This window comes from Thalassotalea fonticola (assembly GCF_032911225.1).
Taxonomy (GTDB): domain Bacteria; phylum Pseudomonadota; class Gammaproteobacteria; order Enterobacterales; family Alteromonadaceae; genus Thalassotalea_A; species Thalassotalea_A fonticola.
Genome location: NZ_CP136600.1, coordinates 1,845,486 through 2,768,231 on the forward strand (window position 1 = coordinate 1,845,486; position 922,746 = coordinate 2,768,231).

At 38.9% G+C, this 922,746-nt stretch carries 744 protein-coding genes, 2 tRNA genes, 3 rRNA genes, 2 other RNA genes, 2 pseudogenes and 1 riboswitch (2 of these 754 running past the window's edge); of the genes and pseudogenes, 314 read left to right on the top strand and 439 right to left on the bottom strand.

Going from position 1 to position 922,746, the window contains the following annotated elements; genetic code table 11:
* The 8 genes in view from RI844_RS07455 to RI844_RS07490 are tightly spaced (at most 9 nt apart) and all read right to left on the bottom strand, a layout consistent with a single transcriptional unit that may run on beyond the window.
* Positions 1 to 31: the 5' end (the start) of a 4'-phosphopantetheinyl transferase family protein gene (locus tag RI844_RS07455; protein WP_348397816.1), read on the bottom strand. Its footprint begins 587 nt before the window's first position; the window shows 31 of its 618 coding nt (coding positions 1-31); it begins with the start codon at positions 29 to 31; the stop codon falls past the left edge of the window.
* Entirely contained in the window at positions 24 to 1,157 is a 1,134-nt protein-coding gene (locus RI844_RS07460) for an SDR family oxidoreductase (RefSeq protein ID WP_348397817.1), read from the bottom strand. Before RI844_RS07460 ends, RI844_RS07455 begins: the two co-directional genes overlap by 8 nt.
* Positions 1,154 to 2,080, bottom strand: coding sequence for an aminoacyl--tRNA ligase-related protein (locus RI844_RS07465; protein WP_348397818.1), 927 nt, complete (start codon positions 2,078 to 2,080; stop codon positions 1,154 to 1,156). Before RI844_RS07465 ends, RI844_RS07460 begins: the two co-directional genes overlap by 4 nt.
* Positions 2,061 to 2,333 (bottom strand): hypothetical protein, encoded by a 273-nt coding sequence (locus RI844_RS07470; RefSeq protein WP_348397819.1) that lies wholly within the window; start codon positions 2,331 to 2,333, stop codon positions 2,061 to 2,063. The genes RI844_RS07465 and RI844_RS07470 overlap by 20 nt, the downstream gene beginning before the upstream one ends.
* Positions 2,330 to 3,187: a diiron oxygenase gene (locus RI844_RS07475; protein WP_348397820.1), complete on the bottom strand. Its 858-nt coding sequence runs from the start codon at positions 3,185 to 3,187 to the stop codon at positions 2,330 to 2,332. The genes RI844_RS07470 and RI844_RS07475 overlap by 4 nt, the downstream gene beginning before the upstream one ends.
* Entirely contained in the window at positions 3,184 to 4,134 is a 951-nt protein-coding gene (locus RI844_RS07480; protein ID WP_348397821.1) for a 3-oxoacyl-[acyl-carrier-protein] synthase III C-terminal domain-containing protein, read from the bottom strand. Before RI844_RS07480 ends, RI844_RS07475 begins: the two co-directional genes overlap by 4 nt.
* Positions 4,135 to 4,143: 9 nt before the next feature.
* Positions 4,144 to 4,710, bottom strand: coding sequence for a methyltransferase family protein (locus tag RI844_RS07485; RefSeq protein WP_348397822.1), 567 nt, complete (start codon positions 4,708 to 4,710; stop codon positions 4,144 to 4,146).
* 2 nt (positions 4,711 to 4,712) lie between these two features.
* On the bottom strand, positions 4,713 to 6,548 hold the full coding sequence (locus RI844_RS07490; protein ID WP_348397823.1) for an AMP-dependent synthetase/ligase: 1,836 nt from the start codon (positions 6,546 to 6,548) through the stop codon (positions 4,713 to 4,715).
* A 527-nt stretch (positions 6,549 to 7,075) separates the two neighbouring features.
* On the opposite strand from RI844_RS07490, the gene RI844_RS07495 reads away from it, so the two are divergent.
* A complete protein-coding gene (locus tag RI844_RS07495) occupies positions 7,076 to 8,398 on the top strand; it encodes a hypothetical protein (RefSeq protein WP_348397824.1) in 1,323 nt (440 codons plus the stop codon).
* A gap of 72 nt (positions 8,399 to 8,470) precedes the next feature.
* On the opposite strand, the gene RI844_RS07500 is transcribed toward RI844_RS07495, so the two are convergent.
* Positions 8,471 to 12,307, bottom strand: coding sequence for a M36 family metallopeptidase (locus tag RI844_RS07500; protein WP_348397825.1), 3,837 nt, complete (start codon positions 12,305 to 12,307; stop codon positions 8,471 to 8,473).
* Positions 12,308 to 12,324: 17 nt separating this feature from the next.
* Positions 12,325 to 12,423: riboswitch (cyclic di-GMP riboswitch) on the bottom strand.
* Between the two features lie 45 nt (positions 12,424 to 12,468).
* On the bottom strand, positions 12,469 to 13,119 hold the full coding sequence (locus tag RI844_RS07505; RefSeq protein ID WP_348397826.1) for a cupin domain-containing protein: 651 nt from the start codon (positions 13,117 to 13,119) through the stop codon (positions 12,469 to 12,471).
* 225 nt (positions 13,120 to 13,344) lie between these two features.
* On the opposite strand from RI844_RS07505, the gene RI844_RS07510 reads away from it, so the two are divergent.
* The 3 genes from RI844_RS07510 (at position 13,345) to RI844_RS07520 (ending at position 19,000) form a co-directional block, all read left to right on the top strand.
* Entirely contained in the window at positions 13,345 to 15,504 is a 2,160-nt protein-coding gene (locus tag RI844_RS07510; protein WP_348397827.1) for a M3 family metallopeptidase, read from the top strand.
* 193 nt (positions 15,505 to 15,697) lie between these two features.
* Entirely contained in the window at positions 15,698 to 17,059 is a 1,362-nt protein-coding gene (locus RI844_RS07515; protein WP_348397828.1) for a sigma-54 dependent transcriptional regulator, read from the top strand.
* 300 nt (positions 17,060 to 17,359) lie between these two features.
* Positions 17,360 to 19,000, top strand: a complete 1,641-nt coding sequence (locus RI844_RS07520; RefSeq protein WP_348397829.1) for a DUF11 domain-containing protein — start codon at positions 17,360 to 17,362, stop codon at positions 18,998 to 19,000.
* A gap of 89 nt (positions 19,001 to 19,089) precedes the next feature.
* Here RI844_RS07520 and RI844_RS07525 read toward each other — a convergent pair whose 3' ends face one another.
* Both RI844_RS07525 and RI844_RS07530 read right to left on the bottom strand, forming a co-directional pair.
* Positions 19,090 to 20,826, bottom strand: coding sequence for an Ig-like domain-containing protein (locus tag RI844_RS07525; protein ID WP_348397830.1), 1,737 nt, complete (start codon positions 20,824 to 20,826; stop codon positions 19,090 to 19,092).
* A 356-nt stretch (positions 20,827 to 21,182) separates the two neighbouring features.
* On the bottom strand, positions 21,183 to 21,935 hold the full coding sequence (locus RI844_RS07530) for a hypothetical protein (RefSeq protein WP_348397831.1): 753 nt from the start codon (positions 21,933 to 21,935) through the stop codon (positions 21,183 to 21,185).
* 205 nt (positions 21,936 to 22,140) lie between these two features.
* Between RI844_RS07530 and RI844_RS07535 the strand changes: the two genes are divergently transcribed.
* Positions 22,141 to 23,613 (top strand): sigma-54-dependent transcriptional regulator, encoded by a 1,473-nt coding sequence (locus tag RI844_RS07535; RefSeq protein WP_348397832.1) that lies wholly within the window; start codon positions 22,141 to 22,143, stop codon positions 23,611 to 23,613.
* Positions 23,614 to 23,717: 104 nt separating this feature from the next.
* On the opposite strand, the gene RI844_RS07540 is transcribed toward RI844_RS07535, so the two are convergent.
* The 6 genes from RI844_RS07540 to RI844_RS07565 form a co-directional block, all read right to left on the bottom strand.
* Entirely contained in the window at positions 23,718 to 25,511 is a 1,794-nt protein-coding gene (locus RI844_RS07540) for a thiamine pyrophosphate-dependent enzyme (RefSeq protein ID WP_348397833.1), read from the bottom strand.
* A 221-nt stretch (positions 25,512 to 25,732) separates the two neighbouring features.
* Positions 25,733 to 26,338: a phosphatase PAP2 family protein gene (locus RI844_RS07545; RefSeq protein ID WP_348397834.1), complete on the bottom strand. Its 606-nt coding sequence runs from the start codon at positions 26,336 to 26,338 to the stop codon at positions 25,733 to 25,735.
* Between the two features lie 408 nt (positions 26,339 to 26,746).
* Entirely contained in the window at positions 26,747 to 29,068 is a 2,322-nt protein-coding gene (locus tag RI844_RS07550) for a hypothetical protein (protein ID WP_348397835.1), read from the bottom strand.
* Positions 29,069 to 29,325: 257 nt separating this feature from the next.
* Complete coding sequence (locus RI844_RS07555; RefSeq protein ID WP_348397836.1) at positions 29,326 to 32,037, bottom strand: ATP-binding protein; 2,712 nt, start codon at positions 32,035 to 32,037, stop codon at positions 29,326 to 29,328.
* 268 nt (positions 32,038 to 32,305) lie between these two features.
* Positions 32,306 to 33,175, bottom strand: coding sequence for a PA2778 family cysteine peptidase (locus RI844_RS07560; protein ID WP_348397837.1), 870 nt, complete (start codon positions 33,173 to 33,175; stop codon positions 32,306 to 32,308).
* A gap of 141 nt (positions 33,176 to 33,316) precedes the next feature.
* Positions 33,317 to 33,715 (bottom strand): DUF6627 family protein, encoded by a 399-nt coding sequence (locus RI844_RS07565; protein ID WP_348397838.1) that lies wholly within the window; start codon positions 33,713 to 33,715, stop codon positions 33,317 to 33,319.
* A gap of 190 nt (positions 33,716 to 33,905) precedes the next feature.
* Between RI844_RS07565 and RI844_RS07570 the strand changes: the two genes are divergently transcribed.
* On the top strand, positions 33,906 to 34,772 hold the full coding sequence (locus RI844_RS07570; protein WP_348397839.1) for a prohibitin family protein: 867 nt from the start codon (positions 33,906 to 33,908) through the stop codon (positions 34,770 to 34,772).
* Positions 34,773 to 34,846: 74 nt separating this feature from the next.
* Here RI844_RS07570 and RI844_RS07575 read toward each other — a convergent pair whose 3' ends face one another.
* Entirely contained in the window at positions 34,847 to 35,875 is a 1,029-nt protein-coding gene (locus RI844_RS07575) for a hypothetical protein (protein WP_348397840.1), read from the bottom strand.
* 366 nt (positions 35,876 to 36,241) lie between these two features.
* Here RI844_RS07575 and RI844_RS07580 point away from each other — a divergent pair, with 366 nt between their 5' ends.
* Positions 36,242 to 38,200, top strand: coding sequence for an alpha/beta hydrolase family protein (locus RI844_RS07580; RefSeq protein ID WP_348397841.1), 1,959 nt, complete (start codon positions 36,242 to 36,244; stop codon positions 38,198 to 38,200).
* 105 nt (positions 38,201 to 38,305) lie between these two features.
* On the opposite strand, the gene RI844_RS07585 is transcribed toward RI844_RS07580, so the two are convergent.
* Positions 38,306 to 40,633: a peptidase U32 family protein gene (locus RI844_RS07585; RefSeq protein WP_348397842.1), complete on the bottom strand. Its 2,328-nt coding sequence runs from the start codon at positions 40,631 to 40,633 to the stop codon at positions 38,306 to 38,308.
* A 180-nt stretch (positions 40,634 to 40,813) separates the two neighbouring features.
* On the opposite strand from RI844_RS07585, the gene RI844_RS07590 reads away from it, so the two are divergent.
* Positions 40,814 to 41,458 (top strand): glutathione S-transferase, encoded by a 645-nt coding sequence (locus tag RI844_RS07590; RefSeq protein WP_348397843.1) that lies wholly within the window; start codon positions 40,814 to 40,816, stop codon positions 41,456 to 41,458.
* Positions 41,459 to 41,472: 14 nt separating this feature from the next.
* Here the strand turns inward: RI844_RS07590 and RI844_RS07595 are convergent, their stop codons facing one another.
* Positions 41,473 to 42,888 (bottom strand): arylsulfatase, encoded by a 1,416-nt coding sequence (locus tag RI844_RS07595; protein ID WP_348397844.1) that lies wholly within the window; start codon positions 42,886 to 42,888, stop codon positions 41,473 to 41,475.
* Positions 42,889 to 43,258: 370 nt separating this feature from the next.
* Here RI844_RS07595 and ettA point away from each other — a divergent pair, with 370 nt between their 5' ends.
* On the top strand, positions 43,259 to 44,941 hold the full coding sequence (gene ettA, locus RI844_RS07600) for an energy-dependent translational throttle protein EttA (RefSeq protein WP_348397845.1): 1,683 nt from the start codon (positions 43,259 to 43,261) through the stop codon (positions 44,939 to 44,941).
* Positions 44,942 to 45,038: 97 nt separating this feature from the next.
* On the opposite strand, the gene RI844_RS07605 is transcribed toward ettA, so the two are convergent.
* From RI844_RS07605 to rdgC, 5 genes are all read right to left on the bottom strand, one after another.
* On the bottom strand, positions 45,039 to 45,836 hold the full coding sequence (locus tag RI844_RS07605; protein WP_348397846.1) for an enoyl-CoA hydratase-related protein: 798 nt from the start codon (positions 45,834 to 45,836) through the stop codon (positions 45,039 to 45,041).
* Between the two features lie 83 nt (positions 45,837 to 45,919).
* Positions 45,920 to 46,291 (bottom strand): ribosome recycling factor family protein, encoded by a 372-nt coding sequence (locus tag RI844_RS07610; protein ID WP_348397847.1) that lies wholly within the window; start codon positions 46,289 to 46,291, stop codon positions 45,920 to 45,922.
* A 103-nt stretch (positions 46,292 to 46,394) separates the two neighbouring features.
* The gene (locus tag RI844_RS07615) at positions 46,395 to 46,649 is read right to left on the bottom strand and encodes a YfhL family 4Fe-4S dicluster ferredoxin (protein WP_348397848.1); all 255 of its coding nucleotides are present in this window, start codon (positions 46,647 to 46,649) and stop codon (positions 46,395 to 46,397) included.
* 25 nt (positions 46,650 to 46,674) lie between these two features.
* Positions 46,675 to 48,084, bottom strand: a complete 1,410-nt coding sequence (trhP, locus tag RI844_RS07620) for a prephenate-dependent tRNA uridine(34) hydroxylase TrhP (RefSeq protein WP_348397849.1) — start codon at positions 48,082 to 48,084, stop codon at positions 46,675 to 46,677.
* Between the two features lie 413 nt (positions 48,085 to 48,497).
* On the bottom strand, positions 48,498 to 49,424 hold the full coding sequence (gene rdgC / locus RI844_RS07625) for a recombination-associated protein RdgC (protein WP_348397850.1): 927 nt from the start codon (positions 49,422 to 49,424) through the stop codon (positions 48,498 to 48,500).
* Between the two features lie 71 nt (positions 49,425 to 49,495).
* On the opposite strand from rdgC, the gene RI844_RS07630 reads away from it, so the two are divergent.
* A complete protein-coding gene (locus RI844_RS07630; protein ID WP_348397851.1) occupies positions 49,496 to 49,822 on the top strand; it encodes a phage holin family protein in 327 nt (108 codons plus the stop codon).
* Between the two features lie 174 nt (positions 49,823 to 49,996).
* Here RI844_RS07630 and phoR read toward each other — a convergent pair whose 3' ends face one another.
* The 3 genes from phoR to RI844_RS07645 form a co-directional block, all read right to left on the bottom strand.
* Positions 49,997 to 51,301 carry a phosphate regulon sensor histidine kinase PhoR gene (gene phoR, locus RI844_RS07635; protein WP_348397852.1) on the bottom strand — a complete coding sequence of 435 codons (1,305 nt, stop codon included), beginning with the start codon at positions 51,299 to 51,301 and terminating at the stop codon, positions 49,997 to 49,999.
* Positions 51,302 to 51,333: 32 nt separating this feature from the next.
* Complete coding sequence (phoB, locus tag RI844_RS07640; protein WP_348397853.1) at positions 51,334 to 52,020, bottom strand: phosphate regulon transcriptional regulator PhoB; 687 nt, start codon at positions 52,018 to 52,020, stop codon at positions 51,334 to 51,336.
* A gap of 430 nt (positions 52,021 to 52,450) precedes the next feature.
* The gene (locus RI844_RS07645) at positions 52,451 to 53,419 is read right to left on the bottom strand and encodes a porin (RefSeq protein WP_348397854.1); all 969 of its coding nucleotides are present in this window, start codon (positions 53,417 to 53,419) and stop codon (positions 52,451 to 52,453) included.
* A 203-nt stretch (positions 53,420 to 53,622) separates the two neighbouring features.
* Between RI844_RS07645 and RI844_RS07650 the strand changes: the two genes are divergently transcribed.
* Positions 53,623 to 54,594, top strand: a complete 972-nt coding sequence (locus tag RI844_RS07650) for a PstS family phosphate ABC transporter substrate-binding protein (protein ID WP_348397855.1) — start codon at positions 53,623 to 53,625, stop codon at positions 54,592 to 54,594.
* Positions 54,595 to 54,672: 78 nt separating this feature from the next.
* On the opposite strand, the gene RI844_RS07655 is transcribed toward RI844_RS07650, so the two are convergent.
* A complete protein-coding gene (locus RI844_RS07655) occupies positions 54,673 to 55,170 on the bottom strand; it encodes a glycine cleavage system protein R (protein WP_348397856.1) in 498 nt (165 codons plus the stop codon).
* A gap of 482 nt (positions 55,171 to 55,652) precedes the next feature.
* On the opposite strand from RI844_RS07655, the gene RI844_RS07660 reads away from it, so the two are divergent.
* Complete coding sequence (locus RI844_RS07660) at positions 55,653 to 57,317, top strand: dipeptidyl-peptidase 3 family protein (RefSeq protein WP_348397857.1); 1,665 nt, start codon at positions 55,653 to 55,655, stop codon at positions 57,315 to 57,317.
* A gap of 71 nt (positions 57,318 to 57,388) precedes the next feature.
* Here RI844_RS07660 and RI844_RS07665 read toward each other — a convergent pair whose 3' ends face one another.
* On the bottom strand, positions 57,389 to 58,483 hold the full coding sequence (locus RI844_RS07665; RefSeq protein WP_348397858.1) for a DUF4382 domain-containing protein: 1,095 nt from the start codon (positions 58,481 to 58,483) through the stop codon (positions 57,389 to 57,391).
* Positions 58,484 to 58,637: 154 nt separating this feature from the next.
* Positions 58,638 to 60,101, bottom strand: coding sequence for a tRNA uracil 4-sulfurtransferase ThiI (gene thiI / locus RI844_RS07670; RefSeq protein WP_348397859.1), 1,464 nt, complete (start codon positions 60,099 to 60,101; stop codon positions 58,638 to 58,640).
* 188 nt (positions 60,102 to 60,289) lie between these two features.
* Between thiI and xseB the strand changes: the two genes are divergently transcribed.
* The 3 genes from xseB to dxs are packed head-to-tail and all read left to right on the top strand — an operon-like array spanning position 60,290 to position 63,301.
* Positions 60,290 to 60,532 carry an exodeoxyribonuclease VII small subunit gene (xseB, locus tag RI844_RS07675; RefSeq protein WP_348397860.1) on the top strand — a complete coding sequence of 81 codons (243 nt, stop codon included), beginning with the start codon at positions 60,290 to 60,292 and terminating at the stop codon, positions 60,530 to 60,532.
* Entirely contained in the window at positions 60,532 to 61,422 is an 891-nt protein-coding gene (gene ispA / locus RI844_RS07680; protein WP_348397861.1) for a (2E,6E)-farnesyl diphosphate synthase, read from the top strand. The genes xseB and ispA overlap by 1 nt, the downstream gene beginning before the upstream one ends.
* A gap of 16 nt (positions 61,423 to 61,438) precedes the next feature.
* Positions 61,439 to 63,301, top strand: a complete 1,863-nt coding sequence (dxs, locus tag RI844_RS07685; RefSeq protein WP_348397862.1) for a 1-deoxy-D-xylulose-5-phosphate synthase — start codon at positions 61,439 to 61,441, stop codon at positions 63,299 to 63,301.
* Between the two features lie 662 nt (positions 63,302 to 63,963).
* Here dxs and gshA read toward each other — a convergent pair.
* Entirely contained in the window at positions 63,964 to 65,538 is a 1,575-nt protein-coding gene (gshA, locus tag RI844_RS07690) for a glutamate--cysteine ligase (protein ID WP_405054479.1), read from the bottom strand.
* Between the two features lie 320 nt (positions 65,539 to 65,858).
* On the opposite strand from gshA, the gene RI844_RS07695 reads away from it, so the two are divergent.
* Together RI844_RS07695 and RI844_RS07700 are read left to right on the top strand one after the other, a co-directional pair.
* Positions 65,859 to 67,223 (top strand): Na+/H+ antiporter NhaC family protein, encoded by a 1,365-nt coding sequence (locus RI844_RS07695; RefSeq protein ID WP_348397864.1) that lies wholly within the window; start codon positions 65,859 to 65,861, stop codon positions 67,221 to 67,223.
* Positions 67,220 to 67,909, top strand: a complete 690-nt coding sequence (locus RI844_RS07700; RefSeq protein WP_348397865.1) for a TIGR01621 family pseudouridine synthase — start codon at positions 67,220 to 67,222, stop codon at positions 67,907 to 67,909. Before RI844_RS07695 ends, RI844_RS07700 begins: the two co-directional genes overlap by 4 nt.
* 18 nt (positions 67,910 to 67,927) lie before the next feature.
* Here RI844_RS07700 and RI844_RS07705 read toward each other — a convergent pair whose 3' ends face one another.
* Entirely contained in the window at positions 67,928 to 68,470 is a 543-nt protein-coding gene (locus RI844_RS07705; protein WP_348397866.1) for an outer membrane beta-barrel protein, read from the bottom strand.
* Between the two features lie 218 nt (positions 68,471 to 68,688).
* On the opposite strand from RI844_RS07705, the gene RI844_RS07710 reads away from it, so the two are divergent.
* The 5 genes from RI844_RS07710 (at position 68,689) to RI844_RS20325 (ending at position 74,871) form a co-directional block, all read left to right on the top strand.
* Positions 68,689 to 69,153 carry a hypothetical protein gene (locus tag RI844_RS07710; protein WP_348397867.1) on the top strand — a complete coding sequence of 155 codons (465 nt, stop codon included), beginning with the start codon at positions 68,689 to 68,691 and terminating at the stop codon, positions 69,151 to 69,153.
* A gap of 30 nt (positions 69,154 to 69,183) precedes the next feature.
* The gene (rimI, locus tag RI844_RS07715; RefSeq protein ID WP_348397868.1) at positions 69,184 to 69,630 is read left to right on the top strand and encodes a ribosomal protein S18-alanine N-acetyltransferase; all 447 of its coding nucleotides are present in this window, start codon (positions 69,184 to 69,186) and stop codon (positions 69,628 to 69,630) included.
* 227 nt (positions 69,631 to 69,857) lie between these two features.
* Positions 69,858 to 71,438 carry a peptide chain release factor 3 gene (gene prfC, locus RI844_RS07720; protein ID WP_348397869.1) on the top strand — a complete coding sequence of 527 codons (1,581 nt, stop codon included), beginning with the start codon at positions 69,858 to 69,860 and terminating at the stop codon, positions 71,436 to 71,438.
* Between the two features lie 39 nt (positions 71,439 to 71,477).
* Positions 71,478 to 73,217, top strand: a complete 1,740-nt coding sequence (gene argS / locus RI844_RS07725; RefSeq protein ID WP_348397870.1) for an arginine--tRNA ligase — start codon at positions 71,478 to 71,480, stop codon at positions 73,215 to 73,217.
* 547 nt (positions 73,218 to 73,764) lie between these two features.
* Entirely contained in the window at positions 73,765 to 74,871 is a 1,107-nt protein-coding gene (locus RI844_RS20325) for a Flp family type IVb pilin (protein WP_348397871.1), read from the top strand.
* Positions 74,872 to 74,878: 7 nt separating this feature from the next.
* Here RI844_RS20325 and RI844_RS07735 read toward each other — a convergent pair whose 3' ends face one another.
* The 3 genes from RI844_RS07735 to mrcB (RI844_RS07745) form a co-directional block, all read right to left on the bottom strand.
* Entirely contained in the window at positions 74,879 to 75,202 is a 324-nt protein-coding gene (locus RI844_RS07735; RefSeq protein WP_348397872.1) for a hypothetical protein, read from the bottom strand.
* Between the two features lie 188 nt (positions 75,203 to 75,390).
* Positions 75,391 to 75,798, bottom strand: coding sequence for a hypothetical protein (locus tag RI844_RS07740; RefSeq protein ID WP_348397873.1), 408 nt, complete (start codon positions 75,796 to 75,798; stop codon positions 75,391 to 75,393).
* Positions 75,799 to 75,815: 17 nt separating this feature from the next.
* The gene (gene mrcB, locus RI844_RS07745) at positions 75,816 to 78,086 is read right to left on the bottom strand and encodes a penicillin-binding protein 1B (RefSeq protein ID WP_348397874.1); all 2,271 of its coding nucleotides are present in this window, start codon (positions 78,084 to 78,086) and stop codon (positions 75,816 to 75,818) included.
* Between the two features lie 327 nt (positions 78,087 to 78,413).
* On the opposite strand from mrcB (RI844_RS07745), the gene RI844_RS07750 reads away from it, so the two are divergent.
* From RI844_RS07750 to RI844_RS07775, 6 genes are all read left to right on the top strand, one after another.
* On the top strand, positions 78,414 to 80,516 hold the full coding sequence (locus RI844_RS07750) for a TonB-dependent receptor (RefSeq protein ID WP_348397875.1): 2,103 nt from the start codon (positions 78,414 to 78,416) through the stop codon (positions 80,514 to 80,516).
* A 13-nt stretch (positions 80,517 to 80,529) separates the two neighbouring features.
* On the top strand, positions 80,530 to 81,777 hold the full coding sequence (locus tag RI844_RS07755; RefSeq protein WP_348397876.1) for an exo-alpha-sialidase: 1,248 nt from the start codon (positions 80,530 to 80,532) through the stop codon (positions 81,775 to 81,777).
* The gene (locus tag RI844_RS07760; RefSeq protein ID WP_348397877.1) at positions 81,774 to 82,304 is read left to right on the top strand and encodes a TlpA family protein disulfide reductase; all 531 of its coding nucleotides are present in this window, start codon (positions 81,774 to 81,776) and stop codon (positions 82,302 to 82,304) included. Before RI844_RS07755 ends, RI844_RS07760 begins: the two co-directional genes overlap by 4 nt.
* Positions 82,305 to 82,449: 145 nt before the next feature.
* Positions 82,450 to 83,709, top strand: coding sequence for a sensor histidine kinase (locus tag RI844_RS07765; protein ID WP_348397878.1), 1,260 nt, complete (start codon positions 82,450 to 82,452; stop codon positions 83,707 to 83,709).
* Positions 83,706 to 84,239: a response regulator transcription factor gene (locus RI844_RS07770; protein WP_348397879.1), complete on the top strand. Its 534-nt coding sequence runs from the start codon at positions 83,706 to 83,708 to the stop codon at positions 84,237 to 84,239. The genes RI844_RS07765 and RI844_RS07770 overlap by 4 nt, the downstream gene beginning before the upstream one ends.
* A gap of 17 nt (positions 84,240 to 84,256) precedes the next feature.
* The gene (locus RI844_RS07775) at positions 84,257 to 85,024 is read left to right on the top strand and encodes a TatD family hydrolase (protein WP_348397880.1); all 768 of its coding nucleotides are present in this window, start codon (positions 84,257 to 84,259) and stop codon (positions 85,022 to 85,024) included.
* On the opposite strand, the gene blaDIM is transcribed toward RI844_RS07775, so the two are convergent.
* From blaDIM to RI844_RS07825, 10 genes are all read right to left on the bottom strand, one after another.
* Positions 85,025 to 85,768, bottom strand: coding sequence for a DIM/SIM/IMP family subclass B1 metallo-beta-lactamase (gene blaDIM, locus RI844_RS07780; RefSeq protein ID WP_405054467.1), 744 nt, complete (start codon positions 85,766 to 85,768; stop codon positions 85,025 to 85,027).
* A 35-nt stretch (positions 85,769 to 85,803) separates the two neighbouring features.
* The gene (locus tag RI844_RS07785; protein WP_348397881.1) at positions 85,804 to 86,001 is read right to left on the bottom strand and encodes a hypothetical protein; all 198 of its coding nucleotides are present in this window, start codon (positions 85,999 to 86,001) and stop codon (positions 85,804 to 85,806) included.
* Positions 86,002 to 86,096: 95 nt separating this feature from the next.
* On the bottom strand, positions 86,097 to 86,444 hold the full coding sequence (locus RI844_RS07790; protein WP_348397882.1) for a cupin domain-containing protein: 348 nt from the start codon (positions 86,442 to 86,444) through the stop codon (positions 86,097 to 86,099).
* A 361-nt stretch (positions 86,445 to 86,805) separates the two neighbouring features.
* Positions 86,806 to 87,831: a S41 family peptidase gene (locus tag RI844_RS07795; protein WP_348397883.1), complete on the bottom strand. Its 1,026-nt coding sequence runs from the start codon at positions 87,829 to 87,831 to the stop codon at positions 86,806 to 86,808.
* Between the two features lie 273 nt (positions 87,832 to 88,104).
* Positions 88,105 to 89,247 carry a serine hydrolase domain-containing protein gene (locus RI844_RS07800; RefSeq protein ID WP_348397884.1) on the bottom strand — a complete coding sequence of 381 codons (1,143 nt, stop codon included), beginning with the start codon at positions 89,245 to 89,247 and terminating at the stop codon, positions 88,105 to 88,107.
* Positions 89,248 to 89,370: 123 nt separating this feature from the next.
* On the bottom strand, positions 89,371 to 89,811 hold the full coding sequence (locus tag RI844_RS07805; protein WP_348397885.1) for an SRPBCC family protein: 441 nt from the start codon (positions 89,809 to 89,811) through the stop codon (positions 89,371 to 89,373).
* Positions 89,812 to 89,928: 117 nt separating this feature from the next.
* Entirely contained in the window at positions 89,929 to 90,288 is a 360-nt protein-coding gene (locus RI844_RS07810; protein WP_348397886.1) for a VOC family protein, read from the bottom strand.
* Positions 90,289 to 90,472: 184 nt separating this feature from the next.
* A complete protein-coding gene (locus tag RI844_RS07815; RefSeq protein ID WP_348397887.1) occupies positions 90,473 to 91,162 on the bottom strand; it encodes an aspartate/glutamate racemase family protein in 690 nt (229 codons plus the stop codon).
* 61 nt (positions 91,163 to 91,223) lie between these two features.
* On the bottom strand, positions 91,224 to 91,706 hold the full coding sequence (locus RI844_RS07820; protein WP_348397888.1) for a YybH family protein: 483 nt from the start codon (positions 91,704 to 91,706) through the stop codon (positions 91,224 to 91,226).
* Between the two features lie 43 nt (positions 91,707 to 91,749).
* A complete protein-coding gene (locus RI844_RS07825) occupies positions 91,750 to 92,364 on the bottom strand; it encodes an AhpA/YtjB family protein (RefSeq protein ID WP_348397889.1) in 615 nt (204 codons plus the stop codon).
* Positions 92,365 to 92,631: 267 nt separating this feature from the next.
* On the opposite strand from RI844_RS07825, the gene serB reads away from it, so the two are divergent.
* The 3 genes from serB (at position 92,632) to RI844_RS07840 (ending at position 97,638) form a co-directional block, all read left to right on the top strand.
* Entirely contained in the window at positions 92,632 to 93,642 is a 1,011-nt protein-coding gene (gene serB, locus RI844_RS07830) for a phosphoserine phosphatase SerB (RefSeq protein WP_348397890.1), read from the top strand.
* Between the two features lie 129 nt (positions 93,643 to 93,771).
* Positions 93,772 to 95,169 (top strand): DNA repair protein RadA, encoded by a 1,398-nt coding sequence (radA, locus tag RI844_RS07835; RefSeq protein ID WP_348398329.1) that lies wholly within the window; start codon positions 93,772 to 93,774, stop codon positions 95,167 to 95,169.
* Between the two features lie 228 nt (positions 95,170 to 95,397).
* Positions 95,398 to 97,638, top strand: a complete 2,241-nt coding sequence (locus RI844_RS07840) for a S9 family peptidase (protein WP_348397891.1) — start codon at positions 95,398 to 95,400, stop codon at positions 97,636 to 97,638.
* 193 nt (positions 97,639 to 97,831) lie between these two features.
* Here the strand turns inward: RI844_RS07840 and RI844_RS07845 are convergent, their stop codons facing one another.
* Together RI844_RS07845 and dinB are read right to left on the bottom strand one after the other, a co-directional pair.
* Positions 97,832 to 98,692: an MBL fold metallo-hydrolase gene (locus RI844_RS07845; RefSeq protein ID WP_348397892.1), complete on the bottom strand. Its 861-nt coding sequence runs from the start codon at positions 98,690 to 98,692 to the stop codon at positions 97,832 to 97,834.
* Positions 98,693 to 98,791: 99 nt separating this feature from the next.
* Complete coding sequence (gene dinB / locus RI844_RS07850) at positions 98,792 to 99,850, bottom strand: DNA polymerase IV (RefSeq protein WP_348397893.1); 1,059 nt, start codon at positions 99,848 to 99,850, stop codon at positions 98,792 to 98,794.
* A 111-nt stretch (positions 99,851 to 99,961) separates the two neighbouring features.
* Here dinB and RI844_RS07855 point away from each other — a divergent pair, with 111 nt between their 5' ends.
* Positions 99,962 to 100,732: a MaoC/PaaZ C-terminal domain-containing protein gene (locus tag RI844_RS07855; RefSeq protein WP_348397894.1), complete on the top strand. Its 771-nt coding sequence runs from the start codon at positions 99,962 to 99,964 to the stop codon at positions 100,730 to 100,732.
* Between the two features lie 7 nt (positions 100,733 to 100,739).
* On the opposite strand, the gene RI844_RS07860 is transcribed toward RI844_RS07855, so the two are convergent.
* The gene (locus RI844_RS07860; protein WP_348397895.1) at positions 100,740 to 101,474 is read right to left on the bottom strand and encodes a Crp/Fnr family transcriptional regulator; all 735 of its coding nucleotides are present in this window, start codon (positions 101,472 to 101,474) and stop codon (positions 100,740 to 100,742) included.
* Between the two features lie 189 nt (positions 101,475 to 101,663).
* Between RI844_RS07860 and RI844_RS07865 the strand changes: the two genes are divergently transcribed.
* The 3 genes from RI844_RS07865 (at position 101,664) to RI844_RS07875 (ending at position 104,384) form a co-directional block, all read left to right on the top strand.
* A complete protein-coding gene (locus RI844_RS07865; RefSeq protein WP_348397896.1) occupies positions 101,664 to 103,118 on the top strand; it encodes a metal-dependent hydrolase family protein in 1,455 nt (484 codons plus the stop codon).
* Between the two features lie 130 nt (positions 103,119 to 103,248).
* The gene (locus RI844_RS07870; RefSeq protein WP_348397897.1) at positions 103,249 to 103,812 is read left to right on the top strand and encodes a DUF4136 domain-containing protein; all 564 of its coding nucleotides are present in this window, start codon (positions 103,249 to 103,251) and stop codon (positions 103,810 to 103,812) included.
* Between the two features lie 308 nt (positions 103,813 to 104,120).
* A complete protein-coding gene (locus RI844_RS07875; protein ID WP_348397898.1) occupies positions 104,121 to 104,384 on the top strand; it encodes a hypothetical protein in 264 nt (87 codons plus the stop codon).
* Between the two features lie 112 nt (positions 104,385 to 104,496).
* On the opposite strand, the gene nqrM is transcribed toward RI844_RS07875, so the two are convergent.
* From nqrM to RI844_RS07945, 14 genes are all read right to left on the bottom strand, one after another.
* A complete protein-coding gene (nqrM, locus tag RI844_RS07880) occupies positions 104,497 to 104,718 on the bottom strand; it encodes a (Na+)-NQR maturation NqrM (protein WP_348397899.1) in 222 nt (73 codons plus the stop codon).
* Positions 104,719 to 104,781: 63 nt separating this feature from the next.
* Entirely contained in the window at positions 104,782 to 105,822 is a 1,041-nt protein-coding gene (locus RI844_RS07885; protein WP_348397900.1) for an FAD:protein FMN transferase, read from the bottom strand.
* Positions 105,823 to 106,144: 322 nt separating this feature from the next.
* Positions 106,145 to 107,371, bottom strand: coding sequence for an NADH:ubiquinone reductase (Na(+)-transporting) subunit F (gene nqrF / locus RI844_RS07890; protein WP_348397901.1), 1,227 nt, complete (start codon positions 107,369 to 107,371; stop codon positions 106,145 to 106,147).
* Between the two features lie 61 nt (positions 107,372 to 107,432).
* The gene (nqrE, locus tag RI844_RS07895; RefSeq protein WP_348397902.1) at positions 107,433 to 108,056 is read right to left on the bottom strand and encodes an NADH:ubiquinone reductase (Na(+)-transporting) subunit E; all 624 of its coding nucleotides are present in this window, start codon (positions 108,054 to 108,056) and stop codon (positions 107,433 to 107,435) included.
* Positions 108,057 to 108,060: 4 nt separating this feature from the next.
* Positions 108,061 to 108,687, bottom strand: a complete 627-nt coding sequence (locus tag RI844_RS07900; RefSeq protein ID WP_348397903.1) for an NADH:ubiquinone reductase (Na(+)-transporting) subunit D — start codon at positions 108,685 to 108,687, stop codon at positions 108,061 to 108,063.
* Positions 108,687 to 109,460, bottom strand: a complete 774-nt coding sequence (locus RI844_RS07905; protein ID WP_348397904.1) for a Na(+)-translocating NADH-quinone reductase subunit C — start codon at positions 109,458 to 109,460, stop codon at positions 108,687 to 108,689. Before RI844_RS07905 ends, RI844_RS07900 begins: the two co-directional genes overlap by 1 nt.
* Entirely contained in the window at positions 109,453 to 110,655 is a 1,203-nt protein-coding gene (locus RI844_RS07910; RefSeq protein ID WP_348397905.1) for an NADH:ubiquinone reductase (Na(+)-transporting) subunit B, read from the bottom strand. Before RI844_RS07910 ends, RI844_RS07905 begins: the two co-directional genes overlap by 8 nt.
* A gap of 2 nt (positions 110,656 to 110,657) precedes the next feature.
* Positions 110,658 to 111,992 carry a Na(+)-translocating NADH-quinone reductase subunit A gene (locus RI844_RS07915; RefSeq protein WP_348397906.1) on the bottom strand — a complete coding sequence of 445 codons (1,335 nt, stop codon included), beginning with the start codon at positions 111,990 to 111,992 and terminating at the stop codon, positions 110,658 to 110,660.
* A gap of 436 nt (positions 111,993 to 112,428) precedes the next feature.
* Positions 112,429 to 113,619, bottom strand: coding sequence for an enoyl-ACP reductase FabV (gene fabV, locus RI844_RS07920; RefSeq protein ID WP_348397907.1), 1,191 nt, complete (start codon positions 113,617 to 113,619; stop codon positions 112,429 to 112,431).
* Positions 113,620 to 113,807: 188 nt separating this feature from the next.
* Positions 113,808 to 114,902 (bottom strand): TRAP transporter substrate-binding protein, encoded by a 1,095-nt coding sequence (locus RI844_RS07925; RefSeq protein WP_348397908.1) that lies wholly within the window; start codon positions 114,900 to 114,902, stop codon positions 113,808 to 113,810.
* A 46-nt stretch (positions 114,903 to 114,948) separates the two neighbouring features.
* Positions 114,949 to 116,319, bottom strand: a complete 1,371-nt coding sequence (locus RI844_RS07930; protein WP_348397909.1) for a TRAP transporter large permease — start codon at positions 116,317 to 116,319, stop codon at positions 114,949 to 114,951.
* Complete coding sequence (locus RI844_RS07935; RefSeq protein ID WP_348397910.1) at positions 116,319 to 116,855, bottom strand: TRAP transporter small permease subunit; 537 nt, start codon at positions 116,853 to 116,855, stop codon at positions 116,319 to 116,321. Before RI844_RS07935 ends, RI844_RS07930 begins: the two co-directional genes overlap by 1 nt.
* A gap of 259 nt (positions 116,856 to 117,114) precedes the next feature.
* Complete coding sequence (gene bolA / locus RI844_RS07940) at positions 117,115 to 117,429, bottom strand: transcriptional regulator BolA (RefSeq protein WP_348397911.1); 315 nt, start codon at positions 117,427 to 117,429, stop codon at positions 117,115 to 117,117.
* The gene (locus RI844_RS07945) at positions 117,426 to 118,040 is read right to left on the bottom strand and encodes an alpha-ketoglutarate-dependent dioxygenase AlkB family protein (protein WP_348397912.1); all 615 of its coding nucleotides are present in this window, start codon (positions 118,038 to 118,040) and stop codon (positions 117,426 to 117,428) included. Before RI844_RS07945 ends, bolA begins: the two co-directional genes overlap by 4 nt.
* Positions 118,041 to 118,118: 78 nt before the next feature.
* Here RI844_RS07945 and RI844_RS07950 point away from each other — a divergent pair, with 78 nt between their 5' ends.
* The 6 genes from RI844_RS07950 (at position 118,119) to RI844_RS07975 (ending at position 124,065) form a co-directional block, all read left to right on the top strand.
* Positions 118,119 to 119,255 (top strand): methyltransferase, encoded by a 1,137-nt coding sequence (locus RI844_RS07950; protein ID WP_348397913.1) that lies wholly within the window; start codon positions 118,119 to 118,121, stop codon positions 119,253 to 119,255.
* Positions 119,256 to 119,261: 6 nt separating this feature from the next.
* Positions 119,262 to 119,822 (top strand): YajG family lipoprotein, encoded by a 561-nt coding sequence (locus RI844_RS07955; protein WP_348397914.1) that lies wholly within the window; start codon positions 119,262 to 119,264, stop codon positions 119,820 to 119,822.
* A gap of 5 nt (positions 119,823 to 119,827) precedes the next feature.
* Entirely contained in the window at positions 119,828 to 120,439 is a 612-nt protein-coding gene (locus RI844_RS07960; protein ID WP_348397915.1) for a peptidylprolyl isomerase, read from the top strand.
* 170 nt (positions 120,440 to 120,609) lie between these two features.
* Positions 120,610 to 120,939, top strand: coding sequence for a hypothetical protein (locus RI844_RS07965; protein ID WP_348397916.1), 330 nt, complete (start codon positions 120,610 to 120,612; stop codon positions 120,937 to 120,939).
* Between the two features lie 99 nt (positions 120,940 to 121,038).
* Complete coding sequence (locus tag RI844_RS07970) at positions 121,039 to 122,295, top strand: AmpG family muropeptide MFS transporter (RefSeq protein ID WP_348397917.1); 1,257 nt, start codon at positions 121,039 to 121,041, stop codon at positions 122,293 to 122,295.
* A 369-nt stretch (positions 122,296 to 122,664) separates the two neighbouring features.
* A complete protein-coding gene (locus tag RI844_RS07975) occupies positions 122,665 to 124,065 on the top strand; it encodes a DEAD/DEAH box helicase (RefSeq protein ID WP_348397918.1) in 1,401 nt (466 codons plus the stop codon).
* A 67-nt stretch (positions 124,066 to 124,132) separates the two neighbouring features.
* On the opposite strand, the gene RI844_RS07980 is transcribed toward RI844_RS07975, so the two are convergent.
* The 8 genes from RI844_RS07980 to RI844_RS08015 all read right to left on the bottom strand — a co-directional run bounded on the left by RI844_RS07980 (position 124,133) and on the right by RI844_RS08015 (position 134,926).
* Positions 124,133 to 124,486 carry a VOC family protein gene (locus RI844_RS07980; protein WP_348397919.1) on the bottom strand — a complete coding sequence of 118 codons (354 nt, stop codon included), beginning with the start codon at positions 124,484 to 124,486 and terminating at the stop codon, positions 124,133 to 124,135.
* 31 nt (positions 124,487 to 124,517) lie between these two features.
* Positions 124,518 to 125,444, bottom strand: coding sequence for a peptidylprolyl isomerase (locus tag RI844_RS07985; protein ID WP_348397920.1), 927 nt, complete (start codon positions 125,442 to 125,444; stop codon positions 124,518 to 124,520).
* A 103-nt stretch (positions 125,445 to 125,547) separates the two neighbouring features.
* The gene (locus tag RI844_RS07990; protein WP_348397921.1) at positions 125,548 to 126,678 is read right to left on the bottom strand and encodes a sodium ion-translocating decarboxylase subunit beta; all 1,131 of its coding nucleotides are present in this window, start codon (positions 126,676 to 126,678) and stop codon (positions 125,548 to 125,550) included.
* Positions 126,679 to 126,689: 11 nt separating this feature from the next.
* Positions 126,690 to 128,456 carry a sodium-extruding oxaloacetate decarboxylase subunit alpha gene (gene oadA / locus RI844_RS07995; RefSeq protein WP_348397922.1) on the bottom strand — a complete coding sequence of 589 codons (1,767 nt, stop codon included), beginning with the start codon at positions 128,454 to 128,456 and terminating at the stop codon, positions 126,690 to 126,692.
* A 9-nt stretch (positions 128,457 to 128,465) separates the two neighbouring features.
* Positions 128,466 to 128,723, bottom strand: a complete 258-nt coding sequence (locus RI844_RS08000) for an OadG family protein (RefSeq protein WP_348397923.1) — start codon at positions 128,721 to 128,723, stop codon at positions 128,466 to 128,468.
* Positions 128,724 to 129,603: 880 nt separating this feature from the next.
* Positions 129,604 to 129,718 (bottom strand): 5S ribosomal RNA (gene rrf / locus RI844_RS08005).
* A 215-nt stretch (positions 129,719 to 129,933) separates the two neighbouring features.
* Positions 129,934 to 132,822 (bottom strand): 23S ribosomal RNA (locus RI844_RS08010).
* A 561-nt stretch (positions 132,823 to 133,383) separates the two neighbouring features.
* Positions 133,384 to 134,926, bottom strand: a 16S ribosomal RNA gene (locus RI844_RS08015).
* The 16S, 23S and 5S rRNA genes sit together here, the layout of an rRNA operon.
* A gap of 854 nt (positions 134,927 to 135,780) precedes the next feature.
* Between RI844_RS08015 and RI844_RS08020 the strand changes: the two genes are divergently transcribed.
* On the top strand, positions 135,781 to 136,209 hold the full coding sequence (locus tag RI844_RS08020; protein ID WP_348397924.1) for a DUF4124 domain-containing protein: 429 nt from the start codon (positions 135,781 to 135,783) through the stop codon (positions 136,207 to 136,209).
* Positions 136,210 to 136,263: 54 nt separating this feature from the next.
* On the opposite strand, the gene clpB is transcribed toward RI844_RS08020, so the two are convergent.
* The 3 genes from clpB to rluD all read right to left on the bottom strand — a co-directional run bounded on the left by clpB (position 136,264) and on the right by rluD (position 140,729).
* Positions 136,264 to 138,837, bottom strand: a complete 2,574-nt coding sequence (gene clpB, locus RI844_RS08025; protein ID WP_348397925.1) for an ATP-dependent chaperone ClpB — start codon at positions 138,835 to 138,837, stop codon at positions 136,264 to 136,266.
* A 137-nt stretch (positions 138,838 to 138,974) separates the two neighbouring features.
* Entirely contained in the window at positions 138,975 to 139,742 is a 768-nt protein-coding gene (pgeF, locus tag RI844_RS08030) for a peptidoglycan editing factor PgeF (RefSeq protein ID WP_348398330.1), read from the bottom strand.
* A gap of 12 nt (positions 139,743 to 139,754) precedes the next feature.
* Positions 139,755 to 140,729 carry a 23S rRNA pseudouridine(1911/1915/1917) synthase RluD gene (gene rluD / locus RI844_RS08035; RefSeq protein ID WP_348397926.1) on the bottom strand — a complete coding sequence of 325 codons (975 nt, stop codon included), beginning with the start codon at positions 140,727 to 140,729 and terminating at the stop codon, positions 139,755 to 139,757.
* 176 nt (positions 140,730 to 140,905) lie between these two features.
* On the opposite strand from rluD, the gene RI844_RS08040 reads away from it, so the two are divergent.
* Positions 140,906 to 141,670: an outer membrane protein assembly factor BamD gene (locus RI844_RS08040; protein WP_348397927.1), complete on the top strand. Its 765-nt coding sequence runs from the start codon at positions 140,906 to 140,908 to the stop codon at positions 141,668 to 141,670.
* An 88-nt stretch (positions 141,671 to 141,758) separates the two neighbouring features.
* Here RI844_RS08040 and glnB read toward each other — a convergent pair whose 3' ends face one another.
* The gene (gene glnB, locus RI844_RS08045) at positions 141,759 to 142,097 is read right to left on the bottom strand and encodes a nitrogen regulatory protein P-II (RefSeq protein ID WP_348397928.1); all 339 of its coding nucleotides are present in this window, start codon (positions 142,095 to 142,097) and stop codon (positions 141,759 to 141,761) included.
* 194 nt (positions 142,098 to 142,291) lie between these two features.
* Here glnB and nadE point away from each other — a divergent pair, with 194 nt between their 5' ends.
* Positions 142,292 to 143,122, top strand: coding sequence for an ammonia-dependent NAD(+) synthetase (gene nadE, locus RI844_RS08050; RefSeq protein ID WP_348397929.1), 831 nt, complete (start codon positions 142,292 to 142,294; stop codon positions 143,120 to 143,122).
* Between the two features lie 150 nt (positions 143,123 to 143,272).
* On the opposite strand, the gene RI844_RS08055 is transcribed toward nadE, so the two are convergent.
* Genes RI844_RS08055 through RI844_RS08075 form a run of 5 tightly spaced genes read right to left on the bottom strand, consistent with a single transcriptional unit; the run spans position 143,273 to position 148,340 of the window.
* A complete protein-coding gene (locus RI844_RS08055; protein WP_348397930.1) occupies positions 143,273 to 143,707 on the bottom strand; it encodes a type IV pilin protein in 435 nt (144 codons plus the stop codon).
* Positions 143,694 to 145,775 carry a prepilin-type N-terminal cleavage/methylation domain-containing protein gene (locus RI844_RS08060; protein ID WP_348397931.1) on the bottom strand — a complete coding sequence of 694 codons (2,082 nt, stop codon included), beginning with the start codon at positions 145,773 to 145,775 and terminating at the stop codon, positions 143,694 to 143,696. The genes RI844_RS08055 and RI844_RS08060 overlap by 14 nt, the downstream gene beginning before the upstream one ends.
* Before the next feature lie 5 nt (positions 145,776 to 145,780).
* Positions 145,781 to 146,956 carry a PilX N-terminal domain-containing pilus assembly protein gene (locus RI844_RS08065; protein ID WP_348397932.1) on the bottom strand — a complete coding sequence of 392 codons (1,176 nt, stop codon included), beginning with the start codon at positions 146,954 to 146,956 and terminating at the stop codon, positions 145,781 to 145,783.
* Positions 146,956 to 147,756, bottom strand: a complete 801-nt coding sequence (locus RI844_RS08070; RefSeq protein WP_348397933.1) for a PilW family protein — start codon at positions 147,754 to 147,756, stop codon at positions 146,956 to 146,958. Before RI844_RS08070 ends, RI844_RS08065 begins: the two co-directional genes overlap by 1 nt.
* Complete coding sequence (locus RI844_RS08075; protein ID WP_348397934.1) at positions 147,756 to 148,340, bottom strand: GspH/FimT family protein; 585 nt, start codon at positions 148,338 to 148,340, stop codon at positions 147,756 to 147,758. Before RI844_RS08075 ends, RI844_RS08070 begins: the two co-directional genes overlap by 1 nt.
* 355 nt (positions 148,341 to 148,695) lie before the next feature.
* Here RI844_RS08075 and pilV point away from each other — a divergent pair, with 355 nt between their 5' ends.
* The 5 genes and pseudogenes from pilV to RI844_RS08095 all read left to right on the top strand — a co-directional run bounded on the left by pilV (position 148,696) and on the right by RI844_RS08095 (position 151,165).
* Complete coding sequence (pilV, locus tag RI844_RS08080) at positions 148,696 to 149,238, top strand: type IV pilus modification protein PilV (RefSeq protein ID WP_348397935.1); 543 nt, start codon at positions 148,696 to 148,698, stop codon at positions 149,236 to 149,238.
* Between the two features lie 3 nt (positions 149,239 to 149,241).
* Positions 149,242 to 149,328 (top strand): annotated as a pseudogene (locus RI844_RS20270) (prepilin-type N-terminal cleavage/methylation domain-containing protein); the annotation flags it as partial.
* Positions 149,329 to 149,391: 63 nt separating this feature from the next.
* A complete protein-coding gene (locus RI844_RS08085; protein ID WP_348397936.1) occupies positions 149,392 to 150,165 on the top strand; it encodes a PilW family protein in 774 nt (257 codons plus the stop codon).
* A gap of 47 nt (positions 150,166 to 150,212) precedes the next feature.
* The gene (locus tag RI844_RS08090) at positions 150,213 to 150,701 is read left to right on the top strand and encodes a pilus assembly PilX family protein (protein ID WP_348397937.1); all 489 of its coding nucleotides are present in this window, start codon (positions 150,213 to 150,215) and stop codon (positions 150,699 to 150,701) included.
* Positions 150,702 to 150,721: 20 nt separating this feature from the next.
* The gene (locus tag RI844_RS08095) at positions 150,722 to 151,165 is read left to right on the top strand and encodes a type IV pilin protein (RefSeq protein ID WP_348397938.1); all 444 of its coding nucleotides are present in this window, start codon (positions 150,722 to 150,724) and stop codon (positions 151,163 to 151,165) included.
* 52 nt (positions 151,166 to 151,217) lie between these two features.
* Here RI844_RS08095 and RI844_RS08100 read toward each other — a convergent pair whose 3' ends face one another.
* The 7 genes from RI844_RS08100 to murJ all read right to left on the bottom strand — a co-directional run bounded on the left by RI844_RS08100 (position 151,218) and on the right by murJ (position 159,770).
* Positions 151,218 to 151,787: a GspH/FimT family pseudopilin gene (locus RI844_RS08100; protein ID WP_348397939.1), complete on the bottom strand. Its 570-nt coding sequence runs from the start codon at positions 151,785 to 151,787 to the stop codon at positions 151,218 to 151,220.
* Positions 151,788 to 151,908: 121 nt separating this feature from the next.
* Positions 151,909 to 152,838: a 4-hydroxy-3-methylbut-2-enyl diphosphate reductase gene (gene ispH / locus RI844_RS08105; RefSeq protein ID WP_348397940.1), complete on the bottom strand. Its 930-nt coding sequence runs from the start codon at positions 152,836 to 152,838 to the stop codon at positions 151,909 to 151,911.
* An 18-nt stretch (positions 152,839 to 152,856) separates the two neighbouring features.
* Positions 152,857 to 153,285 (bottom strand): FKBP-type peptidyl-prolyl cis-trans isomerase, encoded by a 429-nt coding sequence (gene fkpB, locus RI844_RS08110; protein WP_348397941.1) that lies wholly within the window; start codon positions 153,283 to 153,285, stop codon positions 152,857 to 152,859.
* A 22-nt stretch (positions 153,286 to 153,307) separates the two neighbouring features.
* Entirely contained in the window at positions 153,308 to 153,856 is a 549-nt protein-coding gene (gene lspA / locus RI844_RS08115; RefSeq protein WP_348397942.1) for a signal peptidase II, read from the bottom strand.
* An 83-nt stretch (positions 153,857 to 153,939) separates the two neighbouring features.
* Positions 153,940 to 156,762: an isoleucine--tRNA ligase gene (gene ileS / locus RI844_RS08120; protein ID WP_348397943.1), complete on the bottom strand. Its 2,823-nt coding sequence runs from the start codon at positions 156,760 to 156,762 to the stop codon at positions 153,940 to 153,942.
* A gap of 21 nt (positions 156,763 to 156,783) precedes the next feature.
* Entirely contained in the window at positions 156,784 to 157,716 is a 933-nt protein-coding gene (gene ribF, locus RI844_RS08125; RefSeq protein WP_348397944.1) for a bifunctional riboflavin kinase/FAD synthetase, read from the bottom strand.
* A gap of 482 nt (positions 157,717 to 158,198) precedes the next feature.
* On the bottom strand, positions 158,199 to 159,770 hold the full coding sequence (murJ, locus tag RI844_RS08130; protein ID WP_348397945.1) for a murein biosynthesis integral membrane protein MurJ: 1,572 nt from the start codon (positions 159,768 to 159,770) through the stop codon (positions 158,199 to 158,201).
* A 239-nt stretch (positions 159,771 to 160,009) separates the two neighbouring features.
* Between murJ and rpsT the strand changes: the two genes are divergently transcribed.
* Positions 160,010 to 160,270, top strand: coding sequence for a 30S ribosomal protein S20 (rpsT, locus tag RI844_RS08135; protein WP_348397946.1), 261 nt, complete (start codon positions 160,010 to 160,012; stop codon positions 160,268 to 160,270).
* A 199-nt stretch (positions 160,271 to 160,469) separates the two neighbouring features.
* Here the strand turns inward: rpsT and RI844_RS08140 are convergent, their stop codons facing one another.
* The 5 genes from RI844_RS08140 to rppH form a co-directional block, all read right to left on the bottom strand.
* Positions 160,470 to 161,321, bottom strand: coding sequence for a thymidylate synthase (locus tag RI844_RS08140; protein ID WP_348397947.1), 852 nt, complete (start codon positions 161,319 to 161,321; stop codon positions 160,470 to 160,472).
* Positions 161,318 to 162,157 carry a prolipoprotein diacylglyceryl transferase gene (lgt, locus tag RI844_RS08145; RefSeq protein WP_348397948.1) on the bottom strand — a complete coding sequence of 280 codons (840 nt, stop codon included), beginning with the start codon at positions 162,155 to 162,157 and terminating at the stop codon, positions 161,318 to 161,320. The genes RI844_RS08140 and lgt overlap by 4 nt, the downstream gene beginning before the upstream one ends.
* Before the next feature lie 13 nt (positions 162,158 to 162,170).
* Positions 162,171 to 162,962: a sulfite exporter TauE/SafE family protein gene (locus RI844_RS08150; protein WP_348397949.1), complete on the bottom strand. Its 792-nt coding sequence runs from the start codon at positions 162,960 to 162,962 to the stop codon at positions 162,171 to 162,173.
* A gap of 92 nt (positions 162,963 to 163,054) precedes the next feature.
* Complete coding sequence (ptsP, locus tag RI844_RS08155; RefSeq protein WP_348397950.1) at positions 163,055 to 165,316, bottom strand: phosphoenolpyruvate--protein phosphotransferase; 2,262 nt, start codon at positions 165,314 to 165,316, stop codon at positions 163,055 to 163,057.
* A gap of 261 nt (positions 165,317 to 165,577) precedes the next feature.
* Positions 165,578 to 166,138, bottom strand: coding sequence for an RNA pyrophosphohydrolase (gene rppH, locus RI844_RS08160; RefSeq protein WP_348397951.1), 561 nt, complete (start codon positions 166,136 to 166,138; stop codon positions 165,578 to 165,580).
* A 107-nt stretch (positions 166,139 to 166,245) separates the two neighbouring features.
* On the opposite strand from rppH, the gene mutH reads away from it, so the two are divergent.
* Positions 166,246 to 166,953, top strand: coding sequence for a DNA mismatch repair endonuclease MutH (gene mutH, locus RI844_RS08165; protein WP_405054481.1), 708 nt, complete (start codon positions 166,246 to 166,248; stop codon positions 166,951 to 166,953).
* A gap of 152 nt (positions 166,954 to 167,105) precedes the next feature.
* Here the strand turns inward: mutH and RI844_RS08170 are convergent, their stop codons facing one another.
* The 17 genes from RI844_RS08170 to RI844_RS08250 form a co-directional block, all read right to left on the bottom strand.
* Complete coding sequence (locus RI844_RS08170) at positions 167,106 to 168,014, bottom strand: D-hexose-6-phosphate mutarotase (RefSeq protein ID WP_348397952.1); 909 nt, start codon at positions 168,012 to 168,014, stop codon at positions 167,106 to 167,108.
* Positions 168,015 to 168,071: 57 nt separating this feature from the next.
* Positions 168,072 to 170,309 (bottom strand): tetratricopeptide repeat protein, encoded by a 2,238-nt coding sequence (locus RI844_RS08175; RefSeq protein WP_348397953.1) that lies wholly within the window; start codon positions 170,307 to 170,309, stop codon positions 168,072 to 168,074.
* A gap of 9 nt (positions 170,310 to 170,318) precedes the next feature.
* Positions 170,319 to 171,287: a type II secretion system F family protein gene (locus RI844_RS08180; protein ID WP_348397954.1), complete on the bottom strand. Its 969-nt coding sequence runs from the start codon at positions 171,285 to 171,287 to the stop codon at positions 170,319 to 170,321.
* A 2-nt stretch (positions 171,288 to 171,289) separates the two neighbouring features.
* Positions 171,290 to 172,255: a type II secretion system F family protein gene (locus RI844_RS08185; protein WP_348397955.1), complete on the bottom strand. Its 966-nt coding sequence runs from the start codon at positions 172,253 to 172,255 to the stop codon at positions 171,290 to 171,292.
* An 8-nt stretch (positions 172,256 to 172,263) separates the two neighbouring features.
* Positions 172,264 to 173,589 (bottom strand): CpaF family protein, encoded by a 1,326-nt coding sequence (locus RI844_RS08190; RefSeq protein ID WP_348397956.1) that lies wholly within the window; start codon positions 173,587 to 173,589, stop codon positions 172,264 to 172,266.
* Complete coding sequence (locus RI844_RS08195; protein ID WP_348397957.1) at positions 173,589 to 174,839, bottom strand: AAA family ATPase; 1,251 nt, start codon at positions 174,837 to 174,839, stop codon at positions 173,589 to 173,591. Before RI844_RS08195 ends, RI844_RS08190 begins: the two co-directional genes overlap by 1 nt.
* Positions 174,840 to 174,868: 29 nt before the next feature.
* Complete coding sequence (locus RI844_RS08200; RefSeq protein ID WP_348397958.1) at positions 174,869 to 175,354, bottom strand: TadE/TadG family type IV pilus assembly protein; 486 nt, start codon at positions 175,352 to 175,354, stop codon at positions 174,869 to 174,871.
* Positions 175,351 to 175,824: a TadE/TadG family type IV pilus assembly protein gene (locus RI844_RS08205; RefSeq protein ID WP_348397959.1), complete on the bottom strand. Its 474-nt coding sequence runs from the start codon at positions 175,822 to 175,824 to the stop codon at positions 175,351 to 175,353. The genes RI844_RS08200 and RI844_RS08205 overlap by 4 nt, the downstream gene beginning before the upstream one ends.
* Positions 175,825 to 175,833: 9 nt before the next feature.
* Complete coding sequence (locus RI844_RS08210) at positions 175,834 to 177,225, bottom strand: pilus assembly protein TadG-related protein (RefSeq protein ID WP_348397960.1); 1,392 nt, start codon at positions 177,223 to 177,225, stop codon at positions 175,834 to 175,836.
* Positions 177,226 to 177,240: 15 nt separating this feature from the next.
* A complete protein-coding gene (locus tag RI844_RS08215) occupies positions 177,241 to 177,516 on the bottom strand; it encodes a hypothetical protein (RefSeq protein ID WP_348397961.1) in 276 nt (91 codons plus the stop codon).
* The gene (locus RI844_RS08220; RefSeq protein ID WP_348397962.1) at positions 177,517 to 178,998 is read right to left on the bottom strand and encodes a type II and III secretion system protein family protein; all 1,482 of its coding nucleotides are present in this window, start codon (positions 178,996 to 178,998) and stop codon (positions 177,517 to 177,519) included.
* Between the two features lie 18 nt (positions 178,999 to 179,016).
* Positions 179,017 to 179,823 (bottom strand): Flp pilus assembly protein CpaB, encoded by an 807-nt coding sequence (gene cpaB / locus RI844_RS08225; RefSeq protein ID WP_348397963.1) that lies wholly within the window; start codon positions 179,821 to 179,823, stop codon positions 179,017 to 179,019.
* 39 nt (positions 179,824 to 179,862) lie between these two features.
* Positions 179,863 to 181,329, bottom strand: coding sequence for an AAA family ATPase (locus RI844_RS08230; RefSeq protein WP_348397964.1), 1,467 nt, complete (start codon positions 181,327 to 181,329; stop codon positions 179,863 to 179,865).
* A gap of 35 nt (positions 181,330 to 181,364) precedes the next feature.
* Complete coding sequence (locus tag RI844_RS08235; protein WP_348397965.1) at positions 181,365 to 181,979, bottom strand: A24 family peptidase; 615 nt, start codon at positions 181,977 to 181,979, stop codon at positions 181,365 to 181,367.
* Positions 181,963 to 182,166, bottom strand: coding sequence for a Flp family type IVb pilin (locus tag RI844_RS08240; protein WP_348397966.1), 204 nt, complete (start codon positions 182,164 to 182,166; stop codon positions 181,963 to 181,965). Before RI844_RS08240 ends, RI844_RS08235 begins: the two co-directional genes overlap by 17 nt.
* Before the next feature lie 144 nt (positions 182,167 to 182,310).
* Positions 182,311 to 183,846: a L,D-transpeptidase family protein gene (locus RI844_RS08245; protein WP_348397967.1), complete on the bottom strand. Its 1,536-nt coding sequence runs from the start codon at positions 183,844 to 183,846 to the stop codon at positions 182,311 to 182,313.
* A 58-nt stretch (positions 183,847 to 183,904) separates the two neighbouring features.
* Complete coding sequence (locus RI844_RS08250) at positions 183,905 to 184,783, bottom strand: helix-turn-helix transcriptional regulator (RefSeq protein ID WP_348397968.1); 879 nt, start codon at positions 184,781 to 184,783, stop codon at positions 183,905 to 183,907.
* A gap of 215 nt (positions 184,784 to 184,998) precedes the next feature.
* Here RI844_RS08250 and RI844_RS08255 point away from each other — a divergent pair, with 215 nt between their 5' ends.
* Complete coding sequence (locus tag RI844_RS08255) at positions 184,999 to 185,730, top strand: lipoprotein intramolecular transacylase Lit (RefSeq protein ID WP_348397969.1); 732 nt, start codon at positions 184,999 to 185,001, stop codon at positions 185,728 to 185,730.
* Between the two features lie 102 nt (positions 185,731 to 185,832).
* Here RI844_RS08255 and RI844_RS08260 read toward each other — a convergent pair whose 3' ends face one another.
* Positions 185,833 to 187,053: a glycosyltransferase family 87 protein gene (locus RI844_RS08260; RefSeq protein WP_348397970.1), complete on the bottom strand. Its 1,221-nt coding sequence runs from the start codon at positions 187,051 to 187,053 to the stop codon at positions 185,833 to 185,835.
* A 616-nt stretch (positions 187,054 to 187,669) separates the two neighbouring features.
* Between RI844_RS08260 and RI844_RS08265 the strand changes: the two genes are divergently transcribed.
* The 11 genes from RI844_RS08265 to RI844_RS08310 all read left to right on the top strand — a co-directional run bounded on the left by RI844_RS08265 (position 187,670) and on the right by RI844_RS08310 (position 199,607).
* Entirely contained in the window at positions 187,670 to 188,584 is a 915-nt protein-coding gene (locus RI844_RS08265; RefSeq protein ID WP_348397971.1) for a glycosyltransferase family 2 protein, read from the top strand.
* 7 nt (positions 188,585 to 188,591) lie between these two features.
* Entirely contained in the window at positions 188,592 to 189,323 is a 732-nt protein-coding gene (locus RI844_RS08270; protein ID WP_348397972.1) for a class I SAM-dependent methyltransferase, read from the top strand.
* On the top strand, positions 189,316 to 189,705 hold the full coding sequence (locus RI844_RS20275) for a GtrA family protein (RefSeq protein WP_405054468.1): 390 nt from the start codon (positions 189,316 to 189,318) through the stop codon (positions 189,703 to 189,705). The genes RI844_RS08270 and RI844_RS20275 overlap by 8 nt, the downstream gene beginning before the upstream one ends.
* A gap of 419 nt (positions 189,706 to 190,124) precedes the next feature.
* The gene (locus RI844_RS08275) at positions 190,125 to 190,412 is read left to right on the top strand and encodes a hypothetical protein (protein WP_348397973.1); all 288 of its coding nucleotides are present in this window, start codon (positions 190,125 to 190,127) and stop codon (positions 190,410 to 190,412) included.
* Positions 190,405 to 192,423, top strand: coding sequence for a sulfatase-like hydrolase/transferase (locus RI844_RS08280; protein WP_348397974.1), 2,019 nt, complete (start codon positions 190,405 to 190,407; stop codon positions 192,421 to 192,423). Before RI844_RS08275 ends, RI844_RS08280 begins: the two co-directional genes overlap by 8 nt.
* Positions 192,424 to 192,731: 308 nt before the next feature.
* Positions 192,732 to 194,390 (top strand): hypothetical protein, encoded by a 1,659-nt coding sequence (locus tag RI844_RS08285; protein ID WP_348397975.1) that lies wholly within the window; start codon positions 192,732 to 192,734, stop codon positions 194,388 to 194,390.
* 85 nt (positions 194,391 to 194,475) lie between these two features.
* Positions 194,476 to 194,751 carry a glycosyltransferase gene (locus RI844_RS08290; RefSeq protein WP_348397976.1) on the top strand — a complete coding sequence of 92 codons (276 nt, stop codon included), beginning with the start codon at positions 194,476 to 194,478 and terminating at the stop codon, positions 194,749 to 194,751.
* A 1,773-nt stretch (positions 194,752 to 196,524) separates the two neighbouring features.
* A complete protein-coding gene (locus tag RI844_RS08295) occupies positions 196,525 to 197,859 on the top strand; it encodes an arylsulfotransferase family protein (protein WP_348397977.1) in 1,335 nt (444 codons plus the stop codon).
* A 35-nt stretch (positions 197,860 to 197,894) separates the two neighbouring features.
* The gene (locus RI844_RS08300; RefSeq protein ID WP_348397978.1) at positions 197,895 to 198,125 is read left to right on the top strand and encodes a hypothetical protein; all 231 of its coding nucleotides are present in this window, start codon (positions 197,895 to 197,897) and stop codon (positions 198,123 to 198,125) included.
* A gap of 10 nt (positions 198,126 to 198,135) precedes the next feature.
* Positions 198,136 to 198,522: a hypothetical protein gene (locus RI844_RS08305; RefSeq protein ID WP_348397979.1), complete on the top strand. Its 387-nt coding sequence runs from the start codon at positions 198,136 to 198,138 to the stop codon at positions 198,520 to 198,522.
* A gap of 2 nt (positions 198,523 to 198,524) precedes the next feature.
* Positions 198,525 to 199,607 (top strand): sulfotransferase, encoded by a 1,083-nt coding sequence (locus RI844_RS08310; RefSeq protein ID WP_348397980.1) that lies wholly within the window; start codon positions 198,525 to 198,527, stop codon positions 199,605 to 199,607.
* 40 nt (positions 199,608 to 199,647) lie between these two features.
* Here RI844_RS08310 and RI844_RS08315 read toward each other — a convergent pair whose 3' ends face one another.
* The 6 genes from RI844_RS08315 to zapE (RI844_RS08340) form a co-directional block, all read right to left on the bottom strand.
* Positions 199,648 to 200,040 carry a hypothetical protein gene (locus RI844_RS08315; protein ID WP_348397981.1) on the bottom strand — a complete coding sequence of 131 codons (393 nt, stop codon included), beginning with the start codon at positions 200,038 to 200,040 and terminating at the stop codon, positions 199,648 to 199,650.
* Between the two features lie 28 nt (positions 200,041 to 200,068).
* On the bottom strand, positions 200,069 to 200,578 hold the full coding sequence (locus RI844_RS08320; RefSeq protein ID WP_348397982.1) for a GNAT family N-acetyltransferase: 510 nt from the start codon (positions 200,576 to 200,578) through the stop codon (positions 200,069 to 200,071).
* 26 nt (positions 200,579 to 200,604) lie between these two features.
* Entirely contained in the window at positions 200,605 to 201,282 is a 678-nt protein-coding gene (locus tag RI844_RS08325) for a DUF3299 domain-containing protein (protein ID WP_348397983.1), read from the bottom strand.
* A gap of 26 nt (positions 201,283 to 201,308) precedes the next feature.
* Positions 201,309 to 202,751 carry an FtsX-like permease family protein gene (locus RI844_RS08330; protein WP_348397984.1) on the bottom strand — a complete coding sequence of 481 codons (1,443 nt, stop codon included), beginning with the start codon at positions 202,749 to 202,751 and terminating at the stop codon, positions 201,309 to 201,311.
* Positions 202,751 to 203,476 carry an ABC transporter ATP-binding protein gene (locus tag RI844_RS08335; RefSeq protein ID WP_405054482.1) on the bottom strand — a complete coding sequence of 242 codons (726 nt, stop codon included), beginning with the start codon at positions 203,474 to 203,476 and terminating at the stop codon, positions 202,751 to 202,753. The genes RI844_RS08330 and RI844_RS08335 overlap by 1 nt, the downstream gene beginning before the upstream one ends.
* A gap of 144 nt (positions 203,477 to 203,620) precedes the next feature.
* Entirely contained in the window at positions 203,621 to 204,778 is a 1,158-nt protein-coding gene (gene zapE, locus RI844_RS08340) for a cell division protein ZapE (RefSeq protein ID WP_348397986.1), read from the bottom strand.
* Positions 204,779 to 205,050: 272 nt separating this feature from the next.
* Between zapE (RI844_RS08340) and RI844_RS08345 the strand changes: the two genes are divergently transcribed.
* From RI844_RS08345 to RI844_RS08355, 3 genes are all read left to right on the top strand, one after another.
* Positions 205,051 to 207,507: a M1 family metallopeptidase gene (locus RI844_RS08345; RefSeq protein WP_348397987.1), complete on the top strand. Its 2,457-nt coding sequence runs from the start codon at positions 205,051 to 205,053 to the stop codon at positions 207,505 to 207,507.
* Positions 207,508 to 207,544: 37 nt separating this feature from the next.
* Complete coding sequence (locus RI844_RS08350; RefSeq protein WP_348397988.1) at positions 207,545 to 208,081, top strand: DUF6702 family protein; 537 nt, start codon at positions 207,545 to 207,547, stop codon at positions 208,079 to 208,081.
* Between the two features lie 217 nt (positions 208,082 to 208,298).
* Positions 208,299 to 209,468 carry a hypothetical protein gene (locus tag RI844_RS08355; RefSeq protein ID WP_348397989.1) on the top strand — a complete coding sequence of 390 codons (1,170 nt, stop codon included), beginning with the start codon at positions 208,299 to 208,301 and terminating at the stop codon, positions 209,466 to 209,468.
* Between the two features lie 71 nt (positions 209,469 to 209,539).
* Here RI844_RS08355 and RI844_RS08360 read toward each other — a convergent pair whose 3' ends face one another.
* Complete coding sequence (locus RI844_RS08360) at positions 209,540 to 210,244, bottom strand: pseudouridine synthase (protein WP_348397990.1); 705 nt, start codon at positions 210,242 to 210,244, stop codon at positions 209,540 to 209,542.
* A gap of 72 nt (positions 210,245 to 210,316) precedes the next feature.
* On the opposite strand from RI844_RS08360, the gene RI844_RS08365 reads away from it, so the two are divergent.
* Complete coding sequence (locus tag RI844_RS08365) at positions 210,317 to 210,823, top strand: M48 family metallopeptidase (RefSeq protein WP_348397991.1); 507 nt, start codon at positions 210,317 to 210,319, stop codon at positions 210,821 to 210,823.
* 13 nt (positions 210,824 to 210,836) lie between these two features.
* Here RI844_RS08365 and fdxA read toward each other — a convergent pair whose 3' ends face one another.
* Positions 210,837 to 211,166, bottom strand: coding sequence for a ferredoxin FdxA (fdxA, locus tag RI844_RS08370; RefSeq protein ID WP_348397992.1), 330 nt, complete (start codon positions 211,164 to 211,166; stop codon positions 210,837 to 210,839).
* A 169-nt stretch (positions 211,167 to 211,335) separates the two neighbouring features.
* Between fdxA and RI844_RS08375 the strand changes: the two genes are divergently transcribed.
* The gene (locus RI844_RS08375; protein WP_348397993.1) at positions 211,336 to 212,949 is read left to right on the top strand and encodes an NAD(P)/FAD-dependent oxidoreductase; all 1,614 of its coding nucleotides are present in this window, start codon (positions 211,336 to 211,338) and stop codon (positions 212,947 to 212,949) included.
* A 74-nt stretch (positions 212,950 to 213,023) separates the two neighbouring features.
* Here the strand turns inward: RI844_RS08375 and RI844_RS08380 are convergent, their stop codons facing one another.
* A complete protein-coding gene (locus RI844_RS08380; RefSeq protein WP_348397994.1) occupies positions 213,024 to 213,641 on the bottom strand; it encodes a DUF3622 domain-containing protein in 618 nt (205 codons plus the stop codon).
* Positions 213,642 to 213,663: 22 nt separating this feature from the next.
* Positions 213,664 to 214,023, bottom strand: coding sequence for a DUF3622 domain-containing protein (locus RI844_RS08385; RefSeq protein ID WP_348397995.1), 360 nt, complete (start codon positions 214,021 to 214,023; stop codon positions 213,664 to 213,666).
* Between the two features lie 208 nt (positions 214,024 to 214,231).
* Here RI844_RS08385 and RI844_RS08390 point away from each other — a divergent pair, with 208 nt between their 5' ends.
* A complete protein-coding gene (locus tag RI844_RS08390; RefSeq protein ID WP_348397996.1) occupies positions 214,232 to 214,750 on the top strand; it encodes an NUDIX hydrolase in 519 nt (172 codons plus the stop codon).
* A gap of 78 nt (positions 214,751 to 214,828) precedes the next feature.
* Here the strand turns inward: RI844_RS08390 and RI844_RS08395 are convergent, their stop codons facing one another.
* Both RI844_RS08395 and RI844_RS08400 read right to left on the bottom strand, forming a co-directional pair.
* The gene (locus RI844_RS08395) at positions 214,829 to 215,161 is read right to left on the bottom strand and encodes a PBPRA1643 family SWIM/SEC-C metal-binding motif protein (protein WP_348397997.1); all 333 of its coding nucleotides are present in this window, start codon (positions 215,159 to 215,161) and stop codon (positions 214,829 to 214,831) included.
* A 159-nt stretch (positions 215,162 to 215,320) separates the two neighbouring features.
* Complete coding sequence (locus RI844_RS08400) at positions 215,321 to 215,665, bottom strand: YajD family HNH nuclease (protein ID WP_348397998.1); 345 nt, start codon at positions 215,663 to 215,665, stop codon at positions 215,321 to 215,323.
* 89 nt (positions 215,666 to 215,754) lie between these two features.
* Here RI844_RS08400 and RI844_RS08405 point away from each other — a divergent pair, with 89 nt between their 5' ends.
* Entirely contained in the window at positions 215,755 to 216,225 is a 471-nt protein-coding gene (locus RI844_RS08405) for a DUF2947 domain-containing protein (protein WP_348397999.1), read from the top strand.
* On the top strand, positions 216,212 to 217,162 hold the full coding sequence (rlmF, locus tag RI844_RS08410; RefSeq protein ID WP_348398000.1) for a 23S rRNA (adenine(1618)-N(6))-methyltransferase RlmF: 951 nt from the start codon (positions 216,212 to 216,214) through the stop codon (positions 217,160 to 217,162). The genes RI844_RS08405 and rlmF overlap by 14 nt, the downstream gene beginning before the upstream one ends.
* A 14-nt stretch (positions 217,163 to 217,176) precedes the next feature.
* On the opposite strand, the gene RI844_RS08415 is transcribed toward rlmF, so the two are convergent.
* The 3 genes from RI844_RS08415 to RI844_RS08425 all read right to left on the bottom strand — a co-directional run bounded on the left by RI844_RS08415 (position 217,177) and on the right by RI844_RS08425 (position 219,383).
* Positions 217,177 to 218,061: an alpha/beta fold hydrolase gene (locus tag RI844_RS08415; RefSeq protein WP_348398001.1), complete on the bottom strand. Its 885-nt coding sequence runs from the start codon at positions 218,059 to 218,061 to the stop codon at positions 217,177 to 217,179.
* An 84-nt stretch (positions 218,062 to 218,145) separates the two neighbouring features.
* Positions 218,146 to 219,006, bottom strand: coding sequence for a MipA/OmpV family protein (locus tag RI844_RS08420; RefSeq protein WP_348398002.1), 861 nt, complete (start codon positions 219,004 to 219,006; stop codon positions 218,146 to 218,148).
* 32 nt (positions 219,007 to 219,038) lie between these two features.
* Entirely contained in the window at positions 219,039 to 219,383 is a 345-nt protein-coding gene (locus RI844_RS08425) for a HopJ type III effector protein (RefSeq protein ID WP_348398003.1), read from the bottom strand.
* Between the two features lie 178 nt (positions 219,384 to 219,561).
* Here RI844_RS08425 and RI844_RS08430 point away from each other — a divergent pair, with 178 nt between their 5' ends.
* The gene (locus tag RI844_RS08430; protein ID WP_348398004.1) at positions 219,562 to 220,083 is read left to right on the top strand and encodes an NADPH-dependent FMN reductase; all 522 of its coding nucleotides are present in this window, start codon (positions 219,562 to 219,564) and stop codon (positions 220,081 to 220,083) included.
* Positions 220,084 to 220,143: 60 nt separating this feature from the next.
* Here the strand turns inward: RI844_RS08430 and RI844_RS08435 are convergent, their stop codons facing one another.
* From RI844_RS08435 to RI844_RS08445, 3 genes are all read right to left on the bottom strand, one after another.
* Positions 220,144 to 221,034, bottom strand: coding sequence for a mechanosensitive ion channel family protein (locus RI844_RS08435; protein ID WP_348398005.1), 891 nt, complete (start codon positions 221,032 to 221,034; stop codon positions 220,144 to 220,146).
* Positions 221,035 to 221,110: 76 nt separating this feature from the next.
* Positions 221,111 to 221,533 (bottom strand): acyl-CoA thioesterase, encoded by a 423-nt coding sequence (locus tag RI844_RS08440; RefSeq protein WP_348398006.1) that lies wholly within the window; start codon positions 221,531 to 221,533, stop codon positions 221,111 to 221,113.
* A 77-nt stretch (positions 221,534 to 221,610) separates the two neighbouring features.
* Positions 221,611 to 222,231: a LysE/ArgO family amino acid transporter gene (locus tag RI844_RS08445; RefSeq protein ID WP_348398007.1), complete on the bottom strand. Its 621-nt coding sequence runs from the start codon at positions 222,229 to 222,231 to the stop codon at positions 221,611 to 221,613.
* A 142-nt stretch (positions 222,232 to 222,373) separates the two neighbouring features.
* Here RI844_RS08445 and RI844_RS08450 point away from each other — a divergent pair, with 142 nt between their 5' ends.
* The 3 genes from RI844_RS08450 to RI844_RS08460 are packed head-to-tail and all read left to right on the top strand — an operon-like array spanning position 222,374 to position 224,321.
* Positions 222,374 to 223,288 carry a LysR family transcriptional regulator ArgP gene (locus RI844_RS08450; RefSeq protein ID WP_348398008.1) on the top strand — a complete coding sequence of 305 codons (915 nt, stop codon included), beginning with the start codon at positions 222,374 to 222,376 and terminating at the stop codon, positions 223,286 to 223,288.
* Between the two features lie 17 nt (positions 223,289 to 223,305).
* Positions 223,306 to 223,998 carry a tRNA (adenine(22)-N(1))-methyltransferase gene (locus tag RI844_RS08455; protein ID WP_348398009.1) on the top strand — a complete coding sequence of 231 codons (693 nt, stop codon included), beginning with the start codon at positions 223,306 to 223,308 and terminating at the stop codon, positions 223,996 to 223,998.
* Positions 223,995 to 224,321: a hypothetical protein gene (locus RI844_RS08460; protein WP_348398010.1), complete on the top strand. Its 327-nt coding sequence runs from the start codon at positions 223,995 to 223,997 to the stop codon at positions 224,319 to 224,321. The genes RI844_RS08455 and RI844_RS08460 overlap by 4 nt, the downstream gene beginning before the upstream one ends.
* Positions 224,322 to 224,357: 36 nt before the next feature.
* Here RI844_RS08460 and RI844_RS08465 read toward each other — a convergent pair whose 3' ends face one another.
* The 17 genes from RI844_RS08465 to RI844_RS08545 all read right to left on the bottom strand — a co-directional run bounded on the left by RI844_RS08465 (position 224,358) and on the right by RI844_RS08545 (position 244,648).
* Positions 224,358 to 225,275, bottom strand: coding sequence for a M14 family metallopeptidase (locus RI844_RS08465; RefSeq protein ID WP_348398011.1), 918 nt, complete (start codon positions 225,273 to 225,275; stop codon positions 224,358 to 224,360).
* Positions 225,272 to 226,690 (bottom strand): hypothetical protein, encoded by a 1,419-nt coding sequence (locus RI844_RS08470; protein ID WP_348398012.1) that lies wholly within the window; start codon positions 226,688 to 226,690, stop codon positions 225,272 to 225,274. The genes RI844_RS08465 and RI844_RS08470 overlap by 4 nt, the downstream gene beginning before the upstream one ends.
* A 100-nt stretch (positions 226,691 to 226,790) precedes the next feature.
* Complete coding sequence (locus tag RI844_RS08475) at positions 226,791 to 227,246, bottom strand: YehS family protein (protein ID WP_348398013.1); 456 nt, start codon at positions 227,244 to 227,246, stop codon at positions 226,791 to 226,793.
* A gap of 99 nt (positions 227,247 to 227,345) precedes the next feature.
* On the bottom strand, positions 227,346 to 228,533 hold the full coding sequence (locus tag RI844_RS08480) for a DEAD/DEAH box helicase (RefSeq protein WP_348398014.1): 1,188 nt from the start codon (positions 228,531 to 228,533) through the stop codon (positions 227,346 to 227,348).
* 156 nt (positions 228,534 to 228,689) lie between these two features.
* Positions 228,690 to 229,478: a DNA-binding domain-containing protein gene (locus RI844_RS08485; protein ID WP_348398015.1), complete on the bottom strand. Its 789-nt coding sequence runs from the start codon at positions 229,476 to 229,478 to the stop codon at positions 228,690 to 228,692.
* Positions 229,479 to 229,485: 7 nt separating this feature from the next.
* The gene (gene bufB, locus RI844_RS08490) at positions 229,486 to 230,331 is read right to left on the bottom strand and encodes an MNIO family bufferin maturase (RefSeq protein ID WP_405054483.1); all 846 of its coding nucleotides are present in this window, start codon (positions 230,329 to 230,331) and stop codon (positions 229,486 to 229,488) included.
* Positions 230,332 to 230,377: 46 nt separating this feature from the next.
* The gene (gene bufA2 / locus RI844_RS08495) at positions 230,378 to 230,845 is read right to left on the bottom strand and encodes a BufA2 family periplasmic bufferin-type metallophore (RefSeq protein ID WP_348398016.1); all 468 of its coding nucleotides are present in this window, start codon (positions 230,843 to 230,845) and stop codon (positions 230,378 to 230,380) included.
* Positions 230,846 to 231,316: 471 nt separating this feature from the next.
* Complete coding sequence (locus RI844_RS08500; protein ID WP_348398017.1) at positions 231,317 to 231,640, bottom strand: hypothetical protein; 324 nt, start codon at positions 231,638 to 231,640, stop codon at positions 231,317 to 231,319.
* Between the two features lie 144 nt (positions 231,641 to 231,784).
* Positions 231,785 to 234,181, bottom strand: a complete 2,397-nt coding sequence (locus RI844_RS08505; protein WP_348398018.1) for an Ig-like domain-containing protein — start codon at positions 234,179 to 234,181, stop codon at positions 231,785 to 231,787.
* 265 nt (positions 234,182 to 234,446) lie between these two features.
* Positions 234,447 to 234,698 (bottom strand): DUF2999 family protein, encoded by a 252-nt coding sequence (locus tag RI844_RS08510; protein ID WP_348398019.1) that lies wholly within the window; start codon positions 234,696 to 234,698, stop codon positions 234,447 to 234,449.
* Positions 234,699 to 234,823: 125 nt separating this feature from the next.
* Entirely contained in the window at positions 234,824 to 237,712 is a 2,889-nt protein-coding gene (gene gcvP / locus RI844_RS08515; protein ID WP_348398020.1) for an aminomethyl-transferring glycine dehydrogenase, read from the bottom strand.
* A gap of 146 nt (positions 237,713 to 237,858) precedes the next feature.
* Positions 237,859 to 238,248, bottom strand: a complete 390-nt coding sequence (gene gcvH / locus RI844_RS08520) for a glycine cleavage system protein GcvH (protein WP_348398021.1) — start codon at positions 238,246 to 238,248, stop codon at positions 237,859 to 237,861.
* Between the two features lie 186 nt (positions 238,249 to 238,434).
* Entirely contained in the window at positions 238,435 to 239,523 is a 1,089-nt protein-coding gene (gene gcvT / locus RI844_RS08525; protein WP_348398022.1) for a glycine cleavage system aminomethyltransferase GcvT, read from the bottom strand.
* Between the two features lie 327 nt (positions 239,524 to 239,850).
* A complete protein-coding gene (locus tag RI844_RS08530; RefSeq protein WP_348398023.1) occupies positions 239,851 to 241,080 on the bottom strand; it encodes an FAD-dependent monooxygenase in 1,230 nt (409 codons plus the stop codon).
* 262 nt (positions 241,081 to 241,342) lie between these two features.
* Entirely contained in the window at positions 241,343 to 242,545 is a 1,203-nt protein-coding gene (ubiH, locus tag RI844_RS08535) for a 2-octaprenyl-6-methoxyphenyl hydroxylase (RefSeq protein WP_348398024.1), read from the bottom strand.
* Positions 242,546 to 242,734: 189 nt separating this feature from the next.
* Entirely contained in the window at positions 242,735 to 244,060 is a 1,326-nt protein-coding gene (pepP, locus tag RI844_RS08540) for a Xaa-Pro aminopeptidase (RefSeq protein ID WP_348398025.1), read from the bottom strand.
* An 18-nt stretch (positions 244,061 to 244,078) separates the two neighbouring features.
* On the bottom strand, positions 244,079 to 244,648 hold the full coding sequence (locus RI844_RS08545) for a UPF0149 family protein (protein ID WP_348398026.1): 570 nt from the start codon (positions 244,646 to 244,648) through the stop codon (positions 244,079 to 244,081).
* 188 nt (positions 244,649 to 244,836) lie between these two features.
* Here RI844_RS08545 and ssrS point away from each other — a divergent pair.
* The 10 genes from ssrS (at position 244,837) to RI844_RS08595 (ending at position 255,788) form a co-directional block, all read left to right on the top strand.
* Positions 244,837 to 245,019: non-coding RNA, 6S RNA (gene ssrS, locus RI844_RS08550), on the top strand.
* Positions 245,020 to 245,122: 103 nt separating this feature from the next.
* Positions 245,123 to 245,761 (top strand): 5-formyltetrahydrofolate cyclo-ligase, encoded by a 639-nt coding sequence (locus tag RI844_RS08555; RefSeq protein ID WP_348398027.1) that lies wholly within the window; start codon positions 245,123 to 245,125, stop codon positions 245,759 to 245,761.
* A 111-nt stretch (positions 245,762 to 245,872) separates the two neighbouring features.
* Positions 245,873 to 246,529 carry a ribose-5-phosphate isomerase RpiA gene (gene rpiA / locus RI844_RS08560; RefSeq protein ID WP_348398028.1) on the top strand — a complete coding sequence of 219 codons (657 nt, stop codon included), beginning with the start codon at positions 245,873 to 245,875 and terminating at the stop codon, positions 246,527 to 246,529.
* 433 nt (positions 246,530 to 246,962) lie between these two features.
* Positions 246,963 to 248,192 (top strand): phosphoglycerate dehydrogenase, encoded by a 1,230-nt coding sequence (serA, locus tag RI844_RS08565; RefSeq protein ID WP_348398029.1) that lies wholly within the window; start codon positions 246,963 to 246,965, stop codon positions 248,190 to 248,192.
* A 52-nt stretch (positions 248,193 to 248,244) separates the two neighbouring features.
* The gene (locus RI844_RS08570) at positions 248,245 to 248,805 is read left to right on the top strand and encodes a GNAT family N-acetyltransferase (protein ID WP_348398030.1); all 561 of its coding nucleotides are present in this window, start codon (positions 248,245 to 248,247) and stop codon (positions 248,803 to 248,805) included.
* A gap of 24 nt (positions 248,806 to 248,829) precedes the next feature.
* Positions 248,830 to 249,654: an SAM-dependent methyltransferase gene (locus tag RI844_RS08575; protein WP_348398031.1), complete on the top strand. Its 825-nt coding sequence runs from the start codon at positions 248,830 to 248,832 to the stop codon at positions 249,652 to 249,654.
* A gap of 97 nt (positions 249,655 to 249,751) precedes the next feature.
* The gene (locus RI844_RS08580) at positions 249,752 to 250,009 is read left to right on the top strand and encodes a hypothetical protein (protein ID WP_348398032.1); all 258 of its coding nucleotides are present in this window, start codon (positions 249,752 to 249,754) and stop codon (positions 250,007 to 250,009) included.
* 41 nt (positions 250,010 to 250,050) lie between these two features.
* Positions 250,051 to 251,964, top strand: a complete 1,914-nt coding sequence (locus tag RI844_RS08585; RefSeq protein WP_348398033.1) for a GGDEF domain-containing protein — start codon at positions 250,051 to 250,053, stop codon at positions 251,962 to 251,964.
* A 125-nt stretch (positions 251,965 to 252,089) separates the two neighbouring features.
* Positions 252,090 to 253,925, top strand: a complete 1,836-nt coding sequence (locus tag RI844_RS08590; protein ID WP_348398034.1) for a GGDEF domain-containing protein — start codon at positions 252,090 to 252,092, stop codon at positions 253,923 to 253,925.
* A 15-nt stretch (positions 253,926 to 253,940) separates the two neighbouring features.
* Positions 253,941 to 255,788, top strand: coding sequence for a GGDEF domain-containing protein (locus RI844_RS08595; protein WP_348398035.1), 1,848 nt, complete (start codon positions 253,941 to 253,943; stop codon positions 255,786 to 255,788).
* 8 nt (positions 255,789 to 255,796) lie between these two features.
* Here RI844_RS08595 and ruvX read toward each other — a convergent pair whose 3' ends face one another.
* The 8 genes from ruvX to RI844_RS08635 all read right to left on the bottom strand — a co-directional run bounded on the left by ruvX (position 255,797) and on the right by RI844_RS08635 (position 267,909).
* Positions 255,797 to 256,234: a Holliday junction resolvase RuvX gene (ruvX, locus tag RI844_RS08600; RefSeq protein WP_348398333.1), complete on the bottom strand. Its 438-nt coding sequence runs from the start codon at positions 256,232 to 256,234 to the stop codon at positions 255,797 to 255,799.
* Between the two features lie 468 nt (positions 256,235 to 256,702).
* Positions 256,703 to 257,257 (bottom strand): YqgE/AlgH family protein, encoded by a 555-nt coding sequence (locus RI844_RS08605; RefSeq protein WP_348398036.1) that lies wholly within the window; start codon positions 257,255 to 257,257, stop codon positions 256,703 to 256,705.
* A gap of 71 nt (positions 257,258 to 257,328) precedes the next feature.
* Positions 257,329 to 258,288: a glutathione synthase gene (gene gshB / locus RI844_RS08610; RefSeq protein ID WP_348398037.1), complete on the bottom strand. Its 960-nt coding sequence runs from the start codon at positions 258,286 to 258,288 to the stop codon at positions 257,329 to 257,331.
* A gap of 48 nt (positions 258,289 to 258,336) precedes the next feature.
* Positions 258,337 to 259,068, bottom strand: a complete 732-nt coding sequence (gene rsmE, locus RI844_RS08615) for a 16S rRNA (uracil(1498)-N(3))-methyltransferase (RefSeq protein ID WP_348398038.1) — start codon at positions 259,066 to 259,068, stop codon at positions 258,337 to 258,339.
* A gap of 259 nt (positions 259,069 to 259,327) precedes the next feature.
* Positions 259,328 to 260,515: a methionine adenosyltransferase gene (metK, locus tag RI844_RS08620; RefSeq protein ID WP_348398039.1), complete on the bottom strand. Its 1,188-nt coding sequence runs from the start codon at positions 260,513 to 260,515 to the stop codon at positions 259,328 to 259,330.
* Between the two features lie 278 nt (positions 260,516 to 260,793).
* On the bottom strand, positions 260,794 to 262,326 hold the full coding sequence (gene amaB / locus RI844_RS08625) for an L-piperidine-6-carboxylate dehydrogenase (RefSeq protein ID WP_348398040.1): 1,533 nt from the start codon (positions 262,324 to 262,326) through the stop codon (positions 260,794 to 260,796).
* A 31-nt stretch (positions 262,327 to 262,357) separates the two neighbouring features.
* Positions 262,358 to 264,688, bottom strand: coding sequence for an aminotransferase class III-fold pyridoxal phosphate-dependent enzyme (locus tag RI844_RS08630; RefSeq protein WP_348398041.1), 2,331 nt, complete (start codon positions 264,686 to 264,688; stop codon positions 262,358 to 262,360).
* Between the two features lie 2 nt (positions 264,689 to 264,690).
* Complete coding sequence (locus RI844_RS08635; RefSeq protein WP_348398042.1) at positions 264,691 to 267,909, bottom strand: glycoside hydrolase family 2 TIM barrel-domain containing protein; 3,219 nt, start codon at positions 267,907 to 267,909, stop codon at positions 264,691 to 264,693.
* Positions 267,910 to 268,118: 209 nt separating this feature from the next.
* Here RI844_RS08635 and RI844_RS08640 point away from each other — a divergent pair, with 209 nt between their 5' ends.
* Positions 268,119 to 268,832, top strand: a complete 714-nt coding sequence (locus RI844_RS08640; RefSeq protein WP_348398043.1) for a FadR/GntR family transcriptional regulator — start codon at positions 268,119 to 268,121, stop codon at positions 268,830 to 268,832.
* Positions 268,833 to 268,927: 95 nt separating this feature from the next.
* Here the strand turns inward: RI844_RS08640 and RI844_RS08645 are convergent, their stop codons facing one another.
* The 4 genes from RI844_RS08645 to RI844_RS08660 all read right to left on the bottom strand — a co-directional run bounded on the left by RI844_RS08645 (position 268,928) and on the right by RI844_RS08660 (position 274,018).
* Positions 268,928 to 269,404, bottom strand: a complete 477-nt coding sequence (locus tag RI844_RS08645; RefSeq protein ID WP_348398044.1) for an arginine repressor — start codon at positions 269,402 to 269,404, stop codon at positions 268,928 to 268,930.
* Between the two features lie 23 nt (positions 269,405 to 269,427).
* Complete coding sequence (locus RI844_RS08650) at positions 269,428 to 270,489, bottom strand: ACP S-malonyltransferase (RefSeq protein ID WP_348398045.1); 1,062 nt, start codon at positions 270,487 to 270,489, stop codon at positions 269,428 to 269,430.
* Positions 270,490 to 270,497: 8 nt separating this feature from the next.
* Positions 270,498 to 272,723 (bottom strand): dehydrogenase E1 component subunit alpha/beta, encoded by a 2,226-nt coding sequence (locus tag RI844_RS08655; protein WP_348398046.1) that lies wholly within the window; start codon positions 272,721 to 272,723, stop codon positions 270,498 to 270,500.
* A 107-nt stretch (positions 272,724 to 272,830) separates the two neighbouring features.
* Entirely contained in the window at positions 272,831 to 274,018 is a 1,188-nt protein-coding gene (locus RI844_RS08660; protein WP_348398047.1) for an acyl-CoA dehydrogenase, read from the bottom strand.
* Positions 274,019 to 274,209: 191 nt separating this feature from the next.
* Here RI844_RS08660 and RI844_RS08665 point away from each other — a divergent pair, with 191 nt between their 5' ends.
* Complete coding sequence (locus RI844_RS08665) at positions 274,210 to 275,046, top strand: LysR family transcriptional regulator (protein ID WP_348398048.1); 837 nt, start codon at positions 274,210 to 274,212, stop codon at positions 275,044 to 275,046.
* On the opposite strand, the gene ygjK is transcribed toward RI844_RS08665, so the two are convergent.
* A complete protein-coding gene (ygjK, locus tag RI844_RS08670) occupies positions 275,039 to 277,576 on the bottom strand; it encodes an alpha-glucosidase (RefSeq protein ID WP_348398049.1) in 2,538 nt (845 codons plus the stop codon). The genes RI844_RS08665 and ygjK overlap by 8 nt on opposite strands.
* A gap of 316 nt (positions 277,577 to 277,892) precedes the next feature.
* Here ygjK and RI844_RS08675 point away from each other — a divergent pair, with 316 nt between their 5' ends.
* The 6 genes from RI844_RS08675 to RI844_RS08700 all read left to right on the top strand — a co-directional run bounded on the left by RI844_RS08675 (position 277,893) and on the right by RI844_RS08700 (position 287,020).
* Positions 277,893 to 280,613, top strand: a complete 2,721-nt coding sequence (locus tag RI844_RS08675; protein ID WP_348398050.1) for a TonB-dependent receptor — start codon at positions 277,893 to 277,895, stop codon at positions 280,611 to 280,613.
* A gap of 197 nt (positions 280,614 to 280,810) precedes the next feature.
* Positions 280,811 to 281,881 (top strand): saccharopine dehydrogenase, encoded by a 1,071-nt coding sequence (locus tag RI844_RS08680; RefSeq protein ID WP_348398051.1) that lies wholly within the window; start codon positions 280,811 to 280,813, stop codon positions 281,879 to 281,881.
* A 9-nt stretch (positions 281,882 to 281,890) separates the two neighbouring features.
* A complete protein-coding gene (locus RI844_RS08685) occupies positions 281,891 to 283,060 on the top strand; it encodes a saccharopine dehydrogenase family protein (protein ID WP_348398052.1) in 1,170 nt (389 codons plus the stop codon).
* 143 nt (positions 283,061 to 283,203) lie between these two features.
* The gene (gene nhaC, locus RI844_RS08690) at positions 283,204 to 284,715 is read left to right on the top strand and encodes a Na+/H+ antiporter NhaC (protein WP_348398053.1); all 1,512 of its coding nucleotides are present in this window, start codon (positions 283,204 to 283,206) and stop codon (positions 284,713 to 284,715) included.
* The gene (locus tag RI844_RS08695) at positions 284,712 to 286,268 is read left to right on the top strand and encodes a tryptophan halogenase family protein (RefSeq protein ID WP_348398054.1); all 1,557 of its coding nucleotides are present in this window, start codon (positions 284,712 to 284,714) and stop codon (positions 286,266 to 286,268) included. Before nhaC ends, RI844_RS08695 begins: the two co-directional genes overlap by 4 nt.
* Before the next feature lie 23 nt (positions 286,269 to 286,291).
* On the top strand, positions 286,292 to 287,020 hold the full coding sequence (locus RI844_RS08700) for a SapC family protein (protein ID WP_348398055.1): 729 nt from the start codon (positions 286,292 to 286,294) through the stop codon (positions 287,018 to 287,020).
* A gap of 78 nt (positions 287,021 to 287,098) precedes the next feature.
* Here RI844_RS08700 and RI844_RS08705 read toward each other — a convergent pair whose 3' ends face one another.
* Positions 287,099 to 288,211: a PilT/PilU family type 4a pilus ATPase gene (locus RI844_RS08705; protein WP_348398056.1), complete on the bottom strand. Its 1,113-nt coding sequence runs from the start codon at positions 288,209 to 288,211 to the stop codon at positions 287,099 to 287,101.
* 13 nt (positions 288,212 to 288,224) lie between these two features.
* The gene (locus tag RI844_RS08710; RefSeq protein WP_348398057.1) at positions 288,225 to 289,268 is read right to left on the bottom strand and encodes a type IV pilus twitching motility protein PilT; all 1,044 of its coding nucleotides are present in this window, start codon (positions 289,266 to 289,268) and stop codon (positions 288,225 to 288,227) included.
* A gap of 36 nt (positions 289,269 to 289,304) precedes the next feature.
* Between RI844_RS08710 and RI844_RS08715 the strand changes: the two genes are divergently transcribed.
* The 7 genes from RI844_RS08715 to tadA all read left to right on the top strand — a co-directional run bounded on the left by RI844_RS08715 (position 289,305) and on the right by tadA (position 294,476).
* Positions 289,305 to 289,988, top strand: coding sequence for a YggS family pyridoxal phosphate-dependent enzyme (locus RI844_RS08715; protein WP_348398058.1), 684 nt, complete (start codon positions 289,305 to 289,307; stop codon positions 289,986 to 289,988).
* Between the two features lie 83 nt (positions 289,989 to 290,071).
* A complete protein-coding gene (proC, locus tag RI844_RS08720; RefSeq protein ID WP_348398059.1) occupies positions 290,072 to 290,887 on the top strand; it encodes a pyrroline-5-carboxylate reductase in 816 nt (271 codons plus the stop codon).
* A gap of 75 nt (positions 290,888 to 290,962) precedes the next feature.
* On the top strand, positions 290,963 to 291,511 hold the full coding sequence (locus tag RI844_RS08725; RefSeq protein ID WP_348398060.1) for a YggT family protein: 549 nt from the start codon (positions 290,963 to 290,965) through the stop codon (positions 291,509 to 291,511).
* 100 nt (positions 291,512 to 291,611) lie between these two features.
* The gene (locus RI844_RS08730; protein ID WP_348398061.1) at positions 291,612 to 292,055 is read left to right on the top strand and encodes a DUF4426 domain-containing protein; all 444 of its coding nucleotides are present in this window, start codon (positions 291,612 to 291,614) and stop codon (positions 292,053 to 292,055) included.
* A 109-nt stretch (positions 292,056 to 292,164) separates the two neighbouring features.
* Positions 292,165 to 292,755 (top strand): XTP/dITP diphosphatase, encoded by a 591-nt coding sequence (locus RI844_RS08735; RefSeq protein WP_348398062.1) that lies wholly within the window; start codon positions 292,165 to 292,167, stop codon positions 292,753 to 292,755.
* 30 nt (positions 292,756 to 292,785) lie between these two features.
* Positions 292,786 to 293,943, top strand: coding sequence for a radical SAM family heme chaperone HemW (gene hemW / locus RI844_RS08740; RefSeq protein ID WP_348398063.1), 1,158 nt, complete (start codon positions 292,786 to 292,788; stop codon positions 293,941 to 293,943).
* Between the two features lie 17 nt (positions 293,944 to 293,960).
* Positions 293,961 to 294,476: a tRNA adenosine(34) deaminase TadA gene (tadA, locus tag RI844_RS08745; protein ID WP_348398064.1), complete on the top strand. Its 516-nt coding sequence runs from the start codon at positions 293,961 to 293,963 to the stop codon at positions 294,474 to 294,476.
* A 249-nt stretch (positions 294,477 to 294,725) separates the two neighbouring features.
* Here tadA and mltF read toward each other — a convergent pair whose 3' ends face one another.
* The gene (gene mltF / locus RI844_RS08750; RefSeq protein ID WP_348398065.1) at positions 294,726 to 296,156 is read right to left on the bottom strand and encodes a membrane-bound lytic murein transglycosylase MltF; all 1,431 of its coding nucleotides are present in this window, start codon (positions 296,154 to 296,156) and stop codon (positions 294,726 to 294,728) included.
* 218 nt (positions 296,157 to 296,374) lie between these two features.
* Between mltF and purL the strand changes: the two genes are divergently transcribed.
* On the top strand, positions 296,375 to 300,280 hold the full coding sequence (gene purL / locus RI844_RS08755; RefSeq protein ID WP_348398066.1) for a phosphoribosylformylglycinamidine synthase: 3,906 nt from the start codon (positions 296,375 to 296,377) through the stop codon (positions 300,278 to 300,280).
* 76 nt (positions 300,281 to 300,356) lie between these two features.
* Here the strand turns inward: purL and RI844_RS08760 are convergent, their stop codons facing one another.
* Together RI844_RS08760 and RI844_RS08765 are read right to left on the bottom strand one after the other, a co-directional pair.
* The gene (locus tag RI844_RS08760) at positions 300,357 to 301,259 is read right to left on the bottom strand and encodes a class I SAM-dependent methyltransferase (RefSeq protein WP_348398067.1); all 903 of its coding nucleotides are present in this window, start codon (positions 301,257 to 301,259) and stop codon (positions 300,357 to 300,359) included.
* Positions 301,260 to 301,438: 179 nt separating this feature from the next.
* Positions 301,439 to 302,263, bottom strand: coding sequence for a sterol desaturase family protein (locus RI844_RS08765; protein ID WP_348398068.1), 825 nt, complete (start codon positions 302,261 to 302,263; stop codon positions 301,439 to 301,441).
* Between the two features lie 175 nt (positions 302,264 to 302,438).
* On the opposite strand from RI844_RS08765, the gene RI844_RS08770 reads away from it, so the two are divergent.
* Positions 302,439 to 303,449 (top strand): AraC family transcriptional regulator, encoded by a 1,011-nt coding sequence (locus tag RI844_RS08770; RefSeq protein ID WP_348398069.1) that lies wholly within the window; start codon positions 302,439 to 302,441, stop codon positions 303,447 to 303,449.
* Between the two features lie 73 nt (positions 303,450 to 303,522).
* Here the strand turns inward: RI844_RS08770 and RI844_RS08775 are convergent, their stop codons facing one another.
* Positions 303,523 to 304,701, bottom strand: a complete 1,179-nt coding sequence (locus tag RI844_RS08775; protein ID WP_348398070.1) for an MFS transporter — start codon at positions 304,699 to 304,701, stop codon at positions 303,523 to 303,525.
* 121 nt (positions 304,702 to 304,822) lie between these two features.
* Between RI844_RS08775 and RI844_RS08780 the strand changes: the two genes are divergently transcribed.
* The gene (locus RI844_RS08780) at positions 304,823 to 305,497 is read left to right on the top strand and encodes a nitroreductase family protein (protein ID WP_348398071.1); all 675 of its coding nucleotides are present in this window, start codon (positions 304,823 to 304,825) and stop codon (positions 305,495 to 305,497) included.
* A 174-nt stretch (positions 305,498 to 305,671) separates the two neighbouring features.
* Here the strand turns inward: RI844_RS08780 and RI844_RS08785 are convergent, their stop codons facing one another.
* From RI844_RS08785 to RI844_RS08815, 7 genes are all read right to left on the bottom strand, one after another.
* On the bottom strand, positions 305,672 to 306,331 hold the full coding sequence (locus RI844_RS08785; RefSeq protein ID WP_348398072.1) for a peptidylprolyl isomerase: 660 nt from the start codon (positions 306,329 to 306,331) through the stop codon (positions 305,672 to 305,674).
* Positions 306,332 to 306,430: 99 nt separating this feature from the next.
* The gene (locus RI844_RS08790) at positions 306,431 to 306,961 is read right to left on the bottom strand and encodes a hypothetical protein (RefSeq protein WP_348398073.1); all 531 of its coding nucleotides are present in this window, start codon (positions 306,959 to 306,961) and stop codon (positions 306,431 to 306,433) included.
* 112 nt (positions 306,962 to 307,073) lie between these two features.
* Complete coding sequence (locus RI844_RS08795) at positions 307,074 to 307,655, bottom strand: acyl carrier protein phosphodiesterase (protein WP_451923624.1); 582 nt, start codon at positions 307,653 to 307,655, stop codon at positions 307,074 to 307,076.
* A gap of 2 nt (positions 307,656 to 307,657) precedes the next feature.
* Positions 307,658 to 308,299, bottom strand: a complete 642-nt coding sequence (locus tag RI844_RS08800; protein WP_348398075.1) for a GNAT family N-acetyltransferase — start codon at positions 308,297 to 308,299, stop codon at positions 307,658 to 307,660.
* The gene (locus RI844_RS08805; protein WP_348398076.1) at positions 308,265 to 308,495 is read right to left on the bottom strand and encodes a hypothetical protein; all 231 of its coding nucleotides are present in this window, start codon (positions 308,493 to 308,495) and stop codon (positions 308,265 to 308,267) included. The genes RI844_RS08800 and RI844_RS08805 overlap by 35 nt, the downstream gene beginning before the upstream one ends.
* Positions 308,496 to 308,555: 60 nt before the next feature.
* Entirely contained in the window at positions 308,556 to 308,942 is a 387-nt protein-coding gene (locus tag RI844_RS08810; RefSeq protein WP_348398077.1) for a ribonuclease E inhibitor RraB, read from the bottom strand.
* Between the two features lie 79 nt (positions 308,943 to 309,021).
* The gene (locus RI844_RS08815) at positions 309,022 to 309,390 is read right to left on the bottom strand and encodes a hypothetical protein (RefSeq protein WP_348398078.1); all 369 of its coding nucleotides are present in this window, start codon (positions 309,388 to 309,390) and stop codon (positions 309,022 to 309,024) included.
* Between the two features lie 156 nt (positions 309,391 to 309,546).
* Between RI844_RS08815 and RI844_RS08820 the strand changes: the two genes are divergently transcribed.
* Both RI844_RS08820 and RI844_RS08825 read left to right on the top strand, forming a co-directional pair.
* Positions 309,547 to 312,381 (top strand): S9 family peptidase, encoded by a 2,835-nt coding sequence (locus tag RI844_RS08820; protein ID WP_348398079.1) that lies wholly within the window; start codon positions 309,547 to 309,549, stop codon positions 312,379 to 312,381.
* On the top strand, positions 312,382 to 312,924 hold the full coding sequence (locus RI844_RS08825; protein WP_348398080.1) for a GNAT family N-acetyltransferase: 543 nt from the start codon (positions 312,382 to 312,384) through the stop codon (positions 312,922 to 312,924).
* Between the two features lie 51 nt (positions 312,925 to 312,975).
* On the opposite strand, the gene RI844_RS08830 is transcribed toward RI844_RS08825, so the two are convergent.
* The 3 genes from RI844_RS08830 to RI844_RS08840 all read right to left on the bottom strand — a co-directional run bounded on the left by RI844_RS08830 (position 312,976) and on the right by RI844_RS08840 (position 314,848).
* Positions 312,976 to 313,224, bottom strand: coding sequence for a DUF2960 domain-containing protein (locus RI844_RS08830; RefSeq protein WP_348398081.1), 249 nt, complete (start codon positions 313,222 to 313,224; stop codon positions 312,976 to 312,978).
* Positions 313,225 to 313,237: 13 nt separating this feature from the next.
* Positions 313,238 to 313,897, bottom strand: coding sequence for an alpha/beta hydrolase (locus RI844_RS08835; protein WP_348398082.1), 660 nt, complete (start codon positions 313,895 to 313,897; stop codon positions 313,238 to 313,240).
* A 186-nt stretch (positions 313,898 to 314,083) separates the two neighbouring features.
* Positions 314,084 to 314,848 carry a DUF4097 family beta strand repeat-containing protein gene (locus RI844_RS08840; RefSeq protein WP_348398083.1) on the bottom strand — a complete coding sequence of 255 codons (765 nt, stop codon included), beginning with the start codon at positions 314,846 to 314,848 and terminating at the stop codon, positions 314,084 to 314,086.
* Positions 314,849 to 315,044: 196 nt separating this feature from the next.
* On the opposite strand from RI844_RS08840, the gene RI844_RS08845 reads away from it, so the two are divergent.
* Entirely contained in the window at positions 315,045 to 316,331 is a 1,287-nt protein-coding gene (locus RI844_RS08845; RefSeq protein ID WP_348398084.1) for a CinA family nicotinamide mononucleotide deamidase-related protein, read from the top strand.
* 230 nt (positions 316,332 to 316,561) lie between these two features.
* The gene (locus tag RI844_RS08850; protein ID WP_348398085.1) at positions 316,562 to 317,407 is read left to right on the top strand and encodes a DUF2884 family protein; all 846 of its coding nucleotides are present in this window, start codon (positions 316,562 to 316,564) and stop codon (positions 317,405 to 317,407) included.
* Positions 317,408 to 317,463: 56 nt separating this feature from the next.
* On the opposite strand, the gene RI844_RS08855 is transcribed toward RI844_RS08850, so the two are convergent.
* The 3 genes from RI844_RS08855 to RI844_RS08865 all read right to left on the bottom strand — a co-directional run bounded on the left by RI844_RS08855 (position 317,464) and on the right by RI844_RS08865 (position 322,064).
* A complete protein-coding gene (locus RI844_RS08855; RefSeq protein ID WP_348398086.1) occupies positions 317,464 to 319,161 on the bottom strand; it encodes an NAD-dependent malic enzyme in 1,698 nt (565 codons plus the stop codon).
* A gap of 175 nt (positions 319,162 to 319,336) precedes the next feature.
* Complete coding sequence (gene iscX / locus RI844_RS08860) at positions 319,337 to 319,537, bottom strand: Fe-S cluster assembly protein IscX (protein ID WP_348398087.1); 201 nt, start codon at positions 319,535 to 319,537, stop codon at positions 319,337 to 319,339.
* A gap of 214 nt (positions 319,538 to 319,751) precedes the next feature.
* Entirely contained in the window at positions 319,752 to 322,064 is a 2,313-nt protein-coding gene (locus tag RI844_RS08865; RefSeq protein ID WP_348398088.1) for an aminotransferase class V-fold PLP-dependent enzyme, read from the bottom strand.
* A 261-nt stretch (positions 322,065 to 322,325) separates the two neighbouring features.
* Here RI844_RS08865 and RI844_RS08870 point away from each other — a divergent pair, with 261 nt between their 5' ends.
* A complete protein-coding gene (locus tag RI844_RS08870) occupies positions 322,326 to 323,438 on the top strand; it encodes a porin (protein WP_348398089.1) in 1,113 nt (370 codons plus the stop codon).
* 108 nt (positions 323,439 to 323,546) lie between these two features.
* On the opposite strand, the gene RI844_RS08875 is transcribed toward RI844_RS08870, so the two are convergent.
* Entirely contained in the window at positions 323,547 to 324,671 is a 1,125-nt protein-coding gene (locus RI844_RS08875; protein WP_348398090.1) for a porin, read from the bottom strand.
* A gap of 299 nt (positions 324,672 to 324,970) precedes the next feature.
* Between RI844_RS08875 and RI844_RS08880 the strand changes: the two genes are divergently transcribed.
* Together RI844_RS08880 and RI844_RS08885 are read left to right on the top strand one after the other, a co-directional pair.
* Complete coding sequence (locus RI844_RS08880; RefSeq protein ID WP_348398091.1) at positions 324,971 to 326,173, top strand: NnrS family protein; 1,203 nt, start codon at positions 324,971 to 324,973, stop codon at positions 326,171 to 326,173.
* A 46-nt stretch (positions 326,174 to 326,219) separates the two neighbouring features.
* A complete protein-coding gene (locus RI844_RS08885; protein WP_348398092.1) occupies positions 326,220 to 327,173 on the top strand; it encodes a D-2-hydroxyacid dehydrogenase in 954 nt (317 codons plus the stop codon).
* A gap of 74 nt (positions 327,174 to 327,247) precedes the next feature.
* Here RI844_RS08885 and RI844_RS08890 read toward each other — a convergent pair whose 3' ends face one another.
* Positions 327,248 to 327,685 (bottom strand): DUF2375 family protein, encoded by a 438-nt coding sequence (locus RI844_RS08890; RefSeq protein ID WP_348398093.1) that lies wholly within the window; start codon positions 327,683 to 327,685, stop codon positions 327,248 to 327,250.
* Positions 327,686 to 327,863: 178 nt separating this feature from the next.
* On the bottom strand, positions 327,864 to 329,204 hold the full coding sequence (locus tag RI844_RS08895) for an NAD(P)/FAD-dependent oxidoreductase (protein ID WP_348398094.1): 1,341 nt from the start codon (positions 329,202 to 329,204) through the stop codon (positions 327,864 to 327,866).
* A gap of 104 nt (positions 329,205 to 329,308) precedes the next feature.
* Between RI844_RS08895 and RI844_RS08900 the strand changes: the two genes are divergently transcribed.
* Entirely contained in the window at positions 329,309 to 329,881 is a 573-nt protein-coding gene (locus RI844_RS08900; protein WP_348398095.1) for a GNAT family N-acetyltransferase, read from the top strand.
* A gap of 122 nt (positions 329,882 to 330,003) precedes the next feature.
* Here the strand turns inward: RI844_RS08900 and RI844_RS08905 are convergent, their stop codons facing one another.
* The 7 genes from RI844_RS08905 to RI844_RS08935 all read right to left on the bottom strand — a co-directional run bounded on the left by RI844_RS08905 (position 330,004) and on the right by RI844_RS08935 (position 337,695).
* Positions 330,004 to 330,738 (bottom strand): class I SAM-dependent methyltransferase, encoded by a 735-nt coding sequence (locus RI844_RS08905; protein WP_348398096.1) that lies wholly within the window; start codon positions 330,736 to 330,738, stop codon positions 330,004 to 330,006.
* Positions 330,739 to 330,805: 67 nt separating this feature from the next.
* Positions 330,806 to 331,498, bottom strand: a complete 693-nt coding sequence (ung, locus tag RI844_RS08910) for a uracil-DNA glycosylase (protein ID WP_348398097.1) — start codon at positions 331,496 to 331,498, stop codon at positions 330,806 to 330,808.
* 84 nt (positions 331,499 to 331,582) lie between these two features.
* A complete protein-coding gene (gene thrC / locus RI844_RS08915; RefSeq protein WP_348398098.1) occupies positions 331,583 to 332,878 on the bottom strand; it encodes a threonine synthase in 1,296 nt (431 codons plus the stop codon).
* Positions 332,879 to 332,902: 24 nt separating this feature from the next.
* Positions 332,903 to 333,850, bottom strand: a complete 948-nt coding sequence (gene thrB / locus RI844_RS08920; protein ID WP_348398099.1) for a homoserine kinase — start codon at positions 333,848 to 333,850, stop codon at positions 332,903 to 332,905.
* Positions 333,850 to 336,306 (bottom strand): bifunctional aspartate kinase/homoserine dehydrogenase I, encoded by a 2,457-nt coding sequence (gene thrA, locus RI844_RS08925; RefSeq protein WP_348398100.1) that lies wholly within the window; start codon positions 336,304 to 336,306, stop codon positions 333,850 to 333,852. The genes thrB and thrA overlap by 1 nt, the downstream gene beginning before the upstream one ends.
* A gap of 322 nt (positions 336,307 to 336,628) precedes the next feature.
* On the bottom strand, positions 336,629 to 337,285 hold the full coding sequence (locus RI844_RS08930) for a M48 family metallopeptidase (RefSeq protein ID WP_348398101.1): 657 nt from the start codon (positions 337,283 to 337,285) through the stop codon (positions 336,629 to 336,631).
* Positions 337,286 to 337,341: 56 nt separating this feature from the next.
* Entirely contained in the window at positions 337,342 to 337,695 is a 354-nt protein-coding gene (locus RI844_RS08935; RefSeq protein WP_348398102.1) for a YebG family protein, read from the bottom strand.
* A gap of 462 nt (positions 337,696 to 338,157) precedes the next feature.
* Between RI844_RS08935 and RI844_RS08940 the strand changes: the two genes are divergently transcribed.
* Positions 338,158 to 338,496 (top strand): DUF3718 domain-containing protein, encoded by a 339-nt coding sequence (locus RI844_RS08940; RefSeq protein ID WP_348398103.1) that lies wholly within the window; start codon positions 338,158 to 338,160, stop codon positions 338,494 to 338,496.
* A 141-nt stretch (positions 338,497 to 338,637) separates the two neighbouring features.
* On the opposite strand, the gene RI844_RS08945 is transcribed toward RI844_RS08940, so the two are convergent.
* Positions 338,638 to 339,387, bottom strand: coding sequence for an SDR family oxidoreductase (locus RI844_RS08945; protein WP_348398104.1), 750 nt, complete (start codon positions 339,385 to 339,387; stop codon positions 338,638 to 338,640).
* Between the two features lie 261 nt (positions 339,388 to 339,648).
* Here RI844_RS08945 and RI844_RS08950 point away from each other — a divergent pair, with 261 nt between their 5' ends.
* The gene (locus RI844_RS08950; protein WP_348398105.1) at positions 339,649 to 339,840 is read left to right on the top strand and encodes a PA3496 family putative envelope integrity protein; all 192 of its coding nucleotides are present in this window, start codon (positions 339,649 to 339,651) and stop codon (positions 339,838 to 339,840) included.
* Positions 339,841 to 339,949: 109 nt separating this feature from the next.
* On the top strand, positions 339,950 to 341,233 hold the full coding sequence (locus tag RI844_RS08955; RefSeq protein ID WP_348398106.1) for an amidohydrolase: 1,284 nt from the start codon (positions 339,950 to 339,952) through the stop codon (positions 341,231 to 341,233).
* A 47-nt stretch (positions 341,234 to 341,280) separates the two neighbouring features.
* On the opposite strand, the gene RI844_RS08960 is transcribed toward RI844_RS08955, so the two are convergent.
* Both RI844_RS08960 and RI844_RS08965 read right to left on the bottom strand, forming a co-directional pair.
* Positions 341,281 to 342,741 (bottom strand): tetratricopeptide repeat-containing sulfotransferase family protein, encoded by a 1,461-nt coding sequence (locus RI844_RS08960; RefSeq protein ID WP_348398107.1) that lies wholly within the window; start codon positions 342,739 to 342,741, stop codon positions 341,281 to 341,283.
* Between the two features lie 269 nt (positions 342,742 to 343,010).
* Positions 343,011 to 345,611 carry a TonB-dependent receptor plug domain-containing protein gene (locus tag RI844_RS08965; protein ID WP_348398108.1) on the bottom strand — a complete coding sequence of 867 codons (2,601 nt, stop codon included), beginning with the start codon at positions 345,609 to 345,611 and terminating at the stop codon, positions 343,011 to 343,013.
* 305 nt (positions 345,612 to 345,916) lie between these two features.
* Here RI844_RS08965 and RI844_RS08970 point away from each other — a divergent pair, with 305 nt between their 5' ends.
* Complete coding sequence (locus RI844_RS08970) at positions 345,917 to 346,756, top strand: mechanosensitive ion channel family protein (protein ID WP_348398109.1); 840 nt, start codon at positions 345,917 to 345,919, stop codon at positions 346,754 to 346,756.
* Between the two features lie 137 nt (positions 346,757 to 346,893).
* Here the strand turns inward: RI844_RS08970 and RI844_RS08975 are convergent, their stop codons facing one another.
* Positions 346,894 to 350,031 carry a TonB-dependent receptor domain-containing protein gene (locus tag RI844_RS08975; protein WP_348398110.1) on the bottom strand — a complete coding sequence of 1,046 codons (3,138 nt, stop codon included), beginning with the start codon at positions 350,029 to 350,031 and terminating at the stop codon, positions 346,894 to 346,896.
* Between the two features lie 602 nt (positions 350,032 to 350,633).
* Between RI844_RS08975 and RI844_RS08980 the strand changes: the two genes are divergently transcribed.
* Positions 350,634 to 352,259: a S8 family serine peptidase gene (locus tag RI844_RS08980; protein WP_348398111.1), complete on the top strand. Its 1,626-nt coding sequence runs from the start codon at positions 350,634 to 350,636 to the stop codon at positions 352,257 to 352,259.
* A gap of 81 nt (positions 352,260 to 352,340) precedes the next feature.
* Here RI844_RS08980 and RI844_RS08985 read toward each other — a convergent pair whose 3' ends face one another.
* Positions 352,341 to 353,237 carry a LysR family transcriptional regulator gene (locus RI844_RS08985; RefSeq protein WP_348398112.1) on the bottom strand — a complete coding sequence of 299 codons (897 nt, stop codon included), beginning with the start codon at positions 353,235 to 353,237 and terminating at the stop codon, positions 352,341 to 352,343.
* 166 nt (positions 353,238 to 353,403) lie between these two features.
* Between RI844_RS08985 and RI844_RS08990 the strand changes: the two genes are divergently transcribed.
* On the top strand, positions 353,404 to 354,903 hold the full coding sequence (locus RI844_RS08990) for a CoA-acylating methylmalonate-semialdehyde dehydrogenase (RefSeq protein WP_348398113.1): 1,500 nt from the start codon (positions 353,404 to 353,406) through the stop codon (positions 354,901 to 354,903).
* A gap of 174 nt (positions 354,904 to 355,077) precedes the next feature.
* On the opposite strand, the gene folD is transcribed toward RI844_RS08990, so the two are convergent.
* Both folD and RI844_RS09000 read right to left on the bottom strand, forming a co-directional pair.
* Positions 355,078 to 355,938 carry a bifunctional methylenetetrahydrofolate dehydrogenase/methenyltetrahydrofolate cyclohydrolase FolD gene (gene folD / locus RI844_RS08995; RefSeq protein WP_348398114.1) on the bottom strand — a complete coding sequence of 287 codons (861 nt, stop codon included), beginning with the start codon at positions 355,936 to 355,938 and terminating at the stop codon, positions 355,078 to 355,080.
* Positions 355,939 to 356,081: 143 nt separating this feature from the next.
* Positions 356,082 to 357,929 carry a GGDEF domain-containing protein gene (locus RI844_RS09000; RefSeq protein WP_348398115.1) on the bottom strand — a complete coding sequence of 616 codons (1,848 nt, stop codon included), beginning with the start codon at positions 357,927 to 357,929 and terminating at the stop codon, positions 356,082 to 356,084.
* A 198-nt stretch (positions 357,930 to 358,127) separates the two neighbouring features.
* Between RI844_RS09000 and RI844_RS09005 the strand changes: the two genes are divergently transcribed.
* Together RI844_RS09005 and RI844_RS09010 are read left to right on the top strand one after the other, a co-directional pair.
* Entirely contained in the window at positions 358,128 to 360,227 is a 2,100-nt protein-coding gene (locus tag RI844_RS09005; RefSeq protein WP_348398116.1) for a cation:dicarboxylate symporter family transporter, read from the top strand.
* 117 nt (positions 360,228 to 360,344) lie between these two features.
* Positions 360,345 to 360,563, top strand: coding sequence for an EF-hand domain-containing protein (locus tag RI844_RS09010; RefSeq protein WP_348392273.1), 219 nt, complete (start codon positions 360,345 to 360,347; stop codon positions 360,561 to 360,563).
* Between the two features lie 763 nt (positions 360,564 to 361,326).
* On the opposite strand, the gene RI844_RS09015 is transcribed toward RI844_RS09010, so the two are convergent.
* The 9 genes from RI844_RS09015 to RI844_RS09055 form a co-directional block, all read right to left on the bottom strand.
* A tRNA-Phe gene (locus RI844_RS09015) sits at positions 361,327 to 361,402 on the bottom strand.
* A gap of 156 nt (positions 361,403 to 361,558) precedes the next feature.
* Positions 361,559 to 361,876 carry a DUF1289 domain-containing protein gene (locus RI844_RS09020; protein WP_348398117.1) on the bottom strand — a complete coding sequence of 106 codons (318 nt, stop codon included), beginning with the start codon at positions 361,874 to 361,876 and terminating at the stop codon, positions 361,559 to 361,561.
* Positions 361,877 to 362,352: 476 nt separating this feature from the next.
* A complete protein-coding gene (locus tag RI844_RS09025; RefSeq protein WP_348398118.1) occupies positions 362,353 to 363,909 on the bottom strand; it encodes a SulP family inorganic anion transporter in 1,557 nt (518 codons plus the stop codon).
* 245 nt (positions 363,910 to 364,154) lie between these two features.
* A complete protein-coding gene (gene hemH, locus RI844_RS09030; protein ID WP_348398119.1) occupies positions 364,155 to 365,198 on the bottom strand; it encodes a ferrochelatase in 1,044 nt (347 codons plus the stop codon).
* 11 nt (positions 365,199 to 365,209) lie between these two features.
* Complete coding sequence (locus tag RI844_RS09035; RefSeq protein ID WP_348398120.1) at positions 365,210 to 365,821, bottom strand: glutathione peroxidase; 612 nt, start codon at positions 365,819 to 365,821, stop codon at positions 365,210 to 365,212.
* A 54-nt stretch (positions 365,822 to 365,875) separates the two neighbouring features.
* Positions 365,876 to 367,162, bottom strand: a complete 1,287-nt coding sequence (ccmI, locus tag RI844_RS09040) for a c-type cytochrome biogenesis protein CcmI (RefSeq protein WP_348398121.1) — start codon at positions 367,160 to 367,162, stop codon at positions 365,876 to 365,878.
* Between the two features lie 42 nt (positions 367,163 to 367,204).
* Positions 367,205 to 367,666 carry a cytochrome c-type biogenesis protein gene (locus RI844_RS09045; protein WP_348398122.1) on the bottom strand — a complete coding sequence of 154 codons (462 nt, stop codon included), beginning with the start codon at positions 367,664 to 367,666 and terminating at the stop codon, positions 367,205 to 367,207.
* 1 nt (position 367,667) lies between these two features.
* Positions 367,668 to 368,216, bottom strand: coding sequence for a DsbE family thiol:disulfide interchange protein (locus tag RI844_RS09050; protein ID WP_348398123.1), 549 nt, complete (start codon positions 368,214 to 368,216; stop codon positions 367,668 to 367,670).
* A 3-nt stretch (positions 368,217 to 368,219) separates the two neighbouring features.
* Positions 368,220 to 370,220, bottom strand: coding sequence for a heme lyase CcmF/NrfE family subunit (locus RI844_RS09055; RefSeq protein WP_348398124.1), 2,001 nt, complete (start codon positions 370,218 to 370,220; stop codon positions 368,220 to 368,222).
* Positions 370,221 to 370,448: 228 nt separating this feature from the next.
* On the opposite strand from RI844_RS09055, the gene ccmA reads away from it, so the two are divergent.
* From ccmA to RI844_RS09090, 7 genes are all read left to right on the top strand, one after another.
* Complete coding sequence (gene ccmA, locus RI844_RS09060) at positions 370,449 to 371,090, top strand: cytochrome c biogenesis heme-transporting ATPase CcmA (RefSeq protein WP_348398125.1); 642 nt, start codon at positions 370,449 to 370,451, stop codon at positions 371,088 to 371,090.
* Positions 371,091 to 371,105: 15 nt separating this feature from the next.
* Positions 371,106 to 371,786 carry a heme exporter protein CcmB gene (gene ccmB, locus RI844_RS09065; protein WP_405054470.1) on the top strand — a complete coding sequence of 227 codons (681 nt, stop codon included), beginning with the start codon at positions 371,106 to 371,108 and terminating at the stop codon, positions 371,784 to 371,786.
* 1 nt (position 371,787) lies between these two features.
* Complete coding sequence (locus tag RI844_RS09070) at positions 371,788 to 372,531, top strand: heme ABC transporter permease (RefSeq protein WP_348398126.1); 744 nt, start codon at positions 371,788 to 371,790, stop codon at positions 372,529 to 372,531.
* On the top strand, positions 372,531 to 372,740 hold the full coding sequence (gene ccmD, locus RI844_RS09075; RefSeq protein WP_348398127.1) for a heme exporter protein CcmD: 210 nt from the start codon (positions 372,531 to 372,533) through the stop codon (positions 372,738 to 372,740). The genes RI844_RS09070 and ccmD overlap by 1 nt, the downstream gene beginning before the upstream one ends.
* A 1-nt stretch (position 372,741) precedes the next feature.
* Positions 372,742 to 373,209 (top strand): cytochrome c maturation protein CcmE, encoded by a 468-nt coding sequence (ccmE, locus tag RI844_RS09080; RefSeq protein ID WP_348398128.1) that lies wholly within the window; start codon positions 372,742 to 372,744, stop codon positions 373,207 to 373,209.
* 516 nt (positions 373,210 to 373,725) lie between these two features.
* The gene (locus RI844_RS09085) at positions 373,726 to 376,206 is read left to right on the top strand and encodes a TonB-dependent receptor plug domain-containing protein (protein WP_348398129.1); all 2,481 of its coding nucleotides are present in this window, start codon (positions 373,726 to 373,728) and stop codon (positions 376,204 to 376,206) included.
* Positions 376,207 to 376,274: 68 nt separating this feature from the next.
* The gene (locus tag RI844_RS09090; protein WP_348398130.1) at positions 376,275 to 376,514 is read left to right on the top strand and encodes a hypothetical protein; all 240 of its coding nucleotides are present in this window, start codon (positions 376,275 to 376,277) and stop codon (positions 376,512 to 376,514) included.
* 19 nt (positions 376,515 to 376,533) lie between these two features.
* Here RI844_RS09090 and RI844_RS09095 read toward each other — a convergent pair whose 3' ends face one another.
* The 4 genes from RI844_RS09095 to RI844_RS09110 all read right to left on the bottom strand — a co-directional run bounded on the left by RI844_RS09095 (position 376,534) and on the right by RI844_RS09110 (position 382,744).
* A complete protein-coding gene (locus RI844_RS09095; protein ID WP_348398131.1) occupies positions 376,534 to 377,253 on the bottom strand; it encodes a response regulator transcription factor in 720 nt (239 codons plus the stop codon).
* Between the two features lie 300 nt (positions 377,254 to 377,553).
* Entirely contained in the window at positions 377,554 to 379,332 is a 1,779-nt protein-coding gene (locus RI844_RS09100) for an acyl-CoA dehydrogenase C-terminal domain-containing protein (protein WP_348398132.1), read from the bottom strand.
* A gap of 262 nt (positions 379,333 to 379,594) precedes the next feature.
* Positions 379,595 to 381,244, bottom strand: coding sequence for an FMN-binding glutamate synthase family protein (locus RI844_RS09105; RefSeq protein WP_348398133.1), 1,650 nt, complete (start codon positions 381,242 to 381,244; stop codon positions 379,595 to 379,597).
* A gap of 117 nt (positions 381,245 to 381,361) precedes the next feature.
* On the bottom strand, positions 381,362 to 382,744 hold the full coding sequence (locus tag RI844_RS09110; RefSeq protein ID WP_348398134.1) for a PhoH family protein: 1,383 nt from the start codon (positions 382,742 to 382,744) through the stop codon (positions 381,362 to 381,364).
* Positions 382,745 to 383,135: 391 nt separating this feature from the next.
* Here RI844_RS09110 and rapA point away from each other — a divergent pair, with 391 nt between their 5' ends.
* Positions 383,136 to 386,045 (top strand): RNA polymerase-associated protein RapA, encoded by a 2,910-nt coding sequence (gene rapA / locus RI844_RS09115; RefSeq protein WP_348398135.1) that lies wholly within the window; start codon positions 383,136 to 383,138, stop codon positions 386,043 to 386,045.
* A 34-nt stretch (positions 386,046 to 386,079) separates the two neighbouring features.
* Positions 386,080 to 386,748: a pseudouridine synthase gene (locus tag RI844_RS09120; RefSeq protein WP_348398136.1), complete on the top strand. Its 669-nt coding sequence runs from the start codon at positions 386,080 to 386,082 to the stop codon at positions 386,746 to 386,748.
* Between the two features lie 95 nt (positions 386,749 to 386,843).
* Here RI844_RS09120 and glnE read toward each other — a convergent pair whose 3' ends face one another.
* On the bottom strand, positions 386,844 to 389,705 hold the full coding sequence (gene glnE, locus RI844_RS09125; RefSeq protein ID WP_348398137.1) for a bifunctional [glutamate--ammonia ligase]-adenylyl-L-tyrosine phosphorylase/[glutamate--ammonia-ligase] adenylyltransferase: 2,862 nt from the start codon (positions 389,703 to 389,705) through the stop codon (positions 386,844 to 386,846).
* Positions 389,706 to 389,856: 151 nt separating this feature from the next.
* Between glnE and RI844_RS09130 the strand changes: the two genes are divergently transcribed.
* The 7 genes from RI844_RS09130 (at position 389,857) to RI844_RS09160 (ending at position 394,740) form a co-directional block, all read left to right on the top strand.
* A complete protein-coding gene (locus RI844_RS09130; RefSeq protein WP_348398138.1) occupies positions 389,857 to 390,837 on the top strand; it encodes a hypothetical protein in 981 nt (326 codons plus the stop codon).
* Between the two features lie 11 nt (positions 390,838 to 390,848).
* Positions 390,849 to 391,751: a DUF350 domain-containing protein gene (locus RI844_RS09135; RefSeq protein ID WP_348398139.1), complete on the top strand. Its 903-nt coding sequence runs from the start codon at positions 390,849 to 390,851 to the stop codon at positions 391,749 to 391,751.
* 144 nt (positions 391,752 to 391,895) lie between these two features.
* Positions 391,896 to 392,309 carry a YjfI family protein gene (locus RI844_RS09140; RefSeq protein ID WP_348398140.1) on the top strand — a complete coding sequence of 138 codons (414 nt, stop codon included), beginning with the start codon at positions 391,896 to 391,898 and terminating at the stop codon, positions 392,307 to 392,309.
* Between the two features lie 60 nt (positions 392,310 to 392,369).
* Entirely contained in the window at positions 392,370 to 393,059 is a 690-nt protein-coding gene (locus RI844_RS09145) for a PspA/IM30 family protein (protein ID WP_348398141.1), read from the top strand.
* A 151-nt stretch (positions 393,060 to 393,210) separates the two neighbouring features.
* Entirely contained in the window at positions 393,211 to 393,852 is a 642-nt protein-coding gene (locus RI844_RS09150; protein WP_348398142.1) for a hypothetical protein, read from the top strand.
* A gap of 1 nt (position 393,853) precedes the next feature.
* Positions 393,854 to 394,177, top strand: a complete 324-nt coding sequence (locus RI844_RS09155; protein ID WP_348398143.1) for a hypothetical protein — start codon at positions 393,854 to 393,856, stop codon at positions 394,175 to 394,177.
* A 98-nt stretch (positions 394,178 to 394,275) separates the two neighbouring features.
* A complete protein-coding gene (locus tag RI844_RS09160; RefSeq protein WP_348398144.1) occupies positions 394,276 to 394,740 on the top strand; it encodes an ion channel in 465 nt (154 codons plus the stop codon).
* A gap of 39 nt (positions 394,741 to 394,779) precedes the next feature.
* Here the strand turns inward: RI844_RS09160 and RI844_RS09165 are convergent, their stop codons facing one another.
* Positions 394,780 to 396,285 (bottom strand): CYTH domain-containing protein, encoded by a 1,506-nt coding sequence (locus tag RI844_RS09165; RefSeq protein ID WP_348398145.1) that lies wholly within the window; start codon positions 396,283 to 396,285, stop codon positions 394,780 to 394,782.
* A gap of 218 nt (positions 396,286 to 396,503) precedes the next feature.
* Here RI844_RS09165 and RI844_RS09170 point away from each other — a divergent pair, with 218 nt between their 5' ends.
* From RI844_RS09170 to RI844_RS09185, 4 genes are all read left to right on the top strand, one after another.
* Positions 396,504 to 397,097 (top strand): TIGR04211 family SH3 domain-containing protein, encoded by a 594-nt coding sequence (locus tag RI844_RS09170; protein ID WP_348398146.1) that lies wholly within the window; start codon positions 396,504 to 396,506, stop codon positions 397,095 to 397,097.
* Positions 397,098 to 397,109: 12 nt separating this feature from the next.
* Positions 397,110 to 398,174, top strand: a complete 1,065-nt coding sequence (locus RI844_RS09175; RefSeq protein WP_348398147.1) for a CDP-glycerol glycerophosphotransferase family protein — start codon at positions 397,110 to 397,112, stop codon at positions 398,172 to 398,174.
* A gap of 121 nt (positions 398,175 to 398,295) precedes the next feature.
* On the top strand, positions 398,296 to 398,709 hold the full coding sequence (locus RI844_RS09180) for an adenylyltransferase/cytidyltransferase family protein (protein WP_348398148.1): 414 nt from the start codon (positions 398,296 to 398,298) through the stop codon (positions 398,707 to 398,709).
* Positions 398,710 to 398,813: 104 nt separating this feature from the next.
* Positions 398,814 to 400,340: a capsule assembly Wzi family protein gene (locus RI844_RS09185; RefSeq protein WP_348398149.1), complete on the top strand. Its 1,527-nt coding sequence runs from the start codon at positions 398,814 to 398,816 to the stop codon at positions 400,338 to 400,340.
* 91 nt (positions 400,341 to 400,431) lie between these two features.
* Here RI844_RS09185 and RI844_RS09190 read toward each other — a convergent pair whose 3' ends face one another.
* Positions 400,432 to 401,619 (bottom strand): CDP-glycerol glycerophosphotransferase family protein, encoded by a 1,188-nt coding sequence (locus tag RI844_RS09190; RefSeq protein ID WP_348398150.1) that lies wholly within the window; start codon positions 401,617 to 401,619, stop codon positions 400,432 to 400,434.
* A gap of 13 nt (positions 401,620 to 401,632) precedes the next feature.
* Positions 401,633 to 402,664, bottom strand: coding sequence for a CDP-glycerol glycerophosphotransferase family protein (locus RI844_RS09195; protein ID WP_348398151.1), 1,032 nt, complete (start codon positions 402,662 to 402,664; stop codon positions 401,633 to 401,635).
* A 544-nt stretch (positions 402,665 to 403,208) separates the two neighbouring features.
* Between RI844_RS09195 and leuA the strand changes: the two genes are divergently transcribed.
* Genes leuA through leuD form a run of 4 tightly spaced genes read left to right on the top strand, consistent with a single transcriptional unit; the run spans position 403,209 to position 407,891 of the window.
* Positions 403,209 to 404,795, top strand: a complete 1,587-nt coding sequence (gene leuA, locus RI844_RS09200; RefSeq protein WP_348398152.1) for a 2-isopropylmalate synthase — start codon at positions 403,209 to 403,211, stop codon at positions 404,793 to 404,795.
* A 4-nt stretch (positions 404,796 to 404,799) separates the two neighbouring features.
* On the top strand, positions 404,800 to 405,888 hold the full coding sequence (gene leuB / locus RI844_RS09205) for a 3-isopropylmalate dehydrogenase (RefSeq protein ID WP_348398153.1): 1,089 nt from the start codon (positions 404,800 to 404,802) through the stop codon (positions 405,886 to 405,888).
* A 1-nt stretch (position 405,889) separates the two neighbouring features.
* Positions 405,890 to 407,284, top strand: a complete 1,395-nt coding sequence (gene leuC / locus RI844_RS09210) for a 3-isopropylmalate dehydratase large subunit (protein WP_348398154.1) — start codon at positions 405,890 to 405,892, stop codon at positions 407,282 to 407,284.
* Positions 407,285 to 407,294: 10 nt separating this feature from the next.
* Entirely contained in the window at positions 407,295 to 407,891 is a 597-nt protein-coding gene (leuD, locus tag RI844_RS09215) for a 3-isopropylmalate dehydratase small subunit (protein WP_348398155.1), read from the top strand.
* A 90-nt stretch (positions 407,892 to 407,981) separates the two neighbouring features.
* On the opposite strand, the gene RI844_RS09220 is transcribed toward leuD, so the two are convergent.
* Entirely contained in the window at positions 407,982 to 408,962 is a 981-nt protein-coding gene (locus RI844_RS09220) for a general secretion pathway protein GspB (protein ID WP_348398156.1), read from the bottom strand.
* A complete protein-coding gene (locus tag RI844_RS09225; protein WP_348398157.1) occupies positions 408,962 to 410,599 on the bottom strand; it encodes an ExeA family protein in 1,638 nt (545 codons plus the stop codon). Before RI844_RS09225 ends, RI844_RS09220 begins: the two co-directional genes overlap by 1 nt.
* A gap of 147 nt (positions 410,600 to 410,746) precedes the next feature.
* Between RI844_RS09225 and RI844_RS09230 the strand changes: the two genes are divergently transcribed.
* Positions 410,747 to 412,015: a multifunctional CCA addition/repair protein gene (locus RI844_RS09230; protein WP_348398158.1), complete on the top strand. Its 1,269-nt coding sequence runs from the start codon at positions 410,747 to 410,749 to the stop codon at positions 412,013 to 412,015.
* Positions 412,016 to 412,165: 150 nt separating this feature from the next.
* The gene (locus RI844_RS09235; RefSeq protein WP_348398159.1) at positions 412,166 to 412,528 is read left to right on the top strand and encodes a hypothetical protein; all 363 of its coding nucleotides are present in this window, start codon (positions 412,166 to 412,168) and stop codon (positions 412,526 to 412,528) included.
* A gap of 181 nt (positions 412,529 to 412,709) precedes the next feature.
* Here the strand turns inward: RI844_RS09235 and RI844_RS09240 are convergent, their stop codons facing one another.
* From RI844_RS09240 to folB, 3 genes are read right to left on the bottom strand one after another with little or no spacing between them, the layout of a single operon-like run.
* Positions 412,710 to 413,504, bottom strand: a complete 795-nt coding sequence (locus tag RI844_RS09240) for an undecaprenyl-diphosphate phosphatase (protein WP_348398160.1) — start codon at positions 413,502 to 413,504, stop codon at positions 412,710 to 412,712.
* 54 nt (positions 413,505 to 413,558) lie between these two features.
* The gene (gene folK, locus RI844_RS09245; RefSeq protein ID WP_348398161.1) at positions 413,559 to 414,050 is read right to left on the bottom strand and encodes a 2-amino-4-hydroxy-6-hydroxymethyldihydropteridine diphosphokinase; all 492 of its coding nucleotides are present in this window, start codon (positions 414,048 to 414,050) and stop codon (positions 413,559 to 413,561) included.
* The gene (gene folB, locus RI844_RS09250) at positions 414,050 to 414,433 is read right to left on the bottom strand and encodes a dihydroneopterin aldolase (RefSeq protein WP_348398162.1); all 384 of its coding nucleotides are present in this window, start codon (positions 414,431 to 414,433) and stop codon (positions 414,050 to 414,052) included. Before folB ends, folK begins: the two co-directional genes overlap by 1 nt.
* A gap of 155 nt (positions 414,434 to 414,588) precedes the next feature.
* Here folB and plsY point away from each other — a divergent pair, with 155 nt between their 5' ends.
* Positions 414,589 to 415,173, top strand: coding sequence for a glycerol-3-phosphate 1-O-acyltransferase PlsY (gene plsY / locus RI844_RS09255; RefSeq protein WP_348398335.1), 585 nt, complete (start codon positions 414,589 to 414,591; stop codon positions 415,171 to 415,173).
* 175 nt (positions 415,174 to 415,348) lie between these two features.
* Here plsY and tsaD read toward each other — a convergent pair whose 3' ends face one another.
* Positions 415,349 to 416,362 (bottom strand): tRNA (adenosine(37)-N6)-threonylcarbamoyltransferase complex transferase subunit TsaD, encoded by a 1,014-nt coding sequence (gene tsaD, locus RI844_RS09260; RefSeq protein ID WP_348398163.1) that lies wholly within the window; start codon positions 416,360 to 416,362, stop codon positions 415,349 to 415,351.
* A gap of 202 nt (positions 416,363 to 416,564) precedes the next feature.
* Between tsaD and rpsU the strand changes: the two genes are divergently transcribed.
* From rpsU to rpoD, 4 genes are all read left to right on the top strand, one after another.
* Positions 416,565 to 416,780 (top strand): 30S ribosomal protein S21, encoded by a 216-nt coding sequence (gene rpsU / locus RI844_RS09265; RefSeq protein WP_068544693.1) that lies wholly within the window; start codon positions 416,565 to 416,567, stop codon positions 416,778 to 416,780.
* A 24-nt stretch (positions 416,781 to 416,804) separates the two neighbouring features.
* Positions 416,805 to 417,251 (top strand): GatB/YqeY domain-containing protein, encoded by a 447-nt coding sequence (locus RI844_RS09270; RefSeq protein WP_348398164.1) that lies wholly within the window; start codon positions 416,805 to 416,807, stop codon positions 417,249 to 417,251.
* A 129-nt stretch (positions 417,252 to 417,380) separates the two neighbouring features.
* On the top strand, positions 417,381 to 419,141 hold the full coding sequence (dnaG, locus tag RI844_RS09275) for a DNA primase (protein ID WP_348398165.1): 1,761 nt from the start codon (positions 417,381 to 417,383) through the stop codon (positions 419,139 to 419,141).
* 126 nt (positions 419,142 to 419,267) lie between these two features.
* Positions 419,268 to 421,109 carry an RNA polymerase sigma factor RpoD gene (gene rpoD / locus RI844_RS09280; protein WP_348398166.1) on the top strand — a complete coding sequence of 614 codons (1,842 nt, stop codon included), beginning with the start codon at positions 419,268 to 419,270 and terminating at the stop codon, positions 421,107 to 421,109.
* Positions 421,110 to 421,342: 233 nt separating this feature from the next.
* Here the strand turns inward: rpoD and RI844_RS09285 are convergent, their stop codons facing one another.
* Complete coding sequence (locus tag RI844_RS09285) at positions 421,343 to 422,818, bottom strand: M28 family peptidase (RefSeq protein WP_348398167.1); 1,476 nt, start codon at positions 422,816 to 422,818, stop codon at positions 421,343 to 421,345.
* Between the two features lie 317 nt (positions 422,819 to 423,135).
* Between RI844_RS09285 and RI844_RS09290 the strand changes: the two genes are divergently transcribed.
* The 3 genes from RI844_RS09290 to RI844_RS09300 all read left to right on the top strand — a co-directional run bounded on the left by RI844_RS09290 (position 423,136) and on the right by RI844_RS09300 (position 426,446).
* Positions 423,136 to 423,768, top strand: a complete 633-nt coding sequence (locus RI844_RS09290; RefSeq protein WP_348398168.1) for an outer membrane protein — start codon at positions 423,136 to 423,138, stop codon at positions 423,766 to 423,768.
* Between the two features lie 59 nt (positions 423,769 to 423,827).
* Positions 423,828 to 426,242, top strand: a complete 2,415-nt coding sequence (locus RI844_RS09295) for a choice-of-anchor B family protein (RefSeq protein WP_348398169.1) — start codon at positions 423,828 to 423,830, stop codon at positions 426,240 to 426,242.
* A 127-nt stretch (positions 426,243 to 426,369) separates the two neighbouring features.
* Positions 426,370 to 426,446: transfer RNA gene (locus RI844_RS09300), tRNA-Ile, on the top strand.
* Positions 426,447 to 426,840: 394 nt separating this feature from the next.
* On the opposite strand, the gene avs2 is transcribed toward RI844_RS09300, so the two are convergent.
* From avs2 to RI844_RS09320, 4 genes are all read right to left on the bottom strand, one after another.
* On the bottom strand, positions 426,841 to 431,322 hold the full coding sequence (gene avs2, locus RI844_RS09305; RefSeq protein WP_348398170.1) for an AVAST type 2 anti-phage system protein Avs2: 4,482 nt from the start codon (positions 431,320 to 431,322) through the stop codon (positions 426,841 to 426,843).
* 239 nt (positions 431,323 to 431,561) lie between these two features.
* Positions 431,562 to 433,019: a primase-helicase family protein gene (locus tag RI844_RS09310; RefSeq protein WP_348398171.1), complete on the bottom strand. Its 1,458-nt coding sequence runs from the start codon at positions 433,017 to 433,019 to the stop codon at positions 431,562 to 431,564.
* Positions 433,012 to 433,242 (bottom strand): helix-turn-helix transcriptional regulator, encoded by a 231-nt coding sequence (locus tag RI844_RS09315; protein WP_348398172.1) that lies wholly within the window; start codon positions 433,240 to 433,242, stop codon positions 433,012 to 433,014. Before RI844_RS09315 ends, RI844_RS09310 begins: the two co-directional genes overlap by 8 nt.
* Before the next feature lie 269 nt (positions 433,243 to 433,511).
* Entirely contained in the window at positions 433,512 to 434,324 is an 813-nt protein-coding gene (locus RI844_RS09320) for a restriction endonuclease (protein WP_348398173.1), read from the bottom strand.
* 343 nt (positions 434,325 to 434,667) lie between these two features.
* On the opposite strand from RI844_RS09320, the gene RI844_RS09325 reads away from it, so the two are divergent.
* Positions 434,668 to 435,297 (top strand): hypothetical protein, encoded by a 630-nt coding sequence (locus tag RI844_RS09325; protein WP_348398174.1) that lies wholly within the window; start codon positions 434,668 to 434,670, stop codon positions 435,295 to 435,297.
* A gap of 21 nt (positions 435,298 to 435,318) precedes the next feature.
* On the opposite strand, the gene RI844_RS09330 is transcribed toward RI844_RS09325, so the two are convergent.
* From RI844_RS09330 to RI844_RS09340, 3 genes are all read right to left on the bottom strand, one after another.
* Complete coding sequence (locus RI844_RS09330) at positions 435,319 to 436,554, bottom strand: site-specific integrase (protein ID WP_348398175.1); 1,236 nt, start codon at positions 436,552 to 436,554, stop codon at positions 435,319 to 435,321.
* Positions 436,555 to 436,979: 425 nt separating this feature from the next.
* Positions 436,980 to 437,480: a DUF3016 domain-containing protein gene (locus RI844_RS09335; RefSeq protein WP_348398176.1), complete on the bottom strand. Its 501-nt coding sequence runs from the start codon at positions 437,478 to 437,480 to the stop codon at positions 436,980 to 436,982.
* Positions 437,481 to 437,877: 397 nt separating this feature from the next.
* Positions 437,878 to 438,654 carry a S1 family peptidase gene (locus RI844_RS09340; RefSeq protein WP_348398177.1) on the bottom strand — a complete coding sequence of 259 codons (777 nt, stop codon included), beginning with the start codon at positions 438,652 to 438,654 and terminating at the stop codon, positions 437,878 to 437,880.
* A gap of 903 nt (positions 438,655 to 439,557) precedes the next feature.
* On the opposite strand from RI844_RS09340, the gene RI844_RS09345 reads away from it, so the two are divergent.
* The 3 genes from RI844_RS09345 to RI844_RS09355 are packed head-to-tail and all read left to right on the top strand — an operon-like array spanning position 439,558 to position 442,818.
* Positions 439,558 to 440,919, top strand: a complete 1,362-nt coding sequence (locus RI844_RS09345; RefSeq protein ID WP_348398178.1) for a hypothetical protein — start codon at positions 439,558 to 439,560, stop codon at positions 440,917 to 440,919.
* Positions 440,920 to 440,927: 8 nt separating this feature from the next.
* Positions 440,928 to 442,064: a cytochrome-c peroxidase gene (locus RI844_RS09350; protein WP_348398179.1), complete on the top strand. Its 1,137-nt coding sequence runs from the start codon at positions 440,928 to 440,930 to the stop codon at positions 442,062 to 442,064.
* Positions 442,057 to 442,818: an MbnP family protein gene (locus RI844_RS09355; RefSeq protein WP_348398180.1), complete on the top strand. Its 762-nt coding sequence runs from the start codon at positions 442,057 to 442,059 to the stop codon at positions 442,816 to 442,818. Before RI844_RS09350 ends, RI844_RS09355 begins: the two co-directional genes overlap by 8 nt.
* 198 nt (positions 442,819 to 443,016) lie before the next feature.
* Here RI844_RS09355 and RI844_RS09360 read toward each other — a convergent pair whose 3' ends face one another.
* Together RI844_RS09360 and RI844_RS09365 are read right to left on the bottom strand one after the other, a co-directional pair.
* The gene (locus RI844_RS09360; RefSeq protein WP_348398181.1) at positions 443,017 to 444,684 is read right to left on the bottom strand and encodes a formate--tetrahydrofolate ligase; all 1,668 of its coding nucleotides are present in this window, start codon (positions 444,682 to 444,684) and stop codon (positions 443,017 to 443,019) included.
* Positions 444,685 to 444,870: 186 nt separating this feature from the next.
* Positions 444,871 to 445,437 (bottom strand): methyltransferase domain-containing protein, encoded by a 567-nt coding sequence (locus tag RI844_RS09365; RefSeq protein ID WP_348398182.1) that lies wholly within the window; start codon positions 445,435 to 445,437, stop codon positions 444,871 to 444,873.
* A gap of 357 nt (positions 445,438 to 445,794) precedes the next feature.
* On the opposite strand from RI844_RS09365, the gene RI844_RS09370 reads away from it, so the two are divergent.
* The 3 genes from RI844_RS09370 to RI844_RS09380 all read left to right on the top strand — a co-directional run bounded on the left by RI844_RS09370 (position 445,795) and on the right by RI844_RS09380 (position 449,859).
* Positions 445,795 to 447,843, top strand: coding sequence for a beta-propeller domain-containing protein (locus RI844_RS09370; protein ID WP_348398183.1), 2,049 nt, complete (start codon positions 445,795 to 445,797; stop codon positions 447,841 to 447,843).
* A 154-nt stretch (positions 447,844 to 447,997) separates the two neighbouring features.
* The gene (locus RI844_RS09375; protein ID WP_348398184.1) at positions 447,998 to 449,620 is read left to right on the top strand and encodes a putative Ig domain-containing protein; all 1,623 of its coding nucleotides are present in this window, start codon (positions 447,998 to 448,000) and stop codon (positions 449,618 to 449,620) included.
* A 95-nt stretch (positions 449,621 to 449,715) separates the two neighbouring features.
* Positions 449,716 to 449,859: a hypothetical protein gene (locus tag RI844_RS09380; protein ID WP_348398185.1), complete on the top strand. Its 144-nt coding sequence runs from the start codon at positions 449,716 to 449,718 to the stop codon at positions 449,857 to 449,859.
* Between the two features lie 9 nt (positions 449,860 to 449,868).
* Here the strand turns inward: RI844_RS09380 and RI844_RS09385 are convergent, their stop codons facing one another.
* Both RI844_RS09385 and RI844_RS09390 read right to left on the bottom strand, forming a co-directional pair.
* Positions 449,869 to 451,056, bottom strand: a complete 1,188-nt coding sequence (locus tag RI844_RS09385; RefSeq protein WP_348398186.1) for a GGDEF domain-containing protein — start codon at positions 451,054 to 451,056, stop codon at positions 449,869 to 449,871.
* A gap of 107 nt (positions 451,057 to 451,163) precedes the next feature.
* Positions 451,164 to 451,574 (bottom strand): VF530 family protein, encoded by a 411-nt coding sequence (locus RI844_RS09390; protein ID WP_348398187.1) that lies wholly within the window; start codon positions 451,572 to 451,574, stop codon positions 451,164 to 451,166.
* Between the two features lie 182 nt (positions 451,575 to 451,756).
* Between RI844_RS09390 and RI844_RS09395 the strand changes: the two genes are divergently transcribed.
* Complete coding sequence (locus RI844_RS09395; RefSeq protein ID WP_348398188.1) at positions 451,757 to 452,542, top strand: ribonuclease H family protein; 786 nt, start codon at positions 451,757 to 451,759, stop codon at positions 452,540 to 452,542.
* Between the two features lie 46 nt (positions 452,543 to 452,588).
* Here the strand turns inward: RI844_RS09395 and RI844_RS09400 are convergent, their stop codons facing one another.
* Together RI844_RS09400 and fucP (RI844_RS09405) are read right to left on the bottom strand one after the other, a co-directional pair.
* Entirely contained in the window at positions 452,589 to 453,767 is a 1,179-nt protein-coding gene (locus RI844_RS09400) for an endo-1,4-beta-xylanase (RefSeq protein ID WP_348398189.1), read from the bottom strand.
* A gap of 5 nt (positions 453,768 to 453,772) precedes the next feature.
* Positions 453,773 to 455,074 carry an L-fucose:H+ symporter permease gene (gene fucP, locus RI844_RS09405; protein ID WP_348398190.1) on the bottom strand — a complete coding sequence of 434 codons (1,302 nt, stop codon included), beginning with the start codon at positions 455,072 to 455,074 and terminating at the stop codon, positions 453,773 to 453,775.
* 284 nt (positions 455,075 to 455,358) lie between these two features.
* Here fucP (RI844_RS09405) and RI844_RS09410 point away from each other — a divergent pair, with 284 nt between their 5' ends.
* The 6 genes from RI844_RS09410 (at position 455,359) to RI844_RS09435 (ending at position 466,654) form a co-directional block, all read left to right on the top strand.
* Entirely contained in the window at positions 455,359 to 456,387 is a 1,029-nt protein-coding gene (locus RI844_RS09410) for a LacI family DNA-binding transcriptional regulator (protein WP_348398191.1), read from the top strand.
* Between the two features lie 12 nt (positions 456,388 to 456,399).
* The gene (locus tag RI844_RS09415; RefSeq protein ID WP_348398192.1) at positions 456,400 to 458,034 is read left to right on the top strand and encodes a sulfatase family protein; all 1,635 of its coding nucleotides are present in this window, start codon (positions 456,400 to 456,402) and stop codon (positions 458,032 to 458,034) included.
* A 10-nt stretch (positions 458,035 to 458,044) separates the two neighbouring features.
* Entirely contained in the window at positions 458,045 to 459,124 is a 1,080-nt protein-coding gene (locus RI844_RS09420; protein WP_348398193.1) for an SGNH/GDSL hydrolase family protein, read from the top strand.
* Between the two features lie 112 nt (positions 459,125 to 459,236).
* Positions 459,237 to 460,706: a sulfatase gene (locus RI844_RS09425; protein WP_348398194.1), complete on the top strand. Its 1,470-nt coding sequence runs from the start codon at positions 459,237 to 459,239 to the stop codon at positions 460,704 to 460,706.
* Between the two features lie 32 nt (positions 460,707 to 460,738).
* The gene (locus tag RI844_RS09430) at positions 460,739 to 463,303 is read left to right on the top strand and encodes a beta-glucosidase (RefSeq protein WP_348398195.1); all 2,565 of its coding nucleotides are present in this window, start codon (positions 460,739 to 460,741) and stop codon (positions 463,301 to 463,303) included.
* A gap of 213 nt (positions 463,304 to 463,516) precedes the next feature.
* Positions 463,517 to 466,654 carry a hypothetical protein gene (locus tag RI844_RS09435; RefSeq protein WP_348398196.1) on the top strand — a complete coding sequence of 1,046 codons (3,138 nt, stop codon included), beginning with the start codon at positions 463,517 to 463,519 and terminating at the stop codon, positions 466,652 to 466,654.
* A gap of 351 nt (positions 466,655 to 467,005) precedes the next feature.
* On the opposite strand, the gene RI844_RS09440 is transcribed toward RI844_RS09435, so the two are convergent.
* The 8 genes from RI844_RS09440 to RI844_RS09475 all read right to left on the bottom strand — a co-directional run bounded on the left by RI844_RS09440 (position 467,006) and on the right by RI844_RS09475 (position 480,329).
* Positions 467,006 to 468,703: a TolB family protein gene (locus RI844_RS09440; protein ID WP_348398197.1), complete on the bottom strand. Its 1,698-nt coding sequence runs from the start codon at positions 468,701 to 468,703 to the stop codon at positions 467,006 to 467,008.
* A 330-nt stretch (positions 468,704 to 469,033) separates the two neighbouring features.
* Positions 469,034 to 469,258, bottom strand: a complete 225-nt coding sequence (locus RI844_RS09445) for a hypothetical protein (protein WP_348398198.1) — start codon at positions 469,256 to 469,258, stop codon at positions 469,034 to 469,036.
* Positions 469,259 to 469,824: 566 nt separating this feature from the next.
* The gene (locus RI844_RS09450; RefSeq protein WP_348398199.1) at positions 469,825 to 471,441 is read right to left on the bottom strand and encodes a leucine-rich repeat domain-containing protein; all 1,617 of its coding nucleotides are present in this window, start codon (positions 471,439 to 471,441) and stop codon (positions 469,825 to 469,827) included.
* A gap of 164 nt (positions 471,442 to 471,605) precedes the next feature.
* Entirely contained in the window at positions 471,606 to 474,452 is a 2,847-nt protein-coding gene (locus tag RI844_RS09455) for a TonB-dependent receptor (protein WP_348398200.1), read from the bottom strand.
* 366 nt (positions 474,453 to 474,818) lie between these two features.
* Positions 474,819 to 475,097 carry an EF-hand domain-containing protein gene (locus RI844_RS09460; protein WP_348398201.1) on the bottom strand — a complete coding sequence of 93 codons (279 nt, stop codon included), beginning with the start codon at positions 475,095 to 475,097 and terminating at the stop codon, positions 474,819 to 474,821.
* Between the two features lie 41 nt (positions 475,098 to 475,138).
* Entirely contained in the window at positions 475,139 to 476,431 is a 1,293-nt protein-coding gene (locus RI844_RS09465; RefSeq protein WP_348398202.1) for a sugar MFS transporter, read from the bottom strand.
* Positions 476,432 to 476,573: 142 nt separating this feature from the next.
* On the bottom strand, positions 476,574 to 478,004 hold the full coding sequence (locus tag RI844_RS09470) for a sulfatase (protein WP_348398203.1): 1,431 nt from the start codon (positions 478,002 to 478,004) through the stop codon (positions 476,574 to 476,576).
* Between the two features lie 9 nt (positions 478,005 to 478,013).
* Positions 478,014 to 480,329, bottom strand: coding sequence for a glycoside hydrolase family 3 N-terminal domain-containing protein (locus tag RI844_RS09475; protein WP_348398204.1), 2,316 nt, complete (start codon positions 480,327 to 480,329; stop codon positions 478,014 to 478,016).
* Positions 480,330 to 480,474: 145 nt separating this feature from the next.
* Here RI844_RS09475 and RI844_RS09480 point away from each other — a divergent pair, with 145 nt between their 5' ends.
* From RI844_RS09480 to RI844_RS09490, 3 genes are all read left to right on the top strand, one after another.
* The gene (locus tag RI844_RS09480; RefSeq protein ID WP_348398205.1) at positions 480,475 to 482,091 is read left to right on the top strand and encodes a sulfatase family protein; all 1,617 of its coding nucleotides are present in this window, start codon (positions 480,475 to 480,477) and stop codon (positions 482,089 to 482,091) included.
* A gap of 237 nt (positions 482,092 to 482,328) precedes the next feature.
* A complete protein-coding gene (locus RI844_RS09485; protein ID WP_348398206.1) occupies positions 482,329 to 483,339 on the top strand; it encodes a LacI family DNA-binding transcriptional regulator in 1,011 nt (336 codons plus the stop codon).
* A gap of 106 nt (positions 483,340 to 483,445) precedes the next feature.
* The gene (locus RI844_RS09490; protein ID WP_348398207.1) at positions 483,446 to 485,395 is read left to right on the top strand and encodes a DNA topoisomerase III; all 1,950 of its coding nucleotides are present in this window, start codon (positions 483,446 to 483,448) and stop codon (positions 485,393 to 485,395) included.
* On the opposite strand, the gene RI844_RS09495 is transcribed toward RI844_RS09490, so the two are convergent.
* Positions 485,382 to 485,846 carry an Lrp/AsnC family transcriptional regulator gene (locus RI844_RS09495; RefSeq protein ID WP_348398336.1) on the bottom strand — a complete coding sequence of 155 codons (465 nt, stop codon included), beginning with the start codon at positions 485,844 to 485,846 and terminating at the stop codon, positions 485,382 to 485,384. The genes RI844_RS09490 and RI844_RS09495 overlap by 14 nt on opposite strands.
* A 161-nt stretch (positions 485,847 to 486,007) precedes the next feature.
* Here RI844_RS09495 and RI844_RS09500 point away from each other — a divergent pair, with 161 nt between their 5' ends.
* Both RI844_RS09500 and RI844_RS09505 read left to right on the top strand, forming a co-directional pair.
* A complete protein-coding gene (locus RI844_RS09500; protein ID WP_348398208.1) occupies positions 486,008 to 487,186 on the top strand; it encodes a PrnB family protein in 1,179 nt (392 codons plus the stop codon).
* Positions 487,183 to 488,301 (top strand): aminotransferase class V-fold PLP-dependent enzyme, encoded by a 1,119-nt coding sequence (locus tag RI844_RS09505; RefSeq protein WP_348398209.1) that lies wholly within the window; start codon positions 487,183 to 487,185, stop codon positions 488,299 to 488,301. Before RI844_RS09500 ends, RI844_RS09505 begins: the two co-directional genes overlap by 4 nt.
* Before the next feature lie 54 nt (positions 488,302 to 488,355).
* On the opposite strand, the gene RI844_RS09510 is transcribed toward RI844_RS09505, so the two are convergent.
* Genes RI844_RS09510 through RI844_RS09540 form a run of 7 tightly spaced genes read right to left on the bottom strand, consistent with a single transcriptional unit; the run spans position 488,356 to position 495,690 of the window.
* Positions 488,356 to 488,520, bottom strand: a complete 165-nt coding sequence (locus tag RI844_RS09510; RefSeq protein ID WP_348398210.1) for a DUF2986 domain-containing protein — start codon at positions 488,518 to 488,520, stop codon at positions 488,356 to 488,358.
* Positions 488,521 to 488,535: 15 nt separating this feature from the next.
* On the bottom strand, positions 488,536 to 489,636 hold the full coding sequence (locus tag RI844_RS09515) for a DUF3541 domain-containing protein (protein ID WP_348398211.1): 1,101 nt from the start codon (positions 489,634 to 489,636) through the stop codon (positions 488,536 to 488,538).
* A 14-nt stretch (positions 489,637 to 489,650) separates the two neighbouring features.
* Positions 489,651 to 490,763, bottom strand: a complete 1,113-nt coding sequence (locus tag RI844_RS09520) for a DUF3541 domain-containing protein (protein ID WP_348398212.1) — start codon at positions 490,761 to 490,763, stop codon at positions 489,651 to 489,653.
* Entirely contained in the window at positions 490,747 to 492,558 is a 1,812-nt protein-coding gene (locus RI844_RS09525) for a M3 family metallopeptidase (RefSeq protein WP_348398213.1), read from the bottom strand. The genes RI844_RS09520 and RI844_RS09525 overlap by 17 nt, the downstream gene beginning before the upstream one ends.
* Entirely contained in the window at positions 492,533 to 493,483 is a 951-nt protein-coding gene (locus RI844_RS09530) for an alpha-L-glutamate ligase-like protein (protein ID WP_348398214.1), read from the bottom strand. Before RI844_RS09530 ends, RI844_RS09525 begins: the two co-directional genes overlap by 26 nt.
* A gap of 9 nt (positions 493,484 to 493,492) precedes the next feature.
* A complete protein-coding gene (locus tag RI844_RS09535; RefSeq protein WP_348398215.1) occupies positions 493,493 to 494,989 on the bottom strand; it encodes an inactive transglutaminase family protein in 1,497 nt (498 codons plus the stop codon).
* Between the two features lie 2 nt (positions 494,990 to 494,991).
* Positions 494,992 to 495,690, bottom strand: a complete 699-nt coding sequence (locus RI844_RS09540) for an ATP-dependent zinc protease family protein (protein WP_348398216.1) — start codon at positions 495,688 to 495,690, stop codon at positions 494,992 to 494,994.
* Between the two features lie 518 nt (positions 495,691 to 496,208).
* Between RI844_RS09540 and RI844_RS09545 the strand changes: the two genes are divergently transcribed.
* Together RI844_RS09545 and RI844_RS09550 are read left to right on the top strand one after the other, a co-directional pair.
* A complete protein-coding gene (locus tag RI844_RS09545; protein WP_348398217.1) occupies positions 496,209 to 496,382 on the top strand; it encodes a DUF2496 domain-containing protein in 174 nt (57 codons plus the stop codon).
* Positions 496,383 to 496,441: 59 nt separating this feature from the next.
* Positions 496,442 to 497,074, top strand: coding sequence for a lytic transglycosylase domain-containing protein (locus tag RI844_RS09550; protein ID WP_348398218.1), 633 nt, complete (start codon positions 496,442 to 496,444; stop codon positions 497,072 to 497,074).
* Positions 497,075 to 497,079: 5 nt separating this feature from the next.
* On the opposite strand, the gene RI844_RS09555 is transcribed toward RI844_RS09550, so the two are convergent.
* The 3 genes from RI844_RS09555 to RI844_RS09565 all read right to left on the bottom strand — a co-directional run bounded on the left by RI844_RS09555 (position 497,080) and on the right by RI844_RS09565 (position 501,893).
* Complete coding sequence (locus RI844_RS09555; protein ID WP_348398219.1) at positions 497,080 to 499,230, bottom strand: multiheme c-type cytochrome; 2,151 nt, start codon at positions 499,228 to 499,230, stop codon at positions 497,080 to 497,082.
* A gap of 130 nt (positions 499,231 to 499,360) precedes the next feature.
* Positions 499,361 to 500,506, bottom strand: coding sequence for a DUF1501 domain-containing protein (locus RI844_RS09560; protein ID WP_348398220.1), 1,146 nt, complete (start codon positions 500,504 to 500,506; stop codon positions 499,361 to 499,363).
* A gap of 10 nt (positions 500,507 to 500,516) precedes the next feature.
* Positions 500,517 to 501,893 carry a DUF1800 domain-containing protein gene (locus RI844_RS09565; protein WP_348398221.1) on the bottom strand — a complete coding sequence of 459 codons (1,377 nt, stop codon included), beginning with the start codon at positions 501,891 to 501,893 and terminating at the stop codon, positions 500,517 to 500,519.
* Between the two features lie 205 nt (positions 501,894 to 502,098).
* On the opposite strand from RI844_RS09565, the gene RI844_RS09570 reads away from it, so the two are divergent.
* The 5 genes from RI844_RS09570 (at position 502,099) to RI844_RS09590 (ending at position 509,853) form a co-directional block, all read left to right on the top strand.
* Positions 502,099 to 503,595 carry a sulfatase gene (locus RI844_RS09570; RefSeq protein WP_348398222.1) on the top strand — a complete coding sequence of 499 codons (1,497 nt, stop codon included), beginning with the start codon at positions 502,099 to 502,101 and terminating at the stop codon, positions 503,593 to 503,595.
* Positions 503,596 to 503,604: 9 nt separating this feature from the next.
* Entirely contained in the window at positions 503,605 to 505,362 is a 1,758-nt protein-coding gene (locus RI844_RS09575) for an endo-1,4-beta-xylanase (protein ID WP_348398223.1), read from the top strand.
* A gap of 82 nt (positions 505,363 to 505,444) precedes the next feature.
* Entirely contained in the window at positions 505,445 to 506,533 is a 1,089-nt protein-coding gene (locus tag RI844_RS09580; protein WP_348398224.1) for an SGNH/GDSL hydrolase family protein, read from the top strand.
* 93 nt (positions 506,534 to 506,626) lie between these two features.
* Positions 506,627 to 508,456, top strand: coding sequence for an alpha-L-fucosidase (locus RI844_RS09585; protein ID WP_348398225.1), 1,830 nt, complete (start codon positions 506,627 to 506,629; stop codon positions 508,454 to 508,456).
* A gap of 8 nt (positions 508,457 to 508,464) precedes the next feature.
* On the top strand, positions 508,465 to 509,853 hold the full coding sequence (locus RI844_RS09590) for a sulfatase (RefSeq protein WP_348398226.1): 1,389 nt from the start codon (positions 508,465 to 508,467) through the stop codon (positions 509,851 to 509,853).
* Between the two features lie 107 nt (positions 509,854 to 509,960).
* On the opposite strand, the gene RI844_RS09595 is transcribed toward RI844_RS09590, so the two are convergent.
* Genes RI844_RS09595 through RI844_RS09610 form a run of 4 tightly spaced genes read right to left on the bottom strand, consistent with a single transcriptional unit; the run spans position 509,961 to position 515,269 of the window.
* Complete coding sequence (locus RI844_RS09595; RefSeq protein WP_348398227.1) at positions 509,961 to 510,878, bottom strand: alpha/beta hydrolase; 918 nt, start codon at positions 510,876 to 510,878, stop codon at positions 509,961 to 509,963.
* Positions 510,879 to 510,937: 59 nt separating this feature from the next.
* Positions 510,938 to 511,663 carry a polysaccharide deacetylase family protein gene (locus tag RI844_RS09600; protein ID WP_348398228.1) on the bottom strand — a complete coding sequence of 242 codons (726 nt, stop codon included), beginning with the start codon at positions 511,661 to 511,663 and terminating at the stop codon, positions 510,938 to 510,940.
* A gap of 32 nt (positions 511,664 to 511,695) precedes the next feature.
* Positions 511,696 to 513,525 (bottom strand): endo-1,4-beta-xylanase, encoded by a 1,830-nt coding sequence (locus tag RI844_RS09605; protein ID WP_348398229.1) that lies wholly within the window; start codon positions 513,523 to 513,525, stop codon positions 511,696 to 511,698.
* Positions 513,526 to 513,559: 34 nt separating this feature from the next.
* The gene (locus RI844_RS09610) at positions 513,560 to 515,269 is read right to left on the bottom strand and encodes a sulfatase (protein ID WP_348398230.1); all 1,710 of its coding nucleotides are present in this window, start codon (positions 515,267 to 515,269) and stop codon (positions 513,560 to 513,562) included.
* Positions 515,270 to 515,474: 205 nt separating this feature from the next.
* On the opposite strand from RI844_RS09610, the gene RI844_RS09615 reads away from it, so the two are divergent.
* From RI844_RS09615 to RI844_RS09625, 3 genes are all read left to right on the top strand, one after another.
* Positions 515,475 to 515,927, top strand: coding sequence for a DUF6491 family protein (locus tag RI844_RS09615; RefSeq protein WP_348398231.1), 453 nt, complete (start codon positions 515,475 to 515,477; stop codon positions 515,925 to 515,927).
* A 256-nt stretch (positions 515,928 to 516,183) separates the two neighbouring features.
* Positions 516,184 to 517,605 (top strand): sodium-dependent transporter, encoded by a 1,422-nt coding sequence (locus RI844_RS09620; RefSeq protein WP_348398232.1) that lies wholly within the window; start codon positions 516,184 to 516,186, stop codon positions 517,603 to 517,605.
* A gap of 113 nt (positions 517,606 to 517,718) precedes the next feature.
* A complete protein-coding gene (locus tag RI844_RS09625; protein ID WP_348398233.1) occupies positions 517,719 to 518,612 on the top strand; it encodes a class I SAM-dependent methyltransferase in 894 nt (297 codons plus the stop codon).
* A 5-nt stretch (positions 518,613 to 518,617) separates the two neighbouring features.
* Here the strand turns inward: RI844_RS09625 and RI844_RS09630 are convergent, their stop codons facing one another.
* Positions 518,618 to 519,229 (bottom strand): LysE family translocator, encoded by a 612-nt coding sequence (locus RI844_RS09630; protein ID WP_348398234.1) that lies wholly within the window; start codon positions 519,227 to 519,229, stop codon positions 518,618 to 518,620.
* Between the two features lie 59 nt (positions 519,230 to 519,288).
* On the bottom strand, positions 519,289 to 520,164 hold the full coding sequence (locus tag RI844_RS09635; RefSeq protein WP_348398235.1) for a DNA ligase: 876 nt from the start codon (positions 520,162 to 520,164) through the stop codon (positions 519,289 to 519,291).
* Positions 520,165 to 520,258: 94 nt separating this feature from the next.
* Here RI844_RS09635 and RI844_RS09640 point away from each other — a divergent pair, with 94 nt between their 5' ends.
* From RI844_RS09640 to RI844_RS09690, 11 genes are all read left to right on the top strand, one after another.
* Positions 520,259 to 520,522 (top strand): hypothetical protein, encoded by a 264-nt coding sequence (locus RI844_RS09640; protein WP_348398236.1) that lies wholly within the window; start codon positions 520,259 to 520,261, stop codon positions 520,520 to 520,522.
* 315 nt (positions 520,523 to 520,837) lie between these two features.
* Positions 520,838 to 522,220, top strand: a complete 1,383-nt coding sequence (gene fucP / locus RI844_RS09645) for an L-fucose:H+ symporter permease (protein WP_348398337.1) — start codon at positions 520,838 to 520,840, stop codon at positions 522,218 to 522,220.
* A gap of 225 nt (positions 522,221 to 522,445) precedes the next feature.
* On the top strand, positions 522,446 to 523,963 hold the full coding sequence (locus RI844_RS09650; protein ID WP_348398237.1) for a sulfatase-like hydrolase/transferase: 1,518 nt from the start codon (positions 522,446 to 522,448) through the stop codon (positions 523,961 to 523,963).
* A gap of 180 nt (positions 523,964 to 524,143) precedes the next feature.
* A complete protein-coding gene (locus RI844_RS09655; RefSeq protein ID WP_348398238.1) occupies positions 524,144 to 525,406 on the top strand; it encodes a malic enzyme-like NAD(P)-binding protein in 1,263 nt (420 codons plus the stop codon).
* A gap of 360 nt (positions 525,407 to 525,766) precedes the next feature.
* Positions 525,767 to 526,783 carry a zinc-binding alcohol dehydrogenase family protein gene (locus tag RI844_RS09660; RefSeq protein WP_348398239.1) on the top strand — a complete coding sequence of 339 codons (1,017 nt, stop codon included), beginning with the start codon at positions 525,767 to 525,769 and terminating at the stop codon, positions 526,781 to 526,783.
* A gap of 32 nt (positions 526,784 to 526,815) precedes the next feature.
* On the top strand, positions 526,816 to 527,646 hold the full coding sequence (locus RI844_RS09665; RefSeq protein ID WP_348398240.1) for an amidohydrolase family protein: 831 nt from the start codon (positions 526,816 to 526,818) through the stop codon (positions 527,644 to 527,646).
* A gap of 75 nt (positions 527,647 to 527,721) precedes the next feature.
* Positions 527,722 to 529,236, top strand: coding sequence for a UxaA family hydrolase (locus RI844_RS09670; protein WP_348398241.1), 1,515 nt, complete (start codon positions 527,722 to 527,724; stop codon positions 529,234 to 529,236).
* 22 nt (positions 529,237 to 529,258) lie between these two features.
* Positions 529,259 to 530,731 (top strand): mannitol dehydrogenase family protein, encoded by a 1,473-nt coding sequence (locus RI844_RS09675; protein WP_348398242.1) that lies wholly within the window; start codon positions 529,259 to 529,261, stop codon positions 530,729 to 530,731.
* Positions 530,725 to 531,375, top strand: a complete 651-nt coding sequence (eda, locus tag RI844_RS09680) for a bifunctional 4-hydroxy-2-oxoglutarate aldolase/2-dehydro-3-deoxy-phosphogluconate aldolase (protein ID WP_348398243.1) — start codon at positions 530,725 to 530,727, stop codon at positions 531,373 to 531,375. Before RI844_RS09675 ends, eda begins: the two co-directional genes overlap by 7 nt.
* Positions 531,372 to 532,313 carry a sugar kinase gene (locus RI844_RS09685; RefSeq protein ID WP_348398244.1) on the top strand — a complete coding sequence of 314 codons (942 nt, stop codon included), beginning with the start codon at positions 531,372 to 531,374 and terminating at the stop codon, positions 532,311 to 532,313. The genes eda and RI844_RS09685 overlap by 4 nt, the downstream gene beginning before the upstream one ends.
* 21 nt (positions 532,314 to 532,334) lie before the next feature.
* Complete coding sequence (locus RI844_RS09690; protein WP_348398245.1) at positions 532,335 to 532,688, top strand: L-rhamnose mutarotase; 354 nt, start codon at positions 532,335 to 532,337, stop codon at positions 532,686 to 532,688.
* Between the two features lie 99 nt (positions 532,689 to 532,787).
* On the opposite strand, the gene RI844_RS09695 is transcribed toward RI844_RS09690, so the two are convergent.
* Positions 532,788 to 533,699: a GntR family transcriptional regulator gene (locus RI844_RS09695; protein WP_348398246.1), complete on the bottom strand. Its 912-nt coding sequence runs from the start codon at positions 533,697 to 533,699 to the stop codon at positions 532,788 to 532,790.
* Between the two features lie 238 nt (positions 533,700 to 533,937).
* Complete coding sequence (locus tag RI844_RS09700; RefSeq protein WP_348398247.1) at positions 533,938 to 535,773, bottom strand: alpha-L-fucosidase; 1,836 nt, start codon at positions 535,771 to 535,773, stop codon at positions 533,938 to 533,940.
* A 220-nt stretch (positions 535,774 to 535,993) separates the two neighbouring features.
* Between RI844_RS09700 and RI844_RS09705 the strand changes: the two genes are divergently transcribed.
* Positions 535,994 to 538,780: a hypothetical protein gene (locus RI844_RS09705; protein WP_348398248.1), complete on the top strand. Its 2,787-nt coding sequence runs from the start codon at positions 535,994 to 535,996 to the stop codon at positions 538,778 to 538,780.
* Positions 538,781 to 539,281: 501 nt separating this feature from the next.
* Positions 539,282 to 542,101 carry an Ig-like domain-containing protein gene (locus RI844_RS09710; protein WP_348398249.1) on the top strand — a complete coding sequence of 940 codons (2,820 nt, stop codon included), beginning with the start codon at positions 539,282 to 539,284 and terminating at the stop codon, positions 542,099 to 542,101.
* A 627-nt stretch (positions 542,102 to 542,728) separates the two neighbouring features.
* Here RI844_RS09710 and RI844_RS09715 read toward each other — a convergent pair.
* From RI844_RS09715 to RI844_RS09725, 3 genes are all read right to left on the bottom strand, one after another.
* The gene (locus RI844_RS09715) at positions 542,729 to 543,736 is read right to left on the bottom strand and encodes an aldo/keto reductase (RefSeq protein WP_348398250.1); all 1,008 of its coding nucleotides are present in this window, start codon (positions 543,734 to 543,736) and stop codon (positions 542,729 to 542,731) included.
* Between the two features lie 106 nt (positions 543,737 to 543,842).
* Positions 543,843 to 544,967 carry a DUF3083 family protein gene (locus tag RI844_RS09720; RefSeq protein ID WP_348398251.1) on the bottom strand — a complete coding sequence of 375 codons (1,125 nt, stop codon included), beginning with the start codon at positions 544,965 to 544,967 and terminating at the stop codon, positions 543,843 to 543,845.
* A gap of 66 nt (positions 544,968 to 545,033) precedes the next feature.
* Positions 545,034 to 546,491, bottom strand: a complete 1,458-nt coding sequence (locus RI844_RS09725; RefSeq protein WP_348398252.1) for a sulfatase-like hydrolase/transferase — start codon at positions 546,489 to 546,491, stop codon at positions 545,034 to 545,036.
* A 328-nt stretch (positions 546,492 to 546,819) separates the two neighbouring features.
* On the opposite strand from RI844_RS09725, the gene RI844_RS09730 reads away from it, so the two are divergent.
* The 4 genes from RI844_RS09730 to RI844_RS09745 all read left to right on the top strand — a co-directional run bounded on the left by RI844_RS09730 (position 546,820) and on the right by RI844_RS09745 (position 552,812).
* On the top strand, positions 546,820 to 547,212 hold the full coding sequence (locus RI844_RS09730; protein ID WP_348398253.1) for a DUF6979 family protein: 393 nt from the start codon (positions 546,820 to 546,822) through the stop codon (positions 547,210 to 547,212).
* Between the two features lie 58 nt (positions 547,213 to 547,270).
* On the top strand, positions 547,271 to 548,848 hold the full coding sequence (locus tag RI844_RS09735) for an alpha-L-fucosidase (RefSeq protein WP_348398254.1): 1,578 nt from the start codon (positions 547,271 to 547,273) through the stop codon (positions 548,846 to 548,848).
* A 282-nt stretch (positions 548,849 to 549,130) separates the two neighbouring features.
* Positions 549,131 to 550,924: an arylsulfatase gene (locus RI844_RS09740; RefSeq protein WP_348398255.1), complete on the top strand. Its 1,794-nt coding sequence runs from the start codon at positions 549,131 to 549,133 to the stop codon at positions 550,922 to 550,924.
* A gap of 238 nt (positions 550,925 to 551,162) precedes the next feature.
* The gene (locus RI844_RS09745; protein WP_348398256.1) at positions 551,163 to 552,812 is read left to right on the top strand and encodes an alpha-L-fucosidase; all 1,650 of its coding nucleotides are present in this window, start codon (positions 551,163 to 551,165) and stop codon (positions 552,810 to 552,812) included.
* 103 nt (positions 552,813 to 552,915) lie between these two features.
* Here the strand turns inward: RI844_RS09745 and RI844_RS09750 are convergent, their stop codons facing one another.
* From RI844_RS09750 to RI844_RS09805, 12 genes are all read right to left on the bottom strand, one after another.
* Positions 552,916 to 554,442 carry a sulfatase family protein gene (locus RI844_RS09750; protein WP_348398257.1) on the bottom strand — a complete coding sequence of 509 codons (1,527 nt, stop codon included), beginning with the start codon at positions 554,440 to 554,442 and terminating at the stop codon, positions 552,916 to 552,918.
* A gap of 96 nt (positions 554,443 to 554,538) precedes the next feature.
* Positions 554,539 to 554,886, bottom strand: a complete 348-nt coding sequence (locus tag RI844_RS09755; protein ID WP_348398258.1) for a hypothetical protein — start codon at positions 554,884 to 554,886, stop codon at positions 554,539 to 554,541.
* A 310-nt stretch (positions 554,887 to 555,196) separates the two neighbouring features.
* Positions 555,197 to 555,406 carry a hypothetical protein gene (locus RI844_RS09760; RefSeq protein WP_348398259.1) on the bottom strand — a complete coding sequence of 70 codons (210 nt, stop codon included), beginning with the start codon at positions 555,404 to 555,406 and terminating at the stop codon, positions 555,197 to 555,199.
* A gap of 14 nt (positions 555,407 to 555,420) precedes the next feature.
* Positions 555,421 to 555,954: a fibronectin type III domain-containing protein gene (locus RI844_RS09765; protein ID WP_348398260.1), complete on the bottom strand. Its 534-nt coding sequence runs from the start codon at positions 555,952 to 555,954 to the stop codon at positions 555,421 to 555,423.
* A 9-nt stretch (positions 555,955 to 555,963) separates the two neighbouring features.
* On the bottom strand, positions 555,964 to 556,917 hold the full coding sequence (locus tag RI844_RS09770) for a hypothetical protein (protein WP_348398261.1): 954 nt from the start codon (positions 556,915 to 556,917) through the stop codon (positions 555,964 to 555,966).
* A gap of 12 nt (positions 556,918 to 556,929) precedes the next feature.
* Positions 556,930 to 558,420, bottom strand: coding sequence for a CBM96 family carbohydrate-binding protein (locus tag RI844_RS09775; RefSeq protein WP_348398262.1), 1,491 nt, complete (start codon positions 558,418 to 558,420; stop codon positions 556,930 to 556,932).
* Between the two features lie 348 nt (positions 558,421 to 558,768).
* A complete protein-coding gene (locus RI844_RS09780; protein ID WP_348398263.1) occupies positions 558,769 to 560,268 on the bottom strand; it encodes a sulfatase family protein in 1,500 nt (499 codons plus the stop codon).
* Positions 560,269 to 560,305: 37 nt separating this feature from the next.
* Positions 560,306 to 561,919, bottom strand: coding sequence for a sulfatase family protein (locus tag RI844_RS09785; protein ID WP_348398264.1), 1,614 nt, complete (start codon positions 561,917 to 561,919; stop codon positions 560,306 to 560,308).
* A 259-nt stretch (positions 561,920 to 562,178) separates the two neighbouring features.
* Entirely contained in the window at positions 562,179 to 563,774 is a 1,596-nt protein-coding gene (locus RI844_RS09790) for a sulfatase family protein (protein WP_348398265.1), read from the bottom strand.
* A gap of 181 nt (positions 563,775 to 563,955) precedes the next feature.
* Positions 563,956 to 565,260 carry an ATP-binding protein gene (locus RI844_RS09795; RefSeq protein ID WP_348398266.1) on the bottom strand — a complete coding sequence of 435 codons (1,305 nt, stop codon included), beginning with the start codon at positions 565,258 to 565,260 and terminating at the stop codon, positions 563,956 to 563,958.
* Positions 565,261 to 565,359: 99 nt separating this feature from the next.
* On the bottom strand, positions 565,360 to 566,055 hold the full coding sequence (locus RI844_RS09800) for a response regulator transcription factor (RefSeq protein ID WP_348398267.1): 696 nt from the start codon (positions 566,053 to 566,055) through the stop codon (positions 565,360 to 565,362).
* Between the two features lie 211 nt (positions 566,056 to 566,266).
* Positions 566,267 to 569,206 carry a TonB-dependent receptor gene (locus RI844_RS09805; RefSeq protein ID WP_348398268.1) on the bottom strand — a complete coding sequence of 980 codons (2,940 nt, stop codon included), beginning with the start codon at positions 569,204 to 569,206 and terminating at the stop codon, positions 566,267 to 566,269.
* Positions 569,207 to 569,466: 260 nt separating this feature from the next.
* Here RI844_RS09805 and RI844_RS09810 point away from each other — a divergent pair, with 260 nt between their 5' ends.
* Both RI844_RS09810 and RI844_RS09815 read left to right on the top strand, forming a co-directional pair.
* A complete protein-coding gene (locus RI844_RS09810) occupies positions 569,467 to 570,177 on the top strand; it encodes a response regulator (RefSeq protein WP_348398269.1) in 711 nt (236 codons plus the stop codon).
* Entirely contained in the window at positions 570,174 to 571,565 is a 1,392-nt protein-coding gene (locus RI844_RS09815) for an ATP-binding protein (protein WP_348398270.1), read from the top strand. Before RI844_RS09810 ends, RI844_RS09815 begins: the two co-directional genes overlap by 4 nt.
* Positions 571,566 to 571,601: 36 nt before the next feature.
* Here the strand turns inward: RI844_RS09815 and RI844_RS09820 are convergent, their stop codons facing one another.
* Positions 571,602 to 572,264 carry a winged helix-turn-helix domain-containing protein gene (locus tag RI844_RS09820; RefSeq protein ID WP_348398271.1) on the bottom strand — a complete coding sequence of 221 codons (663 nt, stop codon included), beginning with the start codon at positions 572,262 to 572,264 and terminating at the stop codon, positions 571,602 to 571,604.
* A gap of 232 nt (positions 572,265 to 572,496) precedes the next feature.
* Between RI844_RS09820 and RI844_RS09825 the strand changes: the two genes are divergently transcribed.
* From RI844_RS09825 to RI844_RS09840, 4 genes are read left to right on the top strand one after another with little or no spacing between them, the layout of a single operon-like run.
* Positions 572,497 to 574,032 (top strand): alpha-L-fucosidase, encoded by a 1,536-nt coding sequence (locus RI844_RS09825; protein WP_348398272.1) that lies wholly within the window; start codon positions 572,497 to 572,499, stop codon positions 574,030 to 574,032.
* A gap of 9 nt (positions 574,033 to 574,041) precedes the next feature.
* Entirely contained in the window at positions 574,042 to 574,836 is a 795-nt protein-coding gene (locus RI844_RS09830; protein ID WP_348398273.1) for a ThuA domain-containing protein, read from the top strand.
* An 18-nt stretch (positions 574,837 to 574,854) separates the two neighbouring features.
* The gene (locus RI844_RS09835) at positions 574,855 to 575,403 is read left to right on the top strand and encodes a gluconate 2-dehydrogenase subunit 3 family protein (RefSeq protein ID WP_348398274.1); all 549 of its coding nucleotides are present in this window, start codon (positions 574,855 to 574,857) and stop codon (positions 575,401 to 575,403) included.
* A gap of 33 nt (positions 575,404 to 575,436) precedes the next feature.
* Positions 575,437 to 577,143 carry a GMC family oxidoreductase gene (locus tag RI844_RS09840; protein ID WP_348398275.1) on the top strand — a complete coding sequence of 569 codons (1,707 nt, stop codon included), beginning with the start codon at positions 575,437 to 575,439 and terminating at the stop codon, positions 577,141 to 577,143.
* 90 nt (positions 577,144 to 577,233) lie between these two features.
* On the opposite strand, the gene RI844_RS09845 is transcribed toward RI844_RS09840, so the two are convergent.
* Positions 577,234 to 578,718: a sulfatase-like hydrolase/transferase gene (locus RI844_RS09845; RefSeq protein WP_348398276.1), complete on the bottom strand. Its 1,485-nt coding sequence runs from the start codon at positions 578,716 to 578,718 to the stop codon at positions 577,234 to 577,236.
* A gap of 373 nt (positions 578,719 to 579,091) precedes the next feature.
* On the opposite strand from RI844_RS09845, the gene RI844_RS09850 reads away from it, so the two are divergent.
* From RI844_RS09850 to RI844_RS09875, 6 genes are read left to right on the top strand one after another with little or no spacing between them, the layout of a single operon-like run.
* Positions 579,092 to 580,090 carry an AAA family ATPase gene (locus RI844_RS09850; RefSeq protein ID WP_348398277.1) on the top strand — a complete coding sequence of 333 codons (999 nt, stop codon included), beginning with the start codon at positions 579,092 to 579,094 and terminating at the stop codon, positions 580,088 to 580,090.
* Positions 580,091 to 580,116: 26 nt separating this feature from the next.
* Positions 580,117 to 581,010: a DUF58 domain-containing protein gene (locus tag RI844_RS09855; RefSeq protein ID WP_348398278.1), complete on the top strand. Its 894-nt coding sequence runs from the start codon at positions 580,117 to 580,119 to the stop codon at positions 581,008 to 581,010.
* Complete coding sequence (locus RI844_RS09860; protein WP_348398279.1) at positions 581,003 to 581,971, top strand: hypothetical protein; 969 nt, start codon at positions 581,003 to 581,005, stop codon at positions 581,969 to 581,971. Before RI844_RS09855 ends, RI844_RS09860 begins: the two co-directional genes overlap by 8 nt.
* Positions 581,971 to 583,014 (top strand): vWA domain-containing protein, encoded by a 1,044-nt coding sequence (locus RI844_RS09865; RefSeq protein WP_348398280.1) that lies wholly within the window; start codon positions 581,971 to 581,973, stop codon positions 583,012 to 583,014. Before RI844_RS09860 ends, RI844_RS09865 begins: the two co-directional genes overlap by 1 nt.
* Positions 583,011 to 584,834, top strand: coding sequence for a vWA domain-containing protein (locus RI844_RS09870; protein WP_348398281.1), 1,824 nt, complete (start codon positions 583,011 to 583,013; stop codon positions 584,832 to 584,834). The genes RI844_RS09865 and RI844_RS09870 overlap by 4 nt, the downstream gene beginning before the upstream one ends.
* Before the next feature lie 13 nt (positions 584,835 to 584,847).
* Entirely contained in the window at positions 584,848 to 587,646 is a 2,799-nt protein-coding gene (locus RI844_RS09875) for an SH3 domain-containing protein (RefSeq protein WP_348398282.1), read from the top strand.
* A 264-nt stretch (positions 587,647 to 587,910) separates the two neighbouring features.
* On the opposite strand, the gene RI844_RS09880 is transcribed toward RI844_RS09875, so the two are convergent.
* The 12 genes from RI844_RS09880 to RI844_RS09935 form a co-directional block, all read right to left on the bottom strand.
* Complete coding sequence (locus RI844_RS09880) at positions 587,911 to 589,407, bottom strand: sulfatase-like hydrolase/transferase (RefSeq protein ID WP_348398283.1); 1,497 nt, start codon at positions 589,405 to 589,407, stop codon at positions 587,911 to 587,913.
* Positions 589,408 to 589,432: 25 nt separating this feature from the next.
* A complete protein-coding gene (locus RI844_RS09885; RefSeq protein WP_348398284.1) occupies positions 589,433 to 591,058 on the bottom strand; it encodes a sulfatase family protein in 1,626 nt (541 codons plus the stop codon).
* 32 nt (positions 591,059 to 591,090) lie between these two features.
* Positions 591,091 to 592,602, bottom strand: coding sequence for a sulfatase-like hydrolase/transferase (locus tag RI844_RS09890; protein WP_348398285.1), 1,512 nt, complete (start codon positions 592,600 to 592,602; stop codon positions 591,091 to 591,093).
* Between the two features lie 87 nt (positions 592,603 to 592,689).
* Positions 592,690 to 595,566: a TonB-dependent receptor gene (locus tag RI844_RS09895; protein ID WP_348398286.1), complete on the bottom strand. Its 2,877-nt coding sequence runs from the start codon at positions 595,564 to 595,566 to the stop codon at positions 592,690 to 592,692.
* Between the two features lie 164 nt (positions 595,567 to 595,730).
* Entirely contained in the window at positions 595,731 to 597,224 is a 1,494-nt protein-coding gene (locus RI844_RS09900; protein WP_348398287.1) for a sulfatase family protein, read from the bottom strand.
* 447 nt (positions 597,225 to 597,671) lie between these two features.
* Complete coding sequence (locus RI844_RS09905) at positions 597,672 to 600,650, bottom strand: cadherin repeat domain-containing protein (RefSeq protein WP_348398288.1); 2,979 nt, start codon at positions 600,648 to 600,650, stop codon at positions 597,672 to 597,674.
* A gap of 312 nt (positions 600,651 to 600,962) precedes the next feature.
* Entirely contained in the window at positions 600,963 to 602,561 is a 1,599-nt protein-coding gene (locus tag RI844_RS09910; RefSeq protein ID WP_348398289.1) for a sulfatase-like hydrolase/transferase, read from the bottom strand.
* 125 nt (positions 602,562 to 602,686) lie between these two features.
* A complete protein-coding gene (locus RI844_RS09915; RefSeq protein ID WP_348398290.1) occupies positions 602,687 to 604,318 on the bottom strand; it encodes an alpha-L-fucosidase in 1,632 nt (543 codons plus the stop codon).
* A gap of 129 nt (positions 604,319 to 604,447) precedes the next feature.
* Complete coding sequence (locus RI844_RS09920) at positions 604,448 to 605,941, bottom strand: arylsulfatase (protein ID WP_348398291.1); 1,494 nt, start codon at positions 605,939 to 605,941, stop codon at positions 604,448 to 604,450.
* 48 nt (positions 605,942 to 605,989) lie between these two features.
* Entirely contained in the window at positions 605,990 to 607,204 is a 1,215-nt protein-coding gene (locus RI844_RS09925) for a glycoside hydrolase family 117 protein (RefSeq protein ID WP_348394515.1), read from the bottom strand.
* A gap of 77 nt (positions 607,205 to 607,281) precedes the next feature.
* Positions 607,282 to 608,937, bottom strand: a complete 1,656-nt coding sequence (locus RI844_RS09930) for a sulfatase family protein (protein WP_348394516.1) — start codon at positions 608,935 to 608,937, stop codon at positions 607,282 to 607,284.
* A 123-nt stretch (positions 608,938 to 609,060) separates the two neighbouring features.
* A complete protein-coding gene (locus tag RI844_RS09935; RefSeq protein ID WP_348394517.1) occupies positions 609,061 to 612,072 on the bottom strand; it encodes a carbohydrate binding domain-containing protein in 3,012 nt (1,003 codons plus the stop codon).
* A 616-nt stretch (positions 612,073 to 612,688) separates the two neighbouring features.
* Between RI844_RS09935 and RI844_RS09940 the strand changes: the two genes are divergently transcribed.
* The 3 genes from RI844_RS09940 to RI844_RS09950 all read left to right on the top strand — a co-directional run bounded on the left by RI844_RS09940 (position 612,689) and on the right by RI844_RS09950 (position 618,341).
* The gene (locus tag RI844_RS09940; protein WP_348394518.1) at positions 612,689 to 614,374 is read left to right on the top strand and encodes a sulfatase family protein; all 1,686 of its coding nucleotides are present in this window, start codon (positions 612,689 to 612,691) and stop codon (positions 614,372 to 614,374) included.
* 10 nt (positions 614,375 to 614,384) lie between these two features.
* Positions 614,385 to 616,025 (top strand): alpha-L-fucosidase, encoded by a 1,641-nt coding sequence (locus RI844_RS09945; RefSeq protein WP_348394519.1) that lies wholly within the window; start codon positions 614,385 to 614,387, stop codon positions 616,023 to 616,025.
* Between the two features lie 81 nt (positions 616,026 to 616,106).
* A complete protein-coding gene (locus RI844_RS09950; RefSeq protein ID WP_348394520.1) occupies positions 616,107 to 618,341 on the top strand; it encodes a right-handed parallel beta-helix repeat-containing protein in 2,235 nt (744 codons plus the stop codon).
* Between the two features lie 195 nt (positions 618,342 to 618,536).
* Here RI844_RS09950 and RI844_RS09955 read toward each other — a convergent pair whose 3' ends face one another.
* From RI844_RS09955 to fucP (RI844_RS09970), 4 genes are all read right to left on the bottom strand, one after another.
* Positions 618,537 to 619,538, bottom strand: coding sequence for a glycerophosphodiester phosphodiesterase family protein (locus RI844_RS09955; RefSeq protein ID WP_348394521.1), 1,002 nt, complete (start codon positions 619,536 to 619,538; stop codon positions 618,537 to 618,539).
* A 65-nt stretch (positions 619,539 to 619,603) separates the two neighbouring features.
* Positions 619,604 to 620,962: a DUF1552 domain-containing protein gene (locus tag RI844_RS09960; protein ID WP_348394522.1), complete on the bottom strand. Its 1,359-nt coding sequence runs from the start codon at positions 620,960 to 620,962 to the stop codon at positions 619,604 to 619,606.
* Positions 620,963 to 620,973: 11 nt separating this feature from the next.
* The gene (locus tag RI844_RS09965; protein WP_348394523.1) at positions 620,974 to 624,648 is read right to left on the bottom strand and encodes a DUF1592 domain-containing protein; all 3,675 of its coding nucleotides are present in this window, start codon (positions 624,646 to 624,648) and stop codon (positions 620,974 to 620,976) included.
* Positions 624,649 to 624,749: 101 nt separating this feature from the next.
* Positions 624,750 to 626,102 (bottom strand): L-fucose:H+ symporter permease, encoded by a 1,353-nt coding sequence (fucP, locus tag RI844_RS09970; RefSeq protein ID WP_348394524.1) that lies wholly within the window; start codon positions 626,100 to 626,102, stop codon positions 624,750 to 624,752.
* Positions 626,103 to 626,475: 373 nt separating this feature from the next.
* Here fucP (RI844_RS09970) and RI844_RS09975 point away from each other — a divergent pair, with 373 nt between their 5' ends.
* Positions 626,476 to 628,392, top strand: coding sequence for an outer membrane protein assembly factor BamB family protein (locus RI844_RS09975; protein ID WP_348394525.1), 1,917 nt, complete (start codon positions 626,476 to 626,478; stop codon positions 628,390 to 628,392).
* A 46-nt stretch (positions 628,393 to 628,438) separates the two neighbouring features.
* On the opposite strand, the gene RI844_RS09980 is transcribed toward RI844_RS09975, so the two are convergent.
* The 3 genes from RI844_RS09980 to RI844_RS09990 form a co-directional block, all read right to left on the bottom strand.
* Positions 628,439 to 629,089 carry a c-type cytochrome gene (locus RI844_RS09980; protein WP_348394526.1) on the bottom strand — a complete coding sequence of 217 codons (651 nt, stop codon included), beginning with the start codon at positions 629,087 to 629,089 and terminating at the stop codon, positions 628,439 to 628,441.
* A gap of 74 nt (positions 629,090 to 629,163) precedes the next feature.
* Entirely contained in the window at positions 629,164 to 630,744 is a 1,581-nt protein-coding gene (locus tag RI844_RS09985; protein ID WP_348394527.1) for an alpha-L-fucosidase, read from the bottom strand.
* Between the two features lie 116 nt (positions 630,745 to 630,860).
* Entirely contained in the window at positions 630,861 to 634,208 is a 3,348-nt protein-coding gene (locus RI844_RS09990) for a CBM96 family carbohydrate-binding protein (RefSeq protein ID WP_348394528.1), read from the bottom strand.
* A 312-nt stretch (positions 634,209 to 634,520) separates the two neighbouring features.
* Between RI844_RS09990 and RI844_RS09995 the strand changes: the two genes are divergently transcribed.
* Complete coding sequence (locus tag RI844_RS09995) at positions 634,521 to 636,350, top strand: arylsulfatase (protein WP_348394529.1); 1,830 nt, start codon at positions 634,521 to 634,523, stop codon at positions 636,348 to 636,350.
* Entirely contained in the window at positions 636,347 to 637,387 is a 1,041-nt protein-coding gene (locus RI844_RS10000; protein WP_348394530.1) for a glycoside hydrolase family 18 protein, read from the top strand. Before RI844_RS09995 ends, RI844_RS10000 begins: the two co-directional genes overlap by 4 nt.
* A 34-nt stretch (positions 637,388 to 637,421) precedes the next feature.
* Here the strand turns inward: RI844_RS10000 and RI844_RS10005 are convergent, their stop codons facing one another.
* The 6 genes from RI844_RS10005 to RI844_RS10030 all read right to left on the bottom strand — a co-directional run bounded on the left by RI844_RS10005 (position 637,422) and on the right by RI844_RS10030 (position 649,306).
* A complete protein-coding gene (locus RI844_RS10005; RefSeq protein WP_348394531.1) occupies positions 637,422 to 637,937 on the bottom strand; it encodes a sulfatase family protein in 516 nt (171 codons plus the stop codon).
* A 195-nt stretch (positions 637,938 to 638,132) separates the two neighbouring features.
* A complete protein-coding gene (locus tag RI844_RS10010) occupies positions 638,133 to 640,484 on the bottom strand; it encodes a right-handed parallel beta-helix repeat-containing protein (protein ID WP_348394532.1) in 2,352 nt (783 codons plus the stop codon).
* A gap of 97 nt (positions 640,485 to 640,581) precedes the next feature.
* A complete protein-coding gene (locus RI844_RS10015) occupies positions 640,582 to 642,765 on the bottom strand; it encodes a right-handed parallel beta-helix repeat-containing protein (protein ID WP_348394533.1) in 2,184 nt (727 codons plus the stop codon).
* A gap of 95 nt (positions 642,766 to 642,860) precedes the next feature.
* Entirely contained in the window at positions 642,861 to 644,492 is a 1,632-nt protein-coding gene (locus tag RI844_RS10020; RefSeq protein ID WP_348394534.1) for a sulfatase family protein, read from the bottom strand.
* 12 nt (positions 644,493 to 644,504) lie between these two features.
* Positions 644,505 to 646,007: a sulfatase-like hydrolase/transferase gene (locus RI844_RS10025; protein ID WP_348394535.1), complete on the bottom strand. Its 1,503-nt coding sequence runs from the start codon at positions 646,005 to 646,007 to the stop codon at positions 644,505 to 644,507.
* A 383-nt stretch (positions 646,008 to 646,390) separates the two neighbouring features.
* A complete protein-coding gene (locus RI844_RS10030; protein WP_348394536.1) occupies positions 646,391 to 649,306 on the bottom strand; it encodes a TonB-dependent receptor in 2,916 nt (971 codons plus the stop codon).
* Positions 649,307 to 649,949: 643 nt separating this feature from the next.
* Here RI844_RS10030 and RI844_RS10035 point away from each other — a divergent pair.
* Positions 649,950 to 650,222: a PGPGW domain-containing protein gene (locus tag RI844_RS10035; RefSeq protein ID WP_348394537.1), complete on the top strand. Its 273-nt coding sequence runs from the start codon at positions 649,950 to 649,952 to the stop codon at positions 650,220 to 650,222.
* Between the two features lie 153 nt (positions 650,223 to 650,375).
* Here RI844_RS10035 and RI844_RS10040 read toward each other — a convergent pair whose 3' ends face one another.
* Both RI844_RS10040 and RI844_RS10045 read right to left on the bottom strand, forming a co-directional pair.
* A complete protein-coding gene (locus tag RI844_RS10040) occupies positions 650,376 to 651,095 on the bottom strand; it encodes a DUF3581 family protein (RefSeq protein WP_348394538.1) in 720 nt (239 codons plus the stop codon).
* A 141-nt stretch (positions 651,096 to 651,236) separates the two neighbouring features.
* The gene (locus RI844_RS10045) at positions 651,237 to 651,494 is read right to left on the bottom strand and encodes a GIY-YIG nuclease family protein (protein WP_348394539.1); all 258 of its coding nucleotides are present in this window, start codon (positions 651,492 to 651,494) and stop codon (positions 651,237 to 651,239) included.
* A 173-nt stretch (positions 651,495 to 651,667) separates the two neighbouring features.
* On the opposite strand from RI844_RS10045, the gene arfB reads away from it, so the two are divergent.
* On the top strand, positions 651,668 to 652,081 hold the full coding sequence (arfB, locus tag RI844_RS10050; RefSeq protein WP_348394540.1) for an alternative ribosome rescue aminoacyl-tRNA hydrolase ArfB: 414 nt from the start codon (positions 651,668 to 651,670) through the stop codon (positions 652,079 to 652,081).
* Between the two features lie 56 nt (positions 652,082 to 652,137).
* Positions 652,138 to 652,992: a DUF2797 domain-containing protein gene (locus tag RI844_RS10055; protein WP_348394541.1), complete on the top strand. Its 855-nt coding sequence runs from the start codon at positions 652,138 to 652,140 to the stop codon at positions 652,990 to 652,992.
* Positions 652,993 to 653,158: 166 nt separating this feature from the next.
* Here the strand turns inward: RI844_RS10055 and RI844_RS10060 are convergent, their stop codons facing one another.
* The 13 genes from RI844_RS10060 to RI844_RS10120 form a co-directional block, all read right to left on the bottom strand.
* Complete coding sequence (locus RI844_RS10060; RefSeq protein ID WP_348394542.1) at positions 653,159 to 654,526, bottom strand: NAD(P)(+) transhydrogenase (Re/Si-specific) subunit beta; 1,368 nt, start codon at positions 654,524 to 654,526, stop codon at positions 653,159 to 653,161.
* Positions 654,527 to 654,558: 32 nt separating this feature from the next.
* The gene (locus RI844_RS10065) at positions 654,559 to 654,834 is read right to left on the bottom strand and encodes an NAD(P) transhydrogenase subunit alpha (RefSeq protein WP_348394543.1); all 276 of its coding nucleotides are present in this window, start codon (positions 654,832 to 654,834) and stop codon (positions 654,559 to 654,561) included.
* Positions 654,834 to 655,985 (bottom strand): NAD(P) transhydrogenase subunit alpha, encoded by a 1,152-nt coding sequence (locus RI844_RS10070; protein WP_348394544.1) that lies wholly within the window; start codon positions 655,983 to 655,985, stop codon positions 654,834 to 654,836. The genes RI844_RS10065 and RI844_RS10070 overlap by 1 nt, the downstream gene beginning before the upstream one ends.
* A gap of 472 nt (positions 655,986 to 656,457) precedes the next feature.
* A complete protein-coding gene (locus tag RI844_RS10075; protein ID WP_348394545.1) occupies positions 656,458 to 657,258 on the bottom strand; it encodes a hypothetical protein in 801 nt (266 codons plus the stop codon).
* A 151-nt stretch (positions 657,259 to 657,409) separates the two neighbouring features.
* Positions 657,410 to 659,059 (bottom strand): family 20 glycosylhydrolase, encoded by a 1,650-nt coding sequence (locus tag RI844_RS10080; RefSeq protein WP_348394546.1) that lies wholly within the window; start codon positions 659,057 to 659,059, stop codon positions 657,410 to 657,412.
* 424 nt (positions 659,060 to 659,483) lie between these two features.
* Positions 659,484 to 660,716, bottom strand: coding sequence for a DUF4861 family protein (locus tag RI844_RS10085; protein WP_348394547.1), 1,233 nt, complete (start codon positions 660,714 to 660,716; stop codon positions 659,484 to 659,486).
* A gap of 8 nt (positions 660,717 to 660,724) precedes the next feature.
* Positions 660,725 to 661,894 carry a sulfatase-like hydrolase/transferase gene (locus tag RI844_RS10090; RefSeq protein WP_348394548.1) on the bottom strand — a complete coding sequence of 390 codons (1,170 nt, stop codon included), beginning with the start codon at positions 661,892 to 661,894 and terminating at the stop codon, positions 660,725 to 660,727.
* A gap of 55 nt (positions 661,895 to 661,949) precedes the next feature.
* Entirely contained in the window at positions 661,950 to 663,092 is a 1,143-nt protein-coding gene (locus tag RI844_RS10095; protein WP_348394549.1) for a glycoside hydrolase family 88/105 protein, read from the bottom strand.
* A 72-nt stretch (positions 663,093 to 663,164) separates the two neighbouring features.
* On the bottom strand, positions 663,165 to 664,346 hold the full coding sequence (gene uxuA, locus RI844_RS10100; protein ID WP_348394550.1) for a mannonate dehydratase: 1,182 nt from the start codon (positions 664,344 to 664,346) through the stop codon (positions 663,165 to 663,167).
* 150 nt (positions 664,347 to 664,496) lie between these two features.
* Positions 664,497 to 665,021, bottom strand: coding sequence for a TRAP transporter substrate-binding protein DctP (dctP, locus tag RI844_RS10105; RefSeq protein WP_348394551.1), 525 nt, complete (start codon positions 665,019 to 665,021; stop codon positions 664,497 to 664,499).
* Between the two features lie 19 nt (positions 665,022 to 665,040).
* Entirely contained in the window at positions 665,041 to 665,991 is a 951-nt protein-coding gene (locus RI844_RS10110) for a sugar kinase (RefSeq protein WP_348394552.1), read from the bottom strand.
* Positions 665,992 to 667,467 carry a mannitol dehydrogenase family protein gene (locus tag RI844_RS10115; protein WP_348394553.1) on the bottom strand — a complete coding sequence of 492 codons (1,476 nt, stop codon included), beginning with the start codon at positions 667,465 to 667,467 and terminating at the stop codon, positions 665,992 to 665,994. It abuts the gene before it with no gap.
* A 50-nt stretch (positions 667,468 to 667,517) separates the two neighbouring features.
* Positions 667,518 to 668,267, bottom strand: coding sequence for a glucosamine-6-phosphate deaminase (locus tag RI844_RS10120; RefSeq protein WP_348394554.1), 750 nt, complete (start codon positions 668,265 to 668,267; stop codon positions 667,518 to 667,520).
* 501 nt (positions 668,268 to 668,768) lie between these two features.
* Between RI844_RS10120 and RI844_RS10125 the strand changes: the two genes are divergently transcribed.
* Positions 668,769 to 669,728 carry a LacI family DNA-binding transcriptional regulator gene (locus tag RI844_RS10125; RefSeq protein WP_348394555.1) on the top strand — a complete coding sequence of 320 codons (960 nt, stop codon included), beginning with the start codon at positions 668,769 to 668,771 and terminating at the stop codon, positions 669,726 to 669,728.
* Positions 669,729 to 669,787: 59 nt separating this feature from the next.
* Here the strand turns inward: RI844_RS10125 and RI844_RS10130 are convergent, their stop codons facing one another.
* Positions 669,788 to 670,912, bottom strand: coding sequence for a DSD1 family PLP-dependent enzyme (locus RI844_RS10130; RefSeq protein WP_348394556.1), 1,125 nt, complete (start codon positions 670,910 to 670,912; stop codon positions 669,788 to 669,790).
* Positions 670,913 to 670,922: 10 nt separating this feature from the next.
* A complete protein-coding gene (locus RI844_RS10135; protein ID WP_348394557.1) occupies positions 670,923 to 672,083 on the bottom strand; it encodes an amidohydrolase/deacetylase family metallohydrolase in 1,161 nt (386 codons plus the stop codon).
* A 222-nt stretch (positions 672,084 to 672,305) separates the two neighbouring features.
* Between RI844_RS10135 and RI844_RS10140 the strand changes: the two genes are divergently transcribed.
* From RI844_RS10140 to RI844_RS10150, 3 genes are all read left to right on the top strand, one after another.
* On the top strand, positions 672,306 to 673,757 hold the full coding sequence (locus tag RI844_RS10140) for an NAD-dependent succinate-semialdehyde dehydrogenase (protein WP_348394558.1): 1,452 nt from the start codon (positions 672,306 to 672,308) through the stop codon (positions 673,755 to 673,757).
* 101 nt (positions 673,758 to 673,858) lie between these two features.
* Positions 673,859 to 674,929 (top strand): tartrate dehydrogenase, encoded by a 1,071-nt coding sequence (locus RI844_RS10145; protein WP_348394559.1) that lies wholly within the window; start codon positions 673,859 to 673,861, stop codon positions 674,927 to 674,929.
* A 75-nt stretch (positions 674,930 to 675,004) separates the two neighbouring features.
* Positions 675,005 to 676,333 carry an MFS transporter gene (locus tag RI844_RS10150; protein WP_348394560.1) on the top strand — a complete coding sequence of 443 codons (1,329 nt, stop codon included), beginning with the start codon at positions 675,005 to 675,007 and terminating at the stop codon, positions 676,331 to 676,333.
* A gap of 71 nt (positions 676,334 to 676,404) precedes the next feature.
* On the opposite strand, the gene RI844_RS10155 is transcribed toward RI844_RS10150, so the two are convergent.
* The 3 genes from RI844_RS10155 to RI844_RS10165 form a co-directional block, all read right to left on the bottom strand.
* A complete protein-coding gene (locus RI844_RS10155; protein ID WP_348394561.1) occupies positions 676,405 to 677,331 on the bottom strand; it encodes a LysR family transcriptional regulator in 927 nt (308 codons plus the stop codon).
* A gap of 120 nt (positions 677,332 to 677,451) precedes the next feature.
* Complete coding sequence (locus RI844_RS10160; RefSeq protein WP_348394562.1) at positions 677,452 to 679,059, bottom strand: PKD domain-containing protein; 1,608 nt, start codon at positions 679,057 to 679,059, stop codon at positions 677,452 to 677,454.
* Positions 679,060 to 679,702: 643 nt separating this feature from the next.
* Positions 679,703 to 682,669, bottom strand: coding sequence for a TonB-dependent receptor (locus RI844_RS10165; RefSeq protein ID WP_348394563.1), 2,967 nt, complete (start codon positions 682,667 to 682,669; stop codon positions 679,703 to 679,705).
* A gap of 888 nt (positions 682,670 to 683,557) precedes the next feature.
* Between RI844_RS10165 and RI844_RS10170 the strand changes: the two genes are divergently transcribed.
* The 3 genes from RI844_RS10170 (at position 683,558) to RI844_RS10180 (ending at position 687,519) form a co-directional block, all read left to right on the top strand.
* Entirely contained in the window at positions 683,558 to 685,267 is a 1,710-nt protein-coding gene (locus tag RI844_RS10170) for a PKD domain-containing protein (protein WP_348394564.1), read from the top strand.
* Between the two features lie 145 nt (positions 685,268 to 685,412).
* The gene (locus RI844_RS10175; protein ID WP_348394565.1) at positions 685,413 to 686,948 is read left to right on the top strand and encodes a sodium:solute symporter family protein; all 1,536 of its coding nucleotides are present in this window, start codon (positions 685,413 to 685,415) and stop codon (positions 686,946 to 686,948) included.
* A gap of 169 nt (positions 686,949 to 687,117) precedes the next feature.
* Positions 687,118 to 687,519 (top strand): hypothetical protein, encoded by a 402-nt coding sequence (locus RI844_RS10180; RefSeq protein WP_348394566.1) that lies wholly within the window; start codon positions 687,118 to 687,120, stop codon positions 687,517 to 687,519.
* A gap of 555 nt (positions 687,520 to 688,074) precedes the next feature.
* On the opposite strand, the gene RI844_RS10185 is transcribed toward RI844_RS10180, so the two are convergent.
* The 4 genes from RI844_RS10185 to RI844_RS10200 form a co-directional block, all read right to left on the bottom strand.
* The gene (locus RI844_RS10185; protein ID WP_348394567.1) at positions 688,075 to 689,181 is read right to left on the bottom strand and encodes an acyltransferase family protein; all 1,107 of its coding nucleotides are present in this window, start codon (positions 689,179 to 689,181) and stop codon (positions 688,075 to 688,077) included.
* A gap of 29 nt (positions 689,182 to 689,210) precedes the next feature.
* Positions 689,211 to 690,431, bottom strand: coding sequence for a heparan-alpha-glucosaminide N-acetyltransferase domain-containing protein (locus RI844_RS10190; protein ID WP_348394568.1), 1,221 nt, complete (start codon positions 690,429 to 690,431; stop codon positions 689,211 to 689,213).
* 417 nt (positions 690,432 to 690,848) lie between these two features.
* Positions 690,849 to 693,098 carry a PKD domain-containing protein gene (locus RI844_RS10195; RefSeq protein WP_348394569.1) on the bottom strand — a complete coding sequence of 750 codons (2,250 nt, stop codon included), beginning with the start codon at positions 693,096 to 693,098 and terminating at the stop codon, positions 690,849 to 690,851.
* Between the two features lie 131 nt (positions 693,099 to 693,229).
* Positions 693,230 to 693,760 (bottom strand): hypothetical protein, encoded by a 531-nt coding sequence (locus RI844_RS10200; protein WP_348394570.1) that lies wholly within the window; start codon positions 693,758 to 693,760, stop codon positions 693,230 to 693,232.
* 739 nt (positions 693,761 to 694,499) lie between these two features.
* Between RI844_RS10200 and RI844_RS10205 the strand changes: the two genes are divergently transcribed.
* Both RI844_RS10205 and RI844_RS10210 read left to right on the top strand, forming a co-directional pair.
* Positions 694,500 to 696,308: a DUF885 domain-containing protein gene (locus RI844_RS10205; RefSeq protein WP_348394571.1), complete on the top strand. Its 1,809-nt coding sequence runs from the start codon at positions 694,500 to 694,502 to the stop codon at positions 696,306 to 696,308.
* Positions 696,309 to 696,482: 174 nt separating this feature from the next.
* Positions 696,483 to 697,823: a hypothetical protein gene (locus tag RI844_RS10210; RefSeq protein WP_348394572.1), complete on the top strand. Its 1,341-nt coding sequence runs from the start codon at positions 696,483 to 696,485 to the stop codon at positions 697,821 to 697,823.
* A 79-nt stretch (positions 697,824 to 697,902) separates the two neighbouring features.
* Here the strand turns inward: RI844_RS10210 and RI844_RS10215 are convergent, their stop codons facing one another.
* Complete coding sequence (locus RI844_RS10215) at positions 697,903 to 698,325, bottom strand: DUF3010 family protein (RefSeq protein WP_348394573.1); 423 nt, start codon at positions 698,323 to 698,325, stop codon at positions 697,903 to 697,905.
* Between the two features lie 134 nt (positions 698,326 to 698,459).
* Here RI844_RS10215 and RI844_RS10220 point away from each other — a divergent pair, with 134 nt between their 5' ends.
* The 5 genes from RI844_RS10220 to RI844_RS10240 all read left to right on the top strand — a co-directional run bounded on the left by RI844_RS10220 (position 698,460) and on the right by RI844_RS10240 (position 704,051).
* The gene (locus RI844_RS10220) at positions 698,460 to 700,277 is read left to right on the top strand and encodes a DUF885 domain-containing protein (RefSeq protein ID WP_348394574.1); all 1,818 of its coding nucleotides are present in this window, start codon (positions 698,460 to 698,462) and stop codon (positions 700,275 to 700,277) included.
* 145 nt (positions 700,278 to 700,422) lie between these two features.
* Positions 700,423 to 701,646, top strand: a complete 1,224-nt coding sequence (locus tag RI844_RS10225) for a threonine/serine exporter family protein (protein WP_348394575.1) — start codon at positions 700,423 to 700,425, stop codon at positions 701,644 to 701,646.
* Positions 701,647 to 701,662: 16 nt separating this feature from the next.
* Positions 701,663 to 702,424 (top strand): NRDE family protein, encoded by a 762-nt coding sequence (locus tag RI844_RS10230; protein ID WP_348394576.1) that lies wholly within the window; start codon positions 701,663 to 701,665, stop codon positions 702,422 to 702,424.
* Between the two features lie 11 nt (positions 702,425 to 702,435).
* Positions 702,436 to 703,164: an SDR family NAD(P)-dependent oxidoreductase gene (locus RI844_RS10235; protein WP_348394577.1), complete on the top strand. Its 729-nt coding sequence runs from the start codon at positions 702,436 to 702,438 to the stop codon at positions 703,162 to 703,164.
* A 17-nt stretch (positions 703,165 to 703,181) separates the two neighbouring features.
* Positions 703,182 to 704,051, top strand: a complete 870-nt coding sequence (locus tag RI844_RS10240) for an amidohydrolase family protein (protein ID WP_348394578.1) — start codon at positions 703,182 to 703,184, stop codon at positions 704,049 to 704,051.
* A 25-nt stretch (positions 704,052 to 704,076) separates the two neighbouring features.
* Here RI844_RS10240 and RI844_RS10245 read toward each other — a convergent pair whose 3' ends face one another.
* Complete coding sequence (locus tag RI844_RS10245) at positions 704,077 to 705,252, bottom strand: mandelate racemase/muconate lactonizing enzyme family protein (RefSeq protein ID WP_348394579.1); 1,176 nt, start codon at positions 705,250 to 705,252, stop codon at positions 704,077 to 704,079.
* A gap of 238 nt (positions 705,253 to 705,490) precedes the next feature.
* The gene (locus tag RI844_RS10250) at positions 705,491 to 706,258 is read right to left on the bottom strand and encodes a class II aldolase/adducin family protein (protein WP_348398338.1); all 768 of its coding nucleotides are present in this window, start codon (positions 706,256 to 706,258) and stop codon (positions 705,491 to 705,493) included.
* 138 nt (positions 706,259 to 706,396) lie between these two features.
* Here RI844_RS10250 and RI844_RS10255 point away from each other — a divergent pair, with 138 nt between their 5' ends.
* Positions 706,397 to 707,299: a L,D-transpeptidase family protein gene (locus RI844_RS10255; RefSeq protein ID WP_348394580.1), complete on the top strand. Its 903-nt coding sequence runs from the start codon at positions 706,397 to 706,399 to the stop codon at positions 707,297 to 707,299.
* 191 nt (positions 707,300 to 707,490) lie between these two features.
* Here RI844_RS10255 and RI844_RS10260 read toward each other — a convergent pair whose 3' ends face one another.
* Positions 707,491 to 707,778, bottom strand: a complete 288-nt coding sequence (locus RI844_RS10260; protein WP_348394581.1) for an Lpp/OprI family alanine-zipper lipoprotein — start codon at positions 707,776 to 707,778, stop codon at positions 707,491 to 707,493.
* 137 nt (positions 707,779 to 707,915) lie between these two features.
* Entirely contained in the window at positions 707,916 to 708,395 is a 480-nt protein-coding gene (locus RI844_RS10265) for an Lrp/AsnC ligand binding domain-containing protein (RefSeq protein WP_348394582.1), read from the bottom strand.
* A 422-nt stretch (positions 708,396 to 708,817) separates the two neighbouring features.
* Here RI844_RS10265 and putA point away from each other — a divergent pair, with 422 nt between their 5' ends.
* A complete protein-coding gene (gene putA / locus RI844_RS10270) occupies positions 708,818 to 712,615 on the top strand; it encodes a bifunctional proline dehydrogenase/L-glutamate gamma-semialdehyde dehydrogenase PutA (protein ID WP_348394583.1) in 3,798 nt (1,265 codons plus the stop codon).
* A gap of 317 nt (positions 712,616 to 712,932) precedes the next feature.
* Here the strand turns inward: putA and RI844_RS10275 are convergent, their stop codons facing one another.
* On the bottom strand, positions 712,933 to 713,427 hold the full coding sequence (locus RI844_RS10275) for a TlpA disulfide reductase family protein (RefSeq protein WP_348394584.1): 495 nt from the start codon (positions 713,425 to 713,427) through the stop codon (positions 712,933 to 712,935).
* Positions 713,428 to 713,431: 4 nt separating this feature from the next.
* Positions 713,432 to 713,824, bottom strand: coding sequence for a hypothetical protein (locus tag RI844_RS10280; RefSeq protein ID WP_348394585.1), 393 nt, complete (start codon positions 713,822 to 713,824; stop codon positions 713,432 to 713,434).
* Positions 713,825 to 713,965: 141 nt separating this feature from the next.
* Here RI844_RS10280 and RI844_RS10285 point away from each other — a divergent pair, with 141 nt between their 5' ends.
* Positions 713,966 to 714,799 (top strand): 2OG-Fe(II) oxygenase family protein, encoded by an 834-nt coding sequence (locus RI844_RS10285; RefSeq protein ID WP_348394586.1) that lies wholly within the window; start codon positions 713,966 to 713,968, stop codon positions 714,797 to 714,799.
* A 277-nt stretch (positions 714,800 to 715,076) separates the two neighbouring features.
* On the opposite strand, the gene RI844_RS10290 is transcribed toward RI844_RS10285, so the two are convergent.
* From RI844_RS10290 to RI844_RS10315, 6 genes are all read right to left on the bottom strand, one after another.
* Positions 715,077 to 716,321 carry an ammonium transporter gene (locus RI844_RS10290; protein ID WP_348394587.1) on the bottom strand — a complete coding sequence of 415 codons (1,245 nt, stop codon included), beginning with the start codon at positions 716,319 to 716,321 and terminating at the stop codon, positions 715,077 to 715,079.
* 14 nt (positions 716,322 to 716,335) lie between these two features.
* The gene (locus tag RI844_RS10295; RefSeq protein ID WP_348394588.1) at positions 716,336 to 716,674 is read right to left on the bottom strand and encodes a P-II family nitrogen regulator; all 339 of its coding nucleotides are present in this window, start codon (positions 716,672 to 716,674) and stop codon (positions 716,336 to 716,338) included.
* Between the two features lie 246 nt (positions 716,675 to 716,920).
* Positions 716,921 to 718,039 (bottom strand): SGNH/GDSL hydrolase family protein, encoded by a 1,119-nt coding sequence (locus RI844_RS10300; protein ID WP_348394589.1) that lies wholly within the window; start codon positions 718,037 to 718,039, stop codon positions 716,921 to 716,923.
* A 215-nt stretch (positions 718,040 to 718,254) separates the two neighbouring features.
* Positions 718,255 to 718,932 (bottom strand): DUF2913 family protein, encoded by a 678-nt coding sequence (locus RI844_RS10305; RefSeq protein ID WP_348394590.1) that lies wholly within the window; start codon positions 718,930 to 718,932, stop codon positions 718,255 to 718,257.
* A 175-nt stretch (positions 718,933 to 719,107) separates the two neighbouring features.
* Entirely contained in the window at positions 719,108 to 720,109 is a 1,002-nt protein-coding gene (locus tag RI844_RS10310) for a cupin domain-containing protein (protein WP_405054484.1), read from the bottom strand.
* A gap of 51 nt (positions 720,110 to 720,160) precedes the next feature.
* Complete coding sequence (locus tag RI844_RS10315) at positions 720,161 to 720,901, bottom strand: SDR family NAD(P)-dependent oxidoreductase (protein WP_348394592.1); 741 nt, start codon at positions 720,899 to 720,901, stop codon at positions 720,161 to 720,163.
* A gap of 118 nt (positions 720,902 to 721,019) precedes the next feature.
* Here RI844_RS10315 and hisD point away from each other — a divergent pair, with 118 nt between their 5' ends.
* From hisD to RI844_RS10335, 4 genes are read left to right on the top strand one after another with little or no spacing between them, the layout of a single operon-like run.
* Complete coding sequence (hisD, locus tag RI844_RS10320) at positions 721,020 to 722,294, top strand: histidinol dehydrogenase (RefSeq protein WP_348394593.1); 1,275 nt, start codon at positions 721,020 to 721,022, stop codon at positions 722,292 to 722,294.
* A 3-nt stretch (positions 722,295 to 722,297) separates the two neighbouring features.
* Positions 722,298 to 723,305 carry a LacI family DNA-binding transcriptional regulator gene (locus RI844_RS10325; RefSeq protein WP_348394594.1) on the top strand — a complete coding sequence of 336 codons (1,008 nt, stop codon included), beginning with the start codon at positions 722,298 to 722,300 and terminating at the stop codon, positions 723,303 to 723,305.
* A 17-nt stretch (positions 723,306 to 723,322) separates the two neighbouring features.
* On the top strand, positions 723,323 to 724,030 hold the full coding sequence (locus tag RI844_RS10330) for an alpha/beta fold hydrolase (RefSeq protein ID WP_348394595.1): 708 nt from the start codon (positions 723,323 to 723,325) through the stop codon (positions 724,028 to 724,030).
* Positions 724,031 to 724,061: 31 nt separating this feature from the next.
* A complete protein-coding gene (locus RI844_RS10335) occupies positions 724,062 to 724,829 on the top strand; it encodes an HpcH/HpaI aldolase family protein (RefSeq protein ID WP_348394596.1) in 768 nt (255 codons plus the stop codon).
* A 407-nt stretch (positions 724,830 to 725,236) separates the two neighbouring features.
* Here RI844_RS10335 and RI844_RS10340 read toward each other — a convergent pair whose 3' ends face one another.
* Positions 725,237 to 726,250 carry an ester cyclase gene (locus RI844_RS10340; RefSeq protein WP_348394597.1) on the bottom strand — a complete coding sequence of 338 codons (1,014 nt, stop codon included), beginning with the start codon at positions 726,248 to 726,250 and terminating at the stop codon, positions 725,237 to 725,239.
* A 170-nt stretch (positions 726,251 to 726,420) separates the two neighbouring features.
* Between RI844_RS10340 and RI844_RS10345 the strand changes: the two genes are divergently transcribed.
* A complete protein-coding gene (locus RI844_RS10345) occupies positions 726,421 to 727,389 on the top strand; it encodes an ester cyclase (protein WP_348394598.1) in 969 nt (322 codons plus the stop codon).
* 77 nt (positions 727,390 to 727,466) lie between these two features.
* Here the strand turns inward: RI844_RS10345 and RI844_RS10350 are convergent, their stop codons facing one another.
* On the bottom strand, positions 727,467 to 728,477 hold the full coding sequence (locus RI844_RS10350) for a nuclear transport factor 2 family protein (RefSeq protein WP_348398339.1): 1,011 nt from the start codon (positions 728,475 to 728,477) through the stop codon (positions 727,467 to 727,469).
* A 259-nt stretch (positions 728,478 to 728,736) separates the two neighbouring features.
* Here RI844_RS10350 and RI844_RS10355 point away from each other — a divergent pair, with 259 nt between their 5' ends.
* The 4 genes from RI844_RS10355 to RI844_RS10370 are packed head-to-tail and all read left to right on the top strand — an operon-like array spanning position 728,737 to position 733,266.
* Entirely contained in the window at positions 728,737 to 730,347 is a 1,611-nt protein-coding gene (locus tag RI844_RS10355) for a sodium:solute symporter (RefSeq protein WP_348394599.1), read from the top strand.
* Positions 730,348 to 730,364: 17 nt separating this feature from the next.
* Positions 730,365 to 731,483 (top strand): nuclear transport factor 2 family protein, encoded by a 1,119-nt coding sequence (locus RI844_RS10360; RefSeq protein ID WP_348394600.1) that lies wholly within the window; start codon positions 730,365 to 730,367, stop codon positions 731,481 to 731,483.
* Complete coding sequence (locus RI844_RS10365; protein WP_348394601.1) at positions 731,476 to 732,339, top strand: nuclear transport factor 2 family protein; 864 nt, start codon at positions 731,476 to 731,478, stop codon at positions 732,337 to 732,339. Before RI844_RS10360 ends, RI844_RS10365 begins: the two co-directional genes overlap by 8 nt.
* Positions 732,340 to 732,345: 6 nt before the next feature.
* Complete coding sequence (locus tag RI844_RS10370; protein WP_348394602.1) at positions 732,346 to 733,266, top strand: amidohydrolase family protein; 921 nt, start codon at positions 732,346 to 732,348, stop codon at positions 733,264 to 733,266.
* A gap of 90 nt (positions 733,267 to 733,356) precedes the next feature.
* Here RI844_RS10370 and RI844_RS10375 read toward each other — a convergent pair whose 3' ends face one another.
* From RI844_RS10375 to RI844_RS20280, 3 genes and pseudogenes are all read right to left on the bottom strand, one after another.
* Positions 733,357 to 733,653, bottom strand: coding sequence for an ester cyclase (locus RI844_RS10375; protein ID WP_348394603.1), 297 nt, complete (start codon positions 733,651 to 733,653; stop codon positions 733,357 to 733,359).
* 327 nt (positions 733,654 to 733,980) lie between these two features.
* Entirely contained in the window at positions 733,981 to 735,849 is a 1,869-nt protein-coding gene (locus RI844_RS10380) for a TonB-dependent receptor (RefSeq protein WP_405054485.1), read from the bottom strand.
* A 42-nt stretch (positions 735,850 to 735,891) separates the two neighbouring features.
* Positions 735,892 to 736,371 (bottom strand): annotated as a pseudogene (locus tag RI844_RS20280) (TonB-dependent receptor plug domain-containing protein); the annotation flags it as partial.
* A 421-nt stretch (positions 736,372 to 736,792) separates the two neighbouring features.
* Between RI844_RS20280 and RI844_RS10385 the strand changes: the two are divergent.
* Positions 736,793 to 737,980: an MFS transporter gene (locus tag RI844_RS10385; RefSeq protein WP_348394605.1), complete on the top strand. Its 1,188-nt coding sequence runs from the start codon at positions 736,793 to 736,795 to the stop codon at positions 737,978 to 737,980.
* A gap of 259 nt (positions 737,981 to 738,239) precedes the next feature.
* On the opposite strand, the gene RI844_RS10390 is transcribed toward RI844_RS10385, so the two are convergent.
* From RI844_RS10390 to RI844_RS10410, 5 genes are all read right to left on the bottom strand, one after another.
* Positions 738,240 to 738,602: a hypothetical protein gene (locus tag RI844_RS10390; RefSeq protein ID WP_348394606.1), complete on the bottom strand. Its 363-nt coding sequence runs from the start codon at positions 738,600 to 738,602 to the stop codon at positions 738,240 to 738,242.
* 142 nt (positions 738,603 to 738,744) lie between these two features.
* Complete coding sequence (locus tag RI844_RS10395) at positions 738,745 to 739,338, bottom strand: lipase family alpha/beta hydrolase (protein WP_348394607.1); 594 nt, start codon at positions 739,336 to 739,338, stop codon at positions 738,745 to 738,747.
* A 48-nt stretch (positions 739,339 to 739,386) separates the two neighbouring features.
* The gene (locus tag RI844_RS10400) at positions 739,387 to 742,524 is read right to left on the bottom strand and encodes an efflux RND transporter permease subunit (RefSeq protein WP_348394608.1); all 3,138 of its coding nucleotides are present in this window, start codon (positions 742,522 to 742,524) and stop codon (positions 739,387 to 739,389) included.
* Positions 742,525 to 742,529: 5 nt separating this feature from the next.
* Positions 742,530 to 743,777, bottom strand: coding sequence for an efflux RND transporter periplasmic adaptor subunit (locus tag RI844_RS10405; protein ID WP_348394609.1), 1,248 nt, complete (start codon positions 743,775 to 743,777; stop codon positions 742,530 to 742,532).
* Positions 743,778 to 743,940: 163 nt separating this feature from the next.
* Positions 743,941 to 744,303 (bottom strand): YacL family protein, encoded by a 363-nt coding sequence (locus RI844_RS10410; RefSeq protein WP_348394610.1) that lies wholly within the window; start codon positions 744,301 to 744,303, stop codon positions 743,941 to 743,943.
* Between the two features lie 144 nt (positions 744,304 to 744,447).
* Between RI844_RS10410 and RI844_RS10415 the strand changes: the two genes are divergently transcribed.
* Complete coding sequence (locus RI844_RS10415; protein WP_348394611.1) at positions 744,448 to 745,164, top strand: hypothetical protein; 717 nt, start codon at positions 744,448 to 744,450, stop codon at positions 745,162 to 745,164.
* Between the two features lie 276 nt (positions 745,165 to 745,440).
* Here the strand turns inward: RI844_RS10415 and acnB are convergent, their stop codons facing one another.
* A complete protein-coding gene (gene acnB / locus RI844_RS10420; protein ID WP_348394612.1) occupies positions 745,441 to 748,038 on the bottom strand; it encodes a bifunctional aconitate hydratase 2/2-methylisocitrate dehydratase in 2,598 nt (865 codons plus the stop codon).
* A gap of 363 nt (positions 748,039 to 748,401) precedes the next feature.
* Here acnB and RI844_RS10425 point away from each other — a divergent pair, with 363 nt between their 5' ends.
* The 5 genes from RI844_RS10425 to RI844_RS10445 are packed head-to-tail and all read left to right on the top strand — an operon-like array spanning position 748,402 to position 753,487.
* The gene (locus RI844_RS10425; protein ID WP_348394613.1) at positions 748,402 to 749,100 is read left to right on the top strand and encodes a potassium channel family protein; all 699 of its coding nucleotides are present in this window, start codon (positions 748,402 to 748,404) and stop codon (positions 749,098 to 749,100) included.
* Positions 749,093 to 750,199, top strand: coding sequence for an AI-2E family transporter (locus tag RI844_RS10430; protein WP_348394614.1), 1,107 nt, complete (start codon positions 749,093 to 749,095; stop codon positions 750,197 to 750,199). The genes RI844_RS10425 and RI844_RS10430 overlap by 8 nt, the downstream gene beginning before the upstream one ends.
* 18 nt (positions 750,200 to 750,217) lie before the next feature.
* A complete protein-coding gene (locus RI844_RS10435; RefSeq protein ID WP_348394615.1) occupies positions 750,218 to 751,375 on the top strand; it encodes an HlyD family secretion protein in 1,158 nt (385 codons plus the stop codon).
* 3 nt (positions 751,376 to 751,378) lie between these two features.
* Positions 751,379 to 752,431: a DUF2955 domain-containing protein gene (locus tag RI844_RS10440; RefSeq protein WP_348394616.1), complete on the top strand. Its 1,053-nt coding sequence runs from the start codon at positions 751,379 to 751,381 to the stop codon at positions 752,429 to 752,431.
* Between the two features lie 36 nt (positions 752,432 to 752,467).
* Positions 752,468 to 753,487 (top strand): metallophosphoesterase family protein, encoded by a 1,020-nt coding sequence (locus RI844_RS10445; protein WP_348394617.1) that lies wholly within the window; start codon positions 752,468 to 752,470, stop codon positions 753,485 to 753,487.
* 216 nt (positions 753,488 to 753,703) lie between these two features.
* Here the strand turns inward: RI844_RS10445 and RI844_RS10450 are convergent, their stop codons facing one another.
* From RI844_RS10450 to ampD, 7 genes are all read right to left on the bottom strand, one after another.
* Positions 753,704 to 761,788: an outer membrane protein assembly factor BamB family protein gene (locus tag RI844_RS10450; RefSeq protein ID WP_348394618.1), complete on the bottom strand. Its 8,085-nt coding sequence runs from the start codon at positions 761,786 to 761,788 to the stop codon at positions 753,704 to 753,706.
* Positions 761,789 to 762,077: 289 nt separating this feature from the next.
* On the bottom strand, positions 762,078 to 763,511 hold the full coding sequence (gene lpdA / locus RI844_RS10455; RefSeq protein ID WP_348394619.1) for a dihydrolipoyl dehydrogenase: 1,434 nt from the start codon (positions 763,509 to 763,511) through the stop codon (positions 762,078 to 762,080).
* Between the two features lie 479 nt (positions 763,512 to 763,990).
* Entirely contained in the window at positions 763,991 to 765,652 is a 1,662-nt protein-coding gene (gene aceF / locus RI844_RS10460; RefSeq protein ID WP_348394620.1) for a dihydrolipoyllysine-residue acetyltransferase, read from the bottom strand.
* A 23-nt stretch (positions 765,653 to 765,675) separates the two neighbouring features.
* Positions 765,676 to 768,348 carry a pyruvate dehydrogenase (acetyl-transferring), homodimeric type gene (gene aceE / locus RI844_RS10465; RefSeq protein ID WP_348394621.1) on the bottom strand — a complete coding sequence of 891 codons (2,673 nt, stop codon included), beginning with the start codon at positions 768,346 to 768,348 and terminating at the stop codon, positions 765,676 to 765,678.
* Positions 768,349 to 768,506: 158 nt separating this feature from the next.
* Positions 768,507 to 769,280, bottom strand: coding sequence for a pyruvate dehydrogenase complex transcriptional repressor PdhR (gene pdhR, locus RI844_RS10470; RefSeq protein ID WP_348394622.1), 774 nt, complete (start codon positions 769,278 to 769,280; stop codon positions 768,507 to 768,509).
* A gap of 266 nt (positions 769,281 to 769,546) precedes the next feature.
* Positions 769,547 to 770,392 (bottom strand): regulatory signaling modulator protein AmpE, encoded by an 846-nt coding sequence (gene ampE, locus RI844_RS10475; protein ID WP_348394623.1) that lies wholly within the window; start codon positions 770,390 to 770,392, stop codon positions 769,547 to 769,549.
* Between the two features lie 107 nt (positions 770,393 to 770,499).
* Positions 770,500 to 771,075: a 1,6-anhydro-N-acetylmuramyl-L-alanine amidase AmpD gene (gene ampD, locus RI844_RS10480; protein ID WP_348394624.1), complete on the bottom strand. Its 576-nt coding sequence runs from the start codon at positions 771,073 to 771,075 to the stop codon at positions 770,500 to 770,502.
* Positions 771,076 to 771,183: 108 nt separating this feature from the next.
* Here ampD and RI844_RS10485 point away from each other — a divergent pair, with 108 nt between their 5' ends.
* The 9 genes from RI844_RS10485 to yacG all read left to right on the top strand — a co-directional run bounded on the left by RI844_RS10485 (position 771,184) and on the right by yacG (position 779,617).
* Positions 771,184 to 771,711, top strand: a complete 528-nt coding sequence (locus tag RI844_RS10485) for a retropepsin-like aspartic protease family protein (protein WP_348394625.1) — start codon at positions 771,184 to 771,186, stop codon at positions 771,709 to 771,711.
* Positions 771,711 to 772,604, top strand: coding sequence for a carboxylating nicotinate-nucleotide diphosphorylase (gene nadC, locus RI844_RS10490; RefSeq protein WP_348394626.1), 894 nt, complete (start codon positions 771,711 to 771,713; stop codon positions 772,602 to 772,604). Before RI844_RS10485 ends, nadC begins: the two co-directional genes overlap by 1 nt.
* A 286-nt stretch (positions 772,605 to 772,890) precedes the next feature.
* The gene (locus RI844_RS10495) at positions 772,891 to 773,280 is read left to right on the top strand and encodes a pilin (protein ID WP_348394627.1); all 390 of its coding nucleotides are present in this window, start codon (positions 772,891 to 772,893) and stop codon (positions 773,278 to 773,280) included.
* A gap of 117 nt (positions 773,281 to 773,397) precedes the next feature.
* Entirely contained in the window at positions 773,398 to 775,095 is a 1,698-nt protein-coding gene (gene pilB, locus RI844_RS10500; RefSeq protein WP_348394628.1) for a type IV-A pilus assembly ATPase PilB, read from the top strand.
* A gap of 40 nt (positions 775,096 to 775,135) precedes the next feature.
* Positions 775,136 to 776,383 (top strand): type II secretion system F family protein, encoded by a 1,248-nt coding sequence (locus tag RI844_RS10505; protein ID WP_348394629.1) that lies wholly within the window; start codon positions 775,136 to 775,138, stop codon positions 776,381 to 776,383.
* A 164-nt stretch (positions 776,384 to 776,547) separates the two neighbouring features.
* Positions 776,548 to 777,438 carry a prepilin peptidase gene (locus RI844_RS10510; protein ID WP_348394630.1) on the top strand — a complete coding sequence of 297 codons (891 nt, stop codon included), beginning with the start codon at positions 776,548 to 776,550 and terminating at the stop codon, positions 777,436 to 777,438.
* A gap of 350 nt (positions 777,439 to 777,788) precedes the next feature.
* A complete protein-coding gene (gene coaE, locus RI844_RS10515) occupies positions 777,789 to 778,394 on the top strand; it encodes a dephospho-CoA kinase (protein WP_348394631.1) in 606 nt (201 codons plus the stop codon).
* Between the two features lie 171 nt (positions 778,395 to 778,565).
* A complete protein-coding gene (zapD, locus tag RI844_RS10520; protein ID WP_348394632.1) occupies positions 778,566 to 779,312 on the top strand; it encodes a cell division protein ZapD in 747 nt (248 codons plus the stop codon).
* 68 nt (positions 779,313 to 779,380) lie between these two features.
* On the top strand, positions 779,381 to 779,617 hold the full coding sequence (yacG, locus tag RI844_RS10525; protein ID WP_348394633.1) for a DNA gyrase inhibitor YacG: 237 nt from the start codon (positions 779,381 to 779,383) through the stop codon (positions 779,615 to 779,617).
* A gap of 60 nt (positions 779,618 to 779,677) precedes the next feature.
* Here yacG and RI844_RS10530 read toward each other — a convergent pair whose 3' ends face one another.
* Positions 779,678 to 780,229 carry a hypothetical protein gene (locus RI844_RS10530; RefSeq protein WP_348394634.1) on the bottom strand — a complete coding sequence of 184 codons (552 nt, stop codon included), beginning with the start codon at positions 780,227 to 780,229 and terminating at the stop codon, positions 779,678 to 779,680.
* 239 nt (positions 780,230 to 780,468) lie between these two features.
* Between RI844_RS10530 and RI844_RS10535 the strand changes: the two genes are divergently transcribed.
* On the top strand, positions 780,469 to 781,002 hold the full coding sequence (locus tag RI844_RS10535; RefSeq protein ID WP_348394635.1) for a DUF3465 domain-containing protein: 534 nt from the start codon (positions 780,469 to 780,471) through the stop codon (positions 781,000 to 781,002).
* Positions 781,003 to 781,166: 164 nt separating this feature from the next.
* Here the strand turns inward: RI844_RS10535 and mutT are convergent, their stop codons facing one another.
* The 19 genes from mutT to mraZ all read right to left on the bottom strand — a co-directional run bounded on the left by mutT (position 781,167) and on the right by mraZ (position 804,348).
* Positions 781,167 to 781,571, bottom strand: a complete 405-nt coding sequence (mutT, locus tag RI844_RS10540) for an 8-oxo-dGTP diphosphatase MutT (RefSeq protein WP_348394636.1) — start codon at positions 781,569 to 781,571, stop codon at positions 781,167 to 781,169.
* Between the two features lie 454 nt (positions 781,572 to 782,025).
* On the bottom strand, positions 782,026 to 784,707 hold the full coding sequence (gene secA / locus RI844_RS10545; RefSeq protein ID WP_348394637.1) for a preprotein translocase subunit SecA: 2,682 nt from the start codon (positions 784,705 to 784,707) through the stop codon (positions 782,026 to 782,028).
* Positions 784,708 to 784,797: 90 nt separating this feature from the next.
* Positions 784,798 to 785,694 (bottom strand): M23 family metallopeptidase, encoded by an 897-nt coding sequence (locus RI844_RS10550; protein WP_348394638.1) that lies wholly within the window; start codon positions 785,692 to 785,694, stop codon positions 784,798 to 784,800.
* A gap of 549 nt (positions 785,695 to 786,243) precedes the next feature.
* Positions 786,244 to 787,155, bottom strand: coding sequence for a UDP-3-O-acyl-N-acetylglucosamine deacetylase (gene lpxC, locus RI844_RS10555; protein ID WP_348394639.1), 912 nt, complete (start codon positions 787,153 to 787,155; stop codon positions 786,244 to 786,246).
* 291 nt (positions 787,156 to 787,446) lie between these two features.
* Positions 787,447 to 788,601, bottom strand: coding sequence for a cell division protein FtsZ (gene ftsZ, locus RI844_RS10560; protein WP_348394640.1), 1,155 nt, complete (start codon positions 788,599 to 788,601; stop codon positions 787,447 to 787,449).
* Positions 788,602 to 788,676: 75 nt separating this feature from the next.
* Positions 788,677 to 789,912 carry a cell division protein FtsA gene (ftsA, locus tag RI844_RS10565; RefSeq protein ID WP_348394641.1) on the bottom strand — a complete coding sequence of 412 codons (1,236 nt, stop codon included), beginning with the start codon at positions 789,910 to 789,912 and terminating at the stop codon, positions 788,677 to 788,679.
* A complete protein-coding gene (locus tag RI844_RS10570) occupies positions 789,905 to 790,693 on the bottom strand; it encodes a cell division protein FtsQ/DivIB (protein ID WP_348394642.1) in 789 nt (262 codons plus the stop codon). The genes ftsA and RI844_RS10570 overlap by 8 nt, the downstream gene beginning before the upstream one ends.
* Positions 790,694 to 790,707: 14 nt before the next feature.
* Positions 790,708 to 791,661 (bottom strand): D-alanine--D-alanine ligase, encoded by a 954-nt coding sequence (locus RI844_RS10575; RefSeq protein WP_348394643.1) that lies wholly within the window; start codon positions 791,659 to 791,661, stop codon positions 790,708 to 790,710.
* The gene (gene murC / locus RI844_RS10580) at positions 791,662 to 793,098 is read right to left on the bottom strand and encodes a UDP-N-acetylmuramate--L-alanine ligase (protein ID WP_348394644.1); all 1,437 of its coding nucleotides are present in this window, start codon (positions 793,096 to 793,098) and stop codon (positions 791,662 to 791,664) included.
* Entirely contained in the window at positions 793,098 to 794,174 is a 1,077-nt protein-coding gene (gene murG / locus RI844_RS10585) for an undecaprenyldiphospho-muramoylpentapeptide beta-N-acetylglucosaminyltransferase (protein ID WP_348394645.1), read from the bottom strand. The genes murC and murG overlap by 1 nt, the downstream gene beginning before the upstream one ends.
* 112 nt (positions 794,175 to 794,286) lie before the next feature.
* The gene (gene ftsW, locus RI844_RS10590; protein WP_348394646.1) at positions 794,287 to 795,489 is read right to left on the bottom strand and encodes a cell division protein FtsW; all 1,203 of its coding nucleotides are present in this window, start codon (positions 795,487 to 795,489) and stop codon (positions 794,287 to 794,289) included.
* A complete protein-coding gene (gene murD, locus RI844_RS10595; protein WP_348394647.1) occupies positions 795,489 to 796,823 on the bottom strand; it encodes a UDP-N-acetylmuramoyl-L-alanine--D-glutamate ligase in 1,335 nt (444 codons plus the stop codon). The genes ftsW and murD overlap by 1 nt, the downstream gene beginning before the upstream one ends.
* A gap of 30 nt (positions 796,824 to 796,853) precedes the next feature.
* A complete protein-coding gene (gene mraY, locus RI844_RS10600) occupies positions 796,854 to 797,933 on the bottom strand; it encodes a phospho-N-acetylmuramoyl-pentapeptide-transferase (RefSeq protein WP_348394648.1) in 1,080 nt (359 codons plus the stop codon).
* Positions 797,927 to 799,324 carry a UDP-N-acetylmuramoyl-tripeptide--D-alanyl-D-alanine ligase gene (locus tag RI844_RS10605; protein WP_348394649.1) on the bottom strand — a complete coding sequence of 466 codons (1,398 nt, stop codon included), beginning with the start codon at positions 799,322 to 799,324 and terminating at the stop codon, positions 797,927 to 797,929. The genes mraY and RI844_RS10605 overlap by 7 nt, the downstream gene beginning before the upstream one ends.
* Positions 799,321 to 800,862, bottom strand: a complete 1,542-nt coding sequence (locus RI844_RS10610) for a UDP-N-acetylmuramoyl-L-alanyl-D-glutamate--2,6-diaminopimelate ligase (protein ID WP_348394650.1) — start codon at positions 800,860 to 800,862, stop codon at positions 799,321 to 799,323. Before RI844_RS10610 ends, RI844_RS10605 begins: the two co-directional genes overlap by 4 nt.
* Positions 800,855 to 802,624: a peptidoglycan D,D-transpeptidase FtsI family protein gene (locus tag RI844_RS10615; RefSeq protein WP_348394651.1), complete on the bottom strand. Its 1,770-nt coding sequence runs from the start codon at positions 802,622 to 802,624 to the stop codon at positions 800,855 to 800,857. Before RI844_RS10615 ends, RI844_RS10610 begins: the two co-directional genes overlap by 8 nt.
* Positions 802,621 to 802,935, bottom strand: coding sequence for a cell division protein FtsL (ftsL, locus tag RI844_RS10620; RefSeq protein ID WP_348392076.1), 315 nt, complete (start codon positions 802,933 to 802,935; stop codon positions 802,621 to 802,623). The genes RI844_RS10615 and ftsL overlap by 4 nt, the downstream gene beginning before the upstream one ends.
* A gap of 2 nt (positions 802,936 to 802,937) precedes the next feature.
* A complete protein-coding gene (gene rsmH, locus RI844_RS10625) occupies positions 802,938 to 803,882 on the bottom strand; it encodes a 16S rRNA (cytosine(1402)-N(4))-methyltransferase RsmH (RefSeq protein ID WP_348394652.1) in 945 nt (314 codons plus the stop codon).
* 7 nt (positions 803,883 to 803,889) lie between these two features.
* The gene (gene mraZ, locus RI844_RS10630; RefSeq protein ID WP_348394653.1) at positions 803,890 to 804,348 is read right to left on the bottom strand and encodes a division/cell wall cluster transcriptional repressor MraZ; all 459 of its coding nucleotides are present in this window, start codon (positions 804,346 to 804,348) and stop codon (positions 803,890 to 803,892) included.
* Positions 804,349 to 804,795: 447 nt separating this feature from the next.
* Here mraZ and tkt point away from each other — a divergent pair, with 447 nt between their 5' ends.
* From tkt to RI844_RS10655, 5 genes are all read left to right on the top strand, one after another.
* The gene (gene tkt / locus RI844_RS10635; RefSeq protein ID WP_348394654.1) at positions 804,796 to 806,802 is read left to right on the top strand and encodes a transketolase; all 2,007 of its coding nucleotides are present in this window, start codon (positions 804,796 to 804,798) and stop codon (positions 806,800 to 806,802) included.
* Between the two features lie 11 nt (positions 806,803 to 806,813).
* On the top strand, positions 806,814 to 808,463 hold the full coding sequence (pgi, locus tag RI844_RS10640) for a glucose-6-phosphate isomerase (RefSeq protein ID WP_348394655.1): 1,650 nt from the start codon (positions 806,814 to 806,816) through the stop codon (positions 808,461 to 808,463).
* 145 nt (positions 808,464 to 808,608) lie between these two features.
* Complete coding sequence (locus RI844_RS10645; RefSeq protein WP_348394656.1) at positions 808,609 to 813,675, top strand: PAS domain S-box protein; 5,067 nt, start codon at positions 808,609 to 808,611, stop codon at positions 813,673 to 813,675.
* A gap of 178 nt (positions 813,676 to 813,853) precedes the next feature.
* Positions 813,854 to 815,167, top strand: a complete 1,314-nt coding sequence (locus RI844_RS10650; RefSeq protein ID WP_348394657.1) for a malic enzyme-like NAD(P)-binding protein — start codon at positions 813,854 to 813,856, stop codon at positions 815,165 to 815,167.
* A 405-nt stretch (positions 815,168 to 815,572) separates the two neighbouring features.
* Positions 815,573 to 817,741: a DUF6351 family protein gene (locus RI844_RS10655; RefSeq protein WP_348394658.1), complete on the top strand. Its 2,169-nt coding sequence runs from the start codon at positions 815,573 to 815,575 to the stop codon at positions 817,739 to 817,741.
* 669 nt (positions 817,742 to 818,410) lie between these two features.
* Here the strand turns inward: RI844_RS10655 and rnpB are convergent.
* An RNA gene (gene rnpB / locus RI844_RS10660) (RNase P RNA component class A) lies at positions 818,411 to 818,804 on the bottom strand.
* Between the two features lie 78 nt (positions 818,805 to 818,882).
* Positions 818,883 to 819,731: a 16S rRNA (cytidine(1402)-2'-O)-methyltransferase gene (gene rsmI / locus RI844_RS10665; protein ID WP_348394659.1), complete on the bottom strand. Its 849-nt coding sequence runs from the start codon at positions 819,729 to 819,731 to the stop codon at positions 818,883 to 818,885.
* 94 nt (positions 819,732 to 819,825) lie between these two features.
* On the opposite strand from rsmI, the gene RI844_RS10670 reads away from it, so the two are divergent.
* The 4 genes from RI844_RS10670 to RI844_RS10685 are packed head-to-tail and all read left to right on the top strand — an operon-like array spanning position 819,826 to position 823,330.
* Positions 819,826 to 821,781: a penicillin-binding protein activator gene (locus RI844_RS10670; protein ID WP_348394660.1), complete on the top strand. Its 1,956-nt coding sequence runs from the start codon at positions 819,826 to 819,828 to the stop codon at positions 821,779 to 821,781.
* Entirely contained in the window at positions 821,765 to 822,148 is a 384-nt protein-coding gene (locus tag RI844_RS10675; protein WP_348394661.1) for a YraN family protein, read from the top strand. The genes RI844_RS10670 and RI844_RS10675 overlap by 17 nt, the downstream gene beginning before the upstream one ends.
* A 2-nt stretch (positions 822,149 to 822,150) precedes the next feature.
* Positions 822,151 to 822,741 carry a phosphoheptose isomerase gene (locus RI844_RS10680; protein ID WP_348394662.1) on the top strand — a complete coding sequence of 197 codons (591 nt, stop codon included), beginning with the start codon at positions 822,151 to 822,153 and terminating at the stop codon, positions 822,739 to 822,741.
* 25 nt (positions 822,742 to 822,766) lie between these two features.
* Positions 822,767 to 823,330, top strand: coding sequence for a BON domain-containing protein (locus tag RI844_RS10685; protein WP_348394663.1), 564 nt, complete (start codon positions 822,767 to 822,769; stop codon positions 823,328 to 823,330).
* A gap of 451 nt (positions 823,331 to 823,781) precedes the next feature.
* On the opposite strand, the gene RI844_RS10690 is transcribed toward RI844_RS10685, so the two are convergent.
* The 8 genes from RI844_RS10690 to zapE (RI844_RS10725) all read right to left on the bottom strand — a co-directional run bounded on the left by RI844_RS10690 (position 823,782) and on the right by zapE (RI844_RS10725) (position 830,458).
* On the bottom strand, positions 823,782 to 824,177 hold the full coding sequence (locus RI844_RS10690) for a ClpXP protease specificity-enhancing factor (protein ID WP_348394664.1): 396 nt from the start codon (positions 824,175 to 824,177) through the stop codon (positions 823,782 to 823,784).
* Positions 824,178 to 824,195: 18 nt separating this feature from the next.
* Positions 824,196 to 824,837 carry a stringent starvation protein SspA gene (sspA, locus tag RI844_RS10695; protein ID WP_348394665.1) on the bottom strand — a complete coding sequence of 214 codons (642 nt, stop codon included), beginning with the start codon at positions 824,835 to 824,837 and terminating at the stop codon, positions 824,196 to 824,198.
* A gap of 168 nt (positions 824,838 to 825,005) precedes the next feature.
* Entirely contained in the window at positions 825,006 to 825,755 is a 750-nt protein-coding gene (locus RI844_RS10700) for a cytochrome c1 (RefSeq protein WP_348394666.1), read from the bottom strand.
* Positions 825,755 to 827,020: a cytochrome b gene (locus RI844_RS10705; protein ID WP_348394667.1), complete on the bottom strand. Its 1,266-nt coding sequence runs from the start codon at positions 827,018 to 827,020 to the stop codon at positions 825,755 to 825,757. The genes RI844_RS10700 and RI844_RS10705 overlap by 1 nt, the downstream gene beginning before the upstream one ends.
* Complete coding sequence (gene petA / locus RI844_RS10710; RefSeq protein ID WP_348394668.1) at positions 827,020 to 827,610, bottom strand: ubiquinol-cytochrome c reductase iron-sulfur subunit; 591 nt, start codon at positions 827,608 to 827,610, stop codon at positions 827,020 to 827,022. Before petA ends, RI844_RS10705 begins: the two co-directional genes overlap by 1 nt.
* A 464-nt stretch (positions 827,611 to 828,074) precedes the next feature.
* Positions 828,075 to 828,467 carry a 30S ribosomal protein S9 gene (gene rpsI / locus RI844_RS10715; protein ID WP_348394669.1) on the bottom strand — a complete coding sequence of 131 codons (393 nt, stop codon included), beginning with the start codon at positions 828,465 to 828,467 and terminating at the stop codon, positions 828,075 to 828,077.
* A 3-nt stretch (positions 828,468 to 828,470) separates the two neighbouring features.
* Positions 828,471 to 828,899 carry a 50S ribosomal protein L13 gene (rplM, locus tag RI844_RS10720; RefSeq protein ID WP_348394670.1) on the bottom strand — a complete coding sequence of 143 codons (429 nt, stop codon included), beginning with the start codon at positions 828,897 to 828,899 and terminating at the stop codon, positions 828,471 to 828,473.
* Between the two features lie 443 nt (positions 828,900 to 829,342).
* The gene (gene zapE / locus RI844_RS10725; RefSeq protein ID WP_348394671.1) at positions 829,343 to 830,458 is read right to left on the bottom strand and encodes a cell division protein ZapE; all 1,116 of its coding nucleotides are present in this window, start codon (positions 830,456 to 830,458) and stop codon (positions 829,343 to 829,345) included.
* A gap of 162 nt (positions 830,459 to 830,620) precedes the next feature.
* Here zapE (RI844_RS10725) and RI844_RS10730 point away from each other — a divergent pair, with 162 nt between their 5' ends.
* The 3 genes from RI844_RS10730 (at position 830,621) to RI844_RS10740 (ending at position 833,832) form a co-directional block, all read left to right on the top strand.
* Positions 830,621 to 831,073 (top strand): YhcB family protein, encoded by a 453-nt coding sequence (locus tag RI844_RS10730; protein WP_348394672.1) that lies wholly within the window; start codon positions 830,621 to 830,623, stop codon positions 831,071 to 831,073.
* Between the two features lie 129 nt (positions 831,074 to 831,202).
* Positions 831,203 to 832,552 carry a Do family serine endopeptidase gene (locus RI844_RS10735; RefSeq protein ID WP_348394673.1) on the top strand — a complete coding sequence of 450 codons (1,350 nt, stop codon included), beginning with the start codon at positions 831,203 to 831,205 and terminating at the stop codon, positions 832,550 to 832,552.
* A gap of 209 nt (positions 832,553 to 832,761) precedes the next feature.
* Positions 832,762 to 833,832, top strand: a complete 1,071-nt coding sequence (locus RI844_RS10740; RefSeq protein WP_348394674.1) for a trypsin-like peptidase domain-containing protein — start codon at positions 832,762 to 832,764, stop codon at positions 833,830 to 833,832.
* Between the two features lie 131 nt (positions 833,833 to 833,963).
* On the opposite strand, the gene murA is transcribed toward RI844_RS10740, so the two are convergent.
* From murA to mlaF, 8 genes are all read right to left on the bottom strand, one after another.
* Positions 833,964 to 835,229, bottom strand: coding sequence for a UDP-N-acetylglucosamine 1-carboxyvinyltransferase (murA, locus tag RI844_RS10745; protein ID WP_348394675.1), 1,266 nt, complete (start codon positions 835,227 to 835,229; stop codon positions 833,964 to 833,966).
* Between the two features lie 22 nt (positions 835,230 to 835,251).
* A complete protein-coding gene (locus RI844_RS10750; protein ID WP_348394676.1) occupies positions 835,252 to 835,509 on the bottom strand; it encodes a BolA family protein in 258 nt (85 codons plus the stop codon).
* A 30-nt stretch (positions 835,510 to 835,539) separates the two neighbouring features.
* Positions 835,540 to 835,848: an STAS domain-containing protein gene (locus RI844_RS10755; protein ID WP_348394677.1), complete on the bottom strand. Its 309-nt coding sequence runs from the start codon at positions 835,846 to 835,848 to the stop codon at positions 835,540 to 835,542.
* 2 nt (positions 835,849 to 835,850) lie between these two features.
* Complete coding sequence (locus tag RI844_RS10760; RefSeq protein ID WP_348394678.1) at positions 835,851 to 836,561, bottom strand: ABC transporter substrate-binding protein; 711 nt, start codon at positions 836,559 to 836,561, stop codon at positions 835,851 to 835,853.
* A 120-nt stretch (positions 836,562 to 836,681) separates the two neighbouring features.
* Positions 836,682 to 837,410, bottom strand: a complete 729-nt coding sequence (locus RI844_RS10765; RefSeq protein WP_348394679.1) for an ABC transporter substrate-binding protein — start codon at positions 837,408 to 837,410, stop codon at positions 836,682 to 836,684.
* A 14-nt stretch (positions 837,411 to 837,424) separates the two neighbouring features.
* Positions 837,425 to 837,901, bottom strand: coding sequence for an outer membrane lipid asymmetry maintenance protein MlaD (gene mlaD, locus RI844_RS10770; RefSeq protein WP_348394680.1), 477 nt, complete (start codon positions 837,899 to 837,901; stop codon positions 837,425 to 837,427).
* 33 nt (positions 837,902 to 837,934) lie between these two features.
* Positions 837,935 to 838,714: a lipid asymmetry maintenance ABC transporter permease subunit MlaE gene (mlaE, locus tag RI844_RS10775; RefSeq protein WP_348394681.1), complete on the bottom strand. Its 780-nt coding sequence runs from the start codon at positions 838,712 to 838,714 to the stop codon at positions 837,935 to 837,937.
* On the bottom strand, positions 838,714 to 839,517 hold the full coding sequence (gene mlaF / locus RI844_RS10780; RefSeq protein WP_348394682.1) for a phospholipid ABC transporter ATP-binding protein MlaF: 804 nt from the start codon (positions 839,515 to 839,517) through the stop codon (positions 838,714 to 838,716). Before mlaF ends, mlaE begins: the two co-directional genes overlap by 1 nt.
* 477 nt (positions 839,518 to 839,994) lie before the next feature.
* On the opposite strand from mlaF, the gene RI844_RS10785 reads away from it, so the two are divergent.
* The 12 genes from RI844_RS10785 to mgtE all read left to right on the top strand — a co-directional run bounded on the left by RI844_RS10785 (position 839,995) and on the right by mgtE (position 849,367).
* Positions 839,995 to 840,972: a calcium/sodium antiporter gene (locus tag RI844_RS10785; protein ID WP_348394683.1), complete on the top strand. Its 978-nt coding sequence runs from the start codon at positions 839,995 to 839,997 to the stop codon at positions 840,970 to 840,972.
* 11 nt (positions 840,973 to 840,983) lie between these two features.
* Positions 840,984 to 841,958, top strand: coding sequence for a KpsF/GutQ family sugar-phosphate isomerase (locus RI844_RS10790; protein WP_348394684.1), 975 nt, complete (start codon positions 840,984 to 840,986; stop codon positions 841,956 to 841,958).
* Between the two features lie 4 nt (positions 841,959 to 841,962).
* Positions 841,963 to 842,529 (top strand): 3-deoxy-manno-octulosonate-8-phosphatase KdsC, encoded by a 567-nt coding sequence (gene kdsC / locus RI844_RS10795; RefSeq protein ID WP_348394685.1) that lies wholly within the window; start codon positions 841,963 to 841,965, stop codon positions 842,527 to 842,529.
* On the top strand, positions 842,526 to 843,092 hold the full coding sequence (gene lptC / locus RI844_RS10800; RefSeq protein ID WP_348394686.1) for an LPS export ABC transporter periplasmic protein LptC: 567 nt from the start codon (positions 842,526 to 842,528) through the stop codon (positions 843,090 to 843,092). The genes kdsC and lptC overlap by 4 nt, the downstream gene beginning before the upstream one ends.
* Positions 843,052 to 843,621 (top strand): lipopolysaccharide transport periplasmic protein LptA, encoded by a 570-nt coding sequence (gene lptA / locus RI844_RS10805; RefSeq protein ID WP_348394687.1) that lies wholly within the window; start codon positions 843,052 to 843,054, stop codon positions 843,619 to 843,621. The genes lptC and lptA overlap by 41 nt, the downstream gene beginning before the upstream one ends.
* 1 nt (position 843,622) lies before the next feature.
* Positions 843,623 to 844,351 (top strand): LPS export ABC transporter ATP-binding protein, encoded by a 729-nt coding sequence (lptB, locus tag RI844_RS10810; protein ID WP_348394688.1) that lies wholly within the window; start codon positions 843,623 to 843,625, stop codon positions 844,349 to 844,351.
* Between the two features lie 100 nt (positions 844,352 to 844,451).
* A complete protein-coding gene (locus RI844_RS10815) occupies positions 844,452 to 845,948 on the top strand; it encodes an RNA polymerase factor sigma-54 (protein ID WP_348394689.1) in 1,497 nt (498 codons plus the stop codon).
* Positions 845,949 to 845,971: 23 nt separating this feature from the next.
* Entirely contained in the window at positions 845,972 to 846,259 is a 288-nt protein-coding gene (gene hpf / locus RI844_RS10820) for a ribosome hibernation promoting factor (RefSeq protein WP_348394690.1), read from the top strand.
* 2 nt (positions 846,260 to 846,261) lie between these two features.
* The gene (gene ptsN / locus RI844_RS10825; protein ID WP_348394691.1) at positions 846,262 to 846,711 is read left to right on the top strand and encodes a PTS IIA-like nitrogen regulatory protein PtsN; all 450 of its coding nucleotides are present in this window, start codon (positions 846,262 to 846,264) and stop codon (positions 846,709 to 846,711) included.
* 45 nt (positions 846,712 to 846,756) lie between these two features.
* Positions 846,757 to 847,602: an RNase adapter RapZ gene (gene rapZ / locus RI844_RS10830; protein WP_348394692.1), complete on the top strand. Its 846-nt coding sequence runs from the start codon at positions 846,757 to 846,759 to the stop codon at positions 847,600 to 847,602.
* 45 nt (positions 847,603 to 847,647) lie between these two features.
* On the top strand, positions 847,648 to 847,926 hold the full coding sequence (locus RI844_RS10835) for an HPr family phosphocarrier protein (protein WP_348394693.1): 279 nt from the start codon (positions 847,648 to 847,650) through the stop codon (positions 847,924 to 847,926).
* 79 nt (positions 847,927 to 848,005) lie between these two features.
* Positions 848,006 to 849,367, top strand: a complete 1,362-nt coding sequence (gene mgtE / locus RI844_RS10840) for a magnesium transporter (RefSeq protein WP_348394694.1) — start codon at positions 848,006 to 848,008, stop codon at positions 849,365 to 849,367.
* A gap of 105 nt (positions 849,368 to 849,472) precedes the next feature.
* On the opposite strand, the gene pmbA is transcribed toward mgtE, so the two are convergent.
* Entirely contained in the window at positions 849,473 to 850,816 is a 1,344-nt protein-coding gene (gene pmbA / locus RI844_RS10845) for a metalloprotease PmbA (RefSeq protein ID WP_348394695.1), read from the bottom strand.
* A 151-nt stretch (positions 850,817 to 850,967) separates the two neighbouring features.
* Here pmbA and yjgA point away from each other — a divergent pair, with 151 nt between their 5' ends.
* Entirely contained in the window at positions 850,968 to 851,486 is a 519-nt protein-coding gene (gene yjgA / locus RI844_RS10850) for a ribosome biogenesis factor YjgA (RefSeq protein ID WP_348394696.1), read from the top strand.
* A 64-nt stretch (positions 851,487 to 851,550) separates the two neighbouring features.
* Here the strand turns inward: yjgA and tldD are convergent, their stop codons facing one another.
* The 25 genes from tldD to RI844_RS10975 all read right to left on the bottom strand — a co-directional run bounded on the left by tldD (position 851,551) and on the right by RI844_RS10975 (position 878,990).
* Positions 851,551 to 852,990 carry a metalloprotease TldD gene (gene tldD, locus RI844_RS10855; protein WP_348394697.1) on the bottom strand — a complete coding sequence of 480 codons (1,440 nt, stop codon included), beginning with the start codon at positions 852,988 to 852,990 and terminating at the stop codon, positions 851,551 to 851,553.
* Between the two features lie 24 nt (positions 852,991 to 853,014).
* Positions 853,015 to 853,839: a carbon-nitrogen hydrolase family protein gene (locus RI844_RS10860; RefSeq protein WP_348394698.1), complete on the bottom strand. Its 825-nt coding sequence runs from the start codon at positions 853,837 to 853,839 to the stop codon at positions 853,015 to 853,017.
* Entirely contained in the window at positions 853,832 to 857,794 is a 3,963-nt protein-coding gene (locus tag RI844_RS10865) for a YhdP family protein (RefSeq protein ID WP_348394699.1), read from the bottom strand. The genes RI844_RS10860 and RI844_RS10865 overlap by 8 nt, the downstream gene beginning before the upstream one ends.
* Positions 857,794 to 859,257 (bottom strand): ribonuclease G, encoded by a 1,464-nt coding sequence (gene rng, locus RI844_RS10870; RefSeq protein ID WP_348394700.1) that lies wholly within the window; start codon positions 859,255 to 859,257, stop codon positions 857,794 to 857,796. The genes RI844_RS10865 and rng overlap by 1 nt, the downstream gene beginning before the upstream one ends.
* Positions 859,254 to 859,853, bottom strand: a complete 600-nt coding sequence (locus tag RI844_RS10875; RefSeq protein WP_348394701.1) for a Maf family protein — start codon at positions 859,851 to 859,853, stop codon at positions 859,254 to 859,256. The genes rng and RI844_RS10875 overlap by 4 nt, the downstream gene beginning before the upstream one ends.
* On the bottom strand, positions 859,854 to 860,336 hold the full coding sequence (gene mreD, locus RI844_RS10880; protein ID WP_348394702.1) for a rod shape-determining protein MreD: 483 nt from the start codon (positions 860,334 to 860,336) through the stop codon (positions 859,854 to 859,856).
* Positions 860,326 to 861,204 carry a rod shape-determining protein MreC gene (mreC, locus tag RI844_RS10885; protein ID WP_348394703.1) on the bottom strand — a complete coding sequence of 293 codons (879 nt, stop codon included), beginning with the start codon at positions 861,202 to 861,204 and terminating at the stop codon, positions 860,326 to 860,328. Before mreC ends, mreD begins: the two co-directional genes overlap by 11 nt.
* A 64-nt stretch (positions 861,205 to 861,268) precedes the next feature.
* Positions 861,269 to 862,312 carry a rod shape-determining protein gene (locus tag RI844_RS10890; protein WP_348394704.1) on the bottom strand — a complete coding sequence of 348 codons (1,044 nt, stop codon included), beginning with the start codon at positions 862,310 to 862,312 and terminating at the stop codon, positions 861,269 to 861,271.
* Positions 862,313 to 862,559: 247 nt separating this feature from the next.
* Positions 862,560 to 865,580, bottom strand: coding sequence for a DUF6701 domain-containing protein (locus RI844_RS10895; RefSeq protein WP_348394705.1), 3,021 nt, complete (start codon positions 865,578 to 865,580; stop codon positions 862,560 to 862,562).
* A 2-nt stretch (positions 865,581 to 865,582) separates the two neighbouring features.
* Complete coding sequence (locus RI844_RS10900; protein WP_348394706.1) at positions 865,583 to 866,011, bottom strand: type II secretory pathway component; 429 nt, start codon at positions 866,009 to 866,011, stop codon at positions 865,583 to 865,585.
* Positions 866,001 to 866,789, bottom strand: coding sequence for a PilW family protein (locus RI844_RS10905; protein WP_348394707.1), 789 nt, complete (start codon positions 866,787 to 866,789; stop codon positions 866,001 to 866,003). The genes RI844_RS10900 and RI844_RS10905 overlap by 11 nt, the downstream gene beginning before the upstream one ends.
* On the bottom strand, positions 866,786 to 867,361 hold the full coding sequence (locus RI844_RS10910; RefSeq protein ID WP_348394708.1) for a prepilin-type N-terminal cleavage/methylation domain-containing protein: 576 nt from the start codon (positions 867,359 to 867,361) through the stop codon (positions 866,786 to 866,788). Before RI844_RS10910 ends, RI844_RS10905 begins: the two co-directional genes overlap by 4 nt.
* On the bottom strand, positions 867,351 to 867,818 hold the full coding sequence (locus RI844_RS10915; protein ID WP_348394709.1) for a prepilin-type N-terminal cleavage/methylation domain-containing protein: 468 nt from the start codon (positions 867,816 to 867,818) through the stop codon (positions 867,351 to 867,353). Before RI844_RS10915 ends, RI844_RS10910 begins: the two co-directional genes overlap by 11 nt.
* 183 nt (positions 867,819 to 868,001) lie before the next feature.
* A complete protein-coding gene (locus tag RI844_RS10920; protein ID WP_348394710.1) occupies positions 868,002 to 868,490 on the bottom strand; it encodes a type II secretion system protein in 489 nt (162 codons plus the stop codon).
* A 125-nt stretch (positions 868,491 to 868,615) separates the two neighbouring features.
* The gene (locus RI844_RS10925) at positions 868,616 to 869,230 is read right to left on the bottom strand and encodes a prepilin-type N-terminal cleavage/methylation domain-containing protein (RefSeq protein WP_348394711.1); all 615 of its coding nucleotides are present in this window, start codon (positions 869,228 to 869,230) and stop codon (positions 868,616 to 868,618) included.
* Between the two features lie 76 nt (positions 869,231 to 869,306).
* Positions 869,307 to 869,792, bottom strand: a complete 486-nt coding sequence (locus tag RI844_RS10930) for a hypothetical protein (RefSeq protein ID WP_348394712.1) — start codon at positions 869,790 to 869,792, stop codon at positions 869,307 to 869,309.
* 36 nt (positions 869,793 to 869,828) lie between these two features.
* On the bottom strand, positions 869,829 to 871,055 hold the full coding sequence (locus RI844_RS10935) for a type II secretion system F family protein (RefSeq protein WP_348394713.1): 1,227 nt from the start codon (positions 871,053 to 871,055) through the stop codon (positions 869,829 to 869,831).
* 20 nt (positions 871,056 to 871,075) lie between these two features.
* Positions 871,076 to 872,791 carry a GspE/PulE family protein gene (locus RI844_RS10940; RefSeq protein ID WP_348394714.1) on the bottom strand — a complete coding sequence of 572 codons (1,716 nt, stop codon included), beginning with the start codon at positions 872,789 to 872,791 and terminating at the stop codon, positions 871,076 to 871,078.
* A 2-nt stretch (positions 872,792 to 872,793) separates the two neighbouring features.
* Positions 872,794 to 873,900, bottom strand: coding sequence for a tetratricopeptide repeat protein (locus tag RI844_RS10945; RefSeq protein WP_348394715.1), 1,107 nt, complete (start codon positions 873,898 to 873,900; stop codon positions 872,794 to 872,796).
* Complete coding sequence (locus RI844_RS10950; RefSeq protein WP_348394716.1) at positions 873,897 to 874,796, bottom strand: ExeA family protein; 900 nt, start codon at positions 874,794 to 874,796, stop codon at positions 873,897 to 873,899. The genes RI844_RS10945 and RI844_RS10950 overlap by 4 nt, the downstream gene beginning before the upstream one ends.
* 3 nt (positions 874,797 to 874,799) lie before the next feature.
* Positions 874,800 to 876,491: a pilus (MSHA type) biogenesis protein MshL gene (mshL, locus tag RI844_RS10955; protein WP_348394717.1), complete on the bottom strand. Its 1,692-nt coding sequence runs from the start codon at positions 876,489 to 876,491 to the stop codon at positions 874,800 to 874,802.
* 11 nt (positions 876,492 to 876,502) lie between these two features.
* Positions 876,503 to 876,811, bottom strand: a complete 309-nt coding sequence (locus RI844_RS10960) for an MSHA biogenesis protein MshK (protein ID WP_348394718.1) — start codon at positions 876,809 to 876,811, stop codon at positions 876,503 to 876,505.
* Positions 876,804 to 877,481, bottom strand: coding sequence for a hypothetical protein (locus RI844_RS10965; RefSeq protein ID WP_348394719.1), 678 nt, complete (start codon positions 877,479 to 877,481; stop codon positions 876,804 to 876,806). The genes RI844_RS10960 and RI844_RS10965 overlap by 8 nt, the downstream gene beginning before the upstream one ends.
* On the bottom strand, positions 877,481 to 878,086 hold the full coding sequence (locus RI844_RS10970) for a PilN domain-containing protein (RefSeq protein WP_348394720.1): 606 nt from the start codon (positions 878,084 to 878,086) through the stop codon (positions 877,481 to 877,483). The genes RI844_RS10965 and RI844_RS10970 overlap by 1 nt, the downstream gene beginning before the upstream one ends.
* Positions 878,079 to 878,990: a hypothetical protein gene (locus RI844_RS10975; protein ID WP_348394721.1), complete on the bottom strand. Its 912-nt coding sequence runs from the start codon at positions 878,988 to 878,990 to the stop codon at positions 878,079 to 878,081. The genes RI844_RS10970 and RI844_RS10975 overlap by 8 nt, the downstream gene beginning before the upstream one ends.
* A 163-nt stretch (positions 878,991 to 879,153) precedes the next feature.
* Between RI844_RS10975 and RI844_RS10980 the strand changes: the two genes are divergently transcribed.
* Positions 879,154 to 880,101, top strand: coding sequence for a 1-aminocyclopropane-1-carboxylate deaminase/D-cysteine desulfhydrase (locus tag RI844_RS10980; protein WP_348394722.1), 948 nt, complete (start codon positions 879,154 to 879,156; stop codon positions 880,099 to 880,101).
* Positions 880,102 to 880,228: 127 nt separating this feature from the next.
* On the opposite strand, the gene RI844_RS10985 is transcribed toward RI844_RS10980, so the two are convergent.
* Both RI844_RS10985 and RI844_RS10990 read right to left on the bottom strand, forming a co-directional pair.
* Positions 880,229 to 880,957, bottom strand: coding sequence for a complement resistance protein TraT (locus RI844_RS10985; RefSeq protein ID WP_348394723.1), 729 nt, complete (start codon positions 880,955 to 880,957; stop codon positions 880,229 to 880,231).
* A 36-nt stretch (positions 880,958 to 880,993) separates the two neighbouring features.
* Positions 880,994 to 881,725, bottom strand: coding sequence for a complement resistance protein TraT (locus RI844_RS10990; RefSeq protein ID WP_348394724.1), 732 nt, complete (start codon positions 881,723 to 881,725; stop codon positions 880,994 to 880,996).
* 238 nt (positions 881,726 to 881,963) lie between these two features.
* Here RI844_RS10990 and dapA point away from each other — a divergent pair, with 238 nt between their 5' ends.
* Positions 881,964 to 882,872: a 4-hydroxy-tetrahydrodipicolinate synthase gene (dapA, locus tag RI844_RS10995; protein ID WP_348394725.1), complete on the top strand. Its 909-nt coding sequence runs from the start codon at positions 881,964 to 881,966 to the stop codon at positions 882,870 to 882,872.
* A gap of 176 nt (positions 882,873 to 883,048) precedes the next feature.
* Here dapA and rplI read toward each other — a convergent pair whose 3' ends face one another.
* The 6 genes from rplI to rnr form a co-directional block, all read right to left on the bottom strand.
* Entirely contained in the window at positions 883,049 to 883,501 is a 453-nt protein-coding gene (gene rplI, locus RI844_RS11000) for a 50S ribosomal protein L9 (protein ID WP_348394726.1), read from the bottom strand.
* A gap of 18 nt (positions 883,502 to 883,519) precedes the next feature.
* Positions 883,520 to 883,747: a 30S ribosomal protein S18 gene (gene rpsR / locus RI844_RS11005; protein WP_348392001.1), complete on the bottom strand. Its 228-nt coding sequence runs from the start codon at positions 883,745 to 883,747 to the stop codon at positions 883,520 to 883,522.
* Between the two features lie 63 nt (positions 883,748 to 883,810).
* Positions 883,811 to 884,119, bottom strand: coding sequence for a primosomal replication protein N (priB, locus tag RI844_RS11010; RefSeq protein ID WP_348394727.1), 309 nt, complete (start codon positions 884,117 to 884,119; stop codon positions 883,811 to 883,813).
* 8 nt (positions 884,120 to 884,127) lie between these two features.
* The gene (gene rpsF / locus RI844_RS11015) at positions 884,128 to 884,544 is read right to left on the bottom strand and encodes a 30S ribosomal protein S6 (protein ID WP_348394728.1); all 417 of its coding nucleotides are present in this window, start codon (positions 884,542 to 884,544) and stop codon (positions 884,128 to 884,130) included.
* A 248-nt stretch (positions 884,545 to 884,792) separates the two neighbouring features.
* Entirely contained in the window at positions 884,793 to 885,551 is a 759-nt protein-coding gene (gene rlmB / locus RI844_RS11020; protein ID WP_348394729.1) for a 23S rRNA (guanosine(2251)-2'-O)-methyltransferase RlmB, read from the bottom strand.
* A 123-nt stretch (positions 885,552 to 885,674) separates the two neighbouring features.
* Positions 885,675 to 888,059: a ribonuclease R gene (gene rnr / locus RI844_RS11025; RefSeq protein WP_348394730.1), complete on the bottom strand. Its 2,385-nt coding sequence runs from the start codon at positions 888,057 to 888,059 to the stop codon at positions 885,675 to 885,677.
* A 181-nt stretch (positions 888,060 to 888,240) separates the two neighbouring features.
* On the opposite strand from rnr, the gene RI844_RS11030 reads away from it, so the two are divergent.
* Together RI844_RS11030 and RI844_RS11035 are read left to right on the top strand one after the other, a co-directional pair.
* The gene (locus RI844_RS11030; RefSeq protein WP_348394731.1) at positions 888,241 to 888,669 is read left to right on the top strand and encodes a cytochrome b562; all 429 of its coding nucleotides are present in this window, start codon (positions 888,241 to 888,243) and stop codon (positions 888,667 to 888,669) included.
* A gap of 5 nt (positions 888,670 to 888,674) precedes the next feature.
* Positions 888,675 to 889,340, top strand: a complete 666-nt coding sequence (locus RI844_RS11035) for a cytochrome b/b6 domain-containing protein (protein ID WP_348394732.1) — start codon at positions 888,675 to 888,677, stop codon at positions 889,338 to 889,340.
* Positions 889,341 to 889,498: 158 nt separating this feature from the next.
* Here RI844_RS11035 and RI844_RS11040 read toward each other — a convergent pair whose 3' ends face one another.
* From RI844_RS11040 to RI844_RS11065, 6 genes are all read right to left on the bottom strand, one after another.
* Complete coding sequence (locus RI844_RS11040; RefSeq protein WP_348394733.1) at positions 889,499 to 890,365, bottom strand: TraB/GumN family protein; 867 nt, start codon at positions 890,363 to 890,365, stop codon at positions 889,499 to 889,501.
* 154 nt (positions 890,366 to 890,519) lie between these two features.
* Positions 890,520 to 891,920, bottom strand: a complete 1,401-nt coding sequence (locus tag RI844_RS11045; protein WP_348394734.1) for a M20/M25/M40 family metallo-hydrolase — start codon at positions 891,918 to 891,920, stop codon at positions 890,520 to 890,522.
* A 43-nt stretch (positions 891,921 to 891,963) separates the two neighbouring features.
* Complete coding sequence (locus RI844_RS11050) at positions 891,964 to 895,092, bottom strand: efflux RND transporter permease subunit (protein ID WP_348394735.1); 3,129 nt, start codon at positions 895,090 to 895,092, stop codon at positions 891,964 to 891,966.
* Between the two features lie 6 nt (positions 895,093 to 895,098).
* A complete protein-coding gene (locus RI844_RS11055; protein ID WP_348394736.1) occupies positions 895,099 to 896,175 on the bottom strand; it encodes an efflux RND transporter periplasmic adaptor subunit in 1,077 nt (358 codons plus the stop codon).
* 372 nt (positions 896,176 to 896,547) lie between these two features.
* Entirely contained in the window at positions 896,548 to 896,889 is a 342-nt protein-coding gene (gene erpA, locus RI844_RS11060; RefSeq protein WP_348394737.1) for an iron-sulfur cluster insertion protein ErpA, read from the bottom strand.
* A 107-nt stretch (positions 896,890 to 896,996) separates the two neighbouring features.
* Positions 896,997 to 897,722 (bottom strand): DUF6776 family protein, encoded by a 726-nt coding sequence (locus RI844_RS11065; protein ID WP_348394738.1) that lies wholly within the window; start codon positions 897,720 to 897,722, stop codon positions 896,997 to 896,999.
* An 85-nt stretch (positions 897,723 to 897,807) separates the two neighbouring features.
* Between RI844_RS11065 and RI844_RS11070 the strand changes: the two genes are divergently transcribed.
* The 21 genes from RI844_RS11070 to RI844_RS11170 all read left to right on the top strand — a co-directional run bounded on the left by RI844_RS11070 (position 897,808) and on the right by RI844_RS11170 (position 911,402).
* Entirely contained in the window at positions 897,808 to 899,493 is a 1,686-nt protein-coding gene (locus RI844_RS11070; RefSeq protein WP_348394739.1) for a chloride channel protein, read from the top strand.
* Entirely contained in the window at positions 899,494 to 899,931 is a 438-nt protein-coding gene (gene hemJ / locus RI844_RS11075; protein WP_348394740.1) for a protoporphyrinogen oxidase HemJ, read from the top strand. It abuts the gene before it with no gap.
* A 124-nt stretch (positions 899,932 to 900,055) separates the two neighbouring features.
* Complete coding sequence (locus RI844_RS11080) at positions 900,056 to 901,063, top strand: aspartate carbamoyltransferase (RefSeq protein WP_348398340.1); 1,008 nt, start codon at positions 900,056 to 900,058, stop codon at positions 901,061 to 901,063.
* Between the two features lie 31 nt (positions 901,064 to 901,094).
* Positions 901,095 to 902,375, top strand: coding sequence for a glutamate-1-semialdehyde 2,1-aminomutase (gene hemL / locus RI844_RS11085; protein ID WP_348394741.1), 1,281 nt, complete (start codon positions 901,095 to 901,097; stop codon positions 902,373 to 902,375).
* A 505-nt stretch (positions 902,376 to 902,880) separates the two neighbouring features.
* Positions 902,881 to 903,267: a VOC family protein gene (locus tag RI844_RS11090; protein WP_348394742.1), complete on the top strand. Its 387-nt coding sequence runs from the start codon at positions 902,881 to 902,883 to the stop codon at positions 903,265 to 903,267.
* On the top strand, positions 903,267 to 903,605 hold the full coding sequence (locus RI844_RS11095) for a hypothetical protein (RefSeq protein ID WP_348394743.1): 339 nt from the start codon (positions 903,267 to 903,269) through the stop codon (positions 903,603 to 903,605). The genes RI844_RS11090 and RI844_RS11095 overlap by 1 nt, the downstream gene beginning before the upstream one ends.
* Before the next feature lie 45 nt (positions 903,606 to 903,650).
* Positions 903,651 to 904,139 carry a P-loop NTPase family protein gene (locus tag RI844_RS11100; RefSeq protein ID WP_348394744.1) on the top strand — a complete coding sequence of 163 codons (489 nt, stop codon included), beginning with the start codon at positions 903,651 to 903,653 and terminating at the stop codon, positions 904,137 to 904,139.
* A 127-nt stretch (positions 904,140 to 904,266) separates the two neighbouring features.
* Positions 904,267 to 904,665, top strand: a complete 399-nt coding sequence (locus RI844_RS11105; RefSeq protein WP_348394745.1) for a VOC family protein — start codon at positions 904,267 to 904,269, stop codon at positions 904,663 to 904,665.
* Positions 904,666 to 904,778: 113 nt separating this feature from the next.
* Positions 904,779 to 905,513, top strand: a complete 735-nt coding sequence (locus RI844_RS11110) for a hypothetical protein (protein WP_348394746.1) — start codon at positions 904,779 to 904,781, stop codon at positions 905,511 to 905,513.
* Positions 905,514 to 905,712: 199 nt separating this feature from the next.
* Entirely contained in the window at positions 905,713 to 906,015 is a 303-nt protein-coding gene (locus RI844_RS11115) for a YciI-like protein (RefSeq protein ID WP_348394747.1), read from the top strand.
* 111 nt (positions 906,016 to 906,126) lie between these two features.
* Positions 906,127 to 906,429: a putative quinol monooxygenase gene (locus RI844_RS11120; RefSeq protein ID WP_348394748.1), complete on the top strand. Its 303-nt coding sequence runs from the start codon at positions 906,127 to 906,129 to the stop codon at positions 906,427 to 906,429.
* Between the two features lie 102 nt (positions 906,430 to 906,531).
* The gene (locus RI844_RS11125) at positions 906,532 to 907,023 is read left to right on the top strand and encodes a hypothetical protein (protein WP_348394749.1); all 492 of its coding nucleotides are present in this window, start codon (positions 906,532 to 906,534) and stop codon (positions 907,021 to 907,023) included.
* Between the two features lie 101 nt (positions 907,024 to 907,124).
* Positions 907,125 to 907,586 carry a nuclear transport factor 2 family protein gene (locus tag RI844_RS11130; RefSeq protein ID WP_348394750.1) on the top strand — a complete coding sequence of 154 codons (462 nt, stop codon included), beginning with the start codon at positions 907,125 to 907,127 and terminating at the stop codon, positions 907,584 to 907,586.
* A gap of 21 nt (positions 907,587 to 907,607) precedes the next feature.
* A complete protein-coding gene (locus tag RI844_RS11135) occupies positions 907,608 to 907,904 on the top strand; it encodes a hypothetical protein (protein ID WP_348394751.1) in 297 nt (98 codons plus the stop codon).
* 286 nt (positions 907,905 to 908,190) lie between these two features.
* On the top strand, positions 908,191 to 908,616 hold the full coding sequence (locus RI844_RS11140) for a GFA family protein (protein ID WP_348394752.1): 426 nt from the start codon (positions 908,191 to 908,193) through the stop codon (positions 908,614 to 908,616).
* 111 nt (positions 908,617 to 908,727) lie between these two features.
* The gene (locus RI844_RS11145) at positions 908,728 to 909,015 is read left to right on the top strand and encodes a hypothetical protein (RefSeq protein ID WP_348394753.1); all 288 of its coding nucleotides are present in this window, start codon (positions 908,728 to 908,730) and stop codon (positions 909,013 to 909,015) included.
* Positions 909,016 to 909,064: 49 nt separating this feature from the next.
* Entirely contained in the window at positions 909,065 to 909,409 is a 345-nt protein-coding gene (locus tag RI844_RS11150) for a DUF6176 family protein (RefSeq protein WP_348394754.1), read from the top strand.
* A gap of 40 nt (positions 909,410 to 909,449) precedes the next feature.
* Complete coding sequence (locus RI844_RS11155; RefSeq protein WP_348394755.1) at positions 909,450 to 909,959, top strand: hypothetical protein; 510 nt, start codon at positions 909,450 to 909,452, stop codon at positions 909,957 to 909,959.
* 38 nt (positions 909,960 to 909,997) lie between these two features.
* On the top strand, positions 909,998 to 910,363 hold the full coding sequence (locus RI844_RS11160; protein ID WP_348398341.1) for a cupin domain-containing protein: 366 nt from the start codon (positions 909,998 to 910,000) through the stop codon (positions 910,361 to 910,363).
* 8 nt (positions 910,364 to 910,371) lie between these two features.
* Positions 910,372 to 910,911 carry a VOC family protein gene (locus RI844_RS11165; RefSeq protein WP_348394756.1) on the top strand — a complete coding sequence of 180 codons (540 nt, stop codon included), beginning with the start codon at positions 910,372 to 910,374 and terminating at the stop codon, positions 910,909 to 910,911.
* A 101-nt stretch (positions 910,912 to 911,012) separates the two neighbouring features.
* On the top strand, positions 911,013 to 911,402 hold the full coding sequence (locus RI844_RS11170; protein ID WP_348394757.1) for a GFA family protein: 390 nt from the start codon (positions 911,013 to 911,015) through the stop codon (positions 911,400 to 911,402).
* Between the two features lie 38 nt (positions 911,403 to 911,440).
* Here RI844_RS11170 and mrcB (RI844_RS11175) read toward each other — a convergent pair whose 3' ends face one another.
* The 5 genes from mrcB (RI844_RS11175) to RI844_RS11195 form a co-directional block, all read right to left on the bottom strand.
* Positions 911,441 to 913,789 carry a penicillin-binding protein 1B gene (gene mrcB, locus RI844_RS11175; RefSeq protein ID WP_348394758.1) on the bottom strand — a complete coding sequence of 783 codons (2,349 nt, stop codon included), beginning with the start codon at positions 913,787 to 913,789 and terminating at the stop codon, positions 911,441 to 911,443.
* Positions 913,790 to 913,812: 23 nt separating this feature from the next.
* On the bottom strand, positions 913,813 to 916,377 hold the full coding sequence (hrpB, locus tag RI844_RS11180) for an ATP-dependent helicase HrpB (RefSeq protein ID WP_348394759.1): 2,565 nt from the start codon (positions 916,375 to 916,377) through the stop codon (positions 913,813 to 913,815).
* Positions 916,378 to 916,444: 67 nt separating this feature from the next.
* On the bottom strand, positions 916,445 to 919,567 hold the full coding sequence (locus tag RI844_RS11185) for an efflux RND transporter permease subunit (RefSeq protein ID WP_348394760.1): 3,123 nt from the start codon (positions 919,565 to 919,567) through the stop codon (positions 916,445 to 916,447).
* Positions 919,567 to 920,829 (bottom strand): efflux RND transporter periplasmic adaptor subunit, encoded by a 1,263-nt coding sequence (locus RI844_RS11190; RefSeq protein ID WP_348394761.1) that lies wholly within the window; start codon positions 920,827 to 920,829, stop codon positions 919,567 to 919,569. The genes RI844_RS11185 and RI844_RS11190 overlap by 1 nt, the downstream gene beginning before the upstream one ends.
* Positions 920,829 to 922,253, bottom strand: a complete 1,425-nt coding sequence (locus RI844_RS11195; RefSeq protein ID WP_348394762.1) for a TolC family protein — start codon at positions 922,251 to 922,253, stop codon at positions 920,829 to 920,831. Before RI844_RS11195 ends, RI844_RS11190 begins: the two co-directional genes overlap by 1 nt.
* A gap of 173 nt (positions 922,254 to 922,426) precedes the next feature.
* Between RI844_RS11195 and RI844_RS11200 the strand changes: the two genes are divergently transcribed.
* On the top strand, positions 922,427 to 922,746 hold the 5' end (the start) of the coding sequence (locus RI844_RS11200) for a YHYH protein (protein ID WP_348394763.1). The gene runs 1,183 nt beyond the window's last position; only the first 320 of its 1,503 coding nucleotides appear in the window; its start codon is at positions 922,427 to 922,429; the stop codon falls past the right edge of the window.

The window sequence follows — 922,746 nt, forward strand, 5'->3', positions numbered from 1 at the left end:
TACCTGACCATTGGCTGAGAATTTTATCCATTAACTTTTACCCCTTGCGTAACTGTGAAAGAAGTTTGTTTGTTATCCGTTAGTCGGCCCCATTTATTTGCAATTAAATAACAACACACTTTCGGCAGCAGTGTATTCACATCAAAATTTAGTTCTACATTCGAACAATCTCTGGCACGTTTATTATCAACCGCTTTATTAACGTATAACTGCTGACTAAACGGCGACATAACCTCTAGTGCCTGCCCTAATATACTGCCTAACGATTGAGTACCATCAATTAGTACCTTAAATGCCGGCCAACTGGCAAAGCGCGGTTTCAAAATGCGTTTCTGCACAAATTCATCATGCAAATTAAATTGCAGATACACTTCATCAATAAGCTTACCCAACGCCAAAGAATGTTGCTCATCAATTGATGAATGAAAAAAACCACGGCTTTCATTAAGTAATAATTGGCCACATAAATCGGCCGATTGATCTCTAGTGGTTAAATAAATTTTTGTTGACTCATTGCCGGGCATTACGGCCAACAAGCCATAAAAAAGTAACCGTAAGGTTTGATGAAACACATTGTATTGATGTACTTCACCTAAATCATTATCAGCAACTATGGTGGCCACGCGCACAATTTGCCATGGCAAATCAGCAAATTCTTCAATCAATATTTTTTCAGCATTAAATTTTGACCACTCATAATAATTGGCAAATTCCGGTGTTGGATGAATAGCGGTTTCATTTAACGCTTTGTTATCTAAACCTGCTGCATATAATGTGCTGATTAATGAAATACATTTTAGCTTTTGGCATTTTTCGGCGAACAACAATAACTTGCGTGTACCTAATACGTTTACTTGATAGGCATCATCTTTTTCAACGGCAAAGTTGGTAATGGCTGCACAATGCACAATATGAGTGATTTCTGTGGCGTTTATATCAGCAAATACCGCTTCATCCGCCAGTTCACCAAAGGCTATTTTACAACGAGGGTCGGTTAACAATGAGGCTAACCGTTGTTTTTTAATTGCTTTAGATTGTTCACTGCTTGCTTTAACCCACAAACATATTTGCAAATTACTATTGCTTAACAAATAGCTAGCAATTGCATAGCCAAGATAGCCATCAGCGCCGGTAATTAAAACAACACCTTTACTCATAATGTCTCTCCTAATGGCCACTTATCAAAATTATTACCATGTTGACTCAACAAGGCAAACAACCACCGCTCGAGTCCAAACGCAACACAAGCAGTTCTCGCTGGCTTACCATTTAAGCTAATGTTGTAGCAATCACTAAAGAAACTGCGATGATTATTGGTTGATGCTATCGCCAAACCATTTTTCAGGCATAACTCCTGTTTTACCGGCTCAACAAGTTGACTGATAGCTTTGCTGTCATTAGAGGGGTCAAAAAATGGATCACTCGCTTGTTGCCATGATGCGTTCAGCCCAAGCTCGTTAGCAAAAGTGCTGATAAACGCCTGCGCTGTTTCGATAAACTTGTCTATCCCGTTCGGATCGGACAAACATACGACTTCACGCATGGTAAAATTCCATTGTCGTTGTAATGGCGCATAAAATTCTTCGCGGCGATGACAGGTGCATTTGGTGGTTAAGTACCTTGTCTCATCAAGGCTATGGTTTTTAAAGCGATGATAAAAGTGATAGCACGAGGCTGGCGTTAATACTTGCTTCGTTGCTTGCCAGTCGACATTTTCATTTACAGAACTTGGGGTTGTTGCATTTGAATTGATTGCACTTTGCTTAAACTTATTTAAATTGTCGCTTTCAGGCTCTGGCGTATAGGCAAAGGTTGCAAGGTGAGGGAACGAATCACAATAACCGGTTGGCGCTAAATCTGCTATTGAGATAAAATTTGGGAACAAATATTGAACTGCATTTAACTGCTCTGCCCATTGCTCAATCCGTGCATCAAGCAAGTTTAAATATTTCAATAAGTCACCAGACAACGCAGCATAGCCATCGCTATGCCATTGTAGATCGTGCCATTGCAGATCCCCCCCGTGTAAATCGTCTAATTGTTCTGCTTTATACTTGCTTTTATTCTCGACAAAACACATCTTCGGCCTCCAACGTAAAAAAGCTATTTACAATCACCGCGATATTTTTAAAACAACCTGGTAGCAACTGCTGGGCGGTAATTCTATTACCACTGCTTTGTTCAAGTAATAGTAATAAATCAAGTACTTGAAAAGAGGTAATGAATCGATTTTCAAGCAAAGACGTTTCATTACTCACAGTATTGAAGTCAGTATTTGGATTAACTCGCTGTAAGCATTCGCGTACTAATGTTTCGGCGTCTGATTTATTCATCCTACATCCCCTAAAAGTTGCTGTTGGTAAAGCCAGCCAAGCCTTTTTTGTTGCAAGGCATCTCGATGCAGCTTGGCACGTTCACTATTAAATACAGCCATGCTTAAACCGGCACAATCGGTTAAACCAGCGTCGAAATAGGCGTCAGGGCAATAAAACTGTTTCCAGGTAGTGAGTAAAAAACCATTTAGGTGCTGATTTATTTTGAGTAGTTGCTGTTCATCAATATTATTTTTCTGTTCATTAAACCAATATTTTAAAAAGCCTAAGCCAAAAGCTAAATGTCGAGACTCTTCTAGATGATGCAAACGGTTAATATCGGCAACAATAGCAACTACATTTTTATCATTCGCAATACGGCGGTTATATTCATCGACAACAGTTTCAAAAATATAAATTCGAGCAAACAGCAATAACAGCTCTATGTCACCATGGGGTTCAGCAGCAATATCCAAAGCACGTAATGGGTAAACTTTATTAGCATACTGGATACAAAACCGTGAAAAATACATCATGTGCTTGGCTTCTTCTTCAATAAAATGCAACAAATACTCAGACATTGCTATTGATGGAAAATTAAATAAGTGACTGCTAACAGCGTTAATCAAGTATTTTTCACCATGTACGTTTAAGCTAAAAAAGTTTACTGCTTCATAAAAGCTTAACCGTATTTGCTGTTGCTCAGTTAATTCATGCCATTGCTTGCTGCCAAATATTGAGATTAATTCAGCAGAAAAAAACCACTGATTCTCAGGCAAGTGTTCAGGCCAAGTAATCGCGTCAGGCGTTAAAAATTGTTGCTCAGACATGTGCGTTAATTTTTTTAATTGCGTGGTAAACGTTGCAATATTCATACTTTTTCTACCACCATACATTGCCAATTACTGCCAAATCCGGCCATAAAAAGTAACACCAGCTCACCTTTTTTCATTTTCCCGCTGTTATCAAGACGAGACAGGTTAATGATATTGTCGCTGCTGATCACATGACCCACATGCGCTAAGGAATCAAACCACGCCTTCTGCTCATCAATCCCTAACAGGCTGGCAAGAATAGCCCAGGCTTTGGCATTGGTATTTTGCGGAACCACCCAATCGATATCGGTCACCGCCAGATTTATTTGTTGCAGGGTAGCGCTTATTAACTGATGCAAATAAGAGAAGTAACTGCCGACGGTTTCATCATCACTGGCACTGACCTGGGCACCATTAGTAAGATGCCGAACCGTTAAAATGCGAAAACCTCGCGGCTTTCGTGACACTAAACAGGCGGCGCCACCATCTGAAATTAAATTATACGCTTGCTCGTAATAAGCGTTTCTGGGAAAGTTATCAGCGCTGATACACAAAATATTATTGATATTATCTTCTGCCGTTAAGAAGTTGTTAGCGATACGTATACTGCCGAGCATGCAAGTACATGCTTGCTGAGTTAAGCCAATAACAAAAGCGTTATCCATACCAAATTCAACTTGTAATTTACTGGCAGGAAACACCATTAAATCTTTTACGTCTCGGCTGCTTTCAAATTCTTCGCTTTGATGACTATTGGCATTTTGCGGTAAACAATTTGCGTAAATAATACAATCAATTTCAGCAGTATCGATTTGACTGTCAACAAGCGCCTGACACGCCAGTTGATAAGCAGTTTCACCTTTCGAACAAACAAAATGCTGTTCAAAACCTGACTCTTTAAGTGCTTGCATAGTTGAGAGCAAAACACCGGCTTGTTCAGCTTGTTTTAACGAACGACATTCACTGCCTAATGAATACCCCAATTGTTGTAAATAGCTATCAGTCATAATTAACTCCTACAGCAAACCGGCAGGAATAAAACGACCCGTTGTGCTCATATAACACTGATAGCTCCCGCCAAACACCTGTGTTAAGCGAGTTTCTTCACGTTTGGCTGTTACAGTTAAAACAATGATGCCATAAGCCAAGCAGCCAAAGAGCAAGTAATGCGGAAATAGCATTACACTTGCGCAAAATGCTAAAAGAAACGCCGAATAAAATGGGTGCCTAATGCTTTTATATGGACCCCAGGTAACTAACTCCTGTGGTTGGTCATTGACTTGATGCCATAACGCCGGCTTAAATTCATGTGCATGAATAGTGCAGGCAATCAGCCCAATTGAGGCAATGCTAAATATTGCCGCACTGATTTGAGCAAGCTCGAATAATAGTGCTGAATACATCTGTAGAGAGATTAACTGCTCAACATAGCCCATAATCAACACCACAACGACCACCAAGAAAGGTAATGCGGTAATACACCACTTCAGATTAAATGAGCCATCTCGGCGAAATATTATCAAAGGTAACACGGCAATTACGATAAAGTTACTCATCACCATCACAAAAGATACGGTATTCATAATTAGCTCTCCTGTTGTTGATGGGGCTGATTTGCATACTGTTCAATAAGTTGCTCCACCTGCAAACGCTTAATTTTGCGAGTGGTGGAACGGGGCAAATCTTGAGCAAGCACAATGACTTTAGTCGGCCGTTTCCAGCGCACCAATTTTTCACTGCGCTGCTCGATGATCTGCTGCAGTTTTTGTTGTAAGGCGTATTGATCTTGCTTAAATTCTTCGCTGAGTTGTTCACTGGCAACCAGTACTGCACATACTTGTAATCTACCTTGATATAGCCCTTCATTTGCTTTTAACGCAACAACGCAGCCTTCTTTAATGTCTGGGTGCGAAAATAACTGCGGCTCAATTTGCTCTGGTTGTAAATTTTGGCCATCGGCTAACACTATGGTGTTTTTCTTCCTGCCGGTTACATAAAGAAAACCTTTTTTGTCGATATAACCAAGATCGCCAGTATGCAACCAACCTTGTTGATCAATCGTTTTTGCCGTTAAAGTTTCATCGCCATAATACCCTGCCATTACATGATGGCCACGGGTAAGGATTTCACCTACAGCGTAGGTGTCTAATTGATTTTTTTTGTCTATTTTAACTTGGCAACCTGGTAAGGGTTTGCCAACTGAGCCATAACGGTTTTTATAAGGTGTATTGGCGCTAATAACCGGACTGGTTTCAGTCATGCCATAACCTTGATATACGGTAAAGCCAAGATCAGTAAAAAACCTTAAGGTGGTTTTATCCAGTGGTGCGCCACCACACACAAAGTGCTTAAACTTGTTACCAAACTTTTTATGAACCTGGTGAAATATTGTTTTCCTAAGGGCTACTGGTAGGTATTTACTGATATGTAAAAACGAGTTAAACAGTAGCTGTTTAGCTTTAGACTCTTTGGCGACTTGCTGTAAAATAGACTTTTTCATCAATGATAAAAACAATGGTACGGCAATTAGAAACGTTGCGTTTTGAGCTCGCATGGTTTTTAACAGATCGTCGGGAATTAAGCTGTTTAAATAACAAACCTGCCCACCTCCCCATAACACGCCTAACAATCCGGCTGACAGCTCTAATAAATGATGCAATGGCAAAATAGATACACATACTTCAGCGCCATCAGTTTTCATCAATCGATTTAAGTTTTCAACTTGGCCGACAATGTTTCTAAAGGTGATCTCTACGCCTTTGAACTTACCGGTAGTGCCCGAGGTGTAACAGATCACGGCTTTACTGTTTAATTTAACACGTTGATGATATTTGCTTAACGAGTTAATAGAAGATTCGAGTGCTGTTAACTGGCTTTTATAACATTCAAGTTCAACAACAAAATTAATACTAGTCATTTGTTTTTGCAGGGTTAAACCTGTGGCTAGCATTTTACTAGAAGCAATAAGCGCTTTCGGTTTGGCATCTGTTAAAATGAGCAGCAGCTCTACTTCAGTTAACTGTGGATCAACGGGGACCACAATTGCGCCGCAAGATAGAATGGCTAAAAATGCGATGGCCCAATGTGGGCGCGCTTCACTTAACAACGCGACCCGATCAGCTCTGCGTATACCTTTAGCAAGTAATAATTTAGAAAACTGCTTTACCTCATCAGCCAGTTCCGCATAGGTAAATTGATCATCAACGTTAAGCTCACCACCTAACAAATGTCCAGACAAAGCGATTTGCGAAGCAAATTCATTCGCCTTAGCTCGTAGCGTCGCCGCAACATCAACTTTAAACTCCGATTGCGAGTACTGCTCTAATTTATCTACCAATAATGCTGTATTCATGATTTCACCTTCTCCTAACAAGCCCATGCTCATTTTGAAAGTTCGATAGAGATCAAATTTTTTAGTCAAAATTCAATCTCCTTTAACCAATATTCAGTTTTAATTTGCAGATTTTGTGCCACATAATCATAATTCAGTAAGTTGTTGTTTTTACAGCATTGTTAAAAATTGAGCTTCACACACCAGACAAATCTGGCATACATAAGTGTGTTTTCATGCACATAAATGTACTTTCATTATCAGTAATCGTTATTGCAGTTACCTAGCCATTAGTACTGCTGTGCGTATCAGTTAGTTTAATCACCTTACCTCGTACAAATTTGCATAACCATTTAGCAATTATGTACACCAACAATTCTTCACTTAACAATCAATCAAATATTAATACCTATATAAAACAATCTATTAAGCGTATTTATAAAATCGGTTCAGTTCTTGCTCTTAGGTATTACGAGTGAAAGTGTATTTTGTACACCTTACAAAATACATGTAGCGAAGAAGGTAATTTGATCAATAAAGAATAGTTGAAAATTTGATGTTTTGCTTTCTAACAATTCCGGCAATAAACGCCGGGTAACTAACTGGAGACAACACTGATGAAAACCTTAATGTTATTAATTTCAATAGCTTTTATGAGCTTTACTGCAACAACTAATGCCGCTTCTAGCTATTTTATTGATCAAACTAAACTGCCCTTCACAGCATTGCCGGGGGCAACAGCCTATTGGGGGGTACACACCAATGCGGGTTATCATATTGAAGTACCCGATGACTGGAATGGTGAGCTGGTAGTATGGGCACACGGGTTTAGAGGTTTTGGTAAAACAGAGCTTACTGTTGATGACCATCCAATGCGTCACTTTTTGATTGCCCAAGGTTATGCCTGGGCAGCATCATCTTACAGTAGAAATGACTACGATGTGACCACGGGAGTGCAAGACACCTTGGCTTTGCTAAAAAGGTTCAATGGTATTGCTGCAAAGCCGGATAAAATTTATATGACTGGCTTATCGATGGGTGGCCATATTACTGCGGTAATTATTGAGCAGTTCCCGAAATTATTTGCCGGAGCCATGCCTATTTGTGGCGCCGTAGGTGACTATGAAACCTTTGATTTTGTATTGGATTTCAACTTAGCCGCGCAGCAGTTAGGTACCGATACTTCTATTTTCCCAGTAGAACCATTTACTTATGTCACCGCAACGGTACCAAGTATCAAGGCCAATTTAGAATCTGCACCTAATACGTGGCCTGTGGGATTAAATCAACAAGGCGAAAACTTGAAAAATTTAGTGATGTTGCATTCAGGTGGCGATCGTCCAAATTTTGACAGTGCTTGGTTTTTCTGGAATAACTTTGCTGAAGTTGAGTCAGGGACAGGGCCAGGAAACTTTCTATTTGATTTAGGCTTAAGCGATGGCGTAATGCCAAGAAATCCTGGGAATACAGCTGAAAATATCGATGTGGTGTATCAGTTTGATACTAACCCTGAGCTAAGCCCTGAAGAACAAGCGTTTAATGACTCAATATTTAGAGTGGCACTAGCACCACAAAGCAAAAATCCAAACGGCTTATCGCAAGTACCCGTGATCAACGGCAACCTGCCTATCCCGGTACTGACTATGCACAACATCGGCGATTTATTCGTACCAATTAAGAATGAAATTGCCTATGCCACAAAAGTTAAACAACAGGGTAAACAAGACTTGCTAGTAACTAGGGCTTACAGAGGTGTAATGCACTGTGATTTCACTGCAAATGAAATGGTATCGTCATTCTTAGACTTGGTTGACTGGGTTGAAAATGGCAATAAACCAGCTGGTGATGATTTCCTGGATGCTAACAATGTTGCGGCTGATGACTTTGGTTGTCAATTTACTTATGGTAACCACCCCTTTGACACTGCATGCCCAGGGTAAAGTAAATATTACCGAGTAAGCTAAACCAGCCTGACCTAGTCAGGCTGGTTTTATTTGAATTATGATCTTTTATTATTGATTAACCTCTACCGGGTTATCCAATACAGTTGTTACAAAGGTATTTCCCTCCCGTTCAATACTACCAAAAGTGAAAGTTACACTTGAAACATTCTGCTTTAAGTTAGCCTTTTTAATGGTACATGTGCCGTCAGCTTCAGTTGTGCAGCTGCCACTGCCGCTAGTACCATTACTCCAGTTACCACTAATCACCGCACTTTCAACAGCATTTTCGGATCCATTATTTTCCATCACAGAAACCGTTATGATTGCATCCCACCTAGATGGCTTATTTCTAATTTCAGAACTTCCTGATAGGTCTATATCGACTGCAACCTCTGTAGGTTGTGGCGGTTCCGGTGGTTCAGGAGGTTCAGTGACACTGCCTTCATAGATTGCAAGGTAATCAACAAATAGACTGGCATTATTATTATTGCCTTTTGTTCTGTCTGTATCTTCAACGCGCAAGTAAAATGCGCCTGCACTGTGATCAGGTATTGGCACTGTGAGTGTATTTGAGCTGCTAGTGGAGCTCAGTGTATAAAAAGGAATATAGTTGCTATTATCACTTGAATAGGAAAATTGAATGGTTTCTCCATCGCCGCCGTCATTTCGCATCCAAGCGTTAGCATTAATTTCCAAGCCAGTACCATTATCTAATTGAAAACTCCACGTATGTAGCAGTTTATCTCGATTACCACCAACACGAACTTCAGTTATTTCTTCTGACGCACCATCATCTACATGGGTATCAACAAAGGTGCCAGTAATTACTCCTTTGTTCGCAATTTCAGCCGTTGCCTGTTGCTCTGTTGTGGCGCTAGGATCGTATACGGTCAAAGTTAGAGGTACTGTTAAAGGCGAGTTAACACTGTCATTACTATAAATACAAAGTACTCCATTGTACTCATTTAGCGCCAAACCAGTTGAATTGAAAGTTACAGTAACATCATTAGGGAGCGTTCCATCGGTACTGTCAGCAATAGGAGAGACGCTAGCCCAAGATAAGCTAATATTATCAGGCGCTAAGCAATTATCAGCAGTGTCGGTTTCAATACTCCAAGTCAATAGTTCACTACCAGTATTAGCTATGATTAAAGCTTGGAACGTTTCAACATCGACACCTTGCTCTGATGATAGACTCGCTGGGTTAACTGCAATGTGAGGAGCAGGAATACTAGTGACAGTATTATGTACAGTATCGCAATCGTTATCGCCTTCAATAGCCGTTACACACGCTTGATTGGAAAGTAACGCATCATCAATAATTTCCACATCGTCTATGTACCATCCCACACCGCCTACTAAGCCATCGGTAGCCATTCTAAATCGAATTTGTACAGTTTCACCTGCGTAGCTACTAAGATCAACATTGGTTTGAATGTAACCTCCGCTGTTTCCAGAGAATGCTTTACGTCCACTAATAGCACTAGCCGGATTTGAAGTGATAGTACTGTTATAAGGTCCCTTATACATATGTTGACCTGCATCGTCCCAATCAACTCCATTTATAGAAATTTCAACAACACCACCATCCCAATTGGCCTCAGTGTCATAATGATGCCAGAATTTTAAAATTGCATCACCGGTTAGTTCTACAGGACTGTTCAAAGTTAGGTACTGATCGGTACTTGTGGCGATATCTTCTGCAAAAGCAGCATAAACAGGGCTATGAGCACTTTCAGTGGAAAGCGACCAATCATCTGTACCACTACCGTGGTTAATAATCCATTGGCTGCTACCACTTTCCATATCGTCTAAAACAATTGGTGTTGCTGCAGAGGAGTCTACTATTACTTCGAATGAACAGTTTTGACTTCCAGCAATTGCCATATCCCCAATCGGGAAGGTAACAATTTCACTTACCAATGAACCGCCACAAGTAGCAGAACCATTAATGTAGCTTGTATGATTGGGGACCGGGTTTGTTACTGTAACACCACTTAATGAACCAGGAGTGTTATTTTCAATTTGCAAATAATAAGTTAATGTTGCCCCTGCCTCCACAGACTCAGAACTGGAAGTAGTTGTAATTTTTAATATCTCTTGGCAAAAAAGCGGCACATCAAATGCTTCTATTCCATCGCTACGATTTGATGCACTGCCTTGTTCAGCACTAAAGCCCAGACCTCGTTCGGCAAAGGCTTCCCAGATAATACATTGATTAGCACCCGCATTGTTATTTTGGTCAGCTAAGAGTATGGCGTTTCTGGCATCGACAAAGCCCGGTGAACAGGGCTGCATTTTCAAGCCATCAATCACCAGTTGTAATGCAATATTATTACCGCCGCTACCGGTATATAAATCAAGTTCAAATCCATGCTCATTAATTAAAGCCCAGGTCATTTGCCAAAGCATGGCTGCCCAGGTTGAGCCCACACCATGAGGGACAGCTGCAGTTTTAATCGAGTCGTAAGTACGAGGGTCAATCGACATATCTGTGCTGTATGGATAATCTCGAATACCATCACCCTCTATCGACTCGCCAAGAACATAAGTACCTATCCCTCGACTATCACTACCTTCATCGCCAGCTTCAATAGTCATAATCAAGGCAAAGTAATCGCTCCATCCTTCCCCTGCTTGTTCGGTATTATTCAAGCAAGTAGCAGCAGATGGTCCGCCGGTAAGACGGTTTGAAATACCATGGCCATATTCATGGACAATAATACCGTTATCCAGATCGCCATCACGCATAGGGCTGGTTTGGTTCCACAAGTACATTTGCATACGTGGAGCTTGACCATCTGGCGGGGTTGCAAAATTGGCATTGTTTGTACCTCCGCCATCCTGAGCCTCGGCATTTACTGCGTCATTGCCTAATCCACCATTATCACTGTTATCATTTTGAAAATTACCACTATTTTCATCAAAACCATATTGGTAGAAAACGTCATGAATAATGTTATTCCAATAGAATAGATTAGTAACGGCTGCATCCTGATATTGATTAGGCTCTTGAAAAAGTTCCAAAGAAAAAGAAAAATCTAGGCCAGAATTACAAGCTCGCGCATTATTTCCTCCCGTAGGGGAATTGCTGTTATCTGTATCAAGATAGGCATCTACATTGTTACCTGATGTACATTGGTCACTTACCCAGGTAGTAGATGTGCCAATAGGCATGCTCAAATAATCACGAACTCCATGATTAGGACTTTCTAAGGGCACCGGATAGATTTCATATACCTCATGGGCAACGTAATTCTTTCGATCCAAAACCGCACCATTGATAGCATCAACTCTCATGCTCCACCAGTTTTTGGCATCAAGCTCATAAATCTCCATATCCCATGCCAAGCGCAGCATGTTTTTAGCAACTGGCTGATAAACCAGTTTGGTTTGTATTGGATTACGAGATATAGGACCTAAGTTAGGGTCTATCCCTAAACTTTTGGCCGCGGCAGAAATCGCTTGCCCACGAGGCACTAACGCCAATGTTGAATTTACCGCAGTATCTATACTCGCCATAAAGCGATTACCAAGGTTAATAACACTGCCATCAGCAGCAATATTTATATTAATGCTGGCATTATGTACTCCAATACCCTGGTAATGTTGCTGAAAATAAATATGAGTAACGCCATTATGCGATGAAGTGTACTGATTAGTTACTACCATACCGGCAATATCAATATTTGAGAGGCCTAATTCACCTTTGTTTTGATCTATATACCTACGTGCTATCGCCAGCGGTTTTCCTGCATTAGGGCCGGTTAGAAATGTTGCAGGATTCCCTTTAGCTGCGGAGTTCGAGGATACGGCTTGGACATATGAGGAAGTAATGCTTAGTACTGCAACTAACACAAAACCAAACAAAGTATTAACAGAAATTAATTTCTTACATTCAGGCATAGGGCGACCACTCAGGTATATGCAGCCTGGCTATCTTGTTTCCTTACCGCTTACATAGGACACGAGGACCCGTGGCTTTCCGTCCTCGCCTTTCGACGAGTTTGGCTTTGTCGTTAAACTCTATAAAGCATAGTACAACGTTAACCATTTTGTAGCTGGTTTTACATATATCCGGTTTTCACTAAAATAATGCAGCCTTGTTTGCTAAAGGGGTTATGCTTTGAATAATTTGGTGAACGCAGCCATGTGCCTTTCGGGTACTTGCCATACTCATCTTCAAATACCCCATCCAATACAAATATCTCCTCTCCTCCTGCATGAACATGAGGTTTAAAATGCGTTTCAGGTTGCCAACGAACCAGAGCTGTATGCTCGGTGCCAAAAGAATGCAATGGCATTACCGATAAACCATTAACCAAGCCAGGTAACCATTCTTGTTTTGTGGTTTCTATTTTCACAAACTCTTTATCAATAGGTTGAAATTGATTAAGCTTAACAAATAACTCGCAACCTTCAGGGCTTTTCGGTGAGTGAGAACTCCCCGGAGGATTACGAAAATAGGTACCCTTTGGAAACTTGCCATGTTCATCTTCAAACACACCTTCGAGTACAAAGATTTCTTCGCCGCCGGGGTGCGAATGCGCTGAAAAGCCAGTGCCTACATCATATTTAACCACGCTAGTCGTTAAACCAGATTCCGCGCCTTCACGTTCCAGTTTTTTGCGATAGACACCTTTACTAGGAGATTCCTCCCATGCCATCTCAGTGGTGTTTATTGCCAAAGCAACACTACGATCTAAATTTAAATTCATTACATCTACCTAGGTGTTTTTCTTATTATGGCTTAGATAATTTATTAACTGTAATTATTTCGTAACAGGCGCGTATTATTTCGTTACAAATTTAGTATTATTCTTATAGCTAAAAGTTTTACAACGCTACGATTTTGTTATAAAAACAATGTCGAATAATAATTTTTAGCCTAAGTAGATCATATCTAACTTAGGTAATAGTAAGCATTACGGGGAATACCTTAAATGAAAGCACGCATTTTAACGCCAATTGCGCTGGCAATTGCACTTGCAGGTTGTAACTCTGCAACAACTGAAACAGCAAACAAAGAAGTGACACAACAAACAGTAAACGTTGAAGCATCAAATCCATTTTATCAACAATGGGACACACCATTTGGCATGCCTCCTTTTGATAAAATCAAAATTGAGCATTATAAGCCGGCAATGGAAAAAGGTATCGCTGAGCAAATTGCCCAAATTGATGCTATTACTAACAATCCTGATGCACCTACTTTTGAAAATACTATTGAAGCCATGGAAAAAAGTGGTGACTTATTAGATAACACGACTAATGTTTTCTATGGTTTAATCGGTTCAATGTCGACACCTGAAATGCAAGCCATTTCAAAAGAAATGTCACCTAAATTCTCGGCAATGAGCGATGACATCAACTTAAACGCAAAATTATTTGTTCGCGTTAAAGCAGTATTTGATGCAAAAGATTCATTAACGCTTAACACTGAACAAAAAACATTATTAGAAAAAACATATAAAGGTTTTGTTCGCGCCGGTGCAAATTTAAACGAAGCGGATAAAGAAACTTTACGTGGTTTGAATCAACAAATTTCGGCATTAAGCATTCAATTTGGTGAAAATTTATTAAACGAAACCAATGGTTTTGAATTAGTGATTGATGATGTAAAAGACTTAGACGGTTTACCAGAATCAATTATTGCAGCAGCAGTAGCAACAGCAGCTGAAAGAGGCCATGAGGGCAAGTGGGTATTCACCACACATCGTCCAAGTTTCTACCCGTTTTTAACATATTCGACAAACCGTAAATTACGTGAGCAACTATTTTACGCCTACACGCATCGTGGGGATAACGACAATGCCAACGATAACAAAGCAATTGCCTCAGAAATGGCATCGCTTCGTTACCAACGCGCACAAGTTCTAGGTTATAAAACTCACGCTCATTACGTGCTTGAAAACAACATGGCTAAAACACCAGAAAATGCTTACGGATTATTAAATAAAGTTTGGCCGGCATCACTAGAGCGTGCCAAGCAAGAAGTTGCTGATATGCAAGACTTCGCCAACACTCAAGGTGCAGACTTTGAATTAGAAGCCTGGGATTGGTGGTACTACTCTGAAAAAGTTAAAAAGATGAAATACGCTTTAGACGAGTCTATTACAAAGCCATACTTTGAATTAAACAACACCATGCAAGGCGTATTTTACACCGCTAATCAATTATGGGGCGTTGAGTTTAAACAGCGTGATGACTTACCTAAGTATCACCCTGATGTAACGACTTATGAAGTGTTTGATAAAGACGGCTCTTCAATTGGTATTTACATGACCGATTTCTACGTACGTGAATCTAAACGCGGCGGAGCTTGGATGAGCTCATTTCGTAAACAATTCAAAATGTACGGCGAAAACGTTCAGCCTATTATTTATAACGTGTTGAACTACCCTGCGCCTGTAAATGGTGAGCCGGTACTATTAACATTTGATCAAGCATCAACGTTATTCCACGAATTTGGCCATGCAATTCAAGGCTTATTATCTGATGGTTACTATCGTTCATTAACTGGTACATCTTTACCTCGTGATTATGTTGAATACCCATCACAAGTGATGGAAAACTGGATGACCGAGCCACAAGTATTAAACAACTTTGCAAAACACTATAAAACTGGTGAAGTTATTCCTGCCGAGTTAGTTGAGAAAATCCAAGCTTCAGGTAAATTTAACCAAGGCTTTGCTACAACTGAGTACATGGCAGCCGCACTACTTGACTTAAAATGGCACACGCTTGAAACTGCCGAGTTACAAGATGCTGATAAGTTTGAAGCTGATACCTTAGCTGAATTAGGCTTAATTAACGAAATCGCGCCGCGCTATCGTTCAACTTACTTCTCGCATATATTCGCTGGTGGTTATTCTTCAGGTTACTACGGCTACATTTGGTCAAACATTTTTGATGCCGACACGTGGGAGGTATTTAAAGACAAAGGTATTTTCAACCAAGATGCTGCTACAGGATATCGTGTAAACGTATTGCAAAGTGGTGGTACTGAAGATCCGATGACTATGTACAAACGCTTCCGTGGTAAAGAGCCAAACCCTCAATATTTATTAGAGCGTCGTGGTTTAGTTTCAGAAAGCAAATAAGTAAATAAGAAAACTTTCGCAAAATCAAAAGCCAGCATGAGAATGCTGGCTTTTTTATTGAAATAAACGCACAAAACTTTATATTTTTATTTAGCTTTTCTTGCCCGAAAGCCAATAGTTTCCTATGCTTTATGCTACGACGTTATTAATAAGAGGGAGCAGTACTTATTAAATAATAAGCTCAAGGAATAACATGGAAAAGCCAGATAAGTTAAACAGAGCAAAAGAACGCACAGTTCTGTGTTTTAACTTTGAACATGCCAAAATGAACTGGCAGAGGAAGTTGAGTCCGTTTAAATGGAAAGTTCATAATGTAACAACTCTTTCCCAGGCAGTTAACCTCCTAAAAGGAAATACAATACTTGTCGCGATAGCCATTTTAACGGCCAGTACGCAAAAACAGGCCATTTCGATAATCGCTAATTTAGTTAGCTCATTCCCACAGATAAAATGGATCGCTTACTCTCTAGATGATAATTTAAAGAACTCAGCTGTTTCGGCAAAATTCTCTGAATATTGTATCGATTATTTTCATTACCCTATTTGTATAGAAAGACTTGCCCATACATTAGGGCATGCTTATGGCATGGCCCAATTGCAGCCGCAAATAAAGGCAAAAAACATAGCTTCTTACGATACGGCAACTCTTATTGGCAAATCAAATGAGTTACGGCAATTAAATAATCACATAAAAAAAATAGCCAAGGTTGACAGTTCGTTACTAATTACTGGCGAAACAGGCACTGGCAAAGACTTGTGTGCTCAGTTAATTCATCAACAATCGGCTAGAGCTAATAGCCCGCTAATTAACATTAACTGCGGTGCATTACCTGAAAGCCTGATCCACAGCGAATTGTTTGGCCACGAAAAAGGCGCATTCACTGGCGCCATAGACAAATACATTGGCCATATTGAACGAGCCCACCAAGGTACATTATTTCTCGATGAAATAGGTGACTTACCGTTAGAGTTGCAAGTTAACCTATTACACTTTTTAGAAAATCACACTATTGAACGACTCGGCGGCGCTAAGCCAATAACGGTAGATTGCCGAATAATAGCCGCCACCCACATTGATTTAGAAACAGCGGTTGTAGAAGGCCGTTTTCGCAAAGATTTATTTCACCGGTTAAACATTTTACGCCTACGCGTACCGGGCCTGAGGGAGCACAGAGAAGACATTGAAGCCATTGCCATTAGTTTTTTAAAGCCCTTTCAACAAGCAAATCCTAAGCTGAAGTTTTCCAACTCGGCGATAGAATGCATGCTTAGCTACGAGTGGCCAGGCAATGTTAGAGAACTTAAAAACCGTGTAGAAAGAGCTGTGGTAATGCAAGATGGCAATACCATCTCCAATAAAGATTTGGGCCATCATTTTGCGAAAATAAAAATGCCAACAAAAAACCTGAATCAGCAGCGTGAAGATATTGATACTGAAATACTGCTCGATGCTATAACTCGCAACAATCACAATATTTCAGCAGCCGCCAGGGATTTAAAAATATCTAGAACCACGTTTTATCGATTGATTAAAAAATGTAATATTAAGCTATAAAATCTCCCCTTTCATTTTTAAACAACTTTAATTATATTAACGACATAAACTCCCCCTGTAGCTGTAACACCGCATTGTTACAGCTATGAAACACCTTTATTCAAATTTCGACAAAATTTAAACCTTGTTCCCATACTATTTCAAACAATTCAACCACTTAGAAAGTAGGCCCAACTATTGCTTTAAAAGTTTTACTTATAAGCGGTTAAACCGATGTGCTTATTGAGTTAATGAATAAACAAGCCCGGTTTTCAAACAATAAACTGGACGTTATCAGGTAATAGTAATGGAGATATGATTATGAAGTTTAAAATATTTAAAAAACTGCTCGTCATGTGCTTTGCAATTTTCTTTTCTGTTGGAACTGCGTTTGCGACACATGATCTAAACCTTTTTGAATTAGAAGGTAACGCACTACAAGATGGTGTTGCTCCTCCTGTCGATTGGGAAACCCTATGGAATAATGGCGGTAACGATGGCGGTTCACCGTTAAGGTTTACCAATATACTTCATGATGAACCAGATGCTATGGGCAGTGATGATTCTATTTTCACCGGTGGACGCAAAGACATTCAAGATCTTAATCAATGGGGTCATAAGTCGGGTAGCTCTCCAGATAAAGATGAAATCATGAATGCTTATGCAGCTGCATACAAACATGGCGAAGATCTAATCATTTACTTTGGCGCCGATAGGATCTCCAATAAAGGTGATGCCTTTATGGGTTTTTGGTTTTTCAAGCAAAAAGTAGAAGCTGCTCCAGATGGTAGTTTTACCGGAGCACACACTAACGGCGATATTTTAGTGCTTACAAACTTTCCACAAGCATCTAATGCTAAGCCCGAAATCAGAGTAGATGTTTGGGATGATACTTGTAACAAGGCTGCAAGCAATGACCCTGAAGAGGATGAATGTGATGCAAAAAACCTCAGACTAGTTAAAAAAACGAGTGCATTATGTGGACAAGAAGATAGTGACGATGCCTGTGCTGTTACCAACGCTGAAGATGGTCCCTATGACAACACCGATTCACCATGGCCATTTCAATCTAAAAACTCTGACGATGCAGATGTATTTCCATATGAATCCTTTTTCGAGGGTGGTATTAATGTGAGCAAACTATTTCCAAATTCTGAAACTTGTTTTAGCAGCTTCATGGCTGAAACTCGCTCATCCAGTGAGTTTACCGCCACTTTAAAAGACTTTGTAATTGGCGGTTTCGAGTTGTGTAGTGTTGATATCACAAAAACTTGTGATCAAGCCAAAGTTAATGCAGCAGAAGATGGTTATGATTACGACTTCAACGGCGTGGTTGAAAATGATGGTGCAGGAACTATCTACAACGTTCTAGTTACAGATAACGTAAATGGTCAAACATTCAATTTGGGTACTTTAGCTGCCGGGGCTACAGCGTCCTATAGTGGTACCTTAAGTAGTTCTATGAACGGACTTGACAATACCGTAACAGTAACGGCATCAGCCACTCAATCAGGTTCTTCAACGATTACTGACAATGGTGGAGATAGATGTGAGAAGATAGATCTTAACCCTGAAATTGAAGTTACGAAAGATTGTACAACTAGCTTTGTTGCTACCGATGATGGAGTTATTGCAAAAGTTAATTACTCAGGAATGGTATGTAATACAACACTTAAGGCTTTGACTTTGGTTAAGGTAAGCGTTGTCGATGATTCTGGTACTCCAAGTGACCCTGCAGATGATGTTACTGTACTCAGTGGCGTTACACTCGATCCTCCTGGTAGTGGCACTGAATGTAAGTCATATAGTGGTAGCTATATACCAAAAGACTTCACAATTAAAGCCGATCAGACATTCGGGGATACTGTATCCGCAGTTGGCGAATTAAAAATAGATGGTAAGCAGGCTTTTGATACTGGCTCTGCATCTTGTCCTATATGTCCAAGTACAGACGGTGAGTAAACTTTCACTTTGACAAAGAAGGTACTTGTCCCGCCCTAGAATAAAAAAGCCTAGCATGCTAGGCTTTTTTTAACACATAGTCCCTAAATTTAGTTAGGTTTGCCTTTCCCACCACCGTTGCCGTTGCCAGAAGACTCCAATTGTATCCTTACTGTAGCTGTAGACTGACTCATGCCATTTGAAATGGTGTAAGTAAAGCTGTCATTGTTTTTAAACTTGTTCGCAGGTGAGTAACGTATACTACCATCATTCAGCACTACTGCGCTGCCTTTTGCCGGTTTTGAGACACTGATAGTTACTGTACTAGGATCAGCCAACTCATCATTCGCCATCACAGCAATAGTTATATCCTGTTTGCTCAGCAAAATAACTGAATCATCATTAGCCTGTAGTGGTGAAGTACTTTCGTTTTCAATCTGATATTCTACATCCGCACTGGCGCTGTATGATGGTGCAGTGACATGAGTTGCTACCATAGGTAGAATATAACTACCAGCTTCACTATCAATGGGAGAATATACTGTTATTATCGATTCGCCAGTTTCACCAGAAGCCAGGGTTAACACCTCCATATTTGCTTGCCAGCCAATGTCTAAATCGGCTTTAACTTGATATTCAGCATTACTACAATTACTTGAATTACGATTTTCAACTTTGACTCTGTACTGTAACGCTGCACCTGGTTGTGCTAATTTACCATTTACTGCTGAGGCAGTAATGATAGGCTTAGCCATTTGACATTGACTACTACCAAATTGAACGCTGATTTCAGCACTATTTCCATTAGCAGATAATAACGCAAAACTTACCCCTGACTCAGGGTCGGTAAAGCTATCACCCACAGGCATAGCGGGGTCCATCCAGTCATTAGAGCCAAAAACCTCTTTAAAATGAGAATTTGGTTTCATATGTATAACTCGACTGCTAGATTCTATACCTTCTGTGGCGATACGCACAACAACACCATCAGTCACATCACCACGATAAAAACTATAAGAACGTTCTGCTAAGAAATCATCATGATTAAGTGATTGACGATACTCTATATAGAACCAGCGCATGTTACCGGTAATCGGATCGACTCCCCTAGGTATTTTAATCGCTATAGGTAACCCATTGGTTAATTCATAAGGCCCTATAGTAAATATTCCATCAAAATCTGCTGTAATCACATTAGGGCCTGATGATAAATTCATCCAGCCAAGGCGCTCTTTTTGAAAGGCATTAAAATAGCCCATATCATCACTACCCATAGCATCATAGCTATCCCCATAATTAATAACTTCGCAGTTTTCTCCCAAAGTTACTCCATCACATTCCAAAGCGCCTGAATGGTCTAGGCCAAAATTATGACCTAACTCATGAGCTATAACTCGAGGTACAAAATTACCATTAATTGATGCTCTTGATGGTAGTCCTGAGACTGTGGCAGAACCATTGGAGTTACAACCTGTATCAGTTGTTAGATATATATGACGATCATATTGTCCAATTGGAACACCAGCCTCAACAGCAAGGGTATTTACCGCATCTGCCACAGTCCTATCGTTACAAATCTGATTAGAAAGGGGGACAGTAAACAAACCAGCCACATCACCAGTTAACCATAATTGACCGTAGGAATTGGCCCGATAATAATCGTCAATGGTACCGAACACCAACTCGTTCGCTTCTTCATTGGTTATTGGTACTTCGTTAGGGTTCTCCTGAAAGTTGACGATAAATACCAATGTTTTTTGCTCACCAGTAATAGCTGCAGCTTTGGCCGAAAAAAGAGTCAAACACAGACTCGCAGACATAAAAATGCCCATCAGAAAATGATTCATTAAAACCTCAAAAAATATTGTGATGTACTTCAAATAATGGAGAGTATTACAGGGAGGACTGTTTACTACTTATTATTATTTTTATGTATATCGTGTATTGCTTTGTTTAAATTTCGCACAAATATTAACAGGATTGTAAAAAGCTTGTACAGTGCGTAAATGTTATTTTTTGTACAAATAACATACAAAAATTAACTTAGCGAACTTCTACGAAAAATTTCTTATATGAATCAGTGATTAAAAAATGAACTTGAAAATAAAAATAATTTGAAAAAAGGTTAATAAATTTTAGAAATTACTTAATTTTACAGTTCTACATGACAAGATAGTAACTAAATAGGCTGAGATGTTGATAGTCATTCCAGTTTAATTTTCCTGTTTTTCAGCAACCAATACACCCAATAACCTGACAGCGCTGAGAGCAAGTGCTTAATTGTATGACCACTTAAGCCATTCGTTAATTCCATAATAGGCTGATCATAAACCTCTGTAATTTTTGCCAATGCATAAAACAGCAGAATAAATATGCATGAAGATTGGTGGCTGTATTGCCATTTATATTTAATTAGCATGATAGGCAGTAATATTAATGGCAGGTACTGGGTTAATAAATAAAAGCGCATGTCGCCATAAGATAAATGTTCGCTAATTCCCCAGTATATAACTCCTGCTATGCCTAATAACTCTAATGGCAAAAGCATTTTATTGGCGAGTTTTAAAGACACCAGTTCACCAAATAGCGCAGTGAATAACGCCATAAAACTAATCGCAATACTTAGCCTGTCGAACACCAGAGTAAAATTATTAGGCTCTAGATGATAATAACTAGAGCCGATAAACGTCAGCATAAGGCCGATAAAAAACAATTGATAACTTGGCAAAACATTTTGATCGCAGTATTTGTTTGGTTGATTTAACAATGCTATTAGACCAATTAAACCTACTATGAAGAACGCTACGTTAGAAACTACATTAAGAGCGTTTGGAATAGACAGCATAGTTTGTTGATCTGCAAATTGATGGTACTGCTGATCTTGTGCCAACGGTGGCACCAGCAATAAAAAAGTGACTAACGCCAAGCTGCCCAAGATTAAATATTTTTTATTCATAACCGACCTTAAACTAGTGATTCATTAATAATACTTTTCTTCCTCTATAGGAGCATTATTCATGCCACTTAACTTTGCGCTGTAAGTGTTTGAATTTTAATTGTTAAACCAACTTTTAAATATTTAAATTTAGACAAACATACAAAATTGTACATATAAACTACACTTTTACCAGTTAGTCTAATTTTAGTGCTTGGTTGAAACTATGCAAAATTTAACATCTGAAGAATATACGTTTTTTTCAAAATTCATCCGGGCGGTGTTATCAAACCCATTTACCGATGAACGCAAAATTTTAAGCGATCTTATTTCTAAAAATTACTTTCCTGAAAAAGATGTCAATGTTCACTTTTTTAAGAGATTGCAGCCACTTCTTAATGAAAATATCGACAAACTTGATAAACGCGGTTTTAAACGGTTAAGTGACTTCAATGGCATGGAAAATAGATTGATCTATTTTTCATACATAGTTGCTATTTATTTAAATTTTGTTGATGACTTTGATGAGTTTATAAATCATCAAACCGATAATAAAAATGCCAGCCTTGCGTTTCCCAAAGGCCAAGAGATATTAGTGCAATTAGAGCGACGTGGCTTTTCAGCAAAAGAATCGTTACGTTTGCTTGAGCTTTATTATCAATTCAGGCGAGCGTATTTATTCATTAATAATGGTTTGGTTGGACAAAGCCCAAGTATGGCCAAACTACGAGTAGAGTTATGGAATAACTTGTTTACTTTTGATGTGCCCAATTATCACCAAAGTTTGTGGAATCAAATGGAAGACTTTTCACTGTTCTTACTCGGCGAAACAGGTACAGGTAAAGGCGCCGCTGCAAGAGCTATTGGCTTATCAGGACATATTTTATATGACAAACAAACCGGTTGCTTTAGAGATAACTTTCAAGACATTTATGTTGAAGCAAACCTGTCGCAGTATTCAGAAAATTTAATTGAATCGGAACTCTTTGGTCATAAAAAAGGGGCATTTACCGGCGCTTTTGAACAATACCAAGGACTATTTAACCAATGTAAGCTTAACGGCTTGCTGTTTCTTGATGAAATAGGCGACATTAGTGAGAATATTCAAATAAAACTATTAAAGGTTCTACAAGAGCGTGTGTTTACACCAGTGGGTAGCCACAAAGCAGAAGCGTTTCATGGTCGGATAATTGCGGCAGCAAACCAACCATTACAAGAGCTCCGTCAGAACAAAAAATTAAGAGACGATTTTTATTATCGCTTGTGTTCAGACATTATTGAAATCCCCACCTTAAGGCAACGCTTGTCAGAATCCCCTGGAGAGCTGGTGATCTTAACCCGTGAGTTAGTAAAACGAATTTGCCATCAGGAAGATGAAAATATTGTCTCATTGGTTATTGAGTCATTAAACAAACACGTCAGTCGTGATTACCACTGGCCAGGCAATGTACGCGAGCTTGAACAAGCCATTCGCAGAATTATTCTCAGGGGCAGTTATCACGGCGATACGCTGCGAGTTCAACCCAATAACCAAGTAGATAATATCATGCAACTGATGGCTGATTCGAATATCGATTTAAAGGAATTAACCAGACGCTATTGCCAAAATTTATATGAACAACTTAATACCTACGAAGCCGTCGCCTTAAAAACTAATTTAGACCGAAGAACGGTTAAAAAGCACGTCACGGGTGAATAGATAAACACCAGATCAAAGGAGGAATTTAACAATATAACCAAACCTAATCTGGTTATATTGTTAACATAAGAATATTGCTTTTAAGGCTGATGAATATATCCTAATTATCGTTTAATTTTCTGCCATTGCTGCATAGCTTCAGGGTTGCCATTTTTGGCCTGAATATACAAATTCAACATTTTAATTTCATGGCATTGATATTGAGGATCTGTATCGGCAGGCACTTCAATTAAAGTTATGCCGTTGTTTTCAATAACCGCTTGCTCAAACGTTTGGCTAAACTCCCCTACAGTTTCACAGTGATAGCCTTTTCCGCCATAGGCACTTACAAGCTTAAGTACATCAAAGTCAGGCGTTGAACAATGATAGATATCACCTTCACCACTTTTACCGAGGTGATAAATATCATTTCTCATGTAAATAATTATTAGCTTTGACTGATCTTTTTGCAGATGGATTAATTCATTCAGTTGAAAATGAAAACCACCATCACCGGTGATCAACACTGCAACATCATCTGATGCTTGCTGCTTTATTTCATTACAAATCGCTCTCGCGTAAGGCAAGCTAGTGCCCATAGCTGCATACCAAGGATTTGTAACCCAACTTCTGCCGATGTTTGCTTGTTTGGTGATTAATCCATAAGAAGCAAAGTATGAGTTGCCAATTTCAGGAATATAAACAAATGGCTTGTCTGTTTTTGCTTGAATGTTATTTAGCACTGCGGAAAGATTATGGAAATCAAACTTTTCTTGATCAGCAAATTTATGTATTGTTTTCGCCGGCAGAGTTATATCAAACGTTTTAATGTTTGCCGTTAATAAATGAGCAAAAATATTAATGATTTCCTGCTGGTTTTGGACCGTACCTTTAATGGTGGTTTTATTTTCAAAAGAGTCAATTTGATGGGTGCCAGTATTAAATGCAGAGTTTGTATCTTGAGCATGAATGCTGGTATCTACTTCAATAATATAATCAGCCTGATGTTCAATGTAATGCCGGTTTTCAGGCAAGCTGAATACTCCATTATAGGTGCCAAGCGATAGCGGTTCGAATTCGTCGAATAGACCTTTTGCTAACCAGGTAGTCGCGTAAGGAATATTATATTTATGACAAAATTCCATTAATTGCGAGCGCAGTTGTTTATTGAGTTTTACATTTTCACCAATAAAGACTAATGGATATTTAGCCGCATCTAATTTTTCTAATATATGGCTAGCAATAAGTGTTTCACCATGCAAGACGAAATTATTACGGTTTAGCTGCGTTAAACTTTCTGGCAATGTAATAGCTTGAGTTTTTTGAGAAACCAAGTCTCTTGGAATTTCTATAAACACAGGTTCTTTATTTAAATAAGCGTGTGCCACTAGCTGAAAAAAACGCTCTGCCGCCATATTTGGTTGGCTCGTTGATCGAGAGCCTTGCAAACGTTCTGCTTTCATTCCCAGCGCTCGAAATGATTCTAATGCACAATCATAATTTGCCCGCCAGGTAGAAGAAGAAGCTACGGTGTGATGTATGGTATGGGTCGATATTTCACTTTCGCCCGGTGCCCCTGAAATAAATATGACTGGCAACTTTTCAGTTATCGCCAAAGCCGCTGCGCTGGTACATGGTAAGCTCCCCACTGTATAGGTAGTGAGGGCTACACCAATACCATTAACTTCGGCATGTCCACAGGCATTGAAGCCAGCATGCATCTCATTACTTGATGGCGAAAGCGTAATTCCAGAGTCTATAGCGGCAATTAAGTTTGCGGCAAAATCACCACCAACACCATATAATTGATCGCAGCCAAAAAACTGTAATACTTCAACAAGCGCATCCCCCAACTTTGGTAATGTATTTGCGTATTGCTCACCAAAATTATTTTGAAAATGTGTATTTATTTCTGTCATGCTACCCCCTAGCTAGTGATACTTTATTGTTATTATGTTGTAAATAAGTAGGGATTATTTTCGTCGATAGTAAATTTGTAACGTTGCGCTGTATCAATAATTTAGACAATAGCGTTTAGACACTTTTCAATTCACTTAGCTATTTGGAAAGAATATTTTACACAGTGTTCTCGCAAGCCCTGTTACCTGCAGAGATAAACGTTGTGCATAAATGACCACTTCTAACTCGCTTGTACTAGCAGGTATAAAGAAAATGCTACTTTACCTGTAACTGCGCCTCCTAGGGTATCTAATATGTAATGTTGCTTGGTAAATAAACAACTTAACGTGATCAACAGTGGAATTGAATAAAAGTATATTCCGTACTGGGGCAATAAATAAGTTAAATGTGCGGCCGATAGTGTTGCAATGGCAACGTGCATGCTGGGAAAACAATTTGATGCTTTATCATACCCTTGAACAAAATTTAAAAACTTAGTACTTAAATTCTTATCTTTGTCGTAGTTTCGCCAATTTGTTGGCGTGCTTACCGGAAATAAAAAGAAAAAGATCACATGCACAAAAATTAGAATTAGAAAGCTGATACTGACATACACAAATTCACTTACACTGTTCACTGCTAGTACAATAGAAACGATAAATGGATAATAAATAAAAGAGTAAATCCAAATAAAATGCGGTTTAAATGGAATTAGATCATCAAACCTATTTGGATAAACAAGTGCTTTTCTAATTGGGTGATTTTGTGGAAAAAAATATACTTGATAACCACCAAGAATAATTATTACCGCTAAAGTCAGTAGCATTAAAACATTTATAATGTTCATGGGCACAGCCTCCTTCATACAAAGATTACAATGGTATATTTGATTCACCACTGTGGTCTTTGTATAAAAGCAAAATCTATTCCAAATCTACCAAAATAACTAACACGTTGATTTAAAATTACTTATTAAACTCATGAAACCAAAATTTTTATTAAATGTACAAATTAGCTCTAACAACAAACATAAATGTAGGTGAGTGTGGATTTTTCTTATCGGATATAAAAATCGCTAGGAATAACTAGAGGGCTACAAATTTGACAAGATATTTAATCTTGAAGCTGAATTGACCGTTCATTAACTGCACCAGACGGTGCGGTCACTTTCACTATTAATGAAACAAATTAATTTTTCAATATAAGTAAAGCCAAGCTAGTAGCTTGGCGTTTACCGCTTGGTTTAAACTCTAAACTAATCTGTTAATAGAATCGATTGTTTAGTTACCGCGCCGGCCGGAGATTTGACGGTAACGGTTAATGGACCTGAATCTGGCTCACCTATATCAACAGATCGTTTGATTACAACCGAGCAACCTTCAAAACCAAGCATACTAGAATTTAATACGGTACAACTACTTGGACCGACAATTTCGCCTATCCCTGCAGAATAACTAATCGTTGTGCCTGAAGGCATACGGCCGTTATGTAAGTCGGTAACATAACTGACAATGGTTTTCGCGCCAGTACTTATATCAACGGTATTAAAGTAATTCGTCGCTTCTTCTCTATCTAAGCCACTTTCAATCATACTAATATGTGCCCATGAGCCTGATTGTAAAATAGTAATGCTCCTACTAATCGGTAATAAATCACTTGTACAACCTGCGCTTTGCTCATTACATAACACGCTGTTTAGCATATTATTACCAAGGCCATCATAAGTGCCGTCATTATTAAAATCGACATACTCTTCATTATCGCCACCAAGCTGCTCACAGACAACGCCAGTAGAAGATGAACAAGCATCAATGGCCGCTTGAGCACCACTTTCTAAGGTACCATCACTATAACGACCAGCATACAAGCCATCTTCATTATCATCTCTAAAGCCTTCCGCGGGAATATCTGTATATGCTTCACCGTCATCAAAAATACCGTTGCCATTGGTATCAGCAAAGCTTTCTTCCCCGATTAAATGGGCAAAGATAGTGACACGATTACCATACACTTGACCTAAGCCACCAGGCATAGCTGCACTAACTGCGGTTGCCTGTTCGGCATTTGAATAAAAACAAGGATAAGCATATAAAGGATTATTTAACATTGATGCACTACCATCTGCTTTCAAACATACATTACCATCACCTAACATTTTAGTTTCGGTACCAGCATCTCTAAATGGGGGAATTGGCGTTCTTGGATTTGAACTGGTCCAATCAACCACGCAACTGCCATTAGTAGTCGTGCAAGAAGGTTCTACTTGGCCAAATTCAGTATTAAATGAGATTGCGGTTCCATCGGGTACTGGATTATTAAAATGATCTGATACATGCGCAACAACTTGTACTTTAATGCCATCGATTAACCAAGCTTCAGGATTAAAATTAGAAACAGATAAACTAAAGCTGTTGTAATCAGCAACACCTGTAGAGATAACCAGTAAATCTGAAATTGTCGATAAGTCAGGGTTAGAAACCAGTGTTGCTATAACTCTTATCGTTGAGGCTACATGCCCTGATTGCACAATTATATCAACAAAGCCATCGGCATTGGTTTGTGCGTTTGCATAGTTTAAAGAAATATTGCCCACTTGCGATGACAATTCAAACATAACTTCTTCATAAGCGGCAGGATTGCCCGTTACATCGAGTACTTGAAAAGTTAATACCGACGTTTCACTGCGTGTTACTTCTCCGCCGCTTCCTCCTGTACCTTGTAAGGCAATAAATTCATTCGAAGCGCCAATAAAGTTAATGCTGCCGGCAGTGGCATCTTGCACATCAATAACCACGCTACTGCTGAGCAGCTGACTACCTACTTTCGCATTTACTTCTATGGTATCGGCTTGTCCACAGGCAATATCTTTATAAGTAGATTGCACGGTACCATTAACGCTGACAACTGATGACTCTATTGTCGCTAAACCGGCCTCAACACATACTGATGAAAAATTCACCACTACAGGTTCGTTATAAGAAGTGTCATTATCAACATCATTGATTGCTACACTAACCGTTGAGGTACCTGTAGCGCTAATCGATGCAGGTGAAGCCACCGCTGCAGACATTGATACATTAGTGGTTTCTGCGCTGACTGAAAAGTTCATATTTGCTGTCAAACCACCACCTGACGCGGTGATGGTGTCAGCGCCCGCTTGCTCGCCGGCACTCAAAATTATAGACGCGATGCCATTTTCATCAGTTAACACTGTGCCTATAGCAGGGTCTAATACACCAAGGTTGTATTGCATTGAAAAAGCGACTAATACTCCAGCTTGTGGCTGCTCATCAATGAGTAAGGTGGCACTTACAACAACTGGGCTACCAGTAACAACATTTAAGGTTTCAACACCCGAGCTGTCAGCTATCGCTACTGAAAAACTAATGATTTCTTCTACCGTTGTTGCCGTCGGATCATCAGTGGTAGAGGTGTCGGTTGTAGTTGCATCAGAAGGGGTGTCAGTACCATTAAGGTGAGCAGCTATGTTTTCAGCAGATGGTTCATCGCCGTCACAGCCAGCCAACAGAAACAAGATCACAAATAAAGAAGTTAACACTTTGATGGTGTATTTCATTAAGTTATTCCTTAATATCATTCTGTAAGCTACAGCCCTTTGCTACAGATATTTTTTTTGTAGTTATTTAGCTTAGTTGAATTAAAGGTTAACTTTTAAAAATCAGTTAAAAACGCAATCTGATGATATATTTTGCAATTTTATGAAGTAATTAGTTGAATACCGGGGATAGCTGAAGTTGTCAACAGCAGCTATTTTTACATTAAAAAGGAAGGTTAATGAAGTATACCAATACCAATAGATTATCGGTATTGGTATTATGCAACTTGCTCTATTTCAACAATAATTTGCGTCAGTAGCGCATCTATTCGGGCAGTATTGTTTGCTACGATTTCTGATTCTAATTCAACTGCTATGTCTGATACTTTTTGAAAACCAAACATTGCCGCTGCTCCTGCAAGCCTATGTACTAAATGTAAAAATTGTTTAATATCATGTTCTTGATGATATTTAACCAGTGACATTTTGTCTTTGCTCAAGTCAGTTTTAAACGCTGCAACCAAATCGGAAATATCAACCTCATTAAAGGTGCTTTCAAATTCTAGGGCATTTATATTAGTGCTAAAATAATGACTAATGGTACTAATAAACACATTACGCTCTATCGGTTTTTTAAGGTGGCCATCAAAACCTTGCTGTAAATATTCTCTTATTTCATGTGCCAGAGCATTTGCCGTTAATGCAAGGATTGGTACTTCACAGCCTTGTTGGCGTAGCTTATTTAACGCTTCTATGCCATCCATTTCGGGCATTTGAATATCTAATAATATAAGCTCAGGTTGATGAATAAAGTATTGTTCAATAGCTTGAACACCATTTTCTGCAGTGACAACATCTAACCCAAGGTGAGATAATAAGCGCGTAATTAACTTTCGATTATCAGCATGATCTTCCGCTAATAAAATTTTCCCTTTAAGCTTAGTATTTACGCTTGTTAATGCAGATCGCGTTGCTTGTCTTATAAAGGCCATATCGGCAGGCGAATATGGCAGTGTAAAGGTGAACGTACTGCCTTTTTTAAAAGCGCTCTGCACACTAATTTCACCATTCATCATGGATGCTAGTTGGCCAGACAAAAATAAGCCTAAACCCGTACCGCCAAACCGCCGATTAATACTGTTATCGCCTTGTACAAAGCTATCAAACACTTTACTTAATTGTTGCTTGTTCATGCCAATACCAGTGTCAGAAACGGTAAACACTAGGTTGTTATTTGCCAAACTAATATCAACAATAATTTCACCTTGTTGAGTAAATTTAATTGAATTAGAGCAAAGGTTTATTAATATTTGATTCAAACGCAAATAATCAATATTAACCGCACATGGCATAGGTAGATTATTGTTAACTTTAAACGCTAAGTTTTTCTTTTTCGCTTGCTCTGTAAACATATTCGTTAAGCCAACACAAAGCTCGCTAATATCATGGGCGCTAACATCTAATTCCAATTTATCAGCTTCTATTTTACTGATATCAAGTATGTCATTTACTATTTGTAAAAGATGCTGGCTATTAGATTGAATGACTTTTATTTCTTGGCCTAAATCAACCGGCTCAACTTCACCATTGATGATAGCTTCAGATTGGCCGAGGACAGCAGTTAAAGGAGTACGAATTTCATGACTCATATTCGCCAAGAACTGACTTTTGATTTTATTCGCTTGTTGTAACTGTTTAGTGGTTTGCTCAAGTTCAAAGGTTCGTTCTCTAACTTGTGTAGCTAACAGACTTTTAGTGATTAATTCTTTTTTGCGACGATAAAAGAAAAACACGACACCTAACATTAATAGAAAAGCGACAATTATAAAATTACGGGTTAATTCATCCTGAGAGCTTTGCAATAATTGTAATTCTTTAGCTTGCTGAAGCTGTTTAACTTGATGAACAAGTTGTTTAGACTCAAATATGGCCAACTCTTCATTAAGCGCTTGGTTAGCATCTTTATCTTTTTCATGTTGAAACAGTTGATAAGTATCAATCGCTTCTCGAGGTTTATCTTGAGCGGCTTTAAGTAACGCATACAACGCCAAATTACCATTCAATAAAGCCTTATATTGACTAGAAACAGCGATATAATTTGATAAGTCAGTAAAGACTAGGGATTGAGCATAGTCACCTTTATAAAAATACCCCATTGCTAATTCATAATAACAATTACCTAAGGCAATTTGATGGTCAAACTCTTCACTTAACTGCACGCAAGACTTTCCGAATTCAATCGCTTTATCAACACGGCCAGTCTCATTATACAAAGCAGAAAGGTTATTATGCTGTGAAGCTATGTGATAGCCTTCATTTTTACTCTCATAATATGCCAACGCTTTTAGTGTATTTTTCTCGGCCAGTTCAAATTGTCCTGCACTTTTATAAGCCAACCCCAAATCACTATAGGCAAGCGCTAAGCCTGCTTTATCATCAATCTCCGTTCGATCACTTATAATTTGTGGCAATATTTGAATCGCTTTATCAAAGCGTTTTAAGGTTATATATAATCCAGAAATATTAAAGCGAATATCTATCTTGTCTAGTCTGCTGCCATGTTCTTGATAGATAGCGTCTGCTAATTGATATGATGTTAATGCGCCGCGAGTATCACCAGTATTAATTTGCACTAATCCAATGTTGTTGTATAAATGCGCCTGCTTAACTAACTCATTCGTGGTTAAATAAAACTCTAAAGATTGTTGATAGGCAAACAGTGCTTGCGGGAAGTCACCTTTGTAATAATTAAATACGCCAACAAGTTTAGTTGCCTCAGCTTTGGCTTGTAGTAATTTATTTTCAATAGCCATAGCCTCTGCAGCTTTAATTGTGGAAATTGCGCTATTTAAATCGCCCAGAGAAAAATGGTTTAACGCTATTTTTGTTAAAAGAGTTATCGTTTGTGTCGGTGACGCATCGGTGGAAGACAGCAGTTTTTTTAGCTTTATATTTGCGCTATTTTTATCTTCAATTTTTTCAATATCCAATAAAACTCTTTCAAAATTTTCTATTTGCGCATAGGTTGCATTGAGAGGATGTAAAAATATTACAGCTATAATGAATAACTTAACAAACCTGAACATAAGTCTACCTACAACGCCTTATTATTATTTTAATGAACTGTTTATTAAAGAGATAACGACTAACAGTTATTTATGCTGGCTTATCATATGAAAAATAACAATCAGAAACAAACTTTTGGCTAATAAACATCCGTTTCTATTAAAGTTTTTATTTTGATCCGTAATCCACTTGCTATAACGGCAAGGCTGGGCAGTCAATTTTAGGACAACGGTTGTGATCTGTTTGTTTTTCCTTAGCTGATGTTAACTGCAAAATTTCCTTCATGCTAGTAGCATAAAAAGTCTGTTGTGGAGCAAGTTCTACGGCACACTCAACAGCTTGCTGTGCGGCAGTTATACAGCCATATTTTTCTAAACTGAAGGCGAGATTATTCCAGCCAATTGCGGGATCAGAGCCTTGTTTAATAAAATGGCCAAAATATTGACTGGCGAGTTGGAAATTGCCTAGAGCAAAATGAGTATTACCCATGCCAATTAAAGCGGAATTATTGTTGTCCCATTTTAATAGCGCACTATTATAGGCTTGCTGTGCGGCTAATGCATGACCCACTTGCTCTAATTCATTTGCCGCTTTCAAATAGGGTTTAGGAGTTGCCGTTGCGGGCATTTGGTCTGCTGGCATAACCACCATTGCCCATTGATTAGCTCGTTGCCATGTTTTTATAAATAAACCCAAGCTGGCTTCATATAAGCGAGAGTCAGCTGATCTTAGTCGAATTTGTTCATGCTCAAGATCATAGCCAACAGCTACGGCAAAGTGCCATTTTGGCATCCATTCGAAACCAAGGTTTTGCATAACAATTACTGGATTGCCGGCATTTAATTCGCTAAGCAAGGAAAATATGTCAGGTTCAATCACATAAGCCAACAGTTCATACTGTCTGGCTTGCGCCTTTAATTCTATAGCTAAAGACCCGCCTTTAGCTGGTATGTATAACTGTTGATTTAACTGCTCAACATTAACATCAATACCGCGATGAACTAATAAAGTTGCTAAAGCTGCAGGGCCACATTGATTTTCTTGCTGCGTAAAGTAAGGCACATGCTTAAGATGGACATCCCTAGTTAACAATTGCAGGTTATCAGATTGGGGTAATTCTGCCCGATTAGTACAACCAGTAATCAAGCTGCACAGTAGCAGTATTGAAAATGTCAGCTTACTGAATACGAGCAATGCCTGGCCTTAGTTAACACATTTTACAAAGGTGAAGAAGTCGGTTGCGCAAACGGCATCAGTGATCACAAAAACAATAAATACGGTAACTAATAATCCTGCTACGCCAGCACCCGCAGGTTGATTTTTTATCTCATTATTTAGTACCGAAATTTCTTCACTGGTTAAGCTCGCAATCCTCTGTTCAAGGGCATCAGTATCGACGCCCATAGCAACTAATTGTTGCTTAAGTTGTTCAGTGTTTAAGGAAGTTAGTAAATCGTTGGTTGAGAAACTTTGCGAATCTAATTCAATTACTGCGTTAGTGCTTACCATGCCAGCTTGCACTGCCGTACTTTGAAAGTTAAACAACAGAACGAGATAAATCATCAGCTTAGCGAGTTTTTGTGAATGTATAAAATTTACCATTTGCTCATTTCCAAATTGTTATTATTGATAAGAAATAACTTAATAGACTTGGTATAAGCTTAATTGATATTTGCAAATTTGCTAGAAAGTTTAAGTAATTGGTTACCTGTTTGTGAATTACTTCATTCAACATGTTAAGCTAATTCGGAAAAATAACATTGGAAAGTTAATAACTAAAAAAAGGTAAAAGATGAACGAAGTTAAAAAACTTAAGGTCCCTGTAAAAAGTATTGCTGGTGCAGTTGTTACTGCCATTGCTCTTTTCGGTTCCGTATATACAGTAAATGAAGGTCACATTGGTATAGTAAAGCGTTTCAGTGAGGCAAAAGAGCAAGTGAATCCTGGATTACACTTTAAAATGCCATTCATAGACAGCGTTGAAGAAATAGAAGTTAGAACACGTAAAAATGAAGAAAAAATGGCATCGAGTACTAAAGAGCAGATGCCAGTAACCGTGATCGTTTCAGTAAACTGGACTGTAGATAAATCTGCCGCGTTAGATTTATTCCGTCAATATGGTGGTTTAAGTCAATTTGAATCAAGAATTCTTGATCCCAGATTTAGATCAGCAACAAAAGATGTTATTCCAAAATATGATGCCGAGCAGCTAATACAAGACAGAGCAAGTGCAATACAAGCTATAGAAGTAAATTTCATTGAAGAAATGAAAGATTTCCCAGTTAGTGTTGATAACATTCAAATTGAAAATATTCAACTTCCGTCAAAGTACCTAACATCGATTGAAACAAAACAAACAGAGAAAAACTTAGCCGCAGCTGAAAAACACAAATTAGCTCGACAAAACCTTGAAGCTCAGCGTGCAGTTAATACGGCTAAAGCACAAGCAGACGGTATAGAGCTGGTTGCAATTGCAGAGGCAAAAGCAATTAAACTCAAAGGTTTAGCGGAAGCCGAAGCCATAACAGCAAAAGCTAAAGCCCTTGGTGATAACCCTTTAATTGTTAAATTAACAGAAGCTCAAAATTGGGATGGAAAACTACCTGCGACAATGCTTGGTGGGCAAAATATGCCAATTTTAGATATGCGTAACAAGTAACTAGAAACGCTAATATGCTAGAGGTAGTAGGATATTAGCGTTTAATCTTCTTTAAATGATATATGCAGATGATATTAACTATTTCCTTCCAGTTCACTCCAAGTAATATAGGTAGTTTCATCAATCACTTTATCACCATCGTAATCCGCATCAATTTGAATATTTTCGGCATCAATGACTATCAGCTTTAAACTCGCGCCATCTGCGCCAGTTACAAGTAGCTCTCCTGAATGAGGATAGCTCCCTCCTGTCCCCATAAGTGTTAGTGTTGTTTCATAATTAACTGTGCCGATAAATTCACTGCTAGTTAGGCTGCCCTTTGCACTCTGCTCCCAAGCTATTGGAAACGTGCTCGTATCAACAATAAAAGTATCTAAAAAATTGCTCATAGTTACAGCTTTATCATCGAAATTAATTGAAAAGCTGTTGCCTGAAACCTCAAGCTTTTCTAGAGGCGGAGCAAGGGTATCAATTACCATACTAATATCGCCATCAAAGCTTATGCTTTCACTGTCAGTAGTTGTCATTAAGTCTGCAAATTTCACCTCAACTTCCAGCAAAAATTCTAATGAATTTATATCACCATCAATGTTGACAATTGTCATTTCTAATAAGCCATCGATAACCTCACCGTAACCGTCATCGCACATATTAGACTCTATATTTAAAACATCTCCTGCCGTTAATGTGTTTACATCATTAAGATCTCCCCAGATCTTCTGTGTACCACTAACATAACAATCGACGGTTTCAGGGCCTATTGGTGTGTAATTTATAATAATACCAGCTAACGCTTTTTGACTTGTCACACTGGCACCATGCATGGCGGTAGGGTTACTCATATTCATTTCTACTGTCACATTTGAATTAGAGAAGTCTACAGAATTAGTTAAGTTGTCGGTGCCTAAAACAGCTGCGCTTACTTCTGCTAATATTTGCATAGCATTACCGCTGTCAATGCTAGTTGTTGATGCTTGGTTATTAACTTTTGGAGTGTCCCCCCCGCCACCGCCTCCACCACATGCAGAAACGCATAAGGTTAAAAGCAATGTAATGCACACATTAAGAAGTTGACGTTGATTATGAGGTGATGATTTTGACATTTTGAATCCCTACAAATAAACACTGGCCAAAAAGACTGTTAACTACTTAAATTTTAAGGATAAAGTCTTATTATTGTATATACTCATCTAGTATATAAGTTATAGCTTAAGACTAAAACAAATCAACTTTTATCTATATCCTTTTGGTAAAAATTTAACTTTTCATTCAGTTTTTAACGTTGCTTAATATAGATTGCAGATAGATGTTAAAAATACATATCTAGAGATTACAAGTGCTGTATATACGTGGTAAAAATATTCACTTCCTTCCTATAACGATTTAAAGTAAAGTCATTGTAGACACATGTAAATAAAAGAATTTATTTTTAAAACACAACAAAACTGCAAATTTTAAAAGGGATTTTAATGATTATTAAAGCGAAACTAAATACCTGTTTTATACTCTTTTGTAGCGTGTTACTTTTCACGTTACCAAGCCAAGCAAATCAATGGGGTAAACTTTTTGATTATGGTCAATATCAAAATGCAAAAATTTCTCCCGATGGAAAACACTTAGCAGTATCAGTACTCAGCAAAAATAAACAATCATTAGTATTTTTTGAAATGAAAACGTTCACTATCGTGGGAGGAGCAAAATTTTCAGGAAAATATGAGGTTGGAGATTACCAATGGGTTAACAATGAACGGGTTGTAATTAATATGGTGAAACGTAGAGGTTGGCTTGAAAAACCTGTTTTCTATGGTGAGTTATATGCCGTTAATTATGACGGTTCAAGAGGCGAGATGATTTATGGCTATCAATCAGGAGAGATGCAAACGGGTTCAGCAATAAAAAAGAAGAAAAGCACAATGGGCTGGGCTGACATCATTGATATTTTACCTGAAGATGAAAAACACATTTTAATTAGCTCTACTCCTATGAGTAAAACTGGTGAACGCACACCTTCGGTATTCAAGCTTAATATTTATTCAGGAGTAACAAGAAAAAAATTAGCAACCTCTCCGGTACCATTCGCTAGGTTTTTGACAGATACTTCAGGGAAGTTACGAGCTGTTGTAGGTACCGATAAAAATGATCAGGAAAAACTATACATTAGAAATGAAGATGAGTGGCACCTAATCGACAGCGATATAGTCGGTACCAATATAAACCCACTAGCGATAAGTGCATCAGGTAAATATTTGTATAGTCTCGATAATCATCAGCAAGATTTGAGGGGTGTCTTTAAACTTGATTTGGAAGATTATTCATATAAAAACTTTTTCACCGATCAGGAAGTCAATATTACAAGCGTTGAGATGACCACAGATGGTCGCTCGGTGTATGCGGTTAAGCTCGATGATGGTTACCCTTCCTATGTAATATTAAATAGTAAACTTGAAGAAGCAAAAGTCTATAAAGACTTAATCAAATCTTTTCCGTACAGCGAAATCAGCATAACCAGTAAGACTAAAGATGGTAACTTTTATGTGGTTTATGTTTCATCTGACGTTGACCCTGGCCAAATCTTTCTATTTGATAAAAAACAGAATAAATTAATGTTTTTATTTAAATATAAACCAGAGATAAAAACGTCCGAGTTTGTTCAAGTTGAACCAATAGAATTCAAAGCCGCAGACGGCCAAAAAATCGATGGTTATTTCACCCAAGGTAAAGCCACAACAAAAGACAAAATAGCGCCAGTCGTCGTATTAGTACATGGTGGACCTCATGGTGTTCGTGATTACTGGAATTTCTCAAGTCAAGTTCAATACCTGGCGCTCAATGGTTATTCCGTTTTGCAAATTAACTATCGCGGTTCAGGTGGTTATGGCCATGACTTTGAAAGTGCAGGACATCAAGCTTGGGGAAGTATTACACAGCAAGATATTCATGATGGCTATCAATGGCTAGTTAAACAAAATAAAGCGATTGCCAACAATGTATGCATTATGGGGGCTAGCTTTGGCGCTTATTCAGCAATTCAAAGTACGACGTTATATCCTGACACATATAAATGTGCAATTGCTAATGCTGGCATTTATGATTTAGAACTGATGTTTGATAAAGGAGACATACAAGAACGTCGCTCTGGTTTGAGCTATTTAAACCAGGTTTTAGGTTCTGATCAGCAACAACTTAAAAGCATGTCACCAGTAAATTATGTCGACAGAATTGATGTACCTTTATTGTTGGCTCATGGCAAAGAAGATGAAAGAGCTCCTTTAGAGCATGCTGAGCGCTTAAGAGAAGCTTTAGACAAGGCTAATAAACCCTATGAATGGTTTATTCTAGATAAAGAAGGGCATGGTTTCTTCAACCCTGAAAACCAAAAAGCTTATATGAAAAAGGTTGTTAGCTTTTTAGATAAGCACTTAATTTAGCTCTGTATCATCGTGTAGACCTAGTTCATAACAACACAATAAAAAGCCCCCAGTAATTGGATATTCCAACTATTGGGGTCACTTCAGTATTTAGGCGCTCCTAAGCTACAAACCATTGTAATACTGAATATTGGTAAACTCTGGCACCATAGACTTTAGTGTTTCTTTTGCAGGTAAGTTTCCGCAGGAGTCACCACTGAGCAATTGTTCAAATTGTTTAATCAGTTGTGGCTTGTCTGGTGATTCTTTATCACCTGCACCGATATTCGTTAAATCAATCATAAAGCCGTCAAATAAGTCGGCAAGATCATCAATGATCTCAGGATTTAAAAACTGATCTTGATTATAAATACTTGGGTAACCGGCTTTTTGCTTATCAATGGCAAATGATGCACCTTTAAGATTTGTGATGCTGGTTGATTTGTCACAAGACAACATACAGCCATTATCAATTCTTGGTTTTTCACAGCCGACACTTTGCTGGAAGAAACACTGTCTGCTGGCCATCAATAAAATAGGATGATAAATGCTATACATCATTTTAAAATTATTAGGACGAGCAATGGTTTGAATTTGCTGTTTATTAATTTCATTCGAAATAAACGCGCCGCTACAATCGAACTCCTCTTGCATCGCTAAAAGTACATAAGAATTTGTTGTATTTAAAAATGGACCAGCAATCCACTTAATGCCTAACTCATAAGCTCGATACGCGATTCCGGTGTTATTGGTAACGATAAGTTCAGGCTTAACTTGTTCTAAAATATTTAGCGCAACATCATAATCTTTACCAATTAATACCGCTGGGAACCAGGGAATCAAACGAGGGTTTTGTTGTAAAAAGGTAACATACTTTGTACAACCGCGTTTATATGCGTCAGGTAATTTAAAGTAAATATCAGCATCAGTAACATCAGCTAACGCTAAGTCGGCTTCATCACAAATGAGAATGGAGAGTTTTGCACGTTTTTCTTGTTCGTCCGATGCTTTCGCAACTGTGCTTGTGATTTTAGCTTTGGCGTGTCTTGCAAGTTTTGGCAGTTGAACTTCTGGTATTGCTTTTTGATTATGAAGTAATGAATAAATTTCATTTTTAAGAGCCGTAAGCGCTTTAAATGGAACGCTTACATTGCTAGCTAAGTCTTCAATATTCAATGCGATTAAATCAAACTCTGCGTTGCCTAAACTTTTAAAACGCTTTTCAATAGTCGCTTGCTCAATACCGGCTTGTTCACTTTGTCTTAATAGTGCCTCAGAACTCACAACAAAAGTGTTTTTAGTTCGTTCATCAGACAAACTAAGCATTGCACTTTGATCAGTGGTAACGGTAACCGTTAATGGTTGCCCTACTTCACCAGAAAACACTAAACTTAGTAATATTTTATCAATATTAAGATACTTTATTTTGTCGAACACTGTTGCTGATATTTGATCTTTTTCTTTATTAAGACTTTGTTCTACTTCTTGAATTTGCACGACAGAAATAGCATTGCTGGCGTCTATCGCATAATTTTTTGAATTATCACGTGGGTTTTCAATAAACATGGACTGGTTTAAATCACCACGCAAAAAGGCATTGGTTAAATCACGATTAAACACTTTATATAGGCGCTCACCATCTTGAGTTAATTCACCGGTTTCAATAATGCCATCTATTTGTTTTCTAAAACTATCAACCACAGTATGCACATAACTTGCACCCTTAATACGACCTTCAATTTTGAACGAATGAACACCCGCATCGATTAACGCTGGTAAATCAAAAAATGCTGAGTTGTCTTTGATATTTAATGGAAAGTTATTACCAGCAGGTGTGGTTTCATATTCTTCACGACACGCTTGACTGCAACGACCTCGGTTACCTGAATTACCAACACTTGCAGACGTTGAATAACAGAGTCCTGAAAATGCCACACAAAGTGAGCCATGCACAAATACTTCAGTTAAAACATCGTGCTCGCGACCCGCGGTTGCCATTGTGGTTATTTCACGTAAATTTAATTCTCTTGATAAATTAACCCGTGATGCACCTAATTTTTTTAAGAATGCTATTTGGCCAATATTATGGGTGGTCATTTGCGTAGATGCATGAATATCTAATGTAGGGAAATGTTTTTTAAGAATGTAAAACATACCTATATCTTGCACAATAACACCGTCGAGAGAGGTATTTACTAGCTTGCTTAATAATTTAGCTAGCGATTTAAATTCGCGTTCTAAAATAACAATATTAAGTGTTAAGAATATTTGGCATTGATACTGATGTGCTAAACGAATTAAGCCGACAAGTTCATCAAAATATATATTAGACGCACGGTTACGAGCATTAAACATATCTAAACCACAATATACGGCATCAGCTCCGGCAATAATGGCTGCTTTAATGGCGTCAACATCGCCACCGGGTGCTAATAATTCAATTTTAGGATTCATTTATACAACTTATAATCGTTACTTAGCCAACAACTTTGCTAATAATAGTGTGAGTTTATTTCGATGCGGGGATTTTACCCGTATATTTCATGGCTGAATAGCGATAAAGTAAGCTTATTCGTTAAAGAGCTAATTATCTAAGCTAGATATACAAGCAACTTTCATTAACAAGAAGCACACATGACATTACCCGTTTTATATTCTTTAAGAAATTGCCCTTATGCAATGCGTGCCCGGTTAGCAATATACAAATCAAAACAGCCCATCGAATTACGCGATGTTGTTTTGACCAATAAGCCAAAAGCAATGATCAGCGCATCAGCAAAAGGCACGGTGCCAATTTTAGTATTAACGTCAGAGCACGTAATTGATGAAAGTTTAGATGTGATGTTATGGGCACTTAATGAAAGTGATCCAGATGACTTACTGCACGGTGAAAACTCATTAACTGATATTTTGAACTTAATTCACCAATTTGATGATGAATTTAAAACATGTTTAGAGCAATATAAATGCGCGAAACGATATCACGAAAGTAACCTAAGTGAATGTCGACAAGCATGCGAAGTATATTTAAAAGACTTAGAGCTGCGCTTAACCGATCATGACTATATTATTGATGAAAAAGAAAGCTTAGCCGATATCGCCCTGCTGCCCTTTATTCGTCAATTTGCCAAAATAGAACGTCAATGGTATCTGCAATCACCATACCCCAATGTAAAGCGATGGCTTAATCGATACTTGCAAAGCGCAATGTTTACCAAGGTGATGGCTAAATACCCTTTGTGGTCAGAAAATAGCGAAATCACAGTCTTTACTGGTTAACAATGAAATAGAAGCTAAGGATTCGGCGTGCCAGTATCCTTTTTAATCGATGCTAGATGATCTTCGATCACCTGCCATAAGGGAGTGTCTGCCCAAGTATCATCGAGATAAAAAGCTTCAGGTTCTTCTTCTTTTGGATCTACCAGCAGGTTGTAGATTGATGGATAAGCCATGTTTAGGATCGCATAACTCTTTTCATCTATTTCCTTGATAAGCATCTTCCAATTGCGCCACTTCACGCCAAAAAGTTCATTACCGATATATATGACCATTGACTCTCTAGCGGACTTCGAAGACTTTGCCATAAAAAAATCAGATTGATCAACACCATCGAGTATCCTATCTTGTGGGATATCACCGCCGGTAAATTTAGCTAAAGTGGGAAATACATCGATCAGATGGACAATGTCATTTGATACTTGCTTGGCAGGAATTTTCATCGGATAGCGGATCAAAAAAGGAACCCGTAAGGAGCCTTCATAGGGAGAAAACATGGCGCCTCGCCAAGGTCCGGTGAATCCAAAAGATCTTTTTATACCTTCACGACCATTGTCCGAAGTAAAGATAAAGATAGTGTTATCTTTAAGTCCTAGCTTATCAATGGTATCGAGGACTTCACCGACATAGGTATCAGTTTGTGCCAAAACATCGGCAAAACTTCCATTTCCCGTTTTCCCCTTAAAGTCAGGGTGGGCATCGACCGGTTCATGGGTTTGCGTGTAGGGCAGATAGGCGAAAAAAGGCTTTTCAGCTTTAGCCTTACGCTTGATAAAATCTATGGCCTGATCTGTGATTTCTCGATCGATAGTCGCACGTTTGGCTCGGCCATAAACTTCAAGTTTTTTCGGGTTTTGACCTTTTGTTGCCGTCATAATGTGGGTAAATTTAACGCCAGCGTCCTTTTGAAAGCTAGCACTATCAGGCCAGAAGGCTTGATCCGAAGAGTTGGGGATACCATACCATTCATCAAACCCTTGATCTGTAGGATAACGCCCTTCGGCATCGCCCAAATGCCATTTGCCGAACATCCCCGTTACGTAATCAGCCTCTGACAACATTTCAGCTAAGGTGATCTCCCACTTCGTTATCCCGTACCATATCCCCCTGGGAGCACCATCTCGAGTTTGTCGAGTGCGAATACCATAGCGACCAGTCATCAATGCGGCTCTCGATGGCGTGCACTCTGCTTCAACATTAAAGTTGGTGAGTTGTAAACCTTGTGCGGCAATACTATCAATATTGGGCGTTGGGGCTCCGCGCAGTACTCCGCCGCCATATACACCAATTTCCCCATAGCCAAAATTATCCATAAGCACTAAAACAATATTGGGCTTACTCTCATTCTTTGGCGCTGCAATTGTCTGAGGAATTAATACAATAAGGATTAATAGAAATGTCAGAATCTTCATTTCTCGAATGTACTTGGACATCACCGTCTCCTTTAAGGGAATATAGGCCTATGTTGCAAGTAACCGCTTTCTGTGACTTTGCAATTTCAATAGGGTTATAGTGCTATTTTTTACTTTATATCCAATAAGGTATAGGCAAAAAACTCTAAACTGTATACCCAATTTGGGTAGTGTTTATTGGGTTCTAACTTATCAAAGCTCAACATTCTGATATTTTCTCGTTTGGATTTACTTAGATTTATCCGCTGTCACTAAGCAGCAAACGTTTACATTAGTTATAGCTGTAAAATGGTAAGCCAAACATTAAAAACAAAAACCCATTTGCTTAATATCCCCTTAATAACTTAAAATAACCGCAATTAATTTTGCTTTAAAATAAAAAGGTTTTCCCATGGCTCAGCCGTTACCAGATAAGTTCATCATGTCGATGAACCGCGTTTCAAAAGTTGTAGCACCTAAACGTACAATTTTAAAAGATATATCACTTTCATTTTTTCCAGGTGCTAAAATTGGTGTTTTAGGTTTAAATGGCTCTGGTAAATCAACGCTTTTACGTATTATGGCCGGTGTTGACACCGAATTTGAAGGTGAAGCACAAGCACTTTCAGGAACTAAAATTGGTTACTTAGAACAAGAACCAAAACTTGATGAAGAAGCAACAGTACGTGAATGTGTAGAACAAGCAGTTAGTGAAGTAAAAAATGCTTTAGCTCGTTTAGATGCGGTTTATATGGAGTACGCAGAAGAAGGCGCTGACTTTGATGCCCTTGCCAAAGAGCAAGGCGAGTTAGAAGCAATCATTGAAACTCATGACGGTCACAATATTGATAACGTATTAGAACGTGCTGCCGATGCCCTGCGTTTACCTGAATGGGATCAACAAATTAAAGTACTTTCAGGTGGTGAGCGTCGCCGCGTAGCACTTTGTCGCTTGCTTCTTGAGAAGCCAGATATGTTATTACTTGATGAACCAACTAACCATTTAGATGCTGAATCGGTTGCCTGGTTAGAGCGTTTCTTACATGACTACTCTGGTACCGTTGTGGCCATCACCCATGATAGATATTTCTTAGATAATGTTGCTGGCTGGATTTTAGAGCTAGACCGTGGTCATGGTATTCCATATGAAGGTAACTATACCAATTGGCTTGAACAAAAGGATGCCCGTTTAGAACAAGAAAAACGTACCGAAAATGCACTAGCAAAAACCATTAAGCACGAGCTTGACTGGGTACGTTCAAATCCTAAGGGGCGCCAAGCTAAATCGAAAGCCCGTATGGCACGTTTTGAAGAGTTATCGAGTAACGAAAACCAAAAACGTAATGAAACAAATGAATTATATATTCCACCTGGACCACGTTTAGGTGACAAAGTTATCGATGTTGAAAACATTACTAAAGCATACGGCGAGCGTGTATTAATTGACGATTTAAGCTTTTCTATACCTAAAGGCGCGATCGTTGGTATTATTGGTCCAAACGGCGCGGGTAAATCAACATTATTTAAAATGCTTTCGGGGGCTGAAACACCAGATTCTGGTTCTGTTGCCGTTGGTGATACAGTACAACTTGCCTCTGTTGATCAATTCCGTGACGATATGGATGATAGTAAAACGGTTTACCAAGAAATTTCTGAAGGTGCTGAAATCATTCAAATCGGTACTTATGAAACTCCTGCCCGTGCTTATGTAAGCCGTTTTAACTTTAAAGGTACCGATCAACAAAAAGTAATTGGCCAGTTATCTGGAGGTGAACGTAACCGCGTACATTTAGCCAAACTGGTTAAAACAGGTGGTAATGTATTGCTACTGGATGAGCCAACCAATGACTTGGATATTGAAACCTTACGTGCCCTTGAAGAAGCTATTTTAGAGTTCCCTGGCTGTGCCATGGTGATTTCTCATGACCGATGGTTTTTAGACAGAATTGCTACTCATATCATCGATTATCGCGATGAAGGGCAAGTGAATTTCTACGAAGGTAACTTTACTGATTACGAAGAATGGTTGAAGAAAACTCTGGGTCCAGCGGCCACAGAGCCACATCGTATTAAGTACAAGCGTATTGCGAAGTAAGTAAAAAACGAGAGACTAGAAACCGACCAATGGTCGTCCTGAACTTGTTTCAGGATCTAAAAAATATGCCCTTGCTATTCACTTAGCAAGGACATTTTTATTTCGCCAACTTTTCCATTAACTCATTAACAGCATCAAGATGTTCAGGGTTGTTATGGCACATGCCTTGAAATACTGCGCAAATATCTAAAAAGTCAGGTAATTCGGTGCGCTGCGCCATTTTCATTAACCGTTTAGTCATTCTCAGTGCTGCGGTAGGTTTACTAGCAATTTCAGCGGCCAGCTCATTGGCGGCAATCATCAACTGCTCAGGCTCTACTACTTTTAGCACTAAGCCCATATCCAGTGCATCATTGGCATCAATCACTTTTCCGGTAAACGTTAATTCTGCCGCTTTTTGATAACCAATAACTCTTTGCATAAACCAGGCACCACCATCACCTGGAATTATGCCCAAATTTACGAAAGTTTCGCCAAACTTAGCTTTGCTCGAGGCAATACGTAAATCGCACATATTACAAATATCAAAACCAGCACCAATTGCCGGGCCATTAATAGCGGCAATTACTGGCACTTCACATTTTTGAATGGCAAGTGGGATACGTTGGATACCTTGGCGATATCTATTTTCAAGTTCGCTCACATCCCCTGCAAAGTCGCCACTGCGGTTAGCCATATCTTTAATATTGCCACCCGATGAAAACGCCGAACCGGCACCAGTGATTATCAACACAGCTATGTCTTTAGTCTTATTAATCCAAGTAACGGTATCAACAATGTCGTCAGCGATTTGGGTACTGGTTAGCGCATTTCTTAAATCGTGGCGATTAAAAGTTAGAGTTACAATTTTATTATTTAACGATAGGATACTGTCGGTTAATTGAGGTAATGACATTTTACTTTCTTATGTAATGAATAATGAATTCATAATACCTGTTGTAAAATTCAATTTGTAATTTTTATTAATAGCATAAAAAATTATTCATCTGACCATTCATATTCATCAATTGCGGTTCTTGCTTCGGCAATAGTGCAATTTGCCAGAATAACTAATTCAGTAACACTTATACCAGGATTGCGTTTTACTAGATTTAGTATTTCAGCGTGAGTAAAACTCCCCCGCTCTTTTTCAATCAATTTAACTAACCATTGCCACGTTTCTTCTTCAGAATTTCGTACAAGTTCAATGATTGCAGTCATCTGCTCTCGGTCAGCCGTTAAGCGCCAGTTGCGAGAACGGCCAATACGATTGAGTTCACAGCCGGATGTGCGCACCAAAGCCTTCAACTCGAACGCGCGCATTGCCCGGCGTAAAAACGAAGGTAGTAATATATGGTGTGTAGCTGGCAAAGACTTAGTCTCTTAATTAAAGTTTAGAGTGAGTATATCAAGCTATGATAAAACAACAAACCCACCTATAAACAGTGGGTTTGAATTTTTAGCTCTCAATTGATTATTCTGGAATACCATGCATTTCATAGCATTTTACTAGTAAGTCTTCTTCAGATTCAACATGATTAGGATCAGGTTTAATACAGTCAATTGGGCAAGCAATTACACATTGCGCTTTTTCGTAATGACCAACACACTCGGTGCATTTATTTGGATCTATTTCATAAATCTCATCACCTAAGGTGATAGCTTCATTCGGACATTCCGGATCGCACATATCGCAATTAATGCAGGTATCTAAAATCTTTAAAGCCATGTTTATTCGCAGCCTTACCTATTAACTAAACCGAAGCCGACGCTTGGTTTTGCGCAAACGGGTGGCGAGTATTTTCACCGTCATTTAAATAGCGCATGATAATAGCAAATTCTAAATCAAAATCTGTATCGAGTTTAATTTGCACGAAGTGACCCGAGCCTTTCGCATCGGTAACGATTTCACCTTTACGGTTTTGCATGTATTCCAAAACAAAACTTATATTGCCTTGTGGCGTCATTAATTCAATAGAGTCGCCAGTTAAAAACTTATTCTTAACGTCAATTTCAATTAAACCATCATCAGTTCTACCTAGTACTTCACCAACAAATTGCTGACTGTCAGACTTTGAATAACCATATTCATAATTTTGCAAATGATCATGACGGTGGCGCGCCAAGAAACCTTCGGTGTAGCCGCGGCTGGCTAAATGCTCCAGGTTGCCCTTTAAGTCTTCATTGAAACTTTTACCCGCTACTGCGTCGTTCATTGCTTGCTTATAAATTTGCGCAGTACGAGCACAGTAATAAAATGACTTAGTTCGGCCTTCTATTTTTAGTGAATGCACGCCCATTTTTACTAAGCGCTCAACGTGTTCAATAGCCCGTAAATCTTTTGAGTTCATGATGTAAGTGCCATGCTCATCTTCAAACGCCGGCATATACTCGCCAGGACGACCTTGCTCTTGCAATAAAAACACTTCATCGGTAGGCTTTTGCTCTTCTTTGGCCATATCTGGGGTCCAGATTTCTGGTTCTTCAGCACCAATAATATTTTGTTGTGGCGCTACGGCAATAATTTCACCATGCTCGTCTTCTTTCGCATCATGGGCATTGTAAGACCAACGACAAGAGTTAGTACACGTTCCTTGGTTAGGATCACGCTTATTGATATAACCAGACAGTAAACATCGACCCGAATAAGCCATACACAATGCGCCATGAACAAACACTTCAATTTCCATTTCAGGCACTTTCATACGAATTTCTTCAATTTCATCAAGAGATAATTCACGTGATAAAATGACTCGCTCAACACCTTGTTGATACCAAAACTTAACCGTTGCCCAATTCACAGCATTTGCTTGCACTGACAAATGAATCGGCATATCTGGATAGGTTTCACGGACCATCATAATTAAACCAGGATCACTCATAATAAGTGCATCTGGTTTCATGGCAATAACCGGGGCAATATCTTTTAAATAGGTTTTTAATTTTGAATTATGCGGAGAGATGTTGCTCACCACATATAATTTTTTACCAAGCGCATGTGCTTCGTTTATACCAATTTCAAGGTTGGCTAAATTAAATTCATTATTACGAACACGTAAGCTATAACGAGGTTGGCCAGCGTAAACTGCATCGGCGCCATAGGCGAATGCGTAACGCATGTTTTTAAGACTGCCAGCAGGAGATAATAATTCTGGTGTGAACATGGTAATACCAACCCTATTAATTGTAAGGAACTATACCAATTTGATTAAATAATTAGGCTATTTAGAGCGTGTAAGTGAAGGTAGAACAAGTAAAGTTTGTGATAATATAGTCATTCTATATATTACAAACTTTACGCAGTTATCGCTTCTCTTACGCGCTCCCGAAGGGCGAGTTTAAAAGACTTATCTACTGCGTTATTGATTTTGACAAGGGAAAAACCATTCTCTTCAATCAAAGCCTTGTACCTAAGCCTTTTAATTCTCGCTAAATGCGTAATTATTTAATCAACTTGGTATTTAAAAAGAGCGGTATTTTAGTCGCTGAAGACAAAAGGTTCAATACACATTCAGTTAACAACTGTTATTAAATGTACGAACCTTATTCTAAATCAATTAAATTAAGGGCTTAACGGTTAATCTTCTAGATAAGAATTAGTTGCTAATTCAAACTGTGCCAGCATATCTTCAATAAAACGATTCACTTCGCCAGTCATCAGGGTAAAGTCGGCATCAATTTTAACCATCATGTCGTCGTTTGGAATGTCTTCATTTTGCTCATAAACACTGTCATGGAACTTAACGCGTTTAACACTTAGATCATCAGCTAATACACAAGACAAGGTTTGATCCCAGTCGAAAGCAATTTTAACAACTTGCTTTTCGCCCTTCTCACCTAAGTGCGCTAAAATTTCATCGGAGAGTAAGTCTTGGTTTTTACAACGAAGTACAGCGCCATCGTCCCCCATTGCTTTTAATTCACCTTCAAAACCTATGGTAAAACGCTCAGGTAATGTTTGTTCTAATAACCAGCTTGTCATAGTAGTTTCAGCGCCAGCATCTGGTACAAAACTGGTTACCGGCAGTGACCCTAAACATTTGCGCAGTAGTGCTAAAAAATCTTCGGCTTTGCCGCGAGAGCTGGTATTAACCACAATAATATTTTTTTCAGGGCAAATGTAGCCTTGTGTATCGCTAATACGTGAAAAAGCACGTGGCAATAATGCAAAGGTGATGTCTTCTTTAAATTGCTCTTTTTCTTTTTTAGTGGCTTTACGGCTATGCTCTTGCTCTAGTTGTTCAACCTTCTCTTCTAGTGCTTCTTTAACAACTGACGCTGGCAGGATTTTTTCTTCTTTGCGAGCCGATAATAAGTAACAACCATTAGCGTGATGCAATAATCTATTACCATGTTTACCGATGGCACTTGCCCAGCCAAAGCGAGCTAACTCAGTTTTACCACAAGGTGCAAATACATGTTCTTGCAAGGCGGTTTCCAGCTCTTCTTCAGTTTGAGTAAATGGGCGAGTGAATGCGAAAATGTATAAATTTTTAAACCACATGGATATATTTCCTTTCCCGAAAGCAGTACGATGGGATTAATTTTATTGATAATTTTAATTCTTGGACAGGCATGATAACTAAACTATTACTACTAAGTATATCTATTTTTTTAGTTTCTAAATTAATGAGTGGCATCCGTTTGAAAAGCTTCTTTACCGCTATTGTTGTGGCGGTGGTTTACTCGGTTGCCGACCTGCTTTTATGGTGGTTAATGGTGTTTTTCGCTATGCCATTGATTATCATCACCTTCGGTTTATTTGTGTTCGTGTTAAACGCGTTTTTATTGTGGCTCACCGATCAAATTATTGACGATTTTGAGATCAAAGACTTCACCACAACCTTTATTGCCTCATTGATTATTTCAGCAATTAATTTAGTGTTGAATTTTCTGTTTTAGTTATTGAGCCAAGGAGATCCTGAAACGAGTTCAGGAAGTAGTTGATTGTTTCAGGAATTAGTTGATTGTTTCAGGGAGTAGTTGATTGTTTCAGGGAGTAGTTGATTGTTTCAGGAAGTAGTTGGTTGTTGCAGTTTTAAGTCATAAACAATTTTTTTCATTTTGAATACTTACTCATGCACGAATAGTAAAACTGTCTTCTGCCTTGAACTTAATGGTGAATGTGCTGCCTTTATTGATCTCACTTTCGATAATAAATCGGGCGTTATGATTATTGGCAACATGCTTCACAATAGCTAAGCCAAGTCCTGTGCCGCCGGTATCGCGCGAACGGGATTTATCTACTCGGTAAAAACGTTCGCTCAAGCGGCTAATATCTTTACTCTCAATGCCACAACCGTTATCTGCGACACTAAATAAACAAGCATCGCCATCAATAGTCCAACTCACTTTAATGTTACCGCCCTCAGGGGTATAGTTCATCGCATTTACCATAAGGTTAGAGCAGGCACTTTTTAACTCTGACTCTATCCCTAAAATTCCAAGTCTTGGATCTATTTCTATATTGATTGAGTGATGCTTTTTCTTATTTAACCAATTTATGTCTTCAACTAACTGTTCGATAAGCTTTGGCATATTCACTTGGCCGCGAATATCTTCATCAGTATGTACTTCCACTCGTGAAAGTAGCAACAGCTGCTGCACTAGCCTATCCATACGAGTAACTTGTTGTTCAATAGTGGCAAATGACTTTCCCCAGTGGGCAGGAATATCTTTATCTTCTTGTACCATTTCTACATAGCCACGCATCACAGTTAATGGTGTTTTAAGCTCATGTGAAACATTAGCAACAAAATCTCGTCGCATCATCTCTAAGCGTTTTAACTGGCTAACATCACGAGCAAGTAATAAGTATTGATCGTCACCATAAGTCATAAACCGCAGTTCTAATTGTTGATTATCATCATCGGGCGATAAAATACTGCAAGGTTCACTAAAGTCTGATTTTTTTAAGTATTTAGTCAATATTGGTGAGCGAACCAGATTATTTATTCGCTGGCCGGAATCAGCAGGCCACTTTATACCCAGTAAACGAGTAGCTTTTTTGTTAGCCCAGCGAATGGAATAATCTAAACCTAAAACAATGGCAGCATCAGGAAGCGCTTCAGCGCCATCACGAAATTGTCTAATGCGTGCATTTAACTGCTTTTGCTTTTGTCGATAATTCTTTATGCGTCGATAGATGCCATCATAGACATGGCCCCAAATCCCTTTGGATTCAGGCGGATGAAGTAAATTTTTTTGCCATAGCCAATCGATAATATTGACTAAGTGCTGGTAATTCCACAGTAATGAAACTGCGGTATAAATCCATAAGCACAACCAAATACTATTAAGCCAGTAACCGATAAAGATACTGGCGAAAATGTATAGAACTTGCTTAAAAATAAATTGCTTTGAGGAAAAGCGATAGATCATAAAAGTGAATTACCTAATTATATTACTTGGTATTACTTACTCGAAAACCGATAACCAGCACCACGAACAGTTTGCACAAACTCCTCATGACCTTGACCTGAAATTGATTTTCTAAGACGTCTAATATGAACATCAACAGTTCTGTCTTCGACGTAAACATTTGTGCCCCATACATTATCAAGTAATTGTTCTCTAGAATAGACTCTTTCAGGGTGGGTCATAAAAAAATGTAACATCTTAAATTCGGTTGGCCCTAAATCTATCGGGTTATCATTAATTTTTACTCGATAAGATACCGGATCTAAAGTTAAACCTTTAAATTCGATAATTTCTTCTAATGAAGTAGGTGCAACACGGCGGATAACCGCTTTGATACGAGCAATTAGCTCTTTCGGTGAAAAAGGCTTGGTAACATAATCATCTACGCCTACTTCAAAACCTCTGACTTTATCATCTTCATCAGAGCGCGCCGTTAACATGATAATTGGTATTTTTGAGGTATAATCATTTTGCTTAATTTCTTTCGCAATTTTAATACCACTAACACCTGGCAGCATCCAATCTAATAGAACTAGATCGGGTAAAGGATCTACCAACAATGCTTTAGCTTGTTCGAAATCTGCTGCTTCAATGGCATTAAAACCATTTTGCTCAAGTACAAACGTGATCATTTCCCGAATTGGGGCTTCATCTTCTACTACCAAAATTTGTCGGCTCATAGCGTTTCCTGACAAATGTTAATTACCTTGTTAACCATCATGCCTGTAAAATATGACAGTTTTATGACAATGGTTAATATAACCTACTTTATACCAAACGGATTAAATATCTGACCATTTAGCGAAAATTAAAAGGTTTAAATACAAGGCATTGATTGAAGAGAATGGTTATTCCCTTGTCAAAATCAATAACGCAGTAGTTAAGCCTTTTAAATTCGCCCTTCGGGTGCTTGAAATAGACGAGATAACTGCCCTAAATTCATATAAATGTAGAATAACTATATCAATATAAATTTTGATTGTTCTCCCACCCATTTCAATGCTCTAAATGACCAGATATTTAATCCGTTTGGTATTATACGAGTGTATAAAAAATTAACTTACAAAAAAGCCGCTATCAAGCGGCTCTTTATAAAATATAGTTAAACTATTAGAATTTGTATTCAATACCTGTTGAAAGGTAGCTCTCGTCTTCATCACCTGTTACATCTTCATCTAAATCAAATGCAGTGTAGAAGGCAAATATTTTAGCATTTTTAGCGAGTGAGTAATCGACACCGGCAGTAAAGGCAGTCTTTTCTGCTTCATCACCAAAATCGTCTTCTGACGTTTGTACTTGACCTTTTAAGGTAAAGTCGTTGATTTTATAAGCGGCTGAAACTAAGAAGCCTGTTGTTTCATCGCCAGTTTCTACAACCTCTTGAGAGTGTGCAATAAAGCCTAATTTAAATCCGGCTAATTTAGTTGCTACATTCAAGCGCATTGCATCTTCGCCATCAACTTCACTATCTAATGCTACAGAAGCGTACCAAGCAGATTTCTTAAGTTTAGAGTCACCGTAAAATATTGCCGTGGAAACACCAGCATCACCACCTTGGTCATCATCGCCTTCAGCTACGTAACTAACGCCAGCATAAAAGTCACCAAATTTAGGTGAAATATAGGTTACCGTTTCACCCATGCGGTTTTCACCTTTCCAAAGGTTTTTAATGTCGGCTTCATAATCACTAAATAAATCAATTTTTCCTTGTGATTGCTTCAACATAGTATCGTTACGACCTAATAGCACAGCACCAAAATTTCCCTTTAAGCCGATATACTGGTTACGACCTTTAATATTATCTTTATCATCAGAATCATCAGCCATTTCAAGCTGAACTTCTGCTTTATAGACAACAGACAGGCTATCATTGACTTTTAAATCACCAGTAACACCTAAACGTGAAGCATTTGATTTCACTTCTGTTTCAGATTCACCGCCTTCATCAGACATTTGTAAGCCAACATTTGCTTTACCGTAAAAATTAATTTCATCTCCAGCCATTACAGGTGCTGCAAATGTAACGGCTAATGCTAAAGCCATTGAAGTTTTAACTAAGTTTGTGTTCGTTAAGTTCATGGGGTTACCCTGTTTAAATATTATTAAGTTTTAAAATTGTGGCTATAATGGCAGGTGAATATTACACTTTTATTACACATTGTAATATTTTTACTAATTTAATTTTTTTCAATATGTCATAAAAGCGTCACATTTCTCTCTTAAGATGGCTTCAACAAATTTAAAACTTAACATTAATTATTAAAAACTCTTTGGAGAGATGAATGAAACTTAAAAGCTTATTAACAGGTGTTAGCATGGCAGTGGCAACATTGGCTAGCCAAAATGCGATGGCAATAGACAGTGACCTGCCTGAATACACAAAAACTAGTGGAGTATCAGGTAACTTATCTTCAGTTGGCTCAGACACATTAGCAAATATGATGACGTTTTGGGCAGAAGAATTTAAACGCACTTACCCAAGTGTAAATATTCAAATTCAAGCTGCTGGCTCTTCTACTGCGCCGCCAGCACTAACTGAATCAACTTCAAGCTTAGGGCCTATGAGCCGTAAAATGAAGTCCAAAGAAATCCAATCTTTTGAGAAAAAATTTGGTTACAAACCTACGCCAGTACGTGTTGCTATAGATGCTTTAGCAGTTTTCGTACACAAAGATAACCCAATTCAAGGTTTAAGCATTGCGCAAGTTGATGCTATTTTTTCCAGCAACCGTAAATGTAAAGGAGAAACCGATGTTGATCGTTGGGGCGCTTTAGGTTTGTCTGGCGACTGGACAGGTAAAGATATTCAATTATATGGTCGTAACTCAGTATCAGGTACTTATGGTTACTTTAAAGGCAAAGCACTTTGTAAAGGTGACTTTAAAAATACGGTAAATGAGCAACCGGGTTCTGCCTCTGTAGTACAGTCTGTATCAGCATCACTTAATGGTATTGGTTATTCAGGAATTGGTTATAAAACATCTGGGGTTCGGGCATTACCTTTAAGTAAAAAAGGCAGCACATTTGTAGAAGCGAACATGGATAACGCAATATCAGGTGACTACCCTCTTTCACGTTACTTATATGTTTATGTTAATAAGCACCCAAACAAAGCATTAGCCCCTAAAGAAGCTGAGTTTCTTAAAATGGTATTATCTAAATCTGGACAAAAGATTGTAGAGAAAGATGGCTATATTCCACTTCCTTCTTCAGTAGTTAACAAGGAGCTTAAGAAATTAGGCATCAGTTTGTAAAAACGGTTTACTAAGTCATAAATAAGAGCCTCAACTGTTAGTATTTCAGTTGAGGCTCTTTTCTTTGTGATGATAAAGCTAGACGTTGATATCAACCATTAAATCGTCAGAAATCCCCTCTAAAGCCTCGACTAAGTTATCAATGTTATCTTCACCGTTAATAGAGATAATTGCAGATGCTTTAAAGATGGTATGGCCAAAGTCTGGTGCACTGCCCTGGCTACTCGCCAATTTAATCAGGTTGCCATGTTGTTTGTGGATCACCGCCGAAATTTCGCCAACAATACCTTGCCGGTCGTTAGCCGTAAGCTCTAGAGAAATAGTGCGGTCATCGTATTTAATTGGATGTGTAACTTCAACATTAACCTTTAAGCCTTCGATATCTTGAATTTCACTGGCTAATTTTTCAGCGTTATCTTCTGTAACTAATATTTCTAATATGCCGGCAAAAAAGCCAGATAAATGGCGTAAGTTACTGGTTTGCCAGTTACCACCATTTTTTTTAATAATTGATGCTAAATTCTCAACAATACCGGGGCGATCATTCCCTAAAAACGAAATTACTACATGTCTCATAAATCATCCCCTTAATGACAATTAGGTCGTAAAACTATTTAATACTTTTTAATGAATTCAACTAATTAATAACAGAGCAGATTTGTTTACGCAAAGAATTTTAACTATTTTTTCCATAAGGTTGCTATCAGCACTATTATTTTTTAGTCTGGAACTACAATACCAATTCTAGTAAGTTTGTTCACAGCTCAGAGCTTTGTCAGTGGCCTAATAATAAACTAAATTTTATAGGTATAGTTATTCTATACCCATGAAATCTTGTGAAATTATTAGGCCACTGAAAAGCTCCCAAGGGCGAGTTTAAAAGACTTATAAGCTGCGTTATTGATTTTGACAAGGGAACAACCATTCTCTTCAATCAATGTCTTGCCTATAAGCCTTTTAAATCTCGCTGAGTGGGAAAAAACTTACTAGACTTGGTATAACTACAGCTTAATAAGTTCAATTAAGCAAGTTATAGCAAATATAAAAATGAGAATAAGATGAAACTTAACAAAATAGCGGCAACTTTATTATTAAGTTGTGGATTAACGACTGGTTTATTGTCGGGTTGCTCTGATAATGATAACCAAAGCGCAACTGAATATACTTTATTAGCTGATGCACAATCTAGATTAAACATCTATAAAGAAGTTACCTTAAATGCCGACTTAAGTCACTTAAGCAGCAACCAAAAACAGCTGATTTCACTTTTAATTGATGCATCTAAAATAATCGATAATTTATTTTGGCAACAAGCGTTTGGTGATAATAAGAAACAATTTTTAGCCAGTATAAAAGACCCTGCCACCCGCCGTTTTGTTGAAATTAACTATGGTCCTTGGGATAGACTAAATGGTGACAAACCGTTATTAACAGGCACTAACGATAAGCCCGCAGGTGCACAATTTTACCCTGAAGATATGACTAAAGAGGAATTTGAAAACAGCGATTTTGAAGGAAATAAGTCGTTATATTCAATAGTCAAAAGAAACGAAAAAGGTCAGTTATTTTCTATCCCTTACTCTGAAGTTTATAGTAAACAGTTAGAGCGTGCTGCGGCGATACTAGAAAAAGCAGCAAGCTTTGCCGATGATAAGGAGTTTGCTAACTATTTAACCATGCGTGCTGAAGCCTTTAGAACCGACCAATACCAAGCCTCTGATTTTGCTTGGATGGATATGAAAAACAATCCTATTGATGTAGTTATTGGCCCTATCGAAACTTATGAAGATTTACTTTATGGTTATCGCGCAGGTTTTGAATCATATGTATTGATCAAAGATTTAAGCTGGAGTGAGCGGTTAGCAAAATATGCTGCGTTTTTGCCTGAATTACAAAAAGGCCTGCCGGTAAGTAAAAAATATAAAGCCGAAGTTCCCGGCTCGGATGCCGATTTAAATGCTTATGATGTGGTTTATTACGCCGGCCATTCGAATGCAGGTTCGAAAACCATTGCCATTAACTTACCAAATGATGAGCAAGTACAACTTGAAAAAGGTACACGCCGCTTACAACTTAAAAATGCTATGCGTGCTAAATTTGACGCCATAATGCTACCTATTGCAGACCAGCTAGTGAGCGAGGAAGATCGCAAACACGTTACTTTTACTGCATTTTTTGCCAATACCATGTTTCATGAAGTTGCTCATGGTTTAGGTATCAAAAATACCATTAATAATAAAGGCACTGTTCGCCAAGCATTAAAAGAGCATTCTTCTGCGTTGGAAGAAGGGAAAGCTGATATTCTTGGTTTATATATGGTTCGCCAATTATTAGCCAAGGGCGCAATAACTGAAGGTGAATTAAAAGATTATTACACCACCTTTATGGCCGGTATTTTCCGTTCTGTTCGTTTTGGCGCATCAAGTGCTCATGGTAAAGCCAATATGGTGCGCTTCAACTACTTTAGTGACAATGGCGCATTCGCCAAAGACGACTTGGGGTTTTACACCGTTGATATGGACAAAATGACTAAAGCTATAGACTCATTATCTGAATTGATTTTAAAACTGCAAGGTGATGGTGACTATGATGGTGTTGGTAAATTGGTAGCTGATATGGGACTTATTCGTGAAGATTTAGCGGCAGACTTAGCTAAACTTGAAGCGGCTAGTATCCCGGTCGACATTGTCTTTAAACAAGGTAAGATGGTGTTAGATTTATAAATCTGAACTTATAATAGAAAAATAAAAACAGCGCTATGCGCTGTTTTTTTAATTCAAATCAAAAATTGACTTTAGTCATCATCACCGTCGTCATCTCCTTTATAACCTAAAGGAAAGTTTAATTCAGCTTCTTCACCTGCAGAAACAGTAACCAGACTTTTTTGCCCCTTAGGTTTAGGTATTACAATGCCTTTATCATCGAATGTATCATCACATGCAAACACTAACGTGTAGTCTTTGTCAGAGCCTTCGCCGGTGGGGACAAAGCCGAATTCATATTCGTATTCGTCAACATCGATACTTACTTCGTCATCATCTTCATCTTCGTCTAACTTAACGAGCGTACTTGCAAAAGCTTGCACCGCTCCCTCAGGAACATCTTCAGGATTGTCAAAATCTACCAATTCAATTCCATCTGCGGTTTGGTCACCTTCGAACAAATAAACAACATGATCAGGGCCTGTGCACTCAGCATCTAATGCCACGATTCCTTGCTCTTCAAATAGGTTGACGTCACCTTCAATATGACCGCTATTGGTATTAACAACCACTCGGACCCCATGTGGTCTTAGGATAAAACCATTTTTTTCTGGATCCTTGCCCCTCATCACTAGTGACTTTCTTAAATCGAATTCAACGGTATATGCCGGACCAACAGGGGTTTCCGTAGCTTCGAGTAACATTTCGAACGATCCTACTTTCAACTTCGAACTAGGAACCTTAAGGTCATACTCTGCTTCATTGTTTTCGTAAGAAACGTACGACATATCATTAATCACTACAAGTGTCATTTTATAGTGGCCTATGGGCACTTCAATATCATCACTCTCATTTACAATTGCCAGTTGTTCATTGCCTGTATAGTCCACTAAATTAACACTAATGGTGCCTTCACCGTCGAAATCATCAATAACTATGGTTTCTCTCTTATCATCGTCGTCATCGTCATCGTCATCGTCATCATCGTCTTCGTCGTCAATTGGAGTTAATATAATCTGGTCGATGGTAATTACCACCTCATCGGTTTTATCTACGGGAGCATCCGATATTCCTAAAGAAAATGGTACAGATATTGTTGGTTCGTCGCTTGAATCACCGCCACAACTGTTAACACCGAGTGCAACAGACACCATGAGAGCAGCGTAACTAAGTTTTACTTTTAACATAAGTTACCCTTACTTTTTTGAAAAGTATCCTTTATTCTAGTTGAATATTTAAGAGTTTCTTCTTTAAAGCTTGCCAGCTCGCTACAAACAATCAAAAAAAAGCCCTAAGCAATTGTTTACTCAGGGCTTTTAAACTTAGAATATTTTGTTTAATTTATGGACGATAAACTTTTACATTCATAAAGCCATTATCGTGAAGGTATAAGGCTTGCAGCTTACTCATCACGCCACGATCGCAATATAAAAGATAGGTTTTATCTTTTGGTAAGTCACCAAATTGAGTCGCCAATTTATAAAATGGAATGTGTTTCACATCTATTTCATCAAATTCAAGTGGATTAGCTTCTTCTTCTTCAGGGCTGCGAATATCAACAATCACATTATCATGACCAGCACTGTCTACGGTTTCAACTTGAGAAACGGTATTTACTTCCGCTTCTGTTTCTGTGGCAATGTCACGAATGTCTTGCATGCGTGTTTCTTCAACCACTTTATCAAGTATGCTCATATCAAAATTAGCTTCTTCAGCTTCAATTTTTGACATTACCGCTTTTACGGTTGGCTTTTGTGAAATAACACCACAATATTCAGGAATAGTCTTGGCAAAATCTTCGGTGCCAATTTTACGAGCTATATTGATGATATCTTGCTTATCATAAGCCGCTAAAGGGCGAAGAATAAGAGTTTCAGTAACTCTATCAATCACATTTAAATTAGTTAATGTTTGGCTAGAAACCTGACCTAAAGCTTCACCAGTAATTAATGCTTGAATACCACGTTTCTCAGCAATTTGAGCAGCAGCGCGCATCATCATCCGTTTTAAAATAACGCCCATTTGGCCGTTTTCAACTTTCTCTAGAATTTCGGCAACTACCGGTTCAAAATCGACGGCAAAAAACTTAATGCGATGTGATGAGCCGAATTTGTTCCATAAATAATAACTTACTTGTTTAACACCTACCTCATGAGCAGAGCCGCCTAAGTTAAAGAAACAAAAATGGGTACGTGCCCCCTTTTTGATCATTTGATAACTTGCAACACCTGAATCAAAACCACCAGACATTAATGACAACACATCTTCTTGAGTAGCTATTGGAAAACCACCCAGCCCTTCATGGCGCTCGGTTACGATAAGTAATTTATCATTTTTCACTTCAATGCGCACAGTAACATCAGGCTTTTTAAGTTGTACACGGGCTGACTCAACATTTTGATTTAAACCGCCACCAACATATTGTTCTAACTCTAAAGATGAGAAATCATGTTCACCTATACGCTTGGCGCGGACACAGAAACTTTTGTTTTCAATTTTTTTACCATGAACAGCAAGAGTCTTTTCAAAAATATCGTGTTTGTCGGTAAACTCAAATTGTTGAACTTCCAAAAAGTGCGCAATACCTGGAATACATTGTAGTGCTTCAATTAACTTTAAACGGTTTTCAGGCGTAACGTTTTTACTGGTAACTTCGATATTGTCCCAGTTCATTTTAGTGCGTACCTCTTCATCGACACGACGAAGTACATTTTTGATGTTGCCATCTAAAATTTTAGTGAAACGCTTACGTACAGGGCGTGACTTAATGGCAATTTCTGCCTGTAATTTAACGATAAACTTCATTATCAAAACCAATTAATTAAAAACGGGCGCATTATACACCAACAAAAGTATGAAGTAATGTAATTTGCGGCCTTTAAGTTTATACCAATTAAGTAAAATACAGGGTAAAATGCTTACAATAATTATAATTGTTTTTATCTTTGCCGGTTAATGAGCATAGATATCAACATGAGTGTAGGTAGGCGAACGTGAAAAAACCTGAAAATCAAAGCTTTGAAGAGTCTATGAGTGAACTTGAAACTATTGTCGATGACCTTGAACAAGGTGATTTATCTTTAGAAGATTCAATGAAATTATTTGAACGAGGTTTATCTTTAAGCCAAGCCAGCCAAAGTAAATTAAGCCAAGCCGAACAAAAAATTCAAATTTTGTTAAACAACAATGGTGAAGAGCAACTTCAGCCATTTACGGATAACGAGAGTCAAGATTAGTGTCCCAATTAGAAAATTTAGCATTATTTCAACACAGAATAGATAACTTTTTAAAGCAAAAGCTTGCTGAAATTAGTATTAATGATCCTCGCCTGTTCGATGCGATGAACTATGGCTTACTTATTGGTGGCAAACGTATGCGCCCATACTTAGCCTATGTTACCGCCGAAATGCTTGATTTAGATTTAGATGACATTGATCCTATTGCCGCCGCTTTAGAATGCATTCACGCTTATTCATTATTGCATGATGATTTACCGGCCATGGATGATGACGACTTACGTCGCGGTCAACCAACCTGCCATGTAAAGTTTGATGAAGCAACAGCAATACTTGCCGGCGACAGCTTACAAACTATGGCTTTTGAGATCATTGCCAACCACCAATTTAAAAATGTTAATGCGCGCACTCAAATAAAGCTAATTCAAATGATCAGTTCAGCCGCGGGTTATCAAGGTATGTGTGGCGGCCAAGCGATGGATTTAGCGGCTACTGACAAAAAAGTAGCACTTGAACATTTGCAAAAAATCCACCGTTTAAAAACAGGTGCATTGTTACAAGCGGCCATTTTAATGCCAGCGAGTTGCCGTGAAGATTTACCCGAACAGACGTTTATTGGATTACAGGAATTTGCTGAGCAAATTGGCTTATGCTATCAAGTACATGACGATATTATTGATATCACCAGCACTGAAGAAACCCTTGGCAAACCAGCGGGGTCTGACTTAGATTCTAATAAATCTACCTATCCTGCGTTATTAGGTTTAGAAGGTGCTATTGAAAAAGAACAACTGTTATTTCAGCAAGCACTTTCAGCTTTAGAAGCTTTACCCTACAATACACGCAACTTATCTAATTTTTCGACGTTTATTATTAAACGTGCACATTAAGAAATACTGATTTTATATGACTACAGACTTGTCTAATTACCCACTACTAAAGCAAATTGATAAGCCAGAGCAGCTGCGTGATTTTTCGCAGGAGCAGCTTAAACAAATTAGCGATGAATTACGCAGTTATTTACTGAATTCTGTCAGTAAAAGTAGTGGTCATTTTGCCTCTGGCCTAGGTGCAATTGAATTAACCGTTGCCCTGCATTATGTTTATAACACGCCTTTTGACAATTTAATTTGGGACGTCGGTCATCAAGCCTACCCTCATAAAATACTAACTGGCCGTCGCGATCAATTGCACTCCATTCGTCAAAAAGAAGGATTACACCCATTTCCTTGGCGCGAAGAAAGTGAATATGATGTATTAAGTGTTGGCCATTCCAGTACCTCAATTTCGGCAGCGTTAGGCATGGCCGTTGCCGCTGAGAAAGAAAACAAGAATCGTAAAACCGTTGCTGTAATTGGTGACGGTGCGATGACTGCTGGCATGGCTTTTGAAGCGTTAAATCATGGCGGCGATATACACAAAGATATGCTCATTGTATTAAACGATAATGAAATGAGCATTTCAGAAAATGTAGGTGCATTGAATAACCACTTAGCTAAGTTATTATCTGGTAGTCTTTATACCGGCCTTAGAGAAAGCTCGAAACGTATCTTAGGTTCAATTCCACCGATTAAAGAGTTAGCGTCTAAAGCGGAAGAGCATTTAAAAGGTATGGTGGTACCCTCTACATTTTTTGAAGAGTTAGGCTTTAATTACATTGGCCCAATTGATGGTCACGATGTAAATGGCATGGTTGACACCATTCGTAATATGAAGTGCTTAAAAGGTCCACAAATATTGCATGTAATCACTACCAAAGGTAAAGGTTACGAGCAAGCAGAGCAAGATCCGATAAAGTATCACGCGGTACCTAAATTTGATCCAACAAGTGAAAGCTTGCCTAAAAGTGCGCCTAGCCTGCCAAGTTACTCTAAAATATTTGGTGATTGGCTGTGTGAAACGGCGGAGCTTGATAATAAACTTGTTGCTGTAACTCCTGCCATGCGCGAAGGCTCTGGTATGGTTGAATTTAGTCAACGTTTTCCGGATAAATATTTTGATGTTGCTATTGCCGAGCAACATGCAGTTACTTTTGCCGCAGGTTTAGCAATTGGTGGAAACACCCCGGTTGTGGCGATATATTCAAGTTTTTTACAACGCGCATACGATCAGCTTATTCACGATGTAGCCATTCAAAATCTACCGGTTTTATTTGCCATAGACCGGGCCGGTATTGTCGGCGCAGATGGCGCAACTCATCAAGGTGCGTTCGATTTATCTTTTATGCGCTGCATACCAAATTTGGTAATTATGTGCCCAGCGAATGAAGCTGAGTGTCGTTTAATGCTAAGTACCGGTCATAAGCATAATGGCCCTGCAGCGGTTCGATACCCGCGTGGCAACGCCATTGGTGTTGAATTACCAGAAATAAATAGCACAATTGAAATAGGTAAAGGCTTAGTACTACGTGAAGGTAAAAATCTGGCGGTTTTATCATTTGGTACTATGTTAGCTGCAGCACAAAAAACTGCCGATGAACTTGATGCAACTCTTGTTGATATGCGTTTCGTTAAACCACTTGATCAAGCATTAATATCTACCTTGGCAAGTACTCACAGCCATTTCATTACTGTAGAAGATAACGCTATTGCTGGCGGCGCCGGCTCTGCAGTTAATGAATATGTTCTGGCAAATCAGTTAGGTACTAAACTACTGAATATTGGTATACCTGATGAGTTTGTTAAACATGGTACACAAGATGAGATACATAAAGAGCTGGAACTAGACGCTAACGGTATATTAGCTAAAGCGAAAGTTTTTATTCAATAACGCTTCTTTCCTCATCTATAAAGCTCTAATATCACGGATATTAGAGCTTTTTTTTACTTCATGGATGAAGGAATGCAAATTGCCATGGACGGCTTTAAATTTGTACTTCATGGATGAAGGAATGCAAATTGCTTTTGGACCATTACTTCACATCCTTGTGATCATGGCATACACAACTTCCCTGTTGAAATCGGCTTTAAATTTGTACTTCAAGGATGAGGAGATGCAAGCCGGTTGAGATAGGGTTAGTTTGTTAACAAAAGGCTCAGTATAAAAAGAAATTCTACATAAAAAAAAGCGCGTTACTTCAGGTACGCGCTTATAGAGTCAAAAGCAGTCCAGGGAAAAATTGCTTTCAATAAGTAGGACGATGCTTTGCCGATATAGTTCAAATTAATTCACATTTTTTTTAATTAACTTTAAACTCCCTTCTCAGCCCCGCCATTAAGGCTTTATAGCGTCCGAATAAATTCGGACCAACCAAGTTAAAGTCAACTAAATGCTATACTGTTCATTTGTGCGTTATAGATAAATAGCGCAAAAAAAAACGCATAATATTATGCGTTTAAAATGTCATTCATAAGGAAATAAAATGTCTTACCCTTTGTATGAGTGGTAGTTTTAAATTTAGTTCAAAAAAATTTAAAGTTTTTCTAAAAAATTTATTTCTCAAAATAATCAGCTAAGAATTCATCGAAAGCCAAGGTGTCTGCAGCCTCAATCTCTTGCTGTTTCACTAATGATGTTTTGGCGAGTTCGACCAACAAATCTTTATTAAACACTTGATAATCATGTTCTTTTGCTTCTTGATTATATTGGTTCACGTAATCCATTGACCAAGTAACAATGCCCTTGCCTGTTGTTAATAACTCATCGATGATTCGAGCCGATGGCGTTAATGTTGGGTCATTAATCTTCGCTAACTCGGCCTTAACTACATTGCTATATTCGCCTGTCTGATAGGCTTTGTCATACAACTTGGCAATCAACTCCATTTCAACAAAAATTTCATTCCCCCATTGCGGTATAGTCTTTTCTGCTCCGCAATCGTTTAAAGTTAATAAAGGCTTACGACCTTCTAAAATAACTTTATTGGTATTGTTATTAAATATCTGCTTTTGCTCGGCAGTTACCGTTGGACTATCTTTGAGCATGCAAAGGGTAATAAAGACATCTAAAAAGTACATTTGCTCTTTACTAATGCCGGTACTTACAAACGGGTTAACATCCATTGCGCGTACTTCTATGTACTCAACACCGCCTTCTTTTAATGCTTCAGAAGGTTTTTGTCCAGATTTAGCAACGCGTTTTGGTCTAATAGGCGCGTACAATTCATTTTCAATTTGCAAAATATTGCTATTTAATTGCTGATATTGACCATCAACTTTTACGCCAATTTTAGCAAACTCTGCGGAAGGCAAGTTAATCGCTTTTTGCACGCCAGCAACATAACTATCGATATGATTATTACAAATTTGAAGGTTAGACTGTGACGTATTAGTATACCCCAAATCACTCATTCTAAGTGATGTTGCATGTTCTAGGTACAAACAACCTGCAGGGGCTTTTTTAAACGGTAAACTTTGCGGTTTGCCTTGCAAAAATGACGGGCATAATGCAGGAGAACTGCCAAATAAATAAGGGATTAACCAACCAAAGCGTTTGTAGTTTCTAATTAATGAAAAGTAACGCTCTGAAATAAAATCTTGCTTGTCTTGAGTGTCGCCGGTAATTTCTTGCAAGCTTTCAAAAAAGTCATTTGAAAATGAAAAATTAAAATGTATACCAGCAATAACCTGCATCATACTACCGTAGCGGTTCTTTAACCCTTGACGATAAACGGTTTTCATTTTTCCTATATTTGAAGTGCCGTATTGTGCAAGTTGTACTTCGTCTTGATCGACTACCATACATGGCATACTCATCGGCCAAAAATAATCACCCTCTACGTTTTCTAGAGTGAATTTTTGAATATCTTTTAATTGATTCAAGGTTTCATCAATTGAAGGTGATACCGGGGTTATGAATTCTAATAAACTTTCAGAATAGTCGGTAGTGATATACTCATGGGTTAACGCTGAACCCAAAGCTTTATTATGACCTTGGTCAGATAACTTACCGTCGGGCTTTATTCTTAGCGTTTCACGTTCGATACCACGTTGAACGCCGGCAATGGCAGATAAATGCTTTTCTGAAAAAGTCTTGGTTAAATCTAAAATAGAAAAAGTCAAAGTCACCCCTGAATACAAATAGGTTTTCTAATGAATTGTATTGAAAATACACCAATTTGCTTATTATAGTCATTAAGTTATAAATGTGGGGCAAGGATATTATTTTTCAATACCTGCCAAGCGTTTTTTCTGTAGAATCAGACAAATAATTTATATCAAATAACCATTAATTATTACCGATTCACATATATTCAACGCCTATTGTACAGTAATTACACAAGCGTTTTTAAGTGTAACTAACGGCCTGAAATTGCGAACATTTCTTTGAACTCGTTAACATTGCCATGTAGAGTAAGGGCTGTTTAATTTTTTAAGTATCTATGTTTATGCAAGAATCCGCTTTTACCTTACTCCCCCCGGCTCTAGCTATTGTTATTGCCATTTGGCGAAAAAATGCCATTTTAGCGTTAATTAGCGGTCTGTTTTTATGCTTTTTGCTATTAGAAAGCTGGAACCCAATAACCGCAGGTATAGACACATTAGCTGGTGTTGGGAATGTGTTCGGCTCTACAGGTAATGCACAAATAATTGCTTTTAGTTTATTGATTGGCGCATTAGTTGAATTAATGAATCGCTCTGGCGCTGTACAAGGCTTCATCGACAACTTGGCAAACTTAAGTCTGGTAAAAACCAAACGGCAAGCGACCTTGCTACCAACCATAGTAGGGACAACTATATTCACCGATACGAATTTAAGTATGTTTTCAGGGGGGATGGCGTCGCAAAAACTGTTTGATCAACACGGCATTAGCAGAGCCAAATTAGCCTACCTTCTTGACTCTACCTGCTCGCCAATTAGTGTTCTATTTCTTATCAATGGCTGGGGCGCATACTTATTAGGTTTATTAGATGGTTATAACCTGGCAGATCCTGTAAGCGTTTTACTGGGCACTCTAACCTATAACTTCTATGCGATAATTGCGGTACTGCTTGCTTATTATACAGCCTACAGCGGTAAGGTTTACGGACCTATGGCCAAGTGTGACCAATTAATGCAATCGCCATCTGATGTTGACTATATTAAGCCGGCTAAAGCTCGTGTAATGTGGCTACCAATGATCAGCTTATTAGTGCTAACCTTGGTGCTTTTATGGGTAACGGGTGATGGAGATATTCGTCGTGGCTCTGGTTCATTTTCAGTCTTTGTTGCCATAGTTTCAGCATTAGCGTTATTGATTGTAATGATTTTCGCTTATAAATTACTTACCCTAAAAGAACTTACCGACGGCTTTATTAAAGGCCTTAAAAATATGCTGCCTGCAGTGACTATTCTAGTGTTATCGTTTGCCTTTGGCGATGCCATTAAAGCGCTCGGCACTGGTACTTACGTTAGTAGTTTGATAAGTAGCGACTTTCCTTTAATTTTAATTGCACCACTAATATTTTTAGCCGCCGGGATCATGGCATTTTCAACGGGTACATCTTGGGGTACTTTTGCTTTACTCATACCTATTGCGGTTCCTATCGCATTAGATACTGGTTTACCGGTGCCATTTCTAGTTGCTGCAGTGTTAAGTGGCGGTGTATTTGGTGATCACGCATCACCAATTTCAGACTCTACCGTTGTCGCCTCTATTGCTAGTGGTTGTGATCATTTTGAACATGTTAAAACACAACTGCCGTATTCATTGTTTGCTGCCACATTAACAATCATTGGTTTCTTAATTGTCGGTGCATCTGTTCAGATATGAGTAAACAGCCCTTTGCAATTGTTTTTGAAAACACCGACTTTGTTGTCGTCAATAAAGCTGAAAACGTTAATTTTCACGATGAAGACGAATTAGGAGCCGGCCTGTTTAATGTAGTTAAACAGGCACAAAACTACGAAGAGTTATATCCGGTTCATCGGCTTGATAAAATGACTTCTGGTCTAGTCTTATTTGCAAAAAATAAAGCAGTTGCTGCGCAATTAGGTAAGTTATTTGAACAACACAAAATACAGAAATTCTATCTCGCCATCAGTAAAGATAAGCCGAAGAAAAAGCAGGGTTGGATAAAAGGCGACATGGAAAAAAGTAGGCGCAGTAGTTGGCGTTTAGCCCGAACCATGTTGAATCCAGCGATAACCCAGTTTTTTTCTTATGCGTTACTGCCTAAAGTAAGGTTATTTATTGTTCGACCATTAAGCGGCAAAACTCATCAAATTAGAGTGGCGTTAAACAGTATTGGTAGCAACATTGCTGGCGATCCTATTTACAATCCCAGTGACAATTCTGATCGAGGTTACCTGCATGCATATGCGTTAAAGTTTGAATTAAATGATGAGCAGTTTGAATTTATACAGCTCCCCAGCACAGGTGAATATTTTCAAATTCAACAGTTTAAACAGATACTAGAAAACATAGGCCAGCCATGGTTATTAAACTGGCCTAAATAGTCACTTTAAGCCAACATTCTAAAACGCTAAGCGCACACCGACACCGGCAATTTCTGATTCAATTTCATTGTCAAATACTAAATACTCGGCATAAATGTCTAACGTATCAAGAATATCAATAGACATTCCTATCCCGCCAAAAGCTTCTTCACCATCATCACTATGCTTGTCACCATTAATTACTGTTTCGCCTTCAACAAAAGCAACACCGGCTTTAGCGTAAACTTCTAGAAATGGTCCTACCGGAAGGTAGGCAACGCCAGCGACAGTATAGGCTTCAGCTTCAGACTTATAATTACTACCATAGGCTTCACCTGAGAAGCTGCCTAAATCATAATAACCACCTTCAACTGAGAACATGAAGATATTGGTATCAATAAAGTTGTAACCAAGAAAAAACGCGCTTACTTCGTCATCATCATTGGTGGGAACACCTTCGGTTTCAGATTGATAAGCACCAGCGCCGATATAGATATCAGCAATAGCTTGATTTGATATTCCCATAAGAGCAAGGGCAGCTATAGGCGTAAGGAACGTTTTTTTGACTGAAGTTTTTAACATTTTATTATCCTAAACTTTTATTATTTCCCTTTAAGTATGAATGTCGATAATTAATTATTTAAGCCAAACAATGTAATGAATCGCAACTTTTTGTATCAATAGCATAATAAATAGGCTTAATGGTTTATTTTGCCAGCTTAGCAATCTTTTATTGTGCGATATTATCGATTCTGTCATCATTAACTCAGTTTAAAAGGTTAGTTGTTAAGCAAGAAATTATGAATATCAGTGAACGACAATTTCAATATTTGCATACTATGGGTGTGAGCCTATGGCAAAGTCGGGCTGAGTTTTTTCCAAAAGATAACTTACCTCAAACAGAAGTTGAAAAAGTTTCATCAGAGCCTAAGGTTGCCGATACCAATAATACAATTAAGGCGGCTAAAAATGTTGAACAAGAAAGCGAGATTAAACATAACTTTGACAACATAGAGCAATTTCTTACTCATCCTTTGAGCGCCGACATATTACTTGCTTTAAACTGCGATAAATCGAAAGCATCGTTAACTACAACAGGCGTTCAACTAGATGGTTTGTTATGGCAATTTAACAGTGATGACAAATGCGACTACTATCAGCAAACTCTTAATACGCCTAATTTAGACCAGTTAACAAAAGATAATAATTTAAAAGTTGCACTTTGGGCCTGTCTTTGCAGCCATTTAAACGATGGTAATAATTAAATTTATTCACTTTAGAGCACTCTATTCACCATGACTAAGTCAGTAATTAACAACTTCAATAAAAACCATGTTGACGTAATATATGCTATCGAAACCGCCAGTAACCCATTTCCGTGGACTAGAAAAACGCTGTTAAGCTGTATTGGTGGCAGGTATGTTACCAAGCAATTAATCGTTAATAATAAAGCTGTAGGGTTTTATGTTGGCGACTTGGTTATCGATGAATTTACCTTGATGGAAATTTGCGTTCATCCAGATTTTCAAGGTAAAGGCTACGGTCAATTACTGCTATCTGACTTTCTTAATATAGCCAAGGAAAAACAGGTAGTGAAGTGCCATTTAGAAGTCCGCGCTAAAAATATTGCCGCGCAAATGCTTTATATGAACAATGGTTTTATGCAAGTCCACCGCCGTACGGGTTACTACCCTGCAGCCATAGGGTATGAAGATGCATTAGTTATGAGTTTATCGCTGTAAATATCCACTTCAAATCAATAATTTTAACTGGTTAATCCCCCAACAATATACGTTTTTGATTTTTATTCACAGCTAATACAAATTTTCGCAGTAAAATCAGTCATAATTACTGCTTAAGCGTTTCTATTTCTGTATAATACTGCGCTTTTATGCCGGTATACTTTTAAAGCACGAGCATAAACATCCAGATAACACCAAATTTATTAAGCAGCGAGTAATTGTAAAACATGACAATTCAACAGCAGGAAGTGAGCAAGCGCAGAACTTTCGCCATCATCAGTCACCCGGATGCGGGTAAGACAACTATTACTGAAAAAGTATTACTCTTTGGTCAAGCGTTACAAAAAGCCGGCACGGTAAAAGGTAAGAAGTCTGGCCAACATGCCAAGTCTGACTGGATGGAAATGGAAAAAGACCGTGGTATTTCAATTACCACCTCTGTTATGCAGTTTCCTTATCAAGATTGCTTAGTAAACTTACTAGATACTCCTGGTCATGAAGATTTCTCCGAAGATACTTATCGTACGCTGACTGCGGTTGATTCTTGTTTAATGGTAATTGACACCGCTAAAGGTGTAGAGGACCGTACCGTTAAATTAATGGAAGTCACCCGATTGCGTGATACCCCAATCATTACATTTATGAATAAAATGGACCGTGATGTACGTGATCCAGTAGAAGTAATGGATGAAGTTGAAGAAGTTTTAAAAATAAAATGTGCACCTATTACCTGGCCAATTGGCATGGGGAAAGAGTTTAAAGGCGTATATAACCTGTTAACTGACGAAGCTATTTTATACAAAACGGGGCAAGGCCATACCATTCAAGAAAAAGTAGTGATCAAAGGCTTGGATAATCCTGAACTTGATGTGGCGGTTGGCGCTTTTGCGGAAGACTTACGTGAAGAATTAGAATTAGTAATAGGTGCTTGTCATGAGTTTAACCTAGAAGAATTCTTAGCTGGCGAGTTAACACCGGTATATTTTGGTACTGCACTAGGCAACTTTGGTGTTGATCACATGCTTGACGGTTTAACTGAATGGGCTCCTACACCACAACCTCGAGTTACAGACAAGCGCGAAGTTACAGCTACAGAAGAGAAGTTCTCAGGATTTGTATTTAAAATACAGGCCAACATGGACCCAAAACATCGTGACCGCATTGCCTTTATGCGTATTTGCTCAGGTAGCTATACCAAAGGCATGAAAATGCGCCAAGTACGTATTGGCAAAGACGTTAAAATTGCTGACGCGGTAACCTTTATGGCTGGCGATCGCTCTAATGTTGAAGAAGCTTATGCTGGTGACATTATTGGTTTGCATAACCATGGTTCAATTCAAATTGGCGATACCTTTACCGCTGGTGAAGAGATGAAGTTTAGTGGCATTCCAAACTTTGCTCCTGAAATGTTCCGTCGTATACGTTTGCGTGATCCATTAAAAGCGAAACAATTACAAAAAGGTCTTATTCAACTTTCAGAAGAAGGTGCCGTGCAAGTGTTCAGACCTATGAGTAACAACGATATGATCGTTGGCGCCGTTGGTGTGTTGCAGTTTGAAGTTGTTGTACATCGCCTGAAAAATGAATATAACGTTGATGCGTTGTACGAACCAATTTCAGTGGCAACTGCCCGCTGGGTGAGCTGTGAAGATGTAAAAGTAATGACTACATTTGAGAAAAAAGCTTACGACCATTTAGCTTTAGATGGCGGTGATAACTTAACGTATATTGCCCCTACAATGGTTAATTTAAACCTAACTCAGGAACGTTACCCTGAAGTAAGTTTCAATAAGACCCGTGAACATTAATACCAATTGTAATAATTAGAGATTTAGACAGAAGATACTATGAATATTCGTCAACTTTTAAATGAAAAAGTAAAAGCTGCCATGGTTGCAGCCGGCCTACCAGAAGATACTAACCCAGCAGTAAGTGCTTCATCTCGACCACAATTTGGTGATTATCAAGCAAACGGGGTAATGGGCGCAGCGAAAAAATTAAAAACTAATCCAAGAGAGTTAGCGCAAAAGGTACTGGATAACCTAGATATTAGCGATATTGCTGAAAAACTAGAACTTGCTGGCCCAGGTTTTATCAACATTCATTTGAACAAAGCTTGGCTAGCCGAACAGTTAGCTATTGCGGCAAATGACGAGCACTTGAATGTTAGCCAAAATCCAACACCTAAAACTGTTGTTGTAGACTACTCTGCCCCCAACCTCGCAAAAGAAATGCACGTAGGTCATTTACGTTCAACCATTATTGGTGATGCTGTAGTTCGTGCCTTAGAATTTCGTGGTGAAAAAGTTATCCGTCAAAACCATATGGGTGACTGGGGTACACAGTTTGGTATGTTGCTCGCCCACTTAAGCGATAAACTTAATAGCAACGAAGTGGCTGAAACTGCCCTTGCTGATTTAGAAAATTTCTATCGAGAAGCAAAAATTCGTTTTGACGAAGAAGAAGGTTTTGCTGACCGTGCTCGTGATTTCGTGGTGAAATTACAAGGCGGCGATACTGATTGCTTAGTGTTATGGAAACAGTTCATCGATATTTCTATTCATCACTCAGAAGAGATTTATGATGCATTAAATGTAACGCTGACGCGTGACGATATCATGGGTGAAAGTGCTTACAATCCAGACTTACCTAACGTTATTAACGAGCTAATGGAAAAAGGCATTGCTGTTGAAGACCAAGGCGCTAAAGTTGTTTTCATTAAAGAAATGGCTAACAAAGACGGTGAGCCGTCAGTATTTATCGTGCAAAAATCTGGTGGCGGCTACTTGTACGCAACAACAGATTTATCAGCATGTAGATATCGTAGTGACGATTTAGCTGCAGATAGAATTATTATTTTTACTGATGCACGCCAAGCTCACCATTTTAAACAAGTAGAAGTTACTGCACGTAACGCAGGCTTCCTACCTGAAACTACTGGTTACGATCATTGCCCGTTTGGCATGATGATGGGTGATGATGGCAAGCCATTTAAAACGCGTACCGGTGGTACGATTAAACTTGCTGAGTTGCTGGAAGAAGCCGTAACTCGTGCAACCGAGTTAATGGCTGATAAAATTGCTGATTTTTCAGTTGAAGAACGTAGCGAAATAGCTCGTAAAGTAGGTATTGGCGCAGTTAAATACGCTGATTTATCGAAAAATCGTACGTCAGATTACATCTTTAACTGGAAAACCATGCTCAGCTTTGAAGGGGCCACGGCACCTTACTTACAATACGCATTTACTCGAGTGCAAAGTATTTTCAGAAAAGCAGGTGTAGAAGCAAACTCTATCACCGCTGATATGATAATTTCTGAGCCACAAGAAAAAGCCTTGGCGGTTAAGTTAATGCAGTTTGAAGAAGTATTAGACGCAGTGATCAGCGAATGTACGCCTAACCTGTTGTGTAACTACTTATACGAGTTAGCAAGTTTGTACATGAGCTTTTACGAAGCTTGTCCAATTCTTAAAGATGATGTTACTGAAGAAGTTAAGCTATCCCGTTTACGCTTATGTAATGTTATTGCCCGTACTCTGGAGCAAGGCTTAGATCTTCTGGGTATTGAAGTAATGGAAAGAATGTAAATTCTTTATAACGGGACACAACTTTATTTAACAAAGGTCTGCAATTGCAGGCCTTTTTTGACTTCAGTGACGAAGTAATACCAGTTCGCGTAATGATGTGATCAATTGATAATGATATAGAAAGCTTTAAAACAATTGAAAGTTTGAATAGATAGTTATTCCCGGCAATTGCTCCTGCATTGCTCTTATCTCCTACATCCATGTAGGGAATATCTTTTTGAAATTGACTTCAGACATCCCTGCCTTCAGCCCAAATGGCTACAAAGCAGAGATAAATTGTTCCCGACAATTTGTTCAGGAAGTTATCAAGCTTTATATACATTCCCGAAGGGGAACTCATGTGTTGTTTATATGAATTACTCAATGACCAGATCATTATACGGATTGGTATAAAGCAAATTGCAACTGGCAGCTTTAAACTTGTTACTTCAGGGAGAAAGAATGAAAACTGCCATGGATGGTCATAAGTTTGTGAAAAAATTAGGCTAAACTCTTCGACTTGTACTACTTTTAAAAGTATATAAAAATATTAACAAATGAGTAACTAGTGAAAATTCCAGCCATTACAAGAAAGCAATCAGGCCTTACAGCTATTGAGTATGCTATTATTTCTGGCTTAATTTCTATTGGTGTTGTCGGCAGTTTTTCCTCCCTCGGCGACGATGCAGGTAATTCCATAATAGAGTTGGCTCAAGGTGTTGAATCTGGTGGTTCAAGCGGTTCAGGTGGCTCTGACTCAGGTGGCTCTGACTCAGGTGGCTCTGGTTCAAGTGGTTCTGGCTCAGGAGGTTCTGGCTCAGGAGGTTCTGGCTCAGGTGGCTCTGGCTCAGGTGGCTCTGGCTCAGGTGGCTCTGGCTCAGGTGGTTCTGGCTCAGGAGACTCTGGCTCAGGAGACTCTGGCTCAGGAGGTTCTGGCTCAGGTGGCTCTGGCTCAGGTGGCTCTGGCTTAGGCGACTCTGGCTTAGGCGACTCTGGTTCAGCTGGTTCTGGCTCGGCTGGTTCTGATTCAGGAAGTTCTGGCTCAGATAGTTCTGGCTCAGATAGTTCTGGCTCAGATAGTTCTGGCTCAGGTGACTCTGACTCAGGTGGCTCTAGCGGTTCTAGTTCAAGTGGCTCAGGCTCAAGTGGCTCTAACGGTTCTAGTTCAAGTGGCTCAGGCTCAAGTGGCTCTGGCTCAAGTGGCTCTGGCTCAAGTGGCTCTGGCTCAAGTGGCTCTGGCTCAGGTGGCTCTGGCTCAGGTGGCTCTGGCTCAGGTGGCTCTGGCTCAAGTGGTTCTGGCTCAGGAGGTTCTGACTCAGGAGGTTCTGGCTCAGGAGGTTCTGGCTCAGAAGGTTCAGGCTCTGAAGACTCAGGGGCAGGAGGCTCTGACCCAGGTGGTTCTGGTGCAGGTGGTACTGGTTTAGATAACTCTGCTTCAGGTGGCTCTGGCTTGAATGGGTCTGATCCAGATGGTTCTGGCTCAGACAGTTCAGCTTCTGATGGAATGGATTCAAATGTAGTGTCAGGCACTGAAAACGATGCTGTTTCAAATAAAATAACAACAGATCAATCTAAGTTGACATGGCTATTGCTATTGCTGCTCCTTTTAATTGCAGCATTCATTGCAAGTCGAAAGTTTTCAAACAGCAAAGCTAAGAAGAAAGCAGTTAAATAATTTATAATTAACTTGCCTTTGCGAAGCAAGTCTTAGTTTTATCTATTGATATATAAGCACAAATAAAAAACAACATGCACATCGAAAATGTAACTAAAAAATTTTCATCGTAAGTTAAAATATCAAAATAATACAAACCATTTTCAATTAAGCCCGCGCCTGCGCCAAAAGCAAATAGAAAATATTTATTTAAGGTTCCATTCGCTTTTAATAGTTTCGCCAAAAGATAGCCTAACACCGGAACAAATGACCAAAGTAAAAATACTACAACAGAGAAAAACATCGCTAAAATTGAAATATTTGAAAAAAATAGTCTCTCAATTAAAGGCACAAACTGAACAACAAAATAACCAAAGTATAAATACAGCATATAAACAAATTACCATTATCCATTTTTTATTAAATTGATAATACTCGATAAAATTGCTCATTTTCTTGATCTAAATGTAGTTTTCAATAATTACCTAATCAAAAATTACACTCCTTGGGATTTGAAATGATGTCAGTATTTGTTAAATGCTAATGCTGGTTAGATGATTCCACTAATTTTTCTGCTTGCCAACGAAGCCAACCACTGGCACCAAGACTAATCGCTTTTTGAGCAAGTGCGCGAGCTTGCTCAAAACGAGATTGAGCAAAGCGTAGTTTCCCCAAACGATAATAACTTTCTGGGTAGCGAGGAGCTATTCGAATTGCTCTCTCTAAAGATAATGACGCCGCAGAATCATCACCATCATGGAGTTGTTGCTCGGCTTTTTCAAACAGCTCAACAACGGCCGTAGGAGCTTCTGCAGTATCATCTACCGGGGCGGGTTTAGCCTTAACGGTAGGTATTGGTTGAGTTTTTTCTTCGGTCACTGGCGTAGTTGAACATGCGGTTAAAACCCATGATAAACACAGCAAAGCTAATTTTTTATGCAATTTCAATACTTCTCTCAATACTCTTAATTATCTATTAAATCACGAAACCAATCGATAACTCTTTCTAGCCCCTGGCGACACCGTATTTCTTCACTAGGTTCATAGCCTGCGACAAAGGGCAACGCAATGGCATTAGAGCAAGACTCTTGACTGCCTTGGCCAGTATCATTATCAACCCATACTATTTCAATGTTTTCTGGCGGTAAATTCTGAATAGGTAACACGGAGCGCTCACTGAATATATCAGCCCACACCCTTAATGCGCCACTTGCCCCGGTTAACCCCGTACTGGCATTATCGTCTCGGCCAAGCCAAACTACCGCCATCATATCACCTGAAAATCCGGCAAACCAGCTATCGCGTAAGTCATTCGTTGTGCCAGTTTTTCCTGCCACAGGAAATTTGGGTAACAGCCAATCAAGCGCTTTGCCGGTGCCTTCATGGGTTGCAGCTTGTAAGGCATGACGTAGGATATAGATAGATGCAGGATCAAACCTCTGTTCAACCGCCAAAGGGTAGCTATTTAATAGTGTTCCGCTCGGCTCTATAACCGCATTTATCGCCAGCAGCGGCGTATAAAACCCGTCAGCCGACATGGTTTGAAACATCTGCCCTACTTCAATTGGTGCCATTCCAACGGCGCCCAGCGTAATAGAAGGCAATGCAGCCAGGGGCTGTTCGATCCCTAAACGATTAATCGTTTTAATAATAGTTTCTAAGCCAATTTGGTTACCTAAGCGCGCAGTTGCTTGATTGTATGAATTAGCTAATGCCCTATATAAAAGAACATCACCATGACTCAGTTGATCATAATTTTTAGGGTTCCATTGGTTGCCATTCGGTAACTGCTGCGAATATTCTTCATCATTAAGAAGAGAAGCAAGGTTGTATATTTCAGGTTGTTCAATAGCAGTTAAATACACAGCAGGTTTAAGCAGTGACCCTACCTGTCTGCGAGCATCTATGGCACGGTTAAACCCCGCATAACGTGCATCTCGGCCACCAACAATTGCTATCACTGCACCGGTATTTGGCCTGGTTATAACTACCGCGCCTTCAAGCGCGGTACTTTGACCACTGGCCTCATGTTTGGCAATGGCTGTATTTAAACTCTCTTCAGCACTGGATTGTACTAATGGATCAAAATGGGTAAATATTGATAAACCATTAGAGCTAAGATCTTCGGCTTTATAATCTCGTTGCAGTTGTCGCCTTACTAAATCAAGGTATGCAGGGTAGCGCTTAATATTAGAGTCGCCTCTTTCCCCCATGGTTAAGGGTTGTTTTTTCGCACGTTCAGCGGTTGTTTCATCAAGATATTGTTCACGAACGGCAATATCTAACACCAAGTTTCTACGACTTAATGCCCGTTTAGGGTTGCGCCATGGATTATAATAATTAGCACCTCGTACCAAAGCCACCAACATGGCTTGTTGCTCAATAGACAACTCCGCCAAGGGCCGCCTGAAATAATACTGGCTGGCTAAACCAAAACCGTGTATCTCCCTGGGACCATCTTGACCAAGATATACTTCATTGATGTAACCTTCTAAAATCTCGCTTTTACTAAAGTGAAGCTCAAGCAACAAGGCCATTAATGCTTCTTTCGCTTTACGTGAAAAAGTACGTTCTGAACTTAAATAGAAGTTTTTAATTAACTGCTGAGTTAGTGTCGACGCGCCTTGAGAAATAACGCCTCCCTTAATGTTAGCAAGCGCCGCGCGAGCAATACCGCGCGGAGAAATACCAAAGTGCTGATAAAAGTTATCATCTTCAACGGCCACTAGCATGTTTTGCAATGGCATTGGCACCTCAGACAGTTCAACTAACAATCGGTCTTCATTGTGGGCGGGATATATTCCACCAATAACTACGGGCTCTAACCGCACTAATTCAGCGCCGTCGCTGGTAATTAAATGCGTAACAGCGTTATTTTTCAGGGTCATTTCAATTTGACGTTCAGGCTCAAGGTAGTCACTAAACTGAAACCCTGGGGTATATAAATGAACTAGCCCCCCTTCGATCATTACTTGCCCGGGCTGACTGATGTTATTTACAAATTGATAGCCCAATTGCTTTAACTCAATGGTTAAATCATCAATACTTAAACTCGCACCGTTATATAGTTCTAGAGGACGCGCATAAACGGTAGAAGGAACAGACCATTTTTTATCGGTAAATGTTGTACGAATGGCAAAATCGAGATAAACCACAACTACTGAAAAACCAACAGCTGTAATAAACAGTAATTTCAACCATAATCGTTGAGTGAACCTTTTCTTTTGTTGCGCCAAATTAACCTCTATTTATCTGTTCAAATTGAGTTAATTAACATTAAAGTTAGTAAAACTCCTACCTCATCTTATACCAATGAGAATAGTATTATATGCTTGTTCATAATGTCGTAATAGATATCTTGCCAATAATCGAGAAATTAATTACTTTTGATAATACTCAAGGTTTTTACTTTGCGCTAAATCACCTATCTCGCATTGAATTGACCTAAATCAAGTAAATATCGCAACTAACTTGCCAAGTGCGACATTCTGTCACACTGCAACAGCACAAATATTCGATACCATAAATACATATTCAAACATTTAATTTCAAAAAGTAACATTATGAACAGTACGATTCGATTTTATTTACTTCTACCTTTGATCACGAATTCTTTTTACACATTAGCCGAAGACTCTATTGCTCCAAACGAACAATTTGACAATGTCGAAAGAATTACCGTTACAGCAAGCCGCAAAGCAACACTCGATACAGATTTAGCCATGTCGGTGCATGGTATTAGTGAAGATGAACTTAAATTGGATAATGGCCAGCATGTCGCAGAATCACTGAACAGCATTTCTGGGGTTTTAATTGATCAATTATCTGGTGGCCAAGGACATAAAACGGCTATACGAATGCCCATCAACACTAGTGGTTACTACTTGTATTTGCAGGATAATATTCCGCTACAATCTCCTGCATTTTTTAACCACAATGCTTTGTGGTGGTCTAGCTTTAATTCAAATGTTGCTCGCATGGAAGTACTAAAAGGAGCCGGCACCGCACTTTATGGCTCAGGAGCTGTTGCCGCTACAATTAATATTCTCTCTAAAGAAGTTACCGAATTGCCAGAAACTGAACTATCTCTCATGGCAGGCGAAGATAATTACAATAAAATTCAAGCAAGCCACAGTAACAGTATTTCGAGTAACCAAGGATTTAGAGTATCACTCTCTTTTCTAGATAATGAAGGCTGGCGTGAGCATACCGGCTCTCAAAAAGCAGAAATAACCTTACGTCATGAAGCTGAAATATCAGCCGCTCAAAAACTGACTACATCACTGGTAGTTTCAGATTTAGAACAAGAAATGGCCGCAGGCTTAACTGAAGAACTGTATAAAAATGATAAAACTAACTCTGGTCTGTCAGATATTGTATTAGCAAATGATCCATTGCGAAAAACTAAATATATGCGCTTGTCGACCCAGTGGGACATCAATAATGACGATAACTTGTACTCGTTGATCCCATATTTACGCATGCGTACCAATGATTACACCGCTACATGGAATCAAAACATGCCAAAAGTTGAGTCTGAAGTAACAACATTTGGACTGCTAGCCTTAGCCAACTTTGAGTATAACGACAGCAGTGAAACAACGATTGGTGTTGATATTGAATTTACCGAAGGTGACCAATTATCGTACCAACCGCTCGACTTTACCACTTCCGGTTGGGGTGCAGATACTTACACTAAGGGGGAAAAATTCTACGATGATACAACCGAATATACTGGCATTTCGCCCTATTTTCAGCACCAACAACCACTGTCCGACAGCTTAACACTGACCTTAGGTGCGCGTTATGATTATGCAAAATATAAATTTGATAATCATTTAGGCAGTTATGGTGATATAGGGCATGGTAAGTTAAGTTTAGCAAACCGCTCGGACAGCTTTAACCATCTCAGTCCGAAAGCAAGTTTAAACTATCATTTAAACGAAATCAGCAGTATTTATCTGCGTTACGCAAACAGTTTTCGTATTCCTACAGCGGGCAGTTTATATCACTTAAGCACCAAAGACAGTGAAGACATAAAAGCCGTAGACCCGGAAGTATCTGACACTTATGAAGTGGGCTATAAAGCAAATTTCAACAACATTACTTTTGATGCTGCCATATATTACATGGATGTTGATGATGGCATAGTGCATGCTTACAACGAACAAAACCAACGTTATTTAACCAATGCCAGCCGGGTTATTCATAAAGGAATTGAGTTTGCGACAGACTGGCAAGTGAGCAACCAATTTAATATCAATTTAGCGTTCAGCAAAGCAAAACATGAATTTGATCAACATGAAGATTTTTCTGGTAATGAAATGAAAATGGCCCCTGATTACATTGGCAATATTCGATTTCGTTATACGCCAAATTTCGTGCAAGGTTTAACTACTATGCTGGAGATACAATCAATTGGTGAATACTGGCTTGACGATGCAAACAGTAATGATGATTCAGGCAAAGACCGAATTTACGATGGCTATACCGTAGCAAATTTGAAAGCACGTTATCAGCTAACAGCGAAACTGGCTTTGCATGGTCGAGTATTAAATATTGCCGATGAAGAATACGCTCAGGAAGTTGAGTACCGCTATGGCAACACAGTTTATTCTCCCGGTGCGCCAAGAACAATTTATGCTGGCTTAAACTATCAATTCTAACGGGGGCAGAACTATGAATTTAGAAAATATTATTACCCGCTTAATTCAGCTAACAATTGCTGCCTCCTTCCTGCTGACAAATACTGTCAACGCAAGTGAAGAGCATCAACATATGAAGCACAAAGAAAGTGTCCAAAATCAATCTCAACAATGTGACACTGCTGAAATTCGTTGTGCAAAAACAGTCACATCAGCCTTTGCCCCAAATGGTGATTTATGGCGATTATGGAGCCATGAACAACGCTTGTACTACCAAGTATCAACCGATAAAGGATTGAGCTTTTCTGCTACCCGACAAGTTAGTAATATAAAAGAAAAAATCTCAGCTCGTAATGAAAATCGCCCAAAAATTGCTTTTGATAATGCCAATGGAGTGTATCTATCGTGGGCAACCCCGAAACAGAAAAAATATACTGCCGATATAAGGTTTAGCTATTCAAGTGATTATGGTGAACATTTCTCTACTGTACTGACAGTGAACAATGACAACTTATTAACTGGGCACAGTTTTAATGAACTGCATGTAAGTGCAAATGGTGAGGTTAGCATTGTTTGGTTAGATGGCCGTTTAGCCTATGAATTACGTAAACAAGGCAAAACAGCTAATGGCTCGGCCTTATTTATTGGCCAGGCAAACCCAAGTAAAAATAAGACAGAATTTAGCAACCAACAGTTGGCAAATGGTACTTGCGTATGTTGCCGCATTGCCTTAGATGCCAACCCAAATGGTGACTTAGCAATTTTTTGGCGCCATATTTTTGGTGATAATATTAGAGAGTTTGCCTTGTTAACGTTAGGTGGCCAGCAAAAACCAGCTCTAACACAAATTAGTCATGATCACTGGCAAATTAACGGTTGCCCACATCAAGGAGGTGGCCTAAGTATCGATAAAAACAACCGTTACCATATGGTATGGTTTAATCAAGGTGATAAAGGCAAAGGGATATTTTATGCCTCTTCCATTGATGCCGGGAAAAGCTTAACAACACCATTGCATATCGGAGAGTTGTCTGGCCAAGCATCCCACCCACATGTAATTCAAAACCAGAATAAAGTTGATATTGTCTGGACTCAATTCAATGGCATTGAGCATCAGTTATGGCTACAAAGCTCTACAGATAATGGCAAAACGTTTGCACCAGCGAAGCAATTGGCTCAGTCAAAATTTGGTGCCGACCGGCCTTTTCTTATTAAACATGGCAATATTAACTATGTGTCATGGCAGCGACCTAAACAAGGTCATTGGATAAGCGCGATATGATTACTTTTAGCAATAAGAAACTCATCTTGGTTATGTTATTTTTGTTCATAAGTACACTAAATAGCAAAGCAGTATGGGCCAACGAAACAGCTTTTAACGCTGATGAACTTGCTCAAATAAAACAACAACATATGGGGAAGAAGTGGTTAATGTTACTGTGGTCTGTTGATTGCCCTCCTTGCTTCAAAGAACTAAAATTGCTCAAAAACATGAGCCAAAAACATGAAAATTTAGCCATTGTAATTGTTAATATCGATGAGCAAGTAACAGCAGCTGAACGCCAACAAATTATTAATGAATATCAATTGCAAAGCTTGCAGCATTTCTATTTTTTAGACGGACAAAGCGATATCAACAGGTATGTAATAGATCCTGACTGGTATGGCGAATTACCCAGAAGTTACTTTGTTGATGCAACAGGGAAATTTTACGGTAAAAGCGGCTTAGTCGGGGAGGAATTATTAAACAAGTGGTTAATTTACAGCAATAACAAGATGTTAATTACACAACATAACAGTAGACATTAGCATTCGCTGCACCGAATGCTAAAACCCTAAGTGTTACTTAGGGTTTATTGATTTAAAACAGTTACAATTTTGTAAACTCAGGTATGATAATCCTTAACACCACATTTAAAACTTTTAACTTGTTTAGCAGATAAATATCAACAAAATGTTATATAACCCAGCAAAACTGTCATTAATTAATACCGTTATTCTGTTACGTAGTTGCTCTATCATTATCCAGATAGTATTAGTGGCTTTTGTACACCTTTTTCTCGAGTATGATTTACCCTGGCTGCCAATATTTTTTATTATCGCTCTTGAAGCATTATTTAATATCGGTTGTTATTTATATTGCAAAGTTAATATTGATAAACAAAAATTAAATCTTTTCATTCAACTACTGGCAGACATCTGTTTTCTGGGTTGTTTACTGTATTTTAGTGGTGGAGCAACCAATTCGTTTGTATCTTTGTTGTTGATACCAATTGCCATTGCGGCGGTAACATTACCAACATTACAACTGACTTTAATCACCACGTATGCATTGCTAACCTACAGTTTGTTACTTTGGCTTATGCCGATGCATGTTATGCACGGTAATATGCAAGGTCATTTTATTGGTATGTGGATCAACTTTATATTTTCGGCGGCGGTGGTTTCTCTAGTGATTTCAAGAATGGCTAAAGCTATTATCTCGAACGAAATAACCATTGCCAAGTACCGAGAAAAACAATTAAAGCAGGAGAAGATTATCGCTCTGGGTTTAGCTTCAGCACAAGTTACCCATGATCTGGCTACCCCGCTTGCAACCATTAGATTATTAACGGATGAGCTGATGGAAGAAACTCATAATCCTTCCATACTGGCAGAATTGAATGTACAAGTAGAGCGCTGCAGTAATAACCTACATTCTTTTAGAGAAATGTCATTAGAGATCAAGAATAACGTAAAACAGTTAATAAATATTGATAGCCTATTTGAACAAATTAAAAACCATTCCAACTTAAATTATCCAAATGTAGATGTTGAATATGATCTACCAGACACTACATCGAAAGGGCTATTTCTGACTTCCGACAGTTCCCTGCTGCCGGCAATTTTAAATGTGCTCAATAATGCTATTAAGGCATCAGCCAAAAAACAGCTACAAAAAGTATCATTTGCGAGTAAAGTGATGAATGAGCAGTTACATTTGTCTATTAGAGATTTTGGCAAAGGATTTTCAGCAGAGCACTTTAATCAAATCGGCCATAACCCAATACACAGTGAGCAAGGTTTAGGCATGGCAATGTTTTTAAGTAATGCTAGCTTTGAACGCCTAGGAGGCAGATTAACATTAAGCAATCACCCACAAGGTGGTGCGCTGGTAATGATTAGCTTGCCATTGCAACCTCCAGCTCAAATATGCAGTAAGGCAGTAAAATGAGAACGTTAATTATTGAAGACGATCAGGCATTAGCATCAGTGTTAATGAGAAGGTTAACTAAACATGGTCATCAATGTCGTCACTTTGACAATGGCACACAAGGGCTGATTGAATGTGAGGAGTTTTCGCCGGAAGTGATATTATTGGATATGAAGCTGCATGACGATAGTGGCTTGAAGTACATTAGCGCATTAAGAAAATTACAACCACAAGCGCGCATAATATTAATGACTGGCTATGCGAGTATAGCAACAGCAGTTGATGCGATAAAATTAGGTGCTGACGATTACTTAGCAAAACCGGTTGATTCTCAAACCTTACTCTCTGCAATGCATGGCAAAAAAATAGATATTGCCGAAGAAGTAGAAACAGATACTTTAACCTCTGAGCAGTATGAGTGGGAGCATATCAACCAAGCATTAAAATTCAACGACGGTAATATTTCGGCAACAGCGAGGCAATTATCTATGCACAGAAGAACTCTGCAACGTAAGTTACAGCGGCGCCCCAGCTTTGCGGTGAAGGACTGAGGTAGTACAGCAAAAACATGTTTACCGACAGCCACTGCCATTTAGATTTCACCGAGTTTGACGCCGACCGCAATGAACTTATTAAGCGCTGCGCCAAACTAAACATAAATCGTTTTATCGTTCCTGGTATTACTGCTAAGCGTTGGCCACGAGTACTACAGCTTTGTCTAAAATATCCTTCCGCTTGGCCATGTTTAGGCTTACATCCATGGTGGATAGCAAAAGCAAGCGAAGATGATTTGATGTTGCTTGAACAATTGCTCGGCAAACATGACTTAATTGCTGTAGGCGAAATTGGTATAGATGGCGCGATTGAAGATATTGATAAACAAACTGAATATTTTGTTAAACAGCTGCATATTGCTAAAAAACATGACTTACCGGTTGTTGTTCATCATCGTAAAAGCCATCAATTAATAGTGCCTGAACTTAAACACGTGAACTTAACCAAAGGTGGTATTATTCACGCATTTTCAGGCAGTTACCAACAAGCAAAAGCCTATATCGATTTAGGTTTTAAGTTAGGTATAGGTGGCACTATTACCTACCCTAGAGCCATTAAAACCATTAAAGCGGTGAAGAAATTGCCGTTAGATAGCATAGTTCTAGAAACTGACGCGCCGGCAATGCCACTAGAAGGGTTTCAAGGAGAGATCAATTCGCCTGAAAAAATAGTGAATGTATTTAGTCACCTTTGCAATCTTAGAGATGAAAGCCCGGAAGTATTACAAGAAAGTATCGAAAACAACCTAAAGCAAATGTTCAATTTTAAGGTACAAAATTAATCAAGGCGTCTGCGCATCCCTAGATTTATTAACCGCTGCATCTGCCAAATTAATAGTATGCTCCAATATTTGTTTATTGCCGATTTTACCATGTCCTGGAACAACCATTTTAATGTCTGCATATTTGGACTTAATACTAGCAATAGAGTTGGACCAACTGTCTACCGACGCATCACCAATATAACCAAGACTACTCCAGTCAAGACTTCTGACTAAACAACCTCCAAACAAAATCCCTGTTTTTGGTAACCATACCACTAAGTTATCTTCTGTATGACCAGCGCCCGGATAAAATACCTCTATATGGCCTTTCTTCAATGAGAACTCATCTTTATCAAATATATTAGTTGCTGTCGGCTTACTGTCTTTAACAAGAAATTCATGGGTTAACTTGGATGTAAACGTAGGAATAGATTTTGAATTGAGTATACCAATTCCAGCCGAACGGTCATCGTGAGAATGGGTCGAAATACTGGCTTTTAGTTCATAACCTTGCTTTTCGATCCAGTTTATCAACACCTTAGTATCATGTTTAGACCAAGGAGTGTCGATGATAAACGCCTGATTTTCGTCAATCACAATTAAACCATTTGAATCGACTAAACCATAGCCCTCTACTTGTTTAAAGGAAGTATGTAGGTAAACGTCTTTATCAATTTCTTTAATTTTCAATTTTGCCGGCTGATTTTTGGCAAATACGCTAAATGCTAGAGATGAGAGTAAAAGTGTAAATATTATTTTCATTATTATCTGTTTCGTTTTAACTGTTGAAATGTGAATTAACGCTGCACTTGCTTTTCTATGGATTTATTGAGTTCTCTTGCTTCGACTCGACACTGTTTATTTTCTTTTGCTGAACCACCAGCACATGCTGCTTTAGCATCGTTACCAATCTCATGTGTAGTACCATAATAAACACAAGATGATAAAAGGAATATACAAAGTAAACTAACAATTACTTTAATACTGTTCTCCATTAGTTATATTTTTATTACGCCCCTTAATGAGGCTAAAATAGTGAAGCACTAACAATGGCAATTGTTTTGTCCGTTTAATTGCCTTGAAATGCACATTACTCAAGGCTCAGTTGGATTATTAACAAGTCAATATTAAAAGCTGAGTCATTTACTAATCCATGCTCACCATAAGGTGGGTTTTTAATCATGTCACCTTTCTTAATTTTTATTTGTTGATTAGCAATAGTCATTGTTCCTGTACCTTCGAGAATAATATACATTTCTTCGTTATTGCCGTGTGTATGATAACCAACAGTAGAGTTAGGAGGTATCACTTGTCGATCAATAAAATCACAATTACTTAAGAAGTCTGATTTACCCCAAATTTCATATAACTCTGTAACTCCTTCTCCATCGTGTGCTGGTTGAATTTGCTTTTTTGTTTCAAGAAAGTTTCTGATCATCAATGAGTTTCTCTGTTCAATGCCTTATTAATGGGTGGTTACATGGTGGGCTTTTTGCGTATTTAACAAAAAACGTGACCGTAGTAATTTACCGATTGAGCAATTTGTTAACTGCTCACCCCACTGATGTTAAAGCAGTTTTAGTGTAACAGCTAAGTTTAATTTTGTGAGTGACAGGTTTAATGATCGGGCACCGCTATTATTTTATGCACATAACAAAAAATATTTGAGTTATGCACGGACCTCTCTGAAGCGAAATACCAACCAATTACAACACTTCGAATATATTTACTATCCGCATAGAGTACGCCAGCATATCGAGCTAGTCCAATAACAGGATTATGTTGTGGCTTCGCACAACCTATCCTTGTTTGTCACGCGACAATTCCACAAGTTTGTCATTAATTTCTTTTACTTGGTATTCATCACTTGCTGACTTTTTAACTTGATCAAGCGCCATTTTATACGCCACATCTAAGGCATTCTCGCGTGATACTTCAATCTGTGGCTTAACACCAACTGACTCCCAATTTGTTTTTGTTGTCGGATTAACTGCCTTAGCGATAGGGATGCTAGCCCTAAAACCACTTCCTAACTCAAAAAACTGCCAGGGGTTTGCTCCACCTTTGGTAGTTTCACCCACTAACGTGGCTCGCTTAAGGTGCTTTAAGTTATAAGCGAATTCTTCAGCCGCAGAAAACGTATCACCGCTAGTTAGTATGTATATGGGTGTAGTTAAATTGACTGAGCCATTAACTTTTTCAAAGGTACGAAATTCACGAGTGGTGTCGGTCGTTCGCCAATAAATACTGTTTAAATGGGTATTCGGTTTTAAAAAATAACTACTAATTAACTGCACCATTTCAGCACTGCCGCCACCGTTTTTACGAAGGTCAAATACCAGAGCGTCTACATTAGACACAAAACCCATTACACCTTCTGCGATTTTTCTTGAATTTTCTGACAATGCATCAAACCCCCAAAAATCTACATAACCTATATTACCATCGAGTATTTCAACTCGATTAAACCCTGAGTTTTTTCGACTTAATTTGGTAAACCAAGGTTCATGCTTTATTTGCTGATTTTGGCTTTCATTTGGATTTCGCCATTGCACTGCAAAGTGCTTGTCTATATTTTGTAATTCTGCGGTTAATAAAGAGGCAAATTGTTCTTCTGTCTGGCTATGACTAAATGCAGGGCTGACTTTAAACCTTGCAAGAGCGCTTGAAATTTTATCTATCTTTTTTATTTCAACATATTGTTGCTTAATGTTGCTGGTAAGCGCATTCAATATACTATTTTTATCAATAGAACTGATCTCAGCATGGGCCAACGAGGACAAAATAACCAAGCAGCTTCCTATAATTCCATTTCTAACTTTCATTGTATTTCCTCTATGAATATTGTCGCGTAACAAGTTTAAATGACTTGCCAGCGCTTTTATTTTTATGCACATAACAAAACTGTTTGAGGTCTGCACTTTACCTGAATTTAACTTTAAATTGCAGACTGATTTTTATTTTAAACACCAAACCAAAAAACTTTATTTTTACACCTACCTCTCAGCAAGCGAAAAATTTGAAGTGCAAGTTAACGGCTCATTAAGAGGCTAAAAATAGTTGGTCAAAATAAACGACGCAGGAGCAAAAACCAACTGTTATTTGTCCTGATTAATTTGCTTGTTGGGTAATTTAAGTACACTAGCCCCCTTTAAAAGAATTGGTACTATATGATTTTTATTCAGTTTTTGGTGAGTTGCATTATCATACTTATCACCATAGGCATTTAACATCAATATTATATTAATATCGTATTCTGGTAAATTTAGCATTGCTGCTGTGTAACCATAGGCTGTGCTACCACCTACATATAAAATATCCGCTCCCCAAGATTTAAAGTGTCGTAAATTCCCAAGCTTCCATTTATTATTAACGGTCAATAATGTTAAGTTATTAAAGCCAGAAGGAAAAAGCTCTCCATCCAAAAGAGCTAAGAACCATAGGTTTAAATCTTCTGTTGAAGAAACCATTCCTCCAGCTCCTGTTAAAGCCCAAGTAAGTCCTTTTTCAAAAGTTGTTGAGCCACTGTCTTCACCGCCATATCCCCTCGTTAGCCTTGCGTTCAATATACGTTTATCGCCATAAAACCCCGTACTCGAAAGAGACAATGGTGTTAGTATATTTTGTTCAATATATGTCAGGAACGATTGATTAGTTCTTTTCTCAACAATTGCTGCTAATAGGGTATATGCTGCATTTGAGTATGCAACTTTTTCATTAGGAGCGGCAATTAAAGGCATAGTTAGAATTATTCGGATAGCCTCATCTTTACTCATAACGTCAAAATCAGAGTCATTGTGGAAGTTATCCATTCCACTTGAGTGTGACAAAAGTTGTTTTATTGTTATATGTTGTTTATCTATTGGCACTTTACTGAAAAAAAGACCAATTGTGTCATCTAGTTTAATTTTGTCTCTGGCAACTAATTGCAGTATCGCTGCGGCTGTAAAACTTTTGGCTATAGACCCCATATCTGATATTGAAGTACTGGTATTCTTTAAGTTTCGATTTCTATCAGCTTGCCCATAAGACTCTTTTAGCAAAATTGAACCTCTATGGGTAATCAAAACACTCCCCTCAAAGGTTCCACTTTGATACTCTTGCAGCAATTCTTGAGATAGAGATTTACTCACCTCTTGAATATTTTTAAAAGGATGAGTAGGTGTATCTTCACGTTTATTGCTATTACAGCCAATTAATATAAATAATAAGAAAAATATAACAGAGCTTTGAAGTTTCATTAATTACCTAACGCCCATTTAACGGGCAAATAATAGTTGGTTAAAATAAGCGACGCAGGAGCAAAACCAACTGTTATTTGTCCGTTTTGAAAGCCCTTGTTAGGTGCTCTTTCGCGTATAATTTTATGAATGATCTATATGAATATCATTTGGAAAAGGTTTACCAGTTCCACTTTCAAGGGCCTCTTTAAGGCTAAGTAAAAATACTGCCCATTTAGTACTGCAATGAGCCATAAAATCAGAAGATTCTTTCCAGTTAGAATGTTTAAAGCGGACAAACGTTTGAGTTTCCTCAACTCTTAATTGAAATTCAATCTCCGTATCCATCCATGCATCAGGCACAGCGCCTGAATGTTCCCACTTCACAAGTTTATTGGGAATTAGTTTAGTTACTGAAAAATCAGGGCCTCCTCCATTGAAACGAAACTGAATAATTGAACCGACTTCGCCTGCTCCTGAAATGTCATTTGTCCACCATTGAGATAGACCTAAATCAGTAGTAAGTAACTCATATATTTTTTCGGGCGATGCTTTAATACCAACTTGATGATTTATTTCTGCCATGATTGCCTCCGTACTTGATTGACACCTAACGCCCTAATAATGGGCAAATATCAGTTGGTTAAAATAAGCGACGAAGGAGCAAGAACCAACTGTTATTTGTCCTAATTTATTTGCTTGTTAGGTGAAAAACTCCATTAATTCATTTACGATCCCTGAAGGGTCTTTAAAAGCGGCATAGCGACCCCACCTATTTTCATTAGGTGATTTATGGATAAAAACTACACCTTTAGATTTTAACTCATTAATTTTTTCATCCAAGTTACTGACAGTAAGCACCAATGATGAATTTGAGTTATATCCGTGCTCATAGCTTATTGCTTCCATTGTACCTTGAAACATAAACACATTATGCGAACCACTTTTAAGCTTTAAACTGTCCTCATGTTCTTCAACAAGTGTTAGACCGAGAATACCAACGTAGAAATCTCTCGAAACAAGGAGATCATGAACGACTAATAAAGTTGATGGATTATCCATAGAGGCTAAGTCTCCTTTCACCTAACAGTATTATTAAGAAAAAAACTACACTTTATAATTTAAAATGTTACCTTTTCCATTTAAGTTGTTAATTTAACGTTAAAAAAAATTTAAAGCAACGAAATGCATTTGGTTTGGTGAAATTAAGATTTTGGCTACATTTGTATATACAAATGTAGGTGTTTTAAATAGCCTGTTCGACGGCTTTTTGTGCGTGGATATAGGTGGTATCTAGCAGTGTTACGTTAGTATCAGTTTGTTGAACTAACATACCAATTTCAGTGCAGCCAAGAATTACCGCCTCAGCGCCTTGTTCAGCTAATGAATTAATAATTCTTAAATATTCCGCTTTAGAAGCAGGCAGTGTTTTACCTAAAACAAGTTCTTTATAAATCACATTGTGAATAATGGCTCTATCTTCTTGGTTTGGTGTGAGAACAGTTAAACCATAATATTCACTCAACCGGCCCTTATAAAAGTCTTGCTCCATAGTAAAAGCAGTACCAAGCAAACCAACCGTTTTAATTCCTTTTTTGACTAGGACGTCTGCTGTAGCATCAGCGATATGAAGTACCGGAATATCAATGGCGGCTTCAATTTGTGGCGCTACTTTATGCATGGTATTTGTGCATATAAGCAAAAAGTCAGCACCTGCCGATTGTACACTTTTAGCTGCTTGGCTAAGTATTTTTGCAGTACCTTGCCAGTCGCCTTCATGTTGTAATTTTTCTATCGGCTCGAAGTCGACGCTACACATTACTATTTTTGCCGAATGTAGGCCGCCAAGCGCCGTTTTAACACCTTCATTAATTGTTCGATAGTAACCAACTGAACTTTCCCAGCTCATACCGCCTAACAGGCCGATTGTTTTCATATTACCTCAGTAGGGTTAGTTGTGTTTAAGTGATGTTAATTATTAGGTTGGGTTAGTAAACTTACTTTAACGCAAGCCACTGTGCCTCAGTTGCTTTTGATTTTTGATATTCCATCATCATTAACCACTTACCTGATTTTTTCACTAACAGAGCACTCATGTGGGCAATAAAAACATCTTCTTTGCCATTTTCGTCAGTAGTTGCATAGCGAAACATTCCAGTTTCGTGGGCAGTTGTATCATCATGAAAGCGTTTTGAAAGTTTAAACTGTAGTGCTACCGTCACCTTTCCAGCTTTAGTGTCATCAAAACCTTGTTGCCAACGCTTCATTGCAGTGGCAATTGGGTAGCTGGTATTTGAAAAACCACTTACCAGTACAGCATCATCATGATATGCCGCTTGATAAGCATCAAAATCGCCGGCCATAACAGCACGTTCCATTTCAGCCCAGGCAGAATCTAGTTCAGCTAGAGTGTTTTCATTGGCAAAGGCTGATGTTGTTAAACAAAATACAAACAGCAAAGCTCGGATAATAAATGTCATTGTTGTTCCTAAAAGCACGTTTTAAATTTATTTATCGAATAGGTTATTTTTGGCTTTGTTTTACTAATCGTAAGCCTTGCCTTGAAAAGCGGCTAAACCCCCTAGTTAATAAAAACCCAGCAAATACAGCAACAATTAACATAACGCGGAAGAGTTCAAATTGTGAGTATATCTGTCCCTGCATGGTATCTATAACTTGGTCTTTTACTAGGTTTAGACGAATATAACCAATAAGTTTGTCAGTACGAATCTCTTTGATGAATGGCACATATAATTCGCTCTTATCAATACTACTTTGCTCATTACCTACTAAGGTATTGATGGACGAACTATGTTCAGATTCAGCAATAGTTTGTCCTTGTGCGTCATATAACCTTGCTTCGGTAACTAAGTCTGAATCAGCAAGTGATTGCACAAATGCTTGTAATTGTTTTTTATTTTTTGTTGCTAACAGCACTTCGCTAGTATTTACTGCTTGCTCAAGATATTGCTTGGCAACAGTATTAAAATGACTCTCAAGTAACTCTTCAGAATCATCTACGCCCATTACCGATAAATTTAAGATCATCAGTAAAAGAATGATTGCCACGCCAATTTGCAGTAGCTTGTTATATATGGATGTTACTTTTGGATATATTATTTCGTTTAGGTCTGTCATCTTTAAAAAAGGTCTAAGAAATAGTAGAAATCTATATACACTATAGTGGGTTATTTGCGATTATAGAATCAATTTTTAAGCACTAATACCAATTTCATTAATAAAGTGTTCTACTTTTTCATGAGATAAAATGGATAAATACAAGGCATGAAATTTAATATGTAGTTATTCTACTTATAAATTTTATAACGCAGTAGTTATTCATTTTAGCCATTAAAAATGAGCAGTTAATTAGTGAACTTGGTATATATATTAAGTAGTAACAACATGACTTTGCCAACTTCAATCGAATTAACAACTTGCACTCTTGCACAACATTTATCTGACAAAATTACCAGCGTATCAGCCCAGTTACCAATTCAGTTTCAGCTGAAAAATTCAGAGCTATTAATTGGTAATAATGAAAGTTTATCAAGCGATGTCGTAGAGTTAGTCGTTTTTGGCGATCTTGCACTTGCACATTTTACTGAGATATTAAGTTTAACCAATCAAATAGACTGTACATTAACAGCAATCAATACCCGAGCGGATAAAACCAGCTATCGCTTTAACTTAAGCAAGGAAAGTTTAAACGCCAAAGCATCAATAGATGAATACGCCTTAGCAAACAACTTTGAGTTCGCTTTATTTACCAATGCGCCAAGTTTATCAGAGCCTGGTCTATTAGTTATGGATATGGACTCAACCACAATTAAAATTGAGTGTATAGATGAAATAGCGAAACTTGCTGGTGTTGGTGAACACGTAAGTGCGGTAACAGAACGTGCCATGTTGGGTGAGTTAGACTTTGCCGAAAGTTTACGTGAACGCGTTGGTACGTTAGCTGGTGCCCCTGAAAGTATTTTGGCCGAAGTAGGAAAAAATTTACCTTTAATGCATGGCCTTGAGGTATTAATCAAAGAGCTGCATAAACATAATTGGAAAGTAGCGGTAGCTTCTGGCGGTTTTACCTACTTTACTGAAATATTAAAAAGCCAGTTAAACCTTGATGCTACCCAAGCAAACGTTTTAGAAATAATAGACGGCAAGCTAACGGGTAAAGTTATTGGTGGTATCACCGATGCACAAGTTAAAGCAGACACCCTAAATCGTCTCGCACAAGAATATAATATTTCTAATCAGCAAACGGTAGCAATGGGAGACGGCGCTAATGATTTAGTGATGATGAGCGCGGCAAATTTAGGTGTAGCATTTGAAGCTAAACCAGTTGTACTTCAACAAGCTAAAACGAGTATTAACTTTTCAGGCTTAGACTGTTTACTGCACTGGTTAAAATAAAGCGGTAAAAATAAAAAAATTCGCAATATTTAAATTCTGGTTGGTAACAAGTTACATAATTTACTTGCCAGAATTTTTTCTTACCAATATACTGTATATTCATACATACCTACAAGTCGGTTAAATTAAATCGTGGCGACAACTAAAATAAAAACAGCATTTGTTTGTAACGACTGCGGCGCTGACTTTCATCGTTGGATGGGCCAATGTTCAGAATGTAAAGCATGGAACACCCTAGCTGAAATCAAAATTTCGGCCAGTAAAGCCAAAAGTGCAAGCAGTAATCGCTCTGCTGTTTCAGGTTATGCAGGGGTAAGTGGTGGTGGTTCAAAGAAAATAAATGAAGTTGAAGCTACAGAAGCCGAGAAACAACTCACCGGCATTGGTGAACTCGACCGCGTTTTATGCGGTGGTGTCACAACCGGCTCAGTTAATATTATCTCAGGCGATCCAGGCGCGGGTAAAACTACATTATTATCAGATTTAGTTGCTCGTATGTCACAAACAACAGCTTCACTTTACTGTACTGCAGAAGAGTCATTGTCGCAGTTTAAAAACAGAGTAGATCGCCTAAAACTTGATTATAACGAAGATAATCTTTATTTGCTGTCTGAAACCAGTGTTGAGGCGATCATTGAAGAGCTGGAAGCAAAACAAATAAAATTTGCGGTTATTGACTCTATTCAAGCTGTTGTTACCGACAATGCGAATGGCAGCCCAGGCTCACCGTCACAAGTGAAAAGCGCCGCACAGGCGTTAACGCAATACTGTAAACAAAACAACGTAACCATGTTTCTTATTGCCCATGTAAACAAAAACAATGAAATAGCCGGCCCGCAAACCTTAGTACACATTGTGGACGCTTTACTGCATATCGATACCAATGATGGGCAAATACGTACTTTACGAGCTAATAAAAATCGTTTTGGTGATATAGATACCGTCGGAATTTTTAAAATGTGTGAACGCGGTATGCTCAGTGTTGATAACCCAAGTGAAATCTTTTTATCTGGTTCAAGTACTGAGTCACCTGGTTCAACCATTACCTGTATTCGCAAAGGTAACCGCAACCTGCTATTAGAGATCCAGTGTCTCACCACAGAGACCGAAGCAGAGTTTCCACAACGCGTTTGCGTTGGCCTGAATATGAATCGTATTAAAATGTTGACCGGCATTTTACGCAAACACACTAAAACAAAAATCTATCATGATACATTTTTTAATATCGTTGGCGGCTTAAAAATAGACGAGTCTGAAACTTGCATAGACTTAGCTTTAGTTACCGCCTTGTTAAGCAGTCTTAACGAGTTTGTGGTACCAAGAAAAACCTGCATTATGGGAGAACTTAGTTTAAATGGCGATGTTCGCCCGATAGACAGTGGTGTACCTCGTGTTAAGGAAGCCGCACAGCATGGCTTTACTGAGATATTTATCCCTTATCGTAATTACCATAAATCGATGGAGGGATTAGGTGCAAAAGTTACTGCGGTTAAAACTATTCATGAACTAATTGAGTTAATAAAGTAAACCGACTTGGATAGCTAACTCATTGATTTAAAAATAGTATCAAGCACTCATTATTCAGTGTTCAGGTTAAGTAAAATATAGGCTTACAAATTAACTGCCTATTAAATGTATAAATGTAGAATATAACTTCGACACAGCAGGGCTATACAGTTACACTACTCGACAATTTTTTATCGTTACTCCCTAGTGAACATGTATATATTTTCAGCTTTAAAACACTCTTGTCTTATGGTTTGCACCATTGCCTTATCTTCTGTATTTTCGGTGTCAGCGCAAGTACCATTTACCGTTGATTCTTCCTCAAAATTGACCATTGAGCGAATTTATTCAGCGCCATCTTTAAATGGCCCGACATCGAAACAGCTAAAATATTCTCCCGATGGCAGCAATGTTACGTATTTAAAAGCAAAAGAAACGGATAATAACCGCTTCGACCTTTGGCAATATAATATTGCCGCTAATACTCATGAGTTGTTAGTAGACTCCGATAGCATATTTTCTGGCAAGGAAGAGTTAAGCGATGAAGAAAAAGCCCGCCGTGAACGCCAAAGAGTCTATGGCAGCGGTATCATAGAATACGTTTTATCTAATGATGGCAAAAATATACTATTCCCAATAAATGGCGATCTTTATTTATTCTCATTAGCAACAAAAAAATCTCGTCGTTTAACGTTAGATCAAGCTTATGAAACAGATATAAAATTCTCGCCTAAAGATCGTTATGTTTCGTTTATTAAAGAGCAAAACATTCACATTATCGATTTAAAGAATAATACTCAAATTCAACTCACTGAAGATGGAGGCGGTACCATTAAAAATGGTATGGCCGAATTTGTTGCTCAAGAAGAAATGGACCGAATGACCGGTTATTGGTGGTCACCCAATGAAAAACATATCGCATTTTTACAAATAGATGAAAAAACTGTAAAAACGGCGATTCGCAATGAAATTTATGCCGAAGAAGTAAAGCTTTTTGAACAACGCTACCCGGCAACAGGCACTAATAACGTTGAAGTTTCTTTGCGTAGTATAAAGTTAAATAATGAAAAAATTACGACTTATAACCTAGGTAAAAACAAAGATATATATATTGCTCGAGTTAATTGGCTACCGGATTCAAAAACGATCAGCTATCAATTACAAGATAGAGCTCAGCAATCGCTAAAACTGAATTTTCAGGGCCTAACGGCTCGTCGAGCTCGCACTATCATTGAAGAAAAGTCTGCTAACTGGATTAACCTTAATGACGATTTACGCTTTCTTAAAAACTCAAATCAGTTTATTTGGGCTTCGGAGAGAGACGGTTATAAGCACCTATATTTATATAACTATCAGGGCGAGTTAGTGTACCAGTTAACTAAAGGTGATTGGGTAGTTGATAGGTTAGTAACTGTAGATGAACAAAAAAACTGGTTATATTTTACTGGCCGTGCCGATACGCCTATTGAAAAGCATTTATATAAAGTAACGCTTGATGGTAAGTCACCAGAGCATGTAACTCGTATTTCCAAACGTAGCGGTTTTCATAAAGTTGCATTCGCAAATGACAAACAAACTTATTTAGATGATTTTTCTAATATAGCTACCCCACCACAATTAAGTTTGCATAAAGCTAATGGACAAAGAGTAACCTATTTAATGGAAAATAAACTCGATGCTACTCATCCTGTTTTTCCATTTCAACCTACCTTGGTACAACCTAAGTTCGGTTCGATTAAAGCTGAAGACGGTCAAATCGACTTATATTACAAATTATATACACCGAAAAATTTAGCGCCGGGTAAACGCTACCCAGTTATTGTTAATGTTTATGGCGGTCCACACGCACAAAAGGTGACTAATACTTGGGAAGGCGCAAGCATGACCCAATATATGGTAGATAATGGTTATGTGGTTTTTCAACTCGATAATCGCGGTTCAAACTATCGTGGTACAGCGTTTGAGTTTGCTATTTATAAGGAGCTTGGCAAGGTTGAATTAGATGACCAAATAAGTGGCGTAAACTACCTGCATACTTTACCGTATGTCGATAAGGAGCGTATTGGCATTTTTGGTCATAGCTACGGCGGCTATATGGCGTTAATGGCACTATTTAAAGCGGGTGATTACTTTACTGCAGGTGTTAGTGGCGCACCGGTTACAGACTGGATGTTGTATGACACTCATTATACTGAGCGCTATTTAAGTCACCCTGAAACAAATAAAGTGGGTTATGAAGCAAGCTCAGTATTTCCATACGTACAGCAGTTTGATGACAAGAATAATTCATTGTTTTTATACCACGGTATGGCCGACGACAATGTATTGTTCACCAATACCACCAAGCTTATCAAAACATTACAAGATGAGAATAAAATTTTTGAGTTAATGACCTACCCTGGCAGCAAACACAGTATGCGTGGTAAAAAAGTTAAAACGCATCTGAATTATTCAATAATGAATTTCTTTGATCGTAAGTTGAAACAGTAAAAACAAACGGCAAGAAACGAGAGGCGAGAAACGAAGAACAATGAGTCCCCTCTTTCCATTACCTGCGCTCGTTTCAGGATCTGCACATTAAAAGCAGATCCTGACCTCCGTCAGGTAGGAATTTAGAAAATCAGGAAGGAAACAAGAAAGTCAGAAAGCTAGAAACAGTAGTTTTGCTCTTCGTCTCTCGTTTCTATTCGCCCTTCAAATCAGTAATCAAGGTTTTAAGCCAGCGCTCTTCTGAGATAAATTGCCAAGCCCAATCTTTATATTTATCGCCAATGCCATTGGCGATTATCTCGCCGCTGTCAGCACCTTCTTGTACAGCGGCATCTACTTTATTTACTGAATATTCAACCATTTCGATAAAATCCATTAACCCTTTCATATCAGTTAAAGAGCCATGTCCCGGAATAATTTTTACATCTGGTGGGAATTTATTGCTTAAACTCTTAATGTTGGCTAAATATCCCTTTACTGAGCCACCAGCATTTAAATCAATATACGGAAAACGCCCTTGAAAGAGTAGATCGCCCATATGCAAAACATTTGCCTTTTTAAAATACACCACAGAATCACCATCGGTATGGCCATTTGGCAAATGCATCACTTGAATCTCTTCACCGCCTAAATAGATGGTTACGCCGTGTTCATATGTAACAACAGGTAAATCTACACCTGACTTTTTATTATCCTCGTTCACTCGTTTACGTACATTACTATGAGCGAATATTGGTGCTTCTTTACCAAAGTGGCCATTAGAGCCAGTATGGTCACCATGATAGTGAGTATTAACTATGTATTTTAACGGCGCTGATTTAATACTTTTCATGGCCGCTTCAATCTTAGCCGCTAACGGGGCAAATTGATCATCAATCAGTACTAGACCTTCGTTTGTTGCTAACACGCCAATATTACCACCAGAGCCAGTAAGCATGTAAACACCGCCAGCGACAGGTTGAGCTTTAATTTCAACGGTTGAAAAGTCTCTGGCTGCATGCGAAGGTAAAGCCAAGCTAAAAAGTAAGGCAATTAACAAGGATATTTTTTTCATAGTGTGATCTTATTTAATATTGAATGACAGCTCTAAATATGGTCATAAAACATAAAAAAATCAAAAATAAGCTGTTATTTATATAATAAAAATAACATCTTACAACGGTAAGCTTAATTGTGGAGAGTAAACAACGGCTTGCTTTTCTGGCGCAAAACCAACAGTTAAACCTATCAGCCGTATTTTTTTACCATTTCCTCTGGCAACAGCCTCTTCAAGTAAGGGTTTAAATAGCTCAACATCCAAACTACTTTGGCTTTGCTCTACCGTTGTTTGGCTAAAGTCAGCAAATTTAACTTTGATCCCTTGTTTAACAATATCCAAATTCTCAACTTTGGCGAGTCGTATTAAAAACTTAGGTAGTAAGCCTTCAACAACTTCCAGGCAGCCATTAACTTGTTGAATATCTTCATTAAGCGTTGTTTCAATCGCCAATGACTTTCTAATTCTACTGGTCTCTACTTCTCGAGTATCGATACCAAAAGCGCGTTTAAATATAACAGGGCCAAATTTTCCCATTAATTTTTCCATTGTAGCTGTATCAGTTTTTCTAACATCGGCGCAGGTATATAAACCATAGGCATTTAATTTTTCTAGTGTTTTTGGTCCGACTCCGGGTATTTTTTTTAAATCTAATGTTTCAACAAATTCATTTACTTTATCTGGGGGCACTACGCATTGACCGTTGGGCTTGTTTTCATCAGAGGCAATTTTGGCGATAAATTTATTTGGCGCAACACCAGCTGAGGCAGTCAAGTTAAGCTCTTGATAAATTTCGATTCTAATTTTTTCAGCAATCAAAGTTGCACTACCATTACACTCAGTGCAATCGGTTACATCAAGGTATGCTTCATCTAATGACAGCGGCTCAATTTTATCAGTATAACGAGAAAAAATTTCTCTAATATGGCTTGATGCTTCTTTATAAGCTGACATGCGACCGGGCACAAGTTCAAGATGGGGACATAATTGTAATGCCCGCCCTACAGGCATAGCTGAACGTACACCATAATCACGGGCAAGATAATTACAGGTTGCAGTTACGCTACGCGGGCCTTTACCAGCAATTGCAATTGGAATATTAGCCAAGGCAGGATTATCACGCATTTCAACGGCAGCAAAAAAACAATCCATGTCTATATGAATAATTTTACGCATACCTTCTCCTTAAACGAAACACTGTATATAAATACAGTTTACGTAAAGTTACGTACCGATGCAATAAATATTCTGTTAAGCTTCATACCTTAATCAAAAGTGTAGATAAAGATGTATCAATATATAAAGCTGCTCGCCAAACGGCCACAAAGAACCTTTTTTAACGAATTCAGTGTTGAATTTGAACAAAAAGCTATTCGTGCTAAACAGATAACTCAGTTCAGAGCGCTTTACCATCTCGAGCAAACAATAGACCTCCCCATCAGTTTTGCATTTATTGCCGGTTTTAATGCGCTGTTAAAAACATTTTCACATAAACACTTTGCCTTTTCACCGCTGGGGTTAATACATTTAAAAAGTGAATTTGATAAAACACTTGAGATAGACTTTCAACAAAGTTTTAAAATTATCAATAAAGTCAGGCAAGATCGTCGCCACCCCATGGGGAAGATAATCGTCATAGAAACACTGTTTTATCAAAATGAACGTTGCTGTTTGATCAACAAGAATACTTTTTTGAAAAAGCTTAAATCTGATAAAAGAGAACGAATGAGTAAACAGCAATCGTTTGTTGGTGATACTAATTTCATCTTGAACCACGCTAAGGCACTTGCATACGCTAAAGTGAGTAATGATTTTAATCCCATTCATATTAATAACAAATTAGCCAAACTTTTCGGTTTGCCTAATGCCATTATGCATGGTGTTTATTTAGCACACTTGGTTCTAATTGAAAAAAACATTGAAACCAACAAAGTAAAATTCGACTTTAAGAAGCCCTGTGTTTTGCCTTGTGCCATTGGAATATTTTCAGAGGGTAATGAACATCAAGTATTTTCTGGCAACGAACAATTGCATTTAAGCATCAAAGTATTTGACTAAAATATACTTACTGTTCAGTGATGGATGGTGAGTAGAAGGTCAAATTCGCATTAATTAATAGATCATTAATGCCCTGTACATTGAGCAAATAAATTTTTCTTCGTACTATTTCAACCAACCCTTGATTAGCAAATTCATTTAATACCACATTTACTCTAGGCCTGGTTACATCAGCCAGATTTGCAAGTTGCTGCTGGGTGATGGTGAGCATAGGTGTTACGCCATTAATATCGACTTGTTTCGATGCAACATCTAATAATGCAAAAGCAACTTTTATTGGGATTGAAAATTTTTGGTTTAAAATACCTTTTTGAACAAGTGGCAATGTATTCTGTTTCAAGATAGAAAACATTAATTTATATATCTCAGGTTGAGTACTCGCTAATTCGAGCATATGGGTATCGGTTACTTTTAAAAACGTGGTGTCTTGTAAAAAATCTGCATTTATCGATTCTTGCAAACGATAATCCATCAACTTGCCATAATAAAGAAAATCGCCCTTGCCAAGTAATTTATAGGTGAAATGATCAAAATCAGAGGTGCGAATAGAAATAATCACACTGCCCTCTAATAAATAAAATAGTCCGTCATTAGTTAAATCAGAAGTTAAGTGATAGTAACCTTGCTGACGCTTTACTATCATCCCTGCTTGCACAATAGTTTGTTTAAATTCGTCACTTAAATCGCATGGCCAACACACTTCATTTAATAACTCTGCGATTTTTAAATTTGATATAGACAATTAATTACACTCTCAAACAATAAACATTAAGTTAACACCTACAAATGTCCCCATGGGAACAAAACTAGATCGTAACCTGTTTAATAATAGCTGCATCAAAACACAACTCAATGTTTTTAAACAGCTACTTTCAATTGCCTTGTACAACATTGAGCTACTTTATAAAATTAGTTTTAAAAGGAACTAGCGATGAAAGTAAGAAATGTAAGTAAATTAGCCGCTTTAGTATCTGCAGCATTATTATCAACAACAGCAATTACCCCTGCAGTAATGGCCGCCGGCGGTGGTAGTGCAGCACCAGCTATCAGTTTAATAGCAGAAGCGGGTAATACTTTATTTACCAATGTTAATGTTTTTAATGGTACCGAAAACAAACTATATAAAAACTTAAATGTTCTAGTTGAAGGTAACAAGGTTGTTGCTATCACCGAAAAAGATATTAAGTCCGGTAAAGACACTATAGTAATTGATGGTAAAGGCAAAACATTAATGCCAGGCCTAATCGATGGCCATGCCCATATTATGATCAATGCTCACTTTGACACTGTTGAAAAGAACATGGACCTTACTGACATGGCTCTTCGTGCAACGTTAGTTACTGAGCGTTTCTTAATGGATGGTTTCACCACAGTTCGTGATATGGGTGGTCCAGCATTTGGTTTAATGCGTAACATCAATGATGGCCATGTTGTTGGTCCTCGCATTTATCCATCTGGAACATTTATTTCGCAAACATCTGGCCATGGTGATTTTCGTGACCGTAACGATGCGGGATTTTCACCATCAACAACTGGTGATTTGTCAAACTTCGAAAGAATGGGCATTGGCGCTGTAGCAGATGGTAAAACCGAAGTATTAAAAGCGACACGTACTAATTTACGAAACGGCGCCACCCAAATTAAGATGATGGCTGGCGGTGGTGGTTCATCACGCTTTGATCCTATGGATACCACACAATTTTCTAAAGAAGAAACCTGCGCCATTGTTGAAACAGCAAAAGATTGGAACACTTACGTTGCTGCGCACGTATTCACCGATCGTGCGATGAATCGTTTAATGGATTGTGGGGTAAAATCATTTGAACATGGTTTCTTTATGAACGATGAGACTATGAAACGTATTTCAAAAGAAGGCGTTTATGTAGTACCACAAATGTGGGGCTTATCACCAGACCTAGCGAAAAACCCACTAATGCCAAAAGATAAACTGCCTATGGTTGCAGCTCTTCAAGCAAAATTTGGTGACTTCGGCGAACGCTTAATTGAAAACGATGTAAAAGTTGTATTCGCATCTGATTACGTAGGCGTTCATGAAGATGCAGAACGTGCTCGCCGTTACGAAATTTACTGGCGCGGTCAAGCTTTCAACAATAACTTTGAAGTGTTAAAACAAATGACTTCAACGGCTGGTGAGCTAATGGCACTATCAGGACCCCGTAACCCTTATGCCGACGCTGGAAAACTAGGTGTTGTTGAAGTAGGCGCCGCTGCTGATTTAATCTTGGTAGACGGTAACCCGTTAAAAGACTTAGGCGTTATTGGTGCAACTGATAAGTGGTTTGACGCTGATCCCGAGTACAAGCAGATTGATACCTTAAACGTTATTATGAAAGATGGTGTTATTTATAAAAATACTATCAAGTAACTCTAAAGTTACTTCTTACATTAAAACAGCGACTTAGGTCGCTGTTTTTTTGATTAAAATTTATAGCGGTATGAAAATTTAGTATTATTGGTCTATATATAGTAGTAACTAATCAAAATTTGGTATAAAAATGCACCAACTAACATTTGTTAAAAGCCTTCTAGTTTATACATTTACCTTAATACTACTTTTTGGCTGTGCCAGTACGCCATCAACAGTAGACTATGATACTGACACTAATTTTAGCCAATTCAGCTTTTATCAATTAGCTGATACTACGACAGATACATCCGGACCTAGCGATCAAATAACCAGTGATCGTATTAAAGAAGCCATTAATGCACAGCTAACACTTAAGTCTTTATCTTTAGTTGAAAAGGATGGGGACTTACAGGTTAATTATTTTACTACATTAGAGCAACGTGAGAAGAAATCATCTTTTAGCATAGGTATAGGTGGTTCAAATCACAGTAGTAACTCTTCTACTGGTGTTGGAGTAGGAACAACCATACCTCTGGATTCAAAGTTCAATACTTATATTCAAATTACTATTGATATGCATCATCAAGGAAATCTTGTATGGCGAGGGTTTGATGGCTTTGAAGCTGAGCAAGATATCAGCCCTGAAGATAAACAAAAAGGCATTAATGAGGTTGTCGCTAAGGTATTAGCAAATTACCCACCGAAAAAATAAGGCAGAGCAATACAAAGTCACTTAAACATATCACTACATTAGAAGTTAAGTTATTTAGTAAAATCATATAACCAATTGATATAACCTAATAACCAAATAAGGTTTATCATTATAAGTCTTAACATTGTTTATATCAATTCCACTGATTTAGTGCTCTACTTTTTAATGAGGAAAAAAGGATAAATACAAGGCATAAAATTTTATAAGTAGTTTTTCTACTTAAAAATTTTATAACGCAGTAGTTATTCATTTTAACCAGTAAAAATGAGCAGATAATTAATGGACTTCGTATCACTTATTGGTAATTTATGACTGTGGCAAATATTGACATTAATCTAGCATTAATTAAAAGTTCGGCTCTTTGGGCAAGAATAGTATTTTCATCACTATTTGTCGCGTCTTTGCTCGCGGCATTAATTTGTGCGTATCTAGGTGAATCAAACATCATTGTTATTGCTATCTGTTTATTACTAGGCTCGGTTCATGGGATATACTCAGCTGAAAAAATCCGTAAAGGCATAGGCTTTACCAAATACAGCCAACAAGTAGAAACATTACATAGAGACAGATAGTCTCATCTACAAAGAGTATATACCCGTTCCACCTCAAGAGGTGGAACGGGTATAAATACACAAACGGGAGCTAAATAAGCTCCCGTTTGTATATAAGTTTGTATTGAACTGTTTAAATGTTTTTCACATCTATGGTATTTTCATTCAATGCAGCTACGCGCTCACGCTCTTTGCGTTTTTCACAAGGGTTATCGCAGTTACAGGCTTTATCTATACCAACGCTGCCTAAACCACCACAGCTCCCTGCTAGTGTTTTTTGCTGGATAATATAACCAACAGCCATCGCTAAAAACATCACAATGAAAAAACCAAAGGTTAATAAAAATATACTCATTTAAAATCTCTTTTATATGGATCCCCGCCTCCGCGAGGACGACAATAGTCGCTTTCTGCTTAATTATTTAGCAACTAACAGCGTAAATTGCTCAGTAGCTTGCTCGGCAAAACCATCTTCTGTCTTGCTAATTAAATACACTGCCAAGTTATTTGCCTTTGCAAATTTAAAGCCTTTTTCAGGTCCCATTACTTCAATCGCCGTTGCTAAGCCATCGGCTGTCATTGATGATGGGTGGACTACAGTAACCGATACCAGTTTATGGTTAATGGGCCAACCAGTATCAGGATCTATAGTGTGAGAATAACGGATACCATTATCTTCAAAATAGTTTCGATAATCTCCAGATGTCGCCACGGCGTTATCGCCGGGCATTATAACCTGTTGTACCGCTCTTGTCCCAGAAATCGGCTTTTCAACTGCAATTCGCCAAGCTTGTTTATTGGCTTTTATACCTTTAACTCGCATTTCACCACCAATATCAACAAGATAATTGTTAATATCATGCTGCTCCAGCAATTCGGCAACTTTATCTACGGCAAAACCTTTGGCTATAGCAGACAGATCAACATAAACGTTAGCATCACTTTTTGATAATAATCGTTTGTCTAGATTTAATTTATCAATACCAATATGCTGCTTGGTTGCAGCAATCAATTCTTGTGAAGGGACCTTCTCAGCGCGCTTTTCAGGGCCAAAACTCCATAAGTTAACCAATGGCCCTACAGTTACGTCGAGAGTGTTATCGGTTAGGTGTGCTAAGCGAATTGATTCTGCTAACACTTGATTTAATTCGACTGAAATTTGACGCGCGTCATTGCCTCGATACTGATTAAATTTAGACAGTTCAGAATTTTTATCATAAGTAGACATTTGTGCGTTGATTTTTTTTAATAAGTTATCAACCTGCTCTGCTAGCTGAATTTTTTCAACCTGATGTTTTTCACCAACTAACTTAACGCTATAAACGATAGGCCCCATGGTATAACCGGTTAATTGTAACTCTTGCAGATCAGTTTCTATATCTTTAACCGGTTCAGAACAACCTGTAATGAACAGCACTGACATAATGATAAGAACATTAGATATTTTTGATAAAAACATAGGTGATAACAGCCTAAATTAAGATAGCAAGTACATTTGCGCGAATTATAAACTAATGGGTTCTGGATTAATATTTTTATATTAACGCTTGAATAGGTTCAACCTAGCTCAGAAAATGGCTACGCCATAACGCGCGAATAAATTCACGCCAACCTAAAAACAAAAAAGACGACCTAAGTCGTCTTTTCATTTTATAACCATAAATTTGAATGGTTAACACTGAGTATTGTCACTAGTTCAAGGCGCTAGCGCGGAGCTTACTTTAGTAAGTGAGCATTACCAACGCTGAAATAGTGTTAATAATCAAGTTAAGCTACAAATTTTAGCCACCAAAGTCATCTAGAAGTATATTTTCATCTTCTACGCCTAAATCCTTAAGCATACCGACAACTGCCGCGTTCATCATTGGTGGACCACACATGTAGTACTCACAATCTTCTGGCGCTTCGTGGTCCTTCAGGTAGTTTTCATAAAGTACATTATGAATGAAACCTGTCATACCATCCCAGTTATCTTCTGGTTGTGGATCAGAAAGTGCCACATGCCAGTCGAAATTATCATTATCAGCGGCTAAGCCGTTGTAATCATCTTCATAGAACATTTCACGCTTAGAACGCGCACCGTACCAGAAGCTCATTTTACGTTTTGATTTAAGACGCTTAAGTTGGTCAAAAATGTGTGAACGCATTGGCGCCATACCAGCACCACCACCGATAAATACCATTTCGTTTTCAGTTTCTTTCGCGAAGAACTCACCAAATGGACCTGAAATAGTTACTTTATCGCCAGCTTTTAAGCTAAAGATGTATGAAGACATTTTACCAGCAGGTAAATGTAAACGTCCTGGAGGCGGCGTAGCAATACGCACGTTAAGCATAATAATGCCTTCTTCTTCCGGGTAGTTCGCCATTGAGTAGGCACGTAATGTGTCTTCTTCAACTTTTGATTCTACATCGAAGAAACCAAAGTGGTTCCAGTCGCCACGATACTGTTCATCAATATCGAAATCTGAGTATTTAACGTGATGCGCAGGCGCTTCAATTTGAATGTAACCACCAGCACGGAACGGTACAGATTCACCATTAGGGATTTGCAGCTTAAGTTCTTTGATGAACGTTGCTTTGTTATCGTTAGAGATAACTTCACATTCCCATTGTTGAACACCGAAGATTTCATCTTCAAGTTCAATCTCCATGTCTTGTTTTACAGCAACTTGACATGCTAAGCGACAGCCTTCTTTCGCTTCACGCTTGGTAATGTGACCTTCTTCAGTAGGAAGGATATCACCACCACCTGAATGCACGTCAACACGACACTGGCCACATGTACCACCGCCACCACAGGCAGACGGTACAAAAATACCTTGGTCAGCTAATGCACCAAGAAGTTTGCCACCCGCAGCAGTGGTAACTGCTTTTTCAGGGTCGCCATTAATCGAAATAGTTACATCACCTTCGGCTACTAATTTAGATTTAGCAAATAAAATCACTAACACTAAAGCAACAACGATAGCGGTAAACATGCCTACGCCGAGAATTATTTCTTGCATAGTATTTTCCTTTGTACTTCGAGTTTAAAAGGCTGAAACAGCCTTTTAAACAACATTAACTTTATAACGAGATACCACCGAAAGATAGAAAGCCAAATGCCATCAATCCTGCGGTAATAAACGTAATACCTAAACCTTTCAAACCTTCTGGTACGTCAGAATATTTCATTTTCTCACGGATACCCGCAAGTAAAACAATCGCTAACGCCCAACCAACTCCTGAGCCAATACCGTAAACAACTGACTCACCTAGTGTTAGGTTTTTCGCTACCATGAAAGATACGGCACCAAAAATTGCACAGTTAACAGTAATAAGCGGTAAGAAAATACCTAAGGCTTGATATAAAGCTGGGAAGAATTTATCAAGAACCATTTCTAAAATTTGAACCAATGCAGCAATTACACCGATAAACGTAATGAAAGAAAGGAAACTTAAATCAATAGATTCTTTTGGATCTGTAATACCCATCATGCTGTCTAATGCACCTGGTGCTAAGATCGCTTGATAGATAATTTGGTTAGCTGGTACCGCAATACCTAGAACCACAATTACCGCAACACCAAGACCCATTGCCGTGCTAACTTTCTTTGAAACCGCCAGGAATGTACACATACCTAGGAAGAAACTTAAGGCGATGTTCTCAATGAAAATAGTTTTAATAAATAAACTTAAATAATGTTCCATCAGATTAATCCTTCTCTACTTGCTCTGGTTTCCACTGGCGAATCGCCCAGATGACTAAACCAATGATGAAGAACGAACTAAATGGTAATACCAACAGACCGTTGGCTTGATACCAACCATCGTTTTGTACTAGTGGTAAAACTTCGATCCCGAAGAAAGTACCAAAACCAAATAACTCACGGAAGAAAGCAACAACCATTAAGATTGCACCGTAACCTAAACCGTTACCGATACCATCCATAAAGCTTACTACTGGCTTTTCTTTCATCGCAAATGCTTCTGCACGGCCCATTACAATACAGTTAGTAATGATTAGACCAACGAATACCGAAAGTTCTTTAGATAACTGGTATGAAAAAGCCTTTAACACTTGGTCAACCACGATAACTAAAGACGCGATAATCGCCATTTGCACGATAATACGTACACTTGAAGGTATATGATTACGAATAATCGAAATAAATAAATTTGAAAACGCTGTTACGATAACAACTGCTAAAGTCATTACTAAAGCGTTTGCCATTGAACTGGTTACCGCTAACGCAGAACAAATACCAAGTACCTGTAATGCAATAGGGTTGTTGTCAACAATTGGTTGCGTTAATACTTTTTTAGTACTTACATCGCTCATTAGTTAAGCCCCTTTTCACGAATGTTAGAGATATAAGGACCGTAGCCTTCTTCACCTAACCAAAAGTGGATTGTTTTCTCAACACCAACACTGGTAAGCGTTGCACCAGATAATGCATCTACGCCGTGCATATCACCTGACTTAGCGCCACCTTTAACGATGCGAATAGCAATATCACCATTGTCGTCATACATTTTTTTGCCTGGCCATAAGGCTTTCCACTTAGGGTTCATTACTTCTGCGCCTAAGCCCGGAGTTTCCTTATGATCTGAGTAAACAACACTTTTAACAGTATTCATATCGGCTTCTAAACCGATGAAACCGTACATAAGATCCCAAAGACCTGAACCAACAATTGGTAAAATTACCGTGTTAACTGAACCAGAGCCATCTGTTACTAAGTATACAACTTGTGTATCTGCACGACGGCTGATACCAGCTATATCATTGTTAGGCTTACTAGATTTTTCTGCATCACGAGCATCACGACGCTCTTCAAACAAATCAGCGTTGCCGTCAATGTAATCACCCGTTGCAACGTCAATCATTTTCGCTGTTACGAACTGATTGTAAGTAGGCACGATACCCTTTTCTTGACCAAGCTCTAACAAGCCAGAGGCTTCTAAAATTTTAGTTTGCTTATCAAGTAATTTGTTCGCTGTTTGTAAAGGCTTTAATTGTACTGCTGAAACAGATACTAAGGCCGCACATACTAAACAAACTACCATTACGAAACCAACGGTTCCGATGAAGCTTTCTTTTTTACTAGACATTACGTGCAAGCCTCCGTTTGATGTTTGACTGAACTACGAAGTAGTCAAATAATGGTGCAAACAAGTTAGCGAATAAAATAGCTAACATCATGCCTTCTGGGAATGCTGGATTAACAACACGTACAAGTACAACCATTACACCAACTAACGCGCCGAAGAAGTACTTACCTGTGTTAGTAAATGACATAGTTACCGGATCGGTTGCCATGAACATCATACCAAAGGCGAAACCACCAACAACTAAGTGCCAGTACCAAGGCATAGCAAACATTGCATTAGTGTCTGAACCGATTGCATTAAATAGGAACGCTGTCGCTACCATGCCTCCGAATACACTAATTACAATACGCCATGAAGCAATACCTTTATAAAGGATATATGCACCACCGAGTAAACAAGCAAATGTTGAAACTTCACCAACTGAGCCTGGGATGAAACCCCAGAAAGCATCCCACCAATCAGCATTGATTGAGTAATCTACAGTGCCAGCTAAAGCAGCGCTTAGAGGCGTAGCACCAGAGAAACCATCGATAGCAACCCATACTGCATCACCTGAAATCTCTGCAGGGTATGCGAAGAATAAGAATGCACGACCCGCTAATGCCGGGTTTAAGAAGTTTTTACCAGTTCCACCAAAGATTTCTTTGGCAATAACTACACCGAAAGTAACACCTAAAGCAGCCTGCCATAAAGGGATAGTTGCCGGTAAAATAAGAGCAAATAGAATTGAAGTTACGAAGAAACCTTCGTTTACTTCGTGCTTGCGCACTGCGGCAAATAATACTTCCCAGAAACCACCAACAATAAATACTGTGGCGTAAATAGGTAGGAAGAAAAATGCACCGTAAAACATCATGCTAAACCAGCCAGAATCAGCAGTTAATTGACCGCCAACCATATGGAATAGACCAACCTGCCAAGAATCAGCTAAAGCATAACCCGCAGATAAAGCATCAACGGCTTGGTAACCGATGTTGTACATACCAAAAAACATAGCAGGGAATACTGCTAACCAAACAGTGATCATAATACGTTTAAGATCAATACTGTCACGGATATGAGTTTTACCCTTGGTTACATAACCAGGAGTAAATAAGCCCGTTGCAACGGCTTCGTATAATGCGAACCATTTCTCGTGCTTACCGCCTTTTTCAAAATGCGGCTCGATATCTTCAATAAACTTTTTCAAGCCCATGTCTAACCTTCCTTTTCAATAGTGGCTAGGCAATCACGAAGGATAACGCCATAATCGGTTTTACCAGGACATACGAATGTACAAAGTGCTAAATCTTCTTCGTCTAGCTCTAATGCACCTAGTTGCTGAGCACCATCGGTGTCACCAGCACACAAGTCACGTAGTAACAAGGTAGGTAAAATATCTAATGGCATTACTCGCTCATAGTTTCCAATAGGAACCATGGCACGAGCTGAACCGTTAGTTGTAGTTGTCATGTTAAATACTTTGCTACGGAAGAAGTGCGAAAGGTATGCACGAGTAACAGAGAACTTATTAGCACCAGGCATCATGTAACCAATGAATTCTTTTTCACGGCCTTCATTCAAGGCAGTTACTTGTACTTGATAACGACCAAGATAAGCATGAACACCTTGTGCTGTAGAGCCTTGTAAAGGAGAGCCAGCAATAACACGTACATCACCACTTGCTAATTCGCCAGCAGTTAATTCAGTTGTACTTGCACCAAGTACAGTACGAACTAAACGAGGGTTGTTCACTGCAGGACCTGCAACTGATACAACACGCTGAGTATCTAACTTACCAGAGGTAAATAAGGTACCAAAAGCGATTACGTCTTGGTAACCAAGGTGCCATACCACTTTATCTGCAGAAACAGGAGATAAGAAATGGATATGTGTACCCACAAGACCTGCAGGATGCTTACCAGCAAATTCATTTACAGTCGCTTTACCGGCAGGAATGTTTGCACCAGGCGCTTTAGAAACAAATACTTTACCTGAAGTTAATTGAGCTAATACAGCTAAACCGTTTTCAAACGCTTCACTTTGCTCATTAATGATAACTTCTGGGTTAGCAGCTAATGGATTAGTATCCATGGCACTAACAAATATGTTTGCCGCAATGCTACCTAAGGCAGGAACCTTGCTATATGGGCGAGTACGTAATGCTGTCCACAAACCAGAATTAACTAGGTTAGCTTCTATATCTTCACGAGATAAAGATGATATTTGATCAGCTGAATATGCGTTGAATGTTTCTTCTTCGCTGCCATTTACTTCAATAACAACAGATTGTAAAACACGCTTTTCACCACGGTTGATTTCTTTTACAACACCGGCTGCTGAGGCTGTGAATTTAACGCCTGGGTTCTTTTTATCTTCAAAAAGAACCTGACCTTTTTTAACGCTGTCACCTGCTTTTACAAACATGGTTGGGCGCATACCCACAAACTCTTCACCTAATGTTGCAACAGTATTGATGGTCGAACCATCATGGATTACTTGCTGGGGAACACCTTTAACAGGAATATCCAGACCTTTTTTTATTGTAATCATAAACACATGCACTACTTTTTGACGGGAGTATTTAAAATTAATAGCCCTAATTATGAGCGGTTATTAATTCAGTGTTTCTTGAATGATAAGCAGCTAATACCAATTTGATTAAATTCACTCCCTTAGAGAGGGAAATTACTTAATCAACCTGATATAAACATCAGCCGTTTACAAACAAGAGCTCTAAGTTAAAATTTCTGGCGCGGATTTTAACATAAATAGCCCTATGATTTCTATGGACAGGTACACATTTAATAACAATTTAACTCAAAATAGTTAAAATTAGCGGTGCAGGTTTATAATAATCAATAAAAACAACGACTAAATCATTCGAAATTGCGACAAAAAATCGCTTACAGGAGGGATAAAAGGGAAAAAACAACCCCTGCAAATGCAGGGGCTCGACTAAAGTTTAATAAATGTAGTTTAATTAAAATTAAACTAAATTATTTATCTCGGCTAATGGGCTAACATCTGCATCGTAATCTACGCCATCAACCTCAAAACCGAAAAGCTTTAAAAACTCGTGATTGTAACCAGTGTAATCAGTAAGCTCATCTATGGTATCAGTATCAACACTGTCCCAGATTGTTTGCACTCTGTCTTGAACATCATCTTCTAGTTCTTTCAGGTTTTGCATTAAACGGTTATGTTCACCAATTGAACGCTCTGTGCTGTAAAGGTTATCGCGGAATAAGCCTTGTATTTGGTGAATAGGATTTTCCTGAGTACCATCTTCTTTCATCACTTTAAACAAGCTTGAAATATATAAAGGCATAATTGGAATGGCTGAGCTTGCTTGCGTAACCACCGCATTAAGTGAGGTTACAAACGCTTCACCATTTAAATGGTTGGTTACTTTGCGAATTTCAGTAGCTGCACGGTCTAAGTCTTCCTTAGCACGACCAATTGTCGCTTTACCGTATAATGGCCAAGTTAATTGCTTACCAATGTAGGTGTAAGCAACGGTTTTAACATTGTCACTCAATACGCCAGCTTCATTAAGAGCATTCATCCAAAGCTCCCAATCTTCGCCGCCCATAACCTTGATAGTTCCAGCGATTTCTTCTTCAGAAGCAGGCTCTACCGCCACTTCTTCAATAACACGCTTAGACGTGTTTAAGCTTTTCGTGGTAAAACCACTACCAATAGGCTTAAGAGCAGATGAATAAACTTCACCAGTATTTGGATCAGTACGACGTGGAGATGCTAATGAATAAACAACTAAGTCAATTTTGCCTAAATCGGCTTTAATAGTCTCAATGGTTTGTGCTTTGATCTCATTAGAAAATGCATCACCATTGATATTTTTAGAGTAAATCCCTGCTTCATCAGCAGCTTTTTGAAATGCGGCAGTGTTATACCAACCAGCTGAACCCGTACGTTTTTCTGAAGGTTCTTTTTCAAAAAACACACCTAATGTGCTTGCACCGTTACCAAAAGTAGCAGTAATTCGAGAGGCAAGACCGTAACCAGTAGATGCACCAATTACCAATACGTTTTTCGGCTTGGTATCGGCTTGAGGCTGCGATTGCACGTAAGCAATTTGTTCATTAACGTGTTGCGCACAACCAACAGGATGAGCATTTGTACAAATAAAACCACGTACTTTTGGCTTGATAACCATAATAAAACCTTAATTATTGTTAATTTATGTTTAGCGACTCAGCTATAGCAAGTTGATTGTTATAACAAATCGCTTTAGAAAAAGTTAATTGACGCTATTGTAGCAACTTTTAGCTGTAATGAGGTCAGAGCAGCCAATTATTTCAATATTTTTTACGCTTTTATAAAACCAAGCTTGAACAGCACTATTTATTGTCTATTTTCAAGATAAGCTTGTTCTGTGATTTTATGATAAGCACTTATATCATCATAAAATGCTTTATATGATGTCCAAACTTCAGCAACTGATGGTTCATTAGCAGCCATTTCTTCAATAACCAGTGCGGTGGTTGCCTTTAATTTTTGCATTACTTCAGGCGGGAATGTTCGAACCTGAACACCGTGCTTTTCTTTTAATGTTTTCAATGCAGAGCTGTTTCTTGCGGTATATTCACTTAACATATCATCATTTACAGCACGTGTTGCTACTGTGACGATTTCTTGTAAATCTAGTGGCAGCTTAGCAAATGCTTTTTCATTAATTAAAAACTCTAGCGTTGCCGTTGGTTCTTGCCAACCCGATGAGTAGTAATACTTTGCTGCTTTATAAAAACCAAATGATAAATCATTATAAGGCCCTACCCACTCAGATGCATCTAGTGCGCCGCTTTGTAATGATGAAAATATTTCACCACCAGGCATATTAATGGGTACAGCTCCTGCTCGGCTCATTACTTCGCCGCCAATCCCACCAATGCGCATTTTAAGGCCACTTAAGTCGTCAATAGAATTAATTTCTTTGTTAAACCAACCGGCAAATTGTAAACCTGAATTACCGCCAACCATAGGGATAATGCCAAATGGCTTATACAGTTTTTGCCAAAGCTCTAAGCCACCACCGTATTGGAGCCAAGCATTGGTTTCTGTAGCATTCATGCCAAACGGTACAGCGGCAAAAAATGATGCTGCTGGTATTTTACCTTTCCAGTAATATGCACCACTATGCCCCATTTCTGCAGTACCCGCAGAAACAGTATCGAACACTTCAAAGCCAGGAACTAACTCACCTGCGCCGTATACTTTTATTTTTAAGCGCCCGCCACTCATTTTTTCAACATACTTAGCAAATGTTTCAGGACCTCGACCTAAACCGGGAAAATTTTTCGGCCATGAGGTTACCAACTTCCATTCAAAGGTTTGCTGCTTAACTATTTGAGCATTGTCTGAGTTTTGCTGCTTTTCACCACAAGCTGTTAATAACAGTGAAGTTAGTAAAATTGAGCTTAGTTTAATAATTGATTTCATTATGAGTTATTAATCCATTTATATTTTTTTGTTTTTAAGTTAATAGTTAACCATATATTTTATGCGGTAGCCAAGTAACTAATTCTGGCCAAACTGCTAAGGCGACTAACAGTATAATTTGCATAAAGATAAAAGGAATAACCCCTTTATAAATTTTTATCGTTTGAATCGATTTATCAGCTACGCCGCGTAGATAAAACAACGCAAAGCCAAATGGCGGCGTTAAAAATGATGTTTGTAAATTTACTGCGATCATAATACCAAGCCAAATCGGATTAATGTCCATCATAAACAGAATTGGTGCAATAATTGGTACTACAACAAAGGTGATCTCAATAAAATCAAGTATAAAACCAAGTAGGAAAATCACCAACATTACCAACAATGTCGCTGTTATTGCGCCACCAGGTAATTGACTAAAGAAATCTTGGATCAATTCTTCGCCACCAAGTCCCCTAAATACTAATGAAAATAAACTTGCACCAATTAAAATCAAAAACACCATAGAAGTCACTTTAACAGTACTATCCATGACTATTTTCAGGTTGGTTAAATTTAATTGACCATTAAGCGCAGCAAGAATTAGTGCGCCGAAAGCACCAACACCAGCAGCCTCAGTAGGTGTAGCAAAACCGGCTAAAATAGAGCCTAAAACTACCACCATCAAGGTTAGTGGCGGGAACAGTGACTTAAACAGCATAGCAATACTGATTGAGGGGTGGTCATCATAATTTACCGGAGGCACTTTGTCAGGGTTCATTACCGCCATATAAATCGAATAGCTGATGTACAAAGCAACTAAGATCAAGCCTGGAATTACAGCGCCAGCAAATAAATCCCCGACACTAATCGTATCCGGATTGTAATTGCCTAACTTCAATTGCGCTAACTGATAAGAGTTTGACAATACATCACCGAGTAACACTAAGGCGATTGAAGGCGGAATAATTTGCCCTAGCGTACCAGTGGCACAAATGATCCCTGTGGCAAAGGATTGATCGTAACCACGCTTGATCATAGTAGGTAAAGATAACAGGCCCATAGTGACTACAGTTGCACCAACAATACCGGTACTCGCGGCAAGAAGCATTCCTACAATAGTCACCGAGATGGCCAAGCCACCACGAAATCGTCCAAACAACTGTGCCATGGTTGATAATAAATCTTCGGCTATTTTTGCCCGCTCTAATACACAGCCCATAAACACAAACAGGGGCACGGCAAGTAATGTTTGATTACTTAAAATTCCATAATAGCGTGATGGCAAAGCGGATAAAAATGAGCTGTCAAAATACCCCATAAGGTTAGCAATACCGGCAAAAACAAGCGCGGTACCCGCCAAAGAGAAAGCAACCGGGTAGCCCAGTAATAATACCAAACATATGCAAACAAACATTAATAAAGATAAATATTCCATTATTTATCTCCTGCTAACTTCTGGTTTTCACCTTTAAGTAACAGAATATTACGAGCTATTTCGCTTAAGCCTTGGAAGGTTAACGTGATAACCAACAATAAGATCAGGCTCTTATTAAGATAAACGGCGGGAATGCCGCCAGGCTCTTTTGATTTTTCTAAAATATCCCATGACATTAAAACGTAATCGATACTGATATAAAAAATAAAAATACAAACCGGCATTAATAGCAATAAGGTACCAAAGAGATTAACCAGGGCTTTTTGTTTAATAGAAAATTTGTTGTAAAAAATATCGACCCTTACATGACCATCGTGTTTTAAGGTATAAGCAGCACCTAACATAAACACCGCACCATGGGCATAAAGAACAGCTTCTTGCATTGCGATCCAGCCGATATTGAAACCATAACGCAATAACACAATGGTAAAAGTTAACACTACAATCAATAGAGTTAACCAAGCGATGGTCTTGCCAAGAGTTTCGGAAACAGCGTCAGCTATTGAAATAAACCGACGTAAAAAGGAGGTGAACATTAATTCCTCAAAATTCATATTTTTATTATTGTTTATAAATAACAGAAAATGAATACCAACTCCATTATTTTGTGTCTATTTTTGAGTGAGGAAAAACGGATAAATACAAGGCATAAAATTTCATAAGTAGTTATTATACTTAAGTATTTTATAACGCAGTAGTTATTTGTTTTAACCAGTCAAAATAATCAGACAATTGATGGATATGGTATAATCACCTAGGTAATATCAAATAGCGTTAAATTAAACTTAGTTGCTGTTATTTACCACCGCCCATACAATTTGGCGACTTGGGAATTTCACCGTTATTCATAGTTTGCCATTGTTCAGAAGTATAAGTATGCATTGCTAAAGCATGGATATGGTTTTCTAATTCTTCAGCTAATGCTGCATTTACTTGTCGATGACGTCCAATTAACCGTTGACCATCAAATTTATCACTTACGATCACTACCTTAAAGTGAGATTCACTGCCTTCTGGCACATTATGCATAAAACTTTCATTATTTACTTCAAGGTATATCGGGTTAAATGCGGCTAATAATTTTTGTTCTATGATAGCGGCTATGGTCATGATGATTCCAAATTGTGTATGTTACGAAAAGTAAGGTTCACTCGCCCTTGTAATGGTTTGGTTGATTTAGGCAAGGCATGCTGCCAGTTTTGTTGTAAATCACCTTGCATCACTAACAAGCTTCCCGATTGTAGAGTTAAATTAATTTTTTCGCCACTGCATTTATGTTTTACACAAAACTTTCGCTCTTGGCCAAACGATAGTGACGCAATAGTTGGCTGCAAGCCTAGCTGTTTTTCATTATCACTATGCCAGCCCATAGAATCGTTATTGTCACGATAATAGTTTGCCAAAACAGAATTAAAGTGAGTATTTAATTGTTTTTGGCAGTGTTCTTTAATTGTTAACAGTGTTTCATGCCAAGGTAAGGGAGTTAATGGTAGTCCAGAATATTTGTATTTGGCATCGGCATCACCATACCAAGCCTGTAACCTTGGAATAGTTACCTGTTTACCAAACATTTTTATTTGCTCTTGGCGCCACTCTAGTTGTTCAACACACGCGCTATAGAACTCATTAGCCTGTTGGTTTGAATAAAAACCGGGCCAATATAATAGGTCTCCCTGACAGTAACTTTCTGGCGGTGTGTCATTTTTGTGAAACAATTTCATCAACCTTTTACAAACTTTCTCTATGATCACTAAATTTATAGGTATAATAGCGCCACTTATTACTATTGAAAATAATTTATGTTAAGCCCTTTCTTTAAAAACGACCAGCCTATTCACTTGGAGCGTTTTCCTGTTGCGCAAGTTAATCGAAGCTTACAAGCATGGGATTCTGCAGATGAATATATCATTGATTATTTGCAAGAAAACAATTTATTAAACGAGAATAAAAATATTGTCATTTTTAATGATAGTTTTGGTGCATTAACGGTTAATTTATTTCAGCATAACCTGCAACTTATACACGACTCTTATATTTCCCAGCAAGGCATAAAATATAATCTTGATAGCAATTATATTGACCTGGATAACATCAGCTTTGTTGACAGTTTAACAAGAATCGACACTCCTGTAGATATTGTTATTTTAAAACTACCAAAAAGTAAGGCGTATTTAGAATATCAATTACAACAAATACAACAATGTGCAAATAACGATACATTAATAATTGCCGCAGCTCGTGCTAAAGACATTCACACTTCAACACTAAACCTTTTTGAAAAACATCTTGGTGAAACTAAAACATCATTGGCAGTAAAAAAATCTCGATTAATTTTTTCAAAATTAGATAAATCTAAAAAAACAGCATTACCCAAACCTAAAGTTTGGCCGTTAGAGAAAACTGACTTTACCATATCCAATTTAGCCAATGTATTTTCTCGCGACAGTTTGGATATAGGTGGCCGCAATTTAATTGAAAATCTACCAACCGTAAATGGTGCTATTAACGTTGCCGATTTAGGTTGTGGTAATGGGGTAATTGGGCTTGCTATGCTGGCTAAAAACCCAGAAATAAATCTGCATTTTTATGATGAATCATTCATGGCTATACAATCTACTAAAGACAATATTATCAACAACTTACCAAACAAAGAAAGTCAATGCCACTTTTACGTCAATGATTGTTTAACTGATGTTGAATCAAGCAGTTTTAATTTAGTGTTATGCAACCCGCCTTTTCATCAACAAGCAGCTGTTACTGACCATATCGCCTGGCAAATGTTTAAACAGAGCTATAATGCTTTGAAAAAAGGCGGGGAATTAAGGATAATAGGCAACAGGCAACTTGCATATCACATTAAATTACAACGTTTATTTGGAAATTGTGAGACAATTGCTAGTAATTCCAAGTTTGTCATTTTATCAGCGAAGAAGTAATAAAAATTGAAATTTATCCCTGTTGTTTTATCACTATTATTAGTTATAAGTTGTGCCAATGAGCCAACGGCTATTACATTAAACCCTACTGTGACCAATAAGACAGGTCAAATTTATAAAAACTTAACCGCCCAAATTTCGGTAAACGATTTGCGTTCTGCCGCACATATTGTTGAGTTATTGAGCGCAGAAGATCCATCAACATTAATTGGTACAACAAGCTCATTGAAAGATGTATTGGTCGCAAAGTTTACTAGCGAGATGACGTCACAAGGTTTAAATGTTGCTGATAACTCTGACCTTCAAGTCGAATTTAATGTTGAACGAGCGCGTACATATGTAAATCAAGATGTTTTAGATTACCGCGCAAACACCATCATAAAATTAAAAGTAAAAGTTGAAAACCCAGTACAGACTTTATCGAAAACATTCACTCTTAGAGCTACGACTCGCGGTGCATTAACCGCTGACATTGACGAATTACAGCGTGATTTCAATGTTCAACTTGCTAAACTTATTTTGCAAGTTTTGGAAGATCAACAATTACAAAACTTTATTAAGGGATAACCCAAATGCGTTTATTAGCCAGCTTGTTTTTATGTTTAATTACCTTGTCTAGCCATGCAGCAAAAAAACAAAAAATAATTGATGCTAATAACTTATATCCGCAAATTAAAATGGAAACTTCTCATGGTTTGATAATTGTTGAACTTGATCGAGTAAAAGCGCCAATCGCGGTGAACAATTTCCTCTTTTATGTAATTTCAGGGGAATATAACAATACAATTTTCCATCGAGTAATAAGTGATTTTGTTGTACAAGGCGGTGGCTATGACGCGAACTTTATTCCCAAAAGAGAACATGACACTATATTTAATGAATCGGGTAATGGTTTGAAAAATACTTTTGGCTCTATTGCTATGGCGCGCCAACATGATCCACACAGCTCTATCAGACAGTTTTATTTTAATGTAGGTGAAAATACTAGCCTAGATCCTGGCCGTTCTTGGGGTTATACTGTGTTTGGCTCGGTAACATTTGGCGAAGAAGTGTTAGAGAAAATGGCGGCGAGTGAAACTGATTTTCATGAAGGGCAAGGTTGGCCAGACGTTCCTCTAAAGCCAATAATATTAATCAAAGCGACATTGCTACCTGAAGATTACCTTCATCTAGAAATGCCATAAATTCAACTAAATCTGCCGAACCAACTAGCTTTTTTAGTAATTGTCAGATTGTGGATGATTAATTAAACGACTTTTAACATTAATATATTCGCAATATAAAAACTTCTCATCTAGGCTTTAGGGTAACTCGCAAATTTGAGTTGTGTAGATGTTTAACTTAGGTGAGTAATTTGCATATCGAAATTTTCATAAATGACAAAATATCACAGTTAATGTATTTTCTTGAGGCCCTCCTCAAGAGCTCTGTTCATCATACTGAAGTAGAAAGTTTTATCTGGGACTGCTTTGAAGAGTGGGGACAATTAAATGTTACCGACGAAACGCCTGGCAGTACAAGAGAAAGAGTATTTTGGCATCTCATTCATGAGTTAAAGTTAGGTTCTATTAACAATTTAGAAGACGATGACGCATTAACCGAAGAAATCACTACCTGTTTAGAATTTCTAAAAGGCCATGGCGCTTATCCAATTCACTGTGTTGGCTGGCGACCTGTCGATTAATTAACTAATCAGACTCCCCTTCTATTATTTGCTTCTTTTTTTATCGAGCATTTGTTAGCCTTAAGTCTGTAATAAATAAAAATATTTAGGCTTTTTCCAATGTCTTCCCTTACGCCTGCAACTCAAACACCGACAATTAAAGACGCTATTTTAAATAAGCGCATGCTTATTTGTATATTTACCGGCTTTAGTTCTGGTTTGCCGCTGTTTTTCCTCTATCAATTAGTACCAGGCTGGCTACGTAGCGAAGGGGTGAGCCTTGCTGAAATTGGTTTATTTTCATTAATTGGCATTCCTTATGTATGGAAATTTTTATGGTCTCCAGCAATGGACCGGTATTCCTTTCCTTTTTTGGGTCGCCGTCGTGGCTGGATGCTGTTTACGCAGGTATGTTTATTAATATCTATTGCTAGTTTTGGTTACGTTAACCCAACAATGTCTATTTGGACTGTTGCTTATTTAGCCGCTGCTGTAGCATTTTTCAGTGCCAGCCAAGATATTGTACTCGATGCTTACCGACGTGAATTATTGCCAGATCATGAATTAGGCATAGGCAATTCGATTCACGTACAAGCATACCGATTATCAGGATTAGTGCCTGGTTCGTTAGGATTCATTTTAGCTGATCATATACCTTGGCAAATGGTTTTCTTTATCGTTTCGGCATTTATGCTGGCAGGTATTATCATGACTCTTTGTGTCAGTGAAGCAAGACGAGAAGCTAACGCACCACAAACGCTAAAACAAGCGGTTGTTTTGCCATTTAAAGACTTTATCAATAGAGAAGGAATTAAGTCTGCGTTAATGATTTTGTCATTCTTATTTTTATATAAGCTTGGTGACAACATGGCAACGGCCCTGCAAACCCCGTTTTTCATTGATTTAGGATTTAGCAATACTGAAATTGGCGTAGTTGCCAAAACAGCTTCTTTAATTGCCATGACCATAGGCTTAGCTGTTGGCGGCATTATTATGATCAAACTCAGCATAAACCGAGCTCTATGGCTGTTTGGTTTTGTACAAATCATTTCAATACTCGGCTTTGCCGCATTAGCCGAAATAGGTCACAATACTTACGCTTTAGCTTTTGCTATGGGCTTTGAATATTTAGGTGTAGGTTTAGGCACCGCAGCATTTACCGCGTTTATCGCTAAAACAACTAATCCAACATTTGCTGCAACTCAATTTGCATTGTTTACCGCACTTACAGCTTTACCAAGGACATTTGCCAATGCATCTACCGGCTTTATTGTTGAACAGATGGGATGGACATCATTTTTCTTTTTATGTACTGCTCTGGCAATCCCTGGAATGTTAATGCTTTTTAAAGTAGCACCATGGAACCCAAAAGATTAAATGAATAAATCAAGCTGTGCTATGCTATTTACATATAATAAATTAAAACAACTACTTAAGGCTTTTTAAAATATGATCCGTTTGTTTTTCTTAATCCCGATAATCATGAGCTTAGTATGGTTATGGTACCTAAAAAAGCATAATTACACATTAAAGCAAGGCCTAATAGGTTTTGGCTATATCATTGCATTTAATTTGATCATTGTCGGTTTCTTTACCTTAATGATTTACCTCACCCAATAATCTCTTCAGTTTACCAAAGCATAAAACGCCTCTGTTTGCATCAACAATGACTATACTGTAAGCTGCGCCGGCTTACAGGCTGAACTTACTGTGAACACACATTCTATTTAACCAAGAGATTTTTCTATGAGCTTTGACTCTTTGGGCTTATCAGCCCCAATTTTATCTGCAGTTGCCAAACAAGGTTACGACACTCCATCTCCAATTCAAGAACAAGCAATCCCAGCGGTGCTTGCCGGTAAAGATGTAATGGCTGCGGCGCAAACGGGTACAGGTAAAACAGCAGGGTTTACGTTGCCTATTTTAGAAAGGTTGTCGAAGGGTGAAAAGGTAAAGCCGAATCATATTAGAACCTTGATACTAACACCAACACGTGAACTTGCCGCTCAAGTCGGTGATAGTGTTGCAACCTATGGTAAGAACTTAGGATTAAGCTCTTATATTATTTTTGGTGGTGTAAAGGCAAACCCACAAATGATGCGTCTACGCGGCGGCATTGATATTTTAGTCGCCACCCCCGGGCGTTTAATGGACTTGTATCAACAAAATGCTGTTAAGTTTAATCAAGTAGAAATTTTAGTGTTAGATGAAGCCGATAGAATGCTTGATATGGGCTTTATTCGCGACATCAAAAAAATTATTGCCCTGTTGCCGAAAAAGCGACAAAACCTATTATTCTCCGCAACCTTCTCTGATGAAATTCGCGAATTGGCCAAAGGTTTAGTAAATAGCCCGGTTGAAATCTCAGTTACGCCGCGCAATGCAACAGCGGCAACAGTTGAGCAGCTTGTTTATACAACAGATAAAAACAAAAAAGCACGCTTGCTATCTTATTTAATAGGCCATAATCGTTGGGAACAAGTGTTAGTGTTTACAAAAACCAAACACGGAGCCAATAAACTTACCAAACACCTTGAAGCAGATGGCATTAAAGCATTGGCAATTCATGGCAATAAAAGCCAAGGCGCAAGAACAAAAGCACTGGCGCAATTTAAAGAAGGTGCAATAAGAGTTTTAGTTGCAACCGATATAGCCGCTCGTGGTATAGATATTGATCAATTACCACAAGTTGTTAATTTTGAATTGCCACATGTCGCTGAAGATTATGTGCACCGCATCGGTCGTACAGGTAGAGCAGGCAGTACAGGCCATGCTATTTCATTAGTCTGTGCTGACGAGTTTAAATTACTCGTTGCCATTGAACGCTTAACACAAAAGTTGTTAGAGCGTAATGAAGTTGATGGGTTTCAAGCAGCTAACCCAGTGCCAGCTTCAAAAGATGTTCGTCCATTTAAAGCGAAAAAACCGAAAAAGCCAAGAACTGAACATCAAGATGGGCAACGTAGCGGCGATAACGCCAGAGGGCACAAGCCAACAGGAAAAAACAAACGACACACTAGCCAAGACAATCCTTATGCTAAAAACACCAGCGGTGGTAACGGTAAACCAACAGGAAATCGCAGACCTAAACCAGCAGGTGGCTCTAAACCAAGTGGTGGTAACAGAGGCAGAAGAACAGCAGGTTGATAAAAAGTAGGGTCAGAGTCAGGTTATTTAAAAATAACCTGACACTGACCCTACTTTTTTGGCTTCATTATTTATCGGACCAAACGGCTAGTTCATTGCCATTTGGGTCGGTAAAATGAAAACGGCGGCCACCAGGAAATGCAAAAATAGGTTTAACAATAATACCTTGGTTATTTAAAACTTTCGCAGCACTCTCTTCTAAGTACTTACTGTAAAGTACAATTAACGCCCCGCCCTGCTCATAACTACTATGATTATCCGCTTGATAAAAGCCGCCATTAATCACCCCGTCATTGAAGGCACAATACTCGTCGCCGTAATCAACAAATTTCCAGTTAAAGGTGTCTTGATAAAAACGTTTAATGGCATTTAAATTTTTTGCAGGAAGCTCTAAATAATTAATCTTTTCATGACCATCCATAATATTCTCTCTTGTAACTAAAAGTAAACGCCTACTTGAACTTAATTTTAACCGGAAAATAGCATACGTCCATATTGCCATTACCTTTGTACTGATAAAAGTCATTGTCCAACTTGCGCCGCTTCTCTATTCTTTGTTTAAATGCCGGTGTTGCGGTGTTTTCAATAAAGACGCTTTGCTGTTTTTCTAAATCGAGGCTTGAGCCTAAATAAGCTTTTACAATGTGACTTGCTTTATTGGTATCTTTGAACACTCCACCTGCATCTTTAGGGCCACGTTTGACTTGATAAAAGTGCTCCCAACCGACAATAATACGGCCAAATACACTCATATTGCGATCCAGATGTCTTGGTGGAGTACCAAACATAATGGCAAAATCGGTTGTACCTGAATTAGGGTGAAGTCCTCTGGCTAAGTTAATTGCGCCTGGGCAATGGATCAACCATTCCTTACCTTCGGTAACTGAACGGCCCACGGCAAAACCATTAATAAAGCCCGTTTGCTCCGCAAATAAATCATTTTGCTGTACTAAACTAAAGGGCGTTTGTGTATGTATATCTCGTTCAAACTCTGCTTTTATGCTTCGTTTTACATTACTTGCCTTTTGATTACTTTTATCTCCACCTTGCACCACAAAGTTCTCAATTACACGATATAACGGCAAACCATCATAAAAGCCTTCATTAACTAAATCCTGAATGTATTTAGTGTGCTTTGGCGCAAAAAAATCAGCAAGTAAGATAGTTACAGTGCCGGTATCCAACTCAAGATAGATTAAATTTTGTTGTTCTACTTGCTTCCAAGGTTTATTGCTTGCTTGTTCATTAGGAATACTTTCAGCCACATCTGGTTTGTTGCCATTATTTGTTTGTTCATCGTTATTACAAGCAGAGACATTTAACCAAAGGCAGCTAATGACAGCGAGTTTGTAATATTTTCTTATTGTTTTAAATCGCATAATTAAGAGTTGTCCATAAAAAAGCCGGAGTAAATTATTGAAATAATTTACTCCGGCCTAGTCTTGATAGCAACAGCTAGCAAGTTATCTTTTTTTGTAGTAATTAACCAACCAATGCCAATAATACACCTGCAGCAACTGCAGATCCAAGTACACCGGCAACGTTTGGCCCCATTGCATGCATTAACAGGAAGTTATGCGGGTTAGCTTCAAGCCCTACCTTATTAACCACACGAGCAGCCATAGGAACGGCAGAAACACCTGCTGCGCCAACTAATGGGTTAATAGGGTCTTTAGATAGCTTGCCTAATAGTTTAGCCATTAAAACTCCTGCTGCCGTGCCGATAGAGAATGCAACAGCACCAAGTGCCAATATACCTAAGGTTTCAACATTTAAGAACGCTTCTGCGCTCAACTTTGAGCCAACACCTAAACCAAGGAAAATGGTTACAATGTTGATTAATTCATTTTGTGCTGTTGAGCTTAATCGATCAACCACACCACATTCACGCATCAAGTTACCTAAACAGAACATACCAACCAGTGGCGTTGCTGCGGGTAAGAAGAATATGGTCGCCAACAATACCGCTAGTGGGAAGATCATTTTTTCAATCTTAGTCACATGGCGTAATTGTTTCATTTCAATTTTGCGTTCTTCTTCATTTGTTAACGCTTTCATAATTGGCGGCTGGATAATTGGCACCAGTGCCATATATGAATATGCAGCAACAGCAATTGCACCTAGCAACTCAGGCGCTAGCTTAGAGGCTAAGAAAATAGCAGTAGGACCATCTGCACCGCCGATTATAGCAATAGCAGATGCATCTTTAAGACTAAAATCAAAGCCAGGTATTGCGTTTAAAGCAATCGCACCAAACAAAGTAGCGAAAATACCAAACTGGGCTGCAGCGCCTAAAAACAACATTCTTGGGTTAGCAATCAACGCACCAAAGTCAGTCATTGCTCCTACGCCCATAAAAATCAATAACGGGAAGATCCCGGTATCAATACCAGCGTAGTAGATGTAATGTAACAAACCGCCAACTTCACTAAAACCGGCAACTGGAATGTTTGTTAAAATGGCACCAAATCCAATTGGTAATAATAATAGTGGTTCAAAACCTTTAGCAATTGCTAAATATAATAAACCTAAACCTACCAACATCATGATCACTTGGCCAAATTCAAAATTTGCCAGACCGGTAGATAACCAAAGGGTGTATAGAGACTCCATGAGTTATCCTTTTATAGCGTTAGCAATGCGTCACCAACTGCGACAGCATCACCTTCTTTAACGTTAACCATACTCACTGTACCTGAAGCTGTTGCGCGTATTTCAGTTTCCATTTTCATCGCTTCCATTACGATAACAACGTCACCTTCATTTACTGCATCACCTTCTTTGGCCAGTATTTTAAATATATTACCGGCTAATGGTGCATTTAAACTTTCACCACTTGGAGCTGCTGCTGGTGCTGCAGCAATTGGTGCTGCCTGCCCTGCAGGTGAAATATTTTCAATACTTCCGCCTGGTGCGACAACTACATCGTAAACTTTACCGTCAACTTGCACAGCATAGCTTTCCGGCTTGCCATCATTCGCAGCAGCAAGCTTAACATCGTCTTTACTTGGCACAGGTTCAAATGCATCAGGATTGTTACGATTTTCTAAGAACTTCAAGCCAATTTGTGGGAATAATGCGTAAGTTAACACGTCGTCAATGACTTCTTCAGCAAGTTCGATATTCTTCTCTTTTGCTAATTCGGTAAGCTCATCTGATAACTTGTCCATTTCTGGTGTTAATAAATCAGCTGGACGACAAGTAATCGCGTCACCACCATCTAATACTTTCTGTTGTAAAGCATTATCAACCTCAGCAGGTGTTGCACCATATTCGCCTTTTAATACACCAGCAGTTTCTTTAGTAATTGATTTATATCGTTCACCTGTTAAAACATTTAATACTGATTGAGTACCAACAATTTGTGATGTTGGTGTTACTAAAGGAATGTAACCCAGCTCTTTACGAACACGTGGTATTTCTTGCAATACTTCATCAAATTTATCAGAAGCACCTTGCTCTTTTAACTGATTTTCCATGTTAGTTAACATGCCACCAGGAACTTGAGCGAGTAATATTCTTGAATCTACACCTTTAAGGCTTCCTTCAAACTTACCGTATTTCTCTCTAACATCACGGAAATAAGCTGCAACTTCCGCAAGCTTAGTTAAATCCAATCCAGTGTCACGATCACGGCCTTGAACAGTTGAAACTATAGCTTCTGTTGGTGAGTGGCCATAAGTCATACTCATTGATGATATTGACGTATCAATAACGTCAACACCTGCATCTATAGATTTCATATGTGTTGCCATACTCAAACCTGTCGTAGCATGACAATGAAGAGCAAGCGGTAGTTCAACTGTTTCTTTCAATTTAGTGATTAACTCTTCTGCATCATATGGGTTTAATAAACCTGACATATCTTTAATACATAAAGAGTGTGCGCCCATATCTTCAAGTTGTTTGGCCATATCTAACCAACCTTGTAAGCTATGAACAGGGCTTTCAGTATAAGAAAGAGTACCTTGAGCGTGAGCGCCAACCTTAACAGCCGCTTTAATTGCAGTTTCTAGGTTACGAGGATCATTCATCGCATCAAAAATACGGAAAACATCAATACCATTTACATGAGCACGTTCAACAAATTTTTCTACAACATCGTCAGCATAATGGCGGTAACCAAGAATGTTTTGACCACGAAATAGCATTTGCTGCTTAGTCTTTGGCATTGCCGCTTTTAATTTACGGATGCGCTCCCATGGATCTTCACCTAAATAACGGATACAAGAATCAAAGGTGGCACCACCCCATGACTCAATTGACCAATAGCCAATATCATCTAACTTACTTGCGATTGGTAACATGTCTTCTAAACGAAAACGAGTGGCCAATAATGATTGATGACCATCTCTTAGTACAACTTCAGTAATTCCTAATGGACTTGACATACCTTGCTCCTAATTCTTTACATTATTCTTGCGATATTGAGTAACTGCAGTAGTTATTGCAGCAACAACACCGGCTGGGATTTCATTATTTGCAGCCCTACCAGTGCTTATCTTATTGGTAGCTGGAGCAGTTTCAGGAAATTGGCTGGCAAACTTTGCTAATAAACCAATAGCAATAATTAACAAACCAAGAAAAGCAAAGACAAACCCCATGCCGACAAGCATAAGAATCGCTGCTTCAGTAAATGTTTCAGATAAATTTTCCATAACCTAACTCTTCAGTTAAAAGAAATAGAATAATCACTCCAATTTCTTTTAGCAATGATCAATTGTCAATTGCTTGTAAATAATTTTTGTCAATAGTCAAAAAAAGCAAAATGTTGGTATATTTTAGACTTTTTTGAGTATTTATTCTAATTTAGTTATAAAAAATAATTATTTTGGGCAATTGGTCTTACCATGGCCATTTTATAAATTTAAAATTTTAATGTTCATAAACTAACAATTTACCAATTTACTTGCTAGATATTAGACAAATAATAAGTTTTTAATGATCTATACCGACAGGAAGCTCCGCACAAAAGCATTGTGAAATGACGTTCAGGAAGTACTAATGCCGACAGGTTCAGGGATGAACGCATTATGTCGGTGACGGTGAACTTTTTCTAAACATGTTTGAGGATCCACTATGTTTGTTAACTTAAACAACGTCATCCCTAAGGACATTTAGCGAGTTCCAGGACCTCCTTCAGTGTATTGTGGTTTTAAAGTATAAATGTTCAAAGCACGATACTTGGCAGGAGGTTCCACACAAAAGCATTGCGGAATAACGTACAGGAAGTGCTAACGTCGACAGGTTCAGGGATGAACGCATTATGTCGGTGACAGTGTACTTTTTCGAATATACTTGAGTATCCGCAGAGCTAATTAACTTAAACCACGTCATCCCGGAAGAGCTTTAGCGATGTCCGGGACCTCATTGAGCGAGCTGTGGTTCTAAAAACTCATATTTTGAAAGCACGATATGCGTCAGGAGGTTCAGCACAAAAGCATTGCGGAATGACGGTGTACTTTTTCGAAGAATATTTTAAATCTCGCTAACGTAAAAAAGCCCCTAGCGTTAGCTAGGGGCTTTTCGTAATTAGGAGCCTGGCGATGACCTACTCTCACATGGGAACTCCCACACTACCATCGGCGCAACTGCGTTTCACTTCTGAGTTCGGCATGGGATCAGGTGGTTCCACAGTGCTATTGTCGCCAGACAAAAAACGTTTCGCAAAAGAAGCTCTTTTGCTTGCTAGAAGTTTTTTGTCCTGAATTCATTTCAGGACCTACTGACGCTTACCGAGCATCAGTCTTCTAACTAATTTGGAAAAAACAATATTAAACCGTACTTACTCTATTCTTTAATGCGTGATGTGTTTCCACATTTCTTTGTCAGACCATACAGCCTCAAACAAAACTGCTTGGGTGTTGTATGGTTAAGCCTCACGGGCAATTAGTATCAGTTAGCTCAATGCCTCACAGCACTTACACACCTGACCTATCAACGTTGTAGTCTCCAACGACCCTTTAGGGGACTTAAAGTCCCAGTGAGAACTCATCTCAAAGCCTGCTTCCCGCTTAGATGCTTTCAGCGGTTATCAGTTCCGAACATAGCTACCGGGCAATGCCACTGGCGTGACAACCCGAACACCAGAGGTTCGTCCACTCCGGTCCTCTCGTACTAGGAGCAGCCCTCTTCAATTCTCAAACGCCCACGGCAGATAGGGACCGAACTGTCTCACGACGTTCTAAACCCAGCTCGCGTACCACTTTAAATGGCGAACAGCCATACCCTTGGGACCGACTTCAGCCCCAGGATGTGATGAGCCGACATCGAGGTGCCAAACACCGCCGTCGATATGAACTCTTGGGCGGTATCAGCCTGTTATCCCCGGAGTACCTTTTATCCGTTGAGCGATGGCCCTTCCATACAGAACCACCGGATCACTATGACCTACTTTCGTACCTGCTCGACGTGTCTGTCTCGCAGTTAAGCTAGCTTATGCCATTGCACTAACCGTACGATGTCCGACCGTACTTAGCTAACCTTCGTGCTCCTCCGTTACTCTTTGGGAGGAGACCGCCCCAGTCAAACTACCCACCAGACAGTGTCCCCAAGCCCGATAAGGGCCCTAGGTTAGAACATCACGCATACAAGGGTGGTATTTCAAGATTGGCTCCACCACATCTAGCGACGCGGTTTCAATGCCTCCCACCTATCCTACACATGTAGGAGCAATGTTCACTGTCAAGCTATAGTAAAGGTTCACGGGGTCTTTCCGTCTAGCCGCGGGTATACGGCATCTTAACCGCAAATTCAATTTCACTGAGTCTCGGGTGGAGACAGTGTGGCCATGATTACGCCATTCGTGCAGGTCGGAACTTACCCGACAAGGAATTTCGCTACCTTAGGACCGTTATAGTTACGGCCGCCGTTTACCGGGGCTTCGATCATGAGCTTCGCAGAGCTAACCCAATCAATTAACCTTCCGGCACCGGGCAGGCGTCACACCGTATACGTCATCTTTCGATTTTGCACAGTGCTGTGTTTTTAATAAACAGTTCCAGCCACCTGGTTACTTCGACTCTCCTGTGCTTACTCCGCAAGGGATTCACACTAGAGAGCGTACCTTCTCCCGAAGTTACGGTACTATTTTGCCTAGTTCCTTCACCCGAGTTCTCTCAAGCGCCTTAGTATTCTCTACCTAACCACCTGTGTCGGTTTGGGGTACGGTTCCTATATATCTGAAGCTTAGAAGCTTTTCCTGGAAGTATGGCATCAACAACTTCAACTCCGTAGAGTCTCGTCTCGTATCTCAGTCTCAGTGAATCCGGATTTACCTAAACTCACAACCTACATACTTTCACATGGACAACCAGCGCCATGCTTGCTTAGCCTTCTCCGTCCCTCCTTCGCAATATATAGAAGTACAGAAATATTAATCTGTTTCCCATCGACTACGCGTTTCCGCCTCGCCTTAGGGGCCGACTTACCCTGCCCTGATTAACATGGGACAGGAAACCTTGGTCTTTCGGCGGGGGAGTTTTTCACTCCCCTTATCGTTACTCATGTCAGCATTCGCACTTCTGATACCTCCAGCAAACCTTACGATTCACCTTCAACGGCTTACAGAACGCTCCCCTACCACTTAATCCTAAGATTAAATCCGCAGCTTCGGTGCATAGTTTAGCCCCGTTACATCTTCCGCGCAGACCGACTCGACTAGTGAGCTATTACGCTTTCTTTAAAGGATGGCTGCTTCTAAGCCAACCTCCTAGCTGTCTATGCCTTTCCACATCGTTTCCCACTTAACTATGACTTTGGGACCTTAGCTGGCGGTCTGGGTTGTTTCCCTTTCCACAACGGACGTTAGCACCCGTAGTGTGTCTCCCGCATATCACTCATTGGTATTCGGAGTTTGCAAAGGGTTGGTAAGTCGGGATGACCCCCTAGCCTTAACAGTGCTCTACCCCCAATGGTGTTCGTGCGAGGCTCTACCTAAATAGATTTCGGGGAGAACCAGCTATCTCCCGGCTTGATTAGCCTTTCACTCCGACCCACAAGTCATCACCGCATTTTTCAACATACGTGTGTTCGGTCCTCCAGTTGATGTTACTCAACCTTCAACCTGCCCATGGGTAGATCGCCGGGTTTCGGGTCTATGCCCTGCAACTAAACGCGCAGTTAACACTCGCTTTCGCTACGGCTCCCCTATTCGGTTAACCTTGCTACAGAACATAAGTCGCTGACCCATTATACAAAAGGTACGCAGGCACCGGACTAAATCCGGCTTCCACTGCTTGTACGTATGCGGTTTCAGGTTCTATTTCACTCCCCTCACAGGGGTTCTTTTCGCCTTTCCCTCACGGTACTGGTTCACTATCGGTCAGTTAGGAGTATTTAGCCTTGGAGGATGGTCCCCCCATATTCAGTCAAGATTTCTCGTGTCCCGACCTACTCGATTTCACTATTAGGTTGTTTTTGTGTACGGGGCTATCACCCTGTATCGCTGTCCTTTCCAGAACATTCCACTAACGCCCAAATAGCTTAAGGGCTGATTCGCGTTCGCTCGCCGCTACTAACGAAATCTCGGTTGATTTCTTTTCCTCGGGGTACTTAGATGTTTCAGTTCTCCCGGTTCGCCTCATAATGCTATGTATTCACATTACGATACCCGCCTGATGACGGGTGGGTTTCCCCATTCGGACATCTGTGCCTATAACGCCTTTTATCGGCTTAACACAGCTTTTCGCAGATTAACACGTCCTTCATCGCCTCTAACTGCCAAGGCATCCACCACATACGCTTAGTCACTTAACCATACAACCCCAAAAAGTTTCCTTTAAGACTGTTCGGTGACTAAACCGAACTAAGTTGCAAGTCTGACATTTTCACGCATTCATAAGAATGTTGACATCCCAATTTAACTTAGGTGTCAAACTCACAAACAACTGTGAGCCTTGAGTAAGAACAACTAACAACACGATAAGAGTTGCTAGTTATAATGTTGAGTTGTTGTATAAAACAACTCAGTGACAACTAACAAGTTAGTTGTCGTGATAATTTGCACTCTTAATAAAAAGAGCAAGTTATGATTGGAGGTCATAACCACAAATTATCGGGTTTAATATCAGCTTTCCAAATTGTTAAAGAAATAATCAATGCACGCACTCGGCATTAATTTGAGTTAAAAACTCAAAACTAAATATCTACTTCCTGAACTTGTTTCAGGTTCTATTTAATTTTGAATTCTCAGTGGGCTAATGGAGATCCTGAAATAAATTCAGGAGACATTCTGCCTCACTCATTCTTCAATCGTTATCATGCCATTTGTGTGAACACTCGCAGAGCTTGCGCTCTCATTAAGTTGTCTACTTAAGGTAAGGAGGTGATCCAACCCCAGGTTCCCCTAGGGTTACCTTGTTACGACTTCACCCCAGTCATAAATCACAAAGTGGTAACCGTTCTCCCGAAGGTTAAACTAGCTACTTCTTTTGCAACCTACTCCCATGGTGTGACGGGCGGTGTGTACAAGGCCCGGGAACGTATTCACCGTGGCATTCTGATCCACGATTACTAGCGATTCCGACTTCACGGAGTCGAGTTGCAGACTCCGATCCGGACTACGACAGACTTTCTGGGATTCGCTCCACCTCGCGGTCTCGCTGCCCTCTGTATCTGCCATTGTAGCACGTGTGTAGCCCATCCCGTAAGGGCCATGATGACTTGACGTCGTCCCCACCTTCCTCCGGTTTATCACCGGCAGTCTCCTTAGAGTTCCCGACACTACTCGCTGGCAAATAAGGATAGGGGTTGCGCTCGTTGCGGGACTTAACCCAACATTTCACAACACGAGCTGACGACAGCCATGCAGCACCTGTCTCAGAGTTCCCGAAGGCACTAATCTATCTCTAGAAAATTCTCTGGATGTCAAGGGATGGTAAGGTTCTTCGCGTTGCATCGAATTAAACCACATGCTCCACCGCTTGTGCGGGCCCCCGTCAATTCATTTGAGTTTTAACCTTGCGGCCGTACTCCCCAGGCGGTCAACTTATCGCGTTAGCTGCGCTACCCACAGATCAAGTCTACAGACAGCTAGTTGACATCGTTTACGGCGTGGACTACCAGGGTATCTAATCCTGTTTGCTCCCCACGCTTTCGTGCCTCAGCGTCAGTATTTGTCCAGGTGGCCGCCTTCGCCACTGATGTTCCTTCCAATCTCTACGCATTTCACCGCTACACTGGAAATTCCACCACCCTCTACAATACTCTAGCTTGCCAGTTCAAAATGCAGTTCCAAGGTTGAGCCCTGGGCTTTCACATCTTGCTTAACAAACCGCCTACGCACGCTTTACGCCCAGTAATTCCGATTAACGCTCGCACCCTCCGTATTACCGCGGCTGCTGGCACGGAGTTAGCCGGTGCTTCTTCTGTTGCTAACGTCACAGCTAGCAGTTATTAACTACTAACCTTTCCTCACAACTGAAAGTGCTTTACAACCCGAAGGCCTTCTTCACACACGCGGCATGGCTGCATCAGGGTTTCCCCCATTGTGCAATATTCCCCACTGCTGCCTCCCGTAGGAGTCTGGGCCGTGTCTCAGTCCCAGTGTGGCTGATCATCCTCTCAAACCAGCTAGAGATCGTCGCCTTGGTAAGCCTTTACCTTACCAACTAGCTAATCTCACTTGGGCTAATCTATGAGCGAGAGGTCCGAAGATCCCCCCCTTTGGTCCGTAGACATTATGCGGTATTAGCAGTCGTTTCCAACTGTTGTCCCCCACTCAAAGGCATATTCCCAAGCATTACTCACCCGTCCGCCGCTCGACGCCGAAGTAGCAAGCTACTTCTCGTTTCCGCTCGACTTGCATGTGTTAAGCCTGCCGCCAGCGTTCAATCTGAGCCATGATCAAACTCTTCAATTAAAAAGTTGTTACATATCGACACGAAACAAGTTCGCATCTACTCAATGAATTCTGAATATCTTGTTCTCACTTTTAAAAAAGTAAGTTCAAAACTGTTTCGTATCAATCGAAGCGAATGATACTAAAACGTACTAATTAATCTTCATCGCTAAATAAAGAAAAATTAATTTGTTTGTGTGTTCATCATCATTAAGTGATTTCGACAATTACTCCTAAGAGTAAGTATCTATGTTGTAAATCAATCTTAATGTGAGTGCCCACACAAATTGCATGATAACTAATTGTTAAAGAACCGTTCTATTCGAACGAAGAGCTAATCGCATTCGTTAGTCTCTTTTGCTTCAAACCGGCTAGTAGCCTTGCCTGAAGTGGATGCGCATTGTACGCCATCCAGTGTTGATGTCAACAGTTAATTTCAATAATTTCGAATTTAATTGTTGTCGTTTGCAACTCAGTAAAACTTACCTTCATCATTACAAACTATCTACACAACTTACCGTTGGTTGCTCTGCAGTAACGTTACCGTAACTTGGTGAGATTCCCTGTGGAAGTGGATGCGCATTTTAGGGATTTTTGCGCCGCCGTCAATACCTTTTTGCAAATAAATTAAAATAAATGTTTATTCGTATATTTTATAGTCAAAAGCTTAACAAATGGCTAAAATTTACTGTGTATATCAATAGAAGCTTACAACTAAGCTTTTAATTTAAAGTTTGCTACATATTAGTGCAGTTTTTACCTTATACTATTGTTTATTAGCGGGGGGGCTTAAAGTTGTACATTTATCAAACAACTGTTATAAGTTAATTTCATCCACCGTTCAATATTATAGATGATTTACTCAAAGGAAGGGTATGAATAGGAAATTCTCAATATTAGTAGCATTGGTTGGCATCTTCACCGCTTATACTACTCTATTAGCTCAAGCAAAAGAAGTTACCGTTTACCGCTGGGTGGACGAGAATAATGTTGTCCATTATGGTCAACACGAACCTCTTGAAGATGACTTTGCTGAAATTACTATTGAAACTACCTATTCCCCCGTACAAGCTCCTCTAAAAGAATCGGTTTCTGCTGAAGCCAAAGAAAAGCAGTTAAGTAACCAAGTTGCCCAAGCCTCTAATATAAAATGCAAAAACGCAGAAGCTAATCTTCGAACATTAAATGATTTTGCTAAAGTAGAAGTAACCGAAAAAAGCGGTAAATCACGTTTACTGACTGACAAGGAAAGAATTCAACGTATCCGCCAAAGTGAAAAGGAAGTTGAAGCTTACTGTAAATAGATAACTTCAACTCCAACTCTTTACAGAAGAACTGAAAAGTAACTCTCTACCCTATCAATTTATTATCAGTTTACCATCCGAACCTACCTCAATTGCGATAACATCTTCAGGTGAATACTTGCCTGATAATAATTCCTGAGCCAACGGGTTTTCAATATATTGTTGAATTGCCCTTTTAAGTGGTCTTGCTCCATAAACGGGATCAAAGCCGACTTGCGCAACTTTAGCTAATGCATCATCACTTACCTCTAGTGACAATTGTTTTTCCACTAAGCGCTGTGCTAATTGTTTGATTTGAATATTAGCAATTTGCTTAATCTGCTCTGCATTCAATGGATGGAATACTACTGATTCATCGATACGATTTATAAATTCTGGTTTAAAATGCTGACCAACAACGCCCATTACAGTATTGCGTAAGTCATCATAGGTGCTTTCAGTTGCTAATTCCTGGATAAGATCTGAGCCCATATTTGAAGTCATGATAATGACGGTATTTCGAAAATCAACGGTACGGCCTTGCCCATCAGTTAAACGACCATCATCTAAAACTTGTAATAAAATATTAAATACATCTGGGTGAGCCTTTTCAATTTCATCTAATAAAATCACTGAATAAGGCTTACGGCGAACAGCCTCTGTTATATAGCCCCCTTCTTCGTAACCAACGTAACCAGGCGGAGCACCAATTAAGCGAGCGACTGAATGCTTTTCCATAAACTCTGACATGTCTACTCGGATCAACGCGTCTTCAGAATCAAATAAGAAATTAGCTAATGCTTTGGTAAGCTCAGTTTTACCTACCCCCGTTGGACCTAAAAACATAAATGATCCTATTGGCTGATTAGGATCAGAAAGTCCAGCCCGAGACCGGCGAATTGCATTCGATACCGCGGTTAGTGCCTCACTTTGACCTATCACCTTCTTCTGTAGTTGCGACTCCATTTGCAATAACTTATCACGCTCGCCTTCAAGCATTTTAGCAACGGGTATTCCTGTTGCTTTAGATAACACTTCTGCTATCTCAATATCTGTGACTCTGTTTTTTAATAAAGTCAGCTCTATTTCATCGGCATTCACGGAATTTTCTAATTGCTTTTCTAATTCAGGTATACGGCCGTATTGCAATTCAGACATGCGATTTAAATCAGCACTGCGCTGCGCAACTTCCAGATCTAAACGAGCCTGCTCTAGATCAGCTTTAATGGTTTGAGTTCCATAAACAGACGCTTTTTCATTTTTCCAAATTTGTTCCAGTTGATCAAAACGCTGTTGATTATCACTAATTTCTTCTTCCATTAGCTGTAAGCGTTTAATTGAAGCAGCATCACTTTCTTTTTCTATAGCTTTTTGCTCAAGCTTTAATTGAATTAAACGGCGCTCAATACGATCTAAATCTTCCGGCTTAGAATCCATCTGCATTCGTATACTTGAAGCCGCTTCATCGATTAAATCAATTGCTTTGTCTGGCAATTGACGATCGCTGATATAACGATGAGATAAAGTTGCTGCAGAAACTATGGCAGGATCAGTAATGTCGACACTATGATGCAATTCGTATCGCTCTTTTAAGCCTCGTAAAATGGCAATAGTGTCTTCAACGCTAGGCTCTTCAACTAATACTTTTTGAAAGCGACGCTCAAGGGCTGCATCTTTTTCGATATATTGGCGATATTCATCGAGAGTTGTTGCGCCGACGCAATGCAAATCTCCTCGAGCGAGAGCAGGTTTTAGCATATTACTAGCATCCATTGCGCCATCACTTTTACCCGCGCCGACCATAGTGTGCAATTCATCGATAAATAAAATCACCTGCCCTTCTTCTTTGGCAAGTTCACTTAACACGGCTTTTAAACGCTCTTCAAATTCTCCCCTATATTTAGCACCAGCAATTAAAGCCCCCATATCTAGAGACAGTACTTGTTTGTTTTTCAAGCCTTCAGAGACTTCACCATTAACAATACGCTGAGCTAAACCTTCAACAATAGCCGTTTTACCAACGCCTGGCTGACCAATTAATACCGGATTATTTTTAGTTCTACGTTGTAGCACTTGCACGGTACGACGAATTTCTTCATCGCGGCCAATCACCGGGTCTAATTTACCTTGCTCTGCGCGCTCGGTTAAGTTGATAGTGTACTTATCAAGTGCTTGGCGTGTATCTTCAGCATTAGGCTCATCGACAGTTTGGCCGCCACGGGCCTTTTCAATTGCGGTTTGAATTTGTTTTTCTTTTAACGATAATTGTTTTAACAACTCCCCTAATCGACCTTTATCTTGCAAGGCTGCTAAAAGAAATATTTCAGAAGAAATAAATTTGTCATTCTGTTTTTGCGATAGTTTATCGCAAAGATTTAATAATGTGGCAAGTTGATTAGAAACCTGAATTTCACCACCCACACCTTCTACCGGCGATATTTTTTCTAAAATTTGGGTCAGTTTATTACGAAAATTACTGACATCAACAGCACAGTTTTTTAAGATCGGTAACACTGAACCACCTGACTGGTTCAGTAGCGCTAACATTAAATGAGCCGGCTCTATAAATTGATGGTCTTTTCCCAACGCTAACGATTGAGCATCAGCAAGAGCTTGTTGAAATTTTTGAGTGAGTTTGTCTAAACGCATGAAAATACTCCTACTTTTAACCATACAAACTATATGGTTTTTAGTTTCTTCTACTTATTAAATAAGTACAAAGTTTGGAGTTTTCAATGGCAATGATGAAGTTTTTTAAAACGTATGGCTAGAATTTTGGGTAAAATTTATGCGGACAAGCAAATCACAGACGCCATACGCCCGGTTTGCCCATCTCTTCGATAAGAAAAATATTTATCCTGATCACTATAAGTACATTCAGCTAAACTGCTAATATTATTTATTCCTAGTAACTGTAATTGTAGAGTTGCGAGTAAGTGCAAATTAGCAAGAAACTTGCCATCAGAATGTTCAACAAAGGCTTGAGAAAATGAAGGAGCTAAGTTTTCAAATGTTTGTTTTACTTCAATGCCCACTTCAAAAGCTTGTTCACCAATGCAAGGCCCTAACCACGCTGTTATGTTTTCAGGGCTGTCTTTAAAAAGATTAACCGTATTGGCAACAATGTTAGCTGCTAATGGTCGCCAACCGCCGTGAATTGCAGCAATTTCACTACCGCTGTAGTTTACTAAAAAAATTGGCAAGCAGTCTGCGGTTAATACTGCCAAAGCAATATTTTCTTTATCTGTATAAGAAGCATCTGCGGTTAAAGGCGTTGCTGAAATTGCTTTTACATTGACAACTTCATTGCCATGAACTTGATTTAACCATTGAATTTTACAGTTTTGCGGTAACTGTTGAGCTAACTTTTGTCGATTTAAACTAACCTTCTGCTCGGCATCATTAACATGGTCGCCAAGATTAAAGCTATTAAAGGGAGCTATGCTATAGCCACTTTTACGAGTAGTAGTAACTGCCAACACACGTTGTTGTGTTGGCAAGTTTATATTTAGCACGCCACTATTTAATATTGAGTTAGAAGCGGAATTAGACACACTAGACAATAGTTAGAATTCTTCGACAGGGTTTAAGCGAAGATCTTCTTTTAACGCGGCATTCATGATCACCATATCTTCAGGTATTTCTGCATGCCATGTCATTAACTCGCCATTGATTGGATGATACAAAGACAGCATAGTTGCATGTAGAGCTTGGCGTTTAAAGCCGCGCAGTTCATCTAAAAATTCACCACTCGCGGCTTTTGGAGGTCTTGGACGTCCACCATAAACAGGATCGCCAACTAACGGATGTCCGATAAATGACATATGAACACGAATTTGATGGGTACGACCGGTTTCTAAGCGTAAACGCAAACGAGTATGAAGACGATATTTTTCCATAACGCGATAATGAGTTACAGAAGGACGACCCGAAATAGTCACTGCCATAGCAGTGCGTTTAGTCGAGTGACGGCCAATTGGCTCATCCACGATGCCACCAGCAGTCATAATGCCGTTGGCAATGGCCTCATATTCACGAGTAATTTCTCGAGCCTGTAGCGCTTCTACTAAGTTGGTCTGAGCTGCAATTGTTTTAGCAACAACCATCAAGCCTGTTGTATCTTTATCTAAACGATGAACTATACCGGCACGTGGAAGCAACTCTTGTCCTGGACAATGATGCAACAATGCATTTAATACAGTTCCATCATGATTACCAGCACCAGGATGTACTACTAGGCCTGCGGGTTTGTTTATTACCAGAATATCTTCATCTTCATAAACAATATTGAGCTCAATAGCTTGTGCTTCGTGATGAACTTCAGTTTCAAGTTCAGCATTTAAAGTAATTGTTTCACCACCGGCCATTTTTACACGCGCTTTTGTGATTACTTCGCCATTTACAGCAACACTTCCGTCTAATATCCAGTCTTTTAAACGAGATCTTGAATAATCGGGGAACATTTGCGCAATTGTTTGGTCTAGACGTTTACCTAAGCATGAATCTGGTACTACGTCTTGGTGTTGAATATTTTCAGCCATTAAAGTCTCTATTAATTAGCACTGAGTTAATTAGCACTGTGCAAGGCACGAAAGCTAGGTTAGAATGTTTACACATTATTTCTTATACTTTACTAAGTACATTAGTAAAGTATTTTACCTGCTTTAAGCAGGGCTTTCATAATTATTTTTAAAGGGTCGCAATAGACAACCTATATATGAACAAGTTTACATTAAAAATCGCTACATTATCTTTATTTTTAAGTTTAGCTGGGTGTTCATCATCGCCTGAAGATATTGAAAAAGTACCAGATAAATCTGCACAAGCTTTATACCTAGATGCTAAAGATGCACTTGATAACGGTTTATACCAGAAAGCAATTCCAATTTTATCAGCTATTGACTCACGTTACCCATTTGGTGCAATTTCTCATCAGGTACAGTTAGATTTAATCTATGCATATTACAAAGCTGGAGACGTTGCTCAAGGAACAGCATTAGTAGAGCGCTTCTTACGCTTAAACCCTGGCCACAAAAATGTCGATTACGTTTATTACATGCGCGCCTTAATGAACCTTTCTTTAGAAGAAAATTTATTCCAAGAAATGGCCGGTATTGATCGCAGTGATAGAGACCCGAAGCATGCACGTGCAGCGTTTGATGATTTTAGAACAATATTGACAGTTTATCCTGACAGTAAATACGGCTCTGATGCGCGCAAGCGTATGATATCGATAAAAAGTCGTTTAGCCGATTATGAACTAGCGGCCGCACGATTTTTCATGAAGCGTAAAGCGTATGCAGCAGCAGCAAACCGTGGCCGCTACATTGTTGAATATTTTGGTCCAGGTGAGCAAGTTGAAGATGCACTTGTGCTCATGATTGAATGTTATGAAATTTTGGGGTTAGACGATTTAAAACGTAATGCTAGGCAAGTATTGGCGTTGAATTACCCTAACAACCCTGCGGTAAGTGGAAATTAAGGACTTAGGACTATTAATTTTTAGTTTATTTATTTCTAAATTAAGCGGCGTTCATTTGAACGCCGTTTTTTAATGTGAAGTAGATTTGTTATATCGCTTGTTGATCTTCTTCGCCAGTACGAATACGAATAACTCGCTCTACGTTAGTAACGAAAATTTTACCATCACCAATTTTTCCTGTTTGTGCAGTTTCTATAATTGTATTTACACAGCGTTCAACATCATCGTCGGCAACAACTATTTCAAGTTTTACTTTTGGTAAAAAATCAACCATATATTCTGCACCACGATAAAGTTCAGTATGACCTTTTTGACGGCCAAAACCTTTCACTTCAGAAACTGTCATGCCAGTAATATTTTCTTCTGCTAAAGCTTCTCGTACATCATCCATTTTAAATGGTTTGATAATGGCTTCGATTTTTTTCATTATTCTACAGTTCCTATATAAACAAAATTTTATCAATGATTCCATTCTAACCAATATTTATACAATATAAATAGCTTTTACAGCAAATAAAGTTAGAAAATGCCTGATATAGTTATTTTTTTTAAATTACAACATAGCAAGCCCAGAATAACATTGATAAAATGATTTTTTAAATACCGCTTTAAGGGCCACCTATGAACCGCCAAGCTATCATTAGCGAGATGAAAGTATTGCCAGAAATTGATGCGAAAGTAGAAATTACTCGCCGAGTTAATTTTATTAAAGAACAATTAGTTAATTCTGGCTTAAAACATTTAATTTTAGGGATTAGTGGTGGCGTAGATTCATCAACATGTGGCCGGTTAGCACAACTCGCAGTTAATGAATTAAATGAAGAACATGGCAATGATTTTAAATTTATTGCCGTGCGTTTACCTTATAACGTACAGGCGGATGAAGATGATGCGCAATTAGCATTAAAATTTATTCAACCAAGTCAATGTATCTCAACCAACGTTATGGCAGGTGTTGATGGCATTCATCAAGAAGCGGTTACAATATTAGAAGATAGTGGTTTATTAGCAGCAAATGCCCACCGGTTAGACTTTTCCAAGGGTAATGTAAAAGCCCGAACTCGAATGGTTATGCAATACCATTTAGCTGGAATATTAGGAGGCTTGGTCATTGGCACTGATCATAGTGCTGAAAATATTACTGGTTTTTATACCAAATGGGGCGATGGCGCTTGTGATATGGCACCACTGTTTGGTTTAAGCAAACGTCAAGTTCGCTTACTTGCCAGAACTATGGGTGCACCTGAAAAACTTATAGTAAAACCACCTACTGCTGATTTAGAAGAGCTAGCTCCTGGCAAAGAAGATGAAGCTGCTTTAGGCTTGAGTTACGATAATATTGACGACTTTCTTGAAGGTAAAACGGTTAGCCATGACGTGGTTGATAAACTAATAAATATATACAACAACACTCAGCACAAGCGTCAGCCTATCCCAACTATTTACGATTAATATTTTAAAAATTTATAGGGGCATATAAAATAACAGAATTCGAACCATCTCTGGCAATTCTAAGTTATTGCTTCCCTGAAATAAAAAACCTGCTTTTGAAGCAGGTTTTACTTTTTAGTTAGTAGTAACATTTTAAATCTTAGCTATTTATTACCAACAAGACGTGGGACCTTTTAAACCTTTCGGATTTGCTGCGCTAACAGCTATCGTTAACGCTGTACAACCCGTGTCTTTAGCTTGAACTCCTTGAGCCGTCGCGGTAATGGTATAAGCGTTACCTGAGGCACCAGTAATTTTTAATTGATAATAGCCATTTTCACTGGTAGAAATGCCCTTTACCGTGTTAGAAGCACAATTATTGGCGCCACCTATTGCACTGCCAAAGGTCGCACAACTGCCTCTTAATTTACTTTGTGACAAAATTAAACCAAGCATGGCACTTTTCGCGTCTGACCGCCTTGCTTTCATCATCGAATCACTAAACGAAGGGTAAGCTATTCCGGCAATAATGCCCACAATAACGACCACTACCATTAACTCAATTAAACTAAAACCTTTGGTATTATTTTTCTTAAAGGTAAACACTGCACGCCTCATTATTTTTAGTAATCGCTATATTCAATTTTATTAATTCATCACTAATATCAGAGAACTGAATTGACGTTACTTTACCATTATTAGATGCTGAAATTATTGAATATTGAGCACTATCTAATGCATCTGGAATACCGATACACGGTGTATTATTTTTATGTGAGCTATTTACATATAAAACACCTGACCATGGTGTGCCATTTGCGGCCGCGATACAACTATATATGTTTTTATCACAATTGACACTGGTACCGTTAGTTATAGTGAAAGTTATCGTTGCAAGCTTACCAGTTTCACCAAGTACAGAACCACTAACAAGAACGTTAACAGGTTCAACAACAGGGGGATCAACTTCAGCGCCAACACGGCAGGTGAAATTATTAATAACTTGATCAGCAAAGATCTCTCTTCCTGCTGGGAAACTTTGCTGATAGTCAAGGCATTCAAAATCAGCAATAATTGAAGAAAGGTTTATTGCGCCTTCCCATCCTTCGCCCCAATCAAAGACATTACAACTGAAATTTAAGGTATGAGTTTTATCGGCAACGCTTTTATAAGCAACAGAACAATTTCCGGCACGGTCTGAAGTATTAACAAATATGCCTGCTAATAAATCGTCTTCGAGTAAATCAGTACCGGTAACAGCTATATCGCCACTGAGTTCATAAATTTTTAATGGTGGGTCACTAGGATCATATGGGCAATAGTCATCATATTTATAACCAAAGGTATCGATTTTAGTATGATCCATATAATTCGAGTCTTGGTTTAAACAAAAGAAATCTGTCGGCATTCCCTCAAATCTGGCTCCAGTTGCCCCATCAATATCAGCATCAGGAACCCGCATCGCGGTAATACAATCTTGTTCATTAGAGTTTGAAACCGCAGTAATAAAAAAATCATGGCCTGGGTCGCCCTCGGCAGGCAATATTAACGCATCATTGATCCCGATAGAATAATATATAGGAAAACCATCGCTATTTACAGTAGGTTTACCGTTACTGTCTCCATTGAAAGCCATGCCACGATATACTCGACGAACGGCAACTTTTGGCGTTAAATTAGGGTCTGTGGCATAGGGGTCGCCCATACAACCATCTAAAATTGCGGTTTGATTTTCATTACTTTGCGACTGCAATAAACCAACATTTCCATGCCAACCGCCGCCCAAATAACAGGTATATTCGTAATATTCAAAAGCCTTATTCGGATCGGTGAATAATGTATGGCTGGTATCATTCGTTACAGCAACAGCGGCGTTATTGGAATCAAGGTAATAGCGTTGACAATAGGCAGCATCGGAGGCGATTACAAAAATATCTTTAATGTCAAAATTAGTGTTATTTTGATCAACATAAATACGTCCAGAGATTTCGGCAAACCCGGTACAAGGAGTACCAGTACGTTCGTTATCAACAATTTCACAGGCATCTTCAAGAGTCAGCACAACGTCATTACCAGACGTTAACCGTAAATCGCCATCGCTCCTATCTAACAGGCCGGTAGTATCGCCATTGGAGTAACTAATTAAATTGTTGTCTTTATTAAATTCTTCATCGGTTACTTGTCCCTCACCAAGTTTAGCTCGACCTGTTGCAGAGCGTACATAGTTTTCACTTTCTTTTATTGTCTCAATATCCCCAGAAAGGCTTGGCGATATCCAAGACAATTGCGTATCTAAAGAAACTATTTGCGCAGCTCCTTGAGCATCTGTCCAGCTCACGTTTACCGTGATACTTTTTCTATCGTCAATTTCGGCAATAGTTTCAGCTCGAAGAAATCTGGCATTACTACCAGCAATTTTAGTCGCATTTTTATCGGTGCCGACGGCAAAAATTGTATTAAAATCACTTTCCGTTAAACCATCATCAGTATAGTTTCGTAATTGCTCAATTCTTTCTTGTGCTAACGCCATGGCTTCTGCTTTTAATTTATTGGCATTGCTGTCATTTACTAAACTACTTTGTAAAGAAGCAACAGCTAATAGACCCACGGCCATAATAGCTAAAGCAACAAGCACCTCAATTAAACCGAAGCCTTTTAAGTTTTTATTGTTCATTTTTATCACTCCGCTACAAAATCAATCCAACTGCCAGCCGTAACAACTGCAGGACCAGTTTCACTCAAATCCTCTAAAAGGCCTGAATTGTACCAAATATCTAGACTACCAGATTCTGATGCTGCGCCATTCACTATTACAGCCCCAAAAAAAGACGTATTACCGGTAACGTCTAGATTGCCGGTAACAAATACTAAACCATAAAACTCTGGGGTCCCCTTAAAAGTTGCATTACCATCAACAATTAAGATGGAAGGTTCATCCATAGAGCCTATAACCCCACCATTTGAAACCACATCACCATCAACCCAAATAACTTCACCTTCTGCGCCATTGGCACAAGAGTCCCAGTTTGCTTCTGTACACTCAACGGATACCATTGTTTCTTTAAAAGCTTCGGGCGGTAAGCCAAAAAAGTTTATGAACATTTCATCGCTGGTTAAATTGGCTAAATCAGTGTCATGCTCAATAACATCAAGGCCAACTTTTGAACCATCAGAAGATAAAACCTGACCACATGGGTTGGTATCTTGGGTATCCATACAACCTGGGTAATTAGGGTCATTCGGGTTGGCTATATAGGTTTTTTTCGAACCAGAAGATTTAAGCTGCACATCACTGCCACTCCATATGGTACTGTGCCCTTCTAGGTTATGCACAGTGCCAGAACCATCAAAGAATACATTACCCTTTGCACTTATTGGGTTGTCAGGCGTGTTTACTATAGGGCTGATAAACTGCATTTCAGATATTACGGTTCGGCTCGCAGTTCCATCCGTAGCAAATCCAATGGAAGTAACTTTGTAATGGTTTAAGTCATTTACTACAGATATTTCAACATCAACTTCAGCAAAACCATTGGTAAATGCAATTTCATTTGAATCATTAACACCATCATTATTGGTATCGGTAATGCCGCCCTCAGTGCCATCTTCTTTAAAATAATCGCCACTACCAAGCTCGGTAAAAGCAATATTTAAAGCAGATTCTGCCGACTCGAATGCATATTTTGCTCTAACATCGTTATTTACCAGCTTCTGTTCTAATAAAATTGAGCGGGCAAGGTATAAAGACACCAAGGTTATTAAAATGAGCAGTATTATCGACGTGATAAGCACTGCCATACCTTGCTGTTTTTTAATACTTTTGATACTTATGTTTTTTTTATTAAGGACAGCCATTATCTCATCCTCACTACATCATTTCTTACTCGAACGGTTTGTTTAATTTTTGCAGTCACTTCAGAGTCACTCTTTAACCTACCTGCTAGTGTAATGAGAATCTCTCTTGTTTCAACAGTCATCTGACCTACAGTAGGCGTTACTGTATAGCAATCTTTTTCACCATCGTCATCAACGGTTGTATCTGCATCAGAAACAGAGTCTAAGCCATCTGGCTCCGATGAATTTACACAAGCAGACTCGGCCGGATTAAAGGTTAATGAGGTAATTTCTATTAACTCTGGATCACTTAATGAATGCCATGTACCACCACTACAAGTGATAGCGGGTACCTGCGCCGTATTTACTGCCATTTCGACAGCACCGTCACTGCGGCTATAGCGAAAGCCGAAGTATTCAACATCGCCTGCAGCATCAACACTGCCGTCTCCATTTTTATCGTATGTAAATAACAAACAATAACCGTCAGTATCAGTATTTTCATCGACACTGGCAGTCGCACTAGAAAATATCGTAAGAAGAGTATCATCATCAACATTAAATGGGTTATCTGCAGAAGGTAACGCGTTAGGGTTATCCCAAAAACCAGCTCTGCGAATATCATTGACCATCACCGACATAATGGTCATTAACTGGGTGTTTAATTTAGTTGACTTTAACGTTTCAGAAGAGCTGACAATAACTGCCAGATAAACGTAAATAACGCCAGAGAGTACAATTAAACCAAAGATCATGCTTAATAATAATTCTATTAAAGTAAAACCTTTGTTGAATGATAATTTATTAGTATTTTTAAGCATTAGCTACAATCCTTATAATCGCTAAGATCATCAGAGCAAATCGTTATTGTGCCAATTATAGAAAGTCTAATTTGTACATTATTGCCCAATTCAGACGTTAAGGTGTAATAGCGGTAGCCACCTAAATTTGTTGTGCCTCGGGTAGAGTCAAACTCAATAGCGTCAATAGTAGAAGAACTGTACGATCTCTTAATGCTGATTTCATCAAAATCGAGACCAGAAAGACGATGAAGAACAGCATCATCTTCGGCGTTATAAACACCATCACCATTATCGATCGGTAACACACATGCTTTAGCATCGGTGTTTGTTGTAATTAATGGGTTGCAAAAAGCATCCTCACTCATACCAAAAGCCCATTTTTTTGAACGCAGTGTGCTTGCACTCCAATAAATGGTTTTTGAGCGACTTAAAGATTCACTACGGGCCTGTTGCAAATAGGAATAAAGATGTTCAGTAGCACTGATGAGTTTGCGTTTATCGAAAGATTCTAAAAAGCTGGGCCCGGCAACGCCCGCCAAAATACTCAGAATGAGTATGGTGATAAGAAGTTCTATTAATGTTAAACCACGTACTTTTTTCATTGTCTCAATACCCCTACCAATGCCTTTAGCATTGGTAGCGCTTCCTTTGTATCGCAACGTAATATCCTATAATGTGCTTTGTTATTTTTTTAATTTGTTCGTTCGTTCATGAAAAAGATCATCTTCCATTTTAGTAAATTTAAATATGATGATCTTTTTGTACTTATATATAAATTAGCACTAAATGTGCCGAACTACTATTTTTTGCGTATAAATTATTAATTCTTTTACTTTTTTAATCTAGATAAAGGGCTTAAAGCATGGGTGAGAATAAATTCGCAGTAAATAAAATTAGATAAAATGTAGATTATCGACTATTAATTATTAGTGAATTTAAAAACAAGGATGTGATTAAATGACTACCTCGACAAGCTCTGCCGTAACAAATTTTTCTTTCTCTAAATATTCTATGCCTGTTGTACCTAAAGCCTATAGCAATGGTTTTTCATTGATGGAAGTTTTAATCACTATGATTATTATTTCGTTTGGCATGTTGGGGCTGGCAAAACTGCAACTTAATGCCATGGTAGAAGTACAAAGTGCCAGTTATGCCAATAAAGCAGCTAACTTTACCCAACAAATGAGCGAAATTATAGCGGCCAACCCAAGTGCGTTAAACAGTTATCAACTTTCTTCTGCTCAACAAATTACATCACCAATTAACTGCCGGGCAAGTACCTGTTCAGGTGCAGAGCTTGCCATGTATGATCTTAAGTTATGGCAAAATAACGTTTCAAAATCATTACCATCAGGTCAAGCTGAAGTTGTGATCAGTTCAAATAAGGCAAAGATCATTGTTCGCTGGGATCAAAGCCGCAACGGCTCTACGGGTTTAAATTGTCCACAGCTAAGCAGCAACGATTTAGAATGTACTACATTAACCCGTACAATCAGATAAGCGGTGAACATTTATCGTTTACTTAAATGCCGTGGATTTACCCTCGTAGAAGTTATGATATCTCTAACCTTAGGTTTATTCTTATTAACAATGGGTATGCAAAGCTTAATTACTATGAATAAGAGTTTTATCACGATTAAGAACAGCTCACGAATGCAAGAAACAGCACGGTTTACTTTTGCATTACTCGAACAGGACATTAAGCAAAGCCGATACTGGGCAAATGCATTGGCGTTTGCCCACTTTTCAGGCAGTGCCGGATTAACCGACATTAACAACAGCAACTGTTTAGAAGGTGGTTCCTCTTGGGGACGACAAATACAGCAAGCTATTTTTGCATTAAATAACTCTGCTGATACTTATGCATGCGTGAACAATGACAACTACCTTCAAGGTGATATATTAACCGTTCGTTATGCCAGTACTGCAGCATTTTCTAGTTTTGATAATGAGCAAATTTATATCAGGAGCTTAGGCAGTCAGCATAGGCTATTCATTGGTACAGATAGAGGTCTAGCAATAAATAATGATTTACCTTCACCATTAAGCCAGATAATGATTGCGCATAGTTTTTTTGTCGGTGATAGCGGCCGTACATGCAAAGGCGAAATGATCCCTGCTCTGTTTTGGCAAAACTTAGTAAATGGTCGACCTCAAAAAGAAGAGCTATTAGCCGGTGTAGAACAATTACAAACTCAGTTTTTAGTCGATGAAAATGTAGATGGTAAACCCGACAAGTACTTAAATTCTGATCAAGTATTGAATTGGCAAAATATACACAGTGTAAAAGTAGATTTATTGGTCAGAAGCGATTGCCCTGACGCCAAACATTTAAATAATAAAACATACCAACTTGGCGATGTTAGCTATCAAGTGAATGATCATTTTTATCGGCAGCAATATCAATATACGTTTAATTATCATTAGATAATACTAGCGTTAGATAGAGCACACATTAATAAAAGGAATTATTAATGAAAACACATATTAATTCATACCATAAATACCAAGGGTTAGTTCTAGCAACAAATTTGCTTATGGTATTGCTGGTAACGTTAATTGCTACAACATTATTTAAAAATGCCCTAACGCAAAGCAAAATGGTAAACCTTAGCAAAAGCCAGTTACTCATTAAAAATAATAGCGAACAAGTGTTAGTAGATGCTAAAAATTACATCAAAAATTTACTCGCGGCTAATACTGAATTGACCGTTAATGATAAAGGTTATTTTGGCAGTGATGCAGCGATATTTATTACTGATATTAATTGGCAAGATACCAATAACTTTATCGCCAGTGACAACAATAGTAAATTTGTGGTGATTTACTTGGGTATTCAAACCAAACTCACTCAGCCTGATCTTGGACTAGACCATCACTTATTTAAAATTCTTATTTATAGCCAATTTCCCCCAAGTGCTGAGTATCAACTACAACGATTTATCGCAATTCCAGTTGTGTAAGCATTTTATAAGGATATGTAATGACACATAAACAACCGCGAGGCTTTGGTTTCACGTTACTTGAGCTCATCATCACGTTAACCATAATTGGCATTTTAAGCAGCATTGCTTTTACCAGTTTTAAAAGTTATGTGCTTAAAGCAAGAAGAATTGACGCCCGCGAAACATTAATGAAATTGGCCGTTGCTCAAGAAAGGTATTATAACCAACATCTACGTTATTCTAGCGATATAAGCTCAGCAACAGGTTTAAATCATCAATCTTTATTAACTAGTGCAGGGTTTTATCAGTTAACAGTTGAAATAAAAACGTATACCGATGATGGCAAAGACAGCTTTGTATTAACGGCAAAGGCAATTAATAACCAGGCGAATGATAAAGACTGCTTAAGCTTTACCCTTAATAATTTATCCGAGCGTAACGCAATGAATAATCAAGCGATTGAAAATGCTACTTGCTGGTAAGCAGTCTTATTCATTGTTTAATTTTTAGAACTAAGACTATTAATCCATATAACTAGCAGCTTATATTATCGCCTGCAGCATCTTCATGAATGCCATTATTATCACTATCTGATGACGGTCGAATACGCCCTGAACGTGTAACAATCAGTGCTCTATTATATTTTAACGTAGGATCAGCAGAGCAGATCCTCAGCGTGCCATTTTGATTCCAAGTAAACCCGTTTTGTTGAAATTGAATATAATTTCTGTTTTGGAATGCACGCCATGTGAGTACTTGCTGATTTTTAGATTGCTCGACAACTTTTAATATCACTTCATTATCATCTTTTTGATGATCACGATTATTATCGATGAAAAGTATGGCACCATCATGCCAATTTTTTCCACAGCTAAAACCATTACTGCTTGGGCAAAGGGTAATAATATTACCGGAGGTTATTGCTGCTTGTCTGGCATGATTTAAAGCCAGTAACCATTTGTCGACTTCCGTTTTTACATGATAACGCATTATTAAGTCATGGTAACTTGGCATGCCAATAGTGACTAGTGATGACATGATCGCAATTGTGACCATAAGTTCGATAAGAGAAAATCCAGATACGTCCTTGTTTAAAGCTTTCATAGTGGCCTCCTGCCTGAAAGTGTTACTTAATCAACTTGATATTACTAATAAAGTATAGTTAGCCTATAAACAAAAAACCTGCTTTCGCAGGTTTCATTTACTGTTTTAGTTCACATATTTACTATCTAAGTTCGGCAGGTACGGCAAAAACAGTAGTCTCTTCACGGCCAGGGTTTTCTATAACCACTTTACCGCCTAGAGTTTTAAGCTTTTCGACAACTTGAGCAACAAGTACTTCTGGTGCTGACGCACCTGCAGTTACACCTACTTTTGCAATATCGTCTAACCAAGTTGACTCAATATCATCTGCACCATCGATTAGGTATGAGGTTGTACCCAACTTTTCAGATAACTCACGTAAACGATTCGAATTTGAACTGTTTTTTGCGCCAACCACTAATAGCAAATCAGCTTTTCCAGCCATAGAGCGCACAGCGTCTTGGCGGTTTTGTGTTGCATAACAAATATCATCTTTGCGCGGACCGGCAATATTAGGAAATTTTGCTCGAAGGGCGTCAACCACTTCAGATGTATCATCTACTGATAGAGTTGTTTGAGAACAATAAAATAAAACATCAGAATTTTTTACTTCTAAATGTGCTACATCTTCTACCGACTCGACCAAATAAATACCGCCTACCTCAGATTCGTATTGGCCCATAGTACCTTCGACTTCAGGATGTCCTGCATGGCCGATTAAAATACACTCATGGTTTTTACGAGAAGCACGGGTTACTTCCATATGAACTTTGGTAACCAATGGGCAAGTTGCATCAAACACTTTTAAGCCCCTGTCTTTAGCATTTTGACGAACAGCTTTAGAAACGCCATGAGCAGAAAATATAACGGTCATATCATCAGGCACTTCATTAAGTGATTCAACAAATACTGCGCCACGATTTTTCAAACCATCGACGACAAATTTGTTATGCACAACTTCATGGCGTACATAAATAGGCGCATCAAATAAATCAAGCGCTCTATCTACAATACTAATTGCTCGGTCAACGCCAGCACAAAAGCCGCGAGGGTTTGCTAATATAATTTCCATCAGTTCTTTCTTAAAATTTTATAAAATGTCTACAACATCAACGGCAAACGTGATCGCTTGACCCGCTAAAGGATGATTAAAATCTACTGTTACAGATAAATCATTTACTTCACGAATGATGCCTGGTATTTCGCCACCTGGTTGAGTAAAAGTGACAATACTGCCAACTTCTGCGGGTGTATCACTATTAAATTTTTGACGATCTAAGTAGTGAATATTTTCAGGATTTACATCACCAAATGCATCTTTAGCTTCTAAGGTAAACTCTTTCGAGTCGCCCTGATTTAGCCCTAACAATTGCTGCTCAAAAGCGGGAGATAAACTTTGATCTCCCATATTAACTTTAGCAGGCTTATTGTTAACTTTGGTACTATCTGCAGCTGAGCCGTCAGAAAGTTTCATTGTGATATGCATTAAGATGCTCGAATCTTCTACAATTGTTTTCATATTTCTTGTCTCGTTAGACATACTACTTTACTCCAGAGTCTTGAGTTTCAGATTCAATTTTTTTGTTACTTTGCTTTTCACCGTTTTTACTATCGCGAAAGGCATCTAATATCATTAAACCAGCTCCGACAAATATGGCAGAGTCAGCGATATTAAAAGCAGGCCAATGTTTATTGCCCACATAAAAATCTAGAAAATCGATAACATAACCGAACATCATCCGATCAATCAAGTTCCCTACTGCGCCGCTTAAAATCAAGGCAAATGAGATGGCGATAAGTTTGTCTTGTTTGGGTGTTTTTGCCATCCAAATAACAAGAAGTATACTTACTACGCCTGCAATAGCAGTAAAGAACCAACGCTGCCAGCCGCCTTGATCAGCTAAAAAGCTAAATGCAGCGCCAGGGTTGTGAACATAGGTTAGATTGAAATAAGGCATTACAGCGATAGATTCACGGTAATCCATTAACGCCACAACAGACTGTTTGGTTACTTGATCGATAATTAACATTACTATTGCTAACCATAACCAACGCAAGCCAGTATTGTTAAATAATTTTTTTGCAGACATACAACTATAAAACCTTAAATAACTGTGCAATATTCACCTGCCAACTAAAGGCCAAGGAAAATCGCGCAGCAAATTTCTTAATATTAAGCAAACTGACGAGCTTCGCCTGCACCATCAATATTGGTAATACAACGGCCACACAAATCACTGTGAGTGTCATTCTGACCAACATCAAGAGTGTAATGCCAACAACGTTCACATTTAGTACCAGTAGAAGCGGAAATGGCTAACCATAAGCCGTTCACTTCTGTTGCTACACTGCCTTCTGGCTGTTCAGTAACAACCACCACATTGGCAGCAGAGGTAATTAGGGCAAAACGTAATTCTTCGCCAACACTTAACAACTTATCAGCTAAGTCTTGCGTAGCAAATAAGGTAACGTCCGCTTGTAATGTTGCACCAACAATATCGTCACGACGGGCTTGTTCTAATGCCTTGTTCACTTCAGTACGAACATCTAATAAACTCGACCAGAAATCGTTATTTAAAGGCGCATCTTCAGCAAGTTTAGTTAATCCTTCAAACCAAACACCAGTAAATACGAACTCATCTCGTTCGCCTGGTAAGGCAGACCAAATCTCTTGTGCAGTAAACGACAAGATAGGCGCCATCCAGCGAACCATAGCTTCAGCAATAAGGTATAACGCGGTTTGACATGAACGACGAGCTAAACCATCGGTTTTTGCTGTGTATTGCCTGTCTTTAATAATATCTAAATAGAAACCACCTAGTTCATTAGTACAGAAATTCATGATTTTACTTACTACAGTGCTAAACTCGTACTTGTCGTAAGCGGCAATGATTTCTTCTTGTAAATCGGCCGCTTTACCTACAACCCAGCGGTCTAACGCCACCATATTTTCTAAAGCAACTGAATGCTTAGCAGGTTCAAAACCATTGATATTAGCTAATAAGAAGCGAGATGTGTTTCGAATACGACGATATGCATCGGCTTGACGCTTAAAGATCTCATCCGACACAGTAATTTCTTGGGTGTAGTTAACCGAAGCTACCCATAAACGTAAAATATCAGCACCAAGTTTGTTGGTGATTTCTTTTGGCATTACTACGTTGCCTAAAGACTTAGACATTTTGTGGCCGTTTACATCAACGGTAAAGCCATGGGTTAAGACTTCTTTGTATGGCGCTTTACCATTCATCGCAACTGATGACATCATTGACGACATAAACCAACCACGATGTTGATCGCTACCTTCTAGATATAAATCGGCAGCTGCATCAAACTCATCACGAGCATCAACTACTGAGTAATGCGACACACCAGAGTCGAACCATACATCTAGAGTATCAGAAACTTTTACGTACTCTTGAGCGTCGTCGCCAATTAATTCTTGTGCATCTAAATCGAACCAAGCTTGAATACCTTGTTCTTCAACTTTTACAGCAACTTGCTCTAGCAGCTCAATAGCATTTGGATGTAAGGCGCCGGTGTCTTTATGCACAAATAATGCAATTGGAACACCCCAAGTACGTTGACGTGAAATACACCAGTCTGGACGACCTTCAACCATTTTTTCAATACGGCTTTGGCCCCAATCAGGGATCCATTTAGTTTGTTCGATTTCTTTTAACGACTCTTCACGCAAGCCTTTTTGATCCATACTGATAAACCACTGCGGCGTAGCACGGAAAATAATTGGCGTTTTGTGTCTCCAACAATGCGGATAAGAATGCTCGTAAGCATGGTGATGCATTAAAGAGCCGTGTTCTTTTAATATTTCTACAACGCTGTCGTTCGCTTTAAATACGTGCTGGCCAGCCAGTAATGGCGTATCAGGTAAGTACACACCATTGGCACCAACAGGGTTGGCAACTTCTAAGTTGTAAGTACGGCCGACATTAAAATCGTCTACACCATGCCCAGGGGCCGTATGTACACAACCAGTACCAGAATCAGTAGTAACATGGTCACCTAGAATAACCGGTACGGTGAAATCATAGAATGGGTGATTTACTTGAACACTCTCTAATGCACTACCGTCACAGAAACCTAGCGCATGGTATTTATCGATACCAAACCTGTCCATACAATCAGCAACTAAATCTGATCCTAAGATCAAACGTTGTGGCCCTTGCTCACCTTCAACTTGTACAAGTGTGTATTGTAATTCTGGGTGAACCGATACCGCGCGGTTCGCTGGTAACGTCCAAGGAGTAGTAGTCCAAATAACAATTGAAATTTGACCTTCACCCTTATGCCCTTCAGGGTGTGAGAATAAATCAGCAACAGAGTCTTGTGCAGTAAACTTAACATCGATAGCTGGAGAAAATTTATCTTGGTATTCAACTTCGGCTTCAGCGAGTGCTGAACCACAATCTGTACACCAATGCACAGGTTTGAAGCCTTGATGCAAATGACCGTTTTCAGTGATTTTGCCTAAAGCACGAATGATATTAGCTTCAGTTTTAAAATCCATAGTTAAATAAGGATTATCCCAATCACCAAACACACCTAAACGTTTAAAGTCTTCACGTTGCCCGTCAACTTGCTTTAATGCATATTCACGACACTTTTGACGAAACTCTGCGGAATTAAGCTTTTTGCCAGGTTTGCCCCATTTTTTTTCTACAACCAATTCAATTGGTAAACCATGACAGTCCCAACCAGGAACGTATGGTGAATTAAAGTCAGATAGCGTTTTGGCTTTAACAATTACGTCTTTTAGAATTTTATTTACTGCATGACCTAAATGAATATTGCCATTTGCATAAGGAGGTCCATCATGCAGAATGAATGATTTTTTGCCTTTCTTCGCCGCTCGAATTTGACCGTATAAATCTTTTTCGGCCCATTCTTTTAGCATTTTTGGTTCACGTTGCGGTAAACCACCACGCATTGGAAACGCAGTATCTGGTAAATTTAAAGTATGTTTATAATCACTCATTAAAATCTTTATCCGTTAGTATTACTTATTCAGGCTAGCAATATAGTTGCGAGCTTGTTCACTATCTTTGGCTATTTGCGCAGTTAACTCATCTAAAGAGGCAAAGCGCTGTTCGGCGCGTAATTTTTTTAATAATGCCACTTCAATTTGTTGACCATACAAATCATTGTTAAAATCGAAAATATGTACTTCAAGTTGCTGTCTTATGCCATTAACCGTAGGCCGGGAGCCAATATTGGCAACGCCATAAACACTTTTACCTAAAGCGTTTGCTTTAACTACATATACACCGGCTACCGGTGATACGCAGCGTTTTAATAATACATTTGCAGTAGGGAACCCTAAGTTTCTACCCTGTTTATCGCCATGAACTACACGGCCGATAATACTGTACTCTCTGCCAAGCATTAACTCGGCGTCATGTAATTCATCTTGCTGGAGTGCTTTGCGAATTTCAGTACTTGAAATTCGACATTGCGACATTTTATAACTTTTAGTGTCAGTAACATCAAATCCAAACGTTTCACCGGCAGATTTGAGCATGGAAAAATTGCCTAAGCGGTTTTTACCAAAGCGAAAATCATCGCCAATAATTAAGTGCTTAACACCTAATTTATCTACTAATAAATCTTCAATAAACTGCTCGGCACTTTGACTAGCAAATTCATGGTTAAAATTGACACAAATAAGACGCTGTACGCCTAATTTTTTCAGCAAAATATATTTGTCACGTAAACGACTCAGCCTTGCTGGCGCCATTTGCGGATTAAACAGCTCTTGCGGCTGCGGCTCAAACACTAATACCGCTGGGATCAAATTAAGCTGCTGCGCTTTTTCTACTAAGGCTTTAACGACTCTTTGATGCCCAAGATGAACACCATCAAAATTACCAATTGTTAATACACAACCATTATGCGCATCACGAATATTGTGTATACCTCTAACTAGTTGCATCTATTGTATTAGCCCGTTGCTCAAAAAAGAGTTTATTTTGCATATTGAAAAACTGACGAATTATATACCCGTACGACCTCAGAGTGCAAGATTTCAGTGGGAGTTAAAAGCAATTTAGGCAAGGCATTAAATTTAAAGAATGGTTATTCCATTGTTAAAGTTAATAACGCGGCATAAATTACTTTTAAACCCACCGGAACGGAGTGTCTGAGCAATCCCACTTCATCGTTGCAGCAATTTGTAAGGGATCACCATTACTGTATAGCTGCGCCTTGAATTGAAATTGCTCAGCCACTCTGAAACATGCATCTGTGGTTGCACGGGTATATACCCGTGGGTATTTAAAGTGAATTAATAATCAGCACTTTAGCCAAAGATTGTGCAGATTTAACCGATATTTATTAATTTTTGTTGGCGCGAGCGTAAAAAAGCTAAATTTTTAGGGGAGCTCCTCCCTATTCAATTAATTATTTACATTATGCTTAAGAGGTTTTGCTGGTGAAGTGTTTCAGCCTTATTCCCACAATAGCACCACAAATAAAGTAAGTTATCGCACCAGTCGCAATTAAATAAACTAATTTTAATACTTGCGCACTGAATGTTAAAGTAAGCCAGATATCAAAACTCGGCGATAAATAATAAATGGTGCTTGCCATAACTAACGCTGAAAAAATTAGTCGCAATATTACCGACAAAGTGTTTTTATCAATATGATAAATACCCTTGCGACTTAACCCTTGATAAAGTAGAAATCCATTCAAAGTCGCAGACAGTGCAGTAGCAATTGCTAGACCTACATAACCAAATATTGGTGCCAACATTAAGTTGAACAGCATATTTGCCGCCATAGCTTTGATGCCTATAACAACGGGGGTTTTAGTGTCCTGGCGGGCGTAATAACCTGGAGCTAATACTTTAATAAACATGAAGCTTAATAGACCACTTAAATACGCATAAAGCGCAAATGATACTTGCATTACATCGTGCTCGGTAAACTCACCGCGCATGAACAGCACCATAATTATCGGCTGCGCTAACACCATCAACCCAGCCATAGCAGGCCAACCTAATAAACTTACAACCTTAAGAGCCCAGTCGATTGTCGATGAAAACTCTTGTGGATTTTGCTTGGCATGCAGTCTTGCCAAACTAGGTAAAATAACCGTAGCAATACCAATGCCAAACAAGCCGAGCGGAAACTCTAATAATCTATCCGCGTAATATAACCAGCTAATCGAACCTGTAATTAAAAAACTGGCAATTAAGGTATCAAGTAATAAATTGATTTGTGTGACAGATACGCCAAATAATGCCGGCACAATTAACTTGCGGATTTTTTTTACGCCGCCATGGCTCCATCCCCATGTAGGCTTAACTAACACTCCGGCTTTGATCAGAAAAGGGATTTGAAACAAAAACTGGGTTAAACCACCTAAAAACACTCCCCAAGCTAGAGCAAAAGCGGGCTGTTCAAAAGCAGGCGATAAATATATTGCCGCGCCAATAATACAAACATTAAGTAGTACCGGAGTAAATGCTGCTGCGGCAAATTTTCCTAATGTATTTAGTATCGCACCAGCAAGTGCGGTAAAACTAATAAACCAAAGATAAGGGAACGTAATAGTAAGCAATGATGAGGCTAAATCAAACTTTTCACTGTTCGGGCCATCAACAAGCCAATCTAAAAACCAACCAAATCCGAATAAGGCAACGAACACCGGTGATGCTATCATGCCAATGAATGTAACAATTGAAACCAATACTCCTAAAGTGCCACTTACTTTAGAAATTAATTCACGAGTTTCATTAGTACCATTTTTTTCATCCCGTTCTTGATACTCACTAAGCACAGGTACAAAAGCTTGTGCAAATGCACCTTCAGCAAAAAGACGACGGAGAAAGTTGGGGATTTTATTGGCAAAGAAAAATACATCCGCGCCAACCCCGGTGCCAATTTTATCTGCAATAACCACATCACGAACAAGACCTAAAACTCGAGAAATTAGCGTCATAAAACTGACGATAAGTCCTGATTTAAGCAGTTTCTTACTCAAAAATGATACTCCATTGTTATTTTTATTAGTTTTTAGTAAATAAATGCTGAGAACCTTAGCCCTCAGCTATTAATAATGTTATCATCTTCTTCTTTGAATGCCCTCTACAAACCGCATTTTTTGTTAAATAATTAGTTATTGAGTAATAATTCGATAAATAGTTTGACATCAACCGGAAAAAAAGGCATATTTCGTCGCCTTAAATTATGGCTATATTATTTTATTTTTAGGAGTCCACCTTGGCTAACTCAAAGTCTGCTAAGAAGCGCGCTGTCCAATCAGAGAAGCGTCGCCAACACAATGCAAGTCGTCGTTCAATGATGCGCACTTACTTGAAAAAAGTTATCGCTGCTATTGAAGCTGGTAACAAAGAAGCTGCAACTAAAGAGTTTGCTATTGCTTCTCCAATTTTAGATCGTTACGCAAGTAAAGGTTTAATACACGCAAACAAAGCTGCTCGTGTTAAGAGTCGCTTAAATGCTAAAATTAAAGCTCTTTAATTAGAACTTAAATTTTACGTTTTAAAAACCGGCTTTTGCCGGTTTTTTTGTTTCTAACGTCTGATTAAAATCGGACCAACCGGACTATAGGCTATTGGTTGGCGTGAATTTATTCGCGCGTTAAATAAGTATAATTAAGGGCAGTTCAAAATTAAATTTAATTTAGAACTGCCCCTAATTATTTAGTTTTTCGTAAAGGCTAAACTGAGAATGGGTATTGAATGGGGTCGTGATGCTCGTACCCTATCACCTCAAAATCATCCATAGTAACCCAAGTTTCCAAATCCTCTAATGATTTGATTTTAGGGTTAATTTTAAGCTGTGGTGAAGCTAATGGCTCACGCTTTAATTGCACGTTTTCCATTAGATCTAATTGGTCTTCGTAAATGTGGGCATTAACAATTTTATGGTAGGCAACACCAGCTTTTTGACCAGTAATTTGCGCCATAATGGCTAAGAATGCGAATACTTGAATTTGATTAAAGTTAAGGCCTAACGGCACATCACAACTACGTTGATAACTATTTAAATATAGCGTGCCATCAAGAAGTGAAAATTGATGCTGGAACATACACGGGCGTAGACACCCCATATGAAATTCACCGGGGTTATAAAAGCTGATGATCTCACCTCTGTCATCAATACCTTTACTTAGGTTATCAACAACCTTTTTAAGTTGATCTATCGAGCCGCCATCAGGTTTTGCCCAAGCTCTTCCTTGAACACCGTAAACTCGGCCCATATCATCCTCACCTTTACGATGCGGGTTATTTAACCAGGCTTGGTTTTCATTGGCATTGGCATTCCATGTTGGCGTGCCTAATGCTCTAAAATCAGCAGCATTATCAAATCCTCTGATGTACCCTAACAATTCTGCAATAGCGGCTTTATAGAAGCTTTTACGAGTTGTTATAATGGGAAATTCATTCTTGCCCACTTGATATTCTAAGTCGGCGTTAATCAGTGTTAAACAACGTTTACCGGTTCGGTCGTTACTTACCCATGAGCCTTCGTCAATAATACGTTGGCATAAATCTAAATATTGTTTCATTTTGCTTTGCTCTTTTTATTCTGGCTCTTGTTGTTCACAATAGGTTGATTATGGTTTAGTCCCCAAACAATCATAACTACACCAATTAAAACCATTGGTAATGAGAGCATCTGTCCCATTGAAATAAAACTGAAGTAAAAACCTAAATGCGCATCTGGCTCGCGGAAAAATTCAATTATCATTCTAAACAAGCCGTATCCGGCTAAAAACAAACCACTGGCAACGCCTGCCGCTTTGGTCTTTTTACCGACAAAATAAATAATTAAAAATAATACTAAGCCTTCTAGAAAGAACTCGTATAACTGTGAAGGGTGACGAGCTAAGCCAAGCCTATCAGTTGGAAATACCATTGCCCATGGCACATCAGTTTGACGGCCCCATAATTCAGCGTTGATAAAATTACCTATGCGGCCGGCACCTAAACCAAGTGGTACTAGTGGTGCAACAAAATCCCCTACCTGTAAAAAGCTTTTATTTTCTTTGCGAGCAAAAAATGCAATAGCTGTTATTACGCCAAGCAAGCCGCCATGGAAGGACATACCGCCGGTCCATATTTTAAAGAGATAAATAGGATCGCTAAGGAAATAATCAAAATTATAAAATAATACATAGCCAATTCGGCCACCTAAAATGACCCCTAAGAAGCCATAAAAGAGTAAGTCACTTACCTGGTCTCGAGTCCAAAGGCCATTGCTTTTATCAGCTGCTTTATTAGCAATAACCATTGCTAAAATAAAGCCAATTAAATACATGAAGCCATACCAACGAAGGGCGATTGGTCCGATTGAAAATATAATAGGGTCAATAATCGGAAATTGAATTGCAGCTAGGGTCATAAACGATCCAGTGTTAAATCATCATTTTTAATGCTACTAAAATTAAGAAAGCAGCAAAGACTTTTTTTATTGTTTTAACCGGCAGTTTATTAGCAAGTTTTACCCCATACCTTGCCAAAATTGTTGACGATGAGGCAATACCCAATACTGCCGGCCAGTATATATATCCTAAACTCCATTCTGGAAGGTTTGGATTATCAAGACCAGCAATCATAAACGCCATTGTGCCAAAAAGCGAGACAATCATGCCGCATGCAGTAGAAACACCAATGGCATGTAATAAATTAACGCCGCAATAGGTTAAAAACGGAATGAGAACTGCGCCACCACTGATCCCCATCAAACTAGCAATAATGCCAGTTCCGCCAGCCACGCCCTTTAACACATAATCTGAAGGTAATTCTCTATGTACAGTTTGGCGTATTGAAAACAACATGTAAGTTGCTAACGAAATAACAAAAGTAGCAAAAATAGCCGTAAGGGCTTCTTTAGGTAATAAGTCAGCAAGATTTGCCCCTACTACAGCACCAACAGCGACAAAAACCATTAATTTTTTCGTCATCTTCCAAGGTATATTACCTAACTTATGATGAGTAAATGCGGCGCTGCTAGATGTTACGACGATAGAGGCAAGAGATGATGCCAAGGCGATAGGCATAACAATATCAGTGTGTATACCTAATGTAGGTAAAAGCATAATAAGCACGGGGACAATAACTAAACCGCCACCAATACCCAATAAGCCAGCTAAAAAGCCAACTACAATGCCAAGTAACATACATACAAGAAAAACTGATAAAAACATTGGATACTCTAATGATTAAGAGTCTTAATTTTAACCCTAATTAGATGAAAATACTTATTAAATTAACTAAATTACTTATTAAATAAACTGAATTACTTACCGGCACGGACAAAACCACCTAATCCTAGTAATTCAAGTTGCTCATTTAAGTAATTATGCACCTGTTTTGCTGTGCTTAACATTAGACAATGGGATAATATTAATTGTGCCTGTTTATAATCTAAATGGCGTAAAACCCACTTAACTCGAGGAATATTGTGCGCATTCATACTTAATTTGTCATAGCCCATGGCCAGTAATAATAAGGCGCCGCCTGGTTCACTGGCAAGTTCGCCACATAAACTTAATTCAATTAACTCTACTTGCGCCTGCTCCGCAATTTTATTGAGCGCCCGTAATACTGCAGGATGATAGGAGTCGAATAATGGCGCGACTCTTGAGTTGTTTCTATCTACAGCCAAAAGGTATTGAGTTAAATCATTACTGCCAACGGAAAAGAAATCTACTTTCTTTGCAAGTTCTGATAATTGAAATATTACTGAAGGAACCTCAAGCATAATCCCCACTTTAGGTTTAGCTACCGCTACATCACTTTCATTACTTACTTCAAAATATGCCTGATTAATCAACCTGACAGCATCATCTACTTCTGTTGTTCCTGAGACCATAGGCAGCATTATTTCCAAGTTACCTAAGCCTATATTTGCCCTTAGCATTGCACGTACTTGTACTAGAAAGATTTCTGGATGATCGAGGGTTATTCGTATGCCGCGCCAGCCTAAAAATGGGTTATCTTCACTTATAGGAAAATATGGTAATGCTTTATCTCCGCCAACATCTAATGTGCGCATAACAACAGGTTGCCTGGGAAAAGAGTTCAAGACCTTTTTATATAAGGTAATTTGTTCGAGTTCCGATGGAAAACAGCTACGTTCCATAAAAGGAATTTCTGTACGATATAAGCCGATACCAATAGCACCATTTTTCATCGAATCATCAAATTCAGCACCTAATCCAGCATTTAATAATAGCTCAATTGATTTACCATCTTTAGTAATTGCAGGCAGATCAATAACTTGCTTAACTATTTCTTGAAGTTCGTCTTCTTCACGTACCAAATGTTGATATTCATTTAACGTTGCTGTGTCAGGTGATAAAAATATTTCACCGGAATAACCATCAATAATCGCGTTCTTTTGTTGAAAACTGGAAAGTGGAATATTACCTACGCCCATTATTGCAGGGATGCCAAGCGCTCGCGCTAAAATAACCGCGTGAGAATTTGTCGATCCTGATAATGAAACTATCGCTTTTAACCCCTTGTGCTGATATTCAGCTATTAAAGATGCAGTCACCTCTTGTGCTACTAAAATCATATTCTCTGGCGGGGTAGGCTTATTGATGTCTTCCTGCTGTAAATGAAATAATACTCGATTACCAAGGTCTTTAATGTCTGTAGCACGCTCTCGAATGTAAAGATCATCTACTGATTCAAATTGCACCACATATTGTTCAATCACTAACTTTAATGCACTTTCAGCGTTCCAACCGATATTTATTTTCGCCAGTATCTCGTCCCCCAAACTGGCACTTTCTAGCATATGCTCATACATTTCGAAAATATCTAATGCATCTTCAGGAATAGCCCCCTGCATACGATCGCTCATTTGCCTAAGGTCGCGTTTCGTTTTAATTACCGCATGTTGAAAAACTTTAGTTTGACTACTGGGTTGGTGCACCTTAGTTAAGCTGACACTGCTTAATTGAGCTTTCGGGTAACTTACATAAAAGTTACCTATGGCTAAACCAGGAGAGCCTGGAATGCCCTGCACATATTGACGATTTTTCTGTTTTATATTTCGACTTAAAATACCTTTTGTTTCTGCATTGGCAATTGCAATCGCTAACTGAGCAGCAATTGTAACTAAAAATGCTTCTTCATTTTCACTAAACTCTCGAGCTTGCTTTTGCTGAACTGATAAAATGCCTAACACCCGACGTTGGTGAATAATGGGGGTACCTAAAAAGGCATTAAAATCTTCCTCCTGAACTTCTGGTGCCTCTTTAAAACGAGGGTGTTGCTGGGCATTGGCAATGTTGATAGGCTCTTCGCGCTGGCCAACTAAGCCAACCAAACCTTCAGAGAACCCAATGGCAACACGGCCAAGGGAAGCTTTAGCTAAGCCATCAGAGGCCATTAATAGAAAGTGTTCTTGTTCATAATCAGCTAGGTAAACAGAGCAACACTCAGTAGTCATAGCTGTTTTAACTTGCCCAACCATATTTTGTAAGGCTGTATCAAGCTCAGGTTCTTGCCCGAATGCTAAAACTATTCTACGTAACGTGGTTAACATAAGTTCCTTGCTGGGCTGAAATTAATTAAACGTTTCTTTTAGTTGAAGTTTTTTATTTAGATTGATCAGTATAACCTATTTAACGAATATCTAAAAATGGCAAATTATTGGCTGAAAATAAATACTAATATGATTTGTGCCACAGGCTTCTAGGTCTGATAAATTGAATCTATCCCCCTTAAAACAATAAAACTGTATAACTTGCGTTATACAGTTTTAATTTACTAAGTTCATTTACTAACTTATTTTACATAATGATCACTAACCAGTGCGTCTTCTATTGTCACGACGATGATGAGATCCGCGGCGATGTCTGTTTGGCTTACGTTCATTACCTTCAGCTTTAAAAGGTGCTAAAGCGATAGGTGCAAACTCTTTCATTACTCGGCGATATACATCGCGTTTAAATGAAACCACCTGGCGTACAGGATACCAATAACTTACCCAACGCCAATCATCAAACTCAGGGTGACCTGAATGCAATAAATCTACTTCATCATCAGCACAAGTAAGTTTTAACAAAAACCACTTTTGCTTTTGACCAATACACATGGGTTTACTTTCATGTCGTATTAATCGCTTTGGTAGACGATACCTCAGCCAATGTTTTGTACTGGCGATAATTTCCACTTGATGTGGTTTTAAGCCAACTTCTTCATGCAGTTCACGAAACATGGTTTGCTCGGTTGTTTCACCTTCGTCAACACCACCTTGTGGATACTGCCAAGAATGCTGGCCATATCGTCTAGCCCAAAAAACCTGGCCTTTACCGTTTGTAATCACTATGCCGACGTTGGCTCTATAGCCTTCGGCATCAATCACATGAACTCCCGTTCAATTTTTTACTATAAAATGATTGTTCCACAAACTTTAGCTGTGAGCAAATAAAACACTGAAATTAATTTTATTCTAGGTGTTTTTTGAGCATAATATTGATAAACAAAGATAACAAGTTCAAGCCTTTGACTAATTACCGCCCAGAAACAGAACAGCAACTTATAAAACACGCGCAAAGCATCGCGGGATTAACCCTTGGCGATCTTGCGGCTCAAGCTGGAGTTGTAGTTCCTGATAACTTAAATAGAGAAAAAGGTTGGATTGGTTTATTACTTGAAAAAGTTTTAGGTGCCAGCGCTGGTTCATTACCCATGCCCGACTTTCCAGATTTAGGCATAGAGCTTAAAACCCTGCCAATAAACAGAGAAGGCAAACCATTAGAAACTACGTTCGTATGTGTAGCACCATTAAAAGGCATTACCGGTATGACCTGGGAAAAATGTCACTTAAAGAATAAATTGGCAAAAGTATTATGGGTACCGGTGATCTCTGAGCGGCATATCCCTATTAAAGAGCGAATTGTCTGCACACCATTTTTATGGCAACCAAACCAAGATGAAGAACAATTATTAGCACAAGACTGGCAAGAGCTAACTGATATGATAGCTCTTGGCCGAGTAGAAGAAATAAATGCGAAATATGGTCAAGTGTTACAGCTTAGACCTAAAGCGGCAAATTCAAGTGTAAAAACCCAAGCGTTTGATTCACAAGGCAGACCTTTTCAAACTCTACCCAGAGGATTCTATTTAAAAATTCCATTTACGCAAATGCTGTTAAACAACAACCTACGGGTAAATTGACAACATAGAAACTAGTTACGAGAACGTTCATTCAATACTACATAGCTTATCACTGCGAGAAACGAAAAGCTTAGGCTGTGCCATTATTGCCGCAACGGTTTTAGGCTGCGTACTCTTTCATAAGTAACTTTAGTCAATTAAAAAATTGGGAATTAGAGTTTATAAACTTGAACTTCTTGGCTTAGTGATAACTTTTCACCTTTAGCAACAGTTATCCAATTAGTATTTGCCGCTTCTAAACATACAAATTCATCTTCGCCTTGCTGATGGATATCAGCCATGCCGGCAGCTATATTTATTCCTGGATTCCACAACACCCACTGAGCAGAATTTGACTTTTTGATCTCGATGGCTCGCTTCCAACCTTTATCAAACAAGGTCATAGATGAATTATGATGATAAATTTTATCAATAGGGCCAGTACAATTAAATACATCGGCAGGTGCGCAACCTAGCAATTGATTGATTTTGTCATCAAAACTGGCTGAGTTTAAATCCGGAATAGCAATATTAGCAGGATTACTGACACTAAAATAACTGTGTAGAGCATTAGAGAACTGAAAGTCTTTATGACTCAAGTTTTCAATAATAAGTTGCTGACTAAAAGTAGTTGAGAACATTAAAACTTGTTTTACACTAAACTTGTAAGACCAAGATGGTGAACAATTTTCGCCTGATAATTCAAGTTCTATCTTGATACCTTCAGAGCTAATATCAATACCACTAAGCTGCCAAATACTTGTTCTTGCAAAGCCATGGTTACCAGCTCCATTGTACGGGCCAAACCAAGGCCAACAAATTGGCACGCCACCTCGAATTGCTTTTCCTTGTTGAAGTTGAGTCTTTTTGCTCATCCAAAACACTTCCTCATGGCCTTTTGGCTGCCAACTTAATACGTGACCACCGTGTAACGTTAAATGAGCGGAAAATAATTCGTGAGTAAGTAATAACTCAGAAAAATTTGAGTCCAACTTTGATTCAACCACTTCACCATATTCATTTTTTGCAAGGCTTGTAACTTCTTTAGTATTCACTTCTATTGGTATCAATTTTATATCCATTAAAATCCGAACGAGCGGAATTTATCTATTCGTTATTTATGTTTGGGGGCTCAACTATTAAAGGTTTTTCTCAGATACGCCTGTCTGTACCATTTTGATATCATCAGTAGAGCTGAGTTCTAATTCATCGAGTTTAACAGTCGGCTCAGCTTTAAATAATTCAAATTCATGCTTCGCTTGTTCCTGTGCTAATTTATCTTGAGCAGCTTTTACTTGTGCTATTTCTCTTTGCTTCAGCTTCTCATGTACAAGTTTATCATGAGCTGACTTTTCTTGTGCTAACTTTATTTGTGCCAGTTTCTGTTGTGCAACGTCTTCTTGGAGCTGCTTATCTTGCGCCAATTTGTCTTGAGCAGCTTTTACTTGGGCGAGTTTTTCTTGAATAGCTTTTTCTTGTGCCAGCTTATCTTGTGCTAGTTTCTCTTGAGCGACTTTTACTAATGCCAGCTTAACTTGAGCCGATTTATCTTGCGCGGCTTTTTCTTGAGCAAGTTTATCTTGCACAGCTTTTTCCTGCACTAATTTCTCTTGAGTAGCTTTTTCTTGTGCTAGTTTATCTTGTGCTAATTTCTCTTGAGCAATTTTTACTTGAGCTAGTTTCTCTTGAGCAACTTTTTCTTGTGTCAGCTTATCTTGCGCTAATTTCTCTTGAGCGACTTTGACTTGGGCTAGTTTCTCTTGAGCAATTTTTTCTTGTGCCAGTTTATCTTGGGCTAATTTCTCTTGAGCGACTTTGACTAATGCTAGCTTAACTTGAGCCGACTTATCTTGCGCGGCTTTTTCTTGTGCTAATTTCTCTTGAGTAACTTTGACTTGGGCTAGTTTCTCTTGAGCAATTTTTTCTTGTGCCAGTTTATCTTGGGCTAATTTCTCTTGAGCGACTTTGACTAATGCTAGCTTAACTTGAGCCGACTTATCTTGCGCGGCTTTTTCTTGTGCTAATTTCTCTTGAGTAGCTTTTTCTTGTGCGAGCTTATCTTGGGCCAATTTCTCTTGAGCAGCTGTTACTTTAGCTAGTTGCTCTTGAACAGTCTTTTCTTGTGTCAACTTATCTTGGGCAAGTTTCTCTTGTGCAATTTTAACTTGTGCTAGTTTTTCTTGAACAGCTTTTTCTTGTGCCAGCTTATCTTGGGCCAATTTCTCTTGAGCAGCTTCTACTTGGGCAAGTTTTGCTTGAGCAACTTGTTCTTGTGCCAGCTTTTGTTCAAGGTTAGGTGACTTTATATTAAGTTCAGCCCCAGGTTCATTATTTTCGACTTTAGTTTCAGAAAGCTCTTCTTGCTCTTCTAATCCTTGTGTTTCTTGTTTTTGCAACCAAAGCTCTCGCTTTTTCATCTGTACTTGCTCTATATTCGCATATGCTTTTATAAAGTAACTCGGCGACATATCAATCGCTTTTTGGAAAAAATATTCCGCTTCATCTAAGCGCCCTTCAAGCATGACAAAATAACCTAAATCGTTATAGGCTTCATACTCACTCATAACTTGCTTAAAGGTTTTTATTGCTCGACTGTACTGCCCTTTACGAGCATAAACTAAGCCTAAATTGCTCCATGCCCGCTTAAAATTAGCATCGACACTGATAGCTTTACGGTAATATTTCTCCGCAACGGTTAAATCACCTGTTAGGTAGTAGGAATAACCAATATTAGACAGTATATTCGCAGAGCCGTCATCAAACTTTAATGCCAATTTATAATAGATACGTGCTAACTCAAAGTTTTTATTGATATCCTCAATGATGCCAGAAACATTATAAGAGTTGACAGGGGAGTCTTTATCTAAAGAGTGGTAACCATCAATTTTAGCGCTGCCTAAGGTAGTCAATCGTTTCTGGTCCAATAATATGGCTTTTTGTAAATGTCCCTGTGCATTTTTATATTGTCGGTTTTCCATCTCTATAACCCCAAGAGATTGATAAGCCAATACATTATTCGGATCAGCTGCCAACGCTTCGGTATACGCTCGCACAGCTATCTTATTATTACCTTGCTTGTCATGGATTTTAGCGATTCGAAATAATGCTTGGGCATTATTCGGATCAAAATCTAAACATTGAATGTAATAATAAAGCGCTTTATCGATATCCCCTCGTTGTTCAGCATCGACAGCCAATTTTAGAGCTTCATCGAGAGTTTCACTGGTAATGCCGTTACTTTTAGCGCCTTCTCCAAACAAATCATCGCGGGCATAAGTATCGAAATTTTTCTCAGAATCCGGTGTTAACTCACAGCCACTAATAAATAGCAACGCAGTAAAAGTTATTACTAATTTTTTTATTATTTTAATATTCATTAAATGCTCCTAAAATGCTTCACCCCATACTGCCATTACTTTCAGAACAGCTGGACCTACCGCAACAATAAAGAATGACGGCCAAATACAAAACATCATTGGGAATATCATTTTCACCCCCAATTTTGCCGCTTTTTCTTCTGCCTCTTGCAAACGCTTATCACGATACTCATCAGAATAAATCCTTAATGTTGCGGCAATACCAGTACCTAAACGTAAACTTTGTACTATCACCGAGTTTAGGCCACGAATATCTTCTAAGCCAGTGCGTTCACTAAATTCATGTAGCGCTTCTTGCAGAGTCAAGCCGACCCGAACTTTAGTGCATACCAAATTTAATTCGTGCGCCAGTTCTGGATGAGCGTACTCCAACTCTTTACTCACTCGCTGAAAGGCTTCCAGCAAACCTAAACCAGATTCAGTACAGACCACCAATAAATCGAGCGCATCGGGGAAGTTACGCCGTAAATTGAGCATTCTTCGCTGGGCTAATTGAGTTAAAACAATGCCAGGTAATAGGTAGCACCCACCTAAAATCAAAGCGACCAAATATAAGCTGATAAATGTGGATAAATTAGGGAATTGTTGCAAAACCAGTACGGAAATAGTGGCTCCAACTAGCAGCAATAACAATTTTAACGCATTATAAATTTTCAAAGCATTTTCAGAGTGAAGACCGGCATGAATGAGTAACCGCTTGGTTTTATTATCACCAGAGAATTCAAGCTGTAAAAATGACATTTTATCTAGAGAATGTTCTAAGGTATTGGTGAAACTTTCATTGCTCTGTTGAACACTTCCAGGAGACGACTGCAGTTTTTGTAACTGTAGACGAACCGGAGAATACACCCCAGAGATAAAAAAGGTTAGCGCTATTGCAAAAGTGAGTCCGGCAAAACCAGCAATAATATAAATAGCCCACTGCGCTGCTTGTGGATCTTTAACGATACTATTTATTAAACCAATGAAATATTCCATGGTTAAACCTCTATTTGAATGATTTTATTGATCCACCAAATGCCGATTATCATGCCGAAAATCCCCCACTTAATTAAATTAATGCCATTGGGAGTCGAGATTAGCGTTTCTACATAAGATGGGGTAGAAAAATATATCACCGCGAACAACACAAATGGAGTTAGAATTAATACCCAACCAGAAAGCCTTCCTTCGGCAGAAAGAGTTCTAACCCTGCGTTTAAATTTAAAGCGCTGGCGAATAATTCGAGCAATGTTTTCAATTTTTTCAGCTAAATTCCCTCCTGTTTCTTTTTGAATACTCACTGCGCTAGCAAACCCCATCGCTGAAGTAGTTGGCACTCGATGGACGAAGGTTAACAGGGCGGTTTTTACATCACTGCCATAGTTAATTTGTTTAAACATCAAATTAAACTCTTCGGCTAATTCACCTTTAGTTTCATCACATACTAGTTTTAATGATTCAGAAAATGCATACCCGGCCTGCAAACCTCGCTTTAAAACGTCTAAGGTTTGGGGAAATTGCTCTTCAATTTTTTCTAGCCTGGCACTAATATCTCGATTCAATTTAAGATGAAAGCCGATAGCGATGATAATTGCTGAAATAAGAACAAAAAGAGGATCAAAGGTAAACAACCAAACCAACGGTGTTATTAAGGCAATAAAAACAATGCCAATAAATACGTATTGATGACCAAATAAACTCTTACCGCCCATATCTAATTTACGGGTTATACTGGCAAAAAAATCCATTTGTTCTAATTTTTTAAAAACGGCAGGCAGTTTTTCCAATCTATGGTTCAACACCAGGTCTACCTGCAGCTCATCTACAGCGGCTAATTGATCCAGCTGTTTTTTTAATTGCCTAGTTTTTGCCCGTTGTGGGCTATAAACAGAAACAAATAATGTCTGTGACATAAAAATAACAGCCCCAAATACCAACAATAAAAAAATTACTTGATTACTCATAACGCCCCCTAAAAGTTTAAGCCATTCATTTCAAGCCCAAAAATCGAAATTGGCAAACTAATTCCTTTTGCCTTAAGTTGTTTATGGAAGTTAGGCACAACTCCTGTTGGCTTAAAGTCGCCGATTATATTTCCTGCTTCATCTTTACCGGTACGGACAAAGGAGAATATTTCTGACATAGTGATAATTTCGCCTTCCATGCCATTAATTTCTTGAATGCTAGTAACACGTCGACGACCATCTTCTTGCCTTTGCAGCTGGATGACGAGATTGATAGCCGAAGCAATTTGGGTTCTGATATTTTTAACCGGCATATCAAACCCCCCCATACAAACCATATTTTCTAACCTTCCCAATGCATCCCTAGGAGTATTGGCATGTAAGGTAGTTAAAGAGCCTTCATGGCCAGTATTCATTGCCGTTAACATATCAATTGCTTCAGACCCCCGTACTTCACCAATCACGATTCTGTCGGGGCGCATACGTAGTGTGTTTTTAACTAGGTCTCGCTGTGTTACCTCGCCTTTACCTTCGATATTAGCAATTCGGGTTTCCAGTCTTACCGTATGAGGTTGCTGTAGTTGTAATTCAGCAGAATCTTCTATGGTGATAATTCTTTCCTCTTCTGGAATATAACCTGAAAGAATATTCAATAACGTGGTTTTACCACTACCGGTACCACCGGAAATTAAAATATTTAATTTGCCTAACACCGCGGCTTGAATTAATTGCCCCATGTGCTCACTCATTGAGTTAAATTGGATAAGTTGTTCTGCTTTCAACTTTTCCACAGTAAATCGTCTAATTGAAAGCGATGGACCATCTAATGCCAGAGGAGGAATGATGGCATTAACGCGAGAACCATCTTTTAATCGAGCGTCAACCATAGGTGATGATTCATCAATTCTTCGCCCTACGCTTGATACAATTCTATCGATAATATTAAGTAGGTGCTTATTGTCATAAAACTGCACGGCTACCTTTTCCAGCTTGCCCTGTTTTTCGACAAATATATTATCGAAACGATTCACTAAAATATCGGAAACACTCGGATCTGAGAATAACGTTTCTAATGGACCAAGCCCGAGTACTTCATCATTGATTAATTTGATAATTTTTTGACGGGTAAGCAAAGTTAGAGGTTTAGAAACTTCATTCAGCAATTGATTGCAAATTTCACTGATTTGCTCCCTAGCTTGTTGTTCACCCATAGTATCCAAAACAGATAAATCAAGCATTTTCAGCAACTTAGAGAATACACCTTGTTTAATTTCTAAATCTTGAGTATTTAAAGAATCGTATTGCTGTGCTTCTTTAGTTTGTATTAATTCCATTATTTACCCCCTGTAAGTTTTGCCCAAAAACTTTTCCGATTTTTACCAAAGTCGATTTCCAACGGAATGAGCTCTGAAATAATACGTATCAAATCTTGCTCAATGTGTTCGGTATTGGCCAAATCTTTAATTGATTTCCCCAAGTCGGTACAAGAACTCGCTAACTGATAGTCATTGCCTACCACAAACACGGAATCGATTCCGACACTTTTTTTAAGGTCATCAATTGAAATAGAACTGTGCTTTTCAGAAAAGCGATTCAACAGTAAATGAATTTTTTCTGTTGCCATCCCCATAGTGTTTTTTAAGTATTCCACCAAGGCTTTGGTTTCTCGAATACTGAGAATATTCTGTTGTACAACGACCAAAACGCAATCAGAAGTTTCAATAATAGGAATGGATAAAGGCTCTAGACCTCTTGATAAGTCAGCGACTAATAATGGATAATTGAGACGTAGTTTATTTAATAATTGATTAATTTTATTTGGATCTACCTGTGACATGCAATCTATCTGAGAATAGGGTTTCACCGGCAGTAAACTCAAATTTTTACGTTTAGTCATCATACTTTTTACTGCGGTTTGGTCGAGTTCAGCTACATCTTGTAGGGCATCATCTAAATAATATTCTGGCTTAAATCCCAAAATGTCTGCCAACGAACCATGCTGCAGATCGGCATCAAATAATGCTATTTCATATTCACTAGAATGAGTAATCACTTGCCCGAGGCAATTGGTAATAAAACTGGCGCCTGAGCCCCCCTTACCATTAATAATAGAAATTACCGGCGCAAGATCAACGTGCACTGATAATTGCTGAGAAATATTTTTGATCGCGGGCAGAAGATCATTTTCAACGGTTGATAAGGAAATGAAATCTTTCACCGAAAATTGAATTGCTTTGCGCAATAACGTTTGTGGTAAATTGTCACCAATTAAAATAATACTGACATCACTATTAGCAACTTTCTCGATATCAATTAAAGTTTGTTGTTCGTTGCCGGTAAAAACAACTAAAGCAATTTGATATTCTTTCACCATAAAGGTTACTTTTTTTTCTTCTTCTAACGTCAGGTTTTTGACATTAGTTAGCAGGCCGGTAATGCCTTCTCTTATATAAGCTTCCTCACAAATCAACAAAGCTCTAACATTTATTGGCAAAACCATGGCACGATGTTCCTTGTTCGCACTAAGCACAGCGGGTTCTAAACTTAGTGCTGTAGAATCAAACTTGAAAATTTTTTTATCCATGAAAATCACTCCTTAACTACTTAATTATGTTATATACAAGTGGTATAACCTACACCGGGAATCGCCCCTAAGCTTTCACTGACTAGTGTTGTGGAAAATGTTGGCGAATTTAGTGTTAAAAATAAACCGGGAATAATGAGCTCGTGTTGGTAATCAATAATTTCAGCACGAACCAGGCGAATTTCGTGAATAGCCGTCGCAGGAACACCGTCAATGTCTAAATAGGTGATGTTCAAATTATCTGCGGTTAAATTGGGGATCATTGAAATATTACCAAAACTCGCTAGATTGGTGACGCCTAGCGGCTCAGTAATTGAAGTCAAATCGCTAGTATCGCTGAGTAAATTACAAACTGTGGCTAACCTTGCTCCTCGTCTTGAAACTTCGGTGAGAATATTCCAGGTAAACAGGAGCCTTGATATTTCTAACGCAGCAAAAAATATCAGAAAAAAAAGACTACCAACAATGGCGAATTCAACCGTATACATGCCTTGATGTTTTTTAAGCTGCTTCATAACGCTCTCATCGTATAGTTAACAACCAAAGGAAATGACAAATCTACAGTATCTGCAGATACAAAAGTATTTAAAGAGCTGCCAAATATTGGTTGCCAATTGTAGGTAACAGTTAAGGTTACGTAATAAATACTAGGATCAAGAGGATCTGCTGCGCCAACTAAAGAAATGGTAGAACTAGTAATATTGGGTAGTATTTCCGCGCTGGCCTGATCTTCGCCATAGCGCAATAAATTTTCTGCAATAGGAGCCATACCATCAACTGCTGCTTGAGTAGCAATGGTACTACCATCAACCACATCGGAAACAGTGTAGCGTAACGCATCCCTAACTAAATGATTTAAGGCATTGTATTGATATAACAACCGAGAAAATTCAGCAGTGGCAAAGATTAACAGTAATAAAAACGGTAAGATCATCGTCAATTCTATGACTGCCAGACCTTTTTGTCGCTTAATTAAATGACTCATTTTCATCTCCTACGAGTCTGAACTGCCAGGAACATGATATAAAACAAGGGTATGTGGCCCATTAGCTTCAGCATCACCAGATGGCCAACCATTGCCGGTGCAATTCTCGATAAACTCACCAACAACGTAAGATTCGTTACCTTTTTGCGCGGTCTCTTGCGTTAAAAAGAAACAACCAACACCCAAAAAATCAACCGTATTGCTGCCATTCGCATCACCGGTACATTCGCCAACTACAATTCTTATTATTCTTCGCCCAGGCACTGCTATAGTATCTGATGGGTCCGCATCCCAGTCACCCGTTTCATTATCAGTACAACTTGGGCTGAGTAAAGAATTATCTGCCACATAGTTGTTATGAGTATATATTTCTGGATAAAACAAGCTGTTACCATCCCCATCTAGTGTATCAATGGGAACTGCTACGCCATCAACTTCCACGTAAGGAGTGCCAAAATCATCTAACTCTATCCTTTTACCTTGGCAAGCATTAGGATCTCTCGGGTATAAATATCGGTTCTGATTCATTGGCCCGTCGTATTCACCTAAACGAGTATTCAAACCTTGAGCAACCGGCCCTACAGTATTTCCCGTCTCAGTTGGCACCTCTGAATCAGACACTAAATCGGGATCTTCACTAGGAGTGTTAAAGCACATTTCACCGGCACCATCATTGCCGCCAGCCATGGCATCCCTAATATCGTCGGCGCCATTAGAACCTTCGAACTTTATTAATTGAAAATTGCCCGGACCAATTTGTGAGTCTGGATTTGAATCCATTTTCATCACTTCGAGATTACCCACTTCAAAACCAAATAAATCTGGATCTAAACCGGCTGGTATTTCATCTTTCGGCGTTCCGCAAACCATCATAGGAACAAGATCGTTAAAACAATAGGTTATCGCGGTACTCGGTCCGGCAAGAGCAGTCACTGAGATAGTTTTATCGAAGTTAAAAATATTCGCGAGAAAATTCGATAAATTCAAATCAGATATTTGCACTCGCACAAATCTGGCATTTGCTTCTGTAGTAGAAATAAAAGGATCAGGTAGAAGGGAAAACTCCACTAATAACTGCGGCGTAATTTGGTTACTGGTGGTAGTTACAGCGGAGTCAGTTACATCCAATGCAGCTAAAATCTCTGCCGCATCATTATGAGCAAGGTTTCGTCTTAACATCTTAACAACGGCTAATCTGGCCTCATCATGGCCTTTATTTTCATCAAGTGTTTTTGCTGCATTTAAGGCTGATGCATCGGCATAGTTTTGCAGACGATTATTGTTTAACAGCAGGTGCCCGCCGTCTAACGCTAACGCAGACAAACCGATTAAGGCAAATAAGCCAATAGTAAACATTATCAGAATATTGCCTTTTTGCTTAAAAATCACTAGTTGCTTCATAATATACTCTCTAATTTAACCACCAGAATTAAGCGCTTTCTGCGCCGTGGCACTAGTTCTTCCTTCTTTTGACTCGTAATTTCCTGTTTGATAGCTATTAATCACTTTTTTTCCATAATTTCCATCAAGATCATTGACAATACCGGCATTATTTTCAGGAGCCATAGGATCAAGAATTTGTTGTTCATTTATCTTTGCGTATGCACCTGAGATAGGATATTCATTGGTTGAAGTACACCCCACCAGCATGGCAATAGTTATTAAAGGAATTAATTGAAAGGTTTTCATCATTTATTCTCCGCTCTCTTCAGGGCTAAGTTCATGACCATATGTTGACTGGGTGCCACCGTCATCAGGTAACATTTCCTGGCCTTGATCATCAATTTGATTAGGTGACTTTTCATCTTCTTGTTTAGGTTGTACTTTTTTCGTCATGCTTCCGAGTAAATAAAACTCCAGATCAGATACTGGAACGAAATTATCTGTGGGTAATTCAACACCGTTTTTATTAAAGGGACGAACTAAGCGAGGCGTTACCATAATTACCAGCTCGGTTTGACCCTTAACAAATTCTTGGCTTCTAAATAATTGGCCTAAAACTGGGATATCACCGAGGCCAGGAATTTTATCAACGCCCTCCCGCAAGGTATCGCTGATCAAGCCACCGATAGCAATGGTTTGGCCGTCACCCAATTCAACCGTAGTTGCCGTTGTTCTTTTAGTAATTGATGGGACAATCAAGGTAGAGTTAGTATCATCAGGCGTAACACCTAAGGCACCAGTAGTACTTAATTCACTAACGAGTACATTAAGATTTAAATTGATTTTTCCAGAATCCAGGACTGTTGGAATGAAACTTACACCAACCCCAAAGTCGCGGTATTGAATGGTAATGCCATCACGGTTTGGCACCGGAATGGGATATTCACCACCAGATAAAAATTCCGCTTTTTGGCCACTTAATGCAGTTATGTTAGGCTCTGCTAAAATTTTGGCTAAGCCATGCTGTTTGGCTACATCGAACGCGAAGTTAAGTAACATGTCACCACTTAAATAAGTGCCAAAGAAACCGCTTGAGATGCTGGAGTCCAATCCTAAAGCATCAAAAAAATCGCCACCATTAATAATCCCGCCAGAGCCATCATTACCATCAAAGCGCATTAACATTTTAGAATCTAACCGTCGAGCTACTTCACTTTGAACCTCGGCGACAGTAACTTCAAGCATAACTTGCTGACCACCACCTACGCTGAGCATGTTTAACACTTCACTTTTTGTTTTACCAACACTAGCAGCTTCTGCATAAGAGCGGGCCAGTTCAACGGCCATATTCATTTTTGTTAAAGACGATGATTGACCACTTAATACAAGCTGACCTTGTGAACTTTCGATACCGATTTGTTCTTTCGGCAGATAATTATAAAAACGTTCACGCAAACCATTTAAGTCATGGGAAACCTCAAGGTTAAAAATATCGACTACTTTGTCGTTTTCATCCCAAATAATGACATTGGTATGTCCTAACGTTTTACCGACAACATATAGCTCATCATCTCGTAGCACTAATATATCGGCAATATCGGGATTCCCGACCGAAACCCGATGAACATCGTGTTTCATTTTTAAATTTCTAGATTTAAAAATAGGAAGCTTTACTGTGTTGTCTTCTTTTGCAGTTGGACCGCCAGCTACCGCCACAGGCATATTCCAACCGCCTGAAACTAAAATTAGGGTCAAAACTAAAAAAGGTACTACTGTTGATATTATTTTCATTGTTGTAGGCCTTATTGACTAATTTGTTATTTGCACGATTTCTTTCTCGACACCACGAATAATTTCAACCTTATTCCTGCTGGCTGAGACTATTTTTGGTATTTCTGGCAAAACAGCAACTTCAGTTGAAACTTCTGGTTCAGCACTTTGTTGGGCAAGCTCAGATATATCGACTTCGCTGAAATCATTGGGGTTGCGTAATGCAAGTTGCAAGCTGCCTTTGCTTTGAGCACTCATTAACACTTCAGCTTGCTCCAGATTGACTTCTAAGGTGACCGCTCTGACTAATTGCGGTTTATTTTCATCATTTGAAGCGCGTTGATCAATTGCAAGAATTTTAATATTGGTTAAAACAACTTCTGTGAGCGAATTTTTGTTTTTTCTATAAGTGGTAAGCACATCGACTCTATTTCCTGGCAATAAGAAACCTGAAACGCCAACTACATCATTAACCCTGATACTTACGGCGCGCATGTTTTGCCCAATCAAACTCGCTAATGCGCTCCCTTCGCCTTTTTTAGCAACTCGTTCCGCACGAATGATATCGCCACTGTATAATTTTTGCTTAACTACCATTCCAGTAGCAGAATCGATAGTAGTAAGAGCCCCTTCCGGCACCATAGCTTCAGGCATAGAGACTAGGGTTAAATGTTTAGCATCAAGAATACTACCGGTATTTAATTCAGAATTTACGGTAACAACATGAGACTGCCCTGCTTGTAAATCTTTAGGTTGATGATCATCGAGCCAGCTTTTTGCGAGCATTACGGCCCCGCCACCAAAACCAACCGAGAGCGCTATAAAAACCACTGTATTTTTGTTCATGTTCATTCCTTAATTTAAGGCAAGGTTGTTCAAAAAGCGTTATTCAATAAAATAACTTTGCCAGGCAAAATCTAATAATTCTTTATTGATTTCCGGGGTTAACTCTTTAAATATCATTTGATCTTTTATAATCGCGATAAAATCTCGAGGATAGCAGGGCAAAAATTTCCGGCTATGCAATTTATGTAAATGCTCCACTAAATATTCAAAAACAGAAAGTTCGCACAAGAGACCATTTTCGAGACATTCATTGAACCAAATTTTTTGATAATGCTGTTTTGATAACGACTGAAATTCTATTTTATAACCCAGCCGACGTAAGAACGCGTCATCGACTAAATCGGCAGGAGAAAGGTTCGTTGAAAACAGCAAGATCAGCTCAAACGGTAATTCAAAATGCAGCCCCGATTGTAAAGTTAAAAAATCTCTACGTTCTTCTAACGGGATGATCCACCGATTAAATAACTCTTTGGGGGTGATTTTTTGTCGGCCTAAATCATCTAATAATAAAATGCCGTTATTTGCTTTTAATTGTAATGGCGCTAAATATGTTTTAGATGAGGGATCAAAACTAACCTCAAGCATCTTTGCGGTTAACTCACCACCACTTACTATTAATGGTCGATGACATAACATCCATCTGGGGTCATAGGCATTGGCAAGTTTAAGAATATTCTCTTGTTGACCTTGCTGCGACAGTCTATGTATTTCCGGATCAAAGACTTGAATGATTTCTTCATTGACTGCAATAGCATAAGGTATTAATACTTCATCACCAAAAACCAAGTTTAAGTGTCGACAAAAATAGCTTTTTCCAGTTCCTGCATTACCATAGATCAGAATTGGTTTTATTGAATTTAATGCCGGCCCTACTTTAGTTAATAATTCGGCCGGAAAAGTGATCTCGCGAAAGCAATCCGTCAATTTACTCAAAGTGACTGACTTTTCACGGCTCGATTGTAGTGTACAAATTTTCTTATATTGCACTAAAGGCACCGGTGCAGGACCTAAATAGCCACTCTTATTTAGTGCTTTATCCGCTTGTAATTCACCTATAGAACTTAAGGTGTAGCGCATCTGTCCATCGGGTTTGCTTTGGGCATTTTCAACCCAGGCTTTATGCTTGGCAACATCGATTAGTTGCTGCACAATGCCTCCTGCCAAAGCCATTTGTTTTGATAATTCGCGCAGGGTCAACACACTGGCAATTTGCAAATGTTTAATTAGCAGGTCTAACAATAAGTTTTCTGAAAGTCCGGTAGCCGACAGTTCTACTGGTTGCTGGGCAATATGATTAAAATGGTGAACCTTTTCGTGTTGGTTAATCTGGTTATCATTTGCATCTAGATTAGTTGTTTCGTCTACTGCTAAAACGTTTTTGTCGGGTTGGTTATCCACTGTCATTACAGACGAGCTATCACTATCTTGACGAGCTAAATCGGTATCAAGAAATTCTACTTGTTGAGTCTTTGCTTTTTTTTGTTTGGAGAAATTAAATAAACTCATAACTCACCTGAATATTACTAACAATTAAGTAAAAATTAAGAAAAAAGTGCATAACGTACATTTGACATGGTCCAGAGTACGTCATCATTTTGACTACAAGCCCATATCCAACCTAGAGCAAGAGCTGGTGCATAGGGAACCCTAATTCCGGCAGCTTCACCAGCTGCTGGTTTAAAATATCGATTTAAATATAGGCAATGATAATAGCGAGTAGCCGTTGCTTTGAAACCATGCCAACCGGTTTTATAAATGGCAAACGATAAGCTTGTTATCGCCCCGGCAATAATGGCGTACAAAATTGACCAACTTAATAGTTGTGGACCTAATAGCGTACCAATTGCCATCATAAATTTTACATCGCCGGCGCCAAGTGCTTTGATGACAAACACGGGAAAAAGGACAATAAATGCCAAGCCTAAGCCTAGCAAGGCATTAATAATGCCTTGCCATTGGTTAAAGTAACCTTGTGAAGCAATACCAATTACAGTAACCAATAGGCAAAAAGCGTTGGGGATGCGCTGAGTACGAAGATCAAAATACAACCCAACGATAAAGGCCATGCCAGTTATGGTTAATAGGATTGTAAAATTTAAATCGGCTTCGGCTAACATCACATACTCTCCAAGTTCAAACTTAGCAGCTTGTGGCACCGGTGGTGGCACCTGCAGCTACAGCACTACCTAAACACTCAATTTTGACGGTTGCATTAGAACCTAGAGTGAAAAATGCGCCAATCATGCCGCCAACGACTAAGCCACCCGCGATAGCGTATTCTACAGCCGTTAGACCACTTTCATCTTCGATGAATTCTTGCATTACTTTTTTAAAATTTAACATTTTGAGTTAACTCCATACGTTTTATATTCGACAAGGTTAAGCTGAATGACTGCAAATCCTTGCTTGAGGTGCAAACCAATTAATTCTTTAAAATACAAGAAATTGAATTTATCAGAACATTAAACTGGTGAACGAATTAAAAGATTAGAAGTTATTTTGCGAAAGGGTTATCACTGAATTGCTATCTGTGGCATGAAACTGCGCAAGGGCTGCATTTTTCTGATCAAGGTGGTAGATATCTGGTGATAAACGTAAGTTTCCTTGCTCGTTTATCCAAGCAGTTTGGTAAGTTATATAAACAGGTAATGGGGTTTTGAGCGGTAAATTAGTGGTTTTTCCGGATTCAATTGCCGAATGCATTTTATCTAGGTGCAATGATTTATCCGCTTTAAGCAGGTATTTTGCCAGTAAACTTGCATCCTCTAACCTAATACAACCGTGACTTAACGCCCTATTACTTTGCCTAAACAAAGACTTTACTGGTGTGTCATGCAGGTAAACGGAATAGTTATTGGGAATATTGAACCGGTAATAACCTAAAGCATTATTTGCTCCCGGCGCTTGTACTAAACGATATGATTGCAACAGCTTACTTAAGTTTAAATCCGGGTCATCAATCTCTCTGGTTTCAACATTCTTCCAATAGCCTTTTACTAATTGAAAATTTTTACGTTTTAGAGATAAAAAATCTTGCCTATATTCAGGTATCAATTCATTCTTAATGATGTTTTGAGTGGGTGTCCAAGTTGGGTTTAATGTTACCCGATTTATTTCAGTGACCATTTGCGGGGTTTGATTGTCTACATCACCAACAATGACTCGCATTTTTACAGTTTCATCACCATCTTCAATCACAGAAAGTTGGTAACCTGGAATATTTACCAGTAAATACTTTTCTGGTGGCACTTTAGGTAAACTGAACCAGCGCCATAAGTTTACCTGTAACTGTTTAACTCGCATTTGTGGCTTTACCTTTAAGGCTGCATAAGTTTTAGGTCCGAGCTTACCATCGGCTTCTAAACCATGACGACCTTGAAACTTTTTCAATGCTGCGACTACAACAGAATCATATACATCTAATCGCGACTTTGTCTGGGCCTTGCTCGGTAAGTCACCTAACATGGTTAAAATTTGTCTGATGCCTTTAACTTGGTTATGACTTTGTCCAAGTCTAGGTTTAAAATTATCATCAAGCATAGGCCATTGATATCGGGCTAAATATCGATATTCAGATATTGCTGTTCGAAGTAGTGAAATTTGATCATAAGCTGGGATGAGTGATAACAAAAGCTCATCGGAAGCATCTTCAACAATGGCATTAAGCAACTCACTTTTAACATCTATTTGTTGCCGATAATGAATCGCCGACAGATGAAGTAATTGTACAAAACCATTCGTTAACACTCTATCATGCTGTTCATATTGGCTATATTTAAGTACATTAACATTGATTAAGTTGTGCCAACCTAAATCGGCTAATAGCCGGTGCAAAGACAAGCCTGATAGTGTTAACCCGGTTTTATCAAACCACAAAAAATGCTTATTACTGCTAGCAAGTAAATACTGATAATGGCTTGAGGCAGCCAATGGTTCAGAACTTTGATTTTCTAGTTTGTGCTCATTTATGACGAGTAAAGGTTCAGGATTTGTATTTGCAGAAACAACTATAGAAATGGGCAAAAGAGCCAGCAATGCTGCCCTCAAAAATTTAATTAAGCAAAAAGAAATAACCTCTACCTTAACCCACACTTTTACTTCCTTGAAGTTGAGTAAAGTTACCTTGAATAGCCGATCCCATATTTGGGATCAACTCAGAGCGTAAGCGTTGATAGCGAAGGTAAGTAGCACTATGGATTAAATCTCTGTTGCCATGGGCATACGAATTTGGCGTAATATTAAAATGTTCTTTAAAGCTTCGACAGAAATGTGACGGGTTAGAAAAGCCCATTTGGTACGATATTGTGGTTACAGAGCTATTGCTTTGTGAAAGTAACCGCTCACTTTCTTCTAGTTTTCTACACAAAAGATAATGGCTATAAGTTAGCCCACATAAGTCCTTAAACATATGACACAGTCGACTTGGACTTAAATGGATATTGTGCGACAAGTCCTGCAGAGAAGGCCCTTTGGCAAAATCGCGTTCAATAATATTAAGTAATGATGATATTGGATTTTCTTTATCGATTTGTTCGCAAGTCAAACTTTGCGCGTTTTCCAATTCTTCAGAAAAGCATATTATGTCAGTTTTGTTTTTAATGGTGCAGATTAAACTCAGCTTATCTTGTTCTGAAAAAGGAAATAAAAATAAATCATTAACACCTAAGTGTAAAGATTGATGTAATAACGGAATAGAAACAGCACTAGATACGACAAACAGTAAGCTATCTGAAAATTTATTTCTTATATATTCAATATTGTGCAAGTGAGTTGCACTGGTGTAGTCCATTAAATATATAATAGCACCAGGAAGATCTATAGATAGTTCTAGTTCATCCATAGAGTAAATTGATTCTAACTTGCAAAATGGGCTTAACTCTTCCTTGCAGTGTTTTGCTAGCACTAGATCAAATGAAACCAAAAGCAAGGTATTTACCTTTTTATTTTTCTTAACCAACATAAACAATCCCTTTACATCCCTTAGGTTTTTACAGCAAACTTCTATTGCTTATTAATTAATCTAGGATTGATAAAGGGATCTGTCAAATTTTAAAAGGTTTTATCCTTATAACTACCACAAGTAGGAAGTCTTTCGTAGTCGTGTATATACAATTAACTAATAACCTACTGATAAGTAAGTTATAATTTGTTTAACTTTAATAATCTCCCATTGATATGAAAAATTTAATTACTTTAGCTTGGCTTTGCTTTTGCATTTCAATACTCTTATTTTCATTTGGGCTAAGTTGGCAACTCAATAAAAGCGTAAACTTCACTTACCCGTTTTGGTATGAAGTGCTTGATATTAATGCACACATCAAAAAATATGCTCCGCAAAATAAATATCAAAAACAAGATTTTGTAAACACTGATAAAAACCAACACTATGAGTTATTTGAACAGGTAGTTATAGCTATTAACAATCAAGGTGAGAATTTAGCAAATATTGAATATTACACTTCGAGTAAACAGACAAAATTATTTACGCAAAGTGAAGTAATACATTTACAAGATGTGAGCAATTTGGTGGATACGCTTAGAATAGTTTGGTTAGTGAACTTATTACCTTTGATAATATTCAGTTTGTTATATATGCAGAGAAAAATATCCATGCCTAATAATAAATTAAAAATTCAGGCACTGGTTGCTAGCATTGTTGTACTTACTGTAAGTTTTGTAATATTTGGTTTTAAGAAAATTTTCTATTATTTGCACACTGTAGTATTTCCAGATAATCATCAGTGGTTTTTCTATTATCAAGAATCATTAATGAGTACCTTTATGAAGGCACCAGATTTATTTGCCGCGATAGGGGTTAATTTATTAATTACTAGTTTTTTTATCATTTGCCTCTATTTATGGTCGATTCATAAGTATTTGCCCCCCTCAAAGATTAACAATAACTAATACAATGTTATTATTTCCACTTTTGTAATTATAGATATAGCTACCTAGGCTATACCTGTTTGGCGAAAATTTGTATTTATGAACAGATGGATAGTGAAAAATTTACTTGAGCACTTCAATTGTGTTCAGCTTATTCGAATTGAAATTAACCCGCCTTGTTATCATCAAAATTTGATATAAAATGACAGAAAGCAATAGTGGCGTCCAAGGAAATGGAATGGTGGAATTCAATGTTCGAACAATAATTGGTGAGATCCAACTCAAACAAAGCAGATTAATCAGGCCATGCCGGAAGCCAAATTCAAGAGAGTAGCTCGCAAGGCAAGCAATTGAAATGGAAAGAATCATAAGATCATAATTCAGCAGGTAGGGAGAAATCATCAGTGTCCCAATGGCAAATGCTGCTATTTTCAATCGCATATCCACTTGACAGGACCAAATCCAAAGCACACATACTGCAGAAACAGATGCTATCAAAGCTTGTAATGCATAGGCAATGACGATCCCTGTCCCCATTGAACGTACTCCTGTAAACATGCTCTGCATAAGGCTATAAGGTACCAATTCATCATGTAAAATTCTTTTTACCAGCTCTTTCCCCCCCCAGAAACCTTGCCAAATTTCAATGCCAAACGCTAAAGATGAAATCAAAACCAAAGAGACAAACGTCAGGCTAGCGGCAAGAAAAACTCGCCATCGACCGGTGAGCATCAAGACTAATGGAATTAACACTCCTAGATGAGGTTTGAATGTCAATAAACCAATTAGCAGGCCTGATAGGAGAGGTTTGCGATCAATATAGAATAAAGCACCGGCCATCAACCCGGTACTTAACAGTGCATTTTGACCATAACAAAACGTTAAAAAAACTGCTGGAAAAGCAAGGCATAACATAATGCCTTCGTTACAATTGATAAGCTTTTTAATCATCAATATAAAAAATATAAGACTAGATAACTGGAATACTAAAAACGCATAAAAGTAAGGTAATGTTGACAGAGGAGCAAGTAAAATAAGTAATGTTGGCGGATAACTAAATGATAAAAAAGGCATTTCGAATCCCTGCACACCTATAATGTCTAGCTCCATTTGATAATGGGTAGCCACATCATAAACTAAAGCCCCATGCCCTTGTAAAGCAAGTTTTCCAGCGGCATAAAAGCTAATAAAATCCGCACCTAAGTAGCGCCCCTTTAAATCAATATTGTCAGTAGCAAGCATCACCCAGCTGATAATACCTATAACATATAGGACAAAAATTAAACGGGGATATATTTTTAACCGCTCCGCTGTCAGCCATTCTGCTGATTGCCATTGAATCATGTTAGAAACGACCTCCTGGTCTCTCCACTTAAAAAGCAACTTTGAAAAACTATAGGGTATGCACGTAAACAAAATTTGTAATCATTATTTAGGCTTGTTTGAGCAATATAGATAGTAAAAAATAGTTTTAGTTAGCAGACATCTTTAAATGCGTTAGCCTATCGATGTAAATATAGCACTATTTAGAATCTTGCTTATTACTTTTTACTTATGCAACAAACTGATGGGACAATAAACGACTATTCACATTAAGCTATGATTGCTACTAGTTTAAAAGTGGTAACTTTCAGGACAGCTAGTTTGTTTCTTAAAAAGCTAAACTAAGGATAATATTTTTACAAAAATTTAATATCGACTAGTATTTGAAGAAATAATGAATTTTTTAAATTATAGGTTTCAGAAACACGGCGATGGAATAAATCACTGAAACTCGAACATCCGCAAGCTAAAATTATTGCTTTCAATTTCTAGATGATACTCAATAAGCTTTAGCCAATGAATGTTTTTAAGCATGAAAATGTATCATTCATACAAACGTGGAAGTGTCATATTTACAAGTTTTCGTTTTTAATTTAAGAAAGCACACTGTACTTATTATAAAAAAGGGAGTTTTAGTTTGATCTCGTTAATTTGTCCCATCTACAACGAGGAAGAGAGTATTGAGAGCTTTTTAATTCACATTAAAAAGCTCATCGACTGTCATAATTTACAGCTTGAGCTGTTATTCATTGATGATGGTTCTTCAGATCACTCTTTAAAAGTTTTAATTAATGCTAAAAAAGAAAATGACAATATTCGCATAATAAGGTTCTCCAGAAATTTTGGTAAAGAAGCTGCATTAACCGCAGGGCTTAATTTTGCCAAAGGGGCGGCTGTAATTCCTATAGATGTTGATTTACAAGACCCTCCTCAAGTAATTGTTCAGTTAATTGAAAAATGGAACGCTGGATATCAAATTGTATTGGCAAAACGAAGCGATAGAAAAAAAGATAGTTTTTTAAAAAGAATAACTGCCAACTTTTTTTATTCTATACACAACAAACTGGCTGATCATAAAATTCCAGCTAATGTTGGTGATTTTAGACTGATGGATCGGCGAGTTGTAGAAGAGATAAATAAGCTACCAGAACGTCAAAGGTTTATGAAGGGGTTATTTTCTTGGGTCGGTTTCAATTCAACAACCATTACCTACTCTCGCGCAGAGCGTAATAATGGTACATCTAAGTTTTCCTTCTGGAAACTTTGGAATTTTGCCATTGAGGGAATAACCAGTTTTTCTACAATTCCCCTAAAAATATGGAGTTATATAGGTGCAATCGTTGCTGTGATATCCTTTATTTATGGGATTTTTATTATATTTCTGACGCTATTTTCAGGGGTTGAAGTCCCTGGCTACTCATCATTAATGGTTGTAATTTTGTTTTTAGGAGGGATACAGCTAATCGGCATTGGCGTTTTAGGTGAGTATATAGGTCGTATTTATTTAGAAACTAAAGCCAGGCCACTATTCATTATTGATAAAGAGTATTAAGGTTTGTATGGAACTGTCATCCTACAAGAAAATGTGTGAGCAGCAAGAAAATCATTGGTGGTTCAAAGGCCGGCGAAAAATAATCGAGTTTTTTTTAAAAAAGCACTCGTTTAAGAAACAACCAGAATTGTTAGAGATAGGTTGTGGCCCAGGTGGTAATCTTGAACTGCTCAAAAAATTTGGAAATGTTTTTGCCGTTGAAATGAACTCATACGCAATTAATGAAGCGAAAAAACACTCTGATATTTTAATCGAAAGAGGCAGTTTGCCAGATGATTTACCCTTTCCAGATAAACCATTTGATATCATTTGTTTATTCGATGTCTTGGAACATGTGGAACAAGACAAGCAAGCGCTACAGGTTATCAATACTCGCTTAAGAGCTGGTGGACAGTTGATGATAACAGTTCCCGCGCTTCCTTTCATCTATGGGAAACACGACACCGCTCTGCATCACTATAGACGGTACGACAAACAGCAGCTTATCAAATTGTTGGAACAAGCAGATTTTACTATTCAGGAGTTGTCATACTTTAATACTCTTTTACTGCCGTTAGCGATGTTCGCTCGTCTTTTAGATAAAACACTGAAGAGAGCTGATTCTACTGGCCTTAACAGCCCTCCCGCTTTAATCAATAAAATGTTCTTTAAAATATTCAGTTTTGAAGTATTTTTGATGAAATATTTGAAATTACCACTTGGTCTTTCGATGTTTTGTGCGGCCAAAAAAAATGGTTAAAAACAGTTATAAAGAGCTTATCAGATTTATAATTGTCGGCTTAATGTCCACCTCCGTACATATTGTTATCGCAATTTCTGCCATCGAAGTGCTAGATGCTCGGCCATTAAAAGCTAATTTATTTGCTTTTATAAGCACCTTTTTATTTTCTTATATTATGAATTCTAAATGGAGTTTTTCTTCGACTTTGGCATTTAACAAGTTCTATAAATTTTCGATTGTTGCGCTATTAAACTTTCTCCTCATTTATACGATAGTTAGTATTAATGAAGTATTGAAAACTCCCGTAGTCTATAGTGTTTATGGCATAGCCATCCTCAGCCCAATCATTAGCTTTTTAAGCTTGAAATTTTGGATATTCTCAAACAAAAACTCCGTATAATATCATTATATTTAAACTACAGTCGCACAAAAGAAGTTAGAGAATGGCAATATTTTAATCACTGAAAGCAGAGCAGGAAGAATCTTTGAAATAACAGTTGAGGGCGAAATTGTTTGGGATTTTATATTACCTTTTGATGGAGAATACGCTCCCTTAATAACGAGCTCGGTTAAGCTTGAAAATGATTTTTTTAATGTTGATGTTTGGCATTGTCCAAATCGTTAACGTTTTCTCTATGGAGGTGATGATTATGGAAAACTTTATACTATTGACGCAACATAGAATTTCCCTAGCATTCCCAGTGTTTATATTAGCGTAACTTATTATCGGTTGATGTTTTTTAAATATACTCATCAACATTTCATTTTCTATACTAGACTTTAGTTAATATTAAATAATAAATAACGCTAGTTGGTGGAATGGAATCTAAAAGTAATCTCCAAAAAGATCTTTTAATATCTAAAGGATTATCAGCAATACTCCTTATATTGCTGCTACCTTTAATTTACTACACTTATCAAAATATACGAATAAAACTTTCATTACAGCAGGCTGAAGATCCGATGATTTTCTCTGCCAATAGATATCTTTATGCTGGTGACTGGCCTGCTTCAAAGAATAACGATTATCTAATTTCTAATTTTCAAGAATTTCAAATTATAGAGGCTGAGCAGAAGCCTAAAGCAGTAAAAAATAACAATGAATGAGCAGATCACCTTAACCAGAACCTATTTTAGAACAATTGCATTTTTACTGCTTTTTCTAATTTTATGTTTTGTTTATAGAAGTTATATACATCCTGTGACTGAATTATCAATGGTTACAATATTACAGCACAAATATGCATCCGCATTTTTAACAACTGGTTTAGTTGCAGATCTTTTATTTTTTTCACTTACCTTCTTGATTGTCCATTTGATCTGGGCATTGATAATAACGATAAGCTGCAAGTCATTCTTCACCAAAACGGCTGATGACACTTTAAAAACTAAATTTTGGTTGATGATTATTTTCGTTCATTTTAATTTTGTCCTGTTAGCCAACTCCTACCTTTACCCCACATCAGTCGTTAGTATTTATCGACTATCAATACTCAGTCAGCCAATCATTATTACTGTATTGGGGCTAATTATTGCATATTTCTTTATAAAAGGACTGTTAATAGATAAGCAGTGGAAGAAGATGTTAGTCGCCATTTCGTTATTAATATGGTGTTTAACGCCGCCAATTTACCAAATAGATAAATTTGACAACTCAACCACCAACAAACCTAATATTATTCTGATTGGCTTAGATGCTCTTCGGCCCGATCACCTTAGCTACAAGCAACAACAAGTTGACTACACCCCTTTTTTAAATACATTTTTGGAACAATCCATTATATATGATAAAAGCTACACAACGTTGCCAAGGACATTTGTTTCATGGTTCAGTTTATTAAAAAGCCAATATCCAAATACCCATGATGGTCGATTTAACCTTACTCCAGCAGAACTTATTAATAAAGATATAGAACTGCTCAAGCAATTAAAAAGACAAGGGTACACTACGACATTCGCTTTAGATGAAAGAAGGTTTAATCACATTGATGAAAGTTATGGTTTCGACAATGCAATAGGACCAAAAATTGGATTTGCAGATCAATTAACAAATAGGGTTGCTGATATTCCAATTTTAAATTTGCTTTCCCATACTCGTTTTGGTCGATATTTATTGCCTTTCATGTTTATAAACAGGGGGAATGGCAAAACGTACAATTCTGAATTATTCATTAATGAAAGCCTTAATGCATTAAACGCTAACACACCAAACTTTTTGTCCATTCATTTTTGCATGCTTCACTGGCCTTATACTTCAAAAGAGTTTATCAACGTTGATCCAAAAAAATGGCAGGGTAACCATAATCACTTTTTGTATTTATCATTGTTAGAAAAGTTAGATAAACAATTTGAAACCGTTATTACTAAGCTTAAAAACAATGGCTATCTTGATAATGCATTAGTGTTTGTTTTTTCAGATCATGGTGATGGATTTAACATGGAAAAATATAAACTTTCACCACAAAAGACTGAATTTGAAGGTTTACCAATCAAAGTAAATTCATGGGGACACGCTACCAATGTGTTAGATCAAACTCAAGCAAATATATTATTGGCTTTTAGCCATTACAAAGACGGGAAACTGATAAATAAAAATCAAATCATTACAGGTAACTTTTCTATCATAGATATTGTACCAAGTATTTATAAAAAACTCGGTTTTAAACAAAATGAACAGTTTCAAGGTATTCCTTTGCCCAACAATAACCTGCAAGTAAACTCTGAAAGAGTACTTTTTGTAAATTCTTCAAAGCCATCAAAACTTCTTGATACCAGCTTTATTAAAACCGATAAAGTTTTGTACGAAAACTTAGGTAATTATACCGTTGCAAAAAATGGCTTTTTTGAATTAAAAAAAACTGCATATAAAGACTTTATAAAAATGCAACATCGATCTATTTATTATAAAGACTGGCAACTAGCTTTTATTCCAGAATATAAAGGCTTTATCTTAGTTGATATCAAAAAACGGCAATGGTTACCAATAGGTAAAAATGAGGAAGACGTTAAAGCTCCAATTAATCACATGAAAAAATTATTTTGTGAACATTACGCAAGAGATACATTATTCGATGACTCTGAAATATGTCATAAAACCTATATTACAAAAAACAACTAAAATCAGGGTACTATTTAGGTGGCCAAATCAATTAAACCTCTGCGGTCAAATTTAAATCAGGGTGATTTTGATATTGCAGGGGGTGAGGTTCATGATAGTAAAGCTGCTTCAATAATAATAGATCATATAGCTCACGCAGACTAAATCATTACAGATAAAAACTATGAAAATGAACTCCTGAGAGTAATAATTAGACATAAAAACTCGATACCGGTGCTCTCTATGTCCCCCTGTTTTTATTAATTTTTTATTAATTGTTTATTAATTTTTTTATTAATTAATTTTATATACTATCATTTGGATAACAGATGTTATTTAACAATACATTAATGATATTAATAAAAGAAAAATTCAGGATTTACATTAGTAAAAGTTTCTTTAAAATTAAATCAGCTATATGGTTAATTCCACTTTTAACTTTGTTTAGCGCTATAATTTTAAATTTCGAATTCCTATTAAATCACGATACAGGATGGCTTTTTCTTGCAACGAAAAAGTGGTTAAGTGGTGCTGCATTGTACTCTGAAATAATAGAAGTAAATCCACCGTTGATTTTTATTATTTTCAGTCCAATTGTTTATTTAACCGAATTATTGGAAATATCATCGGTAATAATAATTATAAAACTTTATTTAATTTTACTGATTTGTATACCGAGTTTTTTCTTTTTAAAAATCATCTTAAACCTTCCTACCTTTGAAAAACAGAAAGCATTAATTACTACAATAGTGATATTATTGCTCTTTATTTTACCTATGTATGATTTCGGTCAAAGAGACCATATAGCATTTGTTTTTTTATTACCCTATTTAACTTACCGATATATTATTCACACTCAAATTTTAAAAACAAATCTTCTAGAGTCCGTAATTATAGGTGTATTGGCAGGGGTAGGTCTCTGTTTAAAACCCTACTTACTATTCTTGCCACTGTTTACTGAATTATTTTTCCTTTATAAAAACAAAAACCTTAAACGCATGTTTTCTATTGAATTTTTATCTATGCTAGGGTTTTGCTTAACATTTTTAATTTACATATTATATTTTGAAAGAGCATATATTGAATTGATGATTCCGCTTGGTAAAGCGACTTATTGGACTTATGGAATACCATTAAGTCATTTTGGTCTACCCGAAAAATTTTTTATTTGGATAATATTATTTTTTATAGCATTTAAAATTAAAGGAAAAAGAAATCAAGATATTTTGTTTTATGGACACTCGTTAACTTTAGGGGCATTGCTAAGCTTTCTACTTCAATCGCATTTTAACTACCAAATTTTGCCATTCAACATAGTACTCAGCATTATGTTTTTATTGACTACAATGTTTTATATTTTTCAATTCAAGGGAAGTATACATATTCAAAATAAATTTAAATTTCTCATATTAACATTATGGATTTCAATTTTTTTATTCGATATAAATACGATTATTAACCGGAATAATAAACTAACTGAGCTGGTAAATGGAGCACCTCCTAGTTTAAAAACATTAAAATTAGATCATTTGGAAACAACAAAACGAGTGATTAACCAGCACTTTTTTAACAAGAATATCTATGTTTTATCCACAAACGTATGGCCTTCTTCTTTTATAAGTAATTACACGCATGCGAATTGGAGCTCAGGTTTTCCAGCTATGTGGCCACTTCCAGCAATAGATTTTGCTGAACGTTATCCACATTTAATAACTAAGAATAAATTATCAAATATTGAAAGTATTAAATTATTCGTAACCTCGACGATTGCTAGAGAGATTACCAAAAGTAAACCCGAAGCTATAATCATAGATGTGAGTGAAAAACTTAGTTATAGCCATGATGATTTCAACTATTTAAATTTTTTTTCAAGGCATGACAATTTATCACAAATACTAAAAAATTATGAATTATCAGATTTAAAAGTTTCTTTCTTCAAATCGAAGAAGTACGTGGTATTTATCAGAAAAAGGGATATTTCAATTTGATTACTTTAATTTGTCCAGTTTATAACGAGGAAGATAGTATTGAGACCTTTTTAAGTCATATTAAAAATTCGTAGACTGTCATAAGTTGCAACTTGAACTATTTTTCATTGATGATGGTTCTACAGCTCATTCATTAAAAATATTAATTAACGCTAAAAAAGAAAATGAAAATATACGGATAATAAGATTTTCCCGAAATTTTGGCAAAGAAGCGGCATTAACCGCAGGGCTTAATCTTGCTAAAGGAGGGGCTGTAATTCCCATAGATGTTGTTCTACAAGACCCGCCGCAAGTCATTGTACAATTATTTGAAATAATGGAACGTTGGATATCATATTGTCTTGGCCCAACGAAGCGATAGAAACAAAGATAGTTTTAAAAAAATAATGACAGCCAACTTTTTTATGCAATACACAACAAACTGGCGGACCATAAAATTCTAGCCAATGTTGGTGATTTCAGGTTAATGGGTCGGTGAGTTGTAGAAGAGATTAATAAACTGCCAGAACGTCAAAGGTTTATGAAGGGGTTGTTTTCTTGGGTCGGATTAAATTCAACGACCGTTACCTATTCTCGCGCAGTGCGTAGAAATGGAACATCCAAATTTTCCTTCTGGAAACTTTGGAATTTTTCTATTGAAGGAATAACTAGCTTTTCTACTATCCCACTAAAAATATGGACTTATATAGGTGCAATTGTTGCTTGGATATCCTTTATTTATGGGGTTTTCATTATATTTCTAACCTTATTTTCTGGAGTCGATGTCCCTGGTTACTCCTCGTTAGTTGTTGTGGTCCTCTTCTTAGGAGGTAATCAGCTCATAGGTATTGGAGCTTTAGGTGCGTATATAGGTCGTATTTATTTTGAAACTAAAACAAGGCCATTATTCATAATAGATAAAGAATATTGAGGTTTTGATGGAACTTTCATCCTATAAACGATGTGCGAACAACAAATAACCACTGGTGGTTCAAAGGAATGAGAAACATAATTGAATTAAAAAAAATACTAATTTATTAGAGATTGGTTGTGGCCCTGGAGGTAATCTAAAACTGCTTAAAACATTTGGCAGGGTTCACGCAGTTGAAATGAATTCATTCGCAATTTACGAAGCTAAAAAATAGCGATACTGTAATCGAAAGCGGTTATCTTCCATATAAATTGCCTTTTTCAGATAAATTGTTTGATGCTATTTGTTTCACATGTTCTAGAACATGTGAAACAAGACAAACAAGCACTACAAGTTATTAAAGCTCGCTTAAAAGTCGGTAGGCATTTGGTTTTAACAGTGCCTGCACTCCCCCTCTTATATGGAAAACATGATACTGCTTTCCACCTCTTTAGAAGGTATGACAGAAAGAAACTTGTCGATTTGTTAGAGCAAACAAACTTTACAATTCAGGAATTTTCATATTTCAATGTCTTGTTACTCCCTCTGGCAGTATTGTCAAGAATATTAGACAAAATATCACCTTCGACTTCTTCTACTAGTGTTCATACGCCCGCTATATTAATCAACAAAATTTTCTATACAATATTTAGTTTTGAAGTTTTCTTAATGAAGTATTTGAAATTACCCATTGGTCTGTCAATGTGTTGCATAGTTAAAAAATGGCTAAAAAAACTATTACCGAATTAACTAGATTTATCGTTGTTGGTATATGTGTAACATTCCTACATATATTAATTGCATTACTTTTAATAAAAAACTTAGGTGTATTCGCTTTCCAAGCTAATCTAATAGCATTCTTGTTAACTTTTTTTTCTCTTTTTATATGAATACATTGTGGAGTTTCAATTTTAGTGTGTCATGGATTATATTTTTTAAGTATGTGGTCACCGGAGTTTTAAATGTTATCCAAATCTATTTAATAGTTCAATTAACTAAATGTTTGGAATTTCCTAATTATTATAGTGTATTTTTAATTAGCATCATTAGCCCAAGCATAAACTTTATAGTTTTAAAATTATGGATATTCTGCCCCACTAAGCAGCTTGACGAAGACAAATTAAGCTAGAAAATTCAAAAGTATCGCGAATACGAGTCGTTCGGTAATTGATGTTTTAATTGCTAAGTATTAGACAATTTAAATTTATTTACTAAAATCAAGAAAAGCAAAAAGAAACTTTCCCAATGAATATAACCAATTTTTCTCAGCATATTTTCAGGATCAGCTTAATTATACTCGTTTTTGTTTCTGGCGGCATATCTGCTAGTTTTGAGTCTGGGCCATTTCCCTATTTAAAAGAAGGATACATATCGAGCGTTAAGTTTTTTTCCGAGCTGTTTCAACAACGCTCTAATTTACTGATAAAATCATCCTACACTGGCGAAGGTGTAGTCAACATAAACAAGAGTAAAATATTCGATGGAATGACTGTAATTCAGGGCTATTTTCCGGGTGGAAATAAAGCAATATTGCTCAGTTCAGATGGAAAAGTCCTCCACGAGTGGATAATAGATTATTTTAGTATTTGGCCTGCACCAAAACACATCAGGAGTGAAACCATTCCCAAGTCTGAATTTAATAATCATACCCAAGGTATAATTGTAAATTCAGATGGATCGATTGTTGTAAACGTTTCTGAAAGAGGCAGTGCAAAATTAGATAAATGTGGTGATGTGAAGTGGACTTTGAACTATCAAAACCATCATGTCATTACCGAAACCCCGGAAGGGAATTATTGGATCCCTTCAAATCGTGCAATAAATGAAATTGATGAAAATTTATTACTCGGTTTGATTTCCAAAGAGGCGTTACTAGATCAAGAAATAAGACATAATAATGAATTTGAGCAGTTAATTTTATTATTTGATAATGAAGGTAATTTAATAAAAGAATTATCAGTACTAAATAGTTTAATCAATTCAGGATTTGAACGTCACCTTTATGACTCTTTTCTAATCTCCACCTTTCAGCCAACCCATATCAATGATATTGAGCTAGTAACGAAAGAGTTGGCAAATAAAATTAAAAACGTTAGTAGTGGCGATTTATTAGTTTCAATTAGACAAATGCATTTATTAATCATAATGGATCAATTTACCGGTGAAATAAAATGGTCTCATCAAGGCCAATGGATCAGACAGCACGATCCGGACATCACACCTGAAGGAAATATCCGTTTATTCAATAATTCTCGAAAAAACTTTAGTTTTAATCGCCCCTCAGGAAGCAACTTAATTGAATTAGATCCGGAAACAGAAGAATCTTGGATTGTTTATCCTAAAGTGGGCCAACCAAGTTTTTACACCGACATAATGGGAACGCATCAGCAGTTGGAAAACGGAAATATTCTTATTACCGAAAGTAGGGCCGGTAGAGTGTTTGAAATAACCGCTGATGGCGAAATAGTTTGGGATTTTGTCCTACCTTATGATGAAGAATATGCTTCTTTAATCGAAAGCAGTGAGCGCATCTCTAATGACTTTTTTACTGTTCAAGATTGGAATTGTCCCCGAAAATAGACTTTACTTTATAAAAGCTAAACATGGAGTTTGAAATGAAATTTACATTTTTATTATTGGCTTTAATAGCCATGTCATTACCTGCTTATGGCTATGTTGGACCTGGTTCAGGCTTATCAGCAATAGGCACTGTGATTGCTTTTTTAGGTGCAATTATTTTAATGTTTTTTGGGTTACTTTGGTATCCAATGAAAAAAATTTATAGGAGAATTAAAGGTACTCCTGAGGAAGAGACTGAAAAAAATAAACTTAAACAAGAAACATAAGGGTTAACTTATGGAAATATTGCTTATTTATACTTCAGTTGTTTTAGTTTTTAGTCTTACTTGTTATTTATTTAAAGTGTTTCATACTTTTCCGGAAATATTTTCAACCATAACTCAATCTTTTAAAATAATTTCAAATTCACAGATTTCAGATGATAGAAAAGAGCTAGCAAGTAAAGAAGCATCAAAACAGCTATTCATTCTCGGACTTACAGTTTTAATTAAATTTTTATTGGTTATCACCATATCAGCTATCCCATACTTGATATCAAATCATTATAAAATAATTACGGAAGAAGAGTTTTATACTTTTTCTCTTCGCTATGATGTCATATTGATAAGCATAATAGCGGTACTGATTTTCACTCAACTATTAAACAAACTTAAGTCGAAGTAATTATGCAAAGTAGACCTTCGTATAACTTGCTAACTAGGACCTTACATAAAATAGCCTTTAATTCAGCTAGCTTACAAAATTTATTTATTGATATAGAGAAAAGTTTATTTTTTGAGGAATACCAACAAATAAAAATCACCTCCCCCATTTTTATCACATCATTACCTAGAGCTGGCACATCTATATTGCTCAATTTATTAAACCAAATAAGTAACAACGTTAGTTATACATATCGTGAAATGCCTTTTCTGCACAGTCCAATAATATGGAATAAGTTTTCACAAGCCTTTAGTACACAAACACAACTTAAAGAAAGAGCACACGGCGATGGCTTAAAGATAAATTTCGATAGCCCTGAAGCCTTTGACGAGGTATTTTGGCTAAAATTTTATGGCGACCATTACAGCCAACAAAATATAAAGTTGTGGCACGAAGCTGAAATAAACAATGACTTTAATAAATCATACTTTAATCAGATTAAAAAAATTATTTATTTGAAAGCATTGCAACCACAAGATGGATTTAATTATATTTCCAAAAATAATGTTAATGTAGCAAGGATCCCGCTTATTCAATCTCTGTTTAATGATGCCCAGATCATTGTTCCTTTCCGAGACCCCTTAGAACAAGCAATTTCCTTATTTAGGCAACATCAAAAGTTCCAACATCAACATAAAATTGACAAGTTCTCATATCAATATATGAAGGATATTGGCCATTTTGAATTTGGTTTACTGCATAAGCCGATAGCATTTAACGGCTTTGAGTTTTACCAACAACAGTATTCAACTAGTGACGTAGATTATTGGTTGTCATACTGGATTAGTGCCTACAAACACATTTTAACCAATAATGGCATTAAATTTATTTCTTTTGAAAGTATCTGCTCTCAGGGGCAAGATGGGGTTACCAAACTTTTTGATAAATTAAACATGGGGGGCCAGAATGAAGAAATAGCAAAAGCAACAAAACTACTTAACTCAGCTCCTTCCAAGAGATATAAAGATTATAATTTTAGTCGCATTTTAATTGAACAAGCCTATGAAATTCATAATAAAATGACCAATCAATGCATATTAAAATAATATTTCTATTGCCAATATATTAAGCTTACTATTAATTCCCTTACTCTAAATCAATAGTCCGAATAGCAAGTTTTAAAAACTCAATGCGCTCACCTAAATGAGTTTGTGCTTGGCTACCAGTATAAGCACTTTGGTCTGCTTGTAACCTTTGTACTAGCCAGCCTCTAACCATTACGTAATACCGTTGATCCCAGCCTAGTGCAGTAACTTTGTGAATGGAATTTGGATCGGTTGGATTATTTAAGGCTTGTTGAATCGCTAGAATTTGTTTGCCAAGTTTTAGGGCTTCTAGATCTTGCTCGGATAAGTTAATGGTAGCGGTTTTACTGTCCTCATCAATTGCTTTTTGATCGGCATTCACCGCTGTTGATAAAATAAAAGACAATGCAGTTATGCCGCTTAATAAATTGCGTGATATTTTAGGCGCTTTCATTATCTTCTCCTTTGCACTATTGGCCATGTTAATTAGTTAATTGATATAAATTACTGTCCTTATCCATACCTTCTAATTGCACTTGCTTGTTAAACGAAAAGCCCAATTTTAATAATAATGCTCTAGACGCTGGATTATCGACTGCAGTTATGGCGAGTACGGTTTTTAGTTGTTTATCTTGCACTTCAAAGTCTAATACAGCTTTCGCCGACTCATAGCCATAGCCTTTACCGCTATATAGCTCTAGAAAAGCAAAGCCAATATCTGGTTCAGGTAAGGTATCTCTTTTTAGTAACCCGCACATACCAATCGGCTTATTGGAGCCTTTTAAACAAACAATGTGTAAAGCAAAGCCAAAGTCTTTATACATTTGCTGCGGGCCTGTTTTTATATAGTTGAGCGCATCCGATAATGTTCTAACTTGTTTGTCACCTATATTGGTGATGAAACTTGGTTCATTCAACAGTATTAAAATAAATGCGGCATCATCTGCGTTTACACATCTAATAATTAAGTTTTGAGTTTGTATAGGCGACATCTTATTAGCTTATTTCGGTTGAATAACTATTTATTGGGTTCAATAAATTCAACACTATCAACGGTTAATGTATAGCTTGTCGGTATTTGTTTTGCGCCATCAACTAGGTTTAATTCAGGTGAAACTAACTCACTTTTCATCAAGCCATTAACTTTTATCGCGGTGAACATGCTTAATGTAGGGGGCTCTATTGGGGTTTGTAATTTGGCATAAACGATTTGATTTGGCGCTGGTGGCGGCTCATGGATACAAGCACCAACATAAGGAACAAGTAAAAACTCTTTAATTTTTTTGCCTTCAAACTCTAACGGTAAGAGAAAACCTGACATTTCAATATTCTGGTTATCTAAGGCAGGGTTAGTTGACTGAAACTCCATTTCACGTTGAGTGATAATTTCTTCTCGTATTTTAAACATCGATTTAATGTCGATACCTTGTTCGGTTAACGTTTTTCGAGCGGTATCAGCGAGTTTTTTAGACTCTTCATCAATCTCCTGGCCACTAGCAGTGATATCATCAACAATAGCAACCTGTTGTAACATACGAATTTGTTCAATTTCTAAGTTTTCAAAAGGGTTTTCTATTTCTTTGGTTTGTACGTGTTCATTTAGTGTTGACCAACTCACTTGCTGCACTTCTTTACCAAAAACGGCACTACTAAACAGCAGGCTAACAATAGAAAATATGGAAAAAACATTCTTCATTTTACAACCTTTATAAAACATTGAGATTAACTTCGAATTGACATGCCATCAGATAACGCATATCGATAAATTTGCATACTAGGGTATAAGCTTATTAATAATCCTGCACCGCCAACAAGCGCAAGCAATGTCCATTCTTGAACAGATGGCATGCCTAACTCTAAGTAAAGACCAAAGCTATTGAGAATAAAAGGTTTTATTGAAAATAAAATGGCATATAAACAGCCTATTCCTAACATTAAACCTGATAATATAATTGCGAAAGCTTCGCCCATCATTAATGAAAAAATATGGCTTGGCCGAGCACCTATTGCTCTAAGTATCGCCATTTCTCTACGACGTTGATTTAAACTGTTTAATAAAATGATCAGCATAGTTGCTAAACTAATGAGCACTACCATCAGTGATACGGCAAATAAGGTTTTTTCAACAATCGATAATACCGACCATAACTCTAATAAGGCGACGCCAGGCATTATAGCCATTAATGGCTCACCGTTAAATTTATTAACAATTTGCATCATAGTTAACGCTTGCGGGCGTTCCTTTAAACCTAGGTAAAATCCGGTAATGGTATCGGCACTATGGTCATGCTCATGATGAGCACCTGCTACAAAACTGTCACTATGGACGCTCTGTTCATGAGAGGCATGTTCGTGTGAATCATGCTGTTCATGATGTACCTCATCGTGTTCATGAGGTACATGATCATTAGATTGTTTTTCATCATCAATGTGCGAGTCATGAGTATCCGTCACCCGACTTTTAGTCAGTTTGTTTTGTTTGGGTAAGCCTAGTGTTAAAAATGGGTCATGGCCTACTGCCATACTCTTTTGTTCACTATGTAATGAATCGATACCTTCTAGGCTGATAAATACCGTTCTGTCTATTGGTGTCGCGGTAGGGGCTAGAATACCTGATATAACGAAAGGCTGTTTATCATGATGGATATAACTGTCTGCGCCGCCGTGAGCAATAATAATTTCATCACCAATTTGGTATTGCAGTTTGTTCGCAACTTCATTGCCTATCACTACATCAGTTGTTGCGACAAACCATTTTCCTTGTAATGTAGACAGTGATTGCTTACTGCCGTATTTATAATGATTATAAAAATCACTCGATGTGCCCATCACTTTATAGCCTTGGTGAGAATCCCCTAATGAAAATGGAATTGACCACTTTACGGTATTATTACTGGCTATTTCTTCATACGATTCGTACTTAATGCCATTGGTGGCGGTGCCCATTTGGAAAACAGATGACAATAATAAATTCACTGAGCTGGTTCTGGCACCAACAATCAAATCAGTACCTGATATGGTATTGGTAAAACTATCTTTTGCTTGTACGCGCACTTTTTCAATCGCAATTAATAACGCGACACTTAATGCAATTGAAAATATGGTAAGAAATACCGTTACTTTACGATTTCTGAAACTCTTCAGAGCTAAATTTGCAATGGCCATTACATCGCTCCTTCGGTTGAAATAGTAACGATGTCTTTGTTTTCATCCTGCATTTCACGATTGAGCATAACGGTGCGATCAAAGTCTTCTTTTAAGCGGGTATCATGACTTACAAAAACTAAGGTAGAGCCAGCAATTTTACATTCTTTAAATAACAATTCTAAAAAACTATGACACCGATCAGAATCAAGTGATGATGTTGGTTCATCGGCAATAATAATCTCAGGAGCGCCCATTAACGCACGAGCCGCCGCAACACGTTGCTGCTGACCAATGCTCAGCTCATTTACCGGTTTGTGTAATAAGTTAGCATCGCCCATGTCTAAATGAGATAGCAATCTTAACGCTTCAGCTTCTAGCGATTCAGAATTTTTTAAGGCGCGAGATTTACGCAGTGGCGAAAAACTACACGATAATATTACGTTTTCAATGGTCGTAAGGTATGGGATCAAATTAAACATTTGAAATATGACCCCGATATGATCCGCTCTAAACTGGTCTCGTTTAGTGGGCGACATTTGGGTTAAGTTTTTTCCTAGCATGCTTAACTGACCAGAATTAGCTGAAATAACGCCGCATAATAAGCTCAGTAGTGTTGTTTTACCGCTGCCACTGGGGCCGCGTAAAAACAACTTTTCACCTTTATGGACGGTAAATTTGTCAATGTTAAATTCGAAGTCGGCTTGTTCATGCCAAGAAAATTTTAAATCACAAATATCGATAATATCGGACACGCACTTACCACCTTGGACAAATTTATCATTTAATTTAAATAGGCTAACTATTCATATCAGTATGAGACCATAGTCATTACACTTAAAGCAAGTAAGCTTTTGTTATGTAATGTTACTTTATTTTTACATTTTAACTTAAGTTTTCTGCGGATAATGTTCGCTTTGCATTTCTACCAATCGAGATTCACAACGAGCAAATTCAAAACTCAGCTTTTCACCACAATAAAGCTTTAAAATATCTACTTCGCTACTAATAAACAGTTCAATATTTTGATCATAAAACTCATCCACTAAGGCAATAAATCGCCTGGCTTCATCATCTTTGGAATGCATGCCAGTAAAAATATTCTCGCTACGCCTGTACCCTTCCTCAGTGCCAGATACCACATGTTCAAGCACGGTTCCGGAAAATTGCGGCACATTAGCCACAAATATGCATTTAAATTGCTTAGCTAAACTAATGTAATCAAGTTGGCTGCGAGCACCTTTGCATAACATTGAAAAATCAAAAAATATTGTATCACTGGCAATGCCAATATAAGTTAACTCTCTGGAGTTTATTGTGATTTTTCCGCGCTCCAACATTTTATTTGTACGTAGGTAAAACTCTTCTTCTAAAAAGTTATTCGGCGTTTCTAACGGATAAATATAACGAGCATATTTTTGTTGGTGTAAGCGATGATCTTTCTCGCCATTGACACTAACAACCTGACAGTATTTATTGAGCAAATCAATGGTAGGCAAAAACCTTTGTCGTTGTAAGCCATTACGATATAACTGTTCTGGCTGACAATTTGAGGTTGTTACTAACACCACACCTTGATTAAACAGTTCTGCAAATAAGCCCGCCAAGATCATGGCATCGCCAATGTCACTAACAAAAAATTCATCAAAACAAAGCACGTCTATTTCATTCGCCAAGTTTTTTGCAATGACTGATAAAGGATTAACTTGCCCAACAAGCAGAGTTAGTTGTTGGTGAGTTTGTGCCATAAAATGATGAAAATGCATCCGCTGCTTTCGACCAATATTCAGGTTTTGGTAAAACAAATCCATCATCATGGTTTTACCGCGCCCTACTTTGCCCCACAAATAAATGCCTTTTAAAGATTGTTGCCGAGAAAATCGCTGCAACCACGGAAAGTTGGTGAGCGGTAATTTTAACTTTGCTTTAGGCTGATTGACTAAATGCTGATTTAATAATTCTAATAAATGAATTGCATTGCTTTGTGCATCGTCAACATTTAACTGGCCGTCATTAATTAATTGCTGGTATTTTTCGCTTAATGACATAAATAGTTGATTACTTACTTGGTGAGAATTTAAATAGCATTCCTATTATAGTTCCCCTATTCCTCGAATTGACAGAAAAATAGCATTGTTTTGCCTACAAGAATCAACAGCCCTCACACTTAATTACAACTTAACGCAAATAATTGCATTTTATCCCATCCGTTGTTGACTATTCACTCGCCCCATATATGATGTATCGCTTAATAAAAATGGCTATTTATTGCTATTAAAATAATTTCGTAAATACCGTTAACAACATTTTGGGATATTCAATGAACTTAAGAAGTATATTCATTGCAGCGTCATTCACTGCATTGTTCGTATCACCTGTGCATGCCACAGTGGTAAAACAAAGCAAAGGCGATTTTGAAGATAAATTTCGTCAGTTAGAAGAAATTTTGCCAACGCCAAACGATTATCGTAACGCCGCGGGTGAGCCAGGAAAAGAATACTGGCAACAACAAGTTGATTATAAAATCAAAGTACAACTTGATGAGGAAAATCGCCGTTTATCTGCAAAGCAAACAGTTACGTACCACAACAACTCACCATACCGTTTAAAGTACCTTTGGTTACAGCTTGAGCAAAACCGTTTTAAAGCAGACTCTATGTCTGAGTTAACGGGTGACTTTGGCGGTATTGGTCGTCGTGGTCCAGCAACAACAAAACCTAGCGGTAGCAAGCCGGCAAAAATAAGTTTTGCCGAGCTGCGCAAACAACAATTTTATGCTGACAATACCCTTGGTTACGATGTATTCAAGGTAACCGATAAACGCGGTAACGCTTTAAAAGTAACCTTAGTTGGTAGCCAGGCTCGAATAGATTTAGTTGACGCATTAGATGCAGGTGATGACGTTACTTTTAATATTGATTTTGCCTTTAATATTCTAGAAGAAAACGCTGTCTCAGCTCGTGCAGGTTATGAACACTTCCCTGACGATGCCCGCGAAGGCGGTAATGACATTTTCTTATTAGCACAATGGTTCCCACGTTTAGCCGCTTTTTCAGATTACGAAGCATGGCACAACAAAGAATTTTTAGGCCGCGGCGAATTCACTTTAGAATTTGGTAACTACGACGTAGAAATGACCGTACCAGCGGATCATATCGTAGCCTCAACCGGTGTTTTACAAAACGAAAGTAAAGTACTGACCAAACAGCAACGGAAGCGTTTAGAACAAGCTAAAACAGCTAAGCGTCCAGTATTTATTGTTAGCGAAGAGGAAGCGCTAGAAAACGAAAAAGCTGGCACAGACAAGTCTAAAACTTGGCACTTTAAAGCTGAAAACGTGCGTGATTTTGCCTGGTCTTCATCTCGTAAATTTATTTGGGATGCGAAAGGCTACGCACAAGGCGGCGATGAGCAAGAGCATGTAATGGCTATGTCATACTTCCCTAAAGAAGGCGGCGACTTATGGAAGAAGTATTCAACCGAGTCTGTAATTCACACCATGGATGTTTATTCTCGTTATACCTTTGATTACCCATACCCGGTAGCTATTAGTGTAAATGGCCCTGTTGGCGGTATGGAATATCCAATGATCAGCTTCAATGGTCCGCGTACAAAATGGCATGAAGATGGTTCTCGTACTTATACTCTGGCAGAGAAACGCTTTCTGATTGGCGTTGTAATCCATGAAGTTGGTCATAACTATTTCCCAATGATCGTTAATTCTGATGAGCGTCAATGGACTTGGATGGACGAGGGTCTAAACAGCTTTTTAGATGGTGTTGCTGGCCGTGAATGGGATCATACAATTCCATGGGGTGTTGAACCACGCGATATTATTGGCTATATGAAATCTGATGTACAAGTACCTGTTATGACTCAATCAGACAGCGTATTAAACCTTGGTCCAAATGCTTACACTAAACCTGCTGCCGCGTTAAATATTTTACGCGAAGTAATTATGGGCCGTGAGTTATTTGATTTTGCTTTTAAAGAATACGCAGTTCGTTGGAAAAATAAACGCCCAACTCCATCTGACTTTTTCCGCACCATGGAAGAAGCTTCAGGTATTGATTTAGACTGGTTCTGGTATGGCTGGTTCTACACTACAGATCACGTTGATATTGCAGTAGACAGTGTTTATAAACTTCGTTTAGATACTAAAAATCCTGACATTGATTTTGATCGTCGTCGTCAAGAGCACTTAGAAAAACCATCGTCTTTACATGTTGATCGTAACACTGCAGCAAAAGTAAAAACATGGTTAGAGCTGAATGAAGATGTTCGTGATTTTCATGATGACAATGACCGCTGGACTGTAACTAATAAAGAGCGTAATAAATATAAAGAAACGTTGAACAAGCTAGAACCTTGGGAACGAAAAGCTTTTGAACGCGCCGTAAGTGAAGACCAAAATTACTACGTAATTAACTTCTCAAATCTAGGTGGTTTAGTTATGCCAATTTTACTAGATTTAACTTTTGAAGATGGCAGCACTGAATCTATGCATATTCCAGCTGAAATCTGGCGTCGCGCTCCGAAAGCAGTAAGCAAGTTGATTGTTACTGAAAAAGGTAAAAATTTAGTGTCTGTAACGGTTGACCCGCATTGGGAAACTGCCGATGTAAACCCAGACAACAATCACTACCCACGTCGTATTATCGAGTCTCGCATTGAAGCTTTCAAAAAAGAGAAATCGAAGAAAATGGAATACCGCGACATTATGCATGACAGCAAAACGGAATTAAAAGAGCCAAAAGCTAAAGTATACAAAAAGTAGCGTTCGTTTTTAATTAGACCGGTAAAGGTAAATAGTAATGACACTGTATAAATTTAAAAAGCAATTCCTTGCTATTTTACTCACAACTGTAACGTTATTGGTGAGCAGTTTAGCTGCTGCTCATCAGCAAAAAGAAGCGTATAGCACAATTTTATTTAATGATCGTACGCATAACATTGAAGTATCGCATCGGTTTTATATTCATGATGCCGAACATGCTTTAGTAAAGTTACTTAATAAACATGCTGATCTAATTGGCTCTAGCGAAACCCAGCAAGAGTTTGCCGAGTACATACAGAATAAATTTCGTTTACTTGATGACAAAAAGAAATTATTACCATTAGGCAGCGTTGGTTTTGAAGTAGAGGGCAAATTTTTTTGGGTCTACCAAGAAATAAAACAGCCGGAAGTATTAACCGCGGTTTATGTAAAAATGGCTGCATTACAAGATGTATGGCCAGGACAGATTAATCAAATTAATGTTGAGCATAGTGACATTAAAGCGAAAAGTAAAAAATCTCGCTCTGTTCGTATTAGTGAACATGATGACTGGCAACGTATTACTGTAGATTAAAATTACCCGTCGGTAATTAAACAAAAAGAGATAATTTATTATCTCTTTTTTTATGCCTGTTTAATAAGTTTAACTAAACCAAACGTTTACTGATTATTAAAACATCAATCAAAAATTTATTGATAAAAACCGCTGTTTTCGGCTTGCTAAGATGTTAAATCTAAGTACAATCGCCATCCAATTTCCTAATACCATTTTGTAGAGTCCTTTTAGTTTCATGAGAAAATTGCTTACCTCCCCGGCAAAATTATCGCTTAGCGATAGCGAAAACAACATTTACCAAACGGCGTTAAAATACATTGCCGACTTATCTCTAAATTTAATGGCAGTAAAAGTAACCAACCACCCGGAAGACTTTCTCGGTTGGTGTAAAGAACTACATCGTATATGTAAACATGACTTAAACATGGACTTACTGGACGAGAAACAATTTGCGCCACTAAAAAAACTCCAAGACACACTCGAGCTTGGCATTTCATTAACGCAACTTAAAATGGTTCGTATTGCGCCATGGCCAATATTTACCAGCATTATTAAAGAGCAAGAAGCATTACAATCGTTAAATGAGCGCCTTGCCTTAATGAATTATATAGCACAATTGCGCACTCAACCTTTAGAGCAAATGATTGAAGAAGATCGCTTGGTATTCACCGGCAAACATACGGTAAAACATGATCCAAGCATTTTCCAATTTGATGTTGAATGGTTTGGTAGTACTAAAGGCGCGAAAACATTCCATCACTTACTACAAACACACCCGCAAGAATTTGATCTTGCATTGAACCATATCCCATTAGAAGGGACTGTAACTAAAGTTCAATACCAAGCATTTGTAAAAGACTTTAAAACCATTTTTACTGATCATACTGATGGTGAAAAAGCGCCATTAGTAGTAGCAACTCGTTTACTGGCGATGCGTCGTCCTGATGTGTTCATCGCTATTACTAATAATAATTTAAGTGTGCTTTGCCAAGGTTTGAATATTGCTAAGTTTAACAACCAGAACTTTGATAGTTATTATCAAGACATGGTGCTCTCATTGCACAGTTTTCATTGGTATAACCAAGCAGCACCAACAGACGAAGAAGAATTAAAATTGTGGAACATTAGAGCAATATTAGTTGATATATTCCTATTTGCTGATGAGTCGCAAGCACAAAACTCAAATTTCATTAAGTTGCGTGACAAACCAAAGAAAACTACCTTAGGTGTGGTAAAAGGAATGAAACGCAGTAAAGAGTCAGCTGAGATGCTTGTAGATAAGGCTCTTGAGGGGGACGATATTCCTGAGTACTTACTTGATATGCGCAGCACCATTGTTAATAGTGTTAAAGATGGTAAAACGGTAGAGCAAGCAATAGGATTAATGCGCACTATATTCGGTTAGTTCACCTAATAATCATCCAAAGTTAATGCTAAGCCGAACAGATATCTGTTCGGCTTTTTACTAAGTCGATATTAAATGCTATTCACTTCAAAAGAGGATAGCTCCCTACTTTCTCCAGGCTTTAAATTTTCGTCAAGCGCCAAACTTCCAATTGATTGACGATGTAATTTCACTACCGGGTTTCTAAAGCGGCCGAACATGCGTTTTATTTGATGATACTTGCCTTCAACCAATTCTACTCTGGCTATATGCTCGGACAAAATTTCTAATTTTGCCGGTTTGGTTGTTATATTCTCAAACTCGAAATACATTCCTGTTAAAAATGCCGAGATCATATCGTTAGTAAGCTTATTCCCTAAAGTAACTTGATAAATTTTTGCTACTTTACTGTTAGGTTTTGACAGCTTTTCTGACCACCTACTGTCATTGGTTAGCAGTAATAATCCCGATGAGTTTAAATCTAACCGGCCAGCAATGTGCAATGAATGTTTATAGGGAAAGTCGAGTAAATCAATGACGGTTTGATGAATGTCATCTTTAGTGGCGCTAACTACACCTACAGGCTTGTGTAACATCACATACTTTGCCTGGTTATTTTGAACTATCTCTCCATCAACGGTTATCAGAGAAAATGTATCAATAATCAAGTCAACATCTAAAGCAAGTTGCTCATCAACAAGTACCCTTTTTTGCGCGAGCAAAAGCCGCACATCTTTGCGCTTAATATTGAACCTTTCACTCAAAAATTTATCTAGTCGGCTACGGTTTATCGCCATCATATTTCCTTAATAGTAATTATCCTTTTAACATCGTAAAATAAGCCGTTTTATTTAATCAACTTAGTATATATGAGCAAGCACTTAAAATACCTTTCCGCATATTCTGCAGACATACAGGCACAAGTAAAAACGCTTATCGATGAAAAGCGACTGGCAAATTTTTTGCTAAACAAATACCCGAATACGCATGGTATTGCTAACGATAATCAGCTGCGTGAATTTGTTCAAGACTTAAAAAATCAATACTTAAAAAAATCAGCACCGTTAAGTAAAATCACCTTTGATAATAAAATTCATGTGATCAACAACGCTTTGGGCTTACACAGTTACGTTACACGTGTGCAAGGTGGAAAATTAAAGTCGAAGAATGAAATTAGAGTCGCCGCGCTTTTTAAGAAAACACCCATTGAGTTTTTATCAATGATCGTCGTGCATGAATTGGCGCATTTAAAAGAAAAAGAACATAACAAAGCATTTTATAAATTATGCAACCATATGTTGCCTGACTACCATCAGTTAGAATTTGAACTGCGTTTGTACTTAACTCAAATTGAGTTTATCGGTGATATCTATTAATTAACCGAAAATTTTATTCTTCAATAATTAGATGGTTAATTTTATTTTTCACTCCATCCCATTCTTTTGCATCACTAGGGGGTGCCTTGACCTCAGTGATCCTAGGCCAAATTTCTGCAAGCTCTGCATTTAACTTGATGAACTCTTTTTGATCCTCTGGTACTTCATCTTCTTGGAATATTGCCCCAGCAGGACATTCAACCGGGCACAAATCACAATCGATGCAGTCATCAGGGCTTATTACTAAAAAGTTAGGCCCTTCATAAAAGGCATCCGCAGGACATACTGCTACGCAATCGGTGTATTTGCATTTAATACAATTGTCGGTAACAACAAAAGCCATAGAGTTCTCTTAGAAAGTGTAAAGCAATTTATTGGCCTGATCATACCTTGCTTGGCAACAATTTCAATATCTTGTTTGTCACAACGCCAGCTTAAGGTAAAATAGCAGCTATAATTATGCACTTGCTAAATATTCACCTAATTTCAGCCTTTATTTGGAATAACCATTAATGATCCGTCTTACCGACATAAAATTAGATTTAAACCATCAAGCACATGAACTGCAAGATGCCATTCTTGAACGTTTGCAGATCAGTGAAGAGCAACTTGTAAATTTCTCAATGTTTAAACGTGGTTATGATGCACGTCGAAAAAATGCCATCGTATTGATTTATACCTTGGATGTAGACACTAAAGTAAACACTGAGCTATTAGCTAAATTTTCAAATGTCAGTAACATTAAAGAAACGCCTGATACTAGTTATAAATTTGTTGCACAGGCGCCAGATAATTTGCCGCAACGCCCTGTAGTAATTGGTATGGGGCCATGTGGATTATTTGTTGGTTTAGTGTTAGCACAAATGGGCTTTAAACCTATCATTTTAGAGCGCGGTAAAGAAGTTCGTGAGCGCACTAAAGACACCTTTGGCTTTTGGCGTAAAAAAATATTAAACACAGAATCCAATGTGCAATTTGGTGAAGGTGGTGCCGGTACATTTTCAGACGGCAAACTTTATAGCCAAGTAAAAGATCCTAAGCACTATTCACGAAAAGTATTACATGAATTTGTGAACGCCGGCGCACCGGAAGAAATTTTATACGTAAGCAAGCCACACATTGGTACTTTTAAACTAGTGACCATGGTTGAGCAAATGCGTGCAAAAATTCACGAACTGGGCGGCGAAGTACGCTTTAGTCAACGCGTTGATGATATTGAAATTGCAAATGAGCAAGTGCAAAGCTTAACGCTTGCCACAGGTGAAAAAATAGAGACTAATTATATTGCCTTGGCAATTGGTCACAGCGCCCGTGATACCTTTAAAATGTTGTTTAATAAAGGCGTTTACATTAAAGCTAAACCTTTTTCCGTTGGCTTTCGTATCGAGCATGAGCAATCAGTAATCGATGATGCCCGCTTCGGTAAAAACGCCGGCCACCCTATTTTAGGTGCAGCGGATTATAAACTTGTGCACCATTGTAAAAATGGTCGTTCGGTTTATAGTTTTTGTATGTGCCCTGGCGGCACCGTAGTTGCGGCAGCATCAGAAGAAGGTCGTTTGGTAACCAACGGAATGAGCCAATATTCACGACATGAGCGTAATGCTAATAGTGCTATTGTGGTAGGCATATCTCCTGAAGATTACCCTGGTGATGTGTTAGCCGGCATTGAATTTCAACGTCGCCTTGAAGAAACTGCATTTAAATTAGGCGGAGCAAGTTATGATGCGCCTACACAATTAGTTGGCGACTTTTTAGCTGGCCGCGCAAGCGGTGAACATGGTGACGTTGTGCCATCATATAAACCTGGCGTTACCTATTGTGATTTAAGTGAAACCCTACCGCAGTATGCTATTGATGCTATTCGTGAAGCAATTCCTGCCTTTGAGCGTAAAATTAAAGGCTTCTCAATGAAGGACGCAACCCTTACCGCGGTTGAAACCCGTACCTCATCGCCAATTCAAATAACTCGAGATAAAGAACTATTAACTAGCCTTAATACGAAAGGCCTTTATCCTGCGGGAGAAGGTGCTGGTTATGCGGGCGGTATATTATCGGCTGGTATTGATGGTATTAAAGTTGCGGAAGCAATGGCGATAGCTATGATGAAAAACTTTCAACAGTAAAGCTGAAGCCTCTAGAAAGAATAAGCCGAACGGTAACGTTCGGCTTTCATGTTTTTATTGCTCAAACAGTAAATTTACTTATTTTGTAAATAAATAGAATTCACTTCTGCGCCATCGGCAGTTTCAGCTTCATCAGTTCCTTCAGCAGAGTCTTGCTTATCAGCTTTAGTTTTACTTTTCGCCTTTGCCTTATTCTTCGCTTCTTCTTCAGCAAGTTCGGCTTCTTCAAGGTCGAGTTCAAAATCAAATTTCAATCGAGCAGGTTTATCAGACAACTCTTGCTCAGAATCATCACTTTCCAATTGTTCCAGCTCTTGCAGATCGCTAATAGCCTTTTCTTGCTCTACATCACTTAAGGTAAATGACTGTTCGCTTTCTTCAGTATTTTCGCTGTCAGCCGTTTCTTCGTTTGCTAACGCTGCTTTTGCTGCGGCAAGCTCGGCTTTTTTTAATTTATCTTTATATTGTTCAGCTCGGTCTTCATCATGACGCTTATTACGAGCAACATGATTAGCTAACACTTGTTTCAGTTCATTTTCAGCCCAAACAACACCTTCAGCTTCGCTGGCAAAACCAGTTTGACGTTTTGACACAACTTTCTTTTTCGACGTTGCTTGGCGCTGAATTTCAGCAGTCCAAGTACTGTTACGTTTTTCAACTACTCGAAATGTATATTTTGGCGCTTTACTCATGAAAAATCCTAATTGTTAAGTTCTAGTCTTGCTCAGCTTCATCGCTGTCATCGAACATTGGCATTTCTAAACCAAGCGCTCGAGCACGCGCTTTTTCTTTACGTTCAAATTTTGCGTCATCTTGCTTTTGAGCAAGAATATCAGCTTTTTCATCACGAATTGAACGCTGTTCGCCGTGGCGTTTATTACTGGTTTGCTGCGCGCTAATAAAAGTAGCAAGCTCTTGTTCTGCCCAGGTAGTCGCTTCAGATTCGCTTGCAAAACCATCTTGTTGTTTCGAAACCACTTTTTTCTTGGAAGTGATTTGACGCTCTATTTTCGCACACCAAGTACTGTCGTTTTGCTCAACAACACTAACACTATATTTTTGACTCTTTGCCATGATCAACCTTACAAAAACCTGTTAAATTCTAGTTTAGGAGCCTTTGCCCCATAATGCCCGCTATTCTACGCTTTTATTCATCACTTCACAGTAATAAAAATGTATTTTTACCTGCTACAGCAAGTTTAAATTTTCCACAGCGGGGGATTTTCAGTATACTGCGCGCCTTTCAAGTCTTTTGCTTGCTAGCAATTATGGAATTACGACAATGCGCTTATTAAGAACAACCACACATCCAGACATTAACAACTTGTGTGGTCGTAGTTTTCATCGTCAAGCCGCACGCGGCATAATTTTAAATGGCGAAGATATCTTATTGCTTTATACCGAGCGTTATCATGATTATACCTTACCCGGAGGCGGTATAGATGAGGGCGAAGATCTTGAACAAGGTTTAATACGTGAATTAATGGAAGAAACCGGCGCGGCTAATGTTCGTAACATTAAAGTCTTTGGTCGTTATGAAGAGTTTCGACCTTGGTACAAAGACGACTTTGATATTATGCATATGGAATCATTTTGTTTTACCTGCAGCATTGACAATAAATTAGGCGCTACCCAGTTTGAAGCGCATGAAATTCAAAATGGTATGCAACCTGTTTGGAAAAACATTTACCATGCAATAGAGCACAATGAACACACAATGGCTAATAGTGATAAAAAGGGAATGTCGATTGAACGAGAAACGTTTTTATTAAAGCTTATCGTTAAAGAGTTGCTAAATTAATAGATACCGGTTTCACCGGTATGACGAGTCTAGGTAGTTTTCAGCTGTATGGCTGGTTATTGTAGTTAGTCTAAATTGCTAGCCACAACATTTTTTGTATTTTTTACCACTGCCGCATGAACAAGGCTCATTACGGTTCGGGGTCTTGTCAAACGTAGTCGTGCTTGGTTTGTTTAGTATAGTGTTAAGTTCATTGATATTTTCATCGACGGAGCTATCTACGGTGATATCGGCAAATAGCTCATTGTCGGCAACTAACGTCTCTACTTCTAGTTTTCTTGCTACGCTAGTAACCACTAGCGTCAACGGATTTTTCTCGGTACCAAGCTTAACGATACGTTTAGTGTTATAACCTGTTTTTACGTGGTTTACTCTGGTATGGATACGCCCTTTGTAATACAGATCGTGCATGATGAACTCCGTTAAATTGAATACTAAAAATTGGCGCGCATATTAACAGCTATTGAGCGCAACTGTTAGTTAATAATGACATTTTCATAGTCACACATAGACCCTGAAATGAATTCAGGGTGACATTTGATAGTTACACAGAGTGTAAGCTAGAAAATGTCATTTCTTCAACATCGACTTTAGATCTGCGAATGGGTTATAGGTGGCAGAATCTTGATTGTTATCGCCAGCTTTTACTTCACGGCTGTATTGGTCTTGGTCAGTATACTTAGCATGTTCGTTGTCATGGCAATATATACACAATAGCTCCCAGTTACTGCCGTCATTTGGGTTATTTGTATGGTCATGATCGATATGATGTACAGTCAACTCTCTAATGTTTGAATATTCAAACTCACGTGCACAGCGACCACATACCCAAGGAAATAACTTTAACGCACGGTCACGATAGCCCTGCTCTTTACTTTTATAATTAGCACTGGTGCCAAATCTATCTGAAGACATACTTATCTCTTTATTAATTTTGTATTTTTATTAAAGCAGAAAAATCATATAATCACCGTATCAATAATTATATTTATCTGAACTAAAAAATGACTTACATACCACTAGACGATATTAAACACGCTTGGGTGTTTCGTTTTAAAAATTTGCCTATTAGCGAGCAAGACTTAAAAAACATTAAAGCCATGTCACCAGCTCGTTCTAGTGCTTTATGGGCACAGTTTATCAGTAAACAAGTTGATCATCCCGACTTTTTCAAAGAAGGCGACTGGCCCTTTAATGATGCAAGCTGGATTGACAAGGCCATGTGGGAAAAAGCTTGGGAAGGCGAAAACCCAGATTTACCAGAATTAATTAGCGAACATTTAAACTGGCAAAACAATACCACAGTATATTACTGTAACAGTAAAAAGCAGGTACTTGAAACTACCTGGGCGGTATTTAAACGCTGCTGGAAAAACTTTTTAATGATGGACGATGGGCCAATACTTATCGGTAAAAAACGTTCAGAAGTGGTGCAGTTTTTATCTGATGGAACATTTAAAATTGGCCACAAGTAAAAAAAGTAATATGCATGCTCGTAACCGTCATAATGATGGCTATGACTTTGTTGAGTTAGGTAGCACTTACCCTGCGCTTAATCCGTTTATTCATACCAATAAGTATCAAAATCTTAGTATTGATTTTTCTGATGCTAATGCGGTTAAAACATTAAATGCGGCACTTCTTGCTCATCATTACCAAATACAACGTTGGGATATTCCCGATGGATTTTTATGCCCGCCTATTCCCGGCAGAGTGGACTACATTCATTACTTAGCCGATTTACTTAAAGCCACTAATAACAATAAAATTCCCCATGGGAAAAAAGTTCAGGTGTTAGATATTGGCACCGGTGCCAGTTGTATTTACCCAATTCTGGGCCAGCGGCAAAATGGCTGGCAATTTGTCGCCAGCGATATTGACCCCTTATCGATTTCAGCGGCAAAGCAAAATATTGCTAACAATGAGAATCTACACGGCGCTATCGAATGTCGCTTTCAAGAAAATACTAATAATATCTTTACCAATATTATTAAAGAAAATGAACGCTTTGCTTTAACCATGTGCAACCCACCTTTTCATGCTTCTCTAGAGGAAGCTACAAAAGGAAGTGAACAGAAATGGCAAAACCTTAATAAAGCAGCAACTAACCCAGCATCAGTTAATTTAAATTTTGGTGGACAAAAAGCAGAGTTATGGTGCTCAGGCGGCGAGCTAAGGTTTATTCGCAATATGATCATCGAGAGTAAACAATATCCACAACAAGTACTTTGGTTTAGTTGTCTAGTCTCGAAAAGCGATAATATTAAACCGTTAAAATCAGCACTGAATAAGTCGAAAGCGAAACAAGTACGAGTAATTAAAATGGCGCAAGGCAATAAAATAAGCCGATTTATTGTCTGGAGTTTTTTATCTACTCAGCAACAACAAGACTGGTGCGCTGAGCACTTTTAGCTAAAGCTGAGACGTTAATATTCTTTTAACCAATCGGCTACTACTGGAAAGTGGTCATTTATAGCATGTGAACTGGTTAATATATCGATATGGCCATAATCAATTGCGTTACCATTGCGTTTTGCTAATAAAGAAAATTTTGCATTCGTGTTTTTAGACTCTTCTATAAAGTGCTTCACATCGACTTGGTTACCTAAAATAGAGTCTTTTATACCGGTAATATGCCAAGTCGGCGGCCAAACTATTTCACCAGCGGCAGATTGATAATCAAAACCATCGAAAGGGTCGTGCCATGGGCCTTTATTAACCCAGGTAATGCTATGAGCTAGTGATTGCTTGGTTTCATTATCAGCGCCAATTTTATACTTAACGGCATCCAAAAAGCCTTTACGCTTAGCCAGTTTTGGCGCAATACGATTATAGAATAAATCAACCTTTAAATATTTTTCAAAGCCGCCGATAGTGATCATTCGTTTAGTACCAAAGCATAAGTTACTGCGTACTTTTGTAAGGTGTTCACTGTGTCTGGCTAATACGCTGGCAACCAGTACACCGCCCCACGAATGGGAAATCAAATGCATAGCTTGACCTGTTTTATTAAATACATAGTCAATTAATAGTGGGATATCATGAGTAATGGCTTCATATTGGCCGTAATCAGATTCAGCATTTATTAGCGGTGTACTTAAGCCTCTGCCGCGCAAATCCATCACATATACATCAAAGCCTTGTTCGGCTAGGTAACACCCTAATCCTTTACCTTGCTCGGTATAAAAGATACGGCCATTTTCGACAACGCCATGCACCATTAAAATAGGGACGCCTCCGGCATTGTTATAGATATGTTTTAAATGTAATTGATGACCTTGATCTTCAATAAAAATTGATTCTTGCTGCATGATTTTAGTTGTTACCTCGCAATCTGGTATGACCAGACAATATACGGCGTTATGTTTGCAAGTGCAAGGGGGGAGGAATGACTTTTAGTTTATATGCTCACTACTTTGTAGCATAGTCCATTTGACACCAAGAGCGAAGGCGTAGGTAATTTTTTCTTGAAACAAATCACTTGCAGAATTTTCAGCCCCTTGCCAAAAGCCGAGCTGAGTGCCAACAAATACCATTAAGTTTTTGTTCACTAGAAAGCGATTAGCAACCGACACCTTAGTACCTAGATAACCACCTGAAGATTGATAAAAGCTGCGTTCAGCATTTACGTATTGCTGCTCAACATCATAAAAATATTGGTGGGTTTTCGCGCTGGCAAAGGTTGGTGAAACGCTAAAATAAAACCGCGAATCATTAAATAATAAATTTTCACGTTTATATGACACTTCCGGCTGAAAGACATAACCTCTATGGTGTACTTCACTAAAATCGGTTGAAAACACCGAGCGGGCTTGTAAGTTCAACCAAGTTTCACTTACTTTATTATCTTGCAGTAAAAAGCTCGCTTCTGGGCCTATTTCAAACATAAAATCAAGATCAGGCATCCCCTCTCTAATTTTCGAATCGTCTGAGTCAGCATTAAAAGCAGCGCCGAGTGACACATCGAGCTTAAACCGTTCTTTTTCTACCGCTATAGCTTTAATTAATGATTCATCACCAATGCGAATTTTCTCGCCACGGTAGATAACAAATGGCACAGGTAAAAACTTATTTTGATAATCAGCAGCCGCTGGATATATTGGCCCGCGAAACGCAGCAGCAAACACACCAACTTCCCAAACAGGTTTACCGGCAGTGGTATCGACACTTAATGCCCCGCCTTGGTTAGCATAGGCACTTATCATTAAGGTGAATAAGAAAATAAATGCACAGAGTTTCGAAAGCAATTGGTTCATCAATGGTTACACTGTTTTTATTAAAATATGCACTAACGTGTTACTAAAGCGTCTGCAGTAAATGAAATGCCCTGCCACCCCAGCTTTATAAAAGTACGAATATTGCCATGGTCATCACTGTTAGGATGAAGAAGCACATCTTCACGATAAAATTTTCCAAAACATGCCAAGGTTTGCTGTTCGGTTAAATTATGCAGCAAGGCAAAAGCAAATATTTTGCACGAACCTTCGTTAGTTCCTGCATCATTAATTAATTCACCATTGCTAAATGTTACTGGCGTATAAATATAATGTTCGTTGATCACACTTATCACATCGTTAAATTCAATAGTGTCGATAGCGGTATTTAGTTGTTGTAATAAAGAAGATAAAGCCATTGGGTTCTCGTTGATAAATGATTAATAGCAGCCAGTATAACTATTGCTTTTAGCAGAACAAACGAAAAAATAGGATCATTTAAACTATTTTATCCGCTTTTTTTTAAAACTCAGTTGCTCCATTATGACCTTAAGCTTAAACGCACCCAGATAAACAAGTAAATTAAGAGAGAATCAAATGAAAATTATTGCCCTAGCCGCCACATCAAGTTCAAAGTCTATCAACAAAACATTAGTATCTTATGCCGCGAATCTAGTGGAGAACAGTAATGTTGAATTAATGGATTTAAATGATTATGAACTGCCATTATTTAGTGAAGACAAAGAAGCTGAGCTTGGCCAGCCGGAACGTGCGAAAGCGTTCTTTGACAAGTTAGGAAGTGGTGATGCCATTATGATTTCTTTTGCCGAACATAATGGCAGCTATACCGCAGCCTACAAAAATATTTTTGACTGGGCTTCTCGCATTGATCAAAAAGTGTTTCAAAACAAACCCATGATTTTACTATCTTCATCGCCGGGTCCTGGCGGCGCAGCAAGTGTTTTAGCCGCTGCCACGGGGTCGGCTCCATATTTTGCCGGTGATGTTAAGGGCAGTTTTAAATTACCAAGTTTTTATGACAACTTTGATATGCAAGCTAACCAATTAACTAATCCAGAATTACTGACTGAATTAAACTCTTTAGTTGCTGCACTTTAGCAACGCCTTATACCAATGTGTATAAGTATATAATCAACTCAATGCTTATGCACAATGGTATTATTTATTCCCTGAGATCATATGAACATCTCGTTGCGGATACGGTATTTTAATATTCGCAGCGTCTAATGCTTCATATATTGTTGCATACGCTTGATATTTTGACGCATAAAAGTTTACCGTTGGTACCCATAAACGTACGCCAATCACGATGGCACTATCGGCAAACTCATCAATGCCAAGCTGTGGTTTTTTATGTTTGCTGCAAACGTGTATATTTTCAATAATAGGCGTCAGCATATTAATGACCTCTAGCGGGTTATGTTCATAAGCAATGCCTACTTTTAACTCCATTAAAGAATCATGGCTGGAGTTATGCAGAACTTCACCGACAATGTGCTTATTTGGTATGGTAATTTCTACACCATCTTCATCAACTAAAATTGTATAAGCTAATAGTACCTCTTTAACAATTCCACTAACTCCTTGCACTTTTATCGTATCGCCTACAACAAAAGGTCTGATCAGAATAATATTAAAACCAGCAGCATAGTTTGCCAATAGGCCTTGCAGCGCCAAGCCAACACCTAAGGATAACGCACCAAGCGTCGCAATAAATGGCGTAATGCTAATACCTAATTTACCCAAAGCCACTATGGTAATAAGCAGTACCAAGATCATCTTAGTTGCACTTGCAATAAAACGACTTAAGGTAACATCAAGCTTATGCCGCTCACATAGCTTTAATACCCATTGAGACACTTTACCGGCAATGAAATAACCGATTAAGAAAATTAGGAAAGCACCGATCAGCTGGAAGGTATAATTAGCAAAAAACTCTATGGCAATTTCATAAAACTGATTAACTAAGTCAAGTTCTTCTTTAATAAAATCAGTCGGTTTAAATGTATCAGAGGTTGAGGTTGTTGAGTCAGAAGTTGCAGCTGTCATAGTACCTATTTCATTATTATTAATACTCAAATGTATTATAGGTACTATAAACTTATTTGCGAACAACTAGCTATTATTAATCAGGTTTTTCCATATTTAACGAACGAATTTCACTTAACGTTTGCAGCTCTAAGCTTTCTAGATCTTTACCGTGCGGCATAGGTTGCCTGGTTTTGGGATCTAGGGCGACAAAAACTATATCATCGGCTAAACAGATAGTTGTTTTAGTCGCCTTATTGCGTACCAAACATGTGACAGTAATAGAGCTGCGACCAACGGCTTTGGTTTTCAAGCCAAACTCAACAATATCACCTTGCATAGCCGGCGCCTGAAAACTAATTTCACCGATATGTTTGGTCACTAGGCAATTGGTTTCTAACTGACAAATCGCGTATATCGCCGCTTCTTCATCAATCCATTCAAGGGCTCGACCGCCAAATAACGAATTGGCATAATTTAAATCGTTGGGCATTACCAAGCGGCGTGATAAAAAGCGCATATTTACTCCTCAAGTTTAAATATTTTATTAATTATAACTGCTTATATTATTTTCATTTCGTTAATTGCTATCTCACATTAAAGCGTAATGAAAAGTGAGTAAGCAATGACCCACATGATCAACGCCACTAATAAATTAATTACACGCTGTACTTTACGCTGGCTTAACCAAGGTGACATTTTGGCTGCGCCAAATGATAATGCGTAAAACCAGACTAGAGATGCGAGCATTATGCCGACTAAAAACGTGTACTTTTCATGCTCTGGAAATTGACCACTAATGCTACCAATAATTACCACTGTATCTAAATATACATGCGGGTTTAATAACGTTACTGCCAGAGTAGTAAAGATCACCGCTTTGCGAGTACTGGGTTTTATTTCTTTTAACATTTCATCTTTATTGGCCAGATAAAAACTCTTAAAAAACAGTAAACCATAGCCGGTTAAAAATGCAATGCCAGCCCAAGTGATAATCAAAGACACCATACTGTTACTATTGATTAATGCGCCGCCACCGAAAACACCTAACGACATCAATAAAAAATCACAAATAATGCAGATAGTAGCCGCGACTAAATGATGATTGCGTTTGATACTCTGACTCAGTATATAAGAGTTTTGTGCACCAATAGGAATGATCATTCCTGCTCCGATCACGAAGCCTTTTAGCACTGGTAGTAAAGATAAAGTAGACATCGGCGTTCCAATTAATAAGTAACAATAAACATAGCGCTAGATTAAGAACAAACACTAGTTAAGTAAAATTAAATAAACTTAACTATTATTAATTTTACTTATACGATAAAATTTAAATATCAAATTGCAACTTAGGTGTACTATGCGACCGCTCGACTACAAACTTATTCATGCCCTTGATACAGTAATAACAGAGCAAAGCTTTGAAAAAGCAGCATTGGCGCTAAACATTACCCAATCAGCAATTTCACAACGTATTAAGCAACTTGAGCAACTAGTAGCAAAACCTGTTTTAATCCGCAGTCAGCCTCTTCAAGCAACTACTGTTGGACAAAAATTGTTATCTCACTTTCGCAAAGTTCGGCAATTAGAATATGACTTAGTCGGCGATGTTATGCCCAGCGATGTCCAAGGCTCCATACCAATATCAATTGCCGTTAATGCCGACACGTTAGCAACCTGGTTCATTCCGGCATTAACACCTATTTTAGAAACAGAGCCAATCGAGCTAAACATACAAGTGACCAATGAAGCCAACACCCAAGAACTATTGAAAAAAGGTGAAGTTTTCGCTGCCGTCAGTTCACAAAAACGCAGTTTTGCCGGAGTAAAGGTTGAGTACATCGGCACCATAGATTATATCCTCTGTGCGAGCACTGATTATATAAACAAGTATTTCAAAGACGGTTTAACTATTGATAATTTAAATAAAGCACCCTGTATTTATTACGATCAAAAAGATACCATGCACCATGATTATTTGAAAAAATACTTTGCCATGCAACACGCTAACTTTCCTTGTCATCGTATCCGTTCATCTGAGGTGGTGGTGACGATGGCGCTTGCAGGACTTGCCTATGGTTTGATCCCAACTACACAAGTGGATGAACATTTGGCCAGCGGTGCACTTATTGATTTAGCACCTGACAAGCGATTATCTATGCCACTTTATTGGCACAGTTGGGCTTTAGAGCGCGGCGTGCAAAAGCTCATATCGAAAACCATCAGTGATTATGGCCATAGTAATTTTTACCATGATAAACAGCACGCCATATAGCAAGAGTAAAACATTCAATGCGAACAGGTAAACGATTAACTAAAATAAACACTATGATCACCGCCAGCTATCAAGATATATGGGACTGTTGTTGTGATCATGGCTTGTTAGGTATTGAGCTGTTAAAACGCAAAGCGGCAAATACCATTCACTTTGTTGATATATCAAAACCATTGATTGAAAAATTAGATAAGCAACTGCAGCAGTTTTTTAGTGGTGAAGATTATTACAAGCAATGGCAAGTACATGCACTTGATGTCGCTAACATTCCGTTATCAAAAGTTAAGCAAGGCGAGACAGAAAAGGCGGAACAACTCGTTATAATTGCCGGAGTTGGCGGAGATTTATTAATTGAGCTTGTACAAAGCATCATATATTCCAACCCGAAAGCGCTATTGGAATTTATATTATGCCCAGTTCATCACAACTACAAAGTGCGAACCGAGCTGATTAATCTAGACTGCAATTTGATTAATGAATGTATTATCAAAGAAAATAACCGCTTCTATGAAATAATGCACATAACAACAGCTCCCCCAAAAAAATCCACTACGCCAATATCTAATGTTGGTTCGATTATGTGGGATTTTGATAACGATGATCATCAGCAATACCTGCAGCAGTGTTTAAATCATTATTCGCGAATGCTAAAAAGCTCTAACATCAACGCAAAAGCAGTTGTGCAAGCCTACACAGGTTTAAAAGAATGAAAAAAACAAACGATCCTATAAATAAAAACACTGAAAAACAGATGGTTAGGCTACTAACCGAAGTTTGCGAGCAGCATAAATTTATCACCGCGGGTTTTAGCTGGTTAACGCATACTTTAGATGCGAAAAGAAGTGCTAACAGTTTGCAGATTATTTGCGTATTTGACGATCAACAAAGTTTAGATAAGGCGATTGAAAGCAAGCAAATTAACAACTTGCAAGCTGATGTTTTAAGCGTAATGACAACGCTGAAGATTAATATTAATTCGCCTAGCAAGTTAGTAAAGTTTAGTATTGAAGAGAAATACCAAGGTTATCATTAATTCAATAACCTCGAATTTACATAACGTTATCTGACTTTATTGACGAATAATATAATCAAGACCGCCGGTAATAGCCGCTACTTGCGCAACAATACAGTTTTCATCATCAACCTTAGGGCTATCTGGGTACACTTCGGTGGTTGTACAGTATACAGCATCAGTTAAACCGGCACATAAACCAAGCTCCTTACAAGCATAATTAATCACCCCAAATTGCTCTAGAGTTACGCCTATTAATTTTCCGTCGCCATCAGAGGGGGCAATATGAGTCACCTGCTCTACTGATTGAATAATTGCCTTTTGAAAATCGCGTTCAGGTCTTAAGGTATCGCCAACCCCATAAAAGCCATCAGGAATATTCCAATTTTTTTGCTCAACCGCATCACGAGCGGCAAGTGCAGGTCTAAACTCGCTGTTGTCAGTATCGGTAGTTTCATGCAAGTCAAAGTGAGCAAACACTTCCACGCCAAGGCTTTTAATGCATTGCATTAATAATGCAGACTCTTGTGCCGGGCTGTTTGCATAAAACGAGCGGTTGGGATCAATAGCATTAGCATTCCAACGGTTAATGGTTTCATAGCCCCAAGGGCTTATGCAAGGCGCTACCACAATGTTGAATTGTTCTGAATATTGCTGCGCTTTAGTTTCAATAAACCTGATTGCCCCTTGTACACCGCTGGTTTCATAACCATGAACACCACCGGTAACTAAAATAGTTGCTTTGCTAGCATCAAAATTTCGAGATTTAACTAAGTATAAAGGATAAGAGTTTTCGTCATAACAAAGCTCACCATATTGCTCAACATCAAAATCGGCTCTTAAAGCGTCAATTTTACTAACCACTTCTTCTTGATATGAACGCTTAATCGTTTGCAGCGCTAGCCATTGTGCTTTTTCTGTGGCTCCCCACTTTGAACCGGGAGTACCAATTGCATAGGGTTGTTCGTTTGTCATGGTTTCACCTTTATTTTTTCTGGAGTTTCGCTCACTTCACATTCAAAATTTTGTTTAGAGCGCATCGGTTCAATATTAATAATTTTTGAACGGTTCATCGTTATTTTAAAGCGCTGAATATAGCGTTGATTGCGCTTATTGGCTTGCACTAATACTAAATTTAGCTGATACCTGCGTTCAACACCTTGATTAGTTATTTTGCTGCCATCAACTGAATACAAGCGACCTTCACCTTTTTTTAAGTAACGGGTGAAAGGTGTTAAGTTAAAAATGTATTGGTTTTTGATCTCTTCAAAACCGGGCATAAAGTCTTTAGCAATAACTCTTGCATCACACCTAAAGTGTAATAGTTGTGCAGCTTGTCTGTTCTGCCTACGCCGCTTTTGTAGAAGTTTATCAACGTATTCAGGTAAATGTTTTTTAGTAATGTATTCAAGCCAAATAATTTGTGATGATATTTTATTCTTGGTTAAGCTATTGCTGAATAAATGCTGCCACTTGGGCCGGCCATGCTGAATTTTACGCCAAATGTAACTGGTTAAATCTTCTTTAAAAGTTTCACGAATACCGTAAATCAATCCTAATAAGGCAATTAATACTAAGCTCACTTCGGTAAAAGCAGAACGTGCACTTAACACAATAGACATCACAAAGGCCATAATAATGGTGGTAATGGTACCTCGTACTAAGCGCTTTAAATTAGCATTTAAGTTATTCGTCTGGCGCTTAAATACTACGCCTATTTCGCTTAAGCGCTGCAACAAACGCATTTTATTAGTGATCCTATTAGGATCTGCCAAGGTAATTTTTGAATTGTATTGATTATCGGCGCGATGTTGATGTTCTTTACTGCATAAATCAAACAATGCCTCTCGCGATTCACTTTGCTCGCTACTTTTCGGGCCATTGGCCAATAAGTTTAAAAATGCTTGTTCTGTTTTCCAGCTTAAATAGTTATCAACATTCTCAAAGTAGGAACTTAATCGTTGATCAGGCGGAGTATAACGACGAAGTTTTTTTAATAAGCCCTTAGTTTGCTCGGCAAGCTCAATAACATGCAGGTAAAACTCATCTGCAGCTTCAATTTTCAACGCTTGCTTAATGTCTTTTTCTAAAGCAATTCTAAATTGAAATGAAAACAGGTTTAAGTTACTGCGATAATCCGTTTGTTCGCCTTTGGTTTGGCTGATAAAACGGCTGCGCACTAACGGTAAATGAACCTGTTCAGAAAAATAAGCACTGTAACTTTTGATACTACTGTGAAAGTAATTTTCTTCAGATAACGTGCTCGGGCTTATGCCCATATCATCAGGAATGGAAAAGTATAAATCTAAGGTTTGAAATTCTTGCGGCTGCAGTTGTTGGCTTATCCGAAATGATAAGTTTTCATCCTGGGTAAGGGTGATTTTTTTCACAGCTTAAGTTCACTCCTTTGAGAGGTTATTGCTTTTACATGGTAACTTTTACCAACATCACTAAGTATCTGCTATTTCTATATTTATTTCTAATAAAACTTTACTGAAGCTTAATTTTCAAGCCCTTTAAAAATGCAGATAATACATTGTCGGAACATGCCCGGTAGTGTTTATTATTCTCATTTCTAAAAAATGCGCTTAATTCATATTTACCTAAGCTCAACTCGGCTAGTTCAAGAACAGCAATAACGTCATCAGCTTTTAGAGCCAGGGCTATTTTTAACTTATTGAAAACAGCATTATTGTTAAGCACTAATTCAGCTTGGCGTTGAGGACCATCTTTTTTGCCACGTTTATCAATGATTAAGCCATTTAAAAAGCTGGCTAACTCCATATCTTCGAGCTCTTGATAGTCGCTATCATCTTTTTCTTTGAAGAAGTTAGTTAATTGCTCAGGGGTAATTTTACATTCACTTAGCGCAAATACAGCAAGTATTTTGTCATCATTAAAGTCAAAAATAGTACTGATGCGGCGAAGAATATCATTATTAATCATTTTAAAGGCCTAAAGGTAAAGTTGCTCTGCCAAGTATTAGCAAAACATTGGTAAAGTATAACCGACTTACTGCCAGCTAATCTTGAATGTATATACTTATTATTTGCTGCGTTTATTCTTTGGCACGTAATTTAAAATTGATACCGGCACCACCTTTTTAACGGGAAAACCGTCAAATTCTTTACGTTCAATTATATGCCCTAAACGACTCTCTATTGCACAAAGGTTTCTAAAATTATCCTTGGCGACAAACGAAATAGCTTCACCAGAGGCACCGGCGCGACCAGTACGGCCGATACGATGAATATAATCATCGACCTTGTCGGGTAAGTCGTAGTTAACCACCCGAGTAAGATCACCAATATCAATACCGCGAGCCGCAACGCCAGTTGCCACTAAAAATTTTATCGCTCCAGATTTAAAGTCACTCAGTATTTTTTCACGATTCGCCTGAGTTCTACCGCCATGGATCGATTCAGCCGATATACCACGTTTTTCCAACTGGCTTACTAATTTGGCAGCGCCATGTTGGGTTTCAATAAAAATAAGCGCTTGTTGCCACTGTTGCTCTTTTATTAAATGGCTCAATAACGCCGATTTATTGCCTTTATCGACGGTAATTAACCATTGTTTAATTTCTGCCACGGTCGCTTTATTGGGAGCAATAGATATTTCCACCGGCTCATCTATAGTTCGGCGAGCTAAAGAACGAACATCATCAGATATAGTGGCTGAAAACAATAAATTTTGCCGTTGCGCAGGTAAGCGTTCAATGATTTTATTAATGTCATCGATAAAGCCCATATCCAACATTCTATCGGCTTCATCTAACACAAAGGTTTCAAGTTCATCGAAATGTAAGGCACGTTGATGTGCTAAATCCAAAAGCCTACCGGGAGTGGCAACAATTATATCAACCCCCCATATCAAGCGTTGTTTTTGTGCATCAATATCAACCCCGCCATACATAGCCATCGAACTCAACTCGAGGTTCTTACTGTACTGGCTAATACTCGCTTCAACTTGCACAGCTAATTCACGAGTAGGAGTAAGAATAAGAGCTCTAATACGTTTACCACGCAGTTTGCGATCGATATTGAGCTTTTCCAATAATGGCAAGACGAAACTCGCCGTTTTCCCCGTACCCGTTTGTGCTGCAGCAACTAGGTCTCTACCAGACAAAATAACCGGTATTGCCTGTTTCTGAATATTCGTTGGCGCTGTATAACCTAGGTCGCTAACCGCGGTTAAAATAGGATCAGATAGTCCGAGTATTGAAAATGACATACAAAGCCTTAAGCAGGAAGCGATTAATTAGGTAAAATAAAGTGCTGAAGTATAGCAGATAACATAACAGCGTATCATCAATCTTCTTATTCTTGCATTAATAAGGAATCCCCTATATCCAAATACGAATTGCCGCAACTCATTAATAGGTGTTAATTATTTTAAAGTCACGGGCTCTCTAAGTAAGCCTTGCTCTACCCAGGTTGATAAATAATGCAGCGCTAGTTCACTAGCATCGTTATTGCTTGAATAGGTTAATAACTGATCGCACATCATGGAAAAATTTTTACCGCTTAATATCATCGACATTAGCGTGAACTCTTCTTCGCTCAGCGAGCGAAATTCGGTTAGACGCTCATTATTTCGCCATAATAACCAGGTGCTTTGTTGAGGTGTTGCGGCCTTGGGAGAATGCTCTTGCTTTAATGCCTGCCAGCTTTCAATCGAATTCCAAGAGAAATGGGCAATTTGTACACTGGGGTGAAATTTGAACATTAACTCAGGCCAGTCTTGAGGGGCAATGCTATGCAGGGTGTCAAATGTCATTCTAGTAGCATCAGCTGCATCAAAGGCAACTAATAATAACCGTTCAAAATGCGCAAGTTCACTTAAAATAGGGTGTTGCTTAAAGGGCAATTGCGTCGCTAAAAAGTTAGGGAGTTGATCGGCAAAGTGTCGTAATGAGCGATAACTCGATGGATGGTTTTGAATATAGCCAGAGACCATTTGCTCAAACAGCTCGTCACCTAAATAAAACCCTAATATTTGATGATCGTTATCAATAACTTCTTTTAATCTTGCTGAGTAGGCATTTTTATATATGTTTAAGCGAGTTTTATTACTTACTTTTCCTTGCCTGACAATATCAGCGCAGATGCGATTATCATCGTTAAGAAGATAGTTCATCATGTTATTTTGTAGCTCTTTTAAAGGTATATTGCTCATTGAACGCCTAACTAGTATTTATCTGGTTCAGTGTTTTATCGGCTATTTCACGGGCGATATCAAGCTCGTTAAGTAATGTTTGTAATGGCGGAATATTATCGTCTCGTTCAATCATGGTGCTTATCCAACCAAAGCGCTTTAATGCTTGCCGGTAGAGTTGCCACACTGGGTCGGCAACGGCATGGTCATGGGTATCAATAACATAATCGCCGTAATCGCTGTGACCGGCTAAATGAAATTGTCGAACTTTGTCTTTATCTATGCCTTGTAAATAAGATTCGGCTGAAAAGTCATGGTTTCGCGCACTGACATAAATATTATTTATATCTAATAGAATATGGCAATCTGCGCGGTTCACTATCTCGTTGAAAAACTGCCATTCAGTCATCTCACTATTTTGATAAGTCAGGTAACTTGAAACATTTTCTAATAAAATTTTACGGCCTAAAAAGTCTTGCACTTGTTTGACTCGGTCAACTACATGCGCGATGGCTTCTTCGTTATACGGTAGTGGCAGTAAATCATGAGTATTGGTGTGGTCATTACCCGTCCAGCATAAATGATCTGAAATCCATTTTGGCTGCAACTCATTGGTTAGTTTTTTTAGTTGCCGTAAATAATTCATATCTAATGGGTCTGTTGAACCAATTGATAAAGAGACTCCATGCATTACCATAGGGTAGTGCTCTCTAATTGCATGTAAGTAATGCTTGGGTTTTCCGCCGTTTATCATAAAGTTTTCAGAGACAACTTCAAACCAGTCTAAATTAGGGCGCGTATCAAGTACATCCTGAAAATGTTCCGTGCGCAAGCCTAAACCAAATCCTATAAAGTGATCTGGCGCTGTCACAATTGCGGGAGCTCGAGAGGGCGAATGCCCTCTTTCCAAGGGAATGTTATTAAGAGCCAACCGTACCCCCAACGTCGTCACATGCAGCTGCTGACAACGCAACAAAGCCATGTCCTTTACAGGCCGCTTGACCTTTACAGGCATTTTCAGCGGTTTTACAGTCGTTGTGACCTTTACACACATTAACACCGTAACAATGCGTTAACTCCGCAGTATTGACTTCACCGCGCCAATCATCTTTCACTGTACCACCAATGTCAGCACAAGTTTTCGTCGACATGGCAACAAACCCATGTCCTTTGCAAGCAGCCTGGCCTTTACAGGCATTTCCAGCGGTTTTACAGTCATTATGACCATTACATTTATTAACGCCATAACAATGAGCCATCTCAGCGACATTTGTCGCTGCGGACTTAGTTGACACATTTTCTGGGGCTGCATTGGCAATGCCCATCATACCTGCAACAGCCAGTGCTACTGCACTACCTTGAAGTTTAACCTTAGTATTGTGTTTCATTTTACTCTCCGTTGGTTCTATTACGGTCTTAGTAAGTTTAGTCATAAGACCTTAAAAGTGTTATCAGCGTGAAATCACGCAAACACTTAACATAACGTTAACGCCGTTAATCAATTGACCTTAGAAGCTAGAAACTTCTTTCAACTTTAAATTTTACGGAGAGTAAACAACAACTTACTTAACCAACATCCGCTATGAAACAAGCCTCATGGCAAAACGAGGGATAAATAACAGAAAAAATCCAAATAAAATAAAAAGCGCCATGGCTGGCTTAGCACTTAGAGCAAAAGTTCAATGCATATCATTTAACTCTGTGGATGGTTAAAGAATTGCTATTAAGTAATGTAGAATAAGCATTAATGCCGATATGGGCAGTCATAGATGAATTAGCCAACGGCAACTTAGTACAAGTAATGCCGGAGCATACGTTCAGCCCCCAAGAAAAATAAAGGCAGCTAACTAACGAATTCATTAATCAATAAAGTTAACTTCCATAATTTCTAAAATAGTCGAGTCGGATATGTCATTAAGAACATATTCTGATGATGAGAAAATATCCCCCTCTTTATTACCTACGGCGATATCGACACTGTTTGGTTTATTATCATGAATAAGAATGACTATCTTTTTATCAATAGCAATACAATCAATGGTGATTGCATCAGCATTCATGCCTTGCTTGCGTAACGTTTTATCCATTATTCCCATTACGGTATCAACATGTTCAAATTTGTTAAAGAACACGTCATTTGCTTTGGCGACAATTTCAGATAGTTTTTTTAATGTTGTTTTCATTAAACTTCATTTCAATTAAGTTGAGTATCCCTTATCTTAAAGCAACTACTCTACTGCAGAGAAGTGATCTCTAAAAATAATTCAATTTATTTTTTGCATAAAAAAGCGAAGCTAAAGCTTCGCTTTTTATTTATTAAAAATTAACTAGTTAATTAACCCATAATCTTGAGTGTTTTTCCAAGCTTCTTCCCAATTACTCATATCTTCTTTACTGACACTATTAATACGAGGGTAAATAAACTGTCCAGTTTCATCTTCAGTAACTACACTGTCTTGGTTATTATCATTGCCCCAACTTGAATATTCAAACACTAAGGCTCGGCCATTATCGTCAACATTGATTACTTCCCAGGTTCTGTGGCGAACTTGATATGAATCGCCAAACCTTAAATTAACAATATTTCCGGAGGTATCCCAAGTCCATCTGTCATCTCCTAAGTAAAAGTGCTCAACTTCAATGTCAGATCCAGAATTAGCATTCTCTCCATAAATACCACGTCGTAATGTGCCATTAGCTTTGAATTGGTAGCCCCATATGTCAGCCAATTTTAATTTGTCACCTTCCCAATGTTCTTTAAAATATCCATTAATATTAGCCAATTGAAATTCTGGTAACTCGGTTGCTAAATTGTTGGTGAGTTTTTGATAAGTATTATCAAATTTACTCATCTGCCAAACATAAGCTTTCTCAAGGCTGTTATTAATTAATTTTTCTGTATAGGCTAAGTAATTGTTAGCAGCTTGTTGAAACGGTGTCACCCTATAAGTAACCTCACCATCTTTTAAAATAATGATGCCATTTTCAAAAATTACGCTAAATTCATGGTTTGATAAGCGTGAACTGGCTGTTGTTCCATTAATTGAAACAACATCACTTCCTGAAACGTCAACAGGTTGAAGGCTCCAAACGTCTTTACCAATAGTGTAATCTAATGACATAACCCAATCGCCAGCTATATCAGCTATTGTTAAGCCATTTAACAGACTTGTATTAGGCTCTACATAAGTTAAGGTGTTTGAATAATCCTCAGAAGCTGATGGGTTGTCACCTTGCCAATTCATTTCGCCCGGCATCACCAGCTCATACCCAGAGTGGACTTGTTCTTCTACTTTGTATGTATCTTCACTCTTAGCTAAAAGTGTTACAGTTTTATTGATAACTCCATAGCGGATTTCAAGTGGAATACCGGGTGGTATAATACCTTGGTTTTGAGCTTGAACAAGTGCACTTTGAACACTTTGTTCAAAGCCATATTCAGTAACAAGCTCTTCAAAAGATTCTGAAAACTCACGAGTATAAGCGCCGGTTAATTCATCGTAACTATATTTTAACTTGCCATTTTCGACAGCCCAGTTTAAACCTTCAGCGGTAGAAACCTCTCTATGCCTTGAGTCATATCGAGTAGCTAAACCATTGGAGTTATGGCGTATAACACTTGCAGTAAAATCAAGCCAACCAAGTTTAGTGTCATTAATCTCAACTAAACTTTTACCCGTTATCATTTCTTCAGTAAATTGAAGCATAACCTTAGGATCGTTAATAGTCTCTGTTTTAGACGTTTCTATTGCAGCACTATATTCTGCAGTTGCTTCACCATTTTCATCAATATAATTATTAGACTCTAAATAGCCATTGATCGCTTCAACTGTACCTATAGAGCCTTCATCAGTATTATCTAAGAAAGAAACAATCGTTTCACCTTCTGGTAGATTGAAATTGTCATTGTCGACCATCAATTTAATAAAAGCAGCAGTTTCGATAAGCTCTTCCACTGAAATTTCAGCGGCAGTATCTAAATACTCTTGCATTGACGCAAATGGTTCATCATCATTTAAATCTTTCGCTAATAAATAAGTTGCTGTCGTTACATGGGTAATATTAGTCGTGTTAGTTTCACTGATTAAGTCTCGATGTTCATCGACTTGCTCTAACAATGTCGCAGATTCGCCTAAAAACAATTGTAATTGTACGTTTTCTTGACCTAACTCTTTGCTGCCTGTAGCGGTAAGAATTAAGCTCGCAAGCATGTCGTTAATAACTACATCCAATGAGTAATTACCCTCGGCATCTGCCGTGGTGGAATATGTTTGTCCGTTACTTTCTACAGTTACTTCAGCGTTACCTATTGGGCTGTCGGTAACTTGTCCTGAAACTGTTAGGGTATGATTTACAGCAAGTTGTAATTCGGCTGTTGCGGTAAATTCACCATCAGATATTGTGTAAGTTAATGAGTCAGAGCCGGCAAAATTTACATTAGGCGTATAAACAATAGAGCCTCCAGAAATACTTGCTTCACCATTTAATGGTGATGTTGATATTTCAGAGATAGATAACGCGTTGTTTTCAGCATCCGTATCATTTTCTAAAACATTTACTGTTACTGAATTATTGTTTTGAGCAGTACCTACATCAGCTCCCGCTACAGGAGCAGTGTTTATATTTGCATCGACTTTAGGTGTATCTGAAGATCCACCACCACCGCCGCAGCCACTTAAAAGCGTGGCAACAAGTAAAGCACTAGTTAGTTTTTTATTTTCCATAACTTCCTCTTTATTATTATATTTTCCTCTATTGCAATTTAGACATCCGTGCAATTTATTTAACTTAACACTAAATTTACAATTTTCAAAATTATAGTAAGAATACTAACCAATGCCTTTGCTAGTTTTCACTTCATCTTCCCTGATGTAAAAATTTCAAATCATGATTTGCATGATGTAAAAAAGGCGAACCACACGGTTCGCCTTTAGATTTAAAACAATTAATATTAGGTTTGAAAACCAAATAGCGTTATTTTATTTAGTCTTAGCCATTCAGTTTGCTTTTAGCTTCTTCAACTTTAGCAAAGTCTAAGCCAAGTTCAATAACCGCTTCTTTTATCAATTGTGGTTGGCTCATTACCATCATCATAAGTGATTGTAATTTTTCAGGAGGAATGCCCAGCGATTGGATTGTTGCCATCGCCATCATAGGGTTTTCAGTTAACGCTTGAAAAACGTCCTTGATTTTTGCATCACTAATATTTTGTTCTTTTAATGTCTGAATAATAGGGTTCACATTTATTCCTAAATTGTTATCGTAAAGGTTATTCAATGGTTAAAATTGAAAAAGGCGGAGCTTTAAGGTCCGCCTTTTTATCAATACCTGAAGTTAACCAATTTAATTAACTTCAGCAATTTCTGCTAGTCTTCGTAAGTAGATATAGCTGGACATGAACAAATTAAGTTACGGTCGCCGAATACATCATCGATACGGTTAACCGTTGGCCAGAATTTGTTTGCTGCTACTGCCGCTACAGGAAATACCGCTTCCTGAATTGTATAGCCACGATCCCAGTTGTTATCAGTAATGTCTGCTAACGTGTGTGGAGCATTGTGAAGCGGGTTATCTTCAAGTGTCCACTCACCTTGTTCAACTTTACGAATTTCATTACGTATACACGTCATAGCTTCAACAAAACGGTCAAGCTCAACTTTAGCTTCCGACTCTGTTGGCTCAATCATTAATGTGCCCGCTACCGGGAACGACATTGTTGGTGAATGGAAACCGTAATCCATCAGCCGCTTAGCTACATCCATTTCAGTAATGCCTGACGCTTCTTTTAGTGGGCGTAAATCTACAATACACTCATGAGCAACACGGCCATTTTTTCCGGTATATAAAATAGGGAAATGTTGGCTTAATTTATGGGTTAAGTAGTTGGCATTAGTGATGGCGTATTTAGTTGAATCCGTTACACCTTGTTTGCCTAACATGGCAATGTACATGTAAGAAATACACAAAATACCCGCTGAGCCAAATGGTGCAGCCGATACCGCGCCATTACCTTTAGTTGTATCATCAACAGTCACTAATGTGTGATCTGGTAAAAATGGCGCAAGGTGTGCTTTAACACCGATTGGCCCCATACCTGGGCCACCACCACCGTGTGGAATAGCAAAGGTTTTGTGTAAGTTTAAGTGAGAAACATCAGCACCAATATAGCCAGGCGAAGTTATACCTACCTGAGCATTCATGTTAGCGCCATCAAGGTAAACTTGACCGCCGTTGGCGTGAATCAGTTCACAAATTTCAGCGATTGTTTCTTCGTAAATACCGTGCGTAGATGGGTACGTGATCATGATACAAGCAAGGTTTTCAGAATGCTCTTCTGCTTTTGCTTTTAAATCAGCCATATCAACGTTACCGTCTTTGTCACAGGCAGTAACAACTATTTTCATGCCAACCATCTGTGCAGAAGCAGGGTTAGTACCATGTGCTGATGATGGAATTAAACAAATGTTACGATGGCTGTCGCCGCGGCTTTGATGATACTTATGAATAGCGATTAAACCTGCGTATTCACCTTGTGCACCAGAGTTTGGCTGCATTGAGATGTTGTCATAACCGGTAAGTTCAACTAACCAGTCACCCAACTCATCAATCATATGCTTGTAACCCTGCGCCTGATCAATTGGCGCGAACGGGTGCATGTTGGCAAATTCTGGCCATGATACCGGGATCATTTGCGCAGTCGCATTAAGTTTCATCGTACATGAGCCTAATGAAATCATTGAATGATTAAGTGCTAAGTCTTTGTTTTCCAGTTTTTTAATGTAACGTAACATCTCAGTTTCTGAGTGGTACGAGTTAAATACAGGATGAGTTAAAATAGCAGATTCACGTACAAGTGTTGCCGGAATTGATGAGTGACCACAGTCAATAATAGCCGCATCTAAGGTATCAACGTCTAAGCCGTGGCCTTCGCCAAGTAAAATATCAAATAATACCGACACAGCTTCGCGAGTAGTTGTTTCATCAAGAGATACACTTACTTGACCGTCTACGTCAGTACGTAAGTTAACGCCATTGGTTAGGCTACGTGCAACAATTTCGTCTTTGTTGCTTACACTGAACGTTAAGGTATCAAAATAGTTGGCATGGATTGCTGTTAAGCCTTTTTGCGCAGTACCCAAACATAAAATATCGGTAAAGCGGTGAATACGCTCAGCAATAATTTTCAAGCCTTTCGGACCATGGTAGATTGCGTAAAACGCTGCCATGTTAGCTAATAATACTTGTGCAGTACAAATGTTTGAGTTGGCTTTTTCGCGGCGGATATGTTGCTCGCGAGTTTGCATCGCCATACGTAGTGCGTCTTTACCACGAGTATCTTTAGATACACCAATAATACGACCTGGTAATGAACGTTTATATTTGTCAGATGTTGTAAAGAATGCAGCGTGCGGTCCGCCGTAGCCCATAGGTACACCAAAACGTTGGCTTGAACCAATAACTACGTCGGCGCCGAGATCACCTGGTGCTTTAAGAAGTACAAGTGACATGATATCGGCAGCTACAGCTACAATACCTTTATTAGAGTGCACAGCTTCAATAAGCGGGGTAATGTCTGATACTTCACCAGAGGCTGTAGGATATTGTAATAACGCACCAAAAACATTGTGATTAACCACATCTTCGGCAGGACCCATAACAAGGTCAAAACCAAACATGTCAGCGCGTTGTTTCACAACGTCTATAGTTTGTGGGTAAACACTGTCGGCAATAAAGAATAAGTTTGATTTTTTATTTTTAGATACACGCTTGGCTAAAGCCATGGCTTCTGCTGCGGCAGTACCTTCATCTAAAAGTGATGCAGATGCTAAGTCTAAGCCAGTTAAGTCTAAACACATTTGCTGATAGTTTAATAACGACTCTAAACGACCTTGGGCAATTTCTGGCTGGTAAGGCGTATACGCTGTGTACCAACCTGGATTTTCAAGCACGTTACGTAAAATTACACCCGGCGTATGCGTTGGATAATAACCTAAACCAATATTTGATTGATTAACCACGTTAAGGCTGGCAACGGCTTTTAAGTCGCTTAATGCTTTAACTTCAGTTTTACTGTCACCAATGTTTGGTAAATCGGCTAAACGAATATTGGCAGGTACAATTTCATCAATTAATGCATCAACTGAATCGGCACCAATTTCCTCTAACATCGCTTTTGTTTGTTCGCTATTCGGGCCAATGTGACGACGAATGAAATTTTGAGTTTGTTCTAACTGAGATAAAGTTTGAGTAGACATAACATCACTTACTTAATAAAAAATTAAATACATTAATAATCCCCTACTTAACGCAATATTTATACTTGCCGATTTAGCTAGGGTATTATTAAAACAATAAACCCCAAGCAGTTGCTCAGGGTTTATAAGCTATTGATTAATTAGACTTATTCGTCATCAATTGAGCTAGCGTAACCTTCAGCATCTAATAATGCGTCAAGTTCAGCGGCGTCATCTAATTTAACTTTGAATAACCAACCGTCGCCAAACGCGTCAGAGTTAACTAGCTCTGGTGAATCTTCAAGGTCTTCGTTAACTTCGACAACTTCACCAGAAACAGGTGCGTAAATATCAGAAGCGGCTTTAACAGACTCAGCTACCGCTACGTCGTCACCAGTACTGATTTCATCACCAACATCTGGCAATTCAACAAATACCATATCACCTAAAAGCCCTTGTGCGTGCTCGGTAATACCGATTGTCACGGTACCGTCACCTTCGTTACGTACCCACTCGTGCGACGTTGCATATTTTAACTCAGAAGGAATGTTGCTCATTTTTTTGTTTCCTAATAATTTTAAATTTAAATCTGTTAATAAAGCATTGAAATTGTTTACTCAAATAAACTGTTGGTATTTAGCCAAACTGCTAGCTTTAAGCCAACCTAATAATATTCTAGCCAAACAATTTCATATTGGAATTAGTTTTTCTGATATTTATAGAAATATCTTTTTAAAAGTGTCTTAAAATACTTTTTTACCGTTTCTAACAAAGCTTGGTCTAATAACCTTTACATCAACCAATTTCTTACGCATTTCCACTTGCACAGTTTCTTCTAACTTAACTGCACGAGGTACTCTTGCCATTGCAATTGAGTGGCCTAACGTTGGTGAAAATGTACCGGAGGTAATAACGCCTTCGCCATGTTCAGTAATCACTTTTAAACCTGTACGCAATACACCTTTCGCTTCCATCACTAAACCAACAAGTTTGTGTTGATCGCCTGCGGCGCGCTGTTGGCTCAATACGTCACGACCAATAAAGTCGCGTTCGATTGGCTCCCAGCTAATTGTCCACGCCATGTTAGCAGCAAGTGGTGATACGGTTTCATCCATATCTAAACCGTAAAGGTTCATGCCAGCTTCTAAACGTAGTGTATCGCGAGCACCTAAGCCACATGGTGCTACGCCAGCATCAACAAGTTGTTGCCAAAAATCGGCAGCCATATCTGCTGGTAACGCAATTTCGTAACCATTTTCGCCGGTGTAACCGGTAGTAGCAATAAACAAATCGCCCGCTTGTACGCTAAAGAATGGCTTCATACCATCAACGGCAGCGGTTTGTTCTGCAGTTAAAAGAGTAGCAACTTTAGCTTTAGCTTGCGGGCCTTGAATAGCAATCATGGCAAATTCAGGACGTTCGGTAATTGTTACAGAGTAATCTGCGGCTTGCTTGTTGATCCAAGCTAAATCTTTAATGCGTGTTGCCGAGTTAACAACTAAACGGTATTCAGTATCGGTGTAGAAGTAAACGATCAAATCATCAATTACACCGCCTTCTTCATTACACATTCCGGTATAAAGAGCTTTACCGGCAACTTCTAACTTTGCCACGTCGTTAATTACTAAACGACGTAAGAATGCTTTGGCATCGCTACCTTGCACATCAACAATAGTCATGTGTGACACATCAAACATGCCAGCATCGTTACGAACAGCATGATGCTCTTCAATTTGCGAGCCATAGTTAATTGGCATGTCCCAGCCGTAGAAATCAACCATTTTTGCGCCGCACTCTAGGTGTTTAGCGTGTAATACCGTTTTATTAGTCATTATGTTTTCACTTTTAACTTTGGGTTAGTTCAGATTATGAAGCTGAAATCTAACGCTTTGTCGATTTAGTAACCGAAAATCGACTAAATCGTTACGAAAATTTGCCGCAGATTATACGCCGGAGTTTATCTTCGATCAATTCAAAACAGTCATTTTTAAAACAAAAACCCGTCAATTAAAATATTTCAGTATATAATTCTACAACAAAGACGCAATCCGAATTTAATTTTGCATCATGGAATTTATAAATCAATAATGTTGAGACATTTCCGTTTTTTATATCAAAGTATTATATCCGCTGCCATTCAAGATGCAGGTTTCAGGGTATTAGAGTGGATCTTTTACTTTCGAAAGCTCAGGTAAATCTGCAGTTTGCCCCATAGCTTGCTTGATTAATATTTGCTTTAACGGTGAAATATTATTTATTAATGACATTCCCATACCACGGACAAATTTAGGCAATACTTGCTGTAAACTAAAGCCTTGTTTGATCGACTCCATGGCCGCGATCATGTCAGTAGCGTCGCTCTTACGCCAGCGACTGAAGTGGCCAAGTAATTTACTATCGTTTAATTCTTTACCGGCAAATACAGTAGCAGCAAGAGTTTGTGCTAATGCAGAGGCATCCACTAAACCTAAGTTAACGCCCTGCCCGGCAAGAGGGTGAATGGTATGTGCTGCATCGCCAATAAGTATGACTCTGTCTTTTACAAATTCACGGGCAATGCGCATGGTTAATGGAAAGCTTACTCGCTCGCTTTGCAACGACACTTGGCCAAGTTTGCCATCACTTGCTGCTGTAATTTCTTTATTAAACTCTGCAGCTGAAAGCGTTTTTACTCGCATCGCCTCTTCTGGTGGTAATGACCAAACAATAGAACATGTATTTTTTTGATACAGCGGTAAAAAGGCTAAAGGGCCAGCATTTAAAAATACTTGCCAGGCCGTGTTTTGGTGGCCTTGGCTGCACTCTACACTTGCTACTACGGCATGATGATCATAATCACGAAAGGTCATCGCCATATCAAGTTGTTTGCGCACCCATGAATTTGCGCCATCGGCACCAATTACCAGTTTGGCAATTATAGGTGTGTGCTCAGTAAAGCTTAAGAATACTTCGCTTTCGCCAACACCAATACTGGTTAATGTTTGTTTTATCAGCGTTATGTTGTCATGGATTTGGGCCGTTTGGTAAAGGGCATTGCGAATCACATCATTTTCAATAATTGTGCCTAAGCAATCATCATTACTGGCCGAGTTAGGTAAGTCAGTTAAGTCGAAATCGACATGGCCAAAGCCATCTTTGTCCCATACATGCATATTGGTATAGGCTTGCGCGCGTATATTAGTAATGTCTGCCCACACCCCTAAGTTGGTGAACAATTGCTTACTCGCATCGTTAATTGCACTCACTCTTAAATGAGGTGCAGCACCGATAGGATTTAACGGCTGGCTGTCGATAATGGCTATTTTTAACGGTGTTTGTTTGCAGATAGCGAGTGCTGCCGTTAAGCCCACCATGCCACCACCAACAATAACAATATCGAAACTTTGCATTTATTTTTCTTTCCTTCGGTTTATAACTTTACTGTAGACCCTGAAATAAACTCAGGGAATGGTGGGCTTATTACATTCAATTTCCTGAGTGTTATTCCAGTTCCTAAACGGTATCTAGCAAACGTTACTACATTTACCAAATAACGTTTCACTGATAGACGCACTACTTCCTGAACTCGATACGTTAGTATCGCCCTGAACTCGTTTCAGGGTCTGGTCTTCTTTTCTCGTTTCTAGCTTCTAGCTTCTAGCTTCTAGCTTCTTAGCGAGTATGCCCCATAGTCTTCTCAGCCAGAGCCTTCTTCAACGGAGCAATATAATTTAACACTTTCAACCCCACACCTCGGCCAACAACCAGCGGTAAATGCTTATTCGAGAACAGGTGCACTAAAGAATCAGTTAAAGCAATAACTTGGCTATGATCATCGCTGCGCTTATCAGCATAGCCTCTCAACTGTTTATGCGCACCAATGTCGGCGTTTTCACTAAGAGCTTGCTCTATGGTTTGTGTCATTTGTTTCACATCACGCATGCCCAAGTTAAAGCCTTGGCCAGCAATTGGGTGCAGAGTATGTGAGGCATTACCAATCAGCGCCATGCGATGATGAGTTTGCTCATCAGCCTGAATTAGTTTTAACGGAAAACTAAAGCGTTTACCTACCTGGCTAAAACTGCCAAGCCAACTGCCAAATGCACGTTCTAATTGCTTAGCAAAATTATCATCACTTAACGCCATTAATGATTCGACCTGCTCTGGCGTTACAGTCCAAACCAGCGAACATCTATCGTCGGTCATTGGTAACATCGCCAAAGGCCCATATTCAGTAAAGCGCTCAAACGCTCTGCCTTTGTGTGCTTTACTTGGGCTTACATTGGCAATTATGGCGACTTGTTGATAATCAAATTGTTGAATTGAAATTTTAGCTTGTTGACGACATACCGACTGGCCACCATCACAGCCAAGCAATAAGCTTGCATTTAGGCAGTTGCCATTTGCTAAAAGCACAGTTACTGCATTTGTTTGCCATTGAATATTAGTAATGCTTTGCCCTTCAATAAAGTGCACATTAGGGCATTGCTTTAATGCTGATATCAAGCAATTACCTATGGCTTGCATCTCACTGACAAAACCTAACGCACAAACATTATAATCAGCGGCATTAATTCTCGCCTTGCCATAAAAACCGCGATCAGAAATATGGATATCTGCAATCGCCATGGCATCAGGTTTTAACGCCTGCCACACACCGAGTTCTTGCAGATAAGTAGCCGTACCATGGGATAAGGCAATAACTCTGGCATCATAACTTTTTGGTAAATTATCGTTAATCGCATACGCTTCAACAACGGCAATAGATAACTTACTACCATCTGCTTTACTAAGTTTTGACAACGCTAACGCCATACTTGCGCCAGCTAAGCCAGCGCCAGATATGATTACGTCGTAATGTGTTGCTGTTGTCATTAATTAACCTTTTTTAAAAAGATATGAGAGGATAGAAACGAGAAACGAAGTGCAGATCCTGATAGACCCTGAAACGAGTTCAGGGCGATACTAACGTATCGAGTTCAGGAAGTAGAGGAATTGTAGATTCAATTAACATTACCAATACCCGCTCTTCGTTTCTCGTTTCTCTTTTCTCGTCTCTAGCTTTTAACCCTTCATCACGGCTTCAATGTCGCTAATAGTTTTCGGGGCATTAACCGTTAAGTTTTCATAACCCGTGTCGGTTACCAAGATATTATCTTCAATGCGAACCCCTAAGCCTTGCCATTTGTCATCAACAGCGGCATCGCTGTCTATATATAAACCAGGTTCAATGGTCATCACCATACCAGGTTCAAAACTGCGTAATTGTCTGCGGTTTTCATCCATATGATAATCGCCAACATCGTGTACGTCTAAGCCAAGCCAATGCCCTAAACCATGAATAAAATATTTTTTACAGGCTTTGTCTTCAATAAGACTGTCTAAATCACCTTCTAATAAGCCAAGTTCTAATAAGCCTTCGGTTAAAACAACATTAACTATGTCGTTTAATTCAGCAAAATTAGCACCAGGTTTAATTGCCGCAATGGCAGCCATTTGTGATTTCAGTACTAAATTATAAAGCGCCGCTTGCTCAGTATTAAACTTACCGTTTACCGGAAAAGTACGGGTAATATCGGCGGCATAGCCCGCCAATTCGGCCCCGGCATCAATTAATAACAAATCATCATCAATTAACACTTCATCATTATCGGTATAATGTAAAATAGTGGCGTTTTCACCACCACCAACAATAGAGCCATAAGCAGCAGTACGAGCACCACTGGAAGCAAACTCGTGTAGTATTTCGGCTTCAACCTGGTATTCAAATACGCCCTGTTTGGTAAACTCCATTGCTCGTTTATGCGCATTACCCGAAATAACATTAGCTTCGCGCATTACTTGAATTTCAGCGTCTGATTTGATTAAACGCATTTCATCAATCATATTACGGGTATCAACAATGGTATTTGGCGCAGACAAACCTTGTTTTGCCCCGCCGCGTAATACGTCTAAACAAGCAAACACTAAACGGTCAAATTCGTCTTGTGCGCCTTGGGCAAACAACAACGTTTGCTTGGCATTAATGTACATGGGTAATACTTGTTCTAACTCATCTAAGGTATAGGTTAAGTCAAATGCGTAATCAGTTTGTGCTTTTTCCGCGCCGACTCTGCGGCCATGCCACACTTCTTGCTCTGGATCTTTATCACGGCAAAATAAAACAGACTCAAATTCATCGCCTTTAACTAATACCAATAATGCATCAGGCTCATGAAAACCGGTTAAGTAATAAAAATCTTTGTCTTGGCAAAATAAAAATTCAGTATCACGTGAACGAGTCACTTCTTTATTTGCAGGAATTAATGCCACAGAATTATCGGGCATTTGGGCAAGGAGTTTTTCGCGGCGAGCAACAAATTCGCTCACGTCAATTTTGGTATGTTTCATAATAAATGTTTAATTTGTCTAGTGTATGGTGTTTTCTGGGTTATTCGCTTCAGGTTTTGCACCTAATTCGGCAAAACATAACAAAGCAGAAATGCGAACATATTCTAAAATTTCATAGTAAGCATTTTCAGTTTCTTCATCTTCATCTAATTCACTTGAAAGATTGGCAATATCGCCAAAGTCTTTAATGATTTCGGCGACATCTTCAGAAAATTTAGATTTATCTTTTTGTTGTAAACCAAAGCCCAGGTTAAACCCTTGTACCCACAAGCTAAGCGCAGGTCCACGTTCCACCATAGCCTCGTCATCATCAGGCAATAACAATTGAAAGCTAAAATTGTCATCAAGAACTGCTTGCCAAATATCACCATACAACTGCTTCAACAAGTCTTTCAGGTTTTTACCCAAGCCTTCTCCATTATTGAAAAAGTCGCTAACCAGAGACAAGTAGCTGTCATCTTCAAACTCAAAACCGGAACTAATAATACCGGTTAATAAGCCATGAATTTCAGAGGCACTGCCTTGAAAATTTTCACCACCAAGGGCCGCTTGCACATTAGCAAAACTTAAAGATGTTTGTTCTGTCATTTATTTATATTCACTGTAAAAATTATCTTATAATCCTAACACTCAAAGCACAATTGGACCAGTTATATCCCCTGGGTAGAATATTTTATAAGCGTTATTTGGTTGTTATTTAACAAATATTTGATTAGGGATAAGATATTCAAAATTTTTCTACATTTCCTTAGTATATCTACGTTATAATAAAAGCATGTTCCCTGGGGTGTTCGGTTATTAACTATGTCCCTGAGCCGATAAGTTTTACCTAAGGGGGTTTATCGATTGCTATTGAGCAGGCCCAACTTGTTTGGGAAGCCTACGGTAATTGTGCGATCTCCGCCTTGAACACACGGTTGTTCGAGGACTAAAGTTGGTAACGGCATTTTGGGGAACTGTTAAATAATTAGGGTCAGATCTAAATTAAATTTAATTTAGATCTGACCCTAATTATTTTAGATTTAACTTGACTCTGACCCTAGTTATTTTTACCTTTTCGGTATGACCATCAATAATCAAAAATTAACTCAGCCTTGCGCTGCCCATAAAAAAACGCGAGCACAAATACGTGCCGACATTCGTGGTCTTCGCCAACAACTTACAAAACAGCAACAACAGCAAGCAAGTACAGCCATTGCTGATAGCTTGAGTCAACACCCGCAATTAATTGCCGCAAACACTGTCGCAGTATATCTTGCTAATGATGGTGAATTGGATTTAAGCAATTTTATTGACTGGTGTTGGCAACAAAACAAGCAAGTGTACTTGCCAGTGATCCACCCGTTTTGTAAGGGGCATTTGTTATTTTTGCATTATCAGCCAAATACCAAATTAATTGCTAATAAATATGGCATTGCTGAACCAAAATTAAATGTAAGTAAAGTGCTGCCACTTAATCAATTGGATGTTTTAATCTCGCCGCTGGTGGCATTTGACGACCAAGGAAATCGTATTGGCATGGGCGGCGGATTTTATGATCGCACCTTAGCTAATTGGCACAAACAAACTCAGCAGCTACTTATACAACCGACACAGATAAAGCCCTTCCCTATCGGCGTTGCCCATAACTGTCAAAAAATTATCCAGGTTCCAATTGAGCATTGGGATATCCCCCTACCAGAAATACTTACTCCTAAATAGATATTAAATAGCGGCTATTTACTAAATAAAACATTTAACCTCAACACAGACAAGGTTATAATCTGCGCAATTAATAGCACATCGAATATAAAACTCCGAACAGGACTGAACATGACCCAAGATGAAATGAAAAAAGCCGCTGCGATAAAAGCATTAGAATTTGTTGAGCAAGACAGCATAGTTGGTGTAGGTACAGGCTCTACGGTAAATCATTTTATCGATGCATTAGCAGAAATTAAACACACTATAGTTGGCGCAGTATCTAGCTCAGAGGCATCAACAGAACGATTAAAAAGCTACGGTATAGAAGTGTTTGATTTAAACTCAGTTGACGATTTATCTGTATATGTAGACGGCGCCGATGAAATAACCGAGCACATGCATATGATCAAAGGTGGCGGCGCAGCCCTTACTCGTGAAAAAATAGTTGCCGCCGTTGCGAAAAAGTTCGTGTGTATTTGTGATGAAAGCAAACAAGTTGCGGTATTAGGTAATTTCCCCTTACCGGTTGAAGTTATTCCAATGGCACGCAGCTATATAGCGCGTGAATTAGTAAAGCTTGGCGGCGATCCGGTTTATCGTGAAGGTGTAATTACCGACAATGGCAATGTGATTCTAGATGTATATAACATGCAAATTCTAAACCCGGTAGAAATGGAAACCAAAATTAATGCGTTGGTTGGCGTGGTAACCAATGGTTTATTTGCCAATCGCGGCGCAGATGTATTGGTACTTGGTACGCCAACTGGTAGTAAAGTAATTAGTTAACACTCCTAAATACTAAGCTTAGTTTCACAAAATTGCAGCCATTGTTGGCAACTCTAAGTTAACTTATTATCCTGAATCAAAGAACGGCAGCGTATACTGTCGTTTTTAGTTCACTTGTCATTAATAAAAAGGATTCAGAATCAACCTATCAAACCGAATAATATTCGGAACAATACCTAAGTACAGCATTAAAGTCTCCATAATTGACAATTTCCGTTTTAAATAAACCCTTGTAATAGCATTACTTTGCTATGTTATAAAATAGTTAGCAATGCACCAAAATAGTTCTTTCGAGTTTTAACTCTATATGTTACTTTAGAACCTCATTCAGATATCTAGCCGTCTAAAACAGTTAGATAATACCAAGCCAATTTGTTATTTAATATGCATCCTGAATAATATTCAGTGGCAGTACATAAAGAGTTAATCAGCTATGACCAAAAAATCTTTACACAAAGACAAAATTAAAATTCTTCTTCTTGAAGGTGTACATCAATCAGCTTTAGAAGTATTAAAGTCGAACGGTTATAGCAACATTGAATACGTGAAAAGCGCATTGGATGATGAAGAGCTCAAGCAAAAAATTGCTGATGTACATTTTGTTGGTATTCGCTCGCGCACTCAATTAACAGACGACGTAATCGCTTGTGCAAACAAACTAGCAGCTATCGGTTGTTTTTGTATTGGTACTAATCAAGTAAATATTGAAGCGGCGCAAGTTCGCGGCATTCCGGTTTTTAATGCACCATTTTCAAATACTCGTTCAGTTGCCGAATTAGTCTTAGGTGAAACGTTATTATTACTGCGTGGTATTCCTGAAAAGAGTGCGCTTGCGCACAGAGGTGTATGGCAAAAATCAGCAGTAGGCTCTGTTGAAGCTCGAGGTAAAACGCTAGGTATTATTGGTTACGGCCACATTGGTACACAGTTAGGCATTTTAGCCGAGCATGTTGGTATGCGCGTTAAGTTTTACGACATTGAAACCAAACTACCACTTGGCAATGCCAGTCAAGTAGATAGCATGACCGAACTATTAAACATTGCCGATGTAATTACCTTGCATGTTCCTGAAACCGCTTCTACGCAAAACATGATGGGCGTAGCAGAATTTGATGCAATGAAACAAGGCGCAATATTTATTAATGCCGCGCGTGGTACTGTGGTTGATATTGATGCGTTAGCCGAAGCAATGGAAACCAAGAAGCTTGGCGGCGCAGCAATTGATGTATTTCCGGTTGAACCGGGTTCAAACGATGAAGAATTTGTTTCACCACTGCGTGCGTTTGACAATGTTATTTTAACGCCGCACATTGGTGGCAGCACCAAAGAAGCGCAAGAAAACATTGGCCGTGAAGTTTCTGGTAAAATTGTTAAGTACTCTGATAATGGCTCAACGTTATCAGCGGTTAACTTCCCGGAAGTATCATTGCCAGCGCATACTGATCGCTCGCGCTTATTCCATATACATCACAACCAACCCGGTGTATTAACACAAATCAACAAAGCATTTGCTGAGCGTGACATCAACATTACCGCACAGTACTTACAAACCGATGATAAAATTGGTTATGTTGTTATTGATGTTGAATCACATCACAGTGAAGCTGCATTAAAAGAATTAAAAGCCATTGATGGCACAATTCGAGCTCGCCTTATTCACTAGTTGATTTATTGCTTAGTCTCAATTAATTTAGGTAATACTAATTGAGACTTTAATGAATAGCATGCCAGCACAAACTAAAACCGACTGTCGCATTAATGCCACAGTCGGTTTTTCAATTAATACAGAAAATATAAAAATATCACTGCTTTCAATCGCAGATAAAGCACTGTATTTGCAATTGTATTGCAATGCACAAGTGTGTAGGCATATTGGTGGCGCCATAAGTAGTGACCAAGCAACCATAGGGTTTGAACGCAGCCTCAAACAAAACCGAGTTGGCAAGCGCTTAACCTGGGTGATTAAAGATAAAAATAGAAATGAAAATTTAGGCATTGCTGCCTGTGTTTGGCCGAAAAAACCTTCATCAGAAACCGACCTCGTTTCAAAATACAGCGCAGAATTAGGCTTGTTATTATTGCCACAATTTTGCGGCAAAGGCGTGGCGGTAGAAGTGCTTAATGCGTTAACATTTTTCGGCTTAAACAACTTACAATTAACCCAGCTAACCTTAACTTGCGCAGTTGATAATATTGCTATGCAGAAGGTGATGGGGAAATTAGCCTTTGCTTATCAGAGTAATAATGATTTAACGTATTGGGAGCTAAGGGACTAAGGACTAACAATAATAAGAGCGACTATGAATAACAATTCTAACTTGAAAAAAGGCTCGCTGGTGTGTGTCAGCACTGGTATGCAACTGGGCGCTCATATTAGCCCGATAAGCCAAAGCCATATTGAAAATGCCGATATCGTATTTGCGGTAATGGCCGACGGTATTATGCAAAAGTGGGTAGAGAGCATGAACCCGAATGTGTTTAATATGCAGCAATTTTATCAAAAAGGTAAACCGCGATCCGACACCTACGAAGAGATGATGCAGACAATGCTGAGCGAGATGCGCAAAGGCAAAAATGTGGTTGGCGCATTTTATGGGCATGCGGGGGTATTTGTTACGCCGTCACATAAAGCCATAGCGATTGCCAAAGCCGAGGGTTATTACGCCCATATGGAGCCGGGTATTTCGGCCGAAGATTGTTTATTTGCCGATTGCGGCATAAACCCGGGTCAATTGGGCTGTGCCAATTATGAAGCCACGCAACTGGTGTTTTATCAGCGTAATATTGATGCTTGTGGTTATTTAATTTTATGGCAAGCGAATATTGTCGGCGATAGAACGTTAATTAAACGCGCAACCAACAGAAAATATCGACAATTATTAGTCGATGTTTTAAGTGAGCATTACCCGCTTGAACATGAAGTGATTTTATATGAGGCGCCAACGCTGGCCATTGATAGCCCCAGAGTTGAGTCGATAACGTTAGGCGACTTTATCAACGCGCCATTAAAGCCACATACTACGCTAGTATTACCGCCAAGTAAGCCATTACGTCGTAATGCAGACATTTTTGAACAATATGAACAACTTGAAGCAAATGTGGTACAGCTTGAATTAGTAAAATAAAAGATTAATAATGAAGTGTGCGTGGTACCTTGTATAAGGCAGAAACGCAAAGCTGAAAAACAACGCCTAAAAAGTAAAAACAAAAATAAGGATTTTTATGAATAACGTAATTAAATTACTGGCGCAATTAGGCGCCGATGCCACCTTAAATGTAAGCCAACAAACGCGCATTACCGCGATGATGAACGAGCTAAATATTGCTAAAGCGCAGCAACAAGCCATTTTAGCCGGTGATGTTCAGGCATTAAATAGTTTGCTTGATATTTGCCCTGACATTGTTTGCAATGTTAATCAACCGGATGGTCCTGATGAAGATGATGATGAAGAAGAGCAGCCGAAAATTAGTTTTGGTTAATATCTGTACACTTCATTAACGTTAAGCATGAATGTTTCTCTATGAATATTTATCGCTCAGCTAATAAACACGGCACTTGTAACAATATAAGTGCCTGTTTTTTAGGTGCGTTGGTAATATTTTTACTTAGCGTTCTTTACTCAACTCACAGTATTGCCTCAGAGCAAACATTTCCTATTGCAACTACAGAAAAGCAAAGTACACATATTTTAACCCACACAGAAATTGATAATTTATTAGCGCAAGCGCTTAAGGTTAAAAGCTCAAATAAAGCAGAATCAGCGCGCATAATTGCTCAACTAGAAACTATTCATTCACAATTAAATTACCGCCAACAAGGCGAATTAACCTATTTAAGCGCGTATAACGCGTATTTAATGGGCGATAGACATAAATCAGTGGCGCTGCATAAAACTATGCAAAGCTCAAAATTGATTAACCAACGCGTTAGAGCGAGCAGTACGTTATTAAACCTTTACTTAATAGAACAAAATTATATTGAGGGTGCGAAGATAATACCGCTACTATTGCAAGAAACTGAAAATTTATCCGATACAAATACAAAAGGCGATGTCTATGAAGTAATTGCCTATTATTATAATGATTTAAACCAACCAAAAACTGCCCTTACATTTTTAGCCCTAGTAAATACTGAGAACTATTCCGCCCGAGATCATTGTTATCATTATAGCCACAGTACTGATGCTAAATTACAACTGTCTGGTTATTTGGCGCAGCAAAACTATATTGATAACACCATTGAGGTATGTGAGCAAGCAGGTGAACATCTCTCGGCGAACATTACTCGTACAGATATTGCAAAACACCTACTTGAACAGCAAAAATACCAACTTGCCCTTGATGTATTACAGCCTAAATTGAGCCATGTAGAAGCGATAGACTACAACAACTTACTTCTTAGTTTTTATAGCTATATCGCCACCGCATACTTTCATATAAATGATTTCAACCAGTCGTTAAAGTTTGCCCAAAAAGCTGAAGCCGTGCCGATGACAGTGAAGTATCACAATGCCTATATCGACTTATATTCAACATTGTCAGCGCTACATAATAAACTTGGCGATGATGATAAAGCGCTGGAATATTTACACATTTACCAAGAAAAGTTAGCGGTAAGTTTAGATGTAGAGCAACAAAAGCAACTAGCGAGCACACAAACAGAACATGACGTGTATGGCACTTACCGTTATAGAGACAGACTTGCTAAACAAAAACAATTGGCCGAGCAAAAACACAACGATGCTTTTAGCAAAATGTTAGGTTATATAAACAAGTTTGAACAAGGCCGGATACTCTTTGCTGTGCAAATATTTGGTATATTACTGTTGGGCGCGGGCATATTATACATTCGCCATATACAAATCAGCGAGAATAATAAAAACCGTCATGATCCGTTAACCAAGCTATTTAACCGCAACCGCTTTATTGATTTAACGGCAACCACTGTATACCAACACAAAAAATGGCAAATTGACTTAAGCTATTTAGTGGTTAACATCGATAACTTCAGGGCTTTTAATCAACAATACAACTGCGCTAAAGGCGACCAGTTATTATTGCTTATTACGCAAGTTTTGCGTAATTACGTGAATAAAGATGAGCATATAGCTCGCACTGGCTCTGATGAATTCAGCTTATTGTTGCCTAAGTACAATGCCAAACAAGCAGTAAAAATTGCTGAAAACATTCAAATTGAAATCGCAAAACTCAACAACGAAATGCAGCTAGAAGATAATGTGGTAAACGTGAGCATTGGGATTACCGACGTTGAATTAAGCGAGTATTCATTAAAGTATTTACTCTCTGACAGTTCAAAAGCATTGCGCAAAGCGAAAGCTGGTGGCGGTAATAAAAGCTGCTGCTTTGAAGCTGCAATGACGGATCGTGATAAGTACAAAGTAGACGAAAACGAATTAAAGTACATTTTTGAGTAGTAAATACAATCTATACTAATTATTTTACGGCCCTTACTTTTTAGATAATATTTTATTTTTATAGATAAGCATTTAATAGGAAAAAGAAAACTCAACATGTCCACAATCGCTAGGTTTATAACTTAATGACGATCAAATTAGCGCAATGTTTTGGCTTTTGCTTTTTTCTGCTCGTCGGTTTCGGTCTTATTAGTATACCTGCACAGGCAAATAGCTTAACGGGCACTGAAATTGATAAATTAATTTCACAAGCGATTGCCGTTCGTTCCAGTGATAGCAAGATATTCAACCAAAACCTTGATTTATTAACGGAACAAAAAGCGCTACTTAGCCCCGCACAAAATGAAGAATACCTATATTTACAAGCCTATAAATTGGGCATTGAAGGCAATTTTAAACAGTCAATTATTGCCCACAAAAAAGTGGAACACTCAAAGAACATTAATGTAAGAGTAAGAAGTTTAAAAACCCAATTAAATTTACAATTTTTAGCCAATAACTTTGCTGAAAGTAATGCTTTGGTCAATAAACTATTAATCGAGTTGCCTACCTTAACAAACGGCTCCTTGAGAAACGATATCTTAGAGACTATCGCTTTTTATTATAATCATATAGAAGAGTTTAATTTGGCATTAAATTATCTAAAATTAATCGATAAAGAGCATAATTATAACCGCGATATATGTTATCAGGAAGAATTTAATCTATTGAGTTTATTAGGGCTGAAGCAAATAACGGCCGATGATCCAACCATTTTTGAGCACATTAATTTCTGCTATAAAAATAATGAATTTATAATGGGTAATAGCTTATTATTAGAGCAAGCAAGGTATTTAAACCAAGAGCAAAAACACGCACAAGCCATTGAGGTGTTAACAGCTCAGAAAACACAAATTTTGGCGAACAAATTTACGCCTCATTATCAAATGTTATTTAGCCAATTATCCAGCGCTTACCTGGGGCTTTCGCAACTTGAACTTGCTAAAGAATACGGCGAGAAAGCATTGGCGCAAGTTAAAGATAATGATCATTCAAAATGGGCGCTGCAAATTTACCAAATACTCGCCAACATTGCCAAGCAACAGGCTGATTTTGAGCTAGCGATAGATTACTTACTGCGCTACGAAAAAATTCAACGAACAATTAACTCTATTGAACAGCAAAAAGCCTATGCTCGGGCGCAAATAGATCATACACGTTTTAATAAAGTACAATACAAGCACAAACTCGTTAAGGAAAAAATCCAAGCAGAACAAAAACATAACAATGCCTTTAGCGAAATGTTAAGTTATATAAACAAGTTTGAAAATGCCCGGGTGTTACTTGCTATACAAATATGTGGCATATTATTGTTGGGAGCAGGTATATTATATATTCGTCATTTACAAATAGTTGAAAATGAAAAAAACCGTCATGATCCATTAACCAAGTTATTTAATCGCAATCGCTTTATTGATTTAGCGGCAACCACTGTTTACCAACATAAAAAATGGCAAATGGACTTAAGCTTACTAGTGGTTAACATTGATAATTTTAGAGGCTTTAATCAACAACACAGTTATAACAAAGGCGACCAATTATTAACGCTAATTGCGCAAATTTTACATAATTACGTGCGCATTGATGAGCATATAGCGCGTACCGGCGCCGATGAATTTAGTTTATTGCTACCTAAATTCAACGTCAAACAAGCATCACAGATTGCACAAAACATTCACCTTGAAATGGCAAAGGTCAGTAATGAGTTGCAGCTAGAAGATGAAGAGATAACTGTTAGCATAGGTATAAGTGACGCTGAATTAAGCGAGTTTTCATTGAAGTATCTAATCGCTGACAGCTCAAAGGCATTGCGCAAGGCGAAAGCTGATGACGGCAATACCAGCTGCTGTTTTGAAAGCTCAATGACCGATCGTGAAAAATATAAAATTGACGATAACGGCTTAAAGTATTTTTTTGAATAATGGATAAACATTTAGATGATTAAACCCAACTGTTATTTGCTTAAACAGTTTAAAGCGTTTAGCAAATATGTATGCTCGGTATTAACTATATTGGTACTTATACCTGTATTTAGTCACCTATCGTATGCTACAGAGAACCTTACAGCTATTGGTGATTTATCTACTGATGAGTTGATAAGCAAAGCAATAAAGGTAAAAAGCAGCGATTTAGAGTTGAATCAAACGATTATAAATGCACTAAAAATACGCAGTTACAATATGAACTGGCAACAACAAGATCAATATGAGTATTTGATCGCTTATGAACAAATTTTATTAGGAAATTATCAACAGGCCATTAAACTTAGCAGAGCAAATATAAATTCCAGAAACATTAACTTTAAGCTTAGGGCGTATAATACCATCCTGTTTTTAAATGTATTGCTTGGCCAATATTTAGATGCTGCAGAAAATATAAAGCCGGTTTTAGCCGCGTTAAAATCCCCGCAGTTAGATACTGAAACATTCATTAACACCTACACTACGCTAGCCTATTTTTATAATCAGTTAGATGAACCACAACAGGCGCTAGAGTTTGTAGAACACGTAGTTGTTAGTGACGATATGCATATAAGCGACAGACAGCAATGCTTTTTGGGTATGCAGCATATTTATGCATTGCAAGGACTGAAAAAATTACAGAATAATGCCAGCCTCATCGACCAATATTATGATGTTTGCCATAATATTAATGAAAAACTGATTGCTGATCAGATTGTTTCAGCCCATGCATTCGCACAGCTTAATAATAACCTGCCCGATAAGGCATTAAAATTGTTGCTAGGCAATTATCAACATGTACTAAATCAGAATTATCCGCAGAATCACATGCGTTTTAACAGCTATCTAGCCAAAGCCTATCTACAACTGAATAACGTTAGCGAAGCAGGTGAATATGCCGATAAAGCATTAGCGCTGGCAAGTGAGCACCCGTATCATCCTACATTAATGTTCGCTTATGAGGCTAAATATGAATTGGCCAAATTTAATCAAGATAAACAAGCTGAATTTAGCTCACTACGCAGTAAAATTAACTTACAGCATGAGCTGGCGCTAAAAAGCAAAGAAAAATCTTTAGCGTTGAACAGTCTAAAGTATGATTTAAAAGAGATTGAAGGTGAACTGCTAGGTTATAAAACAGCAATAAATAATGAATTAGAACAAGAGCAAATAAAAATTGGTAACAACAGCGTGTTCGCCAACTTTTTAATCAGTAACAGGCTCATTCAATTGGTATTGTTCGGCTCTATTATCTGGTTGATCAGAGCTAACTTCATCAACTGGAAAATTAAGCAACAAATTGTCGCTGATCTGGTGTTTGATAAATCGACCCATTGTTTACATCGTCATGCTTTTTTACAACAAGCAAAGCAGTTATTAACGCAAGCTAAGCAAGATTCTCAGCCATACAGTTTAGTGATAATGAATATTGATAACTTGCGAGAAGTGAATGAAATACAAGGTAATGATAGATCTGACCGGTTAATAAACCTGGTGCTGAACCTGCATAACCAAATATTTACCGAAGCTGGTCTAGTGGGTCGTTTAGGTGGTGATGAGTTTGGTTTTTTATTAAAAGACTGCGCAATGAAACGAGCAATAGAGTTGTGCGAGGAATACCGTTTGGCGATAAACTTTTTGGATACCAAACAAATTTGTTACCAATTTGATGTGACCGCAAGCTTTGGTGTAAGTGATACGCATATAAGTGGTTACAGCATGATGAAACTATTAGCGAATACTGAACAGGCACTTAAACAGGCCAAAGATGAGTTTAAGAACTGTACTTGCGGTTTTGAGAGTGACACTGTTATTGCAAGATGAGATATCAGTTAATAACCCATAAAGCTTTCTAAAATAATTACCGCGGATTGGCAGTCAACATTATCTTTTTGTAAGTTTCGATAACCACCCTGTTCAAACAACTGTGCTTTGGCATCGGCTGTGGTTAGGCGCTCATCTTGTAAATTCACTTCTAAACCAAAGCGTCCTGATAAACGTTTAGCAAACTTTTTTGCCCGCAATGTTAATGGCTGTTCAGTACCATCCATATTCAAGGGTAAACCAACGACCAACAAGTCTGGTTGCCACTCTTTGACAATGCTAGCCATATCATCCCAATTTGGAATGCCATCTTTAGCTTTAATTGATTTAACCGGTGAGGCACTACAGGTGATTTCCTGGCCAACTGCGATACCGATATATTTGGTTCCAAAATCAAACCCTAACAAGGTGCGTTGCCCTTGAGGTTTAACTGACTTTGCCATGATTGTTCCTTTGTTATTATGTTTGTTTAATACCTATCCGTATAAATATCATTTCGTCATCCCTGTCAGTTCGTCACTCCCGTGAAGACGGGAGTCCATTATGGATACCCGAACAAGCCGGGTATGACGGTTAGAGCTGAGTATGACGGAATCCTCGTCATTTGCGCTAGCTTGTTGTCCCTGTCAGTTCGTCACTCCCGTGAAGACGGGAGTCCATTATGGATACCGAACAAGCCGGGTATGACGGTTAAACGAGCCGGATATGGTGGGAGAATGATACTGACTAGTTTCTGAAACAAGTTCAGGAAGTGGATGTGCTCCTCCCATGCATTTCCTGAACTCGATACGTTAGTATCGCCCTGAACTCGTTTCAGGGTCTATCAGGATCTGCTCTTCGTTTCTCGTTTCTAGTTGCTCGTTTCTCGGTCCTATATCGATCCCGTAACAAGTACGGGACGACCAAATGCCGAATTACGCATGCCCTACTTCGCTCGATAAATGGCCTAAATCAATACCAAGCTTTTCCGCCGCTTTTTGCCAGCGAAGTTCTATCGGGGTATCAAATAAAATTTCTTTATCAGCCGGGGTAGTTAACCAAGAGTTTTCTTGTAACTCTTTTTCTAACTGGCCAGAACCCCAACCGGCATAACCTAAAGTAACAATAAATTGCTCAGGCGATTTATCAGTGCCCAATGCTTCAAGAATATCTTTACTGGTGGTGATCATAATATCATTGCCAAGTTCGAGTGAACTGTTCCATCCTGATTGAGAATTGTGTAACACAAAGCCTCTGTCGGTTGCTACGGGTCCACCAGCGAGTACTCGCTGATTAAGATCATCCACTTCGACCTTGTCAGCATCAATTTGCGCGAGCAGCTCATTTAAAGTAATTCTTACTGGAATATTTATGACTAACCCCATAGCGCCATCTGCGTTATGCTCACAAATATAAGTCACCGTTTTATGAAAATACGGATCCTTTAAGCTTGGCATAGCGATAAGCAATTGGTTTTCTAAACTTTCCATAGAGTATTCCATTATTTATTCACTGTAATATATAGACCGGTTAAATTGAGGTTTATTCAATTTTATCAGCATTATTTTTTATTCAGCTCAACCTGCTCTTCAATGGCATCCATTAGTTTACCACTAATATTGATTGGATAAGCCGCTTCAATTTCTCGAATGCAGGTTGGGCTTGTCACATTAATTTCGGTAACTTTATCACCAATAACATCTAACCCAACAAAATATAAGCCACGTTTTTTAAGCTCTGGCGCTATGGTTTGTGCTATTAATAAATCACTTGCTGATAATGGTCTGGCTTCACCACGGCCACCTGCGGCTAAATTACCACGGGTTTCACCTTGGGCAGGAATACGTGCTAAACAATATGGCATAGGCTCGCCATTAACAATTAAGATGCGTTTATCGCCATCTAAAATTTCAGGCATGTATTCTTGTACCATTGCATACATACTGCCATGGTTGGTTAACGTTTCGATAATTACGCCAACGTTGGCTTCATTCGGGCTCATTCTAAAAATTGATGAACCGCCCATGCCATCGAGCGGCTTGATGATCACATCGCTGTGTTGTTGATGAAATTCACGAATTTTTGCTGAAGAACGAGTGACCAGTGTTCTTGGCGTTAAATCGGCAAACCAGGCAGTAAACAGTTTTTCATTACAGTCGCGCAAGCTTTGCGGTTTGTTTACCATTAATGTGCCTTGTTCTTCGGCGCGCTCAAGCATATAAGTGACGTAGATGTATTCGGTATCAAATGGCGGATCTTTGCGCATTAATACGGCATCAAGGCTAGCTACCTCAATATCTTGTGCAGCCTCAAGTTCATACCACTTTTGAGCATCATCAAACACAGTTACTCTGGCGGCATTGGCACGACAAACGCCTTGGTCTAAATACAAGTCTTGCATTTCCATGTAGTAAATTTCATAACCACGTTTTTGCGCTTCAAGCATCATAGCCATACTCGAATCTTTTGCTACTTTAACCGTAGAAATTGGATCCATTACTATGCCAAGTTTGATTGTCATTTTTTTGTTTTCCTAACCTTGTTAATTATTTAATATAAATTGCTTGAGCTAGCTTAAATCACCAAATTTACATTGTAATGCAGTGATTGCCGTAAGTGCCGCCGTTTCAGTTCTCAGTACTCTAGGTCCTAGTAGTACTTCAGTATAGTTGGCATTACTGGCTTGTTCGATTTCTTCATTGGTTAATCCGCCTTCTGGACCAATTAATAGTCGTACTCGCTCTGCGCTCATTGGCAACCCCATAATTGAATGCGGCGCTCTTGGGTGTAAATTTATTTTTAACGCCGATGTTTCTTGCGCTAACCATTCGCTTAATGATGCTGGCGCACGTACTTCTGGCACCATCGCTCTGCCACTTTGTTCGCAAGCACTAATGACTATTTTTTGCCATTGCTGACGTTTTTTTTCTAAGCGTTCAGCATTTAATTTTACGCCGCAGCGTTCAGTAAATAATGGTGTGATGGTGTTAACGCCAAGCTCAACTGATTTTTGTAACGTGAAATCCATCCGGTCACCGCGGGATATCCCCTGACCTAAGTGAATATTCAATGGTGACTCATTATTACGAGCAGTGCGCTTGCTAATGTTTGCTGTCGCTTGCTTTTTACTTACCTCATTAAGCACAGCTTGGTAGTCATGACCATCGCCATTAAAAAACGTCACTTCATCGCCAACTTTTAACCTAAGTACGCGCACAACATGACCAAAGGCATCATCTGATAAGGCAACTGTACTGTCAGTGTTAAAGTCGGTAGGTTGATAAATTCTAGGGTTACTCATATCAGCGAATATTACTCGTATAAATTATTACCTTAAAGATAAGGGCTAAGGGTTGAATAAACAATAGGAGGGGAAAATTAAATCTATTATGCGAGAATACAAAATATATACCATCAGTGGCAATTATAAAATCATCCATGAATTAAAATTCACGCCAACCAGAAGGCCTGCTCGCTCTTCGTTTCTCGTTTCAAAGTACTATAAACAAAAATGCCAGGACAAGCCTGGCATTAATATTAAAACAGTCAGTGCAGTTTATTTATAAACCGGCAGCTGCTCTTAAGTGAGCGGCTTTGTCGGTTTTTTCCCAGCTAAATGCAGTAAAGGTATCATCACCGACAGTCATTTCAAATGGGTCACGACCGAAGTGGCCATATGCAGCAGTTTGTTGATACATAGGATGTAATAAATCGAGCATTTTAGTAATGCCGTAAGGACGTAAATCAAAGTTTTCACGAACCAACTTAATTAGCGAATCTTCATCAATTTTACCGGTACCGAACGTTTCAATAGAAATTGACGTAGGCTCAGCCACACCAATAGCATAAGATACCTGAATTTCACAACGGTCAGCTAAACCAGCAGCCACTATATTCTTAGCAACATAACGACCCGCGTATGCCGCACTGCGATCAACTTTTGATGGATCTTTACCAGAGAAAGCACCGCCACCATGGCGAGCCATGCCGCCATAAGTATCAACAATAATTTTACGGCCAGTTAAACCACAATCACCTACCGGGCCACCAATTACAAAGCGACCGGTTGGGTTGATGAAATACTTAGTATCTTTAGTCAGTAATTCTTCAGGCAAAGTATGCTTGATAATGTTTTCCATTACCGCAGCATGTAAATCATCTTGAGTAATATCAGGGTTATGTTGGGTAGATAATACTACTGCATCAATTGCTACCGGCTTGTTATCTTCATAAATAAAAGTAACTTGCGATTTAGCATCTGGACGTAACCAAGGCAATACGCCTGATTTACGCATTTCTGCTTGACGCTCAACTAAGCGGTGCGAGTAATATAATGGTGCAGGCATCAACGATGGTGTTTCATTCGTTGCGTAACCAAACATTAAACCTTGATCGCCAGCACCTTGCTCTTCAGGTTTACTGCGATCGACGCCTTGGGCAATTTCAGGTGATTGCTGACCAATTAAGTTCATAATGCCACAAGTTTCACCATCAAAACCCACTTCTGACGAGGTATAACCAATGTCAGAAATAACTTTACGAGTAATGGTTTCCAGATCAACCCAGGCTTCTGTAGTTACTTCACCAGAGATAATAGCAACACCGGTTTTAACCATAGTTTCACACGCCACACGAGCATGCTTATCTTTAGCAATAATAGCATCAAGAACTGCATCAGAAATTTGATCGGCAATTTTATCTGGGTGACCTTCAGATACTGACTCTGAAGTGAAGTAATGTTTAGTCATAATGTCTCTTAATCTTTAAATTTCACGTAAATAGATTATGCTAAAAATTCAATTAGCGAAAAGCGAAATGGATCAAATAAAATCTATTTTTTACAATGAGGCGAATTCTACATTGCTTTTATAAATAAATCTACCTTTTTACGTCTAGACGGCTAAACGAAGATAAAGTAAAAGAAAAGACTAGAATTTAGAAACTAGAAACTAGAAACTAGAAACGAAGAGCAAAGAGCGAACCACTAACTAAGAATGAGTGGTTCGCATTTATAAAAGAGCGCTAATTAGATATCAAACTTTATACCTTGCGCTAATGGCAGTTCACTCGAGTAGTTGATGGTATTAGTTTGACGACGCATGTAAGCTTTCCATGCATCTGAGCCAGACTCACGGCCACCACCAGTTTCTTTTTCACCGCCAAATGCGCCGCCAATTTCAGCACCGGAAGTACCTATATTAACATTGGCAATACCACAATCTGAGCCCCAGTGAGACAGGAAGTTTTCAGCTTCACGTAAATTATTGGTAAATATTGCTGAAGATAAGCCCTGTACCACATCATTTTGAATGGCGATGGCGTTATCTAAATTGCCTGAGTATTTGATCAAATACACAATTGGTGCAAACGTTTCTTCTTGTACCATATGAAAACTGTTTTCTGCTTCAACAACAGCAGGCTTAACATAACAACCTGACTCATAACCTGGCCCAGTTAATACCTCACCACCACAAAGTAAATTACCGCCTTCGGCTTGTACCTTTTCAATAGCCTGGCTAAACATGCTAACTGCTTGAGTATCAATGAGTGGCCCGACATGATTATTTTCATTTAATGGCGAACCAATACGCAAACCTTGATAGGCTTTTACTAAAATATCTTTTACTTGCTCATATAGCGATTCATGAATAATCACTCGACGAGTCGTGGTACAACGCTGACCGGCAGTGCCTACCGCACCGAAAACAATGCCAGGAATAGCAATATTCAAATCAGCATCTTGGCTGACAATAATGGCATTATTACCGCCAAGCTCTAAAATTGATTTACCAAAACGAGAGGCGACAACAGTGCCCGCATGGCGACCAACACGAGTAGAGCCGGTTACTGACATTAATGGTAATCTTTTATCATGTAGCATGCCCTCACCTATTACGTTCCCTTCACCAATAACCAGTGAAAATACACCTTCTGGCACATCGTTTTCGACGAGAACGTCTTTAATGATATTTTGACAAGCGATTGCAGTTAGCGGAGTTTTTTCCGATGGTTTCCAAATAGTAACATTGCCACAAATCGCCGCGATCATTGCATTCCACGACCAAACAGCTACCGGAAAGTTAAACGCGGAAATTACGCCAACAATACCGAGTGGATGATATTGATCGTACATGCGGTGCTTTGGTCGCTCTGAATGCAAAGTGGAACCATTTAATTGGCGCGATAAACCAACAGCAAAATCACAAATATCGATCATTTCCTGTACTTCACCTAACCCTTCTTGCAAAGACTTGCCCATTTCATAAGCAACTAATTCACCTAAAGGTTGTTTGAAGTCGCGCAGTTTATTACCTATTTGACGAACGATTTCGCCGCGCAATGGCGCCGGTACTTTACGCCAAATTTTGAATGCTGACTCAGCCGCTTTTACTACTTCTTGGTAATCGTCAGCTGAACATTGGTAAACACTAGCAATCGCTTTGCCATCTACTGGTGATGAAATATCAAATTGGCCTTGGTCTTGCGTCGTGAGCCATTGCTGACCAGTAGCCGCACCAAAGTTATTTTCGTTAATGCCTAATGTTTTTAAAAAATCCATCATACTTCCTAGGGTAAAATTAATCGTAAATTTATAAAAGTTCAGTTAAACCAGCTTTAAGCACAGCAATGAACTTGTCGGCATCAGCGCGGTTAAAGGCTAATGGCGGTTTGATTTTTAAAATGTTGTAAAAAGGACCTTCGGTACTTAATAAAATATGATTTTGCTTAAAGTACTCAACTAACCATGAGGTTTTATCAGTGGCAGGTTGTTTACTTATCCTATCTTCAACCAACTCAACACCAATAAATAAGCCAAGGCCACGCACATCGCCAATCAGTTTAAATTCTTGCTGCAGTTGGGCTAATTGTTGTTGAAAATAGTTACCGGTCTCTAACGCATGCTGTTGTAACTTTTCGTCTTTGATCACATCAAGCACGGCTGTGCCAATGGCGCAAGAAACAGGGTTACCACCGAAGGTATTGAAATATTCCATACCGGTAACAAATGCATCGGCGATGGCTTGGGTGGTGATCACTGCGGCCATTGGATGACCATTACCGATAGGTTTACCTAAGGTGACAATATCTGGCGTTACGTTTTGTGTTTCAAACGCCCACATATGTGTGCCAACACGGCCAAAACCGACTTGTACTTCGTCAGCTATACAAACGCCGCCTGCGGCTCTAACCTGGGCATAAACTTCAGTTAGGTAACCTTGTGGCATAATAATTTGTCCGGCCACACCTTGTAATGATTCACAAATATAAGCACCAGGGTGTTTCCCTTGGGCAGTCAATTTGGCGATTTCAGCTTTTACACTATCTGCATATGCAGTTGCTGTTTGCGCAGTATCACCTAAATACTCACCACGGTACGGATCTGGTAATGTCACTTTATGTACATTAGGTTGTGCACCTTCACCACCTGGGCCATCAAACTTGTACGGGCTGGCTTCAATACAAGCGTTGGTGTTACCGTGATAAGCGCCATCTACAACTAACAGCTCTTTTGAGTTGCTGTAACAACTCGCTAGACGAAATGCTAATTCGTTGGCTTCACTGCCTGAGTTAACAAACATACAGACAGATAATTCATCAGGCATGGTGGCTAGTAATTTATCGGCATAGTTCACTAAGTTGTCATGTAAATAACGGGTATTGGTATTAAGTTTGGCTAATTGTGCCTGCCCTGCAGCAACCACTTTTGGGTGACAGTGACCCACATGACACACATTGTTGACCATATCTAAATACGGTGTGCCTTGTTCGTCATATAAATAAGCCCCCTGACCACGAACAATTTTTAATGGTTGCTGGTAACTCAAACTAAGCGTTTTACCCAGATGTTTTTGTCTAAAACTAGTGATCTCGGTTTTACTTTTACCGCTATCAACAGGTAATTCACAAGCTTGTTTTAATTGACAATAAACCGCAAACGGATTCAGGTTACGTAACTGCTCTAGTAATGCCCAAGCAGGCTTTACTGATACCAGCAGGTATTCATTTTCAGGTTGCTGCTGATAGGCAAGTGTTGAATTACACACCGTTGTACATAACCTTAATGCCACTAAAGAAAATAGAACTTCTAGCTCGACATCTTTTAGAGCACGTTCGTGGTGATAAGCCGCAACAATTGTTTTCAGTGCTGTTAATGGCTGTTGTTGGTCCATTAATGCATAAGCACTGGCAATCGCTAATTCATTAACCACATGGCTGTGCACCATATCGCCAAAATCAATTAAACCCGTTATGCTTTTCGGCTGATGCACATCATCAATTAACACGTTATAGTCATTGGCATCGTTATGAATAACACCTTGTGGCAATTGTGATAATACCGGCAACGTTTGGGTTTGATAAAGTTCAAGAAAATAATCAACCAATTCACGCTGCTCGGCTGCCAAACAATGCTTTTTGGTTTGGCAAATACCTAAACCTTGGGCCAGATCCCAGTCAAGGTAGCGATAGGCGCCTTGATGATTAAAGTTGCTAAAGGCATTGTCTATTTTGCCAATAAACTTGCCAAGACTGGCCCATAGCTCGGCTCCATGAGCAGCGCTATCTGCATCGGCATAAAACACGCCAGGCAAATACGTTAATACGCGCAGAAAATATTTATCCTGGTGGCCATTTTCAATAACCGTTATTAGCTGTTCATCGTTATTGCTAATAGCGTGTGGCACGGCAATTGACTGCTCGGTTAAATGCGCCATTGCCGCATTTTGCATGTCCAGCTCTAATTTAGACTCGCCGCTATTGGCAATTTTAACTATGTAGTGCTCGCCAGAATCTGTGGTTAAGGTGAGGTTTTGATCACAATAACCAGGTAATGATTTCAACGTACCAGCTAACTGATAATGTTGTTGTAAAAATTTTGCAACTTCGACTTCAGAAAATTGTGTATTAACGGCGTTTGTCATGATTATTTCTCTTTAAAACGACGAGCCAGCTCTGCTAAATCAGTAACTTGTTCGTGCAGTGGAATTAATGTAAACCCATATTTGTAGTTTTGTGCCGGGATAGTGTATTGCGGATGAACGAGTCGCCCCCAAGAAGTATCACCGCCAACGCCCATTTGTTTATGGTCAATATTGACGGTAACTAATTTACCCATTGGCACTTCAGCACCATGTTTACTGGTAACTGGTACCAGGCCAGACGCAGATGCTTCGCCATCTTTACCAACAATAAAGTCAATATCACTTTGGCTATATGGCCAGGCACTGGCACTGATCAATTGATCAGCAACGGTCAATAGTCCATTGCCCTGTGAATTTTTCAACGCTAACCAACGTACATCGGTTTTATTGGCATTTTCTTGTGGGCGTACATAGTGATGAATTTGCTCTTGCACTAACGCTTTATACAAGGATATTTTTGCCGAGTCTTGGCGATCGCTGTAACTTTCATGTGGGCCACGACCAAACCAGGACATACGTTGATAATCGCCAGGCATAGTTAACTGCATGCCCATACGAGGTAAATTTGCCAATGTTTGGCCGGGCTCAATATTAAGCTGGCTTTGTACATGCACCTGACCATTGTTATACAGTGAGTACAGTACTTGGTAATCGCCTTTAAACACTTGGCTGCTGTACTTAGCACTCACTTGCATACCTTGCTCAGATGGCTTTGACTCTAATGACGTTAAGGTTAGGTTAGCTGCAGCCGTTTGCCAAATAGCTGCCCAGTTTTGCATGCCGTTGCCTAAGTCATTATCTGTTGGTGGACGCCAGAAATTAGCCATTAATGGTGCGGTTAACAATTGTTGACCACGATATTGATAGTTACTTAACCAACCGGTTTTGTTATCAAAGCCGATAGTGACATCGGTATTGCTAAAGCTAAGTTGCTGGTTATTATTCAGCTTAGCTAATTTAGCGTTGTTATTTGTTTGTGCATCATTACTACTTTTTGCCGTTTCTATTTGCTCTGCAACTGGCAGCTTAAATTGGGCAAAAGCAAGCTCATGGCCGGCATCTAATAATGCCTCAGGCTCTCTTATTACTGCGCTTAGGGTAATAAAATACTCTTTTGCACTTGTGTTTGGCAACTTCGGTAAGCTGACATTAAATGGGGTCGTTTCGCCAGGCTGAACGTTTGCTAAAGACTGACTGCCTTGTGCAATTGTTTGACCATCGGCTTCAATAATCCAATGTAAATCGAATTGTTGAAGATTAATAAAATCGAAACGGTTTTCTACTACAAATTTACCAGCGAGCAAATCTTTTTCAGAAAAACGGATAGCCTGATAGACCTTTTTAACTTCAAATGCATGTGGGTGCGGTTCACGATTGGCATTCATTAAGCCATTATTTAAAAAGTTACCATCACTAGGCAAATCAGGATGGAAATCTTTACCATATGCCCAATATTTCACCCCATCGGCATTGGTATATTCAAGCGCTTGATCAACCCAGTCCCAAATAAAACCGCCTTGGAGCACGTCGTATTTTTCAATGGCTTGCCAATACTCTTTTAAATTACCGACAGAGTTACCCATGGCATGGGCATATTCGATCATAATACCAGGGCGTTTCGGATCAGATTCCGCGTATTCAACCAGACGTTCAATTGATGGATACATAGGGGCGAAAATGTCGGTATAGTGCTCTTCTCCTGCAGGTTCATATTGCACAGGGCGAGTACCGTCGTTATCTTTTAACCACTGGTAAGTTGCTTCAAAGACTTTACCTTCACCGGCTTCATTCCCCAGTGACCAGATGATAATTGAAGGGTGGTTTTTATCACGAGCAAACATGCGCTTAGTACGATCAAGATGCGCCGGTAACCAGCTCATCTCGTTACCCAACTGAGTTTTTTCATCAATCGCTAATGGGTGTGATTCGATATTGGCTTCATCGATAACATACATACCGTATTTATCGGTTAAGTCATACCAGTATGGGTTATTCGGGTAATGTGACGAGCGTACGGCATTGATATTAAATTGCTTCATTAATTTAATGTCTTTTTCCATCGACGCTTTCGTTACCACATGGCCATGTAATGGGTCAGTTTCATGACGGTCAACACCACGAATGGTGATCGCTTTACCGTTAACGGTTAATTGACTATTTTTGATTTCAATATGACGAAAGCCTATTTCATCTCGAATAGTTTCCAGATGCTTACCTTGGTTGTCTTCTAAGGTAATAAGTAAGGTATATAGATTTGGCGTTTCCGCGGTCCACAATTTAGGGTTGGCCAGCTCGCCTTGTAACGTTACGTTATCAGTCGCATCCGCTTGTTGATCAATTTTTGCAGTACCCGACATAACAATGTTCATGTCGTTTGCGGGGTCTAGTAACTGGTACGAAACTTGTTGATTTGCTGCGGTCGTTTGCTGATGATTTTTTAGAGTAACATCAAGGGTGAAGTCAACCTGGCTAAAGTCTTTATTCAATGTTGGCTTGGCATGAAAATCAAAAATATGCTGTTTATTGGTGGCATATAAATAAACGTCACGTTCAATACCCGAGATACGTAACATATCCTGGCTTTCTAAATAACTGGCATCGGTCCAACGACGAATTTGCAATGCTAATAAATTATTATCGGTCGTTAAATACGGCGTTATATCAAATTCTGCCGGTGTTTTTGAACCTTGACTAAAACCGACTTTTTCACCATTTAACCAAACATCCAGCGATGATTTAGCTGCGCCAATGTGAAGAAAGACTTGTTTGTCTTGCCAAGCTTGCGGCAATTTAAATGGTTTACGGTATGAGCCTATAGGATTGTAATCTGTTGGTGCGTCAGGCCAAGTAGTGGTAAATGGAAAGCGTTCGTCTAAATAGATTGGATAACCATAGCCTTCAGTTTCCCAATTGCCCGGCACTGGAATTTGGCCCCAAGTAGAATCATCAAAATTTACCTGCTGAAAATTTTGCGGTTTGTTTTTAGGGGATTTTTGCCAATCAAACTGCCATAAACCATTAAGCAAAATGAAATTACTGCTTTGCTCTTTATCAGCATTTAATGCTGCGCTAGTTGATTGAAAAGGAAATAATGTTGCATGACCATCAATTTTATTGATAGCGAAAACGGTATGATCTTCGAACGGTTGTCGCTCTTCGGCACACGCAGATAAAGAACAGCACATTGCCAGCAAAGCAAGTTTAGAGGTTAACAATTTCATTTATAATTTACACCTAACTAAAATATATTATTTATAATACAATTAAAAATAATATTTTCAAGAGCAAACAGAAAATAAATTTCTCATCAATAAACACAAGCTCTGGCAATAATTGTTAAACACTTGTAAATTGTTTTTAAAATAAGCTAGGTAATTACGTGTTTCTCATTTATCATACAAATAACACTTGAAAGGATTATTTACTTATTATGGCATCTGAACATCGCAATTTAACTCAGCAATTAGTGCACGAGTTAGGTAAAGACATACTGCAAGGAAAATTCAGCGTTGGTAATAAACTGCCATCTGAAGCAGAGTTATGTTTGCAATATGATATTAGCCGTACAGCAACACGTGAAGCAGTAAAAATGCTCACCGCCAAAGGGTTAATTAGTTCACGTCCAAGGCAAGGCATTAAAGTTTTAGACTCAAAACATTGGAATTTATTTGATGTTGACGTGCTGAACTGGATTTTGATCGGCAAGCCTGATTTATATATGCTGCGTCATTTCCTTCAGCTCAGGTTGTCTATTGAGCCAGAAGCTGCCTATTTAGCAGCCCAGTACGCATCTGACGATGATATTAAAGCAATTGAAAATGCATTGGCACGAATGAAAAATGCCGAAGATGGTTATGATGATACTCTGGAAGCCGATATTGAATTTCATAAAAGTATATTAGCAGCAAGCAATAACCCATTTTTTATTCAGCTTAAAACCTTTATTGAAACGGCGCTAAAAGTTAACTTACGTTTTACCAACCGTTTTAAAGCGATCACCATTGACGAGTATAAAGCGCACTTTGATATTTTTGATAATATTGCTAAAAGAAAGCCACAAGAAGCGCACGATGCCTCGTTAGAAACGCAAAAAATCACCTTAGGTTTAGTTGATGATGCGATAGCCGAAATGGATGATAAATAAGCCTTTTAATCTGAATTCAGGGTACGCAGTCATTATCCCTAGCTTAGGTTATTTAGATAGGCTCTTGTTGGTTTTGTAAGTAAAGCTAGACTTTACTAATGCTGAAAATCTAGCATGACGCTGATCGACTGAGCAATATGTTCGATTTGATTCACATCGACCGGGGCGACAAAAATAGTATCATCACCCGCCAATGTGCCTAATACGCCAACGGACTCCCCTTGTAAGTCCAACATTCTGGCAATTAGTGGCGCCCCGCCAATGCCGGTTTTAATAATAATTTGCATATTATTATGCTTAATACTTAATACCACGGTATGAATGGCTTGTTTCGTTCGCGGTGCTGACAACTCATCTTGCAGTAAGTAAACTATTTCGTTTCTGACATTGCGCTTTTTAACCGCACCAAGCTTGGTAAGTGTACGAGATATTTTTGCCTGGGTAATATTTCCAAAACCGTATTTTTGCAAGGCAATCGCTAGCTCGCCTTGAGAGCCATAACACTGTTCTTTTAACAGTTTTTTAAAGGCGATAAGAAAACTCTGTTCTTTGCTATTTCTGCTATTGGTCATGGTATATTCAATTTTAAGTTTTGCTAATTTACAACCTGCTTGCGCTGGTCTGCAAGTCCCATAGCTAAAATAAACGGCTCGGATTTTTGCAGACTAATAAAGTCACTTTTACAGGTTAACTCTAGCCATTGCTGTTTAATCAAACTTTGCGCAACAGCGCCGCCTAAAGTAGAGCCTGGCCCTAAGATAATTAATTTATCAGGAGCAAATTCTTTTACCGCGACTTCAATGGCTTTAGTGAAATTATAAGGGGCAACGACTTGTGTGTCTAACGTATAATCATAAAGCTTGCCAAGATCAGTGCTATGAGGCTGCCAGATTTGCCCTAAACCATCGATTAGGGGAATATCAGGATTAGAGAACAAGCTTTTTGCCAGCATTGATTTTGCTTTATTGGCAGTATCCTTTAACAACGGGGTATGAAACGCGCCGTGATTAAATAAATTCATTGGATATCTGTCTTGAACCACCGGTAATTTTGCTTCTAACGCAGCAAGCCCTTGCTTATTGCCGCCAAAAACAAGATAACCGCCAAGATGAATAGATATATAAACTTCACTGACCGGATCTTGATTAACGTCATCTAGCCATAGCTTGATTTGCTTGAACACAGCACTGTTTTCACGCCAGTCATCATCACTAATAGGGTAAATTAACTGTCCGCCAATAACGCCATCAGTCATCATTGATCCCATGGTATTGATCAACTCAATGGCAGCTTTCGGTTTTAACGCGCCAGCAACCGCCAGGGCAATATACCAGCCCATAGAATTTCCGGTAACGGCAACAATGTCGTATTCGTCTTGATTAATGCTTTGGTAATCTGCCATTGCACAGGCATAAATAAGGGCTGATGCATTTTCACCGGCGGTATGTTTGCGCATACTGTACTTTGCCATCGCATCTAAGTCACTAATACTGTCTTGCCCATGCTGTTGTCGGTAATCATCAATAACGTTAATTAACTCGGGCTTATCGGCATGTAATCGCTGCAAATAACCAAGCTCTTCTTTGTTGTAAGTACCACGACCAGGGCAGATAACGACCGCTGTTTTTTTCTGTTGGTTGCTATTAGTTGTACTCATAGTCGCACTTACACCTTGTTATTTTTCATTATTAACGTTGCCGCAGCAACAATATCATCTGTAGCTGGCAGTACATGATATGCAGCCGAGCCCAGTGGAATAAAGCAGTCATTAGCACTTACTCGCACCAGTTCGTTGCCAGTTACTGGCATTGCTTGCTGTTCATGTATCAAGGTGACTAACGCTTCACTGATAGAACCGGTTTTACGACATTCATCAACAATAAGAACATGCTTACATTGCTGCACCTGCGCAATAATACCTTGCTCATCAAGAGGTGCTAGCCAGCGTAAATCAATCACCCGACAACTAATCCCTTGTTCTGCCAAAATTTTCTCAGCCTGACGAGAAAGAAAATAGCCATTGCCATAAGACAAAATGCAGATATCTTGCCCTTCACCATAAACACTTATTTGTTGATTAATTTCAGTTTTTTCAGGCTCTGGCAGCTGGTAATTTGAGGTCCATAAGCCATCACCTTCCTGATGTAAATCTTTGGTCATATATAAGGCTATCGGCTCAAGAAAGATCACAATGCGTTGTTGCTCTTGAGCAAGCTTTACACAGCTGCGCATCATCTCTACGGCATCACTGCCATTTGATGGACAGGCAATAATTAAGCCAGGAATATCACGAAATACGGCAAAGGAATTATCATTATGGAAATGGCCACCAAAGCCTTTTTGATAAGCGAGTCCGGCGATGCGAATTACCATAGGGTTGGTAAACTGACCATTTGAGAAAAACGGTAAAGTGGCGGCCTCACCGCGAATTTGATCTTCGGCGTTATGCACATAAGCGAGAAACTGAATCTCTGCAATGGGCAAAAAACCATTATGAGCAAAACCAATAGCACCACCTAATATTGACTGCTCATCGAGTAAGGTGTTTATCACTCGGTTATGGCCAAAGCGATCAAATAACTTACTGGTGACGTTATAAACCCCGCCTTTTTTACCGATATCTTCACCACACATCACAATATTTTCATGCTCAGCCATTAAATCCATTAAAGTCCAATTCAGTAACTTGGCTAAATGTTGTTTTTTATTTAAATTATGCTTTTCATGGGCAAATAATTGCAGCCTTTGTTCAGGGCTGACGCTATGTTGGTGAATATTTTCACGTGCAGGAGGAACAATGCTTAGTGCGACTTGCTCAGCAGAAGCTAGTTTTTCTTTACTCGCTGCATATTCAGCAATACCGACAATTCGACGAGCTGTATCTTGGTAAATTTTTACAACTTGCTCGCTCGTTAAAATATTGTTTTCCACTAAAATACGGGCACTATGCAACAAAGGATCTTGTTGTTCATTTGCTTCAATATCAGCAATACTGCGATAAACAAACTCTGCATCCGAGCCCGCATGACCAAGCAAACGTACCGTTCTAACATGCAAAAATACCGGTTTTCGCAACTCTCTGGCGATTTTTTCTGCTTGCTTTGCTTTATGATAGGTATCAACAATATCTAAACCATCACAAGCAATATAATGCAGACCAGCTCGGTCTTTATAATTTGCTGCAATCCAGCCATCAGGTGTTGATGTGGAAATACCAATACCATTGTCTTCACAAACAAACACAATCGGCATAGGTATCGATTGATATGCCGCCCAAGCCGCACAATTAAATGCGCCTTGCGCAGTCGAGTGATTGCTTGAGGCATCACCAAAATTACAAATCACTACGCTGTCATTAGGTAATTCGCCAGCAAAATTTAAACGCTCAGCTAAAGGAATACTAAAGGCCGTACCCATCGCTTTTGGTAAGTGCGATGCTATAGTACTGGTTTGCGGTGGAATAGACAGAGCCTTACTGCCCAGTACTTTATGACGCCCACCAGAGATAGGATCATCTTTAGAAGCTGCAAAAGAAAGCAACATATCGTATAACGCTGTTTGGCCCGGCACTTGTTTTGCCCGTTGAATAACAAACGCGCCACTACGGTAGTGCAAAAAGGCCATATCACTGGGCCGAAACGCTTTCGCATAAGCAGCATTTCCTTCATGACCGGCACTGCCAATAGTATAAAAACTCTGACCTTTCTTCTGCATTATGCGTGATTGCAAGTCTAAATGACGGCTCATCACTTGGCTTTCAAATATATCAACAACATCACTATTGCTTAAGCCTGCTTGCGATGGCGTGAGATTGTTACTTGCTTTAGGAAAATTTTCAGTTTCGACAAACTTGATAAAATTTTCTTTTACTATTTTATTGCGATCGACCATTTCTATTCCACGATTATGATGAGCTAAACCATTAATTTCAAAGATTTATACCCGTTACTATTCAACATGCAGGTTTCAGAGCGCTTTGAATAGTAAAGGATATACACTTAGAAAAATGCTTGAATACCCGTTTGTGCTCTGCCCAAGATTAAGGCATGTACATCATGGGTTCCTTCGTAGGTATTTACTGCCTCAAGGTTCATTACGTGTCTAATAATATGGAATTCATCGCTGATGCCGTTACCACCGTGCATATCTCGCGCCATGCGAGCTATATCTAATGCTTTGCCACATGAATTGCGTTTCACTAATGAGATAGCCTCGGGTGACAATGTACCTGCGTCCATTAATCGTCCCACTTGTAAACAAGCGAATAAGCCTGTGGTAATTTCAGTTTGCATATCAGCAAGTTTCTTTTGAATAAGCTGGGTGCTAGCAAGAGGTTTACCAAATTGGCTACGGTCTAGAGTATATTGGCGAGCGCCATGCCAGCAAAATTCAGCAGCGCCTAATGCGCCCCAAGAAATGCCGTATCTCGCTTTATTTAAGCAACCAAACGGACCAGATAACCCCTTGGCGTTTGGCAACATATTTTCGCTTGGAACAAATACTTCATCCATTACGATTTCGCCGGTAATTGATGCTCTTAATGAAAACTTGCCTTCAATTTTAGGCGCAGTTAAACCAGGCATGCCTTTTTCTAAAATAAAACCACGAATGACACCATCAAGTTTCGCCCAAACAATAAATATATCAGCGATAGGAGAATTAGTGATCCACATTTTATTGCCGGTTAAGCGATAACCGCCATCAACCACTTCGGCGCGAGTTAACATACTTGCTGGATCTGAGCCAGAGTTAGGCTCGGTTAAACCAAAACAACCAATCAGCTCTGCTGTTGCCAATTTAGGCAAATATTTCATTTTTTGCTCTTCACTACCATAGGCATAGATAGGATGCATTACTAAAGACGATTGCACACTCATGGCACTGCGGTAACCACTGTCAACGCGTTCAACTTCACGGGCGACTAGACCATAAGTAACGTAATTGGCACCGGCACAGCCGTACTTTTCTGGAATAGTTGCCCCAAGCAAACCAAGTTCACCTAGCTCTTTCATGATTTGTACATCGAATATTTCATTTCTGTTGGCTTCTAATACTCTGGGCATTAACTTGTCTTGGCAATATTGGTGCGCAGCATCACGAATCATGCGTTCTTCTTCGCTTAGTAATGAATCAAGTAATAATGGATCTTGCCAATTGAACGTTGGACGGCTTGCAGAACTAGACATGATAAAACCTCAAAAAATGTTAATGAAATATTGGTTATAAAAATTAGAGAAATTCCATCTCGATGAGAATTACTTTAATTGCATTTATCCTTTGATAATAATTAAAACCAAGGTAAAGTTAAAATATAGAATTTCTTTATCAGATATAGGCAAAACCTATATCTAAATTTAAAATATAAGTGTGCGCAGCGATGGATTTAAGAAGTTTACAATATTTCGTAGCAGTGTTTGAGCAAGGCAGTTTCAGCGCTGCGGCTAAACGCTGCTTTGTTGCACAACCTTCAATTTCGGCAGCAGTCGCACAATTGGAGCAGACACTTTGCTGCAGTTTATTTATCCGGCATGCACGCGGGGTTATCGCCACAGATGCAGGTGAAAAACTCTATCCTTTGGCAAAAAAATTGTTAGGACAAGCAAAAGCAATTAAAACACTGTTTACTGAACAAGACAGTAAAACCTCCTTCCTCTTAGGCGTCACCAAAGGATTAGGGGTGGCAAGAATGAGTTCGTTGCTGAAAGACTTTACCGCCTCAGTTGATTCAATGGAGCTTACTTTAGTCCCTCATAATGAAAGCTGTGATGCGCGGGTAATTATAAAAGAAGAGCTAGCAGAGAATGAAAATTATGTGTCTTTTTGGCAAGAAAATTACCTACTCGCCTTACCTTATAATCATGTTTTATCGCTAAAAGACAGTATTGCCTTGACTGATTTCGATGATCTGGCATTTATTCAGCGCTCACCTTGCACTGCCTGGCAATCATTACAGGATATATTAACGCTGGAAGGGATCAGCGTTGATAGTCGAGCAAAAATTAAAACTATCGACTATGCCTTGGGGTTAGTTAGCGCAGGATTGGGGTGTGCCTTAGTGCCAGCTCACCCTGAGATATTAAGCAATTCAGAAATTGTATTTCGGCCAATTCAGGACTTACAGTTAAAACGTGAAATTGTTTTAGCTTATCAACAACCATCGAAAGTGATTAATAAACTAAAACAACTGGTAGTAAAACATAGTAGCGTTAGTTAACAGAATTGATTTTTTCTCTATCGTTATTAGGCAATAAAAACTCACGATACAGCATTAACAAGTGCGCCGCACTCCAGCTAAAATTACTGGCACCCTGAACTGCGCCGGTCAACGGATTATAGTTTTCTCGAATAGAGCCATTTGCCGATAAACCTTGGGCGTTACTAAACAGCTTATTAGCCAGCATCGCTGCTTCTTGTTGGTAGCCATAATTATTTAACGCGATGAGGCCAAAATAGACTTGATCTAGCCATACTCGTCCGCGCCAATAAATATCGGCATCAAAAGCTGGGTTCGTTTGTGAAGCCGTACCAAGTGGCACCAGAGAATTAAACTCATCAGGGTTTAGCATTATATTTTTAACTTGCTCTGCTTTATCTTTATCGGCAATCCCGGCCCATAATGGGCTCCAACCTTCAGGACCTCTGCCTCGATAAACAAGCAACTCACCTAGACAGCCATGCTGATCAACTTTATCATTATCGCTAATTTTCCGATCGTAATAAAAGCCGCTTTGTTGATCGAAAAAACATTGATTAACTCGAGCTGCAAGCGCATTAGCTCCTTGCTGATATTGCTCTGCTAATTGCGTTAAGCCGAGTAACTTTGCCATGCTAGCAAGTAAGCGCTTTTCATTAGCTAAATAAGCATTCAATTCAACCGACTCCTGGTTAATAGAAAAACCTAATAACGCACCTTGTGCTGATTTATTCTCAAAAAACATTACCTGCCAGTCTTTACGAGCGAGTTCAACATCGCCTTGATAGTTTTGCTTGGCATACGCTTGTAGCTGTTCGCTATTGATAAAACCAAATCGAGCCGCGTTATCCATGCCTGACTCCCAACCAGCACCATGTTGTGCACCGATATCTAATTCAGTGTAATTGCCTGTTGCCAATAGCTGCTTATAAACTGCCATCGAGCTACACTGATACCAATGTTCTTGTCCTGCCTGACAATGTTCTAAGGCAAAATCGGCGAGTTTATTATCAATAAACTTTACTGAAAAACTGATGTTGCCCTCAACGTCATTATGAAATCTATGTTTATTACCACCGTATTCAATTAAGCCGTTGTTATTATGATCACGGTTTTTATACCACCATTGATGATAGCGTTGCAGTTTTGGAAACATTTCTTTAATAAACTCAATATCAGAACTTGCCTGATAAATTTCCCAAACGGCCCAAGACGCAAGAGGTGGTTTGGTATTTCGTTCATTCCAGTTGCCGCCATCACCATTGCGGACTACATCTTTATTATAAAATACCGCATCAATGACCATGCCATCGTCCTGCCCTCTTACCGGGTCGGATTTATCTACTTGATAGTCAAACATTGCCCGGACATTATCCTTGGCTAAATCATTATTAAAATGTGCCATTGCATAAGCATGCTTCCAGCTATCCCAGGCCCAGGCACCATTAAACCAACGTGCAGTTACTGATGGCGTGACACTGTCATGCAATAATGCTCCGGCAGAGCTACGCCAATTTGCTGATAATGTCTCTATCGCCTTAACGGCAACTTTCTGTTGCTCAATTGGCGCATCAGTATGCTTTAACCCTAGGGCTAAATAAGATTGCCATCGCTGCAGTGCAGATTTTATATAATGTTGTGGCTCAGCCAATATTTTATTATTGCTATCTTGTAGCTGTGCAGCTTCTTGTTGATTATGAACATAACTATGGGTAGTAAATAAAACCTGCTCTTTACCTGCGGCAAGTTCGAGTTGGCTATTACTTTGGTAGCTATAATCTTGTGCATCAACTGTAGTGCTCGCCTTAACTGAACGAGTAAGTTGATACATAGAACTCCCGCTGGTGAGGATATTCCAGGTATCGCGCAGCTTGGAAAAATTGATGACAACACTATGCTGATCGGCACTGATGTTTCGTTGCCAGTTTGGCAATGCCTGTTCTACTGTACTGTTATCATCCCATTGTTGTAATAACTTTCCTTGCCAAAGCAAGTTGAGCTTTTTATTACTGTTAGACTTATTAACAATAGTGGTTTTAACTAATGCGGTTCTGTTACTCGCATATTGTAATGTTAGCTCGACGGTTAAATCATCAAAATGATACGTTTGTGATAACAAGCCGGGACGGGAGTGAATACTTTGCTCTGCTTTACTAAAGTTATAGCTTTGCTTTGTTGCTATGTCGCTGATTGTTAATTGCTCTAACTTTTCTGCTATATATAAGCTGTATTCTTCGGCAATAATTAATGGCCCAGGGAAAGAGCCATAATTGTCCTCACTTTCAGGCAATAAAAAACCATGCCAGGCGCCTAAATCAAAAAATGGATTAAATTTTTGATTTTGATAACTGTCATAGTCTTTGTGCTTGGTTGGCATTCCAGTTCTATCAATAACATCGTCGAAAGTGTTACTTTCTTTAGAAACTATTTGTTCTACATTGGCAGAAGATGTATCGATTTCGCTGATATTTTCAGAACACGAAGTGATACTAATTAATAACACGATTAGTGCTGAAATTTTTACTGATAATGAGTTAAAAGTTAGATTCATTGCTCAATTTCCATTCAATTTAATTGTTTTTTACAAAAATATATTTTTTAACAATGTGTAATTTAATTTATCACACATCCTTCTAAACCCTTAATATATATAGCTTAACATAATATTAACAAGTCATTTAAAAGTTCTAAATGCTCTAATAGGATAGTTAATACTATACTATTTGTATGATAAATATTGCAAAAGATGTTTTTCGCTTGTAGTATCAATGTAACAAACTGTAAAGAGTTGTTAGTTTGAGTTACACAAAAATAATACAACAACCACTAAACACTGATGCAAAAAAACACCCTGGGGAGGGATTAAAATGCAACTAGCAAAACCAAAACTTAGTTATCTATCTATGGCAATTATGCTTAGCTTAGGCGCAACGAGTAATTCATTTGCCGCACAAGACCAAGCACCAGCCATTGACGAAGATGTAGAAACAATTACCGTTACCGGTATTCGTGGCTCTTTAATACGCGCTATGGATCTGAAAAAATCATCTGACGGTATTGTTGATGCAATCTCAGCTGAAGATATTGGTAAATTTCCAGATCAAAACGTTGCTGAGTCATTACAACGTATTTCGGGTGTAGCAATCGATCGAGATGGCGGTGAAGGTCAGAAAATTAGTGTTCGTGGTTTAGGACCGGAATTTAACGCAGTATTAGTTAATGGCCGTACTATGGCCTCTGTAAGTGGTGGCCGAGCATTTAGCTTTGATACCTTGGCGGCAGAGTTAATTAACGGTGCTGAAGTTAATAAAACTCAAACAGCAAAATTACAAGACGGTAGCATCGGTGCAACCGTTAACATTACTACTCATCGCCCTCTAGATCTTAATGGTTTTAAAGCTGTTGCCAGTGTTAAAAGTACTTATGATGAGATGTCAGAAGAAAGCAATCCAACCTTCTCTGGTTTAATTAGTAATACTTTTGCCGATGATAAGTTTGGTGTTTTAGCATCGTTTAGTTACAGCGATCGCGATACCCGTACTGATAATTCTTTAACCTACGGCTATTATGGCGGTACAACTTTAGACAGCCTTACTAGTGGTGAAGTTCTTGAAGATGTTTACATGCCACAAAACTACGATCAAATCGTTAAAACTGAAAATCGTGAGCGTACCAGCGGTACATTAGTGTTTCAATACAAGCCTTCTGACGATTTAGTGATCACCGCTGATGCTTTATACTCAGAGTATGACGTTAGCTACCGCGAAGATATTCTTGCCCATTGGTTTGAAGTAGGAAATACCGTTGCCGCAGAGCTTGATGAAAACCGTACTGTGGTACGTTTAACATCAGGTAATAACAGTGCAACTGATTACTTAAACCGTTTATCGGTAACAACGACTGAAACGACTGCATTTGGCTTTAATGCCGACTGGCAAATCACCAGCGATTTCAATTTAGCGGCTGATGTATCTTATTCAAAAGCTGAATCTAATGGTGGTAATGGCACAACTGATACCGTAGCCGGTTTCTTTAATGGCTACACATTTGACAATTCACAGGGCGGCGTACCAACCTTAGATTTTGCTGAAAACCTGGATAAAAACATCTTAGGTGCTAACTGGGCAAGTATTTTTGGTGATGATATTGAAGATGAAATTTCTGAAGTTCGTCTTGACGCTGAATGGGTACTTGATCAAGGCGTATTAAGCAAAGTTAACTTTGGTACGGCTTTCTCAGATCGTACTTTATCGACTATGCCGACTAACACTCACACAAGCATTCGTAATGGTTGGGGTGGCTATAATGTGCAATTACCGGCAAGCTTATTCACTGATTTCAATGCTGATGGTTTCTTATCGGCTGAAAGTGGTAACCCTACTAATGATTGGTTAATTTTCGATTCATATGAATACATGGCGTTCTTAGAAAGTGAAGCGGGTTATGGGCAATTAGATCCAGCCGATGCCGCGGCAATGAAAGATAGTCTTGATATGTACAATGGTCATACTGCACTTGATGTTAAAGGCCAATCATATGAAGTAAACGAAGAAACCACTGCGGTGTACTTTGATGCCTACTTCCAAGGTGAAATTGGCGAAATGCCTTGGCAAGTTGTTGCTGGTGTTCGTTACGTTGAAACAACAACGAAATCATCAGGCTACGGTGAAGAACTGCTTGACATGAGCGGCCCAGATGCTACCGGTAAATACGTACCAGTATTATCTGAAGATATTGTACCACTGAGTGTAACCAGTGATTATGATCATGTATTACCTAGTATCAACGCTAATATTGAAGTGGTTGAAGACGTATTTATCCGTACTGCGTTTTCAGAAAGTATTACACGTCCAACGTTGACTGAACTGTCACCAGCACTGTCTTACGGTGAAGGTAAAATTGACAGCTTAAACGCTTCTGGTGGTAACCCATACCTTAAGCCATATGAGTCAACTAACTTTGATTTAAGCTTAGAATGGTACTTTGATGATGCAAGTTATGCCTCTGCTGCGTATTACACTAAAGATATCGATAATTTCATCGATGGTGGTAACTATAGTGAAACAGTTTCTGTACCAAGTGGTGACTTTGTCTACAATGTAAGTGGACCTGAAAACCTTAACTCAACAGAAATTGACGGTTTTGAAATTGCATTCCAACACACCCTAACTTACTTGCCTGCACCATTTAATGGTTTTGGCATCATGGCGAACATGACATTTGTTGATAGTGAATCAGATGCTGATACAGCAGAAAAGCCATTACCGCTTCCAGGTTTAGGCGATTCACAAAACTTGGTAGTGTTCTATGAGCAAGATGCATTTCAATTTCGCGTAGCGTACAACAACCGTGATGAGTTTATGCAATCAACGTCTAACTGGGCTGGTGGTGATCCAATCTATGTTGATGATTACTCACAAGTTGATGTCAGTGGTAGTTATGATATTAACGATAACTTTACCGTATTCGTTGAAGGTATTAACGTAACTAATGAAGTAACGAGAAAACGTGGTTTATTACCTAACCATACTATTTCGATTGCTGAAACTGGTGCTCGCTATTCTGTAGGTGTTAGAGCTAACTTCTAGTCTAAACTGATTAGATTAGCTTTAAAATAAAGGGCTAATAATAAATATTATTAGCCCTTTATTTATAGCAGTTCGCGTAATGATGTGATCATTATACGGATTGGTATTATATACCCAAGCTACTTTAAGAGAGTAGTTTCAGCACGGAGAGGTGGCTTGGGTATATTCCTTAACATGTCATTTATAAGAAGTTTATTATGATCAAACCCCATATCTGGTTACGCGCCGAAACGAAACAAGATGAGCAAAGAACCGCTTTGACGCCTAATGGTGCGAAACAACTTATTGCTGCTGGTTTTAAAGTTAGCATTGAACAATCTCAGCAAAACATTTTTAATGATCATGATTACCGGAACGTAAACTGCAATATAGAAGCCGCAGGTAGCTGGGTTGATGCACCAAGTGATGCCATTATTTTAGGCTTAAAAGAATTACCTGAAGACACTTTTCCGCTTCATCATGAGCATATTTACTTTGCCCATGCCTATAAAGACCAACACGGTTGGCAAGCATTATTAAATCGCTTTAAAGAAGGTGCAGGTAAACTCTATGATCTTGAGTTTTTAGTTGATGAAAACAACCGCCGTATCGCGGCATTTGGCTATTGGGCCGGTTTCGCCGGTGCGGCATTATCAGTACAAGCTTGGGTTAATCAAAACCAAGAAATTAGCCCGCCGCTAGCAGACGTTGGCTCCTATGCAAATAAAGAAACGTTACTAGCGGATTTAAACGCCGGACTGTCAATCTCAACTGAGAAACCTCGAATTTTAGTGATCGGTGCCAAAGGCCGCAGTGGCAGTGGCGCCGCGGATTTAGCCAAAGCATTAAACCTAGACGTTGTTGAATGGGATATGGCAGAAACTCAAAAAGGCGGTCCATTTATTGAAATTAACGATATGGATATATTGGTTAACTGTGTTTTGGTTAATAAAGATTTACCGCCATTTATCACTAAAGAAGTGCTAAACACTTTGACGCGCAAATTGGCGATTATTGCAGATGTAAGCTGCGATCCTTACGGCAGTTATAACCCCTTGCCAATTTATCAACAATGTACGACATTCAAACAACCCTGCATTGAAATTTGTGCTGGCAATACACCATTAAACCTTATCGCAATTGATCACTTACCTTCCCTGTTGCCAAAAGAAAGTAGTGAAGATTATGGCCAGCAATTATTAACTCATTTATTAACACTTACTGATAAAACCCAAGGTGTCTGGCCAAAAGCCCTGAATCTTTATCAGCAAAAGATAGACTCTATATAAAGGTCCACCATGACAACCACGACGAAACATACTATTCACTGGCTTGGCGCCGGCTTATCCTCTAAACCTGGTATTGAATTACTGGCAAATAGTGAGCATCCACTTACCGTATGGAATCGCAGCTTGGCGAAAGCACAAACTACGTTAGCTGATATATGTGCTAAGCTATCAATCAAACAACTCGATTGGCAAGTGTTGGCAGCAAGCATTAACCCTGGCGATGTTGTGGTGTCAATGTTACCAGCTACGAAACATTTGCAAGTTGCACAGCTTTGTCTTGAAAACCAAGCCCACTTTGTTTCCAGTAGTTATATTTCACCACAAATGGCTGATTTAAATAACCAGGCCGCGGCGGCAAATTTATGTTTGGTCAATGAAATAGGCTTAGATCCGGGCATAGATCATTTATTAGCACATGATTTAATTGAAAAATATCGCACCAGCGCCCAGTTCGATAAAACCAATGAGTTGTATTTTCGCTCATATTGCGGCGGTTTTCCAAAAGTTGCCAACGACTTTAAATATAAATTCAGTTGGTCACCATTGGGTGTATTAAAAGCACTAAGATCGCCAGCCAAATGGATCAATAACGGTGAAATAGTAACATCACAAGCACCTTGGCAGGCGCTGAGAGATTATCAAATTAACTCAGCCGAGCAGCAAGAAACATTTCAAGCTTATCCAAACAGAGATTCAACGCCATTTATTCAGCAGTATCAGTTTCAGAGTGATTGGAATGTAAAAGAGTTTGTTCGTGGCACATTAAGACTTGCGGGTTGGTCAACAGCTTGGCAATATCTTTTTGATGAAATCGGTCAGTTATCAGATGCAGAAAGTGAACAAAGGTTAACTGAGATCAGCCAAGAATTAGAACAAAAATATTCTTATGATGCAGATGAAGCAGACCGAGTGGTACTTTGTGTCGAACTAGAAGCTAAAAATGCTGATAACAAGGTTTGGCATCAAAGCTATTTACTTGACTGTATAGGAAATGACTCAGGACAAGCGATGGCAAGATTGGTATCTATTCCAGTTGCCTTCGCCATTTTATCTATCCTAAGAGGTGAAATTAAACCAGGTGTTAGCGCAGCCGTACATGAGCCAGAGCAAGTAAAAGCCTGGCTAAGCAAGTTAATTGATTTAGGCGAGAACATTGCCTGCCATAATCATCTAAATTAGCTGCTACAAGCAAGTTAATTAATCTATCTTTAGATTAATTAACTTGTAATTTGAGGTGGTTATATTCAAAATCAGATAATAAGAGATATTCTAAAAATCAATAACTAAAAATATATCTTTAAAGAATTAAGAGAACAATGATAATGAAATCTACAACACGTGATCCCAGTTTAATTGATGCATTAATTCCCATTTTTTTTCTATTAGTACTGCTATCAATGGCAGTATTTTACTTTGGTGACAACTCATCCTCAGGACCCAATCAAATTGCATTAATGATTTGCGCCGGTATTGCGACCCTTGTCGGTTTAAAAAATGGCCACAAACGCAAACACATTGAAAAAAGTATCGTAAAAGGTATTAGTCTTACCCTTGGTGCTATTCTGATATTGCTAGCTGTAGGTACGTTAATTGGTACTTGGCTATTAGCGGGTACTGTGCCAACGATGATTTATTATGGCTTACAAATTCTTAATCCCGATTACTTCTATGTAAGCTGCAGTATTATTTGTGCCGTAGTAGCAATCAGTATTGGCAGCAGTTGGACGGTTGCGGCCACCATAGGTGTTGCCTTGATGGGAGTGGCAAACGGCTTAAACATTTCTGCACCGATCACCGCCGGCGCGATTATCAGTGGTGCTTATTTTGGCGATAAATTATCGCCGCTTTCTGATACAACCAATCTGGCACCGGCAGTAGCAGGCACCGAATTATTTACGCATATAAAACACATGACCTGGAGCACGATTCCAAGCTTTATTATTGCCTTGTTTATCTTCCTTATTCTTGGTTTTAACCATGAGACAAAAATTGTTGATGGCCAATTGGATGGTTTATTAACAAGCCTGCAAGCGGTTTATTTCATCGATTGGTACCTACTGCTGCCATTGGTCGTTACTTTAACTTTGGCCATTAAAAAAGTTCCGGCATTTCCAGCGATTGGTATTGGCGCAATTACCGGCGCAATTTGGGCGATGTTATTTCAGCAAGATTTAATACTCGCCTACGCTAACAGTGAGCTTGGAAGTGTCAGTGCCAACATTACTGTTGTTTGGCAGGTAATGCATGAAGGACTGAAGTTAAACACCGAAAACGCAGTAATGAATGATTTGTTAAGTGGCGGCGGCATGGGGTCAATGCTAAATACCATCTGGTTAATTATTTGTGCGATGACCTTTGGCGCGATTATGGAAGGGGTTGGCTTATTGAAAAAAATTGTAGAAACGTTAATCCGTTTTTCACAGCGTGCCAGCTCATTAATCACCACAACCATAATTACCGCCTTTGGTACTAACTGCATCGCAGCCGATCAATACATAGCGGTTGTTATGCCTGGTCGCATGTTTAAAGACGAATTTACTAAACGTAACTTAGCTCCAGAAAATTTATCACGAGCATTAGAAGATGGCGGTACAGTGACTTCACCATTAGTGCCGTGGAATACTTGCGGTGCTTACATGCAATCAGTATTGTTAGTTAACCCACTCGAATATGCAGTATTTTGTTTCTTTAATTGGCTTACACCAATAGTAGGTATCATCTGTGCGGTACTTGGATACAAAGTGAAGACATTAGTGAATGAAGGCAAGGATGCAATGCTAGAGCCATTAAAAATACCGAAAAAATTAAGACGAGTTAAACGGGCTAGATCATGAGTAATGAATTAAAACACATAGTAATTGTAGGTGGTGGTAGTGCTGGCTGGATAGCAGCTGGTACACTTGCAGCAGCACATCATGCCAATAAATCTGGCGGCATAAAAGTAACCTTAATTGAATCGCCCGACGTTAATACCATAGGAGTTGGCGAAGGTACTTGGCCAACCATGCGAAACACCTTAAGGAATATGGGCGTTTCGGAAACTGACTTTATGCGTGAATGTGACGCCAGCTTCAAACAGGGCGCTAAATTTGCCAAATGGGTAACTGGCGCCGATGACGATTTTTACTATCATCCGCTAGTGTTGCCTCAGGGCTATTTTGAAGTGGATTTATTCAAGCCTTGGAAAACGTCTAAATCTTCTAGTTCATTTTCAAATGCGGTATGTTATCAAGAACAACTATGTGAACATGATTTAGCGCCAAAATTAATTTCAACACCGGAGTATGCCGCTGTTGCCAATTATTCTTATCATTTAGATGCAGGAAAATTTGCTGAGTTTTTAAAAAATCATTGTACTAAAAACCTCGGTGTTACTCATATTCTCGACCATGTCAGCAAGATAAATTCGGCTGACAATGGTGATATTGCTTCAGTAAGCAGTGTTAGCCATGGCGATATCAGCGGCGATTTATTTATCGACTGTACCGGTTTTTCTTCATTGCTTATTGGTAAACACTATAATGTGCCAAAGGTTTGCAAAAAAGATATTTTGTTTATTGATACTGCCCTGGCAGTACAAATCCCCTACGGAAGTGACGATAGCCCTATTGCTTCACATACCATATCAACCGCTCAGGAAGCTGGCTGGATTTGGGATATCGGCTTACCTACACGCCGTGGTGTTGGCCACGTATATTCGAGTAAACATACTAGCCAAGAACGCTCAGAACAATTATTAAGAGAATATTTGGCACAATCGATTGGTGATAAAGCTAACGATTTAAGCTTTAGAAAAATAGATATTAACCCGGGTGTTCGGGAAAAATTTTGGGTTAATAACTGTGTTGCGGTAGGTATGTCGGCAGGTTTTTTAGAACCACTTGAAGCATCGGCTCTGGTAATGATTGAACTTGCCTGTGCCAGTATCAGTGAACAATTACCGGCGAATCGTGAAACCATGGATATTGTCGCCAAATCGTATAATGATAAATTTCAATATAACTGGGATCGCGTTATCGATTTTCTTAAACTGCATTACACGGCAAGTAAACGTGACGATACCGCCTTTTGGCGCGATAACCGTGACCCGGCAACAATTCCAGAAAGCCTGCAAGAATTAATGGCATTATGGCAGCACAGATCGCCTTCAGAGTACGATTTTCAACGCAAACGTGAAATGTTCTCTGCAGCAAGTTATCAATATGTGCTTTATGGCATGGACTATAACAATGCCGCTCCCGATGGTTTTATCAGTGATGACGTACAAATAAAAGCACAAAGAATGTTTGCAGAAAATGAAAAATTAACCAAACGGTATGTTGAAGCACTGCCAACCAACCGAGAATTGATAAACAAAGTTCGTCAATTTGGTTTTAATAAGGTTTAGAATATCAGCGGCCTGGAAATAACATGATGAAATTAGAAAAGTTAAACAGTAATACTCATAAAAGCGCTAAAGTGTTACCTTTTGCCAGTGTTGCACCAACACCGATTATGCACATGGTACATACGGTGCCACAAGAGTTTAAACACATTGCCCAACATTACCCTATTTTTTTTGCCAAAGACGGTGAAACCGGCCAATTTAATATTATTGCTTTGTTAGGCTTGGCAGCTAATGAAAATTTATTCATTAAACAAGGACAGTGGCAAGGCAATTACTTACCATTGAATTTACAGAGTGAGCCGTTTTATTTAATTGAAGACAAACAAGAAGAAAATGGCCAATTAATTTCTAAGCCTGCGCTTGCCATTGATGTTAATAATGCTCGTGTTCAACAAGAGCAAGGTGAAGCAATCTTTAAGCAAGGTAGTGCCACACAATACTTACAAGAGCAAGCAAATTTACTGAGTCAGTTTGTTGAGGGCACTCGTTTCAACAATGAGTTTATAAAAGCACTGTTAGAGCAAAATTTATTAGAGTCGGTAAATTTAGATATTACTTTTGAAAATGGCGAAGATGTTAGCTTGCAAGGCTTGTACACTATAAATAAAGAAAGTCTGGTTCGAGTACCGAGCACAGTTCAACAAGAGTTTGAACAGTCAGGTTATGTCCAGTTAATCACCGACATACTTGCATCATTAAATAATGTTGAAGCGTTAATTGCGCTGAAAAATGAGCGCTTGAAAGCACTTTAACCAGACTGAATTTTTACTTGTGAAAGAATAACTAAGTTAATTCAGAATTGAAGTAACTTAGTATTCAATTTTTAATAGTTAATCGCCATCTAAAGTAGCGCCTTTAAGACCACCTATGCCAGTTTGATCATTACTGCGAAGTTTGATCATTAAGCGTAAATCATTCGGTGAATCGGCATTATGCAAGGCGTCGGTGTAGCTGATCTCCCCTGCTTCGTATAAATCGAATAATGCCTGATCAAACGTTTGCATGCCTAATTCACGCGACTTTGCCATAACTTCTTTAATGTCACCAACCGCACCTTTTTTAATAAGTTCAGATACATAAGGTGAATTTAGTAAAATCTCAATTGCCGCTTTACGGCCTAAGCCATCACGAGTTGGTACAAGTTGTTGAGCAACAATACCGCGCAAGTTTAAGGCTAAATCGAACTGCAGCTTTTCATGTTGCTCTGGCGGTACTAAATGCATAATCCGGTCAATGGCTTGGTTAGCATTATTAGCATGCAACGTAGCAATACATAAATGGCCGGTTTCGGCAAAACTTAATGCGTGCTCCATAATATCTTGTGAGCGGATTTCACCAATTAAGATAACATCAGGCGCTTGGCGTAATGAACTCTTAAGCGCAGCATCAAAAGACTCGGTATCCATGCCTACTTCACGTTGAGTGATCATCGATTTACCGTGTTCATGAACAAATTCAACCGGATCTTCAATAGTAAGAATATGACCGCGAGCATTACGGTTACGATAACCAATTAATGATGCCATCGACGTTGATTTACCCGTACCGGTACCACCAACGAATAATAATAAACCACGTTTCGACATCACCAACTCTTTTAACACTGGTGGTAAACCAAGTTTTTCGGTATCCGGTATGTCAGTAACAATGCGGCGCACAACCATGCCTGGCATTTCACGTTGCCAAAACGCAGAAATACGAAAACGGCCAATGTCATCTATCGCGATGGCGTAGTTACATTCTTTAGTTTCAGTAAATTCAGTAATTTGCTTTTCCGTCATTGAACTATGAACTAACGCTAAGGCGTCGTCAAAGCTTAATACTTTTTCATCAACCGGCTGTAATTCGCCATTAATTTTGGCACTGGCAGAAAGATTAACGGTGATAAATAAATCAGAGGCATCCTCTTTCACCATGGCTTGTAGTAATTGGTGTAAATACATCAAAATCCCTTACTTAGTAAACCTTAAACTGGTTTTTATCAGCAGCTTTATGCATTGCATCTTCACGGGTGATAAGGCCACGGCTTAATAAGTTTTGTAAACATTGATCCATCGTTTGCATGCCATGCGACATACCGGTTTGAATCGCTGAATACATTTGCGCTATTTTATCTTCACGAATAAGATTTCGAATAGCTGGCACACCAATCATAATTTCATGAGCAGCAACTCGACCACCACCAACTTTTTTGATTAATGTTTGTGAAATAACCGCGCGTAAAGACTCAGAGAGCATTGAACGTACCATGTCTTTTTCTTCACCTGGAAATACATCAACGATACGGTCAATAGTTTTTGGTGCTGAGGTTGTATGCAGCGTACCAAATACCAGATGACCAGTTTCTGCTGCAGTCATCGCTAGTCGAATAGTTTCTAAATCACGCATCTCACCAACAAGTATTACATCAGGATCTTCACGCAATGCTGAACGCAAAGCATTGTTAAAACTTAGTGTGTCGCGATGAACTTCACGTTGGTTAATTAAACATTGTTTATTCTCATGAACAAATTCAATCGGATCTTCAATAGTTAAAATGTGATCGCGCTTAGATTCATTAATATAATCAACCATGGCGGCTAATGTAGTAGACTTACCCGAACCCGTTGGCCCCGTAACAAGCACTAAACCACGTGGATTTTCAGAAATTTGTCTGAAAATATCAGGACAACCTAGCTCATCTAACGACAAAATTTTACTTGGAATAGTACGAAATACCGCAGCTGGGCCTCGATTTTGGTTAAAGGCGTTTACACGAAAGCGCGCTAAATTAGGCACTTCAAAGGAGAAATCGACTTCTAAATTTTCTTCGTATTCTTTACGTTGACGATCGGTCATAATGTCATACACTAAACCATTAACGTCTTTGTCTTCTAGCGGCGGGATGTTAACCTTACGTACGTCACCATCAACACGAATGGCTGGTGGCATACCAGTAGATAAATGTAAATCGGAAGCATTGTGTTCAACACTGAATGCTAAAAGTTCGGTAATATCCATAAAATCCCTAATTTATAATTGTTATAGAAATAAAAAATGACCAATATCGCAGACAATCTCAAAGCAATACACCAAGATATTATTAACGCCTGCAATAATGCCAATCGCTCATCTGCTACTGTGAGCTTGTTGGCTGTAAGTAAAACGAAACCTATAAGTTTAATTCAACAGGCGTATGATGCCGGACAACGCCATTTTGGTGAGAATTACGTGCAAGAGACCGTTGATAAAGTACAACAGCTTGCCCATTTAACTGATATCACCTGGCATTTTATCGGTCCGATTCAGAGCAATAAAACCCGACTCATTGCTGAAAATGTTGCTTGGGTCCATTCAATAGACCGGTTAAAAACAGCAAAACGCCTTAATGAACAACGTGATAGTAACATTATCCCGTTAAACGTTTGTTTACAAGTGAATATTAGTGGTGAAGAAAGTAAATCAGGAGCAACAATTGATGAAATTGCAGAGTTAGCTGAATTTATCAACAATTGTGCAAATTTAACCCTGCGCGGTTTAATGGCGATACCGGCAAAAGGCAACGATGAAACAACAAGACAAAGCTTTCGCAAAATGCAGACCTTGTTTAATCAATTACAGCACCAATATCCTAGTGTAGATACATTGTCGATGGGTATGAGCAATGATATGAATATAGCCATCGATTGTGGCAGTAGTATGATACGTGTCGGCACTGCGATATTTGGTGCTAGGGATTAGGAACTAGAAACGAAGAGCATGAACGGTTCTCATATATAACACCACTTCCTGAATTTATTTCAGGATCTCAAACAGGAAGTAACATGAAAAAAGTCGCATTTATCGGCGCAGGTAATATGAACAGCAGCATCTTAGTTGGCATGGTCAATCAAGGTTTTAACGCTAATGACATTATGGTAAGTAACCCTAGTGCGCCGAAACGTGAAGCGTTGGCTCAGCAATATGGCGTACAGCAAAGCGAGGACAATATAGTTGCCGCTAATTTTGCTGATGTAATTGTGCTAGGCGTAAAGCCACATTTTATTAGGCAAGTTTGTCGTGAGATCGCCGCACAAGTTGATATATCCAATAAATGTTTTATTTCGGTGGCCGCAGGCATTAGTCTCGCACAAATGCAATCTGAGTTAGGTGATAGCACTGCCATTATCCGCTGTATGCCAAATACCCCTTCCCAGCTTGGCATCGGGATGACAGGAGTGTTTGCCAATAGTGCAATTAAAGCTGATGATGAAGCGTTTACCAATTCATTACTAAACGGAATTGGTAAAGTGTTATGGCTACAAAGCGAAGCAGAAATTGACGACTTACTGGCAGTTTCAGCCTCAGGTCCCGCATATTTCTTCGCCTTTATGGAAGCCATGCAAACCAAAGCAATGGAGTTTGGTTTTAGTGAACAAGTTGCCCGAGAACTCGTGCAGCAAACAGCAGTAGGCGCAGCACAAATGGTGATCCAAAATACAGATTCAATATCTACATTGCGAGAAAATGTAACTTCAAAAGGCGGCACAACCCAAGCCGCTCTGAATGTATTTGCTAATGGTAACCTGATTAGTTTAGTAGGTGACTCTATGGAAGCGGCAAAACAACGTTCCATTGAAATTACAGAAAGTAACAACTAAGTTTACACTCCTTAGTGGCTCTTAGTATATGATTAGACATACTTATTTTTTTATTAGCTTTTATATGGAGTATTCATGGAAGCGTTAGTGTATTTGCTAAATTTTGTTTTTGATGCCTATTTAATGATTTTGGTGTTGAGAGTTTGGCTACAAGCGGTGCGAGCCGATTTTTATAACCCATTTAGTCAATTTGTAGTGAAAGCAACCAACCCGGTTGTGATCCCATTTAGAAAAATTATTCCTGGATTTGCCGGTATTGACATGGCGACATTATTGGTCGCGTTTATCATCGGCTGTATGAAATATTCAGTGCTGGCACTAATTGGCGGCCAGGCCATTGAAATAATGTCATTGCTGTTTATCAGCTTTCTATTTTTAATAAAACAAAGCGGTACTTTACTGTTTGTGATCATGCTGGTAATGGCATTAATGAGCTGGGTAGTACAAAGCCGCAGCCCTGCACAAATGGTATTTCATCAGTTAACCGAGCCATTTTTACGTCCTATTCGCCGTATAATGCCTGACTTAGGTGGCATAGATTTATCGGTATTAGTGGCATTTATAGCGCTAAACGTGATTAATATTTTCATCGGTAGTGTGATCCCAATTTGGCATTACCTATAATTTATGTAATTTGGCCTACAGATAGTCGGTCTATTTTCATAGAGCGGCTATAATTAACTGTATTAATAGCATTTCAGGCACAGCCTATAAGAGAGGGCTTATGTTTAAATTCTTCACTAAAAGTATATTATTGATTGTTGCAGTTCTAGGTTTTAGCAGTGTTGCCAGTGCTGAGAATATGAAAAAATTTGACGATATAGAAGTTCATTATATTGGGCTTCCCACCACAATTTTACAACCTGACATTGCTAAAACCTATGGTATTGAGCGCAGTCGTTACCGCGGTTTTGTTAATATTTCTGTTTTAGATACAAGTCAAGAAGGCAACCCGGCTCTTAAGGTTGGTATTTCAGGAAAGGCGACAAACTTGCTTGGCCAACCAATGACGCTAGAGTTTGAAGAGGTTAAAGAAGGCAGCGCCATTTATTATATTACTACGGTTAAGTATCCAAATGATGAGTTATATCGTTTTGATATCTTAATTAACAATAATGGCAAAGAACATCGTTTACAATTCCAGCAAAAATTTTACATTGAGCAGTAAAAATAGTTAAACATCTTATGTTAATAATCAAAAAAGCGGTACAATGCCGCTTTTTTAATATCTAAAATTTAATTGCTTAGTTTAAATTCAATCATTACGGTATCCATCAATGAACAAAATCGTTTTAGCTACAGGTAACAAGGGAAAAGTTAAAGAGTTCGCTGAAATTCTAAGTGAGCATAATATCGACATAGTGCCACAAAGTGATTTTAACGTCAGCGAAGTTGCAGAAACTGGCACTACTTTTGTTGAGAACGCCATTATCAAGGCTCGTCATGCAGCAAAAATTACCGGTTTACCAGCAATAGCCGATGATTCAGGTTTAGAAGTTGACTTCCTTAAAGGAGCACCCGGTATTTACTCTTCTCGTTATGCTGGCGAGAACGGTAATGACAGTGCTAATAACACTAAATTATTGGCCGCCCTGGATGGTGTTTCTACATCACATAGAACCGCTCGTTTTCAATGTGTCATTGTTTATATGCGCCACGCCGATGATCCTACGCCAATTATTTGTCAAGGCAGTTGGGAAGGCGAAATTACCACTGAACAGCACGGTGAAGAAGGCTTTGGCTATGATCCATTATTTTGGTTAACAGACCATGCCATGACCTCGGCGCAATTACCTAGAGAGCTTAAAAACCAATTAAGTCACCGCGGCAAAGCATTAGCCAAGTTATTGCAAAGCTTTAACACCTAATACAATTTTTTAATTACAGAGACTGCCACCTTGTTAGTATCACCGCCATTATCTCTTTATATTCACATTCCCTGGTGTGTGCAAAAATGTCCTTATTGTGACTTTAATTCACATGCACTAAAAGCAGATATTGACGAACAAGCATACATTCGCCATTTACTTGCTGATTTAGATAACGACATTGCTCGCTTTAATATTGACCGACCATTGTATTCCATTTTTATTGGTGGCGGCACCCCAAGTTTATTCAGCAGCGAGGCTATAGAGCAACTGTTAATAGAAGTATTTAAACGATTTAAACCTGACACTGACCCTAATTTTAAGGTAGAAGTAACACTTGAGGCGAATCCGGGCACAGTAGAAGCAGATAAATTTAAGGGTTTTTATCAAGCTGGAGTTAATCGAATTTCAATTGGCGTACAAAGTTTCGCTTCAGATAAACTGATCAAACTTGGCCGAATACATGACAGTGAACAAGCCATACGCGCCGCCGAAATAGCCCAAGATTGCGGTATTAGCAGTTTTAATTTAGATTTAATGCACGGCCTTGAACAGCAGTCGGTTGCAGGCGCTTTAGATGATTTAAAGCAAGCGATTGCGTTAAAGCCAAAACACTTATCTTGGTATCAATTAACGATAGAGCCAAACACCTCGTTTTATTCAAAACCGCCAACATTACCAGAAGATGATGTATTGTGGGATATTCAAGAGCAAGGCTTTAAGCTGCTCGAACAGGCGGGCTATAAACAATATGAAATATCAGCATACAGTAAAGGCGATGAATTTCAGTGCCGACATAACCTGAACTATTGGCAAAATGGTGATTACTTGGGGATAGGCTGTGGCGCTCATGGTAAAATAACTGTACCTAGCGAAAACAATATTTACCGAACGGTGAAGGTAAAGCACCCTAAAGGTTATATGGATGATACCAGAGTGCACCTTGATCACATTCACAGTGTGCCTGAGTCTGAACGGCCATTTGAATATATGATGAACCGATTACGTTTGTTTAAGCCATTTAGCATGAGTGATTACGAAGCTGCGACAGGCTTACCTGGTGATACAGTTATAGAAGCCTTACAAACAGCTAAAAATAAGAAGTTGGTTGACCAGAACAATGGTTATTGGCAAGTTACTCAGCATGGTCATCGCTACCTCAATGATTTACTCAGCCTGTTTATTTAACTCGAAATGATTTTAATATGAATATTCAACAAATAAGCTGCGAGCAACAATTAGAAATTGATCAAGACTTTATGCGCCAAGCAATAGTACTTGCTGAACAAGCCGAAACCGAAGGTGAAATTCCTGTCGGTGCCGTGTTGGTTTGCAATGGCGAGGTTATAGCAAAAGGTTGGAACCAATCAATTCAACAGCATGATCCATCTGCCCATGCAGAAATGCAAGCAATTCGAAAAGCCGGACCAAATATGGAAAACTATCGAATGCTCGATTGTACTTTATACGTCACTTTAGAGCCTTGTCCAATGTGCGCAGGTTTATTGGTGCACAGTAGAATAAAGCGCTTGGTTTTTGCTGCCAGTGATTTAAAAACAGGCGCATGCGGTAGCGTGTTTAACTTAGTCAATAATGAAAAGTTAAACCATCAACTAGAGGTCACATCAGGGATATTACAGCAAGAATGCAGCACTATGCTGTCTGCGTTTTTTAAGCGCAGACGCAAAGAAAAAAAAGCAAGTAAAGCGACTAAAATATAAACCGTTAACGAATTATATTTTTGTAATACTTTATTTAATGATATTGCTATTAAGCAAAACCACTCTAAAGAACACTCGATAACGACTGTTTACTCTACGATTGCAGGCTCTTAACTGGCGACGGCGTTGGTTGGTCTTACAAGATCTGGGTCTCATTATTTGCACCATTTTTTGGTTTATTGTGAATATAACCATCAAAAATGACAATTTGATGACATAACTCACTTATTATTCACTTAATATGAATCACTAATCTTCGCTAGTGTCGTTTTTACTTTCTTCTGCATCTATTTCGGCTTCTTTACTGCCACCTTTTTCTAAAAATAACAGCGTATCGTAATAGGCGCGAATATTTTCCACATAACGGACCGGTTCATCACCACGAGCATATCCGTACTTAGTATTTTTATAATATTTTCGTTGTTTTAACAAGGGTAAAGATTCTTTCACGTCTACCCAGCGATCAGGATCGCCACCGCGACGCTCGGTGATCACTCTTGCATCTTCCATATGTCCCCAACCAACATTATAAGCGGCTAAAGCAAACCATTTTCGATCCGGGTTTTTAATACGTGCAGGAATACGGTTAATTAACTGTAAGAAATATTTCGCCCCGCCCTTTATACTCTGTTCAGCATCAAGCCGGCTTTTTACGCCCATTTGTTTTGCCGTTGGCAAGGTCAACATCATCATGCCTCGAACTCCGGTATAAGAACGAGCATGCGGCTCCCAATGAGATTCTTGATAGCTGATTGCCGCTAAAAAACGCCAATCCATATCAACACCGTGACGTTCAAATAATGGTTTGTATTTGGGCAATTTACTTTCTACTGCTTCAATAAACGTACGAGTATCAACATAGTTAAATTCTTGAATATGGCCATAATACTTATCTTCAAGTGTTAGGATAGTCCCATCATGATGAGCCTCACCAAAAAATTCCACCAGCGAGGCAAGCAAAGCGTCATCGCCTTCTTTGCTTAATACCCAGGCAATCGGTTTTGGTTGTTGAATGGTAAATGCGACGCTTATTTCAGGGTAATAACGACGGTTAATTGCTAAGCTATTACTGTCAGCAATGGTAAAGTCCAGTCGCTCTTCAAGAACTTCCAGCAATAACTCATCGGAATCAAATTCATCGGTTACCGTCCAGGATAAATTTGGATGTTCGGCTTGTAAGGCTTGCAAGTTTTCCGCATGGCTGGAATGCTCGGTTACTTTTAAGCTACCGGAAAAATCTTCTATTTTGCGAGGCCATTCTCGCCCCTGTTTGAATACTAACTTTTGACTAATATTAGAATAGCTGGGAGTAAATCGATATTTAGTCAGGCGCTCTGGCGTTACTGATAAACCGGCGGCAAGAATATCGACTTCACCTGTATCTATTTTCGGAAATAATTCATTTAAGGTATAGCTTGGTACTATTTCTAACTCAACCCCTAAATAATCAGCGTACGCTTGAGCTAGTTCGAATTCAAATCCACGCGGCCCTGTAGCACCAAGGTAATAACTATTAGGGCCAAACAATGTGCCGACTTTTAGCTTGCCGCGTTTAATAATTTGTTGCAGCCCTGAGGGTTCGCCTGGACCACTACAAGCGGTTAACAGAAAAGCTGCAACAAGTAATAAACTTGTTAAAGACGTCGCTATGTTTTTAAATTTATAGAGTATTTTTTTCATATCAATTTCATTGTGAAGTCATTTTTACATTTTTTACAGTCTTTTTTTAATTTTGTTTATAAACAATCTGTTTTACCCTTACTAATTCCTCTTAATTCTTTTATAATGCGCGCGAAAAACCAACATTTTAAAGTAGCAATTCCATTGTATTTCAACGCTCATTTGTAGTTCTGAAATTTAATGGAATTGATATTAATATAACTATGGTGACTACCTCTATGGAAATCTTACGCGGCGCACCTGCGCTTTCCGATTTCAGAATTAGTAAATTGCTTTCACAATGTGAGCAATTAAATCTTCCTGTAACAGACGTTTACGCTGAATTCATGCACTTTTCACACAACAGTGAAGTATTAAACAGTGATGAATTAAACAAACTGGAAAAATTATTAACCTACGGCCCAACTATCGAAGAGCATGAGCCTGCAGGTACGTTACTATTGGTAACACCACGTCCGGGTACTATTTCACCTTGGTCTTCAAAGTCTACTGATATTGCTCACAACTGTGGTTTAACCAACATCATTCGTTTAGAACGAGGGATGGCTTACTACATTCAAACCAGCAGTGAATTAACTAATGAGCAAACATTGCAACTTAGCAATTTAATTCATGATCGCATGATGGAAGTAATTTTTACTGACATTAATGACGCAAATACCTTGTTTGCAACTGCTGAGCCAACTGAATATACCACTGTTGATTTATTAACTGGTGGCCGCAATGCGTTAGAAACAGCAAACGTTGAATTAGGTTTAGCAATATCAAGCGATGAAATTGACTATCTGTTAGAGAACTTCACCAGCTTAGGTCGTAATCCTACCGATATTGAATTATATATGTTTGCGCAAGCAAACTCAGAGCATTGTCGCCATAAAATATTCAACGCCGATTGGACTATTGACGGACAAAAACAACCTAAGTCATTATTTAAAATGATCCGTAATACCCACGAATTAAATGGTGATTACGTATTAAGTGCCTACTCAGATAACGCCGCGGTTATGGTTGGTTCAGAAGCAGGTCGCTTCTTTGCTAACCCAGAAACAAAAGCTTATGAGTATACGCAAGAAGACATTCAAATTTTAATGAAAGTTGAGACTCATAATCACCCTACTGCAATTTCTCCTTACCCTGGCGCAGCTACAGGTTCAGGTGGTGAAATTCGTGATGAAGGTGCTACCGGTATTGGTTCTAAACCAAAAGCTGGTTTAGTTGGTTTCAGTGTTTCAAACTTACGTATTCCTGGTTTTGAACAACCATGGGAAACAGACTTTGGTAAGCCAGAGCGTATAGTTACTGCCTTTGATATTATGATGGAAGGCCCATTAGGCGGCGCAGCATTTAATAATGAATTTGGTCGTCCGGCAATTCTTGGTTACTTCCGTACTTATGAAGAAGAAGTACAATCGTTTAACGGCATGGAAGTTCGTGGTTACCACAAACCAATTATGATTGCCGGTGGTTTAGGTAACATTCGTGATGAACACGTACAAAAAGGCGATATTGTTGTTGGCGCCAGCTTAATTGCATTAGGTGGCCCGGCAATGAACATTGGCCTTGGTGGCAGCGCGGCATCTAGTATGGCGTCAGGCCAATCGGCTGAAAACTTGGATTTTGCTTCTGTACAACGTGAGAACCCTGAAATGGAACGTCGTTGTCAGGAAGTGATTGACCGTTGTTGGCAGTTAGGCGATGACAACCCTATTTTATTCATCCACGATGTGGGTGCTGGTGGTTTATCAAACGCATTCCCTGAGCTGGTTTCTGATGGTGGCCGTGGTGGTAACTTTGAACTACGTAACGTACCAAACGATGAGCGCAGCATGTCTCCGCTTGAAATTTGGTGTAACGAATCACAAGAACGTTATGTTTTAGCAGTTGCTCCTGAGCGCATGGACGAATTCACTGCAATTTGTGAACGTGAGCGTGCACCTTTTGCGGTTGTTGGTTATGCCACAGAAGAAGAGCACTTAACGGTTACAGATAACCATTTTGATAACAGCCCAATTGATTTATCTCTTGATATTTTATTAGGTAAAACGCCTAAGCTGCACCGAGACGTTGAGCGTTTAACACAAACAGGCGCCGAGCTTGAGTTAAATGATATTGCTTTAGCCGATGCCGCAGATCGTATTTTACGATTACCAACAGTTGCAGAGAAAACATTCCTAATCACCATTGGTGACCGTACGGTTACCGGTATGGTTAACCGCGATCAAATGGTTGGTCCTTGGCAGGTTCCAGTGGCCGACTGTGGTGTTACCGCAGCAGCACTAGACAGCTATCATGGTGAAGCGATGGCTCTTGGTGAAAGAACACCAGTTGCCCTATTAAACTTTGGTGCATCGGCTCGTTTAGCAGTAGCAGAGTCGTTAACCAATATTGCCGGTACTGACATTGGCGATTTAAACCGTATTAAATTATCTGCTAACTGGATGTCAGCTGCAGGTCACCCAGGTGAAGACGCAGGTTTATATGAAGCTGTTCACGCCATTGGTGAAGAGCTTTGTCCAGCGCTTGGTTTAACTATTCCAGTTGGTAAAGACTCGATGAGTATGAAAACCAAGTGGACAGAGAACGGTGAAGACAAGTCAGTTACTGCACCTATGTCTCTAGTAATTACCGCTTTTGGTCGTGTAGAAGATATTCGTAAAACTGTTACTCCACAGCTACGCACTGACAAAGGCGATAGCCGCATTGTTGCCATTGACCTTTCTAAAGGCAAAAATCGCCTAGGTGGTTCATGTATCGCTCAGGTTTATAAGCAACTAGGTCAAAATACACCAGACGTAGATAGCCCAGAAACATTGAAGAACTTCTTTATTGCAATGCAACGTTTAGTACGTGAAGAAAAACTTCTTGCTTATCATGATCGCTCTGACGGTGGTTTATTTACTACCGTTGCTGAAATGGCATTTGCCGGTCACACTGGTGTTGATATCGACATTTCAAAACTTGCGGGTGATGATTTAAGCGTATTATTTAATGAAGAGCTAGGCGCGGTAATTCAAATTCGTGAAGACGACGTTGATGCTGTTCATGCACTAATTGATGAACTTGGTATTACTGATTGCTTCACTGATATTGGCCGAATTAACAATGAAGACGTTATTCGATTTAGCCGTAATGGTGAAGAAGTACTCGCTAACTCTCGTACTTATTACCGTACCGTTTGGGCTGAAACTACGTTTAAGATGCAGTCTTTACGTGATAACCCTGATTGTGCAGAGCAAGAGCATGCGCTTAAGTTCGACACTGAAGATCCTGGTTTAAACACTGAACTAACATTTGATCTTAACGAAGACATAGTTAGCGATCTTATTGCTAAAGATGCAGTAGATGAAACGAACCCTAAAGTTGCAATTTTACGTGAGCAAGGTGTTAACTCTCATGTTGAGATGGCAGCAGCATTTGACCGCGCTGGCTTCTTAACCATTGATGTACACATGTCTGACATTTTAGGCGGCCGTGTAGATTTAGCCGACTTTAAAGGCTTAGTTGCTTGTGGTGGCTTCTCTTACGGTGACGTACTAGGTGCTGGTGAAGGTTGGGCTAAATCAATCTTGTTCCACGATGATGTTCGTGAAATGTTCCGCACATTCTTCCACCGTGAAGATACGTTCTCACTAGGTGTATGTAATGGCTGTCAGATGCTTTCTAACTTAAAAGAAATCATTCCTGGCAGTGAATTATGGCCACACTTTGTACAGAACAAATCAGAGCGTTTTGAAGCACGCTTTTCATTAGTTGAAATTCAAGAATCTCCATCTATCTTCTTTAAAGGTATGGAAGGTTCACGTATGCCAATTGCTGTGTCACACGGTGAAGGTCATGCAGAATTTAAATCAGAAGAGGCTATCGGCGCAGCTAACGATTCAGGCACAGTATCAGCACGTTATGTTGACAACTACGGTCAAGTTACTGAAACATATCCATCAAACCCTAACGGTTCACCAGATGGTATTACGTCACTAACGACCACAGATGGTCGTGTAACCATTATGATGCCACATCCTGAACGAGTATTTAGAACAGTTGCCAATTCTTGGCATCCGGATGAGTGGTTAGAAGATTCTCCTTGGGTGAGAATGTTCCGCAACGCTCGTAAGTTTGTTGGTTAATCAACAATAAGAAACAAAAGAGGCACCGTAAGGTGCCTTTTTTATTCTCTATTTTTGCCCGTACTGAAATACGTTCTCATAGAGGATTGTATGCAGTAATAAACCATGCGCTCGACGGTGCCCAGACGCTGCCATCTTCACGCTCAAATTTACCAATCACATCAGTAAGAGCTAATTCAACTTCAGGTTTGAGTCGTTGCCCTTCTTCTCCAGCTAAACGAATTATTTCACCACATGGGCCTAACTCTAAAGCAAATTGGATAGCTTCTTCAATACTACGACCAATACATATCTCTGAATCAAAACGTTCAAACTGAACTCGCTCAAAGCCAACCGCTTGCAACATGTCGCTGACCATATCAGGACCAGACATAGAAAATGGGCCTGGGCCGCAATGTACAGCGTCGGTTTCTTCATGAGAGACCACTGGGACGATTTCCTTAACGCACAACTCAGCATCATGAAGCCAAGGGTTGTCTTCTCTTTTTCGCCACACCACTTGGGTGAACTTAGCCCCCGGCTTTAACGAGGAACGAATATTTTTCAGCGCCAGACTTGGCATGTTAAAAAACATAGTGCCAAAGCGAGCAAAGGCTTCGTCATAAGGACCACCTAAATCATCTACTTCTACATCAGCAACAAAAAAATTAGTATTTTTTAGGCGCTCTTGCTCTGCCGAAAGCTGACATTCTTGGATAAAGTTCGTAGCGCAATCAACCCCATAGGACACTCCGTCAGCACCGATTAACTTCGCAATACGAATTGTACAATCACCAAAGCCACAACCAACATCTAACATTTTTCCGTCAGTAGGAGGTGGGTGTCGTTTAAATACTTGTTCGCTAATAGCTGCATAGCCCTCGACAAAGAGAAATTTAAACCGGCTAAATTTTTTAAATAATACTGTATTCCATGCTTCTATCACCACATCATTGGCCATTATTACCTCCCATAAAAATCGATTAAGCTCGAAAGACATAATAGCAACTAGTGTAGTTCATTTTTAAATAACAGTGTTTTTATGACGTACTGTAAACTTAAGCTTCTCTGATTGGTTATAATATTATTCATCGCTGCTGAATATTCTGTACAACTCGGAAGTTTTTTGGTTTACGATAAATTTTAATTTAGATCTGACCCTATTATTTCAGCTATTCTTCATTTTTCGCTGTTAACCGAACTGCTAGGGTAAGACAGTAACTCCGTTATTTTTTCCCTAAATCCATGCTTCTGCTTCACCATTTTTATTAAATGCTGCCACTGATGAAAAGTGATCGTTAACGGATTATTACTATTTATTTGGCCAATGATACCGTAGTGACAAGGGTTGTCTTTATCTTCAGCAACGAATGTTCCAAATAATTTATCCCAAATTATAAGCACACCGGCAAAATTTTTATCAAGATATGCTGAGTTCGTTGCATGATGAACCCGGTGATGCGATGGCGTGTTGAATACTTTTTCAAACCAACCTAATTTATCAACAACTTGGGTATGGACAAAGAATTGATAAGCTAAATTAATAGCCACTACCGTAAATACGGTACGAGGGTCGAAACCAATGATGATCATTGGTAGCCAAAACAACCACATACCAGCAACTGGATACATTAGGCTTTGTCTAAAGGCGGTTGAAAAGTTCATCTTGGTTGAGCTGTGATGCACAACATGTGCCGCCCAAAACCAATGAATATTATGTGAGGCTTTATGAAACCAATAATATAAAAAATCTTGCAGTAAAAAGGCAATGAATAAGCTTACAGGAGTTAAACTTATCTCCAACAAACGATATTGATGTAACCAATAAAAGAATGGCATCAGCAACAATAATGCAATCGCATCAGTGCCTTGATGCAACAATGCCAAGACGCCATTAGCCAAACTATCTTTAATTTCATAAAAACCACCATGAGCAAAAAACTCATAGCATATAAAGGCTAAAAACAATGGGCTTAACGCCAATAAAATCACTTCGGAATTCATCTTTAATCGACCTCCTATTTAACAAAAAAATAGTACATTGAATTTACCAGTCTTTGCTTAAACAAAATTAATATCAGCTCATTCCAAGTGAATGAGCACAGTGAGTAACTAGCTTATAAAAATAATTCATGGCAAACTTGTAAATTGATGACCTCTTTTTCTCTTTAAGTGACATATGGATACAATAACGAATACCTATTTTTCAAGTGTACTTGAGTATTTAGAGAAAAATGGTATTGATAGAAATACGGCGTTATCTGCAATTCAATTTGAGCGCCATGATGAAGTTAATTTCAGAGATAAAAATAATAGAGTGCCATTAACCCAATACAATGCTCTGCTGCACTTCGCTAAAGCTTCATTATCTGAGCCATTATTTGGCTTTTTTTTAGGACAGGATATTCGTACTGCAGATTATGGTTTACTAGGTTATTTAGTTGAGTCTAGTGAAAATTTGACTACTGCTATAAATGCCTTAATTCAGTACGACACCTTAGTTGCCGATATTGGCAAAGTGAAATTCTGTAAAAACCACAAATTTGCTGAAATTACCTGGATACCAAATCATAGCTGTAATGAGCAAGTTGTATTGCGTAATATGACCGCGTGGGTTGCGGTCATTAGACAGTTAATTGGTGCGCATTTATCACCAACAAAAGTTTGTTTTAGCCACCATTGGAAAGCTGAGCAAGAAGAAATTTTAGCTGCTTGGTTCCATTGTCCGGTAACAGGCAATTGCAAAACAAACAGAATACAATTCCCCTTAAATTATTTGACGCAGCCATTTCGAACCGAAAACAGCAATATTCATCAAATGTTAAAACAAGAGTCTGAACAACAGTTAGATCAATTACGTGAGCAAGAAAAGTTTTTCGACAAGGTGAATCAGTTTTTAATGGCTAAAACTGATTTGCAAGAATGTGACATTAAAAACACCGCAGCAAGTTTTCACTTATCAACACGCACTTTACAACGCCGGCTAAAAGAAGATCAGGTTTATTTTTCACAATTGTTGGATCTGGAGAGACAAAGGCGATTAAAGCTATATCTAGGGAAAATGTCTTTGGGACAGATTTCAACAGAGTTAGGTTTTAATGAACAAAGTTCTTTTAATCGCGCTTTTTATCGTTGGTATCAATGTACGCCTTTAAATTACTTAAAAGCATCTCTAGCATATAACGGCTAGCTCCTAAGCTTTGGTATACATTAATAATTTTTCTCATCTATAGCATTAACCAACATTACCTAGGTGTTAAATGTTAAACCACTGCAATTGCCTTTTGCTCAGGTTTAGTATTCACCCATTGGCTAGCGAGTAATGAACAAGCGGCGATACCTGCACCAGCATAAAAGACTAAGCTTGGACTGTATAGCCATAACAAACCAAAGCTTGCCGGGATCACCACTGCTGCTATGTGATTTATTGAAAAGCTTACGCCAGCATTCGAAGCTATATCTTTCGGATCTGCTATTTTTTGGAAATAGGTTTTGATCGCAATTGCCATGGCAAAAAATACGTGATCAATAACATACAAAGCTGCGGCAATATTCGCATTTTCAACTAAAGCATAACCGCTGAATACAAGAATTAATCCTATGTATTCAAATGTTAACGCTTTACGCTCACCAACTCGGCCAATCCATGCACCTATTTTAGGCGCAATATAAATATTCAGTAAATGATTCAGCATATACAACAAGGTGATATCAGCCACTGAATAGCCAAATTTTTCAACCATCATAAAACCTGCAAAAACAACAAATATTTGCCTTCTTGCACCACTTAAAAATGTAAGTAAATAATAAAGTGAATAACGTTTACGAAGAATTATTTTTTTATGTTGAACCACTTTTTCAGGAAAATGCGGCATGAATAGCCACATCCATAACGTTATGGTTAGTCCTAAACCACCTAGAATTACATAAGCGTTGATAAACTCCATAGAAAAATAACTGAAGGCCAACCAAATAAAACCGTATACAACTAGCGCAGCAATCGATTTTATCGAAATAAGTTTACCCAGTTTTTCGGGTGCTTCTTCTTTTGAGAACCACTGCAAGCTCAGTGATTGATTCACCGTTTCATAATAATGAAAACCAATAGACATGATAACAGTTGTCGCATATAAGCCGTACTCTGAAGGGAAGTAGCCGGTTACAGCAACACCAATAGTTAATAAACATAACGAAGTTAACGCAAAGGTTTGCTCTTTCATTATTAATAATAAAAAAATTGCAGTAAAAGCTAAAAAGCCCGGAATTTCGCGCAGTGACTGCAACATACCGATTTCTGCGCCACTAAAGTTGGCAACTTCAATGGTGAAATTATTCAACATAGCCATCCACCCCGAAAAAGCTAAGGTCATAACTACAGATGATAAGACTAAAAACACAAACGGTGTTTTCCAAGGATGATGAATTTGAGATTGCACTGACATAAATGCTGATAACTTTAGATAGGTAATTAGTGCTCATATTAGCAAATTTTTTACTTGATTGATAACCGTACAGCTAGTTATGCTAAGACAAAATGTATCTAAATAATAATGAGAATATTCTATGAAAGATCATGATAGTTCACCACTGAATGACTTTATTGAGTACCCCGCTGATGAAATGCTCAATCGTTCCGAAGATTTTTATAATGACATTAAGCGCCGTCATTCAGTGCGAAAATTTAGTGACCGAGACGTCGATAAAGCGGTAATAGAGAATTGCATCAAGGCCGCAGCTTCTGCCCCAAGTGGCGCAAACCATCAGCCTTGGCATTTTGTTGCCATACATTCCAGTGAAATAAAGAAACAAATACGCGAGCAAGCTGAATTACATGAGCAAGGGTTTTATGATGGCAGAGCCGGTGAAGAATGGTTAGATGCTTTGAAACCATTAGGTACTGATGCGAGTAAACCCTATTTAGAAAAGGCACCTTGGTTAATTGCTATATTTAGTCAAAAGCGTGGCGGCTTAGATATTGAAGATAGAAATACTAACTACTATGTCCACGAATCGGTTGGAATCGCGACCGGATTTTTAATTAATGCTTTGCATAGTTCAGGTTTAGCAACACTTACTCACACGCCAAAACCAATGTCATTTTTAAATAAAATATGCCAACGTGGTGATAATGATAGAGCGTATATGTTATTAATTGCAGGCTACCCTGCTGCTGATGCCACTGTGCCCAAACATGCGCAAACTAAAAAGCCATTCGATGACATAGCAACATTTATGTAATACCTTTTAAAAGACGTTACAAATCTATTGCCATGAGATATAGGATGTATTGAATGCCACGTTCGCATGGACGTGTTCGAGCTGTCCTTGGCGATTTGCATTCCTTCTTCCTTGAAGTAAAAAATACACGTTGATTAATAAATCAACGAGTATTCATGGTTATTTTAGTAACTGCTATCTTACTGCAATAGCCGCGGTCATAATCAACAGTTCTTCACTCGGTTTACCGCTTTGGCTTCCCAGTTTTTCAAGTTCTTGCAAGGTATCCATACCATCAACGACCTGACCAAATACGGTATGACGTCCATCTAGAAAACGAGTTTCTTTAAAGGTAATAAAAAATTGTGAACCATCGGTATTTGGTCCGGCATTCGCCATAGATAACATGCCGGGTTTACTGTGGCTTGCGTCTTGATGAAATTCACCTTCATATTTAAAACCAGGGTTACCACGGCCGGTCCCCTGAGGATCGCCACCTTGCGCCATAAAACCAGGGATAACCCGATGAAATTTCAACTCATCATAAAAGCCCAATTTAGTTAGATATATTGTACTTGAAACATGCATAGGAGCGTATTGTGGAAATAACTCTATAGTTACCGGACCTTTATTTGTTACCAGCTCCCAGAAGTATGTTTTGTTTTCTGCGAATGTTACTTGTGGAGGTTTAGGTAATTGCTCTTTCCATTTATCTGCTGATTTATCTATTTCTTGTTCCGCGATAAATGTATCAATAGATTTTATGGCTGGATCGTTATCAACCAAAGTACCAATAATTAAAGCGCCAATGGCAAATGCGTAAACGTAGCCAATTTTTTTAGTAAATGCTTTCATAATATTTTTCTTAATTTTTGAATCGCTCAAGTATATAAAATAAGTTTACAAACTTAAAGCATCCTTGGCAGTTTGCATTTCTTGTTGTTGAAATAATAATTAAGGTATTTGCGCTAGTTTTTCATAGTTATTTAAAGTGAACGGAATTTCTTTACCACTTTCAAAGTCAAATAAAGAGCGTTCAACAGTAGATAATTTACCAAGGTAAATGTGTAATGCGTGACTTGCAGTATTTTTTGCAGTAACCGTATGTATTTGTTTCGGGCTGAGTTTCTCGACTTCTCCTGCACCTAGACTTATTGATTGCACTTCTTTATATATACCATTGCTATTGTCAAAAAAAGTATGTTCTTCAGTACCTTGGTAAACACCAACGACGACGTGCATCTTATGATCATGAGCCGGGACAACTGTACTTGGTTCAAATCGACAATACCAAATAGAAACAGTGTCATCTTCAAACAACATTCTTTCACACTCTGCAATTATCGGCATGTGATTAATAACATTCTCACAGTCAGCTACGGTATATTGCAGCAGAGATTCAGCTGCTTTAATGGGGTTTTGGCTAACCGCAGCTTGGCGGGCTTTAACAATAAATTGCTCTAAGTTAAAATTATTTACCGGCATAAAAACTTTTCATCGACTATTAAAATTAAATTTTAACAAAACAACTTAATTAAAGTCTTAGCAACAATGTTAAATTCGAGGTCAATTAATACCATTCTGCATAAGTACGTTTTTATTCTTTGCCGTTGGTTAGCATGTATATTTGTAATTGAGGGAAAAACTCTAAGAAGGCAGATTCATATTGCTCGTAGTGTAATTTTACTTCTTCAATTGCACCCGCTAAATTATTTTCAAAACGGATCCTTTTTGAAATTGAGTCTATCGCCTTACCGGTATGATCAATATCTTGATATGAGCTAAGCCAATCCTGACTAATCATTTTATCAACTGTAAAGCGCATTCTTTCGGGCATTATATCGAGTACTAAACTAAGTTGCTGATAACTATGCTGACTAAACTCGTTGAATGATAGCTCACTAAATTTATCCCAATGACGCACTAAAAAATGATCAAAAACCACATCAGAGATAACCGCTGAAAAACGCCGTCGCTTAGTTGTTAATAACAACTTTAATGCTCTAACGCACGGATGATTATCGGTATATTTATCGATAACTCGATGATTATAAATGCCATTAACAACAGGCAATGGTAATAAGCTTAAATCAACACCTTTGGTAAAGTCGCCCATTAGATTTCCAGCCAATGAGTATTTGGTCGGTTTGGCAAAATAAAGGTGCGCTAAATAATTCAAGATTACCGCAACCTATATAGTAAAGTTGCGTGATCTGAAATACCGGTAATTGATGATTTTCGATAGGCTATTTGTTTAAACCCTAATGATATATACAACTTTTCAGCCAATGGATTAGACTTGGCAACATCAAGTGACACTGACTGATAACCTTGAGCCTCCGCTTTGTTGATGGCCCAAGCAATTAATTGCTTACCTACCCCTTGACCTCGACATTGCTCTGCCACACCTAAGTGGGCTATATATAAGCTATGTTTTACCGGTTTAGGCACAATACATTCAAAGCGTAAGCCCCTAATTGCAGCAAAAGGAAACCGCCAACGATAAAATTTCAGCATATCTAAAATACACCCCATTTCCATGCTTTGCGCTTCATTACGGTCAAAACAGGCAATACTTGCCACTACCTGTTCATTAAGTAAGGCAACATGGTGGTTTTGAAAACCGAATTGACTTCGTCCTCTAGAAAAACTTTCCTGCAGAAACGGTTTTGATTGTTGAAAGACATAATCAAAAGCTGCTGGCCCAGAACTAAAGATATAATTAATTGTTGGGGTTGCATCAGCAACTTGTGCTGCTCGAATAGTAATGGACATAGTTACGAATAAATTAGCCCATGTCGAGTTCAATATCAGTACAACCATTAGGACAAAATATCCCTGACTGATTCGGATTTTTATTTTCAGATTTGTTGTTACTGGGAGGAATTAAAATTAACGTTTGTTGACAAACTTTACATTTGACTTGCCGACCTAGCATAACTTTTTTAATGATTGCCTTTTGGTCATTAAATGATTTGGCGGTAAGTTTATTAAGCTTTGAAAAATCTACAGCTGACATGATTTCTTCTATTGGCGTTATTTGGCTATTAGTATTAATACTAATCCTTTACATAATTACTTAATTTAGATTATTCCCTTGCGGTAAACAATACCAACCATCATAAATACCATCAAACTTTCGAGCTTCAGTTTCCAACAGCAGTTGATAACTGATGATATTAGTATAACTTGCCTGCATTTCTGGATAAGCGGTAATTTCCCATGGGTATTCAGGGTTAGCCAAATATGGACAAAATGAAAGCTTTTGATTATTAGCCAAAAGCGAACGACCAAATTTTAATGCTAATTCTTGTGTTTGAAAAATTACCGAAAATTGAATTTCTCTCGGTCTATTCAAATCATCACCTTCCTGCGCCATATGCCACAACATATTGCCATTTGGGTCGACTGGAAATTCAGCTGTATCTCTCTCAATATTATAACTTTTATCGGTTCTATCCATCATTTAACTACCTATTTTTATAAGTCATTAACTTTGAACATCCATCTCTGGTATATATAAAAGTTTAGCAGCTTTTTTAAAATTAGTTAGTACTTGGCGCTACCCTAGACAGGGTAAAGGTTTCACCGGTTAGGATGTGTTGATAGGTAAATGAATCGTCATTTAATTGGCTGATTTGATAAACTTGATAATTATCTTCATCTTCCATATTCGCTGGGTATTGTTGATTATTGACGATTTCAGACTTAGTAATTGTAAAGTGAATATCGCCTACCAGCCCCCAGTCACCTTGCTCGCTGACCTCTTCGAGTAATGTACCATCAATGTTATAAGTATAAAAAGTAAAGACAAAACTACCGTCAGCAAAAAGCTGAGCAAATTCGCTAAAACTTTCTTCACCGCTCTTTTCACTACGATGCCAATGACCAATTAATTGTGTGCGATTAAACATAACGATGTTCTTTTTAACATTCTCTATTTATTGAGCCATTATACTCGTATATTTTACACTTTACCGCTTAAAAACGGCTACCTGTCCAAGTTACTATTGATTTAGTTAAGTAAAGACTGTGATAATCATTACAAATTGATCACATAAAAATATTATATGAATTTATCTCTTATCGGTACACTGAAAAAATTAACATTTTCACTGACATTTACCTTAGCAATAGTAGCAAATATTAATGCCGAGCAACGACCGTTAGCAGTAACGGACATTATGAAGTTTAAGCAAATTGTTAAACCTCAATTAAGTGAAGACGGACAATGGCTTGCTTATAGTGCACAGCCCGATAGAGGGGATAGCACTTTTTATTTAAAAGCAATTAACAGCCCTAAACAATATCAAGTGGAAAATGGCACAAGTGGTGCTATTTCAGCCGATGGCCGTTTTGCCGCAGTCACTATTCCCCCTACTTTGTTAGCAAAAGAGCAAGCAGATAAAAAAGCTAAAAAGAAACTTAAGAACAATCTGGAAATAATCACTTTAGCAAGTGGTGCACGAGTAACGTTCACTAAGGTTGAGTCGTTTCAATTAAGCGATAAATTTGGTTATTTAGCTTTTATAAGCGAAATTCCTGAAGCTGAAGATAAATTAGCTGATGAAGCAACTACTTCTGAACCAGCTAACACTGCTGAGCAAAATGACGAAGAAGCAGAGATAAAATTATTTAATAGCAAACGCATAAATAAAAGTTTAACCATTGTTAATCTTGAAACTGGGGAACAGCAAGTTATAGAACAGGTTGATGGTTATGCTTTTGCTGAAAAAACACCAAATCTGGTTTACGCTATCTCAACTAAAGACGGTGTTGAAAACGCTCTTAAAGCGTTAAATGTAAAAACCAGCAAAACCAGCTTATTAGTTACTAAAGCTAATAGCAGTTTTAATGGTTTTAGCTGGAACAATGAAGGTAATAAAGTTGCATTTTTACAAGGCGATTTTAGTCAAGAAAATGATATTCGCAGCCATATAGTAAAAATTTGGAAAAGTAACAACAATAAAATCAAAACCATCAAAACTAACGATAAACAAGCGGCTAATTGGTATATTCCAGAAACCAATAAATTAACTTGGTCGCTTGACGATGAACGTTTATTTTTTGGTTTCAAACCTGTTGTTGAAAAACTAGCAGAAATTGATACTAAACCAGAATCAACTGATGACCTGTACAATATTGAAAAGTTAACTGAAGGTCGTAACTTACAAATTTGGCATGGTGATGATTCATTAATTAAAACTAATGAAAAATACCAACTAGGCAAAGATAAAAAGTCATTCTTCACCGCTGTTTTCCATGTAGATGACAATAAGCTTGTACGCTTAGCCGACAAAAAAGTAATTTCAGTAAAAGCTAGCAATAACGAAAACGCAGTAATTGCCAAAACAGATTTAAATTATCGTAAGTTAAGAACTTGGGAAGGTTTTTTTAGCGATATCTATATAGTTGATTTAGATAACGGTAAAAAATCACTGGTGACTAAAAAGCTAAGTAGTTACAGCAATGTAAAACTAAGTGAGTCGGGTCGTTATGCCGCGTTTTATGAAAACGAAAACATTTGGATTTATGATCGAAACAATAACAAAAAGCGCAATATCACCAAGAATTTACCGGTAAGCTTTGCTGATGAAGATCATGATTATCCTAGTAAAGTTCCTGGTTACGGTATCGCTGGCTGGTTAGAAGATGATGATGGCGTTTTAGTGTATGACAAGTTTGATATTTGGTTATTACAAACGGATGGCGATGATGCAAAATGTTTAACCTGTGCAGTTGGTCGTCCTAACTCATTACAATTTAGAGTAAATAAACTTGATGATGAGCAAGACTACTTCAGCGATGAAGAAAGTTTATTGTTAACCAGTTATTCTGATGAGCTGAAACACTTTGGTTTTTATCAACTTAATTTAGCCAATGAGCAATTAACAAAACTGTTGGAAGAGAATAAAAAATTCAAGTTTATCGCGAAAGCAAAACATGCCGATAAATTATTGTATACCCGTGAAGACTTTAATGAGTACCCTGATATCTGGGTTGCAGATTTAAACCTTAGCAACAATAAAAAAATAACCAATGTTAATCCGCAAAAAGATGACTTTTTATGGGGGCAGTCTGAATTAGTCGAATGGCGTTCAAACATGGGAGTAAAACACCAAGGCGTATTGATTAAACCGGCAAATTATGTAGAAGGTATGCAATACCCTGTAGTTGTTTATTACTATCGCCGTTTTTCACAGCGCATGTATGAATTTAATGCGATGAAGGTTAATCATAGGCCTAACTTCCCATTTTATACATCAAATGGTTACGCCGTATTCTTACCCGATGTACACTTTGAAGTAGGTACTCCAGGGCACTCGACTAATAAGTCTATTTTACCGGGCCTGCAAAAAATCATCGACATGGGTGTTGCCGATCCAAAAGCAATTGGCTTACATGGCCACAGTTGGAGTGGTTACCAAACATTGCACGCGATTACTGAAACCGATATATTTGCCGCAGCAGTATCTGGAGCACCAGTATCGAATATGACCAGTGCATACTCTGGTATTCGTCTAGGAACGGGCTTAGCTAGACAGTTCCAATATGAGCAGGGGCAAAGCCGAATTGGCGCCAGCATGTTTGAGCGTAGAGACCTGTACATAGAGAACTCGCCAGTATTTTTTGCTGACCGTATTAATACGCCATTACTAATGCAATTTGGTGATGTTGATGATGCTGTACCTTGGCAACAAGGTGTAGAAATGTATATGGCAATGCGACGTCTAGAAAAAAATGTGATTTTATTGCAGTACGAGGGTGAACCACATCACTTGAAAAAGTACCCAAATAAAGTCGACTATACCATCAAGATGAAGCAGTATTTTGATCACTACTTAAAAGGTGCTCCGGCAGCTAAATGGATGGTTGAGGGTGAAGCATACCGAGAGAGTAAATAAATGATAAACGTTGAAAATTCTGAGCGCTTAAGCTTTCGTCTTATGGATGAAAACGATGGTGAGTTATTATTTGAATTAGATCAAGACCCAGAAGTAATGAAGTTTATTAATGGTGGTAAATCCTCTACTTGGGATGATATTAACAATAGATTTATTCCACGGTTGAATGCGTACCGTAAGCCAAGCGAAGGCTGGGGTTTATGGCAAGTAAATATTACTGATAGCGATGAATTTATCGGTTGGGTGTTAGTTAGACCGGTAGATTTTTTTAATGAACAGCCATTATGGAATGATCTAGAACTAGGATGGCGCTTTAAGCAAAATTCTTGGGGTAAAGGTTATGGTTTTGAAGCAGCGCAGCAAATAAAAAACGCCTTAGCTCAACTAGGCAAGGCCGACTTTTTCACCGCACTTGCTGATGATGGAAACCTTGGCTCTATCAACATAATGAAAAAGCTTGGCATGACTTATTTGAAAACGGATTTGCATAAAGATCCGTTGGGCGACGTAGACGTGGTTTATTATCAAATGAAAGCGACTTAAGAAACAAAGAAGGGGCTTAAAGCCCCTTTTTATTTTCTATTATTTGTTGCGTTAAGCTTCTTCTTCACGAACAAACTTAATTTCTGAAAAGCCCATACGAGCAAATTCTTTTTGGCGGAAGTTTTTCGAAATTCCCTGCCCTCTTGACGTTAATGCGAGTTGTTGCTCCATCGCAAGAAAGCTTTTTATATCTACATTTTCAGCTGCTGCTGCAGCTTCATACATATCGTGAAACAAACTGAATGAAAATGGTATGGTTTTACGCTTACCTTTAAACACGTATGTAACTTGCCTAGCCATAAAAATTACCTTCTTAGTTTAGTTTTTTCTGCAACCAAGCCGACACATCTGCAATTTGTTCTGCACAAACAGCATGTGGCATAGGATAAGTTTGGTAACTTGGATTAAAGCCTTTACTTTTAAGCGCGTTTACTGCCTGTTCACCTAAAACAGGGCTAACCACAGGATCTTGAGTACCGTGCATAACCGCAATATCAATACCTTTATTGGCAGCTGACACTTCAATGTCATCTTTAGTAGCAAAGTAAGTAGACATTGCCATTAAACCAGCCAGTGGCTTATCAAAGGTTAGTGCAGCTTGATAACCTACAGCACCACCTTGTGAAAAACCGGCAATAACGATTCTGTCTGCCGGAATGCCACGAGAAATTTCGCGTTCAATCAAATTATGCACCGATTGTGCTGATGCATTTAGCTGCTCACTATCAACTTTGCGGTCAATACTCATGTCTAAAATATCATACCAAGCAGGCATTACCACGCCGCCATTGATAGTTACCGGTATTTTAGGAGAGTGTGGGAATACAAAACGAATAGGCAATGAATCGGGTAAATTTAATACTGGCACAATCGGCTCAAAATCATGGCCATCGGCGCCTAAACCATGTAACCAAATAACACTAGCCGTAGCAGCTGATTTTGGTTCAACTTCAACACAATTTAAATAAGTCATCAATTTTTCTAATAAGTTAACATTGCCAGCATTATATCAGCAAAAAACAACGACAACACCATACGGGTTAACTCTTATAAATTTAAATACTTCTGCATTTTAAAAACATGATACAACATAGTGTTGGCAAAACAACAAAGCCTGCTTAGTTAGCAGGCTCATTGTTCACGCTATTAAATTAACGTTTTACTTTTTTAGGATTCGAATAGAACCGTTAACGCTTTCGACTTCTATATCACTGCTAGAGTCGCCGAAGCTGCCTTCTAGATCGTTACCGTAATATTTGCCTTTAGTTCCCGCTAAACCAAAATCAGTTTTAATGGCGCCATTACCAGTACTTGCTTCTACATTTGCACCAAAATTTTCAGGTACATATAAATGAATAGCACCATTTACCGTTTCAACTTCAATTTCAATATTTTTCGCGTTGTCAGCAAACGTTAACTCTACACCACCATTAACAGAATCAACTTCTACATCAGATGCTAAGCCAGTTGCTTCGACCGAGCCATTAACCACATCGGCATTAAGCTCACCTGATACATTGCTTATTGTTAGTGAGCCGTTTACTAATTCTATGTTACGTAAATCAATATTTACTGGTACCATAACGGTATAGTTAACACTTCCACCATTACTATTCTTTCCCCATTCACCTTCTTGTTCAAGATAGTCTGTTTCTACGGTTATACGATCGCCATTTTGTTTCATGCTGACATCTATGCGATCACGTGACTTTTGATTAGCGGCGGTAATTTCTGCAGTTACTTTTACTGAGTTTTGTTGCCAGGCTTCGATCGCAACATCACCATTAACATTATCGAGCACTAATTGACCTTTGCCACTTAGTTCAAAGGTTTTCTCAACAGTATCTTCAACATTTGCATGAGCACCAAAAGCGAGCATAGCGGTTAGTGCAATTATCGGCGAAAATTTATTTAGCGTATTCATTTAAAATCCTTCAAATTACTTTAGGTTCTGTTGATCTTTCAACTGCCCCTTATATGTTTATTTATGTTTTGTTTATCTGTTAATTAAGATGCAAGGTAAAACAAAAAGGTTTAAACACATTTAAAATTTTTTTTAGCCCACTCAAAGTGATACATTACCTTATTCTACAAACTATTAAAAAGAAGGGCAGTTATTAATGTTAAATGTGCAGTTATTACTTACTGGTAACGAATTAATGAGTGGGGATATTGTTGATACGAATTCAGTATTTATTGCCCGTGAGCTGAAAAATCTGGGTGTAGAGCTTACCCGCAAAGTTACTGTTGGTGATAATATGCAATTACTAACTGAGCAAATGGAACAGCTCAGTAAAGACGCAGATATACTGATTATAAATGGCGGTTTGGGGCCAACCGTTGATGATATGACCGCCCAAGCCTTGTCAGAAACAACTAAGCAATCACTAGCGATACACCCAACAGCATTAGAACAAGTAAAAGCATGGTGTGTAAAACGCAGTTATCGATTAACAGGGCCGAATTTGAAGCAAGCTTTACTACCTACAGGTTGTGATATCGTACATAACCCAATTGGCAGCGCGCCAGGTTTTTCTATTAATCATAACAGCTGTCAAATAATTTGTACTCCTGGTGTACCTGTTGAATTAAAAGCAATGCTGCGAGAAGAAATTTTACCTAATATTGCAGAGCAGTTACCCGAAGAGCTGCAAACCGTTACGCAAAAGCTTAAGGTGTTTGGTATTGGTGAATCCGGTTTACAAAAAATGGTTAATGATAGCTACCCTAATTGGCCAGAAGAAATCGAACTTGGGTTCCGTGCAACCATGCCACTTTTAGAGGTAAAGTTAACCAGCAGAAGTCATACCTCAACAACCCTTAGAGATGAGTGGTACAGTAAAATCAAGGGGCTATTAGGCCAACATATCGTCAGTGAAAACGGCGACTCTATCGCAGCGACAGTGGTTAAATTATTGAAGCAAAACGGTAAAACAATTACCACAGCAGAATCTTGCACCGGCGGAATGATCGCCGCTCAGCTGACTGGCGTAGCTGGTTGTTCAGATGTTTTTGAAGCTGGATTTGTGACTTATTCGAATCGAATGAAAGAAAAATTAGTTAATGTAAATGCACAAACCTTAGAACAATTTGGTGCAGTAAGTGAGCAAGTAGTAAAAGAAATGGTTAGCGGTGCTTTGGCCGTGAGTGCAGCTGACTATGCAGTTTCAGTGTCGGGTGTTGCCGGTCCTGATGGTGGCACAGAAGATAAACCTGTTGGCACAGTATGGCTTGCATGGGCTAATAAACAGCAAGTGTTCACTAAGAAGTTGTACTTACCCACACATCGAATTCATTTTCAAAATTTTATCGCCAACACTGGCTTAGATTTAATTCGTCGATTAATTTTAGGTTACCATGATGAACCACGTTATTTTGTCGAGCGCCAATTCAATTCAAAAACATAGTTAAACCAATCTGCATAAAGATATGGTCAACTCAGTCATTCTTTATGCAGAATGGTATTATGTATTGTTAACAATTAGTTAAATTGACTAAAAATAATTGATTAAATTAACATTTAACCTTTTAAACTTATCAGAAAAAGGCATAACACACTGAAAATTATATAAAATATATTATTGGCAAATATTTTGCTTTAATAGCTATTAAGTACAATAAAATTATGGAACAACTCATGAAAAAATCACTAATTGTAAATTTAACAGCAAGCCTATTACTGAGTACAACACTGTTAAGCACCGCAACAATTGCGCACGAAAAAGGCCATGGATCTGATTCAAAATCTGGCAGTTACTCGTTTAATAGCGACGAATGCTCTATAGATGTTAACTACGGTGTGGTGGTTGAAGGTGATAACATTCGCTTTATCAATAACGATGAAACCTATGTACAGATCAACAATAATCAGCAGCTGTTTGTTGAAGGTAAGTTAGTCGATTTGAGTGAGCGACAACAAGCGCTAGTTGCTGAATATTCTGAGCAAATAAATAGGCAAGTACCTGAAGTTGTAACTCTTGCTGAAGATGCAGTTGAAATTGCCTTTCAAGCTGTTAGTCATGTTGTTATTGGTTTAAGTGGTGACAACGAAAAAAGCAAAGCACGTGTTGATAGCATTTTTACCAAGATTAATAGCGAAGTTGAAAAACGCTTCAATGAAAAAGATGGTAGCTACTTTATCGCAGAGCAAGACTTTGATGAATTTGATGAATTTATGGAAGAAGAGCTAGAAGATGAAATTGAAGAGCTAATAACTGATTCTGTCGGTGATATTCTGATTGCCGTTGGCAGTGCAATGAACAGTGAAGAAGGAAATTTTGAAGAAAATATGGAAGCTTTTGGCGAACGTATGGAAAATATGGGCAAAGATATAGAAATGGCTGTTGAGGGTAAAGCTGAAGAACTGGGCAAGCAAGCCGAAAAGCTATGTCATAACCTAAAAAGTTTAGACCAACTCGAAACCGAATTATCCAATAGTATTAATGAGCTTAATGACTTTAATTTACTTACCGTAAGCGACTAAGTATATTTAATTTAAAAAGAGGCTGCTAATTAACTTTAGCAGCCTCTTTTTTTGTTCTATATCGTTGAACGCTTATAAGCTCGATATTCTGGTTTCCAGAAATTCGCTTCAATATTGGCTAATAATTGTTTCTCAGTAATTTCTAAAGCTAATCCTTGCTGCATAGCAAGCTTGCCTATCGCAAATGCTATGCTTCTACTAATACTGGCAATTTCAGTCAGCGGTGGTAACAATTCACCTTTACCAGTATTAGCCAGTGGAGATGCATTCGCTAGTGTTTCACTGGCTAGCATTAACATTTCGTCACTAATAAACTTAATATTTGCGGCTAAAACCCCTAAACCAATACCGGGAAAAATATAAGAATTATTACATTGAGCGATGTGAAATGTTTCGCCGTTATATTCAACAGGCGAAAATGGACTGCCGGTGGCGATAACTACATTACCTTCAGTCCAATTAATCACTTGTTCTGGCGTGGCTTCCACTTGCTTGGAAGGATTAGATAACGGAAAAATTATTGGTTTATCGGTACCCTCAGCCATCGCTTTGACCACTTGTTCAGTGAATAGTCCGGCTTGACCTGAAACACCAATAAGAATGTCTGGTTTAGCACATTGCATTACATCTAAAAGAGCAGCATATTCACCTGAGAATTGCCAATTTGAAATGACGTCAGTTTGCTGGACAAGTTTCTGCTGAAAATCTCGTAAATCAGCCATACCATCAGTTAATAAACCATATCTATCAACCATGAAAACTTGTTTGCGGGCTTGTTCGTCGGTTAACCCTTCTGAACACATTTGCGCGATAATTTGCTCAGCAATGCCACACCCAGCAGAGCCTGCACCAACAAAAGCTACCTTTTGCTGTGAAAGCGGCTTGCCTTTAATACGGCACGCCGCCAGTAAAGTACCCACAGTGACTGAGGCCGTACCTTGAATGTCATCATTAAAGCAACAAATTTCATTACGATAACGCTGTAACAATGGCATTGCATTTGGCTGAGCAAAATCTTCAAACTGTAATAATACATTTGGCCACCTACGAGTTACCGCCTTAATAAACAGATCGACAAAATCGTTATATTCTTCTTGGCTAATACGTTTATGACGAGCGCCCATATACATAGGGTCGTTTAGCAATTTTTCATTATTCGTACCAACATCAAGCATGATTGGCATGGTATAAGCCGGACTAATGCCACCACACGACGTGTACAATGAAAGTTTACCAATTGGAATGCCCATACCGCCAATACCTTGATCGCCTAAACCAAGAATACGCTCACCATCAGTAACAACAATTACCTTAACTTTATGCTTGGTGGCATTATGAAGAATGTCATCTATTTGATGCCTTTCAGCATATGAAATAAACAAACCACGATTACTGCGGTAAATATCAGAGAATCGTTCACAAGCATCACCAACCGTTGGTGTGTAGATGATTGGCAGCATTTCATCTAAATGAGACTGTACTAACGCATGAAATAAAGTTTCATTTTTATCTTGAATATTGCGTAAGTAAATATGCTTATTTATCGGGGTTTGAAAACTAGAGTATTGCATATAAGCACGCTCAACTTGCTCTTCAATAGTTTCAAAGCGCGGCGGGATCAAACCAGTTAAGTTGAAGCTTACCCGTTCACCACTGGTAAATGCACTACCTTTATTTAATAAAGGCGTTTCAAGTAATGTCGGGCCTGCATAAGGTATATATAACGGATGTTTTGGCTGTTGTTCTTTACTCATAGATCCACGCATAGTTTGGTTAACTTAAGAAAAACATGAACTGCACAAAAGTGGTGCAAATCATCGAGGCTGGCCATTGTACTGAGTTTTTACAGATTTATCTATTCATCTAACAGTTAACATAATAAAGAAAATTAAATTTATATTTCACATTGTGAAATGTCCTTATTCATATTCAATCAGCTTCATCTATCCACGCCAATTGAATGGCTTCAAGTACCCTTTCACCACAGTGGTTGGCATCATCATCAAACCTTTCAAGATCGAGCACCCACTGCCTGAGCTCGGTAAAGTGCAATTGGGTAGGATTTACATCAGGGTGTTCTTCAATTAAATCTAAAGCAATCTCAAGTGAATCTATCCATTTCAGACCCATAGTATTTCCTCAATAATTTTTAATTTAACTAAAGTGTATACTATATTTTTAGGTTTTCCCCCTAGGCTACAAACCTAAACCCGTCCATAGTGGTTTGCATTATTTCTTCCATGAAGTAAAAAAACGCCGAAAGGCGCTTTTTTTGGCTAGGGATGGCCTATATGACAAAAATGCATGGAGCAATTTTTTGTTCTTAATTGAGAACTGGTTGCAATTAGCTGTATAAGGCAAAACCACCTGGAACATGGTAAACATTCTCAAAGCCCATACGTTTTAATGTTTTAGCCGCAGCATCACTACGACTGCCACTGCGGCAAATACAAACAAACGCTGAATGTTGTTTTTGCTCATGGAATGTATGCACAAAATCAGTAAGCTGTGTAAGCGGAACATTCACTAACTGCTGTTCGGCAATGTTAACATCGCTGTAAGCTTCAAATTCGTGTGGTTCGCGTACATCAAGTACCATTACATTATCATTCTCGATTAAGAAAGATGTTAATTGCTCTGGCGTTACATCAATTGATGGGTCAATAGACTCTTTAATGCTACCACAGTATGTTGGCTCATCACTTGCTGTTATTTCTTTATCAATTGCCGCTTTTTCATCAACAAAAACTGTACTATCAATGGCGTCTTTAATAACTTTCGATAATAGCGGAGTATTTGCTGATTCAAGTGCTAACGTTGTAGTAAATAGCTGTTTGTAATCGTGTGCAGGGCAAATCAATGTATCTTCATTGATTACAGCTGATAATTCTTTAATTGACGAGTAAAGCGCAGTGCTATCGCTAACATCAAAATCACTTCGGCCAATGCCACCAATTTGAATGGTATCGCCAGAGAATACATAATCAATATCATCCGCAGCTAATTTACCTGCAACAGCAGTTCCTAAAAGATAAGCAACGCTATTGTTGGTATGACCTGGTAATGCGACTTTAACTAACACTTTTTCACCAATACTAATTGCCGAAGCAACACTATCATTAGCAAGAGTCACTTGTGTAGTTGTAGCATTGTTCCAACCTAATTGGTCAAAATCACCGGCAGGAACTTTTTCGCCTAACAATTCACGTAGAATAGCAGGAGTATCGGCTTGCTCATCATGCTTGTGAGTCGCTAAAATGGCTTTAATGCTATAGTTTTGACAAGACACTAAAGTATCAAACTTAGCCACCAACTCAGGTACCGGATCAATTAAAACAATTTCTTTTGCATCTTGATCGATATAACACCAAGTGCATTGTTGGTCATAGATCCACTGTTGCAGACCGTTAGCTTTTGAATCAAAAGTCTCATCAGCATCAGATAAAATTAAACAACTGTGACGCATGGCAGCAACTGCATTTTTAATTGCACTACAGGCTTGATCAATTTCTTCTTGAGTTGAGGCCGGGCCGAACGACATACGAATGGCACCTTCGCTTTGCCAAGTTGATTTACCCATAGCATCAAGAACAAAACTTCCCGTTACTTTCGAACTACAAGCTGAGCCTGCGCTTACACGAATACGGGCAGCATCAAATAAATTCATAATGTCTTTACTTGATAAACCTTCAACAGAAAAGTTTAACGTTGTTGGCAATGAATAGTTAAAGTCATGGTTATAAACAATTGTCGGGAATACTTCTGCTAATGTTTCAGCCAGTTGCGCACGATATGCAACTAATACCTGATGAGACTTAAATGTGTCATCATTCTCGTCTGCTAATAATTTGAAAATAGCATTTAAAGAAGCAATGCCAGGTAAGTTTTCTGTACCTGAACGTAAACCACCTTCTTGTCCACCGCCTGCGATAATTGGCGTGTAAGGCGCTGTTTCACGAACATATAAAAAACCGATACCTTTCGGGCCATATAATTTGTGACCACTGAACGGGGCATAATCAATCGTTGTATTTGATAGCGCTAATGGAATTTTTCCCAACCCCTGCACACAATCAACCATCCATAATACATCGCTATTATTAGCGCGAATGACGGTTTCTAAACCAGCTAAGTCTTGAAAAACCCCGGTTTCATTGTTAGCGATCATGGTACAGATCATTAATGCGTTTGGCACATTCGCAGCAATAAAATCAAAATCTAAGATGCCGTTTTCATCAACCGGGATAGCGACAACTTCCGCGCCAATATTTAACATTTTATTCCAATGTTTAAGCGTTTCCGGAACAGCTTTATGCTCAGTAGCACCGTAAAGTAATACTGGCTTTGTAATATTGTGAGCAGTTTCTCGCGCAGCGTTTAATGCTGAGATAATTGAGGTTTGAATACCTTCGGTTGCACCACTGGTAAAAATAATTTTACCATCTGTTGCACCTGTTACCTGGCGAGCCAATGTACGAGTTGAATCAAGAATGTATTTAGCTCGAATACCGGTCATATGACTAGAGCTCGGATTACCGTAGCATAGGTTCATCGTGTGAATTGCAGCTTCAGCTGCTTGTGGTAACACCGGCGTAGTTGCGTTGTTATCCAAATACACCTCGTTTTTCTGAGGTTGGATATCAGTTAAATTTAACATCTTAAAATTCTACTCTTACTAATAATGGCGTCTATTCTACTAACTTATATCTAATAACACTAGGTTATAAGAGCGTAAAAAATTGTTAATTTAGTCAATTTTTAACCTTTTATATCACTAATTCCTTACGAGAAGATGACATACAAAAATATAAACAACCTTTGATGTGTAAAACAATTGTTAAAAATAAAGAAAAATCTGAATCTTTGCATATACTTAAATCAATCAATAAAAAAATACTGCTGAATCTAGGGAAAAACAATGGAATATAAATTTCAATTTGCAGCAATCGCTGTATTTACTGGTTTATTAATCTCACAACAAGCCAATGCCATAGAAGTATTTAGTAATGACAAAACTTCAGTTTCAACTAGAGGTTGGTTGCGTCTCACCCTGCAAAGCACCGAGGACACTGATGAAATAACAGATTCTGGCTCTCGTTGGGGATTAGATTTCAAACATAATATAGAAGGTGACTGGACTGCCGGCGTGACCGCAGAATGGGCAACCAATTTTGAGAAAAATGCCAACTTAACTCTTAGTGGTGACAGCAGTGGCCCATCAGGAAGTAGTGGCGATGCCTTAACGTCTCGTCTTGGCTATGTGCACTTTACCCACGATAAATGGGGGGCTTTCGGCGTTGGTAAACAATGGAGTGTGTTTTATGATGTCGTCGGCGTAACCGATGTTTTAAATTATTACGGTGGTAACGCAACGGGGGTATATAACTTAGGTACCGATGGTGGCTTATCAGGAACAGGCCGTGCGGAACAAGCGATCACTTGGCGCAAAGCCTTTGGTAATTTTAATGTTGGCGTGCAAATGCAAGCACAAGATGAAGCGGTAATTATTAATGACCCGGGAGGTCCATTCGATGGCGAAGAAATTGCTACCATGGGCAATGGCTTTGGCGCGGCAGTAAGTTACAAATGGAATGATTTCGGCGTGGGCGCAGCAGTGAACACCAGTGAAATTGATACTGTTTTCGGTAGTGCCGATGATACAAGTAGTGGTGTTAGTGCAACCTATGGTGACTCTAGTTTAGGTTTTCATGCAGCTCTTGCATTTGTAGTCTCTGAAAACCATGAGTTAGATAATAATGGTGACTTTATCGATGCCATTGGCTCTGAAGTTTATTTGAAATATACCATGCCCGGTAGAATTGGTCTTTATGGCGGCATGAATTTTTTAGAGGCAGATGAGTCGGGTAATGACTTTGAAATGTATTACAACTATATTGGCGCCGAGTACAAATTCGAAAATAGTTTTGGACTTATTTATGTCGAAACTAAAATACATGACGACAGAAATGACGATGGCAGTGATGGCAGTGATGATTCAGAGCTAGCGCTTGGTGTTCGTGTAAATCTTTAGTCATTATGCTCTGTCCCTTCCTTGAAAAAAAGCCTTCTCAAAGAAGGCTTTTTTTATTAACTTTGTATCCCGTGTCCCGTACTGAAATAGGCTTACCCTATTAGGAGTTTAAAACGAAAATCGTGCGCCAATGGCTAATATATCATCGTCATTCTCTGTGCCGTCGAAGTTTGTTGATTCGTCGAGCTTATACTCTGAATGAATACGGAATTTATCAGAGAAATGATACGCAACGCCAGCTACCATGTACGCTTTTTCGTAATCATCACCGTCATCAGAGCTTACCGAGTTGTAACCTCCTAGAATTTCTAAATCATTAGCAAAACGATAAGTAACCATAGCTTCAACACCGGTAGATTCAGCAACCATATCACCTTGTTCATTAAACTCATGATTTTCAGCTTCAGTTGCTACAACTGCGGCGTATAAACCTTGCTGACCCAGAGTACCGTACGTCACACTTACAGCAGTTAAGGTGTCATCCAATTCTTCTGAAATTAATGAATTCAAGCCGGTCATTTCAACAGAAGCTTCGTTATAACCAACACCAACACTTAGACTAAATGGTAGGGCATAAGTTAAAGCAACACCATAGGAGTTATCGTAAATTAGCTCTAAATCATTATCAGGGATACCTGGTAATAACTCATTCAGCGGGACCACTTCTTCAGTACCTTGCATTTGTACACTAACATTTAAGTTACCGAAGCTGTTGTTGTATTGAATCGCTTGTTCTGCACGACCTGCTCCAGTGTAACCACCGTCACCTAAAGCAAATGAGCCTGCACCATCACCACCAAACACATAAAAGTTATCCGTTACACCTGTTACGTTGTAAATTGAGCCCCATTGCTTACCAAGCGTCACAGAACCCCATTTCTCATGCCCCATACCAACAAAACCTAAACGACTAGATAAAGTGTCAGACGCTTCACCTTGGGCTAAATTAGAGTCACCATTTAGCACTAAGTCAGAGTTGTTGCTCACTAGGCTCACTGCCCATTCAGCTTTTGCAAAGGCAGACCAGCCATTGTTTAATTGGTGTGAAAATGTAAAGTTGATACGAGAGTTACCGTTACTTACTTCGTCGGTGCCATCCGCCATTACATAGTTAGCACCAAAGAATCCACCTAGTTCTAAGCTGCTTTTATCATCTTTGAATAATTCCATAGCAGATATTGAAGGTGAAGTTAGTGCAATAGCCGTTGAAGTTGCAATAAGTTTAAGTTTCATATTTAACCCTTAAGTTGTATGTAATGGCTCATAAAATGTGTTTATGAACAATAAGTAATAATTTGTTTGTGCTATTGATAATTGTTTTATAACAGGGAGAATTGCGTAAAAATAGAGCGTTTTACAACTTAATACACTCAAAAACAACATCTTCTGAATTTAACTACTGGCTAGTTACAGACATTGCTAACAACTTGTAAAAACTAGTTTTTTATTGACATTAATCATTAACAAAACTAAACATTTGAAGATCTTTAAGCTAAAATAATAGCCATAAAATTCAGGCCAGAGGCTGAGCTATGCAAATTACCGATCTTGCTCAAGAACAAAAAATCACTCCACTCTTTCGCTTAGGCTTTCGCCCTTTCTTTGCCTTTGGTGCTCTTTTCAGTTTGTTATCAATACTTATTTGGGGCGGCTATTTAGCAGGAAAAATATCTCTTAATTTATATGGCGGAGGGACATTTTGGCACATGCACGAAATGATCTTTGGTTTTGTCTGTGCCATCGTAGTTGGTTTTTTACTCACTGCAGTACAGAATTGGACTGGACAAAGAGGTCTATCGGGCAAGCCGTTATTATTGTTGTTTTTGCTGTGGTTCGCTGGCCGTTTAGTTATGCTCTTTCCAGATATATTAGGCCAACAATTAAGCGGACTCATTGATATCGCTTTTTTACCGGTAGCAGCAACTCTACTTGCAATGCCTATTATAAAAGTAAAACAAACTCGCAATATGTTTTTTGTGCCACTGTTATTACTCTTTACATTAGCCAATATTATGATGCACCTATCTATAACTGATAGCAGTGTAAATCAGATTATGCCGTCCGCTTATATTGCAGTGATGCTGGTAACACTTTTGATGTCAATTATGGCAGGTAGAGTAACGCCAATGTTTACTGCAAATGGCACGCAAACAACTAAAGTACAACCTATTCCAGCACTAGAGTTAACCACCAATGTCAGCTTGTTTTTATTGGTGCTTAGCTATTTTGTTCATCCGTTTGTTGAAATTCCAAATACCATCAAAAGCGCATTATTTTTAACTGCCGGGATCAGTCAAATGTTTCGTTGGCTGCGTTGGAGGCCTTGGATCACATTTGGTGTGCCACTACTTTGGTCTTTACATAGTGCGCTGTTCTTTATTTGGTTTGGCTTGATTATGCTTGGTATTGGTCATATATTTGACACATTCCCACTAAACCATGTTTGGCACTTACTTACCATTGGCGGTATGGGCGGATTAATTTTAGCAATGATTTCTCGTGTTACCTTAGGCCATACCGGCAGAGCTTTACAGCCACCAAAAATAATGAATTTTGCGTTCATTTTAATGTTAATTGCAACGATGAGTCGAGTATTTGGACCTTGGTTTATGCCGGAAAGTTACAGTGCATTTATCAATTTCAGCGTGCTATGTTGGTTTTCTTCGTATGGAATATTTGTTATAAAATATGGTCCTATGTTACTTACCCCTCGTAAAGATGGACGTCCAGGTTAAAACCAAGGAAAAGTTCTCAAAATTGAATAATTTGAAAGGAATATAAATGCGCGCTGTTTTTCTAGATCGTAGCACGATCAGTGCAGATATTGATTTATCAGCTATTGAAGATCAAGTAACAAATATTAGCTATTTTGAACAAACGGCTACTGAAAAAGTAATTTATCGAGCAAAGTTTGCTGAAATAATAATAACCAATAAAGTCATAATTTCTGCCGACATAATCTCCAAGCTACCAAAGTTAAAACTGATTTGTATTGCCGCCACTGGGACTAATAACATTGATTTAGATGCTGCGAAAGCTGCAGGCGTGGGCGTATGTAATGTTAGTGGCTATTCAAATACTTCGGTTAGCCAATATGTATTTGCGATGTTATTAGAGCATATGAACAAAAGTTCACACTACATTGAAAATACTCGTCAGTCATGTTGGCAAAATAGTCCAATATTTTGTCACTTTGGTTTACCTATTAATGAACTTGCGGATAAAAAGATAGCAATTATTGGTTATGGTGCATTAGGTCAAGGAGTGGCTAAAATAGCGAATGCGTTTTCAATGCAAGTGCTTGTAGCAGAAAGAAAAGGAGCCTGCAGCGTTAGAAATGGCCGCGTGAGTTTTGAACAAGCGATTAGTCATGCCGATATTATCAGTTTACATTCTCCACTTACTAAAGACACTGAAAATTTGCTCAACAGCAACACAATTGAGCAAATGAAAAAAGGGGTAATCATAATTAATACCGCTCGTGGCGGTTTAGTAAATAGTAAAGATTTATTGCAAGGTTTAAAATCTAAGAAAGTTGGAGCGGCAATTTTAGACGTATTGGAGCAAGAGCCGCCGCCGGCAGACCATCCTTTACTCAACGCAAAGTTAGACAACTTAATGATCACTGCACATATCGCCTGGGGCAGTTTACAAGCACAACAAAGGTTAATTAATAGTCTTGCTGAAAATATTGAAAGCTTTCAGCAAGGTGTTAATTTAAATCGAATTGTTTAATTTGAAACTTGAACCAATCTATAGAAGTATAAAGTCAGCTTAGTACTTATTCGGATTGGAATTAGATGAAGTGATTATGCAATCTTCTCAAGTGGTAATATGCGCTCGCCTATTTTGTTAAGAACCTTCAAGTTCCCATCATAAACGGTTAGTATATTTCTAAATTTTTTAAATTCATTCGGGATCAGTACTTTGCCATTATTGGTGTAAGGATAATGGAGTACTTGATGCTTTAGTTCTAACGAACGGTTATTGTAATAAAATACTGAAACAGTTTTTTTATCCTGTGGTTGCATCTTCTTCTGGCGATTGTTTTTTTGAGTGTATTCGATTTCAAGAGGAATATTTTCGCCATCACAAACTGCAACAATATTCTTATTCACTTTAAAAGATTGAGGAATGATAACTCGGCCATGTTCAAGCGCCGGAAATTCACCTACATGCTGATTTAGCTTCAGTGTATTTACATCGTAGTAAATCACAGTAACTAATTTTTTAGATTGGTTTGGCATTGATTTTGAACTCTTTATAATTATTATTTTATGAGTTCCATTCGTTTCTTCACCGATAGAAAAATTCTACTGATAATTAGAATCCTTCCAAATGTTAATGTTAAGTTAATAAACTAGAGTAAATTGGTCAAGTATTATATTGCAATTTATTACAGGTCAGAGCAGATGAATATTTATGTTAAAAATAAGCATCTTTAATCTTCCCGTAATGAAAATACCCCCATTGCCCTAAACGCCTTAATGCCGGCAGCGGAAATTTTGGCAACGGGCTGTTATACAAAGGTAAATTAGGAAGTTCAACACCTGCCACTTTATCAGCTAAACGCTTTCCTGCTTGCACCGCAAAAGACACGCCATTACCGCAATAGCCCATTGCATAATAAACATTGGAATTATCTTCTGCTTGGTTAATGTGAGGGATATCATCAAGTGACATACAAATCCAGCCAGACCATGCATGTTGATAGTTTATGCTCTGTAAGGCAGGAAAACTTTGCTTGAGCACGCCAAGAAGTCGATTAGTATAGTATGGGTCATCGGCAGCTTTACCGGTAATCGCACCACGACCACCAAATAAAATTCTATTATCAGGAAGCTTTCGGTAGTAATACTTTAAGGCTCTGGTGTCCATAATCACATTGGATGTTAAAAAATTACACGCTTGCAGTTGCTCTGCATTTAGTGGCTCGGTAACTATAATTTGTGATAATACTGGTAAAGTCTTATTCGCAACCGACGAATGAAAATTTTTCGGTGTATATCCATTAGTCGCCAATACAACCTTTTGCGCCGTAACAGTTGCATGAGGCGTGGTTATAATCTGTTTTTGATTTCGCTCTGTTAACTCAATTACCGGCGAGCCAGTATGTATTTTAACCCCAGCATCTTGTGCTAGCTTTTGATAACCCCAAGCCAATTTTAACGGGTTAATACCAAAGCCATCATTAAACCTTATTGCCCCATGAGCATTTTGATCTGCCATATAATTTTGATGCAATTCATCTTTGCAGATAATATCAACGTTATATGAAAAGGTATTTTGTAATAGTTTAGCTTGAGTGACCAAACCAGCAAACATTGATGGCTTATGAGCAACCCTAATATAGCCACTACTTTGTTGTTCGCAATCTATTCCTTCTTTTATTAATGCATTAACGCTATCGACCCCCTGACAAACCTCTGAGTATATGCCACGCATTACTTCTTCGCCCCAACTTTTAGTCATTGCCGACCAAGGTTTACGCCCCGTAGACTTTAGGATAAAGCCAGCATTACGACCACTACATCCCCATGCAGTTTTATTTGCCTCTAACACTACTGCTTTTATGTTGTGCTCACGGGATAAATGCAAAGCACATGATAAGCCAGTATAGCCACCGCCGATAATAACCACATCAGCATTAATATCTGCAGTCAATTGGCCATTATCTTGCGGCGCTGCACCACTGACACTAGCCCAATAACTTTCAGGATAATCAATGTTGGTACCAGGGGATAAATCATGAAGAGGATCGTACATGCATATTTTCCGAATTGACCCTAACAATTTAAGCATGTCAGGCGTATTAATTTAAGTTAATATAGTGTCATATTTTCCATTGATAAATAAGAGTTAATTTAGCAATGCGCGAGCAACAACAAATTACATTTAGACCGATGAATAAAGATGATTTTGATGATGTTATTTCATTAGGTAACTATGTTCATGGTGATGGCTACATGACCGATGAAAAAATTAACACCTGGTTTGAGAAAGGGTTAAAAGATCGACTAAATTCTAATTTTGTCGCTTTCGATAACGGTAAAATTGTTGGTTTTAGAATTAGCTATAGCCCAAGTAACTGGCAACCTGACCAATGGTATTCACCAGACCTATGGCAAACTAAATTAGCCGACACCGCCTATTTTAAATGTAATACCGTCGATGCAAATTACAGAGGTTCTGGAATTGGTTCGCAATTGCTGAAACTATCTATTCAGGTGTTAAAACAACAAGGAGCTAAGGCAGGTGTAAGTCATCTTTGGCGCCAAAGTCCGGGTAACAGTGCGGTAAAATACTTTACCAAGTGTGGTGGCGTTCTGGTTAAAGACCATCCTGATAAATGGTATCAGGATAGTGTTGATGGCTATGAGTGCACCATTTGCAAGAATGACTGCCACTGCGTAGCCGCAGAAATGATCATTTATTTCGATTAGAGCATTCAGATTAATACTGCTAATGTAATCAGGAAATTCTCGATAAGGCTTATTTCGCCCTCCGTTTCTCGTTTCTCGTTTCTCGTTTCTCGTTTCTCGTTTCTCGTTTCTCAAATTACCATTTACTTTCTAAACAACAAAACAAATCTATCGGTTTTACGGTACACCTCAGGATCAAAAGGACTTAACTCATAATTATCTTTAGGGTTAGCTAAAACGTCAGTTTGTTTAACAAAATGAAAACCAAAATCTTTTAATTCTCTAACGACATACTCGGGAGCTATACGGTGCTTTTCTTGACTGTATTCTATACCTGTACCGATTGGTGCACTATGATCAATAATTAATAAGGTGCCCCCCGGTTTCAAAGCTTTGTATAGTTGTTTTAGTAGTTTATCTTGATCGATATTCCAACCATCGATAACATGGTGTAAATCGTGATACCCCAACACAAAAAAGATACTGTCCAGTACATTATCCTGTAACAGCAAATCGTCTGTTTCATGTACATATTGAACAACATTAGTGAGGCTGCCATCTGCCATACGCTTTTGTAATTCTTGACCAACATACGACAAATAAGCCTTATTATTATGCAAAAACACTTTGCCTTGTGGGCCAACTACTTGCGATAAAATTTCAGAATAGTAACCAGCACCGGCAAATAAATCTAACACATGCATGTCTGGTTTTACGCCTGAAAATTCAATAATGTCCAGTGGTTTACTGGTTTTATCACGAACTTTATCTTGTTCGCTGCGATGCGGCTGTGCGAGTAAATCTACAGAATTGGCATAACTGAAAGCACTTGTATTAAGTAGTAAAATAGCAATTATTAATTTGAACTGATTAGTCATAATTTTTTCTTTTGAAAGTGGCTCTACAGAATTTAGCACAATTATAAATTATAACGGGTAACAAAGCTTATAAAAGTGATATTTGCCCTTCATTGTCTATATTGTCCAATTGCCAATTGATCGCGCTTTGTTTTTGGCTAATTAAATATTTATTCGCTTTAGAAAAATGCTTACAGCCAAAAAAACCTCTATAGGCTGATAATGGTGAAGGGTGTACGGTGCTTAGCACAAAGTGTTTATTGGTATCGATAAACTTACCTTTCTTTTGCGCATGACTGCCCCATAACATAAAAACCACCCCACTAGAGTGCTGATTAATTAATTCAATAACTTTATCGGTATAGCGTTCCCAGCCTAATTTGGCATGTGAATGAGCATTGGCTTTTTGCACTGTTAGCACGGTATTTAATAGTAACACCCCTTGCTTTGCCCACGGTGTTAAACAACCATGATTTGGGGTGTTGAATCCTTCTATATCCGTTACTAGTTCTTTATACATATTGGCAAGTGACGGTGGCACTTTAATCCCCGGTTTAACTGAAAACGATAAACCATGAGCCTGACCTTCTCCGTGATAGGGGTCTTGACCTAAAATTACCACCTTAACTTGTGCAAACGGTGTTAGAGAAAATGCAGTTAAAATCTCGTCATTACTAGGATAAATATCGATACCTTGCGCTCTTTCATCAGCAATGTTTTTTAACATCACTTGGAAGTATTCTTGTTGCTGTTCTGTACTTAGAAGGTTATTCCAGTTCATATCTTCCATATTCCTTCTGCCCTGAATTAAAAAAACATCCGAGCAAAGCAAGGATGTTTTCATTTTAACTTATCAAATTACTTTTTAAGATGCGTGTGCCATTAAGAAAGCATGCAAATCAGTAAAGTCGGCGTTCATCTGCGAAGAAAGTATCGTTTCACCAGCACAATCAGCTAACTCTTTTGGTAAGCCTAAAGGTCGGCCTAAGGTGCTTTCTACGGTATCTTTAAATTTAGCTGGATGAGCAGTACCTAAAAACACACCAAACTCATTGTCATTCAGATCATAGCTCAATGCTTTATAAGCAACACCTGCATGCGGTTCACTAATGTAACCTAGACCATTTAGCTTATGCATGGCAATTTGCGTTTGCTCTTCATCAATGGCAACTGAACTTAAACAATCTTCAGACAATATACCTGACTTAAGCATATGCTCAACTCGTGGCCAGTTGTTCGGCTTAGAAACATCCATAGCGTTTGACATAGTGGCGATCGTTTCATTTGGTGACCATTCACCGGTTTTTAAATATCTTGGTACTGTATCGTTAGCATTTGTTGCCGCAATAAAGCGTTTAATTGGTAAGCCCATTGCTTTAGCCAGCATGCCGGCAGTAAGGTTGCCGAAATTACCACTTGGGATAGAAAAAACTAAATCGTCAATTTTTCCACGTTGACGGTAAAGCTGAGCAGCAGCTTCAAAATAATAGCTGATTTGTGCCAATAAACGACTGATGTTAATAGAATTAGCCGAGTTTAACCCGATTGCTTTAGCAAGGTCTAAATCATCGAAAGACCGCTTAACCAGTTCCTGACAATCATCAAAACTGCCATCAACGGCGATGGTAGAAATATTACCACCTAAGGTAGTAAACATTTTCTCTTGTAATAAGCTTATTTTGCCTTTCGGATATAAGATCACAACTTTGATGTTTTCAAGTCCATAAAAAGCATGAGCAACAGCCGCCCCAGTATCACCTGATGTTGCTGTTAAAATAGTAATTTTGTCGTTATCACCTTGAGTAAATGATTGTAAGCATTGCGCCATAAAGCGACCGCCAAAATCTTTAAATGCCAGAGTTGGGCCGTGAAATAATTCGAGTACCGAATTGTTCTCATCAATTGGTTGAACTAATGCAGGGAAATTAAACGCACGAGTAACGATGCTGCTAAACTCTTCTTCGGTTAAATCGTCAGCAACAAACGGGTAAAGAATTTTAACGCTACGCTCAACTAGTGGCATAGACAGTAAATTCTCAATATCATCGTATTTAGGTAACTCTTTAGGGAAGAATAAACCTTGATTTTTTCCTAACCCCTGACGTACAGCTTGTGAAAAACTCACTTCTTGTTCAGGGTGTTTCAAATTATAAAATTTCATAATAATCCTCTAATACCAACTGAGTTATAATACTCGAGCGCCTTGTGTATCTGCTTTACAGATATGCACAAAACCTGTTGGTGATTGTAAATAATTCTCTGTTAAATAACTGCTTAGTCGCTCTGCTATTTCTTGATTTTTACAGGCAACAAAAACTGTAGGCCCAGAACCAGAAATACCAGCAGCACTTGCGCCGTTAGCTAATAAGTATTGTTTTGTTTCAATAAATTTCGGCAATAAAAATTGACGATATGGTTCAGCAACGACATCGACAACATTAGCAAAAGCTTGTTTGGCATCGCCTCGATAACAAGCATCGATAAATGTTGCCAAAGTTTGTCCATAGGAAATCAGATCTTGTCTGGAATATTGTTTTGGTAATGCATCTCTAGCCTCTTTAGTAGACATTTCAATACCTGGATAAGCCATAACCCAATAGTAGTCATCAAAGGTAGGCAATGAGCGGGTAATAACTTGTGGATCAGTAACCATAAGCTGCACACCACCAAGAAAACAAGGAGCTACATTATCATAATGCAGGCTGCCACTGATCTGTGCTTCCATTTTCCCCATCATAAATAACAATTCAGAGTCATTAAATGGCTTTTGGTAATATTCATTTAACGCAACTAATGCAGCAACTACGGAACACGCACTGGAGCCAAGACCACTACCAACGGGCATTTTTTTCTCTAAAACCAAATCAACTTGTTGTATTGGTTTAGTGCAATTATTTAACTCGCTATTAAATAATTGCAAACAATGCCAAACAATGTTGTCTTTTGGATCACCAGGCAGTTTGCTAGCAAACTCACCAAATAAACTTAATGTACTTTCATTGCCTGTTGCGGCTGAAATTTCGACGACGTCACCTAAGAGTTCATCACCAACAGGAGTTACAGCCATGCCTAGAACATCAAAGCCAACACTGACATTACCGATAGAAGCTGGAGCAAATACTTTCACAGTCATTATAACTCCTGCTTCCAAGCCTGTGTTCTAAGTACATCGGAAAATATTCCGGCAGCAGTAACCGCAGCGCCTGCTCCATATCCGCGAAGTACTAATGGAATTGGCTGATAGTATTTACTTAAAATAGATAATGCATTTTCACCATCTTTAATAGCATATAATGGGTGGCTTGCATCTACGGCTTCAATTGATACCTGGCATTCGCCATTAGTTATCGAACCAACATAGCGTAATACTTTACCATCGCTTGCTGCTTGTGAAACTTTTTCAGCAAATTCAGGGTTAAGTTCCGGTAAGCGTGCCATAAAATCATCTATGCTACCTGAGTCATCAAAACTTTCAGGTAATACAGATTCAACTTTAATATTATGCAGTTCTAGTGGCATACCAGCTTCGCGAGCCATGATCAGTAACTTACGGGCAACATCCATACCGCTTAAATCATCACGCGGATCCGGTTCGGTAAAACCATTGCTTTTTGCTATTTCAGTCGCTTCTGAAAGTGACATACCTTCATCTAGCTTACCAAAAATATAAGACAACGAGCCTGATAATACCCCTGCAAACTGGACTAATTCGTCACCGGCTTTGAATAAATTTTGTAACGTGTCGATTACCGGTAAACCAGCACCTACGTTAGTTTCATATAAGAATAAACGGTTAGTTTTTGCTGCACATTCTCTAAGTTTTAAATAGTAAGCCCAACTGTCTGTATTGGCTTTTTTATTTGGCGTAACAACATGAAAACCTTCCGACAGGTAATTTGCATACTTTAGCGCTAAATCTTCATTCGATGTACAGTCGACTAACACAGGGTTAATAAGATGATTGTTTCGAGCAAAGTTCTTAACTGAATCGACCGATAAAGGTTTAACATCACTTTGCATCTCTTCTTGCCAGTTTGCCATGTTCATCCCATTGGCATTAAAGCCCATACCTTTGCTATTGGCTATACCATAAACTTTTAAATCTACACCTTGTGCTTTTAAATGCGCTTGTTGTCTGCCGATTTGCTCCAACAATTCACTACCGACAACACCGCAACCAACGATAAAGGCATCAATAGATTGGCGATGAGAGAAAAAGTTTTGATGACAAACTTTTAGCGCGTCAGTACATTTTCGCTGTTCAATGACCACTGAAATACTGCGTTCTGATGAATCTTGAGCAATGGCAATTACATTCACTCGGGCTTGCGCTAACGAGCTGAATAATTTACCGGCAACACCACGCTGCTGATGCATACCATCACCAACTAATGAAACTATCGATAAGTTTGATTGCAACTCTAACGGCTCAAGCAACTGATTTAAAAGTTCTAATTCAAATTCTTGCTGTAAGCTTTGCTGAGCACGATAAGCATCTTGTGAATAAATACAAAAGCTGATGCAGTATTCAGACGATGATTGGCTGATCATCACCAGTGAAATATTCGCTTGGCTCATACAAGCAAAAACTCTACTCGCCATACCAACCATGCCTTTCATACCAGGACCAGACACATTCACCATAGTGAGTTCATCAAGGTTTGAAATGGCTTTAACTTGTTTCTCGCCTTTATCTTCAGCAGAAATAAGTGTTCCCTTAGCTTCCGGGTTTGTGGTGTTTTTAATCAAGCAAGGAATATGATATTGCGCTATTGGTCCAATTGTTTTGGGATGCAGTACTTTTGCACCAAAATAAGACAGCTCCATTGCTTCTTGATAAGAAAGGTGGTCGAGTAATTTAGCGTCTTTGATTAAACGAGGATCGGCATTATAAACACCATCAACATCGGTCCAAATTTCACAACATTCAGCATTAGCGCAAACGGAAAGTACCGCAGCAGAATAGTCCGAACCATTACGTCCAAGAGTTGTCACTTGTCCTGAAGGTGCCACACCAATAAAACCAGGCATTAATGATATACGTTGCTGATTGGGGTAATGTTCAACAAACAGTTGTCTGGATAAAACTAAATCGGCTACTGCGTTTAATGATGATTCATTGGTTTTCAAAAATTGCTCTGGTTCTAGCACTGTCAGAGTTTGTTCATCTGTAGTAAGCAGCGCTTCAAGAATTGCAACACTTAGCCTTTCACCAAGGCTTATTACACAAGCGCGGATATGGTCAGGGCAATAGCTTAACATGGCAGCCCCTTCTAGCCAGCGTTTCAGTTGATGTGTCCATCTGAGTAGGGCTTGTTCGGCATGTTGACGATTAAAATTAACGTCAGATTGAGCTAAACCATCAAAGATATTTTCTACCGCTTGATGTAAATGCGCAAGACTTTGTTCTAATTCTTCACCTTCATTAAGGTTTTCGGTAAGAGCAACCAAGTGATTGGTAATTCCTTGTGGTGCCGAAACCACTACAGATACCGGTGACTGTAGGCTTTTATCTTTGATAATGTCACATACCGCGATGAAACGATCAGCATTCGCTAATGATGAACCACCAAATTTAAGTACTCTCATTTTACTTACTTCCTTAAAAATTTAAAACAAATTGGTATTTTATTGCTCTTAAAACAAATAAGCCCGTGAACTTTGCAGGTCACGGGCTTCGAAAATTTTCTATTTTACACGCTAGCCAATGACCCCCATTCGAATTCGAATGGTGGTGGTTAGAATAATGATTGTGCGCATAAATATGTTCATGCCCTTACTCTGCCTCAGCCTACAAAAACTGTCAACCGCTATATGAATGTAATTGTGCATAAAACATTACTAAGTAATCAATATTTTAGAATAAGTTATAACGATAGCGTAATTTTTACTAATATTTGTACTATTTTAGCTAATTTTGCCAATAAAGGTTATTTTGATGCTGCTTAAGCCAAGCTTTCGCTTGTTTGAAATTTGGATAAAATTGAGCAACAAGTTGCCAATATCGGGTTGAATGGTTTAGATGGATTGTATGGCAAAGCTCATGAATAATAACATAATCAATAACTTCAATAGGTGCCATTATTAACAGCCAATTAAGATTGATTCGCTGTTTTGCATCACAGCTGCCCCAACGGCTTTTGTAATAACGTATCTTTAATGATGTAGCGGTAAGCTCAGTTTGGTTACATTGAACTTCAAACCTGTGATTTAGTATCTGTTGCGCTTGCTTAATATACCAGCTGTGTAGGGACGCTTTAACCTGCTTACTCAGTTGTACAGCACTTAGGTTTAATGTTTTTACACTTATAATGATATTCTCATCGACAATTGCAACGCCAACGGGGTGAGCCGAGGTAAGTACCAGAGTATAGCGTTTGCCTTGATAATAAAAACACTCGCCAGCTTGATACTCTCGCGTTTGTTGATTTTCTAGATGAGTGAGCTGCTGTGCTATTTTAAGTTGTAACCATTGGGACTTTTCTTGAACTAAATCAGCTATATAGTGTTTATCGAGCTGCAAAGGGGCAAGTACCCTAACCTTCCCTGCTTTAACTTGTAAACTCACAGTTTTTCGCTTGCCGCTGCGAACAAGCTGATAATCAGGTAGAGACAAAAATAAACCTACCCTTTTGCTGCGCTACTGGATTTGCTGCTTTTTGCCTTAGCTTTTGCTTTGGCTGGTTTTGCAGAAGGGCTCTCAATAACAGCTTCAACTGGGGCTGCAGGCGCAATAGGTTTTGGTTTTGGCTTTTTAGCTTGCAGCGCTACCAACACATCTTCACGATGTTTAGCGATAAAGATACTAATTTCTTCTACAGATTTTTCATCAAGTTCTAATGATGATTGATCAAACAAATCGGACAGATTATCTGCCATATCGAGCATTTTGTCATACTCATCTGCAGCTTTCTTATCCATAAATGTTTCAACCTCCACCCCGTTGCGAATGACTACAAAACGACTTTCTACTGCCATTGTGATCCCTTTTATTTGTTGGCTAATATTAACTAGATTAGCATTTTATCATGCTATACCCAGTAGAAAAACATAAACTAATGGGTATTTATCCAGTACTTTATCAGCTAAATTAAATCATTAGCAAGAAAAACTTAAAAATAATAAAAATTTCACCGCATTAAACCTACCACTCAACGTGCAATAAAATTTAATTTTAGTGAATATTTATGCATGAATGTAAATGAATATTTCAAGATTCATATCCTAAAATGCTAGATATACAGTTAAGAGTACTGAATTCATTATAATTTTTTACTTTTTAATTAAATAAGACTGAATAAACCAGTTACACCTAGCAATTTTTCATTAACAACTTTTACTGAAAAATAGGCAACTATTAAAGGGCAGCAAGCAATTAACAACATAAACATTTTAACCAGAACATTAAATAACTAAATAGTCATCAGTCGGAGCAACATCATGAAAACTTTAACTACAGTAGCATTAGCAGGTTTAACATCAGTAACTTTATTAACCGCATTTAATACCAGTGCAGCACCGATGAATCCTTATATGGAATCGGCACTCATTAGTGTTTGTAAGTCGGCACAAAGTGATAATCTATTGCACATGCGTAAAACTATTAAAAGTCATCGTTTAAGTGAAAAAACTGTTGCCCTAAAAGTTGTATGTAATGGTGAAGACATTATCAGTTTTGCTGAAAATAGTGGCGCTAATCGAACAGCGAATCATTTAGAAAAACGTCTTGGTGACAGCTCTATTGTCGATATTGCCCAAGTATATGCAGTTAATTTCTAATTCATTGTTAACTTACAGATTAAAACTTTAAACAGTCAGTACCTTCCCCTTAGGGTGCTGGCTGTTTCACTCTAATTCAGCACATAGCTCAACACTCAAAACCTATTTTGAACCTACACCTTGAATGATAACGGGTATAACTCAGCTAAACTTACGCATTATTGATAATGGTAGTATCGGTAATACATAACGCATGATCGACCAAGGAAAAGTTGGTACGAATGCTACGTTTACTTCTTTTTCAATTGCTTTAACTATCGCTTTACAACCGGTATCAGCATCAACACTAAATGGCTGTTTTTTTGTAGCATGAGATATTTCAGTGCGAATATACCCAGGGTGAATGGTGGTGACTTTAATAGGCGTTTTAAGAAGATCGATTCGTATCCCCTCAGTAAGAGACGCTAATCCAGCTTTTGTTGCGGCATAAACATTAAAAGCGCCTCTAAAACCTTTTTGTGAACTCACTGAAGATATAGTCACCAAATGACCAGAGTTCTGCTCTCTAAATATTTCTAATGCGGCTTCACATTGCGCTAACGCTGCAACAAAATTAGTCATTGCTGTTTCTTTGTTTGCGGCAAAATAGCCAGTACCTAGAGAAGCCCCTTTGCCAATTCCTGCATTAACGATCACTCGATCAATGTCTTTGAATTGTTCTTTAGCTGCTTGGAAAACCTTAAAGACTTTCTTATGATCAGTTACATCAAGCTCAACTATAGAAATTTGAATCGCAGAATTAATTTGTTCTAATTCAATTTTTAGTTGCTCAAGGCTTTCAATACGTCTGGCACACAAAATTAAGTTCCTACCTAATTTGGCAAAGTGTTTTGCCATTGTATACCCTAAACCTGAACTTGCTCCGGTAATAATAATATTTTGTCTGTTCATTTTTTGTTCTTACTTTTAGATGTTCACAATTATTTATATCATATTCATTTTTTGACTGTCTATAGGCAAAAATCTACAAAAGTAAAATACTACAATAACTTACAGAGCACTTACAGTGCAGGCGTTCGAGCAATTTATCAACAGATGAGTTTTTTTATAAAAATTTTGTTTGACGAATGAGATAATTTTGCCTATTTTTCAAAATAGATGAAGACGTTGCATTAAATTACCCGAAAAAACTCTACTAATTAGGAACCAATAATGTCTAGAAGTAAAATTATTGAAGATGCCGAAGCCAATATCGGCGAAGATGAATATCAAGAAAATATTTCATCCAACGCAGATAAAGACTTAGGTAAAGCTGATAACGCAGTTACTCGCAAACGCATTGATGAATTACTTGAAAAAAAACGTTTAAAAGAATTGCTTGATGAAGATGAGTGGGAGCTATAAGCTCCTGCTAGATCCTGAAGTTACATTTTTGCTATCCCTTAAAAAACCTTTTCAACCCTAACAATTTACCCTACTCTGATAATTACTTATAACAACAACAGTGATGATCATGATAAAAACACTTTTACTACCTTTAGCAATTACCGCGAATGTTGCCTTTGCCGCCCCAATCGACACTTGGGTGGATAGCGTTGAAAAAGACGTGATCGAGTGGCGCAGACACTTTCATCAGCACCCTGAACTTTCAAACCGAGAATTCAACACTGCTAAAACTATAGCAACAGAGCTCAATAAATTAGGGCTAGATGTGCAAACAGGTGTTGCTCATACTGGTGTTGTAGCTATTTTAGATAGTGGTAAGTCAGGTCCCGTGGTCGCCTTACGTGCTGATATAGACGGTTTACCTGTTACCGAAACATCAAACCTGCCTTTTGCATCTAAAGTGACAACTGACTATAACGGAGCCGAAACTGGTGTTATGCATGCATGTGGACATGATACTCATATAGCTATGTTATTGGGTACGGCTAAAGTGTTAGCTGCAAATGTGGATAAGTTAACTGGAAAGGTTAAGTTTATTTTTCAACCGGCTGAAGAAGGTGCACCAGTTGGCGAAGAAGGTGGCGCAGAATTAATGGTTAAAGAAGGGGTACTGAGATCACCTGATGTTGATGTGATTTTTGGTTTGCACATATGGTCGAATTTGGCTGTAGGAACAATTGATTACCGTGAAGGCGGAACATTAGCCGCGGTAGACACGTTTAAAATACTAGTGCGAGGCAAACAAGCACATGGTGCATACCCATGGAAAAGTGTCGATCCAATAGTTACTTCTGCGCAAATCATTATGGGCTTGCAAACCATAGTATCGCGCGAACTTGAGCTAATTGAAGATGCTGGAGTTGTTACTGTTGGCAGCATTCATGGCGGTGTGCGCAGTAATATTATTCCTAATGAAGTAGAGATTATTGGTACCTTGCGCTCGTTAAACCCTGAAATGCGCGATCAAATTCGTGAAGCAGTTACTCGTAAAGCAACAACTATAGCAGCGAGTATGAATGCTACTGTTGAAGTGATTGTACCTTATGGCGCTAATTATCCGGTCACGTATAACAAACCAGAATTAATGCGTGAAATGCTACCTGGCCTGCAAGATCTATTAGGCCATGAAAATGTTGTACAAGCAAAAGCACAAACTGGTGCCGAAGACTTCTCATTTTATCAAGAGCAAGTACCAGGGCTATTTTTAGGGGTCGGTGGCAAACCTCTAAACGTAAAAGCAAGTGATGCACCAGCGCATCATACTCCTGAATTTTTTGTAGATGAAGCAGCTATGCCAACGGGCATTAAGGCGCTAGTTGGTTTAACTATGGACTACATGGCTAAGCATTAAATATAGACTTAATTATTCAACTCTAGCCGATTTTGTCATAGCTCTGCTTATGACAAAATCGGGGTTAAATACTGTTTATAATGCTGCCAACTGCTATTCCCTGTTTTTTTAATACCTTGCCTTAATTGCACATCACTCAGTGTGCTGATTAAATTTGCATTATTTGAAAGTGTTGAGCATTGTGCTTGAAAATCAAGTTGGCAAAACTGTAGAACCTTGCTTATCTCAATCTCAGGATTTTCTACTAAATCTTCGTAGTTAATATCGAGAATAAATTCAGGCATTACGTTTTGCCAGTGTTGCATGATTATTTCGTATTGTTTTTGGTACTCTGCAATTTCAGTTAATGAGCAAAAATATGGCTCTGGCGCGGCAAAGTTATTGCGAAATATTGACCAGCCAACATCCACTTTATTACGCTTAATATGTATGATTTTAGCGTGTGGCATAAGCTGCTTTATCAACCCTATTGATTGATAGTTACTGGGCATCTTATCAATAACATATTTTTCTTCAGGGACAATAGTTTGTAATTGCTTTAGGTAATGCCCTCTAAGCAGTGATTTATGTTTATCGTTAATTTGCTGACACGCAAATGGAAATTCTTTGCCTGTTAATTGATAAAGTCCGTTAGCAATATCTTCAGCCATGAACGACAATTCGCCGCCAGTACTGATTTCACTATGTTGAACTAATAACTGTTCTAATAGAGTTGAACCAGATCTTGGTTGACCAACGATAAATATTGGCGTTAACTTTTCTTTAAACGAGTCATTACCAATGCCGTTAGGGTGATTATTTAACAACTTATGATCAAATACATTAGTGATACTTTTGAAAAAAGGCTTCATCTCCTCAACTCGGAAATTAATTTCAACCAGTTGGGTTTTATTTGCTTCATCAAAATATTTAAATGCTACATCATATTGCTTAGCTCTATGATAAAGCTCAGCAAAACTGTAGCTTAAATTAGCTTTATCTTTATTTGAAAGCTGTTGCGTGTCTGCTGAGAGACTTTCCAACATCTGGGCAGTTAACTCTTTATATGGGCTCTCGTTAATATTAATTTTTTGCATCCGCACCAACAAAGAAAAAGCCTGGATATTATCTGGTTCTAGGCTTTGTAACTCGCTTAAATAGTACTCACTTTTATCAAACATTCCCTGCTCACAATAAAATGCAGCTAACTCAACCAGTGTAGTTACCAAAGTCTTATTCAGTTGATAAGCAGCTAACAAGGCTTGTTCAGCTTTCTCAATACGCATAAGTTTTTTGCATGTTGTTGCAAGGGCTAGGTAGATAGCAGGTTGATTAGCGTCAACTGATAAACAACGCACAAATAGATTATACGCTTGCTGAAAACTATTTAGCGCAAGAGCAACCTGGCCAAGACCAAATAATGCATTTAAATCTGCTTTGTTAATGGCAAGTAATTGCTTATAAACTTGCTCTGCTTTTTTAAACTGACCTTGGGAAAAATATTGATCAGCTAAAGTGATTGTTGACATAAACTGAAAGAATTCTTGTTATAAATATTATGTGGTAAATAATGAATGAGTTTTTATTTTGAAGCAAGTAACATAAATTATGCAGCCCTTAGCAATCCTAAGTAAATAACTCTAAATATTTAATACCATGATTTACATGGACGTTATGAATGCCTTGTTCACAGGATGTGATGGAAAGGTCCATGGTAATTTGCATACTTTCATCCCTGAGAGTAAAAAGCCACATCAAATTGATGTGGCTTTTATTGCTTCAAAATCTAACTAAGTGATTAGAAGTTGTAAGTTGCTTTTACGTAGTAGTACGCACCATTGTAATCAAATGGACCACTTTCGTAATGGGTAGCACCTACCGCAGCGTATGAATCAGCAGGAAGTTTCTCCGCTTCTTGATCAAGAATGTTGTTACCACCAGCAGTTAAAGTAATACTTTCATTTAAGAAGTAGCTCACTTCAGCGTCAAAAGTAACGGCAGCATCTGCATCACCATTCCAACCACCGGCGCCTGCATCATCAGCATGCACAGCCCAGTACTCGCCATAGTAATTAGCACGTAAGAACATACTTACCTCATCCCAAGATTGAGACACGGTAAATGTACCACGGTGCTCTGGCATGCCTTCTTCTAAACGACGAACTTTACCATCAGAAGTAGTATCAGGGTTGAATGAGTCAACTTCAGTTTCGTTGAAGTTATACGCCATTGCTAAACCAGTTTCACCACCAAATAATGACATTGAGTAGTTAGATACGATATCAATACCTGATGTTGTGGTATCAAAGTCATTGGTAAAGTAGGTAACACCTGAAATTAATTCAGGGTTTTGTACACCAAGAGCTCTTAATTCGTCATAATCAGCTGCTAATACATCAATTTGGCTTGACTGTGCTAAACGATCAGTTACTTCAATTGAGTAAGCATCAACCGTTAAGAAGAAGTCACCATTTTGGTAAACCAAACCACCAGCAAAACTGGTCGATTCTTCTGGCGTTAACTCTTGTGCACCGTAGAATTGAGCCAGAGGATCAGTTGCAGGCGCTAAGAATGTTTGGATAAGGTTACCATCTACAATCGATGTTTGCGTATTAACCACGTTCGCTTGACCAACTGTTGGAGCTCTAAAACCAGTACTGTGCGATGCACGGAATGATAAATCATCCGTTAAGGAAAATTGCGCAGTAATTTTATAATCCGTAGTTGTACCGAAAGTATTGAAATCTTCGTGACGAACGGCTGCACCTAACATTAAGCTTTCAGTAACATACGCTTCAACATCAACATAAGCAGCGATGTTACGGCGGACGTTTGTGCCTGCGGTTTCTGGACCAAAGCCTTTAAAACCATGAGAACCAATGTTGAAACCTTGATCAGCATAAGGGCCAGCTTTCCAAGATGCTTCTTCACCAGCTACAATTTCAAAAGACTCTTCACGCCATTCAACACCAGCAGCAAAGTTTAAGTCTTCGTATAAACCAATATCGATACCGCGAACTAAATCAGCATTGAAGGTTTTTTCTAATTGAATGTATTTACCCGTTTCAAAGCTTGTTTGAGTACCTAGGCCTAATGAAGGGTTTAGAGTATTACTAAGGTTGAAACTTGATTCATTACGACCAACCGAGCCGCTTAAATCGTACATCCAATCGGTTAGGAAGCCAGATTTAATGTCGCCTTTAGTACCGATTGTTAATGAAGTATCAGTAATATTACCACCAAACGCTGGTGTATAACCACCAGGCATAATTTGGTTCATAGAGAAACAGTTAGGATCTGCTGCCATATCCATATAAGGTTGAGTATTTAATACATTTCCTACATTAGCAGGAACATTCGAAGGCGCAAGTGGCATAGCGGCTGTCGCATTTGAGAATGAACAACTTGGTACACCTGTTTCAGCTAACCCAACATCACCCACCAATAATGTTTCACCTTCATCGATTGAATATACATTACCGCGAGTGTGAGGGTTACGGTAGTAGAAACCACCAGTTACATCACGCTCAGAGTAATTACCAAACATGTAAAATTCTTTATCATCGCCTAAATCTAAGCCAACATTGGCAAATATAGTAATGTCGTCTTCAATTTCAGGATTACCCCAAATTTGCGCAGGATTACCAACAGCGCCGTTACCGGCTTCAATTAAGTCCGCTGCATCTGGACGTTGTGTACTGCGGCTTGTTGCATCAGCATTTTTCAATTGGAAACTAAGGTTAACAAAACCATCATCGGTAAACGGTAAACCAAGGTTACCGTCTATAATTGTAGCTGCGCCATCGCCTTCAGCAAATTCACCGGTTTTGACGGAAATAGAACCACCATCCGCATCATCTTTTAAAACAAAGTTCATTACACCGGCAATAGCATCAGAGCCGTATTGTGCAGCGGCGCCGTCACGAAGTACTTCTACTTGTTTTAACGCAACAGAAGGGATTACCGAGATATCAGGACCTTGAGCACCATCATTTACACCACCACCTTGGAATGCAATAACTGATGCACGATGACGACGTTTACCGTTAACAAGTACTAGAGTTGAATCTGATGGCAAACCACGCAGATTAACTGGACGGATAAGTGATGCGGCATCTGAGATAGGTTGGGCACGGGCAGCAAATGAAGGTACCGCGCTTGCTAGCATATCTAGCATGTCAGTAGCGCCAGACTTACCTAACTCATCACCACCAACAACATCGATAGGTACTGCTGAATCGGCAACTGAACGTGGTGCAGCACGTGAACCAACAACAACGATTTGTTCAATATTCTCTTCAGCTATTGCTTCGCCTTCTTCGGCTGCAAATGCTGTTGAACTACCTAACGCTAAACCTACAGCTAGCGTTAAGGTTTTTACAGGAAAATTCCTAGACATTTTTTCACTCCCAAGTGATCTTTTATATTATTTTAATTAGTCAATTTTGTTTTATTATTTTGACTGACCGATCTTTTATATATGACCTAGGCGTGTTTTACAATCTATTAACAGTTTTTTTTTGACTTTCTTTAAAATTGTACTAGCGAACTGACTAATAGTTATTCACCTCATATAAATAACTATCTGCGAACCATATATTTATCAATAAATTAGCTCTACTTTAGTAACTATTTATTACACTTTAAAATATTTTGTAAGCTATAATCGTTACATCTAATAGTAAATAATCATTTACAAATCTTATGTCTGAAGTTCTCCAACAATTCTCTATTTTAATTACCAACAAAATTTTTCTGTCGATTTGTGTTGTTGTCGGTATGCAGTTTATTTCGCATCAAATTGTTAATTTGATCCGCAGAGGTAATGATTTTTTAAATGAAAGGCACAGAACTTGGATTTCTCGCACCAAGAATATGACGGTAATGATCATTGTTGTTATGTTGCTTAGTTTGTGGTGGATAGAGCTTGAGAAATTCGCTTTATCTATTGCAGCTGTCGCAGTAGCAATAGTTATTGCCTCAAAAGAATTAATTTTATGTCTTAGTGGTTCTATATTAAGGGCAACATCAAACGCCTTTGTAATAGGAGATTGGATCAGATCAGGGGATAATTATGGCGAAGTAATCGAACACAATATTTTATCGACTGTGATTCAAGAAATAGACTTTGCCAATAACAACTACAATTATACCGGAAAAACGGTAACCATACCTAATAGCCAGTTTTTAACTGAACCAGTTAAAAATATGAACTTTATGAAGCGCTATGTGTATCACACGTTTTCAATTACCACAGATCCTTCTATCAATGCCTTTGCCGCGCGTGAGCACATTTTTGCCAAAATGAATGAATATACCCAAGACTTTTTAGAAGTTGGTCGTCGTTATAATAACGTAATTGAAAAACACCTTGGCGTAGATTTACCCGGAGAAGATCCCTACATTCGAATTACCACTACGGAGTTAGGTAATTTTAATTTCACCATAATTCTATTTTGTCCAACGGAACAGGCTGTATCTTTAGAGCAACGGATCACTCAGGATTATATGGAATTTCGTTTTAATGCTTTGCAAAACTCGTAATTAAGTTATCGCTGAATTACAGAATTTATGTCATCCATGGCAATTCTAAGTTAATTCATCCCTGAATTAAAAAAAAGCCAGTTGTTTATCACAACTGGCTTTCAAGTTTGCTTTTAATTAAATTGTTATATTAACCTTTAAAAGCGATACGTTGCATTTAAGAAGTATGTACGGCCTAACAAATCATAACCTGATGAAGTCACCATGTTACCACGGTTTGAACCGGCTGAGATATCGACTAACTCAGGTTCAGTATCCAATACATTATTCATACCTAAGGTCACAGCAAAATCATCGCCACTATAGGTTAATGAGGTATCAAAATACACCGCACTATCGGCATCACATACAGGTACTGTTTGTGGTTTGCCGACAAGTTCTTCGTTGGTTATAAACAAATCACAGTTGGCTGTTTCTCGTACAGAATCTTCAGCTCCCGTGCCCGACATATAATTGGCCGTAATTAACCAATCCCAAGCTCCACTGGTAAAGCTAAAGGTAGACACTAAACGATGCTCAGGGGTACCAAACGTTTCAAGTAGATCTATAGCCTCTTCACCTTTAAAGATGGTTAACTCTCGTTCTGTTTGTAAGGTATATTGGTTACTCCAGGCAAACTGTACGGCAGAGCCAAATACATCACCAAACGTCGTGCCAAAGTGCGTATTAACATCAACACCTTTAGACGTTTCTTCACCAATATTTAAGAACGAATTATCGACAAGCGTTGGGAAGTTTAATGCATCAGGTTTACTGCCTTGCACACGTTCAATTCTTGGACAGAAAGGACTGTCCATATTTTCTGCATCAAAACAACGTTTCAGGATTGTTGCAGCATCTATTGTACGAATAGTGTCTTCAACTTCTAAACTCCAGTAGGTCACACCAATGTTTAGATCAAAACCATCAAATTCAGGTGTCCATTTTATTGACGCGGTAATATTTTCTGAAGTTTCAGGTTTTAGATCCTGCGCATTACCACTGGCTGAGGTTGGGATGGTTGGTACACCACTCAACCCGATTTGCATCCAGTCGGCGCCTTGCGCATCACAATTGGCTAAGATAGTCGCAGAGCGATTTTCTTTGCTTGGATCGTAGGCACTATTGGTTTGCATGTCTTCAGTTACAGCACATGGATCAGCACTACCGGATACACCACCAAATTGATCAGCTAAAAATTGTTCACGTAAATTAGGTGCTCTAAATGATGTACCGTAAGATGTAGAAACCAACCACGCTTCTGTTGGCATATAGGTAACACGACCACGATAGGTAGTTTCATTGCCAAAGTTAGACTCGTCGGTATATCGTACAGCCGCTTCTACCTCCAACAATTCTGCCCAATTTTCATTGGTAATAATTGGCATTGAAATTTCAGCGAATACATCGGTAACCGTGCGAGAACCTTCTGTTGGCCCTTCTGTTAATGGGTTTTCTGCAGCAATTAGGCCAGTTGAACCTAGCATATCGCCTTCAGATTGGATCCTGTCTTTTCTAACCTCAAAACCCATTGCTACGGTAGCCGCGCCACCCGAATTAAACTCGAATAAATCACCAGTAGCAAACGCTGAAGCCATTGATTGCTCAACGGTAGTACTATTCATCCGCGTACCAATAAGAAAATCTTTCTCTGCTTGAGTAGCAAAGGTACCACCACCGTATTCACCGCCGGTAAAAATCGAGTCGGCAAAAAAGTTAACCGGCACACATTCATTTGCAGTAATAAAGCCTAGACCAGCTGGAGCGCTGACGCCACAAATTGGGTTACCATCAACATCTAAACGTAAAGTACCTAACGTTAACGCCAAGTTAGACTCATTCATGATTGGTTGATCTTGCTTACCCACACCACGGTCGTAAGAAACAAACATTTCATAACTCCAACCGTTTTTCTCTAGCCAGTCACTGGTAAACTCACCACGTAAACCGGTAACAAAACGGAAATGGTTCAACTCAACATCACGCTCTTGTTTTAGATCTTCTAACGTTAAAATGTTAGACACTTCTTCTGGGAATGGACTTAACGGGTTATCAACGAGTATCGGCGCACCAGTACCATCGACAATGATATTGCCATTGGCGTCTTCTTGCGGGATCGTTGGCGCAACACCCGGAAATATTTGCTCAGTTGAAGCGAGACTGGTTAAATGACGATGGAAAAAATAACTCTCATAGAAAATTTCTTCTTCTCCGCCCCATAAATCTGGCGAATATGAACCATTAACGGCAACCGAAAATCGGGTCATTGGTGATATTAAGTCGGCTTCCATACGATCGACACCATCATGGTGTAGATCAGAGAAAATGCGTCGATTACGCTGGTTAGCACTAGTGATCTCAACGTTTGGATCGCTTGGTACAGGTAGTCCGAAAGCTGAACTAAACCCTGGAGCACCAATATCTGTCATACCTGGTGTATAGAAAATAGCAATATCATCAGTTAAACCTGCGGTAATATTACCAGTAAGATCTAACATGGTATTATCCCAGAAACGACTCGAACAGACTGAGGTTTTTTTGCCATCGTCATGTCTAAAGATTTTTTTAATACAGTTAGTACGATCTTTTACTGCTACACGTTCACGCTCATAATAAGATGCAGAAAAAGCGAACTTGGCCTTTTCACCTTCAAAACCAGTGATAAAAGAGATATCTTTTTCTTCCCCCCCCCCATCAGCCGTATCAGAAAGACTGCCTGAGACTTCAAAACCATCAAAGCTTTCTTTTAAAATAACGTTAATAACACCGGCAACGGCATCGGCACCATAAATAGAAGAGGCCCCTTCGGTGATGACCTCTACCCGGTCTACCATATTAACCGGTATTAAACTTAAATCCGGTTGCGATGGTGCACCACGAACACCAGATGAACCAAGACGACGGCCATTAATTAGTATTAACGTACGTTCTGGCCCTAAGCCACGCAAACCAATGTTTGAAGAACCAACACCACCAGTTGGCGGGGGCTCAGAAGCGTTTGAATTACCCGAATTGGCATTAAATGAACTGTCGAATTGTTTACCATTGACCATTGAAGTATTCTGTAATAGCTCAGCTACCGTGCGCACACCAGATTTTAAAGCGTCTTCGCCTTTAATAACATGGATGGGCGCCGCATCAGAAAATTCGGCTTTTTTAAGGCGGGAACCGGTTATGGTAATTCGTTCAACATCTTCTTCTTGTACAGCAACTTCTTCAGCAGCGAGAACTGCTTGATTACTTAGAGCTATAGATACAGCTAGCGCTAAGCTTCCTATCCGAAACTTAACAGACATAATATTACTCCCTGATTGTGTTTATTATTTTTTTGCCAAATTAATTTTTGGCTAATTTAAAAATAGTCGATAGATCAGGTATTTACAAATCCATATAAAATATATGGTTTATAAGTTGTAAAAAATTATTTCGAAAACTTTTTTAACTTCATAATTCACCATCAATTTAAAACACTAATTTTTTTTCTAAAAATGTTATTTTTATTATTTTTTTTCACTGAAACCTTAGTAACAAATAAAAATATAAAATCATAAATATTCAGTTAGATTAAATATTTATTTAACAATGGATGACTAAGCGTCTTTGCACAAAAAAACAACTATAAAAATAAAGCCTATATAAAACATAACAATAGAAACTTAATTGTTTAAAAGTGCAATTCAAATGGCGTGAATAATCAATAAAAACCCTATAAATCATACAATTACAAAAAGTTATAAGTGATAACTTTTTATTCTAACCTACCCCCTAATATTTATTTTTTTTGGCTCTACACTGAAATGGTTTAAAAATTTCGTTACAAAAATTTAACAATAAACGGAATCGATATATTTCACGAATATATCATTTATAAAAATTATAATTAATTGGGAGTAACACATTGAAATTATCTAATTTCTTAACCTCGGCCATTGCTATTTCTGTAGCAACAGCTTTTACAGCACATGCTGCTGACGATAGATACATCATCCAAGTAGACAACAACAACAAAGGTGTGGTTAAAGCACTGGCTAAAAAACTTGGCGGTGAACTACATATAGATGCAAATGGTTTTATTGCCGCATCTTTTAAAGGAAAAGACTTGGCCAGTGTTAAGGGCTTATTAAATAACCCGCATGTTAAGTTAGTTGAAGAAGATCAACGCCGTATGCCGTCCAGTGTTTACAGTGATGATGCTGGTAATGCCATGACAGAGCAACTTACCCCTTATGCTGTATATCAGTCACAAGCGGATCAAGTAACGTTTAACAATCAGGCCGGCATGAAAGTTTGTGTCATTGATTCAGGTTTAGACCGTTCAAATCCAGATTTTATTTGGGGTAACATTAGCGGTGATAACGACAGTGGTACAGGAAACTGGGATGAAAATGGTGGCCCACATGGAACACACGTTGCGGGAACTATCGCTGCTGCCGATAATAATCTGGGCGTTGTTGGCATGGCTCCAGGTGTCGATTTGCACATCATCAAAGTGTTTAATGCTGATGGCTGGGGCTATTCATCAGATTTAGCCCAGGCTGCAAATTTATGTGCGAGTGCCGGTGCAAACATCATATCAATGAGTTTAGGTGGTGGCCGCTCTAACAACACTGAGTCTAATGCATTTGCTGATTTTGTCGCTAATGGCGGTCTTGTAGTTGCTGCCGCGGGTAACGATGGTAATAACGTGCGCTCGTACCCTGCGGGATATGAGTCTGTTATGATGATAGGTGCTAATGATGCTGACAATAATATTGCTGATTTCTCACAATTTCCTTCTTGTACGTCTGGCCGTGGTAAAAAAGCGACGAATAACGAAAACATTTGTGTTGAAGTAACCGCTGGTGGTGTCGATACTTTATCCACTTACCCTGCTGGTATGGCAACTAGTGCAAGCCTTATGGCTGATGGCGCTAATTTTGCTTCTGCAGCGATGGAAAATTCAGGTTCGGTAGTTGGTAGTACCTATAACATGGGAACTGCAGAAGCAACTGACGCTGGCGCAAACGGTAATATTTGTGTTATCGATCGAGGCGCGATCTCATTCCATGACAAAGTATTAAATTGTGAAAACTCTGGTGGTGTTGGCGCAATCATAATTAATAACGAAGCTGGAATGCTATACGGCACATTGGGTGATACCAACGCAACAACCATCCCTGCTGTTGGTGCAGCATTCGAAGACAGAGCTGCTTTAATGGCTGCGACCTCTGCAGATATATCAATTGGCACCAGTGATTATGGTTATATGAGTGGTACTTCTATGGCAACTCCTGCAGTATCAGGTCTTGCAGCTTTAGTATGGTCAAACCATAGTGAGTGTTCGGGCACAGATATCCGTAATGCGCTTAAAGCAACAGCTGAAGATGCAGGCGCCACAGGTAAAGATGTTTACTTTGGGCATGGTATAGTCAAAGCTGCAGCTGCTGATGCATACCTAACTGCTAATGGTTGTAGTACAACACCGGATCCAGAGCCAGAACCTGAGCCAGAACCATGTAAAGGCAACGGTCCTAGATGTCGTTAATATTGCTTAACAAGGCTTAATTGACAATGTTATTAACAAGCCGGTTTTTATAACCGGCTTGTTTTTATTCGAACATATAACTTAAACTCGCTTATTACCCATCAATAATAATTGATTTGCCTTTGCCGTTTTTTTAATAAAATTCCACAGCATTTCTACTCGCGCAATACGTTTTCTGTCTGCTTGTGCCATTAAATAAAATTGGCGGACAATATCAATTTCATCATCAAGTAGAGGCTTTAATTCAGGGTCGAGATCAGCCATAAAACACGGTAATACGGCAATACCTAAGCCACTTTTTACAGCTAAGTACTGGCTGATCACACTCGAACTTTTTAATGTAGGTGTAACATCAGGAGCTAAGTCTTTTACATGCGAGAGCTGATCACTAAAATCAAGGTGCTCAACGTACGCTATCCAGCTTTGCTGATTCAAATCCGACTTTTTAGTAATAGGATTGTTTCTTAAATAAATATTACTGGCGTAGAGTTTTAAGCGGTAATCACAGAGCTTAGTTACTACCATAGAGGTTTTATCAGGTTTACCAACATTGATGGCAATATCGGCTTCATAGCGAGTTAAATTCACCTGTCTGGAAAAGGTCAGGATATCAACATTTATTTTCGGTGCTAAACGAGCAAACTCACGCATTTTAGTTGCTAGAAAAAAACTACCAAAGGCCTCAGTTGTGCCAAGGCGAACATTGCCAGAATCCCCCTTATTAATGCCTTGCAAAGATGCAACCGAAGATTGTAGATTTTGCTCCATACGCTTGGCGGTTTGCATTAACTGCTGACCTTCGACAGTTAACAAATGCCCTTGTGCTCCCCGCTCAAACAAACTCACTTCCAGTGATTTTTCCAGATAATGTAAACGCCTGGAGACGGTTGATGAGTCAACTTTCAGATTGCGTGCGGCTAAAGCAAGTTTCCCGGTGCGGGCAACTTGTAAGAATATTTTTATATCATCCCAGTTCATTTTAACGAGTATAGCAATGTAAACGCAGACTGTCTTGCAAATTTGCAACAACACCTTGCGCCCATAACCTTGTTAACATACAGAGATGCATCTATTCTAGATACAACTTTAAGACCAGAGCATAATTGCTTTGGGCAAATAATATTATGGTAAAAAGGTAGCGACAATGTCTATTCGTCAAATTCCACTAATTATTGGTGGTGAAAAAGTTATTTCAAAATCTGAGCAGTGGCTAGATGTACTAAACCCGGCAACTCAAGAAGTAGTAGCTAAGGTTCCAATGGCAACACTTGAAGAAGTTGATGCTGCTATCGAAAGCGCTGAACAAGCATTCAAGACATGGAGCAAAACGTCGATTACAAAACGTATGCGTATTATGCTTAAGTACCAACAATTGCTTGAAGCTAACACGGTTGAAATTGCAAAATTAATCACCCTAGAGCATGGTAAAACATTACCTGATGCTGAAGGTGAAGTTGGTCGTGCCTTAGAAGCCGTTGAAAATGCCTGTGCAATTACTCGTTTACAGCTTGGTGATATGGCTAACAATGCTGCTACAGGTGTTGATGTGTACACATTAAACAAGCCTCTAGGTGTCGGTGCTGGTATTACCGCATTTAACTTCCCGGTAATGTTACCTGCTTTTATGTTCCCGGCAGCAATTGCTTGTGGTAACACTTTCGTATTAAAACCATCTGAGCAAGACCCATCTTCAACCATGTTAATGGTTGAACTTGCATTACAAGCCGGCGTTCCTGCTGGCGTACTAAACGTTGTACATGGCGGACCTGACGTAGTTAACCGTATTATTGAACATGATGCGGTTAAAGCAGTGTCATTTATCGGCTCTACCGGTGTTGGTACTCATGTTTATAACCACGCAAGTAAACACGGAAAACGTGCTCAATGTATGATGGGCGCTAAAAACCACATGGTTATAATGCCAGATGCAAACAAAGATCGTGCGATTAACGACTTGTTAGGCTCCGCTTTTGGTGCTGCCGGTCAACGTTGTATGGCAAATCCTGTCACTATTTTAGTTGGTGAAGCGCGTAGCTGGTTACCTGAAATTGCAGAGCGTGCTAAAACTATGGTTATTGATGCCGGCACAAACCGCGCTGCCGATTTAGGCCCTGTAGTTTCTCCACAAGCAAAACAAAGAATTATCAAGTTACTTGATTCAGGTGTTGAACAAGGCGCAAATTTACTAGTTGATGGACGAAATGTTGTGGTACCAGGTTATGAGAATGGCAACTTTGTTGGTCCAACTATGTTCTCTGGCGTTACTACGGATATGGACATTTACACGCAAGAAATTTTCGGCCCAGCGTTATGTGTTTTAGAAGTTGAAACATTAGACGAAGCTATCGCAATTATTAATGCTAACCCGAATGGTAACGGTACTTCAATATTTACGTCTTCTGGTTATGTTGCACGTAAATATGAAAATGATATTGATGTTGGTCAAATTGGTATCAATGTACCAATTCCTGTACCAGTAGCATTTTTCTCGTTCACTGGTTCACGTGCGTCTAAGTTAGGTGACTTAGGACCTAATGGTAAGCAAGTAACTCAATTTTGGACTCAAACTAAATCAGTAACTGCTCGCTGGTTTGAACCGGATCACATTGAAGGTGAAAAGGTTCATACAACGATTAGCTTATAATACCATTCTTCATAAGGAATGAGTCACTCAGCGAGACTACATACTTATACAGATTGGTATAACCTAAGTTAATTCATTGTTAAGTGAAAAAGCCCGTAACTGCATTGCAAGTACGGGCTTTATTTTTGAATAATATTAAGGCTATTTAAACTTTAATGGACTTGGTATAACTATTTACTTTGAATAAATTTTGGCTGCTTCGACAGTATTTTTCAATAAACAGGCAATGGTCATGGGACCCACTCCCCCTGGTACAGGTGTAATTCCACCAGCAACTGCAGACACTTCGTTAAAATCAACATCACCAACTAATTTGTTTTTTCCATCACGCTCAATTCGATTAATACCAACATCAATCACAGTAGCGCCTGATTTTACCCAATCAGATTTTACCATTTCAGGTCGACCAACTGCAGCAACTAGAATATCAGCCTGCCTGCACATACTAGGCAAATCCTGAGTACGGGAATGTGCGATAGTTACAGTGCAGTTTTCTTGTAAAAATAAAATACTGACCGGCTTGCCAACAATATTTGAGCGACCAATAATTACTGCATGTTTACCAGATAAATCATCACCTAAATGACGCTTGGCCAAAATTACACAACCTTGTGGAGTACAAGGTACTAATGCCCCTTGCTCACCATTTAGTAATCGACCAGAGTTCATCGCATGAAAGCCATCAACATCTTTTTCTGGAGCTATTGTTGCAATGATTGTTTCTTCATTAATATGTTTAGGCAAAGGTAATTGCACTAAAATACCATGTACACTGTCATCACTATTGAGCTTTGCAAGAGTTGCTAATAATTCTTCTTCAGTGGTATTTTCATCGAGGCGGATCTCGTTTGATACCATGCCTACTTCACGAGTTTGTTTTACTTTATTACGAACATAAACTTGGCTTGCCGGATCATCACCAACTAATACAACAGTTAACCCGGGAGTTATGCCTCTTTCAGTTTTAAGCATTGCAACTTCTTTTGCTAATGTAGCCCTAAGTTCTGCAGCAGCTTGTTTACCATCTATGTTCATTTGTAACTCCGAAATAATCGCGATTAACGCAAGTTTTGAATTTTATATTAAGAGCCACATAAATTAACAATTTGAAGAGGAATACGCCAGATCAAACTTAGGTCTAAAACAATAAAAGTTGAGTCACTAATAACTTGAGGAATTTATAATAATTCAGAGAAGTTTTCCATTTTGACATTGTTTCGACCGGAGTTTTTGGCTTTATACAGACATAAGTCGGCTATTTTTATCCAGTCTTTCGCATCAGAGCTAAAAGAAGCTGGTGCAATGATCCCCCCTATACTGGCAGTTAATTTAAACCCTTCATGCTTTTGGTTATAAATAATCGTGCTAGCAATTATCTTTCGCAGCTTTTCAAGTTTATATACTAGGTTTTTCTCAGAAATCTGATTAACTAATAAGATAAACTCTTCACCGCCATAACGAGAAATTAAATCCGTACTTCGAGAAAACTCTTTCATCAAAGTAGCAGAAATAATTTTCAAACATTCATCCCCGACTAAATGACCATGTAGGTCATTTACCAGTTTAAATTCATCGATATCAAGGAGCACTACGGCTACATTATTATTACTGCGCATGGCCATTTTTTGAAACAAAGCAAAATGCTCATCAAAATAACGACGATTGTATAACTGCGTTAAGCCATCTTTTTGAGCAAGTTGAGTCAGCTTTTCATTAGCAATTTGTAATTCACAAGTACGTTGTTCAACTTCTTTTTCTAATTTGTTTTGGTAATTATTAATTTCAGTTTTGCTACGTTGCAGCTCATCATAAAGAATTACAATTTCTTTCGCCGAGTTTGCATATAAAGGTTTAAAGATAAAGCTATTATCTACTTTAGAGTTTTTTAATTGCTTAATAATGAAATTTAATGGTTTGGTAATTTGCTGACCAACTCGCTGGGCTAAACTGATTGAAATTAAGAAGGCCAGAAAGAGTAGATTAAATATTAATAAATATTCTCGCTCTACGGTTTGAATAACTTTGCTTGAGTCGAGTAATACATAAATCTCCCAACCATTATTTAACGTATCTTTTGTAATAAAGTAATCCAGATTTTCATCTACTTGTTGCTGTTGTAATTTAACTAAGCCAGTATTTTTAAAGGTTAAATCTTTCTTTTCGGTATAATTAAATGATTTTGACAGAGCCAATTTCAAATTTTGCGAAGCATAAATAATATTATTATTTTGGCCGGTAATAACATACGAAATTTCATTACGTAAACTAACTGGAATTATTTGTTCAAACTTAGTGAAGTTACTCGTTGCATTTTCAATTTCAAGAATATGCTCCTCAATAAATCTATCGGCAGATAATTTTAAGTATTGTTTATGTTCGGCAATGCTTTTTTCCAAAATTTGATGTTGGCTTTTGATCACACTCTGGGTTACAAAAATTGAAATTGCCATGATAGAAAAAGTGATAATAAGCGTTGTTGCATAAACCAACTGTGCTTTAAATGATCGTAAAACTCTTGGTTGTTGACGGTACTTAAGAGCAAAGGTTTTTGGAAAAAAATATACAATCAACCCTGCTAAACAGGTATAAACTAAACCATTGAGCGCTTGTTTTACGACGGTTAATAGCCAGAGTTGTTCGGGCATGTCACTTAACGAATTCAAAATTACTGCGCTTAAAGGCATACCTATTAGTAACCAGTAACATAAATCCGCATAAATAATATACCAGCCGCGTTTTCTTAGTAGCGCGATAAATAGTGCTTCAAGTCCGAAGACTAAATAACCAAAAGGATGAGAAAATGAAATAACAAATGCAGTAGCGACAATCACCGCAGATAGTAAACTGTATAAGGCCCCAAATCGCATCGCGACAATAACAAAGGCAACATTACCTAAAATTAAATGGATATTGGCGAATAACGGAATGGGATATAAGTTTAAGATAAATCCAACAGCGGAAATAACCAAAACAAATAGCAATGGCTTAAGTTGTTCTTTCATCAGGTTAAAGGCGGCTGTTGGCATTTTTATTTTTTAGTTTTATTATTCTATTTAGTTTCAAGGATTTAACTCTTAATAAATAACATAGCAGAAAAATTATTGCTATTATAGTGAAAAGGCCCTGCTAACTTTCTTAAACTATAATTAAATTTTTACAATAAGAAAGTTGCTATCTGTGAGTGCCCTATCACATGCCTATGCAGAAATTACAAAGGAAAATAATTGGCTAATAAAATAATACTTGCGATGTTTCTCGGCCTGGTTATCGGCTTTAGTACGCAATTTACCTTGCCTATAGTTGACTTAACCGGACAAGGCTTTGTGATGCTAATGCAGATGACTGCATTACCTTATATTTCAGTGTCATTAATATATGGCATCGGTAGTATGAGTCGCAAGCAAGGAAAACAATTAGTAAAATTTGGTGCCTCAACATTGCTGATTTTGTCCAGCACCGTACTACTATTTATTGGCTTATCTCCGTTAGCTTTTCCTGATTGGAGTGCCGCCGCTTTTTATAGTGCGTCGAGTCAAGCTCCTGCAGTTGAACAAAACATCTTAGAGCTATTTTTGCCAGCAAACCCTTTTAATGCTTATGCGCAAGCGATCATTCCAGCCGTAGTAATTTTTAGTATTTTCATTGGACTTGGTTTTATTGGGTTAGAAAATAAAAGACGTACTCTTTATATATTTAAAGACCTGCGGGAGTCTCTCACGTTAGTCACCAATTTCGTGATGAAATTTGCTCCTATAGGTGTTTTTGCTATTGCCTTACATTCTTCAGCTACAATAAAACCCGATGAATTAGACGGGTTAATGGTATACATAGCTACCGCTGCCTGTGTTGTATTATTACTTAGTTTCTTAGTGCTGCCATTACTGGTTGCCATCATCACGCCATTAACTTACAAGCAAGTGATTTTAACCGCAAAAGATGCACTGATTACTGCCTTTGCCACTGGTAGTATTTTTATCGTATTACCTTTAATAGCCCAAAGCGTGAAAAAACAACTTTTTGATTACGCTAAAATGCATAATGACGCTAAGCGTATACCTTCAGTTATTGTCCCTATTTCGTTTAGTTTGCCCATTGGCGGTAAATTACTAGCAATTTTATTTGTATTATTTGCCGGCTGGTTTTCTGGCGAAACAGTAGACGTACAAGATTACCCCGGCTTAATGATTTTCGCGGTTATGCAATTATTCGGCTCGAGCATGATAGCAGTACCTAACCTGCTCGACAGTGTTAATATATCGGCCAGTATGTTTGACTTGTTTGTCGTTGCTGAACAGTTAATTATTTCTCGTTTAGGCGCACTTCTATCGGTGATGTTTATTACTGCAATGAGTTTATTAACTACATTGTTAATAATGAATAAGGTGAAATTTTATGTTAAACCGTTTACAATTCTAGCCGCTTCTGCGCCAATAGGCAGTGCGTTAATTTTTATACTTTTGAGTGTAACGTTCAACTCAATTAGTCATCCCTACAAAGGCTACGAAAAATTCATCAATCGTGATTTGTTACTCCCGTCAGCACAGGCAAGCTACTTAAAAGAGCCCGCAGTTGTTTCAGGTCCTTTTGGAAAGCGTAGTAAAACGCTTGATATAATTAAACAACGCGGCGTCCTTCGAATGGGCTATTATCGCGACTCACTCCCTTATGCATTTCAAAATAAAGATGGGAAATTAGTCGGTTTAGACATAGAGCTTGGCCATTTATTGGCACAAGAGTTAGGCGTAAATATTGAATTTGTTCTTATATACCGCAATCAAACTAAAGCGTTATTATCTAATGGCTATCTAGATATTGTTTCTGGCATTCCTGTAACGCCTAAAAACTTATTAAAATATACTTTAACCTCTTCATACACAGCTGAACCATTCTCATTATTAGTACGCGATACAGATAGGCGAAAATTTACCTATTGGAAAGATATTATCGATAATAAAGCGTTAACAATAGGGGTTCCTGAAGCCTACTTCTATGAGCAATCAATTGAAAAAAACATGCCTAACAATAAAGTTTGGGAACTTTCAACGCCAAGATTAATGTTTAAAGAGCAAGGTGATAACATTGACGCCATGATGTATGGAGCGGCTGGCGCTTCAGCATGGACACTGTTATATCCCGACTACGCAGTTGTTATGCCTAAACCATTTGCACCTGCGTTTGATATTGCATTTCCTGTTGCTACAGGAGACTTAGCATTTGAACGGTTTATTAGCCATTGGATCGCCATGAAAAAACGTAGTAAAACCATAGATGCATTATTTAGTTACTGGATTGAAGGTAAACAACCGAACATTTTTATAAAATAAAGAGTAGACCATAAATATAAATCGTAAGATTTGTTACATATAATTGCTATATTCTCTATTTCAATTTACCTCAAATCACTATACATTAGTGAAAAATACAAGTTGCAAGGATATAACATGCAAATTAAAGACTGGGCAGATGAATTATTTGAAGTATTCGATGAGGATAAAGACGGCGTAATTAACCGTTCTGAATTTGTTGAATTAATCGATTGTCTGTTAAAAGAGAAAGGTATTCGCATGTGTGAAACTATTTTTCACAAATTCGATAAAAATCACGATAACTCTATTTCGAAAGATGAGCTAATAGAAATGCTCATTGATTTAGCGTTATAAACGCTTACAAGAAGTACTCACAAGCCAATAGATATCTATTGGCTTTAATTATTACCACAAAATGAATAACGGCTATACCAATGTGGGAAGCCAGATAAGCAATTAGCTACCTCTCCTAAACCGTGCCACATATAAAACCAATACACTGCAAACCCGATAAAGCCTAAATACTGATACCAAGCATAAACTTTTAACTGTCTCGAAGGTATAGGGATAATCAATTCACGTTTAAAGCATTTAAGGTGAAGATAATTCAAAGGTACGTAATACAGCTGATAAATAAAAGGAATGCCTAATAGTGCAAAAATAGCGTGATATATGGATAGGTAGAAACCTAACAAAAAAAAAGTACAAATTAATAAACTATAGCGTGTCTTAGTAAACAGCAACCTACTTCCCTCACCATATTATTAATGAATATCATTACCTTTAACGTTAGGAGAGTTTTATTGGCTTGTAAACTGTTTAAACGAAAGATTTTGATACCGCTTTCAACATGGAAGTTGTGTATGCGATGATCACATATATGTGAAGGAATGGTCCTTGGAAATTCTAAGTTAATTCCTCTTTGAATCTACAAATCTAATACCATTTTCAACATGGAAGTTGTGTATGCCACGATCACATATATGTGAAGAAATGGTCCATGGTGATTTGCATTAATTATTCCCTGAATCTACAAATCTAATACCATCCATGGTGATTTGCATTAATTATTCCCTGAATCAAAAAAGCCCAATCATAAGATTGGGCTTTCGAAATATGGTGCCCCGACCCGGATTTGAACCAGGGACACGCGGATTTTCAATCCGCTGCTCTACCAACTGAGCTATCGGGGCGTTCAATTAAAGAAGAAATCTTTTCTTGAAGAGCGCGTATAATATAGCGCATTTCGCTGCTTATCAACTAATTTTTAGATAATAATTTTTGCTTGCTCATAATTCAAACAAAGCGTTGTAAGATTGGTCGATTTAATTAATCTAGTTGAGGCAGAGTTATAATTCAAAGTCGCCAAAATCATCTTCATCAATGGCATTGCAAATTCGATTATCTGGTTGGGGATCTAGTAAAGATGGCTGGTCGATAACAGGTTCGGCCTCTTCAACTTTAGGTTTACTTGGAGAAGTTCGGCGTTTTTCACGTTGTAAACAGAGTTTGATCACCCGTTGCTTTTCTGAATTATTCAACTCTTTCCAGCCAAAACGCTCGTCTCTGGTACGAAAACAGCCCTGACAATATCCTTTGTCATCTGATTTACATACGCCTCGACATGGGCTTGGAATATCGAAAAAATCGAGTTGCAGATCTTGCATTAATAACCTTTACTACTCATCAGTTAGATTCGCCTACTTCTTAATATAAGTATAGGAGATCTTTCAATGTACTTTTTATTAAGCAATTATGCAAACACCTGGTTATACCAAGTCCGACAATTTATTGACCATTTAGCGAGAATTAAAAGGTTTATGTACAAGACATTGATTGCAGAGAAGGGTTGCTCCCTTGTCAAAATCAATAACGCAGTAGATGAGCCTTTTAAACTCGCCCTTAGGGAGCATGAAAGAGATGAGATAACTGCCCCAAATATATTTTATATAGAATGACTATATCAAAACATATTTAGGTTGTTCTCCCCCCTCTTGCACAGCTCTAAATTGACCAAAAAATTATCGGAGTTGATATCATACCAAACGTATTAGCACATAAAAAAAGTCAGGGTTATAAAACACTGACTTTTTAAAAGCGGTCAACCAATACAAGGTTGTGCAAACAAGTTGTTTAGAAGCTATTAATCCAGCTTATCTGAAGCTACATGATAGCTCGGGTCTTCAATATAGTTCACTTCTACCAAGTCCCCAGCTTTCGTTAATAAAGTTTTACATTCAGGGCTCAAATGGCGTAAGTGTAAGGTTTTACCTCTACTCTTAAAGCGTTCAGCTAACGTATCAATGGCTTCCAGCGCAGAGTGATCGGCAACACGAGAGTTTTTAAATTCGACAATGACGTCTTTACTGTCGTCATCAAAATTAAACTGCTCTAAGAAACTTGAAATAGCACCAAAAAACAATGGGCCGTTAACGTCGTATACGGTCCAACCATTTTCATCGGTTGAGCGGTTTACAACAACGTGTTTGGCATGCTGCCAGGCAAATACTAATGCTGACACAATCACACCAACAATTACGGCTACGGCTAAATCAGAAATAACGGTAACCCCAGAAACCAGCACGATAACAAAAGCATCGGCTTTTGGAATTTTGCGCATGATTCTAAAGCTAGACCACTCAAAAGTACCGATTACGACAATAAACATCACCCCAACCAGTGCCGCTAATGGGATTATTTCAATTAAACCAGAGGCAAATAGAATAAAGCCTAATAATGCCAATGCCGCAGTTATACCTGATGCTCGGCCACGACCACCAGAATTAACATTGATCATAGATTGACCAATCATCGCACAACCGCCCATACCACCAAAGAAGCCGTTTACTGTGTTTGCCGCACCTTGCGCCACACACTCACGGTTTGCCTGACCGTGAGTTTCAGTTAATTCATCTATCAAGCTTAAAGTTAATAGCGACTCAATTAAACCAATGGCTGCTAATACTAACGCAAATGGTAAAATGATCATTAACGTTTCCAGGTTAAATGGCACGGCAGGAATAGCAAAAGTAGGTAAACCACCCGCTAAGGTACTACTGGCATCGCCAGTCATATCACGTACATAATCAATAACCGTACGTGCTTCTAAATCAGTAAATAACACAATCGCGGTAACCACAATAATGGCTACTAATGACGATGGCACTGCTTTGGTTAATTTAGGTAAAAAGTGGATTATTGCCATGGTCAATACAATCAAGCCAGCCATAGTATATAACGCGCCACCTGTCATCCATTCAAGCTCGCCGGCAGCATTGGTGACTTTAAACTGTCCCAGTTGTGCTAAAAAGATCACAATCGCCAAACCGTTTACAAAACCAAGCATTACCGGATGTGGTACTAAGCGGATAAATTTCCCTAACTTAAAGATACCGGCGAATATTTGAATGACACCGGTGAGCAGCACTGCAGCAAACAAGTACTGCACCCCATGTAATGCAACTAAACTCACCATAACTACGGCCATAGCACCAGTTGCACCAGAAATCATTCCTGGACGTCCACCGAAGGCAGAGGTAATTAAACCCACCATAAAAGCAGCATATAAACCCACTAAAGGATCAACGCCAGCAACAAAGGCAAAGGCCACAGCTTCTGGTACGAGTGCTAAAGCAACAGTTAAACCTGATAAAACATCATTTTTCAAGCTTGTTACTTTACTTGCATGTAATTCAAACATTATAAACTCACGGTAGTGAAAGTAGGTATTAAGACCATAAATATAGCCTTAAAACAGTAGGATGAGTAAAAATCTGCGCTATCACAGCAAGTTAATACAGATAAGTATTAAAGTTTTTACTCAAAAATTAGTGGCGAGATGTTAAAGATTAATGACGATATTGTCAATAAATGAGCTGAATATGTGACTTTTTTTCAGCTCATTAAGATATTTTGACAGTTTTTTAGGTGGGCAACAAAAGCTTATTATAAATGCGGTTTTATCAAGTCAACAATTGCACAAATATGATCATCCCTTTCGTTCAGTGCTTTTATATAATCAAATTGCTCACCGCCTGCATCAGTAAACACGTTTCGGCTTTCAACTTCTAACTCTTCGAGCGTTTCCAGGCAATCAACACTAAAAGCAGGGCTGATCACTGCTACCTTTTTAATACCCTGCTCAGCAAATTCGCGTAAACAAGTATCAGTATAGGGCTTTAACCATTCGGCCTTGCCAAACCTTGATTGGAAACTTAATTGGTAATCGCTATCTGTCAGCCCTAATTTATCAATTACTAAACGTGTTGTTTTATGACAAAAGCAATAATAAGGATCACCATTAGTATGAAATAACTTTGGCATGCCGTGATATGAAAATAACAGTTTTTCAGGCTTGCCATGTTCTTTAAAGTGCTCGCTAATACTGCTTGCCAAGGCATTTATATAACCGGGATGGTCATGATAGCTGGAAATAAAATGGAGGGAAGGTACCCAACGCCATTGTTGAATTTCTTTGGTAATGGCATCAAAGGTAGAGCCAGTAGTTGGTCCTGCATATTGCGGATAAAGCGGTAAAACTATAATTTTACTTATGCCCTTTGCTTGCATATTTTTAAGTGCTTGGTCGATACCTGGGTTACCATAACGCATAGCAATAACAACCTCGACTTCATCGCCATATTGCTCAGCTATTAGAGCCGCAACTTTAACTTGCTGTGCTTGGCTTATCGTTAGCAAAGGAGAACCCTGCTCGGTCCAAATACTTTCATACAACTTTGCTGATTTTGCCGGCCGAATGCGTAAAATAATGCAGTGTAATATGATCATCCAGATAAATTTTGGAATTTCAACCACACGCGGATCTGACAAAAACTCACGTAAATAGCTACGTAACTCACTTGTTGTGGGTGCATCAGGAGTTCCAAGGTTACAAAGTAATACCCCGGTTTTAACCGTACCAGTATCTGCTGGCCCTTTTTTGATATTGCTGTTATGTAAATTTTTATTATTAGCAGAAAAGCGTGACATTAATTTTCTCTTTATGATGCACTATCAACAAGCAATTGAGCTTCAATGGCTTTTATTAAACGTTCAGATTGCGGTTCTGTTTTTGAGTTAAAGCGTTGGATACTTTTGCCGTCGCTACTAACCAAATATTTATAAAAATTCCAATATGGAGAAGCGGTTTTCTCACCTAAATGGGCAAATATCGGATGCGCATCACTACCACGAACTTCAATGGTATTAAACATAGGAAACGTCACACCATAATTTACAAAACATACTTTTGCGGTGTCTTTTTCAAGATCTTCCTCTTGAAAAAAATTATCGGACGGGAAGCCCAAAATAACTAGACCTTGCTCTTTATAGTCTTGATATAAGGCTTCAAGTGCTTTGAATTGTGGGGTGAAACCACAATTGCTTGCGGTGTTAACAATCAATAATGTTTTTCCCTGAAATTGCTGACAAATATCTATTGTCTGCTTGGAGTTAAGCTTACGTATTGTATGATTTAAAAATTCAGGACACTGTGTTGAAACTAAAGCTTGCTCAGCAGTTTTGTTTGCCCCATCTTTATCGGTCAGAACTTGTTGAGCAAGCGCAGTAAAACTTAAGCTTGATGTTAATATTAATGCTATAAATTTATTCATCTAATATCTCAATTTGAGTCAGTAAATAATCGTATTTTAATTAAGACTATCTTATTACTGCACGACTGTATCGATTACTATGTTCATCTCAACAGCAGACTTTAACACTACGTTATTAATTTCACCTTTATAGTCACCTGGTTTCATTCCTGGAGTGCCAGAATGCGAAACTACAGCATAAACATTGACAACTTCTGTTGATGATAAGTTCATTTGCGGGCTCATCGCTTTACTGTTATCTAAAGTAACAGATAAAGGTAAATCACTGGCTTTTAATTTTACTGCCGCCAGCGGCATTCTGGAGCCATTTGCGGCAGTAGCATAAATAAATACAGTTTTATCTGCACCTTTGCTTATTTCAGCAAACATTTGGCTTGAAAAGCTGACGTTTAATTTAAAGCTTGGTCCAGATGTACTTGCTTGTTGTTCAGGAGTTTCTGAAGATTGCGCCACTTCAGGGTGGTCGTGCCCTTCATGCCCAGTTAATCCTGCTTTATTATGTGCTTCATTGATTGCATCTAACAATGGCTGGGTGTTTTCTCCAGCCCCACCATTATCAATTATTTTTTGCCATGAACTTGCTGCCTGCACATAACGCTCATTTAAATAATGATCCATACCGATTAACATTAATGTTGTTGCATCATAAGGGTCTAGCATTAACGCTTTATCTAATAAGCTATCAATCTGCTCATTTCTTTGCTGCTTGTTTTTGTAATACATTGACTGAGCTTGCAGCGCTAGAACATCAGCCTGCTCACCTTCAATCTCATTTACTTTGCCAAAGGCAACGAACGCGCTATCAAATTCTCCTACCTGGGTAAGTATTTGTCCCATTTGAAACCAAGCATCGGCATTTTTAGGATTATCTTGTACTTCTTTGTGCAGGTTTTTAAGTTGCGCAATAACGACTTCGGCTTGTGATTGTTCACCTTGAGGATGATTTACAGGTTGACTCGCTCTTAACTCAACCGCTTCATAAGCGCCATGCTGAATATAATATGTCGCTGAAAAAGCAACGATAAAGACGGTTATAATTGCCGGCCAAAAGAAAGACGTAGCTTTATCTTTTGCTTGCTCTTCTTTTACAGTGGCATTCATATCTAGCAACAAGCTGTGATCAAGTTCTTCTTTTAAAAAATCAAAATTTTCTTGATCGACACCACCTTCAGCCAGATCTTTTTCAAGTTCGGCTAAGTGTTCATGATAAAGGTCTTTATTAGTTTGACCTCGCATATTGCTTTGATCTGCACTGTACAGTGAGTTTTTGAAGAAGTGCTGCCAAATAATAGCTGCTGCAACAATAAGTAGCAAAGCTGTAATAATCCAGAGTGTCATCATAATAACTGTTTCTTTCCTGAGGTATTAATTAGTTAATACTAATTAATCTTTTAAAATTGATTTTAATTGTTGTTTTTGCTCTTCAGATAAATGTTCTGGTTTGTCATCTTTTCTGCGCACAAACATAAACACCACAAAACCACCGATCAAAACAAATACGATCGGTCCAAACCATAACGCATAAGTTAATGAACTTACTCTTGGGCGATACAAGACAAATTCTCCGTAGCGTTCAACCATAAAGGTCATAATTTCGCCATCGGAACGACCATCCATAAGCATGTCATATACTTCTTTTCGAAGGTCTTGTGAGATTGGTGAATTGGAATCAGCCAAGTTTTGATTTTGACATTTTGGACATCGCAGTTCATAAGTGAGCTCTGCAAATCGTTTTTTAGTTACTTCATCTGGAAAAGTATAAGTATCTATTGGACCGGCAAGCACAGAAAAAGCCAATAGACACGAAATTGTCATTGTTGAAATAAATGATATCAATTTAGACATACTATTTACCCTCTGCCATTTCAGTTTCGATGGTATTAATTAATGGTAAAAATTCACGTTGCCAGACTCGCGGCTCAAGAACACCGGCAAAACGTTTTCTGATCACGTCTTTATGGTCAACGACAAATGTTTCAGGGGCGCCAAATACCCCAAGGTTTAACCCTAAGCGGCCAATATCATCAAAAATAGAAAATTGATAAGGATCTTGATAATATTTAAGCCACTTTTTAGCCTCAACACGCTCATCTTTATAGTTAATGCCATATAAACTAAATCGCTCGTCCTTGCTTAACTTTACTAAGAACGGGTGCTCAACTTTACAAGATGGGCACCAGGTTGCCCAAACATTAACGAGTTTTATGCCTGGCTTAAAATCTGCCTTGCTTAAAGTTTGTTGCGGTTCAGTCAAGCGCGTTAAGCTAAACTCAGGAAACGTTTTGCCAACCAACGCCGAAGGCATTGCTTGTGGGTTTAAAAACAAACCGCGGTATAACAATACCCCCAACAGTAAAAATAATACTAACGGTATTAAACGAATTAATATTTTCATCAACTAGGCCTCAGCAACATTTGTAACAGTAGAAATTGGTGCTGATTTATTTGCTTCGCTTTGCTCAAGAACAGTTTTACGACGACGATAACGCTTGTCCATCATGGCAAATATTCCACCTAATGCCATAAAGATTGAGCCCAACCATATCCAACGAACAAAAGGTTTGTAATGAACACGAACAGCCCAAGCATCATTACCTAGCGGGTCACCTAAGGCAACATACACATCACGGAATAACCCGGGGTCAATGGCAGCTTCTGTCATGCCCATGGTTTGCACTCGGTAACTACGACGTTCCGGTTGTAATAATGCAATATGTTCACTGTTTTTATATAAATTTAATTGGCCTTGCTCAGCCGAGTAATTAGGCCCTTCAACATTGGTTACGCCATTAAATTCTATTTGATAACCAGCTATATCCACTATAGTTCCTGGCACCATTTTCACGTTAGATTCAGACTCGTAAGTCGATACTAAAGTTACACCAACAATAGTAATGGCGATACCTGTATGAGCAACAGCCATGCCTAAATGACTTAAACTTAACCGTGATAACTGCCAACCACCTTTGGGCAGGTGAATTTGATTCTTAACATCTTTTGCTGCAACGAGTGCAACCCAAGTTGCCAGAGCCATACCAAAGGCAACCATGCCATTAAACTCTCCTGCGTATAACAGAGGAAATGCTAAACCAAAAATTATTGCTGAGATAGTGATCACATTAAGTTGCTTAGCTAGCTCGCCTTTTTTTGCTTTTTTCCAGCGAATAAGTGGCCCTATACCCATGAAAACAAACAAAATACTCATAATAGGCACGAATACGGCATTAAAATATGGAGGTCCAACGGAAATCTTGCCCATGCCTAAAGCATCAATTAACAGCGGATACAAAGTCCCCAGCAACACAGTAACGGCAGCGGCTACTAGAATAACATTTGAAATTAATATCGCGGTTTCTCGAGAAACTAAATTAAAACGCGAAAAGCTACCAACGTTGGAACCACGTATTGCATATAATAATAATGAACAGCCAACCGCAATGGCTAATAATACCAATATGAAAGCTCCACGAGTTGGATCAGCAGCAAATGAATGTACTGATGTTAACACTCCAGAGCGTACCAAAAATGTACCTAATAAACTTAAGCTAAAGGTAAAAATTGCTAATAGTACGGTCCAGTTTCTGAAGGCACCGCGCTTTTCAGTTACCGCTAGAGAGTGAATTAATGCTGTACCGACAAGCCAAGGCATAAATGATGCATTTTCAACCGGATCCCAGAACCACCATCCACCCCAGCCAAGTTCATAGTATGCCCACCAACTACCTAATGAGATACCCAAGGTTAAAAACATCCAGGCGCCTATCGTCCAAGGTCGCGACCAGCGAGCCCAGGCGGCATCCATTTTACCGCACATTAATGCGGCAATAGCGAAAGCAAAAGCAACTGAGAATCCAACATAGCCCATATACAGCATTGGCGGGTGAATAATTAACCCAATGTCTTGTAGTAATGGATTTAAATCTCGACCTTCCAGGGGAACATTCGGTAATAATCGGTCAAAAGGGTTTGAAGTTAATAAGGTAAACGCCATAAAACCAACGGCAATCATCCCCATGATGGCAAGCACACGAGATACAAATGCTTGATCAACATGCTTACTAAACGAAGCAACAGCCATTGTCCATGCCGTTAATGAAAATACCCACAGTAAAAGAGAGCCCTCATGACCGCCCCATACGGCACTAATTTTAAAGTAATATGGCAAATGTGAGTTTGAGTGACTGGCAATATAAGTTACAGAAAAATCATCAACAACAAAGCTGTAACCAAGCAGCACAATACTTAAGCAGGTAAATGCAAACATGCCAAACGTTAGGGGTTTAGCAAACGTAATTAGGCGTTGATTTTTTTGGTACACACCAACTAACGGCACTATAGATAAACAAATGGCAAAAGCCATTGCGACAATTAATGCAAAGTGTCCAATTTCAGGGATCATTTAAAACTCCGCTCCTACTATAATAGGAAAGCTACGTGATTTTTATACTTTCCCAATTATACCGACAATAGCAAAATAAAAAAGCGACATTTTATGACAAACATTGACCCAGATTAATAAGTTGTAATTGAATGTTTCAAAATACTATTTATTTTTATAAGCATCTTCAACTTCGAGTAACAAACAAGTAGAATCGAGCTATTATAATAAATTTTGTTAGGCAAAACTTTGGCAAGCGAGCATCTCCCACTTTTAACAGCTCAGCAGTTAACCTGTATTAGAGAAGATCGACTATTATTTGATGAATTAACATTTGATGTTAGACCTGGTGATATTCTCCAAATAGAAGGTGCCAACGGCACGGGTAAAACAAGTTTATTACGTATACTTGCAGGGCTATCGCAGCCCTATAGTGGTGACATACTTTATAAATCACAAAAAATTCAACAATGCCAAGAAGACTTTAATGCTGACTTATTATTCCTAGGTCATTTGCCGGGTGTAAAAGGTGAAATGACCAGTGAAGAAAACCTAACGTTTTATTTCAAGTTACACGGGTTAGACCCTACTTTGGCAGAGCAAACACTTAGTGAAGTAAATCTACTTGGTTTTGAGGATGCCCTTGCCTCGCATTTAAGTGCTGGCCAGCACCGCCGAATTGCATTAGCAAGACTATGGCAAACTAACGCAAAAATTTGGATTTTAGACGAGCCCTTTACTGCAATAGATAAAGCCGGGGTACAAAAGCTTGAACAATTATTTATAAAGCATGCGCAAAACGGTGGCGTTGTAATATTAACAACTCATCAAGATTTATCGATTAATAGCAGTGATTATAAAAAAATCATTCTTGAACATCAGTTTTTTTAGAGTGTTTTAATTCATATGCAAATTTCTTACAGAGAAACATTTTTAACCATTTTGAAGCGTGATTTGCTTATCGCACTTCGCCACCGTGATGACATTGTTAACCCTTTACTATTTTTTGTTATTGTTGTCTCCCTATTCCCATTAGGTATAGGTCCAGCAAGTAATACGTTAATGAAAATAGCACCGGGCGTTATTTGGGTAGCAGCTTTATTATCAACGCTTTTATCGCTCGAACGGTTATTCAAAAACGATCACAGTGATGGCTCGTTAGAACAAATGTTATTAAGCCCATGCCCAACATTTATCTTGGTACTGGCTAAAATAACTGCACATTGGTTGATTACCGGATTACCGCTAATAATTATTGCGCCATTTTTAGGGGTATTACTTAACCTACATCAAGAAAGTTATGTAGCGCTAATGTTAACGTTATTATTAGGAACTCCGGTACTTAGTTTATTAGGAGCTATCGGAGTCGCTTTAACCGTAGGCCTAAAGAAAGGCGGCGTTTTACTGAGTTTGTTAGTGCTGCCTTTATATATTCCAGTGTTAATTTTTGCGACTAGTGCAATTGATGCTGCGAGTATGAATTTACCTTATAACGGACAACTTGCTATAATAGCAGCGTTGTTTTTCGGGTCATTAACCTTGGCCCCTTTTGCTGTAGGCTCAGCCTTGAAAGTGAGTACAAACTAAAATGTGGAAATGGCTTCACCCATACGCAAATCCTGAAATTTCATATCATTTCAGTGGCAAACTAATTCCTTGGTTTAGCATTATCAGTGGCTTATTATTGGTTATTGGTATGACAATAGGCTTGGCATTTTCCCCCGCGGATTACCAACAAGGTGATAGCGTACGTATCTTTTATTTACATGTTCCGGCAGCAATGCTGTCTATGGGTATATATTTAGGTATGGCAATTGCGGCCGTTAGTGCTCTGGTTTGGCAGCTTAAACTTGCCGAAACTTCCATAGCAGCCTTGGCGCCAATCGGCGCAACTTTTACTGCAATAGCTTTGTTTACCGGCGCGGCATGGGGGAAACCTATGTGGGGCACATGGTGGATTTGGGATGCACGATTAACATCTGAATTAATATTATTATTTTTATATTTAGGCGTTATTGCCTTGCAAAACGCTTTTGAAGATAAATCATTAGGCGGAAAAGCGGCCAGTGTATTAGCGCTGGTAGGTGTTATAAATTTACCAATAATTCACTATTCAGTTGAGTGGTGGAATACCCTGCATCAAGGGGCGACTGTATCTAAATTTGAAAAGCCATCCATGTCTACTGATATGTTTATTCCCTTTATCATCAGTTTATTTGGTTTTGCTTTTTTAGTAGCAAGTTTAGTATGCGTTAGGTTTAGAGCAGAAATTATTGCTCGCAATTCTATGCGTCCTTGGGTAAAAGCTTTGGTTAATGGAGAAAACAAATAATGGCTTTTAATTCGTTTGCCGAATTCTTAAATATGGGAGGATATGCGTTCTACGTATGGCTATCCTATGGGTTTACTGCGGTTTTATTGATCGTACTAACGATTAATAGCGTTAAAATGGAAACTCAAATTATTAAACAAATTAAACAACGATTAAAACGGGAAGCAAAGTTAAAACAAGCAGCCCAAAATCGTAAAGAAGGTATGTAGTATGAACCCTCGTCGTAAAAAAAGACTCACCATAGTTTCGAGCATAGTAGCCGGTGTTGCTATTGTTGCCGGATTAACACTTTATGCACTTAGTCAAAACATTGATTTGTTTTTCACGCCATCTGAAATAGTAAATGGCAAAGAAGATACAGGAATGAAGCCTGTTGTTGGTCAGCGTATTCGCGTTGGCGGCTTAGTAGTAGCCGGCACAGTAGAACGTGATAGTGAAAGTTTGCATGTAGAATTTAAACTTATCGATACTGGGCCAATGATCACCGTAACTTATGACGGTATATTGCCAGACTTATTCCGTGAAGGTCAGGGCATAGTTGCACAAGGCATTTTAACTACTCCTACTACATTGCAAGCCAGTGAAGTTTTAGCAAAGCATGATGAAGAATACATGCCAAAAGAGATTGCTGAAGCCGTAGGTAAAAACCACAAAAAACCGACATACAATAAAAACTAGTATTTAAATAGTTAACCAGAAATAGGTTGACCGTTTTTTAAGAAGTCAGCGGCTTATAGCCTCTGACTTTTTTTATTCGTGGAAGAATTTGCCAAGACGGCTTAATTTCTGTTTTATGCACTTTATTTAGAGTATGTATCACAAAACTTAAGTGTTGCGATTACTGTTACATTACATACTGAAACATCTCCACCACCAGCAAAAATACGCTCCTAAGACGCTGTATCTATTGCCATTTTAAATATTATATTCTCACTCTATTTTGTAACAGCTTGTTCAAATATTTTGAGAAACACTAATTATGAATAAGAACACCTCCACCACCACAAACAAATAACAACTGCTAAAACAATAACTTACACAGAAGTAACATTCACAATTAACAGTCAATTAACAGCCCTTACGTAACTGTTACAGACCATTCTCTTCGATAACACTTTGGCCATAAGATGTGACCAACTCGTAACGAGCACATATTAAAAATAAATCAAAGATAAACTTTCCCCAGGAGTTATTATGTTTAAGAAGAATTCAATCGCAACCGCGATCATGTTTAGTGCAACATCAGCAACTGCTTTTGTAACGGTTAATGCTACTGCAGCAGAAACTAGCGTAGAAAACGATAATGTTGAAAGAATTGAAGTTACCGGTTCACGTATTAACCGTACCGATATGGAAACCGCCTCTCCAGTAACGGTTATATCAGCAGATATTATCGCTAAAAGTGGCTACACCTCAGTGCAAGAAGTTCTAAATGCCCAACCTACTGCAGCAGGTATGAGCTTAGGTGCATCATCAAACAATGGTTCAGGCGGTAAAGCTACCGTTAACCTTCGTGGTATGGGCGTTGAAAGAACCTTGGTATTATTGAATGGCCGTCGTATGGTCGCATCAGGAACTGGTGCTGATGCATCTGTTGATTTAAACACGATTCCTGTTGCAATGATTAAATCAATTGAAATTTTAAAAGATGGTGCATCAGCTGTTTATGGCTCTGACGCTATCGCTGGTGTTGTCAACATCATCACTAAAAAAGATTACGAAGGGACAGAGATAAGTGCTGATTTAAGCTCTACCGATAAAGGCGATGGCGAATCAGGTGGCTTCAGTATTTTACATGGGCGTGAAATTGGTGGTGGTAACTTAGTCGTAGGTTTCCAATACTCAGAGCGTGGTGAAGTAATTCAATCTGATCGTGATTTCGTACCTGCAGGAAATTCTTCTTTTGTTCCTGAAGGCTCTTTAGGCGGTAAAACTCCAGATGGCAACGGCGGCTTTGAGCCACGTGATCACGGTTATGACTACACGACTTCAAGTTATGCACAAACACCAAATGAGTTATACAGCTTATTCACCAGTTTCAATAAAGAAATAGCGTCTGATACTGAGCTTTCTATTGATGCTATGTACACCCGTCGTGAGTCGGATCAACAAATGGCCCCGCAACCTGCCAACATTGATTTGGATAGAGATCAACTTGATGATAAGTATAACGATCAATTTGATAAAGTTGATGAAGATGGCAATCCAATTGAGACATTAAACTATAGACGCCGCATGGTTGATGCGGGTCCTCGTATCTATGGTCAAGAAACAGATACTTATCGATTCTCAGCAGCCTTAAAAGGCTATTTAGATAACGATGATATGTGGGATGTTTCTGCTACTTTTGGTAAGAATGAATCTAAAGATGTGGTAGAGAATTCAATTCACGCCGGCAATATGGAAACCAGCATTTACGCGTATCAAGATCTTTGGTTCAGCGGTGATGAAATGGACAGAGATTTCTTAGTTTCAGAAGGTGTTATATACACTGAAGAAAACGAAGGTGGAAACGAGCAGTTCACATTATCAGCAGGCTATTCTGGTATGACCGAAAATGATATTGGTTATGCTATGGGTGTTGAGAGCCGGTTCGAAAGTGGTTACTACACTCCTGATGAAGTAACTCAAGCTGGTGAAAGCACTGCAGCGCAACAAGACCCTACAGATGGTAATTACACGGTAAACTCTGTTTACGCAGAAATTTCAGTACCGGTAACAGAAAAACTAGCCGTCGAAGCAGCTACTCGTTATGACCGTTACTCAACATTTGGTGGCGCAACAACATGGAAATTAGGTGCTACATACAGCTTCACTGATACTTTTATGATCCGCTCAGTTGCAGCGACAGGTTTCCGCGCACCAAGTGTAAGTGAATTATACGCGGGTAACTCTGGTTCATTTGACTACTTAGCAGATCCGTGGGAGCACGCTCAAGATGCTCAAATTCTTGTTAACTATACCGGTGATGACAACTTATCACCTGAAGAAAGCGAGTCGTTCACTTTCGGGGCAGTATGGGAAATTTCTGATGGTATCTCAACAACAGTTGATTACTGGCAGTTCGATATAACTGATGCGATTAGCCGAGTTGATGTTCAAGCTAAATTAGATGAATGTGCTGCAGGCGATATGGCTGCTTGTGACGCAATTAACATTACCGGTGACGGTAGTCTTAATGATTTAGATACATTAACTTCACCATTAACAAACATTGGTGAGCAAAATACTTCAGGTATCGATTGGAACATAAGCTTTAACCATGACATCTTTAGAGTAATGTTAGACACTACTTTCTTACTAGATTTTACTCAAGATGATATTGATTACACAGGTAAAATTGATGGTAACATCGGTGGCTACTCTGAAATTAAATCAACGTTAACTGTTGGCATGGACTTTACTGAAGACTTTAGCATGCAGTACACAGCGCAATTCATTCAAGGCATGGACGGGGAATATTACGGAGAAACATTCTCTACAGATGACGTAATTTACCATAACGCTTCAGCGTCTTACTACTTAAACGACAGCTGGTCAGTTAATGGCGGTGTTAAAAACATCCTTGATACTGAACCTGAAGAAGTTCCAGGTGGTAACGATATGGAAACAGTTCCAAGTGTATATGATGTTGTTGGTCGCACGTTCTTCGTAAGTACTTCTTACAAGTTCTAAAAATAGAAAAGTAAGCGATGGCTTCGGCCATCGCTTTATTACTTCACAAACAGCCAAGACTTATAAAAATGATATTTTTCAAAAAGATAAAACAGGAAGAAAGCAAGCGCTTTAATAGCTCGCCTTATTCGTATGCAATATCTTTATTTTTAATGCTCTTTGGTTTAACCGTCTGCACTTGGACAATTGGTGAAGTATTATTTATAACAAAAACGACGCCAAGTTATAGTATGGCAAGTATCATTTCTTTAATTATTAGTTTACTCATTTTAATTACCTTAGATAATGAAGCGAGTAAGGCTGACTAATTATTTAATTAGCTTGGTATCAATCTATTGCTGACAACAAATACCCTTTCCCCCAAACGGTTTTAATTTGAGTTTGTGTCACTCCCTGACTAATTAATTTGTCGCGTAAGCGAGATAAACGTACATCGACAGAACGTTCAGAACCATCATACTCACGACCTAATAATAGTTTGTAGATATCATCTCGAGTTAGCACTTTACCAGTGTTAAACATCAGTAAGGACAATAATTCAAATTCAAATACACTTAATGATATTTCAACGCCATTTACTTCGCACTGTTGCTCACTAGGAATTACGGTTATTTCGCCAACGGTAAGCTTTTTTCTACTACTTGCTTGTTTGCGATCTTTAGTTCTTCTAAGTAATGCTTCAATGTTTGCTGAAATAAGTTGTGGGCTAGCTGGCTTTGCCAAATACGCATCGCCGCCAACATTAAACGCCGCTAAATGTTCAGCTTCACTATTGTTAGAGGTTAAGAATAATATTGGACCGCTATAAGTGGCACGCAATTCATGACAAACTTTATAACCATCTTTACCTGGTAGGCCAACATCAAGAATAATTAAGTCTGGTTGTATTTTTATTTGATTTCGTGCAGCTTGATCACCCCTAAACACTTGATGAACAACATGTGACGATTTTTCTAAATATGCCTTAAGTAAAGATGATAAAACTTTATCATCCTCTACCAACATAATTGTTGAAAACTCACTAACAGCGCCAACGGTATTATTCATAATTAAATATTCACCTAAGATACAACAAAAATTCAGGGATAAAGATCCCATTACAATGAAGACCAGATCATAAAAGAATTATATTATTAATACTGTTCTAAATTGTAACCTGAATGTTAATTATGGAAATAAGTCAGATTTTAGGCGAACCCGTGATAACCATCAGGAAATGATGGGAGCGCCCCCTTTCTATTTTTATGCCTTCCATCGCGGCAAGTCGACATTCCATCTTCCCTGATGTAAAAAAGTCAGTGACCTGAATCACTGACTTCTTGTATTTTAAGGTGAATGGTTTGTTATTTAAAACAAATCATCATCAATGTTGTAAAGGTGCTCTGCGCCGCTTAATGCGGTTGCAGCTAATGAAATACGACGAGGTAATAAACGGGCAAAGTAATGACGAGCAGTTAACACTTTACTCTTATAGAAGTCATCACTATCAACTTTTTCTAATGAAGCTTCAGCCATTTTCGCCCACATGTAGGCAAGAGCTGTGTAACCAAATACGTGCAAGTAATCAGTTGCTGCTGAGCCTAATTCATTTTTATCATTATCCGCTGCGGCTAGAACCCCTGCGGTTAATGATTCTAAATCGTCGATTGCAGCCGTTAATGGTGCAATAAACTCAACCATAGCAGCAGATGATGTCGCACTAATATAATCACGAACTTCTTCAATGAAAACGCCCATGAACTGGCCCTTGTTAGCCGCAACTTTACGGCCGATTAAATCCATGGCTTGGATACCATTTGTACCTTCATAGATTTGTGCAATACGAGTATCACGAACTAATTGCTCTTGACCCCATTCACGAATAAAGCCATGACCTCCAAAAACCTGTTGACCGGCAATGGTATTTTCTAAACCAATATCAGTAAAGAATGCTTTTGCCAAAGGCGTCATTAATGCCGTTAATACATCACCTTTTTGTTGTGCTGCACCGCTCGCGTATTTACTTAAATCTAATTGCATAGAAATATAAGTCGCAAGGGCACGGTTGCCCTCATTTAAGGCCTTCATATTAAGTAACATGCGACGAACATCAGCATGTACCATAATAGAGTCTGCTGCTTTTTCTGGGTTTTTCACACCAGTAGCGCTGCGACCTTGAATTCTGTCTTTGGCATACTCAAGAGCATTTTGATACGAACGTTCACCAGCACCTAAACCTTGTATGCCTACACCAATACGTTCATAGTTCATCATTGTGAACATGCACGCTAAGCCTTTATTGATTTCACCAACCAAGTAGCCTTCGGCATCGTCAAAGTTAATTACACAAGTAGATGAAGCATGTATCCCCATTTTATGTTCAATTGAACCACAAGTTACGTTATTCGCCTCACCTAGTGATTCATCTTCATTCACTTTGAATTTAGGTACTACGAATAGTGATATACCACGAGCACCAGCTGGTGCATCTGGCAATTTAGCCAGAACTAAATGCACGATATTTTCAGTAAGATCATGCTCACCACCGGTAATAAATATTTTACTGCCGCTAATATTGTAAGAGCCATTTTCATTGGGCACTGCTTTCGTGCGAATAATGCCTAGATCTGTACCGGCATGCGCTTCAGTTAAGCACATAGAACCAGCCCATTCGCCTGAGTACATACGTGTTAAATAGCGTTCTTTTAACTCTTCGCTGCCATGTTTAACAAGAGATAAACCAGCTCCTGCAGTTAAGCCTGGATATAACGAAAACGAGATGTCGCCAGCACAAAGCATTTCTTCATGTAACGCGGTTAGCATTTTTGGCATACCCATACCACCGTATTCAGGATCGCCACCTAGAGCAGTCCAGCCACCTTCAGCATACGTTTTGAAAGCTTCTTTATAACCAGGAGCCGTTGTTACAACACCGTTGTCAAAACTAACACCAACCTCATCCCCTTCACGAGATAAAGGTGCAATAACTTGCTCTGCAATTTTGGCACATTCTTGTAAGATAGCATCTGCCGTTTCTTTATCTACAGATTCTGCTAATGCTGGGATGTCTTGCCATAATTGTTCGGCTTTGAACACATCAAACAAAACAAAGTTCATATCTTTTAACGGTACTTTATATTCAGCCACGCTGCTCTCCGGTATATTTTTGTTAACTTATTGCTAGCATCATCGCTAAGAAATTAAGCTTTCCATAACGTCAATTCAAACTAACAATTAAAACACTTGTTTGAATAATGCAATATATTTTAAAAAGAGTAAAGAACAAAACTAGGTAATCAGAGCATTATTGTTAAAAAAGAATGAAAAAAAATCTCTATAGATAAACCTATACTTCAATAAACAATGAGCAAATTTCTTTAAAATTAGCCGTTTATTTCAACTAACAAGCTTAACTTTGACGTTTAATTCTAACCTCAGCAGGTGAGAGAACATATATATCATCAGCAAAAAAATGATCGCTGTTTGCTTGCTGCCACCAATCTTTCCACGGTGCATGTTGATTTGCTTCAGATAATAAATCGCCCTTTTCAAGGGGGCCAACTAAACTGCCAGTAGACATTAATAAGCCATATGGTGTTCTGCGCTTTAACATTTGCGGCATCAACTTGGCAGGATCGTCAAGTCCCATACTGCCCACCAATTCATAGAAGCTTTCTAGGGTATTATGGTGAAAGTTTTTCACTCTCTCGCTTTTTTCAGCAATGTTTATTGCTTTACTTCTGATTGGATCTTGCGTGGCAATCCCTGTTGGGCAGGCATTGGTATTACAATGTCGAGTTTGAATACAGCCGATAGACATCATCATAGTTCGAGCCGCGTTAACGGTATCTGCTCCTAGGACAATTTTTGATAATAAATCAAAACTTGATGCGGTAATTCCTGAACCAATAATTTTAATATTCTCTCTCAAGCCGATACCCGTTAAGGCATTATCGACAAAACTTATCCCTTCAAGAGATGCCATCCCCAAGCGGTTACTAAACTCTATTGGCGCTGCGCCAGTTCCTCCTTCAGAGCCGTCTACGGTGATAAAATCTGGACTTATTCCCGTTTCTAGCATCGCCTTACACAAACCAAGAAACTCAACGGGGTTACCAATACAAAGTTTAAAACCAATTGGTTTTCCGCCGCTTAATTCTCGTAATTTAACAATAAAATTTAATAATGCTTTTGGTGTTGTACATTCGGGGTTTATTGCTGGTGACACACAATCTCGTCCTTTCGGTATATGCCTAATTTGGGCTATTTCGTCAGTAATTTTTGCCGCAGGCAATACCCCGCCGTGTCCAGGTTTCGCGCCTTGACTCAACTTGATTTCGACCATTTTAATCTGTGGTTTATTTGCCATTTTAGCAAAACTGTCGGGATTAAAGTTTCCCTCATCATCGCGGCAACCAAAAAATCCAGATCCTATTTGCCAGACGATATCACCACCATGCTTTAAATGATAAGGACTAACTCCACCTTCGCCGGTATTGTGAAAACACCCAGCTTTTAAAGCACCTAAATTTAGCGCTTCTATGGCATTGGCACTTAAAGAGCCAAAACTCATCGCTGAAATATTTAAATAGGAGGCATTATAAGGCTGAGTACAATCGGGGCCGCCAAAGCATATTTTTTTAGCTGAATCGGTAACTTCTTTTGGATGCATGGAATGCCAAAGGCTAAGGTAGTTTTCTTCAAGAACGTTTCTTTGCGTGCCAAAAGCAATGGTATCTCTTACATTTTTAGCGCGCTGATACACTAGCGAACGTTGCTCACGATTAAATGGCCTTTCTTCGGTGTCATTAGCAATAAAATATTGCTGGATTTCAACTCGATAAGATTCAAGAAAATAGCGAATGTAAGCAACAACAGGATATAACCGATTTAAAGTATGCTTACTATAATAAATGTCGTAATAACCAATAGCAGTGTAGGTTATGGTGAGAATTAAAAAAAAGACTGGTAAAATTCCAGAAGAATTAAAGTAAAAAAATACAGATAAAATATTACCCAAACTTGCTATTAGCCAATAGCACTTTTGCATTATGGTCATACAACATCTCTTTTTGTAGTTAATGTACTTTAAGTATGTTCATAACCAAAAAAAACTCCACTTTGAAAGCGGAGTTTTATTATTTAGTACATTAATCAAACAATTAGAAAGTTGAGGCTACAGGTTTTCTTCTGCAAACTGTGCCAACGAACTTCGAACAACGCCGTTTAAATTTACCGTGGTACTACCTGGAAAGTCTTTAAAGCGTTCAACGATATAGGTTAAACCAGAAGTAAGTGCAGTTAGATAATTACTATCAATTTGCGCTAAATTACCCGAACAAACGAGTTTAGTGCCTTCACCACAACGAGTAATAATAGTTTTAAGCTGAGCTGCAGTTAAGTTTTGACATTCGTCGAGCAACACAATGGCATTTTGAATACTGCGACCACGCATAAAGTTAACTGACTTAAACTGAATATTAGCTTTTTCCATGATGTAATTCATGCTGCCACTCATACTCTCGTCTTGCTTGTGTAAAACTTCTAGAGAATCGGTAATGGCGGCTAACCAAGGCGCCATTTTCTCTTCTTCTGTACCAGGTAAAAAACCGATTGATTCAGCTATTTCAGGCGTGGAGCGAGTAACAATTACCTTGTCATACACACCACGTTCAACCACCATTTCCAGTGCAGAAGCAAGAGCCAGCAAAGTTTTACCACAACCAGCAGGGCCGGTTAAAATAACTAAATCAATATCAGGATCTAATAAAGCATCCATAGCCATACCTTGGTAGATGTTTTTCGGATGAATACCCCAGGCATTACGACCCATCAAGCGTTCATACCCTAAGTCCATAACCGCCATTTTGTCATCTTCGACGCCAATAATTTTACCGGCAAAAGTTTCATCCTCATCAATCAAGTATTCATTGATGTACGCAGCAGGTATAAGTGACTTATCCATCATGTGCTGCGTGTAACGACCATCAGTTTCACTTTCACAATCAGTTACCTGCTGCCAAAAATCACCAGAAAACTTATGGTAGCCCTTGGTTAGGAACTTAATGTCATCAACAAGTTGGTCTGTACGATAATCTTCAACATATGCAAGCCCTGCACCTTTGCCTTTCAAGCGCATATTAATGTCTTTAGTTACCAATACAACTCGCATATCTTGGCGACTTTCTTGCAGGTATAAGGCTGTGTTAATTATGCGATTATCATTTTCATTATCAGATAACGAACCGGCTTTTTGCTCTAAATTAAAGTCATTGAAAATGGCTAACGTACCTGGTTCGGTTTGGGATTCAATTTGATTTGGTAAAGGTACTCCAGCTAACACTTCTTCAGGGCTGGCATCCCTTAAAGTATCTTCAAGTGCCCTGATAGCAACTCGAGCATCGCGGCTTACATCTTTATTTCTGTCTTTTATACTGTCGAGCTCTTCCAAGACGGTCATCGGAATAACTACTTCATGTTCTTGGAACGATAAAAATGCAAACGGTTCGTGGAGAAGAATGTTGGTGTCTAAAACATAGATAGTGCTTTCGTCATTCATAATTTATCCTACAGCTGGCTATTGTTTCAACTGAGCGCTGTTGCGTTAACATTAAATATATTCAATATATCCAATAAGTTACACATAGCATCACTCGCTAAATTTATTGTTGCGCGTCTGTAACCATATTCCTTTAATTACTCATCCGTAAAACCACTTTCGCAGATTATTTACTTTGTTTCAACACTGAATAATGAAATATTTTTCAATTAAATCTATCCTTATATGCAAGGTTTATTTTTAGCACTTTTGGCCTGTATTTAACTTATTCAATAAATACAGATAAATGGGCAATTAATTGGTGAAATAACGATAATAAATCGTTACCATAGCGCACTTTCCAGCCCTGTTACTTATTATTTGGGTTCGTGTTTTAATTTGGAGTATATTTATGTCATTTTTTCTAGGTCAACGTTGGATCAGCGATACAGAGTCTGATCAAGGGTTAGGTACCGTTGTTGATTTAGCCGGCAGATTTGTCACCATTTTATTCACCGCGACCGGTGAATCGCGCCAGTATGCGATAAAAGATGCGCCCTTAACTCGAGTAGTTTTTAATGAAGGCGATGTGGTACCTTCACATGAGGGGTTTTCTATTACCATTACTGCAGTGGTAGAGAATAACAATTTATATACCTACACAGGCCATCGTGTAGATACCAATGAAATAGTCGACCTTAAAGAAATGATGCTAGATCATTTCATTAAATTTAATAAGCCGCACGACCGTTTATTAAACGGTCAATTTGATCGATTAGACTGGTATCAATTAAGAAAAACATCACTCAACTTTCAATATCAACAACAGCAATCAGAATTAACAGGGCTAGTTGGTGGGCGCGTTAGTTTAATACCGCATCAACTTTATATTGCCGAAGAAGTAGGTAAGCGTTTCGCCCCCAGAGTATTATTAGCCGATGAAGTGGGTCTAGGTAAAACCATTGAAGCCGGGTTAATATTACATCAACAACTTGTTTCTGGCCGTGCCAAGCGAGCATTAATTGCAGTGCCAGAATCATTAATGCATCAGTGGTTAGTTGAAATGTTACGTCGTTTCAATTTGAAATTCAGCATTTTTGATGCCGAGCGTTGTCAACAATATGAAGAGGGTGAAAATCCTTTTAGCAGCGAACAGTTAGTGCTGGTTAATTTAGACTTTTTAGCCAATAACCCAGATCAATTTGAAAATATCGCCAATGAAGATTGGGATTTACTGATTGTCGATGAAGCACATCATTTGTCTTGGTCACAAGATAATCCATCAATTGAATATCAATGTATTGAAATTTTAGCCGAAAGCATTCCTGGGGTATTGCTATTAACCGCGACTCCGGATCAACTTGGTCATGAAAGCCATTTTGCTCGTCTGCGTTTACTCGACCCGGATCGTTTTTATAACTACAGCGAATTTATTAAAGAAGAAGAGCAATACGGCGTAGTTGCCGATGCCGCCAATTCTATTTTATCGGGTGAAAACTTAAACAAAGAACAGCAAAAAACGCTAGTCAGCCTATTAAGTGAATCGGATGTCAGTAATGCGATTAACATTTTAAGTATTGATGGTGACGAGGACGTTAAGCAATCAGCACAAAAAGAGTTACTCTCACAATTACTTGACCGTCATGGCACTGGCCGTATTTTATTTAGGAACTCGCGCAATACCATTAAAGGTTTCCCTGAGAGAAAGCTGTTCGCTACTGAATTAGAATTGCCAGAGCAATATCATCAATGTTTACAAGAATACATTTGTAGCGATGACGATGAGCAATTAATGCAAAGCGCGGTGAGTAAGCAAATATTCACTCCAGAAACACTTTATCATTTAGATCATCAAGAACAAGAATGGGTTGATTTTGACCCAAGAGTCGAGTTTTTAATTAATTTACTCAATGAAAACCGTCAACAAAAAGTATTGGTTATTTGTGCGCATGCACAAACAGCAAAAGATTTAGAGCAAGCTTTACGTGTTAAAGAAGGCATTCGCGCAGCCGTATTCCATGAAGGCATGAGCATTTTTGAACGTGATAAAGCAGCAGCTTATTTCGCTCAAGAAGAAGATAGCGCACAAGTACTATTGTGTTCAGAAATTGGCTCTGAAGGTCGAAACTTTCAGTTTGCTCATCATTTAGTACTGTTTGATTTACCTCGTAACCCTGATTTATTAGAGCAACGTATTGGGCGCTTAGACCGGATTGGGCAAACTGAAACAATTTGTTTGCATGTGCCGTATTTTGCTAACTCGCCACAAGCACTTTTACTTCATTGGTATCATCAGGGGTTGAATGCTTTTGAACATACCTGTGTTACCGCAAGAGCGGTATATGAAGAGTTTGGTGAAGCAATGATGCATACTGCACTACAAGGATTGTGGCAGGATGATGCTGTTAGTAACCTTATTAACGCTTCACATCAGTTACACATAAAAATAAAAGCCGATTTAGAGTCAGGTCGCGATAAATTATTAGAACTGAACTCTTCAGGTCAAGGTAAAGCTGAGCAATTAGTTAAAGATATAGACGCACTAGATAATCAACATGAATTGGCACAATACATGTTCTCAGTATTTGATGTGTTTGGATTAGAACAAGATGATAAAGCAGATAATGCTATCGCCTTACAGCCAAGTGAGCACATGCTTAGCGCAAACTTCCCTTGTTTACCTGAAGGCGGTGCAACCATTACCTTTGATCGCCAGTCAGCGCTTAGTAATGAAGACTATCAAATGCTAACTTGGGATCATCCTATGGTGCGCGGCTCTATGGATTTGATTTTAACTGATGAAATAGGTAATGCCAGTATCGGTATTTTGAAAAACCCAGCGATTGCTGTTGGCACCTTCTTCATTGAAAACATATTCACCTTAGAAGCTATGGCGCCAAGCCAATTACAATTAGGCCGATACTTACCAACTACGCCTGTTCGTATTCTCTTAGATAAAAATGGCAACAACCTGTCTGATAAAGTTGGTGAAAGTGTCTTAGACAATCAACTGTCTCCGGTGAAAAAACAAACGGGTTTACAGCTTGTTAAAGCACTAAAAGGCGAAATACCTAAGCTGGTTGAAAAAGCTGAAAACTTTAGCCAGCTTAAAATTTCTGACATTCAACAAAAAGCGCTTACGGCAATGAATTCAGCGTTAGATGAGGAACATCAGAGGCTAACAGCTTTAGCAAAGATCAACCCTAATGTTCGTCAATCGGAGCTTGACTTTATTCGTCATCAACAAACTGAATTAACTCATTTTATCAACAATGCGCAACTTAAGTTTGAAGCTATCCGATTAATTGTTGTTAGTCATTAATTGCTGTCAATTAGAATAAAAGAAGAACCTAAATATGAGCGCCAATCCTGATTTTATTTATGAGCCACCAATGACTCCTTATCTTGAGATTATTTATCAAGATGAAGACATTGTGGTATTAAATAAACAAAGTGATTTACTGTCGGTAACAGGCCGCTTACCTGAACATCAAGATTGCTTGCAAACAAGAGTTTGTCGGGTATTTCCAACAGCAACCATAGTGCATCGTTTAGATATGGCGACATCTGGCATTATCATCATGGCCCTTAATAAGCCAAGCCATGTTGCTATTAGTCGACAATTTGAGCAACGCCAAACTGAAAAATACTATATCGCCCGAGTTCTTGGCCATATTAAAGAGCCAACCGGCGAAATTACCCTACCGCTAATTTGTGACTGGCCAAACAGGCCAATGCAAATGGTATGTTATGAACGCGGGAAACAAGCGCAAACTCATTACCAGGTGATAAGCCAAGATGAACACACGACTTTGGTAAAGTTAAAGCCCGTTACAGGCAGAACTCATCAACTAAGAGTGCATATGCGTGAACTTGGCCACCCTATCATGGGTGACCGATTGTATGCCCCCATCGAGGCAACAAAAGACAGAGAGCGAATGTGTTTACACTCGCAATTTTATGCCATTTTTCATCCTAGAACAGGTGAAAGAATAGAGTTTAATGCCGAGTGTCCTTTTGAATAAGTGCCTTGGCACTTATCTTCAAGTTGTAACAATCTAAAAAGTTGGCTACACCATAGCTCCGAAATAACCTCGAAGAGGAATAATCTCAAGAGCTATTAACCCAGATACTTTTGCCAAATTTTACTTACTTGCTCACGCTCTTTTAGCAATTGATCATCACTCATTTGTGTGGGTAAATTCTGCAATACCAAAGCATGACCGTTATCCCTTAATTCACAATAACTCGTCACTAACTGCGCCTCTTCTTCGACACTGATCAGTTGATGTTGCTGTAATAATTCAAATATCCTTACATTATCAGGAAAAGTGGTTAACTTTGGATTTTGAGCACTGTTATTTAACACTAAAAATTGTGCTAAAAACTCAATATCAGCCAAGCCGCCTATGCTTTGTTTAATATCAATCACATCGCTAGAGCTACGATCTAAATGATCACGCATCCGGGCTCGCATTTTAACCACATCTGCTAGAAGCTCGTCGGAATTACGTTTAGTTGTTAAAGTATTATGTCTAATTCTGGCAAAGTTATCGGCGAGTTCATCTTCACCGTAAACAACTCTAGCTCGTACAAGCGCTTGGTGCTCCCAAGTCCAGGCATCTGATTTTTGGTAATGTTCAAAGGTATCAATATGCACAGCCATCAAGCCAGAATTACCAGAAGGACGCAGACGCATATCTGCTTCATACAAGGTTCCGTTAGCGGTACGAGTATTAAATAAATGTAAAATTCGTTGCGCCATTTTTAAATAAAAATGACTGGCACTAATCGCTTTTTCGCCACTGGTCTGGTCATCTTTTTCTCGGTTATGAACAAACACTAAATCCAGATCTGAACCATAACCTAGTTCAAAACCACCAAGTTTTCCATAACCTATAACAGCAAAGCCTTTGTCATTAGTTCCTAATGTAGAGTTCGGCTGCCCATATCGGTGTACCATTTGCTGCCAAGCCATATTTACTACGTCGCTGATAATAGCTTCAGCTAAAGCAGTTAAATGGTCGCTTACTTTCATTACAGGCAATATTCCGGTAATGTCTGCGGCAGCAATTTTTAACTGTTTGGATTGTTTAAACTGTCTTAAACCTTCCATCTGTGCTTCAAGATCATCTTCTGGAATGCGCATCATATGTTCAGTTAATTGCGCTTTATAATCATCTATAGCTGTAATTGAATATAATATTTTTGGATCAATTAATTCATCCAACAGAATTGGGAACTTTGATAAATACTCACTGATCCAAGCACTGGCACGACATAACTTTAATAACTGTTTGAACGCTGGCGGATTTTCATAAAGCAATTCTAAATAAGCTGTTCGAGTAACAATCTTCGCTAATACTTGTAACGTTCTTTCCAGTGTGATTGCAGGCTCTGGCTCTTCGGTTAATTGCTCAATAATTACCGGCATTAATTTATCAATAACTACACGGCCACGATTACCAATACTACGCTTTTGTATTTCCGCTTTAAAATTAATTAGCTGCTTATGTATCTCTGCTGCGGGCCATTTAGGTTGTAATTTTAAAATCCAAGATATTGATTCTGCATCTTCCCAGTTTGCTAACCAGAGAGTTACCCAATGTTGATTTATGCTACTAGTTTTCTCATTATCTTCACCAATAAGTAAACTAAATTCATGATTAACTGCCTGCATATGTTGTTGGCAATGAGATAAATACTCATCCCACTGCTCAAAACCAAACAATTGACATAATCGTGTTTGGTTTTTTTCATCCGTGGGTAGTAGTTGGGTTTGTTGATCATTAAACGCTTGAATAGCATTTTCACTGCGCCGTAAAAAATAATAAGCGTTGAGTAAAACTTGCTTTGATGTTTCTTCAATACAGTCATGTTGTACTAATAAAGTTAACGCCGTTAATAGACTGCGTTGTTGTAACTCAGGGATCCTGCCACCACGGATAAGCTGAAATACTTGCGCAATAAACTCTATTTCTCGAATTCCACCTTCCCCCAATTTTATATTTTGCTGCTGTTGTCTCCTGCGAGCTTCCTGGGCAATCATCAACTTCATTTTTCGAAAACTTTCAATGACACTAAAATCGATATAGCGGCGGTATATAAAAGGCTTTAGTAAATCGTTGAGTGGCTGCTGATAGGTGTTTTCGCCAATAATTCGAGCTTTTAACATGGCATAGCGTTCCCAATCACGTCCTTGATCTTGGTAATAATTTTCTATTGCAGCAAAACTTAACACCAAAGGACCGCTGTCACCAAAAGGTCTTAAGCGCATGTCTACGCGATATACAAAGCCATCCTTAGTTACTTGATCAAGGGCGGCAATGAGCTTTTGCCCTAGCCTGGTAAAATATTGTTGGTTGTCAATACTCCGTCTTGCACCATGGGTCTCTCCGCCCTCTGGGTAAACAAAAATTAAATCAATGTCAGAGGAAAAATTGAGCTCTTTGCCGCCTAGCTTGCCCATGCCATAAACCAATAAAGGTTGCTCAATTCCATCTCTATTTTGTGGTTGCCCCCAAAGTGATTGACAATAATTTGATAGCCAATTTAATGCTCCCTCAATAAGGGTATCGGCTAAGTGAGATAAGTTAGCCAGTGAAGTTTTCAATTCACATTCCAGACTAAGATCGGCAATTGCCATAGCAATTAGAAATTTATTTCGTAACTGTCTTAATACTTGCTGCAGTTCATCTTCAGTTTTACAGTGTTCTATTTGGGCAAAAATATAAGGTTTGGCATCTATAACTTCAGTAAAATTAAACAGGTTATTACTAATGGTATCAATAACCCATTGCGGTTTACTGATCAAACCTTCTGCGACAAAGTCACTCATCGCAAAAGCATGCTTTAATAATGTTATTTGCTCAGCAGTTAATGATTGCAATACTTCAGGAGCATTTTCAGCAAAACGCGAAAAGTGAGAATTTTGTTGTTGCAGTAGTATGTCCTGCACAATGGTTGAACTTAAATCTTTCACTGTCGAATTCCATTAATGATAAATTTTGGCAAACAATTGCAACAGATTGAAACAATTGAGAATAGACATATTATGTCGTTAGTGGTATTAATACCGAGTCTAATAGGTATACCCCCTTTACCTTAGCATTTTTGAAGGAAAGAGAGCAGGAATGCAATCAATAAAAATTATATTGCTGGTGATAGTCGTATCACTAACCGGTTGTAGCGACCCATATATTGAGCAAATAAAAGGTCAAACACCGATCACTGAGCAGCGTATAGCGCAACTTGGTAATGCCCTGGAGAATGGTCAAGTGCGCAATGCGAACTTGATCGACCAATACGCAGAAAAAGTTCTATCAGCAAAGCCTGACATGGAACCTCTTGTTGCTGAATTTAAAAAAGACGCAACAATTAATGGCCCCATGTATCTAGCGCTATTAGATCGAATTAACACGGTTAAAAACCAACCACAAATGTTTGATGATAATAAGGCAATTTATCAAGAGTTGCTCAATATATATCAGGCTGCCGATCCGGTTTTATATTCTGATGCATTAAGCGACCCATTAAACGTATTAGCCGATATGTCTGATGGTGCTTTACCAAGAATCAACTCCGTTAGCAAAGAACAAGGCTTACTCGCTAATAATGCCCAAGATTTTGGTGTAGGTTCGCAATTAGTGGGCAACCCGTCCTATGGTAGTTGGCAAACAGGTAGCTCAGGTATGTCATTTTGGGCTTGGTATGGCATGTACTCAATGATGGGAAATATGTTTGGCGGCAATCGTATTTATTATGATAGCTGGGGTCGAAATAGAGGTTACAGTTATTACAATGATTATGGTCGAAGTCGATATACTTCGCCAAGGGATATGCGCAAGCAGTCACAAGTTGAAACCAGAACACGTAAGTCATTTGAAAGCAAAGGTCAAAAGTTTACCAGCACCTACAGTAAAAACAGAAAAGGTTCATCTGGCTTATCCAAACAAAGCCAGAATGCGCAAAAAACGGCGAGCAAATTTAGAAGCAATGGCGCGAGCTCTTCAAAATTTAGTAATAAATCTAAATATTCTAAACAAAAGACTAAACCACGCTTTCGTCAAAAAAGAAAATCATTTATTTCTCGCGGTTTTAGACGCAGAAGATAACAGGAAAAATAATGGATAACTTATTAAATTTTGGTGCTATTGATCAGCACATTCTAATCATACTAGCCATCGATATTGCCATTGCAATTTTGCTGTTGTCGGCGATGCGATTTATTGCCGGACTTTCAGCAAAAGTAAATACCACCGACGAACTAGCAAAAGAAGACAATTTTGCCTTTGGTATTAGTGTTGCAGGCTCAGTTGCGGCATTAGGTATTGTAATGACCGGTGCGGTAACAGGAGAGCATTCTGTCAGCTATGAAGTTGAAGCAATTGGGATGTTGGCTTATGGCTTATTTGGCCTGATATTAATCAAACTGGGACGTTTGATACACGATAAGTTTGCACTGCATCAACTAGATAAAATGGCTGAAATTAAAAAACGAAATATTTCAGTCGGTATTGTAGATGCTGCAGGAGTTATTGCCACAGCATTAGTTATTCGCGCCGTACTAATTTGGGTAGACGGCCTAGATGTGTATACCTTTGTTGCGATTGGTAGCGGCTTTATTGTTTCACAAATTATTTTGGTGTTAGTTACTCGAATTCGTGAAGTGCACTTTGCTAAAAACAATCAAAAAGATTGCATGCAAGAAGCGTTAACTGATGGTCAAGTTGCCCTCGCTATTCGTTATAGTGGTCAAATAATTTCAACATCGCTAGCTGTTACCGCCGCCAGTTATTTCTTAATTTATACACCTGAAACTATTGTCGAAAACTTAATCGGCTGGTTAGTGTTTGGCCTGATCATGACTGTCGTTGTATCGGTTTTAACCTCTATCGCTAAACGTATAGTGTTATGGGGGATTAATATGGCTGAAGAAGTTGATCAGCAGCATAATGTTGGTGTTGCCAGTGTTGAAATGGCGGTAAGTATTTCTATTGCATTAATCTTAACGGCTTTAATGGTATAGCGTTAAGATCTTTAAAAATAGGTGGCGCTAACTTTCAGAACACGCTTGACATATTATGTCACCGTGCTACATTAACATCACCTGACATAATATGTCACCTTAGCTTTATAGAGTGACTCTTGTCTTGTTTAACGAAGGATAATCATGAACATACATAAAATCGCGGATCATTTAAATGGATTAGCTGATCAATCAGCAACAGGGCTAATGTTTGATTGCCAACCTATTTCTGGTGACGTTGATGTTTTACAAATAACCATCACGGATCGTGAAGAGTTACCTATTTTTGTTTCGGTTACCGATGATCAAATACTTTGCATTACCTACTTGTGGGGTGAAGAAGAAGTAAAAAGCGATAAACGAGTAGCAATGCTAGAAGCAATGTTGGAAATGAATATCCCAATGCCATTGTCATCATTTTCGAAAATAGGCGATAAGTATGTCATTTTCGGCGCGCTATCAATTGGCTCTTCATTCGATGATATTGAACATGAATTGGCAGTGCTTAGTAACAATGCGATTGAAGTAATTGACGATATGGATGAGTTTTTAGTTTAAAGCGCTAAATATGAGCTTTGAAAAACCATCAATATCCAGTACAGAATTAATGGAGTACATATGAGTATTTTTAAAAAAATTATGACCGCTATTCGCGGTGGCGCAACTGAAATGGGCGAAGGCATAGTCGATGCAAATGCAACCCGCATTTTTGAACAGGAAATTCGTGATGCTGAAAACCATTTAACTAAAGCAAAACGCGATTTAACATCTGTTATGGCTCAGCAAATGGCGTCAAGCCGAGATGTTGATAAAGTGAAGCGTGATATTGCTGAACACGAGGGTTATGTTGCACAAGCTTTAGAAAAAAACAATGAAGCTTTAGCCCTACAAGTGGCCGAGAAAATTGCCAGCTTGGAAAATGAACTCAGCACAGGGCAACAAGCGTTAGACAGCTTTAGCACCAATGCTGATAGATTAAAAGATTTAGTCAAAAAAGGTGAACGCCAAGTTGCTGAATATAAACGCCAGCTTTCTATGGTTAAAACCACCGACAGCGTACAAAAAGCAACATCAGCAATTACCGATAACTTCTCATCAAGCAGCTCGAAACTGCTTAATGCTAAAGACTCACTTGAGCGAATTAAAGCAAAACAACAAAAATTTGACGATCAATTAAAAGCTGCTGAAGTGCTTGATGCCGAAAATTCGGATAGCTCATTAGAAGCACAACTTAAGGAAGCCGGCATTGGTAGCCAAGACAACAGCGCTAACTCTGTGCTAGAACGCATTAAAGCTAAGCAAAAATAAATAACTATTAACAGGCATCCATTATCGATGCCTGATTTTGATTCAGGGAATAATTAATGCAAATCGGCATGGCGCGCTCTTTCGCATTCATTACATCCTGTAAATCATGGTAATAGATTTAAAACCTTTTATTTAATATACATGGTGATAAATGAGCTTTTTTAAAAAGCTGTTTAATAAAGACAGTATTGAACCACGTCAATTAAACCAACCTAAAGATCTAATGATAAAAGACATCATTATTTTTTCTGACAGTTTTGCCTTACCAGAAAACTTGCGCAATAAGCAATTTCAAGTAGCTAACATTAATACCCATGAATTCGAACATAAGCAAATTACCGAGTGGCAACTTGATGGTTCGGCTGAACAGCAAATTTATTTAAGCCTTGAACAGGGCCAACAACAATATCTCAAACTTACGATGAAAGTTTCTGATAGCTGCGTAGAGGGTTTATTTAACCTTGATGAATTTTCAGAAGTATTTGAAGCTCCTGGCAATGCCCTTTTGAATCGTCTGTGCGAAACTTCGCAAACAGCCGGCTGGACGAGCGAGCAATATCAACAAACTGCATTTGCTCAAATGGGCTACTTTCACCGCAAAGATCACCGCTTAAATAAACCTTCAGAGTTTGAAGGTGAAGATTCGGGCGAAGCGTTTGAGTTTTATAGTTTACGTGGTGTCGATGATCAATACTCAGTTGATATACAAATTTGGCAAGATGGTGACACAGATGTATTTGTAAATTTGTATCGACCAACATCTGATATTAAAGAGTATTATCCGGGGAGCTAAGATGACGACTAGGAAACTACCTGAAAAATGGCAATCAAATGTTAACGCAGTAAAAGCCGTTCAAGTTGCATTTGATATGGATGAAAAAGTACAGAAAGAAATTCGCAAAGCCGCTGTTGAAGCTAGCCTTAGTCCATCAGATCAAATTAGAATGATATTAGGTTTGCCGGTGCATAAAAAACCTAAACGTCCACGTTTAACCGTTTCTTTAAGTAGTGAAGACTATCAGGTATTAGGTAATAAGTACGGTATACAGCCGACAGAGCAACTCGAAATAAAGCGTAAATTAATGGATGAGTTAATTGAATTTGTAAATGAAAATTAAACCTGCTGTTAATTGATTACATCTCGTTACTACATTATTCCAACAATACAGGTAGAATAAGTGGGTGTTAATTAATTTGCAGAGTGTGTCATTTTTCTATGCTTGTTCTTATTCGTAAAGCCCGCTTTTACAAAGTCGATGAATTCGGCGTAAAAAATTACCATAACAGTTACCTGATCGCTATCGCATTTATTATGCTTTACGTCACCATGTTTCTTTTTTCGGCAGCTTTAATACATTTTGAAAGTGCTCATATTGATGCCAACATAACCAGTTTTTATGAGGCTTTTTGGACACTACAAATGACTGCTAGCACGATTGGCTATGGGGATTTCCACCCGGTTTCTACTGGCGGAAAAGTCATTGCTACCTTAATGTTCTATATCGGCTTTGGTTTGGTTGGTTTTATTGTCACTAAAGTTTTGGGATCGATCATTGGTTTTTCCAATACAGATGTGAGAAACCGTGAACTTCGCAAACAAAATTCCGAAATTATAGAACGCAATAAAATGCTTGAAAGAAAAGTAGATTCACTGGTGAAAGTATTAGAAAAAATCAGCTAAAAGCTTAATTCAACTGACTTTTAATTAGATACTATACAATTACTTTAGCCAATAAGGCTGTAAATTAAGCGCAGCAGCCTTACAATGCTCTAAAGCACATAATAAGTTTTCAACTTTATCATCTAACCACGATATAAGTTTTTGCGGTATTTCTTCACTGCTACCTTGTAAGTGTCCTTTTAACAAAGTTAATGTTTCAAGTTCATCAATCCCCAAGTGTATATCAAGCCACGGACCTCGAAAGTCCATACGTTGCTCTATATCATATAAACCACCAAACCAACTACCAGTTAATAGGCTTCTGATAATTAAATGATGATTATCGATATATTCCGCAGCAGTTAAAGGTTTATCTCGATGAATAGCTTTATTTAAGGTATCTAAATTTAACGATAACCAACTGGGTGCCAAGTCAAGGAGCTCGGTTTTATGCTCTTCACTTTCCGGTTCATTCAGAATAAATTCCAACATACTTAACTGTAATAAATTAAAAGCTTCACCATGAAGTAATTTAATCATTTGTTCAAAGTCGATCAATTGATGCTTTTCGTTCTTTAGCTCAGCCAACAAACTTTTGCTGTACTCAATTTTTTTCCGGTAATTACCTTTTTTAGTGGTTAACTCACGGATTTGACGCGCAGTTTCAACCCATGCCAGTTCAGCTAAAACAACCTTAATTTGTATACGGATAGAGTCGGCTTTATCGCTGGGTAAATAATCTTTATATAACCATAACCCATGTCTGGCTAACGCTAATGAATCTGATATTTCTTTCAATAAATGTAAATTGGGCTCAGCAACAAATTGACTGACCAACTGCTGTAATTGCGATAGACATTCACTAAAGCCAGCTTTAAAAGATTCTAAAATAGTCATGCTAGGCTCAAAAGCTAAAACAGTACTGGCACTACTAATATGAGACTCAGTGCGACCAAACACTAAACCATAGCCCCTAGCCGCTTTACTTAAGGTGCCAGGTCGCATTGCTATTACAGAGGTTAACGAATGGGCCAAAATGAAAATTGAACTTGCATCACCACTTATTAATTCCAATTCAATTTCATTAATAAGCTCGCGGCTCTGGCTTGAACAAATCTCACCTTGATCGAACGCCAATTCTATTTGACTGTTATCAGGCATAGTAACCAACCAAGTCATGCGCTTAAAGTTAGTATCAAATAGAGCCGTTATTTGCTCTTGCACAGATTCAACATCAAGGGTTGGCGGCCATATATCATTAGGAAATAAAGCCAGATTGACGTTGGCAGATCCCAAAGAGATATTGTATTCGGGTCGTTGATGTAAACCACCTACGGTAATACCGGAGGTTTTTATTGTTTGTTCTATTTCACCTTTATTATTTTGGCGAATACGCAAACCAATATCCGCCTTTCGTAAGGCTAAATCGGGGGTATCGTAATAACAATTTGCGAGAGTTTTAGTTTTGCAAGAAAAAGGATATTTTAATTGGTTTAAAAGGTTAGTAATAACAGCAGGTATATCATCACCTAAAACTAAATATTTCAGTTCTATTTCTGTGTCCATTAAAGTTTGTTTACAATCTCATTGTTTAGTCAGTAGATTGTTAACCATACAAAAGCTGAAACCTGCTTTCAATCAAAAAATGAACAATTTAAGAAATACTCCAATATGTTTACTCATTAAATCAAAAAATAAGACTAGATTCAGTGAGATAATCTTGCTATCCAATGCACAAACACCTAATATTTAATGCAATTAATTACCGTATTTAGAAGTCAGTAATGAACACAATTCAAAAAATAATTAGCCTCTTAATTTTTACAGTTTCTTGTTCCGCATTTGCCCAAGAAAATCCAGAAAATAAAACAGGATTCATCAGTGATGACTTATTTATTTACTTTCACTCTGGCCCCGGCACGCAATATCGAATTTTAGGTAGTATTAACGCTGGTGAAGAAGTACAGCTGTTAGGTGCTATCGACAATGACTACCAACAGGTACAAGACACGCAAAACCGCAAGGGTTGGGTAGATGCTAAATATATATCTGCCACACCAGGGCTGCGAGTTGTCTTAGCCGAGCTCAATGAAGAGTTAGCCGATAAAACAGCGCAACTTGGTAATTTACAAACAAAAATGAGTGAAACCAATAAACAATTAAATGCCTTAAAACAACAAAACCAACAAGTAGTAAAAGAGAATAAAGATATCAGCCAAAAATTTGAACAGGCGAGTAGCGAACTGGATGAAAAAGATTTAAACATCAAGCTCACTTGGTTTACCTATGGTGCAGGTGTTTTGGTACTAGGGTTGATTCTTGGTTTAATTTTGCCCAGGTTTGCAGGCAGAAAAAGTAATTATTCTTCTTGGGGCTAAGCTCTAAGTCTTATGAAAGTTATATTCGATGTTCTTCATCTTTACTATTTGCCACAATACCTTCCTGTTCATCAGGAATTAAAAAAACAAGGCATAATTACCAGTTTCGTTTTTTACCATGGTATTCATGATGATGTCATTAACTCTATTATTAGTGAAAATGAATTACCTCACATCTGGGTAGACTCTGAACAACAGGCTTGCAACTATTACCTAAATGAGAAAGCACAATGGATTTTCTTTGCAAATGCATTTCGTTTATTAGAGCAGGTTCATACAGTAAGTAAATCGGCACAGTTAGGGCATGGTATAGGCCCGAAAGCTAGCTATTACACTAAATCAGATACACCTATGACAGTACGATTTGTCGAAGGTGAATATCGCTGCAACCGCCTGTTAGAAATGTACCCTAATGATACGTTTATAGATGTTGGCTTTTGCAAGTTGGACCCTATTATCAACAAAATAGAACAAGGCTTTGATTTACAAACTTTAGGGTTAGATCCATCTAAACCTACACTTACGTACGCACCAACTTTTTATCCAAGCAGCATTGAATGCTTCCCTAAAAATTGGCCAAATAATTTTAGTAATTTCAATATTTTAATCAAGCCACACTATTTTTCAATTGCCAAAGATAAGTATCATAAACAAAAACAGTTGTTAGAACACTGGGCTACATTCAACAACGTTTATTTAGCTAAAACATCTGACTATTCATTAGTTCCTTTTCTAGCTAACTCAGATGTTCTTATAAGTGATGCATCATCAGCGCTTTTTGAGTTTGCCGCATTAAACAAGCCGGTTGTTTGGTGTGACTTTTTAAAACTGCGTTGGAGTTACAGTGGCATCTTTTCATACCGCTTTAAAAAACGTATGGACCAGGATTATGGCGAATATGGCGATATAGCCGTGCATGCAAAAAGTTACTCGCAATTACGTGACTTAGTGAATGAGCAGTATCAACAACCGAAAATGCTGGAACAAACTCGACTAGCTTTATCAAATAAATTAGCCGGAATTTTAGATGGTAAAGCCAGCCAACGAATAGTTGAGTATTTAAAAAGCAACCAATGACAGGTTCGTTCAAACTACCTTTTAATACAATTTTCTAATATTGTATTAAATAAAAAACAAGCTACAATACCGGGTTAATGTTGCACGGCACAAATTATCTTTATTCAACCATAGGTGTATTATGAAAAAAATTGGTTATACAACTGGCGTCTTCGATTTATTCCATGTGGGCCACTTAAACGTCCTCAAAAGAGCAAAACTAGAATGCGATTATTTAATTGTCGGGGTAACAAGCGATGAATTGAGTATGTCTGCAAAAAACAAACAACCGATAATCCCTTTCAATGAGCGTATGGAAATAGTAGAGCACATTAAGTTTGTTGATGAAGTGGTGCCCCAAATGAATTACGACAAAGAAGAGGCTTGGAACAATCTAAAGTTTGATAAAATGTTTGTCGGTGATGACTGGAAAGGCACAGACAAATGGAATCAAATAGAAGAAGATTTTTCTAAATTTGGAGTTGAAATATGCTACTTCCCCTACACTACACACACCTCGAGTACTTTTTTACGAGAAGTATTAAGTAAAATATAATAACCCCCGAAATCAGCCTAAATGATTTTAGGCTGATTTAATTTTCTGTTTATTATGGGTTTACTCTTATAATTCATCGAATTACTACATTAGAATCAGATAAAATGAAATATCCTGAAAAGAAATTTACTCTCCCTCTGAGCTTGTTATTTATAAGCTTAAATTCTTTTGCTGAACCTTGGATTGATACTTCAAATATTTTTTTGAGAGCTGATTTACAATTACTTTCTGATAAAGGCCATATAAATACTACAACGACTACCTACCCTATTATGTGGGCAGAGGTTTCTAGGGCATTAAAATCTGTAGATGAAACTTCCTTGGATGAAACAAGTAAAAATGCTTATTGGCATATAAAACAGCACTTACGAAGAGCTAATAATAACCAGCATAAAATTGAGCTTAATTTTGCAACTAAAGATAAGCGGTTTACTAGCTTTGGTGACGAATATCGCGATGATAATGTAGCCAAAGGTGGGTTTAGTTTTATCGGTGATGCTTGGTCAGCTAAATTATCCGCTTCTATAGTTGATACTCCCGAAGATGGTGAAGAAGCTAGAATAGATGGCAGTTATATAGCAACACATATCGGGAATTGGGTACTTTCAGCTGGGGCGTACGATCGTTGGTGGGGGCCTGGTTGGGATAGCAACTTAGCATTAACGAATAATGCTAGACCATTAGCAGGTGTTGCGATTTCTAGAAAAACATCAGAGCCTTTTGTGATGCCTTTTTTCAATGATATAAAAATTCCCTGGACTGTGACTACATTTATGAATGTGTTTGAAGAAGACCGTCATGTACCTAACACTTGGTTATGGGGTTTTCGGTTAAACTTCAAACCGATACCAAGTCTTGAGCTGGGCATAACTCGGCTTGCACAATGGAACGGAGATAATCGTCCTGGTGGTTTTGATACTTTCATGGACGTTTTAGCAGGCAAAGATAATTGCGAACTAACGGCAAAAGAGTGTGATGATCTAGATTTAGAGCCTGGGAACCAATTAGCCGGCGCTGACGCTAGATATACTGCAAACTGGTTTGCGCAACCATTTAGTATTTATACTCAAATGATGGCTGAGGATGGAAACAGTAAAAATGGGGATTTAGTTGGGCAAAAAGTGTGGACTTATGGTGCTGACACCCAACTATTTATGTTTGACACATACTGGCGAGCTTACCTCGAGTATACCGATAGTTATACAGATTGCACACCGAGAAACTCTGACGATCGGTTAGGGGTAGGCGATTGCTTATACGAGCACCATATTTACCGCTCAGGTATGCGCTATGAAGGCAGAGCTATAGGTAATTTATATGATAATGACTCAGAAACCTATGTGTTAGGGTTTGTCTCTCAACTCACAAATTTATCTAGCTGGGAAATTAAACTTAAATATTTAGATTTAAATTATGACAATAGCGATTGGTATCCTGATGATCCAAACTTAGGTAATACAGTTACAAAAGTTGCTGAAGAAGTGTATATGCTAAGTATTAAATATCAATTAAGACAAGGCAGATTCAAATATACGGTAGGTGGGGATTACAGCAAATCATCTTACATTAATGAAGATTTAAAAGATTCATCTGAACCTAATATGTACTTTAATGTTGAGTACATTCTGTAATTCAAGCATTAAAACGTTGTCCTGTAAAAGTTAATAAGGCTAAGTTCAAAAATAAACTTAGCCTTACGTTACCAAACTAGCTAATTACCCCCTACAGTCCTTCTAGTTTATCTACCTTACGCTTCAATACTAATTGCATTTTTAGATTACGCCAAAAATGCTTTAGAGCACATATTCGCGAAAACTTATGGTATGGAATATCTTCATTTTTTGATAGCAACTTAGTGATAGTATCCGCTTGCCTGTCTGTCGCATAACCATCAGGTTTATAGATAGAGTAGTGAAATATGTTGTTGCGTTTTTCTTTATGATTATCTGCGGCTAAATTAGAGTTAATAAATTTGGCTATATCATCGTCTTTATTTATTACATCACCCGCTTGCCAGGCAAATGTATTTGAAGATATATCATCGCTCGGCTGATAATGAACAGGGTCTGGGTTGGCATAAATGATCGGCCGGTTAAAGTGGAACCATTCATAGCAAGCCGATGAAATATCAGAAATCATGACATCAGCTTGATCCATATACTGCAAGATATTGTCTGCATATAATATTTTGATTCGATCTTGCAAACCATGTTCTGTTACGTAATTCTCCATCTGCTTATTGATTGAATTCCCATCTTCATGAACAAGAGCATGAAATTTCACAATAAAATTCACCGATTCAGGCATATACTTAAGAAGCTTTACTCCCCAAAGCGGCAGTGAACTTTCACCATATTTAGAAAAGCGATGCGCCGTTGCTCCTTCTTTGGCCATAGAAATCCAAGTTGGTGCGTATAGTACAGTAGGCTTGCCATTATTAAACAACGGCTCATAAGATAAAGAATCATTTATTAATGGATCAAACTTTGGATAACCAATTACCTCAGATTCTACGACATGAGTCAATAAACCTGCTTTCTCTACTTTGTCACGAGATTTTTCACCTGGAAATAACACTAAATCATACATGCTAATAAACGCATTTTCTAAATAACGCTTATCAGATAAACCACCATGAAAAATTTCAACGCTCAAGCCAAAATTTAATGTTTGAAAAGCAGGGTAAACGACAACGCGCATTTGGTGCTGTTTTAAAAACTTTTTGGCTTTTCGTCTATTACGAATAAAAAATGTACGCTTGGCAATTTCGGGGTAATTCTCTTGAATATAGCCCAAAATCTTTTTGCCTCGAACAATTATTGGTCCAGGTAATTTGGTCTGTAACCTATGCACGGGAGGAAAATGCTGAATATTATCATTCACGTAATATGCAACTTTACAATCAAACATATTTAATCTCTTTTTACCAACGGTAGTATTTTAGTTTTTTACGCATCTTTAATCGACGGATTAAGTTTAATGGTTTTGCTTTTAAATGGCATATGCCACGTTCTACCAAATCATCAATAGCCTGTATAACACGCTCACTAGAAGCCCCATCACGATAAGGGTGTATTTGCTGGCAATGTTGATCAATCTTACTCAGCAATTCCTCTTTATTTTGTAAAGCATATTCTAATTTTTCTTCTAACTTTTCTGGTTCATTAAAATTAACAAGCCAAGATTCTGGACGACGATTGTTGAATGCAACAACAGGTTTGCGCTGCAAAGCATATTCAGCCAAAATTGAAGATGTATCCGATAACAACACATCTGCAGCTTGCAGTAATGGAATTATGTCGCTAGTTTCTATAAATTGTACCTTTTCACCAGCAAGAACTTTGAACATGGCAATCTCTTCTGTGGACGCCTTTGGATGAAGCTTAATTAGCCAATGCCAGTTTTTAGCCTTAATCAATTTTTTAATTTCAGGGTATAACGCATATGTGCTTGTCAATTTTGGCGAAAAAGTTGGCGCATAAAAGACAACGGGACTTTCAGATTGATAATTATTAGTTTCAGGATGGCCTGAGAATAAAGGATCCAACTTAGACCAACCAGTTTCAATGACTTCACAGGTTCCATCATTAATATTATTAAATGCATCAGTTATATTGGGGCCTTGAGTACAATATAAATCGAAAAAACCTCGAATATTAAATTTATTTTTTTTGCCTGAGTCAAAGCCATGAAAAACTTGCACTTTTATACCAGGAAAGAAATCAGGGATATAATTTCCAGGGGCGAGTACTGCATCAGCATTGTAGGCTCTGACCTGTTTCATATCGGATAGAAGATTATCTGAATCAGATATAAAGTGCTTTGCTTCCGAGCCATCAGGAATAAACCAGGCAATAGAATAACCTCTCTCTTTTAATACTGATTCTATAGGCCTTAAAACACTATATGAATAAGAGAGGGTTACATAAAATAAATATTTTTTTTTCGCTGACATAAATAATAAGGATCGAAAATAGATTTACCCAGTGTAACATTTAAATCTATATCAAAAACACCTTTAATCCATATATGAAAACTGACTATTTAAATGCACTTTTTACTTCTTCTTGACTGGGAGCAACTTAATAAAATTAACATTAACAGCTACCTTTATCTGGTTCAAGGCTCAAAAGCTGCATCCAAACCAAACAGATAATGCTCTAGGAAATAAACTCCCTTTAACGCCATCCCCTTAAAAAAAGATATAAAATATTACTTTTTGTCTCTTGACTTACAAAGCTAAAAACCATAATGTTAGGTTAATTACTCTAACGAATAAAAATTCAACTAAACAGAATAAGTAATGAACAAATTTTTTAAACAACGCATTTTACTTAACCTCCTGCTAGATTCAAATAGCGGGCGTTTTTCTATTGTTTAAAAATTAATTAATTGAATAACAAAAACCCGCAAATCACATTGCGGGTTTTTTTATGCTTGAATGTGATTGCCCGGATATCAACACAAAGTGTAAAATAGCATAAATAAAGGCCAAACTTATGAACAACAATGTAACAATTTTCGATACCACATTACGAGATGGTGAACAGGCATTAATTGCCAGCTTATCAGTCCATGAAAAATTACAAATTGCCTTAGCTATTGAACGCCTTGGTGTTGATATTATGGAAGTTGGCTTCCCGGTTTCATCTCCTGGCGATTTTGAATCGGTACAAACTATTGCTCGCACGTTGAAAACTAGCCGAGTATGTGGCTTATCAAGAGCGGTAAAAGGCGATATTCAATCTTGCGCCGACGCGATGAGTGTTGCTGAAGCATTTCGCATACACACCTTTATTTCTACTTCCGATGTACATGTTGAACAAAAATTAAAGCGTGGTTTTGATGATGTGTTAAATATGGCGGTAGACGCGGTGAAATTTGCCCGAAAGTTCACCGACGATGTTGAGTTTTCATGTGAAGATGCTGGCCGCACCCCTAAAGACAACTTATGCCGAATGGTTGAGTCGGCAATAAAAGCTGGTGCAACGACCATTAATATTCCAGATACCGTTGGTTACACCCTTCCCCATGAATTTGGCGGCATTATTACCGATTTATTTAATCGTGTACCAAATATCGATCAAGCAGTTATTTCTGTGCATTGTCATAACGACTTGGGCTTAAGTGTGGCAAATTCCATTGCTGCGGTTAATGCTGGTGCTCGTCAAATTGAATGTACCGTAAACGGTATTGGCGAACGTGCAGGAAACTGTTCACTTGAAGAAGTGGCGATGATCATGAAAACTCGTGCCGATATCTTAGGGTTAACCACAAACATAAATCATAAAGAAATTGCCCGCACCTCAAAAATGGTCAGCCAAATTTGTAACATGCCCGTGCAAGCAAATAAAGCGATTGTAGGGGCAAATGCGTTTAGTCATTCTTCAGGCATCCATCAAGACGGTATGTTAAAAAGCGCTAACACCTATGAAATTATGACACCGGAAAGTGTCGGTATCAGTAAAACTAAGTTAAACCTTACTTCACGCAGTGGTCGTCATGTTATTAAACATCGTATGGGCGAGTTGGGTTATCAAGAAAGTGATTTTGACTTAGAAGAGTTATATCAAGACTTTTTAACCTTGGCCGATAAAAAAGGCCAAGTATTTGATGATGACTTAGAAGCATTACTATTTAAGAATCAGCAGCAAGCCGATGCGGACAGTTATCGTATAGAGTATTTGAATGTACATTCAGGCAGCGGTGAATTTGCGACAGCAAGCATAAAACTTGCTTGTGGCGACGATGTTCAAATTCAATCGGCAACAGGAAATGGACCCGTAGATGCTTTATATAGAGCAATTAAACAGGCTGTAGATATTGACTTTGATGTTGCCGATTACAAAATATCAAACAAAGGTGAAGGTGAAGATGGCCTAGGGCAGGCTGACTTAGTAGTAAGTTGGCAAGGCAGAAACTTTCATGGTTATGGCATTGAAACCGATGTAATAGAAGCATCAGGCAAAGCATTAATTAACGCTATTAATAGTATTCAGCGAGCACAAAAAGTTGCTCAGTTGAAGCAGCAAGCAGCTGACACAAACTCAAGCACAAATTTAGATACAAAAATTCAAGGAATTTAAAGCAATGGCAAACATAGCAGTATTAGCCGGAGACGGTATTGGTCCAGAAATAATGGTTGAAGCAGTAAAAGTGTTAAGCGCTGTTGCTGAAAAATTTGATTTCGATATTAATACTAAAGAATATGACGTTGGGGGAGCAGCTATTGATTTACATGGCAACGCTTTACCGGATCAAACAGTACAAGGTTGTGAACAAGCCGATGCAATTTTATTTGGCTCTGTTGGCGGTCCAAAATGGTCTAACTTGCCACCAACTGAGCAACCTGAACGTTGTGCTTTATTAGGGCTTCGTGGCAAATTTGGTTTATTCTGTAACATGCGCCCAGCACAGTTACAGCCAGCGATGTCTTCACTATCAACCTTACGCAGTGACATTTCAGAGCAAGGTTTTGACGTATTAGTGATTCGTGAACTGACCGGCGACATTTACTTTGGCGAGCCAAAAGGCCGCAAAGGCGAAGGTGAAGATGAAACTGGTTTCGATTCAATGTTTTATTCACGCCGAGAAATTAAGCGTATTACTCACCTAGCATTTCAGGCCGCGCAAAAGCGTGATAACAAGGTAACCTCAGTAGATAAAGCTAACGTACTAGCCACTAGCCAGTTATGGCGCCAAGTTGTTGAAGAAGTTGCGGTTGAATACCCGGATGTTAGTTTTGAACATATGTATGTTGATAACGCGGCGATGCAACTAGTGCGCGACCCGAATCAGTTTGATGTACTTTTGTGCCCTAACTTATTTGGTGACATCCTTTCAGATATCTGTGCAATGATCACCGGTTCAATGGGGATGTTACCTTCAGCGAGCCTAAATGAGACTGGCTTTGGTATGTACGAACCAGCGGGTGGCTCAGCGCCAGATATCGCCGGCCAAGGCATAGCTAATCCAATCGCGCAAATTTTATCGGCAGCATTGATGCTTCGTTATAGTTTAAATCAAGACAATGCTGCAAAAGCAATCGAAGATGCTGTAGCGAGTGCCCTAGATAACGGCATGCTTACAGGTGACCTGTTGAGCGCAGAGCAAAGATGTAATGCAAAAACCACCAGCGAAGTTGGTGATTATATTTGTCAAAAAATTAAGGAAATGTAACATGGCTTCCACTTTATATGAAAAATTATGGCAACGACACTTAGTAGAAGATAAAGCGGGTGAAACACCGTTAATTTTTATTGACCGCCATCTTGTGCATGAAGTTACTTCACCACAAGCATTTGCAAATTTAAAATTCCATGATCGCCCTGTTCACAGCCCAAATAGAACGATTGCGACAATGGATCATAATATCTCAACAAAAAAATGTGATATTGATGCCGCTGGTGCAAACGGTGCAAATCAGTTAAAAACGCTTGAAAAGAACTGTAGTGATTTTGGTGTTAAGTTATACGGCATGGGCCACAAAAACCAAGGCATTGTGCATGTTATGGGGCCAGAGCTTGGTTTTACCTTGCCAGGACAAACAATTGTTTGCGGTGATTCTCATACCGCTACCCATGGCGCATTTGGTGCATTAGCATTTGGTATAGGTACGTCTGAAGTTGAACATGTTTTAGCTACACAAACGTTACGTCAAAACAAAGCTAAAACGATGAATATTGCCATTGAGGGTAAAGCCAACATTGGTATCAGCGCGAAAGACATTATCTTAGCCGTTATTGGTAAAGTTGGTCATGCAGGTGCTACTGGCTACGTTATAGAATATACCGGGCAAGCTATCCGTGAATTAACCATGGAAGAGCGGATGACCGTTTGTAATATGAGCATTGAATTTGGTGCAAAAGCAGGCCTAATTGCACCTGATCAAATCACTTTTGATTACTTAAAAGACAAAGAAAACGCACCGCAAGGTGACGTGTTTGAGCAAGCAGTTAGTGATTGGAAAACATTACAAACAGACGCCGATGCACAATTTGACACAACCATAACTATTGATGCTGCAGAGATTAAACCACAAGTAACTTGGGGCACAAACCCTGGGCAAGTAACAGCTATAGATTCTGTTGTACCTGCACCTGATGATTTCAGCGATCCGGTTGAACGAGAGTCTTGTGTTAACGCTCTTAAATATATGGACTTAGCCCCTGGCACTAAAATTTCAGACATTGAAATTAACAATGTATTTATCGGCTCTTGTACTAACTCTCGCATTGAAGACTTACGTGTTGCCGCGACAGTGGTTAAGGGTAAAACTGTATCAAGCAAAGTTACCGCAATTGTTGTTCCGGGATCATACAGAGTAAAAGCCCAAGCTGAAGCTGAAGGCTTAGCTGATATATTTACCACCGCAGGCTTTGAATGGCGCTTACCTGGGTGTTCAATGTGTTTAGGTATGAATGACGATAAACTGAAAGAAGGTGATCGTTGTGCTTCTACCAGTAACCGTAACTTTGAAGGCAGACAAGGCCGAGGCAGTAGAACCCATTTAGTAAGCCCAGCAATGGCTGCCGCTGCAGCTATAGCTGGTCACTTTACTGACGTGAACGCATAAGGAGTAACTCATGGAAAAATTTAGCCAACATACTGGTAGCGTTGTGCCGTTTGATCGCGCCAATATAGACACCGATCAGATTATACCGAAGCAATTTTTACAAAAGACTACTCGTACTGGTTTTGCCCAGCACTTATTTCACGATTGGCGCTTTTTAGATGACGATGGTTTGCAACCAGATCCAAGTTTTATCTTAAATAAGCCCGAATACCAAGGAGTGAGTATTTTACTTGCTCGTGAGAATTTTGGTTGTGGTTCAAGTCGTGAACATGCACCTTGGGCTATTCAAGAATTTGGTTTTCAGGTGGTAATGGCTTCAAGTTTTGCTGACATCTTTTATGGTAACTGCATCAACATTGGCATGTTGCCGGTTGTGTTAGAAGAATCTGTTATTGATGATTTATTCAACCAAACGGCGCAAGGTCCATTAGAGCTTACCGTAGACATTACAAAAATGGTGGTAATAAATGGCGATAAACAATATCCATTTACGCTTACTGAGTTTCAAAAGTATTGTTTAGAGAATGGTGTAGATGCTGTCGGTTGGACATTAGAAATCAGTGATAAAATAGATAGCTTTGAACATAACTTGCCTGCTTGGCAATAATTTCAGCAGAGCAACGATCTGAGGGTCAGAGTCATTAACTTTCGAATAAGTTAATGACTCTGACCCTAGTTTAATGACTCAGCCCCTACTTTACCAACTAGACAAAGCCTTTAAACTAAAGCGCTGCCCCTGAAATTGTAAAACTACCATTTGTGGCTGTATTTCTTCAATAACCACCCCATCTTTTGTAATACCACCGGTATAGTAATCTTGGCCATTAAGCCTTACCCAGCTACTCGCCGTTTCAGAAGTATACATATGCAATGAGAAGTGTAAGCTAGGCACCTCATTTTGTAACCACTGTGGCATTTGGGCTAATGGTTTCACCGGTATAGAATGAGGCTTTCGTAAATCAACTTCAGGCTCGGTGTAGGGTTTATTTAAATTAATCTCTGGCTCTTCGATTAACTCATTAACCAAAGGATTATTGCTATCATCTATAGCATTCTCAAATGCCTGAAGTAACTCAGGTGAAACATCACCAAGTTCATCCTTATTAAGGCTAAGTTTCACCGGGGCTGTAGCTTCATTTACAACCACTTTTTCAGCAGATACTTTCGCAGTCTGATTAGCAGCTATTGCCTGTTGGATATTATGTTGACTGAGTAAACTTTGAATTTGCTGTTCCATTAATTGTTTTTTAGCTAATTCGTCAGCTTGGGTCTTAGCGAGTAGCGCTTGCTTCAACTGCTCAGCTTGTTCTGTTTTTGATACAATTAATTGCTGATTGTAATCCTTTGGTGAGTTGAAATATTTCGCGCTTTCATGCTGTGTTCCATAAAAAGGGATCAAGGCTTCTTCTTCAACAATAATCACATCTTCAATTGTATCAGTGTCTGCATCAGCTTGGTAATGCACTAAGATTTCAGCACCATCGCCGAGCACAAAACCTCCAACAGTAAAAGCGAAAGCAAGTAGCACATAGCTCGCAATTGTTTTTGGTAATTTTCTATGTTTAGGTTTGTCAGAATCACTTAAAGCAAGTTGCTTTTTTAAATCATCAGGTTCAACTACTGGTTCACTTGAATTAACCGTGGTGGCTTTTTTAAGAGCATCGAGTAAGTAAGACATTAATTGCTGCCCTCCCTACTTGCCTTGGTACTTTTATTAGAACTTACAGCCAAAGCCATGACAGTTTCGGTGTCTGCTAAATGATTAACGATTAAACCGGCATCTTGTTGGTACTGTGCTAATTGGTTTGCCAATAAAGGGTCAAATTGTGTGATACTTCTTGTTGGCCTCTGTTGTTGAACACTGAGTTTATTTTCCAACCATTGCACCAACTTTATTGAGCTGCTTTTATCAATATTCTCAATAAAGCCCTCAGGGGCGCGCCATAACAACACTGCGCTGCCTTGATAATGCTGTTCAATAAAAGTTGTATGCAACCACTTTGAGTTATTGTTAAATTTAACTAATAACTTATTATCTTGTTGCTGCATAATGGTACCGTAATAAGCATCACCATTGTCATCAAAAAACTGCAAGGTCACAGGAGAAGCAAGCGCTAATAGGCGCTTAAACTCGCCTTGATACCAATAACATTGTAACTGATACTCTAAAGCTCTTTCACAAGGGCCAATATGATTATTTACAGATTCAGTTATAGGATCAAACGCTTGAATTTGCCATTTTGAAAATAAATGAGCAAATGCGTCATCGAGGCTACGACTTGTATTGATGAGCTTATTTTCAATTGAATTTAGTTGTGTATTCTCGGCTTGATCGTGCTTGAATTTGATGACCTTTTGCTGAGCTATATGAGCTTGCTCAATTTTTTTACTTTGTTGCTTAGCGACGCTGAAACCAGTAAATGCAAAGATCAGCATAGAGGCTGTGATTAAAAAATTTTTCACCGCAGGTTTGTGCCAAAAACTTAAAGTTCTGGTATCAAATTCTAATGTTTCCTTGGCTGATTGACTGACAATTCCTTTATCAACTTGTTGCTTTTCTTGTGAATAAGCGCCTAATAATGCCCGATCACATAACAAATTAACCAAACGTGGGACGCCGCCGGTAATTTTATGAATTAACGTAATTGCCGAGGCATTAAACAGTGTTTTAGTACAGCCAGCAATACTTAACCGGTGCTTTATGTACTGTGATACTTCAGAATGATTTAATGGTAATAAATGATAACGAGCGGTAATCCGTTGCGCCAATTGCCGTAAGTCTCTGCGCTTTAATAACTCTTGCAGCTCAGGCTGACCAATTAAAATCACTTGCAGCAATTTTTTTGTATGAGTCTCTAAATTAGTTAATAGCCTTAATTGCTCTAATACTTCCGGTTGTAAGTGTTGTGCTTCATCTATAATTAATAGCGTATTTTTACCTTGTTGATGGTTAGCAAGTAAGTGCTCTAAAATTTTATCGGTAAAGATTTTTAATGATGCATTACTACTGTCGTAATCTATAGAAAGCTCATCGCATACAGTCGCTAACAATTCGATGGCTGATAATGTTGGATTTAAAATGAATGCTGCTTGCGTATTGTCAGGCAATTGCTCTAACAAGCATTTAGAAACTGTGGTTTTACCGGTACCTACTTCACCGGTAAGTAACACAAAGCCGCCAGCTTCACCTAAACCATAAGTTAAATGGGCCAGTGCTTCTTGATGACGCCCACTCATAAATAAATACTGCGGATTGGGCGCAATTGAAAATGGAATATCGTTCAGGCCAAAATAACCTGTGTACCCGTTATACATAAAGGAAAACTATTTTAATAAACACTTTAGGGAAATTACTCTGAGTATACACATAAATCAAAATTTGACGCTATTTAATTATACCCGTAACCATTCAATTTGTTATAGACTGGCAAACTATCAACAAAAACTAACTCTTTTTAATAAATGAAGCCCAATTATACCTCTACATTAAATACTTACCTAGTCGGCGGCGCTGTGCGTGATCAATTATTAGGTAGGAAAATTGTTGAACATGACTACTTGGTAGTCGGTGCAAGTGTGGAGCAAATGTTGTCACTTGGCTTTATGCAAGTTGGCAAAGATTTCCCGGTATTTTTACATCCAGAAACTAAAGAAGAATATGCTCTGGCGCGCACAGAAAGAAAACAAGGGTTAGGCTACACCGGTTTTGTTTGTTATGCGGAGCCAGATGTTACAATTGAAGAAGATTTACGTCGTCGCGATTTAACCGTTAACGCAATGGCACAAGATGACAATGGCAATATTATTGACCCATTTAATGGCCAGAAAGATCTAAAAGAAAAAGTATTACGTCATGTTTCATCGGCGTTTTCAGAAGACCCACTCAGGGTGTTGCGAGTAGCCCGTTTTGCCGCAAGGTATTATTACCTTGGTTTCACCGTTGCCATCGAAACTATAAAATTAATGCAAGACATGGTTGCTAAAGGTGAACTTGAAAATTTAACCCCTGACAGAGTTTGGAAAGAATTTTCACGCACTTTAAGTGAGGATAATCCAGAAGTATTCATTAATATTTTACGTGAAACAGGGGCTTTAAAAGTACTCTGGCCCGACCTAGATATGCTTTGGGGAATACCAAATCCAGAAGCCCACCATGGTGAAATAGATACCGGGATTCATACCTTAATGGTGTTACAACAAGCAGTAAAACTTAGCCAAGATATTAGTGTTCGTTTTGCCGCTCTCTCGCATGATTTAGGCAAGGGATTAACACCAAAGGTTAAGTGGCCAACCCATCATGGCCATGAAAAATCAGGGTTACCCTTAGTAGAAAATATTTGTCAACAGCTTAAAGTACCTAATCAAATTAAGCGCATAAGTTTGATGGTTTGCGAATTCCATTTACATAGCCATAGAGCGTTCGAACTTAGAGCAGATACAGTTTTGAACATGTTCAATAAACTGGATGTTTGGCGAAAAGCAGATGATTTTGAACTATTTTTATTAAGCTGCCATGCCGACAGCACTGGCCGGTTAGGACAAGAGAATTCTACCTATCCTCAAGCTGAATATTTAAGAGCAGCGTTTCAAGCCTGCAAACAAATAAGCCCTAAACAATTTGTTGAACAAGGGCTTAAAGGCAAAGAAATAAAAATAGCCATTGATAAGGCAAAAGTGGCGGCCATTGCACTCGTTAAGAAACAATGGCTTTCAAAGCAGGGGCTTAAATAAGCCTATAAATAAGAAACCTAATGAGATCCCCGAATCAAGTTCGGGACGACGCTGATGCGCCGGTTGCGGGTTTAAAAAAGAGAGCACTTCCCTCACACTGCCATTCCCGTACCGATGCCATTCCCGTACCTTATGTAATTCTCATACTTTATGTCATTCCTAGACTTTATGTCATTCCCAGACTTTATGTCATTCCCAGACTTTATGTCATTCCCAGACTTTATGTCATTCCCAGACTTTATGTCATTCCCAGACTTTATGTCATTCCCAGACTTTATGTCATTCCCAGACTTTATGTCATTCCCAGACTTTATGTCATTCCCAGACTTTATGTCATTCCCAGACTTTATGTCATTCCCAGACTTTATGTCATTCCCAGACTTTATGTCATTCCCAGACTTTATGTCATTCCCAGACTTTATGTCATTCCCAGACTTTATGTCATTCCCAGACTTTATGTCATTCCCGTGGCGACGGGAATCCATTATGGATACCCAAACAAGTTGGGTATGACGTTAATATTGGGTATGACGTTAATATTGGGTATTGCGTTAATATTAGATATGGCGATAACACTTTCTAGTTAGGAGCACTCCAATCGGAGTCACTCCAAATTTATCGCTTCTCGTTTATCGTTTATCGTTTATCGTTTATCGTTTATCGTTTATCGTTTATCGCTTCTCGTTACTCATTACTAAATTATAAACCAGATCAAAAACACCCCGAGCAGCAATCGATAAATCACAAACGGCATCATACCTAGTTTGTCTAATAAGATTAAAAAATAATGAATACAAGCATAAGCACTTACAAACGCTACTACAGACCCAAAAGCAATTGCTTGCCAATCAACGCCGTTAGCCGCTAACACTAATTTAAATGTTAAATAGCTACCAGCCATGGCAATAGCAGGAATTGATAATAAAAACGAAAATCTGGCAGCGGCATCGCGAGTTAAACCTAGCATCAAGCCCATTGTCATGGTGATACCAGAACGGGATGTGCCTGGAATTAACGCTACAGCTTGCGCCAGTCCTATGTACATCGCCTCTTTAAATCCAATATGAATTTCATTTGTTTGCTTGCCTTTAATATCTGCATAGCCAAGTAATAAACCAAAAACAATTGTAGTAATTGCTATTACCGCGGCTGAGCGTAAATGCTCTTCAATAAAATCTTTACCAAAAAAACCAAACAAACCGGCAGGAATTGTGGCAAAAAGAATCCACCACGCTATAGCACTATCGGCATTAAGTTCTTGCTTAACGATAGAATTGGTCCAGGCAAAAAACATGGTACCAACATCTTTACGAAAATAAGTAATAACCGCAAGTAATGTGCCTACATGCACAGCCACATCAAACGCTAAGCCTTGGTCTGCCCAGCCAAGTAATTGTGAAGGTAAAATTAAATGAGCCGAGCTCGATATTGGTAAGAATTCAGTTAAACCCTGAATTATCGCTAAGATAATAATCTCTATAGTGGACATATTCTTATTCTTTTCTCTTTTTCTCTTTTAAAATTTTGTTTAAGCGCACTTTATTTAGGCTGGCCAGGTAAATGGGATCTTTTGCAAATGCTGTTGACTCTTATCAAAGCTTTGCCACATCTCTTGGTAAGTAATTTTTAATAGCGGATGAACCATATTTGGCGCTAACTCGGCAAGCGGTTCCAATACATAAGCATTTTTAGGTATTTCATCTCGTGGGATTTGTACAGGGTTATCCATAACCAAATCATTATAAAGCAAAATATCTAAATCCATTTTCCGGGCACTGAACTTTTTAGAAAAGTCTACTCTGCCCTGCTGTTTTTCTAATTGCTTTAATAACTCACCTATATAGGCTGGTGACTTATCGGTTTCAACTTTCGCCACTAGATTGTAGAAATCATCCCCGATAAAACCAACAGGCGCACATTCATAAACAGACGACAATTCTACCTTGCCAAATTCAACTTTTAAGGCATTAACAGCGACAACAATTTGCACATCACGGTCAATATTACTGCCAATTGATATATAAACCTCAGCCATTACGCACAGCAACCATTATTAGAGGAGTTCGTTTTACTTCCACGCTCGATAATTACCCCAACAGCGCTAGCTTCTTTTACAGCTGTTGGTTTCGAAACTTTTAGTCTTAACCACTTAATACCGTATTCATTGATTAGATGACTCGCTAAGCGCTCTGCTAGCGTTTCAATTAAATCAACCGCGTTAGCATTGGCAAATTCATCAATTAATGTTGAAATTTCAGCATAATCTAACGTTTTCGCCAATTCATCACCAATCGCAGCTTTACTGGTATCTGTGCCCATTTGCAAATCAAACACCAAAAGTTGCTTGATCTTCTTTTCCCACTCGTAATAACCAATGGTAGTTTGCACCTGCAAACCTTCAATAAACACTATATCCATGCGAAAAATCACCGAAATTTAATATTAAAAACAAATAAGTCTAAATTTTACCTCATTGTGTAGTAGAAAAACTACTAAATAGATTGTTAGAATGGCAGAATAAAGTATCTGGCGTTTTTTTAACCATCACAATTTAATAATAAGGAGCAATTATGATGTTATTTTTAGCACTTTGCATATTCATTGCTGCTTATTTTTTCGGCTCAATTTCAAGTGCTATTTTAATTTGCAAGTTAAGAGGGCTACCTGATCCTCGCACCCAAGGCTCTAAAAACCCCGGCGCAACCAATGTATTAAGAATGAGTGACAAGCCTACAGCGTTGGCGGTGTTAATTTTTGATGTATTAAAGGGAGCGATTCCAGTCTATGGTGCTTACAAATTAGGTGTAGAACCTATATATCTGGGCTTTATTGCTATTTCAGCCTGTCTGGGTCATATGTACCCAATATTTTTTAACTTTAAGGGCGGAAAAGCTGTTGCTACCGCTTTTGGCGCGCTGGCACCTATAAGCTGGGGATTTGCATTAGCATTAATCGTAACCTGGGTATTTGTCGCCAAAACTACAAGGTATTCATCACTTGCGGCAATTGTGACAGTATCACTTGCCCCATTTTACACCTGGATTTTAAAGCCTTTATATACCAACTCAGTAACTATGCTTTCTTTACTCATTCTGTTTAAACATCGTAGTAACATCCTCCGTTTAATCAAAGGCACAGAAGATAAGCTATCGAATTGAGCGTCACTTAGAGAATAACGTCCGAATAAATTCAGACCAACCAAATTTAGGCTGAGTAATAGCTTCGAAAGAATTAACCACGTAAGTTGTAAAAATTAACCACGTAATATCGTTTGTAAGTGGGTTCCCGCCTTCGCGGGAATGACGCCATTGGTTTATCAATATATTTTTGAAATTAAACCGGCGGTAACGTATCTAACGGCCAGCGAGGGTTAGCTTTAAAAGTTAAATCTGAACTTACTCCTGACTTTAAGCGCTGCATGCCTGCATACGCAATCATTGCGCCATTATCAGTGCAATATTCAGGGCGTGGATAATAAACTTGACCACCCAATTTTTTAGTTACAACAGCCAATTGTTCTCGCAATGACGTATTAGCACTTACACCACCGGCAATGACTAAGCGTTTTAAACCGCATTGCTGCAAAGCTCGCTTACACTTAATTGCTAATGTATCAATAACTGCTTCTTGGAACGCATAAGCAATATCAGCTTTAGTTTGAGCGCTTGTGTCTTCTTGACGAATCGTAGTACCAGCAGCAGTTTTAAGCCCAGAAAAACTAAAATTTAAACCTGGCTTATTGGTCATTGGCCGTGGGAATTTAAACCGGCCGGGCGTGCCTTGTTCTGCCATTTTTGCTAACACCGGACCGCCTGGGTAATCTAAGCCTAATAATTTAGCGGTTTTATCGAACGCTTCACCGGCAGCATCATCGACGGATTCGCCCAGCAACTCATACTCACCGATGCCATCAACACGTACTAACATGGTATGACCGCCCGAAACCAATAGCGCTATAAAAGGAAATTCAGGTACATCATCTTCTAACATAGGCGCTAACAAGTGTCCTTCCATATGATGCACAGGCACTGCAGGTAAATCCCAGCCATAAGCAAGGGACCGTCCTATAGAACAACCTACTAATAATGCGCCGACTAAACCTGGGCCAGCAGTATAAGCAACTCCATCAAGATCTTGCGGGGTTAAACCCGCTTCCTTTAGTGCTTCTTCTATTAAAGGAATAGTTTTTCTTACATGATCACGCGAAGCTAATTCAGGCACAACACCACCATAATCAGCATGTACGGCAATTTGTGAATAAAGGCGATGCGCTAAAATGCCTTTTTCTTCATCAAAAATAGCAATACCAGTTTCATCACAAGAGGTTTCTATACCTAAAATTCGCATAAATTGTTAACCAAAAATTACATTAATAAGGAAATTATGCGGATCATAGCGCTCAAATCAAAATTTAACCACCGTTTTAAATAAAAAAGCCATTTAAAACTTTACATCTACTTAAGGTTCGGATTAAAATGCTGCACCAATTTTAATCGGCTTGGTTAAATATTACCAAGCGTCGCAGTATTCACTAGAGGTGAGGGCAAAAATGCCAGTAATTAAAGTAAGAGAAAACGAACCGTTTGACGTAGCACTACGTCGTTTTAAACGTTCATGTGAAAAAGCAGGTATCCTTTCTGAAGTTCGTCGTCGCGAATCTTTCGAAAAACCAACTTGGGAACGTAAGCGTAAGAAAGCAGCAGCTGTTAAGCGTCACGCTAAAAAAGTTTCTCGCGAAAACGCTCGTCGCGTTCGTTTATACTAAGACTTAGGTAATAAGTTTTTAGTTATGGGTTTGCTAAGCCAACTCAACGAAGAGATGAAAACTGCCATGCGTGCCAAAGACAAACCTCGTCTTGGCGTTATTCGCATGGCATTGTCGTCTATTAAGCTTGCTAAAATTGACAATCAAAAAGATATGTCAGAAACAGAGATCCTTGCGTTAATCACTAAAATGATCAAACAACGCAAAGAGTCTGTAACCATGTTCACCCAAGGTGGCCGTGATGAATTAGCAGCTAAAGAACAAGCCGAAATTACAGTGTTGGAAGAGTTCCTTCCACAAGCACTAAGTGCGGATGAAATAGCCCAGCTAATTTCAGCTGCTATTACCCAAACCGGTGCAGCTTCTATGGCTGACATGGGTAAAGTAATGGCAATATTAAAACCGCAAATGCAAGGTAAAGCAGACTTAGGCCAAGTTAGTGGTCAGGTAAGAGCCACCTTAAACGCATAATTAGTTTCGAATTTAATAGAACCGCATTAACTATTTAGTTATTGCGGTTTTTTTATATCATTTATACTGCTATTTGATATAGTTAATTCTTATGTTTTTATTAACCTTCTTGGACGATATCCTTTTTCTATGGCCGGTATGATCCCACGTACTTTTATCGACGACTTATTAGCTCGTACTGATATTGTTGATCTTGTTGATGGCAAAGTGCCATTAAAAAAAGCCGGAAAAAACTATCAGGCTTGTTGCCCTTTTCATGGAGAAAAAAGTCCCTCATTTACTGTAAGTAGAGATAAGCAGTTTTATCACTGTTTTGGTTGTGGCGCCCATGGCAATGCGATTAGTTTTATCATGGAATATGATCGACTGGAGTTTGTCGATGCTATCGAAGAGTTAGCAAGTTATAACGGTGTAGAGGTAGAGCGTGAGCAAAACACCCAAACACCGGCAGAGCAAAAACGCCAGCAATTGGCCCATAAACAAAAGCAAGACGACTATGAATTACTCGGCAAAATAAGTCAGTTTTATCAAAAAAACCTCAAGACCCATACTGATTCCAAAACAGTCATTGATTATTTGAAGGGCCGCGGCTTAACCGGCGAAATTGTGAAACAGTTTGGCATTGGTTATTGCGCCGACAGCTGGGACGACATGATGAATGTATTTGGCAATTCTAGCCAAAACTCAAAGCAGCTTGTTGATTTAGGAATGGCCATTCAGGGTGACAAAAATCGTCCGTACGATCGTTTTCGCGGCCGAGTGATGTTTCCTATTAAAGATAAACGCGGTCGTGTTATTGGTTTTGGTGGCAGGGTTTTAGCTGACGGTACACCTAAGTATTTAAATTCGCCTGAAACTCGAATTTATCATAAGGGCCAAGAATTGTATGGTTTATATGAAGCAAGGCAGCATTGTAAAAACCTTAACCGCTTAGTAGTAGTTGAAGGCTATATGGATGTAGTCGCTTTAGCTCAACATGGCATAAATTATGCGGTCGCTTCGCTTGGCACATCAACGACTGAAGAGCAATTGCAAACAATGTTTCGCACCGTAAAAGAAGTAATTTGCTGTTACGATGGCGACCGGGCAGGCAGAGAAGCAGCATGGCGAGCTATGGACAATGCTCTACCGCTAATACGAGATGGAGTTTCTTTAAAGTTTGTATTTGTTCCCGATGGCGAAGATCCTGACACCTTAGTACGCAAAAAAGGCCAACAGGCCTTTGAAAAAATACTTGATGAAGCGAAACCGTTATCGCAATTTTTATTTGAGCATTTACTTGGCCAAGTAAATATAAATTCATTAGAAGGTAAAGCTGCTTTAGTTGAATCATTTCAGCCTTATTTACAAAAGCTACCTGACAGCACCTTAAAAGATTCTATTTTAAATGAATTAGCAAATAAATTTGGTACGGGCTCTGAACAGCAACTTGCAAAACTAAATAAAAATCAACCACCTGCACAACAGCAAGCAAATAAGTCAAAAACAAAAGCAACTCCTATTCGTTTAGCTATTGCATTATTGCTTGAGCATCCCCATCTAGTAGAAGTTCTACCCGATTTATCGGTATTAGAACCGATAGAGTTACCAGGTATAAACTTATTTAAAGAGCTTATGCAGAAATGTAAAGCCAGGAAAGGCATCACTAGCAGCCAAATAATCGAAAGTTGGCGCGGTACTGAGCAAGGAAAAATATTAGCGAAGTTACTTGTATGGGAACACCATATAGATAATGACGCTGCAGAAGATGTGTTTAGTGACATTTTAGAAAAAATAATTAACACATTCGTAGAAAATCGTACAGAATTACTGTTACAAAAAGCCCGTTTGGGACAATTAAACTCGTTGGAAAAACAAGAACTCCAGTCTTTGCTTAATGCGCAGAGCTAAATATACGTTTTTAAACAATTTTATGAATTGTTTTAACTATCTAAACTGGCGTTTCTTTATTCAACTTGCTATAATTTCGTCCTTTACTGTTCGTATTTTGATAGCCAAATAGGTGGACTTTCGTCAATGGTTCAAGCCCCACAATCTAGACTAAAAGAACTTATCACAAAAGGTAAGGAGCAAGGTTATTTAACTTTTGCTGAGGTGAATGATCACCTACCACAAGATATAATTGATTCTGACCAAGTTGAAGATATTATTCGCATGATTAACGACATGGGTATTCAAGTGTTTGAAAACGCACCTGATGCCGATGAATTAATGATGGCCGAAGCCAATACTGATGAAGATGCTGCCGAAGCTGCAGCACAAGCATTAGCCACTGTAGAAAGTGAAATTGGCCGCACAACTGACCCTGTTCGTATGTATATGCGTGAAATGGGTACCGTAGAACTTCTTACTCGTAAGGGCGAAATTGTTATCGCCAAGCGTATCGAAGAAGGGATCAGAGAAGTACAACGTAGTGTTTCAGAATACCCGCCAGCAATTAACTACTTGTTAGAGCAGTGGGATAACTTTGAAGCTGAAGAATTACGTTTAACTGACATCATTATCGGTTTCTTAGACCCAGACGCACCAGACGAGGTTGCACCAACTGCAACGCACGTTGGCTCTGAACTTTCACAAGAAGATCTTAAAGATGAAGATGGCGAAGGCTCTGAAGACGATGAAGATGAAGAAGAGGAAGATACAGGCCCAGATCCTGAACTTGCTCGTGAACACTTCACTGAATTACGTAAACGCTACGAAGCAGCGAATACAGTAATTGAAGCAAAAGGCCGTAATCATCAAGATTCAGTTGAAGCTATCGATGCTATTTCTGAATGCTTTAAAGAATTCCGCTTAATTCCAAAATTATTTGATCGCTTAGTTAAAGGCATGCGTGATGTAATGGACCGAGTTCGTGTGCAAGAACGTTTGATTATGAAGCACTGTGTTGTTGGCGCTGGTATGCCAAAAACTCATTTCATCAAAATTTTTCCAGGTCATGAAACCGAAACCGAATGGTTAGAAGCTGAAATTGCAGCCGGTCACTCTTATTCAGAAAAATTAAAAATAGTTTCTTTCGACATTGAGCGTTGCGTATACAAGCTTACACACCTTGAAGAAGAAACGTTCTTAAGCGTACAAAGTATTAAAGACATCAACCGTCGTATGTCAATTGGTGAAGCGAAAGCTCGCCGAGCGAAAAAAGAAATGGTTGAAGCTAACTTACGTCTTGTTATTTCAATTGCTAAAAAATACACCAACCGTGGTTTACAATTCTTAGATCTGATCCAAGAAGGTAACATCGGTTTAATGAAAGCCGTTGATAAGTTTGAATATCGCCGTGGTTATAAGTTCTCAACTTATGCAACTTGGTGGATCCGTCAAGCAATTACACGTTCAATCGCCGACCAAGCACGCACTATACGTATTCCGGTACATATGATTGAAACGATCAACAAGCTAAACCGTATTTCTCGTCAAATGCTTCAAGAAATGGGCCGCGAGCCAACTCCTGAAGAATTAGCTGAACGTATGGTTATGCCTGAAGATAAAATTCGTAAGGTCTTAAAAATTGCTAAAGAGCCAATCTCAATGGAAACACCAATTGGTGATGATGAAGATTCGCACTTAGGTGACTTTATTGAAGATGGTAGCGGTGAATTGCCTGTTGATGCAGCAACCACAGAAAACCTTAAAAATGCTACCCACGAAGTATTAGCAGGTTTAACCGCCCGTGAAGCTAAAGTTCTTAGAATGCGTTTCGGTATCGACATGAATACTGACCACACATTAGAAGAAGTTGGTAAGCAATTTGACGTAACACGTGAGCGTATTCGTCAAATCGAAGCGAAAGCACTTCGTAAACTTCGCCACCCTTCTCGCTCTGAGCAACTTAAGAGTTTCTTAGACGGCGAATAAGGCCAGCAAGTAACATATAAAACTAAGCCTGCATTCGCAGGCTTTTTTTATTGCCCTCATATATTTTCAATTAAAATGAAAATCTTCATTTTTTGCTATTTTATAGGTTAGCCTTTGCTCAGCATAAAATTTGAGATTGATTAATGCAAAATATTTTTGTAGGTTAAGTCAATGTATTGATAGGTTAAATATAAAGAGTTAAGGCATACAGTTATATACCTCAATAGTTAGGATTATCGAACAGGACGTGTTTTATTTTTCCAGCTCTTATATAAACCAAACGTTTTCATCGATGACTCAATATCAAACGAGTGAACCATAGCTTCAACTTGTTCAGTTGTTTGTTGTTTCCAAGTTATGTTTTCTAAGTTGGCAAAACCTAATGTCATCGCGGCCATAATAGCAGCATTAAGTTTTAATTGTTTTTGGTCAACTTTGTCAAACGTATCTGATTGAGCATGATAATTTGAAGCGTAATTGGCATCTTGCTGGTTGGCAACAATATTTGCTACTCCATTCATCATAAAATCATAATTATCTGTGCCTACTACAGGTACATTAATTTGCTCAAACGGGCCAAGCTCTTGAACGGGTTGCAGTACCTTATTCAGTGCAGGGATAATATCAGCTCTACCATTGGTGAAAAAACCGCTGATTTTTCCGGTACCAATATCAATGGTAGAGGTCATAACGTGCTTACTTAATTGTTCAATATGGGTTTTAGTATATCCCCATGAACCGTATATCCCTTGCTCCTCACCGTTGTAAAGGGCAAATCGAATAGTACGCTTTGGAACAATATTTAATTTTTTTATTTGCCTAGCTATATCAATAACTAATGTGACATTAGAGCCATTATCTAGAGCACCGGTCCCCATATCAAAGGAATCAATATGTGCACCAAGTAGGACAATTTCATCTGGATAAGTTGAGCCTTTGATTTCTGCGATAACATTTTGCGTTTTATAGGCGCTTTCACTAGTAATATCGAGTTTGGCATTCAATACTAATGAATGTTTTTTACTTAAAAGGCGTTTAATTTTTAACGCTTGTTCACGTTCAATAACAACTATGGCAAGTTTACTATCTGCTCCTTTACTTGGAAGGTGTCGATAAAGTAGGTTTTTCTCACGAGACGACATATAGATGAGCCCTGCAGCTTCAACATTTATGGCACGCTGTTCAATGCCTACCGCATCTATATATTCTTGAAATAATCCATGGATACCAACTTTATCATCAAGTATTGCAGTTTCAACAAGTAACCATTTACCTTTTAAATGGTTTGGCTGTTTAAATGCTGCAAGTTCACCTTTACCAATATTTATAATCGGGGCTGTTAATCCACTACTTGATGTACCTTTGGTAAAGGGCATTGCTGCGATGCGAGCTGAGAAATAAATATTTTTCCCCGAAATGATTGCACTGGCGCTCTGCTCACTCCATGAACTTGGCATTGCAAAAGACTCTTTTTGAGCTTGAACCCCCGCTTGTTTAAATTTTTTTAGTGCCCAGTCTAGTGATTTTTCATTTGCTTTTGTACCAGTAAGTCTTGGGCCTATTTCATCAGTTAACTGTTGTAAGTCTTCTAAAATAGGCGTTTGACTTTTCATTGCATCAATTAATTTGTCAATCTCGTTAGTTTCTGCCAAGGCGGGAAAAACGCTAAAAACCAGTATTATTGTTATTTTTCTATAAATATTACTCATGTAATCCTCTTTCCTTAGTTTTGTTTTATCTTTACTTAGCGCTATTTAACTGTCAAGGATTGATTATAAATGCAGCAATTATTACTGACTGTCAATACGAGCATTTCAACAAGCTAATGATTGATCATTGCCTTTGTTCGTGGCTGCGCATTGTTCTCATAATTATCGCCTTAATTTACCCCTCAGATACACCACTAAGATCAAAAGCTAGAGACAAGCGTCGTTAACTAGGTACTTGGAATATTATCAACTATATACTTGCAGCAATTGCGATCCCTGCATATCATAAAGTCATAACAAAACAATAAAATTTATCCATGACAAAACACTTACTTACCTTACTTATTTGTGCGTTTTTTTCTCCAAACTCCATTGCACAAGCTGATTCCGAAGACTATTGGGATATCACTATTTTTGCAGGCCAAAGAACTTCAGATAACTTTGAAGACGATGAAGACTTAGAAGAAGGAGAAGAGCCCTTTGAAGTAGATTTTCTTAATGATGCGAGTGCCGGCATAATTCTTGGTTGGGAGTTTGACTACAACCGCACTGGCGAATTACTTTTTAGCCACTCTAACACTGAGTTTGATGGTGATATTCAACTCGACGATATGGAAATAAGCATTAGCTATTTGCACATTGGTGGCACGGTAACCGTAAGTGAAGGCAAAGTACCAATCTATATAGGTGGTGGCTTAGGTATTGCTCACCTTGCACCGGGAGATGGTAGCCTAGACTCAGAAACAAGGCCATCTGCGAACTTAGGGATAGGGGCAAAATTTAATTTTTCAGAGAGTTTTTCACTAAGGCTAGATGCTAGAGGCTACGCAACATTTTTTGATAGTGATGGTTACTTATTCTGCTCAGGAAATAAAGGCTGCGTTATGAGAACAAATAGCAACATGTGGCTACAGGGTGAATTTACTGCCGGTTTAACTTACCGATTTTAACTCAAAGCTATTTATTACAAAAGCTAGGGGTTATCTCACAACTCACCTAAACTAAAACAATGCAATTTAAACTTAATCTCAGCATTATATTTTTGGTTATTATCACAGCAAATTACAGTGATAAGGCACTAAGTCATGCGGAGCATGACAAAGCGAGATATGTATCACCTGAAGGCATTGATGCAGGTAGATGCGATAATGCAACAACACCATGTAAAACCATAAATTATGCTGCTCAACACGCTAACAAGGGTGATCAAATACGGTTGAGTAAAGGTAGCTATCATATAGAAAACGTAGATACGCTATTTTATTTACTCAGCGATTTGATTCCAATTCGCGGTAATTATCAAACTGAAGATAACTTTAATCACCAGCAAGCAAATAATATCACCTACCTCACTGGTGTACCCACTGATTATGTACAAACACTTACCGACAAAGGCTTTACCGTAATAGCTGACAAAAAAGCAATAGACAACAGTACAGCAAACAATAAAAGCATAATTAAAGCAAAACTTGCGGCGTTTAATCGTCTACAGGAAAAACAAGTTAATACTGTCTGCAGTAATGGTTATGCTGGAGATCATGCTTGTAATAACTTAGATTTATTAGCTCATATCCCTCTAAATATGTTTGCAACAAACCCTGCCGAAGGCAATGATATTTGGGGGCATTACGACTTAAATGATAATAAAGAATACGCTTTAATAGGCTTAAGTAATGGTATTGGCATTGTTGATGTATCAGAGCCTGTAGCGCCAGTTGTTATCACTACAATAGCAAGTGAAGAAACAATTTGGCGAGATATCAAGGTATATCAATATTTCGATATCAGCATTAACAAATGGCAAAGTTATGCCTATGTAACCGCCGACAATGCCACAACAGGTTTATTAATTTTAGATTTAAACCAATTACCGAATACGGTCACTATCAAAGCGAATGATAAAACCGATTTAAATGCCCACAATGTCTATTTAAGTAATGTCGATTACTCTACAGGGGTCACCATTACCGGCATGCAACCATATCTACACATAGCCGGCTCTAATCAAAATGGTGGTGGTTATAATTCCTACAGTCTTGCAGATCCTACCAGTTTAGTTAGCGTTTACAAGCCAACTAATAATCGCAGCCAATACACTCACGATGCATCTTCTATGGTGATAGATGATGAACGCACAAACAGCCAATGCGTAAATGGCACAAACCATTGTGAAGTGATGTTCGATTTCAATGAAGATAATTTCCAATTATGGGATAAGACTCAAAACTCAACACCTGAAAAACTAAGCACAACAAGTTATAGCAATGCCTCTTATGTTCACTCAGGTTGGTACACTGAAGATAAATTATTAATGCTCGTTCATGATGAGCTTGACGAACAAAACTTTAACTTAAATACAACGTTAAGGTTATTTGATATTACTGACTTAACTGCGCCAAGTTTATTATCTATCTGGACAGGTGATACTCAGGCTATTGATCATAATGGCTATGTAAGAGGCAATCGTTATTATATGTCAAATTACGAGCGCGGCATTACTGTCATTGACATTACTGATCCTACGCAACCAGTAGAGTCAGGTTTTTTTGACACCTACCCTATTTCAGACAACTCCTCATTTCATGGCGCCTGGGGAGTATATCCATTTCTGCCTAGTGGTAATATATTAGCGAGTGATATTAACAGTGGTTTATACATCTTAAAGGACAATACCTTAGATGTTGAACAAGGTAGTTTAAGTTTTACTAACCAGAACTTTTCAACCAGCGAAGGGCAAAGTATTCAAGTAAATGTACGCCGACATGATCAGTTTCAAGATAATATAGAGGTTAATTGGGAGTTAGTTACTGGTTCTGCGAGCAGTGATGATTTCACCTTAGCGAAAGGAACATTATCTTGGCAAGATCAGGAAAGCACAGATAAAACTATCAGCATCGACATTACCTCAGATAACCTGGCAGAGCCTAACGAAATATTATTCATTCGACTGTTCGATCCAAAAAATGGTGCAACCTTAAGCCAACCAAACTTAGCAACCATAACAATAGCGGCAACAGATGGGGAAAACACCCCACATGTTAATGCCGGTACAAACAAAGAAGTACAAGCAGGCAGTAATGTTACTCTAAATGCCAGCGCAAGTGATTTAGACCAAGATACACTTAGCTATCAGTGGCAACAAATAGCAGGACAACCTGTAACCATTAACAATAATCAGCAATTAACCGCAACCTTTACTGCTCCGCAAATTAATGACACTTTAACTTTTTCATTCACGGCAACAGATGCAACCGGTTTAAGTGCAAGTGATTCGGTCAGCATAACAATAGTAATAGAAGCTATTATTGTGACGCCTAACCCTCCACTCGAACCTACAAGCTCCAGCGGCGGCGGCAGCCTCTTTTATGGATTATTCGCTATCGCCGCAGCAATTTCTAGAAGAAAAGCCAAGATTTGTTCATAAAAACAACAAACAAACTAAAACTAAAACTTTTTAAACAACAAGTGGTGACAACAAAATAAAAAATGCTTATACTTGCCGCCGCTTTTGGTTATTATCATTAATAACAAATCAAGCAGCACATCTAGATGGCCCCTTAGCTCAGTTGGTTAGAGCATCCGACTCATAATCGGCAGGTCCCCTGTTCAAGTCAGGGAGGGGCCACCACCTAGAACAACACTTTCCTCGTAAGTACACACTAACAAATCAACCGTAAAATATATTTTTATAGCAAATATATAGCATGTTCATCCTCAATTTTTTTAAGAAATTTAGAACAACTCAAATATGTTTAGATCTGAATAATTTTTAGAGAATAAAGAGCAGATGGGTTCAGGTTTAATAAATTGATAAATCAAACTATAAGCTATTATAGAAACTAAAGTTCGCCAACAGCTTATTATAATTCAAATCAACCACAAGCTTTTAAGAAAGTGCTACCCAGTAGTGGTGCCTTTCCAATGTAGACGGTATGTAGTCATCTAGAGTAATTAATTCCTCACTGTATCATCTATTTTAAAATTAACGAAAATCTAAACCTTACTCAAAGGTTGAAGAGTAATCATCTATTATTATATATTTTATTCTTACCTATTACCCTTCCGCTTTCTAAGTGAAATGCTCCACTAAACTCAACTCTACTGTAAGTCTTAGCAGAGCTTATCCCCCCACCTATAACCCCCTTTTCGCCAAGTAAGGTCCAAACTACTTTTAGCTTGTTATCTTCTAGGAATTTTATAAAAGCCCCCTTTTTAATAAGAAGGTGAGCCTTCGTGGCATAAACAGCTTCAGCTGCAAAGCAAATCTTTTCCCCACTTTCATCAATCAGGCTCCCTACTTCATCTCCTGGAACTAAGTTCATCTTGTCTATAATCATTGAACTTGGTTTTAAGAAGCTCAAAGTTTCTACCTTTGAACGATCGAACTCTTCTTCCCAGTGATAATTTATAGAGTTCACGCTTACTTGTGCAATAAATTCCCGAGAGTCTTTATCATGAACGTCTACCCATTCACTACCCCCATAGTAATCTGACTGAAAACACCTAAAAGCTTGAGACCAACAAAATTCACGATCAAATAATTGGTACCGATCACTTCCTTCTGGCATCCATCGCCCCATGAAGTGTTGACTACTTACCCACTTTATAAATTCGTCATAATCATCTTCTTTTACCAAATAACTTAGAACATGACACCATACTTCCTTTCTCGGGTAAGCCCATTCTTCGTTTCCAATTTTCTTAGGTTCTTTCCAAGCAGGATAACTTTGTAACACAAGCCATTCCTCACCAGTAGAATCAACAACTTCCATTAGTTCTTCTGGCTTGTCTAAGGTTTTATGATCACTTACCCATTCATCAAAAGAACAATTCCAATCGAAGACTTCTTTGCTAGCCCACCAACAATTACTTTGCTTTAATTTTTTAATTCCTGTTTTTTGAATCAGGATTGTTGGATCTATATCCCTGACATATGGATCCCATGGGCCTATGTAAGGGTTTTCTTTTCGTTCATCCCCGTAACCTTCATAGCGAATGAAATTATCTGCTAGTCTAGCCATAAATTCGTAATAGGCTATCCATTGATACTTTTTACCTATACGCTCTTGATTCGATTCATTACGACCTCTACCTGTTCCTACAGACTTATCAAAATCTAGATGTTTTTCTGGGCTCCAGCCTAAATCTATTACACGTTCAAAAATAAAGCGTTGGGCAATTCTCAAGTCAAAATGACTATCAGTATCATTCAATTTATGATTGTGATCCAAGTAAGGTTCAATTTCAGTTTCAAAGTATTTAAGCTCTTCATTTTCAAGTGAAGATTTAAAAACAACATTATTAGCCTTTAGTTCCTCTTCTTTTTTTCGGCCAACCACTACACCATAATTTATTTTAAAATTACTAGCTTTAAGCTTTTTTTCACTACCTTCAGTAATTATAGGGTCTAAAGCATCAAATAATTTTCTTTTACTTGATGAAAGTGTAGTGAGAAATTCTTCATATATTTTCTTACGGTTTATTGGAACTTCGCCTATTTTGCAACCAGACCAGTCGGAACGGTTATGATTGGTTCCAATTGTATACCTAGCAAAATCACCATAACTCATCACTGAACTCCAAAGATGTGAATAACTATCTTTATCATATTTACTTTTTAGATCAGCTTCTGAAGGTATACAATTAGGCCATGAGCTATTGTATGGTGCTATAGTTTTATTGATGTCAATATTTAAATCATTACCAAGATATACGGTATATTCAATAATACCTCTAGCATAGTCACGAAGTAATATATGGGGATATACTTCTTCTTTGTTGAAAATAGTTTCATATACAGTATGAGCTAAAACCTTCAAGCTATTAACTTGTTTAGTCCTCAAAGCGCACCCATATGCTATAGCGTATATCCTCTCTATAACGAAAGGATCATCAACATTATCAAACTCTTCTATTAGCTCAATTAAAACATCAATTCTATTTTCAAGTAATTTAACTAATGCCTTCGTAGTGCAGTCCCTTAATTCCCTATTCGATGAAGTTAAAAACCAAACCAAAGTTATTGAAGCAAGTTTTATTGAGTCATTTGATATGTGAGACTTATCATTGTCACTCCACGCCCAATCAATTAAGTAGCGAAATGATGATTCTTCACTGTATTTATCTCTTAATAAAATAGTCCATAGTTTATCTCTATCTGGTAATGTTTTATTTTTTAGAATCTTATGTAAAAAATTAGCGTTATAAGGGTGTCCGTCAGCCGCACTTAATGAAACTATAGTTTCGAAAAAAAAGTCATAAGCACCTTGGTATTTAAATACACTATTTACAAGGTATGGCTTTATTTTTTGATGATCTATCGTTTCAATTTTACGCCAAACTAGACTTCTGATGAATGCTTCAATAAATGAACGATTTTTTTCATACTGAGGTAGCAATTCATATAACTCTCGATCAAATTTTTCGGGTACTTGTATAGCTAAAGCCTCTATAAGGCCTTGGTTTAAATTGAGTGTATGAACACTTTCAACATATTCGTACAGTTTTCCTTGATCGGAGAATTCATATTCTATGTCCGAAACAGTTTCCAAAAGAAAGCTTGCAGTTAAATGATCATCAAAGCGTTCAAATGCTAGATAAATACAATCTATACCTTCATTATGCTCATTCCAAAACGGGCTTTTAGATAAAACCCCCTCTTTTATCAGGTCATCAATAAAACCTTTCTTATTAAGGTAAGGACTAACAGTATCCTCAATTATTTGAAAAGCTTTCAAGTAAGGTAAATACTTATCTTGATAGTCTGACTTATGCTTTATGAGTGCATCGATTGAGAGTTTTACCAAATTCACACTACTGCTATAGCCATAAACACTTTCAGAAGAAAGTTTTAGATTTACGCTATTGATATAGAACTCTAGAATGGAAGATATTCCCTTGAGCCCTGTAGGAATTTCTTTTAACCCTCTATTATTTATCCCTTCACAAAAAAGCTTTAAGAAAAGCGGGTTTTTAAATTCGGGGTTTAATAAAGGCACTACGGGTCTTGCAATTTTATAATTGTCAAAAAATAAATTAACAGCATCATACTCAACATTCTGAAACCCTAGGTGTTTATACTCTATAAAATCATTGCGGGTTATTTGCTCAGGTAAGAGTGTTAACTCTTTATATGTTGATCGAATAGATAAAACTAACCCTAGCCACTCATATTGTTTAATTTCATCAATAAAACTATTGATGAAATTAGACCAAAATTGGTTACCTTTACCTTCATTTATAGCATCTACAAATATAATGACTCTTTTTTCACTTTCTTTTCCATATAAGTTAAGTTTTCTCAGAAAGTCTTCTGAAGTACTGTTTAATTGTAAAAGTTTAAATATTTGTCCCCACGGAGCTTCATTAGTTACAAGTTGCTGTCCTAGTATAAACACCGTTCCAATATCATTTTCTAATCTAGTATTTACTATGTCAGCTAATAGGTGTGACTTTCCTATGCCCGCTTCACCTTCAAGTAATAAGTATGGGTTGTTGGCTAATTTAACCGCAGTAGAATTTAGAAAATTTATGAAAGAAGAGCATTCATACCGAAACTCTCTCAGTTCACGAAGCGATGATGAAAATTTGTTATCGAATTTGTCTAAGTCTTTATCTTCTTCACATTTACTTCTTAAATTCCAAAGATAATCTTCTACTTCACTCACTGTAGAACAGCAATGATTCAATAGCTCTTGAAACTGCTCAATAGGAATATTGATGTGACTAGTAAAATCGGTAAGCTCAAATAGCTCACGAAGGTTTTTAAGGCTATCTTTAATCGGTTCAATATAAAGCTTTAGACTTTCGTCAACTCTAAGCTTATTACCTTTTATAAGAACTATATCAAAGTGTTCAAATACCCATTTTGAAAATATTTCAGTTCTGCCAATCCCTTCAAAAATTTGGGCTACATCTAGCTTAAAATTAAGTTCAGGAGTGTACCTTTTTCCTAAATCAGATATTGCAGATCTAGATTTTTGATCCAACCAATTTGAATCTAAAGAAAATGTTAACTTATTATCAATCGACTCTAATAACAATCTGATTTTAAAAAGTGAATCACCAATTTCAAATATCTTATCTTTATAGTTTTCTTCAATATGTAGTCTTTTTAACTCTTTTGAATTGCTTATTTTTGTATAAAAACTTCGATAAAAATCAATTAATTCATTTTTATTTGGAGGCAAAATATTGGGATTTTTTTTAAACTCTAATTGTAAATCATCTACCGATCTTTCTGATTTAAACAGTATATGTTGATTTAAGTATGTAAAAAGAACTTGCGAGTGGTAGAACGGAAATTGCCCCGTGGACTCATCATAAGAATATTTCTTTTGATGTTCAGCAATCACTTCTTCTATAAGTGTAAATAGTAGAGAACGGTATTCTTTTTTAGGAAAAAATAATTTTTTAAGACTTCCATAACCTTGATCTGCTAAAAATTGGTCTACCATTTTCATGGCTACATATGTTGATATCACTGAAATCGTAACAGGTTCCATTGTTTTTCGCTTTCTATCTGTTTTTATTAAGTTAATTTTATTTTTATTGTAATTTTTTTATATTAAAAAAGATATGAGAAAGTCTCAGAAACAATCTAGTTATCAATAAAAATTATGAAGAATACCTTCTTCTCCTTCAGTCTTTAGTACAGTTATTTACAGAACTCCAAGTTGTTAAATACCTAATCAACCTATCCCACCTATAACAATCTGTACTAGGTGGGATAGGTAACAAAGGTCTAATCAAATATTTCCTCTAGTTTATGGCCTAAAGCATTGGCAAACTTTCGTTGAAAATCGATTTTTTCTGGTAATTCGTAATAAGCATTCCTGCCACTTTTACCAATCGGTTTAATTCCCAACCGACTTAACAATTTGCCAAGACCACTTCTAACTCTAGGTTCTGACAATTGATGGTGATTGCTATCAAGCCAGTGCCTGCAATTCCTTATCATATCTTGTGTACTTATCCGCCGCTGACCATCAAAGGGTTTATCACTTAATAGTTCATTAATTAAAAACTCTTGGTAAGGTGATAGGCTTGCTAACTTTTCATCTAGCAATGCTTGGGTCATTGGTGCCTTTCTAGGGTTAAAATCACTAATATCATAGTTCATTAGATAATGAAGTAAGTATTCAGCTCCGTCATTATCAATCCATTGCCAAAGTTTTTTAAAATAAGGTATGTTTTGAGCGTATTCTGCTGATGGTTCTAAAACAATATACCGACGTTCCCTACTACCAGCGCTTATGACATTGTCATGATTACTGGCAAAGAAAAAACGGCAATAGTTAGGCACCTGAATAACATCTAAACCTTTTCTTTCAAGACTTAACCTTGGCTCACTAATTAGCCCTTTAAGCTTATCAGCTGTTCTGGGATCAGTAAGATTGACTTCATCAGCAAAAACTAACAGCTTATTTGCACTTACTGAGTTAAACCTACCTGTTAATTGATAGGCACCATTAACCTGTACAGCTAAATTACCCAATATTCGCTTTATTGGTTCAAACAAAGTACCTTTACCTGTTCCTTCAACCGACTTCATTATCACCGCTACACTTGGCTTATCATCAGGCTCTTGGACCATATGTGCCAAAAATCCAATAACGTAATTAGATGCTTTTTCATCACCGTTACAAATTACCTTTTTAATGTGAGTAATAAACGGTTTAACATCGCCTTCTTTGGGCTTTAAGGCAAAGCCCTCAAAAAAGTTAAAAACAGTGTCAGGGCATTTACTTGGGTTTGGGTAAAAACTAACACCTCCTGGTTTAAAGTTTTTACCTGGCCAACTTAACCAAGCCTCACCTAAATTAAAACCGACAACTTTTGGCTCATGCAAAAAGTAGCTTTTAAACTCAAGAAGGCTTTCAAATGCAATAGATTTACCATCAACGGGGCAATGTTTCTTAGAAACAATTTTATGTTTACTACCCACAGTAACGTGTGTGTATTCCATGTTTAATGCTTCTAGCCGTTGAAGGTCATTAGCCGATAAGGGCTTATCGTTAATAAAGTTATAATTGCTTTGGTTTTGGTTATTTTCCGTTACGGGTGTATTGCGCATCAACGCGCCTTGATGCGTTAACGGGTAATTATCCCATAACGGTTCACTCTGGTTTGTTTCGCTTAAAGGCGTTACCGCTTCATGTTCGAATGAAGGCGAATACTCATCATTAATAAAGTTATCCATGGTTAACTCCTTCTAACAAATGACTTTGTTTTATAAAGCTGTTTAACCAAATGTCTAAATCTTCTTTAAGATAACGTACAGCGCGCCCTATTTTAATAAATGGTGGTGCAGGTGTTCTATTTTCTCTATTTCCTTCCATACGCGATTGGCGTAAGAAAGACCGACTCATGTTAATATATTCTGCTGTTTCTTGTTCTGTCATTGCACGTTTCACAACGGTCATAACGATTTTCCTCATTGTTCATGTAAGTTTATTAATGTTGGTTAGGCATCACTGCTATACCAACGCGTTTTTCATGAACAAAGGTAAACAATCTAGGGCGAAAAAGTCAGATAATTGCGCCTTAAAGCGCCTTGATGCGTTAACGGAATTTATTAAAAGAAAATAAGAGTTTAAATATAAGAAATCATGCATCAATTGAAATTGATGCGCCATTTAAGTTATAGAGTATTAGTCAAACTAATTATAAAAATGGCACTAACAGCCTTAAGTTAGTACTCTTGAGTTTTTCTACATCTTGGGAATGCACTACATCCCCAAAACTTATTCCCCGCATTAGGACCTTTCTTAGCGGTTCTAACCAACATTTTATTACCACAACTAACGCAGCTTTTTTCATTTAGCTTTGGCTGAGTATCAATAGGCCTATTAGTTGATACTGAATCAATCATGCCTTTTAGCTGGGTTCCACCTATCAATTCAAGTGGTTTTCCTTTGGCAAAAACATAAGCTTCACCAGTATAAGTACCTGAACACATAACTATTGCTCTATCCGCATTTTCAGCAACCATTACACCGTATAATTCACGAACTGTTTTAACGCCTATTTTTTGTGTTCGCCACTGCTTACATTGAACTATAGCTTTTTCACCATTGCGTTTTAATATAAGGTCAATGCCACCATCAGCACCACCTTTAGTTTCAAATACCTTATAACCAAGACTTTTATAAACTTCACCAACAAGCATTTCAAACTCTCGCCATGTGATACTTTTTAATGGATCAGTTTGTGACTCAAAAGCATTTAAAAAGCCAAATGCACCCTTGCCCGACATTCTCGGTATTAATGATTTCTTATGAAGTGATTTAATTAAATCTATAAGTGCTATAAAAGCAATTAAGCTCGCAATTGGAGCAGCAAAAGTTGATAGTGCATTTGCCAAACTTGCACTAATTGGTGATTCAAAATAACTTCTGGGTAGTCCATCCTTTAGAAGCTCATAAACAATAAGGCTTAATGGACCGTTTACCCACCAAGGTAAAGTGAATAGTAAATCTAATATTGAGCCGTTCCTTTTGGCCATGATAAATCCTTTACTATATATTGATTAAATTTTTCACATAGTATTTCATAAAAAGTAATTAAAAGCATTCTAACACTTTGGTTTATAGGTAAAATTGCTGACTTCCAGTTACTAAATTACTGACACTATTATTTATCTATGCTAACGTCAGACAAGACCAATTAACTGCCGTTGGCTAGTAATAAAAATATCGAATTTTCGCTGTGTTAATATAAATGCGTGAAGGCGAGTTTTAACCGACTTTAACCTTCGATTAAATAATTAGTTTAGCTAACTCATTGAAGTTTAACCCCAAAAAAATGATAACTGTCAACATCAAACTTTTAACTATAAGAATTAAATTATGAATGAAACCATAAGAGAAGAAGTTGTCGAATTTGAAGAACATGGCTTAGATATAGCTAGAATAGATTCTGATAGCACCTCAAAATTGTCAACACTGTCTTTCAGTGCCTCTCCAAACATTCACATTGAAAAAAAATTAAAAATCAATCAGCCCTTTGTGATTAATGTGCCAAATTATGGAGTAAAAGAAATAAAATTGACTCGTGTGGACACTTTTGAAGTATCAGTAAAAGTCAAAAACACTCCAATATCACCAAATATTAAATTTATGAAGGGGGTCGATAATTCCCCTTTCCCCGAACAAGAGAAAGAGATTATCAGGCAGAAGTTAGAAAGCATGGAGGAGGAAATTAAGCATAACTCAGAGCTAACTCAAGAAATAAAAGACGATTTATCTGAACATGTAGCATATGTTAAAAATTCATTAGAATATTTGGGGCGAAAAGATTGGTTTATTTTAGCAATGGGCTTATTGGGGAACTTTGCATCAGGAGCTTTTTATGCACCAGATGTTGCAATTGAAATGGCGTCTAGTATCTCAACTGCTATCCCTCAATTTTTAGATTCGGTGGTTCATGCTATTCCAACCATAAATAGTAGTTTAGCTAGACTTAACTCTGATAGCTAATAAGGAGCTCAAGTCGACAATTTAGCCAATTAGGTTAACCGCGGCAGCTTTATGTTCTGGAGCAAGATGGGCGTAGCGTAATGTCATTTTTAAATCGCTATGGCCCATTAATTCTCTAACTGTATTTAAATCAACACCAGCCATTACTAATTTACTAGCAAAGTGATGACGTAAGTCATGAAATCTAAAATCATTAATTTCAGCTTGTTTTAAAAGATTAGACCAAGGTTTTTTAATATCGGTTAAAGGTTTACCTTCCGCACCGTTGAAAACATATCCTTGATTAGTTGTGTCGAACTGCCAATTATTTAAAGCTACTAGTGCTTCATTGTTTAATGGAATATGGCGACCTTTGCCCGATTTAGAATTGCCAGCAATTACCGTTAAATACTTCTGTTCTAGATCTACATTCATCCACTCAAGTGATAGCAACTCCCCTCTTCTCATACCTGTATTCATAGCTAGTAAAACAAGTGGTTCTAAATAATCACAATAGTTAAAATTTCTCAGCTCAGGTAATAATGGATAATGCCTTTGTTGTCTGAACAAATTGCCATTCTCACGTTCTACCTTAATTCTTTTATCACGCTCTTTTAAAGCATCTCTGAGTGCTTTTTCTTCTACATCTGTTAGGTAACGAACAACTGCATTATCTACTTTAAAAGATTTAACTTTATTCAGATCATGGCTTTCAATAATATTCCACTCAACAGCTCTGCTTAATGCTCCCTTTAATGTATTAACATAGCCATTTATGGTTGAAAGGCTCATGCCTGATTTTTTCTTTTCAATGCGCCATTTTTCAATATCCCAAGCATGAATTTGAGAAAGCTGTTTTTCCAAGTAATTAGGAAATGCTCTCTTAATTTCTTTGATGATTTTGTCAGAAGTTTTAGGGTTGCGAGTTTCTAACCAAGGTAGATATCTTTGCTCAAGGTATGAATTTAATTTTGCTTGTTTCGCTATTATAGTTTGACGTTTAGCTTCTTTTTTAACTTCTTGAACATCAATACCATGAGCAACTTCGCCAAGTTTAATTTTGGCTAGGTCTCTTGCTTGTGTTGGTGTGATTTCAGGGTGAGTACCTATTTTAAAATTAACCTGTTTTCCTTTGATACGGTAGAACAAATAATAGGTAATTCTACCCTTTGGGCTTATACGAGCATGAAATCCTGATAGTTCTGTATCATTGACCCTTCCATCTTCAACTTGTAGGGCCTTGATACTGGAATTCGTTATTTTTAGGCGCTTCGTCATTTTTAGTCCCTTGAGTAGTATTTATATTATTTGTAGCAAAATTGTAGCAAACCGATTGTGGTACAAAATACAATCATAAACAACAAAAAACAAAACAATGAACATAGTCGGTTGTATTTAAAAGGATTTATTTAGATTCAAAGTTTATGATTGTTCATTGAAATTCACCAAAAAACACTGAAAAATCACCCTCGTAATCGGCAGGTCCCCTGTTCAAGTCAGGGAGGGCAACCATTTTCTTTACAAACAGACTTCCACGAGAATCCCCAATAACAATACATATAAAACAGACTTTGTAGTGTCGTTTGATTCTCCCTACAATTAAAATTTAAGTTCATTCAGCCTGATAATTGTATTAATGATAATTTTATTTATCAATCACTCTTAAATACTATTCAATACATAACCTATGTTTAGTTAATTTATTATAATACCTTCTCAAAATACTCTATTAGCATACGTTTGTCGTACCCTATCAAGCTATTAGCTTCTCTACCAAACAGGCTATTGGATAGATAGCTCATATCTTTAATATCAACTTTATCAGCTAGCATAACGTTACCTGCTGCATCTTTGATTACATACTCGAACGACATGCGCGGGATATATAAATCCTTCAGCACACGTATTTCCTGCATGTTGTACCTAGTCTCACCTGCTAAATCAATATCAGTGAAAGTAATATCTATAGTTACATCAGCTTCTTTAAAGTGGTCAGCTAATGCCTCAGCCAACTTATTAGCTACACTCTGCTCGAAATCAGACTGTATACCAGAGTTACCTGTGTCTATGTCACTAAAATCACGAGGATTAATCAATGTTACTGTCGCTAATCCATCAGTAGCTGAGACTGTTTCTGGTTTTTCAATAGTGCTTGAGCACGATGCTAGTAACATAGTTAGTATTAGTGTTAATAGTTTTTTCATAATATTACTCCTATATAGATATAATATTAGTACCCAATATTTCAGGAGTACATAGTTAGGCAAATTTTCGGGTTTTCACTTTTTGCAGGTTTTCACTGAATTCGCTTTCCTCCATTCACCAGAGACCGAAGAGGTCATCACCTCAAAGATTCACGTTTGAGCTCGTTCGAGCAGCAGTGATGTTCGATAAAGGATCGGATTCACATTTTGAGAGGGAAAAAAAATAGTTATTTTTTTATTGTTAGGGCACATAAAAAAGGCCACTCCTTTGGCCTTATAATCGGCAGTTTCTCTGTTCAAGTCAGGAAACGGCCACCATTTTTATCAACACATCCTTGCATAATTGTCCATTTTAAAATTAAACTTACTTGGTAAGTTCATAAGTAGACCTTAATTACTACGGAGCTAAGAATGTTAAATTGATCCATTCTATGTCATGCGCACGATCCATCCTATACACACCTCCAGTACCAGCACAATTACCATTGATACCAAAAGAAGTGACACCGCCAACTACATTGCTATCCCCCATAAAGTTGGGTCCACCAGAATCACCAAAACATGTGCCTCCGGTTGAATGATTATTAGAAAGTAGCATTGAAAAATTACCGGTAAAACCTGGTGAATTAATCTGAATGAGACGTGGCGTTGCAAACATCCGGTTTAAGTTAGCTTCGACAAAAACAGGGTTAATCTTTTGTAAACCATACCCTACAGCGGTAAATGTCTGATTTTTTTTACCCCTTCGTTTTGCTAAAGCATTAAGTGCGTCTGCATTCGGTAAAGTCGCATATTCTGCTAATATCACAGGAGTGCTTAAAATGACGATACCCAGATCATTTAAGAAAAATGCTTCAGGGTTATAATCTGGAGATGTATGAATCGAGTCGAATTCAACAGAAGTTTCACCTGAAAATGGATAACCATCTGCACGAATTTCCGCTTCATTATTTTCGAACCAAACTCTCCCTCCAGTTGCTCCAGAAGTACAATGTCCAGCTGTCAGCATTACAGTTGATGACAGCAACGTACCTGAACATCGCCAAGCGGGCGCGCCATCTACGTCAAAAATTAGCAAGCCAACATGAGGGTGTGAATCGCCATCGAATTCACCATCAGTAACGGCAAATGAACTTTTTATGAACAACAATATTAAAATGGTTAGATAACCCATATATTTTTTAATCATGAATTTGTCCTTTTTTAATTCCAATAATCATGTGTTTACAGATAACCATCCGGTTCAATAGTTACCATCAGGATACAAAAATACAAGGTAGTATCCTTACACCCACCACAGTTTTTAAGTATTTCGTTTCAAGGACTGCAGGACACTTGAGGGTTTGCATTAAACTGTAAAGAAAAATTGTAGTATATATATTTAGCTAATCAACTTGGGCTTAATTAAATTTCAAACCGCTCTCCCCCCTATTGCGCCACTCTGGGTATCTTATATGAAGGCCCACAAACTGTAGTGGTCAACCATTCCAATTACAGCGTTCTCAGGGTCAAATAACATTTTTATGTTTTGAGCTATACTTTATTTAACAACAATATGTCAGGAATATTTATGCCTTTTTACTTTTCGATAAATAAAAATCATAAGAACACTCTTTATAAAGTTGCAAAGATTATTAATGTTGAACCTAAAAGTTGCCTAGATTTTGCTATTAAGCATCGAAATAGCACTCAATCTATGTTTAACGAGGTAACAATTGAATTGTTTTCAACAATTAAAGTTAAGAATAAGCCTATAGCAAAAAAACTTTACGGTCATTTTCTCAATGAGCTTAAAAAAGAAGGGGTAAGTATTTTGGATATTAAAAAATCACAGTATAGATTCAATAGGTTGCTGCGCAGGTAGTACATACTGATCAATAATCAACAACACTATACCGTTCAATTTCGAGCACCTTTATTTATATTTTACTAGTTCAAAAATAGGGTTTGAATAGTTCTTCACATTTAGCAAAACTCATCCAATTATCTTCGTAAATATACTCATACATTCTCTTAATAGACATTTAGCAATCTACTACTAAACTATTACTATCAATCGAAGGTCAATTGGAGTGTTATGATGAACAAGGTAACAAACAATATTATACTTTCCGTGTGCCTAGTTGTTGGTCTGTTAGCGTGCTCCCCTGAGGTTAAGGAAAGCAAAACTAACGAGCCAGCCAAAGAAGCAGAGGTTAAGCAAGAAGTTACAAGTGAACAGACTAAAGCCGTTGTGTTATTACGTGGTCTGCCAACACTAAACACAGTAAGCAGTGTCGCTATCGTTGAATTAGATCCAGAATCTGACAATTTCGGAGAAATCCTCAGTGAGTTCGAGACTCCTGATATCAATAGCAATGCCCCATTACATCACCTCTATTACAGCCCAATAGGTCGTTTGTATGCAACCTCACTTGACCCTTTATGCAGTCTTGCGGAAATTGGGCTAGTTCGGGATGCTACTGGTTCTCCTATTATCAAGGGCGTTGATTGTCTCGATACCAATGGCCAACAAGTTGGTGAAGATATTATGTGGCACTCGGTAAATGGCACTCAATACATGTTCGTAACGTTTATGGGCGGAACTGGTGTTGATCAAGCCGATGGCGGTTCCATTGGTGTTTTTGATCCTCAAAGCAATGCCATAATCAAAATAATTGAAGCTCGAAAAAGTCAGGTTGGAGAAGGTGAACCCTTTATTATGTATCCACATGGGATATCTGCCTATGGCGATCGTATGGTGGTGTCCTCTACCGTTCACCCTGATTTGGCAACGGGCGTGGGTAATAACATAGTTATTATTGATCTGAATACTTTTACGCCAATACAAAATATTGTGGTGGAAGATGCTAAGCCAGTTGGTTTTCCATCATCTCCTGTTGAGGTATTATTTGTTCGACCTGATATTGTAAAAGACGTCGAGCCGGCAGTGCTGGTTAACACTATGTTTGGCTTTGAAACATGGAAAATACCCTATGATGAAGCCAACAAAACCTTTGGCAGTCCGGTAAAGCTTTATGACGGTGTTGAGCAAGGTACAGGAGTTCCGTTAGAGTTTTATGGCAACGAGTCTGAACTATTTATCAGCCATGCTTTGCCTGGTGTAGTCAAACGATACCATTTGTCTAGCCTACCAGAACTAGTCACTTCAGGCCCCGATATTGCCGCCGACCCTGGTGCCCATCATATGATTTTCTATCCAACCCAATCAGGTAAGCAAGTGATCGCTGTGCAGAATAATTTGCTCAACCTCGGTAACGGGGCAGATAACGACCCAACCGATGTTGACTTTATTGCTAAGGTCAATGCTCATACCATCAGTGTGCACGACTTGGCTACCAGTGAACGGCTGGCAACAATAGATTTTAAAGCCCGTTATAAAAAAGGTATCGACAATGTCGAAGGCTTGTTTGGCTCGGGTTTTACTCATCATCACTAATACGTAAGATGTCAAAGCCAGTATTAATAGCCACCATTAGCTGTTTGTCACTTTTAGGAGTGGCGTACAGCTTTTTTACTGCAACTGATGTAAACCCTACACCGCTGTCTTCATTCACCGCTCCTTTTGTTTACGGCCACTTTAAGGTTCCCAGTGAAAACCCATTGTCCAAAGAAGGTGTCGCACTAGGGCGTCTACTATTTTATGACAAACGTTTGTCTGGAAATAATACGGTTTCATGCGCCACTTGCCATTTACAACGCTTGGCTTTTACCGATGGCAAAGCTAAATCCGTAGGTGTATCGGGAAGAAAGTTAGCGTTTAACAGCATGAGCCTGGCTAATACATTGTGGGGACCACAGCACTTTTTCTGGGATGGTCGTGCCCAATCTTTGGAAGAGCAGGCACTGATCCCAATACAGCATCCTGATGAAATGGCACAAGATCTGGATGAGTTGATTGCTGAGCTAAAAGCGGATGAGTATTACCTAACCCTGTTCCGTCAGGCCTATGGCCAAATTAACGCCCAAAATATCGCCTTCGCAATTGCCAGTTTTGAACGAACTTTAGTGTCTTCCAATTCTAAATACGATCAATTTTTACGGGGTGAGTTAACACTTACCGGGCAGGAAGAGCATGGCAGGAAACTATTTATGGCACACCCAGACGTTAAGGCCAGTTTGCGCGGAGGTAATTGCATAGATTGTCATAGTCAGTTTCTCACCAGTGGCTTTAAAGCCAAGTTCGATGGTTTCGCCAATAATGGCCTAGATAGTGATAACAACCTTGAACTCGGGCTTGAAAAGGTTACTAAAATGAACACTGACAGGGGTAAATTCAAAGTACCAACATTACGAAATATTGCATTAACGGGGCCTTATATGCATGACGGTCGATTTGAAACGCTCGAGCAAGTACTCGATCATTACGATCAGGGGATCAAGATAAGTGCTACTTTAAGTCCATTGATAATGGAGGCAAATAACCAATTAAATGATGATGAACAAATGCAGATCAGCTTGAACCTAAACGAAGATGAAAAACTGGCTATTATCGCTTTTTTACACACCCTTACCGACTATACTTTTATCAGTAACGAGCAATTTTCTAACCCTTTCCCAACAGAGCAGGCGCAGAATGAATAAAATCTGGATTACATTGTTATTGATTTGTGTAGTGTCGGTTGCCAGCTGGTTTTATTTGGTTAATCAAAAACAAGCAGGTACTGTCACTTTGCAGTTTCAGGCTCGAGTTGGTGACAAGCCTCTTAAATTCAACCAAACAATTTATCCCAACCCCGGTGGCGAGGGTCAATTTCAAATACGTAACATACAACTGTACCTGAGCAATATCCAATTGCAGGGTAAAACTCACCGTTATCAGCTAACTGATAGTTATCATCTAGCTCGCTTTGACAATGCTTCTAAGAGTTATTTGATCGAATTTCATGATGTGCCTTACGATCAGTACTCTAAAGTGATGATTTCAATCGGTGTAGACGAAAGTGCAAACTCCTCAATCATGCCCAGAGGCGATTTAGATCCAAATAATCGGATGGCCTGGAGTTGGGAGGTTGGCTACAAATTCATTCTGTTTGAAGGTACTTTAGCACAAGCAGAAAAAATACAGCCTTTGGTTTACCATGTGGGGTTTAGTGAAAATTACAAACCGCTGGAATTTCAACTGCCTAAACCAATAACCCCTGAAGGAGCACGCATCAACTTTGATGTTGATATACTCGCCATGTTCAATTCATCTGAGACCATTAATATGGTCGAGCTGCCAACAGTGAAATTTGATCGAAAAGATGCACGCTTAATAGCTGAAAACTATGCCTCAATGGTAACCTTATCTGCCGATAGCACAGGGTTATCTAGGCCGAAAAAGGTAGATAAATAAAGTTTATCCCGTCCAACAGAAGTAATTGCAAACAGCATCGACGCTAAAGACCTTTATAAACAGTTAAATGATGATGTCGACAGTCCCCGGTTCAATTTAAAGGGACTCCAACACTTTGACAATGCTCCCAATCCACTGTTATTTTATTGACCGTAGTTTATAACAGCATTTCATCTTACGTTGAATTCACACACCATGTTAACTAACCCCTGTTATTTCACCATTTTCCAACAGCTTTATTTTGATTGCCGCGGGCTCTTTCGGTAATCCTGGCATGCGCATGATATTACCAGTTAGCACAACTAAAAATCCTGCGCCTGAATTAACTTGAATATTTCTCACTGTTACCTGAAAATCTCTTGGTCTACCGTGTAAAAGCGGATCGTCGGATAAAGAGCTTGGGGCTTTGGCAATACAAATAGGTAAATGCTCAAGTTGTAAATGCTGCACATGATGTAAATCTTTTTCCGCTTCTTTGGTCAAAGCAATATCTTTCGCCCCATACAAGGCCTGACACACCTTGCTGATTTTATCAAACACTGAATCTTCCAACTCATACATAAGTGTAAAAGGTTTCGACTTAGCTGCGGCAAGTTTAACTTTTTCAGCTAACTCGATAGAGCCTTTACCACCTTCGGCAAAGTGATTACTTTCGGCAAATAAAATGCCTTTTGCTTCAACGTGTTTCTTGATAATAGCAATTTCTTCATCGCTATCATTGGCAAAGCGATTTAATGCAACAACTGGCTCTTTATTGAATAATTGAACACTTTCAATGTGCTTATCTAGGTTTTCTAAACCTTGTTCAACAAATTCTAAATTTACCGTGGTTAGATGGCGTTTATCCATACCACCGTGCATTTTCAAGGCTCTAACTGTGGTCACTAATACCACAGCCGCAGGGTCAAGTTCAGCGATTCGGCATTTTATATTAAAGAATTTCTCTGCACCTAAATCAAAACCAAATCCAGCTTCGGTAACTGCCCACTCTGCATGATGCATCGCCATTTTTGTCGCCAAGATACTATTACAACCATGGGCGATATTGGCAAATGGACCGCCGTGAATAAAAGTTGGAGTACCCTCCAGAGTCTGTACCAAATTAGGGTGCAGTGCATCTCTTAACAGTGCCAATAGAGCACCGGTAATGCCTAGCGCTCTGACAAACACCGGCTCATCAGAGTAACTGTAACCTATTAGAGTATTATTTAAGCGCCTCTCTAAGTCTTTGAAATTTTTTGTTAAACAGAGTATCGCCATAATTTCAGAGGCAGCGGTAATATCAAAGCCCCCTTCCCTTGGGATACCCTGCATTTTGCCACCAAGGCCAAGTACTATTTTTCTCAAGCTTCTGTCATTCATGTCCATGACTCGGCGCCAGACGATTTGACGCGGATCGATATTAAGTGAATTACCATGAAACACACTATTATCAATAGCGGCCGAGATCATATTATTGGCGCTGGTTATGGCGTGAAAATCGCCGGTAAAATGAAGATTAATGCGTTCTACAGGCAACACCTGTGAATAGCCACCACCTGTGGCACCACCTTTCATCCCCATACAAGGGCCTAACGATGGCTCGCGCAATGCCAGACAAACTGAGTCACCTAACTGGGTGAAAGCTTGGCCAAGCCCAATGGTGGTTGTGGTTTTGCCTTCACCAGCAGGTGTTGGTGTGGTAGCTGAAACTAAAATTAACTTACTGTTCTTATGTTTTGATTCTTGCTTTAGCGCATCGATATTAATTTTAGTAATGTCACTACCGAAGGGAATTAAAAACTGCTTGTCAATATTCAACAATTGGGTTATTTCTGTTATATCTTTAGGCTGACATTGTTTGGCAATTTCATTATCGGTAAGCATAACTCATTCCTTAATAGTAATTCTTGTTGAATTATTATCGATGCCAATAAGCTTCCCCTAAAAAATACAAGGCACGAAATAATTTAATACCAATTTAGTATATAACCAGACGATTAGCAAAAAGGTGTTTGAATTATCGTAAGCTATTAACAGGTAAAGATAAATTACACATGGGAGTTTGCGAGTTTAAGGTTTGCGAGCAACAATTTGTGCTACTGCTTGTGAGCCTTGTCCATCACCTTTACCCACAGTGCCTTCAAAGTAGTGCAACACTTCCCAACCAGAAAATTGCTGCAATAGTTCATTGTGTTTTAATAGAAAGTTTGGATTTTTAGGTCGGCCAAATTGAGGGTGTTCTGTAGTAAAGGTTTCATAGATAACCAATCCTCCAGATTGTATTGATGCTTTGATGCTGTCGAACAAAGGACGATGTAAATAACGATAAACGATAACTGCAGCAAAACCTTTATCAGATAAAGGGCTAGTATTTTCATCTTCAAAATCTACTTGCCATAACTCTGCTTTTCCAAAATGCAGCGAATTAACACTTGTTTCTGAAATTTTTTCTAGTGATGTTTCATTTATATCCGCAAAAGTAACCGAGATACCATTACTAACCAGATACAGACCATTTCGACCGCTGCCACAAGCCAAGTCGAGTACTGAAAGCTCAGCATTCAATTTTTTGATTTCAGTTAAGTACTCAGCCAGTAAAGGCGAATGTGGTTCAACGGTGTTTATATTAGATATCATCAAATAACTCTAGCTTGTTATACCAAGTCCATTAAAGAACAGCATCTTATCATTCTTGATAAAATATGGCATTTGTAAAGTAATGTTCAACAAATAACGTTATACAGTGAAATTGCCGAGTTTCACAAAGCAGAATTAACAAAGTGATAAAAGCTCCTCAACCTCCTGAAAGGCTACAGGCTCAATTTAACTCCCCTTTTTTCAAGTTTTTATTTGCTCCAAACAATGCTGCCAGTTTTTTGTAGCTAGCACGTCCAAGATATCTTAATAACAGTCATAGTGTGACAAATACCAAATTATTGGTTAACTTAGTTTATCAGCTACTATTAATACCTATTGTTGTAGAAGAGTTTAAGTATGGATACCTATATAAAAATAATTAAATCGGTCAATTACCTTGTCCTATGTTTTTTACTGACAAGTTGTGGAGGTGATTCTAATACCGACGATGAGCAACCGTACACCGTTCTCGAATTAGCTGCTCCTGCAGCCTCTACACAAGGTTTTCGTAAAGCCAATGATAGCGAAGAAACTCTTACGACGCTCAGAAATAATATGCTCTATTCGGCCAATTATTATTACTTTAATGGTGCGCCGGAAGTGGCAGTCGACACTGTAGCTGAAGGAGCAGTAGAGAGCCCAGCAGCCTCAGAGGCTGATTCAAACTATTCAAAAACTAATACCATTGAAGCTGGGGTCGATGAAGCTGATTTAGTAAAATATGATGGTGATAATCTTTTCGTGTTAGTGAATCATGCTGGCAGTGTTGGTGTTGTTGATGCCATAGCAGCAGAGCCTATCCAAGATACACCTTGGTATTCGCAAGAATCTTACATTCGCATCATGCAAACTGGTGAAAACAATCAAACCAATGAAGTCGCTCGTATTAAATCTCCTGATGAGCAGCAGTTTCAATCAATGTACTTAAACGATCAGCAACTCACTGTTTTTGCAAATGATTATCATTATAATCAATCGAATAACGACTGGGGCATTACTAATTATCAAAGCACATCAAGCGTGCATATCTACAACCATGATGTAAGCGTTCCCCAAACTCCTATATTGAGTAACGAAATTGAAATTGAAGGCTACTTATTACAAAGTCGTCGAATCGATAATAAGCTTTATGTGGTGAGTTCGTATAACCCTAGGCAACCACAACTGGAGTACCCTAACCCTGCAACCGATGAAGAATACAAAACCAATGAAGAACAAATAGCAGAATTATCTGCCCAGCAGTTATTGCCAATGATCCGCTTCAATCAACAAGAAGCACAATTACTTCATCAACCTGAAGAGTGTTATATCGCAGCCGATAATAACAGTAGTTCAGTACAAGGGAATATCATTAGCATCAGTGTATTTGATTTAAGCAATCCTGAGCAATTTAGTTCTAGTTGTATTAACGGCTACTACCACGACTTTTATATGTCAGCAGAGGCCATTTACCTCACTTCGACTATTTGGGCTGAAGATTATAATGATAGCAGTACTGTGATCCAGCAAATGCAACTTAATGAGCAAGGGGTAGATTATCGTGCAACGGGTATAGTCCCTGGTTATTTAGGTCAAGGGGCTAAGTTTAGAATAAATGAAAACAATGACTTAGTACGCATTATTACCAGCAAAAGAAGCGACGATGAAAGTGACAGGATAGATCATCAGCTATTTATCTTACAAACTAATGATGAAACGAAGCAACTAGAAGCTATAGGGCAATTACCTAATGAACGTCGCACTAAAGAAATAGGTAAAGCCAATGAGGATATTTTTGCAGTTCGTTTTTTCCAAGAGCGGGCTTATGTTGTAACCTTTGAGCGTACCGATCCGCTTTACATTATTGATTTATCTAGTGCTAGTGATCCCCTTATTGCTGGGGAACTGGAAATCCCAGGCTTTTCTACCTATTTACACCCACTTGGTAAAGATCACTTATTTGGTATTGGCCAAGAAGGTGATGGCCGTGATGGAGTAAAGTTAGGCTTGTTTGATATTTCTCAGCTCAACCAGCCAAAAGAATTAACCAGTACCGTTATTGGTGATAGATACAGCTGGAGCCAGGCACTTTATGAACACCATGCAATTTCAGTATTAAAAACCGCAACAAACCAGTATCGCTTAGCCTTCCCTGTTGAAGTAAACGTTTTTGACGATAGCGTCGGTTATAGCCGTTGGGATCATACGGGGTTATACCTCTTTGATATTGACTTAGAAAATGAAACAAAACCATTAAGTAGTACTGGCGTGATCAAAGCAGAGCAACGTGCTCAGGAACGTCAATACCCATACTATTACTCGAGTGGCCGTAGCGTTATCGATGTAGATAATATTCATTACATTCATGGCCCGTTCGTTTTCTCAGGTGTATGGCAACAACCTGAATTAGCAGTGGGCCCTCAGTAAACCTAAATAGTACATTTAAACATCCAAAACACAGATGAATTAGCCAATACCACATTGAAATTGACAACGTAATCATTTAACAGTAAATTTAGTTATAAACGTATCTTTTACACTAAATTAGTGTGGATGTTCTAATTAAACCCATGGCATTTAAATGAATAGCAAAAACCTTTATCAAAGCAAATCAGCTTTAATTTTCCTTACGCTCATCTTTTTATCAGTTAGCTTATTTTCACAAGCAGCAGTAACAGACAGAGCAAATGCAATCATTAAAGCCGATCATTATTCTTTGCATAATCAACTTTTTGACGATGGTAGTGACATGGTCTATGAACCATCTAAGATCACTGAGTTAGGGGCTGCATTTTCTATCGACTATACCGATCCTGGCGGCAACGGCATGGATGCTTATTTAAATGGCGGTGTAGGTGGCGTTAAAAGCGGTGGTGCTTGGCATCCTGGTGATTATTCATTAACTGGTATGCCGGTGCAAATCCAAAACCTTGATAACAGCTTTCGCCTGCAGTGGGATACCTTTCAAATAAATGCAGCTGATGCTAATGATAAATGGTGGGCTACTATCAATGTTATTTTTGATGCCGGCACTGAAACCTCAGAGCCCGTTGCCAGTGACAGAGATTTTGACATAGTAATTGAGTTTGAACGCTATGAACAAGATGAACTGACTGATAAAGCCAAAGAAAATAATACTTCTTATTGGTGGTTTGCTCGCAATTCAGACTCTAGCCTTAAACCATTCATATTAAACATAGACGGTGATGACTATGAATGGGGCGTACGCTATAAGTTTTTTCAATATCCTGTAGGCCATGCAAATGAACATAAGAACAATAAAGTTCACATTAAATATATTCCGATAGACAACAATAATGTTGCACCTTATTTAGACCACCCGTTAAAGACTTTTGTTGATAATGGTATTGACTATATTCAATATCTTAGCCTACCCGCTGAAGAGCTTGCCCTTGCTCAAGAGAAAGTTGCCGATGAAAATTTATGGATTAAGTCTGTTCAAGCAGGTTACGAAGTCTATACCGGGGAATTTACTATAGGGAATAAATATTTTAAAACACTTGTAGACACCAGCGCTCCAGAAAGTCCTGATAACTTATCAGCCACACAGACTGATAATGTGGTTAACTTATCGTGGGATCACATTTCTGAAGACGCGCTGCAAGGTTATAAAATTTATCGCTCTGTAAATGAAGGTATTTTTGAGTTATTAACTGACAATATATACTCGAATGACTTTATTGATGCAGACATTTTAGCTGATGTAAGCTACGAGTATTATGTTACCGCTTACGATCGTTCTTTTAATGAATCTAGCGCTTCTCAAACAGTGCAGGTGAATTTTGATGAAACAAACTCTGCTCCACAATGGCAGCAACAAAGCTTTACTTTAGACGATGTTTTAGCGGAGCAGAATTTTAGTATTCAGCTTATTGATTACGTAACTGACCATGATGGAGATCTGTTAAGTTTTTCGCTTGTTTCTGGCCCTGCTTGGTTATCTATATCTGCTCAAGGGCAATTAGCAGGAACACCTCCTGAAAGTGATGTCGGCTTAATAAGTATTGTTATAAGTGTAACTGATGATATTACCCCTGAAGCAAGCGCTGACATAAACTTCACTGTTTATAAAAATGAAACGCCTGACCCCCCGGTAACTCTTGAAGAGCCTAAAAGCTCTGGTGGAGGTAGCGTTTATTTCGCGCTTGCCCTGTCCGTTTTTTTAATAAGACGAAAACTATAATTGCATTTAAAAAATATATATTTGCTGTCTCTGCTATTTTATGAATTTTTTGTGCATAATAGAATTATCATAAAAAAAATAAGATGAGATCTAAGATGACAGCTAAAAAAAGACAACCGAAGAAAAAGCCAAGCAAGCATAAAGAAGTAAAAGCACAAACAAAGTGGTCAGATAATGTCTTTCTTTATACGGTATTTATTGTGGTGCCATTGCTTGTTGTATTGCTTTTAGTGCTTTAATTGAAGTAACTAAACACTAACATTATTACGCCCTGATTTTTTAGCTTTATACAAAGCTTGATCGGCAACTTTTAATGTTTGTTCAAAATTTTGTTTATTAGATCTGATCGCCACGCCAATAGAAATAGTAACACTTACTTTTTTATTGTTACTTTTACCATTCGATCGTTCCTCTTTAGTTTGCCTTTTAGGATCACGAATTACCATTTTATATTTGGCAATTAACTTACGTATTCGCTCTAGCTCTTGTTTACTTTGCACAAGTGATTTTCTTGGGAATACAATAGTGAACTCCTCTCCACCATAACGAAAAATTTTGCCGCCCTTTTTCACTTCGCTTAATTTACTGGCAACCAATTTCAATACTTGATCGCCAATATCATGACCATACTTATCATTGAATTTTTTAAAGTGATCAATATCAACCATTGCTATTGTGTATGAACTTCCCAACGAAAGGGATAATTGCTTTAGCGCTCGTCTAGATGGCAAGCCGGTAAGTTCATCACGATAAGCCAATGAATATGAATCGACCACCACCACCAAAATATAGTAACTAACCAATATAGTTAGAGTAATACTCCAAGGTAAGTCTAATAATTGATAATGTTCAAAACTCCATACCAGCACACTCACTAAAAGAGCAACCACTGACAAACTTGCAGTGCTTATACTTCGCCATAAGAGTAATAAAATAACGGTGAATAAAGGGACTTCAATAGGTAAATATGCCCCCCATGTTATAGAGTATTCGTTGGCTTTTAAAAACAGTAAAAACACATCGGAAGTAAACAGCCATAAATAAGCTGTAACACCACAAAGTACGATCAAAATTAGTTGGTAAAAACCATGCACTGACAGTACACCACGGTCTTTAATTAAGCCTAATAAACCACAAACAAGAAAACCATTTACCACTAACCAATTATTATTGGCTACAAGCCAGTTTGACCATGCCATGTTGGTGTTAATGGTGATATAAAACAGGCCTAAAATTGCGCTAAGAAAAGCAATACTACTATGGCTAAAGTAGGAAGAAAATAAAATAGTGATGATGAACAATCCATATAAAGATTGTTCGAAAATAGAAATTTTGGCAAGCCAAAAATGTTGAGTTTCCATTACTCCTAAAAAGATGGCTCCAATAATGAGCAAACTACTTAATGTGGCTTTAAATCCCTTAGCAACATTTTCCAAACAAAACTCCGTATTAGCAAGCCAAAAGTTTATTATTTATCTAACATTATCATAATGTTGTTTTATTTAGAGAGTAATTTTAGTTTATTTTTGAATAATAGTTATAATTATTTATGTTTTGCCCAAGGATCAAATTTTCCTGCGTTTCTTGAACGTGTTTTTTCTGCTTTTTTTACTCTAACTTCTTCGGCATGTTCAAGCGTTAGCGCAAGTGGCTCTCTAGGTTCTAATCCGTCTCTAAACCCTCTTGCTCTTGGTGGCATTTCAAATTCTTTATCGTCTGGCTTTGGCATTCTTTTAAATTTATACAAATAAAAGTCTTCAAGTTTTTCACGAGCCCATTCTGTTTTCTTTAAGAATTTTAAACTTGAAGTAATACTTGGGTTTGTTTTAAAGCAATTGATATTGGTATAAGCGGCAAGAATTTCAAAGCCATAATGATCAACCAACTCATTAACCAACACATCAAGCTTTAAACCATGCAATGGATTATTTTGCTGTTCTTCAACTGTACTCATCAACTTACCTAAATTTTTATTTATAAATGGCCTAAACAATAACTAGATTATAAATTCAGTCGGCGTAATTAGATAGCTTTATCCAATAAACAATCGCAAAGGGAAAAATAAAGTAGCAAAGTAAATATAGTCACTTTATTATCTGTGTTGGAATTTAATATCAAATAAAATAAAGAAGTTTAATGGCTAAAAAATATTACGTTGTTTGGAAAGGCACAAAAACGGGTGTCTTTGATGCATGGTCTACGGTGCAATCATTAACATCGGGGCAAGCCGATGCGCAATTTATGGGATTCCCCTCAAAAGCAGAAGCGGAGGCAGCTTTTCAATCTACCTATAGCAAAGCACTGATGAAGCGTTCTTTAACGAAATCACCTAATCAATCATCTACAACAACGAGTAAAACAAAGCCCGCTAGTAGCTCTAAAACGGCGATACCAGCAAAAATTTCTGACATTAATATTTATTGTGATGGCGCATGCTCACCTAACCCCGGTAAATCAGGTACAGGTATGGCTGTTTATGTTAAAAATGAGCTAAAAGAGCTTTGGTATGGTTTACACCAAGCAATGGGAACCAATAATACCGCCGAATTAAACGGCATGTTAGAAGCATTTCGCTATGCTTCACCATTCATTGCTAAAGGGCAAACAGTACAAGTTCTATCAGATTCAAAATATTCCATTGATTGCATAACTAAATGGGCAAAAGGCTGGCAGGCAAAAGGTTGGACTAGAGGTAAAGGTGAAGAAATTAAAAACCTCGAGATCATCAAAGAGTGTTTCACTTTATATAAACAACTAAACGCTAATTTAATTATCTCTCACGTAAAAGGTCATGCCAATATTGAAGGCAATGAACTTTCAGACAGAATGGCCGTATTAGCAAGAAAACAAAAAGAGCCAGGCTTTATTTCTTATACCAAGACTCTTGATATTAAAACCATCCTCGCTATGGAGTCTGGTTAGTTATAAATGAAAACCAGCCATTCGCCGGTTTTCAATACTTCTTTAGCTATTTGCTCTGCTCTAACACATTCTGAATATCATAATAGGCTTTTTGCGGTTGATAATTTTCATCCCAAATACCCGTTGTTATGGTCTTTTTGTTGCGAAAGTGTGGGCCGTCAGCTATCGTCCAAGCATTCCATGATACAACGCCGGTTTTACGGTTATTTAATAATGTTTGCACAATGTTAGCGTACGCTTTACCTACTAATTCAGCTTGATATGGCTTATCTTTATTCAAGTGTATATTGTTTTCAGTAACATGAAATTCGAAATTATTGGCGTGTGACCATTTTATCAGTTGATCAAACGTATTGATCGCGTCGCTATCCGGATCTGAAAATTCTGTGTACTCGGCGCGAAAATGAGCTTGCCAACCAATACCATCAACGCGTAAACCTAAATAACGCAGATAAATCACCAGCTCTTTCATTAACGCTATTGATTCAGGTGTTGTCATTCTATGCTGGTTAATGATCATTTTTAGATTTGGCGCATATTTATTCGCTTCAATAAATGATCGAACAATATATTTAGGTACACCCAGTTTTTTTAATAAAGGAAACTGATCAGGAATATCGGTAATAAATCCCATAGTTGTCCAAGGGTTTTCCCATTCTTTAACACCAGGTTTAGGGCCAAACCAAGTCCCTTCTTCAGTGATTGTTTCATTAACCACATCAAACCACTTTACGTGAGGTTCATTATTGTAACGTGCTGCCAATGCTTGCATAAATTCAATAAGGTTTGTCTCTAACTCTTGTGCTGTTCGTTTATCATTTTTTGCCCATCTGGATACTTGCGGGCTTATTGGGCCATGTATACGCACCAACTGATTATTTTTCTTGGCGATAGCAATCCAATGATCCGGTTTTTGCCATTGCCATTTGCCTGGAGCAGAGTGAATATGTGACTGCTTATAGATATTTGCCGGAGTAATATAACTAAATTCATTATTTAGCAACTCACCTTTAGGGCCAAACAATTCTCCATATTGAATCGTTCCACCGATATAGACATTTTCAGGATACTTATCTGCCACGATATCTTTAAACCGCCTCCCTTCTGGAGCTTTTATTGAATTGCTTTCAGATTCCACATCATCAGCCTGTACTTGCATACAACCAAAGAGCAAACCGATTAAAAGTATTGGTAAAGATTTTTTCATTGTTAAAGTGTTAACCATTTAAACTATCCGAGCCTGATGCTCGCTCCTTTAAGACCGTAAAATACGATATATAAATAACAAAAAACCGGCACTATAAACGCTAATTGAATACCAATTAAATCTGAGAACATGCCTTGAATCATTGGAATAACTGCCCCGCCCGCAATAGCAAGGCACATTAAACCAGATCCTTGACTGGTAGAGTTTCCTAAATCTTTTATCCCTAAGGTAAAAATAGTAGGGAACATTATTGAATTACATAACCCCACAGCTAAAATAGCCCACATAGCGATGGCACCTTCGCTAACCACTGCGGTTAGCACTAGTGCAGCAGCTATAAGCGCATTAAAAGTAAGGATTTTGTTTGCTGCTACATAGCGCATTACTGCTGCGCCGATAAAACGCCCCACCATAGCCCCTCCCCAATAATAAGCCACATACTTAGCTGCTTGTGATTGAGAAAAACCTACGATATGTTCTTCACCTAGAAAATTAATAATTAAACTACCAATGGCAACTTCAGCACCTACGTATACAAATATCCCTCCGGCACCAAGAAGCAAGTGCGGAGTTTTCCATACTGATATTTTGGCTTCATTTACATCCGTTTTATTGTCATTTTCATCTCGATGTAAATTGGGCAATTTCAACGCAACAAAAATAACAGCTAAGCAAAACAAAATGCAGGCAACAACTAAGTAAGGGAGCTTAACTGAATTTGCCTGCTCAGTTTTTACTATGGCTTGTTCAGCCATCGATAGCTGAGCAATTTCTTCTACGCCAAGTGCTACAGATGCCAAGATAAAAGCACCACCAATCAACGGTGCTATCGTCGTACCGAGTGAATTAAATGCTTGCGTTAAAGTCAGTCTACTTGAAGCTGTTTTGACCGGCCCAAGTAAAGTAACGTATGGATTAGCAGAAACTTGTAAAAAGGTGATACCTGAAGCTAACACAAAAAGTGCCAGTAAAAATATAGGGTACGATTGAATTGCAGCAGCAGGATAAAACGTTAAACAACCCGTGCCAGCAATACACAAGCCAGTAATAATTCCTGACTTATAGCCTATTTTTTTGACTATATTACCGGCAGGAATCGAGACGAGAAAATAAGCACTAAAAAAGCAAAATTGCACCAACATTGCTTGCGTATAATTTAGATCAAATACATTTTTTAAATGCGGTATTAATATGTCATTCAAACAGGCAACAAAACCCCACATAAAAAACAATGACGTTAGAATGATCAAAGTGAAATTTGCACTTAAACCAACGTCAGAATTGTTTGTGTTGCTCAATTGACTTTTAGTTTGCAAGTCAGACATACAGAACCTTTATTTTATAAAATGAGATTAATCTAAATTTTAGAAACATTTTAATGATATTTCTCGCAATTCTAGCCATAAATTAAATTAACAACCTAACGAGTATAAATATTTTTGATGTAGCACTATAACGGAAGCTTTTCCTGTAAATCAATATAAATTTCTAATTTTACCGCCCGTATTGACAACGTTATCTATTTTATTGCATAGTTGTTTTCAATGAAAAGTATAACGATCAATTTAACTGAACGATATCAGTTAGATTTTAATTAGGAAAGCCAACGTTGAGTAGAAGAATTACAATAAGAGATGTGGCTGACTTAGCTGGTGTGTCTGTAAAAACAGTCTCGAGAGTTTTAAATAAAGAACCAAATGTTAGACCTATTATGCAAGATAAGGTTAACTCTGCTGTAGCCCAATTAAATTTTAAGCCTAACCCTCAAGCCAGAGGGTTAAGAGGCAATAAAACTTTTATACTCACCTTACTTTACTCTAATCCTAACCCTGACTATATACTTGAAGTACAAAATGGGGCCATGGAACAGGGAAATGCAGAGGGATATAACTTACAGATATTTCCTTGTGATCATAAAAATGAAAATTTAATTGAAACGGTTAGCTCATTTCTAGAAGCTTCACCACAAGATGGCGTTATTCTTACCCTTCCCCTTAGTGATAATCTGCAACTGATTGAACTGTTAGAAAAGAAAGGCATTCCATATACGCGGATCTCACCATTTTACAGTGAACATAATTCACCATCGGTAGGCAGTGACGACCAAAAAGCAGCGTATGATATGACTAAATACTTGATATCTTTAGGCCATACAGATATCGCTTTTATTAAAGGTCATCCTGATCACTCAGATACAGACAAACGATTTTCAGGCTATAAACAAGCTCTTAATGAATATAACCTAAGCTTAAACGAAGAAATTATAAAGCAAGGCTTTTTTACGTTTGAATCAGGTGAAGATTGTGCAAGACAACTACTTGCGCAAAAGCAAAAACCTACAGCTATTTTTGCGAGTAATGATTGTATGGCAGCTGGAGTATTGAAAGTATCTAAACAACTTAACTTAGCAGTACCTGCAGATCTTACCATTGCAGGTTATGATGATACATCAGTGTCACAACAGGTTTGGCCGGCAATTACCACAGTAAAACAACCCATTCATCTACTTGGCAAGATGGCAACAAAGAAGCTTATTTGTAAAATAAAACAAAAGACCTGGGACGAAATACAGTCGATATTTGAATGTGAATTAGTGCTCAGAGATTCCTCTAGTATTTGCAACAGCACCACAAATTAAATGAGAATTTCAATGAAAGTATTTAGCCATTTTATTATCTCTACAACGGTTTTACTTAGTAGCGTGAGTTTTGCTGAGCAGCAAAAACCCAACATTTTATTACTCGTAGCTGAAGACATGAGCTCGCATGTTAAAGCATTTGGTGACGAAATAGCCATAACGCCAAATATTGACGCACTTGCTGAAAAAAGTGTTCTATACCCAAACTCTTTTACAACTGCTGGTGTGTGCGCACCTAGCCGTACAGGTTTGATCACCGGTGTTCACCAAGCGAGTATTGGTGGTCAACATATGCGAACAAGAGATTACAAAGAGTCTTCATACCGCGCCGTTCCAGATGAAAACATTAAAGCCTTTCCTGAGCTATTACGTAAAAATGGCTATTACACTTTTGTATCATCAAAATTAGATTACCAATTTAGCGAAATATCAGCAAACACTGGTCCTTTTACAATATGGGATTACGAAGGCAGTAAACCAGACTGGCAAGGTAGAGAACAAGATCAGCCGTTCTTTGGCATGTATCATTTCAACATAAGCCATGAAAGCGCCCTGTTTCCTGAAAAAATTAAAAATAACGTAGCCAAAGGCATTGTCAAACAAACAATCAAACCTGAACAAGTTACGGTTCCGGCTTATTACCCAGACACCAAAGTTGTTAGAGAAGCTATTGCTCAGGTTTATAACAATGTATCAGCAATGGACAGACAAGTTGGTGCAATATTAAAACGATTAAAAGCAGAAGGTTTAGCCGACGAGACCATTGTAATTTGGACCACAGATCACGGTGATGGCCTACCACGAGGCAAACGTGAAATTTATGACAGCGGTATAAAAGTACCTTTAGTAGTGCATTGGCCAGAAAAATATCGACCTGAGAATATGGCAAAACACGCTGTTAATGAACAATTAATTAGCTTTGTTGATTTAGCGCCATCAATTTTAACTATGGCTAATGTTGATGTACCTGGTTACATTCAAGGCTCGGCACTATTAGCAGATAATACTTTAACTAAGCGCGAGTATGTTTTTGCTTCTAAAGATAGACTTGATGAACAATATTTTTATGAACGTGCCGTTAGAAGTAGCGAGTTTAAATACATTCGCAACTATTTACCGAATAAACCAGGTGGCACTAGATTAGCCTATCGTGAACAGCTGCCTATTATGGGTGAGTTATGGCGTACTCTGGCAAACGGTGAAATGAATGATGCACAAAAAGCTTGGTTTTTACCAAGACCCAAAGAAGAGCTGTACAGCATAATCAACGACCCGGATGAAGTAATTAATCTTGCCGAAGACCCTGCTTATAAACAGCAATTAATGCAGATGCGCAGTGCCCTTACTAACTGGCAGCACAAAGTAAAAGATTACAGTAAATTAAAAGAAATTGAGCAAGCCAATATGTTTTGGCCACACGGTAATCAACCGGTTACCCCAGAGCCAACAATTACAGTGAATAACAAAAACTTAGCGGTACTAGCAAATAGCAATAATGGCGCCTCTCTTGGCTATCAACTTAACAAGGGTAAATGGCGTGTTTATAATCAACCATTTGTAGTTGAAAACGGTGATCAAATCACGGCCAAAGCGATACGTTATGGCTGGCAAGAAAGCCCAGAAATTCATATCACTGTGACTAAATAAGAAGAATCTAATGATTAATTTAAAGCAAATATTTACAGCGGCAGTATTAATTTTCTGCGCAAACATAACGCCTGCAATTGCTGCTAAAACAGTTGATTTAACCAGTGAAAACATCCGTTATTTAGGTACAAATTACGTCTATCATCAAGACAAGCAAGTGAGCTTTACTCGGCATAGTAAAGCAACCTTGGCCGTACCTAAAATGAAGTTGGCCTTTAACCCGGTAAAAGCACAAACAACATCCGGAATTGTCATTAATTTAGCAACGAAAAGCCAAGAAATAAACTTTGAATTTATTCCTCTTCCAAAAGAAAATAGGGGCTCAGAGTTTGCCCTTTATGAAAATGACCGATTAGTTAAAACGTTTAAGTTTAAACGAAAAGATAAAAAGTTTGCGCTCACATATGACAGTGGCAGCAAGCAATATAAAGAATATCGTTTAACGTTACCAAGTTGGTCTAATGTGGCGCTAAAAGCTATCACTTTAGATGATGATAGTGAACTTTTAGCAATTAAATCAGCACGAAAAGCTAAATACGTTGCCATGGGTGACTCTATTACTCATGGAGTCGGTCAAGGTTCAGCTACGCAGTTGACCTACCCTTACATTGTTTCACAAGCGCTTGATCTAGAACTATTTAATATTGCTGTAGGTGGTGGCAAAACATCAATTCCAACGGCTGAAATGTTAAAAGACTTCGATGATATTAAACTATTAACTTTGCTAATTGGTTACAATGACTGGAATTCTCCAAAAGCCGATGTTGCAGTGTATCAATCAAATTTAGAGCGAATGTTAACCAGTATCCGCAAATATCACCCTGAAACGACCATATATTGCATTACACCACTTTTTACAAAATCGACAAAGGCCAAGCATGTTAACCAACCAATGCAAGCTTATCGTCAAGCAGTAATTGATGTTGTAAAAGCAAGACAACTCTCTGGCGACATTAACATTAATGTCATTGAGGGTGATAAAATAACCTCAGTTAAAAATTTACGAGAAGATAACCCTAAAGACCCGGTGCATCTAGGCATAAATGGCGCTCGTTTATTTGCTGAACAATTAATCAAATTAATAAAATAATTTTCAATTAAGCTATTTTACAAAAACTTTACACGGTAAAACACAACAGCAATTGACACCGTTGTCAAACTCTGTATTCTATTAATCTCAAAAAATAATTACCAGGTGCATTATGCGTACAAAAACAATCTTAACTTGGTTAGGCTCTGCAACTTTAGCTTTAAGCTTCACAGTACCTGCAATTGCCAAGCAGCCAACGTCTTCACAAAGTAAGCCTAATGTGCTTTTTCTAATGGTTGATGATATGCGGGTTAATTATGGACCTTATGCTGAGCAAGCTCCTAAAACACCAAATATTGACAAACTCGCCACTAATGGTGTCGCATTTAATAGAGCCTACAGTAATATCCCAGTTTGTGGTGCATCTCGAGCGAGCTTGCTAACTGGCATTAGAGGGACTAAAGACCGCTTTTTAGCGTTCAACACCGCAGATAAAGATACACCGCAAGCAGTAAGTCTTGCTCAACATTTTAAAGATAATGGCTATACAACAGTAAGCCTTGGTAAAGTATTCAACAACCAATTTGATAAAAAAGCTGGTTGGTCAAAAGCTCCATGGCGTCCTAGTGATAAATTGAAACTTAAAGGTAAAAAAAATGCTCGTGCTAACTTAAAAATACGCCATGATTACCAAACTCAAAGTGCCAACGACATTTTCGATAAAACAGATAAAAACAGTTTAGCTTATGAAAGTGCTGATGTTAGTGACTTCACTTACCTGAACGGCCAAATTGCCGAGCAGGCAATTAAAGAGTTACAACAGTTTAAAGAAGCAAAACAGCCCTTCTTTTTAGCTGTAGGCCTTAAAAAACCACACCTTCCTTTTAATTCGCCACAAAAATATTGGGATATGTACAAACCTGAAGACTTGCCAGTAGCAAAAACAAATTCATTACCCGAAACAGCACCACAGCAAGCAAAACATACTTGGGGCGAGTTACGAAATTATTACGACATTCCTACTGAAGGTCCTATCCCTGCAGACAAGGCACAAAATTTAGTTCATGGCTACTATGCAGCAACAAGCTATTCTGATGCATTAATAGGCTTAGTATTGGCGGAATTAGATGCTCTTGAACTTGACGAGAATACCATTGTAGTTGTTTGGGGCGATCATGGTTGGAGCTTAGGCGAACATGGTTTATGGGCTAAACATTCATCATTTAATGTTGCCAACCAAATTCCACTCATTATTAAGGCGCCAACAATGCCTACAGGAACCTCAGTTGAAGGTGTTGTTGAGTCTGTCGATATTTACCCAACACTAGTTGAGTTATCAAATATTCCAACTATGAACAATATCGATGGAACAAGCCTTGTACCGCAATTAAAAGACCCAAAGGCTAAGGGCAAAGATGCCGTATTCACTCGCTGGAAAACTGCAGATACTATTCGCACTGTACGTTTCCACTATACCGAGTGGCGCAACAAACAAGGTAAAGTTACCGCTCGCATGCTGTATGACCACCAAGTTGATCCACAAGAATTGGTCAATATTGCAGAACAAGAAAAATATAAAAATGTTGTCGCCAATTTAAAAAAACAACTTCAGCAACAAATCGACTTAGCTAATAAATCATAATTTATCGTTGATAAAAATTTCAGGAAAATTAAATGAACTTTAAACTAAAATTAATCGCAGCTGCGATGTTAAGCGCCGGAGTAATATCTTGCGCAGAAGTTAACACTAATGCTCCCACTGCCGAACAAGTTAACCCATTAACTCAGCGCTTGGCCGATCGCCTAGCAACTGTTGAGCAAGGTGTTGAAAAGTTACTTGCACAACTTACTTTGGAAGAAAAAGTATCGCTGGTTCATGCAAACAGTAAATTTGCCATAGCATCTGTAGAACGCTTAGGTATCCACGAAATGTGGATGAGTGATGGTCCTCATGGAGTTCGCCAAGAGGTATCTCGGGACAGTTGGAAATCTGCGGGTTGGACTGATGATCAGTCAACTTACTTACCCCCACTAACTACCGTAGCGGCAAGTTGGAATCCAGAAATGGCAAAACTGCACGGCAACGTTCTTGGCGCTGAAGCTAGGCATCGCCGTAAAGACGTAATTTTAGGACCAGGTGTTAACTTGGCGCGCTTACCAACTTATGGTCGTAACTTTGAATATTTTGGAGAAGATCCTTATCTTGCATCAATTATGGTCATTCCAGAAATCAAAGCCATTCAAGCAAACGATGTCGCCGCTAACTTAAAACATTACGCCCTAAATACTCAAGAATTAAATCGTCAAAAAGTTGACGCTATACCGGATGAACGCACGTTACGTGAAGTTTACTTACCTGTTTTTGAAGCCGGCGTAAAAGAAGCCGATGTTTATACCATTATGGGCGCATACAATAGTTTTCGCGGCACAAACGCCAATCAAAGCAAACACTTAGTGAATGATATTTTAAAAGGTGAATGGGGCTTTGATGGCGTACTTTTAACTGATTGGGACGTGAATATTAATACCTATGACGCTGCTATGAACGGTCTAGATATTGAAATGGGTACTCGTGCTGATAGTTATGATGACTATAAATTAGCTCAGCCATTTTTAAAAATGCTTAAAGAAGGCAAAATCCCGGTTGCAGTATTAGATGATAAGGTTCGTCGTATATTACGGGTGCAACTTCGCATTGGCATGATGGACAAAAATCGTTTATCTGGACAACGTAATATTCCAGAACACCGAGAAGCTGCGCGTAAAATAGCAGAAGAAGGTATCGTATTACTGAAAAACGAAAGTGTATTACCATTAGATAAAGATAGCGTTAAAAATATCTTAGTACTTGGTCCTAATACCGACAGAGCACATGGTAAAGGTGGTGGTTCTTCACAAGTAAAATCACTGTATGAAATTACGCCATTGCAAGGGTTACAAGCAAAACTTGGAGGTGACGTAAACATTACTATGCTACGTACCCGCCCAGATACCGGCATTCCAGCAATTGCTGGTGATTACATAATTAAGAGTAACCCAGGTACAGGAACACCAGCATGGCAAGTGTCAAACTGGAAAGAAAAAGCGCGTAAAAACTGGAAGCATTGGTCATGGGTTCCAGATTCTGCTTATACCGCACCAGCAGATTCAAGCATGGAGCATGTCACCATGAAAACCACCATCAAGCCATTAGAGTCAGGCGTACATACCTTGAAACTAAGTACTATTGGTGATTTTAGATTAAAAGTAAATGGCAAAAAAGTGTTAGCTCACTCAAGTGAAGATGGAAAGGAGTTCAACTACCCTCTTGAGCTAAGCACAGACAAAGAGTACAAATTTGAAATTCAATACGATGGCAATCAAAACTTTGTTTTAGGCTGGGATGCACCTAGTAGTTTATTTGCCAGTAAAGAAGACTACATTGCTGCTGCAAAAGTTGCAGATGCCGTTATTTACTTTGGTGGTTTAAGCCATGCGGATGATCGTGAATCGCAAGACCGGGTAGATATGAAACTACCAAATGGTCAAGATGAAGTTATTTCTAATCTGCTCAGCGCAAACCCTGACACAGTGGTATTTTTAAATGCCGGCTCGGCGGTTGAAATGCCATGGGTAAACGATGCGAAAGCTATTATGTGGGGCTGGTACGGCGGTATGGAAGGCGGCCACGCTTATGCAGATGCTATTTTTGGAGACATTAATCCAAGCGGTAAAATGCCGATCACTTTACCCGTAGCTTTAGAAGATACTGCGGCAATCGCACTAAACGATTACAACTCAAAAGAGTCATTTTACAAAGAAGGTGTATTTATCGGTTACCGCTGGTTTGAACAACAAAATATTGAACCTATATTCCCGTTTGGCCATGGTTTATCCTATACCTCATTTAGTTATGACAAGGTTGAACTTTCAAGCGCATCTTTCACTGAGGGTGGCACATTAGATGTAAGCGTAACAATTACCAATACAGGTGATGTCGGCGGTGCCGAAATTGTCCAACTTTACCTTAATGATGTAGAGGCCAGTGTTGACCGTCCAGCGAAAGAACTTAAAGGGTTTAAAAAGGTCTGGTTAAACCCGGGAGAGAGCAAAACAGTTAGCATGGTGCTAAAACCTCGAGACCTGTCTTTCTGGGACGTTAACAGCAATGACTGGCTGATAGAATCTGGTAAGTTTGAGGTAATGATTGGCTCTTCTGTAGCAAATATCAAACTTTCTGACAGTTTTAATTATCAGTAACAATATTTAATACAACGTTAATAAAGGCCTGAAAATGTTAATATTTTCAGGCCTTTTTGTTAGCTCAAAGTCAATCTGTAAAGATATGTAAATATTTCTCTTGATAACGATGTCAAATATGATAGATTACATACTGAACAATTTTTATATCAATCGCTAAAAAAATAAATGTAGAAACGCGATTTTAAAAACTAAGGCTCCGGGGGAGTAAATATGAAATCCACAAAACAAAGTTCCGTTAAATTATCTAGTTTAACTAAAGCGATAGCTTTAGCGTTAACGCTACCAGTTGCTGTACACGCAGCTGAAGATCCAAATTTCCCAGACTTAAGTACCTCTGGTGAAACAGTAATGAGTCATAAGTCAGAAACTGGTTTGAACTTGCTTCACAATGGTACCTTAGAAACCTGTATCAAAGATGTGGATGCCAATAATGATTATTTCACCGCGAACCCTGCATCTTTATGTGATACAGAAGCAGACTACACTTGGGGCTTTGCAAATTTCTCGCGTAGCACTGATACCGGTGATGGTAGTACTTATTCATTAAATTCAAAGCTGGCAAAAGGGACTCGTAAAGCCGACCCTGAATTTGTTAGCGTAACAGGTGTTACTAAACTTTATTTAAAAGCAGATATAAAAGTTTTAGCCGCAGGCGGCAGTAAAGCTGACCGACTGAGAATTAAAATTCCTAAAAAAGCAGATCCATCAAAATATGCCTATTTAAATATAGACATGCCAACAGCAGCTGGTGATTGGGAAACTGTTAGTAAAGAGTTTGATCTTACCGGTAATATCAACTTTGATGTTCCTTATACAGGTGATATCGCATTCTTTATGGCAACCGAAGATGGTAACGAAGTTTTAGTAGATAACGTAATAATGTTTTCTGATGTCGATTTTGATAATTATGAACCTGTAAGTAATGCCCCTGATACAGATGGCGATGGCTTCTCAGATGATGATGAAAATGCAGTTTTCAGTGATCCAAATGATATCGATATTACACCTTTAAATGCTGATAATGATGATGATGGCTACCTGAACACTGAAGAAATTGCAGCAGGTACAGACCATGAAGACCCGTTTGATAATCCTGGCAGTGTAGATACTGACGGTGATGGCTATTTCGATGCGGAAGAAATCGCCGAAGGCAGTGATGTAAATGATATTAATAAAACTCCAATTGATTTAGATGGCGATGGTTATGAAAACTCTTTACTAAGCTCAGGTTCAATCTACAACGGCACAGATAGCTTCCCAGAAAATGCCGATGCATCTATGGATAGCGACGATGATGGCTACCCGGATCAATATAACGTTTCTTGTGATGATGTATGTCAAGAATCATCAGAGTTAATACTTGATGCTGCAACTATGATCGACCGTTACGAAGCATACTTAGATGTTGATTTAGATGGTCAACCTGAAAGCTTTATCGTTGCCGAATGTAAAGAAGGCAATGTTATTGAAGGTGCTGACCTTGCAGAGTGTAATGGTTTAATCTTAGATACTGATTTTGATTCTGACGAAGACAGCTACTCAGATCAAGTTGAAGAAGAGGCAGGTAGTGATCCACTTAATGCTAATTCTACCCCACTTGATTTAGATGGAGATGGCTGGGAAAATGCTGCTGATTTCTACCCTGACAACGCCTATGGAAGTTTGAAAGGAACTAATGTTCTAGATAATCTTGGTGATAACATTGTACCTAATACAGGTAACTGGGATGCAAATAAGCTGGTAGCAACTGATAGAAATGGCGAAGAATCGCCAATGTATAAGATCATTGAAACAAGTTCAGAGACCCGAATCACCGGCCCTGAAATTCTGATCCCGCAAGGTAATGAAGCAACAATTGTCCGTATTTCAGCATGGTTAAAACTCTCAGGCATCGACGACTTATCTGTACTGGACAAAATCTTTATCCGTGGATTAGTAAAACACAGTTATGAAGATGGTACTAAAGTTACAAAGCGTCCTGGTTATTATGTGAATACAGCGAACGAAGATGGCATTGCGAAAGAAGAGCTGCTCTTTAATAATGGTTGGGTAAGAGTTGAATCATTTACTGAATTAGAAGAAGCTATAACACATTTCCAACCTGAACTTGCTTTAAAAGCAAAAGGCACAGGTGAACTTGAACTAATAATTGATGATCTTGAAGTAAGCTTTGTTGAAAATCACGATACTGACGAAGATCTTATTATCGATGTTCTAGATATGGATGATGATAACGACAGTATTAAGGACGGTTTAGATGAATCACCATTGGGGGATAATAGCGTTGATTTAGATGCTGACGGCATTTGGGATGCATATGATGATGACTTAGATAATGATTTAATTGCAAATGCTCTTGATACCAGCTTTACACCATTAATACCGAGCGAATTAGAAGTTGTCGATAATGGCGCTAGCTTTATGGTTACAGCTGATGCGATTGCAGATACCAATGTTACCTATCGCTGGCTTGTTAGACAACCTGATGGCTCTGAAACTGAATTGGGTGAAAGTGGAAATTCGATTGCTATAACCGTTGCTGATTATCCAGAAGGCTTTCAAGTATTAGTTAAAGTTGTTGCTGAAACAATAGACGACGAGTCATTAGTGAAACAAACTGTTGTGCAAATGCCTGGTGAGAAACAAAACTTTGTACCACAAATTAGCGACACTGAGCCGACAACTGATAACCTAGCAGATAGCATCACTTTCACTGCAGATGTCTTCGACATCGATGAAGATGATATTATTTCTTATGCTTGGACAGTTAACGGTATTGCTTTAGATGATACAACAAGTGCCCTTTCAATTAAAAATAGTGATTATCCAGAGCCTGGCACATCACTTGAGATCACCCTAACAGTAAGTGATGGTAAAGATACCGCAACAAAAACGTGGAATGTTATCACTAACCAATTACCTGAAGTAAATATAGTTAAAACAGCTATTGATGCTGACGTTACAACATTCTCTGTTGGTTATGAAGATACTGACGGTAACTTAGTATTAGGTGTTCAAGATGTTGAAATGGACTCGTTTACTTACCTGTGGAGCATGACCGTCGACGGCGTAGATTACCCATTAGAAGAAACTGAGGCCAATGGCCGAGAGTTCAGTATTGACCGTTTTGATTTTCAGGCAGGTAGTGTAATTGAGCTTTCTATTACTGTTACGGATATGAATCGTGCAACACATGTTGTTACGCAGACTGTTTCTCATACTTTAACGCCAATTGCTACTGAAAATACTGAAGATGAAATTTACCCAGAAGGTGAAGATGGTGGTGCTACTTGGTGGTTATTAGCGTTGCTAGTACCAGCATTTATTCGCAGACGTTTTTGTAAATAATACTTAGTAGTACAAATCGCTTTAAAGGCACAGTAATGTGCCTTTTTTTATAGCTGTTTGTTACAGTTTCCTACTATCTTTTACCCTTGTCACACTTGAGACTAGTGCCAATATAACGCAATGTAATCAAAAACCTAACGGCAGTTAAGAGATCAGCAGCCGTTGACGCTTTAAATAACTCCATCAGCGAATGCCACTTTCCGGACGGTTTTAAATACTTAAATTCACGCCTAATCAACAGCAAATTTACTACGGCTAACTTTTCAAAATATTTGATTACAGTGGGTGTCTGCTTTATTTCGCTAAAGAAAAAGCGGGAGATCCCCCCGCCTTACTATTCAACAAGAAAGACTATTCCTTTTCGCCACACGATGATTGTGCCGCATTGGAAACAATAATGTCTTTCTCTTGCTCTGTAATCAAACTCTGCTCAACAAAGCTTTCTGAGGTCTTGGCTGTACAAGATACGAACTTACCATGACTGCGCCATGATGTTTGTCCCATTGCGCCTTCACAAGGACAGTATTGTGCTATTGAACAACCGGAAGCAGGATCTACTACCTCATTTCCCGTAAACAGACAAGTATCGCCGACGTCCGCGACACCATCATCATCAGCATCTAAATCACAAACATCACCTAATCCGTCGCCATCAAAATCCTCCTGAGATGTATTTGCAACCAATGGACAATTATCGGCAGCGTCTAAAACACCATCTTCATCAGTATCCAACACTCTGCCAAAATCACGCACAAACACGTCATAATGCTCATTGGTATCATTATCTACCAGGTTACTAGAAAGAGAAGAAAACACCACAACACTGCCATCATCACTAATGGCAGGATAATAACTAATATCATTTCCCTTCACGCCAGCCGTGTTCTTACTCACCAACGTCACCGTATCCGACTGGCGATCGTATGCGTATATATCTTGCCTAGTATCTATATCGGCCGCATCCAAATTATCCGCTAATGAATAAAATGCCACATATCGCCCATCACCGCTGATGGAAGGACGATTACTAGCACTGTTCCCCACCACGCCAGCCGTGCTCTTGCTCATCAACTCCAACACGTCATCTTGGCGATCGTACACGTAAATATCATATCCAATAACCGTATCGGTCGCATCCAAATTAGTCGCGAATGAAGAAAATGCCACATATCGTCCATTAGCGCTGATGGAAGGCTTATTACTATCATAATTTCCCTTCACGCCAGCAGTGCTCTTGCTCACCAACTCCAACACGTCATCTTGGCGGTCGTACACGTAAATATCTTCCCGAGTATCCGTATCGGCCGCATCCAAATTTGTCGAACGAGAGCTAAATGTCACATACCCTCCATCACCGCTGACGGAAGGAGTATAACTATAACCGTTCCCCTTCACCCCCGCAGCGTTCTTGCTCACCAACTCCATCACGTCATCTTGGCGGTCGTACAGGTAAATATCTGCCCAAGTATCCGTATCGGCCGCATCCAAATTCGTCGAATGAGAGCGAAATGCCACATACCGTCCATCACCGCTTATGGAAGGAAAAGTACTCCAACCGTTTCCCTTCACGCCAGCCGTATTCTTGCTTATCAACGCCAATGTATCAGACTGGCGATCGTACACGTAAATATCTGGCAGAGTATCCGTATCGGCCGCATTCAAATTCGTCGAATGAGAGCGAAATGCCACATACCGTCCATCATCACTCATGGATGGCTGATGACTATTACCGTTCCCCGTCACGCCAGCCGTGTTCTTGCTCACCAACGCCACCGTATCCGACTGGCGGTCGTACACGTAAATGTCTCTTACATCATCCGTATCGGCCGTATCCAAATTATTCGCTTCAGAATGAAATGCCACATACCGCCCATCGGAACTCACCGCGTTACCTTGAAAGAAAAACCCTGAATCAAAGTTTCCCTGCACTCCTGTACTTGACACACTCACTCGCTCGGTTTCTGCCGACAATACAGCAATCGACATTAGCGCAGTAACCAGCACCACGCCTTTAACAAGCCAAGGTGATTTTAGGTTGAATGTACTCATAACTCCCCCCCGAGATGTCTCACCAAATCCACAGTAGCCGTATTCCAGGAGGGATCATTGGCATCACAGTTGTCGGTTGAAGAAAAGCTATTTTGAGAGGTTTGAAACGTACCCGCAAAAACTGAATGCGGTAGAGATATTGATATGAACATTGCAATGAATAGATTTTTCATAATACGATTCCATTATTATTCCATTAACACCACCCTTACGAGCAGCTTCCAAAGACTTTTAAACACACTAAAAGCCTATATCTACAATTTCCTTATTATTATTCTTGCATCTGCGCTCTGGCGCATATATTACACCAAAATATTTTTACATAGACAGTCATACACTTGAACAAATGAGCAAACCTGCTTTGCCATCAAGTGTTAAATTTCCGACACCTAATTCCTCTAAACATATAAGCTTAGAAAAACAATTGCGTTTTAAATCGATCACTTGACTATCGTGACTATGACGAAACGGCATTGCCAATAGCATCGCTTGGCCTTGTGTAAAATACTCGTCAGTTTTTGGATACCACCAATGCGCCAGTTCTTTGGCCAGCATTACCTAAGTACTTTACGTAATTGCCACAGCAATAAATATAGCAGACTTGTTAGCTACCACAATAAAAGCCCGAATTTAAAATTTTGACAGGGCAACAGGTATCTGTGCATGCCCTACTGTGTTTATGGGGAATTTAGTAGCTCAGAAAATTTGGCCTCATTTTTAGATCTATCAGTAGAAATTCTAAGGCGTAAAGTGATACAAACCAGCCCCGCAGAAGTTACTTTAATTTAATCACAGTACGCTGATGGAGGTTCCCGCCTTCGCGGGAATGACTGTGTATTTTTTCTATCTCAGTAAATGGCACTAAGCCGACCAATTGAATACCCTAAAACAAGTTAAAGAAGTAATTTTTCTATCCACAGTACGCTTAATGAGGTCCCCAACGTCGATTGAGCTCTTCGAGGATAACTGAGTACTTTCTATAGTAATTTTGTTTGCTGCTTGTGGCACTATATAGTCTCTAAACAGTGCAAAAAAAAATCCAAGAATTTAACCTTGGATTTTTATGAAAACCATTTATCTATTTGTAATATAGATAATCGCTATTTAATGTTACTCACAAGTTATGGCACACAGGTGAATACGCCAGTTACCACAATAATGCCATTTGTCGTTAATGTATCAATATCTGAACATTTGATATTAGCCGTATTTTTATGGTTAATATCAACCAACGTTAAGTTAGGCATATCTTTTAGGGCTAAAATTGAGGTTATATTTGGATTATTACCAATATATATTTCTTCTAATGTAGAAGCGCTGGAAAGGGCTGTTAATGCCGCATCATCAACTGCATTACCCATAAGCTTTATCTGTTTTAAGCCATCATCATCGATATCTGCGTTATCAAAGTTCTTAAAAGCGGCAAAATCAAGCGCTTTAAAGCCGTTGATATTAAGCTTTTGTAGTTGGCTTACATTTTCAGTTAAAAATAACTGCGTTTCGTTGCCAGCAACTTTCAAAATGTCAGAAAACTGTAGGTTTAAATCAATTAGTAAATCCAAATCTGCTAGGTACTTAAGGTCTTCAACAGTAGGGATAGCCGATTTAGTTGTAGAAAATACAGCTAGCCATGCAAAATTTTCAATGCCTTGAAAAGAGCTGATAAATTTATAGTCCGCTGTTGCACAATTTAATGTAGTAACTTCCCCAACTGTCGTCCAACCACCTTCATCAACCCGTTGTTGAAAACATTGCTGCATTAAAGTATCAGCGAAAATAGGGTCCTCAGGATTACCAGATTCGCGCAATATTTGATCAAATGTAGATTCAGCAGTAATAATACAAGTACTAGGTGCAGAATATTCAATCGTGTCTAATAGTTGGTTTTCAAAATCACGGTTTACATAACAATCAACACTGGTGTCAGTTAATACAAGCTCTGTTAATGAAGTGAGTTTTTCTAAACCTTTAACGTCAGTAAACTCAGGTGAGCTACATGTTAACGATGCTAAATCGACAACTAGACCTGAAGCTGGCACTTTACCTTCTAAACAAGAAGCAACATCATCACTCATATCAATATTTTCAATGATACAAACTGCTGGGCTTGCAACAGTTACACTTTCATTAGCTGCAACATATGCGGCAGTATCAGCACAATTTATCGAAGTGTTCGTTATATTCAAGTCAGTTAAATTAATAAATTGCTCAACCCCACTCATATCAAGAATAGCGTCGTTATCACAAGTTAAAGCTGTAACCTCCTCTACCGCGGTCCAACCATTTACGGCAAATTGATCAACTACACAAGCGCGAAATTCTTGGTCAGCAAATTCTAAATAGTTGTAAAAACAAGACTGTGGTTGCACTGTTGTGGCAGGAGTTTCATCGCCTAAAGCGGCAGCATCTGCCATTAGTTGTTGATCAAATCCATCTAAAACTGCACAACTTAATCCGGATTCACTTAAATCAATTGTATCGAGCTCTTTAAAGTTAGCTAAGCCATCAACGCTTTCAATGACATCAGTACAGACTAGATTTGTTAATTCTGCTGAATTTTTTAATTTCTGTTCGGAAATTGTACTTTCAACACACGATTGCAAGTTAGCATCTTGATATTCAATAGATGCTAAGAATCTATCAAAAGTCTCGGTAGTACCAGACTTATCAGTCCCTTCAGAGCAAGCAGTAACTGCTAATAACGCTGAAGACAACATAACAATTTTTTGTAATTTCATAGCTGTTTCCTTGTAAGCAAAACTATTTAATTATTGTTTTTGTTTTACTTGTTTAAGTCGCTTTTAGTATTCATTTTTAACGACAATTAATATTGGTTTCATTCTATACAAACATTAAGAAAAACAACCGACCAGAACCTATTAAAGGTCGGAAGTATCATTTGTTAGAAGTTGTACTTCAACGTTACGTTGTAGCTATTACCGTTATCTGTAACCGAGTACGCTCGAGAACTATCACCTACGTATTCATAGGTTTTCTCACCGGTTATGTTTCGAGCATTAAAGTTAACTGACAACGCTTTGCTGATACGGTAACCCGCGGTAAAGTCTAATTGATCGAAATCATCAACATATACAGCTTCACCTGACCATGAGAACACTCTGAAATATTCACTACGGTAGTTATATGCTAAGCGCATATTTATACCGTGCTTTTCCCAATAAATTGTGGCATTAAAGGTATCTTGAGATAAGCCTGGCAAAGTCATATTTTCACCAGTAACATCATTCACTAGCTTAGTTTCACTGTCATTGTAGGTATAGTTAATTGCGGTACCAAAACCGCTCCAGAAACTAGGAAGGCTGGTAAATGCTTGTTGATAGCTAATTTCTACACCTTCAACGGTTGCATCTTCAGCATTAATAGGTTGTTTCACATCTACAGGCCAACCATTATTAACATCAGGTAAAACACGATGTTCAACCTTCTCAACAATAAAGTCAGCAATATCTTTATAAAAAATACCTGCAGACAATAAACCTTCACTATTAAAGTACCACTCTGCACTTAAATCATATTGATTAGCACGAAATGGCGATAGTTTTGGATTACCAAGTTTAAATACAGGGTTGCCGTTATCTGTTGCCGGACGATAACTGGAAGACAGTTGACCATGGCTTGGACGAGACATTACTGAAGCTCCAGCGGCACGAACAACAACATCAGGATGTGGAATAAAGGCTAAGTTTACACTTGGAAGTACATCGTCATAATCATGCTTAATTGTTGTCCAAGTCCAATCTGGGTTGTTTTCTACTTTTTTATTTGCACTTGATTCAATATCGGTTGTTACATAACGGACACCAACATTACCACGTACTGGGATATTAAAGATTTCACTACTGATATTAGCTTGGGTGTACACAGCCGATGTTTCTTCGACTATGTTATATCTTTCATATTCTATCTCAACGTGTTCACGCAAATCAGCAAAGTTTTTATCTAGCGATGATGTATCAGGACTATACCAAGCATCAAATGGTCCATTGTCGATCATATCTGGAACATTAATATAATTACCAAAGTCAGCCAAATTAGCGTATTCACCGCCATTAGCTTCTTTAACTTGCTCTAGATACTCTAAATTTTCTGCTCCAGTGGTATTATTCGCAGTTGAAAAGTATTCCTTTTCACCACGTTCAAATCGTGCACCGAATTCTAATGAGCGAATATGATCATTATCAAGTTCCCAATCTAAATCGGCTTGTACATACTCTTTGGTATTCTCAGTATCGAAATGCTTTAACTTATACTGCTCTAGCAGCATATTTTGCGGTTCCATCGCGTTTAAATCTTGGGTACTGCTAGGATAAATAACCTCTGGCATATAGGTGCCATTATGCAGTACGTAACCTAAACCATTTACTTGCGAGCTAAATAGCGCTTGTGTTTGGTCTTGCGTCAAGGTTGCTTCACTACTACCTATTGCGGCTGAAAATGTAAACTCATCATTAATCAGATAATCCGCGCCTAGATTCACACCAACTGTTTCATCTTCATATTCGCGATCATAGGTTACGGCATTGTAGTTATATTTAGATTTCTTTCCCTTATATGGGTGACCATCAGGGTAAGCTTCCCCTGTATATGGGTCTGTAGCACCATCTTGCAGATCATTTATTTGCGAAATTACGTTTAAACCATCAACAATAACACTACCCTCACGAACAGCTAAATAATCATTATCACGAAAATCGGCAATATTATCGGTAGATAAACGTTCACGAGTTTGCTTGGCATATAACACGCCTAAATTAATATCTAGATCTTCAGTTGGGATCCACTGTGCATTAACGGCAACATTTATCCGTTCACGTTCATCTTCAACGGTTTGTGAACCAATGTTTTCGAGTCGATAAACACCGCCACCTTCACCATTTTCATCCCCTTCGATATAACCAGGTAAATCAACATACGGTAAACCTTTAGTATATCTATTATCTGGGTTTTGTAAGGCCCAGCCGCGTGCAGTCATCCTATTTTGGCGAATGGTACGCTCAAAGTAGCTTAATGTAGTGCTAACCGCGAAGGTTTCGTCATCATTCACTCGGTTTATAAATAAGTTAGCGCCTGGACCGGCATCATCTGATAATTCGTTGTAGTCGGCTTTAACAGAAACAGTACCTTTATTGCCAACTGCAATTGGTTTGCGAGTTTTTAAGTTAACCGTACCACCAATAGAGCCTTCAACCATATTAGCCGTTGGGCTTTTGAATACTTCAATACCGCCAACCATTTCACTGGCAATATTATTTAGGTTGGTAGCGCGAGAGCTACCATCAGTAGCAACGTTCATTGAGCCCGCATTTCCGCTTGCCATAGATTGGCCATTAACGGTTACTTTGCTTAAACCAGGATCCATACCACGAATACTTACGTATTCACCTTCACCGGCAGCGCGGTTCATTGAAACACCAACAACTCGAGAAATAGCTTCAGCTATGTTGTCATCAGGTAATTTACCAATGTCTTCGGCAGATACACCATCCATGACTTGATCGGCGTAGCGTTTAGCGTTCATCGAGCGTTTTAAACTGCCACGAGTCCCCTGAACTTCAATGACTTCAATACCTGCGGCTTCTTCTGATTCTTTATTTTCATCCGCTTGCTCGGTGCTGACTTGCTCTACCTTAGTTTTTACTGCTGCGCTTTCTTCTTGAGCCCATGCAGTGCTATGTAAAGCAGCTAAGATACTGAGCGTCAATAATGACTTTTTCGAGTTACCTAACATTTACTTCCCCTGAGTTAACTATTTCGCTAGTTGCTAAATTGAAACAACTAAAATACATATTATTGATTTTTTTAGTACAATTAGCATACACCAAATGATAACGATGTCAAAGCAAATATTTACACATCTTTACAAAATATTATAAGTTAATAACAAAGTAAGAATTGTTAATAAAATGTTGCATTTTTTAAATACCCAAACCAAACAACAAAAAGCATTAGAATCAACAAATTAGATGCAATTCAAAAATTGAGCAAACCTATTCTAAATGTCATAACAAGCTCTAAATTAATTGTTGGTGAGCGCAAAAAAAAACCTAAGTAAAATTTTTACTTAGGGTTTTTATCTAAACATTAAATGCCTACGTTATTTTTTTTTCGATTTAGTGTTCAACTCTTCAAGTGAAAGTTTACCGTCACCGTTTAAATCTTTTTTGTTAAAGCCATTTGTCAGCTTTTTCTTTTTGTCTGCTGGATCGGTAATATTTTTCTTGGCAAAGTATTTTTCCAAATTTACCGCATACTCTTCCATACTTAAAAATTGATCGCCGTTAGTATCTAGTTTGTCAAAATATTTTTGACCCATGGCAAATGCAAAGCTAGTACTAACTGCCAATAATGTAATTGCTGCTATAACTTTTTTCATAGTTCTTTCCTCTCGTTGTAATTTTTACTACTATTTTATTATTATTTTCTTATTAATGAACCTTTATAACCATAAAAGGCAATAAAGACGTAACATAGTGCTGGTAAAATGAAACCTAATTGAATACCAATACTATCTGCTAATACACCTTGTAGTAGTGGAATTAACGCGCCACCAACTATTGCCATACATAAAATGCCTGAGCCTTGGCTAGTGGCTTTACCTAAATCGCTAACGCCTAATGTAAAAATTGTTGGGAACATAATAGAATTACAAAGCCCTACCGCTAAAATAGCAATCGCTGCTGTGTAACCATCAGTAAACATTGCCGTAAAAATCAAGGCAACAGACGCTAAGCCATTAAAGCCTAATAACTTATTTGCTGCTACTATGCGCGTTAAAAAGACACCGATAAAGCGACCCACCATAGCGCCGCCCCAATATAATGCAATGTAACTCGCCGCTTCTGCTTCTGGCATTGCTAAAATATTTTCTTCGCCAATAAAGTTAATTAAAAAGCTGCCAATAGACACTTCAGCGCCAACATAAACAAAAATACCTACCGCGCCTAACGTTAAGTGAGGAAACGACCAAGCTGATTTAACATTGCAGTCAACAGTATCGTTGCCTTCAATAGTGTCGATTGTTGGTAATTTTATCCAAACAAAAATTGCCGCTAGAACAAACCAGGCAATCGCCAAACCCACGTATGGAATTTGTACTGCTTGTGCTTCTGCTAAACGATGTGCGGCCTGTTGTGCGTCATTCATCATTGCTAGCTCTTCAACACCAACGGCAACACCTGATAAAATTAACAAACCACCAAAAAATGGCGCAACTGTTGTCCCCAAAGAGTTAAATGCTTGCGTAAGGATCAAACGGCTAGAAGCAGTTTTCTTTTCCCCTAATGCTGTTACGTAAGGGTTTGCTGAAACTTGCAAACAAGTTATGCCTGATGCAAGCACAAATAATGCAACTAAAAATACCGGGTAAGACTGCATGCTTGCCGCAGGGTAAAACATTAAACAACCTAGGCCAGCAACAACCAAACCGGCAACAATGCCATATTTATAGCCAATTTTTTTAATTAATTTTGCTGATGGCATAGACATAACCGCATAAGCAGTAAAGAAACAAAATTGCACCAACATAGCTTGTGTATAGCTTAATGAAAATACACTTTTTAGGTGTGGTATAAGAATGTCATTTAAGCAGGTAACAAAGCCCCACATAAAAAACAATGAGGTTAAAATTACCAAACTGACATTATGGTTTAAATTACCATCAACGTTTACTGTCGATTCTGAATTAATTGTAGTTGTTATTGTAGCCATCTAGATTCACTCTAAAGTTAAAATGTTGTTAGTTAGCATACACCAACTGATATCGTTGTCAATAATTAAAGAGAGCGCTTTTAGAATATAAAAAAACCTCTTAATCGGGACAGATTAAGAGGTTTAAAACTTACTTACTATTTTATTTCAAGCGTTTAAGGCCTTGGCCATTAGCCCTTAATAAGGCAGCTAGTTCAACGACTACTTCTTTGTAATTTTCATCATCAATTACATTAACAGTTTCACCTGGATCTTTTTCCATGTCATACAGATCTTTGTATACAACTTTTTTAGATTTGCTTAACCACTCCGTATAACGATACTTTTCAGTGCGCATTGAATAACCAAAGGCACCAACACGTTTATATTGACTAATAGCAACAGGTTGCTTGCTATCAGACTGTTGATTTATAGCAGAAACCAAAGAGTCTCCTTGTAAACCTTCAGGTGTCTTGATAGCCGCTAAGTCAGTTAACGTTGGGAAGATATCCATTAGGCCGACAGGTTGCTGATATACACTCGCCTTTTTACCTGGAACTTTAATAATTAAAGGCACATGGTTTGCCTGCTCCATGGTCGTATGCTTCCCCCAAAGACCGTGATCGCCAAGGTGGAAACCATGATCGCCCCATAACACAATAATGGTATTGTCAGCTTTACCGGTTTTTTCTAATTCAAATATTAATTCACCTACTAAATTATCAACAAAGCTAACCGCAGCATAATAACCATGAATCAGTTCTCGTTGCTGCTCTTCGGTAAAGCCTTTTTTAGAATACGGCTTTATTTTTTCACCTAGCTTAGGAGTTGGCTTATAAGTGAGCATTTCACCATTGTTATTAAGAATATATTTAGCTTTGCTATTTGTCGGTGCTTGTTGAAATGGCGCAAGCGAAAAGGTATTGCGCTCATACAAATCAAAATACGTTTTTGGCACAGAAAATGGTAAATGTGGGCGTTTATAGCCTAATGCAAGGAAAAATGGCTTATCACTTTTGCCCATTTGTTGCAGCAACGCTTTTCCACGCTCATTGATATTGCCATCAACAAACTTATGCTCTGGGGCATCAATAATTTCAACCGCGAGTTTTTTCTTACCTTTCACAAAAGATGTCGGGGCTTTGTAGGCAATAGACCATGAAACAGGATCATCTTTCGCTCGACTTTCAACATTACGTGGGTCAAATATTTTACCTACCGCAGCAGTTTCATAACCGTTTTGTTTAAACAGTTGCGGTAATGTGACAACATCGGGATTCACATTACGAATTTTATCTTTTAAATTCATAATGCCGTTAACTTCTGGGCGTAATCCGGTTAACAAACTCATTCTTGATGGCCCACATACCGGCCATTGTGAATAGGCATTGCTAAATAATGTGCCTTGTGCGGCAATAGCATCTATATTGGGCGTAATAATTTTGTCGTTACCATAAGCACCAATCAGTGGTTTTAAATCATCTACTGCGATAAATAGCACATTTGGTTGTTTGTTATTTTCTGCTGCAAAAATAGTTAATGATATGCAGCTTAAGCTAATTGCTAGAACTTTAATTAATTGAGAATACTTCATCAATACTTCCTATTTTTTCACATTTAGTGATATTTTTTGCAAATCTTGATCTCGAGATGATGAGCCTAGCATTAAAGAAAAATCTCCAGCCTCAACCCCCCATTCCATGGCAAGGTTGTAATAAGCCAACATTTCAGCGGTAACTGTAAAGCTTACCTTCTGGCTAGCCTGTGGCGCTAAACTAATACGTTGAAAGCCTTTCAACTCTTTAACTGGTCGAGTTACTTCGCTGTAGTTATCGTTAATGTATAACTGTACAACCTCGTCACCAGCAACCTTACTGGTATTCGTTACGGTTATAGAAACCTTAGCTTGCCCTGAAGTATCAATAGACGATTTATCTAACGTTATATCTGAATATTCAAACGAGCTGTAACTTAAGCCGAAGCCAAATTCAAATAAATTTTTAGTTGGTAAGTCGACGTAGCTTTTGAAGTAAGTAGATGGTTTATGATTATAAATTGATTGAATATGGCCTGCACTGTAGGGCACAGATATAGGCATTTTTGCACTAGGATTTACTTTTCCATATAGGATTTCAGCAACGGCTTGGCCACCAAAGCTACCAGGTTCCCATGCTTCTATTATGGCAGCTACATTTTCAACTAACCAAGGTTCAGAAATTGGCCGACCATTAATTAAAACAACTATTACAGGCTTGCCGGCACTATGAATAGCTTGTATTAACTCTAGCTGTTTACCGTATAAATCCAGCTCGGCCCGAGCAACATTTTCACCTGAGGTTTTGCCTTCATTGTCAAAACGAAGTGGATTTTCACCAACAACAACAATGCTTACATCGGCCGTTTTAGCACGTTTAACGGCTTCACTGATGTGTTGTTCAGATAAGACTTTTACTTGATTACCTACATCTAAGTAATCAATGTTAACCTCTTTTGAACTTACTTGTTGCAGCCCTTCGACTATGGTTGTTACATTTTCTTCAGGTTGCGGTAATGACCAATCGCCTAAAATAGTATGAGCATTCGCATTAGGGCCGGTTACAAAAATGTTTTTAATATTTTTTAATGGCAAAATATTATGATCGTTTTTTAATAAAACTATCGAGTCGCGTGCCATCGCTAAAGACGTTTTTTGATGTTCTGGATTAAAATTCACTGTTTCAGCTAACGATTCATCAACAAATGGTTGTTCGAATAAACCTAGTCGAAACTTAGCTACAAGGATAGCTTTAACAGAATCATTGAGTTGCTCTTGGGTTAAACGACCATCTGCAACTAATTCAAATATCGCTTTCGCAAACTGCGGACCATGCATATTCATGTCCATGCCAGCTTCAATACTCAATTTAACCGCCTCATTTTGGTTTTTAGCAACGCGATGAAGGCTGTGCAATCGATCAACATCTAACCAGTCACTAACCACAAAACCAGAAAATTTCCACTCCTCGCGTAATACGTCGTTCAATAAAAACTTGCTACCATGGGATGGTTGACCGTTTACTTCATTGTGCGCTGCCATAAAGGTGAATACACCAGCATCTACTGCGGCTTTAAAAGGAGGGAAGTAATCTTGTCGTAGTGTTCGTTCAGATACATCAAGCGGGGCAATATTTAAGCCATTGATAGAGTCACCACCACCGACAAAATGTTTTGCGTTAGCGATAACTTTTTCTGGGCCGATAAAATCATCTTGCTGCAAACCTTCTATAGTCGCCACACCCATTTTGGTAACAAGATATGGGTCTTCACCAAATGTCTCCCCCACTCTGCCCCAACGAGGGTCACGAACGATGTCAATATTAGGAGTGAACGTCCAATGTGAGCCATTAGCTCGCATTTCTTTAGCCGTTTCGGTCGACGACTTTTTAACTAGCTTAGTATTAAATGAACTCGCCGCACTTATCGGCGATGGATAAACAGTCGCGCCGCTTACCAAAGCGTTACCATGAATTGCATCTATACCTATAATTAACGGAATTGCTAACCGCGAATTCATCGCATATTGCTGCAATTGATTTGCTTCTTGCGCATCTACTACATGCAAATATGAACCAATTTCACCATTTTCTGTCATCTTAATCAGGTCATCGTTATTCAGACCGGGATAAAAACCATGGGCGTCAGAGTTTATTAACTGCTCTGGTGACAATTTCTCTTCAGACTCTGCAATATGCTTTAAACCAACAAATTGACTCATCTGCCCAGCTTTTTCGGCTAATGTCATTCGTTCTAGTAAATCTGCCGCTCTTTGCTCAGCTGATAACTTAGAGTCTTTATATGGCAACGTCTCTGACTCTGCAGTACAGCCGAAAGCCAAGCACGTTGTTATGGTTAAAATTGATAATACAAAAGGTAATTTCATAAGAGTTTTTCTTTTATTTTAAGTAATGTCATTAAATACCTTATTGACAACGGTGTCAATAAGGTATTTAATGTTTGCACGTTCTTTACAATTAATTTTGCATTTCATTCACACTAGGGAATCAAATGGTACATTGGAGTTTGAATTGAGTAATATAACAAAAGCACTGCGTAATAAAAGTCGCCCCCTCATATTAGGGATCACGTCTTGTGTGGCACTATTTAGCCAGATAAGTGCAGTACAGGCTGCTGAAGCACAAAAGCGTAATATAATCTATGTTTTAACAGACGATCAACGCTATGATGAATTAGGCATTCTAAACCCGATCCTTGACACACCGAACATGGATAAACTTGCTAATGAAGGTGTGCATTTTAAGAACGCGTTCGTGACCACTGCGCTTTGCTCTCCAAGTCGTGCATCAATTTTAACCGGACAATACATGCATAACCACGGGGTTGTTGATAATAATAAGCCGCCACGTGAAGGAACCATTTTCTTTCCTCAATATTTACAAGAACAAGGTTATCAAACTGCATTTGTTGGAAAATGGCACATGGGTGAAGATGCTGGTCATGGTGCAAATGATGCGCCTCAACCAGGTTTCGATTACTGGTTAAGTTTTCCTGGACAAGGAATTTATTACCCGAAAAAGAAACCAAATGGCAAACCTTATACCTTTAATGTTAATGGCAAACGGGTGCCACAAACGAAGTACATTACAGATGAGTTAACTGATTACACAATTGATTGGCTAGATAATGTCGATCAAGAAAAACCTTTTATGGTTTATTTGTCACATAAAGCGGTTCACTCAAATTTTGCGCCGGCAAAACGTCATGAAAACCAATATGAAAAAGATGAATTACCTGTACCACAAAGCCAAGCTGATACGCCCGAAAACCGAAAAGGCAAGCCAATGTGGGTACAAAACCAACGTAATAGTTGGCATGGCGTTGACTTTCCTTACCATAGTTCTTTAGACGTTCAGTCTTATAAAAAACAATACCATCGTGCACTTTCGGCAGTTGATGATAGCCTAGGGCGTATTCTCGTATGGTTAGATGAAAATAATCTTACAGACAGCACTACAGTGATTTTAATGGGTGACAATGGCTTTATGTTTGGCGAACACGGCTTAATCGATAAACGTAATGCTTATGAAGAATCTATGCGTGTACCGTTACTTGCCTATGCACCAGGTTATTTAGAAGCTGGTAAAGTAGTAGAAGAAATGGTGGCTAACATTGATATTGCACCAACATTATTAGATATGGCCGGCGTTAAAGCACCTGAGCATTTTGATGGACAAAGCTTCTTAAATATTGCCCAAGGCAAAGCTGAAGGCAAGTGGCGTAACGATTTCTTATATGAATATTACTGGGAATTTAATTACCCTTCTACACCAACAACATTTGCTCTACGTTCAGATGATTATAAATTAATTCAATATCACGGCATTTGGGATACTGAAGAGTTATACGACTTAAAAAATGATCCTCGTGAAATGAACAATTTAATTAACGATGAAAAATACTTACCAGTAATTGTTGAAATGCGTAAAAAATTATTTGACCGATTAGCTAATAATCAAGGTGAACACACGGTGCCATTTACGGAAAAATTCAGCTCTGGTGCAGTATATCGTGAAGGCTCTCGTTCAAAAGCGGCTGAGTTTCCAAAGCAATGGGAAAAAAGTGAGACGGATGAAGGATTACGCTCTTTTATGAAACACGATAAAAAGAAAATAAAAGCAGATTAACCCATTAAAAAAGCTCTCCCCAGCATCAAAGGTCTGCATTAATCGCAGGCCTTTTTATTTTATAATTACATCGTTATCAATTGATAATATTGTAATTAAAGATATATAATAAACTCGAAGTGGTATTGACTAGCAAAACAAAGCAAGGGAAATCCCCTATTATTTGTTTCCGAGGCAGATAACGGAATCAAAAAAAGCTTAAGTTATTTATTTTATAATAAAAACATGTGAGTAAAGATGAAATCTACAATAAAAGACGTTGCTAGTTTAGCTGGTGTTTCAGTAAAAACCGTGTCTCGGGTTATTAATAATGAACCTAATGTGCGCCCGGCTATGCAAGATAAAGTTAATAAAGCCGTTGCTGAATTAAACTTTAAAAGAAACCCTTTAGCGCGAGGCCTGCGCGGCCAAAACTCTTTTATTCTAACGTTGCTTTACTCAAATCCAAATCCAAGTTATGTTTTAGAATTGCAAAATGGTGCTATTGAGCAGGCCAATAATGATGGCTACAATTTGCAAATATTACCTTGTGATCATACCAATGAAAATTTAATCGATAATATTGAATCAATAATAACTCACTCCAGTCAGGATGGTTTCCTGTTAACTCATCCTTTATGTGACAACGAAGACATCATTGCCTTATTAGACAAAAATAATATACCTTTTGTCAGAATTTCACCTTTTCACCAAGAACATTCATCGCCGTATGTTTTATCCGATGATAAGCAAGCCGCTTATGAAATTACTAAATACTTAATTTCATTAGGACATACTGATATTGCAATAATAAAAGGCCACCCTGATTTTGGGGCAACGCATAAACGTTATGAAGGCTATTTAGAAGCAATGAATGAGATGAATATAAACGTTGATGATGCATTAGTTAAGCAAGGGCAATTTACCTTTGAATCAGGCGAAGTTTGCGCAAGACAATTACTTACCCAAGATCATAAACCTTCGGCTATATTTGCCAGTAATGACTATATGGCAGCAGCGGTATTAAAAATAGCGGCACAGATGCATATTAATATTCCGGCTAATTTATCGGTAGTTGGTTATGATGACGCTCCTGTGTCTCGACAAATTTGGCCTTCATTAACTACAGTTAAACAGCCTATTTATGATATTGCCAAGCACGCAGTGCAAAAACTTATTCGCCATATTAAAAAGCAAGAATTTGATGATGTGCAAAGTAAATTTCAATGTAAGTTGGTGTTAAGAAACTCAACCAGCCCTAAACTTTAGTCATTTCGAATAAAATTCAAATGTAGGTAGTATCGACAACATTTAACTGTATAAATACACAGTTAAATGTTATTGTCAAAATAGTCGTTTGCATAATGGAATTTTGATGAAACTTTACATTGCCGAAAAGCCAAGCCTTGGTCGCGCCATTGCTGATGCCTTACCTAAACCTCATAAAAAACAAAAAGGCTTTATTGAAGTAGGTAATGGCGATGTCGTTAGTTGGTGTATTGGACATATTCTTGAGCAAGTAGAGCCCGACGCCTACGATGAAAAATATAAAAAATGGGATATGCAGCACTTACCCATTATCCCTGCAATTTGGCAGTTAAAGCCGAAACCCCAAACCCGCTCACAACTCACAGTTCTTAGAAAGCTGGTCAAGCAATGCGATGTCATTGTACACGCCGGAGATCCCGACCGCGAAGGACAATTACTGGTTGATGAAGTCATAGATCACTTAAAAGTAAGCAAAACTAAAAAGGCCAAGATAGAGCGTTTACTTATTAGTGATTTAAACCTAGCGGCAGTTAAGCGGGCTTTAAATACACTAAAACCAAATAAAGAATTTATTCCCCTATCGATTTCTGCTCTAGCTCGATCAAGAGCCGACTGGCTTTACGGTATCAATTTAACCAGAGCCTTCACCATACAAGGGCAAAAATCCGGTTATCAAGGCGTCTTGTCAGTGGGCCGGGTGCAAACGCCAATATTAGGGTTAGTGGTAGCCCGTGATAATGAAATTGACAATTTTGTGAGTAAACCTTTTTATCAAGTACTAGCTAATATTAAAACACAAGACGGTGAAACATTTAAGGCAAAGTGGCAACCAAGCGCAGCCTGTCAGCCTTATATGGATGATGAAAACAGAGTACTGGTTAAAGCGCTTGCTGAAAATGTGGTAGCGAGAATTAACAACAAACCAGCAGTGGTAAGTGATATTAAAACAGAGCAAAAAAAGCAATTTGCACCGTTACCCTATAATTTATCGGCCTTACAAATAGACGCGGCAAAAGCATTCTCAATGAATGCAAAATTGGTACTCGATATTTGTCAGGGATTATATGAAAAACACAAACTTATCACTTACCCTCGCTCTGACAGTCGCTTCTTACCCAAAGAGCAATTAATGCAAGCGCCGCAAATTATTGGTATGTTAACACAGTCAACATTGCCTTTTTCCGAGCATGCAAAAAACGCAGATAAGAGCGTAGTCAGTAAGGCTTGGAATGATAAAAAGGTAACCGCGCACCATGCAATTATTCCAACAGAAAAATCAGCCAACAATATTAACTTAAACTCTTTTGAAAAGAATATTTATCAGCTGATTGTGCGTCAATACTTAGCACAGTTTTTTCCAGCGTTTACCTATGAACAAACTAAACTTTCATTAGATATTAGTGGCGGAGTTTTTAAGGTTAATTGTAAAAACCCTTTGCAGCAAGGTTGGAAGGTTTTATTCAAAAAATCTTCTTCAGAAACATTTAGCAATAGACAAATTACCTCTAATGAACAAGAAGAACAAAGATTACCGGCGCTCAACAAAGGCGATATTTTGCATTGCCAAAAAGGAGAGCTTGTTGAAAAAAATACTCAGCCGCCACAAAACTTTACCGATGCCACACTACTACAAGCGATGACCGGAATTGCTCGCTATGTTACCGATACAGAAATAAAGAAAATATTAAAAGATACAGATGGTTTAGGCACCGAGGCAACCCGCGCAGGTATTATTGAGTTGTTATTTAAGCGTGGATTTTTACAGCGCCAAGGTAAGCAAATAAAAGCGACATTAGTCGGAAAATCTTTAATCGATGCCTTACCGGCAATGGCAACAAGCCCAGATATGACAGCTCAATGGGAGGCTACACTAAATGCGATCTGCGAGCAAAAAAGTAACTATCAAAGCTTCATGTCACCTTTAGTGTCTGTAATAGAAAGTATGGTTAGCCAGGCAAGCAACTTATCGTTCAGTGAGTTGCCAAAAGGCAAGCCTGTTAATGGTTTTAAAAAGAAGCGCTTTAACCGTAAAAAGAAACTCGCTAAAACGGTTTAACTGGCAAGGTGTTTCTAGAAAAGGTTTGCTTGAGCACCACTGTTGATTCAATAGTGGCGATGAAGTCTAAACTGCCTAATGATTTTTTAACAAAGCTTTCATAGTCCTCTAAATCTTCGGCAATAATTTTCAACAGGTAATCATAAGCGCCGGTAACTACGGAGCACTCTAGAACTTGTTCTAGGTTTGCGACATTTTGTTCAAATTGATCAGCCAACTTATCTGAATTAGCACTTAAACGTACAAAGGCATATACCAATACGTTTAAATTAAGAGCTTGCCTGTTAATCAACGCTTGATAACCTTCGATCACTCCAGCTTGCTCCAATTTTTTGACTCTTCTTAAACAAGGGGTATCAGACAAGCTAACCTCCTGTGCAAGTTCTGACATTGATATACGGCCATTGCGTTGTAGCTTTTCGACTATCACTTTATCTTTTTTATCTAAAATCACTACAAAACCTCGAATAAATTAGTTGAATTTATCGAAATAGTAACATTTTTTATCTAATCTCACCATTCAAGCAATATATACAGCAGAATTATAGCGAATTACTGCTTTATCATTCTGCTAGCATTAACATAATTAGTCATGCAACACAGGATAAGAATGTGACCGCAAACTCCCAAGCATTTGATCACTGGATCAGAACCAGCTTTTGTGATTTAAACACTGAACTAGAACACCTTTATTGGCAGCAAGATGATAAAGCAAATGTCATGAATATTGGCGATGATCTTAAGCAGCAACTTGAAACGGAAGGGCGTTCTTTAATATTGCCATTACTCGATGAAGGTAATACTGATAACGGTTTTGATAATGCTTTTGATTTATTAGGTAACGTTGGCCTTTATATGGCGGCTTGTCGACGTCATGAGATCACCGAGCCATCAAGAGAGCAATCGTCTCCTTTAATTGAAGCTTCTGCTCTTGCCATGCATATTGGCGCTTCAATTGGCGTTACGCCGCGATTTGCCACTGCACATTTAACCACTCATAACAAAGCATTCAACGGCAACTACAAACGCTTTACTCATTTAGAAGATGAAAAGGTGTTTATCGATTACAACACCAAAGCAATTCTAGCGTATAAACGCGCTGCTGATGCGTTAATTAAAATTCAGCCCTTGGGTATTTCACACCCTATCACGGCTGATTTATTAACTTCTGCCAAACAAGGCCTAAAAGATGTAATTGACTCAAATAAATTGTTATTTGAAAAACTCGATACAGATCGTTTCTTTAATTGCGTGCGCCCATATTACAAACCATACAGAGTGGGTAAAGAAGTGTATCGTGGTGCCAATGCTGGGGACTTTGCTGGTATTAATGTTATAGATTTACAGCTTGGTCTTTGTTTTGCTAATGAGCCTTCATATTCGCAAATGTTAGTTGATAAGTTTTTATATATGATGCCTGAAGATCAGCTGATACTTCGTGACTGCATGCGTCGTACCAGCATAATGGATGACTTTTTAGACGCCAGTGCTTGTCATAAACAAGCATGGTATCAAGAAAATTTAAGCTTGTTCTTAGACGTGTGTAAACTGCATGGCACAACTGCGATACAGCACCATAATCAATTGGTTGAACGGTATATCACAAAGCCATCAACTGAAATAGCCCAGCAACACATGGAAAAAATTACCGCCAGCGGTCCACCATTGCATGTATTATTAGACTCATTAGAAAAGCTTCGTGACAGAAGGGCAGCGCATCAACGTGATGATATTCGTACGCGTTATGCTGATATTGAAACACTTAAAAATAGTATTGTGGAATCAACATGAGCCAGTTTAAAAATGATTTTTTACTAGCAGACAGTAACTACCTATTAAACCATTCTGTAGGTCGACCTTTAGTAACTCTTGAGCAAGCCTTCAAAGACAGTTTCTTAACGCCATGGCAAAACTGTGGTACTGAGCCATGGGGAAGTTGGCTGGAAGTGATAAACAATTTTCAATTAGCATTGTCTTCATTGTTTAATGCACCGGTTGAGCAGTTTTGCCCACAAGTAAATTTATCAAGTAGCTTAACAAAAATTGTAATGTCACTGGCATCTTTAAATAAGCCTAACATTACTATTTTAATGAGCGAAATTGACTTTCCCAGTATGGGCTTTGCATTGCAAAAAGCGTTACCAGAAAGCGCTGAAATTAAGTTTATTGATAAAACATTAGACATTACCGATGCCAATCTTTGGCAGCAGCATTTAAGCAAAGACGTTGATTTAGTATTCGTTTCAAATGCCTATTCCAACACAGGTCAGTTAGCGCCTGTTAATGAAGTAATATCACTTGCAAACGAACTAGGCATAATATCGGTATTAGATATTGCTCAATCTGCAGGAGTAATACCGTTAAACCTAGAAAATATCCGCCCAAGTTTCATGATTGGCTCTAGCGTTAAATGGTTATGTGGTGGCCCGGGTGCAGCTTATTTATGGGTAAACCCAGAAATCATTGAACAGTGCCAGCCTAAAGATGTTGGCTGGTTTTCCCATGAAAATCCATTTGAGTTTGATATTCATAATTTTAATTATAATCAATCAGCAATGAAATTTTGGGGTGGTACACCATCTATTACACCGTTTGCCTTGGCAAGCCATTCTATAGCTTACTTTGCCAATTTAGGAGCCGAAGTAGTAAGAGATCATAACCAAGCTATGATCGACTTAATTGTTGATGAGTTTGATACTGAAGTGAAATCCCCCCGAGATAAAGATAGCCGCAGCGGCACTGTGATTTTAGACTTTAAAAATAAGCAAACAGCAATTATGACCGCGTTGGCTAAAGCCAACATAAGCGTGGATGCGCGACATTTAGGTATGCGAGTATCGGCCCATATTTATAATGGTGCTGAAGATATCCAACACTTTATTGATGTTGTTAAGCAAAATTATTAACGAGTAGATTGCGATTTCGGCTCGAACAATTATACTCGAGCCAACAATTGTACATTACTCTTCCACTTCACCGGTTCCTATATTTTCCTGCTGTTCAAGCTCTAATTTTGCCCGTTCCGCTTTCGAAATATATTTAGGTTTATTAGACTTATTCAGCTTGGCTTTTGAGCGTTTAAGCTGGGCTTTCAATGTTGATTTTACTTTCTTTTTACGGTTCATGACTTATCTAATTAATTATTGTTGATAGACTAATGGCAAATTTGCTTTCATTTTTTTATCTTTCATTAAGAAAGGCCCTTGATGCAGTTTCTCCGGCCAATTCAGCAAAGCGTATGCTAATACATTTCGGTGCTCACCTGAACTTAAATTATCGCTGCCACTAATCGATAACACCATGTTTTTATCTGGATGGACAGCATCGTTTATCACCTTCTTCATTGCATTTAACGTCGGATGTTCATCAATTTCGGCAAGCAAGAAACATAAACCAATTTCAGCCTGAATATCTTCTTTACTCTTTTCAACAATTCTATCTTGGCGCATTTTAAAGTAATCTAATATCCAAGCATGCGCCTTAGCACTGACATTTTGCTGATAGTAATTGCTATCGGCCAAAACAATATGCGTTAGCCCATAGAGTTTATTATTAAATTGATTTTTACTTAACTCAGCGTCCTTATCATCAGGGTATGCGTTCTCAAAGGCTGGTTTTAAATCGGCGGTCCAATCAACCACTCCGGTATATTTCAACCAATAAACATAGTTAGCCACTTGCGCCGCATAAGCATGAATAAAATCAGCTGACATCAGTAAATCGTGTAACCCTGCTTGTTTTAAATAGGCGACAAATTTTTCATGACCTGGATGCTTAATGCCATATTCATCTAACTTAGCCATTTGATAAACAAGATACAATGCAAAACGTTTATCCTCAGTCCCCATTAAAGCTTTTTTCCTAAGCTTGCCACGGCGAGTGTTAGATAAAGCATCGATCATTGATTGAGCTTGGCCATCTCGCCATTCCTCTGAATCAAGGTTTTCTAGGTAAAAATTTAATCTATCGGTAATTTGATAAACCTCAGATCCTGATTGCTGCGCATAATATTTTTCACCGGTTAAGCGATACATGCGCACTGCATAATGATTTTGTGCGCTACCGCTAAGCTTTACGTAATTGCTGTCATAATGGTTACGTATACGATCAGCTGTGGCTAAGTATTTATTGGTCGTCTCTTTAGGTAATACATATTTATTGTCATTGGCAGATACTGAGGAAACACACCAAAAAACAATAGCTACGAATATAGTGGTATATAATTTATTTGAAATAATCATTTTAGCTTACTCCATTAACGGTCACCGTCAGTTTCATCTTCATAATCTTCAAAATCATGAGTGGGCAAGTATTGTTGCATTGCCTTAATTTCATGAAAATAAGGCCCTTCAGTCATTTTATCTGGCCAAGTAAATAACATATAAGTCAGAACGTTGCGGTGTTCGCCAGAAGCTAAGTCTATTTTTCCAGATACTGATGGCACCATACCAGCCTCAATATTAAACGCAGCAACTAAACGATCTTTAGTTTCAGTAACTAATGGGTGGTCTTTTTTCTGCATCAGTAAATAACTAATACCAACTTCGGCGGTTATGTCATCGGTTGCATCTTTTAATACGCGTTGTTGATTTGCCGCAAAATAATCTAAAATCCAGCCAAATTCCTCGGTAGATACATAGTGCTGATAGTAACCTGATGCGGCAAAAATAAAGTGGGTCAAGCCGTATAATTTGTTTCTAAAATGCCATTTACTAAGCGTTGCATCTTCTTTATTTGGATAGGCCTCTAAAAAAGCTTTTTTGTACTGCTTTGAATAATCTGCAATGCCTAATTGCTTTAACCAATAAACATAATTAGCGAGTTGTGCAGCCCAAGCTCTGATCATGGTCTTATCGGTTAAGCCGGGTAAAAAGTCATATTCTTTTAACGTATTTAACACTGTCTCTGGCAGTTCAACACCAAAAGCATCTAAACGAGAGCTATAGCGAAGTAATTCATCGGCATAAAATATAAACTCAGGAAATTTCTTTAAAGCTTTTCGACGCGCTTTGCCGCGGGTACCTTTACTCATTGCATCAGTTAAGCGCTTTGAGCTTGTTGCAATAAATCCCTCATCGTTTAAATAAGGCACTATGGTATGCATTCTGTCGCTTACCACATAATAATCATAAAGAGCTGTGGGCAGGTATTTTTTATCACCCGTCATTCGAAATAAACGGATACCATAATGCCCCTGAGTTCTTGGTGGTAGCTGATATAAATTATTTTCAAAAGTCATTTTTATACGCTGTGAAACTTCATCATAACTAAGTGCTTGTTCTTTAGCTTTTATCTCGCCATCATCAGCAGTGCATGCGGTGGTAAAAAGAAGTAAAGTAGCAAAAAATAGGTTAAAGAGTTTTTTCATTCGACACCCATTTAATAATATCTTGTAAAGTGAGTGGCTTTTTATACAGTTTGGCAAACATACCCGTCATCGCAATACTGCCGCCCTGTGCCAATAATGAAGTCAAATAATCACGGCCACTAAAGCGGCCACTAAAGTAATCCTCAAGTAAGCGACGAGCGACAATCTCAGACCAAATATAACTATAATATCTGGGACCATAAGTGGCTAAATGACTAAAACTATATTGGCTTGATGAGCCCTTTGCATAAGGATGGCCTAAATATTTTAACGCTAAAGCGGCATTGATTTGCTCGATATTTTTACTGGTTATTTCTTGTGAAAAATAGGCAAGCGCCATACCCGCGCGATAAAGGCGTAAATTATATGCTGTACCTGAGTCTGAGGTTTCGCTGGCGAGCACAACTTTGCCAAACATGCGCAGCTGCATTTTGGGATCAAAGCTTAACCATTCGAACCATTTTGCAGGCATTTCAACTAAATCATTTTCAATGCTAATACCGGCAACAATATGATATTTTTGCGTTGACACTAGGTTATGTAACAAATGGCCAAATTCATGAAAAAATGATTTTACATGGGTTTGTTGCCACTCTTTTTCAGGCAAATTTAAAATAAGGGCACTACTTGGTGCTTGTATCCCCTTAACGCCGCGTTTAATTGCCCGGTGTCGATTTTTTGTATATTTATTTGGCCGAGAATATAAATCCAGATAAAATTTACCAATATCTTTATCGCCTTCTTTCAACATATAAACAGCCACGCTGCTATGCCAAGCAGGTTCATCCAGTTTAATCACATTTAAACCAAACTCAGTTTCTAATAAGGTAAATAAGCCATTGTGAGCTTCATTAGGCGATAAGGTAGAAGAACTCTTTTGGCCAGTTGCTTTTTCATAAGGAATATAACGATAATCCCAAGGGGCGTAGGTTGCGGATTGGGCTTTGGCAATATTTGATAAAAACGCACCAACATCTGCAACATTGTCTATCATAGTGTCTTGCAAAGACAGCTCAGCATAGTTGCTATAACCCAGACTCTTAGCACTATTATTGCGCACATCAATCAAGGCCAATAAATTATCTTTATTGGTTTTCGCATGTCGTCCTTGATACTGACTATAGGCTAATTTTCGACATTCTTCGTCAGGCAAGCGTTTCGCAAATGTTGCATAATGACTGCCTTCTAATTCAGCAACCATTACGCCATTTTTTAGATAACGATTTTGGTATTTATTATCTAGCCCTTGGGCACACTTCTCCGGTAAGACAAAAGTATCATTAACCTTTACATTCGCTCCTCGACGAAATTCAGCACTTATCGCTTTGGCCTCGGCTCTAAGTTTTGCATATTGTTTATTAGACAACTGCTTATTTAGCCTTGAGTATTTAACTTGCACTCGTTTTTCTAAATCAGTTTTGCTAAGTTGTTGAGTTTTATTAAGTAAGCTTCTGACTTGTGCGGATCCAATAAAGCTATCAATATTTGCGCTTATTGTTAATTGGCAGTGCTCAGCCGCCTTAATTATCACTTTGTCGGGGGAAACATTGGCGTATAAATAACTTTCATACAACAAGTTTTTGGCCGGTATTAATATAGCTTCCAATTGTTGAATGTTGCCATAAAAATCAGCTTGTTTAGTAAATACCGTTGGCTTGCTTAATGTTTTTGTCATCTGCAAACAGCGTTGCTCAATATCTGCACCAAAAGCCTTAACGGGTTTACTTGTTGAAGCGAAACTTAAGGTACTTATCGCACAGCAGAATAAGCTAATCGTTAAAATGAGATTTTGCATACGCAACTCGATCCTCAATACTTGCAATTCGGCGGTGATCTATGGTTTCAATATGCTTTAATCTTGGCAACATGCCCATGCCGTTAGCTATTTGAATCGCTAAGCCTGGACGAGCATTCAACTCTAATACTAATGGACCTTTTTCTTTATCCAGCACAATATCTGCTCCTAAATACTTCAGCCCAGACATTTCATAGCAGCCTGCTGCAAGATTGAGCATACGATCCCAATTACCAATTGCAACATCAGCAAAACTTTTGTCGGTATCAGGGTGATGAGTTATTGGCCGGTCAAATTGCACCGCACGTTTGGCTTTACCTGTAGCTATGTCTATGCCAACACCAACAGCGCCCTGATGCAAGTTAGCTTTACCGTCGCTAGCGTGTGTCGCTAAACGCAGCATTGCCATCATCGGATAACCCTGGAAAATGATAATGCGAATATCTGGCACACCTTCATGGCTTAAACCTTTAAAAGTAGGATCAAATTGAATCAAGGCCTCAATCACTGCAACATCTGCCGCACCACCTAAACTAAATAAACCGGCAAGAATATTAGTAATGTGACGCACAACTTCTTCTCTGGGTACATAGTCACCACTGGCTTTCATATAGCCATTTTCATCGGTTTTTAAGATCACTAAAATACCTTTGCCACCACTACCTTTAGCAGGCTTTATACAAAAACCATTGTGATTTTCAAGAATTTCGAAAACTCGATTTACCTCAAATTGAAAACGAACTACACCAAGTAAATCAGGCACAGCAATGCCACAGTCAATGGCTAAGTTTTTAGTTTTTAATTTATCATCAACATTAGGATATAAAGCCCTGTCATTATAACGGCCAATATAAGAAAAATTTCTCTGATTCATCCCCATGATACCGCGGTCACGCAACTTAAACGGACTGACAAAATCAAACATGTTGTCCCCCTAATCTTCCGCTAACGGTTTAAATCGGTGCAACTCTAATAAGCGGTAACCGGTATATTGGCCCATTAATAAAACGGCAGCCATGATCAAGGCATGTACACCTAAGAAGTTAAACGCCCAATGACGAATTAAATAGTTATCCATCATCAAATAAGCAATAACCGCAACAATTAAGCTCCCCCCACCTTGGATCAACACCTCTTTACCGCCCTCTTCTTCCCATAAAATCGACATGCGCTCTATGGTCCAAGCCATGATAATCATCGGAAAAAAGGTAATGGTTAATGCTTCTGTTAAACCCATTCTAAAGGCGACAACAGTAAATAATACGATTATGCCAATTACAACGATTACCACAGCGGATATCCTTGACACCAAGAGAAGGTTCAGGTGCGAGAGATAAGATCGAATGACAAGACCGACTGATACAATCAATAAGAAACCAACCACACCGTTAATCAGTTCAGTTTGAATGAATGAGGTAGCAATTAGAATTGGCATAAACGTGCCGCTGCACTTAAGGCCAATAATTACTCGTAAAAACACCACGACTAACGCGCCTATTGGCAATAATAAAATCCCTTTAAATAAATTTTGCTCATCTATAGGCAGGTGATATAAACCAAAGTCAAAAAAGTCTCCTTTGGTAGCTGAACTGTTAGCTTCTTGCAATGCACTTTGGGTACTATGGCTTATTGAAAATACAACTTTTGAATTTCGACCACCAACTAAATCTAACAAAGAAGGAGAGTTTTGTTGCCACACTAAAATAGGTAGGTCATTACCTAATTCACCATTTTCAACATTAAACATTTGCCAGCCATTATTAATATATACTTTTAGCAGTGGAATTAATTGTTGATTGCGGCGACTATCTTCAAGCACTAATCCGCTTACCATCATTGCCGGCACCTTCGCCATTTGCATAAGCTGTACAAAAACTTCAGTTTTAGAATATTTAGATAATAATAATGCAACATTTTGGTTATCTGTTTTGATTATATTTAACACCTGTAGTACTAAAAACTGCTGGTTTCCTGATTTTTCAATTGCATGATTTAATAAGGTTTGCGCAGAGCTTTGATAAGGCTCCGACCATACATCCGCAACTATATCCTCTGCAGGTGCAGGTTCTTTCTCTGGGTTTATAGCACGCTTGTATGACGCTTGATAATACAAAGTTTGCTTGCCTTGTACTTGGCGTTTACTCCAAACCACTTCTGACTTATCTTCTTCTCTGAAAACATGAACTCCGTACGCTGGGGAAGCAGTAAACTCATCAACAAGCTCAAATTTAGGATCTTTAGGCAAGGTTAATTTGGCATTTACCGGTTCATTTTTACCGGTAAATTCAATTTCGGCTTCAATTTGCCAAATATCTATTTGCTCTCCAGCGGTTAACGGTACTCCCATTTCTACATGACGGTAATAAATACTACTAATGCCAGTAACAATAAGTGCAAAAACAATAATTAAAAAAGGTGTTCTAGAGGTCAAAATTATTTTCCTTCTAATAGATGTTTTCTACTGACATCAACTAGGGCTATATCTTTCAAAAAGTTCCGGCCGATCAACACTTGAAATTCCAAATGACTTCGATCTGCAAGGTTAAATGTTTGGTTGCGATATTCCTTTTTACCAACTTTTATCGATACTTTTATTTCAAGACGCTCTTCAGCTTTCATATTACTTTGTTGCTTAATTTTGACGGTGTCATAAATGGGGTATTCAAAAACGGCTGAATCTTTCGCTGTTTTTAAGGAGAACTTCACCCATTTTTTTCCATCACGTTCAAATTTAACAAGATTGTAAACACCTAAAGAAGAGGTATCTGCACCGGTATCTATTCTCGCAGCAAACGTTGTTTTCTCTTTCACTAGAAATATATTTTCTACCTCACCAACCAGGATTTTATCAGTCGGGTTAGTTTGCTTGCCTTTCATCGAGCAACGTTCCACATAAACCACCTCTTTTTCTTTCGTTGCTGAATTACTATCACCATTACCACTCATTGCGGCTTTTAATTCGGCAGCAAGTTGTTGATTATCCCGAGTACAACTTTCATTTATTTGTTTTGAGAGAGATTGCTCAAGATTAGCTATATTATTATTTACTTGTTCCATTTGGGCATTGGCTGCAGACGCTGAATTCTCGTTTGCGACACAACCTGATAGTGCAATAATTGAAATTGCTAACATTATGTTTCTGAACATATTGAAAACTTCTGAATATTTTTTAAATTGGTTCTTTAATTTTAAGACATATTGAGCAAAATGTTATTTTATTAACTGTAATAAGTTGTACAAACGCTTTACACTAAATTAAAAAATTAACTCCATCCCTTTAACCACGGGGAATGTGAGTAACTATACCATTCTGCATAAGGAATGAATCACTCAGCGATACTAAAAGAGTTTTAGGCAAGGCTTTCATTTTGTACTGTGGTTATTCCACTGAAAAAATGTTTAACGCAGCTTAAAACTCTTTTAGTATCGCCCTTAGGGTGTTTATCAAACCCACGATAACGGCCCAAAATTTAAAGAAGATAGAATAACTATCTGCTTCAAATTTAGATTGTTCTAGTGCGTTTGATAAACACTGAGTTGACTATATACTTATGCAGATTGGTATCTGTAATGACAAAGCGTTATAAAAAGCCTTTGAATATTTCGTGTATTTTTTATACAAAACAATTAGTTATAACAAGAGAAATAATATGACACTTAAAAATGCCCCTGCTTATATTCAATTGGCGGTTGATTTAATTCAAATACTAGAAGAGCATGAATTAGATAATGAAACAGTATTAAAAGCCCTCTCTATTGTTACCCAAGATTTTGAAAGTAAAGCGAGTAACGCACTCACAACCAACTCCCAAGTTTCGCAATAAATCATTATCAAGCTATAATTAAAGGCTCAGTTTTAGAATTTTATAAAAAGAATAATAAATTGTTAATAATTTCATCTCATCATAGATCCTGGTTAAAATTGACACTTGCTTGTGCAAGTCTGCTATTACTGCCACAAAGTTTTGCAGAAACTCCGTTGGTTTATAAATACAAATCAAAGCAAGGTATTCCTTCTTTTTCTGACATTGAACCGCAAAACGTTCGATATAAGGTAATTCAGGTAGGTTGCTTCGCCTGTAATGTTAATTCAATGGTGAACTGGTATAACACACCATTAAATACCAGCGCTTTTAATGATTTAATTTTAAAAAATGCATTCTTGCATAATGTTGAACCGGCGTTGATTAGAGCTATTATTCACGCAGAATCGCACTTCAAAGAAAATGCGACCTCTAAGGTAGGTGCGCAAGGTTTGATGCAATTGATGCCGGCAACGGCACAAGAGTTAGGCGTTAAAAATTCATTAAATGCCGAAGATAATATTCAAGGTGGGGTTAAACATTTAGCCAAGTTATTAAAGAAATATCGAGGCAATATTAAATTAGTGGCCGCGGCTTATAATGCTGGTGAAGGTGCGGTAAAAAAATATGGTGGCGTACCACCATATGAAGAAACATTAGTATATGTAGATAGAGTAAAAATTCTTCACTCAAGGTATCGTCAAACGGGTTAAAATGCTTACCTTAGCGCCATAAAGTAATCAAAATCGACTCTGCTATTTGCCTTTTGTGACAACGACAATCCCAATTCAACTAATTGCTGATTTTGCCCGTAAGCGTTTACCATGTCTCTTAATAATTCAATTGCTTTTACCGTATCGCCTGTACCATCAATAGCAAGGGCATAAATATATGCATACTGTTGATCTTGAGGTGATAACGCCATTGATTTTTTAAACAGTGGTATAGCTTTATTTAGCTGTTGCTGACGAACGAAATGCAGACCATAACCATAATGCAATAATGCCGAGGTAGGAATATTCTTTATTGCCTTGTTGTAAACTGCTACAACTTGATTAGTCTTGCCTTGAGTTCGGTATAATTCAGCCAAATTTGAATAGGCAGAATCAAAGTAAGGATCGACAGAAATTGCTTTCAAGTAAGACTTTTCTGCGCCAAGCAAGTCCTCTTGCCCCATAGCAACCATGCCTTGGTTCAGTCTTCCTTCACCGCGCCAACCACTTTGCTCATTAGCTACTATCAACTCATTTAAGGCACTTTTAAAACTTGGTTTGTCACTGTCAGGAATATAAACATCAAGCAAAGAACGAGCAGCCGCAATTCGAATTGCGGCTAAGTCATCATTAAGTAATGGGCTTAATAATTCAGCTCTAAAACCAGGGTTTATTAATGATGCCGTGCCTGCTGCGGCAAGACGAAGTAAATCTTCGTTATCAGTTATAAAAGGTTTCAACGATAGATGGCTTAACTGCTCGGTGCTAAAACCAAGCATCTGTAATGCTGTTGCTCTTGAGATAATATCAATGGCTTCATCGTTAACTATCGCTAGATGTTGTTCTAAACTAATGCTTTGGCCTTGTTGTAAACGCCAAAAGTTTTGCCTTGTTTCACTATCTACTCTTGGCTTAACTTTCCAAGATTTTAACAAATTTACAGCCCATTTATTATCTTGTTGCTGATGACATGTTGTACAAGCATTTGGACTGGCGAATTTTTCTGATAAATCAGGACGAGGAATTTTAAAACTATGGTCGCGTCTATCATCCACGCCCATATACGTGGTTTCTGGCATGTGACAATTTACACATTGTGCGCCATCAGAGTCTTTTTCATGGTGGTGATGTTCAGGTTTGTCAAATACATCACTGGCATGGCATTGCAAACATAAGCCATTATCTGGTATTTTGATTTTCATCGTGTGTTGATCATGACAATCAATGCAGTTTACTCCGTTAGCATACATTTTACTTTGTAAGAATGAGCCATAAACATACACTTCTTCTTTAATCTGGCCATCGACATGATACATCGGCGCTTGTAAAAATTGAGGAGAAAATTGGTCTAAGAATTTTTTACTTGGGTCAATACCATCCGTTAACGGTGCTCGTAAAGCATGACAAGAGAAACATTGCTCCATAAAGCTATTGTCACGTTTGTCACCTATCCACTGCGCGGTATTTTCTCCTGCAGTTCGTTGCCAGCCACCTTTTGCTACAGGCTTGCTTTGCTTATTATCTTGATGACCATCCATATTTGCATGACAAGATACACAGCCAACATTAATACCGGTAAAACTTGAATCAAAATGATTTTCTTTACTATCGTAATTGCGTTTTAAACCATCGGAATGACAATCCGCACACATACCGTTCCAGTTTTGTAATGGTTGACGCCAATGCAATCTATCAGCCGGTTTTATTTCTTCATTTTGATAATTATGGTACCAACGTTGTCCGCCTTCATCGATAGAACGTGCGTCCCAGGCAAAAGGTAAAACTTGAAATCGGCCAGTTTCAGTTTCAACTAGGTATTGCTGCAAAGGATAATGACCGAAGGTATAGGTTATTGGTAGAGTTTCAGTTTTTTGATCATAAGAAATATCAACAAAGTACTTGCCTTGTTGCTGATAAAAGTAAGCTTTTTGACCGTAGTGTTCAGCAGTTTGTTTATCAAAGTTACCTACGACACTGTCTTTACTTGCTACTGCCATCGACTTGGCATGATCAGATTGTTGCCACTTAGTGGTTTGTTCTTGATGACAGTCTATGCACGCTTGGTTCTCGCTAGCTGATAAATCAAAAGAGACGGCTAAGTTGAGTGCAGCAAGAATAAAAAATGATAATTTAAAAAAAGAGTTAAAAGTATGCACAAAGAGCCCATGTTTGATGTTGTTATGCTAACTGAAGTGAAGATTATATCGTTCAGTAAAAATAATAAAAGAAAAAAGAGCATAACAAAAGTATGCTCGTACAAAAAGCTACTACAAACAAAAGTTTAGATTAACTTATAACTTTTGTTGCGTATGCCGAATTATTAGGAAATATTTTAGTAATTTTATTTGAATCTAAATTCCAATGCTGCTGTAACACTGCACCGACCCATGAAAAGGTATTGGTTGTCGGCATTAAATCACGACCATTAAATAGTTGTGATTGTGCTAACCCTGGCCAGTTACCTAAAACTTTCCCGCCCTGCACTGCGCCGCCAGCGATAAACATTGCACTGCCGGTACCGTGGTCTGTACCACCTGTACCATTTTCCTTAGCAGTTCGACCAAACTCAGTTGCAATCATTACTACTGTATCTTGCCAATTATCACCAAGCTCAGTTTGTAAGGCCGCAATACCACTATCAAGTTCTTTAAGCTGCCTGTCTAACCGAAAAGTTTGACTGTTATGGGTATCCCAACCACCAATTTCCAACATCGCACAATCAACACCATTATTGCCTGTCATCAACTTGCCACACGACTTTGCCAGATCAATAAACTTGCCTTTACGCTTAATTTTGCTATCACCAGCCATTTTCTGGGTATTCAAGCCTTCCTCTAGGCGAGAAAGCAACATTTCATCGTTTTGATACAAGTTCATTAACGCTTCATAAATATTATCATCAGCATCCTTTAATCTCGACGGATACCAAGTGCTAACCTTATCACTACTTCTCATACTGATAGGAATAGAATTAGCAACCGCTAACGCTTTAGTATCGGTATTCATTTCGTTTAACGCTCTTCCTAACCACCCGGTATCATGGTCCATACTCGGCAAACCGCTTTCTAAATAATCTTGCCCGTCAAAATGTGAACGCCGCGGATAACCAGAGCCAACAGCAACAATAGGTAACAGTTGTTTCTTTTGATATAAACCATGCATATGCTTTAAAGCTGGATGCAACGAAAAATCTGTTGTTAGAGGTAATAAATCATTCGCTATTGATGGTGCTAATTTAGGCCTTAAACCTTGATAGTTTTTATCACTAATTGGTACAACTGTATGTAACGAATCCATTGCTCCACGTAAAACGACCCAAACAATCTTTTTCGACTTGCCCGTTAATTTATTTACAGCTGCTAATGATGGAGTTTGCAATAAAACTAATGACGCAGAAGCTCCAAGGGTTTTAATAAATTGACGTCTTTTCATAATTTTCCCCTTACCTACGCAAAAATTCTGGGCTCATTAACAACATTGCTAATGCTTGTTTTCTACTTTCTGCCCGTACAACTGCTTTATATGTAATACTCGAAGTTGGCAATGCTAACGTATCATTCATAATAGTTTCAGCGTTAGCTCTTACGCGACTTACTAACGAAGCAGTCCAATCAATTTTAGACATTAAGGCGTTTCCACCATCCCAGTCTTGCTGTTCATCACTGAAACCTGCAGGCGAGCCAGCTTTGAAGGGTTGCTGGCCAAAGGTGTTTAAGGTAAAAAATAGTTGCTTAAAATTGATAGATTTAATATTTAATGCACGAAATGAAGACTGTAAGTACTCTCTTGGTGTTTTAAATTTTTTCTGTTCTGCTGACCATGCTTGCTCAGAATGAATTAACGCCAGCATTACTTCTTTTATATTGCCGCCGGTTTTTTGCCAGCGCTTTACTAAAATATCTACTAACTGAGGATCCGGACTATCGCTGACAAAATGCTTTACTAGTTTGCTACAAACAAATTTAGCAGTATTAGGATGATTAGCTAAATCTTTCAACATAGCCTCGCCTTGTTTAATCCCTTTCTGATTATAAGTTTTTCCTAGAAGAGTTCTCTTTCCAGGTTCTTTCCCCCAAGCTCTATAGGTAAAGCCGACGCCATCATCTTTATTAGGATTAGCAATACTCCAACCGGTTATACCTTTAGCAAGTTCAATGACATCATTTTGGCTATAGCCGCCATTAACCCCCAAGGTATGTAATTCTAATATTTCCCGTGCTAAATTTTCATTTAGACCTATGCCTTTTTTGTTGTTTTTATTTTTTTTACTATTTAACGCTAGTTTAGAATTAGGCCCGAATGAGCGTTCATTGTTTAAATAAATCAACATGGCTGGGTGCTTACTTACCGCCAGTAACATATCTTCAAAACGGTTAAATAAATTATTGGCTATAGCTTCTCGTTCAAGTGTTGGCCCAATCGCCGGCATCATTTTACCATCAGCTGAAACGCTGAAGTGATTAGAAAAAAAGTCCAATAAACGCCAAGTAAGACTACTGTCACTATTGATACTTTGTACAAATGCATCAGTTGCAAGCTTTTGATATGTCGATTTTATAAATCTTGCTCTATCCTTTTTTGCTTTTTTAAATTGCTCAGTATCTGATTTATTTTTTTTCTTTTTATAAGCCAAATTAAATTCACTAAGTTGTTTAAAAACATCATTTGAGGTAGGAAGGCTTTGATCAAAAGATATCGGCATTAACTGTGCTGATAGCCATTTTTTCGGGTTTTTTTCAGCTTGTACAAGCTCACCGGGCTTTGCGCCTAAACCAAACCGGTTCGCAGCAATTGTTGCATTCGTATTAGCAGTACTCATATTAACACCCAATGATAAATCTATATTGTCAAAATAAGATTAACAATAAATTTACCATTCACCATTGATTTTACATATCTTTACATTGAAACGGTTATTGCTACTAGCCGTACAAAAGTAAATTTATGGTAAATTTAAAACAGCCTATTGATAACGTTGTCAGTTGCTGGTAGTTTAAACTTAAATAATCTCTATGGTCACCTATATGAATAATAAATTATTAAAACTAGCCATCGCATCAATTGCACTCTTTGGAACGAATGCTCAAGCAGAAACGGACGCTAAACAAACAGCAGCAACGCCTAATATTGTTTTTATCATTTCTGATGATATGGGCCGACAAGATGTGGCGCTATATGGCAGTAAATTTCATGAAACACCGAACTTAGACCAACTTGCCCGTGAAGGTGTTACTTTTAATAACACCTACGTTGCACACCCACGCTGCGTGCCGTCAAGAATTGGCTTTATGAGTGGACAGTCGCCAACAAGAATGGGTAGCAGCTTAGTACATAATAAAAAAAATTCTTTACCTGCAGACAAGGTGACTTTTGCTGAACATTTGCAAAAAGCAGGCTATAAAACCGGCTTTATTGGCAAATGGCACTTAGGCAAAGAAGGTAGTGGTTGGCCAAAACAACAAGGCTTTGATGAAAGTATTCTTGCAGGCTCTGCGGGCGCACCGGACAGTTATTTTTACCCTTGGGGGGCAAAGTCTAAAAAAGGTAAAGAAACTTTTGGTAAAGCAAAAGGAGAGAAAGGGGAATACCTCACCCATAGAATGACAAAAGAAGCGTTGGATTTTATTGAGCGAAATAAACAAGCTCCATTCTTATTAGTCCTATCTCATTATGCCGTACATACCCCCATTCAATCTTTAACTGATGATACTAAATACTTCACTAACAAATTAAGTAGCATGGGTATAAAGCCTGTGAAAGGTGGCAAACAATACGATATTAAGAGCGATGGTACGGGTATTTCATCATCAAAAACAATTCAAAACCATCCGACTTATGCCGCTATGGTTAAAGCGGTTGATGATAGCGTCGGCCAAGTTAATGCAAAATTAAAACAATTAGGTATTAACAAAAATACTATTATTATCTTTACCTCGGACCATGGCGGCTTATCGTCCAGAGGTCCTAAGAATAGAGAGCTTGCGACATCGAACTTACCTTATAAGCACGGTAAAGGTTGGTTATATGATGGCGGTATTAGAGTACCTCACATTGTAAAATGGCCAACAACCATTACTGCCGGTTCAACATCAAATGTTCAGGTAACAGGTACCGATCATTACCCAGCGATGCTTGAAATGGCAGGGTTAAATTTAAGCCCTAATGATCACCTAGACGGGGTTAGTTATGTAGAAGCAGCTAAGGGTAAAAACTATACTCGTGTGCCTATGTTTTGGCATTCACCAATTTCTCGTCCAAATTCAACTGGCGACAGAATGAGCTCTGCAATAATTGATGGAAAATGGAAATTAATTGATTGGTTTGATGATGGCTTTGTAGAGTTATTTAATTTAGAAGAAGACAAAGGTGAAACTACTAATTTAGCCAAACAGCACCCAGAAAAAGTAGCCTCATTGCTAAAACAACTGAATGCTTGGTTAAAAGGTGCGAATGCACAATACAGAAAACCAGGGAAAAAAATGAAATGGGACTTGCAAAAGCCAGTTAAGGTAAAAGGTTAAATCTATCTAATGAAACAATTCATCTTTATCATAAAATTTATCGCTATTTTCCTTTGTATTAGTGTTAAAGCTGTGACTTTGCCAGCAGGTGGCGTTGAGGCCAAATACCAACCGGAATTACTTAAACTTAAGCGTAAGAATGAGTTTAGTGAAATAACAACCGTAAGCCTTGATAACCAAAAGTATAAGCAGGTATTAGACGTTCAGGTACACAAACCTTCAACTAAAATTTGGCAAGTTCAGGTGCCTTTTACCTTATCAAGCCCGAACATTGAGTTTGCTGATACCATCATGGTGAAAGTTGTCGCTCGCTCATTAAGTTCGCACATAGCTGACGGTAGTGTTGGCCAGATGGATTTATATTTTAAATACAAACAACGTGGTAAACCTGTTGTTAATAAGCGCTTGATGCTATCTAAACAATGGCAAACATTTTATATTCCGGTAAAAGTAGATAAGCAACCTAAGGTTGCTGATATGCAATTAGTATTTTTATTAGGCGGTTTACCTAAACAACATCTTCAAATAGCTGAACTGAGCATAATTAATTATAAAGACAGTATTGATGTTGCAATCTTGCCTATGACCAAAGTGAAATATTTTGGCATGGAAGACGATGCGCCTTGGCGTAATGAAGCTGAGCAGCGCATAGAAAAATACCGTAAAGCTGATTTTAATTTAAACCTTTTCGATAAAAATCAACAACCGATACGTGCGGCAAAAATAGATATTAATCTACAACGCCATGACTATAATTTTGGTTGTGGTTTAAAAGCGTTAGAAATATTTGGTAAAAACCGTTTATCAGAACAAGAAAAGCAACAGCAACTCAGCGACATTGAAAAAATGTGTAATTTGGTTGTGTTTAACAATGCGTTAAAATGGCGTCATTTCAATGCTGACGCTGTAGAGAAAGCTATGGACTGGGCTAAAAAACGAGATTTAAAAGTTCGTGGCCATGCATTAATTTGGGGACGTTTTCGCAGTGCTCATAAAGAAATAGAAAAAAAACAGGATTACTACAAAAAACATCCTGAAGAGTTTCAAAAAGTTTTACTCGAACATGTGAAAGAATTTGCTGCATTGTATCCTGACCAAATTAGTGATTGGGATGTAATCAATGAACCTTCACCAGAACATCATTTCGTTGATATTCTAGGTAAAGAAGCGACTATTGAATGGTTAAACGCGGCCAAAGAAGCAAACCCGAATGCTGCCCGTTGTGCCAATGACTACGGTATTGTGTCGCGTTACGATACCTGGCATCAAGATGCTTATTATGACTGGATGAAGTATTTTACCGAGCAAAACGCCATCGACAAGGTATGTGTACAAGGACACTTTCAAGGGCCAATGCCGATCACTGAATTTTATCAGCGTTTAGAACGGTTTGCTGAATTTAATTTGCCAATCACTATGACCGAATTTGATTTTTTTGAAATTGATCAACAATTAAAAGCTAAGTTCATGGAAGATTTAATTACGGCGTTTTTCTCTCATCCAAACACTGATGGCTTCATTCATTGGAACCTAACCGACCTCTATGATGAAAATGGAAAATTAAATTTAAGTGGTAAAGCTTATGATAAGTTAATCCACAAAACTTGGCACACCAAGGTTGCTTTAAAAACTGATGAACAAGGCCAAGCATCATTTAATGGTTTTAAAGGTCAGTATAATTTAAAGATTGAACTAGCTAATGGCAAAACCATGAATAAATTGGTAAAACTGAGCAACTCAGATGTTGTCAGTTTAACGCTAAATTAAGCTGTGATTGATAAAAGCGAAGTGTTCAATCACACTGCGCTTTTTTATCTCTGACAAATAAATTAACTCAAAAATTATCATTATGAAACATTCGAACTATATAGTTATCTTCTACTCGGTTGTCATCTTGCTCGTCGGCAACCTAGGTATTAATAATAGCGCATTAGCAAAACCTGTAAGCCAACAAACAGCCTCTAAATCTATTGATTTAGCTGATAAGCAGTTAAAATACTTAGGGCGGGTTACCAAGGATAAAAAGTTCTCATTAACGGGTTCAGGCTTATCTTTCAATGTGACCGGAGGTAATGTTTGGGCTAGTTTTTATGTTAATGACAAAACCAAAGCGGCGCTAAACATAATCATCAATGGTTCTGAAAAAGCATTATTCTTAAAAAGTGGGGAACATAGATATTTAATCGCCAAAAACTTAATCCAAGGCGAACACACAGTCAGTATTTTAAAGCGTAATGAAGCGGCTAAAGGTACGGTTCAGTTAACGAACTTAGCAATAGAGCCAACTCACGTTTTACGCCCTGCCCCAACATTTACAAGTAAGCTACTCGCCATTGGCGACTCGATAACCTGTGGCTATGGTAATGAAGCAAAGCAAAGTAATGAGGGCAACACCCTAGCCAATCAAAACGGTTACCAAAGCTATTCAGCAATTGCCGCAAGAAAGCTTCAGGCCGAACTAATGATTGTTTGTTGGTCTGGCAGAGGTATGTCCCGAAATAGAAGTGTACAAAATGACGAAACAGGCTTACTACCACAATTATATAATTACTACTTACCCAATGAATCAAAAGAACAGTGGCAAGCATCGGTATTCTCACCTGATCATATCCTTATAAATTTAGGAACCAATGATAATGCCAATGGAAAGATTAAAGGTAAGCTTAATAAAGAACTGTATTTGACTGCTTACCAAAATTTCATCAATACCTTGCGCGCAGATCATCCTTTGGTACATTTAATATTTGCCATAGGGCCAATGAAGCCTGGCGAAATTTCACAATGGTTACCTGAACTTACTGTAAAGAATAAAAACACTAGCTCCCTTATTTTTTCCTCTTATACTGGAAAAAGTGAGATAGGCGGGCATTATCATCCACATGTTTCAAAGCATAAATTAATGGCTGAGCAATTGGCTAAGCATATTAAAAACTTGTAATCACTGATAACTAATATTGACTAAATAAGTCTTATATTAATTTGTACGAAATACCAACGCGATTTAAAATTAAGAATAATAAAAGAGCGATAAATGAAAATAACGACTTACTATTTAACCTGCCTTTTATTGGTGTGTTCCGGCTTTAGCCTTATAGCAAATGCAGCAGCTGATCATCATTTAATCAAGAGAACACATGATGATGGCATAAGTTTTCCTTACGTTGCCCCCAAAAAACATAGCAACTATTTAAAGAAAATTGATCGGCAATATTTGCCATATATGCAAGCTCAACCTGAGATGATAAGTGCATGGCAAGATGATCGATTTGGCGTATTTATTCATTGGGATCACTCATCACAGGTACCGGTGAGTATGAGCTGGGGCCGCAAAGGTGCCAGACCCCATCACTCGACTGATGGTAAAGTAACGAAAGGCGTACCTGAGCAAGAATATAATGACTTGGCCAAAACCTTTAACCCAAAGAATTTTGATGCCAGTAACTGGATGGACATCATTGAGAGTGCTGGTGCCAAATATGTGGTATTCACCGCAAAACACCATGCTGGCTTTGCCATGTGGGATAGCAAGGTGTCAGACTTTGATATTATGAGTACACCTTATGGTAAAGATGTCACTAAAGAGTTAGTAGCCGAAGCACAAAAGCGCGGCATTAAATTTCACTTTTATTACTCACAACCTGACTGGTATGAGGAAATGTATCGTGATGCAAAAAACAAGGATAAATTTAACCGGGAATTTCTGTTTCCACAAATTCGTGAATTATTAACCCAATATGGCAAGATTGATGGTATTTGGTTTGATGGGTTAGGCAAAGGTATAGATACCTGGTACGGACCAGAGTTGATTACCATGATGCGAAAATTACAACCACATTTAGTAGTAAATCATCGCTGGGGAAATCCATCGTGGCGCTTTGGTGATTACGATGGACCAGAACGGAAAATTGGCCGTTTTCAAATTAATCGCCCTTGGGAAACCTGTACCATTATTGGTGGTGGTTGGGGCTGGATGGGAGATCAACCGCCAATGTCGTATAACGATAGTATCGATCTTCTTTCAATTACCGCAAGTCGTGGTGGAAATTTATTGTTAAATACCGGACCAACGGGTCTTGGAGAAATAAACCCAACGCATGTACAACGCCTCAAAGAAATGGGCCAATGGCTAAGCATTAATGGCGAAAGTATTTATGGCACTCGCGGTGGACCTTATATCGATGGACCATGGGGCGGTTCTACACGTAAGGACAATACGATTTATTTGCACTTATACGGTGATATAGGTAAAGAATTATCATTACCTAATATACCGATCAAAGTAAATTCAGCCTTCACGCTAAACGGTAATAAAGTCGAGATCCGCCAAGAATACAATAGGCTTAACTTGTCGTTAGCTGAGAACGCCTCTACTGAAACTGTGGTAAAGTTAGAAGTCAATGCTGATACCACTTACTTACCTGTGATTGCTACCATAAATGAAGCTGTTACCTTAGCGGCAACAGCCACTTCATCTTCAGATAAAAGCTCAAAATTCACAGCTGCCAAAATGATCTCAGGTAGTGCAACAAACTTTTCTGAAGGCATTAATGTACGCGATAGTTGGTCTCCTGAACCTACCGATAACAAACCATGGATACAATTAGATTTACCGACTGAACAAGACGTTGATTATATAAACATTGGGTCACAATCTTACGGTAAGTTAATTACTGAGAACTTAGGTTTTGTAGTGAAATTAAAAGTTGCAGGTCAATGGCAGCAAGTTTATCAAAGCAAACAATTAAAAGTTACTAATGGCATAGTTTTTGACAAAACCTACCAAGCATCGGCTATTAGAGTCGAGTTTAGTAGCGCAAAGCAACTTAATATCAATGAAATTATCGCCTATTCGGCATTATAGGGGGGTGTATGTTTGTTAAAGCGATATTGTCAATACTCGTTATTTTTCATGCTTTGCCGGCGCTTGCGAGCCAGCCTAATATCGTGTTTATTTTAGCTGATGATCTGGGTGCTCATACTTTAAGCTCTGATGGCAACCCTATTATGGAAACACCAAACCTTGATAAGCTAGCAAAAGCCGGTATGAGTTTTAGCAAAGGCTATGCGAATGCTGCAACATGTAAACCTTCAAGAGCAGCAATAATAAGTGGCCAATATGCACCACGAACCGAAATTTATCGAGTCGTTGATCGTCATAAGGGCAAAGATGAATACATTAAATTTAAAGTACCACCTAATGCAACTCACTTGGCTTTAGATAACATAACCTTAGCTGAATCATTAAAATCAGCAGGCTACACCACAGGACATTTTGGTAAATGGCATTTAGAAAAGTATAAAAGTTACTTGCCTGATACCCAAGGTTTTGATGTCTCTTATGAAAGTCATAAAGTCCATTTTGGCGCTAAGATAAACATGGATAAAACCTTGCCAAAGGATGTTTATATTGGTGACTTCATGACAAATAAAGCATTAGAATTTATTGCTGATGCGGACCATAAACAACAGCCATTTTTTGCTTATATTCCTTACTACCTTATACACAAACCGTGGCATGCAAAAGCTGATGATTTAGCTTATTTTGACAAAAAATTAGGTACTAAATACGATGCAACCACCATGTCTGTTGCTGCGATGACGAAAGCGCTAGATGATAATGTCGGCAAAGTGATATCGCACCTTGAAAAGCTCGGTATTAGCGATAACACTTTGGTGGTTTTTACCTCGGATAATGGCGGCTACAAAATGCCAAGTAATGTGCTCAATGGTCAATTACGCGGCTATAAAGGTGAGGTTTATGAAGGTGGCTTACGCGTGCCATATATTTTCAAATACCCAAAAGTAATTGCCAATAAGCAGCGTAGTAATGAAATGATTATGGGCATTGATATATATCCAACTTTGCTGAGTTTTGCAAAAGCAAAAGTGCCCCAGCAGCCACTTGATGGTGTTGATTTAATGCCATTGCTTACAGGTAATAAAAAAGCAATTGCACAACGCTCATTGTTTTGGTTCTTTCCCAAGTGGGAGCGCTACCAGGAGAAAACCGGCAAGTGGTTTAACTCTTGGCGTAACGTCATTAACAATGGTCGCTATAAGCTTATCGAATACCCAGATCTTGATAAGGTTGAATTATACGATCTAGAAAATGATCCTTTTGAAAATGATGACATTTCTGCAAGCTCGATCAAACTAACAACCCAGTTACAACAAGAATTAAAAGAATGGAAAAATGATATATCGGCTCATCAAGAAATAATTAATCCAAATTTTAAAGAGACAAGATCAAATAAATGAAACAATAATTCTAACCATATTAGTCGCTAAGGCTTGATAGGTAGAGGTATAAGAAACATATGCGAATATCTTCAGTTTTTTTGGGAGTTCTGTATTCTTATTTAAAATTATTCATCCGACACAGCTTTTAGGTGATATAGCAGGAATGCCACGTCATCTTTGAAGACTGTCTGCTTTTCGGGGTACATCAGATGCACTTCTACACCTTTGCGTTTGAGCTGTTCTTTTAGAGCAATGCCAAAATTGACGTGGTGTGTAGCCCACCCCTTCACCGATTTCTTATTCCGAGGTATTGGCGAGTCCGGGCTCATGCCATAACTCATAAAAGTAGGAGGATCATCCGCGCTGATGTGAGTGATAATGGAGAGTTCTTTGAGTAAGTCACGGACTCCAGGTTTTGAAAGTTCTTGTGCTTTGTAGAATGCTTTTTTGTAGCCTGGGATGTTTTCAACCCACCATCCCTTATCCATTGTCGACTGAACGCCTCTGGGAGCAACGGCGGTTAAGCGAGATGATTCGCGAGCTATTGGATCATCGCTTTGCGCATTGGCGAAATCATCGTGCCAGGCAAGGTAGGATACCAGTTGCCCACCAGCTGATCCGCCATAGGCGGCGATACGGTTTTTATTGATACCCCACTCATCAGCCTTATTACGGATAAACTGCAAGGCACGAGTCACGTCTTCATGCGCTGCCGGCAATTCTGCATGCTGTCTGAATCGATATTCTATAGAGGCATGGTGAACACCGCTTTTAAGGAATTGTTGAACCTTGTCACCGTATACTTTATCGTGAGAACCCGACCTAAAACCACCTCCATGAATATAAATAACTAACGGCGCGGGTCCTTCCACATCAGCCTTCCAAAAATCAAAGATCTGGTTAGGATGTTCGCCGTAACTAACATTTTCGTGGGTGATTGTTGGTGGAGTGCTATATATGTTTTTAGCTTGAACATTGAAGCTGATACTAGCAATGTTCAGGAATACGAATTGTAGCCATCGAGTCGGATATGGATTCTTCATATTGAGTCCTTGTTAATTGAAATTCGTACTTTATAGATGAATTAACGTCATAATGTTATTTATAGGAAATTTAACCTCTCAAATTTAAAACTTTTACCTTCTGTAACCTTTGATAAAGCTATCAACTGAGATACGGTAACAAACTGATACCCATGCTCTTGCCAAAGTGGTAATAGTATTTTTAAAGCGTTCAGAGTATGTTGCCGCTCATGCATTAAAATAATATCGCCACTTTTAATGTCTGCTGATAATTTTTTCACTATAGCGCTAACCGCAACGTTCTTTTTGGCATCTTTAGCCATCACAGAAGCACTAACAAGCAGTAATTGATTATCGATTAATAGCTGTTTAACTGAGTCACTTTTCTTCAAAAATGGGGCACGAAACAATGTCGGTTTAATGCCAAGTGATTTTACTTGTTGCTGAAACTGTTGTATCTCCAGTTTCTGTTGGTCAGTTGTTAACTCGACAAGATTTTTGTGAGACCAAGAATGATTACCTATCTCATGTCCAGCAGCAATTACTAACTTGGTAATGTCTGAATGTTGTTTTACCTTTTTACCAACACTAAAAAATGTTGCTTTGGCTTGGTACTTTTCTAGCAAAGATAAAAATTGTGGAGTTATACCTTGTACGGGGCCATCATCAAATGTCAACGCAATAAACTTGCTCGAATGACCTTTTACTTTGACATGTGTTAACACTTCTTCGGCTATTGCACTGCCACTACAAGCAATAACAATGACCATAACCTGTAATAAAAAAACTCTCAGCCATACTTTCATCTTACTAGCTCTCATCTTAAAGAATAACTATCTTATTCAGTATAATTCGGTAGTCGTAAAGTTATTCCAGAACTGCCGTTAACCCATTCAAATTCGACATTTTCATCAGGGAAGCCTTCAACAGAAATAGTTGCTAAGTATTTGCCTTTAAAACCGGTAAAGTCTAATTCACCATCTCGATTGAACCAACTAAGCACATCTGTATGCCAATGTTTTTTTACCATATATAACCAGGTTTTGCCGCGTAAGTTAGGGCTACCGTCTAACTCTACGATATACTTATTTTCCCCATCATTTTTATCAAAGAACGTCCACACTAAAATATCGGTGACATTTTCTTTACTGAAATAAACACTCATCACCCGCTCAGTCATCAAGGCCCGTTCAAACTCCGTAGTTATATGCTCCGCTTTCATTTCAAATTCAGTTGCGGCTATCGGTAATTGATATTTATCAAAATAGCTTAACCGTTGATACATGGTTTCAGCATCAAGTAGCTCGCCATTAGCAAGTTTACCAAATCGACTTTGAAAGCCAAGCGCTTCCAGTGGCCCATCATTATCAAGAATAGAGAGCATATCCGATTCGAATATTTTCATTTTATCTGTTGCGATTTCAGGTGCAGTTGCAATTGCTGTATCTGAGATCACCCGGTTTTCATTCAAGTATAAAGTTGCGCTAGGATTTTTAACGTGTTGTTTAGCTAACTTAAACCAGTTTGCTTCTTCTTGCTCACAAAGTGGAATTGCCCCTTTTCTACTATCACAATATGTGTTTTGTACATCTTGTTTTCCGCGAATTTCATTAGCTACGTCCCATTCTTCAACATCCCATTTGGCCGCCCAATCTTTAATGATGGTATCTACATATATTTTCAGTTCTGTGGGAGACAGTTCACGAGGGGCACCGGCGCTAATGCCCATACGGTTTGCATCGTTAACGCTGATGCTTTCTTCCATATTCCCCCAACCTGGCCAAATTAAAGCATGGCCTCTTACCGGAATATCGTAAGAATTCAACCAAGGTAATATTCTTTCGGTAATGGTTTGATTGTTCTTACGTAACTTGTATTTCAGCCCATTCTGCAAACCGGCTTTATTAAAGTTAAAACCTAAGTAGGTTTGTCGATATAAGTCGCTTATGTTGCCAACTGCGCCATCCCACATTTTTGCTTGTACGATGCCACCAAACTTAAAATCATGTTGCTGTAATTCTAAGTGAACTTTGGCATTTATTACTAGGTCACCGTTTTTATCAACAAGTGTAATTTTTCCTGATGTTTTTCTGTGTTCTTCGATTCGTTGTTTTGCATCAATTCGCCATTGTTGTTGACCACACTCTACATCTGCAACAATTGTTTCAATGCCTTCTATATTATTTCCGGACAAATCTAAAGGATTAGTTGAGGCTACGGTAGTTTTATCACAGCTGGGTAGTATAGCCAGGCACTGAACGATTACATCAGCTTCATTTAAAATTGTTGCAGTTGAATTAAACAACTGACAATTCATATCTTCAGGCTGTTGTGAAATTGTCACTTCGGCCTGTTGTTCTGCTTTAAATACAGTCGAAAAACTAAAATTTCCACTATTATTAATTTCAATTAATTCACTACTATTTATGGTAAGGGACAAAGTCTGGTTATGTAACCCATACGCTTTACCAGACACTAAAAACTCATCACTTTCGAGGGGAGGCTCAGGCTCAGGTTCAGGCTCAGGCTCAGTCTCAGTCTCTGTCTCTGTAGTATCTTGCTCTACCTCTTCTACTACGTTAGGCTTGTCAGAATCGCTTTCACTGGAACAAGCAAATAAAGTACTATAAAGACAAAGAGTGATGAGTATTTTGCGGATATTTTTCATAATAATTAGTCGATATTTTAGCTATTTTCGGTTATTAACCATTCAGGTTTCTATATTTTTTTGCAGAATAAACAAACGTTGTTAGCAAAGTAAGCCAGAACACACTACCACCAGAACTTGACCCTGGTGTTTCGTCTGCAACTGGAGACTCTTCCTCAACTGGAGACTCTTCCTCAACTGGAGACTCTTCCTCAACTGGAGGCTCTTCCTCAATTGGAGGGTCTTCCTCAATTGGAGGTTCTTCCTCAGTTGGAGGTTCTTCCTCTACAGGAGGTTCTTCAACATATACCTCTTCGATTAAAGGCTCTACGTCCTGTAATTCTCCTTGTAATAAATTTAATCCTTGTCCGTTTTCTCTCAGCAAATTATACAATTGTTGCTGTAATAGCGTGTCGCTATCATTGTCGAAAATATTTTCTGTCTCTTGTGGATCATTGCTTAAGTCATAAAGTTCACGATAAGCCAAACCTGAACCATTGGTTTTCCACCATTCGTTATAACGATAATTTTGAGTTCTTAGGGAATACCCCATTGCACCGTTACGCCTAAATTGGCTGATTGCTGCACTTCTCACTGATGAAGCTTGTTGAGCTAACACTTTAACTTGGCTAACACCTTGTAAGTGGGCACCAACTTCAGCACCTGATAGCTCCAAAATAGTTGGGTACAAGTCGGTACTTTCTATTAATGCATAAGTATTTAATGCAGGCACACCTGGTACTTTTATTATCAATGGGATCTGTGTGGCTTGTTCTAATACCGTATGTTTACCCCAAAATCCATGATCGCCTAGATGAAAACCGTGATCGCCCCAAATAACCACAATAGTATTATCGGTAAGGTTTAGCTCATCTAATTGCTGAAGTAACTTGCCAAATTGCGCATCAATAAAACTGGTACTGGCATAATAACCATGTATTAATTCTGCTTGTTGTGTTGGCGTAATGGTTTCTTCATAACTTTGGCCTGCACTGGCATTATAATTTTTAACCAATTCAGCACTATGATGACTGATGAATGATTCATCACTAAATTGTGGTATTTGTTGAAAGGCTGCTAATTGAAAATCATCTTGCTGGTACAAATCAAAATATGCTTTAGGCGCAAAAAATGGCAAATGTGGCTTTTTAAAGCCAACCGCTAAAAAGAACGGCTTATCTTGCTCTGCCAAATTAGCCATTAACTGCATACCTTGGGCGGCAATTTTACCATCGACAAACTTAGATTCATCTTCTTCATCTATAGATTTTACTGCTAAGTTTACTGCAGTTTTTTTATCAACATCAGTCGAAACCTTTACATAATTGATGCTCCAAGATTGACTGTCATAATTATCACCGACATTACGAGGGTCGAAGATTTTACCCGCGGCGGCAGTAATATAGCCATTAGCAATAAGCTGTTGCGGTAGTGTTATTACATCAGGGTTTACTTCTCTTATAGTGTCTGACAAATTTAAAATACCATTGGTTTCTGGACGAAGACCGGTAAGTAAGTTCATTCGAGATGGTCCACAAACAGGAAACTGGCTGTATGCTCGTTGAAACACCACGCTTTGGTTAGCAAAGTCATCAATATTGGGGGTTCTTGCATCAGCAATACCATACTCACCAATTAATGGCTTTAAATCATCAATAGCAATAAATAAGATATTGGGTTTGTCTAACTCAGCTGCAAATACATTCACTGTACTCATTAAGTTAAAAAGCAACGCCGAAATTGCGACCTTGTTAATTATTTTCATATAACGCTCGACTTGCTCTAAATAATTGGATTATGACGAATATGCTGCCAAATGATGCTAAAACCCAATTGACAACGTTATCTTTTCAATTTTATATACTAGCAGCTCTTTAATATTTGTCTACCAATTAATTTGAACTATGATGTGACTTTTGCTCTCTTAGTAGACTAGACTTAACGGATAAGACATCAAAAATAGGATCTCAATGCTACATAAAATTCTTATTGTAACCTTAGCTCTAAGCCTAGTTAGCGCTTGTGTTAGCAACAGTGAAACCAAAGAGCCACAACAACCAGATCCAAGGCAAGGTGAAGAGGTAAATCAAATTTGCTTCAACCGTACTATGGACAGTTGGAGTCCCTTGGAAGGAGAAAACAAAGCACTCTTAGTGTATGACAGCAGAAATGATCCTTATAAGTTAGACTTAATTGGCACTTGTGATCCTGAATGGGCAATGATGCGCATTGCAACAGTCAGTCGTGGGGCTTCAAATTGTCTATCAAGAGGCGATAAAATTATTACCGATGCAGATATGGATAGACATGATAGTTGTACTATTATGAAAATTTATAAATGGCATCCTGAGAAATTAGAAAATAAAGATGATAGTAATAAAAAAGAAGAGGTTGATGACAATAAAACAGAAGCTAAATTGTAATACCAAGCGGATTAAATGACCAATTATTTAGTCCGTTTGGCATAATATTTCAGTGTACATTTTCCCAGTGAATACCAACCACTGCGGATGTCCAAGTGCAACATTTTATTTACAGGACCAGACCTTACTTATCGGTTTATTGTATTTCTGACAAGACATAACTTGTGATCCTTGCTAGCATCAGATTAATTCAAGCGTTCAAAACCTTAATATAATAATAATTAATTACTATAAAAATTAAACACAGGACTTCTATATGACTGCATCTCGCGAGCTGTTTAGCTCTAAATTAGGATTTATCTTAGCCGCAGCTGGTTCTGCTGTGGGCATAGGTAATATTGTTGGCTTCCCAGTAAACGCAGCCAAAAATGGCGGTGGCGCATTTTTGTTAATGTATGCCATTTTTATTATCGTCATTTGCTTACCCGTTATGATGGCAGAAATGGCGGTTGGCCGTAAAACCTCGAAAAACCCAGTTGGCGCTTATGGCGCTTTAGCTGGAGAGAACTCTAAATGGCGCCTAGCCGGTTTATTAGGAATTATAACGCCATTCATGATTGCCGTGTTTTATACGGTACTTACCATCTGGATATTTATTTATTTTGTTCTAACAGTGGGTGGCCAATTAGATTTCTTAGCAAGTGCTAACGGCTTTGGTGAAATAATTAATAGCCCATGGTTGTTCGCTTCCATGGTTGCCGTAGGCGGATTAGTTGCCTTCATCTTAAAAGCTGGTGTTAAAGATGGTATTGAACGGGCTGCAAAAGTGATGATGCCGGCACTATTTATTATGTTAGTGCTATTGGTAATTTTTGTATTAACCCTAGATAATGCAATGGCAGGCGTTCAGTTCTACTTAGTGCCTGACTTAGACAAAATCACTCCGTCGGTGATCAGCGGTGCAATGTCACAGGCATTTTTCTCATTATCTCTTGGTATGGGAATATTAGTGACTTACGGCTCTTACATTTCTGATAAAACCGATATTGCCGGTTCAGCCAAACTGGTCGCTATTTGTGATACATCGGTAGCGTTTATTGCCGGTTTAATGGTGCTTCCTGCCATTTTCTCATTTAACCCAGAAGTAAACCCTGATGATTTAAGTGACAGTTCGGTGTCAATGATTTTTGTATTCTTACCTAAAATCTTTCTAGCTCTGCAATTAACCGTTGGTTATTTCTTTGCCAGCTTATTAGCCGCGGTATTCTTTTTATTAGTATTTTTTGCAGCAATTACTTCTTTGGTATCGATTATTGAAGTGCCTGTTTCTTATTTAATTGATGAGAAATGCAAAACACGGAAACAAGCACTAAGCACAATATTTTTATGGGGTGGTTTGATAGCGGCGCTAGCGACCTTATCATTTGGTATGGTTGATGCGCTAACTAATTTAACCAGCTATGGTAGTGGCAATAAAGGTTTATTTGATGTTATTTACGACATGTTTTACGACACAATTTTGCCACTAAATGGTTTATTGATTTGTTTGTTCGTGAGTTATCGTTGGAAAAAACACAATTTAAATGCAGAGCTAAGCCAAGGCAATGAAGGATTTGCCGACACCTTCTTAGCAAAATATGTAGATTTTTCTTTGGGTACATTTATCCCATTCATTCTTGCAGCAATATTTATAAATACCGTGGCTAAAATTTATTTTGGTTATGATGTATTTAATTAAGCAACACCTTTAGTAAACTTATTGAATAAACCCAGCATTTGCTGGGTTTACTTTATCCTGCTATTTAGTCTACACTCCGCCCTATTATTCTTCTTGTTATTTTTATAGCCATCATGATTGAACACATTAACTTTTCAGCCATAGACCAAATTGAATGTCACCGTTTGTTTCATGGTCGTGGGCATGCCTATCAAGGACTTGAGCATGTAAATGTTGATTGGTTACCACCAGTGGCGTTAATCACCTTATATCAAGAAGAAAGCGAAGGCTGGCTGCAAGATAAAGCTCAGCAACTTTTTACTAATATAGAAGGTTGCACATCGGTAATGGTGCAATTTAGGTGTCGCCCTAAAGGTCCTTATCAATTATTGCTAGGTGAAGATAAAAAACATTTAACAGTATTTGAGCATGGCTTGAAGTATCAATTACAACTTGGTAATGCACAAAATAACGGCCTGTTTTTAGACATGAGTAATGGCCGAAAATGGGTAATAGACAACAGCCAAGACAAGAAAGTATTAAACCTTTTTGCTTACACTTGTGCGTTTTCAGTGGCTGCGATAAAAGGCGGTGCAAACAAAGTAGTCAATGTGGATATCAGTAAGGCGCCTCTTGCCAAAGGCCGTGACAATCACCGCACAAATAAACAAGAGTTGGCCAAGGTTAAATTTGAAGGCGTTGATATATTTAAATCTTATGGCCGTTTAAAAAAGCATGGTCCCTATGATTTACTAATTTCAGATCCACCGTCATTTCAAAAAGGCAGCGTTGATATAAAACGTGATTATCCTAAAATCATTCGACGATTACCGCAATTAATGAACGATAACGGTCTAATTATGTTGTGCTTAAATTCACCCGATTTAAGCGAACAATTTATTCATGACATGATCGAGACAGAATGCCCACAATGTGAATACATCGAAAGTATAAGGCCACCTGAAGTGTTTAAAGAAGCGATGCCAGGTAAAGGATTAAAGGTTCTTATATTTAAGTATCACAGTTAAGTTTTTTACATAACTACTCGAACAGCTAATAAAATTAGCACTACGCCTGTTATTTTATCGATGGCTGCACTTTTACTTTTTAATTTATTAAGCACCGGCCCTCTTGATAATCCCATAGCCACCAGACAATACCAAATGGTGTCGATAATACCGACGGTACAAACCATAATTACATTTTCTTGAATACTGGCGTTAGCATCGACAAATTGACTAAATAAAGCAATAAAAAACAACGCTATTTTAGGGTTTAAAAACGCAATCATAAAACCATCGCGCCAACCATTGACTACTTTTACCTGGTCGACTTTAGTCTTCGTTAAATCAATATTACTGCCACTGCTTTTTAAAGCGTTATAAGCCAAGTAAATTAAAAAAGCAGCGCCACTATAGCGGATAAATTCAAATAAGACTGGTGATTGAACGATCACTAAACCAATGCCAGTAACAACAATTAACGCATATAAACCAATGGCAATTCCATGGCTAATTGCAGTCGTAAGACCGGCTTGCTTGCCACCATCAATAGTGTTTTTAACAACCACAGCTAATGAAGGGCCCGGTGAAAGAGCACCCAGCATACAAATAACAACTAATGATAACCACAATTCTATTGTCATAAAAACTCAAAACTTAATTACTTTAAACGCCTATATAAACATAAAATGTCACCTTCGTCTTATAAAGATTTTCTCATTCGCAAAAAGCTTGCAAACCTGGGCTTACCCTTACTGGTTACCCCCCAGTACTTATAAGTAATTATCGAGCCAATTGGTGGTGGCATTGCTCTTTCTTTATCACTAAATCCGCTACCAACTTTAAATATAATGCCATTTTTGTTACGCACAATAAGTGCCCCTAAAAGGCCTTGGTATTTCCCCTTGCCAATAGTGTGAGCAATTACTTGCGCTTCACTGTCTTGATAGGTTTTAAGCTTTAACAAATTATTGGTTTTACCAATATGATAATGGGCAGTTTCCCGATGCAGCATTAATCCCTCGCCGCCAAGTTTAATAATCTTCTCAAGTAGCTTAATAAGCCTATCATCGGTTGATATTTTAATTTGTTGGATCATCTGTAAATATTGAGAATTACTGTTTGCAATTAGTTGCCTCATGGCCGTAACTCGGTTGGCAAAATTTCCTTGCTGCTCTGGTAAATCAAAAATCATAAACCGTACCTTTTGCCAACCAATATGAGGCTGGTCACGAGAAACCACGCTTAACACTTCAGAAAACTTTCCTCTGCCCATCCAAAGTTCACCATCTAAGTTGAACGGTGGAAAATCTTTGGTAAACCAAGCGGGCGCAGCAAAAACATTGCCATTTCTTGACATCAACTTATCCCCATCCCAATAACCACGTACACCATCAAGCTTCTCACTCACGTAATACTCGCTAATATTTATATTGGTGTCTGCGGAATAAACCTTACTGTGTTGCAGCGCAGGAGCTTGGCTTCGAACAGGTGAATGTTCAAAAGCATATATGGGAAGTACGACAAAGGTCAGTAACGAGGTAAAAAATAAAGTAGCGGTAATAGTTAACGTTTTCATAGAAAATCCTTTTTCTAGTTTGTGTCCGTTTCGAACTAAGTATAGTGCGTTTTTTGAACTATAGTAATGTATGAATAAAACAAGGAGTGTTTTTATGTTCAACTATCAAATTTTAATCATTTCAATATTTTTCATTTCACCTTCAGCAATATCTAAACCCAACTGCAGCCCATTACTTGAAGATCTTAAAATAGTGCAAAGCAAACTACGGGCTGGGTATAACGTCAAGCAAGGGGAGAAACTAAAAGTAAAAGAAAAGAAGGCTAAGAAGCTGTGGTGGCAATGCAAAAATAATAAATTATCAAAGGCTGAAAAAAAGAAGTTAAAGAAACGATTAAAGAAACGCCAAGGTAATTAATACCAACCGAGCAGTTGTTTTCATTGATAAAATTTAAAATGCGAAACTTATTTTAGTTAAAGTTATTGTTGGTTTTGTGTAATAAAAAAGTAATAAGGCCAGCATATTATTTGACAACTAATCGTTTAAAGCTTATCGTCTGTATGGCAATTATTTATAATAAACACTTTGAGTTGAATTTTTCCGAATATGTCTATATTCAGCAAAATTTGAATTTTTAAGTAAAAAACTAGCCATAAACAAAATTACAATTATACAATGACGGAAGTTCACACTATGACAACCGCAGTTAAGCAAACTGAGAACAGTGCTTCAATGACTGATTCAACAAGTAAACCAGCAATAATTTCTAAACAGTATTTAATACCATTTATGATGGTGGCGGCATTATTCCCACTTTGGGGATTTGCTAACGACATTACTAACCCATTAGTAAAAGCCTTTAAAGATATTTTCTTAATCACCAACGCACAAAGCTCAATGGTGCAGTTTGCCTTTTATTTGGGATACGGCATTATGGCGATACCGGCAGCAATTTTCATTCGCAAGTATTCTTATAAAGCGGGAATTCTTTTAGGTTTAGCACTTTATGCCATTGGCGCGGTGTTATTTTTGCCGGCCAGTATGTATGCCGAATTTAATTTCTTCTTGCTCGCATTGTGTGTATTAACTTGTGGTTTAGCTTTATTAGAAACTACAGCTAATCCTTACGTGTTATCTATGGGCGCACCAGAAACCTCTACGCAACGTTTAAATTTCGCTCAGGCGTTTAACCCAATAGGCTCATTGACTGGGATGATGGTTGCTTCGAACTACATTTTAAGTGAATTAAAAGTAGAAGAGTTTCGTGCTGCCGAGAAAGCTGCTCACCCAGAATATGCTGACTTATTACCATCGGTTGCCGATGGAAAAATCACTGAAGCATTAAGCCAGTTTGCTGTAAACGAGCCGATTGCTCATCAAGCGATGCAAGCCGCAGACTTAGCCACCGTACGTGGTCCATATATTGCGATAGCTTCAGTTGTTGCCATTCTATTTCTGTTCTTCTTGTTCTCTAAACTGCCCGATACCATCAGCCATGATAAGCCGCTTACTACAGGTGTTTTAAAAGATACCTTTAAACGATTACTTGCCAATGCTCGTTACCGTGAAGGCGTGATCGCCCAAGCATTTTACGTTGGTGCGCAAATCATGTGTTGGACATTTGTAATTCATTACGGCATGACCTCTGTTGGTTTATCGGCCGCTGAAGCGCAACAGTACAACATGGTTGCTATGGGCCTGTTACTTGCGAGTAGATTTATTTGTACCTTCTTACTGGGCTTTGTTCGTCCTGGTCAGCTATTAATGTTTTTAGCAACTGGAGGTATTCTTTTATCACTTGGCGTTATCTTTATTGGCGGCTTAACCGGACTTTATTGTTTAGTTGCTATTTCAGCGTGTATGTCATTAATGTTTCCAACTATCTACGGTATTGCATTAAAAGATACCGGTGATGATGCTTCGCTAGCTTCTGCAGGTTTGGTAATGGCAATAGTAGGTGGTGCCTTAATGCCGCCAATGCAAGGTTCAATGATTGATGCAGGCTCTATACTAGGAAACATTCCAGCGGTACAAACATCATTTGTATTACCATTAATTTGCTTTGTCGTTATTGCAATCTATGGTTACCGCGCACATAACATTCATAAAGCCTAACAAGCGCTAATCACCTTGTTATAAACTTCTCCCAATCGAATGAGCAAAGGTAAATATAATTACCTTCGCTCATTCAACCTCTAGTTATTCTTAGCCCTCACCCTAGTGAATCATCTCAAAAAATTATTTTTTTGTAATTTTTTACGAAATAATAACTTATGCTCTTGCATAATGATGGCTTTTATATATAATAACCACATCATATTATAAAAAATAAGGTTTATTATGAAGCATTTCTCAATAGGTAGTATTGTTCACAAAGCAATAAAACACTTAGTTGTAGTAGCATGCGGAATTTATTGTGCTTTGATAACAGCTGCAATAGCGAGTGAGGCAGAAAGACCAAATGTTTTGCTAATTATTACAGATGATCAATCTATCGATACCATTCATGCTCTAGGCAATGACGCAATTCACACGCCAAATATTGATCGCTTAGCCGAAACAGGCATGGCATTCACTCATGTATTTAATCAGGGCTCATGGTCGGGTGCTGTGTGCGCGCCAAGCAGACAAATGATAAATACCGGCCGTAACCTGCATTTAACCGGCTTTTCACCAAAGTCGAATAAAACCAGTCACCCGCTAATGGGCGAAACATTTAGAAAATCAGGTTATGAAACATTCGTTACCGGAAAATGGCACGTTGGTGATGACGCGCTAAAGCGTTCATTTGATATCGGTCGAGCAGTACACGAAGGTGGCATGGCTCCTATCAGCAAAGGTGGACAATGGCAGCCTTGGTTAACTGACTTTGGTGAAAAAATAAAATGGAAAAAAGAACAAAAAAATCAGCACACCAGTGAAGCGTTTGCCGATGCAGCGATTGACTATATCAAAGGAAAAGAAGCAAGAAATGACAAACCGTTTCTAATGTATGTGGCATTTACCGCCCCGCATGATCCGCGCCAGTCACCGCAGTCTTATGTTGATAAATATCCAGCGGAGAGTATTTCTTTACCACCAAACTTTAGACCTATGCCTGAAATTGACTCTGGTGACTATAATATTCGCGACGAAGCATTAATGACCTTCCCTCGTACAGAGCAACAAACCAAAGAGTTTATTGGTGAATATTACGCGATGGTTGAGCATATGGATCATCAAATAGGCAGGATTCTTGATACCTTGGATGCTTCACCTTATGCTAAAAACACCTACATCATTTTTACATCTGATCACGGTTTAGCAGTTGGTAAGCATGGTTTGGCTGGCAAACAAAGTGTTTATGATCACAGCATTCGTGCACCATTTATTATGGTTGGCAAAGGCATACCTCAAAATGCTCGAGCAAAAGGTATGTTTTATCTAAATAGTATCTTTGCGACCACAGCAGAATTAGCGGGTATTGAAGTGCCTGATTCGGTACAAGGACCTAGTGTGCTACCAATTATTAATGGTGAGAAGGATGTGATGAATGATTATATTTATGGCAGCTATCGTCATTTTCAACGCATGGCTCGTAGTCACAGATACAAATTGGTTTACTACCCATTATTGAAAAAGAATGTATTGTTTGATCTGAAAAATGATCCTTGGGAAATGACTGATATTTCAACACAACCAGGTAGCGATAAAATTATCGAACAACTAACGGCCGAATTGGATCTGTTGAAAGTTGAAGTTGGTGACCCGCTAACAAATGATGATCCAGCCAACAGTTACCAACCGTTTACTGGAAAAATAAGAGCAAGTTTTCAAAAAGACGCTATAGGTCAACCGCAAGTGTTAAATGTGCATTAATCGAAGTTAACTAATAACACATACCAACCTGCAAGTTTTAGCCAGAATTATCAAACTTAGTAATGGCTAAGTTATAGATAACATCACACCACATTAAAGTCTGAATAAAGTATTTTAAATGCTTTATTCACGGCTTTTTTTAATTCTCTAATTTATCATTAAATTACCTTGGACAAAAAAATGAAAGATTTACGCCAACAAGCGCTCGACTATCATGCCAGCCCTACCCCTGGAAAAATTGCTATCGCTATAACCACCCCAGCAGAAACCAGTCGGGATCTAGCGCTTGCTTATAGTCCAGGAGTTGCCGAGCCTTGCAGAGAAATCGCTCAAAACCCAGATGATGTCTATAAATATACCAGCAAAGGCAATACTGTTGCAGTGATCAGTAACGGTAGTGCTGTATTGGGACTTGGCAATCTCGGGCCTATGGCATCAAAGCCAGTGATGGAAGGTAAAGCTCTACTATTTAAACGATTTGCCAATATTGATTCATTCGATATCGAAGTCAAACATAAAACCACCGATGAATTTATTAACACAGTAGCAAATATCGCCGATAGCTTTGGCGGTATTAACTTAGAAGATATTAAGGCGCCAGAGTGTTTTGCCATTGAAAAAGCCTTGATCGAACGCTGTAAAATTCCAGTGTTTCATGATGATCAACATGGTACAGCAATTGTTACTGCAGCCGGACTAATTAATGCCTTGGAGATTCAGGGGAAAGACATTGCACAGGCAAAAATTGTTTGTTTAGGTGCCGGGGCTGCAGCAATAGCATGCATGGAATTACTGATAAAATGCGGTGTCCAACGTGAAAAAATTTATATGCTAGACACTAAGGGCGTTATTCATACCCGCAGAGATGATTTAAACGAATACAAAAAATTATTCGCCAACAATACCGATAAACGAACTCTTAGTGATGCAATAGATGGCGCTGACGTTTTCGTGGGGGTGTCAGGCCCTAACCTACTGTCACCTGAACTGTTAAATACCATGGCTGACAAACCAATCATTTTTGCTTGCTCAAATCCAGATCCAGAAATTAAACCGGAACTTGCTTTAGCGACACGTGATGACTTAATTATCGCGACCGGTCGCTCTGACTATCCAAATCAGGTCAACAATGTACTGTGCTTCCCATTCATTTTTCGTGGTGCATTAGATGTCAGAGCGAGAGTTATAAACGATGAAATGAAAATTGCTGCTGTTAACGCTATTAGCCAATTAGCAAGAGAATCAGTTCCAGCAGAGGTGTTAGCAGCTAGTGGTGATGATGAACTGGTATTTGGTAGAGAATACATTATACCAAAACCAATGGATCCAAGGTTATGCAGCAGTATTGCCAGTGCAGTAGCTCAGGCAGCGATAGATTCTGGTGTTGCCGGACTGCCCTACCCTAGTAATTATCACAATTCACTAATTACAGAAATAACCTAAACCAAATCATTTAAAGGGCGAATAATTTTTTTGTTATTAAGCAGAGATTTTCGCCCTAAATTTAAATTAATTTTTATCAAGGCGGCTGCATCATTCTTTTTCATATAAGAACTCACCATATAAAATATAAAAAACACAATAAGAACAACACTTCAACTTTCTTAAAATCCCTCTAAAATCATAAAGTAAATAAATTTTTCTTTAAATAGCCCGCACATAGCAGTATCACTAAAAAAAACAAATTTAAAAAATAGCTTTTCAAATACAAGAATGATGTGTATATTATTATTAAAGTACATTAAATTAGCTGTAAAAGTATAAAATTCAACCCAGCTATTAATAATATATGGAAGATAAAATATGATGAAGTCAATCGTTTGCCAACAACCCGGTGAACTTAAATTTTTAAAAAGCGAAAAACCACAACCCAAAGCAGGTGAAGTATTGCTTAAAATTCGAGCTATTGGAGTATGTGGAACAGACATTCACGCATATGGGGGAAACCAACCATTTTTCAGTTACCCACGCGTACTTGGTCATGAGTTATCCGGTGAAATTGTCGATACAGGTGAAGGTGTAGAACTGCCTGTAGGCAAACCAGCCTATGTTATTCCATACTTAGAGTGTGGTATATGTGTAGCCTGTCGCGCAGGAAAAACTAACTGTTGTACCAATATTGAAGTTATTGGTGTACACCGTGATGGAGGTATGTGTGAATATTTATGCTTGCCTGCTTCGCATGTAGTAATAACTGAAGGTGTACCTTTTGATCAATTAGCTGTGGTTGAATGTTTAGCTATTGGCGCCCACGCGGTGCGTCGTGGCAATATTTCCAAAGATGACACTGTAATGGTGTTAGGTGCAGGTCCAATCGGTCTTGGTGCAGCTCAGTTTGCCAAAATAACAGGCGCTAAAACCTTCATAGCCGATGTCAATGATGGCCGTTTGTCATTTGCTAAACGCGAAATGAATATTGATGCGGTAGTTGATTGTAAAGGTGATGTTAAAGCACAACTAGAAACATTAACTGGTGGCGAATATCCAACAGTTATTATTGACTGTACTGGTAACCCGAAAGCTATGGAGTCAACATTTGGCTGGTTAGCTCACGGCGGAACCTTAGTATTTGTAAGTGTAGTTAACGCTGATATTAGCTTTAACGACCCTGAGTTTCATAAACGCGAAACAACATTGAAAGGCAGTCGTAATGCCACTAAAGAAGACTTTGAGCATGTAGTTGCTTGCCTAAGTAATGGCTCTGCAAAATCAACTTGCATGGTAACTCATAAAACTGACTTCGATGCATTTCCAGAAGTTTTCCCTGAATGGGTAAAGCCGGAAACGGGTGTAGTAAAAGCAGTTATTGAAATTAACTAGCTTGTGACCATGGCTGAGATTAGGAGTTTGGCATGTATATAGATGCACATCATCATTTATGGGCGTTTGACCCCGTTGAATATGACTGGATAGATGATTCCATGGCAGTCTTGAAAAAAGACTTCCTGTTGAACCAGCTCGAACAAACCTTATACAAAAATGGCTTCTCCAGCAGTATTGCAGTACAAGCCCGACAATCAATGGAAGAAACCTTATGGCTACTAGAACTTGCTAGCCAAACAGAACTTATCAAAGGTGTTGTCGGCTGGATTGATTTAAAAAGTGACAATTTGATAAAACAACTAGATGAATTGAACAGTCACAAAAAATTGGTTGGATTTCGCCATGTTATTCAAGGGGAAACTGATCCAGAATTCATGCGTAATCCTGACTTTATTCGCGGTTTGAAAATACTGGCTGAAAAAGGTTATCGCTATGACTTGCTGATCTTTGCCCATCAGTTACCAGCTGCTATTGAAATGCTTGCGCATGTTCCACAATTACATGTCGTAATTGATCATATAGCTAAGCCGAACATTAAAACCGGTGAAAACTTTGAGCAATGGCAACAAGGTATGCAAGATCTTGCTAAAAATCCAAACTGTTACTGTAAATTATCGGGTATGGTTACAGAGGCAGACTGGCAGCAATGGACCTTCGATGAAATAAGCCCTTATATGCAAACTGTGTTTAATTTGTTTGGCGCCAATCGCATAATGTTTGGCTCTGACTGGCCCGTATCTTTAGTAGCCGGGGAATACAACATCATCAAGCAGTTGGTAGTAGATTTTATCGAACAATATGTGCCGACCGCAAAAGAAGCTATTTTAGGCAATAATGCTCGGGTTTTTTACCAAGTTTAAGAATTGCTTTGAACTTTGCCGACTTTCTAAATCCAGCAGTAAATAACCAGAATTAACCGTAAGAGATCCAACATAATGAGCTTAGAACAAGCAGCAGTGAAATCCTACATCCAAGTGCATAACAACGACAATGTCGCTGTTGCTTTGAAAGACTTGGCCAAAGGTACAACCATTAACGTTAACAACGTTAATTTGCAATTAAATGAAGATATTGGACGTGGTCATAAAATTGCCTTAAGCACATTATCGCAAGGGCAAGAGATTATCAAATACGGTTACTCAATTGGCTACACAACCTGCGATACTAAAGCTGGTGACTGGATCCACAGCCATAATTTAAAAACCCTGCTCAGTGATGACAGTAATTACCTTTATCAACCATCAACACATCAGCAGAAAATAGTCACAAACGACATGCCTACTTTTATGGGATATCCCCGAAATAATGGCCTAGTTGGAATTCGTAATGAATTATGGATCATCAACAGCGTTGGTTGTGTTAACCATTTGGCACAATCATTGGTTCGTCAAAGTAAAGCCTTATATGGCGATCGCATTGATGACTTCCTTGCTGTAACACACCCATTTGGATGTTCGCAATTAGGCGATGATCTTGCACAAACCAAAAATTTGCTTGCATCGCTTGCAACTAACCCTAATGCCGGAGCGGTATTATTTTTAGGCCTAGGTTGTGAAAATAACCAATTATCTGCCTTAATCGAAGAATTACCAACATCAATAAGCGATCGCATCTCATACTTTAATGCGCAACAAGTTGATGATGAAGAAGAAGAAGGCATGCGTCATATTGAAAAACTTCTGGCCAAAATGGACAGTGATGAGCGAGTTTCTTGCCCAGTATCTAAACTGACCGTAGGAATGAAATGTGGCGGCTCTGATGGTTTAAGTGGCTTAACAGCTAACCCGTTACTTGGTCGCATTAGTGAAAAAATGGCAAACTACGGCGCAACGGTGATTTTAACGGAAACCCCGGAAATGTTCGGTGCCGAGCAGGTATTAATGAATAATGCCGCCAACGAACAAGTGTATGGAGACATTGTTAAGTTGGTTGACGGTTTTAAACAATACTTCATCGACAATAACCAGCCTGTTTATGAAAACCCGTCACCGGGTAATAAAGACGGTGGTTTAACCACCCTTGAAGATAAGTCTCTTGGCGCTATTCAAAAAGGTGGCAATGCCCCAGTACAAGCCGTGATTAACTATGGCGAAAAAGCGCTAGCAAAAAATGGTATCACCTTATTACAAGGTCCGGGAAACGATGCCGTATCTTCTACAGCTCTTGCTGCTAGTGGCGCAAACATGGTGTTGTTCACCACAGGTCGTGGTACGCCATTAGGTGTGCCGGTGCCTACAGTTAAAATTGCCTCAAACAGCAACTTGGCGACCCGTAAAAAGCATTGGATTGATTATGATGCCGGACAATTGCTACGTCTTGATAAAACTCAAGACGAGTGTACTGAAGAATTCTTCCAGTTATTACTGGAGATCGCTTCTGGTAAGGCGACTAAAAACGAACTTAATCAATTTAAAGAAATCTCAATTTGGAAAGGCGGCGTTACCCTATAATCAGGGTGTGCTGTAAATAGTTATGAAATTAACCAATAAAACAATAGCAAATGTAGCTGAAAATTCAGCTATTATTACGCCAACCTATGATCGCGAAAATACTGAAATAGGTATCGTACATTTAGGTCCTGGCGCTTTTCATCGGGCCCACCAAGCGGTTTATACAGAAAATGCGATGAATTTAGCCGGTGGTAACTGGGGTATTTGTGGCGTATCGCTGCGTAGTGCCACAGCCCGTGACGTATTAGCCAAACAAGATAACTTATATACGCTGGCCATTCTTGATAAAAAAATCAATTATCAAATTATTGGCGCAATGAAAGAAGTATTAGTGGCAAAAGATCAAGCCAAAGAAGTAATGGCCCGATTAACCGCTGCAACAACAAAACTAGTGTCTTTAACCATCACTGAAAAAGGCTATTGCCTTGATGCCAGTGGCCATTTAGATTTAAGCCATCCAGACATTGTTAGAGATTTACGAGATCGTAGTCAGCCAATAAGTGCTATAGGCTATATCGTGCAAGCATTGGGGCAACGCAAAATTAATGGTATTGCGCCTTTTAATGTCCTTAGCTGTGATAACGTTTCAGGTAATGGCGATAAATTACGTCGTGCAGTGATTGATTACGCCAGCGCATTAGATAAAGATTTGGCCGCGTGGATTGAAGTCAACGTCGCGTTTCCTAATTCGATGGTTGATAGCATTACGCCGAAAACCGAAGATTACACAGTAGATGCTGTATCAGCTGCTATTGGCGCCAGAGATGAGTGGCCAATTCAACGCGAACAATTCACCCAATGGGTTATTGAAGATAACTGGCAGGGAGAGCGCCCTGCCTGGGATAAAGTTGGTGTAGTATTTACCTCTGATGTTGATGGTTTTGAAAAGGCAAAATTACGCCTGTTAAACTGTTTACACTCAACGTTGGCCTACGCCGGTTCATTGGCAGGTTTTGAAACCGTTTATGACGTTACGAGCGATAGTGCGTTTTATGACTTTATTTGCAAACTCGCTGAAAGCGAAGTTATTGGTTCTTTTGTGCCACCAAAAGAGCTTGATGTGCAAAGTTACAGTAAAGAAATTATTGAACGTTTCTTGAACCCTGAAATTCGCCATTTATTGGCGCAAATTGCCTGGGATGGTTCACAAAAATTACAAATGCGCATCTTGCCAATTATTCAAGATAACTTGGCACTAGGTCGTTCGAACAAACTACTTTGTTTATCTTTAGCCTGTTGGTTCGAGTTTATTTGTCGTGCCTTAAAAAATGGCGATGAAATTGTTGATCCTCTTGCCGCCGATTTTGCCCAAATACCAGCACTGCAAGGGAATGATACAACCGAGATTGTTAATGCTTTCTTGAAAATAGAGTCTATATTTGGCACAGAGTTAAAAAATGATTCACAGATAAAAAGCCAATTAATTGAAAGTTTAAATGCCTTACGTATTGGTGAAGTACGTCAAATAAGTACAATCGTGGAGACATTATGTTAACTGCAAGTTTTTCTGAATTAGTAAAAAGCAGCCCTATTTTACCAGTATTGCACATGGAAAGTGTTGATGATGCAGTAAATGTTAGCCGCGCGTTGTTTAAAGGTGGTATCACTTGCGCAGAGATAGTACTACGCTCGCCAGTCGCACTAGATTGCATTCGTGCGGTGAGTGAACAAGTACCGGAAATGACCGTTGGTGTAGGTACGTTAACTAACCCACAACAAGTAAAAGATTCTGTAGCTGCAGGCGCACAATTTTTGGTAAGCCCCTCGTTAACCAAAACTCTTGCTAATAGTATGTTAGAGACTGGTTTGCCGATGTTACCAGGTGTGGTTTCTCCTTCAGAGCTCACCCAAGCACTTGAACTAGGTGTAAAAGAAGTGAAATTTTTTCCGGCTGCACAATATGGTGGGGTAAATACTATCAAAGCATTATCAAGTGTATTTAGCCAAGTAAAATTTTGCCCTACCGGCGGAGTTAGCCTGGCAAATATGGCTGACTACTTTGCTGTAAATAGTATCTTTGCCGTGGGCGGCTCTTGGATGGTGCCTAAAGACATTGTTGCTAGTAAAGACTGGGATCAGATCACCCAATTAAGTGCACAAGCAATTGCCCAGATCAAATTATTGGATAAATGCGCATGAGTAAAATCGTACTGATGGGCGAATGCATGGTCGAATTTGGCGGTGCAGGTGAAACCAATTTATACAAAAAAAACTATGCCGGTGATGTATTCAATACCGGCATCTACATCAAACGCTGCGTAAAAGATTTAGCCGATGTTCAGTTTTTAAGTGCCGTTGGCAATGACGAAATCAGTAGCGAAATGATTGGCATGATGGTGCAAGAGAGTGTTGATGCCAGTTTAGTTTATCAATCATCAACAGCCAGCATGGGTTTATATTTAATCAATGTTGACGATGAAGGTGAGCGCAGCTTTACTTACTGGCGTGATACTTCCGCGGCTAAACAGGTGGTTAAGTTTTTGGCCAACGATGGTGGCAGCGAACGTCTTAAAGGTACCGATATTTTCTTTTTCTCCGGTATCTCGATTGCCATTTTATCAAGTGATGATCGTCAGCAATTGTGGCAATATATTAGCGAACTTAAACAAGCTGGTACAAAAATTGTTTTCGATCCAAATTATCGCCCTACGCTTTGGTCGTCATTAGAAGAAACTAGGGAAGCATACGCCGAAGCTTTTGCTTTAGCCGATATTGCCCTGCCAGGTGTTGATGATCATATAGTCTTATATGATGCCAAAAATGCCGAAGATGTCGCGGATTTCCTCGAACAAATTGGCGTAAGCGAAATCATCATTAAAAACGGCGCACAAGGTATGCTGGTCAGTGTTAATGGCGAACGTAGCTATATTGATGTAGATCCGGTAAAAACAGTAGTTGATACCACTTCTGCCGGTGATGCGTTTAACGGTGGCTACCTAAGTGCCAGACTTATCGGCCGAAGCGTAACGCAAGCAGCGGTATTTGCTTCGAAAGTATCCGCATGTGTAATACAACACAAAGGTGCTATCGTAAGCAGGCAAGCCTTTAGTCAACAATTAACCGACTTTCCTATTTAAGTTTTGATAAAGGAAAACAAGATGAACACCACACGTCACTGTTTGGCAACCGATTTAAAAAATAACCCTGAGCTTATTGAACAATATAAGCATTATCATAAACCCGGCAATGGTTTTCCGGCAGTCGCCAAAAGCATCAGAGATGCCGGTATTGTCGAAATGGAAATATATTTAATTGAAAACCGTTTGTTCATGATCATGGAAGTGGATGATTCATTCGATCCTATTGCCAAGGCCAAATCCGACGCACAAAGCCCAGAAGTGCAAAAGTGGGAAACGTTGATGTGGCAATTCCAACAAGCGCTACCTTGGGCCAAAGATGGCGAAAAATGGCTGCCAATGGAAGAAATTTTCAAACTGACTGAGCAACCTTAACGCACTAAGCAATAATAAATATCTCCCCTCCAAAAAAAATGCGAGCTTTCAAATAGAAAGCTCGCATTTATTATAACATTTAACTTAGATTCAGCTTATTTAAGCGACTTCTTCCAAACCATGGGCAGAACGCAACAAGGTTCTCTTCGCTGAATTTAAATGTGTTTCCATAGCAGTTAAAACACCTGAAGTATTGTGGGCAAGCAACTGTGTAATTATTTCTACGTGCTCTTTCAGGGCCACAACATTACGTTCAAATTCATCGCCTTTATTCCATTGATAATGGTAATGACAAATCAATGATACTACATCGAAGAACTGCATAAAAAATCGATTTTCAGAAGCTCGTTGTACAATATAATGGAATTTTCTGTCTAGCTCACTCAACTCGGTATAACGGTTTTCCACATCAGCGAGAACCTCGTTATGTTGGTCTAGTAGTGTCGATAATTCTTGCCAAACTCCATCATCTTTCGGAGTTGCCAGTAATTTGGTAATTGAACTCATTTCCAGAATACGTCTGAACTCTATCAGCTCAAGAGCGAATTTTTCATCAAATTCAACCATTTGCCATTTAGCTCTAGGGTTTTTATCAATCAAGCCAAAACGTGAAAACTTAATCAAGAACTCTCTTACGGTTATGGTGTTACACCCCGATGATTTAGCGAGTTCAAGTTCGGAGAATTTGTCTCCAGGCAAAAGCTTGCCATGATGAATCAGATCGAGAAAGTATTTTTCAATAATTTCTTCTTTTGATGACACACTATTACTGGTATCAAAGTAGTCACTTGCTTGCGACGCTCTTAATACCTGTTTTTGTGAACCATCAATCGAAACAATGCCTTTCTTTTCCAGCTCGAGTAACGCGGTTCGAATCGTAGTTCGACTAACGTTGAGCTTTTTCGCCAAGGTATTATCTTTTAAAAAAACGCTACTGCCTTCAGCAAAGTCAACCAAAGTTGCTAATATGCCATTTACTGTTTCTTGGATAAGGTGACTTTGAACACTCACGTTGACTTTCCTTTTTATAATAATTTAGTGTACCTAAATTTAGTATATCTGAATGTGATGTTTATTTATAGTAATAAGGAATAAATTATAATTCCACATAAAAATTATGTTTTTATTACTATAAAGACAACGAAATGTTTCTTTCGTGTATTTATTACTTGATGGTGTGAAGAGTAATTCAAAAAAGACTTTAACGGAAAGTTAAAGTCTTTAATTATTTTTGATTTCGCTGATTGTGCTAAAGGGTAGGTAATACTAATTCGATCGAATCAATTTCGATATTCATCGTTCTATAACGTTGGTCTTGAGCTTTGAATTCAATCGTACTGGCTTTTAATTCAAATGCCTGTCCTTGTTTGAGTTCAATTTTTTGTATTCCAGCCTTTTTAAACTGCAACTCCCCTACAACAGCCTGCACGTACTTACCTGTCGTTTTGCTGACTTTAACTGCTTGTTCATTGCCATCAAAAGATTGATTGGTTTCAACGTTTTGACCTTTACCCTTAAGGTTAAAAGTTAATTCATCTGAGTGACTTACTAAGATAAAATCTTTCTCTTTATATCTCATCTTATAATTTATTTTAACTTTATAACTACCTACTTTTGGCACGTCAATATACCAGCTACGTGAAAAATCCTTCAACATAGAACGATAGCTTTCTTTGCCAAATTTGCCGTGTATAGTTGCTTGCTCACCGGCTAAGCTGATAATGCCGTTTTGATCGGCTGTACTATGCTTAGGCACAATCGACAGCGTACCGTTATAACTTAATTTTATAATGGTTAGGTTCGGATCTTTTTTCACCGATGCTAGGTCAATCACGGTGTCACCATCAAGCTGGTTTACCACTAATTGATTATCAGCCTCTGTTAACGGCGTGGCTTTTTGTACGCTGTTCACTAACCCAGGTAATACCAATTTATTATCTTCTGGCCATTGATGAACATGCAAATACAGGGCATTTTTACCGGTCGACACCTGTCCCCAAGCTAATTTAAGAAATGGATTCAAGCCAGTATCAAAAATTGCTTCGTTATTTTTTTCAAGCCACTTACCTACGCCAACAAGTACATTTTTTTCATAGGGTAAAATACTACCATCGCCTTTCGGGCCAATATTTAATAAAAAGTTGCCGCCCATACTGGCAATATCCGACAATTTACGAATTTGAACAGCTATTTGTTCATCTAAGGGTAAGCCTTTAACCCAAGATTTATACCCCCAGGTATGATAAAACGTTCCAGGAGTTTCCCAGGGGTATTCGGTAATTGGCGAGTCTGGCACATGGTTATCTGGCATAGTTAAAAAATCACCTTGATTATTCATCACACGTCCATTAATTAATGCATCAGGCTGATATTTTTTCACCGTATCGCGGAACCGTTTACTTTGCGCCTGAGTAGGCTCCCCCATATCGAAAAACACTTCAACAATTTCACCGTAATTGCTCATCAACTCTTCCAGCTGCGCAACTTGAAAGTCTTCATTCGCTTTTGATACTTTGCCAAAGACGCTGATTTTTCCATCCACTGGATTACGCTCTGGATTTGGGCCGTTAAAGTGCCAGTCAGGCGTTGAGTAATACACACCAAGCTTCAAACCATGACGTTTGGTAGCTTCACTAAGCTGTTTTAGTAAATCTTTTTTATATAGGGTGTAATCGACAATATCAAAATCAGTATGTTTGGATTCAAACATCGCAAAACCATCATGATGCTTGGTGGTTAGTACGATATAGCGCATGCCTGCTTGCTTAGCCAGTTTTACCACAGCGTCAGCATCAAAATTACTCGGGTTAAATTGTTGCACCACTTTTTGGTAATCTTGCTGCGAGATATCAGCATGGCGTTGAATTTGCTCCCCTAATTTCTCAATTTGTTTTCCTTGCCAAACACCAGCAAGATTGGCATAAGCACCAAAATGAATGAATAAACCAAAGCGCATTGCTTGCCACCTTTCAATGGCAGACTCATTCTCTACTTGTGTTGTAATCTTGCTATTTTTCGCCAACGTTGATGTTGAAGTCATCGCCACAGTACAAAGTAGTATGAGATATTTTAAAAACCGCACCATAATAATTATTACCTATTTAAATAAATTTCATAAAATGCACTTTATAGCCAATATACACAGATTACAATATTAAATTAACATATATGCTTGATAGAAAATTACTAACCTCAGCTGTCAGTCAGGTATTTTCAATAGTTAATTAATTTGATCGTTGCAGGAAAAACTGATAGCTTGTACATAACCTATAAAAATCACCGAAGTATTTATTAAGGATCATCAAATGATAAAAACTGCTTCAAATAGATGGTTACCTCAGTGTTGCTTGCTCTTATTACTTAACCTTTTAAACGGTGCAGCAATCGCTGCTGACTCGGCTAAAGTTTTTGTCGATCCTGTTAACGGTGAAGATACAACAACAGGTAGAGATGGTAGCTTTGATTTGCCATTTAAAACCATTGACTTTGCACTCGACTATGCCGAATTAAATTATAACTCGGGAATTAGTGAAGCATTAAGACAAGCTTATACCATTCAATTGCGAGGCGGTGAATATAAGCTGTTAACGAATAGAAACAATATTATTGCCAGTGCAGACAAGCCTGTGGTAATTGAAGCATATAACAATGAACTGGTCACCTTCGATGGTTCCATTGAAGTATTAAATCCATGGGTCGCCGATAGTACAAATATATACAGCACATATATTGGTGAAGATATCTGGCAGCTATTCAGTCAGGAAAATGGTCAATGGCAGGAAAAAATGAACGCCCGCTGGCCTAACGCCCGCTTTGGTGAAAGCAAAGGCTCGGTAACCTCAGTTTATCAGCGAGACAGTTGGGCCCATGCGAATGAAACAGGCAATAGTAATGGCACCACGATTGATGATGCCTTAGCCAATGATAGTAGCATTAATAGCATAAGTTTAAACGGTGCGGTTCTGGTTACTAATTCTGGTAGTTTTGACAGCTGGACCCGATTGGTTACCAGCCACATTGCTGGCGAGTCAAGCTTTAGCTATCAAACCACACCTCAGTTTAGAAATGAAAAACATTTATACTATTTTGTGCAAAACAAGAAAGAGTTTCTCGATAATAATGATGAATGGTTTTTCGATGTAACAACCAAAAAAGCTTATATCTATTCCGATACAGGTGCGCCTACCATGGCAATGCGAGCCAAAAATCAGGCCTATGCATTTAAAGTGGCCAGGTGGGAGCATGTTACCCTAAAAAATGTCAACTTTTTTGCCACAACGTTTCAGTGTGTTGAGTGCGAGAACATCACCATTACTGACAGCACGTTTGAATACAGTGGCTCTGCCCGACGAGCTCTGGGCAAAGTCAATGAAAAACCTAGTATGCTGAGGATCATCTCTCGTCAAGACAGAGCATCTAACCATACCTTACGCAATATCTCTATGAACCATAGCGATAGTCAGGCGTTTCAGTTAAAAGGTAATGGTTCAATAGTCGAAAATTCATCATTCACCAATATTGATTGGGCAGCAACAGAGTCTTATGCGCCAAGTGCGGCGCTGGTATTCGCGGGTAACGACCTTAGCTTTAAATACAACACAGTTTATCGGGCAGGCACTTCAGAAACGTTAGCGACAACAGGATTAAGTGGCGGTGCCAGTCTTCCGGGCAAGCATACTGGCGCTCCTGAAGGTAATATCATTGCCGAGTTTAATCACATCTCAAATACCGGTTTTGCCCAAAGTGATGGCGCAATGATCCAGGTTAGAGTTAAGGCTCAAAAAAATTCTGTGATCAGCCATAACTGGCTGCACGACTCGCCAAAATACGGTGTACGTTTTGATGCGCCGATACCACCCACATCTTACGGCAGTGATGGCGTTATGACCCACAATGTGGTTTACAATACCAATGGCATTATGGTTAAAGGTGAAAATCAACGTATCTATCATAATACGGTTTTTGATAACCTTGACTCTGCTAAAACGGAATTAATTATCCTTGATGACTCAGACGTAAATGGTGTGATCGGTGGTGCCAATGTTGGCAGTAAGGTGATCAATAATGCTGGCGATCAAATTTCCAGTGAACGAAAAGCTGATGCTGCCATTCCAGCTTGGGTTGCCCTGGGCCACAATTTTAACGGTAACGAACAAGGCACAAGCGTTGCAAGCGAATTAACAAATCCTGCCGGCTTTGATTTTCGACCAAAACCAACATCAACGTTAAATGCCGGTGATATCATTAACGACAGCGATATACCCGGATTTAGCAGTGCAGCCTATTCAGGTGCTTATAATAATAACTTGACCAACTTCTGGTATGCCGGACAAAGAAAAGCCCAAGCCGCAGATCCGATCCCGGCCACGAATAGTAAAGCCATGCCAGTAAGTCCTGTTCTTGTTTGGCGTCCTGCGTATCAAGCAAGCTCATATAAAGTTTATTTGGGCAGCAGCGCCAGTCAATTGTCTTTACAAGCAACAGCAAGCACTAATGTATTACCGTTAAGCGATCTAAACGCCGACGAGACATATTATTGGCGAGTCGATGCACAAACTACAACGCAGCTCATAACAGGTGACGTTTGGCAATTTAGTACCAAGGCAAGCACTGCTGGTGATTTGGACGGTGATGGTATTGTTGACGATCTTGATGATGACATCGATGGTGATTCAGTATTAAACAATAACGATGCCTTCCCACTCGATGCCAGCGAAAGCCTCGATACCGACAATGATGGTATAGGCAATAATGCTGATCTCGATGATGATGGTGACAATGTTGCCGATACTGACGATGCTTTCCCACTTGATGCCAGTGAAAGTGTTGATACAGATAATGACGGTATTGGTAACAATGCTGATCTCGATGATGATGGCGACAATGTTGCCGATACTGACGATGCTTTCCCACTTGATTCGACAAAATCAACTGATATACAAACGTCAACGCCAGGCAATAATGCTCCACCAAGCGAGGAAAACGATAGTGGTGGTAGCTTATCATTTAGCTTGTTTCTGCTGTTATTCATCAAGTTATGTGTAAACTTGAACCGATCAATTAAACCCAATAAGGTAAACAACAAGCATTAAAATTGCATCGCTTTGATTTTATCTTGGTAGAAAAACCTTCAAACACCTCAAGTTTCGCCTATTAGCCTTACCTATAATGGTAAGGCTAAACATAGCTTGAATCTTCCCTTTTACATTAATTCCGAACACAAACAGTGAACATAAACTATAATACACACAAAAATATAACCCTATATTTATTTAATAATGCATAAAACATAACAAATAAAAGCGCTAAAAACCGTTGAAATAGAACAACAAGAGCAAAACCCTCTTTACAAACCCTTTACACTTCTTGACGAGTTCCTTACAAAGCTCTTGACAAGTTAAAATGAAAAAGCTAACCTCAAATGAACATTAACTATAAAAAACAACAAAAGTTAAGTTGACGTTTTAATTAGCTGATTTATTAGCAAGATTAAAATATTAAATACAACAGGTTTTCAAGAATTTAACAGCAGTTTACTTTACAGGTATTGAGCATCAATGCCGTAAGAGACAAAATTTCAAGTGAGGGGATACATGAAAACACAACATTATAAATCATTAGTCGCAGCGGCAATTTTAGCCAGCTTTACCCAAGTAGCACTGGCAGATACCATTGGGCCATTAGAAGCAGCTCAAGATACTTGGACCAATGGAAGTAATGCTGGTTCGGGGAGTAACTATGGTACTACAACCACATTTCGAATTGACACCGGAAAAATGCGTGCCTTTGTCGAGTTTGATGTAACTATACCTGATGGTCATATTATTGAGACAGCAACCTTAACCTTGACCGCTCAAGGCATTAAAGCGGGCACCTACGAGATAGCTAATACTATACCTGATACCTTTATTGCTGCTATTACTGGTGTTCCCTGGAACGAAACTACACTTACTGACTTGAATGATGACGACTTACTTGCAGCAGCAGGTCCTACAATTACCAGTCTGACGGATATTGTCGTTGGCACTCCGGTTGATTTTGATGTAACCAGCGGCATTACCGGCAATGGTCTCCATACTTTCCTAGTAAATATAGCGCATGCAGACGCCAGAGCTGTCAAATACCACTCCAGTGATGCAGGGGATGAAGCACTCCGCCCGAAATTAACAATTGTCACTAAAGATGCGGGTCCTGCTGATGAGGAGGCACCAGTCTTTGATGATATTCCAACAATTGCAATTGACGCAACAGGCACATTAACTGAGCTAAGCAGTTTAGTTAATGTTACTGCCAATGATAATGTGGACGGTGTAATTAACGCAACCATTACTGCCGTTGACGGTGATACCGAGGCGAGTACTAATGTTATTTCCGGTGAACACATTATCACCATGACAGCTACAGACACATCAGACAACAGTGCAAGTAAAGACGTTACTGTACATATTAAGCCGATGATATTGTCATTAGCCGCTGATCAGCAGGTGGCTTCAGGAAGTGTCATTCCGGTAAGCGTTGAGCTTTCAGGTCCAGCAGTGACATACCCAGTAAATGTTTATTACAGCCTAATCGGTGATGCGGCGACGCCGGCAAGTGATACATTAGTCTTTAATGATGCTAACCCACAAACGATTGATGTAAATATTCTAGCTGATGCCGCAGGTGCCAGCAGCGCTACATTAACAATTGACAGCGCTGACAATGCACAACTACCAGAAGACGCTTCGGTGATGTTAACCGTTATTTCTGGCAATGTTGCGCCGGATGTTGAACTTACGTTCAGCCAAGATGGTAAAGTATTAAGTACGATTGACAGTACATCTTCACAGATTGTCAGTTATATAGATGCGAATGCTGGCCTTGTCACCGTTACTGCTACGGTTACAGATCTTAATGAAGATGCTAACACGGTTGCCTTTAGTGGTAGCGATTCCGCCTTTAACGCCAGTGGTAACACACTCGAAATTGATCCAGTGTTATTAATGGGTGCTTATAGCTTAACTGTAGATGCGACAGAGACTGATACCGATCCAGCATTGAGCGGCTCATTAGAAGTTGAATTTGTTGTAGCTGCAGAATTACCCGAATTATCAGCAGATTTAGACACCGATAAAGATACTATAGCAGACAGTGAAGAAGGCTACATTGATAGTGACGGCGACGGCATTGTTGATTATCTCGATGATGAGCCGGATACAACGCTATTACCGGTAGCAGACGATAAATACGCACTACAAGTAACTGAAGGTCAATTATCAGTCGGTAGCATTGGTCGGGCTGCGAATGGTCTGTTAACAGATTCGGCGTTGATAAGCTCTGCTGCATTAACAGAGTTTGCAGTTGATATTAATGGATTACCCGTATCCAATACCGTAGATGATGGTTATGCGGCTATTGCTGGCGCTGAAATGATTAACTTCAGAGTTAGCGGCTTAGATGACGGTGGTGTGGCTACTGTAGTTTACAAATTAGCCGATGAAGTAGTTATTACTGACAAAACTGAATACCGTAAATACACACCATCTAAAGGGTGGCAACCATTTGAAAGTGATTTTGACAACTCAATTTCTTCAGCACCTAAAGACATTGAGGGGAATTGTCCTGCACCATTGTCTGAGGCTTATGAAGATAATTTAACCGCAGGTAATTGTATTCAGCTTTCAATCCTTGATGGTGGTGATTATGACGCCGATGGTGAGACGAATGGTGAAGTTGAAGACCCAGGTTTGTTAGCCGAATTCAATAACTCTCCAGCATTTGCAAGTATTGCCTTAGCACAGTTCAATGCCGGTGAAAGTTTCAGCTTAAGTCTTGCTGATTTAGTTAGCGACGCCGATGGCGACGAACTTACCATTAGTATAGTAAGTGGTCCAGGTTGGTTATCTATCAATGAAGATAATGAGCTAAACGGTACACCTAGCAATGATTCTGCTACCGATGCTTTAGTCCTTGGTGTCACTGATACTAAAGGTGCGTCAGCACAAGTATCGCTAGCGATTGCCATTAACAAAGCACCTGTTTTTGCTAACTCGACTATAGTACTCGCTCCAGCTTCACGTAATGTCGAGTATTCAGCAAGCATTAGCGATCAAGTTACCGATGCTGATGGCGACAGCTTTACCTTTGCCAAAGTTAACGGTCCACACTGGTTGAAGTTAAGTGCAGATGGCAAGTTATCGGGCACACCGCTTAAAGCAGATGTTACTACACCGCTTTCAACAGATATTACATCACAAAATGAGCCTATTAATGTAACCATAACAGCAACCGATGCAAACGGTGCAGTTTCAACAGCGACCTTAGAGGTAACTGTTGAAGACTCTGATGTTCGAGCCAATGATGCCGGTTCATTCTCTGCCGCATTATTCGCCATGTTAGGTTTAGTGTCACTACGTAGAAGAAAGCAAAAGTAAAATTGTCATTACGGCATAAGCCGTAGCTACAAAGTGAACCAAGGGGATCATCAAGATCCCCTTTTTTATGTGCACGTTTCAGTGCTTGATGTGTTCTAGTGGAGATTCCTGTATAGGTTTAGAAGGGACAACGCTAGTCTTCATAAAACCAATCTGCATAACTATATAGTCATCTCAGTGCTTATCAAACGTACCAGAACAATCAAAATTCGAGGCAGGTAGTTATTAAAACAATTGCTCCAGAATTGCTCTAATGACCTACATACATGTTTAAATATCTCCTTTAAATTTGGGTGATTATCGTAGGTTTGATAATCACCCAAAGGCCTATTTTAGAAGAGTTTTAAGCCATGTTAAATATTTTTAATGTCTACAGCATGGACGCAGAAGTTAGGACGAAGCATGGAGCTAGAGCCGAGGAATAACTACACTACAAAATGAGGCCTTGCCTAGAACGCTTTTAGCATAGCTGAGCGGCTCACTTCTTATGCATAATGGTATTAAACGTAGCTAAAGATAAGAGATTGTAAAAATAAAGCCGCTACAACAAAGTAAGCGGCTTATAAACTGCTACGGTTTCAGCAGCGCTGATATTGGATGAGAGATTAAATTTTGTTGCTAAACTCTCTAGCTAATATTTTTTGAAATTAAGCCTTGCTCTTGCATGGCTTGCCAAAAGGCCACAGGAACTTGGGCTTCGGCTAATGAAATATTGCTTTTCACTCGCTTAGGCGAGCTTGAACTTAAAGCAATGGCCTTGATCTCATCAAATAGAAATGAGAATTGTACACAAGCTTCCGCCGGTTTTACCGCAAACTGTTCACATATTGCATTAAATTTATCGCGCCAAGTAAACTCCGCAGGATGGCTTTCACGAGTAATTTTTTTGTAATCAAAATTATCACTGCCTAAAAGAAAACCGGCGTTAAATACCGCGGAATTAATCACACTTACACCTTGTTTTCCTAACTTTTTCAATAAGTTCAAGGTTGAGTCTTTATGAGTATATGGCGTTACTGAGCAAGCAAACATGGCCCAATCGAGTTGAATGTGGTCACTGATGAAGTCGATAACACTGACATCTTTTGCACCAACGCCAATTGATTCAACTTTGCCGGCAGCACGTAGTTCCATCAATGCTTTATAAGCATCAAGTATGTCTTGTTTACGTTTTTCCAAATCGACATCACCTGTTGCGGCGGCAAGATATTCATCGGGGTCATGAATAGAAACAATTTTAGCTTCGTAATCACCTAATAATTCGTTGCCCTGATGGTAACAATCAAGAATTCCCTGATAAGAGATGTCCTGCACTGCATCGTGCTTAAGGTTGATCCAGGCACCAGGCTCAAATGTTGGCTCGGCAGTAGTTAACGGTACTCGCTTCCAACCAAGTTTATTACTAATTTTAACGTCATTTGGAGCAACGTTTAATGCTTTCAAACCAGCAGCTAAAGATTCAAGAGCCAGGCCTGCACCGTATTTACCGGCACTGTCGAATAACGGGGTACCCGGACTATTTTCAACCGCAGCCTGTACCAACTGGGTTTTGGTAGCAGTATCCAACTCGACAAAAAGGTTGCCTAAACTACTGGTGCCAAAGACTATTTTTGGAAGCGAAACTGTTCCATTCATATTTTTCTACTCTTAATGGAAACCTCAACTAATAAGTGAGGTTTCAAATTTAACGTTTCTTGTATTATTAATAGCAAGTTGATTAAGTTATTTGTCAGTCTAAGTATTACACTCTACGCACCAACTGCTGATTTAAACGCATTAACATATAATCTCGGTCTTTTTTCCAGTTTAGCTCGTCAGCAAAACTGCCAATCGTTTGCATTACTTGGTTAACAAATTTGCCGTAGGTTTTATGAGTCTCATCAACATCTGTCGCAAAAAATACTAAACGTATGGTATCAACCAACTTATCTCCCTGCCACTCGCTGTTAATTTCTCCGGCTTCATCATGAGGATTATAGCCAAGAGAAATGATATCACCGTTAATAATGGTTCTTGCCTGTTCATCATAACGCACAATTGGTGACATACCATTGGCTATTATAGTGGCATGATTAAGCTTGTGTTTTTTCGCCGATTGGGTAAATGCTTGGGTAATTTCTGTGTATAAGTTTTCGTATGGTTTATCGGCATTGTGATCAATGTCAGTACCTTTTAACAGTCTTCTTGCCATAGGTACACTTACTACTGCGTAGGTTATTGCTGTATGCTCGCCTTCAAGCTTGTAGCCCTGATGTAAGTATCGCGCTGAGATCTCACGAAACGTGTGAGTGACGCTTTCTCTACTGCCTTTTTCTCTGGCAAATATGTCATAAGTGAGATGTTGATGATCACGTACTTTCAACTCACTAGCTTGCAGACCAATACGCTTTGAAATAATATTCACCGCATTGAATACTTTTTGGTGAAAACTGCCAGCGTCTTCACGCAGACTGTCACCTGTGGCTAAAAACAAGAATTTTACTTTATTCGAACGCACAGCACCGTCAAAATAGCCCTTAAAGGTGCTGTTATGATTAGGACTATAAAAGAAGAATGATTGTTTTTCAGTGTGTAAAACCTGCTGTTCATCACTGTTTCTGACTCTGACCAAGCGATTATTGGCAATAAAGTTAGCATGGTCAATATCAAATTCTTCAACCACATCAAAGGCAAGCTTGGCCAGTTTTTGATAAAATTTTTGATATGGCTGTTCAAGGCTAAGATCAACTTTACCAACGACCAACTCAATTAACTTATCTGTTAACGGCATCTCGGCGATGAGATAATGATTATCACGTGCACTTTTAGGTACATAAACTTTGTCAGCAGCACGGCGTCTACGAAGTGTTGAGTTTGTTCGTCTCATATTATCCTCTCTTTGATTATCAACCAGAAAACAAGTCTGATAGATTTAATGATTAAAGCTGATTCGTTACTGTTTCCAAACCTGGCTTTTTACCGACACAGGAATATCCCAGTCGAGTTTTTCTTTTCGTTGATACTTTGGATCGTTATCTTTTTCAGGCAGTGCTTCTACTACCTTAATCAGTGCATTTTTTGCGGCGATTACTTTCGGATCTTTGCTGTCGAGTAAATTGGTTTGCTCTTCAACATCATTATGCAAATCAACCAGTTTTTCATAGCCACGTGCAGGAGATGCTTTAACAAACAATTTGTATTGTTTATCTCTTACCACCCGATCACGATATACAAATTTATTTTCAACCCCAACCTCTGAAACTTCGGCTTCATTTTTTCCACCCATTGCCAGAATATAATCACGTTTTGAATCTTTACTTTTACCTAAAATTAATGGTGCAAATGATTGACCGTCAAGGGTATAAGATGAAGGGATTTTAGTCTGAGCCAATTCGGCAAAGGTTGGCAGCATATCGGTAAAATCAACCAAGGCATCGGTAACAATACCCGATGGCACTAGACCTGGACCACTAACAATAAACGGCGAATTAATACCATTTTCAGTAGTTAAGGTTTTGCCACCACGTACAGTACGTCCGTTAAGCCTGCCAGTCACACTTCTGTCAGTGCCATTGTCGGTGGTCCAAACTATAATGGTGTTTTCAAGCTCACCCATTGTTTCGAGTTCACTTATCATTCTTGCCAAAATATAATCGGCATATTCCACCATGGCCTTATGCTTGCCCATTTCAGATTGTATTTCAGGTTTCAACGGTGTTGTGGTACGCGGACCATGCGGTAAATTCATCGCGTAATAAGCAAACCAAGGCTGATCTTTTTTCTGTTCAATAAAATCAAGAATAAAGCCAGAAAACACATCTTCGCCAAAATGACTTTGGTAAGTACGACTGCCTGCTTTCGTATGAATGTAAGGGTCCCAATAGCGCTCAGCACTAGCCGGGTTACCAGTTTCATATCCGGTCCACATGGCATAGTCATCAAAGCCATGCTTGGTCATCGCGTCAGGTTCGATGCGAAAATCATTCACTTGCCATTTACCCACAGCTACCGTTGCATACCCTGCTGATTGCATCACTTTTGCCATGCTTTGGTTTTGCTCAGAGTCTAAATACGCTTGCCCCCAACGAGGGCTGTCCCAGTGATTAACCCAACCATTGCGAAAAGGGTATTGGCCAGTAATTAACGACACCCGCGAAGGTGTACATTGCGGATGAGACCATACATTATCAAATCGCATGCCAGTTGCAGCCAATTCATCAATGTTAGGTGTTTTTATTCCCTGCGCACCGTAGCTGCTCACCCATTCTTTGCCCATATCATCAGCAAGAATGAACAGTATATTAGGGCGCTCATCACCTCGCTCTTCTTGTGCTATACAAGCAGCACTCGCAGTGACTAAAGCACAAGCAAATGCACATTTACTAAATAGGTTTGTTACTTTAATATTCATTACAACGCCACATATGACTTTTATATATTTTAAACACTACCTATTTAATTAAAACATGTCAACACGTGCGCAAATAAATTATAAGTAAACTTGCTTTTGTAATGTTTATTATATATTGTAGACACACTGAAATTTATAATAAACTGACATAGTACAGTTAAAGAAAGACATAAATTTTTAAACGGTCCCAACCAAAACGAAGGGGAAAAGGTAACTTAGTACCTTTCGTTTTACCTAATGCTAATGCTTACTATCATTTCCTTTTTAGCATTGGCTAAATAGAGTCCGCACAAATTTAATATCTTTGTTATAGACCTAAGGTTAATAAATGACGAAATACAGCAGAGCAACCAGAACATTTGCAAAAATAGCAGTTCATGCAGCAGAAAATTTAAATCTACAACCGGCTTTGTCTCCTCGTGAATCATGGGACATTTCTTCACGCCATTTTTATCCTAAAAATGTCGCATCAATGGTAAAAGGCAGTCCAAGAGCGACATTTTTAAGCTTATGTGAGTTAGGGCTAATTAAAGGTGTAGCGCCTGGCTCTTATACTCGTTCTGTCACAAATAAAAATTATGCAATTCGAGCAATAGAATTACTCAAGCTTGATCCAAAATTAACCGAAAGTCAGCTTTGGTCGAAAATATCATTCGCTCGAGCAAATAATCAAATGGACGTAGTTAAAGCACTTTTCAGCAAAGGCTACATAAGTGAATAATTAAATAACAACCAGTGCTACTTCCCTGTATTTAGCCGATAAATAAAATGGAATAATTATGAAGTCATTTAAACACAGTCGATTAGCTAACATGACAAAACTTACTGTACTTGTCAGCAGCATTTTTGGCATAACGGCATGTAGTTCAACTCTACCAGCGCAAAGCAATTCAACACAAAGCAACTCAGTAGAAACCTTTGAAGCTACCATTTCCTCTTTACAAAACTACTCTACACCTGAGTGGTTTCGAGATGCCAAATTAGGTATTTATTTGCATTGGGGACCGTACTCAGTTGCTGAGGTTGGTGAATGGTACCCACGCCACATGTATTTACAAGGCAGAGAAGAATATAACCACCATGTTAAAACCTACGGCCACCCTTCTGAGTTTGGCTATAAAGATCTGATCCCATTATGGAAAGCCGAAAATTTCGATCCTGATGCCCTAGTTGGTTTATTCAAAAAAGCTGGCGCGAAGTATTTCACCCCGGTAGCCGTACATCACGACAATTTTGATTTATGGGATTCTAAACACCAAGAGTGGAATTCAGTTAATCATGGCCCAAAGAAAGATTTAACTGGCATGTGGCGCGAAGCGACATTAAAACATGGCTTACGCTTCGGTGTAACAACGCATTTATCACGCAGCTATAGTTGGTTAAACACTTCCAAACTAGCTGACACCACAGGCGACAAAACCGGTGTTCCTTATGATGGTAACGATGCTGAATTTTCTGGTTTATATCATGAAAAACATAGTGATACCCATCCAAGAGCCGCATTGAACCCGCCGAAAGCCTGGCGTGATCAATGGGCTCTGCGAATGAAAGATTTAATTGATAAATACCAGCCGGATCATTTTTACTTTGACAGTGCCGTACCATTTCGCGGTGAAGACAATGGTCAAACAGGTATGGACGTCATTGCCCATTTATATAACACCAGCATTAAAAACCATGACGGCAAGCAAGAAGCAGTAATGGCAATTAAAGAGCGCCCATGGCAAGCAATGTATGACGATGGCATGGCAACATTAGATTATGAACGCGGCAAAGCCAGTCATATTCTGCCAGAGCCATGGCAAACCGATGACTCGATTGGTGACTGGGGTTATCGTAAGAAAGCCACGTATATGGAAACCAATTTAGTGATTGATAAGTTTATCGATATTGTCAGTAAAAATGGTAATTTATTGCTTAATATTCCAATTAAAGCCGATGGCACATTAGATCAAAGAGCCACCACCACGCTGGAAGAAATGGGCGAATGGATGACAGCAAACGGTGAAGGTATTTATGGCTCTCGCCCATGGTATTTGTTTGGCGAAGGCAAAGTGAATGAGATCGATCACAAAGCGCAAAAATCACCTTACACCAGCAAAGACATTCGTTTTACCACCAAAGGTGACACCATTTATGCCTATGTGTTGCAATGGCCAGGCGCAGGTAAAACCTTAAGAATAAGGAACATCACCGAAGGTAATATGCGTATAGGCCTAGTTGAGAATGTCACTATGCTGGGCTCGAACACGAAAATAAAATGGAGCGCTGAACCTGATGGCTTAGAAATCATCATGCCGAAAAAGCCAGCCAGTGAATTTGCCCATGGGTTTAAAATAAACTTTAAAAGCAGATAGTAAAAATTTAGACTCGTTAATCGCTAACATTTAGTGATAACTATCAACCAGTCCCAACCAAAACGAAAGGGAAAAAGCAATTTAGTACCTTTCGTTTTTCTTATCCTGATGTTACCCGTCAAGTTATTTGGTTTAATGATTACCTGTAAAGAAGTGTAAAAGATCATTCCCCCCTAAAAAAAGTCTGTATGTTATTAGTAAAACACACTAAATAGAAAATAGAAATGGAATGCCTCCCTAGAACTAACAGGTATTTAACAACAAACTAACGCAGGCTAAAAAATGAAAAACAATAAACTAACACTTTTACTGATCAGCATTGTTTATTTGCTCGTACCTATTGGTCATGCCAATGCTAAGAAACAACCAAATGTGATTGTCATCATGACAGATGATCAAGGCAATAACCTTGGTTATTTAGGTAATCCACATTTAAAAACACCAAACATTAATAAGCTAGCGAATGAGTCCATTCGCTTGACCAACTTTCACACCGAAAACAAATGTACTACCACACGTGCCTCTTTGATGACGGGAAGAGATTCCTTTAAAACCGGGGCATGGCGTACCAGTAAAGGCCGTTCGACGATGAGCACCGAAGAAGTGACGTTAGCGGAAGTATTTAAAGATAATGGCTATAAAACCGGACAATTTGGTAAATGGCATTTAGGGGAAACCTGGCCTCACCGCCCAATGGATCAAGGTTTTGACGAATCGGTGCAGTTAAAAACCGGCGGCATCAGTCAAATTGCCGATTATTGGGGCAATGATTACATCGATGACACATATTATCATAACGGCGAACCTCAGGCCTATAAGGGCTACTGTACCGATGTATTTTTTAATGAAGCTATGCGTTACATGAAAGCGGAAAAAGATGAACCATTTTTCATTTACCTGGCGCCAAATGTTGCCCACTTGCCGTTTATTGTTGAAGAAAAATACTCTCAGCCTTACCTCGATAAAGGCTTAGAAAAAAGACAGGCCATTTTTTATGGCATGATCGATAATCTAGATGACAATGTTGGTCGCTTAACTGCATTTTTAGAAAAAGAAGGCTTAGCAGAAGACACCATTATTGTATACACCACAGATGATGGCGCAGCGGGCGCTAGCTTCATCGGTATGGAAAAAGATCATCATGTAACAAAAGGTTGGAACATGGGCTTGCGTGGCGGTAAAGGTTCACGTTATGAAGGTGGTCATAGAGTTTTTGCCAACATTAAATATCCTCAATCTAAGCTCTCTGGCGATAATAACACCTTAACCGCAGTAAAAGATGTTTTCCCTACATTATTAGATATGGCGAGTATTGATGCACCAAAAGGTGTTGAACTTGATGGCCGTTCAATAACACCGTATTTTACCAAGCCTCTAGCGCCAGAAAATGATGAACGACCAATCTACATTAATTACTACAATCCAAAAAGCTGGGACAGTAATAAATTTTCCAGCGTTACTTACAAAAACTGGCGCTTGGCTGGCGGTACTGAGCTCTATGATATTGTTAAAGACCCTGGTCAAAAACATGATATTGCCAAGCAATACCCTGAACTAGTTGAGCAACTTAATAGCGGCTACAAAGAGTGGGATAAAGTTGGCCAAAAATATGTGCGCGAAAGCGTAGTACGCTTTGTATTAGGCGATAAAGCATACCCAGAAATTACTATGACAGGTCAAGATTTCTGGACCAACAAAGGTTGTAACCCTTTTGCCCAAAGCGCGGCAAAACAGCTTAGCAAGTGTAATGGACCATTAAAGGTCGACTTTGTAAACAGTGGTAAATATTCAATCACCTTATCGCGTTACCCGCTTTACACTGGCTTACCGTTTGCGACCAACTTTAAAGGCAAGAAAACAACCCCAACGGACACTATATTTGCAGCCGAAACCGCAAAACTAAATGTTGGCAAGCAAACCGTACAAGCAAAAATTAAACCCGAAGATACTCATGTAACGTTCACCCTATCGGTCCCAAAAGGTGAAATGGATATCCAAAGCTGGATTTCAGGAAAACTAGAAGGTGAAGATAAGGTAGCACCTGCATATTTTGTTACGGTGAAATATCTAGGTTAACGATAAGCGCATTGTAATTACATATCTCAACTAAAATAAACAATGCGCATCACTTCAACCTTTACACTCTCTTTACACCTTAAAAATTGTGTCTCTCGCCCAACAAGTGTACATTAGATATAATAATCATTCAGTTAGCGATTGAAATTATCGAGATATATAACACGTTCTCGATTTAACCCAACCTTTGATAACACAACAGCGATTAACATAAGTACCTACAACAGAGAATACTATAATGAAAAAGTTTGCCCTAAGCCTCTTAACTCTGGCAGTCGTAACAAGCTCCCTTTATGCGAAAGATGTTAGCCCAGATATTTATACCGATACCAATGTTGCACAATTAAGTAATAACGAAGCCGCCCTTTTGAAAAAGCACGAGGGTAAATTCACCAGACCTACCTACCAAACCGCAGTCGCTGAGTATCGTGATGATTGGAATAAAATCGCTGAGCACAAGATCCCTGAGTGGATCATCGATGCGAAATTCGGGATATATACCCACTGGGGAGTATATTCAGTTCCAGCCTTCGAAACCAACGTTTACCATCGTTACATGTATGACAAATCCAATCCTCGTGGTATTTACCAATATCATTTAGATAACTTCGGCAAGCTGGAAGATTTTGGCTACACAAAGTTTGTTGATATGTTTAAAGCTGAAGATTATAACGCCAAAGAAATGCTCGACTTAATGATTGATTCAGGCGCAAAGTTTGGTGGTTTAGGTACAGTCCATCACGATGGCTTTTTAATGTGGGACAGTGAAATAAATCGCTGGAACGCTGGTAAAATGGGACCTAAACGAGATTTATATGGTGAGTTTGTTACAGAAGCTCGCAAACGTGATTTTAAAGTAGCCGCTAGTTTTCATCATGCTAGAACCTGGGATATGGTCCACAAATCCATTGATGAGAGTAGCTTTACAGCTGAAGAAAAAAGCAAACTTGATATTTACGATCAGCAATTTGAAGATTTTTATCCAGGAAGACACAGTAAAACAACCACTATTGATGTATTTGCTCAACAATGGCACGATAAGATCGTTGAAGTTATTGATAAATATTCTCCCGACTTTTTCTTCTTTGACGGCATCAAACGCACCAATGCGAACTCTCCAGAAAATTTAGTGGTAGACGCTCTAGATTACTATTACCAGAACGCAAAAGCTGAAGGTAAAGAGGTGGTAGTAGCTAACAAATTACCTGGTGGCGGCAACTTTAACTTTCCAGAGCATATCGGTATCCCTACCTATGAAGGTGGACGAGACATGCCGGCAGATGTTGGCGGTTATTTCTTAGTTGACCGCGCGATTAGTTATCCGTGGACCTATGTTAAAGATAAAGAATACAACCTTAAGGCCAATTATCATATCGACGCGCTAATGGACATGGTCGCCCGTGGCGGCATCTACTTGTTATCATTAACGCCTATGGCCTCTGGTGCCATTGACCCTGCCGAGGAAGCCATTTTCCGCGAAATTGGCCAATGGTTAAAGGTTAATGGCGAAGCTATTTACGATACCCGACGTTGGGCAATACCAGCAGAAGGCCCTATTTCTACCTGGAAAGTAGCAAAAAGTGGTAAAAACAAGCAGGTTATGCGAATGGTTTGGGCTTATAACAAGGTTAAGGATGGGGAAATTCGTTTTACCCAAAAGGACGGACAACTCTATGCGATGTCATTAACCTGGCCTGAATCGAATGAACTGCTGATTAAAAGTTTGAAAGGTAATTCTGAATATTATCAGCAAGAGATCAGCAAAGTATCAATGCTGGGCTACGGTGAGGTTGATTTCACTCGAACTGAGGCAGGTTTAAATATTAAACTGCCTAAACAAAAGCCAAACAAAATCTTTGATCATGGTATGTCGTTTAAGATTAACTAACACCTAATTAAAGCGCTTATTTAGCAAAAATAAAAAGGTCAGATTGGCAACGGTCTGACCTTTTCTTTTTAAACAAGTTTTTAAAATCATCCAATATAAAGTATTAACGTCTGACAGAATAATCTTGCTGTCGATATTTGCTCAACAAACCATCCATAGCCGATGCCTTTTCAGGGTATTTTGCTTGCAAGTTATTACGCTGGCCCGGGTCTTCCTCTAGATCAAACAACAAGCTATCGGTATTAAATTCAGCGAATCCATGTGCTTGGTTATAACCTTTTGCGGCTTTCGTGTGCTGTCCTGTCGAGTGGTTAATATATAACCATTTACCCTGTCGCAGGGCATAGACACCTTTTTTGGTATTTTGTACTGTCGCTTCACGTATTGGTGAGGAGTACTTGTGGTTTAATAATACCGATGAAATATCATAACTATCGGGGGCTGACGTTTTTGTTAGCTTAGTGTTGGTGATTGCCGCAAGAGTCGCCATAATATCTACTTGCGAAATCACTTCTTTCGATACCGCGCCAGCGTTAATTTTGCCCGGCCACTTTATCACCAATGGCACATGATGCCCGCCTTCGTAGACATCACGCTTTAGCCCTCTAAAATCGCCCGATGAGTAATGACCATATTTTTCCACACGTTGATAGGCATATTTTTCCGGGCCATTATCGGCAGTAAAGATCACTATGGTGTTATCCTCTAGACCCTGTTTCTTTAACGCTGCAAGTACTTGTCCAGCAACCCAATCGGTTTGCACCATGAAATCGCCATAAGCCCCCGCTCTCGATGTGTCATCAAACTCTTTATTCGGAATAATTGGCGCATGAGGAGACGGAAGTGCTAAATATAAAAAGAATGGCTGGTGTTTTTTCTGTTTACTAAGCCACTCAACCGACTTCTTGGTTAACGTCGGTAATACATCGTAAGGATTCCAGCCTGCAACTTTAGGTCCGGGCCGAAACTCCCAATCGCCTTCTTTGACTTTAAAGCCGATATTTTTCGAAGTCATAACCGTATTCGGCGCTTGCACCACTTTATCATTTTCGAACCAGGCATAGGGTGGGAAATTAATGGTACCGTCGCCAAAGTAATAATTAAACCCCCGCTCGAGTGGTCCACCAGTAACGGCTTTATTCCAGTCAATATCATCAGGCAGATAAAAGCGTTGCATGCCCTTTTTACTTTTGAGCTTGCCTGATGGTTTGTTATTAAATTGCCAGTTCCAGCCTAAATGCCATTTACCAATAGCTGCGGTGTTATAACCAGAGCTTTGCAATATTTGCGGCAGGGTAATATCGTCTTTAGTAAAAAACGGTTTGCCAAATGAGTTAACAATATTGTGTTGTCTGCGCCAATGATAACGACCGGTTAATAACGAATAGCGACTCGGCGAACAAATGCCCGACGAGCTATGCGCATCGGTAAACCGCATGCCTTCACGGGCGAGTTGATCAAGATATGGGGTTGGAATTTTGGAATTAGGGTTTTGGATGTTTAAATCACCATAGCCCATATCATCGGCGTAAATAATTACCACATTGGGGAGCGCTGGTTTTGCGCCACAGGCAAAAGACGTAATTACTGAGGCCAGCAACAGTATGGTCGTTAGCGATGGAGTTTTCATTCATTAACCTATATAGATAAAAAAGCCTGGCTAAATTGCTTAGCCAGGCTTGTTACAATAAATAAGGAAATATTTATTTATAATGACAAATTTAAATTATTTTTTATTAGCTGCTTTTTGAGCTTTTTTGTATTCATTCATTTTCTTCATTTTGTCAGCACCAATAATATCTTTTATTTGGCGATTATACTTTTTGTTAAGTGGTTTAGTTGCGGCTTTAAGCGCTTGTTTATCGCCTTTATGTTCTTTTTTAGCGGCAGAATATTGTTGCTCTTTTTCTAAAAGAACTTGATATACCTTAGCTTCTTCGTCTTTATTCAAATTAACGACTTGCACGTAATCCGCTGTTTGTTTCTGAGCAGCTTTGTCAGCCGTCTCAGCAGCAAAAACAGACGTTGAAATGAAAAGTAATACTGTCATTAATATTGTTGATAAGTTTTTCATGTTGCACCTTTTAATAACTTTTTTGATGTGTTCTATTTCAATCTAGCAAAAAAAACGTGAAACTTAAAGTGTTTTTTAATTATAATACCCACCATATCTACATAAAAAAAGGCTGGCCATAGCTATTTGCACTTTATACTTCTGGATATTTTATAAATTAAAGACACGTACAGGTTTCTTCGTGATTTTCAATATTTGCTAAATACACCATTTTCAGAAGACAAAAAAGCAGTGCGAACACTGCTTTTAAAATCAAACTAGCCGATCAATAGTAGAAAAAAAAATTTCTCATATTGCAATTAGCCTAAGGCTAAATGATATCAGAAGGACCAGTATCTGAATTCATCGCTTTTGAGGTTTTTGGTGTCATCAACGCAGTAACGCCAATGGGAGTTACTAACGCAAGTTTACCGAACTTTTTAATAAAATTGCGACGTGTGTCATTATTGGTTTGGGTTACACCTTGCTGCTCTTCTTCCAGAATACTTTCTAAACTCTGTTTGTTTTTTAATTCTTTCATGATCATTCCTACAATTAAGATGCACTATCGTTAAACAACACTTGTTCTTTACTTAAATCAGCATTGATTTGAATTGATAAATTACTGCCAATACCATTATTTACCGCTTGTACTTTGTAGTGATAATGACCATGTTCCAAGCTTTCATGGCTGAAACGGGCTTTAGTCGAGCTAAAAGATAAATCTTGTTCGCTAACAGTTTCACTCTTGCTGTAATAAATGTTGTAACCAGTAGCACCTTTAACAGGCATCCAGTTTAAATTCACATTATTACCATCGCGATTAATTCTGATTTTACCTGGCACGCTCATAGTATTATCAACAACATCAACACTTAACGGTTTGGCATATAAAACTTCATTTATACTGCCAGTATCTGCTGGTAGGGTATCTTGTGTATTGTTGCTAGTATCAGTAGGCGCTTCTTGAACATCACTTGGTTGCTCTACAACTGGGCTTGTTAATGTATCTTCCACATCTGCTGTTTCACTGCCGCCACAAGCAGTCAGTAATATCGTAACAATTGAGATTAATGCTATATTTTTCATATTAATTCCTTAAAGGCCGTTATTACCGGTTAACACAAGAGCTCTACCGACAGTGTCAAAATAACCAGTGTCGCCTTGACCAACAAAGTTTAAATTTCCTGATAATGAAGTACTTACTCCAGTAGAAAATTGACGCTTAGAGTCTGTCGTTGTTACATGATAAAATCGTAATGCTAGGCTATGCGGGGTAACATCGTTAAAATCATCTGGTTGTATTGTAATTGTCGAGGTAAATGTTTGATGTATCGCACTTTGGCCGTTGAAGGAATAATCTTCGTAACCGGCAGCAGCCACTTCAGCAGGCGTTAACGTCACACCTGTAATGGTCGGAGTATTGTCAATTTTCCCGTAGGCAGCGGCGGTTTTAGCGGCACAATCTTTGCTGGCTATGTCACAGTCAAACAGGTAAGCCTGGGCAACAAGTGGTTCATAGGTTAATACGGTCCAGGTAACTGTGTAATCCTGGTCTTCAGACGCGTGATCAAATAATTGGTTATTAGCCAAAGGATTGCCTAAATCATCCAACATAACTACATTTTCAATGACTGGCGATAATCGTCTAGATGCCTGTTCTGCGCTTGCTTCTTTGTAATAATTACTTAAATAAATAGGCAATACATCGCTAGATAAAGGGTCGGAAAATAGAATTAACTGGCTATCAAAGCTGGCAGACGGTAAGTAATCAATAATCACAGAACAAGAGTTGGTTTTGGGAAGGATGCCCACACAATCAGATGTATCAACCGTATAAGTTGTGGCCGCATTGCCCATTTGGTTAGTAATAGTAAAATCTCCCGCGACAATGGTTGCATCTGCAGAGTGTCTATTTTTAATGCTAACTTGTTGGCTTAAACCGGTATTTGTCGAAAATACCAGGGTATTGTTTGAAGCTGTAATTTCTGCATTGGCAACATTGATTGCACTTGCCGCCAGTAATAACGTGAATGTTTTTATAAGTTTCATAGGGGTTCCTCGTTATGGCTGCTGCCAAATGATGATTTTACGACCAAGCTTTCCGATCATGTCCAAACCTTGTCCACCAGGGACTATGGTAGAAATGGATGTATTACCAAGAGCGATATCAAGCTGTGAACGTTGATATAAACGCAACACTATTGCGTCGGTATCGGCGTAACCTCCATCGACATATTCAGGCATGGTCAGCTTTATTGAATACTCATAACTTTGTGACGTCGCTGTTGCATAAGTTAAATCACTAGTACTGATACTCGTTTCTTCACTTTGTTTGTTCCAGACTAATATATCAGAGGTACTTTCAGCACAGCTATTATCAGCCGTTGCACAAGCAAACAACGCAGCATAGGTTTGATAACCCTCACCATAACCTTTCATGCTAAAATTAATGGTATAGGACTTTCCAGGCTCAAGTGTTCCTGTAGGAGCGGTTGAGGTTAAATCATCAATAACGCTGATATTGGTAACCACTGCCGGTACTCGTCTGATTGCCTGTTCTTGATCGCTTTCGATTTGACTCACAAACACAGGAAAAATAGGAGTGACGCTACTGTTACTGGCGATATTCACAAAACCAAATTGTGGTGACTCGCTGCTATCGTCTATGCCATTACCCGCTTCCACGGTAAAATTACAACTTGCGCCTGGAGGTAATGCCGCTGAGCTGCAGCTATCAGAACTGATAATAAAACCAGGAGTACTGGCGTTTGTAATACTTGTAATGTTTAAGCTTCCCCCTTCATTATTAGTCACCGTCACTTGCTGTTGTAATTTATTACTTTCCCCCACTAACGGCGCTACCGTGATCACATGCGCTGGGGATACATCAATTCCGGGGCTCACAACGCCACCCGTTAGGGTAAGTTCTAAATCAGCACTATTAGCAAGATTATTCTTAGAAAAAAATTGCACAATGCTGGAGGTTGCAGCATCGGTAGTTAGCAATAAGGTATAGGTACCTTCTGCAGTAATGGCAGCAGACAGATCAAATTCAAACCATGAATCCGCACTAGAACCTAATACCACCTGGCTTGAAAGCAGTGTTGTATTGGTTAAATCAGGTGCATTATCCCAGGTAAGTCCAGAGCCATCATTTTCAACGGTGTCAGCTTCTTGCCAAGTGTTACGGTTCACACCATTAAGCAGCTTTACATCGATAACCGTGGGCACAAGCAGATCTTCACTAGAAACCTGTTTTAATTTTAGTTTCAACGTTGCTGTATCTATGGTAGCACTACCTAAATTTGACACCGTAAATTTAAGAAATGCGATGCGACTTCCCGCAGAACTGTTGATGTCTCTAATTTCAACGAAACCTCTATCATCAAAGTTATCGCCTGATTTACTTGCTGGTCGAATATAACTATCTTCACTCACATCAAAGGTTACTGTGGTAGCTGCCTGAGCAACGCTTGAAATTATTGCACTCAAACTCAGCACTAAATAGTTTGCCCATTTAAGGTAACTATTATGTTTATTTTGTATTCCCATATTATTATTTCCCCGAGCTATTATCACAAGCTACACCATGAACATTTCTGTTTATTATTTATATACAACACACTATATTTACATTTGTAAATGAAAGTCAATAAAAATCGGATTATTATAAATTTAAAACACAAAATATTGTAAAGACATGGAAATGATCGGGTTGATTTTATGCTGATTACTGGTTGGGTTAGCTTTACAGAACTCTTTATGACCTCATACTTAGGTTTTCTCCTTACAAAGATTTGTTTAGATTTTACCAAGGTAAGAAAACAAAAAAGCCTATTGATATACCAAGTTGGTAATATCAATAGGCTTTTATGCTTAAAAATTACAATCGTTTAAACGCTATTTTTTTGGCCAAACATCTACTGGCTTAAAGTTATGATCGTTGTAATCACTACCACTGTGACTTTGCTTTGCTGAAACTAAAAACGCTTCAAGCTGTTTACGCATTGCTGAGGCGCGCTCTGGATGCTGGGCAATAATATCCTTGTTTTCAGCGCGATCATCGACCATATTATAAAGTTCTTCTTTGGTTGCTTTTTTACCTATAGACAGAACTAACTTAAAGTCGCCATCAATCAAGGTAGCCGAGTTGCGATGTCGAAAAGGAATTGGCTTGCTGCGTTTAAAGTTGCTATCAGCGCCACTTAGTAAAGGAAGAAGACTCACGCCATCAATAGGACGATTATCGGGCATTTTATAATTAACTAAATCAGCCATTGTTGGTAAGTAGTCAAGTGTAGAGCTTTGTTGTGGCATAATTGTATTTGGCTTAATTTTACCAGGCCAAACAGCAACAGTAGGTACTCTTACCCCACCTTCAAATAACGAACGTTTTCTGCCCCGCAGGCCGTCAGTTTCTCCAGCGTAGCGATCTTTGCCTTTTTTGACTTTATCGGTTTGAGCTGCCGAAACTTTGCCTTCTGGGCCATTGTCACTGGTAAATGTGATCAGGGTATTGTCAGCAACGCCTAAGCGTTCTAATTCAGCGCGCAGTCGACCAATTTGTTCGTCCATCTCAGTGATAGAACCGTAATAATGAGCAACTCCATCTTTTACGCCCTTGTCGGTGTAAAATTTGTGATGTTCTGGGCTAGCTTGCACAGGCGCATGCGGTGCGTTAAACCAAATAACTGTAAAGAATGGTTGTTTATTAGCAACCGCTCCTTCAATAAATGGTAAAACTCTATCCATAACAATTTTACCTGCGCCGCCTTTTAAGCTTACATCATCCATATCAAGGGCAACGCCATTTTCATAAAAAGGGTTTTTGTCTTTTTTCTGTTTGCCTTGCTTTTTCACCGCCTTGGGGTCAACCCAAGTGGCAATAGAAGATTCAACTACAAACGATTGATCATATCCATGCCAAGCTGCTGGTGAGTAATTTTCAACGGGTTTGCGCGACGGTCCTTTAGGGGAATCTGTCTTACTTAATGTGCCTAAATGCCATTTGCCAAAATGACCGGTTGTATAGCCTTTGTCTTTGAGAATTTCTGCAATGGTAATTTCTTGCTTAGGTAGGTGGCCTACATTGGCACCAAAAATACCATAGCGAAAGTAATGTCGACCGGTAAGATAAGTACCTCTTGTTGGAGAGCAAACCGGGCCGCCGGCATGAAAATTGGTCATAATAGCGCCTTCTTTTGCTATTTGATCCAAGTTCGGTGTTTGAATTATTTTATGACCATTAAAGCCAGTATCACCGTAGCCTAAATCATCAGCCATCATTAGAATGATATTAGGACGACTCCCTTCTGACTTAACGCCTGCAACAACAGTACTACTAATGACCAATGCTGTTAAAGTAAGCATTGCTTTAAAGCCTTTATTTAGTTTCATCATTTCTTTATTTCTTATTTGTTGATATAGAAGTCAATTACTACAGTTTTACCTGATCACCCAAGAGTTTTTGCCACTTTAATTGTAACTTTTCATCAATGTCATTGTTTTTCGCAGGTGCATCACCATTACTACGCCCTTTATTAATATAGCCCTTCAGTAATTTACTTAAATTACCAACAACTTCAGGATGCTGAGCATGAACACTAGCTCGTTCAGTAGGATCGTTTTGCATATCAAATAATTGAATATCACCAGCATTTTTAACTGGGCTATTGCTATCTTTAGGGTTTAAACGACGTGTTCCACCACGCTTGTGTAATATCAACTTCCACTTTCCTTGTGCAATAGAGTAAAAGCCAGCGTCCGAGTGATACACGATTCCACGGTTTTTATCATCCACCTTTTTCCCCTGTAATACCGGTAAAAAACTCACACTGTCTTCACCAGCATTATCCGCAAGTGTTACACCATTAATGTCTGCTGCTGTAGCCATCATATCGACTAGTGAGCCATGATAATCGGTTTTGGCGCCAGCTTTAACCACGTTAGGCCAACGCACAATAAATGGCACACGATGACCGCCTTCATATAAGGAGCCCTTAAGGCCGCGATAATCCATACTTGAAAAATGTCCCTGCTCTTGCATCTTATCTAGTTTTGCCGCTGGCGAAGTGCCATTATCAGAGGTAAAAATGACCATGGTATTATCCGCAATGTCCATTTTATCAAGGGCAGCTAATAAACGACCAATTTCATAATCCATCTCCAAGGTGAAATCACCGTGATCTGATAAACCACTTTTACCAATAAAGTCTTTGCTAGGGACAATGGGGGAATGTGGCGAATTAAGAGGAATGTAAACAAAGAAAGGTTTTTTGCTATCTGTTTTTTGCTGTTGCTCTATCCAGTTAATCGCTTTATTAATGAAGGTAGTTTGCACTTGATCTTGTTTAAACCTTTTAGCCATCCAACCGTTTTTTGCCCTGATCAAACCTGCAGCTCTTACTGCCTTAGCATCTTTTAGATAAACCAGTTCCCCTTGTACCTTATCGTTCTCAATATAGGCGTGTGGGGACATGTTCAGTGATGCTGAAATGCCGTAGTAGTAGTCGAAACCGTTGGCATTAGGACCATTTTTTATCGGCTTAGTAAGATCAGCATTTTCACCAAAGCCCTTGTGAATTGATTTACCATCACTGCTGCTCATATCCATACCTAAATGCCACTTGCCGGTCATTGCGGTAGCATAACCCTGTTTTTTTAACAGTGAAGGAACGGTCTCACGAGCTGGATCAATAAGGTGCTTGCTATAGCCACCATATACACCATTTTTTAAACTGGTTCGCCAGGCATAACGTCCGGTCATTACGCCATATCGGGTTGGCGTACAAACACTGGAGTTGGAATGAACATTGGTAAAAGTCATCCCTTCATCAGCCAGGCGTTTTAAATTAGGCGTAGGTATCTTACTGGCAGTATTATAGGCGGTAGTGTCACCTTGCCCCATATCATCAGCAAGGATATAAATAATATTAGGCTGCTCAGCGGCACTTAAGCTCGCAGATATGCTGCCCATGGCGATTAAGCTAGTGATGACTATCGACTTTAAAAAAGTATGTTCTCTTTGAAGACTAAAATTGACTCGATTCACGGGAATTCCTGTTAAAGTTTTAATTTATTGACTTTAGTTTGTTCCACAACTTAAATCATGACTTTTAAATATAATAACCAAATTACAGCGTGAGTATTTTATAGTCAATGGTAAAACTTTGGGTTTACATAGCTTTACACTAGAGCTTAATAGAATGATGTTAACAATTATAAAAAGTAGATTATTCAATGCGGTAGACATTCTATAGCAATATACCTAACCGCTATAGAGTGTCGTTTTTAGAGTAAAAAATTAGGGGCTATTCAGTAAATTCGGCAAAACTTCCAGGACGATTTTTCAGTTCTTCGGCAAGTTTCTGCTTTAGTTGTTCAACAATTGTTTTGTTTTCCGGGTTATCAATAACATTATTCTTTTCTTTTGGGTCATCCAAATAACGATATAGTTGATCGGTTGCAAAATAGTTCTCTGCGCCATAGGTTTTCACTACTAAGTGCTCTAAACCGCGACCTCCTGGGGTCCCCCCCATGTGCATCCATGGCAAATCTTTTGCACTTTTACCTTTAGTTTGAGCCAATTTTTTACGCTCAGACATTGGCATATCAAGCTTTTCTTGAGGCACTCTATAGGCGATATATTTCCAGCCATCTTTAATAATTGCACGGGTTGCGCCAATTTCAGAAACTAACGAATTACGCCACTTACTGTTGTCACCTTTATATAAAGACACCATACTGTTACCATCGGTTTTAGGCGCTTTTGACACTTGCGCTAACTCATAAATCGTCGGCGCAATATCGATATTTGCAACAATATCATTGATACGACGAGCACCTTTAAATTTATTACCAAACCAAACAAACGACGGCGTTAATGCACCACCTTGATACATGCTGCCTTTACCGCCTTCAACCCCATGGTCGTTAAAATAAAATATAATGGTGTTATCCAGCTCTTTAGTTTTTTCCAATTTAGTCATTAACGCACCTACGGCATCGTCTAACCAAAGAACATCAGCGGCACGGTTTTCTAGGCCATGCTGTTTAATTCTTTTAGTAATGCTGTCACGAGTCGGCTGCACATTTGGAAGTTCTTCATCGGCTAATAAGCCAACAGGAGTCATTCTTGGATCTCCTAGATACTTTTTGCCTTGTTTATGCGGGCCGTGCTCTAAGGTTGTGGCAAAATAAAGGAAGAATGGGTTGTCTTTTTTAACCGCCATATCAAGAAAGTTAATTGCACCTTCGGTGATCCAATCCTGATTATGTGCTTCTAACGCCTTTGGATATTGCCCAGGTACATTACCGGTATAAATTCTATCCGCATAATCAAAACCATTATCTTTATATGCTTTAATTTGTGCTTGCTGATTTTCACGCAGTTGCTTGATCACCTCAGCTTTAGAAACGTCAACGTTACGTTTAATTTTATGAATAATCTCGCTTTCATAAACATGATTCTTACCAACACCACCGGTAAAATAGCCACTTTTTTGTAGTACTTTAGCGATACTGTCATCATGCGGCTCAATATGAGTATTAAAAGCAACGTTAGCTTGCTTATATTTATCTAGATCATTGGTAAATCGACTATTGGTAGCACGGCTCGCAAGGTTACCGGTTAACACTGAAAAACGACTCGGCGTACACACAGTACTGGTTGCATACATTTGGTCAAAAATAATGCCTTCGTTGGCAAGTTTGTCAATATTGGGCGATAAGTTTAACGGCTTGCCTTGCTGGTCACGCCCTTCTTTTAAAAAATTAAAATCAATGCGATGTTGATCGTCAGTGACAATTAACACAATATTCGGCTGGGAGTTGCCATCTGCCGCCACATTAGTGGCCATGAACGAAGCTAACAGTAATGCAGTTATTTGGTAAAATTTACGATACATATTTTTCTCAATAGATTTATTTTTCTGATGACATTGTCACCAAACTGTCTATTAACGATAATAACCAAGCAAAAGCTAATTAACAAATACCTTTACACGCTCTTTACACTACACTTGAGCTGTAGATAATGATTACCAGGCACAAAAATACATTATTGCACTACCAAAATGCTGGTTAAAATTATGCGCTTTTTATCGGCAATTCTATATGCACAGCAAAACCATTTGGAAGGATATTTTCAGCCCATATTTTTCCCAGATGTGCAGCTACGGCTTTTTCAGCTATAGAAAGGCCAAGCCCGACGCCGCCAGATTTACGAGCCCGAGCGAGTTCAGGTCGGTAAAAAGCATCAAAAATAGTATTAATTTCCTCTTCCGGTACTCCTTCTCCATCGTCTTTTATGGTTATTTTGATCTGCCCATCTAACTCATGTTTATGGCAATAAACGTGAATATTTGATTTCGCATAGCGAATAGCATTTCTAATAATATTTTCCAAACAACTCAACAACTCAACTTTATTGCCAAGCATATAAATCCCCTTCTGCAAACTGCTATCAACGCTTATCCCCACTTGTTCAGCTTCAAATTTTGCATCATTAATCAAGGTAGTAACAAACTGGTGCATATCGATATATTCATTGCCTTTACGACAATGTAAATTATCTATTCGAGTAAAGTCCAATAATTCACTGAGCATCAAATTCATTCGATCGGCTTCGAGTTTTATTCGTTTTAACTCACTATTTAGCCCATCTTCATTTAATTTATTATCGGCAATACCAATGGCAATTTGCATCCGTGATAAGGGTGTTCTTAATTCGTGTGAAACATCACTTATCAGCCTAGTTCGCGAGCTTAATTGCTGTCCGATTTGCTCGCTCATAGCAGAAAAATCTTTTGCCAATTCGGCGAACTCATCGTTTCTGGCTAACAGCGATTGCAGGTTATTTTTGTCATTGATATTATTTGAAATGTCTCGCGTTGCCTGCTGCAATCGCTTTATCGGCCCCACTACTAAATAGGCCAATAAAAAGCTAAGAGGAAAACTAATTAAAAAAGCAGATATCAAAATACTGTAGGCGAACTCTTGAAAAAAAGCCGCCATGTAATCGCCGCTTAAAAAGGAAAATATTCGATGCGCATATACCCGGTAAGTAATTCCTGCAATTTCAACAGATAAGCCACCAAAGTAGATCCTCTCTTTAGTAGCAACAGACATTGGTAGCTGACTTTTCTGTACGTATTGATTGAGAGAGAGGATGACATCGGGTACCGGCTTTCCTAACCTGTCTGTGCCATTTGGGCTCAATACATAAACATTTTGCCATAAATGTGGCTTGTGCTGTTTTACCGTCAGTAGATACTTAGAAACTCTGCTAGTGATATCAGCAACTTGTTCGGTTAAGTGTGCAGGGGTTTGCTGATACCGAATACTGTCATTATTGAGCTGTAAAATAAAAAGGTTAAGGACAAATATCAACACAAAAGACAGCCAAAACCAGAGCAGTATCTTCCAGAATAAATTTGCCTTGATGAAATTGAATCTAATCATATCAAATGAAAGCTATCATCATGCTGTCGATCAAACGTCAGGATAAATTACGTATTGGTAACCAGTACCACGCACTGTTTTTATTCGCTCTCGTTCTTGTGAGTCCGGCCCCAACTTTTTTCTCAGGTTACTCACATGCACATCGATACTTCGATCATAGACCTTAAGTTGCTTACCTAATCCATTTTGGCTCAGCTCTTCCCTACTCACTAAATCTCCCGCCTTATCAATTAGCACCAACAATAAATCAAATTCAGTCGAGGTTAATTCAAGGTAGTCGTCAGCCAGCATAACCTGTCGACTGGTCTTTAAGACAGTGACATTGTCTAGCTGCATCACATCACTGTCTGATTTATTTGATTCAATGTTCAGGCTGCGTCTAGTTACGGCGCGTATCCTGGCAATGAGCTCGCGCGGATCACAAGGTTTGGCGATATAATCATCGGCTCCCATCTCTAAACCAGTAATACGATCAACCTTTTCCCCTCTTGCTGTTAGCATAATTACAGCAATGTCACTGTTTGTTCTCAGCTCTTTTAATGTGTCGAAACCGTTCAATTTAGGCATCATTACATCAAGGATCAGAATATCAAATACTTGAGTGTTTAGTATTTCAATGGCCGAGTGGCCATCTGGGACGGTTTGTACAGTCATGCCTTCTTGCTCAAGATATTCCTTGAGTAATTGGCATAGCTCTACGTCATCATCTGCGATCAATATTTTCATCGTTTTACTCTAACATACTTGTTATTGTCGATAATATTGAAAATTCTATTTTACAAACTTTTACAATATCTTAGAGGTCGCGGGAACAGCACTTTCGGTTATGGTTAGCAAACGAGTTTTCAATCGATTTATTAGTAATAGTGACAAAGCCTCCCCTTTGTCACTCTAAAGGTTAACCCAATTAATAAGGCAAATTCCCTGTTAACTTAGATTAAAATTGGTAACGTAACGATAAACGATAAGCTCTACCATAAGAGGTTATTTTTTTAACGCGCTTGTCAGATAAGTCTTCAAGATCACTATTCATTTCTTTGAAAACTCCATCAACGCCTTCATACCCTGTGGTATCAGTAAGTAGAAATAGCGTTTTATCATAACTGTTGGTTAAATTAGTAGCAGCAAACGATAACTTCAACTGTTTAGTTAAGTCCCAGTTAGCAGAGAAATCTAAGGTGCCTTTAGCATCACGTACCGTTGTACCAGCGCCACTATTTACCACTTCATCAAGTGATTCGCTTCGGTATGAATAAGCAAAACGATAACTCGACCAATCATTTTCCCAATAAACACGCGCATTAGCAGAATGCTTCGAAGTATTTGGGAAAGGTAAATTATTGTATGGTGACGATAAATCCTCTGGTACTGGTATTGCGTCACTGTCGGCATAAGTGTAATTAATCGAACTACCTAGATGCTTTAATAACCCCGGTAAAAAGTCATAGTGCTGCTGATAAGAAATCTCAATGCCTTTAATGTCAGCACTACCACCGTTCCTTTTGGCTTTATAGTCAACTTCAGCACATGGCAATGGATTATCTTCAGTAATTAGACTTTGATCAATTAAGCAATCTGGTGCGCCCTCATGACCATATAATGGGAAGTCTTCACCGGCAAACACTTTGCCTGTTCTCGTAGAGTAATTAAAACTGGCATAGTCTTTATAAAACACGTTAGCAGAAAGCAAGGCTCCTTCGTCAAAATACCACTCTAACGCCATATCATATTGGTCAGCTAGGTATGGCTTTAACACTGAATTGCCGCCGTCTCCACGAGGTGTATCACCTTCTACATCAGCCCGTACTTTATAACTTGGGCGAGTATCCCTAATTTTAGGTCTGGCCATCACTCGGGCAGCAGCTGCGCGAAATAATAAATCATCACTAATCGTCCAGGTTATGGTCGCACTCGGTAACCAGTTGTGATATTCATTCGTTTCGATGTTATTAAATTTATACAAGGTTTCAGTGGCATCACCACCGTTTTCTTCCAGCGCCATAAACGACATAACGTAATCAATGCCATCTGCAAACGCCATACTTGACTGGCTGTTCGCTTTAATTTCTGTGTTCGCATAACGCATGCCAAAGTTACCGCGCACTATGCCGTCTAAAAACTCAAAGTTTGCTTGCGCGTAGGCACCATAGGTAGTTTCCCTCTGCTCTGACGAGAGTGCAGGATCAACAGGAAAACCTTCCTGGTCAAAACCGTTAGGGGCTATTCTCGCTATGGTTTCTTGCATATTTGGATATATCCAAGATTGCGGGGCTCCAGCAGGTGCTATGCCATCAAGGAATTCACCACCGGTGATATTATTATCGGTAATACCGGTTGCCGAAAAAAGCCGCTCTTCAAAATAACTATTACCGAGTTTCATCGATTCATCTCGAACAAACTTAGTACGATCGGTATACTTAGCACCAAATTCAATCGAGGTGATTATTGAATCGTCAAATACTCGTTCAACATCTAGATAAGCACTGTGTTTGCTATCATCGACATCTCTGACCGTCTGACGAAACTGGGTTAATCTTAATGCCTCAGGATCGCTTGCATCAAACCTAGAACACATGCCCATTTCAGGTAAAAAATCATTTTCAGGTCCGTTAACATAGGTAACGCTACAGAAGTCATTCGCCACATTTTTAGGGCCATTTTCACCCCAGTTAGCTTGGTAACCGTCTTCTTCTTGTTGCGTATCTGAGTAACCTAAACGACCATTAATGCGCCAATAATCGCCAATAAGGTGCGAAACATTCAAGCCAAGCAACAAGGTGTCTGTGGTACTGTCTTTTTCTTTTGGCTGAACTATGCCAGTAGCACCTATTTGTTTGAAACCATAAACAGTATTAACATCGCCTTGCCCTTGATTCACATAGATTTCGTGATCAGTACCAGTTTTTTTAGCAAAGTTCTTCATTTGCATTTGGCTTTCTTGACGGTCAAGGTTTTGTCGAGTAAACGTAGTGTCTAAACGAATATCGGTATTTTCACCCGGTTGATACTGAACAGTAAAAGTACCACCCTTTTTAACTTTTTCATCGATAAAAATCTTATTTTTAATACCGCCACGTCCAGCCGTTAACGCGGTAATAGTCGTTAACTCCGCACCGGTGTCAAAATCATATATTTTTGTACCAACACTTTGATTGTCTATAGCTTCACCACCTTTATCGACATCATAAAAGTGTATAAGATCCCAGCTATTAGTAGAAATTTCTTCTTTACGCATTATTTGTTTGTCATGAAAGAAAGAACCTGCAAAACCTAAGGTATCGGAAGCATTTTTAACAAATGAATAGGAAAAACGTGGCGTTGTTTCTTCATTAAGTTCGTTATAACGTGCCTCAGTGCTAAAAATATGCTTAGTTTTTTTCGATGATAGCGGCGAACGCGTTTGTAAATTAATTGATGCGCCCAAAGAGCCTTCTTCCTGGTTAGCAGCAGGCGATTTCACCACATCGATGCGACTCAGCATATCGGCAGAAAACAAGCTTAAGTCAACCGCTTGGTCGTCAGTGCTACTGGTCATTGACACGCCATTTAGCTTAATGTCATTTAATGCGGCTTCAATACCACGTACGGTAATAGTGCTGCCACCTTCATCAAGTGATATACCGGCAATACGAGAGATGGCTTCAGCAATATTTTCATCGGAAGACTTACCCATATCTTCGGCAATAATGGAATCAGAAATGGCATCCGACGCCCTTTTTGCAGCTACCTCGCCAGTTAAACTGGAGCGAACTCCGGTCACTTCGATGACTTCGATCTCATCAGCTATTTCGACCTCTTCTGCCGCAAATGTGGTGCTACTAGCAAGTGCTAAGCACACATAGCTCGCGATTTTGCTTTTACTAAATTGTCTACGCATTCTCTTCCCCTAAAGAAGTGTTTATTAAATTATTTTTATTTTGAGTGTTCACCCTTTACCATTAGTGGACTTTGTTAATAAAAGCCACTACGCATTAACAGTAAATTAACCATCATCTATCGCGCTAGTACTAGCAGGTACTAATTAGTATCAAGTTGTCGCAACTAGCGACTATTGCGACAACTTGATACAATTTAATTATTTGGTCAGATATTGGTTCGATATACTGATGGCAGTTTATCTAGTAAGCAGGTTACCCTTTGACTCATATATTAATTGTGGATGATAATCCGGATATCCGTCAGCCACTTAAGCGTTACCTAAGCGATCATGGTTTACGGGTCAGTTGCGCCGACGGCGGTGTTGCGATGCGTGAAACATTAAAAAATAGCGCAATCGATTTAATTTTACTCGACATAATGATGCCTGGAGAAGATGGCTTGTCATTATGTCGCTTTGTTCAGGATACACTTAAAACCCCGGTAATTTTGCTCACTGCTTTATGTGAAGATGCGGACCGAGTGGTAGGCCTTGAAATGGGGGCTGATGATTATATTAGAAAGCCATTTAACCCTCGAGTGCTGTTGGCTAAAGTAAAAGCAGTATTGCGGCGCAGTCAAAGTTCTCCTACCAGGATTCAACAGCCCGAATCCGATACTTTAACGTTTGCCGATTGGAAACTTGACCTCCATCAACGCGAACTGATCGACCTAAAAGGGGTTGCTGTAGCGTTAAGTGCTGCCGAATATCGAATGCTACTCGCGTTTTTATTGCGCCCACAAACCACCTTGAGCCGTGATCAGCTACTCGATTTAACTCATGGCCGTGAAGCCAAAGCCTTCGATCGCAGTATTGATAATTTAATCAGTCGCTTACGACGTAAAATAGAAGTAGATGCCAGCTCCCCTAAATTAATTAAAACCGTATGGGGCGGAGGTTATATGTTAACGGTTGAGGTTTCACCGCAATGACCCCCCTGCTGCCAAAACGCTTAGCAGGTCAATTAATATTATTACTATTGAGTACCTTAGTGCTCTCTCAAGCATTCACGTTACTCTACTCTTTGTCTGAACCCGATGGTATTTTACAACGCATCGAGGATAATTCATTGCTTAAAGAGACAGCTATAGTCGCCAATACTTTAGCGCAAATACCAACCGAAAGTCATAAACTTATTATCCGCACCGCGACAGCATATCGAATTGAGTTTCGCCTTAACGAACAATCAGGTATCCCAACCACATTGCTAGCGAATAGCCAAGGCAGCAAGGTGGAGGTATTGAGAAGTTTGCTTACCCGCTCTTACGAAAAAATTTATGTTCATCAATACCCAAAACCGCAGAACCGAGCCATATCCTTTATTAAACATTTTGTTAGCTACTTATTTTCGCTAAATAGTCCTGAATTGAAAGAGCCTGAACGTCAGGTGTTATTGTCGGCCTCTATTTTGCTCGACAGCGGTCAATGGCTTAATATGGATGTTTTTGAACAAAAACCGTTTCCAATATGGGCGCGTTCATCGCTGACGTCATTATTAATAGTATCGGTAATTGCCACCTTAATCGTCGTTATTAGTATTAAACGTATTACCCGACCTCTTCAAGAGCTGACCAACAAAGCACAACAGTTAGGTGTTGGCGAGAATGTAGAGCCAATGATTGAGCAAGGTCCGGAAGATATCAAAACTACCATCAGCGCTTTTAATATCATGCAGCAGCGTTTGCAAAACATCATTACCCATCGAACGCGCTCGCTGGCTGCAATGTCTCACGATTTACGTACTCCGTTAACCTCGCTACGTTTACATGCCGAGTTTGTTACTGATGATGACACACGCGAAAAAATTGTTGAAAAAATTGATGAAATGGAACATATCACTAACGCGACTATGCTGTTTGCTAAACAAGATTCATGGTCTGAGCAGCGCCGAGAAGTGGATCTGTCGGCATTAGTGGACAGTTTATGCCAGGATTTGTCAGATATTGGCCTAGCCGTTGATTTTGAGCTAAGTGATAAACTAAATTACACTTGTCGCCCGAATGCGTTAAGGCGGGCGATCAGTAATTTGGTTGAAAACGGAGTGAAATATGGCTCTGCTGTTTTTGTCAAAATAGTTGAAGGGCACAATAATCTGCAAGTTATCATTTCCGATCAGGGGCCAGGCATTGCCGAGTCACAACAACAGCGACTGTTTGAACCATTCGAGCGACTCGATGACTCAAGAAACTACAAATCGGGCGGGCTTGGACTGGGTATGACAATTGCCTTAACAATTATTCGCGGTCATGGGGGCGATATAACTCTGCTCAATAGAGCAAGTAAAGGCCTCGATGTAGTAGTGACTTTACCCAATCAATAATAGCGAATATGGCTAAACGGTAAAGCATCAGAAACGCTAGTGATTGGGATAAGTTAGGAATAGATAGCCTATACCACGTATGTTTTTAATGCGCTCTCTGCCTTGTGAATCAAGACCCAGCTTTTTCCTTAAATTACTGATATGAACATCGATACTACGGCCATTTTTATCTACCTTACCATTTAGGGTAAGCGTTTTTCGGGTTACTAGCTCCCCAGTCTTTTTGATTAGCAAAAGTAAGTAAGTAAATTCAGTAGTCGTTAAATCAACGTATTTATCGTCTAGCAACACCTGTCGACTTTTTTTTCTTACTGTTAAATTATCAAGATAAACAGAACTATCATTTGAGTTATTTAGTTTAAACTTTAGGCTTGCTGAAAGCACTTTACGGATGCTATCAATGAGTTGTTTAGACTGACTAGCCATTTTTAGACTCTGGCTTTCTTCAATTTTTAAACCAACGTTGCGTTCAGCGCTTTCACCATCATCAATCAACATAATAAGGGCAATATCACATGCTAACTTAAGTGCCTTTAATGTATCTGAGTCATTTAATGTTGGTGCTAAAACGTTCAACGAATTAAAAAGTTGTGTTTTCAGTAATTCAACGGCCGATTGGTCATCTGGAGTGATTTGAACAGCCATATTGCCCTGTTCAATATATTCTTTAAGTAAAACTACCTTATCATCTGCAATCATATTCATTCTTCTCATCAAACATACGTGGATCAATTGCAGTATATCTAAAATAAAATAAGCCAAATGATTAAGTTGTATCAAGTTGTCGCAATGCCAAATGTTGCGACAACTTGATACAACTTAGTTCCTTTGGGCACTAGTAAGAGGGTTTTTAATTGCTTTACGATAAGTTCAAATCTCGCTTTATGCGATTAACCAAAGCCGGTCATTAAGAACTAGGATTAGCAAATAAATGAAAACCTTAACGAAAATTATCTCCAGTATTATCGCATTAAGCGTAATTTCATCATCCTCAATTGCAAACGTTGAGCAAGTAACTTCACCGGCAATTAGCGACTCTTCTTATCAAGAGAATTGGGATTCTTTAGCCACTCATGAAGCCTCTCCACAATGGTATCAAGACGCCAAACTCGGTATTTACCTACACTGGGGTGTATATTCAGTACCTGAATTTGCGAGTGAGTGGTACCCAAGGTGGATGCACTTTAAAGGTCGCAAAGAGTACAAGCATCATCTTGAAACGTATGGAGAGTTGAATGAGTTTGGCTACCATGACTTTGTTCCTATGTTTAAAGGTGAGCACTTCGATGCGAAAGCATGGGCAACACTATTTAAAAAAGCAGGGGCTAAATTTGCCGGTCCGGTAACGGAACATCACGATGGTTTTGCCATGTGGGACAGTGAATTAACCCCGTGGAACGCTATGGATAAAGGGCCAAAAGTTGATGTAACGGGTGAACTGAAAGAAGCTATTACTGGCGAAGGCATGAAGTTTATTACCACCTTCCATCATTCAAGAAACTTACAACGTTATAACAAAAAAGAAAACAAGCCGGGCGAACGTTTCGGTGGCAGCCACTACCCTTACTTTGAAGGCACACCGCCAACCAGTACTGATCCAGAGTTGGCGTTATTGTATGGCAATATTCCTGAAGACGAGTGGAATGAGAAAATTTGGTTTGGTAAATTAAAAGAAGTTATCGATAACTATCAACCGGACATTGTTTGGTTTGACTCTTGGTTACATTTAGTGCCAGAAAATTACCGAAAAAAATTCTCTGCCTATTATTTAAATGAGGCAAAAAAGTTAAATAAAGAAGTGGTTATTATCCGCAAGCAAAACGACTTACCGTTATCGTTTAGTGTTGACGATTTAGAAAAATCACGAAAGAACCATATTGGTCAACAACCTTGGATGACCGACGAAACCATCAGTAAAGGCAGCTGGTCTTACACTGAAAATTTACGAGTAAAAGAAGCACAAGATGTGTTGCATGTATTGATTGATGTGGTTAGTAAAAATGGCACTATGCTACTCAACGTGTCGCCAAAAGCCAACGGTATCATTCCTGATAATCAACAAACCGTGCTATTAAAAATGGGTGCCTGGTTAGAAAAATACGGTGAAGCCATTTATGCCACCAGACCTTGGTACACCTTTGGTGAAGGACCAACAAAAGAGCCAGAAGGTCATTTTAAAAACCACCGTGAATTTGCCAAGGTTAAATATAACGCGCAGGACATTCGTTATACCACCAAAGGCAATAGCATTTATGCTACTTTTTTAGGCACCCCGACAGGTAAGCAAACGTTAAGTGCTTTTGCTAAAAGTAAGTTAACGAAAAATATCGACATCGCAACTATTTCCGTTCTAGGCTCTGATGAAACAATAGCGTGGACCCATACCGATAGTGGCTTGACTATTACAGCTCCAACACAGCCAAGCGACACGATGGCAACTGTTTTGAAAATTGAGCTAGCTGATTAGTAAAATATTATGAAGTTATTGATAACCCTGTGTCGTGTTTTGATCGCAATAGTACTCATTTCGGCAAGCAGCCACAATGCTGCCGCAGATTCAGTACAAGGGTCTTCAACAGCATTAGTCAAGCAAGCTAAAACACCTAAAATAAGGGTACTGGTTTTTGCTAAAACCGCTAGTTTTCGCCATAAATCAATCGCCGCAGGTAAACTTGCGATTAAAAAGTTGGGGCTGAGTCATGGCTTTGAGGTTGAGATATCGGAAAACGCGGCTCAGTTTACTTATGAAGCACTTCAGCAATTCAATGTAGTAGTTTTTCTCAACACCACCGGCGATATACTAACGCCCAAACAACAATCGGCGTTTGAACGTTATATACAAGCTGGTGGCGGTTTTGTTGGCATTCATGCCGCAACCGATACCGAATATGATTGGTCATGGTACGGTAAGCTTGTAGGTGCCTACTTCGCTTCCCACCCTAAGCAGCAGATAGCCACGATACTGGTTGATGATAACAGTCATCAATCGACTGTGCACCTCAACAGTCAGTGGCAACGATTTGACGAATGGTATAACTTTCGCTCGTTAAATCCTGAGGTAAAAGTATTGCTCAGCCTTGATGAAAGCAGTTATCAAGGTGGCAAAAACGGTCAGCATCACCCTATTGCCTGGTATCACGAATACGACGGTGGTCGCGCCTTTTACACGGGGGGCGGCCACACCACATCAAGCTACGCTGAGCCGCAATTTCTTCAGCATTTACTCGGCGGTATTTTATACAGCGCCAGCGCACAATTAACAGATAAGTAAATACTGGAGGTATAACTTGTGGGAAATTTAAATCGTCGTGAATTTATCGCCGGATTAGCTGCCATGTTAGGCACGGCGGCGATGACGCCGGGCTTAGCGAATGCGGTGAACATAGGTTTAACTTTTAAACCATCAGGCAGCAATATCATTTTTAGCGAGCAGCAGATGATGTTGGTTGCCCGTATTGCTGACATCATCATTCCAGCAACGGATACTCCGGGAGCAATTGATGCTGGTGTGCATTTGTATATTGATCATATCGCGGCTAACTGGATGAATAAACAAGAATCTAATCGCTTATTGGCCGGTATTGATAAAATAGATGCGGATGCAAAGGCTAAATACGATAGCGGTTTTCTTGCGCTTGATAACAAAATACAAATCGCTATTGTGCAAGCACTTGATGATAACCTTGCACAAGAACCTGCCTATAAAATGCTGAAAACTTATACCGTAACAGGTTATTACACGTCTAAAATTGGCATGACGGTAGAGCTTAATTATGATCCTATCCCTGGGCCGTATAAAGAAATTCCGCTTAGTGACGTTGGTAAAGCTTGGTCATAACACTGAGTTACCTAATAGGAAAAGGTAGTAGAAATGATCAAAACAAAAAACTATGACTTTGATGCCATTGTTGTTGGCTCAGGCATGTCGGGCGGTTATGCCGCAAAAGAATTCTGTGAAAAAGGTTATAAAACCCTGGTGCTTGATCGCGGTAAACCGATTGAACATGGTAACTATGAAACCGAATTTAAACCGCCATGGGAGATGGAATTTCGTGGCAAAATGCACAGTGAAGAAATTAAAGAAAAGTATTTTATTCAGAAAAAGGGTCATGGAGTTTCTGACTATACCAAACATCATTTTATTAATGATCTAGAAAACCCTTATATTCAGGGTAAACCTTACTTGTGGACCAGAAGTTCAAAAGTTGGAGGTAAATCGGTGATCTGGTCGCGTCAAAGTTATCGTTGGAATAAGCTGGATTTTGAAGCCAACCAAAAAGATGGCCATGGTATTGATTGGCCTATTCGCTATGACGACCTTGCCCCCTGGTATGATTACGTTGAGCCTTTTATTGGTATATCCGGTAGTTATGAAAACCTTGACGAACTACCTGACGGCCAATTTCTGCCACCTATACCACTTAATGTGGTTGAGCGACAAGTCAAGGCGTCGATAGAAACAAATTTTCCGGGGCGAAAAATGATTCCCGCCCGGGTTGCCCATTTAACTGAGCCGCAACCGATCCATTTAGAGCTTGGCCGAGGCCAGTGTCAAAGTAGAAACCAATGCGGTCGAGGCTGTTCTTGGGGCGGCTATTACTCTTCTGTTTCAGGAGCGCTGCCGGCAGCAAAACGTACCGGTAATTTAACCTTAACCGCCAATGCGCAGGTACAGGAAGTTTTATATGACAGTAAAACAGGTAAAGCCTCAGGGATCCGTTATGTTGATACGGTTAGCGGAGAAACCAATATAGTAACTGCCCGTGTTGTTTTTATGTGCGCATCGACGCTTGGCACATTGCAAATTCTAATGAACTCTACTTCAGATAAATACCCAGATGGCATCGGTAATACCAGTGGTGTACTTGGCCGTTATATTATGGACCACGTGCATGGCGCGGGCGCGAACGGCATAATGCCTGGCCACCGTGACAGTTATTACAAAGGCCGTAACCCGGGAGGTATTTATATACCACGCTTTCAAAACATCAAAGAGCAACAGTCTGATTATCTACGTGGTTATGGCTATCAAGGCGGTGCTAGCCGAAGTACGCGAGTAAATGCACAACGAGCGAATCAAACTGGCATTGGTAAAAGCTTTAAAGAGGCGAATCGTGAACCCGGTAGCTGGAAGTTTAAAGTCACCTCTTTTGGTGAAGTATTACCTGATTTTAATAATCGAGTGTTTTTGCATGCCAGTAACAAAGACCAATGGGGCATGCCGTTATTGATTACCAATGTTGCTTATGGTGAAAATGAAGCAAAGATGAAGCAAGATATGATGGATAGTGCGGTTGCAATGCTAAAAGCCGCGGGCCTAAAAAACGTGCGTGGCTATAACAAACCAATGGCACCAGGAAGGTCTATTCATGAAATGGGCGGCGCCTGCATGGGCCGCGATCCTAAAACATCATACCTTAATCAATGGAACCAAAGTCATGAAGTAGCGAACTTGTTTGTTACCGATGGCGCGGCATTTTCTTCGGTTTCGTGCGTTAACCCCTCGATCACCTTTATGGCGTTAACAGCAAGGGCGGTTGATTATGCAGACAAGCAGCTTAAATCAGGTATTATTTAGCAATGATTAAACCAAGTTAAACTACTTGGCTTAATCATTTTAAAAGTTTGGTTTAACCTTAATGCAAAGTTAAACGATATAGTTTATTTGCTAATCGTTATCAGTGTAAGTTTCATCATAACGTTTATAATCTTTGTGATTATAAAGGTGCTTTTCAATAACGGCAGGTTTTGCCAAATTCTTTAATACTTTTTTACCGGCTTTGGTTTTCCAGTGCGGATGCTCTTTCGTTATTGCCGGTAATTGCTGCATAAAGCCATCAAATTCAGCGCGAGCTTTGGCGTGCTCAGGGTTACCATCGGCAAGTACATAACCATGACCAAAACGGTTATCGGCAGTGTAATAAAAACGGCCGTTCGGCATATTCATTACCGGGTTGACCACTTCTAACATATAGTTTTTGGTTCTAAATATTTGTGACGTAGCAGCATAGCCATATACCCAATCACGATGGACGTCGGTTTCACCTGCATAAAAAGACTGTAAGCTGGTGCCATCAAATTTATGCCCTTCAGGAACAAAGTCCCATGCTTGTGCCAAGTCAATTAACGTTGGGGTAATATCTGATAAATCAGTTAACTCATCGGTAGCACCACGTTTTTTAACTCCGGCGCCAGCGGCAATATGAACAACATGCGAGCCGCGCTCTACGCCACGAGTTTTCGCTGTAACCGCGGTGCCATTATCTGAGGTGAAAATAATTACAGTGTTATCACTAATGCCTAATGATTCTACTTTCGCCACAACTTCTCCCACTTTTAAATCTAAGTATTCAATTAACGATTTAAAACGTGCTGTGTCTTCACCTGTTGCATCACTCGATTTTTTACCAAGTATCCCAGGTGTACCTCGCAATGGATTGGTTGGCATGCCAGTACGAGTACCATGTGGTGCAACGGTTGGCCAATAAGCTAAAAATGGCTTCTTTGCTTTTACGCTTTTTTCCATAAACTCCATAATAAATTCAGCTTCAATATCTACGCCATAATCCGTTGGTTTGGTGTCCATCAATTTACCATTTTTAACAAAGCCAGGATGCCAATAACGTGAGGTTGTTTTATGATCTTCCATTAAACCGGTAAACGTTGGCGAACCAGTTAACTTAGAAATTTCTTTGGTGCTTTCCCATAATGCATATTCATCAAAGGCAAGTACGTCATCATGCGGCATTTGTACGCCAGCGTGCCATTTACCGGTAATTGCCGTTGCATACCCGGCATCTTTTAACACTCGGCTAAATGGGATATTGTCACTATAAACATTATGGCGAGAATCTCCCATCCAAATTTCATTAACATACACACCGGTGGTGTCTGCATAACGACCAGTCATAATTTCTACTCGGCTAGAGGCACATTTCGCCGTGGCATAAGCGGTTTTAAACATTACGCCTTGGGCAGCGAGCTTGTCGATATTTGGGGTACTGGCTGAACCTTCCTGGCCAAACGCACTAAACATATCAGGGCTAACATCATCCGCTAATATCAACACGATATTCGGTCGAGTTTCTGCCGCCTGGGCAAACATACTGGTGGTAAATACGGCTATTGCCATCAAACGTTTTAAATAATTCATTTTTATTCCTACTCGCACTTAACAATTTACATTGCTTCATCAACAGCTAAAGTGCACTTTAAATATAAGGTACACTAGAAATCTAGCAAAAAGAATATTGATGGTCAATATCACGCCAAAAAACAAAACAAACAACACCCACGTAACAAGTTGTTTTAAAAAGATATTAATTAAAAGTTATTAAGTTATAGCTGTAAGTTTTACACAATTTTACACAACAGGCCCTTAACAAGTAACATTAGCAACTGTGAAACCAAGGTGTTTTTCCGTGCTTTACCCAACTTTACAGTATTGCCACTTCCTAAATGAAATTATACCAATTAAAGTAGCAATACTATTATCAATAATAAACTCAATTACTAAGCACCAAATCATGAGCTCCAGCATAAATTCATCACAAACCTCTCAATTAAAGTTATCAGACAGCATTCATAATCTGCGCCAGGAAATTGCCAAGGTTATTGTTGGTCAAGAAGCGCTAGTTGAACGATTGATCATCACCTTAATGTGTCAAAGCCACGTATTGATTGAGGGCATACCAGGGCTCGCGAAAACCTTAACAGTGAACACACTGGCGCAAGCTTTGGGGTTGAAGTTTAGCAGAGTACAATTTACCCCGGATTTATTGCCTGGCGATTTAACCGGAACGCAAATATATAATCCAAGTAGTGGTGAATTTGATACGCAAAAGGGGCCTATTTTTGCCAATATTGTGCTCGCCGATGAAATCAACCGTTCGCCAGCAAAAGTACAATCAGCTTTATTGGAGGCGATGCAAGAAAAGCAAGTGACCTTAGGTAAAACCATTCACTCACTACCGCAACCTTTTTTAGTATTAGCGACACAAAATCCGATCGAACAGGAAGGTACTTACCCGTTACCAGAAGCTCAAGTTGACCGCTTTATGTTTAAATTAAAAGTCGACTATCCAAGTTTTGATGATGAATTAGAAGTACTGCGCCGTATGTCTGCGCCGGGTCAGACTAAAACAAGCATTAATTGCGTCTTGAGTATTGAAGATTTAAATTTGCTATGCCAACAAGTTAGCACTGTTTACCTTGATCCGAACTTAGAAAAATACATATTGCATTTGATCACAGCCACCCGCCACCCAGAGCAATATGATTTACCCTTATCAGACATGATACGTTTTGGTGCATCTCCACGTGCCACCATCAATCTGGCCATGGCAGCACGCGCCGAAGCAATATTGCAAGGGCGAGATCATGTACAACCTGCAGATATTCGCACCTTAGCTCCTGATATATTACGCCATCGTATTGCCTTAAGTTACAAGGCAGAAGCACAAAATATCAGCTCCGAGCAGTTGATTGAACAAATATTGGCGCAAGTGGCCATTCCTCATGATTAATCAAACTGTTTTAACGAGATAGCACTATGAACGATCAGTTTGAGCTGCGCCTACAGCAATTACAGCTGTATTGTCGCCATAAAACTAATCACCTGTTATGTGGCCATTATCACAGTGCATTCAAAGGCCAGGGGATTGAATTTGATGAAGTACGCCCGTATGCCTTGGGTGATGATGTTCGCACCATAGACTGGAATGTTACCGCTCGAACTGGTGAAGTGCACATTAAGCGCTTCCATGAAGAACGTGAGCTCAACCTTATTTTTATTGTAGATCAATCACCCTCTTTTGCATTTTCAAGTACCGAGGTTAGCCGTCCTTATGTGGCTGCGCAGTTTTGTGGCTTACTTGGCTCTGCCGCTCTGGCAAATAATGACCACATTGGTTTACTGCAGTTTAGTGATGATATTAATGAATATTTACCACCCTCTCGTGGTAAAAGTCAGTTAATGCGCTGTTTGAGTAAATTACTGCTATCAGCCCAACAAGTTGAATATACCAGCGTAAATCAAGTATTAAAGCATTTAGGCGAGTTAAGCTTAAAACGTTCGATTATCGTTTTAGTTTCTGATTTTTTCAGTGATGATAATTATTTGGAAAGTTTAGCCACTTTAGCAAGGCAACACGAAATACTCGCCATCGCCTTAGATGATCCAAGAGAGTTAACTTTACCTGATCGCGGTTTATTGCAAGTTACTGACAGTGAAAATAAGCAGCAACAAACGATTGACTTTAATCACACTGAGGTACGCCAACAGTTTAGCAATAAAATGCAAAAACGAATAAAACAACGAAACGAGACATTTTCAAAAATTGGTGTCGATTTGTTAGGGCACACGCTAGGCGATGATCCTATTGAAACCCTATTGGCATTTTTCCATACTAAGCGGCAACGCATAGAAGGAGAAACCGGTGGTTAAGGTTATCTCTATTTATGTAAGTAGACTGTTCAGCGTTAGCCGTTTACTGTTATTGTTGGTATTAATAATTAACAGTAGAGTTAACGCTGAAGTACTTCAGCAAACATTGAATCCCGCAAACGATGTTAACTCGAATGCCAATTTGAATGCCAATGAACAACTCAAAGCGACTGTCCACTTAAGTAAAAAGAGTTTAACACCAGGGCAACAATTATCTCTTACAATCGATATCTATTACCGTGAAGGTACAGATATATTTTTTGATCCTACTCAATATGATTGGCAACCGTTTAGCCTAGTACAGCACAGGAAAAATGCGCCACAATGGCTAGATAAAAACCAGCAAAGTACTGACATAGAGAACTATCAATGGCAAATAAATCATGTGATTGACTTAATTGCCCCCATAGCAGGAAATTATCAACTTCCTACCATCACCTTAAATAGTTATTGGCAACATCAACATCAAGCTTTAAAGGTTGGCTTGGAAGAAGTAAGCGTGCTATCAAGTTTTTCCAATGTAAAGACTGACGTTAAGCTACAACCAATACAGAGCTTCGTTTCGCCAGCAAACAAAGTTAATAGTTCAGCGATGTTTATTACCTATTTTGCAATTACTACCATATTGTCTCTTGCCATATTTACTATTTTCCTAAAACAGCGCCGTAGCCGTTTTAAAGTTCAGCAGCAATTCAACAATCATCCGCGAGTACTTTTACCTGAAGAGCTCATCGCTAAAGTCAATAATATAAATAAACAAGGCCGCGGTGAATATGACTGGCAAGGCCTACGTCAATGCATACAGCAACAACTAGGGTTTGATCCTATGGCCGAGCAGGACAACCAGCAAAATTTAGCGCTAAGTAAGCAATATATGTCGGCACGATTTAGCAGTGATCATAAGGCAAGTTATATAAACATATGTGAGCAAATTGCTATTACAAAAGGCAGTCAGTATTAATGCCAAATTTTGAATACCCTATCGTATTATGTTTATTGTTACTGTTACCTGTGGTTTGGCTAATTGGCAGTGCTCGGTCAGCGTTGAGCCAGCATCAATACTCTAACATTGCTTTATTATCTAATTTGCCGACAAGCTCTCGTCAAAAGTATCACAATATTGTGCCTTTATTATATTTGCTAGCATTAGCCGGAATAATTATCGCCTGTGCTCAACCCTTTACCAAAACCCAACATGTTGCAGAGCAAAGCCAAGGAATTGCAATATCCATTGTCGTTGATGTCTCCAGCTCAATGGATTTTCAAATGAACATTGCCGATCAGCGCAAGCCGAGGATGGAAATAGCCAAAAAAGCGTTAAGGCAATTTGTCCTTGGCGATGAGAAGAACTTATCCGGACGCCCCAATGATCTAATATCGGTGATCACCTTTGCCCGTTACCCAGATACATTGGTACCGTTAACCAATGCCCATCAGGCACTGGTAAGTATGACCGATGAAATTACCACGTCGTCTCGACCAAATGAAGATGGCACCGCATTTGGTGATGCAACAGCTCTGGCTGCTGCGCAACTGCATCATTATGAAACTACTCTGGGGTTAGAGAATGACAGCATAAAAAGCAAGGTGGTGATCTTGCTCACCGACGGTGAAAATAACACCGGTAAATACGATCCGTTAATGGCGGCTGCCATGGCAAAAAAATGGGGAATAAAAATTTATACCATCAGCATTGCCGATGTTGAAACAAAGTCATTTACTGCTGATAGCGGGAACACCTTGCAACTTGAACAAACCATGGTGTCGGGCGACTGGGTACTCCAAACTATGGCGCAAAGTACTGGCGGCACATTCCAGCGCGCACACGATTTTCAGTCATTGCAAAGCGTATATGAAGAAATTAATGCCTTAGAAACATCAAGCTTATTACGAGTAACGTTTCAAGACAGACAAGCGATTTTTAAGCTGCCGGTACTGTTCTCGCTAATGTGCTTTTTATTAGCGAATATTCTCAATGCTAGCTGGTTAAGGAAGCAAGTATGAATAACTTTACCTTTCTTGCAGTCCATTGGCTTTGGCTATTACTACTTATTCCATTATGGTTAATGATCAGTGTTTATCAGCAAAAGCAAAGCTTGCTTGATTTAAAAGAGTATCGAAAAACCAAGCTGGAACAACAAAAGCAATTTGTGCAACAAATATTAATGCTGCTCACCATCACCGCATTAGTTCTCGCACTGGCTCGGCCAGGCTGGGATCCTCAACCTCAAGGTGGAAAAACTCATGGCCGAGATATGGTGTTTTTGCTGGATGTATCACGATCAATGCTGGTCGATGATGCTAGGCCAAACCGCTTAGAAGTCGCACGTCAAGCAATACAAAATAGCATTAGTAACAACTCAATTGATCGTTTTGGCTTAGTTGTGTTTGCTGGCTCTACATCGATTGTTGCTCCGTTAACCAACGATAAAACGTTTTTCAATTATGCACTTGAGCAAGTCCATAACGACTCAGTTGCACAAGGTGGAACACGTATTGAAGACGCCTTGTTTAAAGTGTTGGATAAATTGGCTGAAACAGATCAAGAAAATACCATGGATATAATTTTGATCAGCGACGGTGAAGACTTAGGTGGTCAACCTGAGCGAGCGTTAACGAAACTCAATGAACTAGGCGCTAGATTAATTGTAATTGGTTTGGGCGACAGTGAGTTTGGTGGTCGAGTGCCTGATCATCAAGGTAATAGTTGGCAATCTTATCATGGTAAAGAAGTTTGGAGTAAAATGGATACCTTGCGGTTACGAAATTTAGCCCAAGAAGCTGAGCAAGGAATGTTTATTCCTGTTGGTACGGCTACATTTGATTTGGCCAAAATAATCGAGAAATTAAGACAAGTTTGGCCAAGCAGTACACATAAAAAGGGGCAAGTATTAAGCTATCATCAAGGCTACCCTTATTGCTTATTTATTGCCTTGTTAGCGCAAATTATTTGTTGGTTACGTGGGCGAAACGCCTGGTTAACTGGTTTAGTATTGTTTTCATTTAATAGCCAGGCATTAGATCAACAAGCGCCTAATAACCAAACGAGTAACACAACAGAGATCAGCATAAATAATACACAAAACAAGGATGAAACAGCTGTTACAGAACTACAGGTAAGCGTCTCAGCCGATGCGTTATCGCAACTAACAACCACTGCACAATTTTCATTAGCCGAATCAATTTTGCAAGACTCACCTGAGCAAGCAGCAGATATATACAGATACATTGCCAGCCAAACCCAACAATCAAGTACGGCGATTTTGGCAAATTATAATTTAGCAACCAGTTTAATTATGCTTGCCGAACAAATCAGTCAAAGCCACACGATGACGGACGATGTTGAACAGCAGTTCAACGATGATTTTGAGATGTTTGATGATGATGATGATTATATTGACCCTGAAATATACTTTGATGAAGCAGGTGATATTTTACGAACCTTGTTATTACATGCCCCAAACCATAAAGCCAGCCAAAAAAACTTAGAATGGTTGATGGTACGAGCGCATGCTCAACAAAATACGAACCTACAATCTCCCGAGGCGCAATCAGCAGATAAGTCACAACAAAGCAAGCAAGAACAAACATCTGAGGATGGGCAGCAACCAGCTGAGCATGAAAACAAACAAGCCAATGAACAGCAATCAAGCGAGTCTCAGCAAGCTCAACAAACCGATGCAAGTGCAATGCAAATGACGGATACTCAACTTCCTACTCCGCAAGATAGTGCAACAGACATACTGCAGCAATCACAAGAGCGTAACTTAAGAGAACGAGCGCCTAAAAGTAAAAAACAAATCGCTGTCGAGCGCAACTGGTAAAGGCCATAAAACAATGAATTTCTCCAACCCCGCAATCATTTTATCCATATTAAAGCGCTTTAGTTTAGTAAGCTGTTTAGTTCTCCTATGTATTATTAATAGCACTATGACTGTGCTGGCCGCAGAGGCAAAGAATACGAATAAAGTAGACACTATTAGTGAACAGCCAAAGTTAGATCAATGGCAGGTATATTTACAATCACCAACACAAAATCAGGAGCAAAGCTTGTGGCAAGGTCAAGCGAACCAGTGGTTAATTGTTTCGTTAAACCCACCAAATAATGTTTCTGTTGAATTACCCCTTAGCAGTGACTTTTCTTTAATGGCAAGTAGCAAAATTGTAGTCAATGAAGATGGAAAAACTGGTTGGGCCTATCCGCTGAGAATCATCGCAAATAAGTCTGGCCATTTAACCATTCCAGAAATTACTCTTATTAGCACAACAGCAACAAAGCAGACAGCCAGTAAAAAAGTACTGGTTAAAACACCTCAATCTACCAACAAGATACAATTAGAAGTAAGTACTAACAAACAAGAGATGTTTATTGGCCAAAGCATTCGTTTAACTACCTCAATAACCATAGATTATCCCATCGCTGCACTGTCTGCGGTAAACTTACATCTGCCAATTTTGTTAGATGACGCGTTCACTATTGCAGAGCCATGGAATAAAGCCGATGAAAATAATAAAAAAAGCATTGGTTTACCGGTTAACGGCGACAGACAAATTGCCCACTGGCAGAGCTTAGCTAATAACCAAACTCGTATTTATTTTGACACAGTGCTCAAACCAAACGCAGTAGGTCAATATCAATTACCCGCAGCAACGATGCTGGCAAGTATTGAAAACAAACTAGCAACAGCGACCAAGAAAGCTTTTAAGGGTACTCAATACCTTGCTTATTACAACAATAAGTTTTTTGAACCGGCAAATAACCAAGCTAAGTCGTATCGTATTTTAGAACAGAGTTCTGCTCTAACGATTACCGTGAACGCCTTACCAAGTAACGCACCAGAGTATTTTTCAGGGATAGTCGGTCGCCCAGTTGTTGCAGTAACGGCTCAGCCAAGCGAAGTAAAAACAGGAGAACCTATTCAATATACAATGAATATTATTCATCCTGATATTGAAACCTTAGCGTTACCAGCACTAGACCTTAACCCAAGCTTTACTCAGTCATTTAACTTACCTGCTAAAGCGAGTACTTCAATCTCCAAAACAGGAAGTAAAATCATCAAGCAAAGCATATTTCCCCGCCGTGCTGATATTGCAGCCATACCGGCAATTACGGTCAATTACTTTGAACCTGAGAGCGGTATTTATCGTGATTTTATCATCGAGAGCTTGCCAGTTTCTGTGACTGAGAACGATAAGTTTATTTTTTCTGATATTGAAGGCAATGAAAATATCGTCCTTAAAAATACGCTGGTAAAAGATAATGAAGGCATTTGGGCACTTCGCTGGCAAAAAACAACTGATCATAACTCAACGCTGATAACATCTTTGAAAAACTCGCCTTGGTCTGCTTTATTTCTATTGCTATGTCCGCCATTGGTGGTCGCTTTAATGCTATTAAAACCTATGCAGAAGCGCCTAAGTTTCCGTCGTTCACTGCAACCGATATACCGCTTAAAACAAGCATTAGAGAAAAACGATGATCCCCTGTTGCACCTGAGCCGCTATTTTTACCAACGCCTTGATTTAGCGCCGTCACAATTTAATGCCGAAAACGTTAAGCAATGCTTAACCTCATGCTCGAATACAAACACCAGCAAAGAATATGCTTTTTTAAGCAATGAATTAGTAATATGGGTCAGCAAGTACCAAGCGCGCTATGCCCAACATAAATCTAAGTTGAGCCAAGAAGAAAACAAGAAATTGTTTGAACTGGTTAATAAACTCGACAAAAACTTACCTCGCTCTCAGGATGCGGCGCCTAATAAAGTCGTTCACTCAAACAAATCAAAAGATAGTAAGAAATCAGCTCCAGCCTTGCTTAGTCTAATTACCACGATGTTATTCGTACCAGCTTTGTTTTCTTTTTTGGTTCCACAGCAAGCATTTGCCAGTGACTCTTTAACTACTGCAAACAAAAAACAGCTAAACATTGAAACACTGCAGTTAGCTCATCATCAAGCTCTGCAACTCGATATAGATGCTCCCCACAAGGGAAATTTAGCCCATGCTAAAATTGCCCAGCAACTAACCAATTTTATTGATGATCCTGCAATAGAGCAAAGCAGCTTATTGTATGATATTGGCACCAGTTGGTTTCAGGCGGGTAAATATGGCCAAAGCGTTTTGTGGCTGCGCCGAGCAGAAAATAAGGCCCCTAATGATGACATAATTCGCCATAATTTAGCCAAAGCACGTGAGGAGCGGTTAGATCAATTACCCGATAACTTTTCACCGCCATGGCTTAATCAGCTTCACCTTATGACTAGTCAGTCATGGTGGCTAGGCTTCTGTTGGGTTACTTATTGCGTATTTTGGTTGCTCATTTGGCGCAGGTTTAGCTCTACCAAGGCGAATAATAAAATGTTAGTGCTCGCGATCATTTTTGTGATAATTTCCTGCTTCAGTCAAATAGCACGTTACCATTTTAAACCTCAGCAAAGTGAGGCGGTAATGACGAGCCAGGAAGTGGTGAGCAGAAAAGGGCCGGGATTGATATTCTCACCGGCGTTTACTGCACCTCTGCATGAAGGGGCGGAGCTCATTATACTTAAAAAGGATGGTCAATGGAGCGAAGTGAAACTGACAAATGGTGCTAATTGCTGGTTGCCAACACGAGCGATTACCGTGATTTAAGTTAGTTGAATATTGAGATGCAAGTTGATTGTTGCCAATCAAAAAAGCTCAGTAAACAATCACCGAGCTTTTATATTGTTTTCGCAATACAAGTCACAAAATAATATTTAAGTCTAGAACATCAAAACTTTAAAAATAAAAAACAACACAAAAAAGTATCAATTTTTCTAACCAAATAGAGCCAAATACTAAATTATTGGCTTTGTCACTCGGCAATGGCTACCAGCCAGTTATAGTCGTCTCGCTCATTTTAGTCGCTGTTATTTACAACAACTCTGGATAAATTGGCGCCAGATCTAGTTTGTCTGCTAGCATTTCTTGCTCATGGCGAAGCGCTTTAAATAGCCTTTTTATCAAGGCAGACATCCTCGCTTGTTTAGCCAGATTATGCAACTCATTTGGATCCGCCGCTAAATCGTACAGTTCAATAGACTTAGCTTTCGGATACAGCACTAGTTTATAGTTATTTACAATAATTGCTCTTTGAGAATTTAAGTAAGCGCCATAAACTCGCTCATAACTAATGGCTTTATTATTATCTATCAGTGGTAAAACACTTTTAAACTCAACGTCTTTAGTATTTGCACCAGCGATATTAAGGGATGTAGCCATAGCATCTTGCAGGTAAATTGCGGCATCTCTGCGCAGGCCTTTAGGCACTCCTTTACCGTGGATGAAAAACGGTGCGCGCATACTGTGCTCGTACAAATTTTGCTTACCTAATAGGCCATGTTCACCAATGGCTAAACCATGATCGGCAGTAAAGATGATGACGGTATTATCCATTTGTTTGTTGGCTTTTAGTTGCGCCAGAATACGGCCAATTTGACTGTCTAAATGGCTGATTGATGCGTAGTATTCTTGACGGTTTACTAAAGTAGAATACTTGGTTCTTGGCAATGGTCCTAATTTTTCATCTCGTAATACTTTTATCTTTTGATTTTTAGACGATAGTAAGCTCATTTCTGCCATAGACGGATGAAGTGTTTGATAACTTTCCGGCAGGTTAATATCCTTTAACGGATACATATCAACAAACTCTTTAGGAGCTTGCCTTGGGTCATGTGGTGCGTTAAAGGCAACATACATAAAGAACGGTTGCTGAGAAGTTTTTTTGCTGTTTAAATAGTTTATCGCTTCATCGGCTAAGCCTTCGCTCCAATGTTGGCCACCTGCCCAAAAACCGCCCATGGTTTTATCGTATGGACTCCAACTATCAGATTTTTGCTCAAATGTTCTTTGGTAACGCTGCTCAGTTTGTTTTGGCATACCCGGTCTAACCGTGCCCTGCTTAACAAAACTTGCATGTGTTGGCGACTTAACATGCCATTTACCACTGAAGTATGTATCATAACCAGCGTCGCTCATGCGAGTAGCCCAAAAGCTATCGTTAACTGCTTTCTGCTTAGAATTAAACACTTCACTTTTAGTGGGAGTTGCTGTTTTTTTCTTATTTTTATTATTGCTAAACGCTTTATCAACATCGTGCGCTCGCCACAATGACAAGCCAGAATTAAGCATAGTGCGCGAAGATAAGCATACCGCGCCTGTCCATGCCCCCATGTTATAGGCACGTTCAAATATCACCCCATCATTGGCAAGTTTATCCAAGTTCGGAGTTTTAACTACTTCATGTCCCATAAACCCAGCTGTTTTGTAGCTCATGTCATCAGCAAAAATAAATACTATGTTAGGTTTGACCGCAAACACTAACGAGCTCATCAGGCTTGTTAAAATAAATATTAACGCTCGTAACATCATTGTTTGTTCCTAAAAGGCAATAAATTTACTCGTCGTGCCAGTACTGTTCACGTACCGCCATCAAGTGAGGGTTGTTTTCATCAGAGTCGCCAAGCTCATCTTTGAGTGCCAGTAATTGTGTTTTTAATTGCTCACGTTTTGCGTGGTATTTTTTATCATGATAAATATTGTTCATTTCTAACGGGTCATTTTTCATGTCATACATCTCCCAGTAAGGAGGCGTTGCCTTATTACCGCCCTTTTCTTTACTTGGTAAGCCATAAAAGAACACCAACTTAAACTCTTTCGTGCGAATGCCATAATGTGCAGGGTTATGGTGATGAGCCATATGCAACCAGTAACGATAGTATATGGCGTCGTGTCCATCAGCTTGCTCTGGTTCGCGTAGTCCTTTTGCAAAGCTTTGCCCTTGCATGTATTTAGGCGTCTGTTTACCGGCAAACTCTAACAATGTAGGTGCAATATCGGCGTTGGTATACAGTTTGTCGATTACCCCACCTTGCTTTATGACACCAGGATAACTGACAATAAATGGCATACGGCTAGACTCTTCGTAAATCCAGCGCTTATCGACATAGTCATGTTCGCCAAGCATCATACCTTGATCTGATGTATACACTATGATGGTATTTTCACTAAGCTTGTGCTGCTTAACATAATCAAGCACCCGGCCAACATTTTCATCAACTGCGCTGACCGTACTTAAGTAATCCTTTAAATACATTTGATATGCGAGTTTGGTTTCTTTGAGCAATTCATCACCTGCAAGCGTAGGCAAAGGCTTAAGCACTTTACTGACGCTGCCATCGCCGTTAGTAACTTTAGTAAACTTTTTCTTATGAAGGTTTTTACGGGTATAGCTTCTAGCGTTATAGCGCCTGGAAAGCGATGAACCAAACTGCGCTCCGGCAACACCATTAACAACTACCTCTTTACCAGGGCCGTGGTTGCCACGTTCAAGTAAACTTTTCGGCTCTGGAATTTTAACACCTGAAAATTGTTCTTGGTGTCGTTTCGCTGTCTCCCAAGGACCATGTGGTGCCTTGTTATTAATCATCAGCATAAATGGCTTGTTTTTATCACGCTTATTAAGCCAAGCTAGGCTTAAATCGGTAGTAATGTCGGTAACATAGCCTTTAATAGTTTTGCCACCACCTTTAGCTTCAACCCAAGGCGTGCCTTTTTCTTTAAATTTTGGATCATAATACTTACCTTGCCCAGGTAATACATTGTAGTAGTCAAATCCAAAAGGCTCGGTTTTAATGTGCCATTTACCAATTACGGCGGTTTGATAACCTAAGCTTTGCATTTCGTAAGGCAGTGTAGGTGTATCTTCACTAATTTTACCACCTAATGTTTTCACGCCATTTAAGTGAGAATATTGGCCGGTTAAAATTGTAGCTCTGCTTGGCGTACAAATAGAATTACTGGCATATAAGCCATCGAGTCGAACACCATTTTTTGCCAGTTTATCAATATTGGGCGTAGCAAATACACTATTTAAGCGACCGCCATAAGCCGATATCGCATTGGTGGCATGGTCATCAGACATAATGACAATAATATTGGGCAAATCGACTTTTTTAGCTGAAACGGTGGTTGCTTGCATTGTTAATACAAGCAACGTTAGTAAAGTAAAGAATTTGTTCATAAGCTATGTATTCTTAATATACCGAATGAGCCTTAAAAGCTTTCATCGTAAAACTTATAATCTTTAGGAAGCTCTAAATGCTTCTTCGCTCTTTTCTTGTTATCAAAGAACTTTTTGCCCTTGATCATCTTCTTCGAATTTACCCAGATAGGATCATCAAAACTGGTTGGCAAAGGGTTTTCCATCGCCACCAAATGTGCCAGCATTTTCTTTTTAATGTTGGCGTATTCAATATTGTGGGTAATGTTTTCATAACCTCTGCCATCATAGCTGCCGTTGGTTTTATATAATCGACCTTCTGGCTGGCCATAAATAGGCGCGACCGCTTCAAGTAAATAATCTTTAGTACGAACTAAACTGCCAGGGCCTGGAAAAGAATAAATAACGTCTTTAGTACTATCACTCTTGCCCTTTAAAAACGCCGCCATACTTTGGCCATCAACATTAAAATGGCCGGGAATTTTTGTGTCAGCAAGTTCAGCAAATGTTGGTAACACATCGGTAAAATCCATGAGTTCATCGGTCATGCCACGTTGTTTAACGTCAGCGCCGGCTACCACAAATGGCACATGCACGCCGTATTCAACCGCTTTACCTTTAGCCGAAGACGTTGTGCCATTATCTGAGGCATAAACAATGTAGGTATCTTCAGTAATACCAAGCTGTTCTATTTTATTGACGATTTTTCCTACCAATTTATCTGCGTAATTCATTTGCGATAAAAAGTTTTTTGCTCCTTGCTCTGTACCTTTTGGTACAGTTTTATTCGACGCAACAGCCCCCTTAGCAACATCATCAGGTGTCGGCGTGTGCGCACCATGCGGTAGAACCATAGTGTAATAGGCTAAAAATGGTTTCTTCGCTTTTGCTTGTTCATCGATAAAGTCGACAATGGCATCGGAAAAAATATCCGGGCCATAATCTTTCATCGTTGTTGTTAGCACTTTACCATTTTCGATAATACCCGGTTTCCAGTAACGAGAAATTTTTGGTGCACCGGTTATCGCAGATGCTTCCCAGGTACTATCCGGCACTAATTTTTTACCTAATATTTCTTCAAACGGTTTTGGGTCAGCATTCCAAACAGTATAACTATCAACGCCAAGATCTTTGCTGTTTGTAAGGATGTCAAAACCTGCGGGGTTATGCCATTTACCTGCAACGGCAACGGCATAGCCAGCGTCTTTTAATACTTTCGTAAACGACGGTAATCGGTCTTTACGCTTATAATCTTCAGGGTTTTTAAGGTAGTAAATTTTGTTGTCATAAGCGCCGTTATGCACTGCATAATTGCCACTTAACACCATAGAACGCGAAGGACCACAAATGGCTTGAGTCCAGGCTTGTTTAAACACCACGCCACGTTCGGCTAGAGCATCAATATTCGGCGTATTTGAAGCAATGCCTTTTTTCACCTTATAAACACCAAATTCTTCAAAGCCAGCATCATCAGATAAAATAAAAACAATATTCGGTTGTTTAGCCGCTAGAGTAAAAGGTAACAGTAAAAGTGTTAGTACTATTTTGGATAGGAAATTTTTCATATTAATTCGCTTGAGGTAAAACCTTCCTCCTCGCATGAACGAGGAGGCTTGGTTTAAACAGAAAGGGTTAGATTAATCGCATTTCATTTAGAAGCTGGCTGTTACACCAATTGAGTATCTGCGACCATTAGTGTTGTAGTATTTTAAACGTTCTGTTGAACCAATTTGTTCCCAATATGGTAACTGGTCAAAGTAGGCAGTTTTTTCTTCATCAGTTATGTTGACGGCTTTTATTACAACTTTAATGCTGTCATTAATCTTATACGACCCTGACAAATCAAACTGTTGATAATCATCAACATATTGGGCGTTGTTTTGCGAACCAAACGCCGAATTTAAATACTCCGAACGATAGTTATGCGACAAGCGAATACCAAAATCATGGGTTTCATATGCCAAGGTTGCATTAGTGGTATGTTCTGATAATCCCTCTAAAGGAAACTCAGTCCCCTCAACCACTTCACCTGTATTCGGGTCAACTATTTCAGCCGTACTATCGTTGTAGGTATAATTAAACTTAATAGAGAAGTTAGACCAAAAACTCGGTAAAAAATCTAAATCACGATAAACATTTACCTCTGCACCAACCACTTCTGACGATGGACCATTGATAGGACGTGTTATTTCAAATAGTTTACAACCATCTTCATCAACATCTGAACCATCACCGCCTAAATAACATTCGCCACTACTGTCATAATATGGGGAAACAACAGTTGTTTTTAGGATATAATCTTCAATGTCCTTATAGAATAAGCCTAGAGAAACCATACCCGAGTCACCCATATAATACTCTAAGCTAAGATCTACTTGATCAGAAAGGTACGGGTCTAAGTAAGGATTACCACCTTTTATTTTACCTGTCGCATCTGAGGAAGAAATGCTTAATCTTGGCGCAATTTCACCAAATGATGGACGTGCCATAACACGACCTGCAGCAAACCTTAAAATGGTTTCGTCAGTGAACGAGTAGCGTAAATTTAATGACGGTAATACATTGTCATAATCGTTTTCAAAGTCGGTAATAACTATTTCATCACCTTCTTTTACACCACCAGTACTTGTAGTGTCAGTGTGAACAAAGCGCACGCCCACATTACCAACTAATGAACCTGAGTCATTTTCAAAGTTTGCCATGATGTAGGCTGCTTGGGTCTGTTCTTCTATGTTATAGCCATTAAGTTTATTAGGATCTGACAATTCACTATTTTGTAGCTCTTCTTTCGTTATGCCAAAGCCGGCTAACGAGGCATCTAAATTGGCTATAGGCCAACTATGAATAGTATTTCCTGAAACACCATCATAAAAATCATTGACCGGGAAATCTCCTTGAACACCATCATCAGCTAAGGTCATATTCCAATTGTACTGATTAACGCCTTCGGCACTAGAAGTAAAGCGCGGCGCGTCCGAAATTCGGTCCTTATTGCGTTTTGTTGCCCTAACACCAAATTCAAGCGTTTGAATCCAGTGAAAGTCTAGGTCGTAATCTAAATCAAACTTAGCGGATATTTCATCATCTTCAGTCATATCTGTCGATGATGTCACAGCTTGTATGGTATAACGTGAAGGTTCCAAATGAGCGTCTTCCTCACCAAATAATATCGATGGCATATCCCCTAACCTTGAGTCGAAACTATAAGGGGTACGTACACCTGCATGGCTAGTATTGAAAGAAAGGCGGAATGACTCCGGCGTTTCTAATTCTGTATACGAGTAGCCAATGGAGCCTGAGATTGATAACCTATCAAAATTTTTGGAAGCGTCTAAACCAACAATATAGTTTGTTTCTTCTTTAGTCGACCAGGCATTGTTACTTACCATGTTGCCCATATCATCAGGATTTGGAATTCCATTTTCATCGGTTAAATAACCATCACCGTAAACAACTGTATTGTTATCATTTAAAATCATCGTATCTGGGTTAATATAATTAGGCCCTAACGAAAATTGATAACGGTCTTGTTCTACGTCATATGTTGAAGCACCTATATCAAACACAAATTCAGTAGAATCATTAGGACGATATTCAAAGCTGGCTGAGCCACCTATGCGCTCACGTTCTTGTTGGTATTGACGAAAGTTAAAGTTATTCGGACGGGCTGCACCAAATGGCCCTAAATCTTCGCCATTAAAAAATCTATCTGGATGTCCTTCAGGTAAAGAACGAATCACCCCTTCTTCTGGATCGGTAATAGTACCAGGAGCACCTTTTTTACCGCCGGTAACTGAAGTTGGCATAATATAACCAAATACTTCCATACCGTCTTGACGATTTCGACGTTTTTCATAGTTTAGATTACCGGCAAAACCAAACTTATTGTCAAAAAATTGATCGATATAATTAAGTTGTAATTTAGGGTCGACTTCTTCAGATAAATCCGAGTAACCGGCATTAGCACTAACCACTATTTTGCGTTTTTTAGCATCAAGTGCTCTACGTGTTTTCAAGCTAATAGTTGCTCCTAAAGAGCCTTCAACCATGCTTGCACCTGGGGTTTTAAATACTTCTACCCGTTCTAGTAAGCCAGAAGAAAACGCTTCTAAACCAACCGCCTGGTCATCACCAGCAGAGGTTAGGGTTTTACCATTAACGACTATTCTATTTAGGTTAGGTGCCATACCTCGCACACTCACTTGTGAGCCTTCGCCGTTAGCGCGCGTGATTGAAATACCGGTCACACGTTGTAGTGCTTCAGCGACGTTATCGTCAGGCATTTTACCGATATCTTCAGCAATAATTGCATCAACCACACCAACCGCTTCTTTTTTAATATCGCGCGATTGTTGCTCAGAAGCTCTAAAGCCCGTCACCTCAATTACTTCAACTTCTTCGCTGGCAGCGTCGTTAGCGTTAATTTCTTCTGCGGCAAAAGCGGCATTGCTCAGCATTAACATCGATGATGTACCAAGTAATGCTATGTGACATGCTTTGGTCAACTTAGCGACTTTAAAAGATTTCATTATTTGCTCTCCTAACCTTAGTTATCTTGATAATTCTTCTTGTTTTGTTAGTGGCTTAGTCAGCATAACAAAAACCTCGATTATTATTGATTTATTTATATAATTTTATACATTCAGACAAAATTCCCGTTGCAACCTTCGCAAATCGTTTGTCCTTACATGATCTATTCGGTACTAATTTTTTTTTTACTTTCTTTCTTACTTTTTTTGTCTTTCTTGTTCTTTTTAACGTTCACAGTTTTTGCTTTGTCCTCCGGCCATACATCTACGGGCTGATAACTACTGTTATTTGAGTAGTCACCACCTTGGTGGCTGACACGAAATGATTGTTGAAACTGTTTTAAAATTGATGTCATTTGCTGAACAAGCTCAGGCTTGGTAGCGGCAAGGTCTGATTGCTCTTTTACATCATTAGTTAAATGGTAAAGCTCAGCTTGTTCAAAGGACTTACTGTTTATAAGGAGTTTGTAACCGTCTTTGATCAGGCCTAACTTGCCTTTATGGTAAAAAGGTATTTCAGCTGACTCTGCCTTTTTATCGGTTAACTCGGCCAATAAGTTACGGCCATCAAGCGGCCTATCTTGTGGTGCAGTTTGTTTGGTGATAGCCAATATTGTTGGTAAATAATCTAAGGTAGAAGAAGCATTATCCAAGCGTTGGCCTGACTTGATATGGTTAGGGTAAAGCATGACAGTAGGCACTCGCACACCGCCTTCATACAATGAGCGTTTACGACCGCGCAATTCACCTGAAATTCCTGCATGTCTTCCTTTTACAGTTTTTCCTTCTGGACCATTATCACTGGTAAAACTAATAAACGTGTTGTCAGTGACGTCAAGTTTAGCGAGAAGATCACGTAAACGACCGATTTGTTCATCCATTTCTGTTACCGCCCCATAATAATGAGCTGCATTGCCATGTTCTGGATATAGCGCTAAATAGTCAGGGCCAGCAATAACCGGCGCATGCGGGGCATGAAACCAAATAACGGTGAAAAATGGTTTGTTGTTTTTCACGCTGTTGTCAATAAAGTCAAGCGCGCGATCCATAACCACGCGTGAAGCACCGCCCTTTAAACTTGGATCTTCAGGTGATAATGCGACACCATTATGCCAAAACGGATTATTTTCGGCTCGACTACCTATAGATGGGTCCCAAGTTGCTACAGCTGATTCAGTAACAAAACTTTCGTCATAACCATGAAAAGCTGGTGGCGAGTAGTTTTCAACGATCTTACGTTTTTTACCTTTGGCAGAAAATTCTTTGCTTAATGTACCAAGATGCCATTTGCCAAAATGGCCAGTTGCATAACCAGCACTTTTTAATAATTCAGCTAAGGTAATTTCGTCTTTTGGTAGATGGCCGATATTGGCGCTAAAAATACCATACCGGTAAGGATGTCTACCAGTTAGTACACTACCCCTTGTTGGCGAACAAACAGGTGCTGCAGCGTGAAAATTTGTCATCACCGCCCCGTCAATTGCCATTTTGTCTAAGCTTGGAGTTTTAATAATACTATTGCCGTTAAATCCAGTATCACCATAACCTAAATCATCCGCCATCAATAAAATAACGTTTGGTTGTTTTTGCTCTTCGGCTAAACAAGCTGGCAGAGCAAAACAAGTGATTGCTGTTATAGTTAAAATTTTACGTATCATAGTTCTGGTAAATCCACATATGGCCATATTTGCAGTTGTCAGCTAATAAAACATGACCTAATCTAACGCTTAAGATATTAGAACCATAAGAGCATGATTTTATTTTATAATAAACACCCTCAACAAGTCTTTACAAAATCTTTACAATTGACAAAAAACCTAAACAAATCCTTTACCTTGCTATACCCCTTGATATAACAAGGAAAACAGGCAGATGAATAAAATTTATTAAAGACAAAACACAGAAAGTACTAAAATGATGTTTTATTGCCATTTCCTCTGATCTATGAAAGAAGTATTAAACTTTGAGTTATAAGTCAATTGAGGGGCCAGTAAAATTCAAGCCGCCCTCAATGCTTGTGTGAGATAGAATTGGACTGATGATTGCAGTAATGGTACCTGTGGCGCTATAGTAATGCCTATTTGCGCCACTCTTTAGTTAATAATTTATTTAACGGTAAATTTCCACACAGCGCCTTTTACCCATATATCGTTAACATTCGCGTCAACACGCCAATAGTACGTTACGCCAGGAGTTAACTGAGTTTTAGACTGATAAATATTTGCTTGGTCAGCAATGAAGCTGCCCTTATATAAGTTATTGTCCTTATCCCCCGCAGCTAGACTATTCAATGCACTAACATCCGTTGTTAGATACACCATGTGCACTCCACTTCGATATGCTTCTCGCCACATCAAAGTTACGTTTGGTGGTACATTAAGAGCCAGTTCATCACGATACGCATCACGCGGTATTGGAAAGCTGGCACGTGAACTGCGATAGCCTGGAATCCAATAATAGGGCGAATCAAGTTCGTATGCGCCTAAATCAAGTGCTGCGCCTTGCATTGTAGTTTCTTGGTACTGTGGAATTTGTGCTGAACCAGGATAATTAGTAAAACTGTTTGGACTGTCGATTACATTACCGGCATCATGCAGTTCACCACCACGCTTTGGTCTGAAATCACGATTATGGATATCGTTTAGTTGTGTTTCCAATCGCTCTGATAGATCGATAGCTACACTATCAATGACTACACCATTATAGTTTTCTCGACTTGCTTTTAATGGACTACCATCAGCTTTCTGACCAAGGTATAAACCTGAGATATCAGTAATACTGTCACGCTCAGATGAGATAGAGTCGCTAGCATTGTTAGCCGCAATTGAACGTTCATGACGATAATAAGGGTTTGGATCAATAAGCATACGCAAATCAACGTCATCATTGTTCCAGCTAGTGTTATGATATACGCGATGATCGTCACCTTTAACCATGATGCCTTTAGCATTCCATACTACGTTATGATGGATCATGCCCCATTGCCCACCTGAGGTTTCATTTGTGGTGTTAAACGGCGCATCAAAACGAATTCCGTACTTTTCAGAATCATGAGCCCAATTATAAGCCATATTCACTGCGGCTTGTTGAGCTTTGCGTAATTGAAAGCTGGCGCCATCATTTTGCGCAAAGCCGCCTGTGCCCATGTCGTTATAGGTAGCATGTAAACTACCTCCTTCTGGGACAAACATGGTTGAATTGCCAATAACATCCATAGTGTTATAGCTAAACTCGACTTTTTGTGCAGCCATATCCTTTATCATTACAGTCGCATGCGGACCAATAGTATCAGCACTAGACCAATCGAGGCGTTCGAATAAATTATTGCTGACAATTGCCTGTCCACCAGAAACAATTAAAGCTTGTACGCCGGAATCAGTTACGGTGTTGTTTTTGAACACAATGCCACTATTGGTACGCTTGTTTGTCGCCGAATAAAGCTCGATATATTGATTACGTCCATAACCGGTGTCTTTATTACCATATACCTTTAAAACACGACGATCGGCGGCGCTATATTTAAAACTATTGTCACTAACCGTAATGTCATTACAGGGGTTACAGCGAATCGCACTGGCAAGGAAATCAAAACCAGATATTTTTACAAAATTACTATTTTTAAGATCAAAGCTGTAACTCAAGTCACGAAGCTTGACGTTGCTCTCTGGTAAACCGCCATTGGGGTGCCACAAATAGACAAAATGATTATTGTTTTCTTGTTGATAATGCCATTCGCCTGGTTGATCCAATAATTCAAGCTTCGCTTCTAAAAAGTAACTTAGCTTTTTTGCCTTGTAGGCTTGTAAGCTTGGCTCATAAGTGAACACATTGCTGCCAGGAACATGAGCAACGTTTTTATTTTCGTAATCATGTAAGGCACCTGTATAGGTATTGTATGCAGTAAAGCTGGCATCCATATCATTAAATGCTTTGACCATACGAGAATAAGTATAAAAGCTCGCGGTATTGGCAACCACAATAGCGCCACTAACATCGAGTAAATCGCCTTTATAATCTTTTGCGGTTGCTAAGTTATGATAAGTCACCAGTTCATCAGCGCCAGATGTATCATTAGTCATGATGCCATCTTTTTTACTGCCGCGATTTGTTTCACCGGTACCTTTGCTACCAGAGTCTTGCTCACCTTCCGCCCAAACAGACGCGGAATAAACCGATGATAAATTTACATTTGCTGGCATGGAAAAATTAGCATTGGGCCAACGGGCTAACATTTGTATTTCATCGTCAATGAACAGTTTCCAGATAGGTCTGTCGATTTCTACCTTGTAGATATCACCATGAAATTGTTGCCAATCACCAACTTTAATGTCATTAACCGCTATCGCACCACTAAGTGTGACCGACTCACACGGATAGGCTTGAATGGTTAAGTATTCTGAGTCAGTTCCGTTAATTTCAATGTTGCTGATTTCTTCGTGGTATTCACCTTGGCGCACATAAATTGTTTTACCCGGTGCGTTGACCACATTGTTCACTGCCAAAGAATATAATGCGCCGGTAATGCTAGCAAAAGGTTCGGCAACTGAGCCACTATTACTATCATCGCCATTGGTTGCCACATAGAGAGCATCATTAGCGACGTCGGTAGGCTTAAAGGTACATTGTTCAGGAACTGGCTCTGGAGCGGGTTCAGGTAGACTTTCAGAAACATCTTTAACCGTAATATTTACTGGTTTAGTTGCCGAATTATCGCTTGCATCAGTAGCCGTTAAGACAACTTGGTAAATATTATCACCATTACTGTCGCTTGGTTGTTCAAAATCCATCGCAGGCAAGGTGAAGGCACCGTTGCTGGCATTGAAACTAAAAAGTGAAGCATCATTACCGCTTAGGCCCCAAGTCAAGGTGCCTACTGGAGTGTCTCCGCTTAGCGCAGGGCTTGCACTGGTAAAAATCGAATTTTCATTGTGCTCAGTATCACTGATACCAACAATCGAAAATGAAATACTCACAGGTGTATTGCTGTCAATGTTATCTGCGTCACTGCTGGAACCGCCACCACCACCGCAAGCCGATAACAAGCTGCTCAGGGTTAATGCCATTAATGATACTTTTGCTTTCATAATATAATTCTTTTTCTGTTGATTACTTTAAATAATTGAGTGTTTTTACTAATGGCGTGATAGAGGCATCAAAACCATCGTGGCGCCGTTCAGCGACGCTTTCAGCATCAATTGTTTGCTAGTTGTTTATTGCTCGCAGTTTGTCAGACAACTTTGTTAGCAGAAGAAACTTGAGTCAGTGAGATCGTAGGCCAATTTAGTACAGCCATATCCATTCAACACTTTTTCATTCACATTCCCATACTAGCTGCGTTACTAACAGCTGCGGCTTAAACATTTATTATTATTTTGAAAGGTTAGACGGATACAGCTTTATTCAGTCTTAGCCTTTTTACTATTTTTAATTTTCTTATTCTTTTTATCTTTTTTAACGGCGCCACCTTTTGAATTAGAGCCAGCACTCATACTCGTAATATCACTAGTACTGTTTTGTTCAAAAGGAATATTTCGATCAGCAAGTCGTACATATTTAGGGTAGCCTCTATCTTTCACGCCTTGCTGTTGCCACATTTGCAGATAATTATCGTAGTGTTGCTGCATTTTTAACAACGTAGGTTGTTGCTCTTTAGAATGAGCCAAATTGGTTTGTTCATAAGGGTCTTTAGTCAAAGCAAACAATTCTTCTGAGCGTTCAAAACCATTAAGACCACCATAAAACCAATGGATGTACTTATGTTCAGGCGTTACCACTGCAAGCGATTGAGCTGTTTTTTCGCCCCACACATGCATAAGCAATACCGAATCATGCAACATGTCGAGCTGCTGTTGTTCCGGTTTTAGCGCTAATACGGGTAATATAGATTTACCCTGCATAGTGGCTGGTGCTTTAATATTGGCAAGATCTAAAATGGTTGGCGCGATATCAATATTGCCACTAAGTACCCTACTGGTTTCAAATTGGCTCTTGTATCGCTTGGGATGGTAAATCATAGTGGGTGAGCGCGTACCTTCTTCATAGGCATAAAGCTTACCTGACAAGCCTTTACTACCATTAAAAAAACCGTTGTCAGCTGCAAAAATTATTACGGTATTATCGGCTACGCCTTGTTCTTCAAGAGTATCGATAATTCGCCCTACCGCTTGGTCTAAGCCGTAAACTAAACCATGATAATTAGCCATGGCTTTATCATGGTTTTTCATCCATTTTTGCCCTTTTGAGGCAGGGCGACCTGAGAGCGCTTGCTTAGGTGCATTTTTATCTACACCGTAGTTTTCAGGCTTAGGGAATGTTTTACCTGCATAAATTTTTTGGTATCTAGGATCAACCGTGTAAGGCCCGTGCGGAGCTTTAAAACTGACCGACAAATTAAACGGTTTTTTAGACTTAACGCCTTGCTTTATAAAGTCGGCCCCCATTAAACCAAGGGCATGGGTCGTGTGCTCTTTTTTTCCAGCAAAGCGTTCAAACCATGCGCTGGCTTCTGGGTTTGCAGTTATTTCATATTTCCCCTGGCCCATCCATGCCGCCCAATAATCAAAATCTGGTCGTACGGTATCGGCACTACCTTTTTTGCCATCAGGGGAGCTTACATGAAATCCGAACTTGCCAATAAAGCCGGTATAATATCCGTTGGCTTTTAACTGCGCTGGGTAAGAGTTTTTCCAAGTACTATAATCCATGCCGCCATGAGCAAAATTGGTACCTGTAGAGAATTCATATAAACCACTAACATAATTAGCACGGCTGCCTTGGCATATCGCGGTGGTATTGTAACTTTTGCTAAAATTAACACTCTGTTTTGCAAGACGATCTAAATTTGGCGTTGTTAAACCAAATTTATTCATATAACCAAAAGAATCCCAGCGAAAATCATCGGCCAATAAAAAAATGATATTTGGTCGTTCATCGGTATTTGCAGCCAATGCATTAACACATAAAATACTGCATAAAAAGGTCAATAATATTTTCATGGCTATTTCTCTAAAGTCTGTTCAATGGGCCAGTTATACTTACCGAAACGTATACATCCCAATAGTTTCGGAATACCCCACATCGTGTGGCGCAAAAAAACGCGGAATAATCCGCGTTTATTTAGTTATGATTTTTTAATATGCTCGGCATCAGGTTCAGTAACGATTAAATCACCCGCTACTTCAATTTTAAATGCATGGGCAAATTCACCTTCTTTTTTCTCAGGATAAACTAAATGTAAACCTTTACTGTCTCTGTGCCATTTGATCTTTTCATCACTACCTATAAGGCTGATATTTTCTATTTTAGCTTCGCTCGATATTGCGTAGTCACTATTCAACGTTTTAATGGTCAGTTTGTTATCTTCAGGCCAACCTAACGCAATGGCGTATAAGGTGTTGTCTTTTTGCGTAAAGCGAACATCTTTTGCACCAAGCTTACGATGATCCCATTTAACTTTCTCTTTGCCTTTAATTTTAACGAATTTGGTTACTTTAGTTGGACCTTCACCGTAAACGCTATAACGACGAGTACCGTATATTGCTTCACCGTTAACTTTCATCCAACGACCAATGCCCTTCATAATTGCAATTTCTTCATCTGCAATTGAACCATCGCCTTTTGGTGTTAGCGATAAAAACATAATGCCACCACGACTAGCGAAATCAATAATACTGTCTACTTGATAATCAGGACCGTCACGGTAAGTTTTATTATTTACATAACTCCAAGGGTAACCGATTGCTCTGTCAGCTAACCAGTAGCCTGGTTGATGTTCTGGCATATCTCGACCGTTTTCATAACTTTTTAAACCAACATGATCTGGAAAGTTAAAGTTCGCGGCTAACTTATTAGCAACAACTACATCTTGATCGCGCGCTGCAGATTCGTTGTAATAATACGATATTGCTTTTGTAACATTATCTTCGGTTGGGTGACCACCTTTCATCGATGTAGACAAACCGTCAAACCAGATAAAGTCAGGTTTGTAGGTATCTACAACTTCGGTAATTTTCCCGTACCAATCTGAATTGAACTGCTCTTCTGAATCGCGTCCTTTTTTCCAGAAAAAATCACCTAATTCGGGATCAGAAATCTCCCAGTTTTTATTAATTTTAGATGCATCAGCACCCTTATCTGATAGCTCTCCATAAGCATAGTTAAAGGTTCTACCATGATGGAAAGTTGCTGCAAGCTTCATATCGGGGTATTTAGCAACTTCTGCTGCTATTTCGCCATAGATGTCTTTTTTCGGTCCCATATTTTTAGAATTCCAACGACTATATTTAGAATCCCATAATAAAAAACCATCGTGATGTACTAAAGCGATACCACCAAATTTAGCCCCTGCTTCATTCATTAACCCAACCCACTCACTGGCATTAAATTTTGGTGCGGTAAATTGAGGAATAAAATCGGTATAGCCAAACTCTTCTAAAGAGCCATACTTTTTAGTGTGGTATTCATATACACCTTTTCGATTTTTTGGCGAATACATTTGACGAACGTAATCTGGACCGCCATGAGCAGGAACTGAATAAATTCCCCAATGAGTGTAAACACCAAATTTGGCATCTATTAACCATTCTGGAATTTGCTTTGTGGCTATTGAATCCCAATCAGCTTCTATGTTTGCTGTTTTTTCAGCCAGCGCTGAAGTAGAGCTTAAACTCATTACAGCTATGGCTAAGGTGGTTAGTGGTAACTTTATTGCTTTAATCATTATTGTTTCACTATAGGTAATTGAAAATTGCATGTAATTTAAAACCATATTATGTTTTTAACCTATAAAACACACCAAAACAAGATTATTTGCACAACCTTTACAATAATAAAGCCCAATAAATGCAAATAATTACTATGTTTTTCAGTTTGTTATGGCGTTTTACAATTTAGGTGGTTGCCATAATGGTAACGGTCCACCTGCAATGGCTTTCTCATACAATTCTACAAAAGGCTGATGGTCTAATAGCGGTGCATCTTCATTTACCATTAATGGTACAGTTTGCTGCCACCATGAATCATATTTTGTCCTTAATTGCTGTACAACTTCAGGGTATTTTTTAGCAACATCAGTATCTTCAAAAGGATCGTTGTTAATATCATATAGCTCGCTATTATTAACTAAACGCCAGCGCTGCGTGCGAACTGCTGATTTTTTATATTTACTGTGTTCAACATTACTTCCACTAGCCCAACGTCCTTTATGTACAAAGATTTCTCGATCAGGCCAATCAGATTTTGGGTTTTCTAACAATGGCAAGAGCGAACGCCCATCGATTTGTTGAATGTTGTTAGGTATTTTAGCGCCTGCAAGTTCAGTAAATGTTTTAAATAAATCAATATGTGCGGTTAACGCATTAATATCTACATTCTCAGCTAACACACCTGGCCAACGCCAAAATGCAGGTACATGAGTTCCACCTTCATAAGCGCTTCCTTTACCTGTTTTAAAACCAGCCATATGCATTTTTTTATTTTTACCATTAAGCTTACCGTTACGACCTGCTTGGCCATTATCGGTCATAAAAATGACTAAAGTATCTTCTATTAACTGCCACTGCTGTAGCTTTTGCATTAGCAAACCAAAGTTATCATCAATATTTTCTATCATGCCATAGCGGCCCTGCGTTTTATCATCCCAGCCCATGTCTTTAAATCGTTGCTTATATTTTTCAGGGGCCAACATTGGGCCATGCGGCGCATTGGTAGATATGTATGCAAAAAATGGCTGCTTAGCATCATGTTGTTGTTTGATCCAGCCTAGCGCGGCCTGAAAAAATACATCGGTACAAAATCCTTTGGTTTGAACTACGGTGTCATTGTGCAAAATAACATTATCAAAGTACTTGTTCTCTTTATTCTGGTTTGGTGGAAAGTCCGCTCCGCTACCAGGAAATGATTGGCCAATCCCTCCTGCCCCATGCATAAACACTTCACTAAAACCACGATTTTGCGGCAAGTATTGTTGCTCATCTCCTAAGTGCCACTTACCAAATAAACCAGTTTGATAGCCAGATTGTTGCAATAATTGCGCAAACGTTGTTGTAGATAGCGCCATACGCTCTCGTTCACGTATAGTGTGTGTAACACCATTTCTAAATTCATGCCTACCACTCATCAATGCTGCACGGGTAGGTGCGCAGGTTGGGCTAACGTGAAAGTCATTAAACCGAGTTGAGCGCTGAGAAAATGCATCAATATTGGGTGTTTGCAATACCTGATTGCCCATGACCGATAAGTCCCCCATGCCCTGATCGTCTGTCATCACTAAAATGATGTTGGGTCGGCTTCCCTTCAATGACTCTGCACTAGCAATATGTGCAAAGTTAACAGCAGCGATTACTGTCATTAATATCAATATGTTCGAAGTTTTCATCTTTTGAGTTCACTTATTATTAATTACTTTAGTTATCTAACCTTTTTATTAACGCTTATCAGATTGCAATAGGGAATCTTCGTTAAAACGAATATTTTCGCGCTTAAATTTACGTGTTTTTTTACCTGTTAAATTCGCTTCAAAGCGAACTAAATGTGGCCATGGTTTATTTTTACGCTGGGCAATATGGGATAACCCCCAAGTAATACCTTCGCCGTTATCAGTGTTGGTATAGGCATCCGGTACATAAGGACCCGCAGCATCTGGCGGCAAGACTATGTTTGCCATAATTTCAAAATTCTCACCATCGGGAGACCACTGAACGGTATTTTTCTCTGGTCCATTGGCGGTTACCAGCGCGGCAATACCATTTTTATAAGGCCATAAAACTACCTCGTGGCCACTATTTAGTACTGGGTTTAATTTTGATTTTACAAATGGTCCTGCAGGATGTTCAGCAATGGCTAAACCGCCAGAAAAATCCGGGTAAGACAGTTGAGTATCTCCAGCCAAGCCCATAGGGTGAGCTTTGTAGTACATATATATTTTGTTATTTTTTACTAGTAAATATGGGTCATGTACTTTTAAACTATCAAACGCCCCTTCTTTTTCAATTTTTGAGCGAATAAGTTCTTTACCTTGCCATACACCAGACTTGCCTGGTGTGAGTACTGGCTCAGGATGACGATGCCATGGGCCATTAGGACTATCAGACCAACTCATTGCTATTACATTCTTAGTGCGTTGATTGAATGGACTTTGCACTGCTTGATAATATAAATAGTACTTCCCTTGCCATACTAAAACGCCAGGAGTAAATACGCTGCGATCATCAAACTCGCCTTTGGGACCTAAACCAACTGCTTTTCCTTGCTCGGTCCAGTTGTAAGTATCTTTTGATGTGGCGTAATATATTGACGCCAAGTCCCAAGTATTAGCCGGAGTGTTGGTGCTAGGGTCCGCTTTTTTGTAGCCAACAGGTGCTGGGCCTTTTTCAGTTTTGGTATAATACACATAGTAAATATCACCTACTTTGATGATTTGGCTAGGGTCACGTCTACTTACCCCTTCTTCATAAGCCAAACCTTTCGCTTTTTGGTAATTAAATGAAGTATAAAACTCGTTATCCGCGGGGTTCTTTGACTTCCACATATCTTGATAGCGCTTCATAGCCGAGCTAACGAGTTGCTCTTGCGCAACATTGGTATTACTTACTAAAGTAAAAAGTGCACTTGTTAATATTAGTAGTATTTTATTGTTCATTAAGATCTCAATTATTTAGCAAAAGTTCAAAAACCTAAACTCGGGATAAGTGCTTCTTACCCCGTTAATAGTGTTACTTAATCGTTCCAGTGAGCATCGATTATGGCTTGTATGTGTGGATAATTAACATCCGTTTCAGCGTATTGTTGACGTTGTTGCAGCATTTCAACTTTCATAGTGGCAATGATGTCTTTATATTTTGGATCATTGTATGCGTTATTATCCTCTTTAGGATCAGCGCTTAAATCATAAAATTCCCATGCTACTGGTGTTGCAACTTTTGAAGGTACTACACCATCTTTTCGGCTCCACTTATGCCCGGCGTACTTCAAGTCAGACTGATTGGGAGTAGCGTCATAATGAGCACCGTAAAAGAAAATTAATTTATGCTCTGCGGTTCTTAAGCCAAAATGTGCTGGCACATCATGGTGGGCACGATGCATCCAATAACGGTAATAAGATCCTGTGCGCCAATTATCTAATGTTTCGTTATCAAGAGTGCTAGCGAAGCTTTTTCCATGCATTTTTTCAGGTGTTTCAACACCGGCAAGTTCAAGCATAAAAGGGGCAAAATCAGTATTGTTTATAATATCATCATTAACTTTGGGCGCATCAGGCTTACCAGGATGATAAACAATAAATGGCATACGTAATGAGCCTTCATACATCCAACGCTTGTCAATTAAGTCGTGTTCTCCTAACATCATGCCCTGATCACCGGTATAAATAATTACCGTGTTTTCCCATTGACCATTAGCCTTTAGATGTTCAAATAAACGAGCTAAATTATCATCTACGCCTTTTACCGTACGAAGGTAACGCTTCAAGTAACGTTGATATGAATCTGCAGTATAGTCGTGCTCGGATAAATCTTGATCAACGTCCATATGAATACCCATATTTCGACGAGGATTGCGTTTTGAAACAGACGTACCTAATTCACTTACCATTGCACCATTTTCGCCACGTGTGGCTACTGAACCAAAGTTTTTGCGGTCATATAAGTTGCCTGGTTCAGGGATAGTAACGTCAGCTAAGTAATCATCATAGCGCGGCGCATTTTCAAACATATCATGTGGTGCTTTGTAGTGATGCATCAAGAAGAATGGTTTGTCACTAGTGCGTTTGCTTAACCATTCGATGGTTAAATCGGTAATAACATCAGATGAATGACCTTCTACCTGAACTTTGTTGTTCGGCCACTTACCTTTGCCATTGATATCACGAAACACAGGGTCAAAGTATTTCCCTTGGTTAGGTAGCACCTTGTAATAATCAAATGCTAATGGTTCTTTTTTAAGGTGCCACTTACCAATCATTGCGGTTTCATAACCCGCACCTGACATTAATGTTGGTAAGTATTGCTTTTCAACGCCAATTTTACCGTCGAGATCTAATGCGCCATTTGCTTGGCTGTATTGACCGGTAATAATTGATGCACGCGAAGGCGTACAGATAGAGTTGGTAACAAATACATTGTCAAAACGAGTGCCTTGTTTGGCAAGCGCATCAATTGTTGGTGTAGGGTTTAGCGGTGCCAAGTGACCACCATACGCGCCAATAGCCTGACGAGTGTGATCGTCAGACATAATGAACAGTATGTTCGGCTGCTTAGGTTCAGCAGCAATAGTTGATTTTGCAGCTTGTTCTACATTACTGCATGATGCCAAGCAGGCAATTATAGATGATGCAAGCATCAACTTTTTTACTTTTGATCTTAATTCTATTTTCATTATTTTTTAACCGTAGTTTTGAAACATTGCCATTTTTCAGACAATAGGTTGAGACTAGTTAGTGTTTTAGTGAAAAAAAAGCCGAATCAATTGATTCGGCCAATATTTACTGCGTTCATTTTCTTATAATTTTCGTCTTATTAACGCAATACCGGCGAGTAACAGACCCCAGATGCCAAATGAACCACCGTCACTACTATCATCCGCTTTAATAACAGCGTCATTTATGTATGACACTGATTTAGCTCCTTCATGGCTTTGACCGTTGGTAACTGTTAGTTTAAATGCTATTTTCATCTCGCTGCCAACACTAGGTACAGTGAAGCTAGCATTAGCAGAGTCTGCATTTAACAACTCAATTACCGGGCCTCTTGATTGTACCCATTTATAGGTTAAGTCTGAATTTTCGGTATCAGTTGAGTTCGACCCTTTAAGTTCAATAACATCACCGGCAAAAAATTCAACATTACCATCACGGTTATAGTCGTAACTACCCGTCATGCTAGGGCCACCCGCCAACTCTGCAGAAGCGGTCACAAACGCAGGGATAGCAGTTAACATAAAGCTAATTGACTCAGTTGCCGTATGAACACCGTTAGTAACAGTTAACTCAAGCACAATCTCTTCATCAACTTGAACACTTGGTAACGCGTCAATTTCAATAATAGGTCCATCTGTAGATATTCCTAAGTCTGGACCTGTTAGCTGTTTCCAGCTGAAGGTTAATTGAGCCCCACCAAGAACCGTAGCACTGGCATCTAGAGTTAACGCTTCGCCTTCCATTGCATCTTGCGCATCTACTACAAATGCAATACTTGCATTAGCATCAAGTGGAAAGCCATCTTGCTCATTTAATACACCATCGTTATCAGCATCGTCATCGGCGTTGTCACCAATACCATCGCCATCGGCATCACCGCTTTCAGTGGGGTCGTTAGGGAATACATCGCCGTTGTCACCAACGCCATCACCATCAGTATCAATCCACTCAGTTGGGTCGTCCATAAATGCATCTTCATCATTTATTACACCATCTTCATCATTGTCACCAAATGGGTCAAAAGTAACAACACGCACTAGTAGCGGGCCACTAGCCGTACCTTTAGCGTTTGTTACGCCAGTAGCGACTTGGTTAAAGGCTGTTTCAGATACCAAATATTTGAATACTGCGGCATTCGTTTCAGACCATAATTCGACATCTTTAGTAATAACTAACCATTTAGGAGACTTACCTGGTCTTGCCCAAGTAGACCATTCGCCATTTAACTCTACGAATGCATCGATATTGTCCTGTTGTTCACTGGAATCAAAAAAGGCACGAATCTCAGTAAATTGCTCTGCTGTTGACCACTTCCAATCAGGGTTTTCAGCTAGCCAGGCATCAATCTCTGCATACTCTGCAGTACCTTTCTCATCACCTTCCGGTAAACCTAAGCTTGCACTTACCGACAAACGCATAATATCGAGGCGTTCACCTAGAATATCGTATGCAGACCAGTAGTCTCGGCCCGCTTTATAGCCATATGTTCCTGCCTTTGATAGTTTAGACCCTGCTGGCTCTGCTGATTGCTCGGCATCGTATGGGTAATAATCTAGGTCATTAACTACACCATCGCCATCAATATCAGTATCGGTAACGTCCGAAATAAAATCACCGTCTAAATCAGCTGGTACGTCATCAATTAATAGTGGGTCAGTACCTGCAGCTATTTCATCATCGTTAGCAAAACCATCACCATCAATATCAGTGTCAGTAACGTCAGAAATAAAGTCGCCATCTAAATCGGCTGGTACGTTAGTATCATCAAGAGGATCTGAGCTTGCAGCTATTTCATCTTCATCAGTGAAGCCATCATTATCATCATCAGTATCTTGCCAGTCATAGGTGCCATCGGCATCGGTATCTGTTGGAAAACTTGTATCGTCAAACGGGTCTGTTCCGGCAGCAACTTCATCAATATCAGTTACGCCATCATTATCATCATCTTCGTCTGTAACATCTGAAAGAAAATCACCATCATTATCTGCAGGTGTATCTAAAGCATCTTCTGGATCTGAGCCTGCTGCGATTTCATCACTGTTAGAGTAGCCATCATCATCGCTATCATCTCTACCCACTTCAGGGTCACGAGGGTCAAGATCTTCGTCATTTGGCACACCATCACCGTCAATATCAGGGTCAGTTGCATCAGAAATAAAATCACCATCTAAATCAGCTGGAATGTCACTATCTAAAAGAGGGTCGGTACCTGCTGCTATTTCATCTTCATCAGTATAGCCATCATCGTCATCGTCACTATCTTGCCAATTATATGTACCATCAAGATCAGTATCTATTGGGAAAACAGTATCATCAAACGGGTCCGTACCTGCTGCAGCTTCATCAACATCAGTTACGCCATCATTATCATCATCTTCATCGGTTACATCAGAGACAAAATCACCATCATTATCTGCTGGTGTGTCGCTTACATCTTTAGGATCAGTACCTGCGGCAATTTCATCTGTATCTAAATACAGATCATTATCATCATCTGTGTCTTCACTGTCAGGTGTACCATCTTCATCGGTATCTTCATCAGGGTCTAGTGAAACTACAACAATATCATCTGCCCAAAAATCAGTAGGGCCATCAGCATTACCTTTAACTGTTTTTAACCAAACTTTAAAAGCACCATCAGGATTAATGTCATTTCCATCTACCTCAGGTACGGTAAATTCATTATCTAAACTCACCCAGGCGCCATCTGAATGAACAGTAGATAAAGAAGTCGTTTGATCTTTATTATCTGATAATTTTTTGTATGAGTAGGCAAAAGCAATACCGCCACTGGTTTTAGCTTGGCCTGAAATTCGATAGGTACCACCGGGCACCAAAGAAATGGTTTGCTTCATTGTGTGAGCGTGCCCTGTACGCCCCCCTACCTGTACGACATTACTTGTTCCATTATTGGTTGTGTCCTCAACAATGGCAGTGGTAATTTCTGGCTTAGTCGGTACCCATAGCTCATTTAGGGTACCCGATTCAAAGTCACCTCCCTGGACTAAATTTGTTGCCGCATAGGTTGTTGAACTAGCTGCGAAAAGAATTGTACCTATTGATACTGCAAGTTTTTGTTTTTTAAATGTATTCATGGTGCTCCCATAACATCTATGCTTATTTTTGTATTTATTATTAATAGCAATCAACGTGTTTGTACTTAAATTTAATGTCTTTACTTAACAATGTCCATAATAATTTATTTGGCTGCTTTGCCTGATAAAATTAAAATTTCAATTATAAAAACAAAACCAAATCTACCTTTTATTGCTTAAATACAAGAACTTAACCTTTATCATGTATGTTTGTTGTATTGCCAACCATACTGACTTGGAGAAAGTCTCATATACTGATTTATATTCTGCATCACTCAAAGTGTTTATTACTAACAAAAACCACAATAGGGTATTAAATAAACTCCGTCAACAGTGCCCGCCTAGTAAAAACCTATAAGAATAGCCACTATGCAACAGTGAAATATCATTACAACAAACGAGTAAACCAATGAATTAAAAGAAAAAAATAAATATTTACAATGATATTAAAATGCATTCATAGCAAAAACTTACTGTAGCCAAGGTAAAAATCTTTACACAATCTTTACAAAGAGGAAATTTACACAACCTTTACTCGGCTATTATTTACAAAAGACACCAAAAGTATAAATAATAAGCTTAGTTAATTTGTAAATATTTCAATTTGAGTTTTATTATGAAAAAACAAAATAAGATAATTCCATCGTTAGTAATGTTCGCGACTACATCACTAGCGACTATGTCGGCTAATATTCAAGCCGAAGAACAAATAAGCTCAGTAGCTTCTAAACGGCCGAACATAGTATTGCTGTTAACCGATGATCAAAGCTATCACTCGGTAGGCTACTCAGGTAATAAGCAAGTAAAAACCCCTAACATAGATGCCTTAGCGCAGCGAGGTGTGATCTTTGATCGCGCTTATGACACAACATCTATTTGTATGGCAAGCCGAGCGCAAGTATTTACCGGTATGTATGAATATAAAACGGGCGCTAACTTTACTCATGGGCCATTAGCACCTGAAAAGTGGCAGCAGTCGTACCAAGTACTGTTACGTGATGCCGGATACTTTACCGGTTTTGTTGGCAAGTTTGGTTTTGCTGTAAAAGAGCAAGAAAAAGGTAGCTCTTATAAAAAGGACACTGATTTACCCAGTAATGATTTTGACGTTTGGTATGGCTGGCCATCTCAAGGATATTATGCAACGGACAAAAATAAATCTATCGCTAAATTTGCCAAGCAATACCCACATACTACAAAAGCTGTTGGCGCAGCTTCGATTGATTTTTTAAAGCAAGCGAAACAAGAAGATAAACCTTTTCTATTATCAGTAAGTTTTAAAGCGCCTCACAAAGCATTTACACCTGATCCTGCATATGATGACGTATACGCTGATACCGTGTGGGAAGAGCCAAAAAACTTTGGCGAGAATGGTGCCAAGCATATTCCAGAGCAAGCTAAAGGTGGGCGTCAATATCGTACAATGCTTGATTTTATTCCTGAGAAATTTCAGGAAAATATGCGTAAATACCACCAACTAGTATATGGCGTTGATCAGGCTGTAGGTATGATCACACAAGCACTTGAGCAGCAGGGCTTAGCTGATAATACTGTAATACTATTTTTAAGTGATAATGGTTATAGTCTTGGTGCTCACAATATGAGTGGTAAAGTATTGCCTTATGAAGAGCCTTCTCGTACCCCTATGGTAGTTTACGATCCACGTTTACCATCATTAGGAAAAAATAATAGAGTTCAAAGTGTTACCAGTAACTTAGACATGGCTCCGACAATCTTTGAGCTTTCGGGGGTTAAAACGCCGAGTAACGTTGACGGTAAGAGTTTACTCCCTCTGCTTAAAAATCCTGAGCAAAAAGTTCAAGACAATGTAATGCTAATTAATGCTTGGGGGAGTTCACCAACCCATTCACTTGCTGTGGTAACTGACAAATATAAATATATTTATTGGCCTTTTTCACACGGTATGCAAGCTGCTGAAGAGTTATACGACCTCAGTAAAGACAAGCATGAAATGGTCAATCAAATGAAAAACCCAGAGTATGCAAATCAATTAAAAATGATGCGCGAAAAATTTGATGCTGGAGTTAGTAAGTGGCAGTCAGAAACTGTAAGTACTGGTAACTACCCTGCCTTTGGTAAAGTATTTGATCGAAGCCTTTCATGGGAAGATAAATTAAGCCAATTTGATCAACGCATGCAAAGAAAATATGTGGAATGGCAAGCTACAGAAAAATCAGAAAAAGCCAATCGAAAAAAGAATCAGAACAAAAAAGCTAAAAATAGAAAAGATAAAAACGCACGTAACAAAAACGCTCAGCCAAAGTCTGTAGAATCAATTTAGGACAAACTTGATGAAATTATCTAAATTAACATTGGCGAGTTTACTCGTGTCAGCCAATTTGGCTTCGTTTAATACCAGCGCAGAAAAATACTCTACTAGCTGGGATTCTTTATCAGAAAAACCATTACCGGAGTGGATAGTCGATGCTAAGTTTGGTATTTATACTCACTGGGGTGTTTATTCTGTGCCAGCTCACGGTGGCCCTGATTATGCTCCTAATTTATATAGTCATAAAAGAGACGTCAAAGGTGCCTACTCTTACCACAAAGAAAAATATGGTGAACTAGATAAAGTAGGTTATACCGACCTTATTAAAAAGTTTACCGCACCAAAGTTTAGCGCAAAAAACTGGGCTGGCGTTATGCATGATGCTGGAGCGAAGTTTGCCGGAATAAGTATTGTCCACCACGACGGTTTCTTACTTTGGGACTCTAAGGTAAGCCGTTGGAATTCAAAGCAAATGGGACCAAAACGTGATGTTTATGGCGAAATAGCTGAAGCAGTGCGTGAATACCCCGACATGAAGCTAGTTGCAACTATGCATCATGGCCGTTCACCTGGTTGGAAAACCAAATTTCTGCCAAAAGATTCTAAAGATGAAGCTGAAAAATGGGATATGTCTAATCCAGAATTTAGTGATTTTTTCTGGGATAGAAAAGACCCTAAGGTTCTTGCTCAGTTTGATAAAGACTGGGAAAAAAAGGTTCACGAAGTGGTCGACAACTATCAACCAGACTTATTATGGTTTGATGGTTTAAGACAAGCAATGAAAAGTGACCACCCTTCTGAAAATACAGTGTTAAATACTATTAGTTATTTTTACAACGAAGCGGATAAAAGAAAGCAAGAAGTTGTGTTAGCAAATAAACATGCCGGTAAATTTAACTTCCCTGCTAATGTTGGTTTACGCTCTTTTGAAGGTGGTCGTGACATGCCTGAGCATGTTGAAGGCTACTATTTAACAGACCGAGCAATAGGTTATCCGTGGTCTTATGTCAACGACAAAACTTATCGAGATGGTGCTAATTTTCATGTTGATTTCTTAATTGATAATGTTTCTCGTGGTGGTATTTATTTAATGTCATTAACGCCAAAGGGAGATGGTTCAATTCCAGTAGGTGAACTTGAAATTACTCAAGGCATTGGCCGTTGGTTATCCGCGAATGGTGAAGCGATTTATGGAACGAGAAGATATTCAGTGTTTGGCGAAGGCAAACACTTAATTTATAAAAAGCTGAAAAAGGGTAAAACAATTTACGCTTGGGATTACCGTATCTTAGGTGATGAAGATATTCGTTTTACACAAAAGGATAACAACCTTTACACCCTAGTTTTAGGTCTACCCAAAAGCCGTACATTAACGGTTAAAAACTTAAATAGCGATTATAAAATATCAACAGAGAACAAAATATCTAACATTAGCTTACTCGATAGCGATCAGAAAATTGCTTGGAATCGAGATAAAGATGGCTTGCATATTCAGTTCCCTAAAGACTATCAGGGTGAGTTTGCCCATGCTTTTAAAATTGAAGTCGATGGCAAATTAATCGTAACCAAGCCGGACGAAGAAAATCGCCTCAAACTGGAAAAGCTTAATAAAGTTACTTTAGAGCCAGAAGATGAAATTAAAGTAGTAAATGCAGACAAATAGCTGTTCCCACACCAAAGGCACAGCGGCGTAAAAACCTTGTGCCTTTTTCTATTTAAATAACTTTTTATTCAGGTCCTTTATATGAGTATATTTTTACCGCGCAGTTCATTATTCACTTTTGTTTTAATATTAACGAGTTGCAGTTTAGACACAACAGTTGATGAAAATAACAGCGTGTTAACTCATACGGTCATTCACATAAGTCCTACAGGCACCTCACGAGGCAATGGTTCAATAAGCAAGCCGTTAAATTCATTACACAATGCCCGAGATAAAATTCGGCAGCTAAAGCTGCAAGGCGTTAAAGGCAGTTTTGAAGTTAGGGTTGCACAAGGAGATTATCTTCATTTACAGGGGCTAACACTGTATGAACAAGACTCAGGTACCGCCGAATCACCAATCACTTATCGTGCTGTACCAGGAGCTAAGGCCCGTTTTTTTGGTGGCAAAATACTTGATGCTACGGCATTTTATCCATTAGATAAACAATCACAATTTGCACGTCGATTGATTGAACCCGATGCGATAAAACACATTAAAGTTATCGACCTCAAACAACAAGGTATCAATGGCGTAGATGAATTAGGAAAACTTATTTCACACGCTTGGGGGCTAGAGCCTAGTAACCGCGTACCTCCTGCCATGATTACTATTGGTGGTGAACGCATGTCGCTAGCTCGCTGGCCGAATGCTGATGCACTTAACCCTTATTTTAAGGTAAATCAGCGCATAGAAAAAATAGGCCTTACACATGAAGATTTTCGCGGCTTCACTTCGTTTACTAAAGTCATAGACAAAGGTCTTGGAAAACATAAATTGGCCAAAAATCAGCGTAAATATGGTTGGGAGAATTCTGCCGAATTTATGAATGGCGGAGGCACTGTTGAAGTAGAGTTTGACAGAATGCGTTATTGGCAAAACAGCGGCAACATCTTTATAGATGGCGTCGTGTCTTCAAGTTGGGAATGGACCTACAATCGATTGCGCAATATAGATGTAGAAAAGAAACAATTTACCTTAGAAATGGGCGCAGCCTTAACTGGTGTTGGAGATAAACTTAAAGCCTCGCATTTTTTCTTCGACAATGTTGCTGAAGAACTTGACCAACCAGGAGAGTATTTTATCAATCGTGAGACTGGATTATTGTATTTGTATCCGCCTGCTGACTTTCAACAAAAGCCCATTGTACTTTCTGCTTTAAACCAACATGCAATCAGCGCTGCAGGCGTCAATTATGTTCGCTTTGAAAACCTAACCTTTGATACAGGTCGTAATTTATTTGCCGAATTTATCAACTCTTCTGGTATTGAGATTGTTAATAATACTTTGGTTAATTTTGTTAAAGGCGGCATCGATATCAAAGGTAGTGATAATCTGATCCAAGGTAACGAAATATCGGGCATTGGCGGTTATGGTGTCCGTCTTGATGGCGGCAACTTGAAAACTCTTAAGAGTGCCAACAATGTTGTCGAGTATAATCACATCCACAATTTTGGTTGGGATCAACGCTCACAAATTCCGGCAATTTACATCAATGGCGTAGGCAATCGTGTTGCCAACAATAAGGTTCATGATGGTCCACATTTCGCCATTAGAATTAAAGGCGGCAATGATAATATTGTTGAATATAACGAAATATTTGATGTAGTTAAATATCATAAGTTCGATGGCGGTGCCCTCTACATATACAATACTAAGCAACCTGAACAACGTGGCAATATCATTCGCAAAAACTACTTCCACGATATTCCTAATCAGCGTTTTGGGGTTTATATCGATAATCACAGCATGGGTATGCGTATAGAAGATAACTTATTTATTAACGTTGAAGCTCCGGTAAATATTAATTCAGGCCACCATAACCAGGTAAACCGAAATATTATGGTTAATTGCCCTACGCCTATTCGCATCTCTAAATTTTCGTTTCACAATGCGTATAACAAAGACATGAAACACGCATGGCAAAAGAAAACCAATGCGTATTTAACAAAGCTTAATCAACTGCCTCATCATAAATACGCGAGCTTTAAAGAGTGGCTAGCCATGACGGATGTGGAAAAACGCAAAGGGGTAAGCTTTGGCCAAGATAATATTTTCTATAACCCAGACATCGCCTTAGATAAAAGAGCTAAGCGTGGCATTGAAGATCAAATGAAAACATTTGTTTCAACAAATAACTTAGTACTTCAACAAGACCCTGGGTTTACTGATATAAGTGCAGGAGATTACAGTATTAATGCCAATTTAAACCCTGCTGGTTTTAGTTTTGATTTACAAAAAGTTGGTTTGGCAGGTAGAGAAGCGGGAGCAAGATAATCAAGTATCCGAATTAATAGATAAAAAAAACTATTGAAGTACGTAAATGAATAGAGAAAAAGTATCGTCACGCCCAGCTGATTTTTGGTGGAATGACGGTGCTTATTTTGAGAGTATATGAAGCTCTCTTAATTGCACTTTGTTGCCGTTAGATGCCTAATATTACGGTGTGATATTAAACTCTTTCTACTTCCATCAATCATGGTATTTCATTTTTCTCAAATAGGCCAATAAGGCACTGGGCTCGTCGGTTTGTATTATTGAATAGCCATGGTTAATTAATGTACCCCAAACTCTATCAGGATTTTTCAAGGCACGTTTGTCGGTAAAGTTTGCCGAATGAGATACTTTCAGGGTATTAACCCAGAGCCGATGTTTTTGCTTTAGTTGTTTAAATAATTGCGTTTGTAACTCTACCTGATCGAGTGAACTGAACTTAACCTCTGCCATTGCACTTCCCTCAAAAGCTGCGTACAAGTTGCCTAATGTTTGTGATGCTAAGGCTGTTGGCTGTTTTTTTTCATTGTCTTTCTTAGCCTTTTTAGGTTTATCTCTAAAATTTAACTTTGGCATATAAATGCCCTGGTATGTGCCAAATTGGTTTAGTGTATTTAACGCTTTTGTATAACTCTGCTTACCCTTTAAAATTACTTGCCGCTCTATGCCTGAGCTACGTACAACAGCCAATACTTCTGCTAAATTCCACTCGGCCTTATCAAGGTTGATCAACACCTTGTCTTTAACTTTCATTAAGGCATCGCGTAAATGAGGGATCGTTTCATTGCTTAAACTACCGTCAGTATTTATTAACTGAAGTTGCTGTAATTCAAGCCAAGTTTTATCAGAAACTTTACCTTTGCCGTTTGTAGTGCGATTGAGGGTTTTGTCGTGCATCAATACAAACACACCGTCTTTAGTGCGTTGAATATCCACTTCAATAATATCTACGCCTAAATTAATAGCATGCTCAATTGATAATAGAGAGTTCTCGGGAGCCTGTTTCCAGGCTGCGCGGTGAGCAACAACTAAAACCTTTGGGCTATGCACATCCATTAATTGTGTGCGGATCATTTCAGCTGACGTTTGTGACGCATTAACAGGTACACTAATAAAAACACTCAACAGCGGCACTATTGCTATTTGCACAACATTAAAGCGTATAACGGCTTGTTTTATTAATGTTTTCACTAGTGTCATTTTACGCTCGCTTTATAAGCACGGAATAGCTATCTAAGATTAATCCCTTTGATTAAGCCCTTTGATTAAGCCCTTTGATCAAAGATTGCCGATAATGGTCCGGTGCTATCAGCAAACTTTTGTGTTGGCACATCTACCGCATTAAGCATACTGACAAATAGATTACTCATTGGCTCATGTTCATCAAAAACATGATAACCACCATGGTTAACGCCTAAATTGTTGCCACCAGCAAGGATCAGTGGGTAATTTCGTGCATTGTGAGTATTACTTGTGCCGCTACCGTACAATATTAAACTGTTATCCAATAACGAGCCGTGCTCGTCCTGAGTGTCGCTCATACGCTGCACAAAGTAGCTGAACTGTTTAGCTAACCATTGATCGTATCTCCCCCACTCTTCCCAATGACCATTACTTTTATCATGGGTCATTTGGTGATGACCTTTTTTAAGTCCGAGGGCAAGTTTAGGAAAGTTTTCGCCAAAGCCCATACCATCTTCACGGGCAACCATATAACTCATCACCCGGGTCATATCAGTTTGAAAGCCTAATAACATAAGGTCATACATGGTTCGCACATAACCTTCCGGGTCTATGGTTGCATCAACATCTAATGTTAAGTCGGCAATATTGAATTCTTTCATTGGAATATCTAACCACTTTTCGCTGCGCTGGATTTGTTCTTCCATATTGTTTAATGAGATTAAATATTCATCCATTTTATGCTTGTCTTGCACGCCTAATTTAGTCATCAATCTTTTTGAGTCTTCTAAGATTAAATCAACAAGTTTTTTATTTTGTTGTAATGACTTTTTCCGCTCCATCGAGCTTGCTCCACCAGTTGGCGAGAAGTAGCGTTCAAATATTTGCCGATGACGATGTTCAGAAGGGATCGGCTTACCAGCATTGTTAAATGATATCGTCGACACTCGAGATTTAAAACCAGTACCGCCATCACTTGATATGGTTAGATTCGGATAACGGGTATGCTTTTTCAACGATTCGGCGGCCAACAAATCAACAGAGATAGAGTTTTTATAAGCTGAGCCGCCAATATCACCAGCTGTTAGCCAAGTATCGGCAGTCATATGGCCAACTAAGTTACGACTTTTAGGGTGACTTAAGCCACCGATTATCGACATTTTATCGCGAAAAGGCGCTAATGAAGAAAGTGTATTCGTTAATTTATAATTACTGCCCTGCTCTTTTGGAAACCAATGCCATTGTTGGTATTTAGTTTCTGACTCATGTGGTAAGCACACGCCATTAGGCACAAAAACATAACAGAGGCGTTTCGGTACGTTTATCGGATTATTCGGCTTAATAGAGTTGTCTGCCATACACTCTAAATATGGCAGAGCACAAGCAACACCAAGACCTTTAAGAAAAGTACGACGATTAATATTTGAAGTGTTTTTAGCCATAATACCTTTCCTTATAACTGCTTGAATGTTGGATGATTGACTATGCTCTTAAGCATTGCACGCATACTGTAATTATTCTCTTTTACCTGGTCAGCAAGTGTCTGTAATGTTTCTTCATCACTAAAACGTACTTCTCGACCCAAACCGTAGCTGTATAAGTGCTTAATTAAAGACAGGGTAAACAGTTGTGGCTTTTGGTTGATCACATATTGCTTTAACTCATCAACACCATTTACTTGTGTGCCGTCTGGCAAGATAGAAACAGCGTCAACTATTTGATCGTTATTAGTGGTTTGATATATGCCAGAGGCATCAAAATTTTCAAACGCAACACCATAAGGATCAATCATGGCGTGACAATCACGACAAGACTCTTTATTACGATGAGTTTCTAATTGTTGCTTTAATGTTAGTTTGTCAAAGCCTGGAGTATCCGGATCTATCTCAGGCACATTTGGCGGTGGCGGAGGTGGCGGTGTACCTAATATTTTTTCTTTAAACCAAACCGCTCTTTTAACTGGGTGCGCTTGTTCACCATTGGAATGGCCGGCCAAAAAAGCACCTTGTGACAATAAGCCGCCACGATGAAGGTCGGCTGCTACATCTACCGCTCTGAACTCATTGCCAATCACATTATTAATACCGTAGTACTCTGCCAGATTTTGATTGAGCATCGCAAAATCTGAGTCGATCAAATTAAATATGCTTTTATCTTCTGCCAACAAATGATGAATAAACTGATAGCTTTCTTCCGCCATATCGGCTTTTACAAAACGAGTAAAATTTGGGTAGCGTTCAACATTTACATTCATTGATTCATGTCGGTCAACACGCAACCACTCATACGTAAATGGACGAATAAATCGCCATACCTTAGGGTCTTCAATCATACGATCGACTTGAGCAGATAATTGCTCGCTTAATTGACCTTGTTGGGCCAAATCAAGTAGTGCTTGATCCGGCGCTGAATTCCATAAAAAGTATGATAAACGATTGGCTAAGGCAAACTCAGAAATTGCGCTGTTAGATTGGTTGCTAGCAATAGCTGAATTAATGCCGAATAATCGAATGAAATTAGCATAAAATTGGCTACTGTTATCTACTACCGGTTCTTCAGGTAAATAAAGAAAATTTGGTGATGTCAAAATTGCAACCATCACTTGTACAACGCCTTCTTCATATTGCTGGTAATCAGCTTTAATCGCTTGCCAGTAATTAATATAAAAAGATAATTCCTCTTTAGTTAGTGGACGACGAAACGCTTTTTCTGCAAATCTGTTTAGTACCTCTTCAGTATATAGTTCAGAGTTTGATTTATTGGCAGAGTCAAAGAAAATCGCTTGATGCGTTTTGGTTGGCCATTGCTCAATATAAGGCGCCTCTATTTCAATCGCTTTCACTTGCAGAGGTGGGCCAATATGATCTGACTCTTTCACTAAAAAGTTATTCCATAGTCCTAAAATTGCAATACCCGACAAACGCTCATTAACATCACTGGAACTCGGCAACGGTAAGTTTTCTAACCGGCCAGTGAACGTATAACTCGCATCGTTATTCGCTAAATTAACGCCAGAGGTTGCAGCAAAGGTTTGATAGTCCATACCATCATCTAAACGTGTGCCGACGAAAGGTTGAATTGAGGGTGAAAAATCAGCAAACTTTTGTTCATTTTTCTTGTTTTTTGCCGCTGCTTTTGCCAGCAACTCGTCGTTGTTAGGTGCTTTGGTTAAGACAATATCGCTAAAGCCAACAAAGTTATTTGCCACTAACTTTACTGAATGTGCACCTTTGGTTAAGTAGATAAGCGCTAAAGCTGATACTTGACTATTTTTCCGTTTTACATCAAGAGCTACTTTTATCGACTGCTTATCAACATTCATCTTTAATCTATTACTCGGCTGATTAAAATCAATGTGAGTAATTTTAGGGTGGGTCAAATCAATTTGATAAAAACCATCTTGGGCAATGTCAAATTTAAGTGTTGCAGTTGATTTTCTAATGTTCGGTTTTTCTGGTACCCAAAAGTCGCCACGTTTAGCTAGGTTTTGTACTTTTGTTATAGCCGAGTCACTAACAATTAAACTTTCAGCGCTGGCAATTGTTTGCTGCTTGTTAGTATCATATTTCGCCAGTGACTTACTGCTATTAACCTTTTCAAGTTTACCATTACTGTAACTTCCTAACTCCCCTTTATTAGCGATTACCCGCATTTGGAAACTCCCCTCTTTGGGCAGTATGTCTTTAATTTGAACTTTTAAGTTAGGTGAAGGCCCCATAGATGAAAAAGGCGGCTTCTCAACATGTGGTAATGCCGAGGCGAGCACAATACCGTTTTTATTGACGCCAAAGCGGCTATGATCTGAGCCACGTAAACTTATACTGAACTTCGATTTTAACTGGTTAAGTTTGGCTTGCTCTTGCTCATTTTTGAAGTTCACAACATTGCCGCTACCATCAAGCATGTCTATTTGAAAATGTTTGTTATCAAGCGGGACTTCTTTATAACCATCTAATTCGGTCGCAAACTTACCATCACTAATATTTTGGCCAAAGCTAACTCGATAATGGAACACTTCAGGTTTTTCATCTAAATTTACCGCTTTCAATAGTGCTTGCTTGGCTATGTCTTTAAAATAATCACCATGCAGTGATGTCATTTGCAAAATTTCACCATCATTGGAAAAGCCCATTTCAGACTTGCCATCATCAGGTAAAATGTCACCAAAGTTGATATCTATACCTAATAAATCTTGCAATGTATTTGTATATTGTTGCTTGGTTAAACGTCTAATAGGAGCAGTTGCATCACTTTTATGTGCCGCTGTTGCAAGCTTTATGTTTTCCGTCATCCAACTTACTAGCAATCTTCGTTCATCATCACTGGGTTGTGCTTCTTTGGCTGGCGGCATTTCCGCACTATTAATCATATCTAGTGCTGCATGCCATTTTTCAGCATCATGGCCATTGACCATATCTGGATTTAAGGTGTCAAATCTAACATTACCTTTTTGCTTATCAATACCATGACAACTGGCACAGTATTTATCGATAACAGGCTGTACTTGTTGAGTATAAATAGGGTCATCAACTGCTGTGATAACAACAGGCTTCTCATCTAAAGCCATCAATGATTTCATCTGCTCAGGTGCGTGTTGGATCAGGTAAGTATCACCATGAACTAAGTTCCCGCCAGCATGAGCAGCTACCATGATCAGCACCACTAAACCTGAACTTGCCAAACCATAACTGTAATATAACCATGATTTTTTTAATCGAGTACAGGTTTGTTGTAAGCCCAGAGTAAGCAAAGCAACTAACGCAACACTCATGCCGCCGAGTTGATGTGATTGTACTTGCGCGGCTTTAAAGCCTTCGTTAGCTGCAAGCATTAAACCTAGAGATACAGTAACAATGGCACTTATTGTCCCTATCAGCCACAACAAAGGAATAACAGGTTTAAGCGCACTAAAGCGTTTATTCAGTGCGAGTAATTCAAGGCAAGGCGGCAGCATTAACAAGACCACAGGAAAATGCAATACTAAGACATGGAAGCGTCCTAAGAAACGAAAAATACCGCTCCCCGATACATTATCGATCGGTGCAGAAACGACAATATAAACAATAGCTATTGCACAAAGAACTAACCCCAGCCATAGTTTTTTTAATGAAATTCGATCAAAGCCCATAAGTCCTCTAGTGATCATTCGACAAATATTTAATTTATTAACGATAGGTAGCTAGTCATTTATAGCAACAACTAGCTCCAGTAAATTATTGTTAATTGCAATTAAGCAATTCCAGCTTCTTCTTCTTTTTTATGAGCCACTAAGCCGTAGATGGCTACTATTACAAAACTGAATAATGGCATAACATAGCTTAGGTTTACTGAACTAGCATCAACGAGTAAGCCTTGCAGAGGAACCAAAATGGCGCCACCTACTATCGCCATTATGATGCCAGAACCACCAAGTTTTCTGTCTTCACCAACCCCGGTTAACCCTAGACCATAGATAGTTGGAAACATTAAAGACATACAGGCAGATATAGCCACCAAAGCATAACAGCCAACAGTGCCGCCAATAAAAATAACCACACAAGTCAATAACATGGCAATAAAGGCAATCGCTGATAATAAACGGGCTGGGTCAATAACTTTCATCAACGCGGTACAAATAAAGCGTGAAGCGATAAACAATACTAAGCCAACGATCATATAATCAGAGGCCGCCGATTCAGTAGTAATGCTTGGGTTGTTCGCTAAAATATATTTTACTGTGTAAGTCCAAACACCTATTTGACAACCAACAAAAAAGAACTGCGCTACGATTGCAGACAACCAGTTTTTATTTTTAATTAAACGTGAAAATGAAGCGCCTAAGCCTTCAAGTTTTTCTGCTGATTGCGCTTTAGGGAATTTTTTAAACAAAATGATTGCCCCTAAAATGAAGCTGATCACCCCGACGATTAAATAGGCAGAAACAACATTAGAAAGCTCCTGCGTTTGAATTGCCGCTAAGGCGTCTGAACTCATTGCCGCACGAGCATCGGCATCAGCACTATTTAGGCCGTCAAGAATAATAAATTTACCAAGAAACAAACCACAAATTGAACCTACCGGGTTAAAAGATTGTGCCAGGTTAATTCTGCGTGTAGCTGTTGCAGCTGGTCCCATGGTTAATATATATGGCGCTGCTACGGTTTCTAAAATCGCGCAGCCTGCCGCAAAAACGTAAAACGCCAATAAGAAAAAGTTAAAGCTCATCGCTATACTGGCTGGGTAACACAAAGCCGCACCCGCAGCATAAATAAATAATCCAATAATTACGCCCGTTTTATAACTGTATTTTTGAATTAGAAAAGCGGCTGGTAAAGCCATTAAAAAGTAAGCACCGTAAAAGGCCATTTGCACTAGCGATGATTGTGCTTGGCTCATACTTAGCACTTTTTGAAAAGAAGGCACTAATAAATCGGTCATATTATTTGCCGCGCCCCATAAAGCAAAACAAGCAGTGATTAATATAAAAGGGAGCATTAAGCCTTTACCAATAATTGCGCTAGATCCTTTGGTATCAGCTGAGGGAGTTATTTCATCAGCGGCATCAAAAGTGGAGGCATCAGCAGCCGTAGCTTGTGTATTCATTGTTTTTACCTTTTGTTAGTGTCATCGGTATTAATAAGCATCGGTGATTGTTAAACGACGCAACACAATTGTGACTTTTATTTATTTTAATCACAACACTACAATGTACTCATTATAATTGAAAGACACCACTACTCCAGATCTGGGGACATCCAAAACCGCACACTCACAAAAACAACGTAACCAATTGTTAATTAATGATTTATATGAAAAACAACAGTTATGTAAATTAACGTAAATGTGTATATACCAATGAGATTAAAGGTTAAATCTCTATTTTTCTTGTTTTTAATGCTTTCCCTGTGTTTATATATGTACATTATAAATAAAGAGTTAAGAATTCTAAATAAAACAATTTAAGCCAGAGGAAATAATGAAGCTAAAAGTCAGTAATATTGCCACATTGATAACTGTTACTTTACTTGGCGCTTGCCAGGAAAGTAGCAACGCTTTGCTGTCTACAGCGCAGGAAAAACCTAAATTTATTGACAGTGCAAAGCAATGGCCGATGTTTTCAGGACCAAATGGTACAGGACACATAAGTGGCGAATTTATCGCACCAATAAACTGGTCAGTAAGACAAGATCAAAACATTTTATGGAAAACAGAGTTACCAGCAGGTGGGCAAAGTGGTATTGCAGTTTGGGGCGACGATGTATTTTTCACTATTAATAAGCCATTAGATACACCCAAACATGCTCAACTGGTTGCTAATAATGAAGCAGCTGAAATAACTTATAAAAGCCAGTATCAGGAAGTAACTAACGCCATCAAAGCAGATAAAAGTTTACTGACTTTACTTGCTAAGCTAGCTGCAGCAGAGGAAATGTGGTCAGCAGCTATCGAACGGCTGAAATCAAAAAACAGCGATAATGTAAAACAGCAACGAGCCATTAAAAAACTAAAACGGGATAGTCCATTGTGGCAATCGGTTGCTGCTGCTGAAAAATCACGTGATGATTTTATTCATCAACAATCACCAGCATTATTAACCGCTTACAAACAATACCAAACGAGTCAAAAACAGCTAAAAGCGAAAGGATTAGGGAAAGATATTATCTTGTATTGCTTAAGTGCAAGCACAGGAACAGTAAAGTGGCAGCGCACTATTTCTGGTGTTATTGACACTATGTATAACTACTCATTTAGCGATGCGACTTCACCTACACCAATCACTGATGGTCAGCAAGTTTGGGTTGTTAATGCAACCGGCGGTATGGCAAGTTTTTCAATGACAGGTCAACAGCTTTGGTCGAGAAACTGGCAACCTACTACAGGGCGTCCATTTAATAAACAATACGATACTTTGTTATCGGGTGACTTGTTATTTAACGTTGAACCGCCGGTAAAAGGTGACACTAGCAGAAATCAACAATGGAATTATATTCACGCCATCAATAAATATACAGGTGAAACATCATGGGTAAGTAATGAGGCGTTAACACATTACAATACGCCGATGTTGGGTAAAACTAAATCAGGTGAATCTGCGGTTCTTATTGGTCGCGGTGGTCCACATGGCGTGCCTGAAAAAGCAGAAGGTTTAAGTCTGCTTGACCTTAATGGAAATGCTATTTGGAGTTGGCAAGCAGAGGATGATGGTTTAGTGCCATGGGGTGCAACCGACATTCAAATATGGAACAAAGACAAAGCACTATGGATTGCTGGCAAACAAGATTTGATGCTTTATACCATAGATGCTGAAACGGGTAAGAAGCAAAGTAAATATGACCTAAGTAACGTTGCACGCTACGTTTATGATCAACAAAATCAATCGCATAGATTGCAACCTGCTAAGCAAACCTCATTTGAGCGCCAACCCTATACAATCGTAATGGTTAATGATGCTGTATATTACATGGTGCGCTACGAGCCCTATATTGGTTATCTAAATTTAACCACTGGTCAGCATCTGCAATTAGAAGTTCCAACCGAAGTGAGTAGAATTAGTGGACAAGAAGATCAATTTATTTGGCAGAAAGCTCATAAAAATGATCAACTTAATTCAAAAGGACAACGTCATAACATTGAATCAAGAGCCCAAGGTGATGGCACTCAAAAAGCATTTTTAGCATCCCCTATTGTTGTTAATAATAAGGTATATTTCACCAATGCGCATGGCTTAACCTATGTAATTGATAGCGCTGTAGATTTTAATGAAAATGCATTAACGGCCGTTAATGATTTAGGCCAAACAGGAAAAACCTATTCATTAAGTTCAATGGCTCATGCGAACGGCGTGCTTTTTCAGCGTAGTTTGAAAGCGATTTACGCAATTAAAGCACCGTAATACCAATGTCTATAATGATCTAAACATTACGCAAACTGGTATAGGTTTATTTAAGTGAGGTAATATGGTGCGAAATAGCTTCGATATCTTGATCGGTTAATCGAATGGCTATTTTTTGCATCATCTGATTTTTGTCATTGCTGCGAATACCCGCTCTAAAATCTATTAATTGCTTAATAATATATTCATGCGTTTGCCCACTTAAGGCTGGAATATCTGCTGAATCGATACCTTTGCCATTTTTAACATGACAAGACATACATGCAGGTATTTGTCGTGCATCATCGCCTTTTTCGTAAAGTAACTTCCCAGAGATAGAGCCTTCACTTACATTAGCAAAGCGGCTTTGGTTGGAGAAATTTTCTGCATAGTTTTCAATCTCTAGCGTTGATAATTTATGGTTAACAATATTAACGTTTTCGATGATACGAGCGCCTATTGCTAAATCGTTTATTTGTTTTGTTATATACGAACGACCTTGCCCAGCAAGAAATCCGTTACTTGCGATAAAGTCTTCACCATTTGGGGTATGGCAACTGTTACAATTTTGATGAGTAACTGAACTGATTTGAACCGTTTTATCATTCAAATCAGGACTATATTTTTTCAGTAGAGAGCTTTGTTCGGCCGAAAAAGTGATATAACCATAAACAGCTAAGATACCTATTAAAGCCACGAAAGTTAGCTGCTTATTCATCTTTGGACCTATATTGTATTTTTGCCACTACAAGTCATTGGTGACTTTAGTGGCATTTTTCAGTTACGTTTAGGCTATTTTACTGCTTTGGCCTTGGTGATTTTTAAGGTATTCATGTAAACATTCGTTACGTCATTAATACCAAAGCTTGATAAATCAACTTCAATATTATTGCCTTTTTGCTGCCAATTAATTGCTTTATCGCTACCCAGCATTGTAATGGTAGAGCCTTTCGACAACTTAACATTTTTTACGGTAAGTTTGTCACCAGGCCACTTAGGCATAAAGGCAAACAAGGTATCACCTTTACGTGTGAAGTAGAGTTCTTTAACAGACTGTCCAGGACGAGGCATAATACTCATTTCAAAGATGGGGTCTGGCACACCGTGGTGAAAATCAGCCTTGGTATATTCTATGCGTTTACCAGCACTCCACTGTGCATCAGTATCCCAACGCTTAGTGCCATAAATAGCTTCGCCATTAACTTCTAACCACTTACCTACTTCAATCAAACGGTCTTCCATGATCACCGGAATACGGCCATCAGCAGTTGGGCCAATATCTAGTAGAAAGTTACCACCACGCGATACAATGTCAACTAGCATAAAGGTCAATAACTGGGATGAATTGTAGTCATCGTAGGTTTCAATGCGGTTTAAACCAAATGACTTACCAATACCGCGATTTTCTTCCCACAAAATACTTGGATCTTCAAAACCAGAGCCGTACTCGGTGGTCATATAACCCCCATGTTTACCACGCACTTTGCCCCAACGATCGTTGATAACCACTTCATCTTTGTTCGGTGCATTGTTGTAAAGCCAGGCCAACATCGGCTTAGTTTGCCACTTATCGTCGTCCATCCACCAATCGCCATCAGAGAAGATTACTGCCGGCTCATAATCGTTAACGATTTGTTTAAACTGTGGGTACATCACTTCATTAATGTATTTTTCACGACCTTCTTGTGGCAAATTTGCCTTGCGTTTAGGCCCAGTGGTCGGTTGCTCAGCTTCGGGCCAATAAGGATTAAACCAATCCCAGATAGAGTAGTACAAGCCCATTTTCAAGCCTTCATCGCGCACAGCATTTGTTAAGTCGCCGGTTAAATCGCGCTTAGGACCAGAATCAACACTATTCCAATGCATACCAAAGCTTTCGCTCGCTTCTTTTGAAGGGAATAAGGTGTAACCGTCGTGATGTTTTGAGGTTAATACCACATATTTGGCGCCAGAGCGTTTAAATACTTTAGCCCAGTGAGCAGGTTCAAATAACTCAGCCTTAAAATCTTTACGAAAATCAGCATATTCGACATCTTTACCGTAATGCTTGTTGTGAAACTCATTCACATCAGTGGAGCGACTAGTGGCAGCTGCATGCTTACCACTTTGATCGCCATCTTTGGCATGCCAGTACCATTCAGAGTAACTGCCGCGAGTTGAAAATGCCGGCACTGAATATAATCCCCAATGAATAAAAATGCCGAATTTTGCCTCACCAAACCATTGTGGGGTTTCTCTGCTATCTAGCGATTCCCAGGTAGGTTCATATTCTTTAGCTAATGCGCTACTAGACAGCGCACACGTTAGTAAGCTAGTGGTTAAGGCTGTAGCTTTGAACAAACTTTTAATAGTTTGATTAACAGGATTGATCATGTTTTTACTCACAAAATTGGTCTAAGATATTCTCGACACATTAGGTTTTTAGATAATAATTTGTTCGTTCTCTATTTTAATCGTGACTTATGCCACGCATTGTCCCATAGAGATATTTAGTTTTTACGCTTGATGCCGACTTTAAAGCAAAGAGTCAACAACAGTAGTAAGCCAAAATTAAATGAACCACCACTAGACTCTGGTTCTGGTTCTGGTTCCGGCTCTGGTTCTGGCTCTGGTTCTGGTTCTGGTTCTGGTTCTGGTTCTGGTTCTGGTTCAATGATTCCAGTTGCACTACCTTCTACAATCAATGAATCAAAAGAATTTTTACCGTTAATATCAACGGATTTAACCACATATTGGTAGGTAACATGGGCAGGCAGCGTAGAGTCTTCAAAAAATGCTTGTGTCAGTAGGCCTTCATTAAGTGGCGTAATAAAAAAATCTTCAACATTTTCACGACGATAGACATTATAGCCAACGACTTTTTCGTTCAGTTCATTATTCCAGGAAATAATAACCGTGCCGCCGCCTTTGGTTGCTTCTACCCCTGTTGGTGGGTTTGGTGGCGCGTTAGGATCTATTTGTTCTATTTCAACAACTAAGTAAGGCGTAAAGCCTCCCTCGCTGCTGGCAATATCTCTAAAAGATTGATGTTCTTGACGGCGTAGTGCAAAAGAGACCATACCTTGGCTAACATGTGATGTAACATCAAAGCCAGACCAACTGTCACTGCCTATATCATTGCTCGATAATAATTCACCATCAATCTCGGGGCGAGTATTATAGGTTAAAGTGTCTGCAACCCATTGATTATCACTCATCGAGTAAACTTCGATGCCATTTATTGATGAATTAGCATTGTCACGATATAGCCAGAGCGTTACCTTAATAATATTACCTATTGATGGCGTAACATTAAATTTCAGGTAAGCAATTTGCTCGTCTTGTCTATCTTCATCAAGAGGAGGTGTTCTAAGCTTTAATTTGTTAGAGCCTTCAAGCGCGCTATCGGGTTCGTTCGAATCAACATAAACATCAACTATCGCATCAAAGCTTTCACTCACAATCTCCAATGGCTTTTTCACGGTAAAGTTCCAAACTTTACCGGGTATGAATTCACCGCTGGTAACCTCAGTGTCTATGCGCCAAAAATATTGCTGATTTGGCGTTAATTCACCCGGGTTATATATATTTAATAAAGGGTCAGTTCGATAGTCTTTTTCTGCAAGCTCATCAGGACTAGTACCAAAATAAATTTTGTGACCTACTGCATCTCTTGCTGCTAACCACATGAGTTCAGCATCAGGGCGTGCAGTAGTGGTAGACAATCGAGGTACAGGGCTTAGAGCGATATCCTTTGCTTGATAGCCAGGGATCCAATAGTGCGTATCTGAATACTCATAAGCACCAATATCGGGTTTATCACCCAAAAAACCAGCCGTTATATCGACAGTACGCTCTTTTGCAGTATCTTCTTTGTCTTTAATAATGGTACCGGCTAAGTCTTGACCAGCATCAATCAGCTCTGAGTCTGCACGCGGTCTGAAATCAAAATTAAAAGGGTCTCTTAGTTGTGCCGCTGCGCTATCACCGTAATCAGTATGCTTATATCCATTCCAATTATTTTCATCGAGTCCTGTTAGGGCAAGGAAGCCGTGCCTATCACCTGAGATAGAATCAGCAATATTGTTAATGGTACGAGTGCCAGCGTTGCGTTCTTCTAATTCACTACCATTAGCTTCGTTGGAAGCAAGAATTTTAAACATGGTGTTATTTGGATCTCGCCCTAATACGGCAGTGTTATTGTAAACTTGGTGTTTATCACCCTTTATCATGCCGTGTCCTGGGGTATTCATACTCACTTCATGATGGTCAAGGCCATAATAGCCGTCATGACCATCCCAGCGCACAGCAGGTTTAAACGCATCGTGAACCCAAAGGTGGTGACGTTCAACGCCCCAGCTACCACCGGTGTCTTTTTCGCCAGCTTCCATCGCAGCACCGTCGCCACCGGCTGATTGCCAAGCCACTCCATCTTGCTGAAAGTAACCAAAGTGATAAGCACGTGAGTAATTAACGTCCACATTGCTTACTTTCGACATCACTTTTGAGCCATTGGTGTGAAAGGTGTTGCGCGATTGATAAGAATCACCAGAATTGCTATTCATCATCAATACCATTTGCGCCATGCCGGTAAAGCTCCAATGATGAAATAAATTATTGATGACATGGTTATTACCAAGTGGCGCAGAATTGCCTGTACCTTGCGCTTTTAGCATGTCGATGTAGCCGTCACTATAGGCCCATTCATTATTTTCAATTCGATAGTTGCTGCCCTTTAAAATAGTGGCACCTTCTTCAGTGCCTCCGCCCGCAGAGCCTGTTGGTACATAATGTTCACCTAACATACGGCGAAACCAGGAAGGGTAATAGAATTGATTATCTGCAAGAACTATATTATCGCACTCATTGCCCTTAATACATTTCAGTGTGGTGGCAAAAAACTGTAAGCCTTTAATGGTTAAATATTTACTGCCCGATAAATCTATGGCGTAAGATTGGGTTTTACCACGAATCCCCTTACCTGCCGGGTTTTGATTATCTTCAGGCCAAAGCCACACTTCACCGGTGTCTTTATCGTAATACCATTCTCCGGGTATATCCAAAGCGCCCTTGGCTTCCACCAGAAAATGACCTTTGCCTTTATCATGAGGATTATTGACCCCTTCATGGACAATGCTATTACTGCCAGCTTGGTGAGAGATAATTTTTCGTGAAAACTGGGTTTCGGAATGATAATTGAGAATGATAGAGCCGCCAGCAAAACTGCCAGGGTAATGTTCTAGGTTCTGGTAAAAACTGTTATTTTCTACCGTGCCGGTATTCGTCTCGGCGTCATAGTTCCATTGGTTAGCCATATGGCCCCAGGTACCATTAATGTCCCACCAGGTATTGGCTACTGGGGTAACACCATCCGCTTGTAAACGAATATCATCCATAGGATGACCTAAGGTCACATTCGGCCAGCGGGCAACTATGGCCATTTTATTGTCAACCCAAAGCTGCCAAATGTCTTTATTGATTGTTGTTTTAAAAATATTGCTGTTTTCTGCTAAAGCTTCCCAGGTAGTACCGCCTAAATCGGCCAATGGCTGAGAACCATCAATAATAACTTGTTCATCTTCAAAATTAGTAATCGTAATGGGTGAGCCTTGAGTACCACTTTTTCCAGCCGTAACAATAGTCTCTTCATGGTATCTGCCAGCACGTAAATAAATGGTATCACCGGCTTCGGCTATATTAATCGCGGTTTGAATGTTGGCAAAAGGCGCTTCTAAACTACCAAGATTATTATTGCTACCTCCCGGTTGTACGTACCACTGTGCAGCCAATACATTGGTAGAAGCACACAGCATCAATACACAAGCACTTCGTGTAGTTTTTTTGAAAGACTGACTCATTTATTTTCACCATCTTTATATTGATCATGCTTTGTCGAAAATACCTTGGTGATTAATTCACCAACCGTTAAGTTCCTCCACAATACAATAGTGAACATTATTTACAAAGGTTAACAATCGTAAAGTTATGTAAAGAATCATCTTTACATAAAAACAACATCCCCATCATCAGCCCCCCCCCAGCAAAGGTTCATGATTAAATGCTTTTTTTTATTACCTAGTCATCTGCCATTCACTTACTTGACCATAACGAATTTACAACTTAATGTTGATGACTATAATTTATACTAAACACACCCTGAGTTTATACAGTTGAAAATATCAGCACACTTTTATATCTTCATTGCGTTAACAGCATTGCTGTTGAATATAGAACAAGCTTATGCAACCCCTCTCGAGCAAGTTGTTACAAAACAACCCAACATAGTACTCGTGTTAACTGATGATCAAGGCTACGGTGATTTGTCGATTCATGGCAACCCGATAGTCAAGACTCCTGCAATAGATGCACTTGCCATCGAGAGCGTTAGTTTAACCAATTATCATGTTGCACCAACATGTTCACCAACCCGAGCGGGTTTGTTAACCGGTAAGTGGAATAATAGAGTCGGTGTTTGGCACACTATTATGGGCCGATCTTTATTAAGCACCAGTGAAAAGACCTTAGCAAACCTGCTGCAAGAAAATGGTTATCAAACTGCTATGTTTGGCAAGTGGCATTTAGGTGATAATTTCCCATACCGTCCACAAGATAGAGGCTTTGACTTGGCGTATTATCACGGCGCAGGCGGTGTAGGACAAACTCCTGATCACTGGGATAATGCCTATTTTAATGATGTATTTTCAAGAAACGGGGTAAAAGAACAAGCTAAAGGCTTTGTTACTGATGCATTGTTTAAAGAAGCCATCGAATATATTGATTCAGCCAAGCGCAGCGACAAACCATTCTTTACTTATATTAGTGCCAATGCACCTCATGGGCCAATGCACTCTCCGCAAGAGTATGCAGATATGTATGCCGATAAAAACATACCGGTTAAAGTACAGCACTTCTTTGGCATGATCAGTAATATTGATGATAATGTGGCAAAATTGCGTCGTTATTTAGATAAAGAAAACCTCGCCGACAATACCATCTTTATTTTTACCACAGATAATGGCACATCCACCGGTAGTACCGTATTTAATGCCAACATGCGTGGCCGTAAAAACAGTGAATATGATGGTGGCCACCGTGTACCGTTTTTCTTGCATTGGCCAAATGGTGATCTAGCACACAACAATAAGATAGACAGAATCACGTCCATGGTAGACGTTGTACCAACACTGCTCAACTTAGTTAATTCAAAACCTTTAACCGTTGAGTTTGACGGTACTGTGCTTACGCCATTACTTAAGGAGCCTGAATTACAAGAATGGCCTGCCCGCACCTTATTTACTGACTCACAACGAATACTTAATCCAATTAAGTGGCGTAAAAGTGCGGTAATGACAGACAAATGGCGTTTAATAAATGGTAAAGAGTTATATGACATTAAAGCAGATCCAAGCCAGTCAAATGACATATCAGCAAGCAATATTGAAACAGTTAACCTATTAAGAGCAGCTTATGATAATTGGTGGCAAGATATTAGCCTTAATTTTGACTCTCCTGCCGCAATTCCCGTAGGTAACCCTCTCGCCAATCCTGTGCAATTAACTAGCCATGACTGGTTAGGTGATAATGCGCAAGTACCATGGCAACAAAGCCAAATAAGACAAGCTATTCGTGAAAAAGACGGTAAGCACAAAGGCTATTGGTATATAGACATTGAAACTGCAGGTATGTATAGCTTTGAGCTTCGTCGCTGGCCTAAAGAAGTTGACCTAGAAATTGCTAAAGGTATGCCTGCAGCCCCAGCATCTACCGGGCAAAAAGCCTTTCGAGAAACTAAAGGGCAAGCATTTCATGCTATTAAAGCCAGGATGAAGATAGGTGATAAATCTTATCAAACAGATGTTAACTCAACAGATAAACATGCCCTATTCACCCTTAAACTGAACAAGGGAAAAAATAAACTGTTTGCTAGTTTTATTAATAAAGAAAGCGAAGAACTAGGTGCATATTACTTAATAATTTCAAAATTAAAGGAACAGCTATGATGAAAGTAAAATTACTATTTTTAATAATGTGTGCGCTGTCTAGTATTAACGTACAGGCAGCAAAGGATGACTCATTACCCATTGTTGCATTTTGGTTTAACGGTGGATGGGGTCATTATGATCCGCAAGCAATAGCATACCTCGATGAAGTCATTATTTTTGCTGTAGCGCCGCAGCCTAAAACAGGTGAAATCAATATTGTTTCTGTTGATCAACAAACAGGCAACGTAAATTATCGACGTAAAAGTGGTATTGGTCTAACAACCGAAATGATTAATACCCTAGTAACTGATGCTAAAAAACATAAAGTGAAAACAACCCTTGGCATTAATGCCATGGGCAAAAAAGAAGTGAACTTTAATCAACTAGTACGTAATAACAAACACACTGAATTTGCCAAGAACATCCGCGACCTGTGTCTTAAACACGGTATTAGCGGGGTAGACGTTGATTATGAACACCCAGCAAACGATGAAGATGTTGCGTTATTGGCTAAGCTTTTTACCGCATTAAATAACGAATTAAAGCCTGAAGGAATAACTGTGTCGGGTGCTTTTGGAGTAAAGCGAAAGTTTAGCCGTAAATTTTTGGAAATGCATCATGGCCTTTTAGATCAAATTAACATTATGAACTACACCAACTCAACTGAGCAGTTTAAAACAGGCTTAAGTGCGCTGGTTAATGACCATAAAGTACCGAAAGAGAAAATTTATGGTGGTTTTGGCTTTTATGCAAAAGAAATTAACAAGCGTGAAGGAAAAGAAAGAGCTTCAGTAGATTATCGCGACCTTATTAACACGGTTACGGTAACCGGTAAAGAAGAGGTGTTTAAAATGCCAGCCGCAGATGATCCTAATTATACGATGACACTAAAATACAATAACAGTGACAAAAGTGTTGCTGAAAAATTTGAGTTTTTAAAAGCAAATGGTTATGGCGGCGCGATGATATGGGCGCTTAATCATGATGTTCCGGTAAGCGACCCTCGTTCTCGAATACGCTTTTTTCGTAACTTAGCAGGTAAGAGAATATTGTAATTTAACATAAGTCAGCTCGCTGGTATGCAATGCTTCAAGTTACTGGTTCCAAGATAGATACCGCTGACTCTGTAACAAAAGAAGTATCATAAGCAGGACATGATGACGGCAAATAGTTTTCTTTCGGTTTACGTTTTGGCCCTTTGGCAGAAACCGTTTCGCTCAATGTGCCTAAATGCCACTTACCAAAGTGGCCGGTGTTGTAGCCTTTCTGTTTTAATATTTCAGCGATGGTAATTTCTTGCTTGGGCAAGTGGCCAACATTGGCGGTATAAATACCGTAGCGAAAATAATGGCGCCCGGTAAGGTAGGTACCTCTGGTTGGCGAACAAACCGGCCCGCCGGCATGGAAATTTGTCATCACCGCTCCTTGTTTTGCCATTAAATCGAGCGACGGGGTTTTGATAATTTCGTTACCGTTAAAGCCGGTATCGCCGTAACCTAGATCATCGGCCATCATTAACACTATGTTGGGCAAAGGTTGCTCGGTTTGTGCTAATACTGAATGCGATAAAGACAATATTACTAAGCAACATAGAAATTTGTTCATTAATATTTCCTGTATATAATTATTCTCTGGAGTTAAAAACTTAAAGCCGTTTTCAAAATGGATGTTGTATATGTCATGATCACACGGACGTGAATGAATGACCCATGGCAGTTTGCATTCCATCATCCATGAAGTAAAAAAAGGCCGTGATTTGAATGAAATCACGGCCTTTATTTGATGAACGATTAGTTCAGTCTAATGCACATTAGCTTGAACACCTTCAAGGCCACCATGAAGTAGAGTTTCTCCGCCCCATTGCATAGTGTCTCGATCCAGCTTTAATAAATGCTCAGGATAGTCTTTGGTTATACCAAAAGAGTCCATGCTTACATCAAATGGTTTAAAACCTGATTTAAGCGCTTGTGCATTATCAACTAATCGATAGTCTTTATTGGCAATATCAACAAACTGCTGTTGTTCAGTAGTGATAGAGTTAGCTTCAACGCCATTGGCTTGATGTTTTTTCAAAAAGTCATCGGCGCCAGCAAAAGCATAAGTATTATTGTCTAGCAAGTATTCGTATGGAATAGGTTTTGTGCCTTTTTTAGTGGCAAAGAACTCTGTGGTATTCCATAAGTTTCTTGCGCCATACGGTGGGCGTCGACCTTTAGTAAAGATATTGTGCTGAATAATTGAACCTGGTTTGAAGTACTGACGCGGGAATGCACGCATACGAATGGCTTCACCATTAGTATTAATAAATATATTATTGGTAATGTGGTTATAATCTTTATGTACTATACCGGTTCCGGCATTTTCAAAAATGTTTTGCGTAGTTGTCGTGCCACGTTGCCAGTCATCGGTACGGGCGCCGATATAATCAACATCATAAACATAGTTATGACGGATAATATTACCTTCACCAGCACCCGAGATATTAAGTGATGCACCATCATGTAATTGCAACAAAGTTTTGGTTACCTTGTTATTTTCAATGATGTTGTTTTTGCTGTGAAGATACGGCATAAAGTGCGCTTGCGTATCATCACTCCATTCCACATCTAAGTCCATTTCATTCCAACGGATAGTTTTTGCTGCTTCATCAAAGTCTTCATGTTTTTTCATTAAGATTTGTACACGCGGGCTGGCGACACCTACAGCCTTACGAGGAACATGATGGATCCAGTTATTTGAAATGGTATTGCTGCCACTTTGCCAAGCAAAAACTGCATGGCCGTGCCAGATAATTTCGCCAACGTGATGAATAATATTGTTCGTAACAGTATTGTGATGGTTAACGTCTTTAGTACCAGGACCATAACCCGCCAATAACACGCCCATATGACCAACATAATCAATCAAGTTTTTCTCAATAGTGATCTTTTGCGCATGTAAGTCTAAACGAATGGCAGAACCTGCAGAGTTGGTAAAGTGGCTACCAGTTACTAACATATTTTCAGCACCGCGAAAACGCAACATAGCATTGCCAGTATCAAACGTATCCCAGTCATGCTGAATACCCCAACCTTTTTGCTCTTTATGCCAAGTAGAACGTTTCGCCTGGGTAAAAGTAAGACCTTCAAAGCTGATGTTTTTCACTGGCTGATCAACAGGACCATCATAATCAATTTCACCTTCTACACGTACTAACTCTTTTAATTGTGGGATAGTAATGTCGTGCGGTTTTTGATCATCATGTGGCCAATAATAAAGTTTTCCCGTTAAGCTATTGTGTGCCCACTCACCAGCATCATCAATAAAGTCAACGGCATTCTCGATCACTGCCCAAGGACCATTTTGAGAAAATGCAGGTGCGTTCGCTTCAAACTTTAAGGTCAATAACTTCTCATTCAAGTCAATTGACTCTAAAGGAATAAAGTTAAGTGCCCAAGGTACCGGGTTAAAAAACACTTCGATATCATCAAGATTTTTCCAGTCACGAATAGGTGCACCTTCAACATAGCGAATTTCACGTAGTAAATGGCGGTCTTTTTTATGCATAACATTACGAGAATCGGCGATTTCATAGCCGGTAGGTTTAACCCCATCAAAGCGGTCACTGCGAGCACGAATTAGGCGTTTATCACCGGCAAATAATGCAGTGAAACGGCCATACTCTTCACGAGTTACATCAGCAACCCAAACCTTACCTTTGGCGACTTCCGGCAAACCTTCAACTTCGGTGGTGAGTTTGCTCCAATCTTTAACGGCTTTACCACTTGAAATAACCGGTGTTTCATTTTCTACAGCGCGGTAGTGAACAAATGCTTCGCCCTGACCACCATCTTGACGGTTTAACACTAGCGTTTGCTCTAATGCGTAGATACCGCCAGCTAGCCAAACAATGATATCTTGCTGGCGCTTTGATGCGTCTAAAGCCCGAATAGCATCACGTGCAGCTTGAATGCTGGCAAAAGGAGAGGCTTGCGTACCAGCATTTCCTACGTTCCCTTGAGGTGAGACATAAAATTCAAGCGCTTGACTTTGTTGTTGGTTAGACTCAACAACAAGCGTTTGCTCTGTTGATTGTTCACCACAAGCAGATAACGCCAAGGTGCAACACGTTGCCACCATAAATGCGCTTCGATTGAGATATTTTTTCATCATAAGTTTTCCAATTTGACCTTGTTAAACACTTTCTTATATTATTCTGTTAACGGTTTTTCACTAATAGTAATGCAAAACCGATTAACCTTACGTTGCATTACTCAGAGTTATTCGTTTTATCTTCTACACTAAATTGCCACACATCACCTTTTATCACTTTATCTGCACGAACTGCATCTACTCGCCAGTAATACGTCTTTCCGTTTTCAAGCGATTTAGGTGTAAATATATTATGTGAAAATTCACCTTGATAAAGAGCTGATGTACTAGTTGCTGATTTAACCGCATTTTCATCATCACCAAAGTACACTTGATGAATTGATGCTTGGTAGCCAAAGAGCCACATTAAATCAGCATCAAGCTTCACTTTAACCGCAGCTAATGGCGGCACTGGTTTAGATGCCTTTTCTGCTTGATGTCCTGGGATCCAGTAATCTTCGGCACCAAACTCATAAGGGCCAATATCTGGCGCTTTACCGAGGAAATAATTTATTTTATCTTTGATCACTACCCCTGCATCCACCAAATCAGAATCGGCTTTAGGGCGAAAATCCAAATTATCAGGATCTCTTAATTGTGTGCGTACATCTTTGCCTAAGGTTACGCCGTCCCAGTTATGATCAACAATGCCAGGGACTGGATATTTTTTGCGAGGCTTGGTTCTGTTACCTGAAAATTTGTTACTTATATTGTTGCGGGTAATGGTTTTAAGATTATGCCCTTGAATAACTTTGTTACTGCTAACAATTAAGTCATTCAAATGGCTACCAAAGCTTAAATTATTAAAAACAAAGTGATTATCGCCTTTAAAATAAATACGGTCGGTATTCCAGGCAACATTGTTAAACACATGCCCATTGTTTCCATAAGGGGCATTGGGCGTATTTTTATTATCAAAGCGAATGCCTTGTTTTACACTGTCGTGAACCCAGTTGTAACGCACTATGCCATTAGGTTGCTGCTTAACACTTAACTGCACCATCGAACCATCATTTTGCAAATGACCAGAGTCAGATAAGTCATTTAATTCAATACGGTTTCTTACACCAGCTTTAAATAACTCTGAACACCCCGTGGTATGAATTGTATTTCGACGAAATACAAGCTCTTTAGCATTCATCATATTTAAGGTGAAACCACCTTTGTGGGTACAGCTATAATCGATGTCATGCATGTAACAGTTTTCGACTAAATTACCTGTACCGTTCATTTCAATTGCAGGGCCATCGGTATAAGCTATTTTACAATTTTGCAGCTGATAATTGGCTAGATCATGCTCTTTTTTTACCAGCATTTTAGTAACATCAATAGTCGAAGCGTCACCTAACATGCGTTTAGAATAAGACGGGTACATTAACTCGCTATCTGCAACTTTAATGAAACTACTGCGACTTACATCGAACGTAGTGGCGAAAAAATTTATACCTTCTAAATTAATGTGGCTAGAACGTTTAATAATGAATGCGTAGCTTTGCACTTTACCGCGAACATTTAATGTATCAGGACTTACCCCATTTTCAGCCCAAAGATAAAGCTGATTTGTTTCAGGATCAAAAAACCACTCATTCTCTTCATCCAGCAAGGCGAGTTTTCCTTCCAGAAAATACCCTTGGCGATGAATTTTTCCTTTATAACTAAAGTGCTCATTAGCGCCTTTAGTATCGTATGAAAAATGATCTTGGCCTTTTTTATGTTCAGTGACTTTTTTCTGATAGGTTTTGAATGACCCGGAATTAACGATGGCGATAGCACCAGTTAAATCAGTCTCTAATTCTGCTAGCTCTTTGTTATAGTGGGTACCGAATTTACCTTTGCTTTTTTCAGGCCACATCATTGACTGTTTTTTATCCCACACCGAGCGATCGTACCAATTACCATTGGGCCAACGCGCCGAAGTCATGCTCTTATCATTAACAAACAATTGCCAAATGGGCTGCTCTAGTTTGGTTTGATATATGTCACCTTGATATTTTGTCCATTGATTGTTAATTGCAATGGTACCTTCTAACGTTACTTTTTCGTCTTGATAAGCCTTAAATGTATATGGTTTTTCTTCCTCACCATTAACCCCTGATAGTGTGACTTGCTCAAAGTAGTTACCACCTCGAATATAGGTAACATCACCGGCATCCATTTTATCTGCAGCATATTGAATGTGCTTAAATGGGCTATCTATAGAGCCATCATTGTCATCATTACCATTGGTGGCAACAAAGTATTGACTAGCAAATGCCGGTAATACAACGGCAAAATTAACTAGTAAGGCAAATAAGTGTTTCATAATTTTTCCACTACTCTATTTATTTTATAAATAGATAAAAGATAAAGATAAAAAGGCGTAGTGAACACGCAAGTACGCCTGTTAAAGGTAAAGTTTTACTGGTTCCAGTGCTGAGCTTTTACAGCCATAAGGGCAGGATAAACTTCATCATTATCACCAATTTCATTTTTCAATTGGCTTAATACTTGTTTCAACTCTGCTTTTAATGGTGCGCTTTTACTGTCTGGATACAAGTTAGTCATTTCTTTAGGATCATTTTCTAGATCATAAAGCTCCCAATATGGCGGCGTTGCAGCAGGCATTGCGCCATTAGAATCAAGCGGTAAACCGTAGAAAAATGCTAGTTTATGAGTCTTGGTGCGAACCCCATAATGCGCAGGAACATAATGGTGAGCCATATGCAGCCAATAACGATAATAAATTGCATCTCTACCTTTTGCCTGCTCAGGGTCAAGTAACGCTGATTTAAAACTTTGCCCTTGCATAGTTTTAGGTGCGGTAACGCCAGCAACATCAAGCAAAGTTGGCGCGATATCTAAATTTAAAAACAACTCATCGGTAGTTTTTCCTGCCGCTTTGTTACCTGTTGAGTGCGCTTGTGGATAGCGAACAACAAACGGCATTTGGATTGATTCTTCGTAAATCCAACGCTTGTCGTAATAATCGTGCTCGCCTAACATCATGCCTTGATCTGAGGTATATATAACTATGGTATCTTCTGCTAAGCCATTTTCATCAAGGTAATCAAGTACGCGTCCAACATTTTCATCAACTGCTTTTACCGTACGTAAATATTCTTTTAGGTATTTTTGATAAGCCGCTGAAACCACAGTATTCCAATCATAACTGTCTAATTTAAGCTTACCTGTTGGCCAAGTTTCATCTAACATTCGAGTGACTAAGCCTCGACCTTCCATGCGGCGAGAAACAGAAGAGCCAAATTGTTGACCGGCTTTGCCATCAATAATTACGGCATCTGTTGGGCCATGTTTACCTCGATTATATAAACTGTCAGGCTCTGGGATATGTACATCTGCAAGGAAGTTTTCGTGACGTTTAGCTGGCTCCCACAAACCATGTGGAGCTTTATGATGGATCATCAACATGAATGGCTTTTCTTGATCGCGTTTATTCAACCAATTAATGCCAACATCGGTAATTACATCCGTTACATAACCAGAGTAAACATCTCCGCCCTTTTGGCCATTTTGCCATTTTTTACCAATTTCTTTTAGCTTTGGCTCAAAATAATCGCCCTGGTTTGGCAATACGTTGTAATAATCAAAACCAGACGGCTCGGTTTTTAAATGCCACTTACCAACAATAGCTGTTTGATAGCCAGCATTCTTAAGTTGTTTCGCTACATTGTCTTTGTTGCGATCCATCGGATCAGCCAACGTTCTAACACCATTTGTATGGCTATATTGACCAGTTAATATTGCTGCCCTGCTAGGAGTACAAATAGAATTGTTGGCATACATACCATCAAATCTAACGCCTTCATTTGCTAACCTATCAATATTAGGTGTTTTAAACACCTTTGATAAGCGACCTTGATAACTTGATACCGCGTTAGCAGCATGGTCATCAGACATAATAAAAATAATATTCGGTTGTTTCGCGAATACATTAGTAGAGAATACTGTGCCACATACGATTGAAGCCAATGTAGTAAACTTGAGGCTTGCTTGAAATGTGTTTTTAATTTTTGTGCTGAACTTCATCATAGTAATTCCAAGTTAGTCCCAAGTTAATTTCAAGAACGCATCGTAACTGGCTTGTGGTGCATTTAAATCAAGCGGATCTTCGACAATGACTTTCCATTCTTCCAGCTGTGCCATCATAGAAACAATCCGATCAGCATGTTCAGGTTTTGTGCTTAAGTCATGAATTTCTAACGGATCAGCTTTCATATCAAATAATTGCGTGCGCTTGATCATTGGGTAATAAATAAGCTTGTAATCTTGTGAACGAACCATGCGCTGAAAATGACGATACGCGCCATAAACGGTATCAAAGGCGACATCTTTTTCACCGTTAATTAACGGCACAATACTAGGTGCATCAACACTTTCTGGAATTTCTAAGCCGGCAAGTTCTGCTGCTGTTGGAAACACACTGTTCAAATAAAACATGCCTGTTGCCGTTTTTCCAACAGGAATATTTGGACCTTTTACAACAAAAGGTGCACGAACGCTATGGTCATACTGATTTTGCTTACCTAATAAACCATGCTGCCCCATAGCCAAGCCATGATCAGACGTATAAATAATTAAGGTATTGTCCGCTTGTCCACTCGCTTCTAGCTCGGCCAAAATTCGACCTATTTGCGCGTCGGTATGCTCGATCATTGCGTAGTATTTACTGAGCATGGCTTTTATGTTTTTTTCAGACCTTGGAAAGCCAGATAACACTTCATCTCGAAGGTAGTAATCACCTTGATCAAAAGGATGATACTTTAGAAAGTTTTCAGGCAACTGCATTTTATCCCTAGGATATTTTGCTAAATATTCATCCGGTGCGTGCAGTGGATCATGCGGCGCTAAGAAACCCACATACATCATAAATGGCTTGCTAACGTCATTACGGTTTGCCAAAAAATCTACCGCGGCATCTGCTACAACCTCACTAGTGTGTTTACCACCTTTGTAGTCAGTAAAGGCTGCATCGCCAGATTTTGTACCATCATAATCGGTGAAATTTCCATCCCAGTGGCCGCCCTTTTCATGACGCGACATGCCATTTTTATGGATTGCCTTGCCATGGGTAAAACTACGACGCCAAACATCCATAGATAAATGCCATTTACCGGTTTGAAATGTATCGTAACCTGACTGTTTAAACGTTTCGCCAAAGGTTGTATGTTTAGCAACAAATTTAGGATCGTTCATCCCTCGGGCATCAAGACCTGTGCGATATAAATGACGACCAGTATTGATCATTTGACGACTTGGCAAACATACCGCGCCAGACCATGCACCTTGATTGAATACATGGCTAAAACGCATACCTTGGTTAGCTAAACTATCAAGGTTAGGTGTATTGATATTGTTATTGCCAAAAGCAGCAACAGTATCAGGGGCTTGATCATCAGTTAATATAAACAATATATTTAAAGGCTTTTCTTGTGCAGGATTTTGCTCACTGCAGCCACCAATAAGTGCCAATATTAATACTGAAAGCAATACGCTAAATATCGTATCACTATGTTTGTTATTTTTACGTGTGCCAATAAAATTCATTAACGCTGCCTTAGTCTTATTGAGAGTACTAAATGATTACATGTTAAAGTTGTTGAACATAAGTAATTCCTTAGTTAATCAAACTACAACAACGTATGACCTTTGTAAAGAATAAACACACCATTTACCTAATTTTACAATTATATAGCGGAAAACTCATCAAAAACATCAATAAAAGACACCGATATTTAAACAAGTTAAATGATCTAATTACCATTTGGTTTGGAACAGAACTTTTCACATCCATGTTAGTTATGAAATTAATCCCTGAACAAAATAGAGTTCAAACTATCCTTGGCAAGGATAGTTAATTAATCCAGAAAGCGAAAAATGGGCAGTAAAAACTGCCCATTTAAATGGTTTTGATATTTAACTAGAGTTAACTAGAAGCTGTAACGTAGTGATAAGCGGAAATCGCTACCATAATCAAAAACTGAGTGAGTACGTTTATCTGAAGTATCGCTTAGATCATTGCCCACTTCGGCAACAATACCGTCAGCTTCATGACCTTGCGGGTTAGTTAGCACTTCATAAAACTTGTCATAACTGTTCGTTAGATTTAAAGCCGAGAAGCTCACTTTCAACTGTTTAGTAATCGCATAATTGGCGGTAAAATCTAGAGTACCACGGGCATCACGAATAACACTGCTGTCCTTGTTAGTTGTTGAACTTAATGCTTCTGAACGATAAGCATAGGCTAAACGTAAACTCAGCTTCTCATCTTCCCAAAATACGGTGACATTACTTGAGTGTTCTGAAGTATTTTTAAATGGCAAGCCATTAAACGGGTCACTGGCATCATCAGGGTTAACAATCGCTTCACTATCAGCATAGGTATAGTTAATTGATGAACCTAAATGCGAAAACAAGCCAGGTAAGAACGTATAGTTTTGCTGGTAAGCAAGTTCTAAACCTTGAATGTCGGCACTACCACCATTAACAGTTTGTTTAATATCAACATCGGCACACGGCGTGGTTGCCGCTAGTTTCTCAGCTTCTGTTTCATGAACACTGCGATCAACAAGACAGGTATTTGTTAACGGGTTTTGAACTTGTTGTGCCGTACTTGTTTTATAAGTAAAGCTGGTAAAATCTTTATAGAACGCAGCTGCAGATAACAACGCACCCTCTTGAAAGTACCATTCAATTGAAACGTCAAACTGGTTGGCCTCAAATGGTTCCAGTGCGGTATTAAATTCATTACCCTGCGGTACTTCTTCTGTATTGTTCGCTTTAATATCAAAGCCAGAACGCACGCTATTAATATTTGGTCGTGCCATAACTTTCGCGGCAGAAGCTCTTAAGATTAAATCATCTTCAATTACCCAGTTTACCGTAACCGATGGTAACCAGTTATCGTAATCATGCTCATCGTGTACAGGGTATTTATAGGTGTCGGTTCCATCAGGTATGTCATCGTAAAAATAGACACCTTGTGGAAATCTAATACCCGAATGACCATTTGCTTCTACTTCAGTGTTCGCATAACGAACACCAAAGTTACCGGTTATGTCACCCCCCAGTAATTCGAAATTGGCCTGTACATAAGCGCCGTAAGTTTTTTCATCTACTTCCCAAGCCTTTAATGGGTTAGGAACAAATAAATCATCACTTAAGCCATTTGGAAATGCCAAAGCAACAGTGGCGTCGATATCTGGAAAAATCCAGTCTGTCGGGGTACCTGCGGGAGCGATTCCATCAAGAAATTCTCCTCCGGTAATACTGCTATCAGCAGCTCCAGGGATGTCGCTGGCCATAATTTTGTTTTCATTTTCGAAGGCACTTGTGCCAAAAAACACTTCTTCATTTCGTACTTCTTTAGTACGGTCAGTATATTTAACACCAAATTCAACAGAAGTAATATAATCGTTATCAAAAGCGCGGCTGGCGTCTAAATAAATACTTGATTTGCTATCGTCAACATCACGGCGATCCGAACGAATCTGGCCTAACTTCATCGTTGTTGGGTCATTACCGTCGTATACATTACAAAAGCTAAATTCAGGTATTGAATCGCCCTCTGGACCATTTTCCCAATCGACTCCACACCAAGTGTCTGGATCGGATTGCTTGCCACCAATATCTGGTACCCAATTCATTCTAAAACCATCAGTGAATTCCTGATCCGAAGCAGAATACCCTACTCGGCCAGAAACCATCCAGTCATCATTAATCGCATGTTCAATTTGTGCCCCCACGACTAAGGTGTCTGTGGTATTTAACCAGCGACCGGATTGGTTCAAGCCACCAACATGTCCGCTACGAATACCAACCACGCGGTTAGAACTATCTTCATCGCCTAATTCAACCATGACCTCGTACGGGTTACGGTGCATGTTATGCATACGAGTATGAGTTTGTTCATGATCAATTTCTTGACGAGAATAGGAGGTGTCAAAACGGAAATCAGTATCTTCATTAGGACGGTATTGGAAGGTTAGAGTGCCGCCTTTTTTAACTTTGTCATCCAGATTAAGACGGTTCAAGTGAAAATTAGGCGAAACTGCCCATGTATCTCCTGGAATTACCTCAAGGGTGTCGGCATTTATTACTGTTTTAGAGCCATTGGTACCAGCCGTACCAGCAGTACTAAATTTTCTGATATTTGAATTGAAAATATTAAACTCTTCTTTACGAACATTTTTCTCATCGTAGAATAACGAACCGGCAAAGCCCATTGATTCGTTAAGATTATAAATACCAGTATAAGCAAAGCGTGGGGTAGTATCTTCGCGTAAATCATTGTGGCGAGCTTCTACAGTGAACACATTCACATTTTTCTTTGATGATAATGGCGCACGCGTTTGTAAATTTATCGCCGCGCCTAATGAGCCTTCTTCTTGATTGGCACTTGGCGATTTAACCACATCAATACGGCTTAACACATCGGCAGAAAACAGGCTTAAATCAACCGCTTGGTCGTCGGTATTACTGGTCATTGACACGCCGTTTAATTTCACGTCATTTAAGGCCGCTTGAATACCACGAACTGTTACTGTTTGATTGTCACCACCGTCTCTATCTAAAGATACCCCTGAGATACGCGATAATGCCTGAGCAATGTTTTCATCAGAAGATTTACCGATTTCTTCGGCAATAATGGAATCAGAAATAGTATCAGCGGCCTTTTTCGCATTAAGCGCCGAAGTTAAACTCGAACGTACACCAGTTACTTCAATAACCTCGACGTCTTCAGCTACACTTGCTTCTTCATAAGCAAGAGCATTGGCACTGATTGAAGCAGATAACGCCATACCAACCAAGGTAGCTATCTGTGATTTTTTAAATTGTTGTGACATGTTATTCCCCCAACGAATTGCTCATTCGTATCGTACTTGTTGAATATAGTTGATCTGTAGCGATTTATATAAAAAGGGCTAAAGTGTTTTGCCTTAATTCGTTCTCTACTACTCTTACAAAGCCTGAATGTTATTTTTATTTACTTTGTAAACAAAATGTAGATGATTAGATGACCTTTGTAAACAAAAAACACACAAAAATGTAAAGAAAAGTAAGAGCAATGTAAAGAAAACGTAAAGAGAAGCGAAATCTAAAAAACAACAAGACCACTAATACACCATACTAAACAACGACTTAAGCATAAAAACAGAAAGGCATTCAAAAATCTTTACAAAACATTAAAGTATTTACATAAAGTTATAATAATCACACAAAAAAAATTATTTAAGCAACAAAATAATTTACATCCATATATAAAAGAGATATTTGTACCAGGAATTTAGTATTACGACTTTAATCATGCCTTCACGGTGCAATGATAAAAGAGGTAAATGGTGAAAATGTAGTGAATAATGCTAATAGATAAATTCTCAATAACACCCAACTTAGTTAAGCTGTTGTTTATATTGACATTGTTATTTATGGCACAAGCTTTGCCTTTTAATACTTAAATAAAACAATGACAACAGAGAAACTAAAATTATGGAACAGTTAAAAACAAAAATCATTAGCATTTTCGGCGGGATAATTTTATTTATCGGGGTTATTTTTTTGGTATTACCGGGGCCAGCAATCTTGTTTATTCCACTAGGGTTAGCAATGCTTAGCTTTGAATACCCTATTGCTAAAGTGTGGCTGAAAAAGTACCAACGTTTTAGTAGTAAGGCAGCACGTAAAACAGACTCATTTATACGAAACATGAAACATCGTTTTGCGGAATATCGTAGTAAAAAGAAATTTGCTAATGCGAAGTAATTAATTATTTTTTGCGGGCATAACAGAATTTATTAGGCGGTTAACAGTCTATTTGTCACGAATAGACGCCTACTTTATTGCCATCCATGGCAAGTAGGCATTCCTTCATCCATGAAGTAAACATTTGTTGGCTTTCGTTATTTACAACAACAATTATTCAGCCGCTTTATAGGCATCTTTCATTGCGTAAAAACGTTTATTTACATCATCCATTGCTGCTTGATCGTACTCTCGTAAACCACTTAACACCATATATTTTATACCATGACCAACAACCTTGTTGTCGCTAAGCAAATCAAATTTAAGCTTAACTTGCCCGCGCTTGCCTTCATGGGTGAGCACTGTTTCTTCTTCGTTCAGCTTTAACGATACGCTTTGTAAGTCAACGGTGTTTAAATCGATATTCATGCTCTCGTACATGATCATTGGTCGTGCAGGGTTAATCATAACGTTATTTTTCTTCATTAAATCACAAAGAATTGTTGGATAAGTGTGGCCCGAAAACTCAACGTAAGAACGAATTAGAGATTCGATTAACGTCTCACAGCGAGTATGATCGCCAGATACATTAAAGTTCAAGTATTCTTTATCGTTATCGCCAACAATTCTTGTTTCTAAACCAACTTTTTCAGGAATGTTTAGTGATACGCTATCTGTTACCATGCCTGAAAAGTTAAATGTCATCTTTTGGCATAAGCCTGTTTTAGACAAAGCAACTGCAAATAATAAGTCTCCTGGTACACAGAAGCGCTTGGCATCAACGTTATGGATAGGATTAAAATCGTCCGCTATTTCCTTGGCAAAGTCACTCGCTTGCTGGCGAGTAAAGTTAACCTTTTGATTTTCTTCACTATAATATTCTTCAATAAACATTGTTTAAAATTTTCCTGGCTCAAAACAAATTGCGGAGCGTAGTTTAACAGTGAATGAGATGTAAATCGAAGATTTATCTACTAATCAGACCACAAAAATATAAATCAATAGTAATAAATACAGTGCCCTACAACGAATACATTAACCTGCAGTAATAAGCTCTAATTTTTTCTTTCTTGTTAACTGTTTAATCGCCCACTCACGCTTACTTGCATGAGAGCGATCATCGCATTCTTCAAAATACACTAAAGTTACCGGTAAGCGATTACGGGTGTATTTAGCCGATTTTATACTGGCAGAGTTATGTTCGCCTACTCGACGTTCAACATCTGTACTGATACCACAGTAAAGTGAGTCATCTGCGCAACGTACCAGATAAACAAACCAAGCATTAGTCATTTATTATTGCTCTCAATCTCGCTACTATATGGCTGTATATTAAACCCATTAAATAATTGAATTAGTATTATTGCTAAAGAGTTTTTGAGTAATGATAGTTATATCAAATCGATGACTGATTCACGAGCAAGAAATTCAATTAAACACTCTTTGTACTCAAGGAATTAACAGATATGCTTGAGATATCTAACGCAGTTAGTTTAGCTGATTGGGAAATTGAACTTACGGGTATTCGAGCCACAGGTAAGGGTGGGCAACGAGTAAACAAAGTTGAAACGGCGATACATTTACGTTTTGATATTAAATCTTCCACCTTACCATCTATTTACAAAGAGAGATTACTTGGGTTTAAAGACCACCATATAACAGCTGAAGGTATAATAATAATAAAATCAAATTCATTTCGTACACAGTCATTGAATAAAGACGATGCCTTAAAACGTTTGAAAGATTTGATCCTAGCAGCTATGGTGGTGCAAAAAACCCGACGGGCGACAAAACCGAGCCGAAACGCTAAAAAGAAACGTGTCGACGAAAAGAAAAAACGGGGCAACAACAAAGCTCTGCGCGGTAAAGTATCATTCTAATAAGCTTAAGCAATTAAACATCTAACCTAATAACAATTAACCATGGGCTATTGACTATGAGTAACAACACCTTAACCGGTCACATTCGCAAAATGACCGCACAACTTATTGATGGTCAGGTTGAATACCAACTGCCTTTAGGTGAGCATTCATTACCTCTTAATGAGCTAATCGGCAAACATTTATCACTAACCCACACAGGCAAAATAAATTGTCAGGAATGTGGCAAGAAAACGAAAAAGAGTTACTCACAAGGCTTTTGCTACCCTTGCATGACTAAACTAGCTAAGTGTGACATGTGCATCATGAAACCTGAAACCTGCCACTTTGCCGAGGGTACTTGTCGTGAACCCGAATGGGGAGAAGCCAATTGTTTCGTACCTCATTACGTTTACCTGGCAAATACTACCGCAATAAAAGTTGGTATAACTCGCCATACGCAAATACCTACTCGTTGGATAGACCAGGGCGCTAATCAGGCCTTACCAATTTTCAAAGTAAGTACTCGCCTACAATCTGGCTTAGTAGAAACAGCTCTTGCAGAATTTATATCCGATAAAACCAATTGGCGAAATATGCTCAAAGGCAAAGCTGACAATATTGACTTAAAAGCAAAGGCAGAAGAGTTAATCCCGCAAATTGAAGCTCGCTTAGCCGATATAAAATTAAAGTATGGTGAAGATGCGGTTGAGCGTTTAGATGAAGATGTAGTTGAAATTGATTTTCCTGTAGAGCAATATCCAAGTAAAATTTCATCATTATCATTTGACAAAAAGAAAGGTGAAGAAGACCTTGAATTTAAAGGTGTGTCTGGCACATTAATGGGCATTAAAGGTCAGTATTTATACTTTGATACCGGTGTTATTAATATGCGTAAGTTTACCTCTTATGAAATTACGGCTAGTTATTAAGTGCAAATAATACGGTAAGAACGCGAGCTATTTATCGCCTCATTTGCTTGATGTAATGATAATAAAAGCACCTGATTACTTCCCTATCAGGTGCTTTTTAAGCTTTAGATCATACATTTATAATTCGTATAATGTTTCACGTTAACTAACCAGATAAATTGAAATACTAATCGGCAAATTGTCGGATCATGGTATTAATCGACTCTTTCGCATCACCAAATATCATTCGGCAGTTGTCTTTGAAAAATAACGGATTATCAACACCAGCAAAACCCGACGACATACCACGCTTTAACACAAAAACATTTTTAGCTAAATCTGCATTAATCACCGGCATACCATAAATAGGGCTGCCTTTCATATCACGAGCGGCCGGGTTAACCACATCATTAGCGCCTATCACAATAGCAACATCAAAACCTTCAACCCTAGGATTGACTTCATCCATTTCGAGTAAAACATCATAAGAAACATCGGCTTCAGCCAAAAGTACATTCATATGCCCCGGCATACGCCCTGCAACAGGATGAATAGCATAAACCACTTCTGCACCATTGCTTTCCAGTAGGTCTTGTAACTCTTTCATCGCATGTTGCGCTTGCGCAACAGCCATTCCGTATCCAGGCACAACCATGACACTTTGCGCAGCTTCCAGTACATAAAATGCATCTTCTGCTGACAACGGGCTCACTTCACCTTCAATAGAGATCTCTGATTTAGTGACTGATTGAAAACCTGAAAACAGCACATTAGATAAAGAGCGATTCATTGCCTTACACATTATACTGGTTAAGATAATGCCGCTGGCTCCTACCAGCGCGCCAGCAACAATAAGTAAATTATTGCCAATAGCTATACCAGCAGCGCAAGCGGCCAGGCCGGAGTAACTATTGAGCAAGGATATAACCACTGGCATATCGGCGCCGCCAATAGGCAAAACCACCATCACGCCCATCACCAAAGCTAAAGTTATAACCAACCAAATTAAATCAGGCTCAACTTGTGTTGAAAACAGGTACCCAGCAACTGCAACACCAATCAATAAGCTGATATTGGCGTATGCTTGACCAGAAAAAACGATCGGCCTGCCAACGATACGTTCGCTTAATTTAGCCCAGGCAACTACACTGCCAGAGAAGGTAATACCACCGATGAGCAAGGCAAAGAAAATTACCGCGCGTTCGAACACGCCAAAATCACTACTTGCTACTATGGTTGACCAAGCGAGTAACAAACTCGCCAATCCGCCTACACCATTAAGTAATGACACCAGCTCTGGCATCTTGGTCATCACCACTAGCCTGGCTAACAGTAAACCAACAACACTACCGGCACCAACAGCCATTAATATCCATTCAAAACTGATAATGCTGTTATCTAATAATGTCACGACAATCGCTAGTAACATAGCTAACGAAGACAACAAATTGCCCTTGCGCGCAGAAGCAGGATGACCTAACAACTTAAGCCCTAATATAAACAACATGGCCGAAACCACGTAAGTGGCATTAATCAACAGTGTACTATCCAACATAATATTCTCTTCTTTAATCTCGTTCGTTTTCGTTATCTTTTCTTAAACATCGCTAACATGCGGTCAGTAACCACATAACCACCAACCACATTAATGGTGGCCAAAAACACCGATAGCACGCCCAATGTAGTAACGTAATCACCGCCTTTACCACCAGCAAGTGCTAAGGCGCCAATAACCGTGATACCTGAGATAGCATTTGCCCCCGACATTAACGGTGTATGTAGAGTCGCGGGAATTTTTCGAATCAATTCAAAACCAACAAAAATTGATAACATCAAAATAAACAACAAAGAAATAGTATCCATTATGCAACCGCCTGTTTTTGCAGAGACAACAGCATTTCACTGACTATTTTCCCTTGGTGAGTAATGACACAGGCACTTAGTACTTCACCTGATAGATCGATATTGAGTGCTTTGTTTTCTTTACACCAAATATCACTGATAAAATGCTGGATGTTATTGGCATACATTTGACTGGCATCTTTAGCGACATAATTTGACCAATTACCTTGGCCAATAACGGTAACACCATGGCAAACAGTTTCTTCTCCGGCAACACTGCCCTGCACATTTCCGCCACTTTCTGCTGCCATATCAACAATAACGCTGCCTGGTTTCATTAACGCAATGGTGCCCTCGGAAATTAATACAGGAGGTTTACGGCCGAACAGTTGTGCAGTTGTTATAACGATATCGGAGTCGGCAATACACTTTGCTTGCGCTTGACGTTGAATTTCCATTTGCACCGTCGTTAATGCTTTCGCATAGCCTTGACTCGTTTCTCCCGTTTCACCTAAATCGATTTCGAGAAATTTACCGCCTAACGATTGCACTTGTTCAGCGACTACCGAGCGGGTATCAAATGCGGTAACACTCGCACCTAACCGTTTGGCAGTAGCAATGGCTTGTAAGCCGGCGACACCTGCGCCGATAACAAATACTTTCGCCGGTTTTAATGTTCCAGATGGCGTCATCATCATTGGTAATATGGATGGCAATTTACTCGCCGCTTTCATCGTCATTACATATCCAGCCAGGCTAGCTTGTGAACTTAACGCATCCATTTTTTGACAACGACTAATGCGTGGGAGCATTTCCATACTAATGCTAGTAATGTTGTTCTTTTGCAGCTCTTGCAAATAACTGGCATCATTAAAAGGGTCAAGAAAGCTAATCAGCGTTTTAGCACTATCTTTGAGAAGAGTTAATTCATTTAGAGGCAGCTTGTGTACTGAAATTATCACCTCAGCTGAGGTTAATAACTCTGCACGGTTTGTAATAACTTCAGCACCTGCTGCACTGTACTCTTCGTCTGAAACATGTATGGATTCACCTAGACCAGACTCAACCAGCACTCGAGCACCACTTAATTTATATGCTTTAACATTCGCGGGCAAAAGCGCACATCTTTTTTCGCCTGTTATTATCTCTTTTGGAAATGCAAAAATTTGCATAATTTCCCCTTTAGCCATAAATCATTACTCGCCACAATGAATAGATACATTAAAAAGGCGACTTATCATGAGTGTTTGAAATTTAAAAGGTGGTCAACCCCATCCTTGGGGGAAGGACCAAGAAACGCTTGTAGTGGTTATGAACACACCGTAGCTGTAGATATCTGCAATGATTATTTTTCCATTTTTATAATAATCGCTTCTAAGCGATAATTACACAAACATCGACACAACCCTTAACTCAAACGTTTGAGTTAATTTACAAATAAAGACTGGTGCTGTCAAGATAAAAAACAATATTGATGAAAAAAAGTACAAATATAAAGTTAAGATCATTACCGAGTCGTTAAACAATGAGCTATTGGATGAAAAATAAATACCAGATGAAATGGAAGATCACGATCAGTAAGTAATAAGCCATAGTCTGTCGACTATGGCTTTTATTAAAAGAAATTCAGTAGATGTTTAGCTTTTATAGCGTAGAAAACGCTTTCATCGGGTTAATGTAAGTCATTTGATGTATTTGTGCTGGCGTCAAACCTAATTGTTCAACCAGGTTAATATCGCTGGATTTCATGTCAATGGCAGAGCCGGCAAAGTTCGTTTTGCCCGGTTGATGAACAATGCGCTCTTTGCCCACGGCCAATTCAATATCTCCAAGCGTGTATAAGCCCTCAGGAGCTCCTGCGGCAGCCATAGCATCGGTGGTGATTATCGTTCTCTCAACACCCGCCAGAGCAATGTAGTTCTTCAACACGTGAAATGGCACGTGATGGCCGTCAGCAATAAAACAAATCCATAAATCATCTTTTAAATTAAGCACGCGTTGGATGATGTTGTCGTGACGATGTAATAGCTGTGGACAACCATTGCCTAGGTGAGTAAACATGGATAACCCGGCAACGACAGCTTGTTGTAACTGCTCAAATGTAGGGTCACAATGTCCAGCGGAAACGGTAACGCCCTGCTCGTGTAAATACTTAGTGACCCGGTTCTGAGCATCAAATTCCGGAGCTAAGGTCACCAATTTCAACAAACCGCCGCAAGCATCGAGCAGCATTGTCATGCGCTCAACACTCGGTCTTAAAATATGTGCTTGCGGATGGGCACCTCGGTAGCCATCGGCGCCATTAATAAATGGCCCTTCCAGATGAATGCCTTTAATCATCTTAGCAATCGTCTCACTCTGCTCTCTCAACCTGACCAGGTTTTTAACCCTAATGATCATATCGGAGAAATCGGCGGTGATAATGGTCGCCAGAATGCCGGACACCCGATCATCTTCGAGTTTTAAACAGGCCTTGTTCAAATTTTCCAAAGTTAAATCGTTTTGGTTAAAATCAATGCCAGCATAACCATTAACCTGAACATCAAAATATCTATTTTTCATTGTCTACTTCTTATCTGAATCATTGGAATAAAGACTACCTTTGCTTAGTGAGTCTTTGATGTAAGTGGATGATTTTTTTATTCCTATATTGATTTAACGTCACCATTTCCGAATCAAAAATCGCGCCTTTAAATAACTGGTTGAAGCGTTTGTTTAACTCGCTCGCACGCGCTAATAATTGCTCCAATTGCTGAACCGCCAATACTCGGTCTTTTTCAGAAAACGTAGTCGATTGCACCACATCCTGGATTTGACGGAAAGTTAAATAAAATTCACGAAAATCCACCTGCAATTGATAGTGAGCAAATTCCTCTTGGTTTTTCTGCACAATGATCTTACTCAGCTCGGCTTGTAATGCTCTTACTGACTGCAAATTCTTGGTGACAATACGCTGTTTCGCTGACAAGCCCTCTCGGCCAGACATTGCTCTTGAACCGACACCGATTTTATTATTTAAGTCCGCAGAGGTTAAAATATTCCATAACTTACTTGCCTGGTCGCTGCTCAAACCAAAACGTTGTTTTGCGTATTGCTCAGAAAAATCTTGAGGCACAAACACATTCTCTGCATTTATGGCTTCAATAAAAGCCTGAGTGTTCATTCGAAACGCATCATTTGGGTAACTATGTGGGTAAACTTGGCGGATTGGAAATAGCTCTACTACTTCATAACCAAACCATTGATAGCCGTACTGGCCTGATGTTGACCAAGACGTCAGTACCATGCCTTCAAAGCCAGCTTGTTTGGCATAGGCAACGTAATCCGCCTGATTTTTCATATGCTTGTCCCATGAAGTAACGTGATAATCATCCGGCGCTGAACGGATCGACGAAGCTCCCCAAAACTTTAAACCGTGTTTCTCGATCATGTCCATTGGATCTTCACCGAAGCGGTCAAATTTCCAGCCGTAGTTCCAGTCAATGTAAATCACATTTTTCGGCATATCGGCAATCGCTTCCGGATGCGCCAAAATCATGTCGGCCCACAATAACGGCGTTTTGCCTTCGGCGGTAACGATTTCCGCGATCATCTTCATGTACTCGACATAAAGTTTCGATTTACCTAACTCTTCACCATCTTTGCCCCAGGCCTTTTTACAACGGTCACAATCGAGTATACGCGCCTCGTCACCACCAATATGCACATATTGAGAATTATGCGTCGATAGCATATCGCGATAGAGTTCAGTAAACAGTTTGCGCGCCTGTTTAAGTCGGGTCGGATCGACTTGCGATAAATCTCTTTTGTCGGCGCGCAAATAGGCATATCGTTCATGCATTAAAATATATTCTGAATGCCCCAGGTTTTGTTGCAGCGGAATCACATCCAAACCCAAACTTTCACTGTATTTTATAAAATCAGCAACTTCTTCCCGGCTGTAAGCATAACGATTGGAGATAATGCTATGTTGTTGATATGGGTATGTCGCTTCCCACTCCATAATCAAGGTATTAAAGCCTAACTCGCTAACCTCTTTCGCCATCGCCTTTAATGCCGGCATTGGCATCACTTGTACCCGCAAGTCTACATGATACGCAACCACTGAGAAGTCATCTTGCGAATTTGCCGCATGGGCTTTGGAAAATGGTAACGTTAAAACCAATAGCAGCAAGGCTAGGATTGGAAAAACATTAAGCTGGCGCTGAAACAAAGGCTTTTGCCCATTGTGGTGAATGATATTCATATAAACTCTCTTGTGATCATGGCATTACATTCAGCAAGCTAATTAAAGCCTGCCTTGATAATTAGAAATTTACTCAAACGTTTGAGGTAAGTTATGATAAAGAATTTGTTATGTCAAGGTGAATCTATTGTAAACTCATTTGACACAACAGCAAAACTAAATATTAGCCATACAAACAAACCAATATTTCTTTTAAAAACAGTGTAATACAAAAGTAAAAGATAAATAATCTGCAAATACGAAAACAAATGAATATTTTAAAATATGGGATAAATCAATGTTTTTCAGCGACAAATAAGTAGCAACGAGTAAGCATGGATAATGACAATGAATGGTTAACGGTGAGGTTTTAGCTTGAATGTATGATGTCGATGATATCCACTTTATTGGATATCATCTTCACTGAAATTTTATAATCCAGATTTCATTGCACTTCAATGCGTAACGGCGTTTTTAATTTTAGGGCAAATTCTCTTAGATACTGTAGCCACTCGTCTTTTGAAGAAAACTGTTGGCTTTTTTGCCAGCCGAAGCCAGCATAGTAAACAATGCGTTTATTGATTGATTTTAGCTGAACAAAGAGGTGTTTACCGCCCTTTCCTTTGACCTTGGTTTGCTGCCAGCCTTCGACATATTTCGGATCGGCAACGATGCCTAATCCGAGTTGCGAGTCTTGTTGTTGACGCCAGGAACTAAAAACACCTATCTCCTCATTAGTGGTTAAATCTATTGAATGTTTATCTAATGACAGCCCGGCGACAATGTCGACGTCTTGATCAAATATCAGTTCATAGCGGGTTAAATTACTGCCTTTATCTAATGATATTATTTTCGTTTCTGTCACTTTCGCCCTACCGGTTTGCCAAGGCAGATAGTCAAGCTCAAAACGTGTTCGTATTGGCCCGATATCGGTAGTTTTATGACTGTTAAAATTGCCCGCGGTCAATAAATTTCCTTGATGAAGGCTACCTGAGCCACCACAACCTAGACTGCTGCCAACATGATAGTTATCTAAGCCCTCTCCGGTATCTTGGTGATAATCACCTCTGCCGTCGACATATTTCTGGTACCACTTATTCAAAATGGGATATTCCACCCGCTTTAACCAACAATCAATACCACTCGATATTAGCCCGCCTTTCTTGCCAGTTTCGGCAAGTTTGCGCGCTTTTGGCCCAAACATTCGAAACGCAATTTTATCGTTTTCCCAGGCGTAGTCGTCATTACGCTCTGGCACAAAGCGGGAATAACTGACGATATTATCAGCCAGTTTACCAGCCTTGTTCTTGGTTAAATAAAGCTGATAGCGATTTGAGCTATTGGCTGAAATCTGCGCTTGAAAAATAACACTGTCGGTCGCCCCATCTTGATCACTGTCAATCAACTGATAGGGTACATTGCTGTTATTATCAGCATCTTTGATTGCCAACGACGAAAAGTCATCGCTGTCGATAGCCGTCAAACTTGCCAGCGCTATGGTCACCGTTTCATTATCTCTGCTAAGCGCTAAATCGTTATAAACGACAATTTCTCCTATTGGCTTAACCTCATTAATTTCAGCACTTGCCACTGTTTGAATGGGTAATGAACAAATAAACACGGTCCATAGTAATGCGGTAAATCTTTTATGTAGAATAGCCCCATGGGTAACAGACATCTTCATCACTATTTCCCTAACGCCGTTTTCATTTGTTTCAGTATCTTTTCATTGGCAAGGATCATATGTTTGGTGGTGCCCGCTTTATGCCAATCGGTTATTCTATCCTGGTGATAAAACGGCTCAGGGGTTAAAAATTCATTTTCTAAAGAGGCCAGTATCACCGCGTAATGAGGCTTTTCGTCGGAGTCTAACAGCAGTTCAGATTTATAAAAATTAAACTGTTTGATTTGCTGGTTTATGGTTTTAATAAATTTGTCATGGTGAAAATCCTTCGCTTTGGTATTGGCCAGGATCTCTTTCACTATACGGCCAGCACCACCATTGTTACTTGGCGCCTTGCTATTTAACAGCATAGAGATAGTGGCGGCTAAATCGGTATGCTCAAAATAAGGCAAGCTTCTTTGCCGCGCGATCCCCTTGCCGGCAAAGACCATCGGCGTTACCCAGCTGTCTTCATCAAACATTGGGTGCCAGCCGATTTTACTCTGGCCATGATCAGAGCTTACAATCAGTACGGTATCCTCCCAGTTTCCTGATTTTTTTAAATAACGAACAAATTTCCCCAACAATTTATCAGCATTTTCAACGCCGGCAACATAAGGCGAACCTTGACCAAAGATGTCACGAAAATAGCCTTGCTCCGGGGTAGCAGAGTTTACCGAACGCCCTAACTCACCGGGTGTTTGTAAATGTACACGCATAAATGCCGGGCTTTGGTTTTCAAAGATATTTATTGCGTTATCAACCACTTGCTCGTCGCTTAAGTTTGCATCCATTATCGATGTAGAAAAACCACGCGCCACCGTCCGATAAGCGGGCGTATTCACCACAAAAGCCGTGGTTAAGTTCGCAGGCAGGCTCTCTTGCAACAGTTTGTTTTCAGGTTTAATGAATATCGTTCCTGAATGTAATACCGGATTAGGGAATGAACAACTGTTGTATTTGCCGTAATCGCCAACAGTTGGGTGATGTGGTAATAACACATAAGACTTTTCGATATAAGTGCCCTTTTCAATCAACGCATTAAAGTTAGGCATTTTTAATTTATCAGGAGCTTGCCAATGCAAACCATCGATCATGAATAAAATCACATTTTTCGGCGAACTTGCCATGGAACTATTTACTCCTGAGAGAGTGAACAGGAATAAAAACAACCAAAGAATTCTATTTTTCATAATTAATGCTCTTCTCTTTTATCGTTGAATATAATCGAAAATTAAGGTGTTACTTTTATTTATCCAGCAGGCGATACACTTCACTGCCCGCTAATAAAAATGCACCGCTGCCGTAAGTTTCACTGTGTTCTTTTTTGACTTTATCCGGGCCAACACCAACTAATTGCACAAAGCCAAGCTTGCCGTTTGCTTCTACTGCTGAATCCAGCACCTGCCATGCTTTAAGCACGTGCGGCAAATAGGTCTTTTCATCGAGCAAGTTATTATTAATGCCCCAAGCCAGCGCATAAACAAAAAAGGCCGTGCCACTGGTTTCCACTACATCAAATTCATCTTTATCTAATAAGCTCGGGTACCAGTGTCCCTCGGGCGCTTGCAAGGCAATTAAACTTTTAGACATATTTTTCAACACTCTTTCATAAAAACGCCTGCGAGTATCATCTTTTGGCATGGCCTCAAGCACTTTCACCAAACCGCCAACAACCCAACCATTACCCCTTGACCAAAACACTTTTTTATCGTTTTTCGTTCTTGGCGCAAAATAGCTGTCGTCGCGAAAGAACAAGTCTTCCTCTTTGTCGTATAAGTATTTGTAGGTCGCCTTCCACAGTTTATCCATTTTCTTCAGATATTTAGTATCACCGGTCACTTTCGTCATTTGTGCAAAGGCAGGGGGCGCCATAAATAACGAGTCAGCCCAACTCCACCAATTGAGCTTATGAGGATTGTCTTGCCATCTTAAATCCGGCTTTGATGGTCGTTTATAAAACTCCATATCCATCACATACCGAGCTTTGTCGATATATTTTGGCTGAGGATCAATTTCATAAAGGTCAATATAGGTTTGGGCGATGGTCAAATTGTCAGCAAGGTAAGGATGCGGCTTTAATTTCCACTGCAATGACTCACCCATCGCAATCATTTCATCGAGGTATTTCTGTTGTGGCTTAAGCTTGTAATAACTCATTAAGCCGGTATAAAACGTGCCGTACTCCCATACCCATAATTCTTTGCCAGTAGGGTTGTTCAACTGCCATTGCGTCACGGCTTCCATTTGTTCAAGCACTGCAGCTTTAGTGATATTTATTTTAGTGTTATTCGCAAAATTATTAGTATCGTTGCTGGCAAGTGATTTATTCGTTGTTATTGTTAATAACGCTATTAACAACAAGATAAACTTAAGATTGAATATTTTCATATTAGTAATTTCCCCATACTGCTAAGAGCGAGGCATTGGCACCAGGTGGGCAATGCCTGTAATTGGTATTCGTTATTGATTGATCACATTCAAGGTATGAATAACACCGCGAAGTTCCGCCAACCCTTTCATTCGGCCGGCAAAGGAATAACCCGGATTGATATTATCTTTACCAATTTCATCACCGAGTAAATGCCCATGATCAGGACGCATGGCAATGTTACTATCGCCCGAACCACAAGCCTGTCGCTGTTTTTCTTCATTCAATAGCGCTTGAATTAAGCCGACCATGTCGTTATCACCAGCAAGGTGCTCAGACTCACAAAAAGAGCCATCGGCATCACGAGTCACGTTACGCAGATGGACAAAGTGAATTTTGTTGCCAAACTCTGTTACCATTTCAACTAAATTATTATCGCCACGCACGCCAAAAGAGCCGGCACACAAGGTAAGACCATTATTAATGCTCGGCACGGCGTTGAGTAATGCGCGAACATCGCTCGCCGTTGACACCACTCTTGGTAAACCGAACAACGAAAACGGTGGATCGTCCGGATGAATACACATATTGATGCCGGCACTTTCGGCTACCGGAATTATTTCACGTAAGAACTCAAATAAATTTTCTCTGAACTTTTCCGTGCCTAACTGAATAAATTCGGTGATCGCGGCCAGTATTCCCTGACGGTCATACGAACCTTCGCCGCCCGGTAAACCGGCAATGATGTTTTTCTCTAGCAGTTCTTTTTCAAGCTCTGTCATCGCCTCAAAGCGAGCTTTGGCTTTTGCTAAAATCTCAGGTTGATAATCACTTTCCGCATTTTCACGTTGTAAATAATATACATCGTAGGCAGCAAAATCAGACATTTCAAAGCGTAATGCTTTCGATTGGTTCGGCAATTCATAAAGAAGATTGGTCCGCGTCCAGTCCACTACCGGCATAAAGTTATAACAAACGGTTTTAATGCCAGCTTTACCGGCATTGAGCAGCGATTGCTTATAATTTTCAATATAACGGGCACAGTCTTTACTGCGGGTTTTAATATCATTATGTAACGGAATACTTTCGATCACCGACCACTCAAGTCCTTGCTCTTCAATGCAGGCTTTGCGCTTTAATATTTCATCCAACTCCCAAACGTCACCGGTTGCGACATGATGCAGTGAGGTAACAACCCCAGACGCTCCAGATTGCAAAATATTTTTAAGTGTGACCGTGTCTGTCGGTCCAAACCAACGCCATGTTTCTTGCATAACAACCTCTTAGGAAATGTTGATAATAGGCCTGTTTACCAGACCTAGATATAAATTGATCAGGGCCCTTACAACAAGCGCCCAAAAATATTGCCGGATACCTCACTCAAGGGGTAACCCGACGATTAAAATACTTAACCAGCAACCATATTAGGTAAGGTTAGGGTTAAACTCGGCATAAAGGTAACCATCATTAGGACCACTACCATGACGATATAAAATGGCACCATTCATGACGATATAAAATGGCACCATTTCCTTTACGGTTGTGCCTATTGACACTTTACCAATAGAGCAACCCAGCAATAGCGATGTGCCAACTGGCGGAGTACAAACGCCAACGCTAGGACTGACATTGGCTAATACCACCGCATTGGTGCGAGTAAAATCGATAATACCTAAACGGGTTTGTTCAATGGTTTCAATTTGTTGGCCAAGTTGGCCACTAGCGTGGACTTTTACAATCACTTTACCTTGAGTCTTTTGCGCAACTAATTCGGCAAACTTATACATCGCGATGGTCACTGGATTATTTTCTGGTAAGCCTTCGGCTAATCGTAAAACAATGGCGTCTTGTTCGGCTTTTAAGGTTACAAATGTACCGTTGTTCGACAGTATGGTAGTCGTGATCAAAGTAAGAATAACCACCAGTTTTAACGGTAAATATTTTCCCATAGAATAACTACCCCTCAAATTATTCATCGTAAGCCATATCAAGGCTGCTAATAAATTGTTGGTAAAGTGCTTTATCAACAATCGCACCTTTATGTTGCACCACAAACCCTGCGACACTGGCAGCATTTTTCAGTGAGTTGCCGCGGCTTTCACCTGCGATTCTTGACGCAAGATAGGTGCCAGCAAAAGAATCACCGGCAGCGGTTGTGTCCACTTGTACTTTTGCAGGCGTAAAAGGTAAATGAATAAAAGAATCATTTAATCCATAACAACAAATGCCCAACTCACCACATTTCACCACGGATTCAACAACCGAAAATTGCTGCAAGTGATCTCTCACTTCTTGCGGTGTATTATGAGCAAACAATAGCTGATGTTCATCTAAACCAGGTAACACCATATCACAGCATTGATAGGCCCGTTCAATCCATAATCTTGCTTCTACTTCATCATGCCACATTGTTGCTCGATAATTAGGATCGAATGCTATTTTTGCGCCACGCTCACGTAAGGTGGTTACCAAGTCCAATAATATGGTTTTGTCTTTGTCGGATAATATTGCTAACGATATGCCAGAAAAATAAACGTAATCAAAATCAGGCACCGAATCAATACCGCCTCGTTGCTCAAGTGCGGTAATTAACTTGGTAGCAGCAGAATCTTTACGCCAGTAATTGAATGTTCTTTCACCATCATCATCGGTGGTGATCAGGTAAATACCCGGCTGTTTGTCTTTTACCGTTAACACCAGAGAAGCATCTATCGATTCTTCACTCCAGCTATCCAGCATCTTTTCACTGGTGGCGTCGGTGCCAACTGAGGTTAAATAAGAAACTTTTAACGAAGACTGCCAACGCTTTGCATAAACCGCAGTGTTATAAGTATCACCGGCAAATGAGTAGGAAAAAGCATTGGAGCTTTGCGTGTTTAACTCCATCATGCATTCGCCAATAATCAATAAAGAATTCATTTAGTCTTCCTTCATTGTGGTTAAAATTAATGAAATATCTGCTGCGCCATATTGATTAAACAATGAATAGGCCTGAGTCAGGGTATCGACAAAATTGTTATTTTCTCGTAAATGTTGCGGGAATACATGTTCGAGTGCAAGAAAGCGCTCGACATCAGCATCACTACCATTACAGAGCTTAGCAATAGTCGTTAATTGTTCGGCAAGAGGATCAATAATCAATTGTTTTGTTGATACTTTATCTGTAACAAAACGCATCCAGGCGGCAAGACTTAGGCACAGTTTTGTTGAGTTTTTGCCCATTGCCAAATTGTCTTCAATAATGGCAATGATGCGATAAGGAATTTTCTGGCTACTGTCGCAGGCAATTTGGGCAAGCAAGTGGCAAATAGCCGGGTTCTGAAAGCGTTTGATAATGCTGTTGCCATAACTGACTTTATCTAAACCATCGACGGTCGGCAGAGTTGGGAAGATTTCTTCGCTTAACAGACTTTCAACAAAGGTTTTAAGAATTGGATTCGCGATGGCTTGCTCAACGGTTTCCAAGCCGGTAAAACTACCGATAAAGGCGAGCGTAGAATGCAAACAGTTTAATACTCTTAACTTGGTCAATTCATAACCAGAGACATTGGTTGTCAATATTGCCCCGACCGTTGACCAAGGCGGCAATTCAACTCCGGGAATATCTTCGATCACCCACTGACTAAATTGCTCACGTTGAATTGGCCAGTTATCTTTAAACCCAGTTTGCTGGGCAACGCTGGCGCAAATCATCTCATTGGTTGCCGGGGTAATGCTATCTACCATAGTGCACGGAAACTTCACTTCATTAGTCAGCCATTGAGCAAAGTTGCCATCGAGAGTTCTGGCAAACTCAATTACTGCAGTCTTTAAACGAGTGCCATTGTCACTGACATTATCACAACTAATGGCAACAAAGGGAGCCATGCCTTTGTTATAACGCGCAAGCAAACCCGCCACTAAGAAACCAATGGCAGTTTGTGGCTGAGTTGGGTTTTCCAAATCATGAACAATACCGGCATTAGCAAAGTCCAAACCACCTTGGGCTGTTAAACAATAGCCTTTTTCGGTGATGGTTAGAGTCACCACTTTTATTTGTGGCTGACACAAACGTTCAATCACCAAGGCGGGGTCTTCTGGCGCCACCAAAATTTCTTTAATCGCGCCAATAATTTGATAAGACTTGCTATGATCAAGTATGGCTAAGGTGTACAAGTTATCCTGTGGCAACAACGCATCCCTGACCGAAGGACTATTGATGGAAACTTCGCAAATTCCCCAATCCGTTTCTCCATTGAGCAACAGCTCATTGGTATAAACAGCTTGATGCGCCCGGTGAAAAGCGCCGGGTCCAAAATGGACAATGCCAATATTCACAGGTTCTCTATCGTAACCGCAATGATAAACATCATCTGCTGTTAAGGCGATATTTTGCTCAGAAAGTATATTTTGCATAGTCAATTACAACTCTAAAAAATTGGCGGTATCACTGATTATTGATTTTCTTAAGAAACTTTTTCAGGTAACAGGCTTGCTGATTCTACATCGAGAAAAATTTCACAATCAGCATGACCTTGTAACACCGAAGATGGATAGTCAGCGGATATACTTTTAGCTACTGTATTTTTAACCGCTTCGGCTTTTCTTTCGCCAGGTACCGACAGTATGATTTTTTTGCTTTTAAGTATTTGATTAATACTCATACTAATTGCTTTGCTCGGCACATCTGCTAAACCGTTAAACCAGCCTTCATTACACTGTTGTTGACGACAAGCCTGGTCAAGCTCAACGACTATATAAGGTTCATAGGTTGCTAAATCGGCTGGTGGATCGTTAAATGCTAAATGACCATTTTCACCAATTCCAGCAAGACAAACATCCACTTCTTCTTGGGCAATCAGTGCGTTTAATCGAGCAATTTCGGCCTCAAGATCTTCAGCATCAGCGTTTACTAGCGTCATCTTGTTTAGCCCTTTGGCTTTGGCAACAAAACGCTCATTTAAGTATTTTCGAAAGCTGGCTGGATGCTCTGCTGAAAGACCAACGTATTCATCAAGATGAAATGCCTGAACCTTTTCCCAGGGAATATCTTCCTGCTCAGTCAGGTGTTGTAACATGTCGAACTGGCTCGAGCCGGTAGCAATAATAATGGTCGCTTTTCCTTTATTGCTGATTGCCTGACGAATCGCTTCAGCCCCTAATTTAGCGGCTGCTTGCCCCATCAATTTTTCATTTTCAAGAGTATTAAATTTCATTGTTGCTTCGCTGTTATATTTAATTAAAGAAAGTCAGCTTATATTTATGATACAAGCCAGCAGTAAAAATACTGCATCCCTATCTGGTCGAAATTTGTAGGTTCATCACTCACTTTATTTCAAGTTCAATACGTCGACCAAGTTACGTCGATAGTGCAAAACAGCACCTCAAACGTTTGAGTTAATGTATAATTAAAAATATTTTCTGTCAAGACAAAACTATCCCCTTGCCGTCTCCCCCTCTTTAAAAGACACTAACATTAAAACATAAGCCATTGATTATTAAGATCAAAACAACAAATCGTGATTTAACAAATAAATAAGATGAATTTTTTATGAGTACTGATGAGTGAGTTAAATCTACTCAAGTTGCATACAAGTTGGCTCACCTCAAAGGTAAAATATCGATATTTAGTTAAATTACTTCGCTAACTGCATGATTTCTAATGCCGCTTGCGATAGAATACGAATAAATAATTTAATGAATTTCAATGGAAGGTTATGGCTACTCAAAAAAGTATTGCAGATAAGCTGGGATTATCAATCAGTTTGGTATCTCGGGTGTTATCAGGGAAAGCAAAAGAAATTGGTGTTGCAGAAGAGACGATTAAAAAAGTCCTCGATGAAGCAAAACGCACTAACTATACGCCAAATTCAGCGGCATTATCGTTAAGAGGAGTTAAGACTCATACCTTAGGCGTTATCACTTATGATTTTGAAGATCCTTATTTCGGCATCATCCTCGGCGAATTGCACAAAATCGCCAAACAAAGAAAATTTACCTTAATACTCGCTGGCTCTTACCAGAGAGACGAAGACACCTTAGATCTTTCCGCTTTTGCCAAACACAACATTGAAGGCTTAATTATTGTTGGTAGTGATCGAAAAAAAGATTGGTACGAAAACTTTAATCAAAAGTCAATCCCAAGCGTACAAATTGGCTTTACCACAGATAAGATTGGTGCCAATATTTGTTTGGATGAATCGCTAAGTGCCAACTTAATTGCCAGCTATTTGCATAAACAAAAAACCGAAAGTGCCACCTTATTTTTTAACCATAGCCTGTCACACGAAACGTTTAAAACACAGCACATTAAAGCACTTACCGAGAATGGTATTAACATCCTTGAAGATGTGATTTGTGATGGTTCGATTAGCTCGGTAAAAAGTGGCATAAAGCAGTTAAAACAGCTGCCTGACGTTATTATTGCGGGTGATGATATTATGGCGACAAAAATTATTCGTTCCTTGCATGAGTTAAATATCAAAGTTCCCGAAGACGTAAAAGTATTTGGTTTTGATAATATTTCCCATGCCCGCAATTTCATTCCTTCCTTAACGACGTTAAATCCGCCAATTAAGGAAATGATCCAAACCGCTTTTGATTTAGTATCTAGCCCAAGTATCAGTAAAGAAACCTTGCGCTTTACTCCGGAGTTAATTAGCCGCGAATCGGCATAATACCAATCTGCATAAGGAATGAGTCACTCAGCGATACCATAATAGTGACGTGGATACTGTTATAGCAGCGCACCTCGCGCTGCAACTGGCCATATCGTTTGAACTTGCCCCTTCCGTATGCCGATTAACCAATCATGCAGGTTTACTGTGGGATCGCAATGGCTTGGCAACAAGGTAACCGCATCTCCGATCTCCGGCACCTGCGTATGTTTAGAAAATTCAATATTGGTATGCTCGTCTGCGGCCCCTAACACTTTAGTATGCTCATACCTCGCAATACCCGGTAAGCCCGAGTCGGTTGAAAACGCTTTTAAACCGGCATCTAATACGCAACGGTGGCTTTGTGGTTTGCTCAACACCGCTGATTTTATCGATAAACTTTGCTTAAATTCGTCAATTGGTTCGCCTTGCGCGTTCAAGTTTAAAGAATAATCTTGATCCATAAACACATAAGAGCCCACCTGCAGCTCGTTATAAATGCCACTGGTGGCTTCAAATATATAAGTGCCGGTACCGCCGCCGCCGATAATGTCACAATGAAAACCATGTTCAGCCAACAAGGATACGGTTTCTTCGACAAGGTTAGCCGCTTGCAAAATCGTTCGCCGGCGAGCCTCAAATGACCGTAAGTGTTGTGCGCCACCATGATACGCTTGTAATCCGGCAAAATGTAAGTGTTCACACTCAGCAATCGCTTTTGCTAAAATCAGGGTTTCCTGGCCCGGTAATACACCACAGCGGGCGGAGCCCACATTGACTTCGACTAACACTTTTATCGACACATTAAATCGCTCTGCCGCGTCATTAATCTCATCAATATTATCTATATTATCGACGCATACCGCGATTTCAGCCTGTTTTGCCAGCGCCGCTAAACGGTTCAGTTTAGCCCGGCCGATAATTTGATTGCTCACCAGAATATCTAAAATACCATGGGCCACCATAACTTCGGCTTCGGAAACTTTTTGACAGCATACCCCTACCGCACCTAAGGCAATTTGCTGGTGAGCAATTGCCGGGCATTTATGCGATTTAGAATGCGGACGTAAGCGCACCCCTTGTTGCCTGGCATAGTCTGCCATCGTTGCTAAGTTATGCTCTAAATGGTCTAAGTCAACGACTAGAGCCGGGGTATCAATGTCTTGCCAGCTCTCACCAATTTTTGCTGCAGGTTGGGTTGCCAATGTATTGCTCCTAAAGTGCGTTAGTTATCTTTATATCATTCCATAAATGACCCGCAATAACCGATCCCATACACTCGAGTCTGGTATTGGTTGTCAGCACCTCACCGGTACAATCAACATGCTGATAAGGTTCATTGACTATTTTTAATATTGCGGCATCACCAATCGCCCCAACCTGTAACTTCCCTAGCTGCTCACGATTAATTGCCTTGGCCGGATTTTGGGTTGTGGCTCGAATCACTTCGTATAAGGGCATGCCCAGGGCGATGAACTTTGACATGACCGCCAATACATCATGGGCAGGACCATCGACGCAAAGTGCATGAACATCGCTACTTATCACATCAGGCATAATACCTTCTGCTAGCATTGCGCGGGCGGTATGGAATGCAAACCCACCAGCCCCGTGTCCAATATCAAATATAATGCCGCGTTCATGCGCTTCGATAACTCCTTGGCGAATCGTGCTATCCGGACGGACAAGAGAATTAGGAAAACCACGAAAACAGTGAGTCAGGATATCACCAGGACGAAGTGTATCAAGCACTTCACTACGACTCGGTGCTGGTGTATCAAGATGAGCCATTACAGGAATGCCAAGCTCATCTGCCACTTCAATGGCAGCGTGCAGTGGACCAATCCCCATCGCGCCACTGGAGCGGGCTCCAACTCGCGCTTTTACCCCGACAATTAAGTCAGAATTTTCTTTGGCCACTCTCAGACAATCACGAGGCTCAACCAATCGCACATCAGACGCCTCCCCCACCATCACACTCTTACTAAAAGCAAAAATCCCCGGAAAAGAAATATTGAGAAATGCCAAAATACGAGGTGCAGATCGCTCTATCACATGGGCACGAAATCCTGCAAAATTTCCGGCTCCAGAGCTACCTGCATCAACAAACGTTGTTGTACCACTGCGGCGAGCAATCGGCTCGGCATCGACACCAGCCGATGTTCCTCCCCAATACACATGCGAGTGCATATCAATTAATCCGGGGCACACAATGTAGCCGGGAATATGGTAAGTATTGCTTGCTTGCTCTGCGGGAATATTAGGCTGCAGAGCGGCAATTATTCCATCTTTAAAAGCGACATCAAAATTACCATCAATATTTTGTGAAGGGTCGATAACCCTGGCCCCTTTGAGCAGTAAATCAAACATGCACATTCTCCTGACATCTATTTATTGGTAAATATTATGCTCAAGTTAGTCGTAAAATGCTCATGCCAATAACGTATAACATTATCCATTTTTAGCATTCGACTCCTAATACTTAGTGTGCGAACTTATTCAGCATCTATTCAAATAACCCAAAATCGCCCCTTGCTCAATACTGCCAAGGCAAAGTATGAGTCAGTTGGAAACGGTTTCACTTTCCCGGAGTAAAGTATGAGTATCAAAAATAATTTTCTGTTCAAGCAGCAATGTCATATTGATGGCAACTGGGTGAATGCCAATAGCGATGAAACTATTGATGTTGTTAATCCTGCCAATGGCGAAACCTTAGGTAGCGTGCCCAAACTCAATAAAAATGAGGTGAAGCATGCAATCCAAGTGGCGGCTGATGCGTTACCTAAGTGGAGAGCCAAAACCGGTAAAGAACGTGCCGCCATTTTAAGACAATGGTTTAATTTGTGTATTAAACATCAACATGAACTGGCGCAACTATTGACCCTCGAGCAAGGCAAGCCACTAACCGAAGCGCTGGGCGAAATTGCCTATGGGTCGTCATTTATTGAGTGGTTCGCAGAAGAGGCTAAACGCATTTATGGCGATATGATCCCGGCGCACAGTAACGATAGAAAAATTGTCGTCAATAAAGAAGCCGTTGGTGTTGTTGCGGCGATCACGCCCTGGAATTTCCCTAACGCGATGATCACTCGCAAAGCCGCCGCCGCAATCGCTGCCGGTTGTACGGTAATAATAAAACCAGCATCGAGCACCCCATTCTCGGCGCTAGCACTCGCCCAACTGGCTCAACAAGCAGGTTTGCCCGATGGCGTGTTGAATATCGTTACCGGCTCTGCACGTGTCGTTGGTGGTGAATTAACCGAAAACCCGATCGTTCGAAAATTATCATTTACCGGCTCTACCGACGTTGGTAAGACCCTGCTCAAACAATGTGCCCAGACGGTGAAAAAAGTATCGATGGAACTGGGGGGCAACGCGCCCTTTATTGTTTTTGAAGATGCCGACTTGGATAAAGCCGTAGCTGGCGTTATGGCATCCAAATTTCGCAATACCGGGCAAACCTGTGTGTGTGCCAACCGCATATTTGTGCACGACAAAATATACGACGAATTCAGTCAACGACTGGCCATTATGGTAAGTCAACAAATCGTTGGCAACGGACTCGAACCAGGAGTTTCCATTGGCCCTTTGGTGGATATGGCAGCCGTTGAAAAAGTTGAGCAGCACATTGAGGATGCCATCGCCAAAGGCGCAAAAATCATTCTCGGCGGACAACGCCATGGCTTAGGCGGTCACTTTTTTCAGCCGACCATTCTTGCCAACGTTAGCGATGATGCGCGCTTAATGAATGAAGAAACTTTTGGCCCGGTTGCGCCGCTTCTGCGCTTTACCGATGAAGGGGATGTGGTCAACAAGGCAAATGATACCGAGTTTGGCCTTGCTAGTTACTTTTACACCCAAGACATCGGCCGTATATGGCGTGTTTCCGAGGCTCTGGAGTATGGCATTGTTGGCATCAACGAAGGCATTATTTCCACCGAGTTAGCGCCATTTGGCGGCATCAAAGAATCAGGCATTGGCCGCGAAGGTTCAAAATACGGTATTGATGACTACCTGGAAATTAAATATCTATGCATGGGCGGACTTTAGGGTCTGTTTACCCTAATATTCGTCTGACAGACAAAGAAAAAACATAATTAAAACTAGGGGAAACAGCCCCTAACAACATGCCGTATGGCTAGAGAAAAACAATGAATAAATATCGTATTGCGGTAATACCTGGAGATGGTATTGGCAAAGAAGTTGTGCCTGAAGGCTTAAAAGTATTAAACGCTATCGCCGCTAAATTTAACATCGAGCTTAGTTACAATCACTTTGACTGGAGCTGTGAAACCTATAAAAAAACCGGCCGAATGATGCCTGAAGACGGGTTAGAGCAACTGCGAGAAAATGATGCCATTTTTCTTGGCGCCGTCGGCTTCCCTGGTGTACCAGATCACCTTTCGCTTTGGGGCTTGTTGATTCCTATTCGTCGTGAGTTTGAACAATATATTAACCTGCGTCCGGTGCGACTGCTGCCAGGCATCACTTCTCCCTTACGAGATAAAGTTCCTGGTGATATCGATTTTTGGGTTGTCAGAGAAAACTGTGAAGGTGAATACTCACAAATCGGTGGCATGATCCACCAAGGTACCGAACATGAGGCCGTGGTTCAGGAATCAATCTTTACCCGCTATGGTACCGACAGAGCCATTCGCTATGCGTTCGAATTGGCGAAAACAACGGACAAAAATCATGTTACCTCGGCGACAAAGTCTAATGGTTTATTTCATTCTATGCCGTTTTGGGACAAACGTTTTGCCACCATTGCCAGTGAATACCCTGACAGCGAAACTGATCAATACCATATTGATATTTTGGCGGCGCAATTTGTGATGAATCCTGAGCGCTTTGACGTTGTTGTCGCCAGTAATTTGTTTGGCGATATTTTATCGGATTTAGGCCCGGGTGTGACCGGCACTATTGCCGTTGCGCCTTCGGCCAACATTAACCCGGAAAGAAAACACCCGTCGATGTTTGAGCCGGTGCATGGCTCGGCGCCAGATATTGCCGGACTAGGGATAGCAAACCCTATCGGGCAAATATGGTCGGCGGCAATGATGCTAGAACACTTAGGCGAAAAAGCAGCTGGTGCGGCAATCATGCAGGCAATAGAAGCAGTATTAACCGCCACTGATGCGCCATTAACGCCTGATCTTGGTGGCCGAGCTAGTACTTGTGACCTTGGCGATGCCATTGCCGCGCAAGTTTATCGACTCTAAGCAACAAACTTTAATGGCAACGATATGCTTTGGCCAAATTGATATTAACTACTCGACACCTTTAGGAGTTTCGTTATGAAAAATGCGTTAATGAATACTTACATAAGCTTGCGTTCACCAATACAGGCACTGAAAACGTCTCAGCAAAGCATCAAAGGGCTTAGGTGGTGGATATTAGGCCTGCTAGTGCTCGCTATGATCAATAGCTATATTGACCGGGGCAATATTTCCATGGCCGCGCCGTTGATCACTGACTACTTTAACTTGGATGCGAAAATGAAGGGCTACATTTTTTCGTCCTTCCTTCTGGGTTATGCGCTGATGCAAATACCTGCGGGCATGATGGTAGACAGGTTTGGCATTAAGCTTACCTACACCATTGCGTTTATCGTTTGGGGCATAACCGCCGCGACCTTCGGCATTGCCACCGCGTTTTGGCATTTAATCGCCTTACGCATCCTACTAGGTATTTGGGAGTCAATCTCCGGGCCGGCAGGAAATGCTTATGTTGGTCGTTATTTTGATGAAAACGAACGTGGCTTTGCCAGCGGCTTACTGCTTTCCGGTAGTAAATTTGGCCCGGCAATAGGCGCGATTGTTGCAGGAGTTTTACTGGAAAGTTATGGTTGGCAAATGCTGTTTATTCTTTGTGGTCTGGTGCCATTAATTTGGGTATTACCCTGGTGGAGCTTATACAAAAAACAAGAACAACTGGAGTTAAAGAACCAGGCCTCAGAAAATAAATTAACGGCTCAGTCTGACACACAAACAGGCACAAAAACTCGCCGGGCATCACTAACAAAGTTGCTACAAAATAAAAAAATACAGGGCATTTTTCTCGGCTATTTTTGTTACGGCTATGTTTGGTTTTTGTATATTTCCTGGCTACCCAGCTATCTATATGATGAATTAGGGTTTTCCATTAAAGAAACAGGTTGGTGGGCAGGATTTGCCTACGGCTCGTTAGCGATTGTGGTTATTGTTGCCGGTTACCTTTCCGATGTTTTCATTCGCAGAGGCCACTGCCCAACCAAAGTCAGAAAGTCATTTGTTATCGCCGGCTTTCTCACCGGTTCACTCATTATTCCGGTACCATTTATTGAAAATGCACAATATGCCATGTATCTGGTGATTATCACAATTAGTGGCATGGGGTTAGCAACGGCGAATACCTGGGCCATCAGTCAAACCATTGCACCACGTGGCAGTATTGGTACAGTAGCAGGCATTCAAAACTTTGCTGCGACCTTTGGTGGCTTTTTTGCGCCTATTATTACCGGTTACTTTATCGAAGTATCGGGTTCTTATATGTCTGCCTTTGTACTGGCTGGCATATTAATGCTGTTGGGAATTTTTAGTTATGTATTTTTAATTGGAAAAATTGAAGAAATCCAGTTTGACTAACTACGCTGAACTAGGGATAAGCAGCACTCATTATCCCGAGTTCAGGATTATGCAGGAAGGAATAATGTTAGCTACGATACTGAATTTTCCAGAGCATAGTGCCAAAGCTGTTCAGCACTTTCAGGCAAAGCTTCACGCGCCCGGAACAGTTTAATGTCGATATCAATTGACCAGCGCAGTTCATTCTCCGGGTTGTCAGCATACGCTTTTACCAGCTTAGAGCTGCTCAGTTCATCAACAATCTGCTGTTCAGGTAACCAGGCAATTCCTCGCCCTTCACAGCACATTTGTTTTAATACGCCAACAAGATATGACTCAAACACCAAATCAAGATAAATGCCATCATGATTTTTTAACAGTAAATGTTTCACCACTTTACCGACACCGGAACTGGCATTGTAGCCTAAATATTTTATCGGCTGTTCGATACTCCCTGGCAGTAGCATTGATGGGCTGTTGTTTTGGGCCGGTGCACATACCGGTATTAAGCGATCTTTGCCGACAACCACAGAATTGTAGTGCTGTTGATTGAGGTTGATTTCAATATTGGGATGGGTATGACACAACATAAAGTGACACTGGCCTTTAATTAAAGACTGTTTTCCTTTGTCATAATGATCAGACTCAAGCCGTGTTCTTAATATTCCAAGTGTTTGTTCAATGTTATTCAACCAACGAGGAAAAAAGTTGGAAGACAAGGTATGAGTGGCCGCAAAAGAAATAATATTTACTGAGTTTAAATTTTCCCGGGCCATTTCATCTTTACATTGGTATAAACGATCTAAGGTTTCATTGGCAATTGGCAGAAACTTTCCGCCAGAATCGGTTAAACATACAGGTGATTCACTGCGGTCAAAAAGCGTGGTACAAAGCCACTCTTCTAATGCTTTGATTCGACGACTAAAGGCTGGTTGAGTGGTTGCTCGTATATCCGCAGATTTTGAAAAGCTGCCGGTATCGACCAAGCTCAAAAAGTCTTGGATCCATTGAATTTTCATAGTGTGTACCTAAAATTAATCACTAAATGTCCAGATAAGACGCTGGAAAGGCAAAGTTTTCTAGCCACAATCGGCGAAGAGCTTCCCTGCTCTTCATTTGCATAAACACAGAATTAATAACTAGTTGCCGGTATCAATTTCTCTTACTGAGAAATACTTGTATTCGGCACTGGCAATGCCAGTATTACGAACAATGGCTACGCCGCCGCCGGTGCTGATAATTTCATTATTACTATAAGCACAACCGCTGACATCAGAAACCGCCCACGAACCGTCATCAACCACTTCACCAACGAGTGTCCAATCGCCGCCATTAGTGACATCACCATTAGAGGTATTGTCGATGTAGACTTCTAACTTAACGTTACTGTCATTATTGAAGTTGTAGGCAATAAATTTCATCCCGATCCATTGCTGTGATGGCAAGCCTGAAGGAAATAACACGTTAGTCCCTGATGATGCACCACCTGGATGTTTCAGCTCTTTGTAAAAATCCCAGTTTCCATCATGTCGAAACCGTGCGTAATAGGTTGTTGCGTCACAAGGGTCGCCATAACTGCTATGGCCATTTGGACCACTGCGTAAACCAATCACTAAACCACCGTTGGCCGCACCATCATTACCGATACGCTTGTAATAAACCGTTGCTTCAACATTTTTAAAAAACTGATCAGGGTTAACCTCTTCTGAGCCTGGATATGGGTTGATGTAAATACGCGGTTGATTGCCGCCGCCCATTTCCATGATGCCATTACCATCAATATCTAGGGCATCGTCACCTCTCTTATGAGACCAGCCGGTGTAGTCATCGGGATCTCTGCCACCGGTGACAGCTCTTACATTGCCATTATCCCAATGCGTAGATTCCCAGTCAGTAAATCCCGTTGCAGTAGGATGCAAAGTGGTGATACCAAAAGAATCCGTACCGGCAGAAATTCCTGAGTCGACGGTGATAACCACATCATCGCTGACAATAAACTCACCATCATCGGCGGTGAGTCTGAGAGTATAAACACCACTATCTGAAAATTCTGCACTGGTATCAACCGCCAGTTCGTTACCAAAAATAACGCCTCCAGGCCCACTTAATAGCGTCCATAACACGGTATGGGCGCCATCATCAGTAACCGTGGCATCTAAATTGGCGCTATTAATGGGTAACACGATACTTTGATCGCTACCAGCCAAAACGACTGGTGCTTGATTTGAGGTGCTCACCTCACTGCGAATAAACATTTCATCAATATAAAGCGTATCTAACGACTTATTGCCCGATGTCCTGTCGGTATCAACCACCCGGATATACACCAGACCTGATATTGAACTAGGCAACGCCGCACTGAGCACGGTATCGGTTTCATTAGTAATGGTGATAATGTCGGTAAAATTTTGATCATCGGTTGAATAAGCAAAGGTAAAATTATCACCTTCACTATTATTATTTCGATGGGCCTCGACAAATAACATGGCAGAGCTGCCGGTAGCTAAATTTATCTGCCACTTATGCTCAAGGTAAGAATAACGCTTACTTGGCTTTCCGCCTGATTCTCGTTCCATTATCTGTTGATGAAGATCATCACTTAATTGCAGATCGAGAAAGCTGCCATTGACCGTGCCACTTATCGCATTTTCAGCAGTTGCGTATTGATCAAGTTGTTGTGCGTATGCAAGTTGTGCAATGACTAAATTTAGCATCATCAACACAGCTGATTTTATTATTATGTTCATCCAGGCTACCCCATTATGTTAGAACGTTAGCAAAATGTAATTTTAATTCTCCTTGATAAAAGCATTCACCCTGGTATCAACGTTTATTGTTGTTAACGTCATATTGCTGATAGTCATCGGTGATTCCGTTTAAAACACCCTACCTCAATCGTTTGAGATTGTAAAGAAAAAGTCAAACACTAGCTGATTCAATGTTAAATCTTTCTGTTTTCCTGGTAATAATCCGTCTTTAAATAGCAAACCAAGCTCAAAATTGAGCCAAACACCGATATTCACATATACTATTGAGAAACAAACGCACCACCTCAATCGATTGAATTAGCGTATCCAATCAACTAACTCACACTTAATTTACAGACTGAGACACCTGTGCCAAACTCATTGACAACGGAATTTATCCCCTCAGACTAAGGGTTGATGATAGAAAATTTACCGGAGGGGTGATTTGCCAGTCAACGTAAGGAATTGAAGCTTGATTTTCTTTAATGATTGCTTACTTTCTGCCTAACTGATGCAACCGATTCATCATCGCTATATGATTAGTAAAAAAGGCGTTAATCCGGTAAAGAATTAACGCCTTTTTTTCATTTATCAGGCAAGCTAATTAACATATTCGCTTGCCATTAAAGGTTTTTGAGGAAAACTATAAGTTTACGCGAACACCTAAATAATAGGTTGGACCATACGATTGATAATCACGTTGACTGCCAACTACTGGCATATCATGAACTACCGGTTCATCGGTTAAGTTACGCCCTTCCAAAGTGACTCTAACGTTTTTATTTAAGCGATAAGTGGCGCGAGCATCAAATACTTCGCTATCATCAATAATGCGTAATTGATTGTTACCGCTTAAGAAGTCCTTATGATAAGACGAGCGATATTTATAGATACCCTGCAACTCTAACTTGCCAATTTTATAGAATAACTGTGCAGAAGCTACTTCCTCTGAAAAGCCACTCATACCAGCAGAAGGGATAATTCCTTCATAATATTCACCATCAATTTCTTTATCACCTAATTTGATATCATGGGTTTCATAATCATTATCAGCATAGTTATAACCAAGTTTCATCCCTAAACCAGCGAAAGGTTGCGGTAAGTATGAAAATACATGAGAAACACTAAATTCAAATCCGGTAAGCGTACTTTCTTCATCGGTGGTTTTATCCTGTGAGACTGGGATAATAACTTCTTCGCCATCAATAATATAACTTTCATCAATCACCGTTGGGATCAAGCCGCCTTCAAACTGTTTATAATAGACTGCGCCGGCAACAATGGTTTCATCGTTGGCATACCATTCAAGCGATAAATCCGCATTCCAAGCACGCAATGGCTCTAAACCTGGGCTACCTTTAGCTTTAACTGACTTAATAGCATCTTCAACGGTTGGAAAACCATCTTCAGAATTATCAGGAGTAAAATCACGACCAGAGCCGAGTTTACTTGGATCAGGTCTAGACAATGCTCGGTACACAGCACCACGCAGTAATAAGTCATCTTGTAGTGCAAGGCTTACGTTAACGCTAGGTAAAACATCGAAATAATCATGTTCAAAATCAACTTCGTTAAAGTCACCAGTTGGGATCAGTTCAATATTACCTTGATCGCCCTGTTCCACCACTTTGTACTCTTCGCGTAAGCCAGTGGCGTAATTTTTGGTTTCTACAAAACGAACACCAAAGTTACCACTTAATGGCAAATCACCGATCTCTGTAGCGAATTCGGCCATGATGTAGGCTGAATTCGTATCTTCATCAACATCGACATGATCAGGACTTCGTAATTGATCAGGTAATCCTGGATCTTCTGAGCCGGTATATTCTCGATATAAACACAAGGTATCAAAAGTAGCCCAAGAAGTGATTGCAGCACCTGAAACGCCATCAAGAAAATCGTCTTGTGGGAAGTCTTGGCGACAAAGTTCGTTAACTCGACGATTTTCGTCGCGATCACCTTGTGCAAAAGACTTTCTGAATTTTTCTTGATCATAAGTCATTTGAGCAATGCGAACACCTGCACTCACTGATGTCAACCAATTACTGTCAACTTCATATAATGCATCGAAACTTGCTGCCGTTATCTCATGCTCTTTTGTGCTTGAGTCACGATATAAATTTAGTGAATCCGCAAACATACTGTGATCGTTTACATCCAAAATACTTGGGTCAACATAAAATGACGGAACATCACCAGCAACCTCATAAGAATAAGGCACCATGTAAGAAACATCAGGAAAAGCTTGCTTAAGAGGTGTTTCATTGCCATAAATATCGTACTGTTGGGTGCGCAACCTTGCTCGGCGATCTAAGTCTGAACGTGTTGTACTCGAGTATGATAGGTCTGCAGTTAGTGTTAGTCGATCAGAAGCAACCCATTCAACCTCAAAACCAACGCCTTTATACTCTTCTTCTCGCATATAATAGCGATCTTGAGTGGAAATGGGACTGGTGCCGCTGTAAGACTGTAAAACACCCGCATCATTAAAAATAGGGTTAGGGCCAACTCTGCGAAGATCTTCAAATACTAGTTGATGTCTGTCTTCAATATATTCCCGCTCAGAATATTGTAAATCTAAATTAAACTCTAATTCATTATTAGGCTGCCATTGCATTGCAGAAAATACCGCATTACGCTCATCTTCTTCACCTTGCTGTACAAGTGCATATGAGTTGGTTGCTAAATAAAACGGGTTATCTCTATTGGAGTTTTCAGGAAGAACCTCATTAGGTTTGTTGTTACAGCGAGGATAACGGTGACCACCGCTCTCAAGTTCAGGTACCACGGTTGCATCACAAGCACTCCAAGCAGAGCTACCATTCATTCTATCTTGTGGGTTAGACACTTCATAACGCTGTACGCCAAACGTCAAACCAAAATCACCCATTTCGCCTAAATCGAATTGGTCGACGTAAGATAAAGTACCTTTACTACCCCACGGGTCAGCATTATCCATTTCGTCAGCACCCTCGCTATGACTTCCCTTCACCTCAAGCTGAATGCGTTGTTTACCATAATCAAGCGGACGAACACTACCGATTTCAATCACACCGGCAATGCCACCTTCGACTAAGTCTGCACGTTGCGACTTATAAATTTTAATGCTGTTAACCAACTCAGATGGGAATTGACTAAAGTTTACCGTACGGTTACCAGTGCCGTTAGTGGCATCACGCCCGTTAAAACGCGTTGCGCTAAGCTTAGGGCCAAGACCACGAAGCGACACTTCTGTGCCGCCACCTTTAGCGCGGGTAATACCTGCACCAGTAATCGTGCCAAGCACATCACTTAACGAGGTAGCCGGTAAATTACCAATATCTTCTGTTGTGATAACATCAACAATAGCGGTTTCAAATTTCTTTGCCGCAATAGACTCTTTGAGTACGTTACGATAGCCCTCAACTTCAATAACTTCAAGCTCTTTGGCTTCTGCTTGCTCTTTGGTTTGGTCTTGTTTTTCTTCAGCGATTGCCGAAGCGCTTAATACTGGCAAAGCTAAACCTAGGCATAGCACTGGTAAACATATTTTTTTTGAATTAGCTGTCATTAAGTGCTGACTTATTAACTTACTTAATTGTTTTCTTTTTGTAGTTAGATGCTTATTCATCATTTTCCCCTTTAGTAGTAATCATATCATTTTGCTTAATGTTCAGATTAATTAATTCTCGATAAAACTAAATCCATACACCTCAAACAAATCCCACATACCTCAAACGTTTGAGTTAAGTTAAATTAAAGAAACAATCTTGTCAAGCAATTATTAACAAAAACTACTATTTGTAAAATTTTGGTAAAATAGAAACACCAACAAACAAACATAAACACATAACAAACAATAACTTAACTGATTGACCAGTCATTTACATTGAGCATTTAAAATAAATTTAGCATTAAAAATAAACACCTAATACGTTTGAGTAAAATGACTTTTGGGTGGATATGGCAATGCAAAATAGGTCTTTACTCTTTGATTAGTGATGCTTGCTTTTGTGCTTTTGCTCAGACACAAGTGGCCTTTCTTACTATCAGCAAATTTCGAAAAAATGCCGCTATCAACTATACTCAAAAAGTTTGAATCCACTGAATTTTCATAATGCTTACCGATAAAAGTTAAAAGATGAATATACGCATTTGTCTAGAATAAATAACCAATGGAGAGTAATTCTTCTATTGCAAATTGGTACATGCTTGACGAGTTGTATTGTTTTTTAACAAGCGAGTAGTAAAGCGCAGTAGCTGTTATTAACTTGTTGACTTTAGTTAGCATTCAAGTCCATTAACCTGAACTGCGCAGTTGCTCATATAAAGCCTATGTGTCATTTAATCGTCTTCCTCCTTGTATTTACTCAATCGTTTGAGGTAGTATGTAAGATATACCGAAATAACTAGCTATATTTGCAGTTATCAGCTTAGCGCTCGTATTCATTGTAATACGGTACTCGTGTTGAGCAGGGATACGTCCAGACAGAGTGTCGAACTAATTGGAGAATATTTAATGAAAAACATAGTTAAGCCAGTTATGGCTATAGCACTATGCTCAAGTCTCGTTGCTTGCGGTGGGAGCTCCGGAAAAGGTACGCCAGCCGAAACACCAAATCAAGCACCTATAGTATCGGCGGGTGAAGATCAAAGCATTACTTTACCTGACGGTACAATACATTTAGCAGCTACTGTTACCGATGATAACTCCTTTACGGTGCTCTGGACCCAAGAGTCAGGCCCAACAAGTATATCTTTTAGTACTCAATCAGCAACAGATACTAATGTAGTGTTCTCAAAAAGTGGCACCTACACATTGAAATTAACGGCAGATGATGGTGATTTTACCGTTAGTGACGATGTGGTAATCACGGTTAATAGTAACCAGGCGCCCGTTGTGATGGCAGGTATAGATCAGAGCATTGCATTTCCTAATAACACAGTAAATCTAGCGGCAACAGTTAACGATGATGGCAATTATTCTGCGTTATGGACAAAAGTATCAGGCCCTGGCAATGTTATTTTTTCTAATGCATTTTCCGATACTACCAGTGCAGAATTTTCTGACAACGGCGCATATACCCTAAGGTTAACAGTCGATGATGGTGAGTTTATTGTTAACGACGATGTGGAAATCACGGTTAATAGTAACCAGGCGCCCGTTGTGATAGCTGGCATAGACCAGAGCATTTCATTTCCTAATAATATTGTAAATCTAGCTGCAACAGTTAACTATGATGGTAGTTATACTACGTTATGGACAAAAGCATCAGGTTCTGGCAGCGTGATTTTTACCAATGAGTTTTCCGAAAATACTAGTGCTGAATTTTCTCAAAGTGGCATATATACTTTGAGGTTAACAGTCGATGATGGTGAATTTGTTGTTAGCGATGATGTTGTTATCACTGTAGAGTCAGACTTTGACTCATTTGGTATTAGCAAATTATATAAAACCGCAACTGGCTTTATTGATTGGGAGTCAACGGCTTGGGACAATGGTTTTGCAAGAACGATTTATGGCAGAGATTATAGCGATACCACTGGTTGGAGTCAGAAACGGGGTGATGACGTTTTAGAAATTGATGGTAATGGCATCATGGAAATGGGCGGCGGCAATCAGCCACGTATATATATCAATCCGTATTCGGGTTCAGAAGAAGTTAACCCTGATCAGTTTTTTAAAAATATTGAAGCGACTGTTTATTATAAGCGAATTGGTACCGATGGGGCTACAAATGGTGGTTTGGTAATTGGCTTACGTAGCGGACCTAATGGCCATAGCGACTCGGGCGACTACTGTGATGCAACAACTTACTATGCACGCTTTAGGCACGATGGCGACTGGGATTTTTATAAAGAACTTAAACATGCTGATGGCGCAAGAGCAAATGTTGCCTCGCTCTTCCCTGGCAATTTACCTTCCGAGCAATGGATAGGCATGAAATTTATCGCCTATAACATTAATAATGATAGCAATGTAAAGCTAGAAGTTTATATCGACAAAACCTCTAATGGTGATGTCACTAATGGTGGCGAATGGACACTCGTAGGTGAAATGATTGATGATGGTAGCTGGAGCGTACCTGAAGATGTGTCTAGTTGCACCTATAGTGACAACCACATAATCACTACCGGTGGTGGCACAGTGCTTATCCGCAATACCGGTGTATTAAGCGCTGAATATAAGTATTTCTCAGTCAGGGAAATTGATGCCAATATTAATTAGGCTTCATTTTAACTGGGTGTATTAAACAGATAAATACTAATAATAGCCAACCTAGAGCAATTGAAGTTGGTTATTGTTTTTAACAGGTTTTTTAGCCTTAACCTTTTGAGTGAATCTCAAAACAAAGCAATAAGAGGAATATGTTATGCAACTTCTTGACTGGGTGGCTTTGGTCGTCTTTTTTTTAGTTATGGTGGGCATTGGATTTAATGCTTATAAACGTATTAGTGGTTCGAAAGATTTTTATGTGGCGGGTGGTGGCTTGCCCTGGTGGTTAGCTGGTGTTTCCCATCATGTGTCTGGTTACTCAGGTGTTGTCTTTACAGGCTATGCGGCAATAGCCTACGCGACAGGTTTTAATTTATACATCTGGTGGGCACTAAATGTATCATTAGCTTGTTTTGTCGGTGCGTTACTAGTTGTTCCTCGCTGGGCAAGATTACGTAAGGCATTGAATATCCAGTCTCCTACTGAATATCTAAAATTACGCTACGATGTAAAAACCCAGCAAATCATTGCTTGGCTAGGGGTTGTATTAAAACTTCTAGACACAGCTGCAAAATATGCAGCAATTGGAGTTATTTTATATGGATTTGCTGGTGTACCTATTCACTACGGTATTTTAATTGCTGGTTTCGTCGCGATGCTTTACGTGACAGTTGGTGGGTTATGGGCTGATACTATGAATGATTTTTTCCAGTTTATGGTTCAGGTTGCCGCTGGTGTAGCCATGTTTTTCATTATCCAAAGTGAATTAGGCGCAGTAGGTACAGACTATTTATCAATGTGGGATCAACTACCTGTTGGTAGTGGTAACTGGTTTAATGGTGAATATACCCCTATGTTTTTTATCAGCTTTAGTTTGGTTATTTTCCTTAGCTATACAGGGGGAACTTGGAATCTAGCTTCTCGCTTTATTGCTTCGCCAAGTGGTAGCCATGCAAGAAAAGCGATGTTTTTATCATCCGCACTCTATTTGATTTGGCCTTTGATTTTATTTGCTCCTATCTGGGCTTCTCCTATCTTAATTCCTAATCTAGAACTAAGTCAGCAAACGCAAATTTATTCTATCTTAACCTTACAATATCTACCTGCTGGACTTGTCGGTATAGTCTTAGCTTCAATGTTTGCGGCTACATTGTCGATGGTTGCTTCGGATGCGAATGCAATTAGTTCTGTCCTCTCTCGTGACATATTGCCATTGATCAGTAACAAGTTTCAAAATAAAAACGGCGAGACACCGTTAAAAGTTGCTCGATTAGTAACCTTTACCTTCACTGTTGCTACTATCATTATCGCGCTAAATAACGATTATTTTGGTGGCATAATTGGGCTAATCATAGTGTGGTTTGGTGGTTTGATTGGTCCTGCTTCTATTCCAATGGTGTTAGGTCTATTACCATTTTATAAGTACTGTGGTCCCAAATCAGCGCTCGGTTCAATGGCTGTTGGTTTAGCTGTCTTTGTAGGTACTAGACTCTTTATCACTGATCCATCAATGGCATTGGCTGTTGGCGGTCCTGTTAGCAGTTCTTTGCTCTTCTTTAGCCTCGCGGCAGTGGTAAATCGAAAGCATGCCGTTAAACCAGAGATTGAAGAGCTAATGATGAAGTTAAGTGCAGATGACACCAATGACGCCAATGATGCCGATAATACGTTAGAACTAGCAGAAAATAGGTAATAATGACGTATTCGTTTGTTTCAGGAGATGCTACGTATCTTGAAAAAGCTCAGCATCTCTTTGATACGATTAAACATCGCTTGCAGTAAGGTGCAGTTCGCAGTGAACCGTACCCTGCCGCAGCGGGTTCAAACAAGAAACTATAAACTTAAAAAAGAACACAGAATATATGCGTACCCTCATTTTTCTCATCACCTTATGGTTAATACCCACTTATCTATTTGCTCAACCGTCACAAGTACCTGTAGAAACTTATGGAAAATTACCGAATAAAAGTATGCTGGTATTATCTCCTAATGCCGAGCGCATGGCCTATCGGGATACCTCTAATGACAAAGATTTAATGGTAGTTATTGATCTGGCAAAACGTTCAATACTAGCCGCCATTGATGTATCAACCGTAAAGCCTACTAACGTTTATTTTATTGATAATGACAGACTGATTTTTAAAACTTCAGATAAAAAAGTAACTTTCATTAAATTAAAGCATGGCGATCACCACTTGAGCAATGCCGAAAACCGGATGAAAGCACTAAAAGTAATGGATAAATTTATTAAGCAATATATTTAATACCAATCTGCATAAAGAATGGTATAAGCTGGAATGCGATTCATTTTTTGGTCATTAGAGTCTGTTGACCTTTGCTTAACATGGTGTGTTTTCACCTTGGATAAAGCTGATATCTTTAACCCAATGTTCACTTAAAACCCAACTTCAGAGTGCAAGGGCGATAGTTATTATCTAGGGCTCTGTCAAACTCCCTAAGCCCTATGCCCACGCTCAAAATATAACGATTATCTCGCCAAGTTAGGAACAAGAAAAAACTCATAAATAAGGCTCACTTTAGCAGCATTTAGCCAATTTAATGAAGCAAGGCTAACAATATGATTTGTCGCTTTATTTACCTAACTTTAAAACTGCTAGCATTAAACGTTAGACTACCCATCATTATCATTGTAAAAGACGAATAGTAAGCCGTATAAGCTATCGCAGCCTATAGACAACCATAAAAATACCTAGCATTAAATCTTAATGCTAGGTATTTATCTATCAAATTATGCCTTGTATCTACAGTAGCTATTGATAGCTGTACATCACTAGATTACCTTACTTCATATCGCCCTGCTATATTTTGACAAAAAGTCGATTTTTATAAAGCACATACAACAAATACCAAATGATACCCCATGCACCAAGCGCTTGAAAAACGCTGTACCACTGCTCAGGTAATGGCGCATAGATACCACCAAACAGCTTGTGTGATATTGGTCCAAATTTAATGAAATGATATAAGAAATATACCGTTAACGAGTTCAAACCGATCACTTTAAAGAAGAAGGCCCATTTCTGGTAACCTTTCACGTCTATCAGCCAATAGAAAGCCGCCATCAGCATAAAGCTCAACCCGCTGGTTAACATAATGAAAGAGCTAGTCCAAAGTTTTTTATTGATTGGGAAATGAAGTCCCCATACCACACCAATAGCCGCAATTCCTGCGCCCAAAGCTAGTAGGGTTAGCGCTTTTTCATTACCATTTTTGCTTTCTTGTAGGATCTTGCCCGCCAAACAACCAAAAACGGTGATACAAAGTGCCGGAAATTGCGTAAGTAGACCTAATTCGTCATACGTTCCATTAAGCAACCGACCAGGTAATAGTGCTCTATCGATCCAACCGACAATATTGCCTTCAAAAGATAAATTTCCGGCACCATAACCAGGAACAGGCACTAAAAATAGGATGGCATAATAGGACAGCAATATGCCCGTTATCCAGTAAACTTGTCCTCTGGCTGAATAGTTCAGATAAAGCAGTGCCCCGATAAAAGAAGCAAAGCCAATTCGCCCTAACACACTAACAAAGCGAATTTGTGATGGGTCAAAAATTGGCGTTGCGGTATTTTTAATGAGAATGCCTAAACCAATCAAAATCAGCATTCTGATAGCGACTTTCTTATAGAGAACAGTTTTACTTAAACCTAGCTCAATGCCTTTATTTAAAGAAAAAGACATTGATACGCCCGTAATGAACAGAAACAATGGCATGATAAGGTCCCAAAACACAAAACCATGCCAAGGTACATGTCGAAATTGAGGCAAGATTGCATCAACCCAAGGAAGCCCGGTTATTCCTTGCATCGCTAAAAATATAGTAGCGCCTCCAGCAATGAAAAACATATCAAAGCCCCTTAGGGCATCGATAGATAATAGGCGATTGTTGTTAGGTTTTGTCAACTGATACTACCTCGTTAGCAATGCTGTAGTTAAACTTTTAATTTAATGTTTACTCGACCAAGTAATCCGGTTAAATAAATCACCAAGTAAGCGAAGAGTAATGATTTCAATATACCCACATAGCCTGTTGTCAAATATTCCGGTAATTTAAGGGCAAGTAAAGCAATAACGGGGTAAATAATATAAGGCAATAAATAGCACGTTAGGGTACTGGTACCCGCGGGTGCTATAGGGGCAGCCCATTTTTTTAATTTGAACTTATCAACGACAACATAAAAAACTGCTAAACCGATAAACCCTATGCCTGCACAAATACCGGTAAAAGAAGGCGTAGTTCTAATTTTTGAAATTCCGCCCCAATAAGGCTTGAGTAAGAAGCCATAAAGCAAAGAAGCGGCGCCTAAAGCCAATAGAATGTATAAAAACCATTGCTGTTGTCCATTTTTACTTAAGCGTAAATAAATGACTGTTGCTAGCACGCCAGACATCACTAATGCATACCTTGAAGAACTCACTATAAAATCTATTACTGGACGTCCCTCACCTTTTGCTGGAGTTCCCTCAATAAAAGCACCAAACTCCTGAACATTAAAAAAGTGCAATAAAACTACTGTGGCAGCTAGCAAGGCAATGCGCTGGCCGATAACCAAGTAAAGTAGCGAACTAACGAGATAAGCCCAACCAATTGCACCTAATATTCCCCACCAATGTACTTTCATCCAGTGTGGATTGTCAATTGACCCGCCTTGATAGGTTATAGCTAACGTTGCAAGCAAGGCAATACCAGTAAACTGCAGAAGCTTAACCTGCTTTTGACTTAGAATAGTAATAGAACGATAGTGCATCCAAACTAAAAAGATGCCGACAGCCATTAAAATTTTCCATAGGTATTTATCGATGAGAAGTAAATCGGTATTAAGGTATTTATAGTTAACCATAAATAAACCCATAGTAACTAAGGCAATAGTTCTAATAGCAATATTTTTGATAATCTTAACGGTGCCACTTTTATTTTCAACGCTACGATTAATGGCAAGCGGTATAGATAAACCAACGATAAAAAGAAATATCGGAAAAATAGCATCCGCAAAGCCAAGGCCATCTACATTAATCTTCACGTGCCCGAGCCATGAAGGGACATTCGACAAAGTCCATAAATCGTTGACGAAAATCATAAAAAACATCGTTACGGCTCTAAAAATATCAATAGAGTCGATTCGATTATTATTAGAAAGATTACTGTTACTCATCATTAACACCCATGCAATTAGCTTTATTCGTTTCGCGTTTCTTTGGTTATATTTTAATTGCGAAACTAACCTCAAACGTTTGAGTTAGTGTATATCGAGCGGTAACTCGCTGTCAACATCTAATTAAGTAGGTAAAAATTTCCTAAAATGTTGGCCTAAAGCTAAAAATCTGGCAATTTTGCTTCAGGGCTAGCCTTTTGTTCAAAGCATCCTAGACAAAGAAAACCTCTCCGCATTCTTGCCGGAATACATGCCAGTATCTATCAACTATACGAGACTTTACTGCTTGTCAGTCACAGAGAGTAGCACCGTTTTTTTAGTCATCGATGAAGTACAAAACGCCCTTAGCGAACTAAGAGCGTTTTACGGTGCTATCAATTTAAAATATTAAATATTAAATATTAATGATTTAATAACTTAGTTGAATAATTTGCGTCTGAATGCGCCAAGAGCAATTAATGCGAGCATCCAGCCCATAGAGCCACCATCACTGCTATCTAGCGGTTCTCTAGCGTTTATAACCACTACGGCTGTTTCAGAAACAGTTTCTACACCATCTGATACCGTAACCTTAAATTCCAAGCTGGTAGTTGCATCAGCTAATGGCGCAGTAAAACTAAGTCTATTATCTTCAGGCTTACTATCGGTTGGTTCTTTTTCAAGCAGAGCAACGGTTGGACCTGATACTTGCTCCCAGTGGTAAGTAATCGAATCATTATTCTCATCGTTAGCTACAGCCGTTAACATAACCACATCGGCTTCTTCATATGTGCCTGCGCCATCAATGGTAAGTGTCGGTGCGTCATTAAAAGGCACAACGTTAACATCAATATCTACACTTGGGATGTTATTACCATCACTTACAATCAGTCTGAAAGTTAAAGTTTCCGGTGAAGAAATTGATGGTACATCAAACGAAAGTACTGGCTCATTTTCTCCGCTAAGTGATACAGGCGTACCAGCGATTTGTAACCATAAGAAAACCATATCATCGCCTTCGGCATCGGTTGTTGCTAATGCATCAATAGTGACAGTGCTTTCTTCATCGACAGTGAAATTATTTTCCACAACAATATTAGGTGGTATATTTTTAATTACCGCTAATACACCAGTACCTTTTACAAGCCTGTTGGCTTGACCATCGGTATCGTTAGCACCACCATCTTCAATGAGTAACTGTATACATTCATTACCCACAACTAAACCGTTAATATATTCAGTGGCAAGCGGCGGTGGACAAGCGCCCTGCTCATCTTTCAATGAACTTTGTATCGAGTTGGCATCATCTTCAACGAAAGTAAACCAGCCGTCATCTTCAGTATATTTTCGATAAACAGCACTTTCAATAATAGTATCGCCACTAGCAAGCGGAATAACTACCACAGCAGAATCACCTGAAAAAGATAAACCAGAAACGGTAAAGTTAATTATGCTTGATAAGGCGTTATAAAGCTTATCAATGCTATTATCAACGGCAGCGCCATCCTCACCACCATGATTAGCAATATCTTCATACTCAATCACAGCAGTAGTACTTGCTGAGCCATAAGATGACAGCGCAACATCACCTAATTTTAACTGCAAGCCATCAATCGTTTGCATTGATTGCTCGTCGCCAATAGGCAAGAGTTTCTTATTACTATCGCTATCTAAATAATCTGCTATACCATCTTGATCAGTGTCGGTATAACCTTCTACGGCATCGAAAATACCGTCGTTGTCTGCATCCGTATCTGCACCAAGTTCAGCTAGAGACGCCTCAACAACAATCTGCGCATCAACCGAAAATCCATAAACTTCTGTCGTATTACTTTCACTTACCTCTACTGACAGGCCGAACGTTCCTACACTTCCCAGAGCATCAGGATCAAATTCAAAAGTGCGTTCATTACCATCAAGCCTTAAATCAAGTAGTGGGGTATTGCCAACATTCCAGGTAACATTATGGTTATCAAGTTGGTTAGCATCATTAATTGTAACGGTCACCGTAACAGTGCCTCCTTGAGCATCTACGACACTCATTGGATTGCCATTTTGCTCAACAGACAAGCTAACCGCCGGCTCAAAATTTTCTTCATTAAGAGGCACTTCCGCGTCTTTTATGAGTACGAACCCCGCCCACGTGTCTACTGTTTCTAAAGTTTCATCGGTGTAATCAGTATTATATGAAAGACTGGAACTGATGTTCTGATATTCCCTAGCCCCTACAGCTAACACCCTAGTATTTTCAGCCGTATTGGCATAGACAAAGTAGCGACGCTCAATACCATTATAAGTATAATTACTCCAGCCAGCTAAGTTATGGTAGTTACGATCTGATATGGTGCTATAATGATTCACAGCTCTATAAGCATCAAGTCTTTCTGCCTGCTCTTCATACGTAGCCCAGTGATAACCAGGTATTACTTCATAACTGAGGTTTTTGTCGTAAACTCCAGTTTTACTTACCACGTAATATAAATCATCAGCGTAACCAGATTGTCTTAAACCACCAAAATCATCGCTATTCTCATGCCACTGACTAACAGAAAGACAACTGCCTCTACTTTCTATATTTGCCGCTCGACATTCCTCAGTGGAAATAATATTTGCGTAAGCTACATTGGCAAAACAGGTCACTGATAATAACCCGCCTGTTATAGCCGTATTTAAAAATTTAAATTTCATTTTGTTTTCCTTTCTACAGCTATGGCTGTAATCAAAGTTATTATTTAAGCAGAGAAGAAATTATGGTTAAATCTCTTGCTGCTCTATTTCAAAAATTTCAAATTATTTCTGCTAATCGCTAGCGATGCTTGCTAGTCTTTAATTAACACAAAACCAGCCCAATTTTTTACTGATGATTTCTCAGCATTGCTGTAGTTCTCATCCCAAGACGATTTGTGCACTGTAACCTTACTTTCAGAAATACCGGCATACACAACCCGGTTATTTTTAGCAGTATCGGCAAAGATAAAGTCTCGACGCTGAACGCCATCGAACTGATATTTTTCCCATCCCCCTAAGTCGTAATAATTGTATTCACCAAGATCGCTACTGCCATTTTCTTTTTTCCAATCAGTCAATCTGGCTTCCAGCTCTGCAAACGTGGCCCAATGATAGCCAGGTAACATTTCATAAGTACTTGCCTTGTTATAGACACCTGACTTACTCACTGCCAAGAATAAATCGTCAGCAAAAGTCGACGGCTTTAAGCCAGCATAATCATCGTTAGTATTATGCCAGTCAGCAACCGAAACAGGACCTGTTTCGGTTAAACTGGTGCAACCACTCACAGCCAATATTCCAGCGATAACAGTCGTAGTTAAAAACTTATTGTTCATTTTCATTTTATTTTCCTTTAAACAGCAATCGCTGTACCCGAAATCATTGATAAAAATAGAGGAGTAGTTGAAACCAAAGAAAAATTGTCGTTCCTCAGCGCTTTCATGTTACTTCTCATAGTCATTCCCCCTTGCGACGCTTTTGCAGGCAATCACCTCCAAATTCGTTAAGCAGCCTGCTTGTGTGGCTCAGAATGTCGATTTACAACATCTTTACATTCCGTTTAAAAATACTACCTCAAACGATTGAGGAATTACAAGCGTTTTTTCAAAACTTATAACACAACAACAATAAGTACTTGATAATATTCATGTTTAATATAAAAAAAGATAGTACCCACCCGTTTAATTAGTGGTGTTCCCACATTAAAATCATGAATACCATATTCATTTAGCTAAGCGTTAGCGACAGTCCGTAGCTTGCTAAAAATTAGTTACATTCGTTGGTGAAAGCGGACCTCACACTGTTCATTATTAATAATCAACTTAGCACCAAAGGGAGTTCAAACGATTGAGTTGGTATGGTGAGCTTGGTTACTATTAGAGTTTTTTTCTAAAACAGTACATCTAATTGAGACATTCAATATGGTTAATCTAAAAATAATAGTAAGTTAATTATTTGAATTACTAGCCCGAATGATTAACAATTTAAATGGTAAGATATTGTTACAAAGTCTTTCATTTTTAAAAAAATCATTTACCCTCTCAAACATAAATATATCGTTACTAAAATGTACTAAACACTATGAAAAAATCTCTAATAGCATTTACGTTAATTGCGGCAATAACAGGCTGTACTTCAGCAACAGATGAAGCCAACAAAAGCGAAACTAAAGTAGCCGTTGCTCAACAACAAGAATCAGAAAAGCTTGCGCTGTTGTTTGAAAATTACTTCAATGACAGTATCGATTTATCGCCAATTTCGGGTACTTATGTAGGTTTAAATGAATACAATAATAAATTCAGCGCTCCTATTTCAGCTCAAAGTATTAACAATGAACTTGAGCATGAACAAACTTATTTAAAACAAATTGAAGCCATTGATAAATCTAAACTAGAAGGACAAGATTTACTTAGTTATGAAATATTTTTGCGTGATCGCAAACTCGACATTAAGGGCTTTGAATTTAATAGTCATTTCATGCCATTAAACCAAATGTATGGCATTCATAATTCTTTTGCGACATTAGGCTCAGGAAAAAGCGCCCAACCTTTTAATACAGTGAAGGATTACCAAGATTTTATAGAACGTAGCCAAGGTTTTGCTCTATATATGGACAGCGTGATTATTTCTATGCGCGAAGGTGTTAACAAAGGTTATGTTTTACCTGCAGCTATTATAGAAAAAATATTACCGCAATTAGCAGTGCATATTGTTAAAGATGCAAAAGACAGCGTGTTTTTTGGACCTGTAGCTATGCTAGCGAATAATGAGCAAATAAGTCCGTCAGAAAAAGTGAAAATTACCAGTCAGTATGAAGATCTTATACTAAACACCTTATCGCCTAGCTATGCAAAGTTCCATGACTTCATTTTAAATGAATACCTTGCAAGTGGTCGTGCAACGGTTGGTTTATCAGAGTTACCGAATGGTAAAGCTTGGTATGAATATCAAATTGAAAAGAATACTACTCTACCTTTAACAGCAGAAGAAATTCATAAATTTGGTCAGCAAGAGGTTGCTCGAATTTTAGCTGAAATGAAACAGGTTAAACAGCAGGTTGGTTTTTCTGGTGATTTAAAAGCATTCTTTAAGTTTTTACAAGAAGATCCTCAGTTTTATTGGAAAAATGAGGCCGAAGTTGTAAAAGCTTATACCGATGTTAAAAACGATATTAACTCTCGTTTACCAGCACTGTTTGAGGTGTTCCCTCGCGCCGATTATGAAGTAAGAGCCGTTGAAGCATTTCGAGCAGCATCAAGTGCGGGTGCTAGTTATCAGAGCCCGGCACCAGATGGCTCTCGTCCAGGTATTTTTTATATTAATACTCATAACCTAAAGGCACAGCCTAAATTTATCCTTGAAACCCTAAGTATTCATGAAGCCTCGCCTGGTCATCATTTTCAAATTAGTATTCAACAAGAAGTGCAAGGTTTACCAATGTTTAGAAAATTCGGTGGCTATACTGTATTTGCTGAAGGTTGGGCACTCTATGCTGAAAGCCTAGGAAAAGAGATGGGCATGTTTAGTGATCCATACCAATGGTATGGCCGTTTATCTGATGAGCAACTTCGAGCCATGCGTTTGGTAGTAGATACTGGTTTACATGCGTTCGGTTGGAGCCGTGAACAAGCCATTCAATTTATGGTAGATAATTCATCATTAGCGTTAAGCGACATAACGGCAGAGGTTGAACGTTACATATCAATACCTGGTCAAGCATTAGCCTATAAAACCGGCCAAAGAGCGATTAGAGAGATGCGCAATAACGCTGAAGCGCAACTTGGCGATAAATTTGATATCAAAAAGTTTCATACCCAAGTGTTAATTGATGGCGCCTTACCTATGCCTATTTTGGCTAAAAAAATTCAAGCTTGGGCTGATAACCAGTAATAAAAATTTTTATTAGATATTTACCAAAATGGCGATTTATATCGCCATTTTTTTTGTCTGTACAAATTGACACAACTTTTGTGCGTAATAATCTTAATTTATATTCCATAAGGGCCTACTCCTCGGTATATTAGAAGGTAAGCGCTAAATAATAAAAAATACTATGGAATAGTTATGTCTAAATTTATCCCCTTTTCAGCTCTAGCAAGTGTTTTCCTTCTTGCCTCTTGTGGAAGCGGTGGAGGTGGCAGTAATGATGATACAAATAAGCCACCTGCAACTTATCAATTCACCTTGCAATCTCTGATTAAAAACTCATGTGGCGATACATCATCCTATGCTGATACAAAAGTTTTTTTACAAGATGAAAATTGGCAAGTATTAAGTGAACATCAAGCAAACAGCGAAGGCCTTGTCGAGATAACCTCTGCTAATGAAAAAATCAATATTACCGTATTGGCCAATTATAAAGGTGACAACGGTATAGAGTCTTATCAGGCAGTATCTTATTACCAAGTCGATACCGATGTAAAAGCAACGTATTACGCCACACATTCTGACAAATTAGATAACTCAACGTGTGAATGCACAACTCAAGATGTAGTTTTGTCACACATAAATTCAAATACTATCCTGGGAGCCCTAAGCTCGGCTAAATTTGAAAGCTTTGAATTAGTTGATGGTGTTACAACTACTTTTAAACAAGTAGAGTCTTGTCGAATCAAAGGCCAAGAATGGACAGAACATTCATTTGCAGTTTATGACGAAGAAGAAGGATTTGTTGGTTTTCATCAAGACTATACTGCCACCGACAATGGCACCTGGGAAGTGTATGATAATGGCAGTGGTATTGCTGTTAGTTTTAACCGCAAAGATATGGATATGACCACATCGCAAATATTCAACCAAACACGCCACTTTACTAAAACATCAGAAGCCGAAACGAATGAAGCCATTATTTTTGAAAATCATAAATTTGATGGTAATACCGTACATAGTGCAAGCGCTGATTTTATTTTTAAAGAAGAGTCATCACCATTTGGTTCAGTCAGCTTAAAAAGTAGAGAAACCGTATTTAGCCAAGATTATAATGACTCTCTCGCAGTTAAACCCAGTGAAAACGATGAGAATATCGATTACATCACTTGGGCCGAAATTGAAGCATCAGGCGCATATGATTACTCAAAGGTAAGCAAGCATGACATGGCAGTGATCAGCTATGTATTTGATGCAAAAAATCCTGAGACACAACTTGATATGCCAGTCTTATGGACATCTTATGGACCGATTGAAGGCCAACTACCGATGAATACTTTATTGCCTGGTTTTGAAGATGTTATAGATGGTGATACAGATGTAGATGCTACAAAAGTAAACTTGTTAAGACACTATAGTTTTGATAACTACCAAGACTACATAAACTACTACACTAATATTGGCCACGCAGATGTTAACCAGCAAATGGATAAAACTGACGACACTGTGCATCAATACTTTGTTGAATTAGTTAAATAAAAATTAAGACCAAAAAAGAGGGGCAGAGTCAGTTTTTTTTATGTTAAACCTGACTCTGACCCTAGTTTCTTTGTTTCGTTTACGGATTAAAGAATGTAAACGCTGTTTCAAAAGCGTTTTGTTGAAACTGCTTTAAACCGGTATCTCTAAAATCGATATTCACTTGTGCTTTGTTCAGTTTTTCTTTGATAACATTAGCGCGTACAAGTTCTACCTGTAAATCATCAATTAACTGAATAGCCGCTTCAATTTTAAAGCCCTGTGAACCACCAGAAAACTTACCTTTAGTGGCGCGTTCTTTGATAACAACGGCATCAATTTTGTAATCTTCAACTAACTTTTTAAAAGCAAATTGAAATTTGCGAATATGTTCAGAGTCAGTACCTTTTTGCAGTGCAATTTTAGGCACACGCAAATTAGGGATGTCATACAAATTATTGTCTAATGCGACTAAACAAATTACTGCTTCATCAGCCTTTATTTCTACACCACAAACTCTCATGGTTTCTCCTAATAAATATAATGACCACATTATAATCTAAACCACAGATTTTTATGTAATTAATTTGCTATAAACTTAACTTGTTGGCAATCTATTGATATAAAAATATTTAAGCATCGCTTTTAAGGTTAATTATGAAAAAGTATTTACTCTCTGCTGCCATTTTTGCAGCCTTAGCAGGTTGTTCTCCAGCAGAAAAAACGACAGAAGTTAAATCCGACCAAGCAGCTCAAACAAAACCAATCGAGCAAGCGCAATCAAACAACGTAGATGCAAAACTAAACGTTGAATTTGAACAATTTGCCAAGGCGTTTATTGAAGAGTTTTGGCGCTACAATCCCGGCTATGCAGTTTACGTAGGTTACTACAAATATGACGATCAACTTCCAGTTATTGATCAGCAACGAATTAATGAAGAAATAGCGTTTACTAAAGAGCGTTTAGCTCAATTAATGGCTTTTGATACAAACAAACTTACTGCCAACAACGCCAGTGATTACTATATTTTAAAAAACCAGATGGAATTACAGCTATTTACTGCTGAAGAGTTAAAGTCACATCAGTGGGATCCTTCTAACTATAATGTTGCCGGTGTTTTCGGAGTTATTTTAAATACCGATTACAAAGCAAAAGATGAACGTTTACGAGCAATTTTTCGTCGCATGGAAAACATACCAGCTTATTATGAAGCAGCAAAAGCTAACATAACAGCACCTACCATTGCTCATACAGAATTAGCAATCCAACAAAATAAAGGTGCTGTAAGCTTATTTACCGACACAATTCATGCTGCCATGATTGAATCAGGCCTAAATGAAACAGAAAAAGCAGATTTTAATTTTCGCTTAGCTAAAAGTGCGTCGGTAATAAATAAATACATCAAGTGGTGTGAAGAAAAATTAGTTGAGTTAAAAACTAGCGGCGCAGCGAAAGATTTTCGCATTGGTGAAGCTTTGTATGAGAAAAAGTTTGCTTTAGATATCTATTCAAGCTTAACGGCAAAGCAACTTTTTGAAAAAGCAGTTAAAGAAAAAAGCCGTGTGCATGCTGAAATGATAAAAATTGCTGATAAACTTTGGCCAAAATATTTTGCTGATATAGATATGCCAAACGATAAATTAGTTGCCATTAAGCAACTTATTGATCATATCTCGGTAAACCATGTTGAACGTGAACAGTTTGTTGACAGTATTCGAGCTCAAATTCCAGAACTGGAAAAATTTGTTATCGATAAAAACTTGTTAGAAATGGATGAAGATAAGCCTCTTGTGGTTCGAGAAACCCCTGTCTATCAACGAGGGTTTGCTGGTGCATCCATCAACGCACCGGGACCATATGATGCAAATGCAAATACCTATTATAACGTTACGCCATTAGATAACTTTAACGCCGAACAAGCTGAAAGCTATTTAAAAGAATACAATCATTGGTTACTGCAAATTTTAAATATTCATGAGGCCGTTCCAGGGCATTACACCCAACTAGTGCACAGCAATAAATCAAAATCTTTAGTGAAATCTATATTCGGCAACGGCGCCATGATTGAAGGCTGGGCAGTTTATACTGAACGAATGATGCTAGAAGAAGGCTATGGTGATTTTGAGCCTGAACTTTGGCTGATGTATTACAAGTGGAATTTACGCACTATTATGAATTCAATCATCGACTACTCCATTCAAGTAAATAATTTATCTGAAGAAAAAGCCTTGGATATGATGATTAATGAAGCATTTCAAGAGCAAGCAGAAGCTAAAGGTAAATGGCGCAGAGCAACGCTTTCACAAGTACAATTAACCAGTTACTTCACCGGTTACTCTGAAATTTATGACTTGCGTGAAGATTTGAAGGCAAAGCTTGGTGATGACTTTAACCTTGCAGATTTTCATAACCAATTTTTAAGTTATGGTAGCTCTCCAGTGCCAATCATTCGCCAAATGATGTTGCCAGAGTAGTCTTGTTCACTAATCTAAACACTACTAAAGGATTAGCAAAAATGTTAATCCTTTTTTTTGTAAAAAAAGTTAACCCAAATTAAATTTAAGTAGTAAAATTAACAGCATAGAAAATAATAGTACCATCTAAACAGGAACACAATTAGTGAAACCAGATTCGTTTACGCAAAAACGCCATTTTATAATTACCTTGGGAAAACTGTTACACAAGTTTGGCGCAACGGCTTATCGTTTAGAAAATCATTTAATAAATGTTTCTCGATTTCTTGAAGTACAGGCATCATTTGTTATCACTCCTACCTCATTAACATTTGTACTATTTAATGTTGAGGACCAGCAAGAACATAATTTTATTGTGCGAGTGCGCCCCGGTGATATTGATTTAGGCGCTTTATCAAGAACAAACGAACTAGTGGATGAGCTAAGTTCAGGCCAGCGAACATTAGCTGAAGCGATTGAACGCTTAAATGAAATACCAAACAAACCTTCCCCCTATTCACAGTTTCTTACCTTTTTAGGGTTTGGCGCCTCTTCAGGTGCCTTTGCTATGCTAATGCATACCTCTTGGAATGATGTATTTTGGTCAACATTACTTGGCTTCTTTGTTTTTCTATTGGTTATTTGGGCTGAAAAATCGAAAAGCGTAGCCAATATGCTTGAGCCATTATCGAGTATTGTTGCAGCCGTTGGTGCCAGTGCTATTACATTAATTGACCCAGCCATTAATGCGCCTTTGGTAATTTTATCGAGTATTATCGTGTTTATCCCTGGCCTGTCTTTAACGACAGGTTTAAGTGAACTTGCTGAGAGAAATTTAATTTCCGGCACCGCTAAGATAATGGATGCATTGATGACCATGTTTAAGCTTTATTTCGGTGCCATATTAGGATTAACGTTAGGTAGTTTGTTATGGGGTAGTGTCGAAAAGGTTGATGTTGAACTTGTACCACAATGGACCCAATGGTTAGCAGTATTAATTCTTTCAATGTCTTTGGTTATTATTTTCAAAGCTAGGCCTCGTCATGCATTTTGGGGGATTTTATGTGGCTTTATTGCTTTTGGTTCAAGTTTTTGGGCAGCTAACTACGTTGGCGTGGCATTAAGCGCCTTTGTCGGCTCTTTTACTGTTGGCGCATATTCAAACCTATTCGCCCGCTTTTTAAAAGCTCCTGCCACTGTCGTTATGCTGCAAGGTTTAGTTGTTTTAGTACCTGGTTCAAAAGTATATATCGGACTAAACTCTATGGTAACCGGCAGTCAAATTGTACAGACCGAACAAATTGGCTCACAAACGTTTTTAATTTTTATGTCTCTCGTCGCCGGACTCATTTTTGCAAATGTCGCCGTGCGGCCACGCAGTTCATTATAAGTATTGAATTTACCTTATGTGTATATTGTTTATCGCCATTAACCAACACAAAGATTATCCGTTAATTATTGCGGCTAATCGAGATGAATTTCATCAACGGCCAACTAAGTCAGCATATTTCTGGCCACAGCAACCAGAGATATTAGCCGGTCAAGATTTGCAAGCAAACGGCACTTGGTTGGGTATAAATAACCAAGGCGACTTTTCAGCTTTAACGAATATAAGAAGTAGTTTGCCCCTTAATAATGATGCTAAATCGCGCGGTGACTTAGTGCAACTTGCTTTGCAAAATCCGGCTTTAATCAACCAACAATGGCTACTGGATAATAGCGAGCTTTATAATCCGTTTAATCTGGTTTATACGAAAAATAAAGAGCTTTATTGTTTTAACTCAAGCTCTTTAGAACATAGCCGGCTAGCCGATGGGTTCCATGCTATATGCAATGGAGCCATGGACGATGTTTGGCCGAAAATGGCTAAAGGAGAAATGTTATTAGAGCAATTAATCAGTGAACAGCAAGAGTTACATAGCGAACATTTATTTGCCATTATGCAAGACCCAACTCAAGCTCCTGACGAGCTCCTACCAGAAACTGGTGTTGGCTTAGAGTGGGAGCGAAAGCTATCAAGTATCTTTATAAAATCCAGTGAATATGGCACACGTTCAACTGCGGTAATATTAAAGCATCAAAGTGGCACTATAGATTTTCATGAACAAAGCTATACAAGCGATGCTGAAATCTTTAATAAAAAACAATTTGCTCTCACGCATCAATAAAAGTGAAAAACATGAATAAAATTTGTATTGTTACGGGTGGCTCTTCAGGGATTGGACTGGCTATAGTGAAAAGCTTTATACACAACGGTTATACTGTTTATAATTTAGATATTCAGCCTAGTACTTTTGGCCACTTCATTGAATGTGATATGAGTAAAGTTGAGCAAGTACAACAAGCAATTATTGGGGTTGCTAATCAAGAAAAACAAGTTGATGTGTTAATTTCTAATGCTGGCATTCATCGCTCCGCCAATATTGAAAACACTTCAGAAGAGCTGCTCGATGAAGTGTTTGCCATTAATGTTAAAGGCGCCTATGCGGCAACTAAAGCAATTATACCATTGATGAAAAAGCAGGGCATGGGCAGTATTATTTATATCGCATCTGATCAAGCAATTATTGGTAAATCAAACTCCTTTGCTTATAACCTATCAAAGCATGCGTTAGCGTCTATGGCAAAAACCACAGCACTTGATTATGCAAGTTTTAACATTAGAGCCAATGCTATTTGCCCTGGTACAATTGAGACACCACTTTACCATACAGCAATTGATAAATACTGTGCTAACAGTGGCGCTAATAAAACAGACATACACGCCGAAGAAGCGGCATTGCAACCATTAAACCGTTTGGGCCAGCCAGAAGAGGTTGCTGAATATGCGCTGTTTTTAGCCAGTGACAAAGCAACGTTTATTACTGGTAGTTTGCAGGTAATTGATGGTGGTTACACAACGGGTTAGCTCAAAGCTCAATTATTATGATAAAAATAATCGACCCACATCTACATTTATTCAACCTTGAAGAAGGGGATTATCACTGGCTAAAGGAAGGTAACCCGCCATTTTGGCCTAACAAGCAGTTAATTAATCGCAATTTTGAGCAAGCTGATTTAGTTTTATCTGCACCTTTAAACTTGGCGGGGTTTATTCATATTGAAGCCGGCTTTGATAACTCAAAACCTGAACGTGAAATAGCTTGGCTTGAAAATAACTGTAACTTACCATTCAAAAGTATCGCTTTTGCCGATATTTGCTCAGTTGAATTTCAACGCCAAATACAAACATTACTGCAATATAAGTCTTTTACTGGTATTCGCCATATTTTAGATGAGCAAGCAGAGCATATTTTAGCCAACACAAATACTCTAGCTAACTTAAAACATTTAGCATCACTGGATCTTATATTTGAATTGCAGTGTGATTGTTCTGATTTAAATGTTGTAAAACAACTGGCGACTTATCTTTCAGTACTGCCTAACTTAACTATCATCATTAATCATTACGGTGCAACAACCAATAATAACCTAAGTCAAAAATTGAAAGATGGGTTATCATTACTTGCCAAACATCAGCAGTGCTTTATTAAGTGTTCAGGCTGGGAGATGCGTGATAATAACTGGCAAGTTGAACTTTTAGCACCGCTGGTAAATTCAATCATCAGCATTTTTGGTGAGCAAAGGGTTATGTTAGCCAGCAATTTTCCACTATGTTTGTTCAGGTTTAGTTATTTACAATTATGGCAGCACTATACTAACTTTTCTGGCTTTAGTAATGAGACTGTATCGAAGTTGTGTTTTGAAAATGCAGCTAAGGTTTACAAACTAAAAGCCAGCATTAACGCTGGCTAATAAAGTTCATTTCTATTTTGATAGGTTATTTCACTTCTACTCTTGGTGAGCGCATAACAACATCATCATTTAATTCAATGCCAATACCGGGTTCTTCTGATACTTCAAAGAAACCATCTACCGGTTGTGGGTCTTGAATACATAATTCACGGTTCCATGACTTTATCGCGTAAGTATGATGTTCATGAATTAAGAAGTTTGGTATTGCGGTTTCTAAATGCAATGAAGCAGCTGTTGCTACTGGGCCTCCACAAACATGTGCCTGGATACGGATATCGTAAACATCAGCATAATCACATACTTTTTTGGCTTCAGTAAAGCCGCCACACAGGCCAACATCAGGCTGTAGAACGTCAATACTTTGCTCTTCAAAGTAAGGGCGTACATCCCAACGATGATACAATCGCTCGCCGCCTGCAATAGGTACATTTACATTATCAGAGACTTTTTTATGCACTGCAGAATTTAAATAATTGACCGGTTCTTCATACATCATACAACCTACTTCTTCGACTATCTTGCCCATTTGTATTGCTGATGCAGCGCCCATTAACGAGTGCGATTCAAAAATAATATCAACATCATCACCAACCGCATCACGAATTGCACGCAAACGATTACCGAACAAACGCATTTGTGGATTAGTGAATAACTTGGTGCGATCAAATGCAGAACTGCCATCATGGTTATAAACAATCGGGTCAACTTTTACTGCATCATAACCTTCAGCGACCGCTTTTAGCGCAGCTTCAGCATATTCCTCAGGTTGGATCAGCTTTTTACATTCTTTGTCCCAGTCAAATTGCAATTGGCTCGCGTACGTGCGCAATTTATCATTCACTTTACCACCTAACAGCTGATAAACAGGTACACCCAATGCTTTACCTTTTATGTCCCAAAGCGCAGTATCGATGGCACTCATTGCAGAGTAAAGCACTGGCCCACCACCTAACCCCCAAAAACTTTCTCTAAGCATACGCGACCACAGCAGCTCAGTTTGAAATGGGTTAAAACCAATTAATACCGCTTCCGCTATTTCTTTAATCATGGCAGCAGCAGCACTGTGCCCCCAATCATAAGCTAAACCAGCCTCACCTACCCCGGTAATTCCTTCATCGGTATGAATACGAATAAACACCGGATTCCAAGGCGGTCTTTCAGGGCATTCGATATCAAAAATTTCTACGCGGGTGATTTTCATGGATTCTCCAAAGGGGTTTTATATGTTTTAAAAAAGTATTGGTATAAAAGTTAATACTCGGTATCTATTATAGAAGAAACGAGAAACGAGAAACGAAATATAGTCTCGATATTAGTTGTTGGCGATAATAAAATTTCCAAAAGACACCAACTATTAGAAAGTTAGTTACTCTACGATATCTCATCAACCACTCTTGCTCTTAGTTTCTCGTTTGTATTAATCTCGTTTCTTTTTACTATTACTGAGCAAAGCCAGGATCTAAACGATACGCTTTACGCATCATTGCCGGCCAAGACTTTTGTCCGCCAGTTGAGCCGGTATGCACTATATTTGCCTGTTTAATAATATTATCAACAATAGCTTGCTCAACCATAATTAACTCTTCGCCACTTGCTTGTAACATCAGTTGGATTTCACATGCACGGTTTAAATCATACATACGCATAAATGCATCACCAACAGTCGCACCAAGCGTTAAACCGCCGTGATTTCTTAATAATAAGTGGTTATTGCTACCTAAATTTTGCTGTAAACGTAATTTTTCGTCAGGATTTACCGCTAAACCTTCGTAGTCGTGATAACTCATTGATGCCATAGAGAACATAGAGTATTGGCTTAAAGGCAGCAGCCCTTGTTTTTGAGATGCTACCGCAATGGTTGAATTAGTATGCAAGTGCATAACGCACCCGGCATCATGACGAACTTCATGAATCGCGCTGTGGATAGTAAAGCCAGCGGGGTTAATTTCGAATTCATTGCCGTCAAGAATATTACCGTGAATATCTATTTTGACTAAATTGGATGCAGTTACTTCATCAAAAGCGACACCAAAAGCATTAATAAGATAATGTTCAGTGTTTGGAATTTGCGCGGAAATATGGGTATAAATTAAGTCATCCCAGCCAAAATGAGCGACTAAGCGGTAACATGCAGCTAAATCTAAACGGGTTAGCCACTCACTTTCGCTCACTTTATTCTTTAAATCTCTTATCGGTAAATCAAACAATTTAATCGCCTTAAACATTGTTTATAATTGCTAAAATTAATTTTAGCATTAGTATACATCGCTATGGGTTTACTAGTAATAACTGTTACAGCAGAGTAAACTTATCTTTAGTGAAATTATACCCCTTGGAATCAATGAATGTTGAATAAAGTATTCTCAACGATTATATGTATCTGCATTTTATCTTCTGCGCCCAATAGCGTAAATGCAATTGAATATAAATTACCAATAGATAACAGCCGACTCGTTGGCGAAATTACCAACTACACAGTAGTAAAAGGTGATTATTTTCAACAAATAGCACAAAAATTTAACATTGGTTTTTTAGCATTGATGGAGGCAAACCCTGGTGTTGATCCTTTACGTCCTGAACCCGGCACAGAATTAGTACTGCCAACACAACTTATTCTGCCTTATGGCAAACATACCGGCATTGTTATCAACTTGTCAGAGTTGCGTCTTTATTACTTTAATAATAAGAAGAAATCTGTGCATGTATTTCCCGTTGGCATAGGTAAAATTGGCCATGCTACCCCAACATTAATCAGTGAAATAACAGAAAAGCGTACCAACCCTAATTGGTTTCCTACCGCGGAAACTCGTAAAGATTATTTTGAAAAGCATGGCGTAGAAATGGCGAAAATGGTCAAAGCAGGTCCTAATAACCCATTAGGCGATTATGCGATGCGCATAGGAACCAGTACATATTTAATTCATGGCACCAATCAACGGTTTGGTATTGGTATGCGTGCAAGTTCGGGCTGTATCCGGATGAACCCTGAAGATATCGAATGGCTATTTAAACAATCAGCACCGGGGACTAAAGTGAAAATCATAAACCATCCCATAAAGATGTCTTATGTAGCCCCTGATAGACGTATCATCGAAGTTCATTCACCGTTATCAGATAATCAAGGTAATGTGCCAAGCCTGTACCCGGTTTCAAAAGGGGTGAAGAGGTTTATTGGTTCTGCAGAGGAAGATCTTGAATTATTCAAAGAAATGATAGCTCAGCCAAGAGGAATACCGGTTGAGTTATAGATTACTTTAAATGATAAAATAACAGAATTTATATCATCCCAGGCAATTCTAAGTAATTTCGTCCCTGAAATAACAGAATTTAAGCCATCCATGGCAATTCTAAGTAATTTCGTCCCTGAAATTAAACGACCGGAGCGAGTCCGGTCGTGAATTCAACGTCCGAATGAATTCGGACTACCAGTGTTACCTGATTATTTTTTATATGAGCTTACAACGTTATCTACACGTTCATTTGCTTTTGCTGCTTCAGCTGCTGCTTCTGCCGCCATTTCTTTAGCTGCTTGCGCTGCTGCTGCATTTTCTTGTTGTGCTGCTTTCATTGCTGCATGATCACCAGATAAGCTTTCTACTTGTGCCGAAAGACTATCTACTTTAGTGTTTAAATCAGCAATGCTTTGATTAAGTTCATCATTATTAGCACAACCAGTTAAACCTAGTGCTAATACAACCCCTGAAAGAGTGATTAATTTATTATTCATCCTGTGACTCCAATTTTCATAGTAATTTAACTGAGAATGCATTTTGCATTCTTAGTCAGTATGGCATAAATATTAAAAAAAACAGTTTTTTATTGTTATTTTTTAATGGCTTGACTGGTGAATTTAAATTTAAGCAATTAGTTATCCAAAATTGGTAGACCTAAATCCTCTTTAACATTTTCTATAACAACATAAGTATGGGTCTGTGAAACACCTGGTAATTCAACAATCTTCCCCAGTACATCACGATAGTTATTCATATCGATTACTCTCAGCTTTAATAAATAGTCAAACCCGCCAGCGACCATATGACATTCAGCCACTTCTTTAATATTAACGACTTCATCACGAAACTGATTAAACACGTCGGCAGTAGTTCTATCTAATGTCACCTGGATAAATGCCGACATACCTATATTAAGTAACTGTGCATCAAGCACGGCGCCATAGCGTTTAATAAAACCCTCAGTTTCTAGTCGCTTTACTCGATCTAAACAAGGGCTTGGACTAAGATTTATTTGTTTAGCAAGTTCTACATTAGAAATACGGCCTTGGCGTTGCAAAGTGTCTAATATCGTTAAATCTATACGATCAAGTGTTCTATTTTTGTAACTCATTTAGTATTTTATAGTGTATTTATTTACAATTTCCAAATAATACACTGAAAAAAGATAAATTTCACCAACACATTCGGTGCCTTTTTCATTAAAATTCGTTAATTATTTTGGTTAGCATTCGAATGAAAGTTAAAAACAATATTTCAAGAATTTCTGTTTGATTAGAACTCAAATTCGTTAATTATTTTGGTTAGCTTTCGAATGAAAGTTAAAAACAATATTTCAAGAATTTCTGTTTGATTAGAACTCAAATTCGTTAATTATTTTGGTTAGCTTTCGAATGAAAGTTAAAAACAATATTTTAAGAATTTCTGTTTGATTAGAACTCAAAATTAACTACGACAGTGATCATATAAAAATTACTGTTTGAACAACGCTCAATTTCAAAGACATTTCAGATTTAGATATTAAAGGTAGATGCAATGCTTTTTAACGGTACATTAACGACAAACGACCCTATCCGTCAGCAAATTCGCGATCACTATCGTGCAAACGAAAATGAAGTATTAAACACTTTACTGCCATTAGCAGAAATTGGTGCAAATGCTCGCTCACGCGCATGGGAACGGGCTCGCCAATTAGTGGTGCAAATTCGTAAGGATCAAACGGGTAAAGGTGGCGTTGATGCCCTATTAAACGAATTCTCGCTATCCAGTGAAGAAGGCGTGGTTTTAATGTGCCTTGCTGAAGCGTTATTGCGCGTACCAGATAAAGCGACTGCAGACAGCTTGATACGCGATAAATTAGCGGAAGGTGATTGGAGTTCTCATATAGGAAATAGTGACTCTATTTTTGTTAATGCTTCTTCATGGGGCTTATTACTTACCGGGAAGCTGGTAACGTATTCTGATGATAATAAAAAGCAGCAATTTGGGCTATTGAAAAAAACTATCGGCCGTTTAGGCGAGCCAGTAATTCGTAAAGCTGTTCGTTATGCAATGAAGATCATGGGCACCCAATTTGTTATGGGCCGCACCATAAATTCAGCCGTTGAACGTGCAATTAAAACTGAAGAAAAAGGCTATACCTACTCCTACGATATGCTAGGTGAAGGCGCGCGCACCATGAAAGATGCGGATCGCTACTTTGCGAGTTACGTAAATGCAATTGAAGTCATTGGTCAAGCAGCACAAGGCAAAGGCCCGCAAAAAAGCCCAGGTATATCTATCAAGCTTTCGGCTATTCACCCTCGCTATGAATTTTCACATCGTGATCGCGTTATTGCAGAATTAATTCCAAGGTTAAAAGATTTAGCCTTAAGAGCTAAAGCGCACAATATTGGCTTCACCGTAGATGCCGAAGAAGCCGATCGTTTAGATATTTCTTTAGATGTAATCGGCGCGGTATTCTTAGATAAAGATCTTGATGGTTGGAATGGTTTTGGTATTGCTCTGCAAGCCTACCAAAAACGTGCTCTACATGTAGTTGAGTGGGTACGTGAACAAACGTTAAAAGCCAATCGACAAATGATGGTTCGGTTAGTAAAAGGCGCATACTGGGATGCTGAAATTAAAATTAGCCAAGTTGAAGGCTATGAAGATTTTCCGGTATTTTCTCGCAAACCTGCTACCGATGTTTCATACCATGCCTGTGCAAAACGTTTATTAAGTTACCGCGACAGTATCTATCCACAATTTGCGACGCATAACGCTTATACCGTTGCAACGATTATTGAAATGACTGATAACCATGAAGGCTTTGAATTCCAACGCCTGCACGGTATGGGTGAGTCTTTATATGATCAAGTGGTTACTGGCGAGCGCATACCTTGTCGTGTATATGCACCAGTAGGTGAACATGAAGACCTGCTTGCTTATTTAGTACGTCGATTACTTGAAAATGGCGCAAACAGCTCTTTTGTTAACAACATTGTTGATGAGAACATTCCTGTTGAGTCTTTACTTAGCGATCCTGTAGAAGTAGTACAGAGTTGGCAAGATGCATATAACCCACAAATCCCTCAGTCAATTGCCATGTATGGCAGTGAGCGGGCTAACTCAAAAGGCATCGATTTAACTGACATTGATCAAGTTACGCCAATGCGAGTTAATTTGGATTACTGGTTTGCTAACGCAACTTCGCTTGAAAATATTAACGGCGGTGAACCGGTAATTAATCCTGCGAATCACAATGAAGTGATTGGCTACATTAACCATGCTAATGAGCAAGAAATGGAAAATATTTTAGCTTCGGCGCACTCAGCCTTTGCTACTTGGTCAACAACAGATGTAAGTGTTCGCGCCGATATTTTATTAAAAACTGCCGATGCGCTTGAAGCCAACCGAGATGAACTTATTGCATTGTGTATTAAAGAAGCGGGAAAGATTCCTGTTGATGGAGTTAGCGAAGTTCGAGAAGCCGTAGATTTTTGTCGTTATTACGCTGCTCGCGCACAAGAGATGTTGACCGATTCAACGCTACAATCGCGCGGTGTTGTGCTATGTATTAGCCCATGGAATTTCCCATTAGCAATTTTCTTAGGCCAAGTTGCGGCGGCTATAGTTACAGGTAATACCGTTGTAGCTAAACCTGCTGAGCAAACAAGTTTAATTGCTTTAAGAACCATTGAATTAATGCTTGAATGTGGTTTGCCGCAAGGTGTAGTAATGCCGGTTATTGCTCGTGGTAGCAAGGTTGGTGCACATATCGTTCCAGATGAACGTGTACAAGCAATAATGTTTACCGGTTCAACAGAAACTGGCACCTGGATCTCGCAAAAACTAGCTGAGCGTGATGGTGAGCCTGTACCTTTCATTGCTGAAACTGGTGGTCAAAACTGTATGATAGTTGACTCTACCGCCTTGCCAGAACAAGTAGTTGATGACGTTGTTGCCTCAGGTTTCCAATCTGCCGGTCAACGCTGTTCAGCATTACGTGTCTTATTCTTACAAGAAGACATTGCCGACAAGGTAATTAACATGATCTGCGGTGCTATGGCTGAACTTCATGTGGGCGATCCGGCTTACTTTAGTACTGATGTAGGTCCAGTGATTGATGAAAAAGCATTCTCTGCGTTAAATAGCCATGCTGATTACTTAAAAGATAAAGCAAAGTTGCATTATCAATGTGAAGGCCCAGATATGGGTGATGTGGGTAATTACTTCTTCGTACCACGCTTATATGAAATCAGTGATTTATCGGTATTAACCAAAGAAGTGTTTGGTCCATGTGTGCATGTTATTCGTTTTAAAGCGAGCGACATCGATAATGTGATTGACCAAATCAATGGTACCGGTTTTGGCTTAACTATGGGTATACACACTCGTATTGAAGAAAAAAGTGAATATTTAGCAAAACGCTCTCGTGCGGGTAACGTTTATGTTAACCGTAATATGATTGGTGCCGTGGTTGGTGTACAACCGTTTGGTGGCCGAGGCTTGTCAGGAACCGGCCCTAAAGCTGGTGGCCCATTGTATTTAACTCGTTTAGTTAAAGAGCCACAACTGAATGATGAAAATTTACTAAGCGCTGATGAGAAACGGGTAATTGAAAGCCAATTTACCGAGCATGCCGCCAGTGCCTGGAAAGTAGGTTCTAAACTGCAAAATGCTAAAAACGATGAGCTTAAATGGCGCGACTCAACAGTAAATGTTCGGGTATCAGTTACTCGTCAATTATTGGCGCAAATTGCCAATAATAAATTATTTATCTCGCAGGAAACTGAGCTTGAGCAAGTGCTTGTCGCGGCACGTGACCAGCTTACTTATATTGAGAAGAAGCTTAGTGAACCAACTACGCTACCAGGCCCAACAGGTGAATCAAACAAACTGTACCTGGAATCACGTGGCATAGTGGCCTGTATTCGTGACCAAGACACTAGTTTTGAATTTTGGTTAGTTTCAGTAGTATCAGCCCTTGCAGCAGGTAACAATGTTATTGCACTTGTAAGTGATGAATACCTGAGTGAGGCACAAACTTGTGAGGAAGTCTTAAACAAAATTGGCTTGGTCTCAGGTATTTTCCAAGCAATTACTTTAAACCATTTACCTACCGTGCTTGAGCATAAACATTTAACCGGAGCGGTACTTGATAGTGCAAGTCGATTGAAACAAATAGTTGGCGAGCAACTAGCAGCGAGAAGTGGTGCGATATTGCCATTAATAACAGCACAAACGCATGCCAAGTTATTTCAACGCTTAGTGACGGAAAAAACCGTTACTATTGATACCACAGCAGCGGGTGGTAATGCATCATTAATGACGATGGAATTAGAAGACTAGAAGGTAATATACGTTCTCTTTAGACAAAAGCCCGTAACTGCTAGTGCAATTACGGGCTTTTTTTATCTGAAACGAGATTACTAGAAGCAACAAACGAAGAGCGAGGTAGTTTCTTAAATCGATTCGCTATTTAACCTGTTAGCATTGACCTACTTCCTGAACTTGTTTCAGGATCTGAGAGTTAAAACTAGAGCCTGAAACAAGTTCAGGAAATGGCATTTTTGTATCAGTAAAGGTACTGCAGACATCAGGACGTAAACTATTATTGGGTATTCCAGCAGGCGCGTTCTTCGTTTCTAGTTTCTCGTCTTTCGTTTTTATTCTTCTAATAACTTAACAATCTCAGCTTCATACTCCGCTCTTTTATCATTATAAAAGCCGACATGCGCTGAAACAGGTTTACCGAGTTTATTAATCATATAACTGCTCGGCATACCTTTAAGTTTAAACTCTTTAGCAATTGCACCTTTAGGATCATAGACAACGGTAAAGTTTGCTGGGTTTTCCTGTAAAAACTCAAGCGCTAATGATTTTTCAACATCAACATTCACGGTAATTACTTTAAAACCTTGGCCAGCATATTTAGCTTCCATAGCATTCATCCATGGAAAAGATTTACGACAAGGAATGCACCAAGAAGCCCAAAAATCTAGATATATAACTTTTCCTTTATTGTCATCCAGTATTTGCTGTAATTGCGCTTTACTATCAGGTATTGCATTACTATTATCTGCGCTGGCAGATACACTTGCTAACAAAAACAATAACGTTAATGTTATTCTACTTACCTGTTTTATACACTGAATGAACATAATGTTATTGCTCAGCTATTACTACTTTTGAACCTTCAGTTTTCTCAGCAGGTGCAACTACATCTTTTGTTTCTAAACCATGCTCAGGATTACGCGCGATCTCAGATTTTTCTTCATTAATCCATTTATCAACGCTCGCCTGATTTTCGCAACGTATTGCTGTTTGGTCATCTCGGTAAAAGCGTAAATTAACACAATCTTGTTCGTAGCGGCGCTCTAATTCTGTACGTTTAATTGGATTGCCCTTGGCATTTACTATTCTACGTTGAAGTTGCGCACACTCGGCTTGCTGCTCAGAACTAAAAGTAATATCTTCGCATGGTTCTTCTTGAATGAATGCACAACCGGCTTGCGATAATAAGACGGTACTAATAAAGGCAATTGTTATTGTTTTCATGAAAAGGCCTCAAAGGTAAAATAAGAAAAGTAAACTTGTGGCTAACATAGCATTTACACCGATATGGAGCAATTTAAAAACCAGATAAATGTAATAAAAATAAGCTACAATTTATTCAGAGAAATTTTATAGGAAAAAAATATGCAAGTTGTCGATTACCAAGCAAAAGATGCCGGTGAAACGTTTGTTGCTTCACTAAGAGAGACAGGCTTTGGTGTACTGGTAAACCACCCAATTAAGAAAGAGTTAGTCGAATCTATTTATAAAAATTGGCAACAGTTTTTTTCACATGGGGATAAAGAGCAATATGCCTTTGATCCAAAAAAGCAAGATGGTTTTTTTAGCACAGATATCTCAGAAACAGCGAAAGGTCATCAACAAAAAGATATAAAAGAATATTATCATGTTTATCCTTGGGGGCGAATTCCTGCAGAGTTGAAAGCTGAAATTCTTAATTATTATGAATTGGCATCAAATTTAGCCGGTGAATTGCTTGACTGGGTTGAAAAGTACAGCCCAGCCGATGTTGCAAAGCTTTATTCAGAACCACTGTCCAATATGATCTTGGATACCCCGAACACACTGTTAAGAGTGTTACATTACCCGCCTATCGCAGGTGATGAAGAGCTTGGCGCAATACGAGCGGCTGCGCATGAAGACATTAATTTATTGACCATTCTTCCTGCCGCTAATGAGCCTGGTTTACAGGTGCAATTAAGTAATGGTGAATGGTTGGATGTGCCTTCTGATTTTGGTAATTTGATTATTAATATTGGTGATATGCTACAAGAAGCATCGGGTGGTTACTTTCCATCAACGAGTCACAGAGTAATTAATCCTGAAGGCACTGATGCGAGTAAATCTAGAATTTCACTGCCGTTGTTTCTTCATCCAAGAAGTGAAGTGGTATTGTCAGAGCGTCATACTCAACACAGTTACTTAATGGAACGCCTACGTGAGTTAGGTGTGGTATAACCTCAAACAAAACAAGAGATGCTGAAATAAATTAAGGAAGTGGTAAAAACATTATTCCCTCAACTTGTTTCGGGATCTGTTTTTCTCGTTTCTCTTTTCACCTGTTATTCCTCTAGCCATTACTTAACCCACCTGTCATTCCCACGAAGGTGGGAATCCATTTACAAGACGTACACTTCTACGGGTAGTCATTTAATCAGATAAAATTGTCGTTTCTAAAAGTAAAAAGGAGCCATCAGGCTCCTTTTTAATATAAACATAATTTCAGGTTTATATATTAACTTTTAAGAGATACAAACTCTGGGTAAGCTTCAATACCACAGTCTACTTTATCTACACCGTTGTATTCATCTTCATCGCTAACTCGGATACCCATTGTTTTCTTCAATGCATACCAAACTACGATACTAGCTCCAAATACCCAAGCGAAGATAATGAATGCACCGTAAAGTTGCGCACCAAATGTTGCATCACCGTTGCTAAATGGCACAACCATAAGAGCAAAGAAACCAACCACACCGTGAACAGAGATAGCACCTACTGGATCATCGATTTTTAACTTGTCTAAAGAAGTAATTGAGAACACTACTAATACACCACCTAACGCACCAATTAAACTAGCAAACATAGGAGATGGAGATAGAGGGTCTGCAGTAATTGTTACCAGACCTGCTAATGCACCGTTCAAAATCATAGTTAAATCTGCTTTACCCCAGATAGCTTTATTTAATAATAAAGCTGCTACTGCACCTGCTGCTGCGGCGGCATTGGTATTTAAGAAGATTTGACCTACTGCTGTTGCATTCTCAGCATCAGATAGAAGTAATTGAGAACCACCGTTAAAGCCGAACCAACCCATCCATAAAATAAATGTACCTAATGTAGCAAGTGGCATGTTTGAACCAGGAATTGGATAAATTTCACCATTTTTACCGTACTTACCTTTACGAGCACCAAGTAATAACACACCTGCTAAAGCAGCAGCGGCACCAGCCATATGTACAATACCAGAACCGGCAAAGTCAGAGAAACCAGCTTCAGACAAGAAACCACCACCCCAAGTCCAGTAACCTTCAACTGGATAAATAAAGCCAGTTAGTACTACTGTGAATATTAAGAAAGCCCAAAGTTTCATACGCTCAGCAACCGCACCAGAAACAATAGACATTGCTGTTGCAACGAATACTACCTGGAAGAAGAAGTCTGATTCTAATGAATGGTCAGCACCTTCTGCTTGCGTACCAATTAAACCAGCGATACTTGGTAAAATTCCGCCTTCAGGGTTATCAACATACATGATGTTATAACCGACTAATAAAAACATTACACAAGCAATTGAATACAAGCAGATGTTCTTAGTTAAAATTTCAGTGGTGTTTTTAGAGCGAACTAAACCCGCTTCTAACATGGCAAAGCCTGCTGCCATCCACATTACTAATGCGCCAGATATTAAAAAGTAAAATGTATCTAATGCAAATCTCAATTCAGAGACTGTTGTTGTTAATGTTGCTAATTCTTCCATTGTTCAATCCCCTATTAAAGTGCTGCAACATCAAGTTCACCAGTACGAATACGTACTGCTGACTCAAGGTCGTATACAAAAATTTTACCGTCACCAATTTTACCGGTGTGGGCAGACTTGCTGATAGCTTCAATGATACGGTCAACGTCATCGGCTTTAACTGCGATTTCTAATTTTACTTTTGGTAAAAAGTCTACCTGGTACTCAGCACCACGGTATAATTCAGTGTGACCTTTTTGGCGACCAAAACCGCGAACTTCTGAAACGGTTAAGCCTTCTACGCCAACTTCAGAGATTGCTTCTCTAACGTCATCTAGTTTGAATGGTTTTATTATTGCGTTAATTATTTTCATTTCGCCCCCTATTTATAAGCTGACCAATAGGGTTACAAGTTGCGTACCAACTTTATTTATCTTTAAAAAACAAAGGATTAAATATCACTCAACAAAAAGGCACCATAAAGGTGCACCAAGGTGGTGCCAGAAAATCACTAGATAAGTGCATTGAAGATATTAAATATTTTGGTGAAATTCAGTTAGTGGGTGGGAATTGAAAGTAGATTTGGATTAAATTTTTAATGTTCAATCACAACGAAAAAACTACCACCCCATTTTACCCTTAATAAATTCAGTTAATTTTTCAGCATTGCGCTGGTGCTGATTTACTCTTGGATGCTTTTTATAGCCGGTATGCTCAAAAAGGACAGTGTCAATATTAGCTTTGCTATCCATTTGTTTAATTCGTGCTACAGCCGTTTTGACATAGCCCGGCCAGTTAGAGCCTTGTTTAGTAATATCCATACTTCCTAGAGCACAAATAATGGGTTTATTTGGATAGCGTTGACTAACTGTATAAACGAAATCTACATAAGCTTGAATAATTTGCTCGGAGTTTGGCATAGGAGAGATGCGTTTAGGGTCTTTAACCAGCCAACTATCATTCTGAAATAGATTAATAACGACTATATCTGGTGTCCAGCTAGAGAAGTCCCAGTGGCTTTTGTTATTGCCTGCGCCATTAACCTGATCAAAATACTCTGGCATGGTAAAATCAAACCAACTAAGCATAATACCAATACCACTAAGAGACACTGTATGGTGTTCGGCATTTAACTTTCGAGCAGTGATCGAACTATAGGACAGATAATTGTTCTTTTCGGATAAATCCAGATCACCACTATTATCAGCGGCTTCATTTCCTTGGCCGCTGGTGATGGAATCGCCGAAAAATGCTATCTTTCTTATTGGCCTAGTGGGCGGGTTGAGTAACTTGCCATTATCGGCTAGCTCTAAGCCGAGAAATTTGGTCGAGCCTTCATGCCCTTCGGTACGTTTATAGAGCTCTACTATGTGTTCGCCGTCTTGCAAATAAAAAGCGATAGGGTAAACGTGGCTACCTTGCTTGGCATGCAATACATGCGGGAATTGATCATTGCCATCAATAATTACATTAAAGTAGTTGTTACCTTCTTGATCATCCAATTTTATTTTTAGTGTCTTGCCAGTGAACTTGGCTTTGATTGAAGTGCCTGGCCAACTGATTAACGGCTGCTTTGGGTTAACAAAATCCATCCGCCCAGTATATTGAATATACTTATCATCGGGCTCAATAAAATTGCCGGCTAATAATAGCCCGCTTTGTAGAGTGAATATTATCCCAAGCAAACAACTTAGGCCAAGGTTGTTCTTATCTCGTTTTATCGTTTTGTATGTTTTCATTTTCATATGTTTTATAGCTGTATTGGTTTGTTGATGTTTTAGACAGTTACTTTGTCGCTAATATCTTCACGTGAACCATACGAATGGAACTTTCTACGTCCTCTGCTTCGTCTTATCCTATTTTCGTTAACGCACTACAATTGTTATACCACTACAAACAGCAGGTGTTCTTCACGGTACCAGCGAAATGTGCAGGACGATATGGCAATAGGATATTAATTGAACATTTTTGACGGTTTAGCAATATCACCAGAACATCTGTTATTAGGAAATAAGGTATATTCATTATAGGAAGTTCGCTGCTGATCATAAAAAGAAATGCCTTTGATCAGAAGAAATCCATTCAAATATAGACAATCAATGACCTCTTGGGGGTTAGATACCATAAAAATACTCAATGGTTTGGTAAGCTCTTGCGCTTCATTAAAGGCGCCGTTCCATAGCAGATCACTGGTGAAAATTTCCTTTGGGCTTGTTGCCCTATAGGGGTTTTCTCTGCTGAAATCCTCGGTTATTGGTAACTTTAATGACCAGCCATCTGCTGATAATGTTTGCATCGCGTTATCGAACCTTGATTTGGGCGTAAGCATATGATCTCTTGGCACATATTTAGCCGTTCGATAATCCACATATATCTCATTAAAGACCGAGGCTAAACCAGCATTTCTACCTTTAACGGCATATAAATTTAAAAAATTATCGATATCACCAGCTAAAAGCTTAGAAAAGAGTTTTTTCTTCTTCGCCCTTTTTAACCATTTACCTAAATAAATTGTCTCACCTGCAGCTAATTTGCTAACTTTTGCGAACTGTTGTTCAAATTTTAATGAAATCAAGCCGGTTAATACCAAGTTGTATAATTCATTATCACGTTTAATTTTACTTATATTCATAAAACGATACACTTTTCTTGACTAGAAGCTGTTAAATATAGCTAGATTTTGAATCCATTCTTTTGTCTTTATTTATCCCTTTATGTGCTAGAAATACCCCGAGTTACGCTCTGCGGTGAATAACGATTAAATGAGCGGCAGACTCAGTTTAAGTTTGCCGCGACCTCCACATCAACTAAACAAATTTAGGTGCTTGAGGCTTATCGTTACGACGGGTAATGTATAATATACATTCTTGTTCACCGGTTTGGGCAAAGCTACGGGTAGCGCCAATTGGCGTGGTAAAGGTGTCCCCTTTGCCAAGCACTACCGATTCGCCATCGACACTGATCTCAACCTGGCCCTTTTGGATGAAAATAACTTCTTCTTCATCACGGATATGAGCAGGAACGACGGCCGCCGGCTGCATTTTTAATCCTCGAACTACGAATTTATGCGACCAGTTTAACTTTCCAGCAGGCAGGTCTTCGGCAGTATTTTCCGGACCAACCAAAGCAACTTCTTCTACTCCGTCAAATTGTGCCAGAGCATTATTGCTTGTCCAGTTAAATGTATCGGTGCGCTGCACGATAGACTCCATCGCTTCACTGTCAACCACACGGTGCTGAGCAATTTGTTCTGCAGAAGTAACTGGCATCAATTTTTTACCTGCGGGCACGCTTTGCCCAAGTGTCGTATCAACCAAACTGCCATCTTCCATTAGGATCAGGCCATATTGGTCGGCAAGGTCGAATACTTGTGGTGCCCATAACACTCGGCCAGGATCATCACCGCCTAACACTGCATGCAAATAGCCGATGTCATCACCAACATTTTCAAAGCCGCGAAAAATATCCATCGGGATCGAGATAATATCTCCTTCGGTTAACACAATTTTACCGTCATCGGCATTAACCCCGCTAATAAACGCCCAGGTACCACTATGCACAACAAACACTTCTTCGGTTAGATGGCTGTGCTGTGAGTTTAAGCAACCGGCCGGTTGACGAGCTCCGCCAATATTAAAGCCATGGGGGATCGAGATATGGACATGCTGATCTGGGTTTTCAGCAACTCCAGGGCCGATCAGAGTAAAGTTTTCTTTCTTGTCACTGCCAGGACTGCGAGTGTCGATAAAGGCATTGGTACAAGGTTTTAAATCAGCATATCTGATTAATCTATTTTCGAGTGTCATAATAACTTTCCTATCATAGTTAATTACTTTATTTATCTGTCAGTAACAAACCGCTTAACGAGCGGTCCAGCCACCATCTACTTTAATGCTGGTGCCAGTGATCATCGAGGCGAGATCACTTAATAAAAATGTGCAACTGTTGGCGATATCTTCAACTTTGCCCAGTCGGCCAAGCGGTATCATGTCGAAAACAAATTTCTTAAAGTCTTCATCTTCAAACATTGGAGCGGTCATTGGGGTTAAGACAAAAGTTGGTGCCACAGTATTAACCCGAATATTATGTTCAGCCAATTCTACAGCCATCGCTTTCGTAACCCCTTCTACAGCATGTTTACTCATGCAATACAAGGTGCGATTAGGGGAACCAACAAAGCCCATTTGCGACGACATATTGACGATTGCTGCGCCATCAGCATTTAGCATAGGAGTAATCGCCGCCTGTGAAATCTTGTATAAGGTGCGAATGTTTAAATCGATAACCGCATCAATATTTTCACTACTTTGTCCCTGCATTGGGCCAACACGATTAATGCCGGCATTATTTACTAAGCCATGCAAAATCGGCAAATCTTTAACCCGCTGAAAAAACGTCTCACTGCTCACATCCATAGCCCAGCCGTTAATATTTTCTGGGTACAGGCTGATCAGCTTATCTAAATCTGCCTGAGTTCGGGCGACCGCGATAACATTTGCACCGTACTTTGCAGCCATGACGGCGCAGGCCAAACCGATGCCTTTACCTGCACCAGCCACTAAAATCGTTTTATTGGTAAATAACCCTTTATCAAAGCTCATTGTTAAATATCCTAAAATCACTATTGCATTCGAAGTCATTATTGCGTAGGATTGATTCATATTCAAGCAATTTCTGAAAAATAAACTTGTATATTTCAATTTACCTGGAGATGAAAAAATGATCAGACACTTAAAAAAAGGCAAGCAGGAACAAGAAAAAAAAGAGTTTTTACAACAAGTTAAGACTACTGTCGAGACTATTATCGAAGATATTGAAAATAATGGTGACAAAGCAGTTGCCAATTATTCGACAAAATTTGACAATTGGAATCCGAAGTCATTTAGATTGAGTGATGAAGAAATCAAAGCTTGTTATGCGCAAGTCGAAGACAGTGTAATTGAAGATATTAAATGGGCACAAACGCAAGTACGCAATTTTGCTCAAGTTCAACGTGATTCAATGAAGGACGTGGAAGTGGAAACTTTGCCGGGGGTTACTCTCGGTCATAAGCATATTGCCATGGAAAGTGTCGGTTGTTACGTACCAGGTGGTAAATACCCTCTGGTTGCCTCGGCTCATATGAGCGTGGTTACCGCGAAAGTTGCCGGCGTTAAACGGGTAATTGCAGCGGCACCACCGTTTGGTGGCAAGCCTTCACCAGAAATTGTCGTTGCCATGGACTTAGCAGGAGCCGATGAAATATACTGTTTTGGTGGTGTTCAAGCGATCGCCGCGATGGCTGTTGGTACCGAATCTATTGCACCAGTTGATATGATAGTTGGCCCTGGTAACGCCTTTGTTGCTGAAGCCAAGCGCCAGTTATTTGGTCGTGTCGGTATTGACTTATTTGCCGGGCCAACTGAAACACTGGTTATCGCTGATGACAGTGTTGATGGTGAATTATGTGCAGCAGACTTACTTGGTCAGGCTGAGCATGGACCTACCTCACCAGCAATTTTGCTGACTAACAGTGAAGCCTTAGCCAATGATACCCTGGCTGAAGTTGAAAGACAGTTAACCATTTTACCAACCGCTGAGGTCGCCGGTGCGGCCTGGAAAGACCATGGTGAAGTGATTGTTTGTGACACTTATGAAGAGATGATCGAAGTTGCTAATGATTTAGCCTTTGAACATGTACAGATAATGACGAAGAATATCCCATACTTTAAAGAAAACATGCGTAATTTTGGCGCCTTATTCTTGGGACCTGAAACCAACGTATCTTACGGGGATAAATGTATTGGTACCAATCATACACTTCCAACTCGTAAAGCAGCACGCTATACTGGCGGTTTATGGGTAGGAAAGTTCATTAAAACCTGTACTTTCCAAAGCGCGACAGAGGAAGCATCGGTTGTTGTTGGCGAATATTGCTCAAGGTTATGTGCGGTTGAAGGTTTTGCCGGACATAAAGAGCAGGCAGACATCAGGTTAAGACGCTATAAAGGATAAACATTGACTAAAGATAAAAGAGTAACTTCTTATGATGTGGCACGCGAAGCTGGCGTGTCGCAATCGGCAGTATCGCGGGTGTTTCGACCGGGACTGAGTGTCTCTAAGAAAACCCGAGAAAAAGTGATGACAACCGCAAATAAAATGGGCTACCGCCCAAATGCCATCGCCAGAATGCTGATAACGAAACAATCGGGTATGGTCGCGGTTATAGTTTCATCGCGCGCCAACGTGAATTACCCGGAAGTTCTCTCGCAAGTTAGTAAACAACTTGCGGCTCGTAACAAACGAGTTTTATTATTTACTTTAGACAATGCCGAAGGCGGCGATGAGCTGTTTGAGCAAATATGGACCTTCCAGGTCGATGGCGTTATCGCTCTTGCCGCTCATTTTGATCACAACAGCTTGGATAAGTTTAAGGAACATAAGATACCGGTTGTACTCTATAACCGCAATGTTCCTGATGCGCTGGCAAATACTGTTTGTTGTAATCATGAGTTGGGGATCAAGCAACTGGTTAATGAGCTGAAGCTTAACCAACCGAAAAACTATTTGGTCATTTCCGGCCCCGAAGACTCTGATGTTGCCACCGAGCGCAGAGAGATTGCACTGAAGCAGCTTGAAAAACATGGTGAACAGCAAGTTTCCGTTCTTTACGGTGATTATTCTTATCAGTCGGGTCGTGACTGCCTGGCACAATGGTTAAAATCAAACCCTGCCCCAGATGCCATTATTTGCAGTAATGACATAATGGCCGTAGGCGTGATCGATGAAGCCAGAGAACATCATAATATTGATGTACCCAATGATATGTCAGTAGTAGGTTTTGACGGGGTGTCTTCTTCGTCATGGTTTAATTATCAAATAACCACCATCAAGCAGCCACTTGAGCAATTAACGAAAGCGGCTGTAGATATGTTGTTAGAGCACATTGAAAATCCTGACTCGCCGCCCGAGACGCGAGTCATAACCGGTACCTTAATTGAGGGCAACTCTGTTAAGCGACCTTAATTTAGGTTTACAACATAATGAGTGCGTTACCTATCTTGATATTGCCAGGTACCTTGTGTACCCGGCTTATGTTTGAACAACAAATATCTTGCCTAAAAAAACACTGTGACTCCGTTTCTGTAGTGCAGTTTACAGATGAAGCAAGTTTGGAAGAGATGGCCGCATCGGTTATTGCCGCCACTAAAAATCAACCGGCGGCGCTCATCGGCTTTTCTATGGGCGGTATTGTCGCCATGCAACTTGCCAGAACTCACCCACACTTGATTGGCAAACTGGCGTTAATAAATTCGAATAGCCATGCCGATTTACCTGAACGCAAGGCCGGCCGCGCAACGCAAATTCAACAAGCCCAAACAGGCAAGTTATCGACATTGATTGGCACCGACTTTATGCCTAATTATCTGTTTCAACAGCAACAAAGCTACCGGCAACTCATTGTTGACATGGCATTATCATTAGGTGCAGACTGCTTTGCCGCTCAGGTAATGGCGCTAGAAGACAGAACAGACTCATTAACGGTTTTGCAACGACTCTGTGCTGATATTTTAATTATCGGTGGCCAACAAGATAAAATTTGCCCGCCAGCGCACCAGTTTGATATGCATACGGCGCTACCGAATAGCGATCTATTGCTACTTGGCCAGTGTGGTCATTTTTCTCCGTTAGAGCAGGCTGACAAAGTGTCCAATGCCTTAACTCAATGGTATTTGCAATCTGGTCGTTAAGTGCAAGCAACTAAATTTTAGGAATATTATCATGAATTTAAAACAAGCCTTAGCGGCAAACAAGCCGTTACTGGGCACATTTATCAAAACGCCACATTTTCATAATACCGAAGTACTAGCCCACACTAAGCTAGATTTACTCTGCTTAGACGCCGAGCACGCGGCGTTTGATCGAGCCGATTTGGATACTTGTATTTTGGCGGCAAAATCACAACAAATGCCCGTTGTCGTGCGTATTCCAAACAGCGAAAATGCCACTATATTAAATGCTCTGGATTTGGGCGCTGATGGCGTAGTATTACCGCATATTTTAAATGCCGAGCAAGCGCAACGTGTGGTTAAAAAGTGCTTTTTTGGCCCCGAGGGGAGAGGCTATGCTGGCTCTACCCGTTTTGCCGGATACACCACTAGGAAATTACCAGAAAATTTAGCCGCTAATCAAACAGAAACTTGTGTGATAGCGCAAATTGAAGATATTGAGGCGGTCAACGACATTGATGCCATTTGCCAGGTAGACGGTATAGATTGCATTTTTATTGGACGTATGGATTTAACGGTGGCATTAAATCAAACCGATGCTGCTCACCCGAGTGTTATTGAAGCGGTGCAAAAAGTGGTCGATGCCTGCAAAAAATATAACAAAACCTGTGGCATGTTTGTTGGTGATCTAACCGAGCTACCACAATGGCTAGAACAAGGCGTCAGTCTTTATTTATTGGGCTCTGATCACAGTTTTCTATTGCAAGGTGCTCAGCAACTACAACAAACATTTCAACAGGCAACAACGGCGTCCACTTAGAATATACCAAATTGAATAAATATCTGATCATTTTTGATGGCTAAAGAATTGTATGGAACAATTCTTCTTTGCGAAGCAGTTCTAAGAACCGAAGGAATGGATGCCTGAGATAAAACGAATAACTACTGCTTTATAAAATCCATAAGTACGTAAGCATGGATGCTGCAGGTAGAGCGAAGCAGGATGCCAAAGCCGAGAAAAACTACTTATAAATTTTTAATTCACGGATGAATGAACTTAGAATTATCATGGATGATATAAATTCTGTATGCCTTGTAATTATCCACTTTATCTCATAAAAAAAACCACATACTTAATCAAGTTGGTATTGCAGATAGCAGTACTTTCTATAGGCGTTTTGTCAGCATAATAAGAGCACTCATAGGGTGCTCTTATTATGCCTACAACTAACGACGGGCTTTATTAAACTCTCTCATTCGCGCGAAAACATCCACGCCAAGCTGATGATACACATGCAGTAAATCAACCAAGACCCAATTCTCTCTGAGCAAACCATTTTCACAGCGCCAAAAATCTAGGCTGCGCATGGTAATACTTTGATTTGATGGCGCGATCCCTAACCAACCACCATGACTGATGGTCATTTTCATGCCCGGCCAGGCGGTAAAGCCAACATAATTACCATCAGCAAATAAATATCCTTGCTCAACATCGCCGATGCGATTAGGCATGGCGTTTAAGAATGGAATTTGATGCCAATTGCGAAAGCCCTGAATGCCCCGCCCGGTGCCGATACCGGAAGGACCATACCAGCTACAGCGCGGATGCCAGTATTTATCAAGTTGCATGGCGGCAACCCCACCAACGGCATGTTCACCGAGCGCAACACACATATCATTAACCAATTGCGCGCTCGCCTGGGAATTAATATCATCTCTTGGCATCATCAATAAACCATCTTGTGTGGCCGGCCCGGGTACATGCCATTCACGGCCTAAACTGGGTACCATAGGCCAGGCATTGGCTTGCATCATTAATTCAGGGATATCCCAAATCGCCTGCATTTCCACCACTTGATTATTTTCGATACGGAAGAATTCGTGGAAACGCATCGCAACCTGATGTCCTGTTGGCGGAATATCCAGCCAGTTTTTTTCAAAACTTCCAGTATAATAACCGCAACAGCCAAGCCAGTGACTGCCATCAGCGCTTTCCCCAGCCATTACGATAGTTTCCCTACGCTCCAAATCGGGGATCGCTCGATAAAGCGGTAAATAAGCTTGCTCGAATAGCCCTTGAGCGCCAGCTAAGTCTTCAAATGGAAAGGCCAGTTTCACCTTGGCATCTTTTGCAAAAGCATGCTCGAGCTCACTACTGACGACAGTTTCATCAAAATCATACAAAGCATTACGTAATGGTTGTAACAGTTGTTTATGGGCTAAATGGACATCTTGCGGCATTGCTAACCTCCTGTTTGGCTGTCGTGCATCGTTTGACACAACAGAGTTTATAGTTTTTTTAATTTAGTTTATATTACCACCATTGACTTCGAAGTCAAACAGTATTATTCTGCAAAAAACTTATGATAAATAAATGACCATATCCACGTTTAACCTTTGGAGGAAATGTTATGCAAACCATTACTGATCAGCTGTATCAGCAACTTAAAGCTGCCCCCGAGCAACTACAAAATTTTATTCATGACGATATCAATTGGCATGTAAGTGCGCCGATAAATGATCTTCTAGGCAAAGATGATCTTATCTGCAAATTCTGGCTGCCACTTACGCAAGCATTACCCGACATTGAAAGAAAACCATTTATCAATATAGAAAGCGATTACCAAGGCAGCGCATGGGTGGCAAGTACTGGTTATTTTGTTGGTACGTTTACCAACGATTTATTGGGCATTCCAGCGACAAATAGGACCTTGTACTTACGTTACACTGAACTAGTACAACTTGAAGATGATAAAATCAAAGAATGTTTTATTATTCTAGATTTTCTTGATGCCATGAACCAAGCTGGTGTTAATCCACTAAGGAAAAGTTTAGGGCATGCCGGCTTAGTTATGCCGCCATCAACAATGGATGGATTATCAAGAGAGAATGTAACCATAGCAGAGTCTAAAAAATCTCAGCAACTTGTTGTTGACATGTTAGAAGAGTTAGGTCGATTTGATGGTAAATCGCTGGAAAGTATGAAATTACAAAACTATTGGCACAACGATTTTATGTGGTATGGGCCAGCAGGTATTGGAACCACTCGCGGTATTGATGGCTTTAGAGCAAACCATCAGGGTCCTTTTGTCTTTAGTTTTCCAGATCGTAGTGTTGATCATAAAGCGACATTGATAGCTGATGGTAACTATGTTGCAACAGGCGGCTGGCCGCATATGCATGGTACTCACTCAGTTGGTGGTTGGTTAGGTTTACCACCATGTAATAAAGAATTATCACTTCGAGTGATGGATATTTGGCGCCGAGAAGGTGAACATTTAAAAGAGAACTGGGTTGCAATTGATATTATCGATATGTGTAAGCAAATGGGCTTAGATGTATTTGCGATGATGAAGCAACAATTTACTGGAAAAATCTAATTCCGCATTACACACATATTCATTAAAAGGGGAAGCAAGTTGCTTCCCCTTTTTACTGCACAAATAAATGACTAGCACTAGACTGGATTCTGTAACAAACGATTTCGTTCAAGAATATCTAAACCTTGCTGTTTTAACCAGTAAGGTAAATCAATCAATACCCAGTTTTCCATCAATTTATCGCCTTCACGGCGGTACACATCTACTACCCGCATATCGGCACGTACATCACCGCCAGGTAGACCGAGAAAACCACCAATCGGCGTATTGGTTAAGTTTGGCCAGCCAAAGAAACACGCATAGTTACCCTCGGCATAACGACAAATATGACCATTAAACACTTTATCCTTCAGCCCTTGTCTGAACGGATATGAATGCTGTTCTTGAAATTTGGGGATGGTATAAGTAGCTCCAATACCAGCGGGGCCATACCAAACCATATCTTTGGCCCAGGTCTTTTCGAGTATTTCTGGCGGATAAGTGTCATTTGCGGTTTCGTTTAACTTGCCAAGATCAACCATCAATTGATTAATCAATGCTAAAGTCTTCTCGCCTTCAGCAGGATCGATATCTTGCATTTGAATACCATCATGGGTACGTGGGCCAGGGTAAATGAATGAATGCCCTGTTGATTGTGGAAGTGGGTTGATGCCTACTTGATTCATTAGCCCAATGATATCGATAAAGAAACCTGAACGGATAATTTTGCCATTTTTAATACTGTTAAAGTCAGCATAACGGATCATCGCGACCCTACCTGAGCGTGGTATTCCCAGCCAATCTTGATCAAACTGCACCATGAAATGCCCCATACTGGTAACCCAGTGTGCGCCATCGTTAGCACTAGTTCCTGCCATAAAGACATCCTGACGACGCTGTACATTTTTGAATGCTTGCAAAAATGGTTGCCAAAATGTTTGGTTAACTGCTGCTGGCCCTTTTTGCTCATTAAATGGATGAACACCATACCATTGGCAATCATCGCTCATGTACTGGCTCAATACCGCACCAGTCGTGTCGGAATTAGCCTGCTCCAATGCATGATAATAGGCCTGTATTAGCTCTTTGTTTTGTTGTTCAATCGTCATATCTGCTCCACCGCTGTTTAAAATAACACCATTTATTTGCATTTGAAGTCATTTATAAATTTAATTAATAATAGCTTAATTATTACTTAGACTAGCAAATTGTCGCTATATTTCCGTAATTTAATAAAATTAGCAAATATCTTCTTTCAAATAATTTTAAACAATGCTATTGTTAAATGACTCCGAAGTCAAACTGTATTGCACTATAATGTAACTTGTGCAATCTGACATTAGCCAAAAACGATAAGAGATATTTTATATGACTGAATTTGGAACCCTGAATTGGACTATTTTAATTGTCTATATACTGGCAAACTTATTACTTGGATTTGTTATCAGTAAAAAAGTGAGCACAGCAGATGATTTCTATTTAGGACAAAAGCAAACCCCATGGTGGGCGATAGGTATCTCAGTTATAGCCACTTATGTCAGTGCCATGACATTTCTCGGCGCTCCGGCCTGGGCATACAAAGACGGCTTGTCGGTTATTGCCATTCATTTAAACTATCCGTTAGTGATCATCGCGGTGATCACCTTTTTCTTCCCGTTCTTTTATAACGCCGGTGTTGCGTCAATATATGAATACCAGGAAAAACGCTTTGGCAAAAAAGCCCGAGGTCTGGTTTCCGGGATCTGGCTAATTTCACAAACGATGAGTTCAGCGGCGGTATTGTACGCAACGTCTCTGGTACTCAGTTTTATCACCGGCATCCCGGTTGTCACCGCCATTATAATAGTAACAGTAATTGCGTTGATCTATACCGTAATGGGGGGCATAACTGCGGTAATTTGGACCGATGTTATCCAATCGGGGATTTTGTTTATCGGTGCAGGCATCATTATGTATGCATTGATCGAGAATATGGACACATCAGTAATGGATACCTTAGCGATATTAAAGGAGCAAGGTAAAACCAACCCGTTGAACTTCGATTTGGACTTTACTAATGTGACCACAGTGTGGTCAGGTGTTTTGGCGATGAGTCTCTATCACATCACAGTGTACGGTACCAATCAGATGATGGTACAGCGCACTCTTGCCGCGAAAAACATCGGCGATGCCAAAAAATCTTATTTGCTGATGGGCTTCCTGGCATTTTTTGTTTACTTCTTCTTTATCATTATGGGGATCCTGTTTTATAGCTACTATCAGGGCAAGCCGTTTGAGAACGAGAACACCATCATTCTTGAATTTGCGGCTGATTATGGCATGCCAGGATTAATGGGTATTATCGCCGCTGCCGTGATGGCGGCTTCGATGTCAAGTTTAGACTCGGCATTCAACTCGTTATCAACCGTATCCACCATAGATTTTTACAAAAAGTACTTTAAGCCTGACGAAACAGAGGTACATTATTTAAATGTATCGCGAATATTTACCGTGATCTGGGCAGCTATCATCATTTTCCCAGCCATTTTGTACCATTTACATAGTACCGGCTCTATTTTAGAAGTATTAAGCAAGGTCGGCTCTTACTTTGTCGGCGCACAGCTAGGTATGTTTGGCTTAGGATTTTTCTCCAAGCACGCTAGCGAGAGAGGATTATTAGTGGGTACTTTTGTTGGCGTAATTGCCGTTGCCTATACAGCACTTTATACCGATGTTGCCTGGCCATGGTACGCAGCAATTGGCGCTACGATAAACGTAGTGGTAACCATCATCGCCAGTATAGCCATTGACGGTAAGCAGGAAAATTATTCTCCATATACCGTCAAAGGTCAGATTCAGGCTTTTGCTGACGGTAATAAAGCGACGAAAGAAAATGGCTGGTACTTAGTGCCGGGTAAGGTCGACAAGGTGTGCTATGCATTGTTTGCTTTCTTTATTTTCACACTAATTTTCTTATTCTCCTTTGAGCAATTTATTTAACAGTACGGGTAACAATTATGAGTTCAGAACGTATTAAATCTATCAGCCAGATCCATTGGCAACCACTGACTAAGTTATTGCAGCCCACAGGCAAGAAGCAGCAACAACTATCCGGATTCGATGATGAATTTATCGATATAGTTGATTATATTATTCGCATCACTCACCGGATATGGGAACAAAAAAATGTTGGCCTGTGTTATCAGTACTATGCGGATATTTGTCCGGTATTTACCTTAGGCGGTTACTTTGAGTGCGTTGAACAAGTGGTGCAAAATACCCTAAAAACCATCGCCGCATTTCCTGATCGTAGTTTGATAGGTGAAAATGTTATTTGGAAAGAAGAGAGTGATGGCAGCTATTATTCATCGCATTTGATCACCAGTATTATGACCAATACCGGCAATTCCGAGTTTGGCGCTGCTACCAATAAAACAGGCCGGGTAACCACTATTGCCGATTGTGTCTGCTTTGAAAATAAGATCATCAAAGAATGGCTGGTACGAGATAATAGCTTTTTGATCAGCCAGTTGGGCATAGATCTTATCGATGCCGCTATCAGCTTTGCGCAACTTGTCCCGGATCCACATTTTAATGTCTGGTTTGATGAGGAATACCAGAGAGTGCGTGAAACCAAGCATCGCGCCAACATAGCATTAACTACTGAAAACTGGACTACAGAAAATTTCGTCCAGTCATGGGTACAAACTTTGTTTAATCAAAAACAATTTTCCAATTTGAATGACTTTTACCACGTTGCCGCCTCGCATCAATGGCCTGGCGGAAGGATAGCAACAGGGCTGGCACAAGTAAGTGGCACCCTGATCCAATGGCTAGCTCAATGCCCTGATGCGAAAATGACCGTTGATCACCTTGCTGTTGTGGGCTTTAATGAAGACACCATTGATATTGCTGTTCGTTGGTCAATTGCAGGTACTTATTCGCCACAAAATGAGCGTTTGGCTCAGCTTAAGGACGAGCGCTTTTTTGTGCTTGGCGCCTCACATCTGCGAGTAAAAAACCAGAAAATTGTGAAAGAAGTAACAGTCTTTGATGAAATATCGCTATACGCTAACTTGATCCGCCAATCAGGATGTAATTTACCGTTAGCAGACAAGGAGCCTAGCAATGTTTAATAAATTAATTGAGCTTTACACTAAGGGAGATTTAGCCCAGCTTTCATCCAGTATTTTACATAGTACGGCATGGCAGCAGCACGACTTTACCGCTTATGGCAATATGCAAATAGAAAACCTTTGGCTAAAGAGTCTGGAACAATTTGGTTTCTTGCCGTTAGCAGAGCAGCAAACCGTGCAAGGTGATGGTTTTAGCGCCCTGTATTTTGAATTATCGGTTGAAAATCAACAGTATAGCTTAGCGGTTTCGTTCTTTTTTGAACACAATGAGCAGCATATCAAAAGACTGCGCTGCATAGTTGATACCTTGGCGCTAGCAAAATTACAACAAAACGAGGGCAAACAGATACAGGAGCTGTTACCGACTCCAGATCCGTTATTGCTGAGTCAGTTTGATCACCAGTTACACCCACAAAGTTATCACGCCACGCCGAAAGATGTTTGTGATTTACCTAAGGACATTGACAACATAATGAGTCAATGGTGGAACATTTGGCAAGAAAAACAATTGGCAAGTTTTGCCAGCTTATATAATGACGATTCGCAGATAAAGCTTGCTGGCTCAGCTACCAGTTGCGGCTTTCATCAGTTGCGAAGTTTTCATTTAAAACTTCATAATCGCTTAAACCGAAGTTATTGCCAGTTGGAAAATATATGTTATGACTCTGAGCAAAATACCCTTGCCATACTTTGGCATATTGACGGTGATTACCTAGATGTTGGGGCGACCAAACGCGTTCGAATTCCAATGATGTCGTTTTTGACCATTGAAGATAATAAAATTGTCAAGGAGCAACTTCAGGTTGACTGGCTGTCGTTTACTAAACGCTTCCAGTTACATACTGCAATTATCTAACACTCCATGAGCAAAGACTACAACAGCATCAGCAGCGATTGGGTTGATGCTCATCACCACCTTTGGGATCTCGACAACATTCATTACCCCTGGCTTGCCGCCAGGGGTGAACGGCGTTTTTTTGGTCAGCCGGATGCCATTCGACACAATTATCTGGTTAATGATTTTGTTGCTGACCATCAGGGGTTAGTCCAAAAAAGTGTTCATATTCAAGTGGGCGCCGCTAGAGCAGAGCAACTGAAAGAAACTCAGTTTGTCGAGCAGATGTCTCAGGTTACACTTGCCAAGCTAAATAATCGTTATCCTTCTGCTGCTGTCGTCGCGGTTGATATGTGGGCTGACAATATTGAAGCGTCAATCAATGCCCACTTACAACATAATATTGTCCGCGGTGTGCGCGATATTATTGGCAAAAGCCCGGAAGAAAATAGCAGCTTACCAACATTCAACTCCGCTAAGTTGTTGAACAATTGGAAATTTTTAGCAGAGAACCAGCTGAGTTTTGATCTGCAGCTAACCAGTGAGCAATATGCAGAAGTGCTAGCAACTCTGGAGAAAGTACCAGAGCTTAACGTCGCCATTTGCCATCTGGCATCCCCCTGGGATCAAACCGAAACCGGTTTTAACAACTGGCAGCAGTGGATGCAAAAGTTTGCCCAACTGCCGAATTGTTATATCAAGTTATCGGGCTTTGCCATGTTTCGTCAGCAATTCATTGCAGCCGATTTTCGCAAATACGCCCACAGCGCCATTAATATATTCGGCCCGGATCGCTGTATGTTTGGCTCTAACTTTCCTGTTGATAAACTCTACGTCAGCTACAGTGATTTATTCGCGCAATGGCAAGAAGTTGTAACGTGCTATAACCTGGAAGAGTCGATGCAATTATCTGCCGGCACCGCCACTCATTTCTATCGCTTGTCTTAAACCCTGACTCTAATCCCTTATAAGCTAAATTAGGCTCTGCAATACCCTTTTAGGGCGTTGATTCAGAGCCAGATATTCATTGCTATAGCTTTACGCCCAACCAAGTTGTTGGAGACTGATAGTATCATTCCAGATTTTTGTGGTGTGTTTGATTAAACCATCTTCGAAGTCCATGTGATAGACGAAATCGGCAACGAGCGTTTTACCGGTTGGTGCAACCGGGCCGCCTTCTCCAGTATGTGTTCCACGTAAAACCCCATAACCTGCTACGGAATTGCGAGCTTCATCTTTAGCAAAAAACTTTACTTCATATTGACCATCTGGAATTATCAGCAAGAGGCTCTTCATCCATTCACAATATGCATCCAGGGATGATATGTCAGCCAATGCAGATGTTTGTGATGAAAATGTAGCATCAGGGAGACAGTAGCTGCTACAAATTTACCATCCTTTACCCGTTTCGCAGGCATCAAAGAATTGGTTTGCAATTAATGCCTTGCCTATAAGCCATTTAATTCTCACTAAAAGAGCAAATAATTATGCTAAATGGTATTAAAGGCTATTTGATATTTTTTTCTCATATTTGCGTAGTAGTGATTGAATTTAATTCAATCAAAAAAGGTTCATCACAGCCTTGGGGAAAAGCTATGATGAACCTAAAAAATAACCGGAGTAAAACTCCGGTTCAAGCGCGAGCTATCTAATTGTCATACTTTAGAAAGTATATTTCAGGCTTACTCCCCACGTTCTCGGGTCATTCCAGTTAGCCTGAACTGAGTTTGCCGGTTTACCAGAAACGATTTGTGAATGCACAACCGCACGAGTGAGTACTTCTTCATCAGTCAAGTTCTTCACAAAGAAGTCTACTTGTACATCCTCTTGAACAATCCAGGTCAGTCTTGCATCAACAATTGCATGGCCATCAACTTTTGCTTCAGGAATGTTAGTATCAAAAGCATAGTAATCATCACTGTATTGCACTTGTAAATGCGGGATTAAGAAAGAATCGTTATCTAATTCCACTTCATATGTGATACCAAGGCCGACAGTATATTCAGGAGACATCGCAGGAGACCAGCCAGCAAAGCTGAATTGGCTATTGTTGTCATTAATGTCTTGACGACCTTCAAAGTTGCCTAAACCTAATAGTGGTCGTAATTGTGAATTACCAACCGAGTAATCATCCGAGAATTCTGAATCAAGTATCGTAAAAGTACCTGAAATTGACAAGGCATCTGTTGGATACCATAACGCATCAAGCTCTAAACCTAGTGTATCTACATTGCCGCCATTTTCATAATATTCAAATGTTGTTTGTGTACCTGCTTCAACACACTCAACAATTGTCTCGCCCGAAGTCGCGTCGTTACACGCAACAGCGAATAATTGTGCTTTCACATCCTCATATTCATTCATGAAGGCAGACACATTCAAACGCATGTCGCCGTCAAGTAAGGTACTCTTGGCACCAATCTCATATGAGATTACTTCTTCGTTGTCATAAGTCGGTTCAGCGCCACGTGAAACAACACGAGTATCATTGGCACCACCAGTTCTCATACCCGTTGCCGCAGAGGCATAAAGCATCAAGTCATCACTGTGATCATACTCAAATGCCGCCTTCCAAAGTACTGCTGAATCATCCCAGTCTGGAATGCTATCACCAGTAAAAGTTTTTTCATCATAGTTATAACGTAAACCACCAACGAGTCGCAAATCATCTGTTAATTCGTAACGGAGCTGACCGAATACTGCGTAAGAATCTACCGTGTGCGGATCATGGTTTGGGTTACCCCAACTTGGCACACCGATTGAGTCAGCAATATCATCGCCCGTGGTATCTTCGCGCCAAATCCACTCCCAATCGGCTTCTTGATCATAGTAATACAAACCAGCAATCCACTGCAGTGGACCTTCGTGGTTCGACGAAAATTGTATTTCACTGGAGATAGTTTCTTGATCATCCTGACGACCGAAACCACCAACAAAATCTAAACCACCATCACTATAGTCATTGTCGTAAAACTGTTTCCCGCTTAACTCAGAGTAGTTTGACGTCCATTTAATGTCAGCAAAATCGGTATACCATTCAAAAACCGCGGTAGCAGAAAAGGCTTCTTGTTTATCTAATGAAAACGCATTGCGATAAACATCATATGGACCTTTATCATCACGCTGTGCATCACTTGGTTGATAAATATGACCAGGAGTAACTGAAGCTGTTGGATTGAACACTCCCGAACCAGGAGTGGTTTCTGAAATTTGGTAACCGGCAATTTGTTGATAACCCCAAATAGCCGATGAGTTATTATCTTTCTTAGAGTAATCGAAACGGAAAGTGGCGTTAAAGCTTTCACTTGGCTCGTAGCGCGTTACCGAGCGCAGGTAAAATTGATTTTTTTCACGAAGATCATCTGAAGGCCCGTCTAATACGTGGTTCTCAATATAACCATCGTGCTTGTCTGATGCCATGACAAAGCGGGTTGCTAAATTGTCGGCCAACGGCAGGTTTAGCATACCTTCATAAGCGGCGCGGTTATATGCACCGTGGGTGATTTTAACATTACCTTCGATATCATCCATTACCGGACGATTAGTAATCACATTAATACTACCAGCAAAGGTATTTCGACCGTACAATGTCCCCTGTGGGCCACGTAATACTTCAATGCGTTCGATGTCGACAAAAGCTCCCATACCCGCAGTAGTGGTTGGTACATAAATACCGTCCTGGAAGATACCAACAATTTGTTCGGCAATACCCGTGCCAGCAACGCCAACTTCGTTGGTACGCGCTCCACGCATAGCTGGACGAACTTCGCCACCTGAGCTGCCTACTTTTAAGCCGGGAACGACTTGTTGTAAGCCAGTTATATCTATGATCCCGGCCCGTTCAACATCGTCAGCTCCGAGAGCCGTTATCGATGAAGATACTTCTTGCAGATCTTGAGAATGTCTGTTTGCAGTAACCATGATTTTTTCAATTTGATGGTCATCGTCTTCTGTAGCTTGTTCTTGTGCAGCAACCGATTGACCCATCAAAATATTAGTAATGGCCAACGCGATCACTGTTTTCGAGGTCTTTCTTAATGTAACTGGCATCATGTGTAAATCCTCTTTCCTTATTTCTATGTGTTAGTACATAAATTGTAATGAAATTTTTAATTTTTATGGGTCATGTAATAGTTTTAATTGTGCCCACGCTATTATTTGTACTCCGGAATCATTTTGATGTCAAGCAAACTTGTAAATAAAATGTTATAAAATGGTTGTCAAACAACATCAAAAACCACAAGCCAAACAAAAAAGCCTACATTACAGATACTTATACGTACAACATAAAAGCACCCAAACTTAGACTTACGACACAAAGTAATGACTCCGACGTCACCAACTTACAATTTTATGTCTTTTAACCAATGATGGTCCTTATATTTTCGATTTTTATATTAAAACATGATCAACATCAATGACTTCGCAGTCACAAGGAATATAATGCTTATAGCATTTTATTTTTGGACTTGCGATGAGCATTCAAACTAAAGAAAAACAAAACGTGGTCACTATCATCGCCTTGCTAGCCAGCTTATTTGCACAAATGCAGGCCATTAGTTTATTAGGCATCAGCATTCCTTTAAGTTTGTCAGCCACAGGCGCAGGCGTTGACAGCATTGGTCAGGTTATGGCGTTATACTCGATTGGTCTGGTATTGGGCAGTTATCAGGGTAAGAGAGTAATCGCGCGTGTCGGCCATATCCGTGCATTTTCAGGATTCGCCGCTATCGCGACGATGGCAGCAATTATTCACAGTTTGACCAATAGCGTGCTGATGTTTGCCTTGCTGAGAATTTTAAGTGGACTGGCAGCAGCAGTGATGCTGGTAGTGATAGAAAGCTGGTTCAATTCGTTAACAATAAATACCAACAGAAGCCGGTTACTGGCGATCCATCAGATCATCTTTTATCTGGCGATGGGCAGTGGCCAATTATTGATTAATGTCGTGCCTGGGCAAATAAATTTCGCATTTTCAATTGCCGCATTGTTATCTTGTCTGGCATTAATCCCGATGACATTGGTCAGAATTGAAAATCCAACAATATCGCAAGTGTTGCCAATAAGTTTTATTGAGCTTTTTAAAATTGCCCCTTGCGGCATCCTAGGCGCCATTCTTGCTGGCAATGCCATTGGTACGGTATTTAATCTTTCACCGATATACGCGCAGCAAATGGGCACGTCGACTCTAAATATATCTATTTTTATGTCTGCCATTATATTTTCCGGGGTGTTACTACAGCGTCCCATAGGCAAACTTGCTGATAAATACCCACGAGAGTATATACTCTGCCTACTACTAGGGTTGACACTTATAGCTTCCTTACTGGTACCAGAATTTAGTAGTACACTGCCATTACCTGTACTTGGCATCATGGTTGGCGCACCAATTGCCTGTTTGTATCCAGTAAGTGTGGCGACTGCCTACGCAAACTTACCTAGCAATAAGGCTGTCGCCTCTAGCAGTGCTTTACTCCTAGCTTATGCCATTGGCGGTTTTAGCGGACCAATTCTAACTTCGTTCGCCATGGCCAGTTTTGGTAGTCAGGCATTATTTTACTATTTAGCACTCAGTTGTTTGCTCGGTATGGCAGCCACTATTTTCTTTGCCTTTGGCAGTAAGCTGGGCCTGTTATTCAAGAAAAAGCCTCATATAAAATGAGGCTTTCATTTAGATTTATATTGGGGCAAATCTATGGCCCATAGCCTCGTAGAAGTATGAACTTAATGTCAGCTGTTTGATCGAAAAGTTGAACTTCACATATGGGGAGGCTTAATATCTTCTGTGCGAAGTTAGAGGCCATTTGCCATTCCCCGAAAAAACTACAACACAGTGTTCATCATTACTACCCTATTCAGAGCAAGGTCAGCAATTAAACAAGGCGGCGTAAGATATATACGCCGACTTTTATCGTAAGCAGTTAAAGAGTGGTTCTACCAGGGCCAAGTAAAGGGCAAAGGAAGAATTTATCTCCTTCGTTCATCATACCGTCATCAGTTAGGTCAATCCACCAACGCCCGCCAAGGTGACCGACTTCTCCAGGGCCAAATTCTGTGGTTAAGCCATTCATAGTTGGAATTAGTTGCTGAAATTTACCATGCATAGGTAAGTCGCCCAAGGCAATTGAGTCATAATAAAGCCCTTGTGAGGTGACAAAAACAACAGGTGCTCCTTCTGCGTTACGGCCTTTGTCACGGACTTTGTCACCAGCTAAAGCCGAATGACTCACAATTATTGAACTACTTAACAGAACTAACGTACCTATTACTTTTAAAAATTTCATTTTACTCTCCATACATTTGTTGAATTAATTACTTTTTGAGTATGGATAACTTAAATCACGACAATATCACGAGTTCATCACGATTTTATAACAAGTCAAACGAGTGGGCTAAGTTGCAACAGTTTGTTCAGAAAAAACTGACTTATGATGAAAAGCGAGATGCTTTTTGATGGATAATTCTCACTACTTCGCGTGAATAAACCATTGAGGTATGGGACTGTTTTACTATGATATGTTCAGTCATGCCAGGAATTTGAGTTTCAGCAATACTTACAGTGCCATCAGACTCTTCAATTTCTTCCCCCCATACGCGATCAAGCAAAGGTCTTGCACCTAGCTTGACATTACCAGCGATAGAAATTAAACGCTGCGGTACTGGCCATGATTTTTGAAACTTTTTAGGAAGCAAACCAAATTGCACAGCAGAACCTAGTAATTTGTCTATTTTGAATTTTTCCATATCTTTGGCAATTCTTGCACCTTGATGAGGAGTGCCAATGGTGATCACTAAAGGAACTTTTTCTATGGAGACTTTTTGAGTAAATAAATACTCAGTGATCACTAAACCACCAAGTGAATGGCCAAGCAAAATTGCAGGTCCATCGCCAACTAGTCTATCTACAGTTTTAAATAATCTGGCTTTGTCTGCTTTTGTGCTTGGGTAGGAAATATTATCAACTTGATAACCTAAAGTTTCTAAACGGTTTGCTAACGGCGCCATAATGATTTTATTCATAAACAGTCCATGAAGAAGAATTATTTTCATTATTAGCACCTAGTCAATTTAGTTTACATATAAGTTTGATTTTTTACTTGGGCCTTTAATCTTGTTCCTAATATCCTCTCTGATCATATACAGAGATGGTATTAAAAATAAAGTAATAACGGTGGCAAACATAATACCAAATCCTAAAGATATCGCCATAGGGATAATAAACTGAGCTTGTAAGCTTGTTTCAAAGTACAAAGGTAAAATCCCAAAGAATGTGGTTAATGAAGTAAGCAGGATTGCCCGAAAACGTAACATACCTGATTCAACAACGATATCTCGCATGCGCATTCCTGTGCTTTTTGCTTTATTTATAAAATCAACCAGTATCAAAGAGTCATTTACTACAACGCCAGATAGAGCGATGAAGCCATACATCGACATCATATTGACTGTTGTGTTTAGTACCCAGTGGCCAAATATTGCCCCTATTATGCCAAAAGGGATCACGGTCATAATCACTATTGGTTGCGTGTATGATTTAGTTGGTATAGCGATAAGGCCATAGATTAAAAACAACGCAGTAATAGCAGCAAACTTTAATTGTTCAATAAAGTCCTCTTGATCTTTACTTGCTCCTTCCATGCCATATTTAACACTAGGATATTTTTTCAAAATAGTTGGAATGATATCTTCATTAAATTCGGTTAATATTTTTCTCGATTCAACTTTTTCACTATCTATTTCAGCAGCAACTTTAATCGTTCTCTTCTGATTAATACGGGTAATTTTAGAAAACCCTTGGGTTAGTTCTACATCGGCCACTTGAAAAAACGGCACTTCATCGCCACTTGGTGTTCTAACCCACATATTTTCTAAATCAGTAATCGACCGGCGTTCCGCTTTTGGATAGCGTACCATCACTTTAATTTCATCACGCCCACGCTGGATACGTTGCGCTTCATCACCGTAAAAAGCTTGGCGTACCTGTTTAGCCAGATCTGCTAAGGTAATACCTAACACTTCAGCTTCTGGGCGCATGGATAATTTGATTTCACTACTGCCACGACTGAAAGAGTTGCGAATATCAAACACGCCATCAAATTCTTTTAATTTGTTTTGCACTTCTATTGCGGCTTGTTCAAGTTCAACTTCATCCTTGCCATTAAGCTGGAATTCTAACGCAGAGCCACCACCAGCATTTGTGCCAGCAAACAATCTTAACTCTCGCACGCCTGGAATTTCACCAACTTCTTCTCGCCAAAGCTTTTCAATTTCAAAAGCATCCAGCTCGCGCATCTCCGCTTTATTTAATTCCATCATAAAGCCGCCTTGCAGATCGCCGCGAGTAAACACCATGGTATGTTGAATAAAACTTTCACCATTAAAAGTGTTTTTATTCGCCATGTTATAGCCAGAATCGATAACATACTCGAGTGCTTCATTACGCTTTTGCGGTGACGTGCCATCCACCATAATGACTTGTCCCTGTACGAAGTCACTGGGCACATTAGGGAAAACTTCAACTTTAACAAAAGAGCCGGCAATTAAGCCCACAGATAACAATAATATACAAATAAAGCCGGCCATAGTGTTATACCTAAACTCTATGGCTTTTCGTAATGCTGGTTGATATTTATTGGTGATGAAATTGTCAAGCCAAGCTTTAAACTTCAACTGTACTCGATGAACGATATGAGCGTTATTGGGATCAATTTCAGTATATTTCATATGGGCTAAATGTGATGGGAGTATCCATTTAGATTCAATAATTGAAAAGATCAAACATAAGGTTACGACCAAGGCGATTGCTCTAAAAAAGCCAGAAAATGAGGTATCTATAAATAATAAAGGTACAAAAGCAGCAATAGTTGTTAACACCCCAAAGGTTGCTGGCATAGCAACTCGATGGGCACCACGTATAACATTATCGACTGAATGCCCGTTGCGCTGCACTTCGGAATATACACTCTCACCAATAACAATTGCGTCATCAACTACTATTCCCAATACCATGATAAAAGCAAAGAGGCTTAGCATGTTTACCGTAACAGACCATTCACCGAGTAATGGCATCATCATAAAGGCACCGAAAAAAGAAATTGGGATACCCACCATGACCCAAAGTGCTACACGTACTCGCAAGAACAAAGTTAAGATTATAAATACTAACAATGCACCGAGCAGCATATTTGAGATCATCATATCCAAGCGTTCGTCCAGGTAATATGATGAATCGCCAAATACATCAATATTAACACCAGCAGGTAATGTTTTTTGTTTTTCCTTGGCGTATTCCCGAACTTGTTTGGCAATTTCTAAATCATTTTGATCACTCGTCGATTTAACTCTAATACTGGTTGTATTTTTACCATCAAATTGCGCATATCCCTCATCTTCAACAAAACTGTCTTTAACAGTAGCAATATCACCAAGTGTTAATCTTGTGCCATCCTCATTGGTTTTTAGAACTAAATTAGAAAACTCCACGCCAGTGTATGCTTGTCCTTCAGTTCTGATTTGTATATAACCGCCTTTAGACTTTATAGTACCGCCAGGTAAGTCAAGAGAGGAGCGTTGAATTGCTTGACTGATTTCGTCAAATGTCAGACCATATTCAATAAGTTGCAGTTCTGATATTTCCACCGAGATTTCATAATCTCGAATGCCTACAGCTTCGGCGATATTAACATCAGGCAAGGCAATAATATCATCACGTATATCTTGTGCGAGCTCTTGTCTAGTGCGTCTGTCCATATCACCACTAACAGCTACCCACATTACATCCATTTGAAACTCTTGCTTCATTACAAGTGGTCGTTCTATTTGCGCAGGAAATGTTGTGATGGTATCAATTTGCATTTGAACTTCATCCAGCTTTTCTTCTAGCGAATAGCCTGAATTTACTTCAATTGTTACCGTTGCCAAACCTTCAGTTGCTTCTGAGGTTATACGCTTTAGTCCTTGTATATTTTCCAGTTTTTCTTCAATACGCAGTACCACAGATTGTTCAACATCTGCTGGTGAGGCACCTAAATGAGTTACCGTAACCATAATGGTATTAGGGCTAAATTCAGGAAACATTTTTTTGGTAATATTTTGGTAGGAGTATGCGCCCATCACCAGAATAAATACCATCAATAAGTTGGCGGCAACACTATTACGTGCAAACCATGCGATTATACCGGTTAAGCTTTCTTTAATTTCTGTCATCGCGGTTATATCGCTTTTACTTCATTATTAGCAGTCTTGTTTTGCTCGTTTTCAGATAAATCTTCAGCAACTCGAATTGGCATTCCTTCTACTGGAGTTCTCATGCCTGTTGAAATTACTCGGTCAGTATTTGAAAAATTATTTTCAACGTAAACAACTTCGGCATCAGTTCTTACTACATTTACCGTATGTAAACTTAATGTATTATTTTCCTTAGCCAAATACACTGTGCGTGCACCATGCAACACAGCTCTTGGCAGCACAACAATGTTATGTGCGGTTTTACCTTTAATATTGGCATTCACAAACATACCAATTCTTAATTCATTGTCACCTTCATTATTAACTAAGTTATACGGGTCATCAATTTGAGCAACAACATAGTGAACACGCGACTGACTATTTACCACCCCTTCGTATCTAGCAATAAAGGAATCCCACTGCAATTGCTCGCCTGCTTGCACTGATGAAATAGTCAGTTTGCGGCTTTTATTCACTGCTTCGTTTAATTTTGGTAAATCTAGAAATACGATATCTGTTTGCTTAATAGGTAAACGAACTTCAGCAAAATCAATAGCAATGGTTTTGGATAATTGCCCATTTGTAGAAACATACTGTCCAATATCTACATATTTTTCAGTGAGTAAAGCATCATAAGGGGCAATAATTTTTGTACGATTTAATTTTATTTGTGCTTCTTTTAAATCGGCTTCTGCGGCCTTTACATCGGCTTCAGCTTTTTGTAATTGCGGTATTCTTAGTGCTAATAACGGTGCTTCTTCAAGCGTTTTACCGGTCATGCCCCATTCTTGTTTCGCTTGTTCAGCTCTTGCTTGTTCTTGTATTAATTCTGCTTGCATCGAACCTAAGCGAGACTCGGCTTGTAATACATTGACCTCATAGGTAATTGGATCTATTTCCAGCATCATTTCACCTTTAGCAAAATAGCCGCCAACGCGAAGTTTCGGTGAAACGTTAATTATTTGTCCTGAAACTTCTGATATCAAAACTGTTTCTGTTCTTGGCTTCACAGACCCTTGGCTGGCAATACTGAAAGTGACATCACTTGCATTGATATCAATTACATTCACTAAAGGTGGCTTAACATCCAAATCTTTTTTATCTGGCTTTGACGCCATTAACTGCATCGCTCCGCTACCTAAAACACCTACTAAAATGATAAGTAAAGGCATGATAATCAACTTCATTTTAGATTTTTTTACTGGGCTAGTATTTTCATGTAACTGTGTCATTTTGATCCCGTACAACAGAATTATTTTATTAAACGATTACTCTAGAAGGTTTAATAAAGTATTTATTAATTAACAAATAAATAAGTTAAGATAGTAATTGTAAAATAATTACTATGCATTGCGATTGAGCATTTATCTTATTCAGGCCAACTTGGCTATGCTGTTACTGGATAAACTGTTGCCAACTTTTTAGCATAATTTTAAAATCTTCTATACCACAAGTCGCCATTGAATCTTGCTCAAAGTCATCAACGTCATCCAACAAGTGTTCAGGTAGCATACTTTCTATATTTTCAGCATTTGCTTTCACTTCTACTTCACCGTTTTCTACAGTTAAAGTATATTCCTTACCTATTAGATTGTCGGTTTGGACATTAATGCCAGTAATAAATTCAATAACCTGTTCAAGCTTTACCAAATCTTTACTTACTTCTTGTTCAAGCCATGGCGCAAAAGCCTCGTGCCCATAACTGAATTGAGCTAATGGAAGGCCAGTAATAAAGTCAGTTTTGAATGTGTATTCCATGGTTTCTCGACATTTCACCAGTTAGAGTCATACATAGCTTTAGGTGATAAATTTTATTAATATTCAAGCTGATGAAACTTTTTAAGCATTCCACCCTCTTATAGTTAACATTATTTTAACAAAGCAAGTAAGGATACTAAAGCGGTGACCCAAGGTTTATTTACAGCACTAGTTATCTCTATAGTAATACATGCTCTGTTAATCTGGAGCTTTTTAACGCCAGGGATACAAGTTTCTAAAAACATAACCAAACCATTAAAGAAACTTAAAAAGCCAATAAAAAGTTATATTTACCAAGCACCTAAAATTATTGTAAAACAAATAATTGCAGATAAAGAAGAAAAACAATCACCAAGTACTGTAAAAAAAGATTTTGTTAAAGCAGATAAAATTGTACCCGACTTAGTCAATAAAAATAAGCAAAATGCAGAGTTAAATGTTTCTAAAATTGTAACAACCGATGCACAATTGATAAAAAAATCGGCAACAAAAGCGGCACCTAAATTTAACCCATACAAAAGCATCAGCTCATTTAAACAGCAGCTTAACGAAAAAATGATGAGCGATTTTAAAGAACAGCAATTGAATAAGGGTTTCTCGGCAATGCAAACCTTACCCCAAGCCGTCCCCCACAGCACTTTCCATAAAACTGAATTGCAAAAAAAAGCCGAAATGACAACGCAAATAGGCAGTGAGACCTTTGTGAAACAAAATGGCGTATGTACACAAACAACTGATTTATCATCGATTGATGATAATCTAGGCTCGGTCACTTCGTTTAGTGATTGTGGCGAGTCTGATGAAGAAAAATACTTTCGTGAGTTTATGGCAAAGAAGATGAGTCGTTTTAAGAGAAAATAGATCCTGAATAGATCCTGAAATAAATTCAGGACGTCACTAGGGTGACGAATTCAGGAAGTCGACAGGGGTTTCAAAGAGTCATTTCATTATTTTGTTTCAGGATCTCGGTTTGGGAAACTCTAGCGGTGCCATTTCACGCTCTTCGTTTCTCGTTCCTAAAACAATAAAGGCCGCTAATGCGGCCTTTATTCATTTATAGAAGACCCTGAGTAGATCCTGAAATAAATTCAGGACGACGCTAGTGCGTCGATTACCAGGGCATAACTAACGTTATGGTTACGCTACGCTTTGTGCGATAACAACTTCTTGAGCTTTCTTAGTGTAACTATCCATAGTATGGAAGTTCAAGTAACGGTAAGTATCAGCTGCAGTAGCATCAATCTTACTTGAGTATTCCATGTATTCAGCAACAGTTGGTAAGTGACCAACGATAGCACCAACAGCAGCTAATTCAGCTGAAGTTAAGTATACGTTTGCGCCATTACCTAAACGGTTAGGGAAGTTACGAGTAGAAGTAGAAAGTACAGTAGACTTTTCAGCTACACGTGCTTGGTTACCCATACATAAAGAACAACCAGGAGTTTCAATACGAACACCAGCTTTACCGTAAGTAAAGTAATAACCTTCTTCTGTAAGTTGGTCTCTATCCATCTTAGTTGGCGGAGCAACCCACATACGAGTGTTAAGTACGCCACCGAAGTCTTCTAGTAATTTACCAGCAGCACGGAAGTGACCAATGTTAGTCATACATGAACCGATGAATACTTCATCAACTTCTACGCCAGCAACATCAGAAAGAAGTTTTGCATCATCAGGGTCATTTGGACAACAAACGATTGGCTCTTTAATATCAGCTAAATCAATCTCAATAACGTGCGCATATTCTGCATCCGCGTCACCTTCCATTAATGATGGATTCGCTAACCACTCTTCCATACCGTTAATACGACGCTCAATAGTACGAACATCGCCGTAACCTTCACTGATCATCCACTTAAGCATAACAATGTTAGACTGTAAGTATTCAGCAACGGCATCTTCTTCAAGCTTGATTGAACAACCAGCAGCAGAACGTTCAGCTGACGCATCAGATAATTCGAATGCTTGCTCAACAGTTAAACCTTTAAGGCCTTCAATTTCTAGTACACGACCAGAGAACTCATTGATTTTACCGGCTTTCTCAACGGTTAATAAACCATTTTTGATACCGTAGTAAGGGATAGCATGTACAAGGTCACGTAAAGTGATACCTGGTTGCATTTCGCCTTTAAAACGAACCAATACTGACTCAGGCATATCAAGAGGCATAACACCAGTTGCTGCTGCAAATGCCACTAAACCAGAACCCGCAGGGAATGAAATACCTAGAGGGAAACGTGTATGTGAATCACCACCAGTACCTACAGTATCTGGTAATAACATACGGTTTAACCAAGAGTGAATTACACCATCACCTGGGCGAAGTGATACACCACCACGGTTCATGATGAAATCAGGCAATGTGTGGTGAGTATTAACATCTACTGGCTTAGGGTAAGCCGAGGTATGACAGAAAGACTGCATTGTTAAGTCTGCAGAAAAACCTAAACATGCTAAATCTTTAAGCTCATCACGAGTCATAGGACCGGTAGTATCTTGCGAGCCTACAGTGGTCATTTTAGGTTCACAGTATTGACCTGGACGGATACCGTCAACGCCACATGCTTTACCAACCATTTTTTGTGCTAACGAGTAACCTTTACCTGTATCGGCAACGTCTACTGGTTTAGCGAATAATTCAGTCTCGCTTAAACCTAACTCTTCACGAGCACGACCAGTTAAACCACGGCCAATAATTAGAGGAATACGGCCACCGGCGCGAACTTCGTCTAATAATACAGGGCTTAATTCAAACGTAGAGATAACTTCATCAGTACCGCTGCGTTTAACAACGCCTTCGTATGGGAAAATATCGATAACATCGCCCATGTTCATTGCTTGTACGTCTAGCTCAATTGGCAATGCACCAGAATCTTCCATTGTGTTGTAGAAGATAGGCGCGATTTTACCGCCTAAACATACACCGCCGCCACGTTTGTTAGGGATATAAGGAATGTCATCACCCATAAACCATAACACTGAGTTAGTCGCAGATTTACGAGAAGAACCAGTACCAACAACATCACCAACGTATGCTAGTGGGATACCGTCTTTTTGTAAGTCTTCAATTTGAGTGATTGGGCCAATAACACCTTCTTCATCAGGAGTGATACCATCACGACCAATTTTGATCATCGCTTTTGCGTGTAAAGGGATATCTGGACGAGACCATGCATCTGGTGCAGGAGATAAGTCATCGGTGTTAGTCTCACCAGTAACTTTAAATACTTTAACAGTGATCTTTTCAGCAACTTTATCGCGAGATGTGAACCATTCGCCGTTTGCCCAAGAATCCATTACTGCTTTCGCTTGTGCGTTACCCGCATCTGCTTTTTCTTTAACGTCGTAAAATGCATCAAACATTAATAATGTTTTAGAAAGACCAGCTGCAGCAGTTGCGCCTAACTTGTCACATTCTAAAAGTTCAATCATAGGTTGGATATTGTAACCACCTAACATTGTACCTAGTAATTCTGTAGCACGCTCGGCGGTCAGAATTGGTGAAGTCGCTTCACCTTTAGTAATAGCAGCTAAGAAACCAGCTTTTACATAAGCGGCATCATCAACACCTGGAGGAACGCGGTTTACAAGAAGGTCTAGTAATACTTCTTCTTCGCCTGCTGGTGGGTTTTTAACTAATTCAACTAATTGAGCAACTTGCTCAGCATCTAATGGCTTAGGTACGATACCTTCAGCGGCACGTTCTTCTACGTGTTTGCGATATTCTTGAAGCACAACGCTTTCCTCTCTATCTGGAAAATGAACCACAATTACAGTGTATTCACTATCATTATTAAAATTAATCGCGGGGATTATACGCGATCCACGTTTAAAACTGAACAAATCAACCAGAAATAGTATTTATATCTGGTATTCATGGCAGTTATACAGTGGGTTTTTCGGTTAAATTAATTGTACCTTGATAGTAACTATCTAGGATCAACTGTTTCATTATAGATACATTTCAACTTTAGTTTGAATGCTGGTGCTATTAGGGTTACAAAGAGTTTCAGATTAATTCGTTAATATATTGATATAATTGATTTTTAGTCTAAATTTAAATAAAGAAAAATAATAAATGATGTGGATACCTAGTAAATGAAGAAAATGACGCAGAATGATAATTTTATTTATCTCACCTGCTCTTTAATATTATTGCTGCTTGGCATGGCGCTAGCTCAGCAGTTTTTTGATGCTTCAGTTCAACGGCTAATGCAATCTGCAACAGTAGTAACTTTACTAGTCGCGGTGTGGGGAGTTAGGGATGAGCAATTCATATTTAGAAAAGGATTAATATTTCCGTTAGCAATCATCCTTACTTCTTTGGTTAGTTATTATCTTGATAATTTAGATTTAAATTATGCGCATTTATTTTTACTGTTAATATTTTTCATTATTACCGCTGTGAAAACAGCAAAGCAGGTTATTTTTACCGGCGAAATTGATGGCAATAAAATACTCGGGGCAATTTGTCTTTATATTTTAATGGGGCTGATTTGGGCTCTACTGTATACCTTAGTGCACCTAGCGTCATTGCAAGCATTTAACGGTATGCCCGATAGCCAACTCTGGTATGAAATTTTGCCAGACTTTGTATATTTTTCTTTTGTTACCTTAACCACACTTGGCTTTGGTGATATATCTCCCGCTATGCCCATCACCCGATTTTTGGTGTACTTTGAAGCAATAGTTGGACAATTTTATTTAGCTATTTTAGTCGCCAGTCTAGTCGGTTCTAAAATATCAAATTCAAGTCAAAAACAATTAAATAAAACCCGTGAGGCAAACCATGAATAACCATAGCAGCTCAGCTGAAAGCAAACTATTTTCTGCCAATATGATTGATGCAGCAATCAAGATAATAGCCATTATACTCATAGGTTCATGGTGTTTTGACATATTAAGACCGTTTATTATGCCAATAGCCTGGGGCGCAATTTTGGCTATTGCTTTGTTTCCATTTTATAAAAAATTAGTAAGCTGGTGCGGCAATAAAAAAGGCCTGGCTGCCGGCGTATTTGCTCTAATAGGTATCGCCATATTAGTGGTGCCAACCATTGCCTTTTCGACTTCTACCATAGATTCAATTACGCAAGTATCTGAAGGACTACAAGAAGGTACGCTTGATATTCCACCGCCGGCAGAAAAAGTAAAAGATTGGCCTTTAATCGGCGATAAAGTTTACCCAGCATGGTTAACAGCATCAGAAAATTTAGAGAAATTTGCCAGTCAGTATTCAGAGCAAATTAAAAATACATTCTCAAAAGTATTATCAGCCGCAGCAAGTGCTGGCGGGGTGATATTACAATTTATTTTATCGGTTATTATCGCCGCGATGTTTTTAGCCAATAGCGAAGCCTGTGCTAGAGGATGTCAGTCATTTTTCTCTCGTTTAATGGGAGAAAGTGGTGAGGCAGTTATCAAAAACTCAATAGCTACCATTCGCAGTGTCGCCACTGGTATATTAGGTATTGCTTTTACCCAAGCCTTGTTGTCTGGTATTGGGTTAGTTATAGCCGGTATTCCAGCGGCAGGTCTTTGGGTCTTAGTGGTATTAATGCTAGCCATTGTGCAATTACCGCCAATTTTGATTTTAGGACCTATTGCCGCTTATTATTTCTCTGTTGCTGATACCACACCAGCCGTTATATTTTTAGTATATGCCATTATTGTGAGTAGCAGTGATGCCGTGTTAAAACCACTATTCTTAGGCCGTGGTACTGATATTCCGATGTTGGTGATTTTGCTTGGTGCCATTGGCGGCATGATAGTTTCAGGCATTATTGGCTTATTTACTGGTGCGGTTATTTTAGCCTTGGGTTATCAGTTAATGATGATGTGGCTAGATCAAACAGAACAAATCGTCGTAGAAGCGCCAGCAGAAAAAACTGAATAAAGAATTATAGGGATTGTAATGACTGCCACTAATACTGACAAAAATAATACTAAAGAAAATTTAGTAAATTCAGATAGTACCAATGACGACGTTAATGAGGGTAGCAGCGATGATGCTAAGCCAGACTTTGCCCAACGGCTTACTAAAATAATACTAAGCTTAGCGCTGTTGTATTTTCTTTGGTATGTGATTGGTGACAGGCTTACTCCTATTTCAGATCAAGCTCGTGTACGAGCGTTTGTTATTCCTATGGTGCCGCAAGTATCAGGGCAAATATCGAATATCTATGTAGGCGGAGATAAAATTGTTAAAAAAGATGATATTTTATTCGAAATAGACCCTAGAGATTATCAATTTAAGCTAGAGCAGGCAAAAGCAAATTTAGAATTGGCAGGCCAAGAAGTTGGTGCCAGCACAGCCTCAGTGGGTGCAGCCAAAGCTCGGGTAGATAAAGCAGAAGCCGATTTAATTACCAAACAAATGAATGCCAGTCGTATTTTTGCTATGGAAGCAAAAGGTATTGTTTCAAGCGCTGATGCGGACAGAACTAGAGGGACAATAACTCAAGCTGAGCTTGAAGTGGTTAATGCCCAGGCAGCTTATGAAGAAGCTCGCCAGAAACTAGGAAAGAAAGGGTCTACTAATCCGAGAATAATATCTGCCTTAGCAGATCTTTCTACAGCACAACTAAATTTAGATCGGACCGTGATCAAAGCGCCAAGCGATGGCGTTATTTCCTATGCCAAAGTGAACGTGGGTTATTATGCTGCACAAGGCAGCAAAATAATGACTTTTATTTCTAATCAATTTGTCTGGATTGAAGCTGGCTTTAGAGAGAATAGTTTAGGTAACCTTAAAACAGGCGATCCGGTTGATATTGTTTTAGACTCAGCTCCCGGGCAAGTATTTGCTGGTGAAGTCATGACCATAGGCTTTGGTGTTAGTTTTGATCAAAGCAAACCTGGTGAGCTTCCTACACCTGAAAAGCCGCAAGGATGGATGCGAGATCCACAGCGCTTTACCACAATAATAAAGTTTGTCGATGAACCGAATAGACGACTGCTTAGAGAAGGTGGTCAAGCCGATGTGATTGCTTACACCGGAGACAGTTTTATTTTTAATGCGCTAGGTAAAATATGGGTAAGGATCACTAGCTTCTTAACGTATTTGTACTAGTTTATGATCACTGCTTTTAATAAACGATTACACCAGCAAACACCAGAGCGAATAAGGATCATTCGCTTTACCGTTGGTTTAACTCTGGCTATTGCAATATCGTTTGGCTTTAACTGGCCGTTGGCGTTTATTACAGCAGTATTTACGGCAAAATTTTTAGGAAATAATTCAGCAAAGCTTCCTTTTAAAGCATTATTTGGTATTTTAATCGTCAGTATTACCGCATTTTGTGCCGGTATATTAGTTACCCGTTTCTTACTGCCCTTCCCCATAGTGTTCATTTTGATCATGACCTTAATTATATTTTTAGTGTCATATTGGGGCTATTCTGGCGGCAATGATTTTGTTATCACCATGTTATTAGTCGGCTTTACATTAGTACCTATGCTGGGGTTATTTAAACAAGAAGTAGCAAGCGTTGTTACCATTGGCTTTTTATTTTCATGTTTAATGGCGCTGATAATTACCATGATCATGCATGAATTAATCCCTGATAAGCCAAACACTAAGTACCAAGATAAAGAAGAAAAACAAGGCTTAAAGCTTAAGTCTACCCGCTTTCAATTAGCGTTATTAAGCACGATTATAATTATGCCGGCGATAATATTTTTCTTCTTTTTTGGTTTAACAAGTTCGTTGTTAATTTTGGTGTTTATTGCAATATTAGCGCAAAAACCTGATCTATTAATGGGCATGCAAGGCAGTAAAGCATTGATAGTAGGTAATACTATTGGCGGGCTAGTCGCTATTGCTGTTTATAAGTTCTTACTGATTGCACCAACTTATACCGCGTTAATATTACTATTTGCTGTAGTAAATATATATTTTGCCAAACTGATTTTTTCAGATAAGCCCCTTGCGCCATTATTTGCCATGGCAATTACCACAGTGATCATTCTGATTTCATCAGGTAGTACAGGGGACGCTGGCGCCGGAGGAAAGTTTTATATTCGTATATTACAAATTGGTGCCGCATGTGGCTACATCATTTTTGCCACATACCTTACAGCTCCATTACTCACTCAAATAAAGTCTGCTTATAAAGCTAAAATATAATTCACGTTATAAATCACTTGATAGAAGGAAGCTTTAATGAAACAAATAACTTTAATTTTATCTGCAATACTGTTACTAATTTCATGCGCTAGCCAAGATACAACTTCGACTTTGGCACCTGTTGATAAAGAAGAGTTTCAGGAGCCAGTAGCCAATACAGACAAGTTTCAGCCGCCTTTAATTGATAATGATTTACTGCGATTTGCAATTATTGGCGATCTGACCGGCGGCGAACGCCCCGGCGTATTTAATGTTGGTGCTGAAGGGATTTATGCAATGAAGCCAGATTTCATTATGAGTGTTGGCGATTTAATCGAAGGCGGCACTGAAGATATTGCTCAAATGGATAAGGAGTGGTTAGCGTTCAATAAAAATTTAAATAATAGAGACATTGCATTTTATCCAACCGTAGGTAATCACGACATTTCAAACACTATTATGCGCAAATGGTACGAAGAAACGGTTGGACCTCGTTACTATCATTTCATTTATAAAGATGCATTGTTTTTAGTATTAGACAGCGAAGATTTTACCGATAAATTTTTTGATGTGTTAAAAACCAAACGTAATGATGCAATAAAAGTGTATAAGAAAGATCCTAGGGATTTCGCTTACACTGAATATGCACAAATGGATCAACGTAAATACGGTGAGATCAGTCAGGCGCAAGTTGATTACTTCAGCAAAGTAATTAACGACAATAAAGATGTGCGCTGGACTTTCTTATTTATGCACAAACCAGTTTGGCAAGATGTTAAAGAACAAAACTTTAAACAACTTGAACAGGCACTGTCTGCTAATAACTACACTGTTTTTAATGGTCACGTACATTCCTATCAATATACTAAGCGTTTAGGCCAAGATTACATTCAAATTGCGACGACAGGTGGTGAGATAAATTCCAGGTTAGGTATTAACATGGATCATATTATGTGGGTTGGCTTAAAAAGTGATACACCAAGTTACTTAAATATAAAACTTAACGGTATGCTTGATAAAACTGGCCAAACGCCAGCTGGCGGCGATAAACTTTGTTTAGAAGCTGAAGGCTGTTAGTCGTTTGCCAATTCATTCAAATTGGAGCCGGCTTTGGGCTATATTATCTTTGTCGCCCACTGCACCCACGATTTAAATAAGCCTCCAAAGTAGCTCCTGACAACGGCGATGTAAATCGTTAATAATTCCAACCATGTAAACTTTTAATACTGTTATTTTTGAACAAATAAAAAACCAGCCGAAACTGGTTTTTTAGTGTGGGCATTTATTTCGATATCAATTAGCAATAAAACTTAAATCATCGATATAAGCTTTATCATCGCCAACTGATATACTGTCATTTTTGCTATAAACAAACTTTATCTTATGGGCCCCTTCAGTAATATCAAATGAATATTGCTGCCATGTTTCGGTTACTGAGTCTACAACCAGCACATCATTCAAATATACAAACAAATTATCACAACAATTTTCAGAATCAACTTTTGCCATAAAACTAAACGTGCCGCTAACAAAGCTTTCTTCAAATTCGATAACACTCTGCAAAGAATCACTGATGGTACCCGAGGCTAATACCCAATCTCCTATGCCAACTTCGCCCTCTAAATAAGAAATCACATTCCAATTCGCATCACTGTCATCAGGGTGAATGAATGCCTCAGGGATAGCAGCTAAATCAAATGACTCAGAATAAGATGATAACGGGTTATGGTTTATCGACACAAATTCTATATTATCGATATACGCGCTATCAGTACCTCTACTGACACTGCCATCTTTTTCATATCTGAATTTGATTACATGTTGGCCAGAATCCAGCTGCAGCTCATATGTTTGTGTTTCAGCATTCACAGTTGCTAGCTGGCGAACATCATCAACATAAACCTCTAAACTGTCACAACAGCTTTCAGAGCTAACGCTTGCATCAAAAGAAAACGTCCCCTGTGCAAATAACCCTTCAATTTGTATAATGCTTTGCTCTCTATCGTCGATATCTCCAGAGCGCAAAACTCCCTCCTCTATAAACCATTGTGCATTTGAGGAGGCCGTTGTTTGCCATACTGTTGATATATCTCCAGAATCAAAGTTATCAGCAAAATAGTCTATCGCATCAGGAACCGAGTCAGCGTCATTAGGATCGGTGTTATATAATACCAGCTCACTATTATCGGCAAAACCATCATCATCGCTGTCGGTATCTAATGGGTCAGTAAAATGGTTGTTTACTTCATCACCATCAGATAATTGATCACCATCACTGTCAATCTTCAAAGGGTTTGTGCCGTAGGTAGTGATTTCGTCAAAGTCACTTAATAAATCTGCATCGGTATCACTATTGTTAGCCGCAGTTTTTTCTGTATACTCGGCTAAATTTGTTAAGCCGTCGCTGTCCAAATCCAATTGCGCATCTGAGCTATCGGCATCAGATAGACCATATTTGTTTTCCCACCAAAGTGGCATACCATCAAGATCGTCGTCAATTAGTGGTGCTACGGATATACGATCCAGGCTATTGTCTCCTTGTACTAAAGCAATAGTATCACTGTCAAAATCAGCTTTTAATACTCTTTCATAGGAATCTGTAATTAGTACTTCGTTTCTAGCATTCAATTCAATATTTTTAAACGAGCCCGCACTCATCGAATTTTCAATATAAAAGTTATTTATGTCTAAAGTACCTATTTGAACACCATTGCTATCGAGTTTACGTAATTGCCGCTGGCTGCTCCCGACATAAATATTTCCTGCACTATCAACATCAAAAAGTGATACAGCGCCGACAGCGATTGTACGTTCTAAGGTCATTGTTTCAGGAGCATAAACATTTATCTGACTGCCAATCAATGCGTAAAGTTTATTATTTTCGCCAACCGCTAAGTCCTGGTAACTGCCGCCAGAATAATGGTTATATTGTTCAGTATTTAAGTTAAAGCGTATGATCCCCCGACCATTGGTACTATCATTTAAAGAATCGATTAAGAAAATATAATCGCCAATTGTTTCGATACCATCAAAAATTCCATTCCCCCCCCAGTTAGGCAACGAGTAATGCTGCCATAAATGATACTCTGGAGTATAAATAGAAAGGTTCGAGTTACTGTAGTTATTAAATACAGCTACCTTGCCATTAGACAACACAGAAACACCGCGAGTGTCGTGTTGGAAGTCTGTTATTGGTGCTTCTTTTATCAGGTTATCATCATAGTCGTAAAATCTTAGCTTACTACCAAATGTGCCAACGTAATTAACTTCATCCTCAATAGTATTAGATAATGCTGAAAATTGAATATTATCTATTCGGCCCCCACAGCTTTCATCAATTTCGAACCTTATTGTATGTCGCCCTCTTGGGATTAACACCTCGACATTTTGCCAGCCGTAGCTTAAATATGCCGAATTTTCATATACACCATCTATATAAAGGTAATAGCGGAATGAACTGTTGCAATTAGCATTAATATCAAAAGACATTAAGTTACCATGGAAAAAGTCGCTGTATTCGATGGCAGCATCATTAGATGAAAACAAGCTGTATTCACCATGCGATGCCGATAAATTATCTACAGCCCAGCTACTCGGCATAGTTTGATCGATAACCCAATTATCAGTAAGAACACCATCTTCAAACGAAATATCCATCGAGGTAACTATGTCAGGTAACGACGTTTCATCCCAAGGATCTGTGCCTTCGATATATTCCTCAACGTTCAAGATGCCATCAGCATCGCTATCTGTCATGCCATCGGCAGGATTTAATAGATCGAATCCCTGAGTTACTTCCCAGCCATCATCCATACCATCGTCATCTGAATCTGCATTTTTCGGATTAGATAGATAAGTGAGATGCTCATCATAGTCAGAAAGCTGATCGCCATCAGTATCAGTATTGGTTGGCGTTGTGCCTAAATTAAATTCTTCTAGATTAGACAGTCCGTCACTGTCAGCATCTAACTCCGCATCTGCTGCCGAGTCTTTATCAAAACCAAACCTGTCTTCCCACCAATCATCCATTCCATCTTCATCACTGTCATTGCCATAATTAATCGCAATTAACTGACCAGTTGATTTGGCAATGTATAACGCACCTTCAAGCGATAATGAAATATGTCCAAAGGCAGGATAAGACCATACTTGCTGGTGAGTTGTAATATCGACTGCATAGGTATTGGTACCATCACCAATGAATAACACATTATTGGTTAATGCCAGATTACCCGATAGTGAATTATTGTTTAGAGGCTGCCATGTCCATAGTTGCTCACCGCTAAATTGATCATATACAGTTAAAGAACCATTCTTAATAGCGTAAACTTTGCCTAGGCCAACAGCAGGCTCTCCGGTAAATCGATTACTACTCAATCCTTCTTCATTGTGCTGCCATTTAATGTTGTCATTTGCTAAATCAAATGCCACTAAGCTGTAATCAGCTATCGCAAATGCATCGTTTTGACCGCCTAATACAGGGGTTAAACATCGCCAACTACTATCACCAAACACCGAAACTTGTTCACCTGTTTCTTTATCTGCTTTAGTAAAGCCGGTTGAAAAATAATAGAAATATTCATCATCGACAGCTGGCGTCCAATTGCCGCATTGCGCTAAATCAGTAAACCATAGCTCTTCACCATTAATCGCGTTATATTTATAACTGCCGCCATATCTTCCACCGCCAGTATATACTTCTTGCTCATAAACAGTGGGTGCTTTATATCTGGTAGACTGATTGCCATAACTTACCTTGTAGTTCAATTCACCATTATTTGTATCAAATGAATATAAGTAAGAATCACCACTGGTTCCGGTTTGCAAATACACAGAGCCATTATCAACGGTTGGTGCATTAACAAATCCAGCATCAGTAAATGCTTTATGCCATAAAACCGAACCATCGACTGCATCTAACGCATAAACAGCTTCGTCGTCATACCAAGTGTAATTAGTGGCAAATACCTGACCGTTAATCGCTGTTACCGGATTAAAGTTATCAAAGCCTGCAGGCATTGAAATTGACCATCGAACCGCTAAGTTATCAGAATTTATTGTCAGCGCTGTAAAACCATTATGTGCAGCATTGCCTTGATGTCCACTCCATGGTTGTGCAACAGGAATAGAATTGATATCTGTCGGGTCTGACTGCAAGAAAAATTCGGTTAAGTTATCAAAGCTATCATTATCAAAGTCGGTAGTAGCATCAGTTGCAAGAAGTGGATTAAAAGCAAAGTTTATTTCCCAACCGTCAGGTAACTTATCCGCATCAGTATCTCGATTAGTCGGATCAGTTAAATACGTGTGAACTTCTTCACCATCACTTAAGCCATCATTATCGGTATCCGCTTTATTGATATTTGAACCGGCTGTAAATTCGCCAATATTATCCAAGCCATCACTGTCCGCATCTAATTGTGCATCATCAACATTAGGGTTAAGTTGGTTATCAACTTCAAAATTATCTGCTAACCCATCGTTATCAGAATCACTATTGAGCGGGTTAGATAAATAGACATTCACTTCCTGCTCATCAGTTAAACCATCACTATCGGAATCCGAATTTAATGGTTGAGTGAAGTACGTATTCACTTCTTCGCCATCATTTAATCCATCATCATCAGAATCTGCATCTAATGGCTGTGTGCCGTAAGTGTTAACTTCATCACCATCATTGATACCATCATTATCGGAATCACTATTTTGCGGATCTGTTAACAAATTAAATTCTTGTAAATTTGTTAAACCATCATTGTCGGAGTCTAATGGCGCGTCAGAGCTGTCATTATCATTTAATTGATTGAGCTCTTCCCACCAGCCAGGTAATGTATCGAGATCATGATCGGCAATCACTTTTTTGGTAAAGCTTAACCCTGAACCAGTTTTTGAAATGATTATGGCATCATCGTTATGCTGTACTATTTTAAGAGGCGTGCCATTAATCGTGACACTCCCCATCAAGGTGTATTCACTACTATGCCAAAATTTTAACTGGGTGGCGTTAAGGCTATCTTCAATCGTTAAAATAACGTTACTCATCCATTGCACATCAACACCAGCAATATTTAAATCACCTACTAAGGAGAGATCATTGGCGTCATAAATACTGCCACTTCCTAAGATTATGTGGCGACGATCGTGTGATACTCGTACTGGGTGTCGTATACCAGTACTGCTGTGGTAAGGTGAATCACCTTCGGCACCAATAGTTCCGATCACCTGATTAATTTCTTCATAGTGAAGATCATTTGGTGATGTGCCATCTCGAAGGAAATAAACTTTCGAGGTATGGCTATTCCACGCATAGGTTTGCGAACGTCTATTCCAATCTTCCTGATCGGTTAACTGGCCATTGCGATCAAAAATATAATGGGTATTCCAGGCACCACTGCCATCCTGAGCTAGAACAAAGTTACCTACAGATGCCAAGCCGCCAACTGGCATAGCGGTATTAGCAAAATCTACTTCAGCGCTTAAATCAGCTAATGCTACATAGCTAATTTTGCCATTGCCATAACCTAAATAAATGCGTTGGTGCGAACTTGAAAATGCCATATGAGTCGGTGCTAAAGAATGTACCGCTGTCGACTGCCCGACAAAAATAGGGTTTCCATAGCGCTGTGAGTCACTTAGCCAGCGATAAATTTTATTATTTGCCTGACTTAGCAAATAAATATCACCACTATCATCTGCAACAATCACATCCGGAACGAAATTAGGAACGGTTGCGCCGTAGTCACAAACGCCATCAATACCATGAGAATCTAACCAACAAGCACTGTCGGTTGGAAAAGCATCAATTGTTAAATTAGAGCTACTATCTAATTGTGATTTACCTTCGTTCCATGCATCTGGGTAACCGTCATTGTCACTGTCAACGGAGGCAGCTATGTCTTGCGGGAACGCATCTTCGAGGTTAGAAACTCCATCTTCGTCACTGTCACTGCTTGGTATATACGAATACACCTTTAATTTAGCTGCTTGTTTAAGCACTATTGACGCGTTATCACCATCAGCAATAACTTCTTGTACTATACCTTCTATGCGTACTGTTTCAACAACTCTAAACTCAGAATCGCGTCGATATAGGGTTGTTGTACTACCACTAATATGTAATGTAACAAGTGAATTATCGACTTGCCAAAAAGCAAAATCGAAGCCGGTATTTATCGAGCCAAACCAACTTAAACCGTCCGCATTATATATATCGCCACTGCCCAAAAGAACAAGACTGTCATCATATGAGATACTGATCGGTCCAGTAATACTGTAAGCTCCATGATAAGGGGAGTCATCTGAGCGCACAAAACTGCCATCACTATTGATCTGAGTAGAAATAATATCATTCGGTGATATTCCGTCTCTAAAATGATAAAGCCTTGATAATGAATTATTCCACTGGGTATAGATAGAAGTATCATAATAATCTTGCGATTGAGCGATTATGTCACCGTAAGTATTAATGCTTTTATAGACACCGTAGGAATAGCCATTACATTCTCGGGCAACAAGGTACGTACCTGCGTCAATTAATGAACTTACGCAGTTATCAAGCTGCGCATGATGATTTAGGGTAAATTCATCATTCAGGTATTTTATCTCGCCGCTGGCATAGCCAACATATAAGCGTTGATGAGCTTCAGAGTACTCAATATCAGTAACGCCAGCGGTGCTTGTCACTGATTCGAATGATTGACTTTCAATATTAAAATTCAATAAAAGCGCAGAGCTGTCAGTATAAAAATAGATGTTCCCGGCGTCAGAATAGCTAATATGATTTAGCTGCTGAGCAGCTAACCAAGTTAAATAACACGCAGTACCATTGCCGTCAGATTCGGCACTACAACTAGCATCGGTTTGATAAAAATCGGCATTATCACCAACGCCATCCATATCGGTATCAGCAGACTCTGCGCCATCTAACGGAAATACATCACTTTCGTCTAACACACCGTCGTTATCATCGTCACCATCAATGTTATTGCCAAGACCGTCTAAATCTGTATCGATTGACTCAGTGCTATCTAACGGAAATGTATCATCTTCGTCTAACACACCGTCGTTATCATCGTCATCATCAACGTTATTAACTAGACCATCATTATCCGAATCTCGGACATCTTCTAGAAGAATAATTGCATCTAATAATTCCTCAGCAAGAACGATCATTTGCTGCCCAATAAGAGTATCGTCAATAAAATCACCAACTAAAACAGCTACAAAACTTTCAAAACTAATTTCGAGTTGTTCAAAGTCAACTTCCAGTTCATTTTTAACTTCGTTTGCCAGCCGCTCTTGTTCGGCTAATATTGCCCCTTTTAATTCATTCAAATTAATTTCGTTAGCATAAAACTGCTCAATTAAGTGAGCAATCCCTTTTTCAATTGAGTCGGTAAAAGGTGAAATAATAACATTAGCGATCGCATCGTTTGTAGAAGTTGTATCAACAAATGGCATACGGGAAATCGTAATCGGTGTATCTTTATAATTAACCTCGATGCGACTTTCATCGATAGCACCTTCTCCCAAATAGGCTCTTATAGGTACAGATTTCAATATAGACAATTTACTTTCTGGGTAGAATAAAACATAGCTACCATCTTTATCTGAATAGCTATGAATTTCATTTTCATCAAATACTTTATTTAAGTTTGTATCAACGTAAACTAAAGCTCCCTGAATGTAGCCGTCCATCACTTTACCGCTAATGGTTATAGCATTTTCAACAGTGATTGACAGCATTTGTGTAACTTCTTCAAAACCATCATTCAGGGTAATGCTAATATCCGGGTATAAGCCAGCGTCAGCCAGCCCTGGTTGAATCAATAGTTGCAAACTTTCACTATCAAAAGATACCCAAGAAGGCAAGTTGTTAGCATTTACTTCGACAGGATCATTGTCTTTATCTGATATTTGTACGGTATAGACTAATTCTTCTGTTTCCATTAATTCTATAGATGGCAAAGAGGTAAGCGATGGTAATCGGTTTACATTGATGACTTCAATGGAAAAAACACTTAATGACTTGTTATTCGAGCCATCACTTACCGAAATTAATATATCAGCATAGACCCCAGCATCATTATAAGTAGGTGTACCGCTGAGAATTCCCGTGGCAGAGTCGAATGTAGCCCATGACGGTAACTTCTGAATTGAAAATTGAATACCAGTTTGATTGCTGCTATTTAGTACAGGTTGAAATATATATTCGCTATTTTCCACAACTGAAGCATTTGGTACTCCAGAAATTTCCAATATATTTTCATTTGAGCTGCCTCCACTGTCTTCGTTGCCTCCGCTGCCACCACATGAGAACAACGAGAGAAAAGCCAAAACGATGAAAATATTACGAAACAACGGTGTTAAGATTTGCATAAAGTCCCTGATTTATATTTTTATTTTTCCATTTATTGGACAAATGTTACATAAAAACCAGTTAACTTTCAAAACTTTAATTCATCCAAAATTTATTTATTAATCATTTAATAGTTATTTAAACTTTTATCCTACCTTATAAGGGTTGATATAACGCGCGAATAAAACTGTTCCAGGTTTCTGATGATAATCTCAATTCACGCCAACCATTAGTTAATTAAACCCTGAATTATAGAATAAAAAAAACCACCGAGTAGGTGGTTTTTTTAAGGTTAATTAGAGCAAGTTTTTACTTTTTCTTTTTCACCGCTTTTGCATTTGGAAGGTCGGTGATTGAACCTTCAAAAATTTCTGCCGCTAAACCAATTGATTCGTTTAACGTTGGGTGAGCATGAATGGTTAAACCAATATCTTCAGCATCTGCCCCCATTTCTACAGCTAAACAAATTTCGCCAAGCATTTCGCCAGCATTTATACCTACGATAGCACCACCTAATACTCGGCCAGTGTCTTTTTCGAAGATCATCTTCGTTTTACCTTCAGTACGAGCTGAAGCGATAGCACGACCAGATGCAGCCCATGGGAAGTTAGCAACTTCAATGTTTAAGCCTTGTTCTTTTGCTTCACGTTCAGTAACACCAACCCAAGCCATTTCTGGGTCAGTATAAGCGATTGAAGGAATACAACGAGGGTCAAATACGTGTTTTTTGCCAGCAATAACTTCAGCTGCACAATGTGCTTCATGTACTGCTTTGTGAGCAAGCATTGGTTGACCAACAACATCACCGATAGCGAAGATGTGATTAACGTTAGTACGTAATTCGTTAGTTACGTTGATGAAACCGCGTTCATCAACATTAACGCCGGCTTTGTCAGCAGCAACTAAGTGGCCGTTTGGCTTACGACCAACAGCAACTAAAATTTTGTCATAACGAACTTGTTCTGCCGGTGCTTTTTTACCTTCAAAGGTAACGTATAAACCATCGTCTTTAGCTTCAACAGCAACAACTTTAGTAGACAACATGATGTTGAATTTTTTCTTGTTGTAGTTGTTGTAAACTTTAACAATGTCTTTATCAGCAGCTGGTACTAATTGATCAGCAAATTCTACCACTGATACGTTAGAACCTAATGCTGAGTATACAGTGCCCATTTCTAAACCGATGATGCCACCGCCTAGAACTAGCATTTCACCAGGTACGTCTTGTAATTCAAGCGCACCAGTTGAGTCGATAACGCGAGGGTCATCGTTAGGGATAAATGGTAAATCGATCACTGATGAGCCAGCAGCGATAATAGCATTATCAAAAGAGATATTAGTCACTTCGCCGTCATTACCTTCAACAGCAATAGTGTTGCTACCGGTAAATTTACCGTAACCTGTAACAGTTTTAACTTTACGTGCCTTAGACATGCCGCCTAAACCGCCAGTAAGTTGACCAATAACGTCTTCTTTCCAGCTACGAATTTTGTCTAAGTCAATTTTTGGTGCGCCAAACGTAACACCATGAGAGGCCATAGCAGCCGCATCATCAATTACTTTAGCAACATGAAGCAATGCTTTAGAAGGAATACAACCGACGTTTAAACAAACTCCGCCAAGCGTAGCGCGGCTTTCTACTAGTACTACGTCTAAACCAAGATCAGCTGCACGAAAAGCTGCAGAATAGCCACCAGGGCCAGCGCCTAAAACAACGACTTGGGTTTTAATATCGTTACTCATGTTTACCTCAAATACCTATAAATAGTAGGCTAACTTTATTGTAAGTTGGCCATTTTACGCCACCCCTGCAATTTAGGCATGACATGTATGAATTCAAATTTAAAAAACCGCTAAACGCGATTATTTTGTACCTTATGCATAAATTTTCAAATCGATCTAAGCATAGGTTTATTTTCCGGGGCAAGTTTACAGGTTGTGACAAAAAATCGCCAACTTTTAAGTCAAAATTAATAAACTTTTAGACTTAAGTTGTATGTTTTCATTGCCGCTTACAACTAAATACCAATTATACAAAAAATCTTAGTTGAAATATCTGTTTTAACAAGCCTTTTAATCAGTCTCCGGCGACCTTTTTATAAACATTTAAATGTTTGATTAAATTTTTAGAGGGGCCGGACACTATTAATTATTGGCTAGTTATTAACATTATTAATCAATACTCGCGTTAACAACTAACCAAACATCTATAATAATAAAACCTATAGAATTAACTGACGAATATCAGACATCACAGACGATAAATGTACAGTAAAGCGTGCGGCTAATGCGCCATCAATTACACGGTGATCGTATGACATTGATAATGGCAACATTAACTTCGGCTCAAAGTCTTTACCATTCCATTTAGGTTTCATTTCAGACTTAGATACACCTAAAATTGCTACCTCTGGTGCATTTACAATTGGTGTAAATGCTGTGCCACCAATACCGCCAAGACTAGAGATAGTAAAACAACCACCTTGCATGTCAGCAGCTTTCAGCTTACCGTCACGGGCTTTAATACTAATTTCTAATAACTCTTTTGATAGCTGATGGATGCCTTTTTGGTCAACATCACGTACTACTGGTACCACTAAACCATTTGGCGTATCTACCGCTACACCAATGTTGATGTATTTTTTCATGATCAGGCTTTCACCATCTTCACTTAAGCTTGAGTTAAATACCGGGAACTCGCGTAATGCATCAGCGGCAGCTTTTAAAATAAACACTAATGGCGTAATTTTAAAACCAAGCTTTTTCTTTTCAGCAATAACGTTTTGTTCTTTACGGAACGCTTCAACGTTAGTGATATCGGCTTCATCAAACTGAGTAACATGCGGGATAGTTACCCAGTTGCGGTGTAAGAATGGTCCAGATATTTTCTGAATACGAGTTAATGGCAATGTTTCAATTTCACCAAATTTAGAAAAATCAATTGGCTTGCTATCAATAACTTGTAATCCACCTGCGCCACCGGCAACAGAAGTATTCGCCGTAGCTTTAGGACGTGATAATTCATATTTAACGTAAGACTGAACATCTTCTTTTAAAATACGACCTTTATTACCAGTACCTTTGACCTTAGTTAAGTCGACACCAAATTCACGGCCGATACGTCGAATTGACGGCGATGCGTAAATGTGACCTTGGCTTTGCTTAGTACCAGCACTTGGATGGTGCGGCACTGGAGCAGCTTTAGGCGCTTGTGGTGCAGGAGCTGCTACAACAGTAGTTTCTTTAACTGGTGCCGGAGCTGCGGCAGGGGTGGCCTCTTGAGTTGCACCGCCGCCTGAAGTTTCAAGCATAATAACCAAGCTACCTTGGCCAACTTTATCACCAACAGCAACTTTAACTTCAACAACTTTACCGCCTTGTGGTGCAGGTACGTCCATAGTTGCTTTGTCAGTTTCTAAGGTAATTAAGCCATCTTCAGCTTCAATCTCATCGCCAACGGCAACTAATACTTCAATAATATCTACTTCACCGTCTTCACCAATGTCTGGTACGGTTACTTCAATTACAGCACTTTCAGTTGCAACTACAGCAGGAGCTGCGGCTACTGGCGCTGCTTCCGCAACGGGCGCTGGCTCTGCGGCAACAGGTGCTGCAGCTTCAGGTTCAGCAGCAGGTGCATCAGCACCGGCCGCTTCAATCATCACGACTAAATCACCTTCGTTGATTTTATCACCTACGGCAACTTTGATTTCAGTGATAGTACCGGCAAATGGTGCAGGAATATCCATAGATGCCTTGTCAGTTTCAACACTAACTAATGCATCTTCTACTTCAACTGTATCACCAACGGCAACACATAACTCAATAATTTCAACCTCATCGCCACCTACATCAGGGACTAGAACTTGTTTAATATCAGACATCTGTATTTTCCTTTCCTAGTCAATTACGCGTATAGCGGGTTAATTTTGTCAGTGTTAATACCAAAGTCTTTAATCGCTTTAGTCACTACAGTCATTTTAATTTCACCACGTTGTGCTAGCTCGTATAATGAAGCAACAACAATGTAGTTATGGTCAACTTCAAAGTGACGACGTAAATTAGCACGTGAATCACTGCGACCAAATCCGTCTGTACCTAATACACGGTAATCAGTATCGATGAAGGCACGAACTTGATCAGAGTATGCTTTAACATAATCAGTTGCAGAAATTGCAGGACCATTGTCCTTAGTAATTACTTGGCTAATATATGGTACTTTCTGCTCTGCTTCTGGATGAAGCATGTTGTAACGTACTGCTTCTTGACCTTCACGTGCTAGTTCGTTGTAACTGGTTACCGAGTAAACGTCACTTGAAATGCCAAAATCGTTAGCAAGAATTTGAGCAGCAGCGCGAACTTGTAATAAAATAGTACCTGAACCCATAAGCTGAACATTCGCTTTCGCTTTTTTGCTTGGCTTAACAGTTTCTAGCTTGTAAATACCTTTAATGATGCCATCTTCTGCATCTGCTGGCATTGCCGGGTGCTGATAGTTTTCATTCATCAAGGTTAAGTAGAAGAAGATGTTTTCATTTTCTTCATACATTCTGCGCAAGCCTTCACGTACTACAACGGCAACTTCATAACCGTAAGTTGGATCGTAAGTAACACAGTTTGGAATTAAGCCCGCTTGAACATGTGAATGACCATCTTGATGTTGTAAACCTTCACCGTTTAGCGTTGTACGTCCAGCTGTTGCACCTAATAAGAAACCACGTGCCTGACTGTCTGCTGCTGCCCAAGCTAAATCGCCAACACGTTGGAAACCAAACATTGAATAGTAAATGTAGAACGGGATAGTGGTAGCATTACACGTTGAATAAGACGTACCAGATGCAACCCATGAAGCCATTGCGCCTAGCTCGTTAATACCTTCCTGTAATACTTGACCTTTTTTATCTTCACGATAATAAGCAACTTGATCAGCATCTTGAGGTACGTATTTTTGGCCTTCGTTAGCGTAAATACCAACTTGGCGGAATAAACCTTCCATACCAAAGGTACGTGCTTCATCAGGAATAATAGGAACAATGCGCTTACCAATTTGTTTATCTTTTAATAAATTGTTAAGTACACGAACAAATTGCATTGTTGAAGAAACTTCACGCTCGCCAGAGCCTTTCAATACCGCATCAAAAATTTTCAGTTGCGGAATTTCCATTGCTGCTTCTGGTTGCTCTAGACGTGCTGGTAATGAACCACCTAATGCTTCACGACGCGCCATCATGTATTTGTATTCAGCACTGTCTTCTGGGAACTTGTAGTACGGTAAGTCAGCAATATCTTCGTCGCTTACCGGGATATTGAAGCGATCGCGATAATGTTTAATTGACTCAACGTCCATTTTCTTAACATTATGGGCAATGTTTAATGCTTCACCAGAAGCGCCCAAACCAAAACCTTTAACAGTTTTTGCAAGAATTACCGTTGGACGACCTTTCGTTTCCATCGCTTTTTTGTAAGCGGCGTACACTTTAACAGGGTCATGACCACCACGGTTTAAGCGATAAATGTCTTCATCAGACATATTAGCCACAAGCGCCGCTGTTTCAGGGTACTTGTTGAAGAAGTTTTCACGAGTGTACTTACCACCTTTGGCTTTACAGTTTTGGTATTCACCATCTACTGTTTCATTCATCAGTTGTAAAAGTTTACCTGAAGTATCACGGGCAATTAATGCATCCCAATATGAACCCCAAATAACTTTAACGACTTCCCAGCCTGCGCCGCGGAATGTGCCTTCAAGTTCTTGAATGATTTTGCCGTTACCACGAACAGGGCCATCAAGACGCTGTAAGTTACAGTTAATCACGAACGTTAAGTTGTCTAAACCTTCACGAGACGCTAAACCAATTGCACCTAATGATTCTGGCTCATCAGTTTCACCGTCACCTAAGTAACAGTAAACACGTTGGCCTGAACAATCTTTAATGCCACGATCGGTTAGGTATTTTAAGAAACGAGCAGTATAAATTGCTTGTAATGGACCTAAGCCCATAGATACCGTTGGGAACTGCCAAAAATCAGGCATTAAGTGCGGATGTGGGTATGAAGATAAACCATTACCGTCAACTTCTTGACGGAAGTTGTTCATTTGATCTTCAGTTAAACGTCCTTCTAAGAAGGCACGAGAATAAATACCTGGAGAAATATGACCTTGGGCAAAAATAAAATCGCCACTGCCTTTCTCTGAAGCACCTTTAAAGAAATGGTTAAAACCTACATCGTAAAGCATCGCCGAAGAAGCAAAAGAACCAATGTGGCCACCAAGCTCTAAATCCTTTTTAGAGGCACGTAAAACCAGTACTAAAGCGTTCCAGCGAATTGCCGCACGAATACGTGCTTCAATTGTTTGATCGGCTGGCATTTGCGGCTCTTGATTTACAGGGATACTGTTTACATAAGCAGTTTTAGCTTCAAATGGTAAATGTGTTCCACCGCGACGAGCGCGTTCAATTAAAGACTCTAATAATTGATGAGCACGTGCTGGACCTTCTTGTTCAAGAACAGCTTCCATTGAATCTAGCCATTCTTGTGTTTCTTGAGGATCAATATCGTGATTGAGTAATTCAGTCATAACGATTTTTTAACTCCGGTTCTGATAAACGATTATTGTTTATGTATTAATTTTTAATTTGCATTAAAGATAGTTCAAATTTCAAACAACCCTTAGTAATCTCTGCCGTTAATTACAATTTTAACGGCGTTTATTGCTCTTTTGGCTGCTTCCTGGCCTTAGCCCGTTTGGAAGCGCCTTAGTGAACGTGTTACTCGACTATCTTCTTTGCCAAGCTTGAGCATAACTTCTTCGATGTAAGCAAGGTTTTTGTGACTCGCACCCCAGGCTTTATTCGGTTCACCACTTATAATGCTTTCCATTAATCGCTTTCTATAATGAGCGATTCGTCCAGGAACTTCAGGACGTTTGGCAAGCACTTGTAAATTCTTTTCAATGTTGTCTATTAACAACGACCCCATTGCGCGGGCTAAATGTAAAATCACCGCATTATGCGATGCTTGGCAAATAGCCAGGTAAAAGTCGAATACTGTTTCGGCTTCACCGCGAAAATTTTCACTAATTTGTGTATTTTCAATTTGTGCAACCGTAATTGCTTCGTACTTTTCGGTAATATTAATAAAGTCTTGCTTAGTACCGCGCATTGCTGCGTAATATGAAGCCATACCTTGAATACCATGGCGAAACTCTAATAAATCCAGTTGCGCTTCACCTTTATTAGCCATCAAATCAAATAACGGATCTGACATACCTTCTAATAAGTTTTCTTTTACAAAAGTGCCACCACCTTGGCGACGTGTTACCAAGCCTTTGGTTTCAAGCTTTTGTATAGCCTCGCGTAATGACGGCCTTGATACTGAAAACTGCTCGGCAAGCTCGCGCTCAGGTGGCAGTTTTTGTCCGGGCAATAAGCTCCCTTCTAAAATCATATCTTCTAGCTGAGCAAGGATCACATCAGATAGTTTAGGTTGTTGTATCTTTTTAAAGGTCATAACTATTACGCAAATAACTCGAATTAAAGTGAAAGATATTGGTTAATTGGTCTTACCAATATATCTATAATTCAACATAAAGTAACAGACTTAGTTGTAAATGTAAACTTATTACATTTATCGGCGAAGAAGCAGATTGATTAAAATATGACACCTAAACCACATTGGTAAGACCAATCGATATGTTTTTTTGATATAAAAGAGAAGGCCGCTATGAAAGCGGCCTATGAAGATTCTTGTTGAACTGAGGTTTTATACCAAACGGATTAACTTAACACACCAGCAATAGTCATGAATGCTGAAGCGGCTAGTAACAGTAAAACATTACGCTTAGCGAGGCGAACTAGCAAGGATGGTTCAGCGGTTAAATCATCATCTTTAATGATGTAATCTTCTGAAGTTTTTGCCACCGTACATAAATATCTGCGTGATGATTGATGAAAGTTTAACAGGCCTTCAAGCCAAATAGTGGATGCTTTAGAAAAATGCCCTACTAACATATAGCCAAATGCGACAAATCTAGTTGGAATAATATCTATCGCAAACAACAAGCCACGGCCATGCTCTACAGCAGCTTCGGGCAGATAAGCTTCGCCTTCACCGTTTTTGACATTATTACCAACCGCTACCAATACACGGTATAAGATCACGCCGCCAATACCAAAGAAGATAAATACCAGCATAACCGCCATATAGTATTGGTAGTTTAACCAGACTAAAGTTTGACCAAAGCTTTCACCCTCAAATTCTTGGTTTTGTTGCAACTCCATTTGGTAATGAGAAACCGCGACTTCATCACCGCGCATTGCTGCATTTAAAAAGCCTTTATAAGAATCTCGAGCTTCAGTACAGCCAAAGCAAACAATAAGCATTAGTATCGAGACAATAAAAGTAACCAAGGTACTGTCGATTAACACCAATAGCCCGCCAACCAATACAGCAGGAATTAATGCAAAAACGAATACGTTTAAACTGCTTTTACTGATCTCGCCCTTGGAGACAAAACCACGAACAAATTTTAGATAACGGCCATAATAAAAATTAAAGTGCCAATGTTTAGATAGCAAAACTCGCTCAGCGGCTAAAGCGATTAGTAAGCTAATAAGGGTCATTAAAATTCCTGTTTTTCTTAATTATATTCAAATACTTTCTTTTAATAAAATTTTACTCGCACATCTGTGCGATTGCCAGAAAATAAAATACTTAAATTATTTTAATGTTAATTTTTCAAGCCGTTTTTATATTTAAGCCAGTCAAAACTTTCACCGGGGTCTGTTTTACGGCCCGGCGCAATGTCGCAATGTCCAGTAATTCTATCGCTATTAATAGCAGGATATTTTTTAGTGATCGCAGTGGTTAATTGTTGCAATGAATCGTATTGCTCATCGGTATAAGGCAATTCATCGGTACCTTCCATTTCTATGCCAATAGAGAAATCATTACACTTGTCTCGCTCATTAAAACAAGAAACACCTGCATGCCAGGCGCGCTTATTAAACGGTACATATTGCACAACAGCACCATCACGACGAATTAAACAATGGGCTGAAACTCTAATTTGGTAAATACTCTGAAAATACTCATCGTCATCAGGATTAAGCTTACCTAAAAAAAAATCGCTAATATGGTTACTGCCAAACTTTCCTGGCGGTAAAGAGATATTGTGGATCACCAACAAACTAATATCATCACACTCTCTGTCATCACAATGAGACGACTCACGGTGACTAACATCAAAACAATTTTTAGCCGATATTTCGATCCAACCATTGTCGATTGTAAACTTTGTCTCCATACTACTGTTATATAACCTTATACTGTTAGCGGGCAGATAGCTTTACTAAGCTTAACGTTATTGTGTTGAATGCCGCAATCTATTTAAAACAAAGAGTACACTCAAAACATGCACAAAACAGATGACACAGTAAAATTAGGCAAAGGCATGATGTGGATTGCCTGGATCATTTTTTTTGCATTATTAGTATGGGCATTCCAGGGATTTATCGATAAACAACAAAACCCTAATCAAGTGCCGCAAGTTGCCTTAACCAGTGATGGTTTAGCCGAGGTCATCCTAAAAAGAAACAAATACGGTCATTATCTTTCCGCTGGTACTATTAATAACGAACGGGTGGTATTTTTACTTGATACCGGGGCGACTAATGTGTCAATTCCGGCAAAAATAGCAGATACCCTTAATTTACCAAATTTAGGCAATCATTTTGTCCAAACAGCGAATGGACGAGTAAAGGTATACCAAACTCAAATAGATCAATTGAGTATTGGTAATATTATTCTGTATAATGTCGCGGCAAATATAAACCCAGGTATGAATACAAACGAAATACTATTAGGCATGAGCGCTTTAAAACAAGTAGAATTTCGTCAATCTGGACAATACCTTTACCTAACTGAACAAAGAGAATACTGATGAACAGCCCTGAACTACATATTAGCAAAGAGTTACAACGTGATATTGAGTCGACTGTAACTTGGGCGTTAGCTGAAGATTTAGGAGCAGTTCCTAGCGAATTACCAAAAGCTGAAAACGATATTACCGCTTGCTTAATACCAGAAAATAATAAGGCCGTGGCAACCGTTATTTGTAGAGAAGACTGTGTAGTGTCTGGTGTAGCCTGGGTAAATGAAGTATTTAAGCAGCTTGATGAGTCAGCGAATGACCACACATCTATCACTTGGTTTGTCGCTGACGGACAAACAGTTAAAGCCAATACCACATTATTTGAGCTAAACGGTAATGCGCGTTTATTATTAACCGGTGAGCGCACCGCACTTAACTTCTTACAAAGCTTATCAGGCACTGCAACGCTTACTAGCCAATACGTAAAAGAGTTAGAAGGCAGTGACACTAAATTACTTGATACTCGCAAAACAATTCCAGGAATGCGCAGCGCACAAAAGTACGCAGTAACTTGCGGCGGCGGCCATAACCACAGAATTGGCCTGTTCGATGCCTTCTTAATTAAAGAGAACCATGTAAACGCCTGTGGCGGTATTAACAATGCGGTAGCAACAGCAAAACAAAACCACCCGGGTAAAACCGTAGAAGTTGAAGTAGAAAGCTTGGATGAATTAACTCAAGCCCTTGAAGCCGGTGCAGACATCATCATGCTAGATAACTTCACCACAGATATGATTGAAACCGCGGTAAGTCTAACCCGAGGCAAAGCAAAACTAGAAGTTTCTGGCAACATGACCATTGAAATATTAAAAGAATACACCGCCGCAAAAGTAGACTTCATTTCAGTAGGCGCATTAACCAAACACGTACAAGCCATTGATTTATCAATGCGTTTTGCTTAAGTAACAACCACACCAAATTCATGTCATTCCCGGCTTGTTCGGGAAGCCATGTTCTTCTCTTCGGTTTTTAAAACGTCATTCCCGGCTTGTTCGGGAATCCATCCCCTTCAATTTCAGTACTCCGCCGCTAACAGCGGCAACCAATCGCCGAAAAACTGCACAAACAGGCAAAAACTTGCCGAAAAAGTGATCAAAACGTTAAAAAATGTTTTACAGACCGTTAAAAATGAGCCATATTAACTTTAGCCCCCATAATAACAATTAATTAATTAACGGAATTAACACTATGAAAAACATGAAATCAAGCCAGGGTTTTACCCTAATCGAATTAATGATCGTTGTTGCGATCATCGGTATTCTTGCTTCAATCGCACTACCTGCTTACAGTGATTACACATCAAAAGCCAAAGGCGCTAATGCATTAGCTTCTATGGGTGGTGATAAAATTAAAATTGCTGAATTTTACTCTTTTTCAAATAAAACTATCGGCGCTTGTGCAGCATCTAAATTAACTTCAGGCACATCTTGTGTTGATACTACTGAAGGAACTGTTGTACTTTCTTATACAGAAGATAGCGTTAAAGTTGACCTAGAAGCAACAGCTGCTGCTACTGGTGGCGGTTTAACTTGGGGTTGTACAACAAGCGGTGTTAACTTCAAAGGTTGTGGTATTTAACTAGTTATCCCCCTTAAAAACCAGCTTAGGCTGGTTTTTTTATGTCTAAATTTTGTGTTTTCGTCTTAAAATGATGTAGACTAAAAACAGAATAAAAAATAAAAGTAATATAAGTTTATGAAAGGAATTCATCGCCAATCCAGTTTACTGTCAGCGTTAGTTCGTAATGAAATAATTGCCAAAGAAAAAGCTGCCGATATTTTCTCTATCAGTCAAAAGAAAAAACAATCGATTATTAGTTACTTGATAACTGAAAACAAGTTATCGCCGTTAATTTTGGCAAAAGTGCTATCCAAAAGTTTTGGCTATCCTTTAATTGATTTAAAACGAATCGATTTGAGCCTCCTGCCTGAAGGCTTACGCAGCGAAAAGCTCATCCTAAAACATAAGGCTCTGCCATTATATTTAAGGGGGGGCATATTATTCGTTGCGGTTTCAGATCCTACTAATATTGATGCCTTAGAAGAATTCCAGTTTAATACTGGCTTTAATACCGAAATGGTATTAACTGATGAAAAGACGTTAATCGACACCATTGAAAATATCTTAGAAGATGAAAATTCAGCGCTTGATATTAGTGACTTAGACCAAGAGGAACTCGGTGATTTAGACGTAGAAGATGAGAAAAAAGAAGAAGATTCAACCAGTGGCGCCGATGATGCACCAATTGTTGTATACATTAACAAAATTCTGTTAGATGCGATTAAAAAAGGCGCCTCTGATTTACATTTTGAGCCGTTCGAACATAAATTTAGAATTCGTTTTCGCGTCGATGGAATTTTAACAGAAGTGGCTACACCTCCGGTAAACCTTTCAGGTAGGATGACCGCACGTTTAAAGGTAATGTCAAAACTTGATATCGCCGAGCGCCGTGTGCCACAAGATGGTCGGATAAAATTAGCGGTTTCTAAGAAAAAATCTATCGATTTTCGTGTTTCTACCTTACCCACTATGTGGGGAGAAAAAGTGGTAATGCGTATTCTTGACTCATCTAGTGCCAAACTAGGCATTGATATACTCGGTTACGAAGATGAACAAAAACAACTTTACCTTGACGCCCTTTCTAAACCGCAAGGCATGATACTAGTTACCGGCCCAACGGGTTCAGGTAAAACCGTATCGCTTTATACCGGCTTAAACATTCTTAATACTGAAGAGCGTAATATTTCTACTGCAGAAGACCCTGTTGAGATAAACCTTGAAGGTGTTAATCAGGTCCAAATTAATAATAGAGCCGGTTTAGACTTTTCCAGTGCGTTGAAGTCTTTCTTACGTCAAGATCCAGACATTGTCATGGTTGGTGAGATTCGTGATTTAGAGACCGCTGAAATTGCAATTAAAGCGGCACAAACCGGTCACTTAGTATTATCCACTTTGCATACTAACTCTGCTGCAGAAACACTTACTCGACTCCTTAATATGGGCGTACCATCTTATAATGTAGCGAGTTCGGTAACGTTAATTATTGCTCAACGTCTTGCCCGCCGATTGTGTAATCATTGTAAAATTGAAGACGACATATCTGAACAGGCGTTAATTGAATTTGGCTTTGAGCCGTCTGAAGTTCCTTCTCTTAAAATATTTAAAGCCGTGGGCTGTGATGAATGCACCAAAGGTTATAAAGGCCGAGTCGGTATTTACGAAGTGATGAAAATTAGTGAAAAAACCGCCAGCATTATTATGGAGGGTGGCAATTCACTAGATATTGCTAACCAGGCGCAAAGTGAAGGTTATAACAATTTAAGACAATCGGCTTTATTAAAAGCCAAATCAGGTGTCACCAGTTTATCAGAAGTCAATCGTGTTACCGCTTAAATCGATGAGATTAGAATAACAATAATAGATAGGAAAACCTATGGCCATTGCAAGTGCCCAGCACAAGATAGCTAAACCTAAACCTTTAGAAGTGTTTCTTTGGGAAGGTGTTAACCGCAAGGGTAAAAAAATAAAAGGTGAGCTTTCTGCCGTCAATATGATGGAATTAAAAGCCCAGCTTAGAAAACAAGGCGTCACCCCACTTAAAACCAAGAAAAAGCCTAAACCTTTACTCGGTATGGGCGGTGATAAAGCAATAAATGCAAAAGATATTGCCGTAATTACCCGACAAATAGCTACTATGATTGGTGCAGGTGTGCCACTAGTACAAACCATTGAAATGATAGGCAAAGGCAACCCAAATGGTAATATTCGTAAATTATTAAGTGACATTGGTAATAAAGTACAATCAGGTTTACCACTTTCTGAATGTTTAAGAGAACACCCTAAATATTTTGATAATTTATATTGTGACTTAGTTGAATCAGGTGAGCAGTCCGGTGCGTTAGAAACTATATTTGATCGAATTGCTATCTATAAAGAAAAGGCTGAAATTTTAAGGTCTAAAATTAAAAAAGCGATGACTTATCCTATCGCAGTAGTAGTGATTGCTATAATTGTAACGTCAATTTTACTTATTTTTGTTGTACCCACCTTTGCTGAAATATTTGAAGGGTTTGGCGCAGAGCTTCCTGGTTTTACTCTTTTTGTGGTTGGGATTTCAGATTTCATGATTGCCTATTGGTGGGTTGTTTTAGCTTTTATATTTGCGATTGGTTATGTTTATAAACAAGCACACCTTAAAAGTCAAAAGTTCAGAGATCAAGTCGATGTTTTAATTTTGAAGCTGCCTATAATCGGGATGATTTTAGATAAAGCCGCCGTCGCTCGTTTTGCTCGAACGTTGTCAACAACCTTTGCCGCCGGCGTACCATTAATTGATGCTTTAGCCTCTGCTGCTGGGGCCTCCGGCAATGCTGTTTATAGAGACAGCATTAATGAAATTCGAACTGAGGTTACATCGGGTATGCAGATGAATTTAGCCATGCGAAATACGCCGATATTTCCAGATATGGTTATTCAGATGGTCGCTATAGGTGAGGAATCTGGCGCTTTAGATGATATGTTAGCGAAAGTTGCCACCATATACGAGCAAGAAGTAGATGATGCTGTTGATAATTTAACGGCTTTATTAGAGCCATTAATAATGGCTGTATTAGGTGTAGTAATTGGTGGTTTAATCATCGCTATGTATTTGCCAATATTCGCCCTAGGTTCGATTATTTAATTACAATCCAACTTAAAAAGTAAGATCCCGTGTCAAGCGCGGGATTACGGCTTCAGTTTCGTCGTCGATTTAATAATAATAAGATCCTGAAATAGACCCTGAAATAAATTCAGGGCGTCACTAGAGTGACGGTTTATTAAGGACTAAAGAAAAGGTCTGCAGTTTTGTCTGATATTATCGCTCTGTTTGAGCAATCCCCGGTAATTTTTTATGTAACTATTACTATCCTTGGTCTAGTAATAGGCAGTTTTTTGAATGTGGTCATTTTTCGCTTACCTAAAATGCTTGAAAATGAATGGCGCTGTGAGTGTCGTGAGTTTCTTGAGGATGAGTTAAAGCCGGTTCCAGAAAATGAGCAAAAAACGCCTGAGATATTAACGCTATCTAAGCCCGCTTCAACTTGCCCTAAATGTGGCCATAAAATAAAAGTATGGGAAAATATCCCTGTTGTTTCATGGCTTGTGTTAAAAGGCAAATGTTCATCTTGCGCTAACCCTATATCGCCTCGTTACCCTATTATTGAAACAGTGACCGGTATTACCTCCCTAGTTATTGGTATGTACTTTGGTGTAACTTGGCAAGCATTGTTTATGCTGGTATTAACTTGGGCACTTATTGCATTAACCATGATAGATGTTGATAAGATGATCTTGCCCGATCAAATCACTCTTCCCCTTGTTTGGCTTGGTTTGATACTTGGTTTGAATGATGTTTTTGTGTCTATCGATCAAGCTGTTATTGGCGCAATTGTCGGTTACATGAGTTTATGGAGTATCTTCTGGATATTTAAACTAATAACCGGCAAGGAAGGCATGGGGTATGGTGACTTTAAACTATTCGCAGTATTCGGCGCATGGTTTGGCTGGCAGTTATTGCCATTACTCATATTGATGGCATCATTGGTAGGGGCAGTTATAGGTATCAGTTTGATGGTATTTAGAAATCATGAAGGCTCTAAGCCAATTCCTTTTGGTCCATATTTAGCTATTGCCGGCTGGATCACCGCATTATGGGGTGAAGGTATTTGGGCTTGGTATTTGGGGATGCTTGCGTAAAAAAAATAACGCGCACTAGTTGGTTCGATTTTAATAGGACGTTAAAGTATATCCAGTGAACGCCCTAGCGAAATAAAATTTTAATGAGATCTCCTGAAACAAGTTCAGGAAGTGGTTAGTGTTCAGGAAGTGGTTAGTGTTCAGGAAGTGGTTAGTGTTTTAGGTTCCCGCCTCGGCTTTGGCATCCATGCGTCGCTCTAACTTCTACATCCATGTAGTCGTACGCGGGAATGACGAAAAATGGTTGTAAGCTACGCGGGTATGACAAAAAGGTTCCCCCTGGGGGTGATAAGAGCAATTGCTTCCCGTCGCCTCGGGAATGACAAAACAGAAGAAATGACGGAAGTAGTATGTCAAAGTTAGTGATAGGTTTAACAGGTGGTATTGGTAGCGGTAAAACCACTGTTGCTGATATTTTTGCAACCTACGGCATCGATATTATTGATGCCGATATTGTTGCTCGCGAAGTTGTTGAACCAGGTACACCTGCCCTTGCTCAAATAGCAGAACATTTTGGCGCTGAGTTTATACTAAACGATGGCAATTTAGACAGAACCAAGTTACGTCACCGGGTATTTGCCAATGAGGATGATAAACATTGGTTAAACGCACTTTTGCACCCTCTTATTCGTAACGCTATGGCACAGCAGTGTATAGCAGCTAAAAGTCCTTATTGTTTTCTTGTCGCCCCGCTGTTAATTGAAAATGGTATTAATAAGTCTGTTGAAAAAGTTTTGGTGATTGATGTTAAACCTGAAACACAAATTGCGAGAACTGTAAGTCGTGACAATAATACCACTGAGCAGGTTCAGAAAATTCTAAATGCCCAAGTATCTCGTGAAGAGCGTTTATCTTATGCTGACTATGTCATTAATAATGATGATTGCTCTATCGAAGCGTTAAAAGAACAAGTTGAATTATTGCATAGAGAATTTTTAAAGTTAGTCGTGGGTTAACAAGGTAACGTCATAACCTAGGAATACAGAATTTATGCCATCCGTGGCAATTCTAAGTTAAATCATCCATGATTTAAAATTCACGCTATCCATACCAGCAGCCAAAAAAATAATAGCCTTTAGTCAAATCTCTGGTTAGTATATAAAGATCATAATAAAAACTATAACAATATGCCTGAAATTCTTTATGAGCACCCACTTAACGAACGGATTCGTAACTATCTGAAACTTGAGCAATTATTTGTTCAAGCACGTTCGTGTTTGGCGCAAGAATTTTCGTCAAGCCATACCCTGTTTTTCAATGCCCTGTTTGCTATTTTAGATACCTTAGACAGAACTGATTTACGCGGCGATGTTATTAAAGATTTAGAAAAGCTTGAGCAGAATTTAATTCTGTGGTCAAAATCTCCCGATGTAAATTCAAAAGCATTGCAACTAAACCTTGAACAAACTAAATCGTTAACTACAAGCCTTCGCTCTAAAAAACCGTTATGGGCTAGCTTAAAAGATGATAAGTTTTTAGATGGCATGCGCAAACGTTTTACCTTACAAGGTGCTTATTGTGGTTTTGACTTGCCCGCCCTTGTCTATTGGCTGAACCAACCACCTATTTTTATTCAACAAGATGTTGATAGATGGTTAGGTGCTTTAGGTACTGTTGAACAAGCTTTAGTTATGATCCTTAAGTTTATTCGACAAAAATCTGCGTTTGAAGAAATTGAAGCGGGTAATAGTTTTTACCAAGATAATGGAGAAGGGTTACTCTTACTTCGGGTTAAATTACCTGAAGGAGTAGATTACTTTCCATCGGTAAGTGGTAATCGATACCGCTATTCAATTCGCTTCATGGCATTGTGCGAAACTAAAGGCCAGCAATACATTACCGATACGGTTAAATTCCACCTTTCAAAGTGTTGACTTAAATTGCTATTACCTACACCTTAATAATAAGTTAAACTACCCTTTTTAATTAAGCTGTTTTTATTATGACTACCAAAGTAAATTGTCCTAATTGCCAAACTGAAGTTGTTTGGAATACTGAATCTGAATTTCGTCCATTTTGTTCCAAACGTTGTCAGTTAATTGACTTAGGTGAATGGGCCAGTGAAGGCCATAAAATATCACAACCTGTCCAAGGCGCGCAGCCGTTATCTGAAGAAATGTTAGATGCTTTGGAAGATGAGTTTTTACAAAACAATAAGTTTTTTGTTGAGTCGGAATAATTTGTAGATAAAATTTGCTAAAAAGGTGCGACTTTATTTAATCGCACCCTGACTAAATAATTACTCTTTATCTCCTACAGGTACCATTATATGTGCGTATGGAGTTTCGCCCCACATAACATAAGGCCCACCGGAGTTAGGATCGTCAGTCAGTCCTTTTAACAATTCTTTTGGAACAATTATCATCAAATGTGGCCCGGTTTCAGTATAGTCATCGGCATTTTTTGGATCTGGATGATAAGGATCTGAATTACTCACACCTGCGCCAACGTCGCCTTTTAGCATATATGAAATACCAATACTGTCAGCCTTAAAATCAGCCTTATTGCCAAGTGCTGTCAGCATTTTCATCCAGGTAGGATCATTACACATTGGATTACCATCACCAGGCATAGTATCTGGCATACATATCCAATCATTAGTGCCTTTCACTAGTACTTTACCAGCAGACATGATCGTTGCATTACCGCTGATAGATGCAGGGGCAGCAGAGCGAGCTTGGCTGATTTGCTTTTTCATTTCATCATCACCGCCACTTTGTGCTACAAATACTACACCTGCAGCAGACACTAACACAGCTGCTGTTACTAACTTTTTAGATAAATTATTCATCGTAATTTTCCTTAACAGTTATCTGAACAACATCAACCCGATAAATTGATAGCAGAGTTAAATTTCAATTAATTTGTTACTCTGGAGTATAGGTTAAATTTTTAATTGTACAATTTGACAACAACTTGCTGGAAGTCATGTATGGTTTAGTCACTTTATAATCAAGCAAAAGTTTCCTAAAAACATCTATTTAGGGCATACTATTTATAAATAAATTAGATAGTCTGACTTCACGGAATATGAAAAATATACTATTTGCTCTTTTAGCTCTAATTGCAGGGTTAATTTATCTCGATCAATTTGCCCCAGGAAAAGCGTCAACTACAAAGCCTGACCAGGTTGTTTTATTAACTGAAAGTAATTCTTCTGATGACTTTTTAGCTAATGCTTTTGATGAAGAATTTGAATTTGAACGTAGTGTAGACTTATCAAAGTTATCCGATGTCGAAAAAATTAGCCACTTATTTCAAAATCAGTTATCAAATGTGCAAGTACGAGGTTTTGGTCGCGTAGTTAGAATGCTACCCGATGACAATGAAGGTTCACGTCATCAACGTTTTATAGTAAGACTGAAAAACAATCAAACAGTATTGGTTGCCCATAATATTGATATTGGCTCAAGAGTCAACTCACTCCGTGAAGGTGATGATATTGGCTTTTATGGCGTGTATGAATGGAATGATAAAGGCGGCGTGGTGCATTGGACTCATAAAGACCCTAACGGCCAACATCCTGATGGTTATTTGAAGTATGTTGGGCTTAAATATCATTAAAGGGGTCAGGCAGCTGCTTTGCTTCTGACTGTTTCCTTTATGGATTCCCATATTCACGGGAATGACGACACTTGAACGTGAATGACAAGATGATAGTGTTATTAAACACGCTTTAAAAGTCGCTATCGCGATAACGCTCGAATTAATTCGAGCCAACCATAGATTTAGACCTCAGTTAGATTTAATGACAGTAACTTTTCTACTATTGGGGTATTTGCTTTGGGGAAATCAATGCCTGCCAGTTGCTCTTTTCTAAACCAACCTTGTTGCTGTCCTTCTTGTGCCGTTGGCTCTCCTAAGAATTGATCGACTAAGAATACCTCTAATAAGACTTGTTTATCACTGTAGTCATGGCTTATTTCAATTAACGGTAACATTGCTAATGTGTCAATTGCGATTTCTTCTTTAAGCTCTCTGTGCAGTGCTTCATGCACTGTTTCATTATTTTCTACCTTACCACCAGGGAATTCCCATTTACCGCCTTGATGAGTGTGTTCAAGTCGTTTGGTGAGGAAAAATTGTTGGTCTTTGTATATTACGCCTACGGCGACGTGAACTCTTTTGGTCATGATTGCTTTTCAAGGTATTGTTAGTGATGAAAGGATATAAGATTGCGTTTTTCAACGCAATGACGGTTAGCCATAACGCTATAGATACTTTTTGATCCTCCTACGTATTTACTAAACCTGTTTTAGCATCTAAAAGTAAAAGCGAGATCCTGACATTCGTCAGGAAGTGGTGTCCACTTTTATGCGAACACTCCACACTTCTCGTTTCTCGTTTCTCGTTTCTCGTTTCTCGTTTCTCGTTTCTCGTTTCTCGTTTCTCGTTTCTCGTTTCTCGTTTCTCGTCAAATATAACAGAATTTGCTCCATCCTTGGCAATTCTAAGTTAATTCATCTTTGAATTGAGCCTACTATAATAACATCCATGTTAAGTTGGCATTCCTTCGTCCCTGAAGTAAAAAAGCCCTAATTTGACTTAATCAATTAGGGCTTTCTAAATATCAGTTCCGTTAGTTTTCTAACTTAACTTACCGTGACATTGTTTGTATTTTTTGCCTGAGCCACATGGACATGGTTCGTTGCGGCCAACGCGTTTTACTTCGTTTTCTTGTGTTGCCGGGCCACTTGATTCATGTGTGTATTGCTTAGGTGCATCTTCGTTCTTACGAGTTTGCTCTTCTACCGCTTCAACATCTGATTCTTGTTGAATACGAACTTTCGATAATACGCTTACTACGTCATATTTTAAGTTATCAAGCATGTTTGAGAATAATTCGAACGACTCTTTTTTGTATTCTTGCTTCGGGTTCTTTTGCGCGTAACCGCGTAAATGAATACCTTGGCGCAAATGGTCCATAGCTGCTAAGTGCTCTTTCCATAAACCATCAAGCGTTTGTAGCATAATTGCTTTTTCAAATTGACGTAAAACTTCAGGGCCAACTTGTGTTTCTTTTTCTGTATAGGCAGTTTCAACTTCAGCTAAAATTCGTTCACGTAGTGAGTCTTCATTTAATTTATCATCTTCTTCTAACCATTTTGCCAGAGGAAGATCTAAGGTTAATTCACCTTTAAGCTGTTCTTCAAGCGCTGGTACATCCCACATTTCTTCTAAAGATTGTGGTGGAATTTGCGCATCAATCATACCGTTGATCACATCACTACGTATTGCCGCAATAGTCTCGCCAATATCGCCTTCGTCAAGAAGTTCGTTACGTTGCTCGTAAATTACTTTACGTTGATCATTTGCTACATCATCGTACTCAAGCAGTTGCTTACGTACATCAAAGTTACGGCCTTCAACTTTACGTTGGGCATTTTCTATCGACTTAGTTACCCATGGGTGTTCAATTGCTTCACCGTGTTCCATACCTAACTTACGCATCATGTTGGCAATACGCTCGGAGGCAAAGATGCGCATTAAACCATCTTCCATTGATAAGTAGAAACGTGTTGAACCTGGGTCACCTTGACGGCCTGAACGACCACGTAGTTGATTATCAATACGACGAGACTCATGACGTTCTGTAGCAACAATGTGTAAACCACCTGCTGCGACCACTTGTTCATGGTTTTCTTGCCACTGTGCTGTAGCTTTTGCAATTTGATCTTCAGATGGGTTTGATAATTTCGCCAGATCTGCACTCAAATTACCACCTAGTACGATATCGGTACCACGGCCGGCCATATTGGTAGCAATTGTTACCGCACCAAGTTTACCGGCATTAGCAACAATTTCGGCTTCTTCAGCATGGAATTTGGCATTAAGCACTTTATGTTTAATTTTGGCTTTACGTAAGATATCTGATAAAAATTCAGATGTTTCGATACTGATAGTACCAACTAATGTTGGCTGACCACGTTCAACACAATCTTTAATATCAGCAATTACTGCTTCGTATTTTTCTTCTTGCGTTAGGTAAATTAAATCGGCCATATCATCACGAACCATAGGACGGTTGGTCGGGATAACAACTGTTTCTAAACCATAAATATGATTAAATTCGAATGCTTCAGTATCGGCTGTACCTGTCATGCCTGATAACTTCTCGTATAAACGGAAGAAATTCTGGAATGTGATAGAGGCAAGTGTTTGATTTTCGTTTTGAATATTTACATGTTCTTTAGCTTCTACCGCTTGATGTAAACCTTCAGACCAACGACGACCTTCCATTGTACGGCCAGTATGCTCATCAACAATGACTATTTCGCCTTCTTTAACGATATAGTCGACGTCTTTTTGGAAAAGCTTATGGGCGCGCAGTGCCGCCATAACATGGTGCAGTAAAGCGATGCTTGATGCGCCATATAACGAATCATGCTCTTCTAGCATGCCACGCTCTTTTAAAATTTCTTCAACACGAACTTGGCCACGCTCAGTCAGATATACTTGCTTTGATTTTTCATCAACAGTGAAGTCGCCGGTACTTTCAACGCCTTCTTCATCTTCAGCTTCTTGCTGTTCAAGCATTGGCACTAAAGAGTCGATTAAACGATACAGCTCAGAGCTGTCTTCAGCTTGGCCAGAAATAACCAATGGGGTACGTGCTTCATCAATAAGGATTGAATCCACTTCATCAATTACAGCAAAGTGTAATGGACGTTGTGCACGTTGTTCTGGTGAGAACGCCATGTTGTCACGTAAATAGTCAAAACCAAATTCATTATTGGTACCGTATGTGACGTCACATTTATATGCAGCTTGCTTTTCTTCAGGCGCCATATTTGGAATATTACAACCAACGGTCATGCCTAAAAATTCAAATAATGGCCGGGCCCAGTCAGCATCACGTTTCGCTAAGTAGTCATTCACGGTAATAACATGAACACCTTTATCGGTAAGACCATTTAAGTAGCTTGGTAATGTTGCTGTTAACGTTTTACCTTCACCGGTGCGCATTTCGGCAATTTTACCTTGATGCAAAACCATGCCACCAATCATTTGCACATCAAAATGACGCATACCAAATACGCGAATACTGGCTTCTCGTACTACAGCAAATGCTTCTGGTAAAATATCGTTTAACGCTTCGCCGTTGGCAACACGCTCTTTAAACTCTGCTGTTTTAGCTTTTAAATCATCATCATTTAACGCTTTTGTTGTTTCTTCTAGGGCGTTAATTTTAAGTACTTCTTTGTTCATTTGCTTAAGAAGGCGGTCATTACGACTACCAAACAGCTTTGTCATTATTTTTACAAACATTTTATTTAAACCAATTTTGCCAATTATATTTTTGGCGATAAAAAAATATCAGTCTAAGACTGAATCTAAAAGTTTACAGGGGTTATTTATTTAAGTTTTAGGCTTGCGATAAACGTATTTAGTTGGATTTATTTGTTTATCGTTACGCAGGATTTCGTAATGAACGTGCGGACCAGTTGAACGGCCTGTACTACCCATTTTGGCAATTGCTTGCCCTTTACTCACCACGTCACCAACTTTAACTAAATGCGACTTATTGTGTGCATACCTAGTTTTGTAGCCTGTACCGTGATCAATTTCTACCAAATTACCGTATCCCCAGCGTTCGCCAGCATAGCTAACAACACCTGAACCGGTGGCATAAATTTCAGCATTTTCTTTACCCGCAAAATCTACACCGTTATGCTTGGTAGGTTTGCCAGTAAATGGGTCTTTACGAACTCCGTAATAGGACGACAACCAGCCTTTGCCAATTGGACGCCCGGATAAATAACTCGTATTTTCGATATGGTGACCCAATGCTAAAGATTCAAGTAGGTTAAGCTGATTTTCTTTTTGAACAATGCTGTTGTTCAAATTATTCAACTGACTTTCTAAGTCAGTCATTGAAAAATCACTAATTAACACTTCTTGATGTAATGGTCCACCTGATGATGGCAATGCCACCATATTAAATTCGTCTTTGGGAATGTCGGCTTCTTCCGCTAAACGTTCACCTAAAGCATTTAAGCGTAAAACATGTGATTGTAATTCGGCAATTCGAGCGCTTAAGGCAATGACTTGTTTGTCATTAGTAGTGTTGGGAACGGGTTGTACTGGTTGTGTAGCTGACATCAAATGTTCAGGCACATCTTCCGACTTCATAACAGCATGAATAATAAAGCCTGACACCACAGCAAAGCCACCAACAATGGCAAGCCACCTTGGTTTACTTAGCTTTAATGAAAAACGAACATTTTGTCCGCGGTATAATAGTGTTAAACTCATTTAAATACTTATTTCTGTTTAATAGCGAATATTCAGAGGTAAACCGGTTAATAAAACACATTGTAAAAGCCTCTCAAGACCTAAACAGTTTGCTTAAAAAAACCAGCGATACCATGGTAGATTTATCTACTAAAGCGTAATCGTTTAAAGTTCTGGACGACATTATACGACAAATATGCCCTGTTCTACCAGATAATGCTAGGCAAATAGCCAGTTGCCGACAGAACCTAGTTGTAATAGCGGCTAAATCTCCCGTATCGGGCCAACGTTTACAGTTCGAGCGTAACAATATATCACAACAACAGGCATTGCAAACCTAAGGAATATTTAGAAGCATTGAAATAAAAATTAATCCTCATTTCTAGCCAAATAGCCGCTACGCGATAACGCGCGAATAAATTCACGCCAACCGATTATCATCGGCTCAATATCTCAATTGTTCTTTTTTGTACTTCGTTTCTCGTTTCTCGTTTCTCGTTTCTATAATATTCCAGACATAAAAAAACCAGAACTAAGTTCTGGTCTCTATAAATCAATTTAGCTTTTCTCTTACGCTACAACGGAATCTTGGTAAGCTATTGGTGATGGGCGCTCGTCTTCATAGGTTACCCATTCCCAGCTTTCAACCTGTTTGAATACTTCGCGTAACAACATGTTATTTAAGCCATGGCCTGATTTATATGAGTTCATCTCACCCAATATGCTAACACCGCCCATGTAAAGGTCGCCGATTGCATCTAAGATTTTATGCTTCACAAACTCGTCATCATAACGAAGTTCTTCGCTATTAAGCATACGGTATTCATCAAGTACGATAGCATTTTCTAAGCTACCACCTAATGCTAGGTTATGTGAGCGTAAAAACTCAATGTCTTTCATAAAGCCAAAAGTACGGGCACGGCTAATTTCTTTGATAAAAGAGTTAGCTGATAAATCCATGCTGATGTTTTGTGTGGTATTTGCAATTACCGGGTGATCGAAGTCGATAGCAAAGTTAACTTTGAAACCTTCGTGTGGACATAATTCGGCCCACTTATCACCTTCTTCAACACGAATTTTTTTAGTAATGCGTAAAAATTTCTTAGCTGCGTTTTGCTCTTCAATTCCTACTGATTGGATCAAATATACAAATGGTAAGGCACTACCATCCATAATTGGGATCTCAGGAGAATCAACTTCTACAACTAAGTTATCAATACCTAAGCCAGCTACCGCGGCTAACAGATGTTCAACGGTGGAAACTTGAACACCTTGCTCATTCACTAAACATGTACACAACGTAGTTTCGCCCACAGCTTCAGGTGTAGCCTGAATATCTACCATAGGTTCAAGGTCAACACGACGGAATACTATTCCCGTGTTCGCAGGCGCAGGACGGAGAGTAATCTGCACCTTTTCACCTTTATGTAAACCAACACCAGTAGCATTTACGCTTTGTTTGAGAGTACGTTGTTTAATCATAATTCGCCTTAAATCTTGCGTTCCAACCGACACAATTAACAATTTGTTAATTTAGTGGACGCGTAATATAGCAAAAATTCCCTTTGCAGTCAAAAGATAACGGTTATGGCCCAAAATTTGCTAACAATCTATTACCACTTGTAACTGATTGTAATTAAACAGCAAATATTAAACTTAAAATCCGCAATTAACTTACCACTTAAAACCTGAACATTCGCTGAACAAAGAAGACTAACGTGCCAACTAATTGACCCTTAGCTCTTAGGTTCCAGTTCCTAGTTCTTAACTATCTTAGTCAGCCTGCTTTCGTAAAAATGCAGGAATATCTAAATAATCAGTCTCTACCGCAGGTGCCGTTTGTGGCGCCGTGCTAGTTTCAGTGTACGCGTTATTAGCAACTTCTGGCTCTGGTGATGGCGCATAACTTGCGTTTACTACCATAGGCTCAGGCTTTTGCATTGGTGGTACAATTGAAATTTCAGGTTTTTGCTGTTGCCCAATGCCCGTTGCTACAACTGTTACGCGCAGCTCTTCAGTCATTTCAGGGTCAATTACCGCACCCACGACAACGGTAGCATTTTCTGAGGCGAATGCTTTAACTGCGTTACCTACTGTTTCAAACTCATCAATTGAGATATCCATACCAGCAGTAATATTTACTAATATACCGCGAGCGCCAGCTAAATCAACATCTTCAAGCAATGGGCTAGAAATTGCAGCTTCTGCCGCTTCTTCAGCACGATCTTCGCCAGCGGCTTGGCCAGAGCCCATCATTGCCGTGCCCATTTCAGACATTACAGTACGTACATCGGCGAAATCGACGTTGATTAAACCAGGACGAGTAATTAATTCAGCAATACCTTGTACTGCACCCAGTAAAACATTATTAGCGGCTTTAAATGCATCTAATAAGCTTGTGCCAGGGCCTAACACTTTTAATAGCTTTTCGTTAGGGATGGTAATTAATGAATCAACATTATTTTGTAAAAATTCAATACCTTGGTCGGCATAGTTCATCCGCTTTTTGCCTTCAAATGGGAATGGTTTAGTTACCACTGCAACCGTTAGTATCCCCATTTCTTTGGCAATTTCAGCAACTACCGGTGCCGCACCTGTACCCGTGCCTCCGCCCATACCTGCAGCGATAAAGATCATGTCTGAACCTTGCAAGGTTTGACGAATTGTCTCTCTATCTTCTTCAGCACTTTTGCGACCAATTTCAGGGTTGGCGCCAGCGCCTAAGCCTTTAGTCACATCACAACCCATTTGCAACGTTACGTTAGCAGATGAATTACGCAGTGCCTGTGAGTCGGTATTTGCAGTAATAAACTCAACACCTTCTATGGTTTGTGACACCATATGCTCGACAGCGTTACCGCCACCTCCGCCAACACCGATGACTTTAATCACCGCTTCTTCGTTGTGGTCTTCCATTAATTCAAACATAATTTTCTCTCCGTTCTATTGTATTTTTTGTTCCACCAAAAAAAATTGTTTTTATTTTTAAGTTTTAGCTAATTGCTAAAATTGTCCCTTAAACCAGTTTTTCACCCGCGTAAGCGCGCTTACTACGCCCTCACCCGTTGTTGAATTTGTTGTGCCTTCAGCACTTGCTTCAATACCGTATTTCAATAAACCAATTACCGTGCTGTAACTTGGGTCGTTCACATAATCACTTAGGCCCTGCATATTTAATGGGCTGCCGATCCGCACTGGCATTTGAAATACTTCTTCAGCAAATTCAGTAACACCTTCCATTTTTGCCGTACCGCCAGTTAATACGATACCGGCGGCAATTTGATCTTCCAGACCACTTTCTTTGATCTCTTCCTGAATTAATTCAAATAGTTCGTGATAACGAGGTTCAACTACTTCAGCCAGAGTATGACGAGACATACTTCTTGCTGGGCGACCACCAACACTTGGCACTTCAATGTTTTCTTCCATGCTGACCATTTGGCGAAGCGCACAAGCGTATTGCACTTTGATGTCTTCTGCGTGGCTAAGCGGTGTTCTAAATATTTTCGCAATGTCATTAGTCACTTGGTTACCACCAACTGGAATAACTGCACTATGGCGCAATGCACCACCAGTAAAGACAGAAATATCCATAGTACCGGCGCCCATATCGACTACGCACACACCTAACTCTTTTTCATCATCAGTTAATATTGAATAGCTTGAGGCTAATGCAGAGAAAATTAATTGATCAGCAGTTAAGTCACAGCGCTCGACACACTTAACAATATTTTTCGCCATGTCGTTAGCGCAAGTTACGATATGAACTTTAGCTTCCATCCGAACACCAGACATACCAATAGGGCTTTTAATGCCTTCTTGTACATCAACGCTGTATTCCTGTGGTAAAACATGCAACATACGACGCTCTGCCGACATCGGTACTGAACGGGCGGTATGAATCACATTATCAACGTCTTCTTGCATTACTTCATGGTCGTTAATTGGTACCATGCCGTTTTCGTTTTGACAACTTACGTGCTTACCCGATATTCCTAAATAAACAGAGCCAATACGACAATCTGCCATTAATTCAGCTTCGTTTACCGCACGTTGGATCGATTGAATAACCAAATTCAGATCATTCACTCCACCTTTATCCATACCACGAGCTGCATGATGGCCGACACCGATAATGCTTAATTCATCATCAGGTGTTACTTCACCGACTACCGCAACGATTTTCGACGTTCCGATGTCCAGGCCAACAACTAAATTTCTTTCTATGGCTTTAGGCATTTGTTTTTTGCTCTTGTAATTGTTTTAAATCATCGCTCAACACTGGTTTCCAGCCGACAGCCATCCCAGTGTCATAGCGCAAATCAACATAATCGACTTGCATATCTTTTTTGGCGTAGGATTTTATCTGCTCATAGGCATCCATAAAACGCTGCACTCTTGTTACTCTGTCTTCTCGACCTAAGTCAAGAAATACGCCATCAGCTAAAGTTAATTGCCAGGCATGACGTTCTGTTAGTACTAATTCATCAATACCAACTTGAATGTAAGTTAATAAATTATTTAAATTTCTATAGTTTTTCAGTGCCAATACTTCACTGCCTTCCGGACCAAATAATTTTGGTAATTTGCTTTGCACTCGCGTTTTATCTGCTTGAAATATTACGCCATGTTCGTTTATAAAAAAATCATCATTCCATTGTGCAACTGGCGTTTGATCTATCACATATACACGAACTTCATTGGGCCACTGCTTTCGTACTGAAGCCGAGTAAACCCATGGCAAATCTTCTAAATTTTGTTGGACATTATTCACGTCTAATTGAAAGAAATTCCCCAGGGTATTTTGTTTTAACACCGCTACAATTTCTTCATTTTTGGTATAAGGAATATTGCCTTTAATCACTAGTGATGAAACGGGTACAGCTTCATCTTCCAGCATTGATTCAATTAAGTAATAACTGCCAATTAAAGTGCACAAACACACACCGATAAAAAAGCTAAACCCAGACCAAAAGACCCAGGAAGCATTTTTAAAATCAAGTTGCGTTTGTTTGTTCATAGTTAAATTTTCCATTAACCCTTATTTGTATCGCTAAGTTGTAAAACTCGCGTCACTAGTTGTTCAAAACTTAAGCCTGCAACTTTCGCGGCTTTTGGCACTAAAGATGTCACAGTCATGCCAGGTACGGTATTAACTTCTAATAAGTTAAAATTACCCTGTTCATCTTGCATTAAATCTACTCGTCCCCAACCTTGAGCGCCTGTTGCTTTGAAAGCTTTTAGTGAAATATTTTTTAATTCATTTTCAACGTCGGCATCTAATCCGCAAGGACATAGATATTGTGTACTTTTGCTTTCATACTTTGCTTGATAGTCATAAAACTCATGTGGCGTTACCATTGAAATTGCCGGCAGGGCTTCATCCCCTAAAATAGCAACCGTAAATTCCGCACCGCTTAACCACGCTTCAACAAGTATTTGCTGATCATATTTAAACGCATTTATTAAAGCGGCGTTTAATTCATCAGCATTATTAGCAATAGCCATGCCTATGCTCGAACCTTCATTGGCAGGTTTAACCATTACCTTGTTGCCAAGTTGGTTGAGAACCATTTCAGCCGTATCGGTATTAAAATCTTCTTCGCTAACCACAGCAAAATCAGCCGTTGGCAAATTCATTGCCTTAAAAATTTGTTTGCTTCTAACTTTATCCATAGATAAAGCTGACCCTAAAACACCAGAGCCGGTATATGGAATGCCTAAGTATTCAAGTGCTCCCTGAATACAACCGTCTTCGCCGCCACGGCCGTGTAAGGCAATATACACTCTATCGATGTTCTCAGCTTTTAACTTAGCTAAATCAAAACCTTGAGTATCAATGGCTTTCACATTAAAACCAGCATTAATAAGGCCTTGATAAACTGCAGTGCCAGAGCTTAGTGATACTTCACGTTCTGCACTGTCTCCGCCAAATAAAACGCCGATGGTTTGTTGTTTTAATGTGGCAACATCGATTAAGTCATTCATCTAGCTGCCTCTCTTTCTTAGGTTCAATCTTTTGGCAGTAACCAGCTCGCGAGCTATTGCACCGATATTACCCGCACCTTGAGTAATTAACATGTCACCGTCTCGCAGGATCGATTCCATTATTTCAGGGAGCTGTTCTGTAGAGCTGACGTAAATTGGCTCAACACTACCACGGGAACGGATGCTACGTGCCAATGCTTTAGAGTCGGCATTAATAATTGGGTCTTCACCAGCGGCATAGACATCAAGTAATACCAAAGAGTCTACTTCGCTTAACACTTCCACAAAGTCTTCATATAAATCGCGTGTACGTGAGTAACGATGCGGCTGAAACATCATCACTAAACGACGCTCAGGCCAACCATTACGCATCGCTTTTATGGTTGCTGCGACTTCACTCGGGTGGTGGCCGTAATCATCAATTACGGTGATATCACCATTTTTAGTCGTCAGAGTTGTTAAATGCTCAAAACGTCGACCAATACCTTCAAATTTACTCAGCGCAGTAACAATTGCATCATCACTTACGCCTTCATCAGTAGCGACAGTAATTGCCGCAAGCGCATTAGCAACATTATGTAAACCAGGCAAGTTGAGAGTAATAGCCAAGTCTGCTTTACCTGAACGCTGTACAGTAAATTTACTCACTTCAGCCGTTTGTTGGTAATCAATTGCTCGTACATCTGCATCTAGACTAAACCCGTAAGTGGTAATTTGACGACCAACTCTCGGCAACAATTCACGCACAACAGGGTTGTCTATACACATAACGGCTAAACCATAAAATGGTAAGTTATGTAAGAATTCGATGTAGGTATCTTTTAGTTTTTCAAAGTCACCTTCATAGGTTTCCATATGGTCAGCATCAATATTCGTAATTACTGACACCATAGGCTGCAAATGTAAGAATGATGCATCACTTTCATCGGCTTCAGCCACTAAATAGCGACTTTTACCTAAACGCGCGTTAGTACCGGCACTATTTAATAAGCCACCGATAACAAAAGTAGGATCAAGCTCGCCTTCAGCCATGATACTGGCTATTAAACTGGTCGTTGTTGTTTTACCATGTGTACCAGCAATGGCGATACCATGCCTAAAACGCATTAATTCAGCCAGCATTTCAGCTCGACGTACAACCGGGATACGATGTTCTTGTGCGGTTATTAGCTCAACGTTTTGCTTGTTAATTGCCGTAGATACGACAATTACGCTGGCGCCTTGCACATTTTCAGGCTTATGCCCTATGGTTATGCTGGCACCCAGTTTAGTTAAGCGATTAACAACAGGGTTCACGCTGATATCTGAACCCGTTACCTTATAACCTTCATTGAGTAATACCTCAGCAATCCCGCCCATACCGGCACCACCGATACCAACAAAATGGATAACTTTAACCCGACGCATTTCTGGAATTTTCATAGTTCGTTCATTCATTATTTCACCAATGCCTTACAAACATCTGCAACCGTTTGGGTAGCATTGGGAGTTGAAGCCGCTTTACTTGCTTTTGCCATATTGCGTAGCGCCATATCAGAGCTAAACAATAAATTTAATTTTTGCGCCAGTACCGTTGCGTTAAATTGATCTTGTGGCATTAACTTAGCACCACCTTGTTTAACCAAATACTCAGCATTTTTTGTTTGGTGATCATCAACAGCATGTGGCAATGGCACAAAAATGGCCGGTTTGCCTGCCATCGCCAGCTCTGAAACAGTTAACGCACCAGCACGACAAATTACTAAGTCAGCCCAATCATATGCGGCCGACATATCATCGATAAAATCGGTTACTTTTACTTTGTCTTTATTTACACCGTAGTCATCATAAGAAGTAATAATTTCGGTGCTATTACCGCTGCCAGTTTGGTGCCAAATATCAATATCTTGTAACTTAATCTGGCTTATTGCCTGAGGCACAGTATCGTTTAATACTTTTGCACCTAAACTGCCGCCAACAACTAACACTTTCTTGCTGATAATGCGGTCATCATCGGTATTCAATTTACTAATATCACTGCGCACAGGGTTACCAACTACAGTGCTAGTAATTGGCAGAGTAAATGCATTTGGAAAGGCACTTAATACCTTAGTGGCAATTTTTGCCAAATAGCGATTCGACATACCCGCAACGGCATTTTGTTCATGCAATACCAGAGGAACACGTTTTAACCACGCCGCAACACCACCTGGTGCACTGGCATATCCGCCCATACCCAAAACAACATCAGGCTGAACTTGCTTAAGCACTTTTAATGACTGCAGAACTGATTGCAGAATTTTGAACGGCATAGTTAGCCAAGACTTAATGCCTTTGCCACGTAAACCGGCAATATTGATAAATGAAATATCAATACCATTCGCCGGGATCACCTGCGCTTCCATACGGTCACGGGTGCCAAGCCAATGCACATGCCAACCTTGCGCTTGTAAATTTTCGGCAACAGCAAGCCCTGGAAAGATATGACCTCCAGTTCCTCCCGCCATCACTAAAATAGTAGGACGTTTAGACACTACTTACGCCCTCCATTAAAGACTTGTAAATTTTCGGCGACAAAAATCGCAGGGAAGATATGACCTACCCAATCGCCACCCGCCATCACTAATATCGTCGGACGTTTAGACACTACTTACGCCCTCCTGTTGCGGTTGCTTGAATAGACTGCAACCGTAATTCATGATCAATGCGAATTAATACGACTATCGCCAAGGTCATGACTATCATTGAACTTCCACCATAACTAATCAACGGCATGGTTAATCCTTTAGTTGGGAATATTCCCGCACTAGCACCAACATTAACTGCCGCTTGAAAGCTCATCCAAATGCCAATGGCATAGGCGAAGAAACCTTCAAAATACTTTTCTTTTTCTAATGCTCTTTTGCCTAACAACAATGCTTTAATCACTAGCGTTAAACAAAGGCCTAATAGAAACACGATACCAATAAAGCCAAACTCCTCACCAACAACCGCCATGACGAAGTCAGTGTGTGCCTCTGGTAAATAATCTAGTTTTTGTACACTGTTACCTAAGCCTTGGCCAAAAAATTCGCCACGGCTGTAAGCCATTAACGATTGTGTTAATTGATAACCACTGCCAAATTCATCCTGCCAAGGATCTAAAAACGACGTAACCCGACGTAAACGGTACGGCTCAAAGATTACCAACATGACAAATGCGCTTAACACCACAACAACAATGGCAATAAATTGCCATAATTTTGCACCGGCTAAAAATAGTAACCCAAGGGCTGTTGCCCCCATTACAATTACCGTACCCAGATCAGGCTCTAATAATAACAAAACTGCCAGCAAAAATAACACTAATAATGGTTTAAAAAAGCCTTTAAAGTTGTCCATCACTTCATCACGGCGTCTTACTAAATAAGCAGACAAATAACAGAAGAAGAAAAGCTTGGCTGGCTCGGCAGCTTGAATGTTAATCGGGCCGACCATAATCCAACGAGTTGAGCCATTTACTGTACGGCCTATAATTAGTACTGCGACTAATAAAAACATCGCTAACAATAACAAAACCCAGCTCGATTTTTGCCAATGATGCATTTCAACTCTAAGTGCAATGGCGGCAATAAATAAGCTCATCACAATGTAAATGGCATGACGAATAACAAAATGAAAAGGATTATTAAATAACTTTTCACCAATTGGCATTGAAGAACTTGCCACCATGATCAAACCGATCAGATACATAGCTAGTGCTATCACGATAAAACCACGATCAAAGGTTACTTGGTTTTTCGCTGTTTGACTTTCAAACAGCCAAGAGGGTAATTCAGGAAGCCTAACCGAAGGCATTGAAATAGCCATTAGCTTGCCTCCCTTATAGCTTGTATGAACATATCACCGCGCTGCATATAATTATTAAACATATCTATGCTGGCACACGCTGGCGACAGTAAAACCATATCACCTGCATTGGCAAGCTTACGGCTTGTATTTACTGCATCAATTAGGTTGGTAACTTCAATACTGTTTGCTTTTAACGCCGCAATTTGCGGACCATCTTTACCGAAAGTAACTAGATAGTCTACATGGGCAAGTGCCGGTTTTAATTCATTAAAATCAGCACCTTTGCCATCACCGCCGGCAATAAGGATCAGTTTATGGCGATTACTTGCTAGGCCATCAATCGCCGCTAACGTGGCGCCAATATTGGTTGCTTTCGAGTCATTAACCCAAATAATGTCATCACCACTATCAACTTGTTTACAGCGATGGTCTAGACCTTCAAAAGATGCCAAGCCCTGAACCATTTGCGCTAAAGGCCAGCCGGCACAATAACCTAACGCTAATGCGGCCAGGCAATTTAATTCGTTGTGTTTACCAACAATTGGTAACTGATTACATGCAACTAAATTCGTTTCGCCAAAACATAAATAGCGAATTCCAGACACATTATTAATACCAAAGTGGCCATCATCAGGCTGACTTAAGCCAAAGCTGACATCAGTTGGTTCAACCGGTGCTGGCTGCGATAACTCTTGTTCGCGATTAACAACTCGGCGATCACTTTGAGTGAAAATTTTATGCTTAATTTTTGCGTAATTTTCAAGTGTAAGGTGTCTGTCTAAATGATCATCACTAATATTTAAAATTGTCGCGGCAACGGCCTGCATAGAAGTCATAGTTTCAAGTTGGAAACTCGACAGTTCTAGGATGACAAAATCATTATCTTCATCAACAACATCTAATACCGGTAAGCCAATATTCCCGGCCAACGCTGTGTTCAGTTCACAATAATTAGCCAAGTGAGCAAGCAATGATACTACAGTAGATTTACCGTTTGAGCCTGTCACAGCAATAACCTTGCTGTTGCTAAGCTGACAGAACAATTCAACATCACCAATCAGTTCACTGCCTACTTTGCGGTTATTAACAATCTCAGGCAAATTAATATCAACGCCAGGACTGGCAATTATTAGATCTGCATTAGCAATTGCTTCAGTGTCCCAGCGGCCACTTATGAGTTGTACGTTGCTATTTAGTTGCTTTAATCGTGCTATACCTGGCGGTTTTTCACGAGAGTCATTAACAACAAAATTAACATTTTGCTTGGTCAAAAAGCGCGCACACGATAACCCCGTGGCGCCTAAACCAAGCACTAAGATGTTTTTATTTTGCAGTAATGCCATTGTTGTCATTTAACGGTTAAAACCTTTTTATTATTGTCATTAACGTAATTTCAGCGTTGCTAAACCAATCAGCACCAATACCACAGAGATAATCCAGAAACGCACGATAACGCGAGGCTCTGGCCAGCCTTTTAATTCATAATGATGATGAATAGGCGCCATTCTAAATATTCGTTTTGCTCTTAACTTGTATGAGCCTACTTGTAAAATTACCGACAGTGTTTCAACTACGAAAATGCCGCCCATTATAAATAGCACTAACTCTTGCTTGACCAATACCGCAATAACACCAAGTAAAGCACCGAGCGCTAGAGAGCCAACATCGCCCATAAATACTTGCGCTGGGTAGGTGTTAAACCATAAGAAGCCAAGACCAGCACCTACGATTGAAGTACATACCACCACGATTTCACTTACCTCGCGAATATGCGGTAGATTCAAATAGGCAGAAAAGTTTATATTACCGGTTACGTATGCAAATACGGCGAACGCGCCAGCAACTAAAATGGTTGGAACAATTGCTAAGCCATCTAACCCATCGGTTAAGTTAACCGCATTTGAAGTACCAACTATGACGAAATAGGTAAATACGATATAAAACAAACCAAGTTGCGGCATCACTTCTTTTACAAAAGGAATTAGCAAGGTAGTATCGGTTGGTGCTGAAAGAGAATACAGGTAAATGGCCGTGCCTAATCCGGCTACGGTTTGCCAAAAGTACTTCCAACGAGCAATTAAGCCATTAGCATCTTTGCGAACCACTTTACGGTAATCATCAACAAAGCCAATTAAACCAAAACTTACGGTCACAAATATAATTATTTGCACATAACTGTTGGTTAAATCAGTCCACAGTAAAATACTTAATAAAATGGTACCTAGTATCAAAATACCGCCCATTGTTGGCGTACCAGATTTCGATAAATGGCTTTCAGGACCATCGTCACGTACCGTTTGGCCGATTAGCATTTTTTGCAAATAGCGAATTAACTTCGGCCCTAAATATAACGACGCAATAAGCGCGGTTAACGTGGCACAGATAGCTCTAAAGGTTAAGTATTGAAATACATTAAACCCAGAATAAAACTCAGTAAGGTACTGACCCAACCAAACTAGCATGGTGAAACCTCATTTTTCGTTGACTTTTCGCGCCAATCTTTTATGTCTTTAACCACTAATTCCATACGGGCACTTCGTGACCCTTTCACTAATACAGTAATTGCCTGATCTTCCTCTGTTAATAAATTTGCTAAATGTTCAACTAACAATTCACGAGATGAAAAGTGTTGTCCATCTTGTTCAAATACCGAAGATGTACTTTGACTTAGTACACCTAACGTTAAAATATTATCGATATGCTGCGCTAAAGCATGCTCACCTATTTCTTGGTGATAACTACGTGCATCTTCACCAAGCTCGGCCATATCACCCAGTACCAAAATACCTCTTCCAGGATAACTTGCTAATAACTCTACCGCGGCTTTGGTAGACTCAACGTTGGCGTTGTAAGTATCATCAATTAAAGTAAAGTCATCAGGTAAATTGATTAAATTTAACCGACCTTTTACTGGCGCCATATCACGTAGCCCCAATTTAATATCTTCCAGCGTAGCGCCAAACTCTAGTGCTACTGTCGCCGCGGCAACAGCATTACAAACGTTATGCCTACCTGGCACTGGCACTTCAATGTCTATTTTGCCTTTATGGGTATTTAACATAAAGCTTGTACAACCCTTGGCATTCATTCGAATATCGGTGCAATACGCATCGGCCGGGTTAATACACGAAAATTTACGAACTTTTTTATCTTCTAACCGCCACTGCCATTTATGCGCGTACGGTGTGTCTTGGTTATACAACGCGACTCCATGTTCACCTAAACCCTCAAATATTTCGCCTTTAGCTCGCGCTACACCACATAAATCGCCAAAACCTTCTAAATGAGCCGCAGCAATATTATTAATAACCGCAACATCAGGCTTAGTTAAACCTGTGGTATAGGCTATTTCGCCGATATGATTAGCACCTAGTTCAATTACCGCATACTCATGTTGCGCTTCTAAGCGCAACAAGGTTAATGGCACACCAATTTCATTGTTAAAGTTACCGTTAGTCGCCAGTACGGTACCTAATCGAGATAAAATAGCGGCAACCATTTCTTTTACTGTGGTTTTACCACTACTACCAGTGATCGCAACAGTTTTTGGCGCAACTTTTTCTTTTACATAAGCAGCTAATTCACCGAGGGCTTTATAACAGTCAGCTACAACAATGTGTGGGATGCTAACATTTTGTTGTTCTTCAACTAATGCGGCAGTACAGCCTATAGATGCTGCTTGTTCGACAAAGCGATGACCATCAAAGTTAGGGCCTTTCAAGGCGATAAACAAATCACCTTGTTTAAGTTGTCTAGAATCAGAGCAGACACTTTTAACGGTTACACCAGCATTGTTATTAACTATTTCGCCGTTAACAACGCTAGCTATTTCAATTAAGGATAATGGGATCATGATTTTGCCCTTCCTTGGTAAAACTGACGTACAACTTCTCGCTCGTGATAAGCAATGGTTTCATCGCCAATAATTAAATAGTCTTCATGGCCTTTACCTGCACACAGAACCATGTCATTTGTTTTAGCACGGCTTAATGCAGAAATAACCGCTTGTTGTCTATCAATAATTACGTCTACTTTATTAACTTCTTTGATCCCCAGCTTAATGTCAGCAGTTATTTGTGCCGGCTCTTCACTTCTTGGATTATCATTAGTCAGTACGATGTGATCGGCAAAACGCTCAGCAATGCTGCCCATCATTGGTCGTTTACCTTTGTCTCGGTCACCGCCACAACCAAATACAACCCAAAGCTCACCCTGGCAGTGTGCTTTCGCCGATTCTAATGCTTTTTCTAATCCATCAGGTGTATGCGCATAATCAACTACAGCTGTAGCTTTCCCTTCTGCGCCGTATGTTTCCATGCGCCCGGTTACAGGCACAAGATGTTCAGTGCACTTAGCTATGTCGGTAAGAGCGATGCCTTTTATTAACAATACCGCCATTGCTGCTAGTAAATTCGCGACATTAAACTCACCTAATAACGCACTGTTTATTGCACAATTACCCCAGCTTGAGGTTAACTTAAAACTAACGCCGCGGTTATGACAAACAATGTTTGTTGCCAATAAATATTCATCATTTTCTAGTAAAGGTTTATTAATTTCATTAACGCTATACATTACCCGACGATTTTCACTCGGTAATTGGCTTAGCCATGATTGACAAAATTGATCGTCCGCATTTAAAACCCAAACCTGCTCACTGGTGCCTAAAAACAGCTGTTTTTTAACATCGGCGTAAGTCGCCATATCACCATGATAATCAAGATGGTCGCGACTTAGATTAGTGAAAACGGCAATATCAACCATATTGGCATCAACTCTGTGTTGACTTAATGCATGCGAGGAAACTTCCATGGCAACATTTTCAATATCGGCATAGCTAAACTGCGCTAATAATTGTTGTAGTTTGGTCGGCCCTGGTGTGGTGTTATTTATAATCTCTAAGTTGTCTAATGTACCTGCACCTAAGGTGCCAACAATAGCGCTTTTATGATTATTTTTTGTGAATAATTGTGCCAGTAATTGGCAGCAACTGGTTTTACCATTCGTACCAGTAACGCCAATCAAATCCATATCTTTATATGGTTCATTGTAATAGTAAGCACTTAACAACGACAACTGTTTATTTAACTCGAAAAAATTAATCACGGTAGCGTTATTACCCTGTTCAGTTACCTTGTATACAGTGCCATGTTCGTCGTTATGTTCACATTGTGCGATAACTAAACTCGCGCCTTTTGCCACAGCCGACGTTATATACGAACTACCTTCAGAAAAAGTGCCTATAACCGCAGCAAATATATCTCCAGGTTCTACATATCTTGAATCATTAACTAGGTGCTTAGTTGCGATATCATCAATGCTGATATCAAATCTAGCTAACGCTTTAGCAATTGAAAAAGCAGCAAAATAGCTTGCTGGAAGATCAGGCATCATTGGCTCCTTTTTGCAGTTGCTTACTGTTAAATGTTTTGCTCCAACGACTAATTTGAGTTTCATCATCTGGAGCAATATTTAAATACTGTAATGAGCCCGCCATAACTCTTGAAAATACCGGCGCAGCTACTTCACCACCATGGTACAGGTCACCACCAGGTTCATTAATAACAACCACTATGGCCAATCGAGGATCAGACACTGGCGCTACACCGGCGAATAAACCAACATAGTCATTGCCGTAACCACCACCTGCTGCAGCTTTAATTGCTGTACCGGTTTTACCAGCCACACGATAACCTTCAACTTTAGCTTTTTTACCGCCGCCTTCAGTAACTACTTTTTCAAGCATTTCTAGAACCGCTTGAGTATTAATTGCATCAAGTACTTGCTCACCTTCATTAAAGCTTGGATCTTTTAATACAGTTAATGGCACCTTCATACCACCATTGCCAATAGTCGAGTAAAACCTTGCCAACTGCAAAGGACTAATTGCTAAACCGTAACCCCAAGATAATGTCGCTAATTCAAATTTTGACCATCGACTTCTATCGGACAACATACCTGAGCTTTCACCGACAAGGCCGGTACCTGTATCTTCGGAGAAGCCCATCTCAAAAAACTTTCCTAACAAAAAGTCTTTTGGCACATCAAGCGCTAATTTGGTGGTGCCCATGTTTGATGATTTTTTAAGAATTTCAGTAAGGCTTAATTTGCCATAGTTGCGCGGATCAGAAACTCGACGTCCACCGATTCGCATTGAGCCTGGTGACGTATTAATCACAGTATCTGTCTCTGCTGAGCCAAATTCTAATGCAGTTAATACTGTTAACGGTTTCATTGTTGAGCCAGGTTCAAAAATATCGGTAATTGCTCTATTTCGAAAACGATGGGTTGCCGTGCCTTTGCGATTATTTGGGTTATACGATGGACCATTAACCATAGCAAGAATTTCGCCGGTTTTAACATCAACGACAACCACTGAGCCGGAAGTTGCTTTAAACGATTTAACCGCAGCTTTTAACTCGCGATAAGCTAATGCCTGAATTCTTTGATCAATAGATAACACGACATCTTGTGGGTCTGTAGCATCTTTGTTTTCAAGGATTTCAATTTTTCTGCCTTTCGCATCTTTTATGTACTTTTTCTTTCCTGCCTCGCCAGTTAAACGATCGTTATACAAGCGTTCTAAGCCTTCAATACCTTTGTCATCAACGTTGGTAAAACCAACCAAATGAGCACTAATTTCTCCCGCAGGATAAAAGCGTTTAGACTCTTTTCTTAAATAAATACCAGGAATTTTCAATTCACGTACGTAGTTCGCCATTGATGGCGACACTTGTCTGGCAAGGTAAACAAAGCGTTTTTTAGGATTGGTGCCAATACGAGACTTTAATTTATCAACATCTTTATTCAGCACTTGGGCAAGTGCTTTCCAGCGACGGCTCATTGCTAAACCATTTTGTTCAATCACAATTTTAGGGTCGGCGTATATGGTTTGCACCGGTACTGAAATAGCCAGTTCGATACCGTTCCTGTCAACAATAGCACCACGATAGGTGTCATTAAGTGTATTTCGAATAGTGCGATTGTCGCCTTTAATAATTAACGACCCAGGCTCAATAACTTGAATGTAGGCTGCGCGGGCAACTAGGCCGGTATACACTAAACAAATCAAACCCAAGACAACATAAAACCGCCACGCGATGGTAGTCGGTTTGTAGTTATCTTGATTGCGTTTAGCTTTTTTAACCGTCATGGTATCTTTATTATTATTTCGTTTGTTGGTTTTGGCCGATGCATATGCAGCATTTTGTCGGCCTTGTATTCTATTTCACTATGTTCTGCTAAAGAGTTTTGCTCTAATTGCAGATTACGCCATTCAATATCTAACTCATCTCTTTCGGTATAAAGTCGTTCTACTGCTATCGTTGTTTGTCTATTCAAATGCGTTAAATAAATCACCGAAAACGCAGAAAGCAGCACCAACAACACTAAGCTATAGGTACCGCCAAATCGACGAATGTCTTGCCAAATTTCTTGGGTTAATACAAATTTACCCAACGCCATTTTTATTCCTTGGCCAAACGTACCGCTACTCGTAATACTGAACTGCGCGAACGCACGTTTTCGCTTACTTCAGTTTTACTTGGTTTAAGCTTTTTACCTACTAAGGCAAGTTTTTTGCCTTTTTGAATTTCTTCTTCTTTAATTGGCATACCACGGGGTACTTTTTTACCGGTACTATGCTTTTTCATAAACTGTTTTACTAAGCGATCTTCTAATGAGTGAAAACTAATCACCACTAAACGGCCACCTTCTTTTAATACATCGAGTGCTGCAACCAATACATTTTCAATTTGTTCCAGCTCTGAATTGATATACATTCGAATGGCTTGAAAGCTACGCGTAGCGGGATGTTTTTTAATTTCACGTTGTGGCGCGGCAGTTTTAATAATTCTTGCTAACTGGCTTGTTGTTGTTAGCTCTTCCTCTTCACGGGCGTCGACGATAGCATTAGCAATTCGCCAAGCATGCTTTTCTTCGCCAAAGGTTCTTAATACCCAAGTGATATCTTCAACATCAGCATGCATTAACCACTCGCTCGCCGTTTGGCCTTTTGTGGTGTCCATACGCATATCTAATGGACCGTCTTTCATAAAACTAAAACCGCGGCTTGCATCATCAAGTTGCGGCGACGATACACCTAAATCTAATAAAATACCGTCCACTTTATCGGTAACCGCTAAATCGCTGGCGATATCAGCCAAATTAGAAAAGCCGTTGTGTACTATTGAAAAGCGGGGGTCGTCAGCAAATCTTTGCGCAGACTCTATTGCTGACGGATCCCTGTCGACCGCTATCAATCGGCCATTATCACCTAAGGTGTTCAGGATCAAACCTGAATGACCGCCCCGGCCAAAGGTACAGTCAATATAAGTACCGTCTGGTTTTATAGCTAAACCATCAACGGACTCTTGTAATAAAACCGAAATGTGTGAAAATTCTGTGGTCATAGTTTTCTTATAATGAAAAATCTTGTAATCGTTCAGTTAATTCCAATTCACCTGATTGGATATCAGTAATGCCTGTTTGCATTTCTGCTTGCCAATCTGCTTCATTCCAAATTTCAAACTTATTAAATAAACCAACTAACATTACATTTTTGTCTAAGTTGGCATGTTGACGAAGTACGCCGTTTAGTAATAAACGACCATTTTTGTCGAGTTCACATTCAGTGGCGTTCCCTAGTAAAATACGTTTAATCGCTCGTTCACTTTTATTCATGTCTGATAAACGACTCAGTTTTAACTCTAACTCTTCCCATTCGGGTAAAGGGTAAAGCAGTAAACAGCGGTTTTCTGTATGCAGTGTGCAAATCATTTTACCGTCATAATCAGCATACAAAGTCTCACGATACTTGGTTGGTATCGTGATACGATTTTTGCTGTCTAAGGTAATGTTGCTTGCGCCTCTAAACATAATATTTGCCGCTATCTGGATCTTATTTTTAACTGTTTATTTTTTAAACAATAGCCTAATGATCCACATTTCTCCACTTTTTCCCACTTATGTACAGTTTAGTGATAACAGTCAACCGTTGTCAAGTAAAGAAAACGCGATAAAATGCGAGGAAAGATCTATAAAAAATAAGGGATAGCGCTAAGTTGCTTATTATGTGGAACTTTGTGGAACCTATGGGTGATTATATCCCAAAAATTAATTTAAAACTGGCATAAATAATGACGAAAATGTCGTTCAATTGTGACTAAGGTGTCACTCAGTGTATTTTAATAGCAGTTATTAAATAGAGCTAAATTCTAAGCCATAACAAAAACCTATCAAAGAGTTATTGTAAGTATGTATAATTACAACAATAATAAGCTCAATTAAATCACTTTTCAGTAATAAATAATATTAGGTATAAACATGACCACTCGTAAACAATTAGCCAACGCTATTCGCGTGTTATCAATGGATGCAGTTCAACAAGCAAATTCAGGCCATCCTGGTGCCCCGATGGGTATGGCAGATATTGCCGAGGTGTTATGGAATGATTTTTTAAAGCATAATCCAGAAAACCCTAATTGGCCCGACCGTGACAGGTTCATTTTATCGAACGGTCATGGTTCAATGCTTATCTATTCGTTATTGCATTTATCAGGTTACGATTTACCCCTAGATGAATTAAAAAACTTCCGTCAATTGCACTCTAAAACGCCTGGCCATCCAGAATATGGTTATACCCCAGGAGTTGAAACAACAACAGGTCCGCTTGGCGCAGGTATTTCAAATGCTGTCGGTATGGCAATAGCAGAAAAAACCTTAGCAGCACAATTTAATAAGCCCGGCCATGACATTGTCGATCATTTCACTTATTGTTTCTTAGGCGATGGTTGTTTAATGGAAGGCATCTCTCATGAAGCAAGTTCATTAGCCGGCACGTTAGGCTTAGGTAAGTTAATTGCCTTTTGGGACGATAACGGCATTTCTATTGATGGTCATGTCGAAGGTTGGTTTACCGATAACACCCCTGCTCGCTTTGAAGCTTACGGCTGGCATGTGATCAGTGATGTTGATGGCCATGATCCTATCGCAATAAGCAATGCCATTAAAGCTGCACAAGCTGAAACCACAAAGCCAACCATGATTTGCTGTAAGACTATTATCGGTTTTGGCTCACCAAATAAATCTGGTAGCCACGATTGTCACGGCGCGCCATTGGGTAAAGATGAAATAGCCGCAGCTCGACAATTTCTAAATTGGGATAACGAAGAAGCCTTCGCTATCTCTGACGACATTTATCAAGGATGGGATAAAAAGCAGCAGGGCGTTAATCGCCAATCTGACTGGGAACAAGCCTTTGTTGAATACAAAAATACTTACCCAGAGCTTGCCAGTGAATTTGAACGAAGAGTAATTGCCAAAGACTTACCAAGTGACTTTGCCGAAAAAGCCGATGTGTTTATTAAAGAAACGCAAGCTAGCATGGCCAATGTTGCCTCACGTAAAGCCTCGCAAAATACCATTGAAGCATTTGGCGCATTATTACCAGAATTGTTAGGTGGCTCTGCTGATTTAGCGGGTTCAAATTTAACCTTGTGGTCAGGATCAAAAGGTATCACTAGCGACGATGCTTCAGGCAACTACTTATATTACGGTGTGCGTGAATTTGGCATGAGCGGTATCATGAACGGTATATCTCTTCATGATGGCTTTATTAATTATGGCGCAACCTTTTTAATGTTTATGGAATACGCTCGTAATGCAGTACGTATGTCAGCATTAATGGGCATTCAAAACATTTTCGTTTATACCCATGACTCTATTGGTCAAGGTGAAGATGGCCCTACTCATCAGCCTATTGAGCAAGTACCTAATTTACGTTTAACACCTAACATGACGACTTGGCGCCCATGTGACGCAACTGAAAGTGCGGTTGCCTGGAAGCATGCAATAATGAAACAAGATGGTCCTTCAGCATTAGTGTTTTCTCGCCAGGGTTTAACCCATCAAGTTCGCGATGAAGAGCAAGTAAACAATATCGCTAAAGGCGGCTATATTTTACAAGACTGTGTTGGTACTCCTGATGTTATTTTAATTGCCACCGGCTCTGAAGTAACAATAACCCTGAATGCGGCAAACCAGCTTAGTGAGCAAGGCCATAAAATACGCGTTGTTTCAATGCCAAGTACGAGTATTTTCGATGTTCAAGATGATGATTACCAAGAATCGGTATTGCCAAGTGAGGTTCATAATGTTGTTGCCGTTGAAGCTGCACATAAAGATTTTTGGTACAAATATGTCGGCCGAAAGGGTGCAGTAATTGGCATGGAAACCTTTGGTGAATCAGCACCAGGTAACGTACTGCTTGAACATTTTGGCTTTACCAGCGACAACATTGTAAATACAGCATTATCTCTTTTAAATAAATAGGACTTAACGAAATGTCGGCAAGAACTAACTTACCAAGTTGGAAATTTTTACAAGACCATGCACAAAGCATGAAACAGCATCACATGAAAGATCTGTTTGAAAGCAGTGATTATCGCTTTGATGATTTCAACTTAAAGTTGCCGGCATTTTTGTTCGACTATTCGAAAAATTTAGTCACGAAGGAAACGATGGCAGGTTTATTCACTTTAGCGCGAGATTGTGAATTAGAGCAATGGCGTGAAAAAATGTTTAAAGGCGATCGCATTAATAGCACAGAAGATCGTAGCGTATTGCACGTTGCGCTTCGAGACCGTTCAGGTACACCATTAATTGTCGATGGTGAAAACTTGACCGAGAAAGTAAATAACGCTCTTGCACAGATTAATGTATTTTCTGAAAGAGTACGTACAGGACAATGGAAAGGTTATTCAGGCAAACGCATCAAAGATGTTGTTAATATTGGCGTTGGTGGCTCGAACCTTGGCCCACAAATGGTAACCGAAGCATTAAAGCACTACAGCGACAATAGTGTACGAGTGCATTATGTTTCTAATGTAGATGGTACTCAAATTGCTGATATTTTAAGACCCTTGGATCCTGAAAGCACGTTATTTATTGTATCTAGCAAAACCTTTACCACCACAGAAACCATGACCAATGCGCAAACAGCAATGAAATGGTTAGTGACTTCAGCGTTTGATGAATCGGCCATAGCCAAACATTTTGTCGCGGTCTCTTCAAATAAAGTAAACGCCTGTGAATTCGGTATTAAAGAAGAGAACATCTTTGATATGTGGGACTGGGTTGGTGGTCGCTTTTCTTTGTGGTCGGCAATTGGTTTGCCTATTGCTATTGATCTTGGCTATGACAAGTTTATTGAGCTGCTCGAAGGGGCTCATGAAATGGACATGCATTTTAAAAATGCGCCATTAGAGCAAAACGCACCAGTGATTATGGCACTGTTAAGTGTATGGAATTGCACCTTTTTAGGTTCACAATCACAAGCAATTTTACCTTATGATCAACCCCTTCATAAGCTTACCGCTTATTTACAACAGGCTGAAATGGAAAGTAACGGAAAATCAGTAAATTGGCAAGGCCAAGAAGTAGACTATGCAACTGTACCTTCTATTTGGGGGGAAATAGGTATCAATGGTCAGCACGCCTTCTATCAATACTTGCATCAAAGTAATAATGTAGTCCCTGCTGATTTTATCGGCTCGGTTGAATCAGTTACGCCGGTACAAGGTCATCACGATACGTTAATGGCAAACTTTTTTGCCCAAACAGAAGCGCTGATGAGCGGTGTAAATGAGCAACAAGTACGTGAAGATTTAAAAGCAAAAGGTCGAACACAAGAATACATAGATAAAGTCGCGCCGCATAAAGTGCATAAGGGGAATCGCCCTAGCAATACAATTTTATTAGATAGAATTGAACCTAAATCGTTAGGCAGCTTGATTGCCTTGTATGAAAATAAAATATTTAGCCAGGGCATAATATTAGAAATTTGTTCATTTGATCAATGGGGTGTTGAATTAGGTAAGGGCCTGGCAAACCGTATTTATGATGAAATTAAAGCACAAAGCTTAGTGGCCAACCATGATAGCTCAACCCGTGAACTGATTAATTACTACAAGACTATTAAAGCCCAAAAATAGCCTCTCCCCCAGCCAAAATATAATTATTTTGTAAAGCACGGAGATTATTCTGTGCTTTTATTTTCTTACACAATTTTTTTTAATTTAAGTTGCTGCTACTATTAACTTAAGTAGTTAATAGTATTTAAATTAGAAGTCATTATATATGTTCAGCCAATCGCTCATTGCTTCCATTATTTTGCTTATTGCTCTGCTCGTTTTTGTGATTAAAAAAATTCACTCCCAAACTCAAAAAAAACTGACCGACATCTTACAAGACTCTGAATCGAAACGACTCGTTGTTGGCGCCATAGGCCTATTTTTACTGATCATTTCGGTGATCATTTACTATGGATTAACGCAAATAAAGCAGCAAATAAACGCCCAGGCGAGTGAATCTTTAATTACCGTAGTTGAAGCAGCAGAATCTTCATTGGAAACCTGGTATGAAGCTCGTGTCGCCTCTATCCATTTGTTATCAGAAGATCATGAAAACATTATCCAAGCCGAGCAATTGGTAAAACTGCCGAAGGATCGGATTAAAGCCAATCCCCACCTGATCAGATTACGTGATTATTTTAACGAATTGCCCGACGAATATCGCAACATTGGCTTTTTCATTATTTCCAAAGACAGGTACAACTATGCGTCTTTTCGTGATTCAAACTTAGGGCAGATAAATATCATCCAACAGCACAGACCTAAATTGTTAGATCGAGTGTTTGCGGGTGAAACCGTATTGATACCGCCAATTAGAAGTGACGTCCCTCTGTATGAAGTACAGAAAGGTTTAGGCGCGCATAATACCACCATGTTTATTGCCGCTCCGATGAAAAACAGTAAAGGTGAGATCTTTGCTGCCATAACTATACGTATCGACCCCTTTAAGGAATTATTTAATATTGCTAAAGCAGGTCGTGTTGGCCTGAGCGGGGAGACGTACTTTACCGACGAAAATGGCTTATTAATTTCCAGTAGCCGTTTTGAAAAAGATCTTGCCGCCGTTGGCCTGTTAACCGGTGGTCAGTCAAGCATTTTAAATGTGCATCTGCGTGACCCTGGATTTTTACTCACCCCGGATAATCCGTATGTTGAATCTAATGCGGATTTGCCACTGACATTAAGTGCTGCGCAACTGAGTCAACATCAAGATGGTGCTAATATGAATGGTTACCGGGATTACCGAGGCCAAACGGTGCTTGGTGCCTGGCGTTGGAATGACAATATTGGCTTTGGCATCATCACTGAAATCGATCTCAAAGAAGTGCAGCAGGGCTATACCAAGTTAAGATTTACCATAGTATCGGTGTTGATCAGTATTATCATATTAACCGCGTTGTTGGCCAATATCGCCATGAACATAGTCAAGCGGATGAATTTAAATTTGCTAAAGGCCAATTCCGATTTAGAGTCACGGGTAGCACAAAGAACCCAAGAATTATCAGACCGCGAGAGTAAACTTTGGGATCTTTACGAAAATTCTCCGGTAGCCAATGCCACAGTATTAACCACAGGAAAGTTCAGTAAACATAATAGTGTGTTCGCCGAACTTACCGGACATAGTCGTACAGATTTTGATTCTCTGCACTGGCAAGATTTATTGCCTGCCGATGAAACTGCAAAACAAGGTTTAAAGCTGTTCCAGTCGGCCGTTGAAGGAATTTCTCAAAAAGATATTAATATCACCATTCTAAATACCAAAGGTGAACCTTTGCAAATAGCTGCATCAGCGATACCAGCAAACAATAGTGATGAGATCCGTTTATCTTTAGTTGATATAAGCCAGCGCGAAGAAGCCCTCAGCAAACTGTCTGAAAACGAACAGAAGTTTCGCTCAATTATTACCAATTTGCCTGGTACTGTATTTCGTTATGAATTATTTGATAACTGGCGTGAACATAGCCCGATTATTTACATCTCCGACAAAATTAGAAATATCACCGGCTATAATGCTGCTGATTATTTAGGGGAGAACCCGCGACGAAGCATTAAATCAATTGCCTATAAAGATGACTGGGCAGAAGTTGAAAAACAAGTGGACATCGCCATCTCCGAAAGCAAGCCGGTTGACATTCAGTTTCGCTTATCCAACAAAAATGGCGAATGCCGAGTTATCGTATTAAAGGCTTTGGCGTTGATTGATCAACAAAGTAAGCGTCAATATTTTGACGGTGTGCTGGTCGATATTACCGAGCAAGTACAATTAAAAGCGGATTTACGTGAAAGTGAATATCGCTCTAAAACCATTTTGAAAAGTATCGGCGATGGAGTTGTGGTCATCGACAGCAAAGGCATAGTGCAAGAATTTAGCCCGGCGGCCGAGCAAATGTTTGGTTATAGCGCCAATGAAATGATTGGCCATAACATTAATCGTATTCAACCCGATGACATTGCCCTGCAACACGATAAGTTTTTAAACAATTATAAGGGCGAAAAAACATCGTCTGTGGTGGGCAATATTAGCGAATTACAAGGCCAACATAAAAATGGCAGGGTCATTCCCATCGATTTATCGGTCAGAGAAACGGTGCTGGATAACCAGAAAATGTTTATCGGGGTTATCCGTGATGTCAGCGACCGACATCAACAGGAGAAGTTGCTTAAAGAAAGTGAAGAACGGTTAGACGCTGCCACTTATGGTGCTCGCATCGGTTTATGGGAATTTTTCCCTGAAAAAGGAAATGCTCGAGTCAATACCATGTGGGCAACCATGCTCGGTTATGCGCCAAGTGAAATCATGGAAAAAAATGAAAAATGGTCCTTTATTAAAGGCGGCTTAAAAACCTGGCGTGAACTTATTCATCCCGATGATTGGGATCACACAGAACAAAATATGCAAACTTACCTAAAAGGTAATGACCAGGAATTTAGGCATGAATTTCGCATTCGCTGTAAGGATGGCCAATATAAATGGATACTCGATATTGGCCGCACTACCGAAAACGATGAACAGGGGCTACCGTCTCGTATTTGCGGTGTGCATATTGATATCACCGAGCGCAAGCAATTAGAGCTTAATTATGAAAAAGCCAAGTTTACCGCCGAAGATGCCAACCGGGCAAAATCTGATTTCCTTGCCAATATGTCGCATGAAATCAGAACCCCGATGAATGCCATAATTGGTATGTCGCATCTGGCGTTAGCAACCGAACTCAATAAGAAGCAACGTAATTATATAGACAAAGTACATCGTAGTGCCGAATCCTTGTTGGGCATTATTAATGATATTCTTGATTTTTCTAAAATTGAAGCCGGCAAATTGGATATCGAAACTATCGAGTTTGACCTTGGTGATGTATTGGAAAATCTAGTCAATTTTGTCAGTATAAAAGCGGAAGAAAAACAGCTCGAATTACTGTTTGATATCGAGCAAGATCTGCCAATGGCACTAGTTGGCGATCCGTTACGTTTGACTCAGATATTAATTAATTTGGCCAATAATGCAGTCAAATTCACCGATGATGGTGAAGTGGTATTGAATATCTGCCAGCAGTTTATCAGCGAAGATTACGTGGAATTAAAATTCTCCGTTGAGGATACTGGCATTGGCATGAATGAGGACCAACAAGCAAGGTTATTTCAACCTTTCACTCAAGCAGATGCCTCAACCACAAGAAAACACGGCGGTACAGGTTTAGGCCTGGCGATTTCGAAAAAAATAGTTAGCTTAATGGGCGGTGAAATATCTCTAGAAAGTGAGCTGGGCAAAGGGAGTATATTTTCATTTACTGTTACTTTTAATCGCCAACAAGCAAAAGAGAAAAAACAGTTAATTCCAGCTAAGCAAATTACTCGAGTATTAGTTGTTGATGATAACGCCCACGCCAGAGAAATATTTTCTAAAATGGCAATGTCTTTAGGCTATGACGTTGCAACTGCAGAAAATGCAGCAAAAGGGCTAGAGTTACTAAAAGATTCGGACTTACACAAGCCATTCGAATTGGTATTAATGGACTGGCAAATGCCAACTATGGACGGTATTGAAGCCATAACTATTATTGAAAACAAGCTCAATTTGAAACACCCGCCAACTATTTTCATGGTAACCGCTTATGGGCGTGAAGAACTAAATATGCAAATAGGCCGTTTAAATGTGACCACCATTTTAACTAAGCCAGTGACTACTTCGTCGTTAAATGATGCCATTGTCGATGCTTTAGGCGCTAAACATTTTGATATTAAAGACAGCAATTCACGTAGAGATAAATCTAAGGATGCGATTAATTTATTACAAGGCGCAGATATTTTAGCCGTTGAAGATAATGAAGTTAATCAAGAGTTGATAATGGGCCTATTAACCAACAATGGCATCAATTGTTTTCTCGCTAACAACGGCTTAGAAGCAATACAAATGATTGAAAAGCAATTTTTTGATGGTGTATTAATGGATTGCCAAATGCCCGTAATGGATGGTTACACGGCGACGAAAAAGCTGAGAGAAAACCCGAAATTTGCTAATTTACCAATTATTGCAATGACCGCAAATGCCATGGCGGGAGATCGTGAAAAAGCCTTATCTGCAGGGATGAATGATCATATCCCTAAACCGATTAATGTCGCTGCTATGTTTCAAATTATGGCTAATTGGATAAAACCTTTACAACAAGAAATAGAAAGCTCAGAAATTCCAGTAGAGGAGTCCACTGTTTCTCTGCCAGATTCATTACAAACCATTGATATAGATGATGGCCTAACTAGAACAATGGGTGATAAAAAGCTTTATCTAAAATTGTTAATTAAGTTTAGCGAAGGCCAGCAAGACTTTATCGAACAATACAACAACGCTTTAGATGATAAAGATATGGAGTTAACGACTCGTTTAGCACACACACTAAAAGGCTTAGCAGGTAATATTGGCGCTAAAGAACTGCTTGTTTCGGCTCAGTTATTAGAAACACAATCAGCGACCAAGCAAGTAACGAGTAAAAGCGTACAAGACGTTGATAAAAAATTAGCATCCGTTTTGGCTGAATTAGTACCAGTGATCAAAGAAAACCAGCAGAAGCAGTCTGTACAAACACTAGAAGTAAATATTGACGTACAGCCGATTTTAACAAAGCTTGCAACAATGCTCGATGATTATGACACTGAAACAGCTGACTATATTAATGAGCAAGAAGCTACCTTAAGAACAATAGATACAAATGGCTGGTTTAAATCATTACGTCTAGCTATTGAAGGCTATGATTATGATCAGGCGACAGACTTGGTTAATCAGAAGATAGAAAAATAGCTGGCACAGGTAAAGGCTCTACCCCGAAATGAGTATTTATTTATGACCAAAGTACTATATATTAGTTATTAAAAATGCTCTTTAATAATAGCAACCTTCATGGATATCATGACTCGCCAAAACTGGTCAGACCTGATATGGTATTTATCATTAGTATTTTCAGTTAAGAGGTTTGCCTATGCGCATCGTAGAAATTTTATTAGTAGAAGCTCCACATAAACCCGGGTATATGGCTAAAGTTCTGGGCGTAATTGGTGAATTTGGCGCCACTGTAGAGGGTTTAAATGCGGTTAGGCGACTAGACAAAGATACTATTTGGGAAGTTACCGTTGAATATGATGACTCGTTAAGTATTGACGCTTTATCTGAGCAAATTAATTTATTACCCGACACTTTTATTACCGGAAAATCAGATCGCGTATTTGATCGCCACAAACAAGGTAAAATTCAAACTGTATCTCGCATTAGCATTGATTCGTTAGAAATTTTACGTGACTTGTACACTCCAGGGGTAGCCAGGGTTTGCCAAGCAATACAGCAAACGCCGAGTAAAATAAAAGAGTTTACCAACATTCAAAATACCGTAGCAATAGTGACCAACGGCACAGCCATTTTAGGTCTTGGCGATATAGGCCCAGAAGCGGGCTTGCCAGTTATGGAAGGTAAGGCGGCAATATTAGCTGAAATAGTGGGTTTATCTGGTGTTCCAATTCTAATTAAAGAAAAAGATCCGCTTAAAATCATCGAAATTGTTGAAGCAATAGCACCATCCTTTGGCGCAATTTTATTGGAAGATATCAAAGCTCCAGAGTGTTTCACCATCGAAGACGAACTAATAAGCCGCGTACCTAAGCCAGTTTTTCATGATGATCAACATGGTACCGCAATGGTAGTTTTAGCAGCCTTACTATCAGCAACAAAGCAAACAGGTGTTGATTTAAAAGATAAAGTGTTTGGTCAAATAGGTTTAGGTGCCGCCGGTATGGGTATTTGTAATCTGCTCTTAGAATATGGTGTAAAACAAGTAGTCGGTTGTGATTTGAGTGAAGAAGCTCAAAAAAAATTAAGATCGCTAGGGGGCACTCCTATGAGCCTTGATCAGGTTATGCAAACCGCTGATGTTGTGGTTGCAACAACTGGAGTTAAAGGTTTAATAAAACCAGAAATGGTACGTGAAGGCCAAATTATTATGGCATTAACCAACCCGGATCCAGAAATAGAACCAAACGATGCTCTTGAAAATGGCGCGTTATTCGCTACCTGCGGAAAGGTTGTAAATAACATGCTAGCCTTTCCCGGGCTTTTCAAGGGTACATTAGACGCCGGAGTTATTGAAATTACCCATCAAATGAAAATTGCCGTCTCTGAAACGTTATCAAATCTAGCAAGAGATGGTGCATTAGTCCCGGCATCGTTAAATAAAGATGCTCATAAGAAAGTTGCTGAAGCGGTTTATCAAGCTGCGATTAAGCAGAAGAATGAATTTCTTTAACCACATCCGCAATTTTTACAGCAAATAAAGTACTAGAATTTGCTATTATTGTTTAGCCCTGTTTATCCATATAAGCAGGGCTGACATTAATTAATATCAGCACATTTTATACCGCCGAATTTGATATCAGCTGAATATCTCGGCCAATACCTTAAGCCTGAACGGTCCATTATCATTCAAAAAATTAAAGTCCATTGCAATCAAAGGCATAAATAAAAACATAATATTTTTTTAAATAAAAATTATTAAAGCACTAATAAAGCCAGTTTTTTGTACTAAGATTTATCTATTGGTGGGTCGAATAATGAATCTCATTTTTTGGCATCTAGTTTGTTCGCTTATTATTAACTAGAGCACTCAATGAGCATGTTCTTCGCTTTACTTACGAATTTTAAGGAGCGAAATATGGGTAAACGTAGCTTGACTGTTGCAATAATAGTGGTCTCTAGCCTTGTCATTTGCTCATTACTATTTATGCACACGTTTCCCAATAAAACCTTCGATTACCGACAAGTAAAAAAAATAGCGCCACAAACCCCCAATACTTTACTCAACTTATCCCAGCACATCAGTAAAACCTCACGTCCACAAGAGCATTTTAATTTTCCTATCATGCTTGGTCAAATAGGGCCAATAGACTCATTATATTCCGGCCCTGCACAATATCCTTTTTATTGCATGACCTTAGATTCATATCTTGGTCAACCATTAGTTGATAATCAACTAGGCTATGGTGTTCCCGTTTACGAAAATATTGAACACAGAGAGAAAATTATTGGCTACTCTAAAGATTGTTCTAGCCCTTCTCGTTTAAGCTATTACCACATTAATAATGATGGCGAAATTGAATTAGTAAATGCAGCACAGCTAACGGCACCATCCACATTAACTAACAATACAAAACAATTATTACGAGTCGAGCAAGGTACTATAAACCGATTTATATACACTATTATTATGCCGATAAGCGCTGCAGAAATTAATAATCGATTGGCAAAGTCGCAATGGAATAAACGCTTAATTTATCAATTTAATGGCGGGTCGGGTATTGGTTACAGGCAAGGCAGACAACGCCCTAAAAGTGTCATTGAAAGACAGCTACAACAGCTATTAGATGGCTATGCGGTAATCAGTTCAAGCGGTAACAGAACCAGCTATACGTATAATATGCTATTGGCAGAAGACACCGCCAGAAGAGTAAAACTGCAATTTACCAGTTTGTACGGCCCCCCACTTTATACTGTCGGAATAGGTGGTTCGGGTGGCGGCTTAGCGCAATACTTAATTGCTCAAAACAGTACCGGCATACTTGATGGCATCATACCATTATATTCATACCCGGATATGATCACTCAGACTACTTATGCGTTAGATTGCGATTTACTCAACAATTATTTTACTTTTCGCGCTAAGAAAAAAAAATCGTGGTTAGACTGGCGACGTAGACAATCAGTAGAGGGGATGAATGCCCTCAATGATTTCCCTCAACGAGCCGCATATTTACAACCGATCAATCAAGTGTTCTCAGGGTTTGCGCCATCGTTGCCACAGGGCAACAATGAATGCATAAATGGCTATTTTGGTTTATCCAGTTTTATTAATAACCCCAAACAAGGTTTTATCAGAGACTTCTTTCACCCAAGAGTTGTCGACAATGTTGCTTGGAGTTATTGGCAGGATTTAGTGTCAATATTAGGTACAGACCATAATGGTGATGCTTTATCGACTTGGGATAATGTTGGCGTGCAATATGGTTTAACCGCATTAAAAAATAGCGATATCTCAGTTAAAGAATTTCTCGATGTTAATAGAAGAATTGGCAGCTGGAAAATACAGAAAAAGATGAAAGAAGAAACATTAATGACACCTTTCGGTAGAAAAATTCCTTTGTGGTTGTCGTTATGGAGTAAGCAAAACATAACAAAAATCTCCGATAAGATTGCCCCTCGACATCAAGGCTCAGTTAAAGCTATGAATGCTGCGTATTTATCTGGGCAGGTCTTTATTGGTAATGTTGATTTACCAATAATTGATGTACGACATTATTTAGAAAACGATTTAGATATGCACCATGTATCCGCTTCATTTTTTTCTCGCCTCAGGATAAAGGATGCCAACGGACATGCTAAAAACCAAGTAATTTGGATCGCCAATAAACAATACTCGCCAATTAAATCAGCATTTAAAATGATGGATGACTGGATCTTGAAAATGAAACAATCATCAACCGATGCAGTAAGCGCAAAACCATCTGATTTAACAGACAGTTGTTTTGCCGACGATGGTGAAATTATCGATCAAGGAGAGAATACCTGGAATGGTGATTGGAATAATAAAAGCCCTGGAATTTGTCACAAAACTTACCCAATGTTTTCCACGAGTCGAATTCAGGCAGGAGGAAGTTGGGCGGGTGACATTTTTAAATGCAAATTAATTTCAGTAGAAAAAGCCATTAGCAGGGGAATGTATGGCACAGTTGATATGAATATATATCTTGAGCACCTCAACAAAATATTTCCAACAGGAGTCTGTGATTACCAGCAAGGTGATTTAGGACGGCCGATAAATATTTAACATAACGTTATCGACTATCACTTTGTATCAAAGATGGCTTTAAAGCTATGGGAAAGTCGATAAACCTTCCCTAAAAGTGTAAACCTATTTTAGGGCGGGACAATTTCAATAAAAAAGCCTCTCACTTTTCAATGAGAGGCTTTCTTTTTTAATTTAGTGAGTTGGCCGTATAAGCCGGGTTCTGTTACCTACAGTATAAATACTAAAGGCGACAATCATTCGTCTAGGCTATAAATCGCTCTATAGCTCAAGCAACCTACCCGGTTCCAACGCGAGCCACGCCGATTGGTCCCCTATTTGGTCTTGCTCCGGGTGCCAGAGTGGTAGTACCCTGCTGCGAACAGTTATTCGTATAATTACTATTGCATTCAATAAAAAAGCCTCTCACTTTTCAATGAGAGGCTTTCTTTTTTAATTTAGTGAGTTGGCCGTATAAGCCGGGTTCTGTTACCTCTTACGAGGCGACAATCATTCGTCTAGGCTATAAATCGCTCTATAGCTCAAGCAACCTACCCGGTTCCAACGCGAGCCACGCCGTACGGAACCCTATTTGGTCTTGTTCCGGGTGCCAGAGTGGTAGTACCCTGCTGCGAACAGTTATTCGTATAATTACTATTGCATTCAATAAAAAAGCCTCTCACTTTTCAATGAGAGGCTTTCTTTTTTAATTTAGTGAGTTGGCCGTATAAGCCGGGTTCTGTTACCTCTTACGAGGCGACAATCATTCGTCTAGGCTATAAATCGCTCTATAGCTCAAGCAACCTACCCGGTTCCAACGCGAGCCACGCCGTACGGAACCCTATTTGGTCTTGCTCCGGGTGGAGTTTACCCTGCTGCGAACTGTCACCAGCCGCCCGGTGCGCTCTTACCGCACCCTTTCACCCTTACCGGCAGTAAACTGCTTAGGCGGTCTTCTCTCTGCTGCACTTGTCGTGGGCTTGCGCCCCCCAGGTGTTACCTGGCACCCTGCTCAATGGAGCCCGGACTTTCCTCCCCTCAATCTGTCTACCTTCAGCTTACGCATCAAATACAACGATTAAGCAGCGATTGTCTGGCCAACTCGGCGGGGATTGTACCCGAAAAACAGGGGTCAGAGTCAAGTTATTATTAATAAACTTGACTCTGACCCCTGTTTTTTTTGTTATTTAAGCTCTAAGGCTATTTGATACAAGGCGTTTTTTTTCACCCCGTGTATTTCGGCAGCGATGGCGCAGGCAGTTTTCGGCTTCATCTCACTCAGTAAAAGCTTTAGGGTTTTTATCGCTACTTCGGGAATATCGTTTGGATCAATATGAGCACCTTCGATAATAAGTACCATTTCACCTTTTAATTGATTTGGATCGCCATCAAGCCAAGCAAGAATATTTTCGGCAGAATCGGCATGAATAGTTTCAAATGTTTTGGTTAGCTCTCTGGCAATAACAATTTGACGGTTTCCACCCAATACATCATTTATATCTTGCACTGTATCTATGGCCCGGCGTGGCGCATCATAAAACACCATAGTTCTTGGTTCACTCGCAAGCTCGCTCAGCTTTGCTTGGCGTGCCCCCGACTTAGAAGGCAAAAAGCCTTCAAAAGCAAATCTATCTGTAGGTAAACCAGCAACCGATAACGCAGCGATCGCAGCACATGCACCAGGCACAGGAACTACGGTTAGATTTTGCTCTCTAAGATGTCGTACAACATGAAAGCCAGGATCTGAAATTAGCGGTGTGCCTGCATCTGAAACTAGCGCGATGCTTTTACCTTGCTGTAGTAATTCTGCAATATAATCTTGGCGTTGACGCTCGTTATGATCGTGCAATGATAAGGTTTTATTTTTAATATTGTAGGCGGATAATAATCTGCCTGTATGACGAGTATCTTCACACGCAATTAGATCAACTTGCCTAAGTACTTCGATTGCCCGTTGACTAAGATCTAATAAATTACCGATTGGCGTTGCTACTACATAAAAAGTACTAGAATTAACAGTGATTTGACTCATAAATATATTGATACCATTTGAACACAGCTATTGCTCAACAGCGAGCATGCGGTTTATTATATACCAATTAATGGTGATAAAAATAACGAGTTCAATGAAAAACACTTATCTACTACTTTCCTTAGCTATTCTAACGTTATTATACGGTTGTGCAGCACCTGTTTCAGATAAAAGACCAAGTAAGCAAGCCTCAGCTCAGGTACCGCCTGAAGTAGAAACCATTGCAGACAGCGAACTATCTGCAATGGATTTATTATCAGCCGCAACTGATGAAAGCAATAATCAGGCAACAATTCTATTACTACAAGCCTCTGCAAAGTTTATTTATGAGCAACGCCTTGAACAATCCCTTCATATCAGCATTGAATTAAGCAAATTAGAACTTAGCAAAGGGCAAAGAAATTATAATCAATTAAATATGGCAGAAGCGCTATTTGAATTAGGCCATACAGACCTAGCAGCAATTGAGCTTGCTAAAATTGAAATCGCCTCCCCAGCTAAACGGCAGTTGTTCTTACAAGCTAGTATTAACGTGCAACAAGATTTATTGGTTGATGGCATTATCAGCTTTTTAGATTATCACCAAATGTACCCGGTGCAATCTATTGATGAAGCCTCTTATTTATCTTCATTATTTAGCCAGTTAACTCCTTGGCAAAAACGTGCCCTTAAAAAGCGTAGTGCCACAGGCCTTAATGGTTGGTTGGCTTATACTGAAATAGTGGCTGCTAACGCCCATAATCCTGCAAATTTAAATTCGAGCTTAAGCAAATGGCAAAGTAAATATAAACAGCACCCTGCCAATTTATTAACACCTGCTCTGAATGCTGCCGCGCTTGAAGTAGATAATATTTTAAATTATATAAATGTTGCCGTGTTAATTCCCTTATCAGGTAGAGAAGCGGCATTAGGGAAAACTATTCAAGCAGGTATTATTGCTGCTTATCAATTACAACCTGACCGACAGTTAACCTTTGTAGATACTAATGCTAAAGGCATGACAGATATTGTCAATCAATTACATGTAATCAAACCTGATTTTGTGATTGGCCCATTACTCAAACAGCACGTTGATAGCTACTTAGCGACTAATTATCAGCAAATAGGTGATATAAATACAGACCTAGTAGATGATGAAGACCTATTAAGTGAACCAGTACCTCAGCCCATGACAATAGAAACAGTCGAGACGAGTGTAAATATACAATCCCCCCAACAACAAACACATACTTGGCCAACCTTATTATTAAATTTACCTGAGCATGCATTTTTAAGTGAAAACCAATTTGCTTTATCTATGCTTCCTGAAGATGAAGCAAGTCAGGCTGCGTTTTCATTGAGTCAGCAAGGATTTAAATCACCGTTAATATTAAGTCAAAACACTGCTATAGGTAAAAGAATGGCCAACAGTTTTGCATTGCAATGGCAGAAACAAACCAGCAGTGATGCAAGTATCATTTACTATCCTAGCGGTAATAAAATGCAACAGGCGGTTAAGACGGGGTTGGATGTTAATTTATCAGATGAACGCATCTATTTACTGCGTAACAGAGTAAAAGAAAATGTTAAAGCAGAAGCAAGGAATCGACGTGATGTTGACATGATTTATATGTTTGCCACCCCCGATCAAGCAAGGTTATTAAAGCCGTATATTGATGTCAACATAAGTCCGTTTGCCAACGCTATTCCCATGTATGCAAGTTCAAGAAGTTACAACGTAAACACCGACAGAAACACGCGCAGAGATCTTAATGGTTTGACCTTCACTGAAATTCCCTGGTTATTGCCCTCTAAACAAGTAAACCCTTTAATGTCGGCAGATGCCAAGAAAATATGGCCAAACAGAAACAGCCAACTTGAACGCATATATGCAATGGGCATAGATGCGCTACAATTAATAGATAAAGTAAAAGCAATGCAGCTTATCCCAATGTTAAGACATAAAGGGGAAACAGGAACTCTACAAATGGATACAAATCGTATCATTAGCAGAAGTTTATCCTGGGGTAAGTATCGCACTTCACGGATACAAAATGTTGAAATGCAATAACGTCACAACAAAACAGCAAGGTGCTTTTTTTGAACAAGCAGCCTTAGATTATTTGCTAAAACAGAAACTTAGTTTGATAGAGCGTAATTTTAGTTGTAAATTAGGCGAAATTGACTTAATTATGCAAGATCAGGATGTTTTAGTTTTTATTGAAGTCAAATATCGAAAATCAACTAGCTTTGGTGAGCCTTTTGAAATGGTTTCAGCATCAAAACAAAAAAAAATTTGTAAAACAGCGCAAATATATCTGCAAAAGCATCGCTTGAATGAATATAATACCTTTTGTAGGTTTGATGTAGTCAGTATTAAAGGACCGACTACATCCACTGAAATTACCTGGCTGAAAAATGCCTTTAACGGAGTTTAATAATGTTAGAACGTGTAAAACATAATTTTCGCGAAAGTATTGAAACTAAAATAGCAGCAAGCGAAGAACTTCCTATCGCCATCGAAAAAGGCGGCATGGTAATGGTGGAGTGCTTATTAGGCGGCAACAAAATTTTATCTTGTGGTAATGGCGGTTCAGCCGGCGATGCACAACATTTTTCATCTGAATTGTTAAACCGTTATGAAACTGAACGCCCTAGCTTACCCGCCATTGCATTAACTACTGACAGCTCAACCATTACATCAATTGCAAATGATTATAGTTATGAAGAAGTGTTTTCTAAACAAATTAGAGCATTAGGAAACAGTGGTGATGTTTTGCTAGCAATTTCCACTAGTGGTAATTCTAAAAACGTGATCAAAGGCATTGAAGCTGCGGTTGCCAGAGATATGAAAATAGTTGCCTTAACTGGCAATGACGGCGGTGAAATTGCCGGTTTACTTGGTGAAAATGATGTAGAAATACGTGTACCATCTGGACGTACCGCTCGTATCCAAGAAGTACATTTACTGGCTATCCACTGCCTATGTGAAATTATCGACACCACTCTTTTTCCACAAGCAGAAAATTAAACATACATAGAGAAGTACAACAACAATGAAAAAACTCGCTATTGCCATGATTAGCTTAACCTTGCTCCAAGGTTGTGCTGTAGCTGTTATTGCAGGTATTGGTGCCGGTGCGGCATCGATTAATGATCGCCGTACTTTAGGTGCACAAGTAGATGACCAATCAATTGAAGTTAAAGCGCATAGTCTAATTGCTGAAAACGCAGTACTTGAAGAGCAAACTCGTGTGCAAGTAGTGAGTTTAAATGGTACGGTTTTAGTTGTTGGGCAATCACCAAGTAAAGAGTTAAGATCTCAAGTTATCAGCATTATTTCCAACATCCAAGGCATTCGTAAGGTCCATAATCAAATCAGAATTGGTAATAAGACTACCTTTGGCACGCGTACTAATGATTCTTGGTTAACGACTAAAGTAAAAACTGAATTGATTGCTTCTGATAAAATTGACGGTAGCGCGATTAAAGTAGTGACGGAAGACTCTGAAGTCTTTTTGATGGGCTTAGTTAAAACCAATGAAGCAAATATTGCGGTAGACATTGTCCGCCACATTAACGGTGTTAGTCGCGTTTACAAAGCTTTTCAAACGATGTAAAGCAGAGACGAGATTAATAGAAACGAAAAGCGAGGGGCTTGCTGTCAATTTGAGCCCTGCTTTGTAAATTACATTCAGAAAATATACACCGTCATCCTCCACGAGCTTTAGCGCGATGAAGGACCTCCTCCAGCTCTACAGAAACTTAAAAAATCAACATATTAAATGATGTTTAGACAGAACTTAATTTAACTTTTAGAATCACATAATACGTCAGCAGGTCGCGGATATCGCTACTCGGCAACTGCTCCTGCGTTGCTCTACCTCCTGCATCCCTACAGTCGTCTTACGGAATAATGACGTGGTTTACGTTAATTAACATCGTGAATACTCAAATATAGTTGAGTTGAAACTGCATTTATAAAAATGGGAATAACTGCATTGCAATTATTCCCATTATCAGAAACAGCTCAGGCTTTTCGTTTCTAGCCTCTCGGCTTTTCACTACCGCTTACTTTACGATTGAAAGAGTAGGCTTACCCTTCTTCTCCGGCTTAGGAGTTTCAACTTGCTCAAGCACTTCTTCGACCTCTTCAGGGTATTCAATATCAAAAGATGAGCCAACGCCATTCTCTCTTGCATAAATTGCCCCTACGGCTTCAAAAGGTACATACAAGCTTTGCACTTTACCGCCAAAGCGAGCACTAAACTCAATCACATCACCTGTCATCGAAATTGCTCCAACAGAAGCAGGAGCAATATTAAGCACGATCTGACCATCATCAATATATTGCTCAGGCACCATCACATTGGGGTAATTAGCATCCACAGCAATATAAGGAGTTAAGTCGTTATCTAGGATCCAATCGTAAAAAGCCCTAATTAAATAGGGCTTATTAGAAGTCATTTCTACAGTCATAACAGCTTAAGCTGGGCGACCAAAACGTAATTCACGTTCGGTTTCTGTTAATGATGCTTGAAATGATTCACGGTCAAACAAGCGTAACATGTAGTTCTTTAACTCTTTACTACCTTGACCTGATAATTCAATACCAAATGCAGGCAAACGCCATAATAGAGGAGCTAAATAACAATCAACTAAGCTAAATTCTTCACTCATGAAATATGGCGCTTCATTTAACACTGGCGCAATGCTTAATAAGCTTTCACGTAAATCATTACGCGCTTTATCTGCATCATCCGCACTACCAGAAATAATGGTCAATGCCAGGCTATACCAGTCACTTTCAATGCGGTGCATCATTAATCGGCTGCGGCCACGAGCAACTGGGTAAACAGGCATTAGTGGTGGATGTGGGAAACGCTCATCTAAGTACTCCATAATGATCTTAGCTTCATATAAAGCTAGTTCCCGATCAATTAATGTTGGTACTGTTCCATATGGATTTAAGTCAATTAAATCTTCTGGTAAATTGTCCATTTCAACTAAATGAATGTCTACACCTACACCTTTTTCAGCAAGCACGATACGAGTCTGATGACTGTACATATCATCGGCATGTGAAAACAGGGTCATGACAGAGCGTTTATTAGCGGCTACAGCCATATATCCTCCAAAGAATGTTTAAAACGTTATACCTACTGTATAACACGTTGTACTTATTAGCTATTGTAGTAAGCACGACAAAGGGGCTGATTACTTTAAACGTACAAATACGTTTATAGTATAGCCCCAATAAATTTATTTTAGCGAACTAATATTGATGTTCAACAATTAGTGAACGTCGCGCCAATATTCTTTCTTCAATAAGTAACTAAAGATGAATAAAATTACTAGGAAACCAAGTACCCAGTAACCTAAACGATGGCGCTCAACTTTACTTGGCTCACCGGTATATTCCAAAAAGTTAACTAAATCACGAACAACAATATCGTAATCAGCCGGTGTTAATGTACCCGGTTGAGTAAGAACTAAATCTGAATTTGCAAGCGGACGCTGTTCTGCCGCTGGCAATTGTAACATAGCTTTTGCTTCAGCGCTTAACTCTTGTACGCCCTGTAGTTGTTGAAATACATGGGGCATACCAACATCTTTAAATGTCGCGTTGTTCACGCCAAACGGACGGCTACTGTCGCTGTAAAAAGAACGAAGGTATGTGTATAACCAGTCAGTACTTCTAAAGCGAGCAGCAAGTGTTAAATCTGGTGGCGCAGCACCAAACCAAGCAGCAGCTTCTTTTGAAGGCATAGTGTTAGTAATATGATCACCAACTTTTTCACCGGTAAACATTAACGTTTCAATGCCTTCTTGTTCATCGATGTCTAAATCGGTAAACGTACGGTTGTAACGTTGATATTGTAGTTGGTGACAACCTAAACAATAGTTCATAAATGTTTCGGCGCCGTTACGTAATGACGCTTTATCAGTAATATCGTTATTAGCATGATCAAGCGGTGCACCACCGCCAGCAGCGAACGCTAACGTTGGTAATAAGGTAAATAAAGCAATTATTATTTTTTTCATTATTTAGTCACCCTTTCTGGAACTGGCTTAGTATTCTCGTTATTCGAGTAGAACCAAAGCGCAATAAAGAAACCAAAATAGCCAAGTGTTGCAATACGGCCAATCAAGTTAGCAAGTTCAGATGCAGGCATCGTACCTAATACACCTAATACGATAAAGCTGATAGTGAACTGAACTAAGTTTACAAAGTGAGCTTTACTACGGAAACGGAATGACTTAACAATGCCACGGTCAAACCAAGGCAGGGCAAATAACATACCAATGGCAGCAAACATACCTATCATACCTAAAAGCTTGTCAGGAATAACTCTTAAAATAGTGTAGAACGGACCGAAGTACCAAACTGGCACAATATGCTCAGGAGTTTTCAAACCATTAGCAGGAGTAAAGTTCGGCGCCTCAAGGAAGTAACCACCACCTTCAGGGACAAAGAACATAACCCAACAGAATAAGATTAAGAAACCAACAACCCCCATAATGTCTTTTACTGAATAGTAAGGGTGGAATGGGATCGCATCGACGATGTCATACTTACCTGTGTATGCTTCGTGGAATTCAAATTTGCTTTTTTCTTCTTCTGGCACAGAACCTTTCTTCTTTTTAATGTTAGTGCCGTCAGGGTTATTAGAACCCACTTCATGCAAGGCTAAAATATGTAAGAAAACAAGAACAACTAATACTAGCGGTAATGCAACAACATGTAGTGCGAAGAAACGGTTTAACGTTGCACCAGAGATAACATAGTCACCACGGATCCAAGTTGTTAAATCATCGCCAATGATTGGAATTGCACCAAATAGAGAAATGATTACCTGTGCCCCCCAGTAACTCATGTTACCCCAAGGCAATAAGTAACCCATAAATGCTTCGGCCATTAATACTAAGTAGATTAACATACCAAAAATCCACAGTAACTCACGTGGTTTTTGGTAAGAACCGTACATTAAACCGCGATACATGTGTAAGTAAACGACGATAAAGAATGCCGAAGCACCCGTTGAATGCATATAACGTAATAACCAACCGTAATCAACATCACGCATGATGTATTCTACTGATGCAAATGCACCATCGCCAGAAGGTTCATAATTCATCGTTAACCAAATACCGGTAACGATTTGGTTTACCAGGACTAACATGGCTAATGAGCCAAAGAAGTACCAAAAGTTAAAGTTTTTAGGAGCTGGATATTGAGCTAAATGCTTATTCCAGGCATCTGTTACTGGTAAACGTGCGTCAATCCAAGCCATAAAATTTGCAAACATTACGCGTCTCCTTTGCCGATACCAATAATTAAGGTACCTGCTGATGGGAATGAATGTTCAGGTACCACAAGATTCAGTGGCGCAGGAACACCGGCAAATACACGACCAGCCATATCAAATTTAGAACCATGACATGGACAGAAGAAGCCGTAATCTACGCCTTCAACCTGTTCGGAGAAGTCACCTTTTTGATAAGTAGGAGCACAACCTAAGTGAGTACAAACACCTTCAGCAACTAAATACTCAGGATTAATTGAGCGATACTGGTTTTGTGCATATGCAGGTTGTTGCGCTTCGGCAGATTCAGGATCTCGTAATTGGTCTTCATGACCGCCTAGGCCATCGATGATATCCTGACTACGACGTACGATATACACAGGTTTGCCACGGTATTCAGCACGAATTAGCTGACCAACAGCTATTTTGCTTACATTAACTTCAACTGGAGCACCGGCAGCTTTCGCTTTGGCACTTGGATTCCAGGAAGCAATGAATGGCACAGCAGCACCAGCAACGCCTACAGCACCAACTACCGAAGTAGCTGCTGTCAGGAAACGTCGACGGCCGTTATTCACGGGCGCATTGCTCATTTCATTTCTCCAATTATTAGACATAGTTTTAAATTTTATTTTTATCAGCTAAATCAATAAAATATCCAGCTGTGATATAACATTTCATCGATTTGTACGCTAAGGTAACCAGATACAACAAAATGTATAAAAAATTTTTGTCTATCATAATGAAACAGCGCTTTTATTACAAGATAAAACCTTAGTTTTAGAGTGCTTATTTATGACAATTTAGGTCAAATATTTACCCTGTGGTAAATGCGCGTAAAATGAAAAATGCAGAGAGATGTTTTATCAAGAAAAATGTAGATAGAGTACGTTTAAAGCTTTGTTCAACAAGCCTATGAAATGAAGTTTCAGAAATAACAGGATTTATACCGTCGCTGACATAACAGAATTTAAACCGCCCCTGATAATTCTAAGTTTTTCTGGGAAGAAATAAAAAAGCCGACGTAAACGTCGGCTTTTGCATATAAACGGTAAAATTAACGTTTTGAGAATTGTGGACGTTTACGCGCTTTGTGTAAACCAACTTTCTTACGTTCAACTTTACGAGCATCACGAGTTACGTAACCAGCTTTACGTAAACCTGAACGTAAAGTTTCGTCGAACTGCATTAATGCACGAGTGATACCGTGACGGATAGCACCGGCTTGACCAGAAATACCACCACCAACTACAGTGATGTTAAGGTCAAACTTTTCAGTCATTTCAACTAACTCAAGAGGTTGACGAACAACCATACGAGCAGTAGGACGACCGAAGTATACTTCGATGTCACGATTATTAATTGTGATTGCACCGTTACCAGCTTTCATAAACACACGAGCTACAGAGCTCTTGCGACGACCAGTACCGTAATATTGATTATCAGCCATTGTCTATAACTCCAAAACTTTAGGTTGTTGTGCAGTATGCATGTGCTCAGCACCTGCGTACACTTTTAATTTACGGAACATGTCACGACCCAGAGGGCCTTTTGGCAACATGCCTTTAACTGCAAACTCGATTGGACGTACAGGAGCTTTTTCAACAAGCTGTTCGAAGCTTAATTGCTTAAGACCACCAACGAATCCAGTGTGCGAGTAGTAAATTTTACCTTTCGCTTTATTACCAGTTACTTTAACTTTGTCTGCATTGATCACAACAACATAGTCGCCAACATCAACACTTGGAGTGTATTCTGGTTTGTGCTTGCCACGTAAAATAGTAGCAATTTGAGTAGCGATACGACCTAAAGTTTTACCTTCGGCATCCACTACGAACCATTCGCGTTGAACGCTTTCTGGTTTAGCTGTAAAAGTTTTCATTAAAAAACCCATTTTAAAATAAAGTTACATAAATTAATAACCAGTTATCTGATTATCGGTTTAAATGGACTACGCAATTACCCCTTCGAGTATCGAGTCCGGTGCTTTTTCAAGCGTAGTAACGTTGGGAGCGCGAATTATATAGATAAATGGATAAAAGATCACCTATATTTTTAAAACAATTGAAGTTTTATTGCATTTTTTTGTTCTAGCAGGGTACATAGGCTCGAAACGAGAGGCTATAAACGAAAAACGAGAAGCAATGATTCTAAATTGAACAAGTGTTAAGCTTCAAATCCCATCAATATTTATAATACTCAAAATACAAAATCGATAATTATGATGTCCATTTGAACAGTGGGATAAAACATGAATAATGGTTTGATTCATATTCTATCCACAACATTATCGCTCTTGGTTTCTCGTTTCTCGTTTCTAAAAGCCTACGGCAAATGTTCTGATGCTAAATAATCATGTGACTGCATTTCTTGTAATCGTGACAAGCATCGCTTAAATTCAAAAGTTAAGCCACCATCGGTATAAAGCTCATTCATGGTAGTCTCAGCTGAGATAATCAGTTTTACATTACGCTCATAGAATTCATCTACCATAGCAATAAAACGACGAGCACTGTCATCAGTATCACGGCCCATTTGCGTAACATTAGCTAATAATACTGTGTGGTATATACGGCTTAGTTCCATATAGTCGCTTTGACTACGGGCAGTTTCACATAATTGATTGAATTCAAAATGGACAACTCCATCAGATTCTTCAACAACTGCTAGTGGCCTGTTATTAATTTCAATATTTATAGCCACTCTGCCTTCTTCAACAGACAACTGTTTGAAATAGAGGAATAAATTATCTTCAGCCTGCTTATCAAGTGGAAAGTGGTAGATTTCTGCTTGTTCTAAAGTTCTTAACCGATAATCAATACCACTGTCGACATTAACCACTTCACAATTCTTATTAATTAGATTAATTGCAGGTACAAAACGCGCACGTTGTAAACCGTTGCGGTACAACTCATCGGGAATAATATTTGAAGTGGCAACTAATGTAACATTATGACTAAACAATTCTTCAAATAACGTACCTAACAACATGGCATCGGTAATATCAGAAACAAAAAACTCATCGAAACAAATGATACAGGTTTCAGCGGCAAATTTTTTAGCGATGATCTTTAATGGATCTGACTGACCAGTCAAAGCTTTCAGCTCATCATGTACTCGATGCATAAAACGATGAAAATGAACCCGCATTTTATTTTCAAAAGGCAGACAATCATAAAAAGTATCTACCAGGTAAGTTTTACCTCGGCCTACCCCTCCCCAAAAATAAATCCCTCTTACAGCTTGTTGCTTATTTTTGCCATAAGTTTTAACCCAGCCCTTTAACACTTTTTTAAAACCCGTTACCGGTAATGGTTTAGTTTGTAAGTCGTCATACAAACGCTGTAAATGTTGAACTGCATTTTCTTGAGCGGCATCAAAAGCAAAGCCTTCTTGCTCAAGATCTTGTTGGTATTTTTGGTAAGGCGTTAACTTGATCATGCTATTTATTACTATTTTTATTGTATTTCATTGAAAAATTACAAAAAAATACCTACTAAGTGATGTGAAACGGTTAATTTACAGCTATTATAAAAGAATAAGATTTGCTTTGGCATCTTTATCTCAACATTCCCTTTTCAAATATATTCAAAAGGAAACATTATGGAATTTATTTACCTTTTCATCGGCGTAGTTATCGGTGTTATTGGTGGCTTTTTTGTCAGTAAAAAGTTGTCAGCTAGCGAACAAGACTACAACAAATTAGAACAACAAGTGAATGAAAGTAAGTCCTCGCTTGAGCAATACAAACAAGATGTTGCAGCTCACCTTGATAGTTCAGCAGATTTACTTGCACAAATGAATGAAACTTGTAAAACCGCGATGACGCAAATGGAAAAAAGCACACTATTGCTTAACAAAGCAAACAGTGAAACGAATGCAATGCCATTTTTCTCTAAAGAAACTGAAGCGCAATTACGTTCAAATCCACAAAAAGTGAAGTCTTCGCGCTCTAGAAAAAAAGTACCAATTACTGAAGCCCCTTTAGATTATTCTAATGATCCAAGTGGTTTATTTAATGATAACAAACAAATTGTTACAAATAGCCCAGGTTAATTAATTACTGATTGGGAACTTTCGTTTTACCCTTGAGTCTTTAATATTTAGTCATCATATAAAACTGTGGTTAAGCAATTATTCGCCTAACCATTGTTTACTAAATGTAATTTTTTGGAGTCTCATATAATGAAAAAGAGTTTTTCTTTTACCCCTACTGCCCTGCTAATTGGTTCTCTGGCCTTTTTCCCTGCAATTTCCAATGCCGCTCTGCCATTACAAGTTGATGGACAGGAGATGCCTTCTTTGGCGCCTATGCTTGAACAGGCAACACCTGCTGTAGTTAGTATTACTGTGGCTGGCACCCATGAAGTAAAGCAAGGTCAAGACCCTTTTAAGTTCTTTTTCGGCCAACGCCGAGGTCAACAAGCTCAAGAGCGTCCTTTTCGCGGCTTAGGGTCAGGGGTAATTATTGATGCCAAAAAAGGTTATGTGGTTACCAATAACCACGTAATCGATGAAGCAGATGAAATATTGGTTAACCTTAAAGATGGTCGTCAATATGAAGCGAAGAAAATTGGTAGTGATGCACAAAGTGATATAGCCTTACTGCAAATATCAGCTGAAGGTTTAAAAGAAATTAAAATTTCTAATTCTGATGATTTACGAGTCGGGGATTTTGCCGTTGCAATCGGCAGTCCTTTTGGCTTAGGACAAACTGTAACATCAGGAATTGTAAGTGCGTTAGGTCGAAGTGGCTTAAATATAGAACAACTCGAAGACTTTATTCAAACTGATGCTGCTATTAACAGCGGTAATTCAGGTGGTGCGTTAGTAAATTTGCGTGGTGAACTTATTGGTATTAATACCGCAATTCTTGGACCTAGTGGTGGTAATGTAGGCATTGGCTTTGCCATCCCCTCAAGCATGATGCAAAATCTGGTTGATCAAATTATTGAACATGGTGAAGTTAGACGTGGGGTTTTAGGAATCACCGGTAATTCAATAAATGCAGAGCTTGCAAAAGCAATGGATTTAGACATTAATCAAGGTGGTTTTGTCAGCCAGGTGGCCCCAAATTCTGCCGCTGAAGAAGCGGGGATTAAAGCTGGCGATATCATAATCGAAGTTAACGGTCGCAAAGTACGTTCATTTAATGAATTACGTGGCAAAATAGGCTCAATAGGCGCAGGTAAAACCGTTGAATTAACCTTGATTAGTGATGGCGACACCAAGGAAGTAGAAGTTACATTAAAAGCAGCACCTGATGCCAACATTGCCGCAGCTAACTTACACCCAATGCTTAAAGGCGCAAAACTAAGTTCGAATACAAAGGGCTTAGGGGTAGTTGTTAATGATGTCGCTGATAATTCTCCGGCAGCCGCTGTCGGATTAAACAAAGGTGATGTTATTGCCGGAGTTAATCGTGTACGTGTTGAAAACTTAGCCGCTCTAAGAGATGCACTTGATGGCATAACAGGCGTGGTCGCATTAAACGTTATTCGCGGTAACACCGAACTATATTTAATGATGCGTTAGTTTAATTTTTTATCTCAATATAAGGAGGTGTTTATCCTCCTTATACACACCTAGAGTCAAGATGAAATCGCGCAAGAGCTATAAAAACTGTATCTTGGATGGTAATACAAATCTGCATAAGGAATGGTATAACGAATATATAAGCCTATGTTCATTCTGAAATAAGTGCTAATATTTACTTCATTAATCAATATAATTAGTCATTCATTTTGAAACTTATCCCTGCTCTTACCTATATTTTACGTGCTACCAGTTACGGCCTTTTAACAGCAGTGGTATTACTTATATTAGTACCCGACTTACGTGATGGTAATAACCTTTCATTTAATATTTTTACTCCGGTAAATGATAAATCTAAACCAATTTCATTTTCTTCAGCGGTTGCCAAAGCAGCTCCGGCTGTTGTTAATATCTATTCAGAAACAATAGAGAACGATAGGCGTTATCAAAACCGCTCTATTCAGCGAGTAAAATTAGGCTCCGGGGTGATCATGGATAGCCGTGGTTACATTCTCACCAATTATCATGTGGTACGCAATGCCAATATTATAACCGTTGTTTTACAAGACAGTACCGAGTTAAGTGCAGAGCTTATTGGTAGCGATGAACTTACCGATTTAGCGGTATTAAAAGTCCATGCGACAAATCTACCGGTAATTGCGGTTGATGATAACCTGATCCCTCTGGTTGGCGATGTTGTTCTAGCTATTGGTAATCCTTTGAATTTAGGTCAAACAGTCACTCAGGGTATAATTAGCGCTACAGGTAGAACAGGCCTTAGTAACACCAGTTATAGAGAATTTTTACAAATGGATGCAGCCATTAATGATGGTAATTCAGGTGGTGCTCTGGTTAATTCAAATGGAGATCTCGTTGGGATTACTTCCGCACAATTTACCAGACTTAATCCGCAAACCAATATACAAGGAATTTTCTTTGCTGTGCCATACAAGCTGGCCGCAAAAATCATGCAGGAGTTGATCAGTAATGGTCGTGTGGTTCGGGGCTGGCTTGGTGTAAGTTCTCAGCAATATAACCCGCAACTGAAAGGTTTCGTCATCGGCAGCCTTACGCCAAATAGTCCTGCTCATTTGGCTGGCTTACAAAAAGGTGATGTAGTAGTTAAAATTAATGAACAGGATATTATCAGTATTAACCATGCTTTAGATATTGTTGCAGAAACTGATCCTGGCGTTATCCTTAATTTCTCTATATATCGTCAAAAGAACTTAATGACCGTGCCGGTTAAAATATTAGAGTATAAAGAAGCTAAGAACTAGAAACCTACGTTTGTCGTTCCGTGCTTGATACGGGATCTTAGGTAGAAACAAGAAAAGGAAACACTGAATTGAAAAAGGTTGGCGATGCCAACCTTTTTTGTTTATCGAAGTAAATTAACTTTCAAATATTCTTAGTTCGTCACTTTATAGCGTTTAATGTCAGCACCAAGCAGTTGTAATTTATCTTCAATATGTTGATAACCTCTATCAATATGATAAATACGATCAACAATTGTTTCACCACTCGCAACTAAGCCAGCGATCACCAGACTAGCAGAAGCTCGTAGGTCAGTTGCCATAACTTGTGCGGCTGTCAGTTGTTCAACACCAACAGAAATAGCGGTATTACCTTCCAATTTAATATCAGCCCCCATACGTTGTAGTTCAGGTACATGCATAAAGCGATTTTCAAATATAGTTTCTACCGTTGTCGCAGTCCCATCAGCTATAGCGTTTAAGGTTACAAACTGAGCTTGCATATCAGTTGGAAATGCTGGGTGAGGCGCTGTTCTGATATTCACCGCTTTAGGCTTATCATTCATTTCTAAACCAATCCAATCATCACCTGTTGTGATAATAGCTCCAGCTTCTTGTAACTTGCTCAAAACGGCATCAAGAGCAGTTGGGTCAGTATTCAGGCATCTGATTTTTCCACCGGTGACTGCTGCAGCGACTAAGAATGTGCCCGTTTCAATTCTATCAGGCATTACTGCGTAATCAGCGCCAGATAAGCTTTCAACACCTTCTATAGTAAGAGTGTCAGTCCCTTCACCAGTGACTTTACCACCCATCGCATTAATGAAGTTTGCTAAATCGACAATTTCAGGCTCTCGAGCTGCATTTTCAATAATGGTTGTTCCTTGTGCTAAAGCGGCAGCCATCATTAAATTCTCTGTACCGGTTACACTAACGGCATCCATGAAAATAGTTGCACCTTTAAGGCGACCATCGTTTTTAGCAACGATATAACCATTTTCAACGCTGATATCAGCGCCCATTAATTTTAAGCCTTGAATATGTAAATCAACTGGGCGTGCACCAATGGCACAACCGCCAGGTAATGAAACCTCAGCATGACCAAAGCGAGCTAATAATGGCCCTAATACTAAAATTGATGCGCGCATAGTTTTAACTAAATCGTACGGTGCCAAACAATTTGTAATATTGCTTGCGTCAAAACTAATGGCGTTATCTGCAGACCATGATGCCTTCACACCAAGTTCAGTTAAAAGTTTAATTGTTGTTTCAATATCGTTTAGTTTTGGCACGTTGCTTATTTGCAGCGGTGTTTCAGCTAATATTGTTGCGAAGAGGATAGGTAAAGCGGCATTTTTTGCGCCGCTAATGGTAACGTCACCGTGTAACTTGTTACCGCTATTTATACGAAATGCTTCCAAAAGATTGCTCGTTATTATTATTTTAAGATGGAATGTTAAACATTTTTTCACGCTGCCATTGAGCATTAGTGAATGTTTTAATGGTTACTGCATGAATTTGTCCTGAGTTAATAGCATCAGCCAAAGGAGCGTATACAGTTTGCTGTTTTTTAACACGACTCATTTCTTCAAACATATCTGCTACAGCAATAACTTTGCATTGAGAGCCGTCAAAGGTTACGTGTAAATCGTCTAACGTAAGTTGTTCTTTTAGAATGTTTTCAATTTCTGAAACGTCCACTTAGTTCTCCACTATTTAAAATTTATTGATTTAAGCTGAAATAGGTAATAGGGCTTGTACCCCACTTAGTTTTGCGAGTTTAACTAATTCTATAGGCACTTGGGAATAGGTAATTTCAGTTTGTTGTGAATTGGCATATTCGATCAATGCGAGTAGCCAAGCTAAACCCGCTGTATCAAATTTACTAACCTCAGACAAATCAATATCTTGTGTTTTATTTTTGCTAAGCTTTGCAAAAAACTTATCTTGCTTGCCAGAGATACTTTGTCGGGTTAAATGTCCCGACAGAGCAAATTGTTCAGCAGAACTTTCACTAATTGTAAACTTAGATAGTACCATTATTATTCAGTGCCTTGTTTTGTAAGTTTAGCGTCCACTGCAGTATTTTTCTTGAAAACAATTTTACGCTGACTTTTCTTTTTCAACATCTCAGTCACTTTAGCAACGCCATTGCGAGCAAGAATGCTACGTAACTCTTTTCTTTTTGCATCAAGTAAACTAATGCCTTCGGCAACTAGGTCATATGCTTGCCATTCCTTGGTTTTATTATTTTTTCTAACTGCAAACTTAATGTTAATTGTTGGGCGGATGTCATCAATAATATCGACTCCAACCATCACTGTATCTGTCTTTATTTTTTTCGTCGGTGTAAATTTTACTTGCTGTTGTTCATACAAGGTGAACACTTGTGCATAAGACGTTATTAAATACTCTTTAAATGCCAACATAAACTCAGCAATTTCTTGTTTATGCGCAGCACTTTCTTCTTTAGTCGCGCCTTTCTTAGCCTTGAAATGATTACCTAAAACTTTATAGCTGGCGTATTTATAAGTGATATACGGCATTAGTTCTTCACGTACAATATCTTTTAATAGCTCAGGATTTTGTTTGATTGCTTTTTCTTCTCGGGCGAAACGTGCAAACGTAATTTCAGCAACTTCTTTTATCATCACATAAGGATTTTCTTTACTCACATCACTTGCGTTAGCACCAGATATCAAGCTTAACGAAGTTAATAATATTACTGAAAATTTAACGAACAATTGCTGCATAATTTTTTCCTGTACTACTAGCCACTACCTAACTCTTCATCAATGAAGCTGAATCACACTCTTATGTATTGCTCGCCTTATTAACCTGCCGTAAGAATCGCTTAGCTGAACTTTAACTAATTAGATAGCTGCATTATTTCCAGAGCCTTGTTCTTCAATTTTAGCGTCTACATCTTCGTTCTTCTTGAAAACAATTCTGCGATCACTTTTCACTTTAAGCATTTCTGTAACTTCTACAACACCATTTTGAGCAAGTATACTACGTAACTCTTTCTGTTTAGCATCGAGTAGACTAATGCCTTCAGCGACTAAGTCAAACGCTTGCCATTCATTAGTTTTTGAGTTTTTTCTAACTTTAAATTTAATATTAATTGGCGGGCGATTTTCATCAATAATATCAACGCCTACCATGATTATTTTTTGCTTGCCTATTTTTTTGGCTGGCTCAAACTGCACTTGCTGTTGCTCATACAATGTAAATACTTGCGCATATGAAGTAATTAAATACTCTCTAAATGCCATTAAAAACTCACGCACATTTTGACGGTGCATGTCTACTTCCTGCTTAGTAGAACCTTTTTTAGGTTTCGCATAATTGCCCAATACTTTTAATCCTGCATACTGGAAAAAAATATAAGGCATTAATTCTTCACGAACAATATCTTTTAATAATTCAGGGTTTTCTTTAATCTCAGCTTCTTCGCGCGCGAAACGATCAAAAGTAATTTTCGATACTTCCTCAATCATCTTATAAGGATCAGTTTTACTTACTTCTGCAGCATTGGCTCCTGTAAATAATGCTATTGATGCTAATAAAGTTACTGAAAACTTAACTAATAAATTTTTCATTATCTATTCCTTTACTATTCGTCACTACCTTGACTAAATAAAAATTGTCCAATTAATTCTTCTAAAACAATAGCAGGTTTAGTATCTTCAATAAAATCACCAGGTTGTAAAATACCAATACCTAGTTCTTCATCGATAAAACCTGGTGATAAGCCTACATATTGCTCACCTAATAAACCTGCGGTGAGAATTGAAATAGACGTGGCTTCTGAAAAATTATCGTACTGGGTGTAAATATCCATAGTCACGATTGGTACATAATCTTCTGGATCTAATTGGATATTGTCTACACGGCCAACCACCACTCCACCAACTTTGATCGGCGAGCGAACTTTTAAGCCACCTATATTATCAAACTTTGCATACAGTTGATAAGTTTCACCATTACCTTGTATGCCTGAATCTGCAACCTTTAACGCCAGCGTAAGCAGCGCGGCAATACCTAACGCAACAAAGAAACCAACCATTAATTCAATTTTTTTCGACACCATGTCAAATCCACCAACTCTTTAAAAAATAGCGTATTAATTAGCAAACATTAACGCTGTTAAAATAAAATCTAAACCTAAAACAATCAATGACGATTGCACCACCGTAGAAGTAGTAGCTCGGCTAATACCTTCAGATGTTGGAATACAGTCGTACCCCTTATAAACTGCAATCCAAGTCACCACAAAGGCAAAAGTAATAGATTTAATGATGCCATTGAGTACATCATCACTCCAATCTACTTCAGCTTGCATAACTGACCAATATGTTCCTGAGTCAACACCTAACCAGTCAACCCCAACTAAATGGCCACCTAAAATACCAACGGTTGAAAAAATTGCGGCGAGTAATGGCATGCTGATCATACCGGCCCAAAATCTCGGCGCAATAACACGACGCAATGGATCAACAGCCATCATCTCTAAACTACTTAATTGCTCGGTTGCTTTCATTAAGCCTATTTCTGCCGTTAATGCTGAACCGGCTCGACCAGCAAAAAGCAAAGCGGTGACCACTGGGCCAAGCTCTCTTAAAATAGATAGTGCAACCATAGGCCCTAAACTCGCCTCGGCGCCGTAACCTATAAGTATAGTGTAGCCTTGCAAGGCAATCACCATCCCAATAAAAGTACCTGACACTATAATAATCAATAATGACAAAACGCCAACTGAGTACAGTTGATGCGCTAGCAATGGCCAACCTTTTTTAGGGTTTGGTACCTGAATAATCGCCGAAAGTAACATCATCATGGCTTTTCCTAAGCCAACAATAATATTAATAACGGTATGACCTAATGCTTGAATTTTATCCAACACTAAGATTGCTCTCCTAACAACTGGCTTTTATAAGATTTTGCCGGAAAATGAAATGGTACAGGACCATCGGCTTCACCTTTAATAAATTGCTGAACTAATTCGGATTGCTGCTCGATAATTTGCTCAGGAGTACCTTCGCCAATGATTTTTTGCTCAGCAACTATATAAATATAATCAGCGATACTCATTACTTCTGGAACATCATGAGAAACAACCACAGATGTTAACCCTAAGGCATCATTTAAATCGCGAATTAATCTAACAATAACGCCCATCGAAATAGGGTCCTGGCCAGCAAATGGCTCATCGTATAAAATTAATTCAGGGTCGAGGGCAATAGCACGTGCCAATGCAGCCCTTCGCGCCATACCACCAGATAATTCGCCCGGTTGTAAATGCATAGCCCCACGTAAACCAACGGCTTCTAATTTCATCATCACCATTTTTTCAATGATGTTTTCAGGTAATTTACTATGTTCACGAATAGGAAATGCCACATTCTCATAAACTGACATATCAGTAAATAACGCACCAGACTGAAACAACATGCTCATTTTCTTACGAGCTTCGTACAATTTAGAACGAGAAAGTTTCGGGATATCTTGGCCAGCAAAAAGAATCTGACCATTACTTGGCTTAAGCTGACCACCTATAAGTCTAAGTAGTGTAGTCTTACCTATACCACTTGGACCCATTATTGCTATCACTTTGCCTTTAGGAATACTTAAGCTTATATCATCATAGATACAACGCTCTTCCCGATGAAAGCTTAAGTTTTTTATTTCTACCAGATTTTCAGACATAGTGTGTATTGAGAATTAGTATCATTATGATTCGAATTTTACCTGACCTTATTAATTACTGCATTATATATTCGTAAGCAATTGTAAATAACTTATAAATTTTCATCAAAACGTTCTATTTTTTAGAACAATTAATAAGACGTTACCGCAGAAAAAAGAATGTTAATAAGAAAGTGTAGTGCTATGACTGAGGATATTAACGAAAAGTTCCAAATTAAAAATGAAAATCTGTTATTCGTTACAATTCTAGTACATTTTTACTTCTGCCATTTATTCATTTAAAAGCAGCGAGCTTATTTTTGCCAGCTAAAGATTATTAAATTGGTTAAAATTTGCCGATGAAAGCAGCGCAAATTAAAAAATGTAGGAAAAAACCTAAATTTTTCCAATAAACCTTTGTTTAAGTCTTTTCATTTGCCGCGTAAGGGGCGACAATTTAGCAGCGGGGATTGTTGACCCGAATAACTGGAGCGCTAAATGTTCATCGAAATACTCATTCTTTTAATTTCTTTAACCGCATTGGTTATAAGTGCCGATAAATTTGTTTTCGGTGCTGCAGCAATAGCTCGCAACTACGGCATTGCACCTATGATTATCGGCTTAACCATTGTTGCTATGGGCTCATCAGCGCCTGAAATGGTGGTAGCAGCAACAGCTGCTCTGCAAGGTTCACCAGATACCGCTATTGGTAACGCAATAGGCTCTAACATTACAAATATAGCCTTAGTGCTGGGCTTAACCGCTCTATTCAAGCCATTGATTGTCTCATCACTTACCTTAAAACGAGAAATACCAATACTGTTAATAATAACCATTATCGCCAGTTATATGTTGTTTGATCTTAATTTCACTTTTACTGAAGGTGTAATCTTAATGACTGGTTTTGTGTTGTTTATCGTTACCTTATTAATCGTGACGTTAAGACAAAGTAAAAATAATAAATTAGATGATCCGTTAATCTTAGAAGCAGAATCAGAAATTCCGGACAATGTCAGTTCAGCGAGCGCTTTTTTCTGGCTTACCTTTGGTATTATTTTATTACCAATGAGTGCTCATTTTTTAGTAGAGTCGGCAACAGTTATCGCAAAATCTGTCGGTATTAGTGATTTGGTCATAGGCTTAACCATTATTGCAATCGGTACTAGTTTGCCTGAACTTGCAGCAAGTATTATGAGTTTAATCAAAAAAGAAGATGATTTAGCCTTAGGTAATATCATTGGCTCAAATATTTTTAATATTTTAGCGGTTTTAGCTTTGCCCGCGTTGATTGCACCAGGAGCTGTTGATAGTGAAGTAGCTTCGCGCGACATTCCCTACATGTTAGGCATCACCTTTTTAGTATTCTTATTATGTTTTAGTTTAAGTGGGCAATTTAGAATTACCCGTTTAAAAGGATTGGTATTGTTTATTGGCTTTATTGTTTATCAATACCTAATCTTTAATCAGTATGTTTAAGTGAGATAAAAATGCCCCACGCCAGTAAATTTAAAGAGCTTGCAGCACAAGTTATCGATATAGAAACAACAGCAGTGGCTAACCTGCATACCTATATTGATGATCACTTTGCCAAAGCCTGTCAATTCATGTTCGATTGCAGTGGCAGAGTAATTGTCATCGGTATGGGAAAGTCGGGGCACATAGGCGGGAAAATTGCGGCTACATTTGCCAGTACCGGTACACCTGCATTCTTTGTCCATCCTGGTGAAGCGAGCCATGGCGATTTAGGTATGGTAACCAGCCAGGATGTTGTGCTGACAATTTCTAATTCAGGAGAAACTGGGGAAGTATTAGCAATATTACCGGTAATAAAACGCATTGGTGCCAAGTTAATCGCCATGTCAGGCAACACTCAGTCGACTTTAGCAAAACTTGCTGACGTACATATTTGTATCGATGTTCCACAAGAAGCATGTCCTTTAGGGTTAGCACCAACATCGAGCACAACAGCTACTTTAGTGATGGGAGATGCTCTCGCCGTAGCTTTATTAAATGCTAAAGGTTTTACCGCTGATGATTTTGCCTTATCACATCCGGGAGGCAGTTTAGGTAAGCGCTTATTATTACGCTTGGCTGATATTATGCACAGTGGCGCACGTCTACCGGTAATTAATGAAACCGCTCTTATAAAAGAAGCGCTAGTCGAGATCTCAAGCAAGGGCTTAGGAATGACAGCGGTGGTTGATAATAAGGGAATTTTAACCGGATTATTTACCGATGGTGATTTACGGCGTATCCTTGATGAAGAAGTAAATATTCATCAAGATAATATCGCCAGCGTAATGACTAAAAATCCAATTGTCGCAAGTAGCGAAATGTTAGCGGCAGAAGCACTTAAGTCGATGGAAGATAGAAGTATTAATGGCTTAATTATTGTTGATAACACTCATCGACCAATTGGGGCGATGAATATGCACGATATTTTAAAAGCGGGAGTAATTTAATTATATGAAGCAAGAAAACTCTTTAGCTAGTACCCTTTACGGGCAAATAGATAGCAATGTTCTTAGGCAAGCGGCACAAATTAAGTTATTAGTTTGTGATGTTGATGGCGTATTTTCTGACGGTCGAATTTATTTAGGCAATGACGGTGAAGAGCTGAAGGCATTTAATACAAAAGATGGTTTTGGCATCAAGGCTCTAGGGCAAAATGGTGTCGACGTTGCGGTAATTACTGGTAGAAAATCTAATATCGTTGAAAAACGTATGACCGCTCTTGGGGTAAAATTTATTGTGCAAGGTGAAGAAGATAAATTACCGGCATTGATGCAGATTGCTAAAAACTTGGAACTTACCAGTGAACAAATTGCCTATATAGGAGATGATGTTCCCGACTTACCTTGTATCGAGGCTGTCGGCTTAGGAGTAGCTGTTAATGATGCTCATCCGTTAGTGAAACAAGGCGCAAACTATATCACCTTCATCAAAGGTGGTTTTGGTGCCGTCAGGGAGCTTTGTGATCTAATAATGCAAAGTCAAAATACCTTGAAAAATGCGAAAGGCAGCAGTATATGAATCGTTTGCATAGTATTTCAACGATTATATTTATCATAGCATTATCTGTTTATGGTTATATGCAATGGCAAAAATCGAATGAAAAAATTGTGCAAATAATAAAACCTAAAGACGAACCTGATTTTATCGCAACAGCATTAAGCTCAAGCCAATATGACGCTGAGGGTAATTTAACTCATACCATATATGCTGAGAGAATGTCCCATTATTTGACTAATACGGAGACTCATTTTCAAGCACCTAAATATACGCTCTATCCTAAAGATGGCAGTGCTGCTTGGAATTTATCGGCAAATGAAGGTCATTTAGGCGAAGATAATATCTTATTACTCAATGATAGAGTACGATTGATATCAGACGATGAAACAAGTTTTATTTCAGAAATACACGGCAAATCTTTAAATGTAGATTTAACCAATAATATCATCACTTCAGAGCAAACAATCCTGTTAAAAGGCAAGGATTTCACTATGTATGGCTCTGGGTTACACGTTGATATCAATACAACTAAAATGAATTTGAATGAACATGTACAAACAATTTATAAAAAACATGCCTCATAAATTATTGCTTGGCATAGCTTTGGTATCCCCTTTAGCAACAAGTGTTGCCGAAGAAGCTGACTTTAAACAGGAAATAGTGATTGTCGCGAAAAAACAATCGAGTGATTTAAAAAATAAAATTGCCAGCTATATGGAAGATGTGAAAATCACTCAGGGCACTCTGAGCATTGAAGCAGATATAGTAAAAGTGACGAATCTGGAAGGTACTGACCTTAAACACTATTTAGCTATAGGTAAACCCGCACGTTTTAGCCAAATTCTTGATGACGGCCAAAAAATTGAATTACAAGCAGATGAAGTGGCTTATTCACCAACCACACAGACCATTATCATAAAAGGTAATGCATCGGTAAGCCAAGAAGGCAGTATGGTAAAAGGCGATATTATTACCTATAACATTGCAACTGAACAGCTCAATGCAGAAAGTGCGAGTACTGTAACGACTATCTTGAAGCCTGAAGTTAAACCAGAAGATAAAGATGTCTCACCTAAAATAAACAATGAAATAGAGCAAGATAAAGAACAATAATATGACGGCAACCCTAAAAGCACTAAACCTTGCTAAATCCTACAGCGGTCGAAAAGTAGTAAAAGATGTCAGTTTAACGGTAAATTCAGGGCAAATTGTCGGCCTACTCGGTCCCAATGGTGCAGGTAAAACTACATCGTTTTATATGATCGTTGGTTTAGTGCCAAGCGATGAAGGCTCAGTTGTGTTAAATGAACAGAATTTAACATTATTGCCTATGCATGAAAGAGCTCGACAAGGCATAGGTTACTTGCCACAAGAAGCGTCAATATTTAGAAAGCTTAGCGTTTTTGATAATATTATGGCCATTTTACAAACCCGTAAAGACCTAGACGATATCGCCAGACAAGAAAAACTTGAGAGTTTGGTTGAAGAATTTAATATTGGCCACATCGTTGAGAATACTGGCCAGAGTTTATCTGGTGGTGAAAGGCGCCGTGTTGAAATAGCCAGGGCTCTGGCTGCTGATCCTAAATTTATTTTATTAGATGAGCCGTTTGCTGGGGTAGACCCTATCTCAGTTGGCGATATAAAAAAAATTATTTTACAGTTAAAAGATCGTGGTATTGGGGTATTGATCACCGACCACAACGTACGAGAAACTCTTGATGTATGTGAACACGCATACATAGTAAGTCATGGTGAATTAATCGCTGAAGGTAATGCAGAACAAGTTTTAAGTAATCAACATGTTCGAGATGTCTACCTAGGTGAAAAATTCAAGCTATAGTTATATTAATAGTGTATTGCTTAGAACAGCAAAGCCGTGTAACAAACCCTAATTAACTTACATAATATTGACGTTATGTAAATTTGGAATTTTTCAAAAAATGAGACCTAGTCTTCAGCTCCGTATGGGGCAACATTTAACCATGACTCCACAGTTGCAACAGGCAATTAAACTGTTGCAGCTTTCTACGTTAGATCTCCAACAAGAAATTCAAGAAGCTCTTGATAGTAACCCTTTATTAGAAGTCGATGAGTCTGGTAACCTAGAAGAGAATAATGCTAATTCAGATTCCCATTTAGATGCTAAACAAGCAACGGCAGATACCACTGACGGTAGTGAAGACGCACAACCTACTCACGATGAAATAAGCACTTCTGAAGCTTTAACACAAAATGAAATTCCAGAAGAGCTATCGGTAGACTCAACTTGGGAAGAAAGCTTTAGCGCCGGTACTTCAAACACTGGCCTGGGCGGCGTCAACAGTGATGACTATGTTTATCAGGGTGAAACAACAGAATCTATCCAAGATCATTTGACTTGGCAAATGGAATTAACCCCGTTTTCAGATACAGACAGGACCATTGCCATCGCAATAATTGATGCTATTGATGATAGTGGCTACCTTACAGTGAGCAGTGAGGATATTTTATCTAGTTTAGGAAATGAAGAAGTTGAATTAGACGAAATTGAAGCAGTACTAAAACGCATTCACATGTTTGATCCTATCGGCTCTGGAGCAAAATCGATAGCCGATTGTCTACTTATTCAACTTGCTCAGTTTAATCCTGAAACACCTTTCCTCGCGGAGGCTAAAGTAGTGATCAAGGAACACATCGATTTGCTAGGAAACCGTGATTTTAGGCAGATCATGCGCAAAGCAAAATTAAAAGAGCCGCAGTTAAAAGAAGTGATGAAGTTAATTCACTCATTAAACCCTAGACCCGGCGATGCAATAGTAAAGCAAGACGAACAATACGTAATTCCTGATGTCAGTGTGTTCAAAAAAAATGGTCGTTGGGTAGTAGAATTAAACCCGGATACAGCGCCTAAAATTGGTATTAATAATCAGTATGCGGCGATAGCAAAAACAACTAAATCTTCAGAAGATAGTCAATTTATTCGCTCACACTTACAAGAAGCCAAGTGGTTTATCAAATCACTTGAAAGTAGAAACGATACTTTACTGAAAGTATCTAATTGTATTGTTCAGCAACAACAAGGGTTCTTTGAGCACGGCGCTGAAGCTATGCGACCTATGGTGTTAAACGATATTGCTGAAGCAGTTGAAATGCATGAATCAACTATTTCTCGTGTAACCACGCAAAAGTATATGCATACTCCCAGAGGTATATTTGAATTAAAATACTTCTTTTCTAGTCACGTAAGTACCGAAAATGGTGGAGAATGTTCATCTACAGCAATACGCGCACTGATTAAAAAATTAATCGATGCTGAAATAGTTGCTAAACCATTGAGCGATAGCAAAATGGCTGAGCTACTCAGTGCTCAAGGCATTAATGTTGCACGACGAACGATTGCAAAATATAGAGAGTCGTTAGGAATACCACCTTCTAATCAAAGAAAAAGTTTACTTTAAACCAACAAAAAAGGACAAAGCTTATGCAAATTAATCTATCCGGTCATCATGTTGAAGTTACCGATTCTATGCGTTCATATGTTGATGGAAAACTGCAAAAATTAGAAAGGCATTTTGATCACATAAATAATGTATATGTGGTACTGAAAGTAGAGAAATTACAACAAATCGCTGAAGCAACGTTACATGTAAATGCCGGTGAAATATTCGCCTCAGCCAACCATGCAGATATGTATGCGGCAATTGACGGTCTGATCGATAAATTAGATAGGCAAGTGCTCAAACATAAGGCTAAATTAGCTCATCACTAACTATGAAATTAGACCAACTATTAAGCCCTGACTGCACTCTATGTGCAGTACAGGGGAAAAGTAAAAAAAACATTCTAGAACAAATTAGTGCAATTGCAGCTAATAAAATTAGCAGCGCAACAGCAAAAGAATTGTTGAACAGTTTAACTAAAAGAGAAAAATTGAGTAGTACCGGTATTGGCAATGGCATTGCTATTCCACACGGTAAAATCAATAATAGTGAAAGCCCTGTAGCGGTCTTACTGACAACAGATAAACCCGTTATATTTGATGCTATTGATGATAAACCGGTTGATATTTTTTTCGCATTGTTTGTACCAGAAGATCATTGCCAGCAACATTTAGAGACTTTAGCCAGTGTAGCCCGATTTTTTAGTGATAAAGACAATAGTAAAAAAGTGAGACGTTGTAATAGCTCAACTGAACTACATCAATTAGTAGTAAGCAATTAAGCGACTAAACCACATTTGCCCCATTAGAAATATATTAGGTAGAAAATGAAATTAATCATTGTAAGTGGTCGCTCAGGCTCAGGTAAAACCGTAGCTTTAAGAGTACTTGAAGATCTTGGTTATTATTGTGTTGATAATATTCCGGTAAACCTATTACCTGCACTAACCCATACCGTTATTAATGATTATGAAAACGTCGCGGTATCACTTGATGTACGTAACCTTCCTGAAAACCCTGAAGACGTTAAAGAGATCATTGATTATTTACCTAATTCGGTTGAATTAAGTATTTTGTATTTAGACGCCGATGATAGTGAACTCATCCGTCGCTATAGCGAAACAAGACGACTTCACCCGCTTATTCGCCAGAATATGGCTCTTGATCAAGCAATTGCACTAGAGAAGAAACTGCTTGATCCAGTGGCAAGTAGAGCGAATTTATACATCAATACTTCCAAATTAACCCCGCATCAACTTGCCGATTTAGTACGAGAAAGAGTGCTCGGCTCAACTACCGGTAATTTAGTGATTGTATTTGAATCATTTGGCTTTAAATATGGGGTACCGTCTGATGCAGATTATGTTTTCGATGCCAGGTTTTTACCCAATCCATTTTGGGAGGAAGGGCTAAAGCCTTATAATGGCTTAGATCAGCCCGTTCAAGATTTTTTGGCAAGCCAACCTATAGTGACTAAGTTCATCTGGCAAATTAACTCTTTTATGATGACCTGGTTACCTCATTTAGAACGCAACAACCGTACCTATTTGACTATTGCTATTGGTTGTACCGGCGGTCAGCACCGAAGTGTTTACATTGCTGAAACGTTAGCAAAACAATTTAAAAAAGAACACAAAGATATACAAATTCGTCACCGTGAAATGACCAAATAGCTATAAAGCGAAGTATCCAAATAAATGTAGAGTTAAATTTATAAAATGTCGTTAATTGTTGAACAAAGTGTACTTATAGAAAATAAATTAGGTCTTCATGCCAGGGCCGCAACTAAACTAGCAAAGTTAAGTAAAAACTATCAGGCTAAAATTACCCTAACAGTTGAGACAAACTCCGCCGATGCTGACTCCATTATGGGACTAATGCTATTAACGGGCAGTCAAGGCAAAGAAGTTTTGATCAGAGCGGAAGGCATACAAGCTAGTCAGGCTATGTCAGCAGTCATACAATTATTTTCAGACAAATTTGATGAAGATGAATAAAAAAGCTGATAAAACCATTAGCTTACGTTAAACTTGCAATAATTAAAAATATCAAAAATAAGCTTGCACAGGGTGATTCATGCCAGAAAGATCAGAGCAAGAAATTAGCCAAAAACGATTATTAGAAATAAATACTGCTTTAGAAAGTGGTATGTTCGTTTATGTGCGCAAAATGTTCCAGCATATGCCGGCTTTTGATATTGCTTTACTCCTCGAATCATCTACCGCACGCAGTCGTAATGTTCTTTGGCAATTAATTGATCCTGATTTGCAGGGTGAAGTCCTTGAAGAACTCTCTGAAGAAGTTCGTAAAGGTATCTTAAGAAACATGCAGCCTGAAAAAGTTGCTGCAGTTGCTGAAGGCATGGACATTGATGATCTGGCCGAAGTTTTAAGAACCTTGCCTGACTCTGTTTATAAAGAAGTATTAAACTCAATGGACTCGCAAGACCGTACCCGAGTTGAGCAAGCACTGTCTTATGAAGAGGATACCGCCGGCGGTATCATGAATACCGATACCATCACCCTTCGCCCAGATATTACCATAGACGTAATTTTACGATATTTACGCTTAAAAGGTGAGCTACCAGAAGCGACAGATTCATTTTATGTGGTTAATAGACAAGACAAGTTCATTGGCTCAGTTTCATTAGCTGATTTAGTAACAGCAAGGCCTGAACAGCCGATCGCAGAAATTATCGATTACGATACCATCGCCATATCAGTTGAAACTGAAGAAAGTGAAGTGGCTAAACTATTTGAACGACATGACTGGTTTTCGGCTCCTGTAGTCGATGAAAATGGTCATCTACTTGGTCGTATCACCATAGATGATGTAATTGACATCATTCGTGAAGATGCCGAGCATTCAATGATGAGCATGGCTGGTTTAGATGATGAAGCTGATACCTTTGCCCCCGTAATAAAAAGTACTCAGCAGCGCTCTATTTGGTTGGGAGTGAACTTAATTACCGCATTAATGGCTGTAGCAGTATCAAGCATGTTTGAGGGAATATTAGCTGAGATGGCGATATTGGCAGTATTAAATACATTAGTGCCGAGTATGGGCGGAGTTGCTGGAAATCAAACCTTAACCTTAGTTATTCGCGGTATGGCATTAGGTCATATCGGTGATAATAACGCACGCATTATTCTCAATAAAGAAATCGCCGTCGGTTTTTTAAATGGTCTTATCTGGGCTTTATTTATTGCCTCAATTGTTGCCATTTGGAAGCAAGATATACTGCTAGGTGGAATAATTGCTTTTGCAATGCTGATGAATTTAACTGTAGCAGGCTTAGCTGGTGTAGCTACGCCTTTAGTATTGAAGAAGATGAATATCGACCCAGCGCTAGCCGGTAGTGTTATTTTAACCACAATAACCGATGTGGTCGGAATCTTTGCTTTCTTGGGGACGGCAACGCTGCTATTAGGTCGCTAACCAGAAGCGAGAACATTCATCAACCACTCAGTGGTTTACTTACTTCGAGAAACGAAAAACAGCTCTCGCTCATCGTTTCTAGTTTCTAGCCTCTCGTCGCTATTCTTACTGTCCTGAAACTTGCATTTCTTCAATTATGATAGAACCAGTTTTTATGCTGCCACGTAAATCGTAATCCGATCCTGTTGCAACTACGGCTTTAAAAATATCTTTTAAATTACCGGCAATGGTGATTTCAGACACTGGGTATTGTATTTGGCCATTCTCTACCCAAAACCCGGCAGCGCCGCGTGAATAATCGCCATTAACTACGTTTACGCCTTGCCCCATAAGTTCAGTAACCAATAAACCGGTTCCTAAAGTTTTGAGCATCGCCTCAAAATCACCATCATTAGCTGATATTAACCAGTTATGGATACCACCAGCATTACCAGTTGAAGTAAGTCCTAACTTACGTGCTGAATAGCTTGTTAAAAGATATGATTGCAATACACCATCAACAATAAATTCTCTATCCTGGGTAGCAATGCCCTCAGCATCGAAGCTGCTGCTGGCTAAACCACGTAGAATTTTTGGTCGTTCAGAAATATTCAAGTGTGATGAAAATACTTGGTCACCGATGGCATCTAATAGAAACGATGAATTTCGATATAAATTACCACCGCTAATTGCTGCAATAAAGTGACCAAATATACTATTGGCGACATCCGCTCTAAACATCACGGGTGTTTTTTGAGTATTGAGCTTTTGGCTGTTAAGTCTTGCAACAGCGGCTTCTGCCGATTCTAACCCGACAGCTTTAGCTGATTGCAATTTATCAAACTCGCGACTAACGGTGTAGCTATAATCACGCTGCATATCATCACCATCGCTAGCTATCATCATGCAACTTAGGCTATGACGAGTACTCGGGTATCCGACTAATTGCCCATGACTGTTACCATAAACTTTAAAGCCTTCAAAACTGGCAAAATTTGCACCATCTGAATTAGTGATTTTGTCATCACTGTTTAAGGCAGTGATTTCCGCTTCAGTGGCTATTTCAATCGCTTGCTCTGTCGTTAAAGATTGTGGGTGATATAAATCTAGATCTTGTGGGTTAAATTCAAGTAACTCTTTATCAGCAAGTCCAGAACAAGGATCTACAGACGTATATTTAGCAATATTAATTGCTGCTTGTACTGACTGTTGTAATGCTTGCTCTGATAAATCAGCCGTTGAAGCCGAGCCTTTACGGCCTTCCTTATAAACGGTGATGCCTAAAGCGCCATCGTTGGTAAACTCAACTGTATCTACTTCACCTAAGCGGGTAGAGACGCTAAGACCTTCTTGTTTACTGATCGATACTTCAGCATTGTCAGCCCCTAACGTTTTAGCCAGTTCAAGAACTTTGGCAACGGTGCCTTTAACTTGAGAAATTGAGGTGTTTATAGATTCTAGATTTTGCATTTATACCATCAACATTGAGAACTAATTGCCCAGTTTAGGTGGCTATTAGTGAGATAAAAATTATTTCACCAAGCATAACATACAGATATTAATTAACTTAACGTTATGTTGTATAATTAACGCAATATATTATTTTAACTATGACGATTTTATGAAAAAGCGCGGTAAAAAATTTATTGATGAAGACATCATCATTGTAAGCAAGACTGAAATCAAGAATGACATGAAAGTGATGCAAAAGCTTGCTGAGACAATTTGTAAACTCAATCGTAACCAGCGAGCTAAGCTTACTATTAACGAAGAGATTGAAGCCGCACTGATCATTGCTGACAAAATTAAAGGTAAGCATGATGCGTACCACCGTAATGTGCAGTTTATTGCTAAGCAATTATTTGAGAGTGACTATGAATTAATTCAAGCCGAAATTGATAAAATGAATAACAGACATGCACAAGAGCATATCAATAACGCTAAACTTGAAGACATTCGCGCTCAGCTTATTGAGGAAGGTGACAGTAAAATAGAAGCGCTATTAGCTGAATATGATGGATTTGAGCGCCAACGTATGCGCCAATTGGTTCGACAAGCAGCGAAAGAAATTAAACAAGAAAAACCAGGCAAAAACTTGAAAGAATTATTCAAATATCTGAAAGAGAATATTGCGCTTTAAATTCTAAAATCTAGGTTGAAGTCAAGCTTTCTAGAAAACTTGACTCTGACCCTGGTTTTTCTGATTACTGGGTACCACCAATGGTCATTTCATCTACCTTCAAGGTTGGCTGACCAACACCTACGGGGATACTTTGACCATCTTTGCCACAAACTCCAACGCCGCTATCTAGAGCTAAGTCGTTGCCAACCATGCTTACCTGTTGCATAGCTTCTGGACCACTGCCAATTAACGTAGCGCCTTTTACCGGCGAGGTTATTTCGCCATTTTCAATTAAATAAGCTTCCGCAGTAGTAAACACAAATTTACCGGAAGTGATATCAACTTGCCCGCCAGCAAAGTTCGGTGCGTAAATACCTTTTTTTACTGACTTAATAATATCTTCTGGTGAATGCTCTCCTGCAAGCATGTAAGTATTTGTCATACGTGGTAATGGTAAATGAGCGTAAGATTCACGACGGCCATTACCGGTAGGTTTTACCCCCATTAAATACGCATTATGCTTATCTTGCATATAGCCTTTTAATATACCCTTTTCAATCAATACATTGTATTGTCCAGGCGTGCCCTCATCGTCGATAGCAACTGAGCCACGACGATTAGCGATAGTGCCGTCATCAACGATAGTACAATGCTTGGACGCAACCTGTTGACCAATCTTGCCTGAAAATGCAGAAGAGCCTTTACGGTTAAAATCGCCCTCTAACCCGTGTCCTACAGCTTCATGTAATAATACACCAGGCCAACCGGCGCCTAGTACTACAGGTAGCATTCCTGCTGGCGCGTCTATGGCAACTAAGTTAACCAAAGCCTGCCTAACGGCCTCTTCAGCATATGCATGGTAACGAGGTTTAGTACCTTCCAATTCAAAGAAGTAGCTGTAACCAGTACGAGCTCCACCGCCGGAATTACCCCGTTCACGTACGCCATTAGCTTCAACCAAAACTGAACAGTTTAATCGTACCAATGGGCGAATATCAGTCGCATAAGTTCCGTCACTTGCTGCCACTAAAACCTTTTCATAAACGCCTGATAAGCTGACTATCACTTGCTGAACACGGCTGTCTTGAGCACGTGCGATTGCTTCAACTTCATGAAGTAGGTTTATTTTTTGTTCTTGTGTTAACGTCGAAAGTGGGTCAACTTCACTATAAAGCTCAGTAATAGGTTGCGGAACAAACACCTTAATGGTTTGGTTTTTATTTGCTTGCACAATTCCGCGTGCAGCCGATGCAGCCTTTAATAATGCATTGCTATTAATATCATCAGAGTAAGCAAAACCAGTTTTTTCACCACTAATCGCTCTTACGCCAACACCACGTTCAATATTATACGAGCCTTCTTTAACGATGCCATCTTCAAGCATCCAAGACTCATGGCTTGATGATTGAAAGTATAAATCGGCATAGTCAATATCACGAGTGCAAATATGAGATAAGGTTTTACTTAATTCTTCCTGGCCAAGCTGGCTAGAATGTAATAGTTCTTGTTCAACAAGATTCATTTTAAAGTCCGTGTTCTTTTATATTTAATTCAGTTTTACTGAAAATTTATTATGGCGCGACACTGGTATATCCGCCCTAATTTTATTAATTAATTGCCGATCAAATTCGGCGCTAACATAACCTGCACCATCAGCTTGCATGGCGATTATTTCCCCCCAAGGGTTAATAATCATCGAATGACCATAGGTCTGTCTTCCATTTAAATGCACACCTTCTTGGTCTGCAGCAACGATATACACCTGGTTTTCAATTGCCCTTGCTTGTAATAAGGGCTGCCAATGTGCCTTGCCAGTTACTTTTGTAAATGCACTTGGCACACAAATAACATCTGCACCTGCAATGGTAAGTGCTCTGAATAACTCTGGAAAGCGTAAGTCATAACACACTGTCATGCCTAAATTAAAGCTTGGCAAGGAAGACAGTGATAGCTTTTCACCACCTTGAGTAAGTTTTGATTCGCGGTAACTTTTTTCATTATCAGCAACATCAACGTCAAATAAATGAATTTTTTGATAATCGTTAAGTAGCTCTCCCTCTGGAGAAAATAATAAGCTACTTGCCGTAAATTTATCTTCTTGTTGCGATTGTATAGGAATAGTCCCAGCAAGCAAATAAACATTAAATTGCGTTGCTAACTGTGCCAATTGCTGCTGCATAAAACCATTACCTAATGGCTCTGCAAACTCAATTTGTTTACCATCTTGTCCACCAAAGTATAAACACGCTTCAGGTAGTACAACTAAGTGCTCATCTGATTCTGGCAAGCTTGATAAAGTTTTTTTTATATTCGCTAAATTTGCTACTACATCTGGAACGGACTGTAATTGAATTGCACTAAGTCTAGCCATTTTCAGTTCCTATTTCCTTCTTAGATGCACTTTCAATATCATTAGATTGCGGATTGTTTTCAAGAACTGGTTCATTTAATTGAGGCTTTTCTTGCTCAGGCTTAACCTGATCAGGCTTGCTTTTACCGACACTGACATCTCGACTTTTCCGATCAACTTCTTTGAAAATAGGCTCATCTGCGGTGCCGGTAAGCTCAAAATTGATAACCGAAATAACTTCCGCTTTTTGAATAGCCTCATCAGCTACCATAATAGCCGCCCCCATTAATGGATTAACCAACCAGCCAACAATAATCGGCAAGCTTGACGTTACTTTTGGTGCAAACGACATTTTATAATCAAGCTGATTATTTACTAAATTTGTGTTGCCTTTAACTGTCAGGTTTCCTGCCGCACCATTCATTTTAGTATTACCAGTATAAGCAACACCATCAACCAAATTTATAGTGCCTTTGATATCGTCATAAAACATACCTTCTGAGAATATATCCCTAAAGTCTAAGGTAAGTTTTCGAACCAAGGATTGGAAGCTGAAAATCGATAACAATCTAGCTCCCTTATCACTAACATCGGCTAAGTAACCATCATCAAATTTAAATTTGTATTTGCCATTTAAGCTGGCTAAGTTAAATTCGTGCGGCCCACCCTGCCAATGAATGTCAACGCTACTTTTTAAACCACTGTCTTTAATGCCGGATTCCATATCAAACTTTTTGATTTCTTTTTCAACATCTTCAATATTAATTGTTCCAGAAATTGTAGTTTTATCTTGCTCGCCATCTTTTTGCCAAGTACCAGCCAGAGCTAAATCAGCATTTTTACGTTTTGCCGAGAAGGCACGCAAAGTAACCAACGAAGGGTTAGTATTTTCCAAATCAAATATAACTTTGCCAAAGTCAAACTGTTGATACTTACAACTATCACAATTAAATTTTATTTTAGGGATGTCCGCAGGAATTATTGACGATTCAGTTACCTCACTATCATGTTCTGCGTCTGTTGCTGCTAGGTCAGTTAAATGAATAAAGTCGGCGTCAATTTCAAGACCTTCACGCTTAAAATCATGGAAAAACTTCATTCTACTACGTGCTTGCTCAGCATTTAATTGTAACAGCCACCATTGCTCTTTATACAATAAATTGAAATCTACATCAGTTAACTTCTGACCGAAAAAGTCGACACTTTGTACGTTACCTCTAATTCGCTCTGGCGCTTGTAAAAAACTCAATTTTTCTTCATTACTTGTCGAGCTAGGATCTGAGTTTGAGCTATCAGGTAAAGAGTTGATGATATCAAAAATAAATTCATGCCACGGCTGATATTCGATGCTTTCGAGGTCGGTAGTAATATGAAAGCCTGCGGTTGGCAATAACATTTGTTCTTTACCTAACACCAATTGAGTTCGCAAAAAAGCAACTTTTTGATGGTCCAGTTCACCAAAAAACCGTAAATTATCATCTAAAGCAGCTTCTATTGTTGATTTATTGGCATTACCTTTAACCGTTGCAGTTAACTGTGCTTGCTTTTGCCTAGGTTTAAAATAAGGTTCAGGTAAAGACAAGCCAGTATTTTCTAAATTTGAGTCTAAACTCAAATCATAACTAAGTTCGCCATTTTCAGGAATAAATAATGAGAGCTTGCCTTGCCAATCTAGCTCGCCATTTACATAAGATTGTAAGTTTTCAGGTATTTGAGCATCATAGTTTTGCTTTTGCCATTTAGCCAGTAAATCAATTTCGACCTGATAAAAATCATCCTCAATTCGCCCATCAACAGCCAAACTTATCGGTAACCCACGCCAATTCAAGGTGATATCTTTAGTAGAAATTAATTCATTGGTGAAACTTAACTGACCATTTACTTGAGTAAAATCCATTTCAGGGGCTTGTAAAAAAACTTTATTTTCGACAAAATTTACGATGCCTTTAGCGACAACCTTTTCAGTATCAGCTAAAGGTAAATCTAGTGAGAAATTACCGCTAACTGTGCCTTCTGGGTTTATTAGGGTTAAGGTCTCACCAACGCTTCCCGCTAGAGGGCTGGCAAGCATTAAATTAGTAATATTTGTGACTTCAGTATTAACTGGGCTACGTACCGTTAATATTGATTCACCACTAAATGTGCCAATAGCAACCTCAACGTCTTTGGTTTGAACCCCCATAAGATCACCATCGTAAGCGGTGATCAACATTGAATCATTAGTGAAGTTAAGGTTTAAATGGGCTTTTTCAATTGCTGGCCAAGATCGCTCAAATTGATACTTAGCCTGCTCTAGATCAGCATCAACAATAAAAATACCGCTATTATCAACAAATGGGAAGGTTGCCACCGGGCCATTAAATAACACTCCCGCTTGTTTAACCTCGCCATGAAAAATGGCTGCGGTTAAATAATCAACTAAGCTTTCACTCATTACGGGTAAAGGCAAGTAATATTGCGCTTTACTGGCATCACCTTGATCAGCAAATGCATATAAGCTAAGCAGCCCACTTTCATCTTGTTCTTGTAAGTATTGAACGTTAGCGTTTACAGTAATTTCATCTGAAGTTAAGTAAACATCACTAACCGCTAACTTCCAAAAGTTATCATCCCAGTTAGCATTTATTCTTGCCTTTAAGTAATTAAATGGGATTGGTCTGGAGAAGCCACCATCAAAATCAATTTCATTATTTTGTGCACTTATATCAAGTTGAATTTTGTCACTATCAAAAAGTACTTGGCCAGTTAAACTTTCAATTCCGGGGATGCCATTGGCGGCCCCCCAGCCAACATTATCAAGATTTAAAGCAAGTTGTAGTTTCTCGGCTCTTGAGCGTATTTGAATATCGGTCAAGTCGCCACTTATTTGCAAGCTTGCGTATTTCTCTAACTCGCTAATGTTGTCTTTTAATATTGGGAACAATTGCCATAAATTATCTAAAGATACGCCGGAAATATTAGTTATGGTTTCTTTTTGATTACTGTTGGCTTGTACCTTAAATTCTGCCCATGGGGTCTCATTAAACAGGATTTCAATGTTACTAGTTTGCAGAGAATAATTTGCCGACTTACCATCTCGGTAAAGACTTACTTCACCTTGCGGGATCCTTAATGTGTGCTGTTGCTGATAACTGTCCCAAGCAAATACATTTTCACCTAAATTAATATGAATATCGGTAAGGAAACCATTACCTATATTCACCCAAGAACGAAAGTTAACTTTTGTACTGAATTGATCGGCTTTATCTTTTAAGTATTTATCAACCCAAGTAGCAAGGTTAATATTATTGCCTTCTATATATATTTGCCCATTGAGGTTTTCTCGCTTATCGCCATTAAGCTCGATAATTAACTTAGCGCTATTACTCGATAGACCTTCAATTTCAAATTTACCTATACCTTTATGTTTTTCACCATCATTGTGCCAAGCAAGCTTGTTTAATAAAATCGTACGCTCACGACTTACCGTTTTGATGAAAATTTTACTGTCTAAAACCGTAAAGCGTTTGAATTGGTTAAGTATGAGGTCGGAAATGGCGTCAATATCAGTTTGCTGGCTACTCGCCTCACTCTCATTGGCTTCAGCAAGAATCGTTTGATCAATATGAATAAAAACGCCAACAAGGGTGAAGTTATTTGCTTTTAGTTTCTGCGCCCTTATGGAATCCCAAAAATCTAAACCTATATCTATTTCGTTAATCTCTACTTGTAGTGCTTCGGAATCAGAAAGGATCACATTTTTGACCACTAGCGTTGGTCCAAATTTATGCCAACCAGCAGATAACTCACCTATTTCAAAGTCGCCTTGGTAAACACTATTAATATATTCTTCAAGATTACTTTTGAATGTATGTGCATGAGGTAAAAAAACACGAGCAGCAGTTAGCAAAACAGCTAAAAGCACTAACATTACTGCCAGTATTTTATAGAGGCGAATTAGCCAAGTATTTATATATGCCCAAAACGTTTTTTTCACTACATCATCACCACATCAAATTGCTCTTGGCTATACATAGTTTCGGTTTGAACTTTTATATGTTTACCAATAAACATTTCTAACTCGGCTAAATGATGCAACTCATCATCATTTAAAGACTCACTAACTTTTGGAGAAGCATAAACAATAAATTTATCTGCATCATAGGCGCGATTCACCCGCACAATTTCTCTTAAAATTTCAAAACCTACGGTCTCAACGGTTTTTAAATTTCCACGACCATCACATACAGGGCACTCTCCACAGAGAATATGCTCTAATGATTCTCGTGTTCGTTTACGAGTCATTTCTACCAGCCCCAGTGATGAAAAATTACTAATACTGTATTTCACTTTATCTTTTGCCATGGCAACATCTAAAGAATGCAATACCCTTTTTTGATGCTCAGTGTTAGACATGTCGATAAAATCAACGATGATAATACCACCCAGATTTCTCAATCTTAACTGCCTTGCAATTGCTTGCGTTGCTTCAATGTTAGTATTAAATATTGTTTCTTCTAAATTTCGATGACCAACAAAAGCACCGGTATTTATATCAACTGTAGTCATCGCTTCAGTTTGATCAATGATTAATGAACCGCCCGATTTTAATTCAACCTTGCGCTTTAATGCTCTTTGAATTTCATTTTCCACATCAAATAAATCGAAGATTGGTCGTTCACCGGGATAGTATTCAATGATAGGTTTAATTTCAGGTACGAATTCATCCGTAAACTCAATAAGCTCGTCAAAGGTTAAACGAGAATCTACTCGGATACGCTCAAGCCCGCTGCCGACAAAGTCACGAATAATACGGCATGCCAGGTATATATCTTGATATAGTGCCAAATCAGTTTGTTTACGTTGTTTACGCTCGAGTACTTTCTTCCAGACTCTACGCAAAAACTCAGCATCATGAGCTAACTCTTCCTCGCCGGCACCTTCGGCAACAGTTCTAACAATAAAGCCACTTTGCTCGTCGCAATATGGCACGACTATTTTCTTTAAACGAGCGCGCTCTTGCTCATCTTCAATACGTTGTGAAACCCCTGCATGGTTTGAATTTGGCATCATAACTAAATATCGTGAAGCAATGGTTAAATCAGTGGTTAAGCGAGCACCTTTCGTGCCTAAAGGATCTTTTACCACTTGCACCATAATATGCTGCCCTTCATGTACTAAAGTACGAATGTCAGGAACTTCATGTTCATTGGTATCATTATTAGTAATTAATTTTGTGCGGATATCTGATGCATGTAAAAAAGCAGCTTTATCTAAGCCAATATCGACAAAGGCAGCTTGCATACCGGGTAACACTCGAATGACTTTGCCTAAATAGATGTTACCAACAATTCCACGTTTTAAGTTTCGTTCAATATGAACTTCTTGTAACGTGCCATTTTCGATTAGTGCAACACGAGTTTCACTAGGAGAAACGTTAATTAATAATTCACCGCTCATTTAGCACCTTTGTTAGTTAAATTTTTTGACCGTGCTTTTGCCGATAACAAAAGCTGCTCGGTTTCAAATAAAGGCAGACCGACTACAGAAGAATAGCTGCCTTCAATACGTTTCACGAATTTTCCAGCAAGCCCTTGAATACCATAACTCCCCGCTTTATCTTGGGGCTCACCCGATTGCCAATAACGTTGAATTTCATCTTCATCAATTGCTCTAAACATAACATCGGTAATAACTACTTCTGATAATACTGTATCGTTATTCATCAGGGCGATGGCTGTCATTACCTGATGTTTTTTATCTGACAAGGCAGACAGCATTTGCTGACAATCATTAAATTCTTTAGGCTTACCCAGAATGACATCGTCATTAACTACTATTGTATCTGAGCCAAGCACCCAATCATTTGAGTTAATTGTTACAACATTTTTCAAACCTGCTTGCGCTTTCTCTATCGCCATTCTCAGCACGAACTGTTTAGGCGTTTCGTCAGCTAGAGCAATTTCATTGACGTCAGCTGCAACTAATTCAAATTGTTCAGCAATTTGATTAAGTAACTCTTGTCGACGCGGTGATTTTGAAGCTAAATATAACACTTAATGCACCTGTAATTGACGGCGAACTTTTCTTAATAATAAAAACACCACAGGCCAAATAACTGCTGTCGTTATTACTGGTTTTAAATAGCTAATAGAAAAATCTACATCTAAAATAAAGCGTTGAATCCAAAAAATAATCAAATGATACAAAGCGGTTAACAAGCCGATTATCAGAGACTGTTGCCATAGAGAAAAATTACGAATCTTTTGAAAATTATTAACTGTTACATAAACAACTAAAGCCGTTGCAAATGCATTGATGCCCAGTACGGAACCAAGCAAAACATCAATAATAAAGCCAACCAGCCAGGCAAATATGACATTAACTCGATTAGGTAAAGCCAAGCTCCAATATGCGGTAACTAGCAAGGCCCAATTGGGTCTAAATGCATCAGCACCAATAGGCATCGGCATAATGGTCAGCATTAACGAGATGATAATGGTAACCAAGATTACAAAGTTATTATTTCTAGCCTTCATCGCTTACCTTATCTTTTATTGGCGCTGATGGTTGCAACTTACTGCCTTGTTGATTGGGCCAAATAAGTAACAAATAACGTAATCGATTCATTTCTACAAGCGGTGTTATCTTAATGCGAGCAAATTCCTTATTTGGATTTTCAGATACATAAGAAACGCGAGCTACTGGGTACCCTTCTGGAAATTTACCACCTAAACCGGAAGTTACTAATAGGTCGCCCACTTTAATATCGGTAGAATTTGGAATATGATTCACTTCCATTTGGCTGACACTACCTATACCTTTAGCAATAACCCGTATGCCATTGCGGTGCACCCTAAGTGGGATAGCATGAGTGATATCCGTCATTAGCAAAACACGAGAATTACTTACACCGACATGCAGTACCTGTCCTACAACGCCAGTTTCATCAATGACGGGCTGACCTTCGTAAATACCATCTGATAACCCTCGGTTGATTACTACTTGCTGTGAATAAGGGTCACTATCAACAGCAAGGATTTCGGCTACTTTCTTTTTGTAATCACTGCGTAACGGCGAAGCAAGTAGCTTACGTAATCGGTCGTTTTCTTGCTGCAAAATATCAAGCTGTAATAACTTTTCATTTAACAGTAATTCATTCATTTGTAAGCGCTCGTTATCATTCATTAACTGCTTACGTGAAACGATATTCTCGGAGGCATAATCCATTACTTTTTTAGGTGTGTTCGCTAAATACTGTAATGGACTAACGAGCGATTGCAAGTAACCTCTAGCTACTTCAAAACTCGCTAACTTATGATCGCAATAGATAAATACACAGGACAAAACAAGCGCTAATAAAATTCGCCTGTGACTAGAATATCCATCTAAAAAAATAGGGGTCATAAAAATCGCAAAGGCAGCTTAAGCTGCCTGTTGTTTATATTGTTAAATAACTGTTCTCACGCTCTTATTCGTAAGCAAATAAGTCGCCGCCGTGCATATCAATCATCTCTAGGGCTTTACCGCCGCCACGAGCAACACAGGTAAGAGGATCATCGGCAACAATTACCGGAATACCTGTTTCTTCTGCGAGCAAACGATCTAAATCTTTTAGTAAGGCACCACCACCGGTTAAAACCATACCGCGCTCTGAAATATCAGATGCTAACTCTGGTGGAGCTTGTTCAAGTGCCACCATTATTGCACTAACAATGCCTGAAAGCGGTTCTTGTAATGCTTCTAAAATTTCATTGCTATTTAAAGTAAAGCTTCTTGGTACACCTTCTGCAAGGTTACGGCCACGAACTTCAATTTCAACTAACGACTCACCAGGGTAAGCACTACCGATTTCCTGTTTAATGCGTTCAGCAGTTGCTTCACCAATTAAACTACCAAAGTTACGACGTACGTAGTTAATAATGGCATCGTCAAACTTATCACCACCAATACGTACCGAAGACGAATAAACCAGGCCGTTTAAAGAAATAATACCAACTTCAGTCGTACCGCCGCCAATATCAACAACCATAGAACCTGTTGCAGCAGATACCGGTAAGTCTGCACCAATAGCTGCGGCCATAGGTTCATCAATTAAATAAACATCACGTGCACCAGCGCCTAGTGCCGACTCTTTAATAGCTCTACGCTCTACTTGCGTAGAACCACAAGGAACACAAACCAATACACGAGGGCTTGGACGTAAGAAGTTATTTGAGTGTACCTGCTTAATAAAGTGTTGAAGCATTTTTTCAGTAACAAAAAAATTGGCAATAACACCGTCTTTCATTGGACGAATGGCTTCAATGTTACCCGGTGTACGACCAAGCATTTGCTTTGCTGCAGTACCTACTGCCGCTACGCTTTTATTGCCACCGGTTCTATCTTGGCGAATAGCAACCACGGAAGGCTCGTCAAGAACAATACCTTGATCTTTAACATAAATAAGAGTGTTGGCTGTTCCTAAATCGATTGATAAATCATTAGAGAACACGCCACGTAAAATTTTGAACATTGGGAGAAAGATCCTATCGCTTAATTTTTCATATTATTTGTTTTATTCCAGTTCACTTTATATGTGAACGGATATTTTTCAATTTCTTCCAAAAGTCAATTTTTTGGGTGAATTATTAGCAGATATAATAACCCAGTAACAATGAAAATGTATTGTGAAAATTATAAAAATGGCCAAAAAATACAGCTTTTTTATAAAATAGCAGCTTTTACCAAGAGATAGTCAATTTTAAGAGAGTGAGTTGATATTAATTTTTGTCAATTTCTCGTTTGTTTATGATCCTACCGGATGTATTAAAACGACCAAAAGTGGCAACTGCAGTGGGGTTTTCATCAAAGTTTCCATCATTGTCACCAGCCCAATCAAATTTAAACCAATTAAAAACATCGTAAGTTACTGCCATTTCACCTTGATTTCCAACCCCTGGCGCCATTATTTCTAATAAGCGATTTTCACCGTTCGAAAATTGACTGCTACCTCCAATGACGGCTGTTGGATCTACGGTAATTCGGCTTAGACTCATTAAAGCTTGATCAACAGAAGTGCAATTATCATCTGAAGAAAGTACATAATTATCTGTATCAAAATACTCCAGTTGCAATGGTTGTGCTAAATTCGATGTTTCAGGTCCAAAACTATTCTGAATACGCCAACGAGCAAATCGTATTTCAATATCGCTAGCAGATGTGTTTTCAGTAGCATCTATCGCTGTTCCGTTAAGATCTATGTAATTTGTCGAAGTACCGTCACGATCTTTTATTTCATTAACATTAAATTCCAACTGTGCAGTAAACACCGAAATCAATGAGTTTTGGTTGCGCACATACACAAAATCATCCAAGTTGGAAAATTGGTAATTAACAACTCCAGAATCTACCGCGGTAGTTTTCGCAATAAAGGTACCATTGTTCATTTGGCCATTTACATCGACTAATAAAGCAAGCTGTCCTAATTGTTGGGCATCAGTAGTTGGTACATCTATATCAACTTCATCTGTTATATCTGCAGACAATAAAGGCAACATCATAAATTCATTAATATAGTTTTTAGTTGTTACCCCTTGTGCATTTTTTGGCGTAATGCGTAATTGTGGGTTAACTAGGTAATTAACTGCCCCTAATGAAGGCATGCTTGTTACCATTTGGCCTGTGTAAGCAAAGGCATTACAAGAAGTTGTTAGCGTTCCTTGAATATCAGGCTCAGAGATTTGGGCAAAATGATGAGGAGTAAACCTGCCCACAGGCACAACATCTCCGGTGAGAACTTTCCCTTGATAATTTGTATCTCTAAATTCAACGGTTAACGTTCCAACTTCAGAATAAATTGCAGCATTATCAGTAAAATTTCCGAGTACAAAGTTTGAAGGTTCAATATTTGTACTTCGCCAATTATCAGTTAACCCTGATATGTGGGTCCCAGTATTAAACGTTATCGATCCATTGCCTCCTAATATAGGGTCAACAGGAGCTAATCGTTTGCTATTAATTTCAATAGAAATATTGGTAGATGGGATGTAGTTTGGTGTTACAGTGCCATCAGCACATTGTGCAGACACACCTAAATTAAAAGGCAAACCGGCTTTTTCACTATTAACTCCATCCAGCGGAAGGTTGCTTAATGTGCTCGCCACCGCATTTAATTTTGCCGGGTAAAATAAAATGTTTTCACTCCCCATTAATATCAATCCTGAAAGCTCACCAGAGGGTTCAATATAGCTAGCATTTAAAGTAATAAGCCCGGCATCAAGATAACTAAAATTATTTATCGTCGCTTCACTATTTGCATTAAAGTTAAGAATAAAAGGCTTGTCCACACCTGCTGGTTCCATTTGTTCGCCGTTAATACTTGGTATTGATGAACCAGACACTGGCGCTGCGTAATTAAAGTTGAAATTTATATTTTTATTACCGACTAATGCGCCTACACATTGTTTAGTTAGCTCATCTTTTTTCACAGCTTTAATCGTTACTTGTGTACTAGAACATGATAAAGCGTCCAAGGATTGCAGGACAAAGCCAGCATCAGCAAAATTTATCTGACAAGAGTCAGAACCGTTTGTTGTATTTAAACAAACATAATCATCAGCCAGAGATAACGTCGCAGGAGTGTTAGCATCAACATGGACAATACTGGCATTATCACTGACACCATTAACGATATTAATCGTTTGAGCAAGGCCATTGACAGTTAAAATTACATCGGTAGTTATTGACGTATTTATTGCTGAGCAGGTGGCATCGGTACAAGCAATAACTTCTATTGGCTCTGCTTCACACGTTAACCCTTGGCCATCATGCCTAATTTGATAAATACCATTTATGGTAGCTGGTAGAATAGTTATATCACTGATGCCGACGCCCACATTCGCCGCAGAAGCACCGAAGACTACACCTTGAAGGTTTCGCGTAATTAGATCGGGTATAAGTATGGTATCAATTTGAACTTGAGTGCTAGATTGGCCAACCGGTATATAAAACGTATCTACTATAGAAATAAAGTGTTGATCAGCAAGCGCGGTTCCCTCTTCCGTTCTAAAATCAAAACTAACAATTTGATCAAAGGTTGTATCCCTGCCATTTTTATCAACCATAGATACTGTTAGCGTCGCAGTTTCTCCTTGAGTAACATCAACACTATCTATTTGCAAATAAGGAAAGCTATCATCATCATTACCACTGCCTGGAGTATTACATTTGGCCGCATTACATGTTACAGGTAGCCAAAAACCGGTGCCATCGCCAATCCGGTGAATTGATTTAGTGCTATTATCTGATAACGCTAGGTTTGGATACGGGTAAGGGCAATCAGCTACAGGAAACTGATTAACAACACCATTCACCATTATGTAATCGACATTAGCTCCATTTTCATCAATAAGTCGCAAATCAAAACCATCATTGAAATCAACCAAGTCAGCATTATATTCGCTTGGGGGCACACCGTCTTCAGTAATAAAAGTCCAAGGACAATCTTCACAAAGTTTTTCGGCATTGGTTAATGGAATTAATTCGCAATCATTAGTGCTGTCACAAAGTGAAAGTTGCCAGGTATTTACAGGAAATGCATTGAGGTCTTCGTTTATAATTTTTACTTCAATAAAACCCGTAGTTGGATTATTACCCTGACCTGGTATTCGGTAGATTTCATTTATGGTAACTTCGCCAATATAAGGCGAACATGTGGCATGCACATTTTGAATGAACAACATAAAAGTTAAGGCTAAGAAGTAAACCGCTGCTGTACTTTTTAATTTTTTAAAAAAAGTCAAAGCTATAAGCTCCTAGCATCAATTTGCAATGTTCTACTAGTGCTCACTTCTGCACTACTACAAGTACCTGTACTCGTCAGGGTATAATATCGAGTACCGGCTTCTTCGAAATCGGTACATTGTAAGCTTTCAATTTGGCACTGATTTAGTCCCTCTACTTGTAATGTCGGTACATTGTTAAAATCAACATTAGCGCACTCAATAACAGCAGAAGAAAGTGGAAACAATTGCTGAAGCCCCCATTGTAGACCGGAATCGGCTGCAGTATATGCCCTTAACCCCAGAACTTCATAAGACAAACTTTCACTGGAAGTAGAAATGAGTTTTAACATTACTACGCCGAGCAAGCTAAATATAACAATCATAAAAACGGCCATCGTTAATGCACTGCCGTGTTGCTTCATTGCTAATGTATTATTTTTAAGGAACATTGTTTATATGCACCCCATTACTGAAATATACGCTTTCATTATTTTGGCTAAATTTAAAGTCTATTTGTACAACAGCATTACGCATTTGAACATCTTCTTGATAGGTGAATGGTAATCCTTCATCTACATTTAAAAATTCCGCCATCAATACTCCGTTTGCTGTTGATAGCAGGTCTTGTGTAATATTAAAACCATAATTTTGGTAACGAATTAACCTGTTCTGTGCAACACAGTAACTTACAGGTAAGGAAATTATAAATAATCGTTCGGTTGGCGACTCTTCTGAAAACTGCGCTGCTGAATCGAGCTCAAGTTGCCATATATTACTAACAGAAGTATCAATAGACTTTAAGCCTGCACGTTTTTGTAAACTTGGATCGTAAGCATCGTTAGAGTTTAATGGGTAAATAACCACGAAATCATCATCATCGCCAAGGTAACCATTACCAAATTGTATTACTGAGATGGATGTTTGCGCAGCATCAGGAAAAATAGGGGCTTGAGTATAAATAGTACTTGCCACAATAGGAACAAACTCTACACATTGGCGATCACCAAGAGCCGCAATTCGGATTGAGTTAGGCAAGGCATTGCGAATTTCACGGTTTAAACGCTCAACCGCAAATCGTGAACTCGAAATAAGAGTATCGCGACTACTCACGTTTGAATAAACATTGCTTCCAATATTAATCACACCAATAAAGCCGACACTGATAATTCCTAGTATAGCAATTACTAATGTTAACTCTATCAAGGTGAAACCAGTAGACGTTTTCATTCAATATTTGCCTTATATACAGCAAAAGCGATGCGAGTATCAAGTGGGGTTGTAACCGTAATGGTAATAAGTTTTACTAAAATACTATTATCTAAAGTGCCATCATAGCTGTCTGCAATACCGTCATAATTATTATCATAATACACACTTACTTGAACATGAAAATTATGATAAATATCCTCAATCGAACTGCCTAATGAGTCTTCCAGATCATTAACGCTTGAATTTAATCCATCGTAATCATCAACATCATCATACAAAGAACGGACTAATTCTTCTGCACCAAGACTATTACTGCTAGTACAAGCTGAGCCGCCTGTTTCATTGCAACGGATTAACCCTCCGCTCATATCAGAGTTTTCGTCAAATGCTTTAGCCGTAATTTCATTAACAAAGGATTGCGCCAATTCTGTTGCTTGTATTAAATGAATTTGATCGGCACTTTCCTGCTCTTTCGGAAGCATTGCTACCATCATAAAGCCAATAACCACAACCATTACGGTCATACCGAGTACAAGCTCAATAAGAGTAAACCCTTGCTGATATTTAGATGGTTTCAACTTAACAGTCATGGATATAGCCCTGGCTTTCGATACATAGAAAAGCGGAGTCATCATTGGTTAATTCTATGGTGCAGCCACTGGTACATTCAGCCGCCCGGCCCCAAGAATCAAAGGTAATAGTGCTCACTCCTGTTATTTGCACTGACGAATCAATAGGAATCGCAAAGCCAGTATTTTTATTAGCCCAGTCAGGAATCAATGTATTAGTCGAACAATTTGCAGAAGCCCCATAGCCATCACTATTGACGATAATTTGATGGCATGAATTGCTATCGGTTTGTTGCATGCTTTGCTGTTGCATTAACCGTAAGCTAGAGATCATCTGATCGCGATACATAAAGGAGTCGAAATTACTGCTACCGATCATTTTAGGTACAACAGAAATAGCCACAATACTGATGATCAGTATGACTACAATCAATTCAATTAATGTAAAACCTAAATAAGTTTTTTTTTGATAATGCATTTACGTAAAAACAAGCCGTCCTTGTTGAAAAATCAACCAATACAAAACACACTTAGTTAAATTTTTAATTATTATTTAAACTATAGCATATTGAAATTAAAACATATTTGACTAAATGCGAGCAGGTTTATTTAGGCATAAAAAAACCGCGATGATGAGTCGCGGCTTTCGCTAATTTTGTTTTTAACAACCGGAAAAATCAGTTGTAATATCAGGTCGAGTTTCTGCATCAACTGCATTATCAAATTGAACAATACATGTTAATTTATCTTCAGCATCAGGGTGAGTAAAAATAATCGTACTACCAGATTCAGAGGTAATTTCGAAATCGCCAGTGTCAGCAGTTGTATCTATTTCGAGTAAATCTTTAATACCAAAACCATCTGTTGTTACACCTGTACCACTTACCGCAATTGGCCAACCATTTGCCAGAGCATAAAAGTCGCTACCAATTTGAATTTCGCCTGATGTTGCGGTTTCACCTTCAATTAATGCTTTTGCATGTGAAATTTCTACTGCAGATTGCATACTACCTTCTAAACCTGCCATTACTGATTCACGCGCATCACCAGTTAAGTCGATAAACTTCGGCGCAGCCGTTGCAGCTAAAATACCGAGTATTACAATGACGATGACTAATTCAATTAGAGTAAAGCCTTTATTCTTGTTCATTGTGAACCCCTTGATTAATTTTAAATTCTTTATTAATTAATTTGATGACGCTATTGTAAAATAAAAGTTAATCATTAGTTGTAGTCAATTGTAACGATCGCGTAACAGTTAGTACTTAACGATGACTAGTTTTGGTTAATATTTATAACAACTGAACTCGTCGCTGGCTGATAAGAAAAATTATTGCCGGTATTTTCATCAGCAGGAGCTGCATATTGATCATCAGCCTTTACTAAAGTGTCTTTTAGAAAATAGACACAAGTACTTAGAGGGCCGGCGTCGCTGACAATGGCGAAGTATTTAAAACTATCACTATCAACGCCATTTAAATCACCTATAGTGCTAGTGACCAAGGGAGGCTGTTGTAAAATGTTATTCCAAATATCTACACAATCAGCCAATTCTAATGAATCGTTATTGCCTTCAAGGCCGATTGGGTAACCTGGACGAACACCATTATTTTGATTTTCAGTAGTCAAAATTAAATCACTACCATCATAGTTAACCACATTATATTGGCCGTCATTAGTTCGACCTTCAGCTTCCCACTGTGCTCTTGCCAGAGAAACACCGGTCGCGAAACCACCTGCCATACCTTCAATGTTTGCCTGTTGGGCTTGCTCGGTTAAGTCAATAAATTTAGGTATTGCGGTTACGGCTAGTAAACCCAGTAATACCACGACGATAACCAGTTCGATTAAGGTGAAACCTTTATTTAATTTTAGTTTGTTGTTTTTCATAATTCCCTCAAACTGAGTGTATAATTCTAACTTTAATAGAGATTGAGTTTAAAGCAACATAAATCTCAATAACTTGCTAATTTTTATTGGTTATTTTGCCATTTGAACTATTGTATTCGATATACATTCGCTCATTCAATTGATAACGACAAATACGTGTTTTTTGCTTAGTCTTATTGTTTAACTCCACTGCAAATAACGGCTTATTTAAAATTTTCATTTCCGCACCAGTTATTCTGTTCCAAATCCGCTGACATGCATCATGATCCAAGATTAAATCTGGCCAACCAAATTCATTAACCTTAAACGCCTTTAATACAAAAGTTTCATCAGAGCCTGGTAATCGCTCTTTAATTTCAACACTTTTTGGCTTACCTGTCATGAACCATTGCGAATGAATTAATAATACTTTACTGGTTATATCAGCAGCAGCAGCAGCCATTGCTGTTTTATATAAATCTTGTTCATTTTTCTTAAAGTAACTTAAAAATGTCGCCATCAAAATAAAAATAATGACCACGATAAGTAAAACTTTTACTTGGCTAACATTGCGTAATGCCATTGTTATTTAGCCTTGAACTGTACAATTCATATTGAGTTATCCCTGAACTGCTGAATACATGTCCCACATTGGTGTAAATATACCAAGCGCGAGAATTAATACCAAGCCAGCCATAAAACTGATTAATATTGGTTCGATTCTGTCGGTTAATGTTTTCAAATCATAATCGACTTCGCGTTCATAATATTCTGCGACTTCTTCAAGCAGTTCGTCAATTTTACCGGTTTCTTCACCTACTGAAATCATTTGTAAAACTAGCGGCGTAAAAAGGTCACTTGCCTTGGCTGTGCGTAATAGCGTATCTCCGGTTTCTACTCTTTGACGCATTTTTCGAACCTTGTCACTCATAAAGCTATTACCAATGGCGTCTGCAGTTAAACTTAAGCCAGCAGTAATTGGAATTCCGGCGCGCAATACTATCGAAAAACTATGAGAAAAGCGTGCTAACAAGGAGCGTTCAATGATTTCACCGACAAGGGGAATTTTTATTTTACGTTTATCCCAGCTATACAAACCGTCTTCAGTGGCAATATAGCGTTTAAAGGAAAACACACTGATAAACATAATGGCTAAAATAAGCCACCAATAATTGGTAAAAAAATTCGAACTGGCAATAAGCCACTGTGTTGTTATTGGCAGCTCCGTTTGAAACTGCTTAAACATGTCTGCAAAAATTGGAATTACCCAAATATTTAAAATGAACATAGCGATAACAATAGCGACAACAACGAAGCTCGGGTAACGCATTGCTTGTTTTATATTTTTTTTGGTTTCTTCTTCACGCTCTAAATACTGGGCAAGTTTGGCAAATGACTCATCAAGTTGACCGGTATTTTCGCCAACATGTACAACTGACACCATCAGTTTACCGAACACCAAAGGATAGTTCGCCATAGAAGAAGACAAGCTAAAGCCTTTTTCTAGTTTTTCATGAATAGCAAATAGCACATCCTTTAAGGCTTTTGATTTAGTGGTATCAGCCAAACCTCGCATTGCACTCAATATAGGCACGCCTGAGCGCATTAATGCATACATTTGCCGACAAAACATGATCATATCGATTGGCGATACTTTTTTTGAAACCAGCCAGCCAGACATGTTAATGTCGGATGCTTCAGCGTCAGTTGCTGCCGCTTTAATTGTAATGGGGATAATACTTTGCTTACTTAACTGTTCAGCCACAGCGGTGCTTGAGCTCGCATCTATCGCGCCCGAAACTTGTTTGCCGTGACTGCTCCGGCCAATGTAATGAAATACTGCCATTATGTAACCTCAACCTGGGGTTAGTTAATATCTATCACTTCAGTTAAACGTAATACTTCATCTACTGTGGTTACACCTTGCACAGCATAATCATAGGCGGCAAGAGCTAAAGGTCGATAACCCTCACTCTGCTTAGCTGCCTGACTGAATTCTACGGTATCTTCTTTTTTCAATGCATCCATCATAGCTGTATTTAATTCTAATAATTCAAATACACCAACTCTTCCGTGGTAACCACTGTAGTTACAAGACTGACACCCGCTGCCTTTATAAAATTGAGTACTAGGTTTACTGCCCGTTAAATTTTCCAGCCAAATAATTTCTTGTAGCTCTAATTGATGTTCAATAGTACAACTTCGACAAATGCGCCGCACCAATCTTTGTGCAACTATTGCTCGCAAAGCACTACTCACGAGAAACCCTGGAGCGCCCATATCTATTAATCTAATAGCAGAAGTAATCGCATCGTTGGTGTGTAAGGTAGAAAGTACCATATGGCCGGTTAGCGCGCCGCGCATACCAATATCAACAGTTTCAGAGTCACGCATCTCGCCAACCATTAATACATCTGGATCTTGGCGAAGCGCAGTTCTTAATACACGAGCAAAACTTAACTCTATTTTATCACTCACTTGCACTTGGTTAATTCGCGGCAACCGATACTCAACAGGATCTTCAACGGTAATAATTTTAGTTTCAGGCTTGTTCAACTCTGATAACGCTGCATAAAGTGTCGTTGTTTTACCTGAACCTGTCGGTCCGGTGACTAATACCATGCCGTTGGAACGGGTTATTTGTAATCTTAAACGTTTAATCAAGTCATCAGGTAAACCAGTTTGCTCCAGCTTAATAATACCACTGGTTTGATCAAGTAAGCGCATTACCACTGACTCACCAAATTGCACTGGCATGGTTGACATTCGCACGTCTATTTCATGCCCTTTAATACGCAAATGAAAACGGCCATCTTGAGGTAAACGTTTTTCAGAAATATCTAAGCTTGCCATAAGCTTTAATTTAAGCACTAAGGCATTAGCAATTTTTGCCTGGTTGATAATGCTTTCTTGTAAAATGCCATCAACACGTTGTCGAATTCTTAAGCGCTCTTTTTCAGGCTCAATATGAACATCAGATGCACGCATTTGCACCGCATCTTCAAAAACTGATTGCAGCAGTTTATCAACAGTAGCATCACTGGATTCACTGTCAGCAGCAAAATCAATTTCTTTGGCATCAACATATTCTTCTTCGAGCTGACTGGCAAAAGACTCTATTTCAGCGGTGCGTCTGTATAAATTATCAAAGGCATTAAATATTTGAGACTCAGTAACCGCTGCAAGTTTTAATTCCCTAGGAGCAAGATAAACTTCTAATTGATCTAAAGCATTAAGGTCTGCCGGATCGCTCATCCCTAATAAAACAGTATCATCATCATATTCAAGCACTAATGCTCGTAAGCGACGAGCATGTACTTCAGGTAACAGACCAACAACATTGGGTGCGATAAATCTCTGGGTTATATCAATAAATGGCAAATTCATTTGCTTAGCTAAAAACTGTAGCAACTGTCGTTCGCTAATAAATCCGAGCTCTATTAATGAAGCCCCTAATTTACGATGAGTGGTATTTTGCAATTGTAATGCATGGGCAAGTTGCTCATCAGAGATAATACTTTCTTCAACGAGTAAATCGCCTAATCGTAATTTTAATTTTAATTTTAATTTTGGTGTTGCCATTATTATTCCCCCAACTCTATAAGTCGTTGTTTGGCAAACTGCACTGAATTGCTAGACAGTCGCCCAAGCGCAATCGCTTTTTGATAAGCTGAAGTTGCAGGTTGATATTGCTCATTACTATCATAAGAAATGGCTAGGGCTAGCCACCATCGACTTTGTTGTGGGCGCATAACTAACAGCTTGTTATAGGCATTAATTGCCGAGCTATGATGATCGCTTTGTGAAGCCATTGAAGCTAATGCTAATTGATATTCTAGAAGGTTACTGCTTGCTAACTCATTTAATACTTTAAATGCTTTTTCATTATTACCTTCGGTAGAATAAATGCGCGCTAACATTAAACGAAAATCTTCATTGTTAGGTAACAGCACCACACCTTGGGTTAATAAATTTTTTGCCGGTTGATAAGTCTTACGACCAAACCACAAAGCAGCTAATTCTTTGCGCGCTTCAACATGATATGGTTGTAAAATAATGGCTTCTTCTAATAAAGATTCAGCTTTTTTTAACTGACCATTTTTTAAAGCTCGTTTAGCAATACTTAGCTTTTTATTCGATAATTGTTCTGGAGTTAACTCAACTTTGGATATCACTAAAGATGAGTCTTTTCTCACCGACTTATCAACTTTAGGCTTTTCTATAGAAGTACCGTTGCTTTCAACGATTGCTACAGGCTTTGCTTTTGCAATAACAGCCTTAGGCTTCTGAGCCGTGTTGATAATTTCGGTCGAAGTTATATTCACATATTCATTCGCTACTATGTCAGTAGTACTTTTTATTACTTTAGGTGTTACCTGTTCAGTTAATACCTTAGAGGTAGGCACAACAACTTCAGTGGCAATGGCTTGTTGTTTAACTTTCGTTTTGCTTGTAGTTAACGCTTTATCAATAGTAGCTGGTGTTGAGGGAGCAGCATTCATATAGGGCAATAATAAATACATAGCCGCAATACAGATGCTGGCTGTTATCACTACAGCAATAATAATTGTCGTTAAGCTTTTGTTTGCAGTCCTCGCTATTGCACGACTTTGATATTGACCAGTCGTTAATGCTTGCTCATCAGCTTTACGTTTATCCAGATCTTTTAGCATTTCATTAATAACGCTCATTGTAAAACCCCAAAATAAACTGCACTCATCATTGTTATAACTGTTGTCCCACTTAAAAATAAAGGCCACCCCAAACAGCTGGGCTCATCAACCGATTCTGTATCTTTAATTGCTAATGACACATCTTTGGCACTCGCAACATATTTACCTTGGCCATAACATAGCATCAGTATTTTATGACACAGAATATTCACCAATCTAGGTGTACCGCAACTTACTTTTGCGATGCGTTTGTATAAAGCATTTGAAAATAAATTCGGCCCTTTGTGACCCGCTATTCGCAACCTATGCTCAATATAATATTGAACTTCACTAGGGTTCATAGTTCTTAATTGATAGGCAAATGTTATGCGTTGTTTAAGCTGCCTAAAATTATTTTCATTTAAGCGCTGATCAAGTTCAGGCTGCGCAAACAGTACAACCTGCAATAATTTACGCGTTTCAGTTTCTAGGTTAGTAAATAACCTCAACGCTTCTAAACTTTCTTCCGGTAATGCCTGTGCCTCATCAAGAATTAATACTACAGAATGGCCACTTGCATGTAACTCCAACAAACGTTTCTGGATGCGTTCGCTGAGCAAATTTACATTCATTCGTTGTGCTTGCTTTATTCCTAATTCGGCCGCTAAAGCCCGGCGTAATTCATCTGGCTTCAAATAAGGATTAGGAATATAAGCGGTAACAAAATGCTCCGGAATCTCGTTTAATAACTTCCGGCATATTAATGTTTTGCCAGTACCAACTTCACCGATAACTTTGATAAATCCTTCACCATTTTTTAGCGCTACCAACAATACATCAAGGGCTTCATGATGCGGTTGAAGCCCTAAATAGAAATTGGTATTCGGGGTCAAAGTAAACGGTAACTCTGACAACCCATAATGGTACAAATACATTGGTTACTCGCTTTCAGGAAACCATTTTTGCAACAATGAACGTGCTTCTTTGATCTGGTCTTGCCAAGTTTCTTTGCCAATAACTACCGGCTTCAATAAAATTACTAGTTCTTTTTTAACAATTGACTCACTACGGTTAGTAAACAGTTCGCCTAAATATGGAATATCGCCTAAGAATGGTGTTTTCGATTCTATCTCAGATTTGCTCGACTCAATTAAACCGCCTAAGACAATAACTTCACCCGATTTAGCTTTAACGATAGTATCCGATTCTCTAACTCTAGATTTTGCTAATGGCAATAAAATATCTTCTTGGCTGAAGGTTAAGCTTTTCAGCTGTTCACTCGTTACAGTTACCGATGGATGCACATGCAATATTACTTCGCCTGATTCGTTGATTTGTGGCGTTACATCTAAAGCAATACCAGAAAAGAAAGGGGTTAATTCAATTTCAGGAGTAACCGTAGTGGCATTCCCAGTAATTGTTGTGCTTGATACCTCGGTAACAAAATATTCATCTTCGCCAACTTTTATTACGGCTTTTTGGTTGTTTGTTGCTGTAACTCTTGGGCTAGATAGAACTTGCACTTTACCTTGCGTTGACAACAAAGTAATTAATCCCGAAAAGTCAGTACCTGAGATAGCTAAATTACCACCGCCACCAATTATTGATGAGATACCATTTCCAGCGATATTACCAGTACTGCTAAAGCCAACATTACCGGAGTCTACATCTCCTATAGCAGCCCATGAAATACCTTGTTGATAATCATCATTAAGGGTAACTTCTAATATTTTCGCTTCAATAATTACCTGACGGCGTAAATGCTCTTGTGATTGCGTAATAAAACCTTCAATGGCTTTAATTTCATTCGGTAAGGCTTTTACGGTAATTAAGCCAGCTTGTGGCGATACAATTACTGTACGCCCACCTTCAGTGCCGATTAACGCTTGCAAAGTTTCTTGTAATTCTAACCAATAATCAGATTCGTTTTCGGTAAAAATATTTATTCCGCTACGCTGATCCTGACTATTCCCTTGACGATTACTATTAGAAGAATTGCCATTATTAGAAGAGCCACTATTGTTTGAATTATTATTTCCGCCTTGGCTGTTATTGCCAGAGTTGGGATCATTACTTGAGACACCACCAGAATTAACGCTAGTGGATGAAAGACCTGAACGTTTTAAAAATAGGTAATCGAGGGCAATAGTTTGGGTGCGCATACCAGCAGGGTATACTTGGATAACTCTATTGGTTTTCTTGATATCGAAACCATAAATATCTTGTACAATATCTAAAATCTCTGAAAGCGTTACTTCGCTCAAATTTAAGGTAATATCACCTTCTACATCTGGATGTATAGCTATCGAGTAATCACTATCATTAACAATTGCTGAAAAGAAATCTTTGGCTGGTATTTGATTCGCAGCGATATCCATGCGCTTTTCTACCATCAAAGAGTCTCGCGCTGACGCTAATCCTTGTTGCATAATATCTTGCTGAACCGCTAACGGCACTTGCGACAGTGGTTTGGTTTTTGCCTGTTTTTCGCTTTTAATTGAATCATCAAGCACATCTTTTGGCTCTTCTTGCTTGGTTGTTGCCTCTTTTGGCTGCTCAGCAGTGGAAGAACACCCCGACAGGGTTATCGCTGTGGTGCAGAATAAACTTAATAACAAATGCTTTTTCATATTATTTCTACTTATTTGGTCAAAGCGTTAGTAAACAAGACTAGCTCTATCGTTTCGGAAGAACTTTGTAATACCACTTTTTGTTTTTCTATTTGAATAACTCTAAATTCTTCAAGGCTATCACCGACAACCAGAGTCTTTTGATTAATAATGGCTGTGCGTGAATTGCCTGAAATAATGACAGAGTATAACTTCAGATTCTTTGCAAGTGACTCTCTATCTATCGCCGAGCTGGTAAATGGCCGCGTAGGGTCAAGTTCCTCAGCATGAATACTTGTCGTACAGGTCATTAAAGTAGCTACTAAGAATAATTTAAACACCAATAAACTCCTTAGTTGTACTTAAGCTGTACATTTCTATATTCAATGTAGCGGAAGGATAATCATCAACAATATAGTCAAATTCGTGCCAATAAAAAGACCATGAAAGTTGCTCTACATTCTTTAAATAATCGCGCAGTTGAAAATAGTTACCCTGCAGGCTAACTCGAATGGTATGGCGATATAAATCAATTTTCTTAGACGAGCTTTCTTTGAGCGTTTTTTCAGTGCTTAATTCATCTTTGATTAGCTGCTCTGGAGCAAGCGCATTAAATGAAATTAACTTCACCCCTGGAGACAACTGCAACATATCCTGTAATGCCTGTCGCATTTTACTGGGTGAAATAAGTTCATCAGTTAATGAGAGCAAGTCATTATCTATATCATCCAATTTACTACGATACAGTGCTATTTGTTTATCAAGCTCTTTGTTAGGATCATTAGCTAGTTCAACTTGCGCTTTCGCTGATTCCAGAGTGATTTTACTGTTTTTGCTTTTAAGTTGGCTAATCGAATTATTTATACGCTTATTTTTACTTTGCGCGTTCTCAAAAACAAATGCATTAAACAATAAAAAGCAAATAACAACGCCGGCAAGCAAAATAATATACTGCTCTCGCAGACTTAACTTGGAAAATTTCTCTGAAAACACGAACCATTGTTTTTGCATTATTTTGACTCCACACTTTCAGTAATTGTCGAGCTAACCACAAAGGATGTATATCCACCTTCATTGATATTTAAATTAAATTCTGAAAAACGTTTACCCGCCATAAAAATGGAATCTTGAAAACCCGACAACCAAAGTGGAACTGAATCAGCATTACGTGCCAGACCTTGCATACTTATACTGTCATCACTGATTTTTACTGACGTTAAGCTTACTTCTCTATTATGATATTGAGAGATTTCAGTCATAACACTAGCAAAACCACTTAAGCGTACTTGGGTTTGGTCAGTAAGTTGTCGATGTAATACCTGCTTATTTTGAAAAATAAATTTAAGTCTTGATAAGTGATTTACTTTTCTCGGATCAACAACTCTTGATTTTAATATATCTTCAATTTGCTCTAATTGATTTGAAAGTTGCATATTCTTATTTTTCAAAGAGGTGTATTGCTCATTTAATGCTGAATGATTTACATTAAAGTATGCTGTTATAAGTATGCATATAAGAAAAAAAACGGCCCATACCCGTACCACGTTAGTTAATGTTAACCACGTTTGTACTGCTACCAGTTCATCTCTTAATAAATTAATACGAGCCTTAGTCATTATCGGCTCCCAATTTTTCAAATTCGATTAAGCCACCGATGCTGGCAGCACAATTTCTCATCTGCTGATAAGGCTCAGGTAAATCTAATTTAGAAACTGTGACATTAGTGTTTTTATCAAGGCTTTCGATGATAAAGTCTTCATGTTTGACTGGCAGCAATACCTTAATTTCATGCACAGGTGTTTGTTTGAGTAGACGCTCGAAGTAATCCATAGATTTTTGTACTTCGATACTTAATGAATCGCAAATACCTTTACTAAGTTGCTCAGTTGAGTAACCGCCAACATCATGGAAGCCTCGTAATTTTCTTGAAAAAAATATTTGCCCATTTTTAACAATAATAACAAACACTTCTTCAAAAGGTTGCTGACAGATCATTAAAATAGAATGTTCGCTTTGTGGCAGCAAGTTGGCAAAAGCAAACTCATCAGTAATGATGCCCTTAAGGTCAATTTGGTAACGTTTAAAACTGTCGGTATATTTCTTAAGGCTGGTTAAGTGGCTGCAAACTACATTAATTTTTTGCGTACCCGATACAACTACTGGCGAGTCATAATAATCCGCAATCATTTCATCAGGATCAATTGGCACTATATCTTTAACAAGCCATTTAATCGCAGCCGGAATTTCGTTGTCAGGTAAGTCAGGTTTATTTATTTGGACATTATAATAATGGCTGGCAGACAGAACCAAGTGACCACTGCCTTGAATATTATGAGTAGATAACAATTCGTCGAGCCAATCACCTGCGCTTTCGCTCGTTTCAGTAAAAAATTCGCCTGTTTTTCTTTCGGCATCACTGCCATTATCTAAGGCGTACGAACCTGCTTGGCTTCTAAGTGCGATACCAAACTTGCCATCGGTAGATTTTCTATTAAAAAGTGTTTTTAATCCGTTCAACATCTTATTTTTATTACCTTTACAAGGACAAAGAAGTCATAATGCTTAAAAACATTACTACCCAAGTCTTAAGCCATTATCACCTATTTGCTCTTTGGTGCAAGATATTTATTATATTATGTATATATGAAGAAAATCAGTGATTTGCCATGTTCAGGTTAAATATATGAATCTAAGTCCAGTAAACCAAATTGTTCACCCTGACTTTAATAAATATGGAGTAGAGGTTTTTATAAAACGTGATGATTTAATACATCCGATTATATCAGGTAATAAATGGCGCAAACTTAAGTACAATTTACGTTCTGCTCAAGAGTTGGGTTGTCAGCAAATCCTCAGTTTTGGCGGCGCATTCTCGAACCATATCCACGCTTTAGCTTTTGCCTGTAAACAACAGAACTTACAAGCTATAGGAGTTATTCGAGGAGAAGAACAATACCAGCATAATTTCACTTTAAGCTGGGCAAAATATTGGCATATGGAGTTAAGGTTTATTGACCGGATAACGTATAAAAAGCGCAATAACGCTGATTATATTGCTCAACTGCAAGCAGAATTTCCTGAGGCATTTATAGTACCTGAAGGTGGCAGTAATCAATTGGCATTACCAGGAGTAGGCGAAGTAATAACAGAGCTTAATGAACAAAGTGAATATGACTATTTATTAACACCGGTTGGCAGCGGCGGCACTATCGCAGGTTTAATAAAAACAGATAACAATCAACATAAAATACTCGGTATCGCAGTATTAAAGCAAGGAGACTACTTAGCCAATGAAGTAAATGCCTTACTCGGCGATGGTGCAGATAATTATAATAAATGGCAGATATTAAACCAATTTCATCGCGGTGGTTATGGTAAGTATAAGCCCGAGGATGCAGAGCGAATGTTGCAATTTAGCCAAACCACGGGAATTCCCTTAGAGCCTGTATATTCTGGAAAAATGATATTGGCTTTACTTGATTTACTAGAGCAAGATTATTTCAAAGCAGGTGCAAAAATAATGCTGTTACACACCGGAGGATTACAAGGTCTGGGCGGTATGGCAGAACGAGGCTTAATTAGCGCAGATGATTGGCCTGTTCCAGAACAGGCTCCAAGCATAAGTAGATAAGAAGCACCGTCCCCCCCCCCACGAGCGGAGTGAGATGAGGGACCGCCTTCAGTGGAGTTGTGCCTAGAAACAATCGCTCTTCGTTCCCCGTTTCTCGTTTCTCATCTCTATTAATCTCGTATTTTACCTACAACATCCCAGATAACGAGTTAATCAAACCTAGGCGTAATGGCGGCTCTGCTTCAGCAAATTCTAAGTTCGCTTTATTCGCTAGAGACACTATGCGAGTTTGGTATTTCTTACGATCAACAACTTCAGAGCTGGTTTGTGTTTTAGAGCCTGATTCACCTTGTTTAAGCACTGCTTTTTCAGATTGGTTAACTCGAACTCCGTCTTTAACTTTTTCAGAAATTTGAATGTCAGTGATCATAGTAAACAAGTTATCATCAACCATGGCATCAAAAATTACACCTAAACCAGCACCAGCAACACCTGCTGCCACTTGCCCGCTACCTCCACCAAATTGTGCACCAGCAACACCGCCAGCAATTGCAGAGCCAAAACTACCAAATGAGTCGCCCGCTCGTAAATCAGTGCGTCCAACTTGCAACACATTAACCTGTAACCAGTAATGTGCAATGTCTGGGTTATCAATTACTTGATAACCTTTCGCGGCAATTGCCGCTCGCACTTCATTTTCATAAGTTAAACCTGGCTTATCTGACGTATTTCTTAACTGCAAAAATACCGTACGCTTTTCAGGTGGCACAGGGTCAAGCCACACTGTAGAAGACATCTTAGTTTGCACATCCAGGTTGCGTTTTTTAATTGATGTATGCAAGGCTCCACAGCCAGCAAGCGACAAAGTAAAAAACACTACAAATAAGCCAGTAAAATATCGATTAAATTTTTTCATAAACAATCCTTATATACGGGCCTGCCGCCCTACCTTTTATAATATGCCTGACATTGATTGAATTAAGCCTTCGAGTAACTGCTTCTCAGCCTCTTCAAACGTTAAATTTACTTGATTCGCGGTAGAAGTAATTCGCGTCTGATATTTTTTTCTATCGACAGTTTCTACACTTTCTTGAGTTTGCTTGCCCGAATCCCCCTGCTTAAGGATAGCATCATTAGTTTCGGTAATATAAACGCCTTGCTTGGCTCTTTCTGATATTTGTAAATCAGTGATCATCACATAAACAATATCGTCCACCATAGCGTCGGTAATCACACCGATTAAACCACCAACAACGGTTGCGGCTAACTTGCCATCACCATCACCAAAATACGATCCTATTTTTGCCCCTTGAATAGCTGCGCCAAAACCTTGATCGGTTTTACCGTTAATGGTTCTAAGATCTGACTTACCTACTTGTAAGATATTAGCCTGAATCCAAAAGTGAGCTTTTTCTGGGTCTTCTACAAGAGTATAGCCTTTAGCGGTAATTGCTGCGGCAACAGGAGTCTGATAATCCAAGCTCTGTTTATCAGAGGTATTGCGTAACTGTAAATAAACTGTTCGATTATCTGCAGTCACTGGCTCTAATACGATTGTGGCTGACATTTTAGTTTCTACGCTTAAGTCTTTCTTTTTAACTGACGTACTTAAAGCACTGCAACCTGACAATACAAGTAACAATGACAAAAGTATTATAGTTATCAGCTCATTAGCTCGAACCACCGAAACTCCTAAAGACTTTATTAATAGTTAAATAGTAAAGCAGTTAAATAATAAAGTATATCCTTTAAAATTAGGAGGTTGATCAAATAAATTGTAAGAATTAATCACTAGACACTATTAGCCGAGTTTTAATTTAATTATTTCTTTAGCAATTTTCGAAATTAAGATGACCCAAGAGGCACATTTATATACTATTAACGCAACACGTAAAAATATAAATGAGCAATTGAGAAATACAATGAAGCGATTAAAGTCGGCCAGTTTAATTACCGCCATAAAAACACCATATAACCTAAAAGGTAATATCGATTTAGCCACGTACGATAAATTAGTTGAACAACAAATATCAGCCGGCGTTGATGGCATAGTTGTTGGTGGTACTACCGGTGAAGGTCACTTACTTAATTGGGAAGAGCACTTAATGCTTATTGGTCATAGTGCGAATAAGTTTGGTGAAAAACTCATTATTGTCGGAAATACCGGCAGCAACAATACTCGTGAAGCGGTTAATGCAACAGAAAAAGGCTTTGCTATGGGAATGGATGCCGCGCTGCAAATCAACCCATATTACGGCAGAACATCTACCGCAGGTGTACTTGATCATTTTAATCGTGTTCTTGCTGTTGGTCCTGCGTTTATCTATAACGTTCCGGGTAGAACGGGGCAAGATTTAACACCTGATATTATTGAACCTTTAGCTAGTCATAAAAACTTTATCGGTGTTAAAGAGTGTACCGGTAATGAGCGGATCAGCCATTATGAACAGCAAGGCATTGCTTGTTGGTCGGGTAATGATGATGAATGTTTTGTTGGTCGTCATCAATTTGGCGCACACGGCGTAATTTCAGTGACTTCTAATATTATTCCAGGGTTAATGCGCACCTTAATGGACAATAATGAACCTCAGCTTAATAATGACTTACAAGAATTCATAAAGTGGTTATTTTGTGAGCCAAATCCGATAGCCTTAAATACAGCGTTAATGATGACCAATGCAGTAGAAAAAATATTCCGCGTTCCTTACCATGCCCTTAACTTAGAGCAGCGCCAGCAAGGCTTTGAATTATTGTCTAAACTAGATAGTAAAGATATTGTTGGCGATAGCTTATCTTTATTAGATGACAGTGATTTTATTTATAAAATTTAGCCTTCACTAAATTTATAGCCGCCGACTTAGTTGCCATAATTTACAGGACGTAATGAATGCCGTGGACGCATGGATGCGTATGAACGGTCCATGGCAAGCCGGCATTCCATCATCCTTGATGTAAATAAAAAAGCCTGCACGAAGCAGGCTTTTTTGATCATTGTAATAAATTACAATTAAGCTTCAGCGATAACTACAACGTTGATAGTTGTGTCTACGTCTGCGTGAAGGTGAATAACGATTTCGTTAGTACCAGTTTCACGGATTGAACCTAAAGGAAGACGAACTTCTGCTTTAACAACTTCAACACCAGCTTCAGTAATTGCTGCAGCAATATCGTTAGTACCGATAGAACCAAACAATTTACCTTCGTCACCCGCTTTAGAAGCGATAGTAACTTCAGCTAACTCAGTTAATTTAGCAGCGCGAGCTTGTGCAGTAGCTAGAACAGCAGCTAATTTTGCTTCAAGTTCAGCACGACGTGTTTCGAAGTGTTCAACGTTAGCTTTTGATGCAATAACTGCTTTACCTTGCGGTAATAAGTAGTTACGTGCATATCCAGACTTAACTGTTACCTGATCACCCAGGCCGCCTAACTTGGCAATTTTATCAAGAAGAATTACTTGCATTTTAATAGCCCCTTTAGGTTACTTGTGTAGATCAGTATATGGTAATAAAGATAAGTAACGAGCACGCTTGATCGCACGACCAAGTTGACGTTGATACTTAGCTGATGTACCAGTGATACGGCTAGGAACGATTTTACCACTTTCAGTGATATAGTTTTTTAACGTTGCGATATCTTTGTAATCGATCTCAGCAACGCCCTCTGCGGTAAAACGGCAGAATTTACGACGTCTAAAAAAACGTGACATGGATTTCTCCTAATATACGGTGTTACTTTTTTAACACGAAAACGCGCTAATATGAGTTTTCACCTATTTAATCATTTCAATTTGCGATGCATGTAACACTAAAATTGGATTTCCATTTTTAGTTTCGTGGCGGTTTATAAAACCGTTCACTTTTACGTTACAGCCCGCTATTAATTCACGAGATATTTTTTGTGACCATTGTCCTGTTGCTACTACTTGCATTCTTACGAACACTTGACGGTTAAGTCCATCTTCCATTTGCACTGAGCGATGCTCTAATGAAAACTTAATATGGGCAATCCCCGCAGGGCTTATTGATACATCCGGAGCCTTAACTACCGCGCCTATCAATACAAGGCAATTTTCAGTCACTAAAATTACTATTCTGCGCTTGCAGCTTCTTCAGCAACTGGTGCTGTTGCAGCTGGAGCTTCTTTAGTAACTTCTTTTTTCTCGCGGCGGTCATCGCGACGGTCATCTTTAGCAGCAGCCATAGGTGATGCTTCAGTTACCGCGCCTTTAGTGCGCATGATCATGTTACGAATAACAACATCGTTATAACGGAAAGAAGTTTCTAACTCATCAATAACTGACTGAGGCGCTTCAATGTTCATAAGAACATAGTGTGCTTTGTGTAGTTTATTGATTGGGTATGCTAATTGACGACGACCCCAGTCTTCAAGACGGTGGATTGTGCCTTCAGCAGTAGTGATCATGTCTGAGTAACGTTGGATCATACCAGTTACTTGTTCACTCTGATCAGGGTGAACCATAAATACGATTTCGTAATGACGCATTACGAGCTCCTTACGGTTGTAGCCTCATAATCTGGCTCAGCCAACACCAGTTGAGGCAAGGAACAAAAAAGTTCAGGCTGAATTAAGGACGCGTATTGTAGGGAAAATGAGCAACTAAAGCAAGCATCTTTGCTTTTTAGCGTGAATTTAGCTGAAAGTGCTCTAAAAGATACAGTTGATTACATTTTAAACAACCGGGATTATCGCTAGAAAAAACAATAACCCAATGATTTATCTATGTAAAAAGATTAGCCATGTAGTCGTTGGCGAACTATTTCGAACAAGCAAATACCTGATGCTACAGATACATTTAAACTTGATACTTCACCAGCCATTGGCAGTTTTACTAAGGCATCGCAGGTTTCACGTGTTAAGCGGCGCATACCTTTACCCTCTGCGCCCATAACAAGCGCCATAGGCCCTGTTAACTTGCAATCATACAGTGATTGAGTTGCTTCACCTGCAGTGCCAATAATCCATATGCCCATTTCTTGCAAAGCTTTCATAGAGCGAGCAAGGTTAGTAACTTGAATTAACGGAATACTTTCGGCTGCGCCTACCGCAACTTTACGAACCGTAGAGGTAATACGGGCAGCATTATCTTTTGGCACTACAATAGCTTGTACACCTGCAGCATCGGCGTTGCGTAAACAAGCACCAAGGTTATGCGGGTCAGTAACGCCATCTAGAATTAATAAAAATGGTTGTTCGTTTTTAGCAACTGTTTGTTCAACGATGTCGGCTAAGTCATTTTCAGTAAACACTTTACCCGGCTTAACTTTGGCAATCACACCTTGATGTTGCTCGCCTTCACTTTTGTCATCCAAAGCTTTACGGTGCATTAATTGCACTGATACGCCGTATTTACGAGCTAAATTTATAATCGGTAATAAGCGTTCGTCTTCACGCCCTTTTAAACACCACAGTTCAATGAAGCGCTCAGGGCTTTTATTTATTAAAGCCGTTACTGCGTGAATACCAAAAACTAACTCGTCGTGCTTTGCCATGTGTTCTCTTCTTTGATTTTTATATTCCCGAACTTGCTTCAGGATCTAGTGTTAAATGGACTGAGATCCTGAAATAAATTCAGGAACTGGAGTCTCAAGCTATAAGCTCAAAGCTTGTAGTTGTTAGGTTTTTGCTTTTTTACGAGCGTTTTTACCCGGGCGACCTTTAGCTTTTTGTCGTTTTCCAGTTTTAGGTTTAGCTTTATCTTTGTTTTTACTCTTGCCTGGTTCAAACGGCTTACGTTCAACAGTTTTGCCTTTGTTTTCGGCTTTATGTTGAGTACTTTTAACCTTTTTCTTTTGCTTTTTGTTTAAATCAGATGGCGCATTATCGCCCCCCAAAATAAGGTCAATTTTCTTTTCTTCAAGGTTAACCGCAGCAACTTGCACTTCAAGAATATCACCAACATGATATTTCTTCTTCGAGTTCTCTCCCACCAAGCACATGCGTACTTCATCATGAGAATAATAGTCCTTACCGAGCGAGCTAATATGCACTAAACCTTCAATATGAAAATCTTGCAGGCGTACAAAGAAGCCAAAGTTGGTCACAGTGGCAATCACCCCAGTAAACGTATCACCAACGTGGTCTTGCATAAATTCACATTTTAGCCAGTCAGAGACTTCTCGGGTTGCATCATCAGCACGGCGCTCAGTCATCGAACAATGCTCACCTAACTCAGATGCTTCTTGTTGATCATATTCATAGAAACCAGCATTAACTTTACTATTTTCTTGCTTTTCTAATATCGCTTTAATCACCCTATGTATAACTAAATCAGGGTATCGTCTAATTGGTGAGGTAAAGTGTGAATATGCAGGTAATGCTAGACCAAAATGGCCCAGGTTTTCACACTGATATACTGCTTGTTTCATCGAACGCAATAACATAGTTTGGATCAATTCATGATCAGGCCGATCGGCAACTTTCGTTATGATCTCACCAAAATCAGCAGATGTTGGTTCATCTTTTTTCGTTAACTCTATGCCTAACTCGCTCAGGTACTTAACTAAATTGTTATATTTTTCTTCATTAGGTTTATCATGCACGCGATATAAGCCGGGCTTTTCATGCTTGGTAACAAACTCAGCCGTGGCTACATTGGCTAAAATCATACATTCTTCGATGATTTTATGCGCATCATTACGCACCACAGGTTCAACAGAATCAATTTTGCGATCAGCGTTAAAAATAAAACGCACTTCTTCAGTTTCAAACTCTATTGCGCCGCGGCCGCGTCTAGCAACTACAAGGCTATGATATAAACGGTGTAATTCTTCAAGATCGCCAACGCGTGCATCGTATTGCTGACGAAGATCTTTATCACCTTCTAAAATTGCCGCTACTTTTGTATAAGTAAAGCGCGCATGAGAGTTCATTACTGCTGGGTAAAATTTTGAATCTTGCAATTTACCATTAGCACTAATGCTCATTTCAGATACCATACACAAACGGTCAACGTCAGGGTTTAATGAACACAAACCGTTTGATAATACTTCCGGCAGCATAGGAATAACTTGGTTAGGGAAATATACTGAGTTACCACGTTTAATAGCCTCGCCATCTAAGGCAGTTCCGGGGCGCACATAATAACTGACATCGGCTATTGCTACCCACAATCGCCAACCACCATCTTTTTCAGGACGGCAATATACTGCATCATCAAAGTCTCGAGCGTCTTCACCATCAATGGTAACAAGTGGTAGTTCGCGTAAGTCTATTCTGCCTTTTTTTGCTTCATCATCAACTTCAGGGGTAAGTGCACTTATTTCAGCCAGCAATTCTTCTGACCATGAGTGTGGTAAGTCATGCTGGTGTAAGGCCACCTGTATTTCCATACCCGGCGCCATATGTTCACCGAGTACTTCAGTAATTTTACCTAGCGGTGTGGTACGTTTTGTTGGTCGTTGAATGATGTCAACGATAACCATTTGACCTTGACGTGCACCCAACCGCTTATCACTTGGAATAATAATTTCATGGCTAATACGCGCATCTTCGGGAATAACCGTTATCACCGATTTTTCAACAAAAATACGACCGATAATTTTATCTTTTCTCGGTTGCAGTACATCTAAAATACGAACTTCTTGACGGCCTTTTGCATCAGAACTTTCAGTTACCCGAGCTTCAACCACATCACCATGAAAAAGTTTACGCATTTCATGGTAAGGAATATATAAATCTTTATCCCCCTCATCAGGCTTTAAAAAACCAAAGCCATCGCGATGACCGATCACTACACCGGTAATAACTGAAGATTTACTGGCAATTGCATACTGTTTGAATTTGGTAAATACCAACTGACCAGCATTTTCCATTGCTCGTAATCTACGTTTAACACCAACTTTTTGATCTTCATCTTTATAACCAAGCTCTTTACAAACTTGCGCAAACGTCATCGGATGACCTTTTTGTTCGATAAGAGATAAGAGAAATTCACGACTTGCCACAGGGTTGTCGTATTTGGCTGATTCACGTTGATGATGGGGGTCTTTATTCTTCACAGATGTTCTTTATTCCTTGATAAATTTATTACTAATGTCGTTAACTTTTATAACATAGCATTAATAAAGTGAGTATATCTTAGTTAGCAACTTAACGCCTAACATATCGATAGGGTATTACTTGAAAAGCGAATAATTATCATTACAATGCTGTCATTGCTATCAATTATAAAGAAGAATTATGAAGAAAATATTACTAAGCGCTATTTTATCACTAACATTTATTAACTCGGCATTTGCTGCCCATCCACAGTGTGGTGAAACCGAACTTGCTAACATCATGGGCAACATGAAAGACAGCATGAAAGCGATAAAAGGTGCGGCTAAAAGCAATGACATTGAAAAGCTAAACTCAGTTGCTAACCAATTATTAGCCAGCGTGCAAAAAGCTGATCAATATGTGCCTTTAACTATTACAGATCAAAAGCAATTAACAGCTGAGCAACAACAAAAATTTGCTGATTACAAAAATGGCATTGCTAAGCTAGAGCAAGCGGTAACCGCATTAACTGCGGCAACTAATGCAGCAGAACGTAAAGCTGCGTTAGGTCAAATAGGCAAAGCAGCTAAGAAAGGTCACAAAGCATTTAAAATGGATTGTGACGAGTAACATAAATGCAAACAGTTAAAGTTTGGGACAATTTCACCCGAATTTACCATTTAAGCCAGTTAGTATTGCTGGCTTTACTTTGGTACACAGGTGAAAACGCTGAGTTTGAATGGCATTTCATCTGTGGCTTCACTCTCGCAGCTTTATGGCTTAGCCGTCTTGTTTGGGGGGTTATCGGCAGTGATACGTCAAAATTCACTCATTTCGTCCGTACACCTGTTACCGTATTAAAAGCGTGGAAAAACAATAGCATTGCAACACCACATATTGGCCACAATCCTGTTGGCGGATATATGGTGATGTTTTTACTGTTTTGTTTGGGTGTGCAGCTCTTCACCGGTTTATTTGCCAGTGATGATGTATTCACTGAAGGCCCTCTATATATGATGGTTAGCGAATCCTTCGCTGAATCTATGGATTCATTACATCATCAAACCTTTAATGTGTTGCTAGTACTAATTAGCTTGCATGCGGTTGCAGGTATTTTGCATGTGCTAAGAGGTGACAATGTTATTGGCGCCATTTTTACCGGTAGAAAGATCACTGAAAAAAAGAAAACTAAGCAAAAATTTGATAGGTTAAATTTCAACTCAGCAACTATCCCGCTAACCATATGGGGAATATTGACTTATATTTTGTATAGTTGGGGCATGTCAGCAGCAAGTTATTAGATCCCGTTTTTCAACAGGACGCTATTATATCGGATATAGCTTTTGTGAAATGTGTTGGTCACTCCTCGTTTCTCGTTTCTCGTTTCTCGTTTCTCGTTTCTCGTTTCTAAAATAATCCCCTCTAGTTTAACAAATAAACTAGAGGGTATTTAAATCTATTAAAGTTGCTTTATCGTATAACCCTTAGCTTGTAATTGACTTAATACACCTTCTTTACCAACTAAATGCATTGCGCCGACCAAAACAAATTCAACTTCTTTAGTGTTGAAATATCCTTCAACTGCTGGCATCCAATTATTATTTCGCTCAACCAGCAGTTGATTGTATGATTTAGGAAATTTTTCCTGCCATTCTTTACCTGCTACGTTATAAAGCTCTTCATTGTCACCGGTTCGCCAGGCATCTTTCATTTCTTTCATCATGGTTGGCAGTTTCTTCATGTCATCTAACGTGTAATTAATGAGCTCGTCTTCATAGCCTTTACCCATGTTAGCTAAATAAGAAATTTGTTGTTCAGGTAATTCTAAATATTTGAATGATTTTTTATCGGCAATCCCACGAGTACTAAAAAAAGCATCAACTCCAGTTCCACCTAGCCCTAATCGTTGCAGCTCTACCATAGTTAAGGTCACAGAAAGCATGGATGGTTTGAACATTTGTAAGTTTGCTACCGGTATACCTTTACTTTCCATATAGGCATTCAATTTCTTAACCGTTTCAGGTTTTAAATCATCGGCGTAGGTTCTGCCATCTTGATAGGTCATTTGCTGCAACATTTGCTGCTGAAACGCCATGGTTTGCGTTAGGCTCATATCCATTTCAAATACTAATACAGATGATTGTTGATATGCTTGATCAAATGCTTGCGGTAGAGGGTAATCACTTTCGCTAAGTACATGTACCGTACCGCCAAAATAAACTGTTTCACCATTTTTACTTACCTGCCATACAGGTGCATCAGCAAAACTGCTAAAACTAATTGAAAGAAGAGTGAACGTAGACAGTACTTTCCATAACTTTGACATGCATATTCCTTATTATTTAAACGTATTTATCATGCAAATTTAATACTAGCCTAAACAACAAGGAATTGCTCCTGCATTTTGTCATATAGGCCATCCTTGGCCAAAAAAAAGGCTAGCAACTTGCTAACCTTTTTATTTATATTAAGTTATTGCTTTACTTTCTAAAATCAACACCAGCTTGCGCTGCAAAATAGGCAAACACAGTATAAACAGCGGTATTCTGCTGTAAATCTTTAGCATTTACTTTGTCCAAGGTATCATTCTCAGTATGGTGAATATCAAAATAAGTCGTCCCATCTGGCGAGAAATTCATTGCTGGCACACCTTTATCTGTTACTGCGCCCATATCAGATTGACCACGTGCTTTATTACCTTTGTTATAGGCAACTCCTAAAGATTCAAGGTAAGTTGCCAGCTCTGCTACGGCAGGTAGTGCTTTTTCACCCACACCAGACTGCATTGAGTAAATTTTGCCTAAACCAAAATCCCACTCCACGCCAATCACATGATTTTTCAAGTTATCTTTATGGTCAATAATATATTGTTCCGCACCTAATAATCCGACCTCTTCACCGGCAAATAAAATCACCCGAATGGTGCGTTTAGGGCGTTCTGCTAATTTAGCTATATGGGCAGTTGCCGCCATTACCATAGACACTCCCAAACCATCATCAATGGCGCCTGTTCCAACATCCCAACTGTCAAGGTGGGCTCCTAGTGCAACGATTTGCTCTGGTAATTCACTGCCGGTAATTTCACCAATTACGTTTGCTCCTTTAGTCGCAACGATCTCATTGCGCAGAGCTGTAACTTTTAAGAAAAATTCTACCGGTTTATTACGCTTAAATATGTTCACCATCAAGTCGGCGTCGGGGTTAGATAATGCCACCGCCGGAATTCGCTTTACTTGCTCTTTATAACGAAGAACGCCAGTGTGACCTAAGCGGTTATTATCAGTACCAACTGAACGCATGATAAAGCCCACAGCGCCCTTTTCAGCAGCAACACTGGCACCGTTAACACGAGCACCAACTGCTTTACCATAACCCTTGCCCGTTTTAAAACGCTGCATGCGATAAGAAACAAAGGCTATTTTGCCAGTTAAACTACCTGGTTTTGCGGCTTCTAGATCCGCCATAGTATTAAAATGAACAACTTCGGCTTGAATACCTTTATCACCTGTACCAACACTTTCCCCTAAGGCAATTGCTTTAATGTCATGAGCAAAAGGCACGAGCACTTTCGCCTCAACATCACCACGAATCCACTGATAATGACCTACTTCTTCAGTCCAAACTTTGTCAAAGCCCAAGGCATTCATCTTTTCTACGGCCCAAGCAATTGCGCGTTTATCGCCTTCAGTACCAATCATTCGAGCGCCAACTTCAGTGGTTAATGATTCTTCTATTTGATAGGCAAGAGTCGAGTTAAGCGCGGTTTGTTCTAGTGCATTGATTTGCTGTTGTTCTGTTTCATTTAAATACTGTGCTTGTGCAGTAAATACCGAAAGCGCTGCTATGCATAACACAGCGCTCTTAAATGTTGCTTTCAACATGATGATTTCCTAAGACTTGAAATGGAAGGTTGTTATTCTGAGATTATACTTCTTCAAAGGCAGGTGCAGCAACCCATTGTTGCTTGGTTTTCTTCGCTTGTTTATAGTCTCTTAACGCTAATAAACATGGGGTAAGTATTAAGGTAAGTACAGTGGCAAAAGCTAAGCCGCCTGCTACCGCAGTTGCCAGTTGCGCCCACCACTGAGTAGAAGGCGCGCCAAAACTAATATCTCTGCTAACAAAATCAATATTCATTTGCAGCACCATTGGCATTAACCCAAAAATAGTCGTAATAGTTGTTAATAACACTGGCCGCAAACGCTGGGCACCGGTTCTTAAAATAGCCTCTTTGGCGGTTAACCCTGAAGCTTTAAGTACATTGTAGGTATCAATTAATACGATATTATTGTTTACCACAATACCAGCTAAAGCAATAACACCTAAACCAGACATAACAATACCAAAAGGCTTACCAACAACCAATAATGCTAGAAATACGCCAACAGTTGAAAACAATACCGCTGAAAGTATCAGCATGGCTTGATAGAAACTGTTAAATTGCGTCACTAATATAATCGCCATGACAAACAGGGCGACAGCAAAGGCATTACTTAAAAAGTCTTCTGACTCTTGTTGTTGCTCATTTTGTCCTTTTACTTTAACAGCTACAGTTAACCAATCAATATCAAGGGATGTCATTTGTGCTTTCAACAGTGGTAATTCAGTTGGTAATTGCGCGCCTGGAATTAAATCGGCCTGGATAGTAACTACGCGTTTTGAGTCTACTCGCTTGATGGTATCAACTTTTTGTGCTGCTTTTTTGTCAACAAAGTTGGTCATTGGCACTAACCCATCTTTGGTGTTCAAACGCAGCTCATCTAAACGGCTGAGGCTGCGTTTTTCCATAGGAAAGCGGACGCGAATATCTAATTCATCATCGACATCATCGGGCCGGTACTCGCCAAGCTTTAAACCATTGGTTACCATTTGCACTGATGTGCCGACCAAAGTAGCATCGGCGCTAAACGTAGCCGCTAGAGCACGGTTAACTTTAAGCTGCCACTCAATTCCAGGTTTGGAGCCGCCATCTTCAACATTGGTAAATTTAGGATTAAGCTGTAAGGCAGTTCTAACTTTGCGCACTGCATCTTGTAATTTTTCTGGAAACCTTGAAGAAAGCTCCAAGATCAAATCTTTACCCTGCTGAGGCCCCATTTTATCTTTACGAACTTCAACCTCAACTCCGGCATAAGTATCTAAACGACGATGTAACTCTGTAACAAGTTCATTAGCTGAAGGCCTAAACTGCCAGTGGGTTAAATTAATGCGCAGTGTACCGACTAGATCATTACCGCCAGTTTTAGAATAGAGTGATTTAATCGCTTGTAAATCTAAGATGCGGTGCTCAATTTCTTTCATGATCACATCTTTTTCATCAATCGATAAATCACCATAAGAGCGTACGGTTAAACTAATTCCTTCTGGTTCTACGTCAGGGAAAAACTCACTGCCTAAGCCAGAACCAATATAATTTCCCATTACCGCAGCGGCGAAAACCAAGGTCACCAACAACACTTTTAACGGGTGAGTGATGGCAACAGAGAGTACTGAAACATACTTGCCCATCAAGCCTTTAAGCTTTGTTATATCGCCTTCTTCTGCTTGGATGAGTTGCTGCTTTTCTTGCTCTGTAATTAATCGACTTTTGCCCCACAATGTGCCCATTGTTGGTACAAAAATAAGCGCCATTAATAACGAAGCAGATAGTACCGCAATTAACGTAATAGGCATGAATTTCATAAATTCACCCATCATGCCCGGCCAAAATAATAATGGCGCAAATGCCGCTAAGGTTGTTGCGGTAGAGGCAATAATAGGCCATGCCATACGTTTCGCCGCTAATGAATAAGCCTGCTGTTTCTCGATACCTTCACTCATTTGTCTGTCGGCAAATTCAGTTACCACTATGGCGCCATCCACCAACATGCCAACCGCCATAATAAGTGCAAACAGCACGACAATATTTACTGTTAAACCAAAAATTGAGAGCACCAAAATACCGGTAAGAAATGCTCCTGGTATAGATAAGCCTACTAACATTGCCGTTCTTGCACCTAGAGCAGCAATAATCACAATCACCACAAGTAATATTGCTGAAATTACATTATTTTGTAAATCGCTAAGCATAGTTTTAACTTGCTTAGATTCATCACCAGTATAATTCACTAAAATATGCTCAGGCCAAAACTTACGTTCACGTTCGATTAAGGCCTTTACATTATCAACCGTTTCAATAATGTTTTGTCCGGGACGTTTTTTAACTTCAATTGAAATTGCCCGTTCGCCATTAAGGCGAGCATAGGATGTAGGATCTTTGTATGCTCTACGCACAATAGACACATCTTGGAAAGTGACAACTCTGTCGCCATCAACTTTTATCGGTAACTCAAGTAAGTCTTTAACGGTTTCAAATACTGAGGGCACTTTTACAGCAAACCTGCCTTTACCTGTGTCCATAGTTCCAGCAGGCACCAAGCGATTATTGCGCTCAACTAGATTATAAATATCGTTTTGATCAAGCCCATAGCTTTCCATCAACAATGGATCAACTATGATCTCAACCATGTCTTCACGATCGCCGCCGATATCTACTTCCAGTACTTGTGTCATGCTGGCAATTTTATCTTCTAAATCTCGAGCAATGGTGATTAAGCCACGTTCACTAACCGGCCCAGATAAAAATACCGTTACAGCTGGTTGTTGGCTCGCCATAGTGACTTGTTTTACTACCGGTTCTTCTGACTCTGCCGGGAGCTTTGCTTTCGCCAACGTGACTTTATCACGCACCGAAGACAATGCTTCTTTGGCATCAAAACCGGCGATAAATTCCATCCGAATATTGGCATAACCTTCACTGGCCGAGGCATGCATTTCTTTAATGCCTTCAATCGATTTAAGCTCATTTTCCATTGGCCTAACCAACATGCGTTCTGCATCTTCAGGAGAAATACCATCATGCACAATAGAAACATATATTTGCGGAATGGTAATGTCAGGATTCGATTCTTTCGGGATGTTGTTATAGGTAATACCGCCAGCAATAAGCAATAAGATAAATATCATCATTACCGAGCGAGTTCGGTATAAAGCTGAGTCGATAAGCGCTAACATACGGGCTTATTGTTCCACTGAAACTGGATTTACGGTATCACCTGGGCGAACAAAGCCTTGACCAAGAGTAATAATGTGCTCTTCTTCACCAAGCCCCTTTAACCACACACCAGATTCATCACTTTTCACTATGTTTATTTTGGTAAAAACGACCTTTTGATCAACTACAGATTTAACGCCAATATTACCCTTTTCATCGAGCGCTAGTAATGCCGGAGATATTTTTATCGCAGACACCATAGCTAACGGTAATTCTACTTCAGAACTAATCCCGGCAAAATAGCGATAGTCTTGATTTTCAATGGCAATTTCAGCTTTAAAAGTATTAGTTTTTTCATTAGCGACACTGGCGATATAACGTAATTTGCCTTTTATTTCACGCTCTCCTAATAAGGTTATATCGGCGAGTTGTCCTTCTTTAATCAAACTGACTTGATTTTCAGTCACATGGGCACGAATAACTAATGGGTCTAAATCAGCGATCATGGCAATGTCGTCACCTATACCAACGTAATCGCCCACTTCGACAAACCGCTCATTTAAAATACCATCGAACGGAGCAATTAATGTGGTATTAGCTATGTCAGTTTCGATACGAGCAAGCTCAGCTTTTGCATCAGTAACATCAGACAATCGTTGGGCTAAGGCTGACTCACCTTGATAACCTCCCTGTAATAATTTTTTTGCGCCGTAATAATCTACACGTCTTTGCCTGAGCAATTGTTGAAAGTGTTCTAATTTTGCCGGTAAATCATTAAGCGCAATCGTTGCTATTACATCGCCTTTATTAACAAAGCTTCCACGCTGAGCAAACACTTTGGTAATAGCGCCTTTGACTTGCGCTTGCAGAGTCACAATACGATCGGGTTCAGTGCGACCATACAAGCTTACCGTATTAGCAATTTGTTCAGCGTAAAGTGTTGCCACTTGCACTTTAGCGATAGGGGGTGTTTTATCGGCCACTAAATCGGGGTTTACTTTGCCATTACCTATTCCTGTTGCTAACCAAATGATCAGTAACAAAGAAATAGCAATAGCAATAATATATGGACGCTGTGCCAGCCATTGGCTGTTTAAACGCATACTTTCCCCAAAAATAATTTTTTTTATGAAGTCAGTATAAAACGAAGTGAGGGATTTTAGCAGCAATTAATTTACATAATCGCCACATTTTTTAATATTTCGAGGGGTTATACCCGTCGCCATTCAAGATGCAGGTTTCAGAGTGCTTGAGCGATTTCAATACAAGGCGTAGCTATACAGTAATGGTTATTCCCTTGCAAATAGGTACAACGAAGTAGTGGGATTGCTCAAGCGCTTCTTCGATGAGTTTAAAAATAATTTATGCCGCGTTATTAAATTGAACAATGGAACAACCATTATCTAAATCTAATGCCTCGCCTAAATTACTTTTAATTCCCACTGAAATCCGCACTTTGAATGGCGACGGGTATATTAAATAGAGAAAGAAGAACCACAACCACAAGTTGTTTCGGCATTCGGGTTGTCTACTAAGAAACGACTTCCTTCTAAGCCTTCTATGTAGTCAACAGTGCCACCAACAAGATACTGTAAACTCATTGGATCAATGACCATAGTTACACCTTCTTTTACTATGGTCATGTCGCCGTCATTTACTTTTTCATCAAAAGTGAAACCGTATTGAAAGCCTGAACAGCCACCACCAGTAACGTACACACGAAGTTTTAATGCCGGATTTTCTTCTTCACTAATGAGTACTTTTACTTTGTTAGCGGCGGCATCACTGAATTGAATTGGTAATTGGTTTTCTGACATAGTTTACTTCTTAAAAATTACGGCATTAGATCTTGTACAGATCAGTATTGGTGGATTATCTTAAACCTGAGTAATTTAATCAAGTATTATTGCCATTCATGGTGCTATTAACCAGTTTTAATGTTTTTCCAAGGGTAACTTTCGTCTAAACGATGATATTTTTGCCATTTACCAGCAGGCAAAATTGCCGACACATCGATTTTTTCAGGTACAAAATCTTTGGGCAAAGCAAATTCAGCTTCGATTACTTGAAAATATTGAAAACTAAACGCTAAAGAGTTTTTATTAAGCTCGGTCATTTTAGCAATATTAATAGTAGCAGGGCGATTAACCAAACTACCTGCAAAAGTAATGTCTACACGACCTTTGGCATAACGTTTACTTTTTTGTTGTTGCACCAACACAACTCGAATTCGATAATGATTCTCGCTAGCACTGGCGGTAATTTCAACTTCATCAATAATAATGCCATTGGCCTGCTTTTCTGGCGCCATTATTTTTTCATAAAAGGCGAGCTCTTTCTTTAAAGAGAAGTGGTCATCTTCGATGCTTCTCAGCGCCTGCTGGGCTTTTTGGTTAGCAAGGCGTTCAATTTCAAGCTCTACTTGCAACGTATTTAACTCACTTTGTGCCTGTTCGTTTTTTTGATAAAGTTTGTCTAGACGTTCAGCTTGCTCAGTAATGAGTCGACTTTGATGTTTTTGATAAAAATTGCCGGCTTTATAAGAAAGAACGATGACCACGAACAGCACTAAGCCACTAGTTATTAATAGTTTGAATGCGCCATATCGACGATGTAGGTCTGATATTGTTATTTTTTTTAACCAATTCATTTTTAAGGTATTATCTATTTTAAGTATGTTAAACTTGTGCAACTAATCTATCAGTAAACAAAAATAATAGTAACGAAGGTAACTCATGCCATTAGTGCCGTTCAGAACCAAACTAGCCAAGCCAGAGCCCTCCTGGCAATTATGTCTTATGGGCATAATTGGCGGCACTTTAGCATCACTTTGTATTATTTTATTTCGTTTTAGTGTTGAGTCTTTGCAATTATTGTATCTGGAAAACATTGATGACTACACCACTTTATCAGAATTTTATCGTTTTATAACCCCTGTTGTTGCCGTACTGTTTATTTTAGGCTTGGCCTGGATATCAAAATTTAAGTATACAAGAATGGGCATCCCATTTGTTATCCACCGATTGAAAGCCAATTATGGTTATATTCCATTTAAAAATACCCTTACTCAATTTTTTGGTGGTATTTTTGCATTGGCCGGAGGGTTTTCTGTCGGCCGTGAAGGTCCCGCGGTGCACATCGGTGCCGCATCAAGCAGCTTTTTAGGCAGCAAATTGGCCCTACCACATAATTCTATTAGAACCTTATGTGCCTGTGGAGTGGCAGCGGGGATTTCAGCAAGTTTTAACACCCCTCTCGCCGCTGTGATTTTTGTAATGGAAGTAATATTGCGAGAATACCGCCTGCATATATTTATCCCAGTAATTTTGGCATCAATTATTGGTTCTATGATGACGCATGCGTTTTTTGGCCCTTATCATGAATTTGAATTTTTCGCTTACATCGTTATCGACTTTTGGCATTACCCGCTATTAATTCTTTTTGGCATTTTCTTAGGTTTTTTAGCAAAAGCATTTAACTCCAGTTTAATTGCCACACTAAAATTTTCACTAAAATATCACATGGCAAAACGGTTAGTACTAGCCGCTTTAATAATGGGCTTTATTGGATTGTTAGTGCCACAAAGTATGGGAGCGAGTTTAAGCGCTATTGGTTCAATGCTTGAGCACAATAATCATTTACTGCTCATCTTAGCGATTTTAGCGGCAAAATTTATTGCCACAATAGCAGTTCTTGGTTTAGGTGTACCAGGTGGTATAATTGGCCCAACGTTGGCTATTGGTGCAATTGCCGGAGCGTTAATGGCGTTTTTTGTGAATATACTATACCCGGAAGTCAGTTTTGCCGGTGACTATGCATTAATGGGGATGGCAGGCATGCTAGCTGCTACCTTGAATGCGCCCCTAGCCGCATTGCTCACCGTAATAGAATTATCCAATCAGTTGCAGTTGGCACTACCGGCAATGGTAGTAATTACGTCAGCTTATTTAACCTCGAGCCAATTCTTAAAAAACCGTTCGATATTTTTACAACAACTCGAATTTCAACAACTGCCCTATCAAGCTTCACCGGTGGAAAGCGTATTGCAAAAGCATGGCGTGTTATCACAAATGGACAGAAATTTTAAAGTGCTTAACACCGCTGATCATAATCAAATAAAGTGGTTACTCGCAGGCCAAAACTCTAGTGAGCAATTAATCATTAAACCTAAATCGAATGAATCCACGTTTAAGCTAGTGCAAATTGATATGAACATTCACCCACTAGATGGTGAAGACCAAGCAATTAAATCAACAATAATGCCAGCTATAGACAGCCAAGCAACGCTCTCTGAAGCTTACTTTGCACTGTATAAACAACGCGAAGGAGCGGTATATATTTATCACAGATCAAAAGATAATATTATTGGTGTGTTAGCATTTGAAAAAATTCGAAAAATTTTAACTCTAGGTAACACATAAATGAGTAGTTTATTATGGATTAAAGCCTTACACGTAGCTTTTATGGTAGCTTGGTTTGCAGGCATCTTCTACTTGCCACGGCTGTTTGTTTACCATGCCGAATCGAATAATAAAGATGTACATGAACAATTAAAGACGATGGAACGCCGGTTGTTATTTTTTGTCACGCCATTTGCCATTTTAACCTTGATATTCGGCCTAATACTGATTTATATGCTGGGCGTTGATTGGTTTATCCATAGTGCTTGGTTACATGTAAAATTGGTACTTGTAGCTTTATTATTTGTCTATCACGGTTATTGCTTTAAATTGCTTAACGATTTTAAAACCGACAAAAATACTCGCTCCGGAAAGTTTTATCGAATATTTAATGAATTGCCCGTATTTATATTATTTGCGGTAATTATTTTAGCAATTGTTAAACCGGCCATTTATTAACAAAATAGTCATTCTGTGCTAAAGTTGCGCGCATAAGAAGTTAGGCAAATGTGAGTTGCAGTAAACTTGTTCTTTGCTTAACTCAACAACCAATATATTTAATAATAAGATCAGGCAGTTAACTATTATGAATTTTCAAGGTAGCCATATTTTATCGGTATCACAATTTGATCGTGATTCGGTATCTCGCATTCTTGAAGTTGCGCAAGCAATGATCCCTTACGCCAGCAGACAAAAGCGTTGCCATGTGCTTGAAGGGGCAATTTTAAATAATCTATTTTTTGAACCGAGTACTCGTACTCGTATCTCATTTGGTACCGCTTTTCAGTTATTAGGCGGCTTTGTGCACGAAACCGTTGGCCAAGAAAGCTCATCATTATCTAAAGGCGAGTCATTATTTGATACTGCCCGGGTTATCAGTGGTTATTCAGACGTTATTGCTATGCGTCATCCCGATATGCATTCGGTAGCAGAGTTTTCTAAGGGTAGCACCGTACCGGTAATTAACGGTGGTGATGGTGCGAATGAACATCCAACCCAAGCACTATTAGATTTATTTACTATTCAGGCTGAAATGAGTCGTTTTGACAAAGGCATTGATGGCTTAAACATTGTATTAATGGGTGACTTAAAGCATGGCCGCACAGTACATTCTCTCTCAAGATTATTAAGCTTATATAAAAACCTTACCATTACACTATTGTCGCCAAAAGAGTTACAAATGCCAGCTTACATTGTTGATGTATTAACGAATGCTGGCCATAAAGTAAATATTACACAAACCATGGCTGGCAATTTAAACAGCGATGTTGTTTACCAAACCCGCATTCAACAAGAGCGTTTTACCAGCCTTGCTGAAGCGGAGCAATATCGTGGCCACTTTAGTTTAAATAAAAGTGTGTATCAGCAGTACTGTAAAGAGCATACAGTGATCATGCACCCACTGCCTAGAGACGCTCGCCCAGAGGCGAACGAGCTGGACATTGATTTAAACGACAACAGCAATTTAGCAATTTTCCGTCAAGCTCAAAATGGCGTATTAGTACGCATGGCATTATTTGCCTTAACATTAGGCGTTGATGAGAAACTTACCCAATATGAAAAAGAAGTAACCTGGTTTACCAATAAATAAACCAGACCTTTACAGAACACAAGGCGAACAGATGTCACATTCACAGCAATTATTTGAACAAGCACAAAAAACGATTCCCGGCGGCGTTAACTCACCAGTTCGAGCTTTTACCGGCGTTGGTGGAACCCCTCTTTTTATTGAACGAGCAACTGGCGCCTACACATTTGATGCCGATGGTAAACAATACATCGATTATGTTGGTTCTTGGGGACCAATGATTTTAGGTCATAATCACCCGGCTATTTTAGATGCGGTAATCTCTACGGCACAAAAAGGCTTAAGCTTTGGTGCACCAACTGAACTTGAAATTACCATGGCTGAAAAAGTACGTGAATTAGTTCCATCAATGGAAAAACTTCGCATGGTTAGCTCTGGTACTGAAGCCACAATGAGTGCTATTCGTTTAGCTCGTGGTTACACAGGGCGTGATAAAATTCTAAAGTTTGAAGGTTGTTATCACGGCCATGCCGACTCATTATTAGTTAAAGCTGGTTCAGGCGCATTAACATTAGGTGTTCCTAACTCTCCAGGCATTCCTGCCGATTTTGCCAAGCACACATTAACTGTTAACTATAATGACATTCAGTCTGTTAAAGACATTTTCGCTGATTTAGGCGACCAAATTGCCTGTATTATAGTTGAACCCGTTGCCGGTAACATGAACTGTATTCCTCCTGTAGAAGGCTTCTTGGAAGGTTTACGTAGCATTTGTGACGAATACAAATCAGTATTTATTATCGACGAAGTTATGACCGGTTTTCGTGTTGCTCTTGGCGGCGCGCAAGCACATTACAATGTTAAGCCTGACTTAACTACATTAGGTAAAGTTATTGGCGGCGGTATGCCCGTTGGCGCTTTTGGCGGTAAAGCTGAGATCATGGATTACATAGCGCCAGTTGGCCCTGTTTATCAGGCAGGAACATTATCGGGTAATCCTATAGCTATGGCTGCAGGCCTTGCTGCATTGAATGAATTAAGCAGCAAAGACTACCATACAGAATTAGCCGCTAAAACCAAGCAAATTGCCGAAGGCTTTAAAGCCGCAGCAGATCGCCAAAAGGTACCACTAGCAATTAACTATGTTGGCGCTATGTTTGGCTTCTTCTTTACCGAGCAAGAACAAGTAAATACCTTCGCGCAAGTAATGCAGTGTGACACAGCTAAATTTAATAAGTTCTTCCACTTAATGTTAGAAGAAGGCGTTTACCTTGCCCCTTCAGCATTTGAAACTGGATTCTTATCAACTGCCCATTCAAATGCTGATATTCAAGCAACTATTGAAGCGGCAGAACGTTGTTTCGCTAAGTTATAAATTAACAACTTTATGCTCTATCAAAAGCTCGTGTTTATCACGGGCTTTTTTTGCTTCAAAAAAAGTTAACCATCCATTTAAATTTATAGATAAAAACGATATATTAAATCAATAAACTAATTTTTAGAATGAAGTATCCGCAAGTATAAATCCGGACCAAACCATTCTAGTAAGCTGTTAGCATGTAAGTTCTTATCAAGGTAAAACAGGGATAGTTTTCTTGTCAGAATTTGATTGTAAATCCTGGTAGGTAAATTTTAAAACCAGCGCTTCCAAAATTGTAATATTCCCTTTCCCTATCTTTTTAAGTACAGTGTATTAATTAAAATAAATCGTATGCTTGCCAATATCTTATGGCCAGTAAACTGGCGGAAGCGTGGTGTAGCATACTAACAAGGCGCTCAAGTAGACAATTAACGCTGTCACAGCTTTTACAAAAAAACGAAAATCCACGTGCCATCATTAATTGCAGCTTAGCTTAGCCTTAGTTGCACAAGAAGGTTTTATGCATAAAAGTAGATTAGCAGCATTAGTTTTAGATAGTAAAGTTGATGATATTGAAGAAGCCAATACCTTTTGGGAGCAAGCTTTGGGGTTAGAGTGTGTTCGTTCGAATGAAGAATGGTCTTCTAAATATTCGCATCTTAACTCACCAAAAGATCAGCCTCATATACTAATTCAAAAAACCACTCATGAAAGTCGAGTCCACCTCGATATTGAAACTGATAATATAGCAGCAGAGGTTGAGCGCCTAAAAACTCTTGGCGCGCAAGTAGTAGAAACTTTTCAACGTTGGGTAGTTATGGAGGCGCCGACAGGTCACCGTTATTGCGTAGTTAATCCGCAAAGGCAAGACTTTAGTGACTCGGATAATGTTAATGTCTGGGAATAGTGCATAACTTAGTAGATGATTTTATTGGCATGAACCAAGCAGGACGGATTCTTGAATTATGTGAAAAGTATTATGATGAAAATGTCATTATGTTAAATAATGGTCAAGTTTTCGCTGAGTCAATGCGTGAGTCTTATGATAAACAAAAAGGTTTTGTAGAGTCAGTTAAAGAATTTAACATTGAATTAGTTTCACAAAAAATTGATGGTAATGTTTCAGAGTTAATATTTCATTACCAGATGACAGGCTCAGACGCCACATTAAATGATTTTACCGGTAAGCATATTCAAACGTGGGTAAATAAAAAAATAGTCAAAGAAGAGTATGTATCAATTTAAAATATAAGCCAGTTAAGACGGGCAATTATAAACTAGGAGGCTATTTTGACTAAAGTTGTCATTTTCGGGAATTCAGGTTCAGGTAAATCTACACTTGCGAAAGACTTGGCCAATAACAATAATCTACCTCATTTAGACCTAGATACAATTGCATGGAAGCCAGTTCAGCCTCCACAAAGAATGCTTATTTCAGAATCCAATATAGCTATTAATGACTTTTTACATAGACATAGCGAATGGGTTGTTGAGGGCTGTTATTCAGACTTGTTGGAACTTGTATTTTCACAAACCGAGGAAGTAATTTATCTAAACTTACCTGTTTCTGCTTGTATTGCTAATGCTAAACATCGTCCTTGGGAGCCGCACAAATATAAAAGTAAAGAGGATCAAGATGCAAATTTAACTATGTTAATAGATTGGATTTCTCAATATGATTCACGTACTGATACATTCTCAAAAGTTGCTCATGAAAAACTTTATAATAAATTTCAAGGCAAAAAAACAATGCATACATCAAACCAAAAACGTACATAACAAGCTATTCGAAGAACAAAAAACAGTTGGCTTTTGCTGCTTCGTCGCTTATTTTAACCAACTATTACGTGCCTCTTAGTAAGGCGTTAACCGTCATTCGATATATGTTTAAAATTAAGGAGTTATTTTGAAAGAAATTACAGGAGTTAATCACCTTGGGCTAAGAGTTCAGGATCTTGCACAATCAAGAGCATTTTATGAAAAGCTTGGTTTCATATTTTTAGTGGGCCCTATCGGTCCTGAGCCCGTGGCGATTATGGAGCACCCATCAGGAGTTAATATTAATTTTATTCTTAATTCTAATTCTGATATTTCGCATAACATTCTTATGGATCTCCCAGAAAAATACCCTGGCTACACCCATGTAGCCTTAACTGTGTCTAATATTGAGTCAGTAGAGCGTTTTTTAAAGCAAGAAAAAATTGCAATAAGTGAAGGTCCCATTACGCTACCTAATGGTGCGGTTATGTTATTCGTTCGTGATCCAGATGAAAATGTTATCGAATTCCATCAAGATCCAAAATAAAACGGCTAACAAGTCATCCGAGCAGGGCAAAATAATTGTTTTATTTCACATATACTTCACATAACTCGCACTACCCTTAACTTCCTTTTAAAGTGAAGAAAGAAGGTATTATAATGCAAAAGTATGGCTGTATCTTAGCAAGTATTGGATGTTTTATTAATGTGCACGCGGCAGAAAACCAAATAACAGCGCCAACATTAATAGAACAAGAAGTTATTCAAGCTATCACCGATATAGCCGGTGCGCCTCGTAAAGAATGGAGCGTACAAATATCGCACTACGAAAATGAAGAGGGCGATGTTACCAGTAGCATAGAGCGTTACACCCCAAATGAAGACACAAGTAAGCAATGGACCCTATTACGTATTAACGACAAAACTCCTAGTCATAAACAAATTAAAAAATTTGTAAAAAAGAAACAAGAACACGTTGAAAATAAGGCAAATGGTAAAATTTACAGCATTAATTTTAAAACGTTAATTGAGCAAGACAGTCTTCAACTGTTAAATCATTATGGCAGCCATGCCAAAGTAGGTTTTCAGGTTCACTTGGAAGACCTGGGAGACGACGCAAAAGGAAAATTAGAAGGTACGTTGTCGTATAGTAAACAACACAAATATATTGAAGAAATAACCATAGTTAATAACGCTGAATTTTCGCCAATGTTCAGTGCCACTATTTCAGATCTAGTGTTATCTTTTAACTTTATTAAGCTCAATGATGTGGTATTACCACAACAGATTGAAATGCGTATGAAGGGTAGTTTTGCCTATTTTACCGAAATAGATGAAGTGTCAACCACAACCTATTCTAATTATCTTCATACAAGAAAGCTATTGAGCGAATAGGCCACATCTTAATATTTTATCAAAGATTCAAATTAATTTTCACATTCAGATTTACTGAGAATGATTAGCAATGAATTAACACAACACCTTTTGTTAATTCATTGAAATATAATCAATTACTCTGGTCAAAATATTGACCATTACTGAGAAGTCTACATAATAAGGTGTTCAAACGGCACAAAGTAGAGATGAAACCAAAATGTACTTCTTATTAACTTATGAGGTGGTTCCTGATTATTTAGAGCGAAGAGTAGAGTTTCGTGATGCTCATATAAAGCTAGCTTTATCGGCTGTAAATCGTGGTGAACTGCGATTGGGAGGAGCGTTAACTGAACCTAATGATGGAGCAGTGCTACTTTTTGAAGGTAACTCTCCTGAGGTTGCAGAGAACTTTGCCAAACACGATCCTTACGTTTTAAATGGGCTTGTAAAAAGTTGGCAAGTCAGGTCATGGTCAATAGTTCTAGGCGCTGGTGTTGCGCCTCATAATATTGAAGTTTGATCTAATATGACATGCAACCGGTCACTATAATTGGTTCTATTAGTTCCTCGCTAATTTTAATCAATATTTTTTGCTGGATGGCAAGGCGTATAAGTTTTAAGGAGTTGAGTTTTGTCGAAAGTCATTTTGAAGGGATATATATTAGTTTCAGATATTGATTTGGAAATTGTTAAAACTGAGCTAATAGTTCATTGTAAATTAACCAAAGAAGAGCCAGGATGTTTGTTATTCGAGGTAATTCCTGATGCAAATAACCCGAACTTGTTTAGTGTTTACGAAGAGTTTGTAGATCAAGCCGCTTTTGATAATCACCAAACAAGAGTTAACAATTCCAATTGGGGTAAAGTAACTAAACAGGTTAAAAGACATTACCAAATAATTAACGGTATACAGAACATACAACAAACTAATTAAGACGGGCTACTAACAGTTTTTCCGGAACCGCTTCGATACACATTTTAGCAAAACTTTTTTTTCAGCTCTGCATTAGGGCATTACAACGGCGGAAGTCAGTACATGAAAACTCAATTTATTCCTAATTCATTTAATGTCCCTACATTCTTAGATGACGAACACTTTCATTTCAGAGTTCTCGAAGATAGTATTGCTGAATTAGACTATGAGGCAGTGATGTCTAGTCAACCAAAACTAAAGGGAATTTTTGGCCCTGACTCTGATTGGCCAAAAAGTAACATGACTATAGAGGAAAATATTGCGAGTTTAAAAATCCATAAACAAGAATTTGAATCACGTGCAGCATTTGCTTATTCAGTTTTTAGCCGCTCACAAAATAAATACCTTGGTTCTGTTTACATAGACCCAAGTCAATCAAATAAATTTGATTGTGAAGTGTATTTGTGGATTAGAAATGATAGTTTGTATTTAGATAAGGAGCTTTATCAAACGGTATTGAACTGGCTTCAAGAGTGTTGGCCTTTCCCTAAAGTTGCATTTCCTGGTAGAGAAATTTCCTGGACTGAATGGGCTAAGGAATTGAAGGCTATATAAGTTACTTATTTTGACAGCTAACAAGTCGCTGTCGTTTGTTCGTCTTTCATTTTAATAAACAATTTCTGCTGCATCGGAAGTTGCTATATAAGGATATGTCAATGCAAAAAATTATCTTGGTTTTTCTAACTATATTTTCAATGACTGCTCATGCTAAAAATATTTTTAATGCTGAACAACTTGAGGAACTTGCTCAAAACTTCGTTCAAGCGATAGATGCACGTCAACAACCAAAAACAACAATTGCTGATATCGATAATTATTTATCTTTATTGGCTGATGATTTCATTGATGAACATATCAAATTTAAATTTACTTACACAGACAAGGTAAAGCTTAAAGAAGATATGATTGCGAAAATGGCCGGTGAAATTATTTACAGTTCCATAAAAATTGACGAAATGATAGTAGGTGGAAACGCCGCATTTATAAAAATGACTGAAACCATCAAAGGTAAGCCAGCTCACCTTGATAAGGTAATAGAATATAGTGTAACTAATGTAGTAACTTTAGAATTCAATGATAAAGGTTTAATCACTCACATTCGCCGTCACCATGGATGAACATAAATAAAAGGATAGTGTATGAAAAGACAAATAACTTTAGTGAGTCTGGTTTGCATCATTGCTGGATGTATCACGGTTCCTGTAGGTGATGAAAGCCATAGCCATTTATGCAAGATTTCCTCTGATCGAAAAACATTAAAAATAGTTGATATTGCAGAGGAAACTAATTCATATTACAGCATAAGCGGTACATTACTTTCCCCTATATTAGTCCCGACTACAGCATTAATATCTGGCTCATATGTTTTAGTGAATAATATCTATCATTATGGCGAAGAAAAAATAGTCTGTAGAAATAAACCTAGCAAGACTTAAAAATTTAATTCATTAAAATGTAGCATTCCAAAACAAAAAGTCGAGCGAATAATATCAATCAAACCATTATTGTATGTTTGCCCAGTAATAAACAAAAAAACAATGCAAATATGTGAAATATTCATTTTTAACAAATTGTTACTGTTTTTATTTAAAATCTAGATGTAGATCGATTACATTGAAATATAAGAAAGTACTGAACATTTAAGCAACTATACTTAGCTGCTTATTACAGTGTTAGGTCGTATTATTTTCAAGTTTATAACTCAAGACTAAGGATAATTGCATGAAAGGCTCTTGTAATTGCGGAAATGTAACGTTTTCTATTTTAGGTAAACTGCCACACCTGTATCAATGCCATTGCACCCTTTGTCAAAAGCAGGGTGGTTCAAGCTCCAATTCAGCTACAATTGTTGCGATTGAAAACTTTAAGTGGCTTTCTGGCGAAAATTCAATAACTAAATGGCAAAAGGATACAGGCTTCAGCTCTCATTTTTGCAAGTGCTGTGGCTCTCCGGTGCCAAACCCTTTACGACAATCTGACTTTTACTGGATCCCAGTAGGCCTTATGGAAAATGTAAATTCGAAAGTTGTTATTGATATTTATTGCGGCTCTAAAGCTAGCTGGGATACTTTGCCTGAAAATACGAGAGAGGATGAAACTATGCCTGACGACTTGTCGACTTTTATCGATATATTGAATGCAAAGTAAAGCACATAACCAATAATTTAAGTACGACTCCAAACAGTTGGATGAGTCCCCTTTGTGATGCATTTAAGCCAACTATAATATTGCCTATTAACTAGGTTGGGATATTTAACTATGAATAATCTTGAGCGCAAAGAATTAATCAACACAAGTTGGGAGCTGCACAGTGCTGTAGAAACAAGTTACCTTAACAACCCTGCAACTAAAGGCGATCAGCAATGGTTAGAAAAGCAGCGCATTCTTTTAGCTGATATGGCGATTCATTTATTGCAAACAGCAATCACACCGGGAGATATTGAACTTGATAAATTAACCAACAATATCCATTCCATTTTAACCATTGCAGATCAGTTTTTACCAAATGCAGAGCTCAAAAAAGCAACAGATAAACTTTACCAATAATCGTATTACAAATACATAAAGCAGCTGATATTTTTATAAGAGTTATATTATGGAATATGCATCAGGGTTAATTAAACTAAAGCCCGACACAGAAGAGAAAGTCGAACAGTGGCGAAGCACAATCGCCACACGGCTTGATGAAGCGGCTGCCACCTTACGAGATGAAAATGTACAAATAGAGTCTTGGTTTAAAGTAGAAATTGACGGTGAAAAATATCTTCTTTGGTACCTTCGTGCGCAATCTATTAAACGCGTATTCGAAATCTCCATGCAGCTGAAACACCCCATTGATAAGTTTCATTATGAACTTATGGCTGAAATAACCTCAAACAATGGCAATATTCAAGCCACACCACTGATAGATATACCCGGTGCTTATACAAATACTAAATAACGGCCCTATAAATATAACGCCTCACATGTGGACTAACTAAATGAAAAGCAAATATGCCATATCAATTATCAGCACTACTCTTTTTTTGCTGATTTGTAGTTCAAGTAGTCTTGCCGCTAATGAAGCATTTGTCGGTCTAGGCATGGGCAATCAAGATCAAGATGGTGCCAATTCAGTTAACCTTTCATTCACTACAGGGTATGATTTTTATCAGCGAGATTTTCAATCGTCACGATTCCAAGGGTTAACGATTGGAGTCGAAGCTCAATATTCTCCATCAATATCAGGTAACAATGAAACAACTAACTACTCATTGTTTGGCGCGGCAAAAATTTATACATCAGAGCAATATTATCTGAAGTTAAAACAAGGCGTAACTCGTTTTCCAGATGCGGTATTAACAGACTCGGATGCAGAGCGATCACATATTGGACTCGGTGTTGGCCTAGGCTATAAATTAGATAATGGGGCTTTTGAAATTGAATACGTATACTCTAACAAAACATTGCATGCTGCAGTTTTTGAAATTAGCTATAAGTACCAGTTTTAAATTTCACCCGAAAACATGCTATTCATCAGGGAGTATTGATAAAATTGAAAGCGATTAATTTTACCGACAAATTTACAAAATTTACAGAACACTGGTCACCAAGAGTTATTGCTGAAATGAATGATTATCAATTCAAATTAGTAAAAGTTGAAGGCGAGTTTGTTTGGCATGAACACCCTGATACTGATGAAGTATTTATTGTCATTGAAGGCTGCCTAAACATCGAATTTCGTGATGGAAAAGTTGCACTTGAAACTGGTGAGATGTTTGTTATTCCAAAAGGTGTTGAGCACAAGCCAACAGCGAATAGTGAATGTAAAATTATGATCGTTGAACCAAAAGGCGTTGTTAACACAGGTGAAGCTGACAGTTCACTTACCGCTCAAAATGATGTTTGGATTTAAACACAATAATGAAAATTTCACATAAATTATCTAGACTATTTCGTAATGCTACTCTGTTAGTAACCCTATCTTTTATGTTCTTAACTCTTACCTCGGTACGAGCTTATGCCCAAGATCCAACTTGCTTTAATAACGTAAACATTGAACCAAGTTTTATCGCTTTTACAACTACCAAGGAAAGCAAACTTGCAAATTGGTATCAAACTACGTTTGGCTTAAACATAGTAAAAGAATTCTCTTTTCCTGATGGGTCTGTAACAGGTGTTTTAATGCACAAGGGAGAGTTTGTCATTGAAGTATTCAATAGAAAAGATGCACTTAAAAAAGATGATTTCATTAAGAAAGCTAAAACAGAGCAATGGCGCGGTGTGATGAAATTCGGCATTTACACTAACGCAAACCTTGCAACACTGAAGCAATGTCTTAAGAATAAAGGGATTAAAGCAGGCCGAATTTTTAAGGATGAAAAACTGAATATAGATTTACTGCAAGTTATCGACCCTGAGCAGAATATACTCGAAATAATCAGTAGAACAAATAAGCTTTAAAGGGCTCTAATCACCATGAATAAATTTCAGCACTTGGTTTTCATTGGTTTAATTATGAGTACTTTTTTTTCATTTTTCACTTTACCCATGGAGAAATAATAATGAAAGGTGGCTGTCACTGTGGTGACATAAGGTATGAAATACAATTCAAACCATTCGATGCAGATATTTGTCACTGTCGAGATTGCCAAAAAGTTACTGGCTCTCCTATCGGTGTATGGATGGACTTTAAAACTGAGCAGATTACTTGGCTAAAAGGAGTGATAACTGAATATCAATCATCAACAAATATTTTTAGAGGCTTTTGCTTAAAGTGTGGCTCCACTTTGAGCTACAGAAATAGTGATCAGCCAGCATACTTTACCTTAAGTATTACATCCCTTGATGACCCAAATATTGTGGAACCTAATTATCATATTTATACTGACAACCAAGTTAATTGGTTAACGATTCAAGATGATTGTAAAAGGTATCCAAAAGAGCGCTCTTAATATTAAATTCAATACAAAAATTTCAGTCTAATACCTTGTTACTCACTATCTGTTCCAAATAGTTTTTCTAACCAACTTGGTGGGTCTTTACGTTGTTCAAGGCACTGATCTGAATAGAATATACCATCACTTATTGCTGGAAAGTCTGCAACATTAGCACAGTCGCCAATAACCGCATTGCCCGTTGCCAATTCGAAGGTGGCAAACTCTACTCCATCAGGCACCAGGTCAAAGCGACTATTACTACCCTGCTTTTTCAGGTAATTGGCAAAAACAGTTAACGCACCGCTACTACCGGTTAAACCTGTTGGTAAATTATCGTCTCGACCAATCCAAGTTGTAACAACACTTTCACGATCATAGCCAACAAACCATGAATCACGTGAATCATTACTGGTGCCGGTTTTGCCGGCCAGAATTTGCTCAGGAAATCGCCATGCCAAAGACTTAGCGGTTCCTTCTTGTGCAACTTTAGCTAAGGCAAAATCAATTAAATAAGCGCCTTGTAGCGACAATCTGGCATCAACAACATTTGCTTTGCTCCACAGAACATCGCCTTGTGATGATACGACTTTTATTATGGCAAAAGATTTGTTGTATAAGCCACCATTGGCAATGGTGTTGTACCATTGGTTCACTTCCAAAGCCGACATATTAATCGCGCCCAATAACATACTTGGTACTTTCGGCACTTTACCTTTAAAGCCCAGTTCTGCAAGGGTTAAGGCTACCTTGTCAACACCAACTTTTAAGCCTAAGTTTACCGTTGGTACATTTAAAGACTTTACTAAGCCGTCAAGTAGCGGTACTTGTCCCCTGAACTTACCATCATAGTTTTTTGGCTGCCAAAGCTTGCCTTTTGAGCTTTTTAAAGAGATCGGTTCATCTTTTAGTGGTGAGGCTAAATTGTATCGTTCGAATTGCTCAAGCGCAGTTAAATAAACTACCGGTTTAATTAATGAGCCAATGGGCCGTTTGGCATCTAATGCACGGTTAAAACCTGAATATTTTACTTCTTTACCACCGACAACAGCTTGAATTTCGCCAGTGCGAATATCACTCACTAACACTGCCGCTTCAAGTTTATCGTTCGCTTGGAATTTTTCTAAAGCTGCTAGTTGTTCTATCAGTGCCTGTTCAGCGTGAGTTTGCCTGTGCAAGTCAAAACCGGTAAATATGCGAATACCCGATTGCATCGCGCTATTAGCCCCCATGCTCTTTAATTCACGGCGAACCAACTGCATATACCCTGGATAAGTTTGTTTGGCAAAGCGGCGATCTGGGCGAATATTTAGCGGTGTTGCCAATGCTTTCTTGTACTGAGCAGTATCAATGGTGTGGTTTTCAAACATTACCCGTAAGACTAAATCTCTACGCTCTGTAGCTCTTTTAGGTTTGCGCCACGGATCATAAAACGAAGGGCCTTTTATTTGTGCTACCAACAAGGCAACTTCAGAGTTATTCAATTGTTTCAGCGGTTTACCAAAATAAAATTGTGATGCCAAGCCAACGCCGTGAATTCCGTTGGCATAATGCTGGCCTAAATATACTTCATTTAAGTAAGCTTCTAAAATTTGATCTTTTGAATATCGTATTTCCAAAATGATAGACATAATGGCTTCATTCACTTTTCGCCATAAGGTTTTATGACGAGTTAAATACATATTTTTAGCAAGCTGCTGGGTTAAGGTACTGCCACCTTGCACCGTTTCACCGGCTAATATATTTTTCCAGAAAGCCCGTAAAATTCCGCTTGGCGATACTCCATGGTGATGATAAAAATCCTTATCTTCAATAAGTAATAATGTGTCAATTACTTGCTCTGGAATTTGCTCTAAAGGAATAACAACCCTATCTTCGCCTTCTGCCGATAAAATACGGTCAATTAGGATCGGTTCAAGTTTAACTTGATGAACTTGTTGTTTGTCTTGGATTAGGCGAAAGACTTCACCACTTTTTTTCTCAATAGTAATCAATGATGCGGGCTCTAAGCCTGAGTCAAAATCGAATTCACGTCTATAAACAATCAGTCTGGTAGATTTTCGAGTGTACTCACCGGGTGCGTTAACAACAGAAACACGCTTATAATTAAGCTGCTTCAACTCGGCTTCAAGGAAATCAAAATTAACTTTTTGATCATTAAATAGGGTTGGAACTCGACCAAATACTTGAGCAGGAACCTGCCAGCGTTGGCCTTCAAAGGTTTGTCTAACTTTACCGTCTAAGTAAATACTGTATAAACCTATACTGGCAATAAATATTAACGATAACTTTATTGCAGTAATGGCACACCAATGAGCAAAGCCTTTACTTTGGGCTTTATTTTTTTTAACTTTGCCTTTGGTAAAGCCTTTTTCTTTCTTCTTTATTATTTTTCTAGCTGCCATTATCCGTATGTGTTCTTAATGCTTTAGTTATTATTATTTAAATGTTTTTTTAACTTTGTTGTTGCCTGTGCGTTTGCCGGATCGTCGGGCCAAAAGTGTTTTGGATAATTGGCCTTCATATCCTTTTGTACCTCTTTATAGCTGCCCTGCCAAAATCTCGCTAAGTCTTGCGTGACCTGTATTGGCCTTTTAGCCGGAGAAAGTAGCTCTAAAAGTACTGCAACTTGCCCGTTAGCAACATAAGGAGAACTACTTAAACCATACACTTGTTGCATGGGTAAAGCCAATTTTGGCTGTGGTTGTTCACTGTATTGATAAATAAACTCTCGACCAACCGGGCTAATGTAGGTTTTCGGCGCCCAAAGTTTTACTAATTTCTGCTGGTCAAAGTCTAAGGCGTTATTGATAATTTCGCTAAAATTAAGCTTGAGTAATGCGCTTAATTTTTTCACATCATATAAATAAGGACCAAGCCAAGCTTCAAGTTCAGCTAACAGGCCATCTTCGGAAAACTCTGGTAAGTGTAAATCAGGATAAAAGTCATTCAACCAACGCACACGATTAATGAAGTTTTGCGTATTGTTATCAAATTTTAATATAGCCAAGCCCTTTTGACGAATAAAGTTACACCATAATGCAGTTAATGTTTCGCTATTAATAACGGCAGTACTCATTTCTGTTTTTAACACCAGTTTAAATAAACGAGTTTGCTGTTCACTGGTTATTTTTTGTTGTTTTTCGTTGTAATTTAATACATCAATGGTGGTAATGTGCTCGGCAAAATACTGATAAATGTCGGCCTCATTAACTGGTGATGCCAAAGTGATTTGTAACCTTTGTTGGTAGCTATGTAAATTAGCACACACTAAATATGGTTCGCCGTTTAATTTATCATTATTCGATAACTCAGCCCCCTTACCATTTGCGCATAAATAACTTCCTGTTACTTTGCGGGCTATCGATATGCGTTCAGGGTAAGCAAAGGCAAGCAATAAACCACAATATTCTATCGGCCAGTCATTATCATTCAAGCTCATCGCAAATTTTTGTGCGCTAATATTATTCAGTTTTTTAGTAAGATTTTTAGCTTGGGTAATAATGCGATGTTCAATGCCGGTAGCTTTTGCTTTATTACTATTGGCAAGCTGGAATAATCGACTTCTAATGTCGCAATTGTCGAATGCTCGCTCACGGTTAAAAATATCTCGTTCTTCTAACTGCGCTGCTAAAAGGCAAGCTAGTGATAAACAATGCAACGCTTGCGGGTCATTTTCAACCACATCCAGCGCTTTAATTAGCATGTGGGCAAATCTTGGATGACAAGGAAAATTAGCGACAAGTTTACCATGCTCAGTTAAGCGGTTATTGCCATCAACAACATCCAATGCTTGCAGGGTTTGCCAATTTTGTAGTTCTCGTGAATTAACCGGCAGCTCTAGAAAGTTAAGTTGCTTAAACTTACTCACTCCCCAATTTGCCACATCTATGGTTAACGGCAATAAATCGGCTTGACTGATCTCACTAACCGCATGGTCAACACGGCGTTGAAAATCATCATTGGCATACAAGCGCACACATTTACCGGCTTGCACTCGGCCTGCTCTACCGGCGCGCTGAATGGCAGATGCTTTACTTATTTTTTGCATGCTTAAGTCATTAATTAAGCTGTCAGTATTAAAGCGAGCAACCTTTTCATAACCACTATCAATCACCATAGAAATACCGTCTATGGTTAATGATGTTTCGGCAATATTGGTTGCCAATACAACCTTTCGTCGGCCCGAGACTGCAGGGTTTATCGCTTGCTGCTGTTGCTTAATATCTAAATCACCATATAAGGCAAACAAATCAACATCACTAGGTATTTGCTCAATAAGGGCATTATAAATAAAGCGGATGTCAGCAGTGCCTGGCAAAAACACTAAAATAGAGCCAGCTTCATTAAAGGCATGTTGACGGATCACACTTATTGCATGTTGGCGCCAATTACGCTCAATGTTTGGTGCTTGATAGCTGATTTCAATGGGAAAACTTCGACCTTCACAGCCTAATACTTTTGCATCTGGCAAAAATTTAGTCAGGTATTCGTTGTCTAAGGTGGCCGACATTAATAACAGCTGTAAGTCTTCACGAAAACCTTGCTGAATATCAAGTGCTAAAGCAAATGCTAAGTCGGCATGAATAGAGCGTTCATGAAATTCATCAAATATAATTAAACCAATATCGCTGAGTTCATTATCGTTTTGGATAAGGCGAGTTAATATACCTTCAGTCACCACTTCTAAACGCGTTTTACGAGATACTTTCGTGTCGTTACGCATGCGGTAACCCACTGTTTCACCGACTTTTTCACCAAGTTGTTGGGCCAAGCGATTGGCGACTGATTTTGCCGCTATACGCCGCGGTTGCAGCATAATAATTTTGTGTTGTTTAAATAAATCAGACTCTAATAACCATAACGGTAACTGGGTTGATTTACCGGCACCTGGTGGGGCCGATAATATTATTGCAGGGAAAGATTCTAATGCCGTTAAAATAGGTGACTTTACGGTTTGAATGGGTAATGCATTAGCTTGTGCTGAATTCATAAAAGACTAATTAGTAAGTGTTATGCACTTACAATTTTTTGTTGAATTGAAATTGTTAATTAGCCCTTTATAGCACAGGTTTTGTCTCTAAATCAGTACAATTTTTTAAATCTGTCGCTATCACTGATTCAATTTCATCTCTGTTAAACACTATATACAATGAAGGCAATACCAATAAACACACTAAGGTGGTAAATAAAATACCAAAACCAAGGGATACCGCCATAGGAACAACAAATTGTGCTTGTCGTGACGTTTCAAAAACCATCGGTGCTAAACCACCAAAAGTTGTTAATGTAGTTAATATGATCGGCCTAAACCGGCGCTGACAAGCAAGAATAATTGCTTGCAAAGAATTAACGCCCTGAGCCGTTTTCTTGTTGGCGTACTCCACTAAAATCAAACTGTCATTCACGACAACACCAGCAAGTGCCAGCATGCCCATTAAACTGACCACGCTCAAACTTAACCCTAGGAACATATGCCCTAATATCGCCCCTATCGCGCCAAAAGGAATAACCGCCATAATAAGTAATGGCTGGGCATAACTCTTAAACGCAATAGCCAGTAAAATATAAATTGCCGCTAATGCAAAACCAGTACCTAACTCTAAACTCGATACGCTTTCAGCAATTTGTTCTTGGTCACCACCAAAATGAACAGTTAAGCCTGGGTAGCGTCCTTCTAACTCGGTAACTAAGTGAGTTTTAACTGCTTGCGTAACTGCCGGTATTGCCTCTTCAGGTAAAACTTCTGCGCCCACGGTTTCTATGCGTTGGCCTTTTCGTCGATTTATTCGTGAAGGTGCCAGTACTTTATTGATGGTAGCGACACTACCTAAAGGAGCGTACCCCCCCCCCTTGGTTTGTATAAGTAAACTTTCAATGTCATTAGCAACCTCACGCTCTGCTCTAGGCAAGCGTACCAAGGTAGTAACTTCATTTCGTAAACGGTGCTGCCTTTGCGCTTTAGCACCATATAATGAAGCGCGCATTTGTGCGCCTAAATCTGCTGCATCTAATCCTAATGAACGGCCATTTTCATTTAATTTTAATTTCCATTCAGGTTTACCTTCTTCCATTGAGTTTACTGTAGCAACAACATTGTCGATGCCTTCTAAAAATGACGCAGCATCCTGTGATGCAGCAAGTAACACGTCGGCATCGCTATGGCGTAATTCAATAGTTACCGAAGTTGGTGCTACAGCACTACTGCCACGACGTGCGCCGCTAAAGCGTAGCTTGCCTTGTTTAGTGAGTTCAGTAGAGCTTGCTCGCCACCACATGCGAACCTGTTCAGTACTGACTTCTCGCTCTTCACTTTCCACTAACAGTAAGCTCACTTCCACGCCTGTGTCGGTGATCATACTGCGAGTACTCACTAAAATGTCTTCAGCATTATTTTCTTGCAGCATTTTTTGGCTGCTTTGCTCTAAAATGTCCCTTAGTTTTATTGCTTGTTCAAGCGGCTCACTTTCAGATATTTCAAAATTTGCTTTAACCCAACGACCATCCATTTTAGGATACAAACCAAAGCCCATTTTACCGCTAAACGCATAAGCGATAACCAAGACAAAAGATAAAATCGCAATGGCTAAGGTTAAACTTGGCCAGGCTAAACACTTCTTCAATAGCGGCGTGTAATAATGAGTGATCAGGCATTGTAAGCCCTTATCGCATTGCTTTTGGAGTGCTTTAAATTTGGCGGTAATTACATTAGGCTTCTTGTCCTTTATATTGGCAAGATGTGACGGCAATATGAATAACGCTTCAACCCAAGAAACAATAAAACAAAGCACGACCACTACCGGTATTGCGCCAAACAGTAATTTCATAAAGCCAGGTAATAATAACAAGGGTAAGAAAGCAACAATATTGGTTAAAATAGCAAAGGTTAGCGGTTTAGCGACTTCTTTTGCCCCCAGAATGGCAGCATCGGAATAAGACATTCCTTCTTCCATGTGGGCATATATGTTTTCACCGGCAATAATGGCGTCATCAACCACAATGCCCAGCGCAATAATAAACCCAAACATCGACACCATGTTGATAGAAACATCAAAACTTGGCATTAATAATATAGCGCCTAAAAAGGCACTTGGAATACCTGCAACCACCCAAAACGCCAGTCTAAATTCTAAAAATAAGCTCATTAAAATGAGTACAAGCAATAAGCCCATAAACGCATTATTAAGTAATAAGCCTAAGCGCTTTTGATAATTTGTCGCATCGTCATCAACAATTGAAAGGCCGGCATTAGGTGGTAACATTGCCTCAAGTTCAGGCCACATGCCCTTTACTGAGTCAGCAATATCGCTAGGGCTTTGATCGCCCACTCGGTATATATTTAATCGCGCGGATAACTGCTTATCATACGTTACCAAATAACGCTCATCGGCAAAACCTTCGCTTACATTGGCGATATCACCAAGTAATAACTGATCGCCCTGCTCTGATGATAACAACGGCATTTTTGCTAGTTCGTCAGCCCAATAAGTGCGTTCATCAATAGATAATATAATATCACCATTATCGGCTTTGATTTTTCCAGCAGATTGCTCAATTACGCCGCGTTTAATTTTCGCTGATACTTGCGTTAAACTTAAATTAAAGGCTTGTAGCGTACTTTGTGGTATTTCTACATGTATCTCTTCGCGGGGAATACCACTTATATTTACTTGTGAAATATAAGGGGATTGTAAAATACGATCGCGTATTTGTTCAGCAACCCTTTTAACGCTAAATTTATCCAGATCGGCATGGACTACTATTTCCATAACATCAATCACCCGTTTGCCTAAGTTAACTCTAGGCTTCTCCATGCCCGATGGAAATGAAGAAATACGATTTACTGCTTGTAGGGCGTCTTGATAAACTTGTTGTGCATTAGCGCCAGCTTCAAGTTCTCCCCTAATTTTAACCCAGCCAGGAAAAATAGTGGTTCTAATACTTCTGATCCCTGATAAGCTATCTAGAGAGTCTTCAATGGGCACTGCGATTGAATTTTCCATTTCACTTGGTGCGGCCCCGTGGTAGGCAACCGTAACTGATATACTATCAAGCGTTGTTTCCGGCATATATTCTTTGCGAATAACCACCGACATGACAAGGCCACCTAGCAATAAAGCGATCATTAATAAATTAGGCGCGATGCCATGGCGGATCATCCATGTCATGGGATTAAAGCCCATTATAATTTACCTCTTTCAAGGCGTTTTCGCTGTTTTTTGTCAGTTAATTCATCTGTATCTATGGGTATGTGCTTTACTTTTCGAGGATTATTTATATTGATTGGCCTAACTGATAACCCTTCACTGGCAATACCCGGTTTTTCGGTTAATGCCCTATCACCTTTAAGGAAATCTGCTTTTATATAGATAGACTCACGTCCTTTAAATAGCACATCAACGAACCGTTTTTGCAGAGTGTTCTCTTTATCAACGACCCAAATCGAATCATCAGCTTGCAGCCAATTACTGTTAATAACCCAAGCATCATTTATTGCTTTACCTTGTAATTCAATACTTAAAAAATCATTGATGAATATTGGCGGATTACTAACATCAACTTTATTGGCTGCATTTAATGACAATGGGTTATCAATAGCCAATAGCACTTTCACTTGCCTGTCTCGAGTATCCAATTCGGGTAACACTGACACAAATTTAGCGCTGCGGCTTACGTCTTCTCCCCAAAGTTTTGGTTGAGTTAAAATAGCATCTTTACCACTATCAAATAGTCCAAGGAAGGTACGAGGGATCTTTACTTCAACCCAAAAGGTATCAACATTTACAACTTTAAATAAATTACTATTTTGTCCAACTCTGCTGCCTCGCCCTACCGACTTGCTTACTATCTTACCCTTGAACGGCATAACTATATGAGTGCGCTGCAAAGCGATTTCTGCTTTTTCAACGTTTGCTTTCGCGATATCTAATTTTGCTTGTGCCATTAATAATTGCGGTTCACGCAAAACGAGTTTGGTTTCTATGCTGTTTTGGTCAATGCCTTCTAATAATGCTAATTCTTCTTTAGCCAGTATTTGATCACCTTGCTCTAATTCTAAACTCGCCTGAGCTTGTACCAGTTGGCTTTGCTGAGCGCGTAAAGCTAATGCATAATCAGTGTTATCCACTTTTGCTAACATCTCACCTCGTTCTAAAAGAGCACCCGGTCTGGCGATAGGGTTAATACCGGCAATTTTTCCTGAAACTTCAGCTAATACATTTACGGTTTCATTGGCTTTTACCAGGCCTGAAGAGTTCCACTTAGGAATAACGGAACCTTTGGTTAAATTAACCACTCGTACTATTCTTTGTCTTTTTTTATCTGACTGTTTCCATTTTGGTTTTTCCATTTGTCCAGAATCTAAAAGAAAAAGCGCCAAAGGAACACTGATAATTACCAGAAATAACGGTATCGACTTTTTTAGTAGTGTGGGAAATTTATTCATTAGGTATTTTCATCGATTATTGTTTTAGCAGAAAAATTTGTTTCTTTGTCTCCATCGCTGTCTTGAGTAAAGTTGCCATGACTTAATTCACGATATAAAGAAATACGATTATTGATTAAACTAAACTGCGCATCTACCACTTGTCGCTCTAGGTTTAAACTAGTTTCTTGGGCTTTTAGTAAGTTTAAATAGTTAGATTTACCGTTTAAGTACTTCATCGAAATAACTCGTTCAGTTTTTTTCGCTAAGTCCATTTGAATAGCAATATTGTCAGCCACTTTGGCTAATTGCTGTTCAGTAATTAATGATTGCTCAACCTCAAAAATCGCATCAAACCAGGTTTGCTTATATTCTGCAAAAGACGCCTCTAGTTGATACTCTTGCTGCTCAACCTTTGCTTTGGTCGCGCCGGCATCAAAAATTGGCATGGCTAAAGATGAAATTAATGAACCGCTCCAGTCATCAAACAAATCTTTTATGTTGTTTTTATTTGTTGAGTAGTTTGCTCTTAGTGACAACCTAGGAAAGCGCTCTGTTGCTGCGGCAGCTAAACTGGCATTAGATGCTTGTAAGCTGGCATAGGCTTGTTGAATATCAGGCCTAAATTGCAAGGTATTTAATGGCACACCCAATTTCGGTAAATCTGGCACTTGCGGTAGAGAGGCTTTATTTAATTGTGGCAGGTTAGCGCTTTTAACGCCCACCCATAATGCTATTTGCTTACTGTATATTGCTAAGCGAGCATCATTGACTGCTTGTTGGGCAACAATAGATTCTAACAATCGCTGTTGCTGCCAAATATCGGTAACCGAGTTTTTTCCTAGAGCAAAGCGACGATTAATTACTTTTAACGCTGATTCTGTTCGCTTATATTGGTCGTTGAAAAGGCGCTGTTTATCGACCTGAGCTAACCAGCCAAACCAAGCCGTACTAATTGCGCCTGCTACGGTATTTGCCCTAGCCTTATATAATGCTTTTCTCGCCTCTAAATCCCAACTTGATTTTTGCTCAAGCGCCTCGATTCGTCCCCATATATCAAATTCCCAATTGGAGGTGAAGCCGATAAAAGCAGTATCAGCACCGTCGAGGTTTTCAATATCAGTATTCGTACCCGCTGATAAATTTAGATTAGGGTATTTATTAGACTGCGCCAAACCAAGGCTAGCCCGAGCACGATTAACACTCGCTAATGAGGCTCGTAAAGATTGGTTTTGTAACAAGCCTAAGCTGATAAGTTCATTGAGCTTGTCATCTTCGAATACAAGCCACCACATAGCAGGTTGAGTAAGACTGCCTTGTGCAGAGAATGACTCATCCAAGTCAGGGGTTAAATTAAGTTTCTTAGTTTGCACGCTACAGGATTGAACAATTATGAGCACCGCAAAGTAGCCAAGATACTTAAGCAGTATTTTACTTATTTTCATAATACTTTGATGGCAAACCTTTGTAGAAACCTATAACAACAGTCAATGTTATAGCACGTAACAATTTGTCATTCATATACTTTACAAAAGATTTACGTTGTAGCTAATTCACTTTTAACATTAATTATGTAAGCTTTAATAATAAAATCTATGTCGATTAAAGATAGCTTTAAATGAGCCATGAACATACTATGATAAAAAATGAAATTTCCTTTGTTATTAAACTGTTAGTCGTCTTCATGGTTACTTTTTCAATAGTTTCATGCGGCGGAAGCAATAGTTCCAACGCTGAAGAGACGACTCCAGCTCCTATTCCAGACACAACTCCTGAGCCTGAGCCTGAGCCTGAGCCTGAGCCTAGCAATTATACTGACAACCCTGATTTGAATGAGACAACTGCAGGTATGTTGAATGCCGTACTCACCAATAGAAACCCTGATTGTAGAGCATACGCCAGCGATCAAAATGACGGTGATTACAGCTCTTCAGGGAT

Bases quoted from the DNA above. Each gene is read 5' to 3' on its own strand.
- rluD (WP_348397926.1), bottom strand. From the start codon at position 140,729: ATGGCTGAAAATATTCAACACCAAGACGTAGTACCAGATTCATGCTTA.
- RI844_RS11115 (WP_348394747.1), top strand. From the start codon at position 905,713: ATGTACTTCTTATTAACTTATGAGGTGGTTCCTGATTATTTAGAGCGA.
- RI844_RS09735 (WP_348398254.1), top strand. From the start codon at position 547,271: ATGAAGTCATTTAAACACAGTCGATTAGCTAACATGACAAAACTTACT.
- RI844_RS09665 (WP_348398240.1), top strand. From the start codon at position 526,816: ATGTATATAGATGCACATCATCATTTATGGGCGTTTGACCCCGTTGAA.
- RI844_RS09230 (WP_348398158.1), top strand. From the start codon at position 410,747: ATGAAGCCCAATTATACCTCTACATTAAATACTTACCTAGTCGGCGGC.
- RI844_RS07660 (WP_348397857.1), top strand. From the start codon at position 55,653: ATGAAACTTAACAAAATAGCGGCAACTTTATTATTAAGTTGTGGATTA.
- lgt (WP_348397948.1), bottom strand. From the start codon at position 162,157: ATGACCCTAGCTGCAATTCAATTTCCGATTATTGACCCTATTATATTT.
- ptsP (WP_348397950.1), bottom strand. From the start codon at position 165,316: ATGTTAACCACGTTACGTAGAATAGTTTTAGCATTCGGGCAAGAACCT.
- RI844_RS08285 (WP_348397975.1), top strand. From the start codon at position 192,732: ATGTTATTTAACAATACATTAATGATATTAATAAAAGAAAAATTCAGG.
- RI844_RS10125 (WP_348394555.1), top strand. From the start codon at position 668,769: ATGGCTACTCAAAAAAGTATTGCAGATAAGCTGGGATTATCAATCAGT.
- RI844_RS07570 (WP_348397839.1), top strand. From the start codon at position 33,906: ATGAACGAAGTTAAAAAACTTAAGGTCCCTGTAAAAAGTATTGCTGGT.
- RI844_RS10305 (WP_348394590.1), bottom strand. From the start codon at position 718,932: ATGAATATAAGTAAAATTAAACGTGATAATGAATTATACAACTTGGTA.
- RI844_RS08375 (WP_348397993.1), top strand. From the start codon at position 211,336: ATGATCCGTCTTACCGACATAAAATTAGATTTAAACCATCAAGCACAT.
- RI844_RS09790 (WP_348398265.1), bottom strand. From the start codon at position 563,774: ATGTATCGTAAATTTTACCAAATAACTGCATTACTGTTAGCTTCGTTC.
- RI844_RS09070 (WP_348398126.1), top strand. From the start codon at position 371,788: ATGTGGAAATGGCTTCACCCATACGCAAATCCTGAAATTTCATATCAT.
- prfC (WP_348397869.1), top strand. From the start codon at position 69,858: ATGACAATTCAACAGCAGGAAGTGAGCAAGCGCAGAACTTTCGCCATC.
- RI844_RS07875 (WP_348397898.1), top strand. From the start codon at position 104,121: ATGACTGTGGCAAATATTGACATTAATCTAGCATTAATTAAAAGTTCG.
- RI844_RS07710 (WP_348397867.1), top strand. From the start codon at position 68,689: ATGAATATCAGTGAACGACAATTTCAATATTTGCATACTATGGGTGTG.
- RI844_RS10350 (WP_348398339.1), bottom strand. From the start codon at position 728,477: ATGACGATTGAACAACAAAACAAAGAGCTAATACAGGCCTATTATCAT.
- RI844_RS08545 (WP_348398026.1), bottom strand. From the start codon at position 244,648: ATGACAGAACAAACATCTTTAAGTTTTGCTAATGTGCAAGCGGCCCTT.
- RI844_RS10190 (WP_348394568.1), bottom strand. From the start codon at position 690,431: ATGAGTAACAGTAATCTTTCTAATAATAATCGAATCGACTCTATTGAT.
- RI844_RS07480 (WP_348397821.1), bottom strand. From the start codon at position 4,134: ATGACTGATAGCTATTTACAACAATTGGGGTATTCATTAGGCAGTGAA.
- RI844_RS08230 (WP_348397964.1), bottom strand. From the start codon at position 181,329: ATGAGTTTATTTAATTTCTCCAAACAAAAAAAAGCAAAGACTCAACAA.
- RI844_RS07520 (WP_348397829.1), top strand. From the start codon at position 17,360: ATGAAGTTTAAAATATTTAAAAAACTGCTCGTCATGTGCTTTGCAATT.
- yjgA (WP_348394696.1), top strand. From the start codon at position 850,968: ATGAAAAAGCGCGGTAAAAAATTTATTGATGAAGACATCATCATTGTA.
- RI844_RS07565 (WP_348397838.1), bottom strand. From the start codon at position 33,715: ATGGTAAATTTTATACATTCACAAAAACTCGCTAAGCTGATGATTTAT.
- RI844_RS08020 (WP_348397924.1), top strand. From the start codon at position 135,781: ATGAATAGGAAATTCTCAATATTAGTAGCATTGGTTGGCATCTTCACC.
- RI844_RS11125 (WP_348394749.1), top strand. From the start codon at position 906,532: ATGAAAACTCAATTTATTCCTAATTCATTTAATGTCCCTACATTCTTA.
- RI844_RS10905 (WP_348394707.1), bottom strand. From the start codon at position 866,789: ATGAAAACGTCTACTGGTTTCACCTTGATAGAGTTAACATTAGTAATT.
- RI844_RS10705 (WP_348394667.1), bottom strand. From the start codon at position 827,020: ATGTTTGCAAATTTTATGGCTTGGATTGACGCACGTTTACCAGTAACA.
- RI844_RS09340 (WP_348398177.1), bottom strand. From the start codon at position 438,654: ATGGGTTATCTAACCATTTTAATATTGTTGTTCATAAAAAGTTCATTT.
- RI844_RS08350 (WP_348397988.1), top strand. From the start codon at position 207,545: ATGACACTGTATAAATTTAAAAAGCAATTCCTTGCTATTTTACTCACA.
- ftsZ (WP_348394640.1), bottom strand. From the start codon at position 788,601: ATGTTTGAATTAATGGAAGACCACAACGAAGAAGCGGTGATTAAAGTC.
- RI844_RS09830 (WP_348398273.1), top strand. From the start codon at position 574,042: ATGAAGTTATTGATAACCCTGTGTCGTGTTTTGATCGCAATAGTACTC.
- RI844_RS09590 (WP_348398226.1), top strand. From the start codon at position 508,465: ATGTTTGTTAAAGCGATATTGTCAATACTCGTTATTTTTCATGCTTTG.
- RI844_RS09745 (WP_348398256.1), top strand. From the start codon at position 551,163: ATGAAAAAGTTTGCCCTAAGCCTCTTAACTCTGGCAGTCGTAACAAGC.
- RI844_RS09890 (WP_348398285.1), bottom strand. From the start codon at position 592,602: ATGAAAAATTTCCTATCCAAAATAGTACTAACACTTTTACTGTTACCT.
- RI844_RS08355 (WP_348397989.1), top strand. From the start codon at position 208,299: ATGAGAAAATTGCTTACCTCCCCGGCAAAATTATCGCTTAGCGATAGC.
- RI844_RS08205 (WP_348397959.1), bottom strand. From the start codon at position 175,824: ATGAGTCATTTAATTAAGCGACAAAAAGGTCTGGCAGTCATAGAATTG.
- dxs (WP_348397862.1), top strand. From the start codon at position 61,439: ATGACTACAGACTTGTCTAATTACCCACTACTAAAGCAAATTGATAAG.
- RI844_RS09520 (WP_348398212.1), bottom strand. From the start codon at position 490,763: ATGAAAAAACTCTTTAACCTATTTTTTGCTACTTTACTTCTTTTTACC.
- rsmE (WP_348398038.1), bottom strand. From the start codon at position 259,068: ATGAGTAACCCTAGAATTTATCAACCTACCGACTTTAACACTGACAGT.
- RI844_RS07655 (WP_348397856.1), bottom strand. From the start codon at position 55,170: ATGAGACATGTAGTAATTTCGTTTTTAGGGAATGATCGCCCCGGTATT.
- RI844_RS08575 (WP_348398031.1), top strand. From the start codon at position 248,830: ATGAATAACAATTCTAACTTGAAAAAAGGCTCGCTGGTGTGTGTCAGC.
- RI844_RS09295 (WP_348398169.1), top strand. From the start codon at position 423,828: ATGCAATTTAAACTTAATCTCAGCATTATATTTTTGGTTATTATCACA.
- RI844_RS09595 (WP_348398227.1), bottom strand. From the start codon at position 510,878: ATGAAGAATCCATATCCGACTCGATGGCTACAATTCGTATTCCTGAAC.
- RI844_RS08435 (WP_348398005.1), bottom strand. From the start codon at position 221,034: ATGACAGCTGCAACTTCTGACTCAACAACCTCAACCTCTGATACATTT.
- sspA (WP_348394665.1), bottom strand. From the start codon at position 824,837: ATGGCTGTAGCCGCTAATAAACGCTCTGTCATGACCCTGTTTTCACAT.
- RI844_RS09530 (WP_348398214.1), bottom strand. From the start codon at position 493,483: ATGTTTGATTTTGTCAGTCCGTTTAAGTTGCGTGACCGCGGTATCATG.
- RI844_RS09965 (WP_348394523.1), bottom strand. From the start codon at position 624,648: ATGGGCTTTGATCGAATTTCATTAAAAAAACTATGGCTGGGGTTAGTT.
- RI844_RS10675 (WP_348394661.1), top strand. From the start codon at position 821,765: ATGTTGAAATGCAATAACGTCACAACAAAACAGCAAGGTGCTTTTTTT.
- RI844_RS08455 (WP_348398009.1), top strand. From the start codon at position 223,306: ATGCGAACAGGTAAACGATTAACTAAAATAAACACTATGATCACCGCC.
- RI844_RS10255 (WP_348394580.1), top strand. From the start codon at position 706,397: ATGTTGAATAAAGTATTCTCAACGATTATATGTATCTGCATTTTATCT.
- RI844_RS10090 (WP_348394548.1), bottom strand. From the start codon at position 661,894: ATGAAAAATAGAATTCTTTGGTTGTTTTTATTCCTGTTCACTCTCTCA.
- ettA (WP_348397845.1), top strand. From the start codon at position 43,259: ATGGCTCAGCCGTTACCAGATAAGTTCATCATGTCGATGAACCGCGTT.
- gcvT (WP_348398022.1), bottom strand. From the start codon at position 239,523: ATGACTAATAAAACGGTATTACACGCTAAACACCTAGAGTGCGGCGCA.
- RI844_RS08895 (WP_348398094.1), bottom strand. From the start codon at position 329,204: ATGTACGATCCTCTTCATGATTTATCCCCTGGTACCAACATTGATTAT.
- RI844_RS09565 (WP_348398221.1), bottom strand. From the start codon at position 501,893: ATGAGTACTGCTAATACGAATGCAACAATTGCTGCGAACCGGTTTGGT.
- tsaD (WP_348398163.1), bottom strand. From the start codon at position 416,362: ATGCGAATTTTAGGTATAGAAACCTCTTGTGATGAAACTGGTATTGCT.
- RI844_RS10170 (WP_348394564.1), top strand. From the start codon at position 683,558: ATGAAAAACATAGTTAAGCCAGTTATGGCTATAGCACTATGCTCAAGT.
- RI844_RS10550 (WP_348394638.1), bottom strand. From the start codon at position 785,694: ATGAGTTTAACACTATTATACCGCGGACAAAATGTTCGTTTTTCATTA.
- RI844_RS11065 (WP_348394738.1), bottom strand. From the start codon at position 897,722: ATGAATTGGTTAAAAAAAATAACAATATCAGACCTACATCGTCGATAT.
- RI844_RS08390 (WP_348397996.1), top strand. From the start codon at position 214,232: ATGCGCTTATTAAGAACAACCACACATCCAGACATTAACAACTTGTGT.
- mlaD (WP_348394680.1), bottom strand. From the start codon at position 837,901: ATGGTGTCGAAAAAAATTGAATTAATGGTTGGTTTCTTTGTTGCGTTA.
- RI844_RS09000 (WP_348398115.1), bottom strand. From the start codon at position 357,929: ATGCCAACAGCCGCCTTTAACCTGATGAAAGAACAACTTAAGCCATTG.
- ccmD (WP_348398127.1), top strand. From the start codon at position 372,531: ATGGCTTTTAATTCGTTTGCCGAATTCTTAAATATGGGAGGATATGCG.
- RI844_RS09670 (WP_348398241.1), top strand. From the start codon at position 527,722: ATGAGCTTAGAACAAGCAGCAGTGAAATCCTACATCCAAGTGCATAAC.
- murC (WP_348394644.1), bottom strand. From the start codon at position 793,098: ATGAATGAACGAACTATGAAAATTCCAGAAATGCGTCGGGTTAAAGTT.
- mraY (WP_348394648.1), bottom strand. From the start codon at position 797,933: ATGCTAGTTTGGTTGGGTCAGTACCTTACTGAGTTTTATTCTGGGTTT.
- RI844_RS11040 (WP_348394733.1), bottom strand. From the start codon at position 890,365: ATGTCAAAGTTATGGAAAGTACTGTCTACGTTCACTCTTCTTTCAATT.
- rdgC (WP_348397850.1), bottom strand. From the start codon at position 49,424: ATGTGGTTTAAAAATTTATACATTTTCGCATTCACTCGCCCATTTACT.
- RI844_RS08900 (WP_348398095.1), top strand. From the start codon at position 329,309: ATGCGCGAGCAACAACAAATTACATTTAGACCGATGAATAAAGATGAT.
- RI844_RS09845 (WP_348398276.1), bottom strand. From the start codon at position 578,718: ATGAATTATTTAAAACGTTTGATGGCAATAGCCGTATTTACCACCAGT.
- RI844_RS07645 (WP_348397854.1), bottom strand. From the start codon at position 53,419: ATGAACTTAACGAACACAAACTTAGTTAAAACTTCAATGGCTTTAGCA.
- RI844_RS07900 (WP_348397903.1), bottom strand. From the start codon at position 108,687: ATGAGCGATGTAAGTACTAAAAAAGTATTAACGCAACCAATTGTTGAC.
- pepP (WP_348398025.1), bottom strand. From the start codon at position 244,060: ATGAAACATACCAAAATTGACGTGAGCGAATTTGTTGCTCGCCGCGAA.
- RI844_RS09940 (WP_348394518.1), top strand. From the start codon at position 612,689: ATGAAAAAACAAAATAAGATAATTCCATCGTTAGTAATGTTCGCGACT.
- RI844_RS10360 (WP_348394600.1), top strand. From the start codon at position 730,365: ATGAGTTCAGAACGTATTAAATCTATCAGCCAGATCCATTGGCAACCA.
- RI844_RS08460 (WP_348398010.1), top strand. From the start codon at position 223,995: ATGAAAAAAACAAACGATCCTATAAATAAAAACACTGAAAAACAGATG.
- RI844_RS10900 (WP_348394706.1), bottom strand. From the start codon at position 866,011: ATGTTCCTTAAAAATAATACATTAGCAATGAAGCAACACGGCAGTGCA.
- rpsR (WP_348392001.1), bottom strand. From the start codon at position 883,747: ATGTCACGTTTTTTTAGACGTCGTAAATTCTGCCGTTTTACCGCAGAG.
- RI844_RS09990 (WP_348394528.1), bottom strand. From the start codon at position 634,208: ATGAGTCAGTCTTTCAAAAAAACTACACGAAGTGCTTGTGTATTGATG.
- RI844_RS08680 (WP_348398051.1), top strand. From the start codon at position 280,811: ATGATCAAACCCCATATCTGGTTACGCGCCGAAACGAAACAAGATGAG.
- RI844_RS08195 (WP_348397957.1), bottom strand. From the start codon at position 174,839: ATGGATAAAAAAATTTTCAAGTTTGATTCTACAGCACTAAGTTTAGAA.
- RI844_RS09465 (WP_348398202.1), bottom strand. From the start codon at position 476,431: ATGGCTACAATAACAACTACAATTAATTCAGAATCGACAGTAAACGTT.
- RI844_RS08180 (WP_348397954.1), bottom strand. From the start codon at position 171,287: ATGGAATATTTCATTGGTTTAATAAATAGTATCGTTAAAGATCCACAA.
- RI844_RS11135 (WP_348394751.1), top strand. From the start codon at position 907,608: ATGAAAAGACAAATAACTTTAGTGAGTCTGGTTTGCATCATTGCTGGA.
- RI844_RS10095 (WP_348394549.1), bottom strand. From the start codon at position 663,092: ATGAAAATATTCAATCTTAAGTTTATCTTGTTGTTAATAGCGTTATTA.
- RI844_RS10505 (WP_348394629.1), top strand. From the start codon at position 775,136: ATGGCCATTGCAAGTGCCCAGCACAAGATAGCTAAACCTAAACCTTTA.
- RI844_RS08820 (WP_348398079.1), top strand. From the start codon at position 309,547: ATGAATTTATCTCTTATCGGTACACTGAAAAAATTAACATTTTCACTG.
- RI844_RS10445 (WP_348394617.1), top strand. From the start codon at position 752,468: ATGAAACAAATAACTTTAATTTTATCTGCAATACTGTTACTAATTTCA.
- RI844_RS08870 (WP_348398089.1), top strand. From the start codon at position 322,326: ATGGAATATAAATTTCAATTTGCAGCAATCGCTGTATTTACTGGTTTA.
- RI844_RS10485 (WP_348394625.1), top strand. From the start codon at position 771,184: ATGCACAAAACAGATGACACAGTAAAATTAGGCAAAGGCATGATGTGG.
- RI844_RS08070 (WP_348397933.1), bottom strand. From the start codon at position 147,756: ATGCTTAAAAATACTAATAAATTATCATTCAACAAAGGTTTTACTTTA.
- RI844_RS09655 (WP_348398238.1), top strand. From the start codon at position 524,144: ATGAAAGATTTACGCCAACAAGCGCTCGACTATCATGCCAGCCCTACC.
- RI844_RS10390 (WP_348394606.1), bottom strand. From the start codon at position 738,602: ATGAAATTTTTAAAAGTAATAGGTACGTTAGTTCTGTTAAGTAGTTCA.
- RI844_RS09510 (WP_348398210.1), bottom strand. From the start codon at position 488,520: ATGAACCGTAAAAAGAAAGTAAAATCAACATTGAAAGCCCAGCTTAAA.
- nadC (WP_348394626.1), top strand. From the start codon at position 771,711: ATGAACAGCCCTGAACTACATATTAGCAAAGAGTTACAACGTGATATT.
- avs2 (WP_348398170.1), bottom strand. From the start codon at position 431,322: ATGGAACCTGTTACGATTTCAGTGATATCAACATATGTAGCCATGAAA.
- RI844_RS09945 (WP_348394519.1), top strand. From the start codon at position 614,385: ATGAAATTATCTAAATTAACATTGGCGAGTTTACTCGTGTCAGCCAAT.
- RI844_RS09930 (WP_348394516.1), bottom strand. From the start codon at position 608,937: ATGAAAATAGAATTAAGATCAAAAGTAAAAAAGTTGATGCTTGCATCA.
- purL (WP_348398066.1), top strand. From the start codon at position 296,375: ATGGAAATCTTACGCGGCGCACCTGCGCTTTCCGATTTCAGAATTAGT.
- RI844_RS09485 (WP_348398206.1), top strand. From the start codon at position 482,329: ATGAAATCTACAATAAAAGACGTTGCTAGTTTAGCTGGTGTTTCAGTA.
- RI844_RS09540 (WP_348398216.1), bottom strand. From the start codon at position 495,690: ATGTTAGCAATTTCAATTATTGCACTATCAGGTTGTGTCGCAAACGAG.
- RI844_RS11140 (WP_348394752.1), top strand. From the start codon at position 908,191: ATGAAAGGCTCTTGTAATTGCGGAAATGTAACGTTTTCTATTTTAGGT.
- RI844_RS09470 (WP_348398203.1), bottom strand. From the start codon at position 478,004: ATGAAGTATTCTCAATTAATTAAAGTTCTAGCAATTAGCTTAAGCTGC.
- RI844_RS09085 (WP_348398129.1), top strand. From the start codon at position 373,726: ATGTTTAAGAAGAATTCAATCGCAACCGCGATCATGTTTAGTGCAACA.
- RI844_RS08480 (WP_348398014.1), bottom strand. From the start codon at position 228,533: ATGTCATTTTCAATACTCGGACTATCTGATCCTATTTTAACCGCGGTT.
- kdsC (WP_348394685.1), top strand. From the start codon at position 841,963: ATGAAGCAAGAAAACTCTTTAGCTAGTACCCTTTACGGGCAAATAGAT.
- RI844_RS09935 (WP_348394517.1), bottom strand. From the start codon at position 612,072: ATGAATACATTTAAAAAACAAAAACTTGCAGTATCAATAGGTACAATT.
- RI844_RS09840 (WP_348398275.1), top strand. From the start codon at position 575,437: ATGATCAAAACAAAAAACTATGACTTTGATGCCATTGTTGTTGGCTCA.
- rsmI (WP_348394659.1), bottom strand. From the start codon at position 819,731: ATGAGTCAAATCACTGTTAATTCTAGTACTTTTTATGTAGTAGCAACG.
- RI844_RS08790 (WP_348398073.1), bottom strand. From the start codon at position 306,961: ATGCCGGTAAATAATTTTAACTTAGAGCAATTTATTGTTAAAGCCCGC.
- RI844_RS09120 (WP_348398136.1), top strand. From the start codon at position 386,080: ATGAGCGCCAATCCTGATTTTATTTATGAGCCACCAATGACTCCTTAT.
- RI844_RS11195 (WP_348394762.1), bottom strand. From the start codon at position 922,253: ATGAAAATAAGTAAAATACTGCTTAAGTATCTTGGCTACTTTGCGGTG.
- ftsW (WP_348394646.1), bottom strand. From the start codon at position 795,489: ATGGCTATTTCAATGCCTTCGGTTAGGCTTCCTGAATTACCCTCTTGG.
- pdhR (WP_348394622.1), bottom strand. From the start codon at position 769,280: ATGACCTTTAAAAAGATACAACAACCTAAACTATCTGATGTGATCCTT.
- RI844_RS08810 (WP_348398077.1), bottom strand. From the start codon at position 308,942: ATGATGGATAGAACCGATAAAAGTTATAATATTGAGAGAGATACAGCT.
- RI844_RS07545 (WP_348397834.1), bottom strand. From the start codon at position 26,338: ATGAACATTATAAATGTTTTAATGCTACTGACTTTAGCGGTAATAATT.
- RI844_RS09195 (WP_348398151.1), bottom strand. From the start codon at position 402,664: ATGTCAGCGAAAAAAAAATATTTATTTTATGTAACCCTCTCTTATTCA.
- RI844_RS10290 (WP_348394587.1), bottom strand. From the start codon at position 716,321: ATGGAAGAATTAGCAACATTAACAACAACAGTCTCTGAATTGAGATTT.
- pgi (WP_348394655.1), top strand. From the start codon at position 806,814: ATGTCGGCAAGAACTAACTTACCAAGTTGGAAATTTTTACAAGACCAT.
- RI844_RS20275 (WP_405054468.1), top strand. From the start codon at position 189,316: ATGGTTAAAAACAGTTATAAAGAGCTTATCAGATTTATAATTGTCGGC.
- RI844_RS08365 (WP_348397991.1), top strand. From the start codon at position 210,317: ATGAGCAAGCACTTAAAATACCTTTCCGCATATTCTGCAGACATACAG.
- ftsL (WP_348392076.1), bottom strand. From the start codon at position 802,935: ATGGCGTTGGGTAAATTTGTATTAACCCAAGAAATTTGGCAAGACATT.
- folK (WP_348398161.1), bottom strand. From the start codon at position 414,050: ATGGCTGAGGTTTATATATCAATTGGCAGTAATATTGACCGTGATGTG.
- RI844_RS09865 (WP_348398280.1), top strand. From the start codon at position 581,971: ATGCCAAATTTTGAATACCCTATCGTATTATGTTTATTGTTACTGTTA.
- RI844_RS08330 (WP_348397984.1), bottom strand. From the start codon at position 202,751: ATGGCCATTGCAAATTTAGCTCTGAAGAGTTTCAGAAATCGTAAAGTA.
- leuD (WP_348398155.1), top strand. From the start codon at position 407,295: ATGGAAAAATTTAGCCAACATACTGGTAGCGTTGTGCCGTTTGATCGC.
- RI844_RS08530 (WP_348398023.1), bottom strand. From the start codon at position 241,080: ATGCAAAGTTTCGATATTGTTATTGTTGGTGGTGGCATGGTGGGCTTA.
- rpiA (WP_348398028.1), top strand. From the start codon at position 245,873: ATGACCCAAGATGAAATGAAAAAAGCCGCTGCGATAAAAGCATTAGAA.
- hemH (WP_348398119.1), bottom strand. From the start codon at position 365,198: ATGTCACGCTTTTCTGCTAATAATAAAAATTTACATAACAGCAATATC.
- RI844_RS07700 (WP_348397865.1), top strand. From the start codon at position 67,220: ATGAGTAAACAGCCCTTTGCAATTGTTTTTGAAAACACCGACTTTGTT.
- rapA (WP_348398135.1), top strand. From the start codon at position 383,136: ATGTCATTTTTTCTAGGTCAACGTTGGATCAGCGATACAGAGTCTGAT.
- RI844_RS08650 (WP_348398045.1), bottom strand. From the start codon at position 270,489: ATGAGTACAACTAATAGCAACCAACAGAAAAAAACAGCGGTCGTTATC.
- RI844_RS07590 (WP_348397843.1), top strand. From the start codon at position 40,814: ATGACATTACCCGTTTTATATTCTTTAAGAAATTGCCCTTATGCAATG.
- RI844_RS10365 (WP_348394601.1), top strand. From the start codon at position 731,476: ATGTTTAATAAATTAATTGAGCTTTACACTAAGGGAGATTTAGCCCAG.
- RI844_RS10975 (WP_348394721.1), bottom strand. From the start codon at position 878,990: ATGTTGAACGGATTAAAAACACTTTTTAATAGAAAATCTACCGATGGC.
- RI844_RS09330 (WP_348398175.1), bottom strand. From the start codon at position 436,554: ATGACGAAGCGCCTAAAAATAACGAATTCCAGTATCAAGGCCCTACAA.
- fkpB (WP_348397941.1), bottom strand. From the start codon at position 153,285: ATGAAAACAATTGTAGAAGATTCGAGCATCTTAATGCATATCACAATG.
- RI844_RS11155 (WP_348394755.1), top strand. From the start codon at position 909,450: ATGAAAAGCAAATATGCCATATCAATTATCAGCACTACTCTTTTTTTG.
- RI844_RS09045 (WP_348398122.1), bottom strand. From the start codon at position 367,666: ATGTCTAAATTGATATCATTTATTTCAACAATGACAATTTCGTGTCTA.
- RI844_RS07885 (WP_348397900.1), bottom strand. From the start codon at position 105,822: ATGTTTTTATCAAAAATATCTAATGTTCTTATCATTATGTCAGTGCTG.
- RI844_RS10605 (WP_348394649.1), bottom strand. From the start codon at position 799,324: ATGATCCCATTATCCTTAATTGAAATAGCTAGCGTTGTTAACGGCGAA.
- RI844_RS08780 (WP_348398071.1), top strand. From the start codon at position 304,823: ATGAAAGATCATGATAGTTCACCACTGAATGACTTTATTGAGTACCCC.
- RI844_RS09460 (WP_348398201.1), bottom strand. From the start codon at position 475,097: ATGAAAAAAGTTATAGCAGCAATTACATTATTGGCAGTTAGTACTAGC.
- RI844_RS08240 (WP_348397966.1), bottom strand. From the start codon at position 182,166: ATGTTAAATTTTAAAAAAGTAATGCAAGAATTCATCGAAGATGAAAGT.
- RI844_RS09175 (WP_348398147.1), top strand. From the start codon at position 397,110: ATGAAAGTTATATTCGATGTTCTTCATCTTTACTATTTGCCACAATAC.
- RI844_RS09880 (WP_348398283.1), bottom strand. From the start codon at position 589,407: ATGATGTTACGAGCGTTAATATTTATTTTAACAAGCCTGATGAGCTCG.
- ccmB (WP_405054470.1), top strand. From the start codon at position 371,106: ATGCAAATTTCTTACAGAGAAACATTTTTAACCATTTTGAAGCGTGAT.
- RI844_RS08295 (WP_348397977.1), top strand. From the start codon at position 196,525: ATGAATATAACCAATTTTTCTCAGCATATTTTCAGGATCAGCTTAATT.
- RI844_RS08965 (WP_348398108.1), bottom strand. From the start codon at position 345,611: ATGTCTAGGAATTTTCCTGTAAAAACCTTAACGCTAGCTGTAGGTTTA.
- zapE (WP_348397986.1), bottom strand. From the start codon at position 204,778: ATGTCATTAAGCGAAAAATACCAGCAATTAATTAATGACGGCCAGTTA.
- RI844_RS10065 (WP_348394543.1), bottom strand. From the start codon at position 654,834: ATGGATACTATTTCTTTGTTGTTTATTTTGATGTTATCAATTTTTGTT.
- RI844_RS10205 (WP_348394571.1), top strand. From the start codon at position 694,500: ATGAAAAAATCTCTAATAGCATTTACGTTAATTGCGGCAATAACAGGC.
- RI844_RS08075 (WP_348397934.1), bottom strand. From the start codon at position 148,340: ATGAAAAAAGTACGTGGTTTAACATTAATAGAACTTCTTATCACCATA.
- RI844_RS09985 (WP_348394527.1), bottom strand. From the start codon at position 630,744: ATGATCAATCCTGTTAATCAAACTATTAAAAGTTTGTTCAAAGCTACA.
- RI844_RS10215 (WP_348394573.1), bottom strand. From the start codon at position 698,325: ATGAGAGTTTGTGGTGTAGAAATAAAGGCTGATGAAGCAGTAATTTGT.
- arfB (WP_348394540.1), top strand. From the start codon at position 651,668: ATGCTTGAGATATCTAACGCAGTTAGTTTAGCTGATTGGGAAATTGAA.
- RI844_RS09820 (WP_348398271.1), bottom strand. From the start codon at position 572,264: ATGATTGCAGATGATAAGGTAGTTTTACTTAAAGAATATATTGAACAG.
- RI844_RS09885 (WP_348398284.1), bottom strand. From the start codon at position 591,058: ATGAACAAATTCTTTACTTTACTAACGTTGCTTGTATTAACAATGCAA.
- RI844_RS07460 (WP_348397817.1), bottom strand. From the start codon at position 1,157: ATGAGTAAAGGTGTTGTTTTAATTACCGGCGCTGATGGCTATCTTGGC.
- bolA (WP_348397911.1), bottom strand. From the start codon at position 117,429: ATGACCATAGCCGCTATCATAGAACAAAAATTATTAGCCGCATTTAAC.
- RI844_RS08775 (WP_348398070.1), bottom strand. From the start codon at position 304,701: ATGTCAGTGCAATCTCAAATTCATCATCCTTGGAAAACACCGTTTGTG.
- RI844_RS10235 (WP_348394577.1), top strand. From the start codon at position 702,436: ATGAATAAAATTTGTATTGTTACGGGTGGCTCTTCAGGGATTGGACTG.
- RI844_RS09455 (WP_348398200.1), bottom strand. From the start codon at position 474,452: ATGTTAGGTAACTCGAAAAAGTCATTATTGACGCTCAGTATCTTAGCT.
- RI844_RS10430 (WP_348394614.1), top strand. From the start codon at position 749,093: ATGAATAACCATAGCAGCTCAGCTGAAAGCAAACTATTTTCTGCCAAT.
- RI844_RS09270 (WP_348398164.1), top strand. From the start codon at position 416,805: ATGGGTTTGCTAAGCCAACTCAACGAAGAGATGAAAACTGCCATGCGT.
- RI844_RS08555 (WP_348398027.1), top strand. From the start codon at position 245,123: ATGACCATCAATAATCAAAAATTAACTCAGCCTTGCGCTGCCCATAAA.
- mutT (WP_348394636.1), bottom strand. From the start codon at position 781,571: ATGACCAAAAGAGTTCACGTCGCCGTAGGCGTAATATACAAAGACCAA.
- RI844_RS10135 (WP_348394557.1), bottom strand. From the start codon at position 672,083: ATGTGCATGTTTGATTTACTGCTCAAAGGGGCCAGGGTTATCGACCCT.
- RI844_RS08850 (WP_348398085.1), top strand. From the start codon at position 316,562: ATGAAAAAATCACTAATTGTAAATTTAACAGCAAGCCTATTACTGAGT.
- RI844_RS10435 (WP_348394615.1), top strand. From the start codon at position 750,218: ATGACTGCCACTAATACTGACAAAAATAATACTAAAGAAAATTTAGTA.
- RI844_RS10670 (WP_348394660.1), top strand. From the start codon at position 819,826: ATGAAAAACACTTATCTACTACTTTCCTTAGCTATTCTAACGTTATTA.
- RI844_RS08190 (WP_348397956.1), bottom strand. From the start codon at position 173,589: ATGGAATTAATACAAACTAAAGAAGCACAGCAATACGATTCTTTAAAT.
- RI844_RS09050 (WP_348398123.1), bottom strand. From the start codon at position 368,216: ATGAAAATATTAATTCGTTTAATACCGTTAGTATTATTTTTACTGTTG.
- RI844_RS09920 (WP_348398291.1), bottom strand. From the start codon at position 605,941: ATGAAAACTTCGAACATATTGATATTAATGACAGTAATCGCTGCTGTT.
- mgtE (WP_348394694.1), top strand. From the start codon at position 848,006: ATGCCAGAAAGATCAGAGCAAGAAATTAGCCAAAAACGATTATTAGAA.
- RI844_RS08940 (WP_348398103.1), top strand. From the start codon at position 338,158: ATGAAAACTTTAACTACAGTAGCATTAGCAGGTTTAACATCAGTAACT.
- RI844_RS08845 (WP_348398084.1), top strand. From the start codon at position 315,045: ATGTTAAATGTGCAGTTATTACTTACTGGTAACGAATTAATGAGTGGG.
- oadA (WP_348397922.1), bottom strand. From the start codon at position 128,456: ATGTCAAGTCCATTAGGAATTACTGAAGTTGTACTAAGAGATGGTCAT.
- dapA (WP_348394725.1), top strand. From the start codon at position 881,964: ATGAAGCGATTAAAGTCGGCCAGTTTAATTACCGCCATAAAAACACCA.
- RI844_RS08040 (WP_348397927.1), top strand. From the start codon at position 140,906: ATGAACAAGTTTACATTAAAAATCGCTACATTATCTTTATTTTTAAGT.
- RI844_RS08815 (WP_348398078.1), bottom strand. From the start codon at position 309,390: ATGTTTAATCGCACACAATTAATTGGTCATTGGCATCGTAGTGAAAAG.
- RI844_RS08885 (WP_348398092.1), top strand. From the start codon at position 326,220: ATGCGCGCTGTTTTTCTAGATCGTAGCACGATCAGTGCAGATATTGAT.
- RI844_RS07795 (WP_348397883.1), bottom strand. From the start codon at position 87,831: ATGAAAGTTAGAAATGGAATTATAGGAAGCTGCTTGGTTATTTTGTCC.
- RI844_RS10835 (WP_348394693.1), top strand. From the start codon at position 847,648: ATGTCGTTAATTGTTGAACAAAGTGTACTTATAGAAAATAAATTAGGT.
- RI844_RS08950 (WP_348398105.1), top strand. From the start codon at position 339,649: ATGTCTAGAAGTAAAATTATTGAAGATGCCGAAGCCAATATCGGCGAA.
- RI844_RS09730 (WP_348398253.1), top strand. From the start codon at position 546,820: ATGACGAAATACAGCAGAGCAACCAGAACATTTGCAAAAATAGCAGTT.
- thiI (WP_348397859.1), bottom strand. From the start codon at position 60,101: ATGAAGTTTATCGTTAAATTACAGGCAGAAATTGCCATTAAGTCACGC.
- rapZ (WP_348394692.1), top strand. From the start codon at position 846,757: ATGAAATTAATCATTGTAAGTGGTCGCTCAGGCTCAGGTAAAACCGTA.
- RI844_RS08660 (WP_348398047.1), bottom strand. From the start codon at position 274,018: ATGTCTAGTTCTGCAAGCCGTCCAACGTTCAATTGGCAAGATCCATTA.
- RI844_RS09925 (WP_348394515.1), bottom strand. From the start codon at position 607,204: ATGAACAATAAAATACTACTAATATTAACAAGTGCACTTTTTACTTTA.
- RI844_RS09335 (WP_348398176.1), bottom strand. From the start codon at position 437,480: ATGAAAAAACTATTAACACTAATACTAACTATGTTACTAGCATCGTGC.
- RI844_RS08960 (WP_348398107.1), bottom strand. From the start codon at position 342,741: ATGTCAACAATCACTTTAGCTGATCAATATTTTTCCCAAGGTCAGTTT.
- RI844_RS10950 (WP_348394716.1), bottom strand. From the start codon at position 874,796: ATGTATTTGTACCATTATGGGTTGTCAGAGTTACCGTTTACTTTGACC.
- RI844_RS09450 (WP_348398199.1), bottom strand. From the start codon at position 471,441: ATGAAATTACAAAAAATTGTTATGTTGTCTTCAGCGTTATTAGCAGTT.
- RI844_RS08905 (WP_348398096.1), bottom strand. From the start codon at position 330,738: ATGACTAATCAGTTCAAATTAATAATTGCTATTTTACTACTTAATACA.
- fucP (WP_348398190.1), bottom strand. From the start codon at position 455,074: ATGTCTGACTTGCAAACTAAAAGTCAATTGAGCAACACAAACAATTCT.
- ftsA (WP_348394641.1), bottom strand. From the start codon at position 789,912: ATGCCTAAAGCCATAGAAAGAAATTTAGTTGTTGGCCTGGACATCGGA.
- RI844_RS09225 (WP_348398157.1), bottom strand. From the start codon at position 410,599: ATGTATAACGGGTACACAGGTTATTTTGGCCTGAACGATATTCCATTT.
- RI844_RS09420 (WP_348398193.1), top strand. From the start codon at position 458,045: ATGATTAATTTAAAGCAAATATTTACAGCGGCAGTATTAATTTTCTGC.
- RI844_RS09025 (WP_348398118.1), bottom strand. From the start codon at position 363,909: ATGTTTGAATTACATGCAAGTAAAGTAACAAGCTTGAAAAATGATGTT.
- yacG (WP_348394633.1), top strand. From the start codon at position 779,381: ATGACTACCAAAGTAAATTGTCCTAATTGCCAAACTGAAGTTGTTTGG.
- RI844_RS09315 (WP_348398172.1), bottom strand. From the start codon at position 433,242: ATGACCGTTGTGAAACGTGCAATGACAGAACAAGAAACAGCAGAATAT.
- RI844_RS07525 (WP_348397830.1), bottom strand. From the start codon at position 20,826: ATGAATCATTTTCTGATGGGCATTTTTATGTCTGCGAGTCTGTGTTTG.
- RI844_RS08360 (WP_348397990.1), bottom strand. From the start codon at position 210,244: ATGGCGATAAACCGTAGCCGACTAGATAAATTTTTGAGTGAAAGGTTC.
- RI844_RS10040 (WP_348394538.1), bottom strand. From the start codon at position 651,095: ATGTTTATTGAAGAATATTATAGTGAAGAAAATCAAAAGGTTAACTTT.
- RI844_RS09605 (WP_348398229.1), bottom strand. From the start codon at position 513,525: ATGAAAAATATCCGCAAAATACTCATCACTCTTTGTCTTTATAGTACT.
- folB (WP_348398162.1), bottom strand. From the start codon at position 414,433: ATGGATATAGTGTTTATTGAAGGTTTGCAGGTGCAAACTACCATTGGT.
- rpsI (WP_348394669.1), bottom strand. From the start codon at position 828,467: ATGGCTGATAATCAATATTACGGTACTGGTCGTCGCAAGAGCTCTGTA.
- RI844_RS07980 (WP_348397919.1), bottom strand. From the start codon at position 124,486: ATGGATGGTCATGAAAAGATTAATTATTTAGAGCTTCCTGCAAAAAAT.
- plsY (WP_348398335.1), top strand. From the start codon at position 414,589: ATGTTATTTTTAGCACTTTGCATATTCATTGCTGCTTATTTTTTCGGC.
- RI844_RS09285 (WP_348398167.1), bottom strand. From the start codon at position 422,818: ATGAGTAATATTTATAGAAAAATAACAATAATACTGGTTTTTAGCGTT.
- fucP (WP_348394524.1), bottom strand. From the start codon at position 626,102: ATGAATACACAAGCTACGGCTGCTGATGCCTCCACTTTTGATGCCGCT.
- tkt (WP_348394654.1), top strand. From the start codon at position 804,796: ATGACCACTCGTAAACAATTAGCCAACGCTATTCGCGTGTTATCAATG.
- RI844_RS09630 (WP_348398234.1), bottom strand. From the start codon at position 519,229: ATGACAATAGAATTGTGGTTATCATTAGTTGTTATTTGTATGCTGGGT.
- mreC (WP_348394703.1), bottom strand. From the start codon at position 861,204: ATGACCCCTATTTTTTTAGATGGATATTCTAGTCACAGGCGAATTTTA.
- RI844_RS08500 (WP_348398017.1), bottom strand. From the start codon at position 231,640: ATGAAAACAACATTAAAAAAACTATCTGAAATTGTCGCCAAAGCAAAT.
- RI844_RS09675 (WP_348398242.1), top strand. From the start codon at position 529,259: ATGAAATTAACCAATAAAACAATAGCAAATGTAGCTGAAAATTCAGCT.
- RI844_RS10335 (WP_348394596.1), top strand. From the start codon at position 724,062: ATGAATTTAAAACAAGCCTTAGCGGCAAACAAGCCGTTACTGGGCACA.
- RI844_RS10085 (WP_348394547.1), bottom strand. From the start codon at position 660,716: ATGTCTGTTACCCATGGGGCTATTCTACATAAAAGATTTACCGCATTA.
- clpB (WP_348397925.1), bottom strand. From the start codon at position 138,837: ATGCGTTTAGACAAACTCACTCAAAAATTTCAACAAGCTCTTGCTGAT.
- RI844_RS09440 (WP_348398197.1), bottom strand. From the start codon at position 468,703: ATGAGTACATTCAACCTAAAATCACCTTGGCTTGTTAAAGGCGTGGTG.
- RI844_RS10140 (WP_348394558.1), top strand. From the start codon at position 672,306: ATGAGTATCAAAAATAATTTTCTGTTCAAGCAGCAATGTCATATTGAT.
- RI844_RS10180 (WP_348394566.1), top strand. From the start codon at position 687,118: ATGCGTACCCTCATTTTTCTCATCACCTTATGGTTAATACCCACTTAT.
- RI844_RS08765 (WP_348398068.1), bottom strand. From the start codon at position 302,263: ATGAATTCCGAAGTGATTTTATTGGCGTTAAGCCCATTGTTTTTAGCC.
- glnB (WP_348397928.1), bottom strand. From the start codon at position 142,097: ATGAAAAAAATCGAAGCCATTATCAAACCATTTAAAATGGATGATGTA.
- RI844_RS09160 (WP_348398144.1), top strand. From the start codon at position 394,276: ATGCTTGTTCTTATTCGTAAAGCCCGCTTTTACAAAGTCGATGAATTC.
- RI844_RS08715 (WP_348398058.1), top strand. From the start codon at position 289,305: ATGACCAATATCGCAGACAATCTCAAAGCAATACACCAAGATATTATT.
- RI844_RS08325 (WP_348397983.1), bottom strand. From the start codon at position 201,282: ATGAAGAATGTTTTTTCCATATTTTCTATTGTTAGCCTGCTGTTTAGT.
- RI844_RS10920 (WP_348394710.1), bottom strand. From the start codon at position 868,490: ATGAACAAGAATAAAGGCTTTACTCTAATTGAATTAGTCATCGTCATT.
- RI844_RS07815 (WP_348397887.1), bottom strand. From the start codon at position 91,162: ATGAAAACAATCGGCCTGTTAGGCGGTATGAGCTGGGAAAGTTCAGTT.
- RI844_RS08305 (WP_348397979.1), top strand. From the start codon at position 198,136: ATGGAAATATTGCTTATTTATACTTCAGTTGTTTTAGTTTTTAGTCTT.
- RI844_RS09950 (WP_348394520.1), top strand. From the start codon at position 616,107: ATGAGTATATTTTTACCGCGCAGTTCATTATTCACTTTTGTTTTAATA.
- RI844_RS08060 (WP_348397931.1), bottom strand. From the start codon at position 145,775: ATGAACAATAAAAACTTAAAAGGCTTCGGTTTAATTGAGGTGCTTGTT.
- RI844_RS09475 (WP_348398204.1), bottom strand. From the start codon at position 480,329: ATGAAATTACCTTTTGTATTATCAATTTTAACCATAACAACGTGCTTG.
- serB (WP_348397890.1), top strand. From the start codon at position 92,632: ATGACTTTGCCAACTTCAATCGAATTAACAACTTGCACTCTTGCACAA.
- RI844_RS10915 (WP_348394709.1), bottom strand. From the start codon at position 867,818: ATGCATTATCAAAAAAAAACTTATTTAGGTTTTACATTAATTGAATTG.
- RI844_RS08710 (WP_348398057.1), bottom strand. From the start codon at position 289,268: ATGGATATTACCGAACTTTTAGCATTCAGTGTTGAACACAATGCTTCC.
- RI844_RS08855 (WP_348398086.1), bottom strand. From the start codon at position 319,161: ATGAGTAAAGAACAACAGCCAAAACATCCGTTATATATACCTTATGCA.
- RI844_RS08430 (WP_348398004.1), top strand. From the start codon at position 219,562: ATGAAAATTATTGCCCTAGCCGCCACATCAAGTTCAAAGTCTATCAAC.
- RI844_RS08970 (WP_348398109.1), top strand. From the start codon at position 345,917: ATGTCTGAAGTTCTCCAACAATTCTCTATTTTAATTACCAACAAAATT.
- RI844_RS10395 (WP_348394607.1), bottom strand. From the start codon at position 739,338: ATGAATAAAATCATTATGGCGCCGTTAGCAAACCGTTTAGAAACTTTA.
- RI844_RS07945 (WP_348397912.1), bottom strand. From the start codon at position 118,040: ATGAAATTGTTTCACAAAAATGACACACCGCCAGAAAGTTACTGTCAG.
- RI844_RS08695 (WP_348398054.1), top strand. From the start codon at position 284,712: ATGAGTAATGAATTAAAACACATAGTAATTGTAGGTGGTGGTAGTGCT.
- RI844_RS09155 (WP_348398143.1), top strand. From the start codon at position 393,854: ATGACGACTAGGAAACTACCTGAAAAATGGCAATCAAATGTTAACGCA.
- RI844_RS07985 (WP_348397920.1), bottom strand. From the start codon at position 125,444: ATGCGATTTAAAACAATAAGAAAATATTACAAACTCGCTGTCATTAGC.
- RI844_RS08170 (WP_348397952.1), bottom strand. From the start codon at position 168,014: ATGGATATAAAATTGATACCAATAGAAGTGAATACTAAAGAAGTTACA.
- RI844_RS09690 (WP_348398245.1), top strand. From the start codon at position 532,335: ATGAACACCACACGTCACTGTTTGGCAACCGATTTAAAAAATAACCCT.
- RI844_RS10295 (WP_348394588.1), bottom strand. From the start codon at position 716,674: ATGAAAATAATTAACGCAATAATAAAACCATTCAAACTAGATGACGTT.
- RI844_RS10965 (WP_348394719.1), bottom strand. From the start codon at position 877,481: ATGCAAAAACAATGGTTCGTGTTTTCAGAGAAATTTTCCAAGTTAAGT.
- RI844_RS10440 (WP_348394616.1), top strand. From the start codon at position 751,379: ATGATCACTGCTTTTAATAAACGATTACACCAGCAAACACCAGAGCGA.
- RI844_RS08880 (WP_348398091.1), top strand. From the start codon at position 324,971: ATGCAAATTACCGATCTTGCTCAAGAACAAAAAATCACTCCACTCTTT.
- ccmI (WP_348398121.1), bottom strand. From the start codon at position 367,162: ATGATGACACTCTGGATTATTACAGCTTTGCTACTTATTGTTGCAGCA.
- RI844_RS10610 (WP_348394650.1), bottom strand. From the start codon at position 800,862: ATGCCTGATCTTCCAGCAAGCTATTTTGCTGCTTTTTCAATTGCTAAA.
- RI844_RS08420 (WP_348398002.1), bottom strand. From the start codon at position 219,006: ATGAACCAATTGCTTTCGAAACTCTGTGCATTTATTTTCTTATTCACC.
- RI844_RS10615 (WP_348394651.1), bottom strand. From the start codon at position 802,624: ATGACGGTTAAAAAAGCTAAACGCAATCAAGATAACTACAAACCGACT.
- RI844_RS09685 (WP_348398244.1), top strand. From the start codon at position 531,372: ATGAGTAAAATCGTACTGATGGGCGAATGCATGGTCGAATTTGGCGGT.
- RI844_RS11165 (WP_348394756.1), top strand. From the start codon at position 910,372: ATGAAAATTTCACATAAATTATCTAGACTATTTCGTAATGCTACTCTG.
- RI844_RS08085 (WP_348397936.1), top strand. From the start codon at position 149,392: ATGCAAGAAACAGCACGGTTTACTTTTGCATTACTCGAACAGGACATT.
- RI844_RS09145 (WP_348398141.1), top strand. From the start codon at position 392,370: ATGAGTATTTTTAAAAAAATTATGACCGCTATTCGCGGTGGCGCAACT.
- blaDIM (WP_405054467.1), bottom strand. From the start codon at position 85,768: ATGAAAATAATATTTACACTTTTACTCTCATCTCTAGCATTTAGCGTA.
- hisD (WP_348394593.1), top strand. From the start codon at position 721,020: ATGATCAGACACTTAAAAAAAGGCAAGCAGGAACAAGAAAAAAAAGAG.
- RI844_RS08640 (WP_348398043.1), top strand. From the start codon at position 268,119: ATGGCATCTGAACATCGCAATTTAACTCAGCAATTAGTGCACGAGTTA.
- RI844_RS08935 (WP_348398102.1), bottom strand. From the start codon at position 337,695: ATGGCAGTAGAAAGTCGTTTTGTAGTCATTCGCAACGGGGTGGAGGTT.
- RI844_RS07550 (WP_348397835.1), bottom strand. From the start codon at position 29,068: ATGAAATACACCATCAAAGTGTTAACTTCTTTATTTGTGATCTTGTTT.
- RI844_RS09960 (WP_348394522.1), bottom strand. From the start codon at position 620,962: ATGGCTAAAAACACTTCAAATATTAATCGTCGTACTTTTCTTAAAGGT.
- RI844_RS10080 (WP_348394546.1), bottom strand. From the start codon at position 659,059: ATGAATATCATTCACCACAATGGGCAAAAGCCTTTGTTTCAGCGCCAG.
- erpA (WP_348394737.1), bottom strand. From the start codon at position 896,889: ATGTCAGAAAACCAATTACCAATTCAATTCAGTGATGCCGCCGCTAAC.
- RI844_RS10685 (WP_348394663.1), top strand. From the start codon at position 822,767: ATGAAAAAACTCGCTATTGCCATGATTAGCTTAACCTTGCTCCAAGGT.
- pilV (WP_348397935.1), top strand. From the start codon at position 148,696: ATGACTACCTCGACAAGCTCTGCCGTAACAAATTTTTCTTTCTCTAAA.
- dnaG (WP_348398165.1), top strand. From the start codon at position 417,381: ATGGCCGGTATGATCCCACGTACTTTTATCGACGACTTATTAGCTCGT.
- RI844_RS08415 (WP_348398001.1), bottom strand. From the start codon at position 218,061: ATGCAGCAAGAATCAATTTTTATTGAAGATCAAGGTCATCAATTACAT.
- RI844_RS08805 (WP_348398076.1), bottom strand. From the start codon at position 308,495: ATGTCAGCTGTAGATTTTTCAAAGCTTAATAAACTTACCGCCAAATCA.
- RI844_RS10690 (WP_348394664.1), bottom strand. From the start codon at position 824,177: ATGACTTCTAATAAGCCCTATTTAATTAGGGCTTTTTACGATTGGATC.
- RI844_RS10935 (WP_348394713.1), bottom strand. From the start codon at position 871,055: ATGGCAGTATTTCATTACATTGGCCGGAGCAGTCACGGCAAACAAGTT.
- rplI (WP_348394726.1), bottom strand. From the start codon at position 883,501: ATGCAAGTAATTCTTCTTGATAAAATTGCCAAGTTAGGCGGCCTGGGT.
- RI844_RS09090 (WP_348398130.1), top strand. From the start codon at position 376,275: ATGATATTTTTCAAAAAGATAAAACAGGAAGAAAGCAAGCGCTTTAAT.
- RI844_RS09505 (WP_348398209.1), top strand. From the start codon at position 487,183: ATGAGCCAGTTTAAAAATGATTTTTTACTAGCAGACAGTAACTACCTA.
- RI844_RS10015 (WP_348394533.1), bottom strand. From the start codon at position 642,765: ATGAAACACTTATTTGCCTTACTAGTTAATTTTGCCGTTGTATTACCG.
- RI844_RS09710 (WP_348398249.1), top strand. From the start codon at position 539,282: ATGAAAACACAACATTATAAATCATTAGTCGCAGCGGCAATTTTAGCC.
- RI844_RS09635 (WP_348398235.1), bottom strand. From the start codon at position 520,164: ATGAAAACGTTAACTATTACCGCTACTTTATTTTTTACCTCGTTACTG.
- fucP (WP_348398337.1), top strand. From the start codon at position 520,838: ATGACTGATTCAACAAGTAAACCAGCAATAATTTCTAAACAGTATTTA.
- RI844_RS09975 (WP_348394525.1), top strand. From the start codon at position 626,476: ATGAAGCTAAAAGTCAGTAATATTGCCACATTGATAACTGTTACTTTA.
- RI844_RS10115 (WP_348394553.1), bottom strand. From the start codon at position 667,467: ATGCAAAATATACTTTCTGAGCAAAATATCGCCTTAACAGCAGATGAT.
- RI844_RS11070 (WP_348394739.1), top strand. From the start codon at position 897,808: ATGCCATTAGTGCCGTTCAGAACCAAACTAGCCAAGCCAGAGCCCTCC.
- rlmB (WP_348394729.1), bottom strand. From the start codon at position 885,551: ATGGCAAAGCACGACGAGTTAGTTTTTGGTATTCACGCAGTAACGGCT.
- RI844_RS08065 (WP_348397932.1), bottom strand. From the start codon at position 146,956: ATGGCTGTCCTTAATAAAAAAAACATAAGTATCAAAAGTATTAAAAAA.
- RI844_RS07470 (WP_348397819.1), bottom strand. From the start codon at position 2,333: ATGAATAAATCAGACGCCGAAACATTAGTACGCGAATGCTTACAGCGA.
- RI844_RS08450 (WP_348398008.1), top strand. From the start codon at position 222,374: ATGCGACCGCTCGACTACAAACTTATTCATGCCCTTGATACAGTAATA.
- RI844_RS07630 (WP_348397851.1), top strand. From the start codon at position 49,496: ATGATAACTAAACTATTACTACTAAGTATATCTATTTTTTTAGTTTCT.
- RI844_RS07770 (WP_348397879.1), top strand. From the start codon at position 83,706: ATGAGAACGTTAATTATTGAAGACGATCAGGCATTAGCATCAGTGTTA.
- RI844_RS09170 (WP_348398146.1), top strand. From the start codon at position 396,504: ATGAACACAATTCAAAAAATAATTAGCCTCTTAATTTTTACAGTTTCT.
- RI844_RS10655 (WP_348394658.1), top strand. From the start codon at position 815,573: ATGGGTAAACGTAGCTTGACTGTTGCAATAATAGTGGTCTCTAGCCTT.
- RI844_RS09130 (WP_348398138.1), top strand. From the start codon at position 389,857: ATGCAATCAATAAAAATTATATTGCTGGTGATAGTCGTATCACTAACC.
- RI844_RS10985 (WP_348394723.1), bottom strand. From the start codon at position 880,957: ATGAAAAAATTTAATCGATATTTTACTGGCTTATTTGTAGTGTTTTTT.
- RI844_RS09430 (WP_348398195.1), top strand. From the start codon at position 460,739: ATGAACTTTAAACTAAAATTAATCGCAGCTGCGATGTTAAGCGCCGGA.
- serA (WP_348398029.1), top strand. From the start codon at position 246,963: ATGACCAAAAAATCTTTACACAAAGACAAAATTAAAATTCTTCTTCTT.
- RI844_RS08955 (WP_348398106.1), top strand. From the start codon at position 339,950: ATGATAAAAACACTTTTACTACCTTTAGCAATTACCGCGAATGTTGCC.
- RI844_RS09825 (WP_348398272.1), top strand. From the start codon at position 572,497: ATGAAAACCTTAACGAAAATTATCTCCAGTATTATCGCATTAAGCGTA.
- ccmE (WP_348398128.1), top strand. From the start codon at position 372,742: ATGAACCCTCGTCGTAAAAAAAGACTCACCATAGTTTCGAGCATAGTA.
- RI844_RS09805 (WP_348398268.1), bottom strand. From the start codon at position 569,206: ATGCGTAGACAATTTAGTAAAAGCAAAATCGCGAGCTATGTGTGCTTA.
- RI844_RS10410 (WP_348394610.1), bottom strand. From the start codon at position 744,303: ATGGAATACACATTCAAAACTGACTTTATTACTGGCCTTCCATTAGCT.
- RI844_RS08725 (WP_348398060.1), top strand. From the start codon at position 290,963: ATGGAAGCGTTAGTGTATTTGCTAAATTTTGTTTTTGATGCCTATTTA.
- RI844_RS07775 (WP_348397880.1), top strand. From the start codon at position 84,257: ATGTTTACCGACAGCCACTGCCATTTAGATTTCACCGAGTTTGACGCC.
- RI844_RS08655 (WP_348398046.1), bottom strand. From the start codon at position 272,723: ATGGTCGATCGCAATAAAATAGTAAAAGAAAATTTTATCAAGTTTGTC.
- RI844_RS09415 (WP_348398192.1), top strand. From the start codon at position 456,400: ATGAAAGTATTTAGCCATTTTATTATCTCTACAACGGTTTTACTTAGT.
- zapE (WP_348394671.1), bottom strand. From the start codon at position 830,458: ATGATCAAGTTAACGCCTTACCAAAAATACCAACAAGATCTTGAGCAA.
- nhaC (WP_348398053.1), top strand. From the start codon at position 283,204: ATGAAATCTACAACACGTGATCCCAGTTTAATTGATGCATTAATTCCC.
- leuC (WP_348398154.1), top strand. From the start codon at position 405,890: ATGGCTTCCACTTTATATGAAAAATTATGGCAACGACACTTAGTAGAA.
- RI844_RS08975 (WP_348398110.1), bottom strand. From the start codon at position 350,031: ATGTCTGTTAAGTTTCGGATAGGAAGCTTAGCGCTAGCTGTATCTATA.
- RI844_RS10315 (WP_348394592.1), bottom strand. From the start codon at position 720,901: ATGAGCTTTGATAAAGGGTTATTTACCAATAAAACGATTTTAGTGGCT.
- RI844_RS10495 (WP_348394627.1), top strand. From the start codon at position 772,891: ATGAAAAACATGAAATCAAGCCAGGGTTTTACCCTAATCGAATTAATG.
- RI844_RS07910 (WP_348397905.1), bottom strand. From the start codon at position 110,655: ATGGGCTTGAAAAAGTTTATTGAAGATATCGAGCCGCATTTTGAAAAA.
- thrA (WP_348398100.1), bottom strand. From the start codon at position 336,306: ATGAGAGTACTTAAATTTGGTGGTTCATCATTAGCGAATGCTGATCGT.
- RI844_RS08095 (WP_348397938.1), top strand. From the start codon at position 150,722: ATGACACATAAACAACCGCGAGGCTTTGGTTTCACGTTACTTGAGCTC.
- RI844_RS07575 (WP_348397840.1), bottom strand. From the start codon at position 35,875: ATGTCAAAATCATCACCTCATAATCAACGTCAACTTCTTAATGTGTGC.
- RI844_RS08100 (WP_348397939.1), bottom strand. From the start codon at position 151,787: ATGAAAGCTTTAAACAAGGACGTATCTGGATTTTCTCTTATCGAACTT.
- RI844_RS08840 (WP_348398083.1), bottom strand. From the start codon at position 314,848: ATGAATACGCTAAATAAATTTTCGCCGATAATTGCACTAACCGCTATG.
- RI844_RS09955 (WP_348394521.1), bottom strand. From the start codon at position 619,538: ATGACACTAGTGAAAACATTAATAAAACAAGCCGTTATACGCTTTAAT.
- RI844_RS09620 (WP_348398232.1), top strand. From the start codon at position 516,184: ATGACTGCATCTCGCGAGCTGTTTAGCTCTAAATTAGGATTTATCTTA.
- RI844_RS07855 (WP_348397894.1), top strand. From the start codon at position 99,962: ATGTATCAATATATAAAGCTGCTCGCCAAACGGCCACAAAGAACCTTT.
- nqrE (WP_348397902.1), bottom strand. From the start codon at position 108,056: ATGGAACATTATTTAAGTTTATTTATTAAAACTATTTTCATTGAGAAC.
- RI844_RS10530 (WP_348394634.1), bottom strand. From the start codon at position 780,229: ATGAATAATTTATCTAAAAAGTTAGTAACAGCAGCTGTGTTAGTGTCT.
- RI844_RS09715 (WP_348398250.1), bottom strand. From the start codon at position 543,736: ATGAATGGAACAGTTTCGCTTCCAAAAATAGTCTTTGGCACCAGTAGT.
- RI844_RS09345 (WP_348398178.1), top strand. From the start codon at position 439,558: ATGATGAACAAGGTAACAAACAATATTATACTTTCCGTGTGCCTAGTT.
- RI844_RS08890 (WP_348398093.1), bottom strand. From the start codon at position 327,685: ATGCCAAACCAATCTAAAAAATTAGTTACTGTGATTTACTACGATGTA.
- mreD (WP_348394702.1), bottom strand. From the start codon at position 860,336: ATGAAGGCTAGAAATAATAACTTTGTAATCTTGGTTACCATTATCATC.
- dinB (WP_348397893.1), bottom strand. From the start codon at position 99,850: ATGCGTAAAATTATTCATATAGACATGGATTGTTTTTTTGCTGCCGTT.
- RI844_RS09780 (WP_348398263.1), bottom strand. From the start codon at position 560,268: ATGATGAAACTAAATAAAGGCTTTAAAGCAATGCTTACTTTAACAGCA.
- RI844_RS09140 (WP_348398140.1), top strand. From the start codon at position 391,896: ATGAACATACATAAAATCGCGGATCATTTAAATGGATTAGCTGATCAA.
- RI844_RS09515 (WP_348398211.1), bottom strand. From the start codon at position 489,636: ATGATTATTTCAAATAAATTATATACCACTATATTCGTAGCTATTGTT.
- RI844_RS08830 (WP_348398081.1), bottom strand. From the start codon at position 313,224: ATGGCTAGGCAAGTTACATACGTGTTTAAAGGTAAGCGTAAAACCATA.
- RI844_RS10030 (WP_348394536.1), bottom strand. From the start codon at position 649,306: ATGTCACAACAATTTAAAAAATCACAGATAGCTACCTTGGTTGGTATG.
- RI844_RS07905 (WP_348397904.1), bottom strand. From the start codon at position 109,460: ATGTCTAGTAAAAAAGAAAGCTTCATCGGAACCGTTGGTTTCGTAATG.
- RI844_RS10425 (WP_348394613.1), top strand. From the start codon at position 748,402: ATGAAGAAAATGACGCAGAATGATAATTTTATTTATCTCACCTGCTCT.
- lptA (WP_348394687.1), top strand. From the start codon at position 843,052: ATGAACATGTACAAACAATTTATAAAAAACATGCCTCATAAATTATTG.
- RI844_RS08175 (WP_348397953.1), bottom strand. From the start codon at position 170,309: ATGAATATTAAAATAATAAAAAAATTAGTAATAACTTTTACTGCGTTG.
- RI844_RS09490 (WP_348398207.1), top strand. From the start codon at position 483,446: ATGAAACTTTACATTGCCGAAAAGCCAAGCCTTGGTCGCGCCATTGCT.
- tldD (WP_348394697.1), bottom strand. From the start codon at position 852,990: ATGAATCTTGTTGAACAAGAACTATTACATTCTAGCCAGCTTGGCCAG.
- RI844_RS09320 (WP_348398173.1), bottom strand. From the start codon at position 434,324: ATGGCCAAAAGGAACGGCTCAATATTAGATTTACTATTCACTTTACCT.
- RI844_RS10010 (WP_348394532.1), bottom strand. From the start codon at position 640,484: ATGATGAAAAAATATCTCAATCGAAGCGCATTTATGGTGGCAACGTGT.
- RI844_RS10765 (WP_348394679.1), bottom strand. From the start codon at position 837,410: ATGAAAAATTTATTAGTTAAGTTTTCAGTAACTTTATTAGCATCAATA.
- RI844_RS08220 (WP_348397962.1), bottom strand. From the start codon at position 178,998: ATGAAAATAATATCAACAGTAGTACCTTTTTTAGTTTTGACCCTAATT.
- RI844_RS07535 (WP_348397832.1), top strand. From the start codon at position 22,141: ATGCAAAATTTAACATCTGAAGAATATACGTTTTTTTCAAAATTCATC.
- RI844_RS08475 (WP_348398013.1), bottom strand. From the start codon at position 227,246: ATGATTAATAATGATATTCTTCGCCGCATCAGTACTATTTTTGACTTT.
- ubiH (WP_348398024.1), bottom strand. From the start codon at position 242,545: ATGACAACAGCAACACATTACGACGTAATCATATCTGGCGCTGGCTTA.
- RI844_RS07790 (WP_348397882.1), bottom strand. From the start codon at position 86,444: ATGATCAGAAACTTTCTTGAAACAAAAAAGCAAATTCAACCAGCACAC.
- RI844_RS07960 (WP_348397915.1), top strand. From the start codon at position 119,828: ATGCGTTTATTAGCCAGCTTGTTTTTATGTTTAATTACCTTGTCTAGC.
- RI844_RS09010 (WP_348392273.1), top strand. From the start codon at position 360,345: ATGCAAATTAAAGACTGGGCAGATGAATTATTTGAAGTATTCGATGAG.
- RI844_RS08425 (WP_348398003.1), bottom strand. From the start codon at position 219,383: ATGGCTTTATCTTCTTTATTACAACAACTAAATACCGCTATCGACACT.
- RI844_RS10760 (WP_348394678.1), bottom strand. From the start codon at position 836,561: ATGCAGCAATTGTTCGTTAAATTTTCAGTAATATTATTAACTTCGTTA.
- RI844_RS09525 (WP_348398213.1), bottom strand. From the start codon at position 492,558: ATGCAAAATCTCATTTTAACGATTAGCTTATTCTGCTGTGCGATAAGT.
- RI844_RS09740 (WP_348398255.1), top strand. From the start codon at position 549,131: ATGAAAAACAATAAACTAACACTTTTACTGATCAGCATTGTTTATTTG.
- nadE (WP_348397929.1), top strand. From the start codon at position 142,292: ATGAACCGCCAAGCTATCATTAGCGAGATGAAAGTATTGCCAGAAATT.
- RI844_RS08760 (WP_348398067.1), bottom strand. From the start codon at position 301,259: ATGTCTTTCGAGCTTAATCGATTTTTATGGGAGGTAATAATGGCCAAT.
- fabV (WP_348397907.1), bottom strand. From the start codon at position 113,619: ATGGTTATCAAGCCAAAAGTACGTGGTTTTATTTGTACAAATGCTCAT.
- pilB (WP_348394628.1), top strand. From the start codon at position 773,398: ATGAAAGGAATTCATCGCCAATCCAGTTTACTGTCAGCGTTAGTTCGT.
- RI844_RS09185 (WP_348398149.1), top strand. From the start codon at position 398,814: ATGAAATATCCTGAAAAGAAATTTACTCTCCCTCTGAGCTTGTTATTT.
- RI844_RS10385 (WP_348394605.1), top strand. From the start codon at position 736,793: ATGAGCATTCAAACTAAAGAAAAACAAAACGTGGTCACTATCATCGCC.
- RI844_RS10055 (WP_348394541.1), top strand. From the start codon at position 652,138: ATGAGTAACAACACCTTAACCGGTCACATTCGCAAAATGACCGCACAA.
- RI844_RS09190 (WP_348398150.1), bottom strand. From the start codon at position 401,619: ATGTTTGATTGTAAAGTTGCATATTACGTGAATGATAATATTCAGCAT.
- rplM (WP_348394670.1), bottom strand. From the start codon at position 828,899: ATGAAAACTTTTACAGCTAAACCAGAAAGCGTTCAACGCGAATGGTTC.
- RI844_RS10680 (WP_348394662.1), top strand. From the start codon at position 822,151: ATGTTAGAACGTGTAAAACATAATTTTCGCGAAAGTATTGAAACTAAA.
- phoB (WP_348397853.1), bottom strand. From the start codon at position 52,020: ATGAGCCGACAAATTTTGGTAGTAGAAGATGAAGCCCCAATTCGGGAA.
- rsmH (WP_348394652.1), bottom strand. From the start codon at position 803,882: ATGACCACAGAATTTTCACACATTTCGGTTTTATTACAAGAGTCCGTT.
- RI844_RS10735 (WP_348394673.1), top strand. From the start codon at position 831,203: ATGAAAAAGAGTTTTTCTTTTACCCCTACTGCCCTGCTAATTGGTTCT.
- RI844_RS08300 (WP_348397978.1), top strand. From the start codon at position 197,895: ATGAAATTTACATTTTTATTATTGGCTTTAATAGCCATGTCATTACCT.
- RI844_RS09750 (WP_348398257.1), bottom strand. From the start codon at position 554,442: ATGAAAACTCCATCGCTAACGACCATACTGTTGCTGGCCTCAGTAATT.
- RI844_RS08255 (WP_348397969.1), top strand. From the start codon at position 184,999: ATGAAAAATTTAATTACTTTAGCTTGGCTTTGCTTTTGCATTTCAATA.
- thrB (WP_348398099.1), bottom strand. From the start codon at position 333,850: ATGACTGTGAAAGTATTTGCTCCAGCTTCTATCGGTAATGTCAGTGTT.
- RI844_RS11045 (WP_348394734.1), bottom strand. From the start codon at position 891,920: ATGTTGAAAGCAACATTTAAGAGCGCTGTGTTATGCATAGCAGCGCTT.
- RI844_RS09705 (WP_348398248.1), top strand. From the start codon at position 535,994: ATGATAAAAACTGCTTCAAATAGATGGTTACCTCAGTGTTGCTTGCTC.
- RI844_RS10035 (WP_348394537.1), top strand. From the start codon at position 649,950: ATGGAACAGTTAAAAACAAAAATCATTAGCATTTTCGGCGGGATAATT.
- RI844_RS08270 (WP_348397972.1), top strand. From the start codon at position 188,592: ATGGAACTGTCATCCTACAAGAAAATGTGTGAGCAGCAAGAAAATCAT.
- RI844_RS09560 (WP_348398220.1), bottom strand. From the start codon at position 500,506: ATGAAAAGACGTCAATTTATTAAAACCCTTGGAGCTTCTGCGTCATTA.
- RI844_RS08315 (WP_348397981.1), bottom strand. From the start codon at position 200,040: ATGAAAGCGCCTAAAATATCACGCAATTTATTAAGCGGCATAACTGCA.
- ampE (WP_348394623.1), bottom strand. From the start codon at position 770,392: ATGACCCTTATTAGCTTACTAATCGCTTTAGCCGCTGAGCGAGTTTTG.
- RI844_RS08380 (WP_348397994.1), bottom strand. From the start codon at position 213,641: ATGAGTAAAGCGCCAAAATATACATTTCGAGTAGTTGAAAAACGTAAC.
- eda (WP_348398243.1), top strand. From the start codon at position 530,725: ATGTTAACTGCAAGTTTTTCTGAATTAGTAAAAAGCAGCCCTATTTTA.
- RI844_RS07485 (WP_348397822.1), bottom strand. From the start codon at position 4,710: ATGAATACCGTATCTTTTGTGATGGTGATGAGTAACTTTATCGTAATT.
- lptB (WP_348394688.1), top strand. From the start codon at position 843,623: ATGACGGCAACCCTAAAAGCACTAAACCTTGCTAAATCCTACAGCGGT.
- amaB (WP_348398040.1), bottom strand. From the start codon at position 262,326: ATGGATTTTTTAAAAACATTAGGCATTAACGAAAATAACTTTGGTGCG.
- RI844_RS09350 (WP_348398179.1), top strand. From the start codon at position 440,928: ATGTCAAAGCCAGTATTAATAGCCACCATTAGCTGTTTGTCACTTTTA.
- RI844_RS07805 (WP_348397885.1), bottom strand. From the start codon at position 89,811: ATGGCAGAAATAAATCATCAAGTTGGTATTAAAGCATCGCCCGAAAAA.
- mrcB (WP_348394758.1), bottom strand. From the start codon at position 913,789: ATGGCAGCTAGAAAAATAATAAAGAAGAAAGAAAAAGGCTTTACCAAA.
- RI844_RS07475 (WP_348397820.1), bottom strand. From the start codon at position 3,187: ATGAATATTGCAACGTTTACCACGCAATTAAAAAAATTAACGCACATG.
- RI844_RS10890 (WP_348394704.1), bottom strand. From the start codon at position 862,312: ATGTTCAAAATTTTACGTGGCGTGTTCTCTAATGATTTATCAATCGAT.
- RI844_RS07615 (WP_348397848.1), bottom strand. From the start codon at position 46,649: ATGGCTTTAAAGATTTTAGATACCTGCATTAATTGCGATATGTGCGAT.
- RI844_RS07515 (WP_348397828.1), top strand. From the start codon at position 15,698: ATGGAAAAGCCAGATAAGTTAAACAGAGCAAAAGAACGCACAGTTCTG.
- rimI (WP_348397868.1), top strand. From the start codon at position 69,184: ATGACTAAGTCAGTAATTAACAACTTCAATAAAAACCATGTTGACGTA.
- RI844_RS09760 (WP_348398259.1), bottom strand. From the start codon at position 555,406: ATGAAAGAATTAAAAAACAAACAGAGTTTAGAAAGTATTCTGGAAGAA.
- RI844_RS09855 (WP_348398278.1), top strand. From the start codon at position 580,117: ATGAACGATCAGTTTGAGCTGCGCCTACAGCAATTACAGCTGTATTGT.
- RI844_RS10380 (WP_405054485.1), bottom strand. From the start codon at position 735,849: ATGGATGATATCGAAGGTAATGTTAAAATCACCCACGGTGCATATAAC.
- RI844_RS10150 (WP_348394560.1), top strand. From the start codon at position 675,005: ATGAAAAATGCGTTAATGAATACTTACATAAGCTTGCGTTCACCAATA.
- RI844_RS09355 (WP_348398180.1), top strand. From the start codon at position 442,057: ATGAATAAAATCTGGATTACATTGTTATTGATTTGTGTAGTGTCGGTT.
- RI844_RS10020 (WP_348394534.1), bottom strand. From the start codon at position 644,492: ATGATGAAGTTCAGCACAAAAATTAAAAACACATTTCAAGCAAGCCTC.
- RI844_RS09585 (WP_348398225.1), top strand. From the start codon at position 506,627: ATGAAAATAACGACTTACTATTTAACCTGCCTTTTATTGGTGTGTTCC.
- RI844_RS10210 (WP_348394572.1), top strand. From the start codon at position 696,483: ATGTCTAAATTTATCCCCTTTTCAGCTCTAGCAAGTGTTTTCCTTCTT.
- RI844_RS07760 (WP_348397877.1), top strand. From the start codon at position 81,774: ATGATTACTTTTAGCAATAAGAAACTCATCTTGGTTATGTTATTTTTG.
- fdxA (WP_348397992.1), bottom strand. From the start codon at position 211,166: ATGGCTTTTGTTGTTACCGACAATTGTATTAAATGCAAATACACCGAT.
- RI844_RS10240 (WP_348394578.1), top strand. From the start codon at position 703,182: ATGATAAAAATAATCGACCCACATCTACATTTATTCAACCTTGAAGAA.
- RI844_RS10025 (WP_348394535.1), bottom strand. From the start codon at position 646,007: ATGAATTTTATTGGCACACGTAAAAATAACAAACATAGTGATACGATA.
- RI844_RS08505 (WP_348398018.1), bottom strand. From the start codon at position 234,181: ATGGAAAATAAAAAACTAACTAGTGCTTTACTTGTTGCCACGCTTTTA.
- RI844_RS07495 (WP_348397824.1), top strand. From the start codon at position 7,076: ATGAAAACCTTAATGTTATTAATTTCAATAGCTTTTATGAGCTTTACT.
- RI844_RS08585 (WP_348398033.1), top strand. From the start codon at position 250,051: ATGAATATTTATCGCTCAGCTAATAAACACGGCACTTGTAACAATATA.
- RI844_RS08185 (WP_348397955.1), bottom strand. From the start codon at position 172,255: ATGAGTAATCAAGTAATTTTTTTATTGTTGGTATTTGGGGCTGTTATT.
- RI844_RS08485 (WP_348398015.1), bottom strand. From the start codon at position 229,478: ATGAGCAATATACCTTTAAAAGAGCTACAAAATAACATGATGAACTAT.
- RI844_RS07585 (WP_348397842.1), bottom strand. From the start codon at position 40,633: ATGAATCCTAAAATTGAATTATTAGCACCCGGTGGCGATGTTGACGCC.
- rng (WP_348394700.1), bottom strand. From the start codon at position 859,257: ATGAGCGGTGAATTATTAATTAACGTTTCTCCTAGTGAAACTCGTGTT.
- RI844_RS10970 (WP_348394720.1), bottom strand. From the start codon at position 878,086: ATGACTAAGGCTCGTATTAATTTATTAAGAGATGAACTGGTAGCAGTA.
- putA (WP_348394583.1), top strand. From the start codon at position 708,818: ATGCTTTTTAACGGTACATTAACGACAAACGACCCTATCCGTCAGCAA.
- RI844_RS09850 (WP_348398277.1), top strand. From the start codon at position 579,092: ATGAGCTCCAGCATAAATTCATCACAAACCTCTCAATTAAAGTTATCA.
- RI844_RS07530 (WP_348397831.1), bottom strand. From the start codon at position 21,935: ATGAATAAAAAATATTTAATCTTGGGCAGCTTGGCGTTAGTCACTTTT.
- murD (WP_348394647.1), bottom strand. From the start codon at position 796,823: ATGACAACAATGGCATTACTGCAAAATAAAAACATCTTAGTGCTTGGT.
- RI844_RS09360 (WP_348398181.1), bottom strand. From the start codon at position 444,684: ATGCTTACCGATAATGAAATTGCCAAACAATGTCAGCCTAAAGATATA.
- RI844_RS09240 (WP_348398160.1), bottom strand. From the start codon at position 413,504: ATGTCCACTATAGAGATTATTATCTTAGCGATAATTCAGGGTTTAACT.
- RI844_RS10120 (WP_348394554.1), bottom strand. From the start codon at position 668,267: ATGAAATTTAATACTCTTGAAAATGAAAAATTGATGGGGCAAGCAGCC.
- rpoD (WP_348398166.1), top strand. From the start codon at position 419,268: ATGGTTCAAGCCCCACAATCTAGACTAAAAGAACTTATCACAAAAGGT.
- RI844_RS09150 (WP_348398142.1), top strand. From the start codon at position 393,211: ATGAGCTTTTTTAAAAAGCTGTTTAATAAAGACAGTATTGAACCACGT.
- RI844_RS09915 (WP_348398290.1), bottom strand. From the start codon at position 604,318: ATGCAATTTTCAATTACCTATAGTGAAACAATAATGATTAAAGCAATA.
- RI844_RS10925 (WP_348394711.1), bottom strand. From the start codon at position 869,230: ATGAAAAACAACAAACTAAAATTAAATAAAGGTTTCACCTTAATCGAA.
- RI844_RS08445 (WP_348398007.1), bottom strand. From the start codon at position 222,231: ATGTCTACTTTATCTTTACTACCAGTGCTAAAAGGCTTCGTGATCGGA.
- RI844_RS09180 (WP_348398148.1), top strand. From the start codon at position 398,296: ATGAAAAAAATTGGTTATACAACTGGCGTCTTCGATTTATTCCATGTG.
- RI844_RS11035 (WP_348394732.1), top strand. From the start codon at position 888,675: ATGCAAACAGTTAAAGTTTGGGACAATTTCACCCGAATTTACCATTTA.
- RI844_RS07840 (WP_348397891.1), top strand. From the start codon at position 95,398: ATGGTTTGCACCATTGCCTTATCTTCTGTATTTTCGGTGTCAGCGCAA.
- ampD (WP_348394624.1), bottom strand. From the start codon at position 771,075: ATGGAGACAAAGTTTACAATCGACAATGGTTGGATCGAAATATCGGCT.
- RI844_RS10340 (WP_348394597.1), bottom strand. From the start codon at position 726,250: ATGCCGCAAGATGTCCATTTAGCCCATAAACAACTGTTACAACCATTA.
- RI844_RS10005 (WP_348394531.1), bottom strand. From the start codon at position 637,937: ATGAACAAATTTCTATGTTGCTTAGTAATATTGTCTTTATCGCATTCA.
- RI844_RS07865 (WP_348397896.1), top strand. From the start codon at position 101,664: ATGAAAGTAAGAAATGTAAGTAAATTAGCCGCTTTAGTATCTGCAGCA.
- RI844_RS07505 (WP_348397826.1), bottom strand. From the start codon at position 13,119: ATGAATTTAAATTTAGATCGTAGTGTTGCTTTGGCAATAAACACCACT.
- RI844_RS10220 (WP_348394574.1), top strand. From the start codon at position 698,460: ATGAAAAAGTATTTACTCTCTGCTGCCATTTTTGCAGCCTTAGCAGGT.
- RI844_RS09055 (WP_348398124.1), bottom strand. From the start codon at position 370,220: ATGATCCCTGAAATTGGACACTTTGCATTAATTGTCGCAATGGCTTTT.
- RI844_RS09235 (WP_348398159.1), top strand. From the start codon at position 412,166: ATGTCATTCCTAGACTTTATGTCATTCCCAGACTTTATGTCATTCCCA.
- RI844_RS09910 (WP_348398289.1), bottom strand. From the start codon at position 602,561: ATGAAAATATTATTGACCTTTTTATGCAGTATTTTATGTGTTAATGCA.
- mlaF (WP_348394682.1), bottom strand. From the start codon at position 839,517: ATGTCTGAAAATCTGGTAGAAATAAAAAACTTAAGCTTTCATCGGGAA.
- RI844_RS08140 (WP_348397947.1), bottom strand. From the start codon at position 161,321: ATGAAACAATATTTAGATTTATGCCAACGTATTATTGACGAAGGCTCA.
- RI844_RS08200 (WP_348397958.1), bottom strand. From the start codon at position 175,354: ATGAAGCAGCTTAAAAAACATCAAGGCATGTATACGGTTGAATTCGCC.
- argS (WP_348397870.1), top strand. From the start codon at position 71,478: ATGAATATTCGTCAACTTTTAAATGAAAAAGTAAAAGCTGCCATGGTT.
- RI844_RS09980 (WP_348394526.1), bottom strand. From the start codon at position 629,089: ATGAATAAGCAGCTAACTTTCGTGGCTTTAATAGGTATCTTAGCTGTT.
- proC (WP_348398059.1), top strand. From the start codon at position 290,072: ATGAAAAAAGTCGCATTTATCGGCGCAGGTAATATGAACAGCAGCATC.
- RI844_RS10155 (WP_348394561.1), bottom strand. From the start codon at position 677,331: ATGAAAATTCAATGGATCCAAGACTTTTTGAGCTTGGTCGATACCGGC.
- RI844_RS07465 (WP_348397818.1), bottom strand. From the start codon at position 2,080: ATGTGTTTTGTCGAGAATAAAAGCAAGTATAAAGCAGAACAATTAGAC.
- thrC (WP_348398098.1), bottom strand. From the start codon at position 332,878: ATGAAATTTTATAATTTGAAACACCCTGAACAAGAAGTGAGTTTTTCA.
- dctP (WP_348394551.1), bottom strand. From the start codon at position 665,021: ATGGGAAAATATTTACCGTTAAAACTGGTGGTTATTCTTACTTTGATC.
- RI844_RS09135 (WP_348398139.1), top strand. From the start codon at position 390,849: ATGGATAACTTATTAAATTTTGGTGCTATTGATCAGCACATTCTAATC.
- RI844_RS10860 (WP_348394698.1), bottom strand. From the start codon at position 853,839: ATGGCTAGACTTAGTGCAATTCAATTACAGTCCGTTCCAGATGTAGTA.
- RI844_RS10160 (WP_348394562.1), bottom strand. From the start codon at position 679,059: ATGAACATAATAATAAAATCAGCTGTGTTGATGATGCTAAATTTAGTC.
- RI844_RS10280 (WP_348394585.1), bottom strand. From the start codon at position 713,824: ATGAAAACAATAACAATTGCCTTTATTAGTACCGTCTTATTATCGCAA.
- RI844_RS11145 (WP_348394753.1), top strand. From the start codon at position 908,728: ATGAATAATCTTGAGCGCAAAGAATTAATCAACACAAGTTGGGAGCTG.
- RI844_RS09700 (WP_348398247.1), bottom strand. From the start codon at position 535,773: ATGGTGCGGTTTTTAAAATATCTCATACTACTTTGTACTGTGGCGATG.
- RI844_RS07810 (WP_348397886.1), bottom strand. From the start codon at position 90,288: ATGGATAATCCATCAACTTTATTAGTCGTTCATGATCTCCTTGTTTCG.
- folD (WP_348398114.1), bottom strand. From the start codon at position 355,938: ATGAACATAGATGGTAAACAAGCTGCTGCAGAACTTAGGGCTACATTA.
- RI844_RS09905 (WP_348398288.1), bottom strand. From the start codon at position 600,650: ATGAAAGCAAAAGTATCATTAATGGCATTAACCCTGAGCAGCTTGTTA.
- nqrF (WP_348397901.1), bottom strand. From the start codon at position 107,371: ATGCAAGAAATAATTCTCGGCGTAGGCATGTTTACCGCTATCGTTGTT.
- RI844_RS09815 (WP_348398270.1), top strand. From the start codon at position 570,174: ATGACCCCCCTGCTGCCAAAACGCTTAGCAGGTCAATTAATATTATTA.
- RI844_RS07975 (WP_348397918.1), top strand. From the start codon at position 122,665: ATGAGCTTTGACTCTTTGGGCTTATCAGCCCCAATTTTATCTGCAGTT.
- RI844_RS08215 (WP_348397961.1), bottom strand. From the start codon at position 177,516: ATGATGAAAACCTTTCAATTAATTCCTTTAATAACTATTGCCATGCTG.
- RI844_RS10535 (WP_348394635.1), top strand. From the start codon at position 780,469: ATGAAAAATATACTATTTGCTCTTTTAGCTCTAATTGCAGGGTTAATT.
- RI844_RS09615 (WP_348398231.1), top strand. From the start codon at position 515,475: ATGCTACATAAAATTCTTATTGTAACCTTAGCTCTAAGCCTAGTTAGC.
- RI844_RS07925 (WP_348397908.1), bottom strand. From the start codon at position 114,902: ATGAAATCAATTATTAAACTAAGCTCAATTTTACTAACTTCACTGTTA.
- RI844_RS08400 (WP_348397998.1), bottom strand. From the start codon at position 215,665: ATGTCTTCAGATAGATTTGGCACCAGTGCTAATTATAAAAGTAAAGAG.
- RI844_RS10450 (WP_348394618.1), bottom strand. From the start codon at position 761,788: ATGCAAATCTTAACACCGTTGTTTCGTAATATTTTCATCGTTTTGGCT.
- mltF (WP_348398065.1), bottom strand. From the start codon at position 296,156: ATGAAAAAAATACTCTATAAATTTAAAAACATAGCGACGTCTTTAACA.
- RI844_RS10785 (WP_348394683.1), top strand. From the start codon at position 839,995: ATGTTCATCGAAATACTCATTCTTTTAATTTCTTTAACCGCATTGGTT.
- RI844_RS09435 (WP_348398196.1), top strand. From the start codon at position 463,517: ATGAAATCCACAAAACAAAGTTCCGTTAAATTATCTAGTTTAACTAAA.
- RI844_RS09390 (WP_348398187.1), bottom strand. From the start codon at position 451,574: ATGAGTACAGTTGAAGAACAGCAAAATAATCCATTGCATGGTTTAAAG.
- RI844_RS07800 (WP_348397884.1), bottom strand. From the start codon at position 89,247: ATGAAACTTCAAAGCTCTGTTATATTTTTCTTATTATTTATATTAATT.
- RI844_RS08605 (WP_348398036.1), bottom strand. From the start codon at position 257,257: ATGGAAAGTTTAGAAAACCAATTGCTTATCGCTATGCCAAGCTTAAAG.
- secA (WP_348394637.1), bottom strand. From the start codon at position 784,707: ATGTTTGTAAAAATAATGACAAAGCTGTTTGGTAGTCGTAATGACCGC.
- RI844_RS08570 (WP_348398030.1), top strand. From the start codon at position 248,245: ATGAATAGCATGCCAGCACAAACTAAAACCGACTGTCGCATTAATGCC.
- RI844_RS10400 (WP_348394608.1), bottom strand. From the start codon at position 742,524: ATGACAGAAATTAAAGAAAGCTTAACCGGTATAATCGCATGGTTTGCA.
- RI844_RS08865 (WP_348398088.1), bottom strand. From the start codon at position 322,064: ATGTTAAATTTAACTGATATCCAACCTCAGAAAAACGAGGTGTATTTG.
- RI844_RS07990 (WP_348397921.1), bottom strand. From the start codon at position 126,678: ATGGAGTCTCTATACACCCTTTGGTTATCTACCGGTCTGGCAAATTTT.
- RI844_RS08150 (WP_348397949.1), bottom strand. From the start codon at position 162,962: ATGTTTTTATCAGTTTTTCTTGTATGTATGTTACTTGGCATTGTAGTT.
- RI844_RS08405 (WP_348397999.1), top strand. From the start codon at position 215,755: ATGACTTACATACCACTAGACGATATTAAACACGCTTGGGTGTTTCGT.
- RI844_RS08090 (WP_348397937.1), top strand. From the start codon at position 150,213: ATGAAAACACATATTAATTCATACCATAAATACCAAGGGTTAGTTCTA.
- pmbA (WP_348394695.1), bottom strand. From the start codon at position 850,816: ATGCAAAATCTAGAATCTATAAACACCTCAATTTCTCAAGTTAAAGGC.
- RI844_RS11170 (WP_348394757.1), top strand. From the start codon at position 911,013: ATGAAAGGTGGCTGTCACTGTGGTGACATAAGGTATGAAATACAATTC.
- RI844_RS10230 (WP_348394576.1), top strand. From the start codon at position 701,663: ATGTGTATATTGTTTATCGCCATTAACCAACACAAAGATTATCCGTTA.
- mraZ (WP_348394653.1), bottom strand. From the start codon at position 804,348: ATGTTTAGAGGCGCAAGCAACATTACCTTAGACAGCAAAAATCGTATC.
- RI844_RS07870 (WP_348397897.1), top strand. From the start codon at position 103,249: ATGCACCAACTAACATTTGTTAAAAGCCTTCTAGTTTATACATTTACC.
- RI844_RS10060 (WP_348394542.1), bottom strand. From the start codon at position 654,526: ATGTTGGATAGTACACTGTTGATTAATGCCACTTACGTGGTTTCGGCC.
- RI844_RS10755 (WP_348394677.1), bottom strand. From the start codon at position 835,848: ATGGTACTATCTAAGTTTACAATTAGTGAAAGTTCTGCTGAACAATTT.
- phoR (WP_348397852.1), bottom strand. From the start codon at position 51,301: ATGATCTATCGCTTTTCCTCAAAGCAATTTATTTTTAAGCAAGTTCTA.
- gcvH (WP_348398021.1), bottom strand. From the start codon at position 238,248: ATGAGCAACATTCCTTCTGAGTTAAAATATGCAACGTCGCACGAGTGG.
- RI844_RS09445 (WP_348398198.1), bottom strand. From the start codon at position 469,258: ATGCTGGCCAAAGAACTGGCGCATTGGTGGTATCCAAAAACTGACGAG.
- uxuA (WP_348394550.1), bottom strand. From the start codon at position 664,346: ATGCAAGAAACATGGCGTTGGTTTGGACCGACAGACACGGTCACACTT.
- RI844_RS10195 (WP_348394569.1), bottom strand. From the start codon at position 693,098: ATGAAATTTAAATTTTTAAATACGGCTATAACAGGCGGGTTATTATCA.
- RI844_RS11150 (WP_348394754.1), top strand. From the start codon at position 909,065: ATGGAATATGCATCAGGGTTAATTAAACTAAAGCCCGACACAGAAGAG.
- ribF (WP_348397944.1), bottom strand. From the start codon at position 157,716: ATGCAACTAGTTAGAGGTATACACAATATTCGTGATGCGCATAATGGT.
- RI844_RS09770 (WP_348398261.1), bottom strand. From the start codon at position 556,917: ATGAAACTTATAAAAACATTCACGTTATTACTGGCGGCAAGTGCAATC.
- RI844_RS10145 (WP_348394559.1), top strand. From the start codon at position 673,859: ATGAATAAATATCGTATTGCGGTAATACCTGGAGATGGTATTGGCAAA.
- RI844_RS10330 (WP_348394595.1), top strand. From the start codon at position 723,323: ATGAGTGCGTTACCTATCTTGATATTGCCAGGTACCTTGTGTACCCGG.
- RI844_RS08440 (WP_348398006.1), bottom strand. From the start codon at position 221,533: ATGCGCTTTTTATCACGCCGCTTGGTAATGCCCAACGATTTAAATTAT.
- RI844_RS10045 (WP_348394539.1), bottom strand. From the start codon at position 651,494: ATGACTAATGCTTGGTTTGTTTATCTGGTACGTTGCGCAGATGACTCA.
- RI844_RS09370 (WP_348398183.1), top strand. From the start codon at position 445,795: ATGGATACCTATATAAAAATAATTAAATCGGTCAATTACCTTGTCCTA.
- rpsF (WP_348394728.1), bottom strand. From the start codon at position 884,544: ATGCGTCATTACGAAATCGTATTTATGGTTCACCCTGATCAGAGTGAA.
- RI844_RS08280 (WP_348397974.1), top strand. From the start codon at position 190,405: ATGAATGAGCAGATCACCTTAACCAGAACCTATTTTAGAACAATTGCA.
- RI844_RS07500 (WP_348397825.1), bottom strand. From the start codon at position 12,307: ATGCCTGAATGTAAGAAATTAATTTCTGTTAATACTTTGTTTGGTTTT.
- RI844_RS10910 (WP_348394708.1), bottom strand. From the start codon at position 867,361: ATGACTGTTAAGTTGAAACCATCTAAATATCAGCAAGGGTTTACTCTT.
- RI844_RS10575 (WP_348394643.1), bottom strand. From the start codon at position 791,661: ATGAATGACTTAATCGATGTTGCCACATTAAAACAACAAACCATCGGC.
- ptsN (WP_348394691.1), top strand. From the start codon at position 846,262: ATGAAATTAGACCAACTATTAAGCCCTGACTGCACTCTATGTGCAGTA.
- RI844_RS07950 (WP_348397913.1), top strand. From the start codon at position 118,119: ATGTTAAGCCCTTTCTTTAAAAACGACCAGCCTATTCACTTGGAGCGT.
- RI844_RS08345 (WP_348397987.1), top strand. From the start codon at position 205,051: ATGAACTTAAGAAGTATATTCATTGCAGCGTCATTCACTGCATTGTTC.
- RI844_RS11190 (WP_348394761.1), bottom strand. From the start codon at position 920,829: ATGAATAAATTTCCCACACTACTAAAAAAGTCGATACCGTTATTTCTG.
- RI844_RS10370 (WP_348394602.1), top strand. From the start codon at position 732,346: ATGAGCAAAGACTACAACAGCATCAGCAGCGATTGGGTTGATGCTCAT.
- RI844_RS09580 (WP_348398224.1), top strand. From the start codon at position 505,445: ATGAAACATTCGAACTATATAGTTATCTTCTACTCGGTTGTCATCTTG.
- RI844_RS10260 (WP_348394581.1), bottom strand. From the start codon at position 707,778: ATGAATAATAAATTAATCACTCTTTCAGGGGTTGTATTAGCACTAGGT.
- RI844_RS08595 (WP_348398035.1), top strand. From the start codon at position 253,941: ATGATTAAACCCAACTGTTATTTGCTTAAACAGTTTAAAGCGTTTAGC.
- nqrM (WP_348397899.1), bottom strand. From the start codon at position 104,718: ATGAGTATATTTTTATTAACCTTTGGTTTTTTCATTGTGATGTTTTTA.
- RI844_RS09400 (WP_348398189.1), bottom strand. From the start codon at position 453,767: ATGGTTAACACTTTAACAATGAAAAAATCTTTACCAATACTTTTAATC.
- aceF (WP_348394620.1), bottom strand. From the start codon at position 765,652: ATGTCTGATATTAAACAAGTTCTAGTCCCTGATGTAGGTGGCGATGAG.
- RI844_RS08800 (WP_348398075.1), bottom strand. From the start codon at position 308,299: ATGGTTGTACTGATATTGAACTCGACATGGGCTAATTTATTCGTAACT.
- RI844_RS09575 (WP_348398223.1), top strand. From the start codon at position 503,605: ATGAAACAATTCATCTTTATCATAAAATTTATCGCTATTTTCCTTTGT.
- RI844_RS10285 (WP_348394586.1), top strand. From the start codon at position 713,966: ATGCAAGTTGTCGATTACCAAGCAAAAGATGCCGGTGAAACGTTTGTT.
- RI844_RS07935 (WP_348397910.1), bottom strand. From the start codon at position 116,855: ATGTTCACCTCCTTTTTACGTCGGTTTATTTCAATAGCTGACGCTGTT.
- RI844_RS09570 (WP_348398222.1), top strand. From the start codon at position 502,099: ATGAATAATAAATTATTAAAACTAGCCATCGCATCAATTGCACTCTTT.
- RI844_RS10355 (WP_348394599.1), top strand. From the start codon at position 728,737: ATGACTGAATTTGGAACCCTGAATTGGACTATTTTAATTGTCTATATA.
- RI844_RS08630 (WP_348398041.1), bottom strand. From the start codon at position 264,688: ATGACAAACGCCGTTAATACACAATTTTCTGAAGTCGAAGTTGCAAAA.
- RI844_RS08705 (WP_348398056.1), bottom strand. From the start codon at position 288,211: ATGTATTTACACCAATTACTACAAGCCATGGTGAAAGAGGATGCCTCT.
- RI844_RS08785 (WP_348398072.1), bottom strand. From the start codon at position 306,331: ATGAAAGCATTTACTAAAAAAATTGGCTACGTTTACGCATTTGCCATT.
- RI844_RS08580 (WP_348398032.1), top strand. From the start codon at position 249,752: ATGAATAACGTAATTAAATTACTGGCGCAATTAGGCGCCGATGCCACC.
- RI844_RS07930 (WP_348397909.1), bottom strand. From the start codon at position 116,319: ATGGAATATTTATCTTTATTAATGTTTGTTTGCATATGTTTGGTATTA.
- RI844_RS09650 (WP_348398237.1), top strand. From the start codon at position 522,446: ATGAAGCATTTCTCAATAGGTAGTATTGTTCACAAAGCAATAAAACAC.
- RI844_RS07755 (WP_348397876.1), top strand. From the start codon at position 80,530: ATGAATTTAGAAAATATTATTACCCGCTTAATTCAGCTAACAATTGCT.
- RI844_RS07750 (WP_348397875.1), top strand. From the start codon at position 78,414: ATGAACAGTACGATTCGATTTTATTTACTTCTACCTTTGATCACGAAT.
- ispH (WP_348397940.1), bottom strand. From the start codon at position 152,838: ATGGAAATTATATTAGCAAACCCTCGCGGCTTTTGTGCTGGCGTTGAC.
- RI844_RS08700 (WP_348398055.1), top strand. From the start codon at position 286,292: ATGATGAAATTAGAAAAGTTAAACAGTAATACTCATAAAAGCGCTAAA.
- RI844_RS07580 (WP_348397841.1), top strand. From the start codon at position 36,242: ATGATTATTAAAGCGAAACTAAATACCTGTTTTATACTCTTTTGTAGC.
- RI844_RS07510 (WP_348397827.1), top strand. From the start codon at position 13,345: ATGAAAGCACGCATTTTAACGCCAATTGCGCTGGCAATTGCACTTGCA.
- RI844_RS08590 (WP_348398034.1), top strand. From the start codon at position 252,090: ATGACGATCAAATTAGCGCAATGTTTTGGCTTTTGCTTTTTTCTGCTC.
- RI844_RS10200 (WP_348394570.1), bottom strand. From the start codon at position 693,760: ATGAAAATGAACAATAAGTTTTTAACTACGACTGTTATCGCTGGAATA.
- RI844_RS07540 (WP_348397833.1), bottom strand. From the start codon at position 25,511: ATGACAGAAATAAATACACATTTTCAAAATAATTTTGGTGAGCAATAC.
- metK (WP_348398039.1), bottom strand. From the start codon at position 260,515: ATGACTAAACATTACTTCACTTCAGAGTCAGTATCTGAAGGTCACCCA.
- RI844_RS09720 (WP_348398251.1), bottom strand. From the start codon at position 544,967: ATGAGACGAACAAACTCAACACTTCGTAGACGCCGTGCTGCTGACAAA.
- RI844_RS07665 (WP_348397858.1), bottom strand. From the start codon at position 58,483: ATGTTAAAAGTAAAACTTAGTTACGCTGCTCTCATGGTGTCTGTTGCA.
- RI844_RS09610 (WP_348398230.1), bottom strand. From the start codon at position 515,269: ATGAAAATAATTAACAAGGTCGCAATTTCGGCGTTGCTTTTTAACTTA.
- lpxC (WP_348394639.1), bottom strand. From the start codon at position 787,155: ATGATTAAACAACGTACTCTCAAACAAAGCGTAAATGCTACTGGTGTT.
- RI844_RS10000 (WP_348394530.1), top strand. From the start codon at position 636,347: ATGATGAAAGTAAAATTACTATTTTTAATAATGTGTGCGCTGTCTAGT.
- RI844_RS08310 (WP_348397980.1), top strand. From the start codon at position 198,525: ATGCAAAGTAGACCTTCGTATAACTTGCTAACTAGGACCTTACATAAA.
- RI844_RS09290 (WP_348398168.1), top strand. From the start codon at position 423,136: ATGACAAAACACTTACTTACCTTACTTATTTGTGCGTTTTTTTCTCCA.
- RI844_RS10175 (WP_348394565.1), top strand. From the start codon at position 685,413: ATGCAACTTCTTGACTGGGTGGCTTTGGTCGTCTTTTTTTTAGTTATG.
- RI844_RS09600 (WP_348398228.1), bottom strand. From the start codon at position 511,663: ATGAAAGTATGGCTGAGAGTTTTTTTATTACAGGTTATGGTCATTGTT.
- leuA (WP_348398152.1), top strand. From the start codon at position 403,209: ATGAACAACAATGTAACAATTTTCGATACCACATTACGAGATGGTGAA.
- RI844_RS11110 (WP_348394746.1), top strand. From the start codon at position 904,779: ATGCAAAAGTATGGCTGTATCTTAGCAAGTATTGGATGTTTTATTAAT.
- lptC (WP_348394686.1), top strand. From the start codon at position 842,526: ATGAATCGTTTGCATAGTATTTCAACGATTATATTTATCATAGCATTA.
- zapD (WP_348394632.1), top strand. From the start codon at position 778,566: ATGCCTGAAATTCTTTATGAGCACCCACTTAACGAACGGATTCGTAAC.
- RI844_RS10930 (WP_348394712.1), bottom strand. From the start codon at position 869,792: ATGGCATTACGCAATGTTAGCCAAGTAAAAGTTTTACTTATCGTGGTC.
- RI844_RS09095 (WP_348398131.1), bottom strand. From the start codon at position 377,253: ATGAATAATACCGTTGGCGCTGTTAGTGAGTTTTCAACAATTATGTTG.
- RI844_RS10645 (WP_348394656.1), top strand. From the start codon at position 808,609: ATGTTCAGCCAATCGCTCATTGCTTCCATTATTTTGCTTATTGCTCTG.
- RI844_RS08645 (WP_348398044.1), bottom strand. From the start codon at position 269,404: ATGACCAATAGCAGAAATAGCAAAGAACAGAGTTTTCTTATCGCCTTT.
- mshL (WP_348394717.1), bottom strand. From the start codon at position 876,491: ATGAAAAAGCATTTGTTATTAAGTTTATTCTGCACCACAGCGATAACC.
- RI844_RS09800 (WP_348398267.1), bottom strand. From the start codon at position 566,055: ATGAAAATATTGATCGCAGATGATGACGTAGAGCTATGCCAATTACTC.
- RI844_RS07970 (WP_348397917.1), top strand. From the start codon at position 121,039: ATGTCTTCCCTTACGCCTGCAACTCAAACACCGACAATTAAAGACGCT.
- leuB (WP_348398153.1), top strand. From the start codon at position 404,800: ATGGCAAACATAGCAGTATTAGCCGGAGACGGTATTGGTCCAGAAATA.
- RI844_RS09765 (WP_348398260.1), bottom strand. From the start codon at position 555,954: ATGAAAAATATAGCATTAATCTCAATTGTTACGATATTACTGACTGCT.
- RI844_RS09660 (WP_348398239.1), top strand. From the start codon at position 525,767: ATGATGAAGTCAATCGTTTGCCAACAACCCGGTGAACTTAAATTTTTA.
- RI844_RS07650 (WP_348397855.1), top strand. From the start codon at position 53,623: ATGAAACTTAAAAGCTTATTAACAGGTGTTAGCATGGCAGTGGCAACA.
- RI844_RS07595 (WP_348397844.1), bottom strand. From the start codon at position 42,888: ATGTCCAAGTACATTCGAGAAATGAAGATTCTGACATTTCTATTAATC.
- RI844_RS07845 (WP_348397892.1), bottom strand. From the start codon at position 98,692: ATGAAAAAAATATCCTTGTTAATTGCCTTACTTTTTAGCTTGGCTTTA.
- RI844_RS08275 (WP_348397973.1), top strand. From the start codon at position 190,125: ATGGAATCTAAAAGTAATCTCCAAAAAGATCTTTTAATATCTAAAGGA.
- RI844_RS10650 (WP_348394657.1), top strand. From the start codon at position 813,854: ATGCGCATCGTAGAAATTTTATTAGTAGAAGCTCCACATAAACCCGGG.
- petA (WP_348394668.1), bottom strand. From the start codon at position 827,610: ATGAGCAATGCGCCCGTGAATAACGGCCGTCGACGTTTCCTGACAGCA.
- RI844_RS08835 (WP_348398082.1), bottom strand. From the start codon at position 313,897: ATGACTTATTTAAATTGTGTTGAAGTTGAACCAAAATCAGCTGCTACG.
- RI844_RS11030 (WP_348394731.1), top strand. From the start codon at position 888,241: ATGAAGAAAATATTACTAAGCGCTATTTTATCACTAACATTTATTAAC.
- RI844_RS07825 (WP_348397889.1), bottom strand. From the start codon at position 92,364: ATGACAGACCTAAACGAAATAATATATCCAAAAGTAACATCCATATAT.
- RI844_RS10700 (WP_348394666.1), bottom strand. From the start codon at position 825,755: ATGAAAAAAATAATAATTGCTTTATTTACCTTATTACCAACGTTAGCG.
- coaE (WP_348394631.1), top strand. From the start codon at position 777,789: ATGTCAAAGTTAGTGATAGGTTTAACAGGTGGTATTGGTAGCGGTAAA.
- RI844_RS07705 (WP_348397866.1), bottom strand. From the start codon at position 68,470: ATGTTAAAAACTTCAGTCAAAAAAACGTTCCTTACGCCTATAGCTGCC.
- ygjK (WP_348398049.1), bottom strand. From the start codon at position 277,576: ATGAATCTAACTTTTAACTCATTATCAGTAAAAATTTCAGCACTAATC.
- tadA (WP_348398064.1), top strand. From the start codon at position 293,961: ATGAATATTCAACAAATAAGCTGCGAGCAACAATTAGAAATTGATCAA.
- gshB (WP_348398037.1), bottom strand. From the start codon at position 258,288: ATGACAATCAAACTTGGCATAGTAATGGATCCAATTTCTACGGTTAAA.
- RI844_RS08320 (WP_348397982.1), bottom strand. From the start codon at position 200,578: ATGTCGCCTATACAAACTCAAAACTTAATTATTAGATGTGTAAACGCA.
- RI844_RS09875 (WP_348398282.1), top strand. From the start codon at position 584,848: ATGAATTTCTCCAACCCCGCAATCATTTTATCCATATTAAAGCGCTTT.
- RI844_RS09035 (WP_348398120.1), bottom strand. From the start codon at position 365,821: ATGAATAAATTTATAGCATTAATATTAACATCAAGCTTAAGTTTTACT.
- RI844_RS09020 (WP_348398117.1), bottom strand. From the start codon at position 361,876: ATGCAAGATCTGCAACTCGATTTTTTCGATATTCCAAGCCCATGTCGA.
- RI844_RS10790 (WP_348394684.1), top strand. From the start codon at position 840,984: ATGCCCCACGCCAGTAAATTTAAAGAGCTTGCAGCACAAGTTATCGAT.
- RI844_RS07765 (WP_348397878.1), top strand. From the start codon at position 82,450: ATGTTATATAACCCAGCAAAACTGTCATTAATTAATACCGTTATTCTG.
- RI844_RS09165 (WP_348398145.1), bottom strand. From the start codon at position 396,285: ATGGACACAGAAATAGAACTGAAATATTTAGTTTTAGGTGATGATATA.
- RI844_RS08825 (WP_348398080.1), top strand. From the start codon at position 312,382: ATGATAAACGTTGAAAATTCTGAGCGCTTAAGCTTTCGTCTTATGGAT.
- RI844_RS09220 (WP_348398156.1), bottom strand. From the start codon at position 408,962: ATGTCTTACTTACTCGATGCTCTTAAAAAAGCCACCACGGTTAATTCA.
- RI844_RS11090 (WP_348394742.1), top strand. From the start codon at position 902,881: ATGCATAAAAGTAGATTAGCAGCATTAGTTTTAGATAGTAAAGTTGAT.
- RI844_RS08770 (WP_348398069.1), top strand. From the start codon at position 302,439: ATGGATACAATAACGAATACCTATTTTTCAAGTGTACTTGAGTATTTA.
- RI844_RS08675 (WP_348398050.1), top strand. From the start codon at position 277,893: ATGCAACTAGCAAAACCAAAACTTAGTTATCTATCTATGGCAATTATG.
- RI844_RS09375 (WP_348398184.1), top strand. From the start codon at position 447,998: ATGAATAGCAAAAACCTTTATCAAAGCAAATCAGCTTTAATTTTCCTT.
- RI844_RS09425 (WP_348398194.1), top strand. From the start codon at position 459,237: ATGCGTACAAAAACAATCTTAACTTGGTTAGGCTCTGCAACTTTAGCT.
- RI844_RS10980 (WP_348394722.1), top strand. From the start codon at position 879,154: ATGAATCTAAGTCCAGTAAACCAAATTGTTCACCCTGACTTTAATAAA.
- RI844_RS09870 (WP_348398281.1), top strand. From the start codon at position 583,011: ATGAATAACTTTACCTTTCTTGCAGTCCATTGGCTTTGGCTATTACTA.
- RI844_RS10110 (WP_348394552.1), bottom strand. From the start codon at position 665,991: ATGAATTCTTTATTGATTATTGGCGAATGCATGATGGAGTTAAACACG.
- RI844_RS09900 (WP_348398287.1), bottom strand. From the start codon at position 597,224: ATGATACGTAAAATTTTAACTATAACAGCAATCACTTGTTTTGCTCTG.
- RI844_RS09775 (WP_348398262.1), bottom strand. From the start codon at position 558,420: ATGGGAATACAAAATAAACATAATAGTTACCTTAAATGGGCAAACTAT.
- RI844_RS09625 (WP_348398233.1), top strand. From the start codon at position 517,719: ATGATTGAACACATTAACTTTTCAGCCATAGACCAAATTGAATGTCAC.
- RI844_RS08985 (WP_348398112.1), bottom strand. From the start codon at position 353,237: ATGAACTGGGATGATATAAAAATATTCTTACAAGTTGCCCGCACCGGG.
- hrpB (WP_348394759.1), bottom strand. From the start codon at position 916,377: ATGAATTCAGCACAAGCTAATGCATTACCCATTCAAACCGTAAAGTCA.
- RI844_RS10345 (WP_348394598.1), top strand. From the start codon at position 726,421: ATGCAAACCATTACTGATCAGCTGTATCAGCAACTTAAAGCTGCCCCC.
- aceE (WP_348394621.1), bottom strand. From the start codon at position 768,348: ATGACTGAATTACTCAATCACGATATTGATCCTCAAGAAACACAAGAA.
- bufA2 (WP_348398016.1), bottom strand. From the start codon at position 230,845: ATGAAACACAATACTAAGGTTAAACTTCAAGGTAGTGCAGTAGCACTG.
- RI844_RS07695 (WP_348397864.1), top strand. From the start codon at position 65,859: ATGCAAGAATCCGCTTTTACCTTACTCCCCCCGGCTCTAGCTATTGTT.
- RI844_RS08250 (WP_348397968.1), bottom strand. From the start codon at position 184,783: ATGTTGGTTAAGAAAAATAAAAAGGTAAATACCTTGCTTTTGGTTTCA.
- RI844_RS11050 (WP_348394735.1), bottom strand. From the start codon at position 895,092: ATGTTAGCGCTTATCGACTCAGCTTTATACCGAACTCGCTCGGTAATG.
- RI844_RS08945 (WP_348398104.1), bottom strand. From the start codon at position 339,387: ATGAACAGACAAAATATTATTATTACCGGAGCAAGTTCAGGTTTAGGG.
- RI844_RS10070 (WP_348394544.1), bottom strand. From the start codon at position 655,985: ATGCAAATTTTTGCATTTCCAAAAGAGATAATAACAGGCGAAAAAAGA.
- trhP (WP_348397849.1), bottom strand. From the start codon at position 48,084: ATGTTCACACCAGAATTATTATCTCCTGCTGGCAGTCTTAAAAACATG.
- RI844_RS07785 (WP_348397881.1), bottom strand. From the start codon at position 86,001: ATGGAGAACAGTATTAAAGTAATTGTTAGTTTACTTTGTATATTCCTT.
- RI844_RS09395 (WP_348398188.1), top strand. From the start codon at position 451,757: ATGGCTAAAAAATATTACGTTGTTTGGAAAGGCACAAAAACGGGTGTC.
- RI844_RS08875 (WP_348398090.1), bottom strand. From the start codon at position 324,671: ATGAAACTTAAACTTATTGCAACTTCAACGGCTATTGCACTAACTTCA.
- cpaB (WP_348397963.1), bottom strand. From the start codon at position 179,823: ATGAACAAAAATACAGTGGTTTTTATAGCGCTCTCGGTTGGTTTTGGT.
- RI844_RS09545 (WP_348398217.1), top strand. From the start codon at position 496,209: ATGACACTTAAAAATGCCCCTGCTTATATTCAATTGGCGGTTGATTTA.
- RI844_RS10815 (WP_348394689.1), top strand. From the start codon at position 844,452: ATGAGACCTAGTCTTCAGCTCCGTATGGGGCAACATTTAACCATGACT.
- RI844_RS10265 (WP_348394582.1), bottom strand. From the start codon at position 708,395: ATGAGTTACAAAAATAGAACACTTGATCGTATAGATTTAACGATATTA.
- RI844_RS08635 (WP_348398042.1), bottom strand. From the start codon at position 267,909: ATGAAATTGTTAACCTCTAAACTTGCTTTGCTGGCAATGTGCTGTTCT.
- RI844_RS09105 (WP_348398133.1), bottom strand. From the start codon at position 381,244: ATGACCATAATGCAAAAGTGCTATTGGCTAATAGCAAGTTTGGGTAAT.
- ung (WP_348398097.1), bottom strand. From the start codon at position 331,498: ATGAACTGGAATAACCTTCTAAGTACAGAACAGCAACAAGAATACTTC.
- RI844_RS09755 (WP_348398258.1), bottom strand. From the start codon at position 554,886: ATGAAAAACTTATCAACAATATTAATGACAGTATTACTTTTCATTTCA.
- RI844_RS09895 (WP_348398286.1), bottom strand. From the start codon at position 595,566: ATGAAATCTTTTAAAGTCGCTAAGTTGACCAAAGCATGTCACATAGCA.
- RI844_RS09725 (WP_348398252.1), bottom strand. From the start codon at position 546,491: ATGAATATTAAAGTAACAAACCTATTTAGTAAATGTGCATTTGCTTGT.
- RI844_RS10945 (WP_348394715.1), bottom strand. From the start codon at position 873,900: ATGAGCGTTATTAATGAAATGCTAAAAGATCTGGATAAACGTAAAGCT.
- RI844_RS07605 (WP_348397846.1), bottom strand. From the start codon at position 45,836: ATGTCATTACCTCAATTAACCGACAGTATCCTATCGTTAAATAATAAA.
- RI844_RS10245 (WP_348394579.1), bottom strand. From the start codon at position 705,252: ATGAAAATCACCCGCGTAGAAATTTTTGATATCGAATGCCCTGAAAGA.
- iscX (WP_348398087.1), bottom strand. From the start codon at position 319,537: ATGGGTCTGAAATGGATAGATTCACTTGAGATTGCTTTAGATTTAATT.
- RI844_RS08665 (WP_348398048.1), top strand. From the start codon at position 274,210: ATGGATTTAAGAAGTTTACAATATTTCGTAGCAGTGTTTGAGCAAGGC.
- RI844_RS10300 (WP_348394589.1), bottom strand. From the start codon at position 718,039: ATGAAAACATACAAAACGATAAAACGAGATAAGAACAACCTTGGCCTA.
- hemL (WP_348394741.1), top strand. From the start codon at position 901,095: ATGTCACATTCACAGCAATTATTTGAACAAGCACAAAAAACGATTCCC.
- RI844_RS09310 (WP_348398171.1), bottom strand. From the start codon at position 433,019: ATGGATAACTTTATTAATGATGAGTATTCGCCTTCATTCGAACATGAA.
- RI844_RS08210 (WP_348397960.1), bottom strand. From the start codon at position 177,225: ATGAAGCAACTAGTGATTTTTAAGCAAAAAGGCAATATTCTGATAATG.
- RI844_RS09380 (WP_348398185.1), top strand. From the start codon at position 449,716: ATGACAGCTAAAAAAAGACAACCGAAGAAAAAGCCAAGCAAGCATAAA.
- RI844_RS07820 (WP_348397888.1), bottom strand. From the start codon at position 91,706: ATGACATTTATTATCCGAGCTTTGCTGTTTGTATTTTGTTTAACAACA.
- RI844_RS10940 (WP_348394714.1), bottom strand. From the start codon at position 872,791: ATGGCAACACCAAAATTAAAATTAAAATTAAAATTACGATTAGGCGAT.
- RI844_RS08395 (WP_348397997.1), bottom strand. From the start codon at position 215,161: ATGCACGATCTGTATTACAAAGGGCGTATCCATACCAGAGTAAACCAC.
- RI844_RS09365 (WP_348398182.1), bottom strand. From the start codon at position 445,437: ATGATATCTAATATAAACACCGTTGAACCACATTCGCCTTTACTGGCT.
- RI844_RS10275 (WP_348394584.1), bottom strand. From the start codon at position 713,427: ATGTTCATTCAGTGTATAAAACAGGTAAGTAGAATAACATTAACGTTA.
- RI844_RS09640 (WP_348398236.1), top strand. From the start codon at position 520,259: ATGTTCAACTATCAAATTTTAATCATTTCAATATTTTTCATTTCACCT.
- RI844_RS09325 (WP_348398174.1), top strand. From the start codon at position 434,668: ATGAATGAAACCATAAGAGAAGAAGTTGTCGAATTTGAAGAACATGGC.
- lpdA (WP_348394619.1), bottom strand. From the start codon at position 763,511: ATGAGTAACGATATTAAAACCCAAGTCGTTGTTTTAGGCGCTGGCCCT.
- RI844_RS10165 (WP_348394563.1), bottom strand. From the start codon at position 682,669: ATGAATAAGCATCTAACTACAAAAAGAAAACAATTAAGTAAGTTAATA.
- RI844_RS11130 (WP_348394750.1), top strand. From the start codon at position 907,125: ATGCAAAAAATTATCTTGGTTTTTCTAACTATATTTTCAATGACTGCT.
- RI844_RS11185 (WP_348394760.1), bottom strand. From the start codon at position 919,567: ATGGGCTTTAATCCCATGACATGGATGATCCGCCATGGCATCGCGCCT.
- gcvP (WP_348398020.1), bottom strand. From the start codon at position 237,712: ATGTCTACTCAAACTTTATCTCAGTTAGAACAAACTCAAAATTTCATT.
- RI844_RS10405 (WP_348394609.1), bottom strand. From the start codon at position 743,777: ATGACACAGTTACATGAAAATACTAGCCCAGTAAAAAAATCTAAAATG.
- RI844_RS09110 (WP_348398134.1), bottom strand. From the start codon at position 382,744: ATGAATGACGAAAGCACTATCTATGTTTTAGACACCAACATTCTTCTC.
- RI844_RS10730 (WP_348394672.1), top strand. From the start codon at position 830,621: ATGGAATTTATTTACCTTTTCATCGGCGTAGTTATCGGTGTTATTGGT.
- RI844_RS08685 (WP_348398052.1), top strand. From the start codon at position 281,891: ATGACAACCACGACGAAACATACTATTCACTGGCTTGGCGCCGGCTTA.
- hemJ (WP_348394740.1), top strand. From the start codon at position 899,494: ATGAGTAGTTTATTATGGATTAAAGCCTTACACGTAGCTTTTATGGTA.
- RI844_RS08990 (WP_348398113.1), top strand. From the start codon at position 353,404: ATGTCTATTCGTCAAATTCCACTAATTATTGGTGGTGAAAAAGTTATT.
- RI844_RS08730 (WP_348398061.1), top strand. From the start codon at position 291,612: ATGTTTAAATTCTTCACTAAAAGTATATTATTGATTGTTGCAGTTCTA.
- RI844_RS08000 (WP_348397923.1), bottom strand. From the start codon at position 128,723: ATGGAAAATTTATCTGAAACATTTACTGAAGCAGCGATTCTTATGCTT.
- ileS (WP_348397943.1), bottom strand. From the start codon at position 156,762: ATGAGTGATTATAAACATACTTTAAATTTACCAGATACTGCGTTTCCA.
- lspA (WP_348397942.1), bottom strand. From the start codon at position 153,856: ATGTCTGCAAAAAAATTATTTAACAATACTGGCTTGCGTTGGTTATGG.
- hpf (WP_348394690.1), top strand. From the start codon at position 845,972: ATGCAAATTAATCTATCCGGTCATCATGTTGAAGTTACCGATTCTATG.
- rpsU (WP_068544693.1), top strand. From the start codon at position 416,565: ATGCCAGTAATTAAAGTAAGAGAAAACGAACCGTTTGACGTAGCACTA.
- RI844_RS07915 (WP_348397906.1), bottom strand. From the start codon at position 111,992: ATGATTACAATAAAAAAAGGTCTGGATATTCCTGTTAAAGGTGTTCCC.
- RI844_RS08735 (WP_348398062.1), top strand. From the start codon at position 292,165: ATGAACAAAATCGTTTTAGCTACAGGTAACAAGGGAAAAGTTAAAGAG.
- RI844_RS08465 (WP_348398011.1), bottom strand. From the start codon at position 225,275: ATGACAAACGAACAACCCTATGCAATTGGTACTCCCGGTTCAAAGTGG.
- RI844_RS11055 (WP_348394736.1), bottom strand. From the start codon at position 896,175: ATGCGTTTAAACAGCCAATGGCTGGCACAGCGTCCATATATTATTGCT.
- RI844_RS08260 (WP_348397970.1), bottom strand. From the start codon at position 187,053: ATGATTCAATGGCAATCAGCAGAATGGCTGACAGCGGAGCGGTTAAAA.
- RI844_RS08385 (WP_348397995.1), bottom strand. From the start codon at position 214,023: ATGGCAAAGAGTCAAAAATATAGTGTTAGTGTTGTTGAGCAAAACGAC.
- RI844_RS10570 (WP_348394642.1), bottom strand. From the start codon at position 790,693: ATGAACAAACAAACGCAACTTGATTTTAAAAATGCTTCCTGGGTCTTT.